The sequence below is a fragment of the Pseudomonas sp. Tri1 genome, assembly GCF_017968885.1.
Lineage (GTDB): Bacteria > Pseudomonadota > Gammaproteobacteria > Pseudomonadales > Pseudomonadaceae > Aquipseudomonas.
In genome coordinates this window covers 4066587-4747500 of the sequence record NZ_CP072913.1, presented here as the reverse complement: position 1 = coordinate 4747500, position 680914 = coordinate 4066587, and the positions used below count along the sequence as shown (strand labels likewise).

The following is a 680914-nucleotide window of genomic DNA, read 5'->3' as shown; positions in this document are numbered from 1 at the left end:
GTCCGTCGTGAAAAGGGAAACAACCCAGACCGTCAGCTAAGGTCCCAAAGTTATGGTTAAGTGGGAAACGATGTGGGAAGGCTTAGACAGCTAGGAGGTTGGCTTAGAAGCAGCCACCCTTTAAAGAAAGCGTAATAGCTCACTAGTCGAGTCGGCCTGCGCGGAAGATGTAACGGGGCTCAAACCATACACCGAAGCTACGGGTATCACGCAAGTGATGCGGTAGAGGAGCGTTCTGTAAGCCTGTGAAGGTGAGTTGAGAAGCTTGCTGGAGGTATCAGAAGTGCGAATGCTGACATGAGTAACGACAATGGGTGTGAAAAACACCCACGCCGAAAGACCAAGGTTTCCTGCGCAACGTTAATCGACGCAGGGTTAGTCGGTCCCTAAGGCGAGGCTGAAAAGCGTAGTCGATGGAAAACAGGTTAATATTCCTGTACTTCTGGTTATTGCGATGGAGGGACGGAGAAGGCTAGGCCAGCTTGGCGTTGGTTGTCCAAGTTTAAGGTGGTAGGCTGAGATCTTAGGTAAATCCGGGATCTTAAGGCCGAGAGCTGATGACGAGTTACCCTTTGGGTGACGAAGTGGTTGATGCCATGCTTCCAAGAAAAGCTTCTAAGCTTCAGGTAACCAGGAACCGTACCCCAAACCGACACAGGTGGTTGGGTAGAGAATACCAAGGCGCTTGAGAGAACTCGGGTGAAGGAACTAGGCAAAATGGCACCGTAACTTCGGGAGAAGGTGCGCCGGTGAGGGTGAAGCATTTACTGCGTAAGCCCACGCCGGTCGAAGATACCAGGCCGCTGCGACTGTTTATTAAAAACACAGCACTCTGCAAACACGAAAGTGGACGTATAGGGTGTGACGCCTGCCCGGTGCCGGAAGGTTAATTGATGGGGTTAGCTAACGCGAAGCTCTTGATCGAAGCCCCGGTAAACGGCGGCCGTAACTATAACGGTCCTAAGGTAGCGAAATTCCTTGTCGGGTAAGTTCCGACCTGCACGAATGGCGTAACGATGGCGGCGCTGTCTCCACCCGAGACTCAGTGAAATTGAAATCGCTGTGAAGATGCAGTGTATCCGCGGCTAGACGGAAAGACCCCGTGAACCTTTACTATAGCTTTGCACTGGACTTTGAATTTGCTTGTGTAGGATAGGTGGGAGGCTTTGAAGCGTGGACGCCAGTTCGCGTGGAGCCATCCTTGAAATACCACCCTGGCAACTTTGAGGTTCTAACTCAGGTCCGTTATCCGGATCGAGGACAGTGTATGGTGGGTAGTTTGACTGGGGCGGTCTCCTCCTAAAGAGTAACGGAGGAGTACGAAGGTGCGCTCAGACCGGTCGGAAATCGGTCGTAGAGTATAAAGGCAAAAGCGCGCTTGACTGCGAGACAGACACGTCGAGCAGGTACGAAAGTAGGTCTTAGTGATCCGGTGGTTCTGTATGGAAGGGCCATCGCTCAACGGATAAAAGGTACTCCGGGGATAACAGGCTGATACCGCCCAAGAGTTCATATCGACGGCGGTGTTTGGCACCTCGATGTCGGCTCATCACATCCTGGGGCTGAAGCCGGTCCCAAGGGTATGGCTGTTCGCCATTTAAAGTGGTACGCGAGCTGGGTTTAGAACGTCGTGAGACAGTTCGGTCCCTATCTGCCGTGGACGTTTGAGATTTGAGAGGGGCTGCTCCTAGTACGAGAGGACCGGAGTGGACGAACCTCTGGTGTTCCGGTTGTCACGCCAGTGGCATTGCCGGGTAGCTATGTTCGGGAAAGATAACCGCTGAAAGCATCTAAGCGGGAAACTTGCCTCAAGATGAGATCTCACTGGGACCTTGAGTCCCCTGAAGGGCCGTCGAAGACTACGACGTTGATAGGCAGGGTGTGTAAGCGCTGTGAGGCGTTGAGCTAACCTGTACTAATTGCCCGTGAGGCTTGACCATATAACACCCAAGCAATTTGCTGACCCGAAAGGGCACCAGATTGCGGTGTGTGAAGACGACATGAACCGAAAGTTCGCAGCAAACACACAAACTATCGCATACCCATTCGCTGGAACGTGACCGTAAGGCACGCGCTGGCTACCGAATTTCTTGACGACCATAGAGCATTGGAACCACCTGATCCCATCCCGAACTCAGCAGTGAAACGATGCATCGCCGATGGTAGTGTGGGGTTTCCCCATGTGAGAGTAGGTCATCGTCAAGATTAAATTCCGAAACCCCTATCTGCTGACGCAGGTAGGGGTTTTGTTTTTTTGCTGAAAAATTTCATGGCAAAAAAGGATGACCTGAAGAGGCCATCCTTATTTTGCCATCCAGACCGTTAAGCTTCGGGCACTGGGCAGCTCAGATCTCCTTCCTTGCACTTGAGGTAGGTCTTGAACGCTTCGATTCGGGCTTTGGTCTGGTCGGTGATGCAGTTGCTATAGATCAGCGGGTAGACGCTGCCACCTTCGACCCCGGAGGCAGAAAAGTTGCATTCGGCGTCACGGAAGCTGATCCAGGCTCGCTGCGCCTTGACCAACATTTGCTTGGCCTCGGGGTTGTCCTTCAGACGTGTTGTAATTTGCTTATACAGGCTGTTCAGCTCGCTGTCGGCGGCCTTGTTCTCTTTGGCCGCGCACTGGTTCATCTCACCCTGAGTGGTGGCATTGGCGCAGTCATCGGCTTGGGCTGCGGTGATAAAAAATAACGGTGCGAGGACCAGAAGCAAGCGTGGGGGCATGGTCGATCTCTCCTTGAGGGGGATAAATGCCGGAGGAGTGTACCCGGACGAAGGACTGATACAACTTTCCGGTTGGCCTTGTGGTCTTACAAGCCTACTGTTGAACACAGGAGGTGACCCATGTATTCATCCGATCGCATTGAAAGAAAGATCCTGCTCAAGGCGCCGCGTTCCCAAGTCTGGCGCGCCTTGGCCAATGCCGAGGCCTTTGGCCAATGGTTCGGTGTCGCCCTTGAGGGTAAGCGGTTTGTTGCGGGCGAACGTACTCAGGGGCAGATCACGTATCCGGGCTATGAACACCTCATTTGGGATGTGGCGGTGGAGCGGGTCGAGCCCGAGCGGGTGTTCTCGTTTCGCTGGCACCCTTACGCTATTGAGCCGCAGGTAGATTACTCTCAAGAGTCAGAAACACGTGTGCAATTCGAACTCGAAGACATGGACGGCGGTACCTTGCTGAAAGTGGTTGAATCGGGCTTCAACAATATTCCCGAGGCACGCCGACTCAAGGCCTTTCGCATGGACAGCCGCGGCTGGGATGAGCAGATGGCCAACATTGAAGCGTTCCTGGCCAAGTCTTGATTTTCCCCTGCGGTGATGCGCACACCGCCGACACGCCGACACCTGGCGTGACTAGGGGTTTGCGGAAGACCCGATATAGCGAATGTCTTACACGCCATGGTAGCTATATCGTCTATTGCACTTTGGATCCGAGGCGTAATCTGGACTCATCCACTGAAGCACAGGAAGTGCTCAGGATCAGGGACGATCGACCTTGCAAGGATGGCTATCGACAGGGAGTCGTAATGGTCTTGGAAAAACCCGCTTCGGCGGGTTTTTTTTCGCCTGCCAAAAAGCCCCGCAAGCGCTGTATAGCGAAACGCTTACACGTCGGCACTGCTTTCTCGTCTTTTTCCAAGGCAGTGGTGGGCCTAATCTATGTCCATCCACTGAGTACAGGGAGTGCTTGGGGTCATGGATGATTGGACCAGGCATGGAATGCCAGACAGGGAGTCAAATTGGTCCTCAAAAAACCCGCTTCGGCGGGTTTTTTTTCGTCTGTGAAAAAATTGGTCTGCTCATGCCTGGCGCCGCGTCATAGTAAGGTCCGCGCCATCGGCGGCGAGGGTCTGCCCACCAGGGGTACGGTCCGCGCCATCGGCGGCGAGGGTCTGCCCACCAGGGGTACGGTCCGCGCCATCGGCGGCGAGGGTCTGCCCACCAGGGGTACGGTCCGCGCCATCGGCGGCGAGGGTCTGCCCACCAGGGGTACGGTCCGCGCCATCGGCGGCGAGGGTCTGCCCACCAGGGGTACGGTCCGCGCCATCGGCGGCGAGGGTCTGCCCGCCAGGGGTACGGTCCGCGCCATCGGCGGCGAGGGTCTGCCCACCAGGGGTACGGTCCGCGCCATCGGCGGCGAGGGTCTGCCCGCCAGGGGTACGGTCCGCGCCATCGGCGGCGAGGGTCTGCCCGCCAGGGGTACGGTCCGCGCCATCGGCGGCGAGGGTCTGCCCACCAGGGGTACGATCCGCGCCATCGGCGGCGAGGGTCTGCCCACCAGGGGTACGGTCCGCGCCATCGGCGGCGAGGGTCTGCCCGCCAGGGGTACGATCCGCGCCGTCAGCGGCCACAGGCTCTTGGTGGTCGTAGGCCTGGGTGAAGAAACGGTCTTGCTGCTGGCTCGGCAAGGCAAACGCACTTGCGCTCAGGGCAAAGGTGGTAACGGCGATCAGGGCGTTGAACGTTTTCATGGTAAAGACTCCGGTCATATCAAGGGTTGAGTGCCGGGTCGTTCAGATGTCGTGATCTGCTGAACCCGTTGCAGCGGGGGCGGTTGCCTTGCTGCATGGGTTCAGATTAGGGGCGAGGCGGGTTTGGTCGTTAGACGGATACTGTCCTGGTTTTGCCTGATCCTGTTTGTGTGCGGGATCAAGCACTACTGGCTTGCAGCGCCTGGGCACGCAAACGTGCGATGTCCTTGCTCGGAGAGGCGCCAAATAGACGGCTGTACTCGCGACTGAACTGCGAAGGGCTTTCATACCCCATCTTGTAGCCGATTGACGAAACGTCGCTGTTCTCTGCCAACAATAACCGTCGGGCTTCCTGCAGACGCAACTGTTTCTGGTATTGCAGCGGACTCATGGCCGTCACGGCTTTGAAGCGGTGATGCAGCGCCGAAGGGCTGAGATTGATCATTTGTGCCAGGCTATCGATGCTCAGCGGCTCGGCGTAATGGGTATTGAGCCACTCGATGGCTCGGCTGATGCGATGGGTCTGGGTGTCAGGAATGGCGATTTCGTGCAAGCGCTGGCCTTGGGCGCCACGCAGCAGGCGGTAGAAAATCTCCTGTTGAGCCAACGGCGCGAGGGTGGCGATATCGTCCGGGCTGTCCAACAGCCGCAGCAAGCGCAACACCGCGTCGAGTAATGGCGCATCGATACGGTCCAGGAACAAACCGCGTCCGGTTCTTTCGACCGGTACGCCGATAGGACTGGCATCGGCAATCAGTCGGCAGATCTGCGCCGGGTCGATATCAAGACGAATGCATAAGTAGGGGCGTTCAGGGCTGGCTTCAATTACCTGGCCGGCCAACGGCAGGGTCACCGAGACGACGAGGTAATTGAGCGGGTCATACACGTAGCATTCGTCCGCCAGGCGCACTTCCTTGCGCCCCTCGATAATCACGCACAAACCAGGCTTGTGCACGGTGTGCAAGGCTTCGGTCGGTTGGTCGCTACGGATCAGGTGCAAGGCCTCGATGGCCGTAGAGTGGACACCGTATTCGGGCGCAAAGCGCTTCATCAGGCTCGCCAGTTCGGCGCGGCGCTGGCTGACGCCGTCGTCTGGCGCAATGTGGATGGACGTGGATACCGACATACCGATCAACCTCCCTGGCCAAATAAGTGGACCGCGCTAGTAAAACCGATTGTGCGGCTGTCGGCCAGAGTCGGTTTTATAGCTACAGGATCGTGCAAGTGCGCAGGAGGATCCGGCTAACCCGGGCCTGGGTCGGTTCCCTAATCTGGAGCTGTCAAAACGCTCCCGCCGGGGGCCAACATCCAGACGAGGAAACCATCATGTCCGATATTCAAAACAAAGTAGTGGTCATCACGGGTGCCAGCAGCGGGATCGGTGAAGCAGCGGCGCGGCTGCTCGCGGCTCGCGGTGCTCGTGTCGTGCTCGGCGCCCGGCGCATCGATCGTTTGCAAACACTGGTACACGAACTCGAAACCGTCGGCCAGCAAGCGGTCTGCCAGGCCGTGGACGTGACCCGTCGCGATGACGTCCAGAACCTGATCGACTTTGCTGTCGAGCGGTTCGGCCGGGTCGACGTGATCATCAATAACGCTGGGGTCATGCCGCTCTCCAAGCTCGAGGCTCTGAAAGTCGAGGAGTGGGACCGCATGATCGACGTCAACATCCGTGGCGTGCTTCACGGCATCGCTGCCGGCTTGCCACTGATGCAGCGCCAGCGCAGCGGCCAGTTCATCAACATCGCGTCCATTGGTGCCTATGCCGTCAGCCCGACTGCCGCGGTGTATTGCGCCACCAAATTTGCTGTTCGGGCGATTTCCGAGGGCTTGCGTCAGGAAGTCGGGGGGGATGTGCGCGTGACGGTGATTTCCCCCGGCGTGACCGAGTCGGAACTGGCCGAGAGCATTTCCGATGAAGGTGGACGTGCCGAAATGCGCGAGTTCCGCAGGATCGCCATTCCGGCCGAAGCCATCGCCCGGGCAATCGCCTACGCCATCGAACAACCGGCGGACGTAGACGTCAGCGAACTGATCGTGCGGCCCACCGCCAGCCCGTTCTGAACCCAGGTTTACCCAACAGGAGATGTCCCATGAGAAAGGCCTTTGGAGACCAGGACAAATTTGTCGGCCTGTGGGTGACGGCTGATGGCGTGATTCGCCATCGGTTGTTGCCGGGCGGACGCTACGATGAAGCGCGGGGATTGCGTGAAAGCGCTTACCAGGGCGATTACTGGCTGCAGGACGACCATATCGAATACCACGACGACACAGGTTTCACCGCCGATGGGGATTTTCGTGAGGGCGTGCTGTATCACGCGGGAATGGTGCTGTATCGCCGGGGAGAGTGATGAACCGATGACCTTTGTGATGAGGGGATAGACTCCCCTCATCACGGATTTCATTTGCGCTGGGACTGATCGTTACGCCAGTTCCAACCGCGCCGCGGCGCGTTGGGCGATTTGCGAGCGTACCCGGAACGACTCTGCGGTACGCCGGTGGGCTTCTTCCAGGACGCGCGTCGGCGCGGTGTCCGGACTGCCGGCGTTGAACGGGGGGGCAGGAGCGTATTCGAGTTGCAGTTGGACCAGTTCGGCGGTGTCCTGGTCGAACAGTTCGGCCGCCAAGGTCAAGGCAAAATCGATCCCGGCGGTGATGCCGCCCCCGGTGAACAGGTTGCCATCACGAACCACGCGGTCCTTGACCGGTGTCGCACCCAGGGTTTGCAGCAGGCTGTGGTAAGCCCAGTGGGTGGTGGCCCGCTTGCCTTGCAACAGGCCCGCCGCACCGAGTACCAGCGAGCCGGTGCACACCGAGGTGATGTATTTCGCCTCGGCGGCCTGCCGTTTGATAAAGGAGAGCGTCTGCTCGTCCTCCATCAGGGGGCCGACGCCGGTTCCGCCAGGGACGCAGATCACGTCGAGCTTCGGGCAGTCTTCGAACGTGGTGGTTGGCAACAACACCAGCCCGGTACTGGCGGTGACCGGCGCCAGGTCCTTCCAGATCAGGTGGACCTTCACGTCGGGCAACGAGGCCAGTACGTCATAAGGGCCGGTCAGGTCCAGTTGCTGGACTTGTGGGAATAACAGCAAACCGATCTGCAACGTCATCTCGCTTTCTCCTTTGGATGATGCCCGGGGGTGGACGGCTTCACTTTAGGCTCGTAGGATTTGGCGCATACGCCAATAAGCCCACGAATTACGCCAATATGCCAAACACGCCGAAAACCGTTCACGTCCTGGCCTTCGCCAACGTGCAAGTGCTGGATGTCACTGGGCCTTTGCAGGTCTTCGCATCGGCCAACGACCTAGCACGCCAGCAGGGCTTGCCCTTGCCGTACGCACCGACGGTGATTGCTGTCGGTGGCGGGGCGGTCATGTCTTCGGCGGGGTTGGCGCTGCTGGCCGAGCCTCTGCCGATTGAAGGCAGCGACACTTTGCTCATTGCTGGCGGCTGGGGTGTGTATGAGGCGGCGAAGGACCCGGCGCTGGTGGCCTGGGTCAAGGAACACGGGCTGCGTTCGCGACGGGTGGCGTCGGTGTGTACCGGGGCGTTCCTGTTGGCCGCCAGTGGCTGGCTGGACGGGCGGCGAGTGGTCACCCACTGGACTCGCTGTGAACAACTGGCCGAGCAGCATCCGCAACTGCGGGTCGAACCCAACCCGATTTTCATCAACGACGGCCCGGTGTGGACCTCGGCCGGGGTCACGGCTGGCATCGACCTGGCCCTGGCACTGGTCGAGGAGGACTTGGGGCGTGCCGTGGCCCTGGAGGTCGCCCGGCATCTGGTGGTGTTCCTCAAGCGCCCTGGCGGCCAATCGCAATTCAGCGTGACGTTGTCGCTACAAAAACAGGGCAGTCGGTTTGATGAACTGCATGCCTGGATCGCCGAAAACCTCACCGGTGACTTGGGATTGCCAAACCTGGCCGCCGAGGTGGGCATGAGCGAGCGCAGTTTTGTGCGTCACTACCGCGCCGATACGGGACAGACCCCGGCACGGGCGGTGGAGTTGATTCGGGTGGAAACCGCTCGCCGCCTGCTGGCAGACACGACATTGTCAATCAAGCGAGTGGCGGTGCAATGTGGTTTCGGCAGCGAGGAAACCCTGCGCCGCAGTTTCCTGCGGGCCATGGGGGTGACGCCCCAGGCCTATCGCGAGCGCTTCGCGGTCAGCCTTCAAGCAGATCCAGCAATGCCCTGAGCGTGGCCTCGGGGGCTTCCTGGGGAATATTGTGGCCAACACCGGCCAGCACTCGGCGCTCATAGAACCCCGTGAAATGCTCGACGTCTTCATCGTGTTCCGGCGCGGGCCCAACGCCGTCGTCGGCGCCGCACAGGGAAATGCTCGGCACGCTGATGGTCGGTTGTGCCGCAAGCCGCTCCTCCATCCACTCCAGCGTCGGGTCGCCCGGCGCGTACATGAAGCGATGGCGGTAGGAATGGATCACCACGTCGACAAAATCCGGATTGTCGAAAGACGGCGCGCTCAAAGGATACAAGGTTGCGCCGCGCTTCCAGGTCGGTGACCACAGGCGCCAGAGCAACTCACACAGTTCACGCCGATTCTGCGTCAGGCCCTCGACGCCCCGAGCGGTGTGGAAATAGTACTGGTACCACAGGCGATGTTCGGTTTGCGGGTCCAGCGGCTGCTTGGAACGTGGAATGTCCTGCAGGTTGTAGCCATCGCCGGTCACCAGGCAGCGCACGCGCTCGGGCCACAGGGCCGCGACGATACACGCCGCCCGACCGCCCCAGTCGTAGCCGCACAACGCCGCTTGAGGGATGGCCAGCACGTGCATCAGGTCCAGCAGGTCCTGGGCCAGCGCCGCTTGCTGGCCTGAGCGCAGGATGGCCGGGTTGTTGAACCGGGTCGGGCCATAGCCGCGCAGGTAGGGCACGATGACCCAGTAGCCGCGCTCGGCCAAGGCAGGCGCGACTTCGTCGAAGGCCCTCGGGTCGTAAGGAAAACCGTGCAGCAGAATGACTGGCTCGCCGCTGGCGGGGCCGTGCTCTTCGTAGGCGATGCGCAACAGCGGCGTCACGGCGAAGTTGATCTTGGGATTCAAGCTCATGTCGGCCTCCGGTACAGCGCGTTTGCAGTCAGGCGGGTTCCTGATTGACGTATTTGGCCCGATCCGGTGTGAAGGTCACGATCATGTTCGTGCTGGCGCAGGTCAGGGTGCGCTCCTGGGACAGGTCGATGTCCAGGTCTTCACCGCGCAGGCCTTGCCACTGGGCGAGGTATTTGAGGCAGCCGAATTTTTCGCTTTTCTTCAGGCTGCGGCTCACGCCACCTTTCCAGCCCAGTACCGGCAATTCACCATTCAGGCAGCGTTGCGCCAGTTCGGGAAACTTCACCGCGCGGTCGCGACCGATTTCCCAGCATTTGATCAGGCCCCGGTCCTGGCCTTCCCAGAGGTCTTCGCGGGTCAGGCCTGTTCGGGGTGGGGTGGTGATGGAGCGTTTGATATGAGTCATGTCAGATCCTTGAGTCGGGTTTTTATCGGGCAGCTCCGCTGCACCCGTGAGTGCATCGATCTTAGGAGGGGGTTGCGGGGTTGGCAACCTGTAACGGGGCGTGGCGATAAATGGGGAGGGGATACTGCAATGCCCTCGTGCCAGGGAGATTTTGCGGTGGCTGCGCTGCCGAGCGGGAACAAGCTCCCTCGCCACGGGGTTGTGTTCCTACAAAAAAATAGGTGAACCGGAATTTTCTGACGAGTCGCGGCGGTTGCCGGTTCGGAAAGGGCGGGGATAGGCTTTGCTCGTCGCTGCAAAATCAGCGACCGGGTTTGGTCGCCCGTCCAATGTCAGGCGCACACGCGCCAACCTCAGCATGTCGGCGCTTTTTTGTGTGCTTGTCGGTATGCTTTGCGGTGGGCTGTGCGCGGGGCACTTTCGAGTGCGCCGGGTGCCTGACTTCCCGGTTGACCAACCTGCGTATAGCCCACCACCCTCGTTTGGTCACGAGGTGGGTGAGCTCCAACTTCAAGTCAGGAGTTTCACTATGGTCAAGATCACCCCCAACCCCCCAAAAGCTGAAAACCTTTCCGCCTACACCACCCTCGACACAAAAAAACTCCGCGAAGCCGCCGACCGGGCGTTGAACATCCATTTGTCCCCCACACCAGCCAAACCCGACACCCAGGACGGCCAGGTCTTTTCAGTGGTCCCGGGCCTCAACACCGAATCGGTACTGACCAGCCTCAGCGAAACCCTGGCTTCGGCCAATGCCATGGTCAGTGATCTGGCGTTCGAACTGGAAGGGTCGCGGCGGCATGTGGCGTTGGGGATTCAGCAGTTGATTGAACTGGGGACGTTGTTGGCCAATCGGGCGTTGGATGACATTGAGTTAGCAGAGCCGGCGTCCTAACAGGCACACCACTTTTTTGATCGTTCCCACGCGGGAGCGTGGGAACGATCACAACAACCCGGTTCACGGCTGCCAATGATTCTTCTCCCCGCTCAACTTGCGGTCCAGAAAGCTCGCCGCGCTGATCAACGCCAGATGGGTCAAGGCCTGGGGTGTATTGCCCAAGTGGTAACCGTGGCTGTCGAACTCTTCGGCGTACAGCCCCAGCGGGTTGGCGTAGCGCAGCAGTTGTTCGAATTCCAGCTGGGCTTTTTCCACGCGGCCGGCGCGGGCGAGGCATTCGACGTACCAGAACGAGCAGGCGGCGAAGGAGCCTTCGATGCCGCCGAGACCGTCGATGGGGCTGTCGTCGTTGCGGTAGCGATACACCATGCCGTCGCGCACCAGGCTTTTCTCAATGGCGTCCAGTGTGGACAGCCAGCGCGGATCGCGGGCGCTGACGAAGCGCACCAAGGGCATCAACAGCATCGCGCCGTCGAGGGCGGTACTGCCCAGGCGCTGGACGAAATGCTGGTGTTCCTCGTTCCAGAAATTGTTCCAGATGTCTTGGTAAATCGCCTGGCGGGTCTCGTCCCAGCGGGCGAACGGGGCGGGCAGGGAGCGTTTTTCGGCGAGACGGATAGCGCGGTCGACGGCGACCCAGCACATCAGTCGCGAATGCAGAAAGTGTTGTGTCTCACCGCGCATCTCCCAGATGCCCACATCCTTGTCCTGCCAGACCTCGCACACTTGGTCGACCACGTCGACGGTGTGTTTCCAGCCTTGGTGGGAAATGGCTTCGCCGTATTTATTGACCAGGTACACCGCGTCCATCAGCTCGCCGAAGATGTCCAATTGCACCTGTTGGTAGGCGAGGTTGCCGATGCGCACCGGCTGTGCACCGCCAAAACCGCTCAAGTGCGGCAACTCGGTTTCCGGCAGCTCCAGCCGACCGTCCAGGCCGTAGAGAATGTTGAGTTTGACCGGCTGGTCACAGCAGTCGCTGACCCGCCCGCGCAGCCAGCGCATATAAGCATTGGCTTCTTCGACGAAGCCCAGGCGCATGAATGCGTAGACCGTGAACGAGGCGTCGCGGATCCAGGTGTAGCGGTAATCCCAGTTGCGTTCGCCGCCGCGGGTTTCCGGCAGGCCGAAGGTGGCGGCGGCGAGGATCGCGCCGTGTTTGCGCGAGGTCAGCAGTTTCAGCGCAAGGGCGGAGCGGTTGACTATTTCCCGCCAACGCCCCCGATAGGTGGATTGGCCGATCCAGCCGCGCCAGAACGCCAGGGTCCGCTCCAGGCATATTGTGCTGACGTCATCCTGCAGTCGTGGGTCGTCGATGCCGCCGAGCAGGAACTCGGCGCTCTGGCCCTGTTCCAGGGTGAATTCGGCCACCGCCGCGTTGCCGTCCAGCCTCATGGGCTGATCGGCGCACAAGCGCAGGCTCGGCTGCCCCGACGCCTCGAAACAGATGTGGGCACCGTCCTGGCGCGCGGTGGTGACTGCCCGGGCATAGTCGTGGCGCACCGCGCAGCGCATGCGAAATGTTGTGCTGCCGACAGTCATGCGCACCCGGCGCATCAACACCGGCAGATCATCCTCGCTGTCGCCGATGGGTAGCAGGTCGGTGACTTCCACCACGGCGCCGTCGCTCAGCCAGCGGGTTTGCAGCACGTTGGTGTCGGGCAGGTAGATTTGTTGGCGACGGGCATCCGGCAGGTCGGGCGCGAGTTGGAAAATGCCCGCCTCCGGGGTGTCCAGCAGCGAGCAAAAGAGCGATGGGCTGTCGAATTCCGGCCAGCAGAAAAAGTCGACACTGCCGCGGTCATTGACCAGCGCAGCAGTGCGCATGTCGCCGATGATGCCGTGGTTTTCGATGGGGCTTTGTGGTTCGTGGTCGTTAGCCATTGCCGCGAAACCCCGGGTAAAGGCTCATCCCGCCATCGATGAACAACGTGGCGCCCACCACATAATCGGACAAGTCCGACGCCAGCCAGACCACCGCGTTGGCGACGTCTTCCACGTCACCCACGCGACCGTAGGGAATCAGCTCCAGCAATTTCTGCTCCTGCTCGCCCTCGGTGGCCTCGCGGTTGATGGCTGTGCTGATCGCGCCGGGGGCGATGCTGTTGATGCGGATGCGTTGGTGGCTGCTCTCTTGGGCCAGGCTCTGCATCAGTTGATCGACACCGCCCTTGGACGCGGCGTAGTTGATGTGGCCGGCCCAGGGAATGCGCTGGTGCACCGAACTCATGTGAATGATCTTGCCAGCGGCCCGGGACACGCCCTGGCGAATGCCCTGACGGGTGAAAATCCGCAGGGCGGCGCGGGCGCAGAGGAATTGGCCGGTGAGGTTGGTGCCGATCACGGTGTTCCAGTCTTCCAGGCTCATGTCGACGGCGGCGGCGTCTTTTTGCAGGCCGGAATTGGCCACCAGGATGTCCAGCGAGCCAAAGGCTTCGAGGGTCTGGGCGAACAGCCGTTCGACGTCTTGCTCCTTTGCTACATCGGCACCGACGGCGATGGCGCGGCCGCCGTTGTCGTTGATTTCACGGGCCAGGTCTTCGGCCGGGCCGGCGCTGGAATGGTAGTTGAGTACCACGGCGGCCCCGGCGTCCGCCAATGCCCTGGCGCAGCCGGCACCAATGCCGGAACTGGCACCGGTAACGAGGGCGACTTGTTGGGCGAGGGATATCTGCATGGTTTAGCACCTTGAACGGAGGGCCTTACCTGCTGACTGGCGTGAGGCGTGCAGAGTTCATTTAGGTGAAACAGTCTTCACCATTACCAACCCCGCCCCGAATTCACCCAGAAATTCACCGACAACGACGTGGACACCGACTCCACCTGATGAAACCAGCCTTCCGGCAGAAACAGCAAGTCCCCGGCCCCCAGCGTCACCCGTATGAAAGTCACGTCGCGAGCGTTGGGGAAGCGTTGGTAGTCCGGCGCATCCGGGTTGAAATCACAACCGTCCAGCCCGCCCTGGGGCGCCGTGGACCAGGTGCCGAGGGCTTCGCGGTGATGGGGGGCGGCGAGGGTGAAGGTTTTCTCGCCCCAGACCTGGGCGAACAGGTTATCGGTATCATCGCGGTGCAGCGGTGTAAGGGTGCCCTTGGGGCCGATCCAGATGCGCGGTGGGATGAACAGCGAGCGGTCGAAGTAGGGCGGGTAGTTGATCTGCTCGATCAACTGCGCTGGCAGGATGTTGTTGCCCATGTAGGCCGGTGGCTCGCCGTCACTGCCCTTGACCGCCGGGCTGTCCAGGGAGGCAATGAAGTCGGCCATGGACGTGGAACGGAAATCCCGCTCGGTGGAGAAGGTTTTCTTCACGTAGTCGCCGTGGCGGGTGATGCCTTGCAGCTCGGCAAAATGCACCAGGGATTCTTCGCGGCTGAGCTTGAACAACGGCCAGTCCTGCAAGGCGTCGCTGATGACCAGCGGAATACCTTGTGGCAAATAACGCGCTTGGAACTCCTGCACCGACAGCCCACTGCGGGGCCGACGCTCCACGCTACGTTGGACCGGCAGGCTGGCGGTGAGTGTTTCGCTAAAGCGTGGTGGGGTGGGGTAGCGCTTGTTCATGTCGACCTTTTCCGCCACGCCACCGCCATGCCGGGCATGGTCGATGATCTGCGGCAGCAACGTCGCCAGGCCCATGTTGCCGCCGATCTTCAGGCGACCGCTGGCAAACAGTTCTTCAACGTTGGCCATGCCGGCCATGATCCCGAGGAAATCCTTTTCCGCCACTTCGATGGTCACGTCAGGGCGGGTGTGCCGCCCGGCCTGGGTGTGGCTGTTGGCCCTGACCTCGGACCAATACGCCTGATGCGGGCCGAACACGAATTGGAAAACGCCTTCGATGCCAACGGCGCCGGCATTGGCGAACAGCTTGCCCAGGATGGTTTGCAGGTCCACGGCGGTCACTCTTGTGGGTTTTGGTCTTAGCAGGTAACGAGGGCCTGGAGCCGAAATTTAGGCCCTCGTCGCTGCGTCATCGACCCTCGCCCTAGCGTGTCGCGACCATGAATACCCGGGGAAACGGCAGCAGCACGGTCCCATCTTCCAGGGGCGGGTAAGCCTGTTCGATCGCCTTGAGGTAGTGCGCCAGGTACTGCTCGCGTTGCGTCTCGTCCAGCGGTTCGAGAAAGGGCCGCAAGCCGCTGCCCTTGAACCACTCCACCACGCCTGCGGCGCCGCCGGCCAAGGGGTGATGGTAGGTGGTGCGCCATACATCGACGCGACTGCAGTGGGGCTTCAGGATGGAGTAATAGGTGCTGGCATCCTCCACTTCCGTACGCGAGTCGGCTGCCCCGGCCAATTGACTGGCCCAAGGACCGTTGGCGGCAACTTCCCGCATCAAGCGGTGGGACGGCTGGTGCAGGGTGTCGGGCATCTGGATCGCCAGGCTGCCGCCCTGGGCAAGTTTGCTCACCAGCGACGGCAGCAGGCTGGCGTGGTCGGGCAGCCATTGCAGCACCGCGTTGGCGAAGATCACGTCGAACGGCCCGGGCTCGTTCCAGCGGCCGATGTCCGCAGTGTCGAACGTCACTGCGGGCAGACGCTTGCGCGCGGCGTCGACCATGTCGCTGGAACTGTCCAGGCCGCGCACCGTGGCACCGCTGAAATGTTCCACCAACAGTTCGGTGGAATTGCCAGGGCCGCACCCCAGGTCGATCACCGAACGGGCCTGGGTGGGGGGGATGGCGGCGAGCAGGTCCCGGGACGGACGGGTGCGTTCCTGTTCGAAGGTGACGTATTGCTTGGCGGACCAGCCCATGGCGTTCTCCTGTGCGGCGCAGTGAGTCGAGGTGCCGCCAGTATAAGGCCGGGTGAAGAGGATGGAGCGAACGTAACGGTTTTGATTAATTCTGTGGGCTACGTTTTCGTTATCTTCCCTACACGACCGATCGGAGAAAACCGCAGTGACCCAACTGACCTTGCTGTGCCTGCCTTATTCCGGCGCCAGCGCAATGGTTTACAGCCGCTGGCGGCGCGCGTTGCCGCAGTGGCTGCAGGTGCAGCCGGTGGAACTGCCGGGGCGCGGGGCACGTTTCGACGAGCCGCTGCACACCGACATGGGCCCGTTGGCGATGCAACTGGCCCGGGAACTGCTCCCGTCGCTCCGGGCACCTTATGCCTTGTTCGGCCACAGCCTGGGTGCGCTGCTGGCCTGCGAAATCGCCCATGCCTTGCGTGAGCTCGGTGGCCCGGAACCGGTGGCGCTGTTTGCCTCCGGCACCGCGGCACCGACAATGCGAGCCGACTATGACCGGGGTTTCGCCGAGCCGAAAACCGATGCTGAATTGATCGAACAACTGCGTACCCTCAACGGTACCAGCGAGGAGATCCTGGCCAATGAAGAGTTGATGGCCCTGACCTTGCCGATCCTGCGGGCCGATTTTTTGCTGTGCGGACGTTTCCAGCCGCGAGTGCGACCACTGCTCAACTGCCCGGTGCACGTACTCGGTGGCACCGCCGACAAGGCCACCACGGAGCAACTGATTGGCTGGCGCCGCGAGACGTCGGGCAGCTTTTCGGTCGACATGCTGGCCGGCGGGCACTTTTTCATTCATGAGCACGAAGCCCGGGTGCTGCGGCTGATCAAGGATCAGTTGAGCGTGCATCAGCGGCGGCATGGGGTGGCGATCAGCGCTTGATTTGATTCCCGGCTCATTCAAATGCCGCCCCACATCGGCTGGGGGGGGATTCGTCCCCTGTGGGAGCGAGCTTGCTCGCGATAGCGGTGGGTCAGCTTGCTGTTCATTGACTGACACGACGCCATCGCGAGCAAGCTCGCTCCCACATTGCTCGCTCCCACATTTAGGTCTGCATCCTTCTGAACCCCCCGTCCTACCTCCCTTCCTGATACAAATTCTCAAACGCTAATTTTTCCGGTCTGCATTCGTTTTAAAGGGACGACTTGCCTTTGTGCCTTGTGCCCACTGATTCCGGATACCCCAGAAATGAATGCTGAAGACGCCTTGAAACTTGCTCGCCGGTTTATCGGGTTGCCCCTGGACAAGCGCCGGATGTTCCTGGCCGCGTTGGCCAAGGAGGGCGTGGAGTTCAGCGGTTTTCCCATTCCCCAGGGCGTCGAGGCCGAGGATCGCCAGGCCTTGTCTTACGCCCAGCAGCGCATGTGGTTTCTCTGGCAACTGGAGCCCGACAGCGGCGCCTACAACCTGCCGGGAGCGGTGCGGCTCAAGGGTGCACTGAACCTGCCGGCGCTGGAGCAAGCGTTCGCCAGCCTGGTGGCCCGGCATGAAACCCTGTGTACGGTGTTCCAGCGTCAGGCCGACGACAGCCTGTTACAGGTGCCGACCAGCGCGCCCCTGGAGATCGGCAAAACCGACTTCAGCCACTTGCCGGCCGTCGAGCGCGAGCAGGCGGTGCGCCGGGCCGCCGAGGCGCAATCGCTGCAGCCTTTCGACTTGTCCAGCGGCCCCTTGCTGCGGGTCGAATTGCTCAAGCTCGATGACCAGGAACACGTGCTGCTGTTGACTTTGCACCACATCGTCTCCGACGGCTGGTCGATGAACGTGCTGATCGACGAATTCATCCGTTTCTACGACGCCCATGAAGCGGGCGTTGCCCCGCAGCTGGCCGATTTGCCGATCCAGTACAGCGACTATGCCCTGTGGCAGCGGCGCTGGCTGGAGGCCGGCGAGCTGCAGCGTCAACTCGATTACTGGCAGGCGCAACTGGGTGACGAGCACCCGGTGTTGGAGCTGCCAATCGACTATCCACGCCCAGTACTTCCGAGCTATCGCGGACGTCGCCTGGAGCATGTGGTGGAGGCTGCGCTGGTCGAGCAACTGCGCGGCGTTGCCCGGCAGCATGGGGTGACCCTGTTCATGCTGTTGCTGGGCACGTTCAATATCCTGCTGCACCGTTACACCGGACAAGACGACCTGCGGGTCGGCGTGCCGATCGCTAACCGCAACCGCCGGGAAATCGAAGGGCTGATCGGTTTTTTCGTCAACACCCAGGTGTTACGGGTGCAACTGGATGGCCAGGCCCGCCTCGGCGACCTGCTGCGAGACATCAAGGAAACCGCCCTCGGCGCCCAGGCCCACCAGGATCTGCCCTTCGAACGGCTGGTCGAGGCGCTGAAGCTTGAGCGCAGCCTGAGCTACAACCCGCTGTTCCAGGTGATGTACAACCACCAGCCGGAAGTGGCCGACGTCACCACGCTGAAAGTCGGCAGCGGCCTGGAGCTGGGCGTCATCGAGTGGGAGTCCCGCAGTACCCAGTTTGACTTGAGCCTGGACACCTACGAAAAGGCCGGGCACTTGCATGCGGCGTTCACCTACGCCAGTGACTTGTTCAACCCCGAAACCATCGAGCGCATGGCCCGGCACTGGACGTTGCTGTTGCGCAACATCGTCAACGACCCGCAGCAGCGCGTCGGCGAGCTGGCGTTGCTGGCTCCGGCCGAATATCGCCAGTTGGTGACCGAGTGGGGGCGCCACGACACGACCTGGCCGAGCGAGCGCCCGGTGCATGAACTGTTCGAGGCGCAAGCTGAGCGCAGCCCGGACGCCATCGCCTTGATCTGTGATGGACAACGGTTGACCTATGGCCAGCTCAACGCTCGCTCCAATCGCCTGGCGCGCACGTTGGTGGCCGAGGGTGTCGGTCCTGACGTGCTGGTGGGCATCGCTGTCGATCGGAGCCTGGAGCTGGTGGTCGCCATTCTTGCCGTGCTCAAGGCCGGCGGTGCGTACGTGCCGCTGGACCCTCAGTACCCGGCTGAGCGCCTGCGGTTCATGATCGAAGACAGCGCCAGCCGTTTGCTCCTGAGCCAGAGCCATTGGCTGGAACGCCTGCCCGTACCCGAGGGCGTGCGTTGCCTGTGCCTGGATCAGGCCGAGTCCTGGGAGGGTGCCGAGCCAGGCAATCTGCAACGCAAGGTATGGGCCGAGAACCTGGCCTACGTGATGTTCACCTCCGGCTCGACCGGGCGCCCGAAGGGCGTCGGTATCAGTCACGGCGCGCTGAGCAAGCATGCGTTCGCCTCGCAGCACTATTACGCCTTGAGCAGTGCCGATTGCGTGCTGCAATTCGCCACGTTCAACTTCGATGCCTTTGGCGAGCAGCTGTTCGGCCCGCTGACCTGCGGCGCCTCGGTGCTGCTGCGTGGCAACGAGGTGTGGGACAGCGAAACCCTGTACCGCCAGATCGTCGAGCAGGGCATCACGGTCATGGACCTGACCACTGCCTACTGGAACATGATCGCCAAGGAGTTCGCCGCTGTCGGTCCGCGTGACTACGCGGCGCTGCGCCAGGTGCACAGCGGTGGTGAAGCCATGCCACCCGAAGGCGTGCAGGCCTGGCGCCGGGCCGGGCTGGAGCAGGTCAAGCTGCTCAACACCTACGGCCCGACCGAAGCCACGGTCACCGCCACCACCCTCGATTGCAGCGATTACGTCTTCAATCGCCGGCCGCTGCCGCTGACCCTGCCCATTGGTCAACCGCTGCCAGGCCGTCACACCTATCTGCTCGATGCACACCTTGAACCCACCCCGGTGGGGGTGATCGGCGAGCTGCTGATTGGCGGCGAATTACTGGCGCGCGGTTACTTCCAGCGCCCGGCCTTGACCGCCGAACGGTTCATCCCTGATCCGTTTTCCACCACTGGCGCGCGCCTGTATCGCACCGGCGACCTGGCGCGTTTCAACACCTTGGGCCAGATCGAATACGTCGGTCGCGTTGACCATCAAGTGAAGATCCGCGGTTTGCGCATCGAGCTGGGGGAGGTCGAAGCACGCCTGCTGGAGCTGGATGCGGTCAGCGAAACCGTCGTGCTGGCGGTGCAGGGCGGCAGCAGCCTGCAACTGGTGGGGTATGTGGTGCCCAAGGACGCAGCGCTGGTGTCGGCCTCGGCCGAGCAGCAGGGCGCGGCGCGGGAAACCCTCAAGGCGCAACTCAAGGAGCGCCTGCCGGATTACATGGTGCCGACTCAGTTGCTGTTCCTTGCGCACTTGCCGCTGAGCCCCAACGGCAAGCTCGACCGCAAGGCCCTGCCTTCAGTCGATGCCAGCCAGTTGCAGCAGGCCTTTATCGCGCCCCGCAGCGAACTGGAACGAGGCATCGCGGCCATCTGGCAGGACGTGCTCAAGCTGGAGCAGGTCGGCCTGACCGACAACTTTTTCGAGCTGGGCGGCGACTCGATCATCTCGATCCAGGTAGTCAGCCGCTCGCGGCAGGCAGGGATCCATTTCACTCCCCGTGATCTGTTCCAGCATCAAACCGTGCAAGGCCTGGCGAGCGTCGCGCAGCAGGGCGGCAGTGGGCTGGTCATCGATCAGGGACCGGTCATTGGCGGGCTGCCGTTGCTGCCCATCCAGCAGGTGTTTTTCGAGGACGCCATTGCCCAGCGTCACCACTGGAACCAGGCCGTCCTGTTGCGCAGCCATCTACCGTTGCAGGCACCGGCACTGCTACAGGCCCTCAACGCGCTGCTGGCGCATCACGATGCCTTGCGTTCGCGCTTCGTCGAAACCCCCGACGGCTGGCGTGCCGAGGTGGCACCGGTGGTGGTCGACCCTGAGCTGCTGTGGACGGCGGACAACCTGAGCGCCGCCGAGCTGGAAGAGCTCTGTGCCAAGGCCCAGTGCAGCCTGGATCTGCAAAATGGCCCGCTGCTGCGTGCGGTACTGGCGAGCATGGCCGATGGCAGTCAGCGTCTGTTATTGGCCGTGCACCACCTGGCCGTGGACGGTGTGTCGTGGCGCATCCTGCTGGAAGACCTGCAACGGACTTATCAACAGGCCAGCGCCGGCGGCGCTATCAAGTTGCCGGCCAAGACCAGCGCCTACAAGGCCTGGGGCGAACATTTGCAGGCCTACGCCAGCACTGAAAGCGTGCAGGCCGAACTGACATTCTGGCAGCAGCAACTGCAAGGCGCGGTGGTGGATCTGCCCTGGGATAACCCCCAAGGCAGCCGGCAAAGCCGTTACGCCAAAGTGCTGCACAGCCGTCTCGACAAAACCCTCACCCAGCAACTGCTGCAACAGGCTCCCGCAGCGTATCGCACCCAGGTCAATGACCTGCTGCTGACCGCCCTGGCACGGGTGATCTGCCGCTGGACCGGGCATGCCGACACCCTGATCCAACTGGAAGGCCATGGCCGCGAAGAGTTGTTCAGCGACGTCGATCTGACCCGTACGGTGGGCTGGTTCACCAGTCTGTTCCCAGTGCGCCTGACACCGGCCGATAACGTCGGGGCCGCGATCAAGCAGATCAAGGAGCAACTGCGGGCGATCCCGAACAAGGGCATCGGTTTCGGTGTGCTGCGCTACCTCGGCGACGACACTTCACAGGTCTGTCTCAAGGCCTTGCCATTGCCGTGCATCACTTTCAATTACCTCGGCCAGTTCGATGGCAGTTTCGATGCCCGCGAGGGCGCGCTGTTCAGCCCGGCGAGCGAAAGCGCCGGGCTCGAGCAGAGCCCTGATGCGCCGCTGGACAACTGGCTGGGCATCGAGGGCCAGGTCTACGACGGTGAGCTCGACTTGCGCTGGACGTTCAGCGATCAGCAATTCAACGAGGCGACCATCGCCCGCCTGGCCGATGACTATGCCCGCGAACTGGAAGCGCTGATTGGCCATTGCTGCTCGGCCGATGTCATGGGCGCCACGCCGTCGGACTTCCCGCTGGCGCGCATCACCCAGGCGCAGCTGGACGCGATCCCGGTGCCGGCTGGCGCTATCGAAGACATTTATCCCCTGTCGCCGATGCAGCAGGGCATGCTGTTTCATACCCTCTACGAGCAGGGCACCGGCACCTACATCAACCAATTGTGCGTGGATGTCGACGGCCTGGACCCCGAGCGTTTCCGCGCCGCATGGCAGGCGACCGTGGACGCCCATGAGATCCTGCGCAGCGGTTTCATCTGGCAGGGCGAGTTGCACGAGCAATTGCAGATCATCCACCGTCGTCTGGTGTTGCCCTACACCTTGCTCGATTGGCGCGAGCGCCATGACGCCGCCCAGGCCCTCGAGGATTTCATTGCCGCTGACCTGGCCAAGGGCTTCGACCTGACCCAGGCCGGGCTGCTGCGGGTCACGCTGATTCAGTTGAGCGATGCGCGTCATCACCTGATCTTCACCAACCACCATATCCTGATGGACGGCTGGAGCAGCGCGCAGATGCTCGGCGAAGTCCTGCAGCGCTATGCCGGTCAACAGCCACCGCGCCCGGTCAGCCGCTACGCCGATTACATCCAATGGTTGCAGCGCCAGGACGCGGCCCTTAGCGAAGCGTTCTGGCTGGAGCAACTGGCCGACCTGCAGGAGCCGACCGTGCTTGCCAACGCTGCGGCGGCGAGTGCAGAAGTGCGCAGCGAAAGCGCTCATGCGCTCAAACATTACACGCTAGACGCGCCGCGCACGGAACGGCTCAACGCGTTCGCCCGCCAGCAGAAAGTCACCGTCAACACCCTGGTGCAAGCGGCGTGGCTGTTGCTGTTGCAGCGTTATACCGGCAGCGCCTGCGTGGCGTTCGGCACCACCGTGGCCGGGCGGCCGGCGGAGCTGGTGGGCATCGAGCAGCAGGTCGGGCTGTTCATCAACACCTTGCCAGTGATCGCAGGCTCGCGTCCGGACCAGACGGTCGCGGCCTGGCTGGCCGCCGTGCAGGCGCAGAACCTGAGCCTGCGCGAGTTCGAGCACACGCCGCTGGCGAGCATCCAGCGCTGGGCCGGGCAGGGCGGTGGCGCGCTGTTCGACAGCCTGCTGGTGTTCGAGAACTTCCCGATTTCCGCGGCGTTGCAACGCGGCACCGCCCAAGGCGTGGTGTTCGGCGAAGTCGCCAACCAGGATCAGACGCACTACCCGCTGACCCTGGGCGTGACCTTGGGCGAAACGCTGGCGCTGCACATGAGTTTCGACCAGGCGCATTTCAGCGTCGCGACCATTGAGCGCTTGAGCGGGCAACTGCTGCACCTGCTGGAGCGGTTTGCCGACTCCGCCGAGCGTCGCCTCGGCGAGATCGCCCTGGCCAATGACGAGGAACACCGGGCACAACAGGCTGCCAACCACCCGCAGCCATACCCGACCGACATCGCCGTACACCAGCGCATCGCCCATTTGGCGGCGCTAAAACCGCACAGCACGGCGGTGATCTTCGACGGTCAGCGCTTCAGCTATGGCGAGATCGACCGCCGGGCCAACCAACTGGCCCATGCCCTGATCGCCCGTGGCGTGGGCCCGGAAACCCGGGTCGGCGTGGCCCTGCCGCGCAGCGAAGGGGTGATTGTCGCGCTGCTGGCGGTGCTCAAGGCCGGCGCTGCCTACGTGCCGTTGGACACCAGCTACCCCCGTGAACGCCTGGCCTACCTGATCGAGGATTCAGGGCTGGCGCTGTTGCTCACCGATTCCCGGGTGTCGGCGCAACTTCCCCTGGACGCCGCCGCCCAGGTGCTGGAACTCGATCGCCTGGACCTGAGCCGGCAGCCGGCGGATGCACCATCGATCACTGTCGATCCGCAGAACCTCGCCTACGTGATCTACACCTCCGGTTCCACCGGCAACCCCAAGGGCGTGAGCGTGGCCCATGGTCCGCTGGCGATGCACTGCCAGGCCATTGGCGAGCGCTACGAGATGCGCGACAGCGATTGCGAATTCCATTTCATGTCCTTCGCCTTCGACGGCGCCCATGAGCGCTGGCTCACCAGCCTGACCCACGGTGCCTCGCTGCTGATTCGCGATGACAGCCTGTGGACCCCGGAGCAGACCTACAACGCGATGCGCGAGCACGGCGTGACGGTGGTGGCGTTCCCGCCGGTGTACCTGCAACAACTGGCCGAACACGCCGAGCGCGAGGGCAACCCGCCAAAGGTGCGCATCTACTGCTTCGGCGGCGATGCAGTGCCTAACGCCAGTTTCGAACGGGTCAAGCGCGCCCTGGATCCGGACTTCATCATCAACGGCTACGGCCCGACCGAAACCGTGGTCACGCCGCTGATCTGGAAGGCCGGCCGCGAGGTGGCGTGCGGCGCCGCGTATGCGCCCATCGGCAGCCGCATCGGCGACCGCAGTGCCTACGTGTTGGACGCTGATCTGAACCTGCTGCCCCAAGGCATGGCCGGTGAACTGTACCTGGGCGGCAGCGGGTTGGCCCGGGGTTACCTGAACCGTCCGGGCCTGACGGCCGAGCGCTTTGTCGCTGATCCATTCAGCGCTGCAGGCGGCTTGCTGTACCGCACTGGCGATCTGGTGCGCCAGCGCGCCGACGGCACGTTCGATTACCTCGATCGCATCGACAATCAAGTGAAGATCCGAGGCTTCCGCATCGAACTGGGTGAAGTCGAAGCCAGTCTGCAAGCCCTTGAGGGTGTGCGCGAAGCGGTGGTGGTGGCTCAGGAAGGTGCTGCTGGCAGCGGCAAGCGTCTGGTTGCCTATGTGGTGGCTGATGCACCCGCGCCGAAGGATTTCGCCGAGCACCTGCGCGAACAGCTCAAGGCGACCCTGCCGGCGCACATGGTCCCGGCCTATCTGCTGCTGCTTGAACGCTTGCCGCTGACCCCCAACGGCAAGCTCGACCGCAAGAACCTGCCCAAGCCCGACGTCAGCCACTTGCAGCACACCTATGTGGCGCCGCGCAGCCAGCTGGAGCAGCAACTGGCGTCGATCTGGCAGGACGTGCTCAAGCTCGAGCAAGTTGGCCTGCGGGATAACTTCTTCGAACTGGGCGGCGATTCCATCGTCTCGATCCAGGTGGTCAGTCGCGCCCGGCTGGTGGGTATTCACTTCACGCCGAAGGATCTGTTCCAGCACCAGACCATCGAGGCCCTGGCCGCCGTGGCGCAGACCGGCGCACCGCTGCAAGCGATCGACCAGCAACCGGTAACCGGCGAAACCGCGCTGCTGCCGATTCATCAGTGGTTCTTCGCCCAGCCGATCCCTGACCGCCATCACTGGAACCAATCGGTGATGCTCAAGCCGACCCAGGCGCTGGATGCCCAGGCACTGGAGCGGGCCTTGGGCGCGCTGATCGTGCACCATGACAGTTTGCGCCTGGACTTTATCGAGCAGGGCGAAGGCTGGACCGCGCGTTATCGTGAGGTCGAGGCGCAGGCCGCCGGCACGTTGCTGTGGCAAGCCGAGGTCGCTGATCTCGCCGAACTGGAAGTGCTGGGCAATCAGGCCCAGCGCAGCCTGCAACTGGACGGCGGGTCGCTGATCCGTGGGCTGCTGGCGAACCTCGCCGACGGCACGCAGCGGCTGCTGCTGATCGTCCATCACCTGGTGGTGGACGGTGTGTCCTGGCGGATTCTGTTCGAAGACCTGCAAAGTGCCTATCGCCAGACCCTGGCGGGCACGGCGGTGCAACTGCCGGCCAAGACCAGCGCGGTCAAAGCCTGGACCGCAGCGTTGCAGGACTATGCCGCCAGCGCCCCCTTGCAGGCTGAACTGGGCTTTTGGCAGCAACAGTTGCAAGGCGCCTCGGGGTTGCCATGTGACAATCCCCAGGGCGGCCAGCAGCATAGCCAAGCCGTGACGATCCGTACGGCACTGGACAAAACCCTCACCCGACAACTGTTGCAGCAAGCCCCGGCGGCCTATCGCACTCAGGTCAACGACCTGTTGCTGACCGCACTGGCGCGGGTGATGGTGCGCTGGACCGGCGCGGACAGTGTCTGGGTGCAACTCGAAGGCCACGGCCGTGAAGATCTGTTCGCCCACGTCGACCTGAGCCGGACCGTCGGCTGGTTCACCAGCCTGTTCCCCGCGAAACTGACCCCGGCTGCCGATCTTGGCGCCTCGCTCAAGCAGATCAAGGAACAACTGCGCGCCATCCCCAACAAGGGCATTGGCTTCGGCGCCTTGGCGCACCTGGGCGATGAACGTGCGCGTCATACCCTGCAAGGCTTGGCGAAACCGCAACTGACCTTCAACTACCTCGGTCAGTTCGACGGCAGTTTCGACGCGGCCGACGATGCTTTGTTCGTGCCAACCACTGAGCGCGGCGGCGAAGAAGTGAACCTGCAGGGCCCGTTAGGCAGTCCGCTGGCCCTCGATGGTCAAGTGTTCGGCGGCGAGCTGGACTTGAGCTGGACCTTCAGCGCTGACCTGTTCAACGCCGCGACCATCCAGCGCCTGGCCGATGACTATGTGCAAGAACTCACGGCGCTCATCGCCCATTGCTGCGACCACCACAGCGGTGGCGTGACGCCGTCGGATTTCCCCCTGGCGCGGTTGACCCAGGCGCAACTGGACACACTGGTCCCACACCCCCAGGCCATCGACGACCTCTACCCACTGTCGCCGATGCAGCAGGGCATGCTGTTTCATACCTTGCTAGAGCAGGGCAGCGGCGACTACATCAACCAGCTGCGCCTCGACGTCGAAGGCGTCGATCCGCAACGCTTCCGGGCGGCCTGGCAAGCAGTAGTCGATGCCCATGACATCCTGCGCAGCGGCTTCTTCTGGCAGGGCGATCTGGCACAGCCAGTGCAGATCGTGCAGCGCCGGGTCGAGGTGCCGTTCCGTGTGCTCGACTGGAGCGGGCATGCTGGTATTGAGGACGCCCTGCAAACCCTCGCCGATGAGGAACATGCCCACGGCGTGGACCTGACCCAGGCGCCGCTGATGCGCCTGGTGCTGGTGCGCACCGGCACTGAGCGTCATCACCTGATCTACACCAACCATCACATCCTGATGGATGGCTGGAGCAGCGCGCAGTTGCTCGGTGAAGTGTTGCAGCATTACCGGGGTGACAGCGTGGCTCGTCCGGCCGGTCGTTATCGCGATTACATTGCCTGGCTGCAACGCCAGGACGCGGCCACCAGCCAAGCGTTCTGGACGCCTGCGCTGCAACGCCTGGAGACCCCGACGCGCCTGGCCGACGTCATGCCGAAGCCGGCGCAGGTCGATGGCGGTTATGGCGATCACAAGCAGGTGTTGGACGAAACGCTGACGCGCCGCCTGGAGGCCTTCGCCCGTGCCTCGAAAGTCACCGTCAACACCTTGGTGCAGGCGGCATGGCTGCTGCTGTTGCAGCGTTACACCGGCAAAGACACCGTGGCCTTCGGCGCAACGGTGGCCGGGCGCCCGGCGGATTTGCCCGGTATCGAGCAGCAGATCGGTCTGTTCATCAACACCTTGCCGGTGATCGCCAGCCCGCGAGCAGAGCAGTCCCTGGACAGTTGGCTGCAAACGGTGCAAGGGCACAACCTGGCGCTGCGGGAGTTCGAGCACACCGCGTTGCTGGACATCCAGCGCTGGGCCGGGCAGGGCGGTGAAGCGCTGTTCGACAGCCTGTTGGTGTTCGAGAACTACCCGATTGCCCAGGCCCTGGAGCAGGGCGCGCCGGATGGCCTGCGCTTCGGCCCGGTGGCCACCCAGGAGCAGACCAACTACCCGTTGACGCTGTTGGTGGGCCTGGATCGGCAGTTGTCAGTGCACATGAGCTACCAGCGGGCCAGTTTCGAGCCCGCCAGCGTGGCGCGCCTGGCGGCGCATCTGACCCAACTGTTGGGGCAGATGACTGATGGCGAGCGCTGCCTGGGTGAGCTGTCGATGCTTGAGTTCGATGAGCATCAGCGCCTGACCCATGACTGGAACCCGGTTGATGCAGCGTTCGAGCGAGCGCTGTGCATTCACCAGATGATCGCGCGTCAGGTTCAAGCCACGCCAGAGGCCCTGGCGGTGACCTTCGCCAACACGCGCCTGAGCTACCGCGAACTGGACGCTCAGGCCAATCGCCTGGCCCATAGACTCATCGAACTGGGGGTGGGCCCGGAAGTGCGAGTGGGCGTGGCAATGCCGCGCTCCGAGCAGCTGCTGATCGCCTTGCTGGCGGTGCTCAAGGCCGGTGGCGCCTACGTGCCGTTGGACCCGGACTACCCGACCGAACGCGTGGCCTACATGCTCGAGGACAGCCGTGCGCGGGTGCTGCTGACTGAACAAGCCGTGGCGACGACGCTGAGCGTTCCGGCCGAGACCGCTGTGTTGATGCTCGATCAGCTCGATTTGACGCACTACCCGCTGAGCGCCCCGCACACCCAGGTCATCCCAGACAACCTCGCCTACGTGATCTACACCTCCGGTTCCACCGGCAAGCCAAAGGGCGTGGCGATTGCCCATCGCAACGTGCTGGCGCTGATCGACTGGTCCAAGTCCGTCTACAGCCGCGACGACATCCAGGGCGTGTTGGCGTCGACGTCGGTGTGCTTCGATCTGTCGGTGTGGGAGCTGTTCGTGACCCTGGCCAACGGCGGCTCGCTGATCATCGCCCGCAACGCGCTGGAGTTGCCGCAACTGCCGGCCCGGGATCAGGTGCGCCTGATCAACACCGTGCCCTCGGCCATCGCCGCGTTGCAGCATAGCGGTGAGATTCCGGCCAGTGTGCGCATCATCAACCTGGCGGGCGAGCCCTTGAAACAAAGTTTGGTGGACGCCCTGTACTGTGGGAGCGAGCTTGCTCGCGATGGCGGTGAGTCAGTCACACAGGAGCCAGCCGAAGGGTCGCTATCGCGAGCAAGCTCGCTCCCACATTTGAAAGGCGGGATTGAGCACGTCTACGACCTCTACGGCCCTTCGGAAGACACCACCTATTCCACCTGGACCCGCCGCACTGCTGGCGGTACGGCAAACATCGGCCGGCCGCTCAAACACACCGCCAGCTACTTGCTGGACGCCGACCTGCAAGCGGTGCCCCAAGGCGTATCGGCGGAGCTGTACCTGAGCGGCGCGGGTATCACCCGTGGCTATCTCGGCCGCGCGGCGATGACCGCCGAGAAGTACGTGCCCAACCCGTTTTCCACAAATGGCGAACGTCTCTATCGCACGGGTGACCTGAGCCGTTATCGCGCCGATGGCGTGCTCGAGTACCGGGGCCGCATCGACCATCAGGTGAAGATCCGTGGCTTCCGTATCGAGCTGGGGGAAATCGAAGCGCGGCTGCTGCAACAGGCCGAGGTGCGTGAAGTGGCCGTCCTGGCCCAGGACGCAGCGGGCGGCCAGCAACTGGTGGCCTACGTGGTCGCCCCGGCGCTGAACCTGGATGCCCCTGAAGAGTTGCGCACACTGCGCGATCAACTCAAGGCCGGGCTCAGGGAGCATTTGCCCGATTACATGATTCCGGCGCACCTGCTGTTCCTCGAACAACTGCCCCTGACCCCCAACGGCAAGCTCGACCGCAAGGCGCTGCCGGGCGTGGAGAGCGGCCTGTTGCAGGCCGGTTATGTCGCGCCGGCCAGTGAGCTTGAACAGCAGGTCGCAGCGATCTGGGCCGAGGTGCTCACGGTGGAGCGCGTGGGCTTGAACGATCACTTCTTCGAGCTGGGCGGCCATTCGCTGCTGGCGGTCAATGCCGTCTCGCGCCTGGCCCTCGAACTGGGGCTGACGCTGACCCCGCAACTGATTTTCCAGCACCCCGTCCTGAGGGATTTTGTCGCGCAACTGGACACCGGGGACGGGCCAATCAATGAACAGAAACTGAACAAGCTGGAAGCCCTGCTTGATGAAATGGAGGAAGTCTGATGGACAAGAGTGTTGCTTTGAGGATCGCCAAGCGCTTTATCACTCTGCCGCTGGACAAACGCAGGCTGTACCTGGAGAAGATGCTCGAAGAGGGCGTCTCGCCGGCCAACCTGCCCATTCCCGAGGTCCGTGGCGGGTTCGAAGACCTCCCGCTTTCCTACGCCCAGGAACGCCAGTGGTTCCTCTGGCAGATGGATCCGCACAGCTCGGCTTATCACATTCCGAGTGCCCTGCGCCTCAAAGGGCAGTTGGACGTGCCGGCCCTGGAGCGCAGCTTCAACGCCCTGGTCGAGCGCCACGAGAGCTTGCGCACCACCTTCATCGAGCGCGGTGAACAAGCCGTGCAGGTCATCCACTCGCAAATGCCTTTGTGCATTGCGGTCGAGGCGTTGCCCGCCGGTTCGCCGATCAGCCAGGACGACAGCATCAAGGCTTTTGTCGAGCGCGAAATCGCCCACCCGTTCGATCTGCGCCAAGGGCCGCTGCTGCGGGTTTCGTTGTTGAAAATCGCCGAGGACGATCACGTGCTGGTGCTGATCCAGCACCACATCATTGCCGATGGCTGGTCGATGCAGGTGCTGGTGGATGAGCTGGTCCGCCACTACGCCGCTGACGCGGCCGGCGAGTCGCTGGCGTTGCCGGAATTGACGGTGCAATACGCCGACTATGCGATCTGGCAGCGCCACTGGCTCGAGGCCGGTGAGCGTGAGCGCCAGTTGGCCTATTGGCTCCAGACTTTGGGTGGCGAACAGCCGGTGCTGGAGTTGCCGTTCGATCATCCGCGCCCGCCCGTGCAAAGTTTTCGCGGTGCACGGCTGGACTTGAGCCTGCCGCCGCAATTGGCGGCAGCGCTCAAGCAACTGGCCCAGCGCCAAGGGGCCAGCCTGTTCATGGTGTTGCTGGCCTCGTTCCAGGCTTTGTTGCACCGCTACAGCGGCCAGCCGCAGATCCGCGTCGGCGTGCCGGTGGCCAACCGCAACCGGGTCGAGACCGAGGGCCTGATCGGCTTTTTCGTCAACACCCAGGTGCTCAACGCCCATGTCGATGGGCAACTGCCGTTCGAACGCTTGCTCGATCAGGTCAAACAGTCGGCCATGGCGGCCCAGGCGCATCAGGATTTGCCGTTCGAGCAGTTGATCCAGGCCCTGCAACCAGAGCGCAGCCTCAGCCACAGCCCGATTTTCCAGGTCATGTTCAACCATCAGACCTCGGGTGCTGCCCAGGCCCGGCAGATGCACTTGCCGCAGATGGGCATCGAAGACCTGGTGTGGGAAGGGCGCACCGCCCAGTTCGACTTGACCCTGGGCACTTATGAAACCGAGCAGGGCCTCGCCGCGGAACTGACCTACGCCACCGACCTGTTCAAGCCGCAAACCATCGAACGCCTGGCCCATCACTGGCAGAACCTGCTGCAAGGTATCGTCGAGGCGCCGCAGCAACGGATCGGCGAGTTGCCATTGCTCGATGCCGCCCAGCAGCGTCTGACGCAGCAGGACTGGCGACGTGAGGTTGATCATGGCCCGGTGGCGTGTGTACACCAGCGCATCGCCGAACAGGCCCGCATTCACCCCGATGCATTGGCGCTGACCATCGATGGACAGGCCCTGACCTACGGGCAACTGGACGCGCGCGCCAACCAGCTAGCCCACCGTTTGCTTGCCTTGGGCGTGACGCCTGACCAGCGCGTGGGCATCGCCGTGGAGCGTAGCGTCGAGATGATTGTCGGCCTGCTGGCGATCCTCAAGTCCGGCGGCGCCTACGTGCCGCTGGACCCGGCGTACCCCGAGGATCGCCTGGCCTACATGATCGAGGACAGCGGCATCGAACTGCTGCTGACCCAGGCCCGTTTGCAGGCGGTATTACCGATTCCGGCAACCCTGAAAACCCTGTTGCTGGACCGGCCCGACGCCGCGTTGCAAGACGCACCGCGCACCTGTCCGGTGGTGCCGTTGAGCGCCGAACACCTGGCCTACGTGATCTACACCTCCGGTTCCACCGGCAGACCCAAGGGCGTGATGGTGCGCCATGGCGCGCTGAGCAATTTCGTCACCAGCATGATCGCCCAACCCGGCCTGGCGGCCAGTGATCGCATGCTGTCGCTGACGACGTTTTCCTTCGATATTTTTGGCCTGGAGATCTACGGGCCCCTGTCGGCGGGGGCCAGCGTGGTGCTGACCGGCCAGAACGTCCACCAGGATCCGCAAGCGGTGCTGGCGCTGATCGAGCGTCACGACGTGAGCGTGCTGCAAGCCACGCCCTCGAGCTGGCGCATGCTGTTGGATCATGAGCACTCTGCGCTGCTGACCGGGCGCACTTTCCTGTGTGGCGGCGAGGCATTGCCCCAAGAGTTGGCGCAACGACTGCTGGCGCTGTCGCCGAAGGTCTGGAACCTCTACGGTCCGACCGAAACCACGATCTGGTCGGCGCTGCATCCTTTGAACCGCGAAAGCAGCCGTCCGTACCTCGGCAAGCCCCTGGACAACACCGCGTTGTACGTCGTCGGCAGCGACCTGACGCTCAACCCGCCCGGCGCGCCGGGTGAACTGCTGATCGGTGGCGATGGCCTGGCGCGCGGTTACTTCCAGCGCCCGGCCCTGACCGCCGAACGTTTTGTGCCGGACCCGTTCTCCACCACCGGCGAGCGGCTGTACCGCACCGGCGACCTGACTCGCTATCGGGCCGAAGGCGTGGTCGAGTACATCGGCCGCATCGACCATCAGGTCAAGATCCGCGGCTTGCGCATCGAGCTGGGGGAAATCGAAGCGGCGCTGCTGGCCCAGGACAGCGTGCGTGAAACCGTGGTGGTGGCCCATGAAGGCCCGACCGGTGCGCAACTGGTGGGTTACGTGGTGCCGGCGACCGGTGAAATAGCGGACGAGTCTGCGTTACGCGCTTCGCTCAAAGCTGCGCTCAAGGCGCAATTGCCCGAGTACATGGTCCCGGCGCACTTGCTGTTGCTGGCACAACTGCCATTGACGCCCAACGGCAAGGTCGATCGCAAGGCGCTGCCGGCCCCCGACGCCGGTGATTTGCAACAGGCTTACGTGGCACCGCGCAGTCAGCATGAGCAACAGGTGGCAGCGATTTGGCAGGAAGTGCTCAAGCTCGAACGGGTAGGGCTGGAAGACAACTTTTTCGAATTGGGCGGGCACTCGCTGTTGGTCACCCAGGTGGTCTCGCGAATCCGTCGGACACTGGGGATCGAGGTGCCGCTGCGCAGCCTGTTCGAGCACGGCACGTTGCGTGATTTCGTCGCTGCCTTTGACCTGGGCCAAGCTGAACGACCGTTGGCGATGGTGCCGGTGCGCCGTGACCAGCCGCTGCCGCTGTCGTTTGCCCAGGAGCGCCAGTGGTTCCTGTGGAAAATGGACCCCGACAGCGCCGCCTACAACATTCCCACCGCGTTGCGGCTGCGCGGGGCGCTGGACAAAATCGCCCTGCGCCGCAGTTTTGAAGCATTGGTGGCGCGTCATGAGAGCTTGCGCACCCTGTTCGTGGAGAACGATGGCGGCACCTGCCAGGTGATCCGTGCGCAAGGGCAGGTCGACTTCGTCGAACGCTGCCTGGCTGGCGAGGATGAGGCCGGTGTCCAGGCATTCATCGAGCAGCAGATGCAGGCCCCGTTCGACCTCCTGAACGATGCGCTGTTGCGCGTGGCGTTGCTGGAGTTGGCCGAGCAGGAGCACATTCTGGTACTGACCCTGCATCACATCGTGTCCGATGCCTGGTCGTTGCAGGTGATGGTCGACGACCTGATGAGTCTGTATTCGGCCTTCTCTCTGGGGCAACCCGCGTCGTTGCCGGCGCTGGCGGTGCAATACGCGGATTACGCCGTCTGGCAGCGGCAATGGATGGCGGCCGGTGAACGCGAGCGTCAATTGGCCTACTGGACCGGGCAACTGGGCGGTGAGCAGCCGCTGCTGGCGCTGCCTACGGACCATCCGCGCCCGGCGCAGCAGAGCCTGCGGGGCGCGCGTTTACCGATTGTTCTTGATCGCGCGCTGAGCGATGCCCTCAAGGCGTTGGCCCGACGGGAAAACGTTACGCTGTTTGTGCTGCTGCTCGGCTCTTTCCAGGCCTTGTTGCAGCGCTACAGCGGTCAGGCCGACATCCGTGTTGGCGTGCCGATTGCCAACCGCCAGCGCCTGGAAACCGAGCGACTGATCGGCTTCTTCGTCAACACCCAGGTGCTGCGCGCTGAGTTCCATGGCGATCTGACCGGCGCCGATTTGCTGCAACAGCTCAAGCAGACGGCCATGGCGGCGCAGATGCATCAGGACTTGCCCTTCGAGCAGTTGGTCGACGCCTTGCAGCCGCAGCGTAACCTGAGCCACAGCCCGCTGTTCCAGGCCATGTTCAACCATCGCAACGAGAGTGCCTCGACCTTTGAAAACGCCTTGCCGGGCCTGACGGTCGAACCCCTAGGCTGGGAGCAGCGCACCGCGCAGTTCGACCTGAGCCTGGAGACCACTGACAGCCCACAAGGCCTGCACGCCGCGCTGATCTACGCCACGGACCTGTTCGAGCCAGCCACCATCGAGCGCATGGGCCGGCATTGGCTCAACCTGTTGCAAGGCTTGGTGCAGGATCTGCATCGTCCCGTTGCGCAGTGGGCGTTACTGGACGCTGACGAGCGGCGGCACATGCTCGTCGACTGGAATGCGACGACGGTTTCCTACCCGCTCGATCGCAGTGTCCAGGGGCTGATCGAAGATCAGGTGCGCAGGACCCCGGATGCCCCGGCGCTGGTGTTCGGCGAGCAACGCCTGAGCTACGCCGAGCTCAACGCCCGGGCCAATCGCTTGGCGCACACACTGATCGAGCAGGGCGTGGGCCCGGATGTGCTGGTGGGCATCGCCGTGGAACGTTCGGTGGAAATGGTCCTGGGGCTGTTGGCGATTCTCAAGGCCGGCGGTGCTTATGTGCCGCTGGACCCTGAATATCCACAGGATCGCCTGGCCTATATGTTCGAAGACAGCGGCATCGCTCTGCTGTTGACCCAGCAGCATCTGTTGGAACAGTTGCCGATTCCGGACGGGCTGCGCAGCCTGGTGCTGGACCTGCCGGACGCCGGGCCGCACCCAGGCCGCGAGAGCAATCCGGACGTCGCGGTCCACGCTGAAAACCTGGCGTATGTGATCTACACCTCCGGTTCCACCGGCAAGCCCAAGGGGGCGGGCAATCGTCATTCGGCCCTGGTCAACCGGCTGTGCTGGATGCAGCAGGCCTACCGGCTCGATGCCTCGGACAGCGTGCTGCAAAAAACGCCGTTCAGTTTCGACGTGTCGGTGTGGGAGTTCTTCTGGCCGCTGCTGACCGGCTCGACCCTGGTGGTGGCCGCGCCGGGCGTGCATCGCGACCCGACGCAACTGATCGAGTTGATCACTGCGCAGCGCATCACCACGCTGCACTTCGTGCCGTCGATGTTGCAGGCGTTCGTGCAAGACCCTCGGGTGGCCGAATGCACCAGCCTCAAGCGCATCGTCTGCAGTGGCGAAGCCCTGCCGGTGGATGCCCAACAGCAGGTGTTCGCCAAACTGCCGAATGCCGGCCTGTACAACCTCTACGGCCCGACCGAGGCGGCCATCGACGTGACCCACTGGACCTGTGTCGAGGAAGGTCGCGACAGCGTGCCGATTGGTCAACCGATTGCCAACCTGGGCACCTACATTCTCGATGATGAGCTGACGCCGGTGCCGGTGGGGGTGATTGGCGAGCTGTACCTGGCGGGCGAGGGCCTGGCCCGTGGTTACCATCGACGCGCGGCGCTGACAGCCGAACGCTTCGTGACCGGCCCCTTTGGTCACGGTCAGCGGCTGTATCGCACCGGTGACCTGGCGCGCTACCGCAGCGATGGCGTGATCGAATACGCCGGGCGCATGGACCATCAGGTGAAAATCCGTGGCCTGCGCATCGAACTGGGTGAAATCGAGGCGCGCCTGGCCGAGCATGACGAGGTGCGCGAAACCGTCGTCATCGCTCAGGACGGTAGCTTGCTGGTGGCCTACGTGGTGCCGGCAGGCGCTGAGCTGCTGAACGCCGATGACGCCGTTCGCCAGGCGTTGCAAAACCGCCTCAAGGGGCATTTGAGCCAGTCCTTGCCCGACTACATGGTGCCGCAGCACTGGGTGTGGCTGGAAAAACTGCCGGTCAGCCCCAACGGCAAACTGGAGCGCAAGGCGCTGCCCAGGGCCGATATCAATGCCAGCCCCAAGGCTTATATCGCGCCGAATACCGCCGTCGAACAGGCCCTGGCCGCTATCTGGCAAAGCGTGCTCGGTCGCGAGCAAGTGGGGGGCAGTGACAACTTCTTCGAGCTGGGGGGCGATTCGATTATCTCCATCCAGGTGGTCAGTCGGGCCCGGCAGGCCGGGATCCTTTTCAGCCCCAAGGATCTGTTCGTCCACCAGACCGTCCAGGGACTCGCCAGCGTGGCAACCCTGGGGGACAGCGCTCCGGGCATTGACCAAGGCCCGGTGACGGGGAATGCGCTGTTGCTGCCGTTCCAGCAATTGTTTTTCGAACAGGACATGGCCGAGCCCCATCACTGGAACCAGTCGGTGCTGCTCAAGGGGCTGCGACCGGTCCACGCCGGGCATCTGGAGCAGGCGTTGCAGGCCGTGGTGACCCACCACGATGCCTTGCGCCTGGCCTTCGTGCGCGAGAACGACGCCTGGACCGCCCGCCATCAAACCCTCACAGAGCAAGAAGCGGTTTGGCAGCGCTCACCGCTGTTGTGGACCGCCGAGGTGGCCGATGCCCCGGCGCTGGAGCGCTTGGCCGAACAAGCCCAGCGTAGCCTGGAACTGGAAAGCGGCGCCTTGTTGCGTGGGGTATTGGCAAGCCTGGCCGATGGCAGCCAACGGCTGTTGCTGGTGATTCATCACCTGGTGGTGGACGGTGTGTCCTGGCGGATTTTGCTGGAAGACCTGCAACAGGCTTATGCACAACTGCAAGCTGGCCAGGCCCCGAAACTGCCGGCCAAGACCAGTGCCACCCAGGCCTGGGCGCAACGCTTGAAAACCCATGCCGGCAGCGCGGCGCTACAGGCGCAGATGGCTTATTGGCAAGGGCAGCTTGAGGGCGCTCGCAACGATTTGCCCTGTGACCGGCCTGAGGGTGAATTGCGCAGGTGTCACGAGGTGCAGGTGCAGACGCGCCTGGACAAGCACCAGACCCAACGACTCTTGCAGCAAGCGCCGGCGGCCTACCGCACCCAGGTCAACGATCTGCTGTTGACGGCGCTGGCGCGGGTGATCAGTCGTTGGACCGGCGAGGCCTCGACCTTGATTCAACTGGAGGGCCATGGCCGTGAGGCGCTGTTCGATGGCCTGGAACTGGATTTGGACCTGAGCCGCAGCGTCGGTTGGTTCACCAGTCTGTTCCCGGTGCGCTTGACCCCGGCCGCGACCCTTGAAGATTCGCTCAAGGCGATCAAGGAGCAACTGCGCGCAATACCCGATAAAGGGCTCGGCTTCGGTGTGCTGCGCTACCTGGGCGATGCGCAGACACGCCGCACCCTCGCGGCGTTGCCCATGCCACGCATCACCTTTAACTACCTGGGGCAGTTCGACAGCGGATTTAGCGATGCCGCCAACGGGCTGTTTATCCCGGCCAGCGAGCCGGCGGGCACGCCACAGAGCCCGCTGGCGCCGCTGGACAACTGGCTGACGCTCAACGGCAGCGTCTATGCGGGCGAGTTGAGCATCGACTGGACCTTCAGCCGGCAAATGTTCGATGAGTCGACCATTCAGCGGCTGGCCCAGGAATACGCTCAGCAATTGCAGGCCTTGATCGAACACTGCTGCCAGACCCGGCATCAGGGCTTCACACCGTCGGACTTCCCGCTGGCCGGGTTGAACCAGGCCCAGCTGGACGCATTGCCGCTGGTGCCGCGACAGGTCGAAGACATCTACCCATTGTCGCCGATGCAGCAGGGCATGCTGTTCCATTCGCTGTATGAGCAACAGGCCGGTCACTACATCAACCAACTGCGGGTTGACGTCGAAGGGCTGGACGTCGAGCGCTTCCGCCAGGCCTGGCAGGCGGCCATGGACACCCATGAAGTGCTGCGCAGCAGTTTCGTCTGGGAGGGCGATTTCAAGCGGGCGCTGCAGGTTGTACACAAGCAGATGGAGGTTGCGTTCCTGTTCCACGATGGATGCGCCGCAGCGAATCCATCCCTGGACCTGGACGCCCTGGCGTTGGCGCAGCGCCAGCAGGGTTTCGAGCTGGATGCGGCGCCGCTGTTGCGCTTGCTGGTGGTGCGCGTGGCGGAGGAGCGCTATCACCTGATCTACACCAGCCATCACATCCTGATGGACGGCTGGAGCAATTCGCAGTTGCTCGGTGAAGTATTGCAACGCTACAGCGGCCAGGCACCGGTCCGCACATCCGGACGCTACCGGGATTACATCGACTGGCTGTCGCTCCAGGACCCACAGGCCAGCGAGCAATTCTGGACGGCACAGTTGGCCGAACTGGACGAGCCGACCCACCTTGCCGGGGCCTTTGCCCGGGATCATCGCGGCGAGGCAACCGACGGCCACGGCGAACACGAGCTGGTGCTCGATAGCCATGCCACGGCGCGGCTGCATGCCTTTGCCCGTGAGCAGAAAGTGACGGTCAACACGCTGGTGCAAGCGGCCTGGCAGTTGTTGCTGCAACGTTGTACCGGGCAGTCGGTGGTTGCCTTTGGCGCCACGGTGGCTGGACGTCCGGCGCATATCCCCGGCGTCGAGCAACAGATCGGCCTGTTCATCAACACTTTGCCGCTGGTTGGCAGCCCGCAGGCGGAGCAGCGCATCGGCCAATGGTTGCAAGAGGTCCAGGGACGCAACCTGAGCCTGCGCGAGCACGAACACACGCCGCTGTTCGACATCCAGCGCTGGGCCGGGCAGGGCGGTGCGGCGCTGTTCGACACGTTGCTGGTGTTCGAGAACTATCCGGTGTCCCAGGCGTTGCAGCAGGGCGCCCCGGACACGTTGCGCTTCGGCGATGTAGCCAATCACGAACAAACCAACTATCCACTGACCCTGGCGGTGAATCTGGGTGACACGCTGTCGTTGCTCTTGAGTTACAGCCACGCCAGCTTCGCGCCGGACGACATTGCCGGTATCGGCCAGTCCCTGCGTTATCTCCTGGAGCAGATGGTGCTCGGCGGCGAGCGCTCGGTGGGGCAACTGTCGTTGCTCGATGCCGGACAGCAACAGGTTCAGCAGGCTTGGAACGCCACCGCGACGCCGTACCCGCTCGATTGCAGTGTGCAGCGACTGATTGAAGCGCAGGTGGCCAAGACGCCTGATGCGTGTGCCCTGGTATGTGCCGGGCAACGGCTGAGCTATGCGGCCCTCAATGCCCAGGCCAACCAACTGGCCCATGTGCTGATGGAGCAGGGCGTCGGGCCGGATGTGCTGGTGGGCATCGCCGCGGAGCGTTCGGTGGAAATGGTCGTCGGCCTGCTGGCGATCCTCAAGGCCGGTGGCGCCTACGTGCCGCTGGACCCCGAATACCCACAGGATCGCCTGGCCTACATGTTCGAAGACAGCGGCATTGGCTTGTTGCTGACCCAGCGCCACTTGCTGGAACAATTGCCACTGCCGGTGGGCTTGCGCAGCTTGGTGCTGGATCAGCCGGGTGACTGGCTGGCCGGCCACAGCGAGGCCAATCCGTCGGTCGTGGTCGATGGTGAAAACCTCGCCTACGTGATCTACACGTCGGGCTCCACCGGCAAACCCAAGGGTGCGGGCAACCGGCATTCGGCCTTGGTCAACCGTTTGTGCTGGATGCAGGACGCCTATCGGCTGGACGCGAGCGACCGTGTGCTGCAAAAAACACCGTTCAGTTTCGATGTGTCGGTCTGGGAGTTTTTCTGGCCGTTGCTGACCGGTTCGACCCTGGTGATGGCGCCACCGGGTGCCCATCGTGATCCGGAGCAACTGATCGAGCTGATCACCACGCAGCAGATCACCACCTTGCACTTCGTGCCTTCGATGTTGCAGGTCTTCATGCAAGCCCCCGCAGTCGGCGATTGCCAGAGCCTGACGCGAATCATTTGCAGCGGTGAAGCCTTGCCGGTGGATGCCCAATTGCAGGTGTTCGCCAAGTTGCCGGCGGCCGGCCTGTACAACCTGTACGGCCCTACCGAAGCGGCCATCGATGTGACCCATTGGACCTGTGTGGACGAGGGCCGCGACGCGGTGCCGATCGGTCAGCCGATTGCTAACCTGAGTACGTTTATCCTCGACCACAACCTGTCGCCGTTGCCGGTGGGCGTGACGGGCGAGTTGTACCTGGGCGGTGAAGGCCTGGCTCGCGGCTACCATGCTCGCCCGGCGCTGACGGCCGAGCGCTTCGTCACCAGCCCATTCGGTGACGGCGCGCGCCTGTACCGTACTGGCGACTTGGCGCGCTACCGTGCCGACGGCGTCATCGAGTACGCCGGGCGCATGGACCATCAGGTGAAAATCCGTGGCCTGCGCATCGAACTGGGTGAAATCGAGGCGCGCCTGGCCGAGCATGCCGAAGTCCGCGAAAGCGTGGTGATCGCTCAGGACGGCACGCTGCTGGTGGGCTATGTGGTGCCGCACTCCCAGGCGTTGTTGAACGCTGATGGCAACGTCGGCCAGGAATTCGAGCAGGCATTGAAGGCCCACTTGAGCCAGCATCTGCCGGACTACATGGTCCCGCAGCATTGGGTATTGCTCGAACGCATGCCGGTGAGCCCTAACGGCAAACTGGAGCGCAAGGCGCTGCCTCGCTTCGATGCCAGCCAGCCGCAGCAAGGCTTCGTGGCGCCCGAAGGGGCGCTGGAGCAACAGATTGCCGGTGTCTGGCAAGAGGTGCTGGAGCTGGAGCAGGTCGGGCGCAACGACCATTTCTTCGAACGCGGCGGCCACTCGTTGTTGGCTACCCAGGCCGTTTCACGCTTGCGCCAGTTGACGGGTTATCCGTTGAGTTTGCGTGACCTGTTCAATCATCCGCAGCTCAAGGCGCTGGCGGTCCTGATGGCCGGCACCGCCGAAGGACCGGGCCGGGCGGGCGATTCCCGCAAGTTTCAGCTCAAGGCTCATGGGCCGCGGCGCTCGGCACCGCTGTCGTTGGTGCAACGGCGTTTATGGATCGCCGAACAATTGTCCGGTGGCACGTCGGCCTATGGCATGCCCATGGCGCTGCGCCTGTGCGGTGGGTTGTCGGTGGAACACCTGATGAGCAGCTTCGCCGAAGTGGTGCGCCGCCATGACGTGCTCCGTACTGCATATGTCCAGGACGATGAAGGCGATCCGCTGGCGTTGATTGCCGATAAGGTGCAACTGGACTTCCCGCTGATCGATCTGTCCGACCTCTCGCCCGCTGCCCAGCAGGAGCAGGTGGTTCAGGCGACGCTGGAGAACGCTCGCACGCCTATCGACCTGGAGCAGGCACCGCTGTTACGCGGGCGAATCCTGCGCCTGGGGCCGAACGAACATGTGTTGTTGTACGCCATGCACCACATCATCTTCGATGGCTGGTCGATGGGGCTGTTGATCGACGAACTGGTGCAGGTCTACGAGGCATCGCTCGCCGGTAAACCGATGCCGCTTGCACCCCTGGAGGTCCAGTACCAAGACTTCGCGCTGTGGCAACAGGCGCTGGAAGAGCAGGGTGTTCTGGCGCGTCAGGCCGAGTACTGGAAACGCCGCCTCAGCGGTTACGAAGGGCGTCTGAACCTGCCGTTGGACAGCCCTCGGGGCCAGACCGCGTCCTATGACGGCGATGCGTTGCAGTTCCAGCTTTCCAGCAGTTTGACCGAGGCATTGCGGCGGTTATCCAGCGAGGCCGGGGTCACGCTGTACAGCACGCTGCTGGCGGCTTTCCAAGTGTTGTTGCATCGAGTGAGCGAGGCGCAAGACCTGGTGGTCGGCGCTGACGTGGCCGGTCGTGAACAGCCGGCGCTGGAGCGGCTGATCGGTTTCTTCGTCAACGTGCTGCCCCTGCGTTCGCGCCTGGACGCCGAGGCCACGTTCGCCAGCTTCCTGGCGCAAACCCAGGACAACCTGCTCGACGCGCTGGAGCATCAGGACCTGCCGTTCGACCAGATCGTCGACGCCTCGGGGGTAGCGCGACACAAGGGGATGAACCCACTGCTGCAGGTGCTGTTCGTGATGAACAACGTACCGGTGCGCCCTCGGTCCATGGCGGGGTTGAACATGGAGTTCCTGCCGGCGCTGGAGACCCATTCTAAATTCGACATGGCGTTGTTCGTTGACGAAGAAGAAGGGCAATTGCGCGGCAATTGGCAATTCGCCACAACCTTGTTCGGACATGAGCGCATTCAGCACCTGATTCAGGCCTGGACAGCCCTGTTGGAACAGATCGTCGCTGATCAGGACATTCAATTGGGAGCTATCAGCATGCCAGTCGACCACTTGGCGGCAGCCGTCACGCCTGCCACCGTCCCAGGGCCCAAGGCCGACAAACTGGGCAAGTTTCTCAAGCGTTCCGTGACACCGCTCGCCAAGCCTCGTGCGGCGCGGGTGCGTGAATCACTGGTGGCTGCACCGCAACGTTTTCCCTTGATGCTGGAACCGGGTGAGCCCCATCTGGATGTCATCGAGTGGATCCAGCAGAACCGGCCATTGATCGAGCAAAAGCTCGCTGAGCACGCCGGTATTCTCTTTCGCGGTTTCGAGCTGGACGGCATTCAGGGTTTTGAAGCGTTCGCCGAAGCGGTACAGCCAGGGCTTTATGGTCAGTACGGCGACCTGCCGAAGAAGGAGGGGGGCAAGAACACCTACCGTTCCACGCCGTATCCCGAGCGCAAGATGATTCTGTTCCACAACGAGAGCTCCCATCAGGACCGCTGGCCGCGCAAGCAGATGTTCTATTGCGAGCAAGCCGCGCCTGTGGGCGGGGCGACCCCGGTGGTGGATTGCCGCTTGATGTATGAACGGTTGCCGGCCGACCTTCGTGAGAAGTTCGAAGACAAAGGCCTGCTCTACGTGCGCACCTTTACCGACAAACTCGATGTGTCGTGGCAGCACTTTTTCAAGACCGAAGACCGCCTTCAAGTGGAGGCCCGCTGCCGGGCCGGTGGCATCCAATGGCGCTGGCTCGATAACGACGAGTTGCAGACCCGCACGCCGGGGCCGGCGATCATCACCCACCCGATCACCGGAGAGAAGTCGTTCTTCAATCAGGTGCAATTGCATCACATCTATTGGTTGGACCCGGACGTGCGGCAAGACCTGCTGTCGATGTTCGGCCTGGAGCGCATGCCCCGGCATGTGTATTACGGCGACGGCACACCGATTGAAGATGAGGTGATGGCGCGCATCGGTGAGTTGTACGAAGCCTGCGCGGTGCGTTTCGACTGGCAGAAAGGCGATGTGATCCTGCTCGACAACATGCTGGTGGCCCATGCCCGCGATCCGTTCGAGGGGCCACGCAAGATCGTGGTCGCCATGGGCGACATGTACGAACGCAGCAGCCTTGAGCGTCCGTCGGCCGCCGGGCAAACCGCCCAGGGCGCACTCAATACCGAGGAAGCCGGAGCATGAACGAGGTCACGATGGACGCGCACAACCCGGGTTTCGCCCTGACACCCGAGCAACAAAGGCTGCTCGAGCAACTGCCCGGCACGGCGACCTGTGGCCAGGCCTTGCGCTGGCTGGAGGTGGTCATTGACGGCGATCTCGACCCGCAGCGCTTGCAGGTGGCGTTCGATACGCTACTGGCACAGCAGCCGATGCTGCTGGCGCGGCTGGGCAAAGTCGCCGGTTTCCATGGTTTGCGTCAGGCCGCCGCCGGTGCCACTCGCTTCCCGCTGACGGTACAGGCCGGCGAGCAACGGGCTGAGGCCGTCCGTGCGCAGGTCAGGGAATCGATGGACCGCGCTTTTGTGCTCGGCGAATCGGAAAGCGTCCAGGCCGTGCTGTATCGCCTGGCGCCGCGGCAATGGCAATTGGTGCTGGGCATCGCCCGCTCCAGTGCCGATGCGCAGTCGCTGAATCTGCTGCTTGAACACATCCAGCAAACCTACGCCGGGGTTCAGGCAGAGGAAGACGAAGCACCGGGTGAGTTTGCCCAGTACCTGGAATGGCGCAGTGAAGTGGTGCTGGATGAAGACGCCGCCAGCGCACGAGCTTACTGGCAGCAACACTTGCAAGGGATGCAGGCAGACATCGCCACGCCATGGCTGGCGGCGCGCAGCACCATCGGTGAGACAGGTGCCGCCGACAGCCACGTATCGCTGAGCCTGGAGCCGGCTCAACGCGAGGCTTTGCACAACCTGGCCGAGCAGCTTGGCCAGTCGTTGGCCACTGTACTGCAAGGCGCCTGGTGGGTGTTGCTGGGACGGTTGAGTGGGCTTGAGCAGGTCTTGGTCGGTGTGCGCCATGACTGTCGCGACGACTATGAATACTTCGCCAATGCCGTGGGTGTGTTCGAGAAAACCCTGCCGCTGTGCGTTTCGTTGCCTGCCACCGCGTCGTTCAGCGAGTGGTTGGACGAGCTGGCGGCGCGCCTCGAAGCCCATCGCACCTGGCAGGAATACTGGGCACCGGAGCTGGCGCCGGACGCGGCGCGCCCGGCCTACGGCTTTACGCTGGGGCAGGCGAGCGCCAGCGGGAACAGTGGCGGTCTGCACTGGGCGCCCGCAGAGTCCGTGTTTGTACCGGCAGATCCGTTCGAGTTGCTGTTGCAGGTTCAATTGAACGAGCGCCACGCCACGCTCAATCTGCATTACGCCAGTTCGCGTTATTCACCAGCCGTGGCCAATACCGTGCTGGAACAGTACGGCGTGCTGTTGGCCTCGATCCTGGCCGCGCCCCACCGTGCACTCGCGCAGCTCAGCCTGCTCAGTCACGCTCAGGAGCGGCGCTTATTGGCGATCAACCCGCCGATGCAGGCTTTGGCGGATGGCCGTTATCTGCCGCAGCGCATCGCCGATCTGGCGCTGCATACACCGGATGCCATCGCCCTGACCGACGCCCATCTACAATTGAGTTACGGTCAGTTGCAGGCTCGGGTCGATAACGCGGCGTTGGGGCTCAAGCACCAAGGCGTGGGCGCCGGTTCGATTGTCGCGCTGGCATTGCCGCGCTCGGCGGAGCTGGTGATTGCAATGCTGGCGAGCTGGCGTTTGGGGGCGGCGTACCTGCCACTGGATGTGCAGTGGCCCCAGGCGCGCCAGGCGTTGATGCTGGAACAGGCCGGCGCGGCACTGTTGCTGACTGATGCGGCGCATCTGCCGGCCTGGCAGGACCAGCCGTATAAAGCCCTGACAGCGGCGCAGTTGAGTCAGTCGTCGGCGCCATTGCCAGCGCTCGCCACCCAAGGCAACGACATCGCTTATGTATTGTTTACGTCAGGCTCCACCGGTGTGCCCAAAGGTGTGGTGATCGAGCATCGGCAATTGCTCAACTACACCACCCGAGCCAGCCAGGCACTGGGCCTTGCCCAGTGCAAAAACGTCGGTTTCAGTTCCACCGTGGCGGCGGACCTGGGTAACACGACGTTGTTTGGCGCGTTGTTCAATGGCGCGACCCTGCATGTGGCCAGCGATGAACAGATGCAGGACGGCGAATTGTTCGCCAGGTACCTGCAACAGCAACGGATCGACTGCCTGAAGATCGTGCCGTCGCACCTCGCGGCGCTGCTCGACAGTGAGCGGGCGATACTGCCGCATACTCTGGTGCTGGGTGGCGAGCCGATCCCTGCGGCGTTGATCGAGCGCATCGCCCGATTGCGCAGTGATTGCCGAGTGTTCAACCACTACGGGCCGACCGAAACCACGGTCGGGGTGATGATTCATCCGTTGTCACTGCACGGCGCTGCCGACGATTGTTCGGCGCTGACCCAGGTGCTGGGTAACAACCAGGTCTACGTGCTGGATGCCGATCTGCGCTTGGCGCCGGTGGGCGTGCTGGGCGAGGTGTACCTGGGCGGTGCGCAGTTGTGCCGGGGCTATCTGAATGCCGAGGCCGATGAGCAGGCGTTCATCCAGAGTCCGTTCGATCCGGCGCAGCGTTTGTATCGCAGCGGCGACCTGGCACGTTATCGCGCGGACGGGGCGATCCAGTTGCACGGTCGGCGTGATCAGCAGGTCAAGGTGCGTGGGTTCCGCATTGAACTGGCAGAGATCGAGGCCGAGCTTCTACGCCTGCCGCAGGTGGCCGAAGCACTGGTGTTGCCGGCGGCGTCGGCCGAGCAGGGCCTGTTGGCCTTTGTCGTGGCACAGCAGGGTTTGTCAGCGGGCTTGCCGGACACCGTGCACGCTGAGCTGAGCGCGCGCCTGCCCAGTGTGATGGTGCCGCAGCACCTGCAACTGATCGAACAGTTCCCTCGTCTGGCCAATGGCAAGATCGATCGCAAGGCGTTGCAACAGTTAGCGGGGGCGGCGGCGGATGACCAGGATGCTGCACCGCGCGATGCGCTGGAGCAACTGCTCGCCGCGCGCATGGCGCAATTGCTTGGGTTGCAGCGATTGGGCATCGACCGCGATTTCTTCGCCGCCGGTGGGCATTCGTTGCTGGTGATCAAGTTGGTGGCCGGTATTCGCAAGTTGTTGCAGTGCGACATTCATCCGGGGCTGGTCTTCGATCATCCGACCGTGGCGTCGTTGGCCCTGGCCTTGCGGGCGCTGGAGAGCAGCCCGGGGCAGCTGGAAAAAATCGCCCAGGTGCGCCTGCGCATGGACGCGATGAGTCCCGAGGAAAAGGCCCTTCTGACCGAACAGGCTCGACAGCTGCAAGCCGCCAAGGCTGCGCAAGGCAGCTGACATGGCATGAACAAAAGGCCTTTGTGAGTTCTCGTTCCCACGCTCTGCGTGGGAATGCATCCCGTGACGCTCTGCGTCACCTTCCAGAAGCGGAACGCGGAGCGTCCCTGGCGGCATTCCCACGCGGGAGCGTGGGAATGATCGATGAAGGCAGCTGATATGGCATGAACAAAAGGCCGCCGCCTAACAGCGGCGGCCTTTTTTTATTATTTTTCGCAAATGATAAATAAACTCATTCCGGTTTTTTGCAGGTGCTGCGTCTTACTTAGGTATGTGGACAAATCGGGTCGAGCAGGACGCCCAGGCATCGGATTTGTCCAGTAAAGATTTCGCCGTCGTCCAGCCGAATGACCGTGCCCGGGGAGGGGCCGGTCGGCCACGCACAGACACATTGCCCTGAGGCAATCGACCGTGCGGGGTCTCTTGTGCTGGCGAGCGGCGGGCCCTTCGGCCCCAGGGACTTTTTACCTTTACCAATAATAGAGAGCACGATGTCATCCATTCATGAGTTGAAACCTCTGTTCAAGGCGCTCGTCATGTCCCGCGGCCTGCGTTCGCGTCGGGTGTTGGGCGGTCTGGGGCTGGTCTGCGCACTGCCCTTCAGTGCTCAGGTGATGGCGGAAGACGTCAGCATCAACATTCCCGCGCAACCGCTGCCGCAGGCACTGCAAGCGTTCGGTCAACAGACCAACCAGCAAGTGATCTACAACGCTAACGATATGGCCGACCTGAAAAGCAACCGCGTCAGCGGCAAGATGAGCCCGCAGGCGGCCATCGCCGAATTGCTCAAGGGCACCGGCGTGCGTTACAGCGTCGAGGGCAATACCCTGATGCTGGTGCGCGGTTCTACTGGTGAAGGCCTCGAATTGGGCGCGACCACCATCAGCGCACAGGCGTTGGACGCGACGACCGAAGGCAGCAACTCCTACACCAGTAACGCCGTGACCATTGGCAAGGGCACCCACACCCTCAAGGAAATTCCCCAGTCGATCACGGTGATGACGCGCAAGCAGATGGATGACCAGAACCTGGTCAGCCTCAAGGATGCCGTCAACCAGACCACCGGCATCGTCGGCCTGCAGGGCGTTGGCCAAGGCATGATCCTGTCGTCACGCGGTTTCCAGATCGACGACTGGCAGTACGACGGTGTGCCGATCCTGCGTAACAACTATTCGCTGGGCAACTGGGCGACCCAGGACCTGATCTTCTTCGACCGCCTGGAAATCATGCGCGGCGCCTCCGGCCTGCTGCAAGGCACTGGCAGCCCCGGTGGTGCCGTCAACCTGGTGCGCAAGCGTGGCCAGAGCGCACCGACCGTGACCCTGACCGGCAAGGCCGGCTCCTGGGATCACTACGGCCTGCAACTGGACGCCGGCGGCCCGCTGAACGAGGCCGGCAACATCCGCGGCCGTATCGTCGCCGATGAAGACCAGAGCAATTCCTTCGTCGACCATGCGTGGAGCACGACCCACTCGCTGTACGGCGCGCTGGACATCGACCTGAGCGAAGACACCACCCTGGGCTTTGCGGTCAGTCAATCCAACGGTGAATCGCGCGGCAATATCCGCGGTCTGCCGCGTTACGCTGATGGTTCGATGCCGGACGTGTCGCGTTCGACCTACACGGGTGCGCGCTGGAACCGTTCAGAAATCGATGTCACCACCTACTATGCCGATCTGGAGCATCGCTTCAACGAGGACTGGGCGTTCAAGGTGGGGGCCGTGTACATGACCGAAGATAACCAGGCGAAAAACCAGAGAACGCAAAATGGCGGTGTCGGTCTCAACCCCGATGGTAGCGGTGTGCAATATGCCGACTTCGTGACGGATTTCCAGTCCACGAAGTCCGGTCTGGACATGAACCTGACCGGCAAGTTCGAAGCCTTGTCGATGGCGCAGGAAGTCATGCTTGGCGGCAACTTCTCGCAGTTGGAGACGGATGATAAATTCGCCCGGACTTTCAACAACAGCAGCACCGACACGATCTTCGACTTGAATAACAACCGTCCGAACATCAGCTACGAGGGCCTGATCAACAGTCCGGGCGGGCGGGGCACCCTCAGCAAATACGATATCCGCCAGAAGGGTGTGTACGGCACCTGGCGCGTCAAGCCGGTCGACGACCTGACGTTGGTGCTGGGTTCCCGGGTCAGTTGGTATGACTTCAGCTACAAGTCGAAAACCGAAACCGCGGCCAACGGAATCACGCCCAACGACCCAAGCGTCGGGACTGAAACCGGCGTGGTCACGCCGTACGGCGGTATCATCTATGACCTGAGTCGTGAGTGGGCGGTGTACGCCAGCTACACCGATGTATTCCAGCCCCAGACCGAGGTCGATCCCAGCGGTTCGGTGCTCAAGCCCATCGTCGGTACCAACTACGAAGTCGGTCTCAAGGGGGAGCTGATGGACGGTCGGGTCAATACCTCCTTGGCAGTCTTCCGTTACGACCACGAGAACCGTGCCGTCTCCATCCCCGGTTGTACTGACGTGAACTGCTCCTCCGCCTCGGGGAAAGTGCGCAGTCAAGGTATCGATGCCGAAATCAGTGGTGAAGTGATGGACAACCTGCAGTTGTTCGCGGGCTATACCTACAACACCACCAAGTATCTGGAGGACCCGGACAATGAAGGTCGTATCTACAGTACCTGGACGCCGAAACACATGCTGCGTGTGTGGGGTAACTACCAGTTCACCGGCGACTGGAGCCGTGTTAGCACCGGCTTGGGCTTCACCACCCAAAGCCACACGATGGTTTATGACTATGACCGTGAAATCCCGGGTTACACCGTATGGAATGCCCGCGTCGGCTACCAGCTGACGCCGGAAATCGCTTTGGCGGTCAATGCCAATAACCTGTTTGACAAGACGTACTTAACGTCGGCTTACAACCAGCTCAATGGCAACAACAACTTTGGTGATCCGCGTAACCTGATGTTCTCTGTGAAGTACACTCCGGAGTTCTGATTCTTGCGTGAATGAGATAGATGCTGTCTTGTGCGTAATGTTGTTTGTTTGAGGAAACGGCGCTTTTCCGGGTAGGGGAAGCGCCGTTTTCTTTTGGGGTGGATGGGGTGGATTGTGTACATATCCGTTGCTGCGGTCACGGCGGCTGGCGGTTCCGCCCTTACGGCGGGTCACTTTTGGCAAACGCCCCAAAAGTAACCAAAAGGTCTTGCCCCACCACTTGGTGCCTCGCTTAGGCTCGGCATGCCCGAACGCAGGCATTGCTCCGTGGGCCGCCGCGAAGGGCCATCCATGGCCCAGCGCGGCTACCTCGGCATCCATGCCGAGGTGCCCACTGCGCAATACCTGCGTTCGGCCATCGTGGTTAACGGGGCGCCGAGATCAACGTCCGCCGCGAGGCGGCCTGACAGCCGGCCTGTTTTTTGATGACCGCATTTATCCTGTGGGGGCGGGGGTGCGGCGATCTGATTTGCTCGCGAAAGCGGAGGGTCAGTTTGCGGTGATGTTGGATGTGCCTGCGTCATCGCGAGCAAGCTCGCTCCCACAGGTTTCTGTGTTGTGTCCAGGCGCTGTGAACACCCACGAACCCCTGTGGGAGCGAGCTTGCTCGCGATAGCGGTGGTTCAGTTGCATAGGCGCTGGACATCTACTGTTTTTGTTTTGCTTTGCTTTGCTTTGCTTTGCTTTGCTTTTGATCTGGGACGCCCCATTAACCACGCTGGCCGAACGCAGGCATTGCGCAGTGGGCAACCCGGCATGGATGCCGGGTTAGCCGCGCTGGGCCAAGGATGGCCCTTCGCGGCGGCCCACGGAGCAATGCCTGCGTTCGGGCATGCCGAGCCTAAGCGAGGCACCAAGTGGTGGGGCAAAGCGTTTTTGGTTACTTTTGGCGCTCTTCCAAAAGTGACCCGCTGTAAGAGCGGAACCCTAAGCCGCCGTTACCGCAGCAACGGATATACACACCGACCCCAAGCGCTTTTCCCCTTCATATCGCACTGGCCAAAAAAACCTCAACCAGCGAATCAAGCAACCCATCATCAAAGATCATACCGCGGTGACGCAACGGCGAGCGCACCGAGCATTGCAGCTCCCCGGTCAAGCTGTACCCCTTGATCAGGCCCTCGCAGAATGCCAACTCTTCCGGCGTTTTTTCCGCCTGGGTCCACCAGCAACTAGGCCGTACCCGTACCGGTTTGAAGGTGAATCCGTCGAAGGCCTCCAGCAACCGATCATGCACCGAGAACGCCTGGGCGTTCATGACTTCATCCTTGACGCTCTGCACGATTGACAGCAAGTCGCCGCGCCCCGGCTCGATCTGGCGGGTAGCCCATTCATGGAAGGCCTGAACCGTGCTATCGGGATGTTCCTGACGGTAAGCCGCCGTACGTTCGGTGAGGGTGGGGAACAGCAGGTCGAAATATTCGATGGCCTCAAGCAGATCCTGGGAGGCCGGATCGGCGGGTTCTTCGTCAGGCAAATGCCGATGACGCGACAACGTCGCCGGATACAGGTGTTCGGGAATCGTGCTGTCCACCAGCCCGAGAAAGCTCACGGTGTGGCCCTGGCGTTCCAGCGTCGCCGCGATGTCCAGCGCAATGGTTCCGCCTAACGACCAGCCCATCAGGTAATACGGGCCTTGGGGTTGGGCGGTGACGATTTCCCGGCTGTAGTCGGCAATCATCTCGGCCCAGGCCTCAGGGTTTGCGTGGGGTTCGCTGAAGCCGCGGTGCATGACGCCGCTGACGCGCGCCCGTTGGTTGAGTTTGCGTGCCAAGGGCTGGTAACAGAACACGATGCCCCCGCTGGGGTGTAGGCAAAACAACTGCGGCGCACTGCTGGGAGCGTTGTTCAACGGGATGAGGCATTGGGTCTGCTCTCGATGATTTTGCGCAATGAACAGCGCCAGCTGTGCGACGCTCGGGTTGGCCAGCAACGCTTGCAGGCGCACGCTGATGTTCAGGCGGGCCTTGAGGTTGGCAATCAGCTCGATGGCCAGGATCGAATGCCCGCCCAGTTCAAAGAAGCTGTCGTTGATGCCCACGCGCTCGACCCTGAGGGATTGTTGCCAGAGCTGTGCCAGCGCCTGTTCCAATGACGTACGCGGCGCCACGTAATCGGTTTGCCGGAGAGCGGCATCAGGTTCCGGCAAGGCCTTGCGGTCGAGCTTGCCATTGGCATTGAGCGGCCAGTGATCGATGAACAGCAGGTGACTGGGCACCATGTAGTCCGGCAATTGCGCTTTGAGGGCGGCCAACAGGCCTTCGCGTAACTCGGCCGTGGCCGCTTGCGCGGCAATCACGTAAGCGACCAGTTGCAGGCCGGCGGGGCCTTCATGGGTCAACACGACACAGTCCCGGACCGCTGGCAGCGTTTGCAAACGTGCCTGGATTTCCCCCAGTTCGATGCGGAAACCGCGGATCTTGACCTGATGATCCAGGCGCCCGATGTATTCGATGCTGCCATCGCTGCGGTAGCGTGCCAGGTCGCCAGTGCGATACAGGCGGCCACCCGGCAGGGGATCGAACGGGTCGGGGATAAAGCGGCTGGCGGTCAGGTCGGCGCGCTGGTGGTAACCACGGGCCAGACCGGCCCGGCCGACATACAACTCACCGATGCAACCCTTGGGCACCGGGTTCAGATGGGCGTCGAGCAAGTACCAGGACAGGTCGACGATGGGCTGGCCGATAGGGCTCGCGGTCTCGCTGTGCAAGTCGTCGATCGACAGCGGTCGCCAGGTGACATGGACCGTCGTTTCGGTGATGCCATACATATTGATCAATTGCGGCGACTGGTCGCCGAAGCGTTCGAACCAGGGGCGCAAGCTCTGCACGTCAATCGCCTCGCCGCCAAAAATGACCTGGCGCAACCGGTGGTCAAGGGGCTGGTCAGGCGCGCAGGCGACTTGCAGTAACGCCTTGAATGCCGAAGGCGTCTGGTTGAGCACTGTGACGTTTTCCTGGCAAACCAGAGCGTAGAAATCCTGGGGTGAACGGCTCACGGCGTGGGGCACGATGACCAGTCGGCCGCCGTGCAGCAGCGCGCCGAAAATTTCCCACACGGAAAAGTCGAAGGCATAGGAATGGAACAGGCACCAGACGTCCCGGTGATCGAAGCCGAACCAATGGTCCGTGGCCTGGAACAATCGGCTGACGTTGTGGTGCGCCAGCAAGGCGCCTTTGGGCTGGCCGGTCGAGCCTGAGGTGTAGATCACATACGCCAGGTTATCCGGGTGCATCGGCACATCCGGATTGTGCTCGGGGTAGTCGCCATTGGCGTCGACAGGGTCGAGCGACAGGCAGTTGATGTCGGCGGGCAACGCCAGGGATTCACGCAGATGAGCCTGGCTCAGGATCTGCGTCACGCCGCTGTCCTCGATCATGTAAGCCAGGCGATCGGCCGGGTAGGCCGGGTCCAGCGGCACGTAGGCACCGCCGGCCTTGAGGATCGCCAGCAGGCCGATGATCATTTGCGGTGTGCGCTCGGCGGCGATACCGACCAGCACGTCGGGCCCGACGCCTTGTTCGATCAGTCGATGGGCCAGTCGATTGGCCTGGCGGTTGAGCTCGGCGTAGCTCATGTGCTGCCCTTCAAAGGTCAGGGCTATGGCCTCACCGGTGGCGGCGGCATGGGTTTCGATCAACTGGTGCAAGCAGTGTTCACGGGGCAGCCGGGTCGGCTGGCGGTTCCAGTCGTGCAGGGTGTGCTGGCGCTCATCAGCACTGAGCAAGTGCAGTTCGCCGAGGGCGCGTTCAGGTGTTTCGATCAGGCCCCGCACCAGGTTTTGCCAGTGGCCGGCCATGCGCTCGATGGTTTCAGTGCGGTAGAGATCACGGCTGTATTCGAACGTCGCCAGTATCTGCTGCTGTGAATAGTCGACATCCAGCGCCAAGTCGAACTTGGCCTGGCTGTCGCCTGTGTCGAGAAACTCCAGGGCCAGTTCGCCTTTGGACGAGGTCGACAGGGGCGCAGAGCCGGTGCGCCAGTTGAACAAGACCTGGAACAAGCCCTGCGTGCCGGGACGTTGCAGTTGATCGAGGATCAGCTCCAGCGGGTAGTCAGCATGTTCCAGGGCCGCGAGGGACTGGGCGCGCAAACTGCGCAGAAAATCCAACGCGCTGTGGGTCGAGTCGATCCGCGCTCGATACACCTGGCTGCTGACGAAGAATCCCACCAGGTCCTGGCTTTCATGGCTGTTGCGGTTGGCATTGGGCACGCCGACGGTGAAGTCGTGCTGGTTGCTGTAGCGGCCCAGCAACAGTTGCCAGGCACCCAGCGCCACCACGAAAGGCGTAAGCCCCTGGCGTTGGCAGAACGCGTTCAGGGCCTGGGTCACGGCGGGGGCAAGCGTCACCTGCACGCGTCCGGCCCGGTGTTGCTGGCTTGCGGTGCGGGGAAAATCCAGGGGCAATTCCAGCGTGGGCAGATCGTGGCCCAGGTAGTGACGCCAATATTCGCCGCTACGCTGGCATTGCGGACTTTGCAAATACTCGCCTCGCTGGTGGGTGGCGTAGTCGGCGTATTGCATGGGCAACGGCGGCAGCGGCGATGGATCGCCGAGCGAGGCCTGGGCGTAGGCCAGGGTCATGTCCTGCATGAGGATCGTGTTGGACCAGGCGTCGGAGACGATGTGATGCATGTTGAGCAGCAGCACATGTTCGTCGCTGTCCAGCCTGAGCAGCGTTGCCCGCATCAGCGGCGCGCGGCTGAGATCGAACGGTTGCCGGGCGTGCAGCTCGATGCGTTGTGAGAGCGTTACGGCACGCGTCTGGGGGGCGAGGGCGCTGAGGTCCTCCCGATACAGGGTGAGGCAGGCGTTGCGCTCGACCACCTGAACCGGCGCAGCGTCGATGTCATTGAACGCGGTGCGCAGGATGTCGTGGCGGTCGATGACCCGATTCAGCGCCTGTTCCAGGGCGTCGGCATTGAGCTCGCCCGTCAGGCGCAGGGCGCGTGGCAAGTTGTAGGCCGAACGGGCCGGGTCACGCTGGTGCTCCAGCCACAGGCGCTGCTGGGCGAAAGACAGGGGCGCGCGGTCCAGTCGGCCGTTGGACCTGGTGTGCACGTCGCGAGCGACATCCTCCAGCAGCAGCGTCAGCAGATCATCATCTAGCAGTTCGTTCATGGTGTTCTCGCGGCAAATAGCATGGCGTCGGACGGGCTCAGGCAAACGCCGCCGGAGCTTTTTCACTGATGACCTGACCGGCCTGCATCCGGACCAGTTGATCGGCGATGTCGAAATAGCGGTCGTCGTGGGAAATCACGATGATGGTTTTACCCAGCGCCTTCAGCTCCGGCAGCAGTTCGGTGTAGAACACGCGGCGAAACACCGGATCCTGGTCGGCGGCCCATTCGTCGAACACCAGCACCGGGCGCTCCTCAAGCCAGGCGTTGAGCAACGCCAGGCGTTTGCGCTGGCCAGTGGAGAGGTCAGTGGTGCTGAAGGCGCCGTCCTGAATGCTGACCTTGTGGGCGATTTCCAGACGCTCCAGGTAGCGGTTGGCGTTTTTGGGCACCTGTTGATCGCCCTGGACCAACTCATCGAACAGGTAGTAGTCGGCAAAAATCGTGGTGAACAACTGGCGATAATCGTCCCGTTGCGCAGCCCCTACCGGCGTGCCATCCAGGAGGATTTCACCGCCCTGGGGGAGATAGAGGCCCAGCAGCAGTTTGATCAGCGTGGTCTTGCCGCCACCGTTTTCACCGACGATGAACACAATGTCCCCTTGGGTGATGGACAGGTTGACCGGTCCCAGGGCGAAGGGTTGGCTGCCTTCGACCACCGGGAAGGCGTAGTGCACATCACGCAGCTCAAGCTGTTGGATCGTAGGTTTGCAAGGCTGCTTGTCGTTGAGCAGCAGGTGCGGCTCCGGCGAGGAAAACTGCTCGGCCAGTTCAGCAATGCGCTTGAACGCAACGTTCGCCCGGCTGATCACCGGCAATGTCATCACCAGGTATTCCAGCGGACCCTTCATGTACAACAGCACCAGTACGAAACCGCTGAGCACGACCCTGTCCGTGCCCAGCCACAGCGATTGCAGGGCCAGGACCAGGCCAATGACCACAAAAAACAGCATCGAGCCGAAGGTCTTGGCCACCACGAAGGTGTTGACCGAACGGATGTTGGTGTCGCAGATGTAATCGGCAGTCGCTTCGATGCGCTGGCTGAACATGCGCTGGCGGCGTGGGCGATGAATGCGCAGTTCCTTGGCCCCGGCGGCGATCGCGCCGTAGTGTTTCTGCAGCGCGTCTTCGGCCTCACGGGCGGCTTCGAAACCCCTGATGCCACGGGCCCGCGCCAGGTACTGCACGACCGTGCCGATCACCAGGGCCACCAGCAGCAGCAAGAACATCGGCAGTGACAGGTAGGCCAGGTAACCCAGGCAACCGAGGGTGACGGTGAAGGCGATGGCCAGCGGCGCGAACGAAAAGGCGAAGTCGCTGACGGTGTTGACGTCGTGGGTCAACACCGGGATGAGCCGATGGCTGCGATAGCGTTCGATCTGCTCGATGGGCGCCAGCAGGACTTTCTTGCCCAGGGATTTACGCAGCTCGGCGATGATGTTCTGGCCGACATGGTTGGTGCCGATGTCGGAAAGGATCGAGGTCAGCAGCGCCGCCGCGCAAAGCCCGGCGAACGTCGCCAGCACCTGCGGCGTAGGCGTTGTGGCGGCGTTCAGGGCGTCATTGATGGTTGCCAGCAGAGCAGTGATGCTCAGGCCGCCCAGCATGCCCAAGAGGATGGAGCCTACGACAATCAGCCGGAAGGGTTTGAGCAGGCTGAACAGTTCACTGATCACCCCGCGGGTTGGTTGGCTCATGGAGGTTTCCCTGCTTGATGAAAAGGTCGAAGGCCGTCGCGGGTGGTTGCCGGGAGGGCTTTAGGGCGCAGGCGCGCTGGATTGGGTTGCGCCCATCTTTAGAACGATTGGAGGGGAGGGGAATTTATCCTGTGGGAGCAAGGCTTGCCCGCGATGAAGGCGATGCGGTTCTCTGTGAAATCGAGGTGTCTGCATCGCGAGCAAGCTTTGCTCCCACATGGGGCCGTGCTGTGTTCGGCCTACATATCCCGCGCCACCCGGAAACCGATCCAGTCGCCGCGATCACTTGGCACCAGGGCGTTGCGGTTGCCGGAGCGGGAGAACACCGGTGCCTCGCCCCAGTCGTTGCCGCGGATGCGCTTGAACTCGCACTTGCCGGTCAGCCAGGCGCTGCCGTCGCTCGGGGCGCCCACGTAGTTTTCGTTGTAGCAGTCGGCGGTCCATTCGTAGATGTTGCCGTGCATGTCATACACGCCAAAGGCATTGGGCGCGAAGCTGCCGGCCGGGGCGGTGAAGTTGTAGCCGTCGGCCGCGCCGTAGGTGTTGGCGTGTTGGGCGATGCTGTATTCCTTGCCCTCATCGAACGGGAAGGGGAACGGGCCGGTGCTGCCGCCGCGTGCTGCGTACTCGCGCAGGGATTCGCTGACCAGCCGGTATTGTTTGCCGGTTTTTTTCGACAGCCAGGCCACGTAAGCGTTGGCCTCGGCGAAATCCATGCACACCGCCGGGTGTCGGTCGGTGTATTGCTTGCGCGGGTCGCTGCCCTGGTAATCCGGGATGCCGGCCTTGCAGGCGCGGCCGGGGCGCTTGTCGCCGTCGGGCATCTGGTAACCGGTGTCGCGCAGGTAGGCGAACCATTCACCCTTCAATACCTGGAAGCGGCTGATCGCCAGTGGCTTGGCGAAGGTCACCGGGTGTATCGGCCCCTCATCAGGCTCGCGGCCCACTTCGTCTTCCGGGGTGCCCATCTGGAAGGTGCCGGTAGGCAGCACGACCATTTCCGGGCAGTCCTTGCAGTCGCGAAAGACCTGGCCCGGTTGCGAGGCCTGGGCGCCGGAGGGCTGCAGGGCGACGAGGGCCAGTGCCGGGAGTAGCTTCAAGGAAAAACTGTTCATCCGTCTCTCTCGATAAAGTCAGGTTCAGAGTGTCTTGGCCAGCAAGCCCATGAAGCGATCGATCTCGGCTTCGGTGTTGAGCAACCCCGGCGCGGTGCGGATTACCGGCCCGGCGTCGCGATGCACGGCGTCGGCGATCACCCGGTTCTTCATCAGGTAGCCGGCGATCTCATCGCTGTCGCGACCCTTGACCCGGAAGAAGGTGAAACCGGCGGACAAGTCCGGGCTCAGGGGCGTGACCAGTTCGATCTGCGGCAGCGCCACCAGCTGTTTTTTCAGGTAGGTGTTGAGGGCATGAATGCGCGCCTGAACCTCGGCCTTGCCCAGTTGCAGGTGCAGCTTGAACGCTTCGTCCGCCGCCCAGCGATGCTCGAAAGCGTGGTAACCGCCGGGCGTCATGGTGGTGGAAAACGCCGTGGCTTCGGAGAAGGTCGGAATGATCGGCGTGACGTACTTGACCTCCTCGCTGCGGCTGCACACCAGGCCGGTGCCACGTGGGCCGAACATCCATTTGTGAGTGCCGGCGATGAAGAAGTCGCAGTTCATCGCCGGGAAGTCCAGGTCCTCGACGCCGAAACCGTGCACGCCGTCCACCACGTAGATGATCCGTTGCTCATCGCTGCGACCCTGGTTGTGCTTGTCCACCAGGGCGCCGATCTTGTCGATGGGCAGTTTCACGCCGCTGCCCGAGTGTACCCAGGTCATACCCAGCACCCGGGTTTCGGGGCGGATGTTGCGGTCGATGGCGGTGAGGATTTGCTCGTGGCTGGCGTCGTGGGCGTTTTCGAACAGCTTGATCTTGCGTACCCGGGTGCCGTCCCGTTGGGTGCGCAGCTCAAGAATAGTGTGGGTGGCGTAGTGTTCGTGGGCGGTGGTGAGGATCTCCTGATCGGCTGCCACATGGACGCCGCCATAGATTATTGACAGGCCCTCGGTGGTGCTGCCGGTCAGAGCGATCTGCTTCGGGTTCGCTTGCAGATAACGTCCGGCCCAGGTCCGCACGTTTTCTTCGCGTTCTTCGGTGACGCCCAAATCCCAGTCCATCAACAGCCCCGGGTTTTTGTCCAGGGCCGCGCGGTGCTTTTCGATGGCCTCGCGCACCGGGCGCGGGTGGGTGGTGACCAGGAAATTGGAGAAGTGCAGGTAGTCGGGATCCTGGTCGAACAGCGTGCGCAATTGCGCCCATTTGTTGCGGGGCAGTGGCGGTAGCGAATCGGCGTTGGCAGTGGTGGGAAGGCTTGCGGCCAGTGGCAGGCCGGCGGCGAGGATCCCGGCTTGCTTGAGAAAGGTACGGCGTTCATTCATGGCTGGACGGCCTTCTGGTTCGAGGCCAATGCGGGTTTTGCGGCTTGCTGGACCTGATCCCAGACCCGCAGGAAATTGCCGCCCCACAGTTTGGCGATGTCGGCTTCGGAGTAGCCACGGGTGAGCAGTTCGGCGGTGACGTTGCGAATGTCGCCAACGTTCTCCCAACCTTTGACGCCGCCGCCTTCATTGAAGTCCGAGCTGATGCCGACATGGTCGATACCGATCTTGCGCACGGTATAGTCGATGGCATCGCCCAGGTCCTTGAGGCTGGCCTTGGGTTCTTCTTCGAGGATGGCGTAGAGCTGGCTGGCGTATTCGCCAAACCTTTGCTCCGGCCAGGCGGCGATGATCGGGTCGCCCGGCATCAGCGCCATCGCCAGGTTGGGCAGCGGCGGCAGGTCGAAACGCTCGCGCAGCGCGTTGAGTTTGTCCTGGGTCTTTTGCGTCAGTGGGCGCAGGTACTGGGAGAAACCGACGATCTGCACCACGCCGCCGCTGGCCTTGATCAGCTGCATTTCCTTGTCGCTGAGGTTGCGTGGGATGTCGACCATGGCCCGGGGCGCCGAATGGGAGGCCACCAGTGGCGTGCGGCTCAGTTGCGCGACTTGCTCCAGGGCCTGGGTCGACATTTGCGACACGTCGATGATCACGCCCAGGTCGTTCAGACGCGTCACCGCTTGCTTGCCAATTTCCGAGAGGCCGCCGAGGGCGTCGGGCGAGTCGTTGAAGAACGGCAGCGGCCGCGAGGAGTCGGCCCAGTCGTTGTTGCCGATGTAGCTGAAGCCGAACATGCGCATGCCGCGCGCCGTCCACAGGTCCAGCAGGTTCAGGTCGTGCCCCAGCGGGTAGGCGTTGAGCATGCTGATGAAAATCGCAAACTTGCCTTCGCCGTGCAGGCGCCGGAAATCATCCGGGGTGTAGGCGATGGCGACCTGGTTGGGAAAGTCGCGGACCAGGCCGGTGATGATCTTGTAGCGCACCTCCTGCTGGTTGCGCGCCTCTTCGACGAAACCGGCGGTGGGCTTGTGCGGGGCGTTGAGGCCGTTCCAGATCTCGGGCCAGCCGAACACCGTCAGCGCTGCGCCGGAGAGCTGCCCGCGATTGGCTTTGACCAGGTCGAACTGGCCGCTGCCGTCCTTGTCGGCTTCGTTGCCGGCGGTGCCGAAGTCCAGCGGCACGGTGATGTGGCTGTCGAAGGACAGCAGGCGCTCGTGCAGCTCCTTGGCCTCTTTCATCACCTTGACCGGGTAGCCGGGGTTGTCCCGCCACCAATGGTCCCAGGCCGCCAGGCCGCCACCCACGGCCAGCGCCAGGACCAGGGGCACGCCGGTGAAAAGAGCCTTTTTCGAACGTGGTGTTGTCATTGCCGATCTCAGTCAGGTTCGCCTTGGAAGGACAGGCGCAGGGGCCTTTGCTATCTGGGGAGAACGAGTGATCGGCGGGGAAATTTAGGTGGCCTTCAGGCCCTCATCGCGAGCAAGCTCGCTCCCACATTGGAGCGCGGTCACCTGTGGGAGCGAGCTTGCTCGCGATGGCGGTCTGACAGTCGACCGATCCCTCGCGGATGTACCTGATCCATTGTGGGAGCGAGCCTGCTGGCGATGAGGCCCTCACAGCCTCTATAAATTTGTCAGCCCCCCCATCGTTCTAGCTTGGATAAAGCCCGCTCCAGGGCCGAACACAGGTAAGGCAATGACGATTTCTCGACGATGGTTCATGGCAGGCCTGGCGCTGACCGGTGCCGCCGTGCCTGCGGTGTATTACGGGCATCGCGAACTGACCCGGCCGGACCCCACCATCACCCCCGGCGAGGCCTCGTTCGATGTGGCCGACGTGGCAGGCCAGCGCCGGGCCGATACGCTGCGGGGGATCTGGAGCATCCGCTTCACCGGGCGCGATGCCGGCCTCGACGGCTTACCCCGGGACGATCTGCAAGTGCTCCTCGATATCGGCCACAAGGGCCGTGGCCTGGTGGGTTACCTCGACACCGCCGAACGCCTGCGTGCCGGGGATGAACCCCGTTATCGGGTGTTGGGGGATCTGGCCGGCACCGACCCGAAGCAACTGAGCTGGCGCTTGATCGGCGCCCAGTCCTGCGGTGGCGCGCCGGACTATGAGTTCACCATGACCCTGGACGAAGTCTGGGCCGGCTTCGGCAATGCCGGCAGCGCGACCCTCAGCGGCCGTGTGTCGCGGCTGGACCGTCCGTTGGCCCTGCCGGAACTCGACAATCAGTTCATCGCCGTCAAGCAGCGCTTCCCCGAAGCCCGCGAGCGCACGCCGCTGAGCCCGGCGTTGCTGGCCTGGCTGGTGTCGCCCGAGCATCGGTTGTTCCACCAGCTCTGGCATGCCTCGCGGGACAAGTGGCACACCCTGGACGAGGACAAACGCAACGCCCTGCGTGGTATCGGTTGGCAGCCCGGCCCACGGGATCAGGAACGTGACGCCCGCGGCCCGCGCAAGGATCGCAATGGCTCGGGCATCGACTTCTTTTTCATGCACCGGCACATGCTCGGCACCGCGCGTTCGATCCAGCCGCTGCCATCGTGGTCGCGCTTTCCGTTGCCGCAACCGGAGCTGGAGCGTGATCGCCAGGGGTTCGCCCGCTATTTCGACAACCACGACGGCACCGCCTTGCCGCCCACCTGGCTGGCCGATGGCGACGAGCAATACGCCCAGTGGGTCAGCGACATCAAGACTGCCGAGACCTACCACAGCAACTTCCAGGTCTGGGAATCGCGCTACCGCGACCCGCGCTATTTGGCGAAATTGACCCTGGGCCAGTTCGGTTCGGAAGTGGAACTGGGCCTGCACGACTGGCTGCACATGCGCTGGGCCTCGGTGCCGCGCGATCCGTCCAACGGCCACCCGGTGCCGTTCGCCCGCGACCCGGACGATTTCGCCGCACGCTGGTATGCCCCGGAAAACGACTTCCTCGGCGATCCGTTTTCCTCCCACGTGAGCCCAGTGTTCTGGGCCTTCCACGGCTGGATCGACGACCGCCTCGAAGACTGGTTCCGTGCCCACGAACGCTTCCATCCGGGCGAAGTGAGCCGGCTTGAAGTCAACGGTGTGCCTTGGTTCGCCCCAGGCCGCTGGGTGGAAATCGCCGACCCCTGGCTGGGCCCGGACACCCACGGCTGCAGCACCACGCCTGGGTTGCAAGCCGGACGCTCGGTGGAAATGGACCCGGAAACCATGAAACTGGCTCTGCGCATCACCTTCGGCAGCGATGACAAGAAACTCTCCGAACTGTTCCGCCGCGTGCCGCAACGGCCTTGGTATGCGCGCAATCTCAAATCCAAGCCGGTGTGAACGCTGGCTTACTGATCGTTCCCACGCTCTGCGTGGGAATGCCTCTACGGACGCTCTGCGTTCGGCTCTTTGGGACGCGGAGCGTCCCTGGCTGCATTCCCACGCGGAGCGTGGGAACGATCGAACGCTGCTGTGGCTGGAAGGGGTGTTAACGCGGCGCGGCGATGTCCAGGGCGCGGTTCGCCAGCAGCTCACTCAGCTCGACCATCTGCTGGATCCCCAGGGCAAAACTTCGTCGTGCGCCTTCCAGATCAAAGGCCAGTTCGTTGGCCATGACATTGACCGACGCCAGGGTTTCGCTGAGGTTGGCCAACAGGCATTCCAGGTCCGCGCCTTCCGCCACGGTGAACAACTGGCCCGGTGGTGGAGTGGGTTTTTCGGGTTTGGGGTCGAGGTAAAAGGCGAGCGCGCGGTCGGCGGCTTCGTCGAGTTTTTTGGAGTCGCCTTCGGGGGATTGGGGGTGATCTTGAACATGGTGTAACTCCTAGTATTCATTTTCAGGAGCCGACACCCTCGCTACCAAACGATGGGGTGGCGGCCGTACGCGGGTTGGTAGACCGGAGCACTAGGAACCCGGCGCGCCCGAAGACGCCCTGCGCACGGCCACCATGAAGCAGACGCCGAGACAGCATCTGTAGGAGGTGGCGCTTGCGCCTAGTTAACTCGCGGGCTACCAAACCCGATCGCTGAAATCAGCGACCCGGAAACAGTAAAAGCCACGAGCCAGGCAGACAAGCCGACGGATTCTGGCGCAGTTGTAGGTAACGGCGCAAGGCGACGTAGCTTGGCTCGAGAGTCCTACATGGCCGGATAAACAGAACCAAAGCCGAACACCCTTTATGAAGAGGGGAGTTATCTGTGGCGAGGGAGCTTGCTCCCGCTCGGTTGCGCAGCGACCGCAAAATCCTGGGGCTGCTGCGCAGCCCAGCGGGAGCAAGCTCCCTCGCCACGATGTCACTTGGCTTTAGCCTTACATCACTTCCCAACCCCCACCCAACGCCCTATACAACGCCACACTCGCCTGCACCCGCGCCAGTCTCAATTGCACGTTCATGTCCTGGGCGGCATAGAGCGTGCGCTGGGTTTCCAGCACCGTGAGCAAATCTTCAGCCCCGGCCTGGTAGCGGCTCTGGGCGAGGTCGAAGGCGGTCTGGGCCTGCTTCAGTTCTTCGCTTTGCCACTGCCGTTGCTGCTCCAGGCCGTTGATGCTGTTCAGGGCTTTTTCGACGTCGGCGAAGCCGTTGATGATGGCGGCGCGGTAGAGCTCCAGCAGTTCCTCCTGGCGCGCGGTGGCTCGGTCGCGTTCGGCGCTCAGGCGGCCGTTGTTGAAGATTGGCGCGGCCAAACCGGCGGTGAGGTTGTAGAAGTTGTTGCGCAGCAATTGGTCGGCGATGTCGGCACCGGTGCCCAGGCTCAGGCCCAGGGTGACGGAGGGCAGCATGGCGGCGCGGGCCACGGTGATGTCGGCCTGGGCGGCGCTGAGGCGGGCTTCGGCGGCGGCGATGTCGGGGCGGCGGCGCAGCAGTTCACTGGGGACGCCGGCGTCGATGGACGGCCAGTGCAAACGGTCGAAGTTTTCAGCGTCGAGCCTGACCGATTGCACCGGCTGCCCCAGCAGCGCCGCCAGGGTGATCAAGGCGTCCCGGGCTTGTTGCTGCACCTGCGGCAACTGGCGCTGTTGGGCCGCCACCAGGCTTTTCTGCTGGGACAGTTCCAGGGCCGTGGCGCTGCCGGCGTCGTAGCGGGTCTGCACCAGGTCGAGCACGCGCTGGGCGTTGGCCAGGTTCAGTTCGGCGATGCGCTGTTGTTCGCGCAATGACAATGCCTGGGTGTAGCTGTTGGCGACGCTGCTGAGCAGGGTTAACTCCACGGTCGCGCGGTCGAACTGGCTGGCCGAGAGCGTGCTCAGCGCACTGTCCCGGGCCGCCCGTTTGCCGCCCCAGAAATCCAGCTCATAGCTGGCACTGAGGTTGGCGTCATAGTAATCGATGGTGCGGTTGTCCCGATCCACGTCCAACTGGCTGTAGCCCTTGCCCCGCAGCAACTCCTGGCGATTGCCGTTGAGCCCGGCCCTGATTTCCGGCAGCAGTGGCGCACCGGCAATGACGGCACTGGCCTGGGCCTGGCGCACCCGGGCCATGGCGGCGGCGAGGTCGTGGCTGTCCAGGCGCGCCTGTTCGATCAGCCGGTTCAATTGCGGGCTGCCGAACTGCGTCCACCATTGCTGGTTGTCCGCCCGAGTGCTGGGGGTATCGAGGTTTTGCCAGGCCGCTGGCGGCTGGATGCCGCTGTCCGGGACCGGCAACGGGCTGGCGCAAGCCGCCAGTAACAGGCCGGTCGCCAGGAGGGTCAAGTGCGCTTTCATAGGATGAGGTTCATTCACTGGTGAGGGCCGCGACCGGGTCGAGGCGGGCCGCCTTGCGGGCCGGCATGAAACCGAAGACAACGCCGGTGACCAGGGCGCAGCCGAAGGCGCCGAACACCGCCAGCCATTCGAACGCCACGGCGATTTTGCCCAGCAATAAGGCACCGCCCACCAGCAGGGCCAGGCCGATACCGGCGAGGCCGCCGACCACCGAGAGCATCACCGCTTCGGTGAGGAACTGGCGCAGGATGTCGCGCTGGCGAGCGCCGGTGGCCATGCGAATGCCGATCTCACGGGTCCGTTCGCGCACGGTCATGAGCATGATGTTCATCACCCCGATGCCACCCACCAACAGCGAAATGGCGGCGATGGCACCGAGCATCAGCGACAGCGTGCCCTGGGTGCGGGCCTCGGCCTGGATCATTGCGGCGTTGTTGGTCAGTTCGAAATCCTGCTTGCCGTCGTGCAGGCGCAACAGCGTTCGGGAGACGGCTTGTTCGGCTTGCTTGACCTTGCCCGCGTCCTTGGCGGCGATCACCACGTACTCGGGATGACGACTGCCGAACAGTCGCACGCTGGCGGCGGAGTAGGGCACGGCGATGCGGTTGTCGGCGTCCGAGTCCCCGGAGCTGGCGCCTTTTTCCGCCAGTACGCCAACCACCTGGAACGGCATGTTCTCGATCAGGATGTAGCGGCCGATGGGGTCGGCGACATCCTTGAACAGTTTCTGCCGGACCTTGTGACCGATCACCGCCACTGCGGCCGCGTTGCGCTCATCGGCCTCGCTGAAGTAATGGCCCTGGACCACCGGCCAATTGAAAATGAGCGGGAAGTTCGTATCGTTGCCGCCCACGTAGCTGGTGTGGTCGAGGTTGCCGAAGCGCACGCTGGCTTCGGCGCCGTTGACCGGCATGATCCGCTGCACCTCGGGCAGGGCGGCGAGGGCGGCCAGGTCATCGTCGCGGATGATGCCCTTGGCGGCGCGCGGGCTGGGGGCGCTGCCGTTGAGGTAGATGATGTTGGAGCCGAAGGCGCCCATCTGGGCCATGACCTGGCGCTTGCTGCCTTCGCCCACCGCCAGCATCACCACCACCGAGGCCACGCCGATGATGATGCCGAGCAAGGTCAGGGCGGTGCGGAAACGGTTTATCCACATCACCCGCCACGCCGCCTGCACCGCGTCGAGCAACTCGCCTTTCCAGGCACCGGTGTGTTCGCTGCCGGCGCTCAGGCGCTGGCGCAGGTCCACGGCCTGCAATGCCTTGGGGTTGGCCTGTGGGGTGGCGGGTACAGGGCCGGCGCTGTCGCTGATGATCTGCCCGTCGCGGATTTCGATGATGCGCTTGGCCCGGGCCGCCACCTCGCGGTCGTGGGTGATCAGGATCACCACGTGGCCCTGGCTCGCCAGTTCGTCGAGCAAGGCCATGACCTCGATGCCGCTCTGGCTGTCGAGGGCGCCGGTGGGTTCGTCGGCGAGGATGATGTGACCGCCGTTCATCAACGCCCGGGCAATCGACACCCGTTGCTGCTGACCACCGGACAATTGATGCGGGCGGTTGCCAGTGCGGCTGGCCAGGCCCAGGCGTGCGAGCAGGGCACTGGCGCGGGCATGGCGTTCGGCGGCCGAGGTGCCGGCGTAGATCGCTGGCATCTCGACGTTTTCCTGGGCGGTGCCGGAAGGGATCAGGTGATAGCCCTGGAACACGAACCCGAAGGCCTCGCGCCGCAGCCAGGCCAATTCATCGCTGCCCAGATGGGCGACGTCTTCACCGGCGAAACGGTACTCGCCGCTGGTGGGGCGGTCGAGGCAACCGAGGATGTTCATCAGGGTCGATTTGCCGGAGCCGGACGCGCCGACAATCGCCAGGAATTCCCCGGCATGAATGGATAAATCGATGCCGCGCAGCACCTCCACCCGAGGGCTGTCGCCACCGCCGTAGGCCTTGCGAATGTCCCGCAGTTCGATCAGGGGCGTGTTCATTCAGCCTCCACTGCCGACAGCCGGGTCGATCAGCACCCGCTCGCCCTCATTCAGGCCATCGACGATCTGGGTGCGCAGTCGATCGCTGACGCCGGTGCGCACGGTCCGTGGCTGAACCTCGCCGTTCTCGGCCAGCACCTGCACTTGGCCGGTGTTGTCTTGCAACGCGGCGCTGGGCACGGTCAGGACGTCGTGGGCCTGGGCGGCGACGAAAAACACCTGGGCGGTCATGTCGGTCATCAGGGCGCGGTCGGCGTTGTCGACGTCGAGCAACACGGTGTAGAGCACCACCCGTTCGCTGCCACTGCGCCCGCCCGTGGGGCTGCCGCCCTGGCTGGCCTCCAGCGGCCGTGGCGGTACCGGCAGAATCTGCCGAACGGTGCTGCTCCAGCGCCGGGAACCGCCGGCCAGGGTGGTGAAGTAGGCGGTCATGCCCGGTTTGACGTGGCCGATGTCGGCTTCCGAGACTTCGGCCCAGACCGTCATCGGTGATAGACGGGCGATGCGCAGGATCAACGGGGTTTGCTGCTGGGCGTTGAGCGTCTGGCCTTCCCGGGCACCGACGGCGACCACGGTGCCGCTCATCGGCGCGTAGATCCGCGTGTAGCCTAACTCGGCCTCGTCGCTGCGCAGGCTGGCCTGGGCTTGGCGGATCTGCGCCTGGAACATGTCGATGCGTGCCTGGGTCGCTCGTACCTCGGCCTGGGCGGTCTGTACATCTTCCTCGCGGGTGGCGCCGCCGGCCTTGAGTTGCTGCTGGCGGCGGAATTTCTGCTGGGCCAGGTCGTGCTGGGCGCGCTGTTCCTGAAGCTGGGCCTTGAGGTTTTCAATGGAAAAGCGGCCAGCGTCCAACCGGGCTTTTTGTGTGGAAGGGTCGATTTCCACCAAGAGTTGGCCCTCGCGCACCTCGTCGCCGGCTTCCACGTGAATCTTCAGGATCTGTCCGGAGGCTTGGGCACCCACGTCGACATAACGTCGTGGTTGCAGGGTGCCCAGGGCGGTGACGCTGTTTTCGATATCGCCACGGGTGACGGGCGCGGTGACCAGGGGTTCACGGTTCGGTGCCACCGCTTGCCAGGCGGCGAAGGCCAGGGCTGGAAGCAGTGCGATAGTTAAAAGCCAGGCGCGTCGGGTAGGGCGGGGACGTTTCATGCAGGGTTCCGGCCGGTGGTGTCGGGCCCGTCGCATGGGGGGCAGGGACGGGAGGCTGTCTTGGTAAACGAGCGTTCCGGGCGGGAATTTAGCGGTGTGAAACACTTGGTAGCAGGTTGGGAAAATCAGTTGAAGCGCCACAGACCCCTGTGGCGAGGAAGCAAGCTCCCTCGCCACAAAAGCAGTACCTGGCGCCTACTTATCTGAATGAATCAGCCCGAATACAAACCAAAGCTTTAAATCTATATGAGAATTACTATAAATTACGCGATTGAATCTGCCACCATCGTGCCATTGCCTGCTTCAGGCATGCCGAGTGGCACAGGGATAGCTGGCGCGGCCATTGCGCACGGGAGTCATGTTGGAAAACTACTATCGCGAGCTGGTGTGTTTCCTGAACGCCAGGCTAGGCAACCGTCAGGCGGCCGAGGATGTGGTGCATGACGCCTATGTGCGGGTGCTGGAGCGCGCCAGCGACACCCCCATCGAACAGCCTCGGGCATTCCTGTATCGCACGGCATTGAACCTGGTGATCGATGGGCATCGGCGCAATACCCTGCGCCAGGTCGAATCCCTGGATGTGCTGGACAGTGAAGAGCGCTTCTTTACACCGTCGCCCCAGACCAGCCTCGACCATGGCCAGCGCCTGGACATGCTGCAGCGCGCCCTGGCCGAGTTGCCACCGCTGTGCCGCGAGAGTTTCCTGTTGCGCAAGCTCGAAGGCCTGTCCCACCCGCAAATCGCCGAGCGCCTGGGCATTTCCCGAGCATTGGTGGAAAAGCACATCGTCAACGCCATGAAGCACTGCCGCATTCGGGTGCGACAGTGGGATACGCATTAATCGGCCCACGCTGATCGCATCGCGGTAAATTTTTTTTCATTGTCCTCGTTCCTCTCAACAGACGACTTGCCGGCCCCACAAACGCTGGTCAGGTTCCCCAGGCTTTTTGCGCCCTGTTGCGGGGCTTCTCCAGAGGACACTGGACATGACACAGGCAATTGCATCGCCCGTCGTTCACGACTTGATCGGCATCGGCTTCGGCCCCTCGAACCTGGCGCTGGCCATCGCGCTGCAGGAGCGGGGCCCGGTCCAGGGCGAACTGGATGTGCTGTTCCTCGACAAACAGGCCGATTACCGCTGGCACGGCAACACCCTGGTGACCCAGAGCGAGTTGCAGATCTCTTTCCTCAAGGACCTGGTGACCCTGCGCAACCCCACCAGCCCTTACTCGTTCGTCAATTACCTCAAGCACCACGGTCGCCTGGTGGATTTCATCAACCTCGGCACGTTCTACCCATGCCGGATGGAGTTTAACGACTACCTGCGCTGGGTCGCCGGGCATTTCAGCGAACAGAGTCGTTATGGCGAAGAAGTGCTGCGCATCGAACCGGTGCTGCACAACCAGCAGGTTGAAGCGCTGCGGGTGATTTCCCGCAATACCCAGGGCGAAGAGTTCGTACGCACCGCCCGTTCGGTAGTGGTCAGTGCCGGCGGTACGCCGCGCATTCCCGAAGTGTTCAAGGCCTTCAAGGGTGACAGCCGGGTGTTCCACCATTCCCAGTACCTGGAGCGCATGGCGACCCAGCCGTGCGTGAGCGGCCAGCCGATGAATATCGCGATCATCGGCGGCGGCCAGAGCGCGGCGGAAGCCTTCATCGACCTCAACGACAGCTTCCCTTCGGTGCAAGTCGACATGATCCTGCGCGGCTCGGCCCTCAAGCCGGCGGACGACAGCCCGTTCGTCAACGAAGTGTTTTCGCCGGAATTCACCGACCTGGTGTTCCAGCAACCCCACAGCGAGCGCGAGCGCCTGGTCAACGAATACCACAACACCAACTATTCGGTGGTGGACATCGACTTGATCGAACGCATCTACGGGATTTTCTATCGCCAGAAAGTCTCCGGCGTGGCGCGGCATGCGTTCCGTACCTTGACCACGGTGGAGAAAGCCACGGCCACCGACGCCGGGGTGGAACTGACGGTACGCAACAACGCCACCGGCGAGCTGACCGTGCGCCGCTATGACGCGGTGGTGCTGGCCACCGGTTACGAACGGCAGATGCACCGCACGCTGCTAGGCCCGCTTGCACAGTACCTGGGTGATTTCGAGGTGGACCGCAATTACAAGTTGATCACCGACGAGCGCTGCAAGGCGGCGATCTACATGCAGGGCTTCTGCCAGGCCAGCCATGGCCTTAGCGATACCTTGCTGTCGATCTTGCCGGTGCGTGCCGATGAGATTGCCGGCTCGCTGTATGAACACGGGAACCATCGCGGGCAGGCTCGTGCGGTGCGAGATGTGTTGTTGGCCGCTGTGTAGGCCAGAGCCGCGCTACGCGCCAGTCAATGCAACGCAAAACCCTGTGGGAGCGAGCTTGCTCGCGATGGCGTAGTGTCAGTCAACTTCAATATTGGCTGAACTGACGCCATCGCGAGCAAGCTCGCTCCCACAGTTCTGGTCCCTGGGCAAGCCGGCCTCGGGTAACTCGCAGGAAATTCCTCAGAAACTTCCTACACTCACTGCACGCCTCCCGCTGTTTGAAAGGCTCGGTTCGCTGTTCCCTCGTATTGGCAGTCTGAACCCATCAGCCGGTCACCCTGACTTACGGTGAAGTCAGTGGTGCGCCGGGCCGATTACGCCAAGCGAAACAACCTGATCCAGATGAAGCTGCTTTTACGCACAGGCCTGGCGGCGCTGTTGCTGGGCTCATTGAGTGTGGCGCCAACCGTTGGCGCGGCACCCGAGTTGCTGGATGTGCTCGGGCGTTCCAATGTGAGCGACTATTCGGTGTCCCTGGACGAGGCCGATTGGACCTGGCTGCGGCAAAAGGGCACGTTGCTGCTGGGCGCCTCGGCGCCAGACGACCCACCTTTCGGCATCACCGGCAATGGCACAGACTATGAAGGGCTGACCGCTGACTATGCCCAGTTGCTCGGGCAGTTATTGCACGTCAAGGTGCAGGTGCAGCGCTATCCGTCCCGTGCCGAATCGCTCCAGGCCCTGCGCAGCGGCGAGGTTGACCTGCTCGGCACCGCCAACGGTTTCGAGGCCAGTGACCCGGACCTGGCGATGTCCCAGGCCTACGCCGATGACTTGCCCACCCTGGTGGCGCGCATCGACGACAGCCAGGACTTGCCTGCGGACCTGGCGGACAAACGGGTCGCGATGCTTTATCACTACTTGCCGCCGGAGACAGTCGAGGCCTTCTATCCCAAGGCGTCCTTGCAGTTGTATCCCTCGACCTTGAGCGCCATCGGCGCCGTGGCGTTTGGTCAGGCCGACGTCTATCTGGGGGATTCGATCAGTGCCAATTACCTGATCAGCAAGAATTACCTGAACAATATCCAACTGGCGGACTTTTCCCGCATGGAAGTGCAGCCATTCGCCTTTGCGCTCAGGCGCGACAATGGGCGCTTGTTGCCCGTGGTCAACGCGGCGCTGCAAGCCATTCCCGCTGGCGAACGCATGAGCATCCTGCGCCGCTGGAGTGCTGGCGGCGCGAGCATGCCGGGTCAGCAAGCGTTGCATTTCAGTGTCAAGGAACAGCGCTGGCTGGACGCCCATCCGCGGATCAAGGTGGCGGTCAACGAAAATTTCCTGCCGCTGACGTTCTTCGACGAGCAAGGCCATTTGCGCGGCATCGGCGCCGATGTGCTGGCCCGGATCAGCTTGCGCACCGGTTTGAAATTCGACGTGCAGCGGGGTGGCTCGGTTGACGACCTGATCGGGCAGATCGAGAGCGGCAAGGCGGACATTTTGGCTACCGCCATACCCAGCGCCGAACTCGAAGACCAATTGCGTTTTACCCGACCGTACCTGACGAACCCGTTCGTGTTGGTGGTGCCCGCTCGGGACAAAGTCCCGCTGACCCTGGACCAGATGGCCGGCAAACGCCTGGCGCTGGTGCGTGGCAACGTGCTGCGCGAGTTCCTGCTGGAGCAGTTTCCCCGCGTGCAGTTGGTGGTGGCGCAGAATACCGCCGACGCCATGGCCATGGTCGCCGCCGGCGCGGCGGACGGTGCGATCAATCCGCTGATCAGCGCCCGCTACCTGATCTCCCGTCAGTACCGCGACAAGCTGCAGGTCACCAGCACCGTGGGCACTTTGCCGGCGCGCGTTGCCCTGGCGACGAATCGGGGAGCATTGGAGCTCTATTCGATCCTGGACAAGGCGCTGTTGAGCATTTCCCCCGAAGAGATGGACGAGCTGACCAACCGCTGGCGCAGTGAAGTGGTGATCGATGATAGCTACTGGCTGCGTAACCGCACGACCATCGTCCAAGGGTTTGCCATCGCCGCGCTGCTCTTGCTGCTGGCCTTTGGTTGGGTCGCGTACCTGCGGCGGCTGCTGGAGCAGTTGCGGGTGGCCAAGGAGCGCGCCGACGACGCCAATCGGGCCAAGACCACTTTCGTGGCGACCATGAGCCATGAAATCCGCACACCCATGAACGCGGTGATCGGCATGCTGGAACTGGCCCTGAAAAAAGCCGACCAGGGTGTGATGGACCGGGTTGCCATCGAAGTCGCGTCGGGGGCCGCCCGGGGTCTGCTGGAGCTGATTGGCGACATTCTCGACATCGCCCGCATCGAGTCGGGCAAGCTGTCGCTGGCGCCAGAGCGGGCCAACCTGCGGGAGTTGCTCGAGTCGGTGGCGCGAATGTTCGAAGGCCTGGCCCGGCAGAAGCACCTGCGCCTGCAACTGGACCTGGATGCCGCGATCGACCGCGCCGTATTGATCGACCCGTTGCGCTTCAAGCAGATCGTCTCGAACCTGTTGGGCAATGCACTCAAGTTCACTGATCAGGGCCAGGTGCGCCTGAGTGTGCGCGGCGAACCGGGCCTTGAGGGCGGGCGTCTGGGCGTCTGCCTGCGGGTCGAGGACAGCGGCTGCGGTATTTCCCTGGAGGACCAGCGACGCCTGTTCAGCCCCTTTACCCAGGCCAGCGATAACGCCCAGTCGGCCCGCAGTGGTTCCGGGCTGGGCCTGGTGATCAGCCGCACCTTGTGCGAAATGATGGGCGGCACCCTGGCGTTGAGCAGCATGCCGGGGGAGGGCACGCAGGTCGAAGTCCTGCTGAACCTGCCGGTGCTCGACACCTTGGCGCAAGCCCCGGTGGACTCGGACGAGGTGCTGGGGGCGGGGCGGGCGCTGAGCATTCTAGTGGTTGACGATTACCCGGCCAACCGCCTGCTGCTGTCCCAGCAACTGAACTATCTGGGGCATTGTGTCGAGGCTGCCGAGGACGGTGTCCAGGGGCTGCATGCGTGGCGCGCCGGCCTTTTCGATGTCGTCATCACCGACTGCAACATGCCGTTGCTGAGTGGCTACGAACTGGCCCGGGCCATTCGTGACGAGGAGCGCGCCCGAGGCTTGGTACCGACGGTAATCCTGGGGTTCACGGCCAATGCCCAGCCCGAGGAAAAGTCCCGCTGCCTCGAAGCCGGGATGGACGACTGCTTGTTCAAACCCATCGGCCTCAGGGAACTCAATGGGTGCCTGGCTGCGGTCACCGCGGACGCTGTGACACCTTCGGCCATCGATGACATCGACTTGAGCAGCCTCGAACAACTGATTGGCGGCGATGCGACCGCCATCAGGACGCTGCTGGCGGAACTGGTCAGCAGCAATGCCGAGGATCAGGCGCGATTGCTGCACCTGGCCACCCGACAAGACTTGCCGGGCCTGGCGGACTTGGCGCACCGGATCAAGGGCGGGGCGCGAATCATCCAAGCGCAACGCCTGATCGCCGCCTGCGAGGCGCTGGAAAGTGCTTGTCGGGGAGGCGACACGTTGCTGCTCGCCGAAGCCGTGGAAGAACTTCACCAAGCCATGGACCACCTGGCTGAACGACTGAAAATCGAGATGTGAGGCTATATCCGTCCTCATTTTAGGATTAGTCCTACATCGCCCTTCAAAAGCTTCCTCTAGCCTGACGGCCTTTAATGTTCTTGAGCCGGTGCCTACCTGGCGCGTTGCTATTGGAAAGCTTGCCATGCCGAACAAAGCACTCCGTATCTTGATTGCCGATACACAACATACCCATCGAATAGTGCTGGAGCGCCTGTTCAACCAACAGGGTTATTTCCGGGTTGTCCCCGTGAGCAATTTGCAGGAATTACTGACGCTGGTGGAGTACGGCAGCGAGCCGTTCGACCTGATTGTCGTCAACGCAGAGCTCGCAGGTGGGGCGCTGGACCTGCACGATTTTGTTATCTATAACCCACAGGTTCGTCACGGGATGATTTACAACACTCAACCGGCCAGTCAGTCGCCGGTGCCTGGCGCGCGCCGATCGAGCATGCACCTGAGCCAGGCCCCACTGCCTGACCTCGCTTCACTGCGGTGCCTGATGGCGCGGGTTGACCCGCAAGTCCATGAGCCGCTGCAACCGTGGGGGCAGTCCCTCAGGCAGGGCCATGGACGCTGAGCCAGACCGTTGGTCTGCACTGTCAGGTCTGACAGGTGGCATGACTTGGCACGTGTGCAAGAGTCCGGTGCGGTCATGGCACCGGTGTCGTTTGTATTGACTTGGGGAACTGCCTTGAAAGACGTGTTGATCGTGGATGACCACCCTGTCATACGAGGGGCATTGCGGCTTATCTGCCAGAACGAGGGGTTCAACCGCGTCAGGGATGCCGCCGGCGCAACCGATGCCAGGGCCCTCATCAAGGAGAGTGCGCCAGACCTGGTGATCCTGGATCTGGTAATGAACGGGTTCGATGGCCTGGACTTGCTGGTCTGGATCATGGCCCAGTTTCCTGAGTGCGCCGTGCTGGTATTCACTTCCCAGGACGCGCAGCACTTCTGCAACCGTTGCATCTCGGCCGGTGCCCGGGGGTTTGTGACCAAGAAAAGCGACCTGAAGGAGCTGATCAAAGCCATTCATGCGCTCAAGTCCGGTTACGCTTATTTCCCGCAAATGTCCGTCAGGCTGGATTTTCAACAGCGCACCGAACAGCAGGCCCTGGAGAGTCTCTCCACTCGCGAGCTGTCCATTCTGCGCATGCTGTCCATGGGCATGCGCGGCAAGGACATCGCCGAAAACCTGTTCCTGAGCCCAAAAACCGTCAGCACCTACAAGACCCGCTTGCTGGAGAAGCTTGGGTTGAAATCGTTGGTGGGCCTGTCGGATTTTGCCAAGCGCAATCATCTGTGAATGAACCACACCAAAAGCTGTGGGAGCGAGCTTGCTCGCGATAGCGGCCTGACCGTCGATGCATCATTGACTGATAGAGCGCAATCGCGAGCAAGCTCGCCCCCACAGTTTTCGATCACCGTTCCCCAGGTAGAACGCTAAGGCCGGTTTTTGCAGTCTAGTGCTCTAAAGGTGTCGGTTTTATCCTGTGTCCATTAATCGCAATACCCGATTTGGAGACACAGCATGAAAAACATCATCGGCCTCTACACCAGCCCGCGGCCCCATTGGGTCGGCGATGGTTTCCCGGTCCGCACGCTGTTTTCCTACGACAACCTGGGCAAGCACATCAGCCCGTTCCTGCTGCTGGACCACGCGGCCCCCAGCGAATTCACCCCCACCACTGAGCGTCGCGGCGTCGGCCAACACCCGCATCGCGGCTTCGAAACCGTGACCATCGTCTATCAGGGCGAACTGGAACACCGGGATTCCACCGGCAGTGGCGGCAAGATCGGCCCTGGCGATGTGCAGTGGATGACCGCCGCGTCCGGGATCATCCACGAAGAATTCCACTCCGAAGCCTTTGCCCGCCAGGGTGGCTTCATGGAAATGGTCCAACTGTGGGTCAACCTGCCGGCCAAGGACAAAATGGCCCCGGCCGGCTACCAGACCCTGCTCAAGGGCGACATTCCGAACATCGCCCTGAAGGACGGCGCTGGCAATCTGCGCCTGATTGCCGGGACCTTCGAGGGGCAACAAGGCCCTGCGAAGACCTTCACGCCCATCGATGTCTGGGACATCCGCTTGAATGCCGGGAAAGACCTGATCCTTGATTTGCATGAAGGCCACAACACCGCCTTGGTGGTGCTGCGCGGTTCGGTCCAGGCCAATGGACGTGAACGGGTCGAGGCCGGGCAGTTGGCACTGTTCGAGCGCGCCGGTGACCAGTTGAGTTTGCAAGCCGACAACGATGCAGTGGTGCTGCTGCTCAGCGGCGAGCCCATCGACGAACCCATCGTTGGTCATGGCCCGTTCGTGATGAACAGCGAGCAGGAAATCCACCAGGCCTTCAGCGATTTCCACTCCGGGCGCTTCGGCCAGATGGATGACTGAGGCGACACAATCGCTGTGGGAGCGAGCTTGCTCGCGATAGCGATCTGAATGTCGATGCATCATTGATCGATACACCGCCATCGCGAGCGAGCTCGCTCCCACAGGGTTTTTGTGGTGAGCTCCACGCCGTGTTCAATCTGTGCCAATCTTCGCCAATGATCTTCTTGGAGCTGTGCCGATGCTGTCTCTGATCTCCGAGCACCCGCTGCTCTGTGCCCTGGTGCTGCTTGCGCTCGACCTCCTGATGTGGCGTCTGGTCAGTGCGGATCGGACCTACTGGAAAATCGGCGGGCGGCTGCTGATCTTCTCGTTGTTCAGCATGCTGCTGTTCAACGAGGGCCTCAACCCCATGGAGCCGGCGCAGTGGGTCGACGACGTGCCGCGGCACTTGGCGGCCACCGGTTTGCAGATTGCCTGGTGGTTGTTCGCCGCGCGAACCCTGACGGTGATGATCGGCGCGGCGATGATGCAGCGGGTCGGCCATACCGGGCGGTTGCTGCAGGACTTGCTGGGCGCGGTGATTTTCCTGATCGCGGTCATCGCGGCCCTGGCCTATGTGCTGGACTTGCCGGTCAAGGGCGTGCTGGCAACGTCTGGCGCGATGGCGATCATCGTCGGTCTGGCCTTGCAGAGCACCCTCAGCGATGTGTTCTCCGGGATCGTGCTCAACACCACCAAGCCTTATCAGCTCGATGACTGGATTTCCATCGATGGCACCGAAGGCCGGGTTACTGACATCGACTGGCGGGCGACACGGTTGCAGACCGCCCAAGGCAGCATGGCGGTGATCCCCAACTCACTGGCGGCCAAGGCCAAGGTCATCAATTTCAGCCGACCCAGCGATGTCCATGGCTTGTCCATCAGCGTCGAGGTCAGCCCTCACGCGCGCCCTCAAACCGTGATCGATGCCCTGGAACGGGCCATGATCGGCTGTCGTACCTTGCTCACCAACCCGGCACCCTGTGTGACGCTCAAAAGCAGCGGCAGCGGCGGGGCCGAATACGAGATCAGCGGGTTCGTCGCCTCCAGGGCCCAGAAACGCGAGGTGCGCAACCAGCTGTTCGACCTGGCGTTCCGGCATTTGCAGGCATCGGGCGTGAGCCTGTTGTCCACCAGCGAAAGTGCCACGGCCAATGGCGCGTCGCGGCCCCGGGCGTTGCTGGAAAGCTCGAACATTTTCTCCACCTTGCGCCAGGATGAAAAGGAAACCTTCAGCCAGAACATGACCCTGCAAACCTTCCGCGCCGGTGACGTGATCCTGGCAGCCGGGGAGGTCAGCGATCATCTGTTCATCATCGAGTCCGGCGTGGTCAGCGTGAGCCTTGTGCGCAATGGCCAGCCGTTCGAAGGCGGGCGCATGGGGCCGGGAGAGGTGATCGGCGAAGCCGGGATCGTCGCCGGGCAGGCTGCGCTGGCGAGCTTTTCGGCCAAGACCTTCTGCACCCTTTATCGCATCGAAAACAGCTACCTCAAACCCTGCCTAGACGCCCGTCGCGACATCAACGACGCCATGAAAAACCTGCTGGACGTGCGCATGCACCTGGCCCAGAACCTGACCCGCGAGCTCCCCAAGCCGGTTGCCAAGAAGCGCTTTTTGCAATGGCTGCGTAGCCGGGCCTGAACCCTATCCGAACGACGAGCACCGCTCCCTCGCTGTGGGGAGCAAAGCTTGCTCGCGAAAACAGGCGCCTCGATCTCTGAAGGACCACATGGCACCCATCGCGGGCAAGCCTTGCTCCCACAATCCCTCGCCACACCAGGTTCGTGTGCTTCCCAAAGGATAAACATCGGTCTCCCATTGGCCACCCGAACTTCCCAACAATTGGCTATTTGTCCCACGCCAGCGCAAAGCTAACGTAGCTCCACACCTCATTGTTTGGAGCTCACCATGCAACCGCGTATCGATTTCTACACCGCGTCCCCCGATGCTTTCAAAGCCATGCTGGCCCTGGAAACCGCCGTCTCGAAACTGGGCCTGGAAAAATCCCTGCTGGAACTGGTCAAGCTGCGTTCCTCGCAAATCAACGGCTGTGCCTTCTGTATCGACATGCACACCGCCGACGCCCGCAAGGACGGCGAGACCGAGCGCCGCCTGTACGCCGTGACCGCCTGGCGCGAAGCGCCGTTCTTCACCGGCCGCGAACGCGCTGCCCTGGCCTGGACCGAAGCCCTGACCTGCCTGAGCGACACCCACGCGCCAGACGCCGACTACGCCCTGTTGAGCGAGCATTTCAGCCCCAAGGAAATGGTCGACCTGACGGTGGCGATCAACGCCATCAACGGCTGGAACCGTCTGGCGGTGGGGTTTCGCAAGATGCCCGAGGCGTAGTCAGTAGAAAAACCTGTGGGAGCAAAGCTTGCTCGCGATAGCGGTGGGGCGGTCGCACATAGGCCCGCCGATAGCGCGCCATCGCAAGCAAGCTCGCTCCCAGAAAGATTCAATCCTCAGTTTTAAAGCTTCGGACGACGGACGCCGCAATCCGTTTGCTTCCTATTAATAGGAAGCATTACTATTCGTACCCCGTTCCCACAGCGCGCCGCGATGATTCCCAAGCTGCCCCGCAGACCCGGCTTTTTCGAGCATTACGAAGAGTTGATCGGCACCTGGACCCGTCGCTTGCGCAATCGCCAGCAGGCCGAGGATCTGGCGCACGATACCTTCGTGCGGGTGCTTGAGTCCGATTCGGCCGGGGTCGAGCAGCCGCGGGCGTATTTGCACCAGACGGCGCGCAACATTGCAGTGGATGGCTATCGGCGCGAAGATCGACGGGGAGCCATGGAGGAGGCGGCGGTCGACCACAGTCAGTCGCTTTCGGGCGACCCGGAGCACTACATGCACGCGATCCAGCTGGCAGACTCTATCGAACGAGCGCTTGCCGAGCTGCCGGCCAACTGCCGCACGGTGTTCGTCTGGCAGAAGATCGAGGGCCTGACCCAGGCGGAAATCGCCGAGCGCCTGGGCCTGTCCAAGAACATGGTGGAAAAGTATATGATCCGCACCCTGCGGCATCTGCGCGATCGTCTGGACGGGCCTGGCCAATGATCGGTCGTCATCTTCCACCTGAGTCACAGGACCTTCCATGATGGATAGCCGTGAATGCCCGTGCGGGCAGGACAAGGTCCGCGACGCGGCGGCGCACTGGTTCGTGCGCCTGCAGGCGCACGGCATGAGTGTCGAGGAACGCCAGCGTTTCGATGCCTGGCTGGGTGAACATCCCAACCACCGCGACGAAATCCAACTGCTGCAAGGCATTTGGAGCGCCACGGACCTGCTGCCCAGGGAGCGCCTGCAAGCGTTGTGCGAGCGCCCCGCCGAACGGCCCAGGCGTCGGCCACTGTTGCGCTACGCGGTGGCCGCCGGGTTGCTGGCGGTGGCGATCGGCCTGGGTCTGTTCAGTGGCTTGAGTTCTTCCACCGATTACAGCGGCGAATTTGCCACGACCCTCGGCGAGCGTCGGCACATCGCATTGCCGGACGGTTCGATGATCGACCTCAACAGTCGCAGCCGAGTGCGTGTTCAATTCGCCCATCATCAACGCTGGGTGGAACTGGCCGAAGGCGAGGCGTTGTTCACTGTCGAGCATGATGCCGGCCGGCCATTCACCGTTGATGCGGGCAACGGTCAGGTGACGGTGACCGGGACGCGCTTCGACGTGCGCCGCGACGCCGACAAAACCCGGGTGGCGGTGGAGCAGGGCAGTGTCAGGGTCCAGGGACGCGATGCACCGCGAACCCAGTACGTCAGCCTTACGCCGGGCCTCGGTACCCAGATCGATGCCCAGGGTAAAGTGGCCACACCTTACGCGATCAACGCCGAGGCACTCACCGCCTGGCGCAACGGCAAATTGGTATTCAACAACGCGCCCTTGAGCGAAGTGGCGCAAGAAGTCTCCCGTTATCGCGCCAACCCCCTGCGGGTCGGCAGCGCGGCGGTGGGCAACCTGCGCCTGACCAGCGTGTTCCGTTCCGACAACCCTGAGGCGCTGCTCAAAGCCTTGCCCAACATCCTGCCGGTGGCAGTGCGCACTCTGGATGACGGCAGCCAGGAAATAATTGCGCGATAGATTCAGGTTTTTTTCGAGTTCTTCGTCTTCTTGTCCAACTGCAACTGGTTTGCATTAACAGACGCGTATTCTTGCGATTCGACAGGACAAGGTTCGACGTGAAAACCTCCGCCAAACACAACAACCGCCTCTCTTCATCCTGGCTGCCGCTGGCCTTGGCCCTGGCTGTCAGCGCCGCGCTGCCCCAGGCGTTCGCCGAGCAGGCGACCAGCAACATACACATCCAGGCGCAACCGCTGGGCCAGGCCCTGAGCCAACTCGGCCAGCAGACCTCGTTACAGGTGTTCTTCAGCCCCGAGCTAGTCGCTGGCAAACAAGCCCCGGCGGTGGACGGCACCCTGTCGCCGGAAGCGGCGTTGCGCCAACTGCTCCAGGGCAGCGGCCTGCAATACCAGATCGACGAAGGTTCGGTGACCGTGTTGCCGGCGCCGACGGCGTCCACCGCTGGCCCCATGGAACTGGGGGCGACGGAGATTCAGGTGGTCGGCGACTGGCTCGGCGATGCCAACGCCGAAGTGGTGCAGAACCATCCCGGCGCGCGCACGGTGATCCGCCGCGAAGCGATGGTGGAGCAGGGCGCCATGAACGTTGGTGATGTGCTGCGGCGTGTGCCGGGTGTGCAGGTGCAGGATGCCAATGGCACCGGTGGCAGCGACATTTCCCTGAACGTTGGCGTGCGCGGCCTCACCTCGCGCTTGTCGCCGCGCTCTACGGTGTTGATCGACGGCGTACCGGCCGCGTTCGCCCCCTATGGCCAGCCGCAACTGTCCATGGCACCGATCTCCTCGGGCAACCTGGACAGCATCGACGTGGTGCGCGGCGCCGGATCCGTGCGCTACGGGCCGCAGAACGTCGGTGGGGTGATCAACTTCGTGACCCGGGCGATCCCGGAAAAGGCCACCGGCGAAATTGGCAGCACCCTGGAAACCTCCCAGCGCGGTGGTTGGAAGCACATCGACACGGCGTTCCTCGGCGGCACCGCCGACAATGGCCTGGGCGTGGCGCTGTTGTATTCGGGCGTCAATGGCAATGGTTATCGCCGAAGCAACAACGACAACGACATCGACGACGTCATCCTCAAGACCCATTGGGCGCCCACCGATGTGGACGATTTCTCGCTGAACTTCCATTACTACGATGCCAAGGCCGACATGCCCGGTGGCCTGACCCAGAAGCAGTATGACGCCGACCCGTACCAGTCCGACCGCGACTGGGACAACTTCAGCGGGCGACGCAAGGATGTGTCGTTCAAGTGGTTGCGCCAGATCGACGATCGCACCCAGGCCGAAGTGCTGACCTACTACTCCGACAGCTACCGTGGCAGCACCATCGCCTCCCGGGACCAGCGCAACCTGGCCTCCTACCCGCGCACCTATTACACCTTCGGCATCGAGCCTCGGGTGTCCCACGTGTTCGACCTGGGACCAACCACCCAGGAGGCCAGCGTTGGTTATCGCTACCTCAAGGAAGGCATGCACGAAGAAGCCAGCCGCTTGGCGTTGCGTAACAACGAGCCGGTGGTACGGCCGGGCTCCGACGGTCACGTTTACCAGGACCGCACTGGCGGCACTGAAGCCCATGCGGTTTACATCGACGACAAGATCGATATCGGCAAATGGACCATCACCCCGGGGATCCGCTTCGAAAGCATCAGCACCCAGTGGCATGACCGCCCCGTGCTCGACACCGCCGGCCGCCCGGTGCAGGAAAAACGCCGCAGCATCGATAGCAACGAACCGCTGCCGGCCCTGAGCGTGATGTATCACTTGTCCGATGCGTGGAAGCTGTTCGCCAACTACGAGACGTCATTTGGCAGTCTGCAATACTTCCAGCTCGGCCAGGGCGGCGACGGCAACAACACCGCCAATGGCCTGAGCCCGGAAAAGGCCAAGACCTACGAGATCGGCACGCGCTACAACGATGACGTGTGGGGCGGGGAAGTGACGCTGTTCTACATCGACTTCGACGACGAGTTGCAGTACATCAGCAACGACGTGGGCTGGACCAACCTGGGTGCGACCAAGCACCAGGGCCTGGAAGCTTCGGTGCACTACGACATGGCCGCCCTGGACCCACGCCTCGAAGGCCTCACCGCCAATGCCGGTTTCACCTACACCCGCGCGACCTATGAAGGCCAGATCCCGAGCTTCAAGGGCCGCGACCTGCCGTTCTATTCCCGTCAGGTGGTGAACCTGGGCCTGCGCTATGACGTCAACCGCTGGACCTACAACCTCGATGCCTTCGCCCAGTCGAAACAGCGCTCGCCGGGTACCGGCGTGAACGCCGATGGCAGTTTCAGCGGTGACTACATCACCGACGGCACCGCTGACGGGCAGTACGGCGACATGCCGGGCTATGTGCTCTGGAACGTGCGCGCCGGCTATGACTTCGGTGAGCAACTGTCGAACCTGAAACTCGGCGCCGGGGTGAAGAACCTGTTCGATCACCAGTACTACACCCGCTCCAGCGACAACAATTCGGGCATGTATGTGGGTGCACCGCGTACATTCTTCGTGCAGGCCAGTGTGGGGTTTTGATGAAAATCCAGGGTTGACGCGTACCCTTGTGGCGAGGGGATAAATCCCCTCGCCACAGAGAAGCTCCTTGTCACAAACAATGATATGAGTCTTAAACCTTCAACACTTTGCCACTCGCCGCCACCGCCACCAGCGACAGCGCAATCAGCCCAAAGGCAAAGCTCAGACTGCTGCCATGGGCAACGAACCCGATCAGCGCCGGGCCGGCGAGGATGCCGGCATAGCCGATGGTGGTGATGGCCGGTACGGCGATCGCTTCCGGCATCAGGGTCTGTTTGCCGACAGCGGTGTACAGCACCGGCACGATGTTGGAACACCCGGCGCCCACCAGTGCATAACCCAACAGCGCGGCTTGCCACATCGGTGCCAGGGTCGCCAGCAGGAATCCGGTCGCAGCAATCGCACCGCCGTAGATGATCACGCGCTTGGCGCCCAAGCGGTGCACCACCGAATCCCCCGTCAGCCGGCCGACGGTCATGGTCAGCGCGAATGCGGCATAGCCCAGGCCGGCATAGGCGGTATCCACCGCGCGTTCGGTGGTCAGGAATACGGCGCTCCAGTCCAGCACCGCGCCTTCGGCGAGGAACACGATGAAGCACAGGATGCCAATGAACAGCACCACGCCGTGGGGAATGGCAAACGCCGGGCCCGAGCTTTCACTGCCATAGGGCAGCAGGTGCGGCGCAGCCTTGAACAACGCCACCAGCAGCACCGCGTTGACCACCAGGGTCGCCCCCAGCGGCGAAAGCCCGAGGCCGAGCAGGGCGCTCACGCCCGCCGCGCCGATGATCCCGCCGAGGCTGAACATGCCGTGGAAGCCCGACATCATGGTCTTGCCGCTGGCGCGCTCGACGATCACCGCTTGCAGGTTCACGGTCGAGTCCACGGTGCCGAGGCCGGCGCCAAACAGGAACAATGCCGCCACCAGCCAGGGCAGGGAGGTCATCGTCGCCAGTAGCGGCAACGCCAGGCAGATCAGCAGCGTGCCGCCGCTGAGCACCCGCCGGCAGCCGAACCGTGCCGCCAGCGCGCCGGAAATCGGCATCGCCAGGATCGAGCCCACCCCAAGGCACAGCAACAGCAAACCGAGGGTGCCCTCATCCAGGTCGGCCCGCACCTTGGCGTAAGGCACCAGCGGCGCCCAGGCGGCGATGCCGATACCGGCGATGAGATAGGCGATGCGGGTGGACATCTGTTCCAGGCGTCCTGGGATAAAGGTGGGTGGTGGCGTGATGGCAGTCATGAAACGTCCTTGGCTTACTTGCGGTGCGCTGGTGCGGGCAGGGGCCTATGCTTGCATATCCACTGACCGCACCGCGACTCCAAGGTGCCGGCCAAAGCGCAGGCTTTGCTCCCATAGCCTTTGCCAGCATAAAGTACCGGCCTTTGCTGGCTGATTCCGGGTCTGGTCCATGGCGCAGTTTTATGATGCACGCGGCAATATTTATGGGGTCGTTTCACCGCAACAAGTGCGTGACCACGGCATTGACCTGCCGCCGTCAGCCGCCCTGGCTGCGCAGCGGCGCGAGGCCTGGGCCGTGGCTGCCGTGCATGCCTTCTGCAGTTGGGCACCGGGCGAAGCCCCGCCGGATGCCAAGGCTCATCGCAGCGACGGTCTGTTGGTCGGTCCGTTCCAGAACGAACCGCCCTTTGACGTTTTGATCGTCAACACCGACGGCACCCTGGCCGAGCGTAGCGGCAACGGCCTGACGATTTTCTCCCAGGCGCTGAAAGAGCAAGGCTTGATGCCGGGGGAGGGTGAGTGTGTGCTGCAGGTTCATCACGACAGACAGCAAGGCCCGTCACCGCTGCAGACTTCGGTGCAAGCTGCTGAGTTCGAGGGTGTGCAGGGCTTCTGGCTGAACCTGGGGAAACCGCTTTTCGGGCCTCGGGCCGTTGGTGCTCACGGTGTGGAGAATGTGAACTTCAATCTGCGCGATGTCAGTCGAGTGGCCGCGCTCCATGGGTTGAATCCGGCATGGGGCAACAGCCAGTTCGTGAGCATCGGCAATCCTCATTGCGTGACTTTGGTGGAGGCTGCCGAGGCGCTGCCGAGCAACGCACAAATGCGTGCCTCGCCGTTGTCGCAAAGCCTGACCCGCATCGCTTATACGGCGCCCGCTGGCGATGGGGCTCCATGCCCGGCGGGGGTGAATCTGCAATGGGCCTGGCGCGAGGGCGAAGGGCGGGTCGTCGCCCGGGTGTTTGAACGGGGCGAAGGTCCCACCGCGTCCTCGGGCACCAGCGCCAGTGCCGTGGCCAGTGCCGCGTGGCGGGTGGGTTGGGTGCAGGCGGGGCCGGTGAGGGTGGTGATGCCGGGAGGGATTGCGCCGATTTTGTTGGAGGAGCAGGCCGGCGAGCTGATGCGGGTCAGGTTGTTTGGTACGGCGCGGCTTGTGCCCTAGAAAATCTGGAGTCCCGCGGCGCGGCCAATAACGCCATCGCGAACAAGCTCGCTCCCACATTTTGATCTTCAGCGGGCACGAAATTTGTGTCCGACACAGACCACTGTGGGAGCGAGCTTGCTCGCGATAGCGGCGGGTCAGTCATCTCAATGTCAACGGGTGGACAGCAAGCTCACTCTCACTCTGGGGAACATCAGCCCAACTGCTGCGCAAACTCCACCACCGGCATCTGCCGCTTCATCAGTACTTCACCGTTACGAATCGAGTACAGCGGCAAGCCCTGGCTGCGGATTACCTCGTAATCACTGTCCGCCGACAGGATCAGCAGGTTCGCCGGTCGCCCTGGCTCCAGGCCGTAGCGCTCGCCCAGGGCCATGGCCTTGGCACTGTTGTCGGTGACCAGATCGAGGGCGCTTTGCAGGTTGCGGTAACCGAGCATGTGGCAGATGTGCAACCCGGCTTCGAGCACCCGCAGGATGTTGCCATTGCCCAACGGGTACCACGGGTCGACGATGGAGTCCTGGCCGAAGCATACGTTCATCCCGGCTTCGAGCAGTTCATTGACCCGGGTGACGCCGCGGCGTTTGGGGAAGTTATCGAAGCGCCCTTGCAGGTGAATGCTCTCGGTGGGGCAAGAGACGAAGCTGATGCCCGAATGCCCGAGCAGGCGAAACAGCTTGGCGCAGTAGGCGTTGTCGTAGGAGCCCATGGCCGTGGTGTGGCTGGCCGTGACCCGCGTGCCCATGTCACGACTGCGGGCTTCTTCGGCGAGCACTTCGAGAAAGCGCGAGTGCGGATCATCGGTTTCGTCGCAATGCACATCCACCAGGCAGCCGGTACGCTCGGCCAGGTCCATCAGGAACTTCACCGAGCTGACGCCTTGGTCGCGGGTGTACTCGAAATGCGGAATGCCCCCCACCACGTCGGCGCCCATGCGGATCGCTTCTTCCATCAGCTCGCGACCGTTGCGGTAGGACTCGATGCCCTCCTGGGGAAACGCGACGATCTGCATGTCGATCAGGTGGCGACTTTCCTCGCGCACTTGCAGCATCGCCTTGAGGGCCGTGAGCTCGGGATCGGTCACGTCGATATGGGTGCGCACATGCTGGATGCCATGGGCGGCGAGGGCCTGGATGGTTTTCTTGGCGCGAGTCTTGGTGTCTTCCGCGGTGATGGTGGCCTTGCGTTCGCCCCAGCACTCGATGCCTTCGAACAGCGTGCCGCTCATGTTCCAGCGCGGCTCGCCGGCGGTAAGGGTCGCGTCCAGGTGGATATGCGGCTCGACGAAAGGTGGCACCACCAGGTTGCCGCCGGCGTCGAGATCCTGCGGACCGAGGCTGGGGGCCTCGGTCTGGCGGGCGATGTTGGCGATCAGGCCGTTTTCCAGGTGCAGTTCATGCAAGCCTTCGCGGTTGCGCAGGCGGGCGTTGATGATGTGCATCAGGCGAGTCCTTCTTAAAGATCTTGTAGGGGGGCGTTGGTGGCGCGAATTCCCATTACGCCGATCAATAGCACATACGTTAGCGCGCCAGCGGCGATTCCTACCAGCGGCGCGACCCAGGGTGAGTTGAATGCGGCGACGGTGCCGATCCCGTAAGCGAACAGCCCGGGCCAATTGAACGCAGGCAACTGCGCTTCGGCCAGGCGTGGATAGCGGCCGCGCCAGCGGAAGAAGAAGTCGGCCATGATCACGCCGCCAATGGGTGGGATCACCGTGCCCAGCAAAATCAGGTACGGCACCAGCAGGTCATACATGCCCAGCAGCGCCAGCAGTGTGCCGATCAGCGCGCCGCCGAGGGTGACGGCCTTGCGCCGGCGGGTGCGCAGCAGGTTGCAACCGGCTACGGCGAAATTGTAGATGGTGTTGTCCTGGGTGCTCCAGATGTTGAGTAGCAGCATGGCCATCGCCGCCATGGCGAAACCCTGCAACAGCAGCACTTCGACCACGTCTGGCTGTTGATAGACGATGGCGCCGTAGGCGCCGATCAGTACCATCAGGCCATTGCCGAGGAAGAAGCCGATCAGGCTCGCCAGCACCGCGACCTTCGCCGAGCGGGAAAACCGCGTCCAGTTGGTCGCCTGGGTCGCGCCGCTGACGAAGGTGCCGAACACCAGCGTGATGGCGGTGGACCAGTCGAGGCTGCCCGTGGGCACTATCGCCAGCAGGCCATCGAGGCCGCCGACCTTCACCGTCGCCACCCACATCGACAGCATCAGCAGCAACATCATGGCCGGCACGGCAATGTAGGAGAGGATTTCCAAGCCACGATAGCCAATGTAGGCCGTGGCGCAGAACCCCAGGCCGAACAGCACCATCAACCCCAGCACGCTGCCCTCGCTCAGCTCGAAATACTTGCCCAGCACCACGGCGGCAGTCGCCGTGCCCCAGGCGTACCAGCCGATCTGGGTGAAGCCCAGGATCAAGTCGCTGAGCTTGCTGCCCACCTCGCCAAAACAGAAGCGCCCCATCAGCACCGAATTGAGCCCGCTCTTGAAAGCGATGTAACCCAGGCCCGCCGCATACAGGCCCAGCAGCAGGTTACCGATCACGATCACGGTGAGCATCTCGGCAAAACCGAACGCCACCCCCAGCTTGCCACCGGCAAACATCGTGGCGGTGAAAAAGGTGAAGCCCAGCAGCACCATGGCCGTGGAAGCCAAGCCCTTGCGGGCGTGCATCGGGACTTCGCTCAAGGGGTAGTCGTTGCCTGGATCGTTCTGAGTCATGTGGCGGTCCTTGCGGATGAGGGGAATATCGCAAGCGTGCAGTGGCCGTGCCAAACGAGTGAGCGCGAGGTTATTTATAGACAATCTTCGGGCTTGGGAGGCGCAAGAGGGCGAAAGCGGTGCGGCGGTGATTCAAGTTGGAACACAGATCTCATTAGCGATGCGGTCCCCCCTGTGGGAGCGAGCTTGCTCGCGATGGCGTCGGGTCAGTCATATAGATGCCAACTGACAGACCGTTATCGCGAGCAAGCTCGCTCCCACAGGTTCAGGTCAGAAATCGCAACAGTGCTGCGACGATGGCCTGCGGCGCATCTTCCTGGACCAGGTGCCCGGCGTTCGGAACCGGGTGCAATTGCGCGCCGGGAATCAGCTTGTGCAAGGCCCGGCCACGCTCGATGGGGATCCACTGGTCATCCTCGCCCCAGAGAACCTGTGTCGGGCAGCGCACGCTGGGGTACAGGTCCTGGATCTCGCGGGTGTACCGCTCGTCCATCTGCGCAATCTGCCGATAGAACGCCGCCTGGCCTGGCTCGCCAAGCCAAGGCTGTACGTAAGGCGCCAGTTCTGCGTCTGGAATATCGCGCTTGATCGCGCCGCGGATGTAGGTCGGCACGATGGCCCGCTGAATGTAATCGGGCAGGCCGCTGAACGCTGTTTCATATTGGCGCACGTGCTGTACAAAGGGGGAGCCCCAAGGTGACAGGGCCACCGGGTCGATCAGGGTCAGGCTGCGGTAGTCTTTGCCGTCGAGCAGGTGCGTGCGCAGGGCGGTGGCGCCGCCGAAATCATGGGCCACCACGTCCGGGCATTCCAGGCCCCAGTGCTCCAGCAATTTTGCGAGCAATTGGTTTTGCACGCCGAGGGACACGTCTGCATCAGGCTGCGCGGACTGGCCATAACCCAACAGGTCGAAGTAATGCACCCTGTGGGTGGCGAAGAACAGCGGGGCGATCCGGTGCCACACGTAGGAAGAAAAGGGCGTGCCGTGGACAAACACCAGCGGTGGACCATCGCCGTGGATGGCGTAGCGGATGGGGTGTCCGTTGAAGTCGTAGGTCTGATCCAGCAGCCAGTTGGTCATGATCGATGTTCCACTGAGAATGGCTCAGGGGAAAGAGCATAGGCCAATGCGATTCAGCAGGGGAGACACCCTTGTGGCGAGCGAGCTCCCTTGCCACAAGGGGAATGGTTATTCGCCGTGATAGATGCAACCGCTGGTGCATGTCTCATGGATGCGAATGGCACTGAGCTCCGGCAGCAACGGCTTCAACTCATTCCAGATCCACTTGGCCAGGACTTCGCTGGTAGGGTTTTCCAGGCCAGGGATGTCGTTGAGGTAGTTGTGGTCCAGGCGCTCGTAGAGTGGCTTGAAGATCGCCTTGATCTCCGAGAAGTCACGGATCCAGCCGGTATGCGGGTCGATGTCGCCACTCAAGTGGATCGCCACTTTGAACGAGTGACCGTGCAGGCGCCCGCACTTGTGGCCATCCGGCACGTGGGGCAGGCGATGGGCGGATTCGAAGGTAAACTCTTTGAAGATTTCCACTGGTTCGGGCTCTTTAAGGTAGCGGTCGCGAGGCAGGCGGCGGAGTTTATCAGTTTGATCCAGGCGTTGCGCGAGCGTGCTGACTAAAGGGTCAGCAAACGCTCGCCCAGCCCACCGTTGGCGCTCAGTTCGAGAAACTCATCACCGAGCCGGCGGCTCTCGTCCATCGCCGTGCGCCAGTACTTGCGACGGCTCGGGTCATCGCCCATGAAACGCTTGAAGTCATTCCGGTCCGGCAGTTTGCCGTAGGGCAGGCGCGCCAGGTATTCACGGGACGGCGCCAGCAACAACACGTCCTGAAGGCGGTCGACATTGCCTTTGCGCCACGGCAAACCTTTGTCGAACCAGCCGGGAATGACCCGGTCGGTGAAGTGCGGATACAGCACGATGTCCTCGCCGCTGTAAGGCAGGTCGAGGTGGTAGTCCAGCAGGCCGCCGTCACGGTAGGTGCCGGCACCGGCGCCGGGCAGGTCGCGCACACCTTCCATCACCATGGGGATCGAACCCGAGGCCAGCAGGGCCTGGCGCAGGTTGTCGGCTTGCAACGCAACGAAACGTGACGGAAAGTCCTTCAGCGGATGCAGGGGCGGGGCCAGGCGCGGGTCGTGGATGATCAACCGTTCGAAATGCCGCGACAGCCGTGCACGGCCTCGCAGGTTGTCGGCGATCACCGACGACAAGCCCAGGCCCAGCCGTCCGCGATGATCGAGCGCCAGCAAGCCGTGACTCTTGACCACCATGATGTTGAGCCGGTAATGCGGGTTGTCGAGGATCGAGCTGTCGCGGCCTTCGAGCAAGTCATCGAGCATGCGCTGCGAGCTCTGGCTGACCCCGGCCATGGTCACGCCTTTGGCGAAGCTTTGTTCGTTGTACAAGGTGCCCAGGCGTCGGATCCCCTCGGCGGCATCCGGCAGGCAGGCGCTGGCGAAGCGCCAGGCACCCACCGAGGCCCCGATCAGCGAGCGTTCTCGGGGCGCGGCGGGTAGCCATTGGCCGAACAGCGCCAGGTCCAGGCCCTGGATACCCAAGGCCTTGGGACCACCGGCGGCGCCCGGCAGGATGCCGACGTCGGCGGCGTTCAGGCCGGCCTGGCGAATGCGTGCAAAGGCACGTGGACCGGCCTTGAGGGTGAGGGCGGGGAACTTGATGTGGATGGCGGTCATACCGGTCTCGAAAGCAAACAAGCGGACAATTATAGCGACACAAAACCCTGTGGGAGCGAGCTTGCTCGCGATGGCGGTCTGTCAGTTGATATTGATGTGACTGAACTGCGCTATCGCGAGCGAGCTCGCTCCCACATTGATCTGGGTTGGATGATGGCAATTCAGTTTCAGTTAAGTTCGCCCCGATACAGTCCCCCCGCAAAGATTATAAAAAGGAGACAAACCATGAACCGCCTGACTGCCTTTTTCATCGCGACCCTCATGGCCCTCGGCGCTGGCCTGGCTCATGCACGAGATCTCAACGACGACGAAGCCCGCAAACTGCGAGACGCTGGTACCATTCTGTCCTTTGAAAAACTCAACGCCATTGCCCTGGCTGAACACCCTGGCGCGACCTTGACCGCTACCGAGCTGGACGAAGAGTACGGCCGGTACATCTATCAGGTGGATCTGCGCGATGCGAAGGGTATTGAGTGGGACCTGGAATTGGACGCCGCCAACGGCGAGGTGCTCAAGAATCATCAGGATACGTAATGAAGCTTAATTTATGCGCCCGCAGCCGATGGACGCTGGCGCTGCTGGCGTTCTGTTCGGTGGCCATGGCCCGGGACCTGGACCAGGACGAGGCCCTGCAACTGCGCCAGCAAGGCGTGATCCTGCCGTTGGAGCAGTTGCTCCAGCAGGCTCTGGATCTTCACCCCGGCGCCAAGCTGCTGGAGGCCGAGCTGGAAGAAAAACACGGCGTCTATATTTACGAGGTCGAACTGCTGGATACCGACGGCGTCGTGCGCGAACTGGACCTGGAAGCCGCCACCGGCCGCTTACTCAAAGATAAGGAAGACTGATGCGCCTGCTCCTGGTGGAAGATCACGTTCCCCTGGCCGACGAACTGATGGCCGGGCTGACACGACAGGGCTACGCCGTCGATTGGCTCGCTGACGGTCGCGATGCGGTGTATCAAGGCAGCAGCGAGCCTTACGACTTGATCATTCTCGACCTCGGCCTGCCCGGTGTGCCGGGGCTCGAGGTGCTGGCGCAATGGCGTGCCGGCGGCCTGGGCACGCCCGTGCTGATCCTCACCGCGCGTGGCTCCTGGGCCGAACGTATCGAAGGCCTCAAGGCCGGGGCCGACGATTACCTGACCAAACCCTTTCACCCCGAAGAACTGCACCTGCGGGTCCAGGCGCTGCTGCGCCGCTCCCATGGCCAAGCCAACCAACCGACGCTCAAGGCGGCCGGGCTGCACCTGGATGAAGGGCGGCAATGCGTGATTCGTGATGGCGCAGAGATCCAACTGACCGCCGCCGAGTTTCGGTTGTTGCGCTATTTCATGCTGCACCCCGAGCAAATCCTGTCCAAGAGCCATCTCGCCGAACACCTGTATGACGGTGAAACCGAGCGTGATTCCAATGTGCTGGAAGTCCATGTCAATCACCTGCGGCGCAAGCTGGGGCGCAGCGTGATCGAAACCCGTCGCGGCCAGGGTTACCTGTTCGGCGGGCAGGCGCAGTGAGATCGATCCAGCGGCGCCTGAGCCTGGGCCTGATTGGTGTGATGGTGGTGGTCGGGCTGGTCCTGGCGCAGACCAGTTTGTGGTTGTTCGAACTGGGTTTGCAGCGCTATCTGGAAGCTGGGCTGCGTAACGACAGCGAGAACCTGCTGGTGGCTCTGGTGCGTGGCCCGCAGGGCTTGCAACTGGATGAGCGGCGCTTGTCGCCGGCCTATCAACGGCCGTTTTCCGGGCACTATTTCCGCATCGATTTTGCCGATGTGCACTGGCGCTCCCGTTCCCTGTGGGACCAGGAGTTGCCCCGGCTCGATCACCCAGGCTTGCACAGCAACCTGCAGTTGGGCCCCGAGGGGCAGAAGCTGCTGGTGCTGCGCACCGACTATCGGCGCCTGGGCCAGGCTATTTCCATCAGCGTGGCCCAGGACTACACACCGGTGCGTGACAGTTTCCGGCGGATGCAACAGATCGGCCTCGGTCTCGGGCTGGCGGGGCTGCTGTTGATCCTGTTATTGCAACGCATCACCGTGCACCGCGCCTTGCGCCCCCTGGATCGGGCCCGTGAGCAAATTGCACAGTTGCAGCGCGGGCAGCGTTCGCAGCTCGACGAGCAAGTGCCCCGGGAGCTGGAACCGCTGGTGGCGCAAATCAACCATCTGTTGGCCCACACTGAAGACAGCCTCAAGCGTTCGCGCAATGCCCTGGGCAACCTTGGGCATGCCTTGAAAACTCCGCTGGCGGTGCTGCAAAGCCTGGCTTCGAACGAGAAGCTCGACCCGTATCCCGAGCTGCGCAAGCTGTTGCTTGAGCAACTGGAACAGGTCCGCCAGCGTCTGAACCGCGAACTCAACCGCGCCCGTCTGTCCGGCGATGCGTTGCCCGGCGCGCACCTGGACTGCGACGCCGAACTGCCGGGGTTGCTGGCCACGCTGAACATGATCCACGGCGAACACCTGCAACTGACTTGCATCGCCCCGCCGGGCTTGCACCTGCCCTGGGACCGTGAGGATCTGCTGGAGCTGCTGGGCAACCTGTTGGACAACGCCTGCAAGTGGGCAGACGCCGAAGTGCGCCTGACCGTGAACGAGACGGCCACGGGGTTCAGCCTGGCGGTGGAAGACGACGGCCCAGGCATTCCCGAGGATCGCCGCAACCAGGTCTTCAGCCGCGGCACACGCCTGGACGAACAGACCGATGGCCATGGCCTGGGCCTGGGCATCGTGCGGGACATCGTCGACACCTGGGGCGGCACGCTGGCGCTGCAAGACAGCGAGTGGGGCGGGCTGAAGGTTGTGATCGAGTTGCCCAAGCGCTGATACGTATCCAATGGCGGCGAGCCCCCTGTGGGCATAGACATTGCGAGTCACTGAAAACCCGCCCCACAGCCCTTGCAGCTTGCCGCCGCTTCCTGCAAAGTCGCGACCTTTTTGTCCGGTGGCTCTCCATCGCTGTGCTTTGAGGTAACGATGATAAATGCAGTAATTGCCGCGGTTGGCGTCATGCTGGTGCTCAGCCTGTCCCGCGTGCATGTGGTGATCGCGCTGATTGTCGGTGCGTTGGTGGGCGGCTTGACCGGTGGCCTGGGCATCGAGGGAACGCTCAAGGCCTTTAACGCCGGCCTTGGGGGCGGTGCGACGGTGGCGCTGTCCTACGCCTTGCTCGGTGCGTTCGCCGTGGCGATTGCCAAGTCCGGCATGGCCCATGCCCTGGCCGACAAAGCCCTGGCCTTGGTGGATCGCCAGGATGCCGCCGGCGGCTCGGGCGTCAAATGGGTCCTGATCGGTCTGCTGGGAACGGTCGCGGTCGCCTCCCAGAATATTTTGCCGATCCATATCGCCTTCATCCCGCTGCTGGTGCCGCCGCTTCTCTATGTGCTGACCAAGTTGCAGTTGGACCGCCGGTTGATCGCCTGCGTCATGACCTTCGGTCTGATCACGCCCTACATGTTCCTGCCAGTGGGGTTCGGCAATATCTTCCTCAACGAAATCCTCCTGGCCAACATCGCCCGCAGCGGTGTGGACGTCAGCGGCATCAACGTCACCCATGCCATGGGTATCCCGGCGTTGGGCATGGTGTTTGGCTTGCTGCTGGCGTTGTTCACCTATCGCAAGAAACGTGTCTACGACCTGAAGAAAATCGCCCGGGTCGAGCAAGTGGCCGTGCGTTACAACCCCATGAGCCTGCTGGTGGCAGGACTGGCGATTGTGGCGGCGTTCGCCGTCCAGCTGATGGTGGATTCGATGATCATAGGTGCCCTGGTCGGGTTCCTGATCTTCTCCGTATCGGGGGTGGTGCGCTGGCGTGAAACCGACGACTTGTTCACCGAGGGCATGAAAATGATGGCGATGATCGGTTTCATCATGATCGCCGCCTCGGGTTTTGCTGAAGTGATGAAGGCCACCGGTGAAGTCCAGAGCCTGGTGGAAACCTCGGCGGCCTGGATCGGCCACAACAAGGGCGTCGGAGCGCTGCTGATGCTGCTGGTGGGGTTGCTGGTGACCATGGGCATCGGCTCGTCGTTCTCCACGGTGCCGATCCTGGCGACGATTTTCGTGCCGCTGTGCCTGCAACTGGGTTTCAGCCCGTTGGCGATCGTCTGCATCGTCGGCACCGCCGGCGCCCTGGGCGACGCCGGCTCGCCTGCCTCGGACTCGACCCTGGGCCCGACCTCCGGCCTGAACATCGACGGCCAGCACCATCACATCTGGGACACCGTGGTCCCGACCTTCATCCATTACAACCTGCCGTTGCTGGCGTTTGGGTGGGTGGCGGCGATGGTGTTGTAGCCTCAAGACCGAGTCGCCGCCATCGCGAGCAAGCTCGCTCCCACATTGGATCCTGCGTGAACACGAAACCCGTGAGCAGCGCTGATCCCCTGTGGGAGCGAGCTTGCTCGCGATGGGGCCTTCAAATTCAGCAACCTTATTTGCTGACCGCTCGCGATAACCGTCCCACCTTGTCCTACAGTTTTCCCATGCCTTGCCGTTAATACAGCTAACCACGCCAATAACACCTACAAGAGTGAACAGTATGCGCCTGAGCCTGAAGGCTAAAGTCCTGTCCCTGGCAGTACTGCCTGTATTGTTGTCCGCCGTGATCATCAGCCTGACCACGGCATTCATTCTGCAGGAACAGGCTGTCAAAGAGGTCCAGCAGACCCGCGAACGCCTGCTCAGCGAGGCCAAGGCTACGTTGCAGAACTACGTGGCGGTGGGGCTGACGGCCATCAAGCCGTTGTACGACGCGGCAGCGCCCGGTGATAACGAGGCGCGGGCCCAGGCGATCAAGCTGTTGTCGAACGTCAGCTATGGCAAGGATGGCTATTTCTTCGGCTACGACTCCGAAACCGTGCGCCTGTTCAAGGCCAACAGCCCCGACGGCGTGGGCAAGAGTTTCAAGGACAACCGTGACCCGAACGGTGTCTACGTCAACCGCGACCTGGTGAAAGTCGCCAAGGACGGAACCCACTATCTCGAATACAGCTCGCCACTGCCCAACAGCAAAGACCTGGTGCCTAAGCTCGGTTACACCGAATACCTGGCCAAGTGGGACATGGCGGTCGGTAGCTCGGTCAACCTGGACGGCATCGAAGCCCAAGTGGCGTTGGTGGAAACCAAAGTCCACGAGCGCCTGCAAGGTGTGGTGCTAAGTATTGTCGGGATCGCCGTCGTGGTGTTGCTGGTGATTGCGGTGGTGGGGATCGTGCTGGCCAATACCATTCTGCGGCCTCTGCACCTGATGAAAGACAACCTCGATGACATCGCCGCGGGCGAGGGCGACCTGACGCGCCGCCTGGCAATCACCAGCCAGGACGAACTCGGCCAACTGGCCGGTTCCTTCAACCGTTTCGTCGACAAGATCCACGGCCTGGTGCGGCAGATTACCGAGATGACTTCCCAACTGACCGGGCTGGTGACGCAGGTTTCCGAGCAGGCCCAGCGCTCCGAGCAGGCCATGGAACGCCAGCGTCACGAAACCGACCAGGTCGCCACGGCGATCAACGAAATGTCTTCGGCCGCCCAGGAAGTGGCCCGCAGCGCCCAGGGCGCGGCCGTCGCGGCCCAGCAGACCGACGAAGAAGGCCAGTCTGCCAAGCGCGTGGTGGCCGGCAGCATCCAGCAGATTCATGCGCTGGTGAACGATATTCGTAGCAGCGGCGTGTCCCTGGACAGCCTGCAGCAGGACGTGGCGTCGATTGTCAGTGTGCTTGGGGTGATTCGTTCGATCGCCGAGCAGACCAACCTGCTGGCCCTCAACGCTGCCATCGAGGCTGCTCGTGCCGGTGAAGCCGGGCGTGGGTTCGCGGTAGTGGCCGATGAAGTGCGGGCCCTGGCCAGCCGGACCCAGCAAAGCACCCAGGAAATCCAAGGCATGATCGACCGCCTGCAATCAGGCACCCATGCGGCGGTAGAAGCGATGCGCCGCTCCAGTGAGGCCGGCGAGGGCACGTCGGTGCGGGCCAACGAAGCCGGGGCATCCCTGGACACCATGGCGCAGTTGATCGGCACCATCAACTCGATGAACGCCCAGATCGCCAGCGCCGCTGAGGAGCAGACCGCCGTGGCCGAGGAGATCAACCGCAGCGTGCATCAGATCGCCGTGGCGGTGGACAGCGTCGCCGACGAAACCCAGCTTGGCGCCCAGACCTCCCGCAGCCTCGCCGACCTGGGCCAGCGCCTGGGCAAACTGGTGGGGCAGTTCCGGATCTGACTATCAGGCAGGAGCTGCCGAAGGCTGCGATCTTTTGCTCTCGATCCAGATGTTTTCACCTGGGCAACCGGGTCCTATCGGGAAAGAAGGATCGCAGCCTTCGGCAGTTCGTGCCGAGGACTGAAAATACCTGTGGGAGCGAGCTTGCTCGCGATGGCGGCAGGTCAGTCACTGAAGGAGTTAGCTGTAAATCGCTATCGCGAGCAAGCTCGCACACATTGGCTATGTGGCGCTAGCACTGTCCCGGCCTTACGCTTCCCGAACATCCCGCATCAACAACCCGAACCGCAAATCCACCGCATCCGGAATCGGCAGGTACACCACATGCCCATCCCCCGGCGCCACGTCGATGCCCTGGCCCTTCACGTTCTGCAACTGATGCAGGTCGAAGTGAAAATTGCCCTTGGGCGTCATCAGTTCCATGTGGTCACCCAATTGGAAACGGTTCTTGACCCGCACCTCGGCCAAGCGTTCGCGCCGCTCGCCGGTCAGTTCTCCGACGAACTGCTGGCGTTCCGACACCGAGCTGCCGTTCTGGTAGTTCTGATACTCGTCATGCACATGGCGGCGTAGAAAACCTTCGGTGTAGCCGCGCTGGGCGAGGGACTCCAGGTCGGTCATCAGGCTGCGGTCAAACTCACGACCCGCGACCGCGTCATCGATGGCCCGGCGATACACCTGGGTGGTGCGTGCGCAATAGAAGTGCGACTTGGTCCGGCCTTCGATCTTCAGTGAGTGCACGCCCATGCGCGCCAGTCGCTCCACGTGCTGCACCGCTCGCAGATCCTTGGCGTTCATGATGTAGGTGCCATGCTCGTCCTCGAAGGCCGGCATGGACGCTTCCGGGCGGTTGGCCTCCTGGAGCAGGAATACCTGGTCGGTGGGCGCGCCGAGGCCCAGGGTCGGCTCGGGTTGATAGGTTTGCACGATGTCGCCCACGACGTTTTCCACCGCCGGTTGCGCCGAATACTTCCAGCGGCAGGCGTTGGTGCAACTGCCCTGGTTGGCGTCGCGCTTGTTCAGGTAGCCCGACAGCAGGCAGCGACCGGAATAAGCCATGCACAGGGCGCCGTGGACGAACACCTCCAGCTCCATGGCCGGCACCTGCTGGCGAATCTCGGCGATTTCCTCCAGGGACAGTTCCCGGGACAGGATGATCCGGCTCAAGCCCTGTTGCTGCCAGAACTCGACGCTCGCCCAGTTCACGGTATTGGCCTGCACCGACAGGTGAATCGGCATCTGCGGGAAGTGCCGGCGTACCAGCATGATCAGCCCCGGATCGGACATGATCAACGCGTCCGGCGCCATGGCTATCACCGGCTCCAGGTCCTTGAGGAAGGTACGCAGCTTGGCGTTGTGCGGGGCAATGTTCACCACCACGTAGAACCGCTTGCCCATGGCCTGGGCCTCACGAATGCCCAGGGCCAGGTTGGCGTGGTCGAATTCGTTATTGCGCACCCGCAGGCTGTAGCGCGGTTGGCCGGCGTACACCGCGTCGGCACCGTAGGCGAAGGCATAACGCATGTTTTTCAAGGTGCCGGCGGGAGCGAGCAGTTCGGGGGCGGCGAGGGTCATGGTGGCGTCAGGTCGCAAAAAGCGGCGAGGGTACGCCACTGTCGGTCCGACGGTATTGATTTGGATCAATGCCGGGGGAGAAATGCGAAGGCACTCCGGCGAGTCCTGGCGGACTAATGTTTATCCCGCCTTTGGACATGGAACGCTGATGAATCGAAAGATGCTGCAAAACAAATCCCAGATGCTATTGCTGGTTCTCGTGACCCTCGCTTTCATCTGGATTCTGCTGCCGTTTTATGGCGCGGTGTTCTGGGCGGTGATCCTGGGTATCGTCTTTGCGCCGATGCAGCGCCGCCTGCAATTGAAGTTCGGCTGGCACCGCAACGTCACCTCGCTGTTCACCTTGAGCATTTGCGTGGTCAGTGCGATTTTACCGGTGATCATCATCAGTACCTTGCTGGTCCAGGAAGGCACGGCGTTGTACAAGAGCCTGGAAAGCGGAGAGCTGGACATTGCCGATTACCTGGCCCGTTTCAAGGATGCCTTGCCGCCGTACTTCCAGCACCTGCTGGACCGCTTCGGCCTGGGTAACCTGAACGGGTTGCGCGACAAGATCGTCAAGAGCGCGATGCAGGGCAGTGAGTTTTTCGCCACCCAGGCGTTCAGCTTTGGCCAGGGGACGTTCCAGTTCCTGGTCAGTTTCTTTGTCATGATTTATCTGCTGTTTTTTTTCCTGCGCGACGGCCCGGAACTGGTGCGCAAAGTGCGCATGGCCATTCCCTTGGCCGAACACCAGAAGCGCCGCCTGCAGTTGAAATTCAACCGGGTGGTGCGCGCTACGGTAAAAGGCAATCTGCTGGTCGCCATCAGCCAGGGCGCGCTGGGCGGGCTGATCTTCTGGATCCTGGGCATCCCGACGGTATTGCCGTGGGCGGTGCTGATGGCGTTCCTGTCACTGTTGCCTGCCGTGGGGGCGGGCCTGGTCTGGGCGCCGGTGGCGGTGTATTTCCTGCTTTCCGGGGCTATCTGGCAGGGTGTGGTGCTGACGCTGTTCGGCGTATTCGTGATTGGCCTGGTGGACAACTTCCTGCGACCGATCCTGGTGGGCAAGGACACCAAGATGCCCGACTACATGGTGTTGGTCTCGACACTCGGCGGGCTGGCGGTGTTCGGGCTGAACGGCTTCGTGATCGGGCCGCTGATCGCCGCACTGTTCATGTCCTGTTGGGCCTTGTTCGTCGAAAGTACACCGCGCATACAACTGCCCTAGGCGTTCAGCACGTACGGGCCGATGCGTTGCGACAGGGCTTGGGCGGCGGGCAGTGAAGTCAGCGGACCGCTGATGGTCACGCCGTCCTGCACCAGATACCAGCAGGCCAGCAAACCGCGCTCCCGGAGTGGGGCGGGGACGGCACTGCCTATGACAGACATGATTTGAACCTTGGGCATGGGAACCTCCATCAATCGATGGGGTTACCTTACGACTCAACCGGGGGGGCGAAAAATCAACAGGCTCGATAGTAGGAATCGATGCCGCTCAATCGACGACCAGGTCGAGCATGTGCACCACTTCCTGCTCGTTGAGCAGGCCCTTGCGAACCAGGTTCTCCGTCAGCAGGGAAAGGAACTTGGCGCTGCGATGGCCTTCCAGGTGCTTGAGTTCGGTCAGTGCGTTGTACACCTTGCTGGAGGTGCACAGGCCGACAATGCGGTGGGGATTTTGCGTGGGCATACCTTCGTCCTTGTTTTTATGAAGCTGTTGTTGACGGACCGCACCAGTTTGCGGTGCAGTCATGACACTGGGGTGACAGCTCGGGTTTTGGAAAAGAAAGCAGGATTCAGACCATAATGCCTTTTTGGCGCCGGATTATTGTTCCGGCAGCGACCTCGGCAAGCTTTTTCAGCCTGCGGCATTTTTATTCGCCCACGAAAAAGCCCCTGGATCTTTCGATTCAGGGGCTTGATTTGTCGCTATCTGGCTCCACGACCTGGACTCGAACCAGGGACCCAGTGATTAACAGTCACTTGCTCTACCAACTGAGCTATCGCGGAATGGCGCGTATGTTACTGATTGGAAAAGAGAAGTCAAGCTTCTATTGCCGAGCGGTAGATCCCGGATGCCCTTTGACGATCAATCAACGATTGGCAGTTACTGCCACGGCGGGAGAGGGCTACCATGGTCGCCCGGAAGTGGCAGGACGCGCTGCCGGCCATTCGCCGACATAAGGTACGCGCCATGAATCACCTGTTACCGCTTTACACCGCCAGCCGCACTGGGGTGTCGCTATGAGCACCGCGCAGATCAGTTTGCCCAAGGGTGTGGGGCCCCACGCCGAGAAACTCTACGACGCCATCACCCAGGCCGGCACCGCCGATGAGCTGAACCGTGCCGGGGGCAAGGCCGAAGGTTTCGTCCTGGGGCTGGAAAGTGCCAAGGCGATCAAGAGCCAGATTGCCGAGTCGCTGTATGTGATCTACGACGATGCGGCGAGTCAGCGGGCAACGGAGCTTTAGCCTCGCCGAAAGTGTTGTGCCGGGTGCTTTTGTGGCGAGGGGGACGCCTGACCTGGTAGTGACGCTAAAAAAAACGGGAAGCCAATGGCTTCCCGTTTTTCATCCGGCGCGAAAGTTTCAGATCACCTGAACGATGGCCTTGGTCACTGCCTCGATGTTGTTCTGGTTCAGCGCAGCCACGCAGATGCGACCGGTGTCCAGGGCATAGATGCCGAACTCGTTGCGCAGGCGCGTCACTTGTTCAACGGTCAGGCCGGAGTAGGAGAACATCCCGCTTTGGCGTGCGACGAAGCTGAAGTCGTGGTGTGGCGCGGCCTTGGCCAGCATGTCCACCATCTGGTTGCGCATGCCGCGAATCCGCAGGCGCATCTCGGCCAGTTCGGCTTCCCACTGGGCCCGCAGCTCAGGGCTGTTGAGCACGGCGGCGACGATGCTGGCGCCATGGGTCGGTGGGTTGGAGTAGTTGGTGCGGATCACGCGCTTGACCTGGGACAGCACGCGGGCACTTTCTTCCTTCGATTCGCTGACGATCGACAGGGCGCCAACGCGTTCGCCGTACAGGGAGAACGACTTGGAGAACGAGCTGGACGCGAAGAAGGTCAGGCCCGACTCGGCGAACAGGCGCACGGCCGCTGCGTCTTCGTCGATGCCATCGCCAAAGCCCTGGTAGGCCATGTCCAGGAACGGCACGTGGTTCTTGGCCTTGATCACGGCCAGTACGTTTTTCCAGTCTTGCGGGCTCAGGTCCACGCCGGTTGGGTTGTGGCAGCAGGCGTGCAGCACGACGATCGAGCGCTCGGGCAGGGCGTTGAGGTCTTCCAGCAGGCCGCTGCGGTTCACGTCATGGGTGGCAGCGTCGTAGTAGCGGTAGTTCTGCACCGGGAAACCGGCGGTTTCGAACAGGGCGCGGTGGTTTTCCCAGCTCGGGTCGCTGATGGCTACAACGGCGTCCGGCAGCAGTTGCTTGAGGAAGTCGGCACCGATCTTCAGTGCGCCGGTGCCGCCCACGGCCTGGGTGGTGATGACACGGCCGGAGGCGATCAGCGGGGAGTCCTTGCCAAACAACAAGGTTTGCACTGCCTGGTCATAGGCGGCAATGCCGTCGATTGGCAGGTAACCACGGGAAACGTGCTGAGCCACGCGAATCGTCTCGGCTTCGACAACGGCGCGCAGGAGTGGAATGCGCCCTTCTTCGTTGCAGTAAACACCTACGCCCAAGTTGACCTTATTGGTACGGGTGTCGGCGTTGAATGCTTCGTTGAGGCCCAGGATGGGGTCGCGGGGTGCCAATTCGACAGCGGAAAACAGGCTCATTATTGCGCGGCTCTGAATGGAGTGAGGGGGACGTGTCGCGCTCCAGCCGGATGCACTAGAGCGGTGCACAAACGGGGAGCTAGTATAGAGGCCATCACCCGGCACGGCGACAGGCGATTCGGCTTTTGCGGCAAGTATTTTCGATTTTTTTCGACCGTTAGTCCCTTCTCTGCGTCAAAGTCTGCAAGGCGTGTAGGACGTTCGTCTTGAAAGCGAGGGCATTCACCTCCACATTGTGTGCATCCCAGCTTTTTCCTCGGACGGCATCAGTCGTTTCGGTCTTTCTCGTCCCTGTCGGCTGGCCGACAGGGGTGAACCCAGAGGTTATGTCATGTCTGAATTCCAGCTAGTCACCCGATTCCAGCCTGCCGGCGACCAGCCGGAAGCCATCCGCCTGATGGTCGAAGGCATCGAGGCGGGGCTGGCGCACCAGACGCTGCTCGGTGTGACCGGCTCGGGCAAGACCTTCAGCATCGCCAACGTAATCGCCCAGGTGCAGCGCCCGACCCTGGTGCTGGCACCGAACAAGACTCTGGCGGCGCAGTTGTACGGTGAGTTCAAGGCGTTCTTCCCGAACAACGCGGTGGAGTATTTCGTCTCTTATTACGACTACTACCAGCCCGAGGCCTACGTGCCGTCGTCGGACACCTTCATCGAGAAGGACGCCTCGATCAACGACCACATCGAACAGATGCGGCTGTCGGCGACCAAGGCGCTACTGGAGCGCAAGGACGCGATCATCGTCACCACCGTGTCATGCATCTACGGTCTGGGCAGCCCGGAAACCTACCTGAAAATGGTCTTGCACGTGGATCGCGGCGACAAGCTCGACCAGCGCGCCCTGGTGCGCCGCCTGGCGGACTTGCAGTACACCCGCAACGACATGGATTTCGCTCGGGCGACGTTCCGGGTGCGTGGCGATGTGATCGACATCTACCCGGCGGAATCGGACCTCGAAGCGATCCGCATCGAGCTGTTCGACGATGAAGTAGAGAGCATTTCCGCGTTCGACCCGCTGACCGGCGAAGTCATCCGCAAGCTGCCGCGTTTCACCTTCTACCCCAAGAGCCACTACGTGACGCCGCGGGAAACCCTGCTGGACGCCATTGAAGGCATCAAGGTCGAACTGCAGGAGCGCCTGGAATACCTGCGTTCGAACAACAAGCTGGTGGAAGCCCAACGTCTGGAGCAGCGGACCCGCTTTGACCTGGAGATGATCCTGGAGCTGGGCTACTGCAACGGCATCGAAAACTACTCGCGCTACCTGTCAGGCCGCCCGGCGGGTGCGCCACCGCCCACCTTGTATGACTATCTGCCGGCCGATGCCTTGCTGGTGATCGACGAGTCCCACGTCAGCGTGCCCCAGGTCGGCGCGATGTACAAAGGCGACCGTTCGCGCAAGGAAACCCTGGTGGAATACGGCTTCCGTCTGCCCTCGGCCCTGGACAACCGGCCGATGCGCTTCGACGAATGGGAAAGTGTGAGCCCGCAGACGATTTTTGTCTCGGCCACCCCAGGCAACTATGAGGCCGAACATGCCGGGCGAGTGATCGAGCAACTGGTGCGGCCGACCGGGCTGGTCGACCCACAGATCGAAGTGCGCCCGGCGCTGACCCAGGTCGATGACCTGCTCTCGGAAATCACCAAGCGCGTGGCACTGGAGGAAAGGGTGCTGGTCACTACGCTGACCAAGCGCATGGCCGAAGACCTGACCGATTACCTGGCCGATCATGGCGTACGGGTGCGCTACCTGCACTCGGACATCGACACGGTGGAGCGGGTTGAAATTATCCGCGACCTGCGCCTGGGCACCTTCGACGTGCTCGTGGGCATCAACCTGCTGCGCGAAGGCCTGGACATGCCCGAGGTGTCGCTGGTGGCGATTCTCGACGCCGATAAGGAAGGTTTCCTGCGTTCCGAGCGCTCGTTGATCCAGACCATCGGTCGCGCCGCACGTAACCTCAATGGGCGGGCGATTCTCTATGCCGACCGCATCACCGGTTCGATGGAGCGGGCCATCGGCGAGACCGAGCGTCGTCGCGACAAGCAGATCGCCTTTAACCTGGCCAACGGCATCACGCCCAAAGGGGTGTTCAAGGACGTTGCCGACATCATGGAAGGTGCCACCGTACCCGGCTCGCGCAGCAAAAAGCGCAAGGGCATGGCCAAGGCCGCCGAAGAGAGCGCTCGCTACGAAGCCGAATTGCGCTCACCGAGCGAGATCGCCAAGCGTATCCGTCAGTTGGAAGAGAAGATGTACCAACTGGCCCGGGACCTGGAGTTCGAGGCGGCGGCGCAGTTGCGCGATGAGATTGGCAAGTTGCGCGAGCGGTTGCTGACTGTCTGAGGTTTTGTGGCGATTTTAAGGGCCTCATCGCGAGCAGGCTCGCTCCCACACTGGATCTGCGGCGTTCACAAAACCCCTGTGGGAGCGAGCTTGCTCGCGATGGGCGCGACTCGGTCTAACGGCTGGCCACACAAATCCCGCTCTCACTGGAGCCCGCCTACCATCGCCTGTTACCATTCGCCCCCTGTTTCATCTTCGCTTTTATATTCTTTCCGAGACATGCCATGACCACCGTCCGCACCCGCATCGCGCCTTCGCCCACTGGCGATCCCCATGTCGGCACCGCTTACATCGCTCTGTTCAACTATTGCTTTGCCAAGCAGCATGGCGGTGAGTTCATCCTGCGGATCGAGGACACCGACCAGTTGCGTTCGACTCGCGAGTCTGAACAACAGATCTTCGACGCCCTGCGCTGGCTGGGCATCGACTGGAGCGAAGGTCCGGACGTTGGCGGTCCGCATGGTCCGTATCGCCAGAGCGAGCGTGGCGATATCTACCAGCAGTATTGCCAGCAACTGGTGGACATGGGGCACGCATTCCCGTGCTTCTGCACCGCCGAAGAGCTGGACCAGATGCGCGCCGAGCAGATGGCCCGTGGCGAAACCCCGCGCTACGACGGCCGCGCGCTGCTGTTGTCCAAGGAAGAAGTCGCCCGTCGCCTGGCCGCCGGCGAGCCCCATGTAATCCGCATGAAGGTGCCGACCGAAGGCGTCTGCGTGGTGCCGGACATGCTGCGGGGCGATGTCGAGATCCCGTGGGATCGCATGGACATGCAAGTGCTGATGAAGACCGATGGCCTGCCGACGTACTTCCTGGCGAACGTGGTCGACGATCACCTGATGGGCATCACTCACGTATTGCGCGGGGAAGAATGGTTGCCGTCGGCACCGAAATTGATCCTGCTCTACGAATACTTCGGCTGGGAGCAACCGCAGCTGTGCTACATGCCGCTGCTGCGTAACCCGGACAAGAGCAAGCTGTCCAAACGCAAGAACCCGACCTCGGTGACGTTCTACGAGCGCATGGGTTTCATGCCCGAGGCAATGCTCAACTACCTGGGCCGCATGGGCTGGTCGATGCCGGATGAGCGCGAGAAGTTTTCGCTGCAGGAAATGGTCGAGCATTTCGACCTGTCGCGGGTGTCCCTGGGTGGGCCGATCTTCGACGTCGAGAAGCTGTCGTGGCTCAACGGTCAGTGGCTACGGGACTTGCCGGTGGAAGAATTCGCTGCGCGTGTGCAGAAGTGGGCGTTGAATCCTGAGTACATGATGAGGATCGCGCCCCATGTGCAGGGCAGGGTGGAGACGTTCAGCCAGATCGCTCCACTGGCTGGTTTCTTCTTTGCCGGTGGCGTGACGCCGGATGCGAAGCTGTTCGAATCCAAGAAGCTGTCGGGTGATCAGGTACGCCAGTTGATGCAGTTGATTCTGTGGAAGCTGGAAAGCCTGCGCCAATGGGAAAAGGACAGCATCACCGCAACCATTCAGGCGGTTGTCGAACACCTGGAGTTGAAGCTGCGCGATGCCATGCCGTTGATGTTCGCCGCCATTACCGGCCAGGCCAGTTCGGTGTCGGTGCTCGATGCGATGGAAATTCTCGGGCCGGATCTGACCCGTTTCCGCCTGCGCCAGGCCATCGACTTGCTCGGTGGCGTGTCGAAGAAGGAAAACAAGGAGTGGGAAAAACTGCTCGGCGCGATTGCCTGAACGCTCGATGAGGCAGGACATACCCCGGTTTTCCGGGGTTTGTCGGTAAGTGATTGTTATCCCGGCAAAAAACTTTCAAATTTGTTGAAAATAAATTTGACAGCCCTCCGATACGCCCTTAAGATTCGCCCCGTCCTCAGCGATGAGGGGCTATAGCTCAGCTGGGAGAGCGCTTGCATGGCATGCAAGAGGTCGACGGTTCGATCCCGTCTAGCTCCACCAATTTATACTTCAAGGCCTGGCCACACGGGGCTTGAAGCGATCAACACTCAGCGTTGATCAGTTGTATAGAAGGGTTTGCGTCCCCTTCGTCTAGTGGCCTAGGACACCGCCCTTTCACGGCGGTAACAGGGGTTCGAGTCCCCTAGGGGACGCCAGTTTTACAGAAGCGATGTTGCAAGATGTCGCTCCGCCGCGAGGCGAAAAATCCGGGGCTATAGCTCAGCTGGGAGAGCGCTTGCATGGCATGCAAGAGGTCGACGGTTCGATCCCGTCTAGCTCCACCAATTTACAGGTTCAAGGTCTGGCCACACCGGCCTTGAGTCGATCAGTTCTCAGCGCTGATCACGTTCAGAAGGTTTGTGTCCCCTTCGTCTAGTGGCCTAGGACACCGCCCTTTCACGGCGGTAACAGGGGTTCGAGTCCCCTAGGGGACGCCACGATTACCCGCTCTGCGGGATTTATAGGGGTCATTCAATTCTTGAATGGCCCTTTTGTTTGTCTGGCGTTCGGCCAATTCCCTTATCCTTGAGAGAGTCTTCTGACCAGCGGTCAAAATTTCCGCTTGCGGAAAATTATTATGGGAATAATATTTCAATCGTAATATTCGGAGGCGACGATGAGCGATAAAAAGGCACAAACCCGTGAACGCATTCTCAAGGCGGCCAGCGATGCGCTGATCCAGCGTGGGCCGGCTGAACCGAGCGTGGGCGAGGTGATGGGCGCGGCCGGGCTGACGGTGGGCGGTTTTTATGCCCATTTCGAAAGCAAAGATGCCTTGATGCTGGAGGCGTTCAAGCAATTGCTCAATCGGCGCCGCGGCTTGATCGCCGACATGGACAGCGAACTGACAGGCGAAGAGCGGCGCGCGCTGGTCGCGGCGTTCTATCTGTCACGAAAGCACCGCGACTCTACCGAGCACGCCTGTCCGATTCCTGCGTCGGTTGGCGAACTGGGCAGGCTGCCAGATGCATTTCGTGAGGTGCTCAATGAGCATATTGAACTGATGGTCGCGCAACTGGCGGCCAGCCCGGAGGACGCCGACAAAGCCCTGGCCGACATCGCCTTGATGGTGGGCGGCCTGGCCTTGGCACGCGCCCTGGGCCCTGGAGAGTTATCGGATCGTTTGCTGCGCGCCGCCAAGTCGGCGGTGCAATGAGCTGAGGCGCAAGCCCTGGAGATGAGCGATGAACAGGTTGAGCTGGGTTCGTGGCGTCAATGGCACCCTTGGCTGGGTGGCGCCGCGCCTGATAGCAAAGAAGATGCGACTGCTGTTCATGCGTCCCCGAGACTTGCCGCCGCGGGATTGGGAATTGCCATTGCTGGCAACCTCCGAGCGCATCACCTTGCGCTTCGGTCTGTCGGCCTTGCGCTGGGGCAAAGGCCCGACCGTCTTGGTGATGCACGGCTGGGAAGGGCGACCTACACAGTTCGCGGCGCTGATCACGGCACTGGTGGACGCCGGCTACACGGTGGTGGCGCTGGACGGTCCGGCCCATGGCCGCTCACCCGGACGCGAGGCCAATGTCTTGTTGTTCGCCAGGGCCATGCTCGAAGCCGCGGCTGAGTTGCCGCCACTGCAAGCCGTGATCGGGCATTCCATGGGCGGCGCCAGTGCCATGCTCGCGGTTCAGTTGGGGTTGCGGACCGAGACCCTGGTCAGCATCGCTGCACCTGCGCGCATTCTGGGCGTGCTGCGCGGGTTCGCCCGGATGATGGGGCTGCCGCCCAAGGCCCGTTCAGCCTTCATTCGCCTGGTGGAAAACGATGTGGGCATGCGGGCCGAGAAAATGGACGTCGCCCATTACCAACTGGACGTGCCTGGGTTGATCGTCCATGCCGACGACGACACCTTCGTCTCGGTCAAGGAATCGCAACTGATTCACGAGGCCTGGTTCGACAGCCGCTTGCTGCGCTTGCCACAGGGCGGGCACCAGCGGGTGCTGGCCGATCCGCGCGTCATTGATGGTGTGTTGTCACTGCTGGCCGGGCGCAGCCTGCAAGCGCGCCAATCGGCTTGATCTGTGGGAGCAAGGCTGCCCGCGATGGCGGTCAAGCGCGGATCCGTTACACTGCCCCCAACCATATTCGACCGGGAGAGGGGCATGGGCTGGGATCGGGCAACGCCGTTCATCATTGATCTTCAAGTAAATGCCGAAGACATCGACGGGCTGGGCCACGCCAATAACGCGGTATACGTCACCTGGCTCGAGCGCTGTGCCTGGCGCCATTCCCAGCGCCTGGGGCTGGATCTGGTGGAGTATCGGCGGCTGGACCGGGCCATGGCGGTGGTGCGGCATGAAATCGATTACCTGGCGGCTGCCTATGAAGGCGACGAATTGCAATTAGCGACCTGGATCGTCGATTGGGACCAGCGGTTGAAGATGACCCGGCATTTCCAACTGATCCGCCCCAGCGACAACACCACCTTGCTGCGGGCCCAGACCACATTTGTCTGCATTGAACTGTCCACTGGCAGGCCCAAGCGCATGCCGCCGGAGTTCATCGAGGGTTATGGTGTGGCGCTGAATCCATCTGGCATCTTCATAGATTGACCCACCGCTATCGCGAGCAGGCTCGCTCCCACAGGGATTTGTGGCGGGCTCCAATTCTGTAAACACATTGGAACCATTGTGGGAGCGAGCCTGCTCGCGATGACGGCAGCACATCCAACATCAATGCAAGCTGACCCACCGTTTTCGCGAGCAAGCCCGCTCCCACAGGGGATTTGTGGTGAATGCCGGCTATGTGGGCAAAATCCGGTAAACTGCCGCACGTTTTTTCGTTGAGTGTGTGTTTCCATGCAAATTGCCCTGGCGCCCATGGAGGGGTTGGTCGACAACATCCTGCGGGACGTCCTGACCCGTGTTGGTGGTATCGACTGGTGCGTCACCGAATTCATTCGCGTCAATGACCGTCTGCTCACGCCAGCCTATTTCCATAAGCTCGCCCCCGAATTGCTGACCGGTGCCCAAACGGCTGCCGGCGTGCCGTTGCGGGTGCAGTTGCTCGGCTCCGACCCGGTATGCCTGGCGGAAAACGCGGCGTTGGCCTGCGAGTTGGGCTCAGAAGTTATTGACCTGAACTTCGGTTGCCCGGCCAAGACCGTGAATAAATCCCGGGGCGGGGCGGTGTTGCTCAAGGAGCCGGAGCTGCTCAACGAAATCGTCGAGCATGTACGTCGCGCGGTGCCGAAACACATCCCGGTCACCGCCAAGATGCGCCTGGGGTTCGACAGCCCGGATGGTGCGCTAGTCTGTGCCACGGCGTTGGCCGAAGGCGGCGCGGCGCACATTGTGGTGCATGCGCGAACCAAGACCGACGGCTACAAGCCCCCGGCCCACTGGGAGTGGATCCCGCGGGTCCAGGAAGTGGTCAAGGTGCCGGTATTCGCCAATGGCGATATCTGGAGCGTGGAAGACTGGCGCCGTTGCCGCGAAATCAGCGGCGTGGAAGACATCATGCTCGGTCGTGGCCTGGTTTCCCGTCCTGACCTGGCCCGGCAGATCGCTGCGGCCCGGGCGGGTGAGGAAGTGGTCGAGATGTCCTGGGCCGAGTTGCAACCGATGCTCCAGGACTTCTGGGTGCAGGTGGTCGAACAACTGACACCCCGCCAAGCGCCGGGTCGATTGAAGCAATGGCTGGCAATGCTGACCCGCAATTATCCCGAAGCGGTGCAGCTGTTTACCGCTCTGCGCCGTGAAACCGAGCTGGATGCGGTAGGTCATTTGCTGGGTGTGTGGCACACCGAAGCAGCTTGAAAAAAATTCAAAAAAAAGCTCTTGAAAAGTTTTTGGCGGACCCTAGATAAGGGTTACGCGATGCCGAATTCGGGTCGCGGAGACAAAAAAACTTGCTGAATTTTTCAGGAGATTTGAATCATGAGTACTGCATTTTCGCTGGCCCCTCTGTTCCGTTCCTCGGTGGGTTTCGACCGTTTCAACGACCTGTTCGAGACCGCCCTGCGCAACGAGCCGGGCAGCAGCTATCCACCCTACAATGTGGAAAAACATGGTGATGACGAGTACCGCATCGTGGTCGCCGCCGCTGGGTTCCAGGAAGAAGACCTGGACCTGCAAGTGGAAAAAGGTGTGCTGACCATCAGCGGTGGCAAGCGCGAAGCGAGCAACGACAGCGTGACCTATCTGCACCAGGGCATTGCCCAGCGTGCGTTCAAGCTGTCCTTCCGGTTGGCCGATCATATCGAGATCAAGTCTGCCGGCCTGAGCAACGGTCTGTTGAGTATCGACCTGTTGCGGGTGATTCCGGAAGAGGCCAAGGCCAAGCGCATCCCGATCAATGGGGCGCAGCAGCAACCCGCGCTGCAAAACTGATGCATCACTACTGAAGAAGGGCGCCAGATGGCGCCCTTTTTCATTGTGGAGATTCCATTGTGGTCTTGCATCACGGCAACAACCGCTCGAACGCCTCCAGCGGCAACGGCCGGCTATGCAGGTAACCCTGGTACAAATGGCAATCTAGCCCTTGCAGGAAATGCAGCTGCTCAAGGGTTTCCACACCTTCGGCAATCATTTCCAGGTTGAGGCTGCGGGCCATGGCGACGATGGCGCGGATGATTTCGGCGTCGTTAGGGTCGCTGGTGGCGTCGCGCACGAATGATTGGTCGATTTTCAGCGTGTCCACCGGCAGGCGTTTGAGGTAGGTCAGCGACGAATAACCGGTGCCGAAATCGTCCATGGCGAAACTGACCCCCAGTTTTTTCAGCCGGCGCATCTTGCCGATGGTGTCGTCCAGGTTCTGGATGACGATGCCTTCAGTGATTTCCAGCTTCAGCATGGCGCAGGGCAGGCCGTGGGTGGCGAGGCAGGTTTCAATGCGCTCGACGAAGTCACTCTGGCGGAACTGCCGTGGGCTGATGTTCACGCACAGGCTGAACCGCTGCGGATCGACTTTGCCCCTGGCGATCAGTTGCTTGAAGCCGTCGCAAGCCTCGTCGAGGATCCAGGTCCCGACCTCCAGGATCAGTCCGCTGTCTTCCAGCACTTTGATGAACTCGTTGGGCGATTGTGCACCCAGGTCCGGGTGATGCCAGCGGACCAGGGCTTCGGCGCCGATGATGCGGTTGTCCCGGGCGTCGACCTGGGGTTGGAAATGCACGCTGAACTCGCCGCGGGCAAGGGCCTGGCGCAGGTCGGTTTCCATGCGCAAGCGTTCGCTGGCGGCTTTTTGCATGGTGGCGTGGAACATCTGCGAGGTATTGCGCCCCGAATCCTTGGCGCGGTACAGCGCAATGTCGGCGCGCTTGAGCAGGTCGGTCGGGGTGGAGCCGTGGTCGGGAATCAGTGCCATGCCGATACTCGGCGTGACTTGCAGGCGCTGGCCATCGAGGAACATCGGCTCCGAGAGCAATTCGCGCAGGGTGTCGGCCAAGCTCTGCACTTGTGCGCTGACAGCGGCGCGGCTGCCTTCCAGGCCGCTGAGCAGTACGACGAATTCGTCGCCGCCCAGCCGCGCGACGGTATCTTCCAGGCGCACACTGGCTTCCAGGCGTGCGGTGATGATCTTCAGCACCGTGTCACCCACCGGGTGACCGAGCGAGTCGTTGATGTGCTTGAAGTGGTCCAGGTCCAGAAACAGCAGGGCACCACGCAGGTTATGACGCTTGAGCAGGGCGATCTGCTGGCTCAACCGGTCCATCAGCAAGGCTCGGTTGGGCAGGTTGGTCAGTGAGTCGTGATAGGCCAGGTGGCGTATCTGCGCTTCGGCATTGCGCAACAGGCTGACGTCTCGGGCCGTCAGCAGCAGGCAGGCTGTTTCGTTGAGCGTGATGGGCTCCACCGAGACTTCCACGGTGAGTATTTCCCCGCGTTTGTTGCGCCCGAGCATTTCCAGGTGATGCACGCGGCCCTTGAGCTGCAGCTCGGCCAGCAGCAGCGCACGCTGCTTTTCTTCGGCCCAGATCCCCACCTCATAGACTGTGTGCCCGATCACTTCGTCGGCGCGGTAGCCGGTGAGGCGACAGAAACCATCGTTGACCTCCAGGTAGCGGCCGCTTTCGTGTTCGGTGATGGTGATGGCGTCGGGGCTGGAGTGAAACGCCTTGGCGAATTTTTCCTCGCTGGCCTTCAGGGCCGCTTCGGAGCGCTGTTGTTGGGTGATGTCGCGCAAGGTGGTGACGATGCAGGGTTGGTTGCCGACGTTGATCTGCCGGCTGGAAATCACACAGGTCAGCGGTTGACCGTTCTTATGGTGGACGAGGATGGCGACATTGTTCAGTGATTGCTCGCGGATTACCCGTTCGATGCGTTGCAGGCTGCTGCCCGAGGCGTCCCAGAGACCGATTTCGTCGGCGCTGAGGCCGATCACGTCGCTGGCCGCCCAGCCGAATGTCTGGGTAAAGCTGGAATTGATTTCGAGAAACCGCCCGCTGTCCTGATGGGTGACGCAGATCGGATCGGGACTGACCTGGAACAGCGTGGCGAATTTTTCCTCCGATGCCGCCAGGCTCTGCTCGCGTTCGACCTGGTCGGTGATGTCCAGCAAGGTGCCGGCCATGCGCAAGGGGCTGCCGTCGTCGTTGCGGTAGAGGCGGGCGCGGCTTTCCAGATAGCGCGAACTGCCGTCCGGCAGTTGTACACGGTAGGTCAGTTGATAATTGCCCGCCGGGCCTTCCCGCAGGCTGCGGTAGGCGTTACGCATATTGTTGCGTTCTTCAGTGGGTACCCCATCGAAAAACGCGTCGAATGACTCGTGGAACGGCTTGGGCTCCAGGCCGTGGAGCTGCGCGGCTCGTGCGGAGCCGTAAAGCATGCCGCTGGGAATGTGCCAGTCCCAAGTGCCCAGTTGCGCCGAGTCGAGGGCCAGGTCCAGGCGTTCCTGGCTGTCCTTGAGGGCCTGTTCGGCCAGTTTGCGCTCGGTGGTGTCGAGGAAGGTGCTCAGCAGGTAGGGCTGGCCTTCGAGTTCGACTTTCTGTGCGCTGAGAATACCGTTGTGGACCTGGCCGTTACTGGCCCGGAACTCCACCTCCATGCTCACCAGTTCGCCCTTGGCCTTTGTCGCTTCCACCAGCTTTGTCCGTTGCGCTGGGTCGACCCACAACCCCAGCTCCAGGGTGGTGCGACCAATCACGTCCTGTACCGGCCAGCCAAACAGGCTTTCGAAATACTGGTTGGCCTCGCTGATCAGGCCGTCTTCCTGACGCGTCAGCAACACCATGTTGGGGCACAGGTGAAACAACGTGGCAAAGCGCTTTTCCGAGCTGCGCAGTGCTTGTTCGCGTTCGCGCTGATGGGTGATCTCGCGGATCACCCCGATCATTCGGGGGCGGCCATGTTTGTCAGGCAGCACGCTGCCACTGATCTCCAGCCAGTGCAGGGTGCCATCAGGCCAGACAATGCGGTGGTGCATCGCCTGTTCCAGGGGCACGCCGGCCACTGCGGCGTGAAAGGCCCGCAGGGCTTTGGCCCGGTCTTCGGGTAGCAACAGGTCGAGGTAGTCCACGTCCGCCGGCAAGGGTTGGCGCGGATCGAAGCCGAACAGCGCCTGGGTGCCCCGGGACCAACTGATCTGCCCGGTATCGATGTCCCATGACCAGGCCCCCAGCCGCGCGCCGTTCAGGGCGGCCAGCAACTGCGGTGCGCTGTCCCAGCTTTGCTCGGACCGTTTCGGGTCGAGCGCCTGAATGCGCGGCAGAGGCGGGAGGTGGTCAGCGGGTTTGGGCATTATCTAGCGAGCCTTGGGCAGATTGGGCGTTAGGCACGGGTATGGCGGCTCTATAGGAGTAGCACAACCTATGCCGTTGTCCCTGGCAGATCGATTTGTGCGTCCAGTAAGGCCATGAAAGCCCGTGCAGCATTCGACAGCGTCCGTTCGGTGTGCAGGATATAGCCTAGCTCGCGACTGAGCTGTATGCCCGGCAAAGGGATGCGCGCCACCTGTTCGTCGAGCATGGTGCGCGGCAGAACGCTCCAGGCCAGGCCGATGGAAACCATCATCTTTATCGTTTCCAGATAATTTGTGCTCATGGCGATGTTTGGCGTCAGGCCCTGGGCTTCGAACAGCCGTCGCACGATGTGGTGGGTAAAGGTATTGCCGCCGGGGAACACCGCCGGGTGCAAGGCAATGTCCGCCAGGCTGACCGCACCGTTGAGCAATGCATGTTCCGGGGCCACCACGAAATCCAGGGGGTCGTCCCATACTGGCGTGGCCCGTACCAGTGAGTGCGGTTCGGGTGCGAGGGTGATGACTGCCAGTTCAGCCCGGCCATGAAGGATCTCTTCATAGGCCACTTCCGAATCCAGGAACTGAATGTCCAGCGCCACCTGTGGGTAGCGGCGAGTGAACTCCCTTAGTAGAGGCGGCAGGCGGTGCAGGCCGATGTGGTGGCTGGTGGCGAGCGTCAGGCGGCCGGTCACTTCGCCGGTCAGGTTGGTCAGGGCGCGGCGGGTGTCGTCCAGCACGTTGAGGATCTGATAGGCCCGTGGCAACAGCGCCCGGCCGGCCTCGGTCAGGCCCACTTCACGGCCGAGGCGGTCGAACAGACGCACCTTGAGCTGTTGTTCCAGCCCGGCGATACGCTTGCTGATGGCCGGCTGGGTCAGGTGCAGGCGTTCACCGGCGCCGGAGAAACTGCCGGTCTCGGCGATGGCAATAAAGGCATTGAGATTGGCGAGGTCCATGGCGTTTCGCTCGGATTCCAGTTGGTTATGCAAAGTATGAAAAATATGAATTTGAGTTATTTAATGTAACCCCATAGGATCAGCCTCACAAGCCAAGGGGTTATTGATTCGCTCAGGACCCGGGGCATAGAAACAAGCTGATGAGGAAACCGTCTGATGGCCGGCAAAACGCTCTACGACAAGCTCTGGGATTCGCATTTGGTCAAGCAGCGCGACGATGGTTCGGCGCTGATCTACATCGATCGTCACATCATCCACGAAGTGACTTCGCCGCAGGCCTTCGAAGGCCTGCGTCTGGCCGGGCGCAAGCCGTGGCGCATCGATGCCAATATCGCGACCCCGGACCACAACGTACCGACCACGCCGGAGCGCAAGGGCGGCATCGAAGCCATTGCCGACCAGGTCTCGCGCTTGCAGGTGCAGACCCTCGACGATAACTGTGACGAATACGGCATCGTCGAATTCAAGATGAATGACGTGCGCCAGGGCATCGTCCACGTCATCGGCCCGGAGCAGGGCGCGACCTTGCCAGGCATGACCGTGGTCTGCGGCGACTCCCACACCTCGACCCACGGTGCATTCGGTGCCTTGGCCCACGGCATTGGCACCTCCGAGGTCGAGCACGTGCTCGCCACCCAGTGCCTGGTCGCCAAGAAAATGAAAAACATGCTGGTGCGCGTCGAGGGCAAGCTGCCGTTCGGCGTGACTGCCAAGGACATCGTCCTGGCCGTGATCGGCAAGATTGGCACCGCTGGTGGTAACGGCCATGCCATTGAGTTCGCCGGCAGCGCGATTCGCGACCTGTCTGTCGAAGGCCGCATGACCATCTGCAACATGTCCATCGAGGCCGGTGCCCGCGTCGGCCTGGTGGCCGCCGATGAAAAAACCGTGGAATACGTCAAGGGCCGCCCGTTTTCACCAAAAGGTGCCGAATGGGACATGGCAGTCGAAGCCTGGAAAGACTTGGTCTCCGATGCCGATGCGAAATTCGACACTGTAGTCGAACTCGACGCGACCCAGATCAAGCCGCAAGTCAGCTGGGGCACTTCTCCGGAAATGGTCTTGGCGGTGGACCAGAACGTACCGGATCCTGCCAAGGAAATGGACCTGGTCAAGCGCGACTCCATCGTCCGCGCCCTGAAGTACATGGGTTTGAGTGCAAACCAGGCGATCACCGACATTCAGCTCGATCGCGTGTTCATTGGTTCCTGCACCAACTCGCGGATCGAAGACCTGCGCGCCGCTGCAGTGATCGCCAAGGGCCGCAAGGTCGCCTCGACCATCAAGCAGGCCATCGTGGTGCCGGGCTCAGGCCTGGTTAAAGCCCAGGCCGAAGCGGAAGGGCTGGACAAGATTTTCCTCGAAGCCGGTTTCGAATGGCGTGAGCCAGGGTGCTCGATGTGCCTGGCGATGAACCCGGATCGTTTGGAGTCGGGCGAGCATTGCGCGTCCACCTCCAACCGTAACTTCGAAGGCCGTCAGGGCGCCGGTGGCCGTACGCACCTGGTGAGCCCGGCCATGGCCGCGGCGGCGGCTGTCAACGGCCGTTTCGTCGACGTCCGCGAATTGATCTGAAGGAGCGCAGCATGAAAGCTTTTACCCAGCACACCGGTCTTGTCGCGCCTTTGGATCGTGCCAACGTCGACACCGACCAGATCATTCCCAAGCAGTTCTTGAAGTCCATCAAGCGCACCGGCTTCGGCCCGAACCTGTTCGACGAGTGGCGCTACCTGGATGTCGGCCAGCCGTACCAGGACAACTCCAAGCGGCCGTTGAACAAGGATTTCGTACTCAACGCCGAGCGTTACCAAGGTGCCAGCGTGTTGCTGGCCCGTGAGAACTTCGGCTGCGGTTCGAGCCGTGAACACGCGCCATGGGCATTGGAAGAGTACGGTTTTCGCAGCATCATCGCGCCGAGCTACGCCGACATCTTCTTCAACAACAGCTTCAAGAACGGTTTGCTGCCGATCATTCTGAGCGACGCTGAGGTGGATGAGCTGTTCCAGCAGGTCGAGGCCAACCCGGGCTACCAGTTGCAGATCGACCTGGCGGCCCAGACCGTGACCCGTCCTGACGGCAAGGTGTTGAGTTTCGAGATCGACGCGTTCCGCAAGCATTGCCTGCTCAACGGCCTGGACGACATTGGCTTGACCTTGCAGGACGGCGAGGCGATTGCCGCGTTCGAGGCCAAGCATCGGGCGAGCCAGCCTTGGTTGTTTCGCGATGCTTGATGGATTGTGATGTAGGCAGTACCGGCCTCATCGCGAGCAAGCTCGCTCCCACATTGGATTTGCGGCGTTCACAAAGCCCCTGTGGGAGCGAGCTTGCTCGCGATGGGGCCCGCCCAGGCAAGACAAAACCACAAGGACATCCCATGACCAGCACCGCCCACAGTCAGGTTGTACAAAAGCAATTCGGTGAACAGGCCTCGGCCTACCTGAGCAGTGCCGTGCACGCCCAGGGCGCCGAGTTCGCGCTGCTACAGGCTGAGCTGGCGGGCCGTGGCGATGCCCGGGTGCTGGACCTGGGCTGCGGCGCTGGTCATGTGAGTTTCCACGTCGCGCCACTGGCCGCCGAAGTGGTGGCCTACGATTTGTCCCAGCAAATGCTCGACGTCGTCGCCGCCGCGGCAGTGGATCGAGGCATGGGTAACATCACCACTGTACGCGGTGCCGCCGAGCGCCTGCCGTTCGCCGATGCTGAGTTCGACTTCGTATTCAGCCGCTACTCGGCGCATCATTGGAGCGACCTGGGCCTGGCGTTGCGGGAAGTGCGCCGGGTGCTCAAGCCGGGCGGCGTGGTGGCGTTCATCGATGTCCTGTCGCCCGGCATGCCGTTGCTGGACACGTACCTGCAAAGTGTCGAAGTGCTGCGCGACACCAGCCATGTGCGCGATTATTCGGCCGGTGAATGGCTGCGCCAGGTCAGCGAAGCGGGGTTGCACACCCGCAGCACCGCACGCCAACGCCTGCGCCTGGAATACCGCTCCTGGGTCGAGCGCATGCGCACCCCCGAGGTAATGCGTGCGGCGATTCTCGAGTTGCAGCGTTCGATGGGCGCTGAAGTGCGTGAATATTTTGAGATTGAGGCCGATGGTTCGTTCAGTACAGATGTACTGGTGCTGTGGGCTGAGCGATAGCATTTTTCCCGGCCCGTCCAAGGTTACAAAGCCTGGGGCGCGCCGATAGAGCAAACGAGGAAAGCATGAGCAAGCAGATTCTGATTCTCCCTGGCGATGGTATTGGCCCGGAAATCATGGCCGAAGCGGTCAAGGTCCTGGAGCTGGCGAACGACAAGTACGGCCTGGGCTTCGAGCTCAGCCACGACGTGATCGGTGGCGCGGCCATCGACAAGCACGGCGTGCCCCTGGCCGATGAAACCCTGGACCGCGCCCGCGCAGCCGATGCCGTACTGCTGGGCGCCGTCGGCGGCCCGAAATGGGACAAGATCGAGCGCGATATCCGCCCTGAGCGCGGCCTGCTGAAGATCCGCGCGCAACTGGGGCTGTTCGGCAACCTGCGGCCAGCGATCCTCTACCCGCAACTGGCCGATGCCTCGAGCCTGAAGCCGGAAATCGTCTCGGGCCTGGACATCCTCATCGTCCGCGAGCTGACCGGTGGTATCTATTTCGGCGCCCCGCGCGGTACCCGTGAGCTGGACAATGGCGAGCGTCAGGCCTACGACACCCTGCCGTACAGCGAGAGCGAAATCCGCCGTATCGCTCGGGTCGGCTTCGATATGGCCCGCGTGCGGGGCAAGAAGCTGTGCTCGGTGGACAAGGCCAACGTCCTGGCATCCAGCCAACTGTGGCGCGAAGTGGTCGAGCAGGTGGCCAAGGATTACCCGGACATCGAACTGAGCCACATGTACGTCGATAACGCCGCCATGCAACTGGTGCGCGCACCGAAGCAGTTCGACGTGATCGTCACCGACAACATGTTCGGCGACATCCTGTCCGACGAGGCATCGATGCTCACCGGTTCCATTGGCATGCTGCCGTCGGCTTCCCTGGACGCCAACAACAAGGGTATGTACGAGCCATGTCACGGTTCGGCGCCGGACATCGCCGGGCAGGGCATTGCCAACCCATTGGCGACCATCCTGTCGGTGTCGATGATGCTGCGTTACAGCTTCAACTTGAACGATGCCGCCGACGCGATCGAAAAAGCCGTCAGCGTGGTCTTGGACCAAGGCTTGCGCACCGGTGATATCTGGTCGCAAGGTTGTACCAAAGTCGGTACGCAGCAAATGGGCGATGCAGTAGTCGCCGCGCTGCGGAATCTGTAATCTTTCGGGTCCACCGCTCCGACGGTGGCCCACTTTTGTATAGGTGTAGTTGCGATGAAACGTGTAGGTCTGATCGGTTGGCGCGGCATGGTCGGTTCCGTGCTCATGCAGCGAATGCTGGAAGAGCAGGATTTCGATCTCATTGAGCCGGTGTTTTTCACCACTTCCAACGTCGGTGGCCAAGGCCCGTCCGTGGGCAAGGACACCGGTGCGCTCAAGGATGCCTACAGCATCGACGAGCTCAAGACTCTCGACGTGATCCTGACCTGCCAGGGTGGCGACTACACCAGCGAAGTCTTCCCCAAGCTGCGTGAAGCCGGCTGGCAAGGTTACTGGATCGACGCCGCTTCCAGCCTGCGCATGCAGGACGATGCGGTGATCATCCTCGACCCGGTGAACCGCAAGGTCATCGACCAGCAGTTGGATGCCGGTACCAAGAACTACATCGGCGGCAACTGCACCGTCAGCCTGATGCTGATGGGCCTGGGTGGCCTGTTCGAAGCTGGGCTGGTGGAGTGGATGAGCGCCATGACTTATCAGGCGGCGTCTGGCGCCGGTGCGCAGAACATGCGTGAACTGATCAAGCAGATGGGCGCGACCCACGCCGCTGTCGCCGATGACCTGGCCAACCCGGCCAGCGCCATCCTCGACATCGACCGCAAGGTCGCCGAGGCGATGCGCAGCGATGCCTACCCGACCGAGAACTTCGGCGTGCCGCTGGCCGGCAGCCTGATCCCGTGGATCGACAAGGAACTGCCTAACGGCCAGAGCCGTGAAGAGTGGAAGGCCCAGGCCGAAACCAACAAGATCCTCGGTCGCTTCAAGAGCCCGATCCCGGTGGACGGCATTTGCGTGCGCATCGGCGCCATGCGCTGCCACAGCCAGGCGCTGACCATCAAGTTGAACAAAGACGTGCCGATCGCCGACATCGAAGGGCTGATCAGCCAGCACAACCCTTGGGTCAAGCTGGTGCCGAACAACCGCGAAATCAGCATGCAGGAGCTGAGCCCGACCAAGGTCACCGGCACCCTGAATGTTCCGGTTGGCCGTTTGCGCAAACTGAACATGGGCTCGCAATTCGTCGGTGCCTTCACCGTCGGCGACCAACTGCTGTGGGGCGCGGCCGAACCACTGCGTCGCATGCTGCGGATCCTGCTCGAGCGTTGATCGGATGTCGCAGTGAAAGAACCCGTGCCTTGTGAGAGGTGCGGGTTTTTTATTGGCAGTTGTGTGTCAGGGCTGGCCTCATCGCGAGCAAGCTCGCTCCCACAGGTTTGTGTGAACGCCGCAAATCCAATGTGGGAGCGAGCTTGCTCGCGATGGGGCCCGTAAAGCCACTACACATTTCCTGCCAATTGCCTGCATTCCTACCACCCGGTAAAGTGCCGCTCCCCACGTTTTACCTGAGGTAGACCCATGAGCCAGTCCTTTGATATAGCCGTGATCGGCGCCACCGGTACTGTCGGCGAAACCCTCGTCCAGATCCTCGAAGAGCGGGACTTCCCGGTTGGCAACCTGCACCTGCTGGCCAGCAGCGAATCGGCAGGCAGCTCGGTGATGTTTCGCGGCAAAAACGTGCGGGTGCGAGAGGTGGATGAGTTCGACTTCAGCAAGGTCCAGCTGGTGTTTTTCGCCGCCGGACCGGCGGTGACCCTGAGTTTCGCCCCGCGTGCCACGGCGGCCGGTTGTGCGCTGATCGACCTGTCCGGTGCCTTGCCGCCGGAGCAGGCGCCGCAGATCGTGCCGGAAGCCAATCCTCAGGTGCTGTCTGGTTTAAACAAGCCATTGCAGGTCAGCAGCCCCAGCGCTTCAGCCACCGTATTGGCGGTGGCGCTGGCACCGCTGCGCGAATACCTGGATCTACAACGCATCAGCGTGACCGCCAGCCTCGCCGTATCAGCCCAGGGACGCGTCGCCGTGAGCGAGCTGGCGCGTCAGACCGCCGAGCTGCTCAATGCTCGTCCGTTGGAGCCGAAGTTCTTTGACCGGCAGATGGCGTTCAACCTGCTGGCCCAGGTTGGCACCCCGGATGAACAGGGCCATACATCACTGGAAAAGCGCCTGGTTCGCGAATTGCGCCAGGTGCTGGATCAACCTTTATTAAAGATTTCCGTCACTTGCATTCAAGCCCCGGTGTTTTTCGGCGATAGCTTTAGCGTGACTGTGCAGTCTGCCAGCGCCATCGACCTGGCGAAGATCAACGCGGCCCTGGAAGCGGCGCCCGGAATCGAGCTGGTGGAGGCGGGCGATTACCCGACTCCGGTGGGTGATGCGGTGGGCCAGGATGTGGTCTACGTCGGTCGTGTGCGCGGCGGTATCGACGATCCGGCGGAACTAAATATGTGGCTGACGTCAGATAACGTGCGCAAGGGCGCGGCGCTCAATGCGGTGCAGGTGGCTGAGTTGTTGATAAAAGACCTGCTGTAAAAGATACTTGGCAACAATTTGTCGAATGATTCTAGCTGGGCGCTATGCTTGGCCAGAGCGTTGAAGGCGAACATCCCTCCGGGGGCTTACCCGGGGCATGAGTGAAACGATCGCGCGCACCGTCGCTTCGGGGCTGCGCGCAATGCCTTACGGCAGCGGCATCAACACCTTCTCGCTGGCCGAGGAATGTTCAAACAAAGGAAGAGGCTATGGTTCAAGTTCGCAAACTGGTGTTAGCAATAGCGGCCGCCTCGGCGCTGTCCTCCGGTATGGCGCAAGCGCTCGGGCTCGGGGAATTGACCCTGAAGTCGCCGCCGAACCAGCCTCTGGTCGCCGAGATCGAGCTGCTCGATGTCCAGCAACTGACGGCTGCCGAAGTCGTGCCGAGCCTGGCCTCGCCCGATGACTTCGCCAAGGCCGGTATCGACCGCCAGGCCTTCCTCAATGACCTGACCTTCACCCCGGTGATCAATGCCAGCGGCAAAAGCGTCCTGCGGGTGACGTCCAGCCGGCCGTTGTCCGAGCCGATGGTCAAGTTCCTGGTGCAGGTGATGTGGCCCAACGGTCGTCTGCTACGCGACTACAGTGTGTTGCTCGATCCGTCCAAGTTCTCGCCGCAGGCCGTCGACGCTGCGCGGGCGAAGCCGCCCCAGGTGGTGTCCACGCCGGTCACCGGGGCTACCAAGCCTGCCCAATACACCACCACGCCGCGCGATACCCTGTGGGAAATCGCCGCCAAGGTGCGCAATGGCGGGTCGGTCCAGCAAACCATGCTGGCGATCCAGGCGCTGAACCCGAAAGCCTTCATCAATGGCAACATCAACCTGCTCAAGACCGGCCAGGTGCTGCGCCTGCCGGATCCGGTGCAAAGCACCGCGTTGCCGCAACCCCAGGCCATCGCCGAAGTGGCTGCGCAGAATGCCGCCTGGCGCCAGGGGCGTCCGGGCGTGGCGCGTAATGGCCAACAGCAGTTGGACGCCACCAAGCGTGGTCGTGGTGAAGGCGCACCGGCACAAGCTGCCGGTCGCGATAATTTGAGCCTGGTGTCGGCCGAGTCCAAGGCCGCCGGCAAGGGCAAGGGTAAAGGCGCTGCCGGCGATGCCCAGGCGCTGAGCAACAAGCTCGCGGTCACCCAGGAGAGCCTCGATTCGGCTCGGCGCGACAATGAAGAGCTGAAAAGCCGCATGGCCGATCTGCAAAGCCAGCTGGACAAGCTGCAGCGCCTGATCGAGCTGAAGAACAATCAATTGGCCAAGATGCAGGCTGAAGGTGCCGCAGTTTCACCTGCCGGTGAGTCGACCCCGGCGATGTCGGCGCAGTTGACCCCCGCGCCAGCGACACAGGCCCCGACGGCAGCACCTGCGCCTGAAGCGACGCCTGAGGCGACGCCACCTGCCGCACCGGTCGAGCCAGTGCCGGCTGCTTCCAATGAGCAAAAGTACAACGACCTGCTGACCAACCCGATCTTGCTGGGGTTGATTGGCGGCGGCGCGTTGGTTCTGCTGTTGTTGCTGTTGTTGCTCGCCCGTCGCCGCAAGGCCCAGCAGGAAGCCGAGAAACACTTGCGCATGGCCCGCGCCCTCGAGGAGGAGGCCGACTTCTCCCCGGAGCTCGATCTGCCCCCGAGCAGCTTCGAGGGCATTGATGTCCCACCGCCAAGCGTAAAACTCGAGCCTAAACCTGCGCCAGCGCCAGCACCCAAGCCGGCTCCGTTGGTTGCGCCTGTGATCGTCACGCCGCCCATCGCCGCGCCGCTGGTGGCTCCGGCCGCCGAGCGTTCCGACGATGTGCTGCCCCAGGCTCAGTCCCATATCGACCGTGGGCGCCTGAACCAGGCAGCCGACCTGCTTGAGCAGGGCATCAAGGCTGAGCCTCAGCGCAGCGACTTGCGTCTTAAATTGATGGAAGTCTACGGTCAGCAGGGCGACCGCGACGCCTTCGTCGCCCAGGAACGCCAGCTGGTGGCCAATGGTGAAAACTACGCCCAGGTCGAACAGCTCAAGAGCCGTTTCCCAGCCATGGTGGTCGCCACCACCGCTGGCCTGGCCGCGGCGGCGGTGGCTGCCGAACTGGACGCGCAGTACGTCAAGGACCTGCTCGAAGACAAGTCGCCGACCGATGAGGAGCTGGACAGCGCCTTCGATCTGAGCCTGGATGATATGGAGGCCACACCGGCCGCGCCGGCACCGGAGCCCGTCGCCGAACTGGATGCGTTCCCGGAGGACGATGACCTGAGTTTCGAGTCGGTGCTCAAGCAGCAGACCGAAGCCAGCGAAAGCCTGGACGATCTGTCGGAGTTTGACCTGGACCTGGGCGCCGATGCTCCGACACCGATCCCGGCTCTCGATGACGAAGACTTCCTGCTCGACCTGGACGACGACTTCAAGGGCTTGGACTTGCCGGCGGCCGATACGCCGGCCTTGGCTGACACCCCGGCCGACGACCTCGAACTGCCGGCGGACTTCGATCTGTCCCTGGCCGACGAAATGGACGCTCAGGACAAGCCAAAAGATGCTTTCGAGTCGGAGCTGGATGATGTCAACGCCGAGCTGGATCGCCTGTCTGATGACCTGAGCGTGCCGACCTTCACCGCTGAAGATGCCCTGGTCGGCGCTGAAGACGAACCGGACTTCGACTTCCTCAGCGGCACCGACGAAGTGGCGACCAAACTCGATCTGGCCCAGGCCTACATCGACATGGGTGACAACGACGGCGCCCGGGACATCCTTGGTGAAGTCCTCAGCGAAGGCAATACCACCCAGAAGAGCGAAGCGCAGGAAATGCTGGCGCGCCTGGTCTGAGAGGGGCGGGCTAACAAGAACGGCAGCCGGTGAGGCTGCCGTTTTTGTTTGGGGCAGGGGAGGTAATGGCGTGTGGACTGGCCCCATCGAGAGCACGGGTTTGTGTGTAGCGCAAAATCTGAATCCAACAGAACTCTTTGTGGGCTTGCTCGCGATGGCGTCAGTCCATCCAGCACAGGATCGACTGTTGCACTGGCATCCCACCCAACCGGCCTTATAATGCCCGCCTTTGCGTACCTCAGCAGGCTGTAATTCCTTGGCAAACATAGACAACCCGGCCGCCGAAATGGCGGCCGACGGCTTTTTCCGGATCGCCCTGGGCGTTGAATACAAAGGCTCGCGCTATCGCGGCTGGCAGCGTCAGGCTAGCGGTGTACTGACGGTGCAGGAAACCCTTGAAAACGCGCTGTCCAAAGTCGCCGATTCGCCCGTGTCACTGCATTGCGCCGGCCGTACTGATGCTGGCGTGCATGCGTGCGGCCAGGTGGTGCATTTCGACACTCAGGTCGAGCGTTCGATGAAGGCTTGGGTGATGGGCGCCAATATCAACCTGCCCCACGATGTCAGCGTCAGCTGGGCCAAGGCGATGCCGGCGCATTTTCATGCGCGCTTCAAGGCCATCGCCCGGCGCTATCGCTATGTGATCTACAACGATCAGATCCGCCCGGCGCACCTGAACGAAGAGATCACCTGGAACCATCGCCCGCTGGATGTCGAGCGCATGGCCGAGGCCGCGCAATACCTGGTCGGTGTGCATGATTTCAGCGCCTTTCGCGCCGGCCAGTGTCAGGCCAAGTCGCCGATCAAGGAATTACACCACCTGCGCGTGACCCGTCACGGCAAGATGATCGTGCTCGACATCCGTGCCAGTGCGTTCCTGCACCACATGGTGCGCAACATCGCCGGGGTACTGATGACCATTGGCGCCGGTGAGCGGCCAGTGGAATGGATCAAGGAAGTACTCGAAAGTCGCATCCGCCGTTCCGGTGGTGTGACGGCGCATCCGTTTGGCTTGTACCTGGTGCAGGTCCAGTACCACGACGAATTCGAGCTGCCGCAGCGTTACATCGGGCCGCATTTCCTCACTGGCTTCTCGGAACTCGACGGCTGACGCTCTGCGCAGCATTTGCTACCATCCGGGACTTTCACGGATTTGCCTGAGGTTTTAACGACATGTCGGCCGTTCGCAGCAAGATTTGCGGGATCACCCGCGTCGAGGACGCGTTGGTGGCGGTCGAGGCCGGGGCCGATGCCATTGGGCTGGTGTTTTATGCCAAGAGTCCTCGGGCGGTCACGGTGCAGCAGGCTAGGGCAATCATCCAGGCCTTGCCGCCGTTCGTTACGCCTGTTGGCCTGTTCGTCAATGCCAGCCGTTGCGAGCTGGGCGAAATACTCGATGCCGTGCCGCTGGCCCTGTTGCAGTTTCACGGTGATGAGGCGCCAGCCGATTGCGAGGGCTGGCATCGTCCGTACATCAAGGCGTTGCGGGTCAAGGCTGGGGATGACATTGCCGCCAGCTGCGCAGCTTTCGCCAGTGCCAGCGGTATTTTGCTGGACACCTATGTCGAAGGCGTTCCCGGAGGGACCGGTGAAGCGTTCGATTGGTCGCTGGTACCCCAAGGCTTGGATAAACCGATTATCCTTGCCGGTGGCCTGACAGCGGACAACGTGGCCGAAGCCATTCGCCAGGTTCGCCCTTACGCGGTGGACGTGAGCGGTGGAGTGGAGCAGGGCAAGGGCATCAAGGATCCGGCCAAGATTCGTGCGTTCATGGCTGCTGTGCACAGTAGCCAGTCGTCAATGTGACGGCTGGCAGACTGCCGCCGTCCATACCAGCACTGTACAAAGCAGGCAGGCGCCGCCTCCGGGTGGGCCGATAGCGAAGTGGTAGCCGCGGTGCAGCGGCTGCCGGGATGGTTGAGAAAGGTTGGGTTGCACGCAGGTCAGTTTTGCACTGACCGTGGCGGCCCCTCGACTCGCCGCACAATGAATTTAGCTCAAGGGCATACGCGGGGCCGCGAACCAAAGCGTTCGGGCCGCCGGTACTGGAGAAAGAAAGCATGAGCAACTGGTTGGTAGACAAACTGATCCCTTCGATCATGCGTTCCGAGGTGAAGAAAAGCTCGGTGCCTGAAGGTCTGTGGCACAAATGTCCATCCTGCGAAGCGGTGCTGTACCGCCCCGAGCTGGAAAAGACCCTGGACGTTTGCCCCAAGTGCAACCACCACATGCGCATCAGTGCGCGTGCCCGTATCGATATTTTCCTCGATGCCGAAGGCCGTGTTGAACTGGGTGCCGACCTGGAGCCAGTGGACCGTCTGAAATTTCGCGACGGCAAGAAATACAAGGACCGCCTGACCGCTGCCCAGAAGCAGACCGGTGAAAAGGACGCCTTGGTATCCATGAGCGGCAGCCTGTTGGGTATGCCAGTGGTGGTTTCGGCCTTCGAGTTCTCCTTCATGGGCGGTTCCATGGGCGCCATTGTCGGTGAACGCTTCGTTCGTGCCGCCAACCATGCTTTGGAAAACCGTTGCCCAATGATCTGCTTCGCCGCTTCCGGTGGTGCGCGGATGCAGGAGGCGCTGATCTCCCTGATGCAAATGGCCAAGACCTCTGCGGTGCTGGCGCGTCTGCGTGAAGAAGGTATTCCGTTCATCTCGGTGCTGACCGACCCGGTCTACGGTGGCGTTTCCGCCAGCCTGGCGATGCTCGGCGACGTGATCGTCGGTGAGCCGAAAGCCCTGATCGGCTTCGCCGGCCCGCGCGTGATCGAGCAGACCGTGCGCGAAAAACTGCCGGAAGGCTTCCAGCGCAGTGAGTTCCTGCTGGAACACGGTGCCATCGACATGATCATCCATCGCCAGGAGCTGCGTCCGCGCCTGGGCAACCTGCTGGCTCAACTGATGGGGCTGCCGACGCCGAAATTCGTCGCCGCACCGATCGAGCCGGTCGTGGTTCCGCCGGTGCCTGCAGGCCTATGACCCAACGTACCCTGGGCGACTGGCTTGCCTACCTCGAGCAGTTGCATCCATCGGCCATCGACATGGGGCTGGAGCGCTCGCAAGCGGTAGCGTCCCGCATGGGACTGGTCAAGCCGGCGCCTCGGGTCATCACCGTCACCGGCACCAACGGCAAGGGTTCGACCTGTGCCTTCGTGGCCTCGCTGTTGCGGGCCCAGGGGCTGAGCGTTGGTGTCTACAGCTCGCCGCACCTGCTGCGCTACAACGAGCGGGTGCAAGTCAATGGCGTCGAAGCCACTGATGCCCAGCTGTGCGAAGCCTTTGCTGCGGTGGAAGCCGGGCGGGGCGAGACGTCCCTCACTTATTTCGAGATGGGTACCCTGGCGGCGTTTTGGCTGTTCGCCCGTTCCGGCCTGGATGCCGTTGTGCTGGAAGTGGGGCTTGGCGGACGGCTGGACACGGTCAACCTGGTGGACGCGGACATCGCATTGGTCACCAGTATCGGTGTGGACCACGCCGATTACCTGGGCGATACCCGCGAATCCGTGGCTTTCGAGAAGGCCGGCATCTTTCGCCAGGGCGCGCCTGCGCTCTGTGGCGACCTCAATCCTCCCCAGCCGTTGTTGGACAAGGTCCGCGAGTTGAGCTGCCCGTTCTTCCTGCGCGGGCGAGATTTCGACCTGGCAATGACCGAGCAGCATTGGCAGTGGCGGGGCAGTGATGCCCAGGGCAACCCGGTGGAGTTGCACGATCTGCCGCTGCTGGACCTGCCGATGGAAAACGCCGCGCTGGCACTCCAGGCCTACCTGCTGCTGGGTTTGCCGTGGGATGTCGGGCAAATCACCGCGGCGTTGCAAGCGACCCGCGTGGTCGGGCGTCTTGATCGTCGCCAGTTCGACTGGCAGGGTAAGCGTCTGAACCTGTTGCTGGATGTCGGCCATAATCCCCACGCGGCGCAGTACCTGGCCGAGCGCCTGGCGCGACGGCCGGTGGCGGGGCGGCGTCTGGCGGTATTCGGATTACTGTCGGACAAGGATCTGGATGGCGTTGTCGACGCGTTGGGTGCTAGTGTCCAGCACTGGGCGGTGACGCCGCTGGATTCGCCGCGTTCGCGCCCGGCGGCTGAATTGCAGGCAGCCTTGCAGCGTCGTGGTGCTTCGGTGCAAGCCTACACCAGCGTGGCTGCCGCGTTGGAAGGGCAGTGTGCCGAGGCAACGGCCGACGACGAGATTCTGCTGTTCGGATCATTTTTTTGTGTTGCCGAGGCCCTTCAATGGCTGGCCCGGCGCTCCACGGAGGAAGCTGCAGATGGCATTGCTGGATAAGGCGTACAAGCAGCGCATGGTGGGGGCCCTGGTATTGGTGGCCCTGGCCGTGATTTTCCTGCCGATGCTGTTTTCCCGTCAGGATGAGCAGCGCCAGGTAACGGTCGATGCGCCGGCCGCGCCCCAGGCACCGTCCGTGCCGCCTGTGCAGGTCGAGCCCGTGGCGGTGCCCGAGCCGCAGACGTTGCCCCAAGAGCCGGTTCCGAGCGACGAGGAGCTGGCTGAGCAACCGGCGCCTTCGATGCCGATTGCGCCTGCACCCGCAACGCCAGCGCCTGCCGCACCGAGCAAGCCGGCAGTCGCTCCGGCCCCGGTTCCAGCCGCTCCAGCGGTCAAGCCGGCCCCAAGCCAGCCGATTACCGCCGCCACGACCAAGCCGGACACCACGCAAAGTCGTGTGGATGCCAACGGCCTATCGGTCAGTTGGTCGGTGCAACTGGCCAGCCTGACCAGTCGTGAAAGCGCCGAAAGCCTGCAGAAAACCCTGCGCAGCCAGGGCTACAATGCTTACATCCGCTCCGCCGATGGCAAGAATCGCGTGTTTGTCGGGCCGCTGATCGAGCGAGCCGAGGCCGACCGCCTGCGTGACCTGCTGAGTCGTCAGCAGAACCTCAAGGGTTTTGTGGTGCGCTTCCAGCCCGAGCGTGGCTGACAGCGATTTAGCTGATTTGAATCGTGCAGCTTACCGACAGCCCTAGGCTCTGCTAAAATGCGCCGCCTTATCCGTCTGTAGGCTGCACCGTGCCATTTACCTGGGTTGACTGGGCGATCGTTGCGATCGTCGCCATCTCCGCATTGATCAGCCTGAGCCGCGGCTTCGTCAAGGAAGCCCTCTCGCTGCTGACCTGGATCATCGCGGGGGTCGTAGCCTGGATGTTTGGTGGTTCGCTGTCCCAGTACCTCGCCGGATACATCGAAACTCCGTCGGCTCGCGTGATCGCGGGCTGTGCCATCTTGTTTATCGCCACCTTGCTGGTCGGCGCAATGATCAATTATCTGATCGGCGAACTGATTCGCGTCACCGGGCTTTCCGGGACGGACCGGTTCCTGGGCATGGCCTTTGGCGCAGCGCGTGGCGCGTTGCTGGTGGTCGTGGCCGTCGGGCTGTTGAGCCTGGGGCCGGTACAGCAGGATACGTGGTGGCAGGAGTCCCGGCTCGTGCCACAATTTTTATTGGTCGCAGACTGGTCCAAGAACCTGATCCTGGGTTGGAGCAGTCAGTGGCTTGCCAGCGGTATCAGCGTACCCGCTGAAATACCGTTCAAGGAACACCTCTTGCCGACGGCCAAAACGCCGCAGTGAGTGTTGTTCAGTTCAGATCCATTAAGTAGGGGTTGCGTCGCATGTGTGGCATCGTCGGTATCGTCGGTAAGTCGAACGTCAATCAGGCGCTGTATGACGCGCTAACCGTGCTCCAGCACCGCGGCCAGGACGCTGCCGGTATCGTGACCAGCCATGACGGCCGGTTATTCCTGCGCAAGGACAATGGCCTGGTGCGTGACGTGTTCCACCAGCGCCACATGCAGCGCCTGGTCGGGCACATGGGCATTGGCCATGTGCGCTACCCGACAGCGGGCAGCTCGACTTCGGCAGAAGCCCAGCCGTTCTACGTCAACTCGCCATACGGCATCACCCTGGCGCACAACGGCAACCTGACCAACGTCGAGCAACTGGCCAAGGAGATCTACGAATCTGACTTGCGCCACGTCAACACCAATTCCGATTCGGAAGTGATGCTCAACGTGTTCGCCCATGAGCTGGCCCAGCGCGGCAAGCTGCAGCCTACCGAAGAAGACGTGTTTGCCGCCGTGACCGACGTGCACAACCGTTGCGTGGGCGGTTATGCGGTGGTGGCGATGATCACCGGTTACGGCATCGTCGGTTTCCGCGATCCCCACGGTATTCGTCCGATCGTCTTTGGCCAGCGTCACACCGACGAAGGCGTGGAGTACATGATCGCCTCCGAAAGCGTGTCCCTGGACGTGCTGGGCTTCACCCTGATTCGCGACCTCGCCCCGGGCGAAGCGGTCTACATCACCGAAGACGGCAAGCTGCACACCCGTCAGTGCGCGACCAACCCGAGCCTGACCCCGTGCATCTTCGAACACGTCTACCTGGCGCGTCCGGACTCGATCATCGACGGTGTCTCGGTCTACAAGGCCCGCCTGCGCATGGGCGAGAAGCTGGCCGACAAGATCCTGCGCGAGCGTCCGGACCACGACATCGACGTGGTCATCCCGATTCCGGACACCAGCCGCACCGCGGCCCTGGAGCTGGCGAACCACTTGGGTGTCAAGTTCCGCGAAGGCTTTGTGAAGAACCGCTACATCGGTCGTACCTTCATCATGCCGGGCCAGGCCGCACGGAAAAAATCCGTACGCCAGAAGCTCAACGCCATCGAGTTGGAATTTCGTGGCAAGAACGTGATGCTGGTGGATGACTCCATCGTGCGCGGCACCACCTGCAAGCAGATCATCCAGATGGCCCGCGAAGCCGGCGCCAAGAACGTGTATTTCTGCTCCGCGGCCCCGGCCGTGCGCTACCCGAACGTCTACGGCATCGACATGCCGAGTGCCCATGAGCTGATCGCTCATAACCGCACTACCCAGGACGTCGCCGATCTGATCGGCGCGGACTGGTTGATCTACCAGGACCTGCCGGACCTGATCGAAGCGGTCGGTGGCGGCAAGATCAAGATCGAGCACTTCGATTGCGCGGTATTCGACGGCAAGTACGTCACCGGCGACATCGACGAGGCCTACCTGAACAAGATCGAGAACGCACGTAACGATGCGTCCAAGGCCAAGACTCAGGCGGTCAGCGCGATCATCGATCTGTACAACAACTGATTAACCAACCGGCCCTGAGGGGCCGGTTTGCGTTTAAACCGATTTCAGGAGTGACAGCATGAGTCAGGATTGGGATGCCGGTCGGCTGGACAGCGACCTTGAAGGCGTAGCGTTCGATACCCTGGCGGTTCGCGCTGGTCAGCACCGTACACCGGAAGCCGAACATGGCGAACCGATGTTCTTCACCTCCAGCTACGTGTTCCGCACCGCTGCCGATGCGGCGGCACGGTTTGCCGGTGAAGTGCCGGGCAACGTTTACTCGCGCTACACCAACCCGACCGTGCGGGCTTTCGAGGAGCGCATTGCCGCCCTGGAAGGCGCCGAGCAAGCCGTGGCCACTGCCACCGGCATGGCGGCAATCATGGCCGTGGTGATGAGCCTGTGCAGCGCCGGTGACCATGTGCTGGTTTCGCGTAGCGTCTTCGGCTCGACCATCAGCCTGTTCGAGAAGTACTTCAAGCGCTTCGGTGTGGACGTCGATTACGTGCCTCTGGCGGACTTGTCCGGTTGGGACGGCGCCATCAAGGCCAATACCAAGCTGCTGTTCGTCGAATCGCCCTCCAACCCCCTGGCCGAGCTGGTGGATATCGCCGCGCTGGCGGAAATCGCCCACGCCAAGGGCGCCATGCTGGTGGTCGATAACTGCTTCTGCACTCCGGCGCTGCAACAGCCGCTGAAGCTGGGTGCGGACGTGGTGGTGCATTCGGCGACCAAGTTCATCGATGGCCAGGGCCGTTGCATGGGCGGCGTGGTGGCCGGTCGTAGCGAACAGATGAAAGAGGTGGTGGGCTTCTTGCGTACCGCCGGGCCGACCCTCAGCCCATTCAACGCCTGGATCTTCCTCAAGGGCCTGGAAACCCTGGGCCTGCGCATGAAAGCCCATTGCGCCAACGCCCAGGTTCTGGCTGAGTGGCTGGAGCAGCAGGACGGCATCGAGAAAGTGCATTACGCCGGCCTCAAGAGCCATCCGCAGCATGACCTGGCTGCGCGTCAGCAGCGTGGTTTCGGTGCGGTGGTGAGCTTCGAGGTCAAGGGGGGCAAGGAGGGCGCCTGGCGCTTCATCGACGCGACCCGGCTGATCTCCATCACCGCCAACCTGGGTGACAGCAAAACCACCATCACCCATCCGAGCACCACCTCCCACGGCCGTCTGTCGCCCCAGGAGCGTGAAGCGGCGGGCATCCGCGACAGCCTGATCCGTGTCGCGGTCGGCCTGGAAGACGTGGCCGACCTGCAAACTGATCTGGCTCGCGGGTTGGCGGCCTTGTGATCGAGCTGGCAACGCCGCCGAGCGGCACTCATGGCCGGGTAGCACTGGTTACGGGCGCTGCACGCGGCATCGGCCTGGGCATCGCCGCCTGGTTGATCTGTGAAGGCTGGCAGGTGGTGCTGACCGACCTGGATCGTGAGCGCGGTTCCAAGGTTACGAAGACGTTGGGTGATAACGCCTGGTTCATCGCCATGGACGTGGCGGACGAGTCACAAGTCGCCACCTGCATTGCCGAAGTGCTTGGGCAGTTCGGGCGTCTTGATGCGCTGGTGTGCAACGCGGCCATCGCCGACCCGCACAACATCACCCTGGAAAGCCTGGACCTGGCTTACTGGAATCGCGTCCTGGCGGTGAACCTGGGCGGGCCGATGCTGCTGGCCAAGCACTGTGCGCCCTACCTGCGCGCCCACAACGGCGCCATCGTCAACCTGGCCTCGACCCGTGCCGCGCAATCGGAACCCGACACCGAGGCCTATGCGGCGAGCAAGGGTGGCTTGTTGGCCCTGACTCACGCCTTGGCGATCAGCCTCGGGCCGGAGATCCGGGTCAATGCTGTCAGCCCTGGTTGGATCGACGCCCGGGATCCGTCCGTGCGGCGTGCGCAGCCGCTGACCGACGCCGATCACGCCCAGCATCCGGCGGGCAGGGTCGGCACGGTAGAGGACGTGGCGGCGATGGTAGCGTGGCTGTTGTCGCGCAACGCCGGTTTCGTCACGGGCCAGGAGTTTGTGGTGGACGGCGGCATGACCAAGAAAATGATTTATAAGTGAGTGCGGTTGCGGGTGCCGTTTGAAACTGTTTTTGAAAAAAATCCAACCCTGCTATTGACTTAGCTTCGGTACCTGCGTAAATTTCGCGGCCTCAACGAAGCAAAGGGTGATTAGCTCAGCTGGGAGAGCGTCTGCCTTACAAGCAGAATGTCGGCGGTTCGATCCCGTCATCACCCACCATGTTTTACGAGAGTCTTGCGAAAGCAAGATGGAAGCTGTCAAAAGCCTCCACCGACGCGCAGCGGTAGTTCAGTCGGTTAGAATACCGGCCTGTCACGCCGGGGGTCGCGGGTTCGAGTCCCGTCCGCTGCGCCATATTTTCCGAAGCAGGTTCGCCTGGTTCGAGATCCAAACCCAAGGGTTTAGGTCAGACGAGTTAACTGGACGCAAGTCCATAGCGATACGCAGCGGTAGTTCAGTCGGTTAGAATACCGGCCTGTCACGCCGGGGGTCGCGGGTTCGAGTCCCGTCCGCTGCGCCATATCTGCTTCGAGGCCCACTGAACGCCTTGAAGCTAGGAAGAAAGCTGCAAAGCTACTTCTAGTCGATAGCAAAGACCCTGGTCGAAAGACCGGGGTTTTTTGTTTTCGGGATTTGAAAGATTGGAAAAGCCCCTGGCGAGGGAGCTTGCTGTGGCGAGGGGATTTAGCGAAACGTCGCACCGCCCCGCAGGGCTGCGAAGCAGCCCTTTGGCGATGTGTTGTTGTTCTCAGAACCCCAATTTATCCCGCAACCCGTAATACCAAGCCCCCATCGCCGCGAACGGCGTGCGCAACAACTGACCGCCGGGGAAGGGGTAGTGCGGCAGGTCGGCAAACGCATCAAAACGCTCAGCCTGACCACGCAGCGCCTCAGCCAGAACCTTGCCTGCCAAATGCGTATACGTCACGCCATGACCGCTGCAGCCCTGGGAATAATAAATGTTATCCCCCAGGCGCCCGACCTGCGGAAGACGCGACAGCGTCAGCAGGAAATTTCCGGTCCAGGCGTAATCGATCTTCACGTCCTTGAGCTGCGGAAATGCCTTGAGCATCTTCGGGCGAATGATCGCTTCAATATTCGCCGGATCCCGCGCGCCATACACCACGCCACCGCCGAAGATCAGACGCTTGTCCCCCGTCAGTCGGTAGTAGTCGAGCAGGTAGTTGCAGTCTTCCACGCAGTAATCCTGGGGCAGCAGGCTATGAGCCAGCTCATCGCCCAACGGCTCGGTGGCGATCACCTGGGTACCGCAAGGCATGGATTTGGCCGCCAGCTCTGGCACCAGATTACCCAGGTAAGCATTGCCGGCCACGATAATGAACTTGGCCCTGACCTTGCCCTGCGGCGTATGCACAACCGGGCTGGCACCGCGCTCGATGCGCACCGCCGGCGACTGTTCATAAATCACCCCGCCAAGGGACTCCACGGCCGCCGCTTCACCCAAGGCCAGGTTGAGCGGATGAATATGCCCGCCGCTCATGTCCAGCATCCCGCCCACATACTCCTCGCAAGCCACCACCTCGCGTATACGGCGCTGATCCAGCAGCTCCAGCTGGGTATGCCCGAAACGCTCCCATAAACGCTTCTGCGACTCCAAATGGCCCATTTGCTTGGCAGTGATGGCCGCGAATACGCCACCGTCCTTCAAATCACACTGAATCTGATACTTCGCCACCCGCTCGCGAATAATCCGTCCACCCTCGAACGCCATATTGCCCAGCAGCTGCGCCTGTTGAGGGCCAACGCTACGCTCGATCACATCAATGTCGCGGCTGTAACTGTTAACGATCTGCCCGCCGTTGCGACCCGAAGCCCCAAAGCCGACCTTCGCCGCTTCAAGCACCGTCACCTTGAAACCGTTTTCCAGCAAAAACAGCGCAGAAGACAGGCCGGTGTAACCAGCGCCGATCACGCAAACATCCGTCTCGACGTCATCCTGCAAGGCAGGGCGCGGAGGAACCGGGTTGGCCGACGCGGCGTAATAGGACGCTGGATAGGATGTGTTCGCCATTCTGCAACCTCTGTTTTATATTTTTTACGAATGCGCCGATCCTACCCGAGATAAAAATTGGCCGCCAGCCACCGCAAAATCTTCGTCGCATTGGCGAAATTAAATATTTTGCATATTCATAGGGTTAGGTGAAAAAAAGGTGTTGACACCCCTCCGGAATTCCGTAGAATGCCGCCTCACAGCAGGCACGTAGCTCAGTTGGTTAGAGCACCACCTTGACATGGTGGGGGTCGTTGGTTCGAGTCCAATCGCGCCTACCAAACAAAATCCGCTCTGCTGGGCGGTCTAGAAGGGCCCACCGAAAGGTGGGCCCTTTTTTGTTGGCGCACACATAAGGACATGGTCATGCGGGTTGTCACTTCCCTAACTTTTCTTTCTATAGCACTTGCTGGTTGCTCTGGAATACCTTCAGTTCCATACGAAGAGCCTACTCAATCAGAGGGAATGGCGCGTGTTCGCGTTATCACGAACTCCGATGCGTATGGAGACAGCATCATCGGCAGTTGCGCTCCTGCTACCCGGCACAAGATGGCTGAAGCCGGACGTTTCGGGTCGGACGGTACGGCGAACATCAATTATCCGCAGTATCCCCTGAAGTCGGCGAGCATTGGCATACCGAAAAGAGTTTGGCCCAGTCTTATCCAGTACGTCCCTGCAATTCGGATGGGGGAAGGGGCCTATAAAGAGGTCGTAACCGAGTATCGCGTTAGGACGGATTTGCCATTTCAAATTGCAACCCTGGGCGCGACCATTGCGGGCAATGGCAGTTCTTACCGGTCCTGTGGTGGCCAGGCGCTCGTTTACAAGCTGGAGCCAGGGAAAGACTACGAAGCGGTGGTAGGGGTGGATAGCAGACCAGGCAAAGATGGCGAGCAAGCGCTTATTTGCATGTTGGCGGTTCTCGAGCTGAGCGCGGTGCCTGGCACTTCCATTGTGATTCCCCAAAAGTTGACGCCTGCTGCGCCTACGCAGGTGGTCTGCAAAAACTAATAAGCACAGCCCGCCGTCGAGCGGGCACTTGACTCCCGTTATCTTGCGCTAGAGCGCTGCGTTGAGGGTAGCGATCAGAGTTAGGTGAGAGCTGGACGCTGTGGTTTGTTGCTACTTTTTTAAAGTTTTTGAATGAGAGGGGAATTGAGTGCGGCGAGGACCTGATTGGGTAGTTTGGTGTGTCAGTTTTGGACTGTTTATAGCGGGAGGTATTTTTTTTAAAATTATCCCTGGCAAAATAAGTATGACCGATTTTGTGGGAATAGTTTCTGCCATAGGAACATTTGCTGCGGCGGTAGCTGCTTGGCAAAGTGCAAAAATTTCGAAGGACGCAGCAATCCAAAGTCGCAGTGCGACTAGATTCAACGAGTTGACCTCCCACAAAAAACACTTCGATGAGCTCCTTCAGCAGGTTGAGCGTGATTTGGGGGTTGTTTTCTATAATGGTACAAAGCTCTATGATGATATTTTTCCCAATAATAGAGATTTAACTAAACCGTTCTCAATTATAGGCACTGGGGAGTGCTTGCGTTCTTGGGAAAATACTTATACTGCTTTGGGTAATTTTTCTCATGGGGGTTATAAAAATTCAATAGGGATTCATCGGTGGGTAATAACTGCTATGCAGTTGTCGAGTAGTATGCAGATGCGTAATCTGCAAAGCGATTGTCAGCAAATATATTTGGACGGTTTTACTCCTACGGGTTTTGATGAGGAGCATCCTGCTAAATATATGATTAAAGTCTGTGATGTGTTGAATAGAATTTATCAATTCAGCTTTGTTGACATTTCTGTAAGTGTATTTCCTACTTCAGGTGTTTTTGAAGAAGCATTCAAAGAATATTTTTTATCCATCGTGAGTGGGGATGCAAATCATCAGTTTCGCGGGCCTCGATAAATTTTAGATGCCACGTACTGTTTCAGCAGCGAAAAGGGGGGGGCGGTTTTTTTTGCTTCGCTGCGCTGAGAGTTTTTATCGAATGGATTCGCTTGGATCAACTGGCAGCGAGCTAGAAAATAAATCTGAGAATCATCTGGCCGACCTCCCCAGCTCACAGAGGTGGCGCAAAATTCAAGGTGCGAACTTAGACTTTTGCTGAGGATGCCGTGATGAAATTCTGTGGCATAGACCTGCATTCGAACAATAGTGTTGTCGTGGTTACCGACGAAATGGACAGAGTCCTGGTGAGCTGACGCTGTCCCAATGAACTAGTGCTGATAATCGCTCTCCTCGATCTGCACCGTGACGAGTTGGGCGGCGTGGTGGTCGAGTCGACGTACAACTGATATTGGCTGGTCGACGGCCTTATGGCTGCGGGCTTGAACGTCAAATTGGCGAACCCGGTGGCGATGAAACGCTATGACGGTTTGAAACACTCGGACGATAAGGATGATGCAGTATTCCTCGCGTATTTGTTGCGACTGGGGATTCTGCCGACGGGCTATATTCATCCGCCGCATGAACGAGCGCTACGAGATTCGGCGCGTAAACGAAAGTCCTATAAGTTAGCACTCTGTGAGTGATAACCTACGAGCTCTTCTATAGATGATATTGGATACAGTTATGACAAGCTGTTTGAGGACGCTCGGAGCTAGCCTCGCTAACAGTGTAGTGATCCCCGCCGCTTGGTTATCGGGGCTTGCGACGATAGGACTCTTATGGGGCATGATAGAGTTTTCGCCCGATAAGCTTACAGTCGAAGGACGTCAGCTCTTCCTGGCTTCTGTTTCTATTTTTTGCCTCGCCATATGGCATTTGATACGGCGCAAGAGACGAGCAAAAGCACTTATAGCATCCATCAACCTAAAAGAAGGTCTGAGCCTTGACGATACTCAGCTGCTCGGCTATCCAAGCCCCATATTTTTTGCCTTTGACCTCTCCAACAAGAAACTCGCTCAATGCCAAAGCGCCACCGGCGACTATCAAATTCGGGACCTCACGTGGGTAACAGGCTGGCAGTGTGAGTGGCAACAGATTGACCGCAAGGTGTCGGGCGGGGTTCTTCAGATAGTCGATGGGGCGGGCATGAGTGTTCCAGCCGACGAGATTCGGCGTAGATTCATAAGATTCTCGCTGGTTTTGACGGTTGCCGATACAAGTCATCCTCTTCTCCGTTTTCCAATGAACCGGAGCGCCGCTGAACGGTGGTGTACCCGGTGCAATGTACTTTTCAAGTGCTGAACACGAAGTATCACACCAGAAGATAATTATCTTTAGAACTCGCGGCAGCGCTGATGCTAACGGAATGGAGAAGGGAACAGATTTATTTTTTGTTTCGCTGCGTTGAGAGTTTTTATCGAATGGATTCTCTTGGATCAGCTGGCATAAAAATAAATCTATCCCCTTTTCCGTACTCTCCAGTCCTTTTCAGTCGGGCTCCTCATCGCAACAGCATACGAAATGCCGATTTGGGTTAATCATGTTCCTTCGCCCTCAGTATCATTGGTCAAAGCTTGATCACTCCGTATGCAGAGGATTGGTACAAAGAGGGATGGGTGCCATTTCGCGCACTATCTACTTCTATAAACCATTGAAGGCGCAGATAAAACCTATGAACATCAGGAAGATCCGGTTTTCTTATGTTGCAGTAGCACTTGCAACTTTGGTGACAGCAAGCGTTTTTTCGTTGTCGGCCAATGCTGCAGGAGGGAGCGCTCCACCTGATCTCAGCGGCCTTTGGGTGGCTCCTGGTGCCGGACTCGATCCATCGAGTCGCGCTACCGGATCAGAGGGGGACGACTCACTTGGCGAGGCACCGGAACCGCTCTTCGGTATCCTCCCTGAATATAAAGGCGTGTACCTCGAGAGCTTCAAGAAGCGCAACGAGGCTTTGTCAAAACTTGGTGTCGGGTTCAAATCGACATGCAAGTTACTCGGCATGCCGACCATGATGTCTAGTCTGTACGCCGTAGAGATCTTGCAAACACCCAAGCAGATCAACTGGTCTCAGGAGCTCTACAAGGAGACCCGCAGAATCTATTTGGATGGACGCTCTCATCCCGATCCCGAAGAAGTCCCACCAACGTTTAGCGGGAGCTCAATTGGACACTGGGAGGGAGATGTACTGGTTGTAGAAACTAAACACGTCCGCCAGGAAACCACGCTAGGGGAGTTTGCCCAAGCTGAAGATGCGATGGGCCATAGTCCACTTATGACCATCAAGGAACGTATCTTCATCAACGGTGACGGGATGCTTCAGGTCGATACCGTGGTTGAAGACCCACAGGCGCTCGCCAAGCCATGGAAATTGGATCCGATCATCTTGATGCGCGCACCGAAGGGGACTGAATTTCTTGAGTACATTTGTGAGGACAACAACACTGAAACAATCGATCCGACAACCGGTCGGGAAGTCACTAATATCCCTGAGCGAAGCAGTCCACCCTCGACTAATAAATAAACAATAGCGAGTTCGCCTCCACAATACGTGCACTTTGGTCTGAGTGCGAATAATAATGAAGGGTTCGTCAATTGAATATTAAATCTATACTTCTTGGTTTGGCCCTGATTGGTGTGCCCGTTACTTTTGCGTTTGCTCATCATTCCTACTCGGATTTTGACATGAGTAAAATGGTGGAAATCAGCGGTATCGTAGCTGAGGTTCAATATCGAAATCCGCATGTCTGGGTATTCGTTGATGTGGATGATCAGGGGCAACCCCAAAGCTGGGCTGTTGAGGCAGGCGGACCAAACATCCTGATGCGCCAAGGATGGAAGGCGAACACGCTGAAGGCCGGCGATAAGGTAGATATACAACTGGCCCCGATGAAAGATGAAACTAAAAGAGGTGGCGCTCTCCAAGCAATGCGCTTTCCTGACGGTAAAGTCATCGGAACGTGGAAATAGCCTCTGCGCTGGGGGCGGCTGAAATCTTCTTCGGTATGAAGTCATATCGGTGCCGATGTTGAGTCGGCTCCGAAGCGTTACGTCAGAATTCTCGACACGCTATAAACAGTAAGGCGCATCAAACAGGCTTTCGCCAGCAACGGTAATGGCTGGGGCGATGTCTTGCAAATAGAACTCTTCCTCTACGTACCCATGCTTGGTCACGTCGATGAGTTCAGTGCCTTCTCGCTTGGCCGAAGACAGTGGAGGCCGATCTGAAGCCGGTTCCGCTACTGTCATTGGTATCTGCGGTACTTGCGCCCAAGTCGAGCAATCGATGGCTTACGATAACCATATTCTTATTATGAACTTTCATCTCTGATGGATATAGGGCACTCCCCATAGAGTGTATCCAAAGTCGACAATCTGAACGGTATTTCCAACGCTAATTTGCTGCTCGTTATCAGGCATTCGCCTTGGTGGATGCACTGATTTTGTGCGCCTTTATTGGGGGCTAAAAACTCCACCAGCGCTGCTATAAGTGCCGATTTGGGATATCAAATTAGCCTGATATTACATTAGCTTGATTGGCTGAAATATTCCCAGCATGAGAAACGCCCACCCATCATTTTTTGACTGAAATTGGGCGTCTCTGGTGGATTGAAGCAAGGTGCACAAGGCGGAACCACAGAAAATATAATAAGAGACATACACAATGCGCGCAGCAAGAAGTATTCCTTTCGCTTCAGCCATTCTGATCTATTCGCTTTGCCAACAGGCGCAAGCTTATAAGTTGTATGATGAGGATGATGGTGCAACCTTTCTGAATGCAGAACTGATGGGGGCGGTAGGTTTTTTTACCCTCAATAGAAACTATCTGGGCGATCCTGATAGAAACCCAAGTCGAATGAACTGGCAAGAGGGCATTATCAAGTATGGCTTTAGCGGTGCTACCGATAAAATACCTGCAGGTTCGGTATACGGTGGTTTCAGCCTTCTCAGTACAGGCTCTTTTGGTGACGGCGACCCCGGCGGCGTTACTGCTGGTAACGAGCATGCCACCACGGTTGAAGAGGCCTACATCGGTTGGCGCTCAGGCGAAATGTTTCCTGCGCTGGGTCAAGACGGTGTTGATTTATCCATTGGCCGTCAGTTGGCTGCAACTGATAGTTTCATGGTCGTAGAGGACGGCTTCTCACCAGGCAATGCTTTTAATCCAGACCCCAATCTGCCATACGGTTCGTTCGACCGCGGCGGGGCTTACACTTTGGGGATGCGTTTGGCATTTGCTAACACCGTAGTACTGCGTTTAGGTGGAGATGAAGGCCTGCATGGTGATCTGATGTGGATCAAATCGAATAACCGTATCGAGGGTGAAGCTGAATTTGCAGTTACCAATATTGACTACACCACGGACTTCGGCACCATCGGCACCACTTACATTCAAGGCCTCGATGTGAACAAGAAATGGGTCCAGGGCGTTACTGCCGAGCGCGACAGCCTTAAGGCCTACAGCATTCGTGGTGAAAGTAGATTAGGAATTGAAAATGCTGATTTTGCTTTTGAAGTTGCCCTTCAGAACAACAAAGGTCGCACCGAAAATGGGATGTACTTTGATGTGGGCTACACCTTTGCTGACGCCTTTTGGAAACCCCTGCTGAGCTTCCGACAGTCGCGTTTCAGTAAAGACTGGGATCCGATCTTCCCAGGTGGCTACCGTAAGCGTTTCCCAGGTGAGGTAGGGGCAGGCTATGCCGGTCCTACTACTAATAATTACAAAACGAACGACGTGTTCCTATCGCTTCATCCCACTGATGATCTGTCCCTCAATGCTCAGTACTTCGTATTCACTCAACTGAGTGATCGCGATAAGGGGGACATGGGAGGCAAAGAGCTTGATCTTTCCGTGGATTGGATGGCTACCGAGAACATCGTAGTTTCCCCACTGATTGGTTTCTTTAAACCTAATCGCTGGCTGGGGAATGGTGGCCTACAAAGTGGTGATGACTCCATCGCCACTCTCATGCAGCTAACTGTGTGGTTCACTTATTAATTAGGTTGTGGGCTGCAGAGGACCCAGTCGTGGCTCCGCTGCAGTCTTGAAAATGTCTTATGAAGGCTCAGTCGTGTGCCGCGAGTGGCAGAGACGCAAATTCCTACACAAACCTCGGAAACCAGTGCATTGCAGCCCCTGGATGTGCAACCTGTTGCCTCTCTCTCGCCCAGATGGCGGTTCGGGCGTGGCGACTCGATTGAATGAAGCGCAGCAGCTGCGGGGCTTTTTTGCAGTGTTTATGGCAGCTGTGCGCGGGAGACTTATAAATCGCCCGCTTCACAAGATGGGAGAGCTTTAAAACGCAAGGCATCTACCCCTTTCTCTGATAGCGTTACGTGAAAGGGACATGGATGGGTACCGCGAATGGGCAAACCAGGTGTTCCGATGTCCATTCGGAACGAGGACCGTTAATGCCGTACAACTACACGAACGGCCGCTACCTGGTCTTCAAAGGCCGGGGCAGCGATGGGGCGCCCTTGGGCCGGATTCATCAGGACGGAAAAGTTCGAAACCTCCTGGGTGAGCCGCTGTACTACATAGACATGGACGAATATGCGTTCTGTTCGATCGATTTTACCTTTCAGGGCACTATACAAAAATGTCGCGGCACGTTTTGTGTGCTCAGCGACAAAACGCTTTTCACATTTTCCGAGATGAAAGTTAAACCATTGGGAAACGAGACCGAGGAGCAGGCGCTTCACAGGGAATTCAAAAGGAGGGCGCTAAGTTTGGCAGGGCAGATCGTCCAGGCGAAAAGTGAGATGGTGCAGGCACGCTTGGATATGGCCTGGTCCAATTTAAACCCTTTGCGCCGTTTCCGTGCCTTCCTCACGAGCCGAGCCCGCAGGGAGCGAGCATCGCCAGGGTGGCATTACAGAGGGTTAGAAAGTGCTCATGAGTTCAAATCGGAGTCTGTCCCCATCTCCTCAACGTCACTCGCGACAATGGTCTTGTGGGCTACGGATGCAAGGAAAACGCGGGCAGACCACGATGATGAGGCGATCCGATTACACATGAACTCAAATCGCGACCTGTCCCCAGCTTTCTGGTCTCCGCCGATTGAGGTGGGTTCCATAGCGGCATTTGCAGCAAGTCCCCGTCGTAGCTCGCGCTGGGAAGGCATCCAGTCAATCTATACTCCGCGTTTTGCCCGGACACTCGTCAATTGATTGGGACTTAAATGAAAAAGGTAGTTTTGGCTCTCTCGCTGGCCGCACTGGTAGCCTGCATGCCTTATCAATCAGTGAGCTCGCCAGATCCAAATTGGATGCGTCTGGGTGGCGAAGAGCCTGAAGGTTATCCAAGGACGTTTGTTGAGAACCTGAGCGGCAATTGCGCTCTGGTTACCGAGTCATGGACTGATGGAAGAATCAACGGTCGTCTTTTGTGGACCAAGAAGCAGTCTCGAAAGGCTGTTGCCTGCCCCTAGGCGTCTGCGTAAGGGCTGATTTCGCGCCGGGAAGAAGGGACAAACCACGATCATTCCCAGGAATGTATGAAATGAAATTGATTCTTGCGATGGTGTTGATGTTCAGCGGTTACGCCTTTGCCAGTTGTGGCAACATCGATGACCATGACCAGCGCGCCTACTGCAATGCCAGGGAGAGCGGCAGCAGTTGCGGGAACATCGATAATCACGATTTGCGTACGGCGTGTAACGCAGAGATAGGGGGGAGTTCTTGCGGCAACATCGATGATCATGACCAGCGCGCCTATTGCAATGCCAAGCAGAGCGGCAGCAGCTGCGGAAACATCGATAATCATGACTTGCGTGCGCGGTGCAACGCAGAGACGGGTAACAGTTCCTGCGGCAACATTGACGACCATGACCAGCGCGCCTACTGCAATGCCACGACCGGCAATAGCGGCTGCGGGAATATCGACAATCATGATCTGCGCGCCCTGTGTGAGTCCATGAAGCGCTGATTGGGGGCATCGGCGTTCGAGTGGGAATGGAACCCTGCATAGCGTTCTGCCGTGCGATGTATTCGCGTTGAAGCTGATTAAACAACGCGCCCGAGGAAGGGTTAATCAATGCCAAAGAAACTTCAGGAAAACAAAGCAGCAACGGCTGCTGACATTGAGCGCTCCATCCAGGCACTGAACAAAATGGCAGAACGCCTCTGGGGCGATGGTCGGGAGGCTGAGGCGAAAGCCCTGCTCGATGCCTTGGATGCTTTAAACAGGGCGCTCGATAGGATCAGGATTGGGGAGAGTCGCAGGGTTCTTCATTGAGCATTTAGAGTGTTTTACGTGATGCCCGCCGGTTCAATGGTCATTGCGATTCCGCTGCAGCCACTCATCGACGACCTCCTCAAGCGTTTTAGGTACGCCATCACGGATCCAGGCCATAAAATATCTATCTAATTTAAAGTTGTCGCCGCAAACAAACGGGCCAAGGCAAAGGGAGATATATTGCAATGGCGCGCGTGCCCCAAGCAATTCAAGGAAGAGTCATGAACAGGATGCTCTGTGTCGCGCTGAGCCTTTCGATTATCGCGTCATCCTCCACCGGATGCGCCGCAAAACCTGTGAAGGAACCGCTCAAAGTACCCCAAGTTTACGGCTACACCTTGAATCAGCCGCTTTCCCGCGATGAGTTCAAGGCTCTTTCCGCTACCGGAGGCGAGTCGAGCAGGGGGGGCAGAGGTTACAAGCGCGTCGATGACCAAGGCGATGCCTACGAGGTTTTCCTCGATCGTCAGACTCGCCCAGATTTCATTCGCAAGCTGAGTCGTGCTTTTGCTAGTCGGACCGAATGTGAGGCTGAATTTGAGGCGCAGGTCGTCCAGTTGAAGCAGCTCTTTGCCAGTCACAACATTGCGACTCGCGGCTTAGGGCCGGAGAGCCGTACGCTCGTGCCGGGTGATCGTTATGTCGGCTTGAACGCTATGGAATGCAATGTCCGTCGGCCTGATCAATCCGAACCCTATCGCTATGTCCTGAGCCTGTCCGAGGGCATCGTCGCGCCTCCGTCGAAACGAGGCCTGGGCGATAAGATCCACGATGCCTACGGGGCCGTTGGGATGACTGTGTTTGTGATCGCCCTGTTGCCGTTTGTGATGGTTGGTTTGGCCGTTGATAAGGCTACTGATTGAGTTTTGTTCGGATTCGGTTTCGGGGGAAGGGAACGACCATCAGGCAACTGCTGCCGCATAGCTAGTTGCCTACACTGGGATTAGCTCACTAATCGAAGGACATGGAATGCTCATCGTCTTCAGCGGCCTTCCAGGCACCGGAAAAACGACTATCGCCAATGATCTTGCCGCTACAACAGGCGCCGTGTACCTGCGGATCGATACGATTGAGCAGGCGATTCGAAACTCGGGCGCTCTTGCGCAAGATGTGGGGCGCAGTGGTTACATGGTCGCTAATGAGCTTGCCCTGAGTAATCTTCGATTGGGCCGCACAGTCATCGTTGATTGTGTCAATCCCGTCCTCGAAAGCCGAAGCGCGTGGAGCGAAATCGCCTCACAAGCTGGTGTCCGGTTAGCAAACATCCAGGTGGTTTGTTCCGAAAAAGATGAACATCAGCGCCGGGTCGAAACAAGGATCGCTGATATTCCCGGACTGACTCCACCAACCTGGCAGTCGGTACTGGATCATGAGTATGAGCCGTGGGGCGAAGCTCCGTTTCGCATAGACACAGCTCTAACCTCTCCGGTGCAAGCGGTCTCGATGATTATCAATCGGTTCCTGTCCAGTGAGTAATATCCGCCCGCGAACGCGATCACATCGTTTTCAGCCGTTACTTTCTCCCAGCAACCACTCACTAAAAGCCCGAACCTCCACTTGCCGCTCCCGCCCCGGCACACACACCACCGTATACCGCGCACCCGCCAAGCGAACCTCAGGCTGATAGCCCACCAGTTCCCCACGCATAACAGCCTCAGCCACCAGCACATTACTGGCAAGCACCAGCCCATGCCCGGCAATCGCCGCCTGCAGTGCATGCTGTTCTTCGTCATAACGCCTGAATCGTGCGTTATCCAGCCAGTCCAGAGTGCCAGCCTTGGCGCACCAAGCAGGCCAGTCGACCGCAACGTTTGCGCTGCTCAGCCACGGCACATCGATCAGCTCGACGGGCGAGCCTGCTGCCGGTGGTTGCCAGCCGGGGCGGCAATAGACGCCAAAATACTCGTCCAGCAGAGGCTGCTCGATCAGCTGTGGATCGGGCGTGAACAGGGCGCGGATCGCCAAGTCGATGCTGGCGTCACGCTTCAGGTCCACCACGTCGTTGCTGCTGTGCAGGCTGACGTCGATGTCCGGGTGCAACCGATGAAAACCCCCGAGCCGCGGTATCAGCCACAGGCTGGCGAATGCCGGCGTGGTGCTCACCACCAGAGACTGTGCAGCACAAGGCGGCGACAGCGTCTGCAGGCCTTGCTGAATATCAAGCAGGGCACGGTGCATGAAAGGATGAAGGCGCTCGCCGTCGGCACTCAGGCGCACGTTCTGGCTGGAGCGTTCGAACAGGCGCACGCCAAGGAAGGCTTCAAGGCTTTTGACCTGGTGGGAGATCGCCGCCGGGCTGACGTTCAGTTCCTGGGCCGCTGCCTTGAAGCTGCCCAACCGTGCGGCGGACTCAAAGCCGCGCAAGGCGGTGAGGGGCAGTTTGGCGAACATGGGCGGGTAGGTTACTCAGGGTGAGCGTGGCTCAATTTAGCTCAATTGTGCGCGGGTGCTCAACTTGCCACGCTGTGGTTCCAAGCCCAACCAAGGAGCCCTCCGATGCAAGGCGCACCTCGTAAAATTCTCCAGGCCATACTCTACGAAGCCGGTGGTGTGCTGTTCGTCGCACCGGCGCTGGCGCTGATCTACGGTCAGGGCATGGGCTATTCAACCCTGCTGTCATTGGTTATTTCTGCTGTCGCGCTGGCCTGGAACATGTTTTTCAACGGCCTGTTCGAGTGGTGGGAACGTCGCCAACGCAGCCGCCATCGCAACTGGCAGCGACGACTGCTGCATTCCCTGGGATTTGAAGGCGGCTTGACGCTGATTCTTACCCCCGTGATTGGGGCGTGGCTGGGCATCAGCCTGTGGCTAGCGTTGGTGACTAATCTGGGGTTGTTTGTGTTTTTCTTTTTTTACTCGTTGGTTTTTCAATGGGGATTTGATCGGGTGTTTGATGTTCCGCTTTCGGCGCAGTCCGATCGGCATTCAGTGTCTAACGTCAACGCTTCTTGAATCAGTTGCTCAAAAGCTTGATTACACCAGGATCCGCTATGAGCTGTTCTCTACCGTTTTGAGGAAGATGTCATTCCTTTGCTTTTATTTCAGAGGACAGCCAATACCATGGCTGGGGCAGTACTGATTTGTTGTCTTGGGTGATTAAACGCTAACTTAGACAGTGCGGGGGCAAACTGGAGCCCCCGATGTTCTTGCCTATCAAGTACTCAGAACTGCGCATTGGACCCAGCTGCTTGAAGTATGGATTTGCAATATGAAACGATGACCCTGTCGGCTTCATTCAGCGGGCGTCCGCCTCTGGAAATAATACGGCCGTCGGGAAGTTGAGACCATGAGTCACTTTCATCCAGGCTCATGTTTCGTTTAGCATATTCGTTCAAACGCTCCAGGCACATATAGGGAAGGTCGTTAGTCGTCAGGGCCGCTGTGATGATTTTCTGTGTGGCGTCAGCGGTTATCTGGGACGTACCCCTTACCGGCGTTCCAATTTCCCCTGAGGTTTTACCACTGACTGAGTTGTTTTTGTTCTCATCGATAACCTTCTTGAGCTCTGCTTCTTTTCCGGCTAATTCAGCTACCTTCGCTTTGGCTGCGTCAGAAGGTGTATCGGTCACCGCTTTTTTTGCAGTCGCCAGCTCACTCTGAACGGCGGTCAACTCTTGCCGCTGGGCTGCTAATCCTGCGACTGATGCGCTGCCAGAGGACGATAGATACACGGCCGGAGCCATTGCACTCTGGTTCAGTTCTTCCACGGCTGCTAATGCCACCGAGTAACGCTGGAGCCTTGCCAGGAAAAAATTATATTGTGCGTCATCGAGCGTGTCATTCATGCGCGCCTCGCAGAGTCTATAGAATTCATCTCTGAAGAGCTGAATGTTCTTTGACCTGACGCCAATGTAGGCTGCCGAAGTTTGTACTGCGGCTGCCAATTCCGCCCTGGCTCTATCACTCAGAGTGCCGGACGCAGCGAGTTGAGCCGCATAGGCTTGCATTGCATCAGGGCTCGGTTCCGCACAAATGGTGTCGTTGCCGCTTACAATTGCTCTCTGGTTAATATCTATGAATACGGATTTCTGTCTTTCTTTGGCTATTTGAGGAAGCTGGAAGTCATGAGTTCTATATATGCTGTTCCAGTTTGCATTGCAGCCATGTAAAAGTAACGCAGCCATTATCAATGGTAGTGTTTTCATCTGCTGTTCCTTTGCATTGTTTTTTTTGTGGGGCTAAGGCTCAGAATAGTCGGGCTTCTGTGTGCTGCCATTATTTTTAAGGGGATTAAGGGGGGATTGGTGCGGGTGTTTAAAATGCTGACAGATATGTATCGCTTACTTAACACTTTGCTGGGGGCGGGGGAACAATCGGATGCCGGATGCTAGAAGAACTCATCCAAAAGTCGATAAAAGTAAATTCGCTCCTGATCGGTTTCGACCTCTGCGTATCGCTGCAGAAATGGCGCTACCCATTGGTTACCTAACTTTTCGGCGATGTTTCGGGTGGCCAGGGCCAGGTCCTGATATCGATCCGCGACGCCTAGCCGACCGCAATCAATGAAGCCCATAAAGCGACCGTTGTCGACGATGATATTGGGCATGCACGTCGTCATGGGGCACGACAAGGTCCTGCTCGGCAGGTTGGCGTTCAATCGAAAGACTGCGGCATCCGAACAGGCCAAGAGTCATTGGCGCAGTCGTGACGCTGGAAGCTCTCCCGTCAACGAATCGGGAGTTTCGTGATCATTTGCTCCTGTAATGGGGCGGCGATTGATTCGTCCTCGGTGTTCACCTCAGCTCTCTGGATAGCCTGGATCGACCCTTGTGAAACCATATCTTGACCCGACCGGGCAGGGTGTCATTGGTCGGCGACTCGTCTAGACCGGGGGTTTATGCCGGGCTAAGGGTTGTCACGCAGGTTGATGGCGACTACCCTGAAAATGTTCGGATTGTTACGAGAGATTTCGAGCGTGGCGATTTTCGGTCAACCCACTTAAGGACGAGGTGAACACAATGTTTTCTCATGAAGGTACTGCAATAGAGGTTCTTCTCTTCATTTTTGGCTTTGCTGGGTTTGCCCTGGCGCTGTGGTTTTTTCACTCCTATTTTGAGCGAAAGAGAGAAAATGGTGTAAAAAAACAACATTTCGATCGTTGAGCACCCGCTGTTGCTTTCTTTCGCAGGTATGTAATCCCCAGAAACAACAAGCCCGCACACTCATGATGAGGCGCGGGCTCTTGATGACCCTAGCCTGCAATCAGAGGCGCATGCCTTTGAACGGGTTCCAGCCTTGCTCGCCTTTCACTTCCTTGAGGTAGTAGGCGTAGTTGGCCATGAGTGCGTACATCATCGACATGGCGATGCTCAGGCCTGTACTCAACGGCCGGGGAAACTCCATGCCGAGGATTGCGAAAATCACGCTCAATGCGATATTGATCGCCAGGAAAATACCCAGCAGGGCGAGATTTTTCTTCCAGAGGCCGAGGACGAACAGGTAGATAGGGCCGAAGAAAAACGCAATCACGTTGGCGTTGATGAGGATTTTCTTCTTGACGCCTGGCAGCGTCTTGACGGCTTCCTTGTAGCGCGGGTCGTTTGGCGCGCCGTAAGTGTCAAAGAAGTCAAAGCGTTCCTGCCATTTAGCGCTGTATTTACCCGTGCTTTGTACTTGTTCAGTTGTGCTCATTTTGCAAGGCTCCTGCTTTCCATTAGTAATTTTTCTTTCTTCCAAGAAATCCTGTGCTCTGTTTCTAGCGCATTGATTGCTTTGATCTTTGACGAAGGGCGCGAGTGAATCGCCTGAGGTGTTTATTTTGCCGTTTTATGGCCATTGGTGTGGAACATTCCGCACTGGCCACTTGAGCGGTCGCCTGGTCTGTGACGTGCTTCACTCTATTTTTTCAATGGGGGCCCCGGCCGAACGGCACCGTGGGCAGGATCATCGGATCCTGGACCGGCGTCAGGCGCTGTACGAGCAAGCCCAGGAGAAACACCCGGAACAGCTCTGTTCTCGACCTGCTGCTCCCGATCCGGCTTTGAGCGTCATTCCATCAGCCAGCAGAAGCTGGATACGGGACCGCTCGACAAGGGCCTGCCCCCAGCGTATTCATCCTCATCCAACGCTTGCAGCGTAATGAGGTCAGAAGGCGATAAAGGGAAGGGCGAAGCTGGCCTTCAGGAGCGGCTGACGCTGTCTCCGTAGACGCGGATCATGTCCAGCAGGTTCTTGACCCGCAATGGCAGGTTGCCGGCTGGATAGACCGCATGCATGCGCGGGTCTTCACCCGTGCTGGAGGTCAGCTTGTACTCGGGGAACACCCGCGCCAGGCGTCCCGCCGCCACTTCCGGCTCCGCCAGCCAGTCGGCCAGGCGGGCAATCCCGGCACCGGCCAGCGCAGCCTGGAACACCGCCGCGCCGGAGCTGAAGCGAAACTTGGGGTGCACGCGAAAGCTGCCGGCCTGGCCCGGCCCACGAAAATTCCATTCCTTGAGAATCCGCGGCGCCGTGTGCAGGATCAATGCGTGCTGTTCCAGCGCCTCGATGGACGCCGGCAGCCCGCATCGCTCCAGGTAGCCAGGGCTGGCGTAGAGGTAGCGCGAATAGCTCCACAGCGGGTAGCCGATCAGGTCGCTGGATTGTGGAAAGGCGCCGCGAATCGAAAAGTCCAGCTTGCCCTTGACCGGATCGACCGCCGCATCGGTGAAGATCACATCCACGCTGACATCGGGATAACGCTGGCTGTACTGGGTGATCAACCCGGGGACCACCGTGTGGGCCAAGGATTCCGGTGCGGAAAAGCGGATCCAGCCGGTGGCCAGGCCGCTGAGCCCGGCCAGGTCCTCGTCCGCCTCACGTTGCAGATCGAGCATTCTGTAGGCGTGGGGCAGTAGCCGCTCGCCGGCCTCGGTCAGCGTCACGGCATTGGCCGAGCGATTGAACAGCTTGACCCCGCTGCGTTCTTCCAGCCCTTGAATGGCGCGGGTCAGCGAGCTGGGGGAGCGCCCCAGGCTGCGGGCTGCGACGACAAAGCTGCGCTTGCGGGCCACCGTCGCAAAGGCTTCAAGATCAGCCAACATATCCAGTGCCACCGACTACCTCATTGCACTTTTCACAATATGACATTGCAACACAAAAAAGCCCCTTCCGTTAGCCTTCCCGCTCTCAGCACAGGGACGTAGGTAAACAGGAGCGATGGATATGTCAACGCTGGATGAAACACTCAGAAAAGCAACCGCCCTTGCGGGCGAAGTGACCCACGAATGGCTGGTGCCAAAAGCCCCCCTCTCGACAGAACAGCCCTTGGTCGAATTACAGCTTTCCTACGAAGAAAACAGAAAATTTCACAACGAACTCAGCCATTTCGCAATCAGCGACAGCGCCTGCGGCCTGCGGCAGATGCCGGCCCTCGGACGCTGCCTGGAGCAACTGCTGGCTCCGGAAAAATTCCGCTTGCTGCGTGACTTCCAGCACGGCGACGAGGTGGCGCTGGTGATCCGTGGCCTGCCGGTCGACGCGCAGTTGCCGGCGACGCCGTACGATGGCAACCCGGATATTGCCGAACTGCCGGTGGTCGCCGGGGCGATCCTGGCGGTACTCGCCGTGCTCGGCACCTGCCCGGTGGGCTACCAGGGCGAGAGCGAGGACAGCGTATTTCGCCATGTCTCGCCCAAGCGGCAGCGGGAAACCGAGAAGAGTTCTTACGGCTCGCGCCTGGACCTGGGCATGCATGTCGACAACCCACACTTGCCGCTCAGCTGCGAGGCCGTGCAGCAGTTGTCCGCCTGCCCCGAGTACCTGAGCCTGACCGGCTTGCGCTGCGAACTGACGGTGCCGACGCGGATCGTCGCGATTGCCGACGTGCTCAACATGCTGCCGGACTTCGTCGAGCAGGAGCTGCTGCGCCCGAGCTTTTCGGTACGCCGGCCGGACTCGTTCGCCCGCCAGGGCAAGGTCCTGGAACATGTCCCACTGCTCTACCGGCCCAGCAGCGGCGGCCTGCACTGTCGCTACAACATGGCCAGCGTCAGCGCTCACTGCGAGCACTCGCGACTGGCCCTGCAACTGTTCGCCGCCGCCGCCAATCACCCCGACGTGGTCCGCTCGGTACTGCTGCAGCCTGGCGACATGCTGATCTTCAAGAACCAGCAGACCCTGCACGCGCGTGATGGCTTCGCGCCGCGCTACGACGGTCTGGACCGCTGGATGCTTAGGGTCTTTGGCGTCAACGACCGCAAGCGCCTGCTCCCGCTCTCGACCACCCACCCCTTTATTGCCAGAGCCTGATTCAATGTTCGATATCGTCCTGCTATGTGTCTTCGCCTTCGCCGCCGGCCTGATCGATGCGGCCGTCGGTGGCGGCGGCCTGATCCAGATCCCGGCACTGTTCAATGTGCTGCCCGGCGCCCAGCCCGCCGCCCTGCTCGGCACCAACAAGGTCGCGGCGGCCTGCGGCACGGCCTTTGCCGCGCGCTCGTTCGTGCGCAAGGTGGTGATCGACTGGAGCCTGGTGGTTCCTGCCGCCGGCGCGGCCTTTGTCATGGCCTTCGCTGGCGCGGCGACGGTATCGATCGTGCCGCAGGCACTGATGCGCCCGGCGGTATTGGTGCTAATCATGCTGATGGCGATCTACACCTTCTGGAAAAAGGACTTCGGCAGCCTGCACAAGCCCATGCGCATCGGCACCAAGGAGAAGCTGCTGGCGGTACTGGTCGGTGGCGCCATCGGTTTCTACGACGGTTTGTTCGGACCGGGCACCGGCAGCTTCCTGATCTTCCTGTTCATTCGCTGCTTCGCCTTTGACTTCCTGCACGCCTCGGCGTCGGCCAAGCTGGTGAATATCGCCACCAATGTCGCGGCGCTGCTGTTCTTTATCCCGAGCGGCAACGTGCTCTACTTGGTAGCGCTGCCGATGGCGCTGTTCAATATCCTCGGCGCGCTGACCGGCACCTGGCTGGCGGTACGCAAGGGAGTGCCCTTTGTCCGCGCGCTGTTCCTGGTGCTGCTGGTGATCCTGATCAGCAAGCTGTCCTATGACCTGATCCTCCAAGGCTGATCCACCGTAGGCGGCGAACCGCTCCAACTGCAATACGAAGCCCCTTCGAGCCGCTGGTCAGCCGCGATGTCAAACAGGCGGTCGGCCAGCTGAAGGAACTGGTGCGCTAGCACCTGGAAAACTTGGTGACACCTCGCGGTGAATGTATCTGGGTGGAAACCAACGCCTTACCGGAGGACGTTTTTCGAGCGTTCCCGATGCTCGCGAAGACGGGTTCTGTTTCTACACACCGAACTATATGAATGACGGTCTGAGGTCGCAAAGCGGGTTGTTCAGTTTCGGCTACGAGGTAGAGGGCAGTTTTCCAGCGTCAGGCGCATCAAGTCATCATAAGAAAACAGAGCGTGGCGACGGTGTTTTCCGAGCTGTTGTTGATGAATTTCAGTTCGAAGCTTGTTTATGGCGCCCTGGAAGGACTGCGCAAGGATTTGAGGTTCACCCATTTTGCTGGTTTTGCCACGCGCAATCTCTAAGGCTCGGTGGGTTGAGTTGGCCATTGACCCGCCAAACAGTATTCGACATGCAGATTCAGCCCCATACTCTCGGTTTTTGCACCGCAGATATTCAGAAGAGGCCCTGTTTTGTCGAATGTTGAACCCCACCTGCACGCGCTGACGTTGAATCACATCTACGACGGTTTCAAACAGCTGATCCCCATCTCTCTTTTCGTCGTCGTGTTCGGAGTGGCGTTCGGCCTGGCCGCTGCGCAAACGGGCTTGAGTGACACGTCAGCCGTGCTCATGAGCGCGCTGGTCTTTGCCGGCGCTTCTCAATTTGCCGCACTGGATCTATGGGGACAGCAAGTCCCGGTCGTTCCGCTGATGATTACCGTCTTCGCCATCAACGCCCGGCACTTGTTGATGGGCGCGACCCTGTATCCGTGGCTGCGGGAGTTACCCGTGGCCAAACGCTACGGTGTCATGCTGGTTGTTTCGGACGCCAACTGGGCCATGGCGATGCAGGCGTTCAGTCGCGGCAAGCCGGGGCTCGGGATTTTGTTCGGCGGTGGCATTGCGCTCTGGGTCACTTGGATCCTGGGCAGTTGGCTGGGACTTCATTTTGGTAGCGCCATTGAGAACCCGGTCAGCTTTGGCCTCGATATGGTGATGGGGTGTTTCTTGCTGGCGATGGTCGTTGGCGGGAAGAAAAACCTGCGCATGTTCATCATCTGGACCGTGGCGGCCTGTTCATCACTGTTGGCCTACTGGTATTTGCCGGCGAATAGTCATGTCGTGGTCGGCGCTTTGGCGGGGGGAGTTTTGGGCGCGCTGTGGATGGAGAAAAAACAATGAATATCGAAACAGCGGGTTACGGCACATTGATCGTCATATTGATCATGGCCGTCGTGACATTGGCGACTCGGTGGGGCGGTGTTTTCGTGATGTCGTTCGTGCCGATCAACTATAGGGTGCAGCAGTTCATCACGGCCATGTCGGGCTCAGTGTTGGTGGCGGTGCTGGCTCCGCTGGCTGTAAAAGGTGATAACGGCGCGCGCCTGGCTCTGCTGAGCACGGCCATTGTCATGTTGATACTTAAAAAGCCGCTGCCAGCGATTGCGGCCGGCATACTTGCAGCTGCTTTAGCCAGGCAGTTCTAAAAGGCCGAGTCACCCGCCAACAAGCGGGTGATGGGCTTCAAGCAATCCGCTGCACTGGACGCTTCCACGGAAGAAGACGTTAGTAGCTGCTTGGTTTGACCTGGAATAGATTCGGGAAATGGATTGGCAGCCTTTTGCTGCTTTTTCTTGTTCCCGTTTTTTCTTTTTACATGCATTGACTATGCTGCTTGCTTAGATCATGGAGGATGTGAGCAATGGATGCAGCCGGCTTTGACAAGTTGTCTAACGTCGTTTCGTTCAATGGGTTGGTGGGGACCGCAGGACTGGGAAATTGTATTGCCGTTGCTGGGTTCAATACGGGTAACGGCAGAATGGCCATGGCTCATTACAACACGCTTTTTTGTGCGAATGGCGAAGGCGACCCATGGAATGAACTATCGCTGCGAAATTTTCATAAGTGGTTTGTCGGTGAGACCAAGACCAATCAATTCATGATTGGCCTTGGCGCCGTTTGGTTCAATACGGCGGCCTCAACGGGCAAGAAGAACCGTCAAGGTTATCCGCTGATGGATGATCGGCGCTTTCAACTTATCAGGCTGATCGCGCAGGTGTTTGATTATGAGCCGATCCACGCAAGTCTTTGTTTTACTTTCACAGTGGCAAGTGGCCTGCCAATCCTTACCCCCCACCCGGACGAAACAATCATGCCCAGCGGTTGGGCGCAGGCCGGCAAAGACATCCCCTACGGTAAGTTCTGACGCCTGACCAGCCTTCCATCTATCCATACTCATCGCTGTGGCCGGGTCATTCATCGGCGCTCTAAATGGTGTCGTCATGAAAAACGATGTCATTGCAGAGGCGATGAGTTCCAGCCAACACCCGGGTCAAAAGCTCAGGGCCGCCTCCCCAAACGAGTGATCCTGAACCCCAGCCATGAAGTGCAGCGGCATCTGCTGCTTCGTCTCGAGGGGTGGAATCTCAAAACTCCCCACGACTTGACCGTGAAGCGCACTCAGCCGTATCGACTCCTCTTCCTTTGCCTTTGCCATTCTCGCGTGGTTCGCTGCGATTTCGTTGAGAGTTGACACGGTACATCTCCATTGGCTGACTAAGCATTGATAAATTTGCCGCCGCGTCAGAATTACGTCGTTCTTGGCTGCTAACACAGGCCCGTGCAAACCCTAAGCCAGGCGTGGTCGTCTATTCAGCCGCTACGTTTAACAGGCGACGAGTGGCGGGGTTGCCTGTCCTAGGGCGCCCGGAAGACGTTCAACGCCGGCAACGTTTCAACCATGCCTCAACAATAAGTCACTGATACTACAAAACCGCCTCTGTATCCGGCTTACGACAATCAGTCAGCCTCTGTGCCATAAGCTGCGGGCACGGGTGTCGCGTTTTTATGCACCGCCACCATTGCAATGCCGATCAGGCTGGTGGCCAGTGCCAAGAGCAAAATCACCCGTTGCGTTCCGACAGGTGTGGCCAGTACCGCGACCAGAAGGCCCGCCAGTGGTTGCGACAGGTTGTTGAGTAGCGTAATGACGCCAACGGTCTTGCCGAAATCCTGGGGAGGAATGACTTGTTGGCGCAGGGTGCGGAAGTAGACGTTGAACATCTTGTCGAAACCGACGATCAGCAGAAAACCGACGACATAGCCCCACGTGTTCGGGCTGAGCGCGGTGATGAAGGCGCCGGCGGCGATCAGCGTATAGGACAGTGCTCCCAGGATTTTCAAGGGCAAGCTCACCCGCGCCAGGAAGAACAGAATGAGGATGGTGGTGACCGCCCCGGCCGCCTGTAACCCGGCGTAGTAGTCCTTATCGGCGCTGTATTGGCCGATCACCATGGCCGCTGATGTGGCGAGGGTGACACCGATGATCAGGTTGACGCCCACCGCCAGGCCGATGATTTTTTTCAGCTCCGCCCGGCGACGGATATGACCGAAGGCGATTCGCAGCGGGTTCAGCCAGACGTCGTAATGTTGCTCGAAGGTTTGCAGTGTGACCGAGCTGGTGCGCCGCCAGTACACCATGGCCAGGTCCGCCAGCAGGAACAACCCTGCTATTGCCAGCACCACCCAGTGCCACGCCCACACCTGGAGCATCAACGCGGCTATCAGCGGGCCCAGTACCAGCCCGGTCTGGTCGGCAATTTGCGAGTAGGCCAGGGTCTTGGTGTAGGTGTACTGCTTGAAGATGTAAGGCATCACCACTTCGCGGGCCATGATGCCTTGGGTGGTCAGTACGCCGCACAACGCCGAAAGGGCGACGATCCAATAGATCCCACCAAAGATTGCGTAAAGCATGACCGCCACGCCGCAGGCTACGGCGCGATAGACCTGGCTGATGTGCAGGATACGAATGGGCGGGAACTTGTCGCACAGCGCGCCGCAGATCGGGAAGGATAAATAGCGTGGCAAGGATTCGACGAAGAACGCCAGGCCCGCCCAGGAGACGCTGTTGGTGGTCTGGAAAACAATCAACGGGACGATGAACAGCAAGATCTGGTCGGCCAGCCGGGAGAGGAACATCGAGACGAAAAAAGCCAGGTAATCCTTGTGCATGGAGCTCCTTGATTGCGGGTTGAGAGAATCATCCTGTCTGGCAACGACGCGCAGCGTGATATGGAACTAATATCACCCTTAGTCTCTATATCTTTACAGGGGACGTCCCCTTTTTGAGAGAACTGCCATGTTCAAATCGCGCTCGTTGATTGCTGCAGTTACCTGTTTCGCCCTGGTGGCGGGCCCTGGCATTGTTGTCGCGGACCCGGGCAACGGCAAGGGAAACGCTCAATTCGATCAAGGTCCGGGTCATGGACAAGGAGGCAAAGGCGGGCAGGGCAACAAGGGCGGTCAAGGAAATCCCGGTAACAAGGGCAACCAGGGCGGCAAGGGAAACCAAGGCGGTGGTGGCGACTGGCATAACGGCCCCAGCATCGATCGCGGCGGCATTATCGGCCTGCTTGGCGGTCATCGTGATTATTGGAGCCCCGGTCCGCCGTTGCCGCCGGGTATCCAGAAAAACCTCGCCCGAGGCAAGCCGTTGCCCCCAGGCATTGCCAAGAAGCTCGACGGACGCCTGTTGGGGCAGTTGCCGCACTACGATGGTTATGAGTGGCGGCAGGCGGGTACGGACCTGATCCTGGTGGCGATCGCCAGCGGCATCATCTATGAAGTGCTCAATGGTGCGTTCGATTAACCCGGTGTTTCAACGAAATGGCAGCCTCTTCGGAGTAATGCCAGTCAGTTGAGTGCAACTCTGCAGGAGCGGGCTTGCTCGCGAAAGAAAGCGGTGGGTCAGCTTGCGGTGATGTTGACTGTGCCGCCTTCGCGAGCAAGCCCGCTCCCACAGTTTTTCCGAGTGGTCTCAGGTATCGTATTCACCACAAATCCCCTGTGGGAGCGAGCTTGCTCGCGATGGCGTCGTGTCAGTCACTTCATCATCGGCTGAACTGACGCTATCGCGAGCAAGCTCGCTCCCACAGGTTTCGTGTCAGTTTTCCAGTTGGCGCAGGCGCTTGTACAAGGTATTACGGCTGACCCCCAGCCGTCGCGCCAGGTGCGAAATATTCCCGCCCACCGCCTGCAACTGGCGGTTCAGGTCCTCGATATCGTTCAAGTCCACCGCCAGCGGTTCGGGTGTTTCCACCGGTTCCATTTCAAGGTCGACAAAGAAATCGTCGGGCAGGTGTTCCGGGCGGATCGGCTGTTCCTCGGCCATCGCCAGGGCCACTTGCAGCACGCTGCTGACCTGGCGCAGGTTGCCCGGCCATGGATGGCGCTCGAACAGGTCCAATACCTCGCGGCTCAAACCGGCCCACTGGGTCGGTTCGCGATGGTGTTCCCAGAGGCGCTTGAACAAGGCCTGCTTGTCACTGCGCTCACGCAGCGGTGGCAATTCCAGGGTCAAGCCGCCGATGCGGTAATACAAGTCTTCGCGAAACCGCCCCAGTTGCACCTGTTCGCGCAACGAGCGGTTGGTGGCGGAGATGATGCGGATGTCTACCGGGAACAGCTCGGCGCTGCCCACCGGTTGCACACAACGTTCCTGCAAGACTCGCAACAGCCGGGCCTGGGTCGGCAAGGGCATGTCGCCAATCTCGTCGAGGAACAGCGTGCCACGGTCGGCCTTGCGGATCAGGCCGATGCTGCCCTTCTGGTTGGCGCCGGTGAAGGCGCCTTTTTCGTAGCCGAACAGTTCCGATTCCACCAGCTCAGCGGGAATCGCCGCGCAGTTGACGGCAATGAACGGCTGCTTGCAGCGCGAACTGGCCTGGTGCAGGGCTTTGACGAACACTTCCTTGCCCACCCCGGTCTCGCCGTGGATCAGCAGCGGAATGTCCTTTTCCAGCAAGCGCTCGGCCTGGCGCACGGCTTTTTCCACGCGGCTGTCACCGAAGTGCAGGGTGTTGAGGCTGATGACGTGGGTGGCAGGAGCCAGGGCCGGTGTGGGCGCGGGCTCGCTGAAGACTCGTGCCTTGATCGACACTTGGCTTGGGCGTCTGAGCAAGCACTGGAAACGATTGCTCCCGGACGCTTGCAGGGCGAACGGCAGGCCATCGGGCTGGTTCAGCAGCTCCAGCAGCGAGACCTTGAACAGGCTTTCGATGCTGACCCGCGACAGGCTCAGGCCCAGCAGGTTGTCGGCGCGGCGGTTGGCGGATAGGACCTGGCCACTCTCATCGAAAATCAACAGCCCGGCCCATTGGCTGTCGAGGTTGTTCAAGCCGGTATTGAAGGTCAGTTGGAAGTGTTCACCGCGAAACAGGTTGAGGATCAGACGGTTCTCCACGGTCTGGCTCATCATCTTGACCATGCCCAGGGTGTGGGACGGCGGCAGGTAGCTGTCGCTGGAGACGTCCAGCACCGCAATGACCTTGCGCTCGGCGTCGAAGATCGGCGCGGCGGAGCCGGTCATGAAGCGGTTGGCCTTGAGGAAGTGTTCATCGTGTTCGATGTGCACCGCCTGTTCACAGGCCAGTGCGGTACCGATGGCATTGGTGCCGCTGCAGCGCTCCATCCAGCTCGCCCCGGCGCTGAAACCGTGGGCCAGTTTCGGCTCGATGAAGCGTTGGGTGCCCCAGGAGGTCAACACCTGGCCCTGGTTGTCGGCCAGCATGATCAGGCAGTTGGAGTTACTCAGGATGTTCTCGTAGTACGGCAAGACTTCCTGATGGGTGGTCTGCACCAGCGAATGCTGGCTTTCCAGCAACTGGGCGATGCCTTCGGCGGGGAGCTGATCGAAGGCCGGCACGCTCTGATGGTTCAGGCCAAAGGCGCGGCAACGGGACCAGGAGGCCTGGATAATGGCGTCATGGGACAAGGCGGGGGCAGGTGCGGCCATGGGGCACTCTCGCAGGTGCTGTTTTTATTGTTGTGATCAGTCTCGCACAGACTCCTTGTGCTGGGGCAGATCCAGGCACTACTTAATATGCACAGACCCTGTGAGAGCGAGCTTGCTCGCGATAGCGGTGGATCAGTCACATTGATTCAACTGACCCACCGCTATCGCGAGCAAGCTCGCTCTCACAGATCATATTCAGTGTTGTTCAAAATTGTTCATTGTCAACCGGCGAATTGTTCAGTTGTTCAGTCGTGGCTGTTCACTTGTGTTCATCAACGAAAGCTTTTTTGTGAGGGAATAGATGAAAAACCAATACGATCAATGAGTTGTGATTTCTGGCACGGCTTTCGCTTTTAAACTCGGGTCGCTTGACTCCAAATAATAAAAAGGCCGAGCCATGTCATTAACGCTTGAGCACATCTGTCGCACCGTCGAAGGCCAGACCTGGATCGACGATGCCAATCTGAGTTTCGAACCCGGATCCTTCAACGTCCTGCTGGGCCGCACGCTGTCCGGCAAGACCAGCCTGATGCGGCTGATGGCCGGACTCGACAAGCCCGACAGCGGTCGCATCCTGATGAACGGCGTCGACGTCACCAAGCGCCCGGTGCGGTTGCGCAACGTGTCGATGGTCTATCAGCAGTTCATCAATTACCCGACCATGACTGTTTTCGAAAACATCGCCTCGCCGCTGCGCCAGGCCGGTGTGTCCAACGAGGTAATCCAGAGCAAGGTGCTGGAAACCGCCAGGATGCTGCGCATCGAGAAGTTCCTGCAGCGCCATCCGCTGGAATTGTCCGGCGGCCAGCAGCAACGCACGGCCATGGCTCGGGCGCTGGTCAAGGACGCCGAACTGATCCTGTTCGATGAGCCGCTGGTAAACCTGGACTACAAGCTGCGTGAGGAACTTCGCCAGGAAATGCGCGAACTGTTCCAGGCCCGCCACACCATCGCCGTCTACGCCACCACCGAGCCCAACGAAGCATTGGCCTTGGGCGGTACCACCACGATTCTGCATGAGGGGCGGATCATCCAGAGCGGCAAATCGTCCTCGGTGTATCACCAGCCGCAGACTGTGTTGGCCGCCGAGCTGTTTTCCGAGCCGCCCATCAACCTCATGCCCGGTCGCATTGCCGGCAATGAAGTGAGCTTTGCCAATTTCGTGCACTTCCCGCTGAACGTCGACCTGCGCCCGGTAGGCGAGGGCGAGTTCCGCTTTGGTGTGCGTCCCAGCCATATCTCCCTGGTGCCCAGCAACGATGACGATCTTGAACTGGCGGTGACCGTGGAGGTGGCCGAGATCAGTGGCTCGGAGACCTTCCTGCATGTGCGCAACGAGCATTTCCTGTTGGTGCTGCACTTGCCCGGGGTGCATGAGTACGACGTGGATGCGCCGATCCGCATTTACATCCCGACCCACAAACTGTTTGTTTTCGATGCCCAGGGCAAGCTGGTCCAAGCCCCTGGCCAGCGTATCGCGAGGGTTGCCTGATGGCTGAAATTCGTTTGCAGAACCTCGCCCACAGCTACACCAGCACCCCGGCGGGCCCCGAGGACTACGCGATCCGCGAGATGAACCATATCTGGGAGCAGGGCGGCGCTTATGCGTTGCTCGGGCCCTCGGGCTGTGGCAAATCCACCTTGCTCAATATCATTTCCGGACTGCTCAGCCCCTCCGAAGGCCAGGTGATGTTCGACAGCAAAGTCGTCAACGACCTGACTCCGGAGCGGCGTAACATTGCCCAGGTGTTCCAGTTCCCGGTGGTGTACGACACCATGACGGTGTTCGATAACCTGGCGTTCCCACTGCGCAACCAGGGCATGGCCGAGGCCAGGATTCACACCAAGGTGCAGGAAATCGCCGAGGTCCTGGACCTGCAAAGCCTGCTGGACAAAAAGGCCCGCAATCTCACCGCCGATGAAAAACAGAAAGTCTCCATGGGCCGCGGGTTGGTGCGCGACGACGTGTCGGCGATCCTGTTCGACGAACCGCTGACGGTGATCGACCCGCACTTGAAATGGAAGCTGCGGCGCAAGCTCAAGCAGATCCATGAGCAGTTCAACATCACCATGGTCTACGTCACTCACGATCAGTTGGAGGCCTCCACCTTCGCCGACAAGATCGCCGTGATGTATGGCGGCCAGATCGTGCAGTTCGGCACGCCGCGGGATCTGTTCGAGCGTCCGAGCCACACCTTTGTCGGCTACTTCATTGGCAGCCCGGGAATGAACCTGATCGAGGTCACGGCGCAGCCCGGTGGCGTCGGCTTCGCATCGACTCATTTGCCCCTGTCCGCCACCTTGCAGCAGCGCATTGCCGAGGCTCAAGGCAAAAGCCTGAAGGTCGGTATTCGGCCGGAATTCGTCCATGTCTGGGACGGGCCTTACGACGATGCGATGCGCGCCGACGTGGTCCACGTCGAAGACCTGGGCACCTACAAGATCCTGACCCTCAACCTCGATGGCGCGCCGCTGAAAGTGCGCCTGGCCGAAGACAAGCCGGTGCCCGAAGGCACGGCGTACATCAGTTTTCCGGCCCAGTGGCTGATGGTTTATGCCGATGAATACTTGCTGGAACCACTGAGCGAGGTGCAGCCATGAACAAGGTGCAGAACAACAAGGCCTGGTGGCTGGTGTTGCCGGTGTTCCTGCTGGTGGCGTTCAGCGCCGTGATCCCGATGATGACCGTGGTCAACTATTCGGTGCAGGACATCTTCGACCAGTCCAGCCGCTACTTCGTCGGCGCCGACTGGTACAAGCAGGTGCTGCTCGATCCGCGGCTGCACGATTCGCTGTTGCGCCAGTTCATCTACTCGGCGTGCGTGCTGCTGATTGAAATCCCACTGGGCATTGCCATCGCCCTGACCATGCCGACCAAGGGCAAATGGTCATCCCTGGTGTTGATCATCCTGGCAATTCCATTGCTGATTCCATGGAACGTGGTGGGCACCATCTGGCAGATTTTCGGCCGCGCCGACATCGGCCTGCTGGGCTCCGCCCTCAACGGCCTGGGCATCAACTACAACTATGCGGCCAACACCATGGACGCCTGGGTCACGGTGTTGGTGATGGACGTCTGGCACTGGACCTCCCTGGTGGCGCTGCTGTGTTACTCGGGGCTGCGGGCGATTCCGGATGTGTACTACCAGGCCGCGCGAATCGACCGGGCGTCCAATTGGGCGGTGTTCCGGCACATCCAGTTGCCGAAGATGAAGAGCGTGCTGCTGATCGCGGTGATGCTGCGCTTCATGGACAGTTTCATGATCTACACCGAGCCGTTCGTGCTGACGGGCGGCGGGCCGGGTAACGCCACCACGTTCCTGAGCCAGACTCTGACGCAGATGGCCATCGGTCAATTCGACCTGGGCCCGGCGGCGGCGTTTTCCCTGGTGTACTTCCTGATCATTCTGTTGGTGTCGTGGCTGTTCTACACCGCCATGACTCACTCCGACGCCAACCGTTGAGGCCCGCATGATGAGCAAGAGAAAGCTGATTCCGCTGCTGATCTACATTCTGTTCCTGCTGGTGCCGATCTACTGGCTGCTGAACATGTCGTTCAAGAGCAACACCGAGATCCTCGGCAGCCTGACGCTGTGGCCCCAGGACTTTACCTTCCATAACTACAAGGTGATCTTCACCGACCCGAGCTGGTACACCGGTTACCTGAACTCGCTGTACTACGTCAGCCTGAACACGGTGATTTCCCTGACCGTCGCGCTGCCGGCGGCCTATGCGTTTTCCCGCTACCGCTTCCTGGGGGACAAGCACCTGTTCTTCTGGCTGCTGACCAACCGCATGGCCCCACCGGCGGTGTTCCTCTTGCCGTTCTTCCAGCTGTATTCGTCCATCGGCTTGTTCGACACCCACATTGCCGTGGCCTTGGCGCATTGCCTGTTCAACGTGCCGCTGGCGGTGTGGATCCTCGAAGGCTTCATGTCCGGAGTGCCGAAAGAAATTGACGAGACCGCCTACATTGACGGCTACAGTTTTCCCAAGTTCTTCGTGAAGATCTTCGTTCCGTTGATCGGCTCCGGCATCGGTGTCACGGCGTTTTTCTGCTTCATGTTTTCCTGGGTCGAACTGCTGCTGGCGCGCACGCTCACCTCGGTGAATGCCAAGCCGATCGCGGCGGTCATGACCCGTACCGTGTCGGCGTCCGGTATCGATTGGGGCGTGCTGGCGGCGGCGGGGGTGTTGACCATCCTGCCGGGCATGCTGGTGATCTGGTTCGTTCGCAACCACGTGGCCAAGGGCTTTGCCCTGGGCCGGGTCTGAGGAGTCGATGATGGAATGGATGAACTGGACCGCCCCCACGGCGGTGTTCTTTGGGGTCATTGCCGTGCTGCTGGCAGGCATGACCACGTGGGAATTGCGTTCGCCGAGTATCCCTCGACGGGGTTTCCTGCCGATTGCCACCACCCGTGGCGATCGGTTGTTTATCGGTCTTCTCGGTAGCGCCTACCTGCATATGCTGGTGATCGGTGCTACTGACTGGAGCATCTGGATAGCGTTCGCGTTGTCTTTGGTGTGGCTGTTGGCAGTGATGCGGTGGGGCTAAGTGGCCTGTGTGGCTAATTCGTGCACTCGAATTAACCGTACAGGCCACGGCGAACGTTCGCCGATCAGGCTCTTAAACCCAAACAGGAGGTCTCTATGTTCAATAAAAACAATAAGCTGCGACATAGCGTTTCATTGGCAGCCATGCTGGCACTCAGCGGGCTAAGTGCTGCGGCCTGGGCCGACGCCTATGAAGACGCCGCTAAAAAATGGATCGGCAGTGAATTCAAGCCGTCGACCCTGACGGAAGCCCAGCAGCTTGAAGAACTCAAATGGTTCATCAAGGCATCCGAGCCGTTTCGCGGTATGAAGATCAACGTGGTGTCGGAAACCCTCACCACTCACGAATACGAGTCCAAGGTACTGGCCAAGGCCTTCACTGAAATCACCGGGATCCAGTTGACCCATGACCTTCTGCAAGAAGGCGATGTGGTGGAGAAGATGCAGACGGTGATGCAGTCGGACAAGAACATCTATGACGGCTGGGTCAACGACTCGGACCTGATCGGTACGCACTTTCGCTACGGCAAGACCGAGTCGATCACCGACCTGATGGCCAACGAAGGCAAGAATTTCACCTCGCCGACCCTGGACATCAAGGACTTCATCGGCATCTCCTTCACCACCGCGCCGGACGGCAAGATCTATCAACTGCCCGACCAACAATTCGCCAACTTGTACTGGTTCCGCGCCGACTGGTTCGAGCGCCCGGAGCTGAAGGCCAAGTTCAAGGAGAAATACGGCTACGAGCTGGGTGTACCGGTGAACTGGTCGGCCTATGAGGACATTGCCAAGTTCTTCTCCGAAGACGTCAAGGAGATCGACGGCAAGCGCGTCTACGGCCACATGGACTATGGCAAGAAAGACCCGTCCCTGGGCTGGCGCTTCACCGATGCCTGGTTCTCCATGGCTGGCGGCGGCGACAAGGGCCTGCCCAATGGTCTGCCGGTGGACGAGTGGGGTATTCGCGTCGAAGACTGCCATCCGGTCGGTTCCAGCGTGACCCGTGGCGGCGATACCAACGGGCCGGCGGCGGTGTTTGCCACCACCAAGTACGTGGACTGGCTGAAGAAGTACGCGCCACCGGAAGCGGCGGGCATGACCTTCTCCGAATCAGGTCCGGTACCGTCCCAAGGCAACATCGCCCAGCAGATTTTCTGGTACACCGCGTTTACCGCCGACATGACCAAGCCGGGCCTGCCGGTGGTGAACGCCGATGGCACGCCGAAATGGCGCATGGCGCCTTCGCCACGCGGTCCGTATTGGGAGGAGGGCATGAAGCTGGGGTATCAGGACGTGGGTTCCTGGACATTCATGAAGTCCACGCCTGAGAAACAGAAACTCGCGGCCTGGCTCTATGCGCAGTTCGTGACGTCCAAGACCGTGTCGCTGAAGAAGACCATCGTTGGCCTGACGCCGATTCGTGAGTCGGACATCAACTCCCAGGCGATGACCGAGCTGGCGCCGAAACTCGGTGGCCTGGTGGAGTTCTACCGCAGCCCGGCCCGCGTGCAATGGACTCCGACCGGGACCAACGTGCCGGACTACCCGCGCCTGGCCCAGCTGTGGTGGAGCCACATCGCCGAAGCTGCCAGCGGCGAGAAGACTCCGCAACAGGCGCTCGACGGTTTGGCCAAGGACCAGGACGCGATCATGACGCGTCTGGAACGCTCAAAGGCCCAAGCCACCTGCGCTCCGAAAATGAACCCCGAGCGCGACGCGCAATACTGGTTCGACCAACCGGGTGCACCGAAGCCGAAACTGGCGAACGAGAAGCCTAAAGGCGAAACAGTGAGCTACACCGAGCTGTTGAAGTCGTGGGAGGCAGCACGCAAATAAAACGGCATCGGCAATGAATGAACGGCACCGAGAGGTGCCGTTTTTTTCTGTTTCGAAACTGTGGGAGCGAGCTTGCTCGCGATAGCGCAGGGTCAGCTTGTATCGAGTTGACTGGGCTGACGCTATCGCGAGCAAGCTCGCTTGTAGGTTTAGACTTGAAGGGGTGGGCCAAAGACTTAGACACAGCGCCACCACAGGAGCGGCGATCTGGAGGGAGAGTGATCAGCCCGCCTTGGCCGGGCTGGCCAAGGCGTTTCCAGCCACGGGCGAAGGTGAGCTTTTCATCAGGGCATCCAATGCCTGCCGGTAGTTTTTGCCCGCCAGGCTCATGCTGTTGTTGTGGGTGGCGCCAGGCACCAGCAACAGGTGCTTGGGCTCCTGGGCGGCGTTGAACAGTTGCTCGCTGAAGCGCGGCGGTACGTAGCGATCGGCCGAGCCGTGCACCACCAGCAACGGCATGTTGATCTCGCCGATTTTGTCGATGGAGTCGAACTTCTGCGATAGCAACCAGCGCACCGGCAGGGAGGTGTTCGCCATGGCGGTTGCGACGTCGCCCAGGGACGTGAACGTGGATTCGATGACCAAGCCTCGGGCTGGGACTGCGCTGCCGTCTTTGGCGGCCTTTTGACCCAGTTCCGCCGCAAGGTCCACGGCCACGGCGCCGCCCAGGGAGTGGCCGTAGATCAGTCGCCGGGCCGGGTCCGGTTGCAGCACTTCAAGACGCTTCCAGGCGATGCGTGCGTCTTCGTAGACGCTGGCTTCCGACGGTAGCTCCCCGTGGCTCTTGCCAAAGCCACGGTAGTCGATCGCCAGCACCGAAAAGCCCAGGGCCCGCAACTGCTGGATACGAAACAACTGCCCAGTCAAATTCCAGCGCACACCATGCAAGTACAGAATCGCCGGCGCGTTCTTGCGTTCGGCCGGCCACCACCAGCCGTGGATGTTTTCCCCGGCCTTGAAGCTTTTTGGCCTGAGGTCGAACTCTTGCACAGTGCTGGGCAAGCCATTGAACCAGGTTGCCGTTCCCGGCTCGATCCGAAAGACCAGCTCCCGCTCCTTATGCTGCAACACCGCGCAGCCCACCGGTAGCCCGACCACCATTGTGGTCATGCACAGCAAAGCCAGCCAACGCCGCCCAAGGCGGGACAGAAGAGACGAAGACATCGACGCAATTCGCTACTTTAGACAGAAGATGCTTTTTATCAGATTCGCTCGAAAGGTGGAGGGATTTTGCAGGGGCGTGGGATTTTGCCTGCAGCCGTGACAAGGGAGCAAGCTCCCCGGCACAAGATCAATTACTGCACATCCCCGTATTCGGCCAGCGTCAACACTGGCACCATCCCGCCGTACGCCACTTTGGGCACGCCCGCCAGGCGCTTGTTCAGCACCTGAGTCAGGGAGCCCCCCGGGATCAGGCTGGCATCGCCAAAATCCCCGTCCAGTTCCAGCGGATGAACGATGACCTCAAGCGAGCCACGCTCCGGTGGTGCGGCGTGGTCCAGGTCGGCCGGCGTGCAGACGTAGTCAGCGGTGGCGCCGCACAGGCGGTGCATGCGACGGTTGAGCAGGGTCTTGAAAAGGCGCTTGGGCAGGTTCAGGTTCGCCCCCAGGTTGCGTGCCAGTCGTATGGGAACGCCTTGACGGGCGGCGAAGCGGGCCACCAGTTCTCCGATCGGCCAGATGTTGTGCACGTGTTGATGGGAGTCGAGGTGGCTTGGCCGCAAGCCGTGGTCGAGGCAGCGCTGCCACTGCGCTTGGAGTTCGTCTTCCACGGCCGCCAAGTCCTTCGAACCGAGGCGCAGGCAGTAACGCGACAGGTTCAGGTCGAACTCGCCATTGGCGCCGCAAAACACTTTTCGTAATGCGATCGCCTCACTCAGTGGCGGGCCGTAGCTGAGATTGAAGTGCAGGCCTATGTGGCCGTTGAGCAGCGGGTGCCGGGCCAGTTCACACGCCTGCTCGAAGCCCGGCATGTTGGCCATGGCCGTGGCGGAGCTGATCAAGCCTGCCTCGAAGGCCCGCAGGATCAGCGCATTTTCGCTGAGGCTGAGTCCGAAGTCGTCAGCGTTGACGATCACTTGGCGAGGCATGCGTGTTCTCCTGGCTGGGGGTGGGTGAAACCGACGCCGTGGCTTGCGCGCCTGGGCGCTGGCGAAGCCATGGCTTGAGGCTTTTCCATAGCCGCAAGGCAACTCCCAGGATCAGGCCTGCGGGCTGCCATGAGTAAAAGCTCCAGCGCCAGTGTTCCAGTTGGCCAGTCATGCGTTCGTGTAGCTGATGGCTAGAGTTTTCGAGGCTGACCCGCGATGCATCGATCCAGCGCCAGTTTTCGTCCAGCCCCCAGCGGATCCACTCTTCGAGCAGTACCCGACCGCTGCCCAGGTCGGCGTGCTGCGGCAGGAACGCCAGGTTGTAGTCGTACAGCCGCCCCTGATCCAGCAGGCCGAGGCGGTAACTGATACAGCGCCCGTCCAGTTCCAACATCACCACTCGCACCAGCCCCTGGGCGGCGAGGGCGGTGAAGGCGTGGTTCATCCATTGCCGACGCCTGGGATCGGCGAAGATGCCCACGCCTTCTTCGCCTTTCCAACTGGCCGCCTCGACTTCGGCCAGCTCGTGCAACAGCAGGCCGATGCTGATGGCGTCGGGTGTCACCCGGCGAATCTGCGCACCGCAGGCGGCGATCCGCTTGCGTGCCCGGCGCAACTTGTAGCGTGGGTCGCCAGAAATTTCCTGGCGGTCGCTGTCGCTGATCAAATGTACCGGCACCCGACAACTGAGCCGTCGCTCTCCAGTGGAGCTTAGCGCCATCCAGGCACTGAGGACGCTTTCTTCACCTACCGGCTCGACCACTTCGTTCAATTGCAACAGCACATGGGGCAGGTGCTGGCGAATCTGCATCAGTGCCTGGCCCATGCCCTCGGCGTCCAGGCGCACCAACAAGGCGATTCGGTCGGCCAATGGATAACCCAAGTGATGCAACACCCGGAACCGCAGGCCACCGATGCGTTCACGGCCCGATACCAGGGGCAGGCACAGGCACAGCGTCTGGTCCTCCCAGCCCAGCAATACCTGCAACTGCTGGTCCGGCAGCAGGGCGAACTCCGCTGCCTGCAGCCAGGCCAGGGTGTTGAAGGGCGTAGCGTCGGGTACCTGGGTTCGCAGCTGTTCATAAGCCGTTGTAGGAAAGTCCTCGGCGCCCAGGGAGCGACACCATTGGAACCGGATCGCCATGGACATCAGGCCGTCGCAGTCGATGTAACCGGCCGAGCCGGTTTACGAAAGGCGTCCAGTACCGAGCCGTTGTAAAACGTGTCGCGGAAAAACCGCCAGCGACCGAACAGGCGATACACGTGGGTGATCTGGCCGCGTTCCTGGAAGTCCATGCGCAGATGCATCTTGATCGCTGGTATGTTTTGCAAATCGCAGACATCGACCATTTTATTGCAACCTTTGGCGGCCATGACTTTCCACACCTCCAACTGCATGTCCGCCGACATCGAGGAGCCCCAGTAGGCGCGGATCATCTCGCCACCGAACTGAAAGTACTCGCCGGGGCCGATCGGGAACGAGCAGCCATAGAAATGGCGGTCGAAATAGTCTCGTGTACTGCCCCAGGCGAAACCGACCGTGTCGCCCTGGTCATCCAGGTACATCAAGCCTGTGTAGCCTTCGGCGGCCAGCTCGCGCATGGTTTCGACGCGGTCGCCGAAATGCCGGGCAAAAGCGTCGGCATTGCTGGTCGTGATGAATTCCAGGCGCATCGGTGGGTAGGGCTTTAGGTTATGCGGAGGTAGTGGGGTGCGCACATCGTGTTCCAGCCAAACCAGTTGCGAATGGGAAAACACGTAATGGCGTATCACCTGCTTGAGCACAGCGCGCAGGCCTTTCTTCTGGATGCGATCACGCAGTTTTTGCAGTACGTTCATGGTGCCTCCTGACGGGTGGCGGGTTGGGGAGAAGAGGATGCAGTCCAGCTCAGGGCAAACAGGGTTTCCCCTGGCAGGAGAAAACGGATTTGCCCGGCCTCGCAATTGAATGGGGCGCTTTGGCTGCGGTTGTCCGGACCGAAATACACCAGGGCGGCCTGCCCTTGAGGGCAGGGCGCGCCGTCGAGGCTGACCTGTTGCGGGCGCGTGCTTTTGTTCACGCCCAGCAGGCTGCGCCTGGCGTCAGTGGCCATGGCCAGGACGTCGACTTCAAAGGCGTCGTTGTCCAGGCGCAGCACCTGATCGAGCCAGTGTTGCTGGATGAATTGCTGGGCCAGGCCCACCGGCTTGAGCTCGAAGCGCTGGTTGTCCAGCACCCGCACCATGCCTTTGGGGTACTCCGGTTCGTCGGCGGACTGGAACCAGTTGAGCATGTCCAACAGGCCGTCCGCAGAGGCGTTGATCACCACGGATGTCCACCAGAGGGCGGCGTAGTGGGTTTCCTGATCGTAGGGGCTCAGGCTCGAGCCGCTGGACATGTTGGTCTGGTCCAGCAACAAGGCCTTGCGCGGCCGGCCAGTGATATCCAGGCCTACCAGGTCGGCGGCCCGGCGCACGCTGTTGCGGTAGACCCGGGTAGCCAGCAGATCGCGGATCATCCATTCATGCCAGGCCAGGGCGTCGATTTTGTCAGTGGATTTGGCCAGCAAACGCCGCGCCCAATCGATACCGCGCTTGTCCGCCGCGTTTTCGGCCAGGGGGCCGTTGGTGAACCGCGAGCTGGCCGGTATGGCGATGCGTACCCCGGCGCGGGCGTTGGCGGGGTCGGCGCGGACCTGGTCGGCCATGCTTTCGAACAGTTGCTGATAGCTGGCGAAGTCGGCGTAGTTGAGGTTCGGCTCATCGGCGAAGCTGAGGTAGTGCAGGCCTTTGCCGCCCAGGGCGCGGGTCGATTGGAGCCAGGCCTGCAAACCACTATTGCTGACCCGGTCGGCCCGCAGATCGGCCTGGCGTTGGCTGCCGGCCAGCAGGGTGATGTCCCGGGTGATGCCGAAGCGATCCTGATACAAGCGGCGGAAACGATCTTCATAGTCCGGTTTGCCGGCGGTGATATCCACCAGGCTGTAATAAGTCGCCGCCTGGGGTTTGAGCGCCTCGATGACGGTATAACTGGACGGCGGCGGCATGACATAGGGCAGGGAAATCCCCAGCTTGGGGGTCGGCCCGAGGACACTGTTGGATAGGCTCAGGTGGACCTGTCCCGGGTCCTGGCGCAGCGGTTGTAACTGAGCCGGGTTCTGGGCGAACAGATTGGCGGTGCCGTCCAGCCAGAACGCGACCTTGCCATTGCCCTGCAAACGCAGGCGCCAGATTTGCTCGACGTTGGCGACGGGCAGTGCCACTTGATCGAATTGCCAATAGGCACGGTACGGCTTGAGGGCCAGCGTGAGCTCTTTGTCGTCGCCGACGCGCCGGGCTTGCAGGCCGTGCACACCACCGTGGAACTTGCCCGCCAGCACCGCCTGTTCGCCGGGCGCTACCTTGAAGTACAACTCATCGCCGTCGTGGGCTTCGGCGCTGAAATGCACCTTGGCTGGGGCGAACAAAGCCTGGGTGCGGGCATCGTGCTCGATGGCGTAGCGGCGAAAACTGTAGCCGGGAATCTCCAGTCGATAACTGGCGGCCCCAGGTAGCAACGGCCATTGCTGCTCGCCGCGCTCCTGATCCGCCTTGATCAAGCGTTCACCCACCAAGTGCCCCTGGCCATCGAGCAGGTACAGGTACTCTGAATTGGCGTTGGCTTGCCAGGCCGGCACCCAACGTACGGTCACACTGTCGGGGCGCTCGGTCTGCAGGTACAGGCTGCCGTCGCGGATGCCGGTCCAGGCCATGGATGCGCCATGGGCTGAAAATGCCAACCCCCAAAGGCACAGGCACAGGGCGATATGTGGGAGCGGGCTTGCTCGCGAAGAGGGCGTCACATCCAACATCACTGCAAGCCGACCCAGCACTTTCGCGAGCAAGCTCGCTCCCACAGTGACATCGCTAAACCCTGTGGGAGCGGGCCTGCTCGCGATGGCAGATGGAGGGGCGAAGAAACTCATGCCGATTTCCCCATCAGCATCTGGCGCATCGGCAGCAAATCACTGGGCAGGATGATCAGCGTCTGCCACAGCGCCACGCCACTGAGGCGGCAATACATCGCCAGCAGCGCCAGGGTCACGCCCAGGTAGGCAATGGAAGAAGCGGCGGCGGCCCCGACGATGCCATAGCGCGGAATCAGGATCAGGTTCAGCGCCAGGTTCAACACTGCGCCCAACCCCATCAGCAGCGACACCGCGCCGGGCCGATTTTTGCCCAGCAGGTCCAGGCGCAGGATGCTCGCGTAGCAGAGCCCGAACAGCCCCGGCAGCAATGCGAGCAAGGCCGGATAAGCGGGTTGGTAGGCGACGCCGAACAAAGTGACGATCAGCCATTCGCCGATCAGCGCCATGCCCATGCAAGCGCCGAGCATCACCGTGGCGGTCAGGCGCAGGGCCAGGGGCGTCAGTCGCTGCATGTCGCTGTCCTGTTGCAACAAGCGTTTCATCAGCGGTGTGGTCACGGCTTCCGGCACGATCAGCAGTAATTCGGCGGCGGCGCTGGCCATGGCGTAGTGACCCAACGCCGTGCTGCCCAGCAGGGCGCCGATGAACAGGTAGTCCGAGCGCAGCATCACCTGCTGGAACAGCAGGTCCGGATGGCTGCGAGCGCCGTAGCGCAGCAGCTCGTTCTGGCCGGCGCGATCCCATTGCAAGGTGACGTCCTGATCGCGTCGCAGCCAGACCCAACCGGCCAGCACCACCAGGCTCAGCCCCGCCAGCCAACTGATCAGCGCCGCTTCCAGGGCCGTCTCCTTCCACATCCAGAACAACGCCAGGAACAGCAGCAGCGGCGCCAGGGATTCCATCAGCCGCAAGGCATTGAAGGCACCCACGCCGCCGGAGGCATTGTGCAGCGTCAGCAGGCCACTCTTGAGCACGGTCAACGGCACCGCCAGCAACAGCAACCAGGCCAGCAACCCCAACTGTGTGGTGATGTCCAGGTTGGCGCCGAATGCGCGCGTCAGCGCCACGACCAGTACCGTCAGCAACCCGGCCAACAGGCATCCGAAGACCAGCACCTGGCTGAGCAGCAAGCCCATCGAACGTTGCTGCGCCGCCTGGTAACCCACGGCGGAATTCAGGCCGCCGCTGGTGGCGGCGCTGATCAGGTCGGGCAGGGTGCTGAGCAACGCAAACAACCCGCGTTCACTGGGCCCCAGAATCCGGGCCAGCAAGACGTTGCGCAGCAGGCGCAGGCCGATCATCGCCAGGCGTGTGCCCATGCTCAGCAGCAGGTGCTTGAGGTAATGACTACGGCTCATGGGCGTGCCCCTCGGCGAATGCGCCAGGCCAGCAGTTCAGGGTGTTGGGCATTGCGCTGGCTGACGCCGAAGCGCGGCAGGTTCAACGGGTCGCCGTCATGGCGATACAGCCCGGTTTCGGTACCCAGGGCGAACGCATAACCGTGGGCTGCGACGAACTTGCGCACGCGCTCGTCGTTATCGCCATTGGGGTAGCAATACACCGGCAGTGGCTGGGCGCAGCCGTTTTCCAGGGCGGTCCGGCTGCGGGTCAGTTCTTCGTGCAGGCGCTGGTCGTCCAGCTCGGTGAGAATCGCGTGGCTGGCGCCATGGGGGCCGAAGCGGATCAGCCCGGAGTCTTCCAGCATGCGCACTTGGGACCAGTCCAGGGCCTGGGGCTGGGAGCCGGGCGGGCAGGTTTGGGTGAGGTCGCTCAACACATCGGGGGTGAGGCTCTTGAGGCTTTGCAGGTAGTGCAGCAGTGACAGGCTGCGCCGCTCGACGTCCAAGTCGTCGAGCATCACCGGCAACGGCCTGCCGACGTGCTGCAAGTGCTCGATCAGTGAATGCCGCGCCACTTGACCGTGACTGCCCCACAGGGTTTCGCCGATGCTCTCCCACCAGAAGTGCTGGCGGCTGCCGATGAAATCGGTGGACAAAAAAATACTCGCTGGCACCTGGTATTGGCGCAGCAGGGGGAAGGCATTCATGGCGTTGTCGCGCCAGCCGTCATCGAAGGTCAGGGCCACCCGCGGGCGGTTCGGCACGCTTTCCGGGTCGGCCAGCAGCAGGCTCATCAGCGGTACGCATTCGAAATACCGTTGCAGCCAGATCAGCAGGTGCTCAAAGGCTTCAGGGCCCACGCACAATTCGTTGCGATGGGGCAGTTCGGCGGCGCGGTCGTTGTTCAATACCCGGTGCAACATCAGGATCACGCCGGCGCCACGCAGCGGGCCGCGGCCCAGGGAGGTGTTCAGGTAGAGCCAGCCGCCGGTGCGCTTGAAGACCTGTTTGATTGACATCGGCCATTCCCCTTAGCGGTTCTGTTCCGGATTCCATTGGCTATAGCGCTGGCCACGCAGGAATTGCCACAGGCCGATGCTCATGCCCGCCAGCGTCACCAGCACGAACGCGGCCAGGCGAAAGGGCCGGGGCAAGCGATGACCGGCGTCCAGCAGACCGACCAGCGCCATGGTGTAGCCGAGCAGTTGCCCGGCCAGGCTCAGGCGGTAGAACCCATGGTCGTTCCACAGCCACGCATTGCTGACCAGCAGCGGCAGCAGCAACACCGGCGCCAGGCGACGGATCAATTTGTGGCTGATCAGCCCGATGGCGTAGAGCCCGTGACGCAGAGGATTGAGTAACTCGCGGCGCTGGGCCAGGCTTTGCAAGCCGCCGACGGTGACCCGCTGGCGCCGGCGAAACTGCTTGTCGGCCTCGTCCACGCCCTGGTCGGTGACACGGGCCAGTGGCGCATAGACGATGGACTTGCCGGCCGCCGGTGCGCAGGTACTGAGGAAGAAGTCATCATTGACCTGCGCCGGTATTGGCTGGAACAGCTCCCGGCGCAGCGCCAGCAGCGCGCCGTCGGCCGAGACCATGCAGCCCGTGCGGCTTTCAACTTGACGCAGCCAGCCTTCATAGTGCCGATACAGGCTGTCGCCCAGGCTCAGGCCCTTGCCCGGCACGGGGATTTCCATGTGCCCGGCACAGGCGCCGACTTCCGGATCGCCCAGCGGCGCCAACAGGTGCCCGAGGGTATCGTCGGCCCATTGGTTGTCGGCATCGGTGAACACCAGAATCTCGCCACGGCTGTGGGCCACCCCGGTATTGAGGGCGGCAGCCTTGCCCTGGCGCGGCAGGTCGAGCACGCTGATGCGCGGGTCGATCACCTTGCGCGCGCAGGCCACGGTGTCGTCGGTGGAGCCGTCGCTGGCGAGGATGATTTGCAGTGAGTGCGCCGGGTAATCCTGGGCGAGCAACGTGCGCAGTTTCTCCTCTATGTGTCGAGCCTCGTTGTGGGCGGCAATGACAATGCTGACGTCCATCGGCAATGCTCGCCCGTAGCGCCGGATCGGAAACAACGGCGCCAGCAGGCTCAACATCAGGGGGTAGCCGAGGTAGGCGTACACCGGCAACAGCAGGCAGGACCAGTAAATGAATTCAGCCACGGGCAGGCCTCCCGACGTTCCAATGACAAAGGTTGAGCAGTAACGCGGCGCCGGTCAGGTGCAGGCGCACCCCATGCAAGGCCCACAATTGCAGGGTCAGGCGCGGATCACGCCGGCTCTGGCGCAAGCTGAGGAACAAGGCCGGCAGCGAGGTGAGCAGCAATAGCAGCAACGCCAGGCGCAGTTGCCCCTGGAGCAGGGCGACGAGCGCGAGGAGATCCAGCGTCCAGGCACCGATCGACAGCGCCGGGAAACGCAGCAGGCGCAGGCTCGGGCCGTGGCTGCGCAGCAATTGCACATGACTGCCCTGGCGCCAGAGTTCCTTGCTCATCCACTCGCGCCAACTGCCTTCGTAGCCCCAATGCAGGGCCACGCTTTCATTGACCAGCAATAACTGCGCGCCGGCCTGACGCAGGCGCAGGGAGAAATCCTTGTCTTCGCCGGTGCGCAGGCTTTCGTCGAAACCGCCGACCCGTTCGAACCACGAGCGGCGCAACAACAGGTTGGCGCTGGGCAGCCATTGCACCCGGTGTAGCGGGCGCGAGCCCGAACGTTGGCTGCGACGCTGCCAGGCTTCGGCGAACCACGGCGCCTGCTTGGGGGTGTCCAGGTCCAGGCCCAGCACATCGCCCTGGCCTTGCAGTTCCAGCAACAGCTTGAGCCAATCGACCGGCATTTCGATGTCGGCGTCGATGAACGCAAGCCATTCGCCATGGGCGACGGCGGCGCCACGGTTGCGCAGGGCACCGATGTGCACGCCCGGCACGATCAGCACCCGCGCACCCAGTTCGTTGGCGATGCGCGGGCCATGGTCGTCGGAACCGTTGTCCACCACGATCAACTCGCATTCCAGCTGCGCCTGGCGGGCGGCTTCCCGGGCCGCCAGCAACGTGCGGCCGATGTGTCGGGCCTCGTTGTACATCGGGATCACAATGCTCACGCGACTCATGGACGCGCCTCCTGTGGCACGGCCTGTTCGGCGTGGTAGCGCAACACACTGGTGAGCGCCAGCATGATCCACAGCAGCTTATGGTTCGGTGCGCTGAGGAACATCAGGAACAGCGCCAGCGAGAGGAAACTCATGCCCAGGTGCGTCAGCAGGTCGGCCTGTGCCCAGTCCCGGCGTTGTAACCAGAGCTGGCGGGCGTGCAGCAGGTTGTAGAGGCCAAGGCCCAGCATGGCGACGAACATCAGCCCGCCGGGGACGCCGATTTCGCTGAAGATTTCCAGATAGGTGTTATGGGCCCGGCGATACAGGTCTCCCAGCTTGCGATTGGCCGAGAACGCCTTGGCGTAACCGGTGGGCGCGTAGTGCAGGGGAAAGGTGCCCGGGCCTGTGCCCAGCACCGGGTTCTCGCGGATCATCTGGCTGCCGACCACGATGTACGAGGCACGCCGGCCCAGGGATTCATCCTGGTGGGCGTTGGCGCCGGCGCTGAGGATGCTCAACGACTGGATGCGGGCCACGTAGCCGGCTGGCATCACCGCGATTGCCAAGGGGATCACGAGCGCCAGCCCGAGCATGGCGAAGCCCAGGTGCCGTGGGCGGATGCGTGGCAGCTGCGCGCGATAGTGGTACACGCCGATCATCAGGCTGAGCATCAATACCACCAGCCCCGAGCGCGATTCGGTCTTGGTCATGCCGCCCAGCAGCAAGATGAAACAGCCGCCCCAGAACAACCGGTAGAGCAGGTTTGTGCTGCGCAGTACCAACAGCAGCGCCAGCGGGACGGTAAAGGCAATCAACAAGGCAAAGGAATTGGGGTCTTCCAGCAGGCCGGAGGCGCGGCCCTGGTCCTGGTATTTGGCCGAAAACATCGCCAGCACGCAGGTGGTGGCGACGCTCAGGGTCATCAATCGGCAGAACAGGTCCAGGTTCAGTTCACGACCGATCAGCAGGGTGATCACGAACAGAATCAGCCCCACCGACAATTCGCGAAAATGAGTCAGGGACAGGCCCATGTTTTCCGACAGCAGCAGGCTCAGGCCGTACAGCAGCAGGAAGCCGATCAGCGGCCGCCAGATATTGCTGCGCAGGCGCGTCCCCGGAATCTGGTGCAGGGCCAGTTGCAACATCAGGATCAGGATCAACGCCAGGCCAAAGAACTTGCTGCCGGAAAAGGCGTTGTCCTTGAACAGGCCTTCGAACGGCACCAGCGCGGCGATGCCCAGCAAGCCCCAGCCGGGCTTGCGGTACAGCACCGCGACGCCCACCAGGCCGAGCACCGCCCCCGGTGCGAGGAACGGATAAGGGCTGGCCAGCAACGCCAGGCAGACCAGGCCCAGCAAGCTGACGATCGAGAGCGGGACAATCATGGGCGAGCCTCCCGTGCCGTGCGGATGTAAAGCTGCGACCAGCGTTCGGCCAGCGTGCGCAGGTCGTAGCGGTCCCGTTGGGTGCGACGGGCGTTGTCGGCCAGGATCCGTGCCAGGGGTGGTTCGCTGAACAGCGTCTCGATCTGCTGGGCCAGTTCGGTGCTGTCGGCCGGCGCGGCGAGCAGGCCGTTATGGCGATCCTGCAGCACATCGGGAATGCCGCCGACGCCGAACGCCACCACCGGCACCCCGGCCTGCATGGCTTCGAGCAGAATCATTGGCGTGCCTTCGGTACGTGAGCTGATCACCAGTGCGTCGAGGCGGCTCCACCAGGCGTTCATGTCGGTCTGGTAGCCGGGCAGCTCGATGCGCGTCGGCAGCCCGGCCTCGGTGATGCGCTTGAGCAGGGCCTGGCGTTCCGGGCCGTCGCCAAGCATCACCGCATGCAACGATGAGTGGCGCTGGCACAGCGGGATCATGGCGTCGAGGAACAGGTCCGGACCCTTCTCGCTGCTCAAGCGGCCAACGTAGCCGACCCGCCAATGCTGCTCGTCATCGCGGTGGGCCAGCGGCGCGCTGACCGCGGGCAGGCCGTTGGGGATCACGTCGAGTTTTTCCGCTCGGACGCTGGCCCGGCGGTGCAGTGCGGCGATGCTTTCGGCCACGCACACCACCCGCTTGACCGAGGCGGTGCGGCACAGTTGCAGGCTCAGCCAGGTGTAGAAACGTTGCTTGGGGCTGCGCGGTGTGAAGCCATGTTGGGTGATCACCAACGGCAGGCGCAGCAGCGTCGCTGCCGCCCAACCGAACAACAGCCCCTTGAAGTTGTGGGTGTTGATCAGCGGACGTTCATCCCGACGTTGGCGCAGGTGCTGCAACAGCTCGGCCCAACTGGCGCAGTGGCGGCAATCGACCCCGGCCTGGCGAAAGCGTGTGATCAAGGTCGGCGGCGCCGCCAGGAACAGCACCTGGTGCTGCCCGGGCGTGGCCAGGCAATGATCGAGCAACATCCGCTCGGCCCCGTAGAAGCCGCCGCTGTCGAGCAAATGAATGATCGACAGGGGGCTGCTGTGGCGGGTCGGGCCGAACGGCGCGTTCAATTTCGCACCCAATGGACAAGGCTGGGCAGGCTCCAGTTGCGGTGCGGGTTGACCTGGTCGGGGGACTGCTCGTTGATCACCAACAGCACCGGCACATCCAGTTGCTGGCTGATCTGCGCTGGATGCTTGAAGCGATGGTCGAAGAACTCACGGACATAGACCAGAGCGATCGCCAGCAGCATGCCGCTGAACAGGCCGAACGCGATAATCAGCATCGGTTTGGGAAAGGCCGGGGCGGTCGGCTCGAACGGCGGGCTCAGCACCCGGGCGTTGGACAAGTCGTTGTCCAGCGAACGAGCGGTGCTGCTTTCGGCGAACCGTTGGGCATAGGTGGAGAACGCCGCATGCAGGGCGTTGATCTCGGTATCCATCTGCCGCAGCTTGCTCTGGGTTTCCTGCAACTGATGGATGCGCTCCTTGAACGCCGCGATGCGTTCGACCTTCTGGTTGATCACCGAACTGACCACGGCCAGGTCGGTGGTGCGTTCCTGGATCCGGTTGTTCACCACCTTGAGGAATTGCTGGCGCGTGCGCACGATCTGTTCCCGGGCCAGCAGCATGGGTTCGCTGCCGGGCTGGAAGATCGCCAGGTCATTCATGTAGCGGCTGACCTGGCCGGTCAGTTGTTCGCCCAGCTGTTTGATCTCCCGGTCTTCGAAAGCAATGTTGTCCACGGTGGTGGTGAAGGTGAACGGGAAGGTGTAGTCGTTGAACCGCGAGCTGTTCGCCGCCGCCAGGCTGGTCTTGAGGTAATCGAGCCAGCGCTGGCTTTGCAGCAGGCGGTCCTGATACAGGTTCAGGGCCTGTTCTTCGGTATTGATGGCGTTCAGGCGGAAGGTGATTTCTTCCTTGGGGTCGGATGAGCCGACGCCTTCAAGCAGCGCCAAGCGGGTGCCTTCCAGGCCGTCGAGACGATTCTGGTATTGGCTTTTCTTCTGTTCATAGAAGGCTTGTGGCAGCTCGATCGATTGCAGGTCCTGGCGGCTGGAGAGGTAGTTCTGCAGCAGTTGCGCCACGAACCGAGTGCCTTGGGCCGGGTCGCCGAAGCTGTAGACGATAGAGATGACGTTGGAGCCGGGCAGGGTCTCGATCTTCAGGTCTTCGATGGCCTCGTCGGTCAGCGTATCGAGCATCGTGTCGCGCACTGGATCGACCTCCAGCCCCAGGCCATCGCGCAGTGGGTTGATCACGTACTCACGCAGTGGCGTGGTGACGTAGCGCTTGAACGGCTCGCTCACCCACTTGTTGAAGATGCCCGGGCTGGGTGTGTACTCGCCCTGGTCGCGCAGGGTGGCGATGGTCTGCCGGATCAGCGCCGGCGAGCGCAGGATATTGCTCTCAGTCTCCATGTCCGCCAGGGATGGTGGAATGAAGGTGGCATTTTCCTGGTTCAGCGACGTGGTGGCGTCGCCCTGGGAGAGTTTTTTCGACTGCACGATCACCTGGGCGGTGATATCGAAGCTCTGCTTGAGCATCAATGGCAGCACCAGGGCGATCACGGCGAAGATCAGGAAGACGCGCTTCACCCACTGCTTGTTGGCGAAGAAGATCCTGAAGAACTCATGCAGATAGTTTTCCTTGGGGTTCATGTCAGGTCACCTGAGGTCAGTTGCTGTTGCTGCCTTTGTTGTCGACGCGGTAGCCGAAGCTGAACCCCACGCCCTGGAACAGCACCACGTCGGCCAGTTGCCTGGCCAGTTCGCCGGCGCTGGCAAGTTTGGTCTTGGGCACGAAGAGCATGTCTTCGGGTTGCAGGTAGGCGATTTGCGAGGCATCACCGCTCAGGGCTTTTTCCACGTCGTAGTGACGGGCTTCGACCTGATTGCCGTTGCGGCGCATGATCACCACCGAATCGAGCCGAGCCTTGACGTTCGTACCCCGGGCCAGCGTCAGCGCCTCGAGCACCGAGATCGGCCGGCGGATCGGGTAGGAGCCGGGCTGGGCCACCTCACCGAGGACGTAAATCTCGTTGCCGGCGGTGGACTTGAGTAGCACATCGACGGTCATGTGCCCCGGCAGTTGGGCGTAGCGCTCGTTGAGGAAAGTTTCCAACTGGTTGACGGTCATGCCTTGCAGCGGCACCGAGCCGATTTCCGGAAAGCTTGCGTAACCATCCCTGCCCACGGTGATTTCCCGGCTCATGCCGGTGCCCGGGTGGGTCAAGGTGTTCCTCAGGTTCGTCTCGCCGGACAACGGGCTGGTCACCAGCACGGTCAATTGGTTGCGATTGGGCTGGAATAGCATTTTCTGATCATAGGCACGTTGCACCGCCACGCGGGCTTCGTCGGTGGTCAGGCCGGCGACTTTCACCGAGGTGTTGGCCCCCGGCAGCTCGATGCTGCCGTCGGGCATCACCTGTTGCGTACCGTTGAGCTGGCTGGCGGCGGTGAAGTTCAGGGCCACCTGGTCGCCCGGCTGTACCCGATAGGCCTGAGGCCCGGAGGTGCTGATGTGAAAGATCACATCCAGTACGTCCTGGGGCCGCAGGGTCTGCTCGACCTTGGGCATGTCGGTGGCCTGGGCATTGGCCGGCGCGGCCGTAAGGATCTGCACCGGCATCGAGCGGGTGTCTGAGGTGCTGGAGCAACCGGCAAGCGGCAGCAACAGCAGGACAAGCATTCTGGCGTTCATCTCGTCATCCTTTTGCAGGCTTACAGGTTGTTGTAGAGCCACTTGGGCATGTAGTACTTGCGGCGGTTGAACACGCTGCCGACCACTTTTGCGCCGGCCTGGGACAGGCGCTGGCGGGCGGCCTGAGCCACTTCCCAACGGGTGTCCTCACCGCGCACCACCAGCACCACGCCGTCGGCCTGGGTACTCATGACCAGGGTGTCGGAGGCTGAATACACGGCGTCGGCGTCGATCACCACAAAGCGGTACTGCGTCGCCAGTTGGCGGAACAGCGGGCGCAGTCGCTCGGGGCTCAGGCGTTCGGCATTGCGGCCCAGCCGGCCGTTAGGCAGCACGTCGAAGGGCAGGCTGGATGTCTGCACCACGCAGTCCTGCAACAAGGGCGGGGCGAGGCTGTTGAACAGCAGATCGGTAAAGCCGCGCTCTTTGTGCAGCGACAGTTGCTGGCTGAGGTTGCGCGGCGACTGGCTGGCGTCCACCAGCAATACGCGGCCATTGCACATCTGCGCCAGTTGAGCGGCCAGCGCCATGGCGCTGGTGCTGGTTCCGGTACCGGTGTTGGCGGCCGTCAAGAGCAGGATCCGCAGGGAAGGGTCGAGCACGGTCGAGGTCAGGTTGGTCTCGCTCGGGCTGGCTATGGTCAGAATGTTGGTTGAACCGTCCATTTAACTCGCTCCGTGGCCGCTGAAAACTTTGAAGGGGGTAATCATCAGGATCTTCAAATCCAGCCACAGGCTCTGTTCAGCGATATAGCTGAGGTCCAATTCCACGCGCTGGTCGAAGTCGATATTGCTGCGCCCGGAGATCTGCCACAGGCCGGTCAGGCCGGGGTAGATGCTCAGGCGCGCAAGATGGTTGTCCTTGTAGCGATAGGCGTTGAACGAGGTTGGCCGTGGGCCCACCAGGCGCATGTCGCCGGTCACTACATTGATCAGGTTCGGCAGTTCGTCGAGGCTGCTGCGTCGCAGGAACCGGCCGATGGGGGTGATGCGCGGGTCGTTGTCGATCTTGAAGTCGATGGCGTCGGCACCATGTTTGTTGAGGTGGCGCAGCGACTCCTTGAGGGCCTCGGCGTCGGCCACCATGGTGCGGAATTTGTACATGCCGAACACGCGGCCGCGGTAACCGGTGCGTTTCTGCACGAACAGCACAGGACCTGGGCTGGAGAACTTGACCAGCAATGCCAGGCCCAGCAGCAGTGGGCAGAGCAGCAGCAGAATCGACAGTGCACCCAGGCAGGCCACCACCCGGTTGGTGCGCGAGACGGTCCAGGGCCGGCCGCCGTCGCGACCGGTCAGCCAGCCGCGGCCTTGGCGGTGGATGGCGGCGTCCAGGCGCCTGCGGTGGTCGGGGTCGACACGTTTATCGCGTCCAGGGGCGTTGATCTCGATGACTTGCTCATGTCGGGTCATGGATTCCTCCGCTGAGATTGGGCCGCAAGTGTTCAGCCGCGAGCGGCGCGTGGGCAGGCCGTGCGTAGTAATCGAGAAACCACTGGATGAAACGACCCAGGCCGTCATCCAGTTCGATGCACGGTTTGAAACCGGTGGTCTTTGCCAAGTCGCTGGCATCGGCGCAGGTGTTGAGCACATCCCCGGCTTGCAGGGGCAGCAGTTGGATGCGGGCGGTTCGTCCCAAGTGTTTTTCCAGCAACGCGACATAGGTGCGCAGCGCCACCGGGTGTTGCCCGCCGATGTTGTAGATCCGCCAGGGTGCGCGGCTGGTGGCCGGGCTCGGTTGTTCGTGATCCAGCAGTGGCGTGACCTGGGGCGCATGTGCGATCAGGCGGGCGATGCTTTCGACAATGTCATCGATGTAGGTGAAGTCGCGTTGGTGCTCGCCGTGATTGAACAGTTGCAGCACACGGTCCTCGATGATGGCGCGAGCAAACTGGATCGGCGACATATCTGGCCGGCCCCAAGGGCCATACACGGTAAAGAAGCGCAGGCCGGTGCACGGGATGCCGAATAGATGGCTGTAACTATGCGCCATCAACTCGTTGGCTTTTTTGCTGGCCGCGTACAGCGACAGCGGATGGTCGACGTTGTCATGCACCGAATAAGGCGTGTGCGGGTTGGCGCCGTATACGGAACTTGAGGAGGCGTAGATCAGGTGCCTGACCGGATAGCGGCGGCAGCTTTCCAGGATGTTCAGGAACCCGGTGATGTTGCTGTCGACATAGGCCTGCGGGTTTTCCAGGGAGTAGCGCACACCCGCCTGGGCCGCGAGGTGAATCACCACGTCCGGGCGCCGGGCCTGGAACAGCTCATCGATGGCCGGCGCGTCGGTCAGGTCGATCCGCGCCAGGGGGAATTCGCCGGCCTGATCCTTCACCCAGGTCACGCGGTCGTACTTGAGCTGCGGGTCGTAGTAGTCGTTGAAATTGTCCAACCCGCACACCCGATGGCCGTCGCGCAACAGTCGCAGTACGCAGTGGGCGCCGATGAAACCGGCCGCACCGGTCACCAGGACATTCATGCTTGTGGCCCCTGGGCTGGCAGGGTGTGCCGCAGCCCGATGCCGCGATACAGCAGTCCGGCGGCGGCCAGGTGTTCGGGGTTGTACAGGTTGCGGCCGTCGATGATGACCCGGGCGCGCAGTTTGCTGGCCAGCAGGTCGAAGTCCACCACGCGGAAATTTTTCCACTCGGTGCAGATCACCAGGGCGTCGGCATCCTCCAGGGTGTCATCGCGGGTGGCGCACAGGTTCAGGTCCTTGCGATAGCCGTAGAGGCGGCGGCATTCGGACATGGCTTCCGGGTCATAGGCATGGACCCGGGCGCCTTCGCGCCACAGCGCTTCCATCAGGTAGCGGCTGGGCGCTTCACGCATGTCGTCGGTGTTGGGTTTGAAGGCCAGGCCCCAGATGGCGATCGACTTATCGGCCAGGCCGTCGGGGAATTGCTTGGCCAGTTTCTCGAACAGGATGTGCCGCTGGCTGTCATTGACGTCGGTGACGCTGCGCAGCAGGCGCAGCGGCATGCCGTTCTGTTCGGCGGTGTGCAGCAAGGCGCGCAGGTCCTTGGGAAAGCACGAGCCACCGAAACCGCAGCCGGGGTAGATGAAGTGATAACCGATGCGCGGGTCCGAGCCGATGCCTTTGCGCACCGCTTCGATGTCGGCACCCAGGCGTTCGGTGAGGTTGGCCAGTTCGTTCATGAAGCTGATGCGGGTGGCGAGCATGGCATTGGCGGCGTACTTGGTCAGTTCCGCGCTGCGGTTATCCATGAACATCAGTTTTTCGTGGTTGCGGCAAAAGGGCGCGTAGAGCTCGGTCATCTGGTCGCGCGCCAGCGGGTCGGCGGTGCCGACGATGATCCGGTCCGGGCGCATGCAGTCGGCCAGGGCGCTGCCTTCCTTGAGAAACTCGGGGTTGGAGACCACGCGCACCGCGAGTTTTTTCAGGCCGCGGCGTTCGAGAACCTGGCGTGCGCACTCGGCAACTTTATCGGCCGTGCCCACCGGCACCGTGGACTTGATGATCAGGGTGCGGTCGCTGTCCATGAAATCGGCGATTTGCCGGGTGACGCCCAGTACATGGCTGAGGTCGGCCGAGCCGTCTTCATCGGCGGGGGTGCCGACGGCGATGAAAATCAGTTCGCCATGGTTGACCGCGTCGCTGGCTTGGGAGCTGAACGACAACCGCCCGGCCTTGATGTTGTCTTCGAGCAGCACCGACAGCCCTGGCTCGCTGATGGTCGGTACCGCTTGTTGCAGTTGCCGGACCTTGTTCGGGTCGATATCGATGCACAAAACCCGGTGCCCGACGTCAGCCAACGCAGCGGCCTGGATCAGCCCCACATACCCCGTACCAAATACGCTCACGTCCATTTTTGGCGCGCCTCGCAAACCGATTGATGTAACTCGGATGAAACTGTTTAGAGGGGTATAGCGCAGCTTCATAAAAGCGTGTCAGCAAAATGACAGTTGTCAGTGTTGGCAAAACTAGAAATAACCGGGCCTTTTGATATCAAGTCCTTGACTGACTTAGAAAAGTGCCGGTTTTAAAGGCGTATATGGACGTTTTAGAATGCGATGAACGGTCGTAATCCATAGTTTTTTCAGTTTTTTGATGGATAAAGGTGTCATTTTTGGGGTAACTTTTTTTTGACGCGTTCGCCGGTCAATGCCTTTCTTGCGCTTTGCGAACCCCCTGCTAGTGTGCAGAAAACGACCTCCTTCCCAACGTCGCGATACTGGCGAGACAGACATGGCCCGATACCTCAAGGAACTGCTGCTGGTGCTCTATCTGGTGCGGGGGTACGAGTACTACCTTGACCGTCTGCAGGCGCTGGGTTTTGGTTTTGCCACGCTGTTGTATGGCGCGATGTTCGTGGTGTTGGTAGTCGCGTTGTGGATGAGCGCGTACATCCGCCAGACCCTGGTGCGGCATCTGTTCGCGCTGGTGATGTTTGTCTCGGCGGTGTTCTTCGAGGTGTACACCCGAGTCACTGACAGCTACCTGACCTACAGCCAGTTCGTGTCGTTGGTGTATTCCGGCGGTTTCATCCAAGAGGCGGCCTATCAGTACCGCGAAGTGATCATCAACGCCGCGAGCGCTGGCTTGTTGCTGTTGTTGGGGATCGGTCTCAAGCCTCGCCGACGGCTGCCGTTGCCAGGCTGGCTGCCAGTCGCTGCGCCGTTGCTTGGCGTGCTATTGCTCAGCGGCGTGTTGTTCGTGCGGGCGGGCGAGGGCGCGCGGGGGCTGCCGGTGATGTACACGCCGCTGGCCTATCTGAACCTGTTCGCCTACGAGGCCTTGCACAACACCGTAGGCCCTCGCGAGCCGGTGCGCATTGCGCGGCTAACCTCGGCCATCGAGCACGATATTGTGTTGATCATCGATGAAAGCATTTCCGGAAATTACCTGGACATCAACACGCCGTTCGGCGTGCACACCGGTCTGAAAACGCCGCCCGCAGGGGTGGATATCGTCAACTACGGTTATGCGGCCTCCATCGCCAATTGCAGCGCCGACACAAATATCACCCTGCGTTACGGCGGTACTCGCGCCGACTACATGCGCATCAACAGCACCCTGCCGTCGATCTGGCAGTACGCTAAAAAGGCTGGGCTGCGCACCGTCTACATCGATGCCCAGCGCACCGGTGGCAACCTGCAGAACCTGATGAGCGACCTTGAGAAACAGGACATCGACGAGTTTGTCCAATTCGACCAGGTCAGCGTGCGCGACCGTGACATGGCGGCGGCGGCGAAGTTGATCGAACTGCTGGGCGATGGCCGCGCCGAGCTGGTGGTGATCAATAAGGTTGGCGCGCATTTCCCTGTACACGACAAATACCCCGACGACTTCATGACCTACCGTCCGGCCTTGCCGCGAGGGCAGTTCCAGGAAGTGGCCGACACCGGCAAGCGTGACGGCTTCAACGGTCAGAAGGACGATTGGGCGCTGTACCGCAATGCCTACCAGAACACGTTGCTGTGGAATGTCGGCGAGTTCTTCAAGCGAATCTTCCAGCAGGCCGATTTGCGTAACGCGGTGCTGATCTACACCTCCGACCACGGTCAGGATCTGCACGAGCGTGGCAACCCGGGGCTCAACACCCATTGCGGTGGCGACCCGGTGGCGGAGGAAGGGTTGGTGCCGCTGGTGGTGATCGAAGGCGCTCAACTGCACACTCTGGATTGGCGCCGTGCCTGGGCGCAGAACAAGGATCATTCCAGCCACTACAACATCTTCCCGACGCTGTTGCAGTTGATGGGGTACGAGCCGGCCGGGATCGAAGCTGTCTATGGCAAGTCCCTGAGCCAGCCGACCGACGACGCCTTCACCTTCAACTACCGTTTCAATGCACGGTTGGGGGCTGTGCCTGAATGGAAACACATCGACCTGAACCACATCGTCACCCCGGGGCCGGCCCAGGCTGAGATGGCGGCGGGGCAGTGATCGTTCACTGGCATCGCGTACCCCCAGATCCCCTGTGGGAGCGAGCTTGCTCGCGAAAGCGCCGGGTCAGCTTGCGGCAGTTTTGAATGTGCGACCGTCATCGCGAGCAAGCTCAAAATTGACTCCTTACAAGCAAAGCGGATCCAATCCCGCCAGCAAACGACAAACGGTAGAGCGCTTACGCAGGTTCATCCCTGGTGGGGCCGCCCCCTAACTCCGCTATCCTGAGCCTCACGATTACCCATCGAGCCTGTTCATGCTTGAAGTTCGCGACGTTTTTAAAAGCTACGCCACCCCTCAGGGGCCATTGCCGGTGTTGCAAGGCATCGACCTGACGCTGCCGCCCGGCAGCAGCCTGGCGCTGATGGGTGAGTCCGGCAGCGGCAAAAGCACCTTGCTGCACCTGGTCGCCGGGCTGGACAAGGTCGATGGCGGCAGTATTCGCAGTGGCCAATACCGACTCGACGGCATGAGCGAAAGCCAGCTGGCGAATTGGCGGCGTACGGAAATCGGCCTGGTGTTCCAGCAATTCAACCTCATCAGCAGTTTGCCGGTGGAGGACAACCTGGCATTCCAGGCGCGCCTGTGCGGTCGCCATGACCCTGTCTGGCAAGCCCATCTGGTGCAGCGGCTCGGGCTTGCCGACTTGCTGCGGCGCTACCCGGAACAGCTTTCCGGCGGGCAGCAACAGCGGGTGGCGCTGGGTCGGGCGCTGGCCTCGCGACCGCCCCTGTTGCTGGCCGACGAACCCACCGGCAGCCTCGACGAAGCCACCAGCGACGAAGTGTTGCAACTGTTGCTGGAACTGCTGGACGGCAGCCCCACCAGCTTGCTGATGGTCACGCACAGTCCCCGGGTGGCGGCGCGCCTGGCCCATCGCGTGGTGCTGCAACGCGGCCGTCTGGCCGAGGTGGCCCAGGGGTGATGATTTTTCGCCAGACCCTCAAGGCGCTGCTCAGCCACTGGCGCCAACACCCGGTGCAGTTTTTCAGCGTGTTGACCGGGCTTTGGCTCGCCACCAGCCTGCTCACCGGCGTGCAAGCGCTGAACAGTCAGGCCCGGGACAGCTACGCCCGGGCCAGCCAACTGATTGGCGGCGAACCCCAGGCCAGCCTCAGCGCGCCCGGCGGCGGGACCTTCCCTCAGCAATGGTTTGTCGACCTGCGGCGCCAGGGCTGGCCGGTGTCGCCGGTGTTGCAGGCACGGGTGCTGCTCAAAGGCCACGAAGACCAGCGCTTGCAGCTGATGGGCATCGATCCGGTGTCACTGCCCCCCGGTGCGGCGCTGGCGGGGCAGGCGCGAGAAATGACCGAGGTGGTAGCATTTTTCAGTGATCCCGGGCGCACCTGGATCGCCCCGCAGACCTTGCAAGCCTTGGGGTTTGGCGAGGGCGCCCGGCCCCTTACGGTCGATGGGCAATCCCTGCCGCCGTTGCACATCCAGGCGGACATGGCGCCGGGCGTGTTGTTGATGGACATCGGTTTTGCCCAGCAGGTGCTCGGGTTGCCGGAGCAGTTGTCGCGACTGTTGCTGCCCGCCACGTTCAGTGCGGCGTTACCGGAGGCGTTCAGCAGTCGGTTGCAATTCAAGCACGCCGATGAAGAAAACAACCTGTCGCGCCTGACCGAAAGCTTTCACTTGAACCTCGATGCCCTGGGGTTTCTATCCTTCGTGGTGGGACTGTTCATAGTCCACGCCGCCATCGGCCTGGCCCTGGAACAGCGCCGCAGCCTGCTGCGAACCCTGCGGGCCTGTGGCGTCAGTGCGCGGGTGCTGGTCACCAGCCTGGCCCTGGAGCTGGGGGCGCTGGCCTTGCTCGGAGGCATCGCCGGGGTGCTCAGCGGCTACTGGCTGGCGAGCCTGTTATTGCCCGATGTCGCGGCGAGCCTGCGGGGTTTGTACGGCGCTGAAGTGGCCGGGCATCTGAACCTCAGCCCGTGGTGGTGGCTCAGCGGTGTCGGCCTGAGCCTGCTTGGCGCGCTGCTGGCCGGCGCCGACAGCTTGCTGCGAGCCGCGCGCCTGCCCTTGCTGGCGCTGGCTAACCCCCAAGCCTGGCATCAGGCCCATGCGCGATGGCTGCGACGCCAGGGTGGGGTGGCGACATTGGCCGGGTTGATCGCTGTGTCGGCGTTGATCTGGGGCGACAGCCTGGCCAGTGGTTTTGTCTTGATGACGGCCTTGCTGCTGGGGGCGGCGCTGGCCTTGCCGGTGTTGCTCAACCACGCGCTGAACCTGCTGTTGCGCCGCAGCCGCTCGGTGCTTGGGCAATGGTTCCTTGCCGATTGCCGCCAGCAATTGCCGACGTTGAGCCTGGCGCTGATGGCGTTGCTGCTGGCGCTGGCGGCGAATATCGGGGCCGGCAGCATGACCGCAGGCTTCCGCCAGACCTTCAGCAACTGGCTCGAACAACGGCTCAGCGCCGAGCTGTACATCAACCCGCAAACCCCGGCCCAGGCGGGCGAGCTGCACGCCTGGCTCAAGCAGCAACCGGCGATCACGGCCGTGGTCCCCATCTGGCAGGTGTCGATCCCGTTGCAAGGCTGGCCGACGGATATCCACGGCATCCTCGATCATCCTCACTATCGTCAGCATTGGCCGCTGTTGGAGTCGGCCAGCGACGAGCCTTGGGCGCAACTCGCCGCTGCCGACACGCTGATGCTCAGTGAACAACTGGCCCGGCGCCTCAAGGTAAGTATTGGCGATCAGTTGACCCTCCCGACGCCACAGGGGCCGTGGGTGCTGCGCATCGTCGGGGTCTATGTCGATTACGGCAATCCCAAAGGGCACGTATTGATCAACGCCGATCACTTGCTGGCGCACTGGCCGCAACTGACGCCGAACCGCTTCAATCTGCGCATCGATCCCTCGGCGATTCCGGCGTTGCTGACGGCGTTGCAAAGCCGCTTCAGCCTGGATGACAGCCGCATCGTCGATCAGGCCCGGCTCAAGGGCTGGTCGACCCAGGTGTTCGAGCGCACTTTTGCCGCCACTGCCGCCCTCAACAGCCTGACCCTGGCGGTGGCTGGAGTGGCGTTGTTCATCAGTCTGTTGACCCAGAGCCAGAGTCGCCTCGGCCAGTTGGCGCCGCTGTGGGCGTTGGGGGTGACGCGACGCCAGTTGATGTTGCTCAATCTCGGCCAGACCTGGCTGCTGGCGCTATTGACCCTGGTACTGGCCTTGCCCCTGGGCATCGCCCTGGCCTGGTGCCTGGATGCGGTGATCAATGTGCAGGCCTTTGGCTGGCGGCTGCCGTTGCAGGTGTTCCCGATGCAACTGGCGCAGCTGCTGGCCCTGGCGATGTTCGCCACGCTATTGGCATCGGCTTGGCCGTTGTATGCGCTGTACCGCACGCAGCCGGCGGATTTGCTGAGGACCTTTGCCCATGAAGATTAAAGTCGGCCTGATGCTGCTGGTGTTGCTTGGCGGCTGCGATAAACCTTCACCGGAAAAGGGTTTTGCTGGCCTGGGCGATCAGGCCGCCGCGTTCACGCCAGTGGTGCCGGGGCGGGTGTTCGGTTTCCCGGCTGACCACGGCGTTCATGAGGGTTTTCGCATTGAGTGGTGGTACGTCACCGCCAATCTCAGGGATGCCCAGGGCCGTGATTTCGGTGTGCAATGGACGCTGTTTCGCAGCGCCTTGAACGCCGCGCCCCAGGCCAACGGCTGGCGCAACCAGACGATCTGGCTTGGTCACGCGGCGGTCACTTCTGCCGCCGTCCATCATGCCGCCGAGCGCTACGCACGAGGTGGCGTGGGGCAGGCCGGGGTGCAAACAATGCCTTTCAACGCCTGGATAGACGACTGGCGCTTCGGCACTCAAGCGTCAGGCGCCGACCCTCTGGCGGACATGCAGTTGAAGGCCCGGGACCCGCGCTTCAGTTATGCGTTGCGGCTCACTTCGACCCGCCCGCTGGTGTTGCAGGGGGATCAGGGGTTCAGCCAGAAATCCGAGCAGGGCCAGGCGTCGTACTACTACAGCCAGCCGTTTTTCCAGGCCAGTGGCGAGTTGGAAATCGACGGCCAGCGCTATCAGGTCAGCGGCCCGGCCTGGCTTGACCGCGAGTGGAGCAGCCAGCCCTTGACGGCCAACCAGACTGGCTGGGACTGGTTTTCCCTGCACCTGGACAGCGGTGAGCACGTGATGCTCTATCGCATGCGCCACAAGGACGGCGCGCCGTACCTGACGGGCACCTGGATCGATGCCCAGGGTCAGGCGCAGACCCTGCACGCCGGCGAAATCAGCCTCGTGCCGCTGGACACCGCCAAGGTCGCCGGGCATTCGATGCCGGTGCGCTGGTCGCTCAAGATTCCCGGCAAGCAGCTCGACGTCACCACCCAGGCCTTGAACCCCAACGCCTGGATGAACCTGCGTATTCCCTATTGGGAAGGGCCGGTGCAACTGAGTGGCAGCCACGGCGGCAACGGCTACCTGGAAATGACTGGCTACTGAGAATTACCGGAACTCCCCGGGAACGTCAGCCCTCATACCTTATGAATGCCTCGCAGGAGTCCGTCATGAGCGATGACCTTAAACCTCCGTCGCTGGCCGATTGGCAGCGGCTGTTCGACGACAAGACCTATTGGCAACAGTCCCCCGATGTTCATTTCACCGAGCTGATGCAGCTGGCCAACGATCTGTTCGGCCAGGGCGCTATCGACCTGGCGCAGTGGCAGACACTCAAGGCCAAGGCCGAGCAACTGCACCAGCGCTCGCCGGATGCCAATGTCGCAGAAGAAGTCGCTGACCCTGATGCCTGAAGTCCAGGCCTGAAAACGCAAGGAGTTCGCCATGAAGCACAGTCCCGATCAAACGCCGCAGAACCCTGATGAACCGGCGATGCCTGGAGAGGTGGAGCGCGATAACGACGCCTTGCGCCCAAACGACCCGGCCAAGCGCAAACAGCAGCAAGGCGACCCCGAAGCGGGCGATACCGATGCGCAAAAAACCGGACGGCGTGGTTGAGCCAGAGCGGTATTAAAACGGGTATGTTAATGACCGTTTAACTTGCCATAACGTGTCACCTATCGGCTGATATGTTTTTGTACTTGCCTGTAGTTTTGTATAACGGCTTGTACAGCTATTAATACAAATTAGAAGTTGACCCAAAAAACCTGTGGCGAGGGCGCTTGCTCCCACCAGGTCGCGCAGCGGCCGTTCTTTTAAGGCTGCTTTGCAGCCCAGCGGGAGCAAGCGCCCGCGCCACCGTTATTGACCAGTCATCAATAACGACGGCTGTGGATAAATAATTATTTAAAAGAACTCGCGGCAATATTCTGCGAGTTCCACTATTATTGTGCCCGTTCGCCCAGTGTCAGGCTCTTTACCAGTGCATGGAATGCCGAGGCCGCCGCACTGGGCGAACACCTTCTCGGAGTCAATCACTCCCATTCACTTCAATGCACATCGGCCAGCAGACCTGGCCGGTGCATTGACGGTTGTCCCGGACTTAACCAGCGACCGGTACACGCCAGTCATCGGCACCCATCGTGCCGCAGACTTCGTGATTCCAGGTGATCTTGCGATATGAGAAGTGCACATCTTCCAGATGGGTGAAGTGCGCGTTCGCCGGGTCCTGGCAGTTGAACATGTAGTCCTTGATTTCGACAATGATCGCGTCAAACAGTGTGGTGGTGAAGTAGTGTTCCTGGGTCCCCGCCGCTGAAGTCCGGAACCAATGAATCACAATTTCTTCCAGGCATTCACCGCTGGTGAGGGCTGCCTGCAGCAGCGGCGTGGCCTTGTCGAAGACTTTTGTGATGACGAGGGGGTGATGCACGCGTTGGCCGGTTGGCTGGCCGGATTGAGGATCGCGCGGGACGGTCACTTGGTGCTGGAAGCCTTGCACCATGATTTTGTCCTCACGACCTTCCTGATAGATATTGCCTACCGAGTCGGCCGTAAACGCGCCAGCTGTGATCAGACCTTGTTTGATGCCTTTGATGATCATATACGCGGGGGTAGCCAATGGATGCTCTCCTTCCTGGATAACTAAAGGGCCTGGGACGGTCGTCGTCCCGAGGTGGCCTGACGGTTATCAAGAGCTATGCCATTCAATAAAAAAATAATACAGTTCAATGGGTTATGTTTTTGGTTCATGAGTTACAGCCTCGGGCACCGCGCAATCTGCACATGACACCGCCCAGTGCCGCGCACTCTCCTGCGCAAGGGGCTGGCGCCGCCGCCCCCCGGCGTAACGGCTTGATGGGCCAAGCTTCGCGTCAGGTTCCTAGAGCAACTTCCTACACGCCCAACGCAGCCCTGCATTCATCAATGGAGCGCTGCTGCGTCTCGGCATACAGCCCCAACTCATCAATGGTTGCGCGCCCCAATGCTTCTTCAAAAGCCTGGCGATTGGACTGCCCGGCGTAGTGACTCTGGGCGGCATCGCCAAGGTTCGACTGGAAGATGCCGGCGGCGCTGACCGGCAGGAAATCTTCGTACACCAAGGGTTCGGCACGCAGGTATTGCTGCTCCAGCAGGTGCTCCAGCGAGGCCGTTTGCTCAAGAGTGCCCTTGGCGCCGAGACCCTTTGGCGTCACGAAATAACGGAAGTACGCCAGTGCCTGACGCCGCAGTTCATCGTGGGTGTCAGGGAATTGGGCAAAGTGTTGGCTCATCAGCGTGTTGTAGCGCTCGGCGTTGGCTTCGTTGGGGAACTCCCCCAGCGCATCCCGGGCGGCGTTCAGCAATTGATCGTAGAGCGCTCGCCCTTTGGGCGTGAGGGCGGCACCGCGTTGCTCGATTTCACCAAAGCGGGCGCTGTGGCTGCCTTGGGATTGCGCCTGGTCGGTGAAGCTGACGGGCTCGTCGAGCGCCTTGAAACTGGTCTGGCGCAGCAGGATCGGGCAATGACGGCGGGGTGGGCCTTCGATCACTGCTTTGGGCGTGATGCCGTGCACGGGCATCTGCGCCTGGACGATGTCGATGTCCAGAGTACGTGGCGTCAGGTGATTGATGTGCGGGCCCTTGAAGGCCACCACGTCGGCGATCAAACGATGTTGGGCGCTCAATTGCCGGTACTGCTCGGCCGTGACAGTGGCGCTGTGGTGCCAGCGAAACGTCTCCAGGGCCTGTAGGACGAAATCCTCGGCCTGCGGCTCCGTCAGACCGCCCTGGCGTTCGGCGAGATCGATAAGCTGAAGGGCGGTGGGGGTAAAGATCTGGCGCTTATCCAGCACCGATTCGGCAAAGGCCCGAAGTTCGGTGTTTTCGATCAGTTCCAGGCGCAGCAGTGAGGTGAATACTCGGAACGGGCTGACCTGCAAGGCACTTTCATGCACGGCGCGAAATGCCGTGGAATGCACCGGCACCCCAGCCGGTGTGAGGTCGTAATAGCCCACGGGCTGCATACCCATCACCGCGAACAGCCGCCCGAGGGTGGCCAGTTCCGCGGCAGTGCCGACGCGGATAGCACCGTGGCGTTCCAGGTCCAGGCGCTGGAGTTCGCCGGTGCTGCGCAGGTGTTCGGCCAGTTGTGGGTCTTTGCCCAGCACCTGGGCATTGGTTTGCTCCACCAGATTCATCAACGCGCCGTAGAGCGGCACCTCGTCGCGGTACATGTCGGACATCGCTTTGGAAAAGCGTTGGCGGATCAGGTCGGGACTGACGAAGCTCATGGTGAGAGTTCCTGGTTTGGGCTGTGGGAAAGTTGAACGAAAGATCGCAGCCTTCGCCAGTGCCGACAAACGAAGAATCTTCAGGACTTCATTCTGCCAGGGACTGATACCCCCCACATGGTCCAATGCCATGTGGCGAGGCATCCGCTCACTGCCCCAGTCCCTTGAGAAATTCCTGATACAGCGCTGCTGTTTTCCCGGGTTTTTCAATCATGGGCAGATGACCGACCCCGTCCCAGATTTCCACCCGCAAATCCGCGATGCCCTTGCTCCACACTGGCACGCTGCTGACGTCGATCACCCGGTCCTGGCGACCCCAGAGCAACAGCGAGGGTGCGCGGATGTCGGCCAGGCGTGGCTCCATCGGAGGGCTGGCGCGAAAATCGGCGTAGATCTCCGCCAGTTCTTCGCGATGTTGCACATAGCGCTCGGCAACCGCCGCCATCACCATGCCCGGGACCCAGGGCGGCGAGGCCATGGTCATTGCGTAGAACGGCGCGAATTCCTCCCGCGAGTGCACCAGGGATGGGTTGCGGCCGGCGGCCAGTTGACGATCCATGTCGCTGGGTTGGGGCGAAGTGACGCCAGCCGGATCGAGCAGCGCCAGGGTCAGTACCCGTTCAGGCGAAGTGGCCGCCAGCCATGCCGCGAGATGCCCGCCCATGGAGTTGCCGATCACATGGACTTTGTCCAGGCCGCAGGCGTCGAGCAACTCGATCACCCGCCGGGCCTGGGTCGGGATGTCATAGCCGCCACCGGCCTTGAAGCCGGTTTCGCCATGACCGGCCAGGTCGGGGATCACCACCCGATAGGCACCGACAAAATGCCGGGCAACGCGCAGCCAGAGGTCTTTGTCGCCGCTATAGCCGTGGAGCATCAGGATGCTGCCGGATGCTTCATAAGGCCCGCCTTGCCAGGTCGATACGGTCATCTCGCTGATCGGTACGTTGATTTTGCGCAACCGGTAGAGACGTGCCTCCAAGGCCATGCTCGTGTCGTACAGCACCTGGCCAATGGCTGGATACGTCAACCAGCTCCAGGCGATAAGCACGGCAAGAATTATCCACAACACCAGCATATTTTGCCCTCCATGGGTCACGACAGAATGTGATCGTCCAGCCTGAGCCGACGGGTCAGGCGGTGATAAGTGAAGCTGAAGCCGGGGAACATCGCGATGACATGGCCGCTTTTGCTTTGATACCAGCTATGGCACCCGCCGGACTTCCATACGGTGCGCTGCATTTCCCGATGGATCATCTCGGTGTAGCGCTGTTCGGCCGCTGGCTGCACTTCGATGCTACGCAGGTTTCGCCGGTTCAGGGTGCGAATACAGTCCAGTATGTAGTTCATCTGCGACTCTATGATGAACAGCGCCGAGGTGTGGCCGATGCCGGTGTTGGGCCCGGTGACAATAAACAGGTTGGGGAAGTCCGGCAGGCTGGTACCCAGATAGGCGCGGGGGTACTGGGCCCAGACGTCGTGAAGCCGGGTACCGTGCTTGCCGGTCACGGGGTAGGAAATCACCCCGTCGGTGGCATCGAAGCCGGTGGACCAGATGATCAGGTCCAGCTCGATGTGCTGGCCGTCCCGGGTGAGGATGCCGGTTTCGTCGAGGGCGGCGATGCCTTCTTCCTGGCCATGCACGCTGACATTGGCGCGGCACAGGGCCGGGTACAGCGTATTGGACAGGATCACGCGCTTGCAGCCGATCAGGTAGTCGGGGGTCAAGCGGCGCCGCAGGACCGGGTCCGGCACTTGGCGCTCCAGCAGCTTCAAGGCCTGGCGCTGGACCAGGCGTACCGCCGGCCGTGAATACTTGAAGGCGATCACCCGGGTTTCGAACAGCCAATAGATCGACCAACGCAATAGCGTGCGCAGCGGTGCCAGGCGCAGTAATCCGCGCTCGAAGCGGTTGAAGGCGCGGTCGGGGCGTGACAATACCCAGTGGGGTGTGCGCTGGAACACGTGCAGGTGTTCGACGTCCGGGGCAATGGCCGGGATCACCTGGGCGGCGCTGGCACCACTGCCGACAATGGCCACGCGCCTGTGGCGATAGTCGTAGGTATGCTCCCAATGATTGGTGTGAAAGGTCTTGCCCTTGAAACGTTCCCGGCCTTCGAACGCTGGGATCACCGGTTGGCTGAGGGGACCGGTGGCGTTGATCAGGAACTGCGACCGGTAGATGCCCTTGGTAGTCTGGACAAGCCATTGCCTGGCGTTGTCATCCCATTCCACTCGCTCGACATTCGCCCCCAACTGCACTTTGTCCCGCAACTGGAAGCGTTCGATTACGTGTTGGGTGTAGCGGTGCAGTTCCTCTTGTGTAGCGAACATCCGGCTCCAGTCGTAAGCGGCGAACGACAGCGAATACAAGGGCGACGGCACATCCACCGCCGCGCCGGGGTAGGTGTTCTGGCACCAGGTGCCGCCGAAAAAATCCCGGCGCTCAAGCAACTGGAAATCCTCAATGCCTTCCTTGAGCAGATTGACCGCCGCGCACTGGCCTCCAAATCCACTGCCGATGATCAACACCTGATAACTGCCCATGGATCTCCTTTCGGGTGGTTCGCTGATTGCCCTTGTCAGGTATAGCCAAAATCCGCGCCGAGCCCGGCATTCGGAAGAGAATAAATACCCCTTCATTGATGGTGGCTATTTGATGGTGCCCTGATAGACTCCAGGCATCCCCTCCCTGAAAAACTCGGGAAACCCGCGATGCAGAGGTCTCTATGCAAAAAACGGGACGAAAGGGACGCACGCTTGCCAGGAGGCTTTATATATCGCGCATCCTGGGCTTGACGCTGGGGTTGGTGTTGGTAAGTGCTGCCCTTTACCCTCTCGAGCCGGCGCCGTGGGTCTGGGGATTCATGTTGTTCAACGGCCTGCTCTGGCCACACTTGTCCTATTGGTGGGCCCGGCATTGCGCGGCGCCGTACCACGCCGAACACTTAAATTTATTGATCGATGCGGCCCTGGGCGGCTTCTGGGTCGCGGCGATGCAGTTCAACCCGCTGCCTGCGGCCGTCACGCTAGCGATGATGGCGATGAACAACGTCGCCATTGGCGGCCTGCGTTTCCTGCTCATCGGGGGGGTAGCCCAAGTGGCAGGCGTTGTCGTAGGCGAAATGATCTTCCCGCTGACCAGCGTGCCCATGACCAGCCCGGCGCAGCTCTACGCCTGTTTGCCGCTGCTGTGCCTGTACCCGATGGCGCTGGGTTGGTTCTGCTATCGCCAGGCCTACGCCCTGGGCCGGCAAAAGCGCGAGTTGCTGGCCCTGAGTCGCACCGACAGCCTGACCGGGTTGCTCAATCATGGTGCTTGGAAAGACCGCCTCAACGAGGAGTTCCAGCGTTGCCTGCGCCATCCGAAAGACGGGGCAGGGCGTGGCGCAATTGCGCTGATCGACATCGATCATTTCAAAGCCATCAATGACACCTATGGCCATGTGGCTGGCGACATCGTGCTGCGCCAGCTCGGCAAGATGCTCAAGCAAAACCTTCGCACTGCCGATGTGGCCGGGCGTTATGGCGGGGATGAGTTCTGTGTGATTCTGCCGGACCTGACACTTCACAACGCCGTGCAGGCCATGGACGGGTTGCGCGAGCGCTTTGCGACGCTCAGCTACGAACAGAACCCGGCATTGAAGGTGAGTCTGAGCATTGGCTTGGCGGCCTTCAACATGGACTATGGCGATGCGACCCATTGGCTCAATGACGCCGACCAGGCGCTCTACGAGGCCAAGACCGGCGGGCGCAATCGGGTCACTTGTTACCGCCCCCGGCAGGTATCGACGGAGCCGGCAGTTCCTCTTTGATGTGACTTGAGGTCGCATTCGGTCTAGAGCCTTGTTTCATTGTCGGGTAGGGTGCCCAAGGCACTTTCTCGATACGGAACAAGGATGAACCCATGACGATTACTCCTCTTCGCTCCCGTCTGGCCGTCAGTCTCGGCCTGAGCCTGGCCCTCGGCGCCTTCGCCCCCGTTGCTTTCGCGCAGCCCCATCAACAAGTCCTCAGCGACGCCGAACAGTACAAGGGCGAGGCCCTGAAGCTGTTGGAGCGGCTGGTGAATATCGACTCCGGCTCCGGGTATGTACCGGGGTTGACCCAGGTCGGTGACATTGCCATCGACGAATTGAAGAAGTTGGGCGCTACCATTGAAAAGGTGCCCAACTCGGACGGCACCCAGCACATCCTGGCGACCCTCAAAGGTACTGGAAAGGCGAAGATCCTGCTGATGGCGCACATGGATACGGTGTTCAAGGAAGGCTCGGCCGCCGAGCGGCCTTTCCATATCAAGGATGGCCGGGCCTACGGCCCGGGAGTGATGGACGACAAGGGCGGGATCGTCGCCGGGATCTATGCGTTGAAGGTGCTCAAGAACCTGGACTTCAAGGACTACGCGCAGATCACTTTCCTGCTCGACGCCAGCGAAGAAACCGGTTCTGACGCCGCCACCGACCTGATCAAGAAAACCGCCAAGGCCCATGATGTGACCCTTAACCTTGAACCGGGGCGCCCGGCCGATGGGCTGGTGGTCTGGCGCAAGGGCAGTGCCACGGCGTTGGTGGAGGTCAAGGGCAAGGCGTCCCATGCCGGTGTCGCGCCGGAACTGGGACGCAATGCGGCGATGGAAGCGGCGCATCAGATCCTGCAACTGGGCAAGCTCGGCGACGCGGAAAAGAAAACCACCATCAACTTCACCGTGCTCCAGGCCGGCGACCGGACCAACGTGATCCCCGACCGGGCCAGCGCCAAGGCCGATGTTCGGGCAGCGGTACCGGAGGAATTCGACCGCATCGAAAAAGACCTGGCCCGCGTGTCGCAGGACAAACTGATCGCCGACACTGAAGTCACCACCAGCCTCAAACGCGGCCTGCCGCCAATGCCGCAAACGGCGGAGTCGGATCGTTTGATGGCCATGGCCCAGGGGATCTATGGCGAACTGGGGCGCAAACTCACCGAAGAGGGCAGTGGCGGCGCGGCGGATGCCAGCCTCTCAGCCGGCGTCGGCACACCAACCCTGGATGGATTTGGGATTGTTGGGGGCAACATTCATACGCCTGAGGAATACGCGGAAGTCGAGAGCGTGGCGCCAAGGATTTATCTGTTGTCACGGATGATCATGGAGTTGGCGGGGCGGTAAAGCTCGATGTCATTCGGCGCGCTAGCGGGGTGACGTCGAACGTCAATGCAGTGAGCACCTCGAAACCCTGTGGGAACGATCAAAAGTCCGAACCACAGGAGTTTGTGCCTGCCGCTTGATCCCATTCAGTAAACCCAAACCTCCACCCGCCGATTCCTGACCCTGCCTTCATCCTCACTGTTGGCCGCCACCGGCATCAATGCCCCAAACCCCCGCACCTCCCGCAGCGCCACGCCGTATTTGACCAGCTCACGGCGCACCGCCATGGCCCGCAACTTGGACAACAGGTCCGCGCGCGCCGGGTCGTCCTTGGCGTCGCCAAACCCCACCAGCGTCACACGTCGATCTGATTTGTCGTGCTGCTTTATATAGTCGAGCACCCGGCTGAGGTCTTGGTGAGCCTTGTTGTCGAGGTTGGCACTGCCTTCTTCGAAGCGAAAGTTCACGCTCAGGCGTTGGGCATGCCGACTCAGGGCCTGATACCCCTCCGGCATCAGCGCATTGGGTGTGACGGACATGGCTTGGACGGTTTGGGCGATGAACCCATTGGCCGCGACGATGGCCTGGCCCTGGTCGCTCTGGGTGAACTCAACCAGTGCCTCGGCCCACGGGTTGGTTTCCTGGGGGGGCACATAAAAGAACAGCCGCCGGGACAAGGGGTAATCCTCGGTGGCGATCAGGTTGTTCAACGGCAACATGGGTTGGGAATCGCCATCGACGATTGCCAGCGCTTTAGCCTGGCGCACATAGGGCAAACCGATGAAACCGATGCCTTGCGGGTCTTGGCTGACAGCGTCGGACAACTGCTCGCTGGATTCGAAGCGCCGTGCTGAAGGATCCAGCCGTTTGCCCTGTCGGCTAAGGACCAGTTCCTTGAAGGTATCGTAGGTGCCGGACTGTTCGTCCCGGGCGTAAAGATGAATCGCTCCGCCAAGGCTACCGACTGCTTCCCAGGTTTTCGCCTCGCCGCTGAATATTCGCGCCAGTTGTACGGTATCGAGCTGACGCAACGGGTTCTGTGGATGAAGAATAATCGCCAGGCCATCAATGGCGATGACCTGCTCGGCGGTGGGACTTTTCAGATCCCCCATCAGCGACAGTTCCTTCAGCTCGCTGTCCTTGATCGGTCGCGAAGAGGCGGCCAGGTCAGCGTTGCCCTGCTTGAGGGCTGCGAACCCGGTGCTGGAGCCATGGGCGGCAATGTCGACTTCTACCCGCCGACCGTCAGTGGTCTGGCCGACGATCCGTTGTTCATTGTCCTTGCCAGTGATTTCAGCGCTCACTTTGAGCAACCCCTGGTGTTCCATCAGCCCTTTGACCAACGCCGGGCCCAGCGCCGCGCCGATGGTATTGGAACCTTGGAGGCGCAGGGCCGGCCCGGTTTCTGGAAGGGGCAGGCCGGTAATGGGCAAGCGTTCGGCGGACATCGCCAACGGCAGCCACAACGCCATTATCCAGACCACAGACAGCCGCATGCCGACACCTTCAGAACCCAGGGAAGTGCCGGGAGAATAAGTCAGATAGATGACTGAACGATGACGGCGCGATTGCGCCCTAAACCCCGGTCTCGGTTTCAGCCAACTCGGCCACCAGCCGTTCGATCAACGCCCTCACGCGCTTGGGTTGGATGCGGGCAGTCGGGTAGACAATCTGCAGTAGCGTGCTGCCGGCGGTGAACTGCGGGAGCAACTCCACCAGGCGCCCGCTCTTGAGGTCGTCGCGCACATCCCAGATCGACTTGAGGCTGATGCCGTGCCCCTCCAGGCACCACTGGCGCACAAGACCGCCATCATTGGCGATTCGCCGCCCCTGGACCAGCACACGATGCACCTCGCCGCGCCGGCTAAAGGTCCATTCCCGCGCGGTATTGATGCCCAGGCGCATCACCAGGCATTCGTGTCGGGTCAATTCGGTGGGGTGCAAGGGCGTGCCATGACGGGCCAGATAACTGGGCGCGGCGCAGACCACGCGCCGGTTTTCCCCCAGGGGCCTGGCGCGCAGTGAGCTGTCGGCCAAGGCGCCGTAGCGAATGGCGAAATCGAGCCCCTGGCTGACCAGATCCACGTAGCCGTCGCCCAGGTCCAAGTCCAGGCTGACATCCGGATGCTCATCGAGAAAGCGCGCCAGGATGGGCTCGATGTATTGGCGTCCCAAGTCCTGCGGGGCACTGAGGCGAATCGGCCCGCTAAGGGTTTGGCTGCCGGCGCGAATGCTGCTGTGCAACTCACCGGCCTCGGCCAGCAACCGGCGGGCCCCTTCGACCAACAACTTGCCTTCGTCGGTCAGGCTGATCGCACGTGTGGTGCGATTGAGCAGGGTGGCACCGTAATAGGTTTCCAGCGCGGCGAGCCGTTCCGAGACCGACGCGGGAGACAACCCCATTTCTCGACCTGCGGCAGACAATCCGCCTTTTTCCACAATGAGTAAAAACAGCTGGAGATTTTTCAGGAACATTATTCGGATTTTTCGAAATGTATTTTTGAAAACAGCTCAATTATCAGGAAAACACGCAGGCAATACCTTAGCACCCAAGAAGCTTACCCGCAGCGTTTTCCCAGGAGTTCTGCCATGGCCATCGCCGATGTCACCCACAACCCCGAACGCAGGACCTTTCTGGCCCAGGCCAGCGCCGCCGCAGCGCTGTTGAGCGCGGGGGACCTGCTGGCAAGCGGATCGGCCCGCGCCAGTGTCGCGACCAAGGCCGCCAGCGTTGCCAAGAGTGGTTTCTGGCCGGGTGACACCCGGTTGGTCATTTCGATTTCCATGCAATTCGAAGCCGGAGGGCAGCCACCCAAGGGGACCGACAGCCCGTTCCCCCCGGTGGACTTCCCGGACAGCGTCCCCAGTGATCCGGTGACCAATACCTGGTTTGCCTACGGCTATCGGGAAGGTATCCCACGCATGCTGGATTTGTGGGACCGCCATGGCGTCAAGGTCACTTCCCACATGATCGGCGAAGCGGCGCGGCGCCAACCGGCCCTGGCACGGGAGATCGTTGCCCGCGGTCACGAAGCGGCCGGACACGGCCCGCGTTGGAGTTCGCAGTTTGCAATGAGCCGCGATGAGGAACGGACGTTCCTGCGCCAGGCCGCGCAGATGGTGCAGGAGGTCACCGGGCAGCCGGTCACCGGTTACAACTGCAACTGGTTGCGCAGGAGCCCCAATACCCTGGCGTTGCTGCAGGAGCTGGGCTACCTCTACCACATCGATGACGTCAGCCGCGACGAGCCCTTCATCGAATCGGTCAACGGCAAGGATTTCGTCGTGGTCCCCTACACGTTGCGCAATAACGACATTGTGCTGATCGAAGGTCGCCATTACTCGCCCCAGGCCTTTCTGGAGCAAGTGAAGCTCGATTTCGATCAGCTTTACGAAGAAGCCGGCACGCGGCGGCGAATGATGTCCATCAGCGCCCATGATCGCATCAGTGGCACGCCACAAATGGTAAGGGTCTGGGACGAGTTCCTGCGTTACGCCAAAAGCCACCCGGGCGTGACGTTCATGCGCAAGGACGACATTGCCCGCTACACCCTTGCCAGCCCGCTGTCCTTGCGAGAGCCCGAGGCCCTCTGAAACCTGTTCTACAACCCCGGGCCGCAGTGTGTTGCCCGGCCCTTGATCGACCCAAAGGAATCCACCATGTCGTGCTTATCCCTTGCCATGCCCGGCGGCCTGCGCCTGGCCGGTTTTCTCCTGGCCCTTGGCCTGTCGCTGGGGGCTTCGGCCGCCCCCGATGCGCTTGTGCAGCCGCAAAGCCTGATTGTCGACCGCAGCCTGCCCGAGCAGCAGGCGTTGCAGATGATCCTGGCGGCGCGGCGCTATGACACGTTCTGGCACACCGGCGATGAAGCGCTGGCCCGCGAAGCCCTGGCGCCGGGCTTCGTCGACAAGACCCCTCCGGCCGGGCGCAAGCAGGGCCCGGAAGGTCCGTTGCTGGCGTCACGGGCTTTCCGCACTGCCGTGCCGGATCTCAGCTGCGTTGTTGAGCAGATGTTGGTGGCGGGGGATCGGGTGGTGGTGCACCTGCGTTTTCGCGGGCATTTCACCGGGACCTTCGACCAGCTCAAGGGCCAGGGCCAGCCCGTGGAGTTCATCGCCACGGACATCTATCAGGTCGACCAAGGAAAAATCGTCGCCAACTGGCACATCGAGGACAACCTGACCCTGTTCAAGCAACTGGGTACGCTGTGACAGGACGGCTCGCCATTGCGGCGAGCCGTTTCTTGTCGGTCAGCTCAACTGCAGCCAGATCGGCGCATGGTCCGAAGGTTTCTCCATCCCCCTCAGCTCATAATCCACGCCGGCATCCTTGACCCGTGGCAACAGGCCATGGGAGGTGAGGATCAGGTCGATGCGCAGGCCGCGCTTGGGCTCGTCCTCGAAACCGCGGCTGCGGTAATCGAACCAGCTGAAGCGGTCGGTGACGTCCGGGTTCAGGTGGCGGAAGCTGTCCACCAGGCCCCAGTTCTTCAGGCGGGCCATCCACTCGCGTTCTTCCGGCAGGAAGCTGCACTTGCCGGTTTTCAGCCAACGCTTCATGTTGTCCGGGCCGATGCCGATGTCGCAGTCTTCCGGGGAAATATTCACGTCCCCCATCACCACCAGCGGTTGATCGTTGCTGAAACGGCTTTCCAGCAGTTGCTGCAAATCGCTGTAGAAACGCTCCTTGGCGGGGAATTTGGTCGGGTGATCGCGGCTTTCACCTTGTGGGAAATAGCCGTTCATGATCGTCACCGGCACGCCATTGGCGTCGGCGAAAGTGCCCCAGATGAAGCGTCGCTGGGCGTCTTCGTCATCGCTGTCGAAGCCTTTATACAGGGCCAGTGGGGCCTGGCGGGAGAGCAGGGCGACGCCGTAGTGGCCCTTTTGTCCGTGGTAGTGCACGTGGTAACCCAGGGCCTGAATCTCGGCCAGGGGAAACTGTTCGTCGTGGACCTTGGTTTCCTGCAGGCCGATCACGTCCGGCTGATGCTTCTCGATCAGCGCCGCCAGCTGATGGGGACGGGCGCGCAGCCCGTTGATGTTGAAGGAGACGATCTTCATGGTCGGCTGTCCTGGCAAAACTGCGATGCTAGCTGACATGTCGGAACTGAGCCAGCGTGGCAGTAGGACAAATGCGCTGCTAATGTCCTGTGGGTGTAGGAACGATCGCAACCCAATCGGGTTCGTACTCAATAAGAGCGGGGCCTCATCGAGCCTCGCCCAGGAGATCTACCGTCATGCCTGAAACCGCCACCGCCATTGCCGACATTCATATGCTCGACAGCGGTTACTCCCGCGAAGCCCGTTCATTGCTGTATCAGGCTTATCGCCATGAACCGACCTTCAGCTTCTTGTTCGAGTCCGAGCGTCCCGGTTATGAACATCGGGTACGCGCCACGGTGCGCGAGCTGGTCAAGCAACACTTTCTCCAGGATCTGCCGGCCATCGGCCTGCTGGTCAACGATCGCCTGATCGGCATCGCCCTGATCGCCCCTCCGCAGCGGCGCCTGGGCATCACCGAAAGCTGGGCCTGGCGCCTGCGCATGGTGTTGAGCACCGGTTTTCGCTGCACCCGGCGCTATCTGGACTACCACGCAGCGGTGGCAGCCTGCCTGCCGTCGGATGCTGTCCATGTGTTGCCGCTGCTGGGGGTTCATCCACAGTTTCAAGGCCAGCACTTTGGTGAACAGCTGCTCGCGGCGGTGCACAACTGGTGTGCGGTGGACGAAAACTCCCAAGGCGTCGTGCTAGACACCGGCAACCCACGTTACCTGGAGTTTTATAAACGCCAGGGCTATGAGGAAATCGGTGAGATTGCGGTAGGACCCGTCCGTGAACACGTGTTCTTTCATGCCAACCCCCAAGTTCTGCAAAGCGCAACCGCATAATCGGCCGAACTTTTGGGAAATGTCTGGCTCTATCAGGCTTCCAAGCTCGTGATAGCATCCGCGCCATGAATTTCCCAGGACGAATGACCAGTGGCGCGCTCTTGCTGTCCCTCAGCTGTGCGGCGCTGGCACAAAGTGAATTGGATGTACGGGTCAAGCCGTCCAACGACGAACTCAAGGCCAACGTAGAAGGTTACATCGGCGGTGTAGGTGACCGTGACGAAGAAGCCTTGCTGCGCTTCAGTCGCGGTGCCGAGGAACAGGCGCGCAAGGCCGCCCAGGCCTTGGGTTATTACCAGCCGCAGATCGACAGCGAGGTCAAGGGCGGCAAGGTGCCGCGCCTGGTGCTGACCATCGACCCCGGCGAGCCTGTGCACTTGCGTAATGTCTCCGTGCGCATCGACGGCCCGGCGGCCTCGCTCAAAGCCTTTCGCGTCCCCGACAACGCGGCCCTCAAGCCGGGCGCGGTGCTCAACCACGGCCGTTACGAGGACGCCAAGCGGCAGATCCTGAATCAGGCTTCGCGTTATGGCTTTTTCAGCGGGCGTTTTGTCAGCCAGACATTGCGCGTGGACCCCCAGGCGGGTGTCGCCGACATCGAGTTGATCTACGACAGCGGCCCGCGCTACACCCTGGGGCCCGTGCACTTCGAAGGCGACACTCCGATAGACGAAGAGCTGTTGCAGCGCATGGTGCCGTTCAAGGCGGGCGCCGCGTACGACTCCGAACTGATTGCCGAGCTCAACCAGGCCCTGCAATCGAGTGGTTATTTCGAGGGCGTCCGGGTAGATGCGGCGCCCACTGCGGCCACCGATAACGTGATTCCGGTGGCGGTCAAGCTCGACACCCGCAAGCCGCGCACCATGGGCCTGGGCCTGGGGTTTTCCACCGACGTCGGCCCACGGGCCAAGGCCAATTGGACTCGCCATTGGGTCAATGCCCAGGGCCACAGTTATGGCTGGGAGACGGAAGTGTCGGCGCCGCGGCAGAACGTCGGCCTGTGGTACGACGTGCCACTGGACCCGCCGCTGACCGACAAGCTGCGCTACGCCGGCGGTTATCAATATGAAGAGCTGGCCGACACCGACAGTCTCAGCAAACTGCTGACCGTGGGCCTTGAATGGCACAGCAAGTTGCCCAGCGGTTGGCAACGGGTGGTGTCGCTCAAGTGGCAGCGGGAGGAGTATCGCCTCGGCGACGATTCGGGCTTGAGTACCTTGCTGATGCCCGGCGTCAGCTATTCCTACCTGCGCAGTGACAACCGCATTGACCCGCACAACGGCTATCGCCTGCAATTCGACACCAAGCTCGCCAAGGAAGGGCTTGGCTCGGACAACAACCTTTTATATGGCACGGCCATGGTCAAGGGCCTGACCACGGTGTTCGACAAACATCGCCTGCTGGCCCGGGCCCAGGTCGGTGGCAGCGCCACCAATGGCTATAGATCGATCCCGCCGTCCCTGCGCTTTTTTGCCGGGGGCGACCAGAGTGTGCGCGGTTACGACTACCAGAGCCTGTCGCCGGAAAACTCCGAGGGCGATCGCATCGGCGGTCGCTACATGGTCGCCGGCAGCCTCGAATATCAATATTCAATCGCCGAGAAATGGCGGCTGGCGACCTTCGTCGACCAGGGCAACTCCTTTAACAGCCTTGAACTGCCGAGCCTCAAGACCGGCGTGGGCGTCGGCGTGCGCTGGGTGTCGCCGGTGGGCCCGATCCGCCTCGACCTGGCCCATGCGCTGGACGACGAGGGCGGTATTCGTTTGCACTTTTCCATGGGGCCCGAGCTGTGAGTCGTGGTTTGAAGATAACGCTGCTGGCGCTCGCTACGTTGCTGGTGCTGATAGTGCTGGCCTTGAGTGCCATGCTGGGCACTCAATGGGGCAGTCGCTGGACCCTCGGCTTGATACCGGGGTTGAGCACGGAGAATTTCCAGGGGCGACTGGGCGGCCAATGGAGTGCCGAGCATGTGTTGTGGCAACAAGACAGCCAGCGGGTAGAACTCGACGGGGTGATCCTCGCCTGGTCGCCGTTGTGCCTGATGCGCATGACGCTGTGCATCGAACAGCTCAAGGCTGACAAGGTCAGCCTGCAATTGCCGCCGTCAGTCGATGAGCCGAGCAGCGCGCCGATCAGCTTGCCGGACCTGGAGTTGCCGGTGGCCATCGAGTTGGGTGAGGTGCAGGTGGGTAGCCTGTTGTTCAATGGCAGCGAACAGCTCAAGGGCTTGCAACTGGTCGCCCACTGGACCGCCGAAGGCTTGCAGATCGACTCGGTGCAATTGCAGCGCGACGAACTGAGCCTGACGTTGTCCGGCTTGTTGAAACCAGGCGGCGACTGGCCGTTGAAGGCCAAAGGGCTGTTGACCTTGCCCGCGCCAGGTGCAACACCTTGGGCGCTGGACCTGGACATCGACGGCAACTTGCTCAAAACCCTAAACCTCAAGGCACTGAGCAGCGGTTACCTGCAAGGCCAACTCATCGGTGAGCTGCAACCGTTGGCGGACAACCTGCCGGCCAAGGTGCGCATCACCGCTGACGGCTTCAAGGCCAGTGCCGACCTGCCCGACACCCTGATGCTCAATCAGCTGGAACTGACCGGCGAAGGCGACCTGAAGAACGGCTATCAACTGCTCGGCAAGGCCACGCTGCCTGCCGAAAAGGGACCGGTAGCGTTGCTGCTGCAAGGCAAGGTGGATGCCAATGGTGCACAGATCGCCGGTCTGGACCTTGACGCCGGCGACCAGCAAAGCCTGAAACTCACCGGCCAGTTGGACTGGCGCGAAGGCCTTAGCGCCGAGGCGAAAATCGCCTGGCTGGATTTCCCCTGGCATCGCCTCTATCCGCTGATTGACGAGCCGCAGGTGACGTTGCGCAGTTTCAGTGGCGAAGTCTCGTACACCGATGGTCAATACCTGGGAAATTTCCAGGCTGCCTTGGACGGACCCGCCGGGGCCTTCAACCTGGGCAGCCCGTTCAGCGGCGACTTGACGCAAATCCATTTGCCGCAGCTTGAGCTCGCGGCCGGGCAGGGCAAGGCCGCAGGGCACCTGGACCTGCAATTTGCCGAGGGCATCGCCTGGGATACGGCGCTGGAGTTGTCGGCCATCAACCCGGCGTACTGGCTTGGTGAACTGCCCGGCACCCTGGCCGGGCCGTTGCGCAGCAAAGGGTCGCTGAAGGACGACAGTCTCAGCCTCGATGCCGACCTCGACCTCAAGGGCAAGCTGCGCGGGCAACCGGCGCTGTTCCAGGCCAAGGCCAGCGGCGCCGGCGAGCAGTGGAACCTCAGCGCCCTGGACATCCGCCTGGGGGATAACCGCATCAACGGCACCGGCAGCCTGCAACAGAAACTCACCGGCCAGGTCGACATCAAGCTCGCGCGCCTGGCCCAGCTCTGGCCGCAGTTGCGCGGCCAAGTCATGGGCCGTATCGATGTGGCCGGGACGTTGAAGGCTCCGCAAGGCAAGCTCGGCCTGCAAGGCTCGCAATTGGCGTTCCAGGACAATCGCCTGCAAAGCCTGAACCTGGACGCGACCCTCGACAGTGCGCAACGGGGAAAAGTCGATCTCAAGGCCAGCGGCATCCGCGCCGGCGAAACCTCTCTAGGTGTGCTCACGGTCAGCGGGCAGGGCGATATCAAGCAGCAAAAACTCACCTTGGACCTGCAAGGGCCGCAGCTCGACACCACTCTGGCGCTCGATGGCGCCCTCGACCAGGGCAACTGGCGCGGGCGTTTGGCCAGCGGCGAGGTGCAGGTCGGCGGTCAAGCCTGGCGCCTGCAAGCCCCGGCGAAGCTGGAGCGCCTGGCCAATGGCACGCTCAACGTGGGCGCTCACTGTTGGCGTTCCGGCCCGGCCAGCCTGTGTGGTGAAGACCAGCGCCTGATGCCGGAACCGAAGCTGCGTTATCACCTCAAGCAATTTCCCATCGAAAGCCTGGCCCAGTGGATGCCCAAGGATTTTGCCTGGCAGGGCCAGCTCAACGCTGACCTGCAATTGGACCTGCCGGCCAGCGGCCCGAGTGGGCGGATCCTGGTGGATGCCAGTGGCGGAACCTTACGGATTCGAGACAAGGCGCGCGACAACGAGCACTGGGTGGACTTCCCATACCAGACTTTGACGCTGGACAGTCGCCTGACCCCCAAGCGCATCGACACCCACCTGAATTTCGTCGGCGCTAAGCTCGGTGAGCTGATGCTCCAGGCACAGATCAATCCGCTGCCGGCCAGCAAGCCGCTGACTGGCTCGTTCCGCCTGACCGGCTTGGACCTGTCGGTGGCCCGGCCGTTTGTGCCGATGGTGGAAACCCTGACCGGCCATTTGAACGGCAGCGGGACGTTGTCCGGTGGTTTGCTCGCGCCCCAAGTCAACGGCAACCTGGTGCTCAGTGACGGCGAAGTGTCTGGCCCGGAATTGCCGGTCAGCCTCGAAGCCCTGCAGGTGCGGGCCATGATTGCCGGTGAAACGGTACGGCTCAACGGCGACTGGAAAAGTGGCAAGAGCGGGCAGGGCAGCCTGAGTGGCAACATCGGTTGGGGCGAGGCCCTGTCCATGAACCTGGCCCTCAAGGGTTCGCAACTGCCGGTCACCGTCGAGCCTTATGCAGTGCTGGACGTGGCGCCCGACCTCACTATCACGATGCAGGGCGAGCGGCTTTCCATCGCCGGCAAGGTCCTGATACCCAAAGGCGAGATCACCATCCGCGAATTGCCGCCCTCGACCGTCAAGGTGTCGGATGACACGGTGATCGTCGGCCACCAGACTGAAGAAGGCACGACGCCGATCGCCATGGCGATGGACATCGATGTGATCGTCGGCCAGGAAAAACTCGCCTTTTCAGGCTTCGGCCTGACGGCCAACGTGCAAGGGCAGGTACACATCGGCGACAACATGGACACCCGCGGTGAGCTCTGGCTCAACGACGGTCGCTACCGGGCCTACGGACAACGGCTGACGGTGCGTCGGGCGCGGCTGTTGTTCGCCGGGCCCATCGACCAGCCTTACCTGGACATCGAAGCGATCCGCCAGACCGACGACGTAATCGCCGGTATTCGCTTGAGCGGCAGCGCCGAGCAGCCGACCACGCAGATTTTCTCGGAGCCGGCCATGAGCCAGGAGCAGGCATTGTCTTACCTGGTGTTGGGCCGACCGCTGAGCACCACGGGCGAGGACAACAACATGCTCGCCCAGGCAGCGTTGGGCCTGGGGCTGATGGGCAGCTCGGGAGTGACCACCAGCCTGGCCAATAACCTGGGGATCGAGGACTTCCAGCTCGACACCCAGGGCAGCGGCGATACCACCAGCGTGGTGGCCAGCGGCAACCTCTCGGAAAAACTCAGCCTGCGCTACGGCGTCGGCGTGTTCGAACCGGCCAACACCATTGCCCTGCGCTACAAACTCAGCAAGAAGGTCTACCTCGAAGCTGCCAGCGGCGTCGCCAGTTCGTTGGATATTTTCTACAAGCGCGATTTCTAAACCTTCCCCCCAAACCCTGTGGGAGCGAGCTTGCTCGCGATAGCGGTATGTCAGTTGACATCCATGTTGGCTGATCCACCGCTATCGCGAGCAAGCTCGCTCCCACAGGTCTGTCTGCATTTTGTCTGTTAGTACATAGCAGCCTATCTATTTGTTTGACATTTGCTGCCTAAGCAGTAATATCTCGACATACATTCACTGCCTAGGCAGCAAACGGTGGTCAGATGAAGCATTTCACCCCAGACGAATTCCACAATTGCCAGCTCGGCATGCTGCTCGGCCGCGCCGCGCTGCTCAAGGACCGGATCATCGATACCCACATGGAGCCGGTCGGGATCACCGCCGCGCAGTTCAAGGTGTTGATCATCATGGCCCAGCACGGCATCGACACGCCGGCCGAGCTGTGCCGGTACCTGTCCCTGGACAGCGGCTCAATGACGCGGATGCTCGATCGCCTGGAGCAGAAAGGTTTCCTGGTTCGCCAACGTTCGGCCGAAGACCGCCGGCAAGTGCGACTGGTGCTGACCGAAGCGGGCCAGGCCCTCGCCGATCGCCTGCCGTACATCGGTGCCGACGCCATGAACCAGTTGGCCAGCGCCATCAGCCGCGAGGAGCTGCAAGCCCTCGAACAGATCCTCAAGAAAATTCTGCTCGCCGCCGGTGATCCCATCACAGTGCTGCGAATGGGGGACAAATGATTCGTAAAACCTTGCGTGCCCGCTTGAGCTTGGTGCTGTTGGCGATGAGCCTGGCCGGCTGTGCCAGCTACAGCGGTCTGAAGACCGAAGGGGTCAGCCTTGAAGCCCAGAGCCTCAAGGCCGGGCAATCCCTGAACGGGGTCACGTTGTCGCCAGCCTCGTGGCCGAAAAGCGACTGGTGGAAAAGCCTCGGCGACCCGCAGCTCGACGGTTTGATCCGCGAAGCCCTGCGCGACAGCCCAGACATGCAGATCGCCAGCGCCCGAGTGCATCAGGCCAGTGCCGCAGCCTATGCCGCCAATGCCGCGCGCCTGCCGACCCTGGATGCCAGTGGCGGCGCCAGCCGTTCGCGTCTGTCCCGTGACCAAGACCCGCAAGGGCAGGGCGGCGCCTACAGTACCTTGCGAACGCTGGGTGTGGATTTCAATTACAACTTTGACCTCTGGGGCGGCCAGCGCGCTGCCTGGGAAGCGGCCCTGGGCCAGGCCCGCGCCGCTGAAATCGATCGCCAGGCCGCACAACTGACCCTGGCCGCCGACGTGGCGCGGGCCTATAGCGACCTCGGCCAGGCCCACATTATTTATGACCTGGCCGCCGAGGACCTCAAGCGTACCCGGCAGATGCTCGACCTGGGCAAGCGCCGCCTCAACGCCGGGATCGACAGCGAATATCAGTTCCAGCAGACCGAAAGCCTGGAAGCCAGTGCCGACGCGACCCGCATAGACGCGGAGAAACGCCTGCAAAGCGCGAAAATCGCCTTGGCGGTGCTGCTGGGCAAAGGTCCGGATCGCGGCAATGAAATCGCCCGGCCCAACGTGCTGCAAGCCAGCGCGGTGGCCTTGCCGTCGAACCTGCCGGCCGAATTGCTGGGACGGCGTCCGGACTTGGTCGCGGCGCGCTGGCGGGTCGAGGCGGCAAGCAAGGACATCGAGGCCGGCAAGACCAACTTCTACCCCAACCTCAACCTGAGCGCGGCGGCGGGGGTACGGTCGCTGCTGGGCGATGCGATGTTCGGTTCGGCCAGCCGCTTCTTCAACGTGGCGCCGACGGTGTCGCTGCCGATCTTCGATGGCGGCCGCCTGCGGGCGGACCTGGATGCCCGGGACGCCGATTACGACCTGGCGGTGGCGCAATACAACAAGAGCCTGGTCAAGGCCCTTGGGGATGTCAGCGACACCATTAACCAATTGCGAGACATCGCGCGGCAGATCGGTGCCCAGCAACACGCCACCGATATTGCCCGCAACTCCTACGACACCGTGGTCCAGCGTTATGGCTCGGGCATCGGTAATTACCTGGACGTGCTGAGCATCGAGCAGCAACTGCTCCAGTCCCAGCGCCAACTGGCGAACCTGAATGCCGAACAGATCGATTTGTCGATCCAGCTGATGCAGGCCCTGGGCGGTGGTTTCCAGACCGAGACCCTGGCTTCGGCCACCCCGGCCTCCACCACGCCGAATAACTGATTTCGAGGTACTTGTCATGGCCACTGCCGAAACGACTCAAACCGAAAATGCGCAGGACAGCAGCAACCCACGCAAGCGCAAGGTCATGTTGGTGACACTGACGCTGATCGTCATTCTCTCGGGCCTCGGCGTCTGGGGCTGGCATGAGCTGTATGGTCGCTGGAGCGAAAGCACCGACGATGCCTATGTGAACGGCAATGTGGTGGAAATCACGCCGCTGGTCACCGGTACTGTGGTGAGTATCGGCGCCGACGACGGTGACCTGGTACGTGAGGGCCAGGTGCTCGTGCAGTTCGATCCGAACGATGCCCAGGTCGGGTTGCAAAGTGCCCAGGCCAACCTGGCCCGTACCGTGCGCCAGGTGCGTGGCTTGTACAGCAACGTCGACGGCATGCGGGCGCAGGTCAACGCGCAAGAGGCCGAGGTACAGAAGGCCCAGGAAAACTACAACCGGCGTAAAAATCTCGCGGCCGGCGGGGCGATTTCCCAGGAAGAACTGTCCCACGCCCGCGACGACCTGACCTCGGCGCAGAACGCCCTGGCCAATGCCCGGCAACAGCTCAAGACCACCAGCGCCCTGGTGGATGACACGGTGGTGTCGTCCCATCCCGACGTGCAGTCCGCCGCCGCGCAAGTGCGCCAGGCCTACCTGGCCAACGCCCGCAGCACCTTGATCGCGCCGGTCACCGGTTATGTTGCCAAGCGCACCGTGCAACTGGGCCAACGGGTGCAACCGGGCACGGCGCTGATGGCGGTGATCCCGTTGGATCAGCTGTGGATCGACGCCAACTTCAAGGAAACCCAGTTGCGTGACATGCGCATCGGTCAGCCGGTGGACATCGAAGCTGATCTGTACGGCAGCGATGTGAAATACAGCGGCACCATCGACAGCCTCGGTGCCGGGACCGGCAGTGCGTTTGCCTTGCTGCCGGCGCAGAACGCCACTGGTAACTGGATCAAGATCGTCCAGCGGGTGCCGGTGCGCATTCATGTCAATGCCCAGGAACTGGCCAAGCATCCGCTGCGGGTTGGCCTGTCGACCCAGGTCAGCGTCAACCTGCACGACCAGAGCGGCCCGGTACTGGCCCAGCAGCCGCCGCAAAAAGCCTCGTTCAGCACCCAGGTCTACGACCGCCAACTGGCCGACGCTGACGCGATGATCACGCGGCTGATCCACGAAAACAGCGCGGTTGCCAGCAAGACTGCCCAGCGCTGAGGATCAACGGATTGTCAGTCACTGCTTGAACCTGTGGGAGCGAGCCTGCTCGCGATAGCGGCGGATCAGCCAATGTTGATGGCGACTGACACGCCGCCATCGCGAGCAGGCTCGCTCCCACAGTTTTTGTCCCTCATCCCACTGGGACTTTTCCGCGAACTTTGTCATATCCGTTTCGCTTCATAGGATTTTCGCAATGAGCAATAACGCGTCTTTCACGCCGCCCAGCCTGTTGCTCAGCACCATCGGGCTGTCGCTGGCGACGTTCATGCAAGTGCTCGACACCACCATTGCCAACGTCGCCTTGCCGACGATTTCCGGCAACCTGGGCGTGAGTTCGGAGCAGGGCACCTGGGTCATTACCTCGTTCGCGGTGAGCAACGCCATCGCGCTGCCGCTGACCGGCTGGCTCAGCCGTCGGTTTGGCGAGGTGAAGCTGTTTTTGTGGGCGACGATGCTGTTCGTGCTCGCCTCGTTCCTGTGCGGCATTTCCACCTCGATGCCGGAGCTGATTGGTTTTCGCGTGCTCCAGGGGTTGGTGGCCGGGCCGTTGTACCCGATGACCCAGACCTTGCTGATTGCCGTGTACCCACCGGCCAGGCGCGGCATGGCCCTGGCGTTGCTGGCGATGGTCACGGTGGTAGCGCCAATTGCCGGGCCCATCCTCGGTGGCTGGATCACCGACAGCTACAGCTGGCCGTGGATCTTCTTCATCAATGTGCCCATCGGGGTCTTTGCGGTGATGGTGGTGCGTCAGCAGCTCAAGGCGCGGCCGGTCGTCACCAGCTACCAACCGATGGATTACGTCGGCTTGATCAGCCTGATCATCGGGGTCGGTGCGCTCCAGGTGATCCTCGACAAGGGCAACGACCTGGACTGGTTCGAGTCGAACTTCATCATCATTGGCGCGGTGATTTCGCTGATTGCCCTGGCGGTGTTCGTGATCTGGGAAATGACCGACCGTCATCCGGTGGTCAATCTGCGGCTGTTCGCCTACCGCAACTTCCGCATCGGCACCATCGTCCTGGTGGGGGGGTATGCCGGCTTCTTCGGCATCAACCTGATCCTGCCGCAATGGTTGCAGACCCAGATGGGTTACACAGCCACCTGGGCCGGGTTGGCGGTGGCGCCCATCGGCATCCTGCCGGTGTTGATGTCGCCCTTTGTCGGCAAGTACGCCCACCGGTTCGACCTGCGTCTGTTGGCCGGCTTGGCGTTTCTGGCCATCGGTCTGAGCTGCTTCATGCGCGCCGGGTTCACCAACGAGGTGGATTTCCAGCACATCGCCTTGGTGCAATTGTTCATGGGCATCGGCGTGGCGCTGTTTTTCATGCCGACCCTGAGCATCCTGATGTCGGACCTGCCGCCGCACCAGATTGCCGACGGCGCCGGGCTGGCGACGTTCCTGCGGACCCTGGGCGGCAGCTTCGCCGCATCCCTGACCACCTGGATCTGGATCCGCCGCGCCGATCAGCACCATGCCTACCTGAGCGAAAGCATCAGCACCTTCGAACCGGCCACCCGCGAGGCGCTCAACCAGCTCGGCGGCGCGAGCACACCGGCCTATGCCCGGCTTGACCAGGTCCTCACCAGCCAGGCGTACATGCTCTCCACCGTGGATTACTTCACGCTGCTGGGCTGGGCGTTCATGGGTTTGATTGTGCTGGTGTGGCTGGCGAAGCCGCCGTTTGCGGCGAAGGCGGGGCCTGCGTCGGCGGGGCACTGATTCAGAAGTGAAATGCAATCCACTGTGGGGGCGAGCTTGCTCGCGATAGCGGCATGACAGTCAACGTTGATGTCGACTGACACATCGCTATCGCGAGCAAGCTCGCTCCCACAGGGATCTCATGGGTTCTTTAATGGCTTGGCAACGCCAACTGCGCATTGCCAAAACCAAACGGCGCCAACGCAAACCCTTGCTCATCCACCTGCAGCGCCCAGCCTTGCTTGTCCCAATCCCCCAGCACGATGCGCCGGGCGGCGTGTTCGCCCAGTTGCAGCTTGTGGATGGCGGGGCGATGGGTGTGGCCGTGGATCAGGGTCTTCACGCCGTATTGCTGCATGATCCGCGGGATCTCTTCGGGCGTGACGTCGACGATGTCATTGGCTTTCATCCGCGTCTGCGTGCGGCTTTCGCTGCGCAGTTTGCGCGCCAGTTTGCGGCGGCTGGCCAGCGGCAGGTGGCGCAGGATGAACAGCGTGAGCGGGTTGCGCAGCCAGCGCCGCAGTTTCATGTAGCCTTCGTCGCGGGTGCAGAGGCTGTCGCCGTGCATCAGCAGCACCGGCTCGCCGTTGAACTGCACGACACTCGGGTCCTTGAGCAGGGTGCAGCCGGCCGCTTTGCAGAAGGCCTGCCCCAGCATGAAGTCGCGATTGCCGTGCATCAGGAAAATGGCCGTGCCGCTGTCGCTCAATTCGCGCAGGGCCTGGCAGATGGAACGCTGGAACGGCGTCATGGCATCGTCGCCAATCCAGGCTTCGAAAAAATCGCCCAGGATGTACAACGCTTGCGCCGAGCGGGCGCGTGTGGCGAGTAAATCCAGAAACGCCCGGGTAATGTCCGGGCGCTCCTCTTCCAGATGCAAATCTGAAATCAGCAGTATCACTCAATGATCTCGGCTTTCTCGATGATCACGTCTTCTGCAGGGACGTCCTGGTGGCCGGCCTTGGAAGTGGTGGAGACGCCTTTGATCTTGTCGACCACGTCGGTGCCTTCAACCACTTTGCCGAACACGGCATAGCCCCAGCCCTGGGTGGTCTTGCTGCTGTGGTTGAGGAAGCTGTTGTCCGCCACGTTGATGAAAAACTGTGCGGAGGCCGAATGCGGCTCCATGGTGCGGGCCATGGCGACGCTGTACTTTTCATTCGGCAGGCCGTTGTCGGCTTCGTTCTGGATGCTTGGGCGCTTGTCTTTCTTTTCTTTCATGCCTGGCTCGAAACCGCCGCCCTGGATCATGAAGTTACCGATGACACGGTGGAACACGGTGTTTTCGTAGTGGCCGGCCTTGACGTATTCAACGAAGTTGGCAACGGTCAGCGGCGCTTTCTCAGCGTTCAGTTCCAGGACGATGTCGCCGTGGTTGGTGGTCAGTTTGACTTGGGTCATGATCGGTACTCTTTCAAGGAATTCGTGGGTTTTGGGGCTGTGATGCCCGCAACCGGTCTGGCCGCTAATGGGCCAGGCTGGGCAGTTTAGCGCGCCAGGCACGAATTTCGAGGCTGTTTTTCATCTGGTCGTCGATTAAATTCAATCGTTTACCGACCTGGCCTGTCAGCTGCTTGACAGCATCGGCTATGATACGGGCTTTGATTTATCAGGCCGCACCCGGCCGCGCACTTGTATGTTCAAGGATCCTATGAGCAAGCCCACTGTCGACCCTACCTCGAATTCCAAGACCGGCCCGGCCGTGCCGGTCAACTTCCTGCGCCCGATCATCCAGGCGGACCTGGACTCGGGTAAGCACACACAGATCGTCACTCGCTTCCCACCGGAGCCCAACGGCTACCTGCACATCGGCCACGCCAAGTCGATCTGCGTGAACTTCGGCCTGGCCCAGGAGTTCGGCGGCGTCACGCACCTGCGATTCGACGACACCAACCCGGCCAAGGAAGACCAGGAATACATCGACGCGATCGAAAGCGACGTCAAGTGGCTGGGTTTCGAATGGTCCGGTGAGGTGCGCTACGCCTCGCAGTATTTCGACCAGTTGCACGACTGGGCGGTGGAGCTGATCAAGGCCGGCAACGCCTACGTCTGCGACCTGACCCCCGAGCAGGCCAAGGAGTACCGTGGCAGCCTGACCGAGCCGGGCAAGAACAGCCCGTTCCGTGATCGCAGCGTGGAAGAGAACCTGGACCTGTTCGCCCGCATGCGCGCCGGTGAATTCCCGGATGGCGCACGGGTGCTGCGCGCCAAGATCGACATGGCCTCGCCGAACATGAACCTGCGCGACCCGATCATGTACCGCATCCGTCATGCCCATCACCACCAGACCGGTGACAAGTGGTGCATCTACCCCAACTACGACTTCACCCATGGCCAGTCGGACGCTATCGAGGGCATCACTCACTCGATCTGCACCCTGGAGTTCGAGAGCCATCGTCCACTGTACGAGTGGTTCCTCGAGCATCTGCCGGTGCCGGCCCATCCGCGCCAGTACGAATTCAGCCGCCTGAACCTGAACTACACCATCACCAGCAAGCGCAAGCTCAAGCAACTGGTGGACGAGAAGCACGTCAATGGCTGGGACGACCCGCGCATGTCGACGCTGTCGGGCTTCCGTCGTCGTGGCTACACGCCAAAATCGATCCGCAACTTCTGCGAAATGGTCGGCACCAACCGTTCCGACGGCGTGGTGGATTTCGGCATGCTGGAATTCAGCATCCGTGACGACCTGGATCACAGTGCCCCGCGCGCCATGTGCGTGCTGCGTCCGCTGAAAGTCGTGATCACCAACTACCCGGAAGGTCAGGTCGAGAACCTCGAGCTGGCGCGCCACCCGAAAGAAGACATGGGCGTGCGCGTCCTGCCGTTCGCCCGGGAAATCTACATCGACCGTGAAGACTTCATGGAAGAGCCGCCAAAAGGCTACAAGCGCCTGGAGCCTACCGGCGAAGTGCGCCTGCGTGGCAGCTATGTGATCCGCGCTGACGAAGCGATCAAGGACGCCGACGGCAACATCGTCGAGCTGCGTTGCTCGTACGACCCCGACACCCTGGGCAAGAACCCGGAAGGTCGCAAGGTCAAGGGCGTGATCCACTGGGTGCCGGCTGCTGCCAGCGTCGAGTGCGAGGTGCGTCTGTACGATCGCCTGTTCCGTTCGCCGAACCCGGAGAAGGCCGAAGACAGCGCCAGCTTCCTGGACAACATCAACCCTGACTCCCTGCAAGTACTCACTGGTTGTCGTGCCGAGCCTTCGTTGGGCAACGCACAGCCGGAAGACCGTTTCCAGTTCGAGCGCGAAGGCTACTTCTGCGCGGATATCAAGGACTCGAAACCTGGTGCTCCGGTATTCAACCGTACCGTGACCTTGCGCGATTCCTGGGGTCAGTGATCAAGTCTTAAGGGAAACCCTGTGCTTACGATCTACAACACGCTCACCAAGAGCAAAGAAGTCTTCAAGCCGCTGGATGGCAACAAGGTCCGCATGTATGTCTGCGGGATGACTGTGTACGACTACTGCCATATTGGCCATGGTCGCAGCATGGTGGCGTTCGACCTGGTGACCCGCTGGTTGCGATTCAGCGGTTATGACCTGACCTACGTGCGCAACATCACCGACATCGAAGACAAGATCATCAACCGTGCCCGCGAAAACGGCGAGCCTTACGATGCGCTGACCGAGCGCATGATCAAGGCCATGCACGAGGATGAGGCGCGCCTCAATATCCTCAAGCCGGACCTGGAACCCCGTGCCACGGACCACATTCCTGGCATGCTGAGCATGATCCAGACCTTGATCGACAAGGGCTATGCCTACGCACCGGGCAATGGCGACGTGTATTACCGCGTCGCCAAGTTCATGGGCTACGGCAAGCTGTCGCGCAAGAAGATCGAAGACCTGCGCATTGGTGCGCGCATCGAAGTCGATGAGTCGAAACAGGACCCACTGGACTTCGTATTGTGGAAAGCTGCCAAGCCGGGCGAGCCGAGCTGGGAGTCGCCGTGGGGCGCCGGGCGTCCGGGCTGGCATATCGAATGCTCGGTGATGTCTACCTGCTGCCTGGGCGAGACTTTCGATATTCACGGTGGTGGCAGCGACCTGGAGTTCCCGCACCACGAAAACGAAATCGCCCAGAGCGAAGCGGCCACCGGCAAGACCTACGCCAACGCGTGGATGCATTGCGGCATGATCCGGATCAACGGCGAGAAGATGTCCAAGTCCTTGAACAACTTCTTCACCATCCGCGACGTGCTGGAAAAGTACCACCCGGAAGTCATTCGTTATCTGCTGGTGTCGAGCCACTATCGCAGCGCCATCAACTACTCGGAAGACAACCTCAAGGACGCCAAGGGTGCCCTGGAGCGTTTCTATCATGCGTTGAAAGGCTTGCCGAATGTGCCGGCGGCCGGCGGCGAAGCGTTCGTTGCACGCTTTACCGAGGTGATGAACGACGACTTCGGCACGCCGGAAGCCTGCGCGGTGCTGTTCGAGATGGTGCGCGAGATCAACCGCCTGCGAGAGAGCGATCTCAATGCGGCGGCGGGGCTGGCGGCGCGTCTGAAGGAGCTGGCCAGCGTGCTGGGCGTGTTGCAGCTTGAGGCTGACGAATTCCTGCAAGCCGGTGCCGAAGGCCGTGTGGATGCCGCCGAGGTCGACGCATTGATCCAGGCGCGCCTGACCGCGCGGGCCAACAAGGACTGGGCCGAATCCGACCGGATCCGCGACCAGCTCACCGCCATGGGCGTGGTGCTGGAAGACGGCAAGGGCGGGACGACCTGGCGTTTGGCGGACTGAAGTCTTACGCAATACCACTGTGGGAGCGAGCCTGCTCGCGATAGCGAAGTGTCAGACAACATTTTTGTCGACTGATACACCGCCATCGCGAGCAAGCTCGCTCCCACAGTTTTTTGCATGCCAGGTCTGGCAATCATCGTTTTATGAGCTAGTACTGTCAGGTCGATTCGACGTTCTCTGACAGGGCTCTTCCATGTTGGCTCATTGGTCTCTGGCGGCAATTCATCTTCTGGCGTTCGCCCTCGGGTTCTGGGCGGTGCTGACGCGCGGCACGGCGCTACGACGCTTGGCGGGCGGTGCGGATGCGGTTCGAAACGTGCTGATGGCGGATAACGTGTGGGGGCTGTCGGCGCTGGTGCTGCTGGTGACCGGTGGGATGCGCGCTTTTGGTGGCTATGAAAAGGGCTCGGACTATTACCTGCACCAACCCCTGTTTCATCTGAAGATGACCTTGTTCCTGTTGATCCTGCTGCTTGAAATTGCGCCGATGATCGCCTTGATCAAATGGCGCATAGCGCTGGGCAAAGGGGGGACGATCGATCCATCGAAGGCCGGCCGGTTTGCCCGGGTCAGCCACATAGAAGCCTTGTTGCTGGTCCTGATGGTGATCGCCGCCACCGGTATGGCCCGGGGCGCAAGCATGAGCTGATCGGTCGCGTACGCCCGCTTCGCTGCCATTAAAACGAAACGTCTGACAGCCATGCTACTTGCCATGCCAGTAGTATCGGTTTCACGGGCTGGACGAAAAATCAAAGGCGGGGTGAAGCAGGGTACGGCACGGTCTGCCTGGAATCTTTAGCCAGCCTTGCGGCGATGCGAACGGGCTGGCTACGGACTACCGCAAGGCTCAGGGAGTCTGCGGTTTGTCGGGGGCGGTAAGGCCTGCCTGAATGCGCTGATAAATTTCTTCGCGATGCACCGCAACGTTTTTCGGGGCATTGATGCCGATCCGGACTTGTTGGCCACTCACGCCCAGAATGGTGATCGTGATGTCGTCACCAATGTTTATGCTTTCACCGACTTTGCGGGTGAGTATCAGCATGGTGTTCTCCTTGATTGCTTTATAGGGCACCTGATTCAGACAGTGCAGATGTCGGTACTGCTTATAGATTAGTGCTAAGTGTCACAATGTGGGTGCCTCTTTCTGACGCGCAGACGCAGCATTAATTCCCAGGGTGCGACTATACAGAGACGCCGGACAGGATTCTCGTGTTTTGAGCATTGTTTGCGGCGTTCTTGGTGGATGTGAGGTGCTAAAATCCGTGCCTCATGTCTTCCAGGGGAAAACGTTGTGCGCAAATTGGCTTGGGTTATCGCGGTACTGGTACTGGCTGGGTGTGGTGAAGGGCGTGATGTCCAGGCACCGAAGCCGAAATCGGTGGCGGCTTCCACACCCGCGGCTGCCTCTGCGCCGCAGTGGGGCGTCGAGGTTCGAGGCGAGACTCCGCAGGCTGTCAGCGACCTGACCGCGTGGCTCCTTGAGCACAGTTTCATGTCCAACGTGGTGCGAGAAAACGGCAAGGACCGCGTCCTGGTCGGCCCTTTCAATGCCAAGGCCGAAGCTGAAGCAAAACAGGAAGAGGTCTCTGCCGCTCTGGTTCGAGCGAAAAAGCGCAACATCGAATTGCAGGTGGTGGATTACCCGAGCGCCCAATAATCGGGCGGGACAAAAAAGTCAGTCGAACCACAAAACCTGTGGGAGCGAGCTTGCTCGCGATAGCGCCGGATCAGCCAACGTCGATGTTGACTGGCATGCCCCTATCGCGAGCAAGCTCGCTCCCACAGTCGATTTGCGCTGTTCACAAATGTGAGGATCAACCACAGGCCTTCATATCCACCGGGCCGACGAACTCGTTCCCGCGTCCCATGACGCACGCCACGCTCTGGTTACGCTGGCGTTCCCAGCTTTGTACCGGGTAGGTCTTGTCCCAGGCTTCATACAGGCGCCGGTCCTGTTTCGAGAGGCGCAGGCCGTATTGTTTACTCATGTAGAAATACGTCCGGGCGATCATTCCCCGGATGGAAGGCCGAGGCATGACTTTTTTGGCCTTGAAATCCACCTGGGTCAGGCAGGAGCCGTACTGACCCGTTTGTACCGGCAGCCAGCCAAAACTGAAATTGCTGCGATCGCCATTCACTTCCCCGATGCTCGGCACCAGGTTGTGAAGGTCGGCCTCGGCCCGTTGATAGACCGGGTCATAGCGGGTGCAGTTTTTGCGACCGCCTTGTTGCCAGCATTGACGCTGATGACCGATCTGCCACGCCGGGACGATATGCTCCCACTCGATGCGCGCGGCGCGCCTGGCATTTTTGCGCGGTACATAACCGCAGGCTTGCAGGTTCACGCGATTGCCGGTGTATTTGCAGCCACAGTAAAACTCGGTGGATTGTGGTGCGTAGAGTTTCCAGGCGACTTTCTTGGCTTCGTTGAAGGTGCGGGGGGCGCCGGCCTGTGCCCCCAAGGCGACGAAGGCGAGCAATAAAGCAAAACAACGTACGATCATCAGGCTCAATCTTCCTTCGGCACAACCCAGAAAACCTGCACGCCACCGTCGTCGCGATAGGCGAGGGTCACGTTGTCGTTCTCGTCGATTTCTTCCAGCAAGCGCTCCCACTCATCCACAGGCTCGTCGGGAAGACGGAAGATCAGGGCTGCCTTGGCTTTCTGTGCGGTGGGGGAGTTGATGATTTTCGAGACCCGTAGGCCGAGTCGCGTATAGGAATCTAAAGGGGTAGTTGCAGCGGAGGGCGTGGCCACAGGATTATCCTTATTAAGCTGTACGTGCATACAGTATTTAACCGTAGGCATTTACGCAACTGCTTAAAATTCAAGAAAATCGTCTGACAGCACTTTTTTCGTTTTGGTGTAGGAGAAAGGAATTTTTTATTGGTAGGCATAAACGGGTGGATCCACCGCTCTGGCCTGCGACGGATTGGTGCGAGGGCTAAAGAAATTGCCTCGGCGGGCGATGTTCTGTGTAGGAATCCCATCCATGGAGTTTTGTTATGTCGTTTTCTGTCGGCTTTCCCAATGCGGCGGCCGTGACCATTGGCGGTCAATCCGCAGCCACCCTGAAGGCTTTGAGCGAGGCGGGTGCCGAGGCCGCCGATGAGGCCTTGGGCGAAACGCAAGCGCCCGGCAAGGTCCGTACGAATATGGGGGCTGAAGCGACCGATCAGGCGCAAGAGAGCGGCAGCACCCAGAGCATTGCCGTCCAGATATTGCTCAAGCGAATGCAGGAGCTTCAGCAACAGCTCAGGGAGCAGCAACAACAGTTGGCTGCCGCGCAGGCGCGCGCTTATCCGACCGCGGAAGCCAAGACCTCGGCGGTCATGGCGGTCCAGGGGCAAATTGCCGATACCAGTGGTGCATTGTTGGAGGTCACCGGCCGTTTGGTCACAGAACTGGCGAAGGGGGCCAGTTCAGGGGTAATGGTCAATACAACGGCCTGATGCCTGGACGTTGCGGATAAAACCGCAACGTTGACAAATCCGCGAAGCCTTACCATAGTTCATTTCACGCAAACGTTTGCGCGGCGTTCCGTGCGATGATTTGCTCACAATAATCATAAGATCGGAGTGAACCCATGAAGTTGCCATTCGCTGGACGCCTTCTCGCTGTTGCCATGCTCGCGGCCGCATCCGCTGCGTTGCCTTTCTCCTCGGCATTCGCCCAGACCGCTGAAAAACCCAAGGTCGCCCTGGTCATGAAATCCCTGGCCAACGAATTCTTCCTGACCATGGAAGACGGCGCCAAGGCTTATCAGAAGGAACACTCCGCTGATTTCGACCTGATCTCCAACGGGATCAAGGATGAAACCGACACCGCCAACCAGATCCGTATCGTCGAACAGATGATCGTGTCCAAGGTCGATGCCCTGATCATCGCGCCTGCGGACTCCAAGGCCATGGTGCCGGTGATCAAGAAAGCCGTCGACGCTGGCATCACGGTGATCAACATCGATAACCAGCTCGATCCGGCCGTGGTCAAGAGCAAGAACATCAACGTGCCGTTCGTAGGTCCGGACAACCGCAAGGGCGCGCGCCTGGTGGGTGAGTACCTGGCCAAGCAGCTCAAGGCCGGTGACGAGGTCGGCATCATCGAAGGTGTGTCCACCACTACCAATGCTCAGGCGCGTACTGCGGGCTTCAAGGATGCGATGGAAGCCGCGCAGATCAAGGTCGTCTCCCTGCAGTCCGGCGACTGGGAAATCAACAAGGGCAACCAGGTTGCCGCGTCGATGCTCAGCGAATACCCGAACATCAAGGCACTGCTGGCCGGTAACGACAGCATGGCGGTTGGCGCGGTATCGGCAGTGCGCGCGGCTGGCAAGGCGGGCAAGGTGCAAGTGGTCGGTTACGACAACATCAATGCCATCAAGCCCATGCTCAAGGACGGTCGCGTCCTGGCGACTGCCGACCAGTTCGCTGCCAAGCAAGCGGTATTCGGTATCGAGACGGCCTTGAAGATTCTCAAGGGCGAAAAAGTCGACAGCGGTACCAACGGCGTTATCGAAACTCCGGTCGAGCTGGTGACCAAGTAGTTATCCTGGCGACACAATGACGCTCGCCCATCCGGGCGAGCGCATGGAGAGTTTTTTATGTCCGTTTGCGACCCGAACGCTGTCCTTTCTGTCAGCGGCATCGGCAAGACCTATGCCCAGCCCGTACTGAGCGGTATCGACCTGACGTTGATGCGCGGGGAGGTGCTGGCGCTGACCGGGGAAAATGGCGCTGGTAAAAGCACCTTGTCCAAGATCATCGGTGGGTTGGTGACGCCGACGACCGGGCAGATGCAGTTCCAAGGACAGGATTATCGTCCCGGTAGCCGTACCCAGGCCGAAGAGCTGGGGGTGCGGATGGTGATGCAGGAACTCAACCTGTTGCCGACCCTTTCCGTGGCCGAAAACCTGTTTCTCGACAACCTGCCCAGCCGTGGCGGCTGGATCAGTCGCAAGCAATTGCGCAAGGCGGCGATCGAAGCCATGGCCCAGGTAGGGCTCGATGCGATCGATCCCGACACCCTGGTGGGGGAGCTGGGTATCGGTCACCAGCAGATGGTCGAGATCGCCCGCAACCTGATCGGCGATTGCCATGTGCTGATTCTCGACGAGCCGACCGCCATGCTGACGGCCCGGGAGGTCGAGATGCTCTTTGAGCAGATCACTCGCCTGCAGGCTCGGGGCGTGTCGATCATCTACATTTCCCATCGTCTCGAAGAATTGGCGCGGGTGGCCCAACGCATTGCGGTTCTGCGCGACGGTAACCTGGTTTGCGTCGAGCCGATGGCCAATTACAACAGCGAGCAACTGGTCACACTGATGGTCGGGCGGGAGCTGGGCGAGCACATCGACCTAGGTCCTCGCCAGATCGGCGCGCCGGCCCTGACGGTTAAAGGGCTGACGCGTTCGGACAAGGTCCGTGATGTGTCCTTTGAAGTGCGCAGCGGCGAGATCTTCGGCATCTCCGGCTTGATCGGGGCAGGGCGCACCGAGCTCTTGCGGTTGATCTTCGGCGCCGATGCGGCCGACAGCGGCACCGTGGCGCTGGGCTCGCCGGCCAAGGTGGTGAGCATTCGCTCCCCGGCCGATGCGGTGGGCCATGGCATCGCCCTGATTACCGAGGACCGCAAGGGCGAAGGCCTGCTACTGACGCAATCCATCGCCGCGAACATTGCCCTGGGTAACATGCCGGAGATTTCCAGCGCTGGTTTGGTCAATGGCGGCGAAGAGCTGGCATTGGCTCAGCGGCAGATCGACGCCATGCGCATCCGCAGTTCCAGCCCGACGCAGTTGGTGTCCGAGCTGTCGGGCGGCAATCAACAGAAAGTGGTGATCGGTCGCTGGCTCGAACGCGATTGCTCGGTGCTGCTGTTTGATGAGCCGACCCGTGGCATCGACGTCGGCGCCAAATTCGACATTTATGCACTGCTCGGTGAGTTGACTCGCCAGGGCAAGGCGCTGGTCGTGGTATCCAGTGACCTGCGGGAGCTGATGCTGATTTGTGACCGCATCGGCGTGTTGTCCGCCGGGCGCCTGATCGACACCTTCGAGCGCGACAGCTGGACCCAGGATGACTTGCTTGCCGCCGCATTCGCCGGCTACCAGAAACGTGATGCGTTGCTCAACGAAGCAGCGCCTAGGGATCTTTCATGAAAACCGCATCCGCCGTCGGCAAATCGACTGGCAACTTCTATGGCCTCGGTACCTACTTGGGCCTGGCCGGCGCGTTGCTGGCCATGGTCGCGCTGTTCTCGGCACTGAGCAGCCATTTCCTGTCCTATGACACCTTCAGCACCTTGGCCAACCAGATTCCAGACCTGATGGTGCTGGCGGTCGGCATGACTTTCATCCTGATCATTGGCGGTATCGATCTGTCGGTGGGCTCGGTGCTGGCACTGGCGGCATCGACGGTGAGCGTGGCCGTTCTCGGCTGGGGCTGGAGCGTCTGGCCGTCGGCATTGCTTGGCATGGCCGTGGCGGCTCTGGCGGGGACCGTTACCGGTTCGATAACCGTGGCGTGGCGGATTCCATCCTTCATCGTGTCCCTCGGCGTGCTGGAAATGGCCAGGGGCCTGGCGTACCAGATGACCGGTTCGCGTACGGCCTATATCGGCGACTCCTTCGCCTGGTTGTCCAACCCCATCGCCTTCGGCATTTCGCCCTCGTTCATCATTGCCTTGCTGGTGATCTTCATTGCCCAGGCAGTGCTGACCCGCACCGTGTTCGGTCGCTACCTGATCGGCATCGGCACCAATGAAGAAGCCGTGCGTCTGGCGGGCATCAATCCAAAGCCCTACAAGATCCTGGTATTCAGTCTGATGGGGTTGCTGGCCGGTGTGGCGGCGCTGTTCCAGATTTCCCGCCTGGAGGCGGCGGATCCGAATGCCGGCTCAGGGCTTGAGTTGCAGGTGATCGCTGCCGTGGTGATCGGTGGTACCAGCCTGATGGGCGGGCGCGGTTCGGTCATCAGCACCTTCTTTGGCGTGCTGATTATCTCCGTGCTGGCGGCGGGCCTGGCGCAGATCGGCGCCACCGAGCCGACCAAGCGCATCATTACCGGGGCGGTGATCGTGGTTGCAGTGGTGCTCGACACTTATCGCAGCCAGCGCGCCAGTCGGCGGGCCTGAAGTATGGCGACGATCAAGGATGTGGCGGCGCTCGCGGGGATTTCCTATACGACCGTGTCCCACGTGGTGAACAAGACGCGGCCGGTCAGCGAAGAAGTGCGACTCAAAGTCGAGGCTGCGATCGAGCGCCTCGACTATGTGCCCAGTGCCGTGGCTCGCTCGCTCAAGGCCAAGACCACGGCGACTATCGGCCTGTTGGTACCCAATAGTCTGAACCCGTACTTCGCCGAATTGGCCAGGGGCATTGAGGACTACTGTGAGCGCAACGGCTATTGCGTGATCCTGTGCAACTCCGACGACAACCCGGATAAGCAGCGCAGTTACCTGCGAGTGCTGCTGGAAAAACGCATCGACGGCTTGATCGTCGCGTCCGCCGGCGGCGACGTCGGCCTGGCGCAAGGGCTGGCCAATGTGCGCACGCCCATGGTCATCGTCGACCGTGGGCTCGACGGCGTTGACGCGGACCTGGTGCGCATCGACCATGAGTACGGCGCCTACCTGGCGACCCGGCACCTGTTGGAGTTGGGGCACCGCGATATCGCTTTTATCGGCGGGCCGGCGGACACCAGCGTGGCGCAGATGCGTCTGGCCGGTTACTGCCGGGCGCTGAAAGAGGCGGGGATCGAGCTGCCTGTCGAGCGCATGCTTGAAAGCGATTTCACCAGCCCCGGTGGTTACCGCGCCGCCGCCCAACTGCTTGAGCAGCAGCCGCCGAGCGCGATTTTTGCGGCCAACGACATGATCGGCATTGGCGTGCTGCGCGCCGCCGCCGAACGTAACGTACGCGTGCCCAGCGAACTGTCGGTCATTGGTTTCGATGACATCCAGATGAGCCGTTATGTCTACCCGGCGTTGACCACAGTGGGGCAGTCGATCCTGCAGCTTGGTGAGATGGCCGCCGAAGTGCTGTTGCGGCGGATCGCCACGCCGGCGCTTGCCACCGATCAGCGGATCGTGACGCCCAGCATTGTCTTGCGTGAGTCGACCGCACCGTTGTCCGGTGCGTTCGCCCAATACCGCTGAACCGAATTGAAGAGTAGTGATGTATGCCAGCAAAAGTAGTGGTAGTAGGCAGCCTGAACATGGATTTGGTGACCCGGGCACCACGGCTGCCCCGGGGCGGTGAGACGCTGATCGGTGAGTCGTTTTCCACCATTGCGGGCGGCAAGGGCGCCAACCAGGCTGTGGCCGCCGCGCGCTTGGGGGCGCAGGTGTCGATGGTCGGTTGCGTGGGCAGCGATGCCTACGGCCAGCAATTGCGCGGGGCGCTGCTGGCCGAGGGCATCGATTGCCAGGCGGTCAGCGTGGTGGATGGCTCCAGTGGCGTGGCGCTGATCGTCGTCGATGACAATAGTCAGAATGCGATCGTGATCGTCGCCGGTGCCAACGGTGTGCTGACGCCGGAGGTCCTGGACCGTTTCGATGAGGTGCTGCAAAGCGCCGATGTCATCATTTGCCAGCTCGAAGTACCGGACGCCACTGTCGGTCATGCCCTCAAGCGCGGTCGCGAATTGGGCAAGACGGTCATCCTCAATCCGGCGCCGGCCTCCCATGCGTTGCCGCCCAACTGGTACGCCTACGTCGACTATTTGATCCCTAATGAAAGCGAAGCGGCGGTCCTGAGCGGGCTGGAGGTGGACTCCCTGGAAACCGCCGAAGCTGCCGCGACGCACCTGATCGCCGCCGGTGCCGGCAAGGTGATCGTGACGTTGGGTGCCCAGGGGCTGATGTTCGCTAATGGCTCGAGCTTCGAGCACTTTCCGGCGCCGCTGGTCAAGGCCGTGGACACCACGGCGGCAGGGGATACCTTTGTCGGCGGCTTTGCGGCTGCCCTGGCCGGCGGCCAAAACGAGGTCGAAGCGATTCGTTTCGGCCAGGTCGCCGCAGCGCTGTCGGTCACTCGCGCAGGCGCGCAACCCTCCATCCCCACCTTGCTGGAAGTACAGGCTTTCAAATCATGAAAAAAACGCCGTTGTTGAATGTGGCACTGTCGCGGCTGATCGCCTCCCTTGGTCACGGCGACAAGGTGGTCATCGGTGACGCTGGTCTGCCGGTGCCGCCCGGGGTCGAATTGATCGACCTGGCGCTGACCCATGGCATTCCCGATTTTGTCAGTACCTTGAAGGTAGTCCTCAGCGAAATGCAGGTCGAACGCCATGTGCTGGCCGAGGAAATCTTCGATAAACAACCGTCGGCCCTGACGACGCTGGAGGTGTTGCACGCCGAAGGTGCGCTGGGGACGCGGGAGCGCGTCAGCCATGAACAGTTCAAGATCCTCAGTCGTGAGGCTCGGGCGATTATCCGCACCGGAGAATGTTCGCCGTACTGCAACATCGTACTGATCGCTGGAGTCACGTTCTAATCCTGTCAACCTGCACAAGGAGTGCGCCATGCACCGCTATGCCCAGAAAATGCACCAACTGGTCCGGAGTCTGCTGCTTTTGTCATTGATCACCGCTACAAGCGCCCAGGCGGCGGAAAAAATCGACTTGATCATCGACACCGACCCTGGGGCCGATGACGTGGTGGCGCTGCTGTTCGCCCTGGCGTCCCCTGAAGAGTTGCATATCCGTGCGCTGACCACGGTCGCCGGCAATGTGCGATTGGACAAGACCTCCCGCAATGCTCGCCTGGCACGGGAGTGGGCGGGGCGCGAAGACGTGCCGGTGTATGCCGGTGCACCAAAACCGTTGATGCGCACGCCAATCTATGCGGAAAACATCCATGGCAAGGAAGGCCTGTCGGGTGTCACCGTGCACGAGCCGAAGAAGGGGCTGGCCGAGGGCAATGCCGTCAACTACTTGATCGACACCCTCAAGGCTGCCAAGCCCCACAGCATCACCATTGCCATGCTCGGTCCGCAGACCAACCTGGCCCTGGCGCTGATCCAGGAGCCGGACATCGTCCAGGGCATCAAGGAAGTGGTGATCATGGGCGGTGCGCATTTCAATGGTGGCAATATCACGCCGGTGGCTGAATTCAACCTGTTCGCCGATCCACAGGCGGCGGAGATCGTCGCGAAAAGCGGCCTGAAGCTGACGTATCTGCCCCTGGACGTGACCCACAAGGTCCTCACCAGCGAAGCGCGCCTCAAGCAGATCGCCGCGCTGAACAACAACGCCAGCAAGCTGGTGGGCGATATCCTCAACGAATACGTCAAGGGCGATATGGAGCACTACGGCATGACGGGTGGGCCGGTGCATGACGCAACGGTGATTGCCTACCTGCTCAAGCCGCAATTGTTTACCGGTCGTTCGGTCAACCTGGTGGTGGACAGTCGCGAAGGCCCGACTTTCGGGCAGACCATCGTCGACTGGTACGACGGCCTGAAGGCGCCCAAGAACGCCTTCTGGGTGGAGAATGGTGATGCCCAGGGGTTCTTCGACCTGCTGACCGAGCGTCTGGCACGCCTCAAGTAACTTGCCTCGCGGCGGGCCCGCAGGCCATGGCCTGCGGGTGCTCGAGCTTCACTCAACCGTTTCGGTGACGTTCGGGTATCGCTCGAACGCCTGCTGGATGAATTTCTGCGCGGCCTCCGTTCCCAGCTCCTTGACCAACAGGTCTATACCAATGATTGCCAGTTCCTCCGCGGTACTGGGGCTGTAGGAGCTGTGTCCCTCTGACCATTTGGCATTGATGGTGACTTCGATGCTGACGGTGCTCATGGTGGGGCTCGCGAGTTGGGAGGTCTGTAGGCGGAGTTAACCATTTTTGCAGCGGGTTTGGCACTGCGACTTAGGCATCGGGTGAGGGCTGTGCGACACTTGTTTTTTTGACTTCTGAAGGAGCCCTGCCGTGCAGATCGATTTGAACGCGCCTGATGGGTTGACCCTTGAGTCTGTTCGTCAGTTGCTCGCTTCTGCCAGTGATGACGAGCACACCCAATTGCGTGTGACCAAGGGAGGGATCGCCTATTTGTCTTCGGGGGTGGTGGGTGGCGTCGACATCGATGGCTTGCTGTTTCGTCTTGAAACGTGGGCCAAAGGGTCGGGCTACGTCGGTCGAGTCGCGGCCAGTGACGAGGTCTGGGTCATGCAGATTTACAATGCGCTGAAAGACAACTGGCCAAATCCACCCTTTGATTACATTGACGTTTACTGAGCGTCGTTCATATTCAGTCACGATTCATGCCTGAACAGAGCGGTTGGGTCAGGCAAACTGCCGGTTTCTCCTGGGGCAGGCAGGCTGATGGTCGTGGTGTTGAAACCAAGCACTGTTCGGGCTGTCGCACGCTCTCTGTTTATTTATCGAAAAAGGAGGCTTCATGCCTTGGAAGCTCGTGTCATTGGGTGCTTTGCTGGGCGCCGCGTTCTTGAGCGGTTGCAGCAGCACCTCTGAATCGACCCCTGACCCTGTGGCAGCCGAGACCGGCCACAGCCGCTGCGAAGCCAAGGCCGCGGAGTTCGCCATTGGCAAGCAGGCCTCGCCGCAATTGCTGGAGCAGGCGCGCGCTCGCGCCGGCGCGCAGAATGCCCGGATTCTCAAGCCCAACGACATGGTGACGCTTGAGTACCGCTCCGACCGCCTGAATCTCAGCACTGACGCCAACCTGGTGGTCAACCGGGTGAATTGCGGCTGATAGTCGGTTTTCAATCGCCCATAAAAAACCCCGTCACATGGACGGGGTTTTTTTAGTGCGCCGAGAAATTACTCAGGGCGAACTTGTGCAGCTTGCATACCCTTTTGGCCTTTCTCAGCCACGAAGGAAACGGTCTGGCCTTCTTTCAGGCTTTTGAAACCGTCGCTTTCGATAGCTTTGAAGTGTACGAACAGGTCGTCACCGCCACCTTGAGGAGTGATGAAGCCGAAGCCTTTTTCATCGTTGAACCATTTAACGGTGCCGGTTTGGCGATTAGACATGGTGTATCTCCAAGAAACATATATTTTCAGTGTACTGTGCTGCTCAGGCCAACTGGGCACACCCGGGTATCATAGTCGAAATGTTCGATTTGGGAGCCCCCCGCAGGCACTGTTTGCCAATCAGTCGTGTTTTCTTTACCGCCTGAGGCGGCTGAAAGCCCCGGTTTTAAAGGCTTTCAGCGCAAAGTAAAGACGATAAAAAAAGCTGTAAAACCTGCATAAATAGTACGAAAAAGCGCTTTTTTTGGCCTTTTATCGGCCCCGGGCTGCATCAAAGGCTCCAGTTATTCACTTTTTCGCAGGCGCATTGGCCTTGCATTTGGCGATCTCGCCAAGGGCTTTCTGCTGCAATTCGGCGGTGGCCTTGTTGTCCATCAGCGCCTGGATATCACTCGCCGGGTAGGATTTGATGGCGTCGGCGCCACAGGCACAGTGGGATTTCGCCGCTGCTGCACCAATCTGTGGGGTAGCCGCCTGCGTGCACTGGGCCATGTATTTATCCCGCTCGCCCTTCGGCCAGTCGGCGTGGGCACTCAACGGCAGCAGCAGGACAATGGGGGCGACTACGGCGAACAGGGTATTGAGACGCATGCGAGGATGCTCCTTGTGGGTCAATGTGCTGTTATTCGAGGGCTCTAGGGCCTATCAAGTTCAGCACTCTGGCATAAAAGCGGACGATTTGCCTTCCTGTGACAGCCTTGTGCATCGATGACCGTTCATCTGTGCTAGCATGCCGGGCTCGGGTATTTCCAGGCTCCGGACGGCAACCCGCCCCGGCAGCGGCAAATGTTCGAATAACCCTGATTTGAATCCCAGTCACTCTGGTTCGGTTTTCCCGGTTGGCCGCAAGGCTCCTGCCGCTGTAAGGCAGGCGTTCGTCATTGAATGGCCTGGACTGGATCTTGTACTGGCTCATCCCAACCCACGTGACCTTTGGTAGGGGTCACCACTAGGAGAGGAGGCGCCATGCCAACTATTACTCTTCCCGACGGCAGTCAACGTTCATTCGATCACCCGGTTTCCGTAGCCGAGGTCGCCGCATCCATCGGCGCGGGCCTGGCCAAGGCCACCCTGGCCGGCAAGGTCAACGGCAAACTGGTCGACGCCAGCGACGTCATCGACAGCGACGCTACGCTGCAAATCATTACGCCAAAGGATGAAGAGGGGCTGGAGATCATTCGCCACTCTTGTGCGCACCTGGTCGGCCATGCGGTCAAACAGTTGTATCCGAGCGCGAAGATGGTCATCGGGCCGGTCATCGATGAAGGCTTCTATTACGACATCGCCTTCGAGCGTCCTTTCACGCCGGACGACATGGCCGCCATCGAACAGCGCATGCAGCAGCTGATCGAGAAAGATTACGACGTCATCAAGAAAGTCACCCCGCGCGCCGAAGTCATCGAAGTGTTCAAGGCACGTGGCGAGGATTACAAGCTGCGTCTGGTGGAAGATATGCCGGACGAGCAGGCCATGGGTCTGTACTACCACGAAGAATACGTCGACATGTGCCGTGGCCCGCACGTGCCGAACACGCGCTTCCTGAAATCCTTCAAGTTGACCAAGCTGTCCGGCGCCTACTGGCGTGGCGATGCGAAGAACGAGCAGTTGCAGCGTGTCTATGGCACTGCCTGGGCCGACAAGAAGCAGCTGGCAGCCTACATCCAGCGCATCGAAGAAGCCGAAAAACGCGATCACCGCAAGATTGGCAAGCGCCTGGGCCTGTTCCACACCCAGGAAGAGTCCCCGGGCATGGTGTTCTGGCACCCGAACGGCTGGACCCTGTACCAGGTGCTGGAGCAGTACATGCGCCAGGTCCAGCGTGAAAACGGTTACCTCGAGATCAAGACGCCGCAAGTGGTGGACCGCAGCCTGTGGGAGAAATCCGGGCACTGGGCCAACTACGCCGACAACATGTTCACCACCCAGTCGGAAAACCGCGACTACGCCATCAAGCCAATGAACTGCCCTTGCCATGTGCAGGTGTTCAACCAAGGCCTGAAAAGCTACCGCGAGTTGCCGATGCGCCTGGCCGAGTTCGGTGCCTGCCACCGTAACGAGCCATCGGGTGCGCTGCACGGCATCATGCGCGTGCGTGCGTTTACCCAGGACGATGCACATATTTTCTGCACCGAAGAGCAGATGCAGGCCGAATCCGCCGCCTTCATCAAGCTGACCATGGACGTCTATCGGGACTTCGGCTTCACCGAAGTCGAAATGAAGTTGTCCACTCGTCCGGAAAAACGCGTCGGCTCGGACGAGCTGTGGGATCGCGCCGAAGCGGCCCTGGCCGCCGCCCTCGATAGCGCGGGCCTTGCGTACGACCTGCAGCCGGGCGAGGGGGCCTTCTACGGTCCGAAAATTGAATTCTCGCTGAAAGATTGCCTCGGCCGTGTGTGGCAGTGTGGTACCTTGCAGCTCGATTTCAACCTGCCGATCCGTCTGGGCGCCGAATACGTGTCCGAAGACAACAGCCGCAAGCACCCGGTCATGCTTCACCGCGCGATCCTCGGTTCCTTCGAGCGTTTCGTCGGGATCCTGATCGAACACTACGAGGGTGCGTTCCCCGCGTGGCTGGCACCGACCCAGGCAGTGATCATGAATATCACTGATAAACAGGCAGATTTTGCCGCCGAAGTCGAAAAAACTCTCAACCAAAGCGGATTTCGTGCCAAGTCCGACTTGAGAAATGAAAAGATCGGCTTTAAAATCCGCGAGCATACTTTGCTCAAGGTTCCCTTTCTCTTGGTTATTGGAGATCGGGAGGTCGAGATGCAGACTGTCGCTGTGCGTACTCGTGAAGGTGCTGACCTGGGCTCGATGCCCGTCGCCGAATTCGCTGAGTTTCTCGCGCAAGCGGTTTCCCGGCGTGGTCGCCCAGATTTGGAGTAATTATTATTAAGCGTGAAATGAGACAAGATAAACGAGCTGCACCGAAAGCCCCGATCAACGAGAATATCTCGGCACGCGAGGTTCGGTTAATTGGCGCTGACGGCGAGCAGATTGGCATCGTCTCGATTGATGAAGCGCTTCGTATTGCTGAAGAAGCCAAGCTTGATCTGGTAGAAATTTCCGCAGACGCAGTCCCACCGGTTTGCCGGGTGATGGACTACGGCAAGTCGATCTTCGAAAAGAAGAAGCAGATTGCCGCGGCGAAGAAAAACCAGAAGCAGATTCAGGTAAAAGAAATCAAGTTTCGTCCAGGGACGGAGGAAGGGGATTACCAGGTAAAACTGCGCAACCTGGTACGTTTCCTGAGTGACGGGGACAGGGCCAAGGTATCCTTGCGATTCCGCGGCCGTGAGATGGCCCACCAGGAGCTGGGGATGGAACTCCTCAAGCGGGTTGAACAAGACCTGCTCGAGTACGGTTCGGTCGAACAGCATCCTAAGATGGAAGGACGCCAGCTGATCATGGTCATCGCCCCGAAAAAGAAGAAGTAATCAACAGGGCACGGCAGGCCTTGCGATTATGTTTATCAACTGAATGCGGAGTATCCGAACATGCCAAAGATGAAAACCAAAAGTGGTGCTGCTAAGCGGTTTCTGAAAACTGCTAACGGTATCAAGCACAAGCACGCTTTCAAGAGCCACATCCTGACCAAAATGTCGACCAAGCGTAAGCGTCAACTGCGCGGTAGCAGCTTGCTGCATCCGTCTGACGTGGCAAAAGTCGAGCGCATGCTGCGCCTTCGTTAATTTTTGGATCAAGAATAGAGGAAGTAACTCATGGCTCGTGTAAAGCGTGGCGTCATTGCCCGTAAGCGTCACAAGAAAATTCTGAAACTTGCTAAAGGCTACTACGGCGCGCGTTCCCGCGTATTCCGTGTTGCCAAGCAAGCGGTAATCAAGGCAGGCCAATACGCCTACCGTGACCGTCGTCAGAAAAAACGTCAGTTCCGCGCTCTGTGGATCGCTCGTATCAACGCTGGTGCTCGTGTTAACGGTCTGTCCTACAGCCGTTTCATTGCCGGCCTGAAAAAAGCGTCCATCGAGATCGACCGCAAGGTTCTGGCTGATCTGGCAGTGAACGAAAAAGCGGCGTTTGCTGCGATTGTCGAGAAAGCTAAAGCCACCTTGGCTTAAGTACCCCCGACAGTCACCGGGGCTCACCTCTGTGGGCCCAGGTGTTAAACGTCATAAATAGGGGAAGAGCCTTAAAGCTCTTCCCCTATTTTGTATCTGGAGTCTGTACATGGAAAACCTGGATGCGCTGGTCGCTCAAGCACTAGAGGCTGTGCAAAGCGCTGAAGATATCAATGCCCTGGAGCAAATCCGGGTTCTGTACCTTGGCAAGAAGGGCGAATTGACCCAGGTGATGAAGACCCTGGGGAACTTGCCGGCCGAAGAGCGCCCGCAGGTCGGCGCGCTGATCAACGTTGCCAAGGAGCGTGTCACAGAGGTCCTTAATGCGCGCAAGGCGTTGCTCGAGGAGGCGGATCTGGCTGCCAAACTCGCCGCCGAGTCCATTGACGTGACCCTGCCTGGCCGTGGCCAGACTTCCGGAGGCCTGCATCCGGTGACCCGGACGCTGGAACGCATCGAGCAGTTCTTCACCCACATTGGCTATGGCATTGCCGAAGGCCCTGAGGTCGAAGACGACTACCACAACTTCGAAGCGCTCAACATCCCTGGCCATCACCCGGCCCGGTCGATGCATGACACCTTCTATTTCAATGCGAACATGCTGTTGCGCACCCATACCTCGCCGGTACAGGTCCGCACCATGGAATCGCAGCAGCCGCCGATCCGCATCGTCTGCCCAGGCCGTGTGTACCGCAGCGACTCCGATATCACCCACTCGCCGATGTTCCACCAGGTCGAAGGCCTGCTGGTCGATCGCGACATCAATTTCGCCGACCTGAAAGGGACTATCGAAGAGTTCCTGCGGGTGTTCTTCGAAAAAGAACTGGCGGTGCGTTTCCGCCCTTCGTACTTCCCGTTCACTGAGCCATCCGCTGAAGTCGATATGGAATGCGTGATGTGCAGCGGTAAGGGCTGCCGCGTCTGCAAGCAGACTGGTTGGCTGGAGGTCATGGGCTGCGGCATGGTTCATCCGAACGTGCTGCGTATGTCCGGGATCGATCCAGAAGAATTTTCGGGCTTTGCTTTCGGCATGGGCGCCGAGCGCCTGGCCATGCTGCGTTACGGTGTGAATGACTTGCGCCTGTTCTTCGACAACGACTTGCGATTCCTTGCGCAATTTCGCTAGGCCGCAGTCCGTAACGAATCTATTGGGAGAGCAGGATGAAATTCAGTGAACAATGGCTGCGCGGCTGGGTAAGCCCGCAGGTAAGTCGGGACGAGCTGGTTGCTCGCCTGTCGATGGCCGGCCTCGAGGTCGATAGCGTGACCCCCGCCGCCGGTGAATTCAGCGGTGTGGTCGTGGGCGAGGTGCTGAGCACCGAACAGCACCCGGATGCTGACAAGCTGCGAGTGTGCCAGGTCAGCAATGGTGCGGAAACATTCCAGGTCGTCTGCGGCGCACCGAACGTGCGCCCAGGCCTGAAGATCCCGTTCGCCATGATCGGTGCCGAACTGCCGGGCGACTTCAAGATCAAGAAAGCCAAGCTGCGTGGCGTCGAGTCCAACGGCATGTTGTGCTCCCAGGCCGAGCTGCAGATTGGCGAAGGCAACGATGGCCTGATGGAGCTTCCAGCTGACGCGCCGGTGGGCCAGGACATCCGTGAGTACCTGGGCCTGGACGATGCGAGCATCGAGGTCGACCTGACGCCGAACCGTGGCGACTGCCTGTCCCTGGCTGGTCTGGCCCGTGAAGTCGGCGCGCTGTATGCCGCCCCTGTGACGCGTCCTGTGGTTGCGAGTGTGCCGGCTGTGCACGATGAAGTGCGCTCGGTTGAAGTACTGGCACCAGCGGCGTGCCCACGTTATCTGGGGCGCGTGATCCGTAACGTCGACCTGTCGAAGCCGACGCCGCTGTGGATGGTCGAGCGCCTGCGTCGCGCCGACGTGCGCAGCATCGACGCTGCCGTCGACATCACCAACTACGTGATGCTGGAGCTGGGTCAGCCGCTGCATGCGTTCGATCTCGCCGAAATCAACGGCGGCATCCGCGTGCGCATGGCCGAAGAGGGTGAGAAGCTGGTCCTGCTCGACGGCCAGGAAGTGACCCTGCGCAGTGACACGCTGGTGATTGCCGACCATTCCCGCGCCCTGGCGATTGCCGGCGTGATGGGCGGCGAGCACAGTGGTGTGTCCGCCACGACACGCGACGTATTCCTGGAAAGCGCGTTCTTCGACCAGATCGCTGTCGCTGGTAAGGCTCGCTCCTATGGCCTGCACACTGACGCCTCACACCGTTACGAGCGTGGCGTGGACTGGCAACTGGCCCGTGAAGCCATGGAGCGTGCTACTGGCCTGCTGCTGGAAATCACCGGTGGCGAAGCTGGCCCGATCATCGAAACCGTCAGCGAACAGCACCTGCCCAAGATTGCGCCGGTCACCCTGCGTGCCCAACGCATTACCCAAATGCTGGGAATGGAGATGGACCCGGCCGAAGTCGAGCGCCTGCTCAGCGCCCTCGGCCTGAACATCAGCGCTGATGGGGCAGGGCAGTGGCGTGTCGAAGTGCCAAGCCATCGCTTCGATATCAGCCTGGAAGTCGACCTGATCGAAGAACTGGCCCGCCTGTACGGCTACAACCGCCTGCCGGTTCGCTACCCGCAAGCGCGCCTGGCCCCACAGGCCAAGGCTGAAGCCCGTAGCGACCTGCCGGAACTGCGTCGCCTGCTGGTGGCTCGTGGGTATCAGGAAGCGATCACTTACAGCTTCATCGATCCGCGTCAGTTCGAGCTGTTCAACCCCGGTGTCGAGCCGCTGTTGCTGGCCAACCCGATCTCCAACGACATGGCGGCCATGCGCTCGTCCCTGTGGCCAGGTCTGGTCAAGTCGCTGCAGCACAACTTGAACCGCCAGCAGGATCGCGTGCGGCTGTTCGAAAGCGGCCTGCGCTTCGTTGGTCAGTTGGAAGGTTTGAAACAAGAGCCGATGCTGGCCGGTGTTGTTTGCGGCAGCCGTTTGCCGGAAGGCTGGGCGCAAGGTCGTGATGTCGTCGATTTCTTCGACGTCAAGGCCGACGTCGAAGCGGTGCTGGGTTTTGCCGGTGCACTCGACGCGTTCACATTCGTACCGGGCAAGCATCCGGCGCTGCACCCGGGGCAGACCGCGCGCATCGAGCGCGAAGGGCGTGAAGTCGGTTATGTGGGGGCGATTCACCCTGAACTGTCGAAGACCCTGGGCCTTGATCGTCCGGTGTTCGTCTTCGAGCTGGTCCTGGCCGAAGTGGCGTTGGGGAAAATGCCGAAATTCCAGGAGTTATCGCGCTTTCCTGAAGTGCGGCGTGACCTGGCGTTGCTGGCCGACCGCGACGTTGCTTCCAGCGCTGTACTGGACGTAATCCGTGAAAATGCAGGCGAATGGCTCACGGACCTCAGGCTATTTGACGTGTATCAGGGTAAAGGCATTGATCCGCATAGAAAAAGCCTTGCAGTCGGCTTGACCTGGCAGCATCCATCGCGCACTCTTAATGACGATGAGGTGAATACCGCAACGCAGAACATCCTCACCTCGCTCGAAAACAGGTTGAACGCCACGTTAAGGAAGTGACGTATGGGGGCTCTGACGAAAGCTGAGATGGCGGAACGTCTGTATGAGGAGTTGGGCCTGAATAAACGGGAGGCCAAAGAATTGGTCGAACTGTTTTTCGAAGAAATCAGGCACGCTCTGGAAGACAACGAGCAGGTCAAATTGTCCGGTTTCGGCAATTTTGACCTTCGGGACAAACGCCAGCGGCCTGGCCGCAATCCGAAAACGGGAGAAGAAATCCCGATCACGGCTCGCCGTGTGGTCACCTTTCGTCCAGGGCAGAAGTTGAAGGCCCGAGTTGAGGCTTATGCTGGAACCAAGTCATAACGACGAACTACCCGTCATCCCGGGCAAACGCTACTTCACCATTGGTGAAGTCAGCGAGCTGTGTGCGGTAAAACCGCACGTGCTGCGCTATTGGGAGCAGGAGTTTCCTCAACTCAACCCGGTCAAGCGTCGCGGGAACCGCCGGTATTATCAGCGCCAAGACGTGCTGATGATCCGGCAGATCCGCGCGCTGCTATACGACCAAGGGTTCACCATTGGCGGCGCACGTCTGCGCCTCTCCGGTGATGAGGCCAAAGACGATACAACGCAATACAAACAAATGATCCGCCAGATGATCGCCGAGCTTGAAGATGTGCTGGTGGTGCTCAAGAAATAAATTTCTGCTTTTAAATCTTCCAGTTTTCAAAAGCTTGCGATATATTCCTGAGCGTTCCGTTGAGAAGCGGGACAAGATTCACGCCTAGTCGGGGCGTAGCGCAGTCCGGTAGCGCACTAGCATGGGGTGCTAGGGGTCGAGTGTTCGAATCACTCCGTCCCGACCATATTTACTGAGTAAAATCAGGCAGTTAAGCCGATCAGATAGATCGGCTTTTTTGTGCCTGCGCAAAACTCGCGCAAAACTAACCGGTGATGTCGCTGATATTCAGGTCCGGGATTGCCTCCGACCACACGATATCCGCGTGATCCTTCTGGTAGTTTTGGTCATGCTCTCGCTGGCATGGCCGGCGATCTTCTGCCCGTCCTTTCCGGCTTTCTGATACAGGTGCAGCGACAGCGCGCGCACTTCATGGAAGCCTGGCATTTCCTCTTCCTTCCATCCCTTGTAACAACCCGCCGCATCCCGGGCCTCCTTAAAGGCTCGCGTCAAGCCGGTGCAGATCGGCCAGCCGTCGTCAGGGCGAAAGGCTACACCGACGATTCCCTCTGCCTTGGCCTGCTCGTCGCTGATGTCCTGCAACCGCTCGACGCGGACGGCGGTGATCTCAAGCAGGATGCGGCAGGCCCAGCGCTGCATATGGATGCTCGAGCGGGATCTTCTGGGGTAGTCCCAGTGAGCGACCGAACCATCGTATTCGTTGCCTTCAGGGTGGCGGTAAAGCACTGGCTGGTGGTCCGCAGAGTAGCGAGCCAGCCTGACCACTGGGCTGGTTTGTTCGTCCACTTCGGTGGTCGCGCACCCACAGCCGGTTGCCGGGTTTGCCATACGGGCAGGGTGCGTACTCTTCCAGCTCCTTGGCGCACTCTGCCTCGGTCGATCCGAATACGCAGAAGCCGTAGCGCGGGTCTTTTTGGCCTATTGCGCTCCAGCGCTGACGATCGCCAACCGGAATGGAGGTGTCCTCGGTAGGGATTTGGAAGCCTTTCAATGCCCGCTGCGTGACCGTCTTCCGGTCCTCCAGGATGGCTCGCACCATCGGGGCCGAGAACAGGACCGGGCGTTCTTTCGGTTGTGGTGAAATGGTCATCAGCATTCGCTCCAGTTCATGGCCTGGATGTATTCGCACGGAACCATCAGGTGGTCGGGTGGCACTGTGCTTTCGGTCTTGGTGTCGCCGAAATACGCAATGGCCGCCTGGGCGCGCTCGAGCGCCAACTGGGCATGGCGCATCTGCCAGGATTTGCGCTGCTTTTACGAGCGCAGTGCTAGGGATTTATCGGTGTACGCGAATCGCCGGCCATGCTCGCCACCATCCTTTAGCACACGCTTGCGGTACTGCTTCAGCAGGGATTCACGCTGCGAGCCGCCGAAGAGGTTGTTGTGGAATTCGTCCACGATGTACCAGCACTGATCGGTTTCGCCGATAACCACGTACTTTTTGCAGGTGACTTCCAGGCCTTTTGGGTCGAGCTCGTCGACGTAGCGATAATGGTCCGGGCCGAGTTTTATCTTTTCCATGGTCGAGCTCGTCCTTGCCGCTATAGCGGCTATCAAATTTGTAGAGGGGGGAGGTATCGTTGCCACCTCAGATAGGGAGGTGCGATGTGGTCGTACACGGAGTTGAATACAAGTTTTTTACCGCCTCGCACGTGACAAAGGGGCATGACGGCTTGGGGATTGAGTGCTGGCGCGGGAACGATATGGTCTTTGAGATATTCAGGAATGACGAAACGCTGCGCTTTGAGGTGACCTTGTTCGAGCAGGATGTCCCTTTAGAGCTGCTTGAGTACGCCATCCCAACTGCTCGCGAAAGCCTGGGTGAATTTGTGCCGTAGGACCTCTCCTTGCCGCTATAGCGGCTGACTTTGAAGGGGGGATGGGGAAGGGGGGGAACGAAAGAGTGAGGCGCTAATTCCAGCGAACGTCGAGTTCTGAAATTTGTTGCTGCAGCTGCTCTATGAGTTCAAACCAAGAATCGAAACCATTTGATTCGTTCTGGACCAGAAATAGGTAATAACCTCCGGTTTCACCTGCGCGGTCATCCTGAATTTCTATCGTCCAACCGGCGTATTCGCCAGTCAAAACTGTTCCAGTACGAATGATCTGCATGTGTTGGTCGGAATCCAGTGAATGTCTGAAATGGCAGCTGTACTTTTTACATCAGCTTGGAAAATGTTGGTACTGCGGCATTCCCCCTCGTTACCAGATCATGGGCATTCACAACCCGTATGCCGAGCGCCTTGCCGATATGAACTTCCAGGCTGGCGCCGCGGGAGTCCTGCCAGCCGGGCAGGGTGGCCACGGTGTCGCAATCCATCTGCGCTTTGATGTCGCGGCGCATGCACTCGCTCCAGGTGCCTGGGTCAGGGTGGAGTTCGGCGGGGTTTATGACGGTGTGGCCGGACTCGCGCAGGCTGGCGGCAGTGGTGTGGAAAAGGGGGAAGTTCAGGTCCAGCATGTTGGTCATGGGACCGCTAAGGTAGATCAACATTGGTTTGTCGGCGTGCATAAAAACGTCCCCTGAAGTGCTAGGATTGGGTTGACAGCAATTGAAGCTAACTGGAGTAAGACATGGAAGGTTTTTTCAGATATCAATCACGAGTACATAATGAAAACTTTCTAAGTAGCGGCAATCTACGCATTGGCACGCTGAAAGAGTTTAGAAGCCTCGAGCATAAGCGTGGTATTTCTGATGAGATGGAAGGGAAAAAGGAGATCGTACACACACTAAGCTCGATCTACGATGTTGATAGTCCAAATCCTCTAGATGAGAAAGCGCTTTCGGCCTTTGGGATGATTGAGTCCGGAACTATAACTAATTTTCAGATAGTGGGAGGGCCTACACTTGTTCATGTTGCCGAACTAGAGGACCATTTTATTTTTTGCATGTCATCAGTTAAATCATACTCACTTTTTGATGAGTTAGAGGGCTCTGAAACGTGTGTGGAGATAGAAAATCCACAGTTTTTTTTTAGAAGACTGACGTACTCTTTAAATAATTTAGTTCCGGTTGAGTTCTTGGGGTATACGGAGGTAGTGTATGGAAGTAAAAGTGAAAATTTTAATGGGGAGAATTTCGGATTTTCCCCGATAAACAGGAAGTCGTCAGAATATTCTAGGCAGTTTGAAGTAAGGGCGATATGGAAACCGATTAAAAATCAGGACATATCGCCCGTAATAATAAATGACAAAAAGCTGAGACGGTACTTAGCACGTAGCATAGATATTAACGACCAGCGCGCTTCCTTGTAAGTAACCATTGAGTTTTAAGCGGCCGCTCGCAGTGCATCAATGACTCGTTGCCCGGCCAGTGGTGGTACCGCATTGCCAGTCATGTGCATGGTCAGCCGGTGGTTGTTCGGGCGCTTGGTGTCCGGTCCAAAGGATTGGGCTGCCAAGGCTTCATCCGCAGACAGCATGCGCATTTCGTCACCGCGCACCAGGGCCCAGCGGTCCAGCGTCGTGATGGTGCCGATTGGCCGGTCCAGGCTTCGGCCGGTCAGGCCGGAGCCAGAGCCGTAATACGGCATGATGAATCGTTCGCCGAAGCGCTCCCGGCCGCTCTTCACGCGAAGCAGTGTCGACTTGGCGCGACCGGGTTTATCGATCTTGCTCCACTTGCCGGACTCGAAGTCGAGGATGTCACGCGCGGGTACGTGCTGGCATTGAGGTAGCTGAAGATGCAACGGCGCCTTACTGCGGGAGCAGACCATGAACAGTCGAACTCGGTGCTGGGGAACGCCAAGGTCGGCGCAGTCAACGATGTGAGGTGCCAGTGCATAACCCAAGCGCTGCATCGCATCCGCCCAGGCCGGATACAGAACCCAATCCATGAACTCCGGAACGTTCTCGATGATGGCGAAATCTGGACGGTTAACTTCAGCGTTCGATACCGGCGACCAAGCTGTTGAGCGTGAATTGTCGTGCTTTGGGTTTCCGTTATCTCGGCCCCTGGCCTTCGTGTGGCCCTGGCAGCAGGGGGAGGCAAGCATCAGGTCATGCTTTGGCACCTGCGACCAGTCAGCTTGGTGCAGATCCTGGCAGACGTGCTGCGTTTCAGGATGGTTGGCGCTGTGCCATTCCACCGCGGCGGGTCAGTGGTTTGCCGCCCAGAGAACGTTAAGTCCGGCGGCGCGGCCACCAGTGGTCCATCCGCCGAGACCGGCGAACAAGTCGATTGCTGTATCCATGCGTGATCCTCGCCGGTTGGCGTGATTAGAGTTTGTGGGCTATTGGTTGATGGCCCGGCATGGGGCCGGATTGAGGGTGCGTCGATGCTTTATCGGGGCGAGTGCAGGGCCGTACATGATTCAAACAATGGGAAGATTTTCCCCAAGAACCTGAATGGTGAAAAAGAGGTTGTTGTACTGTTGGATGGGCAATTCAGCCTTGATGGGCGCTTCACATTGGGGCCGACCGAAGCCAACCGGGTTGCAGCGCACCAAATTGAAACGGGACTGTATGGTGGCTGCTCCGTTTCCACTACTCGTTCACACGATGAGGCCAAACGCTTCGCTTTGTATGCTGATGACCAAGGCGTTATTTACTGGATTGACGATAGTGAATTTGAGTCGCATGGCGTTCTAGCGGTAGAGCCAGAGAACCCAGATATCGCGAGAGAGCAGGAAGTAACAATTCGCGCTGCCGACGGCGGAGAAATTCCTGCTGCACTGGTCGTTCATGTTGAATTTGTGGAGAGAAGCTGAACCTCCAACTAACCCTTGGATGACTTAGAGGCCGGAGAAAGCGCCGCCCTCCTTGACCGATGGTGGCAATTTGGTTTTGGTTGAGGTATTACGGGTGATCGGCATGGGGCCGGATCAAGGAGCAAGAAATGCAACGAGGCGCTGCGGTTTACACAAAAGGGAAATTCACCGTTTACGAAAGGGTGATGATTCACCTCGACAATACGAGAGAGGTTGTGGGCTATCAATTGATTGGCCCTGGTGCAGACTCAACTTGGATTTATGATCTTGATTCAGCCATTGCTGCAGCTGATGATCTCGACTCGAAAAGCAAACCAAGCTCGATGCCCGGCCCACGGTAATACAGTTGATTGGCACCGAATGGATTTCACTGGAAATTCTCGGTGCCGGTTTCCGCAAAATCTTCAAGCTGCCTCGACCACTTTTCCTTAACGACTAATTCCGGTCGCGACATGCTTGCGAAACGTGCCGATTCTTCGGCCTGCGCCGAGGCCAGATTCAGGATCAGCGTCGACACCGTCTCCTGCCACTCCTCGAATCCGTGGCGCTCGCCAAGGATCTGAAGCGCATCATCAAGCGCCTTCGAAACAATCAGCGTGCGCTTCTCGGCGCCGATCCGGTCGAGCAGCGCCTTCTCCTTGGCGCGCTTGTCCTTTTGCAATTCTGCATTGCTCTTGGCCATGGCCTACCTCTTCAATTCCGCTGGCCGGCAAGTCCAGCCAGGTCTGTCGTTTGCGTTGTTGGGTGCGACTGCTGAATCTGCGCATCAGGCGCTTGTCGGGTAATCGAGCGAGTAGTCCGCAACGATCCGCCGGGCGAGCGTCGTGCTGATGTCCAGGTGCTTGCAGGCCTTGTTTCGGGTCATGCCGGTTGCCTTGCACTCCATCAGCTCGACAGCGATCTTGTCGCGCTCTTCCTGGGTGATGATGCGGCCGCGCTTGGTCTTCTGCGCTTCGATGTTTCGATAGCCGTATGGCGTTTTCGAAACCTTCACGGCACTAGGGCTGTCCTTGCCGACGCCGGTCGGGATTTGCTGGGCCGTTCCTCCAGATGCGAAGAAGGCAGCTTTCGCCGCCTCCAGTGCACTCTGCCGCTTGGCGGCTTCTGCGATTGCTTGGTCCATGTCAGGCACCGTTTAAATGGTGATGAGGGGCGAAGGGGATGTCGTCGTCGAAGCTGTCGAAGTCCGGCGGCGCGCCTTGCTGGCTGTTTTGCGGGGAAGCCTGTTGTGGCCTGGGTTGTTGCTGACGTTGCCCGGTGGGACGCTGGGCATTCGTGCCAGCCTGGCGGTGCGCCGGCGATCCCAGGATCTGCATCGTGCCGCGCATGTCGACGTGCACCTCAGTGCTGTAGCGCTTGATGCCGTCCTTCTCCCACTCCCGAGTTTGCAGCTTGCCCTCGATGTAGACCTGGGACCCCTTTGTCAGGTACTCGCCGGCGATCTCGGCCACCTTCCCGAACAACGTGACGCGGTGCCACTCGGTCTTCTCGACCTTCTGGCCGGTCTGCTTGTCCGTCCATTGCTCGCTAGTGGCAAGGCTCAAGTTCGTGACCGCGTTGCCGTTGGGCAGGTAGCGGACATCTGGCTCCTGGCCACAGGTGCCGACCAGGATGACTTTGTTTACTCCACGGGCCATGGGGCCTCCTATTTGATGCGAATGGCGCTATCACCGCGCTCAAGGTGGGCCCACGTGGGTTCGGGCAGAAGTTCGTGCTCGGCGTCTTCGCCGGTGGCCATGCGCTTGCGGACCGCCTCGTTGTGTTCGCGGATTTCCTTGAGCTTGGCGGCGATGGCGTTTTTGTCCGGTGCGATGCTGGTTTTCACGGCGGTCAGCTCGTCCGGCACCGCATCTTCGTTGTCGACGATGACCTTCTCCTTGCCCAGTGCCAGGGTGATGGTGAACAGCGGACGCTTGATCGACTTGAGCCCGGCAGCCTCCATGTTCCGGCGAAGGTAGTCGCTGATCTGCGACACACTGTTGGTCTTGATGCGCTTGAGCTCGGCCAGGCGTTCGATCTCGTTTTCAATCGCGGTTACATCGCTTTCGATGTTCCGGCGCAGCATGACGATGTTGTCGGCCTTCACCTCGAACTCGCTTTGGATCTCGTCTATTGCGTGCTGCAAGGCCTCTCTCAGGCCCTCATCATCCGTGTCGGCCATGGCCTGGAGTTCAGCTTGCCGGTGAGCGCGTAGAGCTGGGTCATGCTGCGTTCTCCTTGCCTGGCTCCAGGACGGCTTTGCGCTCTTCAAAAGCGCGAGTGATACGGGCGATGAAAGTCGGCTCGTTGCGGCGGGTCGCTTCGCGGATGTACTTGACGTTCAGCATCTTCAGTTCGTGGCTGGTTACGGCCTTGCCGATCGTCTCGATCGCTGAGTTGAGCCAGTCAGGGCGTTCCTGTTTCTGGCGCAGGACCTCGGCGTCTTTGTCCACAGCCTGCTCAATGGCCTGTTCTTCCTTCAGCTCTGCTCGACATAGGTTTCATCGTCGAACAATCCCAGGAACACGTCTGCGCTGAAGCCAGGCATCGACAAGGCCTTCTTGATGGCGTCAGACCGGTGCAGTACTCATAACGCCTACGTGCGCTGCCTGGTGATTTTCAGGAGGCGCTTGCAGTAGTGGTTGAACTCTTCGACTGAGATGACGCCGCCTTCCATCATTTTGGTGATCATGTGCAGCACGACTTTGCTGGATCCTGGAGGACTCTCCGGGGGCTCCAGGCTTTCCAGTGCCTGGTCGATGAGGATGTGAGGGCTCACAGTTCTGCGTCCTCTGCCTGAGCGGTCAAGGCTTCATCGACCAAGGTCTCAAGTAGGGTCTGTGCGATTTCGACGAGCTTGCCGAGGGGGGCGCTGGGGCCTAGGAGTTCGGCCATGGCGTTCCTGTCGGCCCGGCCATCTGCCGATAGCCGCAGCCAGCCCAGGGCAGGGGTGTTGACCTTGCAGTCCGCCAGCCGGTTGTTCACGTGCTCATCCACGGCCAAGGCAAGGGCGGCCACGGTGACACCCTGAGGCTGACGTATACGGCGCTGGACCTTCATATCCACACCCCGCAACAGATCCTCAGTCGCGTTGTACAGCCACTCAGCCCGCGCAACCTCCCAAGGGCTTTCGCTCACCGTCGAAGGCAACTGGCCGTCGTGCATGGCCTGACAAATCTTCAGTGCTGCGTTCATTGTTGCCTCCAGGGGACGGTGTCGATCCAACAAATTCCGGATGCACACGATCCTTCCGCTGGTTGCCGTTGGGCGCGGAGGGGAGTTCATTCGGGTGGCTAGGATTGCCGAGTAATGAGTTCGAACGTTGAGTAACGTCAAAATTTGATGGTACAAAGACGAGTGAGGTAGCAAGCGGCCTATTTCACGTTCAAAAATGAGCATTTAGTGACTTTGAGGTGAGCAAGTGATTTACGAGACACTTACTGAGAAGATCAAGAGGAAGCACTGAAGGAACTTATCGAGGCGGGACTGGACGGTGCAGTTGGCGGGATCGCAAAACTGGTCTTGGCAGAAGGACTCGACTCACTTACAAAAAAACAGCTGAGCGTGTTTAAAAACCATGTTGATCCATCATTGATGGAAGGCTGCTACAACCAACAATGCAGCAATCAGACGTTGGCGGGACGTCAATATTGCGACTCCTGTGCTATCAGGTTTGGATAAATCTTCGCGCAAAACCTACGCTACAGGCCACGGGCTACCGTTTGCATAAGCACAAGAAATGGCGTTATTTGGCATCCGATGATGGCGTTAAATTTCTTTATTATCAGCAGGTTATCTCTATATAGCTCCCAGCGTGGGGTGCTAGGGGTCGAGTGTTCGAATCACTCCGTCCCGACCATATATTCAAAGGGTTGCGAGATTTTATCTCGCGACCCTTTTTTATTTTTGGTCGTTTTTACCCTACAAAACGACTGGCTCTGGGTGGAATCTTCAGCTGATACCAAGGTTATGGCACAAAAAGACAACCTTGCTGTGTCTTGGTCGCTCCAACAGAAGGGGCGACCTAAAGAGCCTTTTCTGGCGCCGGTTGGTCATTGGGGTGGGCGATGATTGTTTTGAGCTCTGTGCTCATGGGGAATTTGAGATTCAAGCCTTTGGGAGGGATGGGCTGAGTAAACCATTTATCGTAGATGGTGTTGATTTCTCCCGAGGCGAAAAGTGACTTGATCGAGTCATCCACGATCTTTTTGAGATCAGGATCCCCCCGACGCATTGTGCAACCATAGATCTCGTTGGATTGCGGGGTGCCGGTCACCACCCAATCTTCCGGTTTCTTTGCCTTGGCCATCTCACCCGCCAACAATGCGTCGTCCTGCATGAACGCAACGGCGCGACCGGACTCGAGCATTTGATAAGACTCGCCAATGTCTTTGGCTGAGATGACGTTCATGCCCATCTTTTTCTCGGCATTCATGACCTTGAGCATCCGCTCGGCAGTGCTGCCAGCAGTCGTTACTACGTTCTTTCCGTAGAGATCCTGGAAATCTTTGTAGACCGAATCCTTCCTGACCAACAGGCGGGTGCTGGCTTCAAAAATACCGACCGAGAAGTCGACCTGCCGGGCTCTCTCGGCGGTATTGGTTGTGGAGCCGCACTCCAGATCCACAGTGCCGTTTTGCACCAGCGGGATTCGCGTCTGTGATGTCACCAGGTTGTATCGTACGTTCAGCTTGGGCATACCGAGTTCTTGCTTGATCGCCTCGACAATCTTTAATTGAATGTCATGGGAGTAGCCCACCGGCTGACCGGATCCGTCGGCAATGTAAGAGAAGGGAATGGACGAGTCTCGGTGGCCCAGGGTGATGGTCCCGAGGTCTTGATTTTCTCGAGCGTGCCGGTAGGTTCGGCAGCCATGAGTGGGGTACTGATTAAGGCCGCAGTTAGGGTAGCGCCCAGGATTACAGGGAAGGCACGCATCAAAAGCTCCTCATGAGGGGGAGACGAGTCTTTTTCGGACTCGCTCATCTTTGGCTCGGCGAGAGGTCTCGCGGGGCTTGGCGACTTGATTGTTGTTAGTAACGGTCCAGCCAGACGGTCTGCGCATTACAGAATTCGCGCACACCGAAATGCGACAGCTCACGGCCAAAACCGCTTTTCTTTACGCCTCCGAAAGTGACGCGTGGGTCGGTTGCGCAATAACCATTGATGAACACGCCTCCGGTTTCCAGTTCGCCGGCCAGCTTCTGGGCCAGTTCGAGATTGCGTGTGTAGATGGTCGAGGCGAGCCCGAACTCACTGTCATTGGCCAGTTGGAGTGCATGTGCGGCGTCCCGCGCAGTGATGATCGATGCGACGGGTCCAAACAATTCCTGTTTGAATGAGGTCATCTGGTCGGTGACATCTCCGAGCACCGTAGGCTCGTAGAAGTTGCCAGGCCCTTCAGCCTTTCTGCCGCCCAACAACAAGGTCGCGCCTTCTTCCAAGGTGTCTCGGACCTGACGATCCAGTTCATCGCGCAGATCAAAGCGGGCCATGGGGCCGATGTAAGTGTCTGTGGCCAGCGGATCGCCAACGACCAACTTGCAGGTAGATTCGACAAACTTGCGGGTAAACTCCTCGACAACGCCTTGCTCGACAATCAGGCGTTTGGCCGCCGCGCAGACTTGTCCGGTGTTTTGGTAGCGGCCAATCACAGCGGCTTTGACGGCTTCGTCCAGGTCGGCGTCGTTGAGCACAATGAATGGATCTGAGCCACCCAGTTCCAACACGCACTTCTTCAAGGCTGCACCCGCCTGCGAGCCAATAGCCATGCCAGCTCGAACACTGCCAGTGAGCGTCACTGCGGCGATGCGTGGATCAGCGATGGCTGTGGAAACGCCCTTTGGGGTGACGTTGATGACCTCGAACACGCCTTCAGGGAACTCGGCTTGCTTGAAGGCTTCCAGCAGCAGGTAAGCGCATCCCATCACGTTCGGCGCATGTTTGAGAACGTAGGTATTGCCGGCAATCAACGCCGGAACGGCGCCGCGAAGCACCTGCCAGACAGGAAAGTTCCACGGCATCACAGCGAGAATCGGGCCCAGTGGACGATATTCAATTCGTGCCTTGCCGCCCTCAACCTGTGTGGGTTCGGCAGCCAACATGGCGGGGCCGTGTTCGGCGTACCACTCGCAAAGCTGTGCACATTTTTCAATTTCACCGCGCGCCTGCATGGTGGGCTTGCCCATCTCCAGGGTGATCATGTTCGCCATTGTTACAGCGTTGTCGCGTAATGCCTGAGCCAAAGCGATCAACGACTGCGAGCGATCTTCTACGGTTTTTCGTCGCCAGACCGAGAACCCGGCAGTGGCACGCGACAGTGCAGCCTCCAGTGCCGACTCGGATTCGAATGGGTAGTGGCCGATCTGTTCGCCATTGGCGGGGTTGATCGAAATGGCATGGGTAAGGCTGGAAACATTAGTCATGACACCGTCCTGCGAGGTGGGAATGAATGCGTAGCTTCGAAGCAAACTGCCGTCGCTGAGTCAGGTATCAGGTAGCGCGCGCCAGAATGGAGCGCGCTCGACCGATGACCGGTGCGTCGACCATTTGCCCATCCAGCACGAAGACGCCGTCACCTGAGCTGGCGGCTTCGATAATGCGTTGCGCCCAGCGCAATTCTTCAGGGCTTGGTTTTAACGCCTGATGGATGATTGCCACCTGGCTCGGATGGATGCACAACGCGCCACCAAATCCCATGTCGCGGGCAAACTGAACGGTGCTGTGCAGGCCGACGGTGTCCTGTATGGAAGGAAACACGCCATCCAGCGCCGGAGCGAGACCAGCCACCCGAGTTGCAAGCAGTACTGCGTATCGAGCGTGACTCAGGATCTCTTCGGCGGCATGGCTGCCGGTGGTCAAGTTCAGGTCTAAGCCCAGATCAAGGCTTCCGAACGACAAGCGTTCAACGCCCTGGGCCTGGGCAATCGCTTGGAGTTCGGCCAGGCCCAGGGCGCTTTCGATGATGGGCCAGATCGGCTTTTGGGTATTGGCAGCCGTGAGGACGTGCTCCGCGCTTTCTGCTTTGGGCAGCAAAACTCCGATCACGCCGGTGTGTCGTCGACACAGCTCCAGATCTGCTACGTGAGCCCAGTGATCAAGGGCATTCACTCGCACCAGAATCGAGGCGTCCGGATTGTCACTCAAGAAGCGCTCCAGGTTATCCCTGGCCTGTTCCTTGAGGTTTTCCTGCACGGCATCTTCCAGATCAACAATGACCCGGTCCGCTCCGGTAGCGATGGCCTTGGGTATGCGCTCTGGACGAGTGGCCGGCACAAACAGGGCGGAGCGAACAATGGACGTATTCATGGTGTTTCTCCCGCGTTGAACTCGACTTCACCGATCTGCGCTGTACCGTCCTGATTGCCTGCCCAGAGCTGTGCCTTGCCGCTGTCTATCAGGCGTCCGCCGACTTCGAAAGGGTGAGGGGAAATCAAAGGCCGGACGCCACGGAAGGTGAAGCGCATCAAGCGCGCGTTCGGGTGCGCTTTGGTAAAGGCACGCAGATTCAGGGTGGCGATCAAAGGACCATGCACCACCAATCCCGGGTAACCTTCGGTCTCTGTGACGTATGGCCAGTCATAGTGAATACGATGGCCATTGAAGGTGACGGCGGAGTAGCGGAACAGCAGGGTCGCTGAGGGCTCGACCCGTGCCAGCCATTGGCCTTCAGGGAGTGCTTCGGTGCCGCTCAATTTGGGAGGAGTGGGTTCCCGATAGACGATGTCTTGTTCATCTTGAAGAGCACGTTTGCCGTCCTGGAAATACTCATGGCGTACCGTGACAAACAACAAGGAGCCCGTGCGACCGTGCTTCTCTTCGACGTTGAGAATGGTTGATACACAGGTCACGTCAGCCTCCACCATCAATGGCTGGTAAAACTCAAGTCGACTACCCGCCCACATACGATTGCGGTTATGGGCCGGCGGCAAAAAGCCCCCAAGTGCTGGATGGCCATCCGGTCCCAGTTCGCTGGCGCCCACCGGCTCCTGAAAAAATGCCCAGTGCCACAGGGGCGGCAGTGGCTCACCAGGTCGTGGTGCCGGCTCGCCCAATGTCGCGGCGATGCGTCTGACCAGAGTGAAACTGATCCGGTCCTGGCTTTCCTGACGTCGTCCAATCCAGGCGGAAAAATCGGAACTGCCGTTCATGTTGTTCGCTCCAATCGGTCAGTGATCAGGCCAGGGCGGCCATTTCTGGAATCGCTTCAAAGAGATCCGCCACTAGCCCGTAATCGGCCACCTGGAAGATCGGCGCTTCTTCGTCCTTGTTGATCGCAACGATCACCTTGGAGTCTTTCATGCCGGCCAGGTGCTGGATCGCGCCGGAGATACCGACGGCGATGTACAGCTGCGGCGCAACGATCTTGCCGGTCTGGCCGACCTGCATGTCGTTGGGTACGAAACCTGCGTCGACCGCCGCGCGGGAAGCGCCGACGGCAGCGCCCAGCTTGTCGGCCAGGGCGTACAGGTGCTTGAAGTTGTCACCGTTCTGCATGCCACGCCCGCCGGAAACGACGATCTTGGCAGCGGTCAGTTCCGGACGATCGGACTTGGCCAGTTCTTCGTTGACGAAGCTGGAGATACCGGCGTCGTGGGCAGCGCCTACGGCTTCAACGGCAGCCGAACCACCTTCGGCGGCAACCGGGTCGAAACCGGTGGCGCGGACGGTGATGACCTTGACCGCAGCGTTCGATTGAACGGTTGCGATCGCGTTACCGGCGTAGATCGGACGCTTGAAGGTGTCGGCGCTTTCCACCGAGATAATCTCGGAGATCTGGTCGACATCCAGGGCAGCGGCAACGCGCGGCAGGATGTTTTTGCCATTGGAAGTAGCGGCAGCCAGGATGTGGCTGTAGCCCTTGCCCAACTCTGCAACCAGAGGAGCAACGTTTTCCGGCAGTTGGTGAGCGTAGGCGGCGTTGTCGGCCACCAGCACTTTTGCCACGCCAGCGATTTTCGCAGCAGCTTCGGCAACGGCGCCAGCGCCCTGCCCGGCTACCAGGACGTGGACATCGCCACCGATTTTGGCAGCGGCAGCAACGGTGTTCAGCGTGGCCGGAGCCAGCGCCTTGTTATCGTGTTCGGCGATTACCAAGATAGTCATGATCAGGCTCCCCAATTCAAAGCACCTTCGCTTCGTTTTTCAGTTTCTCGACCAGTTCAGCCACCGACTTGACCTTGATGCCCGCGCTGCGTGCAGCCGGCGCTTCGACTTTTACGGTCTTGTTGGTGGAGGCGGTGGAAACGCCCAAAGCGTCAGGCGTCAGCACTTCAAGCGGCTTCTTCTTGGCTTTCATGATGTTTGGCAGGGACGCGTAGCGCGGCTCGTTCAAACGCAGGTCGGTGGTGACGATAGCCGGCAGTTTCAAGGAAACCGTCTGCGCGCCGCCGTCGATTTCGCGGGTCACGGCAACGCTGTCGCCGGACACTTCAACCTTGGACGCAAACGTACCCTGACCATAGCCGCTCAATGCCGCGAGCATCTGGCCGGTCTGGTTGTTGTCGCTGTCGATGGCTTGCTTGCCGAGGATCACCAGCGATGGCTGTTCCTTGTCGACAACGGCCTTGAGCAGCTTGGCCACGGCCAGGGAAGTCAGGTCTTCGGCGGATTCGACGAGGATGGCGCGATCGGCACCCAGTGCCAGCGCGGTGCGCAGTTGTTCCTGGGCGGTGATCGGGCCGATGGAGACGATGACGATCTCAGTCGCCACGCCTTTTTCTTTCAGGCGTACGGCTTCTTCTACGGCGATTTCGCAGAAAGGGTTCATCGACATTTTGACGTTGGTGAGGTCGACGCCGGAATTGTCTGCTTTGACGCGAACTTTAACGTTGTAGTCGACCACTCGTTTCACAGCTACCAGGATCTTCATTGGGCAGTGTTCTCTCAAAAACTTTGATCGTTGCAGGCAGGCTTTTTGTTTTCAGCTCAAGGCTAAATCGCCCCGGCTGCGCGCATTTGTTCAATACGATCCGTACCTAGCCCCAGTTCCTTGAGCACCTGTTCGGTGTGCTGGCCGAGGCCCGGTACGGCATCCATACGTGGCTCGAATGCGCTATTGCTGCCTGGAGGTATCAGGCTGGGCACGGTGCCGGCAGAGGTTTCGACTTCCCGCCAGCGGCCACGCGCCTGAAGTTGCGGATGGTCCCAAACACCTTGCATGTCATTGACCTGGGCATTAGCAATTTGCGCATGCTCCAACCGATCAAACACGGCGTCGTAATTGAGTGTGGAGAACGATTCAACAATGAGTGCCCGCAGCGCCTGGCGGTTTTCGACGCGCTTGAAGTTGGCAGAGAAACGTTTGTCTTTCGCCAGTTCAGGAGTCAGCAGTACCTTGTCGCAAAACAGCTGCCACTCTCGTTCGTTCTGCAAACCCAGCATCACTGTGGTGCCGTCACCGATGGGGAAGGGACCATAGGGATAAATCGTGGCGTGCGCGGCGCCAGCGCGAGGGGGAGGTGTAGCGCCGTCGTAGGCGTAGTACATCGGGTAGGTCATCCACTCGACCAGGCTTTCCAGCATGGACACATCGAGGTGGCTACCTTCGCCAGTGCGTCCACGCAACAGCAATGCAGACAGAATTCCGGTGTAGGCGTACATGCCGGCCGCGATGTCAGCAATCGAGCAACCGGCCTTGGCCATTTCTTCTTCACCTGGTCCGCCGGTGACCGACAGGAACCCGCCTTCGCTCTGGATCAACAGGTCATAGGCTTTTTTCTTTTCATAGGGGCCGCCTGCGCCGTAGCCTGAAATGTCACAAACGATCAGGCGCGGAAACCGCTGATGTAAAGCCTCAAATGAAAGTCCCATTCGTGCTGCGGCACCCGGCGCCAGGTTCTGCACCAGCACATCAGCAGTGGCCAGCAAACTGTCCAGCACCTCGGTGGCCGAATCTTGTTTCAGATCGAGGGTCAGGCTTTCTTTCGAGCGATTGGTCCATACAAAGTGCGAGGCGAGGCCGTTGACGCGTTGGTCGTAACCCCTGGCGAAGTCACCCGTGCCTGGTCGTTCGACCTTGATGACACGTGCGCCGAGATCGGCCAGTTGTCGGGTGCAGAAGGGCGCTGCAATGGCATGTTCAAGGCTGACGACGGTAATGCCATCGAGCGGACGGATGCCTTTGGGGTGGCTCATGATTATTATCTCTCCTGTCATGGCTCCCCAGTCGCGCCTGCTTAAGCAGACGCACTGGGTTTTACGCTGATCCTTTAAAAGGAGCGCGGCAGTTCAAGCAGGTGTTCGGCAACGTACGACAGAATCAGGTTGGTGGAGATAGGCGCCACCTGATACAGACGGGTTTCACGGAATTTGCGCTCGACGTCGTACTCGCAGGCAAAACCAAAACCACCGTGGGTCTGCAAACAGGCATTCGCGGCTTCCCAAGAGGCTTTCGCCGCCAGGTACTTGGCCATGTTGGCGCTGGCCCCGGCATTGATGCCGCTGTCGTATTCCTCGCAGGCACGCCAGCGCATCAGGTCCGCCGCTTCGATTTCAATGTGTGCTTCAGCGATGGGGAACTGCACGCCTTGGTTCTGCCCGATAGGGCGTCCGAACACGACGCGATCACGTGCATAGGCGCTGGCCTTCTCGATAAACCAGCGACCATCGCCAATGCATTCGGCGGCGATCAGTGTGCGCTCGGCGTTCAGGCCATCCAGGATGTAGCGGAAACCTTTGCCTTCCTCGCCGATGAGGCTGTCGGCAGGAATTTCGAGGTTGTCGAAGAACAACTCGTTGGTTTCGTGGTTGACCATGTTGGCGATCGGCTGCACGGTCATGCCGTTACCGATGGCCTCACGCAGGTCGACGAGAAAGATCGACATGCCTTCGGACTTTTTCTTCACGTCGGCCAGAGGGGTCGTACGCGCCAGCAGGATCATCAGGTCGGAATGCTGAATTCGCGAGATCCAGACCTTCTGTCCGTTGATGACGTACTTGTCACCTTTGCGTACGGCGGTGGTCTTGATCTTGGTGGTGTCGGTGCCGGTAGTCGGCTCGGTCACACCCATTGATTGCAGGCGCAATTCGCCGCTGGCCAGTTTCGGCAGGTAGTAACTTTTCTGTGCCTCGCTACCGTTACGCAGCAGGGTGAACATGTTGTACATCTGCCCGTGTACGGTGCCGGAGTTGCCGCCGCAGCGATTCACTTCTTCCAGGATTACCGAGGCCTCGGCCAGCCCGAGGCCGGAGCCGCCGTACTCGACAGGAATCATCGCCGCCAGCCAGCCGGCATCGGTCAGGGCCTTGACGAAGGTTTGCGGGAAGCCTTTTTCTTCGTCGACTTTACGCCAGTAAGCCGCATCGAATTCAGCGCAAAGAGCGCGTACGCCCTCGCGGATGGCATTGAGCTCTTCAGAGTTGCGGTCAGTCATTATTATTCTCCTTAACACGTCACGCATGGCATCGGCCCTGCGTGACGGGGGCCGGGTAGGGAGCAATCAGATCGGGTTGAAACCCAGAGCGGCACGAAAGCGATTCTTGATGTAGTGACCATCGCGCGGTGGCAGCACCCGTGGTGGGTTTTGCGCCTTGATTTTGATCGTCGCGAGCTTGACGCCATCGCGCGTTGCAAAGCGTTCGCGCAGGTCGTGTACGCCTGCCATGTCACGGATTTCATCGGTCCAGCTAAAGCCGCAAGTCTTTGCGACCTGATCCAGGGAAATACCAAAGCCGGCGTGGCTGACTTGCATGCCGGTTTCACCAAAGTGACCGTTATCCAGCACCGCGATGGTCAGGTTGGCGGGCTTTTGCAGTGCCACCGTGGCCAGTGCGCCGAACCCCATGAGCAACTCGCCGTCACCGGTGACCACCACCACCGATTTGTCTGGCTGCGCATTCGCCAGGCCCAGGCCCACAGTGATTGCGCTGCCCATGGCAGCCCACAGGTAATAATTCAGATCATTGTCACCGGCAGCCATGACGTCGTAGGACGCCGAACCCAGGCCGGTCACGACCAGCACGTCTTTGCGGTCGGCCAGCAAGGCCTTGACCACTTCGCGGCGGCACAGGGTGTGGTTTGCGCTTACTTGACCCATTTCTTTTCTCCAATCAGGCGCTGGCCGAGCAGCAGGGCAGTGGACGAATCGCCGTTGAAGGCCATGGTCGCGGCACCGTGCAGCAGCGGGGCGACGTCTTCTGGAACGTCTGCGCGCCAGGTCATGACCTTCATCAGGTTCAGAGAGGCTTCGGTGGCCTGGCCCATCGGGTTCTGCCATGCGTTGAATTCGGCCCAGTCGCCGCGCATGGTCACCACCATCAACAGCGGGAAGCCGGCACACACCTGAAGCGCCAGGGTATTGATGCAGTTACCGACACCGCTCGATTGCATCAAGAGGGCGCCCCGTTCACCGCCGAGCCAGGCGCCGGCGAGGTAGCCGATACCTTCTTCTTCGGTGGTGAGGACAACGGCCTTGATGTCCGGGTCGGCATACGACATGCGGATGGCCGCCGAGTGACCTGCATCCGGTACGAAGACCACGTGTTTAACGTCGTGGGCCTTGAGCACGCGGAATACGTCCTCCTGCCAATCCTGTCCCACGGTATGTTCAGCTTCTGTTGACATGCCCATCTCCCAAGCAGTGCTGCTTTTGTGTTTCACACATTCTGGGAGCGCTGAAGGAGAACGACGACTACCGTTTTTGTCTTTGAGATATGCCCGTTTTGTATAGCTTGGCGGTGAATGCGTGGCGCGGCTGTTCGCGGCGATAACCACGAAACCTGGGCAGGGGAGGCCGGAAAGTTGTCGTTCACGAACGCGCGGGGTTTGAGTGCGCCGCCATAGTAATTGGGCATATCTGGTAGCGCGCGGGGTCTGTTACGCAGGTGGCAGCTGCATCTGCCATACGATGACGAAGAAAAGGGCCCAAGATAAAACATGGGCCCTTGAAGTTAGTCTGGAGATCCTCCGTCAATCAGACTCGCACAGCATGCGGCTTAAGACAGCCCTTCAAACCGGTGCGTTCTTCAATCTCCCCTGAGCCGCTGATATAACCGTAACGCGACAGGTTTGGCATCAGCATCGCGGCGATGAAGGTGATACTCACGACCGCCGCTACGTAGAAGAAAAAGTACGCCTCGACGTCTTGTGAGCGAAGCGACAAGGCCACGTATTCGGCGGTGCCGCCAAATGCTGCGTTGCCCACCGCGTAGGGAAATCCAACCCCCAGTGCACGGACAGCCGGTGGGAACAGTTCGGCTTTGACGATCCCGGCAATCGGCGTGTAGAGCGACGCAATGGCCAGGCCGCCAAACACGAGCACGAATGCCATGAATGGGTTGCTGACCGACTGCAGCGAGTAGAGCAGGGGGATCACCAGCAACATGGCCAGCCCGGAGAACATCAGCATGTGCGCCTTGATACCGATACGGTCGGCGAGCAAGCCGAACAGCGGCTGGCAAAGCATGAAACCGACCAGGGCCGCGGTCATGATGAAGCTGACCGTTTCCGGGCTGAAACCGGCGGAGATCACCAGGAACTTCTGCATGTAGGTAGTGAAGGTATAGAAATACAGCGAGCCGCCGATGGTGAACGCCACCACCAGGGCAACCGCGCGCTTGTGTTTGAACATGCCGCGCAGAGAGCCGGCGTCCTTGCGGCTCATGTCCTTCTTGGTGGCCGTTTCATGCATGGCGCGGCGCAGATACACCACCACGATCGAGCTCAGTGCGCCGATGAAGAACGGAATCCTCCATCCCCATTCGCGCAACTCTTCGCCGGTCAGGGTTTGCTGGAGAATGACTACGGTCATCAAGGCCAGCAGCTGACCGGCAATGATGGTGAAGTACTGAAACGAGCCATAGAAACAGCGACGGCCCGGTGTCGCGATTTCGCTGATGTAGGTGGCGCCGGTGCCGTACTCCGCACCTACGGACAGGCCCTGAATCAGCCTGGCGACGACGAGCAAAACCGGCGCAGCCACACCAATGGTTTCATAGGTTGGCATAACGGCAATCAGCAGGGAGCCGGCGCACATCATGAATACCGAGATAATCATCGACACCTTTCGGCCGCGGGTATCGGCAATCCAGCCAAAAATCCAACCGCCCAGAGGGCGCATGAAAAAACCGACGGCAAAAACGCCGGCTGTAGCGAGCAGTTGGCTCGTGGTGTCACCTTTGGGAAAAAACGAAGCCGCGAAGTAGATGGCGGTGTAGGCGTAAATGAAAAAGTCGTACCACTCCACGAGATTGCCCGAACAGGCACCCATGATTGCTCTGACGCGATTCGGACTTTTCATCTGATCGGCCTTTGCAGCGTGGATTGTTGAGTCGCTGGTTGATGCGGACATTTTGTTCACCCTTTTTTCAAGGCGAGACGATACGAGGCGCACGCTGATGCGTGTCCGACGTTGCTAACTCGATGTGTTGAAGTGCTTAGCGCAGTTGCAGTGATCCTTTGACGACCAAGGCACATGAAGAGGGGGGATGTATATGAGAGGTCAGTTGCTCACTGACGGTATCAGGCGGGTCGGTCAGGTAACGGGAAATGTAGTCAATCATGGCGTAAACCCTCGAATCTTATTCTTGTAGTCAGTCGATCGCTCTTGGCGTCGACGTTGATTGCACGCTACCGCAGAGTGACGAGGGTAATAAGCCGTCAGCCAGGTCTAACTGATATACCGAAATTCTATAACTTGTCTTGCAGCCCCGGCTGGCTAGGGTATACCGCCGCTCGTAAGCCGCGACTCCCCATGCGACACGGCTTCTGCGGCATTCCAAGGGGCGCTAATGCGTTTACACTGACTCTACCTTCGACGCATTTCGCGCCGAGCCCGACTTTGACTGGCCAGGTAATGGATGTCGTTCAACTCAAGACCCTAATTCATGTGGCCGAGCTTGGCAGTCTCAGCAAGGCCTCCGACCGGCTTCACATCGCACAACCGGCACTGAGCAGGCAAATTCGTCTGTTGGAAAAAGAACTCGGGGCCTACCTGTTTGATCGACATGGACGAGGCATGGAGATCACCGATGCGGGCCGTGAAGTGCTGGCACATGCCACCCGAATCATGGAAGAAATGGAGTCCATTCGAAGTTCTGTTGTGGGCGGAAAGACCTCTTTTCGGGGAACGGTCGTCATCGGTACGACGCCGACGGTCGCGGAAATTGTCACCGTTCCATTGGTACGCAAGATCAAGGAGGTGCATCCGAATCTTGCCGTCAGGTTTTCCTCAGCCTTCAGCGGCTATCTGCTGGATTGGGTCCAGCGTGGCGAATTGGAACTGGCGATTTCTTACGACCCCCAACCGTTGCATACGCTGCGTATCGTGCCGGTGATGATGGAAAACTTGCTGCTGGTCGGTCCCGCCAGCGCCAACCTGCGTCTTGATACGCCGGTGTCCTTTGAGTCATTGGCTGAGCAGGCATTGGTATTGCCAAGCGCTCGACATAGCCTTCGCGTGATTCTGGATAATTGTGCGCGTGAGCTCGGGATCAAGCTCAAGACCAGCGTTGAAGCAGACTCCTTCGGCGCCATGATCGACCTGGTCCGTAATGGCTTCGGTTTGACTGCTTTGCCTTTGGCATCAATTTACGCGCAAATCGAAGCCGGTGTGCTCAGTGCAGCCCCCTTGGTCGACCCCATTCCCATGCGCAAGCTTGTTCAGGTTTTTCCTGCCGACAGGCGTGTCAGTCCGGCTGCCAAATTTGTCGGGGATGCCTTCATCGAGATTGCCACCGATCTGGTCAATCGCAATATCTGGGCCGGACACATGCTTTGAGCCAACGGTCATTCTCTTGGCTCGTGTGCCCCTTAAACATGGTTGGCGCATGGCTCAGGTGTTCGCTCGGCGAAAAGACGGCGCACGCCTGCGCAAAATAGTCCCGCTCAGCGGTTCGTCTGCATCCCGCTAGGCCAAAGCGTCGCGCTTGGCGAAGATGCTTGCCATTTGCGCCGCGTTCTCGGTTCCCCAGGTGCACAGCGGGATGATCGCATCCGCCAGACTACGGCCCAGCGGGGTCAGCGTGTAGTCCACGCGCGGGGGCACTTCCTTGTAGTCGGTCCGTGCAAGCACCTGATCGGCTTCCAGATCCTTCAACTGCTGGATCAGGACCTTGTCGCTGACTCCAGGGATCAAACGCTTGAGCTCGCCATAGCGTTTCGGGCCGCCGCGCAGGAAAAACAGGACCAGCGGTTTCCACTTGCCCGAGATGATGCGCAGCGTGGCGTTGAGCCCGCATCCGGTGTCGCAGATTTCAGATGTCGTCGTCATTTTTTGATACTTACCAAAAGGTGCATACTTGTCCTTAGGTTATCAGCGCTGCATCCTCGTCTCAAGCAAGCAAATTCCTGCTTGGGTACAACTCCAATGAAGGATGCACGTCATGACCAGATTGAATGGAAAGACCGCCGTGATTACCGGTGGCGCTACCGGCATCGGCCTCGCCGCAGCAAAACGCTTCATCGAGGAGGGCGCCTTCGTCTTCATCTTCGGCCGCCGACAGGAAGCGCTCGACGCTGCTGTAGCTGAGCTCGGGCCCAATGCCCGCGCGGTGAAGGGCTCGGTCTCCAATCTCGCTGACCTCGACCGGCTCTACGCGGTGGTGAAGGCCGAGCGCGGAGCCCTCGACATCGTCTTCGCCAACGCTGGGGCGGGAAGCCCGCTTGCGCTCGGCGAAATCACTGTCGAGCACATTGACGAAACCTTTGACACCAACGTGAAGGGTACGATCTTCACCGTCCAGAAGGCGCTGCCACTGATGGGCCAGGGTGGTTCGATCATCCTGACCGGATCGAGCGCCGGCACCACGGGCGCCCCCGCATTCAGCGTCTACAGCGCGAGCAAGGCGGCAGTGCGCAACCTCGCGCGGACCTGGGCGCAGGACCTGAAGGGTTCCGGCATCCGGGTCAACGTGCTGTCGCCCGGGCCGACGGCGACCGAACTTGCGAAACAAGCGCTGGGCGAGGAAGGCATGAAGGTCTTCGCCGCGATGAACCCGCTCCAGCGCATGGCCGAGCCGATGGAGATCGGCGCAGCGGCCGCCTTTCTTGCGTCGCAGGACAGCAGCTTCATGACCGCCAGCGAAATAGCGGTCGACGGCGGCCTGGCGCAAATCTGACTCACGACGCCCGCCGGGCACTCCACTCGAAGTGCGGAGCCCGTAGGGCGTGGTCAACCTGAGGAAAATATATGAGCTATGCAATTATCGGCTTCGGCAAACTCGGCCAGGCGCTTGCCAGGGCGTTTGCCCGCAAAGGCATCGAAGTATCCGTTGCAACCACGCGCGATCCGGAAAGTTTTGCAGCCGATGCTGCCGCGATCGGCCCCGGGATTATTCCAAGAACACTGGCGCAAGCCATCGAGGCGGACATTGTCTTTTTGGCTGTCCGCTACGAGTCGCACCGGGAAGTCGCGAAGGCGCTGCCGAGCTGGAAGGGCAAGACCGTCGTCGATGTGACCAACGCCTACGGCGTGCCCCCCGAGGAACTGGGAGGACTGCCTTCTTCAAAGGTCGTCGCGCAAGCCTTCACGGGTGCAAGACTGGTCAAGGGCTTCAACCATTTGGTCGCTGCCGTTCTAGACCAGGACCCGGCCGTACAGGGTGGCAGGAGAGTCGTGTTCCTGGCGAGCGATGATGACGGCGCCGCAGCGGAGATTGGTGCGCTTGCGGAAAATCTCGGTTTCTCGCCGATCAAACTGGGCGGGCTTTCGGAAGGGGGGCTGCTTGTGCAGGCGCGCGGAAATAGCTGGGGTCAACTGATCTTCAAGGACTTGGTCAAGTTCGACTGATCAATCGCTGCAATCGTCGTGCGGCGTGACGGGGCGCGCTTGGCATCTTGCTCATTCCTTGTTCTCAGAAAAGATACATCCGCCATTGCGCACCAGCGTCTTTACCTCTTCGCTCACCTGCATCGGGTTTTGACTCAGTCGAGCAACGAACTCCTCGCGGCGCCGTACATACGACTCCGAATCGTGCTTCGCACTCCAAAGGACAATGTTGAGCACGATGGGAATGAGGTCCAGGCCCTTCTCAGTCAGCGAGTAGAAGTCTTTGCGCCCGTCATCGGGGCTGGGCACCCGCGAGAGAACGCCTTGCTCCTCAAGAAAGGCAAGGCGTGAAGCCAGCACATTGGTCGCGATGCCTTCTTCCGATTTCCGGAACTCGCCATACGTCTTTTTGCCCACAAAAACGATGTCGCGAATGATCAAGAGCGACCACCGGTCGCCGAAGATCTCCACGCCGTAGTTCACCGCGCAATGGGACCGAAAGTCTTCTTTAAGAGTTGTCTTCATCGCTGGATCTTAGCATCACTTGCATAGAGCAAGTAAAACTCCATGGATCGCTTGCTTTTTGCAAGTGAAAAGACCAGCATGGATCCTACGTTGAGTGAGTTCTCCGGATCGCACCAGCAACCTAAGAATGATCAACCCTGCAAGGAAACTGCACATGAGCACGATCAGCGTCATCGGCTCAGGTGACATGGCCGCAGCGATCGGCGGCCTTACCGCCAAGGCCGGATACATCGTCGATTTCGCGATCGGCGTCAGCCTTCCTGGCTGAGCGTACGCGTTCCCGCGCGTCTCGTATCACACTGTTCAAAAGGGCCAATAACATGCTCGTTTTCGTCACTGGCGGCACCGGCCACGTCGGTTCATACGTCATCCCCGACCTCATCGCAGCCGGCCACGAGGTCGTCGCTCTGGCAAGGTCAGACGCGTCCGCGTCAGCGGCGTCAGCGGCGTCCGCGCTCGGCGCCAAGGTGCGTCGTGGAGATCTTGCCGACCTCGAAGGGCTCAAGGCGGCGGCGGTCGAATCCGACGGCGTCATCCACCTCGGATACAGGGCCGACCTGCTTCCGTCCGGCGGGATCGCCGCCTTAGTCGAATCAGAACTCGCGACCGTCCTCGCGTTCGGCGAGGCGCTGGCGGGCACGAATAAGCCATTGGTCGTTGCAGGCAGTATTGGCACGCCCATGAACGTGGGCAGAGCGGCGCCTATCGGCGCACCGGTCAGTCTGGGCCGCCCGGCGACCGAGGATGATCCCGCCTTACCTAGCGGCCCGATCGATTCAGGCACTCTGTTGGCACGCAATGTCGTGGAAACCGCTGTCGTGGGCCTGGCCGAGCGAGGTGTCAGATCGTCGGTCGTGCGGATTCCGACTCTCTTACACAGTGCGACCGGTCGCCTGCAACTGATCATGCTCGCGAAAACAAAGGGTTTCGCTGGCTATCCGGGAGAAGGCAAGAACCGGTGGCCCGCTGTGCACGCCCGCGATCTTGCCTCTCTGTTCCGCCTGGCGCTCGAGAAGGGGGCCGCAGGCAAAACCTGGCACGCGATCGGCGAAGAGGGAATCCCGTTCCGCGAGATCGCCGAGGCGATAGCCGCTCGCCTGGGAATACCCGCCGTGAGCATCCCCGCGGACGAACTGATGCTGCCGGGCTACTTTGGGTTCCTGGCGGCAGTGGCCACGCTAGACCTCCCCGCATCGAACGCCATCACCCGCCAGGCTCTTGGCTGGGACCCCGTTCAACTCGGTCTGATCGAGGACCTCGACAACGGCCATTACTTTCCACCGACTGACTTGAGCTGACGGCGGGGCGCTGGATCGTTAATGCGCCCGGCACAGTCCCCCAGCACCTTTTTCCGCACCCCATCACCCACGAGGAACACGCATATGCATGTTTTTGTTACCGGCGGCACCGGCCATTCCGGTCCGTACATCATCTCCGATCTTATCGCCGCCGGCCATGAGGTCACTGCTCTGGCTCGGTCCGACACGGCTGCGGCGCAGGCTGCTGCGCTCGGCGCCAAGGTACGTCGCGGCAACCTCGAGGATCTCGACGGGCTAAAGGAAGCGGCCGCAGCCTCGGACGGCGTCATTCACCTCGCGCATCGGCAGGACCTGATTCCAACCGGCGGTATCAACGCAGTTGCGGCCGCGGAGCTTGAGATCATGCTCGCCTATGGCGAAGCATTGGCCGGAAGCGCAAAGCCGTTGGTCGTGTCTGGAAGCGTCGGCTCGCCTGGTTGGGAGGGCTTGGGCCGGCCGGCCACCGAGGAGGATCCGCCCCTTCCTGGCGGTGATCCGTACAAGAATACCCTGCGGGTTCGGAACATCGTGGAAACCACGGTGATCGGTCTCGCCGAAAAGGGCATACGGTCTTCGATCGTGCGGATCCCTGAAATCATGCACAGCTCCACCGATAACGCCGGTTTCCTTCCGCTGTTGATCGGGCTGGCCAAGGAAAAGGGTGTCGTCGGTTACCCCGCAGAAGGTGCCAACCGTTGGGGGGCCGTGCATGCCCGTGACCTCGCCACCGTGTTTCGCCTGGCGCTGGAGAAAGGCGCCGCGGGCAGAAGCTGGCATGCAATCGCCGACGTAGCTGTCCCGTACCGCCAGATCGCCGAAGCCATTGCCAGCCGGTTGAATCTGCCGGCCGTGTCTATTCCCGCGGACGTGCTGATGCTGCCTGGCTACTTCGGGTTCCTTGCGAATCTGGTCACGCTGGACACCCCGACATCGAACGCCATCACGCGCCGGGTTCTTGGCTGGGAACCGACCCAGCCCGGACTCTTCGCCGATCTTGATAGCGGTCATTACTTCCCGGCCGACTGATGAGGTGACGGCACACCACCGGGTCGTACTGCGCCCGGCGGGTGGCCCAACAGCGACGGCGTAACCCGTCCAGAAAAGATCGAAATACCTGATTTCAGAACGGAGACAGCTTATGAGCACTATCAGCATCATCGGTTCGGGAGGCATGGCCGCGGCTGTCGGCGGCCGTATCGCCAAGGCCGGACACACCGTCGAGGTTGTCAGCCGCGATCCCGCCAAGGCGCAGGCGCTTGTCGACAAGCTCGCCTCCGGAGCGATCACAGGAACTTACGGCGCCACTCCGGCGGGCGACATCGTTATTCTCGCCGTACCGTACACCAATGCGGTGGCGGTACTGGCCGACTTTGGGAAAGCGCTCGACGGTAAGGTGATCATCGATATCACCAACCCGGTCGCTCCCGATCTCTCGGCCCTCGTTACCCCCCACGGCAGTTCCGGTGCGCAGGAGATCGCCAAGGGCGCCCCGGCCAGCGCGCATATCGTCAAGGCGTTCAATACCCTCTTCGGCCATGTACTGGTGAAGGATGAACGCCTTGACGCGTTCATTGCGGCGGACGATGCGCACGCCAAGGCGCGCGTCTCGACCCTCCTCGAGAGCCTCGGGCTGCGTCCGTTGGATGTCGGCGGCCTGCAGATGGCCCAGACGCTCGAGTGGCTCGGTCTGATGATGATCGGCCTGGCTAAAAACGGCGCCGGCACTTGGGATATCGCCATGAAAGTCGATATCGGCTGAATCACCGACACCACGTCCTCACCCGCAGGCCAACAACGAGTCCGGTTAGGGCGAGGGCTGGCCGCTGGCCGGCATGCACCGCGGGCACCAGGAATTGGCGGATTTGCTTCAGAAGGCTTGCGAAATGGAAAACTGACAAATATCCGAAGGTATATCGATACGCAAGCACTGGTGCGGGCTTCCGAGATAGACGTTACTGGACTCTCGTAGTCCCACCACGCTGGGCGACGATGCGCATCACCCAGCGTGTCGGTATTTACAGAATGTTCAACGGATAGCTGACGATCACCCGATGCTCATCACTGTCCCGTTGCGTAGACACTTCGGTGCGCAATGAGGCGTGACGCAAGGCAATGCTCAGGTCCTTGAGCGGACCTTGCTGGATGACATAGCTCACCGTCAGGTTGCGCTCCCACTCGCTCTTGTCGCCGGTGGGGGTACGGATGTTCGAGCCGCTTTCGTACATGCCCAGGAAACTCAAGCCGGGAACCCCGACCTTGGCGAAATCATAGCCATAGCGAACCTGCCAGGTAGTTTCCCCTGCGCGCTGGAACTTGCCGATCATCGATTCCGTCATGAAGTAGGCGGTAGAGCCGTCACCCTGGTTCAACCAGACCGCATCGCTGTCGCCGCTGACTTGCTGCAGGCCGGCAGCGCGCGCGCCAGGCATGGCGCGGATCAGCTACTGTATTGGCCACCCGATAGTCGCTTGACCCCGAGCCGCTTGGTCGCATTCGCGTACAGCGCTTTTCTAAAGCAGAGGGATCCTCATGAAAGCCGTAGTTTACGAAGCCTTTTCCCAACCCCCACGTTTGATGACGGTCGAAGACCCGACGCCTGAGCCTCATGGTGTTGTGGTTCAAGTGCTCGGCACCGGCGTATGCCGAAGCGACTGGCATGGCTGGAAAGGTCATGACCCTGACATCCGGTTGCCTCATGTGCCCGGTCACGAGTTGGCAGGGATCGTGGCTGAGGTCGGCAAAGATGTCACAAGATGGAAGGTTGGCGATCGCATCACCGTTCCTTTTGTCGGTGGTTGTGGTGCTTGCCCGGAGTGCAATAGCGGCAACCAACAAGTGTGTCACAGCCAATTTCAGCCCGGTTTCACCCATTGGGGGTCTTTCGCCGAGTATGTGGGGATTCACAAGGCGGATCTGAACTTGGTCGCGCTGCCTGAAAGCATGGATTTCGCCACGGCGGCGAGTCTTGGCTGTCGTTTCGTCACGTCGTTCCGTGCGGTTGTCGATCAAGGCAAGGTCACGGCAGGTCAGTGGGTGGCGGTTCATGGCTGCGGTGGGGTGGGGTTGTCCGCTGTCATGATCGCTCAAGCGATCGGAGCGAACGTCATCGCCATCGATATCTCGGACGACAAACTGAAGCTGGCCCAATCGCTCGGTGCCGTCGCTACCGTCAATGCGAGCCGCGTCGCTGATGTCACTGAGGCGGTACTTGAAATCACCAAGGGCGGCGCGCACGTTTCGCTGGATGCTCTCGGTCATCCAACCACCTGCTTCAACTCCATCAATAATCTGAGACGGCGCGGCAAGCATGTCCAGGTCGGTTTGATGCTGGCCGACCAGAGCACGCCGGCGATTCCAATGAGCAAGGTCATTGCCTACGAGCTGGAGATCTGTGGCAGCCATGGCATGCAGGCTCACCGTTACGGCGCGATGCTGGAGATGATCACGTCCGGCAAGCTGGCGCCTGAAAAGCTGGTCGGCAAGACCATCAGCCTTGAGCAGTCCATTGATGCGCTCATGAACATGGACCGGTTTGACACGACAGGTGTTACGGTTGTGACGGAGTTCTAAGTGGTAACGGTGACGTTCTCCACTATCGATTGCGTTCTAGTGGGCGGGAGGATGAAGGAATGCAGGCAATTCGTTGCCTGCATCTCAGAGTGGGAAAGCAGGGGCCCCTAAATCAGACGTTTTAAGCTCCAGATGAAAAATATTTTTCATCTGGCATTCGAGCGCGTTTGCAAGTGCATCGTGTCAGATCGGTGATTGTTCGGGTCGACGAACGTTCAATTCTCACTTATCGAAAGCGTCCAACTGTCCAGGCCTGAGTGCTGAACGGCGGGGGGCTGTCATCCGATATAGCCAAAAAACATATAAATAATAAAATCTTGTCTCAATAGATATAGGACAAGGCGCTGCCAAAATAATATCCTAATTGAAAGAAAATAATTTCGCAATCCGAAAAAATCAAAAAGAGCGAAAAAAATGATCAAGACTCCAAAACATTCAGAACGCAGCGCCGATTCGATCCAGGGCTGGGATGAAAAGAAGGCCCGAAGTACCGTTCAATCCTTAGCCAAGGGTTTTCGCGTACTGGAGTCGTTTACTGCCGAAAACGATGAATTGACCTTGAGTCAGATCGCCGTAACCGCTGATCTCGATCCCGGTACCACCTTCCGCATGCTCAATACCTTGGTCGATTTGGGGTATGTCTCAAGAATTCCAGAAAGCCGCCGTTTTGCATTGACGCTCAAGGTGCTGGATCTGGGCTTTCATGCCATTGCTCGGACAGACTTGCGCAGCATCGTGCGGCCTATCCTTCGAGGCCTGGTCAGTGAAACCAGTGAAGCTGCCAGCTTTGCCGTCCTGCAGGGCGCCGATGTGCTCTATCTGGAGCGGGTGCGGGCGGGTATCACCCGGTTGGGTGTGGATATCCGTATCGGCACCACGGTGCCTGCAACCCAGACAGCTATCGGCCAGTCGATCCTTGCCTTCCTGCCGGAGCAACAGGTGCAGAAAGTCCAGGAACTCACGCCGACGACGCCATTTATTATGAAGCCACATGCCCTGGAGCGTCCGCTGGCCGAACTGCTCGGGCAAATTCGCGACGATGGCTTCGTCTTGACCGAATCGCTGTTCACCGATGGATTGAGAATTCTCGCGGTCCCCGTGCTGGATATCGACGGATACCCGGTGGGGGCGATCAGTATTGCCGCTCCTTCGGTCCGGTGTACTGCGCAGGAGCTTAAAAGCCGTGCCCTGAGTTCTACCCTGGAAGCCGCCAAGGACATCGGCAAGGCATTGGAGGCCAATGGAAGTATCGGTTCGAACTTCTAAACATTAGTCGTTCACGCGCGGGTTCAAGTTAAAGCCCGTCTATTGCCTCAATGAGTTTCAAGCATTGTGAATATCACAACGCTAGCACCTGCACGCCCCGACAATATTGAAAATAAGAAAGGAAGTGCCATGTTGATGCAGAACCTAGAAACAGAGCCCGGGATTGATGGGCTTAAAAGCCAAGCGAATATAAGTGCGAGACTTGAGCGCTTGCCTATTACCCGGCAAGTCTTCTGGGCCAGGAATATTATTGGTGCCGCCACGTTCTTTGACGGCTATACGGTCATCGCGATTGCCTATGCAATGCCCGTGCTGGCCAAAGAGTGGAATCTGAGCGCGACCCAGATCGGCATGATTCTTTCGTTCGGTTACCTCGGCCAGTTATTCGGAGCCGTGTTTTTCGGCTGGTTGGCGGAACGTATTGGTCGGATGAAAGTACTGACGTTCACCATTCTTCTATTCGTTGCCATGGACGTGGCCTGCCTGTTCGCCTGGAGCGCCGGCTCCATGATCCTATTCCGCTTCCTGCAAGGCATCGGCACGGGAGGCGAGGTGCCGGTCGCCAGCGCTTATGTCAATGAACTGATCGGCTCGAAAAAGCGCGGCAAGTTTTTTCTACTCTATGAAGTCATGTTCCTCCTCGGCTTGGTAGGTGCGGGAATCATTGGTTACCTGCTGGTACCGATCTACGGCTGGAAGGCCATGTTCGCGGTGGGCCTTGTCCCTGCCATGATTTTGATCCCCCTGCGTTTTTTTCTCTTCGAGTCGCCACGTTGGTTGGCCTCCAAAGGCCGACTGCAGGAGGCCGATCGCATTGTGACGCGCCTGGAAAACAGCGTGTTGAAAGCAGGCAAGCAACTTGCGCCCGCTGTAGAAGTGCCACAGATAGAAAAAACCAAAGGTGCCCAAGGTTGGCGTGAACTGTTCCATGGCATGTATTTCAAACGATCCATGGTCATCTGGGCAATGTGGTTTGGTGCCTACATGGTTGCCAATGGTTTGATCACTTGGTTGCCAACGCTTTATCGCCAGCATTTCAATCTGCCTCTGGACACCAGTTTGGCCTATGGTTTCATCACTTCGGGTGCTGGCGTGGTTGCAGCTGTTATCTGTGCCTTGTTAATCGACAAGGTCGGTCGTCGCCGCTGGTATATGGGAGCGCTGTTTCTCGCTGCAATTCCCTTGTCGGTCCTGGCGCTGACTGGTGCGACGTCACCCTTGCAGATCCTGCTCTTGGCCGGCCTTGGGTACGCACTGGTGCAAACCGTTACGTTCTCACTTTATCTTTACTCGGCAGAGCTATATCCCACGCGCCTGCGTGCATTGGGTACCGGACTGGGCAGTGCCTGGTTGCGCTTGGGGTCCGCCACTGGGCCGTTGGTGGTGGGGCTGACAGTATCCAATGTCGGTGCGCATTATGTGTTTGGAATATTCGCAGTGATATTAATCATCACCGGTTGTGTCACTGCATTATTTGCTGTTGAAACCAAGGGGCGAATACTGGAAGAACTTTCCCCTTAATAAATGTTGCGCCGGATCATTGATTAATTAGCTGCACACTTAATTTTCCAATAAACCTCAAGTGATATTTGATTGTATTGCTTGCGTTCCTGCACGCGTCAGTTGCGGACACTTAGTAAACCAGAGGAAATAAAATGAGTACTAAGAACACGATTGATCTAAAAGGCCTGGTACCAGCTCCAGTCACTCCGTTTACCCGTGACGGCAAGGTCGACCATGACGCGATCCAGAAGTTGGGTTCCTGGTTGGGTAGCTTCGATGGCGTCAAGGGCTTGGTGGTGCTGGGGCACGCAGGCGAGGGCACGTTCCTCACCCAAGCCGAGCAAGCCGCGGTGATTCAGAGCTTCAAGGAGTCGGTTGGCGGGCGGATCCCGATCATTGCCGGCATCACAGGGGAAGGCACCCAAGTGGCAGCTGAAGAAGCCCAGCGTGCCGTTGACGCTGGTGCCAGCGCGGGCTTGGTTTATCCCTCTCATGGCTGGCTGCGTTTTGGCTACCAGAAGGGAGCCGCACAGGATCGTTATCGGGCGATTTATGAGCACAGCGGTCTGCCACTGATTCTGTTCCAGTACCCAGATGTGACCAAGGCCACCTATGACCTGGAAACTCAATTGGAAATCGCCAGGCAGCCAGGGGTTTTCGCCATGAAGAACGGCGTGCGTAACATGCGCCGTTGGGACACTGAGATCCCAGTGGTACGTCGTGAGGTTCCGGACCTGCAGATCCTCACCTGCCATGATGAGTACCTGTTGCACACCATGTTCGATGTGGACGGGGCGTTGGTGGGCTACGGCAGTCTGACGCCTGAGCCGTTGATCGAGTTGATCGCCGCCGGCAAGCGCAGGGATTATCCGACCGCTCGCGCCATCCATGACAAATTGCTGCCGGTTACGCGCAACGTCTACCACCGTGGCTCTCACATGGAAGGCACGGTGGCGCTCAAGCATGGCCTGGTGGCGCGGGGCATTCTGGACCACGCCACGGTGCGTTCGCCGTTGCTGCCACTGGCGGAAGGTGCTGATCGCGAGATCGCCGACGCCTTGCGTTCCGCTGGGCTGATCTGACCCGAGGAGGGGCGCTGACAATGCGCCCCTCCTGTTGTGCCTGGCCGAACAGGGTTCCGTGATCTCGGGACCCTTTTGCTCGATTAGCACCTACTGAAATATCCGATCCAACCATCGATCAGCTCCATCCCTTGCGCGATTCGATAAGTCGTTTCCTGGGGGAGAGCAGACCGCGTGTGCCCTTCAATAACAACAACAGGGGAATCATGGTCGTGAAAACAATAACCCTGCGTCTCGCTGGCACTTTATTGTGCGTCGGATTGCTGTCGCCTCGGGTGTTCGCCCAAGGTTTGGTTGATGACAGCAAGGCAACGCTAACCCTCAGAAATTTCTTCTTCGAACGTCATTTCACTGCGCCTGATGCCGTACAGGGCCAGGCACGGGAGTGGACACAGAGTTTTATTTTCGATCTTCGATCCGGCTTTACCTCGGGTACCGTGGGTGTGGGTGCCGACGTATTGGGCAAGTATGCCGTCAAGCTGGACGGTGGGGCGGGACGTTATGGTGCGTTGTTGTTGCCTAAGGATGGTGATGGGGAGCCGGCGGGCAGCTTTGGCCGACTTGGCGTCGCCCTTAAAGCGAAAATTTCCGCCACTGAATTGAAGGTAGGCGAATGGATGCCCAATCTGCCAATTATCACCGCCGACGATTTTCGCGCATTGCCACAAACGTTCGAAGGGACGCAGTTGTCTTCGCAGGATGTGAAGTACTGGACACTTTTCGCCGGGCAATTCAATAAAACCAGCCTGCGTAACGATTCATCCATGGAGGATCTGGCTTTCGGTAGTGCTCATAGCGACGCGTTCAACTATTTGGGGGCCGACTACCGTTCAGCATCTAAAAACACCACATTTCGTCTATGGAGTGGGCAGTTGAAGGATATCTACCAGCAGCACTATGTCGGTCTGAACCAGCGCTGGTCGTTATCCTCGAGCGTCGCATTGAATACTAACCTGGGGTATTTCTGGGGTAAGCACGACGGTGCCGCCAAAGCTGGTCGTTTGGATAATCGCACGGCGTCATTGATGGTTGGCCTGGGCATTGATCAGCACACGTTCAGTCTTGGTTGGCAACAGGTCAGCGGTGAGACTGGCTGGATGAGAGTCTCCGGGACTGGAGGTATCTACCTGGCGAACAATACGTTCAACCATGCCTTCGATAACCCTGGAGAGCGATCCTGGCAACTGCGCTACGACCTGGATTTTGCCGGTTATGGCGTACCGGGATTGTCGCTCATGACCCGTTATGTTCACGGCGACGATGTGAGGTTGCAACGCGTCGAAAATGGGTCGGAGTGGGTGCGGGAGAGTGAGCTTGGGTATGTGATCCAGAGCGGTCGGCTGAAAAATTTGGCCTTGCGTTGGCGTAACTCAAGTGTACGCCGTGGATTCAACAGCCTGGATTACGATGAGAATCGCGTGATCATCAGTTACCCCTTGGGAATTCTTTAGAATCGTTTGCCTTGGCCGCTGGCGCAGAGGCTCGGTATCAGCGCGGGGCACCGGGAGATGATTATCAGCGATGACTGAGCGATTCCCGATACTGCGCTTCGTCAACTTCGGTCAGGGTCGCATAACCGTCGTACTGGTAGATTCGATGCTGGTCACGGGCATAGCGCTCAGTCAGAAATTCGAAGGTGGCCAGGTCGATCCGCTTGGCGCTCAACGGGCGTCGGTGACAGAACAACTTACGCGTGCCCAGCTGCAGGAAATCGGGGTGCGGCACGCGAACCTCGTCGGGATCGAACTGCACATCCAGCGGCTTGCCTTCCGAGAGGATCAGGGTCGGGCTGACAGCATACGTACCGAGCATGCGGGTATTGGAGGGGTGTAGATGTCTTTTCGCCTCACCGTAGTAATACACCGTGTCCCGATCCTTGGCCCAGCCATGCCCGCAGGACTCGAACGTGGCCGCTTGCGCCTTACGAATCGGTTCGGGGGGATGATAGAAGATCCGGTGACAGAACACGGTCTTACCGTCAGTCAGGTAGGGCGCACCCAGTGAGCGGAAATGCTCGGCGGGCTCCTGGGAGAACCGTTCGGGTACTTCAGTTTCGGCGTTATGAAACGGAATCAGATACAAGCCCTGGGCGTCGCCGCACAGGTGAGTGTCGAGCAATTTGAAACTCGCCGCGTCCAGCCCGTTGATCACGCGACCATGGAAATACACTTGGCGGCCCAGCTCGAAACCGAGGCCGATGGCCCGTAAGGGCTGCGTTTCGGTGTGGTGTTGCGATGCTTCAGGCAGGGCTTGCAGACGGTGCCACCAATAGTCCTTCAGCTGTGGATGCGCCTCGAAGTAGGGTGCCCATTGCAGTTGCATGGCCGCATCGATGACGCCGCCAGAGCCCAGCGGGCCATTCTTGTCGCCTGCCAGTACAGGCGAGTAATCCTGGTCATTGCGATAGAGCTGGGTCACCACGAAGCTCTCAACGTCGACATCAAGGCGTTTCTGGCGCCTGTAGACGTGCTGATGATCGCGGTAGTAATCGAATCCCAAGTGGCGAAAGCTCGGGCCATGGGCATCACGCAAACGGGTCCCGGCGGCATAGACGAACGTTTCGTCCACGGCAAAATAGTCATCCTCGCGCTCGCTGGCGCTGACCACACGGCCGCACTCATCGAACACTGGTTGCCAGCACTTGAGCAGGTGGAAATCGCCAACGTAGCGAATGCTCTTGCCGGTCAGGTAATAGGCGCGTTGTCGGTCTTTGGCGTAGCGTTCGTTAAGCACGGTGAAGGTTGCCAGGTCGGCATTGTCGATGCGGTAGAAGTACTCATATGAAATGCTTGAGCCTTGCTGCGCTTGCACGATGATTGACTGCCCATCGGTTCCCCAGCGACGCGCGAGCATCTGGAAGTCGTCCGGGTTGGCGATTGGCAGCGGCGTGCCGTCCTTCTGGTGCAGGGGGTTGAAGCCCTTGTAGACCTGATTGTCGATCACTCGATAGGAAGGGTGATTGCAATAACGTACCCGCTCCGTGGCGTTGGCGATAAATTGCCCATGCAGGAAGATATTCACACCATCGCTGAACAGGGCAGAAGCTGCGGTCAAAGAGGCAGACGACGATACCAGCAGGGCCAGGCTGCCGGGGCGTGCCTGCGGGATTTCAGTGATCGCGTATTCGCCGAACCAATAGGCGCCGGTTTCGTCACGCCAGTACTGGTAGCCGAGGCTTTCCAGGCCTTTGTCGAACCGAAACGGCAGGGCCTGAAGCGCGTGGTAGCCATGGCGCTCCCGGTAGGCTGGAAGCAGGTAGTAATCGCGCAGAGCATCGCGCAAGACCCAAGGGTTGCGTCGATGCCGCCAAGTCGGCTGACCGGCCAGCAAAGGCGAGGGCGGATAGTGCCCAGCGCTGGCACATTGAGCTAACGCGTCAGGTCGTGCGCCTTCGGGGTTGAGCATGATGTACACATCAGGCACTTGCCCATCGCCCAGCAGCACACCGTCCATGAACGCGAAACCTAGATGCCATTCAAGCTGCAGCGGCTCCCAGTCAGCAATAGCCGTGTCTAAGTCTGTCATGTCATTGCGACCTGAACGTCTGATGGTGGTGACTACCCTGAGCATCACCCTGCCAGACGCTCTCAAATTCTTTATTACAGTACCCGTAGTGAATATGCACGGGAACTGATTCGCAACGATCAGAATCGGCAGCACCTGCGTAGCCTGGTATTGGCTGGGGCGGAGTCAGCTCCCGCTGTTCCAGTGAATGGCGACTACTTTGAGTCCTTCCGAGCCAAAGAAGGGTAAGGATGAGGTCCGCGAATTTACATAGCCAAGCCCCCACTGAGCCTGTGGCAGCCGTGTAGGAGCTAACGAGTGCAACGAGGTTGCGATCTTTTGAATCCCAAGCGAAAGATCAAAAGATCGCAGGCTTCGCCAGCGCCTACAGAGCCAAGCCAATGGCCGCCGCTGCCGCGCTTAGAAAATGAACTTGAACAGCGCGATCACCACGATCAGGCCAATCAGGAAAATGATACCTACGGTGCCGCCAAGGAATTTCAACATAAGAACGCTCTCATCGGATGGGCTTAATCGTCTAGACCGCTACCGATAACGCTCGTTTCGTTGAATATTCATTCGTGGTGATCAATGAACCGCAAAGGACCTTGGCACTGGCACATGCTCGAATTTTGAGATGGTCTTGATCCAGTAGCGCCGATAGTCCGTCTGGTCCGGCGCCAAGGGTTTGTGGGTTGACCATGGATGCTCTGCCTTCAGGCTTGCGCGGTAAGCCTCCCATTCTTTCTGCTCGGCCACTTCCCTGGCTTTGGCCCTGTCATCGAACCAACCCAGGACGTACGCTTCGCCCTGATCCGTGCCGTGTGCAATCAGCAAATAAATCTCTGTCATGACTGACCTACCGTTCTGTCCAGCGTCCCAGTCGCGGGGGCTTATCCTGGGTATCGGCCGTTATTTGCCATTTTTGAGATTTATCGCAGAAAAACGCTGCGTCCAAAGGTGTGCCTCACGAAATTGATGAACTGTCGAACAATCACTTTGACTGGCGAGCGCTTCAACGGTGGTTTTACGCAGATCGGTGCCTTCATCCACGATCCAGACGCCCGGTTCCCGGTCGCGCAAGGCCATTTCACCGAAGCGGGTGGAGATGACGGGCAGGCCGAGGGCGCGGTACTCGTAATACTTGATCGGGTCCACCGAGGCGGTCAGGCGGTTGAGCTTGAACGGGATCAAACCCACGGAAAACGTTGCCATGGCCTCAATTGCCTTAGCGTGGGGACACTCGGGGAGCAACTCGATGTTGGCAGGCAGTGCGCAAGGCGGCGGTGTGAAGAGGGGGCCGATCAGGCGGATCCGGTTTCCAGGATTAGCGTGCGCCAGCGCGATGACCAGGTCCCAATCGAACCAACGTCCCAGCGTGCCGACGTAGCCGAGTACCCGTTGCTTGGCACCCAGGTCCAGGTTTTCGACTGGCGCCAGTTCGTGCATGTCGCAGGCATTGAGGGCCAGTTCTACTTGGTCGGTCATGCCCAGGAGTCTGTCGCAAAGGGGGGTGGAGGACGCCAGTACTTTGGATACCCGTCGAATGAGCTGCGCCTGGCGACGCTCCATGGACCTGCGGGACAGGCCCTGATAAAAGGCCGGGAAATCATCCATCGCATCGTAGACGGCATGGCTTTGCGGGATCAGCGCCAGCAGCTGCAAGGCCAGTTCGGAAGGCTTGCCGACACACATCATGCACGGGCTGCCGGCGGAAAATGCCGCAGCCTGTTTGAACAGGTTGCGCCACAGTCGCTTGAGGAGCATTGCCGAGCCTGGAATGGGCTCGATGGGTAAGCTCTGAGGTTTGCAGACCTGCAACCAAGGGGGAACGGTGGCGTTTTGCTGGTCGGCAACAGGCGGCTTGCGCCTGAAATCGTTCAGCGTGGGTAGGCGCGTAGGGTACGGATCGATCCAGAGTACCGGCGCCCCCGTCTGGTTGTGATACCAGTTGACGAAGTGATGGGGGCGCTGGCTGAAGCTGGCCCATGGCATGGGGGACAGGTAGATCATTCTCATGGCTGGAAATACTGCCGTAAAACGTCGACGATGCGCGCTGCGGCCTTGCCGTCGCCGTAGGGGGAAATCCCACGTGCCATGCCCTGATAAGCCTGCGGGTCATCGAGCAGACGCTGTGCCCGTTCGACGATGGCGTCCCGGTTGGCGCCGACCAGCTTGACCACGCCGAGGTGGACCGCCTCCGGGCGTTCGGTTTCCTCGCGCAGAACCAGCACGGGTTTGCCCAGGGCCGGGGCTTCTTCCTGCACGCCCCCGGAGTCGCTGATGATCAGGTACGAGCGCTTCATTGCCGCGATAAACGGAGCGTAATCCAGTGGCGCGCAGAGGATGATGTTCGGGGTCTGGCCGAGCAATTGATGCGCGACATCCTTGACGTTCGGATTGGGGTGTACGGGGTAAAGTATCTGGATGTCCGGGTTTCGTTCGGCCAGGCGCTTGAGTGCATGGCAGATATTCTGGAAGGGTTCGCCGAAGTTTTCCCGACGATGGGAGGTCACCAGCACCAGGCGCTTGTTGGCGTCCAGTTGGATGGCCAGGGCTGAGTCTTGTGCGGCAGTCATCAGCAAGGCATCGATCACGGTATTGCCAGTCAGGGTGATATCGGTGGCGGCGACACCCTCGCGCAGCAGGTTATCCACCGCGTGCTGGGTGGGTGCGAAATGCCAGCGAGTCAGCTTGCTGACGATCACCCGGTTGGCTTCTTCGGGGAATGGATTGTAGAGGTCTCCGGTACGCAGGCCCGCTTCGACATGGCCAAAGGGAATCCGTAGGTAGAAACACGCCAGTGCAGCACTCATGGCCGTGGTCGTGTCGCCTTGAGCCAGTACGACATCCGGTCTCTCGGCTTGCAGTACGCCGTCGAGTTCAAGCAGCAGGCGTGAGGTCAGTGCCGTCAATGACTGGTTGGGGCGCATGATATCCAGGTCCAGGTCAGCGGTGATTGCGAAACCTTCAAGCACCTGGTCCAGCAGGCCTCGGTGCTGGGCGGTGGCGAGCACCCGGCAAACGATATGTTTTTCGGCCTGGAGCGCCTTGATCACGGGCGCCATCTTGATGGCCTCCGGACGCGTACCGACGATGCAGAGTACCTTGCGGGTCATGCCTTGTGATTTCCTATCATTGTGACGAGTGAACGTGCTATCCGGTCCGCGTTGGCCATGATGGTCAGCGTGTGGGATTTCTCGGTAAGGCTGGGCAGACAGGCACCGTCGACAATATGCACACCGCAAAGGCCTGCGACTTCGCCAAGGCGGTCGGTCTGCCCGATCCTGGGCGTCGAGTGCATGGGCAGGGTGGCCGCATAATGGATATCCGCCCCCGGTCTGCCGATGGTGAAACTCGTGGGCATCAACAGCGCGCCCATTCTCCAGTAGATTCGACGCAGCTTTATCTCGGCGGTCTTCATGAGTCCGGGGAGCTCGGGATGCACGTGGCCGTTGATGCTCAACGATCCGTCGGGACGCAAGACCGCCGTGTTGTTGGACAGGTGGCCGGGAAGGAAGATATTTCCCACGAGGCAAGCGCTGAGCAGGTTTTTCAGCAGTTCGATGCTGTAGCGTTTGCTCATGGGGACCCGGCTGACAAACTCGGCCATCGGCAAGCCTGTGGTGCTGAACGTCGAACCGAAAGCCGTTGCGTTGGACGTCAGCGCCAGGGCGAACGATAGCTGGCCCAGGCCAAATGTCGGCGCCCTTGGGGTCCCGAGCATTCTCGGCAGCCATAACAGGAAGGCTGCCGTCGGCGATGACAGCAGCGGTACTGGGGCGCAATGGTTCAGGCCCTTGAGGGCGAGCCTGGTCGAGGCCAGGGTGCCCGCTGCCAGCAGCAGGCGCGTGGCACAGAAGCGGCGGGCGGAGCGCTGATCGGTGACCGCCCAGGCACCGTCCTGTTGCTGCAGATCTTCCACCAAAAAGTCCTGGACGTGCTGGAACCCAGGGTATTGCTTGAGTTTTTGCAGCTCTTGCGACGCGCTATACAGCGCCTGGTTCTGACAGCCCCACAAGCAGTTTCCAGACAGGTCGCAGGCCTTGCGCTCGTCCAGGGGCTGGCTCAGGACAGCCACCCTGGAGCGGCCAAGGCGAAACCCTGGTTCGGGAAAGCTCGGGTGGCGCTGGGTATACTGATCGAGCAGGCGTTGATGCAGTGTGTCCAGTGGCAGGGGCGGTTGCGACCACTCATCGAGGCCGAAGTAGCTTGAGAGGTCGTCATCGATCCGGCCACTGATACCGATCCGGCGAGCGACCGTTTCGTAGGACGCCAGCATCTCGGGATAATCGACAGGCAGCCCGGTAAAGTCGCTGGCGCCGAGCGTCGCCACGCCGCAACCCCAGGCATTGGAGAGGCCACCGGTTGCCAGAGAGCCTATGCCGACAAAGTTGTCGGTCTCGATGCGATTGCGGGCGCTGAACCCCTCGAAGACATGGGCATGGGTCGGCGTTTTCAGCTTGGGCGATACCGCGTCCAGTTGGTTCAAGGCATGGAAGTTTTCGCCGATCATCCATTTCCACTGATGCTCGTCGTTTGCCCTGGCGCTGAGAAATGGACGCGTCGGCGGCGTCGCCGAGCCTGCATCGGCCTGGGCATCGACCATGAGGACTTTCAGGCCCGCCTTGACCAGCGGATAGGCCGCCGAAGTGCCGGCCGGGCCACTGCCGACAATGATCACATCGAATTCAGGCTTCACGGTGGGCTTCACTTCCAAGCAACAGCTGACGGGTAAAGGGGCGGCCTAACAGAGCCGCTATCTGCCACATCAGCGCCTTGACCGAGGTGAGTCCCAGTGCAATCAGCGTGGCGAAAAGGCTGCACGGTCGTTGGGCTGCGAGAAACACCTGCGCGCCCTGGGGACTGGCTTCGGCGATACCGAGTGCAACTTGAAGGCGCCAGGACAGTTCCCGGCCCTCGGGCTGGTGCAGGACACCGGGATTGTCCAGGAGTGTCAGGAGGATCGGCCAGCGCATCATCACGCGGGAATGGATGATGGGGCGGTTTTTATCCGCCCGCTCCAATGCCCGGGCGTAGCGCCTGACCAGGCTTCTTTGCGGCGGGCGTTTGAGCAGGTAGTTCAAGAGGATCGCGGCTTCTTGAAGAAGTCCTCGACGTTGCCCATGGCCGGAGCGATGCATGCCGTGGGCAAGGGGACGCAACTGGATACCGAGTTTTTGCAGGGAACGCGCGCTGTCCATGGGCGGTAGGTGGATGAGGGAAAAAAACCGTTCCAGGCCCAGTTTGGAGCTCAAGGATTGTCCGAGTGACAGGCGCAATAGCCTAAGCAATGCCACCGGCAGAGGGATTGGCAGGCGAGTGGCACGAACCCGGTGTACCGCAATCGACTTCAGGAAGCGACCAAAGGCAATCGGCTGCACGGCGCCCAGATTGAGGATCTCGGCGTGAATGTCGTCCCGCTCGACGATGGCTAAGATCGAGGCCGCGAGATCGTCGACATGAATGGGTTGCACGCAAGGCGCTGGCATGATGATCGGAATAAACGGGCTTCGGCGAACCAGCCCTGTTAGCAAACCAAAGAGCCCGCGTTCGGGGCCGCCATACACTTGGCCGGGACGGACCACGATCCCGCCGGCGGCCAGTACCTCTTGCTCGATACGCCATTTTGTCCGGCCATAAGCGCTAGAGGCCGTGGCGTCGGCAGTCTGGCTGGAGACGAAGATAAACCTGGCCGAGCCTTGTTGGGCGCAACGGATCAATGCCTGGGCCGCCTTTACTTCGTCGTCTGCGCCGGTGTGAACACCTGTCGATGTGTCGGCGGCCAAATGGATCAGTGCCTGCGTGCCGGTCGGGCACTCGGGGGCTGGGCCTCGCAGGTCATAAGGAAGCCAGGCATAGGGGGCGGGACACGGTTGGCGCGTGGCGCAAATGACCTCGTGTCCGCTTGCCGTCGCGAGGGCTGACAAGCGTTGTCCGATGTAACCTGTCGCGCCGGTAATCAGTAGCGTCATCGTCATGCGCCTTCGGTACGGTCAGCGGGAGCAGGCGGGCGCGTATCGGATCGAAACACGAACAGCTTGCTGATCCAGTAAGTCAGCACCACGCAGGCCACATCGGAGACAAATTTCACCGGGGCAGGGCTATTGACGAAATACAGTCCCGCGCTCAATAGCGCCGAAGCGAGCGGAATATTGATGGCAAGCAACGAGAAGTAGCGCACCGCTTGAGCCTTGCTGCTGCGGTGACTCGACTGGAATGTGAAGTGCCGATGCAAAAAGAACGCGAACACACCAGCGACGCCTTTGCCGGCAATATTGGCCAGTACGGGGTGATCCTGGAATAGCGTCATCAATAGCACAAAGGTACCCATGTCCAACGCATAAGCCATGAGCTGGATGGCGCCGTACCTGATAAAGGTCAAGACTTCCTCCGGATGACCACGATGTGATGCAGTGCCAATACCTTTCTCAACGGATACAGCAGCTTTTCAACGACCTTGAGCACAGGAATCAGCACATCAGGCAACAACTGGCGAAAGTTCAAGCCGCCGGAAATCAGGTAGCGCAGATAATTGCCGCAGATTTCCTGGTGGACGATTTCCAAGCCTGGGTGCTTGCGCTCGAACGTCTGCCTGTCGCGAACGAAGACGATGTAGCTGAGGGCCTGGTTGGCGCCGTTCATAGGGCCGGTCGATGGTGTTTCCCAGGATGGGAAGTGCATGTCGAAGCCTTCGGACTTGAACAGACGCTTATAGAGAAAAGCGGCAAAGGGGCCGTGGAAGGGTTCGATCAAAATGGCACCGCCGCCGGTCTTGAGTGTTCTTTCCAGCTCTGTGAAGAACCGATCGGGATGAGGGAAGTGGTGAAAACAGTTCTGGCCATAAAAGGCCCTGACCGAGTGATCATCCAGGCTCATTGCCTCGGCATTGAGTGCCATGTCCAGTTTCTCGGTAGCGACAATGTCCGTAGCCAATACTTCAGGGTACGAATTACGCATGGGCGCGATGCCCGCCCCCAACTCCACCTCAAGACCCTCGACCTTGAAGTAGCGGTCTGCCAGGCGATGAAACGCGTAGTGGAACTCGACGAATACTTCCTGAAGCATTCGCTTGCGTTCAAGCACTTTGCCATGAAGTTCGAGGCGTTCAGTGCCATCGACATCCAAAGTCTTGAGCGAGGGGTCCGATAAAAAATCTCTCAGCGCTTTAATGAGTTTTCTTCCTGCAATGACCTTGCTTTACCACGCCTGGATTGCCGTGGCCTACTGGGTACGGAGGCGATGTCATAACCGAGGAACGCCATGATCAGCTGCAACCCCATGAGCATGGGCAGTGCGCTGAGCATCACGGTTCCGGCTGGTGTCGCGATGCCGTTTTGCGCCGATTCAAACCAGTGATAACTGCCGAAGAGGATGCCGAACAAGAACATGAGAATCCCGATCGGCAGTTCGATCGAAGCCAGGGACATGTCGCGCAGATAATAGTTGTAGAGCACGCGCTTGGTGAAATTGCGCAGGTGTTTGAAGAGGAACTCACCCACGATTTTCGAGATATTGAGGTGACTGACTTCGTCGCCGTACCGGGCTTCCATCGGAACATCAACCACGACGGCGCGCACGGTATTCAGGCGAAACAGAATGTCGGTCTCGAAAAAGTAGCGTTGGCTGACCTTGTCCAGAGGTAATAGCCTGGCGACGTCGCGGTGAATCGCGGTGTAGCCGTTGGTGGGATCGAACAGATCCCAGTAACCCGTCGACAGTTTGGCCATCAGCGACAACACGGCGTTGCCGAACAGGCGAATTCGCGGCATCGATTGGACTTCCTCCAGATCGAAAAACCGATTGCCCTTGGTGTAATCGGCTTCCCCCGCCAGGATCGGCTCGATGAACAGCGGGATCAGGGTTGGGTCCATCTGGCCGTCTCCATCGACTTTGACGATGATGCTCGCACCCTCGGCGAGGGCTGCCCGATAGCCAGTCATGACCGCGCCGCCGACACCTTTGTTGACGTCATGAGGCAGCACCTTGACCCGGGGGTCGCTACAGGAGGCCAGGACATGCTCGCCTGAGCCGTCCGGGCAGGCATCATCGATGACGTAGATGCGCCACACCTCCGGTCCGATGGCCTCTATGACACCCACTATATGAGCGGTGACCCGATAGCTGGGGATGACGACGGCGACTCGTTGCTCGTCCGTGAAAAGCGCTGTTTTTGAGTTCATCGATATCGCCAACTATTGCCTGAATGAAAGTGACTTGAACTCCAGGGGAGTGTCCGTATGACCGGACGCAAAAATGATCACGGACGTGGCATTCGCAGGGGCTATGACGTTCATTTCATGGGTCTGCCATTGCGTGGTGCAGTCAAACGTCTCGATGCTGGTGGTGATGAAATTGCCTTGCTCGTCCAGCCAATTGGCCTGGATTCTTCCGACCGTGGTTGTCGTTGCGCAGCGTGCGGACACGCTGTTGACGTACGTCAGCCCTGGCGTCACTTCGACACGCTGTGTCGCTGGTGTCTTGACATTGACGGTCAGGATCTTGCGCGACGGGTCATAGGTCGAGGGCGAAGTCAGGCTCCAGCCCTCGAGGCTGGACAGCTCTGGGTCGAGCAGGTGTTCGTAGTGGGTGTCGTTGAGTTTGCGCAGGTCCAGGTCACCCAGTCTGGCATACGACGTGGACACGTTGAGCAGCAGGTCCAGTTTCGCCTGGGGAAGGGACTTGAGGTCGATCACCAGCCAGTTCACCTGGCGCTGGCGCAAGCGTTGGGCAAGTTCTGATGGCGAGGCCGCCGCGTCGAATTCGCTTTTCCACTTCAGGTTGTACCACGACGCGTAAAGGGCATCGCCATGCAAACCCGCCATCAAGGGTGACGCAAAGACCGCCACGGGCTGATGCCCGGTGTTCAAAGCGTTGACGGTGTCGACCATGTTTCGGATAGGCAGCCGTTCCAATAGATAGGCATCCCGACCGGCCTTGCTCAACAGTGCAGAGGGTTTGATTTCGCCATAGTAAGTAGCGGCCTGGATGAAGCGGGTGTTGGTCAGGATCAACAAGGCACCGGCCACGATGGCGAGGCTGCGCGGGAAAATCCTGGCGTCGGAAAAGGGCAGGGCGAGGATCACAGAGAAGAGCGCGAAGGAGGGGAACACATAACGCAGATAGGCCGTTGAGTGGTACGTCATGAACAACGCGCCGGCGCCGACCAGGAGGATGCACAAGGCTTTTCTGTTGCCGCTCAACAGCACGGCGGCGGCGGCCGTGGGCAGCAACAGCCATTGAAAGCCTGCCGCGCCAACTCGCCCCTCGATGAACTGAGGCGAATTGAAGACCATTCGATAGAGGGTGTCCCAGGTCACCCCGGTACCGAAAGCGGCCGGCGGTTCGAAGTTGATGTTCGGCCAGAGCGGCGAATGGAAAATGGCATTGAAAAACGGGAACACGGGGTTGCCGGTCAAGTACCCGGCAGAGACGTAAGGGGTAGCCCCTGCCAATACCAGGCCGACACTGCCCAGCAGGAGCGTCTTGATGATCCCTTGGATAGCCCAGGCTTTGTAGTGCAGCAAGAGGACCACCAGCAGGATCGGCAGGACGCTCAGGGTCACGGCCTTGGTCGCCATGGCGAAGCCCAGCAGGAGAGCGGCCAGGAGCAATTGTGACAGGCGCTCCCTGGGATCAGGCGTGAAGCTTGAGACTTTCAGGATCGCAAGCGTCGCGGCCATCATGAAGGCGGTCCACGCCGACTCTATGTGGAGGCTGCTGTTTTCAGCGAAGGCGAGGGGCGTCGACAGAAAGATCAGGCTTGCCCAGCGGGCGCTTGTGGCAGAGCCGCCGGCCCAGAGGGTCATGTTGCGGATTTGCCATGCCAGCAGCAAGGTGAATGCGCTGTTGCTCAGGCGCGATGCGGTTTCACCAGCCAGCATATAGACAATGCTGTATATCCAGTCGGCCAGCATGGGCATGACCGCCCACACATAGGTATTTGCATCGAACTTCCATTGGTGCCGTTGGGCCAGGTGGGACGGGACGAAGAGGTGCATGGCCAATGCGTCATGGCCGACCTCCGGCATGAAGGCGACCAACACGTAGAGGCAGGCGAAGCTGCAGATCAGTACGTCGAGCCCCGTCTGGAGGGGTGTTTGCGCTGAGCGGGTGGCCTGGATTTGCCGCAGCAGTTCACGACCTATCGACGTGACGTGTCTGTGGCCCAATACAAGCGGCAACAACAGCAGCGCGCCATACAGCCAGGGGTAGTTGATCGGAAAGTAGGCCGCCAGGCCTATCAGCGTACCGAACGTACCCGCTCCCATCAGCAGGTGAACGCTCCAATCGGTCGAGGCTTTCTGCCTGAGCATCCACCTGCCGAGCACGGTGGCAGACAGCCCGAAGACTGCGACGACAATTACCGGCCAAGTCTGCGCGCAGGCAATGGACAGGCACGTCAGTAAACCCAGGCAAAGAATGATCGGTGGCTTGCCAGTGAAGATGGTGAGGGCGGCCAGGCCTGCCACTGACAGCAGAATCGTCCGGGTGCCGCTGTTCATGGACGCTAGCTCAAGCGTCGAAAAACCGTACACGCCGACCACCGCACTCGCCAGTAAAACCAACAACACCACTGCGTATTTCAGGTTGTATCTGGGCAAAATATCGTCTCGGCTGTTCAGCACCTCAGTGCCATGCAAAAGGGGCTTATATGTCTCGGTACGTGTGCGGGACCCAGGCCCCCCACTTGCTCTCGTAGATCGCCCGGTTCTTTTCGAAAAGTGCCTGTTTTTTTTCGGCACCCAAAGTGTTGAACGAGGCCGACAGGTGGTGATGAACGAAGACGTCTTCGGCGCAGGCAGCGCGCATGCCACGACGCTGCACGCGACGGCAGTAATCGTCATCCTCGAAAAGCCCCAGGCCATATTCTTCGCACAGACCACCGACTTGCTCGTAGGTCGAGCGTGGGAACATCACGCAGAAAAAGGCCAGGGTGTTGATTTCGAACCACTCACCCATGCGAGCGCGGGTCAGTTGCGCGGCTTCGGCGGGCATGTCTTCTATGCGGTCATAGCGGGTGCTGACTTTGGCCTCATTGCCGATGTTATTGGTGATCGGGCCGATGATGCCGATTTCCTTGTTGTCCTGCAGATGACGGATCAAGCCTTTGATCCAGCCGGCGGTGACGACCGTGTCGTTGTTCAGGACAACCAGATAGTCGCCGCTGGCTGCCGCGAGGCCCAGGTTGTTGCCGGCGGCGAATCCTTTGTTGTCCGGGTTGAGGATGACGATCCGGTCTGGATGTCCGTCGGCCCAGGCGGTGAGGTAGGCTGGGGTTTGGTCGCTGGAGTGGTTATCGACGACGATGATTTCAAGGTTCGGGTATTGACCCTGGGTCAAGAGGCTGTCGAGGCAGGCCTTGGTCAGTTCGAGGTTGTTATAGGTCAACACCACGACACTGACTTTAGGTAGGGGCAAGGTCGCGATGGCCTCGCGCAAGCTGGCGGCCCGATGCTGCCAGGTCTGGCCCCGGGCAAACGATTGACGCGCCTCCAGCGTGGAGCCGGGTTCTGGCACTGCGTCCAGGACATCGGCTATGGTCGAGATGAACTCAGTCGGCTCTTCAACCGTCCAGACCAGTTTGCCGAACTGGCTCAACTCCGGCAGTTTCACCGACACCACCGGTTTTCCCGCGCTCAGGTATTCATAGACCTTGACCGGATTGGTGGCGAGGGTCAACGGCATGACCTTGAACGGAAGCAGGCAAACGTCCATGGCATAGAGATAATAAGGCAGGCAAGCATACGGGACCTCGCCCTCCAGGATCACATTCGGGCAGCCCTTGAAGTGTTTTTTTGCCTGGACAGTATCGCTGCCGATCAACAGTATCAGGTGCTGTGGGGAGGATTGGGCGACTTGCTTGACCAAATCCAGATCGAACCATTCGGCAATGACGCCGTAGTAACCGATGATTTTTCTGTTGGCGGGGTCATGGTAGACCTTATCGGGGCGTTGGCTGAAAAAGCTGAACTCGCAGGCGTTGCGAATCACCTCTACGTTGCGGTTTTCCCGCTTGCCGTGTTGTTCGATCCAGTTGGATGTCGCCACCAGCAGATCCGCCCTGCGCATCAGAGCGATTTCAAGGTCGAGCAATTCCTGGGCAACGTTGCCGAAGCCTTCATGGTGATCCATGCAGTCATAGACCAGCGTGGCGTTGGGGATGCGCCTTGCCAGCGGGAACCAGTAGGCGTGCTGGACAATGCAATCCACGGCACCGACGTTCGCCCATTGCAGGAGCATGGCCATACCTTGGCATAACTGGTGGATCGCCGCGGCTGACGGCGGTGCGTGATAAATGACCGGTGCGCCGAGCACCTTGAAACGGATCTGGAACAGCCGATTGGAGCCTTCCAAGGGTTCTACTTCGAAGCCGGAGGCCTCATCGTCGATAAAGTTGTTCGAGATATAGAATGTCGTTTGTCCTGCCCGGGCCAACTCTTTGGCCAGGTTCTGTGGGCGCTGGATGCGGAAGTGCCAGTCAATCACGCCGAACATCAGGATCATGGGCTGCCCGGGGCAAGACGGTATTTCAAGGTTTACGGGCGGTGGCAGGTGTTGCAATGGGATGAAACTTGCTGGCGCTGCAGATTCGCCTGGTGTTGCCTTGCGGCGCTTCAACCAGCTTCGAAGTCGGCGCGCCAGTTTGCTTTTCCGCTGTGCGTCGAGTGGCAGCCAAGCGTAGACCCAGCGCGATAACCGATACAGCTGCTTGCGTATCGAATAACGCAGCGGTGCGCGTTCGATGGCGCTGCTCCAGTCAGAAAGCTTGAGCAGCTCAGCTTGCTTCGTTGCCAGTTGGGCGCGCAAGTCCACCGCCCGATCGGACAACGCCACGGCCTCGCTTTCTTTTGTCTGGAGTAATGCCTCTGTCTCTTTGAGGCGCTTTTCAGCCGCCCGCAGTTGCTCGCGCAGCAGCCCGGCCTCACCTTCTTGAAGTGACACGCGAGTGCGAAGCGCCTTTGAATCGAGGTTCAGTTGTTTGATAAGCCGATCTCGATTCTCGATTTCCTTGACCAGATGCAAGGCTTCAATGGATCTGGATTGTGTTGAGCGAGTCAGTTGGTCAATGCAATCAACAAGACGGTTGATCTGGTCCATGCGGTTTTCTGGTCCTTTGGTCAATACGGTCAACGCACAATCGATCCTCCAGGATCGATGTCGGCTTCAATGGCAAGCCAGCCCCGGGCTCCAACGGTGCCATAGACCATCATAGCGTTTGCTGGGCGGGTCGCCATGGCGAACCACTCATATAACGTCGGCGAAGCCTTTGCGTGTCCTCTGGAACCAGGCGAACCCGGAGCAGGCAATCAGCACTGAGATTGCCGAATAGGCCGCCAGGTGCTCCCATTTCGGCGCCTTGCCCCAGAACAGTACATCGCGAACCATTTCCACTGGCAGCGTCAGCGGGTTTGCCTGCAAGGCGATCTGATAGCTCTGGGGCAGTGTCGAGAGTGGATAGAAAATCGGTGAGAGAAACAGCATCGCCGTGATGACAATGCCGATGAACTGGCCAATATCGCGCAGGTAGACGCTTATCGAGGCGAGAAACCAGGAGATGCCCAGCGTCAGCAACACCAATGGGAGCAGTACCAGTGGCAGCAGAAGAGCGGTTACCGGCGGGGTGCCGAACAGGACGACATAGAAGACCAGCCAGGCCAGCAGGCTGACAGCCATGTGGAACAGCGCTGCACCGAGCGAAACCAGGGGCAGGGCCTCCAGTGGGAACACAATCTTCTTGACGTAGTTGGTGTTGGCCAGCACCAGGCCCGGCGCACGGTTCACGCATTCGGAAAACAGGTTGAACACCAGCAGACCAGCGAACAGCACCAGGGCGAATTCGCTCTTGGATTCACCGCCGCCAGACCAGCGGGCCTTGAAAACGACACTGAACACGAACGTGTAGACCACCAGCATGAAAGCCGGCGTGAAGAACGACCATAGAATACCGAGCATCGAGCCTTTGTAGCGACCGATGACCTCTCTGCGGATCAACACGTAGATCAATATTCGATTGATCAGGACACTCTTGACCATGGCGGCAGGGGACGTGTTGAACGACTGCATTGGTGCTTGATCCTCAAGACAATATCGGATGCTCGTTGAGTCGCATCCCCATGGAGGGTAGGCCAAGTGTAGATTCATTCGCAGTTTTTTATCCCATCTGTGCTTAACTCATCCGCAGCGCCCCGCAAAGGACTGATTCAGTAGCGCCGCAATAATGGTCGTGGTTCATGGAAGGGTTTTGCCGATGTCGTTTGAAGTGGCCATCAGCGCCGAAAACCTGAGCAAGTGTTATCAGATTTATGATTCGCCCAAGGACCGCCTGTTGCAGATGCTTATGCGCGGCAGGAAGCGTTTCTATCGCGAGTTCTGGGCCTTGGACGATGTTTCCCTGACCATCGCAAGGGGGGAGACCGTCGGTATCATCGGCCGTAATGGCAGTGGCAAATCCACCCTGTTGCAACTGATCTGCGGAACGTTGATGCCGACCCGGGGCCGCGTCCAGGGGCATGGCCGGATTGCGGCGTTGTTGGAGTTGGGGTCTGGTTTCAATCCGGAATTCACTGGCCGGGAAAACGTCTATGTGAATGCGGCGGTGCTGGGTTTGAGTCGCTCGGAAATCAACGCTCGCTTCGATGACATCATAGCCTTTGCCAATATCGGCGACTTTATCGACCAGCCCACCAAAATCTATTCCAGTGGCATGCTGGTACGGCTGGCCTTCGCCGTTTCGGTCTGTGTAGAGCCCGAGATCCTGATCGTCGATGAGGCCCTCTCCGTCGGCGACGCATCCTTTCAGTTCAAATGCCTGAGTCGGCTGGAAGAACTGGCTGCCAAGGGCACGACGCTGCTGTTCGTCTCCCATGACATGAGCATGGTCAAGCGCTTTTGCCACCGGGTCATCTATCTGCGCGCGGGCCGGGTCGTTGCCAGTGGCTCGCCCGATGAAATGGCCGAGCTGCACTTGCTCGACATGCGTGACGAGCAACGCCGCTGGGCCAGTGGCGGGGTCATACCGGTTACGCGCAAGTCATTCATGGGCGGACAGGAGGGGATGGCCTTTGGTACCGAAGAGGGGCATATCAGCGCTGCCTGCTTTACCAACACCCAGCAGCTTTGCTCCAGTTACCTGTATGGCGACGACATCGAAATTTGCGTCGAGGCGTTGCTGCATGAGTCGATCACTCAACCCAACATCAGCTTCACTATCCAGGAAGCAAGGCTGCTGGTGATTGGTGGAGGCAACTTCGCGCTGCAACCGGGCCCCGTCGAAAACGGCTGGCGGCGTACGGCGATCACGGTGCGCTTCCCGGCCAACCTCGCCGAGGGGCGCTATCATGTCACGCTCAAGCTGTTGCACGGCGCGACGGAAGACACCTCGCAACTGATCGAGAAGCAGGTTGCGCCATTGGCGTTCGACATGTTGCCGAACCACAGGAATTTTCTGGGCATGGTTGACCTGGGGTTGCAGAGGGTCGACCCTCGTCCCGTCGAGTCGCTTCCCAAGGCCTGCGGCACTCCAGGAGAGAGGGTTTTGACGGAACACCTGGATGAGCGCGCCTGGCAGGTCGCTATATTCGGCACCTTCGACGTAGAAAACTACGGCGATCTACTGTTTCCAATCATTGCCGAGGCGGAGTTGGCCCGGCGCTTGGGTTCAGTCTACCTGCATCGGTTTTCCTATCACGCTAAAAAACGACCTGAATGGCCCTATGCGGTGACCTCGCTGACAGAGCTGCCTCAGGTGGTGGCCAGCCTGGATGGCGTTTTGATCGGTGGTGGCTTCCTGATCCGATTCGATAAAGTCGTTGCCCATGGCTATGGGCCGACAACCGCCAATATCCATCACCCTACCGGTTATTGGCTGACGCCTGCGCTCATCGCGCAACAGCACGCGGTCCCGGTCATGTGGAATGCCCCCGGGATGCATTGCAACAGTATCCCCGACTGGGCCAGGCCGTTGTTGACGATGGCCCTTGAGCAAAGCCAGTACGTGCGGGTCCGTGATGCGCTGTCGCGCGATACCCTCGGTGCGCTCACTCAACAGGCCGAGATCCAAGTGCTGCCCGATACCGCGTTTGGCTTGCCCCGCCTGATCGATGAGCAGCAGCCCTCCACCGAGTTCATTCGATTGCGCGAGCGCGCCGGGCTGACCGGGCCCTACATCGTGATCCACGCCATTCACGTGGTGGAATCCTTTGTAAAACTGTTCGAAGACCACGCCGAGACGTTCCAGGGCTATCAGTTCCTGGTGGTGCCGATTGGCCCCGTCCTGGGGGACGATCCGTCGGTCATTGCGGCGCGCCTGCCCCGGGCCATTACCTTGTCATTCTGGCCAGAACCGCTGCTGATGGCGGAAATTCTCAGTCAGGCCCAAGCGGTGATCGGCCATAGCTACCACTTGGCAATAACCGCCTTGGCGTTTGGCGTCCCGGTGTTTTGCTCGGCGGATCTGACGGCGGGCAAATACACGGCACTGGCGGGGTTCGACTCACTCCACGCGTTGCCGGAAGTGGCGACGATCGATCCGCAATGGTTTATCGAGCGCATGGGCAAGACCCGCCCATCGCCCGCGGCTCGTGCGGCGGCGGATCAGTTGGTCGAGCACTGGGACCGGGTCGCTGCGATCATTCGCGCAGGTAAAACGTCGTCCCCGCCGGTGTTGGGGGGCTTTCTACAGCATCTGCCCAATCTGCTCGAAGCCGCAGCCGAGGACCGTGACCCATTGCCGGCTGAATCTGCGGTGAGCCCTGTCGTGTCGGAGCCTGAGCTCATCGAACCGGTGCAAGACCCGGCAGTACAAGCGCTTGCCCAGCAGCAACGGATCGTTCAGCTCAGTCAGCAACTGGCCCTCAGTGATGCCAGGATGCTTGAGTTGCAGAACTCCAATTCATTCCGAATGACCGCACCACTGCGCTCCATCGCCCGTGGTATCAGAAACCTGACAGCGAACAAGAACAGACAATGCTAGATCTCTCTCGTCTCACGCCAGCGGCTCTAAAGGCTCACCCGTTCTCATGGGCTGAAATCGGCAGCCTGTATTCGGTCGAGGACGCCGCCGCGTTGGCGGCCTCCTTTCCTCATGATCACTTCAAGACGGTGAGTGGTTATGGCGGTGAGAAAAACTATGACTATGAAGCCCGCGCCCTGGTGGGCATGGGCACCAACACCATCGCTTTCCCCGAAGAACTGAGCGAGGCGTGGTTGAGGCTGGCGCAGGACCTTGGCTCGGTCGGCTATCGAGAAGCCATGTCGGAGCTGACCGGGATAGACCTGCGCACCGTGCCGATGGAGGTCAACGTCTTTCATTACGGTCCTGGCGCCAGCTTGGGGGCCCATCCGGACCTACCCGATAAACTGGTTACTCATATCCTGTATTTCAATGAGTCCTGGGACCGCAACGACGGCGGGTGCCTGAACATCCTGCACCGCAACGACCCCACTGCCGTGGCGGCCGAGATCGAACCCCTGGTGGGCAACTCGGCGATTCTGGTGCGCTCGGATAACTCCTGGCATGCCGTCACGCCCGTGGTGAGCGGCTGCCGTTCTTCCCGCCGCAGCCTGACAGCAACGTTCTATCGACCGGGCTCCCTGAGTTCCATGTGGCCGCCGGGCGACAGCACTCCTCTGCATGGGTACCCACGTGCTTAAGCTCGACAGCACCTTGATCGACCGCGATGCCGCCTTGGCCCAAAGAGATGCGGCCATCAATGAACGTGATATTGCCTTGGCAAAAGTCGACTTCCTGCAAAACACCCGTTCGTGGCGTTTCACCCGACCCTTGCGCTCGCTTTTCCGATGGATGCGTTATGGTTTTAGCGCAACGCAGGAGTTGCCCGAGATGGCCGCTGCAGTCGTCTATCCGGCAGCACCGGAGCCATTGCCGAACCTTGATGTGGAACCAGATTTCAGCGCGAAAAGACACCTGGATATTCTCTGCTTCGCCAACATTGATTGGGCTGCGCGATTCCAGCGACCGCAGCAGTTGATGAGCCAGTTTGCGAGCAATGGTTATCGAGTGTTTTATATCGTCCCCTCCAGTGTGCCGGAGCAGGGACAGCTCTATCGATTGACGTCGGTGGCGCCCAACATCTTTGAAGTGGCACTGCAACGGGATGCGCAAGAGGCGTATTACAAAAAGATAGTGACGCCTGAGAATCATCAGGCTTTGCTGCTCGCCATGGCTGCACTGGTCGCCGATATGCAGATAAGAACCGCCCTCTCGGTGGTGCATATTGCTTACTGGAGCCCGGTGGCTCTCAGCCTGCGAGCCATGCATGGCTGGTGCATTCACTATGACTGCATGGATGACTGGGATGGGTTCCCGAACATCGGTGAGCAGCTGCTGAGCGAGGAACAGACCCTGGTTGCCCAGGCGGATCTGGTGACCGTTTCCGCCGCGTTGCTTCATCAGAAGTGGTGCGCCCACAACCCGCGTTGCGTCTTGGTCCGAAACGCGGTGGACTTCGCTTTTTTTCGACAGCACTGTTTTACCAATGATGTGTTGAGTGGGCTTGTCGGCCCGGTGATTGGCTTTTACGGCGCCCTGGCACAATGGCTCGACTATCCATTACTGGCGGCGCTGGCGGACAGGCGGCCAGAGTGGAATTTCATCCTGGTAGGGGATATTTTCGTCGACGATCTGGCCGGCCTTGAGCACAAGCCCAATGTGCAGTTGTTGGGCAAGAAGCCTTACTCGCAAATGCCGCTCTACCTGGATCATTTCGATGTCTGCCTGATTCCCTTCAGACTCTACAACGTGACGCATGCGGTAGATCCGGTGAAGTTCTACGAGTACATCAGTTCAGGCAAACCGGTGATCTCCACTCCATTGACGGAGATGAGCATTTATAAAGACCTGCTGTACTTCGCAACCGGGGTCGATGAGTTCATCGAGCAGATCGAGCGTGCCTTGGCCGAGCGCGACCTGGCCCTGTACAAACGACGCGTAGAACTCGCCCGGGCCAATGATTGGAAAGACCGATTCAATAGCATGCAACTGGCTATCGTCGGGTTGTACGAAAAAGTCTCCATCGTGCTTGTGACGTACAACAACCTCAATCTGACCGTTCAATGTGTAAACAGCATTCTACGTAATACCACCTGGCCCAATTACCAGCTCATTGTCGTCGATAACGGCTCGGATGATGGTACGGGCGACTATCTTGAGCGCCTGCGCCAAGAGATGCCCACCGCGAAGATCATCCTCAACCCGGACAACCGGGGCTTCGCTGCGGCCAATAACCAGGGTTTGCGAGAAGCCGACGGCGACATCCTGGTGTTGCTCAATAACGACACTGTCGTGCCTGAAGGCTGGCTGGATCCGCTGGTCAGGCATTTGAGAGACCCAAGTATCGGCTTGGTTGGACCGGTCACGAATGCAGTAGGAAACGAAGCGAAAATAGAAGTTTCCTACACCGACATTCAACAGATGCAAGATTTCGCAGACCGCTACATCGAAGCCCACAAGGGACGGTCGTTCGATATCTCGATGCTCGCCATGTTTTGTGTCGCCTTTCGTCGTGGCATTCTCGAAGAAGTGGGGTATCTGGATGAAGCATTCGGTATCGGGATGTTCGAAGACGACGACTACAGCCGTCGTGTGCAGGCGGCCGGCTACCGGACTGTCTGTGCCGAGGATGTGTTTATCCATCATTACGGGCAGGCATCTTTCAGGAAGCTGATTGCCAGTGGTGAGTATCAGCCCCTCTGGGACAAGAACCAGGCGTACTTCGAAAGCAAATGGGGGACTTGGCAAGCCCACGTTCATCGCGACGAGTCTGGCGTGGAGACGGGCGAGAAAGACTAAATCGCGATGCTCGTGAGGCTGTTTACAGTGGACATAAAATTCATATACCCCACAGATCCCTGTGGGAGCGAGCTTGCTCGCGATGACGTCGGCACATGCAACATCACCGTAAACTGAGCCACCGCTATCGCGAGCAGGCTCGCTCCCACACTCAGTCTTCAGTAGACCCAACATTCGCCAAAGACTATTTCAGCGCCCAGGCAAGTCTTCGCCCATCAGGTAAAACGTCCTGGGCGCAAAGCCAAGCCGGTCACTGGCGTCGGAATGGTCGAATATCAGATCCTGGTTCATGCGTGCCACCAGCGCGCTCGAAAGATGTCGATAGCGAGGCAGGCAGCGCATGATCGAAACGACCCGACTTAATGCCTTGGCGGGGAGGGGTAGTGTTCGTTCAGGGCATCCCATGGCCTGGAATATTCGCCTTACCATTGTGTGATAAGGCAACACTTCCCCCCCTGAGAGGTTGTAGCTGCCGCTGGGCAGGCCAGGCGCGCTGATGGCGGACAGGCACGCCTGGATCACGTCATTAGCATGCACCGGCTGGCGCAGTCCGGTTCCGCCGCCGATGAGCGGGAAAAAACCAAAGCGTTGAATGAAACGGGCAATTTGCGAGATGTTCTTGTCGCGGCCAAAGCCATAGATCATGGTCGGTCGCAGGATCACCCATTCGATTTGCCGTTCGATAGCCCACTTCTCGAGCTGTTCTTCTGCGCGTATCAAGCGTTGCGCCACCTCCCTTTCCCGAGCGTCGGGCGATGCTTGCTTGGCAAAACGGCTTGTGGAGGACAGCGCGACAATGCGTTTGACGTGGGTGCTGGCAAGGCGCTCCAGATAGTCGGGTAACACCCAGATGGGGGCAAATGACAGGAAGGTGTCCAGCGTTAGTCCGTTCCAGTTGTCAGCGTTTCGCCATGTCACACCAGGGCGGGACTCCTTGGGGAGACCTCGAGTGAAGGCGCTTGTCGAGTGGCCGATTTGTGCCAGCAATGGCAGGGCGTGCTCGCCGAGGAGGCTGGAACCGCCCATTATCCCTATTCGCAATTGAGGTCTCTTATCGTAGGTTCCATGCATTTTTAAGCCGGGTAGTTGCGTGGCGAAGGACCATCAGACTGAATCGAAACCAGACCGCGATAACCACGCTGACCCATAGGGCCGCAGGGTATTTACGGCGGAAAAACTTGCGATAGAAACGCAGGATCCCCAGGTGTTTGTGCCATTCGACGAAATAGGGACGATGACGACTGCAAGCACCGAATACATGCATCACCTGGGCATCCGGCACGAACAGGACGCTCCAGCCGCTGCGATGGAAGCGCATGCACCAGTCCAGGTCCTCGCAATGGAGGAAATAGTTTTCGTCCCACAACCCGACGCTCTCGATCGCTTCGCGCTTGACCAGCATGCAAGCCCCGGAGATGGCTTCAACGACAATGGGGGCGCTGGGTAGCGGTTCCTTGTGCAGTAAAAAGTCGGAAAACAGCGATGGGAAAAGTGCTGAGAGCCGCGAAAGTCCGAAAGCCCGCATGAAGGCGCGTCTGGGCGTCGGAAACACCCGGCGTCCACCGGCTTGCTCGCTACCGTCCGGATTGCACAGGAACCCTCCGACCATGCCGATCTCTGGCGAACTGCGTAGCGCCAGCAGCAAGCGGTCTATGGCATCGACGGCCAGCACGCTGTCCGGGTTCAAGAAAAATAAATTGGCGGCCGTTGACAGGCGGGCACCTTGGTTGCACGCCACGGCGAAGCCGAGGTTGGTGGTGTTGTGTACGATTTGAAGCGAGTCGCCGGCAGCGTGGATTCGCTCCAGCAGTAACAAACTACCGTCGTGGGAGTTGTTATCCACCACGATCACGCTGCAAGCGCCGGCGGCAAATGCCGACCCGACACACGCTACCAAAAGTTCACCAGCATTGTAGTTGACGATGATCACATCACACTTGCCCTGTAGAGATGATGTGTCCCGTTCATCAACAGCGAGCAGTTCCACTGCTTCCAACTTAGTCACTCCATTGATCAAACCTGAATACGTATGGGATCGCGACTACTCAGGTTTGTATTCAAGATAGCATGTCTGTGCCCTTCGACCAGTTCCGGCCGGCAAGGTCAAAACGTCTGCCCCAAGGAAAACTGGAACACCTGCGTGTCAGCGTTATCCGGCGTTCGCACCGGAAAGGCCACGTTGGCGCTCAATGGGCCCAACGGGCTGTACCAAGTCACTCCGACGCCTACCGAACTGGCCATCTGGCCGAGGTCGAGCCCGTCACATCCCTGGGTGGTGCTCAGGTAGCACTTGTCGGAGTAGACGCTGCCGACGTCCCAGAACACCGAGGTGCGCAGTGATTTGTTGTCTTTGATAAAGGGCATCGGGAACAGGTATTCCACACCGCCGGTGATGAGGATGTTGCCGCCCAGTGATTCGGTGTCCCGGTCGGAATAATACTTCTGTCCTTCACTGGCATAGGTGCCGGTGGCCGGCGTGTTGCGCGGGCCGAGGGTGCCGCTTTCGAAGCCGCGCACCGAGCCTTCGCCACCGGCGGTGTAGTTCTCGTAGAACGGCAGGCCGTCGGTCGAGCCATAGCTGTTGCCGTAGCCGAGTTTGGTATGCAAGCGCAGCGAGGTGGCATCGCTGACCGGTAGGAAGGCCTGCCCGGTGTAGTCGAGCTTGTAGAAACTCAGGTCGCTGCCGGGCACGGTCACCATCAGGTTCAGGTTTTGCGAATGCCCGCGGGTGGCCAGTACGCCTTTGTTCAGAGTCGATTCAGACCAGCCGAGATTGGCCTTGAAGTTGGTGAACTCGCTCCCTTCGCGTTGGATGAAGTCGTAGATTTCATCGGCGCTGTAGGTCCCTGGCTCGATGCTGTCATGCTGCACCGTCACGCCGAAATTCAGCCGTGAGGTTTCATTGATCGGGTAGCCGAGGGTGGTGCCGGCACCATAGCTATTGATGGAATAGTACGAATTATCGTCATCGTAATATTCGTTATAGTCGGTGGCGCTGTAGAACGCGTTATAGCCCAGGCTCACGCCGTCCGGCGTGAAATAGGGGTCGGTGAAGCCGATGTTGTACTTGCTTTGGTAAGACGAACGGGTCAGGCCGAGGCTGGCGTAGTTGCCGCTGCCGAGGAAGTTGTTCTGGGTGATCGAGCCACCGAGGATCAGGCCAGCACTCTGGGAGAAGCCGACGCTGGCGGTGATCGAACCGGAAGCCTGTTCTTCGACGCTGTAGTTCACATCCACCTGGTCATCGACGCCCGGTACGGCCGGTGTCTCGACATTGACTTCCTTGAAGAAGCCCAGGCGTTCCAGGCGGGTCTTGGACTGGTCGATCAGGTAGGTCGAGGCCCAGCCACCTTCCATCTGGCGCATTTCACGGCGCAGCACTTCGTCCGCGGTCTTGGTGTTGCCCCGGAAGTTGATGCGGTTGACGTAGGCACGCTTGCCCGGGTCCACCGCGAAAGTGATGTCGACGCTATGGTCTTCATTGTGTGGGGTCGGCACGCCGTTGACGTTGGCGAAGGTGTAGCCCTCGTTGCCCAGGCGACGGGTGAGCAGCTCGGACGTGGTGGTCATCAGCTTGCGCGAGAACACCTGGCCCTTCTGCACCAGCAACAGCGACTGGAGCTGGTCTTGCGGCACTTTCAGGTCGCCGCTGAGCTTGACGTCACGAACGGTGTATTTCTCGCCTTCGTTGACGTTGACGGTGATGTAGACGTGCTTCTTGTCCGGGGTGATGGACACCTGGGTCGAAGCGATGTCCATGTTGATGTAGCCACGGTCCAGGTAGTAGGAGCGCAGGCGCTCCAGGTCACCGGAGAGTTTTTCACGGGCGTACTTGTCGTCGTTCTTGAAGAACGACAGCCAGTTGCTGGTCTTGAGGGTGAATTGATCGGTCAGTTCTTGCGTGGTGAAGACGGTATTGCCCACCACGTTGATGTGCTGGATCGCTGCGACAGAGCCTTCGTCTATCTTGATTTTCAAGCCCACACGGTTACGCGGTTGCGCGATCACTTCGGCATCGACGGTGGCTGAGTAGCGACCCTGGGCGACGTATTGGCGCTGCAGCTCGTTACGCACACCTTCGAGGGTGGCGCGCTGGAAGATCTCGCCTTCGGCCAGGCCGGATTGCTTGAGGCCTTTCATCAGGTCTTCAGTGGAGATCGCCTTGTTGCCTTCGATCTCGATACTGGCGACCGACGGGCGTTCGACTACCGTAATGACCAGGACATCGGCGTCGTGCCCCAGTTGGATATCCTGGAAAAAACCGGTCTTGAACAGTGCGCGAGTGGACTCCACCAGGCGTCGCTCATCCGCTTGATCACCCACGTTCAATGGCAAGGCACCGAACACGCTGCCGGCGGAAACGCGCTGAAGGCCGTTGATACGGATGTCGGAAATTTTGAAGCCTTGAGCGTGTGCAAGTGTGGCATTGAGCAGCAGTGCAGCCGAGCAGAGCAGGCGCGAAAAATTCATCAAGATCTTATCCAGGACACATCGACAAGCAGCGTAGGCGGGCGCGGATATCTCACAGCAAGACAAGTCACCGCGCAGCGAGCAGGCTGGTGGAAGTGCAGCATAAAAGCTCGGTGCGTTCGGTGCGGTTAACCAAGTGTCAAGTTAGGTAAAGGTTGGCCCGCGACGATGACGCTGTGTCGTGCAAGGGCGATAATGCACCGCCCCCCACTCAAGAGCGTCCCATGATCCGCGTATTGCTTGTCGACGATGACCAGGAACTGACTGGAATGCTCAGCCAATACCTGGAGCGGGAAGGCTTTGAGGCAACCGCCGTGCATACCGGCGAGGAGGGCGAGGTTCAGGCGCTGTCCGGTCGCTATAGCATCGTGGTGCTGGACGTGATGCTGCCGGGACTGTCGGGCATTGAGGTGCTCAGGCGCATTCGGGCGGTGAACCAGGTGCCGGTGGTGCTGCTCACGGCCCGTGGCGACAACATCGACAAGATCACCGGCTTGGAACTGGGGGCCGATGACTATGTGCCCAAGCCCAGTTCGCCGGGGGAACTGGTGGCACGTCTACGGGCGATCATGCGCCGGGTGCAGCCGATGGATCAGCCCACCAGCGAAGTGATCAGGACCGGCCCGCTGGTCTTGTGGCCCGGCAAGCGCCAGGCCCAGTGGCATGGACGCGAGCTGGCGGTAACCAGCACCGAGTTCAGCCTGCTCGAAGAACTGGCCCGTTGTGCCGGGCAGGTGGTGAGCAAACAGGATCTGTCCCTCAATGCCCTGGGCTGCCCCTTGACCCGCTACGACCGGCGTATCGACGTGCACATCAGCAGCATTCGCCACAAGCTCGGCCCGCGGCCCGACACCAAGGCCTGGATCCAGAGCGTGCGTGGCCTCGGTTACCTGATGATTGCCGAACAATGAAACCCAGCCGGCTGTTCTGGAAACTGTTCCTGGCGTTTTGGCTCGCCACCGGCCTGACATTCCTGGTCGGGTTGGGCTTTCTGGTGATGGGCAGTTCCAGGCCAGGGGATCCGCATCTGGAAACCATCCTGGCCGCTGAGGAACAGCTGCTGCGCCAGTTTGGTGTCGAGTCGGGCCGGCAGCTGCTGGCGGTGTGGGAACACCCGGCTGACCAGGCCGTTGGCGTGTATGACAGTACCGGTCAGTTGCTGGCCGGGGCACCGGTTGCGCAACCGGCCTACACGCGATCGGTCGTCGACAAGGACGGCGCCGCGCTGTTGCTCAAGTCTACCCATCCCCTGGCTCAAGAGCGCGACAAAGGACCGAGCCCCTGGACGCCGTTGATCATCGGCACGGTCATGAGTGCGCTGTTCAGCGGCTATATGGCGTTCTACCTGGCATGGCCGTTGGCCTATCTTCGGCGGGCCATGAGTGACGTTGCTCAAGGGCGCTTCGAAACCCGGGTCAAGCCAATGATGGGCGCGCGCCGGGATGAAATCGTCGATCTGGCCGGGGACTGTGACCGAATGGCCAACCAGTTGAAACTGCTGGTGGAGGCCCAGCAACACCTGTTGCACGACATCTCCCATGAACTGCGTTCGCCATTGACGCGCATGCAGGCGGCTATCGGGCTGTTGCAGCAAGATCCGGCTCGCCTGGAAATGGTGGAGCGCATCGACCGTGAGTCGGTGCGCATGGACATATTGATCGAGGCGTTGTTGACCCTGGCGCGCCTGCAAGGGCGGCCTGAGAGTATCGAGCGCGAGCCCATCGATATCGTCGAGTTGCTGTCGGTGATCGTCGAGGACGCTCGATTCGAGGCGCAAATGAAAGGTTGCCAGGTCAGTTTGCAAGCGTGCCCGGCCTTTGTCAGTCGGGTCAGCGGCGAACTGTTGTATCGCTGTTTCGAGAACGTCATTCGAAATGCGGTGCGCTATACCCGGCCGGGGAGCACGGTGGTGGTCGTGGCTGAGACCACCACCGAGGCAGGCTGCCTGACGGTGCGGATTAGCGATCAGGGACCAGGTGTTGAAAACGACCGCTTGCAGGATATTTTCCATCCGTTCGAGCGGGGCCTGAACGACAGCAGTGCCGGTTTCGGCCTGGGTTTGGCAATCGCTTCGAGGGCCGTGGAAATACACGGCGGCACGATCATGGCGCGCAACGAGCCAGCCGGTGGGTTGACCGTGGAAATCAGCTTGCCCCATCAGGCATGATCTTTACACGATATTACATTGGCTTGACGGCTCTGTACGCCCCGCCTCAGTAGACTTTGCGCTCAAACTTATTCAGCGTGGAGGTGCTCATGTTTCTGGTTCATAAGAAGGGCTTCGTCCCCGGCAAGAGAATGGTCGACGGCCTGGTGCCCTACGACTTCTTCTGCGAGGACAATCCGGGCCTCAACCTGTTTGTCTTCACTGGCTCCGCCACCCCGGGCAAAGTGGTCGAGGAACAGACACTTTGGGGTTTTACTCGTCTGGAGCGTTTTGAAGCGCTGAGTGGCACGCTGGTGTCGAACAAAAAGCATGCAGGCTGGTTCCAGAAGGTCAATGTGCTCACCGGCCCCGCCCAGAACGGTACTCAAGGCGTGAAGTTCCAGCGGGTGCTGAAAATCATCAAGCACACCGATGCATCGGGTCGTGTGGCCAGCAAGGCTGACTACGAGATCCAGACAGACGAAGGCGACACCTACTTCACTCGTCGGCCTGCGATGGGCGATAGCGCGCAAACTATTATCTATTCGGCTGATCAGTAGGCTCGACTTCGAGATGCCGGGGTGCCTACTGCGCAATGTCTGTTTAATGGGGTGCCAAGATCAACAGCCAAAGCAGAGCAGGAGACCCCCAGCACCTATGTAGCTGAACGACCGCTATCGCGAGCAAGCTCGCTCCCACATGGGGCTGCGGGTGTTCACTGTATCTGCAAACAACACAAAAACCTGTGGGAGCGGGCTCGCCCCAATCAGGCCGGCTATGAGGCCGCCTCGTTTTGCTGCAACGCCTCAGCCATCGGCAAGCTGAAACCGATAACCCACCCCATACAACGACTCGATCGGCTGTTCACCCGGGCAGGCCTGTTCGAGCTTGCGCCGCAGATTACGGATATGGCTGTCGACGGTGCGATCAGTGACTACCCGGTGATCGGAATAGATCCTGTCCAGCAACTGATCCCGGGAAAACACCCGCCCGGGAGAGCGGGCGAAGGTGCTGAGCAGGCGCAGCTCCAGCGGTGTGAGGTCCAGTGCGATGCCGTCGAAAGACGCCAGGTACTGTTTTTCGTCAATCAGCAGACGCTTTGGCCCAGAGCTCAGAAGTTGCGGGCTACGCCGCAGGATCGCCTTGACCCGGGCCACCACCTCGCGCGGGCTGAAGGGTTTACAGATGTAGTCATCGGCCCCCAGGTCCAGCCCGAGCAGGCGGTCCACTTCCTCGACGCGGGCGGTGATCATGATGATCGGCACGGCGCTGAAGCGACGCAGCTCCTGGCACACTTGCAGGCCGTCGCACCCGGGCAGCATCAGGTCGAGCAGGATCAACCGCGGTTCGCTGGCACGTACCGCTGGCACCACTTGAAGGCCATTGTCCAGGCACTGGGTCGGGTAGCCGGCGGCGATCAGGTAGTCGCGCATCAATGCAGCCAGTTTGGGTTCGTCTTCGACGATAAGGATCGGACTGTCATTGGTCATGTCAGGCGTTCCGTGGCAGGCGCAGGGTCAGCCAAAGGCCGCCCAGCGGCGAGTGATCGGCGCTGAGGCTGCCGCCGTGGGCCAGGGCGATGCTGTGGCAGATGGCGAGCCCCAGACCGGCGCCACCACTGGCGCGATTGCGTGAGCTTTCGCCGCGGTAAAAGCGCTCGAACAGCCGCGGCAATTGATCCGCATCGACCCCGGGGCCGGAGTCGAGAAAGTCGATGCGCACGACGTCGTCCTCGCTGGCGGCTCGAATACGCAGCACACCGCCTTCATCTGTATAGCGCACTGCGTTTTCCAGCAGATTGCCGAACAGTTGCTGCAGGCGTTTGGGGTCGGCTTCGACCTGCAGCGGCGTTGTCGGCAGCTCCAGCTCCAAACCCAGATGCCGGGCATTGCAGCGCTCCTGGAACATCGCCACGCAACCGTCCAGCAAGTCGTTGAGATCGCATTCGCTCTTGCGGTAGGTCAGCGCACCGACATCGGCCAGGGACAGTTCATACAGATCGTCCACCAGTTTGCTGAGCATGCCGACTTCGCCTTGCAGCGATTTCATCGAGGCCTGATCGAGGGTGCGCACACCGTCTTCGATGGCCTCCAGCTCACCGCGCAATACCGACAGCGGGGTACGCAGTTCATGAGACACGTCGGCCATGAACTCCCGGCGCATTTTTTCATTGCGCTCCAGGGTATACGCCAATTGATTGAAGTCCCGGGCCAGTTGACCAACTTCGTCGTTGGAGGACACCGACACCCGGTTGCTGTATTCCCCGGCGGCCAGTCGGTGCGTGGCGGCGGCCACTCGCTTGACCGGATCGAGCAGGGCACGGGCGATCCACCAGGCGATCAGCATCGCCAGCAGCAACGAGAACACGCCCACGGCCAGGCTGGTGCGCACCAGGTACTGCCGAAAGCGTTCGCCCCCGGCTTCCGTCACGTTCTGGAACGGCGTCACCGCCAGCCAGCCGACGGTTTTGCCGCCAACCTCCACCGGGCGCATGAGGGCGTCGTTGGCAATCGCCGAGTAACCCATGACCAACTGTTTTTGCTGGTCCAGCAGGGCGATGCGAAATACCGCGCCGGTCAGGTCGGACATCGGCATGGACGGCCGCTGCGGGTCGCTGTCGTTTTCCCCCGGTTCCGGGCGCAGCAGTTCGAACCAGCGATCCGGCTGGTTGCGCAGGAATTCCCAGTCGCCTTCGCGCGCATAGGCGCTGGCCAGACGCGGTAGCACCGGCGTCATGCGCAACAGCGCCTGTTCGTTGAGGTAGTCGAGGAAACCTTTGCCAAAGCTCCAGCCGTTGGCCACCCCCATGCTCAGGATGACGAATAGCACGCTGGCCAGTACGGCAATAAACAGCTTGGTGGAGATGCTCAGTTTCATGGGCTCGGGCAGGTCGATGAATGCCCGTCCATTTAGGCCCTGGTGCGATGAAGATTCAAGGGCAGCGGGCAATCTTCAATTTTCCTGCACATTTGCCTCTCAGTATGGCGCCTGGCTTGAACCATCCGTCTTGCAGAGGCATTTATGTCGACCAAATTATTCGCCAAATCCCTGGTGACCGCCGCCTTCCTGGTGGCCTTGATCGTTCTGTTCATGTTGGGCGGGTGCTCCGGTGAATCCGCCCCCGCACTGGAACCGTCCAAGGTTTCCGTGATCACCGTGCAGCCACAAAGCCAGGCCCTGACCACGGAACTGGCCGGACGCACCCAGGCGTTCATGGTCGCCGAGATTCGTCCGCAGGTGGGCGGTATCGTCCAGCAGCGCCTGTTTGTCGAAGGGGCCGAGGTCAAGGCCGGACAGGCGCTTTATCAACTGGACGCTTCCTCTTACAAGGCCGCGTTGGCTGAAGCCCAGGCGAACCTCGCCAAGGCACGCGCCACCCTGAAGTCAGCCCAGGCTAAGGCCAAGCGTGATGCACAGCTGGTGAAAATCGATGCCATCAGCCAGCAGGACAACGAGGATGCCCAGGCCAGCCTGCTGACCGCCGAAGCGGAATTGCAAGTGGCCCAGGCCGATGTCGACACCGCACGCATCAACCTGGCGTATACCCGCATCAGTTCTCCCGTCAGCGGCCGCATCGAAACCTCGACGGTCACCCCTGGCGCGCTGGTGGTTGCCAACCAAGACAGCGCACTGACCACGGTGCAGCAGTTGGACCCGATGTATGTCGACGTCACCCAATCGACCGCCGAGCTGCTGCGCCTCAAGCGCGACCTGGCCAGCGGTGTGCTCCAGAGCAATGGTGAAGGCGAGGCGCGGATCAGTCTCAAGCTCGATGACGGCAGTACCTACGCCCATGAGGGGCGCTTGAAGTTCAGCGGGGTCAGCGTCAATGAGGGCACCGGTACGGTGACCTTGCGGGCGCAAATCGCCAACCCCGAGCGCCTGTTGCTGCCGGGCATGTACGTGCGGGCGGTGCTGGAGCAGGCGCGGGATGACAAGGCCATCCTGATTCCACAGAAGGCGGTGACTCGCAGCGCCAGCGGCGCGACTTCGGTGCTGGTGGTGGTCAATGGCAAGGTCGAGCAACGGCTGCTGACCATCGATCGGGCCGTGGATAACCAATGGTGGGTCACGGCAGGGCTGAACGCGGGAGACCAGGTGATTGTCGAGGGCGGGCAGAAAGTCCGGGTCGGTGACACCGTCGTGGCGCAGAACGCCGGCACCCGCAGCCGTACGCAGAAAGCCACGCCTGTTGCCATTGCGCAGGAGGGTTGACCATGGCGCGCTTCTTTATCGACCGACCGATCTTTGCCTGGGTCATCGCCATTGTCATCATGCTCGCCGGCGCCTTGTCCATCAGCCAGTTGCCCTTGGAGCAGTACCCGGACATCGCGCCGCCGACGGTGCGTATCTCCGCCACCTACACCGGCGCCTCGGCCAAGACCGTGGAAGACTCGGTGACCCAGGTCATCGAACAGCAGATGAAAGGCCTGGATAACCTGACCTACATGTCGGCCTCCAGCAGTTCGGACGGCAGTGCCAGCATCAGCCTGACCTTCACCGCCGGCACTAACCCGGACGTGGCCCAGATGCAGGTGCAGAACAAGCTGCAACAGGCCGAGTCGAGGTTGCCGCAGTCGGTGCAAAGCGAGGGGTTGACCGTGACCAAGGGCGGTTCGGACTTCCTGATGATTGCCGCCCTGGCGTCCGACAACCCGAGCGTCACCGGCACCCAGATTGGCGACTATATCTCCAGTACCTTGCTCGATTCCATCAGCCGCATCGACGGTGTTGGTGATGTGCAGACCTTGGGTTCGGGCTATGCCATGCGCATCTGGCTGGACCCGGCCCAGCTGGAAAAGTACGCGCTGATGCCCTCGGATATCAGCAGCGCCCTGGAGGCGCAGAACACTGAGGTCTCCGCCGGTCAGCTCGGCGCCATGCCGGCGGTGAAGGGCCAGCAGTTGAACGCCACTATCAGCGCCCGCAGCAAGCTGCAAACCGTCGAAGAGTTTCGCAATGTCGTGGTCAAGTCCACCAGTAACGGTGCGGTGGTGTTGCTTGGGGATGTGGCACGGGTTGAATTGGGCAGTGAAAGCTACGACGTAACCTCCGCCCTTAACGGTAAACCCGCCGCTGCCATGGGCGTACAGCTCGCTGCCGGGGCCAATGCCCTGAATGTGGGCGAGGCGGTGAAGGCCAAGCTCAAGGAGCTGGAGCCGTTCTACCCCACGGAAATGCAGCTTAAGAACGTTATCGCCTACGACACCACGCCCTTTGTCAGCCTGTCCATCGAAGAGGTGGTCAAGTCCTTGGGCGAGGCCATTGTCCTGGTCGTGCTGATCATGTTCCTTTTCTTGCAGAACCTGCGGGCCACGCTGATCCCGGCGATCACCGTGCCGGTGGTGCTGCTTGGTACGTTTGGCGTGCTGGCGCTGTTCGGTTACTCGATCAACACCCTGACCATGTTCGCCATGGTCCTGGCCATCGGCCTGTTGGTGGACGACGCGATTGTGGTGGTGGAGAACGTCGAGCGGGTGATGGGCGAGAAGGGCCTGTCGGCCCTGGATGCCACGCGCCAGTCGATGGATGAAATCACCAGCGCCCTGGTCGGCATCGCCCTGGTGCTCAGCGCAGTGTTCATTCCCATGGCATTTTTTGGCGGCTCTACCGGGGTCATCTACCGGCAGTTTTCGGTCACCATCGTCTCGGCCATGGTGCTCTCGGTGCTGGTCGCGATGACGCTGACGCCGGCATTGTGCGCGACCCTGCTCAAGCCGTCCGATGGCCAGGACCATGGCGCCCAAGGCGGCTTTTTCGGCTGGTTCAACCGCACGTTCGAGCGCACTGCCGAGGCCTATAAACGCCAGGTGGGTGGGATTTTGCAGCGCGGGCGCCTCAGCTGGCTGGTGTATGGGCTGGTGGTGCTGGTGATGGTCGCCGGTTATCTGAGCCTGCCGACCTCGTTCCTGCCTGATGAAGACCAGGGCATTCTCATGGCTCAGGTGCAGTTGCCAGTAGGGGCCACGGACAGCCGCACTCAAGCGGTGGTCAAGCAATTCGAAAGCTACCTGCTCGAACAACCGGAAGTCGAAGCGCTGATCAGCATTTCCGGCCTGGGCATGAACGGCAACAGCCAGAACAGCGCCCGCGCGTTTATCCGGCTCAAGGACTGGAGCGAGCGCACGGGGGCAGGGCAGGATGCGGCGTCCATTGCCCAGCGCGCGACCATGGCGCTGTCGAGCATCGGCGATGCCAATGTGTTCGTCATGCAACCGCCGGCCGTGCGTGGGATGGGACAGACATCCGGCTTCGACCTGCAACTCAAGGACCTCGCCGGCCTGGGGCACGACACGCTGGTGGCGGCGCGGGAAAAACTTATCGAGCTGGCCAACCAGGACCCTCGCTTGCTCGGCGTACGCAGCAATGGCCTGGACGACGCCCCACAGCTCAAGGTCAGCATCGATGATCGCAAGGCCGGGGCGTTGAGCCTGAGCACCAGCGACATCAACACCACGCTGTCCACGGCGTTGGGCGGCACTTACGTCAATGATTTCCTCAACCAGGGCCGGGTGAAGAAGGTCTACGTCCAGGGCGAGGCTGCCGCACGGATGCAGGCGGCCGACCTGGAGCATTGGTTCGTGCGCAACAGCAACAACGAGATGGTGCCTTTTTCCTCGTTCGCCAGCAGTGCCTGGAGCTACGGCTCGCCGTTGCTGGAGCGCTACAACGGCAACGCGTCGTTGGAGGTGGTCGGCGACCCGGCGCCCGGGGTCAGTTCCGGGGACGCCATGGACGCGGTGGAAGCGATTATCAAGCAATTGCCGCAAGGCATCGGTTACGAGTGGACCGGGCAGTCCTATCAACTGCGCCTTTCCGGTTCGCAGGCACCGTTGCTGTACGGGATATCGGTGCTGTTTGTGTTCCTGTGCCTGGCCGCGCTCTATGAGAGTTGGTCGGTGCCTTTCTCGGTGATGCTGGTGGTGCCGTTGGGCGTGGTGGGCGCGGTGCTGGCCACCCGAGTCAGTGGCTTGAGCAACGACGTCTACTTCCAGGTCGGGCTATTGACCACCGTGGGGTTGGCGGCCAAGAACGCGATTCTGATCGTCGAGTTCGCCAAGCACCTGCAAGAGCAGGGCAACAGCTTGCGCGAGGCGACGTTGATCGCGGTGCGCCAACGCCTGCGGCCGATTCTCATGACGTCCCTGGCCTTCATGTTCGGCGTATTGCCCCTGGCCCTGAGTAGCGGCGCAGGTTCCGCCGGACGCCAGGCCATTGGTACCGGTGTGCTGGGTGGCATGTTGTCCGCCACGCTGTTGGGGATCTTCTTCGTACCCTTGTTTTTCGTGCAGATTCGCCGGCGTTTTTCCCGGGTTTCCACGGCTTCGACTTCTGTTCCAACCACCCAGGCAGGTGACGCATGATCAAGTTTCGCTGGCCTTTGCTGGCCGTTCTCGCGCTGCTCGGTGGCTGCATCAATCTGGCGCCGCAGTATGAGCGCCCGGAGGCGCCGGTCGCCGAGCAATGGCTGGCGCCCGCCAGCACACCCAAGGGGCAGGTGGCCGCCGATATCGAGTGGCAACAGTTTTTCACTGACAGCCGTCTGGCGCGCTTGCAAACCCTGGCGCTGAGCAACAATCGCGACCTGCGCCTGGCCGCCTTGAACGTCGAAAAGGCCCAGGCGCAATACCGCATCCAGCGCGCTGAGTCGTTACCGTCGATCGATGCCAGTGTCAGTGGCACTCACAGCCGTACGCCTGGTTCGTTGTCCAACAGTGGCTCGGCGACCACCACCCATGACTACAGCGCGCAACTGGGGCTGAGCAGTTATGAAGTGGATCTGTTCGGTCGGGTGCAAAACCTTCAGGACGAAGCCCTGGAAGACTATCTGGCCCTGACCGAAACCCGGCGTAGCACGCAGATCAGCCTGGTGGCCGAAGTGGCCACGGCCTGGTTGACCCTGGCGGCGGACAACGAGCGGCTGCACCTGGCCCAGGAGACCTTGCGCAGCCAGCTGGCGACCTACGAATTGACCCAGCGCAGCCACGCGCTGGGTGGTTCCTCCGGTCTGTCCGTGGCCCAGGCGCAAACCACCGTGGAGTCAGCCCGGGCCGACGCGGCGGAGTATGAAAGCCAGATTCTCCAGGATCGCAATGCCCTGCGCCTGCTGGTGGGCAGTGATGTTCCCGAAGAACTGCTGCCAGGCTCGACCCTGGAATCGGCTGCGGCGCTGGTCCAGGTACCGGCCGAGCTGCCTTCCAGCCTGCTGCAACGGCGTCCGGATGTATTGGCCGCCGAACACACCCTCAAGTCGGCCAATATCGACATCGGCGCGGCCCGTGCGGCGTTCTTCCCAAGCATCAGCCTGACGGCCAGTGCCGGTTCTTCCAGTTCGGCCTTGTCCAGCCTGTTCAAGTCCGGCAGTGGCGCCTGGTCGTTTGCTCCGAGCGTCAGCCTGCCGATCTTCGACGGCGGCAGCAATCGTGCGACGCTGGACGCGGCCAAGACCGAGCGCGAGATTCAGGTACAGACTTACCAGCAGACGCTGCAAAGCGCGTTCAAGGAAGTGGCCGATGCCCTGGCGGTACGCAGCACCCTGGATAGGCGCATCGAGGCCCAGCAGGCGTTGACCGACGCCAGCCGCAAGAGCTTCGAACTGTCCGACGCCTTATACCGGGGTGGTTCCCAGAGCTATCTCGAAGCCCTGGATGCCCAGCGCTCGCTGTACAGCGCGCAGCAGGACTTGATCAGCTTGCGCCTGACCGAACAGAGCAACCGCGTGACGCTGTACAAGGTAATGGGGGGCGGCTGGAACTGAGCCGACCTTCAGAGGCGTCGAGCGCCCCTGAAGAGCAGTTCGCCGTGGCGTTCAACCTTGCGGCTCGGCCACCAGCAGCAACGACTGCGGTGCCGTGCTTTGCGGGTGTTGCGGCTCCTGCAGGCCGGCCAGTCGAAAGCCGGCCATATCCAGGGCATTGAGCCAACTGGACAAGGTGCGAAAGTACCAGGGCATGGGCTGCCATTGCCCCTGGAAGCCGGCGAAGGTTTCTTCTCGCCAACCGTCCTGGTAGTTGCCCGCCGCTGCGGCCCACGGATGCAGTGTCTGGATCACCAGCGTGCCGCCAGGGGCGAGCAGGGCGTTCATGGCGGTGAGCAGCGGGATGATGTCCTGGTGCAGCAGGGCGAAGTTGGCGCAGATCAGGTCGTAGTTGCGACCGATGTCCACCGTGGCCTGCGCCAGAGCTTCGTAGCTTGCCAGATGCACCGGCGAAGAGCCGGCGGCCCGCGCAGCCTCGACCAGCGTTGCATCGCCGTCCACGCCGACCGCCTCGATGCCCCGTTCGGCCAAGGCCCGCAACAGCCAGCCCTCGCCGCACCCCAGGTCGAGCACACGCTCGGGTTGACGGCTCAGTACCGCCAACAGGATGGCTTGGTCGGTGACTTTGACGCGGCTCTCGAGGGTGCCGGTGCGGATCGCCTCGATCCACGATTGGGCGTTGTGCTGCCAGCTCTGGAGGAGGCTGGATTCGGAGGCGGGCATGTCGATCTCCTGCGTTGTCCAGCCGAACCTGGGTTGATACTAGGTCACGATGCTGGTGGGCGGCCTGTTACCCTATTTTGCTCTCGACCAACGGTCAACCTTGGCGCCCTGGTTGGCAGCGGTTTCATTCCCCCTCTCTTCTGGAGGCTTTGAGCGCAGAAGCTGACTCAGGCCGCCGTCGATTTCACCCGGCTGTCGCTCGCGGTTTCCCGGAACAGCCGAGGCGACATGCCGAACGTCGATTTGAAATGCCGGCTGAAGTGGGAGCTGCTGCCATAGCCCCAGGCATAGGCGATCTCGGTGAGCGAGCGATGGGCATGTTCCCGGCTGCGCAGGTCTTCGGCACAGCGGGCCAGGCGCCGCTGCCAGATGTACTCGCTGACGCTGCACCCCAGCTCATCCTGGAACGCCCGGTGCAGGCTGCGTACCGAACACTGTTCGGCGTTGGCGATGCGCTCGATGGTCAGATCGCGGTCGGCCAGGTGACGTTCGATATACGCCTTGAGGCGGTTCTGCTTGAAGAAGCGGAAGTCGTGTTCGAGTTGCTTTTCTTCCTGTTTGTTCTTCAGTGCGTTATCCAGCAGCCCCGTGATGCTGTCGCCGATCAGCCCGGCCGAGTGGTTGTTGAGCAAGGGGTATTGGTTGTAGGCATCGCTGATCAGGTGCATCAGCATCCGGCCCAGGCCGTTGCGACCGTTTAGGTGCATGTCGCCGGTTTGCGCCAGCTGTCCGGGGGAGCCCTGGAACAGCAGGATGAAGTGCTCGCAGCCTTGGGTGCTGGTCACGTCGAAAGGTTTGCCGCAGTCCACCAGGAGCATTTCGTCAGGCGCCAGTACGCTGCGTTGTTGCCCCTGCTCGAAATGGCTGACCCCCGCAATCTGCATGATCAACATGCGCGGTGTGTCGAGCGAGTCGATGGCCTTGCTCAAGTGGCGTGAGTAACGATGGGCGCTGGCGGTCATTCGACAGAACCGCAGCTGACCCAGGTCGCCATACTCCAGCCGGCCCTGGAAGTTGCTGTCATGCAAGGGGTCTATGAAGGTCGACTCCAGGCGTTTTATATAGTCCGGCGTGCGTCCCAGGTGGTCGCTCATGAATTCTTTCCACTTCATCAGCCGATCGGAACGCACAACCTGATCAGTGGACACACAGGCTAAATGGGTCATTTTGGCGCCTCTGGTTCTTATTTTTTTGTGGATTGGGCAAAGAGGTCAACTTGCCCAATCCTGGCTGCGTCCATGCGGGTTAGTGATCCAAAAGGTTATTGATCAAAAGGGATATTGATGGCTTCCGGGCTGCCAGGTGACCCAATGGGCACGGGTGAATTCGTCCAGGGCATAGTGACCGTTGAAGCGGCCGAGCCCGGAGTTCTTTTCCCCGCCGAAGGGCGCGTTGGGTTGGTCATCGACCGTGATGTCGTTGATATGGGTCATCCCGGCCACGATGCCGCGGGAGAAGTTCAAGCCACGGGCCATGTCCCGGGTGAACACCGCGCTGGACAGGCCATATTCGCTGGCGTTCGCCAACGCCAGGGCGTGAGCTTCGTTCTCGGCGATCAGCAGCGGCAGCAAAGGCCCGAACGTTTCATCGCGGGCCAGTTCCTGATCGGCCCCCACTTCACCGAAGACATGGGCAGGCAGCACCAGCCCGGATGCCGGGCCACCACAAAGCTGCTTGAGGCCGGCGCTCTGGGCTCCATCGATTTTACGCAACAGGCCATCGAGCTGGCTCTGATTGACCACCGGCCCGATCACCGTGTCGGCCTTGGCCGGGTCGCCGGTCTTGAGGTTGCGCACGCGTTCCACCACCAGCGCGGCGAAGTCGGCATACCGCGAGCGGTCTACGATCACCCGGTTGACGCTCATGCAGATTTGCCCTTGGTGCAGGAAGCGTCCGACCACGGCAGCGTGGGCGGCTATTTCAACATCCGCGTCGTCCAGCACCACCAGTGGTGCGTTGCCGCCCAGCTCGAGGGCGACACGCTTGATGTGTTTGCCGCCGGTGGCAATACGGCCGACATTGCGACCCACATCCGTCGAGCCGGTGAAGGAAATCAGGCTCGGTACCGGGTGCGCGACAAAGGCGTCGCCAATCTCCGAACCGGCACCGACCACGACGTTGAGCGAGCCCTCGGGGAAGCCGGCTTCTTCGAACAGGTGGGCAATCAGCAGGCCGCCGGTCACCGCCGTGTCGCTGGCAGGCTTGAGCACGATGGTGTTACCCAGCGCCAGCGCCGGCACCACCGAACGCATGCTCAGGTACAACGGGAAATTCCATGGGCTGATCACGCCCACCACGCCCAGTGGCTCGCGAAACACAAAGCTCTGTTCGCCGGGCTTGTAGCTGGTGAGGATGCGTCCCTCGACCTGCATCGGCATGCTTGTGCACTCGCGCACAAGGTTGAGCGTGAACTGCCATTCCATGCTCGCCTTGATTCGGGTGCTGCCCGATTCACCAATCAGCCAGTCGATGATTTCGTCACGACGGTCCTGGATGACCTGGGCGAGTTTTTCAAGGTATGCGCTACGTTGTGTCGGGTGCAGTTGGGCCCACGCCGTTTGTGCTCGATGGGCCGCCTGATAGGCGTCATCGAGATCGTCGATCGAGGCCAGTGGCATTTCCAGCAGTTGTTCGCCGTTGAACGGGTTGCGGTCGTCCAGGCGTCGTGCGGAGCGACCGGTACGCCAGGTGCCGTTGATGTATTGATCGCCATTGATGGCGTAGGGGGCCAGCTGTTGAGTGGTCATATTCTTACCTTTGGCGGCAGGTGATTGCGTCGTTCAAGAGGTTGAGGGGGCCAACGTTGTGGGCGAAAAGTGCTCAGCTGCGGATCCAGGCACGTCCCCAGGAATTGAGTGTGTATTCCTCCTGCGGCCAGACGCCGGGTTGGCGCGAGGCATCGGTGACTTCCAGCTCGGCCGAGAACTCCAGGCGATTGCGATCGGCATCGACCACCATGAAGAACAGGTTGTTGCCCGGCCCATGCCGGCCAGGGCCGAAGAAGAGGGTGATGCGCTCCTTGGCGAAGCGATCACCCCAGTCGCGAATGTCGTTCCATTCGTTGGTTTCGTAGCAGTGATGATCCCACTCGTTTTTCGAACCACGGAAAAACGCCAGCGTGTGATGCTCATCGTCCGAGCGCAGGAAGCACGTCGTGAGCTGGCCAGTCTGCTCATCCACGACATTGTCCGAGACGGTAAACCCTACCGTGTTGACGTAGAAATCGATCATGGCTTCCAGCTCAGTGGTCTGGAACACCACGTGTTGCAAACGCCCCGGCATGCCTGGCCGATGGGCCTGGGCATTGGCGCGCGAGACGCCGAATATCGTTTGTCGGCCCTGAGGGTCACGGATCAGGAAGGCTCCCGGTTCGAGCAACGGGGAGTCGAGTTCTTCGACAGCACAACCGTTCTTGATCAGGCGAACACGCAATTGCCTCAGGCGAGCCTGGTCTGCCAGGTCAAAAGCGGCCGCCAGCAGGCCGCAGTGGTCGGCGGGCGACACGAGCATGGCGCGTTGCGGGCCACTGAGTAGCCAGCTGCCGTCGGCCTGCGCCAGGCTATCCATGTCCAGCAACCGCCGATAGAAATCGATTTGCCGTTGTGGCTCTTTGCTCGCCAGGTGCAGGTAGCACAAGCGTGCCGGTGTGGAAGTCTGGAGTGTTTGCATAAACACCTCGGGGGCTTGGAAGGTTCAGTGAAAGACGGGGGCGATGCCCGACTCGATTTCGCTGCTTCTCGGCGCGGCGATGCCGAACAGCGACTGCAACGATTCGGCAGCTTTCGTTTCGGTGGCCTTGTCGAAAATGGCGGCGATATAGCGATCCGGGCGCAGCAGCAAGAAACTGTGTGCATCGCCCAGTATTGCCTTGAGCGATCCTTCCCGGTCCTGGAGCACCGTGCAGCCTGGAATCGCCGGCATGGCATCGATGGGCTCGGGGAGGATCAGGATGCGTTTGGCTTCCAGATGGTTCCAGAAACCATGCTTGAGTTCGTCGATCCGTTGGCGGGTAGGGGCGCCGTATTGAACCAAGGCGAAACCGGCACCGATGGCTTCGTCGAGCAGGCATTCATGGCCCTGGGCATCGGTGAGCATCGGTTGCGGGAACATCTGCCCGCAAGACAGCTTTCCGGCGGCGCCCTCGGTCAGTACCAGGCCTTTGGTGAACCGGGGTTTGGGCTTGAAACGCATCTGCAGGAAGTAATCGCGCAACGGTGGCAACAGGCCGATCAGGGCAAACGCAGAACTGATCAAGCGAGCGCGAAGGACGGTGGCCGGAGCCATGACCACACCGAGGTTCAAGGCCAGCTTGATCAATGCCCAGGCATGATCGCGCCGCTCGCTTTCGTAAGACTGCAGGGCGGTTTCCGCCATTTTTCCTTTCAGTACACCGATCAGCTTCCAGCCCAGGTTGTGGGCATCGCGCACGCCGCTGTTCATGCCTTGGCCGGCATAGGGCGGGGTCAGGTGCGCAGCGTCGCCGGCGAGAAACACGCGCTCCACCTGCCAGCGCTCGGCGACCCGCGCGTGGAAGGTGTAGACCGTCTTGCGCACGATGGAAACCGGCGTGTCACCCTTGAACGGGCGTAGCAGCGCCTGCAGGCGGGTCTCGCCGAGCACTTGCTCATCGGTTTCGTCCGCTTTGAGCAGAAACTCGAAGCGGCGCGTACGGTGAGGGCCGGGTACTTCAACCACCGGGCGCCGGGCATCGCAATACACGCGGGTTTGCCAGAACGGGTCGTCATCCTGGTCGGTGTCGACCACCAGCCAGCGCGAGGAGAAGCTCGAGCCGACCATCTCGATCCCGAGCTGCTTGCGCACCGGACTGCGGCCACCGTCGCAGGCCACCAGGTAGGCTGCTTGGATTTCCAGCAGCTCGCCATCGGCGTCACGAATCAGCGCACGCACGCCGTGAGGGTCTTGATGAAATTCCAGCAGTTCGTGGTTGAAGCATGCCTTGAGGCTGGCAAAGCGTTCGAGGCCTGCCTTCAGCGTGGCCTCGAACAGCGGTTGGCGAAAGGCGTTGCGCTTGGGGAAGCCGTACAGCTTGCCGGTCGGCTCGACCTTACCGAAGCAACGGCCCCCGGGCCGGGTGAAATAATGCACGCCGTAGCCGGGAACCACGTCCTTGAGCACGGCCTGGTCCAGGCCGATGGCCTGCATGGTGCGCAAGGATTCATCATCGATTGAAACCGCCCGTGGCTCGGTCACGGTGCCGGGCTTGCGATCGATGATCAAGGTGTCGACATCGGCCTGGCCGAGCAGGTTGGCCAGGGTCAGTCCGGTAGGGCCGGCGCCGATGACCAGTACCTGGGTGTTGATACGTTTGAGGGTTGTCATTGTTATTCCCTTTGCGGATGGCTCAGCCCAGTGACTTGGGACGGTTGGCGAGCGCCGCCATGCGCTGCGACAGGTCCTGGGCCAGGGCCAGGATCTGCTGCCCTTGTGCCGCTTCCTGGGCGTCGTCACGGGCTTGGATCGGGCGCACGCAACTGATGCTGCCGACGACCTTGCCATCACCGTCGAAGATCGGTGCGGCGAGGCCATAGACGCCAGGATCGACTTCGCCTGCACTGGCCACATAGCCCTGGCGACGCAGTTGTTGCAGCGTGCGGCGAAACTGGTCCCAGGTCTGGCCCAGGTGGCTGGCACGTACCTCATCGGGGTTGTCCAGAAACAGCTGGTTATGTTGCCGCGGGGTCATGTTGGCCAGGATCGCCTTGGACGTCGCCCCCAGGAACAATGGCCTGGGTGAACCGCGCGAATAGCTGACTTCACTGAACAGATCACCGTGCTGATGAATGCACACGACCTGGTCCTTGAACAGTCGGCAGATCAGCCAGACTTGTTGCTCGTTCCACTGCGGAAAGCTGGGCTCCAGTGATTGCGCTGCGCGTACCAGCGGGTCGCTCAGGCGCAATTGGCGATCCCAGGTGATGATCCGGGCGCCCAGCGCATAACGTCCGGCTTCGACCTGAAACAACAGGTTGGCCTCGGCCAGTTCACGCACGTAGCGGTAGATCGTCGAACGGGTGAAACCCAAGGCAGCGCCCATGTCGTCGACCGCCCAGATCGGGTTTTCTTCGGTGAACAGGTCGAGCACCCGCAACATGCGTTCCAGGCTCGAGCCTTTGCTGTCGGCTTCCTGTTCTGGCAGTTGTTCAGCGGTGTGTGGGTGATCCATGGTTTATTGCTCGTCCACGATGCTGTTGCGCAGAGTGCCGATTCGAGCAATCTCGATCTCGACTTCATCGCCTGGTTTCATCCACACCGGTGGCTCGCGGAATGCGCCAACACCGCCAGTGGTACCGGTCACAATGACGTCCCCAGGCGCCAGTTCGGTGAAGGTGGAGCAGTACTCGATCAGATGGCGCACATTGAAAATCATGTCGCTGGTGCGGGTGTGCTGCATCACTTGGCCGTTCAGGCGGGTGGTCAATTCCAGGTCCTGTGGGTCGCCGATCTCGTCGCTGGTCACCAGCCAAGGGCCGAAACCACCGGTATTCGGGAAGTTCTTGCCCGGTACGAACTGAATGGTGTGCTTCTGCCAATCGCGGACGCTGCCGTCGTTGTAGCAGGCGTAACCGGCGACATAGTCCAGGGCGTCGGCTTGCTTGATGTGCCGCGCCGTCTTACCGATCACCACAGCCAGCTCGCCTTCGAAATCAAGCTTGTGGGAGGCCTTGGGGCGAACGATGGGTTGCAGGTGGGCGGTCTGGCTGTCGGCGAAGCGGGTAAAGATCATCGGATAGGTCGGCATCTCCCGACCGGTTTCGCGCACGTGAGTGGCGTAGTTGATGCCGATGCACAGCACTTTGCCCGGGTTCGGGATCACCGGCAGGAACGTCACCTCAGCCAAAGGGATGCGCGGCTGGCCTGCCAGGGTCTCGCGGGTCAGCTCGCCCAGGCGGTTGTGGGCGATGGCTTGCTTGAGATCGCCGCCGAAGGTGGGCTTGAGCGTTTCCAGGTCGATGATTTGATCACCTTCGACCACACCGTAGCTGCTACGGCCTTGGACAATAAAGCTTGCGAGTTTCATGGAGGCTCCTGGGGAGAGGGAGGGTGCAATGAGGGTTAATCTAATCTTGCTATAAAGTCCTGTAAAGTGGGATTTATACAAAAATCCTAAAATATGGAATTTCTGTGTATTTGGCGAGGCTCTACCTTTGGCGGACTTGGGGAGCGAAGGGGAGGCGGCAGGCAGCCAACCGCAGATGGCAGGGGTGTTGTGAGAGGGGTCGGAAAGGGATTTAAACCTGTGGGAGCGAGCTTGCTCGCGATGAGGCCAGCCAGCTCAATATTCATGTAACTGAACCGCCGCCATCGCGAGCAAGCTCGCTCCCACAGGGATTTGACGGGCATCAGGGCCGATGCCAATCAGTCGCTCGGTGCCCAGCACCCATGCAGCGACATGCGCATCCGGAAGGGAATCCTGATTCGAGCTATGGGCCCACTGGCCATGTCACGGGAGTCCAGCACGACCAGCTCACTGCGCCCCTCGGCGATGAGGTTGAGCAGGGCAACGACGTAGCCATCGCCTTCCTCCGCATCAGCAGAGCGCGGAATGAAAATGGGCTCCTGGAAGCAGCCGCTGTCACCAGGAAACCAGGCGTCGGTGATGCCTGTCTTCAGGTTCAAATGGACCAGCAGGTTGAAGAACTGAAAGGGTATCGGTCCATTCGCCGGGTTGTAAGGGCGCTCAGGATCGAAGGCGAGCAGGAAACCATGCTGGTACTTTCGACCGATGTAGCGGTCGTCACACCTTGGGAACTCGCAGGGGTACTCGGTCAGTGGTTGCGGTTCGACCTCGTCCCGGGGGCTGTTCAGGTCAAAGGTCCAGCGCATCAGGCTGGCCGCCAGGGTTTCCGGCGGCGGGACGTAACCGTCGGCCTGTGGGAAGAAGTAGAAGATATTCCCGCCTGTGACCGGCATGTCTACGTAGACCGTGTCGTTCTCATCGAACGCATTGAGCGTATGCCCCTGAAAGCCGTCCTTGGGGCCCTTGAACCAGCGCACATCCCGCGCCTGCCCGTGGCGCGGCACGACGGCGAACAGCTGGGGCAGGTCAGGTTGCCATTGGAAATGCGGCCCGCCGTTTTTCATGCGTTCGACGTCCACCGTCAGTGGAATCAGTGGGAACACGACGTAGCGTTCAGTCACCGCGAAATCATGCACCATGGCCGCATAAGGTGCCTGGAACCAGATTTCATGCAGCAGTTTGCCGTCCGGCGAGATCTCGAAATAGGCCAGGTCGGGCGTGCCGTCGCCTTTGGCTTCATAACTGCAGGCCAGCAGGTTACCTGTCACCGGGTCGAGCTTGGGATGAGCGGTGAACGTCGCGGATTTGATCTGACCGTCAAATGTCCATTCGCCGAGGGTCTCCAGGGTTTCGAGATCCATCGCCCAGGGCAGGGCATCTTCCTTGAGCGCCAGCAGGACGCCGTTGTGCGGGACAACGGTGGTATTGGCGGTGGTGTTGTTTTTCGCCGCAAGGCGGTCATTGGTGTAGACGTTTCGATAGACACCGTTGAGCGAACGCCCTTCACGGCGCTGGGCCAGCAGGCGATCGGTCTTCACGTAGCGGCGTCGCATCGAGACCTTGCCATTGGCAAAGTTGAAGCGGCTGACCACACCGTCGCCGTTGAAAAAGATATCGTTGCCCAGCATGGGTGGGTACTGCGGATCTGGCGCCACCTGATAAAAAGTCCCGTTGATCGAAGCGGGCAGGACGCCTTCGATCTCGAGGTCGAACACCTCTGCTTCCACACGGCTGGGCGTGTAGAGAGCACCGGAAAACTCAGGGGTTTGCGGGAATGTAATAGTCATCGGGCAATCTCATCAATGTACAGTTTCATTCAGGTTCAGACCGATTGTGGAGACAGGGCCGGGCCGGAAGACTTCACGCCGCGGCGATAGCGTGCAACCACCAGGCACGAGATCACCAAGGCTAGTAAATAGGCCGAGGCGGCGAGCCATCCGACCGCCCGGAAGTGGCCCTCACCAACGACCAGTGCGGCGCCAAACGGCCCCAGTCCCTGGCCGACGAAAATCGCCGCGTTACCCAGGCCCGCCAATCGACCGGAAGGGTCCAGTTCGGCGGCCATGGAAAGCAGGTACGGCAGGCTGAAAAACCAGACCATGTGGATCAGGCAGGCCGTGGTGACAAAGGCCGCGGGGCTGGTGCCATAGACCATGATCAGCGTCGCCAGTAATGCCGTGCCGAAGCTCAGCAGTTGCGGAAACAGCAGGCCCAGGCGTCGCCCAATCAGCCCGGCCAGGCCTGCCCCCAGGGCGCCGGCAAGGATGCTGCCGCCGAGAATCCCGCCGATCTGCTGCGGCTCCAGGCCAATACTCTTGCCGATACGCTCCTGGTAGACCCACAGGGCCGAGTGCCCGAAAAACAGCAGGGCAAACAGCAGGATCAACAGCACAGCGGTGAGACCAAATGGCTGGATAGAGCCATTGGCCGCGCGATGGGCTTCAGGGTAATGCTTGGGCACTCTCCAGCACCCCAACGCCGCAAGCACGCTGGTGATCGCCAATAGGGAAAACGCCCCATTCACGCCAAATGTTTGAAGGATCAGGGGCATGGTGGTCACCAGTAGCATGCCCCACAGCAGGTTACCGATGTTGATGACAGCGAAGGTCGCATCCTTGGATGTGCGCAGTGCTGCGGTGGCATAGACCACCGCCATGACCGCGCCGCCGCTTGCGCCACAGACCATCCTGGAAATGACCAGCCCAGCCTGGCTGTGCAGTTGTGTGCTGACCAGGTTACCCACTGCCAGGATCAACAAGGCCACCAGGGCGAAGCGGCGCCGGTCGACGCGGGCCATGAACAGGGCGCAGACGCCGCAGGCGATGGCCATCGCCATGAGTTCGGCTGCGAAAATGGCGCCTATCGCATTGAGCGGCAGGCCGAGCTGGTCGATCAAGGCACCGCCCAGGATCGGCTGGATCTGCAGTGTCCCCAGGGAAATGACCATCATCAGGCAGATGGCCCCCAATGATTTTTTGCTGTCGATGGAGTCGAGCGCATTCATGAAGCATCACCTCGGGTAAAGGGCCTGCTCATGCATGAGCAGGCGTACACGTCAGTCAGAACTTGTGAACGTAACGAACCTGCACCTGGTAATCCGCTCGGGAGCGATTCTCCACGCCGGTTTCCTTATAGATGTTAAGCCAAAAGGCTTTGTCTTCGGTGATCTTCCAGAACAGCCCCGGGCCAATGCCCAATACTTTTTCCCGGGAGTCGGTCATGGTGTTGCCGTTGACCTTGTCATCCGAGATCTGCCTGAAGTAGTAACCGTTGATGCCCACCGAGACCTTTGGAAGCACCTCATACGAGACGGTGAAGTTCGCCCATGCTGACTGTCCCGACTGGGTGTCGCGTACGGATTGCCCTTCGAAGAACTGCGCCGAACTGCTCGCCGGATCGTCGTTCTTGAAGTTGTACAGGTAATTCAGTCTCCAGCTCACCTCCCAGCGTGGCGCCGGCATCCAGGTCGCCGCCCAGTAGGGGTTCAGGGAGAAGTAGTTGGAGCCTGGGTTCAGGTCTTTGTGTTTGTCGTATTTGCCCGTTGGCAGGATGGTGTCGAAGGCCATGCGCTGCACGAAAACCGGCCTGCCGGAAGCGTCGACGATCGGATCGAACTGGACCTGGGGCCCGACCGTAACATCGCCAAGGCCTGCGGCGTTATCCTTGAGCTTGGCACCGTTGTCACCGAAATCGCCGTCCAGGGAAACGACGGGCACCAGTAGACTCCAGCCCAGGTGCGCCCCGCCCGCGAAGGTGTCGGGTGAGTAGTAACTCAATTGATTGACCATCGTGATGACGTTGATCTTCGGATCATCAAAGGCGCTGTTTTTCTTGCCCCCGTTGGTCCTGATGCTGCTGGCGGTGCTGAACTTCAAATAGGTCTGATGAGTCAGCCCGGGCGGCCCTGCAAAGCCATCGTAGAAACTGGTGCCGCCCAGGTTGATACCGCTGGGCTGACTCACCGAAGGTGGAGGCGGGCCATCGGCGGCATGGGCGGCAAATGAGGCGAAGCTGAGTGCCAGGCACGCTGGCAGGGATTTGGTCAGGCTCATTGAAGTGGCTCTATTCTTGGAATTGTGAGCGGGGGAACTTCCCCTGGCACTTCGACTTTAAGTCCGGGATGTGGGCGATGCTTGTGCACAGCGGCCAGAGTTGACTGGGAGTGCCAGCGTGCGAAAGACAGTAGGGCTGTGCGGCTCTTCAGTCGTTACTTGCCGCTCAGGTGTCATCGGTTCCTGTCAGTTGGGCCGGGGAGGTCAGTCCGTACGTCCAACGCTGCGCCAAGCGGCCTCAGCAAGCTGCTGCCTGTAGAGCTCCGGGCTACGTTTGACTCTGGCGGAGAGCCACGCTCGGCAGTAGCTCTCTGCCGAACCGATGATGAGCGAAGGCATAAGCTCAAAAGGCAGGTCTTGTAGATCCTGGCGGTGAGCAGGGTCGCTGAACCATTCCTTCAACTGGGCGTTTCTCACGAGGTTGGCCTCTGCAAGCCGATCACCCAGGCTGCTTTTCGCGACGGCAAAGCGAGCCTGGTACTGGAAGCGTGCCCAGTCCGGTTGGCTGACGACCCAGTCGACATAGCTATAGACCAAAGCATGAACCCAGTCCTTGGTCGACGTGACTTCGCTGAGGTAGCTATCTCTAAGCCGCCCTTGATCATCCAGGGCGGTCATGTACAACGCAGCGACCAGTCCTTCCTTGTTTTCGAAATGGTGATAGATCGCCCCCACGCTCATCTCGCTTTCGGCGCGGATGATCTCGATAGTGGTCGCTTCAATGCCCTGCTGGTTAAACAACGCCAGGGCGCATCGGAGGATGTGCCGCTTGGACTCGGCACGACGCCCTGGGTAGCAGCGCTCGAGGAGATCGACAGGTTCCATTTTTCGGCCCAGGCAAAAAGGGGCCATGGTAATTGAAACGAAGGCTCGACACGAGAGATTGACAGGTTGGCCAATTACAGAATAATGTTCTGTAACAGAGCAATATTCTGTAATTGGTAATGTTCTGTTCATGACTTTCACCCACCTGACCAGAGATACCCCATGAGCCAGACTCTCAGCATGTACCAAAGCGTTGGCGCTTCTGCTTTCAGCAATATGGCCTGCCAGATGGCACCGTACTTCGGCACCATCAACCCGGAAATTTCTGTGTTGACCCCCGGTCGGGGTGAAGTGAAGGTGCCGTTTCGCAAGGAAATCACCAATCACCTGGCCTCCGTACATGCGATCGCGCTGTGCAACGCGGCGGAACTCGCAGGCGGCATGATGACTGAGGTGTCCATCCCCAGCGGCGCTCGCTGGATTCCGAAGGGCATGACCGTTGAATACCTGGCCAAAGCCAAGACCTCCATTCATGCGATTGCTGATGGCAGCGAAATCGACTGGGCGACCTCGGGCGACAAGGTTGTCCCGGTCGATATCTTCGATGAGGGCGGCGTGAAGGTCTTCACGGCGCGCATCACCATGAACGTGAAAGTCGGCTAGCTCGATTGGTCCATCAAGCGTCAACCGTTGCTGCCAGATGTGCCATCAGCCACTGGCGGAAGCGGTTGACGCTTTGTCTGTTTGGGGCGCGGCCTTGAGGTTCCAGCAGGCAGAACTGTGCGTCGGTGCGCAGGATGGTTTGCGTCGGCCGCACGAGGTTGCCGGTCTGCAAGTGGTTGCTCAGCAGGCCAGACCAGGCCAAGGCGATCCCCTGGCCGGCCAGCGCGGACTGAATCAACATGGAGTAGCTGTTGATATTAATACGCCGCCGGGGCTCTGGCGCGGGGTAGCCAAGGCGTTGGAACCATTCTTTCCAGCCAATCCAGTCCCGGTGCTGGTCTTCCAGCCACAACCAAGTGCATCCACCCAACTGTTCCAGCATTTCGATTCCTGGGTGCTGGGCCAGATAGGCGGGGCTGCATACCGGGAAAATCTCTTCGTTGAACAACGGCGTGACTTTCATGTTTTTTGGCGGGGTGCTGCAGTAGTAAAGCGCCAGGTCACAGTCCAGTCGGGAAAAGTCACTGACTTGATCCGTCGCGATGATGCGCAAGTCAATCTCTTCGTTCTGGCGCTGGAATTCCGATACTAGTGGCAGCAGCCACAGTGAGGCCATCGCCGTGCTGGTGACGACGGTGACCTGCTGCGCGCCTTGCCAATGGCGCATTCCCGCTGTGGCATGGGCGATTTGCTGCAACGTATCGCGGATACTCTCGTAATACTGGCTGCCCGAGGCGGTGAGGTTGATTTCACGGGTCGTACGGGTGAACAGCGCCGTTCCCAGATAGTCTTCGAGCAAGCGTATCTGGCGACTGATGGCGCCTTGGGTGACGTTCAGTTCGCGCGCCGCCACGGTGAAGCTCAAGTGGCGGGCGGCGGCCTCGAACGCCACCAGGCTGTTGAGGGGCGGCAAGGGTTGCAGTTTCATCAGGCTGGGCCACTGTCTTATAAGGGTTAAGCGCACGGAGATTGTGCAGACGCCAGTGTGCAGTGACTACCTTATTAGCGATGCCAGGCTAAAGATCAAGGACCAGGTCAGACGTGGGCTTGCTGCAGCACAGTAGACGCAGGCCTTTGTCGACTTCCCGTTGCCGGATTCCGCCGTTGTGGCTCATGTTCACCGTACCCTGCAACAGGGCGGTCTTGCAGGTGCCGCAAACGCCTTGGCTGCAAGAAGAAGGTACGATTGCGCCGGCCTTTTTGGCGGCGCTCAGCACGGTCTGGTTGCTTGGCATGCTGAAGGTCTTGCCTGAGCGCGACAGGGTCACCGTGAACACGTCCTGCTGATCGAGCGGAGTGGCTTGTTCGGTCAGCGACTCTTCATTCAGTGCCGCAATGTCGAAGCTTTCCTGATGGTAGTGGCTGAAATCGAACGCCGCTTCCCTGAGCAGCGATTTGACTGCGTCCATGTACCCCTGGGGCCCGCAGGTGAAGATCTCCCGCTCCTGGAAGTCCGGCACGTGCTGGCTCAACAACGCCAAGTCGAGCCGGCCTATCGGTTGTTGCCATTGAGCGGTGTCGCCGAGCCCTTCGCAAACACTGATGACCCGCAATCCCGGCATGGCGGACTGCATGCGCGTCAACTCCGCGTGGAAGATGATGTCTGTGGGCGTACGCGCGCTGTGCACAAAAACGATGTCGAGGTTGCCGGCCATGTCGCAGGCGGCCCGGGTCATCGACATCAAGGGCGTCACGCCCGAGCCGGCGGACAGGTACAACAACTTGGTTGCAGGATGGCCGACCGGTGTAAAGCTGCCCGCCGGGCCGGAAGCTTTCAGGCTGTCTCCCGGCTTGAGGTTGTTATGCAGCCAGTTCGACACCGCTCCCCCCGGCACTCGCTTGACGGTAATGGAAAACGCAAAGGGTCGGGTGGGGGAGGACGACAGGGTGTAGCAGCGGGCGACGGTCTGCCCGTCAATGACTGGCGAGATCGTGATGAACTGACCAGGTTCGTAACTCAGTGCGCTGAAGTCCGTGCAACGGAAGATGAACGTCTTCACATCGTGGGTTTCTTGTCGAACCGCGCAACATTGCAAGGTTTTCTGTTCGCCGCTGTTCCATTGCGAACCGAACGCGTTCCAGGTCGTTGGGTCGGTGAAACATTGAACGGCCCGGATGCTTTGCGGACGCGTCAGATGTTCATAAGTGGTCATGTTCATTCCTCACACGCCATGGGCGGCCAGACGCGCCGCGTACCAGCGAGAGAACTGGTCGACATAGGTTTCGGTAAAAGCTGAGAACGGCCCGGGCGTGTAGGCAGGATCCTGGGTGCCGCTATGGGTAATGCCGACGAGGCTGGCGTCCTGCAGGTTTGTCGCCGCCCAGACTTCAGTCAGTTTATCCACTTGGTAGTCGACGCCCTCGATGGCATCGGCGTGTACCAGCCATTTGGTTCGCACCAAGGTTTTATCGGGCGCCAGCGGGATGATGTAGGACACCACGGCATGGTCGCTCATGACATGGGTCCACGAGTTGTGCGTCCAAAGATGCACGTCGCCCAGGTCGCGGCGGGTGAGCTCGCCAAACAGCCGGGTGCAGGCCACACGGGTATCCAGGGTCTGGGATTCGCCGTTGCCGGCAATGACCAAGCGTTGGGAGCGAAACTGAGTGACTGCGTCTTCACCCAAGTGTTCGACGGCGTCGCAGATATAACCTTCGCTCTCCCAGTTGTTCTTGGTGTCGGCATTGCGGCGGTGATACTCGTCCAGCGCTTGAAGTGAATCCTCTCCAAGCCCATCGGTGCAGAAACCGAAATCTTCGGGCAGGAAAGACGCGGTCAATTCCGGGTGGGTGGCGGCGCAGTGATAACACTCGCGGTTATTCTCGATAACCAGTTTCCAATTGCCGTTCTCGATGATTTCCGATTCGTAGGCGATCTTTGAGCGGGTGATGTCGTATTGAGCGAAACGCGGTGTCATGACCTGGTCAAGATGCACGATGTCTTCTGGCGGTTCGTCGCCCAGGCAGACGAAAACATGGGTGCCGATGACCCGAGTATGAACAGGGATCAGGCTTTTGCATTTGGGGTCGAAACTTTGGCCCATGTGCGCCGCATGTTTGAGGCTGCCATCGAGGTCGTAGCTCCACTGGTGATAGGGGCAGACCAGCATGCCCACCGTCGATTTGCCGGCCTGTTTCAAACGAGCCCCGCGGTGACGGCAGACATTGCGAAACGCTTGTACATGTTCGTCATCGTCGCGCACCAGGATGATGGATGATTTGCCAATATCGATGGTCGAGACATCACCGGGTTCGGAGATGTCACTGGTGACACCTACCAGAATCCAATGCTTGGTAAAAAAGACATCCACGTCGGTTTCAAAAATGTCTTGGCGACCAAACAAACCGCCAGGCATGCCATGGCCGGGCGTGCGGTCGGCGAGAAGTTCACGATGGGTTTTCACAGTATTTATATTCATGATGGGGCTCGCTCAAACTCAACATCGGTCAGTGGCGGTAGCATCGATTCAAAGGGAACGGGGGGTGACAGGTTGTGCCCGAGTGTGCGAGGTGTTCGCGTGGGCAGTTATCGAAGTTTGGGCAGGGGATGAGTAACAGCGTGCACTGCAAGATTCATAAGGGCGGCTCGTTGTTGTTTGGTTTGGAGTCCTTTGCCTGTGGGAGATATTTATCCAGGTGCACTTCGCCGACAAACCATTTTAAGTCAACGGACCATGAGTTTTTGTCATTAATGACTATGGGTCTCAAGGGTATCGAAATGGAGGGGAGTCAATAAAATGTACTTCGGTGTACATTTGGCGGTCATCCGGGTACATTCGCGTTACGCATTATTTAAAGAAGGTAAGCACGATGTCCCAGGTAGGGAAGGCACGTGGCAAGGCTCAGGACGCAGGCTGGCGGGGCTCGCCGGAGGGGTGGCTGGAAGCGGCCTACGAGGCGCTGAAGGAGTCGGGCATCGATGCGGTTCGGGTCATGCCGCTGGCCAAGCGCCTAGGGTTGTCACGCACCAGCTTCTACTGGTTTTTCGAGGATCGCGAGCAGTTGCTGGCTGCTTTGCTGTCTCGTTGGCGGGAGACCAATACAGGAGGCTTGATCCGGCAAAGTGAAAGCTATGCCGAAAGCATCTCCGAGGCGATCCTGAATGTGTTCGAGTGCTGGCTTAACCCGCAGTTGTTCGATTCGCAGTTCGAGTTTGCCGTGCGCAGTTGGGCGCTTCAGTCCGCTGAAGTGGCTCAAGAGGTCGCTGCGGTAGACGAGCAGCGAATGAACGCTCTGGCGAGTATGTTCAAGCGCTTTGGCTATGACAGCCAAGCCGCTGATACCCGGGCCAGAACGATTTATCTGACGCAGATCGGCTATATCACCATGAATACGAGTGAGCTGATCACCGTGCGTTTCCAGCGCATTCCGCATTACGTGAGTATTTTCACCGGCAAAGTCCCGAAGCAGCGCGAACTGGATCGTTTCTATGGGAAGTTCGGCTACGCCGAAAAAGAGCCCGGGGTTTTCGTTCCCTTGACGGACACGTTCGATGAAGGCACCGCCGATGACTCATGAAACCCTGGGGATCATTGGCGGAACCGGCTGGCTGGGCGGTGCGATCGCCAAGGCGGTGTTGGCGAAGGCGTTGCTGCCAGCAGGCAACCTGGTCATTTCCAACCGCTCGGGCAGTCATCCCTTGGCACAACACGGTGCCTGCCTAGTGACGGATAACCAGGACCTGGTGAATCGCAGTGACCCGGTCATCATTGCGGTTCGTCCCGAGCATTTCGCCAGCCTGAATATCAACGCGACAGGCAAAACCGTTATTTCCCTGATGGCCGGGATTAGCGCACAGACGATTGCCGCACAGACCCAGGCTTCGGCGGTGGTGCGGGCGATGCCCAATGCGGCGGTAGAGATCGGGCAGTCCTTTACGCCTTGGTATTGTTTTGCAGAGGTAGCGGCGACGACGAAAAGCCTCGTGCAGCGTTTGTTCGAATGCGTGGGTACGGCGGCAGAGGTTCAGCAAGAAGACTTCATCGATTACCTCTCGACGCTTTCGGGTACAGGCCCGGCTTTCCCTGCCTTGTTGCTGACGGCGCTGGCCAATCAGGCGATGGCTGCCGGCATTCCCCCCGACATCGCGCAACTCGCCGCGAAGAATGTCGTGGTCAATAGCAGTCAGCTGCTGGCCAGCCACGATGCTCAACAGATGATCGACGCCTTGGTGGCCTACCGGGGTGTTACGGCCGCCGCCTTGCAGGTGATGATCCAGGGGGATTTCGAAGAGCAGATTGGAAGGGCGTTGCAGGCAGGTGCAGCGGTTGCTCGCAAGGGACTTCAAGCCTGATAAACGATCGGGTTCGTGTGCAAATCATAGTGCCGTAGAGCCAAGCACTGCCTTCACCTGTGCGTCGGGTGGCAGACCCCCATCCAGTGCCTTGTCAGTTTTTATGGGCTAACACGTAATCCACGAAAGCGCGCAGCTTCGGAAGAACCGTACTCCGACTGGGGTAGTAGAGCGCCAATCCAGGAAAGTTCGTGGAGTAGCTGCTGAGAATGACCTCCAGCGTTCCTGCATGAATCTGGCGAGCAACGATGGAGCGTGGGAGCCTGAACAGCCCCACGCCTTGTTCCGCAGCGTGGACACACGCGCCAGCGTCGTCGAGTATCAAGGGCCCGCGTACGTGGATGCTGTGCCGCTCGCCACTGATGCTGAATTCCCATTCGTCGAGTACGATGCCGGCCTGCCGAAACGTGATGCACGGAATGTTCTGGATGTCTTCCGGTAGCGCGGGCTGTCCATAGCGCGCCAGCAGTGCGGGGGAGGCAACCACTACTTGTGGCTCCTCACTGGTGAGCGGCACCGCCACCATGTCCGCATGTACGAATGACCGGGGTCGTACGCCAGCGTCACACCCCTCAGCCACAATATCCACCAAGCGGTCGTCGCCGACGAACTCCAGTTGCAAGTGGGGATGCGCAACAAGAAATCCCGCGACAAAACGCTCGGTCAGTAACGGAACGCTCGCCTTGGGAACGCTGATGCGCAACAGCCCGGTGACCGAGTGTCCCAGGCTGCGAGCGGACTCGATTCCATGGAGCAATTGCTGTGCTGCCGGTCGAACTTGCAGTAGCAGCCTTTCCCCGGCTTCGGTCAGCCCGACGCTTCGCGTCGTACGCGCCAGCAGCGTCACCCCGATACGAGCTTCAAAAGCGCGGATTGCCTGACTAACGGCGGATGGGGTAATGCCCAGGCGCCTGGCTGCCGCGCGGAAGCCGTGCTCCTCAGCAACCGCCAGGAATACCACTATGCCGTCCAGATCGCCTCGACCAATTGTGTAGTTCATCTACACAGTTTGAGCAGTTGGAGACGGATTCTCAAGCGTAATTCAATGGGGAAAGATGGAGGCCTCAACCTTCGAGGAACGCTCATGATCACCGCTACCAAACAATCCCGCGCTTTTATCATCGATAAAACCGTCGGCATAGCCGGCCTATCCGTTCGTACAGCTCCTGTTCCTACGCCAGCGCCAGGCGAAGTACTCGTGCATGTGCGAGCGTCATCGTTGAACTATCGGGACGTGATTATCCTGGAAGGCAATTATCCCATGCCCGACCTGGAAGGCCGTATTCCGCTTTCGGACGGCGCTGGTGAGGTGGTAGCCGTGGGGCAGGGTGTCACCCGGTTCAAGGTAGGCGATCGGGTGACGAACTCGTTCTTCCCTGAATGGATCGACGGCCCTTTTACCGGAAAGTACTCACAATACTCTGGTGATATAGACGGTTGGCTCACTGACTATCGAGCGGTGGCCGCTGACGCGTTGATCTCGATTCCAGACAGCCTGGAGTATGACGAAGCGGCTACGCTGCCGTGCGCCGGTATCACCGCATGGTCTGCCGTCAAAGGCGTGAAAGCGGGCGACATCGTTCTCACTCTTGGCACTGGCGGTGTGTCGTTGTTTGCCGTCCAACTGGCGAAAGCGATGGGGGCCAAGGTCATCGCCACCACTTCCAGCGACACGAAGGCCCAGCAACTCAAAGCCTTGGGGGCGGACGAAACGATCAACTACAAAGAACAGCCGGAATGGTCCCAGCAAGTGCGTGAGCTGACTGGCGGAAACGGTGTTTCTCGCATCGTTGAAGTCGGAGGTGCAGGAACATTTGCGCAATCGATCAAGGCCATTGCTGTAGGTGGACAGGTATCGATGGTAGGGGCGGTGGCGGGATTGCAAGGAGCGGTCGAAGTTCTGCCCATGTTCATGAGCCAGGCGCGCTACCAGAGTATCGCGCTGGGCAGCCGCCAGGATCTTGAAGCCTTGGTGCGATTTATTGCCGAACACAAGATCCGTCCGGTCATCGACAGCCGCTTCCCATTCGTGGATGCGCAGGCCGCATTTGAGAGGTTGATGACTCGCAACGTCTTCGGAAAGCTAGTGATCAATCACTGACACTAAAGGCCTGCAACCAGTACTCACTGTTTAAGGAGTCGTCATGACCGCGTACGTTATCTTTATTAGAGAGAAGACACTGGATCAACGCGAAATGGATATCTACGCCGAAAAGGTTCCGGCCACGTTCCCCAGTGTTCCTGTCCAATTGCTTTCTGCTTATGGGCACCTGGAAGTATTCGAGGGCGAAACGCCAGAAGGCGTTGTTCTCTTCTCTTTTCCGACCATTGAGGATGCCAGGAATTGGTACTACAGCGAAGCGTACCAATTGGCGGCTAAACACAGGCATGCAGGTGCCTCGTACAGAGGGTTTGTCGTAGAGGGCGTGGCGTAAAAGCCGAGCGCTGCCATTGGAGGTCAGGCCCATTCCGAGAGGCCTCGAGTCGGGCATTCAATTCACTACATTAGGGTCGAGCTCATCGACCCAGCGGCATGTAACCCAAGAGATAAGCAACGGAGGCCTTTTGACGGGCCTTCGTTGTTCAGGCGTCAGACTGGTACGCTTATTCAGCCTTGAAGCAATACACCGCCAGCTTGTTTCCGTCCAGATCCCGAGCATAGGTTCATTGGGCGCGAACGCGACCGCAGCCCTGGACTTCAAGGTCTGTGCTGGCATGGAAGAGCCTCGTGTGAAATATGAAAGTGCCCCTGATTCATGGGGTCAGGGGCATGACCTCAGATGTCTTTCACCAGCCGCAGCGCATCGTAGATGGCTGCGTGGGTATTACGTGCCGACACCGCGTCGCCGATCCGGAACAGCTGGAAGCGGCCTTCAGGGGTGGTCACGATATTTTGGGGTTTTCCGGCGATCAGATCGTGCTGTTCAACCGCGCCGTTGTTGGTTGAATGCGGGCGCAGGTCGAAGTACAGATCGTCCAGGGGCAGGGTGCCGTGGTTGACCACCACCTGATCGACCACGCGCTGATTGTGCACCTGCCCATAATCGCTGCCGAAGCTGGCCACCAACTGGTCGTCACGCTTCTCTACGGAGTCGACCCGATAGGTGACCGTGAAGGTGACGTTCAGGTCTTGCAGGCTGCGCATGTAAGGCACCAGGTTCATCGCCATTACCTCCGGCGCAAACGAGCGGTCCGGCGTGACGATCTCCAGTTTTGCGCCGCTGTTGGCAATGACCTCGGCCGCTTGTAGCGCTGCGTGGTCGCCGGCGTCATCGAAGATCAGTACGTTCTGGCCGGGCTTGACGTCGCCGGAAATGATGTCCCAGGTCGACACCACCAGTTCATTGCCCTGCTTGAGCACCTCGGTGTGAGGCAAGCCGCCGGTGGCGACGATGACCACGTCGGGTTCTTCGGCCATGACGGTCTCGGCTTCGGCCCAGGTGTTGAAGTGGAACTTCACCCCCAGCCGTTCGCATTGCGCCATGCGCCAATCGATGATGCTGATCATCTCGCGACGACGCTCGCTCAGGGCGGTCAAGCGGATCTGGCCGCCGGGCTGGTCGGCGACTTCGAACACCGTGACGTCGTGGCCGCGTTCACCGGCGACCCGTGCCGCCTCCAGGCCCGCCGGGCCGGTGCCGATCACCACCACCTTGCGCTTGACCGGCGCATTGGGGATTTCGTGGGGCATGGTGGTTTCGCGGCCAGTGGCGGCGTTGTGGATGCAATACGCCGCGCCGCCCTGGTAGATACGGTCCAGGCAATAGTTGGCGCCGACGCAGGGGCGGATGTCTTCCTCTCGTTTTTCGATGATCTTGCGCACGATGTGCGGATCGGTCATATGTGCCCGGGTCATGCCGATCATGTCCACCTTGCCGGAGGCTATGGCGTGCCGTGCCGTGGCCACGTCCGGGATCTTGGCCGCATGGAACGTCGGGAAGCCGGTGGCCGAGCGGATCTCGCCAGCAAAATCCAGGTGTGGCGAGTTACGCATGCCTTGGATCGGAATCACATCGGTGAGGCCCGCATCAGTATCGATGTGACCGCGAACGACGTTGAGAAAATCCACCAGCCCGCTGTCCTTGAGCATGTGGGAAATCTGGATGCCGTCTTTGGCACCGAAGCCGCCCGGCAGGTCCTCGTCACCGGTGTAACGAACCCCGAGCAGGAAGTCTTCGCCACAGCGCTGGCGGATGCCACGCAACACATCAAAGGTGAAGCGCAGGCGGTTTTCCAGCGAGCCGCCATAGGGACCGTCGAGGTCGTTGGTCAGTGGCGACCAGAACTGATCCATGAGGTGCCCGTAAGCCTGCAATTCCAAACCATCAAGACCGGCAGCCTTCATGCGTTCGGCGGCATCCACGTAGTCCTTGATGATCCGGTCGATATCCCACTCTTCCATCTTTTTCGGGAAGGCCCGGTGGGACGCTTCACGGCGATGAGAAGGCGATACGACCGGGAGCCAGTCGGCCTTGTCCCAGCGCGTACGGCGTCCCAGGTGGGTCAGTTGAATCATCACCGCGGCGCCGTGTTCGTGGCATTCGTCGGTCAGGTCTTTCATCCATTTGACCACTTCATCCTTGTACGCCAGCACGTTGTTGAACACTGGCGGGCTGTCACGGGAAACAGCGGCGGAGCCCGCCGTCATGGTCAGGGCCACGCCGGCTTTCGCCCGTTCAACGTGATAAGCCCGGTACAGATCCTTCGGCATGCCGTCGACGGGATACGCGGGCTCATGGGAGGTGGTCATGATCCGGTTTTTGAGGGTCAGGTGTTTGATCTTATAGGGCTGCAGCAGAGGATCGCTGGACATGGTGTTGCGCTCCGGGAACAGAACATCAGGCTTGGTTTTGACATAACGGTATGTTGAATGTTCATGTGTGTCAACGATTGAGACACAGGTGTACATTTTTCTTGCGTGGTGGAAAAACCAGGATTAACATCCAGCCGAAACAGGGGGGATCGGGTTCGTGTGGTCGGTCATTCCAGGCATCGATCCATGGACACATAACGCTTCGCCGAAACGGCGGAGGAGGGCCGGACGACCTGAAAACATCGCATGACTAAAAGTTGTCCATGCCTCATACAAAAGCCCTTGAGAGCACGATGTATTTTGCTTTTATGAGGGAAGTTAATTCTTCTGCTGCCCTGCCAATAACTATTAATACAGTACGCGGAGATGCACCATGGTTACGTTATCCAGTAAAACGTGTATCGGCTGGCTTGCAGGCCTGGCGATGGCCTCCAGTAGCCTGATGGCTCAAGCCGAGGAGCCCATGCCCATCCGTATCGGATGGGTGAATTGGTCGGATACGGAAATCGCTGTAAAGCTGGCAGACACGGCATTGCGCGACCATCTCAAGCAACCGGTCAAATTGGTGCTTGCCGACATCGGCATTCAGTTCCAGGCCCTGGCCAACGGCAATATCGACCTGATCCCGATGGTCTGGCTGCCGAGTACTCACAAATCTTTCTATGACAAGTACAAAGACAAACTCGAAGACCTCGGTGTGCTGTATGAGGGTCGGATCGGCATGGCGGTGCCCACTTCTATTCCGACCAGCGAGATTGCCAGTGTCGAAGATCTTAATAAGCCAGAAGTGCGGGAGAAACTCGGTGGCAAGATCTTAACTTCGGAAGTAGGTAACGGCCAATACAAACTCACGGAGCAGGCCATCAAGGAATATAAACTCGATGGTTACAAGATGGTCGCTTCTTCAGAGTCTGGAATGCTGAGCGAGTTGGATCGCAACCTCAAGCGTGACAAATGGTCGTTGATCAATGCCTGGAGCCCACACTGGATGTTCGCCAAGTGGCCGCTGCGCTACCTGGATGATCCAAAGCAGATTTTCGGTGGCGCTGAGCAAATTCACGCGATTGCACGCAAAAGTTTCAGCGCCGAACATCCAGACGTCGCCCGGTTCTTCGCCAACTTCAAGATTCCTAAAACTGACCTTGAGACGTTGATGGCCGCCGCACGCGATAGCTCGGCCGACAAGGTCGTTGCAGAGTACTACGCCGCCAACAAGCCTCGTTTCGAAGCGATGTTTGGCAGCCGGACCGCTTCCGCGACACCGGTCCAGTAATGGCGGTTGCTGTCCGATAGTTGCGTTGCAATCCGCTGACCTTGACCGAACGTGAAGGGCGGCGGATACATCGAACGAGTTCGATACACTGCTCGGGAAATGGGACTGAAGACGATGATAAACAGCACTGAAGAGCCATCGTGGGATCGGGACATCATCAGCAACGGCGACTTGCTCAGGCGTTCGCTTCAGAACGTCCTGTCGGGCAGCGGTTGCGATAAGGCGCAAGCACATATTGTGTCTCTAAATACGGCCCAATGGAGTATCAGGCAGACTGCGGAAATTTCAAATGCGTTACCAGGCTTTCTGGAGCGCCATTTATCCGAGGCGCTTGATGCTGCACCTAGAGCCAATGAGTCTCTGGTGTCGATACTGGATGCGCTAGGCAAGCTCTTGCCCCATGTCACCTGGATAAACCGTCAAGCCAAGGCTGGCCAAGACAGTGCTTTCGTGGAGCGACATCGCCACGGGATGATCGCAGGACCTGGAGGGCTATTTGAATGTTCCACCTTGACCTTGGGGTTGGCGCTCATGATGCCTGAGACTTGTTACCCCTATCACCAACACCCGCCTGCCGAGTTCTATCTCGTGCTGTCACCGGGTGACTGGTACCGGGAGGACGTGGGCTGGTGGAGTCCTGGACCAGGAGGTTTAGTCTTCAACCCCCCATCCTGTGTCCATGCGATGAAGTCGATGGGTGTTCCACTTTTGGCACTGTGGGGCTTGATGCATTAATGCTTCGTTATAAAAAGTGAATGAATTCGGGTAGCGATTGAGAGGATGAAATATGGCGGTGACCACGCAGGGCATCAAGTTGGATGAAGAAACGCGGGCCAGGCTGAAGTCAGCGTCGGCCAGGTTGGATCGCACCTCTCATTGGTTCATGAAAAAGGCAATTCTGAATTTTATTGAAAAGGTTGAAGCCGGTGCCGGCATCGAAGAGCTAATAGCCGTCGAACTTTTGGAAAAAGATACGAGGCGTCACAGCATCGCACGACGGCTTTGCAAAGATTGCAGTAGCGATGGCTTGACTTGATGGCGGAGTTGTCTGCCCGGAGCTGCCAGGCCGAATGATAATTGACGAAATTTGATCTAAGCAAACCATGAAAGGCCATGCCTGTATGACATCGAAAGATACAGGCGCGGTCGTATTCTCATACTTGATTTTTTCTCATGAGTATTGAATGAAAAATGGTTTGTTCGTGCCCATTCAGTTCTGAACAATGAGTTCAGCTTACAAGGTCAAGGTGAATATGCTTGGTCCCAGGAGCTACAACTCACTTCAGGATAATTAAAGCACGGCGCTTTCGTTGAGGATCGACCGATGGTTCAGATGACCGATACCAGACTTACAAGCAAGCAGACGACATTCGAAGAGATTCCCTTCATTGATGTCGCACCGTTACTCGATGGGAGCGACCCGCGAAAAGTTGCGCGCCAGATGGGAGAAACTTGCGAGAAAGTTGGTTTTTTCTATATTAAAAACCATGGAGTGCCGCGCGCATTGATCGACGCGATGTATGCCCAGACGAAAGGCTTCTTTGCCATGCCTTTTGATAAGAAGAATAAGTTGAACGTGGTCAATTCAGGTCCCACGCTTCGCGGCTACATACCCATGTACGCGGAAAACGTCGATCCGGAAAATACCCGCGATTTCAAGGAATGCTTCGACTATGGCGCCCACTATGACGAAGTGTCTCCTTTCTTCGGGGCAAACCTGATGCCGGTTGAGCTCACGGATTTTTCGGATGTCTGTGACGCCTACCATCGTGCAATGCTTGACCTGGCGCGCAAGCTCATCAGCGCCATTGCACTGAGCCTCGATCTGCCAGCGGACTACTTTGAAAAACTGCAACGCAAACCGATCACCATCCAGCGCTTGCTGCACTATCCCCCGCAGAGTGGCGAAATTTCACAAAAGGAAATCGGGATCGGAGCGCATACGGACTATGGCTTTCTGACGATCCTTTTCCAAGACAAGGTCGGTGGCTTGCAAGTGCGCAATCGTGCGGGTGAATGGGTCAGCGCCCCACCGGTGGAAGATACGTTCATCGTCAACATCGGTGATCTGGTGCAAACCCTGACGAATGACCGCTACACCTCGACTATGCACCGCGTCATCAATACCAGCGGTGTCGAACGGTACTCCATTCCATTCTTCATCGACTTGGACTTCGACGCGACTGTCGAGACTGTGCCAACGTGCATCAGCCTCAGTAACCCTGCCAAATATGCGCCCTACACCTGTGGCCAACACAAATACAGTCGCTTTGTCGCCAGCTACGCCCACTTGCAGGCTGTCGAAGCCGTCTAAGGCCAACCCTTGGTGGATGAAGGCTCGATGCATTCGGGCCCCATCACAAAATCCAGTCACCGTCTGCGTGGAGACGGTGACCGTCCTGGGAGGCGTTGGAGTTACCCATAGCTATTCGACGAAGTGCGTTCATCACGAGGTATCACACCGAAATACTCCGCAGATGAACCAAAGCCATCCAACAAAAGGAATCCGGCGGATCGTGGTGCAGGGCCCTGCGAAGTGGGCACGGTGCGGCGCTCCTCTTGAGATCTGAGAGATGGGTTCTTCAGAGTTCCGCGCCTGCCTGCCACTCCTTCCAAGCAATGGAAGAACGCAGCCCCAAGCCCAGGAACGGTTCCGGGGGATTCCAGCAGGGGTCAGGTTGATCGAGCATGATGTCCAGCAGTTCACTGCCCATTCCCACGGCGTATTCGGCGATCAGTTTGCCCGCCACGGTGCTGCGGGTCAGGCCCAAGCCGTTGCAGCACACGGCGCTGAACACGTCCGGCGCGATCTCGCCAAAGACAGAGCCGGAGTTGCGCGAAATGCACAGCGCGCCGCCCCAGGTGTATTCGAACGGCACGCCTGACAACATTGGAAAGCGTGCCTCGAAGGAGTGGCGGTGAGCGCGGCGTACACGCTCAAGCGTACGGGGACTCGCTGCCAGGCGCGGGTTGTAGGTGAAGGAGTTGCGAATGCAAATCCGGCCATTGGCGAGCCTGCGCACGGTGGTGCCCAGCGGGTCGGCGGGAATGAGCCCCCAGCTTTGCTCCCCACCCAGGCGGGCCTGCTCTTGGGCAGTCAACTCTCGGGTCAGGCTGGCGTACGTGTAGACGGGCAGTAACCGACCCTTGAGTCCAAGCTGACCGAACGGTGCCGCGTAGGCATTGTTGGCCATCACCATGCGTGGCGCCGAAAGCACGCCTTGGGCGGTAGTCAGCTCATGAGGTTTGCCGAGTTCAATGTTCAATACCGGGCTGTCTTCATACAACGTGACGTTCGCTGGCAACGATTGCGCCAGGCCCCGGCACAACGCGGCGGGTTGAACGAGTACGCAACCGGGGGCATGCAGTCCCGATTTGTAGAAGTCGGTACCGGTGATCGCTTTCATCCGTGCGGCATCCAGCATCGTGTAGGGCTCCCCCAATCCGCTCAGCCCTTTGGCAAAGGACTCAAGCGCGGCGATGCCTTGTGGGTTGACGGCGCCATGCAACTTGCCCTGCTCGCGCCAATCGCACTCGATGCCTTCGCGCTGGACGATCTGGCGCATGAAATCGATGCCGCCACGACTCAACCGAATGATGCGCTGGTCGGCGGTACGGTCGGAGGTGTAGCTGTGGGACGTCAGGTCATGGGGCAAGTCCACCATGAAGCCGGAGTTGCGTCCGGCCGCACCGAAACCTACCCGCTTGGCGTCGATCAATGCAATCGACGCCTCGGGTAAGAGTTCGGCCAGTCTCCGGGCGGCAGCCAACCCCGCCAGGCCGGCACCGAGAACCGCCCAGTCGGCCCTGACGGCGCCTTTGAGCGGGGTGCTGGGTGCCGGTGGTGGCAGCGTTTCGTACCAACCGGGTTGGCCATCGTTTTGAGGTAGAAAATTACACTGAAGCTGCATGGCAAGCGCCTCCGCCGTATGTGTCAGGCGCGATGAGCCGTCAGCTGTTCATAGACAGTCTTGAATGCGCTTTTCTCTGCTTCGCTGAGCGGTTGCAAAGGCAGACGGGTCACACCCACCGGCTGGCCGGCCAATTCGCAGCCGTGTTTGATGTACTGGCAGAACTTGCCGCCTTGTTCGAGCAGGTTGAGCATCGGCAACAAACGGGTCGCCAGTTCACGACCTTTGATCATGTCCTTTTCCACGACACACGCCTGGTACAGTGCGACATGTTCCGGCGCAAGGAAGTTGGATGCGCCAGCGACCCAGCTGCGGGCGCCCCAGGTGAAAAATTCCAGCACCTGGTCGTCCATGCCGCAGCTCACTTGCAACTGATCGGTGTGTTCGTTGAGCAGGCCGTGCATGCGTTCAATTGAGCCGGTGCTTTCCTTGATCGCCTGGAAGTTGGGACGGCCCTTGAGTCCGTTGATGAATTCCCAGGACATTTCGGTCCCGGTACGCGCCGGAAAGTTGTAGAGCATGATGGGCATGTCGAGCGCGTCATCGACGCTCAAGGCATGGACCAGCAGTTCTTGTTGGGTCGGTTGGCAGTAGTAGGGAGCGGCAAGAAGAATGGCATTGAAGCCCACTTTTTTTGCATGCAGGCCCAGCGTGAGGCTTTCCTGGGTGGTAGTGGCATTGATGCCCGCCATCAAGGGAATACGCGATTTGGCATAGTCGGCGATGAAATCGAACAGCGCCAATCGTTCATCATGGGACAAGGCATAGTATTCGCCCGTCGTACCACCGACGATCAGGCCATGCACACCTTGTTCGATAAGTGAGTCAATGATGTTTTCCAGCGACCTGAAGTCCACGGCGCCCGAAGTATTAAAGGGAGTTACAACGGGAGTCCACACGCCATCAAAGTTCATACAGTGCCCTGTTATTAAAATAGTTGCGGTTTTGGTTTGTATGCAGATTACGGGGGCAAACCCTGGCGCAACAACTAACATTTATTAACAGCAATACATGACCCTGCGTTATAAGTTGACGCCGGACCTATAGGGGTCGCGGCTGCGGACTGGTCACTCATCGCCACTCATTGCCAACGTTCAGGCAGGCTGGGTCGCGGCCGCCCGTAGTCATACGAACGTCCGTCGGCACAGCCGAATAATCTGTCGGCCAATGCTATATCTCGTAGCGATTTTCTTTCGACGGGGGGCAGTTGAAGAAAGTGCTATAGCATTTGCTGAAATGAGGGGTCGAGACGAAACCGCAGGCAATGGCCACATCAGTGACTGACAGTTTGGAATTTTGTATCAGGCGACGCGCTTCTCTAAGTCGCAGCTCCAGATAGTAGCGCTGTGGGGATGTGTTGATTTGCTCTCGAAACAGGCGTTGGATCTGGCGCTTGGAAAGTCGAACGCATTCTGCGAGCAAATCCAGGCCTAACGGCTCTTCAAGGTTGCACTCCATCAGCTTGATTATTTCTTGCAGCGGTGCGCTCACGTTACGACCTTGGACCTTGACCGAGGTCCGGAGCCGAGACTGGTCATAATCCAATAGATCGAACACGGCGTCTGCGACTTTGTGGTCGAGAGCGGCGTAAAGCCATTTCATCATGACTTGAAAGGCGCCAGCGGGGTTGGACGCTGTGAGTCGGTCACGATCGAACACCACGGTGTCCAAGGTCACCGTCGTGTTAGGTGAAAACTCCGATAAGGCAATGCGTTGTTCTGCATGGATGGCGCATCGGTAGCCATCGAGCAGTCCGGCTTTGCCCAGGTACCAGGCGCCATTCCATAACCCACCGAGCGCAATGGGCATGCTTGCGAGTTTGTTCAGCAGTTTTATCAGCCCTTCAGGGACTACTCTGGGCGTGCGTAGCCCGCCGCAGACAACCATCAGATCCAATGCCGCGATTCTGATATCGGTCAGGGGCGTATCGGGTCTGATGGGTATTGCCAGGTCGCTGATGACTTCGCAATCGTTGCGACTGAAGGTATGGACTTTTATCGAGCCAGGCTGGATGAAGTTAGCGGTCATCAGCACGTCCAGGCATTGCGTGAAGCAAGTCAGGGAGAAGCTATCAAGCAGGAGGAACCCTATGCTCGATGCTTTGCGGGCCTCGATCGATTGGCTCATGAGTTGGGCTTCGTATCCAGCAGAAAACTTTCGTCGAAGGGGTAGTGGGTGAGCAGTTCATAACCGGTTCCCGTGACCAACAGTTGGTTCTCCAATTTGATCCCGTCCTGCCCACCCACTTCACCCACATACGCCTCGACACAAAGGGCCATGCCTGGCTGCAACTCACCTTCGTATCCGTAGGAGTCCAAGTCTTCCGGATAGCGAATGCTGGGGTACTCATCACACAGCCCTACACCGTGGTAAAGCACGCCATAGCGCTGAGCCCGGCAGGGTTCGGGCAACCGGTGTGCCTTGGCGGTCAGCTCGGTAAAGCGTACACCTGGCTTGATCAACTCGGTGTTATGGATGATATGGTCATGGGCGATTCGATAGAGGCGCTTCTGTTCGGCTGTTGGCTCCAGCCCCCCACAGATCCAACTGCGGGACATGTCCACGCACATACCGTAGGTGCCGATCAGGTCCGTGTCGAACGACAACAAGTCGCCATCGTTCAATACCCGTGGGCCGGACTCCTGGAACCACGGGTTGGTGCGTGGGCCGGAACTGAGTATTCGCGTTTCGATCCACTCACCGCCCCGGCGGATGTTGCCGGCGTGCAGGGCGGCCCAGACATCGTTTTCCGTTGCGCCTGCCCGCAGTGCCTGATGCATCTCGGTGATGGACGCTTCGCATGAAGCCACTGCGCAGCGCATCGCCTTGATTTCATCGGGGCCTTTGATCATCCGCGCAAACTCGGTCACTTCCTGGCCGCTGCAAATCTCCACCGCGAGTGCATCCAACGCGCGCACGCCTGCCACTTCAATCCGGTCTACCGCCAAGCGTCGGTTGGCTCCGGCGTGTTGACGCAGCAGCTCGTCGATCTGGCCTGCGAAATGCCTGGCATGGCGATCGGTGTGTTCACCGGTCTCGAAGTAAAAGAACGACGCGCCACTGCGTAACTCGGTAATCAACGGCAAGTGGGCGGAGAGGTGATCACAGCCATGGAAATCCCACAGCACTACGTGGCCGCTGGCCGCGACGAAACACGCTCGCGCGGGATTATGGGTCGTCCACAATTGCATGTTCGTGGTGTCGGTGGCATAGCGGATATTCAACGGGTCAAACAGCAGGATGCCGCCCAGGTCTCGCGCTACCAATTGGTCGACGATCCGCTGCAGTCGGTATTGGCGCATGGTCGGTAGATGAGGTGCTTGCAAGCCCAATTGGGCCCACTCCGCGAAAGCCAGCGGTGTAGGGCCTATCTCGACGCGATCGTTGTCGTCGACGGAGCCGTCGGCTTTCAGCGCAGCTGCGCGTTGCCGGGCTGGATCGATGCGGCGAGCGCTGGCGGGAATTGAAAAAGGTGAAGTCGTCATAAATCCCATCCTGATTCATTACAGAAGGGGCTGCTCGAGCGAGTGATAGTCGAGTAGCGGTTCAAAACCATCGTGGATATCGCAGTCAACGTGCCGGGATACACCGCCACTTCACCCAGCCACGAGGAGCTGCTTTGTCGATGGCTGGATAACCATCGGACACAGCGCGTCATTCAAGGCCAGGTTTGGTGGCCAGGCGACAAGCGCGCCTGCGAAGGGGGAGGGCCGTTACTTGCTGGCTTGGGCGGCATCCCGTGAAGCCTGGAGCCAGGCGTCGAATTGCTGACGGTGAGCGGCAATCCACTCCTTGGCATGCCGGGTGATATCCGCTGGCTTGTTCTCACCTTTTTGCATTCTCAGGTTCTGCGCACTTTCGTCGTCAGTGCTGATCTGCATTTGCGAAAGAAACTTCAGGGCCGCTGGATTCTTGTTGGCAAAGTCCCGGTTGAGTACCGCTTCTATCTTGTCTACGGCGAAACCGAGATTCTTGCCTTTGTAGGAGGTGTCGACTTTGTTGTTGCCGCCTGGCAGGTCGGTGTACGGCACTTCGAGCCATACCACGTCTTTACCCTCGACCAACACGCCGGCGATCCATTGAGGCACCCAGGTGTAATAGAGGATCGGCTGACCCTGTTTGTAGCGGGTGATGGTGTCGGCCATCAGTGCGAAATAGGAACCACGATTATGGCTGACCGTTTTCTCGAGACCATAGGCCTTGAGGTGATGGTCGATGGTCAGCTCACAGCCCCAGCCGGGGTTGCAGCCGGTCAGGTCCGCTTTTCCGTCACCGTCGACATCGAACAGCTTCGCGATCTCTGGCTTCTTGAGGTCCGTCAGGTATTTGATGTTGTAGGCGTCGGCCGTCTTTTTATCGATCAGATAGCCCTGCAATACCCCAGGCATGATATCGCCTGCCTTGATCATGTCCTCGTCACCGCCCGCTTTCTGGTAGAAGGTGTCGTGGAGCTTGTCCCACAAGTGCACGGTGAAATCCGCGTCGCCGCTGCCCAAGGCCACCAACATGACGGAGTACTCGGTTTCCTTCGGCTCCTTGATCTTGTAGCCAAGTTCACGCAGACCCTCCATGGCGATTTCACCCCGAAAGCGCTCTTCGGCGATGGAAGGAAAGATCGGTGTTACCGAGACACCATCGCCGGGCTTCTCTGCCGAGGCCATGGCATGGAATGACAAGACGGTCAGGGCGACAGCCGAGAGGCACCGCCGGATGTTGCGGGAGAGTTTCAATTCGCGCATTTCACATACCTTTCTTCGTTTTTTTAGTTGAGTGCGGCAGTTCTAAGTTCGAAGTGTCAAGCGGTCTTGCGCCGCGCTGAAGGCTGGCGTGAGCCGAAGAGGCGCATGACCAGCCCGACCGGGCCGGTGTGGTACCAGCGCAAACTTGGGTCGGCCTTGCTGCGTTCGCCCATGGCCTGTGTGAGGCGATCGAGGAAGATGGCGAGCAATACCAGTCCGACTCCCCCTACGGTGGCCAAGCCCATGTCCAAGCGGCCGATACCACGCAGGACCATCTGCCCCAGTCCGCCGACGGAGATCATCGAAGCGATGACCACCATCGACAGGGAGAGCATCAGGGTTTGGTTCAGGCCCGCCATGATGGTTGACGTGGCCAGTGGCAGTTGCACGCGCATGAGCATCTGCCGAGGCGTGCAGCCGAAAGCGCGGGCCGCCTCGATCTTGTCTTCCGGTACTTGGCGGATACCCAGGTTGGTCAGGCGCACCAGTGGCGGAAGGGCAAAGACGATGGTTACCAGAACACCGGGGACGTTGCCGATGCCGAACAACATCACCACCGGTACCAGATAGACGAAGGCTGGTAGCGTTTGCATGGCGTCCAGGGCCGGTCTTATGGCCCGTTCCAGGTGGTCGTTCCTGGCGCTGAGAATGCCCAACGGCACCCCGAACAACGCACAGAAGAACACCGAGGTGAGGACGAGGGACAGCGTGGTCATGGACTCGGACCACACCCCGATCATGCCGAGCAGGGTCAAGGTCACCAGGCAAAGCAGCGCCATGCGTTTGCCTGCCAGTTGCCAACCCAAGAGCGACGACAGCAGGATCCCGATAGTCGGCGGGATGCTTTGCAGGATGAACTCAATGCCGTTGAGCACTTGATCGATTGGCCAGCGCACCGCCCTGAACACGTCCCGGAAGTTGTGGACGAGATAGTTGAGCGCGTTTTGCACCCATTCGCCCAACGGGATGATCGCCGTTTGGAAGGGGTCTAAAAAACTGAAATCCGACATGGTGGCTACCTCTTTTCTATTTGCACCGACACTTAATGGCGACTCAGGGTTTGAAGTAGCTGACTCTTGGAAAGCGTCCCCTTGAGGGCGCCTGCGCGGTCAAGCACCGGCACTGGATAAGGCAGCGTCGCGGCGATATCCAGTACGTCATGCAGCGGTGTATCGAGGTATACGGGGCGTTGCTCATGCAGGCTGTGGCGTTGACCTGCCAGGTCCTGCGCTACGCCGCCGTGGCCATCGGTATCGACGACACCCAGCAATTGGTCTTGCTCGTCGATCAGGTAGCCATAGGGTGTGCCGGCTTTGAAACTGGGCGCTTTACCGTTCACCCGGCAGATCATTTCCGGATCCAGTTGAGCCACATCCCCTGCGGTCAGGACCCTTGAACTGTCAAAGCCCTTGAAGAAGTTGCGCACATAGTCCGTCGCCGGCTGGTTGATCAGCTCCTGCGGAGTACCGATCTGCACGACCCGGCCGCCCTCCATGATCGCGATGCGATGGCCGATGCGAATGGCTTCCTCGATGTCGTGGGAGATGAAGATGATGGTGCGCTGTTGTTCAGCCTGCAGGCGGATCAGCTCGCCCTGCATCTCGCTGCGGATCAATGGGTCGAGGGCCGAAAATGCCTCGTCCATCAGCAGGATCGTCGGGTCGTTGGCCAATGCTCTGGCCAGCCCGACACGTTGTTGCATTCCGCCAGACAGTTGATGAGGGTAGCTGTGTTCCTGGCCCGCCAAGCCAACCTGGCTCAAGGCTTCCCGGGCGCGCAGGTGGCGTTCTTTCTCTGGCACGCCGGCGATTTCCAGGCCAAAGGCGGTATTTTCCAGCACGCTCATGTGGGGCATCAGCGCAAAGGATTGGAACACCATGCCCATTTCCTTGCGCCGTACGTCGAGCAGGGCTTTGTCGGAGAGGCCGGTAATTTCGCGGCCGTTGAGGTGAATGCTTCCCGAGGTGGGTTCGATCAAGCGATTGAACAGGCGCACCATGGTCGATTTGCCAGAACCTGACAGCCCCATGATCACGAAAATTTCGCCTCGCTTGACCGAGAAACTTGCGTCAAATACACCGACCACATGGCCGGTTTTATCAAAAATCTCGTTCTTGTCGGCGCCATTGCGCAACATCTTCATGGCGATGTCTGGATTAGAACCAAAGACCTTGAAAATGTTTTTTACCGAAAGAATTTCATCGTCATGGCTCATACGACCCTCTTCTTATCTTTATGACCAAATATTTAACTTGTCTCAGTCGCTATTACAGCAGACGGGCAAGCGCATATTGGCAGTCCGTTCGAATGCCGAACGTGAGTCATTGCGGTGCGTCATAGTTCTGCCTTGAACTTTTAGTCATCCCTGGCTTAAGCGCACCCTGTATGGCATTGATCACCTCATGGGGCGTCCGATGCCATGTTCTTATTTATGGATAGAAGCATTTAAATCAAATGGACGGTTTGGGTCGGTGTGCGCTTCTTATCGAATTCTTGAAGCCGCTTCCGTCAGGCGACGGGTCATGACCTCGCAGTACCAGTCGACAAACTGGTTGACGCCATTCTCTACCAGCGGTGAGTACGGGCCCGGTTGATAAGCGGGCGAGGTGACGCCGACCTGCGCGCCCTCCACCAGGCGTCGGTCCTGGTCGTTGGTCGCCATCCAGACCTTGGTCAGGCGCTCGATATCGTAGTCCACCCCTTCCTGTGCATCCTTGTGCACCAACCAGCGGGTGGTTACGACGGTCTGGCCCGGACCTTGAGGCAGTACGCGGAAGCTCAGTGCGTGGTCGCCAAGAAAGTGATTCCAGGTCGATGGGTAATTGAAGTAGAGCAGCGCACCGATATTCTCGACGCCACTACGATCCAGGCGCCCGCTGACGGCGGGTTTGCCGTCCATGGTGTAGCTGCTGGCGCCATCACTGAGCGGAATCCGGGTCATTCGATATTGACCTGCCGGATCCATATTGATCCGGCTGGCCAAACCCGCTGCCTCGCAGGTGCTCCAATGGGCGGCAAGCTCCGGATCTTCGTCACCGCCGATGCCCTGGACGGATACGTTTTCTACAAACGACTTCAGCAATTCAGGGTGGGTCCCGTCACAGTGATAGCACTCGCGATTATTCTCGAAGACGAGTTTCCAATTACCTTTCTCGACCAGGTGAGCTTCGAAAGCAACTTTGCAGTCTTCCAGATTGTGCGGGCCGATGAACGGCGAAACGGCGCTGCGAAACTTCTCGAAATCCGGTGCGACCTTGGCGACGCAGACATAAATGTAGCTGTGCACCACTTCACAATGCGCTGGTATAAGTCCATGGTCGGCTGCGTTGAAGTCCGGGCCCATGTTGCCGGCGTAGAGAAGCTTGCCGTCGAGTTCGAACGTCCACTTGTGGTAGGGGCAGACCAGTTTCGCGACCTTGCCTTTTTCCTCGGTGCAGACTTTCGAGCCACGATGACGACAAGCGTTGTGGAACGCCCGGACGTTACCGTCTTTTCCGCGTACTACGACTACCGGGTAATCACCGATCTGCAAGGTCAGGTATTGGCCTGGCTTCTCTAGCTCAAAAGTGTGCCCCGCAAAAATCCACTCCCGATGCCAAATCTGCTCCAGATCCTGGCGATACAGATCGGCATCAGAATAAGCAGCGCCAGGAAGAGCATGCTGCGGTTTGCGCTGCTTGATCAGGTCTAATACGTCGGTGTACTTAGGCATTTCTTTCATGCACTCCTTATTATCGGGGCTTAGTGCAGCGTTTCTGCTCGCGCAGATGAATCGCTGACTTGGTAACGCTGCGAACTTGCTTCAACGCTGCGTCCAATTCAGCTAGCCTTACGGCATGGATGCGCCTGGATTTCGGTCGCTACTGCTTGCAAACAGTCTAGGACGAGGCCACAGGCCTGAAGAATCGACATTTTTTATGGGGTAATGATGATCTACTGTCATGGTTAAGCAGACCGAACCCGATCAGGCGCTGATCAAGATGCCCTCGCTGCGGGCAGTCAAGGCCTTCCTGGCCGCAGCCAGGTATCAGAACTTTACCCGGGCCGCTGAAGCGCTCTGCGTCACGCAGGCCGCCATCAGTCGCCATATACGGGATTTGGAAGAGCATCTCGGGACCGAGCTTTTCGATCGGGCAGGGCGTGCAGTCAAGCTGACCGACGCTGGCTCCAACTTCTATGATGTGGTGCAGTTGTCATTCAGCAGCATCGCTCAGGCCGCTGAGCGTATGCGCAGCAAATCTGTCTCCAAGCAGGTGGTCACGCTGTGCTGTTCGCCGGCCTTTACCAACTTCTGGCTCGGGCCGCGACTGCCGGCTTTTTTCGAAGCCCATCCTGAGATTGACCTCAACCTGGTGGTGACCCAGAACTTCCTGTCAATGGAGACGGGGGTGCATCCGGATATCATCATCTGCAAGATGATGAAGAGCCACGACGGCTACCACAGCGAGCCGCTCATGTGCGACGTCATCTACCCTGTGTGCACACCGCTCTATCTGGAGCAACACCCGGAACTGCAATCCATCCATGATCTTCGCGACAGCGCGTTGCTGAACCTCAGCCCCTTCGGGCGCTCGCAGGTGGCAGAGCATTTGGACTGGTATGGGTGGCTCGCCCACTATGATATCGACCTTAAGGCGCGCTCCAGCAAGGCGTCTCACTTTTTCAACGCCAACGACTACAGCCTCCTGATCCAGCTTGTGCTGGGCAATCAGGGCGTCGCGTTGGGCTGGGATCATCTGGTAGCGCCGCTGATTGAGAAGGGGCTGTTGGTGCGCCCGGTCGAGGAAAAGCTGGTGCACAAGGAAACCCTTCACTATCTGAATTTCAATGAAGACAAGGCGCGCGATCCAAGCTGCTGCAAGCTGCGCGACTGGCTCCTGGCACAGTTCGATAGGGAGGCGTTCGAGGAGCCTGAAGTAGCCCGTACATAACCGCAGATCATCAGTTGATCCACATAAAAGTCGCTGTGTGCTGTTCCCGCCTGTCTTTATTCTTTCACCTTGAGAGCCCAGACATAACGCATGTCTCAAGGTGAAGGAATGACCACTATTCCCTGAACGAACAAATGCGAGTGCTGGTTGATATCGGCGCGGTTCGTGTCGTATTCGCCTGCCAGGAATTCAGTTTCCGCTGGGCGCCGGTTGTTCGGTGTCGAATCTAACCAGCATTCGAATTAGCAACTACTGCCCCTCTGTGCCGATTCGGTAACTGACGTTGCCGGGAACGCTATCGCTCAAAACAAGTGTGCGGGAAGATCAAAATGACTCAGTTGAAAACAACAGAAGAATACCAGTCGATTGCTCGGCAACTGACCTTGCCAAACAAGGCTGTGATCGATGGTGAAATACGTTCGGCACTTTCCGGCGCAACGTTTAGCACGGTTAATCCCGCCAATGGTGAGCACCTGGCCGATGTGGCTGCTTGTTCGTCAGTTGATGTGGACGCGGCCGTCACAGCAGCGCGGGCCGCTTTCAATGATGGTCGTTGGTCAAAGCTTCACCCCAGTGCGCGTAAGCAGGCAATCTTGCGTCTGGCAGCGTTGATCGAAGAGAACGCAGTGGAACTCGCGGTGATGGAAAGCCTGGACAGCGGCAAGACCATTTTCGACTGCCAGACAGTCGATGTGCCGGAAACCATCAACTGCCTGCGCTGGCACGCCGAAGCCATCGACAAGATCTATGACCAGGTGTCACCTGCGTCCGACGGTCATCTCGCGTTGGTTGTCCGTGAGGCGATCGGTGTGGTTGGCCTGGTCTTGCCTTGGAACTTCCCGCTGTTGATGCTGGCCTGGAAAATCGGCCCGTCGCTGGCCGCAGGTTGCTCCCTGGTGGTCAAGCCGGCGGAAGAAACGTCGTTGACGACCCTGCGCGTTGCTCAGTTGGCCTTGGAGGCCGGCATCCCCGCCGGGGTCTTCAACGTTGTGACCGGGGGCGGGGCTGAGGTCGGTGAGCCCATTGGCCGTCACCCTGATATCGACGTCATCTCTTTTACTGGCTCGACAGATACCGGGCGCCGCTTCCTGAAATACTCCGCCGAGACCAATCTCAAGGAAGTGGTGCTGGAGATGGGGGGCAAGAACCCTTGCATCGTCCTGGACGATGTCAGTGACCTGGACAGTGTAGCCTCGCACATCGTGAACGGTGCGTTCTGGAACATGGGGGAGAACTGTTCCGCGATCTCCCGACTGATCGTGCATGAGGACATCAAGCAGGCCCTGCTCGAGCGCATCAAACATTTCGCCAACGACTGGCATGTGGGGGATCCGCTCGACCCGGCCAACCGCGTTGGCCCGTTGGTGTCCACCGAACATTTCAGCAAGGTCAGTTCCTACCTGGGCCAGGGTGAGCCGGTGCTTTTTGGCGGGCAGACCAGCCAGGGGCGGTACGTACACCCGACCATCATCGAAGCTTCGAGCAATGACGCAAGACCTGCGCGCGAAGAAATCTTCGGCCCGATCCTCACCGTGATCACCGTCAGCAGCCTCCAGGAAGCGGTGGCAGTGGCCAACGACACGGACTACGGACTCGCTGCTTCGGTGTTCACGGACAACGGCAAGCGCGCCATGCGTATTGCCCGCGCGCTCAAGGCCGGGACGGTGACCGTCAACTCATTTGGAGAAGGTGACATCACCACGCCATTTGGTGGTTACAAACAGTCAGGTTTCGGTGGCCGCGACAACTCGTTGCATGCCCACGATCAGTACACCCAACTGAAAACCATCTGGCTGGATCTCTCCAGCGAAGAAGAGATTTGATCCCATGACTGCATTCGCTTTTTCCGGGCTCAATCTCGCTGTCACCACCCCTTTTGATGCCCAGGGCAAGATCGACTATCCGCGCTTTGAGACCTTGCTCGAGCGCTATCTCGCCGCCGGCGTGCATGGCTTTGTCCTGAGTTCCGGGACGGGCATGCATGTCTACCTGAGCCAAGAAGAGTCCAGACAGTTGGTTGCCTTTGGCGCGAACGTCATTGACGGGCGTGCCCGCATCATCGTTCAAACCTCTGCCTTGCTGGCTGACGAGGTGGTGGAGCGTACCCGGCATGCCGCCGAGTGCGGCGCGCACGGCGTCATGGTGCTTCCGCCGTTTTTCGAAGGCCCCACCGATGACCAGGGCATCGTCGACTTCTATTCCACGGTGGCTGAAGCCGGGTTGCCCATCATCGGCTACAACGTGCCTCAGGCGGTGGGCGTCGAAGTCACCCCGGATCTGTTTCGCCAACTGAGCGAAATCCCGAACTTCGTATCGGTCAAGGACAGCAGTGGCGATCTCTCCGCGCAGGCGTCACTGATCCGTACGGGCCTGCCGACCATGAACGGCGCCGACCCGCTGGTGCCATACGCGCTCTTTGCCGGTGCGGCGGGCCTGATCTGGGGCGGGGCGAACATGGCGCCGCGCTCTTGTGTGGCGGCAGTGAAGGCCGCCATGGAGCAGGACTGGGCCCGTGCCCGGGAGATCTGGCGGTCGATCGAGCCGGTGATGTCGTTGATCTGGAAGGGTGATTACGTGCAATCGGTCTATGCCGGTGCCGAGATCACCGGCTATGGCGCGGGTAACCCTCGCCGACCGTTGGCGCGTCTGCCTGCCGAGAAGATCGCCGTGCTAAAGACAGCCCTTGAGCCTTTGATCGCTCTGGAGTCCGAACTCGCCTGACGATCTTGGGAGCAAGTCATGTACGTGGCCACTAAATTTCCAAAAAACAGCAGTCTTTCCGCCTGGGTGGCCCTGCTTCCCGCCCGCGTACCGACCCTCCCGCTGGAGGGCGCAGTGACCGCTGACGTTGCGATCATCGGTGCCGGCTTTGCCGGCCTCTCGGCCGCGCGTCGGTTGTCCCTGCTCGATCCGACGCTGCGGGTTGCGATACTGGAAGCCGGCGTTGTCGCAGAGGGCGCCACCGGGCGCAATTCAGGCTTCATTATTGATTTGCCCCATGAGGTCAGCTCGGAAGATTTCGGGGGCTCATCAACCGACCGGGCCCGACGGGACATCACGCTTTACCGGACGGCGATCGGCTTGGCCACCGACATGGCGCAGGAGTACGGCTGGGGGCGCGATATCATTGACCCGTGCGGTCGTTACAGCGTGGCAATCAGCCAGAAAGGTGATGCCCACATCAAGGCGTATGCCCGACAACTGCAAGGGCTTAATGAGGCCCATGAAATCCTGGATGCCAAAGGCATTCATGGGGTGACTGGCAGCCAGCTCTACACTTCCGGGCTCTACATGCCTGGTACGGTGATGGTGCAGCCAGCAGCCTACATTCGAGCGGTTGCAGACAGTCTGCGCAATCCGGTAACGCTGTATGAAAACTCTGCGGTCCTGTCCTTCGACAAGCAGTCGGGAGGCTGGTCACTTAAAACGTCCAAGGGCACCGTTACGGCCAAACGCATCATTTTGGCCAACAACGGCCATGCCCAGAGTTTTGGTCTGTTTCCCGGGCAACTGCTGCATGTCTTTACCTATGCGTCGATGTCGGAGCCTTTTGACCCACGACGCCTGAGCGGGAAGCGAGATTGGGCGGCCACGCCGGCGCTGCCCATGGGCACGACCGTGCGCCGGGTCAGTGGCGCTGAGGGTGATCGCATCCTGATCCGTTCGCGTTATTCCTATCACGCCGGGCTGGAAATCAATGAGGGCCATGTACGTAGCGCGGGACGGGTACATGATGGCAAGTTCGTTGATCGCTTCCCCGGCCTGGCAGGCGTGAAGATGCAATATCGATGGGGCGGTCCGATGGCGCTGACCTGGAACGGCGTGCCGATTTTTGGCGAGATCGAGCCAGGTTTATTCGCCGCTTGTGCATGCAATGGCCTGGGAGCTTCGAAATCTACGGCTGCCGGGATTGCAGCGGCTGAGGCCGCCGTGGGGCTGAAATCGCAGTTGGTTGAAATTTTTTCCAATTATGACTCGCCCAAAAACCTTCCGCCCCAGCCATTTCTGAGCATTGGCGCCAAAGCCGACTTACGTTTGCGTGAATGGCGTGCCGGGCGTGAATGATGTCATCGTGAAGTGCAAAACCGCCCAGGGGAATGTATGAGCAGTCAGCTGGAAAACGCCGTGCGTCATTACGATGTTCCCAGGCCTCAACTTGGAATCATCTTGTGTCTGCTGTCGATGTTGATCTTTGCAAGCCAGGACGGCATCACCAAGGTGCTTGTCAAGGATCTACCCATCGCGCAACTCGTCATGGTGCGCTATTGGGTATTCCTGGCCTTTGCTGTCGGTTACAGCGTTTATCAAGGAAGCTTGCGAACCGCATGTCGAAGCCAGCACCCTTTTCTCCAGATCATTCGTGCGTTGATCGGGGTCGGTGAAATCGCTTTGTTTGGATTAGGGCTGCGCTACCTGGGGTTGGCTGAAATGCATGCCCTGTACGCCGTGTTTCCCCTGATGACCCTGGCTTTGGCAGGTGCATTTTTGGGGGAGTACGTTGGCATTCGCCGATGGATTGCCGCCGCTATCGGTTTCACGGGCACGGTGGTGATCCTTCGACCAGGCACCGGTGTTTTTGAACTGGCAGCGCTTATCCCACTGCTGTCGGCCTTGGGGTTCGCTGTTTTCAGTGTGCTGACCCGACGAATCAGCCAAGGTGATTCGTTTGCTACGAACATGCTCTACATGGGGTTCTTCGGTGCGGTAGCCATCACCTTGCTGGGTCTTCCGGGCTGGGTTTCTCCAAGCCCGAAGCAATGGGTACTGATCGGGGTCCTTTCGATAACAGGCGTAGTGGCCCAGCTTTTACTTATCCAAGCGCTTAGATACGCGACGGCGGCCACGCTCCAGCCCTTCAACTACACGCTTCTGGTGTTTGCCACGTTGATAGGTCTGTTCGTGTTTGGCGAGCTTCCTGACACATGGACAGTAGTGGGGGCGTGCATGGTGATTGCCGGAGGCCTGTATGCGATCAAGGTGAAAGGGTAGACATCCTGTTCGAGTTTATTCACTGTCCCAGACCTGTGGCTATCCGTTAGTCACTTCGCTGCGGGGAAGGGTGAGGCTGATCGGGCGCCCGAGCTATGAGCTTGCCCATAGCTCGGGCGGTGACCATTGCAGTTTGCTGCTCTGTAGAGTTGATTCGGCCGTGACTGATCTGGCGGGTTTCCAGGGCAGCCATGGACTGATCAACGCTCAGGATTCCAATTCAGGAATGAATCTATTGCGTCATACGCTTGCCGGGATCAGCGCCCGTGGTTTTTTCTCAAGACTAACCTTGACCGGATCGCACAGGGAGAGCATGCGAATGCTCAAAGATGGCGACGGTGATCTGGCTTCTGTGGACAGCGTCACCTACGACTATCTTGCGAGGGATAACAGCGACGAGATCGAGGGTCTGAGGATCCTGGCGCGAAGTGTGCGCAGTCCCTGCCTGCCCTATATAACCTCGATTCGGCGAACGCCTGCGGACGTGGATTCAATCAGGAAGGCAATGAATGAAGCCTTGAGCCAACTTCCTGAGATATCTCGTGACCTGGCGATCAAGGAAGTGCTGCCGGCCAGTGAGGCGGACTATGAATGTCTTCTGGAGTATGAGCGCAGTGCGGCTCATTGCGGCTTTTCGTTCGTAGCGTCCTGAGTAGCGAGCCGTCCCTGGCTCATCACCTCAAATCATCTAGAACTTGAACCGCCCCACCAGTCCTTTGAGCTGCCCGGAAATATCGGTCAAGCGCCCCGAGCCGGTCTGCGCCGAGTGGGCGAATTCCTCGACCAGCTGTGCATCGGCATGGATCTGCGCGATGTGCCGGTTGATGTCTTCGGCCACTTGGTGCTGTTCCTCTGCGGCCGTGGCGATCTGGGTGTTCTGGTCGCGGATCGAATCCACTGAGGTGCGGATCTTGTCGAAACTGTCGCGGGCCTGTTGGATGCGTTCCACGCTGGTTTGCGACACCTGGAGGCTGCCCTGCATTTGCAGGGTGACTTCCTGGGTACGTCGGGCGAGGTTGCCCAGCAGGCTGTCGATCTCACCGGTGGAGTCGGCGGTACGTCGGGCCAGGGCGCGGACTTCGTCGGCCACCACGGCAAAGCCGCGACCTTGATCACCGGCGCGTGCTGCCTCGATGGCGGCGTTGAGGGCCAGCAGGTTGGTCTGTTCGGCAATCGAGCGAATGGTGTCGAGGATGGTGTTGATGTTCTTGCTGTCCTGTTCCAGCGCCTGCATGGTCTGGGTCGACTTTTGCAGGTCCTCGCTCAGCCTCAGCACACTGCCGGTGGCTTCGCCGATGTGCTGCTGCCCGTCGTGCACGTCGCGGTAGCCTTCGTCCGCACTGGAGGCGGCCTGGCTGCAGGAGCGGGCGACTTCGTTGGCGGTGGCGACCATTTCGTTGAACGCGGTGCTGACCAGCTCCACGGCCTGGCGCTGGCGCCCGGCAGCGTCGTTCATGTTTTGAGCCACGTGGCTGGTATCGGCCGCGGCCGTTTGCAGGTCGGAAGAGGCACTGCCGATACGCTGCATCAGTTGCGCGATCATGCCCAGGAACTGGTTGAACCAGCCCGCCAGAGTGGCCGTTTCGTCCTTGCCTTGCACTGAGAGTTTACGAGTGAGGTCGCCTTCACCTTCGGCGATTTCCTGCAGGCCGTTGGCAACACCACGAATCGGACGCACGATGACGCTGGCGAAACTGGCACCGACGACTGCGAAGACCGCCGCCAGCGCAGCGGCAATGACGGCGATCAACCAGGTCAGGCTCGAAGCCTCGGCCATCACTTCATCGCGCTTGATCAGGCCGATGAAGCGCCAGCCCAGGCCCTTGGAACTGACGACGTTGGCCATGTAAGGCACACCGTCAATCTCGATCTGGGTCACGCCATCGCTGCTTTTAGCCAGCTCGGCGTAGTTGGGGCCAAGGTCGGCCAACGGCTTGAAGTTGTGCTTGGCATCGGCCGGATCGACCAGGACATTGCCGTTGGCTTCGACCAGCATCAGGTAGCCGCTTTCGCCCAGCTTGATGTTCTTGACCAGCTCGGTCAGTTGCTTGAGCGACACGTCCAGGCCAACCACGCCCACCAGGTTGCCACTGGCGTCGGCGACGGTGTGCACGGTGCCGATCAGCGACACATCGTCCGGCGCCCAATAATAGGCATCTGTACGCACGGTAGTGCCCGGTTTGGCTATCGCAGCCTTGTACCAGGGGCGCACGCGCGGATCGTAGTTGGTCATTTTGGGATCATCAGGCCAACTGGCATAACCACCGTCGCTTTGCCCCACGGAAAGGTAGGCGGTGGTTGGATGGCTCTTGGCAAATCTGTCGAAGATCTCCAGAAGCTGTTGGTTGATTTCAGGAAGGGGCGTTTGTGCCGCGTCGGCAAGGGAGTAGTTTTTCAGGCCTTTGGCCGCGATGACCCGTGGATCCTTGGCGATGTATTCGACGTTCTGGCTGATGCCGTCGAAGAACTGTTTCATGCCATTGTCGATCTGGCGGATTTCACGGCCGCTGCTATCCAGGAAGTTGGCTTTTGCGGCGTCGCGCAGGTTCAACACCACGAGCACTGCCACCAGGACAACCGGGAGGCAGGCAATGGCCGCGAACGCCCATGTCAGCTTCTGTTTGATATTCATGACTTCTCCCGCGGAATATTTTAGGTGTTGGAGCGGCGGAAACATTAGCGGTGAGCGTTACGAATTCTGGAAGGGAAGCGCCCATGCCTACCCATAGCATATCGACCAAAGTCCCATGTACTTTAGGCCGATGGGTTGCCACCGGAGATCGATCAGGCTGCCGCGAGGCGATTGCAGACAACCTCGCTAATCTGGAAGATAGTGCCGGCGGCACTGCATCCCATTGGCCTTTTCTAAAGGTGTCGGCGTCAGGTAAGTACTGGTCGTCTTCATGTATCAACGAGGTCCTATGCCAAGCGCATTCGAAAGCGTACTTAAAAACAAGAACATGGCTTATCGACCGCTCGGGTCGGCACCTGCCAACCAGGCGCCGATCCGTGTCGCGTTTGTGTTGATGGATAACTTCTCGATGATGTCCTTCACCGGGGCGGTGGACGCGCTGGTGACCGCCAACCTGATGAGCGACATGCCGCTCTACGAGGTATTGACGGTGGGGGTTTCCGGGGCGCAGGTGACGAGCGACCTGGGAATCGTCATCTCGACTGACATCGAGCTGGCGCAGATGCCGGAGAACCAGGACGTGCTGATCGTCGCCGGTGGCTTTCGTGTGAAGTTGCAGGGCCATCCATTGCTGCGTCGCAAGCTGCGCGCCAATGCAACGTCCGGGGCGATACTGGGCGGGTTGTGGAACGGCGTGTTTTTTGTTGCCGATGCCAACCTGCTCGATGGTTTCGAATGCGCCGTGCATCCGGAAAGCCGCGCCATGATGACGGAGATGTTTCCCCACGTGAAGGTTTCCAGCCGCGCCTACGTGGTTGACCGGGAGCGGGTCAGTTGCGCCGGCGCGAACAGCTCGCTGCGCATGATGCTCCAGTTGATCAGCAAGACGGGAGGGCAGGCGCTGGTGGGGGCGATCGAGGAGATTCTTCGCTGTGATGAATCCGGCGATGATGCTTCGGATTTACCGCCGGTCTTTGTCGAAACGGACCCGACGCTGCCGGAAAGTCTCAAGCTGGCGTTGGAGCTGATGTGGCAAAACGTAGAGGAGCCCTTGACCATCGATGAGCTGGCGGCGTGCGTCAAGATTTCCAAGCGGCAGTTGGAACGACGCTTCTGCAGTTTTCTCGGGGCGACTCCAACGCGCTATTACCTGGAACTGCGCCTGACGCGCGCGCGCCAACTCATCCAGCAAACCAATCGGTCTGTGACAGAAATCGCCGTGGCGACGGGCTTTGTCAGTTCGCCGCACTTCCAACGGCGTTTCCGGGATTTTTTCGGCGTTCCACCGGGCAGTTATCGTTCCAGGCTTGAGCGAAAACAAGCGTTGCGCTAAGGCCTCGATGTAACGCGCTTTTTGCGTAGCCGAGTGGGTTCGATCTCTCGATCAGCTCGCTCGGGACTTCTGGATCATGTACAAAACGATACAGCCCGTGGCACACATCCAAATGATCGACCCGGTGGCGGCCACGATCAATGAGAGGTCTGAGTCTTGCTCGATCATGCTTGGAACGGCGTACGCCAACCAGAGCAGTGAGACAAGAGCGTAGGCCAACAGCGACATCAGGAACTCGAATATCTTTTTTGCGTGCATGAATCTTCCCCACCCGCCAAGAGTAGGTAGGTACTTCAGGTCATCGGGTCAGGTTGCCTTTTTCTGTCTATGCACAAATAAAGAGTCTTGCAGTAGTCACTGGCGAGCCGTCGCAAGGTCTCGCCATCCAATACGAAGACATCCATGTCAGAGCATTTTGCTCTGACTTTCGCTCGGGTGCGAAAGGCAACGCCGCAGGCTAGCGGCGTAGGGATCAAATCTTGTCGTCTGGTTGCGCTTTGGCAGGCAGTTCAGCGGACTGCGAGGCGGTCAAGGTGGAACCGCTGCAGAGTACTTTCCCTACTTCATCAGCCACGGTGCCCTCGACGATTCGCCCCTGCATCTCGTCAAACTGAACGTTTTCCAAGGCCTCGACGCTGCTGTACATGCCCATATGGCGGACATTGCGGTTGGCGCAATCAAGCTCCAATTTTGTATAGCTGGTGAAGTACGTCCCCGTTCTTCGTATGGTGGCGTGGATGGCAGGACCATATTCAGCAAACGAGACGATGGCGTATTCCGCCGCCGAATCGTCGTAGTTATATTGGATTTTCTGAACGTCCGCTGTGGCGTAGCATGCTACGAAAAGTACGGCGATCGATATAACCGTTTTCATGCTTTCTTCCATGAAATAAGCTGAAGCTAAGGGCTTGGATGGCAAATTGAAATCATTTTGCTCGGCTTGCAACAACGAGTCAACAATCCAACGAGGCGTAAGGTAACTGTTGGTCAGAAATCCGGATTGCCGGCGGAACTTTATAGACGATTCGGGTTCACGCGCAAGGCGTGGAAGCGTTATCTGCGAAACCGATGGGCTTCGCCTCACAGAGTGAAGCTTGAATTCGCCGAATTGCCGGGGTTCTTTAGATTTTTTTCACCTGAATTCGCTCATTTCGAGTCTTCTTTCTCCACGAAGATGAAGTCGAGTATCAGCGCAAAAATAATTGCCCCGCCTGAAACCAGGAAAAGCACGGCGTGATGCCCGCCGCTGGCATTGAACAGCGCCGAATAGGCAAACCCGGCCACGGCCTGGAAGGTGGCGAAGGATATGGTGGCACGGCTCCAGGCGACTTGTTGACGGTGATGGTCCGGTACCAGTTCATGCACCCGGGCCAGGGCCAAAGGCACAATGCCGGGTGGGAATGAACCGATGATCAGCGCCAGTGACGCCAATGCGATGAAGGTGTGTGAGATCGCCAGCAAGCCAAGGGCGATCGCTTGCACGACCAGGACCAGTCGAATACTCCTGCGCGCCCCGAGATGGTCGGCAAGAAAGCCATAGCTCACCGGCCCGATAATCGCACCGAGGCCATACATCACCCAGACCAGCGCCCCGATATGCGCACCGGCACCGAGACCGCGGGTCACATAATCCACCAGGAAGACCATGGCAGGCACGAGCCCGGCGGCCATGAACGCATATTGAGCGAACAATTGGTACACGGCGCGAGGCGTTGGCTCGTCGGGCTTGGCGTCGCTAGCGTTGGCGGCCACGTGCGGCAGATCCTGCGGCCAACCGAACCAGCTCAGCCCGGTCAGTACCAGCGACAGCGCCCCGAGCCCCAGCCAGGTGGCCTGCAGGCCGAGGCTCAACAGCGGCGGCACGATCGTGCCGGAGCCGGCGATGCCCAGGCCGATACCAAGGAAAATCGCGCCACTGGCCAGCCCTCTACGTGCTGCGGGGACGTGGGGCAGCACGGTTGCCGCCACCAGCACCATGATTGCACCGCCGGCGATCCCCGATAGCAATCGCCAGGCGAAATACCAGGTCACCGACACGGGAAAGGCGCAGGCGAAAAACGCGGCCGTCACGGCGAGCATCATCAGCCGCAAGGCGTTTTTATTCGTCAGCCGGCGGGCCACGGGCCGGCCGAGCAGAGCACCGATCAAGTAGCCGACCAGGTTCGCAGCCCCCAGGTAGACCACGTCATGGGCAGAAAACCACTGCGCCTGGATCAGCGAAGGAATCAGCGGTGTGTAGGCGAAACGCGCCAGGCCGATGCTGACGAGGCTGGCGCAAAGACCCGCAAGGATCGGCAACCAGATGCCGGCACGGGGGGCGTCGAGCGCAGCGGAAGGGGTACTCATGATAACGATCCTGCGAAAAGGTTTATGGTGCTCAGCATATCGGCTATCGTTGCTGCGTTTGCGCAGCGATTTCGCGGCAATGTGATGCAGTTGTGCATCATGTGGGAGGCCAGATGAATTGGGATGATGCACGGGTATTTCTTGCTGTCTGTCGAGCGTCGACCTTGCGCGGCGCCGCGCGGCTACTGGGGGTGGATCAGGCGACCGTGGGGCGGCGTATCAACGCGCTGGAGAAATCCCTGAGCGCCGCGTTGTTCCTGCGTACCTCCGACGGTTATGCACTGACGGCGGTGGGCGAAGCAGCGCTCAAGGCGGTGGAGAAAATGGAGCATTCGGCGCTGGAGCTGGAGCGACGGATACAGGGCCTGGATGAGCGCCTGATCGGCAACGTGCGTGTGGCTACCACCGATTCGCTGGCAATCGACTTTCTGATTCCGGCCATTGCCAGCCTGCATGCACGCCACCCTGACGTGCGGGTGCAATTGGACGCCTCCACGCAGATCCTCAGCCTGGTCAAGCGTGAAGCGGACATCGCCGTGCGCAACACCCGGCCAGACAATCCCGACCTGATCGCCCGGCGGATTGCGCGTTGGCCGGTGGGCCTGTTCGCCTCCCAGGCCTATGTCGATACCCATGACGTACCGTCGCCTGGCAGCGCATTCGAAGGCCATGACCTGGTGGTCTACCAGCCCTATTTGCAGGGCAACAAGGACTTTACCCTGGTCTCGGAACCGATCAGCCGCGGGCGGATCGTCGCCAGCTTGAGTTCGAGCCTGTTAGTGCGTCGCTCAATTGCCGCGGGCATTGGGGTGGGGGAGATTCCAGTGTATATGGGGGAGCGGGACGGGTTGGTGCGGTTGTGGCCGGAGCGCACGCGCCCGCTGCCCTATGAGGTATGGCTGGTCACCCACGCGGACCTGCGCCATACCGCGCGGGTGCGGGCGGTGATTGATGAGATTGTCGAGGTGTTTGCGCTGGAGAATGAGTAAAGCGGTCACAGGATCCAATGTGGAAGCGAGCTTGCTCGCGATCGCGTCAGTCCTGCCAGCATCAACGCTGGCTGGTACTGCGCTATCGCGAGCAAGCTCGCTCCCACAGGTGCTCACAGGCACCCCTGTCATGGCATCTGCGGCAGTTCCTGCGGCCGCAGATCAAACACCAGCACCTCGGCATCCTGGCCGTTGCTCAACGTCAGTGCCTGTTCCTGGCGCACTCGCACACCGTCACCTTCCTGTAGCGGCACACCGTTAAGCTCGACACTGCCCCGGGCCACATGGACGTAGGCATAGCGATCGGCTGGCAGCGCCAGGGTGGCGCTTTCCTGGCCGTTGAACAGCCCGGCGTAGACCCTTGCGTCCTGGCGCACCTGGAGCGAACCGTCGGCACCGTCCGGGGAAATGATCAATTGCAGGCGACCGCGTTTTTGTTCGGCGCTGAAGTGTTCCTGTTGATAGCGCGGTGTGGCGCCACTGACGTTGGGCACGATCCAGATTTGCAGGAAATGCACCAGCTCGTCGGCACTGTGGTTGAACTCACTGTGGGCCACACCGCTGCCAGCGCTCATCAATTGCACGTCGCCCGGACGAATGACCGAGCCCGTACCCAGGGTGTCCTTGTGTTCCAGCGCACCTTCGAGCACATAGGAGAAAATCTCCATGTCCCGATGGGGATGTTGGCCGAAGCCCTTGGCGGCGGCGACCCGGTCGTCATTGATGACCAGCAGGTCGGAGAAGCCTTGTTCATTGACGTTGCGGTAGCTGGCAAAAGAAAAGGTGTGGAACGAGGTCAGCCAGCCGTGACGGGCGATGCCGCGGTCCGAAGCTTTGCGAAGGGTCAGCATGGTAGTTCTCCTGGTTCAGTGGGCGATGGCTGTGGCCGTTCGCCGGGTTCAGAAGAAGGTTAATGGTTATCGAACTATTCAATAAGCAGGTGGAAAACGAAATACTGTCCGTTTTGAGTGGACAATGCTCAAATGTCACCAGCAGTCGCTTCGCTTCGCCATAATGCTGAGGCTTTGACTCAAGCCTGTCAGCCAAACGATGAACTGTGTGGGAGCGAGCTTGCTCGCGATGGCGTAGTGTCAATCTACATCGATTCAGCTGGACGGACGCTATCGCGAGCAAGCTCGCTCCCACAGGGGAAATCTACGGTCTGCACATTTATTGATTGGCGGGCGTTAGGCTTCGCTGCGTTCCCCTGGATTTTTTTGGCGTATCCCCAATGAAAACCGTTGCAATGGTGCTGTTCCCGGATTTCTTGCTGCTCGACATGGCCGGGCCTTTGGAAGTGTTTTCCATCGCCAATCGCTATCTCGATCCGGATCACCGTTATCAATTACTGACCCTGGGCACCGAACGCGGTGCATTAAGGGCTTCCAACGGCGTGACGGTGCAGGCCGACATTCATATCGACCAGGCTTGGGCGGCCTATGACGTGTTGCTGGTCCCGGGCGGGCCGGGGGCCTATAACAACCAGCATCCGGGCTTGCATACCTGGCTGCGGGCAGCGGCGCAACGGGCCACGCGCTACGGGTCCATTTGCACCGGGGCCTTTGTGCTCGGCGAGGCTGGATTACTCGACGGTTACCGCGTCACCACCCACTGGCATTACACCGAACGCCTGATCCGGCGTTTTCCCAAGGCAATGGTGGAAACCGACAAGATCTTCCTGCAGGACCGTCGCTTGATCACTTCCGGCGGCGTCACCGCCGGGATCGACCTGGCGCTGTCCATCGTCGCGCAAGACCACGGCCGCAAAGTCGCGTTGGATGTGGCCAAGGTTCTGCTGGTCGTGATGAAACGCCAGGGCGGGCAGGCGCAGTTCAGTCCCCTGGTAGCGGCGGTGGCGACGCAGGAATCGGCCATTACCCGGGTGCAGAATCATGTGATGGAGCGCCTGGAAGAACCCTTCACCATCGAGCGCATGGCCGCTTTGGCCGCCATGAGCTCGCGGCATTTCGCCCGGGTCTTCGCCCGTGAGGTGAAGATGACGCCCATGGAGTTCCTGCAGGGCGCGCGCATCGATCGCGCTCGTCAGTTGCTGGAAACCACTGACCTGCCGCTCAAGACCGTGGCGTTTCGCAGTGGCTTCGGCAGCGTGCGGCACATGCGTTATCTGTTCAGTGAAAAGCTCGGCCTGACCCCGGTGCAATATCGCCAGCAGTTCAGTTGATCCATCGGTGTCCGTCCAGGGCACCGTGATGTCCGTGGTGCTCCCTGTGCCAGCATTGCCCTGAGACCTGTGCCTGCCAAGATAACGGCGAACCCTTTGGAAAGGATGCGCAGGAGCCAGGGCAGACGCGTTCGATGATCCGTAACGCCATGCCCGCCCCGGTTACCCGGCGCTGGATCGCCCATGAACAGTTTCGTCAAACCCGATACCGAGCCGGCGGTGGGCTTCGGTCCGTTTGCCTTTTATCGACAGCAGCGCCTGGTCACTTGTGACGGCAAACCCTTGGCGCTGGGCGGACGTGCCCTGGACATTCTTCAGGTGCTGGTCGAGCACGCCGGCACATTTGTCAGCAAGCAAGCGCTTATCGCGCGCGTCTGGCCTGACAGCGTCGTGGAAGAAATCAACCTGCGGGTGCACATCGCGGCGCTGCGGCGGGCCTTCGGCGATGGGCGGGACGGCGTTCGCTATATCCTCAATCATCCCCGGCAAGGTTATTGCCTTGCCGCCCCGGTGATTCTGGAAGCGAATGTCGAGCGGCATGTCAACCGATGGCCCGAGCGACACAACTTGCCCGCCCGCCTGAGCCCAGTGATCGGTCGCGACAAAGTGCTGGGCCAGTTACTGGCCGAAGTGCCCCGCCAGCCGCTGACCACCGTGACCGGCCCGGGCGGTGTCGGCAAGACCACCGTGGTGTTGCGGGTGGCGGAACTGATGCTGGAGTATTTTGACGACGGTGCCTGGTTCGTTGACCTGTCCGTCATTAGCGATTCTTCGCAGGTGCCAGCGCAGGTCGCCCGCACGCTCGGTTTGGAAGGCGGGGAGTTGAACCAGCAACTGGCATCCCGTCGAATGTTGCTGGTGCTCGATGGTTTCGAATATTTGATCGAGGGCTGCCGGGAACTGGCTCAGGCACTGCGCTCGGCCCCTGGCGTGTCGCTGTTGTTGAGCAGTCGCGAACCTCTGGGCATTCCGGATGAGAGCGTTGTGCGGTTGCAGGGATTGGCGGTGGCGTCGGCCCTTGAACCTGAACATCAGATATTGGCGTGCCCGGCTGTGCAGTTGTTGATCGAGCGGGTCGGCGCCCGGCAGCAAGGCTTCAAACCGTCAGGGCGCGACGTGCAGACCCTCGCTCAGGTCTGCCAACGCCTGGACGGTTTGCCATTGGCGTTGGAGTTGGCGGCGGTCCAGGTCGATGCTTTGGGGGTGGCGGGAGTGCTGGAGCAGTTGGATTATGGCCTGTCTTTCCTGAGCCATGGACGACGCACGGCGGTGATCCACCATCAAAGCCTGGAGGCTGTGCTGGATTGGAGTTTCGAGCGCTTGAGCGCTGACGAGCAAGCGGTGTTCCAGCGCCTGGCGGTGTTCGAGACACCCTTTACCCTGCGGGCGGCGATGGCGGTGATCAGTTGTGCCGAGCTGAGCGTCGGGCAATTGCCCTGGCTGCTGTCGCGGTTGGTGAGCCAGTCGCTGCTGATGGTCGAGCAATGCGCCGACGGGGTTCGTTTTCACTTGCTCCACACCACCCGCGCCTATGCCCTGGAAAAGCTGCGGTGCAGTGGTCAGTGGCAGGCGCTCCATCGGCGTTATGTGCTGCAAGAGGCTTGGGGGCCGTGCCGGTCAATGCCCGAGCCGTTGACTCAGCGTCTGGAGCAGCGCGTCGGCTTCCTGTAGGTCGGGAGTGTCGAAGCCTTCGGTGAAGCGTCGATAGACCGGCTCGAGCAGATCCCGCGCGGCGAGCGTCTGCCCCCGGCGTTGCCATAGACGGGCCAGGGACATGGCGCTGCGCAGTTCCCAGGCCAGGGCGTTATGGCGCCGGGCCACGGCCAGTGCCTGCAGTAGTTGATCTTCGGCGCGGCCCTCAAGGGACGGATCGTCCTGTGCCAGCCAGGTTTCGGCGCCGGCCCGCAGGATTTCCGCTGCACACCAGCCTGCAGCACCGCTGTGGGCGCGTTCGATTTGCGCCGGGCTGACGAGGTCGGCCCGCAGCGTGACCACGATATCGCGGATCAGCCCGATGCCCGTCGGACTCGCTTCCAGGGTTTCACCGGCGAAGGCGCAGTCGTAGTGACAGGCCCAGTCATGGAACAACATCACCGAATGTTTTCTGGCCTGTTGCTTGAGCAGATCGAGCCTTTCCCGGGCGGTTGAATGATCGCCGTTGTAGCGGGCGATCACGCAACCGGTCATCGCCAGGGTGTAGCAGATCGAAATGCCGTGGTTGATCTGCAGGGCGATCTGCAACGCCAGGTTGGCGGTGCGCCGGGCTTTCTCGGCATAGCCTTGCAGCCAGAGGATGCGCGCCAGAACCGTCAGTGCGGCCACGCTCTGATCGTATTGCACGCCAAAGCCATGGCTGAACCGGCTGAGATGGCCGCTCTGGGCCAGGCGCTGGATCACCTGTTCGGCATCGCGCCGCGCCGCGCGCTGGTCGCCGGTGAAATGCAGCGCCAGCACCCGCAAGCGTTGGGCGCTCAAGGTGAGGTTCGGGTCGCCATGCAGGCCGAGCCGGTCGAAGTCCTGGCTTTGTTCCAGCGCCTGCTGGTAATTGCCGCGACTGAGGTTGACGGTCATGTGCCCCGATACCGCCCGCAGTTCTCCCGCCAGGTCCTGGCATTGTTGCGCCAACCGCCGGGCCGTGACGAAAGAGCGGACGGTGGCCGGCGTGCCACCTTCGGTGTGGTAATTGAAACTGGCGTGGGCCAGTTCCAGGGCGAGGGTCAACCTTGGGCACGGCGAGGGGCTGGCCTGGAGTAATTTCAGTGCTTTGCTGACGTAAAGGCCGTGCTCCTTGAGCAACGACAGTTCCTGCCAGAGGGGCAGGGTGCGGGCAGTCAGGCGGATTGCCACGGCGTGGGAGCCCTGGGGGCCCAAGCCCCGGTCAAGCGCTGCACGGATGTCGTCGCGGTAGGCGGCGTAGCGGGCGATCCACAGCCGAGTGGGGGTGTTTTCCCAGTCGCTTTGGGCTTGCTCCATCAACGTCAGGCAACGCTCGGCGTGGCGGGCCTGGCTGGCCGCCAGTTCTCCCGCTTCGGCGAGTTTCTCCAAGGCATAGCTGCGGGTGGTGTCGAGCAGGCGATAGCGCACCTCTTCATCGCCGATTTCTACGTTGAGCAAGGATTTGGCGACCAACTGGCTGACGGACACCAGTACCTGATCGGGCGCGACATGTTGGCCGACGATCACCGCCGCTGCCGAGGCCAGGTTGAAACTGCCCATGAACACCGCCAGGCGCTGCAGGCAGATCTGCTCGCAAGCGGTGAGCAGCGCGAAGCTCCAATCCAGCGTGGCGCGCAGGGTTTGCTGACGCGGTGCGGCGTCGGCGTCGGCGTCATTGTGCAGCAGGGCGACGCTGCCTTGCAGTTGTCTGCGAAGTTCCTCCAGCCCGAAGCGGCCGACTTGCGCCGCAGCCAGTTCGATGGCCAGGGGAATGCCGTCCAGCCGTTGGCAGATGTCGACCACCAACGGTACCTCGTGGTCGGTCAACTCGAAGTCGTCATGGCTGGCCATCGCCCGTTCGGCGAACAGCTGCAACGCCGGATACTCCACGGCGGGATAACCTTTGATGGACATCTCCCGTGGCGGGTACGCCAGGGCATCCAGGCGCTGCACATGTTCACCTTCGGCCCGCAGGCTTTCGCGACTGGTGGCCAGCACGTGCAAATGCGGGGCGCCGCGCAGCAGGGTTTCACAAAGCAGGGCGATGGCGTCGATCAGGTGCTCGCAGTTGTCGATCACCAGCAACAGATGCCGCTCCTTGAGCTGGCGGGCGATGGTGTCCAGCGGTTCGTCGTCATGCAGCGGCAGGTCCAGCAGCGCACACAGGTTGGGGGCGATCATGGCTGGATCGTTGAGCGCTGCCAGGTCCAGCAGATAAGTACCGTCGCGATAGTGGCCGAGCAACTGTTCGGCGACGCGCAGGGCAACGGTGGTCTTGCCGATGCCTCCGGTCCCCACCAGCGTGATGAAACGTTTTCGCGGCAACTGGGCCACCAGCACGTCTATCAGGGCCTGGCGCCCGATCATTCGTGTGCGGCGCAGGGGCAGGTTGCGGGCCAATGACGGATGGGGGATGCGCGCCAGTTGCTCGAGGGGTTCGAGCGACAGCGGTGCGACAAAGCTGTAGCCGCGCTGGGCCACGGTGACGATGTAGCGCTGGCCCGCCTGACCATCGCCGAGGGCCTTGCGCAACGCTGCGACGTGCACTCGTAGGTTGGTGTCTTCCACGACGCTCGTGGGCCAGACGCGGGCGATCAGTTGCTGTTTGCTCACCACCTGCCCGGCGTGTTCGAGCAACACGAGCAGGATTTCCACCGCCCGCCGTCCCAGGCGCAACGGTTGCCCACCCTCCAGCACCAGGCGCTGGCGAGGATGGACCCGGTAAGGGCCGAAATGCACGGTCTGTTCGACGGGCAGGTTGAGGTAATGGCTCATGTCGCTCTCAATGTCCGGGTCCCGGTGCAGAGTTTTACCCGAGCATATTCCTCAGGTTTTGCGTCAAACGCAACGGTGAGGAGCCCTCACGCCTCTCTGGCAGACACCGCGCTTCTGTGGCGAGGGGGATTTATCTGTGGCGAGGGGATTTATCCCCGTTGGGCTGCGCAGCGGCCCAAAAGCCTAATGGACTGACACACCAAGAGGTCCGTCCTGGGACTGCTTCGCCGTCCGGCGGGGATAAATCCCCGCGCCACAAAAGCAGTCTTCATCCGGGGGATTAACACGCCCGTCCCGAAAAAATTAACAACGTTTAACTCACGCAGACGCTCCCCGTGGCTGGACCATGAAGCCATTCACCCACCTCAAGGAGTCATGTCATGAGCACCTTCATCACCCGCGACGGCACCGAGATTTACTACAAGGATTGGGGCAGTGGTCAACCGGTGGTCTTCAGCCACGGCTGGCCGTTGAACTCGGACAGTTGGGAGGCGCAGATGATGTTCCTGGCGTCCAACGGCTACCGGGTGATCGCTCATGACCGCCGTGGGCACGGGCGTTCCAGCCAGCCCTGGGACGGCAACGACATGGACACTTACGCCGATGACCTGGCCGAGCTGATCGAACGCCTGGAACTCAAGAATGCGGTGCTGCTCGGCTTCTCCACCGGCGGCGGTGAAGTGGCGCGCTACATCGGTCGTCATGGCTCCGCACGTGTCGCCAAGCTCGGCCTGATCTCGGCGGTCACGCCGCTGATGCTCAAGACCCCGGCCAACCCTGGCGGCTTGCCTATCGAGGTGTTCGACGGTTTCCGCCAAGCCTCCCTGGCCGACCGTTCTCAGCTATACAAAGATGTGGCCAGCGCGTTTTTCGGCGCCAATCGGCCGGGGGCCAAGGTCTCCCAAGGCATGATCGACTGGTTCTGGATGCAGGGCATGCTCGCCGGCCACAAGAACACTTACGACTGCATCAAGGCGTTCTCGGAGACCGATCTTTCCGAAGACCTGCGCAACATCGACGTGCCGACCCTGGTGGTGCATGGCGATGACGACCAGGTGGTCCCCATCGAAACCGCCGGCATCGCCGCCGCCAAATTGCTGAAGAACGCGCAATTGCTGGTCTACCCGGGCGCGCCCCACGGCCTGACCGACACCCACAAGGATCGCTTGAACGCGGACCTGCTGGCGTTCATCCAGGGTTGACCAAGCACTAACCTGTGGGAGCGAGCTTGCTCGCGAAGAGGCCGGTACAGCAAACATCAAATGCAAGCTGAGCCACCGTATTCGTCGGAACACCGCCCGGAGCAGATTCGCTCCCACAGGATCGATAGGACTCACCCCCATGAACCGCAACGACTTACGCCGTCTCGACATGAACCTGCTGGTGATCTTCGAGGCATTGATGTTCGAGAAAAACCTGACCCGCGTCGCCGAAAAGCTGTTCATGGGCCAGCCGGCAGTGAGCGCGGCGCTAGGGCGGTTGCGGGATCTGTTCGATGATCCGCTGCTGATCCGGCATGGTCGCGGCATGGAACCGACTCCGCGAGCGCTGGCGATCCTGCAGGAGCTGCAACCGGCCATGGACACGATTTCCAGCGCGGTCAGCCGAGCCAAGGCGTTTGATCCGTCGACCAGCTGCGACGTGTTCCGCATCGGTCTGTCCGACGATGCCGAGTTCGGCTTGTTTCCACCATTGCTGAGCCAACTGCGTGAAGAAGCGCCGGGCATTATCGTCGTGGTGCGCCGGGCCAATTTCCTGCTGATGTCTTCGCTGCTGGCCAGCGGTGAAATCAGCGTCGGGGTCAGTTACACCACCGACCTGCCGGCCAATGCCAAGCGCAAGAAACTGCGAGACATCCCCTGCAAGGTCCTGCGTGGCGACAAGCGTCCGGGGCCACTGACCCTGGACGAATACTGCGCGCGGCCCCATGCCATGGTCTCGTTCTCGGGCGACCTGAGCGGCAACATCGACTTGGACCTGGCCCGCATCGGTCGGGCCCGCAAAGTGGTACTGGCGGTGCCGCAATTCAGTGGGCTGCGAGCCTTGCTGGCCGGCACCGAGCTGATCGCCACCGTCCCCGACTACGCCGCCTGCGCGTTGGTGGAAGGCTGCGCGCTGCGGGCCGAGGATCCGCCGTTCGAGATCAACGCGGCCGAGTTGTCGATGGTCTGGAGCGGCGTGCATGACAACGACCCGGCCGAGCGCTGGCTACGCTCGCGCATTGCCACCCATATGTCCCAACCGTTGCCGGCCGCCGCCTCGGCGGACCCGGTCGGAGTTCACCGATGAATATCTCTGACGAACGTTCCCTGCAGGATCTGGGCTTGCTGTTCCTGCGCCTGAGTGGCGCGCTGTTTTTACTCTGGGTCCATGGGCTGCCGAAGCTGTTGCATTACAGCGTTGAGCTGACCCGTATCGAAGACCCGTTTCACTTGGGCGCGGCACCGACCTTGATCCTGGCGATTTTCGCTGAGGTGCTGTGCCCGCTGCTGATCATGGCTGGTGTCCTGGTACGCCTGGCCTGCTTGCCTATCCTGTTTCTGTTGACGGTTGCGCTACTGGTGGTGCACCCGCAGTGGAGCCTGGAAGAAGGGCAGTTCGGCTGGTTGCTGCTGATTGTATTTACCAGCGTATTCATTGCCGGGCCTGGACGCCTGGCGATGAACACGCGTTTTGCTGGAGTGTTACGTCATGTCTGAATCTCAAGCCATCGAATCAACTGCGAGCCCGGCCAAGCCTGGCTTTGACGAAATCGTCACCCTGGTGGTCAAGCACCGGATCAAGGCCGGCCAGGATGCGGCTTATGAAGCCTGGTTGCGCCGTATCGTCAGCGTGGCCGGCCAATGGCCGGGCCACCTGGGGGTGGATGTGGTGCGGGGCAAGCAGGGCGGGTTGTCGCTGTTTACCTGCGTGCTGCGGTTCTGCTCCACCGAGGCCATGCAGCGCTGGCTGGATTCGCCCGAACGTCGCGAACTGGTGGAGGAAGCCACGCCCTTGCTGGCCGACGGCGATCAGACCGAAGTCGCGCAGCACAAGGAGTTCTGGTTCGCTCCGTTGGCCGATGCGGCCACACCGCCGCCGCGCTGGAAGCAGGCTGTGGTGACGTTGCTGGTGATCCTGCCCCATACCTTGCTGGTACCGCTGATCTGGGGGCCATTGCTGCAACTCAACGCCTTTCTGTCCAACTATGTGGTGGCGACGTTCCTGATCACCCTGACCATCGTGCTCTCGGTGGTGTACGTGTGCATGCCGCTGGCGACCCGTTTGTTCGCTCCATGGCTTGAGGCCTCCAAAGCCCACGAACATTTGGAACCCGGCCATGGCCAATAAGGACGACCCAACCGATCCGCTGCGTCGCCAATTGCTCGCCGCCGGGTCCTTGCTCAGCGCTGCGGCGGCTTTCTGGCCGCGGCTGTCCCTTGCCTCTACTCATCCAGAAGGAAATCCGATGAACGCCGATCTGATTCTGTTCAATGGCCAGTTCCATACCGTCGACCGTGAAAAACCCCGTGCCAGCGCGGTAGCCATCAGCCAGGGACGCTTCGTCGCCGTGGGCACCGACGCCGAGGCCATGGCCCTGCGCGGCAGCGGCACCCAAGTCATCGACCTCAAGGGCCGCACCGTCATCCCTGGGCTCAACGACTCGCACTTGCACCTGATCCGTGGTGGCCTGAATTACAACCTGGAACTGCGTTGGGAAGGTGTACCGTCCCTGGCCGATGCCTTGCGCATGCTCAAGGACCAGGCCGATCGCACACCAACGCCACAATGGGTGCGCGTGGTGGGCGGTTGGAACGAATTCCAGTTCGCCGAAAAACGTATGCCGACCCTGGAAGAACTCAACCAGGCCGCTCCCGACACCCCTGTGTTCGTCTTGCACCTGTATGACCGCGCCTTGCTCAACCGCGCTGCGCTGCGGGTGGCCGGCTACACCCGTGACACGCCGAACCCGCCGGGCGGCGAGATTGTGCGCGACAGCAAAGGCGAACCCACCGGCATGCTGGTGGCGCGGCCTAACGCGATGATTCTTTACTCGACGTTGGCCAAGGGGCCGAAGTTGCCGTTGGAATACCAGGTCAACTCCACGCGCCAGTTCATGCGTGAACTCAATCGCCTGGGCCTGACCAGTGCCATCGATGCCGGCGGCGGTTTCCAGAACTACCCGGACGATTACGCGGTGATCGAGCAGTTGGCGCGCGAACAGCAATTGACGGTGCGCATCGCCTACAACCTGTTCACCCAGAAGCCCAAGGAAGAGCTCAGCGACTTCAAGAATTGGACCGGCAGCGTCAAGTTGCACCAGGGTGATGATTTCCTGCGGCATAACGGCGCCGGTGAAATGCTGGTGTTCTCGGCGGCGGATTTCGAGGATTTCCTCGAACCGCGTCCGGACCTGCCGCCGGGCATGGAGCAGGATCTGGAGCCGGTGGTCCGGCACCTGGTGGAGCAGCGCTGGCCGTTCCGCCTGCATGCCACCTATGACGAATCCATCAGCCGCATGCTCGATGTGTTCGAGAAGGTCAACCGCGACATTCCGTTCAACGGCCTGCCGTGGTTCTTCGACCACGCCGAGACCATCACACCGAAGAACATCGAACGCGTGCGAGCGCTGGGCGGCGGTATCGCGATCCAGGATCGCATGGCCTTCCAGGGTGAATACTTCGTCGACCGCTACGGTGCCAAGGCCGCCGAAGCCACGCCGCCGATCAAGCGCATGCTGGCCGAAGGCGTGCCGGTGGGCGCTGGTACCGACGCTACCCGGGTGTCGAGCTATAACCCCTGGACCTCACTGTACTGGATGGTCAGCGGCCGCACCGTCGGCGGCCTCTCGTTGCACGAAGAGGGCCTGCCGCGCCTGACCGCGCTGGAACTGTTCACCCATGGCAGCGCCTGGTTCTCTTCGGAGCAGGGCAAGAAAGGCCAGATCAAGGTCGGCCAACTGGCGGACCTGGCAGCCCTGAGCGCGGACTTCTTCAGCGTCGAGGAAGAAGCCATCAAGTGGATCGAGTCAGTGTTGACGGTGGTCGACGGCAAGGTGGTGTACGCCGCCGGCGACTTCGAAAAGCTTGGCCCAGCCAGCGTACCGGTGCTGCCGGACTGGTCGCCGGTGGTCAAGGTTCCGGGCCATTGGCGCCCGACTTCACCGTTGCAGGCGCAGGTTCACCAGTGCAGTGGTCCGTGCACGGTTCACTCCCACAGCCATGAACGGGCGCGGCTGTCGAACGTGCCGGTCAGCGATTTCCAAGGCTTCTGGGGCGCGTTTGGCTGCTCCTGCTTTGCCTTCTGACTGAGCACAAACACCTATCCCTTGTGGGAGTGAGCTTGCTCGCGATAGCGGAGTGTCAGGCGACGACGATGTTGAATGGTTCGCCGCCATCGCGAGCAAGCTCGCTCCCACAGGTTCCACACGATCCATCCCCAAAGGAGTCATCCCATGAGCAACGTTCCCGCTATCAAACGCCTGAACAAAGACGACGCGGTCGTCCTGCTGGTCGATCACCAGACCGGTCTGATTTCCCTGGTCCAGGACTTCTCGCCGAACGAGTTCAAGAACAACGTGTTGGCTTTGGCCGACCTGGCGAAGTTCTTCAAGCTGCCAACCATTCTGACCACCAGCTTCGAAAACGGTCCGAACGGTCCGATGGTGCCAGAGTTGAAAGAGCTGTTTCCGGATGCGCCATACATTCCGCGTCCAGGTCAGATCAATGCCTGGGACAACGAAGATTTCGTCAAGGCCGTAAAGGCCACCGGCCGCAAGCAGTTGATCATCGCCGGTGTCGTGACTGACGTTTGCGTAACGTTCCCAACCTTGTCGGCGCTGGCTGAAGGCTTTGAAGTCTTCGTGGTCACCGACGCCTCGGGCACCTTCAACGAAACCGTGCAGCAAGCGTCCTGGGCGCGTATGGCCGCGGCGGGTGCGCAACTGGTGAACTGGTTCTCGGTGGCGTGTGAACTGCAGGGCGACTGGCGCAACGACATGGAAGGCCTGGCGAACCTGCTGTCGCCGCGCATTCCGAACTACCGCAACCTGATGAACAGCTACTCGGCGCTGGCGGCCAAGTAAGCCTGGCGGTTACTGCTGGACGACGCCCGCCTTGTGCGGGCGTTTTTGTGCCTGGCATTGATATTCTGGCAGGCAGGTCTACCGCTATCGCGGGCAGGCTCGTTCCCACAGTGTTATCGAGTGTGCCCAGGCCCCATGTCCACCAAAAAAACCTTGTGGGAGCGAGCTTGCTCGCGATGACGGCGGCACATGCGACACCTTCCCAATCTGTCTCACTCCGACCACAATGCCCAACAGAACATCCTGACTGTCCACCCTGGAATGACAATGAACCCCTTCGAAGAAATGCGCATTTTTGCCCAGGTCATGGAGTCGGGCAGTTTCACCGCCGCAGCGGATAAGCTGGGGCTGTCCAAGCAGTTCGTCAGCCGCAAGCTCATGGAGCTGGAGCAGCGCCTGGGCGTGCGCCTGCTCAATCGCTCGACGCGGCGGTTGGATGTCACGCCCCTGGGCCAGCGCTATTACGAAGCGGCGCTGCGGCTGCTCAGCGAAGTCGAGCAGGTGGAACAGGGCATCAGCGGCCAGACCAACGAGCCCCGCGGCACCATTCGCCTCAGCGCGCCACTGTCCTTCGCCGTGGCGCACTTGGGTAGCTTGTTGCCGCTGTTTCTGCAGCGCTATCAAGGTGTCAGCGTCGAGGTGGACCTGAGCGACCGCTCGGTGGATCTGCTGGGGGAGGGCTACGACTTGGCACTGCGCATCGGCGTGCTGGAGGATTCGACGCTGATTGCCCGACGCATCGCGACCATCGAGCGGGTGTACTGCGCCAGCCCCGTTTACCTGGCGCAAAAAGGCACACCTGTGCGACCTGAGGACCTGCGCACTCATGACTGCCTGCCCTATGGGCATAGTCGGCAAGTACAGTGGCGATTCGGTGGGGTGGGCAAACCGTTGACCTTGGAGGTCGCCGGACGCATGCGCGCCAATAACGGTGACTTGCTCAGGGATGCGGCCATTGCCGGCATGGGCATTACTTATCTGCCGACTTTCATTTTGGGCGATGCCCTGAAGGATGGGCGACTGGTCAAGGTGTTGGCGGGCTTCGAGACCGAGCCGTTGACGCTGTCGGCGGTGTATCCCCAGCATCGGCAAAGTGCACGCCCGGTGCAGGCGTTGGTGGAGTTCTTGCGCGAACAGATGCAATAAGACCCGCAACGCATTCAGCCGTCACATGACGGCTGAAGCATCCGTGGCGCTGGATCAGGCCGCGAGGTTGGCGCTGCCCAGTTCTTTTTTGTACTGCGCTTTCATGGTTTCCATCTCTTCACCCAAAGCGTCGAGCTTGGCTTTGCCCAGCAGTTTTTTCGCTTGGGGGAACATCTCCTTCTCTTCTTCTTCGATGTGATGCTCAAGCAGTTCCTTGACCACTTTCACGCGACCGGCAAATTCCGGTTGGGTCGGATCGGTGGTTTTCAAGTCGGGTAGCACCAGCGAGTCGACGGTGCGGTGTTCTTCCTTGGCCTCGTAATACATTTCGGCCTCGTCCTTGCCGCCTGCTTGCTTGAACGCCGGGTACAGAATCTCTTCTTCCAGACGGGTGTGGATGGAAATTTCCATTTCCAGTTTGGCCAACAGATCGGTGCGCTTCTTGACGGCGCGATCAGTGGACTCGCTCAGTTGGGTGAGAATGGCTTTGACGCGTTCATGGTCGGCTTTCAACAGGTCGATGGCGTTCATAAGTAGCTCCTGGCAATTCACGGATGCGGGCCAGCTTCAAGCGCCGACGCCGCGTAAGAGGTAAATTGCATCAGCCGTGCCAGCCAGCTCATATTAAAAAGTTGTTTAAAAACAGCGGGTTGTGTTTGTCGCTGTTTTTGGGTTCGTGCAAGCTGCAAGAGGGTGGGGAAAACGCCTTGCACTTTGCGCTATGGCTAAACGCTCGTGATCAGTTGCCGGACTCGCGCGGCTATCGCCAGGCAAGAGGTCAGCCCCGGCGATTCAATCCCGAACAGGTTGATCAACCCGGGAACCTGATGTTCGGCTGGGCTACTGATGAGAAAGTCACGGGCAGGTTCGCCGGGGCCGGAGATTTTCGGGCGCAAGCCGCTGTAGCCCGGTTGCAGGCTCTGGTCCGGCAGGCCCGGCCAGTAATTGCGGATCGCCGGGTAGAAGATCTCGGCCCGCGCCGGGTCGACTCGGTAGTCTTCGTGCTCGACCCATTCGACGTCAGGACCGAAGCGCGCCTGGCCCCCCAGGTCCAGGGTCATGTGGATACCCAGGCCAGCCGCTTGCGGCGCGGGGTAGACCAGGTGCCGGAAGGGCGCGCGGCCAGTCAAGCTGAAGTAGCTGCCCTTGCACAAATACTCGCGCGGCACCGACTGCGGCGCCAGGCCTTCGATGCGGCGGGCGAGGGCCGGGGCGTGGAGGCCGGCGGCGTTGATCAGTCGTTGGCAGGACAAACTCATCTGTGCCGTGCCACCCAGCTCCAGCACGAAGCCATCGACGGTAACGCGGGCCTTTAGCAGCGGTGTGTGGAACGCGACGCTCGCACCGGCCGCTTCGGCATCGCCCTGCAAGGCCAGCATCAGTGCGTGGGAGTCGACGATACCGGTGGAAGGCGAATACAGCGCACCGACACACGCCAGGGCCGGCTCCAGGTCCAACGCCTGTCGTTGATCGAGCAGGCGCAGGTCGTCCACGCCGTTCATCAAGCCCCGTTCGAGCAATGCCTCAAGCCCGGCCATTTGCGCCCGATCCTTGGCGACGATCAACTTGCCGAGCCGTTGAGTCTCGACCCCATGGCTCTGGCAATAGTCGTACAGCTTGTGCCGGCCTTCGACGCATAGCTGCGCCTTGAGGCTGCCCGGTGGGTAATAGATGCCGGCATGGATGACCTCGGAATTGCGCGAACTGGTGCCGATGCCGATGGCTTCACCGGCTTCGATCAGCAGCACTTCGTGTCCGGCCTGCGCCATTTCCCGGGCTATGGCGAGCCCGACGACCCCAGCGCCTACGACGACGCACTCGATATCGACACTCAACGTTGTTCCTCCTTCAGGGCTGCAGTTGGCGGGTTCAGGATAGCCCGCGCTTGGGAAGTGGGTGTAGCGTGGGTGTGATGTTCCTGCCACTGCCTGAGAAACCGGCAGGCATAAAAAAAGCCCGTATCTGGCGATACGGGCTTTTCCGATGGCTACAGCGTTGAGGCGATCAGCCTGTCAGGCCTGCCTGCTGAACCAGAGTCAGCAACGGCTGCGGGTACACACCGAGGAAGAACGCCAACACGGCAATGGCCAGCAGCATCACGCCGCCTGCCTTTTGTTCCCAGTGCAACTCAGCATCGTGGCGACGCAGGTTCGGTTCCATCAGGTAGAGAGTGACCATGACGCGCAGGTAGTAGAACACGCCGATGGCACTGCCCAGCACCAGGGAACCGACCAGCCACCATTGGTGGGCCTCGACGCCGGTGGCGATGATGTAGAACTTGCCGATGAAGCCCGCGGTCAGCGGGATGCCGGCCAGGGACAGCATCATCACGGTCAGCACGGCGGTCAGGTACGGCCGGCGCCAGAACAGGCCGCGGTATTCGTACAGCGCGTCGGCGTCGCGGCCGTTGTATGGCGAGGACATCAGGGTGATCACGCCGAACGCGCCGAGGCTGGTGATCACGTAGGTGACCAGGTACACGCCGATGGCTTCCACTGCCAGGCCCTTGCTGGCGATCAGGGCGATCAGCAGGTAACCGAAGTGGGCGATGGACGAGTAACCCAGCAGACGCTTGAGGTTGCTCTGGGTCAGAGCCAGCAGGTTACCGAACAGGATCGACGCGATGGCGATGATGGTCAGTACATTGCTCAGCACACCGCTGCTGGCCACTGGCGAGATCTGGAACAGACGCACCATCACCGCGAACACCGCCACTTTCGACGCGGTGGCCAGGAACGCCGCCACCGGCGCCGGGGCGCCTTCGTAGACGTCCGGGGTCCAGAGGTGGAAAGGCACCAGCGACAGCTTGAACGCCAGGCCGATCAACATCATGCCCAGGCCCAATTGCGCAATCGGGCTAGGCAGGCCGGTGGCCGCCAGGGCCTGGCCGATGCCGACGAAGCTCAAGGTGCCGGCTTCGGCGTAGAGCAGGGCCATACCGAACAACAGGAACGCCGAACCGGCGGCCGACAGCACCATGTACTTGATGCCGGCTTCCAGGGAGCGCTTGTTGAAGAAAGCGTAGGCCACCAGGCCGTAGACCGGCACCGACAGCAGTTCCAGGCCGATGAACAGGCTGGCCAGGTGCTGCGCGCTGACCAGAACCAGGCCACCGGCGGCGGCCATCAGGATCAGCAGGTACAGTTCTTCGCGGTTGCCCGGGTAACCCGAGCCGCCATCGCCGAGGTAGGCGTGGGCGAGGGTGACACAGGCCAGGGTGGCGACCAGGATCAGCGCCATGTACAGGCAGGCGAAGCTGTCGATCTGCAACAGCGGCGTGACCGCCAGTGGTGCGACTTTCAGGGCCGGCAGGATCGACAGCAGGGCCAGGTTCAGCCCCGCCACCGACAGCAGGAAGGTCTGTGAGTGATTGCGGCGCCAGGCGATTGCCAGCATCACCACGATGATCGTGGCGCTGGTGATCAACAGCGGCGCAAGCGCGATAAAGTGTTGAATCGTGAATTCCATAGCGCTCTTACCGGGCCGAAGCGAGTTGAGAGAAGGCGGTGCCGAGCCACTGCTGCACGCCATGCATCGTGGCGGCAGAGGTGTCGAGGAACGGCTGCGGGGAAACGCCGAGGTAAACCAGCAGTACCGCAAGGCCGAGCACCATGATCAGTTCGCGACCGTCCATGCCGCGCAGCACTTCGTCCGACTTGGACGGGCCGAAGTAGGCGCGGTGGATCATGATCAACGAGTAGACCGAACCGAACACCAGGCCAGACGTCGCGATGGCGGTGATCCATGGCGCACTGACGAAGGTGCCGATCAGGATCAGGAACTCGCCGACGAAGTTGCCGGTGCCCGGCAGGCCCAGGGACGCGGCCGCGAAGAACAGGCTGATGGCCGGCAGGTAAGCGATACGCGACCAGATGCCGCCCATCTCACGCATGTCCCGGGTGTGCAGGCGCTCGTACAACTGGCCGCTGAGGATAAACAGTGCCGCCGCCGACAGGCCGTGGGCGAGCATCTGGATCACCGCGCCTTGCAGGGCGAGCTGGCTGCCGGAGTAGATACCGATCAGCACGAAGCCCATGTGCGAGACGCTGGAGAACGCGATCAGGCGCTTGATGTCGGTCTGGGCGAACGCCAGGAACGCACCGTAGAAAATCCCGATCAGGCCCAGGGTCATCGCAATTGGCGCGAACTCTGCCGAGGCATTGGGGAACAGCGGCAGGGCAAAGCGCAGCAGGCCGTAGGCCGCGGTCTTGAGCAAGATACCCGCCAGGTCCACGGAACCTGCGGTCGGTGCCTGGGCGTGGGCATCCGGCAGCCAGGAGTGGAACGGCACCACTGGCAGCTTCACCGCGAAGGCGATGAAGAAGCCCAGCATCAGCACGTACTCGGTGGTCTTGGACATCTGCACTTTCAACAGGTCGGCGTAGTTGAAGGTAATCACACCGGTGTTGTTGAAGTTGACCAGCACCAGGCCAAGGATCGCCACCAACATGATCAGGCCGGAAGCCTGGGTGAAGATGAAGAACTTGGTCGCCGCGTAGATCCGGGTTTTCTTGCCGTCCGAAGAACTGTGACCCCAGAGCGCGATGAGGAAGTACATCGGCACCAGCATCATTTCCCAGAAGAAGAAGAACATGAACAGGTCCAGCGCCAGGAACACGCCGATCACGCCGCCCAGGATCCACATCAGGTTCAGGTGGAAGAAGCCGACGTGACGCTGAATCTCTTTCCAGGAGCACAGGACCGAGAGGATACCCAGCAGGCCGGTCAGCAGGATCATCAGCAGCGACAGGCCGTCGAGGGCCAGGTGCACGCTGATGCCGAAGCGCGCGATCCAGGCGTGCTTGAATTCAAGCGCCCAGGTCGGATCGGCGCCAGGGGCCGGAGCGAATGAATAGTCGCCGGTCGCCCACAGCCAGAGGCCGAGCGCGAGTTCCAGGGACATGGTCAGCAGCGCAATCCAGCGCGGGAGCGTGGAGCTGGAGCGCTCCGCGATCCAGCACAGCAGGCCGCCGATGAAGGGGATCAGGATTAGCCAGGGCAGAATCATGACGGGCTCGTTTCCTTTCGCAAGTTCGCAAGGTTCATATCAGACCGCTACCAGCACGATGGCGCCGATAACCAGCACGGCGCCAGCCGCCATGGAAGCCGCATACCAACGCAGTTGACCAGTCTCGGTACGGCTCAGGGCGGTGTGGCCGCCCTTGGCCATGCGCGGGATCAGGCCAATGGTCTGGTCGAGCGGGTCTTTGCGCAGAATGTGGCTGATCGCAAGGTATGGCTTGACGAACAGTTTGTCGTAGATCCAGTCGAAGCCCCAGGCGGCGAACCACCAGGCCGAAAGGAAACGCCCAATGCCGCTGTTGGCGATTGCCGTGACGAAACGGCGCTTGCCCAGGAACAGCAGGGCGGCCAGCAGGATCCCCGCCAGGGCGATGGCGCCCGAAGCGATCTCCAGGCTGTGCTTGGCTTCGCCGCCGGCATGGCCGACGCTTTGCGGCAGCACATCGGCCAGCGGTGGGGTGATCATGGCGCCGACGAAGGTCGACAGCACGATCAGCACCGACAGTGGCAGCCAGTGGGCAATGCCGTGGCCAGCGTGAGCTTCGGTCTTGGCTTCACCGTGGAACGCGATGAAGATCAGGCGGAAGGTGTACAGCGAGGTCATGAACGCACCTACCAGGCCGGCATAGAGCAGGCCTTGGTTACCGCTGGCGAACGCTTCCCAGAGGATCTCGTCCTTGGAGTAGAAACCGGCGGTGACCAGTGGCAGGGCCGCCAGGGCCGCGCCGCCGACGATGAAGCTGGCATAGGCCAGCGGCAGTTTTTTCCACAGGCCGCCCATCTTGAAGATGTTCTGCTCGTGGTGGCAGGCAACGATCACCGCACCGGAAGCAAGGAACAGCAGCGCCTTGAAGAAGGCGTGGGTCATCAGGTGGAAGATCGCGCCTTCCCAGGCACCGACGCCCAGGGCCAGGAACATGTAGCCGATCTGGCTCATGGTCGAGTAGGCGAGGATGCGCTTGATGTCGGTCTGTACCAGCGCGGCGAAACCGGCCAGGACCAGGGTCACGCCGCCGACGATGCCGACCAGGTGCAGGATGTCCGGCGCCAGGGCGAACAGGCCGTGGGTACGGGCGATCAGGTAGACGCCCGCGGTCACCATGGTTGCGGCGTGGATCAGTGCCGAGACCGGGGTAGGACCGGCCATCGCGTCAGCCAGCCAGGTCTGCAGTGGCAGTTGCGCGGATTTACCGACAGCGCCACCGAGCAGCATCAGGGTCGCCAGGACAATCCAGAAGTCACCGACCTTGAAGTGTTCCGGTGCCTTGACCAGCAGTTCCTGGATATTCAGCGTGCCCAGTTGCTGGAACAGGATGAACAGGCCGATGGCCATGAACACGTCGCCGATCCGGGTCACGATGAACGCCTTGAGCGCGGCGTTACCGTTGTTGCGGTTGCTGTAGTAGAAACCGATCAACAGGTACGAGCACAGGCCCACGCCTTCCCAACCGAAGTACAGGAACAACAGGTTATCGCCGAGCACCAGGAACAGCATGCTGGCGATGAACAGGTTGGTGTAGGCGAAGAAGCGCGAGTAGCCGGCTTCACCGCGCATGTACCAGGAGGCGAACAGGTGGATCAGGAAACCCACGCCGACCACCACGCCGAGCATGGTGATGGACAGGCCGTCCAGGTACAGGGCGAAGTTCGGCGTGAAGCCTTCCACCGCCATCCAGCGCCACAGCACCTGTACGTACACACCACCTTCGGGCGGGGCGACGTTGAATTGCCAGATCACGTAGGCCGCGACGATGGCAGACAGGCCAATGGAACCCACGCCAATCAGCGCCGAGAGGTTTTCCGACCAGCGTCCACGGGAGAACGACAGCAGCAGGAAACCGATGAGGGGAAATACGAAAGTCAGAAAGATCAGGTTCATCCGCGCATCTCGCTGGCAGCGTCAATATCGAGAGTGTGGAAGCGGCGGTACAGCTGCAACAGAATCGCCAGGCCGATACTGGCCTCGGCGGCTGCCAGGCTGATCACCAGGATGAACATGATCTGTCCATCCGGCTGCGCCCAGCGAGCGCCCGCGACGATGAAGGCCAGGGCGGAGGCATTCATCATGACCTCCAGGCTCATCAGCACGAACAGAATGTTACGGCGGACCATCAGGCCGACCAGACCGAGACAGAACAGGATGCCGGCAACCGCCAGACCATGCTCGAGAGGGATAGCAGGCATGTAATTACTCCTTCGCCTCGTTACGGCCCAAATGGAACGCCGTGATGGCTGCGGCAAGCAGCAGCATCGAGGCGAGTTCGACCACCAGCAGGTACGGGCCGAACAGGCTGATGCCCACGGCCTTGGCGCCCACGGTGGTGTGGCCGATGGCCTGGCCGCTCTGGTGAGCGAACAGCACATACAGCAGTTCACCCAGCAGCAGGGCGGCGAGAACCACCGGTCCTGCCCAGATGCCGGGCTTGAGCCAGGAGCGTTCCTGCTGGACCGAGGCCGGGCCGAGGTTGAGCATCATCACCACGAACACGAACAGCACCATGATGGCGCCGGCGTAGGCGATCACTTCCAAGGCACCGGCGAACGGTGCGCCGAGGCTGAAGAAGGTCATGGCCACGGCAATCAGCGAAATGATCAGGTAGAGCAGGGCGTGCACAGGGTTGGTGTTGGTGACCACGCGAAGCGTGGAGACCACTGCGATACCCGATGCGAAATAGAAAGCGAATTCCATCTTTCTTCCTTAAGGCAGCAAGCTCTTCACGTTGATCGGTTCGGCTTCATTCTGCGCGGCGCCTTTTGGCTTACCGGCAATGGCCATACCTGCAACACGATAGAAGTTGTAATCAGGGTTTTTACCGGGACCGGAAATCAGCAGATCTTCTTTCTCGTACACCAGGTCCTGACGTTTGAACTCGGCCATTTCGAAATCCGGCGTGAGCTGGATCGCGGTGGTCGGGCACGCTTCCTCGCAGAGGCCGCAGAAAATGCAGCGCGAGAAGTTGATGCGGAAGAAGTCCGGGTACCAGCGACCGTCTTCGGTTTCAGCTTTCTGCAGCGAGATGCAACCCACCGGGCACGCCACGGCGCACAGGTTGCAGGCCACGCAGCGCTCTTCGCCGTCGGGGTCGCGGGTCAGCACGATGCGGCCGCGATAGCGCGGCGCCAGATAGACCGGCTCCTCGGGATATTGCAGGGTGTCGCGCTTGCGAAAGCCATGGCCGAAGATCATGACCAGGCTTCGCAGTTGGGTACCGGTACCCTTAACGATGTCGCCAATATATTTGAACATGGGTCAAATCCTCACTGAACCGCGGCCGCAGGCGCGTTCATCAAAACGATCGCAGCGGTCACCAGCATGTTGATCAGGGTCAGCGGCAGGCAGAATTTCCAGCTGAAGTCCATCACCTGGTCGTAGCGTGGACGCGGGATCGAGGCGCGCAGCAGGACGAACAGCATGATGAAGAACGCGGTCTTCAGGGCGAACCAGACGAAGGACAGTTGTGGCAGGATGCCGAACGGACCGTGCCAGCCACCGAAGAACAACGTCACCAGCAGTGCCGAGATCAGGATGATGCCGATGTACTCGCCAACGAAGAACATGCCCCATTTCATGCCGGCATATTCAATGTGGTAACCATCGGCCAGTTCCTGTTCCGCTTCCGGCTGGTCGAAGGGGTGACGGTGAGTCACGGCCACGCCAGCAATGAAGAAGGTACAGAAGCCGAAGAACTGCGGAATGATGAACCACAGGTTCTGGGCCTGGTACTCGACGATGTCGCGCATGTTGAACGAGCCGGCCTGGATCACGATGCCCATGAGCGCCAGGCCCATGAACACTTCGTAGGACACGGTCTGGGCCGAGGCCCGCAGGCTGCCCAGCAGGGCGAACTTGTTGTTGCTCGACCAACCGGCGAACAGCACCGCATACACTGACAGGCCGGCCATGGCGAAGAAGAACAGCAGGCCGATGTTCAGGTCCGCCACGCCCCAGGTCGGGGTGATCGGGATGATCGCGAAGGCGATCAGCAAGGCGCTCATGGCCACGACCGGTGCCAGGGTGAAGATCACCTTGTCGGCAAACGGCGGTGTCCAGTCTTCCTTGAAGAACATCTTGATCATGTCGGCGGCGATCTGGAACATGCCGAACGGGCCGACGCGGTTCGGACCGTAGCGGTCCTGCCACCAGCCCAGCAGGCGACGTTCGACGAAGCTCAGCAGCGCGCCGCAGACCACCACGGCCAGCAGGATCACGATGGCCTTGAGGACCGTCAGGATCACAGCGATCACTTCAGGGGTGAACCAGCTCATTGCGCTGCCTCCTGCAGACCGTCGACGGTTTTGCCGAATATCGCCGGTGGGATACCCGCCAGGCCAGCCGGCAGGGCTACCAGGCCGGCGCCCAGCTCTTCATTGATGCGCAGCGGCAGACGCAGGGTCTGGCCAGCCACGTTCAGGCTCAGCAGCGCGCCATCGTTGACACCCAGGCGATCGGCCTCGGACTTGGCCAGCGCCACGTAGGCGGCCGGGATGCGTTCCTGCACCGGCGCGGCTTTGGAAGAGTTCTCTTCGCTGCCGAACAGGTGATGGAACGGTACGACCTGCCAGGTGCCCGGTGCCGGGTTGAAGGCGCGCGGTACGCTGGCGAACCAGCCCAGGCCATCGCCCTGGCTTTCGATCAGGCGGGTGCCCGGGTCACCGGCACGCAGGTGACCGCCGACTTCGTCCTGGAACTTGTTCCAGGCTTGCGGCGAGTTCCAGCCCGGCGACCAGGCGAAAGGCACCTGGGAACGCGGTTCGGTCGAACCCGAATAACCTTCCATGGAGAACGAGAACGCAGTGTCCGTGTCCTGGGAGGTACGCGGTTCATGGACGCTGATGTTCGCGCGCATGGCGGTGCGACCGCTATAGCGCAGCGGTTCGCGCGCCAGCTTCAGGCCTTTGATGCGGAACGAGGCCGACGGTGCGGCATCGACGATACGGGCCAGTTGCGGGTTGCTTTCGGCGCAGGCAGCGGTGGCGTGGTCCAGTTGCGTCCAGTCCACCGGTTGGTTCAGCAGGGTCGAGCGCAGGGCATGCAGCCAGCGCCAGCCTTCATGAACCAGGATGCTGGCGTCCAGGTATTGCGGGTCGAACACCTGGAAGAAGCGCTGGGCGCGGCCTTCCTGGCTGACCAGCGTACCGTCGCCTTCGGCGAAGCTCGCCGCCGGCAGCACCAGATGGGCGCGGTCGGTGGTGGCGGTTTTCTGGTGGTCGGCGACGATCAGCACTTTCGTGGCGTTCAGGGCGGCGTCCACCAGGGCCTTGTCGGTGCGGGTGTACAGGTCGTTTTCCAGCACTACGATGGCGTCGGCGCTACCGTCGATCACCGCTTGCAGCGCTGTGTCCACCGATTCGCCACCGAGCATGGCCAGGCCGAGGCTGTTGGCTTCCGGCACGATCAGGCTGATGGAACCGTTCTTCTCCTGCAGCTTCAAGGCCTTGGCGATGTTGGCGGCGGCTTCGATCAGCGCCTTGGAACCCAGCGAGGTGCCGGCGATGATCAGTGGGCGCTTGGCTGCCAGCAGGGCATCGGCGATGCGTTGGGCCAGGGCAGCCGCTTCGCTGTCCAGACCGTCGACGGCCGGGGCGCTGGCGTCCAGGGCATGGGCCACGGCAAAACCGATGCGCGCCAGGTCATCAGGGGCGGCGTGGACGCATTCTTCGGCCACGTCGTCGAGCTTGGTTTCGGCGAGGCTGGCGATGAACAGTGGGTTCAGCGCGTGCTGGCCGATGTTCTTCACGGCGGCGTCGAGCCATGGCTGCACGCGCATGGCGTCGGCCATGTCCTCGGCCTTGCCCTTGACCGACTGGCGCAGGGCCAGGGCCATGCGGGCGGCGGTCTGGGTCAGGTCTTCGCCAAGGACGAACACCGCGTCGTGGTCTTCGATGTCGCGCATCGTCGGCACCGGCAGCGGGCTGTCCTTGAGCACTTGCAGCACCAGGCGGATGCGTTCCAGCTCACCGGCTTCGATGCCACTGTAGAAGTGCTCGGCACCGACCAGTTCACGCAGCGCGTAGTTGCTTTCCAGGCTGGCCCGTGGCGAACCGATGCCGACGATGTTGCGACCGCGCAGCAGCTCGGCGGCCTTGTCCAGCGCTTCGTCCAGGCCCAGCTTGGCGCCGTTGGCCAGCAATGGCTGGCGTGGACGATCCTTGCGGTTGACGTAGCCGTAGCCGAAACGGCCACGGTCACACAGGAAGTACTGGTTCACCGAACCGTTGAAGCGGTTTTCGATGCGACGCAGTTCGCCGTAGCGTTCGCCCGGAGAAATGTTGCAACCGCTGGAGCAGCCATGGCAGATGCTCGGCGAGAATTGCATGTCCCACTTGCGGTTGTAGCGCTCGGAGTGGGTCTTGTCGGTGAACACACCGGTCGGGCAGACCTCGGTGAGGTTGCCGGAGAATTCGCTTTCCAGGGTGCCGTCTTCAACGCGACCGAAGTACACGTTGTCGTGGGCACCGAACACGCCCAGGTCGGTACCGCCGGCGTAGTCCTTGTAGAAGCGCACGCAGCGGTAGCAGGCGATGCAGCGGTTCATCTCGTGGGAGATGAACGGGCCGAGGTCCTGGTTCTGGTGGGTGCGCTTGGTGAAGCGATAACGGCGCTCGTTGTGGCCGGTCATCACCGTCATGTCTTGCAGGTGGCAGTGACCGCCTTCCTCACAGACCGGGCAGTCGTGAGGGTGGTTGGTCATCAGCCATTCGACGACGCTGGCGCGAAACACTTTCGCTTCTTCGTCGTCGATGGAGATCCAGCTGCCGTCGGTGGCGGGGGTCATGCAGGACATGACGATCCGACCACGCTTGTCGTTCTCGTCGGTGTACTGCTTGACCGCACACTGGCGACAGGCGCCAACGCTGCCAAGGGCGGGGTGCCAGCAGAAATAAGGGATGTCGAGGCCCAGGGACAGACATGCCTGTAACAGGTTGTCTGCGCCATCGACTTCGAGCTCTTTGCCGTCTACGTGGATAGTGGCCATGGTTCAAAGTTCTTCGTTGGCCCGGTGTCAGCGGGCGTGGCTAATGGAATCTTGTTATTCGTCCGAATCCAAACAGCCTGGGTAAAAGGCGTCATCGGACGAAAGGCGAAGGGCACGGACCCTTCGCCTTTTAAAGCGTCGTTACGCGCCGACCATGGTCGGCGTGACCACCTGATTGAGATCCCCGGCGCGCGTTGGCGCGATGCCGGCCTCGAATTCAGGGCGGAAGTATTTGATCGCGCTGCCCAACGGCTCCACGGCACCCGGTGCGTGAGCACAGAAGGTCTTGCCTGGGCCGAGGAAACCTACCAGACCCAGCAGGGTCTCGATGTCGCCGGCCTGGCCTTCGCCGTTTTCAATGGCGCGCAGCAGCTTGACGCTCCAGGGCAGGCCATCGCGGCAAGGGGTGCAGAAACCACACGACTCACGGGAGAAGAACTCTTCCATGTTGCGCAGCAGGGACACCATGTTGACGCTGTCGTCCACCGCCATGGCCAGGCCGGTACCCATCCGGGTGCCGACCTTGGCGATGCCGCCGGCATACATTTGTGCGTCCAGGTGTTCCGGCAACAGGAAACCGGTGCCGGCGCCGCCGGGCTGCCAGCACTTGAGCTTGTAGCCGTCGCGCATGCCGCCGGCGTAGTCCTCGAACAACTCGCGACCGGTGATGCCGAATGGCAGTTCCCACAAACCAGGGTTCTTGACCTTGCCGGAGAAGCCCATGAGCTTGGTGCCCATGTCTTCGCTGCCGTCACGGGCCAGGGATTTGTACCAGTCCACGCCGTCGGCGATGATCGCTGGCACGTTGCACAGGGTCTCGACGTTGTTCACGCAGGTCGGCTTGCCCCACACGCCGACGGCGGCAGGGAAGGGCGGCTTGGAGCGTGGGTTGGCGCGGCGGCCTTCCAGGGAGTTGATCAGCGCGGTTTCTTCACCACAGATATAGCGCCCGGCGCCGGTGTGGACGAACAGCTCGAAATCAAAACCTGAGCCCAGGATGTTCTTGCCCAACAGCCCTGCGGCCTTGGCTTCTTCCACGGCACGGTTCAGGTGCTTGGCGGCGGTAGTGTATTCGCCGCGCAGGAAGATATAGCCGCGGTAGGTCTTCAGCGCACGGGCGCTGATCAGCATGCCTTCGATCAGCAGATGGGGCAGTTGCTCCATCAGCATGCGGTCTTTCCAGGTGTTGGGCTCCATTTCATCCGCGTTGCACAGCAGGTAGCGGATGTTGATGGATTCGTCCTTTGGCATCAGGCCCCACTTCACGCCAGTGGGGAAGCCTGCGCCGCCACGGCCCTTGAGGCCGGAGTCTTTCACGGTCTGGACGATATCGTCCTGGGCCATGTCGGTGAATGCCTTGCGCGCAGCAGCGTAGCCGTTCTTGGCCTGGTACTCGTCAAGCCACACCGCTTCGCCGTCGTCACGCAGACGCCAGGTCAGGGGATGGGTTTCGGCCGAGCGCTGGATGCGGTTGGCGGGCCCGAAGGAAGTCAGGGTCATACGTAGCCCTCCAGCAGTTTGGCGACGCCGTCAGGCTGGACGTCACCGAAGGTGTCGTCGTCGATCATCAGCGCCGGTGCCTTGTCGCAGTTGCCCAGGCAGCACACCGGCAGCAGGGTGAAGCGACCGTCGGCGGTGGTTTGGCCCAGGCCGATGCCCAGCTTGCTCTGGAGCTCGCCGACCACGGACTCGTGGCCGCCGATGTAGCAGACCATGCTGTCGCAGACGCGAATGATGTGACGGCCCACTGGCTGGCGGAAGATCTGGCTATAGAAAGTGGCCACGCCTTCGACGTCGCTGGCCGGAATGCCGAGGATCTCGCCAATGGCGTAGAGCGCGCCATCGGGTACCCAGCCACGTTCCTTCTGGACGATTTTCAGGGCTTCGATCGACGCCGCGCGCGGGTCTTCGTAGTGATGCAGCTCGTGCTCGATGGCCGAGCGCTCGGTTTCGCTGAGGGCGAAACGGTCTGTCTGGATAAGCGTGCTGTTCATGCTTAGCGGTCCACGTCGGCCATAACGAAATCGATACTACCCAGGTACGCGATCAAGTCCGCGACCATGCTGCCTTTGATCACTGAAGGGATCTGCTGCAGGTGCGGGTAGCTTGGGGTGCGAATCCGGGTGCGGTAGCTCATGGTGCCGCCGTCGCTCGTCAGGTAATAACTGTTGATGCCCTTGGTCGCTTCGATCATCTGGAAGGATTCGTTGGCCGGCATGACCGGGCCCCACGAAACCTGCAGGAAGTGCGTGATCAGGGTCTCGATGTGTTGCAGCGTGCGCTCTTTGGGCGGCGGCGTGGTCAGCGGGTGATCCGCCTTGTACGGGCCTTCCGGCATGTTGCGCATGCACTGGTCGATGATCTTGATGCTCTGGCGCATTTCCTCGACGCGAACCATGCAGCGGTCGTAGGCGTCACCGTTGGCGGCCAGCGGGACTTCGAATTCGAAGTTTTCATAGCCGGAGTAAGGACGCGCCTTGCGCAGGTCGAAGTCGCAACCGGTGGAGCGCAGGCCGGCACCGGTGACGCCCCATTCCAGGGCCTCTTTGGTGTTATAGGCGGCGACCCCGATGGTACGACCCTTGAGGATGCTGTTCTGCAGGGCGGCCTTGGTGTATTCGTCCAGGCGCTTGGGCATCCACTCGACGAAGTCCTTGACCAGCTTCTCCCAGCCCCGCGGCAGGTCGTGGGCAACACCACCAATGCGGTACCAGGCCGGGTGCAGGCGGAAACCGGTGATGGCTTCGATCACCGTGTAGGCCTTCTGGCGGTCGGTGAAGGTGAAGAACACCGGGGTCATTGCGCCAACGTCCTGGATGTAGGTACCCAGGAACAGCAGGTGGCTGGTGATCCGGAAGAACTCGGCCATCATGATGCGGATGACATCGACCTTCTCCGGCACCTTGATCCCGGCCAGTTTCTCGACCGAAAGCACGTACGGCAGGTTGTTCATCACCCCACCGAGGTAATCGATGCGGTCAGTGTAGGGAATGTAGCTGTGCCAGGACTGGCGCTCGCCCATCTTCTCGGCGCCACGGTGGTGGTAACCGATGTCCGGGACGCAATCGACGATTTCTTCACCGTCCAACTGCAGGATGATGCGGAAGGCACCGTGGGCCGAAGGGTGGTTCGGGCCGAGGTTGAGGAACATGTAGTCCTCGTTCGCCCCGGAGCGCTTCATGCCCCAGTCTTCGGGCTTGAAGCGCGCGGCTTCTTCCTCGAGCTGTTGCTTGGCCAGGGACAGGCTGAACGGATCGAATTCGGTGGCGCGGGCCGGGAAGTCCTTGCGCAGCGGGTGACCTTCCCAGGTCGGCGGCATCATGATGCGCGTCAGGTGCGGGTGGCCGGGGAAGTCGATCCCGAACATGTCCCACACTTCGCGTTCGTACCAGTTGGCGTTCGGCCAGATACCGGTCACGGTGGGCACGCTGAGGTCGCTCTCGGACAAGGCGACCTTGATCATGACGTCACTATTACGTTCGATCGACAGCAGGTGATAGAACACGGTGAAATCGACACCGTCGGGCAGCCCTTGACGCTTGGTGCGCAGACGCTCGTCCACGCCGTGCAGGTCATAGAGCATGACGTACGGCTTGGGCAGGTTGCGCAGGAAGGTCAGGACTTCGACGAGTTTGGCGCGGGCAACCCAAAGCACCGGCATGCCGGTACGGGTCGGCTGGGCGGTGAACGCCTCGGGGCCAAAACGGTTGTTCAGTTCGACGACCACATCCTGGTCGTCTGCCTTGTAAGGCGGGATGTACAGAGCACTGCCTGTAGTCATGGTTATTTATCGCTTTCGGTCAACGTAAAGAATGAAGCCAGGTTCTCGTTTCTTATGCAGAGCAGAGCTGGATCAGACTTCGTCGGGGCTGCGCAGGTTGGTGACTGCGATACGCTGTTCGCGGCGCTGTTCCTTTTGCGATGGCATCTCGGCGCGATAGACGCCTTGATCACCAACGACCCAGGACAGCGGGCGACGCTCCTGGCCAATCGACTCCTGCAACAGCATCAAGCCTTGCAGGAAAGCTTCAGGGCGAGGGGGGCAGCCAGGCACGTAGACGTCCACGGGCAGGAACTTGTCCACCCCTTGAACGACGGAGTAGATGTCGTACATGCCACCGGAGTTGGCGCACGAACCCATGGAGATAACCCACTTCGGTTCGAGCATTTGCTCGTAGAGACGCTGGATGATCGGCGCCATCTTGATGAAGCAGGTTCCGGCGATAACCATGAAATCCGCCTGGCGTGGCGATGCCCGGATCACCTCGGCGCCAAAGCGCGCGATGTCGTGGGGCGCCGTGAAGGCGGTGGTCATTTCCACGTAGCAGCACGAAAGACCGAAGTTGTACGGCCACAGGGAGTTCTTGCGACCCCAGTTGACCGTACTGTTCAGCACGTCTTCGAGCTTGCCCATGAAGATGTTTTTGTGGACTTGATCTTCTAACGGATCAGCGACGGTTTCCCGCTCGCCAATCGGATACTGCTCGTTAGGAGCATCGGGGTCGATCCTGGTGAGATTGTATTGCATTGCCAAAGCCTCATTGTTTCAGCTTCGCTTGCCGCTTGCGCCGAGCTTCCGGAGCCCAATCAAGTGCCCCCACCCGGTAAAGGTAGACAAGACCTGCCAACAGAATTGCTATGAAAACGAGAGCTTCGACGAATCCGGTCCAGCCGCTTTCGCGGACGGACACAGACCATGCAAAGAGAAAGAGGGCTTCGATATCGAAGATCACGAACAGCATCGCGACCAGATAGAATTTGGCTGAGAGCCGCAAGCGGGCGCCACCGGTAGGTAGCATGCCGGACTCGAACGGTTCATTTTTGCTGCGGCCCCAGGCTTTTGACCCGAGCAGGCTCGACACGCCGAGCATGAAGGCACACAGGCCGACGACACCCAGAAGGAAAATGGCAAAGCCCCAGTTGTGGGCCATGAGTCCTGTCGCTTCGGGCATGCTGGAAATCCTTAACAGAGAGCAAAGGTCTCTGAGCTTGAATAGAAATAACGCAGTGACGATATGTCGCAGCAATCAATCGCGGTGATTTTATGGCTAAACACCGGGCAAGTAAAATTCCTATAGCGAAATTATTTATTGGAATAAGGACATAGCGCACCCCCAGGACCGTGCGGCCCCGGCCCCGTGGGCGTTGGCCGGCTATTCATCAATAATATTTCGTGCGGAATGTAACAATGACAATGGCTTCCAAATGATAATTATTATTATCTGTGGCGGTCTTTCTGCGACGCTCTTAGTGTCTTGCCCGAGGGGCTGTCTTACATCGCCGCTACTGCAATTGTCAGCGTCGGACGTTTTACTCCTTTTCTGACTGCCCAATACTGCGTTCGATCAATTTTTTCTACCCGATGCAGCGAAGTTTTCTCGGAGAGGGGGTCGGTGAAAGTCGGATCTGCATGGGGACTGCCCCTGTGGGAGCCATGCTTGCTCGCGATCCCGGCAACGCTGTCCCGAGGCAGACTGCGCAATCGCTCATCGCGGGCAAGCCTGACTCCCACAGATGCAGGCTTGCTCTTACAGCGTAGGTCGCTTCAAAAAAAACGGATGAAAAAATCGGCTGCGTCAGATCAATGTCGCTCAGTTGATCCCGCGCAGAACCTGCGGTCAGGGGGATGTGCACGTCAAGCGACTCCGTTTTGCGCGCAGAAATCGGCGCGAGGTCTGGCGTAAGGTCTTGAAGGAGTGATATCAAATAGCTATCTTTGTGCTTCATTCATCTAATCATCTATATCAATGTTGGTTGGATTTTCGACCCCCTTCTTAGATAGTCGCGTCAGTTTCCATCGTTCGCGGCTGATACCAAAGGAATGTCATGAACTCTCGGATCGCGAATATGAGCGTTATGCTCAAGCTGGCTTTGGGCTTTGCTGTTGTGCTGCTTCTGACCGCTATTCTCGCCGCGACCGGCTGGTTCAGCCTGGGGAAAATGATCGAGCGTACTGATCGAATGACCAGCATTACCGAGCTCGGCAACCGTCTTGATCACCTGCGCAGGGCTCGCTTGCAATACCAGGTGGACAGGGGCGATGAACAAAAGGGTGCATTGATCCAGGCGTCGCTGGAGCAGTTTGTCGCCCAGCAGAAAAGCCTCTCAAAAGAGCTGAAGAAACCTGAAAACCTGAAAAAGCTTGCGCTGATCGAGCAGGCCAGCACGCAGTATCAAGCGGCACTGAATACGATGCGCGAGGCTTATCGCAATGACGCAGCCATGCGCAAGGAAATGGGCGTCAATGCGGTCAAGGGGGCTGCGCTGATTGCTCAGGTCATCACTGACGTAGAAGCAATGCCCACCTCGGATGAACGCCGCTTTGACCTTTATAAGCTTATCCTCAAGGCCAAAGAGGACGTGGCGCTGGTGCGTTATGAAGTGCGTGGCTATACCGGCAACCCCAACAGCACCACCGAACAGGCCGCCACCCGCCAGCTCGAAAATGCGTTCAAGAGCATCGAAACCCTCAAGAGCGCTTTCGGCCCCACCTATGCCGACACCCTCAAGCAACTGGAAACCGCGCTGATTGCTTACCGTCGCTCGGTGCAGGACTTCACTGCCAGTAATCAGGCCATTGGCAAGGCTGTGCAGGACACCATCGATTTGGGTGAAGCCATCACCCGTCTGACTGACGAAATGTATGCCAGCCAACTGGTCTCCCGTGACGAAGACAGCGCCCAGGCTCGCCTACTGCAGCTGAGCTGCACTGCCTTGGCGATGTTGCTGGGGGTTTTGGCTGCCTTGATCATCACCCGCCAGATTACACGGCCGTTGCAGGACACATTGGCTGTGGTCGATCGCATTGCCGCAGGCGATCTCACGCAACACATGATCGTGACTCGTCGTGATGAGCTGGGTGTCTTGCAGCAGGGTATTCAGCGCATGGGCGCCACCTTGCGCGACCTGATCGGTGGCATCCGCGATGGCGTCACCCAAATCGCCAGCGCCGCCGAAGAGCTGTCGGCTGTCACCGAGCAGACCAGTGCCGGGGTCAATAGTCAGAAGACCGAGACCGATCAGGTGGCGACCGCCATGCACGAAATGTCGGTCACTGTGCATGAAGTCGCACGTAATGCTGAACAAGCTTGCGCAGCCGCATCGGAGGCGGATGCGCAAGCCCGTATCGGCGACCAAGTAGTCGCGCAAGCCATCGTTCAGATCGAGCGTTTGGCCGGCGAAGTCGGGCGTTCAGTCGAAGCGATGAACGAACTGGAGCAAGAAAGCGGACGTATCGGCAAGATCATGGATGTGATCAGGGCGGTGGCTGAGCAGACCAACTTGCTGGCGCTTAACGCCGCCATTGAGGCTGCTCGAGCGGGTGACGCCGGGCGCGGTTTTGCCGTGGTCGCCGACGAAGTGCGTGGGCTGGCTCAGCGTACCCAGCATTCCACCGAAGAGATTGAAAGCCTGGTAGCGGGCTTGCAGAATGGCACCCGTCAGGTATCGAGCATCATGCGAAATAGCCGCGAGCTGACCGACAGCAGTGTGGAGTTGGCATCCAAAGCCGGCACATCCCTGGGCAACATCACCCAGGCGGTTTCTGGCATTCAAGCCATGAACCAACAGATTGCCGCCGCCGCGGTGCAACAAAGCTCGGTGGCCGAGGAAATCAGCCGCAGTATCCTGAGCGTGCGCGATGTATCCGAACAGACCGCCTCAGCCAGCGAAGAAACCGCGGCCTCAAGCATCGAACTGGCGCGCCTGGGTAACCAGTTGCAGCAGTTGGTCAGTCACTTCAAGGTGTAAAAAAGGGGCATTCTGGCAGCCGTGCTCCAACTGGCGATGCAGCACTGGTCGTTCCGGTCCCACCCCTACCCAAACCCCGCAAGGCCTTGACGATCAGCAGTTGATGAACGCTGGGGAAAACCGGCAAAAAAAAGCCCCGAACCAGTCGGGGCGTCAGATCGTCGGCTTTGCGGTTAGTTTTTATCCGGTCCGCAAGGGCCGCTTACTCGAGGCAAGCGTGTGAATCAGTGGAACTGTTCTTCTTCGGTGGAGCCGGTCAGTGCGGTCACCGACGAAGTCCCGCCCTGGATCACGGTGGTCATGTCGTCGAAGTAGCCGGTGCCCACTTCCTGCTGGTGCGCCACGAAGGTGTAGCCTTTGGCGGCGTCAGCGAACTCTTGCTCTTGCAGTTTCACGTAGGCGGTCATGTCGTTGCGGGCGTAGTCGTGCGCCAGGTTGAACATGCTGTGCCACATGTTGTGGATGCCGGCCAGGGTGATGAACTGGTGCTTGTAGCCCATGGCAGACAGTTCGCGCTGGAACTTGGCGATGGTCGCGTCGTCCAGGTTTTTCTTCCAGTTGAAGGAAGGCGAGCAGTTGTACGACAGGATCTGGTCCGGGTATTCCTTTTTGATCGCTTCAGCGAAGCGGCGGGCTTCGTCCAGGTCCGGCTTGGCGGTTTCGCACCAGATCAGGTCGGCGTACGGCGCGTAGGCCAGGCCGCGGGCGATGGCCTGGTCGAGGCCGGCGCGCACTTTGTAGAAACCTTCCTGGGTGCGGGTGCCGGTCACGAACGGCTGGTCGTACGGGTCGCAGTCGGAGGTCAGCAGGTCAGCAGCGTTGGCGTCGGTGCGGGCCAGGATGATGGTCGGTACACCGGCAACGTCAGCAGCCAGGCGAGCAGCGGTCAGCTTCTGCACGGCTTCCTGGGTCGGTACCAGTACTTTGCCGCCCATGTGGCCGCATTTCTTCACCGAAGCCAGTTGGTCTTCGAAGTGAACGCCGGCGGCGCCTGCTTCGATCATGCTCTTCATCAGCTCATAGGCGTTCAGCACGCCACCGAAACCGGCTTCAGCGTCAGCCACGATTGGCGCGAAGTAGTCGATGTAGCCCTCGTCGCCCGGGTTCTTGCCGGCTTTCCACTGGATCTGGTCAGCGCGACGGAACGAGTTGTTGATGCGCTTGACCACGGTTGGAACCGAGTCCACCGGGTACAGCGACTGGTCGGGGTACATGGACTCGGCGGAGTTGTTGTCCGCAGCCACTTGCCAGCCCGACAGGTAGATCGCCTGGATACCGGCCTTGACTTGCTGCACAGCCTGGCCGCCGGTCAGGGCGCCCATGCAGTTGACGAAATCTTTCTCGGGACGGAAGGCTGGCTTGGCGCCCTGGGTAACCAGGTTCCACAGCTTCTCGGCGCCCATTTTCGCAAGGGTGTGCTCAGGTTGAACCGAGCCACGCAGGCGGACGACGTCAGCAGCGGAATAATTGCGCTTCACGCCTTTCCAGCGCGGGTTTTCAGCCCAGTCTTTTTCAAGGGCTGCAATTTGCTGTTCGCGTGTCAGTGCCATGGAGATAAACCTCGTCGCATAGGTCTGGGGTGGAAAATTCCTGCTCCTGCCGACCAGGGGTTGGACGGTCAAGTCGGTTCAGGCGGGGAGGCGACGGGATGAACGATGGGCTCGAGGGGAAAGTGAGCAGGTAGAGGCGAACTGCGGGCGCATTCGGGCGTCGTGGGCCTTTATACGAACTCAGAGTGATGCCGGGTTACCTAGTTACGCTTCCGTCCCTCGGGACAACTTCGTTCCAGTCGCAACCTCGTCAAACACACCTTGTGGGCGGTACAGACACGAATCGGCTCGCAGGGTAGTTGCAAGCGTCGACCCGAAGGCCCTTGCCAGGGCCCCTGATTAGCGGGAGCGAGGCCATCATGCCTTCGGTTTTTGGGCTCGTCAAACGTTTTGTAGTGCTTTTTTTATGGCACTACATCTTTGGTCTAATACGACTCATCAGTCAGTTTTTGGTGCTTCAGTTCAGGGTGTCGACCTTGACCCGCAAAATCATGTCATCGCGGCCCTGGGTCGAGTAGCTGCGGGTCAGGCCCTGTTTGTCTGCCTGATTCTGGCGATTGACCCCAGCCAGAGTGATCCATTCTCCCAGACGTCCGCTGACAGTTGTGTCGGTGCTCTGAACGTTCACTACATCGGGACGTTCCTGGCTCATGCGGTCACGGTTGGTGCTGATACTCAGATGAACGGTCTCGCCGGTGACGCTGGCCGTGACATAAAAACCCTGGGTGACGTTGCGGTATTCGGTCTGGCTTTGCATGCGCCCGTAGTTGTCGCTCTGGGTGCTGGTGAACGGCACGCTCTGGCCTACCTGGATCAACGCCGGTTGGCCTTCGCTGGCTTGTATCTGCTGCACGCCGCCTTCACGGCTGGCGGTGCTGCGGTTGATGATGCGGGTCTGGCTGGGGGCGGCGCCATTGATCGAGTAGCCCTGGTCGCCCTGCAGGTTGTTTTCATTGGTATCGACTGTAATCAGCAGGCGCTTGGGAGCGGTATCCAATTGGGCGAGCAATTGCCGGAGCTCTTCGATCTTGCCCGGCTCGGCATTGACGATCAGTTGATTGCCGTAGGCGCTGACCTGACCATCCTTGCCAATGAAATTCTGCGCCACCGGCAACAGGTCGGCGCTGGTGCGGTAATTCAGCGGCACGATTTGCGTGTCCGCCATGACCGACAGGCTGCAGCCGAGCAGCAGGGTGGTGAGCAGGGTGCGTAGGGACATGTCCATTTCTCCGCGAGACAAAGGCTTGATATTGCCAGTTTGTCGGCCTGGGGTGGGGCAAGTTGAATGGTAGACGGCAAAACGCCCCGACATCGGTGGATGGCGGGGCGTTTTGTGGTGTTCTTCAGGGCCTCATCGCGAGCAAGCTCGCTCCCACATTGGAATAGTGATGTACACGAAATCTCTGTTCACCGCAGGTCCCTGTGGGAGCGAGCTTGCTCGCGATGGTCGCGCTGCGGTTTCAGGCCGAATGGCGAACCATGTCCACATGAGGAATTCCGGCTTCCAGGAACTCCTCACTGACCACGGCAAAACCCAGGCGCTCATAGAACGGCGTGGCATGCACCTGGGCGCTGAGCATCTGTTGCTTGAGCCCGCGTTTCTCGGCTTCGGCGATCACGGCGTGCATCAGTGCATCGCCCACCTTCAGGCCGCGCCAGTCCTTGAGGACCGAAACACGGCCGATATGGCCGTCGGTCAACAGGCGCGCTGTGCCGATGGGGAAGTCGCCTTCAAACGCCAAAAAATGCACCGCGCCCTGATCGTCGGCATCCCATTCCAGCTCAGGCGGGACGGATTGCTCGGCAATGAACACGGTCTCACGAATGCGCCGGATCTCGGCGTTGTCCTTTTGCCAGTCTGCGACACGAACGTGAATTTTATTCATCGGCGAACCCCAGGCTACCTTGCTTGACCAGCTCGCAGATCAGGCCGCGGCCGTCTTCATCGGTCAGCCACGGGCCAAGGTTTTCGCTGTGCAGGGCGTCGGCGGCGCAGATCATTTTCAACAGCTCGCGCAGCTTGCCTGGCAGATAACGGCTTTGGCCGCTGGCGAACAACAGCAGGTCATCATCGACTTCCGACCAGGCCAGGCGCGCGCTTGGGTTGCGGATGATCACTGCGCCTTGTTCCAGGCTGGCCAGCAGGTCGTCTTCTTCCAGCTCCGGCCCCACCACCAGTTCCGGGTAGCGCGGCTCGGTCATGAACTGGCCGAACCAGGTCAGTAGCAAGCGCTCGTCGCTCATGTGCTCGGCCAGCAGGCCCTTGAGGCGGTCGAGGGCATCGTGCTGGATCTGGTGCGGGTCGGCCACGGGTCGCGCATCGGCGTCGGTGTAGCGCTCTTCGTCCGGCAGGAACTGGCTGAGGAAATCGGTGAAGTGGGTCAGCACTTCGGCCGCGCTCGGTGCCCGGAAGCCCACCGAATAGGTCATGCAGTCATCCACGGCTACGCCGCAATGGGCCAGGCGCGGCGGCAGATAGAGCATGTCGCCCGGTTCCAGGGTCCACTCGTCGGTGGCCTCGAAGTCGGCGAGGATGCGCAGGTCAGCGTGCTGCAGCAGCGGGGTTTCGGAGTCGCACATCTGGCCAATTTTCCAGTTGCGCTGGCCATGGCCTTGCAGCAGGAACACGTCGTAGTTATCGAAGTGCGGGCCAACACTGCCGCCGGGGGCAGCGAAGCTGATCATCACATCGTCGATGCGCCAGCTCGGCAGGAAGCGGAAGTGCTCCAGCAGTTCGCTGACCTCCGGTACGAACTGGTCGACGGCCTGCACCAGCAGGGTCCACTCGCGCTCCGGCAGTTTGCTGAATTCATCTTCGGCGAACGGGCCGCGGCGCAATTCCCAGGGACGTTCGCCGTGCTCGATCACCAGGCGCGATTCGACTTCTTCTTCCAGCGCCAAACCGGCCAGCTCGTCGGCATCCAGGGGGCTTTGGAAGTCAGGAATCGCCTGACGGATCAGCAGCGGTTTTTTCTGCCAGTAGTCGCGCAGGAACTCCCGTGCCGTGATGCCGCCCAGGAGTTGCAGAGGAATATCAGGATTCATGTGTAACCTATTGAAAAAAATTACTTTTCAGCCGCGAATAAAAACGCCCGGCGCGGCCGGGCGTCTCAAAGGTAAAGCGATGTATCAGATGCGCTTGGCTTGTGCCGCTGCGTTGCCGATATAGCTGGCCGGGGTCAGCTTTTTCAGCTCTGCCTTGGCGTCGGCGGGCATGTCCAGGCCATCGATGAAAGTCTGCAACGCTTCAGGGCTGATGCCCTTGCCACGGGTCAGTTCTTTCAGCTTTTCATACGGGTTTTCGATGTTGTAGCGACGCATCACCGTTTGGATCGGCTCGGCCAGGACTTCCCAGCATGCGTCCAGGTCGGCGGCGATTTTCTGCTCGTTCAATTCCAGCTTGCTGATGCCCTTGAGGCTGGCTTCGTAGGCAATGACGCTGTGGGCAAAACCCACGCCCAAGTTACGCAGCACGGTGGAGTCAGTCAGGTCGCGCTGCCAGCGGGAGATCGGCAGTTTGCTCGCCAAGTGCTGGAACAGCGCGTTGGCGATGCCCAGGTTGCCTTCGGAGTTTTCGAAGTCGATCGGGTTGACCTTGTGCGGCATGGTCGAGGAACCGATTTCACCGGCAATGGTGCGCTGCTTGAAATAACCCAGGGAGATGTAGCCCCAGATGTCACGGTCGAAGTCGATCAGGATGGTGTTGAAACGGGCGATCGCGTCGAACAGCTCGGCGATGTAGTCGTGCGGTTCGATCTGGGTGGTGTACGGGTTGAAGCTCAGGCCCAGCTCGTCTTCGATGAAGGCGCGGGCGTTGGCTTCCCAGTCGATGTCCGGGTAGGCCGACAGGTGGGCGTTGTAGTTGCCCACGGCGCCGTTGATCTTGCCCAGCAGCGGCACGGCGGCGACCTGGGCGATCTGGCGCTCCAGGCGATACACCACGTTCGCCAGTTCCTTGCCCAAGGTGGTCGGCGAAGCCGGTTGACCGTGGGTGCGCGACAGCATCGGTACGTCGGCGAAGCGGATTGCCAGCTCGCGGATGGCCTGGGCGGTCTGGCGCATCAGCGGCAACATCACCTCATCACGGCCTTCGCGCAGCATCAGGGCGTGGGACAGGTTGTTGATGTCCTCGCTGGTGCAGGCGAAGTGGATGAATTCGCTGACGTTGGCCAGCTCCGGCAGCTTGGCCGCCTGCTCCTTGAGCAGGTATTCGATGGCCTTGACGTCGTGGTTGGTGGTGCGCTCGATTTCTTTGACGCGCTCGGCGTGCTCCAGCACAAAGTTTTCTGCCAGGGTGTTCAGTACCGCGTTGGCTTCGGCGGAAAACGCCGGGACTTCGCTGATGGCAGGGTGGGCGGCCAGGCGCTGGAGCCAGCGCACTTCAACCAGGACACGGGCACGGATCAAGCCGTACTCGCTGAAAATCGGGCGCAGGGCCTGGGTTTTGCCGGCGTAGCGGCCGTCAACAGGGGAAACCGCAGTGAGCGAAGAGAGCTGCATGGGGTGTTCTCGGACAGTCGGGCAACGAAATGGGGCGCGTATCATACATGAAAACCAGCGCCGGTCCGTCGCCAACTGACCGGCGTATTACGCGTAACGATGTACAAAAGTGGGTTGAGGCGACTTATTCGTTGCGCATCAACGGGTAAAGCTCTTTCAGCAATTTGCGCCGGCTGATCACCAACTGCCAGCGATGGCCGCCCAATTGCCGCCACAGCCGTGCCGAGCGAATCCCGGCCAGCAACAGGGCGCGGATCTTGGAGGCGTTGCTCGGTTGCTGCAGGTTGCGCATGTCGCCGTGCACCTGGATGCGCTGGCGCAGGGTGCTCAGGGTGTCCTGGTACAGCGCGCCGCAGGCGGCGATGACGTTTTCGTGGGACGGGCCGAAGTGTTCGACCTGGGATTGGATCTGCGGCAGGCGTTTGCCGATGGTCTCCAGCAAGTCGTCGCGCTTGGCCAACTGACGTTCAAGACCCAGCATCGACAGGGCATAACGCAGCGGCTCGCGTTGCAGGGCGCTGGGGTCGCGCTCCAGGGCGCCGACCAGCGCACGGTAACCTTCACGCAGGTTCAGGTCGTCGCCACCGTAGACTTCCAGGGTGTCCTTGGGGTCGCGAACCAGCAAGCTGCCGAGCATGCAGCTCAGGCCCGCTTCGGTGGCCTGGCCGGTCTTGGCGATCCGGTCCACCAGCACGGCGGCGAGAAACACGCCGCCCAATGCCGTCAGTTGCTCTTGAATCGGGGTCATGCCTTGCTGCTCCAGGGCTCTGCGACTTCGATCACGCCACCGCCCAGGCAAATTTCGCCGTCGTAGAACACCACGGACTGACCGGGTGTGACCGCGCGCTGGGGATCATCGAAAATGGCCCGGTAGCCCGTGGCGGTTTTTTCCAAGGTGCAGGGTTGGTCGCTCTGGCGGTAGCGAACCTTGGCCGTCAGGCGGCGCGGTTCGCTGAGGTCGACCGGGTTGACCCAGTAGATGTCGGAGGCGAGCAGGGCGCGGGAAAACAGCCACGGATGGTCGTTGCCCTGGCCGACGATCAGCTCGTTGTGCTCCAGGTCCTTGATCAACACGTACCACGGCTCTTCGCCGGCATCCTTCAAGCCGCCGATGCCCAGGCCCTGGCGCTGGCCGATAGTGTGATACATCAGGCCATGGTGGCGGCCGATGACCTCGCCTTCGGTGGTCTTGATCTCGCCTGGCTGGGCCGGCAGGTACTGCTTGAGGAAGTCGCTGAAGCGGCGCTCGCCGATGAAGCAGATGCCGGTGGAGTCCTTCTTCTTGGCGGTGGCGAGCTGGTGTTTTTCAGCGATCGCACGCACTTCGGGCTTTTCCAGTTCGCCTACCGGGAACAGGGTCTTGGCAATCTGTTCGCCACCGACGGCGTGCAGGAAGTAGCTCTGGTCCTTGTTCGGGTCCAGGCCCTTGAGCAGCTCGGTACGTCCGTCGATGTCGCGGCGGCGCACGTAGTGGCCGGTGGCGATCAGGTCGGCGCCGAGCATCATGGCGTAGTCGAGGAACGCCTTGAACTTGATTTCACGGTTGCACAGGATGTCCGGGTTCGGCGTGCGGCCGGCCTTGTATTCGGCCAGGAAGTGTTCGAACACGTTGTCCCAGTACTCGGCGGCGAAGTTGGCGGTGTGCAGCTTGATGCCGATCTTGTCGCACACGGCCTGGGCGTCCGCGAGGTCGTCCATGGCGGTGCAGTATTCGGTTCCGTCGTCTTCTTCCCAGTTCTTCATGAACAGGCCTTCCACCTCATAACCCTGCTCGATCAGCAGTAGGGCGGAAACGGAAGAGTCCACGCCGCCGGACATGCCGACAATGACGCGCTTCTTGGGGGTGTCAGAAGGGGCTGGATCACGCATAGGAGTTCAATGAGTGTCTTGAAAAAGGACGCGATTCTATCAGGCCCGGGCGCACAAGGCTAAAGAGAAGGACGGATCAGCGTCAGGCTGTGGCGATGACCGGCCAGATAATCGTCGATGCAGCGGATGATCAGCTCGCTGCGCCAGTGGTCGCGCTGTTCGAGCAGTTCGTCACGGCTCAGCCATTTGGCGCCGAGGATGCCGTCGTCCAATTGATAGTCGGGGCGGTGGTTCAAGGCCTTGGCGGCGAAACAGACCCGTTGGTAGGTCACGCCGTTGCTGGGGGCGGTGTACAGGTAGATGCCCACCACGTTGGTGAGTTCGACGTCCCAGCCGGTTTCCTCCAGGGTTTCACGCACGGCGGCTTCGATCAAGGTTTCGTCCGGGTCCAGGTGGCCGGCGGGCTGGTTGAGCACTGCGCGTCCGCCTTTGGACTCCTCCACCATCAGGAAGCGGCCGTTGTTTTCGACGATGGTGGCGACGGTGATGTGGGGTTTCCAGTCCATAGCGTTTCCTAGATTTCTCAGATTGGAATGCGGGCCACTGTGGGAGCGAGCTTGCTCGCGATAGCGGTGGGTCAGTCAATATCAATGTTGAATGTTATATCGCTATCGCGAGCAAGCTCGCTCCCACAGGGGAATATTGTGTTGTCAGGGGAAATATGGTGTGTCCGGAAACACAAACCCCGGCACCAGGCCGGGGTTTGTGATGTTCCCTTACAACCTTACACCAGCGCAGCAATCGCCGCGTTGAAGGTGGCGCTCGGGCGCATGGCCTTGCTGGTCAGCTCAGGGTTGGCGAAGTAGTAACCGCCGATGTCCACGGGCTTGCCTTGAACGGCGTTGAGTTCGGCAACGATTTTCTCTTCGTTGTCGGTCAGCGTCTTGGCCAGGGCGGTGAACTGAGCCTTGAGGGCTGCATCGTCGTTTTGAGCGGCCAGTGCCTGCGCCCAGAACAGGGTCAGGTAGAAGTGGCTGCCACGGTTGTCGATACCGCCGACCTTGCGCGAAGGCGACTTGTTGCGGTCCAGGAACTCACCGGTAGCCTGGTCCAGGGTCTTGGCCAGCACCAGGGCTTTAGGGTTGTTGTAGGTCACGCCCAGGTGCTCGAGGGAGGCGGCCAGGGCCAGGAACTCACCCAGGGAATCCCAACGCAGGAAGTTCTCTTCCAGCAGTTGCTGAACGTGCTTGGGTGCCGAACCGCCGGCGCCGGTTTCGAACAGGCCACCGCCGTTCATCAGCGGCACGATGGACAGCATCTTGGCGCTGGTGCCCAGTTCCATGATCGGGAACAGGTCGGTCAGGTAGTCGCGCAGCACGTTGCCGGTCACCGAAATGGTGTCCTTGCCTTCGCGGGTGCGGGCCAGGGTGAACTTCATCGCGTCGACCGGCGACATGATGCGGATGTCCAGGCCGGCAGTGTCGTAGTCCTTCAGGTAAGTCTGGACTTTTTCGATCACCACACCGTCATGGGCGCGCATTGGGTCGAGCCAGAAAATCGCCGGGGTGCTGCTGGCGCGGGCACGGTTGACGGCCAGTTTGACCCAGTCCTGGATTGGCGCGTCCTTGGTCTGGCACATGCGGAAGATGTCGCCAGCCTCGACGTTCTGCTCCAGCAGGGTGCGACCGTTGCTGTCGGAAACGCGCACCACGCCGTTGACCTTGACCTGGAAGGTCTTGTCGTGGGAACCGTACTCTTCGGCTTTCTTGGCCATCAGGCCGACGTTCGGCACGCTGCCCATGGTGGTTGGGTCGAAGGCGCCGTGTTGCGTGCAGTCTTCGATCACCGCCTGGTAGATGGTGGCGTAGCAGCGATCCGGGATCACAGCCTTGGTGTCGTGCAACTGGCCGTCGGTGCCCCACATCTTGCCGGAGTCACGGATCATGGCCGGCATCGAGGCGTCGACGATGACGTCGCTCGGCACGTGCAGGTTGGTGATGCCTTTGTCGGAGTTGACCATCGCCAGGGATGGGCGCGCCGCGTAGACCGCCTGGATGTCGGCTTCGATCTGCGCCTGCTGCTCGGCCGGCAGGGCCTTGATGCGGGCGTACAGGTCGCCGATGCCGTTGTTCAGGTTGAAGCCGATCTGCTCCAGCACTTGGGCGTGCTTGGCCAGAGCTTCTTTATAGAACTCGGCGACGATCTGGCCGAACATGATCGGGTCGGAGACCTTCATCATGGTGGCCTTGAGGTGAACCGACAGCAGGACGCCTTTTTGCTTGGCGTCTTCGATTTCAGCGGCGATGAAGTCGCGCAGGGCGTTTTTGCTCATCACGGCGCAGTCGAGGATCTCACCGGCTTGTACGGTGGTTTTTTCCTTCAGGACAGTGGCGGTGCCGTCCTGGGCGATCAGCTCGATTTTCACGCTGCCGGCGGCGTCGATCAGGGCGGCTTTTTCGCTGCCGTAGAAATCACCAGTGCTCATGTGGGCCACGTGGGACTTGGAGTCGGCTGCCCAGGCGCCCATCTTGTGCGGGTGCTTGCGCGCGTAGTTCTTGACCGACAGTGGTGCGCGGCGGTCGGAGTTGCCTTCACGCAGGACCGGGTTCACGGCGCTGCCCTTGATTTTGTCGTAGCGGGCCTTGGCTTCTTTGTCGGCGTCGCTGGTTACGGTTTCCGGGTAGTCCGGCAGCGCGTAGCCCTGGGCCTGCAATTCCTTGATCGCGGCCTGCAGTTGCGGCACCGAGGCGCTGATGTTCGGCAGCTTGATGATGTTGGCTTCAGGCGTAACGGCCAGGTCGCCCAGTTCGGCGAGGTGGTCGGCTACGGCTTTGTCACCCAGTTGCTCGGGGAAGCTGGCCAGGATGCGCCCTGCGAGGGAGATATCGCGGGTTTCCACGGCGATATCGGCCGGAGCGGTAAAGGCTTCGACGATCGGCAGCAGCGAATAGGTGGCGAGGGCGGGAGCTTCGTCGGTGAAGGTATAGATGATCTTCGAGCGGGTGGGCATATTCGGATTAACTCTCTTCTTTGCTAAAGCATGCGCAGAAACTCGAGGGGCGCCGGGTAAGCGCGTTCGTTCAAAGTCATCCATGAGCCGAATGTCGAGGTTTCTTCGCGGTGATGTTGGGTGCATCAGTCGAGCGTCAAGCGGTCGGGCCGCGGTAACGGTCCGGCTTTTTACGGGCCGAAAGTCCTGTCGTAGAGCCGTCGGCCGTCGTGACCCTGTGGTCAGCGGCGGCATTATACATAGGTAGCTGGCAATCTGCCGATGGTTCATAGACTTCCGTACACGTCCATTGGTCTAAACGTCGCAGGACGACGGTGGCAGGCTATGCTCATGTTTGGCGCTTTTCCCTTGGTTTTCAGGCTTGTACACCACCAACTGCGGCGCTTTATGCCGCATGAGCCGAACGTAGGGTTTGCGCGCCGATTCAACTGGGGTACGCTCGAACGCAGCCAGATGTTCAATCCAAGCAATGGAGTTCAGCATGGGGTATCAAAAGATTCAGGTTCCAGCCGTCGGTGACAAAATCACCGTCAATGCAGACCATTCTCTTAATGTTCCCGACAACCCGATCATCCCCTTCATCGAAGGCGACGGCATTGGCGTCGATATCAGTCCGGTCATGATCAAGGTTGTGGACGCTGCGGTTCAGAAGGCCTATGGCGGCAAGCGCAAGATTTCCTGGATGGAAGTCTATGCCGGTGAGAAAGCGACTCAGGTTTACGACCAGGACACCTGGCTTCCCCAGGAAACCCTGGACGCGGTCAAGGACTACGTGGTTTCCATCAAGGGGCCGCTGACCACGCCGGTCGGTGGTGGTATCCGTTCGTTGAACGTGGCCCTGCGCCAACAGCTTGACCTGTATGTGTGCCTGCGCCCGGTGCGCTGGTTCGAAGGTGTACCCAGCCCGGTCAAGAAGCCTGGCGACGTGGACATGACGATCTTTCGCGAGAACTCCGAAGACATCTACGCGGGCATCGAGTGGAAGGCCGGTTCGCCTGAAGCCACCAAGGTCATCAAGTTCCTGAAAGAAGAAATGGGTGTGACCAAGATCCGTTTCGACCAGGACTGCGGCATCGGCATCAAGCCGGTTTCCAAGCAGGGCACCAAGCGCCTGGCTCGCAAGGCCTTGCAATATGTTGTCGACAATGATCGCGATTCGCTGACCATCGTGCACAAAGGCAACATCATGAAGTTCACCGAAGGTGCCTTCAAGGAATGGGCCTACGAAGTGGCGGCCGAGGAGTTTGGCGCGACCCTGCTCGACGGCGGGCCGTGGATGCAGTTCAAGAACCCGAGGACTGGCAAGAATGTCATCGTCAAGGACGCCATTGCCGACGCCATGCTCCAGCAGATCCTGCTGCGTCCGGCCGAATATGACGTGATTGCGACCCTGAACCTCAACGGCGACTATCTCTCCGACGCCCTGGCGGCGGAAGTGGGTGGTATCGGCATTGCGCCGGGTGCCAACCTGTCTGACACCGTGGCAATGTTCGAAGCCACCCATGGCACTGCGCCCAAGTACGCGGGCAAGGATCAGGTCAACCCGGGGTCGCTGATCCTGTCGGCTGAAATGATGCTGCGCCACATGGGATGGATCGAAGCGGCCGACCTGATCATCAAGGGCACCAACGGCGCGATTTCGGCCAAGACCGTGACCTATGACTTCGAACGTCTGATGGAGGGCGCCAAGCTGGTTTCGTCCTCGGGCTTCGGCGATGCGCTGATCTCGCACATGTAAGCGTATCGACGCTCAGCAACAATGCCCGGCTCGAGTGATCGAGTCGGGCATTTTTTGTCCGGGAGACGACAGCCGGTCAATGGTTCTCAGTGACTCTGGTCTTGACAGGTACGGGTGCCTCTTCAGCGGTGAGCACCTCGATATTGACCGCGTGCAGGCCCTTGGGTCCCTGGATGACGTCGAATTTCACAGGCTGTCCGGCCTTCAGGGTTTTATAACCATCCATGTTGATTGCCGAGTAATGGGTGAACAGGTCTTCATCCATGCCGGCGGCGATAATGAAACCGAAGCCCTTGGCATTGTTGAACCATTTCACCTTGCCATTCATCTTGACGACCGACATAAACCATATCCCTCTGCAACACACTCCATCACTGGAGTATCATCCAGTTCATCCGCAGGCTAATCTGTTGACAGGATAGATTCCACGGACCTTTTTGACCCACGATGGGCTCTATTGGTTGTAACACCGTTTTGCCGATAGTCAAGGTGACCGGGTTGTCGCGGTTGAAATTGCCCGCAAGCGCCCCCATCACTGTATTCGCCAACTAAACGAACCTTTCTTTCCATGCATGCAGTCAGCCAGATTCGACTAACATTCAATCAGGATCGCCCGGATCTACACGACGACGATTCCGCAGGCATCGCTGTTCAGGAGGCAAAGCCTGCATTACAGGCGCCACCGATGTACAAGGTGGTTTTGTTCAACGATGACTACACACCGATGGATTTCGTCGTCGAAGTGCTCGAGGTGTTTTTTAACCTGAATCGCGAGCTGGCGACCAAGGTCATGCTGGCCGTCCATACAGAGGGACGGGCAGTATGTGGAGTGTTTACCCGCGACATCGCCGAGACAAAGGCCATGCAGGTCAACCAGTACGCCCGGGAAAGCCAGCATCCGCTACTCTGTGAAATCGAGAAGGACGGTTAACGCCGACCACTTGGGTATGAGGTGAAGCTATGTTAAACCGCGAGCTCGAAGTCACCCTCAATCTTGCCTTCAAGGAGGCTCGTTCGAAGCGTCATGAATTCATGACCGTCGAGCACCTTTTGCTGGCCCTATTGGATAACGAGGCTGCCGCCACCGTTTTGCGTGCCTGCGGCGCGAACCTCGATAAACTCAAGCATGATCTGCAGGAGTTCATCGACTCCACCACGCCGCTGATCCCCGTGCATGACGAGGATCGGGAAACCCAGCCAACCCTGGGCTTCCAGCGTGTCCTGCAGCGTGCTGTCTTTCATGTACAGAGCTCGGGCAAGCGTGAAGTCACCGGCGCCAACGTGCTGGTCGCTATCTTCAGCGAACAGGAAAGCCAGGCGGTTTTCCTGCTCAAGCAGCAGAGCGTTGCGCGCATCGATGTCGTCAACTACATCGCCCATGGCATCTCCAAGGTGCCCGGGCATGGCGATCACTCCGAGGGTGAGCAGGATATGCAGGACGACGAGGGCGGTGAGTCTTCTTCTTCGGGCAATCCACTGGACGCCTATGCCAGCAATCTGAACGAGCTGGCACGCCAGGGACGCATCGATCCACTGGTAGGGCGCGAGGCAGAGGTCGAGCGCGTTGCGCAGATCCTGGCTCGGCGTCGCAAGAACAATCCCCTGCTGGTGGGCGAGGCGGGCGTGGGCAAGACGGCGATTGCCGAAGGCCTGGCCAAACGCATCGTCGACAACCAGGTGCCGGACCTGCTGGCCAACAGCGTGGTCTATTCCCTCGACCTGGGTGCCTTGCTGGCTGGCACCAAGTACCGCGGCGACTTCGAGAAGCGCTTCAAGGCGTTGCTCGGCGAGCTGAAAAAACGTCCGCAAGCGATCCTGTTCATCGATGAAATCCACACCATCATCGGTGCCGGGGCTGCCTCCGGTGGTGTCATGGATGCCTCCAACCTGCTCAAGCCGTTGCTGTCATCGGGTGATATCCGTTGCATCGGTTCGACGACGTTCCAGGAATTTCGCGGGATCTTCGAGAAAGACCGTGCCCTGGCCCGACGCTTCCAGAAGGTCGATGTGTCGGAGCCTTCGGTGGAAGACACCATTGGCATCCTGCGCGGCCTGAAAGGGCGGTTCGAGCTGCACCACAACATCGAATACAGTGATGAAGCCCTGCGTGCAGCAGCGGAACTGGCCTCGCGCTATATCAATGACCGGCACATGCCGGACAAGGCCATCGACGTCATCGACGAGGCGGGTGCCTACCAGCGCCTGCAGCCGGTGGAGAAACGCGTCAAACGCATCGAAGTGCCTCAAGTCGAGGACATCGTGGCGAAAATCGCGCGGATTCCGCCTAAGCACGTCACCAGTTCCGACAAGGAGCTGCTGCGTAACCTGGAGCGTGACCTGAAGCTGACCGTGTTCGGTCAGGATGCAGCCATCGATTCACTGTCGACTGCTATCAAGCTGTCTCGCGCCGGTCTCAAATCGCCAGACAAGCCGGTGGGTTCCTTCCTGTTCGCTGGGCCTACCGGGGTCGGCAAGACCGAGGCGGCGCGGCAACTGGCCAAGGCGATGGGGATCGAGCTGGTTCGCTTCGACATGTCCGAGTACATGGAGCGCCACACCGTGTCGCGTCTGATCGGTGCGCCTCCGGGCTATGTCGGTTTCGACCAGGGCGGCCTGCTGACCGAAGCTATCACCAAGCAGCCACACTGCGTGCTGTTGCTCGATGAGATCGAGAAGGCGCATCCGGAAGTCTTCAACCTGCTGCTGCAGGTCATGGACCACGGTACGCTGACCGACAACAACGGGCGCAAGGCGGACTTCCGCAACGTGATCATCATCATGACCACGAACGCCGGTGCCGAAACCGCCGCGCGCGCTTCGATCGGTTTCACCCATCAGGACCATTCGTCCGATGCGATGGAAGTGATCAAGAAGAGCTTCACGCCTGAGTTCCGCAATCGCCTGGACACCATTATCCAGTTTGGTCGCCTCAGCCATGAGGTCATCAAAAGCGTGGTGGACAAGTTCCTTACCGAACTTCAGGCGCAGCTCGAAGACAAGCGTGTGCTGCTGGAGGTCACCGACGCGGCTCGCAGCTGGCTGGCCGAAGGTGGTTACGATGTGACGATGGGGGCACGACCAATGGCTCGCCTGATCCAGGACAAGATCAAGCGTCCGCTGGCCGAGGAAATCCTCTTTGGCGAATTGGCCGAACATGGCGGTGTGGTCCACATCGACATCAAGGACGGCGAACTGACCTTCGACTTCGAAACCACGGCCGAAATGGCCTGATCGATACCAGCAACAAAGCAAAAGGCGCCGAAAGGCGCCTTTTTGCTATTCCGAGTCCGCACCAAACCCTATGGGTGCATGACACAAAATTGTGTTTCACCGCCAATCCCCTGTGGGAGCGAGCTTGCTCGCGATGGTGGCGGTACATTCGGCATCGGTGCGGGCTGACCCACCGCTATCGCGAGCAGGCTCGCTCCCGCAGGGTTTTGTGTGTTCATGGAGAGAGGGGCAAATCGCGGGCAAACAAAAACGCCCGGCATCAGCCGGGCGTTTTGTATTGACTTGTTAGCGAGCGCGGTAAGTGATGCGCCCTTTGCTCAAGTCATAGGGCGTCAGCTCGACGCGCACTTTGTCACCGGTAAGAATACGAATGTAGTTCTTGCGCATCTTGCCGGAGATATGCGCGGTTACGACGTGCCCATTTTCCAACTCCACACGAAACATGGTGTTGGGCAGGGTGTCGACGACAGTGCCTTCCATTTCGAAGCTGTCTTCTTTCGACATGCAGTAAAGCCCTCGGTATCCAGTGAATGGCCCGGTGCAACTGCGCCAGGCAAAAGCGGCGTGCATTGTGCCCGAAAAAGGGGGGGCAAGCCAAGGGGTTCTAACGTTTAAGCCGAAGGGTTCTAGCTGAGGACAACCCATCGCTGATTAATCAGCAGTTCAATGGGGCGATATTGGGTCTTGTAATTCATTTTTTTGCAGTTCTTGATCCAGTAGCCCAGGTATACCGCTTCCAGCCCCAGGCGCCGGGCTTCGTTGATTTGCCAGAGAATGGCAAAACGCCCCAGGCTGCGCCGTTCTTCGTCTGGTTCATAGAAGGTATACACCGCTGAAAGGCCATTGGGCAGCAGGTCCGTGACGGCGATGGCCACCAAGCGTCCTTCGAGGCGGAACTCATAGAATCGGGAAAACGGCAGGTCACGCACCAGAAAGGTCGAAAACTGATCGCGACTGGGCGGGTACATATCGCCATCGGCGTGGCGTTGCTCGATATAGCGTTGGTACAGGTCGAAATATTCTTCGCTGAACTGCGGCTTGGCCGGCCGGACCTGCAGGTCGGCGTTGCGCTTGAAGATGCGCTTCTGCTGGCGATTGGGGGTAAATTGAGCCACGGGAATGCGCGCCGGAACGCACGCATTGCAATGTTGGCAATGGGGCCGGTAGAGGTGATCGCCGCTGCGACGAAAGCCCATCTCCGACAGGTCTGCATAGACATGCACATCCATGGGCTGGCTGGGGTCGAGGAACAGCGTGGTGGCCTGCTCCTCGGGCAGGTAACTGCAAGAGTGAGGCTGAGTGGCATAGAACTTCAAACGCGCCAACTCGGTCATGATCAACCCTCGGATAAGCTTTTAAATTTAAGTGTAAGCCACGCGCGCGAATGTCGCTCAGCAAACCCAGGTTGCGTGGTTGGGTTGATCCAGATGGGCCTTGAGATAGCCAGCAAACTCGGTCCGTGGAATCGAACGGGCGCCCAGGCTGTGCAGATGCTCGGTGGGCATCTGGCAGTCGATCAGCACAAAACCAGCCGCCTTGAGGTGTTGGACCAGCGTCGCGAAGCCGAATTTCGACGCATTGTCGGCTCGACTGAACATGGACTCGCCAAAAAACAGCTGCCCCATGGCCAGGCCGTACAGGCCGCCCACCAGTTCGCCCTGGTCCCAGACCTCTACCGAATGGGCGAAGCCGCGCCGGTGCAGCTCCAGATAAGCGGTCTGCATGGCTTCGGTGATCCAGGTGCCATCGGCATAGTCCCGCGGCTCGGCGCAGGCCTTGATGACCGCCGCAAAGTCGGTGTCGAAGGTCACTTCATAGCGCCGCTTGCGTAAAAGCTTGCCCAGGCTGCGGGACACATGCAGTTCGTCGGGAAACAGCACGGTGCGTGGGTCTGGGGACCACCACAAAATCGGTTGGCCCTCGGAAAACCAGGGGAAGCAGCCATGGCGATAGGCCTGGATCAGTCGGTCGGCAGACAGGTCGCCACCGGCGGCCAATAGCCCGTTGGGTTCGCGCATGGCTTTTGCCAATGGCGGGAAATCAAAAGTATTGCGTTGTAACCAGGTCAGCATCGTTATTCGGCTTGCAGAAGGGGAGGGCGGTGGGCCTGCCCGATAGACGGCGCCCACCTGAAGGTTAACCGTCAAGCGGCAGGGATGTCATCGAGATACTTCTCCGCGTCGAGTGCCGCCATGCAGCCGGCGCCGGCAGAGGTAATGGCTTGGCGGTAGACATGATCGGCTACATCGCCAGCCGCGAATACACCTTCAATATCGGTCGCGGTGGCGTTGCCCTCGCTGCCGCCGCGCACGAGCAGGTAGCCGTCGCGCATGTTCAACTGGCCTTGGAACAGCTCGGTGTTGGGTTTGTGACCAATGGCGATGAACACCCCGGCCAGGGATAAGGTGCTGGTTTCGCCAGTCTCGCTGTGCCGCAGGCGTGCGCCGGTCACGCCGCTGGCGTCGCCCAGGACTTCATCCAGATTCTGCTTCCAGTGCAGCTGGATGTTGCCGTTGGTGGCTTTTTCGAAGAGTTTATCCTGCAATATTTTCTCGCAGCGCAGCTTGTCGCGGCGGTGGATCAGGTGCACCTCCCTGGCGATGTTCGACAGGTACAAAGCTTCTTCGACCGCGGTGTTACCGCCGCCGACCACGGCCACCACCTGGTTTCGATAGAAAAAACCATCGCAGGTTGCACAGGCTGAAACGCCTTTGCCGGCGAAGGTTTCCTCCGAGGGCAGGCCCAGGTACTGGGCCGAAGCGCCGGTGGCGATGATCAGCGCGTCACAGGTGTAGGTGCCGCTGTCGCCGATGAGCACGAATGGGCGCTGTTGCAACTTGGCGGTGTGGATATGGTCGTAGACGATCTGAGTGTCGAAGCGCTCGGCGTGCCGCTGCATGCGCTCCATCAGTGCCGGGCCGGTGAGGCCTTCGACATCGCCGGGCCAATTATCGACTTCCACCGTGGTGGTGAGCTGGCCACCGGCCTGCAAGCCGGTAATGACAACGGGTTTGAGGTTGGCGCGGGCGGCATAGACAGCGGCGCTATACCCAGCAGGACCGGAACCGAGAATGATCAGGCGTGAATGCTTCACTTCGCTCATAAAAAACACCTCATAAGCCTTTGTCACAAAAGAGAATGCATGCTCCAATTGGCCCTTGTGCAGCATGTTTCTGGCTATGCTGTCACTCGGCGTACGGGCAATGCCTTGGGGCTGACAAACCCGTACAATGCTTGAGTTTTGCACGCAGGATGGGCTACAGATCGGAATCTTCGGCAACACCTGCGGTTTTCTGGATGCATGTCACAGTGGTAAAAGTAGTACCGGTTGTGCACATTCACTTTTTTACCTGCTCGTGATGGGCAGTTTTTTATAGTCATTCAACAGATGGACGCGCCGTTGGCGCAGGAAAAGAAGCGTTTTGAAGAAATCCACCGCAGCACCTAAAACAGTCGTTCCGCTCTGGCGCCAGCAATTGCACTACCGGCTCAAGGAAGGTGCATTGATCGCCATCGGTGCCTTGTGCCTGTTCCTCATGATGGCCTTGCTGACCTATGGCAAGGACGATCCGGGCTGGAGCCATAACAGCAAGATCGACGATGTGCAGAATTTCGGCGGTCCGGCCGGCTCTTACAGCGCCGACATCCTGTTCATGGTGCTGGGCTATTTCGCCTATATTTTCCCGCTGCTGCTGGCGATCAAGGCTTATCAGATCTTCCGCCAGCGCCACGAGCCATGGCAGTGGAGCGGCTGGCTGTTCTCCTGGCGCCTGATCGGCCTGGTGTTCCTGGTGCTGTCTGGGGCCGCGCTGGCCCATATCCACTTCCACGCGCCCACCGGCCTGCCGGCCGGGGCGGGTGGCGCGCTGGGGGAAAGCCTCGGCGACCTGGCCAAGAACGCCCTGAACATCCAGGGCAGCACGTTGCTGTTCATCGCCCTGTTCCTGTTCGGTCTGACGGTGTTCACCGACCTGTCATGGTTCAAGGTCATGGACGTCACCGGCAAGATCACCCTCGACCTGATCGAACTGATCCAGGGCGCCATGAACCGCTGGTGGGCAGCACGCACCGAGCGCAAGCAACTGGTGGCGCAATTGCGTGAAGTCGACGACCGGGTCCACGACGTAGTGGCCCCGACGACGCCGGACAAACGCGAGCAGGCCAAGGTCAAGGAGCGCCTGATCGAGCGCGAGCAGGCGTTGAGCAAGCACATGTCCGAGCGTGAGAAGCAGGTACCGCCGGTCATTACCATGGCCCCGGCCAAGCCGCCGGAGCAGAGCAAGCGGGTGCAGAAAGAGAAACAGGCGCCGCTGTTCGTCGACAGCGCGGTGGAAGGCACCTTGCCGCCGATCTCGATCCTGGACCCGGCTGAAAAGAAACAGCTCAACTATTCCCCCGAATCCCTGGCGGCTGTCGGCCACTTGCTGGAGATCAAGCTCAAGGAGTTCGGCGTCGAGGTTTCGGTGGATTCGATCCACCCGGGCCCGGTCATCACCCGTTATGAAATCCAGCCGGCCGCCGGCGTGAAGGTCAGTCGCATCGCCAACCTGGCCAAGGACCTGGCGCGTTCCCTGGCCGTGACCAGCGTACGGGTGGTGGAAGTGATTCCCGGCAAGACCACCGTGGGCATCGAGATTCCCAACGAAGACCGGCAGATCGTGCGCTTCTCCGAAGTGCTGTCGACCCCCGAGTACGACAACCACAAATCGCCGGTCACCTTGGCCCTGGGCCACGACATCGGCGGTAAGCCGGTGATCACCGACCTGGCGAAAATGCCCCACTTGCTGGTGGCCGGTACCACCGGTTCCGGTAAGTCGGTGGGTGTGAACGCGATGATCCTGTCGATTCTGTTCAAGTCCGGCCCGGAAGACGCCAAGCTGATCATGATCGACCCGAAAATGCTCGAGCTGTCGATCTACGAAGGTATTCCGCACCTGCTGTGTCCGGTGGTCACCGACATGAAGGACGCCGCCAACGCCCTGCGCTGGAGCGTCGCGGAGATGGAACGCCGCTACAAGCTGATGGCGAAGATGGGCGTGCGTAACCTGTCGGGCTTCAACGCCAAGGTCAGGGAAGCCGAAGAGGCCGGTACGCCGCTGACCGACCCGCTGTATCACCGCGAAAACATCCACGATGAAGCGCCGTTCCTGCACAAGCTGCCGACCATCGTGGTAGTGGTGGACGAATTCGCCGACATGATGATGATCGTCGGCAAGAAGGTCGAAGAGCTGATCGCCCGTATTGCCCAGAAGGCCCGTGCCGCCGGTATCCACTTGATTCTTGCGACCCAGCGGCCGTCGGTGGACGTGATCACCGGCCTGATCAAGGCCAACATCCCGACCCGCATGGCGTTCCAAGTGTCGAGCAAGATCGATTCGCGGACCATCATCGACCAGGGCGGCGCCGAGCAATTGCTCGGTCACGGTGACATGCTCTACATGCCGCCGGGTACCAGCCTGCCGATCCGTGTCCACGGCGCCTTTGTCTCCGATGACGAAGTACACCGCGTGGTGGAGGCCTGGAAGTTGCGTGGCGCCCCTGAGTACAACGACGACATCCTCAACGGTGTCGAAGAAGCCGGCAGTGGCTTCGAAGGCAGCAGCGGCGGCGGTGACGACGATGCTGAAACCGATGCGCTCTATGACGAAGCGGTGCAGTTCGTCCTGGAAAGCCGTCGGGCCTCGATTTCTGCCGTTCAGCGCAAGCTCAAGATCGGCTACAACCGCGCCGCACGCATGATCGAAGCCATGGAGATGGCCGGTGTGGTGACAGCGATGAACACCAACGGTTCGCGCGAAGTGCTGGCGCCGGGCCCGATGCGCGACTAACGACCCGAGCGGCCTGGTACAGGCCGCTCGACCCCCACGACTTCATGAGGACTCCCATGCGCCTGATTCGCATGTTGCTGTTGCCCGTACTGGCCCTGACCACCTTGTCGGCCCACGCCGATGAAAAGGATGTGGCCCGCCTGACCCAGTTACTGGAGCGTTCCCAGACCCTGACCGCACGCTTCTCCCAACTGACCCTCGACGGCAGCGGCACCCAGTTGCAGGAGACCGCCGGCGACATGGCCCTGCAGCGTCCGGGCCTGTTCTACTGGCACACCGATGCACCGGCCGAGCAATTGATGGTCTCCGATGGCAAGAAAGTCTCCCTGTGGGACCCGGACCTGGAGCAGGTCACCATCAAGACCCTCGACCAGCGCCTGACCCAGACCCCGGCATTGCTGCTCTCCGGCGATATTTCCAAGATCAGCCAGAGCTTCGACATCAGCGCCAAGGAGGCCGGTGGCGTGATTGACTTCACCCTCAAGCCCAAGACCAAGGACAGCCTGTTCGACAACCTGCGCTTGTCGTTCCGCAACGGCCTGGTCAACGACATGCAACTGATCGACAGCGTCGGCCAGCGCACCAATATCCTGTTCACCGGGGTCAAGGCCAACGAGCCGATCGCCGCGTCCAAGTTCAAGTTCGACATCCCCAAGGGTGCGGATGTGATCCAGGAATAAACCCAAAGTCCTTGTGGGAGCGAGCTTGCTCGCGATGGCGTTGGATCAGTCAGTATTAATGTTGACTGACACGCCGCTATCGCGAGCAAGCTCGCTCCCACAGGGGGCTGCGTTGTTCGTTGTTTAACTGATCGGCAACAGGACCCAGCGGAGGTTTTGTAAGTAATCATGGACCTGTTTCGAAGCGCCCCGATTGCCCAGCCATTGGCCGCCCGCCTGCGCGCGACCAACCTGGATGAGTACGTCGGCCAGGAGCATGTGCTCGCTCGCGGCAAGCCTCTGCGCGAAGCGCTGGAGCAGGGCGCGCTGCATTCGATGATTTTCTGGGGCCCGCCGGGTGTGGGCAAGACCACCCTGGCGCGGCTGCTGGCGGAAGTCTCGGACGCGCATTTCGAAACGGTGTCGGCAGTGTTGGCCGGGGTCAAGGAAATCCGCCAGGCGGTGGAAGTGGCCAAGCAGCAGGCGGGGCAGTACGGCAAGCGCACGATCCTGTTCGTCGACGAAGTGCACCGTTTCAACAAATCGCAACAGGATGCGTTCCTGCCTTACGTTGAAGACGGCACGCTGATCTTTATCGGTGCGACCACCGAAAACCCCTCGTTCGAACTCAACAACGCGTTGCTGTCCCGGGCGCGGGTCTATGTGCTCAAGAGCCTCGACGAAGCGGCGATGCGCAAGCTGGTGCGTCGGGCGCTGACCGAGGAGCGCGGCCTGGGCAAGCGGCATTTGAGCCTTAGCGATGAAGGTTTCCAGATGCTGTTTTCGGCCGCCGACGGCGATGGTCGGCGCTTGCTCAACCTGCTGGAAAACGCCTCGGACCTGGCCGAAGACGACAGCGAGATTGGCGTCGAGCTGCTGCAGAGCCTGTTGGGTGATACCCGTCGGCGCTTCGACAAGGGCGGCGAGGCGTTCTACGACCAGATTTCGGCGCTGCACAAGTCCATCCGCGGCTCCAACCCCGACGCGGCCTTGTATTGGTTCGCGCGAATGATCGACGGTGGTTGCGATCCGTTGTACCTGGCGCGGCGGGTGGTGCGCATGGCCAGTGAAGACATCGGCAACGCCGACCCACGGGCCCTGAGCCTGTGCCTGGCAGCCTGGGATGTGCAGGAACGCCTTGGCAGCCCGGAAGGCGAGCTCGCCGTGGCCCAGGCCATCACCTACCTGGCCTGCGCGCCGAAAAGCAATGCGGTGTACATGGGCTTCAAGGCCGCGATGCGCAGCGCCACCGAGCATGGTTCCCTCGAAGTGCCGTTGCACCTGCGCAACGCGCCGACCAAGCTCATGAAGCAACTGGGCTATGGCGATGAGTACCGTTACGCCCACGATGAACCGGACGCCTATGCCGCCGGCGAAGACTATTTTCCCGAAGAACTTGAACCCCAGCGCTTCTATCAGCCGGTGCCCCGTGGCCTGGAGCTGAAGATCGGCGAGAAGCTCAACCACTTGGCGCAATTGGACCGCTTGAGTCCACGGCAGCGGAGAAAACCTTGATCCCCCTGATTCTTGCAGTTTCCGCCGGTGGCATTGCCGGTACATTGGTGCGCTTCGCGACTGGCAACTGGATCAACGCAAATTGGCCGCGGCACTTCTATACCGCGACGCTGGCCGTTAATATCGTGGGCTGTCTGCTGATCGGTGTTCTATACGGTCTGTTTTTGATGCGCCCGGAAGTGCCGATCGAGGTGCGTGCGGGCCTGATCGTCGGCTTTCTTGGCGGCCTGACGACCTTTTCATCCTTTTCACTGGATACGGTGCGCTTGCTGGAAAGCGGGCAAGTGCCGCTGGCCCTGGGCTATGCGGCCATCAGCGTATTCGGCGGGCTGCTCGCCACCTGGGCCGGCCTGTCCTTGACCAAACTTTGATAACGAGAGACCGACATGCTCGATTCCAAACTGTTACGTAGCAACCTTCAGGACGTAGCGGACCGCCTGGCTTCCCGTGGCTTTGCCCTGGACGTCGCGCGCATCGAAGCGCTGGAAGAACAGCGCAAGACCGTCCAGACTCGCACCGAAGCCCTGCAGGCTGAACGTAACGCGCGCTCCAAATCCATTGGCCAGGCCAAGCAACGTGGCGAAGACATCGCGCCGCTGATGGCCGATGTCGAGCGCATGGCGGGCGAGTTGAGTGCCGGCAAGGTCGAACTGGACGCGATCCAGACCGAGCTGGACTCGATCCTGCTGGGTATCCCGAACCTGCCTCATGAATCGGTGCCGGTCGGCGAAGATGAAGAGGGCAACGTCGAAGTGCGCCGCTGGGGCACGCCTAAGGCCTTCGATTTCCCGGTGCAGGACCATGTGGCCCTCGGCGAGAAGTTCGGCTGGCTGGACTTCGAAACCGCCGCCAAGCTTTCCGGTGCACGTTTTGCCCTGTTGCGCGGGCCGATTGCCCGCCTGCATCGCGCCCTGGCGCAGTTCATGATCAACCTGCACGTCACCGAACACGGCTACGAAGAAGCCTACACGCCGTACTTGGTGCAGGCGCCGGCCTTGCAGGGCACCGGGCAGTTGCCGAAGTTCGAGGAAGACCTGTTCAAGATCAGCCGCGAAGGCGAGGCCGACCTGTACCTGATCCCGACCGCCGAAGTGTCGCTGACCAACATCGTTGCCGGCGAGATCGTCGACGCCAAGCAACTGCCGATCAAGTTCGTCGCCCACACGCCGTGCTTCCGCAGTGAAGCCGGGGCGTCGGGTCGTGACACCCGTGGCATGATCCGCCAGCACCAGTTCGACAAAGTCGAGATGGTCCAGGTCGTCGAGCCTTCGAAGTCCATGGAAGCGCTGGAAAGCCTGACTGCCAATGCCGAGAAGGTCCTGCAACTGCTGGAGCTGCCGTATCGCACCCTGGCGTTGTGCACCGGCGACATGGGTTTCAGCGCGGTCAAGACTTACGATCTGGAAGTCTGGATCCCGAGCCAGGACAAGTACCGCGAGATTTCCTCGTGCTCCAACTGTGGCGACTTCCAGGCCCGCCGCATGCAGGCGCGTTTCCGCAACCCGGAAACCGGCAAGCCGGAACTGGTCCACACCCTCAATGGCTCCGGCCTGGCGGTGGGCCGGACTCTGGTGGCGGTGCTGGAAAACTATCAGCAGGCCGACGGCTCGATCCGTGTACCCGAGGTGTTGAAACCCTACATGGGCGGCATCGAGGTCATCGGTTAAATGGACTATTTGCCACTGTTCCACAACCTGCGCGGCAGCCGTGTGCTGGTGGTCGGCGGCGGCGAGATTGCCTTGCGCAAGTCCCGCCTGCTGGCCGATGCCGGCGCGCTGCTGCGGGTGGTCGCACCCGAAATCGAGTCACAGTTGCGGGAGCTGGTCAGTGGCAGCGGTGGCGAATGCGTCCTGCGCGGTTACCTTGAAGCGGACCTGGACGGCTGCGGTCTGGTCATCGCTGCCACCGACGACGAATCGCTCAACGCCCAGGTCTCGGCCGATGCCCACAAGCGTTGCGTACCGGTCAACGTGGTGGACGCGCCAGCCCTGTGCAGTGTGATCTTCCCGGCGATCGTCGACCGCTCACCGCTGGTGATCGCGGTGTCCAGCGGCGGCGACGCGCCGGTGCTGGCTCGGCTGATCCGGGCCAAGCTGGAAACCTGGATTCCTTCGACCTATGGGCAACTGGCCGGGCTGGCGGCGCGTTTTCGCAGCCAGGTCAAAGGTTTGTTCCCGGATGTGCAGCAACGCCGGGCGTTCTGGGAAGACGTGTTCCAAGGCCCTATCGCCGACCGTCAATTGGCCGGGCAGGGCGCCGAGGCCGAGCGCCTGCTGCGGGATAAGATTGCCGGCCAAGCGCCGAACGCGCCGGGCGAAGTTTATCTGGTGGGCGCAGGGCCGGGCGATCCGGACTTGTTGACGTTCCGCGCGCTGCGCCTGATGCAGCAGGCGGACGTGGTGCTGTACGACCGTTTGGTAGCTCCGGCGATCCTGGAGCTGTGCCGGCGCGACGCCGAGCGCATCTACGTTGGCAAGCGCCGCTCCGAACACGCCGTGCCCCAGGAACAGATCAACCAGCAATTGGTGAACCTGGCCCGACAAGGCAAGCGTGTGGTGCGGTTGAAGGGCGGTGACCCGTTCATCTTCGGGCGCGGCGGTGAAGAGATCGAAGAACTGGCAGCCCACGGCATCCCGTTCCAGGTCGTCCCGGGCATCACCGCAGCCAGTGGTTGCGCGGCCTATGCCGGGATTCCGCTGACCCATCGTGACTACGCCCAGTCGGTGCGGTTCATCACCGGCCATCTCAAGGACGGCACCAGTGACTTGCCGTGGGCGGACCTGGTATCGCCAGCCCAGACCCTGGTGTTCTACATGGGGTTGGTGGGGCTGCCGATGATCTGCGACGAGCTGATCAAGCACGGTCGCGCGGCGGATACGCCTGCGGCGTTGATCCAGCAAGGCACGACGTCCAATCAGCGGGTCTTCACCGGCACCCTGGCGGACTTGCCACGGCTGGTGGCCGAGCATGAAGTCCATGCGCCGACGTTGGTGATTGTCGGGGAAGTGGTGCAACTGCGCGAGAAACTGGCGTGGTTTGAAGGGGCTCAGGGGCAGGTCTAGGAAGACCGCGTCGCTCCAATCGCGAGCAAGCTCGCTCCCACAATTGATCGTGTTCAACCATGAATCTGCGGTTGCACACAGTCCACTGTGGGAGCGAGCTTGCTCGCGATGAGGCCCTCAAATACAGCGAAAATCCCGGATCAGTCCCCAGCCCCACGCCAAATCCCTTTCCCACTCAACCTTTCCCGATCATGGCCAACCATGAAGTCCTGCTTGGGCCCCTTGGGCACGATCCCATTGGGGTTGATGGTCTTGTGGCTGCCATAGTAATGGCCCTGGATATGCGTGAAATCCACGGTCTCGGCAATACCCGGCCACTGGTACAACTCCCGCAGCCAATTGGACAGGTTCGGATAATCGGCAATGCGCCGCAGGTTGCACTTGAAGTGACCGAAATACACGGCATCGAAGCGGATTATCGTGGTGAACAGGCGGATATCGGCCTCTGTCAGGTATTCGCCGGCCAGGTAGCGCTGGGTTCCCAGCAAGGCTTCCAACCGGTCCAGTTCGGCGAATAAACCGTCGAACGCCTCTTCGTAGGCCGCTTGGGTAGTCGCGAACCCGGCGCGATACACGCCGTTGTTCACCGCCGGGTAGATGCGTTCGTTCAGCGCATCGATGTCACGGCGTAGTGGTTCTGGGTAAAGGTCCAAGTTGTTGGCGGTCAGCCCATCGAAGGCGCTGTTGAACATGCGGATGATTTCCGCTGATTCATTATTGACGATGCGCTGTTGCCGTTTATCCCACAGCACCGGCACGGTGACGCGGCCGGTGTAGTCGGTGGTGTCAGCGGTGTAGCGCTGGTGCAGGAAGCTCAGATCGTCCAGTTTGTCGCCGGTGGAGCCGTGGGCCTTGTCGAAGGTCCAGCCGTTTTCCAGCATCAAGTAGCTGACCACCGAGACATCGATCAGGTCTTCCAGGCCTTTGAGCTTGCGAAAGATCAGTGTGCGGTGGGCCCAGGGGCAGGCCAGGGACACGTATAAATGGTAACGCCCGGCCTCGGCGGCAAACCCGCTCTCGCCGCTGGGGCCGGCGCTGCCGTCGGCGGTGAGCCAGTGACGGCGTTGCGCCTGTTCGCGTTGGAACGTGCCGTCCTTGCTTTCATACCACTGATCCTGCCAGCGGCCCTCGACTAACAAACCCATCTCGATCTCCTCGGCCAATAAACGTTGGAGGGCAGTCTATGCCGATGGGTTCGAACTAAAAGCGTAAAGGTTGGGCGTTGATGATCGACTAAATCGATCGATCCCGAGCATCCCAATACTGCCGGGCGCGTTCGAAAGCCTCTTCGCGCGCCAGGCCCAGGCCGCGCAAGGCCAGGGCCATGGTGGCGATCAAGGCCAGTTGCGGGTAGCTGTCCTCCACGTCGCCGCGCCAGATGGCCTTCAGGTGCTCGGGGTCGAGGTTTTCCGGCTTGACGTGGCGCTGTTCGGCCAGTCGCGGCCATTCTTCGTCCCAACTGATGCCACCGCGGGTGCCATACAGGTGACTGTCCGCGTCCGGGTTGATCTCGATCTCGCCGCCGTCGCCCTTGATCACAATAGCGGTGTCGCCCAGCAAGCCGCTGGCATCGCGATGCACCGCCTGATAGCCCGGATGGAAGATACTTTGCAATCCGCAACGGGCGGCCAGCGGGTTGAGAATCCGTGCCAGGGAGTGGATCGGCGAGCGTAGGCCCAAGGTGTTGCGCAGGTCGATCATCCGCTGCATTTGCGGCGCCCAGTCCACCAGGGGCATGAAGGCCAGGCCGCCGTTGTCCAGTGCGCTGGCGACCTGCTGCCAGTCGCGGCACAGTGGGATTTGCAGCAAGCCGAGCAGTTGTTCGCTGTAGAGCCGGCCTGCTGTGTGAGCACCGCCGCCGTGCATGAAAATCCGCACGCCGTTCTGCCCAAGGCACTTGGCCGCCAGCAAGTACCACGGTAAATGACGCTTCTTGCCGGCGTAGGTCGGCCAGTCGAGGTCCACCGCCAAGGCCGGGACCACCAGGCGTTCACGCAGGGCTTCGGTGAAGCCGGCCATTTCCTCGGCGCTTTCTTCCTTGTGCCGCAACAGCATCAGGAAGGCGCCGAGCTGGGTGTCTTCGACCTTTTCGTCGAGCACCAGACCCATGGCCTCACGGGCTTCTTCGCGGGTCAGGTTGCGGGCGCCGCGCTTGCCTTTGCCAAGGATGCGCACGAACTGGGCGAACGGGTGTTCGGCCGGGGTCTCAAGGGTCAGCGATGGGAAGTCGGTCATAAGCAGTTCGTCGGTTTGGGCAGGCCCGCCAGCTTGGCGGCGAGTTTGGCGGGAGTGCCTTTGAACAATCGGTTCAGGTGCAGGCTGTTGCCTTTGTCCGCGCCCAGTTTCAGCGCGGTGTACTTGATCAGTGGCCGAGTCGCGGGCGAGAGTTGGAATTCGTTGTAGAAGCCGCGCAGCAGCTCGAGGATTTCCCAGTGTTCGGGGCCGAGTTCGATGTCTTCGGCGGCCGCCAGGGCAATGGCCACTTCGCTCGACCAGTCGTCAAGGTCGGCCAGGTAGCCGTCCTTGTCCAGTGCGATGGCGCGCTCGCCCACATTCAGCACCTTCATAGCCAGTTATTGACCTTGTCGTGTTCGATCGATAACTCGACGAAACCTGAGTAGTTGATGGCTTCGGCCCAGTCTGGCGTGTCCAGGGCGCGGGCCTGGAGGTCTTCGGCGAGCACGAACAGGTTCACGCCAGCGGCCTGCAGTGCTTCAAACGGTGGGCTGCCCGGCTGCAACGCATACGTCGCGTCGCCACATAGCAACAACGCATCCTGATTGCCCAGTAGCCGCAGGCAACTGGCGAGGCGGTTATCGCCAAAAGGGGAGTGAGACAACACATGCAAAGTCGACATCAGAGGGTGATCACCTGGTCGTAACGGTCTATGAGCGCGGCGATGTCCGGCGCAGTCAATACTTTTACCTCGCCCAGCGCCAGGGCATCCGTGGCGACGCCGCGTTCGGCGGCGCTGTCGGCGCAGAGGAACAGCGCCTCGACGCCGAACATCGGCAGCGCCTGCAGGTTTGCGCTCAGGTCCTTTTGCTGGACGGCCTTGGCGTTCTGGCCGGCGATGAGCTGGAACACCCCGTCATCGAGAAACAGCAGGCCGATGGGCAGGTCGAACGCGCCCCCGGCCAGCACGATGTCCAGCGCTTCCCGGGCCCCGGGCCCCGACCACGGAGCCTGGCGGCTGATGAGCAATAACGACTTGGCCATTCACGCGCCTCCAAAACAGATCAGACGGTCGGCGTCCTGGATCGCATCGTGCAACTGACCCAGGCCGGACAAGGTCCAGGGCGCTTCGACACTGACTGCCGAACGCTGATAGCGCTGGGCTTCCTCGTCGTTCAACACACCACGGCGCAACGCCGCCGCGATGCAGACCACGCCATCGAGCTGGTTATCGCTGACGAAAGCGCGCCACTGTTGGGGCAGGTCTTGTTCGTCCTGGGGGGTGACGACACTGCTGGCGGCGTTGTAGACGCCGTCCTGGTAGAAAAACAACCGCACGATTTCATGCCCACCCGTCAGCGCAGCCTGGGCAAACAGCAGGGCACGGCGCGAGGAGGGCGCATGGGCGGCGGAAAACAGCGCGATGGCGAATTTCATGACAGACCCGATCAGCAAAACTGCGGCCATGATAAAGCTTTATGGGCGCAGGGGCGATTGTCAGGACGTTCGACAAATGGGGTGAACACTTTGTGGCGAGGGGATGTGTTCAGCGTTGGTTTTCGAGGCCATTCAACTCGCAGTAATCGGCCCACTCCATCCCCGCCATCTCCGCCACTTCCCTGTGCACTTCCAGGCGCTGGGCCTGGTACTCCTCGGGCGAGGCGGCGGTCAGTTGCAGGGTCAGTTCCCAGGCGAACAGGCCCAGGCGCTCGGCCTCGGCTTCGAACGCTTCATGCAGCCGCTCTGCGCGGTACTGCGCGGCAGTCTCGCCCTTGGCCTGGGCCAGCAGCGGGTTGAGGTGGTCCAGTTCGACGCGCAGTTCGGGGCGTTCGTCGAGAAATTTTTCCAGGGCCCGTTCGTGCTGCTGTTCGGTTGCCGCCATGATCACTCCTTGGGGGATGCAGACTGTTTCTTGGCGGCCTTGGCCGCAGCCGCAAGGCATTCGAGGGCGAACTGTTCGGTGTAGGTCATCTGGATCGGCGTAGTTTCGCCCTTGACGGTGCGTTCGCCGTCGAGAATGTAGCGAATCCGCTTGTCGGTGACGCCGATTCGCTTGGCGATCCAAGAAGGTGTCTGGCCGATCTGGCTGATCAGTTTGTCGGCGTATTCGGCGGTGGGTTTATAGAATTCGGCGTTGGGGGTCATGGAGTGTTCCGCGATGGCTGGTGGCAATGGCGCGACAGGTTGCGCGAATCGTTGGCCGATGTCGCGTGTAAATTTCAGTAAAGCAGCACGAAGGTGGGGGGCGCAGTGCTACAGTCCGTTTTTTTCTCGATGAGTGAACGCAATGCGAATGTTGACGGTGGCCCTGGCCGCAACCTTGCTGGCCGGCTGCGCGGGTTCGGCGATGAACCAGGCCCGGACTCAAACCCCTTATAAGACCCTGGCTTCGGACAAACCCGAGCAGGTCGTGGCCCAGTGCATACAGTTTTCCTGGCAGGACGAAGCGGTATTCGGCGTCGATGCCGGTGCTTACCTGCAGCCGGGCAAGAAGGGGGGCTCGACGGTCTACACGCGCTCTGCCGAATCGTTTGTCGATTTGCAGGCCAGTGAGACGGGTACTGCGTTGAATTACTACGCCAAGCATGATGACTTCGTGGCCAAGCGCCGGTTGGCGGCGTTGGCGACTTGTCTGTAAATAACTCGCACTGAATCCCGGATATGTGGGAGCGGGCTTGCTCGCGAATACGGCTTACCATTCGACATTAATGTCGCCTGACCCACCGCCTTCGCGAGCAAGCTCGTTCCCACAGGGGTTGGGTTTTAGTCCGCGGGAGCCAGGCGTTTCTGGAAGAAGAAGTGCTGGTGGCCCGGTGGGTAGTCGTCGATCTGGCCGATTTCCGTGAAGCCGTGCTTTCTGTAGAACGCCGGCGCCTGGAAGTCGAAGGTGTCCAGCCAGATGCCCACGCAGTTTTTCTCCCTGGCCAGTTCTTCGGCCATCCGCATCAACGCCGACCCCGTGCCTTGGCCTCGGGCCTGTTCCGGCACGACCAGTAGCTCGATATAAAACCAGCGGAAAAATACTCGCCCGTAGAGCCCTCCGACTATTTCGTTGCTGTGTTCGTCGCGCACCAGCCAGGCCACCAGTTCGGGCACCGTCCCGCCGGTCTTGGCCGTGTTATAGGCGCGTAGCGGGGCGAGGATGGCCTGGCGCTCTTCATCGGTAGGGGCGTCCGTGCGGTCGATTCGCAGCGTCATCGGTGATGTCCTTATTCAGTAAAAAAACAACCGCACGAGCCTATCTCAAAGCAGGCGTTGCCGTAACCCGGCCGACGGTTGACAGGCGCATTCCACAAACCGGGCCATACTGCCTAATGCTCTTGAAGCGATCCCCGATCTTTAGAACAAGAAGAGACCGACTCATGAAGTTCGAAAACTTTACCCGGACGCTTGTTGCCACCTCCCTGACCCTCAGCTGTTTGTTTGCCCAGGCCGCCTCCCAGGCACCGGTTGCCGCCGAGCACGGTATGGTGGTCACTGCGCAGCACCTGGCCACCCAGGTGGGTGTCGATGTGCTCAAGAGCGGTGGCAATGCCGTGGATGCGGCGGTGGCGGTGGGGTACGCCCTGGCGGTGGTGTATCCGGCGGCGGGTAACCTCGGCGGCGGTGGGTTCATGACGCTCCAATTGGCCGACGGCCGCAAGACCTTCCTGGATTTCCGCGAAAAAGCCCCGCTGGCCGCCACGGCCGACATGTATCTGGACAAGGACGGCAACGTCGTTCCTGAGCTGAGCACCCGTGGGCACCTGGCGGTAGGCGTGCCCGGTACCGTTTCCGGCATGGAGCTGGCACTGAAGAAGTACGGCAGCAAACCCCGGGCGGAATTGATCGCCCCAGCCATCAAGTTTGCCGAGCAAGGCTTCACCCTGGAGCAGGGCGATGTCGATCTGCTGGACACCGCCACCGACGTGTTCAAGAAGGACCTGCGCGATTCCGGCGCGATCTTCCTGCACAACGGCGAGCCGATGCAGGTCGGCCAGAAGCTGGTGCAAAAAGACCTCGCCAAGACCCTGCGGGCCATCTCCGCCAAGGGCGCCGATGGCTTCTACAAAGGCTGGGTGGCCGATGCCCTGGTCACGTCCAGCCAGGCCAACAAAGGCCTCATCACCCAAGCCGACCTGGACAAGTACAAGACCCGCGAACTGGCCCCGGTGGAATGCGACTACCGCGGCTACCACATCATTTCGGCGCCGCCACCCAGCTCCGGTGGGGTGGTGCTGTGCCAGATCATGAACATCCTCGACGGTTATCCAATGAAGGACCTGGGCTTCCATTCGGCCCAGGGCATGCATTATCAGATCGAAGCCATGCGTCACGCCTACGTGGACCGCAACAGCTACCTGGGTGATCCGGACTTTGTGCAGAACCCCATCGACCATCTGCTGGACAAGAACTACGCCGCCAAGTTGCGGGCCGCGATCGATCCGCAAAAGGCCGGTGACTCGCAGAAAATAAAACCTGGGGTGGCGCCCCACGAAGGCAGCAACACCACCCATTACTCCATCGTCGACCAATGGGGCAATGCCGTTTCCGTTACCTACACCCTCAACGACTGGTTTGGCGCTGGCGTGATGGCAAGCAAGACCGGGGTGATCCTTAACGACGAAATGGACGACTTCACCGCCAAGGTCGGCGTGCCGAACATGTATGGCCTGGTGCAGGGGGAAGCCAACGCCATCGCACCGGGCAAGGCGCCGTTGTCGTCCATGAGCCCGACCATCGTCACCAAGGATGGCAAGACGGTGATGGTGGTGGGGACGCCGGGCGGTAGTCGGATCATCACCGCGACCTTGCTGACCATCCTCAACGTGATCGACTACGGCATGAACCTGCAGGAAGCCGTGGACGCGCCGCGTTTCCACCAGCAGTGGATGCCGGAGCAAACCAACCTGGAAACCTTCGCTGCCAGCCCGGATACCCAGAAGCTGCTGGAGAGCTGGGGCCACAAATTCGCCGGCCCGCAGGACCCCAACCACATTGCCGCGATCCTGGTGGGCGCGCCATCACTGGGCGGCAAACCGGTGGGCAAGAACCGTTTCTATGGTGCCAATGACCCCCGTCGCAACACCGGTTTATCGCTGGGTTATTGATAGCGGTTGGGATCGAGCAGCGTTTCGAAAGGGGAAAACCATGAACACCGCATTGTTGATCATCGATATCCAGAACGCACTGTGCCGTGGCGAAGAGGAATGCTTCGACAGCCAGCGCATCATCCGGACTATCAACGACCTGGCGGCCAAAACCAGGGCTTTGGGTTTGACGGTGATCCTGATCCAGCACGAAGAACTGGAAGGCTCGCTGACCTACGGCTCTGCCGCCTGGCAATTGGCCGATGACCTGGTGACCGCTGCCGATGACCTGCGGGTGCGCAAGACCACGCCGGATGCCTTCTACCAGACCGATCTGCTATCGCTGCTGCAAGCGCGCGGCATCGACCGCTTGGTGATCTGCGGGCTGCAAACTGACTATTGCATCAACGCCACCGTGCGCCAGGCCCATGCCTTGGGGTATGACGTAGTCCTGGCCGCGGACGCCCACTCCACGGTGGCCAACGGCAGCATGGCGGCGGAGCAGATCATCGCCAATCACAACAACCGGCTGGGGCGTTTGAGCAGCGCGGTGTCACGGATCGATGTGGTGCCGGCGGGGGAGATTCGCCTCTGACCTGAACTCACCTGGGCAGCATCACCCTTAAGGCGCCCCAAACACCATGGTCCAATAAACCCCCGCATCGCTGCGCGAGTCGGTGGCGTACGCCGCGCCCACCTGGGTGAACATCGGGTTCATCAGGTTGGCGCAATGCCCGGGGCTGGCCAGCCAGTCCTGCATGGCCTTGTTCGGCGAGCCTTGTCCGGCGGCGATGTTCTCGCCGATCTTGCGCCCACGGAAACCCGCGCTTTTCGCCCGGTCGGCCACGGAGCGGCCGTCAGGGTCCTGGTGGGCGAAATAGTTGCCGCGGGCCATCGCCCGGCTGTGTCCCTGGGCGGCGGTCCCGAGGGCGGCGCTCCAACTCAGCGGTCGGGCAGCGGCGAAGCGTTGGCGCCCACACATCCTGGAGCGGGCGCGGGCGGCATTGACCTGGGCCAGCAAGGTCTTGTCAGCGGAGGCCGTATCGTTCACCCGGCCACCGCCCACAGGTTGTGCCAGTACTACGCGCCATTCATTCCCGACCCGATTGACGCCAATGTCGGCGTACTGGTTATCCAACAGCGCCGAACAATGTTCCTCCGCCAACATCTCGAAGGCCTCTTCGGCGTCCCGCGCGTCAGTCAGGCGAATGCTGCGCACTGCCTGGGCTTGATAGCCGGAGCCCTTCAAGGTTTCCCGCAACCCGCCACGAAAGCCGATCGGCAAGGCCAGGCTCGAGCGCAGCACCAACGGCGGCGCGGCTCGGACTGTGCGCCATTCACAGCGGTGGGACTGGCTGCGGTAGTCATTGATCGCTCCCACCAATTGCCCTTCGCCTCGGGCATGGGCGAGGCTGGTAAAAAAAGGAAGCAAGGCGACGAGGCAAAGCGAAGCGAAACGGCAAGAGCGAACAGTGTGGCGCATGGGACGAACGGCTCGGGAGGGGAGTTGCGTTAGCGCCAGGCTTGGCGCCGATCAGCCGCAAAACCCGTCGCGTGGGGCGACGGGTTTTTCACGGCTGGGGTAGGACTGTGGGTTTGAAAACAAGTTTCAGGAGCGGCTGACTTATCGATGGGACCTTCGCCACAACTGCGTGCAGTCAGCTCAGTTGTGTTCAGCCACAGGTGCCTTGACCCGTTCAACCTTGCGATAAGTCAGCAACACGATGCCACTGACCACGATCACCCCACCGAGCACCTGGCCCGGGTTGAGCATCTGGTCCAACACCAGCCAGCCAATCAACAGGGTCGCCAGCGGTTCGATGTTCATCACCGGGGCATTGCGCGGCATGTCCAGGCGGGGCACGCAAATGAACAGCACGATAAACCCGGTGCCGTAGAGCACCACCAACGTCGCCAGGGCCAACCAGCCGCTGCTGCTGGCCGGCAGGTCGAAGCCGCCGGGAAGGGCGCCGGTCAGGCCTGCGAGGTTGACGCTGCTGAAGACGATGAAAATGGTCAGCAGGCTACGCACCGAGCCTCGCACCTGGGACAGCTTGTGGTCGGTGATCCACAGTGCGCAAGCGAACACGCAAGCGGCACAGAAGGCCAGGCCCACTCCTAGCAGCCATTGCGGACCAACGCTCTGTGCGGAGGATAACCGCGCCGGCACTTCCAGCACGAACACCAGGCCCACCAGGATCATCCCCATCAACGTGGCAGTGCGCGCCGTCGGCCGTGGCCCGCCCAACGCCCAGGTCAGCAAAGCCAGCAGGATTGGAAAGACGTTGCCCACCAACAGCGCCAACGCCACTGGCACTCGAGCCACGGCCGAGTACAGACACAGGCTCTGCGCAGCGATGAGCAATCCCAGCATCACCTGCCAACGCCATGCACCCGGTGGCAAACGCAGACTCTGACGCTGCCACAGCACCATCGCGGCCAACACCAGCAGCGTCCCGCCCGAACGCAGCAGAATCGCCAGCAACACCCCTGCGCCATCATCGAACGCCGCTCTGGCGGCGACATGGTTGCCGGCAAAGGCACAGCCCATGCACAGCAGAACGAGCACCGCGAGGTGGCGGGGCAATGGCGTGGGCGCGTCATGTGCAGCGGTGAGGCGAGTCATGGCAGGGTGTCTCAAAGGCAGGCCGCCGAGGCAAAGCGCTTCGGATCGACTATTTTAGTTATAGGTTGTCGTACAACATTGCTGGGTGTTTTTACCCTATAGGGTTGCAAGAGACAAGCTCCCTCGCCACGGGTCATCCACTGTCTATAAGTGAACACCATTGCGTACATTGCCCTGCGCTTTGCTGTACAACAGCCTGACCGTTGTGTCGTTTACAGCATCGTCCCTTTGCGGAGCCGCCCATGCGCCTGGCTGATTTCATCCTCGACAATATCGAGCCGATTCTTCAGGAGTGGGAAGATTTCGCCGAAACCATTACTCCCGCGTCCATTGGCATGGGTTCGGTGGCCCTGCGCGACCATGCCGAGCAGATGCTGCGCACCATCGCTGCAGACCTGCGCACCTCGCAGACGCTCAAGGAGCAGGTGGCCAAGTCCCATGGCGAAGCGCCGTCGGCAGAGGCCGAAACCCCTGCCGAAACCCATGCGATCATCCGCCAGTCCTCGGGTTTCACCGTGGAGCAAATGGTTTCCGAATACCGGGCCCTGCGCACCAGCGTGCTCATGCTCTGGATGCCGCACACCCAGCTGGATCACAAGCAGGTCATGGATGATCTGATTCGCTTCAACGAGGCCGTGGATCAGGCCTTGGCCGAGTCCGTCGTCAGTTACTCGGGGGCGGTGGACGCGTCGCGCAACATCTTTCTCGGCATTCTTGGGCATGACTTGCGTAGCCCCTTGGGCGCGATCCTGCTGAGTTCCGAAGTGCTGCTGCGGGCGGGGGATTTGCCCGCCAAAGCCACCAAGATCACGTCGCGCATCTACACCAGCGTCAAGCGAGCCAACAAAATCGTTGGCGATCTGCTGGATTTCACCCGGACCCAACTCGGCTCGGGCATTCCGGTACAGCGCTTCAACGGCGATCTGGTGGCGGCCTGCGAAGGCATGGTGGAGGAGGCGCGAGCCTATCACCCGGAAAACAGAGTCCTCTTTGAAACCAGCGGTCCCCTGGAAGGGCTGTTTGACCAGGCACGCATGGAGCAGGTGTTCTCCAACCTGATCGGCAATGCTGTCCAGCATGGCGCCGAGGGCACGCCGATAACCGTTTCGTTGAGCGCTGAAGAGGATATGGCCGTGATTGCGATCAACAATCAGGGCACGCCTATCGAGAAAGATGCCATTGCCAGCATCTTCAACCCGATGATCCGGCATCTGCGTAGCGGTGAGATGCAGTACGGCTCCGCGGCCGGGCTAGGACTGGGCCTGCACATCGCCTCGGCGATCGTATCGGCCCATAAGGGCACCATCGAGGTTCACTCGAAGGCGCGAGTCGGTACGACCTTTACCGTTCGTATACCGCTGCACCCGGACTGATCGCTTGTCCGGACGAACGGGCTTGTATACTTGTACGATGTCTTATCACGTAGTAAAACTGTCGTCCCGTCCAATAATAATTAACGGAGACGCACGATGGATGTTTCGCAATCTGCAACCGCAACCGATCAGGGCCGCCGGGTATTCCTGAAAAAATCCCTGGTGGTCTCGGCGGCCGCCGCGACCCTCGGTAATCTGCCAGGGCTGGCTCAGGCCGAACCTCTGAGCCAGCGTTACCCAGACCCACTGATCAATATCCTCGACCCCAGCTTCATGGACTTGCGCATCTTCAACGCCAGTGTGGAAAAGCTCGCCACCGGCCTGCGCTGGGCAGAAGGGCCGGTGTGGGTGGGCGACGGTCGTTACCTGCTGGTCAGCGACATTCCCAACAACCGCATCGTGCGCTGGGATGAAGTCACCGCAGGCCTGTCGGTGTACCGCGAGAACTCCAATTTCTCCAACGGCATGTGCCGCGATCGCCAGGGGCGCCTGTTGGTGTGCGAGGGCTCCACCACCTCCACCGAAGGTCGGCGCATCACCCGTACCGAGCATAACGGCACTATTACCGTGCTGGCGGACAGTTTCGAGGGCAAGCCGCTCAACTCGCCCAATGACATCGTGTGCAAGCGGGACGGCTCGGTCTGGTTCACCGACCCACCGTTCCAGACCGGCAACAACTACGAGGGACACAAAGTCACGCCGTCCCAGCCCCACGCGGTGTACCGCATCGACGGTGAAACCGGCAAGCTCACTCGGGTCATTGACGACCTGGCGGGGCCGAACGGGCTGTGCTTTTCCCCGGACGAGAAAATCCTCTACGTCGTTGAGGGCCGGGCCAAGCCCAATCGCTTGATCTGGGCGATCACCGTCAAGGACGATGGCACGCTGGGGGATCGACGCAAACACATCGAAGGCCTGGATTACGCGGCTATCGATGGGATCAAGTGCGATGAGAGCGGCAATCTCTGGTGCGGTTGGGGCGGCAACGGCGATCCCAAGGCCGACCTGGAAAAGCTCGACGGTGTGCGAGTGTTCAACCCCGAAGGTAAGGCCATCGGGCATATTTCCCTGCCGGAGCGCTGCCCCAACATCTGCTTTGGCGGGCGGGAAGGCAATCGGTTGTTCATGGCCGGCAGCCATTCGCTGTATTCGCTGTTCGTGAATACCCGGGGGGCGACGTTTGCCTGAGTGAGTGTGGCGAGGGGATTTAGCGAAACGTCGCACCGCCCCTCGCCACAGGTTCCGTTATTCGCCAGCCATCCGCGCTGCCGTACTTCCCCGCACCGTCAACTCAAACGGCAGCAACACATGCCGTTCGGCAATCGGCTTTTTCTCGATCAAGGCAATCAACATCTCTACCGCCTTCTGCCCAAACGCTTCGGCTGGCTGCGAAATAGTGGTCAGGGGTGGGTCGCTGTAGGCCGCGAACGGGATGTCGTCAAAACCCACCAGGGAAATATCCTCGGGCACCCGCAGGCCCATTTGCTTGATGCACTTGAGTGCGCCGATGGCCATCTCGTCGTTCTCACAAAACAGCGCGCTGGGCCGGCCGGCCAGCGCCATCATCGCGCCAGCCCCCTCGTACCCGGCTTTCAAGGTGAAGTCGCCATGGCAGATCAGGCTGGGGTCGACGGCGATGCCGGCCTGGTGCAGGGCATCCTGATAACCGGCGACGCGGTCCAGGGTCAGTGGGCTGCTGCGCGGGCCCTTGATGATGCCGATGCGCCGATGGCCGAGGCCGATCAAATGCTCGGTCATGGCCTGGGCGGCGGCTCGATTGTCGAGGCTGATGGTCGGGTAGGGGGCGCCTTTGACCACTTCGCAGGCGTTGACCAACGGCAGGGACTCAGCGCCAGGAGGTAGCGATTCAAACGGGTTGCTGGCGCGCAACTGAATCACCCCGTCGGCCTGGTGGGCATAGACCAGCGCAGCGAACTCCCGCTCGATGGCTTCCCGGCCCTGAGTGTCGCACAGCAGCAACCGATAGCCCGCCGCCTGCGCTGCCTGCTGTGCGCCGCTGATGACCCGGGCGAAAAACGTGTTGGCGATGGTCGGCACCAGGATCACCAGGTTGCCGGTGCGGCGGGAGCGGAACTGCACGGCCATCAGGTTAGGCCGATAGCCGGCCTGTTCCACCGCCGCGTTGACCTTGTCCCGCGTTTCGGGAAGCACCCGCTCGGGGGATTTCAGCGTTCTGGACACCGTGGCCACCGACACACCGGCCAGCCGGGCCACTTCACGAATGTTGGACAAAATCACCTCAAGGGGTAGGGGCTACGGTTGGGGAGCTTACCGCAAGTTGAGCGCCTCACAAATGCTCAGGCATGACGCATCGGGTTTGACACGCCAGGAAACTGAGCCTAGATTTCCGTCATGATGTAACCGGTTACATCGTCATCCTGACAAGAAGAGAATCGCGATGAATCCTGTGGCACGAAAAATAAGAATGGGCTTCGTCGGCGGTGGCGAGGGCGCTTTCATCGGCCAAGCCCACCGTCAGGCGGCGGGGCTGGACGGCGGTTGTGAACTGGTGTGCGGCGCGTTCAGCCGCGACCCCGACAACACTCGGCAGACCGGTGCGGCCCTGGGCCTGGCCGCGTCCCGTTGTTACCACGACTGGCAGCATATGCTCGACACCGAAGCGCTACTGCCTCTGGACCAGCGCATGGAACTGCTGGTGATCGTCACACCTAATCATCTCCACGCACCCATTGCCAGCCAGGCATTGGAAGCGGGTTTCCATGTGTTCAGCGAGAAGCCCGCCGCCCTGGACCTCAAAGAGTTGCTGGCCCTCAGGGAGGTGCTGCAAGGCAGCCGTTGCCTCTACGGCCTGGCCCACACCTACCTGGGCTATCCCATGGTTTGGCAGGCGCGGGAGATGGTGCGTTCGGGCGTGATTGGCCAAATGCGCAAAGTGCTGGTCGAGTATCCCCAAGGCTGGCTCAGCCAGGATGTCGCCGCCCAGGGCAACAAACAGGCCGAGTGGCGCGACGACCCCTTGCAGTCCGGTTTGGGCGGTTGCATCGGTGACATTGGCACCCATGCGTTTTCCCTGGCCGAGTTCGTCGCGGACCAGCCTATCCAACAGCTATGCGCAGCGTTGGGCACGCATATACCGGGCCGCCAGTTGGATGATGACGTGGCGATGCTGTTCAAGATGGCGGGCGGCGCCAGCGGCGTATTGCTCGCAAGCCAGGTCTGCACCGGCGAAGAGAACCCGCTGAAGATTCGCCTCTACGGGGATAAGGGCGCTTTGGAATGGCGCCAGGAAGAACCGGCGAGCCTGATCCATCGCGCCTTTGACCAACCCCTGCGCATCCTGCGTGGCGGTGTCGGCCAGCCGTGGCTGTGCGAGGCGGCCAAGCGTCGCATGCGCCTGCCGGCTGGACATCCTGAGGGCTATCTGGAGGCTATGGCCAACCTCTACGGCGATATCGCCCAAGCCATTCGCAACCATGTCGAAGGCCCTGACATCCCCGGTGTGCCGGGCATCGAGACCGGCCTGCGTGGCATGGCGTTCATCGAGGCCGCCATCCTCAACCACCGTGGCGACGCGAAGTGGACCAGCGTACAAACCGGAGCTTCCCTGTTGTGAATACCCTCGACAAAACCCCGAGCGGCCTGCGCGGCCCAGGTATTTTCCTGGCGCAGTTCATGTCCGCCGAAGCGCCGTTCGACACCCTCGCCAACATCGCCCAATGGGCGGCGTCGCAAGGCTACAAGGCCATTCAACTGCCGACGTCGGGCACGCAATACATCGACCTGGCCCGGGCCGCCGAGAGCCAGGAATATTGCGATCAGCTCAAGGCCACATGCGCCCGGGCCGGTGTCGAAATCAGCGAGTTGTCGACACATCTGCAAGGCCAGTTGGTGGCGGTGCATCCGGCGTTCGACACGCTGTTCGACGACTTCGCCCCGGTGCAGCTGCGGGGCCAGCCCCAGGCGCGGACCGAGTGGGCGATCGAGCAACTCAAGCTCGCCGCTCGCGCCAGCCAGCGGCTGGGTCTCAAAGCCCACGCAACGTTTTCCGGAGCGCTGCTGTGGCCGTATCTCTACCCGTGGCCACAACGTCCGGCCGGGCTGGTGGAGCAAGGTTTCGCTGAGCTGGCCCGGCGCTGGTTGCCGATCCTCGACTGCTTCGAGGCGGCTGGGGTGGACCTGTGCTACGAGATCCACCCCGGCGAAGACCTGCATGACGGGGCCTCGTTCGAGCGCTTCCTGGACGCCGTCGATCACCACCCTCGGGCGGCGATCCTCTACGATCCCAGCCATCTGCTGCTGCAACAGATGGACTACCTGGGTTTCATCGACCGCTATCACGCGCGCATCCGCATGTTCCACGTCAAGGACGCCGAGTTTCGCCCCGACGCCCGTTCCGGGGTGTATGGCGGTTATCAGGGCTGGGTGGATCGCCCAGGGCGGTTCCGTTCGCTGGGCGATGGCCAGATCGATTTCAAATCGATCTTCAGCAAACTGACCCAATACGATTTCAGCGGTTGGGCGGTGCTGGAATGGGAGTGTTGCCTGAAGGATTCGCGACAAGGCGCGGCAGAAGGGGCGGCGTTCATCCAGCGACACATGATCAGCAAGACCGGCAAGGCGTTCGATGATTTTGCCAGCGTTACGGCGGATGAGGACTCCAACCGGCGGCTGTTGGGTTTGTTGAGGTAACCGGGCCAACCCAAACCCTGTAGCGAGGAAACTCATTGTGGGAGCAAGGCTTGCCCGCGATGAACGAATACGCGGTTCAACTGTGAGACGGCGGCGCGGCCATCGCGGGCAAGCCTTGCTCCCACAATGGGGAGTAAATCCCTTTGCAACAAAAGCGGTGCGCTTTTTCATTTTTCACAAGAACAACAATAAAACGGTGACGGTCATGACCACAATGAACGCACGCTTGAGCGTGATGATGTTCCTGCAGTTCTTTATCTGGGGTGGCTGGTTCGTCACCCTCGGCACCTTTCTGTCCAGCACGCTGGGCGCCAGCGGGGGCAGGTCGGCATGGCGTTTTCCACTCAGTCGTGGGGGGCGATCATTGCGCCGTTCGTGATCGGCCTGATCGCCGACCGCTATTTCAATGCCGAGCGCATCCTGGCTGTGCTGCACCTGGTGGGCGCGGTGTTGTTGTACCAGCTGTATTCGGCGGCGGATTTCAGCGTGTTCTACCCATATGTGCTGGCGTACATGGTGGTCTACATGCCGACGCTGGCACTGGTCAATTCCGTGGCCTTCCGGCAGATGCGCGATCCGGCGCTGGAATTCTCGCGCATCCGGGTGTGGGGCACCCTCGGCTGGATCGTCGCGGGCGTGGTGATCAGCTTTGTGTTCGCCTGGGATTCGCGCGAGGCAATCTCGGCAGGCGGCTTGCGCAATACGTTCCTGATGGCGGCCGTGGCTTCCCTGGTCCTGGGGCTCTACAGCTTCACGCTGCCGGCCACGGCACCGCTCCAAGAGCAGGCGAGCGGTGGCGGCATCAAGCAGCTATTGGGGTTGGACGCATTGGGCTTGTTGAAGGACCGCAGCTACCTGGTGTTCTTCATTGCCTCGATTCTGATCTGCATTCCCTTGGCATTCTATTACCAGAATGCCAACCCATTCCTGGCTGAAACCGGCATGACCAACCCCACGGCGAAGATGGCCATCGGGCAGGTGTCCGAAGTGTTGTTCATGCTGCTGTTGCCACTGTTCATCCAGCGCTTGGGTATCAAGCTGGCGCTGTTGGTGGGCATGTTGGCGTGGGCGTTGCGCTACCTGTTGTTCGCCTACGGCAATAACGGCGACCTGGCGTTCATGCTGTTCACCGGTATTGCCCTGCACGGCATCTGCTACGACTTCTTTTTTGTCTCGGGGCAGATCTACACCGATGCCAAGGCGCCAGAGCATTTTCGCAGTTCGGCCCAGGGGCTGATCACCTTGGCGACCTATGGCGTCGGGATGCTGATCGGCTTCTGGGTGGCGGGGCAGGTGACCGATCACTTTGCCGTAGCCGGCGGCCATGACTGGAAAAATATCTGGCTGTTCCCGGGCGGCTTTGCGTTGGTGGTATTGGTGTGCTTTCTGTTTACCTTCAGCGGTCGGCAGGCGGTTAACGCGCTTTCAAAGGCTTGAAGCAGGGCAGGGTTGGGCATCGGTCATTTATGGCTGACGTCCAGCTTGGTGTAGGTCACTTTCCCGCCTTCGGTGGCATACCCAACGTTGTCCAGGGTGTAGACGCCCGCCTTGAAATAGAAGTCGTAGCTGTACCAGGACGGGTCGAGCTTCACTTGCTTGCCAAGGTTGTTGATCAGCACCGTGACCTGGCCCTGTTTGTCCATCTGCAAGGAGTAGGTGAAGACTTTATTCAAGGCAACGTTCGGCACGGTAAAGATCACCGGGCTCTTCGGGTCCTTGGGCTTGACCCGGTATTCGACATCCAGGTTACCGCTGCCCTTGGCGAAGCGGTACACCAGTTTGAGCAACGGGGCGGGCGCGTCCTTGGCGTGGATCTGAGCGACTACCACGCGACCGGCAGAGGGGACCTGGTTCACGGCCAGCGTTCCTTTGAGGGTGTTGACACCGCTGTTGTAACGCCAGTTGCGCAGTTTGCCGTCCTTCGAAGTTTCCCGTAGCTCGGAGCGGGGGTATTCGCTTTTGCCCGTGTGAGAACCCGTTACCGGCGCCCAGAACACGATTTTGTCGCCCGTGTTGGTGAAGTACAGGTTGCGCAGCGTTGGAACGGCCTTGGTCGCAACGGTCAGGGCAGGGGTTTGTATGGGAAGTGTGATGTTCCAGACAGTCAGGTCGATCATGGGTGTTAGCTCTGGCAGGCTGATGCTCGTAGGCGTTCGGCCGGGGTATGCGAGGGCCTTCCATGGCGCTGTTTTCAGCTTATCGACAGGGAAGGGTTCTGCTGGAGGCGCATCTGACGGATGGCTCTGTCTTGAGCTTCACAGCCGGTTTCGCTGACTGCGCAGGGATAATGTCAATTTGACGCTGATCGGTTAGAGTACGCGCCGCCCGAGAGACGGATCCCGGGCGTTTTCTCATGGAGTATTCAATGAATCACATCAGCAAAGTTGTCGCCTGCGCACTGTTTGGCCTGGCCCTGGCGGGTTGCACCGGCACCCCGATGAAGACCCAGCAATACGACAGCAGCCAATACACCGTTGTCGGCCACAGTGAAGCGAAGGCCACTGGCCTGCTGCTGTTCGGCGTGATCCCGATTCGCCAGAACAACCGTTTCGTGCGTGCCCAGGACGCGGCGATCAAGGCCAAGGGCGGCGATGCCATGATCAATACCCAGGTGCAGGAAAACTGGTTCTGGGCCTGGGTCCTGACCGGTTACACCACCTCGGTGTCCGGTGATGTGGTCAAGCTGAAAAACGTTCAGTAACACTACTGTTCTTGATCGTTCCCACGCTCCCGCGTGGGGATGCATCCACTGACGTTCAGCGGAACGCGGAGCATGGGAACGATCGATATCCCCGGTTAATGTCCTCCCACCACCATGTGACTGAACGGCGCCACATACGCCTGCAACGTCACCAGCCCGCCTACCAGAATCGCCAGCACCACCGAGTGGAAAAACACGTAGCGCAGGATTTCTCCTTCATGGCCGTACCAGCGCGTCGCGGTAGAGGCCACCACGATCGACTGGGCATCGACCATCTTGCCCATGACCCCGCCGGAGCTGTTCGCCGCGGCCATCAGCACCGGGCTGATCCCCAACTGCTCCGCCGTCACCCGTTGCAACCCACCGAACAGCACGTTGGACGCCGTGTCCGAGCCGGTCAGTGCCACGCCGAGCCAGCCCAGCAAGGTGCCGAACATGGGGTAGAAAATGCCCGTCGCGGCAAAGGCCAGGCCCATGGTCGCGTCCAGCCCGGAATAGCGCGTGAGAAAGCCCAGGGCCAACATCGCCACGATGGTGATCAGCGAGTAACGCACCACCCATAGTGTTCGCAGGTAGTGGCGCGCCAGTTGCGGGATCGAATAGCCCATCAGCAAGCCACCGAGAATGGCCGCCAGGAAGATCCCGCTGCCGGTGGCGGTGAACCAGTTGAACTTGTAGATCGCTTCCTCGGTTTTGGGTTGGGGCACCACGGGTGGGACTTTTTCGATCTGCTGGTGGATGGTGCCGAAGGTCAGCAGGGGCGAGAAAATCGGGTTGGCCTCGCGCATCGGCTTGCCCTGTGGGTCGAGCTTGGCCGATTGCGTTTGTGGGTCCAGCGCTGGGCGTGTATCGAACAGGTTCTTGAAGCCCTGGGTACCCCAGGCGAACACGAACACGGTGAGGATGATCCACGGCATCCAGGCCCGTAGCACCGCCGGTCGCGCATCGCTGGAAAAGGTGCCGCTGGCCTGCGGTTTTTCATCTTCGCTGGCGTCGATTTTCGAATGATCCACCCGTCCCGACAACGCCGCGGACGTATGCACCGTGGCCGGTTTCCAGACCTTGAGAAAACCGGTGAGGCAGGCCATGGAGATCAGCGCGGCAATCACATCCACCAGCATCGGCCCGTGGTAGTTGGACACCAGGAACTGCGGGATGGCGAAGCTGACGCCGGCCACCAGGATCGCCGGCCAGATTTCCAGCATCTTGCGCCACCCGGCAAACGCCCAGATCAGCCAGAACGGCACGATCACCGAAAAAAACGGCAATTGCCGACCGACCATCATCGACAACTCCATTTCATCCAGCCCGGTCACCTTGGCCAGGGTAATGATCGGCGTGCCGAGGGCGCCGAAGGCCACGGGCGCGGTGTTGGCGATCAGCGCCAGGCCTGAGGCGGCCAGGGGCGAAAAGCCCAGCCCGATCAGGATCGCCCCGGTCACCGCCACCGGCGTCCCGAAGCCGGCCGCGCCCTCGAAGAACGCACCAAAGCAGAAGGCGATCAGCAGCAATTGCAGGCGCCGGTCGTCGGTAATGCGCGCCAGGGAGTCCTGCAGCACCTTGAACGAGCCGTTCTCGGTGGTCAGGCGGTGCAGGAAAATGATGTTGAGCACAATCCAGCCTATGGGCAGCAAGCCGTTGGCCGCCCCATACAACGCCGCCGATCCGGCCATGCCGGCGGGCATGCCGAAGGCGAAAATCGCGATCAGCAAGGCCGAGGCCAGGGCCAGCAACGCCGCCAGGTGTGCCTTGATATGAAAGAACGCCAGGGACGCCAGCATTACCACCACCGGGACCGCCGCCAGAAGCGTGGACAGCACCGCATTACCGAAGGGATCGTAGACTTGTTGCCAGACCATGTTCCACCTCTGCTTTTTATTGTTGGAAGTGCAGGCCCCAGGGGGGATTGGCAGAGAAGTATAGGCGTGGATTGGGGAGGGGTTGCTACGCCCTGCTTGGGCCGGGGGATGCTGGCTAGTGGGTATCGAGGCGCTCAGCTTCTTCCTGTCGAAGTTCGAGGCTCAAGCCATCGCAGCTTTGCGACCAAGCGCTGAGCCATGGCGCCATGGCCGGAGACTGTTCAGCCAGCCCCAGCTCGCGAATGAATTCACTTGGAGAAAGGGGCCCCCCGGCCGAGCGGAACAGGCCACGCATGACCACCACGCCTACCACGCGGCCCCGGCTCATGAAACGGTGTTCCATGAGAATCCATTTGTCATCCCAGCCGAGCATCCGGGTATGCACCTCGAATGCCTCGAACAGCCTCAGCTCGCGCCGAAACTTGCCCCAGACATCTCCGACGATCGGCATCGCTCGGTTGCGCAGCGCCACTTTGTAGGCACCGCTGCGCAGCACGTAATCCATGCGGCCAATGTCAGCCAAGGTGAAATAGCGACCGTTGGTGACGTGACGGTTGAAGTCCAGGTCCAGCGGCCACACACGCATGCGTACCACAGTCGTATCCAAGGGCGCCGTTGGCTTGCGCCAGGGACGACGGAACAGCATCAATAACAGTCGGAACCAGAGATTCATGGACACGCCACCAGAATGGAAAGCGGCGCACTGTAAACAGGCGGCGAGACGCGGGCTAGGTGCGCAAATGACTGTTTTGCCGCAATTCGTGCATTTGGGACATGTCTTGCACTGGATGGCTTACGAGCACCTGTGGCGAGGGGCAACCTCACTCGCCACAGGGAAACCTCGCCGGCTTCAGCCCTTGGCTGCCATCGCCGTCACTTCCACGCGCATCCCCTCGACCGCCAGCGCCGCCACGCCCACGGCGGCTCGCACCGGCCAAGGCTTGGCGAAGAAGCGTTTGTAGACCTCGTTGAAGGCGGCGCGATCAGCCATGTCGGTGAGGTAGATGGTCAGGTGCAACACACGGTCCATGGAACTGCCGGCGCGTTCCAACGCTACCTTGAGCGCCTGCAGCGTGCACTCGCTTTGCCGCGTGATGTCGCCCAGTTCCAGGCTGCCGTCGGCGTGCGTTGGAATTTGCGTGGAAACCAGCAGGCCGCCGAAACCGGCGACGTCGGAAGAAATGGAGTCCGCATCCGGATCAGGCGTGAACGTGATGTCTTGGTTAGCCATGGAGGTCTCTTGCTCGAAAAGGGTTGTGGGGGCGGTCGTGCCAACAGCGACCGGCTTGCCAGTTTACCGCCCATCGTCGAACCTTTCGTGATTTGCTTGATCCCTCGGCAAGACAGAATCTCAGTGCCCGCCCTGGACTCTGCGTTGGGCTGTCGTCGCGTGCTCGAGCTGCGGTTCGGCCGCCGCCGCGCCCGCAGCGATCTGCTGGGCCTGCTCCCAATCCAGATCGGGGCTCAACCATTGGAGTGCGTCCTCGCCGGTGAAGGCCAAAAGGCGTTGCTGCTTGCTGGCGATGTCGCCATAGGTCACCAGGGTCAGTCCATCGCAGCCGTTGGGTGTCTCACTGGCCTGGGCCAAGGCGGCAAGGAAGATTGGGGACGATTGTCGGGAAGTCGTGTAGGTGAGGCTCTGGGGTTGGGATGTCGCGGTCTCGGCCGCCAGGTACCAGCCGTCTACTGCCACCAATACGCGTCCCTCCCGTTTGATTTGGGCAAAGACCTTGGAGCGCATCACCAGGTGCAGGGGCAGATGAGTCATGGGCGGCATGGTCCCCACTGACCAGATCGGCGACCAGCCCCAGCGAACCTTGATGCATTCCAGATGCCCGCCGCGACGACGTATGGCACTGACCTGCATGTTTGGCTTGATCAGGCTTTGTCGCTCGTGGGGTTTGGGATTTGTCACGACACACAAACCTGCACCTGTCGGGCCTGCGTCGAAATGGCTGCCGTGGGGTTCTCGCTGGTCGAAACAGGCCAGGGCGTCTTTTGAAGAAACGTGCTGAACCAGACATTCACACATAACGAAGAACTCCCGGCGGTCAAGCGCAAGAACCTCTGGTACCCGTTGTTCAAGCCGTGACATCGACGGCTTTGAGCGGTGTTATGTACCTCCGAGCCGTGGCGGTGGGCTTGGTTCGAAAATCCTGGGAACGAGCAGACGAGCGGGAGATCGGCTAAACAGGGGCATGGGGAAGACTCGAATCCCGATTCGCATTGATAAAGTCCACAAAAGCCCGCAGCGGCGAGGGCAGGTAGCGGCGGCCGGGGTAGTAGAGGAACGGCCCGGTAAAGCGCTGCCACCAGGGTTCAAGTACGGGCTCGAGGGCGCCGCTGTCCAGGTAGGGCCGTAGCCAGTCCTCGAACAGGTAGACGATGCCCAATCCATCCACCGCAGCTTGTACCGACAGGTCCACCGCGCCGCCGATCCGGACGATCAATGGGCCGCTCGGGTCGACGCTGACGGTTTCGCCGTCACGTTCATATTCCCAGAGCGGCATCGCGCCACTGGGGAATTTGCCCCGCAGGCAAGCGTGCTGGAGCAGATCCCGAGGGTGCTTGGGGCGCCCCCTGGCGTCCAGATACGCCGGGGACGCGGCGGTTGCAAAGCGCTGGAACCGTGGGCCGATGGGGAGGGCGATCATGTCCTGTTCCAGGCGCTCGTCGTAGCGAATACCCGCATCACACCCGGCGGCGAGCATGTCGACGAAGCTCTCTTCAGCGATCACCTCCAGGCGGATGTCGGGATAGCTTTTCAAAAACGGCGTGATGATCGCCGGCAACACCAGCCTGGCCGCGCTGACCGGCACGTTGAGCCTGAGGGTACCGGAAGGCCTATCGCGAAAATCGTTGACCACATCCATCGCCGATTCGACTTCGCCCAGGGCTGGTACGATGCGCTCCATCAACCGTGCACCGGCTTCAGTCGGCACCACGCTGCGGGTGGTACGGTTGAGCAGGCGCACGCCCAGCCGGCTTTCCATCCGGCGCACCGCATCGCTGAGGCTGGAGGCGGACTTGCCACTCAGCCGTGCGCCTTCACGAAAGCCCCCTGCATTGACCACGGCCACGAAGGACAGCAAGTCTTGAATATCCGTTGCCATTGTTCTCTCCGTCGTACAGCCCGTGCCGATTGCACCTGATTATCAATGGAGTGGTCAACGCCTATAGTCGGCCCACACACATTGATCCGAGGGCACGACATGAGCATTGCAGGCAAGGCAGGCACCTTTTTACTCGGCGATCAGCAGGTCAACCGCATGGGCTATGGCGCGATGCAGTTGGCGGGGGCCAATGTGTTCGGGCCACCGAAAGACCCGGCCGCAGCCATCGCGGTGCTGCGCGAAGCCCTGGCGTCGGGGGTCAACCACATCGATACGGCCGACTTCTACGGCCCTCACGTGACCAACCGACTGATCCGCGAAGCGCTGCACCCTTATGCCAAGGACCTGATCATCGTCACCAAGGTCGGTGCCGTCCGCGGTGCCGATGCGTCCTGGAACCCGGCCCACAGCCCCGCCGAGCTGACCCGGGCGGTCCACGACAACCTGCGCAACCTGGGCGTGGAGGTTCTGGACGTGGTCAATTTGCGAGTGTGGGGAGACCTGCATTCGCCCACGGAGGCTTCCATCGAAGAGTCGTTCACGACACTGGCCGAGCTGCAGCGCCAGGGCCTCATCCGCCATCTGGGGTTGAGCAACGTCACGGCCTCGCAAGTCAGGCAGGCCCAGGGTATCGCCAAGGTGGTCTGCGTACAGAATCACTACAACCTGACCCATCGCGACGACGAACAACTCATCGCTGACCTGGGCCGGCAGGGCATCGCCTACGTGCCGTTCTTCCCGCTGGGCGGCTTTACACCGCTGCAATCGGAAACCCTTTCCAGCGTGGCGGCGCGCCTGCAGGCGTCACCGCTGTGCGTGGCGCTGGCGTGGTTGCTGCAGCGTGCGCCGAATATCCTGCTGATTCCCGGCACATCGTCCCTGGCGCACCTGAGGGAAAACCTCGCGGCGAGTGAGCTGACGATTCCTGCGCCGCTGCTCGCCGAGCTGGATGCACTGGTCTAGGCCGCCTGGAAAACCAACGTCTGGCCATCTTCCGGTATCAACAATCGGCCTCCAACACCAGCCAACGCGGCGGCTTCGGCAAGGGCCTTGCGGGTCGTCGGGCAGTGGCTGATCGCTTCCAAGTGATTGGCCACCACGGTCCCGTGGGACAAACGGGTGAATTCCAGCGCCTCGTCGATGCCCATGATGATGTCGCCGCCCACATCGAACCGTGCCCCGCCTGCCGGGACCACGCTGACCTGTGGCTGATGGCGCAAGACGAATTCGCACACGGTGGGGGTGAGCACGGTGTCGCCGGTGAGGTAGACGCTTGGCTCCCCAGGCAGCTCGATCAGGTAGCCGACGCCGTGCTCCATCAACTTGCCCACCAGGCCCAGCCCATGGGTGCAGCGGACGGAGCGGATGGTGCCGCCCAGGAATGGGTTGGCTTGGTCATGCGCCTTGGCAAGCGGCTGGACATTCAAGCCACGCTTGGCGAGGTAAGGTGCGTCGTGGGGTGTGCAGATGACCGGGATCTGCTTTTCCCTCAGCCAGCGCTTGGCCGCTCGGTCCAGATGGTCGAAATGGCCTTTCTGGCAATGAGTGATCAGGCAATGGGTGACGGTCTCAAGGTCCTTCGCTGTGGAGGTCGGAAGCTCCACCAACGGGTTGCGCTGCGTGGCACCGAACAGTCGCAGCGGCGGCAGCGTGCCCTTGGCAGCCAGCATCGGGTCGACGAGCACGCGATACGGGCCGAATTCAAGAATGATCGTGGCGTTACGGATCTGCTGGATGTTCATGAGGCGTTCCTGTTGAGTGAGCGCTTCATGGTGCCGATCCGGTCCCGTGTGCATAATGGCCGGATCTGACATCTTTGATTCGTTTCAAGCCATGACCAAAAAACTTCGAATCGGCCTGCTCCTGTTTCCTGGCTGCATGCCCGCTGGCCTGTTCGCCTTCGCTGACCTGCTGCATGCCGCCAACCGCAGAAGAGGGCTGACGTTGTTCGAGGCACGCTACATCGCGTTGCAAGCCGGGCCGGTGGTGTGTGCCCATGGCGTGACCTTGCACGCGGAAGCGGCCTTGGGCAGCACCAAGCTGGATGCCGTCCTGGTTCCTGGTTTCTGGGCCGAATCGGCCGAGCAGGTGAATGCACTGCTGGCTGACCAGGCGGCCCTCGTGAGCGCACTGTCGAAGCGTCCCCGGTCGCTGCAGCTCTGGTCCTATTGCACCGGTGTCTGCCTGCTGGCCGCCAGCGGTCGCTTGGATGGGCAGGGCGCGACGGTGACCTGGTGGCTGGCGCAAGCGATGCAGCAGTATCGAAAAGTCCTTTGGCAAAGCGAGCAGAACTGTGTTTTCAACGAACGCACGGCGACCGCGTCCGGGGTGAACGGGTACCTGCCCATCGCCGAGAAGCTCATCGAGCGCAACGTCAGCAGCGACGTCCTGCGCGACATTACCCGGCTCATGGTGCTGCCGCGACCGGCCATTGCCCATGGGGCGTTCCAGGGCAGCGCGCTGATCGAGCAATCCAGCGGATGGTTACGGCAGTTGCATGGGTTGATCGAGCGGATGCCGGCCGAGCGGATCACCGTTCAGGCACTGGCAAGCGAGCTGGCGGTGTCCGAGCGTACCTTGGCGCGCAAGGTCAGCCGTGAAACGGGTCAGCCCGTCGCGGCCTACGCCCGGCGCATCAAGTTGAACCAGGTCAGCGAACGCCTGACGTTGACGGCGCTGCCCCTTGCCAGCATCGGCGCCGAGCTGGGTTTCAGCAGCAGCTCCAACTTGCAGCGCATGTTCAAGGCGCTGACCGGGCTGACGCCGGTGCAATACCGGCGCAAGTTTGGACGTGTGTGACGCGGGTCAACCCGGCGTCTTGTCGGTTTCGTTGCGATGGTGTTCAGTCCAGTTGTCGACTGGATGGGCACGGTCTTCGTTGAACATGTCCGTGAGCAGTGCATTGGCACGTCGGTAGGCATCGTGTCGGAACTTGAGGTCATCTTCCGGCTGGGCAACGATCTCCTCCAGCATCTTGAGGTTCAGTCGCCGGAACTGATCCGCTCGCTCGCGCGCTTCATAAGGCCCGACGCCCATGCGCTCCAGCGCACTGCGACCCAATGCCAGTGCGCTCTCGAATGTTTCCCGCTCGGCCGCCTCCACGCCCATTCGCCGAAGGGTGATGAGGTGCCCCATGTCCCGCGCGCGCACGATCAGCTGCAACGCTGGAAAGTGCTCCTGGGCCAGCCGGGTCAGCGTCAGGTTGTCTTCCTGATCGTCGATCGCGTTGATCAACACCACCGCTTGGGCCGCGCCGGCGGCGTGCAACAGATCGAGGCGCGTGGCATCGCCATAAAAGACTTTCACGCCGAATTTGCGCAGTGTCTCGATGTTGTCAGGGTCGTGATCCAATACCACCACCTCGACACCGCAGGACATCAAGAGGCGTCCGGCGATCTGCCCGAAACGGCCGAACCCGGCGATGATCACTCGCGGATTCTGCTGGTCGACGAGGTCGGATTCGCGTTTGTTTTTCTGGGTGAGCGACTCGAATCGACCCAACAACAGGATCAACAACGGCGTCAGGCACATGGACAGGGCCACCGCCAGGGTCAGGCTCTTGCCCCATGGGTCGGTCAAGATCCCGGCCACTGTCGCTGCGCCGAACACCACGAAGGCGAATTCGCTGCCCTGGCCCAGTAACACCGCCTGCCATGAGCGCTGCCCGGCGGGGACGTTGAGGAATCGGCCGGCGGCCTTGATCACCAGCAGTTTGATCAGGATGAAACCCAGGGTCAGGGTGACGACTTTCAACGGTGCGTTGATCAGGGTGCCGAAATCGATCGACATGCCGACACCGATGAAGAACAGCCCCAGCAGCAGGCCTTTGAATGGTTCGATGTCGCTTTCCAGGGCATGGCGGTATTCGGAACTGGCCAGCAACACCCCGGCGAGGAACGCGCCCATGGCCATCGACAAACCGGCTTCCTCCAACAGAAAGCCGAAGCCGAACACCAGAAAAAGCGCAACGGCACTGAAAATCTCCCGCAAGCCTGAGCGTGCCGCGAAGCGCAGCAGCGGCCGCGTCACGTAGCGCCCCAACAGCACGACGATGGCGATGGCGGCGACGATTTTGCCAATCGATAGCAACAGGGCTGTGCCTGAAGGCGTGTCGCCGTGGGCCGACAACAACGGAATCATCGCCACCAGCGGAATCGCCGCGATGTCCTGGAACAGCAGCACGGCAAAGCTGCTGCGCCCGACCGCGGTGGCGGTCAGGTTGCGTTCGCTCATCGCCTGCATGGCGATGGCGGTGGAGGAAAGGCTCAGGGTCAGGCCGACCAGCAGCGCCGCCGTCCAGTTCAGGCCAAGGGCCGCGCAGAACAAGCCAATGGCGGTGCCACAGGCGAGCATTTGCAGGGCACCGCCACCGAACACCATCCGGCGCAGGGCCCAGAGCCGTTTGGGGTCGAGCTCAAGGCCGATGATGAACAGCATCAGGACCACACCGATTTCAGCGAACTCCAGGATGGCCTTTACATCGGTAATCAGCTTCAGCCCCCACGGGCCGATGACGCAGCCGGCCAGCAGGTAGCCCAATACCGGGCCCAGCCCCAACCGGACGGCAATCGGCACGATCAACGCCGCCGAGCCCAGGTATATGAGCATTTCAATCAGGCTGTGAGTCTCCATTTCAATCTTCCTTCCAGGCGGCCAGGCGGGCGCCATAGTGTTCGATTTGTGCGTGTTGGGCGTCAGGGTCGGCGGCATAGGCGCCATGCACGACCACCGGCTCCAACCAGCGCATGCCGCAGTAAATGGCCGTGGCGTGGAGGGGTTGGGCCAGCGCGGCAAAACCTGGGTAGTCGCCGATCGCAAAATGCGCTTGATCGCCACCGGTGGTGACGGCCCACAGCAGGCGCTTGTCTTTGAGGGCGACGGTGCCTTTGCCGTAGGCCCAGCCGTGGGTGAAGACTTTATCGATCCACAGTTTCAGCAGGGGCGGGGTGCTGTACCAGTACATCGGATGCTGGAGCACCACAAGATCCGCTTGCTCCACTGCACGCTGTTCCGCCTCGACGTCGATGTCGAAGTTGGGGTAAAGCTCGTAGAGCGAACGTATGGCCACGTCCGGGTTGTTCGACACCCGCTTGAGCATCAACTGGTTGACCCGCGATTTGTCGGGGTAGGGGTGCGCATAAATGATAAGAATCATCGGTGAACTCCTTAGTGTTCAGTGGGCTCCGTCGATCCTTGTCTGTCGTGAACGCGAGCGATGGCATTGAGTCGAGCGATATAGAAAAGCGCCCCCCCGGGGCAGGGGCGAGTCCGGAAAAGGCCGGACATCCTACCGAGGAAGGCGCTGATTGTTTAGAGCGTATCGATACATCGGGGCATTTTCAGTCAAGCGGCAGCGAGACCCGGGCCTCCAACCCGCCACCCCGACGATTGCTCAAGGTCAGAGTCCCGCCATGCTCCAGCACCGTCGCCCGGGCCGCCGACAAGCCCAGCCCGACGCCGCCGGTGTGCTTGTTGCGAGAGCCTTCGATGCGAAAGAACGGCGTGAAGACCTGCTCAAGGTATTGGGCGGCGATGCCCGGCCCTTGGTCCAGGATGCGAATATCCACTCGATTGGCGTCGGCTTCGAGGCGAACCGTCGGCTCGCCGCCATATTTGATCGCGTTGTCGATCAGGTTGACCAAGGCGCGCTTGATGCCGATGGGCCGGCCGACATAAACCAGGCGCTGGGCGCCTTCGAACCCAACCTCGATGCCGGCGTCCTTGAGGTCATCGACGATGGTGTGCAGCAGTTCGGCCAGGTCGAACGCGGTGGCATGTTCAAGCCGGGCGTCGTCGCGGAAGAACTCCAGGGCTGAGTTGATCATCGCCTGCATTTCATCGACGTCCCTGAACAGCCGGGATTGCTGCTCGGCATCCTCGATGAACTCGCCACGCAGGCGCATGCGGGTCAAGGGCGTGCGCAGGTCGTGGGAGATGGCGGCGAGCATCTGGGTGCGGTCCTCGATGAAGTGCTTTAGCTGGGCCTGCATGGCATTGAAGGCGAGGATCGCCTGGCGGATTTCATGGGGGCCGACGACGGGGATAGGCGGTGCCTTGTGATCCACGCCGAAGCGTCTGGCGCCTTCGGCAAAGCGTTGCAAGGGTGCTGCCAGGTGTCGCGTGGCGATCAGTGCGACGATAATCGTCGACACTAGGATCAGCGCCAGCATGATCAGGCTGCGCTCCCATTCCTCCAGTCCCCAACTGCGCGCTGGCAGGGAAAACATGACCCACGAGTGGTCGGTCAATTCGATCATCGCGGCGTAGCGTGCGCCGGGCTGGCCGGCGGGCCAATCGCTTGGCTCATAGCCTTCCATCCTCGCATCGGGCCGGCCCAACTGTTGGCGCAACCGCAGTGCGCCATCACTGTATTCGGGGTCGTCGATCACTGGCAGCTTGGCATCTTCATGGCGTTGGAGCCATTGCGTGTTGAAGATCGGGTCACTGGCCGTCCTGGCAATGGTGGGCCGCTGTTCGGGCGCTGCCGAGTCGATGATGCGGGTGATGGCGGCGATCTTTTCAATCAGGCCGGTTTCCATCAGGGGCGGGCGGGCCCAGGCATCAGCCAATTGGCTGAACAGCGCGTTCAGGGCCAGCAACGTGAGCATGGCAACCAGGGTGGTCAGGGCGATCCATCGCGCCAGCGTATCCCATGGCCGTCGAGTGTATTTCATCGCTTCACCACGTGGGGGCTGAAGAGGTAGCCGCTGTTGCGCACGGTGCGGATCATCGACGCGCCGGTGACATCAGTCTCCAACTTGCGCCGCAGGCGACTGACCTGGACATCGATGCTTCGGTCAAACGCGTCGAAGGTCTCGCCGCGAGCCAAGTCCAGCAACTGCTGACGGGCCAGCACCCGTCGCGGGTGTTCAGCAAAGACCAACAGCAATTCGAACTCCCCGGCGGACAGCGGGATCATGACCTTGTCCGGTGAGCGCAGTTCGCGACGGGTGACGTCCAACTGCCAGTTTTCGAACTCCAGGATTGGCCGGGATGAGTCGTTCGCCGTACCCCTGGCTTCCCCGGTGCGCCGGAGCACGGCACGCACCCGGGCCAACAGCTCCCGGGCGTCGAAGGGTTTGGTCAGGTAATCGTCCGCCCCCAGCTCCAGGCCGACGACGCGATCACTCAGTTCGCCCATGGCGGTGAGCATGATGATGCCGACCGTGTGCTCGGTTCGCAGTCGTTGGCATAGCACCAACCCGCTGTCGCCCGGCAGCATGACGTCGAGGATGATCAGGTCCGGCAGCCGCCGTTCCACCGCTTGCCACAACGCAGTGCCGTCAGCGGCCACTTCGACGCTGTAACCATGTTTTTCGAGGAATTTGCGCAAGAGGGCGAGGACTTCGAGGTCGTCGTCCACCAGTAATAAATGGCTCACGGTGGGCACGCTGGGCAAGGAATACAGGGGCGGATACTAGGGGCAATCCATGGCCTGCGTCATATATTTCAATCTGGAAATAAAGTTGCTGGCGGGCAATGTTCTGGAAATCTTCAGGCAAAAAAGCAGCGGCAGGATGGCCCCCCAATACCCGTCAGTTGAACAGCCAGCCAACATCGAACCTGTGACGAGGGCGCGTGCTCCCGCTGGGCTGCGCAGCAGCCCCAAAACCAGGACCGCTTCGCGCCCCAGCGGGAGCAAGCTCCCTCGCCATAGGGGCGGGTTCGGCTTTTGACTGGCGTTGGTAGCACCACTTTTTCCTTGCCGAGATCACCTTGTATGCCGACGTTCAAACCCGCGCCGTTATGTGTTCGCACCTCTCTAGTCATTGCTCTGGTGGCACTCGCCAGCGGTTGCTCCACCACGCCTGCTGCCACTGCGGGTAGTTGTGACAGTACGACTTTCACCGTCCATGATCCCGCAGAGCCCATCAACCGCGGCATCTTCGCGTTCAACCGAACCGTGGATGACTATGCGCTGGCCCCGGTTGCCCGGGGTTATCTCAAGCTGCCGGAGATGTTCCAGGCCGGCGTCCACAACTTCGTGGCGAACTTCGGCGAGCCCAAGGTGTTCATCAACGACTTGCTGCAAGGCAATGCACAACGTTCGGTCAACACATTGGGGCGTTTCGTCATCAACACCACGGCGGGTATCGTCGGGCTGATCGACGTGTCGGGCAAGCTGGGCATCGAGCGCCACAAGGCCGATTTCGGCCAGACCTTCGGCGTCTGGAACGTCGCCCCCGGGCCTATCGTGGAACTGCCGCTGCTGGGCAGCGCCAACCTGAGGGATGCGACGGGCAAAGTGCTGGGTTTCGCCGTCGACCCGTTCGGCGACAACAGCAGCACCGTCGACACCTTGGGAACGATCAACACCGTCGGCGGCGTTGTCGATGGCCGAGCCGAGGCATTGCCTGTGACCGACCAGTTGCAGACCCAGCCGGATTACTACGTAGCGCTTCGCGATGCAACGGCGCAGCAGCGTGCCGATTTTGTTGCGCAGGGGAAGTCGGGGGCGGTCATTCAGGGGCCGCACTGCCAGGGTGGGGAAGCGGCAAATGAGTAACGATGCGTTGATCCTGAATCGGCGAGTCAAAACCCTCAGTCGGGATACCCTGCATTGCCGTGAATTTTCGTTGCAACTGGCCGAGGATGGTCGTCATGTGCTGCTCAGCCGTTATGTCGAACTGTACCGGCACGAGGATATTTCCTGGTGCGCCATCCGCCATCATCGGGTGCCCTTGGCGCGGATGATTCGCTGGATGGTCGATCACGGGGAACGGGTGAGTGCCTGAGCCCGGTTCGTTCCCTGTCACCTGTCCAGAGCGCTGCTAGACTTCATCGTCCAGTCCTTCTCTCGGAGAATCCGGATGAACAATAAGAACAGGATATGTCTCTGGTACGACGGCACCGCTCTGGAAGCGGCACAGTTCTATGCAAGAACCTTTCCCGACAGTGCGGTTAACGCCGTCCATCATGCTCCTGGCGATTATCCATCGGGCAAGGAGGGTGACGTGATCACCGTGGACTTCACGGTGATAGGCATTCCTTGTATCGGACTCAATGGCGGGCCGGTATTCAAGCACAGTGAGGCCTTCTCATTTCAGATCGCCACCGATGACCAGGCCGAAACGGACCGTTTATGGAACGCGATCATCGACAACGGCGGTCAGGCGAGCGCCTGCGGCTGGTGCAAGGACAAGTGGGGCTTGTCATGGCAGATATCCCCGCGGGTCCTGGTTGATGCGGTCACCAGCTCCGATAAAGCAGCCGCCAAACGCGCTTTCGAGGCCATGATGACAATGACCAAGATCGACATTGCCGCGATTGAAGCAGCGGTGAAAGGCTAGCCGGCGACCCACTGAAGACCCTCTGTGGGAGCGAGCCTGCTCGCGATGATGGCAGTACAGCCAACATTGATACAGACTGACCCCCGCTATCGCGAGCAGGCTCGCTCCCACATTGGTTTCAGGATGGGCCGAAGATCCGAGTTCACCGCCATTCCCCATGGGAGCGAGCTTGCTCGCGATGACGGTGGCACAGCCCAACATTAATGCATGCGGACCTACAGGGTGGTTTCAGGCAATTTGGCAATCACCTTGATTTCAAACTGAAAACCATACAACCACGTCACCCCCACCCCAGTCAGCGTCGGATGCGGCGCGTCACCCCAGAATTCCGGCACCACTTTCCAGATCCTCTCGAATGTCGATTCGGGATCGACGATGAAGACGGTGACATCAATCACATCGTCAAAGCTGCAGCCAGCAGCGGCGAGAATCGCCTTCAGATTGTTGAACGCCAGCCGGACCTGAGCCTCCAGATCGGGCTCAGGCGAGCCGTCTTCGGTGCTGCCGACTTGCCCCGAGACGAACAGAAAGCCATTGGAACGAATAGCCGGCGAGTAGCGGTTACGTTCATAAAGTGCCTGGCGCCCGGCCGGAAAAACCACATCACGCTGTGTCATGACTGCCTCCATCAAAAGGTTGGAACCAACGATGAAAGCACTCTAGGGGCTTGTGCCTGGGGGATAAACGAGCAACCTTGGCCTTCACTGTTTGTAAAATCCAAACAATCTGATAGATACCCGAGGCGGAAATGGACCGTTTTGATGCGATGCAGGCGTTCGTTCGAGTCGTGGAGGCGGGCAGCTTCACCAAGGCGGCTGACACCCTGCACATGAGCAAGACCACGGTGACCCAACTGGTGCAGCAACTCGAGGCCCGGTTGCGGGTCAAGTTGCTCAACCGCACCACGCGCAAGGTCAACGTCACCGCCGACGGCGCTGCCTACTATGAACGGGTGGTCCGCCTGCTCGCCGACATGGACGACGCCGAGACCAGCCTGTCCGGTGCACAAGCGCTGCCCAGGGGCCGGCTGCGGGTGGATGTGCCGAGCCCGCTGGCCGCTCTGATCCTGATACCGGCCTTGCCGGCGTTCTATGAGCGATACCCGGACATCCAGATCGACATGGGCGTGAGTGATCGCATCGTCGACTTGATCGATGAAAACGTCGATTGCGTGGTGCGCGGCGGTGAATTGAGGGATCAGTCGCTGGTCGCCCGACGCGTCGGCGATCTCGCCCTCGGCGTCTTCGCCGCCCCGAGTTACCTGGCACGCTTTGGCCGGCCCGCGCATCCGCGAGAGCTGGAAGATTCGCACCATCGTACCGTGGGTTTCCTGTGGGCTCGCACTGGGAAATCCTTGCCCTACGCCATGCGCCGTGACGGTGAGCTGCTTCACGTCAAAGGGCGCTACGCGTTGGCCATCGATGACGGCAACGCCTATCTCGCGGCCGGTTTGGCGGGGCTGGGTGTGCTCTGGCTGCCCGAGTACATGTCCCGACGTCACCAGGCGCAAGGTGAGTTGGTGCCGCTGTTCGAAGACTGGCAGCTCGAGCCGATGCCGCTTTATCTGGCCTATCCCCCGAACCGCCACGTCAGTGCCAAGTTACGAGTGTTCATCGATTGGGTCGTGGAACTGATGGCGCAACATGCGCCTACCATTGACCGGTATGAGTTATGAAGCATGGCCCCGGATTGTAGAGGAGACACACCATGGACCGATTCACCGGCGGTTGCCTGTGCGGTAACGTTCGCATCCAAGCTTCTGGCCGGCCATACCGGGTCGGCCTCTGTCACTGCCTCGACTGTCGCAAGCATCACGGCGCACTCTTCTACGCCGCAGCGGTGTTCCCCCAGGACGCGGTGACGATCGAGGGGGAAACACGGGACTACGCCGGGCGTTTTTTCTGCCCGCGCTGTGGCTCGTCGGTGTACGCCCGTACCGGTGACGAAATCGAAGTGAACCTGGGCACGCTGGACGCCCCCGATCAACTGATGTCCACCTACGAAAGCTGGACCGTGCGCCGCGAGTCGTGGCTGCCGGCGTTTCCGTTCACCCGACACTACGCCCATGATCGCGAGGGCACGGGGCGCTCCGAGGGCTAGCGCAATCACTCAAACCCGACAATCGCCTTGATCTCCAGGTATTCCTCGAACCCATGCACACCATACTCACGGCCATTGCCTGAGCGCTTGTAGCCGCCAAACGGTGCCATCGGATTCCACGCCGGATAGTTCAACAGCACTTGCCCGGAGCGAATACGCGACGCAACGCTACGCGCCTGTCCAAGGTCCTGGCCCTGGACATGAGCGCCCAGCCCATAGACGGTGTCGTTGGCGATGGCGACGGCTTCATCCACCGTGTCATAGGGGATGATGCACAGCACCGGGCCGAAGATTTCTTCCTGGGCGATGCGCATGGCGCTGTCTACCTGGGAGAACACTGTCGGCCGGGTGTAGAAGCCCTGTTCAAGACCCTCCGGGCGCCCTGGGCCACCGCAGACAAGCTTGGCGCCCTCGTTCAAGCCGACTTCGATCATGACCTGCACGCGATTGAACTGGGCTTCATTGGCGATGGGACCGAGCACGGTTTCTTCCGACTGCGGATCGCCCACGACGATCGCGGTGGCGGTTGCGGCCGCCAACGCCTCGACTTCCGCCAAGCGGTTCCTGGGCACGATCATTCTGGTTGGCGCGCTGCACGATTGGCCGACGTTGCGAAACGCCGACATCACCCCTGGCGGCACGGCCTTGGCGAAGTCGGCGTCGGGCAACAGCACGTTCGGCGACTTGCCCCCCAACTCTTGTGTAACGCGCTTGACCGTAGGGGCGGCGGCTTGGGCCACCAGTGCTCCGGCGCGGTTCGAGCCGGTGATGGAGATCATGTCGATGTCGGGATGCGCCGCCATGGCTGCGCCGACTTCGGCACCACTGCCGTTCACCAGGTTGAAGACACCCGCCGGAAGGCCTGCGTCGTGCACCAGTTGGGCGAAGAGCAGGGCGCTCAGGGGCGACAGTTCGCTGGGTTTCAACACCACTGTGCAGCCGGCGGCAATCGCCGGGGCGACCTTGGCGGTGATTTGGTACAGCGGCCAGTTCCACGGCGTGATGAGGCCGCAGACGCCGATGGGTTCGCGTTGAATGGCCGTGCCATTCTCGACTTTCTGGAAGCGATAAGTGGACACCACATCACGGGCCACCCGTACGTGTTCAGCTGCCAGCGGCACTTGCATGGCTCGGGCGAAGCTGATGGCCGCGCCCATTTCCAGCGACAGTGCCTGGGCCAGTTCTTCTTTGCGTTCAAGGATCAGTTCATGGATCTTTCCAAGGATCGCCACGCGAGTGTCCACCGGCGTCGCTGACCAGCCGGGAAACGCTGCGCGCGCTGCCGCGACGGCCCGATCAACGTCCTCGCTTGAGCCGCGGGCGACCTCGGCAATGACTTGCTCGGTGGCGGGGTTGACCACGGGCAGCATTGCCGGATGCACCGGAGATTGCCATTCACCGTTGATATAAAACTGCTGGAATACAGGTGGGTTGTTTGAAGATTGGGTGGTCATCCAACGGGCTCCCATAGAGCGGTGATAGCACTGCCGGCAGCAGATCGTGATGCCGTTTTCTTCTCGATAAACTAACAAAGCGGCCCTGATGGGATATGCCGTTCTCGAGCCTGGCAAAGAAGAATCTGCTGTATCTGCCGGGCGGACTTCGCAAAAAAAGCAACGGCCTTCGTTCAGGGTGAGAAAGTGCGTCCAGTCGCTGGTCGATGGCTTGCGTCAAACAAGTCTGCCGGTGCTGGGAATGCTCCCATGAGGCATAACCAGAGCTGTCGGTTCGGTGAACCTGCGAATATCAAACGGGCTGATCAAGGTGCCGGTGCTGCCGGTGCTGATCAACTCGGCCATGACGTCGCCGACGCCCGGGCCGAGCTGGAAGCCATGCCCACAGAAACCAAAGGCGTAGAACAACCCCTCGACCTTGCCGCTGGGGCCCATGATCGGCAGCGAGTCCGGCGTATAGCTCTCGATGCCGCTCCAGACCCGGATGATGTTGAGGTTCGCCGCCCCGGGTAATAGCCGCCCCATCTGCCGCATCTGATTGAGCAGGCTTTCGGGCTTGAAGTAAGCGCGACGGTTGAGCATGTCCGGCTTACAGCGGTTGCCACCGCCGATGATGAGGTTGCCTCGCGGTATCTGCCGAAAATAAATCACCTCTTCCTTTATCTTGGTAAACACGCCGATCACCGTTGGCAAGGCATAGGGCACCGGTTCGGTAACCGACATCTGCGGCCCATTGGCCTCCAGGGGCACGGCTTCGCCGAATTGTTCGGACAATTTTGCTCCCCAGGCACCGGCGGTGATCAGCAGTTGTTCGGCAATGAACAGCTGGCCGTCGGTGGTGGTCACGTGGAATTCGCCGTTCACCTTTTGTACGTTGGCGACTTCCGTGCGCTCACGGACGCTGGCCCCGGCCCGTGTCGCCGCGCGGGCAAATGCCGGGGCCGCCAGACGAGGGTTGGCGTGGCCGTCGTGTGGTGCGTAAGAGCCGCCCTTGACCTCCGGGCCGAGGAACGGAAAACGCTCGTGCAAGGCCTTGCCGGTGATGATCTGCAAGTCCAGTTCGCGGGCTTCGGGGGCGGCGGCGTAGGCTTGCAGTTCAGCGATTTCATCCTCGCGATAGCAGACGCGCATATGGCCGCTGGGGATGAACTCCAGGTCATCGCCAATCAACTCGGGCAGCCGTTTCCACAACCCGTATGAGCGATTGGACAACTCCAGTTGGCCAAGGAAACGCCCTTGGCGCCGCACGTTGCCGAAATTCACGCCGCTGGCGTATTGGCCGATCAGGTCGCGTTCCAGTAACGTCACCGAGTGCCCGCGCTGGCGCAGGAAAAACGCCGACGCCGATCCCATGATGCCGCCGCCGATAATCAGTACATCGCTTTTTTCCGGTTTCATGATGTGCTCTCACTGCCCGCCAGCGCTTCGATTTCAATCAGATACCCATGGTGCAAGGCCGGGACGGGCACCACTGCGCGCGCAGGCCGGTGTTCGCCCAGATAGCGGGCGTAGATCCGGTCGAAAGCAGGCCAGTGTTCGACGCCGGCGACGTAGACCGTCACCTTTAAAAGGTCGCTGGGTTCACGCCCCGCTGCGCCGAGAATCGCCATCAGGTTGTCCAGGGCGATACAGGCTTGGACCTCGAACGGCTGGTCGACGCTGTGGCTGCCATCGGCGCGCACTGGCAGTTGTCCGGACACATACAAGACCCCCTGATGCGACACAGCCTGGCTGTAATGTCCACCCGCAGCGGCGGCTTGGTTTGTGTGAATAAACTCGATCTCACCAGCCATGCAGACGACTCCAGGTGTGCACCTGGCCCGAGGCATCGCAGGCGCGGTAATCAGGGAATTGCGCACCGGTGGCGCAGGCGTGGTTGGGCAGGATGCGCAGGCGGCTGCCAATGGGAAAACGCTCGGTGATATCGATGTCCCTAGTACTTGAAAGGGTGATGATGCCGTGTTCCTGGTTGGCGCTGGAGAGCAGGGCGCCTTCGATCCAGTCGCCGGTTTCGCTGCACACCTGTCCGTAACCGAAGTCCCGTTGCTGGCGTTGCGTACCCCGGTCCCGGCTCATGGCCATCCAGCCGGCATCGGTGATGATCCAGCCTTTGTCCTGCTGATGACCGATGACGGTGGTCAACACACTCAGCGCCAATTCATCCGCCTGGCAAACGCCGATGTTGTGCATCACCAGATCGAAGAACACATAGACACCCGCGCGAACCTCGGTCACGCCTTCCAGGTTCAGCGCCGACAATGCCGTGGGCGTCGAGCCGATGCTGACCTGCGGGCAGGCCAACCCGGCTGCGCGGATGCGTTGGGCGGCGCTGACGCAGAGGTGGCGTTCCTGTTCGGCCAGGGCTTGCAGCGCCAGGGGGGTGTCGAGTTCATAGCTGGAGCCGGCGTGGGTCATCACGCCGCACAGCTGCATGCCACCTTCGTTGAGCCTGCGTGCGATCTCGATGAGGGTGTCGTCCTCGACCCGCAGGCCTGATCGATGGCCGTCGCAATCGATCTCGATCCAGACGTCGAAACGCTCGTCGTGCTGCTGGCCGAAGTCGACGATGGCTTGGGCAGCGATCAGGCTGTCGGTCAAGATGCTCAACTGGCATCCCTTGCGCTTGAGCGTCAGGGCCTGAGGCAGTTTGCCGGGGGCCATGGCGACGGCGTAGAAGATGTCCTGGATGCCTTCAGCAAAACAATGCGCCGCTTCCTTCAACGTGGAAACCGTGACTCCGCTGGCACCTGCCTTGATCTGCGCCTGGACCACCGGCAGGCATTTGCTGGTTTTGATATGGGGACGCAGGCGCACACCCAGGTTGTCCATGCGTTGCTGCATGCGTTGGATATTGCGCTGCATTTGCGGGACGTCAATGAGCGCGACCGGGGTGTCGAGGGAGGCAATTGAGGCTGGCATGAACAGGGCTCGGAGGTTGAAGACAGGCTCGACTCTACTCAGTCATCGTAAAGTCGTGGTTTAATGTCGCGTCATCAATCATTAAGTTGAACTGAATGATCAGCTTCGAAGACCTGCGTATGGCCGTGACCCTGGCGCGCTCTGAATCGCTAAGCGCCGCCGCCAGGGCGCTCAATGTCTCGCCGCCCGCGTTGTCCATGCGTCTGCGCAAACTGGAGACGCAGCTTGGCCTGACCCTGGCCAACCGTGACGCCCGGCGCTTGAGCCTGACCGCCGATGGTGAGCGTTTTTCCCGGCAGAGTGCGTTGTTGCTGGATCAACTGGAGGCGCTGCCCGAGTCGTTCAAGCAGCAGGATGATCGCCTGGTCGGCACGCTCAGGCTGGCGGCACCGTTCGGTTATGGCCGACAACACATCGCGCCGTTGTTGGCCCGCTTCGCCAGGTTGCATCCGCAGCTGTGCCTGCATCTGGATCTGCGGGAAACGCCTTGGCCCGATCGTCACGACAGCGACGCGGTGATTCACATCGGCACCCTCAGCGACAGCCTCTGGGTCGCCCGGCCCCTAACGCAGAACGACCGATGGTTATGCGCCAGTCCTGCGTATCTGGAGCAGTACGGTACACCGTCATCACCTGAGCAACTCGCCGAGCATCGCTGCATTTGTATTCGTGAAAACGATGAGGATGTCACGCTATGGCATCTGCGTAATGAACAAGGGCGAAAAACCCTAAGGATCAAACCGGCTTTATTGAGCAACGATGGCAGCGTGGCTCGACGCTGGGCAGAACAAGGCCTGGGCTTGGTGCTGCGTTCGCAATGGGACGTCAGCAAAGCCATCGCCGATGGCCGCCTGGTACGGGTGCTCGCCGATTGGCAATTCGACAGCGCCCCGATCAACCTGCTGGTGCCCTCGCGCAAACTGCGCAGCGCGCGAGTACAGGCGTTGGTGAGCTTTCTTGAGGCTGAGTTGAAAGCCTGAACAAAAGATCTCCAACAGACCCACCGCTATCGCGAGCAAGCTCGCTTGTAGCGAACACCAATCATGCGAACGCCCAAGATCCCTGTGGGAGCGAGCTTGCTCGCGATGGCGGCATCCCATTCAACAAAGATACTGAAGCTGCTCGCGGCCGGCGTAGATTCTGCCGCAAACGACCCTTTGGCGACCTGTCTGGCGCACCATTACTGCCCGCAAACCCACAGAAACACGGGCGCAGCGCCCACGCCTGGAGCATCCCGCAAAGTCTGCTGAGCGAACCCTGCAAAACGGTGGTTTGTACCAAGCGGCCGGTATTTTTAACGATTTATCCACGGTCTCATGGTGTTGTAATGAAAACGTGATGCAGCGTTGCACCGACGTTTCACGAACGGCATCAATGTTTGCCTCGGCATGTCTTCAACAACAATCCAGGACCGCACTCATGAGCTTTCTTCGACCCAAGTACATCACCTTCGACTGCTACGGCACGTTGACCAATTTCCAGATGGGCACCATGACGCGCGAGCTGTTCGCCGACCGTGTCGATGCCGGGCAGATGGACCAGTTCGTCAAGGATTTCTCCGCTTATCGCCTGGACCAGGTGATGGGTGAATGGCGGCCCTATGATGAAATCATCAAGACCTCCCTGATGCGGGTCTGCAAGCGTTGGGGCGTCGAGTATCGCGGCGAAGGCCAGCTCTATTACGACGCCGTTCCAACCTGGGGCCCCCACGCCGATGTACCGGCGGGCCTGTCGAAAATCGCCGACAAGATCCCCCTGGTGATTTTCTCCAATGCGATGGACGAGCAGATCATGTCCAACGTCGACAAGCTCGGTGCGCCCTTCCATAAAGTCTTCACGGCCCAGCAGGCCCAGGCCTACAAACCACGCCTGGCGGCTTTCGAATTCATGCTCGATAACCTCGGCTGCGGTCCGGAGGATGTCTTGCATGTGTCGTCGAGCTTCCGCTACGACCTGATGTCGGCCCACGACATGAAGATCAAGAACAAGGCCTTCGTCGCCCGTGGTCACGAACAACCGGCCAATGCCATCTATGGCTATCACCAGATCCCGGACATCGGCGGGTTGGCCGGCCTGGTCGGGCTCTGAGTCTCGACGCACTTCTTCAAGGTAAGGGGTTAGACATGGGCAGTGAGTCCTATTGGCTCGATACCGCACCGGCTTTCACCGGTGCCCAGCTCGGCGGGTTGCCCGGGCAGGTCGATGTCGCCATCGTCGGTGGTGGTTTCACCGGCCTGGCTGCGGCCCGGGCCTTGGCCTTGAAGGGGGCCAGCGTGGCGGTGCTGGAAGCGGGCAGGGTGATTGGCGAGGCGTCAGGACGCAACGGCGGTCATTGCAGTACCGGCGTGGCCCAGGATTACGCGGCGCTCACCGCCAGCCTCGGCGCCGACAAGGCCCGGGCGTATTACCAAGCCTATGAAAGTGCCGTGCAGAGCGTGGTCTCGCTGGTGGAGCAGGAGGGGATTGCCTGCGACCTCAAGCGCAACGGCAAGCTCAAGCTGGCCGCCAAGCCGATGCACTACGAAGGGTTGGCGCGCACCTGCGAATTGATCCGCAAGGAAGTCGATGCCGAGGTCGAGTTGCTGTCGGCCCAGGAGACGCGGGCGGAAGTCAATTCGGCGCAGTTTCACGGTGGCCTGTTGCAGCGCAACGGCGTGCAGATGCACATCGGGCGTTTCGGTGTCGGCCTGGCCGAAGCCGCTGCCCGTCACGGTGCGTTGATCTTCCAAGGGGTGACGGTGCAGGACTGGAAGGCCAGTGCCGGCGGTTATCGAGTCAACACCAGCAAGGGGACGCTGCAGGCCTCGCAGATCCTGTTGGCGACCGGCGCCTGCCAGCAGGGCGGCCTGGGCTGGTATCGGCGGCGGATCGTACCGGTGGGCAGTTTCGTGGTTGCCACCGAGGTATTGCCCCAGGCGCTGATCGACAGCTTGCTGCCGGCGCGGCGCTCTTATGTCACCAGCCGCATGATCGGTAACTACTTTCGCCTGACCCCGGACAACCGTCTGCTGTTTGGCGGTCGGGCGCGGTTTGCCATGTCCGACAGCGTGTCCGACGCCAAGAGCGGCAAGGTGCTGCAAGCGGCGATGGTGCAGATGTTCCCGCAGTTGGCGAACACTCGGATCGACTATTGCTGGGGCGGCCTGGTGGACATGACGTCCGATCGCCTGCCGCGGGCCGGCCAGCATGGAGGGGTTTATCACTCCATGGGCTACAGCGGCCATGGTGTGCAGATGTCGGTGCACATGGGGCAAGTCATGGCCCAGGTCATGGCCGGCAAGGTCGAGGCCAACCCTTGGCGCGAGCTTGACTGGCCGGCCATTCCCGGACACTTCGGCAAGCCCTGGTTCCTGCCGCTGGTAGGCGCGTATTACCGCTTGCAGGACTACCTGCACTGAGTTTCATGGTGTTGTTTGGCGTTTCAACACGTTGCGTTAATCGTGCGCAATCGAGCCCTATCATTTTTCCGAAAGGTAGAACTGACATGAGTGACAATAAAAACGGCATCAAAGACCAGTTGATCACCGGTACAGAAAGTCTGCGTGTTTTCGAAGGGCTCAATCGCGGCATGTCACGCCGGCATGCCTTGCAAATGCTCGGGCTGGCGGGCGTGGCCGCAGCCGGTGCCGGCAGCCTGTTCGGCGCCGCTGGCAAGCTGCTGGCCGATGACGCCGCGAGCCCTGGCAAAGGCAAGCCCGGCGGGCGTATTCGGGTGGCGGGCATCTCCAGTTCCACCGCCGATACCCTGGACCCGGCCAAAGGCTCATCGTCTACGGACTACGTGCGTCATTACATGTTCTACAACGGCCTGACGCGTTTCGATAACCACATGGTGCCGCAACTGGAACTGGCCGAGCGCATCGACACCACCGACGCCACGCTCTGGGTGATCACTCTGCGCAAAGAGGTGACCTTCCACAACGGCAAGGGGCTGACCGCCGCTGATGTGGTGTTCTCCCTGTTGCGCCACAAGGACCCGATCACCGGCTCCAAAGTCCTGCCGCTGGCCGAGCAGTTTGCCGAGGTCAAGGCCAACGGCACCCATGAAGTGCAGATACGCCTGAGCGGGCCGAATGCCGAGCTGCCCTCGATCCTGGCCGTCTCCCACTTGCTGATCGTCCCTGAAGGCACCACCGACTTCAACCAGGGCATCGGCACCGGCCCGTTCAAGGTCAAGGAGTTCAAACCGGGGGTGCGTTCGATTGGCGCGCGCAACACCAATTACTGGAAGCCGGGTTTGCCGTACCTGGACGAGATCGAGTTCATCGGTATCGCCGACGAGCCGTCACGGGTCAACGCGCTGCTTTCCGGCGATGTGCAGATCATCAACGAGGTCAACCCGCGCTCGACCACGCGCATCAAGGACAGCACCACCCATCGCGTGGTGGACTCGCCATCGGGCAACTACACCGACCTGATCATTCGCCAGGACCAGATGCCTGGCCAGAGCCCGGAGTTCACCGAGGCCATGAAGCTGCTGCTGGACCGCGAACAGGTCAAGTCGGCGATCTTCCGGGGTTTCGCCAGGGTCGGCAACGACCACCCGATCGCCCCCGGTGCACGTTTCTACAATGCCGACCTGCCGCAACGGACCTACGATCCGGAAAAGGCGCGCTTCCTGCTGAAGAAAGCCGGCATGGAGAACATCAGCATGCCAATGATGTGCTCGCCGGCCGCCACCGGCTCGGTAGACGTTGCTGTGTTGCTGCAGCAATCGGCCAAGGAGGCCGGGCTCAAGCTCAACGTCAACCGCCTGCCCAGCGATGGCTACTGGTCCAATCACTGGGCCAAGCACCCGCTGAGCTTCGGCAACATCAACCCCCGGCCCAACGCCGACATGCTGTTCTCGCAGTTCTTCCAGTCCACGGCGCCATGGAACGAGTCCGGCTGGAAAAACGAACAGTTTGACCAGTTGCTGATACAGGCCCGGGGTGAAACCGACGAGGCCAAGCGCGGCAAGATGTACGCGGACATGCAGACCCTGGTGCATGAGCACAGCGGCATCGGCATCCCGGTGTTCATCAGCAACATCGACGGCGTCGACCAGCGCGTCAAAGGTTATGGCACCAACCCGCTGGGCGGTTTCATGGGCTATATGTTCGCTGAGCAAGTCTGGCTTGACGCGTGATGAGCGCGCTCTTGCGACGTGACATGGCACGAGGGGTAGGGTGATGAATAGCAGCACACTGTGGTTGATCGGCCGGCGCGTAGGCGCCGCGATCATGACGCTGTTGATCGTCTCGATGGTGGTGTTCGCCATCACGGCGGTGTTGCCGGGAGACGCGGCGCAACAGTCCCTGGGACAGTTCGCCACGCCGGAACAGGTGGCGGCCCTGCGGGCGAAAATGGGCCTCGATCAGCCGGGTGTGTTGCGTTACCTGCACTGGTTGACCAGCTTGCTCAGCGGCGATATGGGCGTGTCGGTATCCAATGCCGTACCGGTCACCGAGCTGATGGCGGGCAGGGTGCCCAACACGCTGATGCTGGCGGCCGCCACGGCGCTGGTATCGGTGCCAGTGGCCTTGATCCTGGGCATCGGTTCGGCGATGGGGCGAGGTGGTCGCATCGACGGCTTCATGAGTTTCTTTACCCTGATGATGGTGGCCGTGCCGGAATTTCTCGTCGCCACCCTGGCGGTGCTGATCTTCGCGGTGAACCTGGGCTGGCTTTCCGCGCTGTCCTATTCCAGTGAGATCACCTCGCCGCTGCAATTCATGCGCACCTATGCTTTGCCGGTCATGACGCTGTGCTGCGTGATCGTCGCGCAAATGGCGCGCATGACCCGGGCGGCGGTGATCGACCAACTGGACAGCCCTTACGTGGAAATGGCCCGTCTCAAAGGCGTGAGTTCGGTACGGGTGGTCTTGCGCCATGCGTTACCCAACGCCATCGGGCCGATCGCCAACGCCATCGCCTTGAGCCTCTCCTACCTGCTGGGCGGGGTGGTGATCGTCGAGACGATTTTCAACTATCCCGGTATCGCCAGCCTGATGGTCGATGCGGTGACGAACCGCGACATGGCACTGGTCCAGGCCTGCACCATGCTGTTTTGCACGGCGTACCTGACGTTGGTGCTGATTGCCGATCTGTGCGCGATCCTTTCCAACCCGAGGCTGAGAAACCAATGAACAATCCCATTGTGAAACCCCCGACCGCGGCGGTCGCTCTGGCATTGGGCAAAGATGCTCACGGCTCGTCCTGGCTTGGACTGGTCGGCGCCGCGCTGTGTGCAGTCTGGTTGCTGGTGGCGGTCTTCGGCCCGTGGCTGGCACCACACCCGGTGGGCGAAGTGGTTTCCGACACTGTTTTCGACAGCTTCAGCGCCGCTTACCCGTTGGGCACCGATTACCTGGGCCGCGACATGCTCAGTCGGATTCTGGTCGGCGCACAGTTCACCGTGGGCCTGGCGCTGGTGGCCGCGGTCTTGTCCAGCGGGCTTGGGACCAGTTGCGCACTGCTGTCGGTGGTTTCACCGAAATGGCTGGATGAGTTGATCAGTCGCCTGATGGACGCCTTCATTTCGATCCCGAGCAAGATGCTGGCGCTGATCATGGTCTCGGCGTTTGGTTCGTCGGTGACGTTGCTGGTGTGTACGGCCGTGTTGAGTTACACGCCGGGCGCGTTCCGGATCGCGCGCAGCATGGCGGTGAACATCGAGGCTCTGGAATACGTGCAAGTGGCCCGTACCCGGGGTGAACGGCGGTTGTACATCGCGTGCGTGGAAATTTTGCCGAACATGCTCAACCCGGTGCTGGCTGACTTGGGCCTGCGCTTCGGTTTCATCGTGCTGCTGCTCAGCGGCATGAGCTTCCTTGGCCTGGGTGTGCAACCGCCGGACGCCGATCTGGGTTCGCTGGTGCGCGAAAACATCGGCGGCCTCAACCAGGGGGCACCGGCCATTGTGATTCCGGCCCTGGCCATTGGCACCCTGACCATCGGCGTCAATCTGTTTATCGACCGCCTGTCTTCGCGGCGTAATCGACGTACGGGAGGTCATTGAGATGAGCGAATTGATCCGAGTCGAGAATTTGCGCGTGGTCGCCGGCGGCGAGCGTGGCGAGGTGGAGATCGTCAAGGGCGTGAGCTTCTCTCTGGAGAAGGGTGAGGTACTGGCACTGATCGGCGAGTCTGGCTCCGGCAAGACCACCATCGCCCTGGCATTGCTCGGTTATGCCCGGCGCGGTTGCCGCCTGGCCGGTGGCGTGGTGCAGGTCGGCGAGCACGACATGCTGGCGTTGAGCGAAGGCGAGCTGCAAGGCCTGCGCGGCAACCGTGTGTCGTACATCGCCCAAAGCGCCGCTGCTGCATTCAACCCGGCCAAAAGGCTCATCGACCAAGTGGTGGAAGGTGCGCTGATCCACGGCCTGGGCAATCGGGCGACGCTTGAGGCCAAGGCCATCGAACTGTTTCGCGACCTGGCGTTGCCAAATCCCGAGCGCATCGGTCGGCGCTATCCCCATCAAGTCTCCGGCGGACAGTTGCAGCGGGTGATGGCGGCCATGGCGCTGATCAGCGATCCGCTGCTGGTGGTGCTCGATGAGCCGACCACGGCCCTCGATGTGACCACCCAGATCGACGTGCTGCGTGCCTTCAAGCGCGTGGTGCGCGAACGTGGCGCGACGGCGGTCTACGTGTCCCACGACCTGGCCGTGGTTGCACAGATGGCCGACCAGATCGTGGTGCTCAACGGCGGGCAGATCTTCGAACACAATGCCACCGCATCGCTGCTCAAAGGTCCGGCCCACGCCTATACCCGCAGCCTGCTGGCGGCGGCGCGGCCGGATACGACGATTCGCCCGCCTTGCGGCGTAGCCGAAGACACGCCATTGCTGACCATCCAGGGTTTGACCGCCGGCTACGGCAACAAGAACCAGCATGGCATGCCGGCGATCCGGGTGCTGGAAGACATCGACCTGACCGTACGCCGGGGCCAGGCCATTGGCGTGATTGGCGAATCGGGCTCGGGGAAGTCGACCCTGGCGCGGGTGGTGGCGGGGCTGTTGACCCCGGCCCTCGGTGGGTTGACCTTTGATGGTCAGCCACTGGGTGGCAGCCTGTCTGAACGTACGGACGAACAGTTCCGGCGCATCCAGATGGTGTTCCAGAACGCCGACACCGCGCTGAACCCGATGCACAGCATCAGCACCATCCTGAGCCGGCCACTGAAGATGTATTTCGGCCTCAAGGGTGCGGCGTTGCGCGAGCGTATCGGCGAGCTGCTGGACCTCGTTCGTTTGCCTCGGGAGCTGGCCGAGCGCCGCCCGAGCGAACTCTCCGGTGGGCAGAAGCAGCGGGTCAACCTGGCCCGGGCGCTGGCGGCCAAGCCGGATTTGATTTTGTGCGATGAAGTGACTTCGGCCCTGGATACCGTGGTCGGCGCGGCAATTCTCGAACTGCTGCGCGACCTGCGCCAGCAACTGGGGGTGTCCTACCTGTTCATCAGCCACGACATCTCCACGGTGCGGGCGCTGTGCGACGACATCGTGGTGATGTACAGCGGCCGCAAGGTCCAGGCGGGGGCACGACAATCGTTCGCCCAGGCGCCGTTCCATCCCTACACCGACCTGTTGATCCACTCGGTGCCGGAGTTGCGCCAGGGCTGGCTGGAAACCTGTGGCGCCACGACTTGCGGCAGCCTGCCTGCGTTGGGTGCAAGGGCCGACGTGCCGGGCTTGTGCACCTTCCTCAGCCGCTGTCCGGTGCGGGTCGACGGTGTGTGTAACCTCATTGCGCCGCCTCGGCGCACCCTCGACGGTGGCAGTGAAGTGCTCTGTCATCACGACAGCGCCGAGCTGCTCAAGAGCCAACAGGATTCAAACAGCATGATCGTGGGAGCCTACGCATGAACGGGCGTTTCGTGAGGCTGGCCGAACAGGGCCGGCCTATCGTCAAATTGAAGGTCGATGGCGTGCCCATCGAGGCGCTGCAGGGCGACACGCTGATGGTAGCGTTGCTGACCCATGGCCCGGCGTTGCGCCAATCGGAATTCGATCCGGGCAGCCGCGCCGGCTTCTGCCTGATGGGCGCCTGCCAGGATTGCTGGGTCTGGACCCGCAGCGGCGAACGCCTGCGGGCCTGCTCCAATGAAGTACGCGAAGGGCTGGACATCATCACTCGGCAACCGGAGGCAATATGGCCACTGCGCGGATAGTCATCGTAGGCGCCGGGCCGGCCGGCATCCGTTGTGCCCAGACCTTGGTGGCGGCGGGCTTCAAGCCGATCCTGATCGACGAAAATCGTCGCGATGGCGGGCAGATCTACCGGCGTCAACCTGAAGGGTTCACCCGCAGCTACACGACGCTGTACGGCACTGAGGCAGACAAGGCCCGGGACCTGCACGAAAGCTTCGATCGCCTGCGCCCACAGATCGACTACCGCCCCGATACGCTGGTGTGGAACCTGACGCCCGGGCAGCTGTGCTGCGTCAGCCAGGGACGGCACACGACGGTGGACTATGACGCACTGATCCTCTGTACGGGGGCCACCGACCGCCTGATGCCGATCGAAGGTTGGCAACTGGGCGGCACCTACAGCCTCGGCGGGGCCCAGATTGCGCTCAAGGCCCAGGCGGTTTCCATCGGCCACCGCGTGGTGTTCATGGGCAGCGGGCCGTTGCTGTACCTCGTTGCCAGCCAATACGTAAAAGCCGGGGCCAATGTTGCAGCGGTGCTGGACACTTCGCCGTTGAGCCAGCGTATCAGAGCCTTGCCCAAACTCATGTCGCGTCCGGGATTGCTGTTCACCGGCATGAAGCTGTTGGCCCAGTTGTATCGGGCGAAGATCCCGGTCCACCTGGGCATTTCGCCCCTGCAAGTGCTCGGTGAGGCGGTCACCGGTGTCAGTGGCGTACGAGTACGCACCGCGAACGGGGAAACCTTGACGGTGGCGTGCGACGCGGTGGCGCTGGGTTATCACTTGCGTCCGGAAACCCAACTGGCTGACCTGGCAGGTTGTCGCATGCGTTTCGACGAGGCTTCAGGGCAATGGTGGCTGGACGTGGACGAAGAGGGCCGGACCTCGGTCAGCGGTGTCTACGCTGCCGGAGATGGTTCGAAGATCCGTGGCGCTGATGCCGCCGAGCACGCCGGGCGGCTGGTCGCCCTGGCCTTGTTGCGCGATTTGCAGCAACCGGTGGACGCTGCGCAGGTCGCCGAGCAGCGCCAGGCGCTCAGGGTAATGGATGCGTTTCGCCTCGGCCTGGCCCAGGCGTTTCCCTGGCCCGCCGCGCAAGCCAAGGCCTTGCCGGACGAGGCCATTGTTTGCCGCTGCGAGATGATCAGTGCCGGTGAGTTGCGTCGCACCGTCAGTGAAAAGGGCGCTTGTGAAGTCAACCGGGCCAAGGCTTTCAGTCGGGTCGGCATGGGCCGTTGCCAGGGGCGTTACTGCTCCCAGGCCGGGGCTGAAGTGATTGCCGCCGCAGCGGGTGTCCAAGTGCAAGAGGTGGGACGCCAGCGCGGTCAGGCACCGGTCAAACCGCTTTCGATGCTCACCCGGGAGGTGGCGCCATGACGGTGAATAAAGCCGATGTGGTGATCGTCGGTGGCGGCCTGATGGGCTCGGCGGCGGCGTTTTTCCTGCGTCAGCGGGGGCAATCGGTGATCCTGCTGGAGCGTGACCAGATCGGTCAGTACGCCAGCGGCGTGAACTTTGGCAACGTCCGGCGCCAGGGGCGTTTCCTCGGGCAACTGGAGTTGGCGAACCGCTCCTGGGCGCTATGGAAACGCCTGCCGGAGCTGATCGATGACGACCTGGAATTCATCGCCAGCGGGCACATGCGCGTGTGCTATCGCGAAGACGAAATACCCGAGCTCGAGGCTTACGCAGCGGCACCGGAAGCGGCGCAGCTGGACTTGCAGATCTATCGCGGCAGCGAACTACACGCGCGTTTTCCGTTCCTTGGCAAGGACGTCAAGGGCGGCTCCTATGCGCCGCACGACGGTCACGCCAACCCGCGTCTGGCGGCCCCGGCGTTTGCCCGGGCGGCCCGACGGCTCGGCGCACGCATCGAGGAGCGTTGTGAAGTGGCCGAGGTGCAGAAGGTCGGTGACGGCTTCAGCATCAGCACCACCGATGGCCGCCAGTTCGGCGCCGCTCAGTTGCTGATTACTGCAGGCGCTTGGGGCCAGAAGCTCTCGGCACAGTTTGGCGAACCGGTGCCGCTGGACACCAACGGTCCACAGATGGCCGTTACTGAACCGGTGCCATATGCCTTGCCAACGGTGATCGGGGTGTACACCAAAATTCCTGAAGAGGTGATCTATTTCCGCCAGATTCCCCGGGGCAATATCGTTATCGGCGGCGGCTATCGCAGCAAGCCGGACATGCTCAACCGCCGGGCCTATGTCGAGCCGCGCAGCATCCTCAATCAACTGGACCAGATGCGTCGGCTGCTGCCGGGGGTCGGTAACCTGAACATCATCCGCGTGTGGAGCGGCATCGAAGGCTACCTGCCGGATTCCTTGCCGGTGATGGGGCCCAGTGGCAACGTCGACGGCTTGTACTATGCGTTTGGTTTCTGCGGGCATGGCTTTCAGCTCGGCCCGGGCGTCGGTGATGTCATGGCTGAGCTGATCAGCACCGGCAGCACCAGCACGTCGATTGAGCCGTTCTCCATTCGCCGGTTCGCCCCTTCTGCCGAGCAACGGAGCAAAGCCTCATGAAACCCCGCGTGCTAGCCATTTTCGAACGCCTGCTGGCGTTTGAAACGGTCTCATCAGAATCGAACCTGGCCTTGATCGAATACGTGCGCGAGCTGTTGCTGAGCAAGGGCATCGAGTCGCTGATCGTCAAGGATGAAAGCGGCAAGAAGGCCAACCTGTTCGCCAGCACCGGTCCGCGTGAGCTGCCGGGGATTCTGTTGTCCGGGCATACCGACGTGGTGCCGGCGGCGGGGCAGGCGTGGACGGTCCCGGCGTTCCAGGCGACCGTGCGAGACGGGCGGGTCTATGGGCGTGGCAGTTGTGACATGAAAGGGTTCATTGCGTTGGCCATCGACGCCATGCTCGATGCCGCCGACCATTCCTTGAACCGGCCACTGCAATTGGCACTCTCCCATGATGAAGAGATCGGTTGCGTGGGGGTGCGGCGTTTGCTCGATGTGCTGCACCTGGCGCCGGTGCGGCCGTTTCTGTGCGTGATCGGCGAGCCGACCAACATGCAGTTCGTGCTTGGCCACAAGGGCAAGGGGTCCTACCGTACTTACTGTCGCGGTTTGGAGGCCCACTCGTCGTTGGCGCCGCGCTCGGTCAATGCGATTCATGTGGCCTGCGATTTCATCGCGGCATTGCGCCAGAGCCAACAGCAATTGCAGGAGCAGGGCGCCCAGGACCTGGATTACGACGTACCCTACAGCACCGTGCACGTCGGGCAGATCGTCGGTGGCAAGGCGCTGAACATCGTACCGAACCTGTGCACCCTGGATTTTGAAGTGCGCAACTTGCCGGCCGATGATCTGGACTCGTTCCTGGAACAGCTGCGCGAGCAGGCCGAAGTGATCGTGCGCGAGGCGAAAAAACTCTCCAGCGTGGCGGACATCGAGATCGAAACCCTGAACGTCTACCCGGGCCTGGATACCCATCCGAGCGTCGAGGCGGTGCGCTTCCTGAAGAACTTCGCCGCCCCCGACACCGGCACTGCCAAGGTCTCTTTCGGCACCGAAGGCGGCCTGTTCAAGCAGCGCCTGGATGTACCCGTGGTGGTTTGTGGCCCGGGCTCCATCGAACAGGCGCACAAGCCTGACGAGTTCATCGAAATCAGCCAGATGGACGCGGGGGAGCGGTTTTTGGAAGGGGTGCTGGGCTCTTTGAAAATCTGACCGGCCCCAAGCCATACACAGCCCCTGTGGGAGCGAGCTTGCTCGCGATGACGACGGCACAGTCAACATTGGCATCAACTGACCCACCGCTATCGCGAGCAAGCTCGCTCCCACAGGGGGGCAGGAGCGAGCTGAGCCACTCAGTAGAGCCTGCTGCTTCCCCGCAAATTTCAGCATCCAACACTGCCCAAACCCCGCTTTCAGCATCCTGCCCCGTGGCATCTCCTTAGACTGGAATCACCTCGGAACAGGACGCGACCATGCTCAAGAATCAATTGAAAGACCCCAGCCTGTTGGCAGAACTCGCTTACATCGATGGTCAGTGGATCGGCGCCGATAGCGCGGCCACCCTGGATGTCATCGACCCGGCGACCGGTGAAGTATTGGCCCGGGTGCCGGCCCTGCAAGGCGTGGAAACCCGCCGCGCCATCGAGGCGGCCGAGCGTGCCTGGCCGGCCTGGCGAGCGCGGCCGGCGGCTGAGCGTGCGGCGCTGCTGGAGCGTTGGTACCAGGCCATGATCGACAACCTCGACGACCTGGCGCTGATCATGACCCGGGAGCAAGGCAAGCCGCTGAACGAAGCCAAAGGCGAAATCCGCTATGGAGCCGGCTTCGCCAAATGGTTTGCCGAAGAAGCCCGGCGGGTTTATGGCGAAACCATCCCGGCGCCCAGCGGCGACCGTCGCCTGCTCACGCTCAAGCAACCGGTTGGTGTTTGTGCGGCGATCACCCCGTGGAATTTCCCCAATGCGATGATCACCCGCAAGTGCGCGCCGGCCTTGGCGGCGGGCTGCCCGGTCATCGTCAAACCCTCCGACCTGACGCCTTTGTCGGCCCTGGCGCTGGCGGTGCTGGCCGAGCGGGTCGGGATTCCTGCCGGGGTGTTCAACGTTGTCACTGGCCTGCCGGCCGGCATCGGCGAAGAGCTGACTGGCAACCCGACGGTGCGCAAGATTTCCTTCACCGGCTCCACTGCTGTCGGGCGGCTGCTAATGCGTCAGAGCGCCGAACACATCAAGCGCTTGAGCCTGGAGCTGGGCGGCAATGCGCCGTTCATTGTGTTCGACGACGCGGACCTGGAGCAGGCGGTGGCCGGGATCATGCTCAGCAAGTTTCGCAACGCCGGCCAGACCTGCGTCTGCGCCAACCGCATCCTGGTGCAGGACGGCATCTACCAACGCTTCGCCGAGCGCCTGGTGGAGGAGGTGGGCAAGCTCAAGGTCGGCAACGGCCTGGAGGCTGGGGTGACGATCGGTCCGCTGATCAACCTGGCTGCAGTGAACAAAGTCGCCCGGCATATCGACGATGCGTTGAGTCAGGGCGCGCGTCTGCTCTGTGGTGGTGTTCCCGAGGGCGACAGTCAATTTGTCGAGCCAACGGTGCTGGGCGAGGCCCACGCCGGAATGCTGCTGGCCAACGAAGAAACCTTCGGCCCGGTTGCGCCGCTGATGCGCTTTACTACCGAGGAGCAGGCACTGGCCCTGGCCAATGCCACGCCGTATGGCCTGGGCGCTTATTACTTCACCCAGGACCTGCGCCGTTCATGGCGCTTCGGAGAGGCGCTGGAGTTCGGCATGGTCGGTCTCAACACCGGGCTGATCTCCATGGAAGTCGCCCCGTTCGGCGGCATCAAACAGTCGGGCCTGGGACGCGAGGGCAGCAAATACGGCCTGGACGAATACCTTGAAGTCAAAGCCTTCCACATCGGTGGGCTGTGATGCGGCCAGCGTTTGAACAGACATTAGGGAGGTACGCTTGATGAGCAAACCATTTCGAATCGCCGCCATTGCCGGCGATGGTATCGGCAAGGAAGTCCTGCCGGAAGGGCTGCGAGTGCTGGAGCAGGCCGCGAAAAAGTGGCAGCTGTCGCTGGACATCGAAGTGCTCGATTGGGCCCACTGCGATTACTACCTGGAGCACGGGCAGATGATGCCCGCGGACTGGTTCGAACAGCTCAAGGGCTTCGACGCGATCTACTTCGGCGCCGTGGGCTGGCCGGACAAGGTGCCCGATCACATCTCCCTGTGGGGCTCGTTGCTCAAGTTCCGCCGCGACTTCGATCAGTACGTGAATATTCGTCCGGTGCGCCTGTTCCCAGGCGTGCCGTGCCCGTTGGCTGGACGCGAAGCAGGGGACATCGACTTCGTGGTGATCCGCGAGAACACCGAGGGCGAATACTCCTCGGTCGGCGGCAAGATGTTCGAAGGCACCGAGCATGAGTTCGTGCTCCAGGAGTCGGTGTTCACCCGGCGCGGGGTCGACCGGATCCTCAAGTTCGCCTTCGACCTGGCCCAGACCCGACCGCGCAAACGTCTGACCGCAGCGACCAAATCCAACGGTATCTCCATCAGCATGCCTTACTGGGACGAGCGCACGGCATTGATGGCCGAGCAGTACCCGGAGGTGAAGTGGGACAAGCAACACATCGACATCCTCTGCGCGCGTTTCGTGTTGCAGCCGGATCGCTTCGATGTGGTGGTGGCGTCGAACCTGTTCGGCGACATTCTCTCTGACCTGGGCCCGGCCTGCGCCGGCACTATCGGCATCGCCCCGTCGGCCAACCTCGATCCGCTGCGGCGCTTCCCGTCGTTGTTCGAGCCGGTGCATGGCTCAGCGCCGGATATCTACGGGCAGAACATCGCCAACCCGATCGCGATGATCTGGTCCGGTGCCTTGATGCTGGATTTTTTGGGGAACGGCGATGAGCGTTATCGCGCGGCCCATGATGGGATTCTCAAGGCCATCGAACAAGTAATCGCCGAAGGCCCCATCACCCCCGATCTGGGTGGACAGGGCTCGACCCAGGATGTTGGCCGTGCGATCGCCGCAGCACTTTGAGGCTTAACCCGGCAGGGACGCCGGACAAACCTGTGACACTTTTTGCCCGCTCACACTGCGGGCTTTTTTTTGCCGCCAGATCATATCCACCATGGTTCCCCTGTGGGAGCGAGCTTGCTCGCGATAGCGGCGGATCAGCTTGCAATGATGTTGGATGTGCCTCCGCCATCGCGAGCAAGCTCGCTCCCACATTTGATCTGGGGCGCCCTTCGGTTTTGCGGCTGGCGAAGGTCCACTGTGGAAGCGAGCTTGCTCGCGATAGCGTTGGGTCTGCTTGCGATGATGTTGGATGTGCCGCCGCCATCGCGAGCAGGCTCGCTCCCACATTTGATCTGGGGCGCCCTTCGGTTTTGCGGCTGGCGCAGGTCCCCTGTGGGAGCGAGCTTGCTCGCGATAGCGTTGGGTCTGTTTGCGATGGTGTTGGATGTGCCGCCGTCTTCGCGAGCAGGCTCGCTCCCACATTTGATCTGGGGCGCCCTTCGGTTTTGCGGCTGGCGCAGGTCCCCTGTGGGAGCGAGCTTGCTCGCGATAGCGGCGGATCAGCTTGCAATGATGTTGGATGTGCCGCCGCCATCGCGAGCAAGCTCGCTCCCACATTTGATCTGGGGCGCCCTTCGGTTTTGCGGCTGGCGCAGGTCCCCTGTGGGAGCGAGCTTGCTCGCGATAGCGTTGGGTCTGCTTGCGATGGTGTTGGATGTGCCGCCGTCTTCGCGAGCAGGCTCGCTCCCACATTTGATCTGGGGCGCCCTTCGGTTTTGCGGCTGGCGCAGGTCCCCTGTGGGAGCGAGCTTGCTCGCGATAGCGGTGGATCAGCTTGCGATGATGTTGGATGTGCCGCCGTCTTCGCGAGCAGGCTCGCTCCCACATTTGATCTGGGGCGCCCTTCGGTTTTGCGGCTGGCGCAGGTCCCCTGTGGGAGCGAGCTTGCTCGCGATAGCGGCGGATCAGCTTGCAATGATGTTGGATGTGCCGCCGCCATCGCGAGCAGGCTCGCTCCCACATTTGATCTGGGGCGCCCTTCGGTTTTGCGGCTGGCGCAGGTCCACTGTGGGAGCGAGCCTGCTCGCGATAGCGGTGTGACTGTCGTACACCGGATTACTTGACGACGTAGACCTTGCGCACATAAACGCTGCTCTTCCAGGCACACGGCGCATTCAGGGGCACGAACACCGTATCGCCAGTGTTGACCGTCAGGCCGGTGCCATCGGCGGCTTGCAGGGTGACGCTGCCTTCGAGCAGGTGCATCAATTCGTGCAGTCTGTGCGGTCGTGACCGGCGGGTGTAGGGCGTCGAGTCCCAGATGCCGATGCGCAGGTTGCTCGCCTCTTCGACAAACAGATTGTGGGAACGACATTGTGGCGACGGGCTCAGCAGGATCTCGTCGTCCGGTGGCGCAGAGGGCGAGAGCAGGGTGTGGGCGGGGAGTGCCGCGAGCCCGGGATGACGTTCTTCGACAAGTTGGGTGTCGGCGCAGAAAGCCCAGAGAGACTCCGCCTGCGCCTCGACCTCAAGCGCCGTCCCCCGGCCGATCACCGCGCTTTCACCCGGCTTGAGCTGCAGCGTTTGCGCCTGGCTGCGCAACGTCACCGCGCCGGCATGCACCACGATCGTTTCGCTGAACGGGTATTCATCGACGCTGAACTGCCCGTTCCCCCGGACCACGCCGGCGGCGATGCCATCCGCCCCGGTGTAGGCGATGAGCCTGTCGAACGGATCGTTGGCCGCCAGCGAGCCGGGGGTGAATGAGGTCGAGGCGAGACGGCCATCGGCGTGTGCCAGCAACACTGCTGTGGGTTCGAGCATGAAGGTGATTCTCCAGGGAAGCGTTGATCAAGACGGTTTTTCAGCCAATGGCCTGGGTCACCGGCGCGAATTGCCGCACCGCACCGCTGGCCGCTGGCGGGGTGCCACGGGCCATCTGGGCGACGGTGTCGACCTGTTTGAGCCCGACCTCTTCCAACCAAGGCGCCAGGCCACTGTTTGAGGGAATGTCGATGCGAACGAATGCGTCCGGCACTTCGGCCAGCAGCACGGCGATCAAGTGCCGGGCCTGTTCCAGGTTCTGGGCGATGACCGGGCCGATGCAGCGGCCACGGCCGAAGGGGCGCAGCAGGGCGAAGGCGCACAGGTGCCCGTCTCGCTCGATCCCCACTGAATGTTCAACGACGCCGAACAGGTCATTGAGCACGGCGGTCCGTTCCAGCCCGCTACCGGCATTGGCCAGTTTGATCAACTCGGCGTGATCGGCTTCGCCCAGCACGCGGCAGTGTTCGCCGGCGGCCAGTTCTTGTGGAGCCGGCACCCGCGCTTGCCCTTGGTGCTGCTGGATATGCCCAAAATCAACGAACCCCTGGCTGGCATACAGCGGGGCACCGGCCAGCGTCGCATTGAGCACGGCGGTCCGCGCGCCGCATGCCTCGATCGCCAGTTCCATCAGTTTGCGACCGATCCCCTGGCCCTGGTACTCATCGTCGACAATCACCAGGCCGATGGTGGCGTAGTCCCCTTGGGCGCAGGTGAACGCCGTTCCGATCAAACGGCCCTGGTCTTCCACGACAAAACCCTGGGCGACACGTTGCAACATCGCCCAGTCTTCCAGGCGATGAGGCCATTTCAACTGCACGGACAAGGCATGGGCTGCTGGCACGTCGGTGGCTGTCATGGCGCGATAGAAGTATGTAGGGCGTTGCGAAATGGACATGGCAGATCACCATAAAATAAGGGACGAAACCGGATGGTTTTGTGCGTTGAAAGTCTTTGTATCTCACCTGCAATCGGGCCTGGCAAGCGCGGAAAATCGATTCGGTATCTTCCGTAAGCAACGGCTCTGCCGGCCACATTTCTTGCTCAAATCAGACGTTTGGCCAGCAGTAAATACCGGCTCGGTTTTTCGCCGTTCAGATCGAAACCAACGGCCACCGAGGGCTCAATAGCTGCGCTCACGGTCAACCAACCCCAGCATCGCCTCACCCCGCTGATGCCGGCGGATGTTCTCCAGCAACACGCCAAATGCGCTCTCGGGTTGGGTCATTGCCGCGATGTGCGGTGTCAGCAGGATCTGCGGATGTTGCCAGAACGGGTGGTCCGCGGGCGCCGGTTCCTGCTCCAGTACATCGAGCACCGCCGCGCTGAGTTGGCCCTCGGCAAGCGCTTCCAGCAGATCCGCCTCTACCAGGTGCCCACCCCGGCCCATGTTGACCAAGGCCGCGCCCTTGGGCAGTTGCTGGAACAGTTGGCGGTCGAGAATCCCCCGGGTGTGCTCGGTCAACGGCAGGACACACAGCACTATGTCGCACTGGCCGAGAAAGGCCGGCAATTGCTCGTCACCGGCAAAGCACTCCACCCCGTCAATGTGATGCTCGCTGCGAGCCCAACCCGACAAGGCAAAGCCAAATGTCTTCAAGGTGGCGAGTATCTGTCGCGCCTGCAAACCCAGGCCCATGACGCCGACCCGACGCTGCTGCGCGGGCACCAAGCGGTGTGCTTGCCAGCACCGTTCGGCCTGTTGCTGGCGATAGCGCAACATGTCCCGGTGCAGGCTGAGCACGGCGAAACTGGCGTACTCGCACATGCCTTGGCTGATGCCCGGGTCAAGCAAGCGCACCACTGGCAGCGTGGTTGGCAAGCGAGCGAGGTCGAGCTGATCGACACCGGCTGACAGGGCGAACAGCACCTCCAGGTTTGGCAATAACGTTTCGATGTCGTCCGGTGCCTGCCAGGCCGCCAGGTAACGAATCTCCCGCGGGTCGCCGATGTCCGGCCAGGCACGCCACTGGATATCCGGCGCGTGTTCGGCGAACAGGCGCCGCCAGTGTTCGCCGCGTACCGGATCAGCTTTATAAAGCAGGGCCATGGAGCACTTCTCGCCTGAATTGAGGAATACCTAGGATGCCTCAACGCCAGAGCAGGATCTGTCGAAAGCGCCCGTATAGAAGCATCACGCTGCGTTGTAAGGTACCCCTCCCAGCAGATTCCTCGGGCCGGGAGGTCGCTGGAGGATTCTGCTGTTTGCCGGGGTGTAAACAGTCGATCCGGATTTCTCAGCGGCCAAGTTCGGCTTAGACAATCGCGTCGAACCCTTAACCTGTGAACACACCGCAGCCGCTTCCTGGGTGCGAGGCTCACGATGGGAAATGCCATGAACAGTAAAGTCGAAGAAACTCCAAGTCTGCTCCGTCAGCGTGATCAATTCGTGCCACGTGGTCTGGTCACCGCACACCCGCTGGTCATCGACAGGGCCCAAGGCTCGGAACTGTGGGATGTGGACGGCAAGCGCTACCTGGATTTCGTCGGCGGCATCGGTGTGTTGAACATCGGCCACAATCATCCCAAGGTGGTTGCGGCGGTGCAGGCTCAATTGCAGAAAGTCTCCCATGCCTGCTTCCAGGTCGTGGCCTACAAGCCCTATCTGGACCTGGCCCAGCGGCTGTGCGAAATGATCGGCGGCCAGGAGCACTACAAAGCAGCCTTTTTCACCTCCGGCGCCGAAGCGGTGGAAAACGCCGTGAAGATTGCCCGTGCCCACACCAACCGCTCGGCGGTGATCGCCTTTCGCGGCGGGTTCCACGGTCGGACTTTGCTCGGCACCACCCTCACGGGGATGAGCCAACCCTACAAGCAGAATTTCGGCCCGTTCGCGCCGGAGGTCTTCCATACCCCGTATCCGAATGCCTATCGCGGTGTCACCAGCGAAATGGCGCTCCAGGCCTTGGACGAACTATTGGCGACCCAAGTGGCGCCTGAACGGGTTGCGGCAATCATCATCGAGCCGGTGCAGGGCGATGGCGGTTTCCTTTCGGCACCGGCCGAGTTTCTTCAAGGCCTGCGTACCCTGACCCAGAAGCACGGCATCGTGCTGATCCTCGATGAAATCCAGACCGGTTTCGGTCGCACCGGCAAATGGTTCGGTTTCCAGCATGCTGGCATCCAACCGGACCTGGTCACCGTCGCCAAAAGCCTCGCCGGTGGCCTGCCGCTGTCCGGTGTGGTTGGCAAGGCCCAGATCATGGATGCACCGTTGCCCGGTGGCCTGGGCGGTACCTACGGCGGTAACGCGCTGTCCTGTGCGGCGGCGCTGGCGGTGATTGAGGCCTACGAGCAAGAACAACTGCTGGCTCGCGGCGAAGCCCTGGGCGAGCGCCTGCGCCAGGGCCTGTTGCGCCTGCAAGCCCGATACCCGCAGATTGGTGACGTGCGTGGCAGCGGTTTCATGCTCGCGATTGAGCTGATCAAGCATGATGACGCACGCACGCCGGATGCCGACCTGAACCAACGCTTGATCGACGAAGCCCGCGCCGGTGGCTTGTTGGTGATCAAGTGCGGGGTCTACCGCAACGTGCTGCGCTTCCTGGCGCCGCTGGTGACCAGCGAAGCGCAGATTGACGAAGCGTTGCAGATTCTCGACGCTGCACTGGCCCGGGTCACGGGCTGAAACGCCTGGCGTTCGGGGCGTTTGCCAAGGCAAGCGCCCACGCCATTAATGGAGCGTGAATTGATGGACATCATCGGAGGCTTTACCCATGAGGCTGACTGAATATCGAGCGTTGTTGATCGACTGCGATGAGGTTCTGGTGGATCGCGACTCCGGCGTCTGGGCGGCCTTGCAGCCGCTATTGGAAAACCATGGCAATCCACCGGACAAAGCGCAGGTGCTGGCCGAGTTCGACGAGGTTTTGCAGGCCCTGTACCCACGCTTCGGCGAACTGGGCTTCAGCGGATTGCTGTGTTTCGCCCACCGCCAATTGGCCGAACGCTGGAAGCTCAAGGTCAGTTGGGAGGAGGGCATGAGTTTCGCTCGCTCGGCTGCCGGCTGGACGCTGTTCGAGGATGCGCCGGGGGCGATGCTCTACCTGCGCAAATTCTATCGCCTGCTGGTGCTGGGCGATCGTGATGCCGAGGACCGAGGCGCCTTGTGCGAGCGCCTGGGCATCGAGCCGGATGATTTCATTTCCCTGGCGAGCGACCCGTTGCAGGATCACGATTGGTTGCTGAGCAACGATCTGGATGCCGAAGCTATTCTACAGATAACCCGTCCGGGCGCCCGTCCACGGGAGGTCGGGGCGGTTTGCCTGATCTGCCGCAGCAGCGAAAACCCGTCCACGCCCTGTGCGGCGGATTATTGCATCAACAGCATGGCTGATCTGGTGGCTCAGCATCAGCTGTCTTTACGACGCTGATTTTGTTAGAAGATTGTCTTACGAACGGCAGGCAAGAGGTATGCGATGGAAGGTTTAGCGAAACTGGACCGGATCGACATCAGCATTTTGGTAGAGCTTCAAAAAGACGGTCGCATGACCAACGTCAGCCTGGCCGATGCCGTCGGCCTGTCCGCCAGCCCATGCTTGCAGCGGGTCAAGCGGCTGGAATCGTTGGGGTATATCTCCAGTTACAAGGCCCATCTGAACCTGGCCAAGATTACCGATTCGGTAACGGTCTTCACTGAAGTCACCTTGAGTGACCACAAGCGTGAGGACTTTGCCAAATTCGAATCCAACATCCGCCTGGTGGATGAAGTGCTCGAATGTCACCTGATCAGCGGCGGCTACGACTATCTGGTGCGCTTCATGACCCGCAGCATCCAGGATTATCAGGATGTGATGGAAAGTTTGCTGGACAAGAACATCGGCATCTCCAAGTACTTCAGCTACATCGTCATCAAATCCCCTGTGCGCAAGGACGAGATTCCGCTGCGTAAACTGTTGCGGCATTGATGGCAGCATGGTTCCACCCGAGCAAATGTGGGAGCGAGCTTGCTCGCGATGGCGGTGTGTCAGAAACATAAATGCTGACTGACACTCCGCTATCGCGAGCAAGCTCGCTCCCACAGGGCAGGGGTTTGCTTTATTCCTGGAGGAACTTCAGCAGGTCCTGGTTAAGACGGTCCTTATGCGTCTCGGTCAAGCCATGCGGGGCGCCAGGGTAGACGATCAGTCGAGCGCCCTTGATCAGCGCCGCCGAAGCCCGGCCTGAAGCATCGATAGGCACGATCTGATCGTCGTCGCCATGGATGACCAGGGTCGGCACGTCGAATTTCTTCAAGTCACCGCGAAAGTCAGTGGCCGAAAACGCGGCGATGGAATCATAGGTATTCTTGCTGCCACCCATCATGCCCTGCGCCCAGAAGGATTGAATCAGGCCTTGGGACGGCTTGGCACCCTTGCGGTTGTAGCCAAAGAACGGGCCCGAGGCGATGTCCAGGTACAGCTGCGAGCGGTTTTCCAGGGACGCCTTGCGCAGGCCGTCAAACACCTCGATGGGCAGGCCGCCGGGGTTGGTTTCGGTCTTGAGCATCAACGGTGGTACCGAGGAAACCAGGACGGCTTTTTTCACCCGACCGGTGCCGTGCCGACCGATATAGCGTGCCACTTCACCGCCCCCCGTCGAGAAACCAACCAGGGTCACATCCTTCAGGTCCAGCGTTTCGATGACTGCCGCCAGGTCGTCGGCGTAGTGATCCATGTCATTGCCTTCCCAAGGCTGGCTGGAGCGACCGTGGCCGCGACGATCGTGGGCGACTACGCGATAACCCTTCGAGGCGAGGAACATCATCTGCGCTTCCCAACTGTCCGAGTCCAGCGGCCAGCCGTGGCTGAAGGTCACCACCTGGCCATTCCTCGGACCCCAGTCCTTGTAGTAAAGCTGTACGCCATCCTTGGTGGTGATATAGCTGGCGGACTGGATCACACTGCCGACAGCGGACACGCTCGCAGCGGCCTGGACAGGCGATGCTGCCTCGGCGTTGAGGGTTGCCAATGCCAGTGTTGCGACGGCCAGGGTGCGGTTGAATGTGTTCATCGTTTCTCTCTCCATAAGGGGCGGTTTGATCTGCTGCGATCGTCGTCGATCGCGTTGGTGGGCAGATTAGAGAGAGAGGCTGATGAGCAGAACTGCATGGTATCGATAGCAACTATGGGGAATAACAGATACCTGCGTTTCGCTTCGGTGGCGTGGCGAACAAATCGTGGGAGGGAGCTTGCTCCCGCTGGGTGGCGAAGCCGCCTCAAACGGTTACATGGTTGAAAGCGGCAATGTCTTCAGGCCATAGGGTGTTTGAATATGCGCAAGCAGATAGGGTGCCGAAGGCGCTTGCAGTGCATGAAGATGAACCGGGCCAGAAAAGTTCATGGCCGTCAGGAGCGCTTCGATTTTTTCCGGATCCGTATGAAAGACATCCAGTGCCAATAGCGAACAGCCTTTGTCCTGGAGCATGTCCGCAGGGTGAGGTCCAGGCGCCCATTGAATGAGGGTGGGGGCCGATCCGGCCATAGGCAGGCTGCCATCCGTTGGTAGGGTTATTTGCCAACTCAATGTTCCCCTCGTCATGGGTTCAACATCCCCGACAACGCTGTGACACGCATCACGAGCCACATGGATAGCATCGGTCCGTGCCACCCAGGTCGCCAGGCGCGCCGGCGATTGAGGGCCCAATTGATCGAGGCCGAACCAGCGCGGGCGATCCGGGCGTTTGGCGGATGGGTCTACTGTAATCACTTCCAGGTACAGCCCTGGGCCCAGGTGAAGCAGCCGGTTATGGGTGCCCATTCGGGAATGGGCGCCACCCGCTTGAAGGTCGACGCCCAATGCAGCCGTCACGAACGCACAGCCGGTATCGAGGTCTGGCGCCACGACGACGAGGTGATCAATAGTGGTTTTCATGTGTTCATCCGTCCGTGAGTTGGGAAGTACATGCAGCCATCAACCAAAGGAAGGCATCGGCCCCAGCGAGTGCAATATCCACATGACCGCCGCTACGGCTGCCAGTACTGCGACTACAAAGCCGATCAGCAGCCATTTCAGGATTTTCGGCGCTTTCGACGGCTGGGATCTTGGCGCGAGCGCCTCTACCGTATGCCTCATTTCCTCGGCGCAGCGCGGGCAAGCGGCGTTGTCGTCAAGGATGAGGGACGTGCATTGATCACAGATTTTCATGTCGTCGCTTCGAGACTCAAAGGAGGGTTAGCCGGGCGCCACGCATAAACATCGCGGCATTAAGATTTAATATTTATAGACAATGCCCAGCTTACCCATGATCTCCAGCGCATTGGCCAGGCCCAAGCCGTTCATGGGCAGGCAGGCAAAAGCCTGGTATTCATCGAAATGAGTGCCGATGGCCAGCAACTTCAAATCATGGGCATCGAGCTGTACGTTGAAATACTGAAGCAGCGCCCGCTCCCAGTCGTTGGCAGCGTTAATGTCTTCGATGGCTTTGCGGTCAGGCGCGGGGATCTCAATGTCCAACTGCCGTAACGGTGCCAGGGCATTGACCGCATCAACCCCTAGGGACGACCACTCCTTCCATTCGAACTCGGCCAACTGATTGGCCTCGGTGAGCGCTGACGCAACTTGCGTCCACGCCCAATCCCACTGTGCGGTAGGGGCCGGGATTTTCTCAGTGAGTACTTGCGCGTGGGCCTCATCGAACAGGTAATAAAACAGGTCGGCCAGGGTGTCGGCCACATCGAGTTGTGGTCCTTGTTCCTGGGTGTCCAGGTCTTGGCTCAAGCGCTGCCAGAGGCTGCCCAGCTCGCTCCAATCGTCTTCGGCCATATCATCATCGATCACCTGTGCCTTATGGCCGCGCTGGTAGTTATCCAGGCATGTCTTGCGCACCCGTATTCCACCCCCGACAAGATCGACTTCATAGCTGCTGTGATCCAGATAGTTGGTCTGGAAGACGATACGGTCAGCGAAGACGTCATGGACGAGACTTTCTTCAGCATCGAAATACGTCGCGCCCTCAAGTTTTCCATGGGTGGTGATGATACGTTGAAATGCCAGTGGATCGATTGGATTCATAGGGATGGGATCATATGGAGGAAGGCGGAAATGGACGTGCTCGGGCAGGCATGCCCCTATTCGATCTGCGCTGATCCTACACCAAGGTGCAGGGGTTGCTAAGGGGAGGGAGGGCTGCTTTTGGCCGTGGACTCAACCGTTAGACGCGTCTGGGTCTATGCTTGTATTACCCTTTCAACCAGGTCCAACCATGAGCGCTCAATAGCATCAGGAGAATACGTGAGACATTCGACACCGGCTGCAGCGCTGCTCTGTCTATTGCTTGGCACTGGGGTCGGCGCCGAGGAGTATCAGGTTGTCACTGAAGAGTGGGCACCGTACAACTACCAGGAAAACAATCAGCTCACCGGCATGACCACGGAAATTGTCCGGGCCATCATGGCGCTGACCGGGGATAAGTTCGAGGTGCTGCTGCAACCCAGTATGCGCGCCACCCAGATACTGAAGACCCGGCACAAGACCATCATGTACTCCCTGTTTCGCACGGCGGAGCGCGAGCCACTTTACAAATGGGTCGGCCCGATCGTGGAAGAGTCCATTCACCCCTATCAACTGGCCAGTGCGCCGCCGGTGAACTCCCTGGAGCAACTGTTGCACGCCCCGCAGGTCACCACGCGACATGCCGGCCTGGTGCCCACGATGCTGCAGTCGCTGGGCTTCAACAACCTGGACAAAAGTGCAACCGAGAGCAAGCTACTCTACCGCATGCTGCTCGCCGGGCGCACCGGCATCATTGTCGGCGACACCGATGCGGGAGTGGCTTACTACAGCCGCCAATTGAACATCGCGCCCGGCACGCTGCGAAGGATTCCCATCGAGCTCTATCGTTCGTCGCTGTATATCGCTTTCAGTCCTGACTGTGACGACGAGGTGGTGACCGCGTGGGCCAGGGCTTTGGAGCAGTTGCGGCGTTCTGGGGAGTTGGAGCGGATTCAGCGGCGGTATGAGGGGGCGGTTGGGAAATGAACGCGCGGAACCGGCGAAAACCGGCCCCGCAGACCGTCACTTACTTCACACTCTGCACATGCATGTCGATGGATATCGAGTCATTTTTGTCAGTACTGGCGTGATAGAAGAAACCATAGTCAACCAAGTAGTAATAGTGCTTCAGCGGCACAGGTGTTGAGCTTGGGCGCTGTTCACGGCAGCTCAACGCCTTGGCGTTACCGCTCAAGCCTGGGTTCAATCGTTTGGCTGGCCCTTCACTGTCGACGGTGCAGTCGAAGGTTTTCGGTTCCGTGCCCAAGGTCCCAATCAGGTTGCTGGTAAGGCTGCCCTCTCGGGTGAAGCCCAATTGACTGCCCACCGGCATGTGCTGCCAATCGCCATGGAAGCTCAGGCTGTTGACCACCTCGGTGTTTTCGGAACGCGTGGCCCGCTCTGTGCCGGAGAGCCTGACCAGGCCGCGCCAGTTGATCTGGCGGCCATTGAGGTTTTCGCTTTTGTGAACAATGCTCAGCTGTCGGGTTGCAGGGTCAGTAGACAGGAAGTACTCAGTACGCTGCGGCCAACTGTTTTGGGCGTTACTGACGGTGCCTGCCAACTCAATATAAGTCAGCGTCTTGACCGGGGCCGGCATGTGCAGTTGCTCGATGCTCTGCAACACACCTGGGTTGATGTCCGGCAGAGCGTCAGCCGCTACCGGCGCTTTGGCACGTGACTTGAACGTTGGCAGACTGGCAATGCTCGTCGGCGTGTTGCACACGAGCTCAAACACCTTCAACTGATCCGGGGCGGCCGCTGTAATGGCCTTGGCCTCGGGAAACATCTCGACGTTCCCATCAGTGACCTCGTTATTGGCATTGAGGTAATAACGGGCCAACAACGTGGCGTTTCGCGCAGCGCAGTCCATCGTGTACTGCTCGCGGGTCTGCGTGAAAGGCGCGCTACTCAGCGGGTTGAGACGGGCCTTCGGCTCGTCGTACGCCATCCAGAATTGCACCAGTTTGCCGTTCTTTTGCAGGCTGCTGTTATCGAGCAACAACCATCGTTCAGCGTCGCCCGTCGTCACCTGGCGCCAATCCGGTAGGGGGAGCCTTTTACACGCTTGGGTGAAATCCCGGTTGTTCATCAGCGCCGCGTGATACCGCTCGGGCAACGCAGTCGCCGGGGCATAGTGGCCGGAATTGTTGGCATAGGAGCGGCGGAGCATGAATGAGTAAACCAGGTTGATCTGTGGCTTGGTGCAGGCCGCCGAAAACTGAACCGTTTGCCAGAAGGGTATGTTCGGTTCGCGTGGGGCGAACACCTGGAAGTTGATGACATCGCCTTCGCGCATCAGGCTGTTGGGCGTCAACGGCTGAGCGAGGAGGGTGGCTTGTTTATCGGCTGGAGGCTGTTGGCTGACGCAGGCGTTTAGCAGCAGGGCGGCGATGAGGAGGGTAGGGCGTTGCACAGGTGTCTCCGGTAAGTCCATTGAGGGAGGCGTTTTTTGGGGGGGTAGAATAGAGGGAGTGATTAGGTGACGCGAGCCCGGGTCAGCAATCAGGCCGGCCAGCGTCGGTGAACGACGATTACCGGCCTGTGGCACTGTAACGAGTTAGCAGGAACAGCGGGGATTGGAGCTTAACGGAACGTCCAATGGGTAACCGGGTTACCTACGGGCTCTAGACCAAAGCGATTAGCAGGTTTGATTTGGTTTTTTTGAAAAATATCGTACATGTCACTAAGTATCGATTTACTTCCGTAGTACGAGTGTCCTATAAAGCTGAAACTCGTATCAGCATTTGAAGCATCAATTGTGTCTACACCTTTCAGTAACGTGAGACTTGCACCAGAGTCGCCTAGCCTGGCTGAGCCATGGAATTTTCTAGACAGTTTCAGTGCTTCATCGTTAGAAGATGCATATAAGGTTAAGTTTAGATTGGCCTCGGTAAGTTGAGGTGCGATGTCTCTCTTGAATATTCTTGTGTCAATATCTGGAGCGGCCAGGATTATGGATTTTAGTTTTGCGGTGAGTTCGGGCTTTTCTCGGGTTAGTGAGACTAATGAGCTTGTCAAAGCTCTGGTGCCCATGCTGTGACCGACTAAATATACATTTTCTGCTGCCGTGGTACTTAGGAAGTCGGATAAGAATCTTTTAAAATGAGGTTCAGACCATGCTATGTTTTGTTCATCCCAGGGGTATGTGGCGGTGCTTTTCTTTGACGGCCAGCTATAAAAAATAGCGGCACCTTCAAATTTAAGGTCCTGCGCCATTTGTGCGGTCCGTAGGGCTGCGTCTGAGAAGCTGACATTATATCCATGGACAAAGATAAAAGCATTCAAGTTTGAGGTGCTAATAATTTGTCTTTCTAGGTTTTCAAAAAATATTTCTTTTCCTATGATTTTTGTAGATAGGAGCACCATATGCTTTTCAGGGTTTTCCAGGAATTTCCACCCCAGCGCTGGACCTTCGATGACTCCGACTTGATGGTTAAAGGGGATGCTTACGTCGCAAGTGCCGTAGAGTAGCTCATTTTCACTTTCATTGGGTACCTCTGTGAAAGGTTCTTCTCCCTCGACGGTATTGCGCGTTCGGTCAGTTGCAAAGTTGACCCGAATTGTTTTGTAGTTGGGTGCTTCAGACGGGCGCGTCGGCACTGAAATTACTTCATGTAAAGTTACTTGAGGCGTTCCGGTGGAAGTGGGGTTGTAAATTATCTGTGGGTCCCATTCAAGATGTGAGTATTCAGTGTGCAGCGCTTCGTCATGGTCGATGAATACCGCATGATTTTCACTTTTTTGCATTGCGCAACTTGTAAGAATCAACGCGCATGCACTAAAGATAAAAGCCAGGATTATCCGTTGGTGAGTCATGGCAAGTTCTCTATTTGCTGAATGGGCATTGTACAAGCGCATTGACGAACGCTGCTTTGTTCACCAACGTCCTGGTACGAATTGCATCTTGATATAACAGTGCATCCTCGGTCGACAATCCTGCACATTGCCCTAACAAATCGTTAGCCTGGGCAGCTACGATGGAGGTATCTGAAGGAAGTATTGTTTTGCTGCCATCAAACCAAATTGAAGCTAAGTTCAGGGTTTCGAGCCTTCTTCTTTGTGAGTCCGGCGGGCTGTCCTTGATCGCCTTAAGGAGGTGTACAGTACGACCGCGAATCTCGGTGCTTTCCAAGCTGTTTCTGATTTCTTGCATTTTTTCTGCGGTCAATTGATTGTTTAGAATGCTTGGGCCAGTTGCAGTGATACTTGATTTTAGTGCGGAAAAAATTATCTGTTGAGCATCATTGCTCACCGCGTTTTTAGCCTTGCTTACCTCAATAACCATATATGAATTATCGGTATAGAAGCAATCCGCAGTGGGCTCGATCATCGAAGCGCAGCGTGAATGGACAACCCTTCCTGTGGCATCGTTATAGGCCAGAATGGACCAGGGGATTTGTTGAGTGCGGTCTTCGCTCCTTATCAAAACATAGTTGCCTGCCTCAATAGCAGCAGAGCTTGGGTTTATCGTAGAGTTTTCAGTGGTCGGGCTTTTTAAATCGAATGAAAAAGTAAATATATTGTCATCTTGATCATCTTTGATAAAAACCTCAGCTAACGAAGAAAGGATTGCGGTGGCAGGGTGCGCAGGCGGGTAAAAAGTTTCACCGAGTCCGGCAAGGTTAGCAGCTAGGTTTCTTAATTGGGTGCCGTCGGTATCTAATTCTATTATATAGAAATCAAATTTCAGAGGGTTTCCGCCATAAGTTATTGGGCCGAAAACGCCATGCAGATTCGACAGGTTGAGGAACTGCCCGCGACGCACGTCATTGCTGTAAAAAATAACCTTGGAGCTTTTTATTCCGTCGCTTCCAAATTTTCTATTGCAAGGGTCCTCGCAGGTGCTGGAAACAATTGCAATATCCCCGGTTGTTGGTTCGTTTCTAATGACGCGCAACAGGCTTCTATATTCTGTAAAATCTTTTACGAAAACTTGCTTTAGCGAAACTGTGATCGGATCGCCAGCGCTAATTAGGTTTGCTGCGGCCTCAGAGCGAATGTATTTTGGGTTTAGAATCCCTTGGTTGGTGCCGGGTCTATTATATCGGTAATCAACGGTTCCCTGGTTGCTGATGGCGCAAGCTGAGCAGAGTGTGATTAGTGATAATAGCACTACGTTCGCGAAGGTGCTGCGCATCATAGGTGACCACTCCGTGTGTTTTTTTTTTTTGCTTTTCAGATGCAGCATAGTTTAGTTTTTTTTGACGTAAAGCCGATTTTCTTATTTTTTATCGAAGGTGGATTGAAGGCTGAGAAGCTGCTACCAAAGTGCGTTGTGGTATTGGATTTAATAAAAAGTGTTTCAAAAATGATTCAGTAATGGGCTGATGTGGTTGACAGATCTTTGAATGAAACCCTGGAGAAAAAGGGGCGGCTATTTCTGTCTTCGAGTTACAAATAAATCCGTTCTCCCATTACATCCTCCGCGTTGAGACCTGGCGCTCGCCTCAGCTCGACCAGGTCGCGGTAAAAACGCTGTTTCGCCTCGACGCTTCAGGGGCTGTCAGCGGTAATCGTGATCAGCGCAAAGTCATGGCTATGCGGTCCGCCCAGGTAGACAGGATCAAATATCAATCGCCCACTTCATGTTGATTAATGACTTGGAAGCGATCGGCCTTCGGCACCTCGAAGCAATCGACCAAGGCGTCGTGCAATTGGGCAATGCGTGTAAATATTCGGCCGACTTCCCCGATGCAGTGAAATACATGAAAACGGCAGCCCCAGCCTCAGGGCGTCACGTACTCGCCTGAACAATGGACGACTTGAACCAGTCGATCACAGGAGTGATCAATGCGTTGTTGCGATGCCTGGTACGCAGCAGATAACCGTGATCCTCACGTAACACTGTTGGCCCCAGCCGCACCAATAACCCGTCCTGCACGGCCTTCTCCACCAGCGCCCCCCACGCGAGCGTGAGGCCATGCCCTTGAATAGCGGCGTTCAACAGCAGCGGATAATTGTTGAAGGTGAAGCTCGTCTTCTCGTCAATTGGACCGAACCCGGCCAAGGATGACCACCTTGCCCAGTCTAGCCATCGAGGGTTGCGCTCATCCATATGCAGCAGTGCAACAGATCGCAGATCCCGCGCTGTCACATCAGCGCCCAAGCCATGTGCCAGGGCAAAACCTGGGCTACACACAGGGAAGACTCTTTCAGGTGCGAGCATGATCTCCGTATCTTGCCTTGGGTTTCGCTGATCGAAACTGATGGCAAGGTCGACGTCATGGAGATTGGAGATGTCGTGTGTATCTACCGGAAGAATTTGGAACCGCAGATCAGGGAATTCACGCTGCAAGATATGCAGACGAGGCAATAGCCAGAGGTGAGAGAAGCCGAAATTGGCAGAAATTGTGATTAAAGGGACATGGTTGGAGAAACCTGCCTGAACGCGCTCCAGCGCCGAATGCAAATTTGACAACAGCGGTGATAGGTCTTCATAGAAGCGTTTGCCACCCAAGGTCGGTCGAAGCTGATTGCCGGACCGATCAAGCAACGCCCCCCGATAGATTCCTCAAGGCTTCTGATCTGCTGAGAAATGGCAGGTTGAGTCGTCCCGATTTCCTTGGCCGCTGCGGTCATGGACCCCAATCTCACTGCGGCCTCGAAGGCCAGAAGCGCCTTCATCGCAGGAACAGCTCTCTTCTCGTCAGCCATAAGATTTTTGCATGCCACGTATAAGGTTTGAGTGGGTATCTCAACTGTCATCAACTACTTAGTCTTGGACTGGCGCCGACATCCAAAACAACAATAACTCGGTCATCCTCACATACAAATTCATTCGCTGCCAAGCCCCACAAAAACACCGTCGATCAATCTGGTATGCGGAGAATCGCCATGCGTAAATCACTGTTGTATCTAACTTTTTATGGGCTGACCGTTTCATCACTGGGCGCCTTTGCGGCGACTGATACCGAGCAGTGCAAATCCATTCGACTAGCCGATTTAGGTTGGGCTGATAACGCCGCTAATAATGGCGTGACCATGGCGGTTGCAGAGTCCATAGGGTATTCCCCCAGCAAGACCATGGTCGCAGTGCCCATCGCTCTCGCCTCGATCCAGGGAGGAAAGTTGGATGCGTTTCTTGATTACTGGTCCCCATCGCTCGACCCCACAGTCATGCCGTTGGTCAATGAAGGCAAGCTTCTTAAGCAACAGCCGCCAAACATGACAGGGGCCAAGTACACCTTGGCGGTTCCTACCTACTTGGCGGAACAGGGCCTGCATTCCTTTCAGGATCTCGCGAAATTCAAAGATCAGTTGGGCGGCAAGATCTACGGTATCGAGCCCGGAAGCGGAGGCAATTCTTCATTGAAGAAAATGATCGAGAAGAACCTCTATGGCCTAGGCGGCTTCACGCTGGTTGAGTCCAGTGAGACTGCCATGCGGATGGAGGTCTCGCGTGCCATCGCTCGTAATAAGCCGATTGTGTTCCTGGGCTGGGCCCCGCACCCCATGAACCTCGAATTCAAGATGACCTATCTGTCCGGCGGGGATGAGGTGTTTGGTCCCGACTATGGTGCAGCCTCGGTCTACACCGTCACCGCGCCTGATTACGCAACACGTTGTCCGAACGCAGCGAAGCTCATCAGCAACATGCGTTTCGACACCGACATGGAAAGCGAAATCATGGTGGGTATTTTGAACAAACAGGATCCTGTGTTGCTCGCCAAAGTGTGGATCAAGAAGAACCCGGCCTGGCTGGAAAAATGGCTGGACGGTATTACCACCTTTGACGGCAAAGATGCCATGACTGCGTCCCGCACCTACTTTGGCATCTGACGCTTTGTATTAGAAAAATGCATGGCATGGATTCGGCTTTCCGGCGTTTCCATTGGCCATGTTTTTTCCAAGAATGGCTTCACCTCCACCCTCAGGATCTGTGAAATGCAAGCCACTGAATTGAAAATTCAAAAGACCCCACCGGCGGTGAAATTCTCGACAGGGCAGAACGAGTACGATGTTCCTGCCTTATGGCTCCGGGAAAAAACCCAAGACCCTGACTCTACGGACACGATCACTCAGCAACGTCTGTTCGATTCCCACCTCATTGATCCAGACATCCAAGTGACTGCAGTAGAGGTGCTGACACAGGGTCGAGTAAAGATATCCTTCAGTGATGGACACAGCGCCATCTATTCAACGGACTTGCTTTTGGCCGAGATACTCGATGCGGATCGTACTCCCTCAGTTGTCGCCTGGGACAGCGATCTGGATCAACGCCTCGTGCGGCATGACTGGCGTGCGCTGAGCGATGACCAGGCATTTGAAGCTGCACTGACGGCGTATCTGAAATATGGCTATATCGTGCTGACACATGTTCCTAACACACAGGAGCAGGTATTAGACGTCGGCAGTAAATTTGGGTATGTGAAAGAAACCAATTTCGGCAAATATTTCGAAGTCTACTCAAAGCCTCAAGCGAACGACCTGGCTTATCGCAGTGTGCGTCTGGGGCCGCACACCGATAACCCCTACCGCGACCCAGTTCCAGGCATCCAGCTACTTCACTGTCTGATCAATGAAACCACAGGTGGGCTTTCCACGCTGGTCGACAGCGTCAAGGTCGTTGATGCACTAAGACGGGAGGATCCTACGGGTTATATGCTGCTCAAGAACACGCCCGTTCGGTTTCGATTTGTAGATAAAGGGGTCGAATTGACTACTCGACGTCCTATGATCAACACCGATGAGACAGGCCAAACCCTGGGTGTTCACTACAGCCCTCGGTTGGACAGTTTGCCGCTGTTGAGCTCTGACGATGTAAAAGCATTCCACAAGGCCCGCAAACGCCTCGCTGAACTGTTCAACCATCCGGATTATGAAATCCAGTTTCGACTGCAAGCCGGGGAGCTGATGCTTTTCGACAACAGTCGAGTTCTCCATGGCCGCACCAGCTACGATCCAACGCAAGGGCATCGGCATCTACAAGGCTGCTATATCGACCTGGACGGTCCGCTTGAGCGCTTGAGCGAAATTCGTAAACGGAAAAAATCAACTGAAGAGGCTGCATGAGATGGATCAGGTCAATTTCACCCGAATGAAGGATGGTACTCGCGAGGAATATCATTTCCTTGAGCATTTGGAGAGTGAGTTCAACAAGGGCTTGGCTGACCGGATTCTGAATGCCCTGCAAGGGTTGGCCACGACGTTGAGCGGTTACAAGGTCAACCGCCTCGAACACTCGCTTCAAACCGCCGCGCGTGCCGAGGCCGACGGTGCCGATGAGGACATGATTGTAGGAGCACTGATCCATGACTTAGGTGATGACCTAGCCCCTTACAACCACTCCCAATATGCGGCTTCCATCATCCGGCCCTATGTTCGCGGCGAGGTGGCCTGGGTTCTTCATCATCATGGTCTATTTCAGAGTTTCTACTACGCCCATCATTTCGGTGACGATCGGAACGAGAGAGACCGCTACAAGGATCATCCTTGCTTTCAACTGTGTGTCGATTTTTGCGAGCGATGGGACCAAGCTTCTTTCGACCCCAACTATCCGACCCCTGATTTAGTGCACTTCACACCAATGGTAAGGCGGATATTCGCTCGCAAGCCATTTGATCCAGCCGTTCTGGGTGCGGAATATTCGCTTGCTTAAGGAAGCAGAAGGGCTTGGTAACCCTGGGTCAGGGCGCTGGTGGAGCGCCCCGACATCCTACCCCGCACTCAACCCCCACAACACATCCAACACATGTTGCGTAGACCGCTCGACGTCGCCACCCCGATGGGCAATCCCCAGTTCACGCCACAATAAGGGCTGCAATGGCCTCATGACGATCCGGGTATCGGGCAAGGGCGTGGAGGCTTCATGGGGCAACAACGTCGCGCCATAACCGGCAGCCACCAGGCTTTTGATCGCATCGTTGTAGTTCAGTTGAATACGCGGCGTAGGCTGGCGTTCAACACTGGCGAACCACTCCGACGTCAGGCGCGAAAGCCGAGTGGTGTTGTCATTCAGAATCAATGGCTGAGCGGCCAGCCAACTGGGCGTTACGACATCCGGGCATTCCCAGCGAGCCGGCAAGAAGGCCATGACCGGGTCCCGCCGCCATGGCTCGATCCGCAATCCCTTCACCGGGGGCTGCGGCAGCGCGACCAGACCGATCTCCAACGAGCCCTCGGCAAGCTTCTTCAAAGTCTCCTGTGAGGTAAGCACCGCGACCTGCACATCGATGGCAGGATGGCGTTGGCCTAACGTCTCCAACGCTTGCGGCAGCAACTGGGCAATGGCCCCTGTGGAGGCCCCCAGCCGCACACGCCCGGCCAAGCCCTGCACCTGACGCTCCACGTCCTCGAGCGCCTGCTCGGCATCGGCCAACAGGCGTCGCGCGCGTTCCACCAGCGTTTCGCCAATCGCCGAAGGCTGAATGCGCCCCCGCGCGCGTGACAACAGCTTGCCGCCCACCCGTGACTCCAGGTCGGCGATATGCAAGCTGACCGTGGGTGGCGCGAGGTGCAAGGCACGAGCGGCCTCGGCAAATGAGCCCAAGTCGACAATTGCCACCAACGTGCGTAAACGGTCCAGGCTGATTTCGCGCATGTGTCATTCCTGTTCAGAAAAACTGAATCTTATCGTTTATAAATTCAACTTTTCCAATCTTGGCTCTTCACTGAAGATGAAATCTCCTGATATCCCATGTTCGAGAGCATTCCATGGCCATTCCTCATGTATTCATCGATGGCGACCAAGGCACCACCGGGTTGCAAATCCATCAGCGTCTATGCCACCGGACCGATCTGCGGCTCGTCACCCTCAGCCCCGAACATCGCAAGGATCCGCAGCGCCGCGCTGAAATCATCAACGACTGCGACATCGCGATTCTCTGCTTGCCCGACCAGGCTGCGCGCGACGCCGTAGCGAGCATCAGAAACTCCGCTGTTCGCGTGATTGACGCAAGTTCCGCACACCGTACCCACCCAGACTGGGTCTATGGTTTCGCGCAGATGAACGCGCAGCAGGCCAGACAAATCGCCACGGCGCGGCGTGTCAGCAACCCCGGTTGCTATCCCACGGGAGCCATAGGCCTGCTGCGCCCACTGCTGGAGGCCGGGCTGCTGCCTACGGACTACCCGATGAACATTCATGCTGTGTCGGGCTATTCCGGAAAAGGACGCGCCGGCGTGCAGGAGCATGAGGGCGAGGGCGCATCGCAAGCGCCTGCGTTCCAGGTTTACGGCCTGGGGTTGGCACACAAGCATATCCCCGAGATCCAGCAGCACAGCGGTTTGACGGAGCGGCCGATGTTCGTGCCGGCCTATGGGGCTTTTCGGCAGGGGATCGTGCTGACCATCCCATTGCAACTTCGGTTGTTGGCGCCGGGCGTGGATGCGACGCGGCTGCACGCATGCCTTATGCAGCACTACGCCGACGCGCAGCATGTACAGGTAATGTCGCTGCAGGAGGCTAAAGCGTTGACGCACCTCGATCCTCAGGCGCTTAACGGCACTGATAGCTTGCAATTGGTGGTGTTTGAAAATGACGAGACAGGACAGGTTTTGTTGGCTGCGGTATTTGACAACCTTGGGAAGGGAGCCGCTGGGGCGGCAGTGCAGAATCTGGATTTGATGATGGGCGCGTGATTCTGCTCGCTAATGTACGAGTCTAAGGCAGGCAGCAATCGGCCCAAAGCAGCCGCTATCGTCTCTGTTAAATTACTTCCCTGAACACAACTCACGGACGGCTTCATGGAACGATTCCATCCTCGCGGCATTGATGCCGACGGTTATATCCTCACCGTGTCCAACGTCGAGGTGCAGCCACCATTTCAGGCTTTGCTGACGGACGTTTGCATGACGCTCGCTGAGTCGGAACCTCTGCTGGATGGGATTTATCTGTATGGCAGTGTCGCTAGAGGCCACGCCGTAGCGGGAGTTTCCGACCTAGACCTAACCCTTGTCTTGCACAGCGCACCTGCATCGCAGGATCTGGAAATGCTCGAGTCGAAAAAGCGCACGCTTGAAAGTCGGCATACCGAAGTCACCAAGATCGATTTCGACATCGGTAGTCGTTCTGAAGTGTTGGCGGCTGACAATCGATTGAGTTGGGGTTATTGGCTCAAGCATCACTGTCGTTGCTTATGGGGGAATGATCTGGCCAAGCACTTCGATCGGTTCAAGCCGTCGCGTGATATCGCCATTGCCGTGAATGGTGACTTTGAATCCGTATTGACCCGGTATGCCGATCTTATCGATCAGGCGACCACACCGACACAATCCCTGATCCTGCAACGCGAAGCCTCACGCAAACTCATCCGGTCAACTCAAGTACTTCGCTCTGAACAGGACTTGATGTGGCCGCAAACACTGGAGGAACATGTCGAGCTGTTTGTTCAGCATTACCCGCATATGAGAACGCAGATCTCTTTTTTCTTGTCCCAGGCAAAGAACCCATACGCGGAGCCAGAAGAGTTTACGACTCAGGTCCAAAATTTTTTGACCTGGATGGCTTCAGAAGCCGTTTAGGTCTGCTATGGGGCGTTTCCTGTCAGCCATGGCCGTCAGAAATCGACCATGAGCAGCTACGCAAACACATCACCTGAGCGGCTGTTTGTGTAGGGCGAAGCAGTCACCCATGTTCCGCTGCCAACATTGACCTGAACTGAGCAATGATCTCCGAAGATAGCCCGGCACTTTCGAACACTGCGCAGGTGAAGCTAACGGGGGCGGGGCCTGGAGCCGTTATGATGCGGTCCGCAACCACCGCTATCGGGCTGCTTTGATAGAGCGCGTGCCCTTCATAACCGACAGCATTGTGTTGTAGGAACTCTGCGCCGTTCGAGGTATGAGAAACCGTGTCGAGCAGCCCGGCCCTCGCAAGTGCCAGCGTTCCCCCGCAGATGCCGGCAATCGTCGCGCCACTTGAGCGACTAACATGAAGAAAGTCCCGAATATCGGGGGCTTCTGCACGCTCCCAGATCATTCCTCCAATGATGACAACAACGTCCGGCTTCCAGTCCAGGCATTGTTGCAAACTGCTATCGACCGTTACAGCCAATCCACCCTGCGAACGGAACTGCCCCGTAGCCGGAGCGAAAAACCTGACGTCGATCCCGTAAAAAGGGGACGCAGTTCCAGCAATGAAAGCATATTCCCAGTCCGCAAAACCGGGTGTCAATATCATACCCACGCGTGCCATCAGTCAAAATCCTCCATGAATGCCAATAACATAGGCCGACGAAAAACAGGCATCAAGGGCTGCTTCGGGCGGCCAATGATCGCCCCAAACCACCCACGCTCACGCCTATTCCACCGCCTCAACCACGCCCTGATCCTCGCCCAGAAATCCGCCGCTCTGGTGATGCCACAACCGCGCATAGGTACCGTTCTTCCCCAGCAATTCCGTGTGGGTGCCTTGTTCTATGATGCGCCCGTCATCCATCACGATGAGCCTGTCCATGGCGGCAATCGTGGATAGACGATGGGCGATGGCAATCACGGTCTTGCCCTGCATCATGTCATCGAGGCTTTCCTGGATGGCCACTTCGACTTCTGAATCCAGGGCGCTTGTGGCCTCGTCCAGTAGCAGGATCGGGGCATTCTTGAGCATCACGCGGGCAATCGCCACGCGTTGACGCTGGCCGCCCGACAGCTTGATACCACGCTCACCGACCAGGGTGTCGTAGCCGCTATGGCCATGCTTGTCGCTCAGTTGGCTGATGAAGCCATCGGCCTGGGCATTGATGGCGGCGCTGCGGATTTGCTCGTCGGTTGCGTCGGGGCGACCGTAGGCGATGTTGTCGCGAATGGACCGGTGCAGCAGGGAAGTATCCTGAGTGACCATGCCGATGGCGCTGCGCAGACTGTCCTGCGTGACGTGCGCGATGTTTTGCCCGTCGATGCGAATCTCTCCCTTGTCCACATCGTAGAAGCGTAACAGCAGGTTGATGAGCGTGGATTTGCCGGCGCCGGAGCGACCCACCAGGCCAATTTTTTCCCCCGCGCGGATGCTCAGGCTCAGCCCGTCGAGCACCTGGCGTTCGCCGTTGTAGTTGAAGCTCACATTGTCGAAGGTCACCGCACCGCCAGTGGTCACCAGCACCTTCGCGTCCGGCGCGTCCTGCACCTTGGGGCCGCGGGTCAAGGTGGCCATGCCATCCTGCACGGTGCCGATGTTCTCGAACAGCGAGGTCATTTGCCACATGATCCAGTGCGACATGCCATTGATGCGCAACGCCATGGCGGTAATCGCCGCAACGGCACCCGCGCCGACTTCGCCCTGGTGCCACAGCCACAGGGCATAACCGCCTGCACCCATGATCAACGCGACCACCAGTGCCTGGTTGACGATTTCGAATTGGCTGACCAGGCGCATCTGGCGCAAGCCGGTTTGCTTGAAATCCTCCATCGCAGCGCGGGCGAAGTGGGCTTCGCGTTTGGAGTGCGAGAACAGCTTTACCGTGGTGATGTTGGTATAGGCATCGGAGATACGGCCGGTCATCGATGACCGCGCATTGGCCTGTTCCTGGCCGACTTTTCCCAGCCGGGGCACGAAGTAGCGCATGGCCAGACCGAACAACGCGACCCAGCCTATGAAAGGCAGCATCAGCTTCAGGTCGAAGCCGCCGGCCAGGGCGATGATCGCGATGAAGTAAACGCCGATTCCTGGTGCGATCTCGATGAGGGTGAACAGCACCTCGCGCACCGACAGCGCCGTCTGCATCACCTTGGTGGTGACGCGGCCGGAGAACTCATCGGAGAAGAACGAAAGGCTTTGCCGCAGCATCAGCCGGTGAAAATCCCAGCGCAGCCGCAACGGTAGGTTGATTGCCAATATCTGGTGCTGCACCATCGTGCGCAATGCGACCAGCCCGATACTGGTCAGCAATACGATGCCGATGCCCCACAGCACGCGGCTTTCCTGCACCGCCGCATCGCCGCCGGCCTGCCAGGTCGACAGCAGGTCCACGACCTGCCCGAGGAAAGAAAACAGCCAGGCTTCGTAAATCGACACACCGGCGCTGAGCAGCGCCAGCGCGAGAATATAGCCGCGGGCGCCGCGCGTGCAGGCCCAGAGAAATCGCGCCAAGCCTTCAGGCGGTGGCGGAACCTCGTCCGGCGGGAAGGGGTCGAGCCATTTTTCAAACGTGCGAAGCATGGTGGTCTCCAAAACATCCAGTGGGGAGATTCTGGCATTTAAAGGTGGCCTTGAGGGGGAGGAAGGTTAATCAATGGCCATTTCTGGCCGGAAGCAGTCCCGGTCGAACTCCCTATCGACTGACTGCTGCCCCTTCAGACTGGCAGAAATTGAAAAGAGCTATCTCTGGACGGCAAAACCCAAAGGCTCGAACCGCTCACGCGTATCCATACGAACATTACGCAGCCCCACGGTTTCCAAGTGTGAGACGTACAGCGACTCCGAAAAATAGCCGATCAGAATCGAGCGACGGCGTGCGCCAATCGAGTTCACACTGCCCGCATGCACCAAGTCGACATCGAACAGCAGGATGTCACCGGCGTAGCCTGAAAGCTGTACTGAGCGTGACTCGTCGTTGAAGTCGAACAGCGGCTCTCCCAGCGCGGGGCGATGGCTCCCGGGGACGATACGAGTCGCGCCGTTCTCGGGGCCATAGTCGTCAAAAAAAGCCAGGGCCATGGCGATGTCGCCTGGCCGTTGGGCCGACAAATCGCGGTGCAGCTGTTGGTGGCCACCACCGGCAAGAGGCTCGCGCCCCTCCACCTGCGAGAGAAAGAACCGCTCCCCGATCAACTCACCCGCCACCGCCAGTACCTGGGGCAGGCGACACACAGCCTGAACCTTCGCATCATCGTCCAGCATCGAATAACGCCAGTCCACGCCACGCGGCACTGGCCACTGGTCCGATGGCCTCACACCAGCATCGAACACGGCACGCAGGTCTTCCAGCCACTCGGCCGGGATCGCTCGATGGAGCAGGGCGTAGCCGTCTCGATGGAGTTGCTCGCGGTCGGTCATGGTTTTTTCGACTTCCTTGTGCGGACACTTGCAAGGCTAGTATTCAAAGCAAAGTTGGACCACCCCGACACTACAAAATCGAAAACGACCAGAGACAAACCCGGAAGGTTTGCAGTTGTCATCTGGCCGCCATCCAATCACGGCCTTTCCTGATGACGGACACCCATGAACCGCGCTAAGGGAAGGATTACGTTGCCACCGCCGACATCAGCAACTTGCGAATTTCCCCTGTGATCGCACTTTTGGTGCCTTGTTCCAATATCCCCACCCGGCGTACTGCCAGGTCGCCCGGCAATGGCAGCACCCGCAGGCTTGGGTCTTTGTGCCAGTCGAAATTTTTCAGCAGCGGCACAATCGCCACCCCGACTTGCTGGCGCACCAGGTCGGCGATTCCGATGATCGAGTTCAGTTCCAGGATCTCCAGCGGTTCGACCGACTCACTCTTGATGATCGACTGCACCTTGCGACCCACTGCCGTGGACCTGTCGTAGCGAATAAACGGCTGGGTTCTCAGCAACTCCACTGCGTCGTCGATGCCGGCGGTCTGGGTGGCATTGGCGAGCATGACGATCGGTTCGTTGTAGAGCAGGGTCCAACTCATGCCATCGAAGTTTTGCCGCGCAGTCTCGATCAGCAGCGCGGCGTCGAGTTTGGCGGCCTGCACCAGGTTGACCACCTCATCGGAACGGGCGGTCATCAGGTTGACCGATATCTTGGGGTGTAGTTTTTTCAGTTGCACCAGGCAATTGGCGAGCAGGCCCATGCCAGAGGTAATGCCGCCGATCGACACTTCGCCCTCCATGGCCTCGCCGTCGGGGGCTTCGGCGATCATTTGCTCGTAGTCCGCCAGCAGACGCTTGGCCTTGGGCAGCAATAACACACCATCGCGGCTCAGCTTGATTTGCCGCTGGCTGCGGTCGAACAGCGGCCGGCGCATTTCCTCTTCGAGCGCACGCATTTGTTGGCCGACGGCGGCGTTGGTCAGTGCCACGCGGTCGGCAGCGGCGGCAAAGCTGCCGTACTCGGCGACGGCGATAAACGTCTTGAAAAAACGAATGTTGCTCATGGGTCAACTCGCAGCCATGGGTAGAACTTGATCGTAAAGGTTTTGTTTGCTCTGGATAAAGTTTAATTAGTTTTTCTTTTTATAGCGCCCGGCCAATACTCAAGTCCGAACTGATTCGGCGAACTTTCCACATGAGCAATCCAGATACCAACCCCATCGACGCGGCCTTGCGCGCGGCCAAAAACGTGTACCACCTCGGCGCTACCACGGTGTACTCGCATCACGAGGACAGCCGTTTTGCCTACACCCTCTATGTGCCCGAAACCATTGAAGACAGCTCCCGGCCAGTGGATCTGGTGGTGTCGCTGCACGGCTCGACCCGTGCGATGGAGATTTATCGCAATGGCTTCGCGGAGTTTGGCCGCTGGAATGATTGTGTGATCCTCTCGCCACTGTTCCCGGTCGGCGTGCTGGGTGACAGCAACGGCGATGGCTACAAGCAACTGGTCGAGGGCGATATCCGTTACGACCAAGTATTGCTCGACATGATCGCCAGCGTCGGCAAGCGCTACGATCGTCGCTTCGATACCTTTGCGCTGTTCGGCTATTCCGGTGGCGGACAATTCACCCACCGGTTCTGCTACCTGCACCCCGAGAAACTCTGGGCGGCGTCCATCGGTGCGCCGGGCTCGGTAACCTTGCTGGATTTCGAGCAGGACTGGTGGGTCGGCGTGCGGGACTTCGCGACGCGCTTTGGCAAACCGTTGAACCTGCAGGCCTTGCAGCAACTGCCGGTGCACATGGTGGTCGGCGATTCAGACCTCGAAACCTGGGAAATCACCCACCGCGAAGGGGGCAAACACTACATGGCCGGTGCCAACGCTGCCGGACGCACGCGCCCGGAGCGCCTGGCCAGCTTGAAAGCGAGTTTCGAAGCCGCCGGCGTGCAAGTGCACTTCGACCTGTTGCCCAACGTTGCGCACCAGGGCATCAAGGCCATGCCGGCTGCCCAGGATTTCTTCGCCAGGGTATTGCGCCGCAAGCGCAGCCTCGGCTGATACACCGCTGGTAGATGCACTCAGAACAGGCCGTACAACAATAACCAAGGATTCACTCATTCTGATGCCGGTCCTGCCTTGGCCCCCGCCACTGACCGGAAAATTTCTTCAAGGAGTCTTTCTCCCGTGAATAGTTACGTAAAGACGGCACTGGCCGTCGCGATGTCGGCGTGCACCTTTTCCATGGCCGTCGCGCAAGACAAGGTCATCAGCGTTGGTCTCAATGGTGATATCCGCAGCACCGACCCGGGCGTCAACCGTGACGACAATACCGATGCGGTGATGATGCATATCGTCGAAGGGCTGGTGGCGTATCGCGAAGACACCAGCATCGCGCCGATGCTGGCCAGTGCAGTCGCTGTCTCGCCGGACGGCTTGCGCTACACCTTCAGCCTGCGAGACGGCGTGCACTTCCAGAATGGCCAATTGTTGACGGCCAAGGATGTGCAATGGACCTGGCAGCGCTACCTGGACCCCAAGACCCAGTGGCGTTGCCTGGCGGAGTTCGACGGGCGTGGCGCAGCCAAGATTGTCGACGTCGCCACCCCTGACCCGAAAACCGTGGTGTTCACGCTGGACCAGGCCAACGGCTTGTTTCTCGCCGCGATGGCTCGCCCGGATTGTGCCGGCAGCGGCATCCTGCACCCGGACTCCCTGGCCGCCGATGGCAGTTGGCGTGCACCGATTGGCACCGGGCCGTTCACCCTGGGCAAATGGCAGAAGGGCCAGTACGTCGAACTGGATCGTTTCAAGGGATACACACCGCGTGCCGAGGCCGAGGCGGACGGGTACACCGGCAACAAGCAGGCGTTTGTCGACAAGGTGCGTTTCGAGGTGATTCCCGATTCGGCCTCGGCCAAGGCCGCGCTGCTCTCGGGTGGCGTCGACCTGCTGCCGGACGTGACGGCGATGGACGCCGCACAGCTCAAGCAGGTCAAGAATCTGCAGATCCAGGTCAGCCCGATCATGACCATCAGCGGCCTGCTGTTTCAGACCCGTGACCCGTTGCTCAAGGACGTGCGCATTCGTCGCGCGGTGGCGTTGTCCCTGGATTACGCACAGATGGTGGCGGCCTTGTCCGATGGCTTGTCGGTGGTCAACAACTCGGTGATCCCCACCGCCAGCCCGTACTACGACGACACTGCGCGCCAGGGCTACACCTACAACCTCGATGAGGCCCGGCGCCTGTTGAAAGAGGCCGGTTACGGCGGCGAAAAAATCCGCATGCTGGTCAACAAGCGCTATCCGCAGATGTTCGACATGGGTTTGCTCAGCCAGGCCATGACTCAGGCGGCGGGGCTGAATATCGAGATGGAAACCCTGGAGTGGGGCACGCAGCTGGAGCGCTACCAGACCGGCAGCTACCAGATGATGTCGTTCTCCTATTCAGGGCGTTTCGATGCGGCGCAGAGCTACGAATCAGTGATCGGCGACAAACAGAAGGAGCCGCGCAAGGTCTGGGACAACCCCGAAGCCTTGGCAATATTGCGCGAGGCCCAGCGTGAGGTTGACCCTGCCAAGCGCCAGCCGCTGTTCGACAAGCTACACACCTTGATGCTCAAGGATGTACCGATGGTCGTCATCTACAACGGTACCGCCATCGGCGCCATGGGCAAGCGCGTTGAAGGTTATCGCTCCTGGCCCGTTGCCAAGCCGCGCCTGTGGGGCGTGAAGCTGGCCGACACTTCCAAGTAAGGCGTACCGCTATGTTTCGATTCATATTGCACAGGCTCGGCATGGCGGTGCCGACCCTTCTGTTGATCTCGGTGATTGTATTTGCCTTGATTCGCCTGATCCCCGGCGACCCGGCGTTGTTGATGCTGGGCGACATGGCCGACCCGAAAAGCCTTGCCGACATGCGCAGCAGTCTTGGGTTGGACCACTCGGTGGTGACCCAGTACCTGATCTGGATAAAGTCGGTGCTCAGTGGCGATCTCGGGATGTCCATCAGCAGCCGCCAGCCGGTATTGGAGTTGCTGATCGAACGATTCAGCGTCAGCGCCACAGTGGTGCTCGTCGCAGTGTTACTGGCGACCCTGCTCGCGGTACCGGTGGGTTTGCTCGCGGCCTGGAAGCAAAACAGTGCGCTGGACTTGGGCCTGGTGGCTATGGCGACGTTGCTGCTGTCGGTGCCGAGTTTCTGGTTGGGCTTATTGTTGCTCTACGTGTTTGGCATTCAGCTCGGCTGGTTGCCGGTGATCGGTTACGTCGGCTTTGCCAGCGACCCGATGAAAGCGTTGACCTATGTGGTGCTGCCGATCATCACCCTGACCCTGGTGGAGTTCGGCGCCATTGCGCGAATGGCGCGGGCCAGCACCATCGAAGTGCTGCGCCTGGAGTACATCGCCCATGCCCGGGCCAAGGGGTTGTCGGAGGGGGCGGTGCTGTGGAAACACGCTCTGCGCAATGCGTTTGCGCCCACCTGGACCTTGATTGGCCTGATTCTCGGCAATTTGCTCGGCGGCATTGCGGTACTGGAAACCGTATTCACCTTGCCCGGTATTGGCCGCTTGATGGTCGATGCGATCTTCTCCCGTGACTACCCGGTGTTGCAGGGTTGCCTGCTGCTGGTCACCTGCATCTACGTGTTGGTCAACCTGTTGGTGGATCTGTTGTATCCGCTGTTCGATCCTAGGGTGAAGCTATGAACCTCAAGACTCCTGCCTTGCCGACAGGGCTGGATACCCAGCCTCGACGTGCCTGGCGTTACCCGCCGTTGAATGCGTTGATCGGCGGCGGCTTACTCGCGGCACTGGTATTGCTGGCGTTGCTCGGCGTGGTGTGGACACCTTATGACCCGCTCAAGCTGGACCTGTTGTCGCGCCTGCACGCGCCAAATGCTGTGCACTGGCTGGGCACCGACGAATTCGGTCGTGACGTGTCCAGTCGATTGATCATCGGTGCACGCACCAGCCTGTGGATCAGCCTGCTCTCGGTGAGCGTGGCGGTCATCTGCGGCACGGTAATAGGTATGCTTGCCGGTTACCTGCGCGGCTGGACCGACCGCGTGCTGATGATGTTCAACGATGCTCTGCTGGCGTTTCCGGGCATTCTCATGGCCTTGGGCATCATGGCAATCATTGGCGCAAGCCAGTACGGCATCGTGCTCGCCTTGGGCATTGCCTATACCCCGTCAGTGGTGCGGGTAGTGCGGGGCAGCGTGTTGTCGTTGCGTGAGCTGGAGTTTATCGAGGCCTCTCGGGTGATCGGCAACTCCGAGCTGTACACCATGTTCCGTCATATCACTCCCAACTGCCTGGCGCCGCTGTGTGTGTTGGGCACGAGCATGTTCGGCTGGGCGTTGCTCTCGGAGAGTGCGCTGAGCTTCCTGGGTCTGGGCGTTCCGCCGCCGGCCGCGTCCTGGGGCAGCATGCTCTCGGCGAGCCGCACCTACATCTCGACGGCGCCGTGGCTGGGGATCTTCCCGGGCATTTTTATCAGCCTGACGCTGCTGGCTATCAATCTGTTCGGCGATGCCTTGCGTGATCGTCTCGACCCGCGCATGAGGAAATGAGCATGAGCGTTCCAGTCCCATTACTGGCCGTTGAAAATCTACAGATTCGCGTCGGTGCAGACGGCCCGCTGGCCGTCGATGATTTCAGCTTCACCATGGCCCCCGGCGAGATCGTCGCGCTGGTCGGCGAATCGGGCAGCGGCAAGACCATGGCCGCACGCGCTGCCATTGGCTTGTTGCCGGCACCGATGCGGGTGTGTGGTGGACGCATCACCTTCCAGGGCGAACCGCTGGACAGCGGCAATGCCAAGGCGATGCGTGCAGTGCGCGGTGCGCGGATCGGCATGGTGTTCCAGGAACCCATGGTCTCGCTCAACCCCGCGCTGACGATTGGCCGGCAGATGAGCGAGGCGCTCAAACTGCATACCGCGCTGGATGCGGCGACGATCCACGAGCGCTGCAGTGCCATGCTACAACGCATCGGTATCAAGGATGCCGAGAAATGCCTGGGGTCCTACCCGCACCAGTTCTCCGGCGGCATGCGCCAACGGATCATGCTGGCCTCGGTGATGTTGCTGCGTCCGGCGCTGCTGATCGCTGACGAGCCAACCACGGCGCTCGATTGCCTGGCACAACTGGACGTGATCGAGTTGATGCTGGAGTTGACGCGCGAGCAAGGCACCGCGATTCTGTTCATTAGCCACGACCTGTCCCTGGTGGCGCGTTATGCCCACAAGGTGGTGGTGATGCGTGCGGGCAAGGCGGTGGAGCAGGGGCGTATCGAAGACATCCTGTTCGCACCGAAGGCCGACTACACCCGGCAGTTGCTTGAGGCGTTGCCACGGCGCGGCGAGCTGGTGCCATTGCCGGCTGCCGACAACGCGTTGTTGCAGGTCCGGGATGTGTGCATCGAACACCCGGGGCCGCGCAGTTTCTGGGGGCGCAGCGTACCCAAGCGTGTGGTGCATTCGGTGAACCTGAGCATTGCACCGGGCGAGACTTTGGCCTTGGTCGGTGGCAGCGGTTCGGGCAAAACCACCCTTGGGCGTGCAGTGGTCGGGTTGGTCACGCCATGTGCCGGGGCCATCCTGTTCCAGGGCGTGGATATCCTCAAGGCCGCCAACCGTGCACACCGCCTGCAATGCCAGATGATTTTCCAGGACCCGTATTCTTCCCTTGATCCACGCATGACCGTCGGCCAGATCATTGCCGAGCCGCTGCGCCATGAGCCGGGGCTGACGGCCGCGCAAAAACGTCAGCGGGTCACCGAGACCCTGGTTGACGTTGGCTTGCCCGAGCAGTTCCGTGAGCGCTTTGCCCATCAACTCTCCGGTGGCCAGCGCCAGCGCGTGGCAATTGGCCGGGCGCTGGTCAGGCGGCCCAAGCTGGTGATTGCCGATGAGCCGATTTCGGCGTTGGACATGACCATTCAAAAGCAGATTCTTGAATTGTTCGAGCGCTTGCAACGCCAATACGGGTTCGCCTGCCTGTTCATCTCCCACGACTTGTCGGCAGTGGAGCGCATCGCTCATCGCGTGGCGGTGATGAACCAGGGCGAGGTGGTTGAAATGGGGCCGCGTGACGCCATTTTCGACACCCCACAACATCCCTATACCCGCCGGCTGCTCGCAGCGGCCAGCCCCTTGGAGAAACGTGCGGATGGCAGTTACCGCCTCCGTGCCGGTGTGATTTAGGTACTGCTGCACCCCAGGCCATGTTTTGAAACCCAACCCTTCGTCAATCGGTGATTGGCGAGGCAGGCGAAGCCATGGCCGAAGAAAACAAAAACAACCCCACTCAACCTGTCTGCCAGGAACCTACACATGAATAACCGCATCAACAAAGTTGTCAGCAGTGCCAGCGTCATGGGCGTCGGTTTCATACCCTTGTTTGCCCAGGCCGACTTTGTCGCCGACAGCAAGGCCTCGCTTGAATTGAAGAACTATTACTTCAACCGCGACTACCGCGAGTCCAGCGGACAGAACAAGCGCGCCGAATGGGCGCAGGGGTTCATTCTCAACCTCCAGTCGGGCTTTACCGACGGCACGTTGGGTTTTGGCCTGGACGCGGTCGGCATGCTGGGCGTGAAGCTCGATTCGAGCCCGGATAACTCCGGCACCGGGCTGCTGGCGCGCTCAAGCGTGGCCGAACCGGGCTCTCCCAGCTATGCACGCCGTGCCCATGACAACTACTCCAAACTCGGCATCACCGGTAAGGCGCGCATGGCCCAAAGCGAGCTGCGTGTGGGCTATATGGTGCCGGACCTGCCCACTCTGCAGCCAAATCTCAGCCGTCTGTTCCCGCAGAGTTTCAGTGGCACGGCGCTCACCTCCAAGGACATCGACAACTTGACCCTGACCGTGGGCCAACTGGATCAGGTCAAGCAGCGCGACTCGACCGACTACGAGGACATGGGCCTTACCAGCCAGTACGGCGCCTACAAAAGCAGCGCCAAAAGTGATGAGTTCCGCTACGCCGGCGGCGAATACAAGCTCACGCCAAGCACGGTCGTTACCTATCAGTACGCGCAACTGGAAGCCCTCTACCAACAGCACTACCTGGGTTTTAAAAATAGCCTCAAGTGGGGCCCCGGCACGTTCAAGACCGACATTCGTTACTTCAACGCCAGTGAAGACGCTGCGGCCCTGGCCGGCAAGGTGGATAACCGCGCGTTGAGTACCCGTATCGGCTACAGCCTCTATGGCCACAGCCTCAGCGGCGGTTACCAGGAACAGTACGGCTCGACGCCGTTCACCTACGTGGACGGTACCAACACCTACCTGTTCACCGAGTACCAACTGGCCAACTTCTCCCAGACCGGCGAGCGCGTGTGGCATGCCCGCTATGACTATGACTTCGCCTCGCTGGGCCTGCCGGGCCTGCTGTTCTCGACGCGTTACGCCAAGGGCGACAACGCCAAGGTCATCGGCTTCGAGGGCGAAGGGCGCGAGTGGGAGCGCGATTTCAGCCTCGGCTACGTCGTGCAGAGCGGCACGTTCAAGGATGTGTCTCTGCGTTGGCAGAACGCCAGCGCTACCAGCAACTTCACCCGTGACACCAACGAAAACCGAGTGATCCTGGGTTACACCGTGGCGCTCTGGTAGCGGTAACGGGGTGCAACAGGGGCAGCCTGTTGCACGCCTAGGCAGTGGAAATGAGGGGATAGATCAGATGACGAGTTTGCCGTTGCGGCGGGCACTGCCCAGCCAACAACGCGTATCGGCGCGTGGCGTGAGTGATTTCATTGAAGCGGTGAACGCTGCGGGCCTGGAGTTGCACAGTTTCATGCTGTACCGCGACGGTGCGGTGGTGGCCGAAGCGTTTTGGGCGCCTTATCGCGCCGAGCGGTTGCATGTTCAGCATTCGGTCACCAAAAGCTGGGTATCCATGGCCATCGGGCTGTTGGTGGATGACGGCGTGCTGTCGCTGGACGCCAAGGTGGTGGACTTTTTTGCCGCCGATTGCCCGGTAACTATCAGCGCAAACCTGGCAGCCATGACCGTGCGCGATTTGCTGACCATGCGCACCGGCCATCGCCAGGGCATTTCCGGCGGGGCCTGGCGTGGGCGCAGTGAAAGCTGGGTCAAGCTGTTCCTCGATGAACCGGTCGAGGACCCACCAGGGCAGCACTTTATCTACAGCAGCGCCTCGAGCTTCATGCTCTCGGCGATTGTCAGCGTGGTCAGCGGCCAGACGGCCTTTGAATTGTGCAACGCACGTATCTTCCAACCCATGGCCATGGGGCCCATCGAGTGGGACCTGGCACCTGGTGGCTTCAACACCGGCGGCAATGGCCTGAGTTGCAGCACTGAGGACTTGCTCAAGTTCGGTGTGCTGCACTTGCAACAAGGCAACTGGGAAGGGCAGCAGCTGTTATCCCGGGAATGGGTGGCCGAAGCCACCCGTGGGCATGTCGATGATGTATGGATGGGGGCCTTCGACGGCAAGCGCTACCAGGGCCGCGACTCGAGCGACGCAGGTGTCACGCGCCGCGAAGGCTACGGCTACCAGTGGTGGATGACCCTGCACGGTGGCTACTACGCCTCCGGGGTATTTGGTCAGCAGTGCATCGTCTTGCCACGCCAAAACGCGGTGATTGCGTTTACCGCCGGGCTGCCCTTGGGCGAGCGGCGCTTGCACAGCCTGCTCTGGGAACATCTGTTGCCGGCGCTGGGTGTACCCACCGACGGCGCGGCGGATGCCGAGTTGGCAGCGCTGTTGGCACGCCAGCGGCGGCCGGCTCTCTCAGGGGCGTCGACCTCACCGCGTCACGCCGAGTTCAACGGCACGTTTGTGGTGGAGGCCAACGAAGATCAAGTCAGCGAAATACGTTTGGTGCTTGGCCCTGATCATTGCGATTTCTACCTCACCGACCCCCGTGGCACCCACTGCGTTCGCGCCGGGCTGGCCAATGGCATCGAAAGCCAGACCAGCATGACCGGCCATTATCTGCATCACCAATACCAGCCGGAACTCACCCCGGTGGTGGCACAGGCGCGCTGGACCGACGACGGGGTATTAAGCATGACCTGGCAGTTTGTCGAGATGGCGTTTTGTGACCGTGTCAGCTGCCGTATTGAGCGCGGCAAGTTGTACGTGGACCGCAGCGTCAACGTTAACGCCGGCCCGTTGCAGCGCCCGACGCTGATCGGCCATCCAAGAACAGCTTTGCAGGAGTCGCTATGAACGATATTTCCAACCCGACAGGTTCCGAGTGTGGCGCGTTCTGGGCACCGTTTACCCCGATGCGCCAGTTCCAGCACCAACCGATGATGTTCGCCAGTGCTGACGGCATGTACTACACCACCACCGATGGGCGTCGTGTACTCGATGCAATGGCGGGGCTCTGGTGCGTCAACGCCGGGCATGGCCAGCCGAAAATCGTCGAGGCCATTCGCGAGGCGGCGGGGCGCCTGGACTTTGTCTCGTCATTCAAGATGAGCCACCCCCACGCCCTGGAGATGGCCGAGCGCCTGATCGACATCAGCCCGGCCGGCATGGCGCAGGTGTTCTTTACCAACTCAGGTTCCGAGGCCGTCGACACCGCGTTGAAGATTGCCCGGGCGTATCACCAGGCCCGCGGCGACAGCCGCCGTACCAAGTTTATCGGGCGTGCCAAGGGCTATCACGGCATGGGTTTCGGTGGGCTGTCGGTGTCGGGTATCGGCCGGCAGAAGCGTGACTTCGGTCCGTTGTTGGGCGAAGTGTCACACCTGCCGCTGCCGTACGACGCGGGTATGCGTTTCAGCGCCGGGCAACCGAAGCAGGGCGAACATTACGCCGACGCGCTGACACAACTGTTGGACATTCAGGATCCGAGCACTGTGGCCGCGGTGATCGTGGAGCCGGTGACAGGCTCCGGCGGGGTGTACCCGCCGCCCCAGGGTTATCTGCAACGCTTGCGCGAGATCTGCACCCGGCATGGCGTGCTGCTGATTTTCGATGAAGTGATCACCGGTTTTGGCCGCGTCGGCGCCAGCTTCGCCGCCCAGGCGTTCGGCGTAACGCCAGACCTGATCACCACCGCCAAAGGCCTGACCAACGGCGCCGTGCCCATGGGCGGCGTGCTGGTAAGCGGAGCGGTGTACGAAGCGTTCATGGCCGGGCCGGCGAACGTCATCGAGCTGATGCATGGCTATACCTATTCGGCGCATCCGCTGGCGTGTGCGGCCGGGTTGGCGACCATCGAGGTGCATCGCGAACTGGGCATCAATCAACACGTCAACACGGTCAGCGGGCCCTGGCAGTCGGCCGCGCTGGCGCTGCAGGGTGTGGGGCCGGTGCTGGACGTACGCACCATCGGCTTGCTTTGCGCCGTCGAACTCGAGCCGCGCCCCGGTGCCGCCGGCGCGCGTGGCAGTGAAGTTGCGCAGTGGTGCTTTGAGCACGGCGTACTGGTGCGCGGTTCGGGCGACACCATCGTGATTTCACCGCCGTTGGTGATCAGCCAGCACGAGATCGCCCAGGTGTTCGACACCTTGGCGGCTGCCTTGAACCAGGTTGCCTGAAGGGAGTCGATGGTATGTACGATTTGTTTGAGTTCTACATTGACGGCGCCTGGGTCAAACCCCACGGCGAAACCGTCGAGACCGTGGTAAACCCGTCCACCGAGCAGGGGGTTGCGCGCATCATCCTGGGCGATGCTCGCGATGTAGACCGTGCGCTCGGCGCGGCCCGGCAGGCTTTTCCGGCGTTCGCCGCGAGTTCGCTCCAGACACGTATCGACTTGCTGCAGCGCATCATCGAGGCCTACAAACGCCATAGCGAGGCGTTGATCGAGGCGGTTCATCTGGAGATGGGCGCGCCGCTGTCCCTGGCCCGAAGCGCTCATGTCCCGGCAGGCCTGGGCCATCTGGCGCAGGCGCTGGAAGTGCTGCGCGAGTACCGCTTCGAGCGGCGCCTGGGCCAGACGCTGGTACTGCGTGAGCCTATCGGCGTGTGCGCCCTGATCACCCCCTGGAACTGGCCACTCAATCAACTCACCTGCAAGCTCGCACCCGCCCTGGCGGTGGGCTGCACGGTCGTACTCAAGCCAAGTGAGTGTGCGCCGTTGTCGGCGTATATCGTCGCGCAAATCCTGCATGAGGCCGGAGTGCCGAAGGGGGTGTTCAACTTGGTCAACGGTAATGGGCCAGGGGTTGGCGCTGCGCTGGCCAGCCATGCCGAGGTGGATATGGTGTCGTTTACCGGCTCGACCCGCGCCGGCATCGCAGTGGCCAAGGCGGCGGCCGATACGGTGAAGCGTGTGTCCCAGGAACTGGGCGGCAAATCCGCGAACATCCTGCTCGACGATGCCTACTTGCCTAGCGCGGTGCGCCACGGGGTACAGGCGTGCATCCGTAACAGCGGCCAGTCGTGCAATGCGCCAACGCGCCTGCTAGTACCGCGCGCGCAACAACAGGCGGTGGTTGATATCGTCCGGGAAGTGCTGGCGCAGGTGTGCTTCGACGACAGTAACCCGACCTGCGCCATCGGTCCCGTGGCGAATGCCCTGCAATTCGAACGGGTACAGGCCATGATCGCCCAAGCCATCGCCGAGGGCTCGCGATTGATCGCCGGAGGGCTGGGGCGACCACAAGGGGTTGAGCGCGGCTACTACGTGCAACCTACGGTATTTGCCGACGTCACCCCGGACATGCTGGTGGCGCGGGAAGAAATCTTCGGCCCGGTCCTGGCGATCATGCCGTACGACAGCGAGGCCGAGGCGATAGCCATCGCGAACGACAGCCCTTACGGCTTGTCAGGCTACGTCACCTCGACCGGCCTCGAACGCAGCCGCAGGGTTGCGCGGCAATTGCGCACCGGCATGGTCCATCTCAATGGCGCCCGGGCCGACCAGGCCGCGCCGTTTGGCGGCTATAAACAGTCGGGTAATGGGCGCGAGTGGGGGGAGATGGGGTTTGAAGAATACCTGGAGAGCAAGTCGCTGTTTGGGTATTGACGGCTTCAGAGGTGCGCGACGGGGCGACAGATGAATCAACGGCCACTTTGTGCGTGGGTTGGCGCTTATATGAGGTCATAACTGAGCTGTGGATAATCATCCATTATGTCTTTACGTTTCAGGACTCTACCTTGGAATGCATCGTAATTGAGGGGCAATTCTGGCATCCAAAAATACAAGTCTTTACCTCGGAGCAGAAGGCAAGGGACGTCTGGCGCGAATTGATAAATGACGTGGGCGCATGAACCCAATACTCATGAGTGGATGACCGCTCTGGGTCGAAAGTTGACTTTCCTCACCGGCTGCTTCTGGCCGAAAGCAGCCTCTGGGATGGCGATTTTCGACCCGAAGCGGACTTTTAAATTTCGTCGTCGAAACTTGGTTTTACGAGCAATAGTTCGTAAGTCAAATCTACTTCATGAAATGTGGCGCACCATTCTTGAAAGCCTGGCCGGTGCTCACACAATAGACGGACGATGAGTCCGGACTCCGTGCTAAACGTTTCATTAACGACTGCAATATCTCCAGGCGCCGCATCACGAGCATTTATCCAGTCAACATATAGGGCCTTCGTAGAATCGACGTAGGTCAATTTGATGATGTCGCCTTTGATAAGTGTCATAGTTATGGTTGATGCTCATATAAATTCACGGAGGGACCTTGTTCGAATGACCGCTTCTGGCCGGAAGCAGGTAAACGTTCGGGCAATACACGCCGCTCACCAGTTTTATATTTTTATCAAGGTGACGTGCTCACCGAATTTACACTCACTATGCCCCAGAAGAATCATACCGTTTGACAAACCGACGCTCGTCGACTGCGTAACCTTGCTGCTGATAAAAAGTGTGAGCCTGTATTCGGTGGTCACTGCTAGTCACCTCAGCCCGGACGCAATGTTGCTCTATAAAAAACGCGTCAGCAGCGGAAACCAGCATTGCCCCTACGCCTTGTCCTCGGAAATCGTCATCAATGACAAGGGAGGTAATGCGTCCGAGCCTACCCGGCTGATGAAACAGTTCAAGTACGTGTAAGCTCATGACGCCAATAATGTTTTTACCGTCTTGTGCCAACAGCACGGTATCCCGAGCGCTAAGTTCTAAAGCCTCAAGTTTATCTCGGATTAGCATTGGCGAGGTTTGGTAGCCTAACTGGCCTAGAAGTTTGGACACCGATTCTGCATCGGTCAGTAAGGCTTTTCGAATTTTCATATTGTTCTCAACTGGGTATTGCACACCATTGTATTCGACTTGACCTGTCGTTTGCATCGGACTTGACCAGCACACTGGGTGGCTGAGATCGGTAGCAAGCGTCCCGCGCGGACAGTGCCATTTATTTGGAAGTCCTCGCGTCAGGGGAGATGCAGCCCTGTAACGGGCGCTTCTAGGTGTCCGTAGTTCTATCAGCTTTCAACCTGCGCAGGGAGTGTTCTCCGACTTCTTTCGCCCAATTAATGTGTGCCTCGCTAGGATGCTTCTCACCTTAGTCGATATTTTTATGCTGTCCATGTTCTTGCTCAAAAAGTTTAAGTTATATGTTATCTGAATGTATATTTCGAAAGATTCTAAGTTGCTGTCGGCTTAGTCCTGTCCTCTTGTCCGTTGGTTTTGTGTGGAAAAGGCGGGTGGCGGGTGTTGAGAGAGTCCACCAGCGTGTGTTTTATTTATTCCATGGTCGTATTTGTTTTTTATGGTGGACAATCCAATACCTTGCGCTAGCCTGAGAATTCTCCTCTAGAGGAGAGATCAATTAATCAAAGGAATGAACCAATGAATAAGCCAGAATCCAACCCGCAGTTGAAGCACGGCCGTGTCATTTCCCCTCCTAGTCGTTCTGCTATTGCTACAGACGAGGGCCTTATTCTTGAATGGCATGCTAATGCAATGGAAGGAGGTAAAAACTTCCCATCATCGACTGCTGGGCCATTCCCAAGACCTTATGAGAGTGACGTCGCGAGCCTGGTACCACCAGCGGATGGTTATATCCTCAGCGGTGGCCAGACTGATGAGCGCGACTGCGTTAACTTCACCGACGAGGAAGTGAGCAAAAAACTGAATCGCCCATTTACCTGGCCTCTATTGAATGTCGAACCGGGCCAGGCGTTTCATGTCAAATGGGCATACACCATGCCCCACGTGACTCGGGGTTTTAGCTGGTTTATTACTAAGGATGGCTGGGATCCTGAAAAGCGTATCAGCCGCGCTCAGCTTGAGCCAAAGTCTTTCTATGATGATTTTTATACCCAGGTTCCCTTCTACGAATATACCGACGAATTGAAGGCGAAGGTTGAACATGAAGTGAAGCTGCCAACGGGTAAGCATGGTCATCATATTATTGTCCTGCTGTGGGTTGTTGCTGATACGGGGAATGCGTTCTATCAGGCGTTTGATGTGAACTTTAGATAAAGTCGGGCTATGTACGGCCCCTAGTACAGTTCTGAAGGAATAGAACAATGACCAAGATTGATTTTTCTTTGCTGAAGTCCAAAGTAAGTGATTCAGCCTCTTTGATGCCTAGCATTGCCAATAAAAAAATTCTGATGGGTTTTTGGCATAACTGGCCGGCCGGTCATAGTGACGGCTATCAAGGTGGGCAGTTCGCCAATCTAGATCTGGTGGATGTACCCAAGGACTACAATGTTGTTGCAGTGGCTTTTATGAAAGGCCGGGGCATTCCTACTTTCAAACCCTATAACCTCTCCGACGACGAGTTTCGCCGTCAGGTAGGCGTGCTGAACAGTCAGGGAAGAGCTGTATTGATCTCGTTAGGTGGCGCCGATGCTCATATCGAGTTGCACAAAGGAGATGAACAACCTCTGGCGAATGAGATCATCCGGTTGGTTGAAGTCTACGGCTTCGATGGGTTGGATATCGACCTTGAGCAAAGCGCCATTGATGTCGCTGACAACATGACGGTACTGCCTGCAGCCTTGAAACTGGTGAAGGATCACTACAAGGGCGAAGAGAAACATTTCATCATCAGCATGGCACCTGAGTTTCCCTATCTCAGAACGGGCGGCAAGTACGTTGGCTACATTCAGGCCCTTGAGGGGTACTACGACTTCATCGCGCCTCAGTACTACAACCAAGGTGGTGATGGGATCTGGGTTCAGGAGGCCAACGGTGGTCAAGGTGCCTGGATTGCGCAGAACAATGATGAGTTGAAAGAGGATTTCCTCTACTACCTGACCGAAAGCCTGGTAACGGGTACTCGGGACTACATCGCCATCCCAGCAGATAAATTTGTCATTGGCTTACCGGCCAACAATGATGCGGCGGCCACTGGTTATGTGATTGATCCTGCGGCAGTGGTAAATGCATTCAAGCGTCTCGACTCTGCCGGCCATTCCATCAAAGGGCTGATGACTTGGTCTATCAACTGGGACGATGGCATTACCAGGGACAATGTTTCCTATAACTGGGAGTTCTACAATCGTTACGCCCCGTTGATTCACGGCGAGTCGGAGCCTGGTGACCGGCCGACGGCTCCCGCAAACCTGTCCGCCAGGGACGTAACCGAGACGGGTATGATCTTGAGTTGGGGGGCTTCAAGCGGCCCTCGTCCGATCGAGACATACACGTTGTACCGAAATGGGGCTGCGATAGGCCGTTCGGCGTCTTTAACGCTGACAGACTCAGGCTTAACGCCGAACACTCAGTACAGCTACTTTGTCACGGCAACAGACTCTCAGGGAAATGAGTCGCTTCCGAGCAAGAGCCTGAGCGTTCGAACTGCTGGAGACATCACCGATCCAGAGTTCCCCGAGTGGCAGTTGAACCATCGGTATCGCAAGGAGGATGGCGTGACTTACGAAGGTAATAATTACGTGTGCCTGCAAGAGCACGTATCAAACTCAGGCTGGACACCCCCAGTTGCCTTTACCCTGTGGTCGAAGGTCGCAATCAAACGGCGTGCCTAGAGCGCTATGCAAAGCCCGGTGAAATGCCGGGCTTTTCTCTGCCTTCGAAAAAAAGATTCTCCGGATTTTGGAATCATGGCTTTGTGTAGGTCATGTTGCAGGAGGAAATCACCACCGTATCGCTGGTGATTTCAAAGCGGAATGCAATACGGGCGTCGGCCTTGGCAGGCTTCGCAGTAGCACCCATCCACTGAGTCAGTTGGGGCAAGGATAGGCGGTTATTGGGGCAGAACAAGGGTTGCCGGATTTGCCGGATGCGTAATGCCGGCTGTTCACCTCAATGGCGACTAACAGCCCCCCTCACATCATCGTCATACCACCGCAGTTGCAATCGTTCTGGAGCGCCAGGCAAAGGCCAACACCATCAGCAGCCCCAACCCCGCCATTGCCGCCCCGGCCAGGGAAATCGCCGGATAACCCAACCCCGCTTTGATCACCGCTCCGCCCAGCGCCGCACCAATCGCGTTGCCGAGATTGAAGGCCCCGATGTTCACCGCCGAGGCCAGATTGGGCGCGTCCTTGGCCGCTTCCATGACGCGCATCTGTAGCGGCGGCACCAGGGCGAAGCTGGCGATACCCCATATCAGGATGGCAACGGCAGTCGGCAGCGGCCAACGCATCAGTGCGGTGAACGCCAGCAAGACGAGAATCAGCACGCTCAGTGAAACGATCAGAGTGTGGTCTATCGAGCGATCGGCGGCCTTGCCGCCCCACATGTTGCCCAGCGTCAACCCCACACCGAACAGCACCAGCATGGCGGTGATGTACGCGGTGGACGCATGGGTCTCGCTGCTGAGGATCGGCGCGATGTAGGTGAAGACAGTAAACATCGCACCGGAGCCTACTACGGTCAGGGCCAACGCCCCCAGCACCGGGCCACGGCCCAGTACCCGAATTTCGGCCAGTACACCGACGCTTTGCGGCGCCGGCAGGTTGGGCAGGGCGAACCACAATGCGGCCATGGTCAACACGCCGAGGCCGGTAATCCCCCAGAATGCGGTGCGCCAGCCGAACAGTTCACCAAACCAGGCGGCCAGCGGCACACCGCCGATGGTCGCCAGGGTCAGGCCCATGAACATGGCCGCAACCGCCCCGGCACGTTTCTCTGGGGCGACCACACTGGCGGCGACGATGGAGCCAACGCCAAAGAACGCACCGTGGTTCAGTGAGGTCACCACCCTGGCGACCATGAGGCTGTAGTAATCGGTAGCCAAGGCTGACATCAGGTTACCCAGGGTGAAAATCGCCATGAGTCCGATCAGCAGATAGCGCCGGGGAATCCTACCGGTGGTCAGGGTCATCAGCGGCGCGCCAAGCAATACGCCCAGGGCGTAAGCACTGACCAACAGACCTGCGGCGGGAATGGAAACGCCGAGATCAGCAGCGATGCCCGGCAACATGCCCATGGGGGCGAACTCAGTAACGCCGATGCCAAAGGCACCAATGGCGAGTGCGACAAGTGGTGGATTGATACGCATGGAAGGCTCCTTATCTATGCTGCCAATGCTACGATCCAACCTTTTCAGGCGGTAGATAGCGTTTTTGGCAATCACCTTTGCGTAAGAGGCACAAATGGACTTCAACGGCAGGTCAGGTGAAATGGACGTGTTCGTCACCGTGGCACGGGAGGGCAGCCTGTCGGCCGCCGCGCGTGCATTGGGGCTGACACCTTCGGCGGTCAGCCGGATCATCGCGCGGACCGAACAACGTCTTGGCACCCGCCTGCTGTTGCGCACCACCCGAGCGATCACTTTCACCGCCGAGGGTGAGGCGTTCCTGCGCGGCGCCCGGCGTATCCTGGCCGACATGGCCGAGGTCGAAGAAGCCATTGCCGACCAGGGCGTACCCAGGGGCCGTTTGCGGGTCAGTGCTGCCCTTGGTCATGGACGGCTGGCCATCGTTCCCTTGGTGGCAGCATTCAGCGCCCGTTACCCGAACATCGTCGTCGACCTCACCCTCGGCGACGAAGTGGTCGACATTCTCGGCGGCCAGGCCGACGTGGCGGTACGCTTCGGCCACCTGCCCGACAGCCCGCTGACCGCGCGCAGGATCGGCGACACCGGCCAGGTAGTGGTGGCGTCGCCCGAATATCTGCAGCGCCACGGCCACCCCCAGGAACCGGAAGACCTGCTACGGCACAACTGCCTACGCTTCAACTTCCGACGTGCCGAACCCAACTGGCCGTTCATCCGCGACGGCAGTGAGTTTTCCCTGAAGGTCAGCGGCAACATCGAATGCAGCAGTGGTGAAGCCCTGGCACAACTCGCGCGAGTAGGTGCCGGCATTGCGCGTATCGGCGAGTTCACCGTGAGCGAGGACCTGCAGCGCGGCGACCTGATACCACTGCTGGAAGCCTGGAACCCCGGCGACCGGGAACCGATTCATGCGGTGTTCGTAGGGGGCTCGGCAATGCCGGCGCGGGTGCGGCTGTTTGTGGATTTTTTGCTGGAGCATCATCGGATGTGAGAGGGGCAGTTGATTCTTGCGATGTGGTGAGGCAGGTCGCATTAAGCAAGTAGTCATGTGCTATCGGTGGGTGGCTGCATCATTGGAACAATCGGGAGCCATAGCCGAGATTGGCCGGTGGCTATTCGAGAGTGGCCGATTTAGGCCAATAGCCGTCAGTTAAGAAAAGCTGCTTTCGAGCCAAAGCGGACGTTCGGCAGTACATCTGGCAATATGTTTTTCTGACAGGCCTGTCCTGAATCCATGGCAAAACTGAATTGGCGAGTACTTTCACCCCATGAACAAAGGTCTGAGTGATGTCAACCTTGATTACGTACTTGCGGTCATTGAAAAGGATCCAAACACGGAATTAAGTGTGATGTGTGAGCACCTGCGGATCGACAGTCGCGACCTTTTGAATCAATTGGCGATCTCAGTAGCAAGACTGTTTATCACGGGCACCCGCGATTTTCATTACTGTGATGAGGTGATGAATATTGTCATCAGCGATATCGTCGACTTGTCCATGCACGCGGAAATGCCCCAGCCGGCATTTTCTATCTATCAGGCATTTGATGCAGGCGAGTATTGGCACAGCGACGATGACCGGGATGTATTTCCTTGGGAGAAGTGGACGCGGCCTGAGCTCCAGAGAATTTTGTGTGAGGTCGACGATGACGCAAATGGGCTTTCGAAGTAGGTTCGACTTGAGCCCCCGAAGGACCGCTTTTGGCCGTTTGCTGCCCATCGCACGCCCTCACCGCACTGACGCCTGATAATCACCCAGAAGTACCGCGGCTTACCAAGCCGTTTCGCAAGAGCGAGCTCGCGGCAAATCACTGGACGAAGTTTCCGAGGGTAAAGTTGTAGCGAACTGAGTCGTTTCAGCTAGCCAACCCTCAGCGCGCCTACCTGTTAGTCTTGCGCAGCAGTTCGTGGGCCATCTCGATGGCCTGCTCGCGTGAGGCGGCGAACAGCAGCGGGTAGCCCCAAACCTTGGCGAACAGGCCGGCGAATGCCTTGAATCCCAGGCGCTTTGCCGCGCTGGGTTCGACCATGATCAGGGCCAGAACCAGGCTGCGCAGTTGCGCCTTGTGCTTCTTCATCCACAGCGTGGTGCGTTTCTTTTCTTCTGGTGAGTGCTCATGGTCATCGCCGGGTGGCGTTTCGCTGAGCAGCACGAAGGGTTCGCCGCGCTGCAGGTTGGCTGCGAACTCGTCGAAGTCCTTCTGGGTATCGTGCCCGGGCTCGTGGGCGAAACTCATCCACACCAGCGGGAATTCAGCGCTATTCATCGGCATGGCGGGTTCCTTTGCGGTTGAGGTGACGCCAGCTGGCAGCGATGGCGAACACGCCGGGCAGGGTGATGAAGAATACCGCCGAGAAGGCGACGTACCAGCCGTCGCGCAGCCCGTCGGTGACTCCGCCCAGGGTATTGAGCACGACAAGCAGGCTGCCGAGGATCAGGACAGCCCACTGGGCCTTGCGGGTTTCGATCAGGGCGAGGAGCACCGTGACGATCCAGGAGCCATAGAAGCTAGGAAACACCCACAGCATGCCGGGCTCGAAGGTAATCGCCGGGGCGGTGCCCTGTGCTCTCACAAAGTCGTTTACGTAGAAGAACAACTGGAAGGTCACGAAGAGCACTGCGCCAACAGTAGTCGTCAACCAGAACAAGGTGACCTTGTTCGCATTGTGTATCGCCAATACGTGAACCGGGTTTTGGGTAGGCATGAGCACGTTCTCGATGTTCAAGACGGTAGGGGCGCGAGTCGCCGGCAGCGATCCGCGTACTGCGGGCAATCAGTAGCGGTAGTCCAGCGTGGCCATCAGGTTGCGCGGGGCGCCATAGGTCACGGTGTCGAAGTCACCTTTCTGCAAGGCGTACTTCTTGTCGAATAGGTTGTTGACGTTGAGGTCCAGGTCGATGTTCTCGCTCAGGGCGTAACGCCCAATCACCGAGGTCAGGGCATAGGCGCTCTGTTCGCCGCCCAGCGTGCTGGTACCAACGCCTGGCGCCTGGTAAAAGCGGCTCTGCCACTTCACGCCTGTGCCCAGGGTCAGCTTGTTCCACGCGCCGGGCAGCCGGTAGGTGGTGAAGAACTGGGCCGTGGTGCGCGGTAGCTGGGAGTTCAGGCGCTCGCCGTCGCCATCCTCGGCGGTGAAGTGGGCGATACCGGCGTAGATGTTCCAGCCAGTGGCCAGCTCGCCCTGCAGGTCGAACTCGATGCCGCGAGACTTGGTGCCGTCGGCGCCGGTATAGGCGTTGGCTCCGCCTGGGGTGAACGCGCCGGGGACCAGTTGCGCGGCGTTGTCCAGCTTGGTCTCGAACACCGCCACGGCAGCATTCAGGCGCCCGTCCAGGTAGGCGGCCTTGAGGCCGACTTCCTTGGTCTTGCCCTTGGACGGCGTGAGCACGTTGCCGGTCGTGTCGCGGAAGTCGGTTTGCGGGTTGAAGATGCCCGTGTAGCTGACGTAAGCCGAGTAGGTACTGTCGATGTCGTAGACCAGTCCGACGTACGGGGTGAATTCGTTGTTTTTCTTGTAGTGCAGCGTGCTGCCGTTGGCGTCGTCGTCGACCTCGTAATAGTTCAGGCGCCCGCCGACGATGAGCTTCAGCGGATCGGCCAGGGAGAAGCGGGCCGCACTATAGATGCCGCTCTGCTTGACCTCGGTGCGGGTCGGGATATGCGGCATGGCATCAAAGTTGGGCCGCGGCGTGCCTGGGCTCAGGGTATGGATGTTGATCGGCGTAAAGCCTGCGAAGAACGGCGCTACATCGTCCTGGCGGGCCTTGCGGCGTGAGCTTGTCGCGCCGACCACTAGGTCGTGCTGGCGGCCGAGCATTTCGAAGGGGCCGCTGGCCATCACGTCAAAGGTGTTCTGGCGACTGCGCCCCTCGGACGCCACTGCGAACGGGAAGGCGCCCAGCCCCGTGACAGGGTCAGGCCGGCCACCCAGGGAGACCAGTTCGGATTCGCTTTCGGTGCGGTACTGGTTGAACACGCCCTTGAGCGTCCAGCCGTTGTCGAAGCGGTGCTCGACTTCGGCAAAGGCGGTCTTGAGGGTATTGTCGAAATGGCTCCAGTCCTGCCCATAGCTCTTGGAGCGGGAATAATCGATCTGCGAACCGTCGCTGTACCACAGCGGTAAGCCGCCCCAGGTGGCGCCCTTCGGCGTAATGTCCTGGTAGTCATAGCCCAGGCTCACCGTGGTATCGGCGGTCAGGTCGGCCTCGACGATGCCGTAGAACGCCTTGCGCTCGGGCTTGTAGCCGTCCAGGTAGGAGTTGCCGTCCTGATAGGTGCCTACCAGGCGCGCGCGGATGCGGCCGTCCTCGGTCAGCGGTGTGGAAACGTCGCCCATGCCGCGGTGGGTATCCCAGCTCCCGGCGCCGAGGGAGGCGGATGCGGCGAATTCAGGTGTCGGCCGTTTGCGCACCAGGTTGATGGAGGCTGAAGGGTTTCCGGTGCCGGTCAGCAGGGCCGAGCCGCCGCGCACCACCTCGACACGGTCATAGAAGGCGGTGTCCAGGGCACTGATGCCGCTGCCGTTGACGGCGTTGCCGATCACGGTGGGGATGCCGTCGTACTGCACGTTGTTAATCAGCAACCCCCGCGAATAGAAGCTGGTGCGCTCGCTGTCGGCCTGGCGCGCGGTGACACCGTTGGTGTTCTCCAGCACGCTCTGCACCGTGTTGAGTTGCTGGTCGTCCATGCGCTGGCGCGTGATCACGGTCACCGCCTGGGGCGTTTCCTTCAGCGTCATCGGCAGGCGCGTCGCCGCAGCCGTCTCGCCGGTGGTGTAGGAGCCGGTTCCCTCGGTGGTCGCGTTGTCCATTTGGCCTGTCACGCGGATTGCCGGCAGGGCCACTTCCTTCTGGGCTGAGTCTGCTGCTTTGTTCTGCGGCTGCGCCGTCTCGGCGGCAAATGCGCCCGGCGCATTGAGCAGAAGCGCTGCCGCAATCGCCGAGCCCAGCGCGCTGCAGGGCGCGTTTTTGAGGTGCCCGGCGAGCGGCGGACAGACGACTGAATCGGCGCACAGAGCAAGAGACGAGCGAAACTTCCCTGTAATGGATGAAGCTTTCATTTAAGCAATACTCATTTGCATTTAGATGGCGCATTTAACAACAAAGGCAATGCGCCATGATGGTGAAATCAGGCCAGATTGTTATTCGATTCGGCCAATAATGATGACACCCTCCCGCTGGCCGTTTTGAGTAATAGTCATGGTTGATTACGGAATATGGTCGACTTGCCAGGCAGACTGACGAGGGGCAAACGGCCGGCGTGACATGCGGCGATGTCGCCGTTGTGCGCGGTCGTCTTCATGGGCGAGCGGCGTTGCCGGGTGCGTGTGGGCTTCGCTGAAGTCCGCGGCTTTTTGATAAAGCAGCGCAGGCTTGCGTCAGGACAGGCGGATTGGATCAGAGGGCGATCGGATCGGGGAGCATGATTCCGGGCGCAGCTGCCGTCACCGCGCTGCCGGTGCGATCCGAAAGGTAGCGAGCCGGCGGCTTGCCCACCGCCTTGCGAAACATCGTGACGAAGCCGCTGGCGTTTTCGTAGCCCAGTTCCAGCGCCACCGTTTGCACGCTGTCACCCTTGGTCAGCCGTTGCAGCGCCAGGATCACGTGCAGCTGCCGACGCCAGCGCCCGAAGCTCATGCCAATTTCCTGCAGCAGCAGGCGGCTCATGCTGCGCTCGCTCATGCCTATGTGCGTCGCCCAGGCGGTCTTCGACGTCTTGTCAGCCGGCGTCGCTAGGATCATTTCCGCGAGGCGACGCAAGCGTGGGTCGCGCGGCATGGGCAGGTGCAGGTCCTCCACCGGCGCCGCCACCAGCTCGTCGAGCAACACCGCCAGCAGCCGTTCCTCCCGTCCGCCTGGGGCGTACAGCTCAGGAACGGCGGTCGCCTTGAGCAGCAACTCGCGCAGCAGCGGCGATACCGAAATTGTGCAGCAGGTGGTCGGCAGATCCGGCGCGGCATCCTGCTCGACGAACAGGCAGTAGCACTCCACTTCACCGGAACCCCAGGCCGAGTGGGGCAGGTCGCCGGGGATCCACAAGGCGCACTGCGGCGGCACGATCCAGACGCCTTCTTCGATTTCGCAGTTGAGGATGCCGCGAACCGAGTAGATCAGCTGCGCCTTGCGGTGCTGATGCGTGGCATTTTCCCAGTCCTTGGCGACCAATGTGGCACTCAGAGCCACAACCGGCCGCGAGACGCTGTCGACGTCCATGGTGGAGGTCAGATCGGTAACGGCAATGCTCGACATGAGGTGTAGAGACTCGGATAGAAAAGGAGGCCTTGGCCTAGCTGGAAAGTATCATGAGCCGCTAGTGTAATGACATCCGGCCTTCCCTCCACATAGGAGCATGGATCCTCCTGGCAGGGGATAGGTCTATTCTCTCCACGACCTGCATCCGTTCCCAAGATCCTTGTGCCTAGACCTCCGCCAAGGTTTGGGGCAAATACGTGCTGCAGCGGCAGTTCACACTGTGCAATATCAAGCGGGTTCGTGACGCCTGGATTATGCCAGCACCAGGCACCGTTCAAACGAGTTACGGCTTTTGGACGAAAGCAGTCTCCTGCTAATGGCTGCTTTTGGCCGATCTCTGACGGTTGGGACCTGTAAACTCGATGGTCAGCACTGATGCATGCTGCCGATACCATTTCTATTACGTAAAACGGGCGCTTTCAGGCGCCCGTCGTTCCATCAGCTTTCGACCTGCGCCTGAAGCCGTCGACCAATCACCTCCAGCAAATCGCACCCATCCCGCAACGGGATCACCAAAAGCTGTGCAAAGTCCGAAAGCACCACCGTATCGCTGGTGATTTCAGAGCGAAATGCAATGTTCTCCAGTACCTGAGTCACCACACGGATGCGGTAATCGGCGGTGGCGTGCAGGATGTCCAGCGGGGCTTGAGTATCAATGAGAAGGGAAGCAGGGGTGCAGTCGATGCCAGTGATAGGGACGTATCTTTCCATGTTAAAAACTCCGATCTAATGAGGTTTTAACCACTCAATCGTCGCCAAACAATTGGGTGGCAGTTGTACGCAGGTTGGCGAACCGGGATCGAAAACCGGCAGACCCGAAGGCCTCCCACGCACAACTGCCGTAACGGGCAGCCGTGCAAGTGTGCCAAAGCCTCCGTAAAAAACGCAGTACTTTCGCACTCGATCCTCAGGTCGCCAAACCTGATCGCCATTGAGCGATGGGCATCACTATAGGTTTTGTCGGATTGGGCGGGGAAGGTGACGGGGTCCTAAAGCTTCGTAGGAGCTGCGATCGTTTTTTGCCGGAGGGATCTGACATGATCGAATCGACTTATTCAAAACCATCGACCGATCAACCGTGGTATTAGTTTTGGGACTGCTTCGCAGTCCAGCGGGGCGGTGCGACGTTTCGCTAAATTCCCTCGCCACAGGGGAGGGTGGTGTGGCTAGCCTTCGAACTCAGCCCCAACCCCCAAGCCTCCCGACATCAGGTATTCTCCGCCCTCAAACACCATCCCGGCTTGCGGCATGCAAATCGCCTGTCTCAGCCCCTCGAACGGTCTGAAAAGCGGCGCACCAGGAGGCTTGCATGTTGATTGGATATCGGTTCGAGCGCACCGCGCAGGATGACCTGCACATCCACTCGCGCAATCGGGTGCAGAGCATATTCGTGCTGCTGACGGGCGCGCTGGCCTTCATCTTGCCGGTGGCGTTCGCCGTGTTTGTGATCGCTGATGGACGCTCGCCGTTGGCTGATGCGGATCCACTGTCCTCACTGCTGATCGTTCTCGGGCTGCTGCTGATGCCTGCCCTTGGCCTGTTCCTGGTGGTTTACACCGGCATCCGCGAGACCTTGGTGTTGTCGCGAGTCGACGGTGAAGGCAAGCGCCTCACTCGAAACTTTTTTGGACGCCGCGAGCGGGTACAGTCGGTCTTTCGGATCGAGGCCGCCAAATACCTCGAACTTCGCCGCCGTCCACAGGCTGAGCGAGCCCACACTCAGCTGTGGCTGATGCTGCGCGACGGCACCGCGCACCGTTTGACCAGCGACAACGTTCCGGTCGTGCCGGGAGGTCAACGCACCGACTTATGGCTGCGTGAGCTGGCCGACTACCTGAACGTGGCGGCGCCCACCGAGGTCGTCGAGGGGGTGGCGCCTGATGTGAAGGCACCCTATAGGCCTGCACCAGCCCCCACCAGCGGTAAGGCGGTGAGGGAAGCCAGGCAGCGTCGAGGAAAGGGGGGCACGCTGGCGCCTGAGCCGACCGAGAAATTCGGCATTCCCGCACGCGCCTTGCTCATGTTGGTGGGTACTTTCCTGGCCGTACTGGAGCTAAGCCAGGTCATCGCATTGGTGCCGGCTCTGTTTGCCGGGCGGCTGCGTGTCGGTGGCTCTCGCCCGACAACCTTCTACTGGGCCGAGCAACCGTTGAGCTTTTCACTCAACCTGTTTGTGGGCATCGCCGAGGTGTTGATCGTCGGCGTCATCGCTTGGGGTTGCCTGCGCACGGCGATCCGGGGCCGGATGAAATCCAATCCCTGAATGCGGTTTTTCAGACATTTACAGAGGAGATGAGCATGGAGCGCGACAACGACAGCAGCGCCTACATCACCACCACACAAGCGCTGGAAAGCCTTTACGGCCCCGTCGCGGCGCCCTCGATTCTCAAGGAAGTCGACCATATTCATCCGGTTTATCAGCCCTTCATAGCGGCTGCCTCCTTTGTGATCCTCGCTTCCTCGGGCCCCGGAGGGCTGGATGCCTCGCCGAGAGGCGACGCGAACGGGTTCGTTCATGTCCACGACAGCAAGACGTTGTATTTGCCCGACCGCCGCGGCAACAACCGCATCGATTCGCTGCGCAACATCGTTGAGGACCCCCGGGTTGCGCTGCTCTTTCTCGTGCCTGGCGTAGGGGAAACCTTGCGCGTGAACGGCACGGCGAGGATATCGGTCGAGCCAGCACTGTTGGCTCGGTTCGCGGTGAATGGGCAGCTCCCTCGAACGGTGCTGGAGATCACCGTAGCCAGCGTTTACTTCCAGTGCAGCAGGGCTGTGATCAGGGCGGGGCTGTGGGATGTGACACGGCAGATCGAACGCAGCGCACTGCCCACCGCAGGCGAGGTCTTCAAGCGTATTTGCCCCTCGAAAGTAGATGGCGATGCTTACGACAAGGCCTTGCCAGGGCGCATTGCGAGCACGCTTTACTGACGGTTTCGCCGAGGCAGGGGGCAGTTGGCTAATCCGCCCCCTTTTGCCATGGCTGTTCAAACCCCGGCAACGGCCTCGCGCACGAAGTCTTCATAGGTGCGTAGCGGGTGGCCAATGAGGGTCTGGAGCCGTTCCACCGTCCCTTCGGCGGCCTGCATGCCGAATGCCTGAATCGCCGCCATCATCAAGCGCATGTCATACGCCAGCCAGGCGGGACCGTACGCAGCCAGTTGCCCTTCGAAAGCGGCTACGTCATCACCCCCATAGGCGATCTCGCGACCCAGGGCGGCGCTCCAGATCTTCGCCACGGACACACCGGTCAGCGCTTGCGGCCCGATCAACTCCAGCGTGACCCGATCCAGCGCGCAAGAGGCCCTGTCGCGTCGCAACAACTCGGCCACGGCGACGTCGGCGATATCGCGTGCATCGATCATCGAGACACCCGCCGAACCGATTGGCATCGGGTAGACCGAGTAGTCCTGGATCGTCTGTTGGACCATGCGGTCGTTCTGCATGAAGTACGCCGGGCGCAGGATGGTGGCGGGGATGTCGAGGCTTTCGATCATGCGCTCGACCGTATGCTTGCCGGTGAAGTGCGGAACGTTGGTGAACGTGTCGGCATGGATCACCGACAGATAAACGATGCGCTCGATGCCAGCCTCGCGAGCGAGGTTCAAGGTGATGAGCGCCTGAGTGACCTCATCGGGGGTGACGGCATTGAGCAGGAACAGTGTACGCACCGACGACAGCGCAGCGCGCATCGAGGTGACATCGGTGAGGTCCGCGACGACTTCAGTGACGCCTGCCGGAAACTCCCGCTTGCCTGCCTGGCGCACGAGGGCCTTGACCTCGGCGGCGGCGTCAGCCAGGCCTTGGGTGACGAGTGAACCAATAGTGCCCGTGGCACCGATGACGAGAATGCTCATATTTGAAACTCCTGCATGGGATTTTGGGGTTCGCAACGACCTGCGTCAGCGCGATCGTTGGGGCGGATCAGTACAGCGTGTTAACGGTCTTCATCGGATCAAGCTTCGATGACGAGACAGTATTGCGTTGCACTTGAAAAACGAAGACGCCAGAATCCAGACACATCGTTTCAAAAATGGAACAGCATGAATCTGAACGCGCTGATCGATTTCCTCCTCGTCGCCTCCAATGAGGGGCTGGGGAAGGCCAGCCGCGCCAGCGGTATTTCCAAAGCCACCCTGTCGCGCCGAATTTCCGACCTGGAAGAGCAACTGGGTGTGAGGCTGATCGAGCGCAGCGCTCGCGGTCTGAAACTCACCGAAGCTGGCGAGAGACTGGTGTCTCGAACTGAAGGCCCGCTGAGTGAAGTCGCCGAAGCCATGACGGCTGCCCGCGAGGGTGTTTCGACACCTCGTGGTCGCTTGCGAGTGGCTGCTCCGGTCCTGTTCTCCCAACTCGCGATGGGTCGCGTCGGGGCCGAATTCTGCGCGGCCTACCCGCAGGTCGAAATTGAAGTCGTGGCGGAAGATCGCATGGTGGATCTGGTGGAGGAACAGTTCGACGTCGCCATTCGGATCAACCCGAGCCCGGACAGCAACCTGGTCGGCCGGTGCTTCGCCAAGGACCGGTTGGTCGTCGTGGCGGCGCCCCAAATACCCAAGCCCGTGCCTGGCGCGATCCGTGCCGTTCTCGCCATCGTGACGTCGACGTTCCAGCCCACCCAATGGCGTCTCGATGGTGGGCAGCTGGTTCTGGAGCCGATCCCTAAGCTGCGATTTTCCTCGCTGCTGATGGTCCGCGATGCCGCTGTCGCCGGTGGCGGTGTTGCCCTCATTCCCCAATCCATCGCCGGGAGTCAGCTTGCCTGTGGCGAGCTGGTTCAGTGGGGCACGGTGTCGGGCACAGAGCCAGCGCTTTGGGTTTTGCATACCTCCAGGCGCCTTGCGCCTCCAAAGGTTCGCGCATTCGTGGACTTCATATGCGCTAGGTACCCGGACCTGTCTTTGGTTTTGAGTGGGTAGAGCAGTCTTCAGAGGTTTTCAGGATCTGTAGAAACTGTCCGGTCACGCCGACTTCAGCGGACCGCTCTGTCTGAAGCGCTCAGGACAAATCATGCAGATCCTTGGCAAGCGCGGGCCCGAGCTTCCAGTCCGAAAAAAGCACCTTCAATCCGCCTCTCTTGGGGCTGCAAGCCATCGGGCCGACCCGGTAACCCGGCGCGACAGGGAAGGGACACAACCGCACCAGAGGCCAACGTTTTCCGTCGGACGAAACCTGTAGCCGCAGCACGCCATCCGCGACCGTGGCGCGCACCCAGAAGTCGCTGGGGTCTGCTGCATAAGGGCTGGTCGCCCAATCGGACTTTCTATCCGTGAGAACGCTGCTGAGCATGGCTTGCCCGTCGCTCAGCTCGATCCCGGCCTTGATCCATTGCCGCTCGTTGACCCGACCATGATGCCGGCTTGGTCGTATAGGGCCTCGAAGGTGCCGCGAATACGGAGCTGGCATGTGAAATTGGAAGGGGCTTCAACGCCCAGGAAATGGCCGCTGTCGTGGGTGAATCCGTAGTGGGTTTCACGCCAGAAGTCAGTTTGCTCGTCCGTCAGGATTTCCAGCGTGGTTTCGCTGAGTGAACGGTGGATTTTCGGTTCATTCAGCCATGATCCGTAAAGCAGGCTGCTGGGTGGTGCGCTGGCGGTTGAGGCGTTTTGCTGTTTGGCATCCTTGTCGTGTTTATCAAACATTGTCATGACTCCCTCACTTAAAGATCAGTAGTACTCCGAGCTTCGTCATCAACGCTTGCTTGGGAAAAATCAGATACCGACAGAGTCTTGAACGACTTGCGCAGACTTTCAATCACCTGGTTGATAGCGCTCTTACATGCGACTGCGGTGCGGCTAGCCTTCGAACTCCGTTTGCAACATCGTCAAAAACGCTTCTCTGGCGGGATGCCGACCAGCGTTTTCGTGCCAGTAAAACAGGTTGTCGATCCCCGTCAGCTCTGGGAATTCATACCCCGTCCAACCAGCCCCCTGGCGATATTGCTCATAGATCCCCCGAGGCACCAGCGAGACGCCTGCACCCGCACTGACGCAGCCAACGATGGCGCCATAACTGGCGATGCTGATGATCGGTTGCATTTGCTCATGACGCAGCAGCCACTGCTCCAGCGCTAACCGGTATGGACAGCCCGTGGGCCACATGAAGATCGCCTTGCCTCGCAAATCTGTCGCGCTGCGCAACGGGCCATGAGACTCAGACGCGATGAGCACCAGGTCTTCGCGGTACATCACGGCTCGCTTGAGCCCCGGCCGCTCTACGTCGACCGCTACGATCACGCCGTCGAGCCGGTGATGCTGGATATCGTCCAGCAACTGCGCCCAGGTGCCCGTGCTCAGCTCCAGTGACACTTGCGGGTACTGCGCGTGGTATTTGGCCAGCAACTGAGGCAGGCGCCCCGTGGCGCTGGACTCGATCGCGCCAATGCGCAACGGGCCGCTCGGTGCGCGGGTGGGGGCTACTGCGCGGCGGGCCTCTTCTGTCAGGTTCAGTATTTTTGTCGCGTACTCCAGGAACACTTCACCCGCCGGGCTGACCCGCAGCCCGCGACCTTCGCGGAAGAACAACGGCGTGCCGAGTTCCCGTTCCAGGGATTTGAGGCGGGCGGTGATGTTGGACGGCACGCAGTGCAGCATTTCGGCGGCGCGGGCGATGCTGCCGGTGTCGCAGACCGTCTTGAGCATGCGCAGTTGGGACAGTTCCATAGCTCACCAAAAGTGAATGATTGGCTGAGTTTAAGTCACTTGTGCTGATGGGAGGTGGTTTCGATACTTCGGGGCAAATCAGCCAGACGCTCAGTGAGCAGGAACTCTCGATGGAAATGCGCTGTGTGCCGTTTGAAGGTTCTTCCAGCAAACCTGGTGCGAAAATTTTCCTGGCGACGATGTTCGTGATTCTTTGCTGGGCCTATTCGCCGATTGGCATTCGCATCGGCTTGCAGGCTTACGAACCCGGTCAACTGGCGTTGATGCGGTTTCTCATTGCTTCGGCGTTCATGGCTCTTGTCGCGATGGTGAAGGGCATTTCCCTGCCGCGTATCAGGGATCTGCCATTGCTGGCGGTGTTGGGTTTCTTTGCCGTCAGTCTGCATCACATCGCCCTCAATTGCGGCCAGCGGGGCGTCAGTGCCGGGGCGGCCAGTGTGTTGGCCCAGTCCACACCTTTGTTCAGCACGTTACTGGCGAGTTTTGTTTTCAAGGAAAGAGTCGGCGGGTGGCAGTGGGGGTGTGTGCTGTGCGGCTTGCTTGGCGCTGGCGTGGTCGTCGCGGGGGATCGTGGCTTGGGTGACATGGACGCCCATGGACTATTGATCCTGTTGGCGGCGCTGTCCTGGAGCCTGTATTTCGCTTTGCAAAAGCGCCATTCCCATCGTTATGACGGATTGACCCTGGTTTGTTACACCGTCTGGTCGGGCACGATCCTGTTGTTCATTTTCGCGCCAGGAATGTCGAGCGCGGCGCGACAGGCTCCGGTTTCGGTGAATCTGGCGATGTTGGTTCTCGGTATTTTCCCCAGCGCGCTGGCGTACCTCGCTTGGGCTTACGTGCTGGCGCACAGCAATGTGAGTCGTGCCTCCATGGCGCTTTACCTGATACCGCCCACGGCGATGTTGATGGCTTCTTTGGTGCTGGCTGAGCGCCCGTCGGCGATGGTTGTTGTTGGGGCGGTGATCGTGTTGATGAGCGTGCTGGCGTTGAGGCTTGAGCCGGGGAGTGGGGCAAAAGTCGGTTGATTCTGTCGTGGATGTAGGCAATGACGTTGGATGAGGGACCACGGAGCAGCGTCCTACGGACAGGCGACCGCTTTGGGATAAAACGCAGAAGTCTCTGACAACTTTTTAGGGTTGGCCTTCGGAAACACCGGTCTTACGATCTGGCGTTGTCTCGGTGCTCCGTGTGGCATCCGGCACGCTCAGTTTTGTTTTATATCGTGAGGACAGATCGATGCCTGAAACCCTATACGTCAAGGCCTTGGCGCACGCCACCGATGTTTTCGGTGGTCAACGGTTGGCTGAAGACTGGTTGAGGAGGCCCTGCACGTACCTGGACGATCAGGTGCCATTGGAGCTGATCGATAACCCGCCGGGCTTTCAGGTAGTAGAGGATTATCTGGCCCGGATTGAGCTGGGGGTTTATCAATGAGTCCTTGTTCTGCTGCGCGGTTTTTGGGTCTGCTGCGCAGCCCAGCGGGGATAAATCCCCTCGCCACAGGTTGCGTTATGCCTACAACTTCGAACGATCGTTCCTCACGCTCTGCGTGGGAATGCCGCCAGGGACGCTCCGCGTTCCGCTTCTGGAGGGTGACGCAGAGCGTCACGGGATGCATTCCCACGCGGGAGCGTAGGAACGATCATCCGAACGAGCGGGTGCATTATTTCTTGACCGGGTAATCCTGCCCCCACACCCGTACGGTGCTGACCGCCTCATTCATGCCTTCGAACACGAATTTCTGCCGCACGGCGGTCTTCGGCGGAATGGTGACTTCGTCCGGGTTGTCCAGGCCGGTGAGGCGGTTGGCATAACCCGCTTGGTCAATGGCCAGCAGCACGCCGGTCTGGCCGAGGTTGATCAGGCGCAGTTGGGTGTCGGTGCTGTTCTTGAAGCCGAGGGTGATGGTGTAGTTCTCATCGCTGGGTTCGAGCTTCAATACCTCGACCGCGATGCGGTCTTTCATTTGCTCGCCAGAGGCAACGATCGCGGCGCCATCGGTGCCCTGGACTGACTCGCGGCCATCGAGCACGCCCTCGCTGACGCCGCCCAGCAGGTTCTTGCCGGCGGTAATGAACGTTGAGACGGCTGACTTGGTCGAGTCCTTGATGAGGCTGCCGTCGGTTGGCTCGCCTTCGGCCAGGCACAGCGAACTGAACAAGAGACTGGAGACGAGGAGGGTGGTGCGTGACGGCAGAAGATTCATACCTGAGTCCTTGAGGTGGGCTGCAACATCGCCCATCAGCAGGGCGAACGGCATGATAGCTGTGATCAGCGACCCGTTGCTATGCGCCGCTGACGTCCTTGAGTTTTTCCGACATCTTGACCAGCGCCGCCAACGAGTCTGCCTCCATCTTGCGCATCAAGGCGCCGCGCCGCACTTTCACGGTCACCTCGCTCAAACCCAACTGGGCGGCCACTTGCTTGTTCAGCAGCCCCGAGACCACCAGCTCCATCACATCCCGTTCCCCGTCAGTCAGCCCGGTATAACGGCGTTTCAAGTCGTCCACCAGCGCCGAAGCCTTGCGCCGTTCCTTGTCGCGGTCCAGGCCCAGGCTGATTGCATCGAGCAGGTCCTGCTCGCGGAACGGTTTGGTCAGGAACTCCAGGGCGCCGGCCTTCATGGCTTTGACTGACATGGGAATGTCGCCATGGGCGGTGATGAACACAACCGGGACGCGAATATTCAGCCGGGCCATTTCCTGCTGGAAATCCAGCCCGCTCAAACCGGGCATGCGTACGTCGAGGATCAGGCACGCAGGAACATCCGGCAGGTCGGCGTCCATGAACTCACGGGCCGAGCCGAAGGCCAGGCTCGTCAGGCCCACCGAGGCCAGCAGGTCTTGCAGCGATTCGCGCACTGAGCTGTCATCGTCGACGATGTAGATCATCGATTCGGCAAGGTCATGAACGTCAGTTTGGCTCATCGGATTCCCTTGTAACGGCTGGCAGGGTGAAGTGGAAGGTCGCGCCCGTCTGCGGATCGCTTGAGGCCCAGAGACGACCGTCATGGGCTTCGATGATTGAGCGGCTGATCGCCAACCCCATCCCCATGCCATCCTGCTTGGTGCTGTAGAAGGCCTCGAACACTCGCTCTCGGTCGCTTGGCGATAGACCGCTGCCCTGGTCGGAAACCGAAAACAACAGTTGCTGGCGTGACTCCAGCGCCACATCAAATTGCAGGATCCGGCGCTCGACGTCTACCTGGCGCATCGCCTCGAGCGCATTCATCGCCAGGTTGAGGATGACCTGTTGGATTTGCACCTCGTCCGCGAGCATCGGTGGCAGGCCCTCCTGAACATGCACGCGCAGAGTGATGTTCTGCTCATTCAGCTCTCCGGCCAACAGTCGCAGCGCGGCGTTGACCGTGTCGGCCACGTTCAGCCATTGCTTGGTCGGCGCTTGATGCCGGGCCATGCTGCGCAAGCGGGCAATGATTTCACTGGCCCGATGGGTGTCGGCGATGATTCGTTCCACGGCCTGCTGGGCTTTGACCAGGTTGGGCGGTTCGGTGGCCATCCAGCGCAGGCAGGCGCCGCCGCTGGTGGCCACCGCCGCCAATGGCTGGTTGACTTCGTGGGCAATCGAGGCAGCGAGCTCGCCCAACATGTTGATGCGGGCAATGTGCGCCAAGTGGGCGCGGGTCTGATGCACCGTACGGATCGCGGCGGACAGGCGTAGCGCCAGATACGTCGTGCCGGCTATAGCCGCAAGGCTGATCAACACATTGATCAGCCCGGCCTCGGTGTCGCCAAAGCGCGTGAACCGATAACTCAGGATCGTCAATATCATGCAGATGACCGCTACGCCGGCCACTGCGCGCGCTGGCAGGATCCGCACGGCGATCAGCACCACTGCGATCTGGAAGACCCCGACCGCAATTTCCAGATCGGTGACGGTATCGATTGCGGCAATGCCCAGCGCCAACCCCAGTAACAGCAGCAGGCGAAGCGTCATCTGGGTGCTTCTCATGGGGTGTTCATCTCGCATCGCTCCAACGCTCGGGCCTGATCCACGCAGTTTATACCGCCAACTCAGGATGGATTGTCCAGGCTGAACAGATCGGCCACTTCGTCATAGGCAAACAGCTCGGCGTAGCGTCCCCATTGCGTGACGCAATCCAGGGTATTGGCGGCGTCGTGCTCGGACATGAAGTCCTCCAGTTGATCGCGAAAACGCCTGGCCGGTGCCGTGCGGGTAGGGCGATCGTCCAGCACCCTGCGGATATGCCCCACCAGGGGCACGTATTTGAGCAAGTGCTGGGCGAACAGTTGCTTGCGCTCATCCACCGTGGAGTCGGCGTAGCGTTGCCCGGCCGGCAGCAGCGTTATGTGGCCGTCCTGCATGCTGGCCAAGCGCATGAGTTGCAGCACCTCGGCGACCGGAAACAGGTCACTGGCGGTGTAGCGCAATACCGCGGCGAGCTCGCGCAAATCCGCCTGGCCGGCAAACGGCTGATCCTGCACCGCTTCGATCAGCCCAGCCAGGGCGTTGGTGGAAATCGTCGGCAAGACCATGCCCATGCCCGCGCCTGCAAACATGCCCTGGCGTGGCGAGCCGGCATTCGCTCCCCCGGCCATTTGCACATAGATGTGCTCGACCAAGGCTTGGAAGGCCGGGTCCGTGCGATTGCGCGGCTGACGCAGGTCCACGCTGATTTCCTGCATGACCCGCCCCGGGTTGGAGGAAAAAATCAGGATTCGATCGCACATCAGCACGGCTTCTTCGATGTTGTGCGTAACCATCAAGATGGAGCGGATCGGCATCCGCCCCTCGCCCCACAACTCCAGCAGGTCAGTGCGCAGGGTTTCGGCGGTCAATACGTCGAGCGCGGAAAACGGCTCGTCCATCAACAGCACATCCGGGGCGACCACCAGGGCCCGGGCCAGGCCGACGCGTTGGCGCATGCCGCCGGACAGTTCTTTCGGGAAAGCGCTTTCGAAACCATCGAGGCCGATCATGTCGATGGCGGCCAAGGCCCGACGTCGGCGCTCCGGGGCCGCCACGTCCAGGGCCTCGAGGCCGATCTCGACGTTCTGCAGCACGGTCAGCCAGGGGAACAGGGCGAAGCTCTGGAATACCATGCGTACCGAACTCGAAACCCCTTGCGCATTGGCCGGAAAATCAACCATGCCGGTGGTGGGTGAAATCAGGCCGGCGATGGAGCGCAGCAGGGTCGACTTTCCAGACCCCGAACGCCCCAGCAGGCCGACGATTTCCCCGTCGTCCAGGTGCATGCAGACGTTGTCCAATACCACTCGCTCGGCACCGCCCGCCGTGCCATAGACATGTCCCAGTTGCTGCACGTCGACGAGGCAACGCTTGTCTATCACTTCCATTGCTTGACCCTCAATCAATTCGAAGCCGACGCTCGGCAAAACCGTACAGCGGACGCCACAGCAACCGGTTGAAACCCACCACGAAAATCGACATGACCGAAACCCCCAGCGCCACCCGTTGCAGATCCCCCGCCGCGGTGGCCTGGGCGATATAGGCCCCCAATCCGCAGGCGTAGAGATGCTCGTTGCCCCAGGAAACCGCCTCGGCGACGATGCTGGCGTTCCACGAGCCACCCGCTGCGGTGAGGGCGCCGGTGACGTAGTAGGGGAAAATGCCGGGCAGCGCGACTTGGCGCCACCACTGCCAACCGCGCACGTGGAAGCTGCGCGCCGCCTCGCGCAAATCGGTGGGCAACGCGCTGGCCCCTGCAATCACGTTGAACAGGATGTACCACTGGGTGCCCAACACCATCAGCGGCGACAGCCAGATATCCGGGTTGAGCTTCAGGGCGACGATGGCGATCACCGCAAACGGAAACAGGACGTTGGCCGGGAACGCCGCCAGCAACTGCGCGACGGGTTGCAAGCGCTCGGCCCAGCGCGGGTTCAAGCCGATCCAGACGCCGATGGGCACCCAAAGCACGCTGGCCAGGACGATTAGCACGGCGACTCGCAGCAGGGTGGCCAGGCCCAGGCCAAAGGTGCTGATCACGTCCTCCAAACCCAGGGTGCTGCCAATGAAGTGCGACAATTGCAGGATGCCGATCATGCAGGCCGCGACGACCAGGACGATCCAGACCACCTCGGATGCACGGCTGAAGCGGGCACTGGGCTTGAAGCCGAGCCGAGGCAGCCGGGGAAGCTTGTCCAGGAATAACGCGGCCTTGATGCCAGTCAGTGCTTGCAGCACCCAGGGCACAAGACGTGTCGAGCGCAGCAGATCGTAAACCCTGGACCGTGGGCGCTTCTGGGAGGCGGTCTGTTCGAAGCGAAACTTGTCCGCCCAGGCAACGATCGGCCGGAAAAACAGCAGGTCATACGCAATGATCACCCCGACCATGGCCAACACTGCCCAAGCAATCGCGGCAATATTTTGCTGCGCGATTGCCAAGGCCAGCCATGAGCCGATGCCCGGCAAACTGACAGTTGTATCGCCCACGGTGATCGCCTCGGAGGCAACCACAAAAAACCAGCCGCCCGACATCGACATCATCATGTTCCACACCAGTCCCGGCGTCGCGAAGGGCAGCTCGAGCTTGATGAACCGTTGCCATGGCGAAAACGAGAACTGTCGGCTGACTTCATAAAGGTCGTGAGGCACGGTTCTCAGTGATTGATAGAAGCTGAAGGTCATGTTCCAGACCTGGCTGGTGAAAATGGCGAAGATCGCCGCGCATTCCACGCCGGTTTCCTTGCCGGGAAAAAGCCCCATGAAAAACACGACGGTAAAGGTGAGAAAGCCAAGTACCGGCACGGATTGGAGAATGTCCAGGGCGGGCAGGATAACGATTGCCGCTTTGCGGCTTTTGGCGGCCAATGTGGCAACGACTACAGAAAAGATAAATGAAGCAAACAAGGCGATGAACATGCGCAACGTGGTGCGCAGGGTATATTCCGGCAAGTGGACCAGATCAAGGGATAGCGGCGAGGAATCAAGGGCGCCGAGGGGCTGGCTCATTTGATCGAGGCCATACCCTATGAACGCAGCCAAGAGCAGCAGAATGCTGAACAGCGCAATATCCGCCAACCAGGAAGTGGTAGCGGCTTGTTCCCTGTTTTTAAAGGAAGTAAGTGCCGGCGCAGGGAATGAAGGGCGCATTGATCACCTCTGTTAACACGATTAAAAGCCAGGGTGTGACCTCGCCAGCGGCCATTGGAAGTCGTGAAATTAAAGTGTGCTCGACCTGGCGCGTTAAATGTCCGGCAAGATTAGGGGGTGTCTTCGAATATGGCCAGAATGCCTTGGGACATGAAAATATACTTTGGTATATCGGAGGGCAGTTTCCCTCGTTTCCAGCCGAAATTGTTCATTGGCCACTTTGGGTGATCCTTGCAAGCATGGTCATCCGGAAGGGAGAATGGCCGATTTCTAACCACGGTCGCAGGCTTTGCTCAGGCGCCTGCTGGCCGGTCACAAAAAGCCATCGGGCGTTTGCCCGCGACTCAGATCTGATTCTTCCACCCAGGCCACACGAAAACGTAAATGAAAATAGTATTCATCGCTTCGCTAGGAATGTTATCGCTCATTCAAACATCGTTATCCCTCGCGGATAGTGCCAATGGGAAAAACCTCTATTTGCAAAGATGTGCCATGTGTCATGGAGCAGACCTCAAAGGAACAGGGCCGCTGGCTAATAAGAGCAATCCCCCTACACCCGACCTTACAACGCCCGCTTTCAAGAAACGGCTAAATGATTATCCGGGTGTAATTGTGTCATCGATAATACTTCGCCCAAATGGAGACTTGATTCCAAGAACTTTGCGAGAGAATGGTGTAAAGCTACCGCCGTACGCTTGGCGGGTTGAGAGCCTGCGCGATTTAAATCAGTACATGAGTGGTGTGATTTCAAAAAGTCGATGATGTTCGAGGTGGCCACTTCGTTTTCTTGTGAATATAACCAACGGGGTTATTGAGCGTCGATGAAACCGGAGTCGTGCAGACCAGGTTGGCTCACAGAAAAACGCGCGGCGAGGGCTACGCTTTTCGTCTGATCCGTATTTTGCTGTTACAGCTGCCTCTGTAATGCACCCAGCTCCCACCCCAGAATAGCCACGCGGCTGGCCTATCAGGCCGCCCGTGTACTGCAATTTTTTGCTTCAGGAGTGCTCATGGCGAAGATGGCGATTTTTCTAGGTGGGTTTTTGGCTCTGACCCTTTTGATCGGCGTGCTGGCGACGATTTCGCCCGTATAGGCTGTGGCGAGGGGCTGGGCTACTCAGCAGCCCCAAAAAGCACTCCAAGTGATCGACCGGTCAATTGATCGTTCCCATGCTCTGCGTGGGAACGCCTCTACGGACGCTCCGCGTTCGACTCTTGAAGGGACGCAGAGCATCCTGGGGCTGCATTCCCACGCAGAGCATGGGAACGATCATCGACGGGGTTGGTGTGGGGCAGGTGAATGTGATGGGGGCTTGTTACTTGTGCAAGATCACCTGCGCAATCTCCTGCAAGCCCATCACCCGCTGCGCGGCGTTGAGTTTGATCGCTTCCTTGGGCATGCCGAAGACCACGCAGCTGGCTTCGTCCTGGGCCACGGTGGTGCTACCGGCGTCGAGCATTTCCTTCAGGCCACGGGCGCCGTCGTCACCCATGCCGGTCATGATGATGCCGGTGGCGTTGCGGCCGGCGAATTTGGCCACTGAGCGGAACAACACATCCACCGAAGGACGGTGACGGTTGACCAGCGGGCCGTCCACCACTTGCACGTGGTAGAACGCGCCGCTGCGGGTCACCATCATGTGTTTGCCTCCGGGGGCGATCAGCGCCAGGCCTGGGTGGATACGGTCGTTGTTGCGGGCTTCGCGCACTTCGATCTGGCACAGGCTGTTAAGCCTGGCGGCGAACGAGGCGGTGAATTTTTCCGGCATGTGCTGGACGATGACGATGCCGGGGCACACTCGCGGCAGGGCGGTGAGCACCGCTTCCAGGGCCTGGGTGCCACCGGTGGAGGTGCCCAGGGCAACGATGCGTTCGGTGGTCTGCGCCATGGCATGGCCGTTGGCAGCGGGGAGCATGGCGTCGGCGGTGAGTTTGGTGGCGGGCGTCAGCACGACCGGGGCGGGGCGCTTGCCGAGGTTGCGTACGTTGACCTGGGCCGCGGCGCGGATCGCCGCCACCAGTTCCGGTGCTGACTCCAACAGGAAGCTCTTCAAGCCACTGGTGGGCTTGGTGATGATCTCCACCGCCCCGGCGGCCATCGCCTGCAAGGTGGTTTCCGCGCCTTTGGGGGTTAGCGAAGAACAAATCACCACCGGCGTGGGGCGTTCGCTCATGATTTTTTTCAGGAAGGTGATGCCGTCCATGCGCGGCATTTCCACGTCGAGCACGATCACGTCGGGCCATTCGCGGGCCAGTTTGTCCATGGCAAAAATCGGATCGGAGGCAGCGCCCATGACGTGGATGTCCGGCGTGTCGCTGAGGATCGCCAGCAACACCTGGCGAACCACCGCGGAGTCATCCACCAGCAGTACGTTTATCTTTTTTGACATGGTTAATGCCGGGTCCTTATTGGTTGGTGCCTGACCCACACATCGCCACTGCAAAGGTCGAAGATGATGCTGCGATGACCGGTGCTACCCATGTCCTGGGCGATCAGGTCCAGGCGGTAGAGGGCGGCGATTTCCAGCGCCGCGTTAACGTTCGACCGCGCTACGTTGCCGAACGGCACTTGGCGTTGCAGTTCAGGGAACATTTCACCGCCGCCGAACAGCTTGAGTTGATAATCCTCGGGATCGGTGTGATGGGCCTTTGCCTGGTGAATGAACAGTTCGATGGCTTCGTCGGCGTACATACCGTTGAGCGCCTTGGAGCAGCGCACCCGACTGGGCAACATGAAGTGGCACATGCCACCGATCCTGCGCTCGGGATGCCACAGCGTGATCGCCACGCAAGAGCCGAGGATGGTGCGCAGCCGGGTTGGGCAGGTGGCGAAGCGAAACTCCCCCGGCGCCAGGTACATCTCGGCCACTTCCCTCATCGCGACGCTCATGGTTTGCGATAAATCGAGGGGGCCACCAGTTTCAACGCATCGGACACGCCGTTGAGGCTCTCCGAATGGCTCACGATGAAGTACCCGCCGGGCTTGAGCCGGGGGATCAATCGGGCAACCACTTTGCTTTTGGTGGGTTGGTCGAAGTAGATCATGACGTTGCGCAGGAAAATTACATCAAACTCCCCCAGATCCGGCAGTGTGTCGTTGAGGTTGACCTGGATGAAATTGACCCGGCTGCGCAACGTCCGATCGATGAGAAACGTGCCTTGCTGGCTGCCGGTACCCTTGAGGCAGTATTTCACCAGCAGCGGATGGGGCAGGTTACTGGCGCGTTCCATCGGGTAATGCCCGGCCCGGGCCTTGGCCAGCACCTGGGTACTGATGTCTGAGCCGATGACTTCCCAGGGCGTGGTGCCCAAGCCTTCGGCCAGGGTCATGGCCAGGCTGTAGGGTTCTTCGCCCGACGAACTGGCCGCACTCCACAGGCGAAAGGTCTTGCCCGGCACTGCGTGGGGCAGCACATGCTGGCGCAGGAAATCGAAATGCTTGGGCTCGCGGAAAAAGTAGGTCTCGTTGGTGGTGAGCAGGTCCAGCGCCACTTGCAGTTCATCGGTGCGCTGGCCGTTCATGATCAGTTTGAAATACTCGCCGTAGCTGCCCAGTTCGTAGTGTTTTAGACGTTTGAACAACCGCCCGGCGACCAGGGCTTTCTTGGCCGGGGACAAGTTGATGCCCGCGGCCTGGTACAACCAGGATTGAAACTGGCTGAACTCTCGATCACTGAGGGCCAGTGAATTCAATGTGCGTTCCTTGCAGGTATCGGCGTTCACTGGGCATCGACTTCCAGCGCTGCAGGGCTGGTCTGGGCGAGTTGGGACATTTCGTCGATGGACAGCACCCGGCCCACCTCCAGTACGATCACGAACTTACCATCGACCTTGGCCATGCCACTGATGAAGTCGGCGCGGATCTTCGCCCCGAAACTCGGTGGAGGTTCGATCTGCGATGCGGGAATCTCCAGCACTGCCGACACCGTGTCGACCAACAGGCCGATGTCCTGGGCGTGGCCGTCCTCGGTATTGGCCTCGATGATCACCACGCACGAGCGCCGGGTGATCGCCGAATTCTGCCGGCCGAACCGGGCCGACAAGTCCACCACTGGCACCACCGCGCCGCGCAGGTTGATTACCCCACGCACAAAGGACGGCATCATTGGCACCACGGTGAGGTTGCCGTACTCGATGATTTCCTTGATGCACAGAATGCCGATGGCAAACATTTCCGTGCCGAGCATAAACGTCAGGTATTGCGCTTCTTCCTCAACCGCGATGGCGGCGTGACGTGTGGTTGCGATGGCACCCATGCCTTTATCTCCTTTAAGCGAGCCTGTGGGAACGGACCGTCAGAACCGGGTGAATTCGGATTCGTCCGGAGCGCTGGCCATGCTGTAGGCAAACGCCTTGGGCAATGCGGGCACGGCGGCTCGGGTCGGTTTGCGGCTGGACGGGCCAGGCGTGTTGTCCACCTTCAGGGGCTGGCCGGCCGACTTGGGCGGCGTGTCCAGGGTGAAGAAACTCATGGCCTGTTGCAGCTGTTCGGCCTGGCTGCTCATTTCCTCGGCGGTGGCGGCCAGCTCTTCGCTGCTGGAGGCGTTCTGCTGGGTCACCTGGTTGAGCTGAGTCATGGCGGTGTTGATCTGCGCCACGCCAGCGGCCTGCTCTTCGGAGGCGGCGCTGATTTCCTGCACCAGGTCCGAGGTCTTGTTGATGGACGGTACCATCTCGTTGAGCAAATGCCCGGCCTTCTCGGCCATGTCAACGCTGCTGGAGGACAGCTCGCCGATTTCCTGGGCCGCCACCTGACTGCGTTCGGCCAGTTTGCGCACTTCGGCGGCGACGACGGCGAAGCCTTTGCCATGTTCACCGGCGCGGGCCGCTTCGATGGCGGCGTTGAGCGCCAGCAGGTTGGTCTGGTAGGCGATGTCGTCGATGATGCTGATGCGCTGGGCGATTTTCTTCATCGCCACCACGGTCTGCTGCACCGATTCGCCGCCGTCGGTGGCTTCCTTGGCGGCCTTGCTGGCCATGCCGTCGGTGACTTTGGCGTTCTCGGTGTTCTGGTTGATGCTGGCGCTCATCTGCTCGATGGAGGCGCTGGTTTCCTCGACGCTGGCCGCCTGTTCACTGGTGGCCTGGCTCATGGATTGCGCGGTGGCGCTGACTTCTTCGGAGGCGCTGGCCAGGTTGTCCGCTGCGTTGCGCACTTCACCGATGATGTGGGACAGCTTGCCGACCATGTTCTGCATGGCGTTGAGCACCATGCCGGTTTCGTCCTTGGAGCCGCTTTCGATTTTTGCATTCAGGTTGCCTTCGGCCAATTGTTCGGCGACGGCTGCGGCCTGTTTCAATGGCCGTGAGATAATCCGCGAAATGAACAGCGCCAGGCCCAGGCCCACCAGCAGGGCGGCGACCAGCACGGCGATGATCGACAGACGCGATTTTTCAAACAGCGCTGCGCCACGCTCGCTGGCTTTACCTGCCCCTACATCATTGAGCTCCACCATTTTTTGCAAATCGCTGGTCACCAGCTCGAATTGACGTTTGGACTCGCTCTTGAGCAGTGCATGGGCTTGTTCGGTCAGGTTCTGCCGGGACAGCGCGAGCAGGTCCTTGCTCACCGTGAGGTACGCGGCCCAGTCATTGCGGGTGGTTTCGAACAGTTGGCGGTCTTCGGCGTTGGAGAGCAGTTTTTCATAGGTCGCCATGCGCGTTTCAAAGGCCTTTTTGGCTTCTTCCGCTTCATTCTCGATGGTCACGCGTTCCTGCTCGGAATCGGCGGTGATATGGCGGTTTTCCTTGAGGCGATAATTCGCCGCGTAGAAACGCATGCCCGAGGCGGCGCGCATGGACGGCATCCAGTTTTCCCGGATCTCGATGGTGGTGCCGTTCACCTCGCCCAGTTGGAGGATCGCGAACCCTCCCATGGCGGCGGTCAGGGCCAGCACCACCAGAAATGAAGTGATCAGTTTGGTGGCGATTCTAAGATCGTAGAACCATTTCATTGGGAAGTACCTCTCCATGGAATTGCTAAAGCGTCAGCGAGCAGTGGCTTGTTGTAATTGAGTTGAGGTGTAGCGGTTTTCTATCTGTGCGATCTGGGTGAGCAGCGCCGGCACGTCGAGAATCAACGCTACGGCGCCGCTGCCCAGGATGGTCGAGCCACTGATGCCGCGCAGGGCACCGAACAGCTTGCCCAGGGGCTTGATGACGGTCTGGAATTCACCCAGCAAGTCATCCACCACCAGCCCGGCCTTGAGTTCGGCGTAACGCACCACCACCACGTTCTGCCGGCGCGAGGCCGGGCCTTCATGGTTGAAGTGATCACGCAGGTAGACCAGGGGCAACACTTCGCCGCGCAGATCGAGGTAGCCTTGTTCACGGCTGGCCAGCCCATCGACTTCGCTCAGTTCGATGCATTCCTGGACCATGTCCAGCGGGATGACGTAAGTGGACTGGTCGATGCCCACCAGAAAACCATTGATGATCGCCAGGGTCAGCGGCAGCCGAATGCGCACCACGGTGCCCTTGCCCGGTTGGCTGTCGAGGTCGACAGTGCCGCGCAGCAGGGTGATGTTGCGCTTGACCACGTCCATACCCACGCCACGTCCCGAAAGGTTGGTGACGGCCTGGGCGGTGGAGAAGCCGGGTTCGAAGATCAGGTTGTAAATCTCTTGGTCGGTCGGGCTCGCGCCTGGGGCGAGCAAACCACGCTCCTGGGCCTTTTCCAGGATTCGATCGCGGTTCAGGCCGGCACCGTCGTCGGCGATTTCCAGCACGATGCTGCCCGAATCGTGATAGGCATTGAGGTGCAGATGCCCCTTGGCCGGCTTGCCGGCCGCCAGGCGTGCCTCGGCGGTTTCGATACCGTGGTCCATGGCGTTGCGCAGCAGGTGCATGAGCGGATCGCCGATTTTTTCCACCACGGTCTTGTCCAGTTCGGTTTCCGCACCGCTGATGATCAGGTCGATGTCCTTGCCCAATTCCTGGCTGACATCGCGCACCACCCGACGGAACCGGTTGAAGGTTTCGCCGATGGGGATCATGCGCAGGCGCAGGGCGCCATCGAGGATTTCTTCCACCAGGGCCGACACCGTCGAGGTGGACTCCTGCAACGGATCGTTGTTGCAGGTACGCGCCAGCAGGCTGGCACCGGCACTGGCGATGACCAGTTCCCCCACCAGGTTGATCAACTCGTCCAGCTTGTCGGCGTTGACCCGCACATAGCTGCCGTCCTTGGCCTTGTTCTCACTCTTGTCCGCTATCTGGGCGGGAACACGAGACGTCGAGCGTTGGTCGGCCATCAGTTCGCCGGTGGTGACCATGCCAGTACTCTCGGTGTTGTCTTGCTGTTGTTGTGCCAGCAAACCGGTGCCGGTCTGTATCGCGACGTCGGGTGGCTCGTCGACGGCGAAGATCTCGACCGAGCAGTCTTCACGGACGAAATCGAATACTTCGTTGAGCGCCGCGTAAGGGGCGCTGGAACGCACGTCCAGTTCAAAGCCCAGGTAGCAGGACTCGGCATCCCACTCCTCGAGCGCGGGCAAGGCCTCGGTCAGCGTCGTGATGTCGACGATTTCACCGAGGGTTTGCAGGTAGCGCAGGAACGACAAGGGGTCCATGCCGTTGCGGAAAACCTCCTGGCCGAAACGCAGGGAAATGTGCCAGAGGACCGCTTCGCTGGACTCGGCTGCTTCGGTGCCGGTGGCCTGGGCGGGCTTGGTGTCTGGCGCCGAGGGCGGCGCCTGGTATTCCTGGAGGATCTGGCACAGCTCCATTTCCCGGGCCAGGGCAGGGGGCTGCAACGTCGAGCCCTGGTTGGCGACCACGTCGATCAGCTCCAGCATATGATCGCCGGACTTGAGCAGCACGGCGATCAAGCCTGGGTCCACGGCGACGCTACCGTCACGCAGACGATCGAGCACATCTTCGACGATGTGGGTGAAGCTGACGATCGGTTCCAGGCCGAACAATCCGGCCGAACCCTTGATCGTATGGGCCGCCCGGAAGATCGCGCCGATCGCATCATCGTCCTCGGGGTCGGTTTCCAGTTGCAGCAGGGACTCCTCCATTGCCTGCAACTGTTCCCGTGCCTCGACGATGAACGTTTGTTGTGCCTGATCGAGATTGATGCTCACGCTCATATCCTTTGTCGTGTCCGACGTATTGCGGGGCCTTTAGGCAACCAGGTTGCACAGGGCGAGTGTTTCCGTGACGGCTTTGCTACGGCCGGTCAGCGTCAGTCGGGTACCGGCCTTGGGAGCTTCGCGCTGGACCATCATCAACAGTTGCAATCCGGCGCCGTCCATTTCCGTGACCTGTGACAGGTCGAGTTCCATGTGTGGCGTTGCCCCCAGGTGCGGTAGCCACTGCGTGGCCAGGTCGGCGGCGGTGTAGATCGTCAGCTCGCCGTCGATCTGTACCTGCGCGATGTCATCGTGGGTTTCGTACAGCAACGGCATCACAGCCTCCGGCAATCAAGGAAGAATCAGTTTGGAAACCGCCGCCAGCATCTGCGCCGGTTGGAACGGCTTGACCACCCAGGCCTTGGCGCCCGCTGCCTGGCCCTCTTGTTTCTTCGACTCCTGGGATTCGGTGGTGAGCATGATGATCGGCGTGAACTTGTAGCTGGCCAGCTTCTTGACCTCCTTGACGAAGGTGATGCCGTCCATGTTGGGCATGTTCACGTCGCTGATGATCAGGTGCACTTTCTGGCCGTTGAGCTTGCCCAGTGCATCCTTGCCATCGCTGGCCTCGATCACGTCGTAGCCGGCACTTTTCAACGCGATGCCGACGACCTGCCGAACGCTCGCGGAGTCGTCGACAACCAATACACTTTTAGCCATGAAGGCTCTCCTAAAAGAAGGTTATTTCCTGTGAAACCTGTTGCGCGCCCGAGTCGCCGTGATGATTGCGGCGTTGCTCGTCGGTGGCATAAGTGGTTTCCATGCGGGCCAGCCATTGGCGGGCATCGATGGAGACGGCCTGGTCGGGCGACTGACTGGCCTGCTGTATGTGCACATGCAGGTCCTCTATGTTGTCGCGCACGTGGCTGAGGATCTGGCTGACCCGATCCTGGAATTGCAGGCTGACCAGCACTTCGGTGAGTTCGTCACGAATGCCGAAGCTCTCCTGTTGGAGCATGTCAGCCGATTCGGCCAGCCGCCCGGTGACGCTCTTGAAACGTTCCAGCACCTGCTGGATGCTTTCCTCGGAGGCGCTGACCGAATGGCTGTCCTGGTCCGCGCCGCTGGAGGCGGCCTGGACCAGTTGGGTGATGGCAGTGTTGATGATGTCGACCTTGGCCGACATCTGCTGGCCGGTCTCGCTGGATTTGCTCGACAAGCTGCGAACCGCGTCGGCTACCACTGCAAAGCCGCGCCCGGCTTCACCGGCACGGGCGGCTTCGATGGCGGCGTTGAGGGCCAGCAGGTTGGTCTGTGCGGCAATCGCGGCGACATCGGCGGCCATGGTCCGCAGCTCACCGGTATAAGCGGTGAGGTTGCGCACCTGGGCCAGGGTTTCATCGCGGCTGGCCTGGGTGGCCTTCAAGGAGTCGATAACCTGAACCAGTTCGCCTTCGCTCTGGGCCAGCACCTGTACGGCGCCGCCACCGCTTTTGCTGGCCAGTTCGCCCGCGGCCAGTTGCGAAGCTTGCACGGTGTCTTCCAGGCGTGCGGAAATGCCGGTGAAGCGGCTGGTCAGCGAGACAATCGCGGTTTCGGTCTGCTGCCGGGAGCTTTCTACCTGCTTGGCCCAGATTGGCATGGCTCCGAGGATGACTTCGTTGAGCTGCGCGCCGTTTTTAAGGCCCGGGTGTTCGGCGGCTTGCAACGCGTGGTGGGCAATGGCCGCTGCAACTGCGCTGTCGAGCTGGCGCCGCTGGGAGCGGGCGCCCCATACGCCAGCACCGATGCCCAAGGCCACGACGGCTGCACTCAAAGCGATGTTTTGTGCACTCGGACCGTTGAGTGCCAGCACGCCGACACTTGCCACGATACCCACGAGCACGGCGCTCCAAAGGACGCGTGGCTGGGGTTGGGAAGGGGAGTGACCGGGTGAATACGACGTCATGGTTCGGTCCTTGAACAAATGTAGCTAACTGGTTATTTGCGAATAACTGGTTATCTGCGTCCTTTGCTCGGACTTGAAGACCAGTCGTCCGATATCACATAGCTATAGGCATTCACCTACACAGTGTCTGGCACTGTGCTATCTCAGATTAGTCGCAGTCTGTGAAATGTCGAGGGCACCCGACGAAGGTATAGCCTGCGCGTAGAGCCGGGTCTGGACCGGGAGCAGGGCGCTTTGTGGCGAGGGGTTCATCCCCGTTGGGCTGTGCAGCAGCCCCCACTGCTTCCTGCCGATGCACCACAGTGGCAGATATATACGGGGGGGCTGCTGCGCAACCCAACGAGGATAAATCCCCTAGCCACAGATAAATCCCCTCGCCGCTGGTATGGATTGCGCTAAATTACCGGCACCCGAATTGTCGAACCTGCCATCACGAGCCCCCATGCCCACCCAGCCCCTCTGGAAAACCTATCTCCTGTTCCTGGCCCCCATGGTCCTGTCCAATTTCCTGCAGTCCATGTCCGGTACGCTCAACAGCATCTACATCGGTCAGATGCTCGGCACCCAGGCACTGGCCTCGGTGTCGGGCATGTTTCCCATTGTGTTCTTCTTCATTGCCCTGGTCATCGGCCTGGGGGCGGGGGCGGGTGTGTTGATCGGGCAAGCCTACGGTGCCGGGCAAACCGGTACGGTGAAGGCCATCGCCGGCTCGACGCTGTTGTTGGGAGCGATCATCGGGCTGGTGGCGGCAGTGCTCGGCAGTGTCTTTGCGCGTCAGGCGTTGCAGGGGCTCGGCACGCCGGCCGATGTGCTGGAAGACGCCGTTTCCTATGCCCGGGTCATGATGTGGATCCTGCCGATGTTGCTGGTATTCGTGCTGTTCACCCAACTGCTACGCGGGGTGAGCGATACGGTGTCACCGATGTTGGCGTTGCTGGTGTCCACCAGCGTCGGGTTGATACTCACGCCTGCGTTGATTCGCGGCTGGCTGGGCCTGCCGCAGATGGGCATCCAGAGCGCGGCATTGGCGGGGTTGGTGGGGACTACCTCGGCGATGCTGATGCTGGCGTGGCGCCTGAACCGTCGCGCGCACGCCTTGGCGCCGGATCGTGCGTTGTTCGCGGCGATGCGCCTGGACATGGATATCCTCGGCAAGGTGCTGCGCATCGGCCTGCCCACGGGGTTGCAGATGGTGGTGATCTCGTTGTCGGAGCTGGTGATCCTGGCGTTGGTCAACCAGCACGGTTCCCAAGCCACAGCGGCCTACGGTGCGGTGACGCAGATCGTCAACTACGTGCAGTTCCCGGCGCTGTCGATCGCCATCACCGCCTCGATCCTCGGAGCCCAGGCCATCGGCGCCGGCCGCCTGGAGCGCCTTGGGCCGATCCTGCGCACGGGGCTTTTGATCAACCTCTGGCTCACCGGTGGGCTGGTGGTGTTGGGCTATCTGTTGTCCCACTGGCTGCTGGGTCTGTTCATCACCGACCCGGCGGCGCGGGTACAGGCCGAACACCTGCTGCACATCATGCTCTGGAGCCTGCTGGTGTTCGGCTTCCAGGCGATTGTCGGTGGCATCATGCGCGCCAGCGGCACGGTGTTGGTGCCGGTGGCGATCTCGGTCTTCTGCATCGTCGGTGTGCAGGTGCCAGCGGCGTATCTGCTGGATGCCCACTTCGGCTTGCAAGGGGTATGGATGGCGTTTCCCGTGGCGTACCTGAGCATGCTGCTGTTGCAGACGCTGTATTACAAACTGGTCTGGCAGCATCAGCCGATTGAGCGGTTGGTGTAATCGGCCCACCACGGAACCCTGTGGGAGCGAGCTTGCTCGCGATAGCGGTGGATCAGCTTGCATCAATACTGAATGTTCCGACGTCATCGCGAGCAAGCTCTCTCCCACAGGGGGACAGTGCCTGGCGATGTTACAGTGACCGTCATCCACCCTTCATCACCGAGGATCCCGATGCCTGCCAACCGTTCCTACCGCGCTTTCCTCTTCGACATGGACGGCACGCTGCTCAACTCCATCGCCGCCGCCGAGCGCATCTGGACACGCTGGGCCCTGCGCCACGGCGTGGACGTAGCGACGTTCCTGCCAACGATTCACGGCGTGCGCGCCATCGACACCATTGCCCGCCAGCACTTGCCGGGGCTGGACGCCCAGGTCGAGGCTGAGCAGATTACCCGGGAGGAAATCGAGGATGTCGAAGGCGTGGTGCAAGTGGCCGGTGCGGCTGCGTTTCTGAAAAGCCTGCCCTCCGGCCAATGGGCGATTGTCACCTCGGCGCCGATGGCATTGGCGTTGCGCCGCATGGAAGCCGCCGGGATTCCACGCCCTTTGGTGATGGTCACTTCCGAAGACGTCAGCGACGGCAAACCCAACCCCGCCTGCTATCGCCTGGCAGCGGAGCGGTTGCAGGTGGCGCCCGAGGAATGCCTGGTCTTTGAAGACGCCGCCGCCGGCATTCGCGCTGGCGAGGCCGCAGGGGCGAATGTGATGGTGGTGACGGCGACGCACGCGCATCCGGTGGACACCCGCCATCCGCAGATCAAGGATTACCGTGGGCTAGGCATTGAAGTGGATGAAGCCGGCCGGATGCGGATTCAGTAATCACACAAATCCCCTGTGGGAGCGAGCTTGCTCGCGATAGCGGTGGGTCAGCTTGTATCAGTGCTGAATGTGCCGCTGTCATCGCGAGCAAGCTCGCTCCCACGTTGGATCTATGGTGGTCCTCAAATAGCTCAGGTCACCACGCGATAGCATGGTACGTACGCCGCGCCGCCCGGCAGTTTCATGCGGTGTTGGGCGACGAAGGCCTGGAGCAGGCGGTCGAGGGGCTCCATGATCGCGGCGTCGCCGTGGATTTCGTACGGGCCGCGCTCCTCGATCAGGCGGATGCCCTTGTCCTTGACGTTACCCGCCACGATCCCGGAGAACGCCCGGCGCAGGTTGGCCGCCAGTTCGTGGGCGGGCAGGTCGCGGCGCAGGCCCAGGCTGGCCATGTTCGCGTGGGTCGGGTCGAACGGACGCTGGAAGCCTTCGTCGATCTTCAGCAGCCAGTTGAAGTGGAAGGCGTCGTTGCGCTCGCGGCGGAACTGCTTGACCTCCTTGAGGCCCTGGGTCATCTGCCGGGCCACTTCGGCCGGGTCGTCGATGATGATCTGGTAGTGCTTTTGCGCGTCCTCGCCCAGGGTCGCACCGACGAACGCGTGCAACTGATCGAGGTACGGCGCGGCGCTTTTCGGCCCGGTGAGGACCACCGGGAAGGGCAGGTCCTGGTTGGCCGGGTGCATCAGGATGCCCAGTAGGTAGAGGAACTCCTCCGCTGTACCGGCACCGCCTGGGAAGATGATGATGCCATGGCCCACGCGCACGAAGGCTTCCAGGCGTTTCTCGATGTCCGGCAGGATCACCAGCTCATTGACGATCGGGTTCGGCGCCTCGGCGGCGATAATGCCCGGCTCCGTCAGGCCCAGGTAACGGCCACCATGGATCCGCTGCTTGGCGTGGGCGATGGTGGCGCCTTTCATCGGCCCCTTCATCACACCCGGGCCGCAGCCGGTGCAGATGTCCAGGCTGCGCAGGCCCAGTTCATGGCCGACTTTCTTGGTGTATTTGTATTCCTCGGTGTTGATCGAGTGACCGCCCCAGCACACGACGATTTTCGGCTCCACGCCGGGACGCAAGGTGCGGGCGTTGCGTAGCAGGTGGAACACGTAGTCGCTGATGCCCTGGGACGAGCTCAGGTCGATGCGCTGGCTGTCCAGTTCGTTCTCGGTGTAGACGATGTCGCGCAGGGCGCTGAACAGCATCTCGCGGGTGCTGGCGATCATTTCGCCGTCGACGAAGGCGTCGGCCGGCGCGTTCAGCAGCTCCAGGCGTACGCCGCGGTCCTGCTGGTGAATGCGGATCTCGAAGTCCTTGTAGGCTTCCAGGATGGTCTTGGCGTTATCAACATGGGCGCCGGTGTTGAGGATGGCCAGGGCGCACTGGCGAAAGAGGGTGTAGATACTGCCGGAACCGGCTTCGCTCAGTTGTTGGACTTCGCGCTGGGACAAGGTCTCCAGGCTGCCCTTTGGGCTTACCGAGGCGTTGATTACATGTCTTTGAGTCATTCAGCTTTCCTTGAAAACGATGCCATGCACACAACGACGGCATCTTTGAAAATACGTCCACGTAGGAAGATCGCACGATCCTTGCGGTATCGCCATGGACTTTGATCCGCATCCTTGGGCTCGGTTGCAGCACAAAATGAGTTCCAGCATAGCTAAATCGGCCGGGCAGGCGATAATGCGCGACACTTTTTCTGCCGTACAAGGAAATTACCTCGCGATGTTCGAGATCAAACCGTGGGATGCCGGCACCTACCGACAGCAGACCCGTCGCAGCACTCTCATCGTCGCCGTGACGTTCCTGGCCCTGGCGATGCTGCTGTCCAGCCTGGCGGTGATGCTGTTCGGAACGCCTGGAGGCGATAACTTTCGCTTCAATCTCGCAGGGGTGATTGTCGCGGTGCTGGCGATGGCTGCGCTGATGCGCCTGTATTTCTGGTCGCAGCCGTGGATGGCCGCAGCGGTGTATGGCTGGCAGCTCAAGCGCAGCCTGATGAAAATCACCAATGTGATGCACCAGGTGACGGCCGGTGTACAGGCCCAGGACCCAACAGCCATGAAGCTGCTGCGCTTCTATCACTTGGGGTTGACCCAGATGCATCAACTGGATGCCAACTCCAGCGCCCAGGGTGCGCTTGCCCGCGAGGCCGACGAGCACTTGGCGAAGATGCAAGCGCTGAACCTGGACACTGAGCAATCGCGCCTGGATCCAGCCTGGATCGAGGCGGTCAAGCGCAGCTATATCGAGCGTTGATTGACCCGCTTGGACAGTTCTTCGGCCGACTCCTTGCGTTCGGAGTAACGGTCCACCAAGTCCGGGCGGTCACGCAATAGCACGGTGAACCTCACCAGCTCTTCCATCACGTCCACCACTCGGTCATACAGGGCCGAGGGTTTCATGCGGTTGTGCTCGTCGAACTCCAGGAACGCCTTGGGTACCGACGACTGGTTGGGGATGGTGAACATGCGCATCCAGCGGCCCAGCACTCGCAGCTGATTGACGGTGTTGAACGACTGCGAGCCGCCGGACACCTGCATCACCGCCAGGGTCTTGCCCTGGGTCGGACGCACCGCGCCCAGCGCCAGCGGCACCCAGTCGATCTGCGCCTTGAACACCGCCGACATCGAACCATGCCGTTCCGGTGAGCACCACACCTGGCCTTCGGACCACATCATCAAATCCAGCAGTTCCTGGACCTTGGGGTGGCTGCTCGGCGCGTCATCGGGCAACGGCAGGCCGGATGGATTGAAAATGCGGGTCTCGGCACCGAAGTGCTCCAACAGCCGCGCCGCTTCCTCCACCAGCAAACGGCTGAACGAACGCGGCCGGGTCGAACCATAGAGCAGGAGGATGCGTGGCTTGTGGGGGCCATCGCTGACGCCTGCGATGCTCTGGGACAGGGCCGCGTCGAGGTTGGGCAAGTCGTCGCTCATGGGGGCTCCGGGTCAGAGGGTGCCGATGCGGTCGAGCTCGGCTTTCAGGGCCTGGGCATCGAGTTGGCCGAAGGGCAGGGCGAAAAACGCCCGGCAGCGGCTTTCGATACGATCCAGGGTGGCATGGAAGGCCTGGCCGATCTGATCGTCGCTGCCTTTGACGGTCGATGGATCGACCAGGCCCCAGTGGGCCTTGATCGCCGGACCGAAGTACACCGGGCAAGCGTCGCGGGCGGCGCTGTCGCACACGGTGATGACGATGTCCGGCGGGCTGCCCTCGAACGCGTCGTTACCCTTGCTGCGCAAGCCTTGGGTGCTGATACCGGCTTCCTGCAAGGTGCTCAGGCTGCGCGGCAGTACGTGGCCCTTGGGGAAACTGCCGGCGCTGACGGCTTCGAACCCGGCCGGGGCCAGATGGTTGAACATCGCTTCGCTGAGAATGCTGCGGCAGCTGTTGGCTGTGCACATGAAGAGGACTTTCATCGATCGGCTCCGATAAGCGCAAGGGTGGGCTGCGCCGGAGTATATGCGGATAATCGAATATATGGAATTTCGTATTTGTGGCGGGGGAATGAGCGGATAGCGTCAGGGCGCAGCACGTCTGCGCCCCAACGGTTAGGTTCGTTACGATTTTCTGCCGCCGCCTTGGCTGCGTTCGCTACCTTTGTTACCGGCTCCAGTGCCTTTTTGCCGGTCGTTGGCAACGTTGCCGCCTGACGCTTGTCCGCCTTTCTTGCCGGCTTCAGATGCTTTGTCACGATCGTTGGCGAAGTTGCCTGGGTTTTTGTTTCCGCTACTGGCCATTTCGAGAATCCTCATTTTGGTTGAGCGAGCAACGTGCCTCGCATTATTTGGGAAAGAAAATGGCCGGCGGAAGTTTAATAAAAACCGCTTGCTCGCGACGAATGGTCAGCAGCCAGCGGTCTGCGCTTCTAGTCCTCGCCACCGCTGACTTTCCAATGCTTGGCATCCGCCGGGAAAACCACTTGTTCGACCCGATGCGCAATGCCGAAAGCCAGGGAGTTTTCCGCCGGGATGACCCGTTCCTCGGCACACAGGCATTTGAAAATATCCAGCTGGGTCGCGGCGCCCGCGGTTTCCTTGACATAGATTTCCACGTAGCGCGCCACGTCGTTGTCCAGGCTGGACAGGTACTCGCGCAAGCGTGAGTGGTCCACCGATTTCTGGCCGAAATACCAGTTCATCGGGTGGATCAGAAAGCGTGAATGAGGGGTGGTGGTGCGGTCGCTGGCGGCCAGGTACATGACGATGCCCATCGACTCGATGTTGCCGGCGTTCACCGCACGTACCGGCACCGGCAGGGACTTGATGAAGGTGTAGAGGGTGAAACCGAAGTTGGTGCTGCCGCCGACGGTCGAGAGATTGAGCATCAGCGAGTCAGCGCCTTTTTCGATGGCTTCCAGGCAATTGTCCCGGAAGCGTTCCGTGGTGCCCTGATCGATCTGGCAATGGAAATGGACAATGTGTTCGGCCATCTGAAACTCCTGTCGACTTCATCCGTTCAGGTGTCTGCGCAACGGCGGCGCTGTACTGTTGGGAGTCCAGCGGTCTGCGGATGTTCCTCGTCTATGGTGAGCTGCCCGTGCGCGTGTTAAGCCGGTTGCTGCCGTTCGCAGATCTCGGCGGCCTGTGTCATGCGCTGGAGAAACATCGCCAGCCCGGCTTCTTCGTCACTGAGGCCCTTGCGCGCCCGGGGCTTGGGCAATTCCCTCAGGGTGCCGAGCAGGAAACCCTCGACCACTGCTGGATGAATGTAGCACTTGCGACAGACGGTGGGCGTGTTGCCCAGTTGGCGGGCGACCTGCCTGACCATCTCGGCGACATGTTTCTTGGCCTCGGTCTCGGTTTCCCAACGCAGCATCCGCAGCCCGGCCAAGGCCGCCGCGCTGCCGGCCCAGGTGCGGTAGTCCTTGGCGGTGAAGTCGGCGCCGGTGAGGGTCTTGAGGTAGGCGTTGATGTCCGAGGAACTGATGGCGTGGCGCTCGCCGTTTTCGTCCAGGTACTGGAACAGATTCTGCCCGGGGATCTCCTGGCAGCGCTTGATGATCCGCGCCAGGCGTCGGTCTTTCACGGTGATCTGGTGTTCGACGCCGCTCTTGCCACGGAACTGGAAGGCGATGGCACTGCCGTTGATCTCGACATGCTTGCTGCGCAAGGTCGTCAGGCCGTAGGAGCGATTGTCCCGGGCGTACTGGGTATTACCGACCCGGATCAGGGTCATATCAAGCAGGGTGATGACCGTGGCCATGACCTTGTCGCGGCTGAAACCGGGCTGGGCCAGGATCTCTTCCAGGCGTTTGCGCAAGCGCGGCAGGGTGCGGCCGAATTCGAGCATGCGTGAATACTTGTCCGCGTCGCGCACTTCTCGCCAACGCGGGTGGTAGCGGTATTGCTTGCGCCCCCGGGCATCGCGCCCGGTGGCCTGGAGATGGCCGCGCGGGTCGGTGCAGATCCACACATCGGTGTAGGCCGGCGGCACCGCCAAGGCATTGATGCGCTGGACTTCGGCGGCGTCGGTAATGCGCTGGCCCTGTGGGTCGAAATAACAGAACTTGCCGCGCAATTTGCGCCGGGTGATACCGGGGGCGCTGTCGTCGACGTAATGCAGGTCGGCCGGCAGTGCATCCGGCGGCAGGGTGTCGGGCATGAAAAGAGTCCTTGGCAACGAATCCGGTGGCCTGTGATCGATTGACCGCAGCCCGTTGCGGACGTGCCAAGTTTCTGAGGGGCGTCGAATCTTGAATACACCACTGAATATGTGGGAGCCGAGCTTGTTCGCGATGACGTCGGCACATTCAATATTGATGCAAGCTGACTCACCGCCATCGCGAGCAAGCTCGCTCCCACATGGGGTTTGGGCAAGACTCGGGATCCTACGCCAACACCGCCACCGCCTTGATCTGCGCCCACAACAACTGCCTCGGATGCAGTTTCAACTGGTCGCGGGAGTAGCGGGTGATGCGTGCCAACAGTGGCGTGCCGGCCGCTTCCAGACGGATCAGCACATGGGCGGCATTGTCGGCGGCCAGTTCGCTGACCACGGTGACCGGCAGGCGGTTGAGGATGCTGGTCTGGGCGTCGTTCGTCAGGCTCAGGCTGACGTCCCGGGCCTGGACCTTGAAGCGCAACGGCTGCCCGACAGCCAGCGCCGTATGAGCCACCCGCACATTCAACTGGCTATCGGGCAGGTTCAGGGTCAGCAGTTGATAGGTGGGGTCATAACCGCTGACCTTGCCTTGGATCACCACCCCCGCGTCATCCCCCATGGCCAGCGGCAGGTCGAGCCGGGCCAGGGTCTCACCGATCGGCCCGCTGGCCAGCGCGCGGCCACCGTCGAGCAGTACGAGGTGGTCGGCCAGGCGTGCCACTTCGTCCTGGGAGTGGCTGACGTACAGCACCGGGATATCCAGTTCATCGTGCAACCGTTGCAGGTACGGCAGGATTTCGTTTTTGCGCCGGCTATCGAGGGCCGCCAGCGGCTCGTCCATCAGCAACAGTCGTGGGCTGGTCAACAAGGCGCGGGCTATGCCCACCCGCTGGCGTTCACCGCCGGACAGGGTGTGCGGCTGTCGCTCGAGCAGGTGAGCGATACCCAGCAATTCGCTCGCCTGGGACATGTCCACGCGCCGTTGCGCTGGGGCGATGCGCTTGAGGCCGAACGCCAGGTTGCCCCGTACCGAAAGATGGGTGAACAGGCTCGCCTCCTGGAACACATACCCCACCGCTCGTTTATGCGGCGGCAAGAACACGCCGTGTTCACTGTCCTGCCACACGTCGCCATTGACCTCGATGAAGCCATGGGACGGCCGCTCCAGCCCGGCGATGCAGCGCAGGCAGGTGGTCTTGCCCGAACCGGACGGACCATACAAAGCGGTCACCCCCCGGCCCGGCAGTTGCACAGCCAGGTCCAGGGAAAAGTCCCCGTGGTCGAGCTGCAAGCGCGCCTGAATCATCGATCAGCTCCAACCGGTCCGGGTTCTGCGGCTGGAGTACAGCGCCAGCAGCACAGCAAATGAAAACACCAGCATCGCCGCCGCCAGCCAATGGGCCTGGGCATATTCAAGGGCTTCGACGTGGTCGTAGATCTGCACCGAAACCACCCGGGTTTTCTCAGGGATGTTGCCGCCGATCATCAACACCACGCCGAATTCGCCAACGGTATGGGCAAAGCCGAGAATCGCCGCCGTGATGAAGCCGGGCCGGGCCAGGGGCAGGATGACGCTGAAGAAGGTATCCCAAGGACTGGCCCGCAGCGTGGCGGCGACTTCCAGAGGGCGGTTGCCGATGGCGGCAAAGGCGTTCTGCAACGGTTGCACCACAAACGGCATCGAATAGATCACCGAGCCGATCACCAACCCGGTAAAGCTGAAGGTGAGGGTGCCCAGCCCGAGAGCCTGGGTGAACTGGCCGATCCAGCCGTTGGGGCCCAACGCCAGCAGCAGGTAAAAGCCGATCACCGTGGGCGGCAACACCAAGGGCAGCGCCACTACCGCACCTACTGGCCCACGCAGCCAGGATTGGCTGCGTGACAGCCACAAGGCGATGGGCGTGCCGATAAGCAGCAGGATCACCGTGGTCAACGACGCCAGTTTCAGGGTCAGCCAGATCGCTGCAAGGTCGGCACTGGTCAGTGGCATTTAGCGTTGATAACCGTAGGCTTGGATGATGGCGGCGGCTTTCGGGCCCTTGAGGTAATCCACCAGCGCGGCGGCGGCGGGGTTGTTCTGGCCTTTACTGAGGATCACCGCGTCTTGCTTGATCGGATCATGCAGTTCGGCCGGGACGATCCACGCCGAACCACCGGTTACTTTGCCGTCCTTGTAGATCTGCGACAAGGCCACGAAGCCGAGTTCGGCGTTGCCAGTGGAGACGAACTGATAGGCCTGGGTGATGTTCTGGCCTTCGACAAGCTTGCTCTTGACCTGCGCGGTCAGCCCCAGCTTGTCCAGCACCTGGGTCGCGGCCAAGCCGTAGGGCGCAGCCTTCGGGTTGGCGATAGACAGGTGCTGGAAAGCGTTGTCCTTGAGTACCTGGCCTGTGCTGTCGACATAGCCCTCCTTGGCCGACCACAGCGCCAGCGTGCCAATGGCGTAGGTGAAGCGTGAGCCCTTGACGGTATCGCCTTCGCTTTCGAGTTTGGCCGGGGTGCTGTCATCGGCGGCGAGGAAGACCTCGAACGGCGCGCCGTTCTTGATCTGCGTGTAGAACTGTCCGGTCGCACCGTAGGCGGCCACCAATTTGTGCCCGGTGTCTTTTTCGAAATCGGCGGCGATGGCCTGGAGCGGGGCGGTGAAATTGGCGGCAACCGCCACTTGCACCTCATCGGCCTGGACGGCGCCAACGGTAAACAGCGTGGTCAGTAGCAACGGCGCGAAGCGGGAGAGGGGCATGGTAGGGATCCGTAAGGTCAGGTCGCTGTATACGGAAATATATAGCGAATGGCCGATAAACGGAACGTGGCATTTTGTCGGGGATCAACAACAGGAAAGGTGAGAGGGCCGCCGCCATCGCGAGCAAGCTCAGCTCCCACAGGTTCGCCGGTCTACCTGGATGTGGTGGTTGCCACAGATCAAGTGTGGGAGCGAGCTTGCTCGCGATAACGGCCTGACAGGCGCTGACGACCGTCAGGACCGACCACGGTTGTTCAGTTGGGTCAGCGTCTCCTCGGCCAGTTGTCGGGTCAGCTCGGCGCTCGACAGCTCGCGGCCCAGGGGAAACGCCTGGCCGGCCCAGAGGTTGCTGAAGTCCGCTTCATCCTTGGCGCGCAACGGCATCAATGCCCCGCCCGCCAGGGGAAATGCCGGCGCCAGCGGGCTCATCGGGCCCACTTCGCGCATCACTCGGTTGACGATGCCCCGGGCCGGGCGACCGGTGAACAGGTTGGTGACGGCGGTCTGGCTTTCCTTGGCCGTGCGCAGCGCCCGGTGATGGGACGCGCTGATCTTGGCCTCAGGGGTGAACAGATAGGCGCTGCCCAGTTGCACCGCCGAGGCGCCCAGGGCGAATGCCGCGACGATCCCCCGCGCATCGCCGATGCCGCCGGTAGCGATCACCGGCACCTTCACCGCATCCACCACCTGTGGCAGCAAGGCGAACAGGCCGACCTGGGTGTTGAGGTCGTCACTGAGGAACATCCCGCGATGGCCGCCGGCTTCGTAGCCCATGGCGATGATTGCGTCACAACCGTGCTGTTCCAGCCAGATGGCTTCCTCGACGGTAGTGGCCGAAGAGAGGATTTTCGCGCCGGTGGCCTTCACCCGATCCAGCAGGGATTTTTCCGGCAGGCCGAAGTGGAAACTGACCACTTTCGGGCGCATTTCCTCCAGCACACGGCAGGCCGCATCATCGAACGGCGTGCGGTTGGACACCGGCGTCGGTGCGTCGAAGTCTGCGCCCAGTTCCTCGTAATAGGGCTTGAGCCGTTGTTTCCAGGCCTCGGCCCGCTGCTTATCGAACACGGGCGGCTGGTGACAGAAAAAATTCACATTGAATGGCTTGTCGGTCTGTTCACCGATGGTCGTCAGTGCCTGGCGCAGTTGCTCGACATCCAGCATCGCCGCCGGCATCGAGCCCAGCCCGCCGGCATTGCAGGTAGCGACCACCATGGCCGGCCCCGTCACCCCAGCCAGCGGCCCCTGGATAATGGGCAGCTCGATTCCGAGCAGGTCAAGAATGCGAGTGTCTGGCCACTGGCTCATGTGCGGAGTCTCCGACGGCAGAAAGGAAACAGGGTTTTTAGCAGGTGTGGGCCGGCGAGGGCCAGTCGAGTTTTTCAATCGAGCGCCGCAACTTGATCTCGACGGCGGGAGGGTTACCATGCGGGCCTCATACATCAAGGAGCCTGACCCATGGACGTGAAACTCAAGACCGTCGAACCCTTCACCGTGGCCGGTCTGCAGGTGCGCACCCGCAACACCGACGAGCAGCAACCCGACACGGCCAGGATCGGTCCGATGTGGCAGCAGTTCTTCACCGAAGGGCTGTTCGACGCGATTCCGGCTCGGCAGTCGGAGTCGTTCGTCTACGGCGTGTATTCCAATTATGAGTCCGACGCCACCGGCTACTTCGATGTGACCGCCGGTGTGCAGGTCGATGCGACGAGCGCAGGCTACCCCGCCGTGGACATCGAAGGCGGGGATTACCTGGTGTTTTCGGCCAAGGGGCCGATGCCCGATTGCGTGATCCAGACCTGGGGCCTGATCTGGGCGTATTTCGCCGATAACCCGCAAACCCTGCGCCGTTTCACCAGCGATTTCGAGGTCTACAGCGGCCCCGATTCGGTAGCGATCTACATCGGTGTTCAGTCCCCGGACGAGCGTTCCAGCGCCAGCAACTGACGCTTGCGTTCCACGCCCCAGCGATAGCCGGACAGGTTACCGTCGCTGCGCACTACCCGGTGGCAAGGGATCGCCACCGCCAGGCTGTTGGCGCCGCAGGCCTGGGCCACGGCGCGCACGGCCTTGGGCATGCCGATGCGCTGGGCGATCTCGGCGTAGCTGGCGGTGCTGCCCGCTGGAATGTCCCGCAGGGCCTGCCAGACCCTTTCCTGGAACGCCGTGCCGCGCAGGTCCAAGGGCAGGTCCAGGCCCAGCGCCGGCGCTTCGATAAAGCCCACCACCTGGGCGATCAATTGCTCGAACTCGCGGTCGGCGCCGATCAGGTTGGCCCGGCGGAATTTGTCTTGCAGGTCCCGCACCAACGTGTCCGGGTCGTCCCCCAGCAGGATCGCGCACACGCCACGCTCGCTTTGCGCCACCAGGATCGCCCCGAGGGAGCATTGGCCGACGGCGAAACGGATGTCGGTGTTCTGCCCCTTGGCGCGGTAGTCGGCGGGTTTCATGCCGAGGACTTTGTCGGCGGCTTCATAGAAGCGGCTGTTGGAATTGAAACCGGCGTCGTACAGCGCATCAGTGATCGTCCCACCATCGGCCAGGCGCTCGCGCACCTTGCGTGAACGGTGCGCGGCGGCATAGCCCTTGGGGGTCAGGCCAGTGACCGCCTTGAACACCCGATGAAAATGGAAAGGGCTCAAACCGGCGCTTTCTGCCAGTTCATTCAGGCCTGGCAATTCTTCAGCGGCTTCGATCTGCCGGCAGGCGGCCGCGACCCGGGCCGCTTGTTGGGCGGCGATCTGGGTCTGGTCCCTGGCCGCGCGCTTGCTGGGGCGATAGCCGGCTGCCTGGGCCTGTTCCGGGGTGTCGAAGAATTCGACGTTACGCGGGTTGGGCAGCCGCGACAGGCTGCTGGGATGGCAATAGATGCCAGTGGTCTTCACGCCATAGACGAATTGTCCGTCGGCGCGCGGATCCCGGGCGAGCACGGCGGCCCAGCGCGGATCCAGTTCAGGGGCGGGATTGTTCGAAGTGCTGTTCATGGTCGTTATGTCCATTGGCCCGTTTTGCCTACAGTAGCGAGCCTGCGAGGTGGCAACACTCCGGGTCTTGCGGTTGAATTCTGCACATTCAGCCGGCAGTGCGAAACGTCAGGTTGATCCGCTGGCTGCCCAGGTGCGGGTGCTGTCCTTCCTTGAGCGGCAATACGCCGTGGTAACGCAAACGGTCCACGCCGCCCCAGACCACGATGTCGCCATGGAACAACGGGATGCGCAGGCTCTTGTCGCTGCGCTCGAAGCCGCCAAATTGGAACACCGCCGGCAGGCCCAGGGACATCGAGACGATGGGGGCGGCCAGGGAACGTTCGTTCTTGTCCTGATGCAGTGACATCCGTGCACCGGGTACGTAGCGGTTGATCAGGCAGGCGTCGGGTTCGAAGTGCTCGAACTGCGCCTGCCGGGCGGCGGCCTGGGCCAGTTCGCGAAACACCGCCGGCATCTGTGGCCAGGGCTGGCCGGTCTGTGGGTCATGGGCGGTGTAGCGATAGCCGCTGCGGTCGGTGGTCCAGCCCAGCGCGCCGCAACTGCTCAAGGCCACCGACATGGTAAAGCCGCCGGGTGTGACCATCTGCCGGAACGGCGCGGCCTGCAAGACCGTTTCCAGGGCCGGCAGCAAACGCTCCAGCCAGGGGAGGGCGAAACCGCGCAGCACGAAGGATTGCTGGCCGATCTGTTCGACCTGGCCGGGTGTGGTGGGCGCCTGGTCGGCAAACAGGTCCAATGTGAGCGGTGTGTCGTTATTGCGCATCATGAAAAATGATTCCCAAGGTGTGCCGCCTGCCGCTGTGCACGCAGCTGACGCCATGGCGCATGTTCACCCGATAATAACCGCGAACGCCTTTGACCGGCCGCTGATGCACGGCGAACACCACCGCATCGCCCTGTTTCAGATCGATGACCTGCGGCCGCGATTGCATGCGCGGGCGTTGCTCGGTCAGCACGAACTCACCGCCGCTGAAGTCCCGGCCCGGTTCCGACAACAGGATCGCGACTTGCAGTGGGAACACCTGCTCGCCGTACAGATCCTGATGCAGGCAGTTGTAATCCTGCGGGCCGTATTGCAGCAGCAACGGCGTCGGGCGCTGTTGCCCGGCGCCATGGCCGCGCTGAATAAAGTCGGCGTGCTCGTCGGGGTATCGCACTTCGATGCCCATGCATTCGTTCCAGCGATTGGCCAGCGGCACCAGCAGCGGATACAGCGACTGGCGCAGCTGCTGGACGATATCGGGCAGTGGATAACGAAAGTACTGATACTCGCCGCGCCCGAAGCTATGACGGGCCATGATCACCCGGGAACGAAAAAGCCCGGGTTCGGCGTATAAACTGCTGAGCATTCGACATTGCGTGGCGGGCAGCAGGTTGCGGATGATCGCGCTGCCGTCCTGATCGAGGCTGTGTTCCAGGGCAGGCCAGTCCAGGTTGTCTATGGCGTGGTTCAGCGAGGGTGTTTGCAGGATGGCGGACATGATCACAAACCTTGGTAGAAAGGATTGCTCAGTCTGGCGAGTGCCCCGACGACTGGCACTCCGAGGCTTGCGGTCAATGTTTTATCCGGGGCGCCAAGAGAGTGGACCTGGATCCCTGTGCCAACCGATAAACCATCTACCCTGTGGCGAGGGGATAAATCCCCACGCCACAAAAAATCAATCAGGGTGAGCCGCTACAAGGCTTTGCTGACACTGATGTCGCTGATGACATCATCGGTCTGGCCGTGCAACGCCTGTAGCGCTGCCTTGGCTTCTTCCTCGGTGCCGGTTTGAAGTTGTGCGAACTCGAAACGGCGTTCGCCGTTGAGCTTGTACTTGATGACGTATTTGGTTGTCTGGGCCACGGTTTTGCCTTTCTTGAAGGGGCGATGCTCAGCTCAGTTTCGAGCTGGAACGCCGGATGATCTTGATCTTGTGGGTCAGGGTCGGCTTGCGCGTGACACTGATGGCCCGGCGGTTGACGGTGTCGATGGTGATGTTCCAGAAGCCGGTGCTCGGTGCAGTGATCCTGGCCGGGAAGGTATCGAATGCGCCGCCGTGATAAGTGTGCCGGCCGCCGTTCTTGAAGCTACGGAAGTTGGCGTCGTTCATCAAACGGATGTTGCACATTTGGGAGCATTCGATAACGACGATATCGTCTTCGTTCAGGTGCTCGCGCTGGTGGATGAATTTCATGGGCGCCTCCAGAAGGGCTTTTTCTACAAAATCAAAACGATAGCAAGGGACAATGATGCGCAGTTTATCAGCCCCGAGTGTTAATATCCGGCCCGCGCTCCAGGCTTTGGTCATTTATCGCAGGAAGCGGGATAAAAAAAGCGGTGCGGCCCCGGAGAAAAACGGCGTCGGCACTGTCGGAGGGTCTTTATTGGAGGAATCATATGAAGCGCAGCGTGTGGGTGTTGGCATTGGCAATGAGTGGATGTGCATCGGTATCGGACATCAACCAGACGCCGCCCACCATGAGCGTCATCTCCGGAAAGAAACCCCATGAATACGCCAAGTGCGTGGCCGACAAGCTGGCCAGCAGCCGTGGCCCGCTGCAAATGGAACCGCACAAGAACGGCGTGAGGTTGATTGTGCCGGGCAAACTGTCGACCCTGCCGGCGGCGGTGTTCGACATTGACGAGCGCTCCAGCGGCAGCAGCATCAAGTTGCACGAAAGCCTGTCCAACGTGCCTGTGCGTCCCGGCGATGTGCAGGACGCGGCCAACGCCTGCATTTCCGGTTGAGCGCCGTCTCAGCCTGACGAGCGGGGCACGCATCGGATAAACTGTTGCCCTCGACAAAAAATGCCGCCACGGTCAACGTTGGCGGCATTGTCATTTATGGAGTCAGTCGATGAAACGCGAGCAGGTGCGTGAGCGCCATGCAGAAGGTCTTATATCTGCCACCCATGTGATTCAGAACCCGGCGAGCCCAGGCGAATGGATCGTCTTTTTCAAGAAAAGCGCCGGGCGCAGTTTTTTCCTGGTGGATGAGCAGGATGAAGTCGAATCCTTCAGCAGCCTCGACGAACTGATCGAGACCATACGCGGCCTGGGTATCAAGTTCGCTGAGATCCACATGTAACTTCTTACTTGCACACCACCACGACGCTGCGACTGGTGTAGTTGCCGACGTCGACACCCAGGGTCTTTTCGCTTTCCTTGGCCTGCGGTGTGCCATCGGTGCCGACGATGCGGTAGCCGGTGCCGGCACAGGATGCATCGGCTTTTTCATAACAGGTGGCCCAGTCATTGGCTTCGCCGGAGCAATCGATGGTCAGTCCCTGTTCGCCATTGTTCAGGTAGGTTTTTTCGGCAGAGGCACAGCCCGCCAGGGCCAGGACGGCAAACAGCGCCAGAAGTGTTTTCATGGAATCGTCATCAGGAAGGGAGGGGCAGGCGCGAGAGTATAGCGAATGGCCATTCCGGTACAGATAAACAAAGCCCCGTTCAATGCCGTGCGTCATTTACTTGGGGCTTGTCTGCTTACTTCTTGCGGCGGGGGCTGCGTGCCGGGGCTGTGTCACGTTCCTTGGCCGCCGGGGCAGAGCGGTCGTCCTGGAATACCGCCGCCACTTCCACCGCCATCGTTTTGCTGGGCAGGGGGCCGGCGACCTGCTCGCCATGGTAGTTGATAATCCACCATTGGCCGTCCTTGTCCTGGCTGACCGAATAACCGTTTGCGTTTTGTGTGACCGACATCTAGCTGCCTCGTTGGCGTAATCAAGGGCGCCATGATACGTCAAATGCTCGCAAACAGTGCTCATGGGCGTACAGTGGGCACCACCGGACCTATCGAGATGAAAGGCGATTGAACTATCCGGCGTTTTTTATTTCTCTATGATGGCATCGGTTGGCCAGTGCGGGCATTGTAAGGTGCCCGTCGCCTGATTAGACTGCCCCGAAACTCGTACACACCGCCTTTTCAAGGACTTATATGATCAAGAAATGCTTGTTCCCAGCAGCCGGTTACGGTACTCGCTTCCTGCCAGCGACTAAAGCCATGCCCAAAGAAATGCTGCCGGTGGTGAACAAGCCACTGATCCAGTACGGCGTCGAAGAAGCCCTCGATGCGGGCCTGACGGAAATCTCCATCGTCACCGGCCGTGGCAAGCGCGCCCTGGAAGACCATTTCGATATCAGCTACGAGCTGGAAAACCAGATCAAGGGCACCGACAAGGAGAAATACCTGGTTGGCATCCGCAAACTGCTGGACGAGTGCTCGTTCTCCTACACTCGCCAGACCGAAATGAAAGGTTTGGGCCACGCGATCCTGACCGGCCGCCCGCTGATCGGTGACGAACCGTTCGCCGTGGTCCTGGCGGACGACTTGTGCGTCAACCTCGAAGGCGACGGCGTGCTGACCCAGATGGTCAAGCTGTACAAGCAGTTCCGCTGCTCCATCGTGGCGATCCAGGAAGTCGATCCGCAGGAAACCAACAAGTACGGCGTGATTGCCGGCGAAATGATCCGCGACGACATCTACCGCGTCCACAGCATGGTTGAAAAACCAAAACCTGAAGACGCACCATCGAACCTGGCGATCATCGGTCGCTACATCCTGACCCCGGACATCTTCGACCTGATCGAACAGACCGAGCCAGGCAAGGGCGGCGAAATCCAGATCACCGACGCCCTGATGAAGCAGGCCCAGAACGGCTGCGTCATGGCCTACAAGTTCAAGGGCAAGCGTTTCGACTGCGGTGGTGCCGAAGGCTACATCGACGCGACCAACTTCTGCTTCGAGAACTTCTACAAGACCGGCAAGGCTTACTGATAGCCCGCCGCGCCTTGAAAAACGCCCCGACTGGTTCGGGGCGTTTTTTTGCCCGGGGAAAAGTTGCTCGCAGATCACACAAACACCCCCTGTGGGAGCGAGCTTGCTCGCGATAGCGTCGGCACATTCAACAACTATGCAAGCTGACCCACCGCCATCGCGAGCAAGCTCGCTCTCACAGGGGGCGCGCTTGACTTGAGCATTGCTGCCAATTCGAGCCAGCCCAGCTGGCTTTTTCATTTTCCGCCCCCATAACCATCGCAACGCTGCCTCAGGTGAAAACAGCGGGTATGCTGATGGCCTGCCGAAGGAGATAGAAATGGCCTACGATTTTGACTTGTATGTGATTGGCGCCGGTTCCGGCGGTGTGCGGGCGGCGCGGTTCGCGGCCGGTTTTGGCGCGAAAGTGGCCGTGGCGGAGAGCCGCTACCTGGGCGGCACTTGCGTGAACGTGGGGTGTGTGCCCAAGAAGCTGCTGGTCTACGGTGCGCATTATGCCGAGGACTTCGAGCAAGCGTCGGCCTATGGCTGGACGGCGGGGGAGCCGAGTTTCGACTGGGCCACGTTGATCGCCAACAAGGACCGGGAAATCAATCGCCTCAACGGGATCTATCGCAACCTGCTGGTCAACAGCGGCGTTGAGCTGCACGAAGGTCACGCCAGGATCACCGGGCCCCATGAGGTCGAGATCAACGACCAGCGCTATACCGCCAAGCACATCATGATTGCCACCGGTGGCTGGCCGGTGATCCCGGACATTCCGGGGCACGAGCACGCCATCAGCTCCAACCAGGCGTTTTTCCTCAAGGAACTGCCCAAGCGCGTCATCGTGGTGGGCGGCGGCTACATCGCGGTGGAGTTCGCCGGGATTTTCCACGGTATGGGCGCGCAGACGTCGCTGCTGTATCGCGGTGACCTGTTCCTGCGCGGCTTTGACGGTGCGGTGCGCAAGCACCTGGCGGAAGAACTGACCCGGCGTGGCCTGGATCTGCAGTTCAACGCTGACATCAAGTCCATCGAAAAACTCGACGACGGCAGCCTCAGGGTAGAGCTCAAGGATGGCAAGACGCTGATCACCGATTGCGTGTTCTACGCCACTGGCCGGCGACCGATGCTCGACAATCTTGGCCTGGAGAACACCGCTGTCACAGTGGACGAGAAGGGTTTTGTCGTGGTCAACGAAAAGTACGAGACCACTGAACCGTCGATCCTGGCCATTGGCGACGTGATCGGTCGCGTCCAGCTCACCCCTGTTGCCCTGGCCGAGGGCATGGCGGTGGCGCGGCGTCTGTTCAAGCCTGAGCAATATCGCCTGGTGGATTACCGGATGATTCCCACTGCCGTGTTCAGCCTGCCGAACATCGGCACGGTGGGTTTGACCGAAGAGCAGGCCAAGGAGGAGGGCTACAAGGTAGAGATTTTCGAAAGCCGTTTCCGACCGATGAAGCTGAGCTTGACCGACTGCCAGGAGCGCACCCTGATGAAGCTGGTGGTGGATGCCGAGACCGACAAGGTGCTGGGTTGCCATATGGTCGGGCCGGATGCCGGAGAAATCGTCCAAGGCCTGGCCATCGCCCTCAAGGCCGGCGCCACCAAGCGTGATTTCGACGAAACCATCGGCGTGCATCCAACCGCCGCCGAGGAATTTGTCACGATGCGTACCCCCGTAGCCTCCTGACCCCAACGAAGATATGGCGAGCGCGCTTGCTCGCCATATTAAGTTTTCTTCTATCTATTTAGCGGCTGATAGCCAAAACCAATCATTCGCATGAGGTTTGCCAATGAGCCAGCCCGGGAATGAGTGGATAAGATTCCCTCCATCAACTTTTCAACCCTGATGGAGAAACATCGATGCCTATCATCAACAGCCAAGTTAAACCGTTCAACGCTACCGCCTTCAAAAACGGCGAATTCGTCGAAGTATCGGACGCCGACCTGAAGGGCAAGTGGTCTGTCGTGTTCTTCTACCCAGCTGACTTCACCTTCGTTTGCCCAACCGAGCTGGAAGACCTGGCCGACAACTACGCCGAATTCCAGAAACTGGGCGTCGAAGTCTACAGCGTGTCGACCGACACCCACTTTGCCCACGCTGCCTGGCACAACACTTCGCCAGCCATTGGCAAGATCCAGTACACCATGATCGGCGACCCGACCCACGTCATCTCCCGCAACTTCGACGTGCTGATCGAAGAAGTCGGCCTGGCTGACCGCGGTACCTTCGTGATCAACCCACAAGGCCAGATCAAGATCGTTGAAATCAACGACGGCGGTGTAGGCCGTGACGCCTCCGAACTGCTGCGCAAGGTCAAGGCCGCTCAGTACGTCGCCGCTCACCCGGGTGAAGTCTGCCCAGCCAAGTGGAAAGAAGGCGAGGCCACCCTGGCGCCGTCCCTGGACCTGGTCGGCAAGATCTAAGTCTGTGAGTCATCCGAGGGCGATCAGCTCTTAACCAAGCAAGCCGCTTCGCCCCAAAAAACGCCCGGGCGAGATTCGCTCGGGCGTTGTTTTTTCTGAAATTCAAAAAATGGAAATCGCCCGTATGTTGGACGCCAATCTTAAAGCTCAGTTGAAGTCATACCTGGAACGGGTCACCCAGCCGATCGAGATCGTCGCCTCCCTCGACGACGGTGCGAAATCCCAGGAAATGCTTGCGCTACTCAAAGACGTTGCCAGTCTTTGCGAGCAAATCACCTTACTGGACAACGGCACCGATGCGCGTAAGCCATCGTTTTCGTTGAATCGCCCGGGAGCCGATATCAGCCTGCGTTTCGCCGGCATCCCGATGGGCCACGAATTCACTTCGCTGGTGCTGGCCTTGCTGCAAGTCGGCGGCCACCCGTCGAAGGCCAGTGTCGAAGTCATCGAACAGATCCGCGCCCTCAAGGGCGAGTTCAACTTCGAGACCTATTTCTCGCTGTCGTGCCAGAACTGCCCGGACGTGGTCCAGGCACTGAACCTGATGGCGGTGCTGAACCCGAACATTCGCCACGTCGCCATCGACGGTGCGTTGTTCCAGGCTGAGGTCGATGAACGCCAGATCATGGCCGTGCCGAGCGTGTACCTGAACGGCGTGAACTTCGGCCAAGGCCGCATGGGCCTGGAAGAGATTCTGGCCAAGATCGACACCAGCGGTATCGAGCGCCAGGCCGAGAAGATCAGCGCCAAAGAGGCTTTTGATGTGCTGGTCGTCGGCGGTGGCCCGGCCGGTGCTTCGGCGGCGATCTACGCCGCTCGTAAAGGTATCCGCACCGGTGTCGCGGCCGAGCGTTTCGGCGGTCAGGTGCTCGACACCATGGCCATCGAGAACTTCATCTCGGTCCAGGAAACCGAAGGTCCGAAACTGGCCGTCGCCCTGGAAGAACACGTCAAGCAGTACGACGTGGACATCATGAACCTGCAACGCGCCGATGCATTGGTGCCTGGCAAGGATGGCGCGCTGCACGAAATCAAATTCGCCAGCGGTGCGAGCCTCAAGGCCAAGACCGTGATCCTGGCGACCGGTGCCCGCTGGCGCGAAATGAACGTGCCGGGTGAGCAGCAATATCGCAACAAGGGCGTGGCGTACTGCCCGCACTGTGACGGTCCGCTGTTCAAAGGCAAGCGTGTGGCGGTGATTGGCGGCGGTAACTCCGGTGTCGAAGCGGCCATCGACCTGGCCGGTATCGTGGCCCATGTCACCCTGCTGGAGTTCGATGTGCAATTGCGTGCCGATGCGGTGTTGCAACGCAAGCTGCACAGTCTGCCGAACGTGACCGTGATCACCAACGCCCAGACTACCGAAGTGATGGGGGATGGCCAGAAGGTCAACGGCTTGCGCTACAAGGACCGCCCAAGCGGTGAAGTGCTGGACGTGGCGCTGGAAGGGATCTTCGTGCAGATCGGCCTGTTGCCCAACACCGATTGGCTCAAAGGCACGGTAGAGCTGTCGCCACGTGGCGAGATCATCGTCGATGCCCGGGGTGAAACTTCGATCCCTGGCGTCTTCGCCGCCGGTGACGTGACCACCGTGCCGTACAAGCAGATCGTGATCGCCGTGGGCGAGGGGGCCAAGGCTTCGCTGAGCGCCTTCGACCACCTGATCCGTACCTCTGCGCCGGCATAAGCTGGCGATAGTGGCAAAAACAAAACCCCATGGGCCTGGCCCATGGGGTTTTGTTTTGGACCACGCATCACCCTGTGGGAGCGAGCTTGCTCGCGATGGCGGTGGGTCAGCTTGTCTCAATGCTGAATGTGCCACCCTCATCGCGAGCAAGCTCGCTCCCACAATGGCTTGTGGGGGTTTTACAGTGGCGCAGGCTGGATGATTTCGACCCAGTAGCCGTCCGGGTCCTTGATGAACGCCAGGCTCTTCATGCGGCCGTCGTTCAGGCGCTTCTGGAAATCGCAGCCCAGTGCTTCGAAGCGCTCGCAGGCCGCGACGATGTCCGGCACCGAGACGCAAATGTGGCCGAAGCCGCGCGGGTCGGTGTTGCCGTTGTGATAGGCGAACGCTGGATCGCTTTCGGTGCCATGGTTGTGGGTCAGTTCGAGGATGCCAGGGATCGACTTCATCCATTCGGTACGCGCTGCGGCATCTGCTGGAATCTGGTTCTTGTCCACCAGTGCCAGGAAATACAGGCTGAATTCGGCTTCCGGGAAGTCGCGTTTTTCCACCAGGGAGAAACCCAATATGCGAGTGTAGAAATCCAGGGACTTGGTAATGTCCTTGACCCGCAGCATGGTGTGGTTGAAGACGAATTTGGCTGTGGCGGCATCGGGTTGGGCGGTGACGCCCGGGAAAGTATTGAGTTCGTGCAGGCTCATGGGCCCTCCGGAAAATAAGTGGGGCAAACGGCGTCGCAAATGTGCTGTGACGGTTCCTGGGCTTGCGTCGGGTGGCTTCCATGCAGGTGCGCCCATGATACGCAAGGGGGGGCGACATCGCCAAACCGAGTGTGGCTATTGCCTGGTTCTGCGGTGGGCTTCAGACTTTATGCTTCGTCCTTGAGTGCACCGCAATGATTCGACCGTTTCTTTCGCTGTTTGTCCTGCTGTTTGCCGCCATCGCGAGTGTCGGTGTCCAGGCGGTCGAACCGCAGGTCCTGTGGCCACAGGGCTGGGTCATCGAGCCGCTGCCCGCTGATGCACCCGCCCCGGCGGCGCCGGGAACCACCCGGCAACGGGCGACCAAGAGCGACGCCGCAGGCAATGCGGTGATGGTCATGGAATTGACCACGACGTCCGTCGAGCCTGATCATCAAGTCAACTTGCAAGGCGTATTACTGGAAATGCGTAAGTCGATCCAGAAGGACTTTTTCCAGGGAGGTTATCAAAGTGTGTGTAATAAGATCCATTCTTCAATGTTGGGCGGGGTCAGCGCTTTGGAGACGACTTGCACGATCACGCAGAATGGCAGGCATGTGTTGTCCCAGACACTCGTCGCGGCACTAAATGAGGGCAGGGCTTATGTGCTGTCCTATGCGGGACAGGCTCAAGTATTTGTTGAAAGCCAGGATGAAATACAATCGGTACGAAATAGCCTGAAACTATAGGGTAGCAGCGCAATACGTCTGTGGTGGGATCCAGAAGTTGAACCCATAAAAAGCCCTGAGTGTACTCAGGGCTTTTTCATCCGGGGAATGTCAACCACGCAACCAGGAATCAACGGTGGCTGCACCGTATTGTTCTTTCCAGGCTTTCAGGCCGCGGTGGTTGCCGCCCTTGGTTTCGATCAACTCACCCGTGTGTGGGTTCTGGTAAACCTTGACCACGCGTGCACGGCGGGTTTTAACAGGCTTGGCCGCTGGCAAGCCAGCCTTGGACGGCTTCGGGTCAAGGATCGCGATGATGTCGCGCAGGCTCTTGCCGTAGGTTTTCATCAGTCCCTGGAGCTTTTCTTCGAATTCGATTTCTTTCTTGAGCCCGGCATCGTTCTTCAGCGATTCCAGTTGCTTGAGCTGCTCTTGAAGGGCCTTTTCAGCTGCACGAAATTCAGCGAGTCTGGACAAAATCGTTACTCCAATCAGAATGTTTGGCTGATACCAACCGCAAACAAAGCTATAAGCCAAGTGCCTTGAAGCGACTCGGTGCTAATGACTCTCCTGTTATCTAGCACAGGTAGAAAAAATTGTAGTAGTTAATTGGAATTGTGTAAATCGTAACTTTTTCGTTATGTAACAACAGCAAACGTTCTTATCTGTTGGCGCGCCCTCGTCAATAGCCTGGCGGCGGGTAATTGCCATTAATGGCGGTCAAGGCGGCAATGAAGTCTTGCCCGCTAACCGGCCGGCCAAATAGATAACCTTGTAAAAAGTTCACCCCATGGGCCGCCAGGTAATCGCTTTGTTCAACGGTTTCGACACCCTCGGCAACAATCTCCAAGTCCAGCTTGCCCGACAGTTCGATGATGCTGTCGAGGATGTGACGCGACAGAGCATCGGCCCCGATCATCGCGACAAAACTCTGGTCGATCTTCAGGAAGTCCACGTTGAACTGACGCAAGTACCCCAGGCTGGAATGACCCGTGCCGAAGTCGTCGATGGCGATCTTGACCCCCAGCGCATGCAACTGCTCGAACAATTGATGGGTAACGGGGGTGGGTTCGATCAGCTCGCGTTCGGTCAGCTCCAGCACCAGTGCAATCGCACCCGGTGGGAAGGCGTCCAGGAACGCGCGGCAATCGTCTACCAGCGCCAAATCCTGGCAGTGACGGGCGGTGATGTTGATGCCGACATGAAACGGCGCCTCCAGCATTGGCGCAAGCGGTGCCAGCAGGTGCATGGTCTGCTGCATCAAGGCGCGGGTCATTGGCACGATCAAGCCACTGTGTTCAGCGAATGGAATGAACAGGTCCGGGCGCACCAGGCCTTCCTTGGGATGGTTCCAGCGCATCAGCACTTCGACGCCGGCCCAGCGCTTGCTGTCGCCATGCACCACCGGTTGCAGATAGGGAACGAACTCTTCCGCCTCCAGGGCCCGTTGCAGTTCACGACTGGGGGAGGAGGTGCGTTTTTGTAGCCAGTGGCCGAGTGCTCCGGCGATGGCACCGAAGAAGATCAGCAGGCTGAACAGCGGTGGATATTCCCGGGCCATATAGCGCCAGACTTCCCCCTCATCAAAGCCGGCTTCAACATTGAAGGGGTAGTGTGTTGAGGCGAGGCCGCTCTGTGCGACCGCCAGTGCGGGCAGTGGGGTTTGTCGGACCTTGCCGTCTTCCGCCAGCCAATTGGGCCCAACTTGTAGCCGCAGTCGAGTCTGGCCGCCAATCAGCTGCAGGGCATTGGCCAGGTAATAACCATCTACGGTCGCCAATACCCCTTGGGGGCCTTCGTTGAGCCGATAGATCAGCAGTGCGGTGTCGGGGGTGACCGGGTTGCCGTTCATGAGCCACAACGTGCCCTGGTAATAATCGTTCGGATCGACTTTTTCTTCGAAGCCGCCAAACAACGAACTGCAATACAGGGTGTTGTCTCGTACCAGATTGGTCGAGCGAACAAAGGGCCGGCGTGTCACTTGTTCGCGCAAGGCCAGCTTGGCCGCTTCGCAAGGCTGGCCGGCCAGGGGCAACAGCTCACGGGCCGACAAGGCGGTGTTGTCGAGCATCGACTCGACCTGCCTGAGCAGCTCTACGGCCGTCTGCCGGGTGTGTTGCTCCAGCGTCCGTTCGGCCTGCATGTACAGGATACCCAGCCCCGACAGTATCGGCAGCAGGCCACAGAACAGGGTGATCAGGTGGCGACGGGGCCGCGTGCGCGAGCGTGTGGCGGTCAGGGGCATCAGCACAACCTGTGGCGAGAAGGGAAAGGCAGCAAGGGGGAAAAGCATTGGGTGCCGACCATGATAGATGGCTTGTCGGTTCCTTGCCCCCCAGGTTCTGTGTTGTACGCAAGGCTCATGACTGCCGCGCCAGTTCTATAAAGGCCAGGGTCGCCGGTGAGGCCTGGCGGCTGTCCAATACCGCGAGGCCAATCTGGCGCGGAACTCGCGGCGACAATGGCCGTGTGACGAAACCCGGGTTATCGCCGCCCGGCAGCGAGCCTTCGGAAACCACACTCACCGCCTCGCCGCGGCTGACGACGTCCAGGGTGCTGAGCAGTTGCGAGCAACGAAAGCGCACGTTCGGTGTGAGCCGGGCGGCATTGAACAGGCGCGACACCAGCTCCGACGATCCGGCCTCGGTGAGCACGAACGGGTCGTTGCACAGGTCCTTGAGGCTCAGGCTGGCCTGGGCGGCGAGGGGATGGTGGGTGGGTAGCAGGGCGACCATCTGATCCTCCATCAGCATGAACGTATCGAAACGATCCTCGGGCAGCACCACGAAGCCGACATCTACCCGTCGTTCATCCAGCCACTGGATGACTTGGCGATCCGGCCCTTCATCGATGTGCACCTCGATCCCTGGATGCAGCGCACGGTAGCGCTGCAGGATGGCGGGCAACAGCTTCATCGACGACGTCGGCCCGAACGAGCCAATACGCAAGGTGCCACGGCGCATGCCACGGGCGTCGGCGGCTTCCTGGCGCAGGGTGTTGGCCAGCCCGAGCATGGCCCGGGCGCGCAGCAACAGTTGCTCGCCAATGTCACTGAGTTCCACCTGGGACTGATGACGCCTGAGCAATTCCACGCCCAGCTCTTGCTCCAGGGATTTGATGGCGTGGGACACCGCTGACTGGCCGATGCCCAAGCGTGTGGCCGCTGCGGTGAAACCACGCAGCTCAGCGACCAGGGAGAAGATTTCGAGCTGGGTGAGGGTCATGAGGGATTACTCATTTTACGATGATCAAGCATGAATCAAATAATGACGCATCTGACTCGAATCAGAAAGCGACACGCAACCTTGTAGCCACAGGTTGTGGGTGTGGTCTCTTGCCTGCTCTGGTGAACCATGAAAACCCTCGAACAAGCCGTCCCAACACCTTCAGACCTGCCGGTCTACCTGAAGCTCGCCATGGTCACCATGATCTGGGGTGGCACCTTTGTGGCTGGCAGGATCCTTGCCGATGCCCTGGCGCCCTTGTTCGCCGCCAGCCTGCGTTTCCTGCTGGCCAGTATCGCGCTGCTAGTGTTTCTCGCTCTGGCTGGAATCCCGTTGGTCAAGCCCAGCCTCAAGCAAGGGCTGCAATTGGCTGCCCTGGGGTTCTTCGGCATCTTCTTCTATAACCTGTGCTTCTTTTACGGCTTGCAGTACATCAATGCGTCGCGAGCCTCGTTGATCGTCGCCTTGAACCCGGCGGTGATCGGGCTGGCGTCCTGGTGGTTGTTCAAGGAGCGGCTGGGCCGCTTGAAAGTGACGGGCATCGTCCTGTGTATTGGCGGGGCAGGGGTGGTGATCGTCAGTCGCGATCCGGCTTTGTTGCAGGGTACGGCACAGGGCTGGGTCGGCGATCTGCTGATTTTTGGCTGCGTGCTGGGCTGGGGCATTTATTCGCTGTTTTCCAGAAGCCTGAATGAAAGCCTTGGCCCCTTGCAGACCGTGACCTGGTCGATTCTGCTCGGTACGTTGATGTTGTGGCTGGCCTGCGCGGCCGGCGGCCAGGTTCGCTTCGAAGTACTCCGGGGGTTGGACATCCGTCAATGGCTGAGCCTGCTGTACCTCGGCGTGCTGGGTTCGGCCCTGGCCTACATCGCCTGGTACGACGGCATTCGTCGGATTGGTGCGACCCGTTCCGGTGTGTTCATCGCCCTCAACCCGCTCACGGCGGTGCTGCTGGGGGCGGTGCTGCTGGACGAACGGCTCACGGCCCTGATGTGTGTGGGCGGGGGTGTGATTCTGGTGGGCATTTTCCTGTGCAACAAACCCCTTGCACGGACGGCGAAAAAGGCGATTTGATACAGAAGGCGGACAAATATGGTTACGCTGTGTAGAATCGAGTTACGCATATAAGAATAAACGTCTTCTGGCAGCAGAAGCCTCGCCCGCAAGAGCCTTGGGTCGACAATGAAGATACTTGGGTTTCAACTGATCTACGGCGATTTCCTCGCCCGCAGCGTTCGCGGTATTTCCTGCGCGCCACCGCTCGTCCTCAGCATCACTGGCAACTAACGTTTTTTGTTAATTGATAAGCATGATGAGGCGCCGAACATGGCAGATCTATACGAAAACCCAATGGGCCTGATGGGCTTTGAATTCATCGAATTCGCATCCCCTACGCCCAACACCCTGGAGCCGATCTTCGAGATCATGGGCTTCACCAAAGTGGCCACCCACCGCTCCAAGGACGTGCACCTGTATCGCCAGGGTGCGATCAACCTGATCCTCAACAACGAACCTCACAGCGTGGCCTCGTACTTTGCGGCCGAACACGGTCCGTCAGTGTGCGGCATGGCGTTCCGCGTCAAGGATTCGCAGCAGGCCTACAAGCGGGCCCTGGAGCTCGGTGCCCAGCCGATCCACATCGAAACTGGCCCGATGGAGCTGAACCTGCCAGCGATCAAAGGCATCGGCGGCGCGCCGCTGTACCTGATCGACCGGTTTGGCGAAGGCAGCTCGATCTATGACATCGACTTCGTGTTTATCGACGGCGTTGACCGCAATCCGGTTGGCGCCGGCCTGAAAATCATCGACCACCTGACCCACAACGTGTATCGCGGGCGCATGGCCTACTGGGCTGGTTTCTACGAGAAGCTGTTCAACTTCCGCGAGATCCGTTATTTCGACATCAAGGGCGAATACACCGGCCTGACCTCCAAGGCCATGACCGCCCCGGATGGCATGATCCGCATCCCGCTGAACGAAGAGTCGTCCAAGGGCGCCGGGCAGATCGAAGAGTTCCTGATGCAGTTCAACGGCGAAGGTATCCAGCACGTGGCATTCCTGACCGATGACCTGATCAAGACCTGGGATAAGCTGAAAAGCATCGGCATGCGCTTCATGACCGCGCCCCCGGACACCTACTACGAAATGCTCGAAGGCCGCCTGCCGAACCACGGCGAGCCAGTGGATGAACTGCGATCGCGGGGCATTCTGCTGGACGGTGCTTCCGAGCAGGGCGACCGGCGCCTGCTGCTGCAGATATTCTCGGAAACCCTGATGGGGCCGGTGTTCTTCGAGTTCATCCAGCGCAAGGGCGACGATGGTTTCGGCGAAGGCAACTTCAAGGCGCTGTTCGAGTCTATCGAGCGTGACCAGGTGCGGCGTGGGGTGCTGGCGACCGAGTAAGGCCTGAACCCATTAAAAAGCCCGCCCGGCAGTGATGTCGGGCGGGCTTTTTATTGCTCGGCGCAAATTAAAATGTGGGAGCGAGCTTGCTCGCGATTGCGATCTGTCAGTCCCATCACTGTTGGATGTGCAACCGCTATCGCGAGCAAGCTCGCGCCCACAGGGGCCGGTGGTGCGCTCAGGCCCGGCGTCGCTGCCGTGTCAGGTGCTTGAACCCTTCGAACACCAGCACCGCCACCGCCATCCAGATGGGGATGTAGGTCAGCCATTCGCTGGCCTGGATGCTTTCGCCCAACAGTAGCGCAACGCCCAGCAGCAACACCGGTTCGACATAACTCAACAGGCCGAACAGGCTGAACGGCAGCAAACGACTGGCGAGTATGTAGGTCACCAGCGCCGAGGCACTGATGACCCCGAGCACCGGAATGAGCAGCAACAGCCTGGGGTATTGATCGAAAACATTGAAGCCTTGCTCACCGCTCTGCACGAACCAGAGCGCCAGTGGCAGCATCAGCGTCATGTCCAGCCAGAGCCCGCCCAGGTTGTCGGTCTTGAGGCGTTTGCGCAGGATGAAGTAGATCGGGTAACCCAGTACCACGAGCAAGGTAGCCCAGGAAAACCCACCCACTTGATACAACTCGTTGAACACGCCAAGGACGGCGAGGAACACGGCGACTTTCTGCAGGTACGACAGACGTTCGCCGTAGACGATGCGGCCGGTCAGGACCATCGACAGCGGCAGCAGGAAATACCCCAGCGACACGTCCAGGCTGTAGCCGTTGAGCGGCGCCCACATGAACAGCCACAACTGCGCGCCCATCAGCGCCGAAGAGGCGATCGCCGCGACCAACAACCGTGGCGCGGCGATCAGGCGCCGGACCAGTTGCGTGACGAGGTGCCACTCCCGGGCCACCAGCATGAACACCGTCATGCACGGCATCGTCAGCAGCATGCGCCAGCCGAAAATCTCCAGGCCGGTCAACGGTGAGAGCAGCGAGGTGTAGTAGTACATGACGGCGAACAGCGCAGAGGCTGAGACCGATAGAGCGATGCCTTTGGACACGATGATTCTCTTGAGGGCGGTCATCGACACCCTCGCCACAAAGGGTGTTCTGTTGACTCAACGAAGTTATGACGTACGCGGCACTCGCCCCGACACGAAATGCCCCACGTCATTGAACCCCGGCGTCGAGGCATGCCCCGGTGTCACCAGCGAATCGATGAAGGCTTCATCCTCCGCCGTGATCTTCACCGCCTGCGCCTTGGCGTAGGCGTCCCACTGCTCCTCGGTACGCGGCCCGACGATGGCCGAGGTCACCGCGCTGTTATTCAGCACCCAGGCAATGGCGAACTCGACGATGCCCACGCCCCGGCCCTGGGTGTATTGCTGGATCTGCTGGGCAATACGCAGGGACTCGACCCGCCATTCGGTTTCCAGGATGCGTTTGTCCTGGCGACCGGCGCGGCTGTTGGCGTCCGGCGCCACGTCCGGCGCGTACTTGCCGCTGAGCACGCCACGGGCGAGGGGGCTGAAAGGCACCACGCCGAGGCCATAGTTCTGCGCGGCGGTGATCTGCTCGGTTTCCGCCTGGCGGTTGACGATGTTGTACAGCGGTTGGCTGATCACCGGCCGGTCGATGCCCAGGCTGTCGGCAAGCCGGATCACCTCGGCGATGCGCCAGCCCCGGTAGTTCGACAGGCCCCAATAGCGAATCTTGCCCTGGCGAATCAAATCACCAATGGCCGACACCGTGACCTGCAATGGCGTGTTGTGGTCTTCGCGGTGCAGGTAATAGATGTCCAGGTAGTCGGTGCCCAGGCGCGTCAGGCTGGCCTCGATACCGTTGAAAATGTGCTTGCGGCTCAGGCCGCTGCGGTTGGGCACACCGTCCGCTGGGCCGAAGCCGACCTTGGTGGCCAGCACCCATTCCTGGCGGCGACTGGCGATCGCCTCGCCGACGATCTCTTCGGAGCGGCCGTTGGTGTAGACGTCCGCCGTGTCGATGAAGTTGATGCCCTGGTCCCAGGCCTTGTCGATGATTCGCAGCGAATCCTCGGTGCTGGTCTGTTCGCCGAACATCATCGTGCCCAGGGTCAACGTCGAGACTTGCAACCCGGAATGGCCTAGCGTGCGATAGCTCATGACAAGATCCTTTTATCCATGGGGAAAGCCTCAATCAAACCCCAGAACCACCGCAGGGATCAAACACAATTCTCAAACATCCCCAAATCAACTGTGGGAGCGAGCTTGCTCGCGATGGCGTCAGATCAGCCGACATTGATGTCGGCTGATACACCGCTATCGCGAGCAAGCTCGCTCCCACATGGGGTTGTGGTGAACCGAGGATCTGTGTACACCCTAGGCCAGCTGTGGGAGCGAGCGTGCTCGCGATGAGGCCAGCAGCCTTGACCTGAATCTTCCGGTCAAACCAATGTTTGTGAAATTGAACAATAATGCCCGGTGTCTTTTGTGCGGCGGACCGGCGTCATGGCTGCGGTCAGCTGGCAGCATGCTGTGGATCGGAACCGGAGAACAATATGAAAATAATCATCGCCCCCGACTCGTTCAAGGACAGCCTCAGCGCCCAGGGTGTAGCCGATGCCATCGCCCAAGGGCTGGCCCAGGTCTGGCCGGATGCGCAGTTGATCAAGTGCCCGATGGCCGATGGCGGGGAGGGGACGGTGGAATCGGTGTTGGCGGCCTGCAACGGTGAGTGGCGTCGCACCCGGGTCCGCGGCCCCCTGGGCGTCGCCGTCGAGGCGCGCTGGGGGTGGTTGCCCGACAGCCGTACCGCGATCATCGAAATGGCCGAAGCCAGTGGCTTGCAGTTGGTGCCACCCGGGCAACGCGATGCCTGTTCCAGCAGCACCTATGGCACGGGCGAGTTGATTCGCGCCGCCCTGGATGAGGGCGCCGGGCGTGTGATCCTGGCGATCGGCGGCAGCGCCACCAACGATGCCGGTGGCGGTGCGATGCAGGCCCTGGGCGTGGTATTGCTCGATGCCCACGGGCAACCGCTGCCACCCGGTGGCCTGGCGTTGGCGAACCTGGCGCGCATTGACCTGAGCGGTCTGGATCCGCGCCTGGCCCAGGTCAGTTTCGAGATCGCCGCCGATGTCGATAACCCGCTGTGCGGGCCCCATGGCGCATCTGCGGTCTTCGGTCCGCAGAAGGGCGCCTCTGCCCAGCAGGTGCAGGCACTGGACCGGGCCCTGGGGCATTTTGCCGAACACTGTGCCCAGGCGTTGGGCAAGGATGTACGTGACGAGCCGGGCAGCGGCGCCGCCGGTGGCCTGGGCTTCACGGCCAAGGCGTTCCTGGGTGCCCAATTTCGTACCGGCGTGGAAGTCGTCGCCCAATTGACCGGGCTGGCTGCGGCGATCGACGGCGCAGACCTGGTGATTACCGGCGAGGGCCGTTTCGACGCTCAAACTCTGCGTGGCAAAACCCCCTTTGGCGTGGCCCGCATTGCCCGCCAGCGTGGCGTACCGGTGCTGGTCATCGCCGGCACGCTGGGGGATGGCTACCAGGCGCTGTACGAGCACGGCATCGACGCAGCCTTTGCCCTGGCCAGCGGGCCGATGACGCTGCAAGAGGCCTGTGCCGATGCCTCGCGCCTGCTGAGTGAGCGAGCCCAGGACATCGCCCGGCTTTGGCGGGTGGCCGCCCGGTAAAGCGGTCCGGCATTGTACCCGTGGCGAGGGAGCAAGCTCTCATGGAGCAAATCACAACTATGTGATTTTTAAGGCTGAAAATACATATCGATCGTTCCCACGCTCCTGCGTGGGAATGTCGCCAGGGACGCTTCGCGTTCCGCTTCTGGAAGGTGACGCAGAGCGTCACGGGATGCATTCCCACGCAGGAGCGTGGGAACGATCAATCCCCTCGCCACAAAAGCCTCGCGAAATATTTTTACAATTCCCCCTGTAAAAAGCCTAAAGCCCAGCCGATAACGAGTTAGGCGTACCGACAATTATTTCAACCAGTGCGCTTATGGCATGGATGCTCGACTCAATCGTCGCGAGGTCTTCCAATGTCCCTACGTAGCCTGAATATCGCCCCACGAGCCTTTCTCGGCTTCGCCTTCATTGCCTTGCTGGTGGTCGCCCTCGGGGTGTTCGCCGCCAGCCGCATGTCAGTCATCCGCCAGGCTTCGTTGAATATGGAGCAGAACCAAGTGCCCAGCGTCGGCTACTTGGGCAACGTGCTGGAAAGCGTTCTGCGTATGCGCATTCTCTCGTTTCGGATTTTGGTCAACCGCGATCCGGCCAGCCTGAAAGAGGCAGAGACCCGTATCGGTGTGCTGGTGGAAAAACTGCACAAGGCCAATAGCGGTTACGCCGCGCTGCCGGCCACCCCGGAAGAAGCCGAGCAATACAAGGTCTTTTCGGCGACCCTGGAAAAATACCTGCAAGCCCAGCAGGAAATGTTGGAGCTGTCGCGCCAGGATAAGGTCGACCAATTGCGCACCCACATCAATACGCGCATCAAGGAAGGCACCGACCTGATGGGTGAGCAGCTCAACAAGCTCATCGCAATCAACGTGGCGGGCGCCGGCGAAGCATCGGCCAAGGCGGGTGAGAACTACAACAGCGCCATCACCGGCATCATCATCGTCTCGATCATCGCTGCATTGGCCACCATCGTGTTGGCATTGTTGCTGACCCGCAGCATCGTCACACCGCTCAACCGGGCGCTGGAGGCGGCGCGGACGATTGCCGGTGGGAACCTGGTCCAGGTCATTGCCGACGATGGCAAGGATGAGCCTGCCCGGTTGCTCCAGGCCCTGGCCGCCATGCAGGGCAGCCTGCGCCAGACCATCGAGCAGATCGCCGGGTCCGCCACCCAACTGGGGGCGGCGGCCGAAGAGCTGAGCGCAGTCACCCAGGAATCCTCCCGTGGCCTGCGACAGCAGCACAACGAAATCGAACAGGCCGCCACCGCCGTCAACGAAATGACCGCCGCTGTCGAGGAGGTTGCCCGTAACGCAGTGTCTACCTCCGAAGCCTCGAACCAATCGACCCAGGCGGCCCAGGAAGGTCGCTCGCGGGTGGTGGAAACCGTCGAGGCGATCCAGACCATGACCCACGACGTGCAGGCCACCGCCTCGATGATCGAAGGCCTGGCGGTCCAGGGGCGTGACATTGGCAAGGTTCTGGACGTGATTCGCGCCATCGCCGAACAGACCAACCTGCTGGCTCTCAACGCCGCCATCGAAGCCGCCCGTGCCGGGGAGGCCGGACGAGGGTTTGCGGTGGTGGCCGACGAAGTCCGGGCCTTGGCCCATCGCACCGCGCAATCGACCCAGGAAATCGAAAAAATGGTTGCCGGCATCCAGAACGGTACCGGTCAAGCGGTGCAATCGATGCAACAGAGCAACCAGCGCACCCAAAGCACCCTGGAAATGGCCCGGGCCGCCGGCGTGGCCCTGGAGCAGATCACCCAGTCGATCCTCCAGATCAACGAACGCAACCTGGTCATCGCCAGTGCCTCGGAAGAACAGGCCCAGGTCTCCCGCGAGGTGGATCGCAACCTGGTGAACATTCGCGACCTGGCCACCCAGTCGGCCAGCGGCGCGCAACAGACCAGCGACGCGAGCCACGAACTGTCGCGCCTGGCGGTGGGTTTGAATGCGATGGTGGCGCGCTTTGTGATTTGAGATAGGGTTGTGGGCTGGACACCGCGCAATCAGGAGACGTACATGCGCTTTTCAGCTTTGACCCAACGCATCACCGGCGATGGCGCCGCCGCCTGGCAGATTCACGACCGGGCGCTGGCCCTGCGCGAGCAGGGCATGGACGTACTGTTGTTATCGGTGGGCGACCCGGACTTCGACACACCGCGCGCCATCGTGGATGCCGCGGTGACTAGCCTGCGTGCCGGGGAAACCCATTATTCGGATATCCGTGGGCTGTACACGTTGCGCGCCAGCATCGCCCGGCGTCATCGTCGGCGCTGTGGCCAGCCGGTGGGCGCCGAGCATGTCACCGTGCTGCCAGGGGCGCAGTGCGCAGTGTATGCGGTCGCGCAATGCCTGCTCGATCCCGGTGATGAAGTGATTGTCGCCGAGCCGATGTATGTCACCTACGAAGCGGTGTTCGGTGCCTGCGGGGCGAAAGTGGTGCCGGTGGCGGTGCGCCCGGAAAATGGCTTTCGGGTCGAACCGGCGGATGTCGCTCGCCTGATTACCCCGCGTACCCGGGCGATGTTGCTCAACAGCCCCAACAATCCTTCCGGCGCCAGCCTGTCGTTACCCACCTGGCAAGCGCTGGCGCAGTTGTGCATCGAGCATGACCTGTGGCTGATCAGTGACGAGGTCTACAGTGACCTGCTGTACGAAGGCGAACACATCAGCCCCGCCAGCCTGCCGGGCATGGCCGAACGCACCGCGACCCTCAACAGCCTGTCCAAATCCCATGCCATGACCGGTTGGCGCATTGGTTGGGCCATCGGCCCCGAATCTTTGGCCGAGCACCTGGCGAACCTGTCCCTGTGCATGCTGTTCGGATTGCCGGACTTCGTGCAACGGGCCGCCCAGGTAGCGCTGGAGCAGGACTTGCCTGAAGTGGCGCAGATGCACGAGGAGTATCGCCAGCGCCGGGACCTGGTCTGCGCGGCCCTGGAGGCTTGTCCTGGCCTGCGGCCTGTGCGACCTGATGGCGGCATGTTTGTAATGGTCGACGTGCGCCAGACCGGCCTCGATGCCCAGGGCTTTGCCGAACGACTGTTGGACGGTTATGGCGTGTCGGTGCTGGCCGGCGAGGCATTCGGGCCAAGTGCGGCGGGGCATATCCGCATCGGGTTGGTGGTGGACCAGGTGAAACTGGCAGATGCCTGCCAGCGGATTGCCTTGTGCACGGCGGGGTTGTTGCAGGAGCGACGGGCTTGAGAAACGGGCTGAATTCGAAGGCCCCATCGCGAGCAAGCTCGTTCCCACAGTGTTTCGGTGCTGGTCGCAAGGTTCATGTTCAGCACAAATCCCCTGTGGGAGCGAGCTTGCTCGCGAAAGCGGTGTGTCAGCCAACTCAATATTGACTGACCTGACGCCTTAGCGAGCAAGCTCGCCCCCACAGTTTTCAGTGGTGTTTGCCGAATCTGCGCACGAGCTTCATCACCACCACAAAAAACACCGGCACGAACACCACCGCCAAGGTAGCGGTAATCATCCCGCCGATCACACCGGTACCGATGGCTTGTTGGCTCGCCGAGCTGGCTCCGGTGGCGATGGCCAGCGGCACCACGCCGAGGATGAAGGCCAGGGAGGTCATGATGATCGGGCGCAGGCGCAGGCGTGCGGCCGCAAGCGTTGCCTCGATCAGGTCATGGCCCTGGTCATGCAGGCTCTTGGCAAACTCGATGATCAGGATCGCGTTCTTGGCCGACAGGCCGATGATGGTGACCAGCCCGACCTTGAAGAACACATCATTGGGCATGCCGCGCAACGACACTGCCAATACCGCGCCGAGTACCCCCAGTGGCACCACCAGCAGCACCGAAGTGGGGATCGCCCAGCTCTCGTACAACGCCGCCAGGCACAGGAACACCACCAACAACGACAGGCCCAGCAAGATCGGCGCCTGGCTGCCGGACAGGCGCTCCTGCAACGACAGCCCGGTCCATTCCTGTCCCAGCCCCGCTGGCCCCTGGGCCACCAGCCGTTCGATCTCCGCCATGGCCTCGCCGGTGCTGTGGCCTGGCGCCGGTTCACCGGAAATACTGATGGCCGGGTAACCGTTGTAACGGGTCAGTTGTGCCGGCCCCTGGGTCCACTTGGCCTGGACGAAGGCTGACAGCGGGACCATTTTCCCGGCGTCGTTGCGTACATGCATCTTCAACAGATCGGCCACCTGGCTGCGTTGGTCGCCTTCGGCCTGGACCACCACCCGCTGCATGCGTCCCTGGTTGGGGAAATCGTTGATGTAGGCCGAACCCACTGCGGTGGCCAGGACGTTGCCAACATCGGCAAAGGACACGCCCAGGGCATTGGCCTGCTTGCGATCGACCTCCAATTGCACCTGCGGCGCTTCGGCCAGGGCGCTTTCGCGCACGTTCATCAGCACCGGGCTCTTTTCAGCCGCGGCGAGCAACTCGCTGCGGGCCTGCATCAGCGTGGCATGGCCGAGGCCGCCACGATCCTGCAGGCGGAACTCGAAACCGCTGGAAGTCCCCAGGCCATCCACCGGCGGCGGAAGCACGGCGAAGGCCATGGCATCCTTGATCTGGCTGAAGGCTTGGTTGGCGCGGTCGGCAATAGCGCTTGCCGAATCGTCGCTGCCACGCTCCGACCAGTCCTTGAGGGTGGTAAACGCCAGCGCGGCGTTCTGCCCGCTGCCGGAAAAGCTGAAGCCCAGGATCACGGTGCTGTCGCCCACCCCTGGCTCGCCGGCGTTGTGGGCTTCGATCTGCTCGACCACCTGCACCGTGCGGTTCTTGCTCGCGCCAGGCGGCAACTGAATGTCGGTGATGGTGTAGCCCTGGTCTTCCACCGGCAGGAAGGAGGAGGGCAAGCGACTGAACAGCAGGCCCATGCCCACCAGCAGCACGCCGTAGATCAACAGATACCGACCACTGCGCTTGAGCGCATAGGCCACCCAGCCCTGATAGCGATCGCCCAATTGATCGAAGCGTCGATTGAACCAGCCGAAGAAGCCGCTTTTCGTGTGGTGTTCGCCCTGGGCGATGGGCTTTAACAAGGTCGCGCAAAGGGCCGGCGTCAGGGTCAGCGCGAGGAACGCTGAAAACAGGATCGAGGTGGCCATGGACAGCGAGAACTGCCGGTAGATGACGCCCACCGAACCCTGCATGAACGCCATGGGTATAAACACCGCCACCAGCACCAGGGTGATGCCGACGATCGCCCCGCTGATCTGCTGCATCGCCTTGCGCGTCGCTTCCTTGGGCGATAGCCCTTCGCTGGCCATGATTCGCTCGACGTTTTCCACCACCACGATGGCATCGTCCACCAGGATACCGATGGCCAGGACCATGCCGAACATGGTCAGCACGTTGATGGAGAAACCCAGGGCAAGCATGGTCGCGAAGGTACCCATCAGCGCCACCGGTACCACCAGGGTCGGGATCAAGGTGTAGCGGATGTTCTGCAGGAACAGGAACATCACGGCAAACACCAGCAACATTGCCTCGCCAAGGGTATAGATCACTTTGGTGATGGAGACTTTGACGAAGGGCGAAGTGTCGTACGGGATCTTGTACGCCACGCCAGCCGGGAAATAGCGCGCCAGTTCGTCCATCTTCGCCCGCACCAGGGTCGCCGTGCTCACGGCGTTGGCCCCCGGCGACAATTGCACGCTGACAGCGGTGGAAGGCTTGCCATTGAGCCGGGTGGAGAATTGGTATTCCTGACTGCCGATTTCCACGCGTGCCACGTCGCCGATGCGTACGGTCGAGCCGTTGGAGTTGGCCTTGAGCACGATGTCGGCGAACTCTTCGGGGGTCGACAGTTGGCCCTTGACCAGGATGGTCGCGGTGATTTCCTGAGTGGTTCGCGTCGGCAAGTCGCCGATGCTGCCGGCCGAGACCTGGGCGTTCTGCGCCACGATGGCGGCATTGACGTCGGCTGGGGTGAGGTTGAAGCCGATCAGCTTCTGCGGGTCGATCCAGATCCGCATCGCTCGCTCGGCGCCGTATAGCTGGGCCTTGCCGACTCCGTCCAGACGCTTGATCTCGTTCATCACGTTGCGCGCCAGGTAGTCGCTGAGGGCCACATCGTCGAGCTTGCCGTCGCTGGAAGTGAGGGTGATCAGCAGCAGGAAACCGGCCGAGACCTTATCTACCTGCAAACCTTGTTGGGTGACCGCTTGCGGTAAGCGCGACTCCACGGCCTTGAGGCGGTTCTGCACGTCGACCTGGGCCAATTCCGGGTTGGTGCCGGGTTGGAACGTCGCGGTGATGGTCGCGCTGCCCAGGCTGCTCTGGGAACCGAAGTACAGCAGGTTGTCGGCGCCGTTGAGTTCTTCTTCGATCAGGCTGACCACGCTTTCGTCCACGGTCTGCGCCGAAGCGCCCGGGTATACGGCATAGATCTCGATCTGCGGCGGCGCGACATCGGGGTATTGCGCCACTGGCAGTTGTGGCAGGGCCAGCACACCGGCCAACAGGATGAACAACGCGACCACCCAGGCGAACACCGGGCGGTCGATAAAGAACTGCGGCATGGCAAACGTCCTGCTTACTGACCAGGTACCTGGGCAAGTGGAAGAGGGGAATCGTCGATCCGGACTTTTTCACCGGGCCGGGCGTGTTGCAGGCCTTGCACGACGATGCGGTCGCCGGGCTTGAGGCCATGGGTGACGATCCAGCGGTCGTTTTGCACGGCGCCCAGCTCCACCGGTTGCACGTGAACCTGCTGCTGCCCGTCGAGCAGCAATACCTGGGCTACGCCGGAGCTGTCACGCTGGATCGCCCGTTGCGGCACGCTGATGCCTTGCCGGTCGAAGGCCTGCTCCAGGCGCACGCGCACGAAGCTGCCCGGCAGCAGGTCGAGGTCGGGGTTGGGAAACTCGCTGCGCAGGGTGATCTGGCCAGTGCCCGGGTCGACGCTGATGTCGGTGAACAGCAGTTTGCCCGGTAACGGGTAGAGGCTGCCGTCATCCTGGATCAACGTGGCTTTTGCCTGGTCCTGGCCGACCTTCTCCAACTGCCCGGAGCGCAGGGCACGGCGCAGCTCGTTGAGCTCGCGGGTCGATTGCGTGAGGTCGGCATGGATCGGGTTCAATTGCTGGATCAGGGCCAGCGGCGTGGTTTCGTTCTGCCCCACCAGGGCGCCTTCGGTCACCAGTGCCCGGCCGATGCGCCCGGCGATCGGTGCCGTGACGGTGGCATAACCCAGGTTCAGCCGGGCCCGTTCCACGGCGGCTTTGTTGGCGGCGACATCGGCGGCGCTCTGGCGCACGGCGGCGCGGGCGTTGTCGTAGTCCTGGCCACTGATGGCGTTGCCGTCGACCAGTTGCGAGTAACGCCGCTCCTGCAAGCGGGCCTGGAATAAGTTGGCCTCGGCTTTGCGCAGTGCCGCTTCGGCGCTGTCCAGGTCGGCCTTGAATGGCGCCGGGTCGATGCGAAACAGCACATCGCCTTTTTTCACATCGCTGCCTTCGCGAAAGAGCCGCTGCAACACCACACCGGGCACCCGCGCGCGGACTTCGGCGATTCGCGGCGCGGCAATGCGCCCGCTCAGTTCGCTGCTGATGGACAGCGGCCGGGCCTCGATGGTCTCGACGGCCACGGAGACCAGCGGCGTTTCATCCTTGGGGCCTGAGGATGAATCGCAGGCGCTCAACAGCAGCGCCCCGAGCAGCAGGCCCAGGGTGGCGAAAAGGTTTCTTGGCATGGTGCTTCCCCAATAATGAGCGTTGCCATGCTACGGGGGGCGAGCGTCGACAACGGTAAAGCTTTGTAGGGGGTATGTGAAATTGTGTAAGGGGTTTGCTCGTGGGTGGGTGAGGGCGTATATCCTTGGCAGCTTGAGAATTTCTGTGCTTGGGATACCGCTATCGCGAGCAAGCTCGCTCCCACAACGGTCACGCGAATCCTGTGGGAGCGAGCTTGCTCGCGAGGAGGTCCTGCCAGGCGCCCCAGCACTTTCTGGAAACACCCATGCCCAACATCCTCCTGGTGGAAGACGATTCCGCACTCTCTGAACTGATCGCCAGTTACCTGGAACGCAACGGCTATCAGGTCAGTGTGCTCAGCCGTGGCGATCATGTGCGCGAGCGGGCCCGGGTCGATCCGCCGGACCTGGTGATCCTCGACTTGATGCTGCCGGGGCTGGACGGTTTGCAGGTCTGCCGTTTGCTGCGGGCCGATTCGGCGACCCTGCCGATCCTGATGCTCACCGCCCGGGACGACAGCCACGACCAGGTGCTGGGCCTGGAGATGGGCGCCGACGACTACGTCACCAAGCCTTGCGAGCCCCGGGTGCTGCTGGCACGGGTGCGCACCCTGTTGCGGCGCAGCAGCCTGAGCGAACCGCAGACGGCCAATGACCGCATCCTCATGGGCAACCTGTGCATCGACCTGTCCGAGCGCACCGTGACCTGGCGCGGGCAGCCGGTGGAGTTGTCCAGCGGCGAATACAACCTGCTGGTGGTGCTGGCCCGGCATTCCGGCGAAGTGCTGAGCCGCGACCAGATCCTGCAACGCCTGCGGGGCATCGAATTCAACGGCACCGACCGCTCGGTGGACGTGGCGATTTCCAAGCTGCGGCGCAAGTTCGACGATAACGCCGGCGAAGCGCGCAAGATCAAGACGGTGTGGGGCAAGGGCTATCTGTTCAGCCGTTCCGAGTGGGAATGCTGAGCGATGTGGAAGCTGCTGATTCGTCTCTACCTGGTCACCATCGTGTCCTACAGCGCGGCGATCTACCTGATGCCGGAACTGGTGATTCGCCTGTTCCATGAGCGCTTTGTGACTTACAACCTCGATCACTCCCGTGGCCTGCAAACCTTGATGGTCAAGCAGTTTCGCGCCGTGCCCAGCGCGCAGTGGCCGGCGCTGGCGGCGCAGATGGACAAGGAGTTCGAGCCGTTGCGCATCGAACTGGCCGCCGTCGAGGATAAGGATTTCAGCCCCGACGAACAGGCCCGTCTCAAACGCGGTGAGAACGTGGTGCGCCTGGGGGAATGGGCTTGGCGCACCCTGACGGCCGCGCCGCTGGATGAGCACACGGCGGTCAAGATGATCGTGCCTCCGGACCCGGCGGACGTCAGTTGGCTGTACTGGAGCATCAACGTCCTGATCGGCGCGACGATGCTCGCCTGCCTGCTGCTTTGGCTACGACCGCACTGGCGCGATCTGGAACGCCTCAGAAGCACCGCAGAGCGCTTCGGCAAGGGCCATTTGAGCGAACGCACGCACATCGCCTCCAGCTCGAATATCGGCAGCCTGGCCCATGTGTTCGATACGATGGCCGGCGACATCGAGAGCCTGCTCAACCAGCAGCGCGATCTGCTCAACGCGGTGTCCCACGAACTGCGCACACCATTGACCCGGCTCGACTTCGGCCTGGCCCTGGCCCTGTCCGATGATCTGCCGCCGGCCAGTCGCGAACGCCTGCAAGGGTTGGTGGCACACATCCGCGAATTGGATGAGTTGGTGCTGGAGTTGCTGTCCTACAGCCGTTTGCAGAACCCTGAGCGTCTACCCGAGCGGGTCGAAGTGCCTTTGGACGAATTCATCGACAGTATCCTGGGCAGCGTCGACGAGGACCTGGCGGCGCCGGACGTGGTGATCGATGTGCTGTTGCATGGCACGCTGGAGCGTTTCGTGCTGGACCCGCGTCTGACTGCACGGGCATTGCAGAACCTGCTGCGCAATGCCATGCGGTATTGCGAGAGGCGGATCCAGGTTGGGGTGCTGGTCAGTGATCACGGCTGCGAAATCTGGGTCGACGACGACGGCATCGGGATTCCCGACAGCGAACGCGAGCGCGTGTTCGAACCGTTCTACCGCCTGGACCGCAGTCGTGACCGCGCCACGGGCGGTTTTGGCCTGGGCCTGGCCATCAGCCGCCGCGCCCTGGAAGCCCAGGGCGGCACCCTGACGGTCGAAGCCTCGCCGCTGGGCGGGGCGCGCTTCAGGTTGTGGCTGCCAACACCGTCCTGAAATTGTTCACCCTGTGTCGCTTGAAGCTGACTCTGTGGCGAGGGAGCTTGCTCGCGCTGGGCCGCGAAGCGGCCCCAATGGATCTCACCCGAACAACCCCGCCGCAATATTGATTGAAAACCCCAGAATCGCCGTATTGAACACAAACCCGATCAACGATTGCGCGAGCACGATCTTGCGTAACTGTCGCGTGGCAACGCCCACGTCCGAGGTCTGCACCGCGACCCCGATGGTGAACGAGAAATACAGGAAATCCCAATAGTTGGGCGTGGTCAGCCCTTCGGCAAATCGCAGCGCTGGCTCCTTGCCCTCCCAGGTGTAATACAACCGCGCATAGTGAACGCTGAAGATCACGCCGATCAGTAACCAGGAACCGATCACGGTCATCGCCGTGAAGCCGTAGTGCAGCAGCTTGCCAGCGGTTTGCAGATCGCGGCTGCCCGCCAGTTCGAAGGTGATGGTCGCCAGGCTGGCCAATGCCGCGATGCAGACGACCAGCAGGACCAACCCGGCGTTTTCGTCTTCGATCTCGGCGATACGCTTGACGTCCGGCGCCTTGGCCCGCACGGTCAGCCAAGACATCAGCACCAGGTAGGTCCAGACCCCGGTGTTCCAACCGATCAGGATTTTGCTGATGATCGAGTCCACGGGAACCAGCAGGCCCACCGCCAGGCCAAGGACCGTGGCGCTGGAAAGACGCGGGTGGGTGCGGGCGAGGAAAGGCATGGAGGCTCACTGTTCGAAAAGGGGCCGCTGAGTATGAGCCATCAGGCAAAGGACCGGCCGGTTATCGCTGTGGATTGAACCAACTCCACCCCCGCGGTCTGCATTCTGCGGATCGCGGTGTCCATCGAGCCTTCGCTATCGATGCCCCGGCAGGCGTCGAGCAGCACAATGGCATTGAACCCCGCCGCCCGGGCATCCAGCGCCGAGAACATGACACAAAAATCCAGGGCCAGGCCTACCAGGTATACCGTGTCGATACCGCGCTCCTTCAGGTAACCTGCCAACCCGGTCGTGGTCTGGCGGTCGGCTTCCATGAAGGCCGAATAACTGTCGATGTCCGGGTTGCAGCCCTTGCGAATGATCAGTTGGGCGTGGGTCAGTTCCAGCATCGGGTGGAATTCGGCGCCTCGGCTGCCCTGGATGCAGTGGTCGGGCCAGAGTTTCTGCTCGCCGTATGGCAATTGGACGATGTCGAAGGGTTGCTTGCCTGGATGGCTGGAAGCAAACGACGCATGCTTGGTCGGGTGCCAGTCCTGGGCGAGGATGACCTGTTTGAATGAACGGCCCAGTTGGTTGATCAACGGCACGATCTCATCGCCCCCCGGCACGGCCAACTGGCCGCCGGGGATGAAGTCGTTCTGTACGTCGATCACCAATAGGGCAGTGGTCGAAGCCCGGGTGGCTGGAGCAGGCATGGATAAATCCTCCTTGAAGTGGTGCTTCGATATTAGCCGAACGGTTCGAGTTGGGTTTTTTGGATCCGGAATTTTCGCGCACTGACACACCGCTATCGCGAGCAAGCTCGCTCCCACAGAGGGACTGGCGACGGACATGGTTCTTGTGGACACCCTGGAAAAAAATGTGGGAGATTCTATGTTGCAGGGGAACCCTGCAACCGTGAATTTGGTTGGTATTCGCTCTGATTTTTCATCAGGGCGAATGCTACCCGACACAACTTGCGGGCGAGGATAACCAAGGCCTGAGTTCTGGCCAGGCCTCGTGCCAAGAAGGCCTCATAGTAAGGTTTCCAGGCAGGAGACCGACAGGCCGCCATCGCGGCGTTGTGCGCCAGGCGTCGTAGCTCCCCGTCCCCTTTTTTGCTCAAGTGACGAGGACTGTGCTTCTTCCCTGAGTCTTTTGGACGCAAATCCATCCCCAAGAAAGCAATGAATGCATCGCCACTGACAAAGTGACCGCGCATGAATGCGGTCGCCAAGCCAATGGCCGTCAGTTCACCAATCCCTTCAATGGCTTTGCAGCGGTTGATGTTTTCAGTGATCCCTACCGCTTGGCTGGCCTCACGCATTAGCTTCTGAATGGCCTGATCGGACTCTTTGAAGACCTCCAACTGCCGGGCCAAGATGTCCTTTAGGCACGGTTCGTTCGAAAAACTCAGCACGATACTGACGCGGGCCTTGATGAGTGCCGCACGTTTTCTAAGCAGGTTTTTTAACACTTTGTAGGCTTCTGGAGGTGGGCTCCAGATACGCAGCCTTGCTTGCTCGTTCGTTAGATAACGAGCCAGCAAACGCGCATCACAAGGATCAGTTTTAGCCCGCAGCCCAATACTTTCACGGTAATGGGCCACCCGATAAGGATCCACAACGTAAACATGAAACCCCATTCCATGGGCCAGCTCAGCTGTGTCCAGGTGATAAAAACTGGTGGCTTCCAGCGCAATCGAGCTTTGGGCTGGTAGCGTTTTGAGCCACCGGCCAAGAGCTTCTCGATTGTTGGCGATGGCTTGAGTGATTTTCAGGTCTTCGCGGTAAACGACGATTTCGGCCTTCGCTACATCGATACCAATAACCGTTGGTGAGTTAAGGATTGTCATGACGAATCCTCGGAGCTAGGGTTTAGGTGCTTGTCGGGGTCTACCTTTGCGCTGGCTTGCCTCTATCGTCGGTTTTACCGATGAATTCCTTATCGGCGCTTTAGGTAGAAAGGGCGGAACGAGAAGTCTCCCACGGTCCGTACTGGCTAGAGTCGGAATCGAGCTTTTAGTCCCGCCCACCCCTTCAAGTCTAAACATACAAGCGAGCTTGCTCGCGAAGACGGCAGGTCAGTCGATATTGATGTTGGCTGACACACCGTTATCGCGAGCAAGCCCGCTCCCACAGAGGATTTGTGACGGACGTGGTTTTTGTGGACTCTTGGGACGATGTGAGAGCTGTTTTCACTTTTGCCAATGGGCAAAATGTCTTTCGTCGAAAATGTTCCAGGTTTGATGGCTTTTTGACATTTGGCCCGTGCGCCGGCGATACGATTGCGTACAATCGCCGGCTTTCAACCGGGCATGGAAGCAGTTCGGCTTTGCAGTATCGAGAAAAAAACCATGCTCATTGGTAGTTATTCCCCTGCCTTAGTTTCTATTTCCCTGTTTGTAGCGGTATTGGCGTCCTACACAGCCCTGGACCTGACCGGGCGTATCGCCACCACTCGGGGGCGTGCGGCCCATTTATGGATGGCTGGAGGGGCATTGGCGATGGGCGTGGGCGTCTGGTCCATGCATTTCATCGGCATGCTCGCGTTCACCTTGCCGGTGGAGCTTGGCTACGACGTGCGAATCACCGCGCTGTCGCTGCTGATCGCCATTCTTTCCTGCGGTTTTGCCCTGTGGCTGGTCAGCCAGCCGCGGCTGCCGGCCTGGCAGTTGGCGTTTGGCGCGCTGATCATGGGCGCGGGCATCAGTGCCATGCATTACACCGGCATGGCCGCGCTGCAGATGCAACCGGGCATCGACTATGACCCGACGCTGTTCGGCGCTTCGTTGGTGATTGCCGTTGGCGCGTCGGCGGCGGCACTGTGGATCGCTTTTCGCCTGCGCCACAATTCTCCCCATGTGCGCATGGCTCGCGCTGGAGCCGCGGTGGTCATGGGCATCGCCATCGTCGGCATGCACTACACCGGCATGGCCGGGGCACGGTTCAACGAGGGCAGCTTCTGCGGCTCCCTGGATGGCTTGAGCGGCAAGGGCCTGGACAACCTGGTGCTGATCACCACCCTGGCGGTGCTGGCCATTGCCTTGCTGACCTCGATTCTCGACGCGCGCCTGGAAGCCCGTACCGCAGAGCTGGCCCAATCGTTGACCCAGGCTAATCGGGAACTGACCCAATTGGCCCTGCACGACCCTCTCACCGCGTTGCCCAACCGCGTACTGCTGGCCGATCGTATCGACCAGGCCATGCACCTTGTGCAAGAGCAGGGCGGTTGTTTCGCTTTGATGTTCATCGACCTGGATGGCTTCAAACCGGTCAACGATGCCTTTGGTCACCACATGGGCGATATGTTGTTGCGGGACGTGGCCCTGCGCCTGCGCGAAGACCTGCGCAGCCAGGACACCCTGGCGCGGATCGGCGGTGATGAGTTCGTGCTGCTGGTGCAACTGGCCGAGCCCGACGATGCCTTGCGACTGGCGGCACGCCAGGTCGGGTTGATCGCGCGCACCTTCCGGGTCGCCGACCACGACCTGCAGATATCCGCCAGTGTCGGCATCGCGTTGTATCCAGGCAACGGCCAAAGCGCCGATGAGTTGCTGATGAATGCCGACGCGGCGATGTACCACGCCAAAGGCGCCGGCAAAAACGGCTACAGCTTTTTCGATGCCTCGATGAACAGCAACGCGCGCAAGCAATTGCAGTTGTTGCAAGACCTGCGCATCGCCGTAGAGCAGCGGCAGTTCAGCCTGTACTACCAGCCCAAGTTCGACGCCGCCAACGGCCGGCCGGTCGGCGCCGAGGCGTTGTTGCGCTGGAACCATCCGACGCAGGGCCTGTTGATGCCCGACACCTTTATCGACCTGGCGGAAAAGACCGGGCTGATCATTCCCATCGGCGAATGGGTACTGAACGAGGCCTGTCGCCAGATGCGCGAATGGTACGTGCTCGGTTATACCGATTGGCGCATTGCGGTGAACCTGTCGGCCTTGCAGTTTTGCCATACGGGCCTGGTGCAGAGCGTGGCCAAGGCGTTGGAAACCCATAAATTGCCGGCCAACAGTTTGACCCTGGAAATCACCGAAACCACCGCCATGAGCGATGCGGACGCAAGCATGACGGTGCTGCAACAGCTTTCGGACATGGGGGTTGACCTGTCCATCGACGACTTTGGCACGGGCTATTCGAGCCTGATGTACCTCAAGCGCCTGCCGGCCAACGAGCTGAAAATCGATCGCGGCTTCGTGCGCGACCTGGAGCACGACAGCGATGACGCAGCCATTGTCTCGGCCATCGTCGCCCTCGGCCAGGCCCTGGGCCTGCGCATCGTCGCCGAAGGCGTAGAGACCGATGTGCAACAAGACTTCCTGACCCAACTGGGCTGCGATTCGCTGCAGGGTTATCTGCTGGGCCACCCGTTGCCGGCAGAACGCTTCATCCAAGACATCCGCAAGGCGCAACGCGTGGCGGTGGTCTGAGCGGCTTCAAGGCGCGATGTCGAACGCTGTGCTGCCCAGTCGCTCGCCATTGACCAGCAAATGCACCACATGCCGGCCTGCATAGTGCCGGCGAGTGGTCAGCTCGCGAATGTGTTGTGAACGGCTGAGGCTGGCGCACCCGTGGGCAGGCAGGTCGAAGGTCTGGAGCTTGAAGACCTTGGCCGAGGTGCCGCCCGAGGCTTTCACGTAATCGATCGCGTAATCGATCACCAGGCGCTGGCTCTGCCCGAGGGTCGATTGCACCTTGAAGGACAGGCTGATCTGTTCGCCCAGGCGAATGACCGCTGGCGTCACCTTCAGGTCCAGGATTTCGACCTGGGCCTTACCACCCACACCGATGACTGCCAGCGCCCGGGGATGGCCTTGTTTGATCAGGCTGCGCAGGGCATGCCGGGCTATCCATGCGGTGTGGCGGTTTTGCAGTGGCCAGCTTTCGATCTGGTTCAGCACCCAGTCCGGATGCTGCTTGGTGACGTCGTTGAGGTGGTTGGCCACGGACTTGCGCACATAGAGGCTGTCGTCGGTCTTGAGGGCGTCGAGGATCGCGGCCGCCAGGTCGGGGTTGGCCTGGATCGGCTCGAGGTGGAACGACCACGGCAAGCGCGGCCGACTGCCTTCGCTGGCCAGGCGCCGTACGTGCTCGTTGGTATCCAGTGCCCAGTCGTGCATGACCTTGAGGGTGCGCGCCAGGTCGTCGCGCAGGAAGTGCCGCACCGCGAACTCCGACGAGCCGAACCGGGTGAAGTACTTGAGCGCGTCCATGGAAAGGTCGAAGGCGTGCCGGCCGTAAGACGCCACATAGTGCGGCAGGAACATGCTGACGAACATGCTGTTGAGGCGCGGCGCCAGATCACGCAGCAGCTCCAGAGACGCTTCGTAATCCAGGGGTAGCACGGCATGCAGGCATTCACTGACCCGTGCCATGCGCTGCATCACCGACAACTCGGCCAGCCCCTCGTTGGCCATGTGCAAGAAGGCCTTGGCGTCGAATGCCGGATACACCACGAGCATTTCGCTGGCGATGTGCTCCAGACGGGCGCTGTTGAAGATTTCCTTGAGGGCAGGGGAAGAGGCGGTGGTGCTCATGGTGGGTCCGTCCGGCGGGTGTTGTAGTTTCAGGCCTGTCACTATGCCATGCACGACCTGTGGCGAGGCTCTCAGCTTCCAGTCGCAGCAGTAAAGGGAATGATTCGCCGCCGGCGAAGTCCCAGATTCAGTCCCTTGAATAACTGGAGTTTTTTCTATGCGCAAACCAACCCTGATCGCCAGCCTGGTCCTGATCGCCGGCCTCGGAGCCTTTGGGCCTGTTGCGCAAGCGGTCGAGAAGACTGGAGACGCCCTGGAGCATTCGCCGAGCAATGGCCGCCGGCTGGTGGAAAACGACCGAGTACCGGCGGACTACCAGCGTGCGGACAGGGCCATGAAAGACTGGAAACAGAAGAAACTCGAACAGCCGACACAAGAACAGCAATGGGTGCATATCGACGACAAGTACTTGCTGATCGAAACCGTGTCCGGCGCAATCGTCAAGATTGTTCCGGCCACACGTTAAGTCCTCAGGTCACTTCGCCCTTGTCCCACAGGCGAACCAGTTCGCCAGGTGCCTGGTCCTCAGGCACCTGCAACACCATTTCGTCATCCTGGTCGTTGGTGCGATAACGCACCTCGATCTGGAAAAAACGTTGGTCGCCCCGGCCAGGCGTGGACGAAGTCAGTGGCAGACAACCTTCGAGCAGCGAGCAGATGCGCGTGCGCTGGTCGAGGTCGCACTGGGCGAACTCGATTTCCCGGGGGCGGGTCAAGGCCTGGATGGCCGCCACACCGCCCTGGCGTGATAGCTTGACCACCGCCTTATCGTCGAGAGTCGGAAGGGTTTTCATCAGCTTTCCTCTGTCAGGTCGACGCCGACCTGAGCCCAGCCGTCCTGCACCGCTTGCACCTCCCGTTGGCCGAAAAGCTGGCGGGCATGCTCGACGGTCAGGCGGGCGAAAGCGCTGAAGGACGCATCGTTGGCCAGTTTTCGGTCGCACAAGGTGTCATACCAGATCCGGCCAGCCTTTTCCCAGGCAAATCCGCCCAGCGCGGTGGCCACCAGATAAAAGGCGCGGTTGGGAATGCCGGAATTGATGTGCACGCCGCCGTTGTCTTCGCGAGTAATGACGAATTCGCGCATGTGCGCCGGTTGTGGGTCCTTGCCCAGCATCGGGTCATTGTAGGCGGTGCCAGGGTTGGACATGCTGCGCAGGCCGTCACCGTTGATCTTGTCGGTGAGCAGGTCGGCGCCAATCAGCCAGTCCGCCTGGTCGGCGGTCTGTTCGAGTACGAACTGTTTGACCAGCACGCCGAATACATCGGAGATGGACTCGTTCAAGGCCCCGGACTGGTTGGCATAGATCAACCCGGCTTCGCTTTCGGTGACGCCATGGGCCAGTTCATGGGCCACGACGTCCAGGGAGCGGGTGAAGCGCTGGAAGATTTCGCCGTCACCGTCGCCGAACACCATCTGCGCGCCGTTCCAGAACGCGTTTTCGTAGCCCTGGCCATAATGCACGCTGCCCACCAGGGCGAAGCCTTTGTTGTCGATGGAGTCGCGCCCCAGGACCTTCCAGAAAAAATCGTAGGTGGCGCCCAGGGCATCGTAGGCCTCGTCCACGGCCGGGTCGCCGCTGGCCGGTTGGCCTTCCAGGCGTATCGGCTGGCCGGGTAGTTCCATGTTGTTTTGTGCGTCATGCACGCTGCGTCGTGGTTGCCCGGCCTTGCCTGGCTTGGCCAGTTTCGCCGCGGCGGGAAGGTTACCGGGCGGGCCGGGGTTGTGTCGCAGGCTGCGCACGTGGGTCAGGGTACCAAGGGCCTTGGAGCGTTGCTGTTCGGAGCCGTGGGCGATGATTCGATTGAGGATATAGGGAGGGATGAAACCGTGGTGCGGGCGAGAGTCGATCATCAGAACATCCTTATCTGAAAGGCAGGGTCGATATCCATGTGAACCGAAGCTACCGCCGCGGTTCCCTCCTGCATGTAATACAACGCGGCGGTGGGTCACAACGGGGCATGAACAGAGAACCGCACAAAAGATTGCCAGCGGCGGCAAATTCTGCGAAAAACCGCGCCTTGATTGACACGGAACTACCCCATGAACGAAGAGCTGCAAATCATCGACCTGGAACAGGGCGACGGCAAAAGCGTAGTCAAAGGTGCGCTGATTACCACTCAATATCGCGGTACGCTCGAAGACGGCACCGAATTCGATTCGTCCTACAGTCGCGGCAAACCTTTCCAGTGCGTGATCGGCACCGGCCGTGTCATCAAGGGCTGGGACCTGGGCCTGATGGGCATGAAAGTCGGTGGCAAGCGCAAACTGCTGGTCCCGGCGCACCTGGCCTACGGTGAGCGATCAATGGGTGCCCACATCAAGCCCAACGCCAATCTCATCTTTGAAATCGAGCTGCTGGAAGTCCTGACCCGGGACGATTGATGCTGGAGTTGGTCACCGCGCTTTCGCCACTGGCCGGTCGCTGAACAGCGGGATGCGTGCGTTGATGGAGGGGCGGTAGCGCCACGCCAACCGGTCCAGTCGCGGTGCTCGCTCGACCAAGATATCCAGTGTGGCGTGGGCAATGCCCAGGGCCAAAGCTTGGCCGGGGCACTCATGGTGCCCGGTGCCGAAGCTGAAACTGCGGCGGTTCGGGCGTTCGAGCAGCAGGACGTCCGGTTGCGGGTTGAGCTGCGGATCGCGGTTGGCCGACGCTAGCAGTACCAGGACCGCATCCCCAGGGTTCAGCATGGCACCGAGGATTTCGCAGGGGGCGATGACGAAGCGGCGAGTGTTTTGCACCGAAGGGTCCAAGCGCTGGACTTCGACCAGCAACGGGGAGATCTGTGTGGGGTCGGCCCTGAGCGTGTGCGGCAGCGCCGGATCGCGGATCAGTGCCAGCAACGCATTGCCAATCAGGCCGGCCGTGGCTTCATAGGTTTGCGAGAGCAGGCCGATCAGGTTGGCGATCAGGCTGTTCGTATCGGCATCTGCGAACCCCTGGCCAATGCGTGCCAACAGGGGGTTGTCCTGTGCCTCGATCCGCTCGCGGAAAAACGTCAGCAGTTGTTCGGTGGCCCGGTGCGCCGCGTCCAGTTGCGTCGCATCACTCAGAGGCGACAGGCAAGCGACGAAATCCCCCGTCAGTTCGCTGATCAGGCGACTGTCCGCCGGGTTGAAACCCAGCAACGCCGCCACCACGCTGGTCGGTCCGATGAACTGAGCCTGGTGCAGGCCTTCGGCGCCGTCCTTGAGAAAACGCGCCTTGACCAGCGCTTCGACCTGCTGCCGATCGATCGCCTGCAACCCCGGCGCAATCGCTGCTTTCGGGCAACGCTGCGGTTCACCTTCGTTCATGCGCATCAGGCGCCCGAACACCCGACCGGCGGGCCCTTCGGCAATGGCCTTTGGCACGGGCTCGTGGGCCGGACGCACAACGCATGCGGGGTGACGCAGCACCGCGCACACGGCCTCGGCGCTGCTGGCGATCCACAGGTTCAATCGTGGATCGAAGGTCAGCCCGCCTGCGGCCCGCAGGCTGGCGTAGTAGGAGTAGGGATCGGTGTGAGTCGCGGCGATGATCGGGTCCATGAAGCGCTGCCTTGTTCGTGACGGAGAAAGTGTTGCTACTATCTTCAGTCGATGCATGGCTTGATTCGTCAGGGAGCGAAATATGGACGCAGAACATCATGACCTGGGTGTGTCCCAAGTGGCCGCGGCCATTGCTGAACCGGCGCGCACCCGAATGCTGTGCGCGTTGATGGACGGCCACGCCCGCACCAGCACCGAATTGGCGAGCATCGCCGAGGTCAGCGCCTCGACCGCCAGCGCCCACTTGGCGAAGCTTAAGGAATTGGTCTTGGTGCGGTTGCACGTGCAGGGTCGTCATCGTTACTACAGCCTGGCGGACAAGCGCGTGGCCCAGGCCCTCGAAGCGCTGATGGTAATCGGCCAGAGCGCCGCGCCGACCTTTACGCCGCGCACCCCGGATCGCCTGCAGTTCGCCCGCACCTGCTACGACCATATGGCCGGCACCCTGGCGGTGCGCCTGTATGATCGGATGATCGAGGCCGGGTGGTTGGTGGAGGTGCAAGGACCGGGGTATCGGCTGAGTGAATCGGGAGAGCGGTTGTTCGAGGGATTGGGCGTCGATGTTCAGGTCCTCGCCACCCAACGACGCCGATTCGCCTGTCCCTGCCTGGACTGGAGCATGCGCCGTCCGCACCTGGGCGGTGCCTTGGGGGCGGCATTGCTGCAAGTGGCGATCAAGCGCAATTGGGTGATCCAGGATCTGGATAGCCGGGCGTTAGGGGGGACGGCCAGTGGCCGCCGGGAGATGGCGGGGCGGTTTGGCGTTAATGCCGAAATGGATGCCGCCTCTACCGGCGCCTTCGCGAGCAAGCTCGCTCCCACAGTGGGCCTGCTGTAAACACAAAACTCATGCACACCCAAAACCACCCGTGGGAGCGAGCTTGCTCGCGATGACTGCGGCACATTCAATACTGATGCAAGCTGGCACACCGCATCGCGAGCTCCCCGCGTCATCCAGCCATATGCCGGCGCCGATACTCATCTGGTGTGGTGCCCATCATTTTGCGAAACATGCTGATGAACGCCGAGGCGCTGCTGTAGCCCAGGTCCAGGCCGATGGTTTCCACGCTCTGGCCACGTTCGAGCAGGGCCAGGGCTTCGATGACTTTCAGGCGCTGGCGCCATTCCACCAGTGACATGCCCAGGTCCCGCTGTGCCCGGCGCATCAGCGTGCGTTCGGTGGTGTTGGCGGCGCGGGCCAGTTGCGGCAATGAGCGCGGGTCGCTGGGGTTCGCCTCCAAGGCCCGCAGCACGGGGCCCAGCAGGGGATCATCCGAGGAGGGCAGGTAGCTGCCGACGTGGGGCGCCTGGATCAGCTTGTCCACCAGCACCTGCAACAAACGTTGCTGTTCGGGCGTCTGTGGCTGGCTTGGTGGGTCGCTGCGCAGCTCCTCCAGAAGCGCGCGGATCAGCGGGCTCAAGGTCAGCGCACAGGGGACGGCGGGCAGCGCAGCGCACAGTTCGGCGGCCAGGTACAGCGAACAATGGCAGGCCTCATGCCGATTGAACCCAACGTGCTCCATGTCCGGCGGCAACCAGATGCCGTATTGCGGCGGTGCCAGATAATGGTGCTGCGCGATCTCGATTTCCATCACGCCACTGTAGGAGTAGACGAACTCCCCCCAGGCATGCCGGTGCCGAGGGTAAGTGGCGTGGGCCGGCATGCAGGCGCTGCGAAAGTAGATCGGCGAGGGCAGGGCCACTTCGAACGGAGGAATCTTCAGATGTTGGGCTGGAGGATGCATGGCGAGCGCAATGGCGGATTACCGGGATGGCTTGTCGGGTAATCACTATATCCAGCAAAGGTGTCAGGCAGACAATTCTTTCATCTGTTTTCTGCCCTCAAGGACCTTTCCCATGACCACCCGCCGAGCCCTGGATGGCCAGGTCTGCGCCCTGATGACCGGCCTCTGTGCCATCTGGGGTTTCCAGCAAGTCGCGATCAAGGCCAGCGCCGCCGACATGACGCCGATGCTGCAACTGGGCGTGCGCTCGGCCATCGCTGCGGTACTGGTCTGGCTGTTGGTGCTGCTGCGCGGTGAACGCCTGTCTCTGACCGATGGCAGCTGGCGTCCGGGCTTGCTGGTGGGATTGTTGTTTGCCTTGGAATTCGTGATGGTGGGCGAAGGCCTGCGGCATACGACGGCTTCGCACATGGTGATTTTCCTGTACACCGCGCCCATGTTCGCCGCCCTCGGCTTGCACTGGAAACTGCCGAGCGAACGCCTCAAGGCGGCGCAATGGCTAGGCATTGCCGTTGCATTCGCTGGGATCGTGGTTGCCTTCAGTGGAGGGGCGGGTGCGGCGAGCAGCAGCTCATTGCTCGGTGACGGCATGGGCTTGCTGGCCGGTGCGCTGTGGGGCGCAACCACGGTGACGGTGCGTTGTTCGCGGTTGACGAATCTGCCTGCCAGCCAGACGCTGCTGTATCAATTGATCGGCGCCGGTGTTCTGCTGATCGGCATGTCGGCAGCTCTGGGGCAAACGACGATCAACCTCACGCCACAACTGCTGGCCAGCCTGACGTTCCAGGTGTTGCTGGTGTCGTTCGCCAGTTTCCTGATCTGGTTCTCCCTGCTGCGCCGCTACCTCGCTTCGCAACTGGGGGTGCTGTCGTTCATGACGCCGTTGTTCGGCATTGGCTTTGGCGTCTGGCTGCTGGACGAACCGCTGGAGCCGAATTTCATCGTGGGTGCGACGCTGGTGCTGGGCGGTATCGCCTTGGTCAGTGGCTACGGGTGGTTTCGCCAGCGCTGGGGGCGATGGGTCGTAATGCGCCAGGGTTAGCCGAACGAGCGCGGAATAAAGCCTGCCTGTGCTGGCCATTCGTTGCTGCTCTGTAGCGGTGCGAGCGTTTCGGCACAATGTTCGAGCATTTCGGCACAGTAATCATTCTGCGCGCTCTCTAGACTCGTGCTTCACACAGATTCAATGAGGTCACGATGAACACCAGAATGATTTTATCCGTATTGTCCATGGGCGTTGTCCTCACAGGACACGCTGCCGACTTCTCGCTGACGAGCCAAGACATTGCTGAAAACCACCCGTTGACCAGTCGCGAGGTGTTCCAGGGGTTCGGTTGTGAAGGGGGGAATACCTCACCCGAGCTTTCCTGGAGCAATGCCCCGGCGGGTACCAAAAGTTATGCTGTCACCGTCTACGATCCCGATGCTCCGACCGGCAGTGGCTGGTGGCATTGGACGGTGGTCAACCTGCCGGCTTCAACCAACAGTCTGCCAAGAGGGGTCGGTTCGAACCTGCCTGTCGGTGCGGTACAAGGGCGAACCGATTATGGTCAACCGGGATTTGGTGGGGCTTGCCCACCTGTAGGAGATAAGCCACATCGCTATCAATTCACCGTATGGGCGTTGAAAGTCGATAAGCTGCCCCTCGATAACCAGGCCAGTGGTGCATTGGTGGGCTACATGCTCAATGCCAACGCCTTGGCCAAAGCGACCATCACTTCAACTTACGGACGTTAAACGATGCACCCAAGTATTGGCACGCAGCACCGGGAGAGCACCGTCGATGCGTGTGTCATACGGGCGCGACAGCCCCATACATTGCAGCGGGTGTCGATATTCGCGACCACCTTGTGTCGAGTACGCCAAGGGGAAAAACTGCTGCAATGGGATGACCGGGAGATGCGCGTCGGGCCGCGACATCTGATACTGATGCCGGCCGGACGCGAACTGGGTATCTCAAATTTTCCTGGCCCTCAAGGTGACTACATCGCCGATGCAGTGACCTTTCCCAGTTCGATACTGCGTAATTTCAACCTCCGCTATCGACAGCAGATCGTCAGCCGCCACAGGACGCTGAACACAGATCTATGTGTTCCGCTGGACAGGCACACCACACAGGCATGGGATCAGTTATTGGCCGCCATCAATGGGGACGCCCCGGATGCATTACGCACCCACTACGGGGAGGCGGTGCTTCTGAGCCTGGGGCTCGGCGGCTTGGCCGGACCTCTGCTGATGGATCGCAACGATCCACTGTGCGAGCGCGTGCAGCAGTTGGTAATGAGCAGCCCGCAGAGCGACTGGACGGTGGCTGGCGTCGCCCAACACCTGAACCTGGGGGAGTCGACGTTGCGCCGCCAACTGGCCAATGAGGGGGACAGTTTCAGGAATATTCTGGAAAGCGTTCGACTGGCAATGGCGTTGCAATGGTTGCAAACCACGTCTCGTCCCATCGGTGAAATTGCCGGCGCCAGTGGCTACGCTTCGGCCTCGCGTTTTGCAGTGCGCTTTCGCTCACACTACGGCCTGTCGCCACGGGAGTTGCGGGCGGTGATTTAGGTGGTTGGGTGAGAGGGCCGCGGTCCTTTTGCCGCTTCATTCTGGAAACCCCCTCTGTCCTGGAGGGGGTCAGTAAGCTTCAGTTCGTCTTGTTTCTGCCTGGCGTCAGACTGTCGTCCCATCCGTTGCCTGTCCGGAAAACTCCTCCATCGCGTCCAGCAAAGCCTCCCGGAAATACGCTTTCGACGCCCGATCACACAGGATGTGCAAACTCGCCTGCTGCGCGGTACTGGAGTTGATCACGATCACATTGATGCGGGCCGCCGAAGTCTGTGCCACCGCTCCCGGGCTGAACGCCTGCGGGCTCAGATCGACCCCACAGAGCTTGGCCATCACTTCGCTCAGGTGCTCTCCGGTCAGTTGGAAACAGGCATGACTGTCCTGACGAGGCAGCAGATAGTTGGCTTGGTGATCGAGTTCCCAGCGGGCCTCTTCGTCGGCAATGCGCTGGCCCTGGTCTTCGAGGCTGCCCAGCAACAGATATTCGGTCTGCGACAGGCGCGCCACTTGGCTACCATCGGTCTGGACCTCGGCGCGATTGGGGGCCTGCGGCAGAATGAAATGGCGGCCTTGCAAGTACGCGGCACTGTGAGCACCACGAAAACCCACCCGAGGCAGGTCAGTTAAATCCGCCAGCGTGCACGTGGGAAACGGCGTGAGAGCCTGCTGCCCGCCGGTGTGTTGTTCTTTCAGACTGCTCATGGCTCAAAGCTCCTGGCGTTGGTTGTCGGGATCAAAGAAGGGCAACTGCACCACCTCGGCCTGGACGACGATGCCGCCTTCGACCCGGATCGGGATGCGTTGCCCCGGGGTGCTTTGGTCGATGCCGGCGTAGGCCAGGCCGATGATCTTGCCAAGGCTTGCGGAATATTCGCAGGACGTGACATTGCCGCTGATGTCCGGTCCGTTGAGCACCAGATGCCCTTCAAGCGGTTGCGGGCTGCTCTTCGGTAGGCTGAAGCCCACCAGTTTGCGTTTTAGCGGCTGGGCTTGGAGGATGTCCACCGAGCGCCGGCCAACAAAGAACGGCTTGCTGCGGTTGACCGCCCAGCCCATGTCGATTTCCGCCGGATGGGTCATGCCGTCGGTGTCCTGACTGATGATCACGTGGCCTTTTTCCAGGCGCAGCAGGCGTTGGGTTTCGACGCCGAAGGGGCGGATGCCGTGGGCTTTTCCAGCCTCCATCAGTGCGTCCCAAAGCGTGAGCCCGTGGCGCGCCGGCACGTGGATTTCATAGCCCAGTTCGCCGACAAAACCCACTCGCAGCAAACGGGCCTTGATCCCGGCCACGGTGCCCTGGCGCACCCCCAGATAAGGAAACGCTTCGGCGCTCAGATCCAGGTCGGTGCAAACCTGCTCCAGTACTTTGCGCGAGTCGGGCCCGGCGACGTTGACCGCGCAAATGGCCGCGGTGACGTTGGCGACATCCACGTCGAGGCGCCATTGCGCATTCCACTTGAGCATTTGCTGATAAATCCGGTCGACGCCGCTGGTGGTGGCGGTGACGTAGAAATGGTTCTCGGCAAACCGCGCGCAGACGCCATCGTCGATGACCACGCCGTGCTCGTTGGTCATCAGCGCATAGCGAGAGCGGCCCACCGGCTGCTTGAGGAAGGCAAAGGTGTACATGCGGTTGAGCAGCTCGGCGGCGTCCGGGCCTCGTACATCCAGGCCGCCCAATGTCGAGACGTCGATGATGCCGACCTTGTTGCGCACATGCAGGGCTTCGGCCTGCATGCAGGCCTCGCGATCCTTGGTATCACCGTAGTAGGCCGGGCGTTGCCAGATGCCGGCGGGCATCATCTTCGCCCCGGCCTGCAGGTGGCGGGCATGCATCGGTGTTTGTCGGTAGGGATCGAATGCACGACCGGCGACATGCGCCAGCTTTTCGGCCACAAACGGCGGCCGCGCGGTGGTCACACCGGTTTCGCTGATATTGCGTTGCGTGGCCCATGCCACCAGCCGTGCGGTCGGTAGCGCCGAGTGACGCCCCTGAGACGGCCCCATGCCGACAGTGGAGTAGCGCTTGACCAGTTGTACATCGCGATAGCCGACGCGGGTGGCGTTGACGATGTCGGCCACTTGCAGGTCCTCGTCGAAGTCGACGAAGTCCTTGCCTTTGGGGTGCGGGAAGATGGGCCAATTGAAGTTGACCCGAGCCTCGCCGCGCAATGGCGCGCGTTGGGTGCTGGCGGTCAGACCCAGCGCGAGGGCGGCTTCGGCACCGGCATTCACGCCATCGGCAATCACATTATCCAGATGGTGCCGGCCGTTGACCGAGCCGGCGACATTCAGATTCCTTGGCAGGCCGCTGAGCGTGAACTCGGCCCGTTGATCATCGTAGGCCAGTTTGCCGCCGGCCTGGCACAGCAGTTGATAGACCGGCATGTAACCGGCGGACATGCACAGTAAATCGCACGCCAGACGTTGCCCGCTCTCGGCGACCTGGCCTTGTGCGGTGATCTGGCGCACGTCGACGCCGTTGATATGGCGCATGCCTTTCTCGTGCTGGGCTTCATAGACGGTGCTGTTGCCCTGATGGTAGATCTTGCGTTGTGCCAGTGCGCGCAACAGGGCTTCGTCCGCAGGTCCTTGGCGCAGGTCCACTACGGCGACGACCTCCACGCCCTGGTCATGCAGATCAAGCGCAGCGAGGTAGCCATCGTCGTTGCCCGTCAGCACCACGGCACGGTTGCCCGGTTTGACCGCATACAGCTTCATCAGCCGCTGCGCAGCGCTGGTCAGCATCACGCCCGGCAGGTCGTTGTTGCGAAAGATCACGGGTTGATCGAACGCGCCGCTGCACACCAGGCATTGGCGGGCGCGGACCTTGTACAGGCGTTTGCCCTGGATCACCGGCAGGTAGTTATCGGTGAACCAGGCGTTGCACGTGGCTTCGGTGAGGATCTGGATATTGGCGTGTTGTTCGACCGCCGCGAGCAGTTCGCGGCGCAGGTTTTCAGCCTTGTTGCCATCGATGTCGAAGCGAGCATAGGTGAGCGAGCCGCCGAGAATAGGCTGTTGCTCGATGAGCAACACCTTGGCTCCGGCGTTGGCGGCGGTCAGGGCGGCGTGCAGCCCGGCGGGTCCGGCGCCGATGACGGCGACGTCGGTAAACAGGTAGGCCTTGTCGTAGTACTCCGGCTGGAACTGCAGGTCGAGCACACCGAGGCCGGCTTTCTTGCGAATGAGCGGCTCCCAGACTTTCCACATGCCCTTGGGCTTGTAGAACGAGCGGTAGTAGAAACCCACCGGCATGAATTTGGAGAACTTGCCCAGGTAGGCGTCGCGGTCGTTATCCAGCGAGCCGTTGACGTTCTGCGCCGTCACCTGCAAACCCGCGGCCAGCGCATAGGCATCGGCCAGCACATTGGGCTCCTGGGGCAGTTGCACCAGGCTGTTGGCGTCTTGGCCGGCCATGGTCAGCGGGCCGCGTGGGCGATGGTATTTGAACGAGCGGGAGATCAGGAAGCGCCCGTTGGCCAACAAGGCGCTGGCGATGCTGTCGCCTTGCAAGCCTTGGTAATGCTGCCCGTCGAAACTGAAATCCAGCGGTTGATCACGGTCGATCAGCAAGCCCATGGGGGCGGGTAGGCGATTCATCCTGCGATCTCCTTGGCGGCGGCGTTGAATTCGACACGGGTGCTGAAGAGCTCCTTGGGATCGAAGGTGCGCAGGATTTCGTCGGTGACGGTATGCCGCTCCGCGAGAAACCAGTAGCTGGAGGGGGTGTGCATCCACCATTCGCGCACCACGCCGGCGAGGTTGTCGGTGTTGAACACGTAGTCCGCCCATTCGCCGTCGCTGCAGGTGACAGGGTCGGGCATGGGTTTGAATTCGCCGCCATAGGTGAACTCGCTGATATTGCGCGGCCCGTTGAGCGGGCAATTCATGATTTTCATAGTCTGCTCTGCGTCAGTGGCTGGCCGCCGTGGCGCCCATTTCGTTGACTTGCTGGAAGGTCGAGAAGCGTTCGAGGCCGAACGGTTTGATCAGCTCCGGCACCTTGCCGCCGCTGGCGACCAACTCGGCCATGGTCTTGCCGCAGATCGGCGTGGCCTTGAAGCCCCAGGTGCCCCAGCCCGCGTCGAGGTAGTAATTGTTCACCGGCGACAGGCCCATGATGGGGCTGTAGTCCGGGGTCATGTCGGTGATCCCGGCCCATTGGCGCATCAGCTTGGCGTTGGCCAGGAACGGGAACATCTCGATGGCATGGGCCAGCAGGCTCTCCTTCAAATCGAGCGTGGAGCGGGTATTGAACAGCGGATAGGGGTCGGAGCCGCCGCCAAACACTACCTCGCCACGACTCGTCTGCTGCACATAGCAGTGCAAGGCAGAGGAGCTCACCAGTGGATCGAGAAACGGTTTGAACGGCTGCGTGACCATCGCTTGCAGCGGGAAGGTCTGGATCGGCGAGCGAATCCCGGCCTTGGCCATCAGCAACGAGCTGTGCCCGGCAATCGCCTGCACCGCGCAACCGCACTTGATGGTGCCGCGGTTGGTCTTGACCGCGGTGAGGGTGCCGTTCTCGATGATCAGGTCCTGGACTTCAGTGAGCTGATGGATTTCCACACCGCGCTTGGCCGCCTGTTTGGCGTAACCCCAGGCCACCGCGTCGTGGCGCGCGGTGGCGCCGTCGATGTGCCACAGACCGGCGAGCACCGGCAAGTGGCCGGGATCGAGGTTGAGGCTGGGCACCAGTTCGCGGATCTGCTGGCGGTCGATCATCTCGCTGCGGCCGCCAAAGTGCTTGTTGACCTCGGCGCGCTGACGGAACGAACGCACCGTGGCATCGGTGTGGGCCAGGGTCAGTTGGCCGCGCTCGGAGTACATGATGTTGAAATCGAATTCGTTGGACAGCGACTGGAACATCCGCACCGATTCGGCATAAAAGCGCACGCCTTCGCTGGTCAGGTAGTTGGAGCGGATCACCGCTGTGTTGCGCGCGGTATTACCGCCGCCCAGGTAGGACTTCTCCAACACCGCGACGTTGGTGATGCCGTGGTACTTGGCCAGGTAATAAGCGATGGCCAGGCCGTGGCCACCGGCCCCGATGATCACCACGTCATAGCTCGATTTGAGTTCGCGCGGTGGCGGCAAATCCACTTCCACCGGGTACTGCGAACTCAGCCCGTATTTCAATAGATTGAATGGCATAAGGCCTCCGATTGGCTGCGTAGGGCCCGGTGTTGTGCAAGGGCTGCGGTAACGGTGTTTTTCATCAGGAAGGCAATGGTCATCGGGCCGACACCCCCGGGTACCGGGGTGATCGCCGCGACGTGCGTCAGGGCGCTATCGAAGTCGACGTCGCCCACCAGACGGCTGCGGCCATCGTCTTCGATGCGGTTGATGCCGACGTCGATCACCACGGCGCCAGGCTTGAGCCAACTGGCGTCGATCAACCGTGGACGACCCACGGCGGCGATAACGATATCGGCCTGCCGGCACAGCGCCTGGGGATCCGGGCTGCGCGAATGCAGGACGGTCACCGAGCAATCGGCCTTGAGCAGCAAGGCTGCCATGGGTTTACCGACAATGTTCGAGCGGCCGATCACCACCGCGTGCTTGCCGCGCAGATCACCGCAGGTTTGTTCCAGCAAATACAGACAACCACTGGGGGTGCAAGGCGCGAGTACCGTGCGACCCTGGCTGAGGCCGCCGACGTTCTGACTGTGGAATCCGTCGACGTCCTTGTCCGGCGCGATAGCCTCCAGTGCCCGTAATTCATCGATATGGGCAGGCAGCGGCAGTTGCAGAAGAATGCCGTGGATCGAGCGATCGGCATTCAATCGGGCGATCAGAATGAGTAACTGTTCAGTGCTGGTGTCCGCAGGCAGCCGATGTTCCAGCGAGCGGATACCCACCTCTTCGGCGCGCAGGATCTTGTTGCGCACATAAACCTGGCTGGCCGGGTCGCTGCCCACCAGGATCACTGCCAGCGCCGGTTGAATGGCTTGCTCGCGCAGACGCTCGACGTCCTCGCGGACCTGCAGCAGCACGCGGGCGGCGGTGGCTTTGCCGTCGATCAGTTTGTGCGAGTTCACCGGAAGATCACCGTTCTGTCCTGATTGAGGAAAACCCGGTGCTCCAGGTGGTATTTGACCGCCTTGGACAGGGCCACGGTTTCGGTGTCACGGCCGGTGGCCACGAGATCGTCGGGCAGGTAGACGTGGTCGACGCGCTGCACTTCCTGCTCAATGATCGGTCCCTCATCGAGGTCGCTGGTGACGTAATGAGCGGTGGCGCCAATCAGTTTCACGCCACGCTGGTAGGCCTGGTGATAGGGTTTGGCGCCTTTGAAACCGGGCAAGAACGAATGGTGAATGTTGATCGCCCGACCCGAGAGTTGCTTGCACAGGTCATCGGAGAGGATCTGCATGTAGCGCGCCAACACCACGAGCTCGGTGCCGGTGTCGTCGACGATCTTCATCAGTTCGGCTTCCTGCCGGGCCTTGGTCTCCTTGGTCACTGGCAGGTAAATGAAGCGAATGCCTTCGCGTTCGGCCATGGGGCGCAGGTCGAGGTGGTTGGAGACAATGGCGGTGATGGTCATGTCCATCTCGCCTTTGTGGTAGCGGTAGAGCAGGTCGGTCAGGCAGTGGTCGAACTTGCTGACCATCAGCAACACGCGCATCGGCTCGCGGGTGTCATGCAATTCCCAGGTCATGTCGAAGGCTTGGGCGATGTCGGCGAAACCGTCCTTGATCTGTTGCAGGTCGCCGGGGTGGCCGTCGTTGAAGCGAAACACCGCACGCATGAAAAAACGACCGCTGAAGTCGTCGTCGAATTGCGCCATCTCCCCGATGTAGCAACGGTTGTCCGCCAGATAGGTGGTGACGGCTGCGACGATGCCGGACACCGCGGGACAGGTGATCTTGATGATGAAATGGTTTTTTTCGTGTTGCATGACACGTCCTCGGGATGATGGCGGCAGCTCATCGCATAGCGAAAAAAATCATCAACGGACAGCAGGCTCATCCATGAGCGTGTTTTCTTGTTGGGAATAAATTATTCCTAGTTGTGGATTTATAGGGGAATGGTCGCGCCGCGTCCAGAGCTTTTAAGAAAGTTTTTTAACTGACAGGAAAATACGTGAGGCCGATGCTGGGTCGGCCTCAGGGCGGGGCAAGGCAGGGGAAGGGAGGCGTTACTCTTTGTCGTTGCCGTAGTTCATGATCGACAAAAGACGGATAGGCACCTGCACCAATTGCTCGGGGCCGTGGGGGATTTCGCCTTCGAACGTCAGGCTGTCGCCGGCTTCCATGCGGTAAAGCTGATTGCCGTGACGATAGATCAGTTCACCTTCCAACAGGTGAAGGAATTCAGTGCCGGGGTGAGAGAACGTCGGAAACTCCTCACTCGCGTCGTCCATGCTGACCATATAGGCCTCGAAACTCTTCTTCGGCCCGCGGGTGTGGTTGAGCAGATGGTATGTATGGCCTTTCTCGGTACCACGACGCACCACTTCCATGCCCTGGTCAGCCTTGACCAGAAGCGCACTGCCGTCTTGTTGGTCGTATTCGCTGAACAACTTGGACAATGGCAGGCCGAGCACGTCGCACAGACGGCTCAGGGTATCGAGGCTGGTGGACACCTGGGCGTTTTCGATCTTGCTCAACATGCCTTGGCTGATATCGGCAATCTTGGCCACGTCAGACAATTTCAGATCCTGAGCCTGGCGCTGGCGCTTGATCTGCAAGCCCAGGTATTGCTCAAGCTTGAGGCGCGGGGCGGTTTCGGTCGGCATAGTCATCAAATCCTGCACACTTTCCGTTCAGTAATATTAGTTTCGCACTGAGAAAGTGCAAATGGCGGCGTTCGGCTCGCGTCTGTCGAGCGATATTCCCACGGGGAAAAGATTTTTCCCATATATACAGCACAAAAGCGCTTTTCTGGGAGCGTTGGCGCTTTACTCGCGGATCTGGCAAGGGCCTTGCATTCCTATTGGGAAACTAACTTTCTTTTTAGGAATAAAAAGTCAGTCAAAGCCCATCCACAATGTTTTGCCCTTTCGCGAGGAGTGACGAGCAATGTTGCCAGCAGAAACCCAGCGCATCATCGACAAGCATGGAATCAAGTACGTGCTTGCGCAGTTTGTGGATATCCATGGGGCGGCCAAAACCAAGTCCGTGCCTATCTGTGGGCTCAAGGCCGTGGCTGAAGAGGGAGCGGGTTTTGCCGGATTCGCGATCAGTGGCATGGGCATGGAGCCCCACGGACCGGACTTCATGGCCCGCGGTGATTTGTCCACCCTGACCCCGGTGCCCTGGCAGCCGGGTTACGGGCGAGTGGTGTGCATCGGTCATGTCGACGGCAAGCCGCATCCGTATGACAGCCGTTATGTGTTGCAGCAACAAGTGCAGCGCCTGGCAGAAAAGGGCTGGACGCTCAACACCGGCCTGGAGCCCGAGTTCAACCTGATGCGCCGCGACGCACAGGGCAAACTGCAACTGGTGGACCCCAGCGACAACCTGGACAAGCCTTGCTACGACTACAAAGGCCTGTCGCGCTCCCGCGTTTTCCTGGAGCGGCTGACCGAAGCCTTGCAGGCAGTGGATTTCGAGGTTTATCAAATCGACCACGAGGACGCCAACGGCCAGTTCGAGATCAACTACACCTACAGCGACGCCATGACCTCGGCGGATCGCTTCACGTTTTTCCGCATGGCTGCCGGCGAAATCGCCAATGACCTGGGCATGATCTGCTCGTTCATGCCCAAGCCTGACCCGAAACGCGCCGGCAATGGCATGCATTTTCATCTTTCGATCAGCAGCGCCGAGAACAAGAATCTGTTTCATGACGCCAGCGACCCCAGCGGCATGGGCTTGTCGAAAATGGCGTATCACTTTGCCGCCGGCCTGCTGGCCCACGGCCCGGCGCTGTGTGCCTTCGCCGCGCCGACGGTCAACTCCTACAAGCGTCTGGTGGTCGGTAACTCGTTGTCCGGTGCGACCTGGGCGCCGGCCTTTATTGCCTTCGGCGCCAACAACCGCTCGGCCATGGTGCGGGTGCCTTACGGGCGCCTGGAATTGCGCCTGCCGGACGCGGGTTGCAATCCCTACCTGGTCAGCGCCGCGATCATCGCCGCCGGCCTGGATGGCATCGATCGCCAGTTGGAAATCGACCACGTCTGCAATGAGAACCTCTACAGCCTGAGCCTGGAACAGATCGCCGCGCGAGGTATCAAGACCCTGCCGCAATCGCTCAAGGAAGCCTGTGACGCCCTGGAAGCCGACCCGCTGTTCGCCGAGGTGCTGGGGCCGCAGATCGTAGGCGAGTTCATCAAGCTCAAGCGCATGGAGTGGGTGGAATACAGCCGCCACGTCTCTGACTGGGAGATCCAGCGCTACACCGAATTTTTCTGACTCAGTGTTTTGCCAACCATTCGGGCACCCGACACGGCGTCGAGTGTTCAGTGCCTTCGAAGGAGACTTGATATGTGTGGGATCGTAGGTCTTTACCTGAAGAATCCGCAGCTGGAATCCCAGCTCGGCAAGCTGTTTGAACCGATGTTGCAGGCCATGACCGATCGTGGTCCGGACAGTGCCGGCTTCGCCATTTACGGCGATGAAGTGGCAGACGGCTGGGTCAAGCTGACCCTGCAGGCGACCACCGATGGTTTCGACTGGAAAGCCCTGATGGGCGAGCTGGAAGGGCGTCTTGGCTGCTCGCTGGACTGGTTCCAGAACGCCAGCGCTGCCGTGCTCAAAGTCAATGCCCAAGAGGCGCCGGTACGTCTGGCCCTCGCTGAACTGGCGCCGAGCGTGCGCATCATGAGCGCCGGCCAGAGCATCGAAATCCTCAAGGGCATGGGCTTGCCCCAGGAGATTTCCCAACGCTTCGGCCTGGCCGGTATGAAGGGCAGCCACATTATCGGCCACACCCGCATGGCCACTGAAAGCGCGGTGACCATGGAAGGCAGCCACCCGTTCTCCACCGGTGCCGACCTGTGCCTGGTGCACAACGGCTCGCTGTCCAACCACTTCCGCCTGCGTCAGGAACTCAAGCGCGAAGGCATTCACTTCGAGACCGACAACGATACCGAAGTGGCCGCCGGCTACCTGACCTGGCGCCTGCAGCAGGGTGACTCATTGAAAGAAGCGCTGGATCACTCGCTGGAGGATCTGGACGGTTTCTTCACCTTCGCCATCGGCACGCGCAACGGTTTTGCCGTGATCCGCGACCCGATTGCCTGTAAGCCGGCGATCCTCGCCGAGACCGACGATTACGTCGCCATGGCCTCCGAGTATCAGGCCCTGTCGAGCCTGCCGGGTATCGAGCATGCCAAGGTCTGGGAGCCGGCACCGGCCACTATGTACATCTGGGAACGCGAGTCAGCTTAAGGGGCGCACACATGAAAACCATCGATCTTTCCACTGCCACTGTGCGTGAACTCAATCAGACGTTGCACGACCAGGTCGACAACGTTGAACACCGTGAGTGGGTGGTGACTCATTCGGATGGCAAGCACAACCTCGCGGTCGGGGTGAACGAAGCGCTGTCCATCGATATCCAGGGACACGCCGGTTACTACTGCGCGGGTATGAATCAGAAGGCCTCGATCACCGTCCACGGCAACGTCGGTGTCGGTTGCGCCGAGAACATGATGTCCGGCTACGTCCGCGTCAAAGGCAGCGCCTCCCAGGCAGCTGGTGCCACGGCCCATGGCGGGCTGCTGGTGATTGAAGGGGATGCCGGCGCGCGTTGCGGCATATCCATGAAGGGCATCGACATTGTCGTGGGTGGCAGTATCGGCCACATGAGCTGCTTCATGGGCCAGGCCGGGCGTCTGGTGGTCTGCGGCGATGCCGGCGATGCGCTGGGCGATTCCTTGTACGAGACCCACATCTACGTGAAGGGCACTGTGGAGTCCCTGGGTTCGGATTGCATCGAAAAAGAGATGCGTGCCGAGCACCTCCAAGAGCTCCAGGACCTGTTGAACCGTGCCGGTTTCGCGCACAAGGCGGCTGACTTCAAACGCTACGGTTCGGCCCGTCAGTTGTACAACTTCAAAGTCGATAACGCGTCCGCGTACTGATCCGCGCGAGGAGAACAGATATGAGCGATCCAATCAGCGAAAAAGCGGCTCCGGTACTGCGCGAGTCAGCCACCTTCGACCGCCTGACCATCCAGGAAATCCAGCGTGCCGCCGAGACCGGCATCTACGATATTCGCGGCGGTGGCACCAAGCGCAAACTGCCGCACTTCGATGACTTGCTGCTGCTTGGCGCCAGCGTTTCGCGTTACCCGTTGGAAGGCTATCGGGAGAAGTGCGGCACCGATGTGATCCTCGGCAACCGCTTTGCCAAGAAGCCGATCCACCTGAAGATTCCGGTGACCATTGCCGGCATGAGTTTTGGTGCGTTGTCGGCCAATGCCAAGGAGGCCCTGGGCCGTGGCGCGACCATCGCCGGTACCAGCACCACCACCGGTGACGGCGGCATGACCCCGGAGGAGCGCGGCCAGTCGCAGCATTTGGTCTATCAGTACTTGCCGTCGCGCTACGGCATGAACCCGGACGACCTGCGCAAGGCTGACGCGATCGAAATCGTCCTGGGGCAGGGCGCCAAACCCGGTGGCGGCGGTATGTTGCTGGGGATGAAAGTCACCGAGCGTGTTGCCGGCATGCGCACCTTGCCGATTGGCGTCGATCAGCGCAGTGCCTGCCGTCACCCCGACTGGACCGGCCCGGATGACCTGGCAATCAAGATTGCCGAGCTGCGCGAAATCACTGATTGGGAAAAACCGATCTACGTGAAAATCGGCGCCAGCCGGCCGTACTACGACGTCAAGTTGGCCGTGAAGGCCGGGGCGGATGTGATCGTGCTCGATGGCATGCAGGGCGGGACGGCGGCGACCCAGGAGGTCTTTATCGAACACGTGGGAATTCCGATTTTGTCGGCCATCCCGCAAGCGGTACAGGCTTTGCAGGAAATGGGCATGCATCGCAAGGTTCAGCTGATCGTTTCAGGAGGGATTCGCAACGGTGCCGACGTCGCCAAGGCCATGGCACTGGGCGCGGATGCGGTGGCCATCGGCACCGCTGCGCTGATTGCGCTGGGCGACAATCACCCGCGCCTGGACGAGGAACTGAAGAAAATCGGTTCGGCCGCAGGTTTCTACGATGACTGGCAGAACGGTCGCGACCCGGCCGGGATCACCACGCAGGACCCGGAATTGTCCAAACGACTGGACCCGGTGGAAGGCGGTCGCCGCTTGGCCAACTACCTGCGTGTCCTGGTGCTGGAAGCCCAGACCATGGCCCGGGCTTGCGGCAAGTCGCACCTGCACAACCTCGACCCCGAGGATTTGGTAGCGCTGACGGTGGAGTCAGCGGCCATGGCCCGGGTGCCGTTGGCGGGGACCAACTGGGTTCCAGGCTCTGGTACCGGTTACTGACAAAAAACTGTGGGAGCGAGCCTGCTCGCGAAGACGGCGGTACAGGCAAAACCGATGCAAGCTGACCCGCCGCTATCGCGAGCAGGCTCGCTCCCACAAGGGATCTGTGGCGTGCGCGATGCCTGTGAACGCCCCGGAAAAACCTGTGGGAGCGAGCTTGCTCGCGAAGACGGCGGCACAGTCAAAACCGACGCAAGCTGACCCGCCGCTATCGCGAGCAGGCTCGCTCCCACAAGGGATCTGTGGCGTGCGCGATGCCTGTGAACGCCCCGGAAAAACCTGTGGGAGCGAGCTTGCTCGCGAAGACGGCGGCACAGGCAAAACCGATGCAAGCTGACCCGCCGCTATCGCGAGCAGGCTCGTTCCCACAAGTCCTGTTCATGGCATTTATATTCGAGAGGCTGAAAAGGCCCGTGTCTCATTCTTTACTGCTCGCTGCCCGACACCCACCTTTCTTTGCAGGAGCTTTGAACATGGTCAATCGTCTTCTCGGCAAATCCCTTCTTGGCTTATTGGCGACCGGTGCATTTGCGCCAATGGTCCAGGCCGCCGATGCCCCCGCCTTGAACACCGGCAGCACCGCCTGGATGGTCACTGCCGCGGTGCTGGTGCTGTTCATGTGTCTACCGGGTCTGGCATTGTTTTACGGTGGCCTGGTCCGGGCAAAAAACATGCTTTCGCTGTTCACCCAGTGCTTCGGCATCGCCGGCCTGGTCGGCGTACTGTGGGTGATCTATGGCTACAGCATGGTGGTCGACAGCACCGGCATGATCGAGGGGCAGGTGACGTTCAACAGTTTCGTCGGCGGTTTGAGCCGGGCCTTTCTGGCGGGCATGACCCCGGAGAGTCTGGTGGGGGATATTCCGGAGGGCGTGTTCGTGACCTTCCAGATGACCTTCGCGATCATCACCCCGGCGCTGATTGCCGGTGCGTTCGCCGAACGCATGAAGTTTTCGGCGGCGCTGTGGTTCATGGCGTTGTGGTTCACCCTGGTGTACGCCCCGGTGGCGCATATGGTCTGGGGTGGCGCGGGCGCTTTGATGCATAACTGGGGGGTACTCGATTTCGCCGGTGGCACCGCCGTGCACATCAATGCCGGCGTCGCCGCTCTGGCCGCGTGCCTGATCCTTGGCAAGCGCAAGGGCTATCAGAACACGCCGATGCCAGCCCACAACCTGAGCCTGACCATGGCCGGTGCGGCGATGCTCTGGGTGGGTTGGTTCGGCTTCAACATTGGTTCCGGCGGTGGCCTCAACGGTACTTCGGGCATCGTCATGCTCAACACCCAGTTGGGGGCCTGCGCGGGCATTCTTGGCTGGATGTTCACCGAGTGGTTCAAGGTTGGCAAACCTAGCGCTCTGGGCCTGGCCAGTGGCGCCTTGGCCGGGCTGGTCGGCATCACCCCAGCGTGTGCCTATGTCGGTGTCGGCGGTGCGTTGGCCATCGGTTTGTTGTGCGGGGTGTTCTGCTACTTGAGCGTCACCGTGCTCAAGCGTCGCTTCGGTTATGACGACAGCCTCGACGTGTTCGGCTTGCACGGCATTGGCGGGATGATTGGCGCGGTGTTGACCGGGGTGTTCTGTGTGCCGTCGGTGGGGGGATTGGTCGAAGGCGTGACCATGGGGGCTCAGGTCGTGGCGCAAATCAAAGGCGTACTGCTGACGACGGTTTACTGCTTTGTCGTCAGTTGGGTCATTCTCAAGGTGATCAACGCGGTGATCGGCTTGCGCGCCGATGAGTCGGTGGAGGAGATGGGGCTGGACCTGGCTGAACACAACGAGCGTGCTTACAACCACTGATCGTTGCTGTTGATCGACATGGTTCACCTTCGAGTGTTCACTTAGAAAAAGTGGTGCTGTATCTACTTGCTTTGGTGTGTATATCCGTTTCTGCGGTAACGGCTGCTGGCGGTTCCGCTCTTACAGCGGGTCACTTTTGGAAGAGCGCCAAAAGTAACCAAAAGCGCTTTGCCCCACCACTCGGCACCTCGCCTAGGCTCGGTGTTCCCTCACTCCGGCATTGCTCCGTGGGCCGCCGCGAAGGGCCATCCATGGCCCAGCGCGGCTACCTCGGCATCCATGCCGAGGTGCCCACTCCACAATGCCTGCGTTCGGCCGTCGTGGTTAACGGGGCGCTGAGATCAACGTCCACCGCGAGGCGGCCTGATAGCCGACCTGGTTTTTGGTGAGACCGCGTTTCTCCTGTGGGAGCGAGCTTGCTCGCGAAGGCGTTGGCACATCCAACATCACTGCAAACTGACCCACAGCTTTCGCGAGCAAGCCCGCTCCCACAATTGGGTCGGAGTACAGCCATTAGACATAGGTCGGCTGTTAGGCCGCCTCGCGATGGACGTTGATCTCGGCACACCGAGCCTAGGCGAGGTGCCGAGTGGTGGGGCATGAGCGCTTTGGTTACTTTCGCCTGGGCCGGCTTCCGGATTTTCGAAAGTGACCCGCCGTCAGGGCGGAACCCTAAGCCGCCGTTACCGCAGCAACGGATATACACACCAATCCCACCCAAAAAACACGCGAGGAACGGAAGATCAGAATCTCCGGGAACGCTCAAGTGAACAGCATTACACCCTCGAACGGGCCGTACGCGTTGTGCTCAACTCACCACCAGATGGCTGGCAGATGCCTGCCCACGGGCCTGGGCCGCGTGCTGCAACTGGCTGGCGATCAGGGTGTTCTTCAGCAGATAAGCAATGGTCATCGGCCCGACGCCACCGGGTACCGGCGTGATTGCGCTGGCGACGGTACGTGCGCTGGCGTAGTCGACATCGCCCACCAGATGGCTGCCGGACTGGTCAGTAACACGATTGATCCCGACATCGATCACCACGGCTCCAGGTTTTAGCCAACTGGCATCGATCAGCCCAGGACGGCCCACCGCTGCGACGACGATATCGGCCAGTCGGCACAACGCCGGGGCATCGACGCTGCGTGAGTGCACCACGCTGACCGAACAGTGAGCCTGCAACAGCAAGGTCGCCATGGGCTTGCCGACGATGTTCGAACGCCCGACGACCACGGCGTGCAAGCCACTCACATCACCGCAGGTTTCGTGCAGTAGCCGCATGCAGCCGCTGGGCGTGCAGGGTGTCAGGACTTCCATGCCTTGCACCAGGCCGCCGACGTTCTCGCGATGAAAACCGTCCACGTCCTTGATCGGATCGATGGCATGAATGACTGCCGCCTCGTCGATATGCCCCGGCAATGGCAACTGCACCAGGATGCCGTTCACCGTGACGTCGGCGTTCAGTTGGGCAATCAGTTCCAGTACCTGATGCTGGCTGGCATTGGCTGGCAGACGGTACTCCAGGGAGCGAATGCCGACTTCCTTGGCCCGCAGCAGTTTGTTGCGCACGTAAACCTCGCTAGCCGGGTCTTCACCCACCAACAGTACAGCCAGGGCGGGGTAGATGTGCTGGTGCGCGAGGGCCAGAACCTCTTCTCGAACCTCGTCGAGAACCAGGGCGGAGATGGCCTTGCCGTCGATATCGCGGGCAAGTGCAGGGGTGGTGCTGAGCAAAGGAGTCACCGTTGGCTTGAATGATAGAGGGGCGAAATAATCACCGAGGCGTCGTTGCGCCTCGATGATTAGCGAAGATCTGCAAGCAAGGGTGTTCAGACTACCAACTGATGGCTGCCGTACACCACAAGAACACCTGCGATCAGCGTGAGGTAAGGCAACCAGCCAGCGCGTTTCTGACCCGTATCGGCCTGAACGTAGAGATCGTTAAGCATGGCTTCGGGGAAGTGCCCGTTGTCCTGCACATAGTGGCGGTAGCAGAACACCGGCAGGATCAACAGCGCCAGCAGCAGGCCGGTCATCAGGGTTCCTGCGCCCCAGATATCCGCGCCCAGCCCCATGCAGGCCAGGTTGACGAAGCTCAGCACGCCACCGGCTGCCAGGAGCACGGTAGGGGCTTTGTACGGGCGTATCCAGTCAGGACGATCCAGACGGTGGATCCAGCCAGCGTTGAGGTTGAGGAAGTTGAAGATGATGTAGCTGACGTTGGAGGCCGCGAGCACGAAGACGTAGTCGGACATCAGCAACAGCAGCAGGTTGAAACACAGGTCGGTCCACATCGCCGCGGTGGGCGCGCCATGTTCATTGGTGCGGCCCAGGTACTTCGGCAGCCAGCCATCGACCGACGCCTGGTATAGGGTGCGCGAAGAGCCGGACATCGACGTCATGATTGCCAGCAGGGTGGCCAGCACCAGCATGATCAGCACGATGTTGGCGACCAGTTTGCCGCCGCCGATACTGTCCGCCATCACCTGGCCGACGCCCATGCCGCTGTAGATCGCGGGCGACAACAGGCCACTGTAGACCGCTGGCGAAACCACTGCGCCGCTGGCGTCCAGCACGGCCGGTGTGACCAGTTGACCTAGGCCAAGGCTGCCTTGAAACGCCAGGGGCACCAGGGTGAACACCAGGATGCACAGCAGGCCCGCATAGAAAATCGCCTTGAACGTGTCGCGCTTGGGGTCTTTGAATTCCCGGGTGTAGCACACCGCCGTTTCGAAGCCGTAAGTGGACCATGCGGCCATGAACAGACCGCCGGCCATCAGCGTCCAGCCGGAAAGATCCCAGGGCCCATCGATCACTTGTCCGGCGGCATCATGGGCCAGAGGGTACAACGGCAGGAAATTGGCCTGGGCCGCATCGCCGGTGAACAACGGCACCACACCCACCAGCAGCAAGGGGATCAGTGAAGTCACGCCGAGCACCAGGGTCAGACGCGCCGAGCGCAGAATGCCGCCATGCTGCACGGCGAACACCGTCAGCAGGATCAACAGACCGATGGCGAACGTCGCATTGATCCGCAACGACAGGCCGCTCTTGATCCAACCCAGATCGAGCAGGGTCAATTGCCAGGTATTGATCAACGCGTCGGCGGGAAACAGTGCGGTGAGTATGTATCCGGCTGCCAGCCCTGAGCCGATCGACAGCACCGGCGACCAGGCCAGCCAGTTGCACCACACCGAAACCGGTGCGATCAGCTTGCTGTAACGCACCCAGGCGACCGCGCCATAGACCGAGGCGCCGCCGGATTTGTGCGGGAACAGCCCGGCGATTTCGGCGTAGGTGAAGGCTTGGATAAACCCGAACAGGATCGACACGATCCAGACGATCCACGCCGGTTTGCCCACTGTGGCGGCAATCGCGCCGATTGAAAACAGCACCAGCGCGGGCACGCCACTGGCAACCCAGAAAGCCCCGCGCCAATCGATCTTGCGGTGCAGGCTGCCAACTGAGCTGGCGGCCTGCGGTACGGTCTCGAACGTAGTCGCTTCCATCTTCGTATTCCCATGTCTGAGTAGCGGAGTAGTGGGGGCAGTCAAAGTCAGGGTGGCGCCCAGGTCCGTCTGGTCGATCAACTGCGCACCCGGCTCTTTTGCGGGTCGTAGAAAATCGCTGCGGTGACCTCGGCGCTGATGCGCTTCTGCAGGCCATCGACTTTGCCGATCTCAAGCATCGTGCCGACGTCGGCGCAGGCCACGTCGACCCGGCACAGCGCGATGTTGCTGGCCAGCAGCGGCGAGCGGCAGGCACTGGTGATGACCCCGACCTGGGCCCGGCCGCGATACACCGGGTCACCGTGGTGGGCGCCTTCGTTGCCACTCAGTTGCAGGCCCACCAGCTTCTGGGCGGGGTGGGCACTGCGCCGCAACAGCGCATCGCGGCCGATGAAGTCGTCGGTTTTGCTGTTCATCGGCACGCAAAAGCCGATACCCGCCTCGAAAGGATCGGTCTGGTCGCTGAACTCGTAGCCGGCGAAAATCAGCCCGGCTTCGATGCGCAGCATGTCCAATGCCTCCAGACCCAGCGGCACCAGGCCCAGCGGTTGGCCCAGTTGCCAGATCCGATCCCAGACCCGCTCGGCATCTTCGGGCTGGCACCAGACTTCGTAGCCCAGTTCGCCGGTGTAGCCGGTGCGCGAGATCATCAGCGGGCAGCCGTCGTAACCGTCCAGGCGGCCCACCAGGAAGCGGAACCAGCCCAGGGTTTCCAGGCTCGGTTGGGTCGGTGGGGTCCAGACCATCTGTTTGAGCAGTTCACGACTCATCGGGCCCTGGACGGCCAGGTTGTGAATCTGCTCGCTGGCGGATTTGATCCAGACCTTCATGCCGAGCTTTTGCGCCTGTTCGCGCAGCCAGACCCCGGCGTAATCCTCGCCGCAGATCCAGCGGAAGTTGTCCGGGCCCAGGCGCAGCAGGGTGCCGTCGTCGAGCATGCCGCCGTGTTCGTGGCACATCGCCGAGTACACCACTTGACCCACCGCCAGGCGCCGCACATCCCGGGTCAGGCAGTACTGCAACAAGGCTTCGGCGTCGGGGCCGAGGATTTCGAATTTACGCAGGGCGGTCAGGTCCATCACCGCGACGCGTTCACGGCAACCGAGGTATTCCTCGATGGCGCCATAGCCGTCGTAGCGCAGCGGCAGCCACCAATTGCGGTAGTCGGCAAAGCTGCCGGTCAAGGCGCTGGTGCGTGAATGGAACGCGGACTCACGGGTGAGGATCGGGTCGGCATCGGCCGTGGTACGAGTGCTCATGGCGATGGAAAAACGCTCCTTTTCGCTGTAGATACGGACATGGATATCGGTTGGGTTCCAGCCGTTGGCCGGGTCGATGTCATCCGGGCATGAGGTGCTGCCACACAGCAGATCGGTCATGGCCTGCAGCAGCACGTAATCGCCGGGCCGCGACCAGGGCTCGTCCAGCGTCATCTGCTGGTGGGCGTCGATCCCGGTGTTGAAGAACAAATTGATCGCCGGCCAACCGCTGCGAGCCTCGACCCCGTGGGGCGCCAAGGCCCGGCTCAGGTTGTCGCTGCAGTTGTCGTGCCCGAAGTAGCCATGGCTCTCGTAGTAGCGCGCGGCGCAGGCCAGGGCGAAGGAGTCGTGGCGGCCGACGGTGTCACGCACCACCTCCAGCATCGGTTGCATCTGCCGGTCGAAAAACTTCGAGAACAATCCCGGTGCCGGGTAGGCGCTGCCGTTCAGGGTGCGGGTGACGGTCTGGTCCAGGTCCAGTTCCAGGCCGCGATCCAATGCCCGCCGATCGAGGGCGACGAAGTCCGAGCATTGGCGACCGGCCACGTCCAGCACCTGCACGTACTGCCCTTTGCCGACCGTGTAACTGTGGGCGGTGCCGGCGTGAATAGTGAATTCATCGAGCAGCTCGCCCAACGGTTCGGGTAATGCCGGGAGCAGCAACGATGAGGGATTGGCCCGTGTCACCCACAACCGCAGTTCGCTGGGCCGGTACTGCCGGTCGACGGACGTGGGGCCCGCGGGCGCGGCGACAATCACCAACAGTTCATCGCTGGCGACAAACTGACGACTGAAGTCGGCAGGGCTGTCCTCGTCCCAAAGTGAAGCGGCACTGGGCAGGTGCTCCGGATCAACGCCGCGTCGGCGCAACGCCTGGTGGATTCGTCGAGCTTGCAGGGTCGGTTCGGCGAGCCGTGCGCCGATGAACCCGCAGGCCGCCGAACCGTTCAGTGCCCAGGCCGCGAGGGCGCTGCGACCGAGCGTATCCATGACCAGCAATTGGCAGGGTTGCCGGCCTTCAAGGTCGATCACTTGCAGGCTGTCGCCGGGCTGCAAGGCCACCAGCGTCAGGCCGCCGGCCGCCAACCGGTAGCGCTCCAGGGCAGGGGCCCGGGCAAAGAGTCCGGGCTCGCGCGGATGGGAAACACGAGGTGCGTTCATGGTGGCGCTCCTGGGTCAACCGATCGACTGGACGGACATCGGCGGCTCAGCGAGGTACGCCGCCATCGAGTCGTCCAGTGCGTGCAGCCAGGGGGTGTGGTGCGGCGGTGACTGGGTTCCGGTCATCAACGAGCGATAGGACTTGTCGCGATAACCCATGATGTTTTCCGCTTTGTCGTGCTTCCAGTGCAGGAAGGTTTCATTGACGGCGGCGATGTCGAAGTTCGGGTAGTCGGTGGCGTCCACCAGGTGCTGGATGTAGGCGCCCTGGTATTCGAACATTTGCTGGTTGGTTTCCAGTGTCTGTTCCCGTTCGTGCCATTGCCGGCTGTCGGCGATCATTTCGGCCTGGTCGGGCAGTTGAATACGCCCCAGGATGACATCGCGGGCGTACCAGGCTTGCGCGTCGAACATGTTGAACGAGTACCACTGGTCCTGCATGCCGAGGTAGATCAGTTGCGGGTTGGGCTCCCAGAAAATGCCTTTGTACAGATTCATCGGCCATAGCCGGTTATCGGTCTTGAGGCACAGTTCGTCCGGCAGGAAGGGGAAGTGATGTTTGTAGCCGGTGCACAGGATCACCGCATCGATGTGCTTGTGGCTGCCGTCGATAAAGTACGCGCGGTTTTTTTCCAGGCGCTGCAACAGCGGTTTTTCTTCCCAATTGGCGGGCCAGTCATAGCCCATCGGCGCGGTGCGGTAGCAACTGGTGATGCTGCGGGCGCCATATTTGTAGCACTGGGAACCGATGTCTTCGGCAGAATAGCTGCTGCCGACGATGAGCAGATCCTTGCCCTTGAACTCCAGCGCATCGCGGAAATCGTGGGCGTGCAGGACGCGCCCGCCGAACTGCTCGAATCCGGGGAAGTACGGCATCTTCGGCGTCGAAAAGTGCCCGCAGGCGTTGATCACATAATCGAACTCTTCGCAGGTCTGGGTATCGCTGCCGTGGTCGTGGGCGAGCACCGTGAAGCGGCGAGTCTCTTGGTTAAAGGTGACCTGGCGCACCACGTTGTTGAACCGGATGTAATCCCGTACCCCGGCTTTTTCGACGCGGCCCTTGATGTAATCCCAGAGCACTTCTCGCGGCGGGTAGGAGCCGATGGGGCGGCCAAAATGTTCTTCGAAGGTGTAGTCGGCGAACTCCAGGCATTCCTTCGGGCCGTTCGACCACAGGTAACGGTACATGCTGCCATGCACCGGCTCGCCGTTCTCGTCCAGACCGGTACGCCAGGTGTAGTTCCACATGCCGCCCCAATCCTGCTGCTTTTCAAAGCACACCAGTTCGGGAATGGCGGTGCCCTTGTCGCGGGCTGACTGGAAGGCGCGAAGTTGAGCCAGGCCGCACGGGCCGGCGCCGATAATTGCTACGCGTAGTGTCATGAGCGTGCCTCCTGAAGGGTTTCAGCGAAAGATCACTGTCTTGTCCTGGTTGATGAACACCCGGTGTTCCAGGTGGTATTTCAGGGCTTTGGAAAGGGCGACGGTTTCGGTGTCGCGGCCGATGGCAACCAGCGAGTCGGGCAGGTGCGTATGGTCGACGCGCTGGACTTCCTGTTCGATGATCGGCCCCTCATCGAGGTCGCTGGTGACGTAATGGGCGGTCGCACCGATCAGCTTCACGCCCCGGTCATACGCCTGGTGATAGGGTTTGGCGCCCTTGAAACCGGGCAGGAACGAGTGATGGATGTTGATGGCCCGACCGGACAGTTGCTGGCACAGACCATCGGAGAGAATCTGCATATAGCGGGCGAGCACCACCAGGTCGGTCTGGGTGTCCTCGACAATGCGCATCAGCTCGACTTCCTGACTGGCCTTGCTGTCCTTGGTGACCGGCAAATAGATGAAGCGAATGCCTTCGCGTTCGGCCATGGCCCGCAGGTCCAGGTGATTGGAGACCACCGCAGTGATGTGCATGTCCATCTCGCCCTTGCGGTGGCGGTAGAGCAGGTCGGTCAGGCAATGGTCGAACTTGCTGACCATCAGCAGCACCCGGGTCGGCTGGCTCGAGCAGAACAGTTGCCACTGCATGTCGAAGCCGCCGGCCAGGTCGCCCAGGTCTTCACGCAGGGCGCCAATATCGCCGGTCACGCCGGTGTTGAAACGAAAGACCGCGCGCATGAAAAACTGCCCGGTGAACTCGTCGTCGAATTGCGCAAGCTCACTGATGTAGCACTGTTGCCGGGCCAGGCAGGCGCTGATGGCGGCGACGATGCCGGACGCCGCCGGGCAGTTGATCTTGAGAATGTAGTGTTCGTTGGAGGTGTCCATCGAGGGCTCCGATGCAAAGTGGTAGAGGCTCAGCCCTTGGCCGTGCGCTTGGTTTTTTCCGGGTCGTCGAAGGGAAGGGCGTGGGTCACCGCGGCGCTTTCCTGGCTGCCGCGCACCTGCAAGGCAATCCCGGGAACCGCGCAGGCGACGTTCATGCGGGCGATGGCCATGGAGCGTTTGCTCAGGCGCGAATACATGCCGCAGGTGATCACCCCGACTTGCTGGTTGCCCTGCCACAGGGTGTCGCCCGCCTCGGCGGCGCGCACACCTTCGAGCAACACGCCGGTGATCTTGAAGCGTTCCTGGCCACGCAACCGGAAGTGCTCCTCGGCGCCACGAAATTCGCGTTTGTCTGGGGAAACGGTGAAATCCAGGCCCATTTCCCACAAGGTGTCGCCGGCCTTCTGGTCGGCGAAGGGGTACATCTGTGAGTTGTCGTAGGGAAAAAACATCAGCGAGCTTTCCACCCGTAACCAGTCCAGGGCGGTGAAGGCGCACGGGATGATGCCCATGTCCGCGCCCTGTTCGAGGATGTTGTCCCACAGCGCCGGGGCGTCGGCCGCCTTGCAGAAAATCTCGTAGCCGCGTTCGCCGGTGTAGCCGGTGCGAGAGATCATCACCGGGCGATCGAACAGGCGGGTTTGCAGGTGATGGAAATAGGGCAACTGACGAATCCCGGGGACGTGCTCGGCGAGAAAGTCCACCGCCAGCGGCCCTTGCAGCGACAGGTCGTGCAGGTCGTCGTCGAACAACACCGCCACTTGCCGGCCCTGGGATGAACGCACCAGCATTTCGTGACCGCTGCCGGCACCGTGGACCACCATGAACGCGTTAGGCCCGGTACGGTAGACGATGCAGTCATCGACGAACTTGCCTTCCTCGTCGAGCATCGAGGCATACACCGATTTGCCGGGGTAGAGCTTGGCGATGTCGCGGGTGGTGGCCCATTGCAGCAGGCTTTCGGCATGGGGGCCGACGTAGTGGACTTTCTTCAGCCCGGAAACGTCCATCAGCCCGGCGCGGGTGCGGATCGCTTGATGGTGATCGGCCAGGTCGCTGGCATAGGTCCAGGCAGTGCCCATGCCGTTCCAGTCTTCCAGGTTCGAGCCGAGTGCGCGGTGCCGTTCGGCCAATGCAGAAATACGCCATGAATGAGCCATGTGAGGATCCTTGTCGGTGAAAGTGGGTCAGGGTTCAGGCCTGGTCGAAGCGGCTCAGCCACTGGACAAGGGTCTGTCGGTAGCGGCTCATGCCTTTGTAGTCGGCGATCGACTCGGGCAGGTCGCGCAGCACGCGGTGCAGGCGGCAACCCCAGCCGGGTTGAGTGACCAGTTCGTCCATGCTGATCAGGTAGGTGCGGATGCTGAACATCACCGCGTTGCTGCGCGGCAGGCGGGCCATCACTTGCAGCTCGACGCGCAGATGAACCTGTTGCCCGACGTTTTCGGCGGTGATACGGCCGCGGTCGGCGCCCCATTCATGGAAAGTCTCGGGCGAGGAGTCCAGGCGCGGGTTGATCGTCAGTGTCCAATTCAGGCGCCGCACCGGTTGGCCCACTTGCAGGTTGAGCAGGTACTTCAACGCGCGGTCGAACACGCCCATCTGATGGGCCATGGGCACCGGTGAATGCCACTGCTTGAAGCTCATGCCGGCGTCGAAGGCCAGGGACCAGTCGGCCGGGCTGGTGACCAGGCCGGCGTCCATGTACAGATCGCCGTCGCGCTGATCGAGCAGGGCGAAATCGCCCTGCACCTGGCGGCCGATGAACTCCAGCGGCTCGCAGGGCAGGCTGCTGGCGTCACCGAACACAAAGTGCTGATCGATATTGAGCAGCGTGTTGTGCCAATGCCAGTGATCACCGTCACGCGCTAGCCGGAACCACTGCGGATAGTCAGTGGCGAGGTGTTCCATGAGCATCTGCAGCGCATCCCAGGCGGCCACTTGCATGTGCGGCATCACCAGATAGCGGCGCGGATCCTTGTCCAGCACAAGGGCGCGTTCGGCCATTTCCGAACGGTAGTGTTCGTCGATATCGAAGCCGTGCTGGTAAACCGAGCCCGGATCCCGGGAAGTCGCCGGTTCGATGTTCACCGAGTACAGGTAGCTGTCCTCAGTGAAGGGAAAGGGAAAACGGCGGATGGCCGCGGGGCTGTTGCGAAAGCTGAAGTCGTCTCGGTAACTCTGCACGGGGCTCGATTGAATGGTCATGGTCGACTCCTAAAGGTCCAGCGAAACGCAAGGGCCGCAGCCGCGGGAAACACAGGGCATGAGAAATTCAGCCTGTTCGGCGGGGCTCAGAAAGCTGTCGCGGTGTTCGATTTTTCCGCCCACGTGGCGGGTCATGCATTGGCCACAGACGCCGCCGCGGCACAGGTTGGGAACTTGCACTCCGGCGGCTTCCAAGGCCTCGAGCAGGCTTTGTTCGCCACCGACCCGCAGGCGTCGGCCACTGCGCAGCAGTTCCAGGTCAAAGGGCTGGCCCGGCTTTGCGGCATTGAAGGCTTCCCAGTGCACCCGGCCGGGCGGCCAGCCGAGGGCTCTGGCTTGTTGCCGAACCGCATCGAGCAACGGTTGCGGACCACAGGTGTAAACGTGGCTGCCCAGCGGCCGATCCCGCAGGATGTGGTTCAGCTCCGGGCGGCAGGCGTAGGTGTGCAGTCGCGATCCCAGCCGCTGTTGCAACTCCTCGACATAGGCATCGCTCAGGCCCGGGCGATAGAGGTAATGCAACTCGAAGGGGGCTTGGCTTTGTTCCAGGGCCGCGATGTAGGCCATGAACGGCGTGATGCCGATGCCTCCGGCGATCAGGATGTGCAGGCCAGCGGTGGAGTGCGGCGCGAACAGATTGGTCGGCGGTGAAATTTGCAGCGTATCGCCAACCTGGACGTGCCGATGCAGGTAGTGCGAGCCGCCGCGGGAAGCTTCCTGCAGGCGTACTGCGATGCGGTAATGCCGATTGTCCGCAGGGTCGCTGGTCAGCGAGTAGGCATTGCGCACCTTGCCTTCGGTCAGTGGCAGGTGAACCTGCACATGGCTGCCGGGGGAGAATCCTGGCAATGCCCCGGTGCAAGCTTGCAAGGTGAATTCACGCACCACCGGCGTGAGCATTCTTGCCGCACTGACCCGCACCTCAAGAGCGCCGCTCATGGCCTTACTCCGGCGTAAGGCTGGTCGGGGTTGCTGCAGACGCCGAGGTAGGCTCCCAGGCGTTGGGAGAAGTGTTCGCGCACTTCCAGCCCGACCTCGCAACCGATGCAGGTCAACCGCGGTTCCGGTCCGGCAGCCTGGGTCAGGCCACAATGCACGCAATACACCAGGCGCGGGCCGGCTAGCGTGCGGGTGATGTCGATCTCGGCATTTTCCAGTCCGGCGCTGCGGGCCTCGGCGTGGATGCGCCAGATAAAGGCCTCGTCGCCCATGATGTACAGATGGCTGCCGACGGTTGCGTTGACCAGCGCCTGATGCAAGCGCCGGGCAAAGTCGGCGTTCTCGCCGTTCAGTACCAGGGGCTGTTCCAGTGTTCCGACAAAGGGGGAGCAGGCGGCCGCCGATTGCATGACCACGATGTGCCGGGTGACGCTTTCACGAAGCAGCGGCTGGCGATAGCGCGGAAGGCTGTGAAGTCGGTCCGGGGCGGCGCAGTGTCTATCCGTCATGTGGGCTTTCCTGGCTGTTCCGCGCCTGTCGAAGGGCGGGGAAGGTGGCGTTGGACTGGAAAAATGTTTCCTGTTGGGGAAGATACTTTCCTATGGGGAAAATCTTCTCAATCCGGAAAAAGGGCTATGTCTTTGGAGATAAGCCTTGTGCGACCCCCTGATCGGGGCATGGAAGTTGCTGGTCTTTGCTCAGGGCTGAGCAACCGGACGGGGAGTTATCCATAGTGCGACTACGACCGCAGTGGTGGCCGCTCTGGTTGGGGCGTATCCGCCCCGACCAAGCGCGCAGCGTGCGAAAACTACTGGCAGGATTGCCCTTGTGTCAGGCGCACGCTGAAGGTGCCTTGTCGGGTTTCCTGGACCGTTTCGAAGCACTGCTGCCCAACTGCAAACTCAATCTGATCCTGGGCGGCGAAGACCTGGGGCCGGCGCGGCGCGGACTGCTCGAAAGCTGTCAGGGCGTTGCGCGCTGCCCTTGGCGTGACGCGACCCTGGCTGATACGGCGCAGGCCTGTGGCGCTTGCCGGCAACGGGGGGTACATCGCCTGCTGTGTGCCTTGCCGCAAAGTGACGACTCGGGCAAAGGGCTGTTGCTGCTCGATACCCCCCAACCGGTCCATGCCAGCTGGCGCCTGTTGCTGGAGGAGGCGGCGCAGGCGGTGGGCATCACCGTGCGCTTGCGCAGCTACACCCGTGAGCAACAGCGTAAACAGGCCACGTCCCGGCACGGCGCGTTGGCCCGTGAGCTGCACGATTCGGTGGCTCAGCAGCTGGGTTACCTGTCGTTCCAGGCGCGTTTACTGCAGGGGCAGGTGGGCGAGCCGGAGCAGGCCAGTGCCGGGTTGCAGGAACTGTGCGTCGGCTTGAGCCAGTTGCAGCGCCAGGTGCGCGAGTTGATCACCAACGCTCGCCTGACCATGGACGGGCGCTCGCTGCGCCAAGCCCTGGCCGACTCCATCGCGGAGTTCTCGCGGCGCTGCATCATTGTGTTCGAACTGGACAATCGCCTGGCCGACGATGCCTTGAGCCCGGGCACCGAACTACAGGTTTTGCAGATCATTCGCGAGGCACTGGCCAACGCGGTGCGCCATTCCCATGCGCGGCATGTACGCATCGAGTTACGGCAAAACCAGGACGGTGATGCCTCCATTTCGGTGGAGGACGACGGCATCGGGCTCAGCCCGGCGTCAGGGGAGCAAAACCATTTCGGCCTGGCGATCATCCGCGAGCGCGCCGCGAGCATCGGCGCCCGGCTGACAATTGAAGCGATCCGTCCGCACGGGGTCCGCGTACACCTTGGCCTCAGCCGCCACCAAGACCTGCCACAGGGGAGTTTCGATGGACTGCACGACCTTATTACTGATCGATGATCACCCATTGTTTCGCAAAGGCCTGGCGCAGCTGTTCGATGCCAGCGACGACTTCGAAGTGGTGGGGCAGGCGGCCAGCGGTCGCGAAGGCATCAACCTGGCCGTGAGCCTGGCACCGCAGCAGGTCTTGCTTGATCTGCACATGCCCGGCTTGAGCGGTTTGCAGGTGCTCGACGAACTGCGTCAGTTGCGCCTCGACTGCCAGGTGGTGGTGCTCACCGCGTCGATGGATCGCGCCGAGCTGTTGACGGCCTTGCGCCTGGGGGCCAGTGGTTACGTGCTCAAGGAAACCGAACCCGATGCGTTGTTGAGCTACATGCGCAATTGCCACAAAGGCGCGATCGTCCTGGATTCAACCCTGGTTGCCCTGTTGGCCGATCAGGCCGAGTCGGTTAGCCGGACCATCCACGATCTGGACCTGCCAGACACAGGCAACCTCACCGAGCGCGAGGGGCAGACCCTGGCCCTGATCGGCGCCGGCATGAGCAATAAACAGATCGGTCGGGAACTGGGGATCAGCGATGGTACGGTCAAGATCTATGTGAGGAATCTGTTGCAGAAGTTCAGCCTGCACTCCCGTCTGGAGTTGGCGGCGTGGGTGCACAACGGCGCGTCAGTGAGACACGAGGAGCGTCATTAGATGATGGAACGACCAGAGGCATTTGTGCAGACACTGCCCGTGCACCTGATGGACCGCTTTCCGGCGGCATTGCTTGAACTGCGCGACAGCGGTCAGATTGCCCAGTTCAACCTGGCCTGGGTCGAGCTGATGGATCTGCCAGACGCAGAACGCAACCTTATTGACTATGTGCACCACGAAGACCGGTCGTTGTGGCGTCAGGCCCTGCATGAACTGCGTCGGCGCCCAGAAACCTCCTTCAACCAGCGGCTGCGTTTTGTTCACCCTTCGGGGGAACTGCGCTGGTTCGAGGTCAGCCTGAAGCGCGGAGCCCAGGGTTTCTATCTAGTGGCCGGCGACGTCACTGCGCACAAGCGGCGCGAGATTGCCTTACAGGCGAGCCAGCGCAGCAGCATGAGCCTGCTCGACAGCATGCCGGGGCTGATCTATCGCGGTCGCAACAACCGCGACTGGACCATGGAGTTCGTCAGTGCTGGTTGCCTGCAACTGACCGGGTATCCGCCGGAGCGGCTGGTGGACAACCATGAATTCACCTACAACAGCCTGATCCTGGCGCAGGATGCCGATTACGTCTGGCGCGAGGTGCAATATGCCTTGTCGCGGCAGGAACCGTTCGAACTCAATTACCGGATTCGCTGTGCCGATCAGTCGATCAAGCATGTCTGGGAAAAGGGCGTCGGGATCTATGCCGACACGCGTGAAGTGCTGGGTATCGAGGGGGCGATTTTCGAGCGTAGGGCGGGTCAGCCCCGAACCGATGGGTGACGGCAGATACGGTTTGCTTTTTGAATTCCGGAGCCCTTTGTAGCGAGGGGATTTATCCCCTCGCTACAAAGAAGCGCCTCGGTGCTACGGGTAGGCCTGGCTCAGACCTTGACGATCCAACCCGCTGGCGCTTCCACGTCGCCGGTCTGCACGCCGGTCAGCTCTTTGTAGAGCTTCTGGGTGATCGGGCCGACTTCGGTTTCGCTGTGGAACACGTGCAGCTTGTCTTTGTAGCTGATGCCGCCAATCGGGGTGATGACCGCTGCGGTACCGCAGGCGCCGGCTTCCTTGAAGTCCGAGAGCTTGTCGATGAACACGTCGCCTTCGATCACTTCCAGGCCCAGGCGCGATTTGGCCAGTTCGATCAGCGACAGGCGGGTGATGCCCGGCAGGACCGAAGGGGAGTTGGGTGTGACGAATTTGTTGTCGTGGGTGATGCCGAAGAAGTTGGCCGAACCGACTTCCTCGATTTTCGAATGGGTCATCGGGTCCAGGTAGATGCAGTCGGCGAAGCTCGCTTTCTTGGCCAGGGAACCGGGCATCAGGCTGGCGGCGTAGTTGCCACCGACCTTGGCCGCGCCGGTGCCTTGTGGTGCGGCGCGATCGTAGCTGGAGATCAGGAAGTTGTGCGGGGTCAGGCCGCCCTTGAAGTAGGCGCCAACCGGGATGCAGAAGATCGAGAAGATGAACTCGGGTGCGGTGCGCACGCCGATGTTGTCACCCACGCCGATCACGAACGGGCGCAGGTACAGCGCGCCGCCGGTGCCATAAGGCGGGATGAAGCGCTCGTTGGCGCGGACCACTTGCTTGCAGGCTTCGATGAACTGCTCGGTCTCGACATGCGGCATCAGCAGACGTGCGCAGCTACGTTGCATGCGGGCGGCGTTCTGGTCCGGGCGGAACAGGTTGATCGAACCGTCCTTGCAGCGATAGGCCTTCAGGCCTTCGAAGCACTGCTGACCGTAGTGCAGGGCGGTGGAGCCCTCGCTGATGTGCAGCACGTTGTCGTCGGTCAGGGTGCCGGCGTCCCAGGCGCCATCGCGCCAGTGCGACAGGTAGCGCTTGTCGGTCTTGATGTAGTCAAAGCCCAGTTTGTCCCAATTGATGCTCTCGTTACCCATGACACCCTCTATTTCTTAACAACCGTCGAAACGGTTCAAGGCTTCTGACGTTTTTTGGATGGGGACAACAATACTTCATTCCGGGGGTGTTTCGCAGCCCGCACGATAAGGGGCAGGCAGATAAATGATGGTGTTCTTGAAAATCGCGAGCAAGCTCGCTCCCACAGGTGATCCCGGTCGTTCATGCGAACGCAATTCCCTGTGGGAGCGAGCTTGCTCGCGAAGGGGCCCTCACTCACACCACCAACGCCCCTGAATCACAGATGCAACGCATGCCCCAACGCCCGCAACGCCGCTTCCTGCACCGCCTCACCCAGCGTCGGGTGGGCGTGGATGGTGCCGGCGATGTCTTCCAGGCGTGCGCCCATTTCCAGGGACTGGCCGAACGCGGTGGACAGCTCCGAGACGCCCACGCCGACGGCTTGCCAACCGACGATCAAGTGATTGTCCCGGCGCGCCACGACCCGTACGAAACCGCTTTTCGATTCCAGGGTCATGGCCCGGCCATTGGCGGCGAACGGGAAGCTCGACACGATGCAATCCAGTCCGGCGGCCTTGGCGTCGTCCGGTGTCTTGCCGACCACCACCAGTTCCGGGTCGGTGAAGCACACCGCAGCGATGGCGGTCGGGTTGAACTCGCGATGCTGGCCCGCGATCAGCTCGGCGACCATTTCGCCCTGGGCCATGGCCCGGTGGGCGAGCATCGGTTCGCCGCTCAGGTCGCCGATGGCCCAGACGTTGCGCATGCTGGTCTGGCACCGGTTATCGATTTTCACCGCCGAACCGTTCATCGCCAAGTCCAGGGCTTCGAGGTTCCAGCCCTGGGTGTTGGGTTTGCGACCAACGGCCACCAGTACCCGGTCGGTGTCCAGGTTCAGCGTCTCGCCATTGGGATCACGCACTTGCAGAGTGCTGGCCTGGGCATCGAAACCTTCGACGCTGTGTTTGAGGTATAGCTTCACGCCCAACTGCTTGAGCGCCTCGTGCACCGGCTGGGTCAGTTCGCCGTCGTAGGCTGGCAGGATCCGTTCCTGGGCCTCGACCACGCTGACCTCGGCGCCGAGCTTGCGGTAGGCGATGCCCAGTTCCAGGCCGATGTAGCCACCGCCGACCACCACCAGGTGCTTGGGCACCGAGGTGGGCGCGAGGGCTTCGGTGGAGGAAATGATCGGCCCGCCAATCGGCAACATCGGCAGGTCGACGCTTTTCGAGCCGGTGGCCAGCAGCAGGTGTTCGCATTGAATGCGGGTGTCGTCGACCTCGACGGTCTTGCCGTCGATCACCTTGGCCCAGCCGTGCATGACCTGGACCTTGTGCTTTTTCAACAGCGCCGCGACGCCGGTGGTCAGGCGATCGACGATGCCGTCCTTCCATTCCACGCTCTTGCCGATGTCCAGGCTCGGCGCCGACACGGTGATGCCCAAGGCCGAGCCCTGGCTGTGGTGCCGGGTCTGGTGGAACTGCTCGGCCACATGAATCAGCGCCTTGGATGGAATGCAGCCGATGTTCAGGCAGGTCCCGCCCAGCGCCTGGCCTTCCACCAGGATGGTCGGGATGCCCAACTGGCCGGCGCGGATCGCTGCCACATAACCGCCAGGACCGCCGCCGATGATCAGCAGCGTGGTGTTCAAAGTCTGTTGCATGCCTTACTCCACAAACAGCGTTGCGGGTTGTTCGAGCAGGCCGCGCAGGGCCTGGATGAATTGCGCCGCGTCCATGCCGTCGACCACCCGATGATCGAAGGAGCTGGAGAGGTTCATCATCTTGCGAATCACGATCTGGCCTTTGATCACCACGGGCCGTTCGACGATTTTGTTCACGCCGACGATCGCCACTTCCGGCAGGTTCAGCACCGGCGTGCTGACGATGCCGCCCAACGCACCGAGGCTGGTCAGGGTGATGGTCGAGCCGGACAGCTCATCACGACTGGCCTTGCCATTACGCGCCGCTGTGGCCAGGCGCGAGATTTCCGCCGCGCTGTCCCACAGGCTGCGGGCTTCGGCGTGACGCACCACCGGCACCATCAGGCCCACATCGCTTTGGGTGGCAACGCCGACATGCACGGCGCCCGAACGGTGGATGACCTGGGCTTCGTCGTCGTAGCGGGCGTTCATTTGCGGGAAGTCCCGCAGGGCCACGACCAACGCGCGGACCAGGAACGGCAGTAAGGTCAGCTTGCCGCGACCGGCGCCGTGTTTTTCATTCAGGTGCACCCGCAGCTCTTCCAGGGCAGTGACGTCGATTTCCTCGACGTAGCTGAAGTGGGCGGCGCGCTGGGTCGCTTCCTGCATGCGCTGGGCGATCTTGCGGCGCATGCCGATCACCGGGATCTGCTGCTCGTCGTGGCGTTCGGCGTAGCCCGAACCGCCCTTGGCCTGGGCCGATGGACCCTGGGCCAGATAAGCCTCGAGGTCTTCATGCAGGATACGCCCGGCGGGACCGCTGCCCTGGACCAGGCGCAATTGAATGCCCAGGTCCAACGCATGCTTGCGCACGGCCGGCGAGGCCAGTGGTCGTTCTTCCGGATCGCGGGCCACTGGTGCTTGCGGGGCGCAGCGAGGCGCGGTGGTCTTTTCCACCACGGGTTCAGGTGTTGCCACTGGCGTCGGCTTTGGCGCCTGTGTAGCCGCCTGCGGAGCCGCAGCTGGAGCCGGTTGTGCCGATTCCTTCAAGTTACCCGCACCTTCGACTTCAATGCGGATCAGTTCGCTGCCCACCGCCATGACTTCACCGGGCTCGCCACCCAAGGCGATGACCCGGCCATGCACTGGCGAAGGAATGTCGACCATGGCTTTGTCGGTCATGACATCGGCCAGTACCTGGTCCTCGACCACCATGTCGCCGACCTTGACGTGCCACACCGACAGCTCAACTTCGGCGATGCCTTCGCCAATGTCCGGCATCTTGATAACGTGCGTGCCCATTCAGACCTCCATGACCCGTTTCAACGCCGCGCCCACACGGGACGGCCCTGGGAAATACGCCCACTCCTGCGCATGCGGGTAGGGCGTGTCCCACCCGGTGACACGCTCGATGGGCGCTTCCAGGTGGTGGAAGCAATGTTCCTGCACCAGCGAAACCAGCTCGGCGCCAAAGCCGCAGGTACGGGTGGCTTCGTGGACGATCACGCAACGACCGGTTTTCTTCACCGACTTGACGATGGTCTCCAGGTCCAGCGGCCACAGGCTGCGCAGGTCGATGACTTCGGCGTCGATGCCGGTTTCCTCGGCGGCGGCCAGGGACACATACACGGTGGTGCCGTAAGTGAGAATGGTCACGTCTTTACCGGGGCGGGTGATGGCGGCCACGTCCAGCGGTACCGTGTAGTAGCCGTCCGGCACCTGCGCCGAGGGGTGTTTCGACCACGGCGTTACCGGACGGTCGTGGTGGCCGTCGAACGGGCCGTTATACAGGCGCTTGGGCTCGAGGAAGATCACCGGATCATCGTTTTCGATGGAGGCGATCAGCAGGCCCTTGGCGTCGTAAGGGTTCGAAGGCATCACAGTGCGCAAGCCGCAGACCTGGGTGAACATTGCCTCGATGCTCTGGCTGTGGGTCTGGCCGCCATAGATGCCGCCGCCGCAAGGCATGCGCAGGGTCATCGGCGCGGTGAACTCGCCGGCCGAGCGATAGCGCAAGCGCGCCGCTTCGGAAATGATCTGGTCCGAGGCCGGGTAGACGTAGTCGGCGAATTGGATTTCTGCCACTGGGCGCAATCCGTAGGCGCCCATGCCCACGGCCACGCCGACGATGCCGCTTTCGGAGATCGGCGCGTCGAATACCCGCGAGGTGCCGTATTTGTTCTGCAGGCCTTCGGTGCAGCGGAACACGCCGCCGAAGTAGCCCACGTCCTGGCCGAAGACCACGACGTTATCATCGCGTTCGAGCATCACGTCCATGGCCGAGCGCAGGGCCTGGATCATGGTCATGGTGGTAGTGGTCATGGCGGTGTCCAGCGCAATATTGTTGTTGTGATCGTTCATGTCAGATCCCCAACTCCTGACGCTGGCGCTTCAAGTGCTCCGGCATCTCTTTGTAGACGTCTTCGAACATGGTCGCGGCGCTCGGGATCTGCCCGCCAGCGAGGGTGCCGTACTGCTCGGCTTCCTTCTGCGCGGCGATCACCTCGGCTTCGAGTTCGGCGGTGACGGCGGCATGTTCCTCTTCGGACCAATGGCCGATTTTCACCAGGTGCTGCTTGAGGCGTGCAATCGGGTCGCCCAGCGGGAAGTGGCTCCAGTCGTCGGCGGGACGGTACTTCGAGGGATCGTCGGACGTGGAGTGCGGGCCAGCGCGATAAGTGACCCATTCGATCAGCGCCGGGCCGAGGTTGCGGCGGGCGCGTTCGGCGGCCCAGCGTGAAGCGGCGTAGACCGCCATGAAATCGTTGCCGTCGACACGCAGCGAGGCAATGCCGCAACCGACGCCGCGTCCGGCGAAGGTGGTGGCTTCACCGCCGGCGATGGCCTGGAAGGTGGAGATCGCCCACTGGTTGTTGACTACGTTGAGGATCACCGGCGCCCGGTAGACATGGGCGAAGGTGAGGGCGGTGTGGAAGTCCGATTCGGCGGTGGCGCCGTCACCGATCCAGGCCGAGGCGATCTTGGTGTCGCCCTTGATCGCCGAGGCCATGCCCCAGCCCACGCCCTGGATGAATTGGGTGGCGAGGTTGCCGGAGATGGTGAAGAAACCGGCGTCCTTGACCGAATACATGATCGGCAACTGCCGGCCTTTGAGCGGATCGCGCTCGTTGGACAGCAGTTGGCAGATCATGCCCACCAACGGCACCTCGCGGGCCATCAGGATGCTTTGCTGGCGATAGGTGGGGAAGCACATGTCATCGATGTTCAGCGCCAGGGCCTGGCCGCTGCCGATGGCTTCCTCGCCGAGGCTCTGCATGTAGAACGACATTTTTTTCTGACGCTGGGCGACCACCATGCGGTTGTCGTAGATGCGCGTCTTGAGCATGGCGCGCATGCCTTTGCGCAGGATCTCGAGCGGCACGTCTTCGGCCCATGGACCGTGGGCATTGCCCTGGTCATCGAGCACGCGGATCAGGCTTCGGGCCAGGTCGGCGGTGTCGGACGGTTCGACGTCGATGGAAGGTTTACGCACCGTGCCGGCATCGGACAGATGCAGGTAGGAGAAGTCGGTCTGGCAGCCGGGACGGCCCGAGGGTTCGGGTACGTGCAGGCGTAGCGGTTCGTACGCTGGGTTCATGGCTTTCTACGCTCGATCTTGTGAATTTCTTGTAGTGGGCGCGCTAGCTGACGAATTTCCCCGGGTACGGGAAATTGTCCTACAACAATCATAGGCTCGACGCAGAAGAATATTTTTCTCTGTTGGCTTGCTGTTCAGATCATTTGCAGATAAAAAATCTGCACAACGATAAAAAACAGGATTATTTGTCTCATGCGCAAATTGGATCGCACCGACATCGGGATTCTGAACAGCCTTCAGGAAAATGCCCGCATCACCAACGCCGAGCTGGCCCGTTCGGTCAACCTTTCGCCGACGCCGTGCTTCAACCGGGTTCGGGCCATGGAGGAGCTGGGGGTGATCCGCGAGCAGGTCACGCTGCTGGACGCCGACCTTCTGGGGCTACATGTCAACGTGTTCATCCATGTCAGCCTGGAGAAACAGGTGGAGGAGGCGCTGCAGCACTTCGAAGAGGCGATTTCCGACCGGCCGGAGGTGATGGAGTGCTACCTGATGGCTGGCGATCCGGATTACCTGATCCGCGTGCTGGTGCCGACCATCCAGTCGTTGGAGCGCTTCATGATGGATTTTCTGACCAAGGTCCCGGGCGTGGCGAATATCCGCTCCAGCTTTGCCCTCAAGCAGGTGCGCTACAAGACGGCGTTGCCGTTGCCGGCCAATGGGTTGACCTTGGGCACCTGAAGAATTTCTGTGGGAGCGAGCTTGCTCGCGATGAGGTCGTCACATTCACCATCAGCGCAAGCAGACCCACCGCTATCGCGAGCAAGCTCGCTCCCACATTGGATATGGGGGGGCTTTCGAGCTTTAGAGCTGATTGATCGGAATCTTCAGATAGGTCACGCCATTGCCGCAAGGTTACCAAGTTGGGCAGCCTGCATTGGCATTGGATTCCAATAACGACATCGTCGTAACCGGTCGATATTTCGACGACCGGAGCTCGATACCCTTCGCATTTCGGTTGAAGGGGTGAGTCGCTTTGGTTTTCGCAGGTGGCAGGGTGGCCGGGGCACCTTCCGAGCAGTCGGCGACGATTTTCATAGCGACCGACACTGCATCGAAAACCCCAGCGCCACCGACTGCCCTTGCTCCAGCAAGCGCAACCCCGGCCGCCCTGGCAGGTGGTGCGCATTGACCGGATGGCTGACCGGTTCGATGCAAAAGAAGTCCAGGTCCACGGGGCAGTACAGCAGGAAATAGTCGCTGCCACTGGCTCGGCATTCCAGTTCGTAGCCCAGGTCCGGTTGCTGGATCAGGCAGTGTCCGTCCCAACCGCCGAAGCCATTGTCCACGAGCGTATCCGGCAGCAATCGGGGCTGCTGGAAATCCCAACTTTCAGGAATCTCCCGAAGTTCTGTCGGCAGTTTCGAGGCATCACACATCCAGACCTCGTTGGCGCGGGTTTGCAGGCGAGTGCCGGCGGTGCGTGGAAAGTACGGATGCAAACCCAGCCCGTGCCACGCGGCCTGTTCGGCCATGTGGGTGACGTGCATTGCGATTTGCAACTGGCCGCCACTCAAGCCGATCCGCAGGCTGGCGCAGTAGGCGAATGGCTGCTGGCTGTCGAGTTGCAACAACACTTGCTGGGCACTCTGCTCGATCACCTGCCACGGCTGTTGCCAGGCGCTACCGTGGATCGGAAACAGATCGTTGGGGCTGTTGGCTTCCAAAGCGAGCCAGCCGCCGGGACAGTCGAAACCGCCGTGGGCGATCCGGTTCGACCAGGGAATCAGCGGGAAGCCGCCGAGTTTGCCTGGAAGGCGGTTTTCCAGCGCTTGCGGCGCGGGAGGGCGTAGCAGGGGAGCACCGGTGCTGAGCAAGGTCCATTCAACGAGACTGGCGCCCAGGTGAGGAGCGAGGGTGAGGCGGGTGAGTTCGTCTTCGAGGTAGAGAAGAGGCTGCGTCATGATGGTCGCGTCTTTTGGGAAGGGGGTGCTTTTGTGGCGAGGGAGCAAGCTCCCCCGCCACAAGGGGGCTTGCTCGATTACAGGATTTACAACACCAGGTGCGGCAACCACAGCGAAATGGCGGGGATGTAGGTCACGAGCATCAGCACCACGAACAACATGGCGTAGAACGGCAGCAGCGCCTTGACGGTGCTTTCGATGCTGACCTTGCCGATGGCGGAACCGACAAACAACACCGCGCCCACTGGTGGCGTGATCAACCCGATACCCAGGTTCACCAGCATGATCATGCCGAACTGCACCGGGTCCACGCCGATGCCCACGATCACCGGCATCAGGATCGGCGTCAGGATCAGGATCAATGGCGCCATGTCCATCACGGTGCCCAGCAGCAGCAACATCACGTTGATGCACATCAGGATCACGTAGCGGTTGTCCGACAGCGTCAGGAACGCAGTGGTGATCTTCGCTGGAATCTCCATCAGCGTCATGATGTAGCCGAAGCTGGCGGCGAAGCCGATCAGGATCATCACGATGGAGATGGTACGTACCGTACGGTGCATCAGTTTCGGCAGCTCGCTCCACTTGTAGTCGCGGTAGATGCACATGGTCACGAAGAACGCCCACACCACGGCAATGGCGGCCGATTCGGTGGCGGTGAAAACACCCGAGAGAATGCCGCCAAGGATGATGAACAGCGTCATCATGCCCCACATGGCTTCCCGGCAGATCTTCAACGCTTGCTTGAGGGGAATCACTTCGCCCTTGGGGTAATTGCGCTTTCTCGCGAAGACCAGGCACAGCGCCATCAGGCAGAGGTTCATCATGATGCCGGGGACGATGCCGGCCATGAACAGCGAACCGATGGAGACGGTGCCGCCAGCGGCGAGGGAGTACAGCACCGCGTTGTGGCTGGGCGGTGTCAGCAGCGCTTGTACCGAACCACTGACGGTGACGGCGGTGGCGAAATCACGCGGATAGCCCCGGCGTTCCATTTCGGGGATCAGTACCGAACCGACCGAGGCGGTATCGGCCACCGAGGAACCGGAGATCGCGCCAAAAAAACTCGAGGCCACGAGGTTGACCAAGGAAAGGCCACCGCGCACGAAGCCTACCAACACACTGGCGAATGCCACCAATCGGCGGGACATGCCGCCTTCGGCCATGATCGCACCGGCCAGCACGAAGAACGGAATGGCCAGCAACGAGAATTTGTTCACCCCGCCCGTTACCTGGATCATCATGGCCTGGAACGGAATATCGATCCACCACGCCCCGATCAGGGCGGCAGCGCCCAGCGCATAGGCGACCGGCATGCCGATCAGGATCAACAACAAAAAACTGCCCAGCAGAATCAGCGCGTCCATTAAGCGGCACCTTCGTTTTCTTCGACCAGGTCGAACTGCACGACCCGACGCTGGCTTTGATCACCCAGCAAGAGTTTTTCCAGGACAAAAATCAGGGTCAGGAAACCACCGACCGGGATCGGCATGTAGGTGATGCCGACGCGCAGGGTGGGTATGGCACTCATGAATTGATTCCAGGTGGTCATGCACAGCTTGGTGCCCCAGATGGTCATGAAAATGCACACCGCCGCCATCAAGAGCTGGGTGAAAACCGAAGCCAAGGTTTGCCAGTGCGGTGGCAGGCGGCTGGTGACCATGTCCACGGCCATGTGCGAGCCGGAGCGGTAGCTGGCAGCGGCGCCGATGAAGGTAAATACGATCATCAGCAAGATGGCGGTGGGCTCCGGCCAGCTTGAGCCAGTACCCAGTACGTAGCGGGCGAACACCCCCCACGGAATCATCAGCGCAACGGCGAGGACAGAAAGGCCGGCCACCCAGATGCAAGTCATGTAAATCGTGTCGTTGATACGCAGCAGCAAATTCTTCATCGGGTTCCACCGTAACCGGGCGCGCCTTTTAACTGCAGGCGCGCCCAGCCTTTTCATGAGTACAGTTTGAGAGACCTTACTTAACGGCTTCGATACGCTTGATCAGGTCGGCATACGGTGCGCCGTATTTGGCCCGGACCGGGGCGGTAGCGTCATAAAAAGGTTTCTTGTCGACGGTGATGAACTCGACGCCGGCGGCCTTGAGTTTTTCTTCACTGGCGGTGGATTTCTTGTCCCACAGATCGCGTTCTTCAGCCTGGGCAGCCTTGGCGGCTTTTTTCACCATGTCCTGCTGTTCCGGCGTGAGCTTGTTCCAGGTGATTTTTGACATCACGATCGGCTCAGGCAGGATCAGATGACCGGTGAGGCTGTAGTACTTGGCGTTTTGGTAGTGGTTGTGTTCGAGCAGGGTCGGCGGGTTGTTTTCGGCGCCGTCGATCACGCCGGTCTGCAAGGCGCTGAAGATTTCGCCGGTGTCCATCGCGATGCCGTTGGCGCCCATGGCGTTCATCATCTCGATGAACATCGGGTTGCCTTGCACGCGGATTTTCATACCCTTGAGGTCTTCGAGCTTGCGCACCGGTTTCTTGGTGTAGATGTTGCGCGTGCCGCCGTCCATCCAGGCCAGGGCCACCAGGCCGAATTCGGAGTTGGTGATTCGGTCGAGGATCGCATCGCCGACTTCACCATCGATGACCGCGCGCATGTGGGCCTGGTCGCGGAAGATGAACGGCATGTTGAAGACGTTCACATCCGGCACCACAGGGCCAACGATCCCCAGGCTGACGCGAGACATCTGGATTGCGCCGGCTTGCATCTGCTCGATGACTTCTTTTTCAGAACCCAATACGCCACCCGGGAAGTACTTGAACTTCAGTTCACCCTTACTTTCCGCTTCCAGGGTTTTACCCATGGATTCCTCGGCGACCACGGTCGGGTAGCCCTTGGGGTGGATGTCGGCGATCTTGATATCGAGGGCATGGGCCGCCTGGGCCAGGAAGGCCAGGGGTAGGGCTGCGATCAAAAGCGTGCGTTTGAAATTCATGGTCAATCTCCAGTTTGTTGTTTTTTTTATGTGCTCATCCAGTGAAGCGGCAGTGCAGATCAGTTCGCGGAGTGTTTCAGTCCTCCAAACGCAGGTTCAGCCAGGCCCTTGACGCCGGGGTTGAGGGCGAACACGCCACCGGCCAAAGACTGCGGGTCGGTGTCGTCACCGGGGCGGATCGAGGTCACGAAGAGGGTGTCCAGGCGACTGCCGCCAAAGGCGCACATGGTCGGCTTCTTCACCGGCACCGCCAGCGAACGATCCAGTCGGCCATCCGGGGTAAAACGATGGATGAGGCCGGCGTCGTTGGCGCAGATCCAATAGCAACCTTCGGCGTCCACTGCCGCACCGTCCGGGCGCCCGGCCAAGGGCAGCATGTCGACGAACAGCCGCCGGTTGGATGGCGTGCCGCTGTCGATGTCGTAGTCGAAGGCCCAGATCTGTTGCACCAGCGGGTGTGAATCGGAGAGGTACATCGTCCGTCCGTCCGGGCTGAAGCCCAGGCCATTGGGCACGATGAAACCGCTCAGTTGTGCCTCGACCGGGCTGCGTTGCCCGGCCTCATAACGGTACATCCGGCCTTCGTCGATGTTGGCGCCCATGTTCAACACCATGCTGCCGGCCCAGAAACGGCCCTGGCGGTCGCAACGGCCATCGTTGAGGCGCATGTCGGTGCGGCTGTGCTCGACGCTCGCGCACAGTTCGCTGTCCAGGCTGCCGTCTTCATTGGGGTGCAAACGGAAGAAGCCGCTTTCCATGCCGGCGACCCAGCCACCGTCCTGATGACGGGCCAGGCAGGCGAGCATTTCCGGCGCTTCCCAGCCCTGGATTTTTCCGCTGCTGGCGTTCCAGCGTTGCAGGCCACCGCTGGGAATGTCCACCCAGTACAGGGCGTTTTCCTCGGGAACCCACACCGGGCTTTCCCCGACGGCGTTGCGTGCATCGACAATCAATTCGGCTTGCATGGTGATTCCTTTGTGCGTGCGCATCCCATGAAAAACAGGCAAGTCAGTCGTCGAACGGGCCGGCCGCTACAAAGGCGCCACCCTGATAGATCCTGGCCGGGTCATCGGCGGCCGGCATCGGCTGCGCTTCGACCTTGGCGCGGAAAATTTCCGAGCTGTCCTTGGGCTGGTAGCCCAGGTGCGCGGCGTGGCTGTTGTCCCACCAGACGTCGCGGTTGGCGGACACACCGTAGACCACGGTATGACCAACGTTCGGGGTGTAGAGCGAGCATTCGATCAACTGGGTGAGGTCGTCGAAGCTCAGCCAGGTGCTCATCATCCGGCGGTTCTGCGGTTCGGCGAAGGACGAGCCGATGCGGATGCTCACGGTCTCGATGCCATAGCGATCGAAGTAGAAACTGGCCACATCTTCGCCGTAGGACTTGGACAGGCCGTAGTAGCCGTCCGGGCGGCGGGGGAGAGGGCGTCCAGGCCCTGGTCCTGCTTGTAGAAACCGATGACATGGTTGGAGCTGGCGAAGATGACGCGTTTGACGCCGTGCTTGCGGGCGGCTTCATAAATGTGGAACACGCCGCTGATGTTGGCGCCGAGGATTTCTTCGAACGGGCGTTCAACCGAGACACCGCCGAAATGCAGGATGGCATCGACGCCTTCTACCAGTTGATGCACGGCCTGCTTGTCCGACAGATCGCACGGCACCACTTCTTCGCTTTCATCGATGGCCGGGGCCATGTTGGCGATGTCCGACAGGCGAATGTGGCGGGCGAAAGGCTTGAGACGCTCGCGCAAGACTTTGCCCAGGCCACCGGCGGCACCGGTGAGCAGCAGGCGATTGAGGGGGTGGCGAATATGTGTCGTGGTCATGAAATTACCTGAGCAAACAGTGAGAGGTATCAGTTGTTATAAGTTGTCGTACGACCTAGGGAAATATCCTTATCCTTCCGCTACCTTGTCAACGTTTGATCGACGAACCGCTCTGGATCGGCGTCCCTGCCGCAGGTGCCATGGGATGCGCTCATGGCAATGGATCCTGGTATTACAGAAGCGAAATCGGGTAGCTGATGAAAATGCGGTTCTCGTCGAATTCGTTGGTGCTGTAGTCGCGACGAATCGATGCGTTACGCCATTTCACGTTAAGGCTTTTCAGTGCGCCGCTTTGCACGGTGTAGGCCAGTTCGGTTTCACGGCCCCATTCCTTGCCGTCATCGACAGTGGCGGTGTGCACATTGTCGCCGCTGATATAGCGGTTCATCAGGGTCAAGCCCGGCACGCCGACGGCGGCGAAGTTGAAGTCATGGCGCACTTGCCAGGATTTTTCCTTCGCGTTGTCGTAGCTGGAGTTGTAGCTGTCGTTGGCCAGGGTGCCGCCGCTGGTGCCGTTGACGCGCATCCAGGCATCATCGCCGCTGACTTTCTGCAGGCCGACGTAGAAGGTGTTGCCACCGTATTTGGCCGAGAGCAGGGCGAACGCGGTTTTGTTGTCCAGGTCGCCGGCCAGGGCGCTGCCGTCTTCCTTGCCGATGAAGTAGCCAAGGTTGGCGCCCAGGGTCCAGTCGCCGATGGGCTGGCTGTGGGTCAGGTTGAAGTATTGTTGCTGGTAGATGTCGGACAGTTCCGAATACCAGACGCCGACCTGGGTGCGCTTTTCGTTGAAGGCGTATTCGCCGCCGCCGAAGTTGAAACGGTCGGAGGTGAACGCGCCGCGGCCGTTCATCGACATGTCTTCCATGCTCGCGTCGTTGCGCGGGCTGTTGGCGCGGAACTGACCACCGTACAGGGTCAGGCCGCTGATCTCGGTGGAGGTGACCTGGCCGCCACGGAAGGTTTGTGGCAGGGAACGACCGTCGTCGGAGCGCAGGATCGGTAGCACCGGCATCCACTCACCGACCTTCAGCTCGGTTTTCGACACCTTGGCCTTGAGGGCCACGCCCAGGCGACCGAAATCGTCGGCCGGGCGACCGTCGTCGTGCACCGGCAGCAGTTGCGTACCGGTGGTACCACGACCGCCGTCGAGCTTGAGCGAGTACGTGCCCAGCACGTCCACGCCGAAACCGACCACGCCTTGGGTGAAACCGGACTTGGCATCGAGGATGAAGTTCTGGGTCCACTCCTCGGCTTTGCCCTGGGCATTGTTCGAGTTGGTGAAGTTACGGTTGAAATAGGCGTTGCGCAGGGTCAGCGTGGCCTTGGCGTCATCGACGAAGCCTTCGGCGCTGGCGGTCATTGGCAGAAACAGCGCCAGGCTGCTGCAACCCAGTAGGGCCAGTGCAGGGCTGGAATTGAGGAGGGTACGGCGGTTTGGACGGTTTTCGGGCGAAAAACGGACACGTGTGCTCACTATGACGCTCCCTTACTTTTTTGTTGTTTTTATTTGTTATACGTCGTCGTACAACATGATGGGGATTATTTGGAAGCATCTGCTCGTTGTCAACTGGCCATTATCGGAATTATCCAACTCGTGGGTGCTTCAAAATGAGGCATACCGATGGTTGTCACTCACCGAAGTCAAGAACGAAGGTAGTGGCGCCGGGCGAACCTGTGGCCTGAGAATAGCGATGAGTGCGCCGGGTTGTGCGATGACTGGTCTAAGACATTAGTCGCATGCACACGATCTGACGGATGATGAAGCCCCTTGTGGCGAGGGTGCGCCTATGTAGATCGTTCCCACGCTCTGCGTGGGGATGCATCCCGTGACGCTCTGCGTCACCTTCCAGAAGCGGAACGCGGAGCGTCCCTGGCGGCATTCCCACGCAGGAGCGTGGGAACGATCGGTAGGTGTTTGTTAACCCGTGTTGCCAGTCCAAACAGGGTGGTGTTTATCCAGACGTAGGATCGTTCTGGATCAGGCTACGTTGTCTTGCGCCGTTGCCTACAACTGCGCCAGAATCCGCCGGCTTGTGCGCCTGGGGGCCGGGTTCTATCGTTTCCGGGTCGCTGAGGAATCAGCGATCGGGTTTGGTAGCCCGGCTCTTCCATATGACGCACAGCTTCATCTTCTTCAGGTGCTTTCTTCAACATTTGTATTTGATGGTGGCCATGCGTAGGGCGTCTTCGGGCGCGCCGGTGTTCATGTGGACCGGTCTACCAACCTTCGTATGGCCACCGCCCTTCGTTTGGTAGCGGGGGTGATGGCTCCTCCAATTCCACATGAGGTTCCATCTATGTTCAAAGTAACCCCCAACCCACCAGACACAGATCCGACTCCACCGCGCAAAAAAACCAAGACCCAAAAACTCGACGAAGCCGCCGAACGTGCCCTCGACTATTACCTGAACCCCAAACCGGACAAACCCGAAGCCGATGCGGTGGCTGGCCAACTCTTCACCGTGATCAAGGACATCGACACCGAAACCCTGCTCGCCAACCTCAGCGAAAACCTGGCCTCGGCCAATGCCATGGTCAGCGACCTGGCCTTCGACCTGGAAGGCCCCAGGCGCCACATTGCCCTAGGCATCCAGCAACTGATCGAACTGAGCGGATTGCTGGCAAACCGCGCGCTGGACAACGTCGAACCACGCCAGTCGACATAGCGCATCCCCCCTGTGGCGAGGGAGCAAGCTCTCTCACCACAAGAGCACCTGCGTACGCTGGCCTAACAAATGAGGAGCGAGCTTGCTCGGGATGATGGTGGGCAGCCAACGTCGCAGGATGCTCGGCGGTGCCAGCTCGAGTTGCGCATATTATGTGTTGACCGAAGCTATAGCATGCGTACCGGGCCGCTCGTCAGTTACTGATCGGTGCGAATTGCCTGGGCTGCTTTCATTGCTTTGAGAAGCCTCCATTTGAGTTCATGGCGAGTCTCTTGTACTCGTGCGCGTGCATTTCTCTTCACCGCCGTCGATGTTTTATTTTTCAGCAGCTCGGTTAAATCGGCTTCAGCTTGCAGGTATTTTTTCGGCCATTGGGGATCTCCCGAGATCGGAACCCATCCGTTCTTTTTCACGAACTTGTCGAATTCCCGTGCAGATTCAGCACGGGCTCTCTTCCAACGGCCTTGTCTTGTCAAGCTACTACCTGGCCTCTTGAGGCCATAGGCTGATTGCTCCCAAGGTAATATAAATGTCTTGTCACTTTGTTCAGGAACAGCTGCTGCTGGAGTGGCAAGGGCTGAGCTGACCTCGGCCTTGGTGATCTGGGAAGCAGGAGGAGATACACGAGGAGAAGTAGTTTTGGAGGAAGAACTCAACGTGCCTGATGCGTTTGGTTTGGTCTCCCATGGCCGGAAGTAGCGAACCCACGGCCGGAAAAATGGAGCATTCCCACTCGGATCATACCGATTAACCGGGTCCCCTCCGCAATACGCATACGCATTAATCCCCCCATCCCCAAAAGGACTCAGCTCATCCGGGCTGTTGAAACGCATCAACGCCGGGTTAAAAGCCCGGTTGCCCTGTCCCAGTAAATAGTGCCCGGTTATCGAGTCGGGGGGCGCGCCGTGGAAACCGAGCAAACAACTCAAGCCGCTTTCGCCTGAGCGATAGCCATAGGCGGTATAGGCCATTTGCTGCAGGTTAGTGTCCGTCACTGTTTTCAGCAGCGAATGTTGTTGATCCGTTGCCAACAGTGTCGTCTCGGTAACGTCGGCGGTGCCTGATCGTTGCGCCAGCGGCTGGGGCCCATGACGCATAATCGTCAGTTGCGACTGGCCCTCTATCTCATTAACCAATTCGTCTTCTTGATAGAAACGTTGTGTGCCTGGGCTCTCCAAAGGCTTCAAACCTACGAGGCGATCCAGTGGGTCATATTGATAGAGGCACAGTATTTTCATCTGCGACATGATTTGACTCTTCCCAGAGAACTCACCATGTCAGGCTCGGATGTTTTTCGAGGGATGTCTACTAGTAGAACTGCTAGTTTGAGAACTGTGCGCAATGCAGACAAACCGCGCGCTGGATAACGTCGTCCCATTAACACCGTAGCGAGGGAGCTTGCCCCCGCTGAGCTCTGTAGGAGCTGTCGAGCGCAACGAGGCTGCCATCTTCCCACTGCCAATTGAGTCGGAAGTGAAAGATCAAGATCAAAAGATCGCAGGCTTCGCCAGCTCCTACAGGGACCACCAGTGTTTTCAAGCGTGGGCGGATGCTAGTCTTGACCAACGCTGTTGCCAGGGAGCCCTCATGGGCAATCACAAGATCGAGATTCGTCGCAGTAACGTCGAGAAAATCCTGTTGGCCGCCGAGAAGGTCTTCGCCGAGAAAGGCTTCGGCAGCACCGCCATGGCCGACATCGCCGCCGAAGTGCAATTGCCGCGCTCCAACCTGCATTACTACTTCAGCACCAAGAGCGAACTGTACAGCGCGGTGCTGTTCGATCTGCTGGAGGTCTGGAAGCAGGACGCCTTGTGCTTCGAGATGTTCGACGACCCACGGGTGGTGCTCAGCAGCTACATCCGCGCCAAGATGAACCGCTCCCGCAGCCGCCCCTATGGCTCGAAAGTCTGGGCCAACGAAATCATCCACGGCGCCCCGACGCTAGGCCAGGCCCTGGACGCCAGCCTTTACGACTGGGCCAAGATGAAGGAAGCAAAAATCCGCCAGTGGGTGGAGGACAAACGCATCCTGCCGGTGGAGCCTTCAAGCCTGCTCTACATGATCTGGGCCTCGACCCAGCACTACGCCGACTTCGACCATCAGATCAACATCCTCAACGACCATCAGCCGCTTTCGGACATGCAATTCGAAAAGGCTGTGCAGACCGTGACCAGTGTGATTTTGCGAGGGATTGGGTTGGAGCCTTGAGGTTTTGTGGTGAAGCTGATGGCCTCATCGCGAGCAAGCTCGCTCCCACACTGGATCCCTGGTGTACACAACCTCTGTGAACGACACGATCCACTGTGGGAGCGAGCTTGCTCGCGATGGCGCCCGGCCAGACACCGCAAATTTCAGACCGTTACATGGTAGGGATTACGCGGATCATGGTTCCAATCCAGGAACGGCTTGCCCGTGTCCACCGTCACCATCTCGATGCAGTCCTGCACCGGGCAGGTGATTTGACAGAGGTTGCAGCCCACGCACTCTTCATCGATCACTTCATACTTGCGCGTGCCGTCCGCCTGCTTGAGGCTGGCGATGGCCTGGTGTGAGGTGTCCTCGCAGGCGATGTGGCAGCGACCGCAACCGATGCAGGCCTCTTGGTCGATCTTGGCGATGACCTGGTAGTTGATGTCCAGGTACTTCCAGTCGGTGGTGTTGCCCACCGCGCGCCCGGAGAAGGCCTGGAGGTTGGCGTGGCCGTGATCGTCCATCCAGCGTGACAGGCCGTCCTTCATTTCTTCGACGATGCGAAAACCATGCAGCATCGCCGCCGTGCACACCTGCACCGCGCCGCTGCCCAGGGCGATGAATTCGGCGGCGTCGCGCCAGCTGCCGATGCCGCCAATGCCACAGATCGGCAAGCCTTGGGTCTGCGGGTCGCGGGCGATTTCGGCGACCATGTTCAGCGCGATAGGCTTGACCGCCGAGCCGCAATACCCGCCATGGGTGCTCTGGCTGCCGACGGTGGGCAGGGCGACCATGCGGTCCAGGTCGACGCTGGTGATGGAGTTGATGGTGTTGATCAACGACACCGCGTCCGCGCCGCCGCGATGGGCTGCGCGGGCAGCGACGCGGATGTCGGTGATGTTCGGTGTGAGCTTGACGATCACCGGCAGTGAGCAATAGGTCTTGCACCAGCGAGTCACTTGCTCGACGTATTCCGGCACCTGGCCGACCGCCGCGCCCATGCCCCGTTCCGGCATGCCGTGGGGGCAACCGAAGTTCAGCTCGATACCGTCGGCGCCAGTGGCTTCCACCAGGGGCAGGATGCGTTTCCACGATTCTTCGACGCAGGGCACCATCAGCGACACGATCAAGGCCCGGTCCGGCCAGTCCTTTTTCACCTGGGTGATTTCCCGCAGGTTGATCTCCAGCGAACGGTCGGTGATCAGCTCGATGTTATTGATGCCCAGCACCTCGCGATTGGCGCCGTAGTGGGCCGAGTAGCGCGACGACACGTTCACCGCCGCCGGGTCTTCCCCGAGGGTTTTCCAGACCACGCCACCCCAGCCGGCCTCGAAGGCACGAACCACGTTGTAGGCCTTGTCGGTGGGCGGCGCGGAGGCCAGCCAGAACGGATTGGGGGCTTTGATGCCAGCGAAGACAATCGACAGATCGGCCATTTACGCAGCCTCCACGTTAAGCATCAGTTGAGCGTTGATCGCCTCGGCGGCGAGCTTGCCATGTTGCACGGCCTGTACGGTGAGGTCCTGGTCCAGGCTGGTGCAATCGCCACCGGCATACACCCCGGCAATGCTGGTGCGCAGTTGTTCGTCCACCAGGATCCGCCCGTCCTGGCGCTTGAGTTCCCGGGTCAGCGGATCCACCAGCGCGTTGTCGTCGAGGGCCTGGCCGATGGCTTTGAAAATGGCGTCGGCGGGCAGGTCGAAGGTTTCGGCGCTGGTGACTAGCCGACCGTTTTCCAGATGCGTGCGGGAGAAGCGCATGCCGCGCACCTGCCCGGCGTCATCGAGCAGGACCTGTTGCGGTTGAGCCCAGGTCAACAGGCGCACCTGATTGGCCTTGGCGATGTCTTGCTCATGCCCGGTGGCACCCATGTCTTCAAGGCCGCGCCGGTACACCAGGCTGACGTCCCGGGCGCCAAGACGGGCCATTTGCACGGCCATGTCGATGGCGGTGTTGCCGGCGCCGAGGACGATGCAACGGTCGGCCAGGGGCAACTGGCTGAGGTCGTCGGCCTGGCGCAGTTCGCGGATGTATTCGGTGGCGGCCAGCAGCCCCGGCGCTTGTTCGTCACTCAGGCCCAGTTGTTTGCTGGCGGCCAGGCCGAGGCCGAGGAACACCGCGTCGAACTGCTGGTGCAAATCGCTCAGGCTCAGGTTCTCGCCGAGTTTCTGGCCATGGCGGATTTCGATGCCGCCGATGTCCAGCAGGAAAGCCAGTTCGCGCTGGGCGTAATCGTCTACCAGCTTGTATTTGGCGATGCCGTATTCGTTGAGGCCACCGGCTTTTTCCCGGGCTTCGAAGATCACCACGTCATGCCCGTGCATCGCGCTGCGGTGGGCGCAGGACAAGCCCGCAGGGCCCGCACCGACCACGGCGATGCGCTTGCCGGTGGCGGCGCCGCGTTTGAATGGGTGCTCGCGGAAATGGGCGTTGTCCACGGCATAGCGCTGCAACAGGCCGATCAGCACGGGCGCGCATTCCTGGGCGTTGTTGCGCACGCAGGCTTGCTGGCAAAGGATCTCGGTGGGGCAGACCCGGGCGCAACTGCCGCCAAGGATGTTGGCCGAGAGGATTTTCTGCGCCGCGCCTTGGACGTTGTCCTGGTGGATGTTGCGAATGAACGAAGGGATATCGATCTCGCTTGGACAGGCGTTCACGCACGGCGCGTCGTAGCAGTACAGACAACGAGAGGCTTCCAGGTGGGCCTGGCGTGCGTTGAGCGGCGGCGCCAGGTCGCTGAAGCGGGCGGCGAGGGTGGTCGGGTCTTCCTGGGAATGGGGGAGGTGACTCAAGGGCTGGATCATGGAATGGGCCTCACGGTGTTTGAGGTGCTGCCTCTGGTGGGCAGTGTTCTTTTCGGTGTCTGGACTGGCCTCATCGCGAGCAAGCTCGCTCCCACAGGGATCTGCTGTGCACATGGATTTTGCATACACCCAAAATCCAGTGTGGGAGCGAGCTTGCTCGCGATAGGCCGAAGGCCTGGATTTCAGCGTTTAACCGCAGTTGGTTTGTTCAGCTCCGCCCGTTTACTCAGCAAGTCAAACACCGCCGGATACGCCGGCCGTTCGATGTAGCGCCCGGCGCCGCGTTCGACCCGCAGGTCGCCATCGGCCCAGACCAGCCGGCCCTGGCTGATGGTGTGGCTGGGCACGCCGCGCACGGTCTTGCCTTCGAAGATGTTGAAGTCCACTTGCTGATGGTGGGTCTTGGCTGAGATCGTGCGACTGCCTTGCGGGTCCCAGAGCACCAGGTCGGCATCGGCTCCGACGCGGATCGCCCCTTTGCGCGGGTAGAGGTTGAAGATCTTCGCGGTGTTGGTGGAGGTGAGGGCGACGAAGTCGTGCATCGACAATTTGCCGCTGTTGACCCCCTCGTCCCAGAGCACGGCCATGCGATCTTCGATACCGGCGGTGCCGTTGGGGATTTTGCTGAAGTCGTCGCGGCCAGCGGCTTTCTGTTCGGCACAGAAGCAGCAGTGGTCGGTGGCGGTGGTGTGCAGGTTGCCTGACTGCAAACCGTGCCAGAGCGCTTCCTGATGCCCGCGAGGTCGGAAGGGCGGGCTCATCACGTAGCCGGCGGCGGTCTGCCAGTCCGGGTGGCGATAGACGCTGTCGTCCAGCAGCAGATGCCCGGCCAGCACTTCACCGTAGACCGGCTGGCCCTTGCTGCGGGCATAGGTGATTTCGTCCAGCGCCTCTTTGGTCGACACGTGCACCAGGTACAGCGGCGTGCCCAGGGTCTCGGCAATGCGGATGGCCCGGCTCGCCGCTTCGCCTTCCACTTGCGATGGCCGCGACAGTGGATGGGCTTCGGGCCCGGTGATGCCTTGGGCCAGCAGCTTGCGTTGCAGGTGATAGACCAGCTCGCCGTTCTCTGCGTGCACGGTTGGCACCGCGCCTAGCTCCAGGCAGCGTTCGAAGCTCGCCACCAAGGTGTCATCGGCGGCCATGATCGCGTTCTTGTAGGCCATGAAATGCTTGAAGCTGTTCACGCCGTGCTGGCTGACCAACTCGGCCATTTCTTCGCGAACCTGCTCGCTCCACCAAGTGATCGCAACGTGAAAACCGTAGTCGCTGGCGCTCTTCTCGGCCCAGCCACGCCATTGGTGAAAGGCTTCCATCAGCGACTGCTGCGGGTTGGGAATGACGAAGTCGATGATCGAGGTGGTGCCCCCGGCCAGGCCCGCCGCCGTACCGCTGAAGAAATCCTCACTGGCGACCGTGCCCATGAACGGCAACTGCATGTGCGTATGGGGATCGATGCCGCCTGGCATCAGGTATTGGCCGCTGCCATCAAGCACTTCGACCTCGGCGGGAACATCCAGGTTTTCACCAATGGCCTTGATCACGCCGTCGGCACACAGCACGTCGGCGCGATAACTTTCATCATGGGTAATTACGGTGGCACCACGGATCAACAGAGACATTCCGAGCTCCTCGCAGGCATGACCGACTGATGCCGGTTCTTTATGTTTTATAGACCACGATTAATAAGTGACGAAAAGAGGCAGGTTGCATTCCTGTCACGTCTGTCAGGATTAGACGCTAGCTGCAGTTTTAAAAATGAGCAAGATTATTTTTCATGAGCTTATTTATTTAGTAACTATTTGAAAAATAAGGAATAAATAAGTAAATCACCAAAATGGTGAGCCTGCTCACCATTTTGACGCACTTGACAGGATCATTATTTGAGCGAGATTTATCATGGTAAATCAGCGGCTTGAAAGCCGTGAAAGTGCGGTTTAGACCCGCCGCATAAAGTTGAGGTGCACCACTTTGAATCTTCAGCTCGACAGAACGCGCAGGTCATCTAGCCTCAAGGGCGATGTTCAGCAACGCGGCAGGCTCGTGGTTTTAAATTAAAACCTTAATGATCAGGTAGTTATAGAGCTTATATCGATCATTCGGTCAACTCGACGCAACAATCGGCACGGATATTGAGTGTTGTCGCTGTCGGGTAGGGCCGTCGGTAGCACGCGTGCTTACATGCAAGTACTCCGGCCATCGCCAGTCGATGAGCAAAAATAATGAAAACAGTGGAGCGGACATGACCAGATCAACAGTGACTGAGCGCGACGGGTTGTTCGAGCTTGAAGCCGGCAGCGACGTCCTCGACAGCCCCCGTTACAACCACGACATCGCGCCGACCAAGGTGCACGAGCGAACCTGGAACAAGTGGCACATCACCGCGCTGTGGGTCGGCATGGCGATCTGCGTACCGACCTACACCCTCGGTGGCGTGCTGACCGCCTACTTTGGCCTGACGGTGGGTGAGGCGCTGCTGGCGATTCTGTTCGCCAACATCATTGTATTGATTCCCCTCACCTTGAACGCCTTCGCCGGGACCAAGTACGGCATTCCGTTTCCGGTGCTGTTGCGCTCGTCCTTCGGTGTCATCGGCTCCAACGTCCCTTGCCTGATTCGTGCTTTGGTGGCGTGTGGCTGGTTCGGCATCCAGACGATGTTCGGCGGGCTGGCGATCCACCTGTTTCTCGGTTCGGTGTTCGAAGGCTGGAAGAGCCTGGGCGGCACCGGCGAAGTGATCGGCTTCATGCTGTTCTGGGTCATGAACCTGTGGGTGGTGTTGCGCGGCGCCGAGTCGATCAAATGGCTGGAAACCCTGTCCGCGCCGCTGCTGGTACTGGTGGGGGCTGGCCTGTTGGTGTGGGCCCTGCCCAACGTCTCGTTGACTGAATTGATGGCGGCCCCGGCCAAACGCCCCGAGGGCGCCAGCGTGACTGGTTACTTCCTTGCCGGGCTGACGGCCATGGTCGGTTTCTGGGCCACGCTTTCGTTGAACATTCCGGACTTCAGCCGTTATGCCAAGAGCCAGAAAGACCAGATCGTGGGGCAGATCATCGGCCTGCCATTGACCATGTTCCTGTTCGCCTCCCTCGGCGTAGTCATGACCGCCGCCTCGCAGAAACTGGTGGGGGTGACCGTCTCCGATCCGGTGAGCTTGATCGGGCACATCCAGAGCCCGGTGTGGGTGGCCCTGGCCATGGTGCTGATCATCGTCGCCACGCTGTCGACCAACACCGCCGCCAACATCGTCTCGCCCACCAACGACTTCCAGAACCTGGCGCCGAAACTGATCGGCCGTACCAAGGCGGTGATGCTCACCGGGCTGGTGGGGCTGGCGCTGATGGCCCATGAACTGCTGAAAAAACTGGGCCTGATCGTTTCCGAGGTCAGCCTTGAGTCGGTCTACTCCAACTGGCTGCTGGGCTATTCGAGTTTGCTGGGGCCGATTGCCGGGATCATGGTGGTGGATTATTTCCTGATCAAGAAACAGCAACTGGACTTGGCCGGGCTATACCGCGACGACGTTTACCCAGCGTGGAACTGGAACGGTTTCATCGCCTTTGGCGTGCCGGTGCTGCTGACCTTGTTGTCCCTGGGCAGCGACGCATTCAGCTGGTTCTACAGCTACGGCTGGTTCACCGGTTCGGCGCTGGGTGGAGTGATTTATTACGGGTTGTGCGGTATGCGTGCGAGCCCGTCCGTCGCTAAGTCTGTGGTGTGAAGGAGGGGCCCATCGCGAGCAAGCTCGCTCCTACACTGGATTCGGTGGCTGCGAAATCCATGCGTACAGCAGAACCCTTGTGGGAGCGAGATTGCTCGCGATAGCGGCCTCAAACACAGCAAAAAAATGCCAGAAAAATGGAGATCCCCCATGAACGCAGCCGTCGACGTCCTACAGTCCACCCACCTGCACATCAACCGCGACCGCCTGTGGCAGTCGCTCATGGACCTGGCCCGGCTCGGTGCCACGGTCAAGGGCGGGGTGTGTCGCCTGGCCCTGACCGATCTCGATCGCCAGGCCCGCGACCTGTTCGTGCAATGGAGCGAAGCGGCCGGCTGCACCGTCAGCATCGATGCGGTGGGCAATATCTTCGCCCGGCGCCCGGGGCGCAATCCGAACCTGCCGCCGGTGATGACCGGTAGCCACATCGACACGCAACCCACCGGCGGCAAATTCGACGGCTGCTTTGGCGTGCTGTCCGGGTTGGAAGTGCTGCGTACCCTCAATGACCTGAACATCCAGACCGAGGCACCGCTGGAAGTGGTGGTATGGACCAACGAAGAGGGTTCGCGCTTCGCCCCGTGCATGATGGGCTCTGGCGTGTTCGCGGAAAAATTCACCCTTGAAGAAACCCTGGCCAAGGTCGACGCCGAAGGCATCACCGTCGGCCAGGCGCTCAACGCCATCGGTTACGCTGGCCCGCGCCAGGTCAGTGGGCATCCGGTCGGGGCGTATTTCGAGGCGCACATCGAACAGGGGCCGATCCTGGAGGATGAACACAAGACCATCGGCATCGTCATGGGCGCACTGGGGCAGAAGTGGTTCGACCTGACGTTGCGGGGTGTCGAAGCCCACGCCGGTCCGACCCCGATGCACTTGCGCAAGGACGCCCTGGTCGGCGCCTCGATCATCGTCGGCGCTGTCAACCGTGCTGCCCTGGGTCATCAACCCCATGCCTGCGGCACGGTGGGTTGCCTGCAAGCCTATCCCGGTTCGCGCAATGTCATCCCCGGCGAAGTGCGCATGACCCTGGATTTCCGTCATCTGGAACCGGCGCGGCTGGACTCGATGATCGCCGAGGTCAAACAGGTGATCGAAGACACCTGCCGGCAACACGGCCTGACCTATGAATTGAAACCCACGGCCGACTTCTTGCCGCTGTACTTCAACCCAGGCTGCGTCGAAGCCGTACGTGGCGCGGCCCTAGGCCTCGGCCTGTCGCATATGGAGATCGTCAGCGGCGCTGGCCATGACGCGATTTTCCTCGCCGAACTGGGCCCGGCCGGGATGATCTTCGTGCCGTGCGAAGGCGGCATCAGCCACAACGAAATCGAAAATGCCGCCCCGGATGACCTCGCCGCCGGTTGCGCAGTGCTGTTGCGAGCGATGCTGGCCGCCTCACAGGCCATCGCCGAGGGGCGCATGGCGGCGTGAACGGCGCGGTGCACTATCGCAATCCCATGTGGTCGTAACCTTCAACGCATCCATGCATTGAAAATGCACTGACCACATGGAGACCCGATGAGCCAGGACGTCCCGACTACCGATACCAATCGTCGTCAACTGCTGCAAATCATCGCCGGGCTGTCCGACGGGGTGATGTTGATCGAGGTCGATCAGACCATCGCCTGGGCCAACGAAGCGGCGTTGACCATGCACGGGGTCACTGACCTCAAAGCGCTGGGTGCCAACGCCAGGGAATACGCCCAGCGGTTCAATTTGCGTTATCGCAACAACCACCCGCTGACTGCGGACAACTACCCCATTGCCCGGGTCGCCCGAGGGGATGAGTTCAGCGATGTGTTGGTAGAAGTCACGCCCGAGGCCGAGCCGGACCGTACTTGGGTCCATCGGATCCGCAGCATGGTGTTGACCGACCGCAGCGGCGAGGCGGAATTGCTGGTACTGATTCTCAGCGACGCCACCGAATGGGCCAGCGCCGAACAGCGTTTTGAAAAAACCTTCGGGGCCAACCCGGCGCCGGCGGTGATCTGCCGCCTCAGCGACTTGCGCTACATCAAGGTCAACCAGGGCTTTCTGGAGATGACTGGCTACAGCCGCGAGCAGGTGATCGGGCGTTCGGTGTATGAGTTGGATGTGCTCGAGGCCGCCGAGAAACGTGACCTGGCGATCGAGCGCCTGGGGCAGGGCGCGACCATTCCGCAGATGCAGGCCGAGCTGAAATTGCCGGGAGGTGGCAGCAAGCAAGTGATTGTCGCGGGCCAGCCCCTGGATGACCTGCACGACGAAGACTGCATGCTGTTTTCCTTCATGGACATGGAGCCACGTCGCAAAGCCGAAACGGCACTGCGCCAGAGCGAGGAGCGCTTTGCCAAGTCGTTTCGTCTCACGCCAGTACCGACCCTGGTGTGCAGCGCCGAACAGCAATTGCTGGAAGTCAACGAAGCGTTTCTCCAGACCACCGGTTACGCCAGTGAGGAACTGCTGGGTAAAACCGTGGAAGAAATCGCTTTCCTCGACAAGGACGCCAGCGCGGCACTGTTTGCTACCCTGGAAAAGACCGCGACGGTGTCCAGTGTCGACGTCAAGGTCCACAAGAAAGGCGGCGAACAGATCGACTGCGAGGTGGCGGCCGACACCGTGGTCATTCAGGACAAGCCCTGCTACCTGCTGGTCTTGATGAACATCACTGAACGCAAGCGCTCGGAGCTGGAACTGGTGGCGGCGATCGAAGAAGTGATGAAGGACGCTTCCTGGTTCAGTCGGACCCTGATCGAAAAACTGGCCAATGTGAAAAGTATCAATACTCAGGTGCCCAGCGTGTCATTCACCGAGCTGACTGCCCGGGAACGTGACGTGCTGGGGTTGATCTGCGAGGGCCTGGCGGACAAGGAAATCGCCGCGCGCTTGAAACTGGCCCCCAACACGGTGCGCAATCACGTGGCGACGTTGTACTCCAAGCTGGACGTGCACAGTCGCAGCGAGGCCATCGTCTGGGCTCGAGAGCGCGGCTTGTTCGCCAGCGAATGGCGAAAGAAGGCACTATGATGGCCAGTGCAAATGCACCGGGCGTGCTGGTGCAAATTCGGGTTTTGCACGGGCCTCTGGCTCCTTAGGCTGTGAGGGTGCGGCATTGTTGGTGATGTCGCGTCCCTCACGAAGCAGTCAAGGAACAGGCCACAATGTGCAGTGAACCCATCGAGTGTATAAACAGGAAGTCTGTTGAGGCCGGGAACCCGGCGTTGTCCATTAGTCGTTTGCGATCTCGGCGCTGAGGTACAACGCATGACCCAACTGGCCCCAGTGCGTGCGCGCCTGGAAGAAAGCTTCAAGCCGCTGGCTTGCGAATGCAGCCTCAATGGCGACGGCACCCTTACGGTGCGCCTCTACCATCGCGAAAGCGGCGAGGTGGACCTGGTAGTGAGTGGTATGAGCCTGGACAGCGTTCGCTCGGAAGAAAGCCTGGCGAAGCTGATCGACGAGCTGCGCTATGAGCTTGAAAACACCCCGCTGTATCGCAGTGACCCGGCATAGAGGGTCGGCTGAACGCGGTCCATGGCTAAAGCAACGTCGCCCGGCAATCGAGCACCAGCCGTGCGCCACCGCATTCGCTGCTGCCTACCTCCAGCGTGAACCCGTGTAAATTGACAATCGCCGCGACGATCGACAGGCCCAGGCCGAAGCCGCCGTGCTGGCTGCTGCCTTCGGCGCGATAGAAGCGGCGGAACACGGCTTTGCGCTCCGCTTCGGGGATGCCGGGGCCGGAGTCGAGCACTTCGATGCGGGTGCTGTCGCCCTGATCGACCCCGCGCAGGATCACTTCGCCTCCCGGCGGGGTGAACTTGATGGAATTGCTCAGCAGGTTCGACACCGCCTCGAACAGCAACGCCCGATCGCCGTTGAGCAAGGGCAGGGCGTCGGGGACTTCCAGGGTGAAGGTCAGCTCGCCTTCCTCGGCCAGCGGCAGGTAAAAGTCGTGCAGTTCCTGCAGCAATTGCAGCGGATCCAGGCGCACGAACCCCGAGCGCCGCTGCTGGTCTTCCAGTTCGGAAATCCGCAACAAGCCGCGAAACCTGGCCATCAGCGTATCGGTTTCGGCAATCACCTGGTCCATCTGCAAGGCCTCGGGCGAGCCGTCCGGGGCTTCCTGCTGGATGCGATAAAGCTGGGCGCGCAGGCGGGTCAGCGGCGTGCGCAGGTCATGGGCGATGTTGTCGCACACGCCCTTGACCTCGTTCATCAAGCGTTCGATGCGGTCGAGCATGGCATTGACGATCGCCGCCAGCATGTCCAGTTCATCGCGTCGGCTCGACAGGGGCAGGCGATGGGTCAGGTCGCCGGCGACGATGGCCTCGGCACTGGCCTGCAGTTTGCGAATACGCTGCAGCGGTCGGCGACGCAGCAGATGCCAACCGGCGATACCCGGCAGGATGGTCAGCGATACACCCCAGAACAGCGCGTGCAAGATGATCCGTGTCACGGCGAACAGCGAGCCATTATCCCGCGCCAGCACCAGCCAGCGCCCGTCCTGGGTCCGGCTCGCTACCGCGTCGCAACTGTCGGAGGGCACGCTGGGGTCGTCGGAGTCGACACAGCCGCCGAGCATGTGGATCTTGCCATCCAGCGGCAGGTCCGGCGGGATCCGCTGGATCGGCCCGCTCAAGTGACGCAGTTGCGGATCGAACAGGCCGTAGGCGTCGACGCCACGTTCGTCCAGCGTCAGGCTGGCCATGAGGGCGTCTTCCAATTGATCGCCGTGGATCCGGGCAAACAGATGCTGGCGCTGCATCAGCGAGTGCTTGGCCAGGCTGTCCAGGTAGCCGAACACTTCGTAATACATCACCCCCATCAGGATCGCGCTCCAGATCACGAACAGCGAACTGTACAGCGCCAGCAGGCGGCTGCTGGAGGAGCGCCAGCCCTTAGCAGGGTTCAGCAATGACATAGCCGGAACCTCGCACCGTGCGAATCAGCGGTTCGAGGCCCGGCGGGTCGATTTTCTTGCGCAGGCGGCCGATGTGGACGTCGATCAGGTTGGTGCCGGGGTCGAAGTGATAGCCCCAGACTTCCTCGAAAATCATCATGCGCGAGAGGATCTGCCCGCTGTTGCGCATCAGGAACTCCAGCAACTTGTATTCGGTGGGCAGCAGGCTGAGCAGTTGCCCATTGCGGCTGGCTTCGCGGCTGATCAGGTTCAGTTCCAGGTCCGCCACCCGCAGCACGGTTTCTGGCTCGCGGGTGCCATTGTTGCGGCGCAACAGGACTTCGACGCGGGCGGCCATCTCATCGGTGGCGAACGGCTTGGTCAGGTAATCGTCGCCGCCGGCGCGCAGGCCACGCACTCGTTCATCCACATCGGAGAGGGCGCTGATCATCAAGATTGGCGTAGCCACGCCCATGGTCCGCAGTGTGGTGACGATCACCAGGCCGTCTAGCTCGGGCAGCATGCGGTCGAGGGTGATCAGGTCGTAGTCGCCGCTCACCGCTCGTTCCAGGCCTTCGCGGCCGTTGTCGACCCAGTCCACGTTCAGGCCGTTGCGGGTCAGCTCGGCGACGATTTCACGGGCGGTCACGGCGTCGTCTTCGATGGTCAGGATGCGGTTCATGGGCGGTACCGTGTTGGGAAGTTGGTGCTATTGCGCAGCATTCTGCCAAAGAATACCTGTCGGCTTTCTGAAAAAAAGTTCATCAGCCGCAAGCGAATTCGCTGGCCTGGATCAACACTTGGTCACAAATAATCCCTAACATAAATTTCGTGCGCACTATCATGTTGCGTCTGTTGCCCCGCTTTGGCGCACTGCCGCTGCCGGGTACCGATGCGAACCGGTGATGGTGTGCCGCAAGGAGCCGAGCCCCCACAGAATCTTCAAGGAAGAGCATTATGATGCAACCTTCAGACCTTCTACGCCGAAAATTCGATATCCAGCCGCTGGCACAGCCCGACATGACGGTGCGTCTGGACGGGCAGGCTGTCAGCGCGGCCCAGGGTGAAACCGTCCTCACCGTCATCCAGTCCCTGGGCCAACGTCAGGTGGCCCGCAACGATCACGATCAGATCAGCGGCGCGTACTGCGGCATGGGCGTGTGCCAGTGCTGCCTGGTCAGGATCGACGGGCGCCACAAGCGCCGTGCCTGCCAGACCCTGGTGCGCCCCGGCATGCAGATCGAAACCCGGGTCAACCGCATCACCGAGACGGAGGCGCCATGAACCTCGAACCGGTGATTGTCGGCGGTGGACCGGCGGGCATGGCCGCGGCCATTGAACTGGCCTCCCACGGGGTGCGCTGCACCTTGCTCGAAGAAGCGCCGCGCCTGGGTGGCGTGGTGTATCGCGGGCCATTGCGCGATGGCGTGCGCCTGGACTACCTGGGCCCGCGCTACAGCCAAGCCCTGGAGAAAATCCATGGTGAATTCCAGCGATACGCCGGCCTGATCGACGTGCGCTTGAGCAGCCGGGTCATTGGCGCCGAAGGCTTCCGGGCGCTGATGTTGCTGGACGCTGACGAACGCTTGCGTGAGGTGGCCTATTCGCACCTGGTACTGGCGGCCGGCTGTCACGAGCGCAGCGTGCCGTTTCCTGGGTGGACCTTGCCGGGCGTGATGATGCTCGGTGGCCTGCAATTGCAGATCAAGAGCGGGGTGGTCAAGCCGCCGAGCCCGGTGGTGATCGCCGGCACCGGTCCGTTGTTGCCACTGGTGGCTTGCCAGCTGCACGCGTCGGGCGTGGCGGTGGCGGGTGTGTATGAGGCCTGCGCGTTCGGCCGGATCGCCAAGGAAAGCCTGGCTCTGCTGAACAAGCCGCAACTGTTTCTCGATGGCCTGAGCATGCTGGCCTATCTCAAGCTCAATCGCATCCCGGTGCGCTATGGCTGGGGCGTGGTGCAGGCTGACGGCGAAGGTGAGTTGAGCCACGTCACCGTCGCGCCGTATTCCAGTACCTGGGAGCCCGACCTGAAACGCGCCGAACAGGTGCCGGCCCAAACGCTGGCGGTCGGCTATGGGTTTATCCCGCGGACCCAATTGAGCCAGCAGATGGGCCTGGAGCACGGCTTCAGCGATGACGGCTACTTGCGGGCGGTGTCCGATGCCTGGCAACAGAGTAGCGAAGCGCACATTCACTTGGCCGGCGACATGGGCGGGATCCGCGGCGGTGAAGCCGCCATGCTGAGCGGGCGCATTGCCGCGTTGTCGATCCTGCTGCAACGCAACGTGCTGGATTCGTCCGCCGCCCTGGCGCAGCGCGAGCGCTACCAGGCGCAATTGGAACGCATCATTCGCTTTCGCGCCGCAGTGGACCGCTACACCCAGCGCGGTGCCGGGCAAACCGCATTGCCGGCCGCCGACACGGTGATTTGCCGTTGCGAGCATGCCACCCGCGCCGACATCGACCGAGCCCTGGAACAGGGCGTACAAGATATGGCCAGCTTGAAAATGCGTACCCGCGTGAGCATGGGCGACTGCCAGGGGCGGATGTGCGTCGGCTATTGCAGCGATCGTTTGCGCGAAGCCACCGGGCGTGCCGACGTGGGCTGGCTGCGGCCACGTTTCCCTATCGATCCGATTCCCTTTTCAGCGTTCCAGAATGTCGGCATGGAGGCCGTTTCCCATGATTAAACACTATGACGTGGTCATCGCCGGTGGCGGTGTGATCGGGGCCTCATGTGCCTACCAGTTGTCCAAGCGTAATCACCTTAAAATCGCCCTGATCGACGCCAAGCGCCCTGGCAACGCCACCCGCGCTTCGGCCGGCGGCTTGTGGGCCATCGGCGAATCGGTGGGCCTGGGCTGCGGGGTGATCTTCTTTCGCATGATGTCGGCCAACCGCAAGCGCCAGACCCAGGGTGCCGCCGTGGCGGTGGACGCCAGCACGCCGCATATCCTGCCCCAGTCGTTCTTCGATTTCGCCTTGCAGTCCAACGCGATGTACCCCCAGTTGCACCGCGAGCTGATCGACAACCACGGCATGGATTTCAAGTTCGAGCAGACCGGGCTCAAGTTCGTGATCTACGACGACGAAGACCGTCTGTATGCCGAGCACATTGTTGCCTGCATTCCGCATCTGGCCGATCAGGTGCGCTGGCTCGACCAGGCTGCCCTGCGCGAGGCCGAGCCGAATGTCAGCCATGAGGCCCGGGGGGCGCTGGAGTTCCTGTGCGATCACCAGGTCAGCCCGTTCCGCCTGGCTGACGCCTACACCGAAGGTGCCCGGCAGAATGGCGTCGATATGTTCTTCAACACCAACGTGACGGAAGTCCTGCGCAGTGGTTCGCGGGTCACCGGGGTGAAAACCAGCGAGGCCGGAACCTTCACTTGCCGGACCTTGATCAACGCGACCGGGGCCTGGGCGGCGGACCTGAGCGAACAAGCCACCGGCGTGCGAATTCCAGTCAAGCCGGTCAAGGGGCAGATCCTGTTGACCGAACGCATGCCGAAAATCCTCAACGGGTGCCTGACCACCAGCGATTGCTACGTGGCGCAGAAAGACAACGGCGAAATCCTGATTGGCAGCACCACCGAAGACAAGGGCTTCGACGTGACCACCACCTACCCTGAGATCGAGGGGTTGGTGCAGGGCGCAGTGCGGTGTATCCCGCAACTGGCCGACATCAACCTCAAGCGGACCTGGGCCGGCCTGCGCCCGGGCTCCCCGGATGAATTGCCGATCCTGGGGCCGATGCGCGGCGTGGAGGGCTATCTCAACGCCTGCGGGCACTTCCGCACCGGCATCCTGACCTCGGCCATCACCGGGGTGCTGCTGGACAAACTGGTGAACAACGAACCGTTGCCGCTGGACATCACGCCGTTTCTGGAAGATCGCTTCGAGGTGGCGCCGAAGGCCGTTGAAGCAAAGGAAGTGGAACTGGCCTGAAGAAATCCTGTGTGGCAGCTCACAGATTGCATCCACCACAAAGCCCTTGTGGTGAACACATATCTGGCAGCCACCCGGGGACAAGCGGTGGGAGCGAGCTTGCTCGCGATAGCGTCGGATCAGCCAGCGTCAATGTTGACTGAACTACCGCTATCGCGAGCAAGCTCGCTCCCACAGAACCGTACCCGTCGGTTACTCCATCGGCGTGCTGACAAACGCCTCCAGCCCTTCGGCATAGGCCGTAAACGCGCTGATCAGCGGGAAAGCCTTGCCCTGCACCTGGTCGGGCACCACAAGGTTGGTGAAACTCCATGCCACCGCCACAGTGATGCCGGCCTGATCAATCGAACCATCGGTGCTCAACGGCTGTTTCTCCAGTTCCTGCTCCAGCATTCCATAAGCCGCAGCGAGCTGGCCTTCCACCCGTTCAACCCACGGCGCATGCTGAATTTCCGCCGGTCGCAGGTTGCGCTCATAGTAAATCTGCACCGATTTCTCGCACGCCGCCAAAGCCAGCCCGAGCAGGCGCAGTGAGCGTGCCCGTTGGGCAAGATCATCCGGCATCAGGCTTTTGCCCGGTGCGGCCAAGGCCTCGAGGTAATCAATGATCAAGGTGGAATCCATCAGTACGATGCCATCGTCCAGCACCAGGGAAGGGGCCTTGACCACCGGGTTGATGCGCTGGAATTGCTCGAAATGCCTGAACACCGAAACCGATTCGTGCTCCAGGGCAATGCCCAGGCATTTGGCGGAAATGGCGACGCGTCGTACGTAGGGTGAGTCCAGCATGCCGATCAGTTTCATGGCTTCTCCTTCAGCGATTCATGGGGCCGGGGCGTTAATCCTCGAACCCGACCTGTTCATGGATTTCATCGACCTTGAGCTCCAGCCGGTAGGCCACGGCAATGAACAATGCCTGGCACAGGCACAACGTGGCACTCAACGAGCGGAAGGCGAACGAGCTGCCTTCGTTCACCAGCAGCACTGCATTGGCGCGCTTGGCCAGGGGCGACAGGTTACTGTCGGTGATGATCAGCGTCTTGGCCTGATGGTGCTGGGCGATGCGCAGGCAGTGTTGGGTTTCCTTGCCATACGGCGTGAAGCTGATGGCGATCACCAGGTCATTGGCTCGCACACTGCGCATCTGCTCGCGATAACTGCCGCCCAGGCCGGACACCAGGTGAATGCGTTTATTGGTGTGTTGCAGGTTGTAGACCAGGTAATCGGCCACCGCGAACGAACGGCGCACGCCCACCACATAAATGTTGTCGGCGTTGACCACCAGGTCCACGGCTTTTTCGAACGCCTGGTCATCCAGCTCCAACCCCAAGCGCTCGATGCCCGACAGCGTGGCGTTGACGCACTCGCGGGCCAGGTCGCCGCCGCTGGCTTTCTGCGACTTGTTGGCGATCATGCTGCGGATACGCTGCTGGTAGTTCTGCACCGGCGTGGTCTTGTGGGTGTAGGCCTCGCGGAACAACGCCTGCATTTCGCTGAACCCGCTGAAGCCGAAGCGCTGGGAAAACCTGACGATGGCCGACGGGTGCACCTCACATTCGCGGGCGATGTCGCTGATGCGATCGACCATGATCCGATCGCTCTGCTGGCTCATGTAGCTGGCGATGCGTTTGAGCTGGCGCGGCAGGCTTTCATATTCGTCGGTAATCAATTGCAGCAGGCGCTCGGCATTGATCGGAGGGCTGGAGAGGGCGGGTTCGGACGCGCTCTCGGACGGCGCCGGCAGATCATCGGGGCGGGTCATAGAAAATCCTTCTGGCTTGTTCTTTTAGGGCGGCCCGAAAAAGGGCCGGCCCTCGACAATAGGTTGGCTGATCGCAGTCTACAGCGTAGGCGCAGGGAAAATCATGGGCAGACAAAGTTACAACGGGTGCTGAAACGATGTACTGCGTCTGGTCCGGCTCGGCTATAGCGTATTGGAAAAAATATTCCACGTAAAAAATTTATAGAATAATTATTGATTATTGCCCGTCGCTCGTTTTAGTCTGCATCCACCAAGAGCGTTGACGTCGGTTCCGGCGACAAGCGCAGGCTGATAAAAATAACAGGAGCCAGCATGGGCCAGACTCGTTTTGCCAGTGGGCGTCAATTGGATGTGATCTGCCTGGGACGCCTGGGCGTCGACCTTTACGCGCAGCAAGTCGGCGCGCGCCTGGAAGATGTCTCAAGCTTTGCCAAGTACCTGGGCGGTTCGTCGGCCAACATCGCCTTCGGCACGGCGCGATTGGGGCTCAGGTCGGCGATGTTGAGCCGGGTAGGCGACGACCACATGGGCCGTTTCCTGGTGGAGTCTCTGGCACGTGAAGGCTGCGATGTCAGCGGCATCAAGGTCGACCCTGAGCGTCTGACGGCCATGGTCTTGCTGGGTATCAAGGACCGGGAAACCTTCCCCCTGGTGTTCTACCGGGAAAATTGCGCCGACATGGCGCTGCGCGCCGAAGACATCAATGAACCCTTCATTGCCTCCAGCAAGGCGCTACTGATCACCGGCACTCATTTCTCCACAGAAAGCGTCTACAAGGCCAGCACCCAGGCGTTGGATCATGCCGAGAAACACAACGTCAAGCGCGTATTGGACATTGACTATCGCCCGGTACTCTGGGGCCTGGCGGGCAAGGCCGATGGGGAAACCCGTTTCGTCGCCGACCAGAAAGTCAGCCAGCACGTGCAAAGCATCCTGCCGCGTTTCGACCTGATCGTCGGCACCGAAGAAGAATTCCTGATCGCCGGCGGCAGCGAAGACCTGCTGAGCGCGCTGCGTACCGTACGCTCGCTGACGGCGGCGACCTTGGTGGTCAAGCTCGGCCCGCAGGGTTGCACGGTGATCCACGGTGCCATCCCGACCCGACTTGAAGACGGTGCGATTTATCCGGGTGTGCGGGTCGAAGTCCTGAATGTATTGGGTGCCGGCGATGCGTTCATGTCGGGCTTTCTCGCCGGTTGGCTGGAAGACGCCAGTGACGAGCGCTGCTGCCAGTTGGCCAATGCCTGCGGTGGCCTGGTGGTGTCGCGCCATGCCTGCGCGCCGGCTATGCCGACTCGGGCCGAGCTCGACTATTTATTCAAGAGCCCGGTGCCGATCACCCGGCCGGACCAGGACGCCGTGTTGCAGCGGCTGCATCAGGTCAGCGTGCCCCGCAAGGTCTGGAAACAGTTGTTCATCTTCGCTTTCGACCATCGCTGGCAACTGGTGGAACTGGCCCAGAAGGGCGGTCGTGACCTGAGTTGCATTGGCGAACTCAAGCAACTGTTCATCCAGGCGGTGGAGCGGGTCGAAGCCGACCTGCAACGGCAGGGCGTGGAGGCTGACGTCGGCCTGCTTGCCGATCAACGTTTCGGCCAGGATTCGCTGAACGCTGCGACCGGGCGCGGTTGGTGGGTGGCGCGCCCGGTGGAAGTGCAGAACTCGCGGCCGCTGGCGTTTGAACATGGGCGCTCGATTGGCAGCAACCTGATCGCCTGGCCCCAGGAACAGATCATCAAATGCCTGGTGCAATTTCACCCCGATGACGAACCGCTGTTGCGTCTTGAACAAGAGGCGCAATTGATGGGGCTGTACAAGGCGTCCCAGGTCAGTGGCCATGAATTGCTGCTGGAAGTCATTCCGCCCAAGGATCATCCATCGCCGCACCCGGACGTGCTGTATCGCGCCCTCAAGCGCCTCTACAACCTGGGTATTTTCCCGGCGTGGTGGAAGATCGAAGCCCAGAGTGCGGCTCAGTGGAAACAACTCGATGAACTGATCCAACAGCGCGATCCGTACTGCCGGGGGGTGGTGCTGCTGGGCCTCAACGCTCCGGCTGCCGCCCTGGCCGAAGGTTTCCGCCAGGCCAGCCAGAGCGCCACCTGCCGTGGGTTTGCCGTCGGCCGCACGATCTTCCAGGAACCGAGCCGGGCGTGGCTGGCCGGTGAAATCGATGATGAAACGTTGATCCGGCAAGTGCAGGGCAGGTTTGTGGAGTTGATCGAGGCGTGGCGTGCTGCGCGGGCATAACAGACCACCGCAGTCTCTATTTGAAATGCAGTTCAATGTGGGAGCGAGCTTGCTCGCGATGACGGTGAAACATGCAACATTGATGCGACTGTCAAACCGCTATCGCGAGCAAGCTCGCTCCCACAAGGTTCCGTGTCGCCTTCAATGGCAATGTAAAAACAATAAAAGGTGCAGCCATGCCCGCTATTCGAATTGGCATCAACCCGATTTCCTGGAGCAACGACGACTTGCCATCGTTGGGCGGCGAGACGCCGTTGAGCACGGCGCTGAGCGAAGGCAAGGCCATCGGTTACGAAGGTTTTGAGCTCAACGGCAAGTTCCCCAAGGACGCCAAGGGCGTCGGCGATGTGCTGCGCCCTTATGACCTGGCATTGGTTTCCGGCTGGTATTCCAGTCGCCTGGCCCGGCGTTCGGCGGCCGAGGAAATCGACGCCATCGCCAGCCACGTCGAGCTGTTGGCGCAGAACGGGGCAACGGTGCTGGTGTATGGCGAAGTCGCTGACTCCATTCAAGGCCAGCGTATTCCTCTGATCGAACGGCCGCGCTTTCACACCGATGAAGCCTGGCAAGCCTACGCTGACAAACTTACCGAGTTGGCGCGTTTCACCTTGTCCCGGGGCGTACGCCTGGCCTATCACCACCACATGGGCGCCTACGTCGAATCGCCCGCGGACATCGACACGCTGATGGCCCTGACCGGCAGTGAAGTGGGCTTGTTGTTCGACTCGGGCCACTGCTACATGGGCGGTGGCGAACCGTTGCAAGTACTGCGCAAACACATCGAGCGGGTTTGCCATGTGCACTTCAAGGACGTACGCAAACCGGTGGTGCAACTGGCGCGCAACAACCTCTGGAGTTTCCCCGACTGCATCATCAACGGCACCTTCACCGTGCCGGGGGACGGCGACATCGATTTCGCCGCGTTGCTCGACGTGCTGCTGGGCGCCGATTACCAAGGCTGGCTGGTGGTGGAAGCCGAGCAGGACCCGGCCGTGGCGCCGAGTTATGCCTACGCCAAGAAAGGCTACGACACCCTGCGTGCCTTGCTGCAAGAGAGGACTGCGTCATGAGCCTGTTGATCAAAAGCCATTCCAGTGGCCGGACCATGGTTCAGTTGCCAGCGGGCGAACTGGAATATGTCGGATTCGCCGCCTACCGCTTGAGCCTCGGTGAAACCCTGCCGGTGGCCGCCGCTGACAAGGAGTTGTGCCTGGTGCTGCTCAGCGGGCGCATCAGCCTCAAGGGCGAAGCACCGGGGCAGGGCGCCTTCGATTGGGACAACCTCGGTGATCGCCAGTCGGTGTTCGAGGACAAATCGCCCTATGCCGCTTATCTGCCTCCCGGCAGCCAGGCCCAGGTTACCGCGCTGAGCGATGTACAGATTGCCGTGTGTGCCGCGCCGGGTTCTGCGCAAAACGGTTACGGCCCACGGCTGATCCGTCCGGACAGCATGAAGCGCAGCGTACGCGGCAAGGGCGCCAATACCCGGTATGTCTGCGACATCCTGCCGGACAGCGAGCCCGCCCATTCACTGCTGGTGGTGGAAGTGCGCACGCCGTCGGGGCATTCGTCGAGCTACCCGCCCCACAAGCACGACACCGACGACTTGCCGCACCAGAGCTTTCTGGAAGAAACCTATTACCACCAGGTCAACCCGTCCCAGGGCTTCGTGTTCCAGCGGGTCTACACCGACGACCGCAGCATCGACCAGGCCATGGCCGTGGAGAACAGCGACCTGGTAGTGGTCCCCAAGGGCTACCACCCGGTCAGCGTGCCCTACGGGTACGAGTCGTACTACCTGAACGTCATGGCCGGCCCGAAGCGGGTCTGGCAGTTCCATAACGACCCGCAGCACAGTTGGCTGCTCGACCTCTGAATTCCACCCTTTGCACGGAGAACAAGAACAATGAATGACGCCCCGGTAGTCGGCCACTACATCAACGGCCAGCTGCAGAACCGCGACAGCGCGCGATTCAGCAAGGTCTTCAACCCGGCCACTGGCGCGGTGCAGGCCCAGGTCGCCCTGGCCGAGCCGGGCACCGTCGACGCAGCGGTGGCCTCGGCACTGGCGGCGTTCCCGGGCTGGTCCGAGCAATCGTCCCTGCGCCGTTCGCGGGTGATGTTCAAGTTCAAGGAGTTGCTCGACCGTCATCACGATGAGCTGGCGCAAATCATCAGCCGCGAGCACGGCAAGGTATTGTCCGATGCCCACGGCGAAGTCACCCGGGGCATCGAGATCGTCGAATACGCCTGTGGCGCGCCGAACCTGCTCAAGACCGATTTCAGCGACAACATCGGCGGCGGCATCGACAACTGGAACCTGCGTCAGCCCCTGGGCGTGTGCGCCGGTATCACGCCGTTCAATTTCCCGGTGATGGTGCCGCTGTGGATGATTCCCCTGGCGCTGGTCGCTGGCAACTGCTTCATCCTCAAGCCTTCGGAGCGCGATCCATCCGCCAGTTTGCTGATGGCTCGGCTGCTGACGGAAGCCGGCTTGCCCGACGGTGTGTTCAATGTGGTCCAGGGCGACAAAGTGGCGGTGGATGCGCTGTTGCAGCACCCGGACATCGAAGCGATTTCCTTTGTCGGCTCCACTCCCATCGCCGAATACATCCATCAGCAGGGTACTGCGAACGGCAAGCGTGTGCAGGCCCTGGGCGGGGCCAAGAATCACATGATCGTCATGCCCGACGCCGACCTCGACCAGGCAGCGGATGCATTGATTGGTGCGGCCTACGGTTCGGCTGGCGAGCGCTGCATGGCGATTTCCATCGCCGTGGCGGTGGGGGATGTGGGCGATGAATTGATTGCCAAGCTGCTGCCGCGCATCGATCAGTTGAAAATCGGCAACGGCCAGCAGCCCGGCACCGACATGGGGCCGCTGGTGACTGCCGAGCACAAGGCCAAGGTCGAGGGTTTCATCGACACTGGCGTCGCTGAAGGCGCTCGCCTGATCGTCGACGGCCGTGGTTTCAAGGTGCCCGGGGCCGAGCAGGGGTTCTTTGTCGGGGCGACGCTGTTCGACCAGGTCACCACCCAGATGAGCATCTACCAGCAAGAGATCTTCGGCCCGGTGCTGGGGATCGTTCGCGTGCCGGATTTCGCTACGGCGGTGGCGCTGATCAACGCCCATGAATTCGGCAACGGCGTGTCCTGCTTCACCCGTGACGGCGGCATCGCCCGGGCGTTCGCCCGCAGCATCAAGGTCGGCATGGTCGGCATCAACGTACCGATTCCGGTGCCCATGGCCTGGCATTCCTTTGGCGGCTGGAAGCGTTCGCTGTTCGGCGATCACCATGCCTACGGCGAGGAAGGCCTGCGCTTCTACAGCCGCTACAAAAGCGTGATGCAACGCTGGCCCGACAGCATCGCCAAGGGGCCTGAATTCAGCATGCCGACTGCCCAATAACTCATTTTTGAATGACTGCCGGAGGGAGAACAACAATGAACAAGCCCCTGCGTTTTGCCCTGAATCGAATGGTTGCCCCGCGCCTGTCACTGCCCGCTTTCATCGACCTGGCCCTGGCGTTGAAAACCGATGCCATCGAGATCCGCAACGATCTGAAGGGCGTCGAGATCGAAGACGGCATGCCGCCGGCCCGCGTGCGTGAATTGTGCGAGGCGCGGGGCATCAAAGTGCTGTCGATCAACGCCCTGTACCCCTTCGACGTGTGGAATGAAGAACGCCGCGCCCAAGCCGTGCGCCTGGCCGACTACGCCCGTGAATGCGGTGCCGAGGGGCTGGTGATGTGCCCCCTCAACGACCGCGCCGACCCACGCAGCGAAGCTGAACGCGCGGCGGGGTTGCGCACGGCCCTCAGTGAACTGGCGCCGATCCTGCGCGCCTTCGGCATCTACGGTTTCATCGAACCGCTGGGTTTCGAGGAGTGCTCGCTGCGCCGCAAGCGCACGGCGGTGGAAGCGA

Annotated in this window: 583 protein-coding genes, 10 tRNA genes, 2 rRNA genes and 17 pseudogenes (2 of these 612 only partly in view); 295 read left to right on the top strand and 317 right to left on the bottom strand. The window is 60.6% G+C overall.

Annotation, left to right across the window (positions count from 1 at the left end; all coding sequences use genetic code 11):
- Together J9870_RS20305 and rrf are read left to right on the top strand one after the other, a co-directional pair.
- Window positions 1-1940, top strand: a 23S ribosomal RNA gene (locus J9870_RS20305); it begins 952 nt to the left of the window's first position.
- A 149-nt stretch (window positions 1941-2089) separates the two neighbouring features.
- Window positions 2090-2205, top strand: a 5S ribosomal RNA gene (rrf, locus tag J9870_RS20300).
- A 117-nt stretch (window positions 2206-2322) separates the two neighbouring features.
- On the opposite strand, the gene J9870_RS20295 is transcribed toward rrf, so the two are convergent.
- Window positions 2323-2724: a lysozyme inhibitor LprI family protein gene (locus J9870_RS20295; RefSeq protein WP_210639715.1), complete on the bottom strand. Its 402-nt coding sequence runs from the start codon at window positions 2722-2724 to the stop codon at window positions 2323-2325.
- A 120-nt stretch (window positions 2725-2844) separates the two neighbouring features.
- On the opposite strand from J9870_RS20295, the gene J9870_RS20290 reads away from it, so the two are divergent.
- Window positions 2845-3303: an SRPBCC family protein gene (locus J9870_RS20290; protein WP_210639714.1), complete on the top strand. Its 459-nt coding sequence runs from the start codon at window positions 2845-2847 to the stop codon at window positions 3301-3303.
- Window positions 3304-3800: 497 nt separating this feature from the next.
- Here J9870_RS20290 and J9870_RS20285 read toward each other — a convergent pair whose 3' ends face one another.
- Both J9870_RS20285 and J9870_RS20280 read right to left on the bottom strand, forming a co-directional pair.
- On the bottom strand, window positions 3801-4472 hold the full coding sequence (locus J9870_RS20285; RefSeq protein ID WP_210639713.1) for a hypothetical protein: 672 nt from the start codon (window positions 4470-4472) through the stop codon (window positions 3801-3803).
- 178 nt (window positions 4473-4650) lie between these two features.
- Entirely contained in the window at window positions 4651-5598 is a 948-nt protein-coding gene (locus J9870_RS20280) for an AraC family transcriptional regulator (RefSeq protein ID WP_210639712.1), read from the bottom strand.
- Window positions 5599-5798: 200 nt separating this feature from the next.
- On the opposite strand from J9870_RS20280, the gene J9870_RS20275 reads away from it, so the two are divergent.
- Together J9870_RS20275 and J9870_RS20270 are read left to right on the top strand one after the other, a co-directional pair.
- Window positions 5799-6536, top strand: a complete 738-nt coding sequence (locus tag J9870_RS20275) for an SDR family oxidoreductase (RefSeq protein WP_210639711.1) — start codon at window positions 5799-5801, stop codon at window positions 6534-6536.
- A 29-nt stretch (window positions 6537-6565) separates the two neighbouring features.
- Window positions 6566-6823 (top strand): Atu4866 domain-containing protein, encoded by a 258-nt coding sequence (locus J9870_RS20270; RefSeq protein WP_210639710.1) that lies wholly within the window; start codon window positions 6566-6568, stop codon window positions 6821-6823.
- A gap of 72 nt (window positions 6824-6895) precedes the next feature.
- Here the strand turns inward: J9870_RS20270 and inhA are convergent, their stop codons facing one another.
- The gene (inhA, locus tag J9870_RS20265) at window positions 6896-7582 is read right to left on the bottom strand and encodes an isonitrile hydratase (protein ID WP_210639709.1); all 687 of its coding nucleotides are present in this window, start codon (window positions 7580-7582) and stop codon (window positions 6896-6898) included.
- Window positions 7583-7680: 98 nt separating this feature from the next.
- On the opposite strand from inhA, the gene J9870_RS20260 reads away from it, so the two are divergent.
- Window positions 7681-8673 (top strand): GlxA family transcriptional regulator, encoded by a 993-nt coding sequence (locus J9870_RS20260; RefSeq protein ID WP_210639708.1) that lies wholly within the window; start codon window positions 7681-7683, stop codon window positions 8671-8673.
- Here the strand turns inward: J9870_RS20260 and J9870_RS20255 are convergent.
- Both J9870_RS20255 and J9870_RS20250 read right to left on the bottom strand, forming a co-directional pair.
- Window positions 8642-9544 (bottom strand): alpha/beta hydrolase, encoded by a 903-nt coding sequence (locus J9870_RS20255; protein WP_210639707.1) that lies wholly within the window; start codon window positions 9542-9544, stop codon window positions 8642-8644. The genes J9870_RS20260 and J9870_RS20255 overlap by 32 nt on opposite strands.
- Window positions 9545-9572: 28 nt before the next feature.
- Window positions 9573-9950 (bottom strand): hypothetical protein, encoded by a 378-nt coding sequence (locus J9870_RS20250; RefSeq protein ID WP_210639706.1) that lies wholly within the window; start codon window positions 9948-9950, stop codon window positions 9573-9575.
- 529 nt (window positions 9951-10479) lie between these two features.
- Between J9870_RS20250 and J9870_RS20245 the strand changes: the two genes are divergently transcribed.
- A complete protein-coding gene (locus tag J9870_RS20245; protein ID WP_210639705.1) occupies window positions 10480-10845 on the top strand; it encodes a DUF6124 family protein in 366 nt (121 codons plus the stop codon).
- 63 nt (window positions 10846-10908) lie between these two features.
- Here the strand turns inward: J9870_RS20245 and J9870_RS20240 are convergent, their stop codons facing one another.
- From J9870_RS20240 to tam, 4 genes are all read right to left on the bottom strand, one after another.
- Complete coding sequence (locus J9870_RS20240; RefSeq protein ID WP_210639704.1) at window positions 10909-12732, bottom strand: glycoside hydrolase family 15 protein; 1824 nt, start codon at window positions 12730-12732, stop codon at window positions 10909-10911.
- Window positions 12725-13525: an SDR family oxidoreductase gene (locus J9870_RS20235; RefSeq protein WP_210639703.1), complete on the bottom strand. Its 801-nt coding sequence runs from the start codon at window positions 13523-13525 to the stop codon at window positions 12725-12727. The genes J9870_RS20240 and J9870_RS20235 overlap by 8 nt, the downstream gene beginning before the upstream one ends.
- 83 nt (window positions 13526-13608) lie before the next feature.
- Window positions 13609-14742, bottom strand: coding sequence for a cupin-like domain-containing protein (locus tag J9870_RS20230; RefSeq protein WP_210639702.1), 1134 nt, complete (start codon window positions 14740-14742; stop codon window positions 13609-13611).
- Window positions 14743-14833: 91 nt separating this feature from the next.
- Entirely contained in the window at window positions 14834-15604 is a 771-nt protein-coding gene (gene tam, locus J9870_RS20225; RefSeq protein WP_210639701.1) for a trans-aconitate 2-methyltransferase, read from the bottom strand.
- Between the two features lie 145 nt (window positions 15605-15749).
- Between tam and J9870_RS20220 the strand changes: the two genes are divergently transcribed.
- The 5 genes from J9870_RS20220 to J9870_RS20200 all read left to right on the top strand — a co-directional run bounded on the left by J9870_RS20220 (window position 15750) and on the right by J9870_RS20200 (window position 49043).
- Complete coding sequence (locus J9870_RS20220; RefSeq protein ID WP_210639700.1) at window positions 15750-16484, top strand: alpha/beta fold hydrolase; 735 nt, start codon at window positions 15750-15752, stop codon at window positions 16482-16484.
- 306 nt (window positions 16485-16790) lie between these two features.
- Window positions 16791-29318, top strand: a complete 12528-nt coding sequence (locus tag J9870_RS20215; protein WP_210639699.1) for a non-ribosomal peptide synthase/polyketide synthase — start codon at window positions 16791-16793, stop codon at window positions 29316-29318.
- Window positions 29318-42856 (top strand): non-ribosomal peptide synthase/polyketide synthase, encoded by a 13539-nt coding sequence (locus J9870_RS20210; protein WP_210639698.1) that lies wholly within the window; start codon window positions 29318-29320, stop codon window positions 42854-42856. Before J9870_RS20215 ends, J9870_RS20210 begins: the two co-directional genes overlap by 1 nt.
- Window positions 42853-46077: an amino acid adenylation domain-containing protein gene (locus J9870_RS20205; protein WP_210639697.1), complete on the top strand. Its 3225-nt coding sequence runs from the start codon at window positions 42853-42855 to the stop codon at window positions 46075-46077. The genes J9870_RS20210 and J9870_RS20205 overlap by 4 nt, the downstream gene beginning before the upstream one ends.
- 491 nt (window positions 46078-46568) lie before the next feature.
- Window positions 46569-49043: a TonB-dependent receptor gene (locus J9870_RS20200; protein ID WP_210639696.1), complete on the top strand. Its 2475-nt coding sequence runs from the start codon at window positions 46569-46571 to the stop codon at window positions 49041-49043.
- Between the two features lie 985 nt (window positions 49044-50028).
- On the opposite strand, the gene J9870_RS20195 is transcribed toward J9870_RS20200, so the two are convergent.
- From J9870_RS20195 to pvdM, 5 genes are all read right to left on the bottom strand, one after another.
- On the bottom strand, window positions 50029-54165 hold the full coding sequence (locus J9870_RS20195; RefSeq protein ID WP_210639695.1) for a non-ribosomal peptide synthetase: 4137 nt from the start codon (window positions 54163-54165) through the stop codon (window positions 50029-50031).
- A gap of 37 nt (window positions 54166-54202) precedes the next feature.
- Complete coding sequence (locus J9870_RS20190; protein WP_210639694.1) at window positions 54203-55861, bottom strand: cyclic peptide export ABC transporter; 1659 nt, start codon at window positions 55859-55861, stop codon at window positions 54203-54205.
- A 239-nt stretch (window positions 55862-56100) separates the two neighbouring features.
- On the bottom strand, window positions 56101-56976 hold the full coding sequence (locus J9870_RS20185; protein WP_210639693.1) for a formylglycine-generating enzyme family protein: 876 nt from the start codon (window positions 56974-56976) through the stop codon (window positions 56101-56103).
- Between the two features lie 24 nt (window positions 56977-57000).
- Complete coding sequence (locus J9870_RS20180) at window positions 57001-58281, bottom strand: aminotransferase class V-fold PLP-dependent enzyme (protein WP_210639692.1); 1281 nt, start codon at window positions 58279-58281, stop codon at window positions 57001-57003.
- Window positions 58278-59648, bottom strand: coding sequence for a pyoverdine-tailoring dipeptidase-like protein PvdM (gene pvdM / locus J9870_RS20175; RefSeq protein ID WP_210639691.1), 1371 nt, complete (start codon window positions 59646-59648; stop codon window positions 58278-58280). The genes J9870_RS20180 and pvdM overlap by 4 nt, the downstream gene beginning before the upstream one ends.
- A gap of 328 nt (window positions 59649-59976) precedes the next feature.
- Here pvdM and J9870_RS20170 point away from each other — a divergent pair, with 328 nt between their 5' ends.
- The gene (locus J9870_RS20170; protein WP_210639690.1) at window positions 59977-61599 is read left to right on the top strand and encodes a PvdJ/PvdD/PvdP-like protein; all 1623 of its coding nucleotides are present in this window, start codon (window positions 59977-59979) and stop codon (window positions 61597-61599) included.
- A 148-nt stretch (window positions 61600-61747) separates the two neighbouring features.
- Here J9870_RS20170 and J9870_RS20165 read toward each other — a convergent pair.
- The 4 genes and pseudogenes from J9870_RS20165 to J9870_RS20150 form a co-directional block, all read right to left on the bottom strand.
- A pseudogene (locus J9870_RS20165) lies at window positions 61748-62073 on the bottom strand (DUF6124 family protein).
- A 496-nt stretch (window positions 62074-62569) separates the two neighbouring features.
- Window positions 62570-63964: an efflux transporter outer membrane subunit gene (locus J9870_RS20160; protein ID WP_210639689.1), complete on the bottom strand. Its 1395-nt coding sequence runs from the start codon at window positions 63962-63964 to the stop codon at window positions 62570-62572.
- Window positions 63965-63974: 10 nt separating this feature from the next.
- Window positions 63975-65945, bottom strand: coding sequence for a MacB family efflux pump subunit (locus J9870_RS20155; RefSeq protein ID WP_210639688.1), 1971 nt, complete (start codon window positions 65943-65945; stop codon window positions 63975-63977).
- Window positions 65946-67097 (bottom strand): efflux RND transporter periplasmic adaptor subunit, encoded by a 1152-nt coding sequence (locus J9870_RS20150; protein ID WP_210639687.1) that lies wholly within the window; start codon window positions 67095-67097, stop codon window positions 65946-65948.
- A gap of 358 nt (window positions 67098-67455) precedes the next feature.
- On the opposite strand from J9870_RS20150, the gene J9870_RS20145 reads away from it, so the two are divergent.
- The 11 genes from J9870_RS20145 (at window position 67456) to J9870_RS20095 (ending at window position 81948) form a co-directional block, all read left to right on the top strand.
- The gene (locus J9870_RS20145; RefSeq protein WP_210639686.1) at window positions 67456-67938 is read left to right on the top strand and encodes a sigma-70 family RNA polymerase sigma factor; all 483 of its coding nucleotides are present in this window, start codon (window positions 67456-67458) and stop codon (window positions 67936-67938) included.
- 145 nt (window positions 67939-68083) lie between these two features.
- On the top strand, window positions 68084-69418 hold the full coding sequence (locus J9870_RS20140) for a SidA/IucD/PvdA family monooxygenase (RefSeq protein WP_210639685.1): 1335 nt from the start codon (window positions 68084-68086) through the stop codon (window positions 69416-69418).
- Between the two features lie 342 nt (window positions 69419-69760).
- Window positions 69761-72967 carry a transporter substrate-binding domain-containing protein gene (locus tag J9870_RS20135; protein WP_210645355.1) on the top strand — a complete coding sequence of 1069 codons (3207 nt, stop codon included), beginning with the start codon at window positions 69761-69763 and terminating at the stop codon, window positions 72965-72967.
- Between the two features lie 124 nt (window positions 72968-73091).
- Window positions 73092-73526, top strand: a complete 435-nt coding sequence (locus tag J9870_RS20130) for a response regulator (protein WP_210639684.1) — start codon at window positions 73092-73094, stop codon at window positions 73524-73526.
- A 75-nt stretch (window positions 73527-73601) separates the two neighbouring features.
- Window positions 73602-74255: a response regulator transcription factor gene (locus J9870_RS20125; RefSeq protein WP_210645354.1), complete on the top strand. Its 654-nt coding sequence runs from the start codon at window positions 73602-73604 to the stop codon at window positions 74253-74255.
- Window positions 74256-74480: 225 nt separating this feature from the next.
- Window positions 74481-75347: a pirin family protein gene (locus J9870_RS20120; protein WP_210639683.1), complete on the top strand. Its 867-nt coding sequence runs from the start codon at window positions 74481-74483 to the stop codon at window positions 75345-75347.
- Between the two features lie 178 nt (window positions 75348-75525).
- Window positions 75526-76968: a mechanosensitive ion channel family protein gene (locus tag J9870_RS20115; protein WP_210639682.1), complete on the top strand. Its 1443-nt coding sequence runs from the start codon at window positions 75526-75528 to the stop codon at window positions 76966-76968.
- Window positions 76969-77235: 267 nt separating this feature from the next.
- On the top strand, window positions 77236-77676 hold the full coding sequence (locus tag J9870_RS20110) for a carboxymuconolactone decarboxylase family protein (RefSeq protein ID WP_210639681.1): 441 nt from the start codon (window positions 77236-77238) through the stop codon (window positions 77674-77676).
- Window positions 77677-77889: 213 nt separating this feature from the next.
- Window positions 77890-78390 carry a sigma-70 family RNA polymerase sigma factor gene (locus J9870_RS20105; RefSeq protein ID WP_210639680.1) on the top strand — a complete coding sequence of 167 codons (501 nt, stop codon included), beginning with the start codon at window positions 77890-77892 and terminating at the stop codon, window positions 78388-78390.
- A 37-nt stretch (window positions 78391-78427) separates the two neighbouring features.
- Window positions 78428-79411, top strand: a complete 984-nt coding sequence (locus J9870_RS20100; RefSeq protein ID WP_210639679.1) for a FecR family protein — start codon at window positions 78428-78430, stop codon at window positions 79409-79411.
- A gap of 98 nt (window positions 79412-79509) precedes the next feature.
- Window positions 79510-81948 (top strand): TonB-dependent receptor, encoded by a 2439-nt coding sequence (locus J9870_RS20095; protein WP_210639678.1) that lies wholly within the window; start codon window positions 79510-79512, stop codon window positions 81946-81948.
- 91 nt (window positions 81949-82039) lie between these two features.
- On the opposite strand, the gene J9870_RS20090 is transcribed toward J9870_RS20095, so the two are convergent.
- Window positions 82040-83191 (bottom strand): MFS transporter, encoded by a 1152-nt coding sequence (locus J9870_RS20090; RefSeq protein WP_210639677.1) that lies wholly within the window; start codon window positions 83189-83191, stop codon window positions 82040-82042.
- 169 nt (window positions 83192-83360) lie between these two features.
- On the opposite strand from J9870_RS20090, the gene J9870_RS20085 reads away from it, so the two are divergent.
- Window positions 83361-84353: a diaminopimelate epimerase gene (locus J9870_RS20085; RefSeq protein ID WP_210639676.1), complete on the top strand. Its 993-nt coding sequence runs from the start codon at window positions 83361-83363 to the stop codon at window positions 84351-84353.
- A gap of 193 nt (window positions 84354-84546) precedes the next feature.
- Here the strand turns inward: J9870_RS20085 and codA are convergent, their stop codons facing one another.
- The 5 genes from codA to J9870_RS20060 all read right to left on the bottom strand — a co-directional run bounded on the left by codA (window position 84547) and on the right by J9870_RS20060 (window position 89789).
- The gene (gene codA / locus J9870_RS20080; protein ID WP_210639675.1) at window positions 84547-85794 is read right to left on the bottom strand and encodes a cytosine deaminase; all 1248 of its coding nucleotides are present in this window, start codon (window positions 85792-85794) and stop codon (window positions 84547-84549) included.
- 14 nt (window positions 85795-85808) lie between these two features.
- Window positions 85809-87080, bottom strand: coding sequence for a cytosine permease (gene codB / locus J9870_RS20075; protein WP_210639674.1), 1272 nt, complete (start codon window positions 87078-87080; stop codon window positions 85809-85811).
- A 265-nt stretch (window positions 87081-87345) separates the two neighbouring features.
- Window positions 87346-88161 carry an alpha/beta hydrolase gene (locus tag J9870_RS20070; RefSeq protein ID WP_210639673.1) on the bottom strand — a complete coding sequence of 272 codons (816 nt, stop codon included), beginning with the start codon at window positions 88159-88161 and terminating at the stop codon, window positions 87346-87348.
- 108 nt (window positions 88162-88269) lie between these two features.
- Entirely contained in the window at window positions 88270-88626 is a 357-nt protein-coding gene (gene queD, locus J9870_RS20065) for a 6-carboxytetrahydropterin synthase QueD (protein ID WP_003203918.1), read from the bottom strand.
- 83 nt (window positions 88627-88709) lie between these two features.
- Entirely contained in the window at window positions 88710-89789 is a 1080-nt protein-coding gene (locus J9870_RS20060; protein WP_210639672.1) for a patatin-like phospholipase family protein, read from the bottom strand.
- A 225-nt stretch (window positions 89790-90014) separates the two neighbouring features.
- On the opposite strand from J9870_RS20060, the gene J9870_RS20055 reads away from it, so the two are divergent.
- The 6 genes from J9870_RS20055 (at window position 90015) to J9870_RS20030 (ending at window position 96006) form a co-directional block, all read left to right on the top strand.
- Window positions 90015-90323, top strand: a complete 309-nt coding sequence (locus J9870_RS20055; RefSeq protein WP_210639671.1) for a PepSY domain-containing protein — start codon at window positions 90015-90017, stop codon at window positions 90321-90323.
- Complete coding sequence (locus J9870_RS20050) at window positions 90323-90634, top strand: PepSY domain-containing protein (protein WP_210639670.1); 312 nt, start codon at window positions 90323-90325, stop codon at window positions 90632-90634. Before J9870_RS20055 ends, J9870_RS20050 begins: the two co-directional genes overlap by 1 nt.
- Window positions 90634-91302 carry a response regulator transcription factor gene (locus J9870_RS20045; RefSeq protein WP_210639668.1) on the top strand — a complete coding sequence of 223 codons (669 nt, stop codon included), beginning with the start codon at window positions 90634-90636 and terminating at the stop codon, window positions 91300-91302. Before J9870_RS20050 ends, J9870_RS20045 begins: the two co-directional genes overlap by 1 nt.
- Window positions 91299-92612 carry a sensor histidine kinase gene (locus J9870_RS20040; protein ID WP_210639666.1) on the top strand — a complete coding sequence of 438 codons (1314 nt, stop codon included), beginning with the start codon at window positions 91299-91301 and terminating at the stop codon, window positions 92610-92612. The genes J9870_RS20045 and J9870_RS20040 overlap by 4 nt, the downstream gene beginning before the upstream one ends.
- A 153-nt stretch (window positions 92613-92765) precedes the next feature.
- Window positions 92766-94082, top strand: a complete 1317-nt coding sequence (locus J9870_RS20035) for a Na+/H+ antiporter NhaC family protein (protein ID WP_210645352.1) — start codon at window positions 92766-92768, stop codon at window positions 94080-94082.
- A 244-nt stretch (window positions 94083-94326) separates the two neighbouring features.
- Window positions 94327-96006 (top strand): methyl-accepting chemotaxis protein, encoded by a 1680-nt coding sequence (locus J9870_RS20030; RefSeq protein WP_210639664.1) that lies wholly within the window; start codon window positions 94327-94329, stop codon window positions 96004-96006.
- Between the two features lie 249 nt (window positions 96007-96255).
- Here the strand turns inward: J9870_RS20030 and yegQ are convergent, their stop codons facing one another.
- Window positions 96256-97581, bottom strand: coding sequence for a tRNA 5-hydroxyuridine modification protein YegQ (gene yegQ, locus J9870_RS20025; RefSeq protein WP_210639663.1), 1326 nt, complete (start codon window positions 97579-97581; stop codon window positions 96256-96258).
- A gap of 148 nt (window positions 97582-97729) precedes the next feature.
- Here yegQ and J9870_RS20020 point away from each other — a divergent pair, with 148 nt between their 5' ends.
- Complete coding sequence (locus J9870_RS20020) at window positions 97730-98791, top strand: AI-2E family transporter (protein ID WP_210639661.1); 1062 nt, start codon at window positions 97730-97732, stop codon at window positions 98789-98791.
- On the opposite strand, the gene J9870_RS20015 is transcribed toward J9870_RS20020, so the two are convergent.
- The 3 genes from J9870_RS20015 to J9870_RS20005 all read right to left on the bottom strand — a co-directional run bounded on the left by J9870_RS20015 (window position 98788) and on the right by J9870_RS20005 (window position 99573).
- Complete coding sequence (locus J9870_RS20015) at window positions 98788-98970, bottom strand: hypothetical protein (RefSeq protein ID WP_210639660.1); 183 nt, start codon at window positions 98968-98970, stop codon at window positions 98788-98790. The two genes, J9870_RS20020 and J9870_RS20015, sit on opposite strands and share 4 nt — an antisense overlap.
- An 88-nt stretch (window positions 98971-99058) precedes the next feature.
- A complete protein-coding gene (locus J9870_RS20010; RefSeq protein ID WP_210639658.1) occupies window positions 99059-99253 on the bottom strand; it encodes a hypothetical protein in 195 nt (64 codons plus the stop codon).
- Between the two features lie 244 nt (window positions 99254-99497).
- Window positions 99498-99573 (bottom strand) — tRNA-Asn (locus J9870_RS20005).
- Between the two features lie 234 nt (window positions 99574-99807).
- Between J9870_RS20005 and J9870_RS20000 the strand changes: the two genes are divergently transcribed.
- Window positions 99808-100035, top strand: a complete 228-nt coding sequence (locus J9870_RS20000) for a hypothetical protein (RefSeq protein ID WP_210639657.1) — start codon at window positions 99808-99810, stop codon at window positions 100033-100035.
- 117 nt (window positions 100036-100152) lie between these two features.
- Here the strand turns inward: J9870_RS20000 and J9870_RS19995 are convergent, their stop codons facing one another.
- Window positions 100153-101349, bottom strand: coding sequence for an amino acid aminotransferase (locus J9870_RS19995; RefSeq protein ID WP_210639656.1), 1197 nt, complete (start codon window positions 101347-101349; stop codon window positions 100153-100155).
- A 331-nt stretch (window positions 101350-101680) separates the two neighbouring features.
- On the opposite strand from J9870_RS19995, the gene uvrB reads away from it, so the two are divergent.
- From uvrB to J9870_RS19940, 11 genes are all read left to right on the top strand, one after another.
- Complete coding sequence (gene uvrB, locus J9870_RS19990) at window positions 101681-103696, top strand: excinuclease ABC subunit UvrB (protein ID WP_210639655.1); 2016 nt, start codon at window positions 101681-101683, stop codon at window positions 103694-103696.
- 224 nt (window positions 103697-103920) lie between these two features.
- Entirely contained in the window at window positions 103921-105402 is a 1482-nt protein-coding gene (gene gltX / locus J9870_RS19985) for a glutamate--tRNA ligase (RefSeq protein ID WP_210639654.1), read from the top strand.
- A 146-nt stretch (window positions 105403-105548) separates the two neighbouring features.
- Window positions 105549-105624, top strand: a tRNA-Ala gene (locus J9870_RS19980).
- Window positions 105625-105703: 79 nt separating this feature from the next.
- A tRNA-Glu gene (locus J9870_RS19975) sits at window positions 105704-105779 on the top strand.
- Window positions 105780-105832: 53 nt separating this feature from the next.
- Window positions 105833-105908, top strand: a tRNA-Ala gene (locus tag J9870_RS19970).
- A 77-nt stretch (window positions 105909-105985) separates the two neighbouring features.
- Window positions 105986-106061 (top strand) — tRNA-Glu (locus J9870_RS19965).
- A gap of 179 nt (window positions 106062-106240) precedes the next feature.
- On the top strand, window positions 106241-106780 hold the full coding sequence (locus J9870_RS19960) for a TetR/AcrR family transcriptional regulator (protein WP_210639653.1): 540 nt from the start codon (window positions 106241-106243) through the stop codon (window positions 106778-106780).
- A 28-nt stretch (window positions 106781-106808) separates the two neighbouring features.
- Window positions 106809-107642, top strand: a complete 834-nt coding sequence (locus tag J9870_RS19955) for an alpha/beta fold hydrolase (protein ID WP_210639651.1) — start codon at window positions 106809-106811, stop codon at window positions 107640-107642.
- 84 nt (window positions 107643-107726) lie between these two features.
- Entirely contained in the window at window positions 107727-108176 is a 450-nt protein-coding gene (locus J9870_RS19950; RefSeq protein ID WP_210639650.1) for a thioesterase family protein, read from the top strand.
- A 246-nt stretch (window positions 108177-108422) separates the two neighbouring features.
- Window positions 108423-109382, top strand: a complete 960-nt coding sequence (locus tag J9870_RS19945; protein ID WP_210639648.1) for a tRNA-dihydrouridine synthase — start codon at window positions 108423-108425, stop codon at window positions 109380-109382.
- A 120-nt stretch (window positions 109383-109502) separates the two neighbouring features.
- Window positions 109503-109955 carry an Hsp20 family protein gene (locus tag J9870_RS19940; protein ID WP_003203872.1) on the top strand — a complete coding sequence of 151 codons (453 nt, stop codon included), beginning with the start codon at window positions 109503-109505 and terminating at the stop codon, window positions 109953-109955.
- Between the two features lie 70 nt (window positions 109956-110025).
- Here the strand turns inward: J9870_RS19940 and J9870_RS19935 are convergent, their stop codons facing one another.
- Window positions 110026-113304 carry an EAL domain-containing protein gene (locus J9870_RS19935; RefSeq protein ID WP_210639647.1) on the bottom strand — a complete coding sequence of 1093 codons (3279 nt, stop codon included), beginning with the start codon at window positions 113302-113304 and terminating at the stop codon, window positions 110026-110028.
- 68 nt (window positions 113305-113372) lie between these two features.
- A complete protein-coding gene (locus tag J9870_RS19930; protein ID WP_210639646.1) occupies window positions 113373-114260 on the bottom strand; it encodes a LysR family transcriptional regulator in 888 nt (295 codons plus the stop codon).
- Between the two features lie 156 nt (window positions 114261-114416).
- On the opposite strand from J9870_RS19930, the gene leuC reads away from it, so the two are divergent.
- The 19 genes from leuC (at window position 114417) to J9870_RS19835 (ending at window position 133430) form a co-directional block, all read left to right on the top strand.
- A complete protein-coding gene (gene leuC, locus J9870_RS19925; RefSeq protein WP_003203866.1) occupies window positions 114417-115835 on the top strand; it encodes a 3-isopropylmalate dehydratase large subunit in 1419 nt (472 codons plus the stop codon).
- A gap of 11 nt (window positions 115836-115846) precedes the next feature.
- Window positions 115847-116491: a 3-isopropylmalate dehydratase small subunit gene (leuD, locus tag J9870_RS19920; protein ID WP_003179749.1), complete on the top strand. Its 645-nt coding sequence runs from the start codon at window positions 115847-115849 to the stop codon at window positions 116489-116491.
- 143 nt (window positions 116492-116634) lie between these two features.
- Window positions 116635-117399 carry a class I SAM-dependent methyltransferase gene (locus tag J9870_RS19915; RefSeq protein WP_210639645.1) on the top strand — a complete coding sequence of 255 codons (765 nt, stop codon included), beginning with the start codon at window positions 116635-116637 and terminating at the stop codon, window positions 117397-117399.
- Window positions 117400-117464: 65 nt separating this feature from the next.
- Window positions 117465-118547, top strand: a complete 1083-nt coding sequence (gene leuB, locus J9870_RS19910; RefSeq protein ID WP_060741441.1) for a 3-isopropylmalate dehydrogenase — start codon at window positions 117465-117467, stop codon at window positions 118545-118547.
- A gap of 54 nt (window positions 118548-118601) precedes the next feature.
- Window positions 118602-119714 carry an aspartate-semialdehyde dehydrogenase gene (gene asd, locus J9870_RS19905; protein ID WP_047229242.1) on the top strand — a complete coding sequence of 371 codons (1113 nt, stop codon included), beginning with the start codon at window positions 118602-118604 and terminating at the stop codon, window positions 119712-119714.
- A gap of 249 nt (window positions 119715-119963) precedes the next feature.
- Complete coding sequence (locus J9870_RS19900; RefSeq protein ID WP_210639643.1) at window positions 119964-120974, top strand: aspartate-semialdehyde dehydrogenase; 1011 nt, start codon at window positions 119964-119966, stop codon at window positions 120972-120974.
- Between the two features lie 209 nt (window positions 120975-121183).
- Window positions 121184-123775 (top strand): FimV family protein, encoded by a 2592-nt coding sequence (locus J9870_RS19895; protein ID WP_210639641.1) that lies wholly within the window; start codon window positions 121184-121186, stop codon window positions 123773-123775.
- A 286-nt stretch (window positions 123776-124061) separates the two neighbouring features.
- Window positions 124062-124886: a tRNA pseudouridine(38-40) synthase TruA gene (gene truA / locus J9870_RS19890; RefSeq protein WP_210645350.1), complete on the top strand. Its 825-nt coding sequence runs from the start codon at window positions 124062-124064 to the stop codon at window positions 124884-124886.
- A 62-nt stretch (window positions 124887-124948) separates the two neighbouring features.
- Window positions 124949-125581: a phosphoribosylanthranilate isomerase gene (locus J9870_RS19885; protein ID WP_210639637.1), complete on the top strand. Its 633-nt coding sequence runs from the start codon at window positions 124949-124951 to the stop codon at window positions 125579-125581.
- Between the two features lie 254 nt (window positions 125582-125835).
- The gene (accD, locus tag J9870_RS19880) at window positions 125836-126756 is read left to right on the top strand and encodes an acetyl-CoA carboxylase, carboxyltransferase subunit beta (RefSeq protein ID WP_210639635.1); all 921 of its coding nucleotides are present in this window, start codon (window positions 125836-125838) and stop codon (window positions 126754-126756) included.
- Complete coding sequence (gene folC / locus J9870_RS19875; RefSeq protein WP_210639634.1) at window positions 126753-128060, top strand: bifunctional tetrahydrofolate synthase/dihydrofolate synthase; 1308 nt, start codon at window positions 126753-126755, stop codon at window positions 128058-128060. The genes accD and folC overlap by 4 nt, the downstream gene beginning before the upstream one ends.
- Window positions 128044-128712 carry an SPOR domain-containing protein gene (locus J9870_RS19870; RefSeq protein WP_210639633.1) on the top strand — a complete coding sequence of 223 codons (669 nt, stop codon included), beginning with the start codon at window positions 128044-128046 and terminating at the stop codon, window positions 128710-128712. The genes folC and J9870_RS19870 overlap by 17 nt, the downstream gene beginning before the upstream one ends.
- 89 nt (window positions 128713-128801) lie before the next feature.
- On the top strand, window positions 128802-129362 hold the full coding sequence (locus tag J9870_RS19865; RefSeq protein WP_030142022.1) for a CvpA family protein: 561 nt from the start codon (window positions 128802-128804) through the stop codon (window positions 129360-129362).
- A gap of 41 nt (window positions 129363-129403) precedes the next feature.
- On the top strand, window positions 129404-130909 hold the full coding sequence (gene purF / locus J9870_RS19860) for an amidophosphoribosyltransferase (RefSeq protein WP_003203840.1): 1506 nt from the start codon (window positions 129404-129406) through the stop codon (window positions 130907-130909).
- A 58-nt stretch (window positions 130910-130967) separates the two neighbouring features.
- Window positions 130968-132179, top strand: a complete 1212-nt coding sequence (locus J9870_RS19855) for an O-succinylhomoserine sulfhydrylase (protein WP_210639632.1) — start codon at window positions 130968-130970, stop codon at window positions 132177-132179.
- Entirely contained in the window at window positions 132176-132949 is a 774-nt protein-coding gene (locus tag J9870_RS19850) for an SDR family oxidoreductase (protein WP_210639631.1), read from the top strand. The genes J9870_RS19855 and J9870_RS19850 overlap by 4 nt, the downstream gene beginning before the upstream one ends.
- Window positions 132950-133053: 104 nt before the next feature.
- Window positions 133054-133129, top strand: a tRNA-Val gene (locus J9870_RS19845).
- 58 nt (window positions 133130-133187) lie between these two features.
- Window positions 133188-133264: transfer RNA gene (locus J9870_RS19840), tRNA-Asp, on the top strand.
- An 89-nt stretch (window positions 133265-133353) separates the two neighbouring features.
- Window positions 133354-133430: transfer RNA gene (locus J9870_RS19835), tRNA-Asp, on the top strand.
- A 228-nt stretch (window positions 133431-133658) separates the two neighbouring features.
- Here the strand turns inward: J9870_RS19835 and J9870_RS19830 are convergent.
- The gene (locus tag J9870_RS19830; RefSeq protein ID WP_210639630.1) at window positions 133659-134942 is read right to left on the bottom strand and encodes an FAD-binding oxidoreductase; all 1284 of its coding nucleotides are present in this window, start codon (window positions 134940-134942) and stop codon (window positions 133659-133661) included.
- Between the two features lie 183 nt (window positions 134943-135125).
- Between J9870_RS19830 and J9870_RS19825 the strand changes: the two genes are divergently transcribed.
- From J9870_RS19825 to J9870_RS19815, 3 genes are all read left to right on the top strand, one after another.
- Window positions 135126-135202, top strand: a tRNA-Val gene (locus J9870_RS19825).
- A gap of 85 nt (window positions 135203-135287) precedes the next feature.
- Window positions 135288-135932, top strand: a complete 645-nt coding sequence (locus J9870_RS19820) for a hypothetical protein (protein WP_210639629.1) — start codon at window positions 135288-135290, stop codon at window positions 135930-135932.
- Window positions 135933-136176: 244 nt separating this feature from the next.
- Complete coding sequence (locus tag J9870_RS19815; protein WP_210639628.1) at window positions 136177-136830, top strand: hypothetical protein; 654 nt, start codon at window positions 136177-136179, stop codon at window positions 136828-136830.
- Between the two features lie 906 nt (window positions 136831-137736).
- On the opposite strand, the gene J9870_RS19810 is transcribed toward J9870_RS19815, so the two are convergent.
- Window positions 137737-138036: a hypothetical protein gene (locus J9870_RS19810; protein ID WP_210639627.1), complete on the bottom strand. Its 300-nt coding sequence runs from the start codon at window positions 138034-138036 to the stop codon at window positions 137737-137739.
- A gap of 388 nt (window positions 138037-138424) precedes the next feature.
- On the opposite strand from J9870_RS19810, the gene J9870_RS19805 reads away from it, so the two are divergent.
- The 6 genes from J9870_RS19805 (at window position 138425) to J9870_RS19780 (ending at window position 144049) form a co-directional block, all read left to right on the top strand.
- A complete protein-coding gene (locus J9870_RS19805) occupies window positions 138425-139333 on the top strand; it encodes a hypothetical protein (RefSeq protein WP_210639626.1) in 909 nt (302 codons plus the stop codon).
- 71 nt (window positions 139334-139404) lie between these two features.
- Window positions 139405-139779: a DUF6152 family protein gene (locus tag J9870_RS19800; RefSeq protein WP_210639625.1), complete on the top strand. Its 375-nt coding sequence runs from the start codon at window positions 139405-139407 to the stop codon at window positions 139777-139779.
- A gap of 694 nt (window positions 139780-140473) precedes the next feature.
- Window positions 140474-141811, top strand: coding sequence for a hypothetical protein (locus J9870_RS19795; protein WP_210639624.1), 1338 nt, complete (start codon window positions 140474-140476; stop codon window positions 141809-141811).
- Between the two features lie 413 nt (window positions 141812-142224).
- Complete coding sequence (locus J9870_RS19790) at window positions 142225-142983, top strand: hypothetical protein (protein WP_210639623.1); 759 nt, start codon at window positions 142225-142227, stop codon at window positions 142981-142983.
- 331 nt (window positions 142984-143314) lie between these two features.
- Complete coding sequence (locus J9870_RS29595) at window positions 143315-143740, top strand: hypothetical protein (RefSeq protein ID WP_246883037.1); 426 nt, start codon at window positions 143315-143317, stop codon at window positions 143738-143740.
- Between the two features lie 108 nt (window positions 143741-143848).
- Complete coding sequence (locus J9870_RS19780; protein WP_210639621.1) at window positions 143849-144049, top strand: hypothetical protein; 201 nt, start codon at window positions 143849-143851, stop codon at window positions 144047-144049.
- A gap of 33 nt (window positions 144050-144082) precedes the next feature.
- Here J9870_RS19780 and J9870_RS29590 read toward each other — a convergent pair.
- Window positions 144083-144199: pseudogene (locus J9870_RS29590) on the bottom strand (DUF6434 domain-containing protein); the annotation flags it as partial.
- A gap of 71 nt (window positions 144200-144270) precedes the next feature.
- On the opposite strand from J9870_RS29590, the gene J9870_RS19775 reads away from it, so the two are divergent.
- Both J9870_RS19775 and J9870_RS19770 read left to right on the top strand, forming a co-directional pair.
- Window positions 144271-144912 carry a hypothetical protein gene (locus tag J9870_RS19775; protein ID WP_210639620.1) on the top strand — a complete coding sequence of 214 codons (642 nt, stop codon included), beginning with the start codon at window positions 144271-144273 and terminating at the stop codon, window positions 144910-144912.
- A gap of 106 nt (window positions 144913-145018) precedes the next feature.
- Window positions 145019-145525: an AAA family ATPase gene (locus J9870_RS19770; protein ID WP_210639619.1), complete on the top strand. Its 507-nt coding sequence runs from the start codon at window positions 145019-145021 to the stop codon at window positions 145523-145525.
- A 30-nt stretch (window positions 145526-145555) separates the two neighbouring features.
- Here the strand turns inward: J9870_RS19770 and J9870_RS19765 are convergent, their stop codons facing one another.
- Window positions 145556-146440 (bottom strand): LysR substrate-binding domain-containing protein, encoded by an 885-nt coding sequence (locus tag J9870_RS19765; RefSeq protein ID WP_210639618.1) that lies wholly within the window; start codon window positions 146438-146440, stop codon window positions 145556-145558.
- 105 nt (window positions 146441-146545) lie between these two features.
- On the opposite strand from J9870_RS19765, the gene J9870_RS19760 reads away from it, so the two are divergent.
- The gene (locus J9870_RS19760; RefSeq protein ID WP_210639617.1) at window positions 146546-147001 is read left to right on the top strand and encodes a PACE efflux transporter; all 456 of its coding nucleotides are present in this window, start codon (window positions 146546-146548) and stop codon (window positions 146999-147001) included.
- A gap of 209 nt (window positions 147002-147210) precedes the next feature.
- Here the strand turns inward: J9870_RS19760 and J9870_RS19755 are convergent, their stop codons facing one another.
- Together J9870_RS19755 and J9870_RS19750 are read right to left on the bottom strand one after the other, a co-directional pair.
- On the bottom strand, window positions 147211-148194 hold the full coding sequence (locus J9870_RS19755; protein WP_210639616.1) for a hypothetical protein: 984 nt from the start codon (window positions 148192-148194) through the stop codon (window positions 147211-147213).
- Between the two features lie 182 nt (window positions 148195-148376).
- Window positions 148377-148626: pseudogene (locus J9870_RS19750) on the bottom strand (phosphotransferase); the annotation flags it as partial.
- Between the two features lie 381 nt (window positions 148627-149007).
- On the opposite strand from J9870_RS19750, the gene J9870_RS19745 reads away from it, so the two are divergent.
- Window positions 149008-149151 (top strand): hypothetical protein, encoded by a 144-nt coding sequence (locus J9870_RS19745; RefSeq protein WP_210639615.1) that lies wholly within the window; start codon window positions 149008-149010, stop codon window positions 149149-149151.
- A gap of 100 nt (window positions 149152-149251) precedes the next feature.
- Here J9870_RS19745 and J9870_RS19740 read toward each other — a convergent pair whose 3' ends face one another.
- On the bottom strand, window positions 149252-149680 hold the full coding sequence (locus tag J9870_RS19740) for a DUF2628 domain-containing protein (RefSeq protein ID WP_210639614.1): 429 nt from the start codon (window positions 149678-149680) through the stop codon (window positions 149252-149254).
- Between the two features lie 488 nt (window positions 149681-150168).
- Window positions 150169-151083, bottom strand: coding sequence for a LysR family transcriptional regulator (locus J9870_RS19735; protein ID WP_210639613.1), 915 nt, complete (start codon window positions 151081-151083; stop codon window positions 150169-150171).
- A 109-nt stretch (window positions 151084-151192) separates the two neighbouring features.
- Between J9870_RS19735 and J9870_RS19730 the strand changes: the two genes are divergently transcribed.
- Window positions 151193-152278, top strand: coding sequence for a TauD/TfdA family dioxygenase (locus J9870_RS19730; protein WP_210639612.1), 1086 nt, complete (start codon window positions 151193-151195; stop codon window positions 152276-152278).
- 4 nt (window positions 152279-152282) lie between these two features.
- Window positions 152283-153047, top strand: coding sequence for a TSUP family transporter (locus J9870_RS19725; protein WP_210639611.1), 765 nt, complete (start codon window positions 152283-152285; stop codon window positions 153045-153047).
- Between the two features lie 272 nt (window positions 153048-153319).
- Here J9870_RS19725 and J9870_RS19720 read toward each other — a convergent pair whose 3' ends face one another.
- Complete coding sequence (locus J9870_RS19720) at window positions 153320-153544, bottom strand: hypothetical protein (RefSeq protein ID WP_210639610.1); 225 nt, start codon at window positions 153542-153544, stop codon at window positions 153320-153322.
- Between the two features lie 84 nt (window positions 153545-153628).
- Here J9870_RS19720 and J9870_RS19715 point away from each other — a divergent pair, with 84 nt between their 5' ends.
- The 3 genes from J9870_RS19715 (at window position 153629) to J9870_RS19705 (ending at window position 155363) form a co-directional block, all read left to right on the top strand.
- The gene (locus J9870_RS19715) at window positions 153629-154339 is read left to right on the top strand and encodes an AzlC family ABC transporter permease (protein WP_210639609.1); all 711 of its coding nucleotides are present in this window, start codon (window positions 153629-153631) and stop codon (window positions 154337-154339) included.
- Window positions 154336-154644 carry an AzlD domain-containing protein gene (locus tag J9870_RS19710; protein WP_058542900.1) on the top strand — a complete coding sequence of 103 codons (309 nt, stop codon included), beginning with the start codon at window positions 154336-154338 and terminating at the stop codon, window positions 154642-154644. Before J9870_RS19715 ends, J9870_RS19710 begins: the two co-directional genes overlap by 4 nt.
- A 215-nt stretch (window positions 154645-154859) precedes the next feature.
- Window positions 154860-155363 (top strand): hypothetical protein, encoded by a 504-nt coding sequence (locus tag J9870_RS19705; RefSeq protein ID WP_210639608.1) that lies wholly within the window; start codon window positions 154860-154862, stop codon window positions 155361-155363.
- A gap of 126 nt (window positions 155364-155489) precedes the next feature.
- Here J9870_RS19705 and J9870_RS19700 read toward each other — a convergent pair whose 3' ends face one another.
- Both J9870_RS19700 and J9870_RS19695 read right to left on the bottom strand, forming a co-directional pair.
- The gene (locus tag J9870_RS19700) at window positions 155490-155693 is read right to left on the bottom strand and encodes a hypothetical protein (protein WP_210639607.1); all 204 of its coding nucleotides are present in this window, start codon (window positions 155691-155693) and stop codon (window positions 155490-155492) included.
- Between the two features lie 263 nt (window positions 155694-155956).
- Window positions 155957-157168, bottom strand: a complete 1212-nt coding sequence (locus tag J9870_RS19695) for an MFS transporter (protein ID WP_210639606.1) — start codon at window positions 157166-157168, stop codon at window positions 155957-155959.
- 127 nt (window positions 157169-157295) lie between these two features.
- Between J9870_RS19695 and J9870_RS19690 the strand changes: the two genes are divergently transcribed.
- Window positions 157296-157805, top strand: coding sequence for an anti-virulence regulator CigR family protein (locus tag J9870_RS19690; protein WP_210639605.1), 510 nt, complete (start codon window positions 157296-157298; stop codon window positions 157803-157805).
- A gap of 294 nt (window positions 157806-158099) precedes the next feature.
- Here J9870_RS19690 and J9870_RS19685 read toward each other — a convergent pair whose 3' ends face one another.
- Window positions 158100-159950 (bottom strand): sigma-54-dependent Fis family transcriptional regulator, encoded by a 1851-nt coding sequence (locus J9870_RS19685; RefSeq protein ID WP_210639604.1) that lies wholly within the window; start codon window positions 159948-159950, stop codon window positions 158100-158102.
- Window positions 159951-160347: 397 nt separating this feature from the next.
- On the opposite strand from J9870_RS19685, the gene J9870_RS19680 reads away from it, so the two are divergent.
- The 6 genes from J9870_RS19680 (at window position 160348) to J9870_RS19655 (ending at window position 166346) form a co-directional block, all read left to right on the top strand.
- Window positions 160348-161442, top strand: coding sequence for an ABC transporter ATP-binding protein (locus J9870_RS19680; RefSeq protein ID WP_210639603.1), 1095 nt, complete (start codon window positions 160348-160350; stop codon window positions 161440-161442).
- Entirely contained in the window at window positions 161442-162551 is a 1110-nt protein-coding gene (locus J9870_RS19675; protein ID WP_210639602.1) for an ABC transporter ATP-binding protein, read from the top strand. Before J9870_RS19680 ends, J9870_RS19675 begins: the two co-directional genes overlap by 1 nt.
- On the top strand, window positions 162548-163414 hold the full coding sequence (locus J9870_RS19670; protein WP_181288986.1) for a sugar ABC transporter permease: 867 nt from the start codon (window positions 162548-162550) through the stop codon (window positions 163412-163414). The genes J9870_RS19675 and J9870_RS19670 overlap by 4 nt, the downstream gene beginning before the upstream one ends.
- A 10-nt stretch (window positions 163415-163424) precedes the next feature.
- Entirely contained in the window at window positions 163425-164225 is an 801-nt protein-coding gene (locus tag J9870_RS19665) for a carbohydrate ABC transporter permease (RefSeq protein ID WP_210645348.1), read from the top strand.
- 10 nt (window positions 164226-164235) lie between these two features.
- Window positions 164236-164508, top strand: coding sequence for a DUF2160 domain-containing protein (locus tag J9870_RS19660; protein WP_210639601.1), 273 nt, complete (start codon window positions 164236-164238; stop codon window positions 164506-164508).
- A gap of 95 nt (window positions 164509-164603) precedes the next feature.
- Window positions 164604-166346: an ABC transporter substrate-binding protein gene (locus J9870_RS19655; RefSeq protein WP_210639600.1), complete on the top strand. Its 1743-nt coding sequence runs from the start codon at window positions 164604-164606 to the stop codon at window positions 166344-166346.
- Between the two features lie 222 nt (window positions 166347-166568).
- On the opposite strand, the gene J9870_RS19650 is transcribed toward J9870_RS19655, so the two are convergent.
- From J9870_RS19650 to J9870_RS19570, 17 genes are all read right to left on the bottom strand, one after another.
- The gene (locus J9870_RS19650; protein WP_210639599.1) at window positions 166569-167510 is read right to left on the bottom strand and encodes an alpha/beta hydrolase; all 942 of its coding nucleotides are present in this window, start codon (window positions 167508-167510) and stop codon (window positions 166569-166571) included.
- A gap of 131 nt (window positions 167511-167641) precedes the next feature.
- Window positions 167642-168436 (bottom strand): ChbG/HpnK family deacetylase, encoded by a 795-nt coding sequence (locus tag J9870_RS19645; protein WP_210639598.1) that lies wholly within the window; start codon window positions 168434-168436, stop codon window positions 167642-167644.
- The gene (locus J9870_RS19640; protein WP_210645346.1) at window positions 168408-169580 is read right to left on the bottom strand and encodes a GNAT family N-acetyltransferase; all 1173 of its coding nucleotides are present in this window, start codon (window positions 169578-169580) and stop codon (window positions 168408-168410) included. The genes J9870_RS19645 and J9870_RS19640 overlap by 29 nt, the downstream gene beginning before the upstream one ends.
- Window positions 169581-169585: 5 nt before the next feature.
- The gene (locus J9870_RS19635) at window positions 169586-170275 is read right to left on the bottom strand and encodes an N-acetyltransferase (RefSeq protein ID WP_210639597.1); all 690 of its coding nucleotides are present in this window, start codon (window positions 170273-170275) and stop codon (window positions 169586-169588) included.
- The gene (locus J9870_RS19630) at window positions 170272-172266 is read right to left on the bottom strand and encodes a hypothetical protein (protein WP_210645344.1); all 1995 of its coding nucleotides are present in this window, start codon (window positions 172264-172266) and stop codon (window positions 170272-170274) included. Before J9870_RS19630 ends, J9870_RS19635 begins: the two co-directional genes overlap by 4 nt.
- Before the next feature lie 110 nt (window positions 172267-172376).
- Window positions 172377-173681 (bottom strand): oligosaccharide flippase family protein, encoded by a 1305-nt coding sequence (locus J9870_RS19625; protein WP_210639596.1) that lies wholly within the window; start codon window positions 173679-173681, stop codon window positions 172377-172379.
- The gene (locus tag J9870_RS19620) at window positions 173678-174682 is read right to left on the bottom strand and encodes a polysaccharide deacetylase family protein (RefSeq protein WP_210639595.1); all 1005 of its coding nucleotides are present in this window, start codon (window positions 174680-174682) and stop codon (window positions 173678-173680) included. Before J9870_RS19620 ends, J9870_RS19625 begins: the two co-directional genes overlap by 4 nt.
- Window positions 174683-174694: 12 nt before the next feature.
- Window positions 174695-175831, bottom strand: coding sequence for a glycosyltransferase family 2 protein (locus J9870_RS19615; RefSeq protein WP_210639594.1), 1137 nt, complete (start codon window positions 175829-175831; stop codon window positions 174695-174697).
- Window positions 175824-176780, bottom strand: coding sequence for a glycosyltransferase (locus J9870_RS19610; RefSeq protein ID WP_210639593.1), 957 nt, complete (start codon window positions 176778-176780; stop codon window positions 175824-175826). The genes J9870_RS19615 and J9870_RS19610 overlap by 8 nt, the downstream gene beginning before the upstream one ends.
- A complete protein-coding gene (locus J9870_RS19605; protein ID WP_210639592.1) occupies window positions 176777-178147 on the bottom strand; it encodes an O-antigen ligase family protein in 1371 nt (456 codons plus the stop codon). The genes J9870_RS19610 and J9870_RS19605 overlap by 4 nt, the downstream gene beginning before the upstream one ends.
- Window positions 178144-179247, bottom strand: coding sequence for a glycosyltransferase family 4 protein (locus J9870_RS19600; RefSeq protein WP_210639591.1), 1104 nt, complete (start codon window positions 179245-179247; stop codon window positions 178144-178146). The genes J9870_RS19605 and J9870_RS19600 overlap by 4 nt, the downstream gene beginning before the upstream one ends.
- Window positions 179244-180836, bottom strand: coding sequence for a Wzz/FepE/Etk N-terminal domain-containing protein (locus J9870_RS19595; RefSeq protein WP_210639590.1), 1593 nt, complete (start codon window positions 180834-180836; stop codon window positions 179244-179246). Before J9870_RS19595 ends, J9870_RS19600 begins: the two co-directional genes overlap by 4 nt.
- 16 nt (window positions 180837-180852) lie before the next feature.
- The gene (locus J9870_RS19590; RefSeq protein ID WP_210639589.1) at window positions 180853-181878 is read right to left on the bottom strand and encodes a polysaccharide biosynthesis/export family protein; all 1026 of its coding nucleotides are present in this window, start codon (window positions 181876-181878) and stop codon (window positions 180853-180855) included.
- A 20-nt stretch (window positions 181879-181898) separates the two neighbouring features.
- Complete coding sequence (locus J9870_RS19585; protein WP_210639588.1) at window positions 181899-182543, bottom strand: CpsD/CapB family tyrosine-protein kinase; 645 nt, start codon at window positions 182541-182543, stop codon at window positions 181899-181901.
- On the bottom strand, window positions 182544-183290 hold the full coding sequence (locus tag J9870_RS19580) for a sugar transferase (RefSeq protein ID WP_210639587.1): 747 nt from the start codon (window positions 183288-183290) through the stop codon (window positions 182544-182546). It lies immediately after the preceding gene.
- Window positions 183277-184356: an NAD-dependent epimerase gene (locus J9870_RS19575; RefSeq protein WP_210639586.1), complete on the bottom strand. Its 1080-nt coding sequence runs from the start codon at window positions 184354-184356 to the stop codon at window positions 183277-183279. The genes J9870_RS19580 and J9870_RS19575 overlap by 14 nt, the downstream gene beginning before the upstream one ends.
- Window positions 184353-185708 carry a UDP-glucose/GDP-mannose dehydrogenase family protein gene (locus J9870_RS19570; RefSeq protein WP_210639585.1) on the bottom strand — a complete coding sequence of 452 codons (1356 nt, stop codon included), beginning with the start codon at window positions 185706-185708 and terminating at the stop codon, window positions 184353-184355. Before J9870_RS19570 ends, J9870_RS19575 begins: the two co-directional genes overlap by 4 nt.
- A gap of 379 nt (window positions 185709-186087) precedes the next feature.
- Between J9870_RS19570 and J9870_RS19565 the strand changes: the two genes are divergently transcribed.
- The 6 genes from J9870_RS19565 (at window position 186088) to J9870_RS19540 (ending at window position 192748) form a co-directional block, all read left to right on the top strand.
- Window positions 186088-187785 (top strand): sulfatase-like hydrolase/transferase, encoded by a 1698-nt coding sequence (locus J9870_RS19565; RefSeq protein ID WP_210639584.1) that lies wholly within the window; start codon window positions 186088-186090, stop codon window positions 187783-187785.
- 256 nt (window positions 187786-188041) lie between these two features.
- Complete coding sequence (locus J9870_RS19560; protein ID WP_210639583.1) at window positions 188042-188710, top strand: ABC transporter ATP-binding protein; 669 nt, start codon at window positions 188042-188044, stop codon at window positions 188708-188710.
- Window positions 188710-191178, top strand: coding sequence for an FtsX-like permease family protein (locus tag J9870_RS19555; protein WP_210645342.1), 2469 nt, complete (start codon window positions 188710-188712; stop codon window positions 191176-191178). The genes J9870_RS19560 and J9870_RS19555 overlap by 1 nt, the downstream gene beginning before the upstream one ends.
- Window positions 191168-192235, top strand: coding sequence for a lipocalin-like domain-containing protein (locus tag J9870_RS19550; protein WP_210639582.1), 1068 nt, complete (start codon window positions 191168-191170; stop codon window positions 192233-192235). Before J9870_RS19555 ends, J9870_RS19550 begins: the two co-directional genes overlap by 11 nt.
- Window positions 192236-192300: 65 nt before the next feature.
- A complete protein-coding gene (locus J9870_RS19545; protein WP_210639581.1) occupies window positions 192301-192543 on the top strand; it encodes a hypothetical protein in 243 nt (80 codons plus the stop codon).
- Between the two features lie 31 nt (window positions 192544-192574).
- Entirely contained in the window at window positions 192575-192748 is a 174-nt protein-coding gene (locus J9870_RS19540) for a hypothetical protein (protein WP_210639580.1), read from the top strand.
- Window positions 192749-193232: 484 nt separating this feature from the next.
- Here the strand turns inward: J9870_RS19540 and J9870_RS19535 are convergent, their stop codons facing one another.
- The 4 genes from J9870_RS19535 to J9870_RS19520 all read right to left on the bottom strand — a co-directional run bounded on the left by J9870_RS19535 (window position 193233) and on the right by J9870_RS19520 (window position 197949).
- Window positions 193233-193751, bottom strand: coding sequence for an Hcp family type VI secretion system effector (locus tag J9870_RS19535; RefSeq protein WP_210639579.1), 519 nt, complete (start codon window positions 193749-193751; stop codon window positions 193233-193235).
- A 274-nt stretch (window positions 193752-194025) separates the two neighbouring features.
- Window positions 194026-195402 carry a VOC family protein gene (locus J9870_RS19530; RefSeq protein WP_210639578.1) on the bottom strand — a complete coding sequence of 459 codons (1377 nt, stop codon included), beginning with the start codon at window positions 195400-195402 and terminating at the stop codon, window positions 194026-194028.
- A 148-nt stretch (window positions 195403-195550) separates the two neighbouring features.
- Window positions 195551-196480, bottom strand: a complete 930-nt coding sequence (locus tag J9870_RS19525) for an alpha/beta fold hydrolase (protein WP_210639577.1) — start codon at window positions 196478-196480, stop codon at window positions 195551-195553.
- Between the two features lie 17 nt (window positions 196481-196497).
- Window positions 196498-197949 carry an NAD(P)/FAD-dependent oxidoreductase gene (locus J9870_RS19520; RefSeq protein ID WP_210639576.1) on the bottom strand — a complete coding sequence of 484 codons (1452 nt, stop codon included), beginning with the start codon at window positions 197947-197949 and terminating at the stop codon, window positions 196498-196500.
- 182 nt (window positions 197950-198131) lie between these two features.
- Between J9870_RS19520 and J9870_RS19515 the strand changes: the two genes are divergently transcribed.
- Window positions 198132-199217 (top strand): diguanylate cyclase, encoded by a 1086-nt coding sequence (locus J9870_RS19515; protein ID WP_210639575.1) that lies wholly within the window; start codon window positions 198132-198134, stop codon window positions 199215-199217.
- Between the two features lie 92 nt (window positions 199218-199309).
- Window positions 199310-200548, top strand: a complete 1239-nt coding sequence (locus J9870_RS19510; RefSeq protein ID WP_210639574.1) for a M20/M25/M40 family metallo-hydrolase — start codon at window positions 199310-199312, stop codon at window positions 200546-200548.
- A gap of 125 nt (window positions 200549-200673) precedes the next feature.
- Here J9870_RS19510 and J9870_RS19505 read toward each other — a convergent pair whose 3' ends face one another.
- Both J9870_RS19505 and J9870_RS19500 read right to left on the bottom strand, forming a co-directional pair.
- Entirely contained in the window at window positions 200674-202023 is a 1350-nt protein-coding gene (locus J9870_RS19505) for a phosphate ABC transporter substrate-binding/OmpA family protein (RefSeq protein ID WP_210639573.1), read from the bottom strand.
- A 79-nt stretch (window positions 202024-202102) separates the two neighbouring features.
- Window positions 202103-203002, bottom strand: coding sequence for a LysR family transcriptional regulator (locus J9870_RS19500; protein WP_210639572.1), 900 nt, complete (start codon window positions 203000-203002; stop codon window positions 202103-202105).
- 114 nt (window positions 203003-203116) lie between these two features.
- On the opposite strand from J9870_RS19500, the gene J9870_RS19495 reads away from it, so the two are divergent.
- The gene (locus J9870_RS19495; protein ID WP_210639571.1) at window positions 203117-204121 is read left to right on the top strand and encodes a polysaccharide deacetylase family protein; all 1005 of its coding nucleotides are present in this window, start codon (window positions 203117-203119) and stop codon (window positions 204119-204121) included.
- A gap of 66 nt (window positions 204122-204187) precedes the next feature.
- Entirely contained in the window at window positions 204188-204739 is a 552-nt protein-coding gene (locus tag J9870_RS19490; protein ID WP_210639570.1) for an ester cyclase, read from the top strand.
- Between the two features lie 39 nt (window positions 204740-204778).
- Here J9870_RS19490 and xthA read toward each other — a convergent pair whose 3' ends face one another.
- Window positions 204779-205591 carry an exodeoxyribonuclease III gene (gene xthA / locus J9870_RS19485; protein ID WP_210639569.1) on the bottom strand — a complete coding sequence of 271 codons (813 nt, stop codon included), beginning with the start codon at window positions 205589-205591 and terminating at the stop codon, window positions 204779-204781.
- A 176-nt stretch (window positions 205592-205767) separates the two neighbouring features.
- Between xthA and J9870_RS19480 the strand changes: the two genes are divergently transcribed.
- From J9870_RS19480 to J9870_RS19450, 7 genes are all read left to right on the top strand, one after another.
- A complete protein-coding gene (locus J9870_RS19480; protein WP_210639568.1) occupies window positions 205768-206418 on the top strand; it encodes a GNAT family N-acetyltransferase in 651 nt (216 codons plus the stop codon).
- Window positions 206419-206483: 65 nt separating this feature from the next.
- Window positions 206484-208211, top strand: coding sequence for an autotransporter assembly complex family protein (locus J9870_RS19475; RefSeq protein WP_210639567.1), 1728 nt, complete (start codon window positions 206484-206486; stop codon window positions 208209-208211).
- Entirely contained in the window at window positions 208208-211894 is a 3687-nt protein-coding gene (locus tag J9870_RS19470; RefSeq protein WP_210639566.1) for a translocation/assembly module TamB domain-containing protein, read from the top strand. Before J9870_RS19475 ends, J9870_RS19470 begins: the two co-directional genes overlap by 4 nt.
- Before the next feature lie 224 nt (window positions 211895-212118).
- Window positions 212119-212592 (top strand): MarR family transcriptional regulator, encoded by a 474-nt coding sequence (locus J9870_RS19465; RefSeq protein ID WP_210639565.1) that lies wholly within the window; start codon window positions 212119-212121, stop codon window positions 212590-212592.
- Window positions 212589-214058, top strand: coding sequence for an efflux transporter outer membrane subunit (locus tag J9870_RS19460; RefSeq protein ID WP_210639564.1), 1470 nt, complete (start codon window positions 212589-212591; stop codon window positions 214056-214058). The genes J9870_RS19465 and J9870_RS19460 overlap by 4 nt, the downstream gene beginning before the upstream one ends.
- Before the next feature lie 16 nt (window positions 214059-214074).
- Window positions 214075-215274: an HlyD family efflux transporter periplasmic adaptor subunit gene (locus tag J9870_RS19455; protein ID WP_210639563.1), complete on the top strand. Its 1200-nt coding sequence runs from the start codon at window positions 214075-214077 to the stop codon at window positions 215272-215274.
- 196 nt (window positions 215275-215470) lie between these two features.
- Entirely contained in the window at window positions 215471-217000 is a 1530-nt protein-coding gene (locus J9870_RS19450; protein ID WP_210639562.1) for a DHA2 family efflux MFS transporter permease subunit, read from the top strand.
- 130 nt (window positions 217001-217130) lie between these two features.
- Here J9870_RS19450 and lpxH read toward each other — a convergent pair whose 3' ends face one another.
- Both lpxH and J9870_RS19440 read right to left on the bottom strand, forming a co-directional pair.
- A complete protein-coding gene (gene lpxH / locus J9870_RS19445) occupies window positions 217131-217880 on the bottom strand; it encodes a UDP-2,3-diacylglucosamine diphosphatase (protein WP_210639561.1) in 750 nt (249 codons plus the stop codon).
- Window positions 217877-218380, bottom strand: coding sequence for a peptidylprolyl isomerase (locus tag J9870_RS19440; protein WP_210639560.1), 504 nt, complete (start codon window positions 218378-218380; stop codon window positions 217877-217879). Before J9870_RS19440 ends, lpxH begins: the two co-directional genes overlap by 4 nt.
- Window positions 218381-218630: 250 nt before the next feature.
- Between J9870_RS19440 and J9870_RS19435 the strand changes: the two genes are divergently transcribed.
- The 3 genes from J9870_RS19435 (at window position 218631) to J9870_RS19425 (ending at window position 222381) form a co-directional block, all read left to right on the top strand.
- Window positions 218631-220328, top strand: a complete 1698-nt coding sequence (locus tag J9870_RS19435) for a glutamine--tRNA ligase/YqeY domain fusion protein (RefSeq protein WP_210639559.1) — start codon at window positions 218631-218633, stop codon at window positions 220326-220328.
- Window positions 220329-220349: 21 nt separating this feature from the next.
- Window positions 220350-221732, top strand: a complete 1383-nt coding sequence (gene cysS / locus J9870_RS19430) for a cysteine--tRNA ligase (protein ID WP_135846218.1) — start codon at window positions 220350-220352, stop codon at window positions 221730-221732.
- A gap of 193 nt (window positions 221733-221925) precedes the next feature.
- The gene (locus tag J9870_RS19425; RefSeq protein WP_210639558.1) at window positions 221926-222381 is read left to right on the top strand and encodes a DUF2214 family protein; all 456 of its coding nucleotides are present in this window, start codon (window positions 221926-221928) and stop codon (window positions 222379-222381) included.
- A gap of 198 nt (window positions 222382-222579) precedes the next feature.
- Here the strand turns inward: J9870_RS19425 and csrA are convergent, their stop codons facing one another.
- A complete protein-coding gene (gene csrA / locus J9870_RS19420; protein WP_003179932.1) occupies window positions 222580-222774 on the bottom strand; it encodes a carbon storage regulator CsrA in 195 nt (64 codons plus the stop codon).
- A gap of 249 nt (window positions 222775-223023) precedes the next feature.
- Between csrA and J9870_RS19415 the strand changes: the two genes are divergently transcribed.
- Entirely contained in the window at window positions 223024-223389 is a 366-nt protein-coding gene (locus J9870_RS19415; protein WP_210639557.1) for an SPOR domain-containing protein, read from the top strand.
- Between the two features lie 157 nt (window positions 223390-223546).
- Here J9870_RS19415 and J9870_RS19410 read toward each other — a convergent pair whose 3' ends face one another.
- Both J9870_RS19410 and J9870_RS19405 read right to left on the bottom strand, forming a co-directional pair.
- A complete protein-coding gene (locus J9870_RS19410; RefSeq protein ID WP_210639556.1) occupies window positions 223547-224236 on the bottom strand; it encodes an endonuclease I family protein in 690 nt (229 codons plus the stop codon).
- A 5-nt stretch (window positions 224237-224241) separates the two neighbouring features.
- The gene (locus J9870_RS19405; protein WP_176689649.1) at window positions 224242-224541 is read right to left on the bottom strand and encodes a DUF1654 domain-containing protein; all 300 of its coding nucleotides are present in this window, start codon (window positions 224539-224541) and stop codon (window positions 224242-224244) included.
- 197 nt (window positions 224542-224738) lie between these two features.
- Between J9870_RS19405 and J9870_RS19400 the strand changes: the two genes are divergently transcribed.
- The 8 genes from J9870_RS19400 (at window position 224739) to J9870_RS19365 (ending at window position 232280) form a co-directional block, all read left to right on the top strand.
- On the top strand, window positions 224739-225185 hold the full coding sequence (locus tag J9870_RS19400; RefSeq protein ID WP_210639555.1) for a hypothetical protein: 447 nt from the start codon (window positions 224739-224741) through the stop codon (window positions 225183-225185).
- Window positions 225186-225319: 134 nt separating this feature from the next.
- Window positions 225320-226276: a sugar ABC transporter substrate-binding protein gene (locus tag J9870_RS19395; RefSeq protein WP_210639554.1), complete on the top strand. Its 957-nt coding sequence runs from the start codon at window positions 225320-225322 to the stop codon at window positions 226274-226276.
- 57 nt (window positions 226277-226333) lie between these two features.
- Entirely contained in the window at window positions 226334-227887 is a 1554-nt protein-coding gene (locus J9870_RS19390) for a sugar ABC transporter ATP-binding protein (RefSeq protein WP_210639553.1), read from the top strand.
- The gene (locus J9870_RS19385) at window positions 227884-228861 is read left to right on the top strand and encodes an ABC transporter permease (RefSeq protein WP_210639552.1); all 978 of its coding nucleotides are present in this window, start codon (window positions 227884-227886) and stop codon (window positions 228859-228861) included. Before J9870_RS19390 ends, J9870_RS19385 begins: the two co-directional genes overlap by 4 nt.
- A gap of 3 nt (window positions 228862-228864) precedes the next feature.
- Window positions 228865-229884, top strand: a complete 1020-nt coding sequence (locus J9870_RS19380; RefSeq protein ID WP_210639551.1) for a LacI family DNA-binding transcriptional regulator — start codon at window positions 228865-228867, stop codon at window positions 229882-229884.
- A 23-nt stretch (window positions 229885-229907) separates the two neighbouring features.
- Window positions 229908-230822, top strand: a complete 915-nt coding sequence (gene rbsK, locus J9870_RS19375; RefSeq protein WP_210639550.1) for a ribokinase — start codon at window positions 229908-229910, stop codon at window positions 230820-230822.
- Window positions 230819-231223 (top strand): D-ribose pyranase, encoded by a 405-nt coding sequence (rbsD, locus tag J9870_RS19370; RefSeq protein WP_210639549.1) that lies wholly within the window; start codon window positions 230819-230821, stop codon window positions 231221-231223. The genes rbsK and rbsD overlap by 4 nt, the downstream gene beginning before the upstream one ends.
- A gap of 28 nt (window positions 231224-231251) precedes the next feature.
- Entirely contained in the window at window positions 231252-232280 is a 1029-nt protein-coding gene (locus J9870_RS19365; RefSeq protein ID WP_210639548.1) for a nucleoside hydrolase, read from the top strand.
- A gap of 48 nt (window positions 232281-232328) precedes the next feature.
- On the opposite strand, the gene J9870_RS19360 is transcribed toward J9870_RS19365, so the two are convergent.
- Entirely contained in the window at window positions 232329-232526 is a 198-nt protein-coding gene (locus J9870_RS19360; protein WP_210639547.1) for a hypothetical protein, read from the bottom strand.
- Between the two features lie 130 nt (window positions 232527-232656).
- Here J9870_RS19360 and J9870_RS19355 point away from each other — a divergent pair, with 130 nt between their 5' ends.
- Together J9870_RS19355 and J9870_RS19350 are read left to right on the top strand one after the other, a co-directional pair.
- On the top strand, window positions 232657-232962 hold the full coding sequence (locus tag J9870_RS19355; protein ID WP_109754693.1) for a hypothetical protein: 306 nt from the start codon (window positions 232657-232659) through the stop codon (window positions 232960-232962).
- A 163-nt stretch (window positions 232963-233125) separates the two neighbouring features.
- A complete protein-coding gene (locus J9870_RS19350) occupies window positions 233126-233440 on the top strand; it encodes an I78 family peptidase inhibitor (RefSeq protein ID WP_210639546.1) in 315 nt (104 codons plus the stop codon).
- A gap of 68 nt (window positions 233441-233508) precedes the next feature.
- Here J9870_RS19350 and J9870_RS19345 read toward each other — a convergent pair whose 3' ends face one another.
- Window positions 233509-233721, bottom strand: a complete 213-nt coding sequence (locus tag J9870_RS19345; RefSeq protein WP_003179963.1) for a cold-shock protein — start codon at window positions 233719-233721, stop codon at window positions 233509-233511.
- 288 nt (window positions 233722-234009) lie between these two features.
- On the bottom strand, window positions 234010-234312 hold the full coding sequence (locus tag J9870_RS19340) for a hypothetical protein (protein ID WP_210639545.1): 303 nt from the start codon (window positions 234310-234312) through the stop codon (window positions 234010-234012).
- 375 nt (window positions 234313-234687) lie between these two features.
- Here J9870_RS19340 and thrS point away from each other — a divergent pair, with 375 nt between their 5' ends.
- From thrS to J9870_RS19295, 9 genes are all read left to right on the top strand, one after another.
- Window positions 234688-236610, top strand: a complete 1923-nt coding sequence (gene thrS, locus J9870_RS19335; RefSeq protein WP_014337550.1) for a threonine--tRNA ligase — start codon at window positions 234688-234690, stop codon at window positions 236608-236610.
- On the top strand, window positions 236610-237161 hold the full coding sequence (gene infC / locus J9870_RS19330; protein WP_169432615.1) for a translation initiation factor IF-3: 552 nt from the start codon (window positions 236610-236612) through the stop codon (window positions 237159-237161). The genes thrS and infC overlap by 1 nt, the downstream gene beginning before the upstream one ends.
- Before the next feature lie 60 nt (window positions 237162-237221).
- Complete coding sequence (gene rpmI, locus J9870_RS19325) at window positions 237222-237416, top strand: 50S ribosomal protein L35 (RefSeq protein WP_002553160.1); 195 nt, start codon at window positions 237222-237224, stop codon at window positions 237414-237416.
- Between the two features lie 30 nt (window positions 237417-237446).
- The gene (rplT, locus tag J9870_RS19320; RefSeq protein WP_002553161.1) at window positions 237447-237803 is read left to right on the top strand and encodes a 50S ribosomal protein L20; all 357 of its coding nucleotides are present in this window, start codon (window positions 237447-237449) and stop codon (window positions 237801-237803) included.
- A 109-nt stretch (window positions 237804-237912) separates the two neighbouring features.
- Window positions 237913-238929 carry a phenylalanine--tRNA ligase subunit alpha gene (gene pheS / locus J9870_RS19315; protein ID WP_210639544.1) on the top strand — a complete coding sequence of 339 codons (1017 nt, stop codon included), beginning with the start codon at window positions 237913-237915 and terminating at the stop codon, window positions 238927-238929.
- A 35-nt stretch (window positions 238930-238964) separates the two neighbouring features.
- Window positions 238965-241343 carry a phenylalanine--tRNA ligase subunit beta gene (gene pheT / locus J9870_RS19310; RefSeq protein ID WP_210639543.1) on the top strand — a complete coding sequence of 793 codons (2379 nt, stop codon included), beginning with the start codon at window positions 238965-238967 and terminating at the stop codon, window positions 241341-241343.
- A gap of 3 nt (window positions 241344-241346) precedes the next feature.
- On the top strand, window positions 241347-241649 hold the full coding sequence (ihfA, locus tag J9870_RS19305; protein ID WP_002553164.1) for an integration host factor subunit alpha: 303 nt from the start codon (window positions 241347-241349) through the stop codon (window positions 241647-241649).
- Window positions 241630-241986: a MerR family transcriptional regulator gene (locus tag J9870_RS19300; RefSeq protein ID WP_003179985.1), complete on the top strand. Its 357-nt coding sequence runs from the start codon at window positions 241630-241632 to the stop codon at window positions 241984-241986. The genes ihfA and J9870_RS19300 overlap by 20 nt, the downstream gene beginning before the upstream one ends.
- An 89-nt stretch (window positions 241987-242075) precedes the next feature.
- Window positions 242076-242152 (top strand) — tRNA-Pro (locus J9870_RS19295).
- Window positions 242153-242230: 78 nt separating this feature from the next.
- Here J9870_RS19295 and J9870_RS19290 read toward each other — a convergent pair.
- From J9870_RS19290 to J9870_RS29580, 4 genes and pseudogenes are all read right to left on the bottom strand, one after another.
- Window positions 242231-242478, bottom strand: a pseudogene (locus J9870_RS19290) (integrase); the annotation flags it as partial.
- A gap of 214 nt (window positions 242479-242692) precedes the next feature.
- Window positions 242693-243082, bottom strand: coding sequence for a hypothetical protein (locus tag J9870_RS19285; protein WP_210645475.1), 390 nt, complete (start codon window positions 243080-243082; stop codon window positions 242693-242695).
- Entirely contained in the window at window positions 243076-243219 is a 144-nt protein-coding gene (locus tag J9870_RS29585; RefSeq protein WP_246883036.1) for a hypothetical protein, read from the bottom strand. Before J9870_RS29585 ends, J9870_RS19285 begins: the two co-directional genes overlap by 7 nt.
- A 21-nt stretch (window positions 243220-243240) precedes the next feature.
- On the bottom strand, window positions 243241-243507 hold the full coding sequence (locus J9870_RS29580; protein WP_246883035.1) for a hypothetical protein: 267 nt from the start codon (window positions 243505-243507) through the stop codon (window positions 243241-243243).
- 86 nt (window positions 243508-243593) lie between these two features.
- Here J9870_RS29580 and J9870_RS19275 point away from each other — a divergent pair, with 86 nt between their 5' ends.
- Window positions 243594-243824 carry a hypothetical protein gene (locus tag J9870_RS19275; protein ID WP_210639542.1) on the top strand — a complete coding sequence of 77 codons (231 nt, stop codon included), beginning with the start codon at window positions 243594-243596 and terminating at the stop codon, window positions 243822-243824.
- 73 nt (window positions 243825-243897) lie between these two features.
- On the opposite strand, the gene J9870_RS19270 is transcribed toward J9870_RS19275, so the two are convergent.
- Window positions 243898-244098 (bottom strand): hypothetical protein, encoded by a 201-nt coding sequence (locus J9870_RS19270; RefSeq protein WP_032864180.1) that lies wholly within the window; start codon window positions 244096-244098, stop codon window positions 243898-243900.
- 46 nt (window positions 244099-244144) lie between these two features.
- The gene (locus tag J9870_RS19265) at window positions 244145-244498 is read right to left on the bottom strand and encodes a DUF4406 domain-containing protein (protein ID WP_246883034.1); all 354 of its coding nucleotides are present in this window, start codon (window positions 244496-244498) and stop codon (window positions 244145-244147) included.
- Window positions 244499-244560: 62 nt separating this feature from the next.
- Between J9870_RS19265 and J9870_RS19260 the strand changes: the two genes are divergently transcribed.
- On the top strand, window positions 244561-245241 hold the full coding sequence (locus J9870_RS19260; protein ID WP_210639541.1) for a hypothetical protein: 681 nt from the start codon (window positions 244561-244563) through the stop codon (window positions 245239-245241).
- 14 nt (window positions 245242-245255) lie between these two features.
- Here the strand turns inward: J9870_RS19260 and J9870_RS19255 are convergent.
- Window positions 245256-246179: pseudogene (locus J9870_RS19255) on the bottom strand (DNA cytosine methyltransferase).
- An 84-nt stretch (window positions 246180-246263) separates the two neighbouring features.
- Here J9870_RS19255 and J9870_RS19250 point away from each other — a divergent pair.
- Together J9870_RS19250 and J9870_RS19245 are read left to right on the top strand one after the other, a co-directional pair.
- Window positions 246264-246695, top strand: a complete 432-nt coding sequence (locus J9870_RS19250) for a hypothetical protein (protein ID WP_210639540.1) — start codon at window positions 246264-246266, stop codon at window positions 246693-246695.
- Between the two features lie 128 nt (window positions 246696-246823).
- Window positions 246824-247036, top strand: coding sequence for a hypothetical protein (locus tag J9870_RS19245; protein ID WP_149658583.1), 213 nt, complete (start codon window positions 246824-246826; stop codon window positions 247034-247036).
- Window positions 247037-247062: 26 nt separating this feature from the next.
- Here J9870_RS19245 and J9870_RS19240 read toward each other — a convergent pair whose 3' ends face one another.
- From J9870_RS19240 to J9870_RS19155, 18 genes and pseudogenes are all read right to left on the bottom strand, one after another.
- Window positions 247063-247377, bottom strand: coding sequence for a hypothetical protein (locus tag J9870_RS19240; RefSeq protein ID WP_210639539.1), 315 nt, complete (start codon window positions 247375-247377; stop codon window positions 247063-247065).
- An 84-nt stretch (window positions 247378-247461) separates the two neighbouring features.
- The gene (locus J9870_RS19235; protein WP_210639538.1) at window positions 247462-247818 is read right to left on the bottom strand and encodes a hypothetical protein; all 357 of its coding nucleotides are present in this window, start codon (window positions 247816-247818) and stop codon (window positions 247462-247464) included.
- A gap of 1 nt (window position 247819) precedes the next feature.
- Window positions 247820-248332, bottom strand: coding sequence for a single-stranded DNA-binding protein (gene ssb, locus J9870_RS19230; RefSeq protein ID WP_210639537.1), 513 nt, complete (start codon window positions 248330-248332; stop codon window positions 247820-247822).
- 8 nt (window positions 248333-248340) lie between these two features.
- Window positions 248341-248900: pseudogene (locus tag J9870_RS19225) on the bottom strand (siphovirus Gp157 family protein).
- On the bottom strand, window positions 248897-249127 hold the full coding sequence (locus tag J9870_RS19220) for a hypothetical protein (protein WP_246883033.1): 231 nt from the start codon (window positions 249125-249127) through the stop codon (window positions 248897-248899). Before J9870_RS19220 ends, J9870_RS19225 begins: the two are co-directional and overlap by 4 nt.
- 143 nt (window positions 249128-249270) lie before the next feature.
- Window positions 249271-249453 carry a hypothetical protein gene (locus J9870_RS19215; RefSeq protein ID WP_210639536.1) on the bottom strand — a complete coding sequence of 61 codons (183 nt, stop codon included), beginning with the start codon at window positions 249451-249453 and terminating at the stop codon, window positions 249271-249273.
- Window positions 249450-249869: a hypothetical protein gene (locus J9870_RS19210; protein WP_210639535.1), complete on the bottom strand. Its 420-nt coding sequence runs from the start codon at window positions 249867-249869 to the stop codon at window positions 249450-249452. Before J9870_RS19210 ends, J9870_RS19215 begins: the two co-directional genes overlap by 4 nt.
- 829 nt (window positions 249870-250698) lie before the next feature.
- A pseudogene (locus J9870_RS19205) lies at window positions 250699-251612 on the bottom strand (transporter substrate-binding domain-containing protein).
- A gap of 95 nt (window positions 251613-251707) precedes the next feature.
- Entirely contained in the window at window positions 251708-253099 is a 1392-nt protein-coding gene (locus J9870_RS19200; RefSeq protein ID WP_210639534.1) for an aldehyde dehydrogenase family protein, read from the bottom strand.
- Between the two features lie 67 nt (window positions 253100-253166).
- A complete protein-coding gene (locus tag J9870_RS19195) occupies window positions 253167-253982 on the bottom strand; it encodes a CoA ester lyase (RefSeq protein WP_210639533.1) in 816 nt (271 codons plus the stop codon).
- The gene (locus tag J9870_RS19190) at window positions 253979-254824 is read right to left on the bottom strand and encodes a MaoC family dehydratase N-terminal domain-containing protein (RefSeq protein WP_210639532.1); all 846 of its coding nucleotides are present in this window, start codon (window positions 254822-254824) and stop codon (window positions 253979-253981) included. Before J9870_RS19190 ends, J9870_RS19195 begins: the two co-directional genes overlap by 4 nt.
- A 25-nt stretch (window positions 254825-254849) precedes the next feature.
- A complete protein-coding gene (locus J9870_RS19185) occupies window positions 254850-255779 on the bottom strand; it encodes an FAD-binding protein (protein ID WP_210639531.1) in 930 nt (309 codons plus the stop codon).
- 16 nt (window positions 255780-255795) lie between these two features.
- Window positions 255796-256545, bottom strand: a complete 750-nt coding sequence (locus tag J9870_RS19180; protein ID WP_210639530.1) for an electron transfer flavoprotein subunit beta/FixA family protein — start codon at window positions 256543-256545, stop codon at window positions 255796-255798.
- 62 nt (window positions 256546-256607) lie between these two features.
- Window positions 256608-257810, bottom strand: a complete 1203-nt coding sequence (locus J9870_RS19175; protein WP_210639529.1) for a CaiB/BaiF CoA-transferase family protein — start codon at window positions 257808-257810, stop codon at window positions 256608-256610.
- A 74-nt stretch (window positions 257811-257884) separates the two neighbouring features.
- Window positions 257885-259048: an acyl-CoA dehydrogenase family protein gene (locus tag J9870_RS19170; RefSeq protein WP_210639528.1), complete on the bottom strand. Its 1164-nt coding sequence runs from the start codon at window positions 259046-259048 to the stop codon at window positions 257885-257887.
- A 66-nt stretch (window positions 259049-259114) separates the two neighbouring features.
- Window positions 259115-259711 carry a thiamine pyrophosphate-dependent enzyme gene (locus J9870_RS19165; protein ID WP_210639527.1) on the bottom strand — a complete coding sequence of 199 codons (597 nt, stop codon included), beginning with the start codon at window positions 259709-259711 and terminating at the stop codon, window positions 259115-259117.
- Entirely contained in the window at window positions 259699-260238 is a 540-nt protein-coding gene (locus J9870_RS19160) for a thiamine pyrophosphate-binding protein (protein WP_003442221.1), read from the bottom strand. The genes J9870_RS19165 and J9870_RS19160 overlap by 13 nt, the downstream gene beginning before the upstream one ends.
- Window positions 260239-260587: 349 nt before the next feature.
- Window positions 260588-261964: an MFS family transporter gene (locus tag J9870_RS19155; RefSeq protein WP_210639526.1), complete on the bottom strand. Its 1377-nt coding sequence runs from the start codon at window positions 261962-261964 to the stop codon at window positions 260588-260590.
- Window positions 261965-262468: 504 nt separating this feature from the next.
- Here J9870_RS19155 and J9870_RS19150 point away from each other — a divergent pair.
- Window positions 262469-263392, top strand: coding sequence for a LysR substrate-binding domain-containing protein (locus tag J9870_RS19150; protein ID WP_210639525.1), 924 nt, complete (start codon window positions 262469-262471; stop codon window positions 263390-263392).
- A gap of 129 nt (window positions 263393-263521) precedes the next feature.
- Here the strand turns inward: J9870_RS19150 and J9870_RS19145 are convergent, their stop codons facing one another.
- Window positions 263522-263884 (bottom strand): helix-turn-helix domain-containing protein, encoded by a 363-nt coding sequence (locus tag J9870_RS19145; RefSeq protein ID WP_210639524.1) that lies wholly within the window; start codon window positions 263882-263884, stop codon window positions 263522-263524.
- Between the two features lie 112 nt (window positions 263885-263996).
- Here J9870_RS19145 and J9870_RS19140 point away from each other — a divergent pair, with 112 nt between their 5' ends.
- Together J9870_RS19140 and J9870_RS19135 are read left to right on the top strand one after the other, a co-directional pair.
- Window positions 263997-264731, top strand: coding sequence for an SDR family oxidoreductase (locus J9870_RS19140; protein ID WP_210639523.1), 735 nt, complete (start codon window positions 263997-263999; stop codon window positions 264729-264731).
- Window positions 264732-264802: 71 nt separating this feature from the next.
- Window positions 264803-265402, top strand: coding sequence for an NADPH-dependent F420 reductase (locus J9870_RS19135; protein WP_210639522.1), 600 nt, complete (start codon window positions 264803-264805; stop codon window positions 265400-265402).
- 51 nt (window positions 265403-265453) lie between these two features.
- Here J9870_RS19135 and J9870_RS19130 read toward each other — a convergent pair whose 3' ends face one another.
- The gene (locus tag J9870_RS19130) at window positions 265454-265906 is read right to left on the bottom strand and encodes a helix-turn-helix domain-containing protein (protein ID WP_210639521.1); all 453 of its coding nucleotides are present in this window, start codon (window positions 265904-265906) and stop codon (window positions 265454-265456) included.
- A gap of 320 nt (window positions 265907-266226) precedes the next feature.
- On the opposite strand from J9870_RS19130, the gene J9870_RS19120 reads away from it, so the two are divergent.
- The 3 genes from J9870_RS19120 (at window position 266227) to J9870_RS19110 (ending at window position 268963) form a co-directional block, all read left to right on the top strand.
- Window positions 266227-267204, top strand: coding sequence for an SDR family oxidoreductase (locus J9870_RS19120; protein WP_210639520.1), 978 nt, complete (start codon window positions 266227-266229; stop codon window positions 267202-267204).
- A gap of 84 nt (window positions 267205-267288) precedes the next feature.
- Window positions 267289-268230 (top strand): SDR family oxidoreductase, encoded by a 942-nt coding sequence (locus J9870_RS19115; RefSeq protein ID WP_210639519.1) that lies wholly within the window; start codon window positions 267289-267291, stop codon window positions 268228-268230.
- A 112-nt stretch (window positions 268231-268342) separates the two neighbouring features.
- Window positions 268343-268963, top strand: coding sequence for an NAD(P)-binding domain-containing protein (locus J9870_RS19110; protein ID WP_210639518.1), 621 nt, complete (start codon window positions 268343-268345; stop codon window positions 268961-268963).
- 256 nt (window positions 268964-269219) lie between these two features.
- Here the strand turns inward: J9870_RS19110 and J9870_RS19105 are convergent.
- Window positions 269220-269618 (bottom strand): annotated as a pseudogene (locus tag J9870_RS19105) (OprD family outer membrane porin); the annotation flags it as partial.
- A 115-nt stretch (window positions 269619-269733) separates the two neighbouring features.
- Between J9870_RS19105 and J9870_RS19100 the strand changes: the two are divergent.
- From J9870_RS19100 to J9870_RS19080, 5 genes are all read left to right on the top strand, one after another.
- Window positions 269734-270774: a zinc-dependent alcohol dehydrogenase family protein gene (locus tag J9870_RS19100; protein WP_210639517.1), complete on the top strand. Its 1041-nt coding sequence runs from the start codon at window positions 269734-269736 to the stop codon at window positions 270772-270774.
- A 414-nt stretch (window positions 270775-271188) separates the two neighbouring features.
- Entirely contained in the window at window positions 271189-272040 is an 852-nt protein-coding gene (locus J9870_RS19095; RefSeq protein ID WP_210639516.1) for an IclR family transcriptional regulator, read from the top strand.
- Between the two features lie 129 nt (window positions 272041-272169).
- Window positions 272170-273561, top strand: coding sequence for an MFS transporter (locus tag J9870_RS19090; protein ID WP_210639515.1), 1392 nt, complete (start codon window positions 272170-272172; stop codon window positions 273559-273561).
- 134 nt (window positions 273562-273695) lie between these two features.
- Window positions 273696-274625, top strand: a complete 930-nt coding sequence (locus tag J9870_RS19085) for a dihydrodipicolinate synthase family protein (RefSeq protein ID WP_210639514.1) — start codon at window positions 273696-273698, stop codon at window positions 274623-274625.
- A 206-nt stretch (window positions 274626-274831) separates the two neighbouring features.
- Window positions 274832-276076, top strand: coding sequence for an OprD family porin (locus J9870_RS19080; RefSeq protein WP_210645338.1), 1245 nt, complete (start codon window positions 274832-274834; stop codon window positions 276074-276076).
- A gap of 64 nt (window positions 276077-276140) precedes the next feature.
- Here J9870_RS19080 and J9870_RS19075 read toward each other — a convergent pair whose 3' ends face one another.
- The gene (locus tag J9870_RS19075; protein ID WP_210639513.1) at window positions 276141-278150 is read right to left on the bottom strand and encodes a DKNYY domain-containing protein; all 2010 of its coding nucleotides are present in this window, start codon (window positions 278148-278150) and stop codon (window positions 276141-276143) included.
- Between the two features lie 28 nt (window positions 278151-278178).
- On the opposite strand from J9870_RS19075, the pseudogene J9870_RS29575 reads away from it, so the two are divergent.
- Window positions 278179-278378 (top strand): annotated as a pseudogene (locus tag J9870_RS29575) (type II toxin-antitoxin system ParD family antitoxin).
- A gap of 339 nt (window positions 278379-278717) precedes the next feature.
- Here the strand turns inward: J9870_RS29575 and J9870_RS19070 are convergent.
- The 11 genes from J9870_RS19070 to J9870_RS19020 form a co-directional block, all read right to left on the bottom strand.
- Window positions 278718-278981 carry a hypothetical protein gene (locus J9870_RS19070; RefSeq protein WP_210639512.1) on the bottom strand — a complete coding sequence of 88 codons (264 nt, stop codon included), beginning with the start codon at window positions 278979-278981 and terminating at the stop codon, window positions 278718-278720.
- A gap of 60 nt (window positions 278982-279041) precedes the next feature.
- Window positions 279042-280148 (bottom strand): glycosyl transferase, encoded by a 1107-nt coding sequence (locus J9870_RS19065; protein WP_210639511.1) that lies wholly within the window; start codon window positions 280146-280148, stop codon window positions 279042-279044.
- Complete coding sequence (wecB, locus tag J9870_RS19060) at window positions 280145-281248, bottom strand: UDP-N-acetylglucosamine 2-epimerase (non-hydrolyzing) (RefSeq protein WP_210639510.1); 1104 nt, start codon at window positions 281246-281248, stop codon at window positions 280145-280147. The genes J9870_RS19065 and wecB overlap by 4 nt, the downstream gene beginning before the upstream one ends.
- On the bottom strand, window positions 281245-282831 hold the full coding sequence (locus J9870_RS19055) for an FAD-dependent oxidoreductase (RefSeq protein ID WP_210639509.1): 1587 nt from the start codon (window positions 282829-282831) through the stop codon (window positions 281245-281247). Before J9870_RS19055 ends, wecB begins: the two co-directional genes overlap by 4 nt.
- Complete coding sequence (locus J9870_RS19050; protein WP_210639508.1) at window positions 282821-284104, bottom strand: NAD-dependent epimerase/dehydratase family protein; 1284 nt, start codon at window positions 284102-284104, stop codon at window positions 282821-282823. The genes J9870_RS19055 and J9870_RS19050 overlap by 11 nt, the downstream gene beginning before the upstream one ends.
- Before the next feature lie 2 nt (window positions 284105-284106).
- The gene (locus tag J9870_RS19045; protein ID WP_246883031.1) at window positions 284107-284481 is read right to left on the bottom strand and encodes a GtrA family protein; all 375 of its coding nucleotides are present in this window, start codon (window positions 284479-284481) and stop codon (window positions 284107-284109) included.
- Window positions 284482-284510: 29 nt separating this feature from the next.
- Entirely contained in the window at window positions 284511-285197 is a 687-nt protein-coding gene (locus tag J9870_RS19040) for a methyltransferase domain-containing protein (RefSeq protein ID WP_246883030.1), read from the bottom strand.
- Between the two features lie 92 nt (window positions 285198-285289).
- Window positions 285290-286312 (bottom strand): glycosyltransferase family 2 protein, encoded by a 1023-nt coding sequence (locus J9870_RS19035; RefSeq protein ID WP_210645335.1) that lies wholly within the window; start codon window positions 286310-286312, stop codon window positions 285290-285292.
- Window positions 286313-286324: 12 nt separating this feature from the next.
- Window positions 286325-288733, bottom strand: a complete 2409-nt coding sequence (locus J9870_RS19030) for a phospholipid carrier-dependent glycosyltransferase (protein ID WP_246883029.1) — start codon at window positions 288731-288733, stop codon at window positions 286325-286327.
- Between the two features lie 46 nt (window positions 288734-288779).
- Entirely contained in the window at window positions 288780-291074 is a 2295-nt protein-coding gene (locus tag J9870_RS19025) for a glycosyltransferase (RefSeq protein ID WP_246883028.1), read from the bottom strand.
- Window positions 291075-291377: 303 nt separating this feature from the next.
- Window positions 291378-292196: an ABC transporter permease gene (locus tag J9870_RS19020; RefSeq protein WP_210639503.1), complete on the bottom strand. Its 819-nt coding sequence runs from the start codon at window positions 292194-292196 to the stop codon at window positions 291378-291380.
- 184 nt (window positions 292197-292380) lie between these two features.
- Between J9870_RS19020 and J9870_RS29570 the strand changes: the two are divergent.
- The 4 genes and pseudogenes from J9870_RS29570 to J9870_RS19005 all read left to right on the top strand — a co-directional run.
- Window positions 292381-293604 (top strand): annotated as a pseudogene (locus tag J9870_RS29570) (ABC transporter ATP-binding protein); the annotation flags it as partial.
- Complete coding sequence (locus tag J9870_RS29565; protein ID WP_246883157.1) at window positions 293584-295104, top strand: polysaccharide pyruvyl transferase family protein; 1521 nt, start codon at window positions 293584-293586, stop codon at window positions 295102-295104. The pseudogene J9870_RS29570 and the gene J9870_RS29565, both read left to right, overlap by 21 nt.
- Window positions 295098-295784 (top strand): 2OG-Fe(II) oxygenase, encoded by a 687-nt coding sequence (locus J9870_RS19010; protein WP_210639501.1) that lies wholly within the window; start codon window positions 295098-295100, stop codon window positions 295782-295784. Before J9870_RS29565 ends, J9870_RS19010 begins: the two co-directional genes overlap by 7 nt.
- Window positions 295777-297942, top strand: a complete 2166-nt coding sequence (locus J9870_RS19005; protein WP_210639500.1) for a glycosyltransferase — start codon at window positions 295777-295779, stop codon at window positions 297940-297942. Before J9870_RS19010 ends, J9870_RS19005 begins: the two co-directional genes overlap by 8 nt.
- Window positions 297943-298131: 189 nt before the next feature.
- On the opposite strand, the gene J9870_RS19000 is transcribed toward J9870_RS19005, so the two are convergent.
- From J9870_RS19000 to bamA, 3 genes are all read right to left on the bottom strand, one after another.
- Window positions 298132-298968, bottom strand: coding sequence for an NAD-dependent epimerase/dehydratase family protein (locus J9870_RS19000; protein WP_246883027.1), 837 nt, complete (start codon window positions 298966-298968; stop codon window positions 298132-298134).
- Between the two features lie 25 nt (window positions 298969-298993).
- On the bottom strand, window positions 298994-299929 hold the full coding sequence (locus tag J9870_RS18995; RefSeq protein WP_246883156.1) for a glycosyltransferase family 2 protein: 936 nt from the start codon (window positions 299927-299929) through the stop codon (window positions 298994-298996).
- A gap of 116 nt (window positions 299930-300045) precedes the next feature.
- Window positions 300046-302412, bottom strand: a complete 2367-nt coding sequence (gene bamA, locus J9870_RS18990; RefSeq protein WP_210639497.1) for an outer membrane protein assembly factor BamA — start codon at window positions 302410-302412, stop codon at window positions 300046-300048.
- A 224-nt stretch (window positions 302413-302636) separates the two neighbouring features.
- Here bamA and J9870_RS18985 point away from each other — a divergent pair, with 224 nt between their 5' ends.
- The 3 genes from J9870_RS18985 (at window position 302637) to J9870_RS18975 (ending at window position 305118) form a co-directional block, all read left to right on the top strand.
- The gene (locus J9870_RS18985) at window positions 302637-303323 is read left to right on the top strand and encodes a response regulator transcription factor (RefSeq protein WP_210639496.1); all 687 of its coding nucleotides are present in this window, start codon (window positions 302637-302639) and stop codon (window positions 303321-303323) included.
- Window positions 303320-304579, top strand: a complete 1260-nt coding sequence (locus tag J9870_RS18980; RefSeq protein ID WP_210639495.1) for an ATP-binding protein — start codon at window positions 303320-303322, stop codon at window positions 304577-304579. The genes J9870_RS18985 and J9870_RS18980 overlap by 4 nt, the downstream gene beginning before the upstream one ends.
- An 89-nt stretch (window positions 304580-304668) precedes the next feature.
- On the top strand, window positions 304669-305118 hold the full coding sequence (locus J9870_RS18975) for a hypothetical protein (protein ID WP_210639494.1): 450 nt from the start codon (window positions 304669-304671) through the stop codon (window positions 305116-305118).
- A 246-nt stretch (window positions 305119-305364) separates the two neighbouring features.
- Here the strand turns inward: J9870_RS18975 and J9870_RS18970 are convergent, their stop codons facing one another.
- Both J9870_RS18970 and baeS read right to left on the bottom strand, forming a co-directional pair.
- A complete protein-coding gene (locus J9870_RS18970; protein ID WP_210639493.1) occupies window positions 305365-306048 on the bottom strand; it encodes a response regulator in 684 nt (227 codons plus the stop codon).
- 1 nt (window position 306049) lies between these two features.
- Window positions 306050-307435: a sensor histidine kinase efflux regulator BaeS gene (gene baeS, locus J9870_RS18965; RefSeq protein ID WP_210645334.1), complete on the bottom strand. Its 1386-nt coding sequence runs from the start codon at window positions 307433-307435 to the stop codon at window positions 306050-306052.
- 144 nt (window positions 307436-307579) lie between these two features.
- On the opposite strand from baeS, the gene J9870_RS18960 reads away from it, so the two are divergent.
- Genes J9870_RS18960 through J9870_RS18950 form a run of 3 tightly spaced genes read left to right on the top strand, consistent with a single transcriptional unit; the run spans window position 307580 to window position 313316 of the window.
- Window positions 307580-308773: an efflux RND transporter periplasmic adaptor subunit gene (locus J9870_RS18960; protein ID WP_210639492.1), complete on the top strand. Its 1194-nt coding sequence runs from the start codon at window positions 307580-307582 to the stop codon at window positions 308771-308773.
- Window positions 308774-308775: 2 nt separating this feature from the next.
- Window positions 308776-311922, top strand: a complete 3147-nt coding sequence (locus tag J9870_RS18955; protein ID WP_210639491.1) for an efflux RND transporter permease subunit — start codon at window positions 308776-308778, stop codon at window positions 311920-311922.
- Window positions 311919-313316 carry an efflux transporter outer membrane subunit gene (locus tag J9870_RS18950; RefSeq protein WP_210639490.1) on the top strand — a complete coding sequence of 466 codons (1398 nt, stop codon included), beginning with the start codon at window positions 311919-311921 and terminating at the stop codon, window positions 313314-313316. The genes J9870_RS18955 and J9870_RS18950 overlap by 4 nt, the downstream gene beginning before the upstream one ends.
- A gap of 51 nt (window positions 313317-313367) precedes the next feature.
- Here J9870_RS18950 and J9870_RS18945 read toward each other — a convergent pair whose 3' ends face one another.
- The 11 genes from J9870_RS18945 to J9870_RS18895 all read right to left on the bottom strand — a co-directional run bounded on the left by J9870_RS18945 (window position 313368) and on the right by J9870_RS18895 (window position 325955).
- Window positions 313368-314039 carry a class I SAM-dependent methyltransferase gene (locus J9870_RS18945; RefSeq protein WP_210639489.1) on the bottom strand — a complete coding sequence of 224 codons (672 nt, stop codon included), beginning with the start codon at window positions 314037-314039 and terminating at the stop codon, window positions 313368-313370.
- Window positions 314040-314206: 167 nt separating this feature from the next.
- The gene (locus J9870_RS18940) at window positions 314207-315205 is read right to left on the bottom strand and encodes a helix-turn-helix domain-containing protein (RefSeq protein ID WP_210639488.1); all 999 of its coding nucleotides are present in this window, start codon (window positions 315203-315205) and stop codon (window positions 314207-314209) included.
- Window positions 315206-315307: 102 nt separating this feature from the next.
- Window positions 315308-316786, bottom strand: coding sequence for an aldehyde dehydrogenase family protein (locus tag J9870_RS18935; protein ID WP_210639487.1), 1479 nt, complete (start codon window positions 316784-316786; stop codon window positions 315308-315310).
- A gap of 73 nt (window positions 316787-316859) precedes the next feature.
- The gene (locus tag J9870_RS18930; RefSeq protein ID WP_210639486.1) at window positions 316860-317708 is read right to left on the bottom strand and encodes a VOC family protein; all 849 of its coding nucleotides are present in this window, start codon (window positions 317706-317708) and stop codon (window positions 316860-316862) included.
- Window positions 317709-317732: 24 nt separating this feature from the next.
- Complete coding sequence (locus tag J9870_RS18925; protein ID WP_210639485.1) at window positions 317733-319379, bottom strand: bifunctional 3-(3-hydroxy-phenyl)propionate/3-hydroxycinnamic acid hydroxylase; 1647 nt, start codon at window positions 319377-319379, stop codon at window positions 317733-317735.
- 22 nt (window positions 319380-319401) lie between these two features.
- On the bottom strand, window positions 319402-320223 hold the full coding sequence (locus J9870_RS18920; protein ID WP_210639484.1) for an IclR family transcriptional regulator: 822 nt from the start codon (window positions 320221-320223) through the stop codon (window positions 319402-319404).
- 3 nt (window positions 320224-320226) lie between these two features.
- Window positions 320227-321078 carry a fumarylacetoacetate hydrolase family protein gene (locus J9870_RS18915; protein ID WP_210639483.1) on the bottom strand — a complete coding sequence of 284 codons (852 nt, stop codon included), beginning with the start codon at window positions 321076-321078 and terminating at the stop codon, window positions 320227-320229.
- Between the two features lie 338 nt (window positions 321079-321416).
- Window positions 321417-322865, bottom strand: a complete 1449-nt coding sequence (locus J9870_RS18910) for a carotenoid oxygenase family protein (protein ID WP_210639482.1) — start codon at window positions 322863-322865, stop codon at window positions 321417-321419.
- A 35-nt stretch (window positions 322866-322900) separates the two neighbouring features.
- Window positions 322901-324082, bottom strand: a complete 1182-nt coding sequence (locus J9870_RS18905) for an MFS transporter (RefSeq protein WP_210639481.1) — start codon at window positions 324080-324082, stop codon at window positions 322901-322903.
- Window positions 324083-324137: 55 nt separating this feature from the next.
- A complete protein-coding gene (locus tag J9870_RS18900; RefSeq protein ID WP_210639480.1) occupies window positions 324138-325130 on the bottom strand; it encodes a transporter in 993 nt (330 codons plus the stop codon).
- Window positions 325131-325334: 204 nt separating this feature from the next.
- On the bottom strand, window positions 325335-325955 hold the full coding sequence (locus J9870_RS18895) for a TetR/AcrR family transcriptional regulator (protein ID WP_210639479.1): 621 nt from the start codon (window positions 325953-325955) through the stop codon (window positions 325335-325337).
- A gap of 162 nt (window positions 325956-326117) precedes the next feature.
- Between J9870_RS18895 and J9870_RS18890 the strand changes: the two genes are divergently transcribed.
- Complete coding sequence (locus J9870_RS18890; RefSeq protein ID WP_135846135.1) at window positions 326118-326558, top strand: hotdog fold domain-containing protein; 441 nt, start codon at window positions 326118-326120, stop codon at window positions 326556-326558.
- 13 nt (window positions 326559-326571) lie between these two features.
- On the opposite strand, the gene J9870_RS18885 is transcribed toward J9870_RS18890, so the two are convergent.
- The 3 genes from J9870_RS18885 to J9870_RS18875 form a co-directional block, all read right to left on the bottom strand.
- Window positions 326572-327486, bottom strand: a complete 915-nt coding sequence (locus J9870_RS18885) for a LysR substrate-binding domain-containing protein (RefSeq protein ID WP_210639478.1) — start codon at window positions 327484-327486, stop codon at window positions 326572-326574.
- 88 nt (window positions 327487-327574) lie between these two features.
- A complete protein-coding gene (locus tag J9870_RS18880; protein ID WP_210639477.1) occupies window positions 327575-328711 on the bottom strand; it encodes a hybrid-cluster NAD(P)-dependent oxidoreductase in 1137 nt (378 codons plus the stop codon).
- A 9-nt stretch (window positions 328712-328720) separates the two neighbouring features.
- Window positions 328721-329977, bottom strand: a complete 1257-nt coding sequence (locus tag J9870_RS18875) for an aromatic ring-hydroxylating dioxygenase subunit alpha (protein ID WP_210639476.1) — start codon at window positions 329975-329977, stop codon at window positions 328721-328723.
- A 391-nt stretch (window positions 329978-330368) separates the two neighbouring features.
- Here J9870_RS18875 and J9870_RS18870 point away from each other — a divergent pair, with 391 nt between their 5' ends.
- Window positions 330369-331076 (top strand): TetR/AcrR family transcriptional regulator, encoded by a 708-nt coding sequence (locus J9870_RS18870; RefSeq protein WP_210639475.1) that lies wholly within the window; start codon window positions 330369-330371, stop codon window positions 331074-331076.
- On the top strand, window positions 331066-331851 hold the full coding sequence (locus J9870_RS18865) for a pyrroline-5-carboxylate reductase dimerization domain-containing protein (RefSeq protein ID WP_210639474.1): 786 nt from the start codon (window positions 331066-331068) through the stop codon (window positions 331849-331851). The genes J9870_RS18870 and J9870_RS18865 overlap by 11 nt, the downstream gene beginning before the upstream one ends.
- A gap of 94 nt (window positions 331852-331945) precedes the next feature.
- Here J9870_RS18865 and J9870_RS18860 read toward each other — a convergent pair whose 3' ends face one another.
- Complete coding sequence (locus J9870_RS18860; RefSeq protein ID WP_210639473.1) at window positions 331946-332851, bottom strand: LysR family transcriptional regulator; 906 nt, start codon at window positions 332849-332851, stop codon at window positions 331946-331948.
- 84 nt (window positions 332852-332935) lie between these two features.
- Here J9870_RS18860 and J9870_RS18855 point away from each other — a divergent pair, with 84 nt between their 5' ends.
- Window positions 332936-333952, top strand: coding sequence for an NAD(P)-dependent alcohol dehydrogenase (locus J9870_RS18855; protein WP_210639472.1), 1017 nt, complete (start codon window positions 332936-332938; stop codon window positions 333950-333952).
- 43 nt (window positions 333953-333995) lie between these two features.
- Window positions 333996-334286: a DUF1330 domain-containing protein gene (locus J9870_RS18850; RefSeq protein WP_210639471.1), complete on the top strand. Its 291-nt coding sequence runs from the start codon at window positions 333996-333998 to the stop codon at window positions 334284-334286.
- 341 nt (window positions 334287-334627) lie between these two features.
- On the opposite strand, the gene J9870_RS18845 is transcribed toward J9870_RS18850, so the two are convergent.
- Entirely contained in the window at window positions 334628-336664 is a 2037-nt protein-coding gene (locus tag J9870_RS18845; protein WP_210639470.1) for an NADH:flavin oxidoreductase, read from the bottom strand.
- A 373-nt stretch (window positions 336665-337037) separates the two neighbouring features.
- Between J9870_RS18845 and J9870_RS18840 the strand changes: the two genes are divergently transcribed.
- The 4 genes from J9870_RS18840 to J9870_RS18825 all read left to right on the top strand — a co-directional run bounded on the left by J9870_RS18840 (window position 337038) and on the right by J9870_RS18825 (window position 340251).
- Window positions 337038-337937 (top strand): glycine betaine ABC transporter substrate-binding protein, encoded by a 900-nt coding sequence (locus J9870_RS18840; RefSeq protein WP_210639469.1) that lies wholly within the window; start codon window positions 337038-337040, stop codon window positions 337935-337937.
- Between the two features lie 99 nt (window positions 337938-338036).
- Complete coding sequence (locus J9870_RS18835) at window positions 338037-338672, top strand: dimethylsulfonioproprionate lyase family protein (RefSeq protein ID WP_210639468.1); 636 nt, start codon at window positions 338037-338039, stop codon at window positions 338670-338672.
- A gap of 52 nt (window positions 338673-338724) precedes the next feature.
- Entirely contained in the window at window positions 338725-338973 is a 249-nt protein-coding gene (locus tag J9870_RS18830) for a transcriptional regulator (protein ID WP_210639467.1), read from the top strand.
- A 288-nt stretch (window positions 338974-339261) separates the two neighbouring features.
- A complete protein-coding gene (locus tag J9870_RS18825; protein ID WP_210639466.1) occupies window positions 339262-340251 on the top strand; it encodes an isopenicillin N synthase family oxygenase in 990 nt (329 codons plus the stop codon).
- A 268-nt stretch (window positions 340252-340519) separates the two neighbouring features.
- On the opposite strand, the gene J9870_RS18820 is transcribed toward J9870_RS18825, so the two are convergent.
- From J9870_RS18820 to J9870_RS18785, 8 genes and pseudogenes are all read right to left on the bottom strand, one after another.
- Complete coding sequence (locus tag J9870_RS18820; protein WP_210639465.1) at window positions 340520-341848, bottom strand: FAD-binding oxidoreductase; 1329 nt, start codon at window positions 341846-341848, stop codon at window positions 340520-340522.
- 23 nt (window positions 341849-341871) lie between these two features.
- Window positions 341872-342705: a dihydrodipicolinate synthase family protein gene (locus J9870_RS18815; RefSeq protein ID WP_246883026.1), complete on the bottom strand. Its 834-nt coding sequence runs from the start codon at window positions 342703-342705 to the stop codon at window positions 341872-341874.
- A 313-nt stretch (window positions 342706-343018) separates the two neighbouring features.
- Window positions 343019-343975, bottom strand: a complete 957-nt coding sequence (locus J9870_RS18810; protein ID WP_210639463.1) for a helix-turn-helix domain-containing protein — start codon at window positions 343973-343975, stop codon at window positions 343019-343021.
- Complete coding sequence (gene dddP, locus J9870_RS18805; RefSeq protein ID WP_210639462.1) at window positions 343972-345333, bottom strand: dimethylsulfonioproprionate lyase DddP; 1362 nt, start codon at window positions 345331-345333, stop codon at window positions 343972-343974. The genes J9870_RS18810 and dddP overlap by 4 nt, the downstream gene beginning before the upstream one ends.
- A gap of 228 nt (window positions 345334-345561) precedes the next feature.
- Window positions 345562-346587, bottom strand: a complete 1026-nt coding sequence (proX, locus tag J9870_RS18800) for a glycine betaine/L-proline ABC transporter substrate-binding protein ProX (RefSeq protein WP_210639461.1) — start codon at window positions 346585-346587, stop codon at window positions 345562-345564.
- A gap of 56 nt (window positions 346588-346643) precedes the next feature.
- Window positions 346644-347618: pseudogene (gene proW / locus J9870_RS18795) on the bottom strand (glycine betaine/L-proline ABC transporter permease ProW); the annotation flags it as partial.
- Window positions 347619-347629: 11 nt separating this feature from the next.
- Window positions 347630-348802: a glycine betaine/L-proline ABC transporter ATP-binding protein gene (locus tag J9870_RS18790; protein ID WP_210639460.1), complete on the bottom strand. Its 1173-nt coding sequence runs from the start codon at window positions 348800-348802 to the stop codon at window positions 347630-347632.
- A 267-nt stretch (window positions 348803-349069) separates the two neighbouring features.
- Window positions 349070-350299: an aromatic ring-hydroxylating dioxygenase subunit alpha gene (locus J9870_RS18785; RefSeq protein WP_210645332.1), complete on the bottom strand. Its 1230-nt coding sequence runs from the start codon at window positions 350297-350299 to the stop codon at window positions 349070-349072.
- 229 nt (window positions 350300-350528) lie between these two features.
- On the opposite strand from J9870_RS18785, the gene J9870_RS18780 reads away from it, so the two are divergent.
- The 6 genes from J9870_RS18780 (at window position 350529) to J9870_RS18755 (ending at window position 357159) form a co-directional block, all read left to right on the top strand.
- Complete coding sequence (locus tag J9870_RS18780; RefSeq protein ID WP_210639459.1) at window positions 350529-351518, top strand: LysR family transcriptional regulator; 990 nt, start codon at window positions 350529-350531, stop codon at window positions 351516-351518.
- A 329-nt stretch (window positions 351519-351847) separates the two neighbouring features.
- Window positions 351848-353341: an aldehyde dehydrogenase gene (locus J9870_RS18775; protein WP_210639458.1), complete on the top strand. Its 1494-nt coding sequence runs from the start codon at window positions 351848-351850 to the stop codon at window positions 353339-353341.
- Window positions 353342-353345: 4 nt separating this feature from the next.
- On the top strand, window positions 353346-354239 hold the full coding sequence (locus J9870_RS18770) for a dihydrodipicolinate synthase family protein (RefSeq protein ID WP_210639457.1): 894 nt from the start codon (window positions 353346-353348) through the stop codon (window positions 354237-354239).
- Window positions 354240-354257: 18 nt separating this feature from the next.
- Window positions 354258-355583, top strand: coding sequence for an FAD-binding oxidoreductase (locus J9870_RS18765; protein ID WP_210639456.1), 1326 nt, complete (start codon window positions 354258-354260; stop codon window positions 355581-355583).
- Window positions 355584-355619: 36 nt separating this feature from the next.
- Window positions 355620-356507 carry a DMT family transporter gene (locus tag J9870_RS18760; protein WP_210639455.1) on the top strand — a complete coding sequence of 296 codons (888 nt, stop codon included), beginning with the start codon at window positions 355620-355622 and terminating at the stop codon, window positions 356505-356507.
- 160 nt (window positions 356508-356667) lie between these two features.
- Window positions 356668-357159 (top strand): PhnD/SsuA/transferrin family substrate-binding protein, encoded by a 492-nt coding sequence (locus J9870_RS18755; protein ID WP_246883025.1) that lies wholly within the window; start codon window positions 356668-356670, stop codon window positions 357157-357159.
- A 36-nt stretch (window positions 357160-357195) separates the two neighbouring features.
- Here the strand turns inward: J9870_RS18755 and J9870_RS18750 are convergent, their stop codons facing one another.
- Window positions 357196-359139: a methyl-accepting chemotaxis protein gene (locus J9870_RS18750; RefSeq protein ID WP_210639454.1), complete on the bottom strand. Its 1944-nt coding sequence runs from the start codon at window positions 359137-359139 to the stop codon at window positions 357196-357198.
- Window positions 359140-359428: 289 nt separating this feature from the next.
- On the opposite strand from J9870_RS18750, the gene J9870_RS18745 reads away from it, so the two are divergent.
- Entirely contained in the window at window positions 359429-360472 is a 1044-nt protein-coding gene (locus J9870_RS18745) for a GlxA family transcriptional regulator (protein ID WP_210639453.1), read from the top strand.
- 472 nt (window positions 360473-360944) lie between these two features.
- Here the strand turns inward: J9870_RS18745 and J9870_RS18740 are convergent, their stop codons facing one another.
- Together J9870_RS18740 and J9870_RS18735 are read right to left on the bottom strand one after the other, a co-directional pair.
- Window positions 360945-361346 carry a hypothetical protein gene (locus J9870_RS18740; protein WP_210639452.1) on the bottom strand — a complete coding sequence of 134 codons (402 nt, stop codon included), beginning with the start codon at window positions 361344-361346 and terminating at the stop codon, window positions 360945-360947.
- 272 nt (window positions 361347-361618) lie between these two features.
- Window positions 361619-362818, bottom strand: a complete 1200-nt coding sequence (locus J9870_RS18735) for a YbfB/YjiJ family MFS transporter (protein ID WP_210639451.1) — start codon at window positions 362816-362818, stop codon at window positions 361619-361621.
- 113 nt (window positions 362819-362931) lie between these two features.
- On the opposite strand from J9870_RS18735, the gene J9870_RS18730 reads away from it, so the two are divergent.
- Window positions 362932-363807: a LysR family transcriptional regulator gene (locus tag J9870_RS18730; protein ID WP_210639450.1), complete on the top strand. Its 876-nt coding sequence runs from the start codon at window positions 362932-362934 to the stop codon at window positions 363805-363807.
- Window positions 363808-363935: 128 nt separating this feature from the next.
- Here J9870_RS18730 and J9870_RS18725 read toward each other — a convergent pair whose 3' ends face one another.
- Complete coding sequence (locus J9870_RS18725; RefSeq protein ID WP_210639449.1) at window positions 363936-364658, bottom strand: pirin family protein; 723 nt, start codon at window positions 364656-364658, stop codon at window positions 363936-363938.
- A 380-nt stretch (window positions 364659-365038) separates the two neighbouring features.
- On the opposite strand from J9870_RS18725, the gene J9870_RS18720 reads away from it, so the two are divergent.
- Together J9870_RS18720 and J9870_RS18715 are read left to right on the top strand one after the other, a co-directional pair.
- Complete coding sequence (locus tag J9870_RS18720) at window positions 365039-365989, top strand: GlxA family transcriptional regulator (RefSeq protein ID WP_210639448.1); 951 nt, start codon at window positions 365039-365041, stop codon at window positions 365987-365989.
- 183 nt (window positions 365990-366172) lie between these two features.
- Entirely contained in the window at window positions 366173-367660 is a 1488-nt protein-coding gene (locus J9870_RS18715; RefSeq protein ID WP_210639447.1) for a winged helix-turn-helix domain-containing protein, read from the top strand.
- Here the strand turns inward: J9870_RS18715 and J9870_RS18710 are convergent.
- Window positions 367607-370420, bottom strand: coding sequence for a winged helix-turn-helix domain-containing protein (locus tag J9870_RS18710; RefSeq protein WP_210639446.1), 2814 nt, complete (start codon window positions 370418-370420; stop codon window positions 367607-367609). The two genes, J9870_RS18715 and J9870_RS18710, sit on opposite strands and share 54 nt — an antisense overlap.
- Before the next feature lie 380 nt (window positions 370421-370800).
- Here J9870_RS18710 and J9870_RS18705 point away from each other — a divergent pair, with 380 nt between their 5' ends.
- The 5 genes from J9870_RS18705 (at window position 370801) to J9870_RS18685 (ending at window position 375707) form a co-directional block, all read left to right on the top strand.
- Window positions 370801-371622 carry an alpha/beta hydrolase gene (locus tag J9870_RS18705; protein ID WP_210639445.1) on the top strand — a complete coding sequence of 274 codons (822 nt, stop codon included), beginning with the start codon at window positions 370801-370803 and terminating at the stop codon, window positions 371620-371622.
- 139 nt (window positions 371623-371761) lie between these two features.
- A complete protein-coding gene (locus J9870_RS18700; protein WP_210639444.1) occupies window positions 371762-372709 on the top strand; it encodes a LysR family transcriptional regulator in 948 nt (315 codons plus the stop codon).
- The gene (locus J9870_RS18695) at window positions 372706-373119 is read left to right on the top strand and encodes a DoxX family protein (RefSeq protein ID WP_210639443.1); all 414 of its coding nucleotides are present in this window, start codon (window positions 372706-372708) and stop codon (window positions 373117-373119) included. The genes J9870_RS18700 and J9870_RS18695 overlap by 4 nt, the downstream gene beginning before the upstream one ends.
- Window positions 373112-373750, top strand: a complete 639-nt coding sequence (locus J9870_RS18690; protein ID WP_210639442.1) for an antibiotic biosynthesis monooxygenase — start codon at window positions 373112-373114, stop codon at window positions 373748-373750. The genes J9870_RS18695 and J9870_RS18690 overlap by 8 nt, the downstream gene beginning before the upstream one ends.
- A 118-nt stretch (window positions 373751-373868) precedes the next feature.
- On the top strand, window positions 373869-375707 hold the full coding sequence (locus J9870_RS18685; protein WP_003203401.1) for an amidohydrolase: 1839 nt from the start codon (window positions 373869-373871) through the stop codon (window positions 375705-375707).
- A 21-nt stretch (window positions 375708-375728) separates the two neighbouring features.
- On the opposite strand, the pseudogene J9870_RS29750 reads toward J9870_RS18685, so the two are convergent.
- Window positions 375729-375851: pseudogene (locus J9870_RS29750) on the bottom strand (DUF4381 domain-containing protein); the annotation flags it as partial.
- Between the two features lie 3 nt (window positions 375852-375854).
- Between J9870_RS29750 and ycaC the strand changes: the two are divergent.
- Together ycaC and J9870_RS18675 are read left to right on the top strand one after the other, a co-directional pair.
- The gene (gene ycaC / locus J9870_RS18680) at window positions 375855-376484 is read left to right on the top strand and encodes an isochorismate family cysteine hydrolase YcaC (RefSeq protein WP_210639441.1); all 630 of its coding nucleotides are present in this window, start codon (window positions 375855-375857) and stop codon (window positions 376482-376484) included.
- Window positions 376485-376751: 267 nt separating this feature from the next.
- On the top strand, window positions 376752-377630 hold the full coding sequence (locus J9870_RS18675; protein ID WP_210639440.1) for a LysR family transcriptional regulator: 879 nt from the start codon (window positions 376752-376754) through the stop codon (window positions 377628-377630).
- 54 nt (window positions 377631-377684) lie between these two features.
- Here J9870_RS18675 and J9870_RS18670 read toward each other — a convergent pair whose 3' ends face one another.
- The 15 genes from J9870_RS18670 to J9870_RS18600 all read right to left on the bottom strand — a co-directional run bounded on the left by J9870_RS18670 (window position 377685) and on the right by J9870_RS18600 (window position 394581).
- Window positions 377685-378161: a hemerythrin domain-containing protein gene (locus J9870_RS18670; RefSeq protein WP_210639439.1), complete on the bottom strand. Its 477-nt coding sequence runs from the start codon at window positions 378159-378161 to the stop codon at window positions 377685-377687.
- Window positions 378162-378355: 194 nt separating this feature from the next.
- Complete coding sequence (locus J9870_RS18665) at window positions 378356-379465, bottom strand: NAD(P)/FAD-dependent oxidoreductase (protein ID WP_210639438.1); 1110 nt, start codon at window positions 379463-379465, stop codon at window positions 378356-378358.
- Between the two features lie 169 nt (window positions 379466-379634).
- Window positions 379635-381098, bottom strand: a complete 1464-nt coding sequence (gene nuoN / locus J9870_RS18660) for an NADH-quinone oxidoreductase subunit NuoN (RefSeq protein ID WP_025212979.1) — start codon at window positions 381096-381098, stop codon at window positions 379635-379637.
- Window positions 381099-381105: 7 nt separating this feature from the next.
- Window positions 381106-382638 (bottom strand): NADH-quinone oxidoreductase subunit M, encoded by a 1533-nt coding sequence (gene nuoM / locus J9870_RS18655; protein ID WP_210639437.1) that lies wholly within the window; start codon window positions 382636-382638, stop codon window positions 381106-381108.
- 39 nt (window positions 382639-382677) lie between these two features.
- Window positions 382678-384531 (bottom strand): NADH-quinone oxidoreductase subunit L, encoded by a 1854-nt coding sequence (nuoL, locus tag J9870_RS18650; RefSeq protein WP_210639436.1) that lies wholly within the window; start codon window positions 384529-384531, stop codon window positions 382678-382680.
- Entirely contained in the window at window positions 384528-384836 is a 309-nt protein-coding gene (gene nuoK / locus J9870_RS18645; RefSeq protein WP_003180046.1) for an NADH-quinone oxidoreductase subunit NuoK, read from the bottom strand. The genes nuoL and nuoK overlap by 4 nt, the downstream gene beginning before the upstream one ends.
- Before the next feature lie 4 nt (window positions 384837-384840).
- Window positions 384841-385341 (bottom strand): NADH-quinone oxidoreductase subunit J, encoded by a 501-nt coding sequence (gene nuoJ, locus J9870_RS18640; RefSeq protein WP_210639435.1) that lies wholly within the window; start codon window positions 385339-385341, stop codon window positions 384841-384843.
- A 9-nt stretch (window positions 385342-385350) separates the two neighbouring features.
- Window positions 385351-385899 carry an NADH-quinone oxidoreductase subunit NuoI gene (gene nuoI, locus J9870_RS18635; RefSeq protein ID WP_003180051.1) on the bottom strand — a complete coding sequence of 183 codons (549 nt, stop codon included), beginning with the start codon at window positions 385897-385899 and terminating at the stop codon, window positions 385351-385353.
- Window positions 385900-385910: 11 nt separating this feature from the next.
- Complete coding sequence (nuoH, locus tag J9870_RS18630; RefSeq protein WP_025212983.1) at window positions 385911-386918, bottom strand: NADH-quinone oxidoreductase subunit NuoH; 1008 nt, start codon at window positions 386916-386918, stop codon at window positions 385911-385913.
- Complete coding sequence (gene nuoG / locus J9870_RS18625; protein WP_210639434.1) at window positions 386915-389629, bottom strand: NADH-quinone oxidoreductase subunit NuoG; 2715 nt, start codon at window positions 389627-389629, stop codon at window positions 386915-386917. Before nuoG ends, nuoH begins: the two co-directional genes overlap by 4 nt.
- Window positions 389630-389770: 141 nt before the next feature.
- Window positions 389771-391129, bottom strand: coding sequence for an NADH-quinone oxidoreductase subunit NuoF (gene nuoF / locus J9870_RS18620; RefSeq protein ID WP_123341687.1), 1359 nt, complete (start codon window positions 391127-391129; stop codon window positions 389771-389773).
- The gene (gene nuoE / locus J9870_RS18615) at window positions 391126-391623 is read right to left on the bottom strand and encodes an NADH-quinone oxidoreductase subunit NuoE (protein WP_053123206.1); all 498 of its coding nucleotides are present in this window, start codon (window positions 391621-391623) and stop codon (window positions 391126-391128) included. Before nuoE ends, nuoF begins: the two co-directional genes overlap by 4 nt.
- Window positions 391624-391625: 2 nt before the next feature.
- Window positions 391626-393410: an NADH-quinone oxidoreductase subunit C/D gene (nuoC, locus tag J9870_RS18610; protein WP_210639433.1), complete on the bottom strand. Its 1785-nt coding sequence runs from the start codon at window positions 393408-393410 to the stop codon at window positions 391626-391628.
- A 72-nt stretch (window positions 393411-393482) separates the two neighbouring features.
- On the bottom strand, window positions 393483-394157 hold the full coding sequence (locus J9870_RS18605; RefSeq protein ID WP_003180065.1) for an NADH-quinone oxidoreductase subunit B: 675 nt from the start codon (window positions 394155-394157) through the stop codon (window positions 393483-393485).
- 10 nt (window positions 394158-394167) lie between these two features.
- A complete protein-coding gene (locus J9870_RS18600; protein WP_030141323.1) occupies window positions 394168-394581 on the bottom strand; it encodes an NADH-quinone oxidoreductase subunit A in 414 nt (137 codons plus the stop codon).
- Window positions 394582-395455: 874 nt separating this feature from the next.
- Between J9870_RS18600 and J9870_RS18595 the strand changes: the two genes are divergently transcribed.
- Window positions 395456-397378: a methyl-accepting chemotaxis protein gene (locus tag J9870_RS18595; RefSeq protein ID WP_210639432.1), complete on the top strand. Its 1923-nt coding sequence runs from the start codon at window positions 395456-395458 to the stop codon at window positions 397376-397378.
- Window positions 397379-397602: 224 nt separating this feature from the next.
- On the opposite strand, the gene aceA is transcribed toward J9870_RS18595, so the two are convergent.
- The 9 genes from aceA to J9870_RS18550 form a co-directional block, all read right to left on the bottom strand.
- Window positions 397603-398928 (bottom strand): isocitrate lyase, encoded by a 1326-nt coding sequence (gene aceA / locus J9870_RS18590; RefSeq protein ID WP_063320477.1) that lies wholly within the window; start codon window positions 398926-398928, stop codon window positions 397603-397605.
- 457 nt (window positions 398929-399385) lie between these two features.
- On the bottom strand, window positions 399386-400147 hold the full coding sequence (locus J9870_RS18585; protein WP_210639431.1) for a secretin N-terminal domain-containing protein: 762 nt from the start codon (window positions 400145-400147) through the stop codon (window positions 399386-399388).
- A 241-nt stretch (window positions 400148-400388) separates the two neighbouring features.
- Window positions 400389-400814 carry a GNAT family N-acetyltransferase gene (locus J9870_RS18580; protein ID WP_092399199.1) on the bottom strand — a complete coding sequence of 142 codons (426 nt, stop codon included), beginning with the start codon at window positions 400812-400814 and terminating at the stop codon, window positions 400389-400391.
- Entirely contained in the window at window positions 400807-401973 is a 1167-nt protein-coding gene (locus tag J9870_RS18575) for a cupin domain-containing protein (RefSeq protein WP_210639430.1), read from the bottom strand. Before J9870_RS18575 ends, J9870_RS18580 begins: the two co-directional genes overlap by 8 nt.
- Window positions 401974-402057: 84 nt before the next feature.
- Window positions 402058-403428, bottom strand: a complete 1371-nt coding sequence (gene purB / locus J9870_RS18570; protein WP_210639429.1) for an adenylosuccinate lyase — start codon at window positions 403426-403428, stop codon at window positions 402058-402060.
- A 124-nt stretch (window positions 403429-403552) separates the two neighbouring features.
- Window positions 403553-404176 (bottom strand): high frequency lysogenization protein HflD, encoded by a 624-nt coding sequence (hflD, locus tag J9870_RS18565; RefSeq protein WP_210639428.1) that lies wholly within the window; start codon window positions 404174-404176, stop codon window positions 403553-403555.
- Window positions 404173-405297, bottom strand: a complete 1125-nt coding sequence (gene mnmA, locus J9870_RS18560; RefSeq protein ID WP_210639427.1) for a tRNA 2-thiouridine(34) synthase MnmA — start codon at window positions 405295-405297, stop codon at window positions 404173-404175. Before mnmA ends, hflD begins: the two co-directional genes overlap by 4 nt.
- Before the next feature lie 59 nt (window positions 405298-405356).
- Complete coding sequence (locus tag J9870_RS18555) at window positions 405357-405803, bottom strand: NUDIX hydrolase (protein WP_210639426.1); 447 nt, start codon at window positions 405801-405803, stop codon at window positions 405357-405359.
- Between the two features lie 218 nt (window positions 405804-406021).
- Window positions 406022-408247: an NADP-dependent isocitrate dehydrogenase gene (locus J9870_RS18550; RefSeq protein ID WP_210639425.1), complete on the bottom strand. Its 2226-nt coding sequence runs from the start codon at window positions 408245-408247 to the stop codon at window positions 406022-406024.
- 481 nt (window positions 408248-408728) lie between these two features.
- On the opposite strand from J9870_RS18550, the gene icd reads away from it, so the two are divergent.
- Complete coding sequence (gene icd, locus J9870_RS18545) at window positions 408729-409985, top strand: NADP-dependent isocitrate dehydrogenase (RefSeq protein WP_210639424.1); 1257 nt, start codon at window positions 408729-408731, stop codon at window positions 409983-409985.
- A gap of 76 nt (window positions 409986-410061) precedes the next feature.
- Here icd and cspD read toward each other — a convergent pair whose 3' ends face one another.
- Window positions 410062-410313, bottom strand: a complete 252-nt coding sequence (gene cspD, locus J9870_RS18540) for a cold shock domain-containing protein CspD (protein ID WP_210645327.1) — start codon at window positions 410311-410313, stop codon at window positions 410062-410064.
- A 240-nt stretch (window positions 410314-410553) separates the two neighbouring features.
- Between cspD and clpS the strand changes: the two genes are divergently transcribed.
- Both clpS and clpA read left to right on the top strand, forming a co-directional pair.
- Complete coding sequence (gene clpS / locus J9870_RS18535) at window positions 410554-410916, top strand: ATP-dependent Clp protease adapter ClpS (RefSeq protein ID WP_003180089.1); 363 nt, start codon at window positions 410554-410556, stop codon at window positions 410914-410916.
- A 29-nt stretch (window positions 410917-410945) separates the two neighbouring features.
- A complete protein-coding gene (gene clpA, locus J9870_RS18530) occupies window positions 410946-413216 on the top strand; it encodes an ATP-dependent Clp protease ATP-binding subunit ClpA (protein WP_003203340.1) in 2271 nt (756 codons plus the stop codon).
- 285 nt (window positions 413217-413501) lie between these two features.
- Here clpA and infA read toward each other — a convergent pair whose 3' ends face one another.
- The 4 genes from infA to trxB form a co-directional block, all read right to left on the bottom strand.
- Complete coding sequence (infA, locus tag J9870_RS18525) at window positions 413502-413720, bottom strand: translation initiation factor IF-1 (RefSeq protein WP_002553999.1); 219 nt, start codon at window positions 413718-413720, stop codon at window positions 413502-413504.
- Between the two features lie 122 nt (window positions 413721-413842).
- Window positions 413843-414550, bottom strand: a complete 708-nt coding sequence (locus J9870_RS18520; protein ID WP_210639423.1) for an arginyltransferase — start codon at window positions 414548-414550, stop codon at window positions 413843-413845.
- 57 nt (window positions 414551-414607) lie between these two features.
- Window positions 414608-415288, bottom strand: coding sequence for a leucyl/phenylalanyl-tRNA--protein transferase (gene aat, locus J9870_RS18515; RefSeq protein ID WP_210639422.1), 681 nt, complete (start codon window positions 415286-415288; stop codon window positions 414608-414610).
- A 71-nt stretch (window positions 415289-415359) separates the two neighbouring features.
- Window positions 415360-416319 (bottom strand): thioredoxin-disulfide reductase, encoded by a 960-nt coding sequence (gene trxB / locus J9870_RS18510; protein WP_210639421.1) that lies wholly within the window; start codon window positions 416317-416319, stop codon window positions 415360-415362.
- A 319-nt stretch (window positions 416320-416638) separates the two neighbouring features.
- Here trxB and J9870_RS18505 point away from each other — a divergent pair, with 319 nt between their 5' ends.
- The 6 genes from J9870_RS18505 to cysG all read left to right on the top strand — a co-directional run bounded on the left by J9870_RS18505 (window position 416639) and on the right by cysG (window position 424280).
- A complete protein-coding gene (locus J9870_RS18505; protein WP_210639420.1) occupies window positions 416639-419044 on the top strand; it encodes a DNA translocase FtsK in 2406 nt (801 codons plus the stop codon).
- 56 nt (window positions 419045-419100) lie between these two features.
- Window positions 419101-419724: an outer membrane lipoprotein chaperone LolA gene (gene lolA, locus J9870_RS18500; RefSeq protein ID WP_003180104.1), complete on the top strand. Its 624-nt coding sequence runs from the start codon at window positions 419101-419103 to the stop codon at window positions 419722-419724.
- A gap of 168 nt (window positions 419725-419892) precedes the next feature.
- Window positions 419893-421218, top strand: a complete 1326-nt coding sequence (locus J9870_RS18495) for a replication-associated recombination protein A (protein ID WP_210639419.1) — start codon at window positions 419893-419895, stop codon at window positions 421216-421218.
- Window positions 421215-421589, top strand: a complete 375-nt coding sequence (crcB, locus tag J9870_RS18490) for a fluoride efflux transporter CrcB (RefSeq protein ID WP_134924965.1) — start codon at window positions 421215-421217, stop codon at window positions 421587-421589. The genes J9870_RS18495 and crcB overlap by 4 nt, the downstream gene beginning before the upstream one ends.
- Before the next feature lie 15 nt (window positions 421590-421604).
- Window positions 421605-422885 (top strand): serine--tRNA ligase, encoded by a 1281-nt coding sequence (serS, locus tag J9870_RS18485; RefSeq protein WP_058545310.1) that lies wholly within the window; start codon window positions 421605-421607, stop codon window positions 422883-422885.
- Window positions 422886-424280, top strand: a complete 1395-nt coding sequence (gene cysG / locus J9870_RS18480; protein ID WP_210639418.1) for a siroheme synthase CysG — start codon at window positions 422886-422888, stop codon at window positions 424278-424280.
- Window positions 424281-424420: 140 nt separating this feature from the next.
- On the opposite strand, the gene J9870_RS18475 is transcribed toward cysG, so the two are convergent.
- The 8 genes from J9870_RS18475 to J9870_RS18440 form a co-directional block, all read right to left on the bottom strand.
- Entirely contained in the window at window positions 424421-425425 is a 1005-nt protein-coding gene (locus J9870_RS18475; RefSeq protein WP_210639417.1) for a glutathione S-transferase family protein, read from the bottom strand.
- A gap of 88 nt (window positions 425426-425513) precedes the next feature.
- Entirely contained in the window at window positions 425514-426515 is a 1002-nt protein-coding gene (locus J9870_RS18470) for a glycosyl transferase family protein (RefSeq protein WP_210639416.1), read from the bottom strand.
- On the bottom strand, window positions 426512-426847 hold the full coding sequence (locus J9870_RS18465) for a TusE/DsrC/DsvC family sulfur relay protein (protein WP_210639415.1): 336 nt from the start codon (window positions 426845-426847) through the stop codon (window positions 426512-426514). Before J9870_RS18465 ends, J9870_RS18470 begins: the two co-directional genes overlap by 4 nt.
- Window positions 426844-427137 carry a sulfurtransferase complex subunit TusB gene (gene tusB, locus J9870_RS18460; RefSeq protein WP_210639414.1) on the bottom strand — a complete coding sequence of 98 codons (294 nt, stop codon included), beginning with the start codon at window positions 427135-427137 and terminating at the stop codon, window positions 426844-426846. Before tusB ends, J9870_RS18465 begins: the two co-directional genes overlap by 4 nt.
- Window positions 427137-427499 carry a sulfurtransferase complex subunit TusC gene (gene tusC, locus J9870_RS18455; RefSeq protein WP_210639413.1) on the bottom strand — a complete coding sequence of 121 codons (363 nt, stop codon included), beginning with the start codon at window positions 427497-427499 and terminating at the stop codon, window positions 427137-427139. Before tusC ends, tusB begins: the two co-directional genes overlap by 1 nt.
- On the bottom strand, window positions 427500-427892 hold the full coding sequence (gene tusD, locus J9870_RS18450) for a sulfurtransferase complex subunit TusD (RefSeq protein WP_210639412.1): 393 nt from the start codon (window positions 427890-427892) through the stop codon (window positions 427500-427502).
- Between the two features lie 109 nt (window positions 427893-428001).
- Window positions 428002-428337, bottom strand: a complete 336-nt coding sequence (locus J9870_RS18445; RefSeq protein ID WP_210639411.1) for a DUF6388 family protein — start codon at window positions 428335-428337, stop codon at window positions 428002-428004.
- 2 nt (window positions 428338-428339) lie between these two features.
- The gene (locus J9870_RS18440; RefSeq protein WP_210639410.1) at window positions 428340-428600 is read right to left on the bottom strand and encodes a hypothetical protein; all 261 of its coding nucleotides are present in this window, start codon (window positions 428598-428600) and stop codon (window positions 428340-428342) included.
- Window positions 428601-428742: 142 nt separating this feature from the next.
- On the opposite strand from J9870_RS18440, the gene J9870_RS18435 reads away from it, so the two are divergent.
- Window positions 428743-429093, top strand: coding sequence for a hypothetical protein (locus tag J9870_RS18435; protein ID WP_210639409.1), 351 nt, complete (start codon window positions 428743-428745; stop codon window positions 429091-429093).
- Between the two features lie 125 nt (window positions 429094-429218).
- Here the strand turns inward: J9870_RS18435 and J9870_RS18430 are convergent, their stop codons facing one another.
- Complete coding sequence (locus tag J9870_RS18430) at window positions 429219-429653, bottom strand: GNAT family N-acetyltransferase (protein WP_210639408.1); 435 nt, start codon at window positions 429651-429653, stop codon at window positions 429219-429221.
- 164 nt (window positions 429654-429817) lie between these two features.
- On the opposite strand from J9870_RS18430, the gene ggt reads away from it, so the two are divergent.
- Window positions 429818-431545 carry a gamma-glutamyltransferase gene (gene ggt, locus J9870_RS18425; protein ID WP_210639407.1) on the top strand — a complete coding sequence of 576 codons (1728 nt, stop codon included), beginning with the start codon at window positions 429818-429820 and terminating at the stop codon, window positions 431543-431545.
- Window positions 431546-431585: 40 nt separating this feature from the next.
- Entirely contained in the window at window positions 431586-432119 is a 534-nt protein-coding gene (locus J9870_RS18420; RefSeq protein ID WP_210639406.1) for a cysteine hydrolase family protein, read from the top strand.
- Between the two features lie 27 nt (window positions 432120-432146).
- Here the strand turns inward: J9870_RS18420 and J9870_RS18415 are convergent, their stop codons facing one another.
- The gene (locus J9870_RS18415) at window positions 432147-433007 is read right to left on the bottom strand and encodes a CAP domain-containing protein (RefSeq protein WP_210639405.1); all 861 of its coding nucleotides are present in this window, start codon (window positions 433005-433007) and stop codon (window positions 432147-432149) included.
- A gap of 180 nt (window positions 433008-433187) precedes the next feature.
- A complete protein-coding gene (locus J9870_RS18410; protein ID WP_246883155.1) occupies window positions 433188-434075 on the bottom strand; it encodes a DMT family transporter in 888 nt (295 codons plus the stop codon).
- A 317-nt stretch (window positions 434076-434392) separates the two neighbouring features.
- Here J9870_RS18410 and J9870_RS18405 point away from each other — a divergent pair, with 317 nt between their 5' ends.
- The gene (locus J9870_RS18405; protein ID WP_210639403.1) at window positions 434393-435523 is read left to right on the top strand and encodes a sensor histidine kinase; all 1131 of its coding nucleotides are present in this window, start codon (window positions 434393-434395) and stop codon (window positions 435521-435523) included.
- 96 nt (window positions 435524-435619) lie between these two features.
- Window positions 435620-436711, top strand: coding sequence for an SMP-30/gluconolactonase/LRE family protein (locus tag J9870_RS18400; protein ID WP_210639402.1), 1092 nt, complete (start codon window positions 435620-435622; stop codon window positions 436709-436711).
- Between the two features lie 57 nt (window positions 436712-436768).
- Here J9870_RS18400 and J9870_RS18395 read toward each other — a convergent pair whose 3' ends face one another.
- Window positions 436769-437776, bottom strand: a complete 1008-nt coding sequence (locus tag J9870_RS18395) for a LacI family DNA-binding transcriptional regulator (protein WP_210639401.1) — start codon at window positions 437774-437776, stop codon at window positions 436769-436771.
- 166 nt (window positions 437777-437942) lie between these two features.
- On the opposite strand from J9870_RS18395, the gene J9870_RS18390 reads away from it, so the two are divergent.
- The 3 genes and pseudogenes from J9870_RS18390 to J9870_RS18380 all read left to right on the top strand — a co-directional run bounded on the left by J9870_RS18390 (window position 437943) and on the right by J9870_RS18380 (window position 441631).
- Entirely contained in the window at window positions 437943-439118 is a 1176-nt protein-coding gene (locus tag J9870_RS18390) for a Gfo/Idh/MocA family oxidoreductase (protein ID WP_210639400.1), read from the top strand.
- A complete protein-coding gene (locus J9870_RS18385) occupies window positions 439115-440194 on the top strand; it encodes a sugar phosphate isomerase/epimerase family protein (protein WP_210639399.1) in 1080 nt (359 codons plus the stop codon). The genes J9870_RS18390 and J9870_RS18385 overlap by 4 nt, the downstream gene beginning before the upstream one ends.
- A 205-nt stretch (window positions 440195-440399) precedes the next feature.
- Window positions 440400-441631, top strand: a pseudogene (locus tag J9870_RS18380) (nucleoside permease).
- 23 nt (window positions 441632-441654) lie between these two features.
- Here the strand turns inward: J9870_RS18380 and J9870_RS18375 are convergent.
- Complete coding sequence (locus J9870_RS18375; RefSeq protein WP_210639398.1) at window positions 441655-442311, bottom strand: polysaccharide lyase family 7 protein; 657 nt, start codon at window positions 442309-442311, stop codon at window positions 441655-441657.
- Window positions 442312-442559: 248 nt separating this feature from the next.
- Here J9870_RS18375 and J9870_RS18370 point away from each other — a divergent pair, with 248 nt between their 5' ends.
- Window positions 442560-442895, top strand: a complete 336-nt coding sequence (locus tag J9870_RS18370) for a hypothetical protein (protein ID WP_003203257.1) — start codon at window positions 442560-442562, stop codon at window positions 442893-442895.
- A gap of 95 nt (window positions 442896-442990) precedes the next feature.
- Here J9870_RS18370 and J9870_RS18365 read toward each other — a convergent pair whose 3' ends face one another.
- The 5 genes from J9870_RS18365 to J9870_RS18345 form a co-directional block, all read right to left on the bottom strand.
- Window positions 442991-444754, bottom strand: coding sequence for an L-lactate permease (locus J9870_RS18365; protein WP_210639397.1), 1764 nt, complete (start codon window positions 444752-444754; stop codon window positions 442991-442993).
- A 115-nt stretch (window positions 444755-444869) separates the two neighbouring features.
- The gene (locus tag J9870_RS18360; protein ID WP_210639396.1) at window positions 444870-445427 is read right to left on the bottom strand and encodes a thioesterase family protein; all 558 of its coding nucleotides are present in this window, start codon (window positions 445425-445427) and stop codon (window positions 444870-444872) included.
- A 177-nt stretch (window positions 445428-445604) separates the two neighbouring features.
- A complete protein-coding gene (locus J9870_RS18355) occupies window positions 445605-445985 on the bottom strand; it encodes a RidA family protein (protein ID WP_210639395.1) in 381 nt (126 codons plus the stop codon).
- A gap of 120 nt (window positions 445986-446105) precedes the next feature.
- Complete coding sequence (locus J9870_RS18350) at window positions 446106-446669, bottom strand: SOS response-associated peptidase family protein (protein ID WP_246883024.1); 564 nt, start codon at window positions 446667-446669, stop codon at window positions 446106-446108.
- Window positions 446670-446940: 271 nt separating this feature from the next.
- Entirely contained in the window at window positions 446941-447867 is a 927-nt protein-coding gene (locus J9870_RS18345) for a LysR family transcriptional regulator (protein WP_210639393.1), read from the bottom strand.
- Window positions 447868-447966: 99 nt separating this feature from the next.
- On the opposite strand from J9870_RS18345, the gene J9870_RS18340 reads away from it, so the two are divergent.
- Complete coding sequence (locus J9870_RS18340; protein ID WP_210639392.1) at window positions 447967-448830, top strand: aldo/keto reductase family oxidoreductase; 864 nt, start codon at window positions 447967-447969, stop codon at window positions 448828-448830.
- Here J9870_RS18340 and J9870_RS18335 read toward each other — a convergent pair.
- Window positions 448827-449609, bottom strand: coding sequence for an MBL fold metallo-hydrolase (locus tag J9870_RS18335; protein ID WP_210639391.1), 783 nt, complete (start codon window positions 449607-449609; stop codon window positions 448827-448829). The genes J9870_RS18340 and J9870_RS18335 overlap by 4 nt on opposite strands.
- A gap of 91 nt (window positions 449610-449700) precedes the next feature.
- Between J9870_RS18335 and J9870_RS18330 the strand changes: the two genes are divergently transcribed.
- Window positions 449701-450666, top strand: a complete 966-nt coding sequence (locus J9870_RS18330) for a helix-turn-helix domain-containing protein (protein WP_210639390.1) — start codon at window positions 449701-449703, stop codon at window positions 450664-450666.
- 6 nt (window positions 450667-450672) lie between these two features.
- On the opposite strand, the gene kefC is transcribed toward J9870_RS18330, so the two are convergent.
- The 4 genes from kefC to J9870_RS18310 form a co-directional block, all read right to left on the bottom strand.
- Window positions 450673-452499, bottom strand: a complete 1827-nt coding sequence (gene kefC, locus J9870_RS18325; RefSeq protein ID WP_210639389.1) for a glutathione-regulated potassium-efflux system protein KefC — start codon at window positions 452497-452499, stop codon at window positions 450673-450675.
- A gap of 1 nt (window position 452500) precedes the next feature.
- Window positions 452501-453022, bottom strand: coding sequence for a glutathione-regulated potassium-efflux system oxidoreductase KefF (gene kefF / locus J9870_RS18320; protein WP_210639388.1), 522 nt, complete (start codon window positions 453020-453022; stop codon window positions 452501-452503).
- Window positions 453023-453206: 184 nt separating this feature from the next.
- Window positions 453207-454541, bottom strand: coding sequence for an ATP-binding protein (locus J9870_RS18315; protein WP_210639387.1), 1335 nt, complete (start codon window positions 454539-454541; stop codon window positions 453207-453209).
- Window positions 454538-455248, bottom strand: a complete 711-nt coding sequence (locus J9870_RS18310; protein WP_210639386.1) for a response regulator — start codon at window positions 455246-455248, stop codon at window positions 454538-454540. Before J9870_RS18310 ends, J9870_RS18315 begins: the two co-directional genes overlap by 4 nt.
- 339 nt (window positions 455249-455587) lie before the next feature.
- Here J9870_RS18310 and J9870_RS18305 point away from each other — a divergent pair, with 339 nt between their 5' ends.
- The 3 genes from J9870_RS18305 to J9870_RS18295 all read left to right on the top strand — a co-directional run bounded on the left by J9870_RS18305 (window position 455588) and on the right by J9870_RS18295 (window position 457157).
- Window positions 455588-456373: a VacJ family lipoprotein gene (locus J9870_RS18305; RefSeq protein ID WP_210639385.1), complete on the top strand. Its 786-nt coding sequence runs from the start codon at window positions 455588-455590 to the stop codon at window positions 456371-456373.
- Window positions 456366-456602, top strand: a complete 237-nt coding sequence (locus J9870_RS18300) for a hypothetical protein (protein WP_210639384.1) — start codon at window positions 456366-456368, stop codon at window positions 456600-456602. The genes J9870_RS18305 and J9870_RS18300 overlap by 8 nt, the downstream gene beginning before the upstream one ends.
- 75 nt (window positions 456603-456677) lie before the next feature.
- On the top strand, window positions 456678-457157 hold the full coding sequence (locus J9870_RS18295) for a VOC family protein (RefSeq protein ID WP_210639383.1): 480 nt from the start codon (window positions 456678-456680) through the stop codon (window positions 457155-457157).
- Between the two features lie 215 nt (window positions 457158-457372).
- On the opposite strand, the gene J9870_RS18290 is transcribed toward J9870_RS18295, so the two are convergent.
- A complete protein-coding gene (locus tag J9870_RS18290; RefSeq protein ID WP_210639382.1) occupies window positions 457373-457774 on the bottom strand; it encodes a RidA family protein in 402 nt (133 codons plus the stop codon).
- 131 nt (window positions 457775-457905) lie between these two features.
- Between J9870_RS18290 and J9870_RS18285 the strand changes: the two genes are divergently transcribed.
- Window positions 457906-458832, top strand: a complete 927-nt coding sequence (locus J9870_RS18285; RefSeq protein ID WP_210639381.1) for a LysR family transcriptional regulator — start codon at window positions 457906-457908, stop codon at window positions 458830-458832.
- A gap of 32 nt (window positions 458833-458864) precedes the next feature.
- Window positions 458865-459257, top strand: a complete 393-nt coding sequence (locus J9870_RS18280) for a GFA family protein (RefSeq protein ID WP_210639380.1) — start codon at window positions 458865-458867, stop codon at window positions 459255-459257.
- Between the two features lie 5 nt (window positions 459258-459262).
- Here the strand turns inward: J9870_RS18280 and J9870_RS18275 are convergent, their stop codons facing one another.
- From J9870_RS18275 to J9870_RS18260, 4 genes are all read right to left on the bottom strand, one after another.
- The gene (locus J9870_RS18275) at window positions 459263-460711 is read right to left on the bottom strand and encodes an aldehyde dehydrogenase family protein (protein WP_210639379.1); all 1449 of its coding nucleotides are present in this window, start codon (window positions 460709-460711) and stop codon (window positions 459263-459265) included.
- Window positions 460712-460927: 216 nt separating this feature from the next.
- The gene (locus tag J9870_RS18270) at window positions 460928-462109 is read right to left on the bottom strand and encodes an FAD-binding oxidoreductase (protein ID WP_210639378.1); all 1182 of its coding nucleotides are present in this window, start codon (window positions 462107-462109) and stop codon (window positions 460928-460930) included.
- A complete protein-coding gene (locus tag J9870_RS18265; RefSeq protein WP_210639377.1) occupies window positions 462106-462504 on the bottom strand; it encodes a RidA family protein in 399 nt (132 codons plus the stop codon). The genes J9870_RS18270 and J9870_RS18265 overlap by 4 nt, the downstream gene beginning before the upstream one ends.
- A complete protein-coding gene (locus J9870_RS18260) occupies window positions 462494-463630 on the bottom strand; it encodes a DSD1 family PLP-dependent enzyme (RefSeq protein WP_210639376.1) in 1137 nt (378 codons plus the stop codon). Before J9870_RS18260 ends, J9870_RS18265 begins: the two co-directional genes overlap by 11 nt.
- A gap of 95 nt (window positions 463631-463725) precedes the next feature.
- Between J9870_RS18260 and J9870_RS18255 the strand changes: the two genes are divergently transcribed.
- The 13 genes from J9870_RS18255 to J9870_RS18195 all read left to right on the top strand — a co-directional run bounded on the left by J9870_RS18255 (window position 463726) and on the right by J9870_RS18195 (window position 479282).
- Entirely contained in the window at window positions 463726-464610 is an 885-nt protein-coding gene (locus tag J9870_RS18255) for a LysR family transcriptional regulator (protein ID WP_210639375.1), read from the top strand.
- A gap of 439 nt (window positions 464611-465049) precedes the next feature.
- Complete coding sequence (locus J9870_RS18250; RefSeq protein ID WP_210639374.1) at window positions 465050-465718, top strand: haloacid dehalogenase type II; 669 nt, start codon at window positions 465050-465052, stop codon at window positions 465716-465718.
- A 35-nt stretch (window positions 465719-465753) separates the two neighbouring features.
- Window positions 465754-467028, top strand: coding sequence for an FAD-binding oxidoreductase (locus tag J9870_RS18245; RefSeq protein WP_210639373.1), 1275 nt, complete (start codon window positions 465754-465756; stop codon window positions 467026-467028).
- A gap of 86 nt (window positions 467029-467114) precedes the next feature.
- A complete protein-coding gene (locus J9870_RS18240) occupies window positions 467115-468758 on the top strand; it encodes an ABC transporter substrate-binding protein (protein WP_210639372.1) in 1644 nt (547 codons plus the stop codon).
- A 43-nt stretch (window positions 468759-468801) separates the two neighbouring features.
- A complete protein-coding gene (locus J9870_RS18235) occupies window positions 468802-469758 on the top strand; it encodes an ABC transporter permease (protein ID WP_210639371.1) in 957 nt (318 codons plus the stop codon).
- Window positions 469755-470630, top strand: coding sequence for an ABC transporter permease (locus J9870_RS18230; protein WP_210639370.1), 876 nt, complete (start codon window positions 469755-469757; stop codon window positions 470628-470630). The genes J9870_RS18235 and J9870_RS18230 overlap by 4 nt, the downstream gene beginning before the upstream one ends.
- Window position 470631: 1 nt before the next feature.
- Window positions 470632-472476: an ABC transporter ATP-binding protein gene (locus tag J9870_RS18225; protein WP_210639369.1), complete on the top strand. Its 1845-nt coding sequence runs from the start codon at window positions 470632-470634 to the stop codon at window positions 472474-472476.
- On the top strand, window positions 472473-472781 hold the full coding sequence (locus J9870_RS18220; RefSeq protein ID WP_210639368.1) for a (2Fe-2S)-binding protein: 309 nt from the start codon (window positions 472473-472475) through the stop codon (window positions 472779-472781). The genes J9870_RS18225 and J9870_RS18220 overlap by 4 nt, the downstream gene beginning before the upstream one ends.
- Window positions 472763-474139, top strand: a complete 1377-nt coding sequence (locus J9870_RS18215) for an FAD-dependent oxidoreductase (RefSeq protein ID WP_210639367.1) — start codon at window positions 472763-472765, stop codon at window positions 474137-474139. The genes J9870_RS18220 and J9870_RS18215 overlap by 19 nt, the downstream gene beginning before the upstream one ends.
- A complete protein-coding gene (locus J9870_RS18210; RefSeq protein ID WP_210639366.1) occupies window positions 474136-475290 on the top strand; it encodes an FAD-binding oxidoreductase in 1155 nt (384 codons plus the stop codon). Before J9870_RS18215 ends, J9870_RS18210 begins: the two co-directional genes overlap by 4 nt.
- On the top strand, window positions 475287-476444 hold the full coding sequence (argE, locus tag J9870_RS18205; RefSeq protein WP_210639365.1) for an acetylornithine deacetylase: 1158 nt from the start codon (window positions 475287-475289) through the stop codon (window positions 476442-476444). The genes J9870_RS18210 and argE overlap by 4 nt, the downstream gene beginning before the upstream one ends.
- Window positions 476445-476704: 260 nt before the next feature.
- Window positions 476705-478162: an NAD-dependent succinate-semialdehyde dehydrogenase gene (locus J9870_RS18200; RefSeq protein WP_210639364.1), complete on the top strand. Its 1458-nt coding sequence runs from the start codon at window positions 476705-476707 to the stop codon at window positions 478160-478162.
- Window positions 478163-478202: 40 nt separating this feature from the next.
- A complete protein-coding gene (locus tag J9870_RS18195; protein WP_210639363.1) occupies window positions 478203-479282 on the top strand; it encodes a tartrate dehydrogenase in 1080 nt (359 codons plus the stop codon).
- A 1095-nt stretch (window positions 479283-480377) separates the two neighbouring features.
- Here the strand turns inward: J9870_RS18195 and J9870_RS18190 are convergent.
- The 3 genes from J9870_RS18190 to J9870_RS18180 form a co-directional block, all read right to left on the bottom strand.
- Window positions 480378-481085 carry a cupin domain-containing protein gene (locus tag J9870_RS18190; RefSeq protein WP_210639362.1) on the bottom strand — a complete coding sequence of 236 codons (708 nt, stop codon included), beginning with the start codon at window positions 481083-481085 and terminating at the stop codon, window positions 480378-480380.
- A 40-nt stretch (window positions 481086-481125) separates the two neighbouring features.
- Window positions 481126-481983, bottom strand: coding sequence for a GNAT family N-acetyltransferase (locus tag J9870_RS18185; protein ID WP_210639361.1), 858 nt, complete (start codon window positions 481981-481983; stop codon window positions 481126-481128).
- Window positions 481984-482208: 225 nt separating this feature from the next.
- Entirely contained in the window at window positions 482209-483135 is a 927-nt protein-coding gene (locus J9870_RS18180; protein ID WP_210639360.1) for a glyoxylate/hydroxypyruvate reductase A, read from the bottom strand.
- A 285-nt stretch (window positions 483136-483420) separates the two neighbouring features.
- Here J9870_RS18180 and gabT point away from each other — a divergent pair, with 285 nt between their 5' ends.
- From gabT to J9870_RS18165, 3 genes are all read left to right on the top strand, one after another.
- Window positions 483421-484713 carry a 4-aminobutyrate--2-oxoglutarate transaminase gene (gabT, locus tag J9870_RS18175; RefSeq protein ID WP_210639359.1) on the top strand — a complete coding sequence of 431 codons (1293 nt, stop codon included), beginning with the start codon at window positions 483421-483423 and terminating at the stop codon, window positions 484711-484713.
- 88 nt (window positions 484714-484801) lie between these two features.
- The gene (locus J9870_RS18170; RefSeq protein ID WP_210639358.1) at window positions 484802-485458 is read left to right on the top strand and encodes a 2-haloalkanoic acid dehalogenase; all 657 of its coding nucleotides are present in this window, start codon (window positions 484802-484804) and stop codon (window positions 485456-485458) included.
- Between the two features lie 45 nt (window positions 485459-485503).
- Window positions 485504-485992, top strand: a complete 489-nt coding sequence (locus J9870_RS18165) for an Lrp/AsnC family transcriptional regulator (protein ID WP_003203167.1) — start codon at window positions 485504-485506, stop codon at window positions 485990-485992.
- A 130-nt stretch (window positions 485993-486122) separates the two neighbouring features.
- Here J9870_RS18165 and J9870_RS18160 read toward each other — a convergent pair whose 3' ends face one another.
- The 3 genes from J9870_RS18160 to J9870_RS18150 form a co-directional block, all read right to left on the bottom strand.
- Entirely contained in the window at window positions 486123-487076 is a 954-nt protein-coding gene (locus tag J9870_RS18160) for an alpha/beta hydrolase (protein ID WP_210639357.1), read from the bottom strand.
- Window positions 487077-487289: 213 nt separating this feature from the next.
- A complete protein-coding gene (locus J9870_RS18155; protein WP_210639356.1) occupies window positions 487290-487937 on the bottom strand; it encodes a VOC family protein in 648 nt (215 codons plus the stop codon).
- A gap of 339 nt (window positions 487938-488276) precedes the next feature.
- Complete coding sequence (locus J9870_RS18150; protein WP_210639355.1) at window positions 488277-489077, bottom strand: hypothetical protein; 801 nt, start codon at window positions 489075-489077, stop codon at window positions 488277-488279.
- 219 nt (window positions 489078-489296) lie between these two features.
- Here J9870_RS18150 and J9870_RS18145 point away from each other — a divergent pair, with 219 nt between their 5' ends.
- On the top strand, window positions 489297-490043 hold the full coding sequence (locus J9870_RS18145) for a transporter substrate-binding domain-containing protein (RefSeq protein WP_210639354.1): 747 nt from the start codon (window positions 489297-489299) through the stop codon (window positions 490041-490043).
- Window positions 490044-490083: 40 nt separating this feature from the next.
- Here J9870_RS18145 and J9870_RS18140 read toward each other — a convergent pair whose 3' ends face one another.
- The 5 genes and pseudogenes from J9870_RS18140 to J9870_RS18125 form a co-directional block, all read right to left on the bottom strand.
- Window positions 490084-491472, bottom strand: a complete 1389-nt coding sequence (locus J9870_RS18140) for a surface-adhesin E family protein (protein WP_210639353.1) — start codon at window positions 491470-491472, stop codon at window positions 490084-490086.
- A 170-nt stretch (window positions 491473-491642) separates the two neighbouring features.
- Complete coding sequence (locus tag J9870_RS18135; RefSeq protein ID WP_210639352.1) at window positions 491643-492875, bottom strand: alpha/beta hydrolase; 1233 nt, start codon at window positions 492873-492875, stop codon at window positions 491643-491645.
- Between the two features lie 10 nt (window positions 492876-492885).
- Window positions 492886-494199 (bottom strand): hypothetical protein, encoded by a 1314-nt coding sequence (locus tag J9870_RS18130; protein ID WP_210639351.1) that lies wholly within the window; start codon window positions 494197-494199, stop codon window positions 492886-492888.
- A 251-nt stretch (window positions 494200-494450) separates the two neighbouring features.
- Window positions 494451-494777: pseudogene (locus tag J9870_RS29745) on the bottom strand (tautomerase family protein).
- 16 nt (window positions 494778-494793) lie between these two features.
- A complete protein-coding gene (locus J9870_RS18125; protein WP_246883023.1) occupies window positions 494794-495516 on the bottom strand; it encodes a LysR substrate-binding domain-containing protein in 723 nt (240 codons plus the stop codon).
- 377 nt (window positions 495517-495893) lie between these two features.
- On the opposite strand from J9870_RS18125, the gene choX reads away from it, so the two are divergent.
- The 3 genes from choX to J9870_RS18105 all read left to right on the top strand — a co-directional run bounded on the left by choX (window position 495894) and on the right by J9870_RS18105 (window position 498657).
- Window positions 495894-496838: a choline ABC transporter substrate-binding protein gene (choX, locus tag J9870_RS18115; protein WP_210639348.1), complete on the top strand. Its 945-nt coding sequence runs from the start codon at window positions 495894-495896 to the stop codon at window positions 496836-496838.
- A 105-nt stretch (window positions 496839-496943) separates the two neighbouring features.
- A complete protein-coding gene (locus J9870_RS18110) occupies window positions 496944-498071 on the top strand; it encodes a TauD/TfdA family dioxygenase (RefSeq protein WP_246883022.1) in 1128 nt (375 codons plus the stop codon).
- Between the two features lies 1 nt (window position 498072).
- Window positions 498073-498657: an HD domain-containing protein gene (locus tag J9870_RS18105; protein ID WP_210639346.1), complete on the top strand. Its 585-nt coding sequence runs from the start codon at window positions 498073-498075 to the stop codon at window positions 498655-498657.
- Between the two features lie 57 nt (window positions 498658-498714).
- Here the strand turns inward: J9870_RS18105 and J9870_RS18100 are convergent, their stop codons facing one another.
- Window positions 498715-499599, bottom strand: a complete 885-nt coding sequence (locus tag J9870_RS18100; RefSeq protein WP_210639345.1) for a LysR family transcriptional regulator — start codon at window positions 499597-499599, stop codon at window positions 498715-498717.
- 113 nt (window positions 499600-499712) lie between these two features.
- Between J9870_RS18100 and argC the strand changes: the two genes are divergently transcribed.
- Window positions 499713-500639, top strand: a complete 927-nt coding sequence (gene argC / locus J9870_RS18095; protein ID WP_210639344.1) for an N-acetyl-gamma-glutamyl-phosphate reductase — start codon at window positions 499713-499715, stop codon at window positions 500637-500639.
- Between the two features lie 105 nt (window positions 500640-500744).
- Window positions 500745-501521: a nucleotidyltransferase domain-containing protein gene (locus J9870_RS18090; protein WP_210639343.1), complete on the top strand. Its 777-nt coding sequence runs from the start codon at window positions 500745-500747 to the stop codon at window positions 501519-501521.
- A gap of 103 nt (window positions 501522-501624) precedes the next feature.
- Here J9870_RS18090 and J9870_RS18085 read toward each other — a convergent pair whose 3' ends face one another.
- The 4 genes from J9870_RS18085 to J9870_RS18070 form a co-directional block, all read right to left on the bottom strand.
- Window positions 501625-502194: a DJ-1/PfpI family protein gene (locus tag J9870_RS18085; protein ID WP_210639342.1), complete on the bottom strand. Its 570-nt coding sequence runs from the start codon at window positions 502192-502194 to the stop codon at window positions 501625-501627.
- A gap of 105 nt (window positions 502195-502299) precedes the next feature.
- Entirely contained in the window at window positions 502300-504153 is a 1854-nt protein-coding gene (locus J9870_RS18080) for an ABC transporter ATP-binding protein (protein ID WP_210639341.1), read from the bottom strand.
- A gap of 159 nt (window positions 504154-504312) precedes the next feature.
- Window positions 504313-504990 (bottom strand): phytanoyl-CoA dioxygenase family protein, encoded by a 678-nt coding sequence (locus J9870_RS18075; RefSeq protein WP_210639340.1) that lies wholly within the window; start codon window positions 504988-504990, stop codon window positions 504313-504315.
- A 187-nt stretch (window positions 504991-505177) separates the two neighbouring features.
- On the bottom strand, window positions 505178-506056 hold the full coding sequence (locus J9870_RS18070) for a LysR family transcriptional regulator (RefSeq protein ID WP_135844864.1): 879 nt from the start codon (window positions 506054-506056) through the stop codon (window positions 505178-505180).
- Between the two features lie 131 nt (window positions 506057-506187).
- On the opposite strand from J9870_RS18070, the gene J9870_RS18065 reads away from it, so the two are divergent.
- The 9 genes from J9870_RS18065 (at window position 506188) to J9870_RS18025 (ending at window position 517949) form a co-directional block, all read left to right on the top strand.
- A complete protein-coding gene (locus J9870_RS18065; RefSeq protein WP_210639339.1) occupies window positions 506188-507054 on the top strand; it encodes an alpha/beta hydrolase in 867 nt (288 codons plus the stop codon).
- A gap of 126 nt (window positions 507055-507180) precedes the next feature.
- Window positions 507181-508749: an ABC transporter substrate-binding protein gene (locus J9870_RS18060; RefSeq protein ID WP_210639338.1), complete on the top strand. Its 1569-nt coding sequence runs from the start codon at window positions 507181-507183 to the stop codon at window positions 508747-508749.
- Window positions 508750-508760: 11 nt separating this feature from the next.
- The gene (locus tag J9870_RS18055) at window positions 508761-509702 is read left to right on the top strand and encodes an ABC transporter permease (protein WP_210639337.1); all 942 of its coding nucleotides are present in this window, start codon (window positions 508761-508763) and stop codon (window positions 509700-509702) included.
- Window positions 509699-510568 carry an ABC transporter permease gene (locus J9870_RS18050; protein ID WP_210639336.1) on the top strand — a complete coding sequence of 290 codons (870 nt, stop codon included), beginning with the start codon at window positions 509699-509701 and terminating at the stop codon, window positions 510566-510568. Before J9870_RS18055 ends, J9870_RS18050 begins: the two co-directional genes overlap by 4 nt.
- 2 nt (window positions 510569-510570) lie before the next feature.
- Window positions 510571-512202 (top strand): ABC transporter ATP-binding protein, encoded by a 1632-nt coding sequence (locus J9870_RS18045; protein WP_210639335.1) that lies wholly within the window; start codon window positions 510571-510573, stop codon window positions 512200-512202.
- 129 nt (window positions 512203-512331) lie between these two features.
- Window positions 512332-513612 (top strand): OprD family porin, encoded by a 1281-nt coding sequence (locus J9870_RS18040; RefSeq protein ID WP_210639334.1) that lies wholly within the window; start codon window positions 512332-512334, stop codon window positions 513610-513612.
- 67 nt (window positions 513613-513679) lie between these two features.
- Complete coding sequence (locus J9870_RS18035; protein WP_210639333.1) at window positions 513680-515194, top strand: serine hydrolase; 1515 nt, start codon at window positions 513680-513682, stop codon at window positions 515192-515194.
- Window positions 515191-516516, top strand: coding sequence for an aminotransferase class III-fold pyridoxal phosphate-dependent enzyme (locus tag J9870_RS18030; RefSeq protein ID WP_210639332.1), 1326 nt, complete (start codon window positions 515191-515193; stop codon window positions 516514-516516). The genes J9870_RS18035 and J9870_RS18030 overlap by 4 nt, the downstream gene beginning before the upstream one ends.
- Window positions 516517-516530: 14 nt before the next feature.
- Complete coding sequence (locus J9870_RS18025) at window positions 516531-517949, top strand: aldehyde dehydrogenase family protein (protein ID WP_210639331.1); 1419 nt, start codon at window positions 516531-516533, stop codon at window positions 517947-517949.
- A gap of 770 nt (window positions 517950-518719) precedes the next feature.
- Here J9870_RS18025 and J9870_RS18020 read toward each other — a convergent pair.
- A complete protein-coding gene (locus J9870_RS18020) occupies window positions 518720-519214 on the bottom strand; it encodes a GNAT family N-acetyltransferase (RefSeq protein WP_246883021.1) in 495 nt (164 codons plus the stop codon).
- A gap of 501 nt (window positions 519215-519715) precedes the next feature.
- Between J9870_RS18020 and J9870_RS18015 the strand changes: the two genes are divergently transcribed.
- Both J9870_RS18015 and J9870_RS18010 read left to right on the top strand, forming a co-directional pair.
- Entirely contained in the window at window positions 519716-520351 is a 636-nt protein-coding gene (locus J9870_RS18015; protein ID WP_210639330.1) for a lytic polysaccharide monooxygenase auxiliary activity family 9 protein, read from the top strand.
- Window positions 520352-520398: 47 nt separating this feature from the next.
- On the top strand, window positions 520399-521865 hold the full coding sequence (locus J9870_RS18010) for a glycosyl hydrolase family 18 protein (protein WP_210639329.1): 1467 nt from the start codon (window positions 520399-520401) through the stop codon (window positions 521863-521865).
- A gap of 311 nt (window positions 521866-522176) precedes the next feature.
- Here J9870_RS18010 and J9870_RS18005 read toward each other — a convergent pair whose 3' ends face one another.
- On the bottom strand, window positions 522177-523343 hold the full coding sequence (locus tag J9870_RS18005) for an MFS transporter (RefSeq protein ID WP_210639328.1): 1167 nt from the start codon (window positions 523341-523343) through the stop codon (window positions 522177-522179).
- A gap of 94 nt (window positions 523344-523437) precedes the next feature.
- Between J9870_RS18005 and J9870_RS18000 the strand changes: the two genes are divergently transcribed.
- A complete protein-coding gene (locus tag J9870_RS18000; protein ID WP_210639327.1) occupies window positions 523438-524331 on the top strand; it encodes a LysR family transcriptional regulator in 894 nt (297 codons plus the stop codon).
- Window positions 524332-524608: 277 nt separating this feature from the next.
- Window positions 524609-525010, top strand: coding sequence for a hypothetical protein (locus J9870_RS17995; protein WP_210639326.1), 402 nt, complete (start codon window positions 524609-524611; stop codon window positions 525008-525010).
- Window positions 525011-525218: 208 nt separating this feature from the next.
- Here J9870_RS17995 and J9870_RS17990 read toward each other — a convergent pair whose 3' ends face one another.
- The 5 genes from J9870_RS17990 to J9870_RS17970 form a co-directional block, all read right to left on the bottom strand.
- The gene (locus J9870_RS17990) at window positions 525219-525611 is read right to left on the bottom strand and encodes a hypothetical protein (RefSeq protein WP_028941356.1); all 393 of its coding nucleotides are present in this window, start codon (window positions 525609-525611) and stop codon (window positions 525219-525221) included.
- Window positions 525598-526044 (bottom strand): hypothetical protein, encoded by a 447-nt coding sequence (locus J9870_RS17985; protein WP_246883020.1) that lies wholly within the window; start codon window positions 526042-526044, stop codon window positions 525598-525600. Before J9870_RS17985 ends, J9870_RS17990 begins: the two co-directional genes overlap by 14 nt.
- Window positions 526045-526113: 69 nt before the next feature.
- Entirely contained in the window at window positions 526114-528399 is a 2286-nt protein-coding gene (locus J9870_RS17980) for a TonB-dependent siderophore receptor (protein WP_210639325.1), read from the bottom strand.
- Between the two features lie 337 nt (window positions 528400-528736).
- Entirely contained in the window at window positions 528737-529588 is an 852-nt protein-coding gene (locus tag J9870_RS17975; protein WP_210639324.1) for a helix-turn-helix transcriptional regulator, read from the bottom strand.
- Window positions 529589-530029: 441 nt separating this feature from the next.
- Window positions 530030-530302, bottom strand: coding sequence for a hypothetical protein (locus tag J9870_RS17970; RefSeq protein ID WP_210639323.1), 273 nt, complete (start codon window positions 530300-530302; stop codon window positions 530030-530032).
- Window positions 530303-530900: 598 nt separating this feature from the next.
- Here J9870_RS17970 and J9870_RS17965 point away from each other — a divergent pair.
- Window positions 530901-531854 (top strand): hypothetical protein, encoded by a 954-nt coding sequence (locus J9870_RS17965; protein ID WP_210639322.1) that lies wholly within the window; start codon window positions 530901-530903, stop codon window positions 531852-531854.
- A 35-nt stretch (window positions 531855-531889) separates the two neighbouring features.
- Window positions 531890-532522: a pyridoxamine 5'-phosphate oxidase family protein gene (locus tag J9870_RS17960; protein WP_210639321.1), complete on the top strand. Its 633-nt coding sequence runs from the start codon at window positions 531890-531892 to the stop codon at window positions 532520-532522.
- A gap of 56 nt (window positions 532523-532578) precedes the next feature.
- On the opposite strand, the gene J9870_RS17955 is transcribed toward J9870_RS17960, so the two are convergent.
- Window positions 532579-533448 carry an NmrA family NAD(P)-binding protein gene (locus tag J9870_RS17955; RefSeq protein WP_210639320.1) on the bottom strand — a complete coding sequence of 290 codons (870 nt, stop codon included), beginning with the start codon at window positions 533446-533448 and terminating at the stop codon, window positions 532579-532581.
- Window positions 533449-533634: 186 nt separating this feature from the next.
- On the opposite strand from J9870_RS17955, the gene J9870_RS17950 reads away from it, so the two are divergent.
- Entirely contained in the window at window positions 533635-534510 is an 876-nt protein-coding gene (locus J9870_RS17950) for a LysR family transcriptional regulator (protein WP_210639319.1), read from the top strand.
- Between the two features lie 79 nt (window positions 534511-534589).
- Here the strand turns inward: J9870_RS17950 and J9870_RS17945 are convergent.
- Together J9870_RS17945 and J9870_RS17940 are read right to left on the bottom strand one after the other, a co-directional pair.
- Window positions 534590-535164, bottom strand: a pseudogene (locus tag J9870_RS17945) (DUF1349 domain-containing protein).
- Between the two features lie 222 nt (window positions 535165-535386).
- Window positions 535387-536253 carry a LysR substrate-binding domain-containing protein gene (locus J9870_RS17940; protein ID WP_210639318.1) on the bottom strand — a complete coding sequence of 289 codons (867 nt, stop codon included), beginning with the start codon at window positions 536251-536253 and terminating at the stop codon, window positions 535387-535389.
- A gap of 110 nt (window positions 536254-536363) precedes the next feature.
- On the opposite strand from J9870_RS17940, the gene J9870_RS17935 reads away from it, so the two are divergent.
- A complete protein-coding gene (locus J9870_RS17935; protein WP_210639317.1) occupies window positions 536364-537281 on the top strand; it encodes a DMT family transporter in 918 nt (305 codons plus the stop codon).
- 226 nt (window positions 537282-537507) lie between these two features.
- Window positions 537508-537690, top strand: a pseudogene (locus J9870_RS17930) (MbcA/ParS/Xre antitoxin family protein); the annotation flags it as partial.
- A 229-nt stretch (window positions 537691-537919) separates the two neighbouring features.
- Here J9870_RS17930 and J9870_RS17925 read toward each other — a convergent pair.
- The 5 genes from J9870_RS17925 to J9870_RS17905 form a co-directional block, all read right to left on the bottom strand.
- Window positions 537920-538462 carry a hypothetical protein gene (locus J9870_RS17925; RefSeq protein ID WP_210639315.1) on the bottom strand — a complete coding sequence of 181 codons (543 nt, stop codon included), beginning with the start codon at window positions 538460-538462 and terminating at the stop codon, window positions 537920-537922.
- Window positions 538463-538541: 79 nt separating this feature from the next.
- The gene (locus J9870_RS17920; RefSeq protein ID WP_210639314.1) at window positions 538542-539183 is read right to left on the bottom strand and encodes a response regulator transcription factor; all 642 of its coding nucleotides are present in this window, start codon (window positions 539181-539183) and stop codon (window positions 538542-538544) included.
- Window positions 539170-540228 carry a sensor histidine kinase gene (locus J9870_RS17915; RefSeq protein ID WP_246883019.1) on the bottom strand — a complete coding sequence of 353 codons (1059 nt, stop codon included), beginning with the start codon at window positions 540226-540228 and terminating at the stop codon, window positions 539170-539172. The genes J9870_RS17920 and J9870_RS17915 overlap by 14 nt, the downstream gene beginning before the upstream one ends.
- A 62-nt stretch (window positions 540229-540290) precedes the next feature.
- A complete protein-coding gene (locus J9870_RS17910) occupies window positions 540291-541595 on the bottom strand; it encodes a nitrate/sulfonate/bicarbonate ABC transporter ATP-binding protein (protein ID WP_210639313.1) in 1305 nt (434 codons plus the stop codon).
- Window positions 541596-541605: 10 nt separating this feature from the next.
- The gene (locus J9870_RS17905; protein ID WP_246883018.1) at window positions 541606-543213 is read right to left on the bottom strand and encodes an ABC transporter permease subunit; all 1608 of its coding nucleotides are present in this window, start codon (window positions 543211-543213) and stop codon (window positions 541606-541608) included.
- Window positions 543214-543738: 525 nt separating this feature from the next.
- Here J9870_RS17905 and J9870_RS17900 point away from each other — a divergent pair.
- Complete coding sequence (locus tag J9870_RS17900) at window positions 543739-544116, top strand: cytochrome c (RefSeq protein WP_210639311.1); 378 nt, start codon at window positions 543739-543741, stop codon at window positions 544114-544116.
- A 554-nt stretch (window positions 544117-544670) separates the two neighbouring features.
- Here J9870_RS17900 and J9870_RS17895 read toward each other — a convergent pair.
- The 9 genes from J9870_RS17895 to J9870_RS17855 are packed head-to-tail and all read right to left on the bottom strand — an operon-like array spanning window position 544671 to window position 553377.
- Complete coding sequence (locus tag J9870_RS17895) at window positions 544671-545744, bottom strand: chemotaxis response regulator protein-glutamate methylesterase (RefSeq protein ID WP_210639310.1); 1074 nt, start codon at window positions 545742-545744, stop codon at window positions 544671-544673.
- Window positions 545745-545746: 2 nt separating this feature from the next.
- A complete protein-coding gene (cheD, locus tag J9870_RS17890; RefSeq protein ID WP_210639309.1) occupies window positions 545747-546244 on the bottom strand; it encodes a chemoreceptor glutamine deamidase CheD in 498 nt (165 codons plus the stop codon).
- Window positions 546241-547077, bottom strand: a complete 837-nt coding sequence (locus J9870_RS17885; protein ID WP_210639308.1) for a protein-glutamate O-methyltransferase CheR — start codon at window positions 547075-547077, stop codon at window positions 546241-546243. The genes cheD and J9870_RS17885 overlap by 4 nt, the downstream gene beginning before the upstream one ends.
- Window positions 547074-547610 (bottom strand): chemotaxis protein CheW, encoded by a 537-nt coding sequence (locus J9870_RS17880; protein ID WP_210639307.1) that lies wholly within the window; start codon window positions 547608-547610, stop codon window positions 547074-547076. The genes J9870_RS17885 and J9870_RS17880 overlap by 4 nt, the downstream gene beginning before the upstream one ends.
- A gap of 39 nt (window positions 547611-547649) precedes the next feature.
- Window positions 547650-549308: a methyl-accepting chemotaxis protein gene (locus tag J9870_RS17875; protein ID WP_210639306.1), complete on the bottom strand. Its 1659-nt coding sequence runs from the start codon at window positions 549306-549308 to the stop codon at window positions 547650-547652.
- Between the two features lie 33 nt (window positions 549309-549341).
- Entirely contained in the window at window positions 549342-551441 is a 2100-nt protein-coding gene (locus tag J9870_RS17870; RefSeq protein ID WP_210639305.1) for a chemotaxis protein CheA, read from the bottom strand.
- Window positions 551442-551480: 39 nt separating this feature from the next.
- Complete coding sequence (locus J9870_RS17865; protein ID WP_210639304.1) at window positions 551481-551765, bottom strand: STAS domain-containing protein; 285 nt, start codon at window positions 551763-551765, stop codon at window positions 551481-551483.
- Between the two features lie 15 nt (window positions 551766-551780).
- Window positions 551781-552149: a response regulator gene (locus tag J9870_RS17860; protein ID WP_003203044.1), complete on the bottom strand. Its 369-nt coding sequence runs from the start codon at window positions 552147-552149 to the stop codon at window positions 551781-551783.
- 10 nt (window positions 552150-552159) lie between these two features.
- Window positions 552160-553377, bottom strand: coding sequence for a methyl-accepting chemotaxis protein (locus J9870_RS17855; RefSeq protein WP_210639303.1), 1218 nt, complete (start codon window positions 553375-553377; stop codon window positions 552160-552162).
- Window positions 553378-553819: 442 nt separating this feature from the next.
- On the opposite strand from J9870_RS17855, the gene J9870_RS17850 reads away from it, so the two are divergent.
- Both J9870_RS17850 and J9870_RS17845 read left to right on the top strand, forming a co-directional pair.
- Window positions 553820-555166, top strand: coding sequence for an MATE family efflux transporter (locus tag J9870_RS17850; RefSeq protein ID WP_210639302.1), 1347 nt, complete (start codon window positions 553820-553822; stop codon window positions 555164-555166).
- A 171-nt stretch (window positions 555167-555337) separates the two neighbouring features.
- The gene (locus J9870_RS17845; protein WP_210639301.1) at window positions 555338-555985 is read left to right on the top strand and encodes an HAD-IA family hydrolase; all 648 of its coding nucleotides are present in this window, start codon (window positions 555338-555340) and stop codon (window positions 555983-555985) included.
- A gap of 131 nt (window positions 555986-556116) precedes the next feature.
- On the opposite strand, the gene ppnN is transcribed toward J9870_RS17845, so the two are convergent.
- Window positions 556117-557490, bottom strand: coding sequence for a nucleotide 5'-monophosphate nucleosidase PpnN (gene ppnN / locus J9870_RS17840; protein WP_210639300.1), 1374 nt, complete (start codon window positions 557488-557490; stop codon window positions 556117-556119).
- Between the two features lie 217 nt (window positions 557491-557707).
- Here ppnN and J9870_RS17835 point away from each other — a divergent pair, with 217 nt between their 5' ends.
- A complete protein-coding gene (locus tag J9870_RS17835) occupies window positions 557708-558241 on the top strand; it encodes a DUF3087 family protein (RefSeq protein WP_210639299.1) in 534 nt (177 codons plus the stop codon).
- Here J9870_RS17835 and arsH read toward each other — a convergent pair.
- From arsH to J9870_RS17790, 9 genes are all read right to left on the bottom strand, one after another.
- Window positions 558226-558921, bottom strand: a complete 696-nt coding sequence (arsH, locus tag J9870_RS17830) for an arsenical resistance protein ArsH (protein WP_210639298.1) — start codon at window positions 558919-558921, stop codon at window positions 558226-558228. The two genes, J9870_RS17835 and arsH, sit on opposite strands and share 16 nt — an antisense overlap.
- A 12-nt stretch (window positions 558922-558933) precedes the next feature.
- Window positions 558934-559404, bottom strand: a complete 471-nt coding sequence (locus J9870_RS17825; RefSeq protein ID WP_210639297.1) for an arsenate reductase ArsC — start codon at window positions 559402-559404, stop codon at window positions 558934-558936.
- 141 nt (window positions 559405-559545) lie between these two features.
- Window positions 559546-559725 carry a general stress protein gene (locus tag J9870_RS17820; RefSeq protein ID WP_210639296.1) on the bottom strand — a complete coding sequence of 60 codons (180 nt, stop codon included), beginning with the start codon at window positions 559723-559725 and terminating at the stop codon, window positions 559546-559548.
- A 128-nt stretch (window positions 559726-559853) separates the two neighbouring features.
- Window positions 559854-560417: an ATP-dependent Clp protease proteolytic subunit gene (locus J9870_RS17815; protein WP_210639295.1), complete on the bottom strand. Its 564-nt coding sequence runs from the start codon at window positions 560415-560417 to the stop codon at window positions 559854-559856.
- A gap of 116 nt (window positions 560418-560533) precedes the next feature.
- On the bottom strand, window positions 560534-561589 hold the full coding sequence (locus tag J9870_RS17810) for a DNA topoisomerase IB (protein WP_210639294.1): 1056 nt from the start codon (window positions 561587-561589) through the stop codon (window positions 560534-560536).
- Window positions 561590-561815: 226 nt separating this feature from the next.
- Window positions 561816-562895 (bottom strand): molybdenum ABC transporter ATP-binding protein, encoded by a 1080-nt coding sequence (gene modC, locus J9870_RS17805; protein WP_210639293.1) that lies wholly within the window; start codon window positions 562893-562895, stop codon window positions 561816-561818.
- A 3-nt stretch (window positions 562896-562898) separates the two neighbouring features.
- The gene (gene modB / locus J9870_RS17800) at window positions 562899-563579 is read right to left on the bottom strand and encodes a molybdate ABC transporter permease subunit (protein WP_210639292.1); all 681 of its coding nucleotides are present in this window, start codon (window positions 563577-563579) and stop codon (window positions 562899-562901) included.
- On the bottom strand, window positions 563580-564353 hold the full coding sequence (modA, locus tag J9870_RS17795; protein ID WP_210645318.1) for a molybdate ABC transporter substrate-binding protein: 774 nt from the start codon (window positions 564351-564353) through the stop codon (window positions 563580-563582).
- A gap of 213 nt (window positions 564354-564566) precedes the next feature.
- Window positions 564567-565640, bottom strand: coding sequence for a nitronate monooxygenase (locus J9870_RS17790; RefSeq protein WP_210639291.1), 1074 nt, complete (start codon window positions 565638-565640; stop codon window positions 564567-564569).
- A gap of 150 nt (window positions 565641-565790) precedes the next feature.
- Here J9870_RS17790 and J9870_RS17785 point away from each other — a divergent pair, with 150 nt between their 5' ends.
- Window positions 565791-566279 carry a GyrI-like domain-containing protein gene (locus J9870_RS17785; RefSeq protein ID WP_210639290.1) on the top strand — a complete coding sequence of 163 codons (489 nt, stop codon included), beginning with the start codon at window positions 565791-565793 and terminating at the stop codon, window positions 566277-566279.
- On the opposite strand, the gene ada is transcribed toward J9870_RS17785, so the two are convergent.
- The 5 genes from ada to J9870_RS17760 all read right to left on the bottom strand — a co-directional run bounded on the left by ada (window position 566243) and on the right by J9870_RS17760 (window position 569496).
- Window positions 566243-567316 (bottom strand): bifunctional DNA-binding transcriptional regulator/O6-methylguanine-DNA methyltransferase Ada, encoded by a 1074-nt coding sequence (ada, locus tag J9870_RS17780; RefSeq protein WP_210639289.1) that lies wholly within the window; start codon window positions 567314-567316, stop codon window positions 566243-566245. The genes J9870_RS17785 and ada overlap by 37 nt on opposite strands.
- Window positions 567317-567404: 88 nt before the next feature.
- Window positions 567405-568085, bottom strand: coding sequence for a DNA oxidative demethylase AlkB (gene alkB, locus J9870_RS17775; protein WP_210639288.1), 681 nt, complete (start codon window positions 568083-568085; stop codon window positions 567405-567407).
- The gene (locus J9870_RS17770) at window positions 568072-568800 is read right to left on the bottom strand and encodes a 2OG-Fe(II) oxygenase (protein ID WP_210639287.1); all 729 of its coding nucleotides are present in this window, start codon (window positions 568798-568800) and stop codon (window positions 568072-568074) included. The genes alkB and J9870_RS17770 overlap by 14 nt, the downstream gene beginning before the upstream one ends.
- Window positions 568801-568994: 194 nt before the next feature.
- Window positions 568995-569165, bottom strand: a complete 171-nt coding sequence (locus tag J9870_RS17765) for a hypothetical protein (RefSeq protein ID WP_210639286.1) — start codon at window positions 569163-569165, stop codon at window positions 568995-568997.
- A 28-nt stretch (window positions 569166-569193) separates the two neighbouring features.
- Window positions 569194-569496: a DUF1883 domain-containing protein gene (locus tag J9870_RS17760; RefSeq protein ID WP_003182962.1), complete on the bottom strand. Its 303-nt coding sequence runs from the start codon at window positions 569494-569496 to the stop codon at window positions 569194-569196.
- Window positions 569497-569699: 203 nt separating this feature from the next.
- On the opposite strand from J9870_RS17760, the gene J9870_RS17755 reads away from it, so the two are divergent.
- Window positions 569700-570050, top strand: coding sequence for a hypothetical protein (locus tag J9870_RS17755; protein ID WP_210639285.1), 351 nt, complete (start codon window positions 569700-569702; stop codon window positions 570048-570050).
- A 109-nt stretch (window positions 570051-570159) separates the two neighbouring features.
- Entirely contained in the window at window positions 570160-570390 is a 231-nt protein-coding gene (locus J9870_RS17750; RefSeq protein WP_109755196.1) for a hypothetical protein, read from the top strand.
- Between the two features lie 4 nt (window positions 570391-570394).
- On the opposite strand, the gene J9870_RS17745 is transcribed toward J9870_RS17750, so the two are convergent.
- Together J9870_RS17745 and J9870_RS17740 are read right to left on the bottom strand one after the other, a co-directional pair.
- Window positions 570395-570676: a hypothetical protein gene (locus J9870_RS17745; protein WP_134923863.1), complete on the bottom strand. Its 282-nt coding sequence runs from the start codon at window positions 570674-570676 to the stop codon at window positions 570395-570397.
- Window positions 570677-570791: 115 nt separating this feature from the next.
- The gene (locus J9870_RS17740; RefSeq protein WP_210639284.1) at window positions 570792-571007 is read right to left on the bottom strand and encodes a hypothetical protein; all 216 of its coding nucleotides are present in this window, start codon (window positions 571005-571007) and stop codon (window positions 570792-570794) included.
- A 235-nt stretch (window positions 571008-571242) separates the two neighbouring features.
- Between J9870_RS17740 and galU the strand changes: the two genes are divergently transcribed.
- The 4 genes from galU to ahpF all read left to right on the top strand — a co-directional run bounded on the left by galU (window position 571243) and on the right by ahpF (window position 576184).
- Window positions 571243-572082 carry a UTP--glucose-1-phosphate uridylyltransferase GalU gene (gene galU, locus J9870_RS17735; RefSeq protein ID WP_003182953.1) on the top strand — a complete coding sequence of 280 codons (840 nt, stop codon included), beginning with the start codon at window positions 571243-571245 and terminating at the stop codon, window positions 572080-572082.
- A 319-nt stretch (window positions 572083-572401) separates the two neighbouring features.
- On the top strand, window positions 572402-573760 hold the full coding sequence (gorA, locus tag J9870_RS17730; RefSeq protein WP_210639283.1) for a glutathione-disulfide reductase: 1359 nt from the start codon (window positions 572402-572404) through the stop codon (window positions 573758-573760).
- Between the two features lie 173 nt (window positions 573761-573933).
- The gene (gene ahpC / locus J9870_RS17725) at window positions 573934-574497 is read left to right on the top strand and encodes an alkyl hydroperoxide reductase subunit C (RefSeq protein WP_210639282.1); all 564 of its coding nucleotides are present in this window, start codon (window positions 573934-573936) and stop codon (window positions 574495-574497) included.
- 124 nt (window positions 574498-574621) lie between these two features.
- Window positions 574622-576184, top strand: a complete 1563-nt coding sequence (gene ahpF / locus J9870_RS17720) for an alkyl hydroperoxide reductase subunit F (protein WP_210639281.1) — start codon at window positions 574622-574624, stop codon at window positions 576182-576184.
- A 179-nt stretch (window positions 576185-576363) separates the two neighbouring features.
- Here the strand turns inward: ahpF and gloA are convergent, their stop codons facing one another.
- Window positions 576364-576885 carry a lactoylglutathione lyase gene (gloA, locus tag J9870_RS17715; RefSeq protein ID WP_210639280.1) on the bottom strand — a complete coding sequence of 174 codons (522 nt, stop codon included), beginning with the start codon at window positions 576883-576885 and terminating at the stop codon, window positions 576364-576366.
- A gap of 194 nt (window positions 576886-577079) precedes the next feature.
- Here gloA and J9870_RS17710 point away from each other — a divergent pair, with 194 nt between their 5' ends.
- The gene (locus J9870_RS17710) at window positions 577080-577613 is read left to right on the top strand and encodes a DUF4946 domain-containing protein (protein WP_210639279.1); all 534 of its coding nucleotides are present in this window, start codon (window positions 577080-577082) and stop codon (window positions 577611-577613) included.
- A gap of 90 nt (window positions 577614-577703) precedes the next feature.
- Here the strand turns inward: J9870_RS17710 and J9870_RS17705 are convergent, their stop codons facing one another.
- The 3 genes from J9870_RS17705 to J9870_RS17695 form a co-directional block, all read right to left on the bottom strand.
- Window positions 577704-578069 carry a histone-like nucleoid-structuring protein, MvaT/MvaU family gene (locus J9870_RS17705; RefSeq protein ID WP_210639278.1) on the bottom strand — a complete coding sequence of 122 codons (366 nt, stop codon included), beginning with the start codon at window positions 578067-578069 and terminating at the stop codon, window positions 577704-577706.
- Between the two features lie 205 nt (window positions 578070-578274).
- Window positions 578275-579837, bottom strand: a complete 1563-nt coding sequence (locus J9870_RS17700) for an EAL domain-containing protein (protein WP_210639277.1) — start codon at window positions 579835-579837, stop codon at window positions 578275-578277.
- A gap of 115 nt (window positions 579838-579952) precedes the next feature.
- Window positions 579953-580816: a LysR family transcriptional regulator gene (locus tag J9870_RS17695; protein ID WP_210639276.1), complete on the bottom strand. Its 864-nt coding sequence runs from the start codon at window positions 580814-580816 to the stop codon at window positions 579953-579955.
- Window positions 580817-580945: 129 nt separating this feature from the next.
- Between J9870_RS17695 and J9870_RS17690 the strand changes: the two genes are divergently transcribed.
- The gene (locus J9870_RS17690; protein WP_210639275.1) at window positions 580946-581890 is read left to right on the top strand and encodes a DMT family transporter; all 945 of its coding nucleotides are present in this window, start codon (window positions 580946-580948) and stop codon (window positions 581888-581890) included.
- 252 nt (window positions 581891-582142) lie between these two features.
- The gene (hppD, locus tag J9870_RS17685) at window positions 582143-583219 is read left to right on the top strand and encodes a 4-hydroxyphenylpyruvate dioxygenase (RefSeq protein WP_210639274.1); all 1077 of its coding nucleotides are present in this window, start codon (window positions 582143-582145) and stop codon (window positions 583217-583219) included.
- 178 nt (window positions 583220-583397) lie between these two features.
- Here the strand turns inward: hppD and rarD are convergent, their stop codons facing one another.
- Both rarD and J9870_RS17675 read right to left on the bottom strand, forming a co-directional pair.
- Complete coding sequence (gene rarD, locus J9870_RS17680) at window positions 583398-584282, bottom strand: EamA family transporter RarD (protein ID WP_210645317.1); 885 nt, start codon at window positions 584280-584282, stop codon at window positions 583398-583400.
- 66 nt (window positions 584283-584348) lie between these two features.
- Window positions 584349-585362 carry an aldo/keto reductase gene (locus J9870_RS17675; protein ID WP_210639273.1) on the bottom strand — a complete coding sequence of 338 codons (1014 nt, stop codon included), beginning with the start codon at window positions 585360-585362 and terminating at the stop codon, window positions 584349-584351.
- Between the two features lie 395 nt (window positions 585363-585757).
- Between J9870_RS17675 and J9870_RS17670 the strand changes: the two genes are divergently transcribed.
- The 3 genes from J9870_RS17670 (at window position 585758) to J9870_RS17660 (ending at window position 590109) form a co-directional block, all read left to right on the top strand.
- Entirely contained in the window at window positions 585758-586894 is a 1137-nt protein-coding gene (locus tag J9870_RS17670; RefSeq protein ID WP_210639272.1) for a glycerate kinase, read from the top strand.
- Between the two features lie 359 nt (window positions 586895-587253).
- Entirely contained in the window at window positions 587254-588879 is a 1626-nt protein-coding gene (locus J9870_RS17665; protein WP_210639271.1) for a methyl-accepting chemotaxis protein, read from the top strand.
- Between the two features lie 42 nt (window positions 588880-588921).
- Window positions 588922-590109, top strand: coding sequence for an aminotransferase class I/II-fold pyridoxal phosphate-dependent enzyme (locus J9870_RS17660; RefSeq protein WP_210639270.1), 1188 nt, complete (start codon window positions 588922-588924; stop codon window positions 590107-590109).
- A 187-nt stretch (window positions 590110-590296) separates the two neighbouring features.
- Here J9870_RS17660 and J9870_RS17655 read toward each other — a convergent pair whose 3' ends face one another.
- Together J9870_RS17655 and J9870_RS17650 are read right to left on the bottom strand one after the other, a co-directional pair.
- A complete protein-coding gene (locus J9870_RS17655) occupies window positions 590297-593395 on the bottom strand; it encodes an efflux RND transporter permease subunit (RefSeq protein WP_210639269.1) in 3099 nt (1032 codons plus the stop codon).
- 14 nt (window positions 593396-593409) lie between these two features.
- The gene (locus J9870_RS17650) at window positions 593410-594567 is read right to left on the bottom strand and encodes an efflux RND transporter periplasmic adaptor subunit (protein ID WP_210639268.1); all 1158 of its coding nucleotides are present in this window, start codon (window positions 594565-594567) and stop codon (window positions 593410-593412) included.
- A gap of 266 nt (window positions 594568-594833) precedes the next feature.
- On the opposite strand from J9870_RS17650, the gene J9870_RS17645 reads away from it, so the two are divergent.
- Window positions 594834-595535, top strand: a complete 702-nt coding sequence (locus J9870_RS17645; RefSeq protein WP_210639267.1) for a response regulator transcription factor — start codon at window positions 594834-594836, stop codon at window positions 595533-595535.
- Window positions 595536-595538: 3 nt separating this feature from the next.
- Window positions 595539-596840, top strand: coding sequence for an ATP-binding protein (locus J9870_RS17640; protein WP_210639266.1), 1302 nt, complete (start codon window positions 595539-595541; stop codon window positions 596838-596840).
- A gap of 84 nt (window positions 596841-596924) precedes the next feature.
- On the opposite strand, the gene J9870_RS17635 is transcribed toward J9870_RS17640, so the two are convergent.
- The 3 genes from J9870_RS17635 to J9870_RS17625 form a co-directional block, all read right to left on the bottom strand.
- Window positions 596925-597566, bottom strand: a complete 642-nt coding sequence (locus tag J9870_RS17635; protein WP_210639265.1) for a DUF1345 domain-containing protein — start codon at window positions 597564-597566, stop codon at window positions 596925-596927.
- Between the two features lie 41 nt (window positions 597567-597607).
- Window positions 597608-598261 (bottom strand): bifunctional nicotinamidase/pyrazinamidase, encoded by a 654-nt coding sequence (pncA, locus tag J9870_RS17630; RefSeq protein WP_210639264.1) that lies wholly within the window; start codon window positions 598259-598261, stop codon window positions 597608-597610.
- Window positions 598262-598437: 176 nt separating this feature from the next.
- Window positions 598438-599400: a transposase gene (locus J9870_RS17625; RefSeq protein ID WP_210639263.1), complete on the bottom strand. Its 963-nt coding sequence runs from the start codon at window positions 599398-599400 to the stop codon at window positions 598438-598440.
- A 501-nt stretch (window positions 599401-599901) separates the two neighbouring features.
- On the opposite strand from J9870_RS17625, the gene J9870_RS17620 reads away from it, so the two are divergent.
- Window positions 599902-601980, top strand: a complete 2079-nt coding sequence (locus J9870_RS17620; RefSeq protein WP_210639262.1) for an EAL domain-containing protein — start codon at window positions 599902-599904, stop codon at window positions 601978-601980.
- A 6-nt stretch (window positions 601981-601986) separates the two neighbouring features.
- On the opposite strand, the gene J9870_RS17615 is transcribed toward J9870_RS17620, so the two are convergent.
- Window positions 601987-603087, bottom strand: a complete 1101-nt coding sequence (locus tag J9870_RS17615; RefSeq protein ID WP_210639261.1) for a DNA alkylation repair protein — start codon at window positions 603085-603087, stop codon at window positions 601987-601989.
- 157 nt (window positions 603088-603244) lie between these two features.
- On the opposite strand from J9870_RS17615, the gene J9870_RS17610 reads away from it, so the two are divergent.
- A complete protein-coding gene (locus tag J9870_RS17610; protein WP_210639260.1) occupies window positions 603245-603553 on the top strand; it encodes an RcnB family protein in 309 nt (102 codons plus the stop codon).
- A 4-nt stretch (window positions 603554-603557) separates the two neighbouring features.
- Here J9870_RS17610 and J9870_RS17605 read toward each other — a convergent pair whose 3' ends face one another.
- Both J9870_RS17605 and J9870_RS17600 read right to left on the bottom strand, forming a co-directional pair.
- Window positions 603558-603881 carry a protealysin inhibitor emfourin gene (locus J9870_RS17605; protein ID WP_210639259.1) on the bottom strand — a complete coding sequence of 108 codons (324 nt, stop codon included), beginning with the start codon at window positions 603879-603881 and terminating at the stop codon, window positions 603558-603560.
- Window positions 603881-604942, bottom strand: a complete 1062-nt coding sequence (locus J9870_RS17600) for a M4 family metallopeptidase (protein ID WP_210639258.1) — start codon at window positions 604940-604942, stop codon at window positions 603881-603883. The genes J9870_RS17605 and J9870_RS17600 overlap by 1 nt, the downstream gene beginning before the upstream one ends.
- Window positions 604943-605131: 189 nt before the next feature.
- On the opposite strand from J9870_RS17600, the gene J9870_RS17595 reads away from it, so the two are divergent.
- On the top strand, window positions 605132-605473 hold the full coding sequence (locus J9870_RS17595) for an FKBP-type peptidyl-prolyl cis-trans isomerase (protein WP_003182897.1): 342 nt from the start codon (window positions 605132-605134) through the stop codon (window positions 605471-605473).
- A 12-nt stretch (window positions 605474-605485) separates the two neighbouring features.
- On the opposite strand, the gene J9870_RS17590 is transcribed toward J9870_RS17595, so the two are convergent.
- Window positions 605486-606622 carry a cytochrome P450 gene (locus J9870_RS17590; RefSeq protein ID WP_210639257.1) on the bottom strand — a complete coding sequence of 379 codons (1137 nt, stop codon included), beginning with the start codon at window positions 606620-606622 and terminating at the stop codon, window positions 605486-605488.
- Between the two features lie 82 nt (window positions 606623-606704).
- Here J9870_RS17590 and J9870_RS17585 point away from each other — a divergent pair, with 82 nt between their 5' ends.
- On the top strand, window positions 606705-607460 hold the full coding sequence (locus J9870_RS17585) for a helix-turn-helix transcriptional regulator (protein ID WP_210639256.1): 756 nt from the start codon (window positions 606705-606707) through the stop codon (window positions 607458-607460).
- 112 nt (window positions 607461-607572) lie between these two features.
- Here J9870_RS17585 and J9870_RS17580 read toward each other — a convergent pair whose 3' ends face one another.
- Window positions 607573-608367 carry a helix-turn-helix transcriptional regulator gene (locus J9870_RS17580; protein WP_210639255.1) on the bottom strand — a complete coding sequence of 265 codons (795 nt, stop codon included), beginning with the start codon at window positions 608365-608367 and terminating at the stop codon, window positions 607573-607575.
- Window positions 608368-608479: 112 nt separating this feature from the next.
- On the opposite strand from J9870_RS17580, the gene J9870_RS17575 reads away from it, so the two are divergent.
- The 3 genes from J9870_RS17575 (at window position 608480) to J9870_RS17565 (ending at window position 610926) form a co-directional block, all read left to right on the top strand.
- Entirely contained in the window at window positions 608480-609409 is a 930-nt protein-coding gene (locus J9870_RS17575) for a DMT family transporter (RefSeq protein ID WP_210639254.1), read from the top strand.
- A 155-nt stretch (window positions 609410-609564) separates the two neighbouring features.
- Complete coding sequence (locus tag J9870_RS17570; RefSeq protein WP_210639253.1) at window positions 609565-610104, top strand: kinase inhibitor; 540 nt, start codon at window positions 609565-609567, stop codon at window positions 610102-610104.
- Window positions 610105-610107: 3 nt separating this feature from the next.
- Window positions 610108-610926 (top strand): helix-turn-helix transcriptional regulator, encoded by an 819-nt coding sequence (locus J9870_RS17565; RefSeq protein ID WP_210639252.1) that lies wholly within the window; start codon window positions 610108-610110, stop codon window positions 610924-610926.
- A gap of 105 nt (window positions 610927-611031) precedes the next feature.
- Here the strand turns inward: J9870_RS17565 and J9870_RS17560 are convergent, their stop codons facing one another.
- The 7 genes from J9870_RS17560 to J9870_RS17530 form a co-directional block, all read right to left on the bottom strand.
- On the bottom strand, window positions 611032-611628 hold the full coding sequence (locus J9870_RS17560; RefSeq protein WP_210639251.1) for a sarcosine oxidase: 597 nt from the start codon (window positions 611626-611628) through the stop codon (window positions 611032-611034).
- Between the two features lie 3 nt (window positions 611629-611631).
- On the bottom strand, window positions 611632-614529 hold the full coding sequence (locus J9870_RS17555; protein WP_210639250.1) for a 2Fe-2S iron-sulfur cluster-binding protein: 2898 nt from the start codon (window positions 614527-614529) through the stop codon (window positions 611632-611634).
- The gene (locus J9870_RS17550) at window positions 614526-614828 is read right to left on the bottom strand and encodes a sarcosine oxidase subunit delta (RefSeq protein WP_109755159.1); all 303 of its coding nucleotides are present in this window, start codon (window positions 614826-614828) and stop codon (window positions 614526-614528) included. Before J9870_RS17550 ends, J9870_RS17555 begins: the two co-directional genes overlap by 4 nt.
- 13 nt (window positions 614829-614841) lie before the next feature.
- Window positions 614842-616083, bottom strand: coding sequence for an FAD-dependent oxidoreductase (locus J9870_RS17545; RefSeq protein ID WP_210639249.1), 1242 nt, complete (start codon window positions 616081-616083; stop codon window positions 614842-614844).
- Window positions 616065-616970 carry a bifunctional methylenetetrahydrofolate dehydrogenase/methenyltetrahydrofolate cyclohydrolase FolD gene (gene folD, locus J9870_RS17540; protein ID WP_210639248.1) on the bottom strand — a complete coding sequence of 302 codons (906 nt, stop codon included), beginning with the start codon at window positions 616968-616970 and terminating at the stop codon, window positions 616065-616067. The genes J9870_RS17545 and folD (J9870_RS17540) overlap by 19 nt, the downstream gene beginning before the upstream one ends.
- Window positions 616967-617833 (bottom strand): formyltetrahydrofolate deformylase, encoded by an 867-nt coding sequence (gene purU / locus J9870_RS17535; RefSeq protein WP_210639247.1) that lies wholly within the window; start codon window positions 617831-617833, stop codon window positions 616967-616969. The genes folD (J9870_RS17540) and purU (J9870_RS17535) overlap by 4 nt, the downstream gene beginning before the upstream one ends.
- Before the next feature lie 240 nt (window positions 617834-618073).
- Complete coding sequence (locus J9870_RS17530; protein WP_162893819.1) at window positions 618074-618673, bottom strand: helix-turn-helix domain-containing protein; 600 nt, start codon at window positions 618671-618673, stop codon at window positions 618074-618076.
- A gap of 283 nt (window positions 618674-618956) precedes the next feature.
- On the opposite strand from J9870_RS17530, the gene glnT reads away from it, so the two are divergent.
- The 5 genes from glnT to J9870_RS17505 all read left to right on the top strand — a co-directional run bounded on the left by glnT (window position 618957) and on the right by J9870_RS17505 (window position 625124).
- Window positions 618957-620291: a type III glutamate--ammonia ligase gene (gene glnT, locus J9870_RS17525; RefSeq protein ID WP_210639246.1), complete on the top strand. Its 1335-nt coding sequence runs from the start codon at window positions 618957-618959 to the stop codon at window positions 620289-620291.
- 72 nt (window positions 620292-620363) lie between these two features.
- Window positions 620364-621269 (top strand): glutamine amidotransferase family protein, encoded by a 906-nt coding sequence (locus J9870_RS17520; protein ID WP_210639245.1) that lies wholly within the window; start codon window positions 620364-620366, stop codon window positions 621267-621269.
- Between the two features lie 11 nt (window positions 621270-621280).
- Window positions 621281-621964: a protein glxC gene (locus J9870_RS17515; RefSeq protein WP_210639244.1), complete on the top strand. Its 684-nt coding sequence runs from the start codon at window positions 621281-621283 to the stop codon at window positions 621962-621964.
- Between the two features lie 20 nt (window positions 621965-621984).
- On the top strand, window positions 621985-623325 hold the full coding sequence (locus tag J9870_RS17510; protein WP_210639243.1) for an FMN-binding glutamate synthase family protein: 1341 nt from the start codon (window positions 621985-621987) through the stop codon (window positions 623323-623325).
- Between the two features lie 473 nt (window positions 623326-623798).
- Window positions 623799-625124, top strand: a complete 1326-nt coding sequence (locus J9870_RS17505; protein WP_210639242.1) for an ammonium transporter — start codon at window positions 623799-623801, stop codon at window positions 625122-625124.
- 808 nt (window positions 625125-625932) lie between these two features.
- Here the strand turns inward: J9870_RS17505 and folD (J9870_RS17500) are convergent.
- The 9 genes from folD (J9870_RS17500) to J9870_RS17460 form a co-directional block, all read right to left on the bottom strand.
- Entirely contained in the window at window positions 625933-626856 is a 924-nt protein-coding gene (folD, locus tag J9870_RS17500; RefSeq protein WP_210639241.1) for a bifunctional methylenetetrahydrofolate dehydrogenase/methenyltetrahydrofolate cyclohydrolase FolD, read from the bottom strand.
- Between the two features lie 95 nt (window positions 626857-626951).
- Window positions 626952-628631 carry an APC family permease gene (locus J9870_RS17495; RefSeq protein ID WP_210639240.1) on the bottom strand — a complete coding sequence of 560 codons (1680 nt, stop codon included), beginning with the start codon at window positions 628629-628631 and terminating at the stop codon, window positions 626952-626954.
- A gap of 77 nt (window positions 628632-628708) precedes the next feature.
- Window positions 628709-631051, bottom strand: coding sequence for an aminomethyltransferase family protein (locus tag J9870_RS17490; RefSeq protein WP_210639239.1), 2343 nt, complete (start codon window positions 631049-631051; stop codon window positions 628709-628711).
- A gap of 15 nt (window positions 631052-631066) precedes the next feature.
- Window positions 631067-632434, bottom strand: coding sequence for an NAD(P)/FAD-dependent oxidoreductase (locus J9870_RS17485; RefSeq protein ID WP_210639238.1), 1368 nt, complete (start codon window positions 632432-632434; stop codon window positions 631067-631069).
- Window positions 632435-632455: 21 nt separating this feature from the next.
- Window positions 632456-633322, bottom strand: a complete 867-nt coding sequence (purU, locus tag J9870_RS17480) for a formyltetrahydrofolate deformylase (RefSeq protein WP_210639237.1) — start codon at window positions 633320-633322, stop codon at window positions 632456-632458.
- A gap of 29 nt (window positions 633323-633351) precedes the next feature.
- Window positions 633352-634482, bottom strand: coding sequence for an aminomethyltransferase family protein (locus J9870_RS17475; RefSeq protein ID WP_210639236.1), 1131 nt, complete (start codon window positions 634480-634482; stop codon window positions 633352-633354).
- Window positions 634483-634516: 34 nt separating this feature from the next.
- Window positions 634517-635530 (bottom strand): DUF3445 domain-containing protein, encoded by a 1014-nt coding sequence (locus J9870_RS17470; protein WP_210639235.1) that lies wholly within the window; start codon window positions 635528-635530, stop codon window positions 634517-634519.
- Window positions 635531-635539: 9 nt separating this feature from the next.
- Window positions 635540-636469, bottom strand: a complete 930-nt coding sequence (locus tag J9870_RS17465; protein WP_210639234.1) for a PDR/VanB family oxidoreductase — start codon at window positions 636467-636469, stop codon at window positions 635540-635542.
- Complete coding sequence (locus J9870_RS17460) at window positions 636466-636978, bottom strand: dimethylamine monooxygenase subunit DmmA family protein (RefSeq protein ID WP_210639233.1); 513 nt, start codon at window positions 636976-636978, stop codon at window positions 636466-636468. The genes J9870_RS17465 and J9870_RS17460 overlap by 4 nt, the downstream gene beginning before the upstream one ends.
- A gap of 290 nt (window positions 636979-637268) precedes the next feature.
- Between J9870_RS17460 and J9870_RS17455 the strand changes: the two genes are divergently transcribed.
- Genes J9870_RS17455 through J9870_RS17445 form a run of 3 tightly spaced genes read left to right on the top strand, consistent with a single transcriptional unit; the run spans window position 637269 to window position 639753 of the window.
- Window positions 637269-638348 (top strand): ATP-binding protein, encoded by a 1080-nt coding sequence (locus tag J9870_RS17455; protein ID WP_348772632.1) that lies wholly within the window; start codon window positions 637269-637271, stop codon window positions 638346-638348.
- On the top strand, window positions 638317-638988 hold the full coding sequence (locus J9870_RS17450) for a response regulator (RefSeq protein ID WP_210639231.1): 672 nt from the start codon (window positions 638317-638319) through the stop codon (window positions 638986-638988). The genes J9870_RS17455 and J9870_RS17450 overlap by 32 nt, the downstream gene beginning before the upstream one ends.
- Complete coding sequence (locus J9870_RS17445; RefSeq protein ID WP_210639230.1) at window positions 638989-639753, top strand: PAS domain-containing protein; 765 nt, start codon at window positions 638989-638991, stop codon at window positions 639751-639753.
- 101 nt (window positions 639754-639854) lie between these two features.
- Here J9870_RS17445 and J9870_RS17440 read toward each other — a convergent pair whose 3' ends face one another.
- The 5 genes from J9870_RS17440 to J9870_RS17420 all read right to left on the bottom strand — a co-directional run bounded on the left by J9870_RS17440 (window position 639855) and on the right by J9870_RS17420 (window position 646094).
- The gene (locus J9870_RS17440; RefSeq protein ID WP_210639229.1) at window positions 639855-640874 is read right to left on the bottom strand and encodes a branched-chain amino acid aminotransferase; all 1020 of its coding nucleotides are present in this window, start codon (window positions 640872-640874) and stop codon (window positions 639855-639857) included.
- Between the two features lie 257 nt (window positions 640875-641131).
- A complete protein-coding gene (lpdA, locus tag J9870_RS17435; protein ID WP_210639228.1) occupies window positions 641132-642517 on the bottom strand; it encodes a dihydrolipoyl dehydrogenase in 1386 nt (461 codons plus the stop codon).
- 3 nt (window positions 642518-642520) lie between these two features.
- The gene (locus tag J9870_RS17430; protein ID WP_210639227.1) at window positions 642521-643798 is read right to left on the bottom strand and encodes a dihydrolipoamide acetyltransferase family protein; all 1278 of its coding nucleotides are present in this window, start codon (window positions 643796-643798) and stop codon (window positions 642521-642523) included.
- On the bottom strand, window positions 643799-644857 hold the full coding sequence (locus tag J9870_RS17425; RefSeq protein ID WP_135844975.1) for an alpha-ketoacid dehydrogenase subunit beta: 1059 nt from the start codon (window positions 644855-644857) through the stop codon (window positions 643799-643801).
- Window position 644858: 1 nt separating this feature from the next.
- Entirely contained in the window at window positions 644859-646094 is a 1236-nt protein-coding gene (locus J9870_RS17420; protein ID WP_135844976.1) for a 3-methyl-2-oxobutanoate dehydrogenase (2-methylpropanoyl-transferring) subunit alpha, read from the bottom strand.
- 192 nt (window positions 646095-646286) lie between these two features.
- Between J9870_RS17420 and bkdR the strand changes: the two genes are divergently transcribed.
- A complete protein-coding gene (gene bkdR, locus J9870_RS17415) occupies window positions 646287-646775 on the top strand; it encodes a Bkd operon transcriptional regulator BkdR (protein WP_109755132.1) in 489 nt (162 codons plus the stop codon).
- 353 nt (window positions 646776-647128) lie between these two features.
- On the opposite strand, the gene J9870_RS17410 is transcribed toward bkdR, so the two are convergent.
- The 7 genes and pseudogenes from J9870_RS17410 to J9870_RS17380 all read right to left on the bottom strand — a co-directional run bounded on the left by J9870_RS17410 (window position 647129) and on the right by J9870_RS17380 (window position 654168).
- Window positions 647129-647998 (bottom strand): aldose 1-epimerase, encoded by an 870-nt coding sequence (locus tag J9870_RS17410; protein WP_210639226.1) that lies wholly within the window; start codon window positions 647996-647998, stop codon window positions 647129-647131.
- A gap of 86 nt (window positions 647999-648084) precedes the next feature.
- Window positions 648085-649365, bottom strand: coding sequence for a TRAP transporter large permease (locus J9870_RS17405; protein WP_210639225.1), 1281 nt, complete (start codon window positions 649363-649365; stop codon window positions 648085-648087).
- On the bottom strand, window positions 649365-649892 hold the full coding sequence (locus J9870_RS17400) for a TRAP transporter small permease (RefSeq protein WP_210639224.1): 528 nt from the start codon (window positions 649890-649892) through the stop codon (window positions 649365-649367). Before J9870_RS17400 ends, J9870_RS17405 begins: the two co-directional genes overlap by 1 nt.
- A gap of 76 nt (window positions 649893-649968) precedes the next feature.
- On the bottom strand, window positions 649969-650937 hold the full coding sequence (locus J9870_RS17395; RefSeq protein WP_210639223.1) for a TRAP transporter substrate-binding protein: 969 nt from the start codon (window positions 650935-650937) through the stop codon (window positions 649969-649971).
- A 59-nt stretch (window positions 650938-650996) separates the two neighbouring features.
- On the bottom strand, window positions 650997-651902 hold the full coding sequence (locus J9870_RS17390; protein ID WP_210639222.1) for an SMP-30/gluconolactonase/LRE family protein: 906 nt from the start codon (window positions 651900-651902) through the stop codon (window positions 650997-650999).
- Between the two features lie 43 nt (window positions 651903-651945).
- Window positions 651946-652766 (bottom strand): annotated as a pseudogene (locus J9870_RS17385) (NAD(P)-dependent oxidoreductase).
- Between the two features lie 172 nt (window positions 652767-652938).
- Window positions 652939-654168, bottom strand: a complete 1230-nt coding sequence (locus J9870_RS17380; RefSeq protein ID WP_246883153.1) for an OprD family porin — start codon at window positions 654166-654168, stop codon at window positions 652939-652941.
- 895 nt (window positions 654169-655063) lie between these two features.
- Between J9870_RS17380 and J9870_RS17375 the strand changes: the two genes are divergently transcribed.
- Window positions 655064-655432, top strand: coding sequence for a DUF6124 family protein (locus J9870_RS17375; RefSeq protein ID WP_210639220.1), 369 nt, complete (start codon window positions 655064-655066; stop codon window positions 655430-655432).
- Between the two features lie 197 nt (window positions 655433-655629).
- Here the strand turns inward: J9870_RS17375 and J9870_RS17370 are convergent, their stop codons facing one another.
- Complete coding sequence (locus J9870_RS17370) at window positions 655630-656679, bottom strand: RHS repeat-associated core domain-containing protein (RefSeq protein WP_210639219.1); 1050 nt, start codon at window positions 656677-656679, stop codon at window positions 655630-655632.
- A gap of 340 nt (window positions 656680-657019) precedes the next feature.
- Here J9870_RS17370 and J9870_RS17365 point away from each other — a divergent pair, with 340 nt between their 5' ends.
- Window positions 657020-657640, top strand: a complete 621-nt coding sequence (locus J9870_RS17365; protein WP_210639218.1) for a TetR/AcrR family transcriptional regulator — start codon at window positions 657020-657022, stop codon at window positions 657638-657640.
- Between the two features lie 143 nt (window positions 657641-657783).
- Here J9870_RS17365 and preA read toward each other — a convergent pair whose 3' ends face one another.
- The 3 genes from preA to hydA all read right to left on the bottom strand — a co-directional run bounded on the left by preA (window position 657784) and on the right by hydA (window position 662048).
- Window positions 657784-659058, bottom strand: coding sequence for an NAD-dependent dihydropyrimidine dehydrogenase subunit PreA (gene preA / locus J9870_RS17360; protein ID WP_210639217.1), 1275 nt, complete (start codon window positions 659056-659058; stop codon window positions 657784-657786).
- Complete coding sequence (locus J9870_RS17355; protein ID WP_210639216.1) at window positions 659059-660426, bottom strand: NAD(P)-dependent oxidoreductase; 1368 nt, start codon at window positions 660424-660426, stop codon at window positions 659059-659061. It abuts the gene before it with no gap.
- A gap of 182 nt (window positions 660427-660608) precedes the next feature.
- Window positions 660609-662048, bottom strand: coding sequence for a dihydropyrimidinase (gene hydA / locus J9870_RS17350; RefSeq protein WP_210639215.1), 1440 nt, complete (start codon window positions 662046-662048; stop codon window positions 660609-660611).
- Between the two features lie 620 nt (window positions 662049-662668).
- Between hydA and J9870_RS17345 the strand changes: the two genes are divergently transcribed.
- The 4 genes from J9870_RS17345 (at window position 662669) to J9870_RS17330 (ending at window position 667642) form a co-directional block, all read left to right on the top strand.
- Window positions 662669-664147: an NCS1 family nucleobase:cation symporter-1 gene (locus J9870_RS17345; RefSeq protein WP_210639214.1), complete on the top strand. Its 1479-nt coding sequence runs from the start codon at window positions 662669-662671 to the stop codon at window positions 664145-664147.
- A gap of 150 nt (window positions 664148-664297) precedes the next feature.
- The gene (locus tag J9870_RS17340; protein WP_210639213.1) at window positions 664298-665581 is read left to right on the top strand and encodes a Zn-dependent hydrolase; all 1284 of its coding nucleotides are present in this window, start codon (window positions 664298-664300) and stop codon (window positions 665579-665581) included.
- Between the two features lie 87 nt (window positions 665582-665668).
- Window positions 665669-667156 carry a helix-turn-helix transcriptional regulator gene (locus tag J9870_RS17335; RefSeq protein ID WP_210639212.1) on the top strand — a complete coding sequence of 496 codons (1488 nt, stop codon included), beginning with the start codon at window positions 665669-665671 and terminating at the stop codon, window positions 667154-667156.
- 237 nt (window positions 667157-667393) lie between these two features.
- The gene (locus J9870_RS17330; protein ID WP_210639211.1) at window positions 667394-667642 is read left to right on the top strand and encodes a DUF1652 domain-containing protein; all 249 of its coding nucleotides are present in this window, start codon (window positions 667394-667396) and stop codon (window positions 667640-667642) included.
- Between the two features lie 25 nt (window positions 667643-667667).
- Here the strand turns inward: J9870_RS17330 and J9870_RS17325 are convergent, their stop codons facing one another.
- Entirely contained in the window at window positions 667668-669053 is a 1386-nt protein-coding gene (locus tag J9870_RS17325; RefSeq protein WP_210639210.1) for a HAMP domain-containing sensor histidine kinase, read from the bottom strand.
- Window positions 669031-669714: a response regulator transcription factor gene (locus J9870_RS17320; protein ID WP_210639209.1), complete on the bottom strand. Its 684-nt coding sequence runs from the start codon at window positions 669712-669714 to the stop codon at window positions 669031-669033. Before J9870_RS17320 ends, J9870_RS17325 begins: the two co-directional genes overlap by 23 nt.
- 278 nt (window positions 669715-669992) lie before the next feature.
- Between J9870_RS17320 and hcnA the strand changes: the two genes are divergently transcribed.
- The 3 genes from hcnA to hcnC are packed head-to-tail and all read left to right on the top strand — an operon-like array spanning window position 669993 to window position 672977.
- Complete coding sequence (gene hcnA / locus J9870_RS17315; protein ID WP_210645315.1) at window positions 669993-670316, top strand: cyanide-forming glycine dehydrogenase subunit HcnA; 324 nt, start codon at window positions 669993-669995, stop codon at window positions 670314-670316.
- Entirely contained in the window at window positions 670313-671722 is a 1410-nt protein-coding gene (gene hcnB, locus J9870_RS17310) for a cyanide-forming glycine dehydrogenase subunit HcnB (protein WP_210639208.1), read from the top strand. Before hcnA ends, hcnB begins: the two co-directional genes overlap by 4 nt.
- The gene (gene hcnC / locus J9870_RS17305) at window positions 671715-672977 is read left to right on the top strand and encodes a cyanide-forming glycine dehydrogenase subunit HcnC (RefSeq protein ID WP_210639207.1); all 1263 of its coding nucleotides are present in this window, start codon (window positions 671715-671717) and stop codon (window positions 672975-672977) included. Before hcnB ends, hcnC begins: the two co-directional genes overlap by 8 nt.
- 192 nt (window positions 672978-673169) lie before the next feature.
- Here hcnC and J9870_RS17300 read toward each other — a convergent pair whose 3' ends face one another.
- Together J9870_RS17300 and J9870_RS17295 are read right to left on the bottom strand one after the other, a co-directional pair.
- Window positions 673170-673781: a glutathione S-transferase family protein gene (locus J9870_RS17300; RefSeq protein WP_210639206.1), complete on the bottom strand. Its 612-nt coding sequence runs from the start codon at window positions 673779-673781 to the stop codon at window positions 673170-673172.
- A gap of 34 nt (window positions 673782-673815) precedes the next feature.
- Entirely contained in the window at window positions 673816-674739 is a 924-nt protein-coding gene (locus tag J9870_RS17295) for a MurR/RpiR family transcriptional regulator (protein WP_014337867.1), read from the bottom strand.
- Between the two features lie 312 nt (window positions 674740-675051).
- On the opposite strand from J9870_RS17295, the gene iolC reads away from it, so the two are divergent.
- The 5 genes from iolC to J9870_RS17270 all read left to right on the top strand — a co-directional run.
- Window positions 675052-676989, top strand: a complete 1938-nt coding sequence (iolC, locus tag J9870_RS17290; RefSeq protein ID WP_210639205.1) for a 5-dehydro-2-deoxygluconokinase — start codon at window positions 675052-675054, stop codon at window positions 676987-676989.
- A 176-nt stretch (window positions 676990-677165) separates the two neighbouring features.
- Window positions 677166-678059 (top strand): myo-inosose-2 dehydratase, encoded by an 894-nt coding sequence (gene iolE / locus J9870_RS17285; protein ID WP_210639204.1) that lies wholly within the window; start codon window positions 677166-677168, stop codon window positions 678057-678059.
- Window positions 678056-678865, top strand: coding sequence for a 5-deoxy-glucuronate isomerase (gene iolB / locus J9870_RS17280; protein ID WP_210639203.1), 810 nt, complete (start codon window positions 678056-678058; stop codon window positions 678863-678865). Before iolE ends, iolB begins: the two co-directional genes overlap by 4 nt.
- A gap of 30 nt (window positions 678866-678895) precedes the next feature.
- Window positions 678896-680398 carry a CoA-acylating methylmalonate-semialdehyde dehydrogenase gene (locus J9870_RS17275; protein ID WP_210639202.1) on the top strand — a complete coding sequence of 501 codons (1503 nt, stop codon included), beginning with the start codon at window positions 678896-678898 and terminating at the stop codon, window positions 680396-680398.
- Window positions 680399-680433: 35 nt separating this feature from the next.
- Window positions 680434-680914, top strand: the 5' portion of a protein-coding gene (locus J9870_RS17270; protein ID WP_210639201.1) for a TIM barrel protein. Its footprint extends 341 nt past the window's final position; 481 of the gene's 822 nt are visible here — the first part of the coding sequence; it begins with the start codon at window positions 680434-680436; its stop codon lies beyond the right edge, outside the window.

Coding starts and splice junctions, on each gene's coding strand:
- J9870_RS20295 (WP_210639715.1), bottom strand. CDS start 2,724: ATGCCCCCACGCTTGCTTCTGGTCCTCGCACCGTTATTTTTTATCACC.
- J9870_RS20290 (WP_210639714.1), top strand. CDS start 2,845: ATGTATTCATCCGATCGCATTGAAAGAAAGATCCTGCTCAAGGCGCCG.
- J9870_RS20285 (WP_210639713.1), bottom strand. CDS start 4,472: ATGAAAACGTTCAACGCCCTGATCGCCGTTACCACCTTTGCCCTGAGC.
- J9870_RS20280 (WP_210639712.1), bottom strand. CDS start 5,598: ATGTCGGTATCCACGTCCATCCACATTGCGCCAGACGACGGCGTCAGC.
- J9870_RS20275 (WP_210639711.1), top strand. CDS start 5,799: ATGTCCGATATTCAAAACAAAGTAGTGGTCATCACGGGTGCCAGCAGC.
- J9870_RS20270 (WP_210639710.1), top strand. CDS start 6,566: ATGAGAAAGGCCTTTGGAGACCAGGACAAATTTGTCGGCCTGTGGGTG.
- inhA (WP_210639709.1), bottom strand. CDS start 7,582: ATGACGTTGCAGATCGGTTTGCTGTTATTCCCACAAGTCCAGCAACTG.
- J9870_RS20260 (WP_210639708.1), top strand. CDS start 7,681: ATGCCAAACACGCCGAAAACCGTTCACGTCCTGGCCTTCGCCAACGTG.
- J9870_RS20255 (WP_210639707.1), bottom strand. CDS start 9,544: ATGAGCTTGAATCCCAAGATCAACTTCGCCGTGACGCCGCTGTTGCGC.
- J9870_RS20250 (WP_210639706.1), bottom strand. CDS start 9,950: ATGACTCATATCAAACGCTCCATCACCACCCCACCCCGAACAGGCCTG.
- J9870_RS20245 (WP_210639705.1), top strand. CDS start 10,480: ATGGTCAAGATCACCCCCAACCCCCCAAAAGCTGAAAACCTTTCCGCC.
- J9870_RS20240 (WP_210639704.1), bottom strand. CDS start 12,732: ATGGCTAACGACCACGAACCACAAAGCCCCATCGAAAACCACGGCATC.
- J9870_RS20235 (WP_210639703.1), bottom strand. CDS start 13,525: ATGCAGATATCCCTCGCCCAACAAGTCGCCCTCGTTACCGGTGCCAGT.
- tam (WP_210639701.1), bottom strand. CDS start 15,604: ATGGGCTGGTCCGCCAAGCAATACGTCACCTTCGAACAGGAACGCACC.
- J9870_RS20215 (WP_210639699.1), top strand. CDS start 16,791: ATGAATGCTGAAGACGCCTTGAAACTTGCTCGCCGGTTTATCGGGTTG.
- J9870_RS20210 (WP_210639698.1), top strand. CDS start 29,318: ATGGACAAGAGTGTTGCTTTGAGGATCGCCAAGCGCTTTATCACTCTG.
- J9870_RS20205 (WP_210639697.1), top strand. CDS start 42,853: ATGAACGAGGTCACGATGGACGCGCACAACCCGGGTTTCGCCCTGACA.
- J9870_RS20200 (WP_210639696.1), top strand. CDS start 46,569: ATGTCATCCATTCATGAGTTGAAACCTCTGTTCAAGGCGCTCGTCATG.
- J9870_RS20195 (WP_210639695.1), bottom strand. CDS start 54,165: ATGAACGAACTGCTAGATGATGATCTGCTGACGCTGCTGCTGGAGGAT.
- J9870_RS20190 (WP_210639694.1), bottom strand. CDS start 55,861: ATGAGCCAACCAACCCGCGGGGTGATCAGTGAACTGTTCAGCCTGCTC.
- J9870_RS20185 (WP_210639693.1), bottom strand. CDS start 56,976: ATGAACAGTTTTTCCTTGAAGCTACTCCCGGCACTGGCCCTCGTCGCC.
- J9870_RS20180 (WP_210639692.1), bottom strand. CDS start 58,281: ATGAATGAACGCCGTACCTTTCTCAAGCAAGCCGGGATCCTCGCCGCC.
- pvdM (WP_210639691.1), bottom strand. CDS start 59,648: ATGACAACACCACGTTCGAAAAAGGCTCTTTTCACCGGCGTGCCCCTG.
- J9870_RS20170 (WP_210639690.1), top strand. CDS start 59,977: ATGACGATTTCTCGACGATGGTTCATGGCAGGCCTGGCGCTGACCGGT.
- J9870_RS20160 (WP_210639689.1), bottom strand. CDS start 63,964: ATGAAAGCGCACTTGACCCTCCTGGCGACCGGCCTGTTACTGGCGGCT.
- J9870_RS20155 (WP_210639688.1), bottom strand. CDS start 65,945: ATGAACACGCCCCTGATCGAACTGCGGGACATTCGCAAGGCCTACGGC.
- J9870_RS20150 (WP_210639687.1), bottom strand. CDS start 67,097: ATGAAACGTCCCCGCCCTACCCGACGCGCCTGGCTTTTAACTATCGCA.
- J9870_RS20145 (WP_210639686.1), top strand. CDS start 67,456: ATGTTGGAAAACTACTATCGCGAGCTGGTGTGTTTCCTGAACGCCAGG.
- J9870_RS20140 (WP_210639685.1), top strand. CDS start 68,084: ATGACACAGGCAATTGCATCGCCCGTCGTTCACGACTTGATCGGCATC.
- J9870_RS20135 (WP_210645355.1), top strand. CDS start 69,761: ATGAAGCTGCTTTTACGCACAGGCCTGGCGGCGCTGTTGCTGGGCTCA.
- J9870_RS20130 (WP_210639684.1), top strand. CDS start 73,092: ATGCCGAACAAAGCACTCCGTATCTTGATTGCCGATACACAACATACC.
- J9870_RS20125 (WP_210645354.1), top strand. CDS start 73,602: ATGGCACCGGTGTCGTTTGTATTGACTTGGGGAACTGCCTTGAAAGAC.
- J9870_RS20120 (WP_210639683.1), top strand. CDS start 74,481: ATGAAAAACATCATCGGCCTCTACACCAGCCCGCGGCCCCATTGGGTC.
- J9870_RS20115 (WP_210639682.1), top strand. CDS start 75,526: ATGCTGTCTCTGATCTCCGAGCACCCGCTGCTCTGTGCCCTGGTGCTG.
- J9870_RS20110 (WP_210639681.1), top strand. CDS start 77,236: ATGCAACCGCGTATCGATTTCTACACCGCGTCCCCCGATGCTTTCAAA.
- J9870_RS20105 (WP_210639680.1), top strand. CDS start 77,890: ATGATTCCCAAGCTGCCCCGCAGACCCGGCTTTTTCGAGCATTACGAA.
- J9870_RS20100 (WP_210639679.1), top strand. CDS start 78,428: ATGATGGATAGCCGTGAATGCCCGTGCGGGCAGGACAAGGTCCGCGAC.
- J9870_RS20090 (WP_210639677.1), bottom strand. CDS start 83,191: ATGACTGCCATCACGCCACCACCCACCTTTATCCCAGGACGCCTGGAA.
- J9870_RS20085 (WP_210639676.1), top strand. CDS start 83,361: ATGGCGCAGTTTTATGATGCACGCGGCAATATTTATGGGGTCGTTTCA.
- codA (WP_210639675.1), bottom strand. CDS start 85,794: ATGCACATCATCAACGCCCGCCTGCGCAACCGCGAAGGCTTGCATGAA.
- codB (WP_210639674.1), bottom strand. CDS start 87,080: ATGACTCAGAACGATCCAGGCAACGACTACCCCTTGAGCGAAGTCCCG.
- J9870_RS20070 (WP_210639673.1), bottom strand. CDS start 88,161: ATGACCAACTGGCTGCTGGATCAGACCTACGACTTCAACGGACACCCC.
- J9870_RS20060 (WP_210639672.1), bottom strand. CDS start 89,789: ATGACCGCCATCCACATCAAGTTCCCCGCCCTCACCCTCAAGGCCGGT.
- J9870_RS20055 (WP_210639671.1), top strand. CDS start 90,015: ATGAACCGCCTGACTGCCTTTTTCATCGCGACCCTCATGGCCCTCGGC.
- J9870_RS20050 (WP_210639670.1), top strand. CDS start 90,323: ATGAAGCTTAATTTATGCGCCCGCAGCCGATGGACGCTGGCGCTGCTG.
- J9870_RS20045 (WP_210639668.1), top strand. CDS start 90,634: ATGCGCCTGCTCCTGGTGGAAGATCACGTTCCCCTGGCCGACGAACTG.
- J9870_RS20030 (WP_210639664.1), top strand. CDS start 94,327: ATGCGCCTGAGCCTGAAGGCTAAAGTCCTGTCCCTGGCAGTACTGCCT.
- yegQ (WP_210639663.1), bottom strand. CDS start 97,581: ATGACCCTCGCCGCCCCCGAACTGCTCGCTCCCGCCGGCACCTTGAAA.
- J9870_RS20020 (WP_210639661.1), top strand. CDS start 97,730: ATGAATCGAAAGATGCTGCAAAACAAATCCCAGATGCTATTGCTGGTT.
- J9870_RS20015 (WP_210639660.1), bottom strand. CDS start 98,970: ATGCCCAAGGTTCAAATCATGTCTGTCATAGGCAGTGCCGTCCCCGCC.
- J9870_RS20010 (WP_210639658.1), bottom strand. CDS start 99,253: ATGCCCACGCAAAATCCCCACCGCATTGTCGGCCTGTGCACCTCCAGC.
- J9870_RS20000 (WP_210639657.1), top strand. CDS start 99,808: ATGAGCACCGCGCAGATCAGTTTGCCCAAGGGTGTGGGGCCCCACGCC.
- J9870_RS19995 (WP_210639656.1), bottom strand. CDS start 101,349: ATGAGCCTGTTTTCCGCTGTCGAATTGGCACCCCGCGACCCCATCCTG.
- uvrB (WP_210639655.1), top strand. CDS start 101,681: ATGTCTGAATTCCAGCTAGTCACCCGATTCCAGCCTGCCGGCGACCAG.
- gltX (WP_210639654.1), top strand. CDS start 103,921: ATGACCACCGTCCGCACCCGCATCGCGCCTTCGCCCACTGGCGATCCC.
- J9870_RS19960 (WP_210639653.1), top strand. CDS start 106,241: ATGAGCGATAAAAAGGCACAAACCCGTGAACGCATTCTCAAGGCGGCC.
- J9870_RS19955 (WP_210639651.1), top strand. CDS start 106,809: ATGAACAGGTTGAGCTGGGTTCGTGGCGTCAATGGCACCCTTGGCTGG.
- J9870_RS19950 (WP_210639650.1), top strand. CDS start 107,727: ATGGGCTGGGATCGGGCAACGCCGTTCATCATTGATCTTCAAGTAAAT.
- J9870_RS19945 (WP_210639648.1), top strand. CDS start 108,423: ATGCAAATTGCCCTGGCGCCCATGGAGGGGTTGGTCGACAACATCCTG.
- J9870_RS19940 (WP_003203872.1), top strand. CDS start 109,503: ATGAGTACTGCATTTTCGCTGGCCCCTCTGTTCCGTTCCTCGGTGGGT.
- J9870_RS19935 (WP_210639647.1), bottom strand. CDS start 113,304: ATGCCCAAACCCGCTGACCACCTCCCGCCTCTGCCGCGCATTCAGGCG.
- J9870_RS19930 (WP_210639646.1), bottom strand. CDS start 114,260: ATGGACCTCGCCAATCTCAATGCCTTTATTGCCATCGCCGAGACCGGC.
- leuC (WP_003203866.1), top strand. CDS start 114,417: ATGGCCGGCAAAACGCTCTACGACAAGCTCTGGGATTCGCATTTGGTC.
- leuD (WP_003179749.1), top strand. CDS start 115,847: ATGAAAGCTTTTACCCAGCACACCGGTCTTGTCGCGCCTTTGGATCGT.
- J9870_RS19915 (WP_210639645.1), top strand. CDS start 116,635: ATGACCAGCACCGCCCACAGTCAGGTTGTACAAAAGCAATTCGGTGAA.
- leuB (WP_060741441.1), top strand. CDS start 117,465: ATGAGCAAGCAGATTCTGATTCTCCCTGGCGATGGTATTGGCCCGGAA.
- asd (WP_047229242.1), top strand. CDS start 118,602: ATGAAACGTGTAGGTCTGATCGGTTGGCGCGGCATGGTCGGTTCCGTG.
- J9870_RS19900 (WP_210639643.1), top strand. CDS start 119,964: ATGAGCCAGTCCTTTGATATAGCCGTGATCGGCGCCACCGGTACTGTC.
- J9870_RS19895 (WP_210639641.1), top strand. CDS start 121,184: ATGGTTCAAGTTCGCAAACTGGTGTTAGCAATAGCGGCCGCCTCGGCG.
- truA (WP_210645350.1), top strand. CDS start 124,062: ATGGCGGCCGACGGCTTTTTCCGGATCGCCCTGGGCGTTGAATACAAA.
- J9870_RS19885 (WP_210639637.1), top strand. CDS start 124,949: ATGTCGGCCGTTCGCAGCAAGATTTGCGGGATCACCCGCGTCGAGGAC.
- accD (WP_210639635.1), top strand. CDS start 125,836: ATGAGCAACTGGTTGGTAGACAAACTGATCCCTTCGATCATGCGTTCC.
- folC (WP_210639634.1), top strand. CDS start 126,753: ATGACCCAACGTACCCTGGGCGACTGGCTTGCCTACCTCGAGCAGTTG.
- J9870_RS19870 (WP_210639633.1), top strand. CDS start 128,044: ATGGCATTGCTGGATAAGGCGTACAAGCAGCGCATGGTGGGGGCCCTG.
- purF (WP_003203840.1), top strand. CDS start 129,404: ATGTGTGGCATCGTCGGTATCGTCGGTAAGTCGAACGTCAATCAGGCG.
- J9870_RS19855 (WP_210639632.1), top strand. CDS start 130,968: ATGAGTCAGGATTGGGATGCCGGTCGGCTGGACAGCGACCTTGAAGGC.
- J9870_RS19830 (WP_210639630.1), bottom strand. CDS start 134,942: ATGGCGAACACATCCTATCCAGCGTCCTATTACGCCGCGTCGGCCAAC.
- J9870_RS19820 (WP_210639629.1), top strand. CDS start 135,288: ATGCGGGTTGTCACTTCCCTAACTTTTCTTTCTATAGCACTTGCTGGT.
- J9870_RS19815 (WP_210639628.1), top strand. CDS start 136,177: ATGACCGATTTTGTGGGAATAGTTTCTGCCATAGGAACATTTGCTGCG.
- J9870_RS19810 (WP_210639627.1), bottom strand. CDS start 138,036: ATGACTTGTATCGGCAACCGTCAAAACCAGCGAGAATCTTATGAATCT.
- J9870_RS19805 (WP_210639626.1), top strand. CDS start 138,425: ATGGGTGCCATTTCGCGCACTATCTACTTCTATAAACCATTGAAGGCG.
- J9870_RS19795 (WP_210639624.1), top strand. CDS start 140,474: ATGCGCGCAGCAAGAAGTATTCCTTTCGCTTCAGCCATTCTGATCTAT.
- J9870_RS19790 (WP_210639623.1), top strand. CDS start 142,225: ATGCCGTACAACTACACGAACGGCCGCTACCTGGTCTTCAAAGGCCGG.
- J9870_RS29595 (WP_246883037.1), top strand. CDS start 143,315: ATGAAATTGATTCTTGCGATGGTGTTGATGTTCAGCGGTTACGCCTTT.
- J9870_RS19780 (WP_210639621.1), top strand. CDS start 143,849: ATGCCAAAGAAACTTCAGGAAAACAAAGCAGCAACGGCTGCTGACATT.
- J9870_RS19775 (WP_210639620.1), top strand. CDS start 144,271: ATGAACAGGATGCTCTGTGTCGCGCTGAGCCTTTCGATTATCGCGTCA.
- J9870_RS19770 (WP_210639619.1), top strand. CDS start 145,019: ATGCTCATCGTCTTCAGCGGCCTTCCAGGCACCGGAAAAACGACTATC.
- J9870_RS19765 (WP_210639618.1), bottom strand. CDS start 146,440: ATGTTCGCCAAACTGCCCCTCACCGCCTTGCGCGGCTTTGAGTCCGCC.
- J9870_RS19760 (WP_210639617.1), top strand. CDS start 146,546: ATGCAAGGCGCACCTCGTAAAATTCTCCAGGCCATACTCTACGAAGCC.
- J9870_RS19755 (WP_210639616.1), bottom strand. CDS start 148,194: ATGAAAACACTACCATTGATAATGGCTGCGTTACTTTTACATGGCTGC.
- J9870_RS19745 (WP_210639615.1), top strand. CDS start 149,008: ATGTTTTCTCATGAAGGTACTGCAATAGAGGTTCTTCTCTTCATTTTT.
- J9870_RS19740 (WP_210639614.1), bottom strand. CDS start 149,680: ATGAGCACAACTGAACAAGTACAAAGCACGGGTAAATACAGCGCTAAA.
- J9870_RS19730 (WP_210639612.1), top strand. CDS start 151,193: ATGTCAACGCTGGATGAAACACTCAGAAAAGCAACCGCCCTTGCGGGC.
- J9870_RS19725 (WP_210639611.1), top strand. CDS start 152,283: ATGTTCGATATCGTCCTGCTATGTGTCTTCGCCTTCGCCGCCGGCCTG.
- J9870_RS19720 (WP_210639610.1), bottom strand. CDS start 153,544: ATGGCCAACTCAACCCACCGAGCCTTAGAGATTGCGCGTGGCAAAACC.
- J9870_RS19710 (WP_058542900.1), top strand. CDS start 154,336: ATGAATATCGAAACAGCGGGTTACGGCACATTGATCGTCATATTGATC.
- J9870_RS19705 (WP_210639608.1), top strand. CDS start 154,860: ATGGATGCAGCCGGCTTTGACAAGTTGTCTAACGTCGTTTCGTTCAAT.
- J9870_RS19695 (WP_210639606.1), bottom strand. CDS start 157,168: ATGCACAAGGATTACCTGGCTTTTTTCGTCTCGATGTTCCTCTCCCGG.
- J9870_RS19690 (WP_210639605.1), top strand. CDS start 157,296: ATGTTCAAATCGCGCTCGTTGATTGCTGCAGTTACCTGTTTCGCCCTG.
- J9870_RS19685 (WP_210639604.1), bottom strand. CDS start 159,950: ATGGCCGCACCTGCCCCCGCCTTGTCCCATGACGCCATTATCCAGGCC.
- J9870_RS19680 (WP_210639603.1), top strand. CDS start 160,348: ATGTCATTAACGCTTGAGCACATCTGTCGCACCGTCGAAGGCCAGACC.
- J9870_RS19675 (WP_210639602.1), top strand. CDS start 161,442: ATGGCTGAAATTCGTTTGCAGAACCTCGCCCACAGCTACACCAGCACC.
- J9870_RS19670 (WP_181288986.1), top strand. CDS start 162,548: ATGAACAAGGTGCAGAACAACAAGGCCTGGTGGCTGGTGTTGCCGGTG.
- J9870_RS19665 (WP_210645348.1), top strand. CDS start 163,425: ATGAGCAAGAGAAAGCTGATTCCGCTGCTGATCTACATTCTGTTCCTG.
- J9870_RS19660 (WP_210639601.1), top strand. CDS start 164,236: ATGGAATGGATGAACTGGACCGCCCCCACGGCGGTGTTCTTTGGGGTC.
- J9870_RS19655 (WP_210639600.1), top strand. CDS start 164,604: ATGTTCAATAAAAACAATAAGCTGCGACATAGCGTTTCATTGGCAGCC.
- J9870_RS19650 (WP_210639599.1), bottom strand. CDS start 167,510: ATGTCTTCGTCTCTTCTGTCCCGCCTTGGGCGGCGTTGGCTGGCTTTG.
- J9870_RS19645 (WP_210639598.1), bottom strand. CDS start 168,436: ATGCCTCGCCAAGTGATCGTCAACGCTGACGACTTCGGACTCAGCCTC.
- J9870_RS19640 (WP_210645346.1), bottom strand. CDS start 169,580: ATGGCGATCCGGTTCCAATGGTGTCGCTCCCTGGGCGCCGAGGACTTT.
- J9870_RS19635 (WP_210639597.1), bottom strand. CDS start 170,275: ATGAACGTACTGCAAAAACTGCGTGATCGCATCCAGAAGAAAGGCCTG.
- J9870_RS19630 (WP_210645344.1), bottom strand. CDS start 172,266: ATGTTGGATGTGACGCCCTCTTCGCGAGCAAGCCCGCTCCCACATATC.
- J9870_RS19625 (WP_210639596.1), bottom strand. CDS start 173,681: ATGAGCCGTAGTCATTACCTCAAGCACCTGCTGCTGAGCATGGGCACA.
- J9870_RS19620 (WP_210639595.1), bottom strand. CDS start 174,682: ATGTCAATCAAACAGGTCTTCAAGCGCACCGGCGGCTGGCTCTACCTG.
- J9870_RS19610 (WP_210639593.1), bottom strand. CDS start 176,780: ATGAGTCGCGTGAGCATTGTGATCCCGATGTACAACGAGGCCCGACAC.
- J9870_RS19605 (WP_210639592.1), bottom strand. CDS start 178,147: ATGATTGTCCCGCTCTCGATCGTCAGCTTGCTGGGCCTGGTCTGCCTG.
- J9870_RS19595 (WP_210639590.1), bottom strand. CDS start 180,836: ATGAACCCCAAGGAAAACTATCTGCATGAGTTCTTCAGGATCTTCTTC.
- J9870_RS19590 (WP_210639589.1), bottom strand. CDS start 181,878: ATGAACGCCAGAATGCTTGTCCTGCTGTTGCTGCCGCTTGCCGGTTGC.
- J9870_RS19585 (WP_210639588.1), bottom strand. CDS start 182,543: ATGGACGGTTCAACCAACATTCTGACCATAGCCAGCCCGAGCGAGACC.
- J9870_RS19580 (WP_210639587.1), bottom strand. CDS start 183,290: ATGACCCGACATGAGCAAGTCATCGAGATCAACGCCCCTGGACGCGAT.
- J9870_RS19575 (WP_210639586.1), bottom strand. CDS start 184,356: ATGAATGTCCTGGTGACCGGTGCGGCCGGTTTCATCGGCGCCCACTGC.
- J9870_RS19570 (WP_210639585.1), bottom strand. CDS start 185,708: ATGGACGTGAGCGTATTTGGTACGGGGTATGTGGGGCTGATCCAGGCC.
- J9870_RS19565 (WP_210639584.1), top strand. CDS start 186,088: ATGGCCCGATACCTCAAGGAACTGCTGCTGGTGCTCTATCTGGTGCGG.
- J9870_RS19560 (WP_210639583.1), top strand. CDS start 188,042: ATGCTTGAAGTTCGCGACGTTTTTAAAAGCTACGCCACCCCTCAGGGG.
- J9870_RS19555 (WP_210645342.1), top strand. CDS start 188,710: ATGATTTTTCGCCAGACCCTCAAGGCGCTGCTCAGCCACTGGCGCCAA.
- J9870_RS19550 (WP_210639582.1), top strand. CDS start 191,168: ATGAAGATTAAAGTCGGCCTGATGCTGCTGGTGTTGCTTGGCGGCTGC.
- J9870_RS19545 (WP_210639581.1), top strand. CDS start 192,301: ATGAGCGATGACCTTAAACCTCCGTCGCTGGCCGATTGGCAGCGGCTG.
- J9870_RS19540 (WP_210639580.1), top strand. CDS start 192,575: ATGAAGCACAGTCCCGATCAAACGCCGCAGAACCCTGATGAACCGGCG.
- J9870_RS19530 (WP_210639578.1), bottom strand. CDS start 195,402: ATGAGCTTCGTCAGTCCCGACCTGATCCGCCAACGCTTTTCCAAAGCG.
- J9870_RS19525 (WP_210639577.1), bottom strand. CDS start 196,480: ATGCTGGTGTTGTGGATAATTCTTGCCGTGCTTATCGCCTGGAGCTGG.
- J9870_RS19520 (WP_210639576.1), bottom strand. CDS start 197,949: ATGGGCAGTTATCAGGTGTTGATCATCGGCAGTGGATTTGGAGGCCAG.
- J9870_RS19515 (WP_210639575.1), top strand. CDS start 198,132: ATGCAAAAAACGGGACGAAAGGGACGCACGCTTGCCAGGAGGCTTTAT.
- J9870_RS19510 (WP_210639574.1), top strand. CDS start 199,310: ATGACGATTACTCCTCTTCGCTCCCGTCTGGCCGTCAGTCTCGGCCTG.
- J9870_RS19505 (WP_210639573.1), bottom strand. CDS start 202,023: ATGCGGCTGTCTGTGGTCTGGATAATGGCGTTGTGGCTGCCGTTGGCG.
- J9870_RS19500 (WP_210639572.1), bottom strand. CDS start 203,002: ATGTTCCTGAAAAATCTCCAGCTGTTTTTACTCATTGTGGAAAAAGGC.
- J9870_RS19495 (WP_210639571.1), top strand. CDS start 203,117: ATGGCCATCGCCGATGTCACCCACAACCCCGAACGCAGGACCTTTCTG.
- J9870_RS19490 (WP_210639570.1), top strand. CDS start 204,188: ATGTCGTGCTTATCCCTTGCCATGCCCGGCGGCCTGCGCCTGGCCGGT.
- xthA (WP_210639569.1), bottom strand. CDS start 205,591: ATGAAGATCGTCTCCTTCAACATCAACGGGCTGCGCGCCCGTCCCCAT.
- J9870_RS19480 (WP_210639568.1), top strand. CDS start 205,768: ATGCCTGAAACCGCCACCGCCATTGCCGACATTCATATGCTCGACAGC.
- J9870_RS19475 (WP_210639567.1), top strand. CDS start 206,484: ATGAATTTCCCAGGACGAATGACCAGTGGCGCGCTCTTGCTGTCCCTC.
- J9870_RS19465 (WP_210639565.1), top strand. CDS start 212,119: ATGAAGCATTTCACCCCAGACGAATTCCACAATTGCCAGCTCGGCATG.
- J9870_RS19460 (WP_210639564.1), top strand. CDS start 212,589: ATGATTCGTAAAACCTTGCGTGCCCGCTTGAGCTTGGTGCTGTTGGCG.
- J9870_RS19455 (WP_210639563.1), top strand. CDS start 214,075: ATGGCCACTGCCGAAACGACTCAAACCGAAAATGCGCAGGACAGCAGC.
- J9870_RS19450 (WP_210639562.1), top strand. CDS start 215,471: ATGAGCAATAACGCGTCTTTCACGCCGCCCAGCCTGTTGCTCAGCACC.
- J9870_RS19440 (WP_210639560.1), bottom strand. CDS start 218,380: ATGACCCAAGTCAAACTGACCACCAACCACGGCGACATCGTCCTGGAA.
- J9870_RS19435 (WP_210639559.1), top strand. CDS start 218,631: ATGAGCAAGCCCACTGTCGACCCTACCTCGAATTCCAAGACCGGCCCG.
- J9870_RS19425 (WP_210639558.1), top strand. CDS start 221,926: ATGTTGGCTCATTGGTCTCTGGCGGCAATTCATCTTCTGGCGTTCGCC.
- csrA (WP_003179932.1), bottom strand. CDS start 222,774: ATGCTGATACTCACCCGCAAAGTCGGTGAAAGCATAAACATTGGTGAC.
- J9870_RS19410 (WP_210639556.1), bottom strand. CDS start 224,236: ATGATCGTACGTTGTTTTGCTTTATTGCTCGCCTTCGTCGCCTTGGGG.
- J9870_RS19405 (WP_176689649.1), bottom strand. CDS start 224,541: ATGCCTACGGTTAAATACTGTATGCACGTACAGCTTAATAAGGATAAT.
- J9870_RS19400 (WP_210639555.1), top strand. CDS start 224,739: ATGTCGTTTTCTGTCGGCTTTCCCAATGCGGCGGCCGTGACCATTGGC.
- J9870_RS19395 (WP_210639554.1), top strand. CDS start 225,320: ATGAAGTTGCCATTCGCTGGACGCCTTCTCGCTGTTGCCATGCTCGCG.
- J9870_RS19390 (WP_210639553.1), top strand. CDS start 226,334: ATGTCCGTTTGCGACCCGAACGCTGTCCTTTCTGTCAGCGGCATCGGC.
- J9870_RS19385 (WP_210639552.1), top strand. CDS start 227,884: ATGAAAACCGCATCCGCCGTCGGCAAATCGACTGGCAACTTCTATGGC.
- J9870_RS19380 (WP_210639551.1), top strand. CDS start 228,865: ATGGCGACGATCAAGGATGTGGCGGCGCTCGCGGGGATTTCCTATACG.
- rbsK (WP_210639550.1), top strand. CDS start 229,908: ATGCCAGCAAAAGTAGTGGTAGTAGGCAGCCTGAACATGGATTTGGTG.
- rbsD (WP_210639549.1), top strand. CDS start 230,819: ATGAAAAAAACGCCGTTGTTGAATGTGGCACTGTCGCGGCTGATCGCC.
- J9870_RS19365 (WP_210639548.1), top strand. CDS start 231,252: ATGCACCGCTATGCCCAGAAAATGCACCAACTGGTCCGGAGTCTGCTG.
- J9870_RS19360 (WP_210639547.1), bottom strand. CDS start 232,526: ATGAGCACCGTCAGCATCGAAGTCACCATCAATGCCAAATGGTCAGAG.
- J9870_RS19350 (WP_210639546.1), top strand. CDS start 233,126: ATGCCTTGGAAGCTCGTGTCATTGGGTGCTTTGCTGGGCGCCGCGTTC.
- J9870_RS19345 (WP_003179963.1), bottom strand. CDS start 233,721: ATGTCTAATCGCCAAACCGGCACCGTTAAATGGTTCAACGATGAAAAA.
- J9870_RS19340 (WP_210639545.1), bottom strand. CDS start 234,312: ATGCGTCTCAATACCCTGTTCGCCGTAGTCGCCCCCATTGTCCTGCTG.
- thrS (WP_014337550.1), top strand. CDS start 234,688: ATGCCAACTATTACTCTTCCCGACGGCAGTCAACGTTCATTCGATCAC.
- rpmI (WP_002553160.1), top strand. CDS start 237,222: ATGCCAAAGATGAAAACCAAAAGTGGTGCTGCTAAGCGGTTTCTGAAA.
- rplT (WP_002553161.1), top strand. CDS start 237,447: ATGGCTCGTGTAAAGCGTGGCGTCATTGCCCGTAAGCGTCACAAGAAA.
- pheS (WP_210639544.1), top strand. CDS start 237,913: ATGGAAAACCTGGATGCGCTGGTCGCTCAAGCACTAGAGGCTGTGCAA.
- pheT (WP_210639543.1), top strand. CDS start 238,965: ATGAAATTCAGTGAACAATGGCTGCGCGGCTGGGTAAGCCCGCAGGTA.
- ihfA (WP_002553164.1), top strand. CDS start 241,347: ATGGGGGCTCTGACGAAAGCTGAGATGGCGGAACGTCTGTATGAGGAG.
- J9870_RS19300 (WP_003179985.1), top strand. CDS start 241,630: ATGCTGGAACCAAGTCATAACGACGAACTACCCGTCATCCCGGGCAAA.
- J9870_RS19285 (WP_210645475.1), bottom strand. CDS start 243,082: ATGCTGATGACCATTTCACCACAACCGAAAGAACGCCCGGTCCTGTTC.
- J9870_RS29585 (WP_246883036.1), bottom strand. CDS start 243,219: ATGCGCCATGCCCAGTTGGCGCTCGAGCGCGCCCAGGCGGCCATTGCG.
- J9870_RS29580 (WP_246883035.1), bottom strand. CDS start 243,507: ATGGAAAAGATAAAACTCGGCCCGGACCATTATCGCTACGTCGACGAG.
- J9870_RS19270 (WP_032864180.1), bottom strand. CDS start 244,098: ATGCAGATCATTCGTACTGGAACAGTTTTGACTGGCGAATACGCCGGT.
- J9870_RS19265 (WP_246883034.1), bottom strand. CDS start 244,498: ATGCACGCCGACAAACCAATGTTGATCTACCTTAGCGGTCCCATGACC.
- J9870_RS19260 (WP_210639541.1), top strand. CDS start 244,561: ATGGAAGGTTTTTTCAGATATCAATCACGAGTACATAATGAAAACTTT.
- J9870_RS19250 (WP_210639540.1), top strand. CDS start 246,264: ATGCTTTATCGGGGCGAGTGCAGGGCCGTACATGATTCAAACAATGGG.
- J9870_RS19245 (WP_149658583.1), top strand. CDS start 246,824: ATGCAACGAGGCGCTGCGGTTTACACAAAAGGGAAATTCACCGTTTAC.
- J9870_RS19240 (WP_210639539.1), bottom strand. CDS start 247,377: ATGGCCAAGAGCAATGCAGAATTGCAAAAGGACAAGCGCGCCAAGGAG.
- J9870_RS19235 (WP_210639538.1), bottom strand. CDS start 247,818: ATGGACCAAGCAATCGCAGAAGCCGCCAAGCGGCAGAGTGCACTGGAG.
- ssb (WP_210639537.1), bottom strand. CDS start 248,332: ATGGCCCGTGGAGTAAACAAAGTCATCCTGGTCGGCACCTGTGGCCAG.
- J9870_RS19210 (WP_210639535.1), bottom strand. CDS start 249,869: ATGAACGCAGCACTGAAGATTTGTCAGGCCATGCACGACGGCCAGTTG.
- J9870_RS19200 (WP_210639534.1), bottom strand. CDS start 253,099: ATGACTAATGTTTCCAGCCTTACCCATGCCATTTCGATCAACCCCGCC.
- J9870_RS19195 (WP_210639533.1), bottom strand. CDS start 253,982: ATGAATACGTCCATTGTTCGCTCCGCCCTGTTTGTGCCGGCCACTCGT.
- J9870_RS19190 (WP_210639532.1), bottom strand. CDS start 254,824: ATGAACGGCAGTTCCGATTTTTCCGCCTGGATTGGACGACGTCAGGAA.
- J9870_RS19185 (WP_210639531.1), bottom strand. CDS start 255,779: ATGACTATCTTGGTAATCGCCGAACACGATAACAAGGCGCTGGCTCCG.
- J9870_RS19180 (WP_210639530.1), bottom strand. CDS start 256,545: ATGAAGATCCTGGTAGCTGTGAAACGAGTGGTCGACTACAACGTTAAA.
- J9870_RS19175 (WP_210639529.1), bottom strand. CDS start 257,810: ATGAGCCACCCCAAAGGCATCCGTCCGCTCGATGGCATTACCGTCGTC.
- J9870_RS19170 (WP_210639528.1), bottom strand. CDS start 259,048: ATGACTGACCGCAACTCTGAAGAGCTCAATGCCATCCGCGAGGGCGTA.
- J9870_RS19165 (WP_210639527.1), bottom strand. CDS start 259,711: ATGGGTCAAGTAAGCGCAAACCACACCCTGTGCCGCCGCGAAGTGGTC.
- J9870_RS19160 (WP_003442221.1), bottom strand. CDS start 260,238: ATGTCAACAGAAGCTGAACATACCGTGGGACAGGATTGGCAGGAGGAC.
- J9870_RS19155 (WP_210639526.1), bottom strand. CDS start 261,964: ATGTCCGCATCAACCAGCGACTCAACAATCCACGCTGCAAAGGCCGAT.
- J9870_RS19150 (WP_210639525.1), top strand. CDS start 262,469: ATGGATGTCGTTCAACTCAAGACCCTAATTCATGTGGCCGAGCTTGGC.
- J9870_RS19145 (WP_210639524.1), bottom strand. CDS start 263,884: ATGACGACGACATCTGAAATCTGCGACACCGGATGCGGGCTCAACGCC.
- J9870_RS19140 (WP_210639523.1), top strand. CDS start 263,997: ATGACCAGATTGAATGGAAAGACCGCCGTGATTACCGGTGGCGCTACC.
- J9870_RS19135 (WP_210639522.1), top strand. CDS start 264,803: ATGAGCTATGCAATTATCGGCTTCGGCAAACTCGGCCAGGCGCTTGCC.
- J9870_RS19130 (WP_210639521.1), bottom strand. CDS start 265,906: ATGAAGACAACTCTTAAAGAAGACTTTCGGTCCCATTGCGCGGTGAAC.
- J9870_RS19120 (WP_210639520.1), top strand. CDS start 266,227: ATGCTCGTTTTCGTCACTGGCGGCACCGGCCACGTCGGTTCATACGTC.
- J9870_RS19115 (WP_210639519.1), top strand. CDS start 267,289: ATGCATGTTTTTGTTACCGGCGGCACCGGCCATTCCGGTCCGTACATC.
- J9870_RS19110 (WP_210639518.1), top strand. CDS start 268,343: ATGAGCACTATCAGCATCATCGGTTCGGGAGGCATGGCCGCGGCTGTC.
- J9870_RS19100 (WP_210639517.1), top strand. CDS start 269,734: ATGAAAGCCGTAGTTTACGAAGCCTTTTCCCAACCCCCACGTTTGATG.
- J9870_RS19095 (WP_210639516.1), top strand. CDS start 271,189: ATGATCAAGACTCCAAAACATTCAGAACGCAGCGCCGATTCGATCCAG.
- J9870_RS19090 (WP_210639515.1), top strand. CDS start 272,170: ATGTTGATGCAGAACCTAGAAACAGAGCCCGGGATTGATGGGCTTAAA.
- J9870_RS19085 (WP_210639514.1), top strand. CDS start 273,696: ATGAGTACTAAGAACACGATTGATCTAAAAGGCCTGGTACCAGCTCCA.
- J9870_RS19080 (WP_210645338.1), top strand. CDS start 274,832: ATGGTCGTGAAAACAATAACCCTGCGTCTCGCTGGCACTTTATTGTGC.
- J9870_RS19075 (WP_210639513.1), bottom strand. CDS start 278,150: ATGACAGACTTAGACACGGCTATTGCTGACTGGGAGCCGCTGCAGCTT.
- J9870_RS19070 (WP_210639512.1), bottom strand. CDS start 278,981: ATGACAGAGATTTATTTGCTGATTGCACACGGCACGGATCAGGGCGAA.
- J9870_RS19065 (WP_210639511.1), bottom strand. CDS start 280,148: ATGAGAATGATCTACCTGTCCCCCATGCCATGGGCCAGCTTCAGCCAG.
- wecB (WP_210639510.1), bottom strand. CDS start 281,248: ATGACCCGCAAGGTACTCTGCATCGTCGGTACGCGTCCGGAGGCCATC.
- J9870_RS19050 (WP_210639508.1), bottom strand. CDS start 284,104: ATGACGCTACTGATTACCGGCGCGACAGGTTACATCGGACAACGCTTG.
- J9870_RS19045 (WP_246883031.1), bottom strand. CDS start 284,481: ATGGCTTATGCGTTGGACATGGGTACCTTTGTGCTATTGATGACGCTA.
- J9870_RS19040 (WP_246883030.1), bottom strand. CDS start 285,197: ATGCTTCAGGAAGTATTCGTCGAGTTCCACTACGCGTTTCATCGCCTG.
- J9870_RS19035 (WP_210645335.1), bottom strand. CDS start 286,312: ATGAACTCAAAAACAGCGCTTTTCACGGACGAGCAACGAGTCGCCGTC.
- J9870_RS19020 (WP_210639503.1), bottom strand. CDS start 292,196: ATGCAGTCGTTCAACACGTCCCCTGCCGCCATGGTCAAGAGTGTCCTG.
- J9870_RS29565 (WP_246883157.1), top strand. CDS start 293,584: ATGGTTGACCTGGGGTTGCAGAGGGTCGACCCTCGTCCCGTCGAGTCG.
- J9870_RS19010 (WP_210639501.1), top strand. CDS start 295,098: ATGCTAGATCTCTCTCGTCTCACGCCAGCGGCTCTAAAGGCTCACCCG.
- J9870_RS19000 (WP_246883027.1), bottom strand. CDS start 298,968: ATGGGCGGTTCCAGCCTCCTCGGCGAGCACGCCCTGCCATTGCTGGCA.
- bamA (WP_210639497.1), bottom strand. CDS start 302,412: ATGAATTTTTCGCGCCTGCTCTGCTCGGCTGCACTGCTGCTCAATGCC.
- J9870_RS18985 (WP_210639496.1), top strand. CDS start 302,637: ATGATCCGCGTATTGCTTGTCGACGATGACCAGGAACTGACTGGAATG.
- J9870_RS18980 (WP_210639495.1), top strand. CDS start 303,320: ATGAAACCCAGCCGGCTGTTCTGGAAACTGTTCCTGGCGTTTTGGCTC.
- J9870_RS18975 (WP_210639494.1), top strand. CDS start 304,669: ATGTTTCTGGTTCATAAGAAGGGCTTCGTCCCCGGCAAGAGAATGGTC.
- J9870_RS18970 (WP_210639493.1), bottom strand. CDS start 306,048: ATGACCAATGACAGTCCGATCCTTATCGTCGAAGACGAACCCAAACTG.
- baeS (WP_210645334.1), bottom strand. CDS start 307,435: ATGAAACTGAGCATCTCCACCAAGCTGTTTATTGCCGTACTGGCCAGC.
- J9870_RS18960 (WP_210639492.1), top strand. CDS start 307,580: ATGTCGACCAAATTATTCGCCAAATCCCTGGTGACCGCCGCCTTCCTG.
- J9870_RS18955 (WP_210639491.1), top strand. CDS start 308,776: ATGGCGCGCTTCTTTATCGACCGACCGATCTTTGCCTGGGTCATCGCC.
- J9870_RS18950 (WP_210639490.1), top strand. CDS start 311,919: ATGATCAAGTTTCGCTGGCCTTTGCTGGCCGTTCTCGCGCTGCTCGGT.
- J9870_RS18945 (WP_210639489.1), bottom strand. CDS start 314,039: ATGCCCGCCTCCGAATCCAGCCTCCTCCAGAGCTGGCAGCACAACGCC.
- J9870_RS18940 (WP_210639488.1), bottom strand. CDS start 315,205: ATGACCCATTTAGCCTGTGTGTCCACTGATCAGGTTGTGCGTTCCGAT.
- J9870_RS18935 (WP_210639487.1), bottom strand. CDS start 316,786: ATGACCACTCAACAGCTGGCCCCCTACGCCATCAATGGCGATCAATAC.
- J9870_RS18930 (WP_210639486.1), bottom strand. CDS start 317,708: ATGCAAACACTCCAGACTTCCACACCGGCACGCTTGTGCTACCTGCAC.
- J9870_RS18925 (WP_210639485.1), bottom strand. CDS start 319,379: ATGACAACCCTCAAACGTATCAACACCCAGGTACTGGTCATCGGCGCC.
- J9870_RS18920 (WP_210639484.1), bottom strand. CDS start 320,223: ATGGATCACCCACACACCGCTGAACAACTGCCAGAACAGGAAGCCGAC.
- J9870_RS18915 (WP_210639483.1), bottom strand. CDS start 321,078: ATGAAACTCGCAAGCTTTATTGTCCAAGGCCGTAGCAGCTACGGTGTG.
- J9870_RS18910 (WP_210639482.1), bottom strand. CDS start 322,865: ATGACTATTACATTCCCGCAAACCCCTGAGTTTTCCGGTGCTCTCTAC.
- J9870_RS18905 (WP_210639481.1), bottom strand. CDS start 324,082: ATGAATGCGCTCGACTCCATCGACAGCAAAAAATCATTGGGGGCCATC.
- J9870_RS18900 (WP_210639480.1), bottom strand. CDS start 325,130: ATGAGCCTGACCAAATCCCTGCCAGCGTGCCTGGCACTCAGCTTCGCC.
- J9870_RS18895 (WP_210639479.1), bottom strand. CDS start 325,955: ATGGAACCTGTCGATCTCCTCGAGCGCTGCTACCCAGGGCGTCGTGCC.
- J9870_RS18890 (WP_135846135.1), top strand. CDS start 326,118: ATGAGCCAGACTCTCAGCATGTACCAAAGCGTTGGCGCTTCTGCTTTC.
- J9870_RS18885 (WP_210639478.1), bottom strand. CDS start 327,486: ATGAAACTGCAACCCTTGCCGCCCCTCAACAGCCTGGTGGCGTTCGAG.
- J9870_RS18880 (WP_210639477.1), bottom strand. CDS start 328,711: ATGACCACTTATGAACATCTGACGCGTCCGCAAAGCATCCGGGCCGTT.
- J9870_RS18875 (WP_210639476.1), bottom strand. CDS start 329,977: ATGAATATAAATACTGTGAAAACCCATCGTGAACTTCTCGCCGACCGC.
- J9870_RS18870 (WP_210639475.1), top strand. CDS start 330,369: ATGTCCCAGGTAGGGAAGGCACGTGGCAAGGCTCAGGACGCAGGCTGG.
- J9870_RS18865 (WP_210639474.1), top strand. CDS start 331,066: ATGACTCATGAAACCCTGGGGATCATTGGCGGAACCGGCTGGCTGGGC.
- J9870_RS18860 (WP_210639473.1), bottom strand. CDS start 332,851: ATGAACTACACAATTGGTCGAGGCGATCTGGACGGCATAGTGGTATTC.
- J9870_RS18855 (WP_210639472.1), top strand. CDS start 332,936: ATGATCACCGCTACCAAACAATCCCGCGCTTTTATCATCGATAAAACC.
- J9870_RS18850 (WP_210639471.1), top strand. CDS start 333,996: ATGACCGCGTACGTTATCTTTATTAGAGAGAAGACACTGGATCAACGC.
- J9870_RS18845 (WP_210639470.1), bottom strand. CDS start 336,664: ATGTCCAGCGATCCTCTGCTGCAGCCCTATAAGATCAAACACCTGACC.
- J9870_RS18840 (WP_210639469.1), top strand. CDS start 337,038: ATGGTTACGTTATCCAGTAAAACGTGTATCGGCTGGCTTGCAGGCCTG.
- J9870_RS18835 (WP_210639468.1), top strand. CDS start 338,037: ATGGGACTGAAGACGATGATAAACAGCACTGAAGAGCCATCGTGGGAT.
- J9870_RS18830 (WP_210639467.1), top strand. CDS start 338,725: ATGGCGGTGACCACGCAGGGCATCAAGTTGGATGAAGAAACGCGGGCC.
- J9870_RS18825 (WP_210639466.1), top strand. CDS start 339,262: ATGGTTCAGATGACCGATACCAGACTTACAAGCAAGCAGACGACATTC.
- J9870_RS18820 (WP_210639465.1), bottom strand. CDS start 341,848: ATGCAGCTTCAGTGTAATTTTCTACCTCAAAACGATGGCCAACCCGGT.
- J9870_RS18810 (WP_210639463.1), bottom strand. CDS start 343,975: ATGAGCCAATCGATCGAGGCCCGCAAAGCATCGAGCATAGGGTTCCTC.
- dddP (WP_210639462.1), bottom strand. CDS start 345,333: ATGACGACTTCACCTTTTTCAATTCCCGCCAGCGCTCGCCGCATCGAT.
- proX (WP_210639461.1), bottom strand. CDS start 346,587: ATGCGCGAATTGAAACTCTCCCGCAACATCCGGCGGTGCCTCTCGGCT.
- J9870_RS18790 (WP_210639460.1), bottom strand. CDS start 348,802: ATGAGCCATGACGATGAAATTCTTTCGGTAAAAAACATTTTCAAGGTC.
- J9870_RS18785 (WP_210645332.1), bottom strand. CDS start 350,299: ATGCCTAAGTACACCGACGTATTAGACCTGATCAAGCAGCGCAAACCG.
- J9870_RS18780 (WP_210639459.1), top strand. CDS start 350,529: ATGGTTAAGCAGACCGAACCCGATCAGGCGCTGATCAAGATGCCCTCG.
- J9870_RS18775 (WP_210639458.1), top strand. CDS start 351,848: ATGACTCAGTTGAAAACAACAGAAGAATACCAGTCGATTGCTCGGCAA.
- J9870_RS18770 (WP_210639457.1), top strand. CDS start 353,346: ATGACTGCATTCGCTTTTTCCGGGCTCAATCTCGCTGTCACCACCCCT.
- J9870_RS18765 (WP_210639456.1), top strand. CDS start 354,258: ATGTACGTGGCCACTAAATTTCCAAAAAACAGCAGTCTTTCCGCCTGG.
- J9870_RS18760 (WP_210639455.1), top strand. CDS start 355,620: ATGAGCAGTCAGCTGGAAAACGCCGTGCGTCATTACGATGTTCCCAGG.
- J9870_RS18750 (WP_210639454.1), bottom strand. CDS start 359,139: ATGAATATCAAACAGAAGCTGACATGGGCGTTCGCGGCCATTGCCTGC.
- J9870_RS18745 (WP_210639453.1), top strand. CDS start 359,429: ATGCCAAGCGCATTCGAAAGCGTACTTAAAAACAAGAACATGGCTTAT.
- J9870_RS18740 (WP_210639452.1), bottom strand. CDS start 361,346: ATGAAAACGGTTATATCGATCGCCGTACTTTTCGTAGCATGCTACGCC.
- J9870_RS18735 (WP_210639451.1), bottom strand. CDS start 362,818: ATGAGTACCCCTTCCGCTGCGCTCGACGCCCCCCGTGCCGGCATCTGG.
- J9870_RS18730 (WP_210639450.1), top strand. CDS start 362,932: ATGAATTGGGATGATGCACGGGTATTTCTTGCTGTCTGTCGAGCGTCG.
- J9870_RS18725 (WP_210639449.1), bottom strand. CDS start 364,658: ATGCTGACCCTTCGCAAAGCTTCGGACCGCGGCATCGCCCGTCACGGC.
- J9870_RS18720 (WP_210639448.1), top strand. CDS start 365,039: ATGAAAACCGTTGCAATGGTGCTGTTCCCGGATTTCTTGCTGCTCGAC.
- J9870_RS18715 (WP_210639447.1), top strand. CDS start 366,173: ATGAACAGTTTCGTCAAACCCGATACCGAGCCGGCGGTGGGCTTCGGT.
- J9870_RS18710 (WP_210639446.1), bottom strand. CDS start 370,420: ATGAGCCATTACCTCAACCTGCCCGTCGAACAGACCGTGCATTTCGGC.
- J9870_RS18705 (WP_210639445.1), top strand. CDS start 370,801: ATGAGCACCTTCATCACCCGCGACGGCACCGAGATTTACTACAAGGAT.
- J9870_RS18700 (WP_210639444.1), top strand. CDS start 371,762: ATGAACCGCAACGACTTACGCCGTCTCGACATGAACCTGCTGGTGATC.
- J9870_RS18695 (WP_210639443.1), top strand. CDS start 372,706: ATGAATATCTCTGACGAACGTTCCCTGCAGGATCTGGGCTTGCTGTTC.
- J9870_RS18690 (WP_210639442.1), top strand. CDS start 373,112: ATGTCTGAATCTCAAGCCATCGAATCAACTGCGAGCCCGGCCAAGCCT.
- J9870_RS18685 (WP_003203401.1), top strand. CDS start 373,869: ATGAACGCCGATCTGATTCTGTTCAATGGCCAGTTCCATACCGTCGAC.
- ycaC (WP_210639441.1), top strand. CDS start 375,855: ATGAGCAACGTTCCCGCTATCAAACGCCTGAACAAAGACGACGCGGTC.
- J9870_RS18675 (WP_210639440.1), top strand. CDS start 376,752: ATGAACCCCTTCGAAGAAATGCGCATTTTTGCCCAGGTCATGGAGTCG.
- J9870_RS18670 (WP_210639439.1), bottom strand. CDS start 378,161: ATGAACGCCATCGACCTGTTGAAAGCCGACCATGAACGCGTCAAAGCC.
- nuoN (WP_025212979.1), bottom strand. CDS start 381,098: ATGGAATTCACGATTCAACACTTTATCGCGCTTGCGCCGCTGTTGATC.
- nuoM (WP_210639437.1), bottom strand. CDS start 382,638: ATGATTCTGCCCTGGCTAATCCTGATCCCCTTCATCGGCGGCCTGCTG.
- nuoL (WP_210639436.1), bottom strand. CDS start 384,531: ATGAACCTGATCTTTCTGACTTTCGTATTTCCCCTCATCGGTTTCCTG.
- nuoK (WP_003180046.1), bottom strand. CDS start 384,836: ATGCCTGCTATCCCTCTCGAGCATGGTCTGGCGGTTGCCGGCATCCTG.
- nuoJ (WP_210639435.1), bottom strand. CDS start 385,341: ATGGAATTCGCTTTCTATTTCGCATCGGGTATCGCAGTGGTCTCCACG.
- nuoI (WP_003180051.1), bottom strand. CDS start 385,899: ATGTTCAAATATATTGGCGACATCGTTAAGGGTACCGGTACCCAACTG.
- nuoH (WP_025212983.1), bottom strand. CDS start 386,918: ATGAGCTGGTTCACCCCTGAAGTGATCGCTGTGATCCTGACGGTCCTC.
- nuoG (WP_210639434.1), bottom strand. CDS start 389,629: ATGGCCACTATCCACGTAGACGGCAAAGAGCTCGAAGTCGATGGCGCA.
- nuoF (WP_123341687.1), bottom strand. CDS start 391,129: ATGACCCTGACTTCCTTCGGGCCCGCCAACCGCATCCAGCGCTCGGCC.
- nuoE (WP_053123206.1), bottom strand. CDS start 391,623: ATGAACAGCACGCTTATCCAGACAGACCGTTTCGCCCTCAGCGAAACC.
- nuoC (WP_210639433.1), bottom strand. CDS start 393,410: ATGACTACAGGCAGTGCTCTGTACATCCCGCCTTACAAGGCAGACGAC.
- J9870_RS18605 (WP_003180065.1), bottom strand. CDS start 394,157: ATGCAATACAATCTCACCAGGATCGACCCCGATGCTCCTAACGAGCAG.
- J9870_RS18600 (WP_030141323.1), bottom strand. CDS start 394,581: ATGCCCGAAGCGACAGGACTCATGGCCCACAACTGGGGCTTTGCCATT.
- J9870_RS18595 (WP_210639432.1), top strand. CDS start 395,456: ATGAACTCTCGGATCGCGAATATGAGCGTTATGCTCAAGCTGGCTTTG.
- aceA (WP_063320477.1), bottom strand. CDS start 398,928: ATGGCACTGACACGCGAACAGCAAATTGCAGCCCTTGAAAAAGACTGG.
- J9870_RS18585 (WP_210639431.1), bottom strand. CDS start 400,147: ATGTCCCTACGCACCCTGCTCACCACCCTGCTGCTCGGCTGCAGCCTG.
- J9870_RS18580 (WP_092399199.1), bottom strand. CDS start 400,814: ATGAATAAAATTCACGTTCGTGTCGCAGACTGGCAAAAGGACAACGCC.
- J9870_RS18575 (WP_210639430.1), bottom strand. CDS start 401,973: ATGAATCCTGATATTCCTCTGCAACTCCTGGGCGGCATCACGGCACGG.
- purB (WP_210639429.1), bottom strand. CDS start 403,428: ATGCAGCTCTCTTCGCTCACTGCGGTTTCCCCTGTTGACGGCCGCTAC.
- hflD (WP_210639428.1), bottom strand. CDS start 404,176: ATGACCCCGATTCAAGAGCAACTGACGGCATTGGGCGGCGTGTTTCTC.
- mnmA (WP_210639427.1), bottom strand. CDS start 405,297: ATGCGTGATCCAGCCCCTTCTGACACCCCCAAGAAGCGCGTCATTGTC.
- J9870_RS18555 (WP_210639426.1), bottom strand. CDS start 405,803: ATGGACTGGAAACCCCACATCACCGTCGCCACCATCGTCGAAAACAAC.
- J9870_RS18550 (WP_210639425.1), bottom strand. CDS start 408,247: ATGCCCACCCGCTCGAAGATCATCTATACCTTCACCGACGAAGCTCCC.
- icd (WP_210639424.1), top strand. CDS start 408,729: ATGGGGTATCAAAAGATTCAGGTTCCAGCCGTCGGTGACAAAATCACC.
- cspD (WP_210645327.1), bottom strand. CDS start 410,313: ATGAATGGCAAGGTGAAATGGTTCAACAATGCCAAGGGCTTCGGTTTC.
- clpS (WP_003180089.1), top strand. CDS start 410,554: ATGCATGCAGTCAGCCAGATTCGACTAACATTCAATCAGGATCGCCCG.
- clpA (WP_003203340.1), top strand. CDS start 410,946: ATGTTAAACCGCGAGCTCGAAGTCACCCTCAATCTTGCCTTCAAGGAG.
- infA (WP_002553999.1), bottom strand. CDS start 413,720: ATGTCGAAAGAAGACAGCTTCGAAATGGAAGGCACTGTCGTCGACACC.
- J9870_RS18520 (WP_210639423.1), bottom strand. CDS start 414,550: ATGACCGAGTTGGCGCGTTTGAAGTTCTATGCCACTCAGCCTCACTCT.
- aat (WP_210639422.1), bottom strand. CDS start 415,288: ATGCTGACCTGGTTACAACGCAATACTTTTGATTTCCCGCCATTGGCA.
- trxB (WP_210639421.1), bottom strand. CDS start 416,319: ATGAGCGAAGTGAAGCATTCACGCCTGATCATTCTCGGTTCCGGTCCT.
- lolA (WP_003180104.1), top strand. CDS start 419,101: ATGCGCCTGATTCGCATGTTGCTGTTGCCCGTACTGGCCCTGACCACC.
- J9870_RS18495 (WP_210639419.1), top strand. CDS start 419,893: ATGGACCTGTTTCGAAGCGCCCCGATTGCCCAGCCATTGGCCGCCCGC.
- serS (WP_058545310.1), top strand. CDS start 421,605: ATGCTCGATTCCAAACTGTTACGTAGCAACCTTCAGGACGTAGCGGAC.
- cysG (WP_210639418.1), top strand. CDS start 422,886: ATGGACTATTTGCCACTGTTCCACAACCTGCGCGGCAGCCGTGTGCTG.
- J9870_RS18475 (WP_210639417.1), bottom strand. CDS start 425,425: ATGGGTTTGTTAGTCGAGGGCCGCTGGCAGGATCAGTGGTATGAAAGC.
- J9870_RS18470 (WP_210639416.1), bottom strand. CDS start 426,515: ATGACCGACTTCCCATCGCTGACCCTTGAGACCCCGGCCGAACACCCG.
- J9870_RS18465 (WP_210639415.1), bottom strand. CDS start 426,847: ATGAAGGTGCTGAATGTGGGCGAGCGCGCCATCGCACTGGACAAGGAC.
- tusB (WP_210639414.1), bottom strand. CDS start 427,137: ATGTCGACTTTGCATGTGTTGTCTCACTCCCCTTTTGGCGATAACCGC.
- tusC (WP_210639413.1), bottom strand. CDS start 427,499: ATGGCCAAGTCGTTATTGCTCATCAGCCGCCAGGCTCCGTGGTCGGGG.
- tusD (WP_210639412.1), bottom strand. CDS start 427,892: ATGAAATTCGCCATCGCGCTGTTTTCCGCCGCCCATGCGCCCTCCTCG.
- J9870_RS18445 (WP_210639411.1), bottom strand. CDS start 428,337: ATGGCGGCAACCGAACAGCAGCACGAACGGGCCCTGGAAAAATTTCTC.
- J9870_RS18440 (WP_210639410.1), bottom strand. CDS start 428,600: ATGACCCCCAACGCCGAATTCTATAAACCCACCGCCGAATACGCCGAC.
- J9870_RS18435 (WP_210639409.1), top strand. CDS start 428,743: ATGCGAATGTTGACGGTGGCCCTGGCCGCAACCTTGCTGGCCGGCTGC.
- J9870_RS18430 (WP_210639408.1), bottom strand. CDS start 429,653: ATGACGCTGCGAATCGACCGCACGGACGCCCCTACCGATGAAGAGCGC.
- ggt (WP_210639407.1), top strand. CDS start 429,818: ATGAAGTTCGAAAACTTTACCCGGACGCTTGTTGCCACCTCCCTGACC.
- J9870_RS18420 (WP_210639406.1), top strand. CDS start 431,586: ATGAACACCGCATTGTTGATCATCGATATCCAGAACGCACTGTGCCGT.
- J9870_RS18415 (WP_210639405.1), bottom strand. CDS start 433,007: ATGCGCCACACTGTTCGCTCTTGCCGTTTCGCTTCGCTTTGCCTCGTC.
- J9870_RS18410 (WP_246883155.1), bottom strand. CDS start 434,075: ATGGGCTGTGCCTTTGCCGGCAACCATGTCGCCGCCAGAGCGGCGTTC.
- J9870_RS18405 (WP_210639403.1), top strand. CDS start 434,393: ATGCGCCTGGCTGATTTCATCCTCGACAATATCGAGCCGATTCTTCAG.
- J9870_RS18400 (WP_210639402.1), top strand. CDS start 435,620: ATGGATGTTTCGCAATCTGCAACCGCAACCGATCAGGGCCGCCGGGTA.
- J9870_RS18390 (WP_210639400.1), top strand. CDS start 437,943: ATGAATCCTGTGGCACGAAAAATAAGAATGGGCTTCGTCGGCGGTGGC.
- J9870_RS18375 (WP_210639398.1), bottom strand. CDS start 442,311: ATGATCGACCTGACTGTCTGGAACATCACACTTCCCATACAAACCCCT.
- J9870_RS18370 (WP_003203257.1), top strand. CDS start 442,560: ATGAATCACATCAGCAAAGTTGTCGCCTGCGCACTGTTTGGCCTGGCC.
- J9870_RS18365 (WP_210639397.1), bottom strand. CDS start 444,754: ATGGTCTGGCAACAAGTCTACGATCCCTTCGGTAATGCGGTGCTGTCC.
- J9870_RS18360 (WP_210639396.1), bottom strand. CDS start 445,427: ATGAATCTCTGGTTCCGACTGTTATTGATGCTGTTCCGTCGTCCCTGG.
- J9870_RS18355 (WP_210639395.1), bottom strand. CDS start 445,985: ATGGCTAACCAAGACATCACGTTCACGCCTGATCCGGATGCGGACTCC.
- J9870_RS18345 (WP_210639393.1), bottom strand. CDS start 447,867: ATGGCAACGGATATTCAAGACTTGCTGTCCTTCGTGGCCGTGGTCAAT.
- J9870_RS18340 (WP_210639392.1), top strand. CDS start 447,967: ATGAGCATTGCAGGCAAGGCAGGCACCTTTTTACTCGGCGATCAGCAG.
- J9870_RS18335 (WP_210639391.1), bottom strand. CDS start 449,609: ATGAACATCCAGCAGATCCGTAACGCCACGATCATTCTTGAATTCGGC.
- J9870_RS18330 (WP_210639390.1), top strand. CDS start 449,701: ATGACCAAAAAACTTCGAATCGGCCTGCTCCTGTTTCCTGGCTGCATG.
- kefC (WP_210639389.1), bottom strand. CDS start 452,499: ATGGAGACTCACAGCCTGATTGAAATGCTCATATACCTGGGCTCGGCG.
- kefF (WP_210639388.1), bottom strand. CDS start 453,022: ATGATTCTTATCATTTATGCGCACCCCTACCCCGACAAATCGCGGGTC.
- J9870_RS18315 (WP_210639387.1), bottom strand. CDS start 454,541: ATGAAATACACTCGACGGCCATGGGATACGCTGGCGCGATGGATCGCC.
- J9870_RS18305 (WP_210639385.1), top strand. CDS start 455,588: ATGCCGACGTTCAAACCCGCGCCGTTATGTGTTCGCACCTCTCTAGTC.
- J9870_RS18300 (WP_210639384.1), top strand. CDS start 456,366: ATGAGTAACGATGCGTTGATCCTGAATCGGCGAGTCAAAACCCTCAGT.
- J9870_RS18295 (WP_210639383.1), top strand. CDS start 456,678: ATGAACAATAAGAACAGGATATGTCTCTGGTACGACGGCACCGCTCTG.
- J9870_RS18290 (WP_210639382.1), bottom strand. CDS start 457,774: ATGACACAGCGTGATGTGGTTTTTCCGGCCGGGCGCCAGGCACTTTAT.
- J9870_RS18285 (WP_210639381.1), top strand. CDS start 457,906: ATGGACCGTTTTGATGCGATGCAGGCGTTCGTTCGAGTCGTGGAGGCG.
- J9870_RS18280 (WP_210639380.1), top strand. CDS start 458,865: ATGGACCGATTCACCGGCGGTTGCCTGTGCGGTAACGTTCGCATCCAA.
- J9870_RS18275 (WP_210639379.1), bottom strand. CDS start 460,711: ATGACCACCCAATCTTCAAACAACCCACCTGTATTCCAGCAGTTTTAT.
- J9870_RS18270 (WP_210639378.1), bottom strand. CDS start 462,109: ATGAAACCGGAAAAAAGCGATGTACTGATTATCGGCGGCGGCATCATG.
- J9870_RS18265 (WP_210639377.1), bottom strand. CDS start 462,504: ATGGCTGGTGAGATCGAGTTTATTCACACAAACCAAGCCGCCGCTGCG.
- J9870_RS18260 (WP_210639376.1), bottom strand. CDS start 463,630: ATGCCAGCCTCAATTGCCTCCCTCGACACCCCGGTCGCGCTCATTGAC.
- J9870_RS18255 (WP_210639375.1), top strand. CDS start 463,726: ATGATCAGCTTCGAAGACCTGCGTATGGCCGTGACCCTGGCGCGCTCT.
- J9870_RS18250 (WP_210639374.1), top strand. CDS start 465,050: ATGAGCTTTCTTCGACCCAAGTACATCACCTTCGACTGCTACGGCACG.
- J9870_RS18245 (WP_210639373.1), top strand. CDS start 465,754: ATGGGCAGTGAGTCCTATTGGCTCGATACCGCACCGGCTTTCACCGGT.
- J9870_RS18240 (WP_210639372.1), top strand. CDS start 467,115: ATGAGTGACAATAAAAACGGCATCAAAGACCAGTTGATCACCGGTACA.
- J9870_RS18235 (WP_210639371.1), top strand. CDS start 468,802: ATGAATAGCAGCACACTGTGGTTGATCGGCCGGCGCGTAGGCGCCGCG.
- J9870_RS18230 (WP_210639370.1), top strand. CDS start 469,755: ATGAACAATCCCATTGTGAAACCCCCGACCGCGGCGGTCGCTCTGGCA.
- J9870_RS18225 (WP_210639369.1), top strand. CDS start 470,632: ATGAGCGAATTGATCCGAGTCGAGAATTTGCGCGTGGTCGCCGGCGGC.
- J9870_RS18220 (WP_210639368.1), top strand. CDS start 472,473: ATGAACGGGCGTTTCGTGAGGCTGGCCGAACAGGGCCGGCCTATCGTC.
- J9870_RS18215 (WP_210639367.1), top strand. CDS start 472,763: ATGGCCACTGCGCGGATAGTCATCGTAGGCGCCGGGCCGGCCGGCATC.
- J9870_RS18210 (WP_210639366.1), top strand. CDS start 474,136: ATGACGGTGAATAAAGCCGATGTGGTGATCGTCGGTGGCGGCCTGATG.
- argE (WP_210639365.1), top strand. CDS start 475,287: ATGAAACCCCGCGTGCTAGCCATTTTCGAACGCCTGCTGGCGTTTGAA.
- J9870_RS18200 (WP_210639364.1), top strand. CDS start 476,705: ATGCTCAAGAATCAATTGAAAGACCCCAGCCTGTTGGCAGAACTCGCT.
- J9870_RS18195 (WP_210639363.1), top strand. CDS start 478,203: ATGAGCAAACCATTTCGAATCGCCGCCATTGCCGGCGATGGTATCGGC.
- J9870_RS18190 (WP_210639362.1), bottom strand. CDS start 481,085: ATGCTCGAACCCACAGCAGTGTTGCTGGCACACGCCGATGGCCGTCTC.
- J9870_RS18185 (WP_210639361.1), bottom strand. CDS start 481,983: ATGTCCATTTCGCAACGCCCTACATACTTCTATCGCGCCATGACAGCC.
- J9870_RS18180 (WP_210639360.1), bottom strand. CDS start 483,135: ATGGCCCTGCTTTATAAAGCTGATCCGGTACGCGGCGAACACTGGCGG.
- gabT (WP_210639359.1), top strand. CDS start 483,421: ATGAACAGTAAAGTCGAAGAAACTCCAAGTCTGCTCCGTCAGCGTGAT.
- J9870_RS18170 (WP_210639358.1), top strand. CDS start 484,802: ATGAGGCTGACTGAATATCGAGCGTTGTTGATCGACTGCGATGAGGTT.
- J9870_RS18165 (WP_003203167.1), top strand. CDS start 485,504: ATGGAAGGTTTAGCGAAACTGGACCGGATCGACATCAGCATTTTGGTA.
- J9870_RS18160 (WP_210639357.1), bottom strand. CDS start 487,076: ATGAACACATTCAACCGCACCCTGGCCGTCGCAACACTGGCATTGGCA.
- J9870_RS18155 (WP_210639356.1), bottom strand. CDS start 487,937: ATGAAAACCACTATTGATCACCTCGTCGTCGTGGCGCCAGACCTCGAT.
- J9870_RS18150 (WP_210639355.1), bottom strand. CDS start 489,077: ATGAATCCAATCGATCCACTGGCATTTCAACGTATCATCACCACCCAT.
- J9870_RS18135 (WP_210639352.1), bottom strand. CDS start 492,875: ATGACTCACCAACGGATAATCCTGGCTTTTATCTTTAGTGCATGCGCG.
- J9870_RS18130 (WP_210639351.1), bottom strand. CDS start 494,199: ATGATGCGCAGCACCTTCGCGAACGTAGTGCTATTATCACTAATCACA.
- choX (WP_210639348.1), top strand. CDS start 495,894: ATGCGTAAATCACTGTTGTATCTAACTTTTTATGGGCTGACCGTTTCA.
- J9870_RS18110 (WP_246883022.1), top strand. CDS start 496,944: ATGCAAGCCACTGAATTGAAAATTCAAAAGACCCCACCGGCGGTGAAA.
- J9870_RS18105 (WP_210639346.1), top strand. CDS start 498,073: ATGGATCAGGTCAATTTCACCCGAATGAAGGATGGTACTCGCGAGGAA.
- J9870_RS18100 (WP_210639345.1), bottom strand. CDS start 499,599: ATGCGCGAAATCAGCCTGGACCGTTTACGCACGTTGGTGGCAATTGTC.
- argC (WP_210639344.1), top strand. CDS start 499,713: ATGGCCATTCCTCATGTATTCATCGATGGCGACCAAGGCACCACCGGG.
- J9870_RS18090 (WP_210639343.1), top strand. CDS start 500,745: ATGGAACGATTCCATCCTCGCGGCATTGATGCCGACGGTTATATCCTC.
- J9870_RS18085 (WP_210639342.1), bottom strand. CDS start 502,194: ATGGCACGCGTGGGTATGATATTGACACCCGGTTTTGCGGACTGGGAA.
- J9870_RS18080 (WP_210639341.1), bottom strand. CDS start 504,153: ATGCTTCGCACGTTTGAAAAATGGCTCGACCCCTTCCCGCCGGACGAG.
- J9870_RS18075 (WP_210639340.1), bottom strand. CDS start 504,990: ATGACCGACCGCGAGCAACTCCATCGAGACGGCTACGCCCTGCTCCAT.
- J9870_RS18070 (WP_135844864.1), bottom strand. CDS start 506,056: ATGAGCAACATTCGTTTTTTCAAGACGTTTATCGCCGTCGCCGAGTAC.
- J9870_RS18065 (WP_210639339.1), top strand. CDS start 506,188: ATGAGCAATCCAGATACCAACCCCATCGACGCGGCCTTGCGCGCGGCC.
- J9870_RS18055 (WP_210639337.1), top strand. CDS start 508,761: ATGTTTCGATTCATATTGCACAGGCTCGGCATGGCGGTGCCGACCCTT.
- J9870_RS18050 (WP_210639336.1), top strand. CDS start 509,699: ATGAACCTCAAGACTCCTGCCTTGCCGACAGGGCTGGATACCCAGCCT.
- J9870_RS18045 (WP_210639335.1), top strand. CDS start 510,571: ATGAGCGTTCCAGTCCCATTACTGGCCGTTGAAAATCTACAGATTCGC.
- J9870_RS18040 (WP_210639334.1), top strand. CDS start 512,332: ATGAATAACCGCATCAACAAAGTTGTCAGCAGTGCCAGCGTCATGGGC.
- J9870_RS18035 (WP_210639333.1), top strand. CDS start 513,680: ATGACGAGTTTGCCGTTGCGGCGGGCACTGCCCAGCCAACAACGCGTA.
- J9870_RS18030 (WP_210639332.1), top strand. CDS start 515,191: ATGAACGATATTTCCAACCCGACAGGTTCCGAGTGTGGCGCGTTCTGG.
- J9870_RS18025 (WP_210639331.1), top strand. CDS start 516,531: ATGTACGATTTGTTTGAGTTCTACATTGACGGCGCCTGGGTCAAACCC.
- J9870_RS18020 (WP_246883021.1), bottom strand. CDS start 519,214: ATGCAAACGACAGGTCAAGTCGAATACAATGGTGTGCAATACCCAGTT.
- J9870_RS18015 (WP_210639330.1), top strand. CDS start 519,716: ATGAATAAGCCAGAATCCAACCCGCAGTTGAAGCACGGCCGTGTCATT.
- J9870_RS18010 (WP_210639329.1), top strand. CDS start 520,399: ATGACCAAGATTGATTTTTCTTTGCTGAAGTCCAAAGTAAGTGATTCA.
- J9870_RS18005 (WP_210639328.1), bottom strand. CDS start 523,343: ATGCGTATCAATCCACCACTTGTCGCACTCGCCATTGGTGCCTTTGGC.
- J9870_RS18000 (WP_210639327.1), top strand. CDS start 523,438: ATGGACTTCAACGGCAGGTCAGGTGAAATGGACGTGTTCGTCACCGTG.
- J9870_RS17995 (WP_210639326.1), top strand. CDS start 524,609: ATGAACAAAGGTCTGAGTGATGTCAACCTTGATTACGTACTTGCGGTC.
- J9870_RS17990 (WP_028941356.1), bottom strand. CDS start 525,611: ATGCCGATGAATAGCGCTGAATTCCCGCTGGTGTGGATGAGTTTCGCC.
- J9870_RS17985 (WP_246883020.1), bottom strand. CDS start 526,044: ATGCCTACCCAAAACCCGGTTCACGTATTGGCGATACACAATGCGAAC.
- J9870_RS17980 (WP_210639325.1), bottom strand. CDS start 528,399: ATGAAAGCTTCATCCATTACAGGGAAGTTTCGCTCGTCTCTTGCTCTG.
- J9870_RS17975 (WP_210639324.1), bottom strand. CDS start 529,588: ATGTCGAGCATTGCCGTTACCGATCTGACCTCCACCATGGACGTCGAC.
- J9870_RS17970 (WP_210639323.1), bottom strand. CDS start 530,302: ATGGAAAGATACGTCCCTATCACTGGCATCGACTGCACCCCTGCTTCC.
- J9870_RS17965 (WP_210639322.1), top strand. CDS start 530,901: ATGTTGATTGGATATCGGTTCGAGCGCACCGCGCAGGATGACCTGCAC.
- J9870_RS17960 (WP_210639321.1), top strand. CDS start 531,890: ATGGAGCGCGACAACGACAGCAGCGCCTACATCACCACCACACAAGCG.
- J9870_RS17955 (WP_210639320.1), bottom strand. CDS start 533,448: ATGAGCATTCTCGTCATCGGTGCCACGGGCACTATTGGTTCACTCGTC.
- J9870_RS17950 (WP_210639319.1), top strand. CDS start 533,635: ATGAATCTGAACGCGCTGATCGATTTCCTCCTCGTCGCCTCCAATGAG.
- J9870_RS17940 (WP_210639318.1), bottom strand. CDS start 536,253: ATGGAACTGTCCCAACTGCGCATGCTCAAGACGGTCTGCGACACCGGC.
- J9870_RS17935 (WP_210639317.1), top strand. CDS start 536,364: ATGGAAATGCGCTGTGTGCCGTTTGAAGGTTCTTCCAGCAAACCTGGT.
- J9870_RS17925 (WP_210639315.1), bottom strand. CDS start 538,462: ATGAATCTTCTGCCGTCACGCACCACCCTCCTCGTCTCCAGTCTCTTG.
- J9870_RS17920 (WP_210639314.1), bottom strand. CDS start 539,183: ATGAGCCAAACTGACGTTCATGACCTTGCCGAATCGATGATCTACATC.
- J9870_RS17915 (WP_246883019.1), bottom strand. CDS start 540,228: ATGAGAAGCACCCAGATGACGCTTCGCCTGCTGCTGTTACTGGGGTTG.
- J9870_RS17910 (WP_210639313.1), bottom strand. CDS start 541,595: ATGGAAGTGATAGACAAGCGTTGCCTCGTCGACGTGCAGCAACTGGGA.
- J9870_RS17905 (WP_246883018.1), bottom strand. CDS start 543,213: ATGAGCCAGCCCCTCGGCGCCCTTGATTCCTCGCCGCTATCCCTTGAT.
- J9870_RS17900 (WP_210639311.1), top strand. CDS start 543,739: ATGAAAATAGTATTCATCGCTTCGCTAGGAATGTTATCGCTCATTCAA.
- J9870_RS17895 (WP_210639310.1), bottom strand. CDS start 545,744: ATGTCAAAAAAGATAAACGTACTGCTGGTGGATGACTCCGCGGTGGTT.
- cheD (WP_210639309.1), bottom strand. CDS start 546,244: ATGAGCGTCGCGATGAGGGAAGTGGCCGAGATGTACCTGGCGCCGGGG.
- J9870_RS17880 (WP_210639307.1), bottom strand. CDS start 547,610: ATGGGTGCCATCGCAACCACACGTCACGCCGCCATCGCGGTTGAGGAA.
- J9870_RS17875 (WP_210639306.1), bottom strand. CDS start 549,308: ATGAAATGGTTCTACGATCTTAGAATCGCCACCAAACTGATCACTTCA.
- J9870_RS17865 (WP_210639304.1), bottom strand. CDS start 551,765: ATGCCGTTGCTGTACGAAACCCACGATGACATCGCGCAGGTACAGATC.
- J9870_RS17860 (WP_003203044.1), bottom strand. CDS start 552,149: ATGGCTAAAAGTGTATTGGTTGTCGACGACTCCGCGAGCGTTCGGCAG.
- J9870_RS17855 (WP_210639303.1), bottom strand. CDS start 553,377: ATGACGTCGTATTCACCCGGTCACTCCCCTTCCCAACCCCAGCCACGC.
- J9870_RS17850 (WP_210639302.1), top strand. CDS start 553,820: ATGCCCACCCAGCCCCTCTGGAAAACCTATCTCCTGTTCCTGGCCCCC.
- J9870_RS17845 (WP_210639301.1), top strand. CDS start 555,338: ATGCCTGCCAACCGTTCCTACCGCGCTTTCCTCTTCGACATGGACGGC.
- ppnN (WP_210639300.1), bottom strand. CDS start 557,490: ATGACTCAAAGACATGTAATCAACGCCTCGGTAAGCCCAAAGGGCAGC.
- J9870_RS17835 (WP_210639299.1), top strand. CDS start 557,708: ATGTTCGAGATCAAACCGTGGGATGCCGGCACCTACCGACAGCAGACC.
- arsH (WP_210639298.1), bottom strand. CDS start 558,921: ATGAGCGACGACTTGCCCAACCTCGACGCGGCCCTGTCCCAGAGCATC.
- J9870_RS17825 (WP_210639297.1), bottom strand. CDS start 559,404: ATGAAAGTCCTCTTCATGTGCACAGCCAACAGCTGCCGCAGCATTCTC.
- J9870_RS17820 (WP_210639296.1), bottom strand. CDS start 559,725: ATGGCCAGTAGCGGAAACAAAAACCCAGGCAACTTCGCCAACGATCGT.
- J9870_RS17815 (WP_210639295.1), bottom strand. CDS start 560,417: ATGGCCGAACACATTGTCCATTTCCATTGCCAGATCGATCAGGGCACC.
- J9870_RS17810 (WP_210639294.1), bottom strand. CDS start 561,589: ATGCCCGACACCCTGCCGCCGGATGCACTGCCGGCCGACCTGCATTAC.
- modC (WP_210639293.1), bottom strand. CDS start 562,895: ATGATTCAGGCGCGCTTGCAGCTCGACCACGGGGACTTTTCCCTGGAC.
- modB (WP_210639292.1), bottom strand. CDS start 563,579: ATGCCACTGACCAGTGCCGACCTTGCAGCGATCTGGCTGACCCTGAAA.
- J9870_RS17790 (WP_210639291.1), bottom strand. CDS start 565,640: ATGAGCCAGTGGCCAGACACTCGCATTCTTGACCTGCTCGGAATCGAG.
- J9870_RS17785 (WP_210639290.1), top strand. CDS start 565,791: ATGGACGTGAAACTCAAGACCGTCGAACCCTTCACCGTGGCCGGTCTG.
- ada (WP_210639289.1), bottom strand. CDS start 567,316: ATGAACAGCACTTCGAACAATCCCGCCCCTGAACTGGATCCGCGCTGG.
- alkB (WP_210639288.1), bottom strand. CDS start 568,085: ATGATGCGCAATAACGACACACCGCTCACATTGGACCTGTTTGCCGAC.
- J9870_RS17770 (WP_210639287.1), bottom strand. CDS start 568,800: ATGTCCGCCATCCTGCAAACACCCTCGCTGAACCACGCCATAGACAAC.
- J9870_RS17760 (WP_003182962.1), bottom strand. CDS start 569,496: ATGAAATTCATCCACCAGCGCGAGCACCTGAACGAAGACGATATCGTC.
- J9870_RS17755 (WP_210639285.1), top strand. CDS start 569,700: ATGAAGCGCAGCGTGTGGGTGTTGGCATTGGCAATGAGTGGATGTGCA.
- J9870_RS17750 (WP_109755196.1), top strand. CDS start 570,160: ATGAAACGCGAGCAGGTGCGTGAGCGCCATGCAGAAGGTCTTATATCT.
- J9870_RS17745 (WP_134923863.1), bottom strand. CDS start 570,676: ATGAAAACACTTCTGGCGCTGTTTGCCGTCCTGGCCCTGGCGGGCTGT.
- J9870_RS17740 (WP_210639284.1), bottom strand. CDS start 571,007: ATGTCGGTCACACAAAACGCAAACGGTTATTCGGTCAGCCAGGACAAG.
- galU (WP_003182953.1), top strand. CDS start 571,243: ATGATCAAGAAATGCTTGTTCCCAGCAGCCGGTTACGGTACTCGCTTC.
- gorA (WP_210639283.1), top strand. CDS start 572,402: ATGGCCTACGATTTTGACTTGTATGTGATTGGCGCCGGTTCCGGCGGT.
- ahpC (WP_210639282.1), top strand. CDS start 573,934: ATGCCTATCATCAACAGCCAAGTTAAACCGTTCAACGCTACCGCCTTC.
- ahpF (WP_210639281.1), top strand. CDS start 574,622: ATGTTGGACGCCAATCTTAAAGCTCAGTTGAAGTCATACCTGGAACGG.
- gloA (WP_210639280.1), bottom strand. CDS start 576,885: ATGAGCCTGCACGAACTCAATACTTTCCCGGGCGTCACCGCCCAACCC.
- J9870_RS17710 (WP_210639279.1), top strand. CDS start 577,080: ATGATTCGACCGTTTCTTTCGCTGTTTGTCCTGCTGTTTGCCGCCATC.
- J9870_RS17700 (WP_210639277.1), bottom strand. CDS start 579,837: ATGCCCCTGACCGCCACACGCTCGCGCACGCGGCCCCGTCGCCACCTG.
- J9870_RS17695 (WP_210639276.1), bottom strand. CDS start 580,816: ATGACCCTCACCCAGCTCGAAATCTTCTCCCTGGTCGCTGAGCTGCGT.
- J9870_RS17690 (WP_210639275.1), top strand. CDS start 580,946: ATGAAAACCCTCGAACAAGCCGTCCCAACACCTTCAGACCTGCCGGTC.
- hppD (WP_210639274.1), top strand. CDS start 582,143: ATGGCAGATCTATACGAAAACCCAATGGGCCTGATGGGCTTTGAATTC.
- J9870_RS17675 (WP_210639273.1), bottom strand. CDS start 585,362: ATGAGCTATCGCACGCTAGGCCATTCCGGGTTGCAAGTCTCGACGTTG.
- J9870_RS17670 (WP_210639272.1), top strand. CDS start 585,758: ATGAAAATAATCATCGCCCCCGACTCGTTCAAGGACAGCCTCAGCGCC.
- J9870_RS17665 (WP_210639271.1), top strand. CDS start 587,254: ATGTCCCTACGTAGCCTGAATATCGCCCCACGAGCCTTTCTCGGCTTC.
- J9870_RS17660 (WP_210639270.1), top strand. CDS start 588,922: ATGCGCTTTTCAGCTTTGACCCAACGCATCACCGGCGATGGCGCCGCC.
- J9870_RS17655 (WP_210639269.1), bottom strand. CDS start 593,395: ATGCCGCAGTTCTTTATCGACCGCCCGGTGTTCGCCTGGGTGGTCGCG.
- J9870_RS17650 (WP_210639268.1), bottom strand. CDS start 594,567: ATGCCAAGAAACCTTTTCGCCACCCTGGGCCTGCTGCTCGGGGCGCTG.
- J9870_RS17645 (WP_210639267.1), top strand. CDS start 594,834: ATGCCCAACATCCTCCTGGTGGAAGACGATTCCGCACTCTCTGAACTG.
- J9870_RS17640 (WP_210639266.1), top strand. CDS start 595,539: ATGTGGAAGCTGCTGATTCGTCTCTACCTGGTCACCATCGTGTCCTAC.
- J9870_RS17635 (WP_210639265.1), bottom strand. CDS start 597,566: ATGCCTTTCCTCGCCCGCACCCACCCGCGTCTTTCCAGCGCCACGGTC.
- pncA (WP_210639264.1), bottom strand. CDS start 598,261: ATGCCTGCTCCAGCCACCCGGGCTTCGACCACTGCCCTATTGGTGATC.
- J9870_RS17625 (WP_210639263.1), bottom strand. CDS start 599,400: ATGACAATCCTTAACTCACCAACGGTTATTGGTATCGATGTAGCGAAG.
- J9870_RS17620 (WP_210639262.1), top strand. CDS start 599,902: ATGCTCATTGGTAGTTATTCCCCTGCCTTAGTTTCTATTTCCCTGTTT.
- J9870_RS17615 (WP_210639261.1), bottom strand. CDS start 603,087: ATGAGCACCACCGCCTCTTCCCCTGCCCTCAAGGAAATCTTCAACAGC.
- J9870_RS17610 (WP_210639260.1), top strand. CDS start 603,245: ATGCGCAAACCAACCCTGATCGCCAGCCTGGTCCTGATCGCCGGCCTC.
- J9870_RS17605 (WP_210639259.1), bottom strand. CDS start 603,881: ATGAAAACCCTTCCGACTCTCGACGATAAGGCGGTGGTCAAGCTATCA.
- J9870_RS17600 (WP_210639258.1), bottom strand. CDS start 604,942: ATGATCGACTCTCGCCCGCACCACGGTTTCATCCCTCCCTATATCCTC.
- J9870_RS17595 (WP_003182897.1), top strand. CDS start 605,132: ATGAACGAAGAGCTGCAAATCATCGACCTGGAACAGGGCGACGGCAAA.
- J9870_RS17590 (WP_210639257.1), bottom strand. CDS start 606,622: ATGGACCCGATCATCGCCGCGACTCACACCGATCCCTACTCCTACTAC.
- J9870_RS17585 (WP_210639256.1), top strand. CDS start 606,705: ATGGACGCAGAACATCATGACCTGGGTGTGTCCCAAGTGGCCGCGGCC.
- J9870_RS17580 (WP_210639255.1), bottom strand. CDS start 608,367: ATGCATCCTCCAGCCCAACATCTGAAGATTCCTCCGTTCGAAGTGGCC.
- J9870_RS17575 (WP_210639254.1), top strand. CDS start 608,480: ATGACCACCCGCCGAGCCCTGGATGGCCAGGTCTGCGCCCTGATGACC.
- J9870_RS17570 (WP_210639253.1), top strand. CDS start 609,565: ATGAACACCAGAATGATTTTATCCGTATTGTCCATGGGCGTTGTCCTC.
- J9870_RS17565 (WP_210639252.1), top strand. CDS start 610,108: ATGCACCCAAGTATTGGCACGCAGCACCGGGAGAGCACCGTCGATGCG.
- J9870_RS17560 (WP_210639251.1), bottom strand. CDS start 611,628: ATGAGCAGTCTGAAAGAACAACACACCGGCGGGCAGCAGGCTCTCACG.
- J9870_RS17555 (WP_210639250.1), bottom strand. CDS start 614,529: ATGAATCGCCTACCCGCCCCCATGGGCTTGCTGATCGACCGTGATCAA.
- J9870_RS17550 (WP_109755159.1), bottom strand. CDS start 614,828: ATGAAAATCATGAATTGCCCGCTCAACGGGCCGCGCAATATCAGCGAG.
- J9870_RS17545 (WP_210639249.1), bottom strand. CDS start 616,083: ATGCCATTCAATCTATTGAAATACGGGCTGAGTTCGCAGTACCCGGTG.
- purU (WP_210639247.1), bottom strand. CDS start 617,833: ATGCAACACGAAAAAAACCATTTCATCATCAAGATCACCTGTCCCGCG.
- J9870_RS17530 (WP_162893819.1), bottom strand. CDS start 618,673: ATGCCGACCGAAACCGCCCCGCGCCTCAAGCTTGAGCAATACCTGGGC.
- glnT (WP_210639246.1), top strand. CDS start 618,957: ATGTTGCCAGCAGAAACCCAGCGCATCATCGACAAGCATGGAATCAAG.
- J9870_RS17520 (WP_210639245.1), top strand. CDS start 620,364: ATGTGTGGGATCGTAGGTCTTTACCTGAAGAATCCGCAGCTGGAATCC.
- J9870_RS17515 (WP_210639244.1), top strand. CDS start 621,281: ATGAAAACCATCGATCTTTCCACTGCCACTGTGCGTGAACTCAATCAG.
- J9870_RS17510 (WP_210639243.1), top strand. CDS start 621,985: ATGAGCGATCCAATCAGCGAAAAAGCGGCTCCGGTACTGCGCGAGTCA.
- J9870_RS17505 (WP_210639242.1), top strand. CDS start 623,799: ATGGTCAATCGTCTTCTCGGCAAATCCCTTCTTGGCTTATTGGCGACC.
- J9870_RS17495 (WP_210639240.1), bottom strand. CDS start 628,631: ATGGAAGCGACTACGTTCGAGACCGTACCGCAGGCCGCCAGCTCAGTT.
- J9870_RS17490 (WP_210639239.1), bottom strand. CDS start 631,051: ATGAACGCACCTCGTGTTTCCCATCCGCGCGAGCCCGGACTCTTTGCC.
- J9870_RS17485 (WP_210639238.1), bottom strand. CDS start 632,434: ATGACACTACGCGTAGCAATTATCGGCGCCGGCCCGTGCGGCCTGGCT.
- purU (WP_210639237.1), bottom strand. CDS start 633,322: ATGGACACCTCCAACGAACACTACATTCTCAAGATCAACTGCCCGGCG.
- J9870_RS17475 (WP_210639236.1), bottom strand. CDS start 634,482: ATGGCTCATTCATGGCGTATTTCTGCATTGGCCGAACGGCACCGCGCA.
- J9870_RS17470 (WP_210639235.1), bottom strand. CDS start 635,530: ATGACCATTCAATCGAGCCCCGTGCAGAGTTACCGAGACGACTTCAGC.
- J9870_RS17465 (WP_210639234.1), bottom strand. CDS start 636,469: ATGAGCGGCGCTCTTGAGGTGCGGGTCAGTGCGGCAAGAATGCTCACG.
- J9870_RS17460 (WP_210639233.1), bottom strand. CDS start 636,978: ATGACGGATAGACACTGCGCCGCCCCGGACCGACTTCACAGCCTTCCG.
- J9870_RS17450 (WP_210639231.1), top strand. CDS start 638,317: ATGGACTGCACGACCTTATTACTGATCGATGATCACCCATTGTTTCGC.
- J9870_RS17445 (WP_210639230.1), top strand. CDS start 638,989: ATGATGGAACGACCAGAGGCATTTGTGCAGACACTGCCCGTGCACCTG.
- J9870_RS17440 (WP_210639229.1), bottom strand. CDS start 640,874: ATGGGTAACGAGAGCATCAATTGGGACAAACTGGGCTTTGACTACATC.
- lpdA (WP_210639228.1), bottom strand. CDS start 642,517: ATGCAACAGACTTTGAACACCACGCTGCTGATCATCGGCGGCGGTCCT.
- J9870_RS17430 (WP_210639227.1), bottom strand. CDS start 643,798: ATGGGCACGCACGTTATCAAGATGCCGGACATTGGCGAAGGCATCGCC.
- J9870_RS17425 (WP_135844975.1), bottom strand. CDS start 644,857: ATGAACGATCACAACAACAATATTGCGCTGGACACCGCCATGACCACT.
- J9870_RS17420 (WP_135844976.1), bottom strand. CDS start 646,094: ATGAACCCAGCGTACGAACCGCTACGCCTGCACGTACCCGAACCCTCG.
- bkdR (WP_109755132.1), top strand. CDS start 646,287: ATGCGCAAATTGGATCGCACCGACATCGGGATTCTGAACAGCCTTCAG.
- J9870_RS17410 (WP_210639226.1), bottom strand. CDS start 647,998: ATGACGCAGCCTCTTCTCTACCTCGAAGACGAACTCACCCGCCTCACC.
- J9870_RS17405 (WP_210639225.1), bottom strand. CDS start 649,365: ATGGACGCGCTGATTCTGCTGGGCAGTTTTTTGTTGTTGATCCTGATC.
- J9870_RS17400 (WP_210639224.1), bottom strand. CDS start 649,892: ATGAAGAATTTGCTGCTGCGTATCAACGACACGATTTACATGACTTGC.
- J9870_RS17395 (WP_210639223.1), bottom strand. CDS start 650,937: ATGAATTTCAAACGCACGCTTTTGATCGCAGCCCTACCCCTGGCCTTC.
- J9870_RS17390 (WP_210639222.1), bottom strand. CDS start 651,902: ATGCAAGCCGAATTGATTGTCGATGCACGCAACGCCGTCGGGGAAAGC.
- J9870_RS17375 (WP_210639220.1), top strand. CDS start 655,064: ATGTTCAAAGTAACCCCCAACCCACCAGACACAGATCCGACTCCACCG.
- J9870_RS17370 (WP_210639219.1), bottom strand. CDS start 656,679: ATGTCGCAGATGAAAATACTGTGCCTCTATCAATATGACCCACTGGAT.
- J9870_RS17365 (WP_210639218.1), top strand. CDS start 657,020: ATGGGCAATCACAAGATCGAGATTCGTCGCAGTAACGTCGAGAAAATC.
- preA (WP_210639217.1), bottom strand. CDS start 659,058: ATGGCCGATCTGTCGATTGTCTTCGCTGGCATCAAAGCCCCCAATCCG.
- J9870_RS17355 (WP_210639216.1), bottom strand. CDS start 660,426: ATGATCCAGCCCTTGAGTCACCTCCCCCATTCCCAGGAAGACCCGACC.
- hydA (WP_210639215.1), bottom strand. CDS start 662,048: ATGTCTCTGTTGATCCGTGGTGCCACCGTAATTACCCATGATGAAAGT.
- J9870_RS17345 (WP_210639214.1), top strand. CDS start 662,669: ATGACCAGATCAACAGTGACTGAGCGCGACGGGTTGTTCGAGCTTGAA.
- J9870_RS17340 (WP_210639213.1), top strand. CDS start 664,298: ATGAACGCAGCCGTCGACGTCCTACAGTCCACCCACCTGCACATCAAC.
- J9870_RS17335 (WP_210639212.1), top strand. CDS start 665,669: ATGAGCCAGGACGTCCCGACTACCGATACCAATCGTCGTCAACTGCTG.
- J9870_RS17330 (WP_210639211.1), top strand. CDS start 667,394: ATGACCCAACTGGCCCCAGTGCGTGCGCGCCTGGAAGAAAGCTTCAAG.
- J9870_RS17325 (WP_210639210.1), bottom strand. CDS start 669,053: ATGTCATTGCTGAACCCTGCTAAGGGCTGGCGCTCCTCCAGCAGCCGC.
- J9870_RS17320 (WP_210639209.1), bottom strand. CDS start 669,714: ATGAACCGCATCCTGACCATCGAAGACGACGCCGTGACCGCCCGTGAA.
- hcnA (WP_210645315.1), top strand. CDS start 669,993: ATGCAACCTTCAGACCTTCTACGCCGAAAATTCGATATCCAGCCGCTG.
- hcnB (WP_210639208.1), top strand. CDS start 670,313: ATGAACCTCGAACCGGTGATTGTCGGCGGTGGACCGGCGGGCATGGCC.
- hcnC (WP_210639207.1), top strand. CDS start 671,715: ATGATTAAACACTATGACGTGGTCATCGCCGGTGGCGGTGTGATCGGG.
- J9870_RS17300 (WP_210639206.1), bottom strand. CDS start 673,781: ATGAAACTGATCGGCATGCTGGACTCACCCTACGTACGACGCGTCGCC.
- J9870_RS17295 (WP_014337867.1), bottom strand. CDS start 674,739: ATGACCCGCCCCGATGATCTGCCGGCGCCGTCCGAGAGCGCGTCCGAA.
- iolC (WP_210639205.1), top strand. CDS start 675,052: ATGGGCCAGACTCGTTTTGCCAGTGGGCGTCAATTGGATGTGATCTGC.
- iolE (WP_210639204.1), top strand. CDS start 677,166: ATGCCCGCTATTCGAATTGGCATCAACCCGATTTCCTGGAGCAACGAC.
- iolB (WP_210639203.1), top strand. CDS start 678,056: ATGAGCCTGTTGATCAAAAGCCATTCCAGTGGCCGGACCATGGTTCAG.
- J9870_RS17275 (WP_210639202.1), top strand. CDS start 678,896: ATGAATGACGCCCCGGTAGTCGGCCACTACATCAACGGCCAGCTGCAG.